The sequence below is a fragment of the Spirosoma aerophilum genome (assembly GCF_054782495.1).
The window spans coordinates 1,441,791-2,364,536 of record NZ_BAAGSJ010000013.1; the positions used below are offsets into that span (position 1 = coordinate 1,441,791).

General features: G+C 49.3%; 759 protein-coding genes, 9 tRNA genes and 1 pseudogene (1 of these 769 cut by a window edge). 417 read left to right on the plus strand and 352 right to left on the minus strand.

Annotated features, from left to right (window positions below; genetic code table 11):
* Window positions 1-41: 41 nt before the first annotated feature.
* The 4 genes from ACYVK4_RS17400 to ACYVK4_RS17415 form a co-directional block, all read right to left on the minus strand.
* Window positions 42-2,162 carry a ComEC/Rec2 family competence protein gene (locus ACYVK4_RS17400; RefSeq protein ID WP_461128793.1) on the minus strand — a complete coding sequence of 707 codons (2,121 nt, stop codon included), beginning with the start codon at window positions 2,160-2,162 and terminating at the stop codon, window positions 42-44.
* Window positions 2,159-2,611 (minus strand): GNAT family N-acetyltransferase, encoded by a 453-nt coding sequence (locus ACYVK4_RS17405; protein ID WP_461128794.1) that lies wholly within the window; start codon window positions 2,609-2,611, stop codon window positions 2,159-2,161. Before ACYVK4_RS17405 ends, ACYVK4_RS17400 begins: the two co-directional genes overlap by 4 nt.
* Before the next feature lie 63 nt (window positions 2,612-2,674).
* Window positions 2,675-4,042, minus strand: coding sequence for a M43 family zinc metalloprotease (locus ACYVK4_RS17410; RefSeq protein WP_461128795.1), 1,368 nt, complete (start codon window positions 4,040-4,042; stop codon window positions 2,675-2,677).
* The gene (locus tag ACYVK4_RS17415) at window positions 4,023-4,988 is read right to left on the minus strand and encodes a PhoH family protein (protein WP_461128796.1); all 966 of its coding nucleotides are present in this window, start codon (window positions 4,986-4,988) and stop codon (window positions 4,023-4,025) included. The genes ACYVK4_RS17410 and ACYVK4_RS17415 overlap by 20 nt, the downstream gene beginning before the upstream one ends.
* A gap of 360 nt (window positions 4,989-5,348) precedes the next feature.
* Here ACYVK4_RS17415 and dnaB point away from each other — a divergent pair, with 360 nt between their 5' ends.
* Both dnaB and ACYVK4_RS17425 read left to right on the plus strand, forming a co-directional pair.
* The gene (dnaB, locus tag ACYVK4_RS17420) at window positions 5,349-6,935 is read left to right on the plus strand and encodes a replicative DNA helicase (protein WP_461128797.1); all 1,587 of its coding nucleotides are present in this window, start codon (window positions 5,349-5,351) and stop codon (window positions 6,933-6,935) included.
* A gap of 139 nt (window positions 6,936-7,074) precedes the next feature.
* Window positions 7,075-7,656, plus strand: coding sequence for a DUF2911 domain-containing protein (locus ACYVK4_RS17425; RefSeq protein ID WP_461128798.1), 582 nt, complete (start codon window positions 7,075-7,077; stop codon window positions 7,654-7,656).
* 160 nt (window positions 7,657-7,816) lie between these two features.
* On the opposite strand, the gene ACYVK4_RS17430 is transcribed toward ACYVK4_RS17425, so the two are convergent.
* From ACYVK4_RS17430 to ACYVK4_RS17440, 3 genes are all read right to left on the minus strand, one after another.
* Window positions 7,817-8,617: an LOG family protein gene (locus tag ACYVK4_RS17430; RefSeq protein WP_461128799.1), complete on the minus strand. Its 801-nt coding sequence runs from the start codon at window positions 8,615-8,617 to the stop codon at window positions 7,817-7,819.
* Between the two features lie 290 nt (window positions 8,618-8,907).
* On the minus strand, window positions 8,908-10,119 hold the full coding sequence (locus ACYVK4_RS17435; RefSeq protein ID WP_461128800.1) for a pyridoxal phosphate-dependent aminotransferase: 1,212 nt from the start codon (window positions 10,117-10,119) through the stop codon (window positions 8,908-8,910).
* Between the two features lie 100 nt (window positions 10,120-10,219).
* Window positions 10,220-11,542 carry a TolC family protein gene (locus ACYVK4_RS17440; protein ID WP_461128801.1) on the minus strand — a complete coding sequence of 441 codons (1,323 nt, stop codon included), beginning with the start codon at window positions 11,540-11,542 and terminating at the stop codon, window positions 10,220-10,222.
* Window positions 11,543-11,774: 232 nt separating this feature from the next.
* Between ACYVK4_RS17440 and ACYVK4_RS17445 the strand changes: the two genes are divergently transcribed.
* The 3 genes from ACYVK4_RS17445 to ACYVK4_RS17455 all read left to right on the plus strand — a co-directional run bounded on the left by ACYVK4_RS17445 (window position 11,775) and on the right by ACYVK4_RS17455 (window position 14,453).
* A complete protein-coding gene (locus ACYVK4_RS17445) occupies window positions 11,775-12,455 on the plus strand; it encodes a response regulator transcription factor (protein WP_461128802.1) in 681 nt (226 codons plus the stop codon).
* A gap of 91 nt (window positions 12,456-12,546) precedes the next feature.
* Window positions 12,547-13,257 (plus strand): hypothetical protein, encoded by a 711-nt coding sequence (locus ACYVK4_RS17450; protein ID WP_461128803.1) that lies wholly within the window; start codon window positions 12,547-12,549, stop codon window positions 13,255-13,257.
* 431 nt (window positions 13,258-13,688) lie between these two features.
* Complete coding sequence (locus tag ACYVK4_RS17455) at window positions 13,689-14,453, plus strand: cupin domain-containing protein (RefSeq protein WP_461128804.1); 765 nt, start codon at window positions 13,689-13,691, stop codon at window positions 14,451-14,453.
* Window positions 14,454-14,543: 90 nt separating this feature from the next.
* Here the strand turns inward: ACYVK4_RS17455 and ACYVK4_RS17460 are convergent, their stop codons facing one another.
* Window positions 14,544-14,858, minus strand: a complete 315-nt coding sequence (locus tag ACYVK4_RS17460; protein ID WP_461128805.1) for a GNAT family N-acetyltransferase — start codon at window positions 14,856-14,858, stop codon at window positions 14,544-14,546.
* Window positions 14,859-14,945: 87 nt separating this feature from the next.
* On the opposite strand from ACYVK4_RS17460, the gene ACYVK4_RS17465 reads away from it, so the two are divergent.
* The 4 genes from ACYVK4_RS17465 to ACYVK4_RS17480 all read left to right on the plus strand — a co-directional run bounded on the left by ACYVK4_RS17465 (window position 14,946) and on the right by ACYVK4_RS17480 (window position 20,529).
* On the plus strand, window positions 14,946-15,914 hold the full coding sequence (locus tag ACYVK4_RS17465) for a helix-turn-helix transcriptional regulator (RefSeq protein WP_461128806.1): 969 nt from the start codon (window positions 14,946-14,948) through the stop codon (window positions 15,912-15,914).
* 318 nt (window positions 15,915-16,232) lie between these two features.
* Window positions 16,233-16,673, plus strand: a complete 441-nt coding sequence (locus tag ACYVK4_RS17470) for a response regulator (RefSeq protein WP_461128807.1) — start codon at window positions 16,233-16,235, stop codon at window positions 16,671-16,673.
* Window positions 16,674-16,826: 153 nt separating this feature from the next.
* A complete protein-coding gene (locus ACYVK4_RS17475; protein ID WP_461128808.1) occupies window positions 16,827-19,376 on the plus strand; it encodes a family 20 glycosylhydrolase in 2,550 nt (849 codons plus the stop codon).
* Between the two features lie 13 nt (window positions 19,377-19,389).
* Window positions 19,390-20,529: an acyltransferase family protein gene (locus ACYVK4_RS17480; protein ID WP_461128809.1), complete on the plus strand. Its 1,140-nt coding sequence runs from the start codon at window positions 19,390-19,392 to the stop codon at window positions 20,527-20,529.
* Between the two features lie 332 nt (window positions 20,530-20,861).
* Here the strand turns inward: ACYVK4_RS17480 and treS are convergent, their stop codons facing one another.
* The 6 genes from treS to ACYVK4_RS17510 form a co-directional block, all read right to left on the minus strand.
* Window positions 20,862-24,224, minus strand: a complete 3,363-nt coding sequence (gene treS, locus ACYVK4_RS17485) for a maltose alpha-D-glucosyltransferase (RefSeq protein ID WP_461128810.1) — start codon at window positions 24,222-24,224, stop codon at window positions 20,862-20,864.
* 225 nt (window positions 24,225-24,449) lie between these two features.
* On the minus strand, window positions 24,450-25,256 hold the full coding sequence (locus tag ACYVK4_RS17490) for a sialate O-acetylesterase (protein ID WP_461128811.1): 807 nt from the start codon (window positions 25,254-25,256) through the stop codon (window positions 24,450-24,452).
* A gap of 120 nt (window positions 25,257-25,376) precedes the next feature.
* Window positions 25,377-28,271 (minus strand): WD40/YVTN/BNR-like repeat-containing protein, encoded by a 2,895-nt coding sequence (locus tag ACYVK4_RS17495; protein ID WP_461128812.1) that lies wholly within the window; start codon window positions 28,269-28,271, stop codon window positions 25,377-25,379.
* Window positions 28,272-28,526: 255 nt separating this feature from the next.
* Window positions 28,527-29,582, minus strand: a complete 1,056-nt coding sequence (locus ACYVK4_RS17500) for a PepSY-associated TM helix domain-containing protein (protein ID WP_461128813.1) — start codon at window positions 29,580-29,582, stop codon at window positions 28,527-28,529.
* Window positions 29,583-29,703: 121 nt separating this feature from the next.
* Window positions 29,704-32,940 (minus strand): WD40/YVTN/BNR-like repeat-containing protein, encoded by a 3,237-nt coding sequence (locus tag ACYVK4_RS17505; protein ID WP_461128814.1) that lies wholly within the window; start codon window positions 32,938-32,940, stop codon window positions 29,704-29,706.
* 82 nt (window positions 32,941-33,022) lie between these two features.
* Window positions 33,023-35,437, minus strand: a complete 2,415-nt coding sequence (locus tag ACYVK4_RS17510; protein WP_461128815.1) for a TonB-dependent receptor plug domain-containing protein — start codon at window positions 35,435-35,437, stop codon at window positions 33,023-33,025.
* Between the two features lie 277 nt (window positions 35,438-35,714).
* Here ACYVK4_RS17510 and ACYVK4_RS17515 point away from each other — a divergent pair, with 277 nt between their 5' ends.
* The 8 genes from ACYVK4_RS17515 to ACYVK4_RS17550 all read left to right on the plus strand — a co-directional run bounded on the left by ACYVK4_RS17515 (window position 35,715) and on the right by ACYVK4_RS17550 (window position 51,639).
* Entirely contained in the window at window positions 35,715-38,837 is a 3,123-nt protein-coding gene (locus ACYVK4_RS17515; RefSeq protein WP_461128816.1) for a VPS10 domain-containing protein, read from the plus strand.
* A 154-nt stretch (window positions 38,838-38,991) separates the two neighbouring features.
* Complete coding sequence (locus ACYVK4_RS17520; RefSeq protein ID WP_461128817.1) at window positions 38,992-42,177, plus strand: WD40/YVTN/BNR-like repeat-containing protein; 3,186 nt, start codon at window positions 38,992-38,994, stop codon at window positions 42,175-42,177.
* A 109-nt stretch (window positions 42,178-42,286) separates the two neighbouring features.
* A complete protein-coding gene (locus ACYVK4_RS17525) occupies window positions 42,287-42,826 on the plus strand; it encodes a hypothetical protein (protein WP_461128818.1) in 540 nt (179 codons plus the stop codon).
* A gap of 160 nt (window positions 42,827-42,986) precedes the next feature.
* A complete protein-coding gene (locus tag ACYVK4_RS17530; RefSeq protein WP_461128819.1) occupies window positions 42,987-45,329 on the plus strand; it encodes a TonB-dependent receptor in 2,343 nt (780 codons plus the stop codon).
* Window positions 45,330-45,440: 111 nt separating this feature from the next.
* Window positions 45,441-46,310 carry a heme/hemin ABC transporter substrate-binding protein gene (locus tag ACYVK4_RS17535; protein WP_461128820.1) on the plus strand — a complete coding sequence of 290 codons (870 nt, stop codon included), beginning with the start codon at window positions 45,441-45,443 and terminating at the stop codon, window positions 46,308-46,310.
* A 174-nt stretch (window positions 46,311-46,484) separates the two neighbouring features.
* Complete coding sequence (locus ACYVK4_RS17540; RefSeq protein ID WP_461128821.1) at window positions 46,485-47,552, plus strand: FecCD family ABC transporter permease; 1,068 nt, start codon at window positions 46,485-46,487, stop codon at window positions 47,550-47,552.
* Window positions 47,545-48,324, plus strand: coding sequence for a heme ABC transporter ATP-binding protein (locus ACYVK4_RS17545; RefSeq protein ID WP_461128822.1), 780 nt, complete (start codon window positions 47,545-47,547; stop codon window positions 48,322-48,324). The genes ACYVK4_RS17540 and ACYVK4_RS17545 overlap by 8 nt, the downstream gene beginning before the upstream one ends.
* Before the next feature lie 66 nt (window positions 48,325-48,390).
* Window positions 48,391-51,639: a WD40/YVTN/BNR-like repeat-containing protein gene (locus ACYVK4_RS17550; protein WP_461128823.1), complete on the plus strand. Its 3,249-nt coding sequence runs from the start codon at window positions 48,391-48,393 to the stop codon at window positions 51,637-51,639.
* 92 nt (window positions 51,640-51,731) lie between these two features.
* On the opposite strand, the gene menB is transcribed toward ACYVK4_RS17550, so the two are convergent.
* Together menB and ACYVK4_RS17560 are read right to left on the minus strand one after the other, a co-directional pair.
* On the minus strand, window positions 51,732-52,556 hold the full coding sequence (gene menB / locus ACYVK4_RS17555) for a 1,4-dihydroxy-2-naphthoyl-CoA synthase (protein WP_461128824.1): 825 nt from the start codon (window positions 52,554-52,556) through the stop codon (window positions 51,732-51,734).
* A gap of 92 nt (window positions 52,557-52,648) precedes the next feature.
* Complete coding sequence (locus tag ACYVK4_RS17560) at window positions 52,649-53,113, minus strand: DUF2452 domain-containing protein (protein WP_461128825.1); 465 nt, start codon at window positions 53,111-53,113, stop codon at window positions 52,649-52,651.
* A 118-nt stretch (window positions 53,114-53,231) separates the two neighbouring features.
* On the opposite strand from ACYVK4_RS17560, the gene ACYVK4_RS17565 reads away from it, so the two are divergent.
* Genes ACYVK4_RS17565 through ACYVK4_RS17575 form a run of 3 tightly spaced genes read left to right on the plus strand, consistent with a single transcriptional unit; the run spans window position 53,232 to window position 55,566 of the window.
* Window positions 53,232-53,699: a QcrA and Rieske domain-containing protein gene (locus ACYVK4_RS17565; RefSeq protein WP_461128826.1), complete on the plus strand. Its 468-nt coding sequence runs from the start codon at window positions 53,232-53,234 to the stop codon at window positions 53,697-53,699.
* 7 nt (window positions 53,700-53,706) lie between these two features.
* Window positions 53,707-54,798, plus strand: a complete 1,092-nt coding sequence (locus tag ACYVK4_RS17570) for an AMP-binding protein (protein WP_461128827.1) — start codon at window positions 53,707-53,709, stop codon at window positions 54,796-54,798.
* A gap of 27 nt (window positions 54,799-54,825) precedes the next feature.
* Window positions 54,826-55,566 carry a hypothetical protein gene (locus tag ACYVK4_RS17575; RefSeq protein ID WP_461128828.1) on the plus strand — a complete coding sequence of 247 codons (741 nt, stop codon included), beginning with the start codon at window positions 54,826-54,828 and terminating at the stop codon, window positions 55,564-55,566.
* A 37-nt stretch (window positions 55,567-55,603) separates the two neighbouring features.
* Here ACYVK4_RS17575 and ACYVK4_RS17580 read toward each other — a convergent pair whose 3' ends face one another.
* The 8 genes from ACYVK4_RS17580 to ACYVK4_RS17615 all read right to left on the minus strand — a co-directional run bounded on the left by ACYVK4_RS17580 (window position 55,604) and on the right by ACYVK4_RS17615 (window position 65,861).
* Complete coding sequence (locus tag ACYVK4_RS17580; RefSeq protein WP_461128829.1) at window positions 55,604-56,260, minus strand: class I SAM-dependent methyltransferase; 657 nt, start codon at window positions 56,258-56,260, stop codon at window positions 55,604-55,606.
* 11 nt (window positions 56,261-56,271) lie between these two features.
* The gene (locus ACYVK4_RS17585) at window positions 56,272-58,773 is read right to left on the minus strand and encodes a hypothetical protein (protein WP_461128830.1); all 2,502 of its coding nucleotides are present in this window, start codon (window positions 58,771-58,773) and stop codon (window positions 56,272-56,274) included.
* Window positions 58,730-59,842: a hypothetical protein gene (locus ACYVK4_RS17590; RefSeq protein WP_461128831.1), complete on the minus strand. Its 1,113-nt coding sequence runs from the start codon at window positions 59,840-59,842 to the stop codon at window positions 58,730-58,732. Before ACYVK4_RS17590 ends, ACYVK4_RS17585 begins: the two co-directional genes overlap by 44 nt.
* 36 nt (window positions 59,843-59,878) lie before the next feature.
* Window positions 59,879-62,200, minus strand: coding sequence for a glycoside hydrolase family 65 protein (locus ACYVK4_RS17595; protein ID WP_461128832.1), 2,322 nt, complete (start codon window positions 62,198-62,200; stop codon window positions 59,879-59,881).
* A 24-nt stretch (window positions 62,201-62,224) separates the two neighbouring features.
* Window positions 62,225-62,800 carry a DinB family protein gene (locus ACYVK4_RS17600; RefSeq protein WP_461128833.1) on the minus strand — a complete coding sequence of 192 codons (576 nt, stop codon included), beginning with the start codon at window positions 62,798-62,800 and terminating at the stop codon, window positions 62,225-62,227.
* A 72-nt stretch (window positions 62,801-62,872) separates the two neighbouring features.
* Complete coding sequence (locus ACYVK4_RS17605) at window positions 62,873-63,478, minus strand: nucleotidyltransferase family protein (RefSeq protein WP_461128834.1); 606 nt, start codon at window positions 63,476-63,478, stop codon at window positions 62,873-62,875.
* 107 nt (window positions 63,479-63,585) lie between these two features.
* Window positions 63,586-64,371 carry a tRNA pseudouridine(38-40) synthase TruA gene (truA, locus tag ACYVK4_RS17610; RefSeq protein WP_461128835.1) on the minus strand — a complete coding sequence of 262 codons (786 nt, stop codon included), beginning with the start codon at window positions 64,369-64,371 and terminating at the stop codon, window positions 63,586-63,588.
* Between the two features lie 287 nt (window positions 64,372-64,658).
* Window positions 64,659-65,861 carry a helix-turn-helix domain-containing protein gene (locus ACYVK4_RS17615; protein ID WP_461128836.1) on the minus strand — a complete coding sequence of 401 codons (1,203 nt, stop codon included), beginning with the start codon at window positions 65,859-65,861 and terminating at the stop codon, window positions 64,659-64,661.
* A 132-nt stretch (window positions 65,862-65,993) separates the two neighbouring features.
* Between ACYVK4_RS17615 and ACYVK4_RS17620 the strand changes: the two genes are divergently transcribed.
* From ACYVK4_RS17620 to ACYVK4_RS17630, 3 genes are all read left to right on the plus strand, one after another.
* Window positions 65,994-67,424, plus strand: coding sequence for an aldehyde dehydrogenase family protein (locus ACYVK4_RS17620; RefSeq protein ID WP_461128837.1), 1,431 nt, complete (start codon window positions 65,994-65,996; stop codon window positions 67,422-67,424).
* A gap of 47 nt (window positions 67,425-67,471) precedes the next feature.
* Entirely contained in the window at window positions 67,472-68,140 is a 669-nt protein-coding gene (locus tag ACYVK4_RS17625) for an outer membrane beta-barrel protein (protein ID WP_461128838.1), read from the plus strand.
* A gap of 116 nt (window positions 68,141-68,256) precedes the next feature.
* Entirely contained in the window at window positions 68,257-71,205 is a 2,949-nt protein-coding gene (locus ACYVK4_RS17630; RefSeq protein WP_461128839.1) for a hypothetical protein, read from the plus strand.
* A 109-nt stretch (window positions 71,206-71,314) separates the two neighbouring features.
* Here ACYVK4_RS17630 and ACYVK4_RS17635 read toward each other — a convergent pair whose 3' ends face one another.
* The 5 genes from ACYVK4_RS17635 to ACYVK4_RS17655 form a co-directional block, all read right to left on the minus strand.
* Window positions 71,315-72,640: an ABC transporter permease gene (locus tag ACYVK4_RS17635; RefSeq protein WP_461128840.1), complete on the minus strand. Its 1,326-nt coding sequence runs from the start codon at window positions 72,638-72,640 to the stop codon at window positions 71,315-71,317.
* A 92-nt stretch (window positions 72,641-72,732) separates the two neighbouring features.
* On the minus strand, window positions 72,733-73,647 hold the full coding sequence (locus ACYVK4_RS17640) for an ABC transporter ATP-binding protein (protein ID WP_461128841.1): 915 nt from the start codon (window positions 73,645-73,647) through the stop codon (window positions 72,733-72,735).
* A 176-nt stretch (window positions 73,648-73,823) separates the two neighbouring features.
* The gene (locus tag ACYVK4_RS17645; RefSeq protein WP_461128842.1) at window positions 73,824-74,243 is read right to left on the minus strand and encodes an RDD family protein; all 420 of its coding nucleotides are present in this window, start codon (window positions 74,241-74,243) and stop codon (window positions 73,824-73,826) included.
* A 98-nt stretch (window positions 74,244-74,341) separates the two neighbouring features.
* Window positions 74,342-75,586 (minus strand): dicarboxylate/amino acid:cation symporter, encoded by a 1,245-nt coding sequence (locus ACYVK4_RS17650; protein WP_461128843.1) that lies wholly within the window; start codon window positions 75,584-75,586, stop codon window positions 74,342-74,344.
* A gap of 205 nt (window positions 75,587-75,791) precedes the next feature.
* Window positions 75,792-76,244, minus strand: coding sequence for an SRPBCC family protein (locus ACYVK4_RS17655; RefSeq protein WP_461128844.1), 453 nt, complete (start codon window positions 76,242-76,244; stop codon window positions 75,792-75,794).
* A gap of 233 nt (window positions 76,245-76,477) precedes the next feature.
* On the opposite strand from ACYVK4_RS17655, the gene ACYVK4_RS17660 reads away from it, so the two are divergent.
* From ACYVK4_RS17660 to ACYVK4_RS17670, 3 genes are all read left to right on the plus strand, one after another.
* Window positions 76,478-80,515, plus strand: a complete 4,038-nt coding sequence (locus ACYVK4_RS17660) for a hybrid sensor histidine kinase/response regulator transcription factor (RefSeq protein WP_461128845.1) — start codon at window positions 76,478-76,480, stop codon at window positions 80,513-80,515.
* 238 nt (window positions 80,516-80,753) lie between these two features.
* Window positions 80,754-81,143, plus strand: a complete 390-nt coding sequence (locus tag ACYVK4_RS17665; RefSeq protein ID WP_461128846.1) for a LytR/AlgR family response regulator transcription factor — start codon at window positions 80,754-80,756, stop codon at window positions 81,141-81,143.
* 163 nt (window positions 81,144-81,306) lie between these two features.
* Entirely contained in the window at window positions 81,307-82,038 is a 732-nt protein-coding gene (locus ACYVK4_RS17670) for an endonuclease III domain-containing protein (RefSeq protein ID WP_461128847.1), read from the plus strand.
* 62 nt (window positions 82,039-82,100) lie between these two features.
* Here ACYVK4_RS17670 and ACYVK4_RS17675 read toward each other — a convergent pair whose 3' ends face one another.
* From ACYVK4_RS17675 to ACYVK4_RS17685, 3 genes are all read right to left on the minus strand, one after another.
* Window positions 82,101-82,817, minus strand: coding sequence for a hypothetical protein (locus ACYVK4_RS17675; RefSeq protein WP_461128848.1), 717 nt, complete (start codon window positions 82,815-82,817; stop codon window positions 82,101-82,103).
* Between the two features lie 79 nt (window positions 82,818-82,896).
* The gene (locus ACYVK4_RS17680; protein WP_461128849.1) at window positions 82,897-83,391 is read right to left on the minus strand and encodes a hypothetical protein; all 495 of its coding nucleotides are present in this window, start codon (window positions 83,389-83,391) and stop codon (window positions 82,897-82,899) included.
* 82 nt (window positions 83,392-83,473) lie between these two features.
* Window positions 83,474-84,442 (minus strand): OmpA family protein, encoded by a 969-nt coding sequence (locus ACYVK4_RS17685; protein ID WP_461128850.1) that lies wholly within the window; start codon window positions 84,440-84,442, stop codon window positions 83,474-83,476.
* Window positions 84,443-84,686: 244 nt separating this feature from the next.
* Between ACYVK4_RS17685 and ACYVK4_RS17690 the strand changes: the two genes are divergently transcribed.
* Window positions 84,687-85,697 (plus strand): threonine aldolase family protein, encoded by a 1,011-nt coding sequence (locus ACYVK4_RS17690; protein WP_461128851.1) that lies wholly within the window; start codon window positions 84,687-84,689, stop codon window positions 85,695-85,697.
* Between the two features lie 15 nt (window positions 85,698-85,712).
* Window positions 85,713-87,311: a GNAT family N-acetyltransferase gene (locus tag ACYVK4_RS17695; RefSeq protein ID WP_461128852.1), complete on the plus strand. Its 1,599-nt coding sequence runs from the start codon at window positions 85,713-85,715 to the stop codon at window positions 87,309-87,311.
* 199 nt (window positions 87,312-87,510) lie between these two features.
* Here the strand turns inward: ACYVK4_RS17695 and ACYVK4_RS17700 are convergent, their stop codons facing one another.
* Entirely contained in the window at window positions 87,511-87,921 is a 411-nt protein-coding gene (locus ACYVK4_RS17700) for a ribosomal maturation YjgA family protein (protein WP_461128853.1), read from the minus strand.
* 118 nt (window positions 87,922-88,039) lie between these two features.
* On the opposite strand from ACYVK4_RS17700, the gene ACYVK4_RS17705 reads away from it, so the two are divergent.
* Complete coding sequence (locus ACYVK4_RS17705) at window positions 88,040-88,447, plus strand: RrF2 family transcriptional regulator (protein WP_461128854.1); 408 nt, start codon at window positions 88,040-88,042, stop codon at window positions 88,445-88,447.
* Window positions 88,448-88,508: 61 nt separating this feature from the next.
* Entirely contained in the window at window positions 88,509-89,153 is a 645-nt protein-coding gene (locus ACYVK4_RS17710) for an NAD(P)-dependent oxidoreductase (RefSeq protein WP_461128855.1), read from the plus strand.
* A gap of 266 nt (window positions 89,154-89,419) precedes the next feature.
* On the opposite strand, the gene ACYVK4_RS17715 is transcribed toward ACYVK4_RS17710, so the two are convergent.
* From ACYVK4_RS17715 to ACYVK4_RS17725, 3 genes are read right to left on the minus strand one after another with little or no spacing between them, the layout of a single operon-like run.
* Window positions 89,420-90,460, minus strand: a complete 1,041-nt coding sequence (locus tag ACYVK4_RS17715; RefSeq protein ID WP_461128856.1) for a zinc-dependent alcohol dehydrogenase — start codon at window positions 90,458-90,460, stop codon at window positions 89,420-89,422.
* Between the two features lie 12 nt (window positions 90,461-90,472).
* Window positions 90,473-91,813 carry an MFS transporter gene (locus tag ACYVK4_RS17720; protein WP_461128857.1) on the minus strand — a complete coding sequence of 447 codons (1,341 nt, stop codon included), beginning with the start codon at window positions 91,811-91,813 and terminating at the stop codon, window positions 90,473-90,475.
* Window positions 91,814-91,871: 58 nt separating this feature from the next.
* Window positions 91,872-92,732, minus strand: coding sequence for a glycerophosphodiester phosphodiesterase family protein (locus tag ACYVK4_RS17725; RefSeq protein WP_461128858.1), 861 nt, complete (start codon window positions 92,730-92,732; stop codon window positions 91,872-91,874).
* A gap of 156 nt (window positions 92,733-92,888) precedes the next feature.
* Here ACYVK4_RS17725 and ACYVK4_RS17730 point away from each other — a divergent pair, with 156 nt between their 5' ends.
* Window positions 92,889-93,905, plus strand: a complete 1,017-nt coding sequence (locus ACYVK4_RS17730) for an LLM class flavin-dependent oxidoreductase (protein WP_461128859.1) — start codon at window positions 92,889-92,891, stop codon at window positions 93,903-93,905.
* Window positions 93,906-93,963: 58 nt separating this feature from the next.
* On the opposite strand, the gene leuS is transcribed toward ACYVK4_RS17730, so the two are convergent.
* Window positions 93,964-96,807, minus strand: coding sequence for a leucine--tRNA ligase (gene leuS / locus ACYVK4_RS17735; protein ID WP_461128860.1), 2,844 nt, complete (start codon window positions 96,805-96,807; stop codon window positions 93,964-93,966).
* A gap of 138 nt (window positions 96,808-96,945) precedes the next feature.
* Here leuS and ACYVK4_RS17740 point away from each other — a divergent pair, with 138 nt between their 5' ends.
* The 11 genes from ACYVK4_RS17740 (at window position 96,946) to ACYVK4_RS17790 (ending at window position 108,894) form a co-directional block, all read left to right on the plus strand.
* A complete protein-coding gene (locus ACYVK4_RS17740; RefSeq protein ID WP_461128861.1) occupies window positions 96,946-98,739 on the plus strand; it encodes a hypothetical protein in 1,794 nt (597 codons plus the stop codon).
* 134 nt (window positions 98,740-98,873) lie between these two features.
* Window positions 98,874-100,067, plus strand: a complete 1,194-nt coding sequence (locus ACYVK4_RS17745; RefSeq protein ID WP_461128862.1) for a S8 family serine peptidase — start codon at window positions 98,874-98,876, stop codon at window positions 100,065-100,067.
* A gap of 252 nt (window positions 100,068-100,319) precedes the next feature.
* Complete coding sequence (locus tag ACYVK4_RS17750; RefSeq protein ID WP_461128863.1) at window positions 100,320-101,480, plus strand: DUF819 family protein; 1,161 nt, start codon at window positions 100,320-100,322, stop codon at window positions 101,478-101,480.
* 169 nt (window positions 101,481-101,649) lie between these two features.
* Window positions 101,650-102,717 (plus strand): sulfite exporter TauE/SafE family protein, encoded by a 1,068-nt coding sequence (locus tag ACYVK4_RS17755; RefSeq protein WP_461128864.1) that lies wholly within the window; start codon window positions 101,650-101,652, stop codon window positions 102,715-102,717.
* Between the two features lie 68 nt (window positions 102,718-102,785).
* On the plus strand, window positions 102,786-103,991 hold the full coding sequence (locus ACYVK4_RS17760) for a trans-sulfuration enzyme family protein (protein WP_461128865.1): 1,206 nt from the start codon (window positions 102,786-102,788) through the stop codon (window positions 103,989-103,991).
* A gap of 20 nt (window positions 103,992-104,011) precedes the next feature.
* Window positions 104,012-105,133: a Gfo/Idh/MocA family protein gene (locus tag ACYVK4_RS17765; RefSeq protein WP_461128866.1), complete on the plus strand. Its 1,122-nt coding sequence runs from the start codon at window positions 104,012-104,014 to the stop codon at window positions 105,131-105,133.
* 46 nt (window positions 105,134-105,179) lie between these two features.
* Complete coding sequence (locus tag ACYVK4_RS17770; RefSeq protein WP_461128867.1) at window positions 105,180-105,911, plus strand: phosphoadenylyl-sulfate reductase; 732 nt, start codon at window positions 105,180-105,182, stop codon at window positions 105,909-105,911.
* An 80-nt stretch (window positions 105,912-105,991) separates the two neighbouring features.
* Window positions 105,992-106,894: a sulfate adenylyltransferase subunit CysD gene (gene cysD, locus ACYVK4_RS17775; protein WP_461128868.1), complete on the plus strand. Its 903-nt coding sequence runs from the start codon at window positions 105,992-105,994 to the stop codon at window positions 106,892-106,894.
* 32 nt (window positions 106,895-106,926) lie between these two features.
* Window positions 106,927-107,217, plus strand: a complete 291-nt coding sequence (locus tag ACYVK4_RS17780) for a nucleotidyltransferase family protein (protein ID WP_461128869.1) — start codon at window positions 106,927-106,929, stop codon at window positions 107,215-107,217.
* 78 nt (window positions 107,218-107,295) lie between these two features.
* Complete coding sequence (locus ACYVK4_RS17785; protein WP_461129613.1) at window positions 107,296-107,643, plus strand: HepT-like ribonuclease domain-containing protein; 348 nt, start codon at window positions 107,296-107,298, stop codon at window positions 107,641-107,643.
* Window positions 107,644-108,894 carry a sulfate adenylyltransferase subunit 1 gene (locus ACYVK4_RS17790; protein WP_461128870.1) on the plus strand — a complete coding sequence of 417 codons (1,251 nt, stop codon included), beginning with the start codon at window positions 107,644-107,646 and terminating at the stop codon, window positions 108,892-108,894. It begins immediately after the preceding gene.
* Between the two features lie 91 nt (window positions 108,895-108,985).
* Here ACYVK4_RS17790 and ACYVK4_RS17795 read toward each other — a convergent pair whose 3' ends face one another.
* Window positions 108,986-110,479 carry a glycine--tRNA ligase gene (locus tag ACYVK4_RS17795; protein WP_461128871.1) on the minus strand — a complete coding sequence of 498 codons (1,494 nt, stop codon included), beginning with the start codon at window positions 110,477-110,479 and terminating at the stop codon, window positions 108,986-108,988.
* Window positions 110,480-110,609: 130 nt separating this feature from the next.
* Here ACYVK4_RS17795 and ACYVK4_RS17800 point away from each other — a divergent pair, with 130 nt between their 5' ends.
* The gene (locus ACYVK4_RS17800) at window positions 110,610-111,596 is read left to right on the plus strand and encodes a helix-hairpin-helix domain-containing protein (RefSeq protein ID WP_461128872.1); all 987 of its coding nucleotides are present in this window, start codon (window positions 110,610-110,612) and stop codon (window positions 111,594-111,596) included.
* A gap of 60 nt (window positions 111,597-111,656) precedes the next feature.
* Here the strand turns inward: ACYVK4_RS17800 and rlmD are convergent, their stop codons facing one another.
* A complete protein-coding gene (rlmD, locus tag ACYVK4_RS17805) occupies window positions 111,657-113,102 on the minus strand; it encodes a 23S rRNA (uracil(1939)-C(5))-methyltransferase RlmD (protein ID WP_461128873.1) in 1,446 nt (481 codons plus the stop codon).
* Window positions 113,103-113,170: 68 nt separating this feature from the next.
* Between rlmD and ACYVK4_RS17810 the strand changes: the two genes are divergently transcribed.
* Window positions 113,171-115,426 carry a T9SS type B sorting domain-containing protein gene (locus tag ACYVK4_RS17810; protein WP_461128874.1) on the plus strand — a complete coding sequence of 752 codons (2,256 nt, stop codon included), beginning with the start codon at window positions 113,171-113,173 and terminating at the stop codon, window positions 115,424-115,426.
* A gap of 17 nt (window positions 115,427-115,443) precedes the next feature.
* Here ACYVK4_RS17810 and ACYVK4_RS17815 read toward each other — a convergent pair whose 3' ends face one another.
* Entirely contained in the window at window positions 115,444-116,187 is a 744-nt protein-coding gene (locus tag ACYVK4_RS17815; protein ID WP_461128875.1) for a hypothetical protein, read from the minus strand.
* A 53-nt stretch (window positions 116,188-116,240) separates the two neighbouring features.
* On the opposite strand from ACYVK4_RS17815, the gene ACYVK4_RS17820 reads away from it, so the two are divergent.
* Window positions 116,241-116,313 (plus strand) — tRNA-Lys (locus tag ACYVK4_RS17820).
* An 85-nt stretch (window positions 116,314-116,398) separates the two neighbouring features.
* Here ACYVK4_RS17820 and ACYVK4_RS17825 read toward each other — a convergent pair.
* A complete protein-coding gene (locus tag ACYVK4_RS17825) occupies window positions 116,399-116,812 on the minus strand; it encodes a DUF3127 domain-containing protein (protein WP_461128876.1) in 414 nt (137 codons plus the stop codon).
* A 171-nt stretch (window positions 116,813-116,983) separates the two neighbouring features.
* Between ACYVK4_RS17825 and ACYVK4_RS17830 the strand changes: the two genes are divergently transcribed.
* Window positions 116,984-117,065, plus strand: a tRNA-Leu gene (locus tag ACYVK4_RS17830).
* A gap of 156 nt (window positions 117,066-117,221) precedes the next feature.
* Here ACYVK4_RS17830 and ACYVK4_RS17835 read toward each other — a convergent pair.
* The 11 genes from ACYVK4_RS17835 to ACYVK4_RS17885 form a co-directional block, all read right to left on the minus strand.
* The gene (locus ACYVK4_RS17835) at window positions 117,222-118,721 is read right to left on the minus strand and encodes a hypothetical protein (protein ID WP_461128877.1); all 1,500 of its coding nucleotides are present in this window, start codon (window positions 118,719-118,721) and stop codon (window positions 117,222-117,224) included.
* A gap of 562 nt (window positions 118,722-119,283) precedes the next feature.
* Window positions 119,284-120,447 carry a beta-alanine-activating enzyme beta-propeller domain-containing protein gene (locus ACYVK4_RS17840; RefSeq protein WP_461128878.1) on the minus strand — a complete coding sequence of 388 codons (1,164 nt, stop codon included), beginning with the start codon at window positions 120,445-120,447 and terminating at the stop codon, window positions 119,284-119,286.
* Between the two features lie 90 nt (window positions 120,448-120,537).
* A complete protein-coding gene (locus ACYVK4_RS17845) occupies window positions 120,538-122,436 on the minus strand; it encodes a hypothetical protein (protein ID WP_461128879.1) in 1,899 nt (632 codons plus the stop codon).
* A complete protein-coding gene (locus tag ACYVK4_RS17850) occupies window positions 122,433-124,097 on the minus strand; it encodes an ATP-binding protein (protein ID WP_461128880.1) in 1,665 nt (554 codons plus the stop codon). Before ACYVK4_RS17850 ends, ACYVK4_RS17845 begins: the two co-directional genes overlap by 4 nt.
* A complete protein-coding gene (locus ACYVK4_RS17855; RefSeq protein ID WP_461128881.1) occupies window positions 124,094-125,887 on the minus strand; it encodes a hypothetical protein in 1,794 nt (597 codons plus the stop codon). Before ACYVK4_RS17855 ends, ACYVK4_RS17850 begins: the two co-directional genes overlap by 4 nt.
* A gap of 18 nt (window positions 125,888-125,905) precedes the next feature.
* The gene (locus tag ACYVK4_RS17860) at window positions 125,906-126,364 is read right to left on the minus strand and encodes a hypothetical protein (protein ID WP_461128882.1); all 459 of its coding nucleotides are present in this window, start codon (window positions 126,362-126,364) and stop codon (window positions 125,906-125,908) included.
* A 12-nt stretch (window positions 126,365-126,376) separates the two neighbouring features.
* A complete protein-coding gene (locus tag ACYVK4_RS17865; protein ID WP_461128883.1) occupies window positions 126,377-126,970 on the minus strand; it encodes a hypothetical protein in 594 nt (197 codons plus the stop codon).
* A 1,233-nt stretch (window positions 126,971-128,203) separates the two neighbouring features.
* Complete coding sequence (locus tag ACYVK4_RS17870) at window positions 128,204-128,650, minus strand: hypothetical protein (protein ID WP_461128884.1); 447 nt, start codon at window positions 128,648-128,650, stop codon at window positions 128,204-128,206.
* Between the two features lie 6 nt (window positions 128,651-128,656).
* Window positions 128,657-129,358: a hypothetical protein gene (locus ACYVK4_RS17875; RefSeq protein WP_461128885.1), complete on the minus strand. Its 702-nt coding sequence runs from the start codon at window positions 129,356-129,358 to the stop codon at window positions 128,657-128,659.
* Between the two features lie 411 nt (window positions 129,359-129,769).
* Window positions 129,770-131,809: a M3 family metallopeptidase gene (locus tag ACYVK4_RS17880; RefSeq protein WP_461128886.1), complete on the minus strand. Its 2,040-nt coding sequence runs from the start codon at window positions 131,807-131,809 to the stop codon at window positions 129,770-129,772.
* 247 nt (window positions 131,810-132,056) lie between these two features.
* Complete coding sequence (locus ACYVK4_RS17885; RefSeq protein ID WP_461128887.1) at window positions 132,057-132,575, minus strand: hypothetical protein; 519 nt, start codon at window positions 132,573-132,575, stop codon at window positions 132,057-132,059.
* A gap of 196 nt (window positions 132,576-132,771) precedes the next feature.
* Here ACYVK4_RS17885 and ACYVK4_RS17890 point away from each other — a divergent pair, with 196 nt between their 5' ends.
* Window positions 132,772-133,698, plus strand: a complete 927-nt coding sequence (locus ACYVK4_RS17890) for a bestrophin family protein (protein ID WP_461128888.1) — start codon at window positions 132,772-132,774, stop codon at window positions 133,696-133,698.
* Between the two features lie 338 nt (window positions 133,699-134,036).
* Here the strand turns inward: ACYVK4_RS17890 and ACYVK4_RS17895 are convergent, their stop codons facing one another.
* Both ACYVK4_RS17895 and ACYVK4_RS17900 read right to left on the minus strand, forming a co-directional pair.
* Window positions 134,037-135,308, minus strand: coding sequence for a dicarboxylate/amino acid:cation symporter (locus tag ACYVK4_RS17895; protein ID WP_461128889.1), 1,272 nt, complete (start codon window positions 135,306-135,308; stop codon window positions 134,037-134,039).
* A gap of 99 nt (window positions 135,309-135,407) precedes the next feature.
* Window positions 135,408-135,935, minus strand: a complete 528-nt coding sequence (locus ACYVK4_RS17900; protein ID WP_461128890.1) for an acyl-CoA thioesterase — start codon at window positions 135,933-135,935, stop codon at window positions 135,408-135,410.
* 289 nt (window positions 135,936-136,224) lie between these two features.
* Between ACYVK4_RS17900 and ACYVK4_RS17905 the strand changes: the two genes are divergently transcribed.
* The 4 genes from ACYVK4_RS17905 (at window position 136,225) to ACYVK4_RS17920 (ending at window position 139,749) form a co-directional block, all read left to right on the plus strand.
* Window positions 136,225-136,674 carry a DUF2147 domain-containing protein gene (locus ACYVK4_RS17905; RefSeq protein ID WP_461128891.1) on the plus strand — a complete coding sequence of 150 codons (450 nt, stop codon included), beginning with the start codon at window positions 136,225-136,227 and terminating at the stop codon, window positions 136,672-136,674.
* A 1-nt stretch (window position 136,675) separates the two neighbouring features.
* Complete coding sequence (locus ACYVK4_RS17910) at window positions 136,676-137,812, plus strand: flavin-containing monooxygenase (protein ID WP_461128892.1); 1,137 nt, start codon at window positions 136,676-136,678, stop codon at window positions 137,810-137,812.
* A 57-nt stretch (window positions 137,813-137,869) separates the two neighbouring features.
* Window positions 137,870-138,055, plus strand: a complete 186-nt coding sequence (locus ACYVK4_RS17915) for a CsbD family protein (protein WP_274746245.1) — start codon at window positions 137,870-137,872, stop codon at window positions 138,053-138,055.
* A 440-nt stretch (window positions 138,056-138,495) separates the two neighbouring features.
* A complete protein-coding gene (locus tag ACYVK4_RS17920; protein WP_461128893.1) occupies window positions 138,496-139,749 on the plus strand; it encodes a cation:proton antiporter in 1,254 nt (417 codons plus the stop codon).
* A gap of 76 nt (window positions 139,750-139,825) precedes the next feature.
* Here the strand turns inward: ACYVK4_RS17920 and ACYVK4_RS17925 are convergent, their stop codons facing one another.
* Window positions 139,826-141,169: a Gfo/Idh/MocA family protein gene (locus ACYVK4_RS17925; RefSeq protein ID WP_461128894.1), complete on the minus strand. Its 1,344-nt coding sequence runs from the start codon at window positions 141,167-141,169 to the stop codon at window positions 139,826-139,828.
* An 81-nt stretch (window positions 141,170-141,250) separates the two neighbouring features.
* On the minus strand, window positions 141,251-142,114 hold the full coding sequence (locus ACYVK4_RS17930) for a sugar phosphate isomerase/epimerase family protein (RefSeq protein WP_461128895.1): 864 nt from the start codon (window positions 142,112-142,114) through the stop codon (window positions 141,251-141,253).
* 268 nt (window positions 142,115-142,382) lie between these two features.
* On the opposite strand from ACYVK4_RS17930, the gene ACYVK4_RS17935 reads away from it, so the two are divergent.
* The 9 genes from ACYVK4_RS17935 to ACYVK4_RS17975 all read left to right on the plus strand — a co-directional run bounded on the left by ACYVK4_RS17935 (window position 142,383) and on the right by ACYVK4_RS17975 (window position 154,383).
* Window positions 142,383-143,699, plus strand: coding sequence for a TolC family protein (locus ACYVK4_RS17935; RefSeq protein ID WP_461128896.1), 1,317 nt, complete (start codon window positions 142,383-142,385; stop codon window positions 143,697-143,699).
* A gap of 65 nt (window positions 143,700-143,764) precedes the next feature.
* On the plus strand, window positions 143,765-144,862 hold the full coding sequence (locus ACYVK4_RS17940) for an efflux RND transporter periplasmic adaptor subunit (protein WP_461128897.1): 1,098 nt from the start codon (window positions 143,765-143,767) through the stop codon (window positions 144,860-144,862).
* A 67-nt stretch (window positions 144,863-144,929) separates the two neighbouring features.
* Entirely contained in the window at window positions 144,930-146,180 is a 1,251-nt protein-coding gene (locus tag ACYVK4_RS17945; protein ID WP_461129614.1) for an ABC transporter permease, read from the plus strand.
* A gap of 72 nt (window positions 146,181-146,252) precedes the next feature.
* Window positions 146,253-146,945 (plus strand): ABC transporter ATP-binding protein, encoded by a 693-nt coding sequence (locus ACYVK4_RS17950; protein WP_461128898.1) that lies wholly within the window; start codon window positions 146,253-146,255, stop codon window positions 146,943-146,945.
* A complete protein-coding gene (locus tag ACYVK4_RS17955; RefSeq protein WP_461128899.1) occupies window positions 146,926-147,963 on the plus strand; it encodes a sensor histidine kinase in 1,038 nt (345 codons plus the stop codon). Before ACYVK4_RS17950 ends, ACYVK4_RS17955 begins: the two co-directional genes overlap by 20 nt.
* 54 nt (window positions 147,964-148,017) lie before the next feature.
* Window positions 148,018-148,794: a LytR/AlgR family response regulator transcription factor gene (locus tag ACYVK4_RS17960; RefSeq protein ID WP_461128900.1), complete on the plus strand. Its 777-nt coding sequence runs from the start codon at window positions 148,018-148,020 to the stop codon at window positions 148,792-148,794.
* Between the two features lie 117 nt (window positions 148,795-148,911).
* Window positions 148,912-151,716, plus strand: coding sequence for a M16 family metallopeptidase (locus ACYVK4_RS17965; RefSeq protein WP_461128901.1), 2,805 nt, complete (start codon window positions 148,912-148,914; stop codon window positions 151,714-151,716).
* A 204-nt stretch (window positions 151,717-151,920) separates the two neighbouring features.
* The gene (locus ACYVK4_RS17970) at window positions 151,921-153,351 is read left to right on the plus strand and encodes a leucine-rich repeat domain-containing protein (RefSeq protein WP_461128902.1); all 1,431 of its coding nucleotides are present in this window, start codon (window positions 151,921-151,923) and stop codon (window positions 153,349-153,351) included.
* A 111-nt stretch (window positions 153,352-153,462) separates the two neighbouring features.
* Window positions 153,463-154,383: an EamA family transporter gene (locus ACYVK4_RS17975; protein ID WP_461128903.1), complete on the plus strand. Its 921-nt coding sequence runs from the start codon at window positions 153,463-153,465 to the stop codon at window positions 154,381-154,383.
* Window positions 154,384-154,456: 73 nt separating this feature from the next.
* Here the strand turns inward: ACYVK4_RS17975 and ACYVK4_RS17980 are convergent, their stop codons facing one another.
* From ACYVK4_RS17980 to ACYVK4_RS17990, 3 genes are all read right to left on the minus strand, one after another.
* A complete protein-coding gene (locus tag ACYVK4_RS17980) occupies window positions 154,457-155,233 on the minus strand; it encodes an SDR family NAD(P)-dependent oxidoreductase (RefSeq protein ID WP_461128904.1) in 777 nt (258 codons plus the stop codon).
* A 99-nt stretch (window positions 155,234-155,332) separates the two neighbouring features.
* Window positions 155,333-156,661: a PQQ-dependent sugar dehydrogenase gene (locus ACYVK4_RS17985; RefSeq protein ID WP_461128905.1), complete on the minus strand. Its 1,329-nt coding sequence runs from the start codon at window positions 156,659-156,661 to the stop codon at window positions 155,333-155,335.
* 198 nt (window positions 156,662-156,859) lie between these two features.
* On the minus strand, window positions 156,860-158,566 hold the full coding sequence (locus tag ACYVK4_RS17990; RefSeq protein WP_461128906.1) for an IlvD/Edd family dehydratase: 1,707 nt from the start codon (window positions 158,564-158,566) through the stop codon (window positions 156,860-156,862).
* Between the two features lie 104 nt (window positions 158,567-158,670).
* Between ACYVK4_RS17990 and ACYVK4_RS17995 the strand changes: the two genes are divergently transcribed.
* The gene (locus ACYVK4_RS17995; RefSeq protein WP_461128907.1) at window positions 158,671-160,032 is read left to right on the plus strand and encodes a serine hydrolase; all 1,362 of its coding nucleotides are present in this window, start codon (window positions 158,671-158,673) and stop codon (window positions 160,030-160,032) included.
* Window positions 160,033-160,055: 23 nt separating this feature from the next.
* On the opposite strand, the gene ACYVK4_RS18000 is transcribed toward ACYVK4_RS17995, so the two are convergent.
* From ACYVK4_RS18000 to ACYVK4_RS18025, 6 genes are all read right to left on the minus strand, one after another.
* A complete protein-coding gene (locus ACYVK4_RS18000) occupies window positions 160,056-161,189 on the minus strand; it encodes a lactonase family protein (protein ID WP_461128908.1) in 1,134 nt (377 codons plus the stop codon).
* An 85-nt stretch (window positions 161,190-161,274) separates the two neighbouring features.
* Window positions 161,275-162,597 (minus strand): M20/M25/M40 family metallo-hydrolase, encoded by a 1,323-nt coding sequence (locus tag ACYVK4_RS18005; protein ID WP_461128909.1) that lies wholly within the window; start codon window positions 162,595-162,597, stop codon window positions 161,275-161,277.
* A gap of 79 nt (window positions 162,598-162,676) precedes the next feature.
* On the minus strand, window positions 162,677-163,726 hold the full coding sequence (locus ACYVK4_RS18010; RefSeq protein WP_461128910.1) for an alpha-hydroxy acid oxidase: 1,050 nt from the start codon (window positions 163,724-163,726) through the stop codon (window positions 162,677-162,679).
* 27 nt (window positions 163,727-163,753) lie between these two features.
* Window positions 163,754-165,229, minus strand: a complete 1,476-nt coding sequence (locus tag ACYVK4_RS18015) for a serine hydrolase domain-containing protein (RefSeq protein WP_461128911.1) — start codon at window positions 165,227-165,229, stop codon at window positions 163,754-163,756.
* A gap of 47 nt (window positions 165,230-165,276) precedes the next feature.
* Complete coding sequence (locus ACYVK4_RS18020) at window positions 165,277-166,503, minus strand: serine hydrolase domain-containing protein (protein WP_461128912.1); 1,227 nt, start codon at window positions 166,501-166,503, stop codon at window positions 165,277-165,279.
* Window positions 166,504-167,158: 655 nt separating this feature from the next.
* Window positions 167,159-167,656: an energy transducer TonB gene (locus tag ACYVK4_RS18025; protein WP_461128913.1), complete on the minus strand. Its 498-nt coding sequence runs from the start codon at window positions 167,654-167,656 to the stop codon at window positions 167,159-167,161.
* 448 nt (window positions 167,657-168,104) lie between these two features.
* Between ACYVK4_RS18025 and ACYVK4_RS18030 the strand changes: the two genes are divergently transcribed.
* From ACYVK4_RS18030 to ACYVK4_RS18045, 4 genes are all read left to right on the plus strand, one after another.
* Window positions 168,105-168,347: a hypothetical protein gene (locus tag ACYVK4_RS18030; protein WP_461128914.1), complete on the plus strand. Its 243-nt coding sequence runs from the start codon at window positions 168,105-168,107 to the stop codon at window positions 168,345-168,347.
* Window positions 168,348-168,361: 14 nt separating this feature from the next.
* Window positions 168,362-168,628, plus strand: coding sequence for a hypothetical protein (locus ACYVK4_RS18035; RefSeq protein ID WP_461128915.1), 267 nt, complete (start codon window positions 168,362-168,364; stop codon window positions 168,626-168,628).
* Window positions 168,625-168,819, plus strand: a complete 195-nt coding sequence (locus ACYVK4_RS18040) for an ATP-binding protein (RefSeq protein ID WP_461128916.1) — start codon at window positions 168,625-168,627, stop codon at window positions 168,817-168,819. Before ACYVK4_RS18035 ends, ACYVK4_RS18040 begins: the two co-directional genes overlap by 4 nt.
* A gap of 214 nt (window positions 168,820-169,033) precedes the next feature.
* Window positions 169,034-169,864: a lytic transglycosylase domain-containing protein gene (locus ACYVK4_RS18045; RefSeq protein ID WP_461128917.1), complete on the plus strand. Its 831-nt coding sequence runs from the start codon at window positions 169,034-169,036 to the stop codon at window positions 169,862-169,864.
* Between the two features lie 80 nt (window positions 169,865-169,944).
* Here the strand turns inward: ACYVK4_RS18045 and ACYVK4_RS18050 are convergent, their stop codons facing one another.
* Entirely contained in the window at window positions 169,945-170,796 is an 852-nt protein-coding gene (locus tag ACYVK4_RS18050; protein ID WP_461128918.1) for a CvfB family protein, read from the minus strand.
* Window positions 170,797-171,085: 289 nt separating this feature from the next.
* Between ACYVK4_RS18050 and ACYVK4_RS18055 the strand changes: the two genes are divergently transcribed.
* From ACYVK4_RS18055 to ACYVK4_RS18065, 3 genes are all read left to right on the plus strand, one after another.
* Window positions 171,086-171,901 (plus strand): MlaE family ABC transporter permease, encoded by an 816-nt coding sequence (locus ACYVK4_RS18055; protein ID WP_461128919.1) that lies wholly within the window; start codon window positions 171,086-171,088, stop codon window positions 171,899-171,901.
* 166 nt (window positions 171,902-172,067) lie between these two features.
* Entirely contained in the window at window positions 172,068-172,823 is a 756-nt protein-coding gene (locus tag ACYVK4_RS18060) for an ABC transporter ATP-binding protein (RefSeq protein ID WP_461128920.1), read from the plus strand.
* A 136-nt stretch (window positions 172,824-172,959) separates the two neighbouring features.
* A complete protein-coding gene (locus ACYVK4_RS18065; RefSeq protein WP_461128921.1) occupies window positions 172,960-174,003 on the plus strand; it encodes an MlaD family protein in 1,044 nt (347 codons plus the stop codon).
* Between the two features lie 211 nt (window positions 174,004-174,214).
* On the opposite strand, the gene ACYVK4_RS18070 is transcribed toward ACYVK4_RS18065, so the two are convergent.
* The 4 genes from ACYVK4_RS18070 to ACYVK4_RS18085 form a co-directional block, all read right to left on the minus strand.
* The gene (locus tag ACYVK4_RS18070; RefSeq protein WP_461128922.1) at window positions 174,215-174,919 is read right to left on the minus strand and encodes a hypothetical protein; all 705 of its coding nucleotides are present in this window, start codon (window positions 174,917-174,919) and stop codon (window positions 174,215-174,217) included.
* Between the two features lie 885 nt (window positions 174,920-175,804).
* Window positions 175,805-176,806: an MBL fold metallo-hydrolase gene (locus ACYVK4_RS18075; protein ID WP_461128923.1), complete on the minus strand. Its 1,002-nt coding sequence runs from the start codon at window positions 176,804-176,806 to the stop codon at window positions 175,805-175,807.
* 176 nt (window positions 176,807-176,982) lie between these two features.
* The gene (locus ACYVK4_RS18080; protein ID WP_461128924.1) at window positions 176,983-177,474 is read right to left on the minus strand and encodes a methylated-DNA--[protein]-cysteine S-methyltransferase; all 492 of its coding nucleotides are present in this window, start codon (window positions 177,472-177,474) and stop codon (window positions 176,983-176,985) included.
* Between the two features lie 100 nt (window positions 177,475-177,574).
* Complete coding sequence (locus tag ACYVK4_RS18085) at window positions 177,575-178,810, minus strand: PQQ-dependent sugar dehydrogenase (RefSeq protein ID WP_461128925.1); 1,236 nt, start codon at window positions 178,808-178,810, stop codon at window positions 177,575-177,577.
* A 218-nt stretch (window positions 178,811-179,028) separates the two neighbouring features.
* On the opposite strand from ACYVK4_RS18085, the gene ACYVK4_RS18090 reads away from it, so the two are divergent.
* The 3 genes from ACYVK4_RS18090 to ACYVK4_RS18100 all read left to right on the plus strand — a co-directional run bounded on the left by ACYVK4_RS18090 (window position 179,029) and on the right by ACYVK4_RS18100 (window position 181,894).
* Entirely contained in the window at window positions 179,029-179,874 is an 846-nt protein-coding gene (locus tag ACYVK4_RS18090; RefSeq protein ID WP_461128926.1) for a serine O-acetyltransferase, read from the plus strand.
* Window positions 179,875-179,992: 118 nt separating this feature from the next.
* Entirely contained in the window at window positions 179,993-180,901 is a 909-nt protein-coding gene (gene cysK / locus ACYVK4_RS18095; RefSeq protein WP_461128927.1) for a cysteine synthase A, read from the plus strand.
* Window positions 180,902-181,024: 123 nt separating this feature from the next.
* Window positions 181,025-181,894 carry a YitT family protein gene (locus ACYVK4_RS18100; protein WP_461128928.1) on the plus strand — a complete coding sequence of 290 codons (870 nt, stop codon included), beginning with the start codon at window positions 181,025-181,027 and terminating at the stop codon, window positions 181,892-181,894.
* A 28-nt stretch (window positions 181,895-181,922) separates the two neighbouring features.
* Here ACYVK4_RS18100 and ACYVK4_RS18105 read toward each other — a convergent pair whose 3' ends face one another.
* The 4 genes from ACYVK4_RS18105 to ACYVK4_RS18120 all read right to left on the minus strand — a co-directional run bounded on the left by ACYVK4_RS18105 (window position 181,923) and on the right by ACYVK4_RS18120 (window position 184,982).
* On the minus strand, window positions 181,923-182,786 hold the full coding sequence (locus tag ACYVK4_RS18105; protein WP_461128929.1) for an SDR family oxidoreductase: 864 nt from the start codon (window positions 182,784-182,786) through the stop codon (window positions 181,923-181,925).
* 61 nt (window positions 182,787-182,847) lie between these two features.
* Window positions 182,848-183,441, minus strand: coding sequence for a TetR/AcrR family transcriptional regulator (locus ACYVK4_RS18110; RefSeq protein ID WP_461128930.1), 594 nt, complete (start codon window positions 183,439-183,441; stop codon window positions 182,848-182,850).
* Window positions 183,442-183,640: 199 nt separating this feature from the next.
* Window positions 183,641-184,408, minus strand: coding sequence for a methyltransferase domain-containing protein (locus tag ACYVK4_RS18115; RefSeq protein WP_461128931.1), 768 nt, complete (start codon window positions 184,406-184,408; stop codon window positions 183,641-183,643).
* 109 nt (window positions 184,409-184,517) lie between these two features.
* Window positions 184,518-184,982, minus strand: a complete 465-nt coding sequence (locus tag ACYVK4_RS18120) for a redoxin domain-containing protein (RefSeq protein ID WP_461128932.1) — start codon at window positions 184,980-184,982, stop codon at window positions 184,518-184,520.
* Window positions 184,983-185,258: 276 nt separating this feature from the next.
* Here ACYVK4_RS18120 and ACYVK4_RS18125 point away from each other — a divergent pair, with 276 nt between their 5' ends.
* Window positions 185,259-186,179 (plus strand): ROK family protein, encoded by a 921-nt coding sequence (locus ACYVK4_RS18125; RefSeq protein WP_461128933.1) that lies wholly within the window; start codon window positions 185,259-185,261, stop codon window positions 186,177-186,179.
* A 107-nt stretch (window positions 186,180-186,286) separates the two neighbouring features.
* Here the strand turns inward: ACYVK4_RS18125 and ACYVK4_RS18130 are convergent, their stop codons facing one another.
* Both ACYVK4_RS18130 and ACYVK4_RS18135 read right to left on the minus strand, forming a co-directional pair.
* Window positions 186,287-188,935, minus strand: coding sequence for a TonB-dependent receptor (locus ACYVK4_RS18130; RefSeq protein WP_461128934.1), 2,649 nt, complete (start codon window positions 188,933-188,935; stop codon window positions 186,287-186,289).
* A 157-nt stretch (window positions 188,936-189,092) separates the two neighbouring features.
* Window positions 189,093-189,836 carry an SOS response-associated peptidase gene (locus ACYVK4_RS18135; RefSeq protein ID WP_461128935.1) on the minus strand — a complete coding sequence of 248 codons (744 nt, stop codon included), beginning with the start codon at window positions 189,834-189,836 and terminating at the stop codon, window positions 189,093-189,095.
* A gap of 166 nt (window positions 189,837-190,002) precedes the next feature.
* Between ACYVK4_RS18135 and ACYVK4_RS18140 the strand changes: the two genes are divergently transcribed.
* A complete protein-coding gene (locus ACYVK4_RS18140) occupies window positions 190,003-190,635 on the plus strand; it encodes a pyridoxamine 5'-phosphate oxidase family protein (protein ID WP_461128936.1) in 633 nt (210 codons plus the stop codon).
* An 8-nt stretch (window positions 190,636-190,643) separates the two neighbouring features.
* Here the strand turns inward: ACYVK4_RS18140 and ACYVK4_RS18145 are convergent, their stop codons facing one another.
* Entirely contained in the window at window positions 190,644-191,183 is a 540-nt protein-coding gene (locus ACYVK4_RS18145) for a DUF1349 domain-containing protein (protein ID WP_461128937.1), read from the minus strand.
* Between the two features lie 140 nt (window positions 191,184-191,323).
* On the opposite strand from ACYVK4_RS18145, the gene ACYVK4_RS18150 reads away from it, so the two are divergent.
* From ACYVK4_RS18150 to ACYVK4_RS18160, 3 genes are all read left to right on the plus strand, one after another.
* Window positions 191,324-191,824, plus strand: coding sequence for a DUF4385 domain-containing protein (locus tag ACYVK4_RS18150; protein WP_461129615.1), 501 nt, complete (start codon window positions 191,324-191,326; stop codon window positions 191,822-191,824).
* A gap of 103 nt (window positions 191,825-191,927) precedes the next feature.
* A complete protein-coding gene (locus tag ACYVK4_RS18155) occupies window positions 191,928-192,806 on the plus strand; it encodes a bifunctional 5,10-methylenetetrahydrofolate dehydrogenase/5,10-methenyltetrahydrofolate cyclohydrolase (protein WP_461129616.1) in 879 nt (292 codons plus the stop codon).
* A 211-nt stretch (window positions 192,807-193,017) separates the two neighbouring features.
* Window positions 193,018-194,439 carry an adenosine deaminase gene (locus ACYVK4_RS18160; protein WP_461128938.1) on the plus strand — a complete coding sequence of 474 codons (1,422 nt, stop codon included), beginning with the start codon at window positions 193,018-193,020 and terminating at the stop codon, window positions 194,437-194,439.
* Between the two features lie 204 nt (window positions 194,440-194,643).
* On the opposite strand, the gene ACYVK4_RS18165 is transcribed toward ACYVK4_RS18160, so the two are convergent.
* Complete coding sequence (locus ACYVK4_RS18165; protein ID WP_461128939.1) at window positions 194,644-194,880, minus strand: hypothetical protein; 237 nt, start codon at window positions 194,878-194,880, stop codon at window positions 194,644-194,646.
* Window positions 194,881-194,884: 4 nt separating this feature from the next.
* Here ACYVK4_RS18165 and ACYVK4_RS18170 point away from each other — a divergent pair, with 4 nt between their 5' ends.
* Both ACYVK4_RS18170 and ACYVK4_RS18175 read left to right on the plus strand, forming a co-directional pair.
* The gene (locus ACYVK4_RS18170; protein WP_461128940.1) at window positions 194,885-197,839 is read left to right on the plus strand and encodes a glycosyltransferase family 117 protein; all 2,955 of its coding nucleotides are present in this window, start codon (window positions 194,885-194,887) and stop codon (window positions 197,837-197,839) included.
* A gap of 321 nt (window positions 197,840-198,160) precedes the next feature.
* Window positions 198,161-199,444, plus strand: coding sequence for a hypothetical protein (locus ACYVK4_RS18175; protein ID WP_461128941.1), 1,284 nt, complete (start codon window positions 198,161-198,163; stop codon window positions 199,442-199,444).
* 55 nt (window positions 199,445-199,499) lie between these two features.
* Here the strand turns inward: ACYVK4_RS18175 and ACYVK4_RS18180 are convergent, their stop codons facing one another.
* The 3 genes from ACYVK4_RS18180 to ACYVK4_RS18190 all read right to left on the minus strand — a co-directional run bounded on the left by ACYVK4_RS18180 (window position 199,500) and on the right by ACYVK4_RS18190 (window position 202,821).
* Entirely contained in the window at window positions 199,500-199,802 is a 303-nt protein-coding gene (locus ACYVK4_RS18180) for a hypothetical protein (RefSeq protein WP_461128942.1), read from the minus strand.
* A 1,152-nt stretch (window positions 199,803-200,954) separates the two neighbouring features.
* Window positions 200,955-202,121 (minus strand): molecular chaperone DnaJ, encoded by a 1,167-nt coding sequence (gene dnaJ / locus ACYVK4_RS18185; protein ID WP_461128943.1) that lies wholly within the window; start codon window positions 202,119-202,121, stop codon window positions 200,955-200,957.
* A gap of 94 nt (window positions 202,122-202,215) precedes the next feature.
* Entirely contained in the window at window positions 202,216-202,821 is a 606-nt protein-coding gene (locus ACYVK4_RS18190) for a nucleotide exchange factor GrpE (RefSeq protein ID WP_461128944.1), read from the minus strand.
* Window positions 202,822-203,054: 233 nt separating this feature from the next.
* On the opposite strand from ACYVK4_RS18190, the gene queG reads away from it, so the two are divergent.
* Complete coding sequence (queG, locus tag ACYVK4_RS18195; RefSeq protein WP_461128945.1) at window positions 203,055-203,984, plus strand: tRNA epoxyqueuosine(34) reductase QueG; 930 nt, start codon at window positions 203,055-203,057, stop codon at window positions 203,982-203,984.
* Between the two features lie 21 nt (window positions 203,985-204,005).
* Here the strand turns inward: queG and kynU are convergent, their stop codons facing one another.
* On the minus strand, window positions 204,006-205,295 hold the full coding sequence (gene kynU / locus ACYVK4_RS18200) for a kynureninase (protein ID WP_461128946.1): 1,290 nt from the start codon (window positions 205,293-205,295) through the stop codon (window positions 204,006-204,008).
* A gap of 162 nt (window positions 205,296-205,457) precedes the next feature.
* Here kynU and ACYVK4_RS18205 point away from each other — a divergent pair, with 162 nt between their 5' ends.
* Window positions 205,458-205,907 (plus strand): hypothetical protein, encoded by a 450-nt coding sequence (locus ACYVK4_RS18205; RefSeq protein WP_461128947.1) that lies wholly within the window; start codon window positions 205,458-205,460, stop codon window positions 205,905-205,907.
* A 252-nt stretch (window positions 205,908-206,159) separates the two neighbouring features.
* Here ACYVK4_RS18205 and ACYVK4_RS18210 read toward each other — a convergent pair whose 3' ends face one another.
* Together ACYVK4_RS18210 and ACYVK4_RS18215 are read right to left on the minus strand one after the other, a co-directional pair.
* A complete protein-coding gene (locus ACYVK4_RS18210; protein WP_461128948.1) occupies window positions 206,160-206,465 on the minus strand; it encodes a carboxylesterase family protein in 306 nt (101 codons plus the stop codon).
* Between the two features lie 11 nt (window positions 206,466-206,476).
* Window positions 206,477-206,737, minus strand: a complete 261-nt coding sequence (locus tag ACYVK4_RS18215; protein ID WP_461128949.1) for a hypothetical protein — start codon at window positions 206,735-206,737, stop codon at window positions 206,477-206,479.
* Between the two features lie 234 nt (window positions 206,738-206,971).
* On the opposite strand from ACYVK4_RS18215, the gene ACYVK4_RS18220 reads away from it, so the two are divergent.
* Window positions 206,972-207,352 carry a hypothetical protein gene (locus ACYVK4_RS18220; protein ID WP_461128950.1) on the plus strand — a complete coding sequence of 127 codons (381 nt, stop codon included), beginning with the start codon at window positions 206,972-206,974 and terminating at the stop codon, window positions 207,350-207,352.
* Window positions 207,353-207,422: 70 nt separating this feature from the next.
* Here the strand turns inward: ACYVK4_RS18220 and ACYVK4_RS18225 are convergent, their stop codons facing one another.
* From ACYVK4_RS18225 to ACYVK4_RS18280, 12 genes are all read right to left on the minus strand, one after another.
* On the minus strand, window positions 207,423-207,788 hold the full coding sequence (locus ACYVK4_RS18225) for a heavy-metal-associated domain-containing protein (protein ID WP_461128951.1): 366 nt from the start codon (window positions 207,786-207,788) through the stop codon (window positions 207,423-207,425).
* A 66-nt stretch (window positions 207,789-207,854) separates the two neighbouring features.
* Window positions 207,855-209,357: a hypothetical protein gene (locus tag ACYVK4_RS18230; protein ID WP_461128952.1), complete on the minus strand. Its 1,503-nt coding sequence runs from the start codon at window positions 209,355-209,357 to the stop codon at window positions 207,855-207,857.
* A gap of 16 nt (window positions 209,358-209,373) precedes the next feature.
* Window positions 209,374-210,417, minus strand: a complete 1,044-nt coding sequence (locus tag ACYVK4_RS18235; RefSeq protein ID WP_461128953.1) for a sialidase family protein — start codon at window positions 210,415-210,417, stop codon at window positions 209,374-209,376.
* Window positions 210,418-210,487: 70 nt separating this feature from the next.
* Window positions 210,488-210,844, minus strand: coding sequence for a four-helix bundle copper-binding protein (locus tag ACYVK4_RS18240; protein WP_461128954.1), 357 nt, complete (start codon window positions 210,842-210,844; stop codon window positions 210,488-210,490).
* 145 nt (window positions 210,845-210,989) lie between these two features.
* Window positions 210,990-211,556 (minus strand): AraC family transcriptional regulator, encoded by a 567-nt coding sequence (locus ACYVK4_RS18245; protein ID WP_461128955.1) that lies wholly within the window; start codon window positions 211,554-211,556, stop codon window positions 210,990-210,992.
* Window positions 211,556-213,835, minus strand: coding sequence for a TonB-dependent receptor (locus tag ACYVK4_RS18250; RefSeq protein ID WP_461128956.1), 2,280 nt, complete (start codon window positions 213,833-213,835; stop codon window positions 211,556-211,558). Before ACYVK4_RS18250 ends, ACYVK4_RS18245 begins: the two co-directional genes overlap by 1 nt.
* 75 nt (window positions 213,836-213,910) lie before the next feature.
* Window positions 213,911-214,357: an HYC_CC_PP family protein gene (locus tag ACYVK4_RS18255; RefSeq protein ID WP_461128957.1), complete on the minus strand. Its 447-nt coding sequence runs from the start codon at window positions 214,355-214,357 to the stop codon at window positions 213,911-213,913.
* A 116-nt stretch (window positions 214,358-214,473) separates the two neighbouring features.
* Window positions 214,474-214,992, minus strand: coding sequence for a DUF4494 domain-containing protein (locus ACYVK4_RS18260; RefSeq protein WP_461128958.1), 519 nt, complete (start codon window positions 214,990-214,992; stop codon window positions 214,474-214,476).
* 140 nt (window positions 214,993-215,132) lie between these two features.
* On the minus strand, window positions 215,133-216,011 hold the full coding sequence (locus ACYVK4_RS18265; protein ID WP_461128959.1) for an SDR family oxidoreductase: 879 nt from the start codon (window positions 216,009-216,011) through the stop codon (window positions 215,133-215,135).
* 112 nt (window positions 216,012-216,123) lie between these two features.
* Window positions 216,124-216,963 (minus strand): crotonase/enoyl-CoA hydratase family protein, encoded by an 840-nt coding sequence (locus ACYVK4_RS18270; protein WP_461128960.1) that lies wholly within the window; start codon window positions 216,961-216,963, stop codon window positions 216,124-216,126.
* Between the two features lie 51 nt (window positions 216,964-217,014).
* Window positions 217,015-218,523 carry a DUF1501 domain-containing protein gene (locus ACYVK4_RS18275; RefSeq protein WP_461128961.1) on the minus strand — a complete coding sequence of 503 codons (1,509 nt, stop codon included), beginning with the start codon at window positions 218,521-218,523 and terminating at the stop codon, window positions 217,015-217,017.
* Window positions 218,524-218,583: 60 nt separating this feature from the next.
* Complete coding sequence (locus ACYVK4_RS18280) at window positions 218,584-220,230, minus strand: DUF1800 domain-containing protein (protein WP_461128962.1); 1,647 nt, start codon at window positions 220,228-220,230, stop codon at window positions 218,584-218,586.
* Window positions 220,231-220,392: 162 nt separating this feature from the next.
* Here ACYVK4_RS18280 and ACYVK4_RS18285 point away from each other — a divergent pair, with 162 nt between their 5' ends.
* Window positions 220,393-221,514: a trans-sulfuration enzyme family protein gene (locus ACYVK4_RS18285; protein ID WP_461128963.1), complete on the plus strand. Its 1,122-nt coding sequence runs from the start codon at window positions 220,393-220,395 to the stop codon at window positions 221,512-221,514.
* A gap of 8 nt (window positions 221,515-221,522) precedes the next feature.
* On the opposite strand, the gene ACYVK4_RS18290 is transcribed toward ACYVK4_RS18285, so the two are convergent.
* Window positions 221,523-221,840 carry a hypothetical protein gene (locus ACYVK4_RS18290; protein WP_461128964.1) on the minus strand — a complete coding sequence of 106 codons (318 nt, stop codon included), beginning with the start codon at window positions 221,838-221,840 and terminating at the stop codon, window positions 221,523-221,525.
* A 133-nt stretch (window positions 221,841-221,973) separates the two neighbouring features.
* Between ACYVK4_RS18290 and ACYVK4_RS18295 the strand changes: the two genes are divergently transcribed.
* The 3 genes from ACYVK4_RS18295 to ACYVK4_RS18305 all read left to right on the plus strand — a co-directional run bounded on the left by ACYVK4_RS18295 (window position 221,974) and on the right by ACYVK4_RS18305 (window position 224,648).
* Entirely contained in the window at window positions 221,974-222,576 is a 603-nt protein-coding gene (locus ACYVK4_RS18295) for an NAD(P)H-dependent oxidoreductase (RefSeq protein WP_461128965.1), read from the plus strand.
* Window positions 222,577-222,878: 302 nt separating this feature from the next.
* The gene (locus ACYVK4_RS18300; protein WP_461128966.1) at window positions 222,879-224,195 is read left to right on the plus strand and encodes a TlpA family protein disulfide reductase; all 1,317 of its coding nucleotides are present in this window, start codon (window positions 222,879-222,881) and stop codon (window positions 224,193-224,195) included.
* Window positions 224,196-224,258: 63 nt separating this feature from the next.
* The gene (locus ACYVK4_RS18305) at window positions 224,259-224,648 is read left to right on the plus strand and encodes a VOC family protein (RefSeq protein ID WP_461128967.1); all 390 of its coding nucleotides are present in this window, start codon (window positions 224,259-224,261) and stop codon (window positions 224,646-224,648) included.
* A gap of 69 nt (window positions 224,649-224,717) precedes the next feature.
* On the opposite strand, the gene ACYVK4_RS18310 is transcribed toward ACYVK4_RS18305, so the two are convergent.
* Window positions 224,718-225,899, minus strand: coding sequence for a cysteine desulfurase family protein (locus tag ACYVK4_RS18310; RefSeq protein WP_461128968.1), 1,182 nt, complete (start codon window positions 225,897-225,899; stop codon window positions 224,718-224,720).
* Between the two features lie 105 nt (window positions 225,900-226,004).
* Between ACYVK4_RS18310 and ACYVK4_RS18315 the strand changes: the two genes are divergently transcribed.
* Complete coding sequence (locus tag ACYVK4_RS18315) at window positions 226,005-226,874, plus strand: mechanosensitive ion channel family protein (protein WP_461128969.1); 870 nt, start codon at window positions 226,005-226,007, stop codon at window positions 226,872-226,874.
* A 339-nt stretch (window positions 226,875-227,213) separates the two neighbouring features.
* On the plus strand, window positions 227,214-227,951 hold the full coding sequence (locus ACYVK4_RS18320) for a nuclear transport factor 2 family protein (RefSeq protein ID WP_461128970.1): 738 nt from the start codon (window positions 227,214-227,216) through the stop codon (window positions 227,949-227,951).
* Window positions 227,952-228,020: 69 nt separating this feature from the next.
* On the opposite strand, the gene fucP is transcribed toward ACYVK4_RS18320, so the two are convergent.
* From fucP to gldC, 3 genes are all read right to left on the minus strand, one after another.
* Window positions 228,021-229,268 carry an L-fucose:H+ symporter permease gene (fucP, locus tag ACYVK4_RS18325; RefSeq protein ID WP_461128971.1) on the minus strand — a complete coding sequence of 416 codons (1,248 nt, stop codon included), beginning with the start codon at window positions 229,266-229,268 and terminating at the stop codon, window positions 228,021-228,023.
* A 189-nt stretch (window positions 229,269-229,457) separates the two neighbouring features.
* The gene (locus ACYVK4_RS18330; RefSeq protein ID WP_461128972.1) at window positions 229,458-230,648 is read right to left on the minus strand and encodes a thioredoxin family protein; all 1,191 of its coding nucleotides are present in this window, start codon (window positions 230,646-230,648) and stop codon (window positions 229,458-229,460) included.
* Between the two features lie 69 nt (window positions 230,649-230,717).
* Entirely contained in the window at window positions 230,718-231,071 is a 354-nt protein-coding gene (gene gldC / locus ACYVK4_RS18335) for a gliding motility protein GldC (protein ID WP_461128973.1), read from the minus strand.
* Between the two features lie 117 nt (window positions 231,072-231,188).
* On the opposite strand from gldC, the gene ACYVK4_RS18340 reads away from it, so the two are divergent.
* Both ACYVK4_RS18340 and ACYVK4_RS18345 read left to right on the plus strand, forming a co-directional pair.
* Window positions 231,189-231,536, plus strand: coding sequence for an ArsC family reductase (locus tag ACYVK4_RS18340; RefSeq protein WP_461128974.1), 348 nt, complete (start codon window positions 231,189-231,191; stop codon window positions 231,534-231,536).
* A 29-nt stretch (window positions 231,537-231,565) separates the two neighbouring features.
* On the plus strand, window positions 231,566-231,967 hold the full coding sequence (locus ACYVK4_RS18345; protein ID WP_461128975.1) for a group III truncated hemoglobin: 402 nt from the start codon (window positions 231,566-231,568) through the stop codon (window positions 231,965-231,967).
* 89 nt (window positions 231,968-232,056) lie between these two features.
* On the opposite strand, the gene ACYVK4_RS18350 is transcribed toward ACYVK4_RS18345, so the two are convergent.
* A complete protein-coding gene (locus tag ACYVK4_RS18350) occupies window positions 232,057-232,821 on the minus strand; it encodes a DUF4197 domain-containing protein (RefSeq protein WP_461128976.1) in 765 nt (254 codons plus the stop codon).
* Window positions 232,822-233,007: 186 nt separating this feature from the next.
* Here ACYVK4_RS18350 and ACYVK4_RS18355 point away from each other — a divergent pair, with 186 nt between their 5' ends.
* The 3 genes from ACYVK4_RS18355 (at window position 233,008) to ACYVK4_RS18365 (ending at window position 236,473) form a co-directional block, all read left to right on the plus strand.
* A complete protein-coding gene (locus tag ACYVK4_RS18355) occupies window positions 233,008-234,273 on the plus strand; it encodes a competence/damage-inducible protein A (RefSeq protein ID WP_461128977.1) in 1,266 nt (421 codons plus the stop codon).
* A gap of 107 nt (window positions 234,274-234,380) precedes the next feature.
* The gene (locus ACYVK4_RS18360) at window positions 234,381-235,844 is read left to right on the plus strand and encodes a dihydrolipoamide acetyltransferase family protein (RefSeq protein WP_461128978.1); all 1,464 of its coding nucleotides are present in this window, start codon (window positions 234,381-234,383) and stop codon (window positions 235,842-235,844) included.
* Window positions 235,845-235,945: 101 nt separating this feature from the next.
* Window positions 235,946-236,473 (plus strand): 5' nucleotidase, NT5C type, encoded by a 528-nt coding sequence (locus ACYVK4_RS18365; RefSeq protein WP_461128979.1) that lies wholly within the window; start codon window positions 235,946-235,948, stop codon window positions 236,471-236,473.
* A gap of 77 nt (window positions 236,474-236,550) precedes the next feature.
* Here ACYVK4_RS18365 and ACYVK4_RS18370 read toward each other — a convergent pair whose 3' ends face one another.
* From ACYVK4_RS18370 to ACYVK4_RS18385, 4 genes are all read right to left on the minus strand, one after another.
* Window positions 236,551-237,366, minus strand: a complete 816-nt coding sequence (locus ACYVK4_RS18370) for an acyl-CoA desaturase (protein WP_461128980.1) — start codon at window positions 237,364-237,366, stop codon at window positions 236,551-236,553.
* 105 nt (window positions 237,367-237,471) lie between these two features.
* Window positions 237,472-238,131 (minus strand): DUF4159 domain-containing protein, encoded by a 660-nt coding sequence (locus ACYVK4_RS18375; RefSeq protein ID WP_461128981.1) that lies wholly within the window; start codon window positions 238,129-238,131, stop codon window positions 237,472-237,474.
* Window positions 238,128-238,835 carry a 16S rRNA (uracil(1498)-N(3))-methyltransferase gene (locus ACYVK4_RS18380; protein ID WP_461128982.1) on the minus strand — a complete coding sequence of 236 codons (708 nt, stop codon included), beginning with the start codon at window positions 238,833-238,835 and terminating at the stop codon, window positions 238,128-238,130. The genes ACYVK4_RS18375 and ACYVK4_RS18380 overlap by 4 nt, the downstream gene beginning before the upstream one ends.
* A gap of 38 nt (window positions 238,836-238,873) precedes the next feature.
* Window positions 238,874-239,770, minus strand: coding sequence for an alpha/beta hydrolase (locus ACYVK4_RS18385; RefSeq protein WP_461128983.1), 897 nt, complete (start codon window positions 239,768-239,770; stop codon window positions 238,874-238,876).
* 80 nt (window positions 239,771-239,850) lie between these two features.
* Here ACYVK4_RS18385 and mtaB point away from each other — a divergent pair, with 80 nt between their 5' ends.
* Together mtaB and ACYVK4_RS18395 are read left to right on the plus strand one after the other, a co-directional pair.
* Window positions 239,851-241,200: a tRNA (N(6)-L-threonylcarbamoyladenosine(37)-C(2))-methylthiotransferase MtaB gene (mtaB, locus tag ACYVK4_RS18390; protein ID WP_461128984.1), complete on the plus strand. Its 1,350-nt coding sequence runs from the start codon at window positions 239,851-239,853 to the stop codon at window positions 241,198-241,200.
* Window positions 241,201-241,674: 474 nt separating this feature from the next.
* Entirely contained in the window at window positions 241,675-242,037 is a 363-nt protein-coding gene (locus ACYVK4_RS18395; protein WP_461128985.1) for a DUF1304 domain-containing protein, read from the plus strand.
* A gap of 203 nt (window positions 242,038-242,240) precedes the next feature.
* Here the strand turns inward: ACYVK4_RS18395 and ACYVK4_RS18400 are convergent, their stop codons facing one another.
* The 3 genes from ACYVK4_RS18400 to ACYVK4_RS18410 form a co-directional block, all read right to left on the minus strand.
* Window positions 242,241-243,569, minus strand: a complete 1,329-nt coding sequence (locus tag ACYVK4_RS18400; RefSeq protein ID WP_461128986.1) for an ammonium transporter — start codon at window positions 243,567-243,569, stop codon at window positions 242,241-242,243.
* Window positions 243,570-243,633: 64 nt separating this feature from the next.
* The gene (locus ACYVK4_RS18405) at window positions 243,634-244,791 is read right to left on the minus strand and encodes a porin (protein WP_461128987.1); all 1,158 of its coding nucleotides are present in this window, start codon (window positions 244,789-244,791) and stop codon (window positions 243,634-243,636) included.
* Between the two features lie 353 nt (window positions 244,792-245,144).
* Complete coding sequence (locus ACYVK4_RS18410) at window positions 245,145-245,495, minus strand: 4Fe-4S dicluster domain-containing protein (protein WP_461128988.1); 351 nt, start codon at window positions 245,493-245,495, stop codon at window positions 245,145-245,147.
* Window positions 245,496-245,629: 134 nt separating this feature from the next.
* Here ACYVK4_RS18410 and ACYVK4_RS18415 point away from each other — a divergent pair, with 134 nt between their 5' ends.
* Complete coding sequence (locus tag ACYVK4_RS18415; protein ID WP_461128989.1) at window positions 245,630-246,691, plus strand: acyl-CoA reductase; 1,062 nt, start codon at window positions 245,630-245,632, stop codon at window positions 246,689-246,691.
* Window positions 246,692-246,774: 83 nt separating this feature from the next.
* Here the strand turns inward: ACYVK4_RS18415 and ACYVK4_RS18420 are convergent, their stop codons facing one another.
* From ACYVK4_RS18420 to ACYVK4_RS18430, 3 genes are read right to left on the minus strand one after another with little or no spacing between them, the layout of a single operon-like run.
* Window positions 246,775-248,505, minus strand: coding sequence for an alpha/beta hydrolase (locus ACYVK4_RS18420; protein WP_461128990.1), 1,731 nt, complete (start codon window positions 248,503-248,505; stop codon window positions 246,775-246,777).
* Between the two features lie 60 nt (window positions 248,506-248,565).
* Window positions 248,566-249,390 carry a glycoside hydrolase family 16 protein gene (locus ACYVK4_RS18425; protein ID WP_461128991.1) on the minus strand — a complete coding sequence of 275 codons (825 nt, stop codon included), beginning with the start codon at window positions 249,388-249,390 and terminating at the stop codon, window positions 248,566-248,568.
* A gap of 26 nt (window positions 249,391-249,416) precedes the next feature.
* Entirely contained in the window at window positions 249,417-250,259 is an 843-nt protein-coding gene (locus ACYVK4_RS18430) for an alpha/beta hydrolase (RefSeq protein WP_461128992.1), read from the minus strand.
* Window positions 250,260-250,405: 146 nt separating this feature from the next.
* Between ACYVK4_RS18430 and ACYVK4_RS18435 the strand changes: the two genes are divergently transcribed.
* The 15 genes and pseudogenes from ACYVK4_RS18435 (at window position 250,406) to ACYVK4_RS18505 (ending at window position 268,649) form a co-directional block, all read left to right on the plus strand.
* Window positions 250,406-251,110, plus strand: a complete 705-nt coding sequence (locus ACYVK4_RS18435) for an esterase family protein (RefSeq protein WP_461128993.1) — start codon at window positions 250,406-250,408, stop codon at window positions 251,108-251,110.
* A gap of 257 nt (window positions 251,111-251,367) precedes the next feature.
* Complete coding sequence (locus ACYVK4_RS18440) at window positions 251,368-251,565, plus strand: hypothetical protein (protein WP_461128994.1); 198 nt, start codon at window positions 251,368-251,370, stop codon at window positions 251,563-251,565.
* Window positions 251,566-251,788: 223 nt separating this feature from the next.
* Window positions 251,789-252,880: an ATP-grasp domain-containing protein gene (locus ACYVK4_RS18445; protein WP_461128995.1), complete on the plus strand. Its 1,092-nt coding sequence runs from the start codon at window positions 251,789-251,791 to the stop codon at window positions 252,878-252,880.
* A gap of 538 nt (window positions 252,881-253,418) precedes the next feature.
* On the plus strand, window positions 253,419-255,077 hold the full coding sequence (locus tag ACYVK4_RS18450; protein ID WP_461128996.1) for a TldD/PmbA family protein: 1,659 nt from the start codon (window positions 253,419-253,421) through the stop codon (window positions 255,075-255,077).
* A gap of 103 nt (window positions 255,078-255,180) precedes the next feature.
* The gene (locus tag ACYVK4_RS18455) at window positions 255,181-256,539 is read left to right on the plus strand and encodes a TldD/PmbA family protein (protein ID WP_461128997.1); all 1,359 of its coding nucleotides are present in this window, start codon (window positions 255,181-255,183) and stop codon (window positions 256,537-256,539) included.
* A gap of 15 nt (window positions 256,540-256,554) precedes the next feature.
* Window positions 256,555-256,956 (plus strand): annotated as a pseudogene (locus ACYVK4_RS18460) (GxxExxY protein).
* A 44-nt stretch (window positions 256,957-257,000) separates the two neighbouring features.
* Entirely contained in the window at window positions 257,001-258,641 is a 1,641-nt protein-coding gene (locus ACYVK4_RS18465) for a TldD/PmbA family protein (protein ID WP_461128998.1), read from the plus strand.
* A 110-nt stretch (window positions 258,642-258,751) separates the two neighbouring features.
* Complete coding sequence (locus tag ACYVK4_RS18470) at window positions 258,752-260,089, plus strand: TldD/PmbA family protein (RefSeq protein ID WP_461128999.1); 1,338 nt, start codon at window positions 258,752-258,754, stop codon at window positions 260,087-260,089.
* 165 nt (window positions 260,090-260,254) lie between these two features.
* Window positions 260,255-260,764: a GNAT family N-acetyltransferase gene (locus ACYVK4_RS18475; RefSeq protein WP_461129000.1), complete on the plus strand. Its 510-nt coding sequence runs from the start codon at window positions 260,255-260,257 to the stop codon at window positions 260,762-260,764.
* Window positions 260,765-260,932: 168 nt separating this feature from the next.
* Window positions 260,933-261,550 (plus strand): DUF4159 domain-containing protein, encoded by a 618-nt coding sequence (locus tag ACYVK4_RS18480; protein ID WP_461129001.1) that lies wholly within the window; start codon window positions 260,933-260,935, stop codon window positions 261,548-261,550.
* 106 nt (window positions 261,551-261,656) lie between these two features.
* Window positions 261,657-262,640 (plus strand): AAA family ATPase, encoded by a 984-nt coding sequence (locus ACYVK4_RS18485; RefSeq protein ID WP_461129002.1) that lies wholly within the window; start codon window positions 261,657-261,659, stop codon window positions 262,638-262,640.
* 9 nt (window positions 262,641-262,649) lie between these two features.
* Complete coding sequence (locus tag ACYVK4_RS18490) at window positions 262,650-263,501, plus strand: DUF58 domain-containing protein (protein ID WP_461129003.1); 852 nt, start codon at window positions 262,650-262,652, stop codon at window positions 263,499-263,501.
* A 71-nt stretch (window positions 263,502-263,572) separates the two neighbouring features.
* Window positions 263,573-264,766, plus strand: coding sequence for a BatA domain-containing protein (locus tag ACYVK4_RS18495; protein WP_461129004.1), 1,194 nt, complete (start codon window positions 263,573-263,575; stop codon window positions 264,764-264,766).
* Entirely contained in the window at window positions 264,763-266,973 is a 2,211-nt protein-coding gene (locus ACYVK4_RS18500) for a hypothetical protein (protein WP_461129005.1), read from the plus strand. The genes ACYVK4_RS18495 and ACYVK4_RS18500 overlap by 4 nt, the downstream gene beginning before the upstream one ends.
* A gap of 23 nt (window positions 266,974-266,996) precedes the next feature.
* Window positions 266,997-268,649 (plus strand): hypothetical protein, encoded by a 1,653-nt coding sequence (locus ACYVK4_RS18505; protein ID WP_461129006.1) that lies wholly within the window; start codon window positions 266,997-266,999, stop codon window positions 268,647-268,649.
* Window position 268,650: 1 nt separating this feature from the next.
* Here ACYVK4_RS18505 and ACYVK4_RS18510 read toward each other — a convergent pair whose 3' ends face one another.
* The 3 genes from ACYVK4_RS18510 to ACYVK4_RS18520 all read right to left on the minus strand — a co-directional run bounded on the left by ACYVK4_RS18510 (window position 268,651) and on the right by ACYVK4_RS18520 (window position 269,911).
* Window positions 268,651-268,983, minus strand: a complete 333-nt coding sequence (locus tag ACYVK4_RS18510) for a hypothetical protein (protein WP_461129007.1) — start codon at window positions 268,981-268,983, stop codon at window positions 268,651-268,653.
* A 3-nt stretch (window positions 268,984-268,986) separates the two neighbouring features.
* Window positions 268,987-269,538, minus strand: a complete 552-nt coding sequence (locus tag ACYVK4_RS18515; RefSeq protein WP_461129008.1) for an RNA polymerase sigma factor — start codon at window positions 269,536-269,538, stop codon at window positions 268,987-268,989.
* Window positions 269,539-269,653: 115 nt separating this feature from the next.
* Window positions 269,654-269,911 carry a hypothetical protein gene (locus ACYVK4_RS18520; RefSeq protein WP_461129009.1) on the minus strand — a complete coding sequence of 86 codons (258 nt, stop codon included), beginning with the start codon at window positions 269,909-269,911 and terminating at the stop codon, window positions 269,654-269,656.
* 129 nt (window positions 269,912-270,040) lie between these two features.
* On the opposite strand from ACYVK4_RS18520, the gene ACYVK4_RS18525 reads away from it, so the two are divergent.
* The 6 genes from ACYVK4_RS18525 to ACYVK4_RS18550 all read left to right on the plus strand — a co-directional run bounded on the left by ACYVK4_RS18525 (window position 270,041) and on the right by ACYVK4_RS18550 (window position 275,020).
* Window positions 270,041-271,141: a carboxylate-amine ligase gene (locus tag ACYVK4_RS18525; RefSeq protein ID WP_461129010.1), complete on the plus strand. Its 1,101-nt coding sequence runs from the start codon at window positions 270,041-270,043 to the stop codon at window positions 271,139-271,141.
* 49 nt (window positions 271,142-271,190) lie between these two features.
* On the plus strand, window positions 271,191-272,027 hold the full coding sequence (locus ACYVK4_RS18530; RefSeq protein ID WP_461129011.1) for a type 1 glutamine amidotransferase: 837 nt from the start codon (window positions 271,191-271,193) through the stop codon (window positions 272,025-272,027).
* A 93-nt stretch (window positions 272,028-272,120) separates the two neighbouring features.
* On the plus strand, window positions 272,121-273,317 hold the full coding sequence (locus ACYVK4_RS18535) for a hypothetical protein (RefSeq protein WP_461129012.1): 1,197 nt from the start codon (window positions 272,121-272,123) through the stop codon (window positions 273,315-273,317).
* 101 nt (window positions 273,318-273,418) lie between these two features.
* Window positions 273,419-274,207: a glucose 1-dehydrogenase gene (locus tag ACYVK4_RS18540; RefSeq protein WP_461129013.1), complete on the plus strand. Its 789-nt coding sequence runs from the start codon at window positions 273,419-273,421 to the stop codon at window positions 274,205-274,207.
* 7 nt (window positions 274,208-274,214) lie between these two features.
* Window positions 274,215-274,724, plus strand: a complete 510-nt coding sequence (locus ACYVK4_RS18545; RefSeq protein WP_461129014.1) for a DinB family protein — start codon at window positions 274,215-274,217, stop codon at window positions 274,722-274,724.
* Between the two features lie 107 nt (window positions 274,725-274,831).
* A complete protein-coding gene (locus ACYVK4_RS18550; protein ID WP_461129015.1) occupies window positions 274,832-275,020 on the plus strand; it encodes a hypothetical protein in 189 nt (62 codons plus the stop codon).
* 71 nt (window positions 275,021-275,091) lie between these two features.
* On the opposite strand, the gene ACYVK4_RS18555 is transcribed toward ACYVK4_RS18550, so the two are convergent.
* Both ACYVK4_RS18555 and tilS read right to left on the minus strand, forming a co-directional pair.
* Window positions 275,092-277,374 carry an OmpA family protein gene (locus tag ACYVK4_RS18555; RefSeq protein WP_461129016.1) on the minus strand — a complete coding sequence of 761 codons (2,283 nt, stop codon included), beginning with the start codon at window positions 277,372-277,374 and terminating at the stop codon, window positions 275,092-275,094.
* A gap of 133 nt (window positions 277,375-277,507) precedes the next feature.
* Complete coding sequence (gene tilS, locus ACYVK4_RS18560; RefSeq protein ID WP_461129017.1) at window positions 277,508-278,848, minus strand: tRNA lysidine(34) synthetase TilS; 1,341 nt, start codon at window positions 278,846-278,848, stop codon at window positions 277,508-277,510.
* A gap of 33 nt (window positions 278,849-278,881) precedes the next feature.
* Between tilS and ACYVK4_RS18565 the strand changes: the two genes are divergently transcribed.
* The 10 genes from ACYVK4_RS18565 (at window position 278,882) to ACYVK4_RS18610 (ending at window position 288,486) form a co-directional block, all read left to right on the plus strand.
* Entirely contained in the window at window positions 278,882-280,714 is a 1,833-nt protein-coding gene (locus ACYVK4_RS18565; protein ID WP_461129018.1) for an OstA-like protein, read from the plus strand.
* A gap of 95 nt (window positions 280,715-280,809) precedes the next feature.
* On the plus strand, window positions 280,810-281,454 hold the full coding sequence (locus ACYVK4_RS18570; protein ID WP_461129019.1) for a T9SS type A sorting domain-containing protein: 645 nt from the start codon (window positions 280,810-280,812) through the stop codon (window positions 281,452-281,454).
* A gap of 121 nt (window positions 281,455-281,575) precedes the next feature.
* Window positions 281,576-282,475, plus strand: coding sequence for an outer membrane protein assembly factor BamD (locus ACYVK4_RS18575; protein WP_461129020.1), 900 nt, complete (start codon window positions 281,576-281,578; stop codon window positions 282,473-282,475).
* Window positions 282,476-282,549: 74 nt separating this feature from the next.
* Window positions 282,550-282,864, plus strand: a complete 315-nt coding sequence (locus tag ACYVK4_RS18580; RefSeq protein ID WP_461129021.1) for a DNA-directed RNA polymerase subunit omega — start codon at window positions 282,550-282,552, stop codon at window positions 282,862-282,864.
* Between the two features lie 148 nt (window positions 282,865-283,012).
* Window positions 283,013-284,233, plus strand: coding sequence for a bifunctional phosphopantothenoylcysteine decarboxylase/phosphopantothenate--cysteine ligase CoaBC (gene coaBC / locus ACYVK4_RS18585; RefSeq protein WP_461129022.1), 1,221 nt, complete (start codon window positions 283,013-283,015; stop codon window positions 284,231-284,233).
* Between the two features lie 36 nt (window positions 284,234-284,269).
* A complete protein-coding gene (gene porD / locus ACYVK4_RS18590) occupies window positions 284,270-285,175 on the plus strand; it encodes a type IX secretion system protein PorD (RefSeq protein ID WP_461129023.1) in 906 nt (301 codons plus the stop codon).
* Between the two features lie 66 nt (window positions 285,176-285,241).
* Window positions 285,242-286,915 (plus strand): DNA repair protein RecN, encoded by a 1,674-nt coding sequence (gene recN / locus ACYVK4_RS18595; RefSeq protein WP_461129024.1) that lies wholly within the window; start codon window positions 285,242-285,244, stop codon window positions 286,913-286,915.
* Between the two features lie 62 nt (window positions 286,916-286,977).
* A complete protein-coding gene (locus tag ACYVK4_RS18600) occupies window positions 286,978-287,433 on the plus strand; it encodes a viral A-type inclusion protein (RefSeq protein WP_461129025.1) in 456 nt (151 codons plus the stop codon).
* Window positions 287,399-288,067: an SCO family protein gene (locus tag ACYVK4_RS18605; RefSeq protein ID WP_461129026.1), complete on the plus strand. Its 669-nt coding sequence runs from the start codon at window positions 287,399-287,401 to the stop codon at window positions 288,065-288,067. The genes ACYVK4_RS18600 and ACYVK4_RS18605 overlap by 35 nt, the downstream gene beginning before the upstream one ends.
* The gene (locus tag ACYVK4_RS18610; RefSeq protein ID WP_461129617.1) at window positions 288,067-288,486 is read left to right on the plus strand and encodes a c-type cytochrome; all 420 of its coding nucleotides are present in this window, start codon (window positions 288,067-288,069) and stop codon (window positions 288,484-288,486) included. Before ACYVK4_RS18605 ends, ACYVK4_RS18610 begins: the two co-directional genes overlap by 1 nt.
* 22 nt (window positions 288,487-288,508) lie before the next feature.
* On the opposite strand, the gene lptC is transcribed toward ACYVK4_RS18610, so the two are convergent.
* The 3 genes from lptC to ACYVK4_RS18625 form a co-directional block, all read right to left on the minus strand.
* Window positions 288,509-289,102: an LPS export ABC transporter periplasmic protein LptC gene (gene lptC, locus ACYVK4_RS18615; protein WP_461129027.1), complete on the minus strand. Its 594-nt coding sequence runs from the start codon at window positions 289,100-289,102 to the stop codon at window positions 288,509-288,511.
* A 189-nt stretch (window positions 289,103-289,291) separates the two neighbouring features.
* Window positions 289,292-290,599: an OmpP1/FadL family transporter gene (locus tag ACYVK4_RS18620; protein WP_461129028.1), complete on the minus strand. Its 1,308-nt coding sequence runs from the start codon at window positions 290,597-290,599 to the stop codon at window positions 289,292-289,294.
* Window positions 290,556-291,362 (minus strand): type III pantothenate kinase, encoded by an 807-nt coding sequence (locus ACYVK4_RS18625; RefSeq protein WP_461129029.1) that lies wholly within the window; start codon window positions 291,360-291,362, stop codon window positions 290,556-290,558. The genes ACYVK4_RS18620 and ACYVK4_RS18625 overlap by 44 nt, the downstream gene beginning before the upstream one ends.
* Window positions 291,363-291,889: 527 nt before the next feature.
* On the opposite strand from ACYVK4_RS18625, the gene rho reads away from it, so the two are divergent.
* The 3 genes from rho (at window position 291,890) to ACYVK4_RS18640 (ending at window position 296,124) form a co-directional block, all read left to right on the plus strand.
* The gene (gene rho, locus ACYVK4_RS18630; protein ID WP_461129030.1) at window positions 291,890-294,181 is read left to right on the plus strand and encodes a transcription termination factor Rho; all 2,292 of its coding nucleotides are present in this window, start codon (window positions 291,890-291,892) and stop codon (window positions 294,179-294,181) included.
* 126 nt (window positions 294,182-294,307) lie between these two features.
* The gene (locus ACYVK4_RS18635) at window positions 294,308-295,168 is read left to right on the plus strand and encodes a sterol desaturase family protein (protein WP_461129031.1); all 861 of its coding nucleotides are present in this window, start codon (window positions 294,308-294,310) and stop codon (window positions 295,166-295,168) included.
* A 251-nt stretch (window positions 295,169-295,419) separates the two neighbouring features.
* The gene (locus ACYVK4_RS18640) at window positions 295,420-296,124 is read left to right on the plus strand and encodes a ThuA domain-containing protein (RefSeq protein WP_461129032.1); all 705 of its coding nucleotides are present in this window, start codon (window positions 295,420-295,422) and stop codon (window positions 296,122-296,124) included.
* 36 nt (window positions 296,125-296,160) lie between these two features.
* On the opposite strand, the gene ACYVK4_RS18645 is transcribed toward ACYVK4_RS18640, so the two are convergent.
* From ACYVK4_RS18645 to ACYVK4_RS18710, 14 genes are all read right to left on the minus strand, one after another.
* Window positions 296,161-297,477: a gluconate:H+ symporter gene (locus ACYVK4_RS18645; RefSeq protein ID WP_461129033.1), complete on the minus strand. Its 1,317-nt coding sequence runs from the start codon at window positions 297,475-297,477 to the stop codon at window positions 296,161-296,163.
* Between the two features lie 19 nt (window positions 297,478-297,496).
* Window positions 297,497-298,792: an McrC family protein gene (locus tag ACYVK4_RS18650; RefSeq protein WP_461129034.1), complete on the minus strand. Its 1,296-nt coding sequence runs from the start codon at window positions 298,790-298,792 to the stop codon at window positions 297,497-297,499.
* Between the two features lie 26 nt (window positions 298,793-298,818).
* On the minus strand, window positions 298,819-302,274 hold the full coding sequence (locus ACYVK4_RS18655) for a VCBS repeat-containing protein (protein WP_461129035.1): 3,456 nt from the start codon (window positions 302,272-302,274) through the stop codon (window positions 298,819-298,821).
* Between the two features lie 144 nt (window positions 302,275-302,418).
* On the minus strand, window positions 302,419-304,269 hold the full coding sequence (locus tag ACYVK4_RS18660) for a RagB/SusD family nutrient uptake outer membrane protein (RefSeq protein ID WP_461129036.1): 1,851 nt from the start codon (window positions 304,267-304,269) through the stop codon (window positions 302,419-302,421).
* A gap of 18 nt (window positions 304,270-304,287) precedes the next feature.
* Window positions 304,288-307,575 carry a SusC/RagA family TonB-linked outer membrane protein gene (locus ACYVK4_RS18665; RefSeq protein ID WP_461129037.1) on the minus strand — a complete coding sequence of 1,096 codons (3,288 nt, stop codon included), beginning with the start codon at window positions 307,573-307,575 and terminating at the stop codon, window positions 304,288-304,290.
* Window positions 307,576-307,926: 351 nt separating this feature from the next.
* On the minus strand, window positions 307,927-309,777 hold the full coding sequence (locus ACYVK4_RS18670) for a RagB/SusD family nutrient uptake outer membrane protein (RefSeq protein WP_461129038.1): 1,851 nt from the start codon (window positions 309,775-309,777) through the stop codon (window positions 307,927-307,929).
* A gap of 14 nt (window positions 309,778-309,791) precedes the next feature.
* Entirely contained in the window at window positions 309,792-312,968 is a 3,177-nt protein-coding gene (locus ACYVK4_RS18675) for a SusC/RagA family TonB-linked outer membrane protein (RefSeq protein WP_461129039.1), read from the minus strand.
* Window positions 312,969-313,224: 256 nt separating this feature from the next.
* On the minus strand, window positions 313,225-315,333 hold the full coding sequence (gene recG, locus ACYVK4_RS18680) for an ATP-dependent DNA helicase RecG (protein WP_461129040.1): 2,109 nt from the start codon (window positions 315,331-315,333) through the stop codon (window positions 313,225-313,227).
* 196 nt (window positions 315,334-315,529) lie between these two features.
* Window positions 315,530-316,954: a DUF5723 family protein gene (locus ACYVK4_RS18685; RefSeq protein WP_461129041.1), complete on the minus strand. Its 1,425-nt coding sequence runs from the start codon at window positions 316,952-316,954 to the stop codon at window positions 315,530-315,532.
* 243 nt (window positions 316,955-317,197) lie between these two features.
* Window positions 317,198-317,800, minus strand: coding sequence for a NifU family protein (locus ACYVK4_RS18690; RefSeq protein ID WP_461129042.1), 603 nt, complete (start codon window positions 317,798-317,800; stop codon window positions 317,198-317,200).
* 149 nt (window positions 317,801-317,949) lie between these two features.
* Window positions 317,950-318,228 carry a 50S ribosomal protein L27 gene (rpmA, locus tag ACYVK4_RS18695; RefSeq protein WP_461129043.1) on the minus strand — a complete coding sequence of 93 codons (279 nt, stop codon included), beginning with the start codon at window positions 318,226-318,228 and terminating at the stop codon, window positions 317,950-317,952.
* A 99-nt stretch (window positions 318,229-318,327) separates the two neighbouring features.
* Window positions 318,328-318,645 carry a 50S ribosomal protein L21 gene (rplU, locus tag ACYVK4_RS18700; protein ID WP_461129044.1) on the minus strand — a complete coding sequence of 106 codons (318 nt, stop codon included), beginning with the start codon at window positions 318,643-318,645 and terminating at the stop codon, window positions 318,328-318,330.
* Between the two features lie 160 nt (window positions 318,646-318,805).
* Window positions 318,806-319,570, minus strand: a complete 765-nt coding sequence (locus ACYVK4_RS18705; RefSeq protein ID WP_461129045.1) for an HpcH/HpaI aldolase family protein — start codon at window positions 319,568-319,570, stop codon at window positions 318,806-318,808.
* A 240-nt stretch (window positions 319,571-319,810) separates the two neighbouring features.
* Window positions 319,811-320,713: a histone deacetylase family protein gene (locus ACYVK4_RS18710; protein WP_461129046.1), complete on the minus strand. Its 903-nt coding sequence runs from the start codon at window positions 320,711-320,713 to the stop codon at window positions 319,811-319,813.
* A gap of 115 nt (window positions 320,714-320,828) precedes the next feature.
* Here ACYVK4_RS18710 and ACYVK4_RS18715 point away from each other — a divergent pair, with 115 nt between their 5' ends.
* The 3 genes from ACYVK4_RS18715 to ACYVK4_RS18725 all read left to right on the plus strand — a co-directional run bounded on the left by ACYVK4_RS18715 (window position 320,829) and on the right by ACYVK4_RS18725 (window position 322,564).
* A complete protein-coding gene (locus ACYVK4_RS18715; RefSeq protein WP_461129047.1) occupies window positions 320,829-321,578 on the plus strand; it encodes an SDR family oxidoreductase in 750 nt (249 codons plus the stop codon).
* Window positions 321,579-321,736: 158 nt separating this feature from the next.
* A complete protein-coding gene (locus ACYVK4_RS18720; RefSeq protein WP_461129048.1) occupies window positions 321,737-322,174 on the plus strand; it encodes a hypothetical protein in 438 nt (145 codons plus the stop codon).
* Window positions 322,175-322,237: 63 nt separating this feature from the next.
* Complete coding sequence (locus ACYVK4_RS18725) at window positions 322,238-322,564, plus strand: hypothetical protein (protein ID WP_461129049.1); 327 nt, start codon at window positions 322,238-322,240, stop codon at window positions 322,562-322,564.
* Between the two features lie 96 nt (window positions 322,565-322,660).
* Here the strand turns inward: ACYVK4_RS18725 and ACYVK4_RS18730 are convergent, their stop codons facing one another.
* On the minus strand, window positions 322,661-323,407 hold the full coding sequence (locus ACYVK4_RS18730; protein WP_461129050.1) for a YciE/YciF ferroxidase family protein: 747 nt from the start codon (window positions 323,405-323,407) through the stop codon (window positions 322,661-322,663).
* A gap of 348 nt (window positions 323,408-323,755) precedes the next feature.
* Between ACYVK4_RS18730 and ACYVK4_RS18735 the strand changes: the two genes are divergently transcribed.
* Entirely contained in the window at window positions 323,756-324,988 is a 1,233-nt protein-coding gene (locus tag ACYVK4_RS18735; protein WP_461129051.1) for a PQQ-dependent sugar dehydrogenase, read from the plus strand.
* A gap of 115 nt (window positions 324,989-325,103) precedes the next feature.
* Here the strand turns inward: ACYVK4_RS18735 and ACYVK4_RS18740 are convergent.
* Window positions 325,104-325,175: transfer RNA gene (locus ACYVK4_RS18740), tRNA-Glu, on the minus strand.
* Between the two features lie 185 nt (window positions 325,176-325,360).
* On the opposite strand from ACYVK4_RS18740, the gene ACYVK4_RS18745 reads away from it, so the two are divergent.
* The 3 genes from ACYVK4_RS18745 (at window position 325,361) to ACYVK4_RS18755 (ending at window position 330,597) form a co-directional block, all read left to right on the plus strand.
* Window positions 325,361-327,964 carry a M14 family metallopeptidase gene (locus tag ACYVK4_RS18745; RefSeq protein WP_461129052.1) on the plus strand — a complete coding sequence of 868 codons (2,604 nt, stop codon included), beginning with the start codon at window positions 325,361-325,363 and terminating at the stop codon, window positions 327,962-327,964.
* A 130-nt stretch (window positions 327,965-328,094) separates the two neighbouring features.
* Window positions 328,095-330,305, plus strand: coding sequence for a carbohydrate binding family 9 domain-containing protein (locus ACYVK4_RS18750; RefSeq protein WP_461129053.1), 2,211 nt, complete (start codon window positions 328,095-328,097; stop codon window positions 330,303-330,305).
* Window positions 330,306-330,402: 97 nt separating this feature from the next.
* Complete coding sequence (locus ACYVK4_RS18755) at window positions 330,403-330,597, plus strand: hypothetical protein (RefSeq protein WP_461129054.1); 195 nt, start codon at window positions 330,403-330,405, stop codon at window positions 330,595-330,597.
* A gap of 72 nt (window positions 330,598-330,669) precedes the next feature.
* Here the strand turns inward: ACYVK4_RS18755 and dapA are convergent, their stop codons facing one another.
* Window positions 330,670-331,566 (minus strand): 4-hydroxy-tetrahydrodipicolinate synthase, encoded by an 897-nt coding sequence (gene dapA, locus ACYVK4_RS18760; RefSeq protein ID WP_461129055.1) that lies wholly within the window; start codon window positions 331,564-331,566, stop codon window positions 330,670-330,672.
* Between the two features lie 435 nt (window positions 331,567-332,001).
* Here dapA and ACYVK4_RS18765 point away from each other — a divergent pair, with 435 nt between their 5' ends.
* Window positions 332,002-332,232 (plus strand): hypothetical protein, encoded by a 231-nt coding sequence (locus tag ACYVK4_RS18765; protein ID WP_461129056.1) that lies wholly within the window; start codon window positions 332,002-332,004, stop codon window positions 332,230-332,232.
* 26 nt (window positions 332,233-332,258) lie between these two features.
* On the opposite strand, the gene ligA is transcribed toward ACYVK4_RS18765, so the two are convergent.
* Window positions 332,259-334,304, minus strand: a complete 2,046-nt coding sequence (gene ligA / locus ACYVK4_RS18770) for an NAD-dependent DNA ligase LigA (RefSeq protein WP_461129057.1) — start codon at window positions 334,302-334,304, stop codon at window positions 332,259-332,261.
* Between the two features lie 247 nt (window positions 334,305-334,551).
* Here ligA and rpe point away from each other — a divergent pair, with 247 nt between their 5' ends.
* From rpe to ACYVK4_RS18820, 10 genes are all read left to right on the plus strand, one after another.
* Complete coding sequence (gene rpe / locus ACYVK4_RS18775; RefSeq protein WP_461129058.1) at window positions 334,552-335,223, plus strand: ribulose-phosphate 3-epimerase; 672 nt, start codon at window positions 334,552-334,554, stop codon at window positions 335,221-335,223.
* 43 nt (window positions 335,224-335,266) lie between these two features.
* Window positions 335,267-336,670, plus strand: coding sequence for an alpha-amylase family glycosyl hydrolase (locus tag ACYVK4_RS18780; RefSeq protein ID WP_461129059.1), 1,404 nt, complete (start codon window positions 335,267-335,269; stop codon window positions 336,668-336,670).
* A gap of 121 nt (window positions 336,671-336,791) precedes the next feature.
* Entirely contained in the window at window positions 336,792-338,918 is a 2,127-nt protein-coding gene (locus ACYVK4_RS18785; protein ID WP_461129060.1) for an OmpA family protein, read from the plus strand.
* Between the two features lie 33 nt (window positions 338,919-338,951).
* Window positions 338,952-340,775: a glycosyltransferase family 39 protein gene (locus tag ACYVK4_RS18790; RefSeq protein ID WP_461129061.1), complete on the plus strand. Its 1,824-nt coding sequence runs from the start codon at window positions 338,952-338,954 to the stop codon at window positions 340,773-340,775.
* 2 nt (window positions 340,776-340,777) lie between these two features.
* Window positions 340,778-342,580: a hypothetical protein gene (locus tag ACYVK4_RS18795; RefSeq protein ID WP_461129062.1), complete on the plus strand. Its 1,803-nt coding sequence runs from the start codon at window positions 340,778-340,780 to the stop codon at window positions 342,578-342,580.
* A gap of 85 nt (window positions 342,581-342,665) precedes the next feature.
* A complete protein-coding gene (locus ACYVK4_RS18800; RefSeq protein WP_461129063.1) occupies window positions 342,666-343,811 on the plus strand; it encodes an acyltransferase family protein in 1,146 nt (381 codons plus the stop codon).
* A 231-nt stretch (window positions 343,812-344,042) separates the two neighbouring features.
* Window positions 344,043-344,804 (plus strand): glycosyltransferase family 2 protein, encoded by a 762-nt coding sequence (locus tag ACYVK4_RS18805; RefSeq protein WP_461129064.1) that lies wholly within the window; start codon window positions 344,043-344,045, stop codon window positions 344,802-344,804.
* A gap of 94 nt (window positions 344,805-344,898) precedes the next feature.
* Window positions 344,899-346,290: a protoporphyrinogen/coproporphyrinogen oxidase gene (locus tag ACYVK4_RS18810; protein WP_461129065.1), complete on the plus strand. Its 1,392-nt coding sequence runs from the start codon at window positions 344,899-344,901 to the stop codon at window positions 346,288-346,290.
* 141 nt (window positions 346,291-346,431) lie between these two features.
* On the plus strand, window positions 346,432-349,149 hold the full coding sequence (locus ACYVK4_RS18815) for a hypothetical protein (protein WP_461129066.1): 2,718 nt from the start codon (window positions 346,432-346,434) through the stop codon (window positions 349,147-349,149).
* A gap of 85 nt (window positions 349,150-349,234) precedes the next feature.
* On the plus strand, window positions 349,235-350,236 hold the full coding sequence (locus ACYVK4_RS18820; protein WP_461129067.1) for a hypothetical protein: 1,002 nt from the start codon (window positions 349,235-349,237) through the stop codon (window positions 350,234-350,236).
* 657 nt (window positions 350,237-350,893) lie between these two features.
* Here the strand turns inward: ACYVK4_RS18820 and ACYVK4_RS18825 are convergent.
* The 5 genes from ACYVK4_RS18825 to ACYVK4_RS18845 all read right to left on the minus strand — a co-directional run bounded on the left by ACYVK4_RS18825 (window position 350,894) and on the right by ACYVK4_RS18845 (window position 354,271).
* Window positions 350,894-351,064, minus strand: coding sequence for a hypothetical protein (locus ACYVK4_RS18825; RefSeq protein ID WP_461129068.1), 171 nt, complete (start codon window positions 351,062-351,064; stop codon window positions 350,894-350,896).
* A 198-nt stretch (window positions 351,065-351,262) separates the two neighbouring features.
* Window positions 351,263-351,526, minus strand: a complete 264-nt coding sequence (locus ACYVK4_RS18830) for a hypothetical protein (RefSeq protein ID WP_461129069.1) — start codon at window positions 351,524-351,526, stop codon at window positions 351,263-351,265.
* Window positions 351,527-351,986: 460 nt separating this feature from the next.
* Window positions 351,987-352,118, minus strand: a complete 132-nt coding sequence (locus ACYVK4_RS18835; RefSeq protein ID WP_461129070.1) for a hypothetical protein — start codon at window positions 352,116-352,118, stop codon at window positions 351,987-351,989.
* A gap of 641 nt (window positions 352,119-352,759) precedes the next feature.
* The gene (locus ACYVK4_RS18840) at window positions 352,760-352,993 is read right to left on the minus strand and encodes a hypothetical protein (RefSeq protein ID WP_461129071.1); all 234 of its coding nucleotides are present in this window, start codon (window positions 352,991-352,993) and stop codon (window positions 352,760-352,762) included.
* 180 nt (window positions 352,994-353,173) lie between these two features.
* Window positions 353,174-354,271, minus strand: coding sequence for a Gfo/Idh/MocA family protein (locus ACYVK4_RS18845; protein ID WP_461129072.1), 1,098 nt, complete (start codon window positions 354,269-354,271; stop codon window positions 353,174-353,176).
* A gap of 212 nt (window positions 354,272-354,483) precedes the next feature.
* Here ACYVK4_RS18845 and ACYVK4_RS18850 point away from each other — a divergent pair, with 212 nt between their 5' ends.
* The 4 genes from ACYVK4_RS18850 (at window position 354,484) to ACYVK4_RS18865 (ending at window position 358,738) form a co-directional block, all read left to right on the plus strand.
* A complete protein-coding gene (locus ACYVK4_RS18850; protein WP_461129073.1) occupies window positions 354,484-355,359 on the plus strand; it encodes a carbon-nitrogen hydrolase in 876 nt (291 codons plus the stop codon).
* Between the two features lie 101 nt (window positions 355,360-355,460).
* Window positions 355,461-357,071 (plus strand): hypothetical protein, encoded by a 1,611-nt coding sequence (locus ACYVK4_RS18855; protein WP_461129074.1) that lies wholly within the window; start codon window positions 355,461-355,463, stop codon window positions 357,069-357,071.
* Between the two features lie 91 nt (window positions 357,072-357,162).
* Window positions 357,163-358,119, plus strand: a complete 957-nt coding sequence (locus ACYVK4_RS18860) for an ROK family protein (RefSeq protein WP_461129075.1) — start codon at window positions 357,163-357,165, stop codon at window positions 358,117-358,119.
* A gap of 61 nt (window positions 358,120-358,180) precedes the next feature.
* A complete protein-coding gene (locus ACYVK4_RS18865) occupies window positions 358,181-358,738 on the plus strand; it encodes a D-sedoheptulose-7-phosphate isomerase (RefSeq protein ID WP_461129076.1) in 558 nt (185 codons plus the stop codon).
* 120 nt (window positions 358,739-358,858) lie between these two features.
* Here the strand turns inward: ACYVK4_RS18865 and ACYVK4_RS18870 are convergent, their stop codons facing one another.
* From ACYVK4_RS18870 to ACYVK4_RS18880, 3 genes are all read right to left on the minus strand, one after another.
* On the minus strand, window positions 358,859-359,584 hold the full coding sequence (locus tag ACYVK4_RS18870) for a sulfite oxidase-like oxidoreductase (RefSeq protein ID WP_461129077.1): 726 nt from the start codon (window positions 359,582-359,584) through the stop codon (window positions 358,859-358,861).
* A gap of 46 nt (window positions 359,585-359,630) precedes the next feature.
* Window positions 359,631-360,704, minus strand: a complete 1,074-nt coding sequence (pheA, locus tag ACYVK4_RS18875; RefSeq protein ID WP_461129078.1) for a prephenate dehydratase — start codon at window positions 360,702-360,704, stop codon at window positions 359,631-359,633.
* Between the two features lie 102 nt (window positions 360,705-360,806).
* On the minus strand, window positions 360,807-362,705 hold the full coding sequence (locus ACYVK4_RS18880; protein ID WP_461129079.1) for a DNA topoisomerase IV subunit B: 1,899 nt from the start codon (window positions 362,703-362,705) through the stop codon (window positions 360,807-360,809).
* Window positions 362,706-362,955: 250 nt separating this feature from the next.
* Between ACYVK4_RS18880 and ACYVK4_RS18885 the strand changes: the two genes are divergently transcribed.
* The 19 genes from ACYVK4_RS18885 to ACYVK4_RS18975 all read left to right on the plus strand — a co-directional run bounded on the left by ACYVK4_RS18885 (window position 362,956) and on the right by ACYVK4_RS18975 (window position 386,452).
* Window positions 362,956-365,568 carry a polysaccharide biosynthesis/export family protein gene (locus ACYVK4_RS18885; protein ID WP_461129080.1) on the plus strand — a complete coding sequence of 871 codons (2,613 nt, stop codon included), beginning with the start codon at window positions 362,956-362,958 and terminating at the stop codon, window positions 365,566-365,568.
* 17 nt (window positions 365,569-365,585) lie between these two features.
* Window positions 365,586-366,707 (plus strand): hypothetical protein, encoded by a 1,122-nt coding sequence (locus ACYVK4_RS18890; protein WP_461129081.1) that lies wholly within the window; start codon window positions 365,586-365,588, stop codon window positions 366,705-366,707.
* Between the two features lie 38 nt (window positions 366,708-366,745).
* Window positions 366,746-367,585 carry an ABC transporter permease gene (locus ACYVK4_RS18895; RefSeq protein ID WP_461129082.1) on the plus strand — a complete coding sequence of 280 codons (840 nt, stop codon included), beginning with the start codon at window positions 366,746-366,748 and terminating at the stop codon, window positions 367,583-367,585.
* A 98-nt stretch (window positions 367,586-367,683) separates the two neighbouring features.
* A complete protein-coding gene (locus tag ACYVK4_RS18900; RefSeq protein WP_461129083.1) occupies window positions 367,684-368,940 on the plus strand; it encodes an ABC transporter ATP-binding protein in 1,257 nt (418 codons plus the stop codon).
* A gap of 83 nt (window positions 368,941-369,023) precedes the next feature.
* Window positions 369,024-370,133, plus strand: a complete 1,110-nt coding sequence (locus ACYVK4_RS18905; RefSeq protein WP_461129084.1) for a DegT/DnrJ/EryC1/StrS family aminotransferase — start codon at window positions 369,024-369,026, stop codon at window positions 370,131-370,133.
* 93 nt (window positions 370,134-370,226) lie between these two features.
* Window positions 370,227-372,299 carry an ArnT family glycosyltransferase gene (locus ACYVK4_RS18910; RefSeq protein ID WP_461129085.1) on the plus strand — a complete coding sequence of 691 codons (2,073 nt, stop codon included), beginning with the start codon at window positions 370,227-370,229 and terminating at the stop codon, window positions 372,297-372,299.
* A gap of 99 nt (window positions 372,300-372,398) precedes the next feature.
* The gene (locus tag ACYVK4_RS18915; protein WP_461129086.1) at window positions 372,399-373,100 is read left to right on the plus strand and encodes a WbqC family protein; all 702 of its coding nucleotides are present in this window, start codon (window positions 372,399-372,401) and stop codon (window positions 373,098-373,100) included.
* Between the two features lie 101 nt (window positions 373,101-373,201).
* Window positions 373,202-373,855, plus strand: a complete 654-nt coding sequence (locus ACYVK4_RS18920; RefSeq protein ID WP_461129087.1) for an acetyltransferase — start codon at window positions 373,202-373,204, stop codon at window positions 373,853-373,855.
* Window positions 373,856-373,941: 86 nt separating this feature from the next.
* Window positions 373,942-375,135: a glycosyltransferase family 4 protein gene (locus tag ACYVK4_RS18925; protein ID WP_461129088.1), complete on the plus strand. Its 1,194-nt coding sequence runs from the start codon at window positions 373,942-373,944 to the stop codon at window positions 375,133-375,135.
* Between the two features lie 49 nt (window positions 375,136-375,184).
* Window positions 375,185-376,258 carry a glycosyltransferase family protein gene (locus ACYVK4_RS18930; protein ID WP_461129089.1) on the plus strand — a complete coding sequence of 358 codons (1,074 nt, stop codon included), beginning with the start codon at window positions 375,185-375,187 and terminating at the stop codon, window positions 376,256-376,258.
* Complete coding sequence (locus ACYVK4_RS18935; protein ID WP_461129090.1) at window positions 376,255-377,289, plus strand: glycosyltransferase family 9 protein; 1,035 nt, start codon at window positions 376,255-376,257, stop codon at window positions 377,287-377,289. Before ACYVK4_RS18930 ends, ACYVK4_RS18935 begins: the two co-directional genes overlap by 4 nt.
* A gap of 173 nt (window positions 377,290-377,462) precedes the next feature.
* The gene (locus ACYVK4_RS18940) at window positions 377,463-378,113 is read left to right on the plus strand and encodes a DUF5672 family protein (RefSeq protein ID WP_461129091.1); all 651 of its coding nucleotides are present in this window, start codon (window positions 377,463-377,465) and stop codon (window positions 378,111-378,113) included.
* 8 nt (window positions 378,114-378,121) lie between these two features.
* Window positions 378,122-379,147 carry a glycosyltransferase gene (locus ACYVK4_RS18945; protein WP_461129092.1) on the plus strand — a complete coding sequence of 342 codons (1,026 nt, stop codon included), beginning with the start codon at window positions 378,122-378,124 and terminating at the stop codon, window positions 379,145-379,147.
* Window positions 379,148-379,165: 18 nt separating this feature from the next.
* Entirely contained in the window at window positions 379,166-380,179 is a 1,014-nt protein-coding gene (locus ACYVK4_RS18950; protein ID WP_461129093.1) for a hypothetical protein, read from the plus strand.
* A gap of 112 nt (window positions 380,180-380,291) precedes the next feature.
* Window positions 380,292-381,401, plus strand: a complete 1,110-nt coding sequence (locus tag ACYVK4_RS18955; protein WP_461129094.1) for a glycosyltransferase family 4 protein — start codon at window positions 380,292-380,294, stop codon at window positions 381,399-381,401.
* Window positions 381,402-381,409: 8 nt separating this feature from the next.
* Window positions 381,410-382,309 (plus strand): glycosyltransferase family 2 protein, encoded by a 900-nt coding sequence (locus tag ACYVK4_RS18960; protein WP_461129095.1) that lies wholly within the window; start codon window positions 381,410-381,412, stop codon window positions 382,307-382,309.
* Between the two features lie 237 nt (window positions 382,310-382,546).
* Entirely contained in the window at window positions 382,547-383,779 is a 1,233-nt protein-coding gene (locus tag ACYVK4_RS18965) for a hypothetical protein (protein WP_461129096.1), read from the plus strand.
* Between the two features lie 331 nt (window positions 383,780-384,110).
* Window positions 384,111-385,277: a glycosyltransferase family 4 protein gene (locus ACYVK4_RS18970; protein WP_461129097.1), complete on the plus strand. Its 1,167-nt coding sequence runs from the start codon at window positions 384,111-384,113 to the stop codon at window positions 385,275-385,277.
* 20 nt (window positions 385,278-385,297) lie between these two features.
* Window positions 385,298-386,452: a glycosyltransferase gene (locus ACYVK4_RS18975; RefSeq protein ID WP_461129098.1), complete on the plus strand. Its 1,155-nt coding sequence runs from the start codon at window positions 385,298-385,300 to the stop codon at window positions 386,450-386,452.
* Between the two features lies 1 nt (window position 386,453).
* Here ACYVK4_RS18975 and ACYVK4_RS18980 read toward each other — a convergent pair whose 3' ends face one another.
* The 3 genes from ACYVK4_RS18980 to ACYVK4_RS18990 all read right to left on the minus strand — a co-directional run bounded on the left by ACYVK4_RS18980 (window position 386,454) and on the right by ACYVK4_RS18990 (window position 390,275).
* Window positions 386,454-387,308, minus strand: a complete 855-nt coding sequence (locus ACYVK4_RS18980) for a polysaccharide deacetylase family protein (protein ID WP_461129099.1) — start codon at window positions 387,306-387,308, stop codon at window positions 386,454-386,456.
* 157 nt (window positions 387,309-387,465) lie between these two features.
* On the minus strand, window positions 387,466-388,230 hold the full coding sequence (locus ACYVK4_RS18985) for a methionyl-tRNA formyltransferase (protein WP_461129100.1): 765 nt from the start codon (window positions 388,228-388,230) through the stop codon (window positions 387,466-387,468).
* A gap of 65 nt (window positions 388,231-388,295) precedes the next feature.
* A complete protein-coding gene (locus ACYVK4_RS18990; RefSeq protein ID WP_461129101.1) occupies window positions 388,296-390,275 on the minus strand; it encodes a sialate O-acetylesterase in 1,980 nt (659 codons plus the stop codon).
* Between the two features lie 135 nt (window positions 390,276-390,410).
* On the opposite strand from ACYVK4_RS18990, the gene ACYVK4_RS18995 reads away from it, so the two are divergent.
* The 4 genes from ACYVK4_RS18995 (at window position 390,411) to ACYVK4_RS19010 (ending at window position 394,061) form a co-directional block, all read left to right on the plus strand.
* On the plus strand, window positions 390,411-391,343 hold the full coding sequence (locus tag ACYVK4_RS18995; protein ID WP_461129102.1) for a glycosyltransferase family 2 protein: 933 nt from the start codon (window positions 390,411-390,413) through the stop codon (window positions 391,341-391,343).
* Complete coding sequence (locus ACYVK4_RS19000; protein WP_461129103.1) at window positions 391,294-391,926, plus strand: WcaF family extracellular polysaccharide biosynthesis acetyltransferase; 633 nt, start codon at window positions 391,294-391,296, stop codon at window positions 391,924-391,926. The genes ACYVK4_RS18995 and ACYVK4_RS19000 overlap by 50 nt, the downstream gene beginning before the upstream one ends.
* On the plus strand, window positions 391,923-392,693 hold the full coding sequence (locus ACYVK4_RS19005; RefSeq protein WP_461129104.1) for a glycosyltransferase family 2 protein: 771 nt from the start codon (window positions 391,923-391,925) through the stop codon (window positions 392,691-392,693). Before ACYVK4_RS19000 ends, ACYVK4_RS19005 begins: the two co-directional genes overlap by 4 nt.
* Window positions 392,694-392,852: 159 nt before the next feature.
* The gene (locus ACYVK4_RS19010; RefSeq protein ID WP_461129105.1) at window positions 392,853-394,061 is read left to right on the plus strand and encodes a glycosyltransferase family 4 protein; all 1,209 of its coding nucleotides are present in this window, start codon (window positions 392,853-392,855) and stop codon (window positions 394,059-394,061) included.
* Window positions 394,062-394,128: 67 nt separating this feature from the next.
* Here ACYVK4_RS19010 and tkt read toward each other — a convergent pair whose 3' ends face one another.
* A complete protein-coding gene (gene tkt, locus ACYVK4_RS19015; protein ID WP_461129106.1) occupies window positions 394,129-396,174 on the minus strand; it encodes a transketolase in 2,046 nt (681 codons plus the stop codon).
* Window positions 396,175-396,549: 375 nt separating this feature from the next.
* Here tkt and ACYVK4_RS19020 point away from each other — a divergent pair, with 375 nt between their 5' ends.
* The 9 genes from ACYVK4_RS19020 (at window position 396,550) to ACYVK4_RS19060 (ending at window position 419,179) form a co-directional block, all read left to right on the plus strand.
* Window positions 396,550-400,635, plus strand: a complete 4,086-nt coding sequence (locus ACYVK4_RS19020; protein ID WP_461129107.1) for a hybrid sensor histidine kinase/response regulator — start codon at window positions 396,550-396,552, stop codon at window positions 400,633-400,635.
* A 116-nt stretch (window positions 400,636-400,751) separates the two neighbouring features.
* Window positions 400,752-401,774 carry a family 43 glycosylhydrolase gene (locus ACYVK4_RS19025; protein WP_461129108.1) on the plus strand — a complete coding sequence of 341 codons (1,023 nt, stop codon included), beginning with the start codon at window positions 400,752-400,754 and terminating at the stop codon, window positions 401,772-401,774.
* A gap of 89 nt (window positions 401,775-401,863) precedes the next feature.
* On the plus strand, window positions 401,864-405,103 hold the full coding sequence (locus ACYVK4_RS19030; RefSeq protein ID WP_461129109.1) for a SusC/RagA family TonB-linked outer membrane protein: 3,240 nt from the start codon (window positions 401,864-401,866) through the stop codon (window positions 405,101-405,103).
* 45 nt (window positions 405,104-405,148) lie between these two features.
* The gene (locus tag ACYVK4_RS19035; RefSeq protein WP_461129110.1) at window positions 405,149-406,594 is read left to right on the plus strand and encodes a RagB/SusD family nutrient uptake outer membrane protein; all 1,446 of its coding nucleotides are present in this window, start codon (window positions 405,149-405,151) and stop codon (window positions 406,592-406,594) included.
* Between the two features lie 127 nt (window positions 406,595-406,721).
* Window positions 406,722-407,927, plus strand: a complete 1,206-nt coding sequence (locus ACYVK4_RS19040) for a glycoside hydrolase family 88 protein (protein WP_461129111.1) — start codon at window positions 406,722-406,724, stop codon at window positions 407,925-407,927.
* A gap of 18 nt (window positions 407,928-407,945) precedes the next feature.
* The gene (locus tag ACYVK4_RS19045; protein ID WP_461129112.1) at window positions 407,946-409,904 is read left to right on the plus strand and encodes a heparinase II/III domain-containing protein; all 1,959 of its coding nucleotides are present in this window, start codon (window positions 407,946-407,948) and stop codon (window positions 409,902-409,904) included.
* 542 nt (window positions 409,905-410,446) lie between these two features.
* On the plus strand, window positions 410,447-410,992 hold the full coding sequence (locus ACYVK4_RS19050) for a GNAT family N-acetyltransferase (protein ID WP_461129113.1): 546 nt from the start codon (window positions 410,447-410,449) through the stop codon (window positions 410,990-410,992).
* Window positions 410,993-411,051: 59 nt separating this feature from the next.
* Window positions 411,052-417,783 carry a hybrid non-ribosomal peptide synthetase/type I polyketide synthase gene (locus ACYVK4_RS19055; protein ID WP_461129114.1) on the plus strand — a complete coding sequence of 2,244 codons (6,732 nt, stop codon included), beginning with the start codon at window positions 411,052-411,054 and terminating at the stop codon, window positions 417,781-417,783.
* A gap of 64 nt (window positions 417,784-417,847) precedes the next feature.
* Window positions 417,848-419,179: a DUF2254 domain-containing protein gene (locus ACYVK4_RS19060; RefSeq protein WP_461129115.1), complete on the plus strand. Its 1,332-nt coding sequence runs from the start codon at window positions 417,848-417,850 to the stop codon at window positions 419,177-419,179.
* Between the two features lie 56 nt (window positions 419,180-419,235).
* On the opposite strand, the gene ACYVK4_RS19065 is transcribed toward ACYVK4_RS19060, so the two are convergent.
* Window positions 419,236-421,287, minus strand: a complete 2,052-nt coding sequence (locus tag ACYVK4_RS19065; RefSeq protein WP_461129116.1) for a tetratricopeptide repeat protein — start codon at window positions 421,285-421,287, stop codon at window positions 419,236-419,238.
* A 288-nt stretch (window positions 421,288-421,575) separates the two neighbouring features.
* Between ACYVK4_RS19065 and ACYVK4_RS19070 the strand changes: the two genes are divergently transcribed.
* The gene (locus tag ACYVK4_RS19070) at window positions 421,576-422,367 is read left to right on the plus strand and encodes a DUF2310 family Zn-ribbon-containing protein (RefSeq protein WP_461129117.1); all 792 of its coding nucleotides are present in this window, start codon (window positions 421,576-421,578) and stop codon (window positions 422,365-422,367) included.
* Window positions 422,368-422,531: 164 nt separating this feature from the next.
* On the opposite strand, the gene ACYVK4_RS19075 is transcribed toward ACYVK4_RS19070, so the two are convergent.
* Window positions 422,532-422,605: transfer RNA gene (locus ACYVK4_RS19075), tRNA-Arg, on the minus strand.
* Window positions 422,606-422,931: 326 nt separating this feature from the next.
* Between ACYVK4_RS19075 and ACYVK4_RS19080 the strand changes: the two genes are divergently transcribed.
* The 3 genes from ACYVK4_RS19080 to ACYVK4_RS19090 all read left to right on the plus strand — a co-directional run bounded on the left by ACYVK4_RS19080 (window position 422,932) and on the right by ACYVK4_RS19090 (window position 424,004).
* Entirely contained in the window at window positions 422,932-423,270 is a 339-nt protein-coding gene (locus ACYVK4_RS19080) for a hypothetical protein (RefSeq protein ID WP_461129118.1), read from the plus strand.
* Between the two features lie 127 nt (window positions 423,271-423,397).
* Window positions 423,398-423,649, plus strand: a complete 252-nt coding sequence (locus ACYVK4_RS19085) for a hypothetical protein (protein WP_461129119.1) — start codon at window positions 423,398-423,400, stop codon at window positions 423,647-423,649.
* Window positions 423,650-423,794: 145 nt separating this feature from the next.
* Window positions 423,795-424,004 (plus strand): hypothetical protein, encoded by a 210-nt coding sequence (locus tag ACYVK4_RS19090; RefSeq protein ID WP_461129120.1) that lies wholly within the window; start codon window positions 423,795-423,797, stop codon window positions 424,002-424,004.
* Window positions 424,005-424,014: 10 nt separating this feature from the next.
* On the opposite strand, the gene ACYVK4_RS19095 is transcribed toward ACYVK4_RS19090, so the two are convergent.
* Both ACYVK4_RS19095 and ACYVK4_RS19100 read right to left on the minus strand, forming a co-directional pair.
* Window positions 424,015-425,724, minus strand: coding sequence for a GMC oxidoreductase (locus ACYVK4_RS19095; RefSeq protein ID WP_461129121.1), 1,710 nt, complete (start codon window positions 425,722-425,724; stop codon window positions 424,015-424,017).
* A 105-nt stretch (window positions 425,725-425,829) separates the two neighbouring features.
* On the minus strand, window positions 425,830-426,390 hold the full coding sequence (locus tag ACYVK4_RS19100; protein ID WP_461129122.1) for a gluconate 2-dehydrogenase subunit 3 family protein: 561 nt from the start codon (window positions 426,388-426,390) through the stop codon (window positions 425,830-425,832).
* A 120-nt stretch (window positions 426,391-426,510) separates the two neighbouring features.
* On the opposite strand from ACYVK4_RS19100, the gene ACYVK4_RS19105 reads away from it, so the two are divergent.
* Window positions 426,511-427,158 carry an HAD-IA family hydrolase gene (locus tag ACYVK4_RS19105; RefSeq protein ID WP_461129123.1) on the plus strand — a complete coding sequence of 216 codons (648 nt, stop codon included), beginning with the start codon at window positions 426,511-426,513 and terminating at the stop codon, window positions 427,156-427,158.
* An 81-nt stretch (window positions 427,159-427,239) separates the two neighbouring features.
* On the opposite strand, the gene ACYVK4_RS19110 is transcribed toward ACYVK4_RS19105, so the two are convergent.
* The 8 genes from ACYVK4_RS19110 to ACYVK4_RS19145 all read right to left on the minus strand — a co-directional run bounded on the left by ACYVK4_RS19110 (window position 427,240) and on the right by ACYVK4_RS19145 (window position 435,617).
* Window positions 427,240-427,509 (minus strand): hypothetical protein, encoded by a 270-nt coding sequence (locus ACYVK4_RS19110; protein ID WP_461129124.1) that lies wholly within the window; start codon window positions 427,507-427,509, stop codon window positions 427,240-427,242.
* 93 nt (window positions 427,510-427,602) lie between these two features.
* The gene (locus ACYVK4_RS19115; protein WP_461129125.1) at window positions 427,603-428,778 is read right to left on the minus strand and encodes an MFS transporter; all 1,176 of its coding nucleotides are present in this window, start codon (window positions 428,776-428,778) and stop codon (window positions 427,603-427,605) included.
* 121 nt (window positions 428,779-428,899) lie between these two features.
* Window positions 428,900-429,727, minus strand: a complete 828-nt coding sequence (locus ACYVK4_RS19120) for a sugar isomerase domain-containing protein (protein WP_461129126.1) — start codon at window positions 429,725-429,727, stop codon at window positions 428,900-428,902.
* 11 nt (window positions 429,728-429,738) lie between these two features.
* Window positions 429,739-430,650, minus strand: a complete 912-nt coding sequence (locus ACYVK4_RS19125; protein WP_461129127.1) for an ROK family protein — start codon at window positions 430,648-430,650, stop codon at window positions 429,739-429,741.
* Window positions 430,651-430,719: 69 nt separating this feature from the next.
* Window positions 430,720-431,526 carry a sugar phosphate isomerase/epimerase family protein gene (locus ACYVK4_RS19130; protein ID WP_461129128.1) on the minus strand — a complete coding sequence of 269 codons (807 nt, stop codon included), beginning with the start codon at window positions 431,524-431,526 and terminating at the stop codon, window positions 430,720-430,722.
* A 7-nt stretch (window positions 431,527-431,533) separates the two neighbouring features.
* On the minus strand, window positions 431,534-432,379 hold the full coding sequence (locus tag ACYVK4_RS19135) for a sugar phosphate isomerase/epimerase family protein (RefSeq protein ID WP_461129129.1): 846 nt from the start codon (window positions 432,377-432,379) through the stop codon (window positions 431,534-431,536).
* 637 nt (window positions 432,380-433,016) lie between these two features.
* On the minus strand, window positions 433,017-434,033 hold the full coding sequence (locus tag ACYVK4_RS19140) for an acyltransferase family protein (RefSeq protein ID WP_461129130.1): 1,017 nt from the start codon (window positions 434,031-434,033) through the stop codon (window positions 433,017-433,019).
* Between the two features lie 477 nt (window positions 434,034-434,510).
* Window positions 434,511-435,617, minus strand: a complete 1,107-nt coding sequence (locus ACYVK4_RS19145) for an acyltransferase family protein (RefSeq protein WP_461129131.1) — start codon at window positions 435,615-435,617, stop codon at window positions 434,511-434,513.
* A gap of 187 nt (window positions 435,618-435,804) precedes the next feature.
* On the opposite strand from ACYVK4_RS19145, the gene ACYVK4_RS19150 reads away from it, so the two are divergent.
* From ACYVK4_RS19150 to ACYVK4_RS19190, 9 genes are all read left to right on the plus strand, one after another.
* On the plus strand, window positions 435,805-435,948 hold the full coding sequence (locus tag ACYVK4_RS19150; RefSeq protein ID WP_461129132.1) for a hypothetical protein: 144 nt from the start codon (window positions 435,805-435,807) through the stop codon (window positions 435,946-435,948).
* A 279-nt stretch (window positions 435,949-436,227) separates the two neighbouring features.
* A complete protein-coding gene (locus ACYVK4_RS19155) occupies window positions 436,228-436,680 on the plus strand; it encodes a LexA family protein (RefSeq protein ID WP_461129133.1) in 453 nt (150 codons plus the stop codon).
* Between the two features lies 1 nt (window position 436,681).
* Window positions 436,682-437,965, plus strand: coding sequence for a Y-family DNA polymerase (locus ACYVK4_RS19160; RefSeq protein ID WP_461129134.1), 1,284 nt, complete (start codon window positions 436,682-436,684; stop codon window positions 437,963-437,965).
* Between the two features lie 534 nt (window positions 437,966-438,499).
* Window positions 438,500-439,825 (plus strand): site-specific integrase, encoded by a 1,326-nt coding sequence (locus tag ACYVK4_RS19165; protein WP_461129135.1) that lies wholly within the window; start codon window positions 438,500-438,502, stop codon window positions 439,823-439,825.
* Between the two features lie 18 nt (window positions 439,826-439,843).
* A complete protein-coding gene (locus ACYVK4_RS19170) occupies window positions 439,844-440,887 on the plus strand; it encodes a hypothetical protein (RefSeq protein ID WP_461129136.1) in 1,044 nt (347 codons plus the stop codon).
* 73 nt (window positions 440,888-440,960) lie between these two features.
* Complete coding sequence (locus ACYVK4_RS19175; protein WP_461129137.1) at window positions 440,961-441,323, plus strand: hypothetical protein; 363 nt, start codon at window positions 440,961-440,963, stop codon at window positions 441,321-441,323.
* A complete protein-coding gene (locus ACYVK4_RS19180) occupies window positions 441,320-441,739 on the plus strand; it encodes a VRR-NUC domain-containing protein (RefSeq protein ID WP_461129138.1) in 420 nt (139 codons plus the stop codon). The genes ACYVK4_RS19175 and ACYVK4_RS19180 overlap by 4 nt, the downstream gene beginning before the upstream one ends.
* A 184-nt stretch (window positions 441,740-441,923) precedes the next feature.
* Window positions 441,924-443,405, plus strand: a complete 1,482-nt coding sequence (locus ACYVK4_RS19185) for a DNA primase family protein (RefSeq protein ID WP_461129139.1) — start codon at window positions 441,924-441,926, stop codon at window positions 443,403-443,405.
* 119 nt (window positions 443,406-443,524) lie between these two features.
* Window positions 443,525-444,775 (plus strand): DUF6371 domain-containing protein, encoded by a 1,251-nt coding sequence (locus ACYVK4_RS19190; RefSeq protein WP_461129140.1) that lies wholly within the window; start codon window positions 443,525-443,527, stop codon window positions 444,773-444,775.
* Window positions 444,776-444,786: 11 nt separating this feature from the next.
* On the opposite strand, the gene ACYVK4_RS19195 is transcribed toward ACYVK4_RS19190, so the two are convergent.
* The 3 genes from ACYVK4_RS19195 to ACYVK4_RS19205 all read right to left on the minus strand — a co-directional run bounded on the left by ACYVK4_RS19195 (window position 444,787) and on the right by ACYVK4_RS19205 (window position 450,566).
* On the minus strand, window positions 444,787-445,614 hold the full coding sequence (locus tag ACYVK4_RS19195) for a hypothetical protein (RefSeq protein WP_461129141.1): 828 nt from the start codon (window positions 445,612-445,614) through the stop codon (window positions 444,787-444,789).
* 98 nt (window positions 445,615-445,712) lie between these two features.
* The gene (locus tag ACYVK4_RS19200; RefSeq protein ID WP_461129142.1) at window positions 445,713-446,753 is read right to left on the minus strand and encodes a restriction endonuclease; all 1,041 of its coding nucleotides are present in this window, start codon (window positions 446,751-446,753) and stop codon (window positions 445,713-445,715) included.
* 30 nt (window positions 446,754-446,783) lie between these two features.
* On the minus strand, window positions 446,784-450,566 hold the full coding sequence (locus ACYVK4_RS19205) for a class I SAM-dependent DNA methyltransferase (protein ID WP_461129143.1): 3,783 nt from the start codon (window positions 450,564-450,566) through the stop codon (window positions 446,784-446,786).
* Between the two features lie 218 nt (window positions 450,567-450,784).
* Between ACYVK4_RS19205 and ACYVK4_RS19210 the strand changes: the two genes are divergently transcribed.
* The 4 genes from ACYVK4_RS19210 (at window position 450,785) to ACYVK4_RS19225 (ending at window position 453,081) form a co-directional block, all read left to right on the plus strand.
* The gene (locus ACYVK4_RS19210) at window positions 450,785-450,997 is read left to right on the plus strand and encodes an HNH endonuclease (protein ID WP_461129618.1); all 213 of its coding nucleotides are present in this window, start codon (window positions 450,785-450,787) and stop codon (window positions 450,995-450,997) included.
* A 1,014-nt stretch (window positions 450,998-452,011) separates the two neighbouring features.
* Complete coding sequence (locus tag ACYVK4_RS19215; protein ID WP_461129144.1) at window positions 452,012-452,287, plus strand: hypothetical protein; 276 nt, start codon at window positions 452,012-452,014, stop codon at window positions 452,285-452,287.
* Window positions 452,288-452,290: 3 nt separating this feature from the next.
* Complete coding sequence (locus ACYVK4_RS19220; protein ID WP_461129145.1) at window positions 452,291-452,806, plus strand: hypothetical protein; 516 nt, start codon at window positions 452,291-452,293, stop codon at window positions 452,804-452,806.
* On the plus strand, window positions 452,803-453,081 hold the full coding sequence (locus ACYVK4_RS19225; protein ID WP_461129146.1) for a hypothetical protein: 279 nt from the start codon (window positions 452,803-452,805) through the stop codon (window positions 453,079-453,081). Before ACYVK4_RS19220 ends, ACYVK4_RS19225 begins: the two co-directional genes overlap by 4 nt.
* 415 nt (window positions 453,082-453,496) lie before the next feature.
* On the opposite strand, the gene ACYVK4_RS19230 is transcribed toward ACYVK4_RS19225, so the two are convergent.
* A tRNA-Pro gene (locus ACYVK4_RS19230) sits at window positions 453,497-453,570 on the minus strand.
* A 22-nt stretch (window positions 453,571-453,592) separates the two neighbouring features.
* A tRNA-Ser gene (locus ACYVK4_RS19235) sits at window positions 453,593-453,679 on the minus strand.
* A 167-nt stretch (window positions 453,680-453,846) separates the two neighbouring features.
* On the opposite strand from ACYVK4_RS19235, the gene ACYVK4_RS19240 reads away from it, so the two are divergent.
* The 7 genes from ACYVK4_RS19240 (at window position 453,847) to cdaA (ending at window position 460,113) form a co-directional block, all read left to right on the plus strand.
* The gene (locus ACYVK4_RS19240) at window positions 453,847-454,809 is read left to right on the plus strand and encodes a vWA domain-containing protein (protein WP_461129147.1); all 963 of its coding nucleotides are present in this window, start codon (window positions 453,847-453,849) and stop codon (window positions 454,807-454,809) included.
* Window positions 454,810-454,863: 54 nt separating this feature from the next.
* Window positions 454,864-455,550, plus strand: coding sequence for a tetratricopeptide repeat protein (locus ACYVK4_RS19245; RefSeq protein WP_461129148.1), 687 nt, complete (start codon window positions 454,864-454,866; stop codon window positions 455,548-455,550).
* A 27-nt stretch (window positions 455,551-455,577) separates the two neighbouring features.
* Window positions 455,578-456,753 carry an acetyl-CoA C-acyltransferase gene (locus tag ACYVK4_RS19250; RefSeq protein WP_461129149.1) on the plus strand — a complete coding sequence of 392 codons (1,176 nt, stop codon included), beginning with the start codon at window positions 455,578-455,580 and terminating at the stop codon, window positions 456,751-456,753.
* A 58-nt stretch (window positions 456,754-456,811) separates the two neighbouring features.
* The gene (locus ACYVK4_RS19255; RefSeq protein ID WP_461129150.1) at window positions 456,812-457,750 is read left to right on the plus strand and encodes a phosphoribosylaminoimidazolesuccinocarboxamide synthase; all 939 of its coding nucleotides are present in this window, start codon (window positions 456,812-456,814) and stop codon (window positions 457,748-457,750) included.
* Window positions 457,751-457,835: 85 nt separating this feature from the next.
* Window positions 457,836-458,252, plus strand: coding sequence for an STAS domain-containing protein (locus ACYVK4_RS19260; protein WP_461129151.1), 417 nt, complete (start codon window positions 457,836-457,838; stop codon window positions 458,250-458,252).
* Window positions 458,245-459,207 carry a ribonuclease Z gene (locus ACYVK4_RS19265; RefSeq protein ID WP_461129152.1) on the plus strand — a complete coding sequence of 321 codons (963 nt, stop codon included), beginning with the start codon at window positions 458,245-458,247 and terminating at the stop codon, window positions 459,205-459,207. The genes ACYVK4_RS19260 and ACYVK4_RS19265 overlap by 8 nt, the downstream gene beginning before the upstream one ends.
* A 93-nt stretch (window positions 459,208-459,300) precedes the next feature.
* Complete coding sequence (cdaA, locus tag ACYVK4_RS19270) at window positions 459,301-460,113, plus strand: diadenylate cyclase CdaA (protein WP_461129153.1); 813 nt, start codon at window positions 459,301-459,303, stop codon at window positions 460,111-460,113.
* A gap of 178 nt (window positions 460,114-460,291) precedes the next feature.
* On the opposite strand, the gene ACYVK4_RS19275 is transcribed toward cdaA, so the two are convergent.
* Window positions 460,292-460,699, minus strand: a complete 408-nt coding sequence (locus ACYVK4_RS19275) for a DUF4332 domain-containing protein (protein ID WP_461129154.1) — start codon at window positions 460,697-460,699, stop codon at window positions 460,292-460,294.
* A gap of 64 nt (window positions 460,700-460,763) precedes the next feature.
* Window positions 460,764-460,955, minus strand: a complete 192-nt coding sequence (locus ACYVK4_RS19280; RefSeq protein ID WP_461129155.1) for a hypothetical protein — start codon at window positions 460,953-460,955, stop codon at window positions 460,764-460,766.
* A 163-nt stretch (window positions 460,956-461,118) separates the two neighbouring features.
* Here ACYVK4_RS19280 and ACYVK4_RS19285 point away from each other — a divergent pair, with 163 nt between their 5' ends.
* The gene (locus ACYVK4_RS19285; protein WP_461129156.1) at window positions 461,119-462,153 is read left to right on the plus strand and encodes a S1C family serine protease; all 1,035 of its coding nucleotides are present in this window, start codon (window positions 461,119-461,121) and stop codon (window positions 462,151-462,153) included.
* An 83-nt stretch (window positions 462,154-462,236) separates the two neighbouring features.
* Here the strand turns inward: ACYVK4_RS19285 and ACYVK4_RS19290 are convergent, their stop codons facing one another.
* Window positions 462,237-463,181: a DUF2279 domain-containing protein gene (locus ACYVK4_RS19290; RefSeq protein WP_461129157.1), complete on the minus strand. Its 945-nt coding sequence runs from the start codon at window positions 463,179-463,181 to the stop codon at window positions 462,237-462,239.
* A gap of 249 nt (window positions 463,182-463,430) precedes the next feature.
* On the opposite strand from ACYVK4_RS19290, the gene ACYVK4_RS19295 reads away from it, so the two are divergent.
* The 3 genes from ACYVK4_RS19295 to ACYVK4_RS19305 all read left to right on the plus strand — a co-directional run bounded on the left by ACYVK4_RS19295 (window position 463,431) and on the right by ACYVK4_RS19305 (window position 467,269).
* Window positions 463,431-464,960, plus strand: coding sequence for a malate:quinone oxidoreductase (locus ACYVK4_RS19295; protein ID WP_461129158.1), 1,530 nt, complete (start codon window positions 463,431-463,433; stop codon window positions 464,958-464,960).
* 101 nt (window positions 464,961-465,061) lie between these two features.
* Complete coding sequence (gene ggt / locus ACYVK4_RS19300; protein ID WP_461129159.1) at window positions 465,062-466,759, plus strand: gamma-glutamyltransferase; 1,698 nt, start codon at window positions 465,062-465,064, stop codon at window positions 466,757-466,759.
* Between the two features lie 201 nt (window positions 466,760-466,960).
* A complete protein-coding gene (locus tag ACYVK4_RS19305) occupies window positions 466,961-467,269 on the plus strand; it encodes a rhodanese-like domain-containing protein (RefSeq protein ID WP_461129160.1) in 309 nt (102 codons plus the stop codon).
* A gap of 106 nt (window positions 467,270-467,375) precedes the next feature.
* On the opposite strand, the gene ACYVK4_RS19310 is transcribed toward ACYVK4_RS19305, so the two are convergent.
* Window positions 467,376-468,407: a LacI family DNA-binding transcriptional regulator gene (locus ACYVK4_RS19310; protein ID WP_461129161.1), complete on the minus strand. Its 1,032-nt coding sequence runs from the start codon at window positions 468,405-468,407 to the stop codon at window positions 467,376-467,378.
* 395 nt (window positions 468,408-468,802) lie between these two features.
* Between ACYVK4_RS19310 and ACYVK4_RS19315 the strand changes: the two genes are divergently transcribed.
* From ACYVK4_RS19315 to ACYVK4_RS19330, 4 genes are all read left to right on the plus strand, one after another.
* The gene (locus ACYVK4_RS19315; RefSeq protein ID WP_461129162.1) at window positions 468,803-470,836 is read left to right on the plus strand and encodes a glycoside hydrolase family 3 protein; all 2,034 of its coding nucleotides are present in this window, start codon (window positions 468,803-468,805) and stop codon (window positions 470,834-470,836) included.
* A 15-nt stretch (window positions 470,837-470,851) separates the two neighbouring features.
* Window positions 470,852-472,042, plus strand: a complete 1,191-nt coding sequence (gene uxuA, locus ACYVK4_RS19320) for a mannonate dehydratase (protein ID WP_461129163.1) — start codon at window positions 470,852-470,854, stop codon at window positions 472,040-472,042.
* Between the two features lie 66 nt (window positions 472,043-472,108).
* Window positions 472,109-473,356 (plus strand): DUF819 family protein, encoded by a 1,248-nt coding sequence (locus ACYVK4_RS19325; protein WP_461129164.1) that lies wholly within the window; start codon window positions 472,109-472,111, stop codon window positions 473,354-473,356.
* Window positions 473,357-473,762: 406 nt separating this feature from the next.
* Window positions 473,763-473,999: a helix-turn-helix domain-containing protein gene (locus ACYVK4_RS19330; RefSeq protein WP_461129165.1), complete on the plus strand. Its 237-nt coding sequence runs from the start codon at window positions 473,763-473,765 to the stop codon at window positions 473,997-473,999.
* Between the two features lie 240 nt (window positions 474,000-474,239).
* Here the strand turns inward: ACYVK4_RS19330 and ACYVK4_RS19335 are convergent, their stop codons facing one another.
* The gene (locus ACYVK4_RS19335) at window positions 474,240-474,650 is read right to left on the minus strand and encodes a hypothetical protein (RefSeq protein ID WP_461129166.1); all 411 of its coding nucleotides are present in this window, start codon (window positions 474,648-474,650) and stop codon (window positions 474,240-474,242) included.
* A gap of 270 nt (window positions 474,651-474,920) precedes the next feature.
* A complete protein-coding gene (locus ACYVK4_RS19340) occupies window positions 474,921-475,784 on the minus strand; it encodes an SDR family oxidoreductase (protein WP_461129167.1) in 864 nt (287 codons plus the stop codon).
* A gap of 102 nt (window positions 475,785-475,886) precedes the next feature.
* Between ACYVK4_RS19340 and ACYVK4_RS19345 the strand changes: the two genes are divergently transcribed.
* The 3 genes from ACYVK4_RS19345 to ACYVK4_RS19355 all read left to right on the plus strand — a co-directional run bounded on the left by ACYVK4_RS19345 (window position 475,887) and on the right by ACYVK4_RS19355 (window position 478,607).
* Complete coding sequence (locus tag ACYVK4_RS19345; protein ID WP_461129168.1) at window positions 475,887-476,225, plus strand: winged helix-turn-helix transcriptional regulator; 339 nt, start codon at window positions 475,887-475,889, stop codon at window positions 476,223-476,225.
* A 433-nt stretch (window positions 476,226-476,658) separates the two neighbouring features.
* Window positions 476,659-477,345 carry a CAP domain-containing protein gene (locus ACYVK4_RS19350; RefSeq protein ID WP_461129169.1) on the plus strand — a complete coding sequence of 229 codons (687 nt, stop codon included), beginning with the start codon at window positions 476,659-476,661 and terminating at the stop codon, window positions 477,343-477,345.
* A gap of 77 nt (window positions 477,346-477,422) precedes the next feature.
* Window positions 477,423-478,607: a carboxypeptidase-like regulatory domain-containing protein gene (locus ACYVK4_RS19355; protein ID WP_461129170.1), complete on the plus strand. Its 1,185-nt coding sequence runs from the start codon at window positions 477,423-477,425 to the stop codon at window positions 478,605-478,607.
* Between the two features lie 208 nt (window positions 478,608-478,815).
* Here ACYVK4_RS19355 and ACYVK4_RS19360 read toward each other — a convergent pair whose 3' ends face one another.
* The 5 genes from ACYVK4_RS19360 to ACYVK4_RS19380 all read right to left on the minus strand — a co-directional run bounded on the left by ACYVK4_RS19360 (window position 478,816) and on the right by ACYVK4_RS19380 (window position 484,481).
* On the minus strand, window positions 478,816-479,664 hold the full coding sequence (locus ACYVK4_RS19360) for a DUF1206 domain-containing protein (protein WP_461129171.1): 849 nt from the start codon (window positions 479,662-479,664) through the stop codon (window positions 478,816-478,818).
* A 261-nt stretch (window positions 479,665-479,925) separates the two neighbouring features.
* Window positions 479,926-481,485 (minus strand): DHA2 family efflux MFS transporter permease subunit, encoded by a 1,560-nt coding sequence (locus tag ACYVK4_RS19365; RefSeq protein ID WP_461129172.1) that lies wholly within the window; start codon window positions 481,483-481,485, stop codon window positions 479,926-479,928.
* Between the two features lie 90 nt (window positions 481,486-481,575).
* On the minus strand, window positions 481,576-482,688 hold the full coding sequence (locus ACYVK4_RS19370) for an HlyD family secretion protein (RefSeq protein ID WP_461129173.1): 1,113 nt from the start codon (window positions 482,686-482,688) through the stop codon (window positions 481,576-481,578).
* Window positions 482,689-482,719: 31 nt separating this feature from the next.
* Window positions 482,720-484,048 carry a TolC family protein gene (locus ACYVK4_RS19375; protein WP_461129174.1) on the minus strand — a complete coding sequence of 443 codons (1,329 nt, stop codon included), beginning with the start codon at window positions 484,046-484,048 and terminating at the stop codon, window positions 482,720-482,722.
* 1 nt (window position 484,049) lies between these two features.
* A complete protein-coding gene (locus ACYVK4_RS19380) occupies window positions 484,050-484,481 on the minus strand; it encodes a MarR family winged helix-turn-helix transcriptional regulator (protein ID WP_461129175.1) in 432 nt (143 codons plus the stop codon).
* Between the two features lie 417 nt (window positions 484,482-484,898).
* Here ACYVK4_RS19380 and ACYVK4_RS19385 point away from each other — a divergent pair, with 417 nt between their 5' ends.
* On the plus strand, window positions 484,899-485,366 hold the full coding sequence (locus ACYVK4_RS19385) for a protein-tyrosine phosphatase family protein (protein ID WP_461129176.1): 468 nt from the start codon (window positions 484,899-484,901) through the stop codon (window positions 485,364-485,366).
* 134 nt (window positions 485,367-485,500) lie between these two features.
* On the opposite strand, the gene ACYVK4_RS19390 is transcribed toward ACYVK4_RS19385, so the two are convergent.
* From ACYVK4_RS19390 to zwf, 6 genes are all read right to left on the minus strand, one after another.
* Window positions 485,501-485,839, minus strand: coding sequence for a hypothetical protein (locus ACYVK4_RS19390; protein ID WP_461129177.1), 339 nt, complete (start codon window positions 485,837-485,839; stop codon window positions 485,501-485,503).
* On the minus strand, window positions 485,803-487,200 hold the full coding sequence (fumC, locus tag ACYVK4_RS19395; protein ID WP_461129178.1) for a class II fumarate hydratase: 1,398 nt from the start codon (window positions 487,198-487,200) through the stop codon (window positions 485,803-485,805). Before fumC ends, ACYVK4_RS19390 begins: the two co-directional genes overlap by 37 nt.
* A gap of 349 nt (window positions 487,201-487,549) precedes the next feature.
* Complete coding sequence (locus tag ACYVK4_RS19400) at window positions 487,550-487,780, minus strand: hypothetical protein (protein WP_461129179.1); 231 nt, start codon at window positions 487,778-487,780, stop codon at window positions 487,550-487,552.
* Window positions 487,781-487,839: 59 nt separating this feature from the next.
* Complete coding sequence (pgl, locus tag ACYVK4_RS19405; RefSeq protein WP_461129180.1) at window positions 487,840-488,565, minus strand: 6-phosphogluconolactonase; 726 nt, start codon at window positions 488,563-488,565, stop codon at window positions 487,840-487,842.
* Between the two features lie 35 nt (window positions 488,566-488,600).
* Window positions 488,601-488,945 (minus strand): cupin domain-containing protein, encoded by a 345-nt coding sequence (locus ACYVK4_RS19410; RefSeq protein WP_461129181.1) that lies wholly within the window; start codon window positions 488,943-488,945, stop codon window positions 488,601-488,603.
* Window positions 488,946-488,971: 26 nt separating this feature from the next.
* A complete protein-coding gene (gene zwf, locus ACYVK4_RS19415) occupies window positions 488,972-490,471 on the minus strand; it encodes a glucose-6-phosphate dehydrogenase (protein WP_461129182.1) in 1,500 nt (499 codons plus the stop codon).
* A 129-nt stretch (window positions 490,472-490,600) separates the two neighbouring features.
* Between zwf and rpiB the strand changes: the two genes are divergently transcribed.
* From rpiB to ACYVK4_RS19440, 5 genes are all read left to right on the plus strand, one after another.
* Window positions 490,601-491,032 (plus strand): ribose 5-phosphate isomerase B, encoded by a 432-nt coding sequence (gene rpiB / locus ACYVK4_RS19420; protein WP_461129183.1) that lies wholly within the window; start codon window positions 490,601-490,603, stop codon window positions 491,030-491,032.
* A 141-nt stretch (window positions 491,033-491,173) separates the two neighbouring features.
* A complete protein-coding gene (locus tag ACYVK4_RS19425) occupies window positions 491,174-492,940 on the plus strand; it encodes an ABC transporter ATP-binding protein (protein ID WP_461129184.1) in 1,767 nt (588 codons plus the stop codon).
* A 36-nt stretch (window positions 492,941-492,976) separates the two neighbouring features.
* Entirely contained in the window at window positions 492,977-495,103 is a 2,127-nt protein-coding gene (locus ACYVK4_RS19430; RefSeq protein ID WP_461129185.1) for an FUSC family protein, read from the plus strand.
* 92 nt (window positions 495,104-495,195) lie between these two features.
* Entirely contained in the window at window positions 495,196-497,181 is a 1,986-nt protein-coding gene (locus tag ACYVK4_RS19435; protein WP_461129186.1) for a S9 family peptidase, read from the plus strand.
* Window positions 497,182-497,374: 193 nt separating this feature from the next.
* On the plus strand, window positions 497,375-497,992 hold the full coding sequence (locus tag ACYVK4_RS19440; RefSeq protein ID WP_461129187.1) for a 3'-5' exonuclease: 618 nt from the start codon (window positions 497,375-497,377) through the stop codon (window positions 497,990-497,992).
* Here the strand turns inward: ACYVK4_RS19440 and ACYVK4_RS19445 are convergent.
* The 11 genes from ACYVK4_RS19445 to ACYVK4_RS19495 all read right to left on the minus strand — a co-directional run bounded on the left by ACYVK4_RS19445 (window position 497,958) and on the right by ACYVK4_RS19495 (window position 508,957).
* Window positions 497,958-499,853 carry a CHAT domain-containing protein gene (locus ACYVK4_RS19445; protein ID WP_461129188.1) on the minus strand — a complete coding sequence of 632 codons (1,896 nt, stop codon included), beginning with the start codon at window positions 499,851-499,853 and terminating at the stop codon, window positions 497,958-497,960. The genes ACYVK4_RS19440 and ACYVK4_RS19445 overlap by 35 nt on opposite strands.
* Window positions 499,854-500,736: 883 nt before the next feature.
* Window positions 500,737-502,248 carry a S8 family peptidase gene (locus tag ACYVK4_RS19450; RefSeq protein ID WP_461129189.1) on the minus strand — a complete coding sequence of 504 codons (1,512 nt, stop codon included), beginning with the start codon at window positions 502,246-502,248 and terminating at the stop codon, window positions 500,737-500,739.
* Between the two features lie 492 nt (window positions 502,249-502,740).
* Window positions 502,741-502,923 carry a hypothetical protein gene (locus ACYVK4_RS19455; RefSeq protein ID WP_461129190.1) on the minus strand — a complete coding sequence of 61 codons (183 nt, stop codon included), beginning with the start codon at window positions 502,921-502,923 and terminating at the stop codon, window positions 502,741-502,743.
* A gap of 33 nt (window positions 502,924-502,956) precedes the next feature.
* Window positions 502,957-503,730: a hypothetical protein gene (locus ACYVK4_RS19460; RefSeq protein ID WP_461129191.1), complete on the minus strand. Its 774-nt coding sequence runs from the start codon at window positions 503,728-503,730 to the stop codon at window positions 502,957-502,959.
* Window positions 503,727-504,305 carry an RNA polymerase sigma factor gene (locus ACYVK4_RS19465; RefSeq protein ID WP_461129192.1) on the minus strand — a complete coding sequence of 193 codons (579 nt, stop codon included), beginning with the start codon at window positions 504,303-504,305 and terminating at the stop codon, window positions 503,727-503,729. Before ACYVK4_RS19465 ends, ACYVK4_RS19460 begins: the two co-directional genes overlap by 4 nt.
* A 60-nt stretch (window positions 504,306-504,365) precedes the next feature.
* Window positions 504,366-505,517, minus strand: a complete 1,152-nt coding sequence (locus ACYVK4_RS19470) for a site-2 protease family protein (protein WP_461129193.1) — start codon at window positions 505,515-505,517, stop codon at window positions 504,366-504,368.
* Between the two features lie 87 nt (window positions 505,518-505,604).
* Entirely contained in the window at window positions 505,605-506,243 is a 639-nt protein-coding gene (locus ACYVK4_RS19475) for an HAD family hydrolase (RefSeq protein ID WP_461129194.1), read from the minus strand.
* Window positions 506,244-506,350: 107 nt separating this feature from the next.
* Window positions 506,351-506,995, minus strand: coding sequence for a hypothetical protein (locus ACYVK4_RS19480; RefSeq protein WP_461129195.1), 645 nt, complete (start codon window positions 506,993-506,995; stop codon window positions 506,351-506,353).
* Between the two features lie 3 nt (window positions 506,996-506,998).
* Window positions 506,999-507,484, minus strand: a complete 486-nt coding sequence (locus ACYVK4_RS19485) for an RNA polymerase sigma factor (protein WP_461129196.1) — start codon at window positions 507,482-507,484, stop codon at window positions 506,999-507,001.
* Between the two features lie 28 nt (window positions 507,485-507,512).
* Entirely contained in the window at window positions 507,513-508,676 is a 1,164-nt protein-coding gene (locus tag ACYVK4_RS19490) for a zinc metalloprotease (RefSeq protein WP_461129197.1), read from the minus strand.
* A gap of 5 nt (window positions 508,677-508,681) precedes the next feature.
* The gene (locus ACYVK4_RS19495; protein ID WP_461129198.1) at window positions 508,682-508,957 is read right to left on the minus strand and encodes a hypothetical protein; all 276 of its coding nucleotides are present in this window, start codon (window positions 508,955-508,957) and stop codon (window positions 508,682-508,684) included.
* 165 nt (window positions 508,958-509,122) lie between these two features.
* Here ACYVK4_RS19495 and ACYVK4_RS19500 point away from each other — a divergent pair, with 165 nt between their 5' ends.
* Together ACYVK4_RS19500 and ACYVK4_RS19505 are read left to right on the plus strand one after the other, a co-directional pair.
* On the plus strand, window positions 509,123-510,343 hold the full coding sequence (locus tag ACYVK4_RS19500) for an AAA family ATPase (RefSeq protein WP_461129199.1): 1,221 nt from the start codon (window positions 509,123-509,125) through the stop codon (window positions 510,341-510,343).
* Window positions 510,336-510,854, plus strand: a complete 519-nt coding sequence (locus ACYVK4_RS19505) for a hypothetical protein (RefSeq protein WP_461129200.1) — start codon at window positions 510,336-510,338, stop codon at window positions 510,852-510,854. Before ACYVK4_RS19500 ends, ACYVK4_RS19505 begins: the two co-directional genes overlap by 8 nt.
* Window positions 510,855-510,908: 54 nt before the next feature.
* Here the strand turns inward: ACYVK4_RS19505 and ACYVK4_RS19510 are convergent, their stop codons facing one another.
* A complete protein-coding gene (locus tag ACYVK4_RS19510; protein WP_461129201.1) occupies window positions 510,909-511,877 on the minus strand; it encodes an acetyl-CoA carboxylase carboxyltransferase subunit alpha in 969 nt (322 codons plus the stop codon).
* 84 nt (window positions 511,878-511,961) lie between these two features.
* Entirely contained in the window at window positions 511,962-513,407 is a 1,446-nt protein-coding gene (locus ACYVK4_RS19515) for an MBL fold metallo-hydrolase RNA specificity domain-containing protein (protein ID WP_461129202.1), read from the minus strand.
* Window positions 513,408-513,540: 133 nt separating this feature from the next.
* On the opposite strand from ACYVK4_RS19515, the gene dacB reads away from it, so the two are divergent.
* Window positions 513,541-515,085 (plus strand): D-alanyl-D-alanine carboxypeptidase/D-alanyl-D-alanine endopeptidase, encoded by a 1,545-nt coding sequence (dacB, locus tag ACYVK4_RS19520; protein ID WP_461129203.1) that lies wholly within the window; start codon window positions 513,541-513,543, stop codon window positions 515,083-515,085.
* Between the two features lie 41 nt (window positions 515,086-515,126).
* Here the strand turns inward: dacB and ACYVK4_RS19525 are convergent, their stop codons facing one another.
* From ACYVK4_RS19525 to ACYVK4_RS19540, 4 genes are all read right to left on the minus strand, one after another.
* Entirely contained in the window at window positions 515,127-515,591 is a 465-nt protein-coding gene (locus ACYVK4_RS19525; protein WP_461129204.1) for a response regulator, read from the minus strand.
* The gene (locus tag ACYVK4_RS19530) at window positions 515,548-517,020 is read right to left on the minus strand and encodes a sensor histidine kinase (RefSeq protein ID WP_461129205.1); all 1,473 of its coding nucleotides are present in this window, start codon (window positions 517,018-517,020) and stop codon (window positions 515,548-515,550) included. The genes ACYVK4_RS19525 and ACYVK4_RS19530 overlap by 44 nt, the downstream gene beginning before the upstream one ends.
* Before the next feature lie 57 nt (window positions 517,021-517,077).
* Entirely contained in the window at window positions 517,078-517,617 is a 540-nt protein-coding gene (hslV, locus tag ACYVK4_RS19535; RefSeq protein WP_461129206.1) for an ATP-dependent protease subunit HslV, read from the minus strand.
* A 154-nt stretch (window positions 517,618-517,771) separates the two neighbouring features.
* Complete coding sequence (locus ACYVK4_RS19540; RefSeq protein WP_012927269.1) at window positions 517,772-518,248, minus strand: Lrp/AsnC ligand binding domain-containing protein; 477 nt, start codon at window positions 518,246-518,248, stop codon at window positions 517,772-517,774.
* A 490-nt stretch (window positions 518,249-518,738) separates the two neighbouring features.
* Between ACYVK4_RS19540 and lepA the strand changes: the two genes are divergently transcribed.
* The gene (lepA, locus tag ACYVK4_RS19545; RefSeq protein WP_461129207.1) at window positions 518,739-520,526 is read left to right on the plus strand and encodes a translation elongation factor 4; all 1,788 of its coding nucleotides are present in this window, start codon (window positions 518,739-518,741) and stop codon (window positions 520,524-520,526) included.
* 54 nt (window positions 520,527-520,580) lie between these two features.
* Here the strand turns inward: lepA and ACYVK4_RS19550 are convergent, their stop codons facing one another.
* Window positions 520,581-520,997: an OsmC family peroxiredoxin gene (locus ACYVK4_RS19550; RefSeq protein ID WP_461129208.1), complete on the minus strand. Its 417-nt coding sequence runs from the start codon at window positions 520,995-520,997 to the stop codon at window positions 520,581-520,583.
* A 229-nt stretch (window positions 520,998-521,226) separates the two neighbouring features.
* On the opposite strand from ACYVK4_RS19550, the gene ACYVK4_RS19555 reads away from it, so the two are divergent.
* From ACYVK4_RS19555 to ACYVK4_RS19625, 15 genes are all read left to right on the plus strand, one after another.
* The gene (locus ACYVK4_RS19555; protein ID WP_461129209.1) at window positions 521,227-521,820 is read left to right on the plus strand and encodes a Crp/Fnr family transcriptional regulator; all 594 of its coding nucleotides are present in this window, start codon (window positions 521,227-521,229) and stop codon (window positions 521,818-521,820) included.
* Window positions 521,821-522,343: 523 nt separating this feature from the next.
* Window positions 522,344-522,628 (plus strand): hypothetical protein, encoded by a 285-nt coding sequence (locus tag ACYVK4_RS19560; protein WP_461129210.1) that lies wholly within the window; start codon window positions 522,344-522,346, stop codon window positions 522,626-522,628.
* A 158-nt stretch (window positions 522,629-522,786) separates the two neighbouring features.
* Window positions 522,787-525,786 (plus strand): SusC/RagA family TonB-linked outer membrane protein, encoded by a 3,000-nt coding sequence (locus ACYVK4_RS19565; protein WP_461129211.1) that lies wholly within the window; start codon window positions 522,787-522,789, stop codon window positions 525,784-525,786.
* A 19-nt stretch (window positions 525,787-525,805) separates the two neighbouring features.
* The gene (locus ACYVK4_RS19570; protein WP_461129212.1) at window positions 525,806-527,149 is read left to right on the plus strand and encodes a RagB/SusD family nutrient uptake outer membrane protein; all 1,344 of its coding nucleotides are present in this window, start codon (window positions 525,806-525,808) and stop codon (window positions 527,147-527,149) included.
* Between the two features lie 135 nt (window positions 527,150-527,284).
* Window positions 527,285-528,172, plus strand: a complete 888-nt coding sequence (locus ACYVK4_RS19575) for a cyanophycinase (RefSeq protein WP_461129213.1) — start codon at window positions 527,285-527,287, stop codon at window positions 528,170-528,172.
* Between the two features lie 295 nt (window positions 528,173-528,467).
* Window positions 528,468-529,820: a DoxX family protein gene (locus ACYVK4_RS19580; protein ID WP_461129214.1), complete on the plus strand. Its 1,353-nt coding sequence runs from the start codon at window positions 528,468-528,470 to the stop codon at window positions 529,818-529,820.
* 10 nt (window positions 529,821-529,830) lie between these two features.
* Window positions 529,831-531,537, plus strand: coding sequence for a hypothetical protein (locus ACYVK4_RS19585; RefSeq protein ID WP_461129215.1), 1,707 nt, complete (start codon window positions 529,831-529,833; stop codon window positions 531,535-531,537).
* Between the two features lie 226 nt (window positions 531,538-531,763).
* Window positions 531,764-532,366 (plus strand): c-type cytochrome, encoded by a 603-nt coding sequence (locus ACYVK4_RS19590; protein ID WP_461129216.1) that lies wholly within the window; start codon window positions 531,764-531,766, stop codon window positions 532,364-532,366.
* Window position 532,367: 1 nt separating this feature from the next.
* Window positions 532,368-533,615, plus strand: coding sequence for a sulfite dehydrogenase (soxC, locus tag ACYVK4_RS19595; protein ID WP_461129217.1), 1,248 nt, complete (start codon window positions 532,368-532,370; stop codon window positions 533,613-533,615).
* Window positions 533,616-535,070 (plus strand): phytoene desaturase family protein, encoded by a 1,455-nt coding sequence (locus ACYVK4_RS19600; protein ID WP_461129218.1) that lies wholly within the window; start codon window positions 533,616-533,618, stop codon window positions 535,068-535,070.
* A 58-nt stretch (window positions 535,071-535,128) separates the two neighbouring features.
* Complete coding sequence (locus tag ACYVK4_RS19605; protein ID WP_461129219.1) at window positions 535,129-535,677, plus strand: pyridoxamine 5'-phosphate oxidase family protein; 549 nt, start codon at window positions 535,129-535,131, stop codon at window positions 535,675-535,677.
* A 68-nt stretch (window positions 535,678-535,745) separates the two neighbouring features.
* Window positions 535,746-536,474, plus strand: coding sequence for an OmpA family protein (locus ACYVK4_RS19610; RefSeq protein WP_461129220.1), 729 nt, complete (start codon window positions 535,746-535,748; stop codon window positions 536,472-536,474).
* A gap of 130 nt (window positions 536,475-536,604) precedes the next feature.
* Window positions 536,605-537,360: an oxygenase MpaB family protein gene (locus tag ACYVK4_RS19615; protein WP_461129221.1), complete on the plus strand. Its 756-nt coding sequence runs from the start codon at window positions 536,605-536,607 to the stop codon at window positions 537,358-537,360.
* A gap of 80 nt (window positions 537,361-537,440) precedes the next feature.
* Window positions 537,441-538,823 (plus strand): L-serine ammonia-lyase, encoded by a 1,383-nt coding sequence (locus tag ACYVK4_RS19620; protein WP_461129222.1) that lies wholly within the window; start codon window positions 537,441-537,443, stop codon window positions 538,821-538,823.
* Window positions 538,824-538,941: 118 nt separating this feature from the next.
* Entirely contained in the window at window positions 538,942-540,009 is a 1,068-nt protein-coding gene (locus ACYVK4_RS19625; protein WP_461129223.1) for an AI-2E family transporter, read from the plus strand.
* Window positions 540,010-540,087: 78 nt separating this feature from the next.
* On the opposite strand, the gene ACYVK4_RS19630 is transcribed toward ACYVK4_RS19625, so the two are convergent.
* From ACYVK4_RS19630 to ACYVK4_RS19640, 3 genes are all read right to left on the minus strand, one after another.
* Window positions 540,088-541,281, minus strand: a complete 1,194-nt coding sequence (locus tag ACYVK4_RS19630; protein ID WP_461129224.1) for a hypothetical protein — start codon at window positions 541,279-541,281, stop codon at window positions 540,088-540,090.
* 139 nt (window positions 541,282-541,420) lie between these two features.
* On the minus strand, window positions 541,421-543,964 hold the full coding sequence (locus tag ACYVK4_RS19635; RefSeq protein WP_461129225.1) for a PspC domain-containing protein: 2,544 nt from the start codon (window positions 543,962-543,964) through the stop codon (window positions 541,421-541,423).
* A 35-nt stretch (window positions 543,965-543,999) separates the two neighbouring features.
* Window positions 544,000-544,407, minus strand: a complete 408-nt coding sequence (locus ACYVK4_RS19640) for a PadR family transcriptional regulator (protein ID WP_461129226.1) — start codon at window positions 544,405-544,407, stop codon at window positions 544,000-544,002.
* 738 nt (window positions 544,408-545,145) lie between these two features.
* Here ACYVK4_RS19640 and ACYVK4_RS19645 point away from each other — a divergent pair.
* Entirely contained in the window at window positions 545,146-547,290 is a 2,145-nt protein-coding gene (locus ACYVK4_RS19645; RefSeq protein WP_461129227.1) for an ATP-binding protein, read from the plus strand.
* Between the two features lie 117 nt (window positions 547,291-547,407).
* Here ACYVK4_RS19645 and treF read toward each other — a convergent pair whose 3' ends face one another.
* A complete protein-coding gene (treF, locus tag ACYVK4_RS19650; RefSeq protein ID WP_461129228.1) occupies window positions 547,408-549,015 on the minus strand; it encodes an alpha,alpha-trehalase TreF in 1,608 nt (535 codons plus the stop codon).
* 865 nt (window positions 549,016-549,880) lie between these two features.
* Between treF and ACYVK4_RS19655 the strand changes: the two genes are divergently transcribed.
* The 12 genes from ACYVK4_RS19655 to porU2 (ACYVK4_RS19710) all read left to right on the plus strand — a co-directional run bounded on the left by ACYVK4_RS19655 (window position 549,881) and on the right by porU2 (ACYVK4_RS19710) (window position 572,455).
* On the plus strand, window positions 549,881-550,558 hold the full coding sequence (locus ACYVK4_RS19655) for a response regulator transcription factor (protein ID WP_461129229.1): 678 nt from the start codon (window positions 549,881-549,883) through the stop codon (window positions 550,556-550,558).
* 125 nt (window positions 550,559-550,683) lie between these two features.
* Window positions 550,684-552,060, plus strand: a complete 1,377-nt coding sequence (locus ACYVK4_RS19660; protein WP_461129230.1) for a sensor histidine kinase — start codon at window positions 550,684-550,686, stop codon at window positions 552,058-552,060.
* A gap of 697 nt (window positions 552,061-552,757) precedes the next feature.
* Entirely contained in the window at window positions 552,758-553,894 is a 1,137-nt protein-coding gene (locus ACYVK4_RS19665) for an efflux RND transporter periplasmic adaptor subunit (protein WP_461129231.1), read from the plus strand.
* A gap of 66 nt (window positions 553,895-553,960) precedes the next feature.
* Window positions 553,961-557,212, plus strand: coding sequence for an efflux RND transporter permease subunit (locus tag ACYVK4_RS19670; protein ID WP_461129232.1), 3,252 nt, complete (start codon window positions 553,961-553,963; stop codon window positions 557,210-557,212).
* Window positions 557,190-558,644: a TolC family protein gene (locus ACYVK4_RS19675; RefSeq protein WP_461129233.1), complete on the plus strand. Its 1,455-nt coding sequence runs from the start codon at window positions 557,190-557,192 to the stop codon at window positions 558,642-558,644. Before ACYVK4_RS19670 ends, ACYVK4_RS19675 begins: the two co-directional genes overlap by 23 nt.
* A gap of 209 nt (window positions 558,645-558,853) precedes the next feature.
* On the plus strand, window positions 558,854-559,534 hold the full coding sequence (locus ACYVK4_RS19680) for a response regulator transcription factor (protein WP_461129234.1): 681 nt from the start codon (window positions 558,854-558,856) through the stop codon (window positions 559,532-559,534).
* The gene (locus ACYVK4_RS19685) at window positions 559,534-560,916 is read left to right on the plus strand and encodes a sensor histidine kinase (protein WP_461129235.1); all 1,383 of its coding nucleotides are present in this window, start codon (window positions 559,534-559,536) and stop codon (window positions 560,914-560,916) included. Before ACYVK4_RS19680 ends, ACYVK4_RS19685 begins: the two co-directional genes overlap by 1 nt.
* A gap of 76 nt (window positions 560,917-560,992) precedes the next feature.
* Entirely contained in the window at window positions 560,993-561,943 is a 951-nt protein-coding gene (locus ACYVK4_RS19690; protein WP_461129236.1) for a hypothetical protein, read from the plus strand.
* A gap of 51 nt (window positions 561,944-561,994) precedes the next feature.
* A complete protein-coding gene (locus tag ACYVK4_RS19695) occupies window positions 561,995-563,173 on the plus strand; it encodes an endonuclease/exonuclease/phosphatase family protein (protein WP_461129237.1) in 1,179 nt (392 codons plus the stop codon).
* 340 nt (window positions 563,174-563,513) lie between these two features.
* Complete coding sequence (locus ACYVK4_RS19700) at window positions 563,514-566,702, plus strand: SusC/RagA family TonB-linked outer membrane protein (RefSeq protein WP_461129238.1); 3,189 nt, start codon at window positions 563,514-563,516, stop codon at window positions 566,700-566,702.
* A 14-nt stretch (window positions 566,703-566,716) separates the two neighbouring features.
* Complete coding sequence (locus ACYVK4_RS19705; RefSeq protein WP_461129239.1) at window positions 566,717-568,198, plus strand: RagB/SusD family nutrient uptake outer membrane protein; 1,482 nt, start codon at window positions 566,717-566,719, stop codon at window positions 568,196-568,198.
* A 198-nt stretch (window positions 568,199-568,396) separates the two neighbouring features.
* The gene (gene porU2 / locus ACYVK4_RS19710; protein WP_461129240.1) at window positions 568,397-572,455 is read left to right on the plus strand and encodes a putative type IX secretion system sortase PorU2; all 4,059 of its coding nucleotides are present in this window, start codon (window positions 568,397-568,399) and stop codon (window positions 572,453-572,455) included.
* Between the two features lie 24 nt (window positions 572,456-572,479).
* Here the strand turns inward: porU2 (ACYVK4_RS19710) and ACYVK4_RS19715 are convergent, their stop codons facing one another.
* Window positions 572,480-573,142, minus strand: coding sequence for a thiamine diphosphokinase (locus tag ACYVK4_RS19715; protein WP_461129241.1), 663 nt, complete (start codon window positions 573,140-573,142; stop codon window positions 572,480-572,482).
* Between the two features lie 74 nt (window positions 573,143-573,216).
* Here ACYVK4_RS19715 and ACYVK4_RS19720 point away from each other — a divergent pair, with 74 nt between their 5' ends.
* A complete protein-coding gene (locus ACYVK4_RS19720; RefSeq protein WP_461129242.1) occupies window positions 573,217-574,383 on the plus strand; it encodes a glycosyltransferase family 87 protein in 1,167 nt (388 codons plus the stop codon).
* A gap of 20 nt (window positions 574,384-574,403) precedes the next feature.
* On the opposite strand, the gene kdsB is transcribed toward ACYVK4_RS19720, so the two are convergent.
* The 14 genes from kdsB to ACYVK4_RS19790 form a co-directional block, all read right to left on the minus strand.
* On the minus strand, window positions 574,404-575,162 hold the full coding sequence (gene kdsB / locus ACYVK4_RS19725; protein WP_461129243.1) for a 3-deoxy-manno-octulosonate cytidylyltransferase: 759 nt from the start codon (window positions 575,160-575,162) through the stop codon (window positions 574,404-574,406).
* Between the two features lie 61 nt (window positions 575,163-575,223).
* Window positions 575,224-575,925, minus strand: coding sequence for a phosphatase (locus ACYVK4_RS19730; protein ID WP_461129244.1), 702 nt, complete (start codon window positions 575,923-575,925; stop codon window positions 575,224-575,226).
* 93 nt (window positions 575,926-576,018) lie between these two features.
* Window positions 576,019-576,870: a 3-deoxy-8-phosphooctulonate synthase gene (gene kdsA, locus ACYVK4_RS19735; RefSeq protein WP_012927347.1), complete on the minus strand. Its 852-nt coding sequence runs from the start codon at window positions 576,868-576,870 to the stop codon at window positions 576,019-576,021.
* A 129-nt stretch (window positions 576,871-576,999) separates the two neighbouring features.
* Complete coding sequence (locus ACYVK4_RS19740) at window positions 577,000-578,097, minus strand: iron-containing alcohol dehydrogenase family protein (RefSeq protein ID WP_461129245.1); 1,098 nt, start codon at window positions 578,095-578,097, stop codon at window positions 577,000-577,002.
* A gap of 393 nt (window positions 578,098-578,490) precedes the next feature.
* Window positions 578,491-578,694, minus strand: coding sequence for a type II toxin-antitoxin system VapB family antitoxin (gene vapB / locus ACYVK4_RS19745; protein WP_461129246.1), 204 nt, complete (start codon window positions 578,692-578,694; stop codon window positions 578,491-578,493).
* Window positions 578,695-578,714: 20 nt separating this feature from the next.
* A complete protein-coding gene (locus ACYVK4_RS19750; RefSeq protein ID WP_461129247.1) occupies window positions 578,715-579,920 on the minus strand; it encodes a DegT/DnrJ/EryC1/StrS family aminotransferase in 1,206 nt (401 codons plus the stop codon).
* A gap of 119 nt (window positions 579,921-580,039) precedes the next feature.
* Window positions 580,040-580,516, minus strand: coding sequence for a nucleoside deaminase (locus ACYVK4_RS19755; RefSeq protein ID WP_461129248.1), 477 nt, complete (start codon window positions 580,514-580,516; stop codon window positions 580,040-580,042).
* Between the two features lie 2 nt (window positions 580,517-580,518).
* Window positions 580,519-581,310: a nucleotidyltransferase domain-containing protein gene (locus ACYVK4_RS19760; RefSeq protein WP_461129249.1), complete on the minus strand. Its 792-nt coding sequence runs from the start codon at window positions 581,308-581,310 to the stop codon at window positions 580,519-580,521.
* A gap of 62 nt (window positions 581,311-581,372) precedes the next feature.
* On the minus strand, window positions 581,373-581,963 hold the full coding sequence (locus ACYVK4_RS19765) for a DUF6992 family protein (RefSeq protein WP_461129619.1): 591 nt from the start codon (window positions 581,961-581,963) through the stop codon (window positions 581,373-581,375).
* 99 nt (window positions 581,964-582,062) lie between these two features.
* A complete protein-coding gene (locus ACYVK4_RS19770; RefSeq protein ID WP_461129250.1) occupies window positions 582,063-582,641 on the minus strand; it encodes an NTP transferase domain-containing protein in 579 nt (192 codons plus the stop codon).
* On the minus strand, window positions 582,634-583,107 hold the full coding sequence (gene moaC / locus ACYVK4_RS19775; protein ID WP_461129251.1) for a cyclic pyranopterin monophosphate synthase MoaC: 474 nt from the start codon (window positions 583,105-583,107) through the stop codon (window positions 582,634-582,636). Before moaC ends, ACYVK4_RS19770 begins: the two co-directional genes overlap by 8 nt.
* 124 nt (window positions 583,108-583,231) lie before the next feature.
* Window positions 583,232-584,086, minus strand: a complete 855-nt coding sequence (gene fdhD / locus ACYVK4_RS19780; RefSeq protein WP_461129252.1) for a formate dehydrogenase accessory sulfurtransferase FdhD — start codon at window positions 584,084-584,086, stop codon at window positions 583,232-583,234.
* A gap of 143 nt (window positions 584,087-584,229) precedes the next feature.
* On the minus strand, window positions 584,230-586,731 hold the full coding sequence (locus tag ACYVK4_RS19785) for a DUF5686 and carboxypeptidase-like regulatory domain-containing protein (RefSeq protein ID WP_461129253.1): 2,502 nt from the start codon (window positions 586,729-586,731) through the stop codon (window positions 584,230-584,232).
* A gap of 651 nt (window positions 586,732-587,382) precedes the next feature.
* Window positions 587,383-588,075 carry an SGNH/GDSL hydrolase family protein gene (locus tag ACYVK4_RS19790; protein ID WP_461129254.1) on the minus strand — a complete coding sequence of 231 codons (693 nt, stop codon included), beginning with the start codon at window positions 588,073-588,075 and terminating at the stop codon, window positions 587,383-587,385.
* A gap of 173 nt (window positions 588,076-588,248) precedes the next feature.
* On the opposite strand from ACYVK4_RS19790, the gene ACYVK4_RS19795 reads away from it, so the two are divergent.
* Window positions 588,249-588,851, plus strand: a complete 603-nt coding sequence (locus tag ACYVK4_RS19795; protein WP_461129255.1) for an RNA polymerase sigma factor — start codon at window positions 588,249-588,251, stop codon at window positions 588,849-588,851.
* Complete coding sequence (locus tag ACYVK4_RS19800) at window positions 588,841-590,520, plus strand: hypothetical protein (RefSeq protein WP_461129256.1); 1,680 nt, start codon at window positions 588,841-588,843, stop codon at window positions 590,518-590,520. The genes ACYVK4_RS19795 and ACYVK4_RS19800 overlap by 11 nt, the downstream gene beginning before the upstream one ends.
* A gap of 65 nt (window positions 590,521-590,585) precedes the next feature.
* On the opposite strand, the gene ACYVK4_RS19805 is transcribed toward ACYVK4_RS19800, so the two are convergent.
* From ACYVK4_RS19805 to ACYVK4_RS19820, 4 genes are read right to left on the minus strand one after another with little or no spacing between them, the layout of a single operon-like run.
* The gene (locus ACYVK4_RS19805) at window positions 590,586-591,902 is read right to left on the minus strand and encodes a PQQ-dependent sugar dehydrogenase (protein ID WP_461129257.1); all 1,317 of its coding nucleotides are present in this window, start codon (window positions 591,900-591,902) and stop codon (window positions 590,586-590,588) included.
* A gap of 56 nt (window positions 591,903-591,958) precedes the next feature.
* Window positions 591,959-592,321: a DUF3471 domain-containing protein gene (locus tag ACYVK4_RS19810; protein WP_461129258.1), complete on the minus strand. Its 363-nt coding sequence runs from the start codon at window positions 592,319-592,321 to the stop codon at window positions 591,959-591,961.
* Window positions 592,322-592,376: 55 nt separating this feature from the next.
* Entirely contained in the window at window positions 592,377-592,784 is a 408-nt protein-coding gene (locus ACYVK4_RS19815) for a GNAT family N-acetyltransferase (RefSeq protein WP_461129259.1), read from the minus strand.
* A 1-nt stretch (window position 592,785) separates the two neighbouring features.
* Window positions 592,786-593,733 carry a threonine ammonia-lyase gene (locus ACYVK4_RS19820; protein WP_461129260.1) on the minus strand — a complete coding sequence of 316 codons (948 nt, stop codon included), beginning with the start codon at window positions 593,731-593,733 and terminating at the stop codon, window positions 592,786-592,788.
* Between the two features lie 274 nt (window positions 593,734-594,007).
* On the opposite strand from ACYVK4_RS19820, the gene ACYVK4_RS19825 reads away from it, so the two are divergent.
* Window positions 594,008-594,934: a sugar phosphate isomerase/epimerase family protein gene (locus tag ACYVK4_RS19825; RefSeq protein WP_461129261.1), complete on the plus strand. Its 927-nt coding sequence runs from the start codon at window positions 594,008-594,010 to the stop codon at window positions 594,932-594,934.
* A 125-nt stretch (window positions 594,935-595,059) separates the two neighbouring features.
* Window positions 595,060-596,670 carry an aldehyde dehydrogenase (NADP(+)) gene (locus tag ACYVK4_RS19830; protein ID WP_461129262.1) on the plus strand — a complete coding sequence of 537 codons (1,611 nt, stop codon included), beginning with the start codon at window positions 595,060-595,062 and terminating at the stop codon, window positions 596,668-596,670.
* Between the two features lie 66 nt (window positions 596,671-596,736).
* Here ACYVK4_RS19830 and ACYVK4_RS19835 read toward each other — a convergent pair whose 3' ends face one another.
* The 3 genes from ACYVK4_RS19835 to ACYVK4_RS19845 all read right to left on the minus strand — a co-directional run bounded on the left by ACYVK4_RS19835 (window position 596,737) and on the right by ACYVK4_RS19845 (window position 598,695).
* Window positions 596,737-597,438: an SDR family NAD(P)-dependent oxidoreductase gene (locus ACYVK4_RS19835; protein WP_461129263.1), complete on the minus strand. Its 702-nt coding sequence runs from the start codon at window positions 597,436-597,438 to the stop codon at window positions 596,737-596,739.
* Window positions 597,439-597,527: 89 nt separating this feature from the next.
* A complete protein-coding gene (folE, locus tag ACYVK4_RS19840) occupies window positions 597,528-598,301 on the minus strand; it encodes a GTP cyclohydrolase I FolE (protein ID WP_461129264.1) in 774 nt (257 codons plus the stop codon).
* The gene (locus ACYVK4_RS19845; RefSeq protein ID WP_461129265.1) at window positions 598,264-598,695 is read right to left on the minus strand and encodes a 6-pyruvoyl trahydropterin synthase family protein; all 432 of its coding nucleotides are present in this window, start codon (window positions 598,693-598,695) and stop codon (window positions 598,264-598,266) included. The genes folE and ACYVK4_RS19845 overlap by 38 nt, the downstream gene beginning before the upstream one ends.
* A gap of 298 nt (window positions 598,696-598,993) precedes the next feature.
* On the opposite strand from ACYVK4_RS19845, the gene ACYVK4_RS19850 reads away from it, so the two are divergent.
* The 4 genes from ACYVK4_RS19850 (at window position 598,994) to ACYVK4_RS19865 (ending at window position 604,815) form a co-directional block, all read left to right on the plus strand.
* Window positions 598,994-600,082, plus strand: coding sequence for an MBL fold metallo-hydrolase (locus ACYVK4_RS19850; protein ID WP_461129266.1), 1,089 nt, complete (start codon window positions 598,994-598,996; stop codon window positions 600,080-600,082).
* 155 nt (window positions 600,083-600,237) lie between these two features.
* Window positions 600,238-601,614: a Gfo/Idh/MocA family protein gene (locus ACYVK4_RS19855; RefSeq protein ID WP_461129267.1), complete on the plus strand. Its 1,377-nt coding sequence runs from the start codon at window positions 600,238-600,240 to the stop codon at window positions 601,612-601,614.
* Window positions 601,615-602,413: 799 nt separating this feature from the next.
* Window positions 602,414-603,634 carry a sugar MFS transporter gene (locus ACYVK4_RS19860; protein ID WP_461129268.1) on the plus strand — a complete coding sequence of 407 codons (1,221 nt, stop codon included), beginning with the start codon at window positions 602,414-602,416 and terminating at the stop codon, window positions 603,632-603,634.
* A 98-nt stretch (window positions 603,635-603,732) separates the two neighbouring features.
* The gene (locus tag ACYVK4_RS19865; RefSeq protein ID WP_461129269.1) at window positions 603,733-604,815 is read left to right on the plus strand and encodes a mevalonate kinase family protein; all 1,083 of its coding nucleotides are present in this window, start codon (window positions 603,733-603,735) and stop codon (window positions 604,813-604,815) included.
* A gap of 35 nt (window positions 604,816-604,850) precedes the next feature.
* Here the strand turns inward: ACYVK4_RS19865 and ACYVK4_RS19870 are convergent, their stop codons facing one another.
* The 4 genes from ACYVK4_RS19870 to rbfA all read right to left on the minus strand — a co-directional run bounded on the left by ACYVK4_RS19870 (window position 604,851) and on the right by rbfA (window position 609,851).
* The gene (locus ACYVK4_RS19870; RefSeq protein WP_461129270.1) at window positions 604,851-605,744 is read right to left on the minus strand and encodes a sugar phosphate isomerase/epimerase family protein; all 894 of its coding nucleotides are present in this window, start codon (window positions 605,742-605,744) and stop codon (window positions 604,851-604,853) included.
* A gap of 65 nt (window positions 605,745-605,809) precedes the next feature.
* Window positions 605,810-607,957 (minus strand): glycoside hydrolase family 31 protein, encoded by a 2,148-nt coding sequence (locus ACYVK4_RS19875; RefSeq protein ID WP_461129271.1) that lies wholly within the window; start codon window positions 607,955-607,957, stop codon window positions 605,810-605,812.
* Between the two features lie 219 nt (window positions 607,958-608,176).
* A complete protein-coding gene (locus tag ACYVK4_RS19880; RefSeq protein ID WP_461129272.1) occupies window positions 608,177-609,385 on the minus strand; it encodes an ABC transporter permease in 1,209 nt (402 codons plus the stop codon).
* 88 nt (window positions 609,386-609,473) lie between these two features.
* Window positions 609,474-609,851, minus strand: coding sequence for a 30S ribosome-binding factor RbfA (rbfA, locus tag ACYVK4_RS19885; RefSeq protein ID WP_461129273.1), 378 nt, complete (start codon window positions 609,849-609,851; stop codon window positions 609,474-609,476).
* Between the two features lie 218 nt (window positions 609,852-610,069).
* Between rbfA and ACYVK4_RS19890 the strand changes: the two genes are divergently transcribed.
* Window positions 610,070-611,479 (plus strand): hypothetical protein, encoded by a 1,410-nt coding sequence (locus tag ACYVK4_RS19890; RefSeq protein WP_461129274.1) that lies wholly within the window; start codon window positions 610,070-610,072, stop codon window positions 611,477-611,479.
* 92 nt (window positions 611,480-611,571) lie between these two features.
* Entirely contained in the window at window positions 611,572-612,360 is a 789-nt protein-coding gene (locus ACYVK4_RS19895; protein WP_461129275.1) for a queuosine precursor transporter, read from the plus strand.
* Window positions 612,361-612,363: 3 nt separating this feature from the next.
* On the opposite strand, the gene ACYVK4_RS19900 is transcribed toward ACYVK4_RS19895, so the two are convergent.
* Together ACYVK4_RS19900 and ACYVK4_RS19905 are read right to left on the minus strand one after the other, a co-directional pair.
* The gene (locus tag ACYVK4_RS19900) at window positions 612,364-614,262 is read right to left on the minus strand and encodes a cytochrome-c peroxidase (RefSeq protein WP_461129276.1); all 1,899 of its coding nucleotides are present in this window, start codon (window positions 614,260-614,262) and stop codon (window positions 612,364-612,366) included.
* 108 nt (window positions 614,263-614,370) lie between these two features.
* Window positions 614,371-614,751: a hypothetical protein gene (locus ACYVK4_RS19905; protein ID WP_461129277.1), complete on the minus strand. Its 381-nt coding sequence runs from the start codon at window positions 614,749-614,751 to the stop codon at window positions 614,371-614,373.
* 609 nt (window positions 614,752-615,360) lie between these two features.
* On the opposite strand from ACYVK4_RS19905, the gene ACYVK4_RS19910 reads away from it, so the two are divergent.
* The 5 genes from ACYVK4_RS19910 (at window position 615,361) to ACYVK4_RS19930 (ending at window position 622,627) form a co-directional block, all read left to right on the plus strand.
* The gene (locus tag ACYVK4_RS19910) at window positions 615,361-616,500 is read left to right on the plus strand and encodes an FIST signal transduction protein (protein ID WP_461129278.1); all 1,140 of its coding nucleotides are present in this window, start codon (window positions 615,361-615,363) and stop codon (window positions 616,498-616,500) included.
* A 3-nt stretch (window positions 616,501-616,503) separates the two neighbouring features.
* Window positions 616,504-618,810 carry a response regulator gene (locus tag ACYVK4_RS19915; RefSeq protein WP_461129279.1) on the plus strand — a complete coding sequence of 769 codons (2,307 nt, stop codon included), beginning with the start codon at window positions 616,504-616,506 and terminating at the stop codon, window positions 618,808-618,810.
* A gap of 598 nt (window positions 618,811-619,408) precedes the next feature.
* Window positions 619,409-620,827, plus strand: a complete 1,419-nt coding sequence (locus tag ACYVK4_RS19920) for a hypothetical protein (protein ID WP_461129280.1) — start codon at window positions 619,409-619,411, stop codon at window positions 620,825-620,827.
* A 224-nt stretch (window positions 620,828-621,051) separates the two neighbouring features.
* A complete protein-coding gene (locus tag ACYVK4_RS19925; protein WP_461129281.1) occupies window positions 621,052-621,960 on the plus strand; it encodes an extracellular catalytic domain type 1 short-chain-length polyhydroxyalkanoate depolymerase in 909 nt (302 codons plus the stop codon).
* A 103-nt stretch (window positions 621,961-622,063) separates the two neighbouring features.
* Complete coding sequence (locus ACYVK4_RS19930; RefSeq protein WP_461129282.1) at window positions 622,064-622,627, plus strand: pentapeptide repeat-containing protein; 564 nt, start codon at window positions 622,064-622,066, stop codon at window positions 622,625-622,627.
* Between the two features lie 143 nt (window positions 622,628-622,770).
* On the opposite strand, the gene ACYVK4_RS19935 is transcribed toward ACYVK4_RS19930, so the two are convergent.
* The gene (locus ACYVK4_RS19935; protein WP_461129283.1) at window positions 622,771-623,544 is read right to left on the minus strand and encodes an SGNH/GDSL hydrolase family protein; all 774 of its coding nucleotides are present in this window, start codon (window positions 623,542-623,544) and stop codon (window positions 622,771-622,773) included.
* A 99-nt stretch (window positions 623,545-623,643) separates the two neighbouring features.
* Between ACYVK4_RS19935 and ACYVK4_RS19940 the strand changes: the two genes are divergently transcribed.
* On the plus strand, window positions 623,644-624,480 hold the full coding sequence (locus ACYVK4_RS19940; protein WP_461129284.1) for a phytanoyl-CoA dioxygenase family protein: 837 nt from the start codon (window positions 623,644-623,646) through the stop codon (window positions 624,478-624,480).
* Window positions 624,481-624,526: 46 nt separating this feature from the next.
* Here ACYVK4_RS19940 and ACYVK4_RS19945 read toward each other — a convergent pair whose 3' ends face one another.
* Together ACYVK4_RS19945 and ACYVK4_RS19950 are read right to left on the minus strand one after the other, a co-directional pair.
* Window positions 624,527-625,279: a hypothetical protein gene (locus ACYVK4_RS19945; protein WP_461129285.1), complete on the minus strand. Its 753-nt coding sequence runs from the start codon at window positions 625,277-625,279 to the stop codon at window positions 624,527-624,529.
* 53 nt (window positions 625,280-625,332) lie between these two features.
* Window positions 625,333-626,094 (minus strand): TrmH family RNA methyltransferase, encoded by a 762-nt coding sequence (locus ACYVK4_RS19950; RefSeq protein WP_461129286.1) that lies wholly within the window; start codon window positions 626,092-626,094, stop codon window positions 625,333-625,335.
* Here ACYVK4_RS19950 and tamL point away from each other — a divergent pair.
* The 6 genes from tamL to secG all read left to right on the plus strand — a co-directional run bounded on the left by tamL (window position 626,093) and on the right by secG (window position 633,947).
* Window positions 626,093-628,765 carry a translocation and assembly module lipoprotein TamL gene (tamL, locus tag ACYVK4_RS19955; RefSeq protein WP_461129287.1) on the plus strand — a complete coding sequence of 891 codons (2,673 nt, stop codon included), beginning with the start codon at window positions 626,093-626,095 and terminating at the stop codon, window positions 628,763-628,765. The genes ACYVK4_RS19950 and tamL overlap by 2 nt on opposite strands.
* Window positions 628,766-628,969: 204 nt before the next feature.
* Window positions 628,970-630,448 (plus strand): tRNA (N6-isopentenyl adenosine(37)-C2)-methylthiotransferase MiaB, encoded by a 1,479-nt coding sequence (gene miaB / locus ACYVK4_RS19960; protein WP_461129288.1) that lies wholly within the window; start codon window positions 628,970-628,972, stop codon window positions 630,446-630,448.
* A 136-nt stretch (window positions 630,449-630,584) separates the two neighbouring features.
* Window positions 630,585-631,967, plus strand: coding sequence for a sigma-54 interaction domain-containing protein (locus ACYVK4_RS19965; RefSeq protein WP_461129289.1), 1,383 nt, complete (start codon window positions 630,585-630,587; stop codon window positions 631,965-631,967).
* A 91-nt stretch (window positions 631,968-632,058) separates the two neighbouring features.
* Window positions 632,059-632,517: an LPS assembly lipoprotein LptE gene (lptE, locus tag ACYVK4_RS19970; protein ID WP_461129290.1), complete on the plus strand. Its 459-nt coding sequence runs from the start codon at window positions 632,059-632,061 to the stop codon at window positions 632,515-632,517.
* 87 nt (window positions 632,518-632,604) lie between these two features.
* Window positions 632,605-633,459 (plus strand): hypothetical protein, encoded by an 855-nt coding sequence (locus tag ACYVK4_RS19975; RefSeq protein WP_461129291.1) that lies wholly within the window; start codon window positions 632,605-632,607, stop codon window positions 633,457-633,459.
* A gap of 77 nt (window positions 633,460-633,536) precedes the next feature.
* Window positions 633,537-633,947 carry a preprotein translocase subunit SecG gene (gene secG / locus ACYVK4_RS19980; protein ID WP_461129292.1) on the plus strand — a complete coding sequence of 137 codons (411 nt, stop codon included), beginning with the start codon at window positions 633,537-633,539 and terminating at the stop codon, window positions 633,945-633,947.
* Between the two features lie 60 nt (window positions 633,948-634,007).
* On the opposite strand, the gene ACYVK4_RS19985 is transcribed toward secG, so the two are convergent.
* Window positions 634,008-634,715, minus strand: coding sequence for a hypothetical protein (locus tag ACYVK4_RS19985; protein ID WP_461129293.1), 708 nt, complete (start codon window positions 634,713-634,715; stop codon window positions 634,008-634,010).
* A 248-nt stretch (window positions 634,716-634,963) separates the two neighbouring features.
* On the opposite strand from ACYVK4_RS19985, the gene ACYVK4_RS19990 reads away from it, so the two are divergent.
* From ACYVK4_RS19990 to ACYVK4_RS20000, 3 genes are all read left to right on the plus strand, one after another.
* Entirely contained in the window at window positions 634,964-635,260 is a 297-nt protein-coding gene (locus tag ACYVK4_RS19990) for a co-chaperone GroES (protein ID WP_012925587.1), read from the plus strand.
* Window positions 635,261-635,336: 76 nt separating this feature from the next.
* Window positions 635,337-636,974 carry a chaperonin GroEL gene (gene groL / locus ACYVK4_RS19995; protein WP_461129294.1) on the plus strand — a complete coding sequence of 546 codons (1,638 nt, stop codon included), beginning with the start codon at window positions 635,337-635,339 and terminating at the stop codon, window positions 636,972-636,974.
* Window positions 636,975-637,140: 166 nt separating this feature from the next.
* On the plus strand, window positions 637,141-637,569 hold the full coding sequence (locus tag ACYVK4_RS20000) for a DoxX family protein (protein ID WP_461129295.1): 429 nt from the start codon (window positions 637,141-637,143) through the stop codon (window positions 637,567-637,569).
* Window positions 637,570-637,873: 304 nt separating this feature from the next.
* Here ACYVK4_RS20000 and ACYVK4_RS20005 read toward each other — a convergent pair whose 3' ends face one another.
* Window positions 637,874-638,536: an ABC transporter ATP-binding protein gene (locus ACYVK4_RS20005; protein ID WP_461129296.1), complete on the minus strand. Its 663-nt coding sequence runs from the start codon at window positions 638,534-638,536 to the stop codon at window positions 637,874-637,876.
* Between the two features lie 140 nt (window positions 638,537-638,676).
* On the opposite strand from ACYVK4_RS20005, the gene sucC reads away from it, so the two are divergent.
* Window positions 638,677-639,894 carry an ADP-forming succinate--CoA ligase subunit beta gene (sucC, locus tag ACYVK4_RS20010; RefSeq protein ID WP_461129297.1) on the plus strand — a complete coding sequence of 406 codons (1,218 nt, stop codon included), beginning with the start codon at window positions 638,677-638,679 and terminating at the stop codon, window positions 639,892-639,894.
* Between the two features lie 120 nt (window positions 639,895-640,014).
* On the opposite strand, the gene ACYVK4_RS20015 is transcribed toward sucC, so the two are convergent.
* Window positions 640,015-640,836 carry a M48 family metallopeptidase gene (locus ACYVK4_RS20015; RefSeq protein ID WP_461129298.1) on the minus strand — a complete coding sequence of 274 codons (822 nt, stop codon included), beginning with the start codon at window positions 640,834-640,836 and terminating at the stop codon, window positions 640,015-640,017.
* Between the two features lie 227 nt (window positions 640,837-641,063).
* On the opposite strand from ACYVK4_RS20015, the gene ACYVK4_RS20020 reads away from it, so the two are divergent.
* From ACYVK4_RS20020 to ACYVK4_RS20055, 8 genes are all read left to right on the plus strand, one after another.
* On the plus strand, window positions 641,064-641,675 hold the full coding sequence (locus ACYVK4_RS20020; protein WP_461129299.1) for a fumarylacetoacetate hydrolase family protein: 612 nt from the start codon (window positions 641,064-641,066) through the stop codon (window positions 641,673-641,675).
* A 127-nt stretch (window positions 641,676-641,802) separates the two neighbouring features.
* A complete protein-coding gene (locus tag ACYVK4_RS20025; protein WP_461129620.1) occupies window positions 641,803-643,827 on the plus strand; it encodes a M23 family metallopeptidase in 2,025 nt (674 codons plus the stop codon).
* Between the two features lie 70 nt (window positions 643,828-643,897).
* Window positions 643,898-644,347, plus strand: a complete 450-nt coding sequence (gene bcp, locus ACYVK4_RS20030; protein ID WP_461129300.1) for a thioredoxin-dependent thiol peroxidase — start codon at window positions 643,898-643,900, stop codon at window positions 644,345-644,347.
* Window positions 644,348-644,404: 57 nt separating this feature from the next.
* Entirely contained in the window at window positions 644,405-645,262 is an 858-nt protein-coding gene (locus ACYVK4_RS20035) for a transketolase (protein WP_461129301.1), read from the plus strand.
* A 126-nt stretch (window positions 645,263-645,388) separates the two neighbouring features.
* Window positions 645,389-646,342 (plus strand): transketolase family protein, encoded by a 954-nt coding sequence (locus ACYVK4_RS20040; RefSeq protein ID WP_461129302.1) that lies wholly within the window; start codon window positions 645,389-645,391, stop codon window positions 646,340-646,342.
* A gap of 116 nt (window positions 646,343-646,458) precedes the next feature.
* Window positions 646,459-647,031: an RNA polymerase sigma factor gene (locus ACYVK4_RS20045; RefSeq protein WP_461129303.1), complete on the plus strand. Its 573-nt coding sequence runs from the start codon at window positions 646,459-646,461 to the stop codon at window positions 647,029-647,031.
* A gap of 69 nt (window positions 647,032-647,100) precedes the next feature.
* On the plus strand, window positions 647,101-647,565 hold the full coding sequence (locus ACYVK4_RS20050; RefSeq protein ID WP_461129304.1) for a hypothetical protein: 465 nt from the start codon (window positions 647,101-647,103) through the stop codon (window positions 647,563-647,565).
* 10 nt (window positions 647,566-647,575) lie between these two features.
* A complete protein-coding gene (locus tag ACYVK4_RS20055; protein ID WP_461129305.1) occupies window positions 647,576-648,028 on the plus strand; it encodes a hypothetical protein in 453 nt (150 codons plus the stop codon).
* A 560-nt stretch (window positions 648,029-648,588) separates the two neighbouring features.
* Here ACYVK4_RS20055 and ACYVK4_RS20060 read toward each other — a convergent pair.
* From ACYVK4_RS20060 to ACYVK4_RS20105, 10 genes are all read right to left on the minus strand, one after another.
* Entirely contained in the window at window positions 648,589-651,390 is a 2,802-nt protein-coding gene (locus ACYVK4_RS20060; protein ID WP_461129306.1) for a M14 family metallopeptidase, read from the minus strand.
* A gap of 242 nt (window positions 651,391-651,632) precedes the next feature.
* Window positions 651,633-652,790 (minus strand): Gfo/Idh/MocA family protein, encoded by a 1,158-nt coding sequence (locus ACYVK4_RS20065; RefSeq protein ID WP_461129307.1) that lies wholly within the window; start codon window positions 652,788-652,790, stop codon window positions 651,633-651,635.
* 89 nt (window positions 652,791-652,879) lie between these two features.
* Window positions 652,880-653,908, minus strand: a complete 1,029-nt coding sequence (locus ACYVK4_RS20070) for a sugar phosphate isomerase/epimerase family protein (RefSeq protein ID WP_461129308.1) — start codon at window positions 653,906-653,908, stop codon at window positions 652,880-652,882.
* Between the two features lie 128 nt (window positions 653,909-654,036).
* On the minus strand, window positions 654,037-655,254 hold the full coding sequence (locus ACYVK4_RS20075; protein WP_461129309.1) for a class I mannose-6-phosphate isomerase: 1,218 nt from the start codon (window positions 655,252-655,254) through the stop codon (window positions 654,037-654,039).
* 22 nt (window positions 655,255-655,276) lie between these two features.
* Window positions 655,277-656,338: an aldose 1-epimerase family protein gene (locus ACYVK4_RS20080; protein ID WP_461129310.1), complete on the minus strand. Its 1,062-nt coding sequence runs from the start codon at window positions 656,336-656,338 to the stop codon at window positions 655,277-655,279.
* A 118-nt stretch (window positions 656,339-656,456) separates the two neighbouring features.
* Window positions 656,457-657,236 carry a 3-keto-disaccharide hydrolase gene (locus ACYVK4_RS20085; RefSeq protein ID WP_461129311.1) on the minus strand — a complete coding sequence of 260 codons (780 nt, stop codon included), beginning with the start codon at window positions 657,234-657,236 and terminating at the stop codon, window positions 656,457-656,459.
* A 67-nt stretch (window positions 657,237-657,303) separates the two neighbouring features.
* The gene (locus ACYVK4_RS20090; protein WP_461129312.1) at window positions 657,304-660,012 is read right to left on the minus strand and encodes a c-type cytochrome; all 2,709 of its coding nucleotides are present in this window, start codon (window positions 660,010-660,012) and stop codon (window positions 657,304-657,306) included.
* 20 nt (window positions 660,013-660,032) lie between these two features.
* On the minus strand, window positions 660,033-660,191 hold the full coding sequence (locus ACYVK4_RS20095; RefSeq protein WP_461129313.1) for a hypothetical protein: 159 nt from the start codon (window positions 660,189-660,191) through the stop codon (window positions 660,033-660,035).
* A gap of 127 nt (window positions 660,192-660,318) precedes the next feature.
* Entirely contained in the window at window positions 660,319-661,830 is a 1,512-nt protein-coding gene (locus ACYVK4_RS20100) for a RagB/SusD family nutrient uptake outer membrane protein (protein ID WP_461129314.1), read from the minus strand.
* Window positions 661,831-661,884: 54 nt separating this feature from the next.
* Window positions 661,885-665,049: a SusC/RagA family TonB-linked outer membrane protein gene (locus ACYVK4_RS20105; RefSeq protein ID WP_461129315.1), complete on the minus strand. Its 3,165-nt coding sequence runs from the start codon at window positions 665,047-665,049 to the stop codon at window positions 661,885-661,887.
* Between the two features lie 357 nt (window positions 665,050-665,406).
* On the opposite strand from ACYVK4_RS20105, the gene ACYVK4_RS20110 reads away from it, so the two are divergent.
* Window positions 665,407-666,423, plus strand: coding sequence for a GntR family transcriptional regulator (locus tag ACYVK4_RS20110; RefSeq protein ID WP_461129316.1), 1,017 nt, complete (start codon window positions 665,407-665,409; stop codon window positions 666,421-666,423).
* A gap of 133 nt (window positions 666,424-666,556) precedes the next feature.
* On the opposite strand, the gene ACYVK4_RS20115 is transcribed toward ACYVK4_RS20110, so the two are convergent.
* The 3 genes from ACYVK4_RS20115 to trpF form a co-directional block, all read right to left on the minus strand.
* Window positions 666,557-667,621 carry a LiaI-LiaF-like domain-containing protein gene (locus ACYVK4_RS20115; RefSeq protein WP_461129317.1) on the minus strand — a complete coding sequence of 355 codons (1,065 nt, stop codon included), beginning with the start codon at window positions 667,619-667,621 and terminating at the stop codon, window positions 666,557-666,559.
* A gap of 119 nt (window positions 667,622-667,740) precedes the next feature.
* On the minus strand, window positions 667,741-668,268 hold the full coding sequence (locus tag ACYVK4_RS20120) for a PspC domain-containing protein (RefSeq protein ID WP_461129318.1): 528 nt from the start codon (window positions 668,266-668,268) through the stop codon (window positions 667,741-667,743).
* A 332-nt stretch (window positions 668,269-668,600) separates the two neighbouring features.
* Window positions 668,601-669,236 (minus strand): phosphoribosylanthranilate isomerase, encoded by a 636-nt coding sequence (gene trpF / locus ACYVK4_RS20125; RefSeq protein ID WP_461129319.1) that lies wholly within the window; start codon window positions 669,234-669,236, stop codon window positions 668,601-668,603.
* Window positions 669,237-669,460: 224 nt separating this feature from the next.
* On the opposite strand from trpF, the gene ACYVK4_RS20130 reads away from it, so the two are divergent.
* The 7 genes from ACYVK4_RS20130 to ACYVK4_RS20160 all read left to right on the plus strand — a co-directional run bounded on the left by ACYVK4_RS20130 (window position 669,461) and on the right by ACYVK4_RS20160 (window position 683,616).
* Window positions 669,461-669,799, plus strand: a complete 339-nt coding sequence (locus ACYVK4_RS20130; protein ID WP_461129320.1) for a PadR family transcriptional regulator — start codon at window positions 669,461-669,463, stop codon at window positions 669,797-669,799.
* Entirely contained in the window at window positions 669,796-672,426 is a 2,631-nt protein-coding gene (locus ACYVK4_RS20135; protein WP_461129321.1) for an ABC transporter permease, read from the plus strand. Before ACYVK4_RS20130 ends, ACYVK4_RS20135 begins: the two co-directional genes overlap by 4 nt.
* A gap of 96 nt (window positions 672,427-672,522) precedes the next feature.
* Window positions 672,523-675,198 (plus strand): permease prefix domain 2-containing transporter, encoded by a 2,676-nt coding sequence (locus tag ACYVK4_RS20140; RefSeq protein ID WP_461129322.1) that lies wholly within the window; start codon window positions 672,523-672,525, stop codon window positions 675,196-675,198.
* Window positions 675,199-675,388: 190 nt separating this feature from the next.
* On the plus strand, window positions 675,389-675,727 hold the full coding sequence (locus tag ACYVK4_RS20145) for a PadR family transcriptional regulator (protein ID WP_461129323.1): 339 nt from the start codon (window positions 675,389-675,391) through the stop codon (window positions 675,725-675,727).
* Window positions 675,724-678,384 (plus strand): ABC transporter permease, encoded by a 2,661-nt coding sequence (locus ACYVK4_RS20150; RefSeq protein WP_461129324.1) that lies wholly within the window; start codon window positions 675,724-675,726, stop codon window positions 678,382-678,384. The genes ACYVK4_RS20145 and ACYVK4_RS20150 overlap by 4 nt, the downstream gene beginning before the upstream one ends.
* A gap of 91 nt (window positions 678,385-678,475) precedes the next feature.
* On the plus strand, window positions 678,476-681,124 hold the full coding sequence (locus tag ACYVK4_RS20155) for a permease prefix domain 2-containing transporter (RefSeq protein WP_461129325.1): 2,649 nt from the start codon (window positions 678,476-678,478) through the stop codon (window positions 681,122-681,124).
* An 83-nt stretch (window positions 681,125-681,207) separates the two neighbouring features.
* Window positions 681,208-683,616 (plus strand): ABC transporter permease, encoded by a 2,409-nt coding sequence (locus ACYVK4_RS20160; protein ID WP_461129326.1) that lies wholly within the window; start codon window positions 681,208-681,210, stop codon window positions 683,614-683,616.
* 151 nt (window positions 683,617-683,767) lie between these two features.
* On the opposite strand, the gene ACYVK4_RS20165 is transcribed toward ACYVK4_RS20160, so the two are convergent.
* A complete protein-coding gene (locus ACYVK4_RS20165; protein ID WP_461129327.1) occupies window positions 683,768-684,133 on the minus strand; it encodes a DoxX family protein in 366 nt (121 codons plus the stop codon).
* Window positions 684,134-684,286: 153 nt separating this feature from the next.
* On the opposite strand from ACYVK4_RS20165, the gene ACYVK4_RS20170 reads away from it, so the two are divergent.
* The 9 genes from ACYVK4_RS20170 (at window position 684,287) to ACYVK4_RS20210 (ending at window position 701,920) form a co-directional block, all read left to right on the plus strand.
* The gene (locus tag ACYVK4_RS20170) at window positions 684,287-684,688 is read left to right on the plus strand and encodes a winged helix-turn-helix transcriptional regulator (RefSeq protein ID WP_461129328.1); all 402 of its coding nucleotides are present in this window, start codon (window positions 684,287-684,289) and stop codon (window positions 684,686-684,688) included.
* Between the two features lie 150 nt (window positions 684,689-684,838).
* Window positions 684,839-685,171: a PadR family transcriptional regulator gene (locus ACYVK4_RS20175; protein WP_461129329.1), complete on the plus strand. Its 333-nt coding sequence runs from the start codon at window positions 684,839-684,841 to the stop codon at window positions 685,169-685,171.
* A gap of 156 nt (window positions 685,172-685,327) precedes the next feature.
* Window positions 685,328-687,949 (plus strand): ABC transporter permease, encoded by a 2,622-nt coding sequence (locus ACYVK4_RS20180; protein WP_461129330.1) that lies wholly within the window; start codon window positions 685,328-685,330, stop codon window positions 687,947-687,949.
* A 105-nt stretch (window positions 687,950-688,054) separates the two neighbouring features.
* On the plus strand, window positions 688,055-690,685 hold the full coding sequence (locus tag ACYVK4_RS20185; RefSeq protein WP_461129331.1) for an ABC transporter permease: 2,631 nt from the start codon (window positions 688,055-688,057) through the stop codon (window positions 690,683-690,685).
* Between the two features lie 89 nt (window positions 690,686-690,774).
* Window positions 690,775-693,147: an ABC transporter permease gene (locus ACYVK4_RS20190; RefSeq protein WP_461129332.1), complete on the plus strand. Its 2,373-nt coding sequence runs from the start codon at window positions 690,775-690,777 to the stop codon at window positions 693,145-693,147.
* A 207-nt stretch (window positions 693,148-693,354) separates the two neighbouring features.
* Window positions 693,355-693,693 (plus strand): PadR family transcriptional regulator, encoded by a 339-nt coding sequence (locus tag ACYVK4_RS20195; protein WP_461129333.1) that lies wholly within the window; start codon window positions 693,355-693,357, stop codon window positions 693,691-693,693.
* A gap of 98 nt (window positions 693,694-693,791) precedes the next feature.
* Window positions 693,792-696,428, plus strand: coding sequence for an ABC transporter permease (locus tag ACYVK4_RS20200; RefSeq protein ID WP_461129334.1), 2,637 nt, complete (start codon window positions 693,792-693,794; stop codon window positions 696,426-696,428).
* A 101-nt stretch (window positions 696,429-696,529) separates the two neighbouring features.
* Window positions 696,530-699,169, plus strand: a complete 2,640-nt coding sequence (locus tag ACYVK4_RS20205; protein WP_461129335.1) for an ABC transporter permease — start codon at window positions 696,530-696,532, stop codon at window positions 699,167-699,169.
* Window positions 699,170-699,271: 102 nt separating this feature from the next.
* A complete protein-coding gene (locus tag ACYVK4_RS20210) occupies window positions 699,272-701,920 on the plus strand; it encodes an ABC transporter permease (RefSeq protein WP_461129336.1) in 2,649 nt (882 codons plus the stop codon).
* A 31-nt stretch (window positions 701,921-701,951) separates the two neighbouring features.
* Here the strand turns inward: ACYVK4_RS20210 and ACYVK4_RS20215 are convergent, their stop codons facing one another.
* Window positions 701,952-702,350 (minus strand): VOC family protein, encoded by a 399-nt coding sequence (locus ACYVK4_RS20215; protein ID WP_461129337.1) that lies wholly within the window; start codon window positions 702,348-702,350, stop codon window positions 701,952-701,954.
* Window positions 702,351-702,552: 202 nt separating this feature from the next.
* Here ACYVK4_RS20215 and ACYVK4_RS20220 point away from each other — a divergent pair, with 202 nt between their 5' ends.
* From ACYVK4_RS20220 to ACYVK4_RS20270, 11 genes are all read left to right on the plus strand, one after another.
* Window positions 702,553-703,809: an exo-beta-N-acetylmuramidase NamZ family protein gene (locus tag ACYVK4_RS20220; protein ID WP_461129338.1), complete on the plus strand. Its 1,257-nt coding sequence runs from the start codon at window positions 702,553-702,555 to the stop codon at window positions 703,807-703,809.
* A gap of 310 nt (window positions 703,810-704,119) precedes the next feature.
* Window positions 704,120-705,295, plus strand: a complete 1,176-nt coding sequence (gene mnmA / locus ACYVK4_RS20225; protein WP_461129339.1) for a tRNA 2-thiouridine(34) synthase MnmA — start codon at window positions 704,120-704,122, stop codon at window positions 705,293-705,295.
* 142 nt (window positions 705,296-705,437) lie between these two features.
* Window positions 705,438-706,157, plus strand: a complete 720-nt coding sequence (locus tag ACYVK4_RS20230; RefSeq protein WP_461129340.1) for a 3-keto-disaccharide hydrolase — start codon at window positions 705,438-705,440, stop codon at window positions 706,155-706,157.
* A 79-nt stretch (window positions 706,158-706,236) separates the two neighbouring features.
* Entirely contained in the window at window positions 706,237-706,500 is a 264-nt protein-coding gene (locus tag ACYVK4_RS20235; RefSeq protein ID WP_461129341.1) for a hypothetical protein, read from the plus strand.
* 122 nt (window positions 706,501-706,622) lie between these two features.
* Entirely contained in the window at window positions 706,623-707,300 is a 678-nt protein-coding gene (locus ACYVK4_RS20240) for an HAD family hydrolase (protein ID WP_461129342.1), read from the plus strand.
* A gap of 84 nt (window positions 707,301-707,384) precedes the next feature.
* Window positions 707,385-708,428, plus strand: coding sequence for an agmatine deiminase family protein (locus tag ACYVK4_RS20245; protein ID WP_461129343.1), 1,044 nt, complete (start codon window positions 707,385-707,387; stop codon window positions 708,426-708,428).
* Between the two features lie 78 nt (window positions 708,429-708,506).
* Window positions 708,507-708,845: a n-acetylglutamate synthase gene (locus tag ACYVK4_RS20250; protein WP_461129621.1), complete on the plus strand. Its 339-nt coding sequence runs from the start codon at window positions 708,507-708,509 to the stop codon at window positions 708,843-708,845.
* An 11-nt stretch (window positions 708,846-708,856) separates the two neighbouring features.
* The gene (locus tag ACYVK4_RS20255; RefSeq protein WP_461129344.1) at window positions 708,857-709,558 is read left to right on the plus strand and encodes a hypothetical protein; all 702 of its coding nucleotides are present in this window, start codon (window positions 708,857-708,859) and stop codon (window positions 709,556-709,558) included.
* Between the two features lie 222 nt (window positions 709,559-709,780).
* Entirely contained in the window at window positions 709,781-712,150 is a 2,370-nt protein-coding gene (locus tag ACYVK4_RS20260; RefSeq protein ID WP_461129345.1) for a peptidylprolyl isomerase, read from the plus strand.
* Between the two features lie 137 nt (window positions 712,151-712,287).
* Window positions 712,288-713,667, plus strand: a complete 1,380-nt coding sequence (locus tag ACYVK4_RS20265; protein WP_461129346.1) for a peptidylprolyl isomerase — start codon at window positions 712,288-712,290, stop codon at window positions 713,665-713,667.
* A gap of 137 nt (window positions 713,668-713,804) precedes the next feature.
* The gene (locus ACYVK4_RS20270) at window positions 713,805-714,767 is read left to right on the plus strand and encodes an AAA family ATPase (protein ID WP_461129347.1); all 963 of its coding nucleotides are present in this window, start codon (window positions 713,805-713,807) and stop codon (window positions 714,765-714,767) included.
* A gap of 102 nt (window positions 714,768-714,869) precedes the next feature.
* On the opposite strand, the gene ACYVK4_RS20275 is transcribed toward ACYVK4_RS20270, so the two are convergent.
* The 3 genes from ACYVK4_RS20275 to ACYVK4_RS20285 all read right to left on the minus strand — a co-directional run bounded on the left by ACYVK4_RS20275 (window position 714,870) and on the right by ACYVK4_RS20285 (window position 717,819).
* Window positions 714,870-715,049 (minus strand): hypothetical protein, encoded by a 180-nt coding sequence (locus ACYVK4_RS20275; RefSeq protein WP_461129348.1) that lies wholly within the window; start codon window positions 715,047-715,049, stop codon window positions 714,870-714,872.
* Between the two features lie 60 nt (window positions 715,050-715,109).
* The gene (locus tag ACYVK4_RS20280; protein WP_461129349.1) at window positions 715,110-716,132 is read right to left on the minus strand and encodes an ABC transporter ATP-binding protein; all 1,023 of its coding nucleotides are present in this window, start codon (window positions 716,130-716,132) and stop codon (window positions 715,110-715,112) included.
* 64 nt (window positions 716,133-716,196) lie between these two features.
* Window positions 716,197-717,819: an NADP-dependent glyceraldehyde-3-phosphate dehydrogenase gene (locus ACYVK4_RS20285; protein WP_461129350.1), complete on the minus strand. Its 1,623-nt coding sequence runs from the start codon at window positions 717,817-717,819 to the stop codon at window positions 716,197-716,199.
* 310 nt (window positions 717,820-718,129) lie between these two features.
* On the opposite strand from ACYVK4_RS20285, the gene ACYVK4_RS20290 reads away from it, so the two are divergent.
* A complete protein-coding gene (locus ACYVK4_RS20290; RefSeq protein ID WP_012925412.1) occupies window positions 718,130-718,297 on the plus strand; it encodes a lmo0937 family membrane protein in 168 nt (55 codons plus the stop codon).
* 131 nt (window positions 718,298-718,428) lie between these two features.
* Here ACYVK4_RS20290 and ACYVK4_RS20295 read toward each other — a convergent pair whose 3' ends face one another.
* Both ACYVK4_RS20295 and ACYVK4_RS20300 read right to left on the minus strand, forming a co-directional pair.
* A complete protein-coding gene (locus ACYVK4_RS20295) occupies window positions 718,429-718,752 on the minus strand; it encodes a hypothetical protein (RefSeq protein WP_461129351.1) in 324 nt (107 codons plus the stop codon).
* Window positions 718,753-719,094: 342 nt separating this feature from the next.
* Window positions 719,095-719,178 (minus strand) — tRNA-Leu (locus ACYVK4_RS20300).
* Window positions 719,179-719,357: 179 nt separating this feature from the next.
* Here ACYVK4_RS20300 and ACYVK4_RS20305 point away from each other — a divergent pair.
* Complete coding sequence (locus tag ACYVK4_RS20305; RefSeq protein ID WP_461129352.1) at window positions 719,358-720,371, plus strand: PAS domain-containing protein; 1,014 nt, start codon at window positions 719,358-719,360, stop codon at window positions 720,369-720,371.
* 327 nt (window positions 720,372-720,698) lie between these two features.
* On the plus strand, window positions 720,699-722,081 hold the full coding sequence (locus tag ACYVK4_RS20310; RefSeq protein ID WP_461129353.1) for a sensor histidine kinase: 1,383 nt from the start codon (window positions 720,699-720,701) through the stop codon (window positions 722,079-722,081).
* Between the two features lie 70 nt (window positions 722,082-722,151).
* Here ACYVK4_RS20310 and ACYVK4_RS20315 read toward each other — a convergent pair whose 3' ends face one another.
* Window positions 722,152-723,390 carry an ABC transporter permease gene (locus ACYVK4_RS20315; RefSeq protein WP_461129354.1) on the minus strand — a complete coding sequence of 413 codons (1,239 nt, stop codon included), beginning with the start codon at window positions 723,388-723,390 and terminating at the stop codon, window positions 722,152-722,154.
* A 177-nt stretch (window positions 723,391-723,567) separates the two neighbouring features.
* Here ACYVK4_RS20315 and ACYVK4_RS20320 point away from each other — a divergent pair, with 177 nt between their 5' ends.
* Window positions 723,568-724,830, plus strand: coding sequence for an asparagine synthetase B (locus tag ACYVK4_RS20320; protein WP_461129622.1), 1,263 nt, complete (start codon window positions 723,568-723,570; stop codon window positions 724,828-724,830).
* Between the two features lie 79 nt (window positions 724,831-724,909).
* Here the strand turns inward: ACYVK4_RS20320 and ACYVK4_RS20325 are convergent, their stop codons facing one another.
* Entirely contained in the window at window positions 724,910-725,980 is a 1,071-nt protein-coding gene (locus tag ACYVK4_RS20325; protein ID WP_461129355.1) for a DNA/RNA non-specific endonuclease, read from the minus strand.
* A gap of 131 nt (window positions 725,981-726,111) precedes the next feature.
* Here ACYVK4_RS20325 and ACYVK4_RS20330 point away from each other — a divergent pair, with 131 nt between their 5' ends.
* A complete protein-coding gene (locus ACYVK4_RS20330) occupies window positions 726,112-727,338 on the plus strand; it encodes a BaiN/RdsA family NAD(P)/FAD-dependent oxidoreductase (protein WP_461129356.1) in 1,227 nt (408 codons plus the stop codon).
* A 262-nt stretch (window positions 727,339-727,600) separates the two neighbouring features.
* Here ACYVK4_RS20330 and ACYVK4_RS20335 read toward each other — a convergent pair whose 3' ends face one another.
* From ACYVK4_RS20335 to truA (ACYVK4_RS20360), 6 genes are all read right to left on the minus strand, one after another.
* Window positions 727,601-728,536: a bifunctional riboflavin kinase/FAD synthetase gene (locus ACYVK4_RS20335; protein WP_461129357.1), complete on the minus strand. Its 936-nt coding sequence runs from the start codon at window positions 728,534-728,536 to the stop codon at window positions 727,601-727,603.
* The gene (gene truB / locus ACYVK4_RS20340; RefSeq protein WP_461129358.1) at window positions 728,533-729,237 is read right to left on the minus strand and encodes a tRNA pseudouridine(55) synthase TruB; all 705 of its coding nucleotides are present in this window, start codon (window positions 729,235-729,237) and stop codon (window positions 728,533-728,535) included. The genes ACYVK4_RS20335 and truB overlap by 4 nt, the downstream gene beginning before the upstream one ends.
* 101 nt (window positions 729,238-729,338) lie before the next feature.
* Complete coding sequence (locus ACYVK4_RS20345) at window positions 729,339-730,184, minus strand: undecaprenyl-diphosphate phosphatase (protein WP_461129359.1); 846 nt, start codon at window positions 730,182-730,184, stop codon at window positions 729,339-729,341.
* Window positions 730,185-730,306: 122 nt separating this feature from the next.
* Window positions 730,307-730,651 carry a DUF3098 domain-containing protein gene (locus ACYVK4_RS20350; RefSeq protein ID WP_461129360.1) on the minus strand — a complete coding sequence of 115 codons (345 nt, stop codon included), beginning with the start codon at window positions 730,649-730,651 and terminating at the stop codon, window positions 730,307-730,309.
* 106 nt (window positions 730,652-730,757) lie between these two features.
* Window positions 730,758-731,639, minus strand: coding sequence for a cell division protein FtsX (locus ACYVK4_RS20355; protein ID WP_461129361.1), 882 nt, complete (start codon window positions 731,637-731,639; stop codon window positions 730,758-730,760).
* Window positions 731,640-731,779: 140 nt separating this feature from the next.
* Window positions 731,780-732,559, minus strand: a complete 780-nt coding sequence (gene truA, locus ACYVK4_RS20360) for a tRNA pseudouridine(38-40) synthase TruA (RefSeq protein WP_461129362.1) — start codon at window positions 732,557-732,559, stop codon at window positions 731,780-731,782.
* A gap of 191 nt (window positions 732,560-732,750) precedes the next feature.
* Here truA (ACYVK4_RS20360) and ACYVK4_RS20365 point away from each other — a divergent pair, with 191 nt between their 5' ends.
* Together ACYVK4_RS20365 and ACYVK4_RS20370 are read left to right on the plus strand one after the other, a co-directional pair.
* A complete protein-coding gene (locus ACYVK4_RS20365) occupies window positions 732,751-733,638 on the plus strand; it encodes an oxidoreductase (RefSeq protein WP_461129363.1) in 888 nt (295 codons plus the stop codon).
* A gap of 158 nt (window positions 733,639-733,796) precedes the next feature.
* Complete coding sequence (locus ACYVK4_RS20370; RefSeq protein WP_461129364.1) at window positions 733,797-734,606, plus strand: helix-turn-helix domain-containing protein; 810 nt, start codon at window positions 733,797-733,799, stop codon at window positions 734,604-734,606.
* Between the two features lie 114 nt (window positions 734,607-734,720).
* Here ACYVK4_RS20370 and ACYVK4_RS20375 read toward each other — a convergent pair whose 3' ends face one another.
* The 4 genes from ACYVK4_RS20375 to ACYVK4_RS20390 form a co-directional block, all read right to left on the minus strand.
* The gene (locus ACYVK4_RS20375) at window positions 734,721-736,133 is read right to left on the minus strand and encodes a DUF6600 domain-containing protein (protein WP_461129365.1); all 1,413 of its coding nucleotides are present in this window, start codon (window positions 736,131-736,133) and stop codon (window positions 734,721-734,723) included.
* A 168-nt stretch (window positions 736,134-736,301) separates the two neighbouring features.
* Window positions 736,302-737,126, minus strand: coding sequence for a mechanosensitive ion channel family protein (locus ACYVK4_RS20380; protein WP_461129366.1), 825 nt, complete (start codon window positions 737,124-737,126; stop codon window positions 736,302-736,304).
* 103 nt (window positions 737,127-737,229) lie between these two features.
* Window positions 737,230-738,180 carry a magnesium/cobalt transporter CorA gene (corA, locus tag ACYVK4_RS20385; protein WP_461129367.1) on the minus strand — a complete coding sequence of 317 codons (951 nt, stop codon included), beginning with the start codon at window positions 738,178-738,180 and terminating at the stop codon, window positions 737,230-737,232.
* A gap of 101 nt (window positions 738,181-738,281) precedes the next feature.
* On the minus strand, window positions 738,282-738,968 hold the full coding sequence (locus ACYVK4_RS20390; RefSeq protein WP_461129368.1) for a peptidoglycan recognition protein family protein: 687 nt from the start codon (window positions 738,966-738,968) through the stop codon (window positions 738,282-738,284).
* 313 nt (window positions 738,969-739,281) lie between these two features.
* Between ACYVK4_RS20390 and ACYVK4_RS20395 the strand changes: the two genes are divergently transcribed.
* Window positions 739,282-740,598, plus strand: a complete 1,317-nt coding sequence (locus ACYVK4_RS20395) for an isochorismate synthase (protein ID WP_461129369.1) — start codon at window positions 739,282-739,284, stop codon at window positions 740,596-740,598.
* 104 nt (window positions 740,599-740,702) lie between these two features.
* On the opposite strand, the gene ACYVK4_RS20400 is transcribed toward ACYVK4_RS20395, so the two are convergent.
* Together ACYVK4_RS20400 and ACYVK4_RS20405 are read right to left on the minus strand one after the other, a co-directional pair.
* Window positions 740,703-740,882 (minus strand): hypothetical protein, encoded by a 180-nt coding sequence (locus ACYVK4_RS20400; protein ID WP_461129370.1) that lies wholly within the window; start codon window positions 740,880-740,882, stop codon window positions 740,703-740,705.
* Window positions 740,883-740,956: 74 nt separating this feature from the next.
* The gene (locus tag ACYVK4_RS20405) at window positions 740,957-741,217 is read right to left on the minus strand and encodes an adhesin (protein ID WP_461129371.1); all 261 of its coding nucleotides are present in this window, start codon (window positions 741,215-741,217) and stop codon (window positions 740,957-740,959) included.
* Between the two features lie 162 nt (window positions 741,218-741,379).
* On the opposite strand from ACYVK4_RS20405, the gene ACYVK4_RS20410 reads away from it, so the two are divergent.
* The 3 genes from ACYVK4_RS20410 (at window position 741,380) to ACYVK4_RS20420 (ending at window position 746,892) form a co-directional block, all read left to right on the plus strand.
* The gene (locus ACYVK4_RS20410; protein ID WP_461129372.1) at window positions 741,380-742,456 is read left to right on the plus strand and encodes a glycoside hydrolase family 130 protein; all 1,077 of its coding nucleotides are present in this window, start codon (window positions 741,380-741,382) and stop codon (window positions 742,454-742,456) included.
* A gap of 139 nt (window positions 742,457-742,595) precedes the next feature.
* Window positions 742,596-745,556, plus strand: a complete 2,961-nt coding sequence (locus ACYVK4_RS20415; RefSeq protein WP_461129373.1) for a S9 family peptidase — start codon at window positions 742,596-742,598, stop codon at window positions 745,554-745,556.
* Window positions 745,557-745,737: 181 nt separating this feature from the next.
* Window positions 745,738-746,892: a hypothetical protein gene (locus ACYVK4_RS20420; protein ID WP_461129374.1), complete on the plus strand. Its 1,155-nt coding sequence runs from the start codon at window positions 745,738-745,740 to the stop codon at window positions 746,890-746,892.
* Here ACYVK4_RS20420 and ACYVK4_RS20425 read toward each other — a convergent pair.
* Complete coding sequence (locus ACYVK4_RS20425) at window positions 746,852-748,051, minus strand: alpha/beta hydrolase family protein (protein ID WP_461129375.1); 1,200 nt, start codon at window positions 748,049-748,051, stop codon at window positions 746,852-746,854. The genes ACYVK4_RS20420 and ACYVK4_RS20425 overlap by 41 nt on opposite strands.
* 424 nt (window positions 748,052-748,475) lie before the next feature.
* Between ACYVK4_RS20425 and ACYVK4_RS20430 the strand changes: the two genes are divergently transcribed.
* From ACYVK4_RS20430 to glgX, 5 genes are all read left to right on the plus strand, one after another.
* Window positions 748,476-749,189, plus strand: coding sequence for an OmpA family protein (locus tag ACYVK4_RS20430; protein WP_461129376.1), 714 nt, complete (start codon window positions 748,476-748,478; stop codon window positions 749,187-749,189).
* 66 nt (window positions 749,190-749,255) lie between these two features.
* Window positions 749,256-749,474 carry a hypervirulence associated TUDOR domain-containing protein gene (locus ACYVK4_RS20435; RefSeq protein ID WP_461129377.1) on the plus strand — a complete coding sequence of 73 codons (219 nt, stop codon included), beginning with the start codon at window positions 749,256-749,258 and terminating at the stop codon, window positions 749,472-749,474.
* Window positions 749,475-749,476: 2 nt separating this feature from the next.
* Entirely contained in the window at window positions 749,477-749,824 is a 348-nt protein-coding gene (locus tag ACYVK4_RS20440) for a DUF3140 domain-containing protein (RefSeq protein WP_461129378.1), read from the plus strand.
* Window positions 749,825-749,996: 172 nt separating this feature from the next.
* On the plus strand, window positions 749,997-750,452 hold the full coding sequence (locus tag ACYVK4_RS20445) for a ferritin-like domain-containing protein (protein WP_461129379.1): 456 nt from the start codon (window positions 749,997-749,999) through the stop codon (window positions 750,450-750,452).
* Window positions 750,453-750,596: 144 nt separating this feature from the next.
* Entirely contained in the window at window positions 750,597-752,717 is a 2,121-nt protein-coding gene (glgX, locus tag ACYVK4_RS20450; protein WP_461129380.1) for a glycogen debranching protein GlgX, read from the plus strand.
* A gap of 94 nt (window positions 752,718-752,811) precedes the next feature.
* Here the strand turns inward: glgX and ACYVK4_RS20455 are convergent, their stop codons facing one another.
* The 5 genes from ACYVK4_RS20455 to ACYVK4_RS20475 all read right to left on the minus strand — a co-directional run bounded on the left by ACYVK4_RS20455 (window position 752,812) and on the right by ACYVK4_RS20475 (window position 757,124).
* Window positions 752,812-753,537: a DUF3891 family protein gene (locus tag ACYVK4_RS20455; RefSeq protein WP_461129381.1), complete on the minus strand. Its 726-nt coding sequence runs from the start codon at window positions 753,535-753,537 to the stop codon at window positions 752,812-752,814.
* A 45-nt stretch (window positions 753,538-753,582) separates the two neighbouring features.
* Complete coding sequence (locus ACYVK4_RS20460; RefSeq protein ID WP_461129382.1) at window positions 753,583-754,089, minus strand: pyridoxamine 5'-phosphate oxidase family protein; 507 nt, start codon at window positions 754,087-754,089, stop codon at window positions 753,583-753,585.
* Between the two features lie 519 nt (window positions 754,090-754,608).
* Window positions 754,609-754,821 (minus strand): DUF2188 domain-containing protein, encoded by a 213-nt coding sequence (locus tag ACYVK4_RS20465; protein ID WP_461129383.1) that lies wholly within the window; start codon window positions 754,819-754,821, stop codon window positions 754,609-754,611.
* Between the two features lie 293 nt (window positions 754,822-755,114).
* Window positions 755,115-756,593: a two-component system sensor histidine kinase NtrB gene (locus tag ACYVK4_RS20470; protein WP_461129384.1), complete on the minus strand. Its 1,479-nt coding sequence runs from the start codon at window positions 756,591-756,593 to the stop codon at window positions 755,115-755,117.
* Between the two features lie 90 nt (window positions 756,594-756,683).
* Window positions 756,684-757,124: a response regulator gene (locus tag ACYVK4_RS20475; RefSeq protein WP_461129385.1), complete on the minus strand. Its 441-nt coding sequence runs from the start codon at window positions 757,122-757,124 to the stop codon at window positions 756,684-756,686.
* Window positions 757,125-757,787: 663 nt separating this feature from the next.
* Here ACYVK4_RS20475 and ACYVK4_RS20480 point away from each other — a divergent pair.
* A complete protein-coding gene (locus ACYVK4_RS20480; protein WP_461129386.1) occupies window positions 757,788-758,432 on the plus strand; it encodes a porin family protein in 645 nt (214 codons plus the stop codon).
* 87 nt (window positions 758,433-758,519) lie between these two features.
* Here ACYVK4_RS20480 and ACYVK4_RS20485 read toward each other — a convergent pair whose 3' ends face one another.
* On the minus strand, window positions 758,520-759,989 hold the full coding sequence (locus tag ACYVK4_RS20485; protein WP_461129387.1) for a sigma-54-dependent transcriptional regulator: 1,470 nt from the start codon (window positions 759,987-759,989) through the stop codon (window positions 758,520-758,522).
* 92 nt (window positions 759,990-760,081) lie between these two features.
* Window positions 760,082-760,456, minus strand: coding sequence for a response regulator (locus ACYVK4_RS20490; RefSeq protein ID WP_461129388.1), 375 nt, complete (start codon window positions 760,454-760,456; stop codon window positions 760,082-760,084).
* A 494-nt stretch (window positions 760,457-760,950) separates the two neighbouring features.
* On the opposite strand from ACYVK4_RS20490, the gene ACYVK4_RS20495 reads away from it, so the two are divergent.
* The 4 genes from ACYVK4_RS20495 (at window position 760,951) to ACYVK4_RS20510 (ending at window position 763,607) form a co-directional block, all read left to right on the plus strand.
* Entirely contained in the window at window positions 760,951-761,118 is a 168-nt protein-coding gene (locus tag ACYVK4_RS20495) for a lmo0937 family membrane protein (protein ID WP_461129389.1), read from the plus strand.
* A gap of 440 nt (window positions 761,119-761,558) precedes the next feature.
* On the plus strand, window positions 761,559-761,810 hold the full coding sequence (locus ACYVK4_RS20500; protein ID WP_461129390.1) for a YtxH domain-containing protein: 252 nt from the start codon (window positions 761,559-761,561) through the stop codon (window positions 761,808-761,810).
* 53 nt (window positions 761,811-761,863) lie between these two features.
* Window positions 761,864-762,226, plus strand: a complete 363-nt coding sequence (locus ACYVK4_RS20505; RefSeq protein ID WP_461129391.1) for a YtxH domain-containing protein — start codon at window positions 761,864-761,866, stop codon at window positions 762,224-762,226.
* A 127-nt stretch (window positions 762,227-762,353) separates the two neighbouring features.
* A complete protein-coding gene (locus ACYVK4_RS20510) occupies window positions 762,354-763,607 on the plus strand; it encodes an efflux RND transporter periplasmic adaptor subunit (protein WP_461129392.1) in 1,254 nt (417 codons plus the stop codon).
* A gap of 90 nt (window positions 763,608-763,697) precedes the next feature.
* Here the strand turns inward: ACYVK4_RS20510 and ACYVK4_RS20515 are convergent, their stop codons facing one another.
* A complete protein-coding gene (locus ACYVK4_RS20515; protein ID WP_461129393.1) occupies window positions 763,698-763,970 on the minus strand; it encodes a DUF4242 domain-containing protein in 273 nt (90 codons plus the stop codon).
* A 154-nt stretch (window positions 763,971-764,124) separates the two neighbouring features.
* Window positions 764,125-766,797, minus strand: a complete 2,673-nt coding sequence (locus ACYVK4_RS20520; protein WP_461129394.1) for a sodium-translocating pyrophosphatase — start codon at window positions 766,795-766,797, stop codon at window positions 764,125-764,127.
* A 364-nt stretch (window positions 766,798-767,161) separates the two neighbouring features.
* Here ACYVK4_RS20520 and ACYVK4_RS20525 point away from each other — a divergent pair, with 364 nt between their 5' ends.
* Both ACYVK4_RS20525 and ACYVK4_RS20530 read left to right on the plus strand, forming a co-directional pair.
* The gene (locus ACYVK4_RS20525; RefSeq protein WP_461129395.1) at window positions 767,162-770,050 is read left to right on the plus strand and encodes a DPP IV N-terminal domain-containing protein; all 2,889 of its coding nucleotides are present in this window, start codon (window positions 767,162-767,164) and stop codon (window positions 770,048-770,050) included.
* 186 nt (window positions 770,051-770,236) lie between these two features.
* Window positions 770,237-772,795 (plus strand): PIG-L family deacetylase, encoded by a 2,559-nt coding sequence (locus ACYVK4_RS20530; RefSeq protein WP_461129396.1) that lies wholly within the window; start codon window positions 770,237-770,239, stop codon window positions 772,793-772,795.
* A gap of 228 nt (window positions 772,796-773,023) precedes the next feature.
* On the opposite strand, the gene nudK is transcribed toward ACYVK4_RS20530, so the two are convergent.
* Entirely contained in the window at window positions 773,024-773,611 is a 588-nt protein-coding gene (gene nudK, locus ACYVK4_RS20535) for a GDP-mannose pyrophosphatase NudK (RefSeq protein WP_461129397.1), read from the minus strand.
* 54 nt (window positions 773,612-773,665) lie between these two features.
* Between nudK and ACYVK4_RS20540 the strand changes: the two genes are divergently transcribed.
* From ACYVK4_RS20540 to ACYVK4_RS20610, 15 genes are all read left to right on the plus strand, one after another.
* Window positions 773,666-774,421 (plus strand): DeoR/GlpR family DNA-binding transcription regulator, encoded by a 756-nt coding sequence (locus ACYVK4_RS20540; protein WP_461129398.1) that lies wholly within the window; start codon window positions 773,666-773,668, stop codon window positions 774,419-774,421.
* A 148-nt stretch (window positions 774,422-774,569) separates the two neighbouring features.
* Complete coding sequence (locus tag ACYVK4_RS20545; RefSeq protein WP_461129399.1) at window positions 774,570-775,514, plus strand: hypothetical protein; 945 nt, start codon at window positions 774,570-774,572, stop codon at window positions 775,512-775,514.
* A 123-nt stretch (window positions 775,515-775,637) separates the two neighbouring features.
* Window positions 775,638-779,471, plus strand: a complete 3,834-nt coding sequence (locus tag ACYVK4_RS20550) for a hydantoinase B/oxoprolinase family protein (RefSeq protein WP_461129400.1) — start codon at window positions 775,638-775,640, stop codon at window positions 779,469-779,471.
* A 72-nt stretch (window positions 779,472-779,543) separates the two neighbouring features.
* A complete protein-coding gene (locus ACYVK4_RS20555) occupies window positions 779,544-779,948 on the plus strand; it encodes a lysozyme inhibitor LprI family protein (protein WP_461129401.1) in 405 nt (134 codons plus the stop codon).
* A 109-nt stretch (window positions 779,949-780,057) separates the two neighbouring features.
* Window positions 780,058-780,993 (plus strand): sugar phosphate isomerase/epimerase family protein, encoded by a 936-nt coding sequence (locus ACYVK4_RS20560; protein ID WP_461129402.1) that lies wholly within the window; start codon window positions 780,058-780,060, stop codon window positions 780,991-780,993.
* Between the two features lie 84 nt (window positions 780,994-781,077).
* Window positions 781,078-781,551 (plus strand): Dps family protein, encoded by a 474-nt coding sequence (locus ACYVK4_RS20565; RefSeq protein WP_461129403.1) that lies wholly within the window; start codon window positions 781,078-781,080, stop codon window positions 781,549-781,551.
* An 86-nt stretch (window positions 781,552-781,637) separates the two neighbouring features.
* Entirely contained in the window at window positions 781,638-782,846 is a 1,209-nt protein-coding gene (locus tag ACYVK4_RS20570) for an Nramp family divalent metal transporter (protein WP_461129404.1), read from the plus strand.
* Between the two features lie 531 nt (window positions 782,847-783,377).
* Window positions 783,378-784,226 (plus strand): polysaccharide biosynthesis/export family protein, encoded by an 849-nt coding sequence (locus tag ACYVK4_RS20575; protein ID WP_461129405.1) that lies wholly within the window; start codon window positions 783,378-783,380, stop codon window positions 784,224-784,226.
* A 10-nt stretch (window positions 784,227-784,236) separates the two neighbouring features.
* Window positions 784,237-786,591 (plus strand): GumC family protein, encoded by a 2,355-nt coding sequence (locus tag ACYVK4_RS20580; RefSeq protein ID WP_461129406.1) that lies wholly within the window; start codon window positions 784,237-784,239, stop codon window positions 786,589-786,591.
* A gap of 102 nt (window positions 786,592-786,693) precedes the next feature.
* On the plus strand, window positions 786,694-787,269 hold the full coding sequence (locus ACYVK4_RS20585; RefSeq protein ID WP_461129407.1) for a sugar transferase: 576 nt from the start codon (window positions 786,694-786,696) through the stop codon (window positions 787,267-787,269).
* 5 nt (window positions 787,270-787,274) lie between these two features.
* On the plus strand, window positions 787,275-788,654 hold the full coding sequence (locus ACYVK4_RS20590; RefSeq protein ID WP_461129408.1) for a lipopolysaccharide biosynthesis protein: 1,380 nt from the start codon (window positions 787,275-787,277) through the stop codon (window positions 788,652-788,654).
* 42 nt (window positions 788,655-788,696) lie between these two features.
* A complete protein-coding gene (locus ACYVK4_RS20595) occupies window positions 788,697-789,338 on the plus strand; it encodes an acyltransferase (RefSeq protein WP_461129409.1) in 642 nt (213 codons plus the stop codon).
* Complete coding sequence (locus tag ACYVK4_RS20600; protein ID WP_461129410.1) at window positions 789,331-790,686, plus strand: hypothetical protein; 1,356 nt, start codon at window positions 789,331-789,333, stop codon at window positions 790,684-790,686. Before ACYVK4_RS20595 ends, ACYVK4_RS20600 begins: the two co-directional genes overlap by 8 nt.
* On the plus strand, window positions 790,683-791,567 hold the full coding sequence (locus ACYVK4_RS20605) for a glycosyltransferase family 2 protein (RefSeq protein WP_461129411.1): 885 nt from the start codon (window positions 790,683-790,685) through the stop codon (window positions 791,565-791,567). The genes ACYVK4_RS20600 and ACYVK4_RS20605 overlap by 4 nt, the downstream gene beginning before the upstream one ends.
* Window positions 791,568-791,603: 36 nt before the next feature.
* Window positions 791,604-792,308, plus strand: a complete 705-nt coding sequence (locus tag ACYVK4_RS20610; protein WP_461129412.1) for an acyltransferase — start codon at window positions 791,604-791,606, stop codon at window positions 792,306-792,308.
* 14 nt (window positions 792,309-792,322) lie between these two features.
* On the opposite strand, the gene ACYVK4_RS20615 is transcribed toward ACYVK4_RS20610, so the two are convergent.
* The 4 genes from ACYVK4_RS20615 to ACYVK4_RS20630 form a co-directional block, all read right to left on the minus strand.
* A complete protein-coding gene (locus ACYVK4_RS20615) occupies window positions 792,323-793,519 on the minus strand; it encodes a glycosyltransferase family 4 protein (protein ID WP_461129413.1) in 1,197 nt (398 codons plus the stop codon).
* A gap of 61 nt (window positions 793,520-793,580) precedes the next feature.
* The gene (locus tag ACYVK4_RS20620; RefSeq protein WP_461129414.1) at window positions 793,581-794,501 is read right to left on the minus strand and encodes a glycosyltransferase family A protein; all 921 of its coding nucleotides are present in this window, start codon (window positions 794,499-794,501) and stop codon (window positions 793,581-793,583) included.
* A 61-nt stretch (window positions 794,502-794,562) separates the two neighbouring features.
* On the minus strand, window positions 794,563-795,318 hold the full coding sequence (locus tag ACYVK4_RS20625; protein ID WP_461129415.1) for a WecB/TagA/CpsF family glycosyltransferase: 756 nt from the start codon (window positions 795,316-795,318) through the stop codon (window positions 794,563-794,565).
* A gap of 399 nt (window positions 795,319-795,717) precedes the next feature.
* Window positions 795,718-796,731 (minus strand): hypothetical protein, encoded by a 1,014-nt coding sequence (locus tag ACYVK4_RS20630; RefSeq protein WP_461129416.1) that lies wholly within the window; start codon window positions 796,729-796,731, stop codon window positions 795,718-795,720.
* Window positions 796,732-797,056: 325 nt separating this feature from the next.
* On the opposite strand from ACYVK4_RS20630, the gene ACYVK4_RS20635 reads away from it, so the two are divergent.
* A complete protein-coding gene (locus ACYVK4_RS20635; protein WP_461129417.1) occupies window positions 797,057-797,857 on the plus strand; it encodes a hypothetical protein in 801 nt (266 codons plus the stop codon).
* A 39-nt stretch (window positions 797,858-797,896) separates the two neighbouring features.
* On the opposite strand, the gene ACYVK4_RS20640 is transcribed toward ACYVK4_RS20635, so the two are convergent.
* Window positions 797,897-798,226 carry a tetratricopeptide repeat protein gene (locus ACYVK4_RS20640; RefSeq protein WP_461129418.1) on the minus strand — a complete coding sequence of 110 codons (330 nt, stop codon included), beginning with the start codon at window positions 798,224-798,226 and terminating at the stop codon, window positions 797,897-797,899.
* 163 nt (window positions 798,227-798,389) lie between these two features.
* Between ACYVK4_RS20640 and ACYVK4_RS20645 the strand changes: the two genes are divergently transcribed.
* The 3 genes from ACYVK4_RS20645 to ACYVK4_RS20655 all read left to right on the plus strand — a co-directional run bounded on the left by ACYVK4_RS20645 (window position 798,390) and on the right by ACYVK4_RS20655 (window position 800,891).
* Window positions 798,390-799,127 (plus strand): electron transfer flavoprotein subunit beta/FixA family protein, encoded by a 738-nt coding sequence (locus ACYVK4_RS20645; protein WP_461129419.1) that lies wholly within the window; start codon window positions 798,390-798,392, stop codon window positions 799,125-799,127.
* A gap of 74 nt (window positions 799,128-799,201) precedes the next feature.
* Entirely contained in the window at window positions 799,202-800,164 is a 963-nt protein-coding gene (locus tag ACYVK4_RS20650) for an electron transfer flavoprotein subunit alpha/FixB family protein (protein ID WP_461129420.1), read from the plus strand.
* Window positions 800,165-800,294: 130 nt separating this feature from the next.
* Window positions 800,295-800,891, plus strand: coding sequence for a bifunctional nuclease family protein (locus tag ACYVK4_RS20655; protein ID WP_461129421.1), 597 nt, complete (start codon window positions 800,295-800,297; stop codon window positions 800,889-800,891).
* A 56-nt stretch (window positions 800,892-800,947) separates the two neighbouring features.
* On the opposite strand, the gene ACYVK4_RS20660 is transcribed toward ACYVK4_RS20655, so the two are convergent.
* The 3 genes from ACYVK4_RS20660 to ACYVK4_RS20670 all read right to left on the minus strand — a co-directional run bounded on the left by ACYVK4_RS20660 (window position 800,948) and on the right by ACYVK4_RS20670 (window position 804,851).
* Window positions 800,948-801,409 carry a PPC domain-containing DNA-binding protein gene (locus ACYVK4_RS20660; RefSeq protein WP_461129422.1) on the minus strand — a complete coding sequence of 154 codons (462 nt, stop codon included), beginning with the start codon at window positions 801,407-801,409 and terminating at the stop codon, window positions 800,948-800,950.
* Window positions 801,410-801,587: 178 nt separating this feature from the next.
* Window positions 801,588-803,546 carry a hypothetical protein gene (locus ACYVK4_RS20665; RefSeq protein ID WP_461129623.1) on the minus strand — a complete coding sequence of 653 codons (1,959 nt, stop codon included), beginning with the start codon at window positions 803,544-803,546 and terminating at the stop codon, window positions 801,588-801,590.
* Window positions 803,547-804,404: 858 nt separating this feature from the next.
* Complete coding sequence (locus ACYVK4_RS20670; RefSeq protein WP_461129423.1) at window positions 804,405-804,851, minus strand: PaaI family thioesterase; 447 nt, start codon at window positions 804,849-804,851, stop codon at window positions 804,405-804,407.
* A 129-nt stretch (window positions 804,852-804,980) separates the two neighbouring features.
* Between ACYVK4_RS20670 and ACYVK4_RS20675 the strand changes: the two genes are divergently transcribed.
* The 4 genes from ACYVK4_RS20675 to ACYVK4_RS20690 all read left to right on the plus strand — a co-directional run bounded on the left by ACYVK4_RS20675 (window position 804,981) and on the right by ACYVK4_RS20690 (window position 807,610).
* Window positions 804,981-805,742, plus strand: a complete 762-nt coding sequence (locus ACYVK4_RS20675; RefSeq protein WP_461129424.1) for a phosphosulfolactate synthase — start codon at window positions 804,981-804,983, stop codon at window positions 805,740-805,742.
* A 76-nt stretch (window positions 805,743-805,818) separates the two neighbouring features.
* The gene (locus ACYVK4_RS20680) at window positions 805,819-806,460 is read left to right on the plus strand and encodes a DedA family protein (RefSeq protein WP_461129425.1); all 642 of its coding nucleotides are present in this window, start codon (window positions 805,819-805,821) and stop codon (window positions 806,458-806,460) included.
* Between the two features lie 79 nt (window positions 806,461-806,539).
* On the plus strand, window positions 806,540-807,283 hold the full coding sequence (locus tag ACYVK4_RS20685) for a shikimate dehydrogenase family protein (RefSeq protein WP_461129426.1): 744 nt from the start codon (window positions 806,540-806,542) through the stop codon (window positions 807,281-807,283).
* 42 nt (window positions 807,284-807,325) lie between these two features.
* Window positions 807,326-807,610: a putative quinol monooxygenase gene (locus ACYVK4_RS20690; RefSeq protein WP_461129427.1), complete on the plus strand. Its 285-nt coding sequence runs from the start codon at window positions 807,326-807,328 to the stop codon at window positions 807,608-807,610.
* Window positions 807,611-807,639: 29 nt separating this feature from the next.
* On the opposite strand, the gene ACYVK4_RS20695 is transcribed toward ACYVK4_RS20690, so the two are convergent.
* The 5 genes from ACYVK4_RS20695 to ACYVK4_RS20715 all read right to left on the minus strand — a co-directional run bounded on the left by ACYVK4_RS20695 (window position 807,640) and on the right by ACYVK4_RS20715 (window position 811,967).
* A complete protein-coding gene (locus ACYVK4_RS20695) occupies window positions 807,640-808,413 on the minus strand; it encodes a glycoside hydrolase family 25 protein (protein ID WP_461129428.1) in 774 nt (257 codons plus the stop codon).
* Between the two features lie 111 nt (window positions 808,414-808,524).
* Window positions 808,525-808,770, minus strand: a complete 246-nt coding sequence (locus ACYVK4_RS20700) for a hypothetical protein (protein ID WP_461129429.1) — start codon at window positions 808,768-808,770, stop codon at window positions 808,525-808,527.
* Window positions 808,771-808,950: 180 nt separating this feature from the next.
* A complete protein-coding gene (locus ACYVK4_RS20705) occupies window positions 808,951-809,586 on the minus strand; it encodes a peroxiredoxin (protein ID WP_461129430.1) in 636 nt (211 codons plus the stop codon).
* 142 nt (window positions 809,587-809,728) lie between these two features.
* Entirely contained in the window at window positions 809,729-810,385 is a 657-nt protein-coding gene (locus ACYVK4_RS20710; protein WP_461129624.1) for a response regulator transcription factor, read from the minus strand.
* A gap of 4 nt (window positions 810,386-810,389) precedes the next feature.
* The gene (locus ACYVK4_RS20715) at window positions 810,390-811,967 is read right to left on the minus strand and encodes a sensor histidine kinase (RefSeq protein WP_461129431.1); all 1,578 of its coding nucleotides are present in this window, start codon (window positions 811,965-811,967) and stop codon (window positions 810,390-810,392) included.
* A gap of 90 nt (window positions 811,968-812,057) precedes the next feature.
* On the opposite strand from ACYVK4_RS20715, the gene ACYVK4_RS20720 reads away from it, so the two are divergent.
* Complete coding sequence (locus ACYVK4_RS20720) at window positions 812,058-812,555, plus strand: DUF3299 domain-containing protein (protein WP_461129625.1); 498 nt, start codon at window positions 812,058-812,060, stop codon at window positions 812,553-812,555.
* A 117-nt stretch (window positions 812,556-812,672) separates the two neighbouring features.
* On the opposite strand, the gene ACYVK4_RS20725 is transcribed toward ACYVK4_RS20720, so the two are convergent.
* A tRNA-Ala gene (locus ACYVK4_RS20725) sits at window positions 812,673-812,746 on the minus strand.
* Between the two features lie 169 nt (window positions 812,747-812,915).
* Here ACYVK4_RS20725 and ACYVK4_RS20730 point away from each other — a divergent pair.
* Window positions 812,916-813,170 carry a GIY-YIG nuclease family protein gene (locus tag ACYVK4_RS20730; RefSeq protein WP_461129432.1) on the plus strand — a complete coding sequence of 85 codons (255 nt, stop codon included), beginning with the start codon at window positions 812,916-812,918 and terminating at the stop codon, window positions 813,168-813,170.
* A 67-nt stretch (window positions 813,171-813,237) separates the two neighbouring features.
* On the opposite strand, the gene ACYVK4_RS20735 is transcribed toward ACYVK4_RS20730, so the two are convergent.
* The 3 genes from ACYVK4_RS20735 to ACYVK4_RS20745 all read right to left on the minus strand — a co-directional run bounded on the left by ACYVK4_RS20735 (window position 813,238) and on the right by ACYVK4_RS20745 (window position 816,443).
* Window positions 813,238-813,861 carry a C40 family peptidase gene (locus ACYVK4_RS20735; protein ID WP_461129433.1) on the minus strand — a complete coding sequence of 208 codons (624 nt, stop codon included), beginning with the start codon at window positions 813,859-813,861 and terminating at the stop codon, window positions 813,238-813,240.
* Between the two features lie 66 nt (window positions 813,862-813,927).
* Window positions 813,928-816,069: a Tex family protein gene (locus ACYVK4_RS20740; RefSeq protein WP_461129434.1), complete on the minus strand. Its 2,142-nt coding sequence runs from the start codon at window positions 816,067-816,069 to the stop codon at window positions 813,928-813,930.
* A 182-nt stretch (window positions 816,070-816,251) separates the two neighbouring features.
* Window positions 816,252-816,443 (minus strand): cold-shock protein, encoded by a 192-nt coding sequence (locus ACYVK4_RS20745; RefSeq protein WP_012925283.1) that lies wholly within the window; start codon window positions 816,441-816,443, stop codon window positions 816,252-816,254.
* 493 nt (window positions 816,444-816,936) lie between these two features.
* Here ACYVK4_RS20745 and ACYVK4_RS20750 point away from each other — a divergent pair, with 493 nt between their 5' ends.
* Window positions 816,937-817,728, plus strand: a complete 792-nt coding sequence (locus ACYVK4_RS20750; RefSeq protein WP_461129435.1) for a M23 family metallopeptidase — start codon at window positions 816,937-816,939, stop codon at window positions 817,726-817,728.
* 66 nt (window positions 817,729-817,794) lie between these two features.
* Here ACYVK4_RS20750 and ACYVK4_RS20755 read toward each other — a convergent pair whose 3' ends face one another.
* The 3 genes from ACYVK4_RS20755 to ACYVK4_RS20765 form a co-directional block, all read right to left on the minus strand.
* On the minus strand, window positions 817,795-818,001 hold the full coding sequence (locus ACYVK4_RS20755; RefSeq protein ID WP_461129436.1) for a hypothetical protein: 207 nt from the start codon (window positions 817,999-818,001) through the stop codon (window positions 817,795-817,797).
* An 82-nt stretch (window positions 818,002-818,083) separates the two neighbouring features.
* Window positions 818,084-819,571: a CCA tRNA nucleotidyltransferase gene (locus tag ACYVK4_RS20760; RefSeq protein ID WP_461129437.1), complete on the minus strand. Its 1,488-nt coding sequence runs from the start codon at window positions 819,569-819,571 to the stop codon at window positions 818,084-818,086.
* Window positions 819,572-819,635: 64 nt separating this feature from the next.
* Window positions 819,636-820,202 carry an L-threonylcarbamoyladenylate synthase gene (locus ACYVK4_RS20765; protein ID WP_461129438.1) on the minus strand — a complete coding sequence of 189 codons (567 nt, stop codon included), beginning with the start codon at window positions 820,200-820,202 and terminating at the stop codon, window positions 819,636-819,638.
* A 158-nt stretch (window positions 820,203-820,360) separates the two neighbouring features.
* Here ACYVK4_RS20765 and ACYVK4_RS20770 point away from each other — a divergent pair, with 158 nt between their 5' ends.
* Complete coding sequence (locus ACYVK4_RS20770; RefSeq protein WP_461129439.1) at window positions 820,361-821,488, plus strand: AI-2E family transporter; 1,128 nt, start codon at window positions 820,361-820,363, stop codon at window positions 821,486-821,488.
* Here the strand turns inward: ACYVK4_RS20770 and ACYVK4_RS20775 are convergent.
* The gene (locus ACYVK4_RS20775; RefSeq protein WP_461129440.1) at window positions 821,485-822,492 is read right to left on the minus strand and encodes a nitrilase-related carbon-nitrogen hydrolase; all 1,008 of its coding nucleotides are present in this window, start codon (window positions 822,490-822,492) and stop codon (window positions 821,485-821,487) included. The two genes, ACYVK4_RS20770 and ACYVK4_RS20775, sit on opposite strands and share 4 nt — an antisense overlap.
* Before the next feature lie 267 nt (window positions 822,493-822,759).
* On the opposite strand from ACYVK4_RS20775, the gene bshB1 reads away from it, so the two are divergent.
* On the plus strand, window positions 822,760-823,479 hold the full coding sequence (gene bshB1 / locus ACYVK4_RS20780) for a bacillithiol biosynthesis deacetylase BshB1 (RefSeq protein ID WP_461129626.1): 720 nt from the start codon (window positions 822,760-822,762) through the stop codon (window positions 823,477-823,479).
* Window positions 823,480-823,617: 138 nt separating this feature from the next.
* On the opposite strand, the gene ACYVK4_RS20785 is transcribed toward bshB1, so the two are convergent.
* The 7 genes from ACYVK4_RS20785 to ACYVK4_RS20815 all read right to left on the minus strand — a co-directional run bounded on the left by ACYVK4_RS20785 (window position 823,618) and on the right by ACYVK4_RS20815 (window position 829,371).
* Entirely contained in the window at window positions 823,618-824,082 is a 465-nt protein-coding gene (locus ACYVK4_RS20785) for a response regulator (protein ID WP_461129441.1), read from the minus strand.
* 154 nt (window positions 824,083-824,236) lie between these two features.
* On the minus strand, window positions 824,237-824,908 hold the full coding sequence (gene porG, locus ACYVK4_RS20790; RefSeq protein WP_461129442.1) for a type IX secretion system protein PorG: 672 nt from the start codon (window positions 824,906-824,908) through the stop codon (window positions 824,237-824,239).
* Window positions 824,909-824,997: 89 nt separating this feature from the next.
* Window positions 824,998-826,011, minus strand: a complete 1,014-nt coding sequence (locus ACYVK4_RS20795; protein WP_461129443.1) for a DUF6089 family protein — start codon at window positions 826,009-826,011, stop codon at window positions 824,998-825,000.
* A 165-nt stretch (window positions 826,012-826,176) separates the two neighbouring features.
* A complete protein-coding gene (locus ACYVK4_RS20800; protein ID WP_461129444.1) occupies window positions 826,177-827,052 on the minus strand; it encodes an NAD kinase in 876 nt (291 codons plus the stop codon).
* A 124-nt stretch (window positions 827,053-827,176) separates the two neighbouring features.
* Window positions 827,177-827,845 (minus strand): CBS domain-containing protein, encoded by a 669-nt coding sequence (locus ACYVK4_RS20805; RefSeq protein WP_461129445.1) that lies wholly within the window; start codon window positions 827,843-827,845, stop codon window positions 827,177-827,179.
* Between the two features lie 120 nt (window positions 827,846-827,965).
* On the minus strand, window positions 827,966-828,742 hold the full coding sequence (locus ACYVK4_RS20810; RefSeq protein ID WP_461129446.1) for an alpha/beta fold hydrolase: 777 nt from the start codon (window positions 828,740-828,742) through the stop codon (window positions 827,966-827,968).
* A complete protein-coding gene (locus tag ACYVK4_RS20815) occupies window positions 828,739-829,371 on the minus strand; it encodes an anthranilate synthase component II (RefSeq protein WP_461129447.1) in 633 nt (210 codons plus the stop codon). Before ACYVK4_RS20815 ends, ACYVK4_RS20810 begins: the two co-directional genes overlap by 4 nt.
* A gap of 203 nt (window positions 829,372-829,574) precedes the next feature.
* Here ACYVK4_RS20815 and ACYVK4_RS20820 point away from each other — a divergent pair, with 203 nt between their 5' ends.
* Window positions 829,575-830,849, plus strand: coding sequence for an NAD(P)/FAD-dependent oxidoreductase (locus tag ACYVK4_RS20820; protein ID WP_461129448.1), 1,275 nt, complete (start codon window positions 829,575-829,577; stop codon window positions 830,847-830,849).
* Window positions 830,850-830,950: 101 nt separating this feature from the next.
* Here ACYVK4_RS20820 and ACYVK4_RS20825 read toward each other — a convergent pair whose 3' ends face one another.
* Window positions 830,951-832,576 (minus strand): carboxylesterase/lipase family protein, encoded by a 1,626-nt coding sequence (locus ACYVK4_RS20825; protein ID WP_461129449.1) that lies wholly within the window; start codon window positions 832,574-832,576, stop codon window positions 830,951-830,953.
* Window positions 832,577-832,746: 170 nt separating this feature from the next.
* Between ACYVK4_RS20825 and ACYVK4_RS20830 the strand changes: the two genes are divergently transcribed.
* Together ACYVK4_RS20830 and ACYVK4_RS20835 are read left to right on the plus strand one after the other, a co-directional pair.
* Window positions 832,747-833,493 carry an NUDIX hydrolase gene (locus tag ACYVK4_RS20830; protein ID WP_461129450.1) on the plus strand — a complete coding sequence of 249 codons (747 nt, stop codon included), beginning with the start codon at window positions 832,747-832,749 and terminating at the stop codon, window positions 833,491-833,493.
* A 19-nt stretch (window positions 833,494-833,512) separates the two neighbouring features.
* Window positions 833,513-834,328, plus strand: coding sequence for a hypothetical protein (locus ACYVK4_RS20835; protein WP_461129451.1), 816 nt, complete (start codon window positions 833,513-833,515; stop codon window positions 834,326-834,328).
* 130 nt (window positions 834,329-834,458) lie between these two features.
* Here the strand turns inward: ACYVK4_RS20835 and ACYVK4_RS20840 are convergent, their stop codons facing one another.
* From ACYVK4_RS20840 to ACYVK4_RS20855, 4 genes are all read right to left on the minus strand, one after another.
* On the minus strand, window positions 834,459-834,845 hold the full coding sequence (locus ACYVK4_RS20840) for a hypothetical protein (RefSeq protein WP_461129452.1): 387 nt from the start codon (window positions 834,843-834,845) through the stop codon (window positions 834,459-834,461).
* 212 nt (window positions 834,846-835,057) lie between these two features.
* Window positions 835,058-835,588, minus strand: coding sequence for a hypothetical protein (locus ACYVK4_RS20845; protein ID WP_461129453.1), 531 nt, complete (start codon window positions 835,586-835,588; stop codon window positions 835,058-835,060).
* Between the two features lie 768 nt (window positions 835,589-836,356).
* Entirely contained in the window at window positions 836,357-837,307 is a 951-nt protein-coding gene (locus ACYVK4_RS20850; protein ID WP_461129454.1) for a hypothetical protein, read from the minus strand.
* A gap of 138 nt (window positions 837,308-837,445) precedes the next feature.
* The gene (locus tag ACYVK4_RS20855; RefSeq protein ID WP_461129455.1) at window positions 837,446-838,387 is read right to left on the minus strand and encodes a LysR substrate-binding domain-containing protein; all 942 of its coding nucleotides are present in this window, start codon (window positions 838,385-838,387) and stop codon (window positions 837,446-837,448) included.
* Window positions 838,388-838,717: 330 nt separating this feature from the next.
* On the opposite strand from ACYVK4_RS20855, the gene hemH reads away from it, so the two are divergent.
* The gene (gene hemH / locus ACYVK4_RS20860) at window positions 838,718-839,779 is read left to right on the plus strand and encodes a ferrochelatase (RefSeq protein ID WP_461129456.1); all 1,062 of its coding nucleotides are present in this window, start codon (window positions 838,718-838,720) and stop codon (window positions 839,777-839,779) included.
* Between the two features lie 824 nt (window positions 839,780-840,603).
* Here the strand turns inward: hemH and ACYVK4_RS20865 are convergent.
* The 3 genes from ACYVK4_RS20865 to ACYVK4_RS20875 all read right to left on the minus strand — a co-directional run bounded on the left by ACYVK4_RS20865 (window position 840,604) and on the right by ACYVK4_RS20875 (window position 843,227).
* Window positions 840,604-841,191 (minus strand): carboxymuconolactone decarboxylase family protein, encoded by a 588-nt coding sequence (locus ACYVK4_RS20865; RefSeq protein ID WP_461129457.1) that lies wholly within the window; start codon window positions 841,189-841,191, stop codon window positions 840,604-840,606.
* Between the two features lie 101 nt (window positions 841,192-841,292).
* Window positions 841,293-841,847, minus strand: coding sequence for a peroxiredoxin (locus ACYVK4_RS20870; RefSeq protein WP_461129458.1), 555 nt, complete (start codon window positions 841,845-841,847; stop codon window positions 841,293-841,295).
* Window positions 841,848-842,144: 297 nt separating this feature from the next.
* On the minus strand, window positions 842,145-843,227 hold the full coding sequence (locus ACYVK4_RS20875) for a hypothetical protein (RefSeq protein WP_461129459.1): 1,083 nt from the start codon (window positions 843,225-843,227) through the stop codon (window positions 842,145-842,147).
* 204 nt (window positions 843,228-843,431) lie between these two features.
* On the opposite strand from ACYVK4_RS20875, the gene ACYVK4_RS20880 reads away from it, so the two are divergent.
* The gene (locus tag ACYVK4_RS20880) at window positions 843,432-844,325 is read left to right on the plus strand and encodes an OmpA family protein (RefSeq protein WP_461129460.1); all 894 of its coding nucleotides are present in this window, start codon (window positions 843,432-843,434) and stop codon (window positions 844,323-844,325) included.
* Window positions 844,326-844,343: 18 nt separating this feature from the next.
* Here ACYVK4_RS20880 and ACYVK4_RS20885 read toward each other — a convergent pair whose 3' ends face one another.
* The 4 genes from ACYVK4_RS20885 to nadE are packed head-to-tail and all read right to left on the minus strand — an operon-like array spanning window position 844,344 to window position 847,992.
* The gene (locus ACYVK4_RS20885; RefSeq protein WP_461129461.1) at window positions 844,344-845,201 is read right to left on the minus strand and encodes a DMT family transporter; all 858 of its coding nucleotides are present in this window, start codon (window positions 845,199-845,201) and stop codon (window positions 844,344-844,346) included.
* Window positions 845,198-845,641 (minus strand): PIN domain-containing protein, encoded by a 444-nt coding sequence (locus tag ACYVK4_RS20890; RefSeq protein ID WP_461129462.1) that lies wholly within the window; start codon window positions 845,639-845,641, stop codon window positions 845,198-845,200. Before ACYVK4_RS20890 ends, ACYVK4_RS20885 begins: the two co-directional genes overlap by 4 nt.
* On the minus strand, window positions 845,638-845,868 hold the full coding sequence (locus tag ACYVK4_RS20895) for a hypothetical protein (RefSeq protein ID WP_461129463.1): 231 nt from the start codon (window positions 845,866-845,868) through the stop codon (window positions 845,638-845,640). The genes ACYVK4_RS20890 and ACYVK4_RS20895 overlap by 4 nt, the downstream gene beginning before the upstream one ends.
* Window positions 845,869-845,895: 27 nt before the next feature.
* On the minus strand, window positions 845,896-847,992 hold the full coding sequence (gene nadE / locus ACYVK4_RS20900; RefSeq protein WP_461129464.1) for an NAD(+) synthase: 2,097 nt from the start codon (window positions 847,990-847,992) through the stop codon (window positions 845,896-845,898).
* Window positions 847,993-848,179: 187 nt separating this feature from the next.
* Here nadE and ACYVK4_RS20905 point away from each other — a divergent pair, with 187 nt between their 5' ends.
* A complete protein-coding gene (locus tag ACYVK4_RS20905) occupies window positions 848,180-848,407 on the plus strand; it encodes a DUF433 domain-containing protein (protein WP_461129465.1) in 228 nt (75 codons plus the stop codon).
* Window positions 848,408-848,414: 7 nt separating this feature from the next.
* Window positions 848,415-848,726, plus strand: coding sequence for a DUF5615 family PIN-like protein (locus tag ACYVK4_RS20910; protein ID WP_461129466.1), 312 nt, complete (start codon window positions 848,415-848,417; stop codon window positions 848,724-848,726).
* Between the two features lie 216 nt (window positions 848,727-848,942).
* Here the strand turns inward: ACYVK4_RS20910 and ACYVK4_RS20915 are convergent, their stop codons facing one another.
* On the minus strand, window positions 848,943-849,968 hold the full coding sequence (locus ACYVK4_RS20915) for a glycoside hydrolase family 53 protein (protein ID WP_461129467.1): 1,026 nt from the start codon (window positions 849,966-849,968) through the stop codon (window positions 848,943-848,945).
* A gap of 347 nt (window positions 849,969-850,315) precedes the next feature.
* Window positions 850,316-852,805: a S9 family peptidase gene (locus ACYVK4_RS20920; RefSeq protein WP_461129468.1), complete on the minus strand. Its 2,490-nt coding sequence runs from the start codon at window positions 852,803-852,805 to the stop codon at window positions 850,316-850,318.
* A gap of 154 nt (window positions 852,806-852,959) precedes the next feature.
* On the opposite strand from ACYVK4_RS20920, the gene ACYVK4_RS20925 reads away from it, so the two are divergent.
* The gene (locus ACYVK4_RS20925; RefSeq protein ID WP_461129469.1) at window positions 852,960-854,414 is read left to right on the plus strand and encodes an arabinose isomerase; all 1,455 of its coding nucleotides are present in this window, start codon (window positions 852,960-852,962) and stop codon (window positions 854,412-854,414) included.
* Window positions 854,415-854,442: 28 nt separating this feature from the next.
* Here ACYVK4_RS20925 and ACYVK4_RS20930 read toward each other — a convergent pair whose 3' ends face one another.
* Both ACYVK4_RS20930 and ACYVK4_RS20935 read right to left on the minus strand, forming a co-directional pair.
* Window positions 854,443-855,384, minus strand: coding sequence for a phosphatase domain-containing protein (locus ACYVK4_RS20930; RefSeq protein WP_461129470.1), 942 nt, complete (start codon window positions 855,382-855,384; stop codon window positions 854,443-854,445).
* A 27-nt stretch (window positions 855,385-855,411) separates the two neighbouring features.
* Window positions 855,412-856,926: a nicotinate phosphoribosyltransferase gene (locus ACYVK4_RS20935; RefSeq protein WP_461129471.1), complete on the minus strand. Its 1,515-nt coding sequence runs from the start codon at window positions 856,924-856,926 to the stop codon at window positions 855,412-855,414.
* Window positions 856,927-857,080: 154 nt separating this feature from the next.
* On the opposite strand from ACYVK4_RS20935, the gene rpoN reads away from it, so the two are divergent.
* The 7 genes from rpoN to ACYVK4_RS20970 all read left to right on the plus strand — a co-directional run bounded on the left by rpoN (window position 857,081) and on the right by ACYVK4_RS20970 (window position 862,769).
* Complete coding sequence (gene rpoN / locus ACYVK4_RS20940; protein WP_461129472.1) at window positions 857,081-858,532, plus strand: RNA polymerase factor sigma-54; 1,452 nt, start codon at window positions 857,081-857,083, stop codon at window positions 858,530-858,532.
* Between the two features lie 91 nt (window positions 858,533-858,623).
* Window positions 858,624-859,262, plus strand: coding sequence for a hypothetical protein (locus ACYVK4_RS20945; RefSeq protein ID WP_461129473.1), 639 nt, complete (start codon window positions 858,624-858,626; stop codon window positions 859,260-859,262).
* A gap of 63 nt (window positions 859,263-859,325) precedes the next feature.
* Window positions 859,326-860,123 carry an enoyl-CoA hydratase/isomerase family protein gene (locus tag ACYVK4_RS20950; protein WP_461129474.1) on the plus strand — a complete coding sequence of 266 codons (798 nt, stop codon included), beginning with the start codon at window positions 859,326-859,328 and terminating at the stop codon, window positions 860,121-860,123.
* 66 nt (window positions 860,124-860,189) lie between these two features.
* Window positions 860,190-860,263: transfer RNA gene (locus tag ACYVK4_RS20955), tRNA-Arg, on the plus strand.
* Between the two features lie 417 nt (window positions 860,264-860,680).
* On the plus strand, window positions 860,681-860,869 hold the full coding sequence (locus ACYVK4_RS20960) for a hypothetical protein (RefSeq protein WP_461129475.1): 189 nt from the start codon (window positions 860,681-860,683) through the stop codon (window positions 860,867-860,869).
* Window positions 860,866-861,699, plus strand: coding sequence for an SPFH domain-containing protein (locus ACYVK4_RS20965; protein ID WP_461129476.1), 834 nt, complete (start codon window positions 860,866-860,868; stop codon window positions 861,697-861,699). The genes ACYVK4_RS20960 and ACYVK4_RS20965 overlap by 4 nt, the downstream gene beginning before the upstream one ends.
* 743 nt (window positions 861,700-862,442) lie before the next feature.
* A complete protein-coding gene (locus tag ACYVK4_RS20970; protein ID WP_461129477.1) occupies window positions 862,443-862,769 on the plus strand; it encodes a hypothetical protein in 327 nt (108 codons plus the stop codon).
* Window positions 862,770-862,816: 47 nt separating this feature from the next.
* Here the strand turns inward: ACYVK4_RS20970 and ACYVK4_RS20975 are convergent, their stop codons facing one another.
* The gene (locus ACYVK4_RS20975) at window positions 862,817-863,008 is read right to left on the minus strand and encodes a hypothetical protein (RefSeq protein ID WP_461129478.1); all 192 of its coding nucleotides are present in this window, start codon (window positions 863,006-863,008) and stop codon (window positions 862,817-862,819) included.
* 186 nt (window positions 863,009-863,194) lie between these two features.
* The gene (locus ACYVK4_RS20980) at window positions 863,195-863,566 is read right to left on the minus strand and encodes a LytTR family transcriptional regulator DNA-binding domain-containing protein (protein WP_461129479.1); all 372 of its coding nucleotides are present in this window, start codon (window positions 863,564-863,566) and stop codon (window positions 863,195-863,197) included.
* A gap of 326 nt (window positions 863,567-863,892) precedes the next feature.
* Between ACYVK4_RS20980 and ACYVK4_RS20985 the strand changes: the two genes are divergently transcribed.
* Window positions 863,893-865,089, plus strand: coding sequence for a toll/interleukin-1 receptor domain-containing protein (locus ACYVK4_RS20985; protein ID WP_461129480.1), 1,197 nt, complete (start codon window positions 863,893-863,895; stop codon window positions 865,087-865,089).
* 65 nt (window positions 865,090-865,154) lie between these two features.
* Here the strand turns inward: ACYVK4_RS20985 and ACYVK4_RS20990 are convergent, their stop codons facing one another.
* Window positions 865,155-866,138 (minus strand): ThuA domain-containing protein, encoded by a 984-nt coding sequence (locus ACYVK4_RS20990; protein WP_461129481.1) that lies wholly within the window; start codon window positions 866,136-866,138, stop codon window positions 865,155-865,157.
* Window positions 866,139-866,354: 216 nt separating this feature from the next.
* On the opposite strand from ACYVK4_RS20990, the gene ACYVK4_RS20995 reads away from it, so the two are divergent.
* Window positions 866,355-866,960, plus strand: coding sequence for a hypothetical protein (locus ACYVK4_RS20995; protein ID WP_461129482.1), 606 nt, complete (start codon window positions 866,355-866,357; stop codon window positions 866,958-866,960).
* Window positions 866,961-866,991: 31 nt separating this feature from the next.
* Complete coding sequence (locus ACYVK4_RS21000; RefSeq protein ID WP_461129483.1) at window positions 866,992-867,381, plus strand: hypothetical protein; 390 nt, start codon at window positions 866,992-866,994, stop codon at window positions 867,379-867,381.
* A 30-nt stretch (window positions 867,382-867,411) separates the two neighbouring features.
* On the opposite strand, the gene ACYVK4_RS21005 is transcribed toward ACYVK4_RS21000, so the two are convergent.
* Window positions 867,412-868,152 carry a 3-keto-disaccharide hydrolase gene (locus ACYVK4_RS21005; RefSeq protein WP_461129484.1) on the minus strand — a complete coding sequence of 247 codons (741 nt, stop codon included), beginning with the start codon at window positions 868,150-868,152 and terminating at the stop codon, window positions 867,412-867,414.
* Between the two features lie 1,176 nt (window positions 868,153-869,328).
* On the opposite strand from ACYVK4_RS21005, the gene ACYVK4_RS21010 reads away from it, so the two are divergent.
* Both ACYVK4_RS21010 and ACYVK4_RS21015 read left to right on the plus strand, forming a co-directional pair.
* A complete protein-coding gene (locus ACYVK4_RS21010; protein ID WP_461129485.1) occupies window positions 869,329-869,691 on the plus strand; it encodes a hypothetical protein in 363 nt (120 codons plus the stop codon).
* A gap of 138 nt (window positions 869,692-869,829) precedes the next feature.
* On the plus strand, window positions 869,830-870,444 hold the full coding sequence (locus tag ACYVK4_RS21015; protein WP_461129486.1) for a 2,3-bisphosphoglycerate-dependent phosphoglycerate mutase: 615 nt from the start codon (window positions 869,830-869,832) through the stop codon (window positions 870,442-870,444).
* A gap of 98 nt (window positions 870,445-870,542) precedes the next feature.
* Here the strand turns inward: ACYVK4_RS21015 and ACYVK4_RS21020 are convergent, their stop codons facing one another.
* Entirely contained in the window at window positions 870,543-871,811 is a 1,269-nt protein-coding gene (locus ACYVK4_RS21020) for an asparagine synthetase B (protein ID WP_461129487.1), read from the minus strand.
* Window positions 871,812-871,962: 151 nt separating this feature from the next.
* Here ACYVK4_RS21020 and ACYVK4_RS21025 point away from each other — a divergent pair, with 151 nt between their 5' ends.
* From ACYVK4_RS21025 to ACYVK4_RS21040, 4 genes are all read left to right on the plus strand, one after another.
* Window positions 871,963-874,581: a M1 family metallopeptidase gene (locus tag ACYVK4_RS21025; protein WP_461129627.1), complete on the plus strand. Its 2,619-nt coding sequence runs from the start codon at window positions 871,963-871,965 to the stop codon at window positions 874,579-874,581.
* Complete coding sequence (locus tag ACYVK4_RS21030) at window positions 874,578-875,480, plus strand: helix-turn-helix domain-containing protein (RefSeq protein WP_461129488.1); 903 nt, start codon at window positions 874,578-874,580, stop codon at window positions 875,478-875,480. Before ACYVK4_RS21025 ends, ACYVK4_RS21030 begins: the two co-directional genes overlap by 4 nt.
* A gap of 95 nt (window positions 875,481-875,575) precedes the next feature.
* Window positions 875,576-876,043 (plus strand): hypothetical protein, encoded by a 468-nt coding sequence (locus ACYVK4_RS21035; protein WP_461129489.1) that lies wholly within the window; start codon window positions 875,576-875,578, stop codon window positions 876,041-876,043.
* A gap of 23 nt (window positions 876,044-876,066) precedes the next feature.
* Window positions 876,067-876,384, plus strand: coding sequence for a DUF3817 domain-containing protein (locus ACYVK4_RS21040; protein WP_461129490.1), 318 nt, complete (start codon window positions 876,067-876,069; stop codon window positions 876,382-876,384).
* Window positions 876,385-876,542: 158 nt separating this feature from the next.
* Here ACYVK4_RS21040 and ACYVK4_RS21045 read toward each other — a convergent pair whose 3' ends face one another.
* Entirely contained in the window at window positions 876,543-876,845 is a 303-nt protein-coding gene (locus ACYVK4_RS21045; protein ID WP_461129491.1) for a hypothetical protein, read from the minus strand.
* A 477-nt stretch (window positions 876,846-877,322) separates the two neighbouring features.
* Here ACYVK4_RS21045 and ACYVK4_RS21050 point away from each other — a divergent pair, with 477 nt between their 5' ends.
* Genes ACYVK4_RS21050 through ACYVK4_RS21060 form a run of 3 tightly spaced genes read left to right on the plus strand, consistent with a single transcriptional unit; the run spans window position 877,323 to window position 879,224 of the window.
* Complete coding sequence (locus ACYVK4_RS21050) at window positions 877,323-877,610, plus strand: PqqD family peptide modification chaperone (protein WP_461129492.1); 288 nt, start codon at window positions 877,323-877,325, stop codon at window positions 877,608-877,610.
* Window positions 877,582-878,022, plus strand: coding sequence for a lasso peptide biosynthesis B2 protein (locus tag ACYVK4_RS21055; RefSeq protein ID WP_461129493.1), 441 nt, complete (start codon window positions 877,582-877,584; stop codon window positions 878,020-878,022). Before ACYVK4_RS21050 ends, ACYVK4_RS21055 begins: the two co-directional genes overlap by 29 nt.
* Before the next feature lie 20 nt (window positions 878,023-878,042).
* Window positions 878,043-879,224 (plus strand): nucleotidyltransferase domain-containing protein, encoded by a 1,182-nt coding sequence (locus tag ACYVK4_RS21060; protein ID WP_461129494.1) that lies wholly within the window; start codon window positions 878,043-878,045, stop codon window positions 879,222-879,224.
* 282 nt (window positions 879,225-879,506) lie between these two features.
* Here the strand turns inward: ACYVK4_RS21060 and ACYVK4_RS21065 are convergent, their stop codons facing one another.
* Window positions 879,507-880,631, minus strand: a complete 1,125-nt coding sequence (locus ACYVK4_RS21065) for a S41 family peptidase (protein ID WP_461129495.1) — start codon at window positions 880,629-880,631, stop codon at window positions 879,507-879,509.
* Window positions 880,632-880,814: 183 nt separating this feature from the next.
* Window positions 880,815-882,755 (minus strand): asparagine synthetase B family protein, encoded by a 1,941-nt coding sequence (locus ACYVK4_RS21070; protein WP_461129496.1) that lies wholly within the window; start codon window positions 882,753-882,755, stop codon window positions 880,815-880,817.
* 320 nt (window positions 882,756-883,075) lie between these two features.
* On the opposite strand from ACYVK4_RS21070, the gene ACYVK4_RS21075 reads away from it, so the two are divergent.
* A complete protein-coding gene (locus ACYVK4_RS21075) occupies window positions 883,076-883,777 on the plus strand; it encodes a hypothetical protein (protein ID WP_461129497.1) in 702 nt (233 codons plus the stop codon).
* A 119-nt stretch (window positions 883,778-883,896) separates the two neighbouring features.
* On the opposite strand, the gene porU2 (ACYVK4_RS21080) is transcribed toward ACYVK4_RS21075, so the two are convergent.
* Window positions 883,897-887,157, minus strand: a complete 3,261-nt coding sequence (gene porU2 / locus ACYVK4_RS21080; RefSeq protein WP_461129498.1) for a putative type IX secretion system sortase PorU2 — start codon at window positions 887,155-887,157, stop codon at window positions 883,897-883,899.
* 226 nt (window positions 887,158-887,383) lie between these two features.
* Here porU2 (ACYVK4_RS21080) and ACYVK4_RS21085 point away from each other — a divergent pair, with 226 nt between their 5' ends.
* Together ACYVK4_RS21085 and ACYVK4_RS21090 are read left to right on the plus strand one after the other, a co-directional pair.
* On the plus strand, window positions 887,384-888,244 hold the full coding sequence (locus ACYVK4_RS21085; protein ID WP_461129628.1) for a bifunctional transcriptional activator/DNA repair enzyme AdaA: 861 nt from the start codon (window positions 887,384-887,386) through the stop codon (window positions 888,242-888,244).
* 323 nt (window positions 888,245-888,567) lie between these two features.
* Window positions 888,568-889,323, plus strand: a complete 756-nt coding sequence (locus ACYVK4_RS21090; RefSeq protein WP_461129499.1) for a hypothetical protein — start codon at window positions 888,568-888,570, stop codon at window positions 889,321-889,323.
* Here the strand turns inward: ACYVK4_RS21090 and ACYVK4_RS21095 are convergent.
* The gene (locus tag ACYVK4_RS21095) at window positions 889,320-890,807 is read right to left on the minus strand and encodes an aminotransferase-like domain-containing protein (RefSeq protein ID WP_461129500.1); all 1,488 of its coding nucleotides are present in this window, start codon (window positions 890,805-890,807) and stop codon (window positions 889,320-889,322) included. The two genes, ACYVK4_RS21090 and ACYVK4_RS21095, sit on opposite strands and share 4 nt — an antisense overlap.
* Before the next feature lie 86 nt (window positions 890,808-890,893).
* On the opposite strand from ACYVK4_RS21095, the gene ACYVK4_RS21100 reads away from it, so the two are divergent.
* From ACYVK4_RS21100 to ACYVK4_RS21115, 4 genes are all read left to right on the plus strand, one after another.
* Complete coding sequence (locus ACYVK4_RS21100; protein ID WP_461129501.1) at window positions 890,894-891,517, plus strand: pyridoxamine 5'-phosphate oxidase family protein; 624 nt, start codon at window positions 890,894-890,896, stop codon at window positions 891,515-891,517.
* Window positions 891,514-892,014, plus strand: a complete 501-nt coding sequence (locus tag ACYVK4_RS21105) for a GNAT family N-acetyltransferase (RefSeq protein ID WP_461129502.1) — start codon at window positions 891,514-891,516, stop codon at window positions 892,012-892,014. The genes ACYVK4_RS21100 and ACYVK4_RS21105 overlap by 4 nt, the downstream gene beginning before the upstream one ends.
* 29 nt (window positions 892,015-892,043) lie before the next feature.
* Window positions 892,044-892,706: an FMN-binding negative transcriptional regulator gene (locus tag ACYVK4_RS21110; RefSeq protein WP_461129503.1), complete on the plus strand. Its 663-nt coding sequence runs from the start codon at window positions 892,044-892,046 to the stop codon at window positions 892,704-892,706.
* 102 nt (window positions 892,707-892,808) lie between these two features.
* Window positions 892,809-893,714: a cation diffusion facilitator family transporter gene (locus ACYVK4_RS21115; protein ID WP_461129504.1), complete on the plus strand. Its 906-nt coding sequence runs from the start codon at window positions 892,809-892,811 to the stop codon at window positions 893,712-893,714.
* Window positions 893,715-893,891: 177 nt separating this feature from the next.
* Here ACYVK4_RS21115 and ACYVK4_RS21120 read toward each other — a convergent pair whose 3' ends face one another.
* Window positions 893,892-895,109, minus strand: a complete 1,218-nt coding sequence (locus tag ACYVK4_RS21120) for a glycosyltransferase family 1 protein (protein ID WP_461129505.1) — start codon at window positions 895,107-895,109, stop codon at window positions 893,892-893,894.
* 340 nt (window positions 895,110-895,449) lie between these two features.
* On the opposite strand from ACYVK4_RS21120, the gene trxA reads away from it, so the two are divergent.
* Window positions 895,450-895,794: a thioredoxin gene (trxA, locus tag ACYVK4_RS21125; protein ID WP_461129506.1), complete on the plus strand. Its 345-nt coding sequence runs from the start codon at window positions 895,450-895,452 to the stop codon at window positions 895,792-895,794.
* Between the two features lie 154 nt (window positions 895,795-895,948).
* On the opposite strand, the gene ACYVK4_RS21130 is transcribed toward trxA, so the two are convergent.
* Both ACYVK4_RS21130 and ACYVK4_RS21135 read right to left on the minus strand, forming a co-directional pair.
* Window positions 895,949-897,676 (minus strand): pyruvate dehydrogenase complex dihydrolipoamide acetyltransferase, encoded by a 1,728-nt coding sequence (locus ACYVK4_RS21130; protein ID WP_461129507.1) that lies wholly within the window; start codon window positions 897,674-897,676, stop codon window positions 895,949-895,951.
* 229 nt (window positions 897,677-897,905) lie between these two features.
* On the minus strand, window positions 897,906-899,117 hold the full coding sequence (locus tag ACYVK4_RS21135; protein WP_461129508.1) for a class I SAM-dependent rRNA methyltransferase: 1,212 nt from the start codon (window positions 899,115-899,117) through the stop codon (window positions 897,906-897,908).
* A gap of 159 nt (window positions 899,118-899,276) precedes the next feature.
* Between ACYVK4_RS21135 and ACYVK4_RS21140 the strand changes: the two genes are divergently transcribed.
* On the plus strand, window positions 899,277-900,146 hold the full coding sequence (locus ACYVK4_RS21140; protein ID WP_461129509.1) for a sugar phosphate isomerase/epimerase family protein: 870 nt from the start codon (window positions 899,277-899,279) through the stop codon (window positions 900,144-900,146).
* 110 nt (window positions 900,147-900,256) lie between these two features.
* On the opposite strand, the gene ACYVK4_RS21145 is transcribed toward ACYVK4_RS21140, so the two are convergent.
* Window positions 900,257-901,285, minus strand: coding sequence for a zinc dependent phospholipase C family protein (locus tag ACYVK4_RS21145; RefSeq protein WP_461129510.1), 1,029 nt, complete (start codon window positions 901,283-901,285; stop codon window positions 900,257-900,259).
* A 258-nt stretch (window positions 901,286-901,543) separates the two neighbouring features.
* Here ACYVK4_RS21145 and ACYVK4_RS21150 point away from each other — a divergent pair, with 258 nt between their 5' ends.
* From ACYVK4_RS21150 to radC, 3 genes are all read left to right on the plus strand, one after another.
* Window positions 901,544-901,942 (plus strand): Dabb family protein, encoded by a 399-nt coding sequence (locus tag ACYVK4_RS21150; RefSeq protein WP_461129511.1) that lies wholly within the window; start codon window positions 901,544-901,546, stop codon window positions 901,940-901,942.
* 103 nt (window positions 901,943-902,045) lie between these two features.
* Complete coding sequence (gene rpsT, locus ACYVK4_RS21155; protein ID WP_461129512.1) at window positions 902,046-902,312, plus strand: 30S ribosomal protein S20; 267 nt, start codon at window positions 902,046-902,048, stop codon at window positions 902,310-902,312.
* Between the two features lie 183 nt (window positions 902,313-902,495).
* Window positions 902,496-903,191, plus strand: a complete 696-nt coding sequence (gene radC, locus ACYVK4_RS21160; protein ID WP_461129513.1) for a RadC family protein — start codon at window positions 902,496-902,498, stop codon at window positions 903,189-903,191.
* A gap of 50 nt (window positions 903,192-903,241) precedes the next feature.
* On the opposite strand, the gene ACYVK4_RS21165 is transcribed toward radC, so the two are convergent.
* The 3 genes from ACYVK4_RS21165 to ACYVK4_RS21175 all read right to left on the minus strand — a co-directional run bounded on the left by ACYVK4_RS21165 (window position 903,242) and on the right by ACYVK4_RS21175 (window position 905,983).
* Window positions 903,242-903,820, minus strand: a complete 579-nt coding sequence (locus ACYVK4_RS21165; RefSeq protein WP_461129514.1) for a pseudouridine synthase — start codon at window positions 903,818-903,820, stop codon at window positions 903,242-903,244.
* Between the two features lie 65 nt (window positions 903,821-903,885).
* Complete coding sequence (locus ACYVK4_RS21170) at window positions 903,886-904,662, minus strand: exodeoxyribonuclease III (protein ID WP_461129515.1); 777 nt, start codon at window positions 904,660-904,662, stop codon at window positions 903,886-903,888.
* 109 nt (window positions 904,663-904,771) lie between these two features.
* Entirely contained in the window at window positions 904,772-905,983 is a 1,212-nt protein-coding gene (locus ACYVK4_RS21175; RefSeq protein WP_461129516.1) for a nucleoside permease, read from the minus strand.
* Window positions 905,984-906,173: 190 nt separating this feature from the next.
* On the opposite strand from ACYVK4_RS21175, the gene ACYVK4_RS21180 reads away from it, so the two are divergent.
* Both ACYVK4_RS21180 and ACYVK4_RS21185 read left to right on the plus strand, forming a co-directional pair.
* Window positions 906,174-906,893, plus strand: a complete 720-nt coding sequence (locus ACYVK4_RS21180) for a DUF4292 domain-containing protein (protein ID WP_461129517.1) — start codon at window positions 906,174-906,176, stop codon at window positions 906,891-906,893.
* A 132-nt stretch (window positions 906,894-907,025) separates the two neighbouring features.
* On the plus strand, window positions 907,026-909,230 hold the full coding sequence (locus ACYVK4_RS21185; RefSeq protein WP_461129518.1) for a M28 family peptidase: 2,205 nt from the start codon (window positions 907,026-907,028) through the stop codon (window positions 909,228-909,230).
* A 64-nt stretch (window positions 909,231-909,294) separates the two neighbouring features.
* On the opposite strand, the gene ACYVK4_RS21190 is transcribed toward ACYVK4_RS21185, so the two are convergent.
* Both ACYVK4_RS21190 and mutS read right to left on the minus strand, forming a co-directional pair.
* The gene (locus tag ACYVK4_RS21190; protein ID WP_461129519.1) at window positions 909,295-909,798 is read right to left on the minus strand and encodes a Rad52/Rad22 family DNA repair protein; all 504 of its coding nucleotides are present in this window, start codon (window positions 909,796-909,798) and stop codon (window positions 909,295-909,297) included.
* A 28-nt stretch (window positions 909,799-909,826) separates the two neighbouring features.
* Window positions 909,827-912,472, minus strand: a complete 2,646-nt coding sequence (gene mutS / locus ACYVK4_RS21195) for a DNA mismatch repair protein MutS (protein WP_461129520.1) — start codon at window positions 912,470-912,472, stop codon at window positions 909,827-909,829.
* A gap of 106 nt (window positions 912,473-912,578) precedes the next feature.
* On the opposite strand from mutS, the gene ACYVK4_RS21200 reads away from it, so the two are divergent.
* The 4 genes from ACYVK4_RS21200 (at window position 912,579) to ACYVK4_RS21215 (ending at window position 915,422) form a co-directional block, all read left to right on the plus strand.
* Window positions 912,579-913,139: a PH domain-containing protein gene (locus ACYVK4_RS21200; RefSeq protein WP_461129521.1), complete on the plus strand. Its 561-nt coding sequence runs from the start codon at window positions 912,579-912,581 to the stop codon at window positions 913,137-913,139.
* An 83-nt stretch (window positions 913,140-913,222) separates the two neighbouring features.
* A complete protein-coding gene (locus ACYVK4_RS21205; protein ID WP_461129522.1) occupies window positions 913,223-913,753 on the plus strand; it encodes an RNA methyltransferase in 531 nt (176 codons plus the stop codon).
* A gap of 79 nt (window positions 913,754-913,832) precedes the next feature.
* Complete coding sequence (locus ACYVK4_RS21210; RefSeq protein WP_461129523.1) at window positions 913,833-914,300, plus strand: hypothetical protein; 468 nt, start codon at window positions 913,833-913,835, stop codon at window positions 914,298-914,300.
* 186 nt (window positions 914,301-914,486) lie between these two features.
* Entirely contained in the window at window positions 914,487-915,422 is a 936-nt protein-coding gene (locus ACYVK4_RS21215) for a sensor histidine kinase (RefSeq protein ID WP_461129524.1), read from the plus strand.
* Window positions 915,423-915,553: 131 nt separating this feature from the next.
* Here ACYVK4_RS21215 and ACYVK4_RS21220 read toward each other — a convergent pair whose 3' ends face one another.
* From ACYVK4_RS21220 to ACYVK4_RS21230, 3 genes are all read right to left on the minus strand, one after another.
* A complete protein-coding gene (locus ACYVK4_RS21220; protein ID WP_461129525.1) occupies window positions 915,554-919,336 on the minus strand; it encodes a PVC-type heme-binding CxxCH protein in 3,783 nt (1,260 codons plus the stop codon).
* A gap of 32 nt (window positions 919,337-919,368) precedes the next feature.
* Window positions 919,369-920,484, minus strand: a complete 1,116-nt coding sequence (locus tag ACYVK4_RS21225; protein WP_461129526.1) for a Gfo/Idh/MocA family protein — start codon at window positions 920,482-920,484, stop codon at window positions 919,369-919,371.
* Between the two features lie 75 nt (window positions 920,485-920,559).
* Window positions 920,560-921,453 carry a sugar phosphate isomerase/epimerase family protein gene (locus ACYVK4_RS21230; protein WP_461129527.1) on the minus strand — a complete coding sequence of 298 codons (894 nt, stop codon included), beginning with the start codon at window positions 921,451-921,453 and terminating at the stop codon, window positions 920,560-920,562.
* A gap of 134 nt (window positions 921,454-921,587) precedes the next feature.
* On the opposite strand from ACYVK4_RS21230, the gene ACYVK4_RS21235 reads away from it, so the two are divergent.
* Window positions 921,588-922,460: an AraC family transcriptional regulator gene (locus tag ACYVK4_RS21235; RefSeq protein ID WP_461129528.1), complete on the plus strand. Its 873-nt coding sequence runs from the start codon at window positions 921,588-921,590 to the stop codon at window positions 922,458-922,460.
* A 72-nt stretch (window positions 922,461-922,532) separates the two neighbouring features.
* Here ACYVK4_RS21235 and ACYVK4_RS21240 read toward each other — a convergent pair whose 3' ends face one another.
* Window positions 922,533-922,746, minus strand: the end of a protein-coding gene (locus ACYVK4_RS21240; protein ID WP_461129529.1) for an alpha/beta fold hydrolase. The gene runs 674 nt beyond the window's last position; only the last 214 of its 888 coding nucleotides appear in the window; the start codon falls outside the window, past its right edge; the stop codon is at window positions 922,533-922,535.

Genomic DNA, 922,746 nt, shown 5'->3' on the forward strand with positions numbered 1-922,746 from the left:
TCCGTAAGACTATGTATATTAAGTCGTTATCATGAACAACCTCACTGTAAATCGGCCACATAAGCCCCCATCTGCCGAACGGAATAACAGGCAATTCCCTTTCCTTTAGCCTCCAGTAATAACTTGTCTGTGAGTGGAGTTTTATTTGAATCGTCGAAGATGATATGCCGGGCTACTACCCTGCCCTCCAGTTGGTTCCACGCCTGGAGGGCGTTTCGGCGAATAATGAGGTAATCCACAACGGCGGGCAACCGCCAGCGATTCCGGCCATCAAGTTTATTGACTACCAAAAGCGATTTTCCCTGCCAGACCCACAAGATATACTCGCGTGTCTGGTAATAGGCTAGCATTGAATGACGTGAATCCATTGCTATGCCCATGGGGTTTGTGCTAATCTTTTTGAGTTCCGACACCCCCCAGAGGCCGAAGGTGTTTTTCAGATAAAAATCAAACGAACGCGTGTCGGTTGAGTCAAGATCCGTGAGCAACATGGCCCGATGCCCGGCGGTTAAACTGACAGCGGTTTTGTGCGGCAGAAAATGAACGGCGAGCCGTTGTTGACTAGCCTGCTGGAAATCACTCCAGATCGTTTCCACTGCCAGTAATAAAGACATTCCACAAGTAGCCCACAAGTATATTCGCTGACGCGTCAACAGCAGGGTAACCCCTAAAAAAATAACGGCGTACACCATCATCATCGCCCAGGGTGAAAGCCAGAGCCCATCCCAGGCAGCCGCCGGGAACTGCCCTACCTCTATAACGACATAGTTAAGAAACAAGGCTGCTTTATGCAGCAGCCAGCCCAGCACATCGTTCAGATAAGGCACCCAGCTAAACGCCAGCGTTGCCATAGCCAGCGGCAGTAGTAACTGCGACATCACGATGACAATCGGGTTGGCCAGCAGAAAATAGGTAGGAAACTGGTGAAAGTAGAATACACCCAGGGGAAACGTGATCAACTGCGCGACGATGGCTACCGCCGTTAGCTCCCAAAGTCTATTGATCCATTTATTGCGAAATGTGACCACCTGATACAGGGATGACTGCCAGGCACCAATACCCGCCACGGCCAGATAAGACAACTGAAAACCCGCCGAGAATAAAGCGTAAGGGTCAAAGCAGAGGATAAAAAAGGCCGAAGCGCCCAGCGTATTGGCCAACTGCTGCTGCCGACTCGATGCATTGGCTACAATCAACAGGGAGAACATAGCGGCTGACCGCAGTACAGGTGGTGAAAAACCCGTGACCAAGGCATAAAACCACAAAATTATGAGTTGAATGATTGCAATTAAGATCTTTCCCTTTGGCCGCTTAATGAGAAAGCTTAGTAGAAAAGTCAGGACGGTAAACAGGATACCGACGTGTAGCCCCGACACAGACAACACGTGTACGGCCCCCGCAGCGGAATAGGCCCGGTATAAGTCAGCATCCAGATCATCCCGCACCCCCAGAATCATGGCGTTGACAATGCCATATTCGGCACGACTTCCCACCTGATGGGTAAACACACTGTCGGCCCAGGTATTTACAGTGGTTGCCAGTTTGGTCATTTGGTTGGGCGGTTCAATCGACAGAACTGTCCGGGCAAACGGGCGCAGGTATTGCTGGTGATAAATATTACGGTAGCTGAGGTACCGTTTGTAGTTAAACTCCCCCGGATTCAAGGGTGGATCAATGGGCCGTGGCGATCCATTCACCAGCCAAACTTCACCATACCGGGGCCGTAGGGATTGTCCTGACTTATCCAGATAAACAATAACACGGCCGCTTAGCGGTTGCCATTGATCCTGCCACTTTCCCCGCCGAATGCTCAGCTCTACCCGAAATGTTTTAGCCCGTTCCTCGGGTTGCGAACTGATTACCCCCTCATACGCCTGAAGCGTATCAGCCAGATGAATAATGTTGTCGGACCGGTTAAGATCGGTATGCTGATACGTGAGAACCCATCCCAAAGCTACCAGTATCAGCAGTCCGCCAATACCGGAGGCTGTCTGAATGGGTTTTATACCTTCTCCGGCATGTTGAAAAATGCCCCGGGCAAACAAAGCAACTCCCACTAACCCGGCGGCTAGTGGGAGCAGTGGCCAATCAGGCGCCAACCCGTACAGACAGATACCAGAAATCAGCGCGGCAGTATAGCGAACAAACGGGTTGCCTTTCATTCCTTGGCATAAGCAGATCCCGGCAACACCATTTTATAATGCTGTATACCGGCCTCCTCGAACATCGGGCCTACCGGAACAAAGCCAAATCCGGCGTATAAAGGCATCGCCGTAACCTGGGCATGAAGATAAATTCGTTCGATGGGTTCGGGCTGCTGGCCGAATATATCGTCAAGCACCGCCTGTACAAGAGCCTTTCCAACGCCCTTTCCCCGAAAATCAGCCAGAACAGCAAAACGCTCCATCTTAACCCCATTGGAGGTACGTCGCCAGCGGGCGGTGCCGCAGGGGGTGCCATCGGCACGAGCCAGAAAATGAGTACTAATAGTCTCATACTCATCATATTCCTCCCGCGCATCGACATGTTGTTCTTCAACAAATACTTTCTGCCGGATGGCAAAGGCAGTTTCCAGGTCAGAAGGATTTGAAATGGGTAAAACGTTAATCATATGGTGGTAGAGCGGGTGAAAACCCGCCTGTTTTCATCTAAAGCGGGTATCCTCCCGCCAATATTATTGTACTAACAACCGCTTGCTGACAACTTCGTTGGTGGTTTTGACCCGAACAACATAAACGCCCCTCGCCAGGCCACTGACCGATAAATTTACCCGAGTGCTCGGCGAATCCGAATAGGTATAGTTGCGCAACTGGCGGCCGGTTGCATCGAACAGATCGACATTGAAGGTCTGAAATCCTTTTAGCTGAACATCAATCGAGGGATCGGCCGTGGCTGGATTTGGGTAAACACTAACAGTCAACGTTTCGGTTTCGGTCAGGGGCGATGAAACGGATTTTAACAGTTGCGCCCGACGCGGACTCAAGGTAAGTACCAGACGCATACGGGCCACCTGCCCGGCGGTGAAAAGATTCATACAGGCATCGGGCCAGTAGTTCATGTAATTTTCCACAAGGTCCCGCGTTTGCTGGCCGCTCACACAAGTCGAGAAAGTCTGCTTACAGCTTAACAGTTTCGACACTTCCGATCGATCCTCGGTTGGGGGCGTATCGTTTACATGATCATCCGCACAGCCGTTACCGTCGCCCCAGGTATGGATTAGACCCAGCCAATGCCCGATTTCGTGCGTGGCGGTTCTGCCGAGCGCATACAGCGACGTGCTGCTGACCGTACCTATTTTTCGGCCAAAGTACCTGTAATCGATAATCGAACCGTCCGTAAATTCATTCGTTGTGCCGGGCAAGCCTTTTAAGGTATCGGCCGCCGATGGGAACTGGGTATAGCCAATGTAAGAGTCTATTTTCGCAACCCAGATGTTCAGATACCGGTTGCTGGGCCAGTAGACTATTTGAGAAAGTAAAACATCGTCGTTAAATACATTGAATGACGATTTCTGCGGATAGTAATGACGGGTGATGCCTGTTGTTGGATTTCCATCGGGATCGGTGGTAGCGAGGAAAAATTCGATTCGGGCATCCGCCCCGATCGGACTGGCGTTAAACCCATTGGTTCCGTCTTTGCGTCGGTAATCCTCGTTCAGAACCTGAATTTGTGACAGTATCTGTTCATCCGAAATATTGACATTATTAGCACCACCCACTGTATTCGACGGGTTGCTGTGCACCACATGAACCACAACCGGAATTCGGTAAACGGTCTCGTCGGCCACTTGCCGAAGCGACTGTTCCTTTGACTGCGCCTGTTCAATACGAAGATTTAACTCATTTACCTCTCGAAGCCGATTGGGATTTCGCTGTTGCAGAATCCGCTCGTGATCAACCACGCCACAGCGGTTCATTAATTCTTCAGCAGTGCCTTGCGCCCAGGAAGCAGCAGACGTCACGACATACAAAAACGAACCGGCCAGCCAAAGCCAGCCGGTTCGTTTTGTTATGGTCAGGTTATTATTGACCTGCTTTCTCATACGCTGTAATAATTTCGCGAACGAGACGGTGACGCACAACGTCACGGCCATCGAGTTCAACGAATGAAATTCCTTTAATATTTTTCAAAATCTCGACAGACTCGATCAAGCCGGATTTCTGTCGATTAGGAAGATCTATCTGTGATCGATCACCGGTAATAATCGCCTTTGACGTTGGCCCCATCCTGGTCAAAAACATCTTCATTTGCATAGGGGTCGTGTTCTGGGCTTCATCGAGCAGGATAAACGCATTATTCAGCGTTCGACCCCGCATGTAAGCCAGAGGAGCAATTTCAATGATTCGATTCTCGGTATAAAACTTCAGCTTTTCTGCCGGAATCATATCGTCCAAAGCATCGTAGATAGGCCGCAGATACGGATCGATTTTCTCCTTCAGATCGCCCGGCAAAAAACCCAGATTTTCGCCCGCTTCGACCGCCGGCCGGGTTATGATGATCTTCTTAACTTCTTTGTTCTTCAGGGCCCGCACCGCAATGGCCACGGCGGTGTAGGTCTTTCCGGTTCCCGCCGGCCCAATGGCAAACACCAGATCGTGCTTTTCAGCGGCCTCAACCAGGCGTTTCTGATTATCAGTTTTTGCCCGAACTACCACGCCCCTGGTCCCATATACCAGCACCTCGTCATCATCGGGTGGCACGGGTGGACCACTGCTGGTGCCGTTTACGGGCTGACCACTGTGGCTGATATAATTCTGAACGTTTTCGTGCGTAATTTTTCCATATTTCTGGTAGTGCTCTATCAAAGAGTCCAGAATATCGCTGATGCGGCTAATTTCAGGCGTTGTGCCTTTAATACGTATCTCGTTGCCACGCGAGATGATTTTGCTCATAGGGAACGCAGCGGCCACTTCTTTAATGTTGTGGTTCTCTACGCCCAGAAAGTCGATGAGCGATACATTATCGAGGGTGATGACTTTTTCGACCAAACGATGATTTACGTTAAAGTGTGATTCCGAAAAGTAAGCGATTTCTTTCCTTCTACAACGCGTTTTCTTAAAAATTTATTCACTCCGGTCACTTTCTTATTCAGTGTTAATTTTTTGCACAAAACCAGTAATTTATGTTAGATAATTCCTATCTTGCTGATGTACAGACTTATACTTCCTGATAGTAATATGTACGCTAATTCATTAGTTAACCGTTGCTTAAATAATCGAATTTTTTTTCGGGCGTGTAGCATCAACATTACCAGAATGTTACGAACATTTTGGTGGGGATCAGGCCTATACGTAAAGCAGGTGGGGCTTGCCTTATGGGACCAAGATTGCGTAAACTTGCATTAACAGATGGAGAATAACGCCCGCCCCAACCAACACCTTCGTAAACCTTCCGGCTTTGCCGGAGGTCGTCAACAAGCCGGAAACCATTGGCTCGATACCGGCCTTGGTAAATTACCCCCACAAGCCCTTGACCTGGAAGAAGCGGTGCTCGGTGCGTTAATGATTGAAAAAGACGCGCTCTCTTCTGTCGTTGACATTCTAAAACCAGAAACGTTTTATAAAGAAGCTCATCAGCGAATTTATCAGGCTATCCTGACGCTGTTTGGCAACTCTGATCCCATCGACCTGTTGACTGTTACGCAGCAGCTGCGTAAAACCGGCGAAATTGAACTGGTGGGTGGCGGTGGTTTCGTGTCTGAACTAACGTTTCGGGTTAACTCTGCTGCAAACATTGAGTACCACGCTCGTATTGTCTCCGAGCAGGCCCTGAAACGGGCACTCATTTCTATGTCGTCGACCATTTTGCGCGATGCTTACGAGGATACCACCGATGTTTTCGAACTCCTCGACCGTACCGAGCAATCCCTCTTCAAGATTTCGGAATCGAACATCAAGAAGAACTACGCCGACATGAGCACCATTGTCCGGATGGCGCTGAATGAACTCGAAACCAAGAAAAACCAGGAGGGACTAACCGGTGTGCCGTCGGGCTTCACCAACCTCGACCGCGTAACATCCGGTTGGCAACCTACAGAATTGATCATTCTGGCGGCCAGACCAGCCATGGGTAAAACCGCTTTTGTGGTGAGTGCGCTGCGTAATGCCGCTGTCGACCACGGCAAACCCGTTGCCATTTTCTCTCTGGAGATGTCGTCTGTTCAGTTGGTCAACCGTCTTATTTCGGCCGAAGCTGAAATTGATTCTGAAAAGATCAGGAAAGGTACGCTGGCTCCGCACGAATGGACGCAGCTTCACCATAAAATACAGCGGCTTACCGAAGCACCTATTTTCATTGATGATACCCCTGCCCTAACCATTCTGGAACTACGGGCCAAATGCCGACGACTGAAAGCCCAGCACGACATACAGATGGTGGTTATTGACTACCTCCAGTTGATGTCGGGCGATACTTCGGGCGGTAAGAGTGGCAACCGGGAACAGGAGATCGCGTCGATTTCGCGGGCCTTAAAGAACCTGGCGAAAGAACTGAATGTACCGGTTATTGCCCTGTCGCAGTTGAGCCGGGCCGTTGAAACACGTGGTGGCGATAAGAAACCACAGCTTTCCGACCTTCGTGAATCGGGGTCTATTGAGCAGGATGCCGACATGGTGTGTTTCCTTTACCGCCCTGAATACTATAACATTACAGCCGACGAAAACGGTAACTCAACGGCGGGTATCGGTGAGGTCATCATCGCTAAAAACCGTAGTGGTTCGCTGGATACCATTCAATTACGGTTTGTTGCCAAATTCACCAAATTCTGCGATCTGGATTCGTATTTTGAACCGGTACAGGCGCAGGGATTTGCCCCGGAAGTGAACGGTCTGAGCAGCTTCGAAGCACCGCCATCGGCGGGTAGCGTTTTCAAGAGCAAGGCCAACACCATGTCGAATTTCGGCAACGCCGATCCTACTCAGGAAACTCCATTTTAATTGTAGTTGGTTACCCGGTGTAGTACCGAAGTAGTACGTTGATGTTTCCCAAAAGTTTGATGCAATTCGGCTAGCTTTTAGGAAAGAGGTCGATTTGCTCCGTTATATTCGTGCTTTCCGTTTTACAAACCCCTATAGCATGAATCTACTACGTTTACTTCCTTGCCTACTGATCTGCGTTGCTTCGCTTACGCAGGCCCAAAAGTTGAGAGGACTGGATAAAAGTCCGATGGACATGGCCTATTACCCTGATGATTTTGCCCATGACCGCAAATTTGCCCCCGCCAAAGTTGGCAATAAAGTTTTCGCCCGGGTTACGTATAGCCGTCCGGCTAAAAAGGAACGAGAGGTATTTGGCAAATTAATTCCGTATGATAAGGTATGGCGGGTAGGTGCCAATGAAGCGACCGAAGTAAAGTTTTTTACGGATGCCGTGATTCAGGGAAAAAAGATCAAAGCGGGTGTTTATTCATTCTATGTCATCCCAAAAGAAAACGAATGGACGCTTGTTCTGAATACGGATCTGGACCAGTGGGGCGCCTACAATTATAAACCGGAGCTGGATGTGTTACGCATAAATGCCCCGGTTAAAAAGACCGACGAACTGGTAGAAAATCTCAGTATCCAATTTAGGAAGGCGGGAGATAAAGTTCTGGAGTCAGTCCTTATGATTGCCTGGGACAACGTTCTGGTGGAAACCCCGGTGACGTTCACCCCCTAGGAGCTCGTGAAGTAGTAATTGGTTGAGTGGTTGATTAGTGAATAATCTATTAGAAAGAGCCAACCAATTAATTGGTGAAAGGTATTTATTCCGTAAAAACCGTCCATAAAAGAAGCCTGGTCTGATGAACAGGCCGGGCTTCTTCTTTATGCAACCGGTATCAAAAGTTTGGCTTCAAAAGGTACTTGTTGTAAAACTCATCAATGACCTTAACAGCCTCCGTTGGGGTATCAACGATACTGATCAGTTTCATATCCTCGGGATTGATGTTGTGTTGTTCGCCCAGCATCACATCCGTGATCCAGTCGATCAGACCCTGCCAATACGATCGTCCGACCAAAACGATCGGGAAACGGGCAATTTTTCTGGTCTGGATGAGGGTCAGCGCTTCAAAGAGTTCGTCGAGGGTTCCCATTCCACCGGGCATCACGACAAATCCCTGGGCGTATTTAACAAACATCACTTTTCGAACAAAAAAGAAGTCAAAGTTGATGCTTTTATCAGGGTCGATATAGATGTTGCTGTGCTGCTCAAACGGTAATTTAATATTCAGTCCAACTGATTTACCACCCTGTTCAAAAGCACCTTTGTTGCCTGCTTCCATAATACCGGGTCCACCACCAGTTATAACCCCATAGCCATGCCGAACGAGTTTGGCGGCAATTTCTTCGGTCATTTTATAATAGGGACTGTCGGGTTTTGTGCGGGCCGAACCAAAAATTGACACACAGGGGCCGATCTTAGCCAGCTTATCAAAGCCTTCCACAAATTCGGCCATTACCTTAAAAATCACCCAGGAATCGGCTGTCTTTATTTCATTCCAGTCGTGATCCTGAAAGGCATCTTTAATGCGTTGTTCGTCGGGTGTTAGCAGTAACTCGTCGCGCTTGGGTAAATCATTCGTAATGCGTTCGGTGCTCTGCGTTTCAGAGCGATGAACATTTTCTTTCGTTTCTTCCATTTACGTACTAAAAAAGGCAGTGGGCGCGAAGTGAACTCACTAGATTAGATAAATAATTTGCTTCCCAACTTGTCAGCGAGCCCGTTGTCCGGAACAAAATAGGGACTCAATAGCGAGAAGGAATAAGTTAACGAGTTTTCAAAAGAAAATGTTTCCTGCCGGTAATATACCGGATTATCACTTTACGAGCATCGTTATACGTATTGATCAATAAGCCGCCCCTTCTTCCTTCTACACAAAAAGCCCCTGATTTCAGGGGCTTTTTGTGTAGAAGGAAGAAGAACAATTGCTCACTTTCTTCGACTTTCCAGAAAAGTTTCGATGCGATCAAGCGCCACTGTCAATTCATCTACGGTCGGCAGACAAACGATGCGAAAGTGATCGTTGTGAATGTAGTTAAAGCCATTTCCAGCCACCACGAGCACTTTTTGTTCAATCAGAAGATTTAGGACAAAATCGTCATCGTTGGCCAGATGAAACTGGGTAAAATCGATTCTGGGGAAGATGTACAAGGCCCCTTTAGGCTTTACGCAACTGATCCCTGGAATAGCCGCCATGCGTTCGTAGGCCAGCATCATCTGCTTATGAAGCCGTCCCATGGGCATTACCAGATCATTTATGCTTTGGTAACCTCCCAGCGCGGTTTGTATGGCAAACTGGGTAGGCACATTGGCACAGAGTCGCATACTGGCCAGCAGTGTCAACCCTTCAATGTACGATTTGGCCCGTTGGCGGGCGCCACTCAATATCATCCAGCCACCCCGAAAGCCCGCTGCCCGGTAATTTTTCGACAGCCCTCCCATCGTAATACACAAGGTATCATGAATCATTTTAGAAATGGGGTAGTGAACGGCGCCGTTGTAAAGTATCCGGTCATATATCTCATCCGAAAAAACGATGAGCTTGTGCTTCTCAGCAATCCTGGCAATCCCTTCCAGCACCGATTTTTCATAAACGGCACCGGTAGGGTTGTTCGGGTTTATGACGACGATTGCCCGCGTGCGGGGAGTTATTTTGCTTTCCAGATCGGCCAGATCAGGGTTCCAGTCAGCGGCTTCGTCGCAAATGTAGTGCACCGGCTTGCCCCCACAGAAAGCCACTGAAGCTGTCCAGAGTGGATAATCGGGTGATGGCACCAGCACTTCGTCGCCCTCGTTGAGCAAAGCCTGCATGGAGAGCATGATTAGCTCGCTGACGCCGTTACCAATGTATATATCGTTGATAGCAATACCGGGTAAACCAATGTTCTGCGTATGGTGCATAACGGCTTTTCGGGCCGCAAACAACCCACGCGAGTCAGAATAGCCCTGCGCGTTACGAATATTCAGAATGATGTCGTGGACAATTTCGTCGGGGGCATCGAAGCCAAACGTGGCCGGATTGCCAATATTCAGACTGATAATTTTGTATCCCTGACTTTCCAGTTCGAGCGACTTCTCGTAAATCGGCCCCCGAATGTCATATTTAAGATTGGTAAGCCTATCGCTTTTCAGTATTTCCATACCCGGTAATTCCATCCTGCAAAAGTACGGAAAGTAAACAATAGTGAAGGTGGGATTTGACAATCCTCCGTTTATCTTCAGTCGAAAACGGAGGACTCACTTAGAAGAAACGGGTGTTGGTGGTGAAGTTCACCAGTTGCTGCGTATTAAACAGGTTGTTCATCAGGTTGATGTTATTCAATTGCGCCTGTTGATACGTCCTGACTTTATCGAGGTAGTCCAGCAAGCCAATGGTGCGGGCGTTATACGCTTTTGTGGCTTCCAGCGAAATATTCTGAATTCGATCCAGATAACCCTCCGGTCGGGCATGATACTGATCATAATAGGTGTTTAGTTTGTCAAATGCATTGAGCACGTCACTTTGAACAACAGTACGTTGATTTTCCAGACCGCTGGTAACACTTTTCAATGTTGTCTCCGCTGAGCGAATGGCCCCCTGGTTCCGGTTTCGAACGGGCAGATCCATGGACAGTTGCAGACCGACGAAGTTATTATAAGCGTTACCGTATTTCTCAAATAACAGGCCCGTTGTCAGGTCAGGTGTTCGCCGGGCTTTTTCCAGTGCCAGACTTCGCTCGGCATTGTTGATCTGCTCCTGCGACAGCCCGATATCAGGACGATTTGTCATGGCGGAGTCGATAGCCGTTGAAAGGGCCGGCAGGTTTGTCTGGAGCGGAGGCAGCTCGGTAGGCAGAATGAACGTGCCAGCGGACTGACGAAGCAGAACGCGCAGGATTGCCTGATCATCGGCTAACTGGGTGCGGTAATTGGCACTATTGGATTGCAGGTCACGGATGGCTACTTCGAGCCGGGTAACCTCATAGGCAGCCACCCCCCCGGTCCGGAGTGCCATACGGTACGATTCCAGCAGCCGCTGCTGGCGAACCAGTTCATCGTCAAACAAATGCAGCACCTGAAGGTCATAATACAAATTCGCGTAAGTGGTGTAGAGTTGGTAATGGAGCGTCCGCATGATGTCCCGAAACGCCAGTTGAGACAGCGACCGGTTGCTTTCGGCCAAAGCGACCAGTTTACTTCGTTTACCAGCCAGCAAAACCACCTGCTGCAGCTGTACGGCATAATACCCACTGTTATAGATACCCGCATCCATATCGGCTTGTGACGGCCGGCCATAGGGAAGCACCTTTTTCGTATTCGGGTTATACAGGTTTCCCTGAAACCATAGATTGGGATTGGGGCGCAGCCCGGCCTGGGTAATTGCGGCATCGGCAATATTGATTTGATACCGCTGGGCCAGCAGCTGAAAGTTGCGTTCAACAAACAGTTGCTCAAGTTGCGGAAGAGTTTGGCGGATCGTATCCGGAGCTGGCGTAACAGACTGGGCCTTCAGCGATATCGTTGTTAAAAGGCCACCGAGAAGGAACAAAAAAAGAACTTTTATGCGTGATTGGGACCGATTCATACAGAAAATTCGGGACAGGGAAAATCTGCCTTAATTGGTCGGCAAGTACCGACGGCGTTGTTAAGGTGTGGTTAAAGCCCTATTAATTAGTTCTTAAAAATGAGTAATTCCCGAAGAGCGTAGGAAATAAGCTTCAAATGAAAATTTAAAGAAGTTTTAATAACCCTTTAAACTGGCTTTAAACTCAGTCAAACACCTTTGTTGTTAAATTCTTATCAACGTTTCCGGGTGTATGAAAATCCTTCTTATTCAAAGTGACACAGACTATCTAGAGTTTCTAAATCGAACGCTGACCGAACGGCAATACACCCTTGAGATGGCCACCGATGGCTACACAGGTCTGGCGATGGGCCTGCACGCCCGCTTCGACCTTATTCTACTCGACACCCACTTGACCCGTATGAACGGCCTTGACGTGATACGGCGTCTTAGGCAGGAAAATGACTCGACACCCGTTCTGCTGGTCTCGCACTCCGATGACGCGGCCGAAAAAGCGAAAGGACTCTATGCCGGTGCAGACGATTACCTGGTACGGCCCTGTGATGCCGACGAACTGCTCGCCCGGATTTATGCGCTGCATCGCCGACGAACGGGTGGATTCAATGCACCCTCCATTCTTTCGGTCGATAATCTTGAACTGAATGTAGCGGAAAAGGTAGCCTACCGGGCAAACCAGCGCATCAAGCTGACTGCCCGCGAGTTTCAGTTACTTGAATTTCTTATCAAAAATGCCGGTCGGGTTGTTACAAAGGCCCAGATTCTGGAAAAAGTATGGGATAACAACCCCATCAACAGCACGAATAAAGTAGAAGTCTACATCAATTTCCTCCGTAAGAAAATTGACCGCGATTTTGATCATAAGTTGATCCACACCGCAATGGGTGTCGGCTATTTACTTCGCGCCGGAAATTAGCAGGATGTAGGATGTGTGCTGTATCTTGGCCGGATTTCGTACGTCATCTATCTTTTCCAACCTCTTTGTCGATTTTGGGTTAAGTAGGCATATGGTTGCAGTTTACATACTCACGCTTTCACTTCTAACCTTCCGGACGGACACATTAGTCCCGGCCGATACAACTCGTCCGAAACGTTTTCGTATCAAACCGGCCATCAATCTCGACTTTCGGGACTCGTTTCTTGAAAGCCAGCATGTGAACGTCTGGGGTGTCAACGCTGGAATTAGCTATGGCGCCAAGCGCCATCAGGTTACCATTGGTTATTACTGGATCAATTACGCCACCTACCTCCGGTTGATCGACTGGCGACGAAACGCGGCCCAGCGGATCAATCTCAATTATTATACCCGCACCGATCTGTGGTTTATCAGCAGCCAGTACTGGTGGAATCTGGTGAACAATAAGCGCTGGATGGTCAGTTTTCCGGTTGAGCTTGGCGGGGGCGTGGCCTATGCCCTGCCGCTCAATCTGACTAAAGACAGCCCTATTGACCGAACGCGCCGTAGTTTCTTTGTTCCGCTTCAAGCCGGGGCTTATGCCCAATGGAAAGCCACGCGCTGGTTAGGGCTGACCGCCCAGATCGGCTACCGGGTTTCCGTCTTTCAGACCGATATTGACCAGAACTTCAACGGAAGCTATTATAGCATCGGCGTTTCTATTTACCCGGCGCTACCGGCAGACATTTGGCGGTGGGTGAAAACCGGAGACCGCATATCGCCCCTACACGCGCCTAAGACCCGCCCATTGGACAGTAAATAAAGTCTTAATGGCCGCTAAAGCTATTTTTGCCAACTAATTATGGGGAGCCAATTTACCTCTGTCAGGGTTAGTCTGTTCAGTATACTTGCCAAAGAACAACATCACCAACCTCGCTGTGTACTCGTTCACTCCTCCATAAATCCAGCCAGTTTCGACAGCAGATCGAAGAGTTGGAATAGCAGTTACTGTAACTTCCGAACGAAGCAGAGCCTCACCTAGTCGTCTTTAACACCCTTATTGTAGTACTGATGATAATTTAAGTTTCTATTCTGGAAGGGTACCGAATTATAGAGATCGGAAGAATTAAACGATTTACCCTTTTCTATTTGCCTACTCTGATAGGCGGCCCGGTTGTTCTGGTATAAGTAAAGGCATGGGAATTGGTAAAACCAGGCAGTTTTGGGCTTTTCAAATCGAAATCACATAACCCCATGACTGTAGACAACTTATCCCTGCGCATCTTCCTTCTTTCTTGGATGGTCACGGTGGCCTGTTTACCAGCCTTTTCGCAGCTTGTCACGTCCGGCGTTTACGCCTATAAACCAGCCTCTGTTCTCAACTCTACGAATTATGAAGAGCGTTTGATTTTAGAAGGGACAACCAGGGACTATTCACATCTACTTGTGCAGCTCATCACTGTACCGGCCAATAAGCCAAGTCAGCCCAGCCAACAGATCGAAGAAGAGGCTTTACTTTTTGTGAAAGAGGGTGAATTAACGTTAACGCTGGGGAGTAAACGCACAACGCTAAAGCCCGGCAGTCTTGTCATGATCATGCCGGGTGATGACTTTCAGGTTGACAATAAAAACGCTCAACCCCTCGTCTATTATCAGATTCGGTACACCTCTAACGAAATGCCCGATCTGGATTTATATCGTTTACTCGGTGGGTCGTTCTGGATCGACAGGCAGACGCTTATGGCTACCCAACAGCGTACGGTTAATTATGGCACCCTAATGAGCAGCCGTGTTGCCATGAATATTACTACCATCGAACCTGATTTAACAGGTCCGCCACCCCACACGCATCGGGCGGCAGAGATTGTAATCGTGCTGGACAAACCGGTTCAGGCAACTGTTGGGGGGCAACCCATAAAGGCAAGTGATGGCAGTATCATCTTTGTGGATTCAGAAACACCGCACAGCATTAGCACAAATATTCAGACAGGCAGCACCTGCTTCACCTTTCAATTTTAAGGTTCATTGATTACTCTATTCCGGGTCCATTGGTAGCGATACAACGACTTTTCGAATGTACCGTTACCAAAGGCCAGGTCTTTAAAGTTCTCAAAAATCGCTGGTATTATAAGCGGTCGATACGACCCGGTTCCAGTCGGGGTGGCGTTTGAGGTACGCGGCCACAAAAGGACACAGGGGCACAATTTTAAGGTCGTGCTCCTCCACATATTGCAGAACACCTTCTACCAGTTTCGAGCCAACGCCATGCCCTTCGAGGCTCTGATCCACTTCGGTATGGGTCAGGGCGAGCGTTTCATCATCTACTTTCTGATAGACCACGATGGACAGTTTGCCATCGGTTACCAGTTCAAACTGGTGGCGGTGCGTATTATTTTTCAGTGCGTTCTCAGTCATGTTATTCATACGTTTTTAAACGTTCTACACAAAAAAATGCTGACTTGTTCAAACCAGAGATCGTAATTTGCCAACAACTTTACGCCCAGCCCGGCCATGAACCGTCTCGATCGACTAACCAGCATTCTGATTCATCTGCAAACCAAACGAGTTGTTCGGGCTCAGGAGTTAGCCGACCGATTCAACATCAGCCTTCGGACTGTTTACCGCGATATTCGTTCGCTGGAAGAAGCCGGTGTACCCATCGGAGCCGAAGCCGGTGTGGGGTACTTTCTGACCGACTATCACCTGCCCCCTGTCATGTTCAGCACTGCCGAAGCAAGCGCGCTGCTGATGGGCGGAAAATTGATGGAAAAGTGGGCCGATCAGTCGGTCCAGACAAAATTCGAATCGGCACTTTACAAGATTAAGTCCGTCCTCAAACATACCGATCAGGAATACCTGACTAACCTCGATGCCCATATTGATGTCGCAAAACCGGCTCTGAGCACTCCTTACTCAAATGATCTGCTCGTCGACCTTCAGCAGGCCATTGCTCAACACCATGTGCTTACCCTTCGCTATCATTCGCAGTATAACGATACCGATTCCACGCGTAATGTGGAGCCGGTGGGTCTTTATCACTATAACCTAAGCTGGCACCTGATCGCCTTTTGCCGAAACCGTCAGGACTACCGCGACTTCCGGGTCGATCGCATTCGTCAGCTTACCGATACAGGTGAGCAATTTTCCCGTCGGGACCGGCTTACCTTACAGGAATACCTCGATAAAATGGGCACGACCGATATGCCGACGGTTTCGGTAACGGTACTGTTCCAGAAAAAGACAACCCGGTATTTACAGCACCAAAAACACCTGTATGGATTTCAGCGGGAAGAGGATTTAGGCGACCAGATACGCATGTATTTTCAAACGCCCTATGCGGAAGGACTGGTGCGCTGGCTGCTCATGTTTGGCAATGCCGCCACCATCGAGCAGCCCGATATGCTACGGAACCGACTGCTGGCGTTGATCGATGAAATTCATACCCACTACACCGATCAACTAATCAATATGCCAGCCTGAGACTGCTTATTCCCCCTGAAAGCTAAGACACCACTTAAATGAAAAAGGTAGATTCCCAATGAACATTTTAGCTATAAAAATTATTTATACTCCTGAAGCGACTTTTCAGTCATGAAGGAGCATGTCGACGGCCCACTCAATTGAGTGGTTTTACTTACCCACGCACCTGTTTGATTTGATCTACTTCCTTGAATTGAAATTGAGATTTTTTTATTAAAAAAAGACGGCATATTCGTAGTCGGTATTTCCGTCTCGGTCTGCATCTGAGTACATTCGTGTACTGATAGTTTCGCGTAAGAATCGCCCATAAAAAGAATTATGCCGCAGCAATTTCCAATTTTATTAGTTGACGACGATCCATTAATTGCTGATGTTTTAGAGCGAGCATCCGTAAGTGCTTTTCCAGAAGCTTCTTTCATTCACGTAACCAGTTTCGACGAAGCCAAAAAATTTATTGAAGAATTAGTTGGCAAAGGGCCAAAGATAGTATTGCTTGACATCGACCTACAGGATAAGGTCGATGGGCTTGATTTTTTGGCTTTATTGCGGGCGCATCCTAAAGGACGTATATTACCTGTAGTCATGTTATCGGCCAGTAAGACGCCTACGCTGGTGGAGCGTGCCTATTCATACGGAGCCTCCTCGTTTACGCTAAAGCCCTTTAGCTACGCAGACTGGAAAGTATACTTAAGCAACCTCAAAACCTACTGGTACGAAACCGTAACATTATTGGACGTACGGCATTATAAGGAAGAATAGTCTTTCAGGTATCAAATCCTTCAGCTTAGCAGGAATACTATCCAGTATTTTGCTAAGCTTTTTTTGTGTCAAATTCTGCCCGGTCACCGCTATTCCATCGCTATCCCCGAAATTTAGTACTTTGCAGAGTCAATACGTTCCGTTCCTAACAACATGAGAAAGTACACGATTGCTTTATTTGTTTTTTGCCTGCCCATCTTCATCAATTGTTCTCATTTACAATCGAACAAAACTCCGAATGAAGACAGCGGCCCTAAACCCTTAGCCCTGACCGTTGAACTGGTCGACAATGATTACCAGAAAAAAGGCCAGTCAAGGTCCGTTTTGACCTTGACAAACACAGGCAGTGAAGCCTTACCGGCTTCTGGCTGGAAACTATATTTTAACGGAGGCAGTCCCAACAGTTTTGATGCCTCAGTGGCGCAGGTGAAACTCTTCAACGGTGATCTGCATTACATCAGCCCCGGACCGTCGTTTGCCAAACTGGAACCCGGCAAGTCGACAACCCTGCAGGTGTTGAGCGGAAAAATTCGGAACAAAACAGACTTCCCCACCGGTTTTTATCTGGTATTTGATAAAGACCCGGAAAAGGCTTACCCGGTGGAAACGACCTTTAAATCAGGTACTGTTTATGAAAAATCGGATCGCCTTCTGACCGAGCGAATCTTTGATCAGAATGAAAAAATAAAGGCTATTCCGGCGGATAAGCATCCTAAAGTATTTCCAACGCCGGTTTCTTATCAGGAAAAGGGAACTCCTTTTCAATTGGATAACCAGGTCGTTATAGTTTCAGACAAGTCGTTCACTCAGGAAGCTCAGTATTTGGCGAATCGCCTGGAAACAGCGCTGGGCAAAAAACCAGTTGTACAGGCACAGGGAACAGGAAAAGCAATTTCGCTCCTGAAAAAAGCTTCGCTCCCCGCCGAAGGCTATACGTTGCACGTTGGGGCAGATGGCGTTCAGATTTCAGCATCCACGGGGGCGGGTGCCTTTTACGGTATTCAATCGGTTCTGACGCTGCTGCCTGCTTCAGCCTTTTCCGAAAAAGTAACAAGCATCAGCTTACCAGGCATGGAAGTTACCGACTCTCCGCGCTTCCCCTATCGTGCCTTTATGCTGGATATGGCCCGCAATTTCCAGCCGAAATCAGAAGTGCTTAAAATACTCGACGCCATGGCGCTTTATAAGATGAACGCCTTTCATTTTCACTTCAGTGAAGATGAAGGCTGGCGCCTGGAAATTCCGTCGCTGCCGGAACTGACAACCGTTGGTGCCACCCGCGCCCACACGACCGACCCGACTAAAGCCCTTTTGCCATCGTATGGCTCCGGCCCTAACACGGAAAACAAAGCAGGAACGGGTTTTTACACCAAAGCCGATTTTATTGAAATCCTTAAATATGCCCGCGAGCGACACATTGACGTGATCCCGGAAATTGAGTCGCCGGGGCACGCCCGGGCGGCCATTAAAGCAATGGATTCCCGCTACAGCCGACTCATGAAGGCAGGCAACAAGGCCGAAGCGGAACGCTACCTCCTGCACGACCTGGCGGATAAATCGGTCTACCGCTCAGTACAGGGCTGGGACGACAATGTCATCGACGTTTCTTTACCCTCCACCTATGCGTTTCTGGAGCGCGTGGTCGACGATATACGGAGCATGTATCAGGAAGCGGGTGCGCCCCTGAAAACGATTCACTTCGGGGGCGATGAAGTGCCGGGGGGCGTCTGGGAAAAGTCACCGTCTGTACAAAAGCTGATCGCCGGGAATCCGGCCGTCAAGAACACAGATGATCTGTGGTATTACTATTTTGGGAAAGTAAATCAGCTGCTCAAATCCCGAAGCCTGTTCCTATCTGGCTGGGAAGAGATCGGATTGAAGAAAGTGAAGCTGAACGGGCGATCGACCTGGGTTCCCAACGAAACGTTTGCCTCGCAGAACTTCCGGGTGAATGTCTGGAAAAACAGCCCGGGCTCAGGAGCTGAAGACCTGGCCTACCGGATGGCCAACGCCGGCTACAAAGTCATCCTGACCGGGGTTACGCACATGTATCTGGACCTGGCTTACTCGACCTCATCGCAGGAACCCGGTCAGTATTGGGGCGGCTATGTCGACATCGACAAACCCTTTTATTTCATCCCGTTCAATTACCTCCGCAACCTTAAAGACGACCGGACGGGCAACCGCATCAACCCGTCGATGATCAAAGGAAAGGAAATGCTGACCGAAAAAGGGAAAGCCAATATCGTGGGTATCGAAGCCCCCCTTTGGTCGGAGACCAACCGGACACCCGAGCAGTTTGAGTACAAGATGTTCCCGAAGTTACTGGCCGTAGCGGAGCGGTCCTGGGCAAAAGATCCCGCCTGGGCGATCGAAACAAACGAAGCGAAAAGCGAACAGCTCTACGACCAGGCCTGGTCTGAATTTATTTCAACAGTGGGTAAACAGGAATTACCCCGCCTGGACCATTACGCGGGTGGTTTTGCCTACCGAATTCCGCCGGTTGGTGCTAAAGTGATCAATGGAAAAGTGGCGGCTAACGTTCAGTTTCCCGGCTTAACCATCCGATATACGACAGATGGCACTGAACCAACTGTCCAAAGCCCCGTCTATTCGGCACCGTTGACTAACAGCGGCACCATTAAGTTCAAAGTCTTTAATGCCACTGGCCGATCCAGTGATACCATAACGATACGACCGTAACAAACCTATCCTGATGTCTACTGCAACGCCTACCCGTTTCCCATCTCTGGATGTGTTTAGAGGGCTTACAATCTGTTTCATGATCATCGTGAATACGCCGGGCAGTGGTGCCACGCCGTTTGCCCCGTTGTTACACGCCCATTGGCATGGCTTTACCCCGACCGATCTCGTGTTCCCGTCCTTTCTATTTGTGGTGGGCAATGCCATGAGCTTCGCTATAAAAAAGTATCAGGCTCTCGGCACCTCGGCCGTGTTGGGTAAAATAGCCAAACGAACAGCGCTGATCTTTCTGTTGGGCTACCTCATGTACTGGTTCCCGTTCTTCAAACTCAACGAGTCGGGTGATGTGACCAGCTTCCCGATCAGCGAGACACGTATCTGGGGCGTACTGCAACGGATTGCGCTCTGTTACGGCATTGCATCGCTTCTTGTTTATTTTCTGTCTTTCCGGACCGTCATTTACCTGAGCATTGCCTTTTTGGTTGGTTACTGGCTGATTCTGCTGGGCTGGGGTGATCCTGCTGATCCGTTTAGTATGACCAGCAACGCGGGTTCTCATCTGGATACGTTCCTATTTGGGGATGCACACCTGTACCATGGTGAAGGGTTGGCTTTTGAGCCCGAGGGATTGCTGAGTACCTTACCCGCCATTGTGAATGTAGTGATCGGATACTACGCCGGTCAGTTCGTGCAGCATACGGGAACCACTTACGAGGGCGTCGCCAAATTATTACTGGTAGGCGCAGCCCTGATCCTGGCCGCTCTATGCTGGAACATGGTTTTTCCTATCAATAAAAAGTTGTGGACAAGTTCGTTTGTTCTGCTGACAACCGGCATCGACCTATGCCTGATGGCATCCCTGATTTATGCGATCGATATCAGGAAGTGGACAAATCCGAACTGGACGACCTTCTTTATCATTCCGGGCAAGAATCCACTGTTTATCTACTTACTGTCTGAAGTTCTCGCTATTGCCCTGTATATGATTCCGGTAGGTTCGGGCGATAGTCTGTTTTCGTGGATAAGCACCCATATTTACCAAAATTTGGTTCCGGGCGCTATCGGCTCACTGCTATTCGCCATTTCCTTTATGCTGCTTTGCTGGAGCGTAGGCTGGGTATTAGACCGGCGAAAGATATATGTGCGGGTTTGATAAGCATAATCCGCTAATAAGCAAAAAGCCCATCTCCATGCAGAAAATGGACTTTTTGCTTATTAGCGGATTATGGTTAAAAGTCAGAGTAATCAGATTAGATTGCGCCAAACAGATCTATTAAGACCATGATACAGTTGATAAAATGATTAACCACAGAGGCACAAAGAGCACAGAGGTCTGTTAGGCAAGACTGTAAATCACTGGAACCTCCGTGCCCTTTGTGCCTCTGTGGTTAATCATTTTTCATTTACTGGCACCTAGACGGAGCGGTAAGCCAAATAAAGTGTAGATGCCAACCTATTAAACGGGTCAAAAGCCGTTTTCCGCCATCAGGATAACGCAAGCTCATTCTGCTCGGCATTCGCTTCCTGTGTGGTTTTGTCGACGATCTCTTTAATGATTTGCAACGGCACACGTACCCAATCGGGGCGGTGCGTCAGCTCATAATTCAAATCAGCTATCGCTTTTTCCAGCAAATACGTTTCAAGCATCATTTGCAGATCATCCGGCTGGCTGGGGATGAACGAACTTCCCTGAACCGTTTCCAGATAAGCCTTCAGGAAGAACCCGCTCATGTAGCGGGCACAAAACTCGGCAAACGGCATCAGGCGTGCGGTCTCTTCCTGCGTTACCTGGTGATCTGTCAAAAAGCCTTCATAAACGACGTAATAAAAGGAACGTATCATGGTGGCCACATCGCGCAGGGGCGATCGTTTCAACCGTCGTTCGCTGTAGCTGCGGGTGGGGTCACCACCAAAATCCTGAATGGCAATATCTTTGCCGGTCAACAGGATTTTTTCCAGTTGCAAATCGCCATGAATACGAATTTTGGTCGTATCCAGTTTAGTCCTGTAGATTCTCCGGAGGGTGATGAGCACGTCTTCTTTTCGTTCGAGCATCTGCTCCACATCAATCCGTACATCTTCCGGCAGCCGTTGCAGGTTCCGCTTCTGACTCTGGTAGCTTTCCCGAACCAGCGATTGCAGACCCGAGAAAAGGGAGCGCTGGTAGTGCAAAGAGAAGTCTTCCGGAGCAAATTCTTTCCGGACCTTATTAGAGGCCAGGGCTTTATGCATCTCTCCTATTCGGATACCCAGCAACTTTGCCTGGTCGGCAGCGCGTCGGCCCAGCAACTCCTGCGTCTCGGCAGGCAGGCTGTCGAACGAGACCGGTTCGCTCAGGGTACCCTGTGGCACTGCCAGAGCCGCATCCAGCTGGGTTTTATCCCTCGCCAGAATTCGCTCAATGTAATTGTTGACACGCTCCAGTACATAGCCTTTTCCGTCGCCATGCCGGGACACCATTTCTTCCATCGTGCCCAGCATAACGGGCTCACCCGAAGACCCCATTTTGATCATACCGACCAGTGTGGGCACATTGGGGTACTTGGCTGTCTCAGACAGAAAATATGTCAATTCGGCATCAGGATTAGCGGCTAGGTCTACCTTGCGGTACAATTTTAACAGGTAGCCGTGATCATAACTGATCGACACATAGCCCTGATTAGACGATACCAGCTTCGGCTTAATATCCGGGTGTTCCTGGAGATAGGTCTTCACTTCGGGCTTACTCTGAAACTGAAGATTCCCCTGCATAACGCTTTTTTCCTGCGTTAACTGCGCCAGCAAGGCAAGTTGTACTTCTTTTAAATAAAGCCCGTCACACAGGATACCTGTTTCATTTCCTACGTCAATGGTGGCCAAAACCGCCTGCGGGCACGAGTCTTTCAGCTTTGAGCCGTAAGCATCCCTGGCAAAAGCAATAACGACCTGGAAAGTTTCCGGCAAACCCCGCTCGTAAGATATCTCAATCAGGAGCATGTACGCCTTTCCTTCGTTCAGGTTAAGTGTACCATGGTTCAGCACCGATATACCCCGCATCGTTTGCCGCTTATCGTCAAACCAATCGGCCCGAATCAGGTAATACGGCAGCAGCTGCGTTTCCAGCAAACTCCGGTTGCGGCTCGACATCAACTCGTTCCAGTCGTCAATGCGGAACGCCGGCAGGTGATACGAACGGACAATTTCGGCGTGGGTTTTCTCCAGCACAAACCATTGGTAGTCGTGCGGGGCCAGTGTGAAAAAGTAGGTCTCACTATCGGAAATAGCCGGAAATGAATTTTTGCTGAACGCTTCAATGGGAACGTATCCTTTAAAACCTTTTAGTTCGACCTCTGCCGGTTGGGCGTACTTTGACAGGTTGACCACGATCAGGAGCGTCTGATCTTCGTACGAACGGGTAAACGCCAGCACTTTCGGGTTTTCGACATTCAGAAACACCATATTTCCGCGCCCGAATGCCTTGTAGTTTTTGCGGAGGTTAATCATTCGCTTCATGAACCAGAAGAGCGACGAGGTATTACGACGCTGGTTTTCTACGTTCACGGATTCATAATGATACTCCGAATCGAGAATGGTGGGCAGGTATAGTTTCTGTGGATTAGTACTGGAGAAACCCGCGTTCCGGTCTGGCGACCATTGCATGGGAGTTCGTACACCATCCCGGTCGCCCAGGTACACATTATCACCCATTCCGATTTCGTCGCCATAGTAAATGACGGGCGTGCCGGGCAGCGAAAACAGCAAACTGTTCAGCAGTTCAATTCGCTTCCGGTTGTTCTCCATGAGCGGAGCCAGCCGGTGGCGGATGCCCAGGTTGATTTTTGCCTTTGGGTCTTTGGCGTAGGTCTTGTACATGTAATCCCGCTCTTCGTCGGTAACCATTTCGAGGGTTAGCTCGTCGTGGTTTCGGAGGAAGATGGCCCATTGGCAATTATCGGGTATGGCGGGTGTCTGCTCAAAAATATCGGTAATGGGGTACCGGTCTTCCATCTGCAGGGCCATGAACATACGGGGCATGACCGGGAAGTGGTAGTTCATGTGGCACTCATCGCCATCCCCAAAATACGAGGCCGAGTCCTCCGGCCACATATTAGCTTCGGCCAGAAACAGCACACCCGGAAAATGATCGTCGATGTGTTTACGGAGCTTTTTCAGGAAAGCATGGGTTTCGGGCAGGTTTTCGCCATTGGTTCCCTCGCGCTCGTACAGATAGGGAACGGCATCCAGCCGAAAACCATCGACACCCATCTCGCACCAGTAGTCAATCATTTTGAACACTTCGCTCTGTACCAGCGGATTGTCGTAATTCAGATCGGGTTGGTGATGAAAGAACCGGTGCCAGTAATACTGCTGGGCTTCATGATCCCAGGTCCAGTTGGAAGTTTCATAATCCTGGAAAATGATCCGAACATCCTTGAACTGGGTGGGGTCGTCAGTCCAGACGTAATAATCGCGTTCCGGCGATCCTTTGGGCGCTTTGCGGGCCCGTTGAAACCAGGGGTGCTGATCGGAGGTATGGTTAATGACCAACTCCGTAATGACTTTAAGATTCCGTTGGTGGGCCTCGCTGAGCAGCGTCTTAAACTCCTCAATGGTGCCATACGACGGATTGATGGCGTAGTAGTCAGCAATATCATACCCATCGTCCCGCAAAGGCGACGGATAGAACGGTAGCAACCAAATGGCCGTAACGCCCAACTCCTGTAAATAATCTAACTTCTCAAGCAGCCCCTGAAAATCGCCGATTCCATCGCCGTTACCATCCCGAAAGGCTTTTATGTGTAGTTCATAGATAATCGCGTCCTTGTACCAGAGGAGATTATCCTGTATTTCTGCGCTGTTGATTGGCATAATAGCTTAAGATTAAGGCACTGTCATTGCCTGCCAGTTCATTACATAACCAAAAAACGAGCGTAGCGTTTTGGTTTTATGTGATAACGGCGTCTTAAGCGCTCAGAGTTAGTATGTTAAGGCAATTGACTTAGTAGATTATTTATTTTCTTTTCTAATAAACTTACCAAGTTCCTGTCATATCGTGTCAGCTGGTGAGCAGAACAACAAGCCTGTCTGAAATATTTATGGCTTGCTCTTTTTCAATGCCTGCATGGCCTTTGCATACCGCCGTCCAAGTTCACGGGCCGATTCTGCATTGAAATGTGTGGCATCCCCCCCATCGGTCAACCCCGACGCGTTGGCACAGGCGACCCGCGAGACGCGGTTGGGCAGGTTTATCAAAATGGCATTGACCTGAACAGCCGACGGATTCTTTGCTGTAAAAAAATCGCCCAATGTTCCGACCACCACCGGAGTAGCTGGAGCCTTAAAAACCTGCCGGAAGCGGCTAATGAGCTGGATTAACTTCTGTTCGTACAGGGCGGCTAGTTCGGGCTTACTATCGCTCTCGCCCTGATGCCAAAGAATACCTTGGAGTGTCCCTGACTGCTGGGCAAGCTGCACCCGCTTAATACCCTCATCATACGGGTAATTTTTTGTCTGCTCGTGGTACCCGCCCGGCTGCCAGGCGTCGATCGCCGACCCGCCCACGGCCGTGGGGATCAGACCAATAAATAGAGAGGTGTCTTCTTCGGCCATTTGTTTGCCAAATGCCAAACCGGGTCCAACGCCCACCACTGCCGGTTTATCGAAATGCATAGGTTCTGTGGCCGGAACCCACTGATTGGCTTTATTTAACATCCATACACGCGGGTGAGGGGTTTTATCGACACTGTCAACTTTCCCCCGACCGGCCATGTTCGACTGCCCCGCCAGCATGTACAAATGGAATTTAGCCGGTTTTAAACCTGCTGGCAAAGTCGGTTGCGCCAGAGCAGTTGCCTGACTGAAAACGCACAATGCGATCAATAGAAAAAGCTTATTGTTCATTATCAAAGAGGTGCTTGTAGTGCCTTAACGTTCTTACTGAAGAGGTTTTTGTAGTGCCCGCCGTCCCGATCGGGTGCTTATCTGGTATTTATCGCCCGGCCGGGACGGTCGGCACTACAATCAACGTAACGTACTTTTCCAGCTTGTCCACTCCCCCATCAGCTTACTAAAATTAGCTTGTGCTTCCTTCACGGCGGCAACAGCCTGCGTGGTGGGTGGCATATCGGCATCCTGAAGAGTGCCGAACAGTGAACTGAACGCTCTGTTGAGGCCGTTCAGGCTCGTTTGCAATGTGCTGAATGTTTTTTTCTGGGCGTCCGTCATCGAACGACTTTTCAAATCCAATGCTTCTTGCTGCAAAGCCATGACGCTTTTTCGTCCGCCAAACACGATGAGCGATAGGTCGTGCTGTTGTTTCAGCGCCAAAGGACTTGTTTTAACCCGAGGGTCCATCGTAATTACCAAAGGCTGCGTAACGGTTTTGCCGTTTGCCGTCAGCGAGACCGTGTAGGTGCCCGGCATGACCCAGGGCGAGGTAAACTCCGGTGCCGTTTGGTGGAAAGTTGCCGCAATTGGGTAGGAAGGCGGACCAGGCAGTGGGGCGTAATGCAGATCCCACATAAACCGGTGCGAGCCAGCTGCACCCGACAAAATCTGCTGCGGCCGAATCCAGTAAGCAGGCAGATTTACATCGGGAACAGCATAGGGTTTATCGTCGCTCCGGAATTGATGCACGGTTTTGCCAGCCGCATCGGTAATCGTCATCGTAACGACCTGACCGGCATTTTCCTTCAGGTAATAGTCGATGATGGCTCCATCGGGTGGATTCTGCCCGGCGGGTTCTTCTTGCGGCAGCGGAGTATCGGGGTTCATGTTCCAGCGTACCCGGTAGGCTCGCTGGGGTTTATACAGGATCGTTGCTGTTTTTTCCAGATCCGCAGTAAGTTGTCTTAGCGGGGTAATGTCGTCCAGAATCCAGAATGACCGGCCGTGGGTGCCCACCACCAGGTCATCGTCTTTAATGACCAGATCGCGAATTGACGTAGCGGGCATATTGAGCCGCAGCGGTTGCCAGTGTACGCCATCGTCAAACGACACATGCACGGCCGTTTCTGACCCGGCAAACAGCAGTCCTTTCCGTATTGGGTCTTCCCGAACGGCATTGATAGGATCGTTGGGCAGGCCCGTGACAATTTCCTGCCAGGTTTTCCCCCCATCGTGCGTCCGGTAAATATGGGGGCGCAGGTCGTCACAGCGAATGCGGTTTACAGCGGCATAGGCGGTGTTATCGTCAAAGTGTCCGGCGTCGATGAGCGATACTTTACTCCAGGAGCCCACGCCCGGCGGGGTTACATTTTTCCAGGTTTTACCGCCATCGCGGGTCAGCTGAATCAGCCCATCGTCAGTTCCTATCCAAATGGTGTTGATGTTTTTTTGCGAAGGCGCAATGGTGTAAATAACCCCACGAGCGGGCATTTTCGCCATATCGGCCGTGCGGTATACGCCTACGCTTTCGGGAATGTCGGGATAGGACGTTCGTGTCAGATCGGGGCTGATGACCTGCCAACTGTTACCGCCATTGCGGGTTTTGAACAGGACATTTCCGGCGAAATAAAGCTCCTTAGGATCAATGGGCGAGAAGAGCACCGGGGCGGTTCGGACAAAACGGTATTTACCCGACCGGACCGCTTCAGGGGCGATGTTCTGCACCTGCCCGGTCCGTTTGTCGAATTTTGTCACCTTACCCCCGTAAATAATATTGGGATCGAGCGGGTCGGCCGCCACATAGCCGTATTCCTCCACGCCCACCGGGTGCCACTCCCGAAAGGTTATCTGCCCATCGTTTCCGCGGCTGGCAATGCCTACCGAGCCGCTCTCCTGTTGACCGCCTAACACATTGTACGGGAAGCTGTTATCCGTACTCACATGATAGAACTGAGCTGTTGGCTGGTTGTACCACGAACTGAAAGTTTGACCACCGTTGACGGTGACAATACCGCCCTGATCACCCGCCAGAAGCAACGTATTTGGGTCATTGGGGTTAATCCAAAGACGATGGTAATCGTCGCCACCGGGTGCCCCCCGGAAGTCGTTCCAGGTTTTACCCCCATCGTTCGATTTCCAGGCCGACACATCGGCAATGAACACAATATCGGGGTTGGTGGGGTGCGCTTTTACTTCGGCAAAGTCGCTCCCCCGGCCCCAAAGCCGCTGGTCATTATTGATACGTGTCCAGGACTGGCCTCCATTATCAGAGCGATACACCCCACCCAGTTCAGGCGCGTCGACCGTTGCATACAGACGATTGGGCTCACCAGGTGCAATACAAAAGCCAATCCGGCCCAGCCCCTGCTCAACGGTGGGCAGCCCTGTCGTCAATTTTTGCCAGGTTGTTCCGCCATCCGTCGATTTGAACAGACCGCTTTCGGGTCCCTGCCACTGCCTGTTTTCCCAGGGGCCTTGTCGGGCAGCCCATAGGTCGGCATACACAATGTTCGGATTTTTTGGATCAATGGTTACCTGAACAGCGCCCGTGTTTTCATCCTTATACAGCACCCGCTCCCAGTTTTTCCCCCCATCGACGGTTCGGTACACACCCCGTTCGGTATTGGGGCCGTATGGATGTCCGAGTACGGCGGCAAAAACCCGGTTCTCATTGGTGGGGTCAATACTGATGCCGCCAATCTGCTGCCCGTCTTTAAGACCCAGAAACGACCAGGTCTTCCCGGCATCCGTCGATTTATACATGCCGTTCCCCACCGACAGATCAGGCCTTTGGAGCCCCTCGCCACTGGCTACATAAACGACATTAGGATTAGAGGGTGCCACAGCGACGTCGCCAATGGAGCCGGTCGACTGGTCGTCAAAAATAGGCACCCATGTGCGGCCATAGTCCGTCGTTTTCCAGACACCGCCGTTATTAACACCGATATAAAAAACGTTCGGTTGCTGCGGAACACCGGTAGCCCCCACCGTTCGGCCACCCCGGTGCGGCCCGATCATCCGCCATTTCATGGCATCGAATAACTTGGGAGAAAAGGGCTGCGCGTATAGGGTGGCTGTAAAAAAAAAGAAAGCTAATCCTAGAAATAGCCTATTACGAGTGCAGTGTAAGGACATAATACAGGTTGATTGGGGACACTCAAATGTAAGAAGAGGAACGCGGATTTAACGGATGCTGCGCAACACGGATGCAAACGGATTTCTTTCCCCGCTTATATCTGTGTTACGCAGCATCCGTTAAATCCGCGTTCCTCTATGACAAACCGATTACTTTTTCAAAAACCAGAGAAATAGTCCGGTTATGGTTACAACGGCCGTAGCCATCGCCAGGATAATATAGAGCACCTGCGTAAAAATGCCGCCATAACGACCAAAGTGCAGCTCCTCGAAAATATGTTCGGCAATGTACTCCAGATCGGCATCGCGGGCGTCGAATCCGCTGATATATGCTCCCGTCCGGGCGTCGACCGTTGCCGCAACGTTGTACTTCCCGAGCATACGTATGCTGGCGGGCATGTTGCCCCGAATGACCAGTGTCGTATCGCCCGGTTTGGGGAAGTCGATGAGTTGGGGTTGAAAATCGGCGATGGATGCCTTGGCGGAAGCCATGGCGGCATCAACCGGGATCGTTGACAACGAAACTGGAGTTGCCTCTTTATTTTCGACTCTTCGACCATCGCCAAACTTGCGTTCGATCTGCTCCCAATGGAAGAAGATTCCCGTGGCACTCATCATGAGCATGAACAACAACGCCACCACACCCAACCACTTATGAATATCGGCATAAACAATCCGGGGGGCTTTGTTCCAGCGCACGCCAATCTTGAATACGCTCAGCAGCGACCGGCGGTAGTACCAGGTGCCGGTCAGTACAGACCCAAGCAGGCAGATACCCGCCAGGCCCATGACAAAACCACCGACGGGCTCCAGCAATAGATTTTCGTGTAGTTCACGCGCCCGCCGAATCAGCGTTGCCTCGGCATGTCGGGCCCCAATGATCGCTCCGGTGTAGGGGTTTATGGATACCCAAATCCGTTCGCCTTTGTCCATCAAATCCGCCCGGATGGCTTCAGTAGGGCTATCCCCCAGTCGTATATTCCGTACCTGAGCCGTTGGGTATTGTTGGTTAAGGGCAGCCACCAATTTGCCGTAAGACTGGCGTTGACCGGCTGGTTCAACCTGGGTTAGGGTTGGATTTAGTAATGAGTCGACCTGCTTTTCAATGACCAAAATAGAGCCGGTGACGGTCAGGAGCAAGATAAACAAGCCGCCAATCAGGCCCAAAATCCGGTGGTAGCGGTAAATAGCTTTATCAGAGAACATAGACACTGGTTACTAAGATGTTAATGTGGTGTCGGGTCCTCAGACCCGACACAAATTGCTGACGCGAGTGTGTCGGGTCTAAGGACCCGACACCACGCCCAAAACATAACTCACCCAAAAATTAATTCAAAATAATTGCGGGCACCTGCTGTTCGGTGACCATTTTGTTGAAGCTTGGCACCTGCGTGTTGATGACTTCTTTGAGCTTCGTCAGCGCTGTGTCAATTTGCTTTGACAGGTCATCATAGGCGGTGTAGGACGACTTGGTTGGCTTAGTATCGGCCGATGACACCACAGACGCGACCCCCGCAATTTTGTCGTTCAGACGAATGGGATACGCCAGTGCGTCCTGCGGTGCTTTCGACTTCGGCTGCATCAGCGTCGATTCGATCTTGTCTAATTCGTCAACGATCGGCTTAGCCGCATTCTTGAATTTTTCAGCAACTTTTGGGTCTTTCACGCCATTTGTATACCCGTTGATCTGGGTGCGAATCTGCCGAAGCTGGTTAATAGCTTTGTGCGTTTCGGACAGTTTCCCGTTTATTTTCTGCAACAGGTCGAACTGCTCCTGGTATTCTGCGGCCGTAATCGCCAGGCGTGGGTCTTTCCGAATGTCGATGGGCTGTTCAGCAATCAGCGAATCTCCCAGCAGCATCCGGACTTTATACATGCCGGGAATTACTTTAGCGCCCGTTCCACGACCCGTCCACATCACGTTGATGCCGTCAACGGCGGCAGCATCGGGATAACGCATATCCCAAACGAACACATTCATACCCGGACTGGCGGGTATTGAACCGGGGCGCGTAGCCGTTTCGTCCTGATAAAATTCCTTTGCGATTTTGAGGGGCTGTCCTTTTTTGTCCTTCGTGCTGGAATACGCGCTGATGGTATCCCCGTTTGTAGTCATGTAGATCAGCCGCAATTCTTTTGTAGGCTTGCTTTTCAGGTAATAGCGCGTAATGACGCCATTTTGAGCATTTTCGCCTTCATCCGACGGAGCGGCCCGACCCCGACGAGAATTACCGGCACCGCCTTCCATGCGGTAGGCGTGGCGGGGTTTGAACAAGTGCATCTGGGCCACCGATTTACCACCTTGCTTTACGTCCATTAACTCGTGCAGCGGTGTAATGTCGTCCATGATCCAGAATGCCAGACCGTGGGTCGCGATGACCAAATCCTTTTCGCGCTTCTGGATTTGCAGATCACGCACAGGCGTAACGGGCAGGTTCATGCTCAACTTCTCCCAGGAACCACCGTCATTAAATGATACGTAAACCCCACGCTCAGTTCCGGCATACAACAGGCCAGGTTTATTGGGGTCTTCGCGAACCACATGGCAATGCTCATCCGAGGGGATGCCCGCCGTTATGCTCGTCCAGGTTTTGCCGTAGTCCGTCGTTTTGAACATATAGGGTTTACGGTCGCCGGACATATACCGCTTGGCCGCCAGATACGCCTTACCCGCCGTATGGTCGGATGGGTGAACCATGCTCATGATTGCCATTTCGGGCAGCATGGTCGTAGCTGGGGTGATGTTCTGCCAGTTTTTGCCGCCATCACGGCTGATGTGCATCAGCCCATCGTCCGAACCGGCCCAGAAAATGTTCTTTTCAACCGGCGACTCGGCGAAGGTAAAAATCGTCGGGAAGGTTTCAGCACCGGTATTATCTTTCGTAATCGGGCCGCCCGTGTCGCCCTGTGTTTTAGGGTCGTTTCGGGTCAGGTCAGGGCTGATGTCCTGCCACGAATGGCCATTGTCGGTACTCCGGTGCAGGTACTGCGAGGTGATATACAGCGTTTTGCTGTCGTGGGGCGAGAAAACGATGGGGTACGTCCACTGAAAACGGTATTTCCGCGCCGACGACGGGGCTCCCATGAAATATTCAGGGTATACATTGATAACCTGATTCTGGTCCGTTGCTTTGTCATACCGGGTAATCAGGCCATCATAGCTGCCGCCGTAAGTTACGTTCGGGTTATTCGGGTCGGGAGTAATATACCCCGATTCACCACCCGATACCGGGTACCATGCCGACTTTCCAATGGAGTACTCGGTGGTACGGCTGGCAATCCGAATCGACGAGTTATCCTGCTGGGCACCGTAGAGATTATAGGGAAAATCGTTGTCAACCGCGACATGGTAGAACTGCGAGGTCGGAATGTCGACGTCGGAAAAAGTAGCTCCCCCGTTGTAAGTGACCTCGGCACCGCCATCGTCGGCAATGATGAAGTTCTGCGGATTTTTTGGATTCCACCAGATGTCGTGCGTATCGCCGTGGTGTACGCCAATGGTCGAAAATGTCTTCCCGCCGTCGTAGGATTTCAGGGCGTTCACGTTCAGCACGATCAGGCCGTTTTCATCCTGCGGATCGGCGGCCAGCATCATGTAATACCACGGCCGCTGCCATAGGTTCTTGTCTTCGTTGATCAACTGCCACGACTCCCCGGCATCCTCCGAACGATATAAACCACCCTTGGCATTCTCAACCATGGCATAGAGCCGGTTGGAGTTGGCAGGCGAAACGGTGATGCCGATTTTGCCCAGCAGCCCTTTTGGCATACCGGGTTTGGCACTCAGATTCGTCCAGGTATCCCCCCCATCGGTCGATTTATACAACCCGCAACCGGGACCGCCACTGCTCATCTTGTAGCTGTTCCGATACGCCTGCCACATCGACGCGTAGACGATAGACGGATTGTTGGGGTCGAGTTTGACGACGATGGCGCCCGTGCTATCGTTTTTCGTCAAAATGGGTTTCCAGGTTTTGCCCCCATCCGTGGTGCGAAACAGGCCCCGCTCTTTGTTGGGGGCAAATGGATTTCCTAAAGCGGCTACATAGGCCACATCGGGATTGGTCGGGTGGACCTCGATGCTGGCTACGGCATCGGCCATTTTGAGCCCCATATGCTTCCAGGTTTTACCCGCGTCGGTGGATTTATAGACGCCGTCGCCATTGGCAATATTACTCCGAATGTCGGCTTCGCCCATGCCTACGTAAATCGTATTCGGGTCGGAAGGAGCAACCGCCACCGCACCGACAGAGCTGGATTTGAAGGTACTATCCGACACCATGAACCAGTTGGCCCCGCCATCGATCGTTTTCCAGACACCACCACCGGTAGCGCCAAAATAATAGGTAAGTGGCTGACTCGAATGCCCGGAAACGGCCAGCGACCGTCCACCCCGAAAGGGGCCAATGTTACGCCACCGCAAGCCATTGATCAGGCTATCGGTCGATTGGTTGGCATTTGATTTAGGTACTGGTTTACTTTTCCGCTGGGCAAAGGCTGGATTAACCGTTGAACAGGCAATTGCCAAAGCGATTATACTAAATGTAAATTTTCTATTTACCATGAAAAATTCGGTTAGTTAGGGATGATGCAAAATAATACATGGAACGGGAGAAAAGGCATTAAATCGGCTAGAAGCCTTCTTTTTATAACGTTCCCCGCAAGGTGAGTACCAGATTCCGTCCCGGCGCGCTAATGCCCGATGCAAAAACGCGATAGTTACGGTCCAGGATGTTTTCCAGAGAAGCCTGCACCTGCAGGTATCGATTTACCTGGTAGCTGGTTCTGAGATTAACCGTTTGCCAGGCGGGCATACCCTGCGGTGTCGCATACACAATGTTGTCCTCCCCAACCAGGTTGTAATCCTTCCGGCGTTTCCAGCTATTGAACAACACATTGGCCTCGGCCCGGAACTGTCTGACCGTCAGGCGAAGGCCCCCTTTACCGTAAAGGGGGGGAATGTGATCGAGTGGGTAGCCCGTCGAATCGGTCCGGATACGACCTTTTGTATAGGTCATGGTACCGAAGAGGGTAAGCGAAGGAGTCAGGTCGGCCGAAAGCTGGGCATTGAACCCAAATAACCGGGCCTGCTGCGAATTAACCTGGATAACGATTCGACTGATACGTCCGTTGTAGTCAATCTGTGATTGTCCGTTTAAAGTGCCCGGCTGGGTGTTAATGGCATTGTTATAAAGTGTATAGAATCCTTCGAGATCGAGCGAAACCCGTTCCGCAATCTGCTTCCGAACACCCGCATCGAAGGTGTAGGTGCGCTCCGGTTTCAGATTGGGATTGGGAACGATCAGATTTCCGGCTACGGACTCGAACACTTTTGCCAGATCATCGACGTTCGGCACCCGATACCCCGACGATAGCGATGTCGCCAGTTGCCAATGGCCCGGCAGGCGCGTCACCCAACCCAGACTACCCGTAAAGGCCCCCGACTCCTGGGTAATATCGTTGTAGGGAAAGGGAAAGAATGTTTTGTCGTCAAACCTGGCGTAAAGTCGATTGTAGGCATAGCGGGCACCATAAGTCATTGTGGAGCGAGTGCTCACGTCCAGCGTTCCTGACACGTAACCCGCTATCGACTGGGTATTGGCTCCACCATCGGGGTAGCGGGTGTCCAGCGGGTCAATTTTGCCGGTTTGTACATTTTGCCGAAATGCCGTCGACCGAACGGTGTTGTAGGTGCCTTCCAACCCATAGCGCAGCGTGTGGACTTCCGTCAATTTTTTTTTTAAATCGGCGTTCAGCGTCCATACGTTCACCTTTTCTGTTCGGTGCTGCAAACCATAATTGCCGAAGCGCCGATTATGCCGGCTCTCTTCTATGGACTGGTAGGCGGCAATCAGCTTTAATTCATCGGCCATTCCAGTCGTAAACTGTTTTGTCAGACCGTACGATGTTAACAGGCGTTTCTGCGGTCCATAATACCACTGGGCGTGGACTGGGTTTCCTTTTGCATCGACTTCGGTAAGCCGGTCATAACGGGGAATATCACTACTGGTCGAAAACTGGGCATTCAGCAGGTGCTGAGTCCGGTCGGTCGGCCGAAACAGCACTTTTTGCAGCAGATCGATTTGTTTATAACCCGATGCTACCTGAACCAGCGGGTCGGGATTCGTTACTTTCACATCGGTATTGTTCTCAAAACCGGCGTAGAAGGGCCGTAAACCCAGCTGGCCCATGTCGGCGTTCCGCTGCTTGCCCTGCCGAAGATCCCCGAAGTCCGAACCGGTTACGCTGGTTGTGAACGCCCACTTCCGAAAACCTAGGTTCCAGTCAGCATGAGCGGTTTTTTCATTCATGGCACTGCCGTATCGTACAAAGCCATTGGCATTGACGGCCGTGTTTCCCGACGCACTCAATTTGGGCGACAAGGTCTGTACATAGATAACACCACCCAGTGCATCGCTTCCATACACCACCGACCCCGGCCCCAGCGCGACTTCCATCCGCTCCACAGCAGCATTGTCGATGGTGAGTATATTTTGCAGGTGCCCGCCCCGAAAGATGGCATTGTTCATGCGAACCCCATCGACAACCATCAGCACTTTGTTAGCTTCAAAACCACGGAGTATAGGGCTACCTCCACCCAGTTGACTTTTCTGAACCAGCACCTGCCCACTTTGCTGCAATACCTCGGCCATGGTCGGCTGGTTCAGAAAGCGCAACTCGTTCCGGGTAAAAATCCGAATGGGCTGAGCCACGCGCGAAAGCGGCTCGGCGGTACGGTTGGCGGCAACGATAACCTCATCGATTGCCAGCAGTTTTTCGGTCATCAAAACGGTAAAATCCATGGCTCTAAGCTGTTCCATGGAATACTGAATGGTCTGGTAACCCACCCGGCGGAAAACAAGGTTATTTGAACTGGTTAGCGCCGATGCATCTGCCCGACCTGATCGGTCTGTAAAAATTGGCTGCGGTAACCCGGTCGAAAGGCTTCTGACTTCTACATTTTCAATGACTTGAAGTGTCGTTTTATCCTGCACCAGGAGCGTCTGAGCCGCTGTTAAAAAAGGTAATAAGCCGAAAAGCAACCCGGGAAACCATTTCATACACGTTACCATATTAAGACTTTTTAATGCAGTAAAGCTATGAAGACTATGTGTATTCCTGACAAAAAATAAAAAAACCGATTTACGATTATTTGGCATTCAGAGAAATAGGTACCAAAATAAATTGACTCGTCCCAACCTATTCAAGTTAAAATAACGGACTGCTACAAAAAATCAAAATATTTTTCTTAACGCTATCCCTGTGAATTGGGATTGGACTTTCCTAAGTTTGTCTAACTTATTCTTAACTGTTATTCAGGCTTCCGCCCATCCAGAAATGGTCTCCTATCAATACAACAAAGAATCCCCGAATTACCCTACTTTATCTGCCGGTACAAAGCATTTTACCTTTTACGTTCTGGCAATCATTTGCAGTCTGGCACTCAATAGCTCACTTTGGGCGCAGGCAGCCACCAAACCGGATACGGTCATCAACCCTGTTTTCAAAGGTATGGCCTGGCGAAACATCGGTCCAACTCGTGGTGGCCGGTCGCTGGGATCGGCCGGGTCGCCGAGCCGCAAACAGGAATATTATTTTGGAGCCGTGGGTGGTGGCTTATGGAAAACAACTGATGGCGGCACAAGCTGGTCTCCCGTTACCGATGGTCAATTAACCAGTTCATCCGTAGGCGCTGTCGCCGTAGCCGAATCCAATCCTGATGTTGTCTATATCGGAACGGGCGAAACCCAGCTTCGGGGCAACATCATGCAGGGCGACGGCGTCTATAAATCCACGAATGCCGGAAAAACCTGGACCAACATTGGCCTGAAAAATTCCCAGGCCATTGCCCGCGTCCGAATCCACCCCACCAACCCCGATATTGTGTACGTAGCTGCGCTGGGGCACCCCTACGGCCCTAACGAAGAGCGGGGTATTTTCCGGACAACGGATGGCGGTAAAAGCTGGAAGAAAGTCCTCTATAAAAGCGACAAAGCCGGGGGTATCGACCTGATCATCGACCGAACCAATCCAAACGTATTGTATGCCTCCCTTTGGCAGGTTTACCGCAAACCCTGGAAAATGTGGGGGGGCGGTGGCGACTCCGGCTTGTTTAAATCCACCGACGGGGGCGAAACCTGGACCGAACTGACCCGCAAACCGGGAATGCCCAAAGGAACCGTCGGAAAAATCGGCGTGACCGTTTCGCCCGTTGACCCCAACCGGGTGTGGGCAATTGTTGAAGCCGAAGACGGGGGCGTCTATCGCTCCGATGATGCTGGTCTGAACTGGAAACAAGTAAACGATGAGCGGAAACTGCGTCAGCGGGCCTTCTACTATTCCCGCATCTACGCCGACCCACTCGACAAAAACGGCGTTTACTGCCTTAACGTGGATTTTTTCAAATCGTCGGATGGGGGCGTAAAGTTCAATAAGTCGCTGAAAGTACCCCATGGCGATAACCACGACCTATGGATCGACCCGGCCGATTCAACCCGCATGATTACGTCCAACGACGGGGGTGCGGCTGTGTCGGTCAATGGCGGAAAGACCTGGACCGACGAAAACTTCCCTACCGCTCAGCTTTATCATATCACAGCTACCAACGATTTTCCCTATCACGTAGCGGGTGCCCAGCAGGACAACTCGACGGTTGCCGTGGCCAGCGAGGGTTGGACCAATCAGTTAGCCCGAGGTAATTCCATTAAGAAAAGCGAATGGACCTACGAGGTGGGGGGTGGCGAAAGCGGCTATATTGCGCAGGATCCAAAGAACCCGAACATCTTTTACGCAGGTAGTCAGGGGGCGTTACTAACCCGTTATGACCGCACAACGGGCCAAACCCGCGATGTACAGGTGTACCCCCGTTTCTTCTCCGGTGAACCCGCCAGCGCCCTGCCCGAGCGCTGGCAGTGGACCTACCCGATCGTCTTTTCGCCCAAAGACCCGAACCGGCTTTACGTTTGTTCGCAGCACGTTTGGGTGTCGACAAACGAAGGTCAGAGCTGGGACAAAATCAGCCCCGACCTTACTTTGGCCGACACGGCCACGCTGGGGAAAAGCGGTGGCGTGATTACGATGGACATGAACGGCCCGGAAATTTATGCGACCGTATTCGCGCTGGCTCCCTCCTACCACGACGTTAACACAATCTGGGCTGGCTCTGACGATGGGCTGATCCACATTACCCGCGACCACGGAAAAAGCTGGCAGAAAATTACCCCGCCGGATATGCCCAAACATACCCGCGTGAGCATTATAGAAGCCTCCCGACACAAACCGGGCACCGCCTATGTTGCCGCAAAACGCTACCAGATGGACGACCGGACGCCCTATCTCTGGAAAACAGACGACTATGGCAAGACCTGGAAAAAGATTATCACTGGTCTGCGGGCCGACGATTACGCCCACTCCATCCGGGAAGATATCACCCGCCCCGGCCTGCTCTATGCCGGTATGGAACATGGTGTTTGGGTATCGTTCAATGACGGTGAGAACTGGCAACCTCTGCAGCTGAAACTGCCCGACACTCAGATTTCGGATATTCAGGTAACGGAAAAAGATATAGTGATCGGGACGCACGGCCGGTCGATATACGTGCTGGACGATGTGGCTCCCGTCCGCGAGTTTGCGCCTGATCTGGCGAAGAAGTCCGTTCACTTGTTCAAGCCTTATTACGCCGTTCGTCGGGTGCAGCCAGCCGTTTTCCAGTACTATCTGGCGAAGAAAGCGGACAGCGTGAAAATCGAGATTCTGGATGGTTCCGGGACGCTTATCCATTCATTTACGGGCAACAAACCAACCTATCCGAAAGTCGATGAAGATGACGAGGAAGCGGGTAAACCACAGGTTAAGCTTCCAACCACTGCGGCCGGATTAAATCGGTACGAATGGGATTTGCGCTATCCCGGTGCTACCTACTTCAAAGGCATGATCATGTGGGGTGCCCGTCCCACTTCCGGTCCTCTGGCGCTGCCCGGCCAGTATCAGGTTCGATTGACCGTGGGCGATCAAACATTCACTCAACCCTTCGAGATCAGGCTCGACCCACGGCTGAAGGGCGTTTCTGAAGCCGACGTGCAGGAGCAGTTCAAGATGGCCATGAAGATTCGGGACGAAACGAGCAAGGCGAACGACGCGGTGATTCAGATTCGGTCGATCAAGGAAAAACTTTCGAAACAACCCCAGAGTCCGGCGAATAAAAAGCTGAGAGAGCAGCTGAGCCTCATCGAAGAAAATCTGTATCAGATTCGCAACCAGAGTGGGCAAGATCCGCTGAACTTTCCGATCAAACTCAATAACCGGCTGGCTGCCCTCTGGCGCAGCATTGAATCCGGCGATGCCAAACCTACCAACGGTTCCTACAAAGTGTACGAAGAACTAACCGCCGACTTAAACAGGCAACTGGCCGAACTGGACACGCTGCTGAAGACGAAAACGGTTAAAAGTATTGGTATGTGATTGTAAAACCGGTACTGGCACGAGCATTTACTCGTGCCAGTACCGTGTTACAGGCATTCGATTGTGTCAGTAAATACTGACTTCATGAAAAGGCACGGGCAAATACCCGCGCCAGCCCGCACACCTCCCCACAAACACCCTCATCTCCCAAACTATGTTAAAACGACTACATTATTCCCTGATTTACCTGGTTGCGCTCCTGAACAGCGTATCAGCGCTGGCACAAACGACTCCTACACCTGTTGACCCTACACAGGTCTCCATCATGAAGGCCATGCAGTGGCGGAACATCGGTCCCTTTCGGGGTGGACGCTCCGTTTGCGTGGCGGGCCACCCTACCGAGCGACTCGTGTTTTACATGGGAACCACCGGCGGGGGTGCCTGGAAAACAGAAAACGGCGGCATTACCTGGCAGAACATCTCGGATGGTTTTTTCAAAACCGGTTCCGTGGGTGCCATTGCCGTGTCGAAATCTAATCCCAGCATTCTGTATGTCGGCATGGGTGAGCACACGCTGCGGGGTAACCTCTCGCATGGCGATGGCGTTTACAAATCGACTGATGCAGGGAAAACCTGGAAGCACATTGGCCTGACGGATACTTACCACATTGGGCAGGTGATCATTGACCCAACCAATCCGGATATTGTTTATGTAGCGGCCCTGGGTCACGCGTTCGGCCCTAACGAGGAACGGGGTATTTTCCGCACACAGGACGGCGGTAAAAGCTGGAAGAAGGTTCTTTATAAAAACCCGAATGTCGGTGCGATCGACCTGACCATCGACCCGGCCAATCCAAAAACCCTGTATGCGTCGACCTTCGAGTTTCGCCGATTCCCCTGGGGCGTCCGCAGTGCGGGACCGGGAGCGGGTATCCATAAATCGATCGACGGTGGCGACACCTGGACTGATATTACCCGAAATACCGGACTGCCCACGGGTACCAATCGGGGCCGTATTGGTCTGGCCCTTTCGCCCGCCAAACCCGACCGCATCTGGGCGATTATTGAAGCCGAGAATGAACAGACGGGCGTGTACCGGACCGACGATGCCGGAAAGAACTGGCAGCTTGTCAGCCAGTTTGCCGATCTGTTTCAACGACCCTGGTATTATCATCACCTCGCGGCTGACCCGAAAGACAGCGAAACCATCTGGGTGCTGAACATCGACATGTGGAAGTCGAAAGATGGCGGCAAAACCTACAAAAAGGTCGACCCGCCCCACGGCGACAACCACCAGCTCTGGATTGACCCCAACGATACGAACCGCATGGTGCAGGCCAACGACGGGGGCGGCACGGTCACTTTCGACGGCGGCAAATCCTGGTCGAGCATTTACAACCAGCCCACCGCCCAGATGTACCACGTCATTACGGACAATAAATTCCCTTACCGTGTTTATGGTGCACAACAGGACAATTCGACGATCTCCGTTCCCAGCCGCTCGGATTATGGTGCGATCTACCCCGATCAGAACTTCGACGTGGGGGGTGGCGAATCGGGTTATATCGCCTTCGACAAGAACGATCCGTCGCTCATCTTTGCCGCCAATCACCACTGGCTCACCCGGCTGAATCTGAAGACGAATCAGTTGAAAGATGTGTCGGTGATTCCCGACGATATGTACGGCTATGGCTCGGCTGATCTGGCTTACCGGTTTCAGTGGACATATCCGGTCGTAACCTCGCCCCACAATCCGAAAGTTTTGTATGCTACCTCCCAGTATGTACACCGCTCCACCGATCAGGGGGCAAGCTGGCAGGTGATCAGCCCCAACCTGTCCCGCTCCGACCCGGCCACGCTGGAAAAGACCCCGACGATGGATGATCAGTCGATCGGAAAAGACTGGGGGCCCATCAAACGCGATAACACGGGTGTGGAGTGGTACGGGACGATTTTCGCCCTGGCCGAATCGCCGGTAAAAGCGGGTGTACTCTGGTCAGGTTCTGATGATGGGTATGTGCAACTATCGACCGACAATGGCAAAACCTGGAAGAATGTCACGCCGAAAGCCATGCCCGACTTTGCCCGGATCAGCATCATTGAACCCTCTCCGCACGATCCGGCCACGGCCTATGTAGCGGCTTTGAAATACAAACAGGACGACTTCCACCCCTATCTTTATAAGACCAGCGACTACGGCAAGACCTGGACCAAAATCACCCTGGGCATCCCGGAGGATGAGTTCACCCGCGTGATCCGGGAGGACCCCAAACGGCGCGGTCTTTTGTATGCCGGCACCGAAAAAGGCATGTATGTTTCCTTTACCGACGGTGCCCGCTGGCAGCCCCTTCAATTGAATCTGCCCGTAGTTCCAATCCATGACCTTGCCATTCAGGATAACGATCTGGTGGCGGCCACCCACGGCCGCTCGTTCTGGATTCTGGACGATCTGACGGTACTTCATCAACTAACGGATGAGGTACAAAAAACGGCAGTTCATTTATTCAAGCCACGGCCCACCGTCCGCTTCAAAGCGGGTCTGGACCCGGCCATCAAACCCGTTCCCAGCGGTGCTGACGAATTGGGTAAAAACCCACCCAATGGTGTGAAGGTTGTGTATTACCTGAAGGAGAAACCCAAAGGCCCGATCTCACTAGCTTTCCTTGATGCGAGTGGTCAGTTGATAAAATCGTATAAAAGTGCCACACCCGTTCCCGCAACGACAGCGAAAGATTCATCGGGGCGGGTGGAAATGCGGCAACCGGCACCGCCGGCCCGCCGGGAAACCATGCTGCCTGCTGAAGTGGGCGGCAACGCCTTCGTTTGGGAAGATATGCGCTACCCCGACCCTATTGCGCTACCAAATTCCGTAACCCACGGCAGGGCCAAGGGCCCGCTGGCTATGCCGGGCAACTATAAAGTCCAGCTAACGATAGACGGCAAGACGTACACCCAGACCTTCGACATCATTAAAGATCCCCGCATTGAAACAACGCCGGAGGAATTCAAACAGCAGTTCGACATGCTCATCAACATCCGGGAGCGCATCAATGAGCTTCGGAATGGCGTGCTAACGATTCGTAAACTCCGCCAGCAACTGGATAGCGCCAGTCACTCCCCCAACGACCCGACGGTTATTGATCTGAAGGACAAACTGTTGCGGATTGAAGACGCGCTGTATCAATTTCGGGCTAAAGCAAATCAGGATTTAACGAACCATCCCGTCCGATTGAACACTAAATTTACAGCGCTGGGCGGCTTCGTTGAATCAGACGACTCGAAACCAACGCAGCAGCAAAAAGACCAGTACAACAGCCTGTCCAAAAGTCTGGACGAACAGCTGAAAGCTCTGGAAAACATCAAACCAACCATCCAAAGTAAAATCAGGCCGAACGGTTAAGCGTTGACAGAGCCATCTTACCGTTAGAAACGATTGATTACCCCAGACTCATCTCCCCCCTCCCCTTTTTTAAGGGGAAGGGACGGAGAGGGGTAGCACAAACCTCTACATGCCCATCACCCGTAAACACATAGCCCGCTTTTTCCTCGCTACAGTCACATTGGCGGTGCTGAGCGTGTGCGGCTATTATTATGGTCTCGAATTACTGGCGAAATGGGCATTTGCTCACCAGACCTACTTTGCTGCGGATGAACTGATCCTGATTGCCGTTCCCAAAGCCGACCTGACCCCCGAAACGGCGCACCTGCTTCACGAGGGCGAATTCGACTGGAAGGGCGAAATGGTCGATGTGCTGCATCGCGAATTCCGATCAGATACCCTCTTTGTGTACGGGTTCCGTGACAAAGCCGAAACGCATTTACGCAAAGAAGCCGCCTGGCTGTATAAAGATGTCAGTCACCCCTACCGTCGCTCCAACACCCGAACAAAACAGTTGAAATGGGCAAGCCTGATTAACCCTGTTTATCAGAGTTATTTTGACCCTTTGGCGGCTATGAAAATTTTCAGCCTACAGCCCTTCTTTTCGTACTCAGCCGCTACGGTCACTCCCCCCCTGCTGGAGGTTCCCTACCCTCCGCCCAACGCATAAAATCCTATTCCATTTTCTTGCCTGGCCTTTCGGCCAGTAAACTGTCTGTGATTTTCGGACAGGGTATTACAAACGCTATATAGTCAAAATATGGCGTTTGTAACATCCTATCTAAAAATCACAGACAACAGGATTTTTATGTCTCTAATTAACAACCTGAATGAAATTTATACATCTCCGATACTTCGTTTTTACACTATTTACGTTCCTCCTCACCTTGTCCGGTAATGCCCAGACCGCTATAACCGGCCGGGTAGTCGACCCCACAAATTCGCAACCTATAGCCGGTGCTTCGGTGCTGATCAATGGCACAACGCGAGGCACAACGGCTAACGACAAAGGGCAATTTGAACTGAGTGCCAGCGAGGGCGATCAATTACTGGTATCCGCTATTGGCTACCAAACCCAAACGGTGAAGATTAAAGCGTCAACCCGCACGCTGACCATCGAACTGGAATCGTCGAATATCGACCTCAACGAGGTGATCGTCTCCGGCTATTCTACTCCCCAGACGATTCAGCGAACAGCCGGTGCTGTTGGGTTGGTCACCAGCCGCGATATTCAACGAACCAACGGTATCCACCTGCAAAACTACGTGAACCTGATTCCGGGCGTGAAGGTAGAGATGCGTACGGTGGCCGCTGGTAACCGGATTGTGATTCGGGGATACGGCAACCAAACGAACTTTAATGGCGTGGGCTACAAGGCGTATCTGAACGACATACCCCTGACCGACGGCGATGGCACGACCTTCCTGGACGATGTCGACTTCACCAACCTGAGCCGTGTGGAGATCATCAAAGGACCGGCATCCAGTTCGTATGGCAATGCCTTGGGTGGCGTGGTAAATTTTTATACCGAACGCGCACCCATCGGCAAAACCAGTGTAAGCCAACAGGTCCTGGCGGGTTCATACGGTCTTTTCCGAACAAACACATCCATCAAAACCGGCTCTGACAACACCAGTCTAAATATCAATTATGGCCATCAGAAGTACGACGGGTTTCGGCTGCACGGCAGCTCCAAAAAAGACTTCCTGAACATCACCAGCGATACTTACCTGAGTCAGAAGCGGTCCATGTCAGTTTTTGTGGGCTACACCAATTCGTATGATCTGCTGTCGGGGCAGGTTGATAGTGTCAACCTGGTCATTCGTCCCGACACGGCCGAAATAGCGTACCTGCGCAACAATGCCAGCATTAAAACTGAAAGCGCACGGGCGGGTATCAGCCACAATTACCAGTTTACGGATCGTTTTTCGAACAAGACAACGGTGTTCGTGGGTGGGCAAATTATCGATCAGCCATTTGCTGCCGGGGTCAACAAGACCAACAAATTCAAGTTTGGTGGCCGCACAGTCTTTACGTATACCAACGATGCCAGCGCCTTGAAACCAACGTTCAGCATCGGTGCCGAATTCCTGAAGAATTTTAATTACGCCAAAGCGTATGGCTTAACGAACGGCATTCTGGGAGCCCTTCGCTCTGATCTTGAAATACAGGCAATGCAGTACAATGTGTTTGCGCAGGCAGCTCTGCAACTCGCTCCCAGGCTGACGGTATCAGCCGGTGCAGGACTCAATTACGTTGAATACGGCATTACCGACATGCGGGCCAGTACAACCACGCCAGTTTATGTTAACGCGTCGGGCTACAAACGTTTTGACTCGGTATTGACTCCGCGTGCTGCGGTCTCCTATCAGGCAATGGACAACGTATCCTTCTACGCCAGTGTCAGCCAGGGGTATTCGGCACCGGCAACCAATCAGGTCGTTGTTGCCCAGACGGGCGTAGTCAATTACAACCTCCAGCCGGAAACGGGCACCAGTTACGAAATTGGCAGCAAAGGCAGTTTACTGACCAAAGCCCTGACCTACGAAATTGCGTATTTCAACATGGCCGTAGCAAATAAGCTCATTCCTCAGAACTTCCCGGCAACGCCCACCTCGCCTGCCTACACGTTAACTACCAACGCGGGTAAAGTCCAGCATAACGGGCTGGAACTGGCCGTTCAGTATGCCTATCGTCCCAGCGCCGGAGCCATCTCGCTGGTTCGTCCGTTTGTGTCGTACACGTATAGTGACTTCTATTACAAAGATTACAAGAGCGACAATAACGGCGATGCCAAAACGATCAATTACACGGGCAAGAAGGAATCTGGTATTGCACCAAACCTGCTGAATGCCGGATTCGACCTGGAAGTGCGTCCGGGCTTCTACCTGAACGGTACGATGATGTACGTTGACAAAATGCCCATTACCCTGGCCAACGATCATTTTGCCGAAGCCTACACCCTCGTTAATGGCAAAGTCGGTTATCGGGGCGCACTGGGAAGCCACTTCAGTCTGGATGTATACGTGGGCTCGGACAATATGCTGAGCAGTACTTATTCGTCGCTGGTCTTCCTGAACCTGCCCAACCCGGCAAACAACCGACCGCTCTTTTTCAACCCGGCGCCTAAAATCACGTTCTATTCGGGCGCAATGCTGAAATACACATTTTAGTTTGCTGTTTATCTAATCCAAACCTATTTGACTTCTTGTGGTGCTGTCAGTTTTAAGAAACTGACAGCACCACAAGATTTACATCAGAAAAACATTTCAACAAAATTATCCATGAAAATCTCCCAATCGCTTGTACTGATTACCCTGTTTAGTGCGGGCATTCTGTCTTGTACCTCCAGCCAGAAAGACCAGTCGGAAAGCACCGGCAAACAGCGAATCGTTTGTGTCGCCAAGCAGTTAACCGAACTGATCTACGCCCTGGGCGCGGGTGATCAGCTGGTGGGCGTCGACCTGTCGAGTACCTATCCACCAGCTGCCCAGAAGTTGACCAAAGTAGGCTATCATCGCCTGCTCAACGCCGAAGGTATTATTGCCCTGAAGCCGACAGTAGTGTACCACGATGGCAACGTAGCACCGGAAGCGGTGATGACCCAACTGGAAAAAGTAGGTGTGCCGATGAAAGTATTCAAAGACGCCCATACCATTCCAGAAGTCAAAGCTCTATTCGACACGCTGGCCGCTCAGTTTGGTGCTCAAAAGCAGGCTGACAGTCTGAAAACGAAACTGGACGCCGATCTGGCCAAAGCCGCTGCGGACGTAAAGCAATACAAGTCCGTCCCCAAAGTGGCGATCATTCACTTCGGTCGGGTCATCAACAATTACCTTGTGATCGGCAAAGCCGGAACAGCCTCATACATGCTTGATCTGGCGGGTGGAAAAAACGTGATGGACACCCTGAAAGGGATGAAACCCCTCAGCCCGGAAATCATCAGCAAAGCCCAGCCCGACATTATCCTCGTCACCGACTTCGGCTATGACCGGATGGGCAACGCTGACAAACTGGCCACCCTGCCCGGCATTGCCCTGACGCCAGCCGGTAAAAACAAGAAGATCTACCGCATCGAAGAGCACGACCTGATCTACCTCGGCCCCCGCACGGGCGAGAATGTTCAACTACTCATGAAGTTGATCCATCAGTAAGTGTTTTACCACCCCCAACCCCCTCCAAAAACAGGAGGGGGCTTTTTAAAATGGTACCCTTGTTCTAGCCCCCTCCTGTTTTTGGAGGGGGTTGGGGGTGGTATCGGGTCAGCGGAACCGATACCACAAAACTCTACTCACACCACCACTGCACCCCACAAAGCCCTATTAATAATGAAACCACCTTCACTTTCTCCGGGACAATGGTACGGACTTCTGGCCGGATTACTCGCTCTGTCCATTATAGCCGCCCTGCGGATTGGGGCTGTCGACTTGACCTTCTCCGACATCAACCACATTCTGCTTAATGGTATTGGTGTGTCAGATGCGGTGGTTGACCCCATCTCCCAAGGGCTTTTTCTTCAAATCAGGTTGCCGCGTGTACTGCTTTGTGCGACGGTCGGGGCTGGCTTGTCAGTATCGGGGGTGTTGATGCAGGCGCTCTTTCGCAATCCGATTGTGGAGCCGGGACTTGTGGGCACCAGTGCCGGAGCAGCGTTGGGGGCGGCCCTGGTCTTTGTCCTTGGCAAGAATATCAACTGGGCATTTACCGATGCGCTGGGTCTTTTTTTACTGCCCTGTGTGGCTTTCATCTTTGCCTTTGGCGCAACGTTAATGGTGTATCGGATTGCGTCGATCAGCGGCAAAGTCAACGTCGCGACCATGATTCTGGCGGGTATCGCCATCAATGCGCTGGCTACCGGCGGCACAGGTTTTCTATCGTACATTGCCCGCGACCCGCAGGCCCGTTCCATTACCTTCTGGAATCTGGGCACGTTTTCTGGGGCCGACTGGACGCAGTTCACCATCGTTTTTCCCGTAACGTCGGTGGGAATTCTACTTTCGTTGCGGTTCACGAAAGCATTAAATGTGCTTATTCTGGGCGAGGACGAAGTGCGCCATCTGGGCTACAACATCGACCGACTCAAAATTCAGGTTCTTTTACTAAACACCCTGCTGGTGGCCATTGGTACGGCTATGGTTGGCGTCATTTCGTTCGTTGGGCTGGTTGTCCCCCATTTACTGCGCTTACTTAAAACATCCGACAACCGATTTCTGGTTATTTCTTCGGCCCTGCTGGGCGGTTCACTGCTCACCCTGGCCGACACCATTGCCCGGCGTCTGGTGGCTCCGGCTGAATTTCCGATTGGGGTAATTACCGCTTTTGTCGGAGCCCCGGTATTTATCTGGCTGCTGGTTCGCAACGCCCGCTCGTTTCAGAAAGGAGGTTTCTATGCTTAAAGCCGAAAACCTGTCGTTTCAGATTGGCCAAAAGACCTTGATCAACAACGTTTCCTTAACACTCTTGCCCGGTGAGTTCACGATGGTACTTGGGCCGAACGGGGCGGGCAAAAGCACCCTGCTCAAATTGCTGACGGGCACCGAAACCCCGAAAACGGGACAGATTTATTACGGCGATCAACCGCTACCATCCATTCCCCTTTCAACCCAGGCACGACAGAAAGCCGTCCTTTCTCAACTACTGGCTCTCCCCTTCGATCTAAGCGTGAGCGAGGTTGTCATGATGGGCCGTTACCCCTATTTCGACCTGAACCCGACGGCACAGGATACGCAGATTGCAGACTATTGTATGGAAACGGTTGGCATGTTTTCGTTCAGGACCCGAGCGTTTGCGTCACTTTCCGGGGGAGAAAAGCAGAAGATCCACCTGGCGCGCGTACTGGCGCAGTTGTACCGGCAGCCGGACGACGAATCCGTCAAGTATCTCTTTCTGGACGAGCCTATCTCAGCGCTGGATATTCACTACCAGCATCAGATTTTGAGCCTGGTGCGTGATCTGGCCGCTAAAAATATGGTTGTGTTTGTCATTGTCCACGACATCAACCTGGCTTTACAATACGCTGACAACGTGATTCTGATGGATCAGGGGCGTATTTTTAAAACCGGTATTCCGGAATTGGTGCTCACGGGGGAAGCCGTTGAAACAGTGTTCAAGATCAGGCCATATTTTATTACACATCCCGAAACCGGGCGAAGAGTTATGATTTGGTGAGGATAGAACGGGCATAACCCTGATTTACGCTATCTTAGCCAACGTTAATTCAACAAACGGCTTCCTATGCGAAACACCCTACTTGTTCTTTACTCCGTCCTATTAATCAACCCATTACTGGCTCAAAAGCCTAAGCTTGCTAAACCCGTTTCCACCTCCAGCCTGGAAGGAGCGGAGAACATCGACCCCTATTTCAAGCCCGTCAAATGGCGAAACATCGGCCCCTTCCGGGGTGGGCGCTCTGTAGCCGGGTCGGGCGTGACCAGCGATCCGCAATTGTATTATATGGGTACCGTTGGCGGGGGTATCTGGAAAACAGAAGACGCCGGTATGACCTGGAAAAACGTTTCCGATGGTCAGCTTAAAACATCCTCCGTGGGAGCCATCGGCATTTGCGAATCCGACCCGGCCGTTGTGTATGTGGGAATGGGCGAGCACGCCCCCCGTGGCGTTATGACCTCCTACGGGGATGGTGTCTACAAGTCGACGGATGCCGGTAAGACCTGGCAACACCTTGGCCTCGATCTCACCCGGCATATTGCCGCCGTTCGGGTGCACCCACAAAATCCTGATGTTGCGTTTGTGGCCGCACAGGGTGCCCTGCACGGTTCATCCCCTGATCGGGGTATCTATAAAACTACCGATGGTGGAAAATCCTGGAAGAAAGTGCTGTTTGTGGATGAGAACACCGGCTGCAACGACCTCAGCATGGATATGACCAATCCACGAATCCTCTACGCGTCCATGTGGGATTACCGACGGTTGCCCTGGCAGGTACAAAGCGGTGGCAAAGGCAGCGGCCTCTATAAATCAACCGACGCGGGTGAAACCTGGACGAAGCTCGAAAAAGGACTGCCGAAAGAATTGGGCAAAATGGGCATTTCGGTTTCCAAAGCCAACCCAAACCGGGTGTATGCCGTCATCGAATCAGATTCCAAAGCCGACAAAGGTGGTGTTTTTCTGTCCGAAGACGCCGGTAAAAGCTGGAATCGGGTGAGTAAAGACCACCGAACCATCCAGCGGGCCTGGTATTACATCGAAATCTTCGCCGACCCAATCGATGAAAATACAGTTTACATTCTGAACACATCCGTCCTGAAATCCATTGATGGCGGCAAAACGTTTTCAACCATTCCGGGTTCGCACGGCGACCACCACCACCTGTGGATTAACCCGAAGAACAACAAAAATCTGTTTTTGAGTAATGACGGGGGTAGTGCGGTTTCGTTTAACGGCGGCAAATCATGGTCGTCGGAGAACAACCAGCCGACGGCGCAATTCTACCGTGTGAATGCCGACAACCGCTTTCCGTATTATGTGTACGGTGGTCAGCAGGATAATACGTCGGTCATGATTGCCAGCCGAAGCACCAACGGCAGCGGAATCACGGATAAAGACTGGGAGGCATCGGCTGGTGGCGAAAGTGCATTCCTGGCCTTCAACCCCGATGATCCACGCCACGTCATGGGCGGCAGTTATCAGGGTACGATCGAAGTCCTTGACCAGCAAACGCACGAAGGCAAACCCATTATGGTCTCGCCTATTCAATACCAGGCATTACAGGCCAAAACCATGAAATACCGGTTTAACTGGAATGCGCCGATCATCTGGTCGAAACACGAACCAAATGCCTTTTACCATGCGGGTAACCGGCTATTTAAAACGACTGATCTTGGCAAAAGCTGGTCTATCGCTTCGCCCGATCTGACCCGGCACGACTCCACCAAACTTGGCTGGGGCGGTGCACCCTACACCAACGAAGGAGCCGGTGGCGAAAACTACGCGACCATCACCTACGTCCTCGAATCACCCTCTGAAAAAGGCGTTATCTGGACCGGCAGCGACGACGGATTGGTAAACATCACCCGCGATGGCGGCACTACCTGGACCAACGTGACGCCATCGGGATTGCCCGAAACACTCATCAACTCCATAGAGGTATCGCCCCACGATAAGGCAACCGCCTACATCGCCACCACCCGCTACAAATTCAACGATTTTGCTCCGGCCATTTACAAAACCACCGATTACGGCAAAACCTGGACAAAAATCGTTACGGGTATCCCCTACGGCGCGTTCACCCGAACCGTTCGCGAAGACCCCGAACGGAAAGGGCTGCTGTATGCCGGTACCGAAACCGGTGTTTATGTATCGTACAACGGCGGCACCAGCTGGCGGCCCATGCAGCTCAACCTTCCGGTTAGCCCCGTTACCGATCTGAAAGTGCATCAGGGCGATTTAATTGCCGCTACCGCCGGGCGTTCGTTCTGGATTCTGGACGACCTGGGCCCCATCCGGCAGATTAACGAGAAAGCCAGCAAAGACAGTCTGCTCGTTTACAAACCCGAAGATGCCTACCGCGTGTCGGGAGGAAGCTCACTCGACAAAGTTGTTGAGGACGACGACGATGAAGACGCGGGCAGCAGCCCCGGCCGAAATGGCTTTGCGGGTACTAACCCCTCAACCGGCGTCGTGATCTACTACCAGCTACCCGCTAAAGTCGACACCAGCGCCACGATGACGATGGAAATCCTCACCGATCAGGGAGCACCTGTCCGGAAGTTGAGCAGCAAGAAAGACAAGAAGTTTGTAGCCTTTCCTGGTGGTCCCTCGCCCGAGCCAACCCTGACGGTGAAACCCGGCCTGAACCGGTTTGTCTGGGATATGCGCGCCGAAACATTACCCGCCATCGAGAAGGTATTTATCGAAGGTAATTACAAAGGGCGCAAACTTCCCCCCGGCGGTTATCAGGCAAAAATCAAGTTTGGCAAGCAGGAGAAAACGGTATCGTTCAAAATACTGCCCGACCCTCGACTGAACACAACGCCCGCCGATTTTGAGCAACAGCAGAAAACGTTGATTGGTATTGAAGACGGCGTGAAGGAAATTCACCTCGGCGTGAATCGGATGCGCAAAGCCCAGAAACAAATCAACGACCTGATCGACCTGATCGACGACAAACCCAATCTGAAAGCCGTGGCCGATTCAGGCCGGGCATTGGCAAAGAAGATCAAGCTATGGGAGGAAAAAGTCATCCAGCCAAAGTCACAGTCGAACGACGACGTAATCAACTTTGAAAATAAACTCAGTGCTGATTATATCTTCCTGAAAGGCGAACTGGATGTGAACACGCCTTACGTTACAGCCGGACAGAAAGAGCGTTTGTCGGAGCTAAACGCCATCTGGCAGCCGCTGAAAACAGACATGAATATGCTGATCCAGAATGATATTGTTCGGTTTAACAACCAGTGTAAACAGGCTCAGCTTGAGAAAGTGACGGTGCCCGATGTTGCCGCATCGACACCAAAACAGTAATTACTGAACCGTCATTTTATGCAAAAAGGAGCTGCACAGCTCCTTTTTGCATTATTCGTAAGTTGGGCCGACCCAGACGGTCTGCACAATAGTTAAGGAAACTTGGGAAACTTGCTGAAATCGGGCTTGCGCTTTTCCAGGAAAGCATCTTTTCCTTCTTTGGCTTCTTCGGATAGGTAATACAGCAAGGTGGCATCTCCTGCCAGTTGCTGAATACCCGCTTGTCCGTCCAGTTCAGCATTGAACGACGCTTTTAACATACGCAGGGCCAAGGGACTTTTTTCCAACATCTTCCGGCACCAGGCAATAGTTGTTTCTTCAAGTTGGTCGAGCGGCACAACTTTGTTGACCAGACCCATATCCAGCGCTTCCTGAGCATCATACTGATCGCAAAGGAACCAGATTTCACGGGCCTTTTTCTGTCCCACTACCCGTGCCAGATATGATGCGCCGAATCCGCCGTCGAATGAACCAACCTTAGGACCTGTTTGGCCGAAACGTGCATTTTCAGCTGCGATACTCAGATCACACACCACGTGCAGAACGTGTCCGCCACCAATGGCATAACCGGCCACCATGGCTACAACGGGTTTCGGTATACGTCGAATCTGCATCTGTAAATCCAGAACATTCAAACGCGGCACTTTATCCTGGCCCACATAGCCGCCATGTCCACGAACCGATTGATCTCCTCCTGAGCAAAAGGCCTCTCCGCCTTCGCCCGTCAGGATGATCACCCCTACCCGCTCGTCCTGACGCGCCAACTCCATAGCTTCCGACATTTCGGTGACGGTGAGGGGCGTAAACGCATTGCGTTTGTGCGGCCGGTTGATGCTGATCTTAGCGATGCCTTCGTAGTAGCTGAATAGGATTTCCTGGTATTCTTTGATTGTTTCCCAGGGGTAGTTGCTTTGCATAAGTGAAAGAGTGAAAGTGCTAAAGAGTGCAAGAGTGAACAGGCTGGTGAGCAATCCTAAAAAGGTCTTTCTCCCCTTATTCTCTCATTCACTCATTCGTCCATTGAAAATTCGGTTTCGTGATACTGCACATCCCACGTATGGTCGGCCATCATCCGGACGGTGGCGAGGCAACGTTCAAATGGAAATTTACGGCCCCACTCCGTCGGGCCAACCATAGACAGGAGGTCAGTACCGTTTTTGCGCTGGTAAAAATAATAAGTATGCCCAACCACCGGTTCAAAGCTCATCTGAGCCGAATAAATGCGCTCCGATATCTCAACCCGGTTTCGAATGGCGGTTGCCTGCTCGGCCAGGAGCTGCATCTGTTTATACAACTGGCTCAATTGCATATCCGTCTGTTCACGCATGGCCGACACTGCCCGACCCGTAATCTTCCCTTTGTCCTCGGGACGAATAACGGCACCACCGGCGGTGTGTGCATACGCCAGCAAGCCGGGCGATTCGGCTACTTTGTCCGGTGAGATCGGATTAATAAATACTTTTGCTTCTTCCATAGTTGTTGATTGGGTAACTGCCCGGCAAACGTCTTTGTTTGCTGTCGTCGGATGACAAAAAATAACGCATATTTACACCTTAAATGGGCCCACGCCACAAAAGTACGCTAAAACCAGTATGGAAACCACTGTTCATCCAATTGACCCCACGATCATAGATCGCCATGATTTTTTCCGACTTGTGGGAACCAGTATTGGTGCGATCCTATTGTCGCGGTGCCTGGCAGGCTGCTCTGGAGACAGCAACATGGACCCAACCCCTGAAACCGCCCAGAAGGTTGATTTCACCCTACGGTTAGACGATACCGCCAATGCGAATCTGCTGGTGAAGGGAGGCTATGTGATTACCAATAAAGTGATCATTGCCCAGACAAAAGACGGCGTGTATGTAGCCGTTTCCGCCAACTGCACGCATGCCAATACGATTTTAACCTTCAAATTGACCGAGAATCAATTCTATTGTCCGCTTCACCTTTCCCGCTTCGACACAACCGGGAAAGTCGTCACCGGTCCGGCTACGTTACCCCTTCTGCAGTATATTGTTGAGCCCAATCTGAACAACCGCACATTGCGGGTGCATAATTAATTGGTGTATGTTTATTGACCCTGCTCACCCAGACTCCTGGCCCGAGCCCCGAACGACTTATGAGGCCGATGCCCTAACGTTTCTTCGAAACTGGCTGAGCGGTCAACAAACGTTCACCTTGCATACTTCCGGGTCTACAGGAACGCCCAAACCTATTCAGCTAACCCGTGCGCAAATGAGTGCCAGCGCCCACCTTACCGGGCAGACACTGGGTTTACAGGCAGGCGACAAAGCACTTGTCTGTTTGAACATCCGGTATGTAGCGGGAATCATGATGCTCGTTCGGGGGTTGGAACTACGATTACCCATGACAATTATTGAGCCGTCCGGCAATCCACTGGCAAGCGTTGATGACGCCCGTGACTCGTTTTCTTTTACGGCTCTCGTCCCTCTTCAACTGCAAACCATTCTGGCACAACACGTCGACAAATTACCCCTGCTGAATACCATGAAAGCCATTCTGGTGGGAGGAGCGGCTACGAGCCCGGCACTCGAAAAAGCAATCCAGCAGATCAGCGCACCCGTTTTTGCCACTTACGGGATGACAGAGACGGTGTCGCATATTGCCCTCCGAAGGCTAAATGGTCCCGAGGCCAGCGACTTGTTTACTGCCCTGCCGGGCGTCGAGCTTGGTATCGACGAACGGGGATGCCTTCACATAACTTCAGCGGCTACTAATTTTGAACGGATTCAGACGAATGATGTCGTTCAGCTTGTTGATAACCCAACTGGCAAACAAGCTGGCTTTCGCTTACTGGGCCGGGCCGACCGCATCATCAACAGCGGGGGCGTCAAGATACAGCCTGAACCGATTGAGTTGATCATCCAGACCACACTCGCAAAGGAGGATGCCTACGCTGAACAGCCGGCACCTCGACTTTTCGTAACGGGTTTACCCGATGAGCGTCTTGGGCATCGACTGGCATTAATTATTGAGAAGCAATCACTGACTGACCGGCTGTGGCAACGCATTCAGGACGCTGTCCGCGAAGCGTTGGGGCCCTATGCCGTTCCGAAAGAGGTGCTGGTTGCTACACAATTTATAGAAACGAATACCGGTAAGGTTGACCAGAAGGCGACAGTGGCGCAAATACACTAACTTTACAGCCTTGTTAACTGACGTTTTATGTCCTTCAAAAGTCTTCAGATTCGCTACCAGACGGCCCGTTCGCTCCCTGCGCCCTATTCTTACTTTTATACCCTGAGCATACAGACTGTGGCTGCCAATGCCCTGCAGATAGATCTTGCCATTACGTATCCTGACCGCGACGACATTGACGACGACGAACTGATTGCGGAGGGTTACACCCGGGATGACGACTACGCCTGGTCGGGTCGGCTGCCCAAAGCGTGGTGGGAAGCCATTGGTAACCTGGTTCGAAAAACACGGTGGCAGCCCATCAATGAGGACGAACTGGGAGAAGACGACGATTTCTGGGATATTACCCTGGAAACCGAAAGCGGAAATAAAGCCAGCGGACAACCCGCCAAACCCGACGACTGGCAATATTTAATGCAGGAACTGATTCAGGCTACCTACGAAGCCATGGGTCGTGAACGGCCATTCGACCTGATCTACCTGGATCTCAATGGACAGCCAAACGAGCTTGAACTCCGATTGACGGCCTCTTTTGTTGAACGCTCGGTTAAGATCGTCAGAGTCGAAAATCGGCGTGAGCAGAGTAAGACACTCCCCTGGTCGACCTTGCAACACGTGATGAGCCAAGTGTATAATTACGATTACGACCCGGACGACGCCGAGCTAAAACGCCCGAAACGTGACGGGCAATGGTTGAACCTGGGAACAGACGAGTGGTATGACATCAGTACCTACCGTGCCGTTAGCAAGATGTTTCGGGAGTTGTAGCGGCTGGCGTAGGTATTCAGGAAATTAGAACGACGGTTCAGGGGTTTTGCCCTCGGCACCACACCTCGGCCGAAACCATACCCCCTACCCGGCTCTGGCGATCCATTGACCGCAAACCTGACTTGTTGAGGCACTGCTGCCAATCGACAAGTTTTCTGGCCTCAATGCCTGCTGTTAGCCGAAAAAATCGAATCATAAACCAAAGGAGCGCTTTCTGCCATGCACTCGGTGGGTTCACGAAGTCCGTTACGCTCCAAAGGCCGGTTGGGTTGAGGGTAGTCAATAAGGAGGGAATGAACTGGTCAAGCAAGGTTGATTCCGAAAAAAGATCCAGCACAAAGGGCGTCATGATCACGTCAAACTGCTCGCCCGGCCGTAGCCTGTGTTCATCTCCAACCCTGAAGTCGACCGAACCCGGCACCATTTTCTTGAGGATTCGCTGACTGGCCCTGGCCACCATTTGAGCCGACGTTTCGAGGTAAACGACCTGTCCTGGCTGGCAATGCCGCAAAACCTGCTCTAATAACCAGCCGGTTCCTCCGCCAACGATAAGTACCGAGGCTCCGACTGGTATTCGGTTCAGATAGGCTATTTGCGCCCGCTTGAGTTGGTGTCCGAAAACGACGAACGCAAGGCCATCATATAGGGGCGCAATCCAGTTGAAGTTTCCGCCGGGAGGTGGTTTAACGCCCATATACTTTGTATTTAGTCGGCCGTTTGCTCACCAAAGGACAGAAAATCCTTGTACATGGCACACTCCCGAATCATTTCTTTATTAAAAAGCCCGCGTCGGTGGTTTTTATAGAAATCAACATAGGCACTTGCATAACTGGCTTTTCGAAGTGCCCGCATATTCAGGACAAACGTTGAATCTTCTTCATAGATGTACCCATTGCGAACCTGCTCAATGGACTGCCGCACCGAAAAGGCATGAGCTTCACAACGGGCCGCCATGTAGGCCGACCGGTCAGCAATAGCGGGGGTTTGGGCCAGTTTCGCCGATTTGTCAAAATACGACCGGGCCCGAGTAGTTGTGTAATAATCGGTATTCATCACCAGATCGATGCGTTTCTGTTTATCAACCGGGTTCGATGGCATGTCATAAACCGGTGGTTCACCCGCACTCCAGTATGACTTTGTCACGAGCCAGGCGTTGCCGTACCAGCTCATGTTCCAGGCCCCACAGCCCAGTTGATAGTATAACTCAGCGGCTTTATCGCCAGTGGCTGTGCTCACTTGTTTCTCCAGATCGGCCATGCGTTGAGCAAACTGAGCGGGTGTGTATGGGTTAACCCTCGATTCTGCCGCAAAATTTAGATTACCATTTTCCGAACTTGTTTTATCCCTTGCGACCAAACGAGGCATTTTAATCGAAAATGGGTTTGTCTGGAAATACACCGTAAAGGGTTCACTCTGCCAGCGTTTGGGATTTACTTTGGCAAATGCTTCGGCAGCCTTTGCATACTGATGCTCCATCATCAGGCGACGCCCGAGCAACAGATACAGGTCTTCATTCTTCACGGCGGCCAACTGTATTAATCGCTTGTCGAAGGCAGTTAAGGTGGGCTGCGTGACGTAGGCAATCGTTTGCTGAATCGTCGCCGACGTAACGGTGTCTTCAATCATTTCCGGGTTGGCGGTGCTGGCGAAGTACGTACCTGCGCCGGGCTGGGTGGTCAGCACCGTCATCAAATACGATTTGGCTAAACCAACTCCATCCGTTGGCTCCGTTTTCGACCGGCTGCAGCCCGAAAGCCATCCCCCACCTTTGGGCTGAGTTTTGTGTTGGTATAGATCGGCAAACTGTTTGCAGACGGTCGTAAAAGCGTTGTTGAGCCTGAAATTTCCGGTACTGTCGAAGGCTTCCAGATATTCAATTAATCGTGTTTCCGTTTCGGGGGTGATGGCTTCCGTTTCAGCCGCCAGCAACAGCATCCGCTGAACGGCGATCTGTTTTTTCAATTCGGTGTTGGTAGTTGCTGCCTTGTCTGCCAGGTCCAGATGAAGCTGAGCATCTTTGTAGTCATGGCCGATATAGTCCAGATAAGCCGTGGCGGTATACCAGAATGCAGGGTCGTTCATCGACTTATTTTCTGCTGACTCCAGGGCGAATGACCGCAGTTGGTCAAAATAAGAGGGGGCTTCACTTTTCCTGTTGACGAACCCAGTTGTATCGGGCGTTTCGCTCAAATTGGACTGGAGGTACTCAGCATCGGTCATGAAGAAGTAATATTCATTCCGATTGATCTCCCGGGCCATGATCAGTTCGATCAATGGATTTGCTGGTGTCAGCCGGACAATTTCGCGGAGCATCTCAAGGGCACTTTTGCCACCCAATGGAATACCCGGCTGAATGGCACAAAGCGCATACACGGCAGCCCGCTCACGGTCTGTTGTAGCATAATCGAGGGCTTTTTCCCGGAACTGAATCCCGTATTTACGCAAACTCGTTTCAGCCGCTTTCCGGCGCGACGGGCATCGGTCAAACACCTGCGCAAATTCATAAATAGCCAGTGCCGTATCGCCCAGTGCCAGGGTTGCCCCCGCCCGACGGCACAAGGCCCAGTCACTTACGAAGGTTTTAGACGCTAAGGGCTTTACCAACTGATCGTAAAGTTGCTGCGCCTGTTCAAAATTGCCCTGCTCGCTGGCAAGCTTGACCGCCTGAAAGCCGTACCGCTCTTTCAAAAACAAATCACTGGTCGCCTTATACCCGTTTTGGGCATCGGCCAGCAAGCCGGGCAGTTGGGCGCTGTCGGCCTGGGTGGCGTTTGGGTCCCACGGATTCCCTTGTCCGTTGTCGGCAAGCCAGGCAAAATTCAGGTACTTGATGGCGGCTGGTTTCCGGGCAGTCAGTGCCAGATTCAGCAAGCGAACGGCTCTGGGCTGTTCATCATAAACTGCCCGGCTAACCAGCGTGTCGGAGAGGTTACCTCCGGTATAGGCTGCCCATGCAGTTATGTTTTCGTCGACAACCGGAGCCGGATTTTCCGCATAATCATCGTATCCGTCAGCTTCATTATACAACTGAGGGGTAAAGAAATATCGGCTGTCGCCCGGTTGGTTAGTTCCCGCTTCCGGCATAAAAAAACTCATGAACTCATTGGGGTCGAACGAAGGGCCGCAGGCAAATCCAATAAGAATGGCAAGGAATAAGGCAGGTTTACGGACGCGGTCGGTCGCCCAGAAGTGTTTGAAGCGTTTCACGGGGATAGGCAGAAAGTACAGTTGAATCGAGGTGGTAAACGGCAAATGTAAGTTGTGGATTGTGAATCTGGCGCAGCAGCCTTTCTTTTTCCTGCAACAACGTCTGAGCCGTAACCGCTTCGGCCCGAAACAAGTCTCCCCGTCGAATAGCCAGCCCCCAGGCAATGGTGTCGCGCATGGACACAAACCGCATACTATCCGCTTGCGCAGCCAAAAAACTACTGGATTTTAACGCCTTACGATCCAGCGAGTTGATGAATGTCAGAAATCGATTGCTTCGATAAACGACCGTCCAGCGAAACAGGGGCAGCACCACATCGAGTGCTAACGGATAGGTCGATACGAACGAGAGATACTGATTGGCGACGTCAGAATCATAAATCGAATTCCGGGTATCGACCCGCTTCCAGTCGGCCACATTATAGAGCATCAGCATCCCTCTCGCTACGGGCGGAACCCCCGTTTGATCGGTATATTTAATTTGGTGCAGCCGGATCGTTGCCGATAGCGGGCAATCAAGCTGTTTGGCCAGCAGCGTGAGCAGTCGAAAATAGCGGTCACGAGTACGGGGGCTCCAGTCGCAATCGAATTGAACTTCACGCAACACAATCCCATTTTGTTGACTAATCCGTTTGATTGCCCCTGTGACATGGGTGGCCAGCTCCGATAAGCCAGCCGGAGTCATGTTCAGCAGCGTTCGGTTGGTGATAAAAACAACTGGAACAACATCCCCAACGGGCTTTTTTCGAAAGGTCACCAACGCCTTTGGGCCGGGGCGCCGGGCACGATTATCCCAGTCAACATCAAAAAAATGAATATACAGCTTCTGGATTTTGAGACCTTTCAGCTGTTCAAGTTCTGAATGACCGGGGTCAAACGTCGATTTCCAATGATAGAAAGCGGGCGTTATCTGGTGAGGCCCCTCCCCCGTTTGAGTACCACTTGTATCACGCTCTGTTGAGTGGCAGCCTGCGATCAGCGCACAATACAAGAGCAAACAACCCGACCAAACACGGGCAATTGCCTTCCGTGTCTGATCGGGTTGTTGGACTATTGTTAGGTTATTCATGGAAGGGGCCATTCAACCTATCCGGTGATAAGGATCTTAAGCGGCAACCTTCATACTCACGGTTTTCTGACTCTCTCCTTTTACGATTACGTCCTTGCCCAGCAAGGTGATCGTTACGGGCTGTCCGGAGAAATTTTGCACCGTTACGTCCTGCTGGGTGGTCGTTACCTGCAACAAGGCACCCCTGAAACGAATTTTAAACGCCAGCGACTGCCAGTTATCAGGGCAGTAGGGGTTAAGAACAACCCGCTCGTTTTCAATACGAAGTCCGCCAAACCCTTTCACCACGGCCAGCCAGGTACCCGCCATACTGGTAATATGGCAACCATCTTCGGTATCGTTGTTATAATCGTCGAGGTCGAGCCGTGCCGTGCGGAGATACATCTCGTACGCTTTTTCTTTCAAGCCCAGCTTCGACGCCTGAATGGAGTGAACGCAGGGAGAAAGTGACGATTCGTGCACCGTCATCGGCTCATAAAAGTCGAAGTTTCGTTTGAGCGTATCCGTATCGAACTCGTCTTCAAAGAAGTACAGGCCTTGCAACACGTCGGCCTGTTTAATGAAGCAGGACCTTAGAATCCGGTCCCACGACCAGTTCTGGTTAATGGGTCGCTGTCCTTTCGGAATATCCGAAACCGGCATCAGGTCTTTGTCCAGAAAACCTTCCTGTTGCAGGAAAACGCCCAGTTCGGCATCAGCGGGGAGGTACATTTTCTCCACAATCTGCCGCGCCGTTGCCAATTCCTTCTCTTCGCGGAAGTGAATCCGGTCAATCAGGTCGGCGTACTTTTCGGCATCCAGTGCCTTCACTTTGGCCACCGCTTCGATGGTGTAGCGGAGTGTCCAGGCAGCAATGTAATTGGTATACCAGTTGTTGTTGACGTTGTTTTCGTACTCGTTGGGTCCTGTAACGCCCAGCATCACATACTGTTCTTTCGCCTTGGACCAGTTCACACGCTGGCTCCAGAATCGGCTGATGGCAACAAGCACTTCCAGCCCGTACTCGACCAGGTACTGCTCATCGCCCGTATACCGAACATAATCGTAAATGGCGTAGGCGATGGCTCCGTTGCGGTGGATTTCCTCGAAGGTGATCTCCCATTCGTTATGGCACTCTTCGCCGTTCATGGTCACCATTGGATACAGCGCGGCCCCGGCCCGAAAACCAAGTTTCTGCGCATTCTCAATGGCTTTTCCGAGTTGCTTGTAACGGTAAACCAGCAGATTTTTTGCTACTTTCTGATCGGCGGTGGCGAGGTAAAAAGGCAGGCAATAAGCTTCCGTATCCCAATAGGTCGACCCGCCGTATTTCTCGCCGGTAAACCCTTTCGGGCCAATGTTCAACCGCTCGTCTTCGCCGGTATAGGTCTGATTCAACTGGAAAATATTAAACCGGATACCCTGCTGAGCCGCCACATCTCCATCAATAATGATGTCGTTGGTTTTCCACTTGTCGGCCCATGCCTGTTTTTGCTCGAACAGCATTTTTTCGTAACCCTTCCGGGTAATACGCTGGATGTATTGATGCGCATCCTTCATGATGGTATCCGAGTCGTAGTTGAGCGACGACAGGTTGACGGCGTACTTGTAGATGACCGTTTCCTGTCCTTTCCGGCAATCGAGCGTGATCCGGTTGGCCACATACTTCTCATACTTGAGCGGCTGCGACTGGTAGTCTACTTTCGCCCCATCCTGCTCAATCTCGACGCACATGCCCGAGGCAACGTGGAAGCCCGTTTTGCGGGTACGAAGTTCAATGTACGCTTCGCCATAGCCCGTTTCTTTCCGAACCTCATCCCAAAACGTCTCGTCGTAGTTAGCATCCCGATTCCGAATGTCGCCATTTATATACGGGGTAATCGTGATCTTATCATCAAAATTCAGCGGTTTGATCGAATACCGAATGGCACCAGCCTCATCGTCGACAATAGAGCAAAACCGTTTGGCGTTCACCTGTATTTCCTTGCCGCTCTTGAGCACAGCTACGAACGAACGTTCGAGGTATCCCTCCTGCATGTTCAACACCCGACGAAAATCGCGAACCTCGCAATGATTTAAGTCGAGTGATTCGTAGTCAATATCTATATCGATACCAATCCAGTTGGCAGCATTCAATACTTTGGCAAAATATTCCGGATAGCCATTTTTCCACCAGCCGACCCGTGTTTTATCGGGATAATAGACCCCGGCAATGTAGTTACCCTGAAGACTTTTACCGGTAAATTTCTCCTCGAAATTACCCCGCTGACCAAGTCGGCCATTGCCGAGCGACATCACACTTTCGGTAATTTCGTTATAGTCCCTAAAAAAGCCTTCCTCAACGATGTTCCAGGGGTCCTGAGTTATATAATTTTTCATTCAACAAATAATTGTAGACTAATCTTACTTCGCAAAGGTATCCATTTCCAATTTGACTCGCATCGCCTGCCCCAGGTGGCGTTCACTATGGGCAACCAGCATTCGGACAGCATCACCCAACCTGATTTTTAACCAATTTCCAAACAGCGACATCAATTTATCCTGGTTCCAGTCGAGATAAACCGCCTTGTCCAGCAGCGAATGCAGCAGCGTTTGCAGCTCAATAAATTGATTCATCACATCAACTGGCATCAGGTCGGCAGCCCGCCGGGGGCGTATGGTACCCGGCGCAGGCAGCTTCAGTTTTGTCTGAGGGTCAACCGCAAACAGGAATGCTTTCCCCACCCAATCGCTTTCCAGCACCTGATTGGTGGGGTTCGTCTGGACGAGTCCGAGTTTTTCGACTTTGTGTTGCAGGTTACGAATATAGAAACGCTCAGCCAGGTTAAGGTGTTGCAGACATTCAACAATACTCCATTTATCGGGCGCGGGTTTCCAGCGAAGCTGCTCCTCGGTCAACGGCGAAAACTCTTTTTGTACCGTATCAAGTATGACCCTGATTCGATCCTGAAGATCGTGGGCTGCGGCTAGTTTATGCATAGTGACAAATGGGATAGACACACGCGTAGAAACGCAAAGTAGTAAAACAGGGTGTATTTTCGATTTTTGGGACTACTGCATATGTGTCGCAACCTGCTGGAACAGTTCAAGATCGCGTTTAGAGTCCAGGTCGATGGCCCCCGCTTCAAAAGGCACTTCGGTGCAATCGTCGCGGTGACGGCCTATGACCCATTTTACCCCTTTGTCGCCCTGAAGTTGCGAGAGTTCGGGGATATAACGCGTATGAAAAAGGGCCGGTACGCTAAGCTGGGTATCGTACCGACAGGCAACTATGCCTTTGTTTTCTTCATGGAATACATCCAGAATATGCAGCAGCAGACCTACCGAAACAAGTGGCTGATCGACATGAAGGACTAGTACCGATTCGATGTCTTTTTTTGTCAGATATAGAGCCGCCAAGCCTGTTTTTAAAGAAGAAGCCTGCCCTGTCGGCCAGCTCGAATTATCGACCATAGTAATGGGCAAGCCGTCCAGTTCAGGCACCACCTGGGCACGATTAGCTCCCAACACGACAACAACGGGTCCTCGCTGCAATGCCAGCGCACTTTCAGTCACCCGACGCAAAAGGGTTTGACCTTTATAATGAATAAGCTGCTTGGGTTCGCCCCCCATTCGAGACGAATCGCCAGCGGCCAATATGATAGTTCCGATTTTCAAGAAGATGCTTATTTAAAAAATGTATGCACGAAGCGGGATACGAGACAAAATCGACTGGCGATCATGTGGCTTTTTAACCCCGTTTATCTAAAACTAAATATACCTCATTAATGCCTGAGAAATGACAAGAATTCAATGTCGCGGCTTCTTTCAGCGAATACCTCAGCCGGATAGCCCACTTCAACCAACGAAAGCCCATCCGCCGGTGCCGCCCGCCCGGCCTGCTTTCGGTCCCGGGCCAGAATGATCCGTTCGAAGTCGGCTACACTCAACCGCTCTTGCCCAACGGCAATCAGGGTACCAACAAGCGCCCGGACCATACCATGCAGAAACCGGTTGGCTTTAATATGAAAGACCAGATCACCATTGGGTTTCTGTTCCCAAAACGCCTTCTCGATCTGGCAGTTAAACGTCTTCACATCGGTCTTAACTTTGCTGAAGCTTTCAAAATCGGTGTGGTGCAATAAACGCTCAGCCGCTTCATTCATCTTGTCAAGAGACAACGGCGGGGTAAACACATACACCAGTTCGTTCCGAAAGGGGTCTTTTCGGCGGCTGATCTGGTATTGGTAATAGCGGAATATGGCTGTAAAGCGGGCATGATCGTCGGGCCGAACAGGGAAACAGTCATAGACCGCAATATCAGCAGGAATCATACTGTTCAGGGAACGAAGCAAATTTACGGGTAACGGCGTCTCTATGTCGAAATGAGCGAATTGCTCACCCGCATGTACCCCTGCGTCCGTTCGGCCACTGCCTACAATGGTGATGGGCTGGCGCAAAACGGTAGAGAGCGCATTTTCAAGTACTTCCTGAACGCTCAGGCCGTTAGGCTGTCGTTGCCAGCCGTGATAAGCCGTGCCCTTATATGCCAAATGAATAAAATACCGCATAAGTCGGGCAAAAATAGGATTAATTGGCCTTCCAAAATGGTAAGGGGCTCCGGTTGCAGGAAAACGCCTGCATCCAAAGCCCCCGCTTAAAAAGAGAAAGGAACGAAACCCTATGCAGTAAAACCCATTGATTCATCGCCCAAAACCAGCCCTTATGCCGGTTTCTACACGACTAATCAATTTATTACTTGCCCCATCTTAACTGATTGAAAGTTGATAGAGTTTTCATGGATTTGTAAATTCACTAAAACATAAGGGAACGGTCCTTCTTCATCAGCACAGGTAAATCAAATTCGTTCTATTTCAAACCGTAGTTCATCAACCAACTGCTTCAGACGCTCGGTATTAGGCGCGGGCGGAGGAAGCTGCTGGCTCACGAAGGCCGCAATTTCCCAAACTTCGAGCACGTCTTTCAGGGACACTTCCCGATTGGGAATCTCGGCCCGGTCGGCGGTTAAGAGCAGCGTACCTTTCACTTTCACCTGATTGTATACCCGACGGCAGAAAATACCAGCCCCGTTGCCGTTCGATGGATCATGTCGCTGGGGTTGGATGAGCAGTACGTACAGCTTTCCGTCGGCAATATCGAACCAGTTCCGAATGAATTTTCCCACTAACAAAGCACCAGGAAAAACAAAATCATCACCCGCTTCGAAAGCCCGGTAATGGCCTTCGGGCAAGGTAGGCAACTGCATGGCGGGCAGGCGATTCAGAAAGTCAGTCTGCTGATAACGTTGGCTATACTCCCCAAACTGACGGTGCATGACAACAGGAATGGTGGGTGCTACTGGCTGACTGGATGCGTGTGTCCTGGCAGCACCGCCCGCGCCTTCATAGACATTGTTAAAGGTCAACAAATCAGCGGCTGGCTTTGGGGCGGGTGGTGCCATTCGGGGCTCGGGCTGTGAGCTGAACAACTCATCGAGCGATGACCGGTTGCGTTCGGGTGTATGAGCTGCTGGGGCCGTGGGCTGGGGCCGCTCATTCATTGCCTGACCGGGCCTGACCGGGGGCGTTATCACTGGTGGAACCGGTGCCGGGCGACTCTCTTCCTGGGTTCGGTAATACTTGTTCAGGACCGAAGCGAGCGGTTGAGGCTCGGGTGCCGGTGGTTCCGGTTGTGCCAATCCAGAGGAAGCAAATATATCCGGAAAGTCGGGATGCTGAAACGGATCGTCCTCATCCGGGTTGATCTTGCCATCGGTCCGGATTACAGGCGATCGGAGTTCAGCGGCTTTGGCTGGCTGCCCAAGCGGAATACTAAGATTTGGCGTTTCGCGAAGTTTACGAAGGTCCTGCCGGGTAAGCAGCTCAACGGTTGTGTTAAAGGCTTTGGCAATTGCCTGTATATTTTGCCCGTTCGGATTGGCACGACCTTCTTCGTAGGCTCCTAACAACGAACGCTTTATGTTTATTTTTCGAGAAAACTGCTCCTGTGTCAGACCATTGAGTTTGCGCAGGTAGCGGATGTTGTCACTGACGAGCGTCATCCAGATTTGGGTTTACTAAAGTTTCAGCTAAGATAAACGATTCATGTTTTAAATGCCAACCCACGGCGTTCGCGTCACTTTTTTGTATTTTTAAGACATTATTTTGACTCGTTTACAGAACCGACACTTCACATGACTATTTCACCCACGGAATCCAAAGTAGCCGACACCTTTCGGGCTGCGTTTGAAGCGCAGCGCCGAAACGCGCAGCAGATGGCACTGACAACCAGTGAGCAGCGCCTTGAACGAATTCGGCGAATTCAAGCCTGGGTGACAACGCATGAGCTTGATATTCAGCGAGCCATGTACGATGACTTTAAAAAGCCATCGGCAGAAGTCATGCTTGGTGAACTGATGGCGCTGAACGCCGAGATCAAACATACGATCAAACATTTGAAAGGCTGGATGAAGCCCCAGTCGCTGCCAACAACCTTATCGCTCGTGGGTACGAAAAGTCAGTTGTTGCACGAGCCCAAAGGGAATGTCCTGATCATTGCACCCTGGAATTATCCGTTTGTCCTTACCATTCGGCCGCTGGTATCGGCCCTGGCAGCCGGGAATGTGGCCATTCTGAAGCCGTCGGAGCTAACGCCCCATACGGCAGGGCTTATAAAACGGATGATTACAGAGCTGTTTCCACCCGAGGAAGTAACGGTTTTTGAAGGCGATGCCGATGTTTCCAAAGCTCTGCTGGAGCTGCCGTTCAATCATATCTTTTTCACCGGCAGTCCGGCTGTTGGTCGGGTAGTCATGACGGCTGCGGCCAAACATCTGGCCTCCGTCACGCTGGAACTAGGGGGCAAATCGCCCGCTATCGTTGACGAATCGGCCGATATTAAACAGGCCGCCGGACAACTGGCCTGGGGCAAATGCCTGAATAATGGACAAACCTGTATTGCACCCGATTATCTGCTGGTTCATGCGTCGATCAAGGAGACGTTCATCAAGACCCTTCGCAATACCATGACGGGTATGTACAGCCCGGATGGCAAACCCGTAGAAGAGTCAGACAGTTACGCCCGCATCGTAAACAATCAGCACTTCGCCCGCATCAGGGAACTGCTGGACGATGCCGTCAGTAAAGGAGCAACCATTGTTCATGGCGGCAGTATGAATGCCGATAAAAACTTCGTGGAACCAACGATTCTTGAGCAGGTGACGGATAATATGCGGGTCATGCAGGATGAAATTTTTGGGCCACTATTACCCGTGCTTACCTATACGGATCTTGACGACGCACTGGCGATTGTAAACCAGCGGGAAAAACCGCTTGCCCTCTACATTCATAGCCGAAACCGCAAAACAATACAATACATCCTGGACCGCAGCTCAGCGGGCGACACGGTGATCAACGATACGTTATTGCAGTTCGGCAACGTCGAATTACCGTTTGGGGGTGTTAACAACAGCGGTTTGGGCAAATCGAATGGCTACTTCAGTTTCCAGGAATTTTCCAACCAACGCGGAGTCATGCAACGGGAGTTCGGTACCATGAAATTCATATACCCCCCCTATACCGATAAGGTAAAAAAGCTTATTAATCTGGTTGTAAAATATTTCTGATAACGTTGATGTTCAGTAGATCACTCCACCCAAAACAAGTATAGATAATGAGACTATTGTATCTTGGGTTCGTTTTTATTGTACTGATGTCAAGCCATTTGCACGCTCAGAGCGGAAATAGCTCAGGTTCCCATCGTTTGGGGGTCGGCGTGTTTGGTGGTATCAATCGCACAACACCCATCCTGTTCGACAATCAGCAGACATTTCTAGCCCCCCAAACGAATCTGACGGCTGGACTGGATGTGTTTTATCCATTCAGTCAACGGTCTTCCCTTCATTTGCAGCCTTCCTGGGCAAGCGTCAGCTATGGCAAGACAACCTCGAAGTATTGGAATCAGCTGAATTTTAATATCTCCTCCATCAAGATCCCTTTATTGTATCGGTACTACTTTCTTACATCCAGCGTATCTCCATTTTTTGACATCGGCGTTGGGTATAACCAGGCCGTCAGCGGGTCTTATACGATTCAGATACCCTGCGACTTCTGTGACTATACTACTGGTGGGTATACCTACACGTATGGTCTATCCAATAAATCCGCAATGAGCGTCCTGGGGAGTATTGGTACCCGTTTTCGTATCAAAAAAGTAAGTATCCCTGTTTTACTACGTTACGAGCGTTACCTCAACAGCCAATCGTTTGCAACGGATGTTCCTGTCTACAATCCTCGTGTTCAATTTCAACATATTGCTCTTCTAATGGGTATTACCTTTTAAGTGAAAACGTTTCAGCTTGCGCATACTACATTATTACTGAGTGGTAACCAGTCAAAAACGCTCTGTCTTCAACGAACAGGTCGTTTTTAATCAAAACCTTGTATATTGGTTACCGCATGTTACAACGACAGTTTCTCCTAGCCTTACTCTTGGTTGCTGGTCCTCTGGCTATTGCCCAGACGCTACCCGTACTTGATCAAAATCCTTCCAGTCTGCGTTGGTATCGGCTCACAACCCCGCATTTTCGGGTTATCTATCCGAAAGGCTTTGACTCGACCGCCCAACGCACCGCGAAACGGCTTGAAAGCTTGTATGAACCGGCTAGCGCTTCGCTCCAAAGTCGCCCCCGGCGTATTTCCGTGCTGCTGCAAAACCAGACCACTAACAGCAATGGCTTTGTTTCCCTGTTTCCGCGCCGGTCCGAATTTTTCGCCGTGACACCCCAGGACCCCACCTTGGCGGGGACCCAAAACTGGATCGACCTGTTGGCCGTTCATGAATATCGGCACGTTGTTCAGAACGATAAGGCGTTACAGGGCTACGGCAAAACGCTTTACTCGCTGTTGGGCAATATGGGTTTACAGCTAGCTCTTTTTACCGTCCCGGACTGGTTTGCCGAGGGTGATGCGGTGAGCAATGAAACCCTGCTAAGCAACAGCGGGCGCGGGCGTATTCCCAATTTCGATCTGGATATGCGGGCCAATTTACTGGCCAGTACCGAATTACCCCGGTTTCGATTCGACTACCAGAAAGCGGTGGGGGGCTCCTACCGCGACAACGTGCCGAACCATTACAAACTGGGTTATTTTTTAACGACCTACCTGAAACGAACTTACGGCCCTGATGTCTGGAGCCGGGTACTTGATCGCAACTACCACCGTTTCCCCTGGCCATTCGCTTTCTCGGCAAGCATAAAGCAAGAAACGACCCTCAGAACCGAAGACATGTATCGGAAGACGATGGACGACCTCCTTGAGACCTGGCAGAAACAACAGGCCGGAATAGCTATCACACCCGCGGTTAACTTTCCGGTCAGGTTCGAAAAACAGGTATCGAAACGGCCGGTGTTCACCAACTTTGAGCACCCGCAATTTCTAACTGACTCAACGGTACTCTGCGTGAAGACGGGCCTGGGCGACACGCCCCGGCTGGTTATTCTGGATAAAAACGGCCAGGAGAAAACAGTTTTCGTACAGGGGTTCCCGAACGACCCTGGGCTGTTGTCTGCTTCTGCCACAAAGGCCTGCTGGATTGAGTTTGGGTATGACCCACGCTGGGGACAACGCATCTACTCGAATATCCGCCTGCTCGATCTCAAAACGCATGCCCTTACCCGGTTGACGCACCGTGCCCGCTATACGACCGTTGCCATTTCGCCCGACAACCGGAAACTTGTGGTAGTCGATAACACGGACCGGTTGAAAACCAATCTACAAATCCTCGATGCCAATTCAGGCAAGGTATTGAAAACAATACCGAATCCGAAAAACGACTTTTACCAGCACCCTCGCTGGAAAGACGATAACCGGACGATTGTCACGATAGCCCAGAAAGACAGGCAAAAAACCATTCAGTCTATTGACTCAGAGAACGGCGTAATAACAGACTTACTTCCCTGGGCCAATGAAAATATCAGTCATCCACAGCCCTGGGGAAACTATGTCTTTTACAATTCGCCCCGTTCGGGCATCGATAATATTTTTGCCCTTGACACCCGTTCCAGACAGGTCGTTCAGGTTACCTCCCGCCCCCTGGCGGCCTACCATGCCACCATTTCACCATCAGGTTCACAATTGGCTTTCGAAGATTATACGGCCACTGGTTATCGAATTGCCAGTATGCCCATGACGCCGGAAAACTGGAAACCACTGTCAGAGCCAGCGAAAGAAGTGCCCGTCCGTTATTTCGGCAACCTGCCCACACTGGAGCCAGGAGCGGCTCAGGGTCGTCTGGCCCTAAGCGATTCGTTGCCGGTTCTAGATTCTGTGGCCCCTACCCGCTTTCGTCGTTTCGCCAATGCACTGAACGTGTATAGCTGGGGGCCTACGGTAAGCAGCAGCAGCCAGGCTCTGTCAGTAGGATTAAATTCGCAGGATTTATTAAGCACGACACAGGTCAGCGTGGGCTATACCTATAACCAGACGGAGCGGACCGGGAATGCTTACGCCCTACTGAGTTATCAGGGGCTTTACCCGGTTTTTGATCTGAGCTTCCAGACAGGCAACCGACGAACCTCACTCTACGTTGACAAAGTAGCCCCCGCCGATAGCCTGCGCACCGATGAGTGGCAATACAATCAGCTAACGGCTGGCTTCAGGCTACCTTTACAGTTCACCCAGTCAAAATATATACAGGGTTTAAACCTATCGGCTTACTACAACTACCTGCAGGTTACGGGCTATGATTTACCGTTTCGGTATGTTACTGAAGTAGGCGCTGCGGGAGCGTTGAATGCCATAACGTTTGGGGCAAGTTATTCGCATATTCTCCGACAGAGCAAGCGCGACGTGGCCCCCCGCTGGGGTCAGACCCTTTCGGCCACCTACCGAACGACTCCCTTTGGCGGGAAGCTTACGGGTGAGCAGTGGGGGGTTCAGGCCAACGCATTTTTCCCGGGATTAGGCAAACACCACTCCCTGCGTTTCAGAGCGGGGTATCAGGAACAGTCTCGGGGAAGTTACCGTTTTAGCCCGGTGGTGTTTTACCCACGAGGGCAATTGTACGTAAGTGACGACCAGATTAAAGCGGGCAGTGTGGAATACCGTTTGCCCCTGGCCGACACGCATTGGTCGCTGGGCCGGTGGCTTTATGTACAGCGAATCAAGGCCGGAGGTTTTTATGATGTCGCCAACGGAAACTCAACAGTCGAAATTCGCGATGTTTACAATCGACTGCGGGGTTATGATGTCCAACGACGTTCTTATCAGACTGCTGGTCTGGATGTATCATTTGTTTTCAACGCCCTTCGGTTTCGTACCCCTCTCGAAGCCGGATTCCGGACTATTTACAACCTGACCAGCGGGCAATGGCTGGTTCAGCCACTAGTAATAGACATTGGGTTTTAGGTAATAAGTAGTAAGTTGCCAAGTAGTAAGTTGGTAAGTGGCTGACGCAGGTATTACCCTCGCTTCAGCTACTTACCAACTTACTACTTGGCAACTTACTACTTATTGCTTACCCCTTATAAAACACCCATTTCGACAGTTCGCGGAAAGAGACTTTTTTGCCGTACATCAGGATACCGACGCGGTAGATTCGGGCGGCCAGCCAGGTGGTGCCAACGAAGCCCAGCACCAAAAGAATCATCGACAAAGCCAGCTCCCAGGCCGGTACGCCAAAAGGGATTCGGACCATCATCACTACTGGCGAGGTAAAGGGAATCATGGATGTCCAGAAGGCCAGCGGACCATCGGGGTCACGAACGGCAATCTGGGCAAAAGCAATGGCCGCAATAATGGGCATCATAATGGGAAACATAAACTGCTGCGTTTCGGTCTCGTTATCAACAGCCGCCCCCACTGCGCCGAACAGCGCACTATAAAGTAGATACCCCCCCAAAAAATAGAACAGAAAGCAGGAAACGATGAGCGGCAGATTGAGTGTTTCAATAGCCGCCATCACATCGGCAACGGGATTTTTGGCCGTTGCCATTTTGCTTTGTACCTCCTGCCCTCCCGGCATGCCATTCATCCGGGCCGACATGGCCGACTGCGCCGTTTCTTTGGGCTGGCTGACTAATTTTGAGCCGAGGGTCATCAACCCAATCGTCAACACGATCCAGAGCATGAACTGGGTCAGACCAACCAGCGCTACGCCGATAATTTTACCCAGCATCAATTGAAACGGTTTCACCGAGGAGATGATCACTTCGACAATGCGATTGGTTTTTTCTTCCATTACCCCCCGCATCACCTGTGTGCCGTAAATTAGGACCGATATGTAGATTAGTAAGGCGCAAAAGCCGCTGATGATGGTGGTAGCAATACCGTTATTACTCTTTTCGCCTTCATCACTCAGGCTGATGGTCTGGGCATCCACATTCACTTTGGCATCCTGTATTACTTTTTGGGTAATACCTGCCTGTTCCAGTTTGATGTTTTCAATTTCTTTGGAAATAGCCCGCTCAATATTGCTTTGCAGTGCCAGACTGACGCTTTTCTCCGAGAAGATTTGCACCGTTTTTGGCTTTTCGATCACATTTTCGGGAATAAAAACGAGTGCGTTATAGCCATCTTTTACAAAAGATTTTTTGGCCGCTGCCAGCGATTGCTTTGGGTAGGAATATACGGTTTCATCATCATTTTTGAACTGATTGACAAACCGGCCACTTTCATCAATGATGGAAATTTTCTTCTGGTTGATGGAGCTGACAGCGGCCCAGCCTATGATGGCGTAAAAACCAAAAATTAATACTGGCCCCAAAATCGTCATGATAATAAACGACTTTTTGCGCACCCGAACCATGTATTCGCGCTTGATGATTAGAAGTATTGTGTTCATATTTTTTTCAGGAGTGAAAGGATGAAAGACCAGGAGAGCAGGAAGAGAAAAGCCACGTTGACGGCCAACGACAGTTTTTCTCATTCGCCCTTTTAGTCATTAGTTTCGCCTACTGCTTTGATAAAGATGTCGTTCATGCTGGGAATATTCTCGCCAAAGGCCCTGACGGCAACCCGGTCAAGCAGATAGCGGATGAGATCGTTTACAGCCGCATCGGGGGGAATGCGAATATCGGCCCTATAGAAACCATCATCAGTGGGGCGGGTTTCCAGGATATCAAATGCCGTGGGTAATGCAGCGAGTTCACCCTGGTATTCGACGTGGTAGGTGTGGGTTTTAAACTGCTCTTTAATGGCCCGTTTGGCTCCGTCAAGCACTTTATGAGAACGGTTAATGAGCGCAATGTAATCGCAAAGCTCCTCCACTGACTCCATCCGGTGGGTCGAAAAGATGATCGTTTTACCTTTATCCCGTAATTCCAGAATTTCGTCTTTGATCAGGTTGGCGTTGATGGGGTCGAAACCCGAGAAGGGTTCATCCAGGATAATGAGATCCGGCTCGTGCATAACGGTGGCGACAAACTGAACCTTTTGCTGCATGCCTTTTGACAGGTCTTCAACATTTTTGGACCACCACGCTTTTATATCAAACTTAACAAACCAGATCTTTAGTTTTTCCATGGCCTGCTTTTCACTCAGCCCCTTCAACTGAGCCAGGTACAGCAGCTGCTCCCCAACCTTCATTTTTTTGTAGAGCCCACGTTCTTCGGGCAGGTACCCGATTTGTTTGATATGGTTTGGATTCAGGTGCTCTCCGTTTAGGATAACTTCACCTGAGTCGGGGGCGGTGATCTGGTTAATAATGCGTATGAGCGACGTTTTACCGGCCCCATTGGGCCCCAGGAGGCCAAAAATACAGCCTTTGGGAACGGATAAGCTTACATCGTCCAACGCCCGATGTTCGGCGTATTGCTTAATAATGTGGTGAGTTTCGAGGATGTTCTCCATCAATCCTATTCAGTTAGTTTAGGGAGTGTACAGCGTAAAGTAGTAGGTCAAACTACGGCTATACCAGACGCATTGGCAATCAATTTACGGATGAACTGCCAACCTGCTGTATAGGCGGCAATAAAAAAGCCACAACCCAGAAGGTTGTGGCCAATACGATTAACTTAAAAGGGGTATCAGGCCTTAATCACAATGGTTTTGGCCCACTTATCGCCAAATCGTTTCCGGTCATCGCTAAACACCATCAGCGCATCGACAATACCAAAAAGGGGGATCAGCAAAGGCACCTGCCGGGTTATGGCCGTACCATAATCCCCGACAAGACTGCCTCCTGTTTCTTCCTTGATGGCTTTAATACCCATCAATTTTTTCCCGATACTCTGACCGCCTAAAAAGCCACCCGTTTCTGGCAGGGCATCTTTTGTGAGCAGATAGCCGATCGCAATGATATACCCAACCATAGCCAGACTCGATGACACAAACAGTAACAGCCAAAAGGGTATATAGCTGACTAAACCATCGATAAACAAGGCAATAAAGCGCTGTAGAGGACTGGCCTTTACATACGTACTGAGGGGGGCGTAAGTAGGTTGCACAAGCTTAAGGGTTTAAGGTAGAACGTAATAATAGCCCTCTAACTTACCACATATCAGCAAAACAACAATGCGCTACTTCGTAAACAGAATACGATTTATCAAGCGGTAACTTCGTCATTTTCAACGGGCTGCGTCCTGAACTCGCCCTCCCACTTCGATATTACACAGGTGGCTACCGCATTACCCGCCACGCTCGTAGCAGAGCGACCCATGTCGAGTACCTGATCAATACCCAATAACAAGGCGAGCCCTTCAATGGGCAGGTTAAATAGGGACATGGTCCCGGCAATGACGACCAGCGAAGCACGCGGTACACCGGCAATGCCTTTTGACGTAATCATCAGGGTCAGCATCATCGTGATCTGCTGCTCAATACTAAGCGGAACATGATATGCCTGAGCAATGAAGGCCGTGGCAAAAGTCATGTACAGCATGGAGCCATCCAGATTGAACGAATAGCCAAGCGGCAATACAAAAGAGATAATTCGCTCGGAGCAGCCAAAACGGCGCAACGCTTCAATAGTCTGGGGAAACGAAGCCTCCGAACTGGCCGTACTGAACGACAGAATAATAGCCGATCGCACTTCTTTCAGTAAGGCCACATAAGGAATACCAACAACCAGACAAATGACCGACAGCACAACGAAAACGAAGAAGAGTAGTCCGCCAAAAAAACACAGTATCAGGTAAGCGTAGCCCGCCAGAATGCCTAAACCCTGTTGGGCAACAACGGCCGCAATGGCGCCCAATACCCCAAACGGGGCAAAGGCCATGACATAGCTCGTGACTTTAAACATTACATGCGACAGGGCATCCAGCGCCTTGATCATTATCTTGCCCTGCGGCCCGATCGACCCAACTGCAATCCCAAAAAAGATACTGAAGACAACAATCTGCAGGATTTCGTTCGTAGCCAGTGCGTCGATGAAGCTCGTTGGCACAATATGGGTGATGAAATTCTCAAACGTCAGTTTCTGCACTTCAACGCCGGTATCCGTGCCAGCCGGAGGCAGAGGAAGACTCATCACTTCACCGGGTTTCATGATGTTAACCACCAACAGACCAACCACCAACGACAGAATGGTAGCGAAGTAGAAATAGGCCAGCGTCTTTAAACCAATTCGTCCGACCGTTCCGAAATCACCCAGCTTGGCAATCCCGACGACCAGCGTAGCAAACACCAAAGGCCCAATGATCATTTTGATGAGCCTAAGGAATATTTTGGACAAAATATTTAGATCGGTACCTGAAAAACCAGAAGTAGTTGCCGGAAAAAAATAGCCTATGGCAATACCAAGCACCATGCCCAGAAAAATACGCGTCGTTAAATTCGGTAGCTTCATGAAGTGAGATTAAAAAGAACCCATAAAGACAAATGTAAATGAAACTGAGCAGTTCAAAAAGTAGGATTCTGTGCTGTTACTGAATTTTAGCTGATTAAGCAAAATACCCACTTTGATGAAGGTAAACCAGCGCTCTATTATTTGTATATTAACCTATCATGCACTATTATGCGACTTAATCAGTGGATTAAATCAACAAATGAAATTATTTACGCTTGAACACGCGCTTGTAAATTGGTTTTCGGTACGCAAATTGCAGCCAGAGTAATGGGTAAAACAGATAATCAGTAAGCAAAAAAGGAGTTCGAAACGTAATATCATCAACAACTATCGTTTGTTCACCATTTTTGTCGGCCGAACGCAGAAGTCGATGTCGATGTTGCCAGTAGGATAAAAAAAATGGAAGTTTAGTGCCCTGGTCGATAAAGTAGATTTCTGAACTCGTGCTTTGCTGGTCGACGATGAGGCTGATCCAGTCCTGCCGGAACAAAAGAAAATTCAATTCTAAATGCACGATATCCCCTTTGAGACATCCATCAAAGCGAAGTACGTTTACGGGGGGGAAGGGTGGACTGAGGTGGTTGAAAAGGGAACGATCGAAGCCGGCCCAGACAGTTGATAAAGGCTGTTCGACTTGTGTTTCGAGGACAATGTGCATGATAAGCGAATGGAGAGAGAGTAAAAAAACAAGTATCGAATACCTGACTGTTTGTTATAATTACACTGTGTATATACTGTAAGAAGCTTTTTGCCGGTAAACATTAGCTCTAATTTGATACATACTGATTGCATTTATAAAGTTTTGAAAGAAAGCAACGTTAAAAAATGGATTGTTTCTCCCGTTTAGATATAACTTTTTTAAACCAGATCGGGCAAAAAGGTAAACTCATTATGAATCGGTTTGAGAAAACTTCCATAGGCTGGTTGATGGTTTGGCTGTTCAGCCTGGCCTCATCAGTCAATGCAGCCCCTCCTGACCCCGAATACCTTACCGTTCGGAATGGTTTACCACAGGGGTTTGTCAAATCGTTACATCAGGACCACCGTGGATTTATCTGGTTAGCCACCCGCGATGGACTTTGCCGCTACGACGGGGTTCATTTTCGCATCTACACCCATGTACCCCAACAAACTAAGTCACTGTCATTCAGTAGTATTTACGAAATTAAATCCGACAAATACAACAAACTGTGGCTTCGTACAGAAAACAATAACATCGATTCATTTGACCCCATTACTGAGCAGGCTACCCATATTTCTAATTCCGCTGCCTTTCGCAAGGCATTGGGCCGCGACCAGCTTATCGGCATTCAGCCTGACCAATCCGGCAATGTATGGGTGGCCACACAAACGAACGGCTTTTTTCGGCTGAATGCAAACGGCACCGTTTCGAACCACCATTGGGTGATGAAAGGTGATACGATCCAGCGAACGATTCAGGCGCTGTTGCTGGACCGGTACAACCAGCTTTGGCTGGCCGCTCGGGATGGGCTGTTCAAATTTGATCCGGCCTCGGGGCACTTTGTTGGTTTCCGAATAGCGCAGGGATTACCTCAGAATGATGTCTATGGGCTCCATGAACGCTCGAATGGCGAGTTGATGCTGGGCTTCCCCGGCCGTTTCGCTCTTTTTGAACCCGCTAACGGGCGAGTTCGTCAGGTAATACCAGTTCCCGGATCGCCCAATGCCACTCCGCTTTTCACCAGGGATTACCGGGGTGTCGACTACATAAATCAGAGCCGTTATACCGAGCAGTCGGGACTGGTATCCTTACTCTCAGACCCTAACGACCAAACAGGGGCAGCATCCTTATCTGAACAACCGTCTAAATTAAACCGGTTTACCGCGTTATCTCTACTGGTTGACCGAACAAACGTCCTTTGGATAGGCCTGAATGGGGATGGGGTTATCAAATATGATTTGAATAAACGGCCATTTCAAACCTGGCCCTACAGGCAAAACTTCCAGACCGATTGGCTGACTCAGCAGCTTAGTGTCCCGATTGACGCCATTCCGGCCGTTATTCGACAAGGGTCTTCAGCCAACATGCGCTATCAGTTCGACCGACGGCGCAACCTTTGGATCACCACCCCCCAAACGGTTCCCTACCGCTACAACACCTTTAAGAAATCCTTTACGCCCGTCTCTCCAACAGGCATCGAATCCCGCTGGCTTCCCAACGGTGAATTTCGGCTGACGGCCCTATCGACGGGAGCTCAAGGGGAGTTGTGGGGGCTGCTAGGGCCGCATAACCGGGCTGTTGTCCGGCATAATCCGGATTTGGAAACGTTTACAGCATTCCCCTTGTCCCTACCGTCAAACCACCCGTATGAGATTATGGCCATGGTCGTTGACGGTGGACGGATTTATCTGGCGACAAAAAACCACGGCTTACTGCGGGCCGATTTATCCACCAGGCGACTCATTCATTGGCACAGTGGCGATAATGCGGCCAAAAACCTACCCGGTGACGCCTTGTTATGTCTCGCTCAAGACCCCCTTCAATACAAGTATCTTTGGATCGGAACATTTGGAGAAGGCCTCTGTCGGCTGGATAAAATGACGGGTAAAATTCAGCGGTTTTCCGTCGGTCAGGTTCTCTCCAATAATGTTATTTACGCCATTCGTACCGATGGCGATGGCCATTTATGGCTAAGTACCAACAGGGGGCTCTGCCGATTTGATACCCGAACCTTTGAAGCCAGAAATTACATGGCCGATGATGGGTTGCCGGGTGAAGAATTTAAACAGTTTCATGATGTCAGCCTACCCGATGGGCGGCTTATTTTCGGCGGTACGGACGGGTATACCACATTCAACCCCCGGCGCGTGAGTGAAGACTCTATAAAACCAGTTGTTGCGCTTACGTCGCTGCGCATTAACAACCAGCCAGTTGATGCGAACACGGCTGACTCTCCTATTCATCTGGACATCAACGAAACAACTGAAATAGAATTGACTCATGAGCAAAACTTCATTTCTATAGATTTTGCGGCTCTTGAGTTCAACCAAAGCCATAAGAACCAATATCGTTACAAACTAATTGGCCTGGACAAAGACTGGGTTTACAGCGGCAATCAATCTACGGCAACCTACACCAATCTTCCACCCAATACCTATACGTTTGTGGTCAATGCCTCAAATACATCGAGTGTTTGGAGTCCACATACGCATTCGCTTCGTATTGTCATTGCTCCTCCCCTATGGGCCACCTGGTGGGCGTACATGGGCTATGCGTTGTTGATGGTTGGAGCGATCATCCTTTTCCTGCGGGTACGTATTAACCGAATTCGTTTGAAAAGCAGAATGGAGCTTCGAGAGCAGGAATCTATCCAGTTGAAACACCTCGATGAGATAAAATCCAGGTTCTTTTCTAACATAACGCACGAGTTCCGAACACCATTAACGCTGATCTTAAGCCCCTTGGAGCAAGTTTTAAATGATTCGGTTGACTCCCCCTACTACAGCCGCTTGTCGCTTATTTACAGAAATGCCAATCGACTGTTGCGGCTAATCAATGAATTGCTGGACCTGGCTAAACTGGATGCCGGCAATCTGACCATTTCCCCTACACCAGCTAACTTGCCCGATTTTATCAAACGGACAGTCGCCGTGTTCCTGGAGGAAGCCCAGCGCAAACAAATCCTGCTGCATCAGTCACATCATTTCAACCAGCCTTTTTACTGGTTTGATCCGGATAAAATTGAAAAGATCCTGACCAACCTGTTATCCAATGCGTTGAAGTTTACAGATGACCGCGGAACGATTACGGTATCCACGTCAGTGGTGCCCATTGAACCCCTTCTGGAGACAGCAGCGCATACAGACCTGGTTCGACTGACCGTCTATAACACCGGGGCAGGCATTCCTGAACATCAACTACCGCATATATTTAATCGCTTCTATCAGGCCGACCCGATGACCGAACGTTCCGTTGGTGGTTCCGGTATTGGTCTGGCGTTGGTTAAAGAACTTGTTGAAATGATGCAGGGCAAAATTACCGTAGAGAGTACGCCCTCTGCCGGAACAACCTTTACCGTTGAGTTACCCTGTCGGCAGGCCCGGGCCGATCTTATAGCCACTCCGGTCAGCAAGAGTAATGCGTCGATACACGGCTATGAGCAACTAAACGTAACGAATACTCAATTGGACGATAAGTCTCCCCTCATACTTCTTGTTGAAGACGATGACGATATCGCTAACTTTATTGTAAACACCCTGCAAACAGAGTGGCGGGTTCAGCGGGCAAGCAATGGTAGAGCCGGTGTAGAAGCAGCCATTGCCAACGGACCTGATTTCATCATTAGTGATGTGCTTATGCCCGAACTGAACGGCTACGAACTATGTCGTCAGTTGAAAACGAATCCCGTTACCAGTCATATTCCCATCCTGCTCTTGACAGCCAAAGTGTCTGCCGAAAGTCGAATCGAGGGATTAACCGCCGGAGCCGACGATTACTTGTCAAAACCGTTTCAGATCGACGAGCTGCGGGGTCGTGTCCGAAACCGACTTTCCCATCAGCAACAGGCCCGTCAATATTACCGCACTCAGTTACTGGGCGAAGGCTATCTACCCCTCGCCAGCGAAGCGCCCGAAGATGATTTTATGAACCGGATTTATGCGCTCCTTGAAAACCACCTCGATGATTCCACTTTTGGGGTTGAACCTCTGGCTTCAGCCATTGGTATGAGCCGGATGCACCTTAACCGAAAGGTTAAAGCCATGACCGGTTTAACGCCTAATGAACTGATTCGGGTCGTTCGTCTGAAACGTGCTGCAGAGTTGTTGCTAACCGGGGTATCTATATCGGAAGTAGCCGACCGGGTGGGCTTTGATACCCCGGCATACTTCTCGAAAGTATTTAAAGAGCACTACTTAATGACCCCTTCCGACTATGTGGAACAAAACCGCCAGGAGATAACCCGATAGGCGCCAAAGCGGAATTCCAGCAAAATAATCCTCATTTTTAACGCATCTATTTAGGGAAAACCATAGACTAGATTGGCTTTCTGGGTTATTAATTGAACCAATAAGAAGCTTTCATATGTGATGTTACAAATTTTATAGTCTGTGTTACGAAAGAGCAAGACATCGGAATTGATTGAGATTAGTATTGCATCAGTTACTACTATTCAGTACCAGAAAGCAAATACTCTCACGTATGTCCATGTCTACCTTTTCCTTTTCCAATCGTGCTGCTCAACTGGAGTGGCCTCCCCTGAAGCTTTATCTGCGCGAAACGGGCCGTCAGTTTTTTTCTGTAACCGACCTTGTTTATCTACAGGCAGTTGCTAATTATAGTTGGTTAAACTGGGCTGATGGTCGTCGGATGCTCATGCCACGCACCTTAAAATATTACTCTCCACAACTTCCTACTGAATTATTTATTCGTCTCCACCGTAACTGTGTTGTTAATCGGCGCTTCGTGGAACGGCTTGAACGTACAGAAACCGGTGGCCTGGTTCATTTGACCACGGGTGAAGTTCTGCCAGTTTCGCGTCGTCGCTGGAGTCTGGTTAGACGGCAACTTGCCCACAACCGACCAAATGTAAACTAAAGAGCACTTTCCGCTTTCTATCCACCATTTTGCGCAAAGCCAGAACGGTATGGTTCTGTTAAGGTTTTCGTAAAAGACAGCGGTAAAGTGCAGGTTAGAAACATTACGCATTAGACCGGGTTGAAACCATACTATTGGTATGGTTTCAACCCGGTCTTTTTGTATGCAAGTCAATCCTGGTCTGGCGGTAAAAACAATGGATGCCCACGAACGTCTCAATCTGGCGTATGGCATCCAAATGATACAGGGGTACGCCGACCCTATGCATGAACTCATTGGCACTATCTTGTCCCACCGCACCACCCATGCGAATGAGATGACGGCCTATCTGACCATGCGGGAGCGGTTTCCAACCTGGGAGCAGGTTCGGGATGCACCGCTCCCTGAGTTGATCGATGCCATTAAAACAGCAAATTACCCGGAAATAAAAGCTCCTTATATTCAGAACCTGCTCACCCATCTCTTTCAGGAAACAGGGGCCGCCAATATTGATTTTCTGGGCGACCTGTCAACTGAAGAAGCCATGAACTGGTTGACCAGACTGCCGGGTATTGGCTTAAAGACTGCGACGATTTTGTTACTGTTTAAATTCCATAAGCCGTTACTACCCGTTGATACACATGTTCACCGGGTTACGCAGCGACTGGGACTCATTGGCCCGAAGGTAAGCGCTGAAAAAGCCCATTCCATCTTGCTGGCCTACCTACCCGAAGATGCTTTACAACTATTTAATTTCCACAAACACTTTTACTGGCACGGCCAACGGGTTTGTACCTGGTATTATCCTAAATGCAACGAATGCGTATTAAAGGAAATGTGTGACTATTATCAATCGGGCCGGACAGCCACGTTAAGCAGCACACCCATCAGAAAGCAGAAGGCCAGGGATGCTTAGTCCAACTAAAAAGCCCCGTCAAGTTAATTTGACGGGGCTTTTTAGTTGGACTAAGGCGTTATTCAGCTTGGCTTGCCATACTTGTGTTCATAGAAAGCTCTGGACTGATCAACCCAGTTGTCGCGCTCAATCCGACCGGGGAAAAATTCGATGAGTTCGTTTATTTTATCAATATCTTCCTTTGCGAAATTTGCCACCTGTTTGAAGGTGTAAATGCCCAGGCTGTGTAATTTACGCTCCAGAAATGGCCCAACACCGACGATCTCCTTTAAGTCATCTGCTTCAGCAGCGGTAGCCCGCCCAATCCTGTCGAAGTTCACTTCGCCGGCTCGGGCAGCAATTCGGTTCAGCACAGCGGCTTCTGAGTTACCGGCAACTGGAATACTTGCCTCAACAACCGGAAGGATGGGTGCTGCCTCAACAACCGGGCTGTCGAGGACCGGTGCTGACACGTCCTCATCAATTAGTTCAGGTGTATCGTCATTGGTAAGCGCCGGTAATAACGGATCGGCATGCACAAACGCAGGCGGAACCTCAACAGCGGGTACGTTGGGCAGGGGAGCCGGAATCGGGTCAATGACGGTAGACCGTCCAGCCGTTTTCGATTGACGGCAATTGACCAGTTCGGCTTCTTTGTCGGCGATTGCCGTACGAAGACTATTGATGCGGCCGCTTAGGATTAATCGGCCAATCAGCCAGCCAATAAAGGCAGCAAGTGCCAGTAAGAGTACTATTTCGGTTATGGCAACCGGTTGACTTAAAGGATCTAATCCAAACATAATAGGATTCAGTTATAATGGGAGTTTTAAAGATCACAGGGGATTGGCTTTTCAAGTTCCACTAATGCGGTAAAGCGGTTTACTTTTTCTTTGCCAATTCGGCAGCCTGCCCTACCCAATTATCACGGACGATTCGACCGGGAAAAAATTCGATCAAATCATTTATCTGCTCAATATCTTCCGAATTAAAGTTCGCTATCTGTTGGAATGTATAGATACCGATGGCGTGCAACTTCTTCTCCAGAAAAGGGCCGACGCCCACAATGACTTTTAGGTCATCGGCACTGGAAGCGGAGGCCAGTCCGATACGATCGAAATTAATTTCGCCGGCCCTAGCCCGAATACGATTCAGAATAATGGTTTCATCATCATCTCCCTGCGCGACGACAACGGTCGGCTTTCGATAACAATCGTCGACCTCGCGCTCCGTACGGGCCAGACTACCTTCCAGTTGGCGAATAGTCGTTTGCCGGGATACATATCCAATAATAAAACCCAATACACCAGCCACAATCAGCATGATCCAAAGCTGCATTTGGGCATCCGGTAAATTGAGGGGATTCATATCAAACATAATTGTAAGGATTTATAGTTTGGTGTTTTGTGGGGGCCAAACAACGTTTGAACCGACAAAACAAAAGAATGTCGAAAAGGGGTTACTGAACAACAACCGTTACCCGCCGATTGGCTTTTCGTCCAGACAGTGTACTATTATCTGCTTTGGGCTCCTCTTCGCCCTTGGCACTGACAACAATCTGATCATCGGATATACCCGATCTGCGTAATTTCGATTTCACCTGATTGGCACGATCCCGTGACAGCCGTAGGTTCACATCGTCGGGCCCGGAGTTGTCTGTATAGCCCGTTAGCAGAAGTTTCTTGTCTTTATGCGCTGACAGATAAGCGGTCGCTTCGTCAAAAAACTTTTTCGTCTCCTCCGTTTTGATGTAGTTAGCCCCCCCTAATGGAAAGTACAAATCAATGGGTTTAAAAACTGAGGTGAACTTTTGCGTCTCTGCCAGTTGCTTTTCGGTCGTTGCCTCAGCGATTGTCATTGGCGCTGGGGCTGTTACTGTATCAGCAACCTGGGCGTCAGCAGTAGCTCCTGTAAAGGCGAAGTAAATACCGCCATACAACGAATCACCCTTGGCTGTGTTGAATGATAAGTTGCGTTCTTCACCCTTTGTCCGCAGGGAAGCGGCAGGTATGCCCTGCTGCACCATATATTGTTTGATACCTTCTGCGCGAGCCAGACCTAGATTAGGAAAGGATGTAGCATTTGTTTCAGTGGATGAGTAAAACCCGTTCACCTCCACCCTTCGCTCAGGGTTGGCTTTTAAATAAGTGATTAGTGCATCCAGCGATCCACCAAGTGTGTTCATGTTGGCATTGGCACCCGATTTGGCAAAGCTGAAATTACCAGGAAAGTCGAGTCGAAAAAGGGAGCTATCCGCAATAGTAAATCCCTCGCCCTCTGCCAGGGTGGTACTTTCTGCCGAATCAGAAGCAGCTACCGGCAGAGGATCGTTGCCACAAAGCTGTTTTATTTTGCAGACGTGCCACCACGTTGATCCTGTCATCCAGAGAAGAAGAAGGATTACCCAAGGAGTTTTGTTCGTTAGCATAGGTAGGGCTGAGGGTTAAATTGACAGTCATCTAAATTCTGTCATGAGACGGAAATAAATGAAAATGGTTGCTCAAAAATAATGGTATGCGGCACAAAAGCAATAGAATGAGCCTTTTTGGGCACTTTGCCAAACCAGAACCTTAATAATATCAGTTTGTGCTCCACAAAAACTACCAATTGATTTCCTGACTAGCCGTCTATGTGGTTAACTTGCTTTTTTATACAGCCCGAATCGACTTTCAATGCTTATTGACCTGCGTAGCGATACCGTTACACAACCCACGCCCGCCATGCGCGAGGCTATGTTTTCTGCTCCTTTGGGAGATGATGTACTGGGTGACGACCCAACAGTCAATGCCCTTGAAGCGAAGGCTGCCGCCCTATTTGGTATGGAAGCCTCCCTGTTTTGCGCATCGGGCACGATGACAAACCAGCTTGCTATTCGTACACATACCCGTCCCGGCGACGATGTAATCTGTGATTATCTATCGCACGTATACCAGTATGAAGGCGGGGGTATCTCGGTTAATGCACTGGCATCGGTAAGTCTTGCGCATGGCCAGCGCGGGAAACTTACCCCCGATCTAATTCTGGACTATATCTATAACCCGGCCGATACCCATAAACCCCTCTCCCGGTTAGTAGTGCTGGAAAATACGGTTAATAAAGGGGGTGGCTGTTACTATACCGTTCCCGAAATTGCCGCTATTCGAAAGGTGTGCGACGAACATGGCCTGATCCTTCATCTGGATGGTGCCCGCCTGTTCAATGCACTGGTTGAAACCGGTGAGCCGACGGGAGCCTATGGCCAGTTATTCGACTCCATCAGTATATGTCTCTCCAAAGGACTTGGTTGTCCGGTAGGTTCGCTCCTGCTCGGCAAATCGGACGTTATTCAACAGGCCCGGCGGTACCGTAAATTAATGGGTGGCGGCTGGCGGCAAGCGGGCTTTCTGGCTGCCGCCGGAATTTATGCGCTGGATCACCACATCGATCGGTTGAAAGTAGACCACTCACGAGCTCGAAAAATAGGCGCTATTCTGGAAAGGTTGCCCGAAGTTGAGGACATCCTGCCCATCGACACGAATATTGTCATTTTCAAATTGCCCGAAACCATATTAGCCACCGATTACGTTAAATCCTTAGAAACGAAAGGCATTCGGAGCGTTGCCTTCGGCAAACATCTGGTGCGTTTCGTCACGCATCTTGATCTCACCGACGATATGGTGAGCGAGATGGAAACCATTTTCTGAACCGCACAGGCGGCTATGCATATTCAAACAAGAACCTTACAGAAAGAAGACTACCATGACCTCAAAGAGGCCATGATTGAGGTATATAGTGGTATTGGCGGTGACTATTGGCCCAAAAGCTCGATCACGAAACTACTCAACATCTTCCCGGAAGGGCAGTTTTGCGTAGAGGTCGATGGTAAAGTTGTAGCCAGTGCACTGGCCATTCGGGTAAACTATGCCCAGTTCGGCGACAACCATACCTACTTTGAAATTACCGGCGGGTATACCTTCAAAACACACAACGATGAAGGCGATTATCTATACGGAATCGAGGTGTTCGTTCATCCCGACTACCGTGACCTCCGCCTGGGTCGTCGCCTGTACGATGCCCGGAAAGAGCTTTGCGAGCAATTGAATCTGAAGGGTATTCTGGCCGGTGGTCGTATCCCTAATTACAACAAGTTCGCCGATGAGCTTAGCCCGCGCGAGTACATCGCCAAGGTGAAGCAGAAAGAGATTTACGACCCGACGCTCACCTTTCAGCTGTCAAACGATTTCCACGTACGGAAGGTCCTGCGCGGTTATTTACCCGGCGATTCGGAGTCGAAAGAATACGCTACGTTACTGGAATGGATCAATATCTACTATGTGGTAGAAAAGGACAAGAAGCCGCATACCGACTCCATTATACGTCTGGGTGTTATTCAGTGGCAAATGCGCCTGTTCAAAAACCTGAATTCGTTTCTTGAACAGGTCGAGTTCTTTGCCAATGCAGTGAGTGATTACCGGGCTGACTTTATGGTACTGCCTGAGTTTTTCAATACGCCCCTCATGGCCGACTTCAATGATCTGCCGGAACCGGTCGCTATTCGTAAGTTGGCCAGTTTCACCGAGTCGGTTCGGGAAAAATTATGTGAGCTGGCCATTTCCTACAACGTGAATATTGTTGGCGGCAGCATGCCCCTCGTCGACGATGATGGGAAACTCTACAACGTAGCTTACTTATGCCGACGCGATGGCTCTTACGAGGAATACCGCAAAATTCACATTACACCCAATGAAGTTCGGCATTATGGCATGGTGGGTGGATATGAAATTCGGGCATTCGATACGGACTGTGGAAAAATCGGCATGTTGATTTGTTACGATGTCGAATTCCCTGAACTGGGCCGTATTCTGGCGCAGCAGGGTATGCAGATTCTGTTTGTCCCTTTCCTGACCGATACACAAAACGGCTACTCCCGGGTACGCCACTGTGCGCAGGCTCGGGCTATTGAGAATGAATGTTATGTGGCCATTTCGGGCTGTGTAGGCAACCTGCCCCGTGTCCAGAATATGGACATCAACTACGCTCAATCGGCCGTGTTCACACCGTCTGACTTTCAGTTTCCGACCAATGCCGTCAAAGCCGAAGCCACAACCAATACCGAAATGGTGCTTATTGCAGACGTTGACCTGAGCTTACTGAAAGAACTTCACGAACATGGATCCGTACAGGTTTTGAAAGACCGCCGGACAGATCTTTACGAAGTTACTTTGAAGAAAGCTGCGAAAAAAGCCTTAAAACAGAAGAAAGCTTCCCCTGATAATGACCCGGAGCAGGTAGCTCCGATTATTGTGGTGTCAGACTAAACTAACATCACCAATCTCAGGCCTTGCGCTTCGGGCCATTGTACAATGACACGGCTCTGAGCGAAAATACTACAGGCATAAGGTCCTTCGACAAGTATGTTCGAAGGACCTTTTCGTGTTTATAGACATACAAAAGGTTATTTCTCTTGACTAGGTAGTTAAAAGGTGCGTTCAGCACGTGACATCACTCCCGATGCTCTCATTTTGTTTGGGAGGTTAGTTTGCCATCGACCCCTATTCCAATCAATACGCCAAGCGAATAACAAAACAAGTCGCTCCAAACAAAGGTAAAGCCCAGCACCAGCCCACCCAGACGAGTTGCCCGAATGGCATCAATCCAGGGCGCATGATACAATTGGCCCAGTTCGATACTAAAGGAAAATAAGAGGGTTAATAGCCCTACGGTTCTGGCAGGCCACTTAGGAAACAGGAAGGCAAGACTGAAGAATACCATGAGTGCCCAGAGCACATCGCCGACATATTGCTTTATAAAAGCCACATCATCAAAATATCGTCTGGATGCCAGCCCTATCAGCATAACACCAATAGCCAACAGTCCACTGAACCAGCGATTTCGACTGACCACCAACTTATTTGACAAAATTTTCATTCAGTTTACGCTTCGTGATACGGCAAGTGTATGCATAATTCGACGAGGGTGCTAAAAAAATAATCTGCCTGATTGAATTTTTTTTCGGAGTTAAACTGTAATATTAAATATTACATTAATGAACGGACGATTTGCCATATCTATGCACATTCTGACGTTGTTGGCCAAAGCCAATGATGAATGGCTGACTTCGGACTTTCTGGCCAGCAGTATCAACATTAATCCGGTGCTGGTTCGGAAAGAACTCATCAACTTACGGAGCAACGGGCTTGTGAAGAGCCGGGAAGGCAAAAACGGGGGTAGCCAGTTAGCCAAGCCTGCCAACCAGATACGCGTTTCCGATGTGTTCCTCGCTACACGTCAGGGTCCGCTTTTGGGTACTTCCAGAAACAGCCCAAACCCTGATTGCCCTGTCGGCAAACAGATTCACAGGCATCTGGACAATTTGTATCAGGAAGCTGAAGATACGTTGATTAAGACATTAAGTACCAGTACGCTTGACGAGTTTAGTCATCAATTTGATTAAATTTCACGCGCAAAACGGCAATACCTTTTACTACAATCAAGTCCTTTTTAACTAAATCACTATGAAACTTGCCCTTATTGGAGCCTCCGGATTTGTGGGTTCTGCTTTACTCGAAGAAGCCCTCAACAGAGGTCACGAAGTAACCGCTATTGTTCGCAATCCTGAAAAAATTTCGACAACAGATGACAAGCTTACCGTTCAAAAGGGCGACGCTCAGGACCCCAGCGAAGTAGCTCAGTTGGTAGCAAACCATGATGCCGTGCTGAATGCCTATAATGCTGGCTGGACGAATCCTAATCTGTATAATGACTTCCTGAAAGGCTCTTTAGCCATTGAAAAAGGTACCGAAGAATCTGGTGTTAAACGAATACTTATCGTTGGTGGAGCGGGTAGTCTGGAAATAGCGCCTGGCTTTCAATTGGTAGACAGCCCGGAATTCCCCGAAGCATACAAGGCTGGCGCTACTGCTGCCCGCGACTATTTAGCCGGTCTGCGGAAAAACACGACGCTTGACTGGACCTACCTGAGTCCGGCTATTAATCTGGCTCCGGGCGAACGTACAGGCACATTCCGCCTTGGCACCGAACAACCTGTTTTTGATGAAAAGGGCGAAAATAACGTATCGGTAAAAGACCTGGCTGTTGCCGCCCTGAATGAGATTGAGCAACCCCAGTTTATTCAACAGCGCTTTACTCTGGGTTACTAAAGTAACCCTTGATTCGTGATTCGGTAAATGGTTGATTGGTTGATCATTTTACTTAACGTGAATAATGGGTTGACCAGATCAAGATACATTTAACCACAGAGGCACAAAGTAAAGAGAGGCTGATTAGGGAAGAATGTTTCCTAATTAGCCTCTCTTTACTTTGTGCCTTTGTAGTTAAATGTATGGTATTAGGCGTGGTTCTCAGTCTTAAGTTGACTTAATAGCAACCTGTATTCAGCCATTATTCGCATTGACTTAAATCAGGATTATGCTGGCTCTTGCCTGATATCCATGACAATTTTGGCAGATTGACCACTACTGGCTACTGCCATAGCCGACGCCAGATTGTCAAACGACTCTCTGACTGAAATTATACGGCCCGGTTGAATAAATCCGCGCTCGATTAGGCCAATGGTTCGTCGAAAATCAGTGGGGTGCTGATAAATGATCGACGTTATCAGGCTGATTCCCTGCCGGGTCATGCTAAACTCAGTCAAAGCACTGGGTTTATCGGATAGACCCGCTACGACTACGTAAGCCCCCCGCGGAGCGGTCTCAACCGCCATCGTCAAAGCCGCAGCCGCACCGGCACATTCAAACACGGTATGTACCCCTCTCTCTTTCCAGAAAGTACCCATAGCATTCGTTGAGGTATCAGCAGAAATGGGTATAACCCCAAACGCAGCCGCAAAATCTACCTTCTCCTGAATCCGGTCGTAAGCCAGTACACGGTATCCCATCTGTTGGGCAAGGTGAGCCACCAACAGGCCAATGGCTCCCAAACCAATAACGGCAATCGTATCGCCCGGTCGGGCGGGCGACGAAAACAGTGTATGCAACGCAACGGCTGTTGGCTCAATAACTACGGCATCGTCGTTGCTGATCGAATCGGGCAGCACCCAGGCGAAGGGTGCTGGCACCACGGCATATTCAGCAAAACAGCCTGTTTCCAGCACACCAATAATACGCTTGTTCGCACAGATATTACTCCGCCCCTGCCAGCAATAGTCACAATGGCCACAGGGGTAGTTCGGCTCGATAACTACCCGATCGCCTGGTTTCAGCCCATTACCTCCTATCCCGACTTTATCGACGTAGCCAATGCCTTCGTGACCAATGATCAATGGAAAGGCCAGATCGGGCCGGTGCCCCTGGAACAGGGAAACATCGGAACCACAAATGCCCACCGTTTTCATTTTGATACGAACCTCGCCGGGACCGGGCTCAGGAATCGGACGTTGCTGAAGTTCGATTGACCGGGGAGCGATTAAAACTCCTGCCCACATGGATTTAACTCCTTCCTTCATAACAAAAGGGTGTTACGATACAGCAACGAATGACTCTTTATTTCCTTGAACTGGACGGAGTTTTGGCAAAACCAGATGAATGACCAACAAACCGATCAGGTAGGAACAACTGGCAAAAATAAACATGGGCGTATACCCAAATGTAGCCACAATAAAGCCGGTGGCAGCGGCAACAACCATACTGGTCATACCTCCCAGAAAGCCGCCCATACCCGTAGCTGTCGCTACCGAGTGGCTTGGAAACAGGGTCGTGCTCATGGCATACACATTGGTCGACCAACCCTGATGCGCGGCAGTTGCCAGGGCCAGCATGGCGACAACACCCGTGAAGCTATGCACCGACGGAATCAGGTAGATGGGGGTTACTGATAGCGCGCAAATCAGCATGGTAAGCTTACGGGCTTTATTTTCGGACCAGCCCTTTTTCATTAGTTTCGTGGCCAGCCAGCCGAAAAAGATGCTCCCTATATCGGACACCACGTATATGATGAGAAACGGAAGACCAAAGTTTTTCAAATCCAGCTTTCGATCGAGCTGATTATTGGTCAGCAGAAAATCAGGGAGCCAGGTGAGGTAGAAAAACCAGACGGGATCAGCAAAGATTTTTCCGAAACAAAAGGCCCAGGTCTGTTTATATCTGGCTAACTCTAACCAGGAAAGACGCTTTTCAGCCTCATTGGTAACTCCATCCAAACGTCCTTCAGTAATATAATCAAATTCTTTTGTCGAAAGAGCGGAAGTAGCTTCGGGTTTCGAGTAACTGAACCACCAGATTGCCAGCATGAGCACACCCAGGGCCGCTGAAATGAGAAAGGCTCCCCGCCAACCGAACTGCTGCATCAGCAGGGGCACCAGCAAGGCTGTTGTGATCACGCCCATGTTCGATCCCGCGTTTAGGATGCCCGTTGCCGTTGAACGCTCCTGCCGGGGAAACCACTCCGATATCGCCTTCATAGCCGACGGAAAGTTAGCGGCTTCCCCGAGTCCCAGAACAGCCCGAACGCTGGCAAACTGACCCGCTGTTGACACAAAACCGGAAGCGATACTGGCCATGCTCCAGACCGTGATACCGATAGCGAACCCTTTTTTCGTACCTACCCGGTCAATAAGCCACCCAATCAACAGAAAGCCAAGGGCATAGGTCGCTTTAAACGCGGAGTCGATCAAACCCATCTGAATCCTGAACTGTTTCAGGTGTTCGTCCGTAAGGATGGCATCAGGCGACAAACCCAGCAGAGTTTTCTTGAAGACGCCGTCCGTCATGACAAACGACAGGGCCTGCCGATCAACGTAATTGATGGTCGTCGCCAGAAAGAGCAGAGCAATGATCCGCCACCGGTAATTTTGATGCATAAACGGGTGAGTGTAGAAACAAAAAAATGTAAGTAACCTCCGCCACTTACTTACCCATTCAATACAGTTGTCCGGCTATTTCAAGCGGCCGGTCTGTCGACATGATATCCGCTCCGTTTTGGGCAAACGTTTTATAGACCTGATCGCCTTTGGCGGCTGCCTGTTTGTCCAGGTTGCCGAGTGTACCCAATATGCAGGCGATTCCCTTCTGATGCAGGAATGTGTACAATTCAGCATCGGGTTCCTTGACACCCACAAACGCCACCATCCGATTATCCGGCACGCCCAGCTCCCGCAGACGGTCGTATTCGGCGCGGTTACGGATAGTTACCGAGATCATTAGATTAGGATCGAGCCTGTTCAGTTTAGCGGCATCTTGGGCGTTGTAGGTGATAACGGCCACGTAATCGCCCGCGCCGGTTTTATGAATCATGTCGACCACTTTCGCAAATGACACATTCCGTTTAACATCCAGTGTAAACGTCACTTTGTTTTTTCCCCAGCGTAGTACCTCTTCCAGGGTTGGAATCCTATAGGACGTCACGTTACCCTGGTTATCTTCCAGCCGATACTGGCCAAGTTCGGCATAGTTGCGATCAATGAGCTTGCCCGTGCCCGTGGTAGTGCGGTCAAGGGTAGCGTCGTGCATCATTACCATAACACTGTCCTTAGTCAGATCAATATCGCATTCGATGATAACGGGTATCTTCTTCGCCAGATAGTCAAATGATTCTATGCAGTTTTCCGGGTAGCCTTTCAGGTCTCCCCCGCCCCGGTGTGCCGAGATTTTGGCAACCTGATTGGGCTTGTAACTAAAGAAATCATACGCCTTCCCGGTTGGAACTTTGGTGTATGTTTTGGGCGAGCAGGTAATCAGGCCAACGCTTATTCCAACGAGAATCAGTTGTTTAATGGTCATTATGAACGCAGAAAGTTGATGATCGCCTATCAGTGGAACCGTTCCGATAAACGCATTTGTTGATTAATTGGACCGCCACTAATTCACGGTTCCATGGTCTTGCTAACAGGACACATGTCGACACAAAAATAAGGCAACTATTTATAGCAACGTCGTATGATTCCCTTTTCAATTCTGGATTTATCGCTGATTGTGGAAGGCACAAACGCCACACAAGCGTTACGAAATACATTAAACATGGCCCAACACGCTGAGCAGTTGGGCTATAACCGTTATTGGCTGGCCGAACACCACAACATGCCGGGTATTGCCAGTGCGGCCACCTCTGTCGTGATTGGCTATGTAGCGGGTGGTACAAAATCAATCCGGGTGGGGTCAGGCGGCATTATGCTTCCGAACCATTCGCCACTCGTTATTGCGGAGCAATTTGGTACGCTCGAATCCCTCTACCCCGGTCGAATTGACCTCGGGCTGGGACGGGCGCCCGGTTCCGATCAGCCAACAGCGCGTGCGCTGCGCCGGGATATGAACGGGCCGGATACGTTCCCGCAGGATGTTGTTGAGTTACAGCATTATTTCCAGCCCGACGATTCCAATCAGTTCATTCGGGCAGTACCCGGCAATGGCTTGAATGTGCCGATCTGGATTTTAGGATCAAGTTTGTTTGGTGCCCAGCTGGCTGCTATGCTCGGTCTGCCCTATGCCTTCGCGTCGCACTTTGCCCCGAAAGAGTTATTGCGGGCCTTACAGGTTTACCGGACACAATTTCAGCCCTCCGAACACCTTAAAGCTCCTTATGCAATGGTGGCTGTTAATGTCATTGCTGCCGACACCGATCAGGAAGCCCAGCGGCTCTTTACCTCTGTGCAGCAGCAGTTTCTCCACATCCGTCGGGGAAAAGCCCGCCAGATGCAGCCACCCGTCGATAATCTTGAGGAAATCTGGCCCGACTATGAACTGGCCGGTATTGAGTCTGTCCTTCGTTGTTCGGCGGTAGGATCACCCGAAACGGTGCAGCGGGGTTTGACAAGCTTTCTGGCACAGACGCAGGCGGATGAGTTGATCCTTACCGCACCGATCTATGACCATGAGGCCCGAAAGCATTCACTTACCCTCACCGCACAGGTTCGGGAAGCCATGGCAGCCCGGGAAACAGAGCCGGTGCTCATCTAAAACAAATAGGGGTCGGATACTTGAATCCGACCCCTATTTTTTAAACAAAGCTTTTGAATTACAACACGACGTTCACGATCCGCTTTGGGACGACGACGACCTTTTTCGGCGTTTTGCCTTCCATCCACTTCTGAACAATTTCATCAGCCAGTACCTCGCGCTCGATCTCGGTTGGTGCGCGGTCAATGGCAAAGCTGATCGTGGTCCGCACTTTTCCGTTGATCTGGATTGGGTATTCGAACGCATCCTCTACCAGGAAATTCGGGTTAAATTTTGGGAATTCAGCTTTCGAAAGTGTACCCGGCTCATGACCCAAGGCAGCCCAGAGTTCTTCGGAGATGTGGGGCGCATAGGGCGACAACAACAGCACCAGATCCTGCAAAACGGCCCGTTTGTGGCAATTCAGCGTAGCCAGTTCGTTCACGCAGATCATGAATGAACTCACCGACGTGTTGAACGAATACCCTTCAATGTCTTCTTCGGTCTTTTTGATGGTTTTGTGCAGGACCTTCAGTTCAGCGGGTGTTGCCGGTTCGTCCGTAACAATCCATTCACTTCCCCCCGCTTCCGATGCCCCGGCCGCATTGTCTTTATAAAACAACCGCCAGAATTTACGGATAAAGCGGTACACGCCATCAATACCGTTGGTATTCCAGGGTTTAGCCTGCTCCAGCGGACCGAGGAACATTTCATACAGGCGAAGTACATCCGCGCCGTACTTCTCCACGATCATATCGGGATTGACAACGTTGAACTTCGACTTCGACATCTTTTCAACTTCTGCCCCAACGATATACCGTCCATCCGGCTCAAGAACAAACTCAGCACCTTCGGTCAGGTCGGGTCGTGACTTCTTGAACGCATCGATATCCAACACATCATTTTCGACAATATTGACATCGACGTGAAGGGGTGTCACCTCTTCTCCTTTCACCTGATTCAGGGATAAAAACACAGCGGGCTTACCTTCCCGACCGGTACCTAACAGCCGGTATACGAAATTGGACCGCCCCTGAATCATACCCTGGTTGATGAGCTTTTTGAACGGTTCTTCCTGCGGCACGTAACCCCGGTCTTTCAGGAACTTGTTCCAGAAGCGGCTATAAAGCAGGTGACCCGTTGCATGTTCGGTTCCGCCAATGTACAAGTCGACATTCTGCCAGTAGTCGATGGCTTCCTTGCTGGCAAATTCTGCATCATTTTGAGGGTCCATGTACCGATACCAGTACCAGGATGAACCCGCCCAGCCAGGCATTGTCGACAGTTCATACTCGTATTCACCCTTGTACTTCCAGCCTTCCGCACGGCCTAATGGGGGTTCGCCGGTTTCGGTAGGCAGGTATTTATCCACAGCGGGCAACTCCAGCGGCAGGTCGCTTTCGTCAATCAGGTAAGGCAATGGATGACCGTTACTATCTTTTTTGAAATAAACCGGTACCGGCTCACCCCAATAGCGTTGGCGACTAAAAACGGCATCGCGCATGCGGTAATTTATTTTACCACGCCCTAACCCCCGCTCTTCCAGCCATGCGACCAGTGTTGCGGTGGCTTCTTTATAGGTCATGCCATTAACGATACCCGAGTTGATATAATGCCCCTCTTTGGTATTATCGGCTTGTTGATCGATGTCTTTTTGCCCATCCAGGATGGGAATAATGGGCAAATTGAAGTGTTTGGCGAAGTTCCAGTCACGCTGATCGCCCGAGGGAACGGCCATAACCGCCCCCGTACCGTAACCAGCTAAAACATAGTCGGCGAGGAAGATGGGTACCTGTTCACCACTAAACGGATTGACGCAGTAGCTTCCCGTAAATACCCCAGAGACAACTTTTGTATCAGCCATCCGATCCCTTTCAGAGCGCAGTTTGGCTGCATTGATATAGCTGTCAACTGCTTCTTTTTGTTCAGCCGTCGTTAGCCCGCCCACCAATTCATGTTCAGGAGCCAGCACCATAAACGTAACCCCGTAAATGGTGTCGACACGGGTGGTAAAGACTTCAATATACTGCTGATCGTTCGTCGCTAATGGAAATTTCACACTGGCTCCCACCGACTTTCCAATCCAGTTGCGCTGCTGCTCTTTGAGCGATTCAGTCCAGTCAATGGTATCCAGGCCAGTCAGCAAACGGTCGGCATAGGCGGTGATTCGCATCATCCACTGCCGCATTAACTTCTGCTCAACCGGGTAGCCACCCCGCTCAGAAACGCCGTCTTTCACCTCATCATTGGCCAGCACCGTACCCAGGGCCGGGCACCAGTTCACCACCGCATCGGCCAGATAGGTTAGCCGGTACTGAAGCGTGACGGCATACTGTTCAGTTTCCGATAGGGCATTCCATTCCTCGGCCGAGAAGGAGGCAGCGTTGTCATCGCACACCGCCTGTAGGCCCTGGGTACCGTTGGCCGCAAATCTGGCAACCAGGGTCTCGATGGGCTCGGCTTTGTCCGTTTCTTTATTATACCAGGAGCGGAACAGCTCCATAAATATCCACTGCGTCCACTTATAATAGGACGGGTCAGAGGTGCGGACTTCGCGGCTCCAGTCGTAACTAAAGCCGATATTCTTCAGTTGCTCGATGTAACGGGTCAGGTTCGCTTCCGTTGTTACAGCCGGGTGCTGCCCGGTTTGAATGGCGTACTGTTCAGCCGGAAGCCCGAACGAGTCGAATCCCATTGGATGCAAGACATTATAGCCTTTTAAGCGTTTGTAGCGCGAAACAATATCCGAGGCAATATAGCCGAGCGGGTGACCCACGTGCAGCCCGGCCCCCGATGGGTAAGGAAACATATCGAGTACATAGTACTTGGGGCGGTCGGTGTTTTCGGCGGGTTTATAGGTGTTGTTCTCGTCCCAGAAACGTTGCCATTTCTGTTCCGTTTCGCGGTGGTTGTAGTCAGCCATAATAGTTGTGCGGCTGTTAAGCCGCCTGATTCGCTCAATTTAGAGGCAGTTTTAAGCTGCCCTATTCATTTACTTGCAAAAATAGCCCTTTACTGATACTTTTGCCCATATCCCACCCGTAAAGCATAAACCTTTCCTATGGCAATAAATACCCCGGCTACTAACCCTAGCCGTTATAACTGGATTTGTGCCGTCTTATTAGCCCTTCTGGTCGCTCTACTGGCCATTTATGTCGTTAAGGATTTCAGCCACCCACTTTCCGACGGAAACGACACCGATCACTTTGAGTTCGACGGTTACCTTTTAAATAAGACAATTAGTTTCTGGCCCTGGCCCCACCTCCATTTATTAAACAATCAGTCCTTTTACCCCTACGGCATCAATCAGGTTTTCATGGATTGGGGCTTTGAGCGTGATTACTGGTACAGCTTATGTTATCGGCTATTGGGTGGTCCCGGGTCTTATCTTCAGTTTTATTACGTTTATAGCTTAGTCGTTGCCGTTGCCGGTACTTTTTTATTACTCCAGCCACGCTTTGGCTTCGTCAAAGCTGTTGTGGCGGGCCTTATTGTATCGGTTTTTAATTTTTATGCACTTTATAAGTTCCCTGTGCATTTAAATATCTGCATCGTACACTGGACAACGCTCTGTATAATAACCACTTACTGCCTGTTATTTGATGCCATAAACAAACGGCCCATTTCTCTGGCTTTCTGGTTGTTCTGGGCCTGGCTTCACGTTCAGGTTTTAAGTCAGGAGCTAGGTTATGTAGCTGGCTATGCACTTACCTTTACCACCCTGACCTTTCCCGTTCTGGCAATAGTATTGATCCGTCAGTTCCCTAGGCCAAATCAATGGGTTCGTCACCTTAGCCAGTTCATCCAGGCAGAGTATAACCGACAGCCGATCGTTATTATTGGGCTTCTGTCGCTAATCGTCATTAGCACCTGGTTATATGTTCCCCTAACGCTTCAAATTGCCACTTCAGCCTGGGCATTTGATTTTAGCATGTTGCCTGAACTGCCAGCCTGGTCGCATCCAGCCAGGTTACTCATTCCTTACCTGCCGGGCCTGAACACGTTTGATGTCAACTATCGCCTTTATCTGCATGATACATTCGAGAGTTTTGGTCAGGGAAGTCCGGGTTTGTACTTAACCCTCTTCGCCATAGTCGGACTGTGGCAAACCCGTTATCGCATAACCTTATGGCTGCCTGTGGTCCTGACGGCGTTGTTGTGTTTATTATATCATCCTGTAGAAATTCCGACACTCAAGATATTCCCCTGGTTTAGTTACAATCGGGACGGGTCAAGAGCGAGTCTGATTTATCCGGTCCTGTTTGTACTGCTGGCTATTCCCATCAGCTGGCCCCGACTTCTTGCGGGACGGGCCTTTATCATTTTTTTACTAGGACTCATGGGTATGGAGTGGTATAACGGCTACCATCTGCGATTAAGTATTCCTACCATTGTCGCTTCCGATAATTTTCTAACCTACTGTTCTATAGTGAAACGACAGCCGGGAGAGGCCGTACTCGACTGGCCATTTTGTGTGATTGGAGCTAATGGAGTTGGTGCATCAGAAGGCTTGTGTCCCTATTACAAAGCGCAGAATGCTGTATTTTCCTATCGGCGTTTTTACGATAAAAGTACGGTAGGCCAGTATTTCGGTCGCTTACACCCCAGCCAGATCCAACCCTTCCTCCGCGACGGCTGGCCTCGTTTGCTCACGCCCGACCGGGAGTTCACCGACCAGGACTGGCGGTTTATGGATTCGTTTCTTCGTACGAATAATTTTGCAGGCATCAATTTATACGTCGACTTGTTGCTGCCTGAACAGGTAGCTCTGTTTTATCAGCGCTACGGGAAACCCCTCACCGAAACCAGATTTCCAGTGGCTGGCCGCGTTGTGTTTATCGCACTGAAAAAGTAGAAAAATCGTTATTATACAGACTGCGCAACAGTCTTCTTCCTTTTAACGTATTCCCATTACCAACATCTCCGATATTAATGCATGGCGTGATTTTTTACGATTGATATTGTCAACTATCTAGTTCGTACGTACCCATGCTGCGTTTTTTATCGTTCGCGAAGCTTGCCAACGTCGCCCTGATTGGCGTTGGTTTATTCGGCTGCCAAACCGACAGTAGTGTAGAACCAACCCGTATTTCGGCGGATTGTCTGGTGAAGGCATCAACAAAAAATGGCGTTGCCATCGCTGGTGATTTTATCATTACGTATCACCCGACGCAAACATTACCAGCGGCACCCAATGCCCGACTGGCGGCTTCTGAAGCGCTGGCGGAACAGTTCCTGACCACGTATCGGGTGGCTAATACACGAGCCGATATTTTAGCTACCGGCGGACAGACGAGCTTTCTGGCTCACCTGACCGATCGTGAGTCCCAAAAACTGGCCCAAGACCCAGCTGTGATAACGATAGAACCTGACCGGATCATGTCCATGTGCAACTGTGTTGACGTGGCGACAACCTCAACATTGACCTGGGATGTACAGCAGACAGGCTATGGTCGTGGCGACTTACAGACTACAAAAACAGCCTGGATTATTGATACGGGTATCGACCTGGATCACCCCGATTTAAATGTTGACACCCAAAGAAGTCGATCTTTCGTAAGCGGGCAGACATCGGCTGATGACGAAAATGGACACGGTACGCATGTAGCAGGCATTATTGGAGCAAAAAACAACAAAATCGGGACAACGGGAGTCGCTTCCGGCGCTACACTGGTGTCGCTGCGGGTTCTGGACGAAGACGGTGAAGGTCGCCTTTCCGGCATTATTCAGGCGGTCAATTATGTCATTCAGAATGGCAAAGCAGGTGATGTAGTCAATTTAAGCCTGGGTGGAGAAGGAACTTCTACCACCCTTGACCGGGCCATTACGCAGGGCGCAAACGCCGGAATTCTGTTCGCCATTGCCTCGGGCAATGAAGGTAAGAACAGCGACAATTATTCCCCCGCCAGGGTCAACCACGCCAATGTGTTCACCGTTTCGGCAATGGATAATAAAAACCAGTTTGCCTCTTTTTCAAACTTCGGCAGTAGTGTCGATGTGTGTGCATACGGCGTTCGCATTACCTCTACCTACATGGGTGGCCAATATGCTACACTGAGCGGAACGTCGATGGCGGCACCTCATGTGGCCGGTCTGCTGTTAATTCGCGGCAGCCAATTACCGACCCATGGTACCGTCACCGGTGACCCCGACGGCATACCCGACCCGATGGCGGGAGAGTAAATTTCAGTTTCAAAAAATGGCAAACGCTCGCTTGGAATCATCTCAGCGGGCGTTTGCCATTTTTTGAAACTGAAATTCATCTCTATTCTCACCAAATACGATAGGATGTTTCTTCTAACTATAAGACATCTATATATTATTTTACATCAATGATTAATTACCCAATCCTGTTTTGTACCTTCCGGGCTGCAAGGTCAGGCACCTTAAACTTCATTTTTAATACCAATACTTCATCATTAATATAAACCAGCAGTGGCCGACACTATTTTTATTCTCTTTGTTCTTTGTCTGAATGTAGTGATTTGCGAATGGCTTGCCCGTAAGCCCGGCTTCAATCAGATTGGTACGGCTTTGCTGGTCATTATTCTTACTGCTCTTGAAGCAAACATTCACCTAATCCCAACCACCGAAACGCCCGCTTACGAGGGCATTTTCAGTTACCTGGCTCCGTTCTCTTTATTCCTACTGCTGCTCGGCGTTAACCTAAAAGATTTAAAGCAAGCTGGTTTGCCTATGTTAAGTATGTTTCTGGTAGGCTCCGTCGGGACTATAATTGGCGTCCTTACCAGCATATGGCTCTTCTCTGCCCCGCAAACAGTTGGCGATTTGTATTACGCCCTGGCTGGTATGCTTACCGGCACCTATATTGGAGGAAGTGTTAATTTTCATGCGGTGGCGCTGCACTACGGCGTATCGAAAGCCGGAAACCTGTTTGTGGCCACCACAGCGGCCGACAATATCATGACCGCCCTCTGGATGGTAGCGACGCTGGCCTTACCCCGCTATTTTCAACGAAAATTTCCCCGCCGGCTTGCTATCAGTCAGATAAACCCTGACTCGATCAGTGCATCGGGAGGTTCCGCACCAGATCCCTATGCCGATGCAGAAACCATAAACCCAAGCGATCTGGCAGTCATGCTGACACTAGGTTTCGGCTCTATTTTTCTCTCTAAACAGGTAGCTGCCCTGGTGCCGTCAATACCATTTGTACTTATTCTGACAACCATCGCTCTGATCCTGGCGCAGTTCCGGGTAGTGAACCGATTACGAGGCAGTCGCTTGTTGGGCCTTTTCGGCATTTATGTGTTTCTCGCTGTTATTGGCGCCTATTGCGACGTTGCCACCTTGCTTCATGACGGGCAACTGGCATTAATTCTGTTTGGTATGATACTGGTGCTGGTGATTATCCATGCCTTCATTGTTTTTGGCGTTGGCGCTTTTTTTAAACAGGATTGGGATATGCTCAGCATTGCGTCACAAGCTAACATTGGTGGGGCAACCTCCGCGCTGGCGCTGGCAAAGAGCCTTCAACGACCCGATTTGCAGCTTCCAGCCGTTCTTGTCGGCACGCTGGGAAATGCCATAGGCACGTATCTGGGCATTTTAATCGCTGAACTCCTGCGGGCCGGGTAAGCTGTTAGTGCTGTTACTTGCATCTATCCGCTTCATTTTCGTACCTTTACAGCACTTTTTAGGCCGTACACCAGTTGTATGGTAATTGAAAGTAAGCAAACTGGCGGCACTTCAACGTGCCGTTTTTCATAAGAGAATTACTCTATAAACTCGATAGAATTTATACCTTATGCAACCACCGATAGTCTCCAACACCGACTTAGTTGCAAACTCACTGGCAACGGACAAACCGGCAATTGACCTTAACGGACTGACTATCAACTTACAGGGAGATAACGCATTGGCTCAGGCGGAAGCGCTGCGGGCGGCTTTCCCAACGGCTACGATACAAACCGGTGGCTCTCAACCGTTACTTCGTCGCCGGAATCGTACCGAAATAGCGATCTATGCTTTCTCAGCGCTGGCCCTGATGCTGGTCGGGCATTTGCTGTTCAGTTATTTTACGCTGGACCGAATCACACTGCTGGCCAGTTCCATTGACCTGACACCCCAGATCTTCTACTTCATACTGGCCGGCTTCGTCGCACAAATGATTGACGGAGCGTTGGGAATGGCCTACGGCGTAACGGCAACAACGTTTCTGACAAGTGTTGGCATTAGTCCGCTGTTTGCCACGGCCAGCGTACATAGCTCGGAGATTTTCACCAGCGGTGTCTCGGGCTACATGCACCTCAAGTTCGGCAATGTGAATAGTCGCTTGTTTAAGATTGTCTTGATTCCGGGCGTTATTGGCGCAGCACTTGGTGCCTTTCTGATCACTAAGCTGGCCGATATGGAGATCATTGCTAAATACCTGAGTCCGGCCATTTCCGTATACACGGCTATTCTGGGTATCCTGATCCTGAAAAAAGCACTGACCAAAGTAACCAAGAAGAAGCCCGTTCGCCAGATCGGGTTACTGGCCTGGTTTGGTGGGTTTGTCGATGCCATTGGTGGTGGTGGCTGGGGTCCGATTGTCAACTCAACGCTCATTGCCGCCGGTCGCCATCCTCGTTACACGATTGGTTCGGTCAATCTTGCTGAGTTCTTCGTTTCGTTTGCCTCTTCGGTGGTCTTTGCGTTATATGCCGGGCTGGATAATTACGGGATGGTCATCATTGGGCTTATACTGGGCGGTATGATAGCCGCCCCGATAGCCGCTCGCTTATCGCAGAAACTCCCGGTTAAAACCATGATGATACTCGTCGGAATTGTGGTTATCATCGTAAGTTTGCGGAAGATCATCAAGTTCTTTTAACGTCTGGGCCAAGCGCTGGCTTGGCCTATTAATTTCCAGTGGCCAAGCCAGCGCTTGGCCCAGACAACATGAAAAAACAAACCAAAGCCATCCGCATCCAGGCCGAGAAGTCTGGCAATCGTGAACACTCCGTTCCCCTTTATCTTACATCGAGCTTTGCATTCGAAAGTGCTGAGCAAGGGAAAGCACTGTTTGATGAAACCGAGGAAGGCAACATCTACTCTCGTTTCTCAAACCCCAATGTAACGGAGTTTGTCGATAAAGTCTGTATGCTCGAAAATGCCGAAGATGGCATCGCAACGGCGACTGGAATGGCGGCTGTGTTTGCCAGCATGGCTGGTTTGTTGAAATCAGGCGATCACCTGGTTGCTTGCCGGGCCTTGTTCGGTTCAGCCCACCAGATCATCACTCAAATATTAAGCAAGTGGGGTATTACTCACACCTACGTTGACGCTACAGCTACCGAAGCAGAGTGGGAAGCGGCCCTACAGCCAAATCCCGGATCGCCGGCCGCCCGCATGGTCTACCTTGAAACCCCTTCCAATCCCGGTTTAGAGCTTGTCGATCTGGAAATGCTGGGACGGTTAAAGCAGAAATATGGTTTTATTTTGAATGTCGACAACTGCTTTGCTACGCCTATTCTGCAAACGCCGATTGATTACGGTGCTGATTTGTCGATTCATTCAGCGACCAAATATATGGACGGCCAGGGACGCGTATTGGGGGGTATCGTTGTTGGGCGAGCTGATCTGATTCAGCCAATTCGTTTCTTTGCCCGGCATACCGGACCTGCGTTGTCACCGTTCAATGCCTGGATTTTGTCCAAGAGTCTGGAAACGCTGGACCTCCGCATGGAACGCCACTGCCGCAATGCGCTGCAACTGGCCGAAGCGCTGGATGGTCATGCCGATGTGGAACGTGTACTCTATCCGTTCCTGCCCTCCCATCCGCAGTATGATCTTGCCAAACGGCAAATGAGTGCGGGTGGTGCTATTGTCACAATTGAACTGGAAGGTGGTTTCGACCGGGTAAAAGCCTTCTTCGACGCCCTGACGATACCAACCCTTTCGTCGAATCTTGGCGATTCGCGCACGATTGTCACAAACCCCAATACAACGACCCACGCCAAGCTCAAGCCCGATGAAAAAGCGGCTCTGGGTATTACGCCGGGTCTGATCAGGATTTCGGTTGGACTGGAGGACGTTGACGATCTGATCGAAGACTTTACGCAGGCAGTAGAAAAGTCGGCCGAAGCGGTTAAAGAGAAGGCATAACTAACCTAAACTTATTCCTTATGTTCCGTCTCACTGCTTTCGTCCTTCTGTTCCTGCTAGCCCAGGTCAGCTATAGTCAGTCACCCAAAAAACCACTTCGGATCGGTATAGCCGGGATGGCGCACGACCACGTACATGGGATCCTGAACAAAGCATTTGGCAAAGCAGGACAGACTGACATCGAAATTGTTGGGATGGCGGAACCGAATCGGGAACTGGCCGAAAGACTGGCCAAACGTCATGGGTTCAGCATGAGTCTGGTCTATTCTACGGTGGCAGAAATGCTCGACAAGACGAAGCCGGAAGCCGTAACCGATTTTGGGCCCATTATCGATCACAAAAAAACGGTTGCCATTTGTGCGCCCCGCGGTATTCATGTGATGGTCGAAAAGCCACTGGCTACCACCTTTGCCGATGCCAAACAGATGGAAGCACTGGCTAAAAAGCATTCGATTCAGTTGTTGACCAACTACGAAACGACTTGGTACGGCAGTAACCACAAAGCTTACACAGTTGCCAATACTGAAAAATCAATTGGGGATATCCGTAAAATTGTTGTTCACGACGGGCACCAGGGACCAAAAGAAATTGGCGTCAGTAAAGAGTTTCTGGATTGGTTGACCGACCCCGTTACCAATGGCGCCGGTGCCCTGTTCGACTTTGGCTGTTATGGAGCCAATCTATCGACCTGGCTCATGCACAACCAGCGTCCGCTGTCGGTGTTGGCGGTAACCCAGCAGATCAAGCCCGACATCTATCCGAAGGTGGATGATGAAGGGACAATTGTGCTCACCTACCCCAAAACACAGACCATCATTCAGGGCTCCTGGAACTGGCCTTTCGGTCGGAAAGATATGGAAGTATACGGGCAGACCGGTTACGTTTTTACCGTCGACGGAACGAAAATGCGGATTCGGCTAAAAGATGACAAAAACGAACGGGCAACCGAAGCAACCGCTATGGATTCGCCTGCTTCTGACCCATTTGCGTACTTTGCCCGGCTACTCCATGGCGAAACTAAACCCGATGAATTAACGTCATTGGAAAATAACATGATCGTCATGGAGATTTTGGATGCCGCCCGACAATCGGCCAAAACCGGCAAGGCGATTAACCTTCCTCAACGGACTACCCTCCGTTAGTCTTAATAAAACTGGTCTGCGGCTTTATCCGTTGGCCTCTACTTGTATGATTGCAGAACCAACTCACACACTCGAAAGCCTGACCGGTCAACTCCACGGTCTGAGCCATGTTGACGCCCTGCGGAAACTAGCCGAGATATTCCCCGGCGAGGTTATTTTTTCGACTAGTCTGGGCTACGAAGATCAGGTGATCACCGACCTGATTCTGGCAAACGACATCCCCATCAAGATTTTTACGCTCGATACGGGTCGGATGTTTGCGGAAACGTATTCCGTCTGGAAAAAAACCAACGACCGATACGCCACCAAAATCGAAGCCTACTTCCCGGACCGGGCCGCTGAAGAAACCCTGATGAGCACCAAAGGGCCTTACAGCTTTTATGACTCGGTTGAAAACCGGAAAGAATGCTGCGGTATCCGGAAAGTAGAACCCCTGAACCGAGCCCTGAAAGGACAGAAAATCTGGATTACCGGCATCCGTGCCGAGCAATCGGCCAACCGCCAGAGCATGCCCCAACTCGAATGGGATGCGTCTCACAACCTCTATAAATTCCACCCGCTGATGGATTGGACGTTTGAGGAGGTGAAGCAGTATGTAAAAGACAATAATGTCCCTTACAACCCGCTGCACGACCGTGGGTTTGTCAGCATTGGCTGCCAGCCCTGCACACGTGCCATTCAGCCGGGCGAAGATTTCCGGGCCGGTCGCTGGTGGTGGGAAGACAACTCCAAAAAGGAGTGCGGTCTGCATGTTCATGAAGAAGTATTTAAAGCTTAATGAGCAAAGAAGTAAACTGGTGAAAAGACGTAAATCATTACTCACCCGTTCGCCCATTCGCTCTCTACACTCTTTTTAAAATGAAGTTAGATTATTTAGATCAGCTCGAATCGGAAGCCATCCACATCATGCGGGAGGTAGCCGGCCAGTTTGAGCGACCTGCCCTGCTTTTTTCGGGTGGTAAGGATTCCATTACGCTGGTACATCTGGCACTTAAAGCATTTCGGCCCGGTAAATTTCCGTTCCCGCTGGTGCATATTGACACGGGCCACAATTTTCAGGAGGCCCTCGATTACCGGGACGCCATGGCAGAGCGAATTGGTGAAAAACTCATCGTTCGGTACGTTGAGGATACCATCCGCGAAAAGAAACTGAAGGAACCTACGGGCCGGAATGCTACCCGCAATGGTCTACAGACCTTCACGCTGCTGGATGCCATTGAAGAATTCGAGTTCGATGCCTGCATTGGTGGCGCCCGTCGGGATGAAGAGAAAGCTCGGGCGAAAGAACGGGTCTTTTCCGTTCGGGATGAGTTCGGTTCCTGGGACCCCAAACGACAGCGCCCCGAGCTGTGGAACCTCTACAATGGCCGGATTCACAAAGGCGAAAACGTTCGTGTGTTCCCAATCTCGAACTGGACGGAGCTTGACGTATGGAATTACATCCGTCGCGAAAAAATTCAGTTGCCGAGCATCTATTTCGCCCACGACCGCGAACTGCTGATCCGGGATGGTAAACTAATGGCTACCGCCGGTGGTGTAATCAAGCCCGAAGCGGACGATCAGCTGGTAACCCGTCGGGTACGTTTCCGTACCGTTGGTGATATTTCCTGCACAGCAGCCTCCGAATCGAGTGCGGAGACACTTGACGCGGTCATCGACGAAATTCAGGCCACGCGCATCTCCGAACGGGGCGAAACCCGAATGGATGATCAGCTTTCTGAAGCCGCCATGGAAGACCGTAAAAAGGGCGGATATTTTTGATATAGTTCGTCTTGAGATTAACCACTAAGACTATGCCTGTAAATGACTTTCAATCCCTACAAACTTACTTACGAGAGCGTCAGGTTTTCGACCGATTTGGCTTGACCCGGATCGGCGTCTTTGGCTCGTTTGTACGGGGAGAGTCCTATCGGGATATTGACTTACTGATTGACGAGAAAATTCCCTACAAACAACTTATCGCCCTGCGCGATACCTTACAGAACGAACTGAATATTCCGATAGATTTGATGGTGAAAGACTATGCGGAACCAATCATTCTGCACCGGGCTTTGACCGACATTCGCTATGCAACCCAGTCCTAAAACGGATTTAGTTTATTGTCTACGGATTTTGGAAGCAGTTGGGAAAATCAATTTATATGCAATTGGCTATGATGATCCATTTGTTTCTTTGAGGCAAATGATCAGAAAGATTTCAATGCGTGTTTGTTGCAACTGTTACACATTGGTGAGCAAGTCAATCGAATTAGCGAAGACTTAAGACAGCGATACCCTCATACTCCCTGGCAGAACATCAAAGCGCTTCGCAATTTGGTAGCCCATGATTACGTAGGTATTGATAAGCTAATCATCTTCGTAACCATAACTGAACATATTCCAGTGTTAAAACTGGGTATGGAGCCCATCATACAAACTGAGTTAAAGCAGGGCTATTTTAATCAAACAGAGTATAATTTGTCGAGACAAAGCAATTTTTATCGCCATATCGACTTCACGAACATTGAGTAAATGGATCTTTTACGATTTATAACCGCCGGGTCGGTTGACGACGGCAAAAGCACGCTCATCGGGCGGCTCCTCTACGATTCCAAATCCATCCTGGCCGACCAGCTCGAAGCCATTGAACGCGCCAGCAAAAGCCGCGATGATGGCGAGATTGACCTTGCTCTGCTGACCGATGGTCTGCGTTCTGAACGGGAACAGGGGATCACGATTGACGTAGCCTACCGCTATTTCCAGACACCCGCCCGCAAGTTCATCATTGTCGATGCGCCAGGTCATACGCAATATACCCGCAACATGGTAACGGGTGCTTCGAATTGCCAGTTGGCTATCGTACTGGTCGATGCCCGGCATGGCGTAGCCGAACAAACGCGTCGCCACTCGCTGATTGCTTCGCTATTAGGCATTCCGCATATTGTGGTGGCGGTCAATAAAATGGACCTTGTCGATTACTCACAGGATGTGTTCTCTGACATTTGTATCCACTACGCCGAGTTGGCCCAGAAGCTGAATGTAAAGCACGTCACCTATATCCCAATGAGCGCGCTCAACGGTGATAACGTTGTTGACCGGTCAGAATCTATGCCCTGGTACGATGGCCAAACCCTTCTGGAACACCTGGAAACCGTCGAGATTGATGATAATGCCAATCTGGAGCAGGCTCGCTTCCCGGTACAATACGTCATTCGTCCGCAGACGCCCGAGCTGCATGATTACCGGGGTTACGCAGGCAAAATAACGAGTGGTCAGTTCCGCAAGGGCGATGCCATAACCGTTTTCCCATCGGGCGAAACCTCAACGATCGACGCTATTGAAATCGCCGAAACTCATCTGGACCAAGCCACTACGCCCATGTCTGTCGTGCTGCATTTGGCTACGGATGTGGACATAAGTCGGGGCGATCTCATTGTTCGCTCGGATAGTCAGCCCATCAGCAGCCAAACGGTCGAAGGTATGCTCTGCTGGATGGACTCCAAAGAATTTAAGGTGGGGAACAAGTACGTGCTGCAGGTAGGGACTTTCCGTACCCGTTGCTCTGTACGCGAAATTGCGTATCAGCTGAACGTCAACACTTACGAACAGATTGAAAGTGTTGAGCAATTGCGGCTGAACGATCTGGCTAAAGTTGTTTTACGGACAGCTCAACCGATCAGTTTCGACCCTTATGCCACCAATCGTGCGTCGGGTGGTGCTATCCTGATCGATGAAACCTCGAACGTGACAGTGGGCGCTTTGATGCTGGTAGGCGAAGCATAAGGAGGTTTTTGTTTAGGTTTTCTGTTAAAAAGAGAAGGCGTGTTACGGTTCAAACCGTAACACGCCTTCTCTTTTTAACAGAAAACCTAGTTTACATCTTTTCCAGTACCCGCTCCATCGACACTTCCTGGCCAATCATGGCTTTCAGCTCGCTGATTGGGATCCGGATTTGCTCGGTCGTATCGCGGAAGCGAACCGTAACGGTATTGTCTTCCAGCGTTTGGTAATCAACGGCAATGCAGAACGGCGTACCAATCAGATCCTGACGGGTATAGCGTTTGCCAATGGCGTCACGCTCCTCATACACCACCCGAAACTCCGACCGAAGGCTCTTCACGATTTCCTCTGCTTTTTCGGGCAGACCGTCTTTCCGAACCAGCGGGAATACAGCCGCTTTGATCGGTGCCAGCGCGGGATGCAGTTTCAGATACGTCCGCTCTTTCTGCTGGTCGCCTTCGCCTACTGTCTCTTTCGTAAAGGCATTACAGAACACGGCCAGGAACAGGCGGTCGGCACCTACTGATGTTTCTACAACATACGGAATGTAATTACCGTAGGGTTTGCCTGTTGCCGGGTCAACTTCATTATCAAAATACTGCTGCTTTTTACGGCTCAGCTCCTGGTGCGCTTTCAGGTCAAAATCCGTGCGGGAGTGAATACCTTCCATTTCGCGGAAGCCGAACGGAAACTTATACTCAATATCCACGGCTGCGTTGGCATAGTGAGCCAGTTTCTCGTGAATGTGGAATTTGAGCTTGTCGGCGGGCAAACCAACCGCCTGGTGGAATTTCATCCGGGCATCGCGCCAGTTCTCGTACCACTGCATTTCGGTGCCGGGTCGTACGAAAAACTGCATTTCCATCTGTTCGAATTCGCGCATCCGGAAGGTGAACTGGCGGGCCACGATCTCATTCCGAAACGCTTTACCGATCTGGGCGATACCAAACGGAATCTTCATCCGACCCGTTTTCTGTACGTTCAGGAAGTTCACAAAAATCCCCTGCGCCGTTTCGGGCCGCAGATAGATGAGGCTGGCATCTTCGGCCAGTGAACCCACCTGTGTGGAGAACATCAGGTTAAACTGCCGCACTTCGGTCCAGTTATCCGTTCCCGAAACAGGATCTTTAATGCCCTCGGAGATAATAAGATTCCGAACACCTTCCAGATCATTATCGCCCAGCAAGCGACCCATTTCCTGCAAAAGCGCGGTACTTTTGGCTTCGTCGCCCGCGTTAGCATACGCTTCGGCTTTCAGCTCCAGCAGTTGATCGGCGCGGTACCGCTTTTTGGAATCGCGGTTGTCGATCATCGGATCGTTGAACGAATCCACGTGACCCGATGCTTTCCACGTCAGCGGGTGCATAAAGATCGACGCATCAATCCCAACCACGTTGTCGTTCAGTTGGGTCATGGCCTTCCACCACAGCGTTTTGAGGTTGTTTTTTAGTTCAACACCATTCTGTCCATAATCATACACAGCCTGCAGGCCATCATAGATTTCGGAAGATGGGAACACAAAGCCATATTCTTTGGCGTGGGCAATAATATCTTGCAGCGTTGCGGCTGGCGTTTGAGGAGTATCCATACGTGGGCGCAAAAATACGGTTTTATGCGTAAGTGCACACTTACCAATTTTATTTCATTAACCCATACCCATTAATTCAACAAGTAACCCTTTCACCGTTACGTCTCAAACCGAATTTCGTCTAAGGTGAATGTTCACACGCATACAGACTATCATCCGTGACTATTTCGGATTTTCTCACAAGGAGACAAGAGGTTTTTTAGTCCTTATCTTCCTCACATTACTTTGTCTGCTTATACCGTTCATCTACCGATTTGTTGGGAGTAAAACAACCCTGGATACATCGGCTTCTGACCAGCGTAAGCTCGACAGCCTTGTAGCCCTTATGCAGGCGGAGGAAGTGAAGCACCCCCAGTTCGGCGACCGCTCCGGTAAGGAGAAAACCACGGGAGAGCGATTCAGCGAACCTAAACTTTTCAATTTTGATCCCAACACCGTCAGTATAGCCGGTTGGCAGCAGTTGGGTCTGCCCAAATGGATGGCCGAACGTATTGAGAAGTACCGAAGCAAAGGCGGGCAGTTTCGCCGGAAAGAAGATCTACTCAAAATATATGACTTTCCACCCGACCTATATGACCAACTGGAACCCTACATAACGCTCAAAGAAACCTCCCGACCTAACCCGGCAAATGATCGCTTTGACGCCAATAAGCCATTTACTAATGAGCGATATAAACCCATTGAGCGGCCCGCTTACGCCGAACGACCTGCTAAACCGGCACCCCAGCCCTTCGACATCAACACCGCCGATACGGCACAGCTGATTGCCCTGAAAGGCATCGGGTCTACACTGGCTGGACGTATCGTTAAATTTCGGGATGCGCTGGGCGGCTTTATCTCACCCGATCAGTTTGGTGAGATTTACAGCCTTGACTCCCTCGCTCTGGATGAGCTGCAGAAATTTGGTAAGATTCGATCCGCCGTTCGAAGAATTCCGGTGAATACCTCTACCGTCGATCAGTTGGATCGACACCCGTTCATATCCCGTCGGCAGGCGCAGATCATTGTCAACTACCGGGAACAACACGGTGCCTATACCTCAGTCGAGTCGCTGAAACCCATCCGAATTCTCGATGCCAAAACCATCGAGAAAATGGCGCCCTATCTGGAATTTTAGGTCTCGCGTGTGAGGTCAGTTTCTCAAAACTGACCTCACACGCGAGACCTAACATATTACCTACCGTCTGGTCAGTAAAACCACGTTCTCAACATGGTGCGTGTGCGGGAACATATCGACGGGCTGTACACTGGTCACAACGTAACCTTCATCTAAAATACCCAGATCGCGGGCCTGGGTAGCAGTATTGCAACTTACATAGACAATCCGTTCAGGAGCCGCTTTGAGCAGCTGACGGGTAACGGCTTCATCCATACCGGCCCGTGGCGGATCGGTAATTACGACATCGGGACGGCCGTGCTGATCGAAAAATTCGTCCGTTAGAATATCCTTCATATCGCCGGCCACAAACGTTGTGTTGTTAATGCCATTCACTTCGGCGTTCACGCGGGCATCCGCAACCGACGCTTCGACATATTCGACCCCAACAACGTGTTTAGCCAGACGAGCCACGAACAACGCGATCGTACCGGTACCTGTGTACAGGTCATATACCCGCTCCTGCCCCGTAAGTCCGGCAAATTCTCTGGCAACTTTATACAAGTTAAACGCCTGCTGGGCATTGGTCTGATAGAAGGATTTTGGGCCAACCCGGAAGGTAAGTGGCTGGTCGTCGCCAGCATCCATCTGCTCTTCAATATATGGCTTACCAGCCCAGTTAATTACCTCCTGATCCTGATAGCTATCGTTCTTTTTCGTGTTCAGAATATAGTTCAGCGAGGTGATCTGCGGGAAGTTCGTCAATAAATGATTCATCAGCCCGTTCAGCAGTTCGGGGTTGTCCTGCGCCACCTGCAACGTTACCATAACCTGCTGCGTAGTATCGGCAGTACGAATGATCAGCGTTCGAAGGTAGCCGGTGTGCAACTTCAGATTATAGAGCGTCATCCCATGTTGAAACACATAGTCGTTCACAGCCAGCCGAATCGCGTTCGATGGGTCGGGCTGGAGATAGCAATGACGAATAGGCAGCACTTTATCGAATCGACCCGGCACGTGAAAGCCTATAGCCCGCTGATCCATGGGCTCGTCGGTTCGTACCTCGGACGAGGTCAGCCAACGGCCTTCTGCACAGGTGAATTCGAGCTTATTGCGGTAATACTTTGTTGGATGAGCCGCCATAATGGGCGTAATAACAGGCAAACCAACCTTACCGATACGGGTAAGATGATCAACAACCTGCTGGTGCTTAAAATTAAGCTGCTCCGGGTATTGGATATGCTGCCATTTACAGCCACCGCAAGTACCAAAATGTTCGCAAAAGGGCTCCGTTCTCAACGAAGACAGTTCATGTACACGTTCAGCTACGGCTTCCCGGTATTGCTTTTTCTTGTTGGTGATGCGTAAATCCACCACATCGCCCGGTGCTACACCTGGCCCACCGGTTGGATTTTCCACGAAAATAACGCCTTCATCCGTACGCACTATACACTTCCCTTCGGCGGCTACAGCATCAATACGGACGCCTGCCAACCGTTCGGGTGTTTTATGAATCTTCCTACGCATAAGTCCTAAAAAACCGCTAATTTAAGCAGTCGTTTTCGGACCGGCCCTATTCTGTACTGTTTCTGCTTATGCTGAACTTCTATCGTTCTCATTTCCTTGCTTTCCTTTTAACCTGTACACTTCTGGTGCTGAGCCAATTGGCCCTGGCAACCCACATCGTTGGGGGCGAGCTTGAACTGCGTTATCTGGGCACCCAGAGTACCTTCACGCACCGAATTAACCTGAACCTTTATTTCGACGTCGTTAATGGTAATCCGGGTGCCGATGATGGCCTTGTTTCGGTGGGTGTTTTCGCGAAACGTACCAACCAGCTTATCGGATATGTGCAGCTCAATCGCATCAGCAGTGAATACGTTGCCTATACCCGACCCGCCTGCACAAACGCCAATCTGGCCACCCGCCTGATTCGGCATAGCATCGACATCACTCTCGATCCTAACGTATTCAATGATGCCGGTGGCTATTACATGACCTGGGAGCGCTGTTGCCGTAACGGAACGATTACCAACATTGAAAATCCGGGCGCGGCCGGGTCAACTTTTTACCTGGAGTTCCCGGCGATCATCAACGGACAGACCCGGGTGGCCAATTCATCACCGGTCTTCGCGATCCCCAAAGGCGATTATGCCTGTATCGGTCAGCCCTTCACGCTCGATTTTGGTGCCAAAGATGCCGATGGCGATAGCCTTACATACGCGTTGGTCACTCCGTATAATGGCTTTAGCACGACCAACGTGCCTAATCCGGGGGCGGGCACATCGCTGGCGACGCCTTCTTTTGCACCCGGCCCTTATCCGCCGATACGCTGGAAAAATGGTATCTCCGTTGCCAATGAAATTCCCGGCAGCGTACCCCTCCAGATCAACGCTCGTACCGGATTGCTTAAAGTGACGCCTGATCAGGCCGGGCTTTTTGTCTTTTCTGTTGAGGTAATCGAGTATAGAGCCGGGAAAGCCATCGGACGTGTCCGACGGGACTATCAAGTGCTTGTTCTCGATTGTCCCCGAAACAATGCCCCCAAACTTCTTTTCAAGCCCGATGGGCAAAAAGAGTTCTACAAACAGGGAACAGTCATCAGCATTGCTGAAAAAGATACCAACTGCCTGACGTTGTTTCTTACCGATATTGATCCAAACCAGCGCATTACCGTTACCAATATGAGTGGTTCGCTGCCCGGCCTTACGCTCACTCCCGGCGATTTGCTAACCCGCACCAGCCGCGATACGCTGCAGATCAAATTCTGTTTTGGCCGTTGCGTGGGGGGAAATGGAACACCCGTTACCCTCCTTATTCGGGCCACCGACGATGGCTGTCCCCAGGGACTTAGCGATACCATCAGCGTGCGCCTGAACATTATTCCGTCGGCCAATAACAAGCCAGGCGCAGGCACCGATCTGCCTAATAACAAAGCCAATGTATCGGTGGGCGCTTCGCTGACATTCAATGCATTCGGGACCGATATCGACAACGATAATATAACAATTCAAGCCGTAGGACGTGGGTTTACGCTTGCACAGGCGGGTATGAGTTTCGGGTCGGCCTCGGGGGTTGGCAAAGTCACACAACCCTTTATCTGGAAGCCAACCTGCACCCAGGCCACCCGGTCAAACTATCTGGTCGATTTTATTGTGACGGATACCCGTTGTAATCGCAATCTAACCGATACCGTAACGGTAAACTTAGCGGCTATCGGGCTACCCAGTCAACCTCCTTCTGTTCGAACAACGCTCAGCCAGCAGGTAGTTGAGCTGGTGGTTAGCCCCGGCGATTCGGCCGGGCGCACAAATTTTGATGTTTTAGGGAACGACCCGGACCGGGATACCCTCCGGTTGACCGCCGTTGGACGGGGTTTCGATGTAAAATCGGCGGGTATGTCTTTTACCGATAAATTTGGCCTACCTACCCTACAGTCGCCCTTTGCCTGGAAACCCACCTGCGAGCTGATGGCGGGCAAAGAGGAGGCAACCTTTGTCGTTGATTTTGTGGTCGATGATCGTTCCTGCCAACCCAATCACACAGCCGTTACGACCATAACCTTTACCGTTAAAAATCCTTCGTTTAACGCCGACATAAAAGTGCCCAACATCTTTACGCCCAACGGCGATGGATACAATGATTATTTCGCCGTCAAAGACCTTCCTGAAAACACCTGCGACGAACAGTTCAAATACATTGAGGTGGTTAACCGGTGGGGTGCATCCGTTTTTAAATCAGCTGACCCCAAATTCCGCTGGTACGGCACCAATGCAGGTGTTGGAACTTACTATTACACGCTTGCCACGTCTAAACGTACCATCAAAGGAACAGTCACGCTCATTCGTTAACGGACACCGGCTGACTCCTAAATAATCCAGACATTATCGCGCCGGATAAAGTAAAGGTTATTATGCCAGAGAATTCGGAGGTAAATATCTTTGGTACCTAAGATACTAACCTTATTACCGCGCCCAATAACCTCGGCCACGGGAGCCGCTGCGGAGGGGTCTGTTCGAAGTAAAACCCGGTCGTGACTGATGATTCCGGACTGTATGCCTTCGGGTAGGTTGGTAAAGATGAGCAGCATGATCAGATAGACCAAAACAACCCATTTCTGTCGGACAAGCACGGGTTGCTTTCGTAGTGATTTCAACAGAAGCACTGTAAACACATAACCCGCTGGTATTAATAGGAATAACAGCACGTAAAGACCGTATTTTCGATAAAAGAGGTAGAAGTAGTTCAGATCATCGGTCTCGTATCCGCTTAGATTATTGGCTCGGGCAATGTCGTTCATACGACGCAGGACCACATCATCGGGATGACGTTCAAAGTATACGTCGAGGTAATAAAGCAGTCGGGGCACGTCATTCTGAATCTCGTAGGCACTGGCCAGCTTCAGCAACATCGGATCGGTAGCCGTATGGCCTTCCGCCAGGGCCATCTCATAGATACGGGCCGCGTTGATCTGGTCGCCGGCAGCAAACAGCGAATCGGCACGTCGAATAGAGTCCGGCGAAACTATCTGTGCGTCAACGAGTCCCGACAAAAAACAAAAAAATAGGCTTATTTTAAGAGGAATGGCTTGGAATGAATGAAATAAGGCCATAGTTTTGCACCACTATTAAGAACAACGCCGATAAAAAAGGTAGTTATTCGTTCGATTTGGTAGCTCAGCTGGTAGAGCAATACACTTTTAATGTATGGGTCCTGGGTTCGAATCCCAGCCGAATCACAAAGAATAAGGAAAGAGGGGGAAGAAAAGGAAAATGGATAAAACCATCTGATCCTTTTCTTCCCCCTCTTCTTTTTACGACCTCTTAGAAAGGAAGGTCGTTGCTTTCTTCATCAAAAGCGGAGTTGAACGACATGGCCGCAGGCTGGCTTTGCTGAGCCGGACGGGCCTGCTGAGCGGGTGCCGAACGGGGTGCCGATGCCGGCGCTGAAGCACCATCTCCTTCAGCCAGTTCAATACGAAACGCCCGCAGTTCGGTATACCAACGCTCGTTATATTCCCGCGACTCCGCGCTGAAGGTTGCTTTAAGCGTATCGCCGTTTGCATACTGTTTCAGATCAGCAACTTTATCACCCCAGGCGGTTAAGCATACTTTTTTAGGATAGGATGCATCAAGCGTTTCAATAACGAATTCCTGCTTACTCCAGGGGCCTTTCTGACTTTGACCCGATACTTCAGGCAGAACTTTTATGAGTTTTCCGACTAATTCCAGTGCCATACGAATTGGACTTTTAAACGTGATTTAGAATGATAAAAGTACGAAATTCTGCCCGTTTTTGGGCCATAAATCACGAAAAATAGAAAAGTTTCCGAACTGTGTTTGGCATGATATGGCAAGATTGCTATCTTTGCACCCGGATTGAACGACACGGTCAAACAATCACGAAATGGCCATGTGGTGAAATTGGTAGACACGCCATCTTGAGGGGGTGGTGCTGCAAGGCTTGGGAGTTCGAATCTCCCCATGGTCACCCTCAAAAAACAAAAAATGCGCTGTTTAACGTCGAGTTACAGCGCATTTTTTGTTTTCTAATCACTCCCATCCCGAACTTATCTAATCGGTTAGATGGTGAGGGCAACGTTTTCAGCACACATAAAATCAATTCTCAGGTTCAACAGTCCCAACATCAAGAGATTGGTGTTGGGACTGTTCGATAATGGCGCCGGATGAATTCCAGAGCATTATCCTGCATAACTAGCCTGACAACCTCTTCCGCCTGTATCTGTCGATTCGCGGGCAGACTAAGCTTCCCTCCCAACTCGCTATTGTTTAAATAATTAAACGCATGCTTAAGTAAGTAATCATCCAGATCATCCAACTCTTTAGCGGTCCAGTATCCATTTATTGGATCAATCAATCCATCAAAGTCAGTACCTAAAGCCTGAATATTCCAGGCGAACAGGCCAGCCGCGTCGAGAATTTCGGCCATGTGCTGAATTTGAAACCAGACCAATCGAGCCCAGTTGAATAGGATGGTCCGCCGGTTTATATTTCCTTTTGCTGCGTTCAGAGCACTTTTACTACCAATCCGGCGTTCGTCGAGTTGGATTCCAAAAATCCCTCCCGAACGAGCTAATCGGATAATCTCATCATCGAAGAAATTGATATCATCCGTATTAAACCGGTCGCCCTGATCGGGGAAAGTAGGTTGAGTGGCTTCCGGGTTCCGTCGACCCGTTACGCAGCCGTGGCTCACAATGATGGGTATTGGATCATTCGTGAACTGTTCCTCTAACAATTGAAAATATTCTAGCCTTGCCTTACGGCTCATATGCTTGATGTCGATCAGAATTCGTTTACCGGCAGCATTATCCAGAAATTTCAGGATAACCTCCCGACCTAAAGGACTAAAGCCTTCATTCATGTTTTCACTTTGATCGGTGAGTTTGCTAACGATCCCGGCCAAGCTACGGGCATGACCACAAAGCTCATTATTAAAGTGGTGCGCAAACGTGATGAAAAAGGGTCGGTGTGTCCAGTCTTTTATGGCCTGTGCATTGGCCAGTACCTCATCATGACGGTCGGCAGCTGGGGCTATGTTGGCAGGATCAAGACCCGTATTCAGCACATGAGCACCTTCAATTGATAAAATAACCAGCAACCGTTGGAGGTCTGCATCGGTGTTATTCTGCCGCAGTCCCGCGTCGATATCATCCCAGTCGCTGGTAAGGGTGTATGTAAAATTCCCTTCCGACAACTTCACCGGACGATTCTGTCCTTCCTGAAGAAATTTATACTCCCGGTTCAAATCGCTGAAATAGTCGTTTTGATTTTGGATACTATCAATTCGTTCCTGTCCCAACTGGCTAACAAAACGACCCACCAAATCTGACACCTCTCCCTGGCCAAGCTTATTATTGAAAAAGCTACGTTCAAAGGGGTATAAGGAATGAACGATAATGCGCAAATTCCCCCGAATCTGAGCTGCATAATCTGCTTGCTCAAACAATGTTAAGCTGGCCAGTTCATTAATAAACTTGTCGATGAAGGTTGGCCGGTCGTCGAACCAAACACAGTTGGCATCTTTTGGATTGGTACTATGCTTAAAATTTTTTGCAAAGCTCCGCGCATATGGGCGGGCCGACGGGTGACAGTGTAAATCAATAAATATTTCCTGAGCGCTCATGGGGAATAATCGGATAGGTGTGTAAAAAAGTCAATGCTTTGTCATCCATATTATTACAAGTCTATCAATAGACCTCTGGCTGTATAACAAGTGGACTTAAGCATTTATAGCCAGGCAATTGGGTGCGTATCAGCAAGCCAGACAGTACAAAATTGAATACGAAACCAGACGAAAATAAGGGGGAAAACACCCTTATTTTTTCTATAAAGTATCTATGAGCCTTACTGTAAATTATTGCCCAGCCCGAGAAGAAAACTGCACGTTACCCTAGTGATGAAAGCTAGTATATTACCCCATTCAAAGCTGTATATATATCATTTATCAGTTCCACCAGTACGTGTGCACAGAGGATAGTTCATGTCAACTTTATAACTCGTTTGCCAAAATGAGTTTTCAGCAAACGAGTTTGTGAGAAAGTCGGCAAATAGGGCTATGCCGGTGATAAGTTCAGACTTCGATAAGATTAGGAATCAGGCAATAGAACTTTGAGACATTGTGACAAACGATTGCCCTTCTCATTTGAAGCCGACAGTCACGTAAATTCGAAATACAGAAAGAAGGGTCAATTGACAACTCCACTGATGGAAGGATAAGACCCAATTACCTTTCCATTCTGCACGACGATAGCCGCACCATCGACTTGTGCGTTGGGAGAACCATCTGCTTGTGCGTCTGAAAACAACCATTTAACCTTCCCGGTCTCCGGATCCAGCGCATAAAATTTTTTATCCCAGCTCCCAATGTATAAAAGTCCATTGGCAATAACAGGACTAGCACTTACAAACCAACCTACAGTAAATTTCCATTTTTCCTCCGTCAGATCAGCGGCATTGAGCGCATAAACATTGGCATTATCATTACCAATATATAGTTTCCCATTTGAGACAGTAGGGCTTGAAAAAAATAGGTTGTTTGTTGAATAACTATCTCTCTTTTGTCCCCCTATTGCATTAATAGCATACACTTTATTATCACGGCTCGCAACGTAGACAAGCCCGTTCGAGGCAACAAAAGGACTGGAGTCAACTTTATTTCCTGTTGTAAAAGTCCAACGCTCCTTACCTGTTCCCGTGTCTAATGCGTATATCTTTTGATCCCCGCTGCCAATATAGATGATACCCAGCTCGGAACTAACCGCAGGTGAAGACCAGATTTCTCCTCCCGTCACTTTACTCCAAACTTTAGTACCTGTTTTAGCGTCGAGCGCATAAAACGAACGGTCGTAACTGCCAAAGTAAACTTTACCGTCGTACACGGCAGGGCCTGACTTGATTTCTCCACCGGTTTTATAATCCCATTTTTTCTCTCCGGTTTTAGCATCTAAAGCATATAACTTCGTATCGGTACTCCCCACATAAAGCAACCCTTCATCTACCACCGGACTCGAATACCGGTGCCTTTGGCCAACGATAGCTTCCGTGGCAAACATCCATTTTTTTGTACCTGTATTGGCATCCAGTGCATACACTTGCCCCATCTGATTAACAACAAAAAGTGTCCCGTCAACGAAAAAAGGGCTTGAATTAATTGGATGACCCGAAGAGAATTCCCAAACTTTTTTACCCGTATTGGCATCAAGGCCATATACTTTTCCATTTGAGGAGCCTACGAAAACAATAGGGCCTTCCAGGGTAAAGATAAAGGGCGAAACTTTCCAGTCTGCGCAGCTGAAAAGTAGAATAAAAAAGAAGAGAGAGAGCGTAAAGCTGAAGAATTTTCTTTTCATGGTGGGAGGTAATTTTTTGATATAAACTTGTACACGATTTCGCAATTAGCAGGGAGGTATAAAAACATAAACTAATCCCATACGTGCTACTTACTGAGGGTTATTGAAAAACTTTAAGAGGTCTGCATAAGTCAACGTCGGAATTAATTTCCCATTTACATTTTGAAGTTTTTGATAAAATTCACTGTAGAACTTTCGTGAATTTATAATAGGTACTGACGTCGGTAAATTGGCAGGACCTTTTTCTCTATCATAAACTATATATGCTGGCTTTGAAGTAGGCGTAGTATCCCATAGCCAGACCGTATTATCAGAACCCTGGGTTACTATATATCGGCTGAATTGCGTGGTATCACTTTGCGATAAAGCACTCAAACTGTTCGGTTTTGTTCTGGATTCAGAATCACTTTGGACGATTAGAACGGAAGATTTCTTATTGTTTGAAGTTATTAAATTAGGGTTCACTATTCGGTCTTCTTTCCAGTCCCATAGCTTGGCAGACCCATCATAACTTCCAGTGTATATGCTGTGATCTTTATCATAAAACCCGGCGGCAAAAACACCTTTATGATGGCCACGAAGTTCACGGTATACACTTTCGTTACGCCAATTCCAGACTTTAACCGTTTTATCCAGGCTGGTGCTTACGATATACGCCATGTCCGACGAAAACCGTACATCGACAACAGAGCCCTGATGTCCCTGTAATATGTGTTTTATCGTACTTTTTTGCCAATCCCAAACTCTTACCGTTTTATCATCTCCAGCGCTCACAATCTGGCTCCCATCAGGTGAAAACGCAACGCTTCGTACGGCTCCAATATGCCCTTCTAGGGTAGCAATTACTTTATTATTTTGCCAGTCCCATACCCGAACAACTTCATCATTTCCAGCTATCCCAACGAAATTGCCATTCGGTGAAAAGCAAACCTGTACAGCATTGCCATATGTCAGCGTCAACTTTTTTTCAAGGGTACCGTTCGTCAGACTCCAGACTTTTATTGTCTTATCTTCTCCACTACTGACAATATGCAGCTTGTCGGGCGATATAGCTACGCTCAAAACGGCACCGGTATGATCTTCAAATGTGGTTGATTGCTTTTCCAGTTTCCCGTTCCATAGACCTATTTTCCCGTCGACACCCGCACTAACAATTAGCTCTCCGTCATCTGACACTGCCAGGCTTAAAATAGCCCCGGTATGACCGGCTGCTTTAGTGATCGATTCCCAAGTTTCTCGATCCTGCGTTTTAGCTAAATGCCAAACGTCGATAGAGCCAGTGTTACTACCCATAATCAGGGTCTTGCCATTTGCAGACATGACAGCACTACTCACATCGTCGTCCATCTTCTCAAACTTTTTTACATAGTAGGATGCAGGATGCGTCGTTGAGAGGATCGATCTGAGTAACGTTACAGCATCTTTGTAATTGAAATACGATGTATCACAGGCTTTTTTGATCAACTGCAAAGCCAGGGTTGGGTCGTCTTCTCTGACCTGTAATGCTATAGTTCTTAACCGGGAAGCTTCTGTGATGCGAGCGGAACTATCTGCTTTTTGGGCTGACTCTTCGGCTTTACGTTTAGCTAATAGTGCTTCACCTGCAGCTAGTTGAGCTATTTTCTTTTGTCTCTCTGCTTCGGCTTTGGCTTTCAGTGCATCATGTGCTGCAATTTCTGCTTTAATTCGCTCTAAGATTGCTTTTGCCTTGGCTTCTTCTGCCAGGTCTTTCAAGGCAATCACTTGTTTATAAATATACTCAATCTGTTGATCGACACGATTCACGTTACTTGCTTTACAATTCCTTGCCGCTACTCTGGCAGAAAACAGCTTATTCAGTGCGTCGATGTATAAGCTATCCGTTTGCAGTTTTTTCGCTTCTTTCAGAAGTCTTTCCTGCAAATCGCATGGGGTAACAATGGCCGTTTGAGCCTGAGCACAAAGACAGCCAAGTGTTAAGACGAGAACGTGTATTATTGAAGTACTCATTCGTTCTTTATTCTAATTTTAGTCTCAATATCTTTGGTCAGTTCAGAGGCCTTTTCGCGAAGTTCGATTTCACTATTTGGCAGCAATTTTGTAGCGTTGTTGATATTGCCCTTTGCTTCACCAAAATCTTCACTTTTCATATACGTTTCGGCATCAATCAAAAGAAGATTGGCTTTTTCCCGGTTAGCTTTGTTGAGGTTTTCCTTTGATTGTAAATAAAGAAACCCACTCATGATGCCCAAACCCGAAACAACGGCTACGAAGCCAACCAACATTCGGGCTTGCCGCTTTAGCTTATTGTTTGTTGTTCGGAGCGCATCTTCTTCCCGTTTGTTTTCAGCCCGGCTTTGCTCAATATAGTCGACCACAATAGGCTCCAGCACCAGTTTTTGCCTAAACTGATCATAGAGCGCAACTTGTTGGGGGTTAAGAAGCCCCCCCTGCCGGGTATATAGTTCGTAGTTGACTTTAAAGCTCTGGATGAGACTATTTAGCAACCGCTGTTCGGCGGTCCGTTTTTGATCGATGATGCCCGCCAAAGAGTCATGCGCCAGTTCCAGAAAGCTATCATCCCGTCGAATAAGCCGTGCTTTTTCCAGTTCGATAAGCGTATTGCTAAGCAGCGCTACCGATAGGCCGGGCACCTCAATCTTACTCACTACCAGCTGTTCATTCGCCAGTTTATAGGCCATGGGCTGCTTGGTACCCTCTGCCGTTACAAAGTAATCCAGCACTTTCACGATGGCTTCGTCAGGCAAGTTGAGCTTTGTCTGTATAGCTTGCTCCTGCTCGTCGAGATAGCGATTCAGGACACTACTGACATCCCCCGTATGTTGCAATGTTGCTTCGCTAATGCATACCGGCTCACCGTCTACCAGTTGATTTCCCTGTCTGTCAGCCTGCTCCTGAGCCTCTCGCCAAAGCCGGTCCATATATACCTGAAGGTAGGCCAGTTGGCTGGTTGCCTGCCCTGTGAGCAGGTTTTTTGTGATCGCTTCCGTTACCGTTGGCTCACTCGAAATGCCAAATCGCCTGAACGTTTTATCAACTACATCCTGAATGGTACCCGCAGTCATTGGCTCCACGCGAAGCCGAAAGTCAAACAGTGTCGGCACGACCCGTTCATATTCATACAGTTGACCAATAAATTCCTCCCGCATGATAAGCAGCACTTTACAGGGTACCTCCGTGCGGATCAGCAGTGCATGTAAGGACTCGAAAAACTGCTCCTGTTCTTTTTTTGCGTTTATGATCGACTCATCATTGTCGGAAGTGACGTTTCTTACGGTAAATAGTTCTTCGAACTGGTCAAAGATCAGGTAAACAGGCCGTAAATAATGGCGAAATATAGCGTTAACCAGGGTGGGTAACTCGTTGTCGGCTGCTGGCCGGACAAGGGCTTTACTCAGCACATCCACTGTTGACTCGTTGATGTTGTCGCCCCGCCGAATGAAGAATGGAAACCAGTCCGGCCCATCGAAACGCTGGGATAAACCGCATTGAACAAGACTGGTTTTGCCGGTTCCTGATAAGCCATAGACCAACACCAGCGAGGTCGCATGTACGTGCTGGTACAATGCCTTACTTTCTTTGGCCCGGCCAAAAAATACCTCCTTATCGGACAGAGTAAAGGCATCCAGAAATTTGAAGGGACTTTTCATGCAGAGGCCGACGTTTGATGTTCCTTTAATCCGAAATAGGCATCCAGCTGTTTTTTCATTTCAAAATACAGCAGATTCCGCTGCTGCTCTTCATCCGTAGCCATGGCAGGGTCTACCTCGTAAAGCGTCAGTCGGGGCCCGTCGTAGCGCAGCAGATGCTCATAAACCAACTCCTCGCCATTGCGCCGGACAGCCTGCCAGGCAAATAAATTCGATAGAGTGGCTCTTTCCTGAAAGGTATTTTCGTCGATCAGAAAAGGCGATAGATTCAGGTAATCGCTGGGACTTCCGTTCTTCTTTTGCAGGAGTACCGATGTATTGTCCAGAAAATAATCGGATGTGGTATTCCTGAGAATGGGATCGAGGTAAGTCTGCCAGTACTGATAGATTCGGTGGTTATAGCGGGGCTGGGTGGCCACCCGGTTTTTAACAATCGAAATATTTTTGACAGAAATCAACCGGTACTGTGTTAGGAATGCCACATTTTTAAGCAGTTCGGATAAGTGCTTTTCAGCAAGCTGACAGCCGCCACTGGCTTCTGGTTCCGACATTCGCTCAATGCCGGATTGTAAACCGTCAAAATAAACACCCGATTTGGCAATCTGAGCAAACAGGTCTTCATTACTGATTAGCTCTGTCACAAACAGGTTTATGGCCCGCTGCTTGAGCCTGGCGGCCAATTGACTGGCTAATTCATATTTGGGTTGCTGGCCGTAACCGGAAAGGTTAAACGAATCGGCTGAAAGGGAAGCTTCTTGCTGGGGGTTGTTTAGACTACTCCACCACTCAGCCTGTAAAATAGCCATCAGTATATTAATGATGGTCTGGTAGGTACGTAACAATTGCCAGAGCCGATCCCGGCCTACCTGATTATAAAATTTCATTTCATCTCCGTCGCTTCGCCCCCGAATGGCACGGAGCTTCCGAAGTTGAACACTGATGGGATGCGGAAAGCTCTTGAGTAAGTCATCATCGTAAGGCGAGAAGTCGTTGATCATACCCTGCTCGTTTTCCCAGATTTCCTGTATTCTCGGATTGAATTTGCGAAGGGTAATGATGAGGCTTCTGAACAGCTCACGGTTAGGTTCATACGCAACAGCCGTTTGGGGAGCCAGCGCTCCGCTTAGCGTCCAGTTCAGCGACGTACCGGCATCGGCGGACGTTGGATAGATACCCCATACCCCTCCGTCGTCGACCGACAGATCGAACGCCCCCCGACCACTACTTTTATCAACAGTTATTTCGGAACCAGTCACCTGCGTCTGGGCAACCCCGAGGGCTGTTTCGAAAGCGCGTTCCAACGAGCTGTTATACAAGAATAACTGACGAAAAAGCGTAATGCCGAAATCTTTAGCGGCCCCATCGCCAACGGTTGCTGATGTGGCTACTATGACCGGAACCGGTTTATTTAATTTCTCAAAGGCCGCTGAGATTAATTTAACCTGGCCTCCCGTAGAACATCCGTTCAACACCACTAATTTCAGGTTAGCACATTGACTGAGCAGACTGGACAACCCCCTGGCATTGGTTGTTTCATCTTCCGTAATCAGCCGATCGCCAGCGGCATGACCGCTGTAGGAGAACACCAGCAAGGAATCCCGATCTTCGGGCGTTGTCAATAGATCAACCAGCCGATCACGGGTGGCAAACGATTCGCGAATGATTCGGAAGGGCTGAATGGCGGAGCGGCTTTGCAGGTATTGATGCACCTGATCATCTTCTTCACGCAGACTCGGCAGCGGTCGCTCCGGGTTATTGGCGTAGGCAATAACGACTAATGGCTGTCCCATGAGTTTACTTTGGTGTGTTTATTTGGCGAAAGGAACCTGTAAATAGCGAATAGTTGCTCCTCCTTCATTACGAGCCTCCAGACTAACGGTGTTGCTGGCACCAGACGGAGTGAGTGTGTAACTGAAGACATAGCCGTTTGGACAAGATGTTTCTTTGGAAGAAGCCAAGGTTTGCTGTCCTACTGGTAGTTCTTCGCCATTCAGCGTTAACCGTATTTGTTCAGCCGACTTCAGGTTTCTGATACAGGCATGAATTGTCAGGTCCGATTCTTTAAGGGGTGAATAGGACAGTTCAGAAATTTCAGGTGGCGCAGGGAAAAGGACGGCCGTATTCAAGTGTTCACATAAGCATGCCTGCTGTGGTCCCTCCGCAATACGAGTTTGTCGGAAATTACTAAAGATTTTTTTCAGGATCCTGCTTTGTGCCTGACCGCTTATGGGCAACAGGATCAGCCAAAGAAGTAGAGCTTTTTTCATAAGGAAGGTCGTTTAAAGTTTGTACCCGATACCCACACAACAGGACGAGCCAACCAAGCCAAACCGGTTTGGCTTCAGCCTGTATTTCGACTGAATCAATGATATAGATCCGTTGACCAAAAGAGCTACTGCTGAGATTGCGGCTACCTGATAGAACCGCTGCTGTCGATGCTGGATATCATCCATGCGCGCATCCAGGCTCTCTTTTTGCGAAATATTGATAGGCACATCAGACATATTGTAATTACGAACCGCCTTTCGAATACTTAATCCTTCCACCAGACTATATCCAATCAAGGCAGCATTCACGGTCCAGCGCCCTAAATCAATGGTTTGCTTTCTGGTTATTCCCTGACCGCTGACCGTTTTAACCGTAAATACGATGGCTACATCCTCATCAAACTTCTGCCGGTCGGCCACCGGATTCCAGACAATTACTTTCTTTTTACCATCCGTAAGGGTCGTCCCGACATCGCCATAAACAGCCTTGAGTTTAACCAATTGACCACTTGCTCGCCTAATGGCAATTCCTACTGAATCCTTAGGCGCAATATTACCCAGTTGGTAACGAAAGACTATTTGCTTTTTAGCCGTGTCAGTTTGCACTTCATGGAATTTAAAAAAAATAGTTCGGTCTTGTCCGAAAAGGGGGCTAGCCGAAATGAGTACAAGAAAAATAACTGACTTCATCTTTATGAATTCGTACAAGGTTTAATTATTTTCTTCATGTTCATCATCTCCACAACCGCGAAAGATCACCTACCGTTTTTAAGGCAAATTCTTTATCAAGCCAACTTAGAACACCGACTAAAGCGAAATTTCAACTTAACTTTTTACTCTTTATTTTTCTCTCTTTTTAGTTTGGAACTTATAAGAGCCGGAACTACCCTTTTCTCTTAAACTACTTATTATAACTTCCTTAAAAATAAAGACTTATAACTTTAAATTACTAAAACTCATTTCTAACGTTATTTACTTATGTAAAACCTTTACAATAGATTTAAAGAATTCGCCATCCTATATATATGATTGATACCATATGTTATCATTTAAATTAGTAAATGATAAGGGTCGTAAAATCTCAGACAGCATATATTGACAAACGCATGTGTATGACGTCAACTTAGTAATCAGCAAAATGAATTTTTGCCCATAGTTTTCTTAATAAATCGATAAAAACTATGGATTTATATCTACTTGATTTGACGCCAGAATGACATCTCCTGATTTAAGCAAAATTCTAGTCTAATGGTACTTTATTGGACTGGTCTTAATTTCTCTACTTGATCCCACCAATCCTTAAAAAGTTATATCAGACCAGAACAAGTTATTGTTTTAACAAAACAGCATATTCCATGTATTCACTTTTCGCCAAAAGAAATGGTTTTCTTAAACTGCCTCTTCATCGAAATGAATACGTATTGAAAAGCCCAGTGCCGTTTGAGTCTGTCAAATTGAATCAATCAACTGATTATTCAAGCGTTTTATATTATCCCAGGCATTTCGATTTGTATCCATAATGGTATGGATTTTTTTAGGAGCGTGGCTTTGCCATTGGATCAGCGAAACGTGGATAACTTAACGTCGAGTACCTTACAAATTTCCGAATATACGTAGAGAGGGACCATTGGAATTAGGCCAATTTCTTTCGCTTTTAGGCCATTATAATCTTATTTTCAGAAATTGCTCTGAACATCTAATACTTTATCAGTACAGATTCTTTTTTTCAATCAATAGCTTTATTTTTCAGTTAGAAGAAGCGACCGTAGGGCCTAAACAACCCGTACCAGGCTTGTAACAATTTTCCTGACTATTTGCATAGGCAAAAGTCAACGAAGGTCAGGCCGCCTTATCGTCGTCTTCTTTTTTCAAACTCCCCACTAGTTTACCGACCGACGAAACTGCCGCGAGGGCTGATGCCGGATTGGGGGCCGCGATAAAGGTTGTCACCAGGGCGGCTGTCGTTAAAACGTTAGCCGCCACTTCAATTAATTTCTCAATTTTACCAAGTTGATTGATCTGTTTTTTGAGTGCAGTGGAGCCCTCTTCTATACGTTGAAAGTTTTTCTCAACATCAGCCACTACCGATATGGAGGTATCAAACACCATCTTTGTTGATTGCATAATCAATGGTTGAACCAGATTTGCATTCAGACTTAAAAAATGGCTGAAATCTATTTCATTGTTGTCTAGAGCTGTGGATAGTTTTTTGGAAATGAACAAGGCCATTTCATTATACTGCCGGGATATAGCAATCACCCTTATCGTAATTTCCTGCGTATTCATAGCCGATTAATTTTCAGAAACGGGTGTTTTGAATGTTTCAATACCACTGAAGATACCTTTAATTGACTCAATAATCTCTTTCTGTAAGTCAGCATCTTTATTATGCCCGATCAGCGATGACTTCTCGACCAGTTTCTTATGGCTAATTCTAAACGAGTCGATAATTTTTTCGGCCCGGGTCAGTTTTTCTATTTCATCTCTGGCAAACTTATTGGCCAGTAGCAACACATCGTTATTCAAATTGAATTTTTCCAGTTCGTCGGCATCACGACCTGCCAGTTTTTTTTGAAATTGTGCGTTCACGGTATAGCGTACCTGTACACCGGTAAGGTATGTATCGTAGGCCTGTTTTTGCAGGCTTATGTTGCTCAACATGGCTACACAAACCGTATCTATCTGTAATCCCAGGTTCTTGACGGTGCCGCGAATTGCCTTCCGTTTTAGCCCATTGACAGCTACTTTTTGCAAAGCCGCTGCTATGTCTTTAGCCCCCTCGATTTGCCCATCAGTTGCATTGATCCATTTGGGTGACTGCCCGGCCTTTGCCACCTGTCCAACAAGATCGCTTAGCGTAAAATCATCGTCTTTTATCGCCAATAATAATACAGCACTGTACGAGGCCAGTATATCAATACCGGCGTTTAATGTTTTATACCGGCTTCGCAGCGAATCACAGGGAAGTTCGGCGAAGCTTTTATTTTTTTGCATCGATTCGCAGAGAAAAGCTACATTGTCATTTAATGGTTTATAGTCCGTTAATGTCGCGCCGATTTTTCCGACCGTCTTTACCGATTCAAATGAAACACAGCTGTTACAAATCAGGACCAATAGAGATAAGGCTATGTGCTTTCTATTCATCATATCGTTGGATCAAAGTCAAGAGTTTGGCAAGCGTATTTTAATTGATCAGTCAAGAATTATTAAACCGTAAACCCTTTCCTGAAACTGGGGTAATAATAAAGATTTTTCTGCGATAAAAGAATGGAGAAATCAACCAAAACCGCTCGCTAAATAGTACCTGTTAGCAAGACTAATCTGAGCGTTCTACCACCACAAAAAACAGAACGGGGCCGTTAATACATAACGGCCCCGTTCTCTTAATCTACTTATAAAGTGTGTCTACAAGATCAACCCACTTCGGCGTAACATTGCTTTAGGTGACGGCTCACGACCCCGGAATTTCTTGTAGAGCTCCATGGGCTTTTCGCTACCGCCTTTTTCCAGTACATGCTTGCGGAAACTTTCGGCAGCAGCCTTGTTCTCCAAACCGCCTTTCTCCTTAAAGAATTCGAACGCATCGGCGTCCAGAACTTCGCTCCACTTATAACTGTAGTATCCAGCAGAATAGCCACCGGCAAAAATGTGCGAGAAAGCAGGACTCACGGCAATACCTTCCACGTGTGGGAATAAATTCGCTACGGAGTCAACCCGATTTTCGACCTGCGAAATGGTTTCACCCGTCGGCTTTTGTCCATGGTAATACATATCCAATAAACCGAAACGCAGTTGACGCATATTGGCCATGCCAGCCATGAAATTCTGGCTAGCCCGAATCTTTTCAATCAGCTCATTGGGAATTACCTCGCCGGTCTGGTAATGTTTAGCGAAGAGTTTGAGCGCTTCAGGATCGTAGCACCAGTTTTCCATTACCTGCGAGGGCAATTCAACAAAATCACGCGGAACGCTTGTGCCACTCAGGCTTTCGTATTGCCCATTTGCCAGCATCCCGTGCAGGCCATGACCAAACTCATGAAACAAGGTTGTTACCTCTGCGAAGGTAAGCAGTGACGGTTTGCTGTCTGTAGGCCGGGTAAAGTTGCAAACGTTGATGATGTGTGGTCGTATATTTTCGCCGTTCTCTACCTTCTGGCCCTGAATGTCGTTCATCCAGGCACCACTACGCTTGCCGGGCCGGGGAAAATAATCGCCGTAGAAAACAGCCAAAAACTTACCGTCTTTATCAAACATATCAAATGTCTTGACTTCAGAATTATACACCGGAATATCGGTGCGTGGCTTAAACGTGATTCCATATAGTTTATTAGCGACCATAAAGACCCCATCCAGCACATTCTCCAGCTTAAAGTAAGGCTTTAGCGTTTCGTCGTCCAGATCGTATTTCTCTTTCTTGAGCTTTTCAGAGTAATAACTGTTGTCCCAGGCCTGCAGCTTATCATCCTTAAAACCATGTGCTTTGGCATAGGTTGTTAGCTCAAGCAACTGACGTTCAGCTGCCGGACGGGCATAGGTCACCAGTTCATCGAGGAAGCTTTGGACCTTGTTCTTCGAACCAGCCATGCTCTCTTCCAGCACAAAATCAGCGTGCGTCGTATAGCCTAACAGGTTAGCCCGCTCATAACGCAGGTTTACCACTTTATTAATAATGGCCGAGTTATCGTTTTTATCACCGTGAAAGCCCCGGCCATTGAACGCCAGAAAAAGCTTTTTTCGCAACTCGCGGCTATCAGCGTATTGCATAAAGGGTACATAGCTGGGTGCCTGAAGGGTAAATACCCATCCTTCTTTCCCCTTTTGTTTAGCCGTAGCCTTAGCCGCTTCACGAACAAAATCGGGTAAGCCAGCCAGCTCTTTTTCATCCGTCACGACCATCATATACTCGTTCGTTTCGTTGAGTACATTTTCACCAAACTGAAGCGAGAGCTGCGATAGTTCTTTGTCGATAGCGCGCAGGCGTTCTTTCCCCTTTTCATCCAGATTAGCCCCATTCCGGGCAAATCGCTTGTACGACTTTTCGAGCAACATTGCGCTTTCCGGATCCAGCTTCAGGCTCGACCGCTGCTCATACACGGTTTTGATTCGGGAAAACAATTTAGCATTCAGCGTAATATCATTGTTATACTCGCTCAGCAGTGGCGACGCTTCTTTTACTATTTTCTGCAGTTCGGGGGTTGTTTCAGCACTATTCAGGTTAAACAGAACGGAGGTCACCTTTCCAAGCAGATCGCCCGAACGCTCCAGCGAGATAATCGTATTTTCGAAAGTTGGTTTAGCCGGATTATTAACAATGACATCAATGTCTTTACGTGCCTGTGCCAGTCCTTCTTTGAGCGCTGGCATGTAATCGGCGTTCTTGATTTTGTCGAATGGCGCCGTTTTGTGCGGTGTCGTGTACGACGATAAAAATGGATTTTGAGTCATTTTGGGTTGTTGGGGCGAAGGCTGGGCTATAGCTACCGTAGCTGACACAGCCAGTAACAAGCTATTTTTTTTAATCAGTTGATGGATTAACATACCAATTTATCAAATGAGTTTCCGGGAAAAATACGAAACAAAGGTGAATCTGGCAATCCTTTAGTGTACAACTGGTTACAAAATAGGTTGAGTGGATTTTACAAAAAAACAGCCAACCAAAATGGTCGGCCGTTTACTCCTCTCCCTTCTTTAATTAATAGCCATACGGTCTGTTTCCTGACCCACGATTGTTGTTATATCCGCGGTTTCCATACCCTCGTCCCTGATTGGCATAGCGCTCATAAGGACGCATATGTTCGATAACCCGGTCGCGCTGCTCAGGCCCCAATACTGCCATCATATCGATGAACTGACGCTGCCTGGCCTGGCGGAAGAAATCACGCTGGCGGGGGTCGCGGGGATTGATACTTTGGGTTTGCTGGGTGAACCGTTCCCGAATACGGCGAATTTCACGCTCCTGCCGACGAGTCAGATTCAGTTCGCGGTCCCACCAATCGAGGTGGCGATCGAATTGGTAATCGTCGTAGTCGTAATCATAATTCGACTGGCCATAACCCGGCGAATTTCCCCGCTGGTTATAGTTCGGTTGCTGGTTATAACCCGGCTGCGAAGGGTAGTTGGTGTTGGGTGATGGGTAGCCATAGCGTTGTGCCATAGCACCGGTTGAGAGAAGAACTAACAGGGTTGCGGCTGTGAGCAGTACTTTTTTCATGGTCGTGTAATGATTCAGGTTGTATTTGTCCTTTTGAACACCTCACCCACGAATGGTTTAATTTAATCTGGAAATAAATCTAAAAGTGAATTATATTGACGGATTATATTATCTGAAAGGATAAAGTAATCATCTGATTTGTACCTTGGTACCTATTAGTTTCCTAATTCACCTCAACTTACTCTTTCTACTTTAAGTGGTTATTTACAACGCCAAAGACTGGATGGGTGCGCTTCGTCACTTCCATACCAGCTACACCATTCAAGTCCTTCTTCGTCGGGTTGCCTTTGTTGGCGGCTACGGCACACTCGTCACCCTGGTCGATCAGAACCGGATCAACGTCGATCTCCCCATCGACGGCACGTTCTTTTCGTTACTGGGCATTCTGCTCAGCTTACTGCTCGTGTTTAGAACCAACACCGCCTATGATCGTTTCTGGGAAGGGCGACGACAATGGGGGCTGCTGGTCAACAACAGTCGAAATTTTGCCGTGTTGATGGACGCCATTCTCCCCGACGACGATCACAAAAACCGGCTCTACTTTGCCCGGATGCTGTCGAACTTTGCTTTGGCGCTCAAAGGCCATTTACGGAGCGGAGTCGTCTTTACCGAACTGGAAGACGCTGGCAATAACGAGCCTGAAGCTCTGGCGCAGTACAAGCATGTTCCCAGCCGTGTTTCAGCCTTATTGATGCGCCAGTTGCAGGTTCTTAAGCAAGATCGGGTGGTTAGTGAGGGTGATTTAATATCCATTCGAACGGTTCACCAGTCCTTTCTCGATATTGCCGGTTCCTGCGAACGGATCCGGAACACGCCGATCCCCTTCTCGTACAGTTTTTTTATCAAACTGTTCATTACCATGTACCTAACGATTATGCCGCTGGTCCTGGTCGAAACGTACGCGTACTTCACCATTCTGGCAACTACGTTTGCAGCCTATGCGCTACTGGGCGTGGAAATGATTGGCGATGAAATTGAAGAACCGTTTGGGCTGGATTGCAATGATCTTCCCCTGAATCAGATTAGCCAGAATATCCGCCGAAATGTGTATGAAATACTGACCGGCGAGCTGCCCGCTGTTCAGCAAACGCAACCTGAGGGCCAGTATCAAAAAGTTAATTAGTGATTTGTAAAGTGGTGGATTTTGTTGAATAACGTGAATAATAAGTTGGGTTAATCAAAATTTAGTTCAGACATCTTTTTGGTTCACGTCGTGTAGAAAAGTTTTAACCACCGAGGCCCCGCAACGGCGGACCGCAAAGCGCACAGAGGTTAATGGGGAAGAAAGTGCCCTAATAAACCTCTGTGCGCTTTGCGGTCCGCCGTTGCGGGGCCTCGGTGGTTAAAACTTTTCTATTGCGCGAGTATTACGAACTTAAGTCGAGCTAATTTTACCATTGAGGCATCCAATATTCACGTTGAGTAGTTACAACCTGTTCGACCCGTTAACTTACTCCTCCACTAATACTCATACTCTTTCAATGGAGATTGATCTTCCTGTTTTAGAATCCGCTCATATTTGCTCCGGTCAAATTCGCCTTCGTTGTTGGCGATGAAGATCGTAGCAACGGTATTGCCGATGATGTTGGTGATGGATCTGGCTTCGGACATGAATCGATCTACGCCCAGGAGCAATGCCAATCCCTCGACCGGTATCACTTTGATGGCGGTTAATGTACTGGCCAACACGATGAACCCACTGCCTGTTACGCCCGCTGCCCCTTTTGACGTAACCATCAGGATACCAATAATCGTTAGCTCCTGCCCCAGCGTAAGATCGACGCCAAAAACCTGAGCCAGAAAGATCGTGGCCATCACCAGATAAATGGTGGTACCATCCAGGTTAAACGAATATCCGGCCGGAATGACCAGCCCAACCACAGACCGCGAACAGCCCATCGTTTCCAGCTTGTCCATGATTTGCGGTAATGCCGATTCGGACGAAGAGGTACCGAGTACAATCAGCAATTCCTCTTTGATGAATTTAAGTACCGCCCAAAGGCTGACTTTGTAATAGCGAAGAATTAAGTTGAGGATTACGAAGATGAATAGAATCATGGTGGCATAAACCGTTCCCATCAATTTAGCCAGCGGCAGCAACGTACTGAGCCCGTACTTGCCAATGGTGAACGCCATCCCGCCAAAAGCGCCGATGGGAGCCAGCACCATAACGACTGCCAGGATGTTGAAGAACACTTTTGATATTCGTTCAAACGTTAAAATGAGCGGTTTGCCCATGTCGCCCATACGGGTCAGACCTACGCCAAAAAGAACGGAGAAAACCAGCACCTGTAAAATCTCCCCTTCGGCAAATGCCTTGATGGCGTTGCTCGGTACAATGTGAATGAAAAACTCCGTCCAGTCCATCCCGGCGCCCTGCTCGGTGTATTTGCTGATGTCTCCCCCTTTCACGGCCGCCGTTTGTACACCATCTCCCGGCCGAACCAGATTGGCCAGCACAAGGCCAATTGCCAGTGCCCCGGTAGTGACAACTTCAAAATAAAGGAGTGCTTTACCACCCACCCGGCCAACCTTCTTAAGGTCGCCCATATTACTAATCCCAAGCACGATGGTCAGGAAAATAATAGGCGCAATCACCATCTTGATCAGGTTGATAAAGATGTCGCCCAGGGGTTTGAGTTTGGCGGCTGTTTCAGGGAAGAAATACCCCGTCAGTATACCCAGCGTAATGGCAATCAGTACGCGAACGGTGAGGTTATTAAGAAGTTTCATTGGGGGAAAGATACGCTAAAAAAGCAGAATGTATGATGGCAAATAGCCCTAAAAGCAATAGAATTAACCATCCTTCGTCATACATTCCACTCTTTTCCCCTATACAGCATGGGTTTTCACCACCTGCTGTTTGATTTCATGAATCCGTTCGTTGAAGTTCATACTCAGAAAATCGACGTTCGGCACGAGGATTGTGTCCAGCAATTCTTTAACGGATGCATCGTGCGGAATGCGCTTACCCGTAGCCACACTGATGTATTTTGACGTTACCCAAAGTACGTTCTTCAGGTGCGTTTTACCGTCGTCCGTCATAATGTATTCGGTCACGGTCGTATCGTCATTTACGTAAATCAACCTCGACAGAATTCGTACCCATTCACTTACCCTGGCGGGGCGGACGTAGGCAATCTGGTGCTGATAAACGACCCAACTGGTTTTAAGCTCCTGAAACAACTGCCCGGGATTGAAATCGTATAACTTAGCCACCTGATCTTCGCGGGCGTTGAAATAATAGTCGAAGTACTTGGCATTATTGAGGTGTTGCAGAGGGTCGCAATCCTGAAAGCGAATGATCATTCGCGATTCGGTTTCGGTTGGGTAACTGCGTTGTGGGTCACGTTTAAACATAGACCAGGATTTTTCTGATTTAAATAATTTTCTTGATTCTAAACGATCAGCCGGAGACTATCGTCCCGCATGCTTTGATTCATTATACATTCAAACTGAATGAATCATTCATTCTGAGCAATCGGGTCTTCTATTGAATAAACAGAACCAGGTAAATGGCCATGCTGATTTGTTCAGGAGACAAATCATGAAAATCATTTCAATCCCAGGATTCCCGGTTCTGACAATTTTGTTGAATATTTACGTTAGTACAACAAATTTGAGGTTTTATTTAAACGCTTAAGCAACTATGAAATCACTCCATCATTTACTCCCGCTATTCTCTGTCCTTTTTGTGCTCACTGCTTTTGCCCCGGCGGATGATTCGGATGCGGTAGTCGGGACCTGGCTGAATGGCACCAAAAAAGGGCATGTTCAGATTTACAAACAAGGCGGCACCTACTTTGGCAAACTGGTCTGGCTCGGCCAGCCGACCGATCCGGCTACGGGCAAGCCCCGAACAGACGAAAAAAATGCGGATATATCGAAACGGTCGCGTCCGCTTATGAACATGCCCCTGATGTATAACTTTCGGTTCGATGGAGGAAACGTCTGGAGCGACGGTAAAATTTACAACCCCGAAGACGGCAAAGAGTATAATTGCAAGATGACCCTAAAAGACCCCAACACGCTTGAGGTACGCGGTTATGTGGGCATCTCCCTGTTTGGTAAAACTCAGACCTGGACCCGGATAAAATAAAATGCACACCCTAATCATTGGCGCGGGACCGGCAGGACTGGCGATGGCTGGTCAATTGGCGCATCGGCAGTTGACCTTTACGGTACTGGAAGCCAGTGAACACATTGGGGTAGCCTGGCGTAACCACTATGACCGGTTGCACCTGCACACTGTAAAGGAACACTCGGCTCTCCCCCATTTACCGTTCCCAGCCGATTATCCAACGTATGTGCCCCGGCTTCAGGTAGTGGACTACCTCGAACGCTATGCCGAGCACTTCGGGATAAAGCCGCGCTTCAACCAAAAAGTCGTTCGGGTTCAACGGAACGAAGTAACTAAACTATGGGAAGTCACAACGGAGACCGATCGTTTTACGGCTGAACGGGTTGTTGTGGCAACCGGCTATAACCGGGTTCCGAACCAGCCCGAACTACCCGGTCAACGCAACTTTCGTGGAATAATCTGGCACAGTTATGAATACCGGAATGGGGCAGCCTTTCGCGATGAAAATGTACTGGTGGTCGGTATGGGCAATACGGGTGCTGAACTGGCGCTGGATTTACTGGAATACAAGGCAAAACCCTTCATCTCCGTTCGGGGGCCAGTTAATATTGTCAGGCGGGACACTTTTGGCCGACCCACGCAGCCTACAGCCATTTTTCTGAGCAAATTTCCGAACTGGTTTTTCGACTTTATGTCCCGTCTCTCGCAGCGTTTGAGTGTAGGTGATGTGTCTGCTTACGGGTTAGGGAAACCCAAACACGCTTCTTCCTACGATACCCGCCGGGGCAAAATTCCAGTCATTGACGTAGGCACTCTGGACCAGATCAAGGCAGGCAATATCACAGTTCTTCCCGGTGTCGATCGCATCAATGCCAAAACTGTCACCTTTACCGACGGCAGGGAATTACCCTTCGAAGCGATCATTCTTGCCACGGGCTATCGGCCGGGGCTGTCCGCTGTGATTGGCGAGCGCCTGTCAGCAAAAGTTCTGAATGAGCGCGGGTACCCTAAACGCTTATGGTTCGATGAGCCAGATGTACAGGGGCTGTATTTTCTGGGCTTCACCATCCCCATTACGGGCGTCCTGTATCACCTGAATCTTGACTCTGAAAAAGTTGCCAACCACATCGCCCAAAACAATTTCGTCCCTGCATAGTTCTATTTGTGTAATCACGATGATTACTTAAATCATTCAACGTTAAACACTACGGTCATGAACGAGACAACCATCAAAGGAGGCTGGAACGAATTGAAAGGTAAAATCAAACAAGCCTATGGCGATTTAACCGACGACGATCTAACCTACGCGGAAGGCCAGGAAGACGAAATGTGGGGTAAAATCCAGCAGAAAACCGGCAAAACCAAAGACGAAATCAATAAGGCCGTTGCCGATTTATAATACACATAGTTGTATACGTGCGAAAGCCGGTACCTGTCAGGTATCGGCTTCTTTTTTAAAGCTTACCCCAAATCTATGGATGAGTCTCGCCAAAAGACATCAACAAGGCTGTATCCTGGCTCGTGCTATAGCCCTTTAAGCCCTATCCATTCCAAACACCGCTAACTTCCCCGAAAGTCATAGTTATTAACAATCCGATCGCTTGTCAGGTTTATTGTAACTGTAAGTACACTGTCGTTTACGAATGGTGTAACAGTCCGTCTTTGACAGCCTGGGTTATTTCAACTTCATTCGGCAGTGTATGAATTGATACTTGTAATCGTCCGGGTAAGCCATCGATAAGAAGTCCGGGTACCAGAAAACCACATCGACCTGTATGGGTATGGCCTGTATTTTTATACAAGGTCGTACCCATTTGTTTACTATAAAAGCATATCCATATGGGAGCTTACAATCTATTATTAGTCATTGTGGCGGTCGCTATTCTAGCCGTTGCCTGGCTACCGTCTTTATTGAAGGAGTACCCGTTATCCTACCCGATACTGTTTGTTATCGCCGGGTGGCTGTTATATCAGTTACCCCTGTCCCTACCCAATCCCTCCCCGCTGCTTCACCCCCAGCTCACAACGCACCTCACCGAACTGTGTGTTATTATTGCGCTTACGGGTACAGGCTTAAAAATAGACCGTCGTTTTAGCTTTAGAGGCTGGCAATTGCCCATTCGGCTCGTTTGGCTAACGATGGTCGTTACGATTGCCGTTTTTTCGGTTATAGCCTGGGGATGGGCTGGCTGGCCACTGGCTTCGGCTATGTTGCTGGCGGCAGGTCTGGCCCCTACAGATCCCGTTCTGGCAGGTGATGTGCAGGTTGGCGACCCCAACGAGGGGAAAGAAGATTCGGTTCGGTTTGCACTGACAGCTGAAGCCGGCCTGAACGATGGCATGGCCTTTCCCTTTGTTTATCTGGCGATCATGCTGGCCCAAACAGCCTCGTCCGGTACACCCGACTTCACCCATTGGGCGCTTTATGATCTGGGCTATCGGGTAGGTGTTGGCGTCCTTTGTGGATGGCTGTCAGGCCAGTTGCTGTCGTACCTTATTTTTGGCCTACCCCAGCGCATCAGCATCAAGACCACGGCCTATGGCTTCGTCGCGCTGGCGGTTACCCTGATCAGTTACGGACTGACCGAGCTGGTTCATGGCTATGGATTTTTAGCGGTATTCGTAGCGTCCATTACCATTCGCAGCCGCGAGCGTACGCACGAATACCATACCTACATGCATGCCTTTTCGGATCAGATGGAACGATTATTAATCGCTCTATTACTGCTTTTATTTGGCGGGACATTAGCCAACGGGTTACTGGCCTCGTTAACCTGGCAGGATGCAGTACTGGGCTTACTGCTGGTACTGGTTATTCGACCGTTGGTGGGCTGGTTAACGTTGGGCGGTACGGGGGCCAAAGGACTCAAACGCTGGATAATTGCCGGTTTTGGCATTCGGGGTATTGGCTCGCTTTTTTACATAGCTTTCGCGCTGCAAAAAGCATCCTTTGCCGACCCGGCCCGCATCTGGTCACTGACAGGGTGGACCATTCTGCTCTCCGTTTTCCTCCACGGCATTCTCTCTACCCCGGTCATGAATCGACTCGATCGAAAAACGAGGGGAGTTGGACAGGGGGAAGTGGTGGAGTAAGTGGAATGGTAAAGTGGGGTTTAATTCCTCTAACCCACTACTCCACTTACACCACTCACTTCACCTACTCCACTAATCATACTTGCGGTTCCCAGCCTTTCTCGTACTGGCGACTCCAGAATTTCATGGCTTCCGCATCTTTGATGTGCCCATTTTTTGGGTCGACGGAGAATGATTTGTTGGTCCGGTAAGAGATGTTGGCCAGATGGCAAAGTAGGGTACTCTTGGCACCGTCGTCGATGGTTGAGTTCTGTTTGGCTTTACCCCGGATGGCTTCGAAGAAGTTCATCATGTGCAGGGTGGTCATGTCGCCACCACCGCCCAGTGCCGTACCCGACTCTGATCCTTTCGACTTGCTTTCTTTTATGGGTTTACCATCCCGGCTGAAGAGCGTGTAGCCATCCCGATCGACATATACGCTACCGTTGGTTCCGTAGATAACCGTCCCGCGGTCAGAGCCGAAGGTTTCATAGCCGTTGCGGCTATTGCCATCCCATTTGATGATCTTGTCGCCGGGGAAACGGAAGGTGGCGTCCATGGTATCATAAACCGCCCAGCCATCTCCTGCAAAATAGCGCTTGGCAGCTTCTACCGTTACAAACTCCGGATATTCAACCTGCAAGGCCCAGCGGGCCATATCCAGTTCGTGCGTAGCATTATTACCCGCTTCGGCAGTTCCGTATTGCCAGCCGTACCAGTGCCAGTTATAATCCCAGGTGTCGTGGGTATAGGCCGTGCGGGGCGCGGGACCCTGAAACAACTCCCAATCCAGGCCGTCGGGTACCGGGGCTTTTTTCGGCATGGGGACCTCCCCCCGCGAATTGGCATAAAACGCCACCGCTTTGAAGGCTTTCCCGATCACACCATTATGAATCTGGGTAACAATATCGATCGATTCCGGTGCCGACCGCTGCTGGTTACCCATCTGAATCACCTTGCCGTATTTCTTCTGAATTTCCATCAGAATTTCGCCTTCGCGGGGATTGTGGCTACAGGGCTTTTCTACATAAACATGCTTGCCTCCCTGAACCGCCAGCCAGGTTCCCGGCGCGTGCCAGTGGTCGGGAGTGGCATTGATCAGCACATCGACGTTTTTATCGGCAATGACTTTCCGAATGTCGTTTTCCAGCTTGGGCGTATACGTGATGTGCTTCGAAAACTTCTGAACGGCCGCTTCCCGTTGCTTTTTCATCACGTCGCACAGGTACACCAACTCGACGTTACTTTCCTTTCGGGAAATGGGGTCATAGTATGCACTTAACCGCCGACCCAATCCGGCTATGGCAACGTTTAATCGTTCGTTAGCCCCGATTATCTTGTTGTAGCTTTTGGCCGACATCCCATTGGCCAATCCTCCAAAGGTGACACCAGCGGTACCTAAAGCCGCTTTTTTGATAAACTCTCTCCGTGAATTTTCCATTGTAACAGATTACTTAAAAATTAATGGTCAGACTGAACAAGCCCATGATCCTCCTGACTGAAAAAAATACTGGTAAACGGCTTACACCTTCCGCTTTCCCGGTTTTGACGCATCGCATACACCTTTAAAATAACCCACTGACTCGGCGATACCGGCCAGTGGGTCTTTCATGTCTTTCTCGTATTCGAGACTACAGCAGCCATCGTATTTAATTTTACGAAGCATGCTCACAAACGCCGGTATGTTGATCACACCCCGACCCAATTCACAGGTTTTCCCTTCTTTTGATGCAGCCGTGACGTTTTTCAGGTGAATGTCGAATATACGTTTAGCATACTTTTCCAGATCGGCAATGGGATCATCGCCAAAGCGCTTATCATGACCCATATCGAAACAAAGCCCGATGCGCGGGTCAAGGTCCTTCACGGCTGTATATACCGACGTGGCACTTGGGAACAGCGGAATGTCCGGGCCGTGGTTATGAATGGCGTAGCGAATATTGTACTCCTTTACTTTTTTGTCGATGTAGGGTAAATCTTCCGGATTAGGAATACCAATCATGAGGTTCACCCCTACCCGTTTGGCATATTCGAAACCATTGTCGATCTCCTGCTTCGTCTTCATATAGATCGGCCCCACGGCATAGCCTGTCACGCCCGACTGCTTCAGCTTCTCATGAAAGGCACTTATCTCTTCTGCGGTGCTGGCGTAAGGCAGATGAAAATCCTTGATACATAGATAATGTACGTCGGTTTTCTTCATCATCTCCAGTGCCGGGTCAAGTTTAAAGTTGACGAACGTGAAGCCTGCCATGCCCAGCTTAAATAAGTCTTCACTGCCGGCATCCCGGGTTTCGGGGGCATTAGCAAGCGATAAGGCCGGGCTTACACTGGCCAGTGCCAGACTTCCCCCTGTATGTTTAAGAAATGATCGTCGTGTCGTCATCCTGGCTTAGTATAGAAACAGTCTCGAGCCTAAAAAACGATTTACGCCCTTTTCTACTGACAGGCAGGAAAGCCAGCTTTTCAAATCTCCCCTCTCATTTATTGAAATAGAAAAGCAAAAAAAGGTCAATCTCGACCATGAACTAAATGGTTACCCGACATTAACACGTAAATAAATCAGCTTTGTTAGTGATTTTTTCCGTTTCGTGTAAACAACCGGGTATGTTATTTTGAAAGGTTATTCCTTTGGGCATCCATTCAAAAAAAACATGCATCGGTTTGTCTTCTTCAGTTTGTTCATTTATTCGCTAAACGCTTCTGGCCAAACGGTTCTGTCGTCTGTACAGGAAGCCCTGGCATTGGCCCGGCGTTCAAATCCAGACCTCATTAATGCCCGTCAGAATCGACTTGTACAAGCCCAGCAACAGTCGGCTAGCCGGGCAGCTCTTTTACCACAGGCCCGGCTCTTCACCAACTTCGATTACAACTACGCCCTGCCGGTTCAGTTGGTGCCTGCCGAATTTCTGGGCGGTAAACCGGGTGAATTCCGGACCCTGCAATTTGGCTTGCCGTATGTACTGGCGGGCGGGGCAGAAGTTACCCTACCCGTTATCAACCGACCGGCACGGGCCGATGTAGGTATTGCTACCCAAAACCTGCAAATCATCGACGACCAGAATCTGGTGTTACAGGACGACATCTCGACGCAGACAGCCCGTGTTTACCATGCAGCCCTGCTCACGCGTTCGGCAATTGCCATTACCCAGCGTAACCTTTCAGCGGCCGATACGCTCACGCAAATTGCCCGCGACCGGCTGGAAAAAGGACTGATCGAACCGCTGGAATACAACCGAATTCGCTCCGTTCAGCTGACAACGGCTGATGTGTTGTACCAAAATGAACTGGCATTTCTCCGCAACCGCAACCAGCTAAAACTGTTGGTTGGCCTCACGCTTTCCGATAGTCTGGTTCTGGCGGAAGAACTGTCTGCCCGTCCGGCCGCTGTGGTTGTTCCGACTCCGGTTGTACCGCAAGTCGAGCGGCCCCAAATCACGCTGCAACAGGCACGAATCGAGCTGGCCCGGCTACAGCTCGACCGCGAACGGCTGCAACGATGGCCTACGCTGTCTGCTTACGGCCGCTTTACCCAACAGGCGCAGCGGAGTCAGATCAATTTTCTGAGCACCAGCCAGCCCTGGTTCCAGATTGGGGTGGCGGGGTTACAATTGAACTGGCAATTTTATACCGGCGGCTTACGGACCAGCAACCTGACCCGCGCCCGGCTGCAACTCAAACTGGCCGAGTCGCAGCTTATGTACGAACGCAACCGCCAGCAGGTCGACACGGAAGATGTACGAAATACGTATAATCAGGCCGTTCGGTCGCTGGATCTGAATCGGCAGAATTACGAACTCAGCACTCAAAATGTGCAGATTGCTTTGATCAAATATCGGTCAGGTCTGTTTGCCTACGATCAGTATCTGAATGTGTTCAACGAAGCTTTAACGGCTCAAAACCGATTTCTGAATAATTTATCGAACGCCTTTATCAACCAGACAATCTTACAGATTCGAAACGGGCAGTAAGCCAAAAAACAACCCAATGAGCCGAGCCAACGCATCGGTTAAAAAGCATTAGGTTTCGCGAGACCATGAAAACTACCCTCTCCACATTTTTTCTCCTTACCCTCCTTGGCGGAGCCTGCAAGCGCGGTACCGAAGGAACAACGCCCACGTTTCGGGAATTGACAGAAGCGGTGTATGCTTCAGGCAACGTGTATCCCCGTAACGAGTACACCGTTACCGCCGATGCTACTGGTGTACTACAACAACGGCTCATTAACGAAGGCGACTCCATTCGCCAAAATCAGTTGCTGTTCGTGCTGGAAAGCGCATCTGAAGACGCCCGTCAGCAGGCTGCTGCCAACGCTTACCGACAGGCGCGGGCGAATCTGAGCCCCACCTCTCCCATTCTGGCCGAGCTGGAAGCCCAGGTCCGCAATGCGCGAACTCGGGTGGCCAACGACTCCATCAATTTCAGTCGTTTTAAGGAACTGTACGGCCAGAATGCCACATCACGGGCCGAACTTGAGCGAGCCGAGTTGAACTACACCATTTCCCGCAACAACCTCCGCGCTCAGATCAATACCCTGCAACGCAACCGGAACCAGATCCAACTCGACGTGGAGAATAACCGCAGTCAGCTGGTGTCGACCGAAGTAGCAGGGCGTAATACCCGTATCCGAAGCTTTGTGACGGGTAAAGTATATGAAGTGTATAAAGATCCCGGCGAGGTCGTTCGGGTGGGCGATCAACTGGCGCTGGTGGGCAGCGGCAGCCAGCTATTTGCGCAACTGGCCGTGGACGAAAGTGATTTCTGGCGGATTCATAGCGGACAGGAAGTTTTTCTGAAAGCAGACGTTTATCCGGACAAAGTATTCAAAGCCCGTGTCAGCAAGATTTACCCCAAGCTCAATCGCACCGACCAATCGTTTCGGGTCGATGCCGAGTTTATAGGAGAACGCCCGGCCTCCTATTATGGCCTGACAGTTGAAGCCAACATCATTATCAGCCAGAACAAAAACGTTCTGACAATTCCGAAGACCTACGTTATTGGTGGCGACAGCGTTTGGGTGGAGCAGGATGGCAAAAAGCAAAAAGTGAAGTTCCGGAAAGGCGCCGAGAATTTCGACCTGGTGGAAGTAAAAAGCGGATTGACTCAGGCATCAAAACTTATCTTAAATGAGTGAAAGAGTGAAAGAGCGCATCACAAAGCGGCAACTCTTTCACTCTTTAGCTCTTTCACTCTTTCGCTATATGGATATACGAATCGCTTCTCAAATCGCCCAGACGCACTTGCTGGCAAAAAAACGTCAGACGCTCGTTGCCATGCTGGGCGTTACGTTCGGCATTGCGATGTTTATAACCATGATCTCGTTTATGCAGGGTGTCAACCAGTTCCTGGAAGATTCGGCACTGGATGCCAGCCCGCATATTCGTATGTATAATGAGGTGAACACCCAGCGACCGGGCCTTATCGAGCAACTTAATCCGGGTAAGTTTACTGTTGTTTACCACCAGAAGCCCAAGGATGAGCAAGCCCGCATCAAAAACGGCATGACCATCGCCGAACGCATCGAACGGACACCGGGGGTGTTGGGCGTTTCGCCCCAGGTAGCCACTCAGGCGTTTTACAACAACGGCCCCATTCAGATTTCGGGTACAATTTCAGGCGTGGATATTGATCGCGAAAACCGGTTGTATAAACTAACGACCCGGCTTAAATCCGGTAGCCTGAACACCTTAAAAACTAACCCCGACGGCCTGATCATGGGAACCGTTCTGGCCGAAAAACTCAACGTACGGGTGGGCGACAAAGTGACGGTTACAACGCCAAAAGGGGGGATTCGCGTACTTCGGGTGGTCGGTACCTTTGGATTTGGCATTGGCACCGTTGACAATACTAAAAGTTACGGCAACATCTCAACCGTTCAGGAGATGCTGCAACGGGACCCGAGCTACATTACCGATATCCATATTAAAATGTTCGATCCGTTGCAGGCCATACCTTTTGGCAAACAGTTACGGGCCATCTACGGGTATTATACCGAAGACTGGGCCAAGGCCAACACGGCTATTCTGGCGGGGGAAAAGATTCGTAATATGCTGACCTATGTCGTGTCTATCACGCTGCTGGTGGTGGCAGGTTTCGGTATTTACAACATCATGAACATGACCGTCATCAACAAGATCAAGGACATAGCCATTCTGAAAGCCACAGGTTTCGAAGGACGCGATATCATCGCCATTTTCCTGTTGCAGGCTATTTTCATTGGTTTCACCGGAGGCCTTTTAGGCCTGGCGATCGGCTTTGGGCTGAGTTATTTACTGTCCATCACCCCATTCGATGCCGGTGGTTTTCTAACGATAAAAACGTTTCCGGTCATTTTCGAGCCTAAATATTACATCATGGGACTGCTTTTCGGTGTAGTCACCACCGTTCTGGCCGGGTATTTCCCCTCCCGGAAAGCCTCGAAGGTCGATCCGGTTTCCATATTAAGAGGATAGTTTTAAGATGTATGACATTTGTTTCATTTCTTAACCTATCATACATCATACATTACACATCATACATACTTTATGAGCACCGTTCTTTCCGCCCAAAATCTTAACAAATACTTTTACGATCCGGAGAAATTTCAGGTGTTGACGGACGTTTCCTTCGACGTTCAGAAAGGGGAATTTCTGTCGATTGTCGGGAAATCGGGTTGTGGTAAATCAACATTACTCTACTTACTCTCGACCATGGACACCGAGTATGAGGGTCAAATTGAGATGGCGGGCACTAAACTGACGGGCCGGGGTCAGGATTTTCTGGCCCATTTTCGCAATGAGCATCTGGGCTTTGTGTTCCAGTTCCACTTTTTGCTACCCGAATTCTCTGCCCTCCAAAATGTGATGCTGCCCGGCCTGAAACTGGGCAAATACCCTGAAAAGGAGATCGAAGAACGGGCGATGGAAAAACTTCGCCTGATCGGTATGGACACCTACGCCCGCAAACCAGCCAGTAAGCTATCGGGAGGGCAGCAGCAACGGGTGGCCATAGCCCGTGCGCTGATCAACGACCCCACCATCATCATGGGCGACGAACCTACCGGCAATCTGGACAGAGCCAATACGGAGAATGTATTCGACATTTTTCATGATCTTGCCAGTAAAGGACAAACCATTATTGCCGTTACGCACGACCCGGATTTTGCGGCCGGAACCAACCGGACTATCGAAATGTCGGACGGACAAATTATTGGCAACCATGAAAATAAAGTTCAATAAATACGTCGAGCTACTACTGCTCTGGATCGCTCTGGGTGGCCTGGTAGCCCGCCAGTGGATGGTTCCAGACCTGACCTGGCAAGTGCAGGCCATCCTCTTTGCGATGTCGTTCATCATGCTGAACCTGGTCTGGGTATTCCATTATCAGTTCAATGAATGGCTGAACCAGCGCATGCCATTTGAGAAAAATGTCCGCTGGCGTATCGTTGTGCAGCTTTTAGGCGGCTGGACCATTGTGAAGACCATTGCCGTAGCCTCAGGATATTTCATTGCGCTTCGATTTTTCCCGCCCGCGTTAACCTTGCTGAATAAATTTGGCTTTATCATTGTCGGGATGATGATTTTTCTGGTGAACACCATCATTTGTCTGGGGTTCATTGCCAGTCATTTACTCCGGCGCTGGCAGGAAGACGCACTCCGTACAGCCCAACTGGAGAAAGAAAAAGTACAGGTGCAGCTCGACAGTCTCAAAAATCAGGTAAGTCCTCACTTTCTGTTCAACAGCCTTTCTTCGCTCGATAGCCTGATTGACGACAACCCGGTGCTGGCCCGTCAGTTTTTGCAGCAGTTATCCAAAGTGTTCCGGTACGTACTTCAGCATAAAGAAAAGGCGCTGGTACCGCTGGAAACCGAACTGGCCTTCATCAAAAATTATATCTCCCTCCTGCACACCCGCTTCGATGGGATGTTTATCATCCAGTATGAGATTGATGAGGCCGCCCTGGAAAAACTGATTGTGCCCGTTACGCTCCAGATACTTATTGAAAATGCCATTAAGCATAATATCATCAGTGAAGCCCGGCCGCTAACCGTAACCATCAGCACGAAGGACGGGTATTTGTCTGTAACCAACCCGGTTCAGCGGAAACGGCAGGTCGAAACCTCGAATCGTCAGGGACTCGAAAACCTGAAATTGCTGTACAGCTATTTAAGCCCACAACGGGTTGACATTAACGATTCCGACACCTGTTTTGACGTTCGGTTGCCGCTGATAGACGTTGACAGGCAGCTTGTATGACCGATTTATCAAACAAACTACCAAGGTAAGCCCATCAAAAACCTGTGGCCCTACATGACTATACTGCTAATTGAAGACGAGCCATTGATTGCCCGGCAACTCCACAAACTGGTCAGTCGGCTGGAGCCGGAAGCCGTTATTGATGGACCACTGGCCAGTGTGCAACATATCTGCGCATATTTCGCAACGGGCCAGAACACCCCCGACCTGATCATTGCTGACATTCAGTTATCAGATGGCGTCAGCTTCGAGGCTTTTCAGCAGGTGGGCTTACAGGTACCGGTCATTTTTACAACGGCTTTTGACGAATACGCCATTCGGGCGTTTAAATTAAACAGCATCGATTACCTGCTCAAACCCATCGACCCAGAAGAACTGAAGCAGGCGCTCGCCAAATATCATCGCTGGACAGCGCATGGCCTTTCTGGCTTCAACGATACGTTTCGGCATTTCATGGCCCACATGTCTTCTCCGACTACAGCATCGCCCTACAAACGAAGATTTTCAGGGCATCATCTTCGCCAGATCGTTACGGTTTCTCAGGAAGATGTTGCTTATTTCTGTCGTAATGAGCTGATCTATCTCTTCACGAATGCGGGCAAAAAACTAATTACGGATTACAAAACACTCGATGAACTGGAGGAGTTGATTGACCCCAGTCATTTCTTCCGCGCCAATCGGCAATGCATCGTTCATCTCGATGCTGTTTCCGGCTACCGCCCACAGGAAAATGGCAAGTTACAGGTTCAGTTAAAGGCTCCCAATGAAGGATTTGAGCTGCTGGTCAGTAAAGAGAAAGCCACGGCTTTTCGGCATTGGACCGAAGATTAACACCCCCAAAATACCGTTTATCCTAAATTTTGTTAAACCGCTGTAAAAGCCATTGATTCTCCGGATATCCGTTCGTAACTATACGATTAGTTTACTTTCACAACTAACTGGATATCCATGAAAAACAACCTTACCACAAGAAGTTTGTGGGCCGCTGCCTTGCTCTTGAGTAGCCTGACATTTTCGTCGGCGCAGGACAAATCAGCAGCGCTGCCCGAAGGAGTCACGAAGGGCGCTTCTGTAGAAGGCATTACGGAATACAACCTCAAAAATGGGCTGAAAGTCCTGCTCTTTCCAGACCCGTCCAAACCCACCATCACCGTTAACATCACGTATTTAGTTGGCTCCCGGCACGAAGGCCTTGGCGAAACCGGTATGGCTCACCTGCTGGAGCACATGGTCTTCAAAGGATCAACAAAGCACACGAATATTCCTCAGGAGCTGACTTCACATGGTGCCCGGCCAAACGGAACCACCTGGCTCGACCGGACCAACTATTTCGAGACGTTTTCAGCCACCGACGAGAACCTGAAGTGGGCACTCGACCTGGAATCGGACCGGATGGTGAACTCGTTCATTAAAAAAGAAGATCTCGCCACGGAATTCTCTGTTGTTCGCAACGAGTTTGAAATGGGTGAAAACTCGCCCCAAAATGTACTGAATGAACGGGTTGTGTCTTCGGCTTACCTGTGGCACAACTATGGTAACTCAACCATTGGCAACCGTACCGATATTGAGAAAGTACCGATCGGAAACCTCCAGGCTTTCTATAAAAAATTCTACCAGCCCGACAATGCGGTTCTGGTTGTAGCCGGTAAAATCGACGAGGCCAAAACGCTGGCGATGATCAACCAGTATTTCGGCGTCATACCCCGTCCAACGCGGGTATTACAACCCACCTACAGCCAGGAACCTACCCAGGATGGCGAACGGATGGTTACGCTCCGACGTGTGGGCGATACGAAAGTGGTGTCGGCTCTATATCACATCATGCCCGGCTCACACCCCGATTACCCGACAATGGATGTGGTAACCGAACTGCTGACCAACGAGCCATCGGGCCGCTTGTACAAAGCACTGGTAGAAACCAAAAAAGCGTCCCAGCAGTATGGGTACTCATTCACAACGAAGGACCCTGGTTATGTGTATTTCGCGGCCGAAATGCTGAAAGAAAAATCCATCGACGACGCCAAAGCTGCGCTTCTGTCGACCCTGGATTCCGTTGCCATTAAAACGCCATCGAAAGAAGAGATCGACCGGGCCAAAGCAAAGCTGCTGAAAGATGTTGAGTTAAGCTTCAAGAGCGCCGAACGCGTTGGCTTAGCCATGAGCGAATACATTGCCACGGGCGACTGGCGGCTTGGTTTCCTCTATCGGGATGCACTCGAAAAAGTAACCCCAGCCGATGTAAAGCGTGTAGCCAGTTACTATTTCAAGCCTTCAAACCGAACCGTTGGTGTGTTTATTCCCGAACCCAATCCGGATCGCGTAGAGGTTCCGCAGGCTCCAGACATTATGTCGATGGTGAAGGATTACAAAGGACGCGCACTGGTGGCCCAGGGCGAAGCCTTTGACCCCTCCCCTGCCAACATTGACGGACGGACCCGCCGGTCCGAGCAGCCAAACGCGATCGAGCTGGCGCTGTTACCCAAGACAACACGGGGTAACGAAGTAAACGCCCGCCTGACCCTCCGCTATGGTGATCAGAAGAGCCTGATGAATAAAAGCGCCATCTCCGTCTTTACAGCGTCGATGCTCGACCGTGGAACCACTACCCGCAGCCGGCAGCAGATTAAAGATGAACTGGATAAATTAAAAGCTCAGGTGGGTGTGTTCGGTGGCGGTAATCAGGTGAATGTTACCATTAAAACAACCAAAGAAAACCTGCCGGCCGTTATTCGGCTTGTGAGCGACATGCTGAAACATCCAGCTTTCGACGCGAATGAGTTCGATAAGCTGAAGCAGGAGCAACTGGCCCAGATTGAAGCCCAACGGTCTGAACCACAGTCTCTGGCGTTCACGGCATTCCAGCGGCAGATGAACCCCTACCCGAAAGAAGATATCCGTTATACTTCGACACCAGACGAAGATGTTGCCGATGTTAACGCCCTGAAACTGGACGACCTCAAGCAATTCCATAAAGATTTTTACGGCGCTCAAAATGCCACGCTGGCCGTTGTTGGCGACTTTGAGGAAACGCCTGTTCGGAAAGTTGTTACCGATGAGTTAGGCACCTGGAAAGCCAAAAAGCCGTTTAGCCGGTTGGTAACGCCTTACAATGACATCAAGGCAACCGCGCAAAGTATTGAAGCACCCGACAAAGCCAATGCCTTTATGGTAGCGGCCGTTAACCTGCCCCTGCGTGACGATGACCCCGATTATCCGGCGTTGGTACTTGGTAACTATATGCTCGGAGGTGGCTTCCTGAACTCCCGCTTAGCGGTACGGATTCGCCAGAAAGAAGGGATCAGCTATGGCGTCGGTTCCCAGTTGTCAGCCAACCCACTCGATAAATCCGGGATGTTTATGACCTATGCGATTTACAATCCTGAAAATGCCGAGCGTCTGGAAAAAGCCTTCCGGGAAGAAATGGAAAAAGTAGTGAAAGAGGGTTTCACGGCTGATGAAATCAATGCGGCCCGTTCCGGTTATCTGCAATCGCGGATGGTAGGTCGGGCGCAGGACCCATCCTTAGCGGGTATGCTCAATAACTACCTGTACCTGAACCGGACGATGAATTGGGATGCCGATTTCGAAAAGAAACTTGAAAGCCTGACACCTGAGCAGGTCAATGCCGCCATGAAGAAGCATATCGACCCTTCGAAGATCTCCATCATCAAAGCGGGCGACTTTGCTAAAGCCGCTAAGAAAGTAGCTGATCAACAACCGGCCTCGTCGGTGAGTGGCGGTAAGAAAAACTAGTCTGACCGGGATTATATTTAGATTAAAACGATTTCTCAGGGTTGTGGCCGCTTGACTCTTCAAGCACTTATTCTTGCGGGTTCAAGAACCTGCAGGCGATGAGGCAACAATCCTGCAAATCCGTTAAATCCGGATAAAATCCCGGTTCTTTTTTGGTTTTATCAACTATATTTATCGTTATTTACCTAAAAAACACGTTTGATCATGAAAGCCGGTCTATTGTTCGTTCTTTTTGGGTTTCTGACGCTATCATGTTGGGCGCAGGATCGGATCGTTTTACTGCGCGACACCACACGTTTACACCTTTCGATTACTGAACTGGATAAAAAATACCCGCCCGCCTTTCCTCAAAAAGCTGGCGAGAAAGGGGTTTTTGAGCGGCAGGGTAAGATGTTTATGGATTCGCTGCATGCGGGTCAACAGCAATTTTTCGCCTTTATCGAACGTAATAAAAAGCGATTACCCAAGCCGGGTATTTTAATACAAACCCAGGAGTTCATCCGGCCCGACGGTAGCTATGACCGGGTATTTTGTGATTTCTCCGGCCCGGATTTAAGCGATCAGCAGGAATTTCAGCTTCTTCAACTCGTAGCTGAATGGTACGGCCAACATCCGTTTCCCATTAAAACCCCGGCCGGTTTTCGGTGGGGCGGCATGACGATGCTGGGAAACGTGCCCCAGAAACGAACCGTTCGCAAAGGGACGGGTATTATTAGTACGCTGGCAGCAGCTGAACAGACAACCCGACCGGATACAGTAACCATGCTGGCCTTTAATCAGTTGGAGTTGTCAGGCATCCCCGAAGTAATTTACCGATTCCCTAAACTGGCTGAACTGGATTTATCGCGTAACAACCTGCATGAGTTACCCGCCCGCCTGACCGCCGATATTCCAACCCTAAAACGACTGAGCGTCCTGTACAATTCGATTCCGAACGACAGTGTTTTCATCACCCGCAACAGGCATTTGGTTTCCTTGAATCTGCAAGGCAACCGACTCACCCGTATTCCTAAATCCGTTCGGCAAAACCGCCGACTGGAGAGTTTATGGATGGGAAATAATAAGTTGACCGGTGTTGATACCAAAACGCTCAGTCGGATGCGTCGTTTGACCGACCTTAACCTCTACAGCGCGGGCCTGACGGAGCTACCCGTGAGTATTGGACGACTGAAACGGGTTAAGGTGCTGGATTTATATTACAATAAATTCACCAAGTTACCCGATCAAATTGGCCGCATGAAGCGTTTGGAACAACTGGCTATTGCGCACAATGATCTGCATGAGTTACCGGCTTCACTATCCCGTTTGCGCCGGTTACAGGTGCTTTATGCCCACCACAACCGCATCAGCCAGATTCCTGCCGACTATAAAAAGCTGCAAAAGCTCCGCGTCCTCGACCTCGGGTTCAACTGGTTCAACGTTGTTCCGTCAACCGTAGGCTCTATGTCGGCTTTGGAGGAGGTGGACTTCAACAATAACAACCTCCGCCAATTTCCGACGCCACTGGTTCAGCTTCAGAATCTAAAAAAAGTGTATCTGGGCAGTAACCCGCTTTTTGGCAATGAAGCCATGTCAAGCCCATATGCGAATCAGATCAAATTAATGGAAGCGAATAACACGCAGGTTATGTATTAAAATTATGCCATGAATTTCTATAATGGATTTTAGAAAAAATAAAAAAAGATCCACTAACGGATAGAAACTGAGTGAGTTGCTGTTACGTGAACAGTATCAGTTTTTGTTCGCATGCAAGCGGTTACCTCTCCTGCTCCAACCAACCCGAAACGTCTCACTCTCTGGGCTAACCTGATTTCTGTTTACATTTTGTGGGGGTCTACCTACATGTTCATTCACTTCATGACTGAACGAATGCCCCCTCTGTACATGATTTCGGCCCGTTATCTGGTATCAGGCACGATTCTTTATGCATATGCGCGCCTTACGGGTACTCCTCGCCCAACGTTAGATGAAGTTAAATCCTCGGGCATTATTGGTGTCCTGCTGTTAAGCATCGCTAACGGCTGCCTGTCGATGGGTATTCAATATATTCCGAGCAGCATGGCCGCTTTATTAGGAGGTCTACTCCCTGTTTTTTTGCTCTCGCTCAACTGGATTTCGTTCGGCCGGAAACGGCCCAGTAACATGGCCCTTGCCGGTCTGGCTATTGGCCTGATCGGTATTTTCTTACTGGTCAAGCCCGACAAGATGGAAAGTACGACCGGGATCGATGCGAAATTGATTGGGTTTAGTCTGGTGGCTCTGGGCAACTTTTCGTGGGCCATTGGTACGCTCTTAACCCCTCGGCTTTCACTGCCATCGGCCACAATTTCGAGCGGTATTCAAATGATTTTGGGCGGTCTGATTTTATTGCCAGTCAGTCTGGCCTTGGAGCCAGTGTCGTTATTGAGTATTTTTCACGCCCCCCCGAAAGCCATTTACTCCATGATCTACCTCGTCATTTTTGGTAGTATCATCGGCTTTTCGTCTTACTCGTGGCTAGCCCGCAATGCCACACCCCAGCTTTTATCGACCTATGCCTTTGTGAATCCGGTGGTGGCTATGCTATTGGGAACCACATTCGCCGGAGAGATTTTCTCCAGCCAGTCCTTCCTCGGCGCTGCCATCGCCCTGGTCGGCGTCGTGTTGATTACTTTAGGGAGAAAATGATATTGATGCGTGAATAAGTTGGATACCCATTTTATTCACGCATTCACTCACTCACTCACTCACTCACTTGACATTAAACCGGTGGCGGGCTAATACTAGTCCAACCGCCATCGACAACCAAGCTTTGGCCGGTGATGTGCCGCGTTGCGGGTGACACCAGAAACAAAGCGGCATTGGTAATATCATCGACCGTGGCTGGGCGACCCATTGGAGTGATGCGGGACCAGATGGGGATGTATGTCGGATCATCCAGTGTCCGTTCGGTGAGGGTAGCGCCGGGGGCGATGGCGTTAACGGTGATGCCCAATGGCGAAAAATCAATGACCAGTTGTTTGGCCAGCATCTCCAGACCCGCTTTCGTCATGCTGTAAACCGGCAGGCCCGGATGCGCCTGGTGCCCTACTACCGACGACATAAATAACAAACTTCCCCCCTTCCCCTGCTGCCGCATTTGTTTGGCGGCTATCTGCGCCAGGAAAAAGGTACCTCGTAAATTAAGATCGACTATTTTTTGAAAAGCCTCGGGTGTAGTCGTAAAAATGTCGCCAAAGATGGTGATGCCCGCATTGGCAATGGCTATGTCCAACGACCCGAACGAACGAACCGCCGTATCGACCATGTGCTGAATAAACGTCACATCAGATGCGTCGCCGGGACAGGCCATACAGGTCCCTGCCTTCTCCGAGTGCCGCTCATTCTGAATGGTTTCGGCCCCCTGTTGAGCCAGGGTTTCATCATAATCATTGAGTACCACATTAGCACCCTGTTTAACCAGTCCACGAGCAATGGCAAAGCCAATTCCCTGTCCGGCACCCGTAATAAGTACCGTTTGGCCACTGAAATCAATCATAAAAAGGGTAAATTTTTAACCAGAGTCATCGAACCGATTGTATTTGTTGATAGAAGCCTTTTTTCTCAGCATTTACTATCTGGAATCTTGAAGAAGCGGTCAAAATGTTAATTTACTCCCGTTGGCCAGGGTAAGCTTACCGTTCAGAATTAAGGCACTTACCGTTTTGTTGGCGTTAACTGTAACGGTATGGGTTGCCGATATAATAACTTCATCGGAAGCGGTGGGCAGACAAGAACATTGCCAGGTTGATGGACTATCCCAACTACCACTCTGCACACTCTGTACAAAATTGACATTGATTTTATACACTTTCCCGTCCATCAGGGAAACTACATACAACTCACCATCTGGTCGTTCGCCAAAGGAAACTGGGTTTGACGTAAACGAAACCGACTGCTGCACGTTTTGAAAAGCCCCGGATGTCTCCCGCTTCAAGGTCCAATAGACTCCCCTGGCGTAATCTCCATAAACATACCACCCTCGCAAGCCGGGGTGTTTGGTTCCCCGGTACACATAGCCTCCGGTTATGGATGCATCCGAGACCGTTTTATACCCGGCGTAATCCAGCAGGGGCATGTGGTAAGTTGTATTTGATGGGCAGGTTACGTTGTATGGGTGACTTCCCTCGAAACAGGGCCACCCATAATTTTGGGGCGCTGGAGAACCGGCACGGGTAAAGTTCAGCTCTTCCCAATCATCCTGACCTACGTCGCCCAACCAGAAATCACCGGTTTGTCGGTCGAAACTCCAGCGCCACGGATTGCGAAGTCCAAGTGCATATAGTTCGTCGGGCACTCCGTCATTCGGGTTGGCATACGGATTGGTTGGTGGAATGGAATAGGGAAATCCGGCGATTACGTCAATTCGCAGGAGTTTTCCATGAATGTCAGTTAGATTTTGGGCCAGTTTGCCGGTGTCACCGATTGAGTTTCGGGCACCGGGCGAAGAATCACCTGTCGTAATATACAGATACCCATCCGGCCCGAATCCGATTCGGCCCGACCGATGGCCGCCCATTGGGTAGGGTATTTGAATGATAGTAACGCCGGAGGCTAAATCAGCCAGATCTGGATTAATGCTGTTTCTCGTAAAGCGGGCAATTACGGATGCCATATCTCCTTTTCGGGAATAATGGACGTATATGTAGCCATTGCTGACATAATTCGGATGAATCGTTATCCCAAAAATACCTCCCCAATTGGGGTCATCGATTAGAGAACTAATATCCAGAAATGTTGTGGTAGTTCCATTTTTGACCAGTTTAACTCTTCCGTCCGTTTGAGCAATCAAAAATTGATCGTTGTTTATAAAGGCTATGTCGCAAGGCCGGTAAAAGCCGGAGGAGACTATGTCGAACTTGAGTTTCGGCGCTTGCCCAAACAGTTCCAATGATAGAAGAGCGAGGAAAAAGATGTTGCGTGTCATCCAACAATCAATAAGATAATGCTACCATTGTTCCACAAGATTGATGCCGAATAATGACTAAATATTATACCGTTAGTTAATTTTTATAAACAATTTAGTACACATATTAACATTCTTTAAATATAAATAAAGCGCCATACCCAGAGGACGCTTACCTGGGTATGGCGCTTTTAAGAAACACCTTTTTAAAGAAATTTTCTAGTGCGAGTCCCTTTTCACTTCGCTACCTGACCCGCCCCGGAGGAAATCGAAATCAGCTCCTTCATGCGCCTGCGTCACATGCCGAATGTATAAATTGACATAACCACGGTCATAGCCTAAATCGACCGGTTTGAAATGAACCAGACGGCCAGCCAGCTCCTGATCTGACACGTGCAGATGTAAGCTCCGGTTTTCGACATCGAGCGTAATCATATCGCCATTTTGAACCAGGGCCAGATTACCACCCACCGCCGATTCAGGTGATACGTGCAGCACCACCGTCCCAAAGCCGGTACCACTCATACGCCCGTCCGAAATACGAACCATGTCATGAACGCCCTGCGCCAGTACTTTGGCAGGCAATTGCATATTGCCAACTTCGGGCATGCCCGGATAGCCCTTTGGCCCTACGTTTTTAAGGACCAGCACACAGGTAGGGTCAACATCCAGATTCGGATCATCAATGCGGGCTTTGTAATCGTCGATATTTTCAAAAACTACCGCCCGGCCGGTATGCTGCATCAGGTGGGGCGATGCCGCCGACGGTTTGATCACCGCGCCATTCAGGCACAGGTTACCCCGTAAAACAGCCACCCCCGACTCCGGTTTAAAGGGTTGATCGACCGACGCAATGACAGCCGGATCATAACATTGCGCATCCACGCAGTTATCGCCGATCGACTTTCCGTTTACTGTCAGGGCGTCGTTATTGAGTACATCGCGCAGTTCACGAATAACAGCAGGCAGACCACCCGCATAAAATAAATCTTCGACGAAGTGCTCACCCGATGGCTGGAGATTAGCCAGCAGAGGTATCTTCGCCGATAGTGTATCGAAATCGTCCAGCGTCAGATCGACGCCAACCCGACCGGCAATGGCCGTCAGGTGCAGAATGAAATTCGTTGATCCTCCCAGAGCCGCATTGACCATGATGGCATTTTCGAACGCCTGACGGGTCAGTATCTGGGATGGTTTGGTACCTTCCTTCACCAGTTCGACCATCCGAACGCCCGTCATATGGGCCAGCACTTTCCGGCGCGAATCGGCAGCCGGAATGGTGGCATTATCGGGTAATGACAGGCCGAGCGACTCGACCATAGCGGCCATTGTGCTGGCGGTACCCATTACGGCGCAGTGCCCCTGGCTACGGGCCATACTCGCTTCGGCCGCAATGAACTCAGACTGGCTCATTTCGCCCATTTTGAACGATTCGGCAAAGCGCCAAAGATCGCTGGTACCGATCTTACGACCCTGAAAACGGCCCGCCAGCATCGGCCCACCCGATACCACCATCGTGGGAATATCAACACTACAAGCCCCCATCACCAGCGAAGGCGTCGTTTTATCACAGCCGCACATGAGAATAACCCCGTCGATGGAATTACCCCGAATACTTTCCTCCACATCCATGCTGGCCAGGTTACGGAACAGCATGGCCGTTGGTTTTATCTGGCATTCGCCCAACGACATGACCGGAAATTCCAGCGGAAATCCACCAGCTTCCCATACACCCCGCTTGATGGCTTCGGCCAGTTCGCGAAAGTGGGCATTGCAGGGCGTCAGCTCCGACCAGGTATTACAAATCCCGATAACGGGTTTACCTTCAAATTCGTGGTGTGGAAACCCCTGGTTCTTCATCCAGGCACGATAAATAAAGCCGTCTTTTCCGGTGCGGCCAAACCAATCTCGGGAGCGTAATGGCATTTTGAGTAAGCAATGATCAGTACTGTGTAAAGCTTGCCGCTGGTGTATTTTACTTTCACGATCGGCCAAACAATTTACTACTTTGCCAATCAACTATACGCTCTATGGCTATGAAATTCACGTATAATTTCTTTTTCATCATTCTTTTTCACGTATCGCTGTCAAGTGTTTCGTTTGGGCAAGCGGTGAGCGACTCGGTTAAAAGGACGATCCGGGAGCAAGTGATCAGTCGGATCGAGAACAAGGTAGCCGTTGGAACAGTCGTCGTGTTTTTAGAGAATGGCCAAGAGGATTATTTTGTCTATGGTAACGGCAGCGCCGTCAATGGAAAGCCGATCACCAAAAAATCGGTCTTCGAAATCGGCTCGATTAGTAAAACATTCACTTCCCTGCTGCTGGCCGATCTGGTTCAGAAAGGAACGGTCAAGCTGACGGATCCCATTGATAAATACCTGCCTGAATCGGTCCGCATACCCAGCTATGACGGGCACAAGCTCACGTTTGCGGATTTGGCGTCTCATACATCGGGGCTTCCCCGCATGCCTGCTAATTTTAATCCAAAAGACCCGGCAAATCCCTATGTCGATTACAGGTCTGATGAGTTATTTGCCTTCCTGAAAACGTATCAGCTCAAGCATGGCGTGGGCACCTATGACTACTCTAACCTTGGCGCGGGGTTATTAGCCCATACGCTCTCCGTCATTTCGGGAAAGAGTTATGAACAAATGCTACAGGATGTCATCTGCAAACCGCTTAAGATGACCCAGACCAGCACCTTGAATACCAGCCCTTACCTAACCACCGGTCACTCCTATGTGCGGCCAACGGCCCATTGGGACTTTGATGTAATGGCCGGTGCAGGTGCCATTCGGTCCAATGCCGAAGATATGGTCCGTTACCTAAAGGCCGAAATGGGCTTGCTTTCTACGACGTTGAAACCAGCAATCGACCTAACCCAGCAACCCATCCACGAGGCTGGCAAAGACATGAAAATTGGTTTGGGCTGGCACATCCGCTCCATGAACAACGACGAGATAATCTGGCATAATGGCGGCACCGGCGGCTATCGAAGCTTTGCCGGGTTCAGTCGAAAAACGAATAAGGGGATTATTATTCTCAATAATTCGGAGCAATCGCCCGACGATATCGGTTTTTACTTCTTCAATCCGTCTACAAAAATCACAACCATCAGGAAGGCCACTTCCATTTCTAAACAGGTGTTGCAATCGTACGTGGGTGTTTATCAGATAGCCCCCGGCAGCGAGTTCGATGTTAAACTGGAGGGCGATCAACTCTTTGTCAAACTGATGAAACAGGATTACATCGAGGTATTCCCGGAATCCGAAACCAAGTTCTTTTATCGGGTAATAGATGCTTCTCTGGCTTTTTTTAAAAATGAAGATGGGAAAGTTGTCAAATTAGTACTTTACCAGAATGGCAGAGAAATTCCGGCCATGCGGAAGTAGGTTGAGGGTCATAGTTGATTAAACTAGTTTACTGTCGGCATAAACAACAGGCAAACCGGCATGGAAACGGAAATTTCCTTTCCAGTAGCCGTCAGCTTGCCCGTTTGTTTATCCCGCTTAAACAGCGTTATGTTGTCCGAATCCTGATTGGCCACAAGAACAAAATTGCCGGTGGGATCAATGGCAAAGTTACGGGGCGTTTTTCCATTTACAGCTTGATGGCCGACCAGCGTGAGTTTCCCCGTTTTCTGGTCAATGCTGAATATGGCCAGACTTTCGTGGTCGCGGTTGGAGCCGTAAAGGAACTTTCCGTCGGGCGATATATGAATGTCGGCACTCCATTTCTTACGGGTATACCCCTCCGGCAGGGTGCTGATTGTCTGAAGCGCTTCTAACTGGCCTTTCGAGTTCCTAAAACCGGTTACCATAGACCCCATTTCCTGAATCACATAGGCAAACTTTCCGTTGGGATGAAATGTAAGATGGCGCGGTCCTGAGCCCGGTGTCACTGCGGTAAAGGGTGGATTTCCAGGGGTAAGCTGCCCTGTTTTCGCATCCAGCGCATAGGTCATGATTTTGTCGGTTCCCAGATCAGGGACAAACACATCTTTGTTATTGGGTGCGATATTGATGGAGTGCACGTAGGGCTTCGTCTGGCGTTCGGGATCAATACTCTTGCCCTCGTGCGTGATCACCTGTGCCACCTTATCCAATGAACCATCTGGTTCCGCAGGAAAAACGCTCAGGCTACCACTTCCATAATTACCCACCATTACCCATTTACCTGTATGATCAATGGCAATATGAGCCCCGCCCTTGCCGCCCGATGCCTGCGCATTCAGCAGCTTTAAGAGACCCGTTTTACCATCAATGGCGTACGCACGGGCCGAATCGGCAGAGGCTCCACCAACGGAGTATAGAAAGCGTTTATCTGCCGAGATCGCGAGGAAAGATGGATTCGTTACCCCTTTGGCAATGCCGACGAGCGCAAAATCACCGGTTTGGGCATTGAACCGAAAGACATAGATACCCTCGCTCGTTTTGCGCGTATAGGTACCTACATAAAGGTAATAGTCAGTGTTTTGCGCGACGGCGAAAACACTGACTAAACACTGGATAGTAACCAGAAAAGCGAGGAAGCGAAGGTTCTTTTTCACAGACAGGCAGTTATTGTTGACCACGATCTTTCCTTGCAATAGTCCGGCACGTTTTCTTTTTACTCATACGGTAGCCTAAATTTCGTTAGGGAGCCATGCCAGCTTCGGCCACCAGGGTGAGTAAGGCCGCCTGAATGGCTTTGTAACTGTCTTTATCTAACCACCACTCCGTAAGCGAATGGTTCCCGCCCGTCAGGCCGCCCTGGCCAATGGTTACTGCCGGAATCCCCTTGGAAATAGGAATATTGGAGTTGGTCGACCCTCGTCCGATTTTGGGCGTTTCCCCAAAATAAGCCACTGAGGCCATAGCCCGTTGAACCAGGGGGAGCGTTTCGAGCAGTTCTCCGGATGGCCGTTCACCAATCCTGACAAAATCGACCGTTAACAGAGGGCCCGATCGTCGCATAGCATTATGTTCTTCCAGCGCTTTCTGAACCGACTCTTTGAGGATGGCATCGATCAGGGTCAGGTTTTCGGGAATTTCAGAGCGCATATCGACCTCCATCCAGGATTCAAAAGGAATCGAATTCACCGACGTACCGCCCCCAATCCTACCGACGTTGAAACTGGTACGGGCACCCGTTTTCGTAAATTTATCGGCCGCTTTTGAAAAATAATGGATGGCCGATCCCAACGCATGCTGGGGATTTGCTAAACCAAAAGCGCCCCATGAGTGCCCACCGGGGCCTTTGAAAATAATCTTGTATCGATTCGAGCCCAACCCCATATTGCTCACCCGGCCTAAAGCCCCGGCTTCTATGGAGATCCAGGAATCGATGCGTCGGCTTTGGTCGCTGAACAGGTGCTTTACGCCCCTTAAATCGCCAAGGCCTTCCTCTCCTACCGAGCCGATGAATAAAACGTCGGATTGGGTTTCTATTTTAGCGGCCTCCAGCGCTCTTAACACGGCGACCACAGCTACCAGACCCCGCGTGTCATCACCAATGCCGGGCGCATAAAGGGTATCTCCTTTTGCTTTAACCGTAACATCGGTTTCTGCCGGAAACACCGTATCCAGATGCCCATCCAAAGCCACACAGGTAGTTCGTTTCTTGCCTTTTCGCAACGCCATTACGTTCCCCACCTTATCAATCCAGACCGAATCGGCACCGGCTTCTTTTAGCATCGTCGAGAAACGCGCACCCCGTTTTTCTTCTTTAAAGGGGGGAGCCGCAATTTCAGTCAGCATGATCAGCTCATCCCGATTCTGCTTTGTTTGGGCCACAATGAATTGAAAGGCCTGCTGTATCTGCTTATTTTTCGATAACCGGTCAATATCCTTTGTGTACTGCGCGTCTACTTTGCCACTTCGTCCGGCATCCTGCTCCTGAGCGAATGCGTTGGTTGATGGAAGGCTAATCTGAATAGTCATCCCCAGGATGAAGCCCGTTAGTAATTGCTTTTTCATTGTTTGCTTTTAGGTTGTATTTTTTGTTTGGTAGTCGATACTCATTAATTGTTCTGCCTGTAAAAGGGGCACCGGCCTGCTACTTCCAAATGACGGATTGGTCGATACTGCCAATGGTTGCCCTACCTGTCAGGGCCATCGCCAATTCCAGCTCCGTGCGCAGAATGTCCAGCACTTTTGTTACGCCAGAAGCTCCACCGCAAGCCAGACCGAAACAAATGGGTTTGCCTACCAGAACAGCACTGGCTCCAAGTGCGATGGCTTTCAGCACATCCGTACCCCGCCGGATGCCGCCATCCATGAGAACCGGCACACGTTTGTTCACGGTTTCGGCAATGCGCGGAAGAGCCTCGATCGTGGCGGGTACGGTATCCAGATTGCGGCCGCTGTGGTTGGACACCACTAGGCCCGACACGCCCGCTTTCACCGCCATGTCGGCATCGTCAGGATTCAGAATTCCCTTGAGCAGAATCGGAACATGGGTAAATGACTGAAGCCACTCGATGTCTTTCCAGGTCAACGACTTCGTCAGCGCAAACGCATCGACCATGTGCGGAGTTGTGATACCTTCGGGCATGGCAAAGTTCACGCGCTGCTGGCGATTACGGACACCCGCCACGGGCGTATCGACCGTGACGCAAAGGGCCCGACACCCTTGTGCTTCAGCTTCCTGAACGAGCGCTTTGGTGAACTCCCGATCATCCCGCACATACAATTGAAACCAGAGGGGTTGCGTAGCAGCACGGGCGATCTGCTGAAGGGGCGTGTTGGTAAAAGAGCTGACGATATAAATAGCTGAAGCGGCTCCGGCACCTTTAGCGGTGGCCAGTTCACCATCGGGATGCATGATTTTGTGGTATGCCGTTGGCGCGACAAGAACAGGATACGCCAGATCCATACCGAAAAGAGATGTCCGGGTATCAATCCGGCTCACATCGACAAGTACCCGCGTATTGAGCTTTATAGCGTCTAAAGCCTGTCGGTTCCACCGAACCGTAATTTCATCGGCGGCACCGCTGGCAACATACTCATACGCCATTGGCGTCATCCGTCCCGCTGCCAGTTTTTCAACATCATGTAGATTAATAATGTCGGATAAATCGTTCAGGTCGTGTACCGGTAAGTTCATGACGGGTATTGAGGGTTAACAAACACATTACTTTTTCGCCGGTACAGCCTCCATAAGCAGGGCATAGGCTTTGTTCAGGGCTTTGCCACCCGCCTGTGCTCCTTTATAATGCCCTAATCGAACCACAACCAGATCATGCGACGGGATCATCGTAACGGATTGACCGCCAGCCCCCAGCATCATATAGGCTTCTTTCGGAATGGGGCGGGCGCCATCACCATTTATCCAGAACAGGCCACCGTAGATCGGCCGACCATCGGCTACCCAGGGCTCAGCCAGAGTGCTCACAAATTTTGTAAAACCTTTAGCCAGAATCCGTTCGCCGTTCCAGACGCCATCCTGTAAGTACAGATTGCCCAGCCGGGCCCAGTCTCTACCCGACGCGAACTCATATCCCTGCGTTAAAAAGTTGCCGGACGGGTCAGCCTCCATGACCATCGTGCGCACTCCTATTTTGTCGAACAACTGCCGCTGGGGAAAGGTGTGATAGACCTCCCCTTTGCGCTCAATGCCCAGCCGGTTCAGATAATTGGTCAATACGGGGTCGCAGTTACGATAGCGCCCAACGGTGTTGGGTAGCCACTGTTGAGGCAAATTAGCAGCATAGTCGAATGAGTTGCCGGCATCGGTATACAGGTATAAATGGTCCGGGTAGCCAAGGGCAGGGTCATAGTCAGGGTCCTGGGGTGCCCGGCAATACAAGCCGCTCGACATGTGCATGATGTCCATAATTCTGATTTTGGACCGCGGGTCACCTTTTTTCTGCCATTGCGGAATGGGAGCCGGTTGGTCCAGGGTATAAACACCCTGGTTAATTAAAACACCTAAGAGCTTGGCGGAGAGGCTCTTACCCATCGACCAGCTTTCGAGCGGGGTATCTTTGGTTATACCATCGCCATACCGTTCGGCAATGATTCGCCCTTTGTAGGTTACGACGAAGGCTGCCGTTTGGGCTTCGGCCGTTTCAAAGGCAGCCTTGACGGCTTCCGTTACTTTAGCCATGTTTAGTTCAGCAGGCACTGGGGTCGTCGGGAGCACATCGCCCATGGGCCAGGGAGTTGTGGCAGCATTGGGCAGGTTACGAGGTACGTTTACGGGTTTGTAGTTTAATGCCGTTTTGCCTTCGGGAAGTGTTACACATCCCTGATCGCCGGTGTAAATAGCCGTTCGGGTAACGCCATTGGGTAGCGTAATCGACACTGATTTCTTTGCGTAGTCGATAACGGGTTTGCCTACTTTAGCCCGTTCTTCATACGGACTTGTAAAATAACCCACGTTTTCAGCGGCAAAGTCGGGCTTGAGACCCGTTATGAACACCGCTGAACACATGATTTTAGCATAGCCTGACGTATGGTGCGACAGCGCATCACCCGGCGGGGCTTTGTACGGCGTTTTAAGCGACAGGCCGTTCGCCCGCGCCAGCATTTTTTCTTTAGCCGTTTGGGCATGACTGTAGCTCATGACAACGAACACCAGCGCAGAAATTCGTAAAATTTGATTCATATATCTAAACGTTCGTGGTAAGTTCCATTTGACTACGCAGCCCTTCGTCACTTTTGAAAGGATTCCAGCACCCGTTTTACAATACCGTCCATCGCTTTGGTGTCGATCCAGCGAACCACCATTACCAAATCATGTTCTGTATCGACGTAAATCATGTTCGTACCATTACCCAGATGGTAATAGCTGCTGGCGGAAGCTGATGGCAACAGCTTTTTGTCGGTATTGATAAAATAGTTCATGTAGCCGTAGGTCGGTTGGGCCGGTGTGGGTGTTCTCGATTGGTTGATCCATTGTTCAGAAATCAACTGCCGACCATTCCAGTTGCCTTTATTCAGCGTCAGCAAACCAAACCGGGCCATATCCAGCGCGTTGATGAACATACCCCCACCCCAGTGGCCACCTCCGCTGACGGATTGTACAGGCTGTCCATCCAGCACGATCCAGGAATTGCGGTAACCCGTCCAGCGCCACGTATTCGAGGCCCCAATGGCATCCATAACATTCTCTTTCAACACTTGCGGCAGTGGTTTCCGCCAAACACTGGTCGCTGCCAGGGCCAGCGCATTGACCCGAACATCGTTGTATTCATAGACGGTACCGGGTGCATTCCGTTTACGATTCAACCATTTGGCCGCATCGGGGTCCGGACGGTCGGCCCAGTCGGGTTTGCCCCAGAGGGTACCTTCCCAATCGCTGGTTTGCCGCAGCATATGGTCCCAGGTAAGGGTTCGGTTGTGTGGCGTCTGAAACGGGGTGATCAGTTCAGGTTGGCCAAATTCATCGGCCGGGCGCGTCACGGGCTGGTTGTATAACTCAATGGGCGGCACATAACTCGCTACCGTGTCGTTGACACTCCGAATCAGCCCCTTGTCGACGGCCAGACCCACCACGGTCGACAAAAAACTTTTAGTGACACTGTGGGTAATGTCGCAACGTTGGGGTTCGCCCCATTCGGCCACGATATACCCTTTATAAACGATAACTCCCGTAGGCTCACCCCGATCAGCGAAGGGGCCAATGGCATAGCCGAACGGCTCTTTGCCGAAGGACTGATAATGCGACTGCTCCATACTGCGGGGATTTTTTATCTCATTCTCCCGATGAAACGAAATCGCTTCCTGAATTTTGGCGGCTACCAACCCCAACTCAGCCGGTGTTTTGTGTTCCCATTGATGGGCAGCAGGAAAATAAGGACTGGTTTTGGGAGCCGCTTTCTTTTGGGCAAGTGTTGACGTACTGAACAGAACAAACAGGAGAAGTAGCTTTGAAGACATTTGATGATGAGGTTGTACCGACTAGAGGACTCAATAAACAACATTTTCGTCAATGTTTACGAAGTAACCCTGCGAAACAGCATCGATCAGGCAAAAACGAACGGGAACAGGCAACAAATGACTAAAGGGTTGCCGGAATTACCCTAAAAGGGCGAGGATTTCTGCGCTAAGAGTAAGCCCTTTGATTCGACCAAAGCAATTACATTGTCAGTAAAGTGCTTTAACTGGCTTTTCACGTACGGAGACGCTCGTTCACACCTCTGTAGTGGCGAGTTCCCCTGTTGGTTTAGGCTTCTTAACGGCGACGATATAGCACACTGGCTGTCAACCAAATGCGCGAACACGCCGGTAGCTGAACCGGTGAGACACGCATTGATGTCCTTAAATTGGTTACGAAATTTGAGGCTGATTTAGGCTTAATTGACGTGTCTCCTCAAGAAGAACCAAGATTTTCCAGCCCTCCTTCACTACAAAGCCCATCGGCGAAGGAACCGGCTTGGGTTTGCCATTAAGTTAAGATTGATCACGCAAGGGTACGGAGAAAGTCTGAAGGGTGAAGGCACTACGTTTATCATTCCGCTGCCTTTATCATTCCGCTGCCTTCACCCTCCCAAACTGTAAAGTATTTTTCTAACTGATATTCAATCCATTACCACTATTTTTGACTGGCCAGGACAAAAGGAATAACCAGGTTATACTTCACATTGACGAATCGGCCGGCTTGCTTGCCGGGTATCCAGGCAGGCATGGTCTGTACCAAACGAACGGCTTCCTCATTCGTACCATAGCCAAGGCCTTTCAACACGTTTACGTCCCTAATAAGGCCCTGATTAGTGACAATAAAGGCGACGAACACTTTACCATCAATCTTCGCTTTACTGGCGGCCTCCGGATAGCGCAAATTCTGTCGCAAGTAATTGCCAAGTTCAGCGTTTCCACCTGGAAAACTGGGTGGCACTTCGCAAACAGTAAAAACTTCTTCCTCCATAACCGGCGAATAGGTCGCCTGGGTTACGGATTGATTCGCTGACTGACCCGATTGCGTGGTCTGGCTACGGTGGCTACAGGCTATCGTTAGAGCTGTCAGGGGTAAGCCGATCACAAGTATCAGCCCGTACTTATTGATAAGCCAGTTTTTTTGTTGCGGTACCATAAACGTGGTTTGTTAAGGTAGAAAAAGAAAGTTGTTTCATTAAAATGGTTGCCTTGCGCACCCCACAGACTTAGTCGTAACTAAAGCCGATCCATGTAACAGGATTAATAGATAAATACGTTGTTTCTGACATTGGCCCGTCAGGATTTTTAGCCTTCGGTTAATCAATTCTGTTCAGGCTATCCGCGCATAGAGTAGCCGTAGCGGGCTTCTGGCCTCTTGACGATTGTACATTTATCCCGTTAGCCCATTCACCTTACTTCTTTAAACGCTGTACCGTACCCGTAAAGCGACCGGCATCAGGAGGGACTTATTCATTGTTTTCTATAGTCCCAAATGATGTAAGTTTTGACCCAATTCTGGCAGCCTCTCTCTCAAACAAGATAGACTTTTGATTCGACCAGAGCGGATAGTCCGCCAGTCAAGTCAACTAACTGATTTATCACCCATGAAAACGAGTCTCCTCAACTCCGTCGTTACCCGTTCACTTATTGGCTTAATGGCCTTATCGGCGACGGTTCAGCTCACAGGCTGTCAGCCAACTGATATTAAACCCTCGCCGACTCAACCCACTTCGGTGCATATTGTCCAGCCCTCGCCCAAACCAACGATTATATGTCTGGATGGTTGCCCGGACGGTGTTGTCAGGAATTTGCCCTATCAAGTCCCACAGCCCGTTGAAAACAACTAAGCCCATTTGAGACTATGTCCGGAAATAAACGGTCTGATTGTAGCCCCCTTACGGTCGACAACAATGGCTTACGAGCTAAAGACATGGACTTTAGTCAGGAACTGGTAACGAAATTTGGAGATGTTTTCAGCTTGATGAAGCTGTTTCAGCCGGAGATCAGGCGGGTATTGTTCAACCTGTATAAAAATGTCTTTTACACCGTCAAAGGAAAACAGAACGCTGCACCAGCAGACTACCAGCTTACCGTCACGTCAGCACTACTCAGGTCAACGAGTAAATGACGATTCGGGTCATCGACAACGGGTCGGGCATTTCCGAGTCGGTTGGGAGTAAAATCTTTACCCTTTTTCACCCCAAACCCATCGGTGAAGGCACGGGCTCAGAGTTGAGCTTACATTATGGCACGGTCACGAAAGCCTACGCAGGAGGATTGTTAGTGAAAATACGGATTGAAAAAGGGCAACTTTTTTGACACATGCACCGCCTGAAAACGTGTAATAGTTTCAATTCTTAAATTCGTGAGACTCAGCTATTTTGAAATTTTTAGCCCTGAATTATGTCACTACAAATTAACAAAGCCTATGTATGATATTGATTATCAAGGCACTATTTGTTTAGGAGTTTCGTTATAGACTAATTACCATCCAGAAAATGTCTTGTTTAAAAAAGTTGGATTCCCCTTTTTGATGGCCTTCATTCGCCCGGCTGTCACGGTAGCGGCCAAATTGATTGCCCCAGCGGTAGGCTCATCGGCACTGCCTTCCGTACTCTCCGCCAAAACCAGCGCCGTTTCCAGGTCCGATGCGACATCCTTACTGGATAACCGGGCTGATGCGTCAACTATGCTGATGCCGACCACTGTTGGCGCGCCTGAATTACCCCTCCTTGATGTTGATTTTTGTGGAGAATGTCTGCCCCTGGATCAAACAGATGTCGTTGACCGATGGAAACATGTGTTCACGCTGTTTCGCACCCATTCGAGCGATCTCGGCAGTCTTCGTCAACGGGCCGATGCTTTCTTTCCCATCATCGACCCGATCCTGGAGAAATATGATATTCCGGACGATTTTCGCTATGTGCCCCTCGCCGAAAGCGCGTTGCAGCCCAGAGCCGTTTCGCGGGCTGGTGCAGCCGGGTACTGGCAGTTGATGCCGGGCACCGCCCGTGCGCTGGGCCTTAAAGTAAGTGGAAAAACCGATGAACGGTTCAACGTGCAGAAAGCCACAGAAGCAGCCTGCCGCTATTTACGAAAATTATATGACCAGTTGGGTTCGTGGTCGCTGGTGGCGGCTGCCTACAATGCCGGGCCCGGATATGTAAAGAACCAGATCAAGCGGGATGAACATCGGGACTATTACCGGATGAAACTCCCCAGAGAAACCCGGTATTACCTCTATCGGGTATTGCTGTATAAAGAAGTTATGTCCCGCCCGGACGATTACTCCTCCTTCCTATCGCCGGTGCAACAGACGGCTTACCAGCCATTTGGCCGTTTTGCTTCCGGTCGTTTTAGTTAACCCGTACCCACGGACTTTAGTCCGTGTTCAATTCTATATATAGAGTATCTAAAAACACGGACTAAAGTCCGTGGGTACGGTTATACCAGCCGGATTCCTTTGTCTTCGATGACGATTTTTCGCTCCCGATACAGGGTTCCAATGGCTTTTTTAAAGGTCTTTTTACTCATTTCCAAAGCGGCATATATCTCTTCGGGGGGGGTGCTGTCGGTTAATGGGAGGAAGCCGTTTTCCGCTTTCAGCGTGGCCAGAATACGCCGGGCATTTGGCTCAACATTCTCAAAACCAATCCGCTGGAGGCTTACATCAATACGACTATCATCGCGAATGTTCTTGATGTACCCAATGAGCGGATCGCCCGGCCGAACCGTTCGGAAAATCTCATTGGCATATACCAGACCCTTGTGCCGGTTGTTGATAATTACGTTGACGCCCAGATCGGTCAGTTCATAAGCCAGCAGTTGTACTTCGTCGCCGATGGCCAGATCCTGTACATCATCGTCCAGAAAACGGCTTACTTTACTGGACGCGACCAGTCGGTTTGTTGCCGTGTCGAGGTACATAAATACGACGTACCATTGGCCTACCTCCATCGGTCGTGACTGCTCCCGGTGGGGTACCAGTAAGTCTTTCTCCAGTCCCCAATCCAGAAACGCACCGGCTGGCGTTACGGCCACAACCTGCAAAGCCGCAAACTCATTTCGTTGGATAGCCGGTGTCAGCGTAGTGGCAATAGGCCGATCTTCCGAGTCGGTATAGACGAATACGTCAATGTCGTCGTCAACCTCAAGTGTATCGGGGACGTATTTGTTGGGCAGCAGAATATCGTTACTAAAATCCTGACTTTCTCTGTCCGACAGGTCGCCCAGAAAAAATCCTACAGTCGTCTTCCGCAGGGCGGTTAACGTATTTATTTGTCCAATGGTAATCATAATCAGCGGGCAATCATCAGCTAACAGCACTCTTCTGTGCCATAGTATGTTGCAAAGGTCGTATAATCTGCTGACCCGGCCCCTATTTGGGGCTGTAGATTATGCGCCTTATCCTGTTTTATACCCAATTATGTTACACGTTTCCGCGCTTCATATCGTTATCGGACTACTCGCCTATAATTAAGTTAAGAAAACAATCTCTGGATCAAAATAAACCCTATTCATCTAAATCAGTTATTAGCTTATATCCGGCAGGGCATAACCCGTCGGCTTTCCTTAGCGTATTTGAATGCAGTCTGATACTACTAAATCTACAGATTCAACTTCTGATCGGCCTGTTGTGACCCGGCGGCTCGACAATATCTTTCTGGTGCTGGCAGACGTTGCTTCGTTTGTCGGCCGTTTTTTTCGGGAAGTTTTTTTACCTCCTTACGAATTTAAAGAGATTATTCGTCAGTGTTACGAGGTGGGTTTTCGGTCACTTTTGCTCATTTCCACAACCGGTTTTATTACGGGTATCGTTTTCACCAACCAGTCACGCCCGTCTCTTTCCGAATTCGGGGCTACGTCCTGGCTGCCCTCGCTCATTGCCATTGCTATTGTCCGTGCCCTGGGACCACTCGTTACGGCCCTGATTGCGGCTGGTAAGGTTGGATCGAGCATTGGGGCAGAATTAGGATCGATGAACGTAACCGAACAGATCGACGCGATGGAAGTGTCGGGGACCGACCCCTTTAAATTCCTGGTCGTGACCCGGGTTTTAGCGACCTCTTTCACCATTCCGCTGCTAACGATGTACACGATTTTTGTCGGGTTGATTGGTGCGTATATAAATGTCAATCAAAACGAACAGACCAGTTTTACGTCGTTCATGCAAGAGGTGTTCGGCGCCATCACTTACCTCGACATTTTTGCCTCAATCCTGAAGTCGATCGTGTTTGGCTTTACTATCGGAATGGTAGGCTGCTACAAAGGATATCACTCCTCCAAGGGCACCGAAGGCGTTGGCAAGGCGGCAAACTCAGCCGTTGTCACCTCTATGTTTCTGGTCTTTATCGAAGAACTTCTGTCGCTCCAGATCGTCGGCGCGATTCGGGGAAGCTGATATAATTTTGAATGATAGACTGTGTGAATGAGTGAATAAAAAAGTGGAACATTTTAACCTGCTATTAAACAATTAATCCTGGGTTTCCGGATTCAGCTATTAAGCAGGGGCTCAACACTCTACCCATATTCAATCATCCGTAATTCCCTCATTCACTCATTAAACTATGACACCATCTACTGAATCAGTTATTTCAATCACAGGCCTTCGAAAATCCTTCGGCGATCTGCACGTGCTGCGTGGGGTCGACCTGGATGTGAAGCGGGGGGAAAACGTTGCGGTGTTGGGGCGTTCCGGTACCGGAAAGTCCGTTTTAATTAAACTTATCATTGGCCTACTCAAACCCGATGCCGGAAAGATAGTCGTACTGGGCCAGGATGTAGAACAACTTCGGGGCCGTGAGTTAGACGAGTTTCGGCAAAAAGTTGGTTTCTCCTTTCAAAGCAGTGCGCTCTATGATAGTATGAGCATTCGTGAGAATCTGGAGTTCCCGCTTGTTCGGAACGTCCGTAATCTAAGCCGTGCGGAGATTGACAAAGCCGTGGAGGAAGCACTTGACGATGTTGGCCTGTCGCAGACAATCAACCAGATGCCATCAGAATTATCGGGCGGCCAGCGAAAACGCATTGGCATTGCCCGTACACTCATTCTGAAGCCCGAAATTATGCTGTATGACGAGCCGACCTCAGGACTGGACCCGATAACCAGTATCGAAATCAACAACCTCATCAATGAAGTACGGGAGCGGTTTCAGGCAACGTCTATCATCATCACCCACGACTTGACCTGTGCAAAAACCACCGGTGATCGGGTGGCCATGCTGCTGGATGGTAAGTTTGAGCGCGTTGGTCCCTTCGAAGAAGTTTTCGCCAACCCCGACGAGCGAATTCAACAGTTTTATAATTACAATTTCGTCAATTAAACAGTATACGTCATTTACGGTTTTCTACATAAACGGTTCCCTACCGGTACGCATTGAATGACCTGACTAAAGAGGGAATCTGACTGAAACCATAGTTGCCGATAACCACCAAAATCAAGATCTGAAAACTACGAATATGAGTACAGAATCAAACAAACGCTCCGTTGTTGTCGGCATTTTTGTCCTGCTGGGCATTGTCATTTTCCTGGCCGGGGTGTTTGTACTGGGCGGACAACAGAAACGCTTTACGAAGAGCTTTAAATTAATGGCTGTCTTTAAAGACGTAGCCGGGTTAAAAGTCGGTAATAACGTCTGGTTTTCGGGCGTAAAAATCGGGACGGTTAAACGAATCAGTTTCTTCGGCAACGCGCAGGTCGAGGTCGACATGAGCATTGAGGAAAGCTCCAAGCAGTACATTCGAAAAGACGCCGATGCAACGATAAGCTCAGATGGGTTGATTGGTAATAAAATCGTCGTGATAGCAGGAGGTACAACCAGCCACCCGGAAGTGGAAGATGGTGACCGTATCAAAACATCAGATGCTTTGAGTTCAGACCAAATCATGGCGACATTGCAGGAGAACAACAATAACCTTCTCAAGGTCACGAATGACTTTAAGGAGCTGGTTGGCAATCTCCGACGCGGTAAGGGAACTGTGGGGGCTGTTCTGACGGACTCACTGGTAGCCGAGAACTTTAAGAAGGCCATGCGCAATCTTGAGCGAGCATCGGACAACACCGTAAAAGTGACCGGTTCGGTATCGCAGTTTGCGGCCAAACTCAACACAAAAGGAACACTCGCGAATGAACTTGTGACCGACACCACCGTTTTTCGCCGACTCAGCCGTTCCGCCACCCAGTTGGAAAATACGGCCAGGGCAGCCAATCAAACGGTTAGTACACTGGGCCAAACGTCCACTAACCTCAACCGGGCATCTGAGAAACTGAACAACACAAACAGTCCCCTGGGTGTGCTTCTGACGGATCAGGAAATGGCCAGTAATCTCCGCACCACGCTGCGTAACCTGAGCCAGGGAACCGTATTGCTGAACGAGGATTTGAAAGCGGCTCAGAGCAATTTCCTGCTGCGTGGTTTCTTCAAAAAGAAAGCCAAAGAAGAAGCTAAGCAAAAAGAGGAGAATAAATCAAAAGTGGACAGCTCGGCCTCCGTAAGACCGTAGTGTTGAGCGGCCCGGCTTTCGCGACTATAAAATACAAGTGGGTCAAGGTACAGTTAATTGATGTACCCGTGGAGACGGCACTGGCAGCGACCAGCCGCAATTGGGTAATTTACCTGCCCTGTCTATAGTTTTAACAAAAGAATCAGGCTGAATCCCAAAATGCGCATTGAGTAGCGTAGGGTTCAGCCTGATTCTTTTGTCATTAGGTTATCTATCGGACAACGCCCTGAAAGATGGAGCCGACGTTTCCGTTGCCCATCTGGCTTACTGAAGTGGTATTTAACGTCAGCTTTTGCGTTATCGTTAAGGTATTACTGATTCCACTTTGTAAGGCCGCTGAACTTCCCACTCCCTGTACAACATTGTCGCTACCGTCCTGACTAATATAGCTAGTATGCCAGGTACCCGTTTGATTTAACCGTACCAAGTTGTTCGTACCCGTCTGTGTCAGGACGGCTCCAGGCCCGGCGGCATATGAAGTGGTGTTGAACTGATCTACGTAAGCCTTATTACTATTTCCCGATTGCTGGGCGGTAACCGACTGAAACGTTCTGCTATCGCCGTATTGGCTGGAGCTGAAAATGTTCTCGGCTCCAGACTGGGTTACCTTGGCATATGTATTGGCACCAAGCTGATTGATACTGGTCTGGTTGTCCGATCCTGTCTGACTTATCCAGAGAACATGGTTCTCACCGGAATAGGAGCCTCCCGTTTGATTGGCGTTTACAAGATTGTAACCCAATCCATTGCCATTGCTCTGGCTAATTCTAGCCTGGTTATACGTGCCCAACTGGGTCAAATAAGCCTCCTGACGATTCCCTGATTGACTAAGAAAAGCGTCATTAAAGGTAGGCGACTGGGCAAAAGTCGTCGTGATGGAACATACAGCCACCAGTGAAAGAAATACTTTTTTCATACTGTTTAGAAGAGATAAATAAAAGAAAAGCTTGTTTAAGGGCAAATCGACGGCGTATCGTAGAGCGACTTCAAAAAGGACTGTCCAGTCCTCTGGCCAGCGCTTGTACCAGAATTGTCTGATAAAAGACAGTGAATGATCCGTTCAGTTGAATACGGATAGCTGGGACCAGGGCGTAATCGAAAAATCCTGAGCAGGAAATAATTGGGTATAGGGGTCCATCCGATGAGCCGTAGTCCGTTGCGAATCGACCTCCAAGAGGGATAGATAAGGTACGTACGGGTACATTGAGCTGTTACTTATCTGCCGAAACGACATTCGGCAAGGCATCGAGAAGCCCATATCTTTTACCATAGGCAAACGAACAGTTTATGGTTGGTGTGGAACAATTACAACTACCCTATGCCTAACCGGAGCAAAGTCCTTTTGGCTGCCTGCGTAGACATGAGTCTATTTGGGGCAATTACATGTCTTTTGAGGAGATTTCAGAAGCCGTAAATAAATAATGACTCTTTTTTGAGCGTGTGTCTGAATTGTCCCTGGACGACCAGGCTGAACAGATCATCCAGACCTGGAAACGTCTAGGTTAGACCTAAAGGCACGTATCAGAGGCTTATTCCTGGAGAAGCAAATAAATAAGTCCGATACCATCGTTACAGGAACGTCAATCGCTTATATGTCAGGCTCGACCAATGGGGTGAAGGGTAATTCACAATAAAATAGGATCAATCCCGCTAGTTTATAGGTACAACTGAAGCATCGGGCAATTGCAGCGATGCAGGTTCTTCCGGCAAAGTAAAATGAATTAAGATAAGCCGCCACAAGGGAATAGCCGAAAGTAGACAATCGGCTTCGATACAGCTCAACCGCTTGGGTTACCCCAGACTAACGGAATACCATTGGGTGCCCTTCTTTTGGCACAATGAACTTGCTCTCAGGAATACTGGCACTTTTCAGGGCTTTCCTAAGGTCGTCGGCGGGTTCGAACAGGCCATCATCGCCTTGTTGAAACGTGCCAAAATGAATACCAACGGCCTGCGGTGTGCTCAGGTCAATAAATGCTTTTACTGCTCCGGCCGGTGATACGTGAACGGGAGCCATAAACCACTCGGGCCGATAAGAGCCAATAGGCAATAAGGCAAGTTTGATGGGGCCGGTGGGCGATTGACGGGCTTGTTCGGCTATCTTTTTAAAGTGCGGTCCATAGCCGCTGTCGCCACAGAAATACGTGGTACCGAAACTCGTGTGGAGTAAATAGCCACACCAGAGTGTTTCTTCCCGATCCCCCAGACCGCGATTACTAAAGTGCTGGGCTTGCGTGCAGCTGATAGCAAGTTTATCGTTGATCCGCAGCGTATCGTTCCAGTCCAGTTCCCGTTCTGTTCGCCCGTTCACCGACTTGGGCAGGTACGATACGCCGAGAGGTGTGATGAACAGCGGGTTGTGCGCTTTTACCAGTTTTTTGATGGTTGGTAAGTCAAGATGGTCGTAGTGGTTGTGGCTAAGCAAGACCACATCAATTGGCGGCAGCTCCTCAAAACGAAGCCCCGGTGGGCGTTTGCGTTTCACACCCAGCCACGATGTCGGTCCAACCCGCTCCGACCAAACGGGATCAGTCAGGATGTTCAGCCCATTCGTTTGAATTAGAAATGTGGAGTGATTGACAAAGGTGAGCACCAAACTATCGCCTTCAACGCGGGTGGCGGGTTTGGCTCCCACGAACGCGTCGGGTTGTTCAGGCCAGGGGCCTTTATCGCGGTTAAATAACCATTTTAACACCCCGCCCGAGGTTCGCTCGGGCATACCGGGATTGAAGAACTTCTTACCATTGAAATGATCGGTTACCGGTCCTTTGTAGCGCGGAGCGCAGGCAGTGATTATCAGCATAATTCCTGAAAACAATAAAAGGGGTAACGCTGATGGCAGGATGTAAGGTGGTGTCATCTGTAGGGCTTCTCCTGTATTTAGATAAGGGTTTTATATATTGACTTGATCTTCCTTATGGCACCGCCAGATGGTTCCAGCCCCTCTTCAGTTATCAGTCGAGGAGTCCGGGAAGTACCTCAAAACAACGACATCTGCCCTGACTTAGCGAAAGCCCCTTCATGCTCCAGTAGCCATTTTTTACGCCACAGCCCACCCGCGTAACCCGTAAGTGAACCATCCGAACCGATGATCCGATGACAGGGTACCACGATCCATAAAGGATTCCGTCCATTGGCAGCTGCAACAGCACGAATCGCCTTTTCATCACCAATTTGTCGACTCAGGGTTAGATATGAACGTGTTGTGCCAAACGGAACAGTGAGCAATGCCTGCCAAACCGATTGCTGGAAGGTGGTTCCTGCCGGATTTAAGGGAAAGTCGAAGGACTGTCGCGTACCGGCAAAGTATTGCTTGAGTTGCTCGACTGCCAACTGAACTGGTTCGACCAGAACTCCTGCCGTTTCCTTTTCGTCGACGGTTATGTCTGTACAGGAAATCGAAGAAACGCCTTGCGCATCACCCATAATCCGGACCAAGCCCAGTGGCGATTCAAAAACAGTGGTGGTCATTGATGACAGTTAAAATTAGACCTCAAGATACAAAAAGAGCCCACTACCAACGCAATGGGCTCCATTTTTAGCCTGTAACCTTAAAAATTCGTTTCGCCAATTACTTGTTAACCAGCTTCAGAATTTTTCCTGACCCCAAATCACACATATAAATCTCCTTTTTCTGATCTTCTCCAAAAGCTGAGATAGCCCCCGCTCCCGACAGAAGTTCCTGATTGGTGCCTGTTTTAGTTCCATTGGGCGTCAATGCCCAAACACGGCCGCTGGCGTAGTCGGCATAAATGTACTTGCCCTTCAAGGTCGGGATCGTAGAACCCCGGTACACAACTCCACCGGTAATCGATACGTCGCCGTTGCTGTGGCTATATTGCCAGACCGGGTCAATCAAATCGGCAACATTAGTCGTACTCCCTTTCGAATTATAGTCGGCATTGGCCTCTTTGACACGCCATCCATAGTTACCACCCTTTGTAACAATATCAACCTCTTCTATTTTATCCTGACCTACGTCACCAACCCATAAACGGCCTTCCTCATCAAAGCTCATCCGCCAGGGATTTCGCAGACCGTAGGCGAAAATCTCTTCGCGGTAACCATTGGCATTCCCTTTGAATGGATTGTCAGCGGGAATACCATAATTTCCTTTTGCCGTACTGTTCACATCGAGCCGCAGAATTTTCCCTAACCAGCTGGCGCGGTTCTGCCCGTTGTTTTGCGGGTCTCCCCCGCTGCCGCCATCACCCGTCGAAACATATAAATAGCCATCGGGGCCGAAAAGGGTTTTTCCCCCATTATGGTTTGAATAGGGCTGCTCGAATCGGAACAGAATGACCTCCGAGGCAGGATCGACTTGTGAAGCCGTTGCTGACGACGCTTTGAAGCGGCTTACTACTGTTTCGCGGGGATTGCTTTTGGTATAGTTTACATAAAAGAACCCATTCTGCTTAAAATCGGGATGAAAGGCCAAGCCTAATAAACCCATTTCGCCACCCGACGCCACTTTGTTCTTGATATCCAGATACGTACCAGCCGTAGCGGTATTAGCGTCGTTATCGAAGACCCGAATACGGCCCTCCTGCTCAATCACAAAAACACGATTAGTGCCGTCATTGGCATAGGTATATTCGACAGGTGAAGAAAACGTGAGTTTCGGATACGCATTGACCACCTTAGCCGTTACTGTTCCGGAGTTAGTACCCGAAGAGCCCGGCGACATTGAGTTTGATTCCTTACCGGACTGACAGGCATAGGCAACCAACCAGGCGACACCCGACGTTGCCGCCAGTGAAATCATAAACGCAATGATTGTTTTACTGAACATGATGAGTTGATTCATTTGATTACTTATTTATTCATGCAAATGAAGTTCCAATAAATGCCTCCGAACTTTGCGGCCCGCTTTTTGTTTAAAAATCATAGATTCTTTTGTTTTTAAACGTGCTACTCACACGCTTAACGAATAAACAACCTGTGTAGTGTTTCTACAGAACGGGGTAAATATTCTACCGCCAGATGATCTGATCATCTAACGCAAGTATACAGATACAGAGCAACATGACAACTGAAACAACTACCTTCCTTGACCACCTGCAAACTCAACGGGCCCTCTATCGGTATAAACTTCCGTCGCGGCCAGATGCGGGACGATTTATTGATCAACTCATGCGACTGTTGTTTCCTGTTACGCAGGACTGCAAGTCCGTTTCGCAACATGTAGAGGAAACCTACCACCACCTGAATGAACAGTTGGTGTGCCTTTTGCGACCACTGGAACGCAACTTAAGCGAAAGCCCGGAAATCATTACCGAACGCTTTTTCGATCAGTTACCCCGCATTTATGATAATTTACTTTTCGATGCCCATGCCATCGCGGATAATGACCCTGCAGCGGTTGGCATCGAAGAAGTCGTAGCCGTTTACCCTGGCTTTTATACCATTTCGGTGTACCGAATTGCGCACGAATTACTGAAGCTAAACGTCCCCCTCCTGCCCCGTATGCTGACTGAATATGCACACGGGCAAACAGGGATTGATATTCACCCGGGAGCTCAGATTGGCAAATCATTTTTCATTGATCACGGCACCGGTGTTGTCATTGGTGAAACAACGATCATTGGCGACAACGTCAAGATCTACCAGGGGGTTACCCTGGGGGCCACGTATGTAGCGAAATCCATGGCCCAGAAAAAACGACACCCAACGATTGAAAACAACGTGGTGATTTACGCCAACGCAACAATTCTGGGCGGTCATACTATTGTGGGGCACGACTCGGTCATTGGTGGTAACGTATGGCTGACAAGCAGTGTCGAAGCACACTCGCTTGTTTTCCACCAGCATCAGACCGACGTCCGCACCAAATCGCTCGAAACCACCGAACCCATTAATTTTGTTATATAATCTAAGTAGTAAGTGAGTAAGTTACCAGGTAGTAAGTGGCTGACGCCCCAGCATTATGTTTGCGTCAGCCACTTACTACTTGGTAACTTACTCACTTACTACTTGACCTCTTACAATTATGAAAGCTACCTCCATTCTCGACACGATTGGCAACACCCCCCTTGTACGTATTAATCGACTTTTTCCGGGTTATGAAGTCTGGACCAAGCTGGAGCGGGCGAACCCCGGTGCCAGCATAAAGGACCGGATCGCGCTGGCCATGATCGAAGATGCGGAAGCCAAAGGATTACTCACGTCCGATAGTACCATTATTGAACCCACCTCCGGAAATACCGGGATTGGCCTGGCGATGGTTGCGGCTGTAAAAGGGTACAAAATTATTCTGGTGATGCCGGAATCAATGAGTATAGAACGGCGTAAAATCATGGCCGCTTATGGTGCTGAATTCGACCTGACACCCCGCGAGAAAGGCATGAAAGGAGCCATTGAACGGGCACACGAATTAGTTGCCCAAACGCCCGGTGCCTGGATGCCCCAACAGTTCGAAAACCAGGCGAATATCGATATTCACGTTAAAACGACGGCGCAGGAAATCCTGGCCGACTTTCCCGATGGTTTCGATGTGCTGATCACAGGTGTCGGAACGGGCGGGCATATCACGGCCGTTGGACAGGTTCTAAAACAGACGTTCCCCAATTTAAAAGTCTATGCGGTAGAACCCGAACTGTCGCCGGTCATTAGTGGTGGTGCCCCCGGTCCCCACCCTATTCAGGGCATTGGGGCGGGCTTCATCCCTCAAAACTTGCATACCGATATTCTCGATGGGGCCATTCAGGTAAGCAAAGACGAAGCCTACGAAATGGCGCGCCGGTCGGCGCGGGAAGAAGGTACATTCGTCGGTGTTTCATCGGGTGCCTCGCTAGCCGCTATTGCCAAAAAGTTACCTGACCTGGCCCCCGGCAGCCGGATTCTGACATTCTGCTACGACACCGGCGAACGCTATCTGTCCATAGAAGGTCTTTATTAGTTCTTTGTATAGTGGGTTATTAGTGAATGGGTTATTGGCGGTCTGTTTATCTTTCGGCAATAACTTATTCACTAATAACCTTTTCCTTTTTTATCCATTTTTCACTTATCACTACTCAACTCTATGATCAGACAATCTCCCACATATCGTATTATAAAAGACACCGTTTTTATTATTGCTGGCGTCCTCAGCGCTGGCATGGGCATAAAAGGTTTTTTGTTATCAAGTCATTTTATTGATGGGGGAGTCACCGGTGTGTCGATGCTGCTGGCTTCACTCCTTCCCTTTCCCCTGCCGATTTGGCTTTTGGTTATCAACTTACCTTTTATTGGGTTGGGATACCGACAGTTTGGCCGACCGTTTGCTTTTAAAAGTACGCTGGCTATTATGGGTCTTTCGATTAGTCTGGCCGTTGTTCCCTACCCTGATGTCACCCCGGATCTTTTATTGACAGCGGTTTTCGGTGGTTTTTTTATCGGCGCCGGTATTGGCCTGGCTATGCGGGGCGGAGCTGTGTTGGATGGGACGGAAATTGCAGCGTTGCTGATCAGCCGGAGTAGCCCAATTTTAAAGGTGAGCGACGTTATTTTAGTACTTAACGTACTCATTTTCGGGGCTGCGGCTTTTTTCCTGGGCATCAACCCCGCTCTTTATTCAATGATCACCTATTTCGCAGCCTCCAAAACAGTTGATTTTTTAATTCACGGTATCGAGGAATACACGGCCATTCTAATCGTTTCAAAACAGAATGAGCTGATAAGAGACCAAATTATCGAACGCGGCTGGGGCGTCACCATTTTGAAAGCACAGGGTGGCTACGGTAAACATGGAAGCCACCTTGAGGTCGACAGTGTTTTATATACGGTCATAACTCGACTTGAAATTAGCCGGTTGCGCACCCTCGTGCTGAATCTAGACCCAAAAGCCTTTATTATTCAACACAGCGTTGATGACGTGGCGGGAGGTAAAGTAAAGAGCTTACCCATGCACTAATGCTTTGATTTCAGGGGAATCCTATAAGCTACAGTTTACGGGCAAACTCTTCAATGGTTGTTTCGGGTTTGCCCAACTCTGCCCACGTTCTTTCTGCCTCGAAGACTTCATGGTACTTATTGATGGCTTCGGTGATGTGCCAGCCATAGTTGGCCTGAGCAGAAAATGAACGTCCAAGTTTCATCAGAAAGGAAGGCGCTGTTATAACAGCCAGCTTCTCCGTTCTGTATGCAGCGACAAAACGTTCGGCAGCCTCATGCTGGGTGATGGCTTGCGGTCCCTGAATCACGTATTCCTGAGGCTGCCCATCCCCTGCCAGTCGAAACGCCTGTGCCACCTGCTTTCCGTAATCATGGGCTGATATGTACCAGGGTTTAACATCGGAACGGCCAACGAGCAGGACAAAACGCCCCAGCCGTTGTGTGGCGTTCAGGGACTCCATGAAGCAGGATGGATAGAAGAGGCTATAAGCAATGCCGGACTCTTTGATAAGCTGGACAGCACGTTGTTTAATGTCAAATACCCACCAGCGGAAGCCGTTCGTGCCCTGATACCGCATGATAATTGACGACAGGTACCCAATCCGGCGAACACCCGCCCGGCGGGCCGCTTCAATCAGGTTGACGATGCCCCCGGCTTCGGTATGGAAATCATCTTTTTTCTCGTTTTGCCTAACGGACAGATTCAGATACACCAGATCAACACCCGTTAGCGCACCGACCAGGCTGTCCACCTCTTGAATATCACCGGAAACAACTTCAACGGCGGGGAATTTCCGGCGTGCTTTCTCAACATCACGGGCAATGATGCGGACAGCAAATCCAGCCTGAATTAGTGCGTGGGCGACGGGTTCGCCTAACATACCCGTTGCGCCGATGATGGCAATGTGCATGCAGTATAGCGGGCTTTATGCCGCTACTAAAAGAAAAAGGGGGCTAAAGCCCGCACTACGACTACCTTAATTCCCGGACAAAACGTCGCATTGTTTCGCGGTATATCTGCTCGGATTGATCAAGAGGCTGTTCATCTTTCAGCAGCATTGCCAGCATGATCGTGCCGTGCGACACTGACCACCACTGAAAATACAAGCGCTTTATGCTTTCTTCTGATTTGGGAATAAACGAGAAAATCGCTTCGCGAACGATGCGGCTTACGGCCTGCATTGTTTCAGATTGATAAACGGGCATGGTACAAAAGGCTCCGTCAAGATTGAACATCACCTGGTAGATTTCCGGTTGATGGCGGGCAAACTCCCATTGAACCAGTGAAATTTCGTAGAGCCGCTTTTCAGGATCGCGGTATAGTTTAAGGATGCGCTCGTATTCCTGGTACAGGTGGCAGAAACCCTCACTGCGAATTTCATCCAACAAAATGTCCTTGCTGCTGAAATATTCGTATACAATTGGTGCACTGTATTCGATAGCGTCAGCTATTTTTCGAATCGAAACAGCCTGCCAGCCTTCCCTACGGGCTATAGCCTTGGCCGTTTTTATGATACCGGAACGGGTTTGCTCTCGACTACGTGGCTTGCGTTCGATGGTTTCCATAAATTTTCAGGTAATCAGTCGTCAGTTAACGGTGTTAAATCGCCTGAAAACTACGTATTTACGTGGAAATAATGTAATATTTCTTAAAAAAGTTAAACAATTACCAAAGCAAATCACATAGAAGATTGATTTACAATGTTTTATATTACTATAAGTTACATATTTTCAAGTTTACTATTCGAATTGCGTTTTATTTTAATCAAATTTTATCCGCTAATAGCCAAACGCCTTCATCACCCAAAGCAAATGGATCACCCTCAATGGTCCCATAACAATCGATAACCCGTAACCCTGCTTCAGAAAATAATCTGCGAAGTTCAGCCAGGGTATACACAAAATGCTGAGCGATACGGGTTTGCGTTTCACCAGCCCGCACGTAGGTCAGATGGGAGTCGATGCGACTCTCGAGCGGGTGGTATTCATTTTCAACCAAAAACAGTATAGGCTCCTCGCCTTCAGCGGCTACGGGCTGCCAGTTCCGGGCCTGATAGTCTGGCAGGACAGACTCCGCAATCATCTCAGAATGAGCCAGTAATCGGCCACCGGGTTTTAGTAGCCGGGCTATTCGTTGCAGAAAAGCAAGCATATCGGGCCGGGGGAAGAAACTGAAACTGTTGCCCAGACAATAGGCCGCATCGAACGACGAAGCCTTACCAATCTCCGACTCAGGCATAGCCAGGAAATCTGCGGAAATAGCCGTTAGCGACATCTTTTCAGCCTTTGCCCTGGCGGTCAGCTCAGCGATGTATTCATCCGAAATATCGACACACGTCACCCGGGCACCCATCCGGGCCAGCGGCAACGCGTGCCGACCATAGCCACAAAAGATATCCAGTACCCGATCATCCGGGCCGAAGTCCAGCGTTTCAACGAGTAGTTCGAGGTCAAGCTGGGTTTGCTCTTCAGTTTGCGCGGCTTTCCACGCTGCCTGCGGCAATCCGTAAAAAAAATTAGTGTACCAGGCCATTTTAAATGATAGAATGGGTGAATGATAGATTCAGTGAGTAGCGTATGAATAGCGTCAGAAAACAACTTCCACTATTTATTCACTCATTCTATCATTCACCCACTTAGAATTATATTTTTGCCAGCGCTTCCTGGATAGCCTGAAAACTAGGGACATCGCCAGCGCTTTCGAGAACTTCGGCGTACTGAATTTTCCCCTCTTTGTCGACGACAAAAGCTGAACGCTTGCTGACACCTTTCAAATTCATCACGAAGGTTTCGTAATAGGAATCGTAAGCCTGCGATACTTCTTTATTAAAGTCAGACAGCAGATCGAAGGGCAGGTTCTGCTCTTCTTTAAACTTGGCGAGGGTAAACGGCGAGTCCACAGATATACCCAATATTTCGGCATTGAGACTCGAATAGGTACTGATATTATCGCGCATCTCGCAAAGCTCGGCCGTACAGACGCTGGTAAAGGCCATTGGGAAAAAGAGAATGACGACATTCTTTCCACTAAAATCGCCCAGCGATACTTCTTTTTTATCGCTGTTAAATAGGGTAAAATCGGGGGCTTTCTGACCGGGGGTTAGCATAGTTTGTTTGTAAAAGGGTACGTACTCGGTTGTTAATTCGACGTTAAATTCAGTCAGAAAATCGCTTCTGAAAGGCTAAATTCCGAAAAAGAACAGGGAAAACAAGTTCTTTTTCCATTCTGAAGTTTATCCGTTGCGCCAATGCAATTGAAGGTTCATAAATTGCAGGCGGTATGGGCAGCCTCTGGTTTTTCAAAAAAGAGTATAAATGACCACGTATGTACTATATACCCTATACGGTCTGGTACCAAAACTGAATCATTGACCATTTCTTAAATGCAACATTATTGGGGAATTGACCTGGGCGGCACCAAGATCGAAGGTGTTATTTTATCAGCCCCCTCACCCGACGCCGTCATTATTCGCAAACGTATTGACACGGAAGCTCATGTAGGGTACGATCATATCATGAGTCAGATCCTTAAGCTCGTTGATATGCTGAAAGCCGAAACGGGCCTACAACCCGAACGCATTGGTTTTGGAACACCCGGAACCTTTGACCCCGCCCGGCAGTGGATGAAAAATTGCAATACGACGGTCCTGAATGGGAAGCCTATGAAACAGGACCTGGCCCGCTTGCTCAAGGTGCCGGTTGCCGTGGCCAATGATGCCAATTGCTTTGCGCTGGCCGAGTCGACAATGGGTATTGTTCCTGATGTTGTGCCTGATTTCCAAACCGTTTTCGGCGTTATTATGGGCACCGGCGTTGGCGGTGGAGTTGTTATCCGTGGGCGGGATGGTGTGCCTTTCGTACTCAACGGGTTACAGGGTATCGGGGGCGAATGGGGGCATAATATCCTTGAAGAAAATGGACATGCCTGTTATTGCGGCAAACGAGGCTGCAACGAGCAGGTAATTTCGGGTCCAGCTTTGCAACGCTATTACAAGCAGGTGAGCGGAGAGGAGCGCACGATGAAAGAAATTATGGACCGGTATCAGGAAGGAAATGACCTGGTCGCCAGCCAGACGGTCAACCGAATGCTGGAGTACTTCGGCCGGGCTGTTTCGGTGATCATTAACATCCTTGATCCCGATGCCATTGTTCTGGGCGGTGGTGTTGGCAATGTCGATCTGCTGTACACAGAAGGTGTGGAACGCGCTAAAAAATACGTATTCAACAGCCGTGAAATCAACACGCGTTTTCTAAAGCCCAAACTAGGCGACAGCGCCGGCGTATTTGGAGCAGCGTTGTTGTGAAAAAGTAGTAAGTAATAAGTGGTCAAGTAGTAAGTGGCTGACGTGCGAGTTTTGCTTACGCGTCAGCCACTTACTACTTGACCACTTATTACTTACTACTTTAAAACTTACCTCGGCCGGCGGGCACCTCCCCCCTGGGCGGGTTGCTGCTGGGGTTGGTCGCCACCGCCTTCACCACTCTTAATATCGTCGTTGTTGACTGATTTTTTCTGACGCTGTGGCGAATCAAAACTGAGCTTACCAAGCTTGTAGCTGAAGTTTACCCGAACACCGGCGTTATACAGGTTCGTTGTCGTACTTTGCGCAAAGATGGGCGAAGATGACTCCGAATTAATGGTGAAGGGGCTGTTCAGGAAGTTCTCAGCCGCGATACCAAAGCTGCCACGCTTGTCTTTCAGATCTTTCTTCAGACCGATGCTGTAAAAAGCAAAACCGCCCTGGTACCCTTGCAGCTGTACCTGCCGACCCCGAATAAATCCGAAACCCTGCACACCCCAGCCGTTTTTTAACGTCAGGTTCGAGAAGAAACGACCCGTTATTACCCAGCCCGAATTAGTTGCGTTGTACACTGATCCGGCGTTGTTGTTCGTCAGATGTGCGTAGTAGAGATCGAAGCCACCACCAACCTGCCATTTCGAGAAGAAGGTAGCGTTACCAAATACGTTTGTTCCATAGGCCGATTCCTGCCCGATGTTCAGGTACGTTGTCTGGATAGCCTGTGCCAGTGTGGGGTTGGTTACCTGCCCGGCACCCGTTGTGATCGTATCGCGAACGCTGGTGATCGAATTGTTTGTCTGACGGGCAAAGAGCGCTACGTTCAGGTAAACACTTTTGATATACGCACTGGTGCTTAACTCCAGGTTGTCGGTCAATTCGGGCGACAGCAACGGGTTTCCTTTCGTGATGTTCGTAGGGTTCGAAACGTTCACGTTCGGGTTAAGAAACTGGATACCCGGACGCTGTAACCGGCGGTTATACGCCAGCTTCACCGTTTTACCACCCCCCAGCGACTTCGAGATGTTTATACTCGGCACCAGATTGCTGTAGCTTGGAATGCCCAGATCTTTTCCGGCCGCACCACCCTGCTCACCGGGTTGATTCTGGCTGTAATTGGCGTTGATCGTCGTGTGTTCCAGGCGTGTACCTGCTTTGATGGTGTACTTGTTTTTAGTAGTCAGCGTGTACGACACATAACCGGCTCCAATGCTCTGGTCATAATTGAGCGTATTGGGCGAGCGTGTTGGATCTGTCACCAGCTCGCCCGACCCGGCACCTACCCGGTAACTGAATGCACTTTCTACCTGCCGGAAAATCCCTTTGCCGCCGAACTCCAACATCTGGTTCTTACCAATCGGTGTCTGGTAATCTCCCTGAATGGTCGACTCCTGATTGTAGCTGTTGTTCAGGTTCTGCAGGCGGGATGTAATCGTCGAGAAATCGGCATTACTTAAAATATCGGCGGTGAAATCATTATTCCGGTTATTGCGGCTATACTGTGCCGAAACACTTAATTCCTGCTGTGGCTTGAACGTACGCGTGTAATCAACGTTGGCATCGACCGTTCCCGACAGGTCTTTGGTCAATACATTCCGGTCCGACACAATTGGAAAGTAAGAACTGGGTGAAATCGTGCGGGTCAGAAAGTTAATCTGGTTCTGAAAATTGTTCCGGGCTCCATACCGCAGGCTGGCGGTAATAGAACTCGTCTTGCTGATGTCGTAGTCCCATCCTAACGTATACTGACCGAATAAACCGTGGTTACGCGTATCGGCGGTCTGGTTAGTCGTTGTGGTGCCTTTGCTGCTGAAAGTTTGCTGGGTGTTGGCAAACTGGCCAACAACATTGTAGTTTGCCCGACCGAAGCCACTCAGGCTGAAGCCCATCTTGCCCGTCCGTAAGTTCCCGTTCAGGCCCAGGTTGCTACCCCGGTTTCCGACACCCGAGTCGACGTTGAGCGTGAAGCCCTGTAAGGTCGTTTTCTTGGTGATGATATTGATGATACCGGCAGAACCTTCGGCATCGTATTTGGCGGATGGGCTGGTGATGACCTCAACCGTTTTAATCATATCAGCCGGAATCTGTTTTAAGGCATCGGCCACGCTACTGGCAACAATGGTAGAGGGTTTGTTATTGATTAATACCCGCACGTTGCTGCTTCCCCGCAAGCTCACGTTACCATCCAGATCGACAGACAGCAGCGGTACTTTACGCATCACATCGGTCGCATCGCCCCCTTTCGCCGTGATGTCTTTGTCGGCGTTGTAAACCAGCCGGTCCACTTTTTCTTCTACCAGCGACGCTTGTCCGACCACTTCAACCTCTTTCAGGGTGCGCACATCGGCACCGAGTTTAATAGCACCCAGGTTGATATCGCCTTTCCGATCGAGTTTAACGCTTGATATGGTTTTGTTGCGGTAGCCAACAAAGGAAATCAGGAGTTGAAAATCGCCCTGCGGTAATTTGTTCAGGGTAAATTTGCCTTTTTCATCGGCAACCGTTCCGTCAATTGGCTTTTTTGTTTGGGCATTGATCAGGGCGATACTGGCAAACTCAACAGGTTTGCCCGTTGTCGAGTCGGTGACCACGCCGGTCAGTTTAGCATTGCCTCGGGGCGTATTGTCCGTCGATGTACCCGGAATGGCGACTGCTGGCTGCTGGGCACCACCGCCGGGCATACCCGGAAACTGCGCTAACACCAGCCTGGGAGCCGTTAGCAAAGCAGAGCCAATACAAAAGGACAGTATTATTTTTTTCATATTCAGGTTGTAAACAATTTTAGACCGTTACATTAAATGTGCCAACTTGGGATAGTTACACAAATAAGGCTTCATGCATCAAAATTGAGGACAAATTTCCTGATATAATCTAATTATACACAAACGGGCTACTGCTTGTACAAACGGGTGCGACTACTTAACTGAATAACTGAGGGTTATTACTCAATTCCGGGTAATCGGCCCGTTCAAGTACCTCAGGAACATCGCTCGGTTCAGATCTGGATGTTATCCGTTTGCTGATACTGTAGCTATGCATATTTTTGGCAGGATAAGGATAAGCTAATAAAGCCAATGCGTCTTTTTCCGAGAGATCTTCGTGTAGCCAGGTATGTTCGGCCTCGGGTGTTAAGACACAGGGCATCCGTTTTTTTGAATTATGAATTGCCGCCAGCAGCGAGTTGGCGTCCGTCGTTAATAACGTATAGGTAGGCATCAATTCGCCCGTTTCGGGGTCGGGCCACTCATCCCACAAACCCGCAATGGAGCTAATTTTCTGATCGCTGGCCGTAATATAAAATGGGTATTTTTTACTGCCTTGTGAATACCATTCAAAAAAACCGGTAACGGGAATCAGACAACGTTTACCCGCCTGTGCTGCCCCCCGAAAAGACGGTTTTTCATAGATCGTTTCGGACCGGGCATTAATCGTTTTTGTCCGGATATCAGCCGCTTCATCCTTCGACCGGGCCCAGCGGGGAATCAGCCCCCAGTGAATGAGCTGAAGTTTGCCCGGCTCCTGCCGGGTTACAATGGGCCAGGCGGGAAGATTGTAGGCATTGGCATGATAAACCGGTTGAAAATTAGTCGTAGGTGGCAACACAGCCTCGTAACGGGCCTCCAGCTCGTCGGCCTTGACATTGAGTGATTTATGAAAACACATACGTGTATCGAGTCTAGATAGTCCTGGTCATTCAGGTATTAAACGGGCAAATACCGGTACTGGTTATTCCATTTCAATACTTTACCAATACCTTTCCAGAACAAACAATAAAAGTATACCACTCGTTTACCAGCCAACACATGGCTCCTTTGCCCCGTCTATTCGAATGACTTCAACCAATTCATCGGCCAAACCAATTCCTTCCCTTACCGATCTTGAACAAACCAGCTGGCAACAATTGGAATCGGTTCTTAACGAAGCAAATAAAGAAACCCTCGCTCCCGGTTTTAAAACAATGGTGGTAGCCTCACGAACCGAAGCCGGGGCCAATGCCCGCACCGTTGTTCTCCGAAAAGTTGATCGGTCCCAAAAGTACATCTGGTTTCACACCGATGTTCGGGCGGCTAAGGTCATGCAGTTCGAAGCCTTCCCAAACGCTACGCTGCTGTTTTGGGATGAGACACTACGGACGCAGCTGCGGCTAACCGTCGAAACGCGTCTTCACTCGACCGATTACGTTGCCGATGAACACTGGAAAACCGTTGGCATGGCCAGTCGTAAGAATTACCTCTCGGAAGTGGAACCCGGCAGCGAACAATCCGGCCCCTATCCAGGCTTTCCGTCTCACTTCGGCGCGAATCTCCCCACAGCGGAGGAAAGTGAAGCCGGACGGCCCAATTTTGCCGTTATAGAATGTCGCGTACTGACCATGGATTATTTACGACTGAGCCGTGAAGGTCAGCTACGGGCCTTGTTTTATTACGAGCCCGAGTCGAAAATGGTATGGCTGGCGCCCTGAACGCTGGTTCAGGAAATGTCCAGTACGGTGAACTGCTCAAAGGCAACGTCGAACCCATTTCCATCAGGAGCAGCCGCCATCAGGCCAATCTGCACCGATACATCCGGCGGGAAATAGGCAAGTCGCAGCATCTGATACGTAAAATCGTCGAACGAATAATCAATGCGCACAGAATCTCCCTGACGCGTCAGCCGTAGGTAAATAGACTCCGGGTTGTGCGTTTGCGGGCTAACCGACCAGTCTGAAACCTGTCGCGTAACCACAGCACTCACATTCTGTAATTCGTCGACATACTCGATTCCGGTTTTAATCCAGTTCTCCTCATCGAGTCGAATCATTAACCCGGCCTGATCGTACAGGGCCTTGTACTGCCCCGTTACTTTCACGCTGGCCACGAAGTCACCGGCCTGCTCTCTATAATAAAAATGTCCCGAATCGCGAATGAAATCGTAATGCGTGATGCGCCAGTAATCGGTACCGCCCTCCACGCGCATGAACCGGCTATCCTTATCTTCCGACCAGATAGCCGGTTTGTTATACCAAATCATAGAGCTTTCTTTTAGTATGAACGTTAAGAAGAATCATTAGGCAAGCCGGAGCTGTCAAACTTAGTTGGTAAAAATACAGCTGGTTGCAGACATTTGGTAACCTGGCGAGTTAAGACATGGCTAACCTTTACTCATTACCCATGCCAGCCAACGACCGCGCGTTCAATTACGACCTTGATTACCGGAACCTTAACCTTCGCGAACAACCCGAACTCTATCGCGTTGGAAAAGGCGAAATGGGTGTTTTGCTGGTGAGGCCTTACAAAGACGAAATTCTGCCCTACTGGCGATTCAAAACACCGGAGATAGCGCGAGAGTCGTCCGAAAAAATTTACCAGCTGTTCCAGGATTACAAAGAAAAAGGGGACTTCATCGGTATGGATATGGCCAGGAAGTTTCTTCAAATGGGCTACACACGAGCCAGGCGTTACGCCAACCACCGAACCGGCCAAAAGTATGATGGCCCCGTGCCTGACGACAAAAAAGGTCAATCCGGTGCCCACGGACGCGATCAGCTTCCCCGACAGGAAGATCCCGTCAAAGCCGAGTCGGCCCGGATATTTTACGGCAAGTACCTGGAAGCGCGTGAAGACGAGCAATACAAGAAACTCAGGAAGGAATGGCAGGAGAAATACGGCTAGTTCCCTAATCTTTGCGACCTTTGCGGCATTCATAGCGTCATCGCGGTTAATCATGCTGATCGCAACGACCCCAACGCTTCTCTACCAACGCAAAGACAATTCTATGCAACTCCTTGACGGTAAGTTTCTCTCGGCACAAATCAAACAGGAAATCGCGGCCGAAGTCGCACAAATTCGCGAAAAGGGAGGAAAGATTCCTCACCTCGTCGCCATTCTGGTTGGCAACAAAGGGGCGTCTGAAACCTATGTAGCGTCTAAAATGAAAAACTGTGAAGAGGTGGGTATGCACTCGACTCTCATTCGGTTCGACCCCTCAGTTACTGAAGACGAACTACTCGACAAAGTTCGGGAAGTGAACGAAAACCCCGACATGGACGGCCTGATCGTCCAGCTTCCCCTCCCCGATCACATTAACCCCGACCGGGTGATGGAAACCATCAGCCCCGCTAAAGATGTGGATGGTTTTCACCCAATCAACATTGGTCGCATGGCCAAAGGGCTGCCGGCCTATATCTCGGCTACGCCACAGGGTGTACTCGAAATGCTCAAGCGGTACGATATCAAAACCGCCGGTAAACACTGCGTGGTAGTGGGCCGGAGCCAGATCGTGGGCTTACCCATGTCCATTTTGATGCAGCGTAATACGTATCCGGGCAACTGCACCGTCACGATTACCCACAGCCGGACGCAGAATCTGGCCGAAATCTGTCGCTCAGCCGATATTTTGGTAGCGGCCCTCGGCAAACCGGAATTCGTAACCGCCGACATGGTGAAAGAAGGTGCCGTTGTGATTGACGTGGGCCTGGAGCGTGTACCGGATGCCAGCAAAAAGAGTGGTTTCTCGTTAAAAGGCGACGTGAAGTTTGATGAAGTAGCGCCCAAAACAAGCTTCATCACACCCGTTCCGGGGGGCGTAGGCCTAATGACCATCTGCTCGCTGATGCAGAATACGCTGATTGCGGCCCGGGGAGAAATTTATTAGCCTTCCGGTTTTGTCATAGACCATACCGCTCTCCGGTTTCTTTCTTCTGAATTCGAAAAGCGTGTAAATTCTTTTATTGTTTAAGTATTCATCAACGCTAAAATCAGACGAAATCATTCGACGTCCGTTTTTAGCGTTGATGTGCTTTTACGGAAGTCGTAACTCATTCAACTTATTAACAGACTATCCGGATTGGTTAAACTCCAAACGAATGAAATTCATCCTCTCCATTTGTGGTCTATTGGTAGTTCATGCCTCCTTTGCTCAAAACGTAGCTGCCTACTTCGAAAAAATACGAACCAACTCCGCAGCTTTAACGGCTTTTATGGCCCAAATGCCGAAGGGTGGCGATTTACACCATCACTACAGCGGATCTGTTTATGCCGAGACGTTTCTGGAGTACGTGATTGAAAACAACTTTTCCATTAACCGAACTACATTCGCCATAGCTCCTACCCCGCCTGATAGTGATGGATGGACTACTTTCGCCGTTCTCAGAGCCGAGGGTGCGCTGGAGCGATACAAACAACATCTTCTCCAACAGTGGTCTGTCAAGGATTTCAATCCTGTTGACTCTCCTCCCGATAAACAGTTCTTCGATTCCTTTTCAAAGTTCAGAACCGCTATGCCAGGCACCTTTGAGCGGGGTTTGCTGGAGATAAAAAACAGGGCGAAGAAAGAGAACGTCAGCTACATCGAAACCATGCTGGAGAACGTGACCGGCAATGTAGTCACGACCGACCTGAACCGCTATAACCAGTTACTTCGTCAGGGGCAGCTGTTGCAGGATGAGCAAAAAACGGCCAAGATTCTCGATACGCTGTATCAGGCTATTCTGCAGAAAGGCGTTAAACAAACGGCTCTTGACTTCAACGAGAACGTAATACGTCGGCGACACCACGAGCTGAAACTGGACGATGCCCAGTTCACTATGCGGTACCAGAACTTTGTGCTGCGGTTTATGGAGCCGGTAGATCTCTTCAAAAACCTTGTTCTGGCCTGCGAATCTGACCAGAACAGTGAGTTGATTGTTGGTGTCAATATCGTTGCTCCCGAAAACGAGAAGATAGCCATGGCCGACTATTGGCTACACATGATGATGTTCAGGTATTGCCACACAAAATACCCTCAGCTTACCTTTGCCCTTCACGCGGGCGAGCTTGCGCTGGGTATGGTAAAACCAGAAGAGCTAACCTGGCATATCAACGCGGCCGTTCACATAGCCGGTGCCCGGCGGATCGGGCATGGGGTAGCAATCCCCTACGAGAAAAATGTCTATGATCTGTTACGGCACATGCATCAAAACAAAATAGCCGTTGAGATCAACCTGTCGAGTAACGAGTTCATTCTGAATGTGAAGGACGACCGGCATCCGATCATGCTTTATAAAGACTTTAGCGTACCAATCGTTATCAGCTCCGATGATGCCGGTATACTGCGAACCAGCCTAACGGAGCAATATGTACTGCTGGCCAAACGCTATAAAGACCTATCATACGCCGACATAAAGCAATTTGTTTACAACAGTTTGCGGTACAGCTTTATTAGCGAGCCAACGGTGAAGCAACGATTGATTACTGATCTGGATACCCGATTTCGCAGGTTTGAAGCGTCTGTTCTGAAGGGCAGGTGAGCGGACTGGTCTGCTGCGGTTCACCGGGTAGACATAAAAACCCCCTACGCGTTAGGTCGGAGAACCGCTACGTAGGGGAAGCGCGGACACGGTTACCAATCGTGCCCACCGGTGTAAAGGTAAAGTAGTCGGCCAGATTTATCACTACCTCATCTATAATTTACACGGGACAACTTTCGCAATCGCTCTCTAAACCCGTGTCGATCAGGCTTTGTCGGGGAGTTGTTTTACCGGCATCCGGGCGATGAGTTCTCCCCTCTTTATGAGGCCAATTGCGGCACAGGCCCATCCATCCGGTCTTGATTTAATCAATTGACCTAAAGCCAGAATCGGGCAAATACAGGCATTAACAAACTTTAACAGGTAGCTCAATCCCGGTTGGGCAGCTTTTTTGCGTATTTTTGACCACTCCTTACACAAAAGCAGTTCGTTAATCTTCATTTGTATGCAATCATTTAAACGCCTGAACACCCTAACGGGTTGGCTCGTTTTCGCTGTCGCGCTGATCACCTATGCGATGACCGTTGAACGCACCGCCAGCTTCTGGGACTGTGGCGAGTTCATTGCGTGTTCGTTCAAACTCCAGGTACCTCACCCCCCCGGTGCGCCATTCTTCCTCCTGCTCGGTCGGCTTTTCTCCATGATGTCGTTTGGTGACCTGACCAGTGTAGCTTACTGGGTAAACATGGCGTCGGTACTGGCCAGCGCATTCACCATCGCATTTTTGTTCTGGACCATTACCATGCTGGCCCAGAAATTATTAGGTAAACCCGAAAGTGAGTACACCACTGCTGATACATTACTGGTTATTGGCACCGGTGCTGTGGGTGCCGTGGCGTACACGTTCTCTGATACCTTCTGGTTTTCGGCGGTAGAAGCTGAGGTGTACGGTATGTCCTCCTTTTTCACAGCCATTGTTGTTTGGGCCGCTTTCAAATGGGAGCGTATCGAAGACGAGGCATCAGCCAACCGCTGGCTCATTTTCATCGCTTACCTGACAGGTCTGTCAATCGGCGTCCACTTACTGAACCTGGTAACGCTGCCTGCCCTGGCACTTATCTATTACTTTAAGAAATACCCCAAAGCAACATTTTGGGGAGGTGCCGCTGCGTTCGGTATTGGTCTGGTCATTCTGGGTATTATCAACTCAGGTATCATTCCGGGTTTACCGGGCATGGCATTCGCCGTTGAGCGTTTCTTCGTGAACACGCTGGGTTTACCGTTCACCTCCGGCGCCATCTTCTTTACGGTTGTCTTCGTTGGTGCCATTGTCTACGGTATCATCTGGTCGGCCCGGCAGAAGCGCGTTGTGCTGAACACGTCCCTGTTGGCTCTGGCCTTCGTGCTGATTGGCTATGCGTCCTATATGCAGGTGCTGGTACGGGCTGATTTCAACCCCCCTATCAATGAAAACGGCCCCAGCGATGAGCTGAACTTCCTGTCGTATCTACGTCGGGAACAGTACGGCAGTCGCTCGTTGCTCTACGGCCCGGTCTTTACAGCTCGGCCCGTCGATCAGAAGCAGGGAGCTGCCATGTGGAAGAAAGAAGGCAACCGGTATGTTATCTTCGATCACCAGCCGGAGTATGTATATGCTCCCGGCGACGAAATGCTGTTTCCCCGCGTCTACAGCAGTCAGCAAAATCACCCAGCATTGTATCGCCAGATGCTGGGCTTAGCCGAAGGGCAGAAGCCAACCATGGGCGACAACCTGAAGTTTTTGTTTAGCTATCAGTTGGGACACATGTGGTGGCGTTACCTGATGTGGAACTTTGCCGGTCGTGAAAGCGACGAAGAAGGTGCGGGGTATCTGCTGCCCTGGTCGACCGATCAGAACGCCCCTGATTTGCTCGTCAATAACAAAGCCCGCGACAACTTCTACATGTTGCCGTTCATTCTGGGTCTGTTTGGAATCACCTTCCAGTATTTCCGCCGTCGTCGTGATTTCCTCATTGTGGGGCTGCTGTTTTTGTTTACAGGTATTGCTCTGCAGGTTTTCCTGAACTCCCCCCCATCCGAACCCCGCGAACGTGACTACATTTATGTCGGTTCATTTTATTTCTTTGCCATCTGGCTGGGCCTGGGCGTAATGTCTATTGCTGAAGGGTTACGTAGTTACCTCAAATCAGATATGGCCCGCAATGGACTGGTGGCGGGTGTTTGTTTGCTGGTGCCCCTGATGATGGGAGCCAAAAGCTGGGATAATCATAACCGCGACAAACGCTATCAATCGGTTGATTTTGCCAAAAACCTGCTGAACTCCTGCGCGCCTAACGCCATTCTGTTTACCGGTGGTGATAACGATACGTTCCCCCTTTGGTACGTGCAGGAAGTTGAGGGCTTCCGTACCGACGTGCGGGTTTGTAACCTAAGCTTACTGGGTACCGAGTGGTACATTCAGCAAATGAAACGCAAGACGTATAAGTCAGAAGCGTTACCTATCTCACTCGAGTTCAACAACTTCAACAAAGGCAAAAACGACATTGTGCCTTTCTACGAAGTGCCCGGTGTTAAGAACGGTATCGACCTCAAGCAGTACATCAATTTGATTAAAACGAGCAATCCGGCCGTTCAGGTGCCGCTCACCAATGGCGACATGACGAGCATTCTGCCATCGTCTGTGCTGTTCCTGCCCATTGATAAAGCAGCTATCGACCAGGCTAATTTCGTTCCGGCGGCACTGCGTCCGTTGATGAAAGATACCCTGCAGTGGACCATCGGGAAGAAGGACTTGTACAAGCCTGACCTGATTATGCTCGATATGATCGCAACCAACAACTGGAAACGACCTATCTATTTTTCGAGTACGCTGGCCAGTGACAATTACCTGAGCCTGAAAAACTATATGCAGTTGGAAGGCTATGCGTACCGGCTGATGCCTGTGGCGGTACCGGGAGCTACGGATGGGTATGTAAACTCTGACATCATGTTTACCAACATGACGAAGAAAACCTTCTGGCGTGAATTTGATAACCCCAATGTATATTATGACGAGACGTATAAAGGCCCACCGGTTATTTCGGCCCGTATTGCCTTCTTCCGTCTGGCCGATCAGTTCATTCGGGAAGGAAATAAGGATAAAGCCCGTGAGGTACTAAATTACTCCCTGAAGGTTATTCCAGACAAGTCGATCCCCTACGACCAGATTTCGTCCAACTACGTGCGTTTCCTGTTCGAAGTTGGCGACAGCAAGAAAGCACTTGAAATAGCCGATGTCATGGCCAGCCGTGCCGATCAGGCGTTAACCTACGACAAGAGCGGCAACGGCCGGTTTGGCAACCCTGATTCAGACTTATACATTCTACAAACGATTGTTGAAGCCTGTAAGGAAGCCAAACAAACAGCGGCAGCCAATAAATACGAAGCCATCTTCCAGAAGCATATCAACGCCTTTGGTTGATTAAAAGCGTAAGCATACAAAAAGCCCGAACAGCCATTGGTAGTTCGGGCTTTTTGCTTTAAGTCATGACTTCAGGGCAATAGAAATCAACACATTGAATGTAAATCGTTGTTGAAGAAGGCAGCCCCTTATTATCACTACCGTCTAAAAGTAAGTCATAAAAATAGTGAAGGGCTAGATAGACCAACAAAGTGAAAGAACAAAATCTAAATTAACTTTTACACAATTTTAGGATACAAAAGTTATAAATATATTGGCAGTAATAGATATAATGTAATTACTTTTGCTTCGCTTTGGCTTTCCTCTTATACCATTTTCTTAATGAATTTACCTCGATGGCTGTTCCTTTCCCTGTGTTCAGTCCCTCTGCTCGTATACCATAGCTTTGTCTTCATCAATAGCCAGAACATTCCCTTCACGGATGATCTGGCGATAGTAGCCAACCTGTATGATCTGCACACGGCTCAGACGCTAAATGGCTTTACGGCAGTGTTACTGTCCTTCCATAATGAGCATCGGCTACTGTTGCCGCGACTCATTACCTGGGGACTCCGTAGCCTGAACGGGGGTATTATTGATTTTCGGCATTGGGTCTGGTTCGGCAACAGCCTGTTGCTGATAGTGCCCGGAGTGCTTTTTTACGTATTCAGAAGTTATCGGAAACCATATGGCTTTTTCCTTCCGGTGTTGATTTTGCTGTTTCAGCCTTTATTCCTCGAATTAACGGAATGGGGTATGGCTTCCCTACAAAATATTGGCGTACTGGCGGTGGCGGCCATAACGCTTTTCTACATCTGCCGAAGCGACACGTCTCCAATCCGTTTACTTATAACCTTTCTGCTTACCGGCGTTACCCTGTTCACCGGGGCCAATGGCTTACTGCTGATTGGAGTGGTTGGACTTGTGCTGCTGATTCGTCGGCAGTACGTACAGACGGTTCTCTGGATGGCCGCGGGTGGGCTGGCTATCTGGGCCTATTGGCAGGGCTTCATGCCGGATGTACACGCTGGAAAAGGAACCCAAACAACATTCAGTGTATCAAATACCGGGCTGTCGCTTTTTGGGCTAGCCGGGTCTCTAGTGGAGTCACAACGGTACGACTTTCTATCGATTGGGATGGGCCTTATTATGCTAACGGCTTTTACCTGGGTGGGTATTCGACGGGCATGGACATTGATTGGTTCACCCTTGGTAGACTGGCGAACGCTGTTCTTACTGTCCTACAGCCTTTTTTTGCTTCTGACGATGGGGGTTATAGCGCTCAATCGACCTCTAGCCGACGTTTTGCACGTGAGTCGATACAAAATCTATCCTTTGCTGCTTTTGATTTGCCTGTATTTGCTTTTGCTGGAGCCACTAAGCTGCCATAAACAAACCGCCATGGCTATTTTAGTCGTGTGCATTGCCTTCAATAGCATTACGTATCGCCGGGCGCTGCCGGTAATTCGTGTGCATCAAACCGAGCTGTATGCATGGCTGAGTCGATACCAATTAACCGGACAGGTTGGTGCACCCAGCCCCTACATGGAGCAATATTATGCCCAACGATTAACTGCCTTTACCAGCCAACATCTTTATCAGCCTCCTGATCATTCGAAGAAATAACTAGTCTAAAGCCAAGCCTATACGACTGATGAGGACAGTCGTTAAGATAAACGGTTTAGACTGAGCAGACTTTAACAACTGAACCTATTACTAACTCACCGTTTGCCAGACGCTCTATCATTATTTTATACTGGCCATACCCCTCACTAAAACGTTCCGACTGCATGATGAACCGGTTCAATCCAAACAACCGGTCCTGACTGGTTGACAGGTCCTTGACCATTTGAAAATTGTCGAATAAAAAGTCGGCGAAACCCTCCGTCTGCATCAATACGTGGCTAACGGCGACATAACCCGTAAATGGTTCAGTTTTTCTTTCTGGTTCCAATACACTATTAACAGTAGCTATTTTAGTCATAATAGAATTTAGGTTTTTGAGCATCAAGTACGTATTGTGGGGCAAAAAATACCGACAGCAAACAGCTTTCTACCCGTTCATAGAAAATCAATAAGGATAATTTAACTGTTCTGATGCGGTCGTACCCAACCGCTTCAGAACGTCTATTTGACAAATTAATAGGAAGCTTATATAATTAATGAATTATCCCAAACACTCGTACACTTATAAAATGCCATGATTGGGTACTGGTTGATAGTATGTTTTTGAAAGCTATTTGAAAATTATCCACGCTTTAGCATACATATAGTTATTTAAATTAAAAATAAATATCTTTTTGTTTACCATAACAATATTATGAAAACATAAATTAGTATCCAATAAAATAGTCGAAAAAAATTTTGATGTAAGCTCGAAGGATAATTTTCCCTGATAGATAGGAGTCATTTACCTGGAATCACTTCAGGGTGGAGTACATAGTGGCTGATTAGCCTTCTCTAGTTGGATACTTCGTAGCGTTAACTTTTCTACTTTTTCCAATAAGGTAGCGTTCATTTCGACTGGATTAATTCTTTTCTGAACTACCGCTTGAGCGGAGGGAACACCTGTTAAATACCCGTATTGGCTGACGTAAGCAGGCCAATAAAGCTAATTTCGTGACCTGTTCTATAGGATTGTCCAGCACCAAAGCCCCTAAAAACAGTGGCATATCCATTGGTATTAGTGTACTCGGCCCTCACCCCGTACATTAGAATGACCCATGGTAGCGCAACTATAGCGCAGCCAACGCCTACCCTGATAAATATACTACTTTGACTGGTGTTTCCTGAAGGGCTCACGATGATTACATCGTTTCGAGCAAGGCTTTTAATAATTGGCAGTAGACTACAGAATAATAGCTGTATACAAATTTACTTGATGTTTTTGTGGGAAGTTATACAAAGTCACGGAAGGCAAATTTGGCTTATTTCTTCATATAACCAGTCGTATAAGAATAGATAGAGTCTTCTCTTTCAACAGCAGAAGTGGGACTTACAATTACGTATAAATAGAATTGCCCATGCCTTTAATGAACATTTTGAACTATTTTAATGCCAGTTTTTACCAGTGGGCATAAAAAAAGACGGTGCCTGATTTTACATCTGACACCGTCGTTAAGTTTCTGATTTTCAATCAGCCATGAAAGAAGTCTTTCATCTTATCGAAGAATCCTTTTTCGTTTTTGTTTGGTCGGGGCTGGAAGTTGGGCGAGTTGCGCAGTTTTTCCAAAATTGACCGTTCTTCGGCTGATAGTATTTTAGGTGTCCAAACGTTTACATGAACAAGTTCATCACCCCGTCCGTAGCCATTCAGTTCTTTAATCCCTTTCCCTTTCAGGCGAAGAATTTTACCGCTCTGCGTTCCGGGTTCCAGCGTGATTCGTGCTTTGCCATCAATGGTAGGCACCTCTACGCTCGTACCGATTGCCGCATCGACAAAGTTGACATAGAGGTCAAATACGACATTGTTGCCATCGCGTTTGAGGTCAGCATCCTCTTCTTCTTCAATAACGATCAGCAGATCACCGGCAACCCCTCCTCGTGGTGGAACGTTACCTTTGCCGCCTACCGATAGTTGTATGCCTTCGGCAACACCAGCGGGAATTTTGATTGGGATAACATCTTCCTGCAAAACACGACCCTCGCCAAAACAGGCATCGCAGCGGTCAGTTACAATTTTACCCTCCCCATTACAGGTCGGGCAGGTGCTGGTCGATACCATCTGACCGAGCATGGTGTTCACCACTTTGCGGGTCTGGCCGGTACCACTACAGGTCGAACAGGTCTGAACAGCCGTCCCGTTTTTAGAACCGTTGCCGCCACAGGTGTTACAGGTAACGTGACGTTTTACCTTGATTTTCTTCTCCACGCCATTGGCAACCTCCTGCAAATTGAGCTTCAGTTTGATACGCAGATCGGAACCACGCCGAACGCGCTGCCGACCACCGCCCCCACCCTGTGCTCCCCGGAAGAAACTGCCAAACGGCGAATCGTCGCCAAAGACGTCGCCAAACTGACTGAAGATATCCTCCATGGATGGACCGCCGGCGCCGTACCCGCCACCAGCCGCACCACTCATACCGGCATGACCAAATTGATCATAACGGGCTTTTTTCTGGGGATCGTTCAGGACGTCATAAGCCTCGGCGGCTTCCTTGAACTTTTCCTCGGCGGTTGGGTCATCCGGATTTTTATCAGGGTGAAACTTGATAGCCATCTTGCGATAGGCTTTCTTCAAGTCTTCAGCCGAGACGTTCTTGTCAACGCCTAATATTTCGTAATAATCGCGCTTCGTTGCCATATCTTTCAATGCTAAACGATAGAATGACTGAATGGTAGAATAGCCTATGCTAACCTATTCTACCATTCAGTCATTCTATCATTCAATCATTATGTTAGCTTCCTACAATTACTTTAGCAAACCGAATGACCTTGTCATTCAGATAATATCCTTTCTCTATCTCGTCGATAACTTTTCCCTTGAGATCATCGCTGGGGGCCGGGAACTGGGTTACCGACTCGTGTAGATCAGCATCAAACGGCTGGCCTTTCGACACCATTGGTTTCAGACCTTTCCCTTCGAGTGTCTTGAAAAGTTTAGTATAAATCAACGAAACGCCTTCCTGGAGAGCTGCCACATCGTTCGTGTTTTCGATAGACTGCATGGCCCGTTCAAAATCATCCACTACGGGTATCAGCGCCTTCAGGACACCTTCGTTGGCATTGTTGATCAACTCAAGTTTCTCCTTGGCCGTCCGTCGGCGGAAGTTCTCAAAATCAGCGTATAAACGGAGATATTTATCTTTGAGTTCGGCTAATTCACTGACAGTTTTATCGACTTCCGCCGTTACGGGTTCGGCTGCGGGCGTTGTTTCGTCAGCGTCGGCTGGCTCTCCGCCATTAACCGTTACCGCTTCTTCTTCTGTCACGGGTGTTGTCAGGTTGTCAGGTTGTAGCGTATCGCTGGATGCCTGTTCATCCATAATGTCTTTATTTTCCATCACTGAGCTTCTATTTCTCTTCCAGAAATTCATAGGCAAATATGGTCAAAAGACTGGCCAAAACCGCATTATCTGCCAACTTGACACATACTTACTGACCCGGCACGACCAACATTTGCCTGATTTGCAGGATTTATATTTCGTCAGTCTATGTTTTCGTTTTAATGTCTGACAGATGTATCGGCTTTCATCTATAGGTTTAGACGATCAATTTAATTGAGTAACTGGATTTCATGCACGCACCCTCTGTTCACTATACGCAGTTAATTAAGGCAAAGGCCGTTGAGCTAGGCTTTGATTTTTGTGGAGTAGCCAAAGCAGATTTCCTGGAAGAGGAGGCTCCCCGATTGGAAAACTGGCTTAAAAACGGGATGCATGGCCAGATGAATTACATGGCGAATCACTTCGATAAACGGCTCGACCCACGCCTGCTTGTCGATGATGCCAAGTCGGTCATCACCGTGTTATTAAACTATTATCCGGAGCAGAAACTTCCCGAAAGCCAGGAGGACCTAAAGTTATCAAAATACGCTTATGGAACTGATTATCACTTTGTCATAAAAGACAAGTTAAAAGATCTACTGACCTTTATCCACACCGAAATTGGCGAAGTAGGTGGCCGGGCTTTTGTCGATTCGGCACCCGTTATGGACAAAGCCTGGGCTAAACGCGCAGGACTTGGCTGGGTGGGCAAACACACGAATCTAATCAATCGGGAGATCGGTTCTTTTTTCTTTATCGGCGAGTTGATTCTTGATCTTGAACTGGAACCAGACGGCCCTATCACCGACTATTGCGGCACCTGCACTCGCTGCATCGACGCCTGTCCAACCGAGGCTATTGTTGATCCGTATGTCGTAGATGGCAGCAAGTGTATTTCTTACTTTACGATTGAGTTAAAAGAGGCTATTCCAGAGGATGTGCGTGGCCAGTTTACCAACTGGATTTTTGGCTGCGATATTTGTCAGGATGTGTGCCCCTGGAATCGGTTTGCGCGGCCGCACAAGACACCCGCCTTCGACCCGCACCCCACCCTGACTGAGTTTACAAAAACCGATTGGGAAGAGATCACGGAAGATGTGTTCCGGGAAATCTTCCGCCGATCGGCTGTTAAACGCACCAAGCTGGAGGGGTTGAAGCGTAATATAAATTTTATAAAGTAGTGCCGAGCGGGACAGTCGATTTTACTTGACCTGGAAAAACCCACGCAGGGCTTCCCCTACCCGCCACACGTCTTCAAACGTGTTATAGAGTGGAGTGGGTGCCAGCCGGATGCAGTCGGGCTCGCGCCAGTCGCCAATGATTCGCTGTTCTGTCAGGTAGTTAAACAGTGTCTTGCCGTTCTTCCGAACGAGTAACGACAGCTGACAGCCACGCTGATTCGGATCGTCGGGGGTCAGGATAAGAATATCGTCAAACGCGCTGAGTATGTATTCCAGATAACCCGTCAGACGTTCGCTTTTTTGCCGGAGCGTAACAATACCTGCTTCAGCCGTGATGGAAATGGCCGCCCGATGCAGCGACAGGGCCATAATATTCGGCGTACTGATCTGCCATCCATCGGCTCCTGGCGCTGGCAAAAAACCAGGAGTCATCTCAAATCGCTTATCCTCCCGGTAACCCCACCAGCCCGCCAGTCGGGGCAGGTTCTGCTGGTGGTGTTTCTCATGCACAAACACCCCCGACACGGCACCCGGCCCACCGTTCAGGTATTTGTAGGAACACCAGGTGGCAAAATCGACGCCCCAATCGTGTAGTCGGAGCGGTACGTTGCCGATGGCGTGGGCAAGATCTAAACCAATGGGTACGCAATGCTTCCGGGCCGTTTCGGCAATGGCGGCCATGTTATAAACCTGACCCGTGTAGTAATTAAGGCCACTCATCCAGATCAAAGCCAGCGAATCGGCATGTTCGGCTATAGCAGCCTGTATATCTGACGTGTGGATAAGGCCGTCATCCGGTCGCGGGGTAACTTCAATAATGGCATCTGCCGGATGAAGGTTGTGCTGTTTCACATGGGTTTCCAGCGCGTATTGATCTGAGGGAAAATCTCCCTTAATGGTCAGAATTTTATATTTTTTGTTAGGAGACCCGTCTACGGCTGTCGGCCGATAAAAGGAAGCCAGCAGCAAATGGAGGTTTACGGTCAGCGCATTCATAGGGCAAACCTCAGCGGGTTCGGCTCCGAGAATCTGTCCGAGTGCGTTTTTACAGGTTTCGTGGTAACGCAGCCACGGCTGCTCGGCGGCCTCCGTCTTGTCAAACCACCCTTCAACGCCCAAATTCTGCCAGGTATTCAGCTCCCGGTCCAGTGCTGCCCGTGCCGATTTGGGTTGCAGTCCGAGCGAGTTTCCGCAGAGATAAATCAGGTCCCGACCATTGTGCTGTGGAATATAAAAACGATCCCGAAAATCCCGCAAGGGGTCTTCCCGGTCAAGTTGTTGAGCAAACGCAAGCGAATTTTCGTAAGTCATGGACAAGAATACTAACTGTCTATAAATAAACTACGCTTTTCATATTATTTTGTTCAGCATTCGTTTCGATCAATAGAAACAGCCAACGGTTTACTTTCTGTGTTATCTGTAAAGTAAAACGACTGTGAAGAAATTGGTTGCAAACTGCGCTGACCCTGGATAATGAGATCATTCCGCATCATTCTGTTCGTCATTGGTCTTTCATTGTCTCAGGCCACGCGTGCTCAATGGCGGCTTCTCTACAAAAGTCAGGACATTGTCGCTCCAGGGGCTGACACTGCTCTTAGCATTACCTCCATCGAGTCCCGAGGCCTCTTCAGCAAGTATCTGGTCGTCCGTTCTGACAATCAACCTAAGTCGCTTGTTCTCAAAAATGCGGTTTGGGGCTACGTTGACGGGAACAACCGAGTATGGCGCTCGTACGACAAAGACAGCTACTTGTTGGTTAAGTACAATGGCGGCTGGGCCGAGTATGCCATCAATCGGTTTGTATCAGGTACCAGCTTCCGAACATACATGCAGCCCATGTACAGCCGAACGCTCGATAGTCCTATTCATTCCACCTGGCAGGCCGCGATGAAAGACGTTCCCCCTTCGTTTATCCTGAAATAGATTGGCTCCACTTATTTAACGTGAATAACGGCTGAATATAGATTGACAAAATGTCAACTTAAGACCAGGATGCACACCTGATACAAAAAGATTTAACCACAGAGGCACAAAGTACACAGAGGTTGATCAGGAACATTTCTTCCCTATCAATCTCTGTGTACTTTGTGCCTCTGTGGTTGAATCTTTTTGTATCAGGATTGTATAACGTGAACAACAAATGCGTTAAAGCTAGATTCGGACCTACTCAACACGTTATTTACGCTGTTTTAGCATCCAGTCATAAATAGCCTGGTCTTCGTATAGGTATTGAATACTATGGCCTTCGTTGGCCAATCGCGTGAATTTAACCTTTCCCAGACAAGCTTCCAGCCGTTTGACCAGCCTCTCTGTTTCGGAAATAGGAATAACATCGTCGGCTGTGCCATGAAACGCCCAGACCGGGATGTGTTTAATGGCACAAATTTTTGTCGAATCATCACAACCACCGCAAAGTGGAACGACGGCCGCAAATTTATCAGGATAGGCCACCGCCGTTTGCCAGGCGCCATAGCCACCCATACTAATCCCGGTTATATAAACCCGCCTGGGATCAATCCTGTATTTTTGGTTAGTTCTGCATATAGCGAATCGAACCAGTTATCGGTCGACCAGAACTTACCATCCGGGCATTGAGGGGAAGCAATAATGAAGTTGAAGTGGCGCCCCTGATCGACCAGATAGGGTAAGCCATACGTTTTCAATTTACTGAAATCCTGCCCTCGTTGGGAGCCACCATGCAAATAAATGACCAAAGGAAACGCCGAACCTTTATCAACATAATTATTGGGCAAGTATATTAAATAAGGGTAATTCTCGTTCTGCTTATGATTGTTTTGAGCCTTTAGCTCATTTGGCAAAGCAAGTGCACTGAAATAAAGGAGAAAGATAAAAGACCACAAGGAGCGCATACCGATAAGATTATCTACAAAGATTAACAAAACGTAATGTAATCATTTCGGAATGCAGTAAAGTATTTCCAACCCTTTAGCCTTAGCGTGCATCCGTTATCCTAAACCCAATTGATCATGAGATATCAAATTATTTTCAGCTTGTTATCCTTCCTTTTACTCTGTCAAAGTAAGTCTATATACGGACAATCCAAGCAGCAAACAGAGCCGTTTCCCACCTACCAGCAGATTCGGCCAGCTGGTCAAAAGGTTGAGATATTCGACTATGTGCCTCAACAATTGAACAAAGAGGTTATCCAGCAAAAAATTATATTCAAACTTTTCGATTATCCTGAAGGTGAGGTCATTTATTTCCTGAATGGCAAAAAAACGACCAATGAGGACGAAGCCAAAACAATCATTTACCAGAATGGGAATAAGATTAACAGTATTGGCATTACGGAACCTACCACCGATGTTAAAAGGATCATCACAATTGATTTTACACCAAAAAAGTAGTGTCAGCTCTATAAACAGCAAGGCCTGAATCCGTATGGAATCAGGCCTTCTTACGTAAAATCTCTAGCTGCTATTGGTGTTCCATACCGCCACCTTTCTTGCAGCAACTTGGTAATTTATTATAACCAGCCTGGTCAGCCGCTACCTCTTCAGCGTCGTAACCCGTCTTGCTGATGTTGGCTTTTAGCCTGGCAACATCCGTTTTTGCCGGGTTGTATTTAATCGTGACCACTTTTGTTTTCACATCTAAGTCAGCTTCTTTGACACCCTTTTCGAAAGCAAGATTCCGCTCGATGCGGGATTTGCACATGCCGCAAATGGCCGACGTCTTGATCTTTACTTCTTTATCCTTGTCATCGCGCGTGGGTGCTCCGGCGAAGAGGTTGCCCATAAGCATCAGCGAAGTCAGGGCGGTTAGAAACAGGTTACGCAACATGGTTTGGCTTGGTTTATAGTGAATTAATAACGAAAATTTAAGTTAAATGGTGCCGTTGACCGGCATTTACATACTCATTTTATGATTCATTCGGTTATGCCCGGAATGGTTCATCGTGCGCATCGACATTAAGCTGGGTGACAGTCGAAGGTAGATCTGCCCCGAAACAGGTGTCTTTCCGTAAAACGCCTGTAGTGATTTATCGGGAAGGCTCGTGGTCACCTGCGCGCCCAGGACTACATCTGATCTAAGTTGCTGCGCAATACGATAATTCACACCCAATGTCAGGTTGTTAATGGTGAACATTTTATTGTGTGCCATTTGACCCGACTCTCCGCCGGCCGTTGGGTTATACAAGCTTAACTCCTCTGCCGATTTACTGACGTTCTCATATCGCCCGTAAAAGGCCACTTTATCTTTTTGCAAGCTACTTTCGGCTAGATACGAATTTTCGCCCGAGCCGTCATGGCTATTACGTCCCCAGACAAAGGAAGATGTTACGTAGCTGTCAGGTCCTAACCCTTTGCTATGCAAAATAGATGCCGTAGTACGCGTGATGTTTTCTTCGGGATGTGCTTCTTCGGGGCTGTGCAGAAAACCCTGTGAAAATTGTACCGCCAATGACGGAGAAGGATTTATTGATAACCGATACGAATAACTGTTGAAGGTAGGCTTATCAAAGTTGTACCGGTGCTCGTCAGGCTCCCGGCCCGTAAACGTCGATGCTTCCAGCCGGGCCCATTTATAGCGGATGCCAGCGGTAGCCACGCCAAACAAAATGTGCGTAGCATCCTGCCAATGGTGACTCAGTGGTGCATCAGGATTATTAAAAGCCGAAATCCGGTGCATGAAAGCAGGCGGCCCAAGCGCCGGTTCGCCGGGATAGCCCACGTAGCCAAACAGATCTACATCTTTACTGAAAGCATGGCTGTAGCTCACAGACAGTTCAGAGACAAGATCGTGTGGGTGTTGCTTGTCAATCAGTGGTTGACCTTTGTAGGATTCACCCGTTTGGAAAAGCAGCGGATAGCCCCCATTCCCAACCGTTAACGGGTCGAGCGATAGCATAGCCCGAACCTGGAACAGACCCCGTTTTCCTACTTTCCGCTGGGCCATTCCCATAAACCAGTTTGGTGCGCCAAACTGCTCCCCACGCCCTCGTCGGTCGGGGTTGTTGCTGTTCTGGCTGGTATACCGCAGATAGATTGCATAGTGCAGCATGAATGACCAGCCGCTGGGTGTTGGCTGACTCATGTACGCATACATGGGCGTGTTATCGGGGTGCCAGGACGTGCCCGAGCCATTTCGATTCATGGGCAGATATCGGGACAGCGAATGTGTCATACCCATGCTTGTATCCATCGTTAATCCGTCATTCAGCCTGCCCATCGAACTATCCATAGCCATGCCCTGGTGACTGCTCATGTCCATGCCGCCATGCATCGAGTGATCCATGGGTTTTGTCGTGTCAGCTTTTGGTTGGGCGGGCATAGTCATTCCTTCGTGATGCTGGGCAGAGGCTGTTACTGCCATAAGCATGAATGGCAGGGTAAAAAGTGCATGTTTCATAACGTTGTTGAGTCAATCAAATAATCGTTGCCCGGATCGTACCCTCCTGTTCCCAGAGGCACATGACCCGGTCATTTGCCAGTCGTGTCAGTTTGGCGTACCCTCCTGTCCCCAAAACTGTTGGCTGGGGTTGCTTTGGCGTAATCACCCAAAGCTGCCCGGCCTGCTGATAGACAATATAATCGCCTTGTTTAGTAGTGACAATTCGAGGGTTTTTGCCCCCGACAATTTCTGTTTCTGGCTGACCGGGACGAGCCGTGTAGAGTTTATCAGCCCGTCGCCAAACGGTAGAAATTGACCCGTTGGCATCTATGTCCAACCCGCCCCCATCCATCGGGCAGGCATTTAGTTTCCAGGTTCCTTCCCCCAATTTCTCCACTTTGCCAAACGTTTTCCCCCCATCTGCCGACCGTAGCAGGTACATATCCCGTGAACCATTGAGAAAATTGCGGAACATGAGCGCCACTTGTTTTCCCCGGCTAACAGCGGATACCTGACAGCATTCGCAGATAGTACCATCCGGCGATTGATACAGGATCTGATTGGGTTGCCACGTCTGGCCTCCATCGGTCGAATGGGCACCAACCAGCTTATTCCGCTTATCCCCTCGCAGGTCGAGCCAGATAGCGGTATACTCATTGGCAGGCCCGGCCGTTACAGCCATTAAACCTTCCTTGGCAACATCATTTACATCATTTATCCGAATCCGTTTTTGCCATTTACCGGTTGAACGGTTCAGCGTGTAAGCCCAAACATTACCTGACTTGTCCAGTGCAGTAAGCAACACAGACTGTTTGGTGGTGGCAATTTGCGGCCCGCGTGTGGCTCCAAGATGTAAACCCGGCAGACTATCCACCCGAACGGCCGGCTCAAACGAATTGCCATTACCGGAAGTGGTATAATAGATAACCTCCCCCTTTCCATACACTATATGTGCCATGCCGCCGGGGTCGGTGGCAATAGATGGCTGGATACCCTGACCAACGACCTTGCCTGTTGTTGGTAGCGGGTCAGCAGACCAGTGAAGTATGGTTAAAAGACTGAGGAAAAAGGGTAGCATAGAGCGTTAGTTTTTTTTAGTAGGGTGAGAATGGCCGAAAAATCATCGGGAAGACTTTTCGGCCATTTTTCTAGGCATTGGCCGACATCGACCGGCATTCTTCGGCGCATTTGCGGCAGGCTTCGGCGCAGGCTTTGCAATGGGCATGGTGACCGGCGTGTTTTTCACACTCTTCGGCACAAGCCTCACACACTTCAGCACACAAAACCATAAAGTCCCGGGCGAACTCCGAACCCCGGGCGTCTAACCGACCACAGAGCGTACAAATGTCTGCACAATCTCGGCAGAGCTTAATGCAGTCGGTCATGTCGTGGCCTTTGCTGTCGCTGTCGCCCATTTCCAGACAGGCCGTTACACAGCGTTCGCAGGCTTCGGCACATTCGAAACAGGTGTCGGTGTGGTTGTGGTTGTGTTGCATGGTTTCCATAATCGTTGTTCGTTAAATGACCATCGTTGATCTGACAAAATAACTACGCTTACTCGATAGAGTTTTTACATAATTGTCTGTCCGTTTCATACAAAAGAGACAGCAACCCCTAAGAATTTTGAACCACCCTCAACAACCACTTACCCTAAATAGCATCCAGACTTCGCCTTTCTGTACGGACTAACTTCCGAAACTGGCCCGGTGTCTGTCCGGTTACCTGTCGAAACTGATTCGACAGGTGTTGAACGCTGCTATAACTCAGCCGCCACGCTATTTCGCTCAGGGTCAGTTCGTCGTATTGCAACCATTCTTTTACTTTTTCAATCTTAAGGGCTATGATATACTTCTCCAGCGTTTGCCCTTCGCTTGCCGAAAAAAGGCTGCTTAGGTAAGAATATTCATATCCCAGCTTCCTTTCCAGAAAGGTCGAGTAGTTTTCACTGGCCAGCCGCTCGCCTTTCAGGTGCTGTATTTCGTTGATAAGCAGTAATTTGATGTGCTCAACCAGAAACTGCTTTTTATCATCGATCAGATCGAAGCCGTTGGCCTGTAGTGCCTTCCGAATGTCGTCGAGCGAAACCGTATCGGTTAATTTTTCAATGTCAACATCCCCTAGTTCAACCCGGTTAACGGTCAGACCTAATTTTTCGAGTTCTTCGCGTACGACACGCTTGCAACGGTCGCACACCATATTTCGGATGGTTAGCGTCATCAGTTCATGGGTTTAAAACGAAAGCCAACATAAACCATTCGTCCGGTTATCGGCCCCCAAACCTGCGATCCGGCATCGAAGCGGGTACCGAAGGGATCGTTAGCCGCTACAATAGGGTTGAGCTGACGGAAGCCGGTCAGGTTCTCGCCACCCAGATAGATCTCCCAACCCGACAGAAACGCGCGGCTCACCTGGGCATTCAGGTTATAAAATCCCGGTGCAAAGGCCGTCGGCATGTTTTCATAACTGGAATGAACGTACCCTTCTGCTAAATACGGGATTCGCCGGGGACCATTCCATTGCAGCGTTGCATCGAATTTCCATTTATCGAATGGCAGCGCATAACCTGCGTTGAACAGCACCCGTTCGCGGCTGACCATCATTTTCGGCAGCAGTCTTTGCTCACCAAAAGGCCCGCCCATACTCTGCTGTACATCGAACAGTCGATAAGCGGCTTTTACTTCCAGGCGTTTGGCAGGCTGTACATTCAGTTCGGCCTGAAAACTATTGGCAAATGATCGGGCTTGGGCACCGGCTCTGTTCAGGTTGTAAAAATGAAGTTCTCCCGGATGTTCAATGTCGACAATCAGTTGGTTCTGGAAATCGGTCCGGTGGTAATCCACTACCAGCGACGCTTTTTTACCCAATAGGGAAAAGTCGTTGGTAACGCTTAACCCATAGTTCCAGGAAGTCTCGGGCTGGAACGACCCCATGAGGAACACCGCCCGCGAACTAACCAGATATCCGAAGTTTTCGGCCAAGGGGTTGGCAATTCGGAAGCCACGCCCGGCTGAAGCCCGAACGGTCAAATTCTGATTGATGGAATACTTAACGTGTGCTCTGGGTGTCCACTGCGCCCCGAATAAGTTGTGGTAATCAAAACGCCCCCCCAGCACCATTGTTAGCTTTTCGGGGTAGGTATAGGTGTACTCAGCGAAAACACCCGGTACCGATTCTGTCCGACTCGTTTGCAACGTCCCCAGCTGCTCCCGATAATCTTCAAGCAGGTAACTTATGCCCGCTTTGTATGCATGGTTGGTGTTGCCGATAATGGACTGATAGATCAGGTTACCGTAGAATGTGCGTTGCTGACCCGCATACGGTTTATAGCCAAAATTGGCCGTTTGTTCGTGGGTCACCCCATTCAAAATCAACCCCAGTCCTTTGTAGGGTTTCTCGGGATACAGGATCGCTGTTTTTGAGAAAAACTCAAGCCGCTTCGTCGTGTTCCCAAACTTGTACCGGGTATCGCCAAAACGGGACAACTGCCCCCCATCCCGATCTTCGTAAAGTGCCTTTACGCCAAATTGGGCCATAAACCGGTCACTGCTGTATTTGTAGCGGTTGATGGCGTTGATTTGCGAGTAAAGAGGCAAATCACGAAAGCCATCGTTGTTCTGATCAAGTTCGTTACGGAGTGTGCTGGCATGCCCTAACACGCCCATGCTCCATTTTTTATTCAGCGGTTTCGACCAGTTGACGTTGCCTTCCAGACGCCCAAAACTGTTCGCGTAGGCATTCAGGAAGAGCTTGTTTTTTTCGTCGTCGGGCTTTTGCAATTCGACATTTATCTGGCCACTCATCGACTCGTAGCCGTTCACGACCGAACCAGCCCCTTTCCCTACATCAATGCTGGTAATCCAGGTACCAGGAATATAATTAAGGCCAAATGTGGTGGCCAGCCCACGCACCGTTGGAATATTCTCGACATTGGTTTGTACGTACTGTCCGCCCAGTCCAAGAAATTGGATCTGCTTGGCTCCCGTAACGGCATCACTATACGAAACGCTGACGGATGCATTGGTTTCGAAGCTTTCCGAGAGATTACAGCAAGCGGCTTTGGCAAGTGTACGCTGATTAATAAAATCCGTCTGGATAGGGTTGATCCGGTCAATTTGCCCCGGTGCCCCAGACACCGTCACCTCCTGTAAAGTCCGCTCCGAACGAAGCGTCACCGTCAATTCCTGCGATGGTGTTTCGACCCGAATGGTATCGGGCAAGTAACCAACGTAACTGGCAATCAGGGTGTTTTGAGATGGATGCGCTGGCAGCTGAAATATCCCATTGGCATCCGTAATGGTGCCAGCATTTGTGCCAACCCAGCGTACAGTGGCCCCGACAAGTGATACGCGTTTACCGTTTACGGTTTCGCCAACGCTGCCCCGAACGGAAGCTATAAGTTGTGTATTTGTTGAATCGGATTGCGCCTGAACGGAATTAAATAAACCTGTGCAGAGCCCCCCGCTAAGCAGAGCAATCCATAAAGAAGAAAATCGCATGAGTTCGTTGATTAATAGGTACGTGTGATGGCCCTGTATCGAAATGACACCGGCCTTAACGACTTAATCAACGTATCAAAGAAGGAGACTCCGGACGAGCGTCAGAATGTCGCGCCCGGACAAGGAAGGGGGAGAGGCAAACTCAGTGACGGATGCTGTGTTACGGGAAAACACAACATCAATAACCCAGGCCATAACAGCAACAACGCTGGTAAGAACAGCCTCAGTAACAATCTTAACGAACTTGGCAACGAACTGACTGAGTGAGGACGAAATATCAACGTTCTCGAAGTGCTGGTCATCCTGACAGCATTCTGTCTTTTTAACGACCGTTTGCTGCACCGGCTCAGCCTGCTTGCCCGTCTCACAGGTAGGTGATTTGGCCTCGCTAAAAGCGACCACTACCGTCTTTTTCTTACCGCGCATCTGGCACGTATGCTCAACCAGACCAAAGCCGGTACTGCTAAGCAATACGACACAGGCCATGAGTAGGTTAAACAGTTGGAACAGATTGCGTTTCATGATGGGACAAATATCAGCATCGAACGAATTCAACGCAAGCGTTTAGGCTTGAAAGCCAGCAATTTCATAAAAAAAGAATGCCATTCTATAAAAAAGAATGGCATTCGGCAATATTTCTACACGGTTTCCGGTTCCGGGCTCAGAACCTCGCTGAGCGGACGCAGATTTCGTTGTTCTTCTTCATTATACGGGAATATCTCCAGAATCTTCGTGGTGTTGACATCCGTAATCTCAAACGGGTCAAGCGCCGATTTCAAACTTGCTTCCACACGCTCGTAGGCCTGTTTGGGGTTTTCGGCATTGACAAGCATAACGCTGGGCGTTTTCTTCTGTTTCCCCGATTTTTCATCTTCGGTAATGAACATAGCCTTTACCTTATACCAGACCTCGCCCCCGTCTTCAACATGGAACACATCGGCCAGTTTCATGCGCGAGATGTTTGTAATTTCAAAGTCGGGCGTGTTAGCCGCAATCTCCTGATAAAGACGAGCTTCGGCATCAGTATAGCTAACGGCATCTACCAGATAGGCTTCCGTAACCGTTTTCTGCTTGATAAATTCTTCATTCCGGGTGCCGACATTCGAATCGTCGATGGGCTGCTGATAGCGGATTTTTCCGAGAAACCAGTTGGGCATTTTAACGAATTTTAGTTCTCTTTTATAACGTAAATAAGGGTGCAAAGGTGCCGAAAAAGAGTGAAGAATGATACGTGATGCGTGAAGAATAATTGGCTCTTAAAGCGTTTATTCTTCATTCATCACGTATCATTCTTCACTTATTTTTTACTCGTCTGGTTAGCTTGCCGGATGGTCTGCTCGATAGCGTCCCATTGCTCGTTGGTTACTTTTTCGAGGTGGCTGAACTCACCCGCCATCAGCACTTCGCCCCCGTCGATGGTGATGCTCTCGCCGGTAATGTAGCCCGAATAATCGGACAGCAGAAAAGCCGCCAGGTTCGCCAGTTCGCCATGTTCACCTACGCGGTGAAGCGGTATACGGCTGGTGGGGTCCATCATGCTGGCCAGCGGTTCCGGGAAGAGCCGATCCCAGGCACCTTTCGTTGGAAATGGACCAGGGGCAATGGCGTTGAGTCGTATACCGTATTTTCCCCACTCGGCCGCGAGTGACTTGGTCATGATCAGGGCACCCCCTTTAGCCACGGCCGACGGCACTACATAACCCGAACCCGTGGTAGCATAGGTCGTTGAAATATTGAGCACGGTACCGGGTATCTTGTTCTCGATCCAGTATTTACCAACGGCCAGCGTGAAGTAGTAGGTACCGCGCAAAACGATGTCGACAATGGTATCGAAGGCCTTATAAGATAATCGTTCGGTAGGGCTGATAAAATTCCCGGCCGAGTTGTTCAGCAGGCCATTGAGCTGCCCGAACTTCTCCAGTGTCTTACTGATGACGTTTTCAATTTCTTCGGGCTTTCGAACATCGCAGGCAACAGCCAGCACCTGCCCGCCCGTTTCTTCCATTAACTCGATGGCGGTCTGGTCGAGAACGGCCTGTCGGCGGCTGCAAATGGTTACGTTCGCACCCAGTTGGAGCAGGTAGCGACTCACCGATTTGCCCAGGCCTGTTCCGCCACCGGTCACAATAATGGTTTTACCCTTTAGCGCGTCGTCGCGCAGCATTCCTGTTGTCATGATCAATTATGAATGAGTGAATGAAGAAAAGAGTGAATAGACCACCCGCCCTGGGCGGATCAAATAAACAGGTTGTTACTCCGGACACGAGTCGCTCATTCACTCATTTGCCTCAATACCCCCGACTTATTTTCTTGTTAAACTCAGCTTTTCGTTTTTCTACTGTTGCTTCCATGGCTTCGCTGAAATCGACGGATTGCATCTGGCTGGAATTCCAGACCGCTACGTATTGCAAACCGTCTTCAATGGATTTATTCAGGCTGTAATTGAGCACTTCTTTGGCACCCTGTACCGCCGGAGCCGGATTGGCTGCAATCTGCTGGGCAAGCGTATGGGCAGCTTCAAACAAGGCTTCGGGTGTATCATAGACATGATTCACCAACCCAACGCGCTCCGCAAAAGCTGCATCATAGTCGCCCCCTGTAAAGGCCATCTCCCGTGTAAATCCCTGCCCAATGAGGTGAGGGAGAAACTGCAACCCGCCAATATCGGGAGTAATGGCCAGTTTAGCTTCGCGTAAACTGAATTTAGCGTCACGCGAACACAGGCGAATATCGGCTGCAGCTATCATGTTGAGCCCCCCCCCAATGCACCAGCCATGGACGGCGGCAATAACGGGTCGGGGCGATTCGTGCATCTTCACAAATCCCGACTGCATAAAGCGAATCTGAGCCATCAGTTTTCGACGCTCACTAGCCATCGTATTCCCGGTGGCCATGCTCGCAATGCGCGGCATCATCCGGGAAACATCCAGCCCGTAACTAAAGTGATCGCCACTACCCCGAAATACGATACAACGCACCGAGGCCATGGAGTTAATCTCATCCATGGCCTGAGGCAGTTCATCCCAAAATTCCGGCCCCATAGCGTTTCCCTTGCCCGGTCCGAGCAGTGTGACGGTCATAACGCCGTCGGTTTCGTTCAGTTCGATTGATTGATACGTCTGTGCCATAAAAACTAGTATGCTTGCATACGGTCACCATAAAGGTAAACGATTTCCCGATTAGCCGGTAATCCGGATCGAATATGGTCCCGTAAAGTTTAGTTTCCCTTCCAGCTTAATGTTTCTCACCGTAATTGGTTTGTCAATTGTCAGGGTATGACCGCTGTTTACTTTCACTAACTCCGTTGCGTATGGCACACGGCCAACACTCCAGGCTGTACGATCCTGCCAGTTGCCCGAACCAACCGTTTCGACTACGGATGAAAATAGGGAAACCGTTGGAAAGTTACGAAAGAGCACGGCATCCGTTTTGGCGGGTACAATCCCAAACCAACCGGTCAACACGTCGGCATACACTCGCCTAAAGTCAATCTGCATGGGAATATCCTTATTGCCATAGTTTCCTATCAGGTTGGTCAGATCAGGATTTTGACCAATGGTCTGGTGTTTAACTCCGCTACCAAAAACAAACATCGGGGCTCCAACTCCATGATCGGTTCCGTTAGACGCATTGGCGTTGGCCCGGCGGCCAAACTCCGAGAATGTTAACCCAACGACCCGGTCCTGCGTGCCCTGCAGCGCCAGATCGCGCTGAAATGCAGTGATCGCCGACGAAACCTTACTTAACAAGGTCTTATGCTCTCCCGCCGTCGAATCTGCCGAATCGACCTGGGCCGAGTGCGTATCAAAGCCATTCATCGATACAAAATACACTTTCGTTTTCATACCTCCATGAATAAGCCGGGCCACGATTTTCAACTGATCGGCGAGGGCATTTTTTGTACTCGGTTCGGGATAGCTAGCGAGGTTTTTTCCCATTTCGGCAGCCTGCTTAATCTTCCCAGCGTAGCCAACGGCCAGTGTCTGTTGCTTCCGAACAAAAGCGATAAGTCCACCGGCATCGCCGGGAAGGGTATCGGCAGGCGAAACCGGCTCCCCCGATCCTACCAGGGCATAAAAATTATCGGGATCATTCAGCGCAATTGCCATAGACTGCTGGCCTCCCAGCAACGCCGTTGACGTAATATACCCGATCTGAATAGCCAGTGGGTCGTCCATTTGTGAATTCGGATAACTCGCGGGATAATCCGGAAATCGATCGTCGAGGTAACGACCTGCCCAACCTGAAACAGATGTCTGGCTGGCATCAACGGCCGTCATCCAGATGTCCGTGGATCGGGCGTGTGACTGATCCTGATTGGGATAAGCGACCGAGTGCAAAACCGTTAATTTCCCTTCGTTAAACAGGTTTTGCAACCCTGTCATGGCCGGGTGAAAGCCCGTGGCAGGTTGCCCATTCAGTGCCAGAACGCGATTTTCCGGGATGGCAATTTTCGGTCTGAGGCTATTGTAGACTGACATCTGGTCAAGCGGAATAACGGTATTCAAACCATCGTTTCCCCCATTCAGGTAGATAATTACCAACGCGCGGTCGGTATTAAGTGCGGACGTTTGCAATAATGATTGCACCAGCGCTGATTGCCGGCTCATTGCTTTTAGGCCAATGCCGTCGAGCATGACCGGAGCCAAACAGGCTGATGCCGTTGAAAGAAAATCCCGACGATTCATCCGTTATATCTAATTAGCCTCCCCAAGAGTTTGCCTGTACGAGCTGTCAAGGGCATTCCGTTAAAAAACTTGATATTCTGCCATTCGAAGCATGTAGCGCATCAGGGTCTGTAGCCGCCATAGCACGGTAAATCGACTGCCCAGATCCGTTGGGTTTCTGCGGTAGGCATTCCATTCAAATAACCAGTCGGTACGAGGCACCCCCTGCATCATAATGGTATCGATCAGAAAATCCTGCTGGGATTGAAAGAGGTCGACCATATACAAATTTCTCAATAAACTAGCCAGGATATCGGCACAGGTGATCGGTGGTGTACCCGACACATCCGAAAAATTCGGTTGCTGGGCAGTAACCCAAGCAACGAGGTCGATGCCGATGGTATAGCCAGGCTTGATTTCCAGCCATCGCCAGATGAATGCATCCGTCAGATTACCTCGCAACCCAATGGTACTGGTATTAATCCACAGTTTCGAAAAGCCCGTCTGGTAATAGGGATCGTAGCCCAGCACTGAAGGCTGGTCAATGAGACTCATCTGCATATCGGTGGTTTGATAGAAGACGAATTCGAAGTATTTCCGAAAAGCAACAGAATCAGTAACCGGATCAGGGATGGGCTGATTGAAAAAGCGCAGCGAGCCAATTGTCAGTTCAAGGGGTGATTTTATCATAGCCCCAATAACAGCCGAGTCAAAAAAAGCCTGGCTTGTCAAGAGCTTCTCAATGACGGGGCGAATCTCAAAATTATTGGATGGACTGGCAAAAAAGGTGGCCAGGGGTATAATGATATTTGTTTCAACATCCGCCGTGACAGTTGGATTTACATACCAGCGATAGAGTTTACGGCAGATAATGCGAGGGCAATTCGGATGCCTTAACAGCATTTCGACAAGTTCACTCATTTCGGCGTCACCTGCAGAACTTGTACCCGGATTTGAAACCGCCCTCCCCCGAATAACGGTATTGCCGTAATGGGCCGAGAACTGTTTGTCCGTAGCGTCATGTAGATTATCGGTGAAGGTCGTGGTAAACGTCGTCGACCCTATGGCATTATGGTTGGTGTGCCCCCAGCCAGTCAGCACGTTAGCTGCAGCTTTTACATCATCTTCTGTATAGTTCTTATTCCCCTCGAAATCTACCGCTCCCACCATAAACAGCTCCTGCAACTCCCGACTGTAGTTCTCATTTGCTTTGCCCGCCTGATTTTGATCACCGTTCAGATAGACCAGCATAGCCGGTTCTTTCGTCATACTGGTCACTAAAGTCCGAAAGTTTCCAAGGGCATTTGCCCGAATCAGTTGAATGTATTGATACAGAAACCGATAGTCGCCAACCACCGTTTGGGTTACAACGAAGTGATTCTGCCAGAATAGTGCCAGCTTTTCGAGCAAACTTACCGGCCGGATTTGTTGAGTCATTTGCGCCAGCCACCAATACCGCATATACTGGCCAAGCTCATAGTTGCGGTCCAGATCAAAAGGCAACAACATATAAGGCTGGCCTACCTTGGCTTTTGTTTCATTCAGTTCTACCGGTGGCGGTGGCGAATAAGATGAGTTCGATATTAATTGGGCCACAGCGGCCTGAGCCGTCAATCCGGTAAAGGCAGTTATGTCGGCCTGCGTTGGCCCAAATGTGGTTCGACGCAGTAGGTGAGCGGCTTGTTTAGCCGATAATGGGGACGTGTATAGAGCTAGAGTTGAGGACATAGATCCGCCAGTTGGGCAACCGATCAGTCGAACTACTAAAATTGTACCATTTTTACCCCAAGCCGTTTATTTAGGCAATTCAGCGTCAGTTATTGAATCTCTTTGCAATCATACCGACCAAAATAGTGTTCATAAAGCCAAAATCATCTTTGTCATTTGGCTATGCATTTTGATACCCTTGCCCTTCGCGCTACTCACCAGTCGGACCCCGCAACCGGAGCCGTGATCCCTCCTATTCATCTGTCAACCACGTTTGCCCGCAACGAAGCCAATGAATTGCCCGCAAACTATATATATGCCCGCCCCAATAATCCAAACCGGGAAGCTCTGGAAAAAGCCATAGCTGCCCTTGAAGGGGGCGCAGTTGGCATGGCATTTGGGTCAGGACAGGCTGCGGCCATGACGCTTTTCCAGGCTCTCCGACCTGGTGACCATGTTCTTTTGTCGGCTGATGCCTACTACGGGACCCCTGCCCTACTCGAACAGGTATTTCACCCTTGGGGACTAACATATACACGGGTAAACATGCGCGATCTGGATGCTGTTGAGGCCTCCTTACATGAAAATACCCGTGTCGTCTGGTGCGAAACGCCATCTAACCCCATGCTTTCAATCACAGACCTTTTGACCGTCAGCCGCCTGGCGCACGAAGCCGGGGCCATTTGTGTGTGTGATAACACCTGGGGAACGCCCGTGCTCCAGCGCCCCCTCGACTTAAACTGCGATGTGGTGATGCACTCAACTACCAAATACCTGAGTGGACACTCGGATGTATTGGGAGGAGCCCTGGTGTTTAAACACGATAATGACTTTGCAAAACGGGTTCGCCTGCTACAAGGCCTATCGGGTGCCGTTCCCTCGCCGTTTGATTGCTGGCTGGTTAGCCGGGGCATCAAAACGCTGGGCGTTCGACTACGGGCACAAAGTCTGACAGCGCAAGCCATTGCCGATTTCCTGGATGGGCATCCAGCGGTGGAGAAAGTGCATTATCCCGGCTTGCTAAATCATCCTGATCGGGCACTGATTCACCAGCAGATGAACGGACCGGGTGCTATGCTATCGGTACAGGTGAAGGGCGACGCTACTGATGCACTGACATTTTTAGGTAAATTAAAGTTATTCACCCGTGCTACCAGCCTCGGGGGTGTTGAAAGCCTGATTGAGCACCGGGCCAGCGTAGAGGGTCCCACTTCAGCAACGCCCCAGAACCTCTTGCGAATCTCGGTTGGGCTGGAACATGCCGAAGACCTGATCGGCGATCTGGCTCAGGCGTTGAGGAAATAGATCATCCCTTATTTAGGCGAAATCTTAAAGGAAGGCGGTACAACCAACGTAGGTGGTTGGTTGAGCCTCAACGGCTGTTCATTCAACCGAAGCATGGTATAATTCATAGATGTATCCGGCACTTTTACAGGCATATTGTCCACCGTAGCCCTTACGATAGTAGGCGGATCTCCGGGGTTCCGGTAGAAGGAATTGGATTGCCGGGCAGTTGGCATTGGAATTGGGCCATTTACCGGAATCGAATCGCGCCGTACGGTTTTTGTTGGTGCTTGCGCAAAGGCAGAACCTGTCAGCAGGCAACAGCAGATGAAGAGTCTCTTCGTCATAATGATCGGTATGGTATAACTATATGATGCAAAGACCCATTTCATTCCACATTCGTTGCAGGCAACACCCATATAACCGGAAACTAAAGCCCTGACAAGGTGGTTTGTTAGGCATATTCATTGAGCTGAACACATGAAAATTACCCTGATTTCTACTTCATCGCGCAAAAACAGCAATTCGCAACGCTTTGTGAATTATATCCGGCACATTCTGGCCGACGAAGGGCAGCATGAAGTTACGATTGTTACATTCGAGCATTACGATATTCCATTTGTTGGTCAGGGATCGGTAAAAGCCGATAACCTGACCCCCTTTCAGCAGGAGTTGACCACTGCCTGGGAAGCCGCCGATCTCGTGTTATTTGCAATGCCTGAATACAACTGGACCGCTCCCCCACAGGCCACCAATGCCATTCACCAACTGGGTGGACCGGCGTTCAAACACCTGTTCGATAATAAAGTCTTCGCGATGGTGGGCATCTCAAATGGTCGGGGTGGTCGCCAACCGGCGCTGGACATGACCACGGTGATGAACAAGATCATCAGCTTTACCAATAGCTATTCCATTGTGTCGCCGAAATTATACGAGTCGCACGACACGGATAAAAATCTGGACGAAAACGGGCATTTTAGCGAAACAGGTCACGAAGTCTACGAACGGACAGTTAAAGCCTTTTTGACCTACACACTGAATGTAGCCAACCGATGGCTGGCAACCAGTCTTGTAGAGAAATAAAATATCGCTGAATTATGTAAAAGCCTGAAGCTAATCCTTCAGGCTTTTTTTTGTTCATTCAAAAACCTTAGGTTTTCATATAAAAATGCTTTCCATTAAAACCTGGTTAGGCTGTGGATGAGACGGATCAAACGAGCTTTTAAGGCAATGATTACCGACCATCAGGTTTTTCTGGGCAAATCCGTACAATCCGTTTCATCTGCGTTCCATTTTTTTATAGAAAACTTCGTTTACCGAACTGACGGCCAACCAGGTAGTGGCGGACCAATCTTCCAACCAGTATGGCTGAATGACTCAACTGTATGAAAACATTCATCGTTTCTCTTCTCTTAACGTGTGGAGTTATTTTTGGCTGCCATCAGCAGGAAAAGGCCTCTCCGGTGCGGCTACCCATTACACTCGTACCTGGTTATGGACCTTTTCATCCGGGTTTTAATGCCTTGGGAAACGACTATAAAAATGACCCCGAAGAGCTAAAAAAATGGGGGAAGCTGCGTTTGCCCGTCACAGGGGTACCGCCCAGCTGGAGCCATGTCGATAAAGCTATGGTCTGGCTTAATACTTACCAATTCATTTACCAGAATTTTCTTGCGGGCAACATTACGGATGATCATTATAAGTTTCTGCAGGAAAGCTGGAATTGGGCACCTGACACTACGAAACTTTCCGAAAAACCCATCAAATGCTATGTGTATACACTAAGGGGATTCGATGAAGACAAGGGAAAATGGACGGTTATGGTCGACACCAACAATAACCTGGATTTCAGCGATGAGACGGCGATCTACCCCGAAGTGATTAAAAACAACGATCCTTACTCGTATAAAAACCCGGCAATCGTTCAGTACGAAATCTATCAAAACGGCAGGGTGACTAAAGCAACCGTACCGATGGTGATCAAAACCAAAGAGAGTAAGTTTCTGTATAATTTTCCACAATATGCCCAGGCAACGCTGAGTCGTAATGGCGACCAGTATCCACTGGCCATACAATCCGGATTTACCAGACCAGACTTCGAATTCTGTGAGCTTGTCGCGCTGGAGTCCTTATCAGATCATCAGCGGGTTACTGAAGATAAACTGACCCAACGCAATGAAATCGTCACGTTGGGTGGGGTAAAGTACAGAAACAACGGTGTCGATTTGTACACGAATACCTTGTACCTCGACCCGATAAATGAAGATACAGAACAATACTCACTGCAGGTTGGCTACCCATTTCGCCCGTTTACTGCTCAGGAATTTTCAACGAAGCGCCTGATTAACTTCAGCGACTATAAAGGTAAATACGTTTATGTCGACTTCTGGGGAACATGGTGCACTGGCTGTGTAGCCGATATGCCCGCGTTAAAGCAGGTATATGCAGAACTAGACAAAGACCAATTTGAATTTATTGGTATCGTCGCGCAGGATACGCCCCAGACGTTAGCCCGTTTTCTTAAGAAGAATGAAGTAGTGTGGCCACAGTTCCTATCCGATAAGACAAATAAGCTGATTGATGCCTATTCGATTTCAGGATACCCAACGTCGGTCCTGCTGGATCAGGATGGCGTGGTGATCGCCAGAAATTTAAGACCTGTTCAACTTCGAAATAAGCTGAAGGAGTTGAGTAAACGATGATTGTTTGCGTGACGGATGCGTTAAATCAGATGGAGAATTGAGGGCTATGCCCTAAGTTTGAGCATGAATCAACGAATTGCTCAAATCGCGCTGGTTGTCGATGATTACGACGAAGCCATTGACTTCTATACGAAAAAGCTCAACTTCATTTTGGTTGAAGATACCATTTTGAGTAATACCAAACGATGGGTGAGAGTGCGTCCGCCGGGGGTATCGGACTTTTGCTTGTTGCTGGCAAAATCCGTCAATGAAGAGCAGAAAATTCGGGTAGGTAATCAGACAGGAGGTCGTGTTTTCCTTTTTTTATACACCGATGATTTCTGGCGGGACTACAACAATCTTCAGGCGCACAACATCAAAATTATTCGGGAGGCTTCAGACGAAGAATACGGCACGGTAGCCGTTTTTGCCGATTTATACGGCAACCTATGGGATTTGATCGAGCCCAAATAAACCGTACCCACAGACTTCAGGCCGTGTTTAATTTAGGCTAAACACGGCCTGAAGTCCGTGGGTGCAGTTTTACACAAGTTTGGTTTCTTTTGTATACAAGCCAACCAGCGTATCGACAGCATAGTCGATCTCCTCGGTAGTATTGTATTTACCGAATGAGAACCGAACATAGCCCCGATCAGCGTCCAAGTCAGGTAAGGCGGCCAGCACGTGCGACCCGACATTCGACCCACTCGAACAGGCTGACCCACCCGAAGCCGAAATACGGGCAATATCTAAGCTGAACAACAGCATGTCACTCATGTCGGAAGCGGGCAGGCTAACATTGAGCACCGTATATAAACTATTGCCTACATCGGCCGAATCGCCATTGAACTGAACATCCGGCATGTTAGCCCGGAGCTGATCGATCATCCTTGTTTTAAGATCCGTGATATGCTGCCGATGGGCTTCCATATCGCGGTAGGCAATTTCAAGGGCTTTGGCGAGACCAACGATGCCATAGACATTTTCTGTTCCACCGCGCATATTGCGCTCCTGGGCACCGCCATACACAAACGGATTAATCTTCACGTGTTCAGCGTTGACATACAAAAAACCAACGCCCTTGGGGCCATGAAATTTATGCCCGGCCCCCACAATAAAATCGACGGGTAAGGTTTGCAGATTATGCCGAAAATGGCCCATCGTCTGTACGGTATCCGAATGAAAGATGGCGTTATACGACCGGCACATCTCCCCTACCCGATTTAAATCCAGCAGGTTACCGATCTCGTTATTCCCATGCATGAGCGAAACCAGCGATCGGCCTTTACCCGTTTTTTGATGAGTGCTTAACAGCTCATCCAGATGCCCCAGATCGATATGTCCTTTCTGATCTATATTTACCAGATCCAGTTGTATGACGCCCTGTTTGGCCAGGTGCTCCAGCGTATGGAGTACAGCGTGGTGTTCCAGGGGCGACGTAATGGCATGGGTAAGGCCATAGGTTTCAATACTGCTCCGAATGGCGGTATTATCCGCTTCGGTTCCGCCGGAGGTAAAGAAAATCTCCGCGGGTGAGGTATTCAGCAACATGGCCACCGTTTTGCGGGCTTTTTCGATGGCTGTCCGCACCGTCCGGCCATGGCTGTGAATGGAAGATGGATTACCGAATTGCTCCGTCATGAGCGGTAACATGGCATCGAGAACTTCCGGGTCGAGCCGGGTCGTAGCGGCATTATCAAGGTAAACAGCAGCAGTGGGTTTCATCATCAGTCTGGTAACAAGTCTTCACAAAGGTACGGCGAATGGCCATACGGATGAAACAGCAAGTAAACACGCGTCGTTCTCACTTAACACCTGTAACTTTACAAAATGGATTTTTCACAGGCTCCCGGTCTTATTTACGCTGAACTATCGCTTTGGCTGCGCAGTGCCATTCGCTTGCTACCCGACCTGGCCGTAGCCATTCTGATATTTGTCATCTTCCTGTTTCTCTCCCGATGGTTGAGTAGAGGTCTATTAAGCGGACTTCGCCGGGTGAGCAATAATCAATCGGTAGTGAATCTGACAGGAGCCGTTGTGCAGGCGGTTATCGTAGCCATCGGCCTGTTCGTTTCGCTTGGTATCTTAGGGCTTGATAAAACAGTTACATCGCTTTTGGCGGGGGCTGGCGTCATTGCGCTGGCGGTGGGTTTTGCCTTTCAGGATTTGACCGCCAACTTTATTTCGGGGACGATGATTGCTTTGGCACAACCCATTCAGGTGGGCGATACCGTGGAAACGAATGGCTTTACGGGAAAAGTCCTCGATATCAAATTACGATCCATTGTCCTTGATAATGGGCAGGGGCAAACGGTGGAGTTGCCCAGTAAGGATGTCTTTCAAAAGCCGATTACCAACTTTTCGCGCGCAGGACAGCGACGTGTTGAGCTGGCCGCCGGTGTGTCTTACCTCGATGACCTGGCCAAGGCGCAGACCGTTGCCAGAGAGGCCGTTGCCAAGTTACCCTTTGTTTTAAAAGATCACCCCGTCGAATTCCATTATCGTCATTTTGCCGATGCAAATGTTCAATTTGTGATCTGGTTCTGGATTAAACCTGCCACGACCAGCCCTCATGCAGCGTTAAGTGAAGCCATTATCGCGGTGAAACGAGCCTTCGATGAGCATCAAATTCTCATTGTTTTTGCGGCTCAAACATTTGACCTGAAGCAGAAGCTATTCAATGCTAAACCCGAAAACTGACCCATACGCCTGTACTACTACGTAAAAATAGTCCCCGTTTGCGTTAGCTGATCCAGCAGAAATCATACTTTTACGTTACGAATCGCCTTATCACATATCACGCCTGATCCGAAACGCCTGACCACTCCCTGGTGAGGGTTTCTTCATGTACTCCTATGCCGGGTACAACGGCAAGTCCACATTCCAGACTTGCCCGGCGTCACGTAAGTTCTCCCTTTTCAAGTATCAAAACAGGAAATGCCCCGATTTCATTGGGGCTACGCTATGCCTATTCATCGCGAAACAGGTCCTGTTTCGTGCTCCAACGATGTCTGTAAAGACATTAAAACAAAACTTAACATGCAGTCAACTATAAATAAATCACTCATCCGGGATTTCTATCGGCGAGCGGTCAATCAGGGCGATATTGACTTTGCCGACCAGCTTATTTCCGAAGATTATATCCAACATAGCCTCGCGCTGAAACCCGGCAAAGTCGGTATTATGGAAGCGCTTCAGCTAATGAAGCAGATGCCCAAACCTTTAGCCACATCAGCACCGTTCATCCGACTTATTGCCGAAGGTGATTATGTGGTCACGAACCTAAGCTTTGACTGGGGCGGCAAACAGAAAGTTGTTGTCGATCTGTTTCGATTCGAAAACGGAAAAGTCATCGAACACTGGGATGCCGTTCAGGACCAGCCCGAATGGACGATTAACGGCCATGCCATGATGGACGGACCAATGCCGCTGGAGGATAATAATTTGACAGGGCCCAATAAAGGGATTGTGAACGGGTTTTTCCAACGGGTACTCATCGACCGACAACTGGATGTACTTCCCCATTATGTCGAGAGGGATCTCATCCAGCATAAGCCGGAAATCGCCAATGGGATAAATGGATTGCAGGACTACCTGAGTCAAAACCCTAATGAACTGGCTATTTCAAAAATTCTGCTTAGTATCGGTGAAGGTGATTTCGTAGTCGTTCAATCCGAGGGGACCAGCGCTCAGGAACCAACCATGTTCTATGACATATTCCGTTTAACACAGGGTAAGATCGTGGAGCAGTGGGGCGTTAGCCAACGGCTAATGTAGTACCGATCGTCGGCCCGGTCGGGTGGTTACTTTTTTGCTTTCCACCCGACCAGGACGGTCGGCACTACCCTATTTAACTTTATAGAACTTAGCCCCAAAGAGGAAAATAACGGCGTAACAGATGATTGGGAGGTAATACGCGGAGGCAACGTCTTTCTCGGCAACCATACCCATTAAAAAAGGAAACACGGCTCCACCAACGACACCCATGGAAATAAAAGAGGAGGCCTGCTGCGTGTGAGCGCCAAGGTTTTTCAGCCCTAAGCTAAAAATGGTCGGGAACATGATGCTAAAAAAGAAATTGAGCATCATGAGCGCGATAAACGACGGCCATCCAAAGCTTTGTGCCACGATCAGGCACATCAAAATGTTGCAGGCGGCAAAAATAGCCAGCAATGTATGGGGGGCAATAACGCGCATCAGGAAGGTACCGGCAAATCGCCCTGCCAGCATCAGAGCCATAAAATAGATCATGTAATTACCTGCGGTGGCATCGGGGAAGCCCATTTTTTCGTGGCCATAGTTGATGAAAAATGCCCAGGTCCCACCCTGTGCCGCCACATTGAAAAACTGCGCGATAACGGCCCACACAAAGTGCTTGTGTTGAAAAAGGGTTTTACCCGGCTCAACATCAACATTCGCGGCATCAGGGTCAGCCACGATAGCATGCGGATCGGTTAGAGTTGGTACTTTCACAAATGAGAAAAGTATCGCAATCGTAGCGATGACACTGCCAATAACGATGTACAAGGTCTTAACAGACGTCAGATCGGTGCTTCCTTCCGTATTGTTCCGTAACAGAAAATAAGAACCAATGGCTGGCCCGATAATGGCGCCAAGGGCGTTAAAGGCCTGTGCGAAGTTAATACGCTGATCACTGGTACGCTGGTCGCCAAGGGAAGCGACAAACGGGTGAGCTACCGTTTCAAGGGTAGAAATGCCACAACCCAGAATAAACAGGGCTATCCCAAAAAATGGAAATGAAGCAGCCGCAGCCGCTGGAACGAACAAAAACGAACCCGTAGCGAACAGCGTAAGCCCTAATAACACCCCTTTTTTGTAGCCAAACCGTTTCATGAACAACCCGGCCGGTATACCCATGACGAAATAAGCCCCGAAAATAGCAAACTGAACAAAGGCCGACTGGGTCTTGGTCAGGCTCAGAACGTGTTGAAAATGCTTGTTGAGCACATCCCCCATTGTAATGGCGACTCCCCAGAACATGAAAAGAGACGTTACAAACACTAACGTAACAAGGTATTTGCTTTCGGTAAAAGCGGCTTTGGGTTGATCAGGGATTGATGTTGCTGGCTGCATAATTGCGGTCTAATGGAGTCTGTTTCTGAGTAAGGTCTATAAAAAATAACCCCGTTGCACTAGCCAAAGCTTCAGGCGATAATCAACCTACTTATGGCATCAATTGGCAACGGGGATCAATTTCATTCAGGAATTAAGGAACGTCAGGGCTCGGCCAGGGCTTGAATCGTCAAACCGACGAACCGATCATTATTTCAACTTTCCCATTTGCTCTATGTTCCGGCGGGTATCCAGTCGGCTGGCCTGCGCCAGTTCCATCGACTTTTGGGCCGCTCGCTGAGCATCGGTCGACTTACCCCCCCGGCGATAGGCTTCGGCCAGTTCATAATACAGATCGGCCTGTTCCTTTGGAGCCGGGTTCAGGGCCAGCCCTTTGTTTACCCATTTTGCTACCGTTGGCACATCAACTGCATCGGGGCTGGACCGGTTGAAAAGCCGGGAAATGTAAATGTATTCCGGAATGGACAACTGGTTTGAATTGACCTGATTATCCATTCGTTCCACTGCTTTGGCCGTCTGGCGGGCGCGGAAGTACGCATTGACTTCGGGCAGCAGCGTTCGATTGGCCGCTATCTTCGGATCGATACCAATTTTAACCAGATCCTGGCGCACCTGCATGATTTTGCTGATGGGAAACTGCGCACCCCGTCCGCTGAAGAGCGAAGACATAATGATGTTTTCGGCTACCTGCAACACTGGCTCTGCCCCATACGCTTTGCGATAGGTATCCAGGTGCCCAAGCATGTACTGAAACATGGGATTTTCGAAGTCCAGCACGAGTTTTTGTAAGGCCAGCCAATTGGTTTGATTGGCAAATGTGGCGGGCGACTGCTGGCGGGCATAGTCGTTCATAGCCGACATATTCGCCATCGTATCCCGGGTAACGCGGGCATACATGGCGTAATCGATCAGAAAATTAGCCGACCGTTCCCCCTGCTGGTAGCGAGATTTCATCGTCTGACTTCTTGCTTGTGGGTCCAGTGCGTTTGTACCATGCCGAATAACTTCGTCCGTTGAGTTGTTGCTCATAGCGAAGTGGATCAGATTCTGCTGAGGATCGAAATACAAAAACAGCGGCAGGGAGGGCACAAACAAATGGCGGCTTTCAATAAACGCCTGCGTCGTTTTCTGGCCAATATCCAGCTTTGTACTCAAAAACTTGGTGTTATAAAACTTCCCCACCCGACTGTCTGCCAGTGTTGGAATAAAACTCTGACAGGTATGGCAGGTTGGCGAATAAATTTCCACAAAAACAGGTTTACCCGTTCGGCGTGCTTCCTGAAATACGGCGTTGATTGGCGTCGCTTTAAACTGAATACCACCGGGCTTTTGAGCCAGAACAATGTTTGCTACAAACAGCAGCAGAAGGATTTTTTTCATAAAATATTAGCAGGCGTTACGAGGTACGTCGTAGCAAATTAACGACCAAAGTTGCCAGATAGGTATCCGTTATTGCTGTTGCTGCTTTTGCTGCTTGATCTCCTCCTCCAGGCGCTTACTCAACACTTTGCAGGTATTCTCGATATCGTCGGCCATTCGCTGGTCGCCGGTGGCACTCAGGGCCGTATCGGCAATACCACTCATGATCTCGATCATAAACCGTTTCATATCCACAACTTCCATGTCCTTTGTCCAAAGGTCAATTTTGAGGGTACTGTTATGGTAATGGTCCCACAACGAAATCGCGATGGCCCGTGTATCACTCAATCCCTCGTTTGGGTTGTCGGTAGCTTCCCAATATATTTTTTCCGGGATATTCTGGTTGTCTAATTCAACCGAAAAATGAATGTCTGATTTTTTCATAGATACAAAAATACGGAACCCGGCCGGAAAGCCACGACTTCAAGATGAACAAACATCCCCGGCGTTCCTTGCTCAAGAGACATTTTATGTATTTTCGCTCCCAACTTCTACTTAACAATGTATATCCTATACGCCATTCCTAACTGCGACACGGTCAAAAAAGCACGCGCTTGGTTAGCCAGCCACACCGTTACCTATCAATTTCACGATTATAAAAAACAGGGAATTGATCAGAAAACCATCCAAAACTGGTTAACGCAAAAGCCCTGGGAAGAGCTGGTGAACCGATCAGGCCTGACCTGGAAGAAACTGCCCGACAACGAAAAACCGACAGATGCCGCTAGTGCTGTAGCTTTGATGATGGAAAAACCATCCGTTATCCGTCGGCCTTTGATCGAAAAAGATGGTCAGATCATTGCTCTCGGCTTTAACGAAACGACCTACGAGGAAACGTTTTCGCGCTAAGCGGTGGTTATCTCTTAAATAGTACTGTCATGGTTAAGAGAACGCTGGATTCACCGGAAGCCGTTCGATTTCTGGTTGATTCGTTTTACGAAAAGGTACAAGTGGATCCCTTCATCGGACCAATCTTCACCGATGTGGCTCAGGTGGACTGGTCAAAGCATTTGCCCAAAATGTATGCCTTCTGGGAATCGCTTATTTTAGGAAACAACGCCTACGACGGTCATCCGTTTCGACCCCATCTGATTGTCAATCAGAAGCATACCCTCACCATCGAGCACTTTGAACGGTGGTTGCAGTTATTCACCGCAACTTTGTCTGAGAACTTTTCGGGCGAAGCTGCCGATCAGGTTCGCCAGCGGGCTACCCAAATTGCGCTGGTGTGGAACAATAAGCTGGAGTATATCAACAATGATTCGTTTATGGAATCCTAAAAAAAATGAAACCAGCGTTTGTGAAGCTTAGGTCTACCCCTACTCACAAACGCTGGTTTCCAATGGAACGGCGGACTGCCCTTGCTTCCCTATTGCTTGCTAAATACTTTCTTCAAAAGATCAGTAACCCGTGCGGCCGGGTTCTCCCGAATTTTCTGTTCCTCCTGGGCCACCAGAATAAACAGCCCATCAACGGCTTTGTTGGTCGCATATTGGGTTAGATCTGGATTCACTTTCTGAACAAAAGGTACTTTGTTGTACGTATTGACCAGATCAGCATAGTATTTGGTCGCGTTGTTCTTTTTCAGCGTACTGTCAATAATTGGCGTAAACTCCGTTACCAGTTGCTGGCCCGACGTTCGGCGTAAGTACTGGGTAGCGGCATCATTCTGACCCCGCAAAATACCAACGGCGTCCTGAATGCTCATGGATGTTATCGCCTTTATAAATACAGGTTTGGCCTTTTTGGCGGCATCTTCAGCCGCCCGGTTCAGCGACAGTTCGAATTGATCGACCTGCTTGCTAAACCCTATTTGCCGGAGGGTTGTGGCCACTTTTTGCGCTTCGGGCGGAAAGGCAATCTTAAGTAAAGGGTTTTTAAAATATCCGTTTACAGCCGACGCCTGGTCAGACCCTTTGCTGATACCAACCTGTAAAGCCTCTTTAAGGCCAGATGCAATATCGCTGCTCGTCAAACCACCCGCGGTACCCGAAGTGGCCGTGGTTACCGCCTTGAGTACTTTACCGAAAATGCCTCCGCCCGACGATTGTTGTTTTGTGGTGTCTTGCCCAAAAACAATCTGGCTGCTCAGGAGAGCCAGTATAGCGGCTGTAAAAACTTTTTTCTTCATCATAGGATTAAATTATTCAGGTTGCCAACTTAATAACGGCCAATGGCTCTAAATCGTTTTTTCGTACTTTTGACAACACCGAATGGCTAAAGTAAAATGGATAGGCCGTAAAATGTGTGAATACATTGACAGGCAGACCGCGAATTAGTCACGCTTTACCCATTTCAAGCTCTTCATTACTCAATTAAAATGACCAACACCGTCCGCGCCGAAGTAATTACGATTGGCGACGAAATTCTATTCGGTCAGATTACCGATACAAATACGGCCTGGATCGGCACTGAACTTACGAATATTGGCATCCGGGTCGTTCGAAAATCTTCAGTAGGCGATCAGCAGGAGGCTATCCTGCAAATTCTGGAAGAAGCCCACCAGCGTGCCGACGTTATCATCATTACGGGTGGACTGGGGCCAACCAAAGACGATATTACCAAGAAGACCCTCTGTACCTATTTTGGCGTCGGCATGGTGCGTAACGAAACGGCGCTGGCCCTGGTGACCAGCTTTTTCGAAAAACGCGGCCGTGCAATGACCGACCTCAACAGAGGACAGGCCGACCTGCCGGCCAATGCTGTGTATATCCAAAACGATTGGGGAACCGCCCCCGGTATGTGGTTTGAGCATGACCGGGGCGACGGTCACTCGTGCGTGTACGTCTCATTGCCCGGTGTACCGTTCGAGATGAAACACCTCATGACAAATCGAATTCTGCCGAAACTAAATGAACACTTCAAAACGCCCATCATTAAACACAAGATGATCCGGACGGTGGGCATTGGGGAATCGTTTCTGGCAGAACGCATCGAATCCTGGGAAGACGCCCTGCCCGATCATATCAAACTGGCTTACCTGCCTAGTTTTGGAGGAGTAAAGCTACGTCTGACCGCCACCGGCGAAGATGATGCCTTACTTGACAGCCAATTGGCCGAACAGGTAGAAAAGGTCATGCCCCTGATTGAGAAAAACGTGTATGGCTTCGATAGTGACGAAATTGAAACGGTTGTTGGCAAACTGTTAGTCGAAAAAAACATGACGCTGGGCATTGCCGAGAGTTGTACCGGCGGCTACGTGTCAGCACAAATAACCAAAGTACCGGGTTCTTCGGCTTATTTCTGGGGCAGTGTCGTCAGCTACAGCAATAGTGTGAAGGTATCCCAGTTGGGCGTTTTGTCCGAAACGCTGGACGCTTATGGCGCCGTGAGCGAAGAAACCGTTCGCCAGATGGCTGAAGGGGTTCGCAAGGCGCTTGGTACATCCGTTGGCATAGCAACCAGCGGCATTGCCGGTCCCGGTGGCGGAATGCCCGATAAACCCGTTGGTACCATCTGGATTGCCTGTTCCACAGAACAGCGGACCGTGACAAGGCTGCTTAAACTCGGTCAATACCGCGACCAAAACATTCAGCTTACCACCATGTATGTGCTGAACATGCTGCGGGAAGAAATATTAGATTAGTAACAGGAGTGAGAAGTGAGGAGTGAGAAGCCATCCGGCCGACCGGTATGCTATGTTGCCGGATGGCTCCTCACTCCTCGCTTCTCACTCCTCACTCCTAAAAAAACATGGCTCTCATTGATATGGTTATGCCCAAGATGGGCGAAAGTATAATGGAATGCACGGTGATTACCTGGCTTAAACAACCAGGCGATCGTATTGAAGCCGATGAATCCATTCTGGAAGTGGCAACGGACAAAGTGGATACAGAAGTGCCGGCACCCCACAACGGCATTCTGACCGAAGTGCTGGTTAAAGAGGGCGATGTGGTCGCCGTTGGTGCGCCCATAGCCCGTATCGAAGTGGCAGAAATCGTCGGTTCGGATGCAAAATCAGCAACAGATCCTGCGCCTGAACAGCCATCTGAAAGGAACGACACACCGGTTGGTATTGGCGATGTTGCGAATGTGCCGGCACTCGAACAGGAGCAAACGCCTGAACCCGAAATTTCAGAAGCAGCCCATGCCCTGGAATCAAGCATCTCGGCCATGAGCAGTCGCTCGGCGCCCTTCGAGAAGTCGGTGGCCACGTCATCGACAACCCTGGCGAATGACGCTCCCGTTTTCAGCGACCGTTTTTACTCGCCCCTGGTGCTCAACATTGCTAAAGAAGAAAGCGTATCCCGCGACGAGCTTGACCGGATTCCCGGGTCAGGTGCGGAAAATCGCGTTACAAAGAAAGATATTCTGGCTTATGTGATTGATCGGGCCGAAGGCCAGGTACACCCTTCCGAAAGCAAGGTTCAGCCAGTAGCATCACCCGCGCCAACCGTTGCTGCGCCAACGTCCAGCAATTTTTCTTCGGCTTCACAATCCCTGAACGGTAAGGCCGATATTATTCAGATGGACCGAATGCGGAAGATGATTGCGCAACGGATGGTGGAGTCAAAACAGATTTCTCCACACGTCAGCTCGTTTGTCGAAGCCGATCTGACGCCGGTTGTTGAATGGCGTACCCAGATGAAGGATCCATTCAAGAAACAAACCGGCGAGAATCTAACCTACACGCCGATATTGGTGGAAGCGATCGTGAAGGCGATCAAAGACTTTCCGATGATCAATGTTTCGGTTGAGGGCGACACTATTCTCGTGAAAAAGGCGATCAACATTGGTATGGCCGTGGCTCTGCCAAATGGCAACCTGATCGTGCCGGTGATTCACAACGCCGATCAGTATAATCTAACCGGCCTCACCAAAAAAGTAAACGACTTAACAACGCGTGCTCGGGAAAATAAGCTCACGGCCGATGATCTGTCTGGTGGAACTTACACCATCTCCAATATTGGCACGTTTGGCAACCTGATGGGAACGCCCATTATTGTGCAACCCCAGGTAGCCATCATGGCCTTTGGCGCCATTGTCAAAAAACCGGCGGTGATAGAAACTCCCCAGGGCGATTTTATTGGCATTCGACAGTTGATGTTTCTCTCACACTCCTACGACCATCGGGTAGTGGATGGGTCGTTGGGTGGGCAGTTCGTCCGTCGGGTGGCTGATTATTTAGAAAAATTTGATGTAAACCTTAAACTCTGACCGGGATTTATGTGGTTTATCTGGCCGACGTTGATCGTTGAATAGCTGCGAAGCAGCTTCATAGTTAGTCAGAAAAACCATATACATCCCGGTTTTACAAGATGAAAAAACGCATTGCGATTGACATGGATGATGTCATGGCCGATACACACGCCAAGTTTATCAGGCTTTATCTGGAAGGTGAGATGCCTCGGTATACACTTGAGGAATTAAAAGCGAAGTCATTCCACGAACTCTTTGACGAACACGAATACAAAGCGATTTCAGAACGAGTCTATGAGCCGGGTTTTTTCCGGGATATTCCGGTGATGGAGGGTGCCAAAGAGGTGATTTCGTCTTTAATGGAGAAGTATGACGTTTTTGTAGCTTCAGCCGCCCAGGAATTCCCAAATTCCCTACGCGAAAAATGGGATTGGCTTCAGGAACACTTCCCGAGTATTTCCTGGCACAATTACATTTTCCTGGGCGACAAGAGTGTTCTCAATACAGATTACCTCATCGACGATCTACCGCGAAACCTAAAAACGTTTCAGGGTGAAGGCCTGTTGTTCGATGCGCTGCACAATCGGCAGGATACTGAGTTTAGACGCGTAAAGACCTGGCAAGATATTGCAGATCATCTGCTATAGTTGAATACAAGGTCCGCCCTACAAAACGAAAAAAGCTCCGATTCATCGGAGCTTTTTTCATGAATAAGAACTATAGCCTAGGCTTCAATTTCTTTCTCAACTTCTTCAACCCGGCGGTCGTGGCCTACTTCATGCTGCGCTTTTTTAGCTTCAGCCGAAGGTCGTAATCGAACGACATGGAGTTTGTGTAACAGCCCAATTACGGGGAACGTTGGATCGAATTCAAACCATTTAGCACCAAAGTTGGCGGCATTGGGCCGTTTGTGGTGGTTATTCTGAAATAACTCGCCCATCATGACGACATCCAATATCAGCGAATTTTTTGATTTGTCCTGATTGTCAAAGTTCGAGTAGCCGTATTTATGACCGCTCCAGTTAATGATCGCGCCGTGAACGGGTCCCATCACGAAATGAACGGGCAACAGGAAAAAGAACGCCCAGTGCATATCCAGATAGATAAAGGCGAAAATATAAAATACGCTGTAAAGCACGGCCCAGCCTGCTCTCGAAACCCAGGAATCGCCCACTTTTTCGATGAAACTCCACTCAGGATAGTTCCGGTCAAACTGACGTTCGATAGGTTGCTTGCGGTGAAGTACGGCGTTATAAATGTCTTTCGTCTTCCACATCATCGTGAAGATATTCTTCGTATGATGAGGGGAGTGAGGGTCTTTTTCGGTGTCGCTGAAAGCGTGGTGCATCCGGTGAAGGACGGCATATGCGCGTGGGCTCAGGTAAGACGAACCTTGCGATACATAGGTAAGGGCGTAGAAGAACCGTTCCCAAAATTTGCTCATCGAGAACATTTTATGAGCAGAATAACGGTGCAGGAAAAAAGTTTGGCAGAACAGAGACAAATACCAATGCCCAATGAACGCGGCCAGTACAATCACAATAATATTATTAAAAGGTGAAGTTTACTGATAACATGAGAATACTCCTACAAAACTAACGAAATTTAAAGCGTTTTGTCTTGCCCTCCTCAAATAATACAGTAATTAATTTGTCGTCGTGGCATACTGAAGCAGGTTGGCACCCATGCGTAGCGCCTGCTGCCTAACCGGCTCAGGGTCATTGTATACGCTCTGGTCTTCCCAGCCATTGCCTAAATCGCACTCGTAGCTGTAAAAACATACCAGTCGACCCTGATAGATCAGGCCGAAACCCTGGGGTGCCTTGGCATCGTGCTCATGTACTTTAGGCAACCCACCCGCAAACTTGAATTTCTGCTGGTAAACAGGGTGATTGAAGGGCAACTCGATAAAATTAAGCTCCGGAAACACCTTCTTCATCTCCCGACGGATAAACTTGTCTAGACCATAATTATCGTCGATGTGCAAAAAACCACCCGACATCAGGTACCGTCGCATGTTTTGAACATCACCATCACTGAAGGTAACGTTCCCGTGACCCGTCATGTGGACAAAGGGATAGCCAAAAATGTCCGGACTGCCCGGTTCAACAATATCTTCTTCGGGGAAGATGTTCATGCGGAGAGTTGCATTGGCAAACTTGATCAGGTTGGGCAGCGATGTTTTGTTGGCATACCAGTCGCCCCCGCCATTGTATTTTAGTTTGGCAATCTTGTAAGCATATTGCGCGTTGGCGGTAACGCACATCATTGTAAGCGCAATAAAGGTAACCAGTATCTTTTTCATGCGTTAATAAAGTTCAGTATCTGACAAGCTGTAAGTGCGGCTGTTTCGGTGCGCAGTCGATTTTGACCCAGGGTTACCAGATGAAAACCAGCACGTACGGCCTGCTGAATTTCTTTGTCGGCGAAATCACCTTCCGGCCCAATTAAAACAACATACTGCCCGGATTCAGTCGCCTGTTTCGCCAGGTTGACCGGCGGCTGGTCGGACGGCAGGTGCGCAATAAACCGTTGCTCTTCCTCTATCGTTTTCAGCAACTCCCCAAACGGCACTGCGTCATCTAATGTAGGCAAAAAAGATTGTAATGACTGCTTCATGGCCGATATAGCGATCTTCTCGATTCGTTCCATCTTTAACACCCTCCGTTCAGAATGCTGACCAAAAAAGAAACTGATCCGCTCGATGCCCACTTCTACGGCTTTTTCCACAAACCACTCGATCCGATCCAGGTTTTTGGTGGGAGCCACACAAATCCGAATGGAAAATGGCCTTGAGAGTGTCTTCTGCACGGACTTTATTCGAAACGCACACCGGCGGAGATCCGTTTCATGAATAACGGCGGCAAACTGATTCCCGTATCCGTCCGTCACGGTAATGGCGTCGCCGGCCCGTAGCCGTAGTGTTTTGATGGCATGGCGGGAATCATCCTCCGTTAAGAATTGAGTGGCTTCTCCGGCAATGATCTCAGGTTGATAAAATAGATGCATAAGTTCAGCAAAAATACGAAGTCGCAGCGTCTACACGATCATTTACGGACAACATCGGCCCATAGCCACCGTAAGGATTCCGGAAGTATGGAGCCACCGTGTTTACCCGTATGCCCACCCGTTCCGCATACAAATTTGTACTCATAACCACTAAACTTCAGTGCAGCCTCCATTTGGAGATTACTTAACCACCAATTTCCGTGCTGATTATCCAGATCGTTAGTACCATCCTGCAAAAAAACTTTTATTGGTCGCTTAGCCGACTTTCGAATCAGCGACGGATACACGTACCCTCCTTTGATGTTGGTAAAGCTTCCAATATGGCTCAACACCTTCTGAAAATAATCAGGCCGTTGCCAGGCAGCAGTAAAGGCACATATACCCCCCGAAGAAAGGCCACAAACGGCACGCATGCTGGGTGAATCGGCCAGTTTGTAGGTCTTACTGATCTCAGGGATAAGCTCTTCGATAAGCAGCCGGTCATACTGGCTGGTCAGCGTATCATACTCGAAACTTCGGTTGTCGGCTCGAAAGGGGTCTTTTGGAAGTTCTTCGCCATGCTGACCGGGATTAATAAACAGACCAATGGTAGGGGGCATGGCTTTGTGGTGAATGAGGTTATCAAACACAACAGGCACCCGAAAGTCTCCGTCCTCCTTCACATACGTATGGCCATCCTGAAACACCATCAGTGCCGCCGGTTGCTGCGGGCTGTATTGAGCCGGGACATACACATAATACTCCCGGATAGTGTTCGGGAATATCTTACTTTTCCAAACATGTTTTGTTACAACACCTTTAGGAATACCGTCGTGCCGTTGTGAATCGGGACCATAATTAACCGTTTCGCTAACAGGCTTTTGCTGGGCATCTACACGGTACGGACCTACAATGAACAAAGTGCCAATCAGGAGTATATATAAACGGTACCTCATACATAAAAAAGGCTGGTTATCACCGAAACTACCGGCTGATCTGTGAGAAACGGAACCCACCCCACCGTTTTTTTGTACTTTTGCAGGATATAGATCTTGCCGTGAAAAAAGTTGCCTTTTATACACTGGGTTGTAAACTGAATTTCTCAGAGACCTCTACGCTGGCTCGATTAATGGAGCAGCATGGCTATGAGCGCGTGGAATTCAATCAGCAGCCAGATATATTTATCATCAATACCTGTTCTGTGACGGACAATGCTGACAAAAAATGTCGGAAAATTGTTCGTGAGGCTCAGAAAATTAATCCCGATGGCTACGTGGCTATCCTTGGCTGTTATGCCCAGCTAAAGCCAAAAGAGATTTCCGAGATTCCGGGTGTCGATGTGGTTTTGGGTGCCGCTGAAAAATTTCGGTTGCACGAAATCATGCCGACTTTCGTAAAGGTACCGTCGGGTCAACCCGCACAGGTATTCAATTCGCCCATTGAAGAAGCAATTGACTACCACGCGGCTTATTCGCTTAACGACCGGACACGCACTTTCCTGAAGGTTCAGGACGGCTGCGATTATCCTTGTGCTTACTGCACCATTCCGCTGGCACGCGGCAAAAGCCGGTCAGATACGATTGCCAATGTCGTGAAGGCTGCCCGGGATATTGCCGAACGGGGCGTCAAAGAAATTGTGCTGACGGGTGTGAATATCGGCGATTTCGGTCTGGTCAATGGACAACGGGAAGCGACATTCTTCGACCTTGTTCAGGCATTGGATCAGGTAGAAGGTATCGAACGCTTCCGTATTTCGAGCATTGAGCCGAATTTACTGACGGATGAAATCATTGCCTTTGTGGCCCAGTCGAAGCGTTTTGTGCCGCACTTTCACATTCCCCTTCAATCGGGTAGCAACCGGGTATTGGGACTGATGCGCCGTCGGTACAAGCGAGAGCTTTATGTGGATCGGGTTCAGAAAATAAAGGAACTGATGCCCAATGCCTGCATCGGTGTCGATGTGATCGTTGGGCACCCTGGTGAAACCGATGTGGAATTCAAGGAAGCGTATCTGTTCCTGAATGAACTTCCGATCTCATACCTACACGTTTTTACGTATTCAGAACGGCCAAATACAACAGCCTTGACCATCAAGCCTAACGTGCCGGGTCACATTCGGGCTGAGCGGTCTAAAATGCTGCATATCCTTTCTGATAAAAAGCGACGTGCTTTTTACGACTCACAGGTTGGCCATACGGCAACTGTACTCTTTGAAGAGGATGTGGCCGATGGTATGATGCAGGGTTTTACCGAGAACTACATTCGCGTTTTGGCCAAGTACGACCCCTTGTTAATTAATGAAACACTGAACGTACACTTGAGCAGTGTCAATGCAGAGGGTTTAATGGATGTCACCGAGACAGAAACGATATTGGAAACTCATTAAATCAACGTGAATAATGGCTAAATGCTGTTTAGCATTCGTTTAACTGAAGATCAGAATCCAGGCTAGATCAAAAAGATTTAACCACAGAGGCACAAAGAACACAGAGGTTGATCAGGAAACTTTATTCCCTAATCAACCTCTGTGTTCTTTGTGCCTCTGTGGTTAAATCTTTTTGATCTAATTGATGCATAACATAACGTGGGTGATAACTGCGTATAAGCTAGATTTTAAGCTAATCAACCCATTATTCACGTTAAATCATTCTGTTTCAATCGTAAACTAAGCCGGTAGCCATACCGGCTTTTTTTGTTAGACTCATCTGTGTTTAACCGCTTCTACCAGGAAATACGAAGCGGAAAGGTTTGTGAATCAAAAAGTTAATTAAGCTTATACAACCTATTGGTAGTATAATTTTGGCTACTCATACCTTTCTTGCTTTTCTATTCGTAGCCCAAGTTAACTCCCTTTACTTGTATGAAACTTGTTGCAGAAATCCTCATTGGCTTCGTTGCGCTCGAACACATCTATATTTTATGGATGGAGATGTTTGCGTGGACAACCCAGGGGCGAAAAACCTTTAAATCACTCCCCCCCGATTTGTTTGAAAAAACAAAATCACTCGCAGCAAACCAGGGTCTTTATAATGGGTTTTTGGCCGCAGGTTTACTTTGGTCCCTGCTCATAGAAGATGCAGTATGGAGCGTCAACGTCGCTTACTTCTTTCTGGGATGTGTTATTGTCGCTGGCGTATTTGGTGCCCTTACGGCCCAACGGTCTATATTTTTCGTTCAGGCCCTTCCGGCAATCCTGGCCTTGTTAGCCGTTGCCCTTTCTTAAAACATAATTGTATACCCCTATAAAAGCAGGAGACCGCCCCCAAGCGGGAACGGCTCCATGAGTACAACAAAACCACAGATAAAGCTGTCAGACATTTTGGCCAGACAGGGTGCCTGTGGCTCTGTTGATGATTGTAAGATGTATGCTATGGGATGTACCTCTTGATTTAATAAGACATCCTATAGCATACCTCATTAATTTCTCTATGCTTCGATGAGGAATTCGTCGTGCTGGCTTATATCCAGACCCGACTTCTCGTCTTCTTCCGTCACACGCAGGGGTAAAATCAGATCCGTTACTTTCAGTAATGCGTATGACATGACAAAAGCAAATACAGACACACCCACTAAAGCGATTATGTGAATGATGAACAATTTCGTTTGACCAAAAGCCAGACCTTCGTCAACCACAGCCGAGTTGATGCCTTTGCTGGCGAAGATGCCCGTCATAACCATACCAACCATACCACCTACACCATGGCAGGGGAATACATCCAGGGTATCGTCAAGCGTAGACTTTGACCGCAGGTGAGCAACGTAGTTAGAGATGATCGCACCAACCGTACCGATGAAGATAGCCGTTGGGATCGTTACGAAACCAGCAGCAGGTGTGATGGCTACCAGACCAACAACAGCACCGATACAGAAGCCAAGGGCCGATACTTTCTTGCCTTTAGCCGCGTCAAATAATACCCATGCCAGACCAGCAGCAGCAGCCGCCGTGTTGGTTGTTGCGAAAGCAGAAGCGGCTAACGGCGACGCAGCAACAGCCGAGCCAGCGTTGAAACCAAACCAACCAAACCACAGCAGACCCGTGCCCAAAAGGACGAAAGGAATGTTTGCTGGTGGGAAATAGCTTGCTTCGAGGTGCGACTTCCGGCGCTTCAGATAAAGAGCACCTGCTAAAGCTGCCCAACCTGCCGACATGTGCACAACCGTACCACCGGCAAAATCAAGAACACCCAGTTTAAACAGGATACCCTCCGGATGCCAGGTCATGTGTGCCAACGGTGCATAAACGAACAGGCTGAAGAGAATCATGAATAGCACGTAAGAACGGAAGTTGATACGCTCAGCCATAGAACCCGTAACGAGTGCAGGCGTAATAACAGCAAACTTTAGCTGAAAAAAGGCGAATACAACCAGTGGAATCGAAGCAGCAAGCGACCAGGGCTTACCATCCAGTACACCTTTAAACATGAAGTGATCCATTGGGTTTCCAACAAACCCGCCAATCGAACTACCGAAGGCCAGACTGAAACCAACTACTACCCACAAAATACTGATAACACCCATCGCAACAAAACTCTGCAGCATGGTCGAGATCACATTTTTGTTGTTCACCATACCGCCGTAGAAATAAGCCAGACCCGGCGTCATCAACAAAACCAATGCCGAAGCAACCAGCATCCAGGCCGTATCGCCAGCGCTAATACCTTCTGTTACAATTTGCGTTGGAACAGATGGACTAAGAACAGCCAATACACTGATAATCAGCAAAATGGCCAGAGGAATGTAAGTAGGTTTTTGCATAATACATGAGGGGGTTTTTGTTGTACTAGTTAGAAATTAGGGTTAAGAAAATGAGTTACAGCGTTTAGAATTTAAAGATGGCAGCCATACCCAAAGTTGCCTGAGAGGTTGTTAGTGAACCATCATTTTTCTCAAACTTGTTCGCCGAGTAACTATCAATCCGTAATTCAGGCTTCAATAATAAATGGCCATCTGCTGCGGTGATATTTCCGGTTACCGTAATAGAGTTAACACTGGCACCATTTCCGGCAGCATCGGTCAATGCGCGAGCACCATTTTTGTTATCAAATGTCTCGTAGCGAACGCCAAGACCGAATTTATCCGTAAATGCGTAGTTCGAATAGACCGCTACACCGCCCCAGCTTTTCGAGGTCGATGGTCCGCCATATCCCTGATAATCCCCTTTCTGAGAACCGGTAGCCGCGTTTAGCCCGAGGAAAAACTTGGACGATATCTGATAGGTAGTCGTTAAATCGAACAGTTGATAGGTTGCCTTATCAGCAGGTACTGCATCTACCGTGTTCGTTGCCTCATTCGACACAATAGCGTTCAGATATACATTCCATCCGGACACTGGGGAGAAAAACAACTGACTGATCAGGCCTTTTTTCTTATTGTTATCGTACAGGTTATCTACGTTGTTTACCAAACCAACCATCAACGAAGCCCGGTCACTGAAGGCGTATTGTGCTTTCAGGCCGATGTGATAGAAAGGTCCGTTATTAAATAAGTTGGATAATGAGTAGTTGTAGTTAACCGGGGCGTCAATGACTTCGTAGCCAATGTGCGTACCAAACTGACCGGCTGTAAACGACAGCTTATCCGTTGCTTTGTACGTAATGTAAGCTTGCTTAATAGCCAGTGAAGTCGAGCCGGGGCCCAGCGGTCCAATGTAGTTTCCGTAATTGCCAAGATCTGAAAATGGCCCAAAGGTAAGGTCCATAACAGCGTCTACCTTACTGGCAGAATAGACTGCTTTTGCCTGAATAAGTCCGATTCCAAATTGACCGGCTCTCTGATCAAACGCCCGTGCATTACCCACTCCTGTTCCGTTAAGGCCCAGGTTCGACTGGCTCTTAGGGTTATTAAAATTTCCGAAGTAATAGGTGTCCATATACCCTGAAAAGGTGAACTTTCCTGGGGCTGCCGTCGAGGTCGTATCCTGCGCTTGAGCGGTAAAACCCAAAAACAAAGAACTGAGAAGTAAAATTGTTTTTTTCATACTGTTTATTCGGTTGCAGATAACATTAACTGTGGTCTTATTTCGAAGCAAATTTTGTTTAAAAAATTATTGAACGCAACAGCTCACTCTAAATAATCATGTATTTTTTCAAAAAAAAGACAATTTAGTTGATTTTATTCTATTTATTCTGTGTTAAATACTCAAAAAATGACCCTTATGATATATTTTATTAAATTTCGTATATGTACTCTTTAACCAAATAATATTTGTAATAGATCGTTCGTTTTTTTCACTAATACGCTCTTTTTGAGCCATATCATATAGATAAAATACAAAAAAAGCCCAACCAGAAAACTGGTTGGGCTTTTGCGAAGATGTGTGTATAAAATTTGTTATGCTTCAGCGTGAAGCCATGCTTTTTTAGCTAACAAGGTATCTTCTTCTTCTACATGTTCCGGATCGGGCACACAGCAGTCAACAGGGCAAACGGCTGCGCATTGTGGCTCTTCATGAAAGCCCATACACTCGGTGCACTTGTCGGATACTATATAATAAAACTCGTTTGAAACAGGAGCCTGTGGAGCTTTGCCGCTAACAACCGTACCGTCGCCAAAGTCGACTTCGGTTAGTTCGGTTCCTCCACCCCAGGTCCATTCAACTCCACCTTCATAGATGGCTGTATTGGGGCATTCGGGTTCGCAGGCACCACAGTTGATGCACTCATCGGTGATCATGATTGCCATGAGCAGTATTGATTTATATACGGTAAAACTATATCTCGCTGAATTGAACAACAAATATAACTATTTAAAGGTTGGCGACAAACTAATATTTCATTACATTAGTTGATGGTGTATTCCATTTGTTTATCCAATTCATGCTTTTATCCGAACGAATTCAAACGTTTTCTGCTCTGGGGGATTTTTTACGCTCGTCTGATACCCAGGCTGAATTAAACGAAATTGTCCAGCAGGCCTATTATAGAAATAACTGGTTTACACCCGATAACTCCATGAATTCCCTTCGGGCCATAGCCGATGAGTTTTTGGTTGCGGATAAGCTCACAAACTGGGCAAATCAATATGTTGACGAATCTGATAGTGATTCATCCAGAACATCCCGCTCTGTAGGAGTTGTTATGGCCGGCAATATTCCGGCCGTTGGCTTTCATGATTTGCTGTGTGTATTACTAAGCGGCCACAAGTTGATGGCAAAACTGAGTAGCCAGGATTTTGTATTAATCCATTATATTATACAAAAATTAAAAGAGATCAATCCTGCTTTTGATGCCTTTATCGAGGAAGCCGAGCGATTGAATGCCGCCGACGCTTACATAGCTACTGGCAGTAATAACACAGCCCGTTATTTTGAATACTACTTTTCAAAAAAGCCCCACATTATCCGTAAAAACCGTACATCGGTCGGTTTATTGATGGGCGAAGAAAGCGAAGAGGAGTTTTTGAAGCTAGGCCACGATATCTCTGATTACTATGGCCTTGGTTGCCGAAATGTGTCAACGATTCTGGTACCGGAAGGTCCAAACGGTGAGCCGTATGATTTTACGCCCTTACTCCGTACCCTGGAGCCACAGGTCTCTTTTTACCTCAACAACCACAAGTATCAGAATAATTACGATTACAACAAATCGATTTACCTGATCAATGCGGTACCGCATCTGGACAACGGCTACCTATTGCTGACGGAGAATGCGGCTTTGGTCTCCCCAATTTCAGTGCTTTATTTCCAGACATATAAAACGCAGGCAGATGCCACCGCCTGGTTAAACACGCATGCCGAACAAATTCAGGTTGTTGCGTCGGCCCGGGGCTGGTACCCGGGTAGTGTTGCCTTTGGCCAAACGCAACGCCCCGGCCTAAGCGACTATGCCGACGGTGTTGATACAATGGCTTTTTTAAAGGAGTTAGCAACAGGAATGTAATTGTAAAGAGCGAGAAGCCATGTGATGATTTTAAACAGTTTCCACCCCTTCTCGCTCCTCACGATTAACTCGGCCAACGTTCATCAATACCTCCAGCTTTTCAGATCGGCACCTTTTGGTGCTGAGGTTTCGATACGTTTGATAATTTTATCGATGTATAGAGTATTGTATCGCAGTCGGCTGATGTAGTTTGGTTGGGTAGGGTCACCGTTCCAGCAGTGCTCGGCCCGGTCGCCGTAAGCTACTTCGCTGCTAGCAGACGGATTTTGAACACTCTTCAGAAAATCCTCCATTAAATAGACAGCGTTGTTGAGGTAGTAATTGTCCATATCACCGCAGTATATATGAATTTTACCAGTCACTTTCGGGCCTAAGGTCTTCCAGTCTCGTCGGAGGATGTGCAGCAGGTCGTAATGCTCACGCCAGTATGCCGCCACCGTCGGGTCAATGTCGCCGGTTAATTTATTCCAGATTCGTTTGGGATAACCGTCCGGCCCTACCGGTGAATACACAGCCTCCCAGATATCAAACTGGTCGCCAGAGCGCGAATGTGTTCCCAGCGCAAGTTCGCGGTGATTTGTTTCTTCCAGGGTTACTTTAACCTGACCCAGGTAATTCCGCTGACCCGGCCGGGGTGTTCGCCGAAAAGGACCTTCTGCGTAATAGGCATTTTTGTCTTTATAGAGGTTAAATACGGTATACGCATCGAAGGCAATCGGGTCCGGGCATGCGGCAAAACAACCGTTAAACTCATCGGGATAAAACACCTGTGCCGCCAGCGCTTCCCAACCGCCTGTACTTCCTCCATATGTAAATCGCGCCCACCCCTGACCGATGCCCCGAAAGCGCTTTTCAATTTCGGGCAGGAGTTCATACATGATGGCATCCCCATACGGCCCAAGATTTTCAGAGTTCACGGCATACGAGTCGTCGTAATACGGGTTGGCATGCTGAATCTCAATAATGAGCATCCGGGGAAAATCTTTACTCGTCCACTTTTTGTAAAAGTCATAGGCTTCCTGCGCCACTATTTTTTTATACCCGTGAATTTTGAACCGCTCTATGTAGTCGGTTGTATCCATGTTGGCGGGAGGTGGCGTTTCGCTAAAGCCATCAAAATCAGACGGGAAATGCCCGTGATTTATGCAAATAGGGTAACGAGCTTCGAGATGCTCATCAAAACCAGCAGGAAGCAACACATGCGCACCCAGGTACATGGGGCGACCCCAGAACTCCGTCAGGCGTTTACTCTGAATTTTTATGTGCTTGATATACTTCGTGTCTTTAGGCTCCTCAAGGGGTGGATTGACCTGATCCATCACCACCCTAAATGCCTGTTTTACGCCCGCTCTGATGGTTATTTTCTGTGGTTTGCTAAACAGGTTACCCGGAGCTGTTCGCCAGTTCTGGCCCTCCCCCCTATCCATGGGCAGTTTAACCGTGTGCCCGTCTTTTCGGGTAAACGTTTCGTATTTGTGCAGAACGGCCTGCACCTCATAATCGCCCGGTTTCAGATCTTTCAGGCTTCGTTGAGGGTAGCCGAAAATGCTGGCGTCGACAACCGCTGGCTGGCCAGGCTTAAGATCATTCACATCGACACCAAAAAGCTGAGCTGTTTCAACCGCATCACTCACCTGCTCGCGGGGTTCCGGCAGCTTTGCACCAGGCTTACCAGCTTTGGCTAAAATGAGCAGTACCCGACCATCGAGTGGGGTTTTACTTTGCAAAGGCGCAAAAGAAACAGAGAACGATGTCTGCGCCCGTGCCTTCACCAGAAAGGCACAAAGAATAAGTGTCAGTAATAGTCGATTCATCGTGTAAGAAAGAGTGTATGAGCGCTCAACCTACAAAAAATCAGCTGCATTCTGAACATGTTACTGATACACGCGCACATAGTCAACTTCCATGCGTTGCGGCCAAATCGTTTCATCAACCCCTTTCTGACCGCCCCAATTACCGCCAACGGCTACGTTCAAAATCAAATAAAACGGTTGTTCGAAGGGCCACTTTTCTACCTCACTACCGAGCACCGACTTCTGAACACTGTAATATTTTTGATCGTCCACGAAAAAATCGATCTGGTCGGCGGTCCATTCAATGGCATAGAGGTGAAAAGCTGTCGTTGCGGTTTTAATGGTAATGGCCCCTCCTTTTTCGGTTTTCTTGACGTGATTGTATGCTTCGCTATGAATAGTACCGTGAACGACGCCCTCATCGAAACCAACGTGCTCCATAATATCAATCTCCCCTCCTTTGGGCCAACCCACTTTAGCTACGTCGGACCCCAGCATCCAGACGGCCGGCCAGGTCCCCACTCCTTTCGGCAACTTTGCCAGGGCTTCAATCCGTCCGTGTTTCCACTCGCCTTTACCCCGCGTTAATAGGCGTGAAGAGGTGTAATTACTACCTTGATACGCTTCTTTTCGTGCTTCGATGATGAGTTTACCATTTTCGATCCGGGCATTTTCAGGCCGTCGGGATGTGTAAAATTGACGCTCATTATTCCCCCAGCCATTACCACCCACTTCGTATCCCCACTTGGTGGAATCGGGCAACCCGGCTTTATTAAACTCATCGGACCAGACTAATTTCCGAGCACCTGAAACGGTCGGAGAATCCACTGGCAAGGTAAGATCCGGACTTTTGCAGGCCAATACAATGGCCAGTGCTACTATCTTCACCAGAAATAATGGTTTCATTTAGAAATCTTTTTAGTTGTTCACAGTCACTTAACAACAGGAAAAGCCCATTCGAGGAAATCAGGCATGATTGCGCTCCAGGTTTCCTGATCGTGCTTCCCTCCTTTTATTTCTACATACCGAATGTCGGCATTTCGATGATATCCTTTCCTGACCAGTTCGTCGATCAGATCGGTGGTGTCGTCAATTGAGTCGATAACGCCGTTGTTATTTCGGTCGCTGGTTTCGTCCTCAGTGCCGGTTTCGAACCAGAATTTATGGGTTTTGCTGTATTTACCTTTCCGGACCAGATCATGCATAATCCGGTCGGTTTCGTCCCGATAACCGTCGGCCGTACTTTTGCTCCGCCACCAGAACGAACCGGAAAATACACCAGCCCGACTGAATCGTTCGGGGTGATGAAAGACAATATCAAACGCCGACAATCCACCCAGGGAAAAACCGGCAAATACCGACTGAGCCGATTCAGTACTGACCCGGTAATGCTTTTTCACATACGGAAGCAGTTCTGTCAGGACAAAGTCAGTGTATAAACCAGCTTTACTGCCTCGCTGCATATAATCTGCCTGTGCGGCTGTTCCATACTCCTGGATACGATCGCCGGCATGAATAGCCACCAGCACAAATGGACGGATGCTGTTTTTCTGATAAAGTGAGTTCAATACAGCCGTCATATGCAGACGCGGCAAATCCTGCCCATCATTCAGGTATAAAATGGGGTAAACTGTACTCGATGTCTGATAGTCAGGGGGAAGGATAATCGTCAAATGCACCGTTCGGTTGAGTGGAACCGACTGTAAGGAATCATCGTGCTGAACCGTTACGGTGGCTGATTCAGGATATGTTCGGGCCGGTAAAAAGTCAGCCATAAGAGAAAATAATGTCAAAAGAAGTACAATCACGAGATGCAAAATTGATCTTTTTTTAGCGCATACCGGCCTGTTTTTTGCCGGGACCAGCAATTTCGGCTATTTTCAAACGAAATTTGCGACGTTATCAACAAACAAATACAATCGTGCAGGAAGATTATCGAAAATGGTATTCGCACCATCTGGGTCGCGACATCGAGATGCTGGTTTATGGAAACTGGGGCTATCCGGTGATTCTTTTCCCGACATCCATGGGCCGCTATTATGAGTACAAAAACTTTGGCCTGACCGAGACTGCCCGTTGGTTTGTTGAAACAGGAAAAATTAAATTGTACTGTATCGACAGCATTGATCGGGATAGTTGGTATGCCAAACACCTGCATCCCGGCACCCGTATCTGGAACCACGTGCTGTATGATCGGTTTCTGCACGAAGAGTTTGTACCCGGCGTTCAGCGGGAATGCAACGTACAGAAAATTGGCGTAGCTGGGGCTTCTTTTGGTGGTTATCACGCCCTGAACTTCGCTTTCCGACATCCAGAGCAGGTAGGCCATCTGATTTCGATGGGGGCCATGTTCAATATCCGGTCGTTTCTGGGTGATTATTACGACGAGAACGTGTATTTTAATAACCCGCCCGACTTTCTGCCCAATGCCCAGAACAATGAGTTCTATCACATGAACATCGTGTTGGGCACTTCAGAATATGATTTCACGAAGGATGCGAATTACCAAATGTCGGGGATACTGGGTCACAAAGGAATTCGCCACAAACTGGATGTGACGCCCTGGGGTAACCACGACTGGCCAGTCTGGAAAGACCAGTTTCCAAGGTACTTAAGTATGATTTAGGGAAAAGCTCCGTTAAGTCGATGACGTATTAAATTTCAAATCAATCAGACGTCAGCGCATTTACCTGCACTTTGGTCCATTCATTTAAGTATGTAATGGACTACTTGAAAGATCCTTTGTAAGTGCTATTGGCAACAGGTTGCCACGCTATTCGGCAAACCGTCTATTAATCTGATTAATAAACGGATAGGTCAAAATTTATGTAAAAAACAACGTTCTGTTCGTATATTTCTGATTCACCATTTCATCTATACAACATGACAAGTTTTTGCGAATTAACGGCCGTGGATGGCAAAAAGATCATTATCAACCTGGCATCCATTGAAAGTGCTGAGTCGGATGGCAAAGGCATCAGTATCACATTCATTCATAAGAACACGGTACATTTTAAAGAATCTTACGCCTACTTTAAAAGTATCCTGCAGGTACCCGCCGGTGAATTCAGTGCTGACTAGTCTATCGGCTGCCGAGTCCCTACCCATCAAAAAAGTCCGACCGTTGCCGATCGGGCTTTTTTTATTTGGTTGGTAACAATAAAATCATGGATCGGTTAACCCATGAACAGGGTATCCTTTTTTTGCTACTTTTACCAGTCACTAAGGCACAACCCATCAATGGTTTGCTCTCTATTGGCAGATACACACTTAATTATAGATACAACTAACTAAAACCAGCATTATGAATAAAATTGGAATCTTATTCGGTCAGGAAAACACGTTTCCTCAGGCATTTGTCGACCGCGTCAATGACAAACAAAGCCAGTTCCCGGCTGAGTTTGTCAGCATCGAGCAGGTCGAGCAAAGCGTGCCGACCGATTATGCTGTTATTATTGATCGAATTTCACAGGACGTACCTTTTTATAGGGCTTTTTTAAAAAATGCCGCTCTCACCGGCACGGCGGTTGTCAATAACCCCTTCTGGTGGAGTGCCGACGAAAAATTCTTCAATAATGCACTTGCCGTTCAGTTAGGCGTTCCTGTTCCGAAAACGATTCTGCTGCCTTCCAAGGAACGTCCGGACGATACCAATCATAATTCGTTTCGTAACCTAAAGCATATGAACTGGGAAGGCATCTTCAACCACATTGGCTTCCCGGCCTTCATGAAGCCACACGCGGGTGGCGGTTGGAAGAGTGTGTACAAAGTGGACAATCCCGACCAGATGTTCAAAGCCTACGACGAGACAGCCCAACTAGTTATGCTGTATCAGGAAGCAATTGACTTTACGGACTATTTTCGCTGTTACTGCATCGGCGGGAAAGACGTTCGGATTATGCCTTATGAGCCCCGGAACCCGCACCACCTCCGCTATGCAGCCGAAATGCAAACCACCGGCGATGCGGGCAAAAAATTACTGGCCACCATGACCGACTATGTGCTCAAACTGAACCACGGTCTTGGTTACGATTTCAATACCGTTGAGTTTGCAGTGCGTGATGGTATCCCCATTGCCATTGACTTTTGCAATCCGGCACCCGATGCCGATATCCATTCGGTTGGTCAGGAGAATTTTGAGTGGGTCGTCGAAGCAGCCGCCAACATGGCCATCGAACGAGCGAAGAAAGCGAAGAAAGGGCAGGACAATTTGACTTGGGGCACCTTTGTGCGTAATTCGGTCATGAATACGCCAACCGAAAGAGTGGCTGAGCAGTCTTCGGAAGGGCCTAAGATGAAAGAATCTAAAAAGGCAGAAAAAGAAGAAAAAAAGGATAAGCCGAAAAAAGCTGACAAGGAAAAAGAAGAGTCAAAACCGAAGAAAGCCAAGAAGTAATACGAGACGTTGTCGATGAATAGTGCCGGAACCGGTTAAATACGGGTTTCCGGCACTATTCGTTTAAAGGCAATCCGACCTAGGCTTCGGCTCATCAAAGGCCGATCAACTTCGGGTCAATTCTGGTGTCACGAGCCGAAGTGCGTAAAATTGCCAGCTCCTCCAGGTAACTGAACAAACGTCCATCAAGGTAGTCCTGCTCCTCAAGGCGGTCCGACGTTTGGTCCGCAAACGCTTTCTTCTCTTCCAGATCACGGATGTTCGCATGGGTGGAAATCAGGAAATCCTAAATAAACGCGTTTGCCTGTTGCAAATTCATAGCCATAACGAGGATCATTCTAATTCATTCATCGAGTATCAGGAATTCCCTGTGTATAAGCAATAATACCGAATAATATTGGGGATTTACAGCGAGTAACGACTTACCGTTCGTCACAAAATAAAACTTCTCTATTAATCGGTTCGCTTTTTTAGCCATATTCGTGCTTTTTCCGGGCTTCTTTATGGGCTCAAACATCAACAATCATTCTCTTTATACATGCAAAGACGAGACTTTATTCAATTGTCTGGCCTGGGTATTGGCAGTCTGTTAGCGGCTGGAGTTCCGGTTCTTGGCAATTCTGTATCAGCTGAGTACCTGCTGGAAGCAAGTGGTCGGGGCGTAGGCATCGACACGGCAGCCAAGAAACGATTAGCCGATATTGCCCTCAATGCCGCCAAAAGCAGAGGGGCAACCTACACCGACGTTCGCATTGGGCGTTACCTTCAGCAGTTTGTTTTCACACGCGAAAATCGGGTCCAGAACATCTCAAATGCGGAGTCATTTGGAGTAGGCATCCGGGTTATCGCCAATGGAACCTGGGGCTTTGCAGCTACCAGCAACGTAACGCCCGACGGCATTGCCAAATGTGCCGAAACCGCCGTATCCATTGCGAAAGCGAACGCCAAACTCCAAAATGAGCCTGTCCAGTTAGCTCCCCAAAAGGGCGTTGGGGAAGTCGTCTGGAAAACTCCCATCAAGAAAAATGCCTTCGAAATTCCGGTTCAGCAGAAAATAGATCTGTTGATGAATGTGAACGGCGAAGCCATGAAAAACGGGGCCGCCTTCGTCACATCGAACCTGTTCTTTGTGAACGAACAGAAGTACTTTGCCTCGACGGATGGCTCGTATATCGATCAGGATGTTCACCGGATCTGGCCCACGTTCACCGTATCGGCCGTTGACCGGGCGGTGGGTAAATTTAAAACCCGCGACGCCCTTAGCTCGCCCATGGGCATGGGCTATGAGTATCTGGATGGACTGGCTTCGGAGAAGATCAAAGCCCCCAATGGACTGGTCGGCTATCGTAATTCCTACGATATGCTGGAAGATGCCATTCTGGCGGCCAAACAGGCTAAGGAAAAATTGACCGCCAAAACAGTTCAGCCGGGCAAATACGACCTTGTGCTGGACCCCAACCACCTCGGCCTGACCATTCACGAATCGGTTGGCCACCCCACCGAGCTCGATCGGGTGCTGGGTTACGAAGCGAACTATGCCGGTACCAGTTTTGCCACGCTGGACAAGTGGAAAACCAAATCGTTCAATTACGGTAGCAAACTGGTCAATATCGTCGCCGATAAAACGCAGCCCCATACACTCGGCACCGTTGGCTACGACGACGAGGGCGTTCCCTGCAAGGAGTGGGATTTGATCAAAGACGGCATTCTGGTCAACTACCAGGCCATCCGCGATCAGGTGGCCATCCTGGGCGAAAAAGAATCGAATGGCTGCTGTTACGCCGACAACTGGGATTCTGTTCAATTTCAGCGGATGCCGAACGTATCCTTGAAGGCGGGGGCCGAAAAACGATCCGTTTTCGACATGATTAAAGGAGTTGACAAAGGCATTTACATCATTGGCCGTGGCTCCTACTCCATTGACCAGCAGCGGTACAACTTCCAGTTTGGTGGACAACTGTTCTACGAAATCAAGAATGGGGAGATCGTCGGGATGCTCGACGATGTGGCCTATCAGTCCAACACCCAGGAATTCTGGAACTCCTGTGCTCAGCTTTGCGATAAGGATGACTACCGCACATTTGGTTCGTTTTTCGATGGCAAAGGGCAGCCCTCTCAGGTAAGTGCCGTTTCTCATGGTAGCGCTACCACCCGCTTCAACGGAGTCAACGTGATTAATACAGGTCGGAAAATATAGTGAAAGTGGTAAAATAGTAGACTGGTGCAGTCAGTAGGTTCGATAAAACGGCTCTCCACTTACCTGCTCTACGACTCCACTTTTACACTTAATGAACTAAATAATGGCAATCTTAACAAAAGAAGAAGCAAAGAAGATAATTGATAAAGTACTGAGTTACTCAAAGTCCGACGAAATGAGCGTCAGTCTGACGGGTGGCCGTACCGGTAACATTCGGTACGCTCGTAACTCGGTATCAACCAGTGGCGAATCGGATAATCTGGCACTTGCCGTAACCTCCGTTTACGGCAAGCGTTCGGGTACGTCGACCATCAACGAGTTTGACGATGTGTCGCTGGAAAAAACCGTTCGGCGGGCGGAGGAGATCGCCAAACTGGCTCCCGAAAACCCGGAGTACATGCCCATGTTAGGCCCCCAGACCTATCTGGAAACCAATACATACTCAGAGAATACGGCAAAGATCAACCCTGATTTCCGTGCTCAGGCCGCTTTCGACAGCCTTGACCCCTGCCGCAAGAAAAACCTGACAGCCGCCGGATATATGGAGGACACCACTGGTTTTACGGCGATTGGCAATAGCAAAGGGTTATTTGGCTATAACCGGGCAACCAGTGTCGATTTTTCCATCACGGTGCGTACGGCCGATGGTCTTGGATCGGGCTATGCCAACCCGGATGTCAATGATGTGAGCAAGCTCAGCACAAAGGCCGCTACCGAGATTGCCATGCAGAAAGCGATGGCCTCGGCAAGCGCAAGAGCCCTGGAGCCTGGCAAATACACGGTTATCCTCGAACCGACCGCTTCTGTCGAACTGCTACAAAATATGGTGCGTAGTATGGATGCCCGTTCGGCCGATGAAGGACGAAGCTTCCTTAGCAAAAAAGGAGGAGGCACCCGCCTGAACGAAAAGCTTTTTGATGAGCGCGTTACCTTTATCTCCGACCCTATGAATGCCGATTTACCACTCTCGCCCTTCGGCGGAGGAGGTGGTGGCGGTGGTGGCCGCTTTGGGGGGGGTGGTGGCGATGGCCTGCCCCAGCAAAAACAGACGTGGATCGAAAAGGGCGTAGTGAAGAACATGTTCTACTCGCGCTACTGGGCCGATAAAAAAGGCGTTCAGCCAGTGCCGGCTCCCGGTGGTTTCATCATGCTTGGCGGTACGCAATCCCTGGCCGATCTGATCAAAAGCACCGATAAAGGCATTCTGGTCACGCGTTTCTGGTACATCCGCGCGGTTGATCCACAAACGCAGTTGTATACGGGCCTGACGCGTGACGGGACGTTCTACATCGAAAACGGTCAGATCAAATTCCCGATCAAGAATTTCCGGTTCAACGAAAGTCCGGTGATCATGCTGAATAACGTCGAAGCGCTGGGCAAACCCGTTCGCGCGGGTGGCAACCTGATACCGCCGATGAAAATTCGTGACTTCACGTTCACGAGTTTATCTGATGCTGTGTAAGATTTTGCCACAGAGATGCACGAAGCCACACAGAGACACACGGAGGATGAATTAGCAATCATCGTAATTGGAAAAGCCATTGAGGTACATCGGGCACTTGGCCCTGGTTTGCTTGAATCGGCCTACCCGGAATGCTTGTTTTACGAAATTCATTCCCTTGGTCTCTCTGTGGAACGTGTAAAAATCAATGCCAATCATTTATAAGCAGATCACATTGGAACATGGCTATCGACTGGACTTGCTCGTCGAAACCCGCTGATTATTGAGCTTAAAACCCTAGAGGAGCTCAATGACTTACACATGGCCCAATTGCTGACCTACCTAAAATTTGGCAACTACCGCTTAGGCTTACTTATCAATTTTCGCGTCAGGATGTTACGCGACGGCATTAAACGATTTACAAACTTTTCTCTGTGAATCTCCTTGCGTCTCCGTGCATCTCTGTGACCCAACCAAAACACATGAACCGTCGAGATTTTAACCAACTTATAGGCATGGGTGCTGCGGGCATCCTGCTTCCTTCCCTTCCCGCCTTTTCGCGTACTGTTAGCCCCGAAGCCCTTCTGGAAGCGGGGATCGACGTCGCCGTGAAAAAGCGCCTGGCCGATGCTGCCCTCAACGCGGCAAAGAGTAAAGGCGCCAGCTATACCGATGTTCGCATTGGCCGCTACCTGAATCAGTTCGTGATTACCCGCGAAGACAAAGTCCAGAACATCGTCAACACGGAATCCTATGGTGTTGGCGTTCGGGTCATTGCCGATGGCTGCTGGGGATTTGCCGCCGTTGTTGACGCGAAGAACGAGGCCGATATGGCCAAAGCTGCCGAAAAAGCAGTGGCCATTGCCAAAGCGAACGCCCGACTGATGAAAGAGCCGGTTCAGCTGGCACCTCAGAAAGGCTACGGTGAAGTATCCTGGAAAGCGCCCATCAAACGCAACGCATTTGAAGTGCCCATCAAAGAAAAGGTTGATTTACTGCTATCGGTCAACAGCGCGGCTCTGAAGAACGGAGCCAACTACGTGAATTCGGTGATGTTTATGGTGAACGAGCAGAAGTACTTTGCGTCGAGCGATGGCACCTATGCCGATCAGGACATTCATCGTATTTGGCCAAATTTCACCGTTACCACCATTGACCCTAAAACAGGTAAGTTCGAGACACGAAATACGCTTAGCTCGCCCATGGGCATGGGCTACGAATACCTGCAGGTTAATCCGGCCGATAAAGTCACGGGCATTACTACCCGTTACAACAAAGGCTACGACATGCTCGAAGATGTAACGGCTGCTGCCAAACAGGCCCGCGCCAAACACGCAGCCAAGTCGGTGGAAGCGGGCAAGTACGACCTCGTCCTCGACCCATCGCACCTGTGGCTCACCATCCACGAATCGGTTGGACACCCACTCGAACTCGACCGTGTACTGGGTTACGAAGCCAACTTTGCCGGTACCAGCTTTGCCACGCTGGACAAATGGCAGTCGAAGAACTTCAACTACGGCAGCAAGCAGGTCAATCTCATCGCCGACAAAACACAGGTGGGATCGTTAGGAGCCGTTGGTTACGACGACGAAGGCGTAAAAACCAAACAGTGGGATCTGGTGAAAGACGGCACACTGGTCAACTACCAGGCCATCCGCGATCAGGTGCACATCATCGGCGAGAAAGAGTCACAGGGTTGCTGCTACGCCGACAGCTGGAGTTCCGTCCAGTTTCAGCGCATGGCCAACGTCTCGCTGGCGGCTGGCAAAACACCTTTGTCCGTTCAGGAGATGATTAAGGATGTCAAAAAAGGCATCTACATCATCGGCGACGGCTCCTTCTCCATCGACCAGCAGCGATATAACTTCCAGTTTGGCGGTCAACTGTTCTACGAAATTAAAAACGGGGAAATTGTCGGTATGCTGAAAGATGTGGCCTACCAGTCCAATACCCAGGAATTCTGGAACTCCTGCGCTCAGGTTTGCGACGAACGCGATTACCGGCTCGGTGGCTCATTCTTTGATGGCAAAGGCCAACCCTCTCAGTCGAGTGCCGTTTCGCACGGCAGCAGCACTGCCCGCTTCAACGGCGTCAATGTGATCAATACGGCACGGAAAATCTAAACGTTATGACACAGAGATGCAACGAGTTACACGGAGATGCAGAGAGATTTTCTTAAAATTTTCGCTGTGTATCTCTGCGTAACTCCGTAAATCTCTGTGGCCCCAAACACATGGCTATCATACTCACTGAGGCAGAAGCGAAAGCACTGCTCACGAAGGTTCTCAGCTATTCAAAAGCTGACGAATGCGAGGTAAATCTGGGTGGCGAAGAGCGTGGAAACCTGCGTTACGCCCGTAATGAAGTGTCTACCAGTGGTTCCCTAATCAATCAGAATCTACAGGTTCAATCGGCTTTTGGCAAGAAAGTCGGTGTAGCGACTATCGACGAGTTCGATGATGCTTCACTGGAAAAAGTCGTACGTCGGTCTGAAGAACTGGCCAGGCTAGCGCCTGAAAACCCCGAGTACGTAGGGGTTCTCGGGCCTCAGCAATACCTGAAGTCAAATGGCTTTTTTGACTCGACGGCTAAAGTTACCCCCGACACCCGAGCCGAGGTCGTCGCTAAAAGCCTCGAACTATCCCGTGCCGAAAATCTGGCGGCTGCTGGCTTTTTGCAGGACAATTATGGCTTTTCAGCCATGATGAACTCCAAAGGGTTGTTTGCCTATTACCCCAGCACCAATGTCAACTTCTCCCTGACCGTTCGGACCAACGACGGCAAAGGATCAGGATATGTGGCACGTGGTTATAGCGATTTCAACAAATTGGATACAGCAGCGGCTACCCGCATCGCCATTCAGAAAGCCAAAGGATCGGCCGAGGCACGAGCCATCGAGCCTGGAAAATACACGGTCATACTGGAACCAACGGCCGCTGTCGTCTTGCTGGAAAACATCTTCTACAACATGGATGCCCGCTCAGCCGATGAAGGTCGGTCGTATTTCAGCAAAGCAGGTGGCAAATCACGTCTGGGCGATAAAATTGTCGATGAGCGTGTCACTATTTATTCCGACCCGACCAATCCGGACTTACCTGCATCGCCCTGGTCGGGGGATGGACAGGCTCAGGCCAAAACGATGTGGATCGAGAAAGGGGTTGTCAAAAATCTCGCTTATTCACGCTACTGGGCTCAGAAACAGGGCAAGAAACCCCTGCCTTACCCCAATAATTTCATTATGACGGGTGGAACGGCTTCGCTGGAAGACATGATCAAGAGCACCCAGCGGGGTATTCTGGTCACCAAGCTCTGGTATATTCGTGAAGTAGACCCGCAAACCATTCTGCTTACGGGCCTCACCCGTGACGGGACATTCTACATCGAAAACGGCAAAATCAAGCACCCGGTCAAAAACTTCCGGTTCAATGAAAGTCCGGTTATTATGCTGAATAATCTAGAGTCGCTGGGCAAACCCGAGCGCGTACTCAGTACGGAATCGGATCAGAATTACCTGATACCACCGATGAAAATCCGGGAGTTCACGTTCACGAGTCTGTCGGATGCGGTGTAAGCCATCCTTAAAAAGGACAATTTATGTAGTACTGACCGGCCCGGTCAGTACTACACTTTAACACGATCTATCATTTCGTAACTTCATCATAACAATTTGACAAGCAGACCAATCTGGAAACGTTACAAACATTGATGAATCCGGCTGCTTAATTTTTTTCGTTTCATGATTACCATTACCGAAGCTACCGAACCCGACTTTCCCATCATTCGCGACATTGCTTACCAGACCTGGCCGTCGACATTCGGCGAGATCCTGTCTGCTGAACAAATTGAGTACATGCTCAACATGATGTACAGTATGGACGCCCTCAAGGCTCAGGTGAACGAGAAGAATCATGTTTTTTTACTAGCCCAGGATAGCGATAGCGGGGTTTACCTTGGATTTATCTCCTATGAGTTCGACTACAACGGGCAGTCAAAAACCAAGATTCACAAGATTTATCTGCTTCCCGCCAGTCAGGGAAAAGGCGTTGGCCGATTGCTGATTGACCAGGTTGCCGGGCTGGCATCGGCTCATGGAAATACCACCCTTTCACTCAATGTGAACAAGTTTAACAAGGCTATTCAGTTTTACGAACGAATGGGCTTTTCTACAGTTAACACGGAAACGATAGACATTGGAAACGGCTTTATAATGGATGATAACGTGATGGAAAAGCCAATGAAAATATAGGCTTACTCCTCAAAAACAGCTATTTTTAACCTAAGAAAGCCTTTTTTACAGCTGGTTATTTGTATTCACTACAATGAGGATAATAATAACCACTAATAGTAATATCAATGGTTAAATAGGTAGCCATTGACAATTACGCTGACTTAAATACTTTCTCAACAAACGCCTTTGAAACCTTTTTTCTTTACCCGTATTCAGTACACGTCCGGCGACTGGGATACCGACCAGCGGATGCCGTCGAACCTGCTGCATTCCTTGGTCGAGTACACGACGCTGCCGATTGATCAGAAGGAGAAGGTGGTGCAGTTGAGTAGCCCTGACCTGTTTAAAAGTCCTTTTTGCTACCTGAGCGGGCATAAGCTGGTGGAGTTTTCGGCGCAGGAGCGTGACCACTTCAAACGATACGTACAAAACGGCGGCTTCGTCTTTGTTGACGATTGCAACCACGATGTTGACGGCTTGTTTGCCAAATCATTCGAGCAGGAAATGGGCCGTACGTTCGGACAGAAAGCGTTACAGAAAATTCCGAATACACATCCCCTCTACACCTGTTTTTTTAAGTTCGAGGAAGGTCCACCCACCACTTCCTTTGAATTGAATGGCTGGGGCGATGACCTGGTCCATGATTACCTGAAAGCCATCACAATAAACGGTCGAATTGGTGTCTTATACAGCAACAAAGATTACGGCTGTGAGTGGGACTATGACTTTCGAAACAAACGATTTCTGGCCGAAGACAACACTAAATTCGGCGTCAATATTATCACCTACGCCCTGACAGCGTGATTTTTAAGAGATGTATGATGTATAGTCAAGTGCCCATTTAGAAGACACATATATCCTTTATCATACATCATACATTCTTCTAACTGCAACCTGAACGATATAACCATTGGATTCAACAGACTTAACTCATTACAAAGCACTGGTGGCCAAGCTGCCCCAGTTACGAAAGGAAATCGGCAAGGTAATTATTGGACAGCAGGAAGCCATCAGCGAAGTTCTGATCTCGCTCCTGGCGGGTGGCCACTGCCTTCTCGAAGGCGTTCCCGGCCTGGCCAAGACGCTCATGGTCAAAACCATGTCCGACGCTCTGGCGATGCGCTTCAAACGCATTCAGTTTACGCCTGACCTGATGCCCGGCGACATTGTGGGTACGGAGGTTCTGGAAGATGACCACGAAACAGGCCACAAAGTGTTCGTTTTCAATCGAGGGCCCATCTTCGCCAATGTCGTGCTGGCGGATGAAATTAACCGTACGCCCCCCAAAACGCAGGCGGCTATGCTCGAAGCCATGCAGGAGTATAAGGTAACCTACGGAGGTAACGACTATGTACTGCCTAAGCCATTCCTGATCATTGCGACCCAGAACCCAATTGAACAGGCAGGAACTTATCCGCTGCCCGAAGCCCAGTTAGACCGCTTTCTGTTGTACATCAAGCTTAGCTACCCGTCGGAACGCGAAGAACTGGAAGTCCTGAAAAGTACGACGGGCACGGCCCGGCCGGAACTGCAAACGATACTCTCCGACGAGGATATTATCCAACTGCAAAAGCTGACCCGTCAGGTACATATCAGCGACGAATTAATAGACTACATCAACCGGCTCGTCCGGGCAACCCGGCCGGCAGATTCACCTTCGTCTTTTGTGAAGCAATGGAGCGAGTGGGGAGCAGGTCCCCGTGCCGGACAGGCCCTGGTGTTATGTGCCAAAGCCAGAGCCGTATTAAACGAACGTTTTTCGGTCATTCCCGATGATATTCAGACACTGGCTTACCCCATTCTGCGCCACCGAATCGCCCTTAACTTCCGCGCCGAAGCCGAGGGTATCACTACCGATCAGGTAATCAAGGAACTTCTGTCGACTGTGAAATAACCCGCCCTGATGCTCATCACCGAACTCATTAAACTCAACAACCTGCAACTGGCCAGCAAACTGGTAAGCGATGAGTTGTTGCTGGGTATTCAAACCAGTCGGCGATCGGGGATTGGGACAGAATTTGAACAGTTTCGTCATTATACCCCCGGCGATGACCCGAAACGGATCGACTGGAAACTGTTCGCCAAATCAGGCCACTATCTGGTTCGTGAGTCGGCTACGGAAAGTAATCAGCAGCTTCGTTTTCTAATCGACCTGTCGGGGTCAATGAACTACGCTGAAGGTGCCGTAAGCCGGTTGCAATACGCCAAAATCCTGCTGGCCTCGCTTGCCTACCTGAGTAACCGGCAAGGGGATCAGTTGAGCTTGTTCGCCTTACAAAATGGGCTGGTGCAGGCGATGGTACCGACGGGCAAACAGGCCTTTCAGAAAATTGTAGCAACCCTTGAAACCAGTGAAGCTAAAGGAGCCTGGGACAACCGAGGCCCGTCTATTCCTGAATTTGGGCGTAAGCAGGCCGAGGTGCTTATCATCGCTTCAGACTTTCTACAGGTTGATGATGAGTGGGTTCAATTAATCCAACGTGTAGCCGCTCCTCGCCGGGAAATTGTTCTGTTCCAGCTGTTGGGCGATGAAGAGGTTAATTTTTCGATGAACGGCTTCTATCGGTTTCAGGACCTTGAAACGGGCAAGGAGATAGAATTACAGGCCGATGCCATTCGGGAAACCGTTCGGGAACGGGCGACCACGTATCTGACCAAGTTAGAAGAAAGTCTGCGCATTCCGCATGTCCGACTTATCCGCGTTCGCCTGAGCGACCCGATCGCTCTGGTGTTAAAGCAGTTTCTAACCAGTTAAATAGCGGTTATTCATTCCTGTGTGGTGGGGTAGATAACCCTCCTAAAAAACCAAAAACTTAATAACCAAGTATGCAGTTTGTTGAGCCGTTTTTGTTGTGGGGTGTATTAGCCGTCGCGATTCCGGTGGTGATCCACTTCTGGCACCAGAAGCAGGGAAAACCACTGCCCTGGGCGGCTACGCAATGGCTTCTGGAAAAGCAAAATCAGCAAAGCCGTGGCCTGCGGCTCGACAACATTCCATTGCTGATAATCCGGTGCCTGTTGCTGGTCTTGCTGGCGTTTCTGCTGGCACAGCCTGTTTTAAACTGGTTTTTACAACCACCCACTATTCAGAAAGTACATCTGGTTCAGCCTAGCAAAGCCGTTGCCGACAATTACCGGTTTGAACTTGGCGAAGCCCAAAAAAAAGGCGAGAAAGTCGTTTGGGCCGATGACCAACTTAGTGAGTTGAACGATAAGCCCTATCCATTTCAGCCATCGACCCGATTTAACCCACTACAGCTCCAAACGGCCATTAACCGACTGGACACGAAAAACACTGAACTCCATCTTTACCTCGTCAATAGCCGAAAACTCGCCGATGTGCCCGCCATTTCGGTACCAACCACGTTTAGACTGCACACCGTCGTTGATTCATCAGGGCAGCTTCGCCCCTATCTGGTTGTCAAAAATGATCGAAAGTTATTTCTCAATCGGGCGGGAAAACTAGTGAGCGTTCCGGCACTTGACCCGTCGCTTAGGTTCCAGTCAACACCTGTTCATACTGGCCCGATAGCCGTTTTGCTTCGTTACCAAAACCCACAGGAACAGAAGACCGTTAAAGCTGCATTGGCAGCTCTGACGGATGTCTATGCGCTTGACTTTTCAGTTGATGAAGAACCTGTACCGAACCGAAGCTACAACTGGATATTAACGGATAAAGCACCAGCCGTTCCATCTCCGCAAACCCTGTATACTATTTCGGGCACCGGGCCGATTGATGGACAGCCGAACATGACGTTTGCCAATGAGTCGTTGACTCCTCAAACGTCAGACCGGGCTGCCACAGGACAACTACCCGAATGGCTCGGGACACAGTTTCTGCACCATTACGGGTCGGGTTTAGCGACCGGACCCGTCAGCTCGAAAGATCTGGAATCGCTGTTTGTTTTTATCAGCAAGCCCAAAACAGAGCAGCATGCAGGCCTTCAAAATGCACTTCTATTGGTATTCATTGGGTTATTAGCCGTTGAACGCTGGCTCGCTTTAACTAAAAACGCATGAACGAACTGAAACGTCTTGTCTCGTCGGTCACGTACCAACTTTACGCCAACACCCTGCTTCGATGCCTGTTGCTGGCCCTGTCGGCTTATTTCCTCACAGCGACTTTTACAGGGCCGTCGGCAGTGCCCGTTCTCTTCGCTTTTGCTGGTTTTGGGGTAGGTGCTTTCCTGAACAAACTTTACCAAGACAAAAAACCACAGGCAATTCAACTCATTCACCAGACCGTCGGGGATGTTGAATATAGCTTGCCTCTTCTCTCAAAGTCTGAACTTAATCTGGCAGAGCAGTTGCAACTCGACCGCCTGAACAATCATATCCAGCACGTTCGTATCCCTGTTGTGGTGTTGACGAAAGTAGGACTCTATAGTTTGTTTTTAATGGCTGCACTGGCTGTTTACTTTGGCTACCCGCTCTTAGAGAACAAGGCGGCTGGCGACTCTCAAAAGAAAGGATTTCTGACCGCATTTACCCCCGATAAAAAGCCGGAAGCACCCTCGTTTGAATCGGCAACCCTCCGTATTCAACCCCCGGCTTATACCAAACTTCCAGAAACGAATTCATCGAACCTGAATGCATCGAGCGTTGTGGGCGCAGTTCTTTCGTGGCGTTTGGCATTCAGCCATACCAACCAACTTTCGGTTCGACTGGTAAATGGACGTGGACAGGAACTTCCCTTCCGGCAATCCGGTGACGGCTATACGTATCAGGATCGACTGGTCAACTCCGGCTTGTACGCCATTAAAGCCTACTGGCGCACCGATGCAAAAAAAGATTCAGTTGTCTACCAATCTGACTTTTACCGGCTGGAAGCCCGCCCGGATTTAGCCCCAAAAATTGAACCGGCCTCAAAAGAACTATATCAGTTTCATACCATCAAAGACCCAAAAACACTGACGGTAGGTGCCCGGATTTCAGATGACTTTTCTGTCTCGAGTACGTTTCTTGTCGCCACCGTTGCCCGGGGTTCCGGCGAGAACGTCAAGTTTCGGGAAGTGAAGTTTCCGCTGAGTCAGGCCAATTTTAAGGACGCTAAACTTACCAAAACACTTGACCTTAATGAGTTAAAATTTTCACCCGGTGATGAGTTGTACTACTACTGGGCAGCTTTCGACAACCGTCAGCCCGAACCGAATTTTACTAAATCCGATACGTATTTTCTGGTGTATAAAGACACGACACAGGTCGAAGAAAGTGAGCTGGCTACCATGGCGGTAAACATCATGCCTGAGTATTTCCGAAGCCAGCGGCAGATCATCATCGACACCGAAAAGCTGATTGCCAGTCGAAAACGAATGACAGCAAAAGGCGCGATTAACCATGCGTTCAAGAGTCAGTCAAACGAAATTGGTTTCGACCAAAAAGTACTCCGACTTCGCTATGGCCAGTTCCTGGGCGAAGAGTTTGAAACATCGGCCGGGGGTGGGCATATCGAACCCACTGACGAAGGTGGTGACCCGCTCAAAGGGTTTATTCACGCGCATGACACCGGCGAGGAACATGGCGAAGCACACCACGTAGAGGAACCGCATCACGACCACGGCCCCTCCGGCCCCGAATCGGATAAAGACCCTGTAGCGGCCTTGATGGAACAGTACGTTCACTCACACGACAATGCCGAAACCAATACGTTTCATGAAGAATCGACCCGCTCGTTGCTGAAAATGGCGTTGGAGCAGATGTGGACATCGGAGTTGCACCTGCGGATGTATGAACCCGAGAAAGCGTTGCCGTTTGAGCAGAAAGCACTGGAATACCTGAAACTGTCACAGCAAAAAGCGCGGTCTTACGTCAAGAAAACCGGTTTTGATCCGCCCCAAACGAAAGAGAAGGAAACACGGCTAACGGGTGAGTTCAAAAACGTAACAACGGCCTTCAATCAGGAACGGGTGTATTCAAAAGAACGAATTGAATGGCTGGTGACCCAGGCCATCGGGTACCTGGAACTCTCTGCGCTCAATCCACAGCAACGCCAAACCCTGCAACAACTCGGCAACGCCCTGGCAAATGGGGTCGTTAACAGTGGCCTGCAAAACTGGTCGGTGCTGGCATCGCTGCAAAAATTAGCCGGAGGAAAAGCGATTACACCTGCTGAAAAGGCCCAATTGAAAACGAAATTATACGCCCTGACAGGTGCATCGGAGCGAACGGGACCTACTTACGTCAGTGATCGCGCTCTTCAACAAGCGTTCTGGCAGCACATTAACTAGCGGCCAGCTTATCTGAATTACGAATGCAAACACCTGTAAACTGGACCGAACCGATAACCTGGTTTATCGCCCTGGCGCTGGTCGTCTTATTGGTTGGTCAACTTTGGCTCATCAGCCGTAACGAGTCATTACCCAGCGGGAGAAAATCACTTCGGTTCGCGTTGAACATCCTTCTATGGCTGGTATTGGTTGGCTATTTCCTGCAATTTCAATGGCAGCGCGAACGGCCGGCCACGCATGCATTGCTGGTGGGTGATGATGTTCCCTCTTCCGTTGCCCGTCAGATCCGGGACAGCCTTAACATTCGGGACAGCTTTACGAGCCGAAACATTCAGGATGAATACGATTCGATAACCCTGGTCGGTCAACGCTTTCCGGTGTCAACACTTACTCAACTGAGTCAATCAGCATTGCAATGGATACTCTACAGTGAGCCCAGCACCATTCAAAATATAGCCTGGAAAGGTATGGTAAGGCAGGGCGAGATTCAGCAGGTTACCGGACAAATTCAATCGTCAGAAGAGGCATTACTACGGTTAAAATTCGGCGGCCGAACCCTGGACAGTATGGCTCTTCACAAAGGAGCTAATTCATTTACTCTCCGGTTTCCGGCCTTTTCCCGGGGACGAACTCAAACGGAGCTGGTACTTGGTCAAACCACTCTCGACACCGTTCGTTTTTTCACCCGACCGATTGAGCCGCTCACCGTCTTATTTTTGCTCAACAGCCCGGATTTTGAAAGTAACACGCTGGCGGGCTGGCTGGGCAGGCAGGGCCATACGGTTCAGGTATCTACTACCTTATCGAAGAATATCAGCAGCAACGTCAGCATTAACAAAGCCAGTAAAGCCATTGGCAAAACAACTCCGGACCTGATTATTACAGAATCCACAAATGCGTCGAACCCTACAGTTCGCAAAGCGGTAGCCGACGGGAAAGCCGTTTTATTTATCAACGCTACCAATCCGGAAACCGAAAGTCGGACCATCAACCAAGCTTTAGGCAGCCGTTGGCAGGTCAGAAAAACAGCCAACGATGCAACCATCCCGGTTGGTAACGGACTAACGGCACTCCCCTATCGCTTCACAGAAAGTATGAACCAGGTTGCCGTAACCGGTTACCCGATCGCTGTGCAGCGAAGTACCCGCGGTTACGCCGGACGTATTGGTTTTAGTTTGCTGAGCGAAACCTATCCATTATCACTTAGTGGGGACAGCCTCACCTATAGCCGGGTTTGGACCGCTATTTTGGCGCGGCTCTCGTCTTCGGAGAAACCTAGTATTCAGGTTAATTCGCCGGTTTACGGTGGCCTGAAACAGGAGATTCTTGTCAATAATGTAACCGGGGCAACCCGCAGGCTGGTCATTGGACAGGATACCGTAATTCTGACTCAATCCCCTTTTAATGAACATTCAGCTATTGGCTCCTCGCTGTTCAGGCAGACTGGCTGGCAATCGGTCCAGGACTCATTGGCACTTTTTGTGAAGGCCCGTACGCAAACAGACCCAATTGCCAACCGGCAGATTATTAAACAGTTTATGCTGGCTCATGCACAAACAAAGAACCCAATCACAATTAACCACCGAACGGCCAACGCTACGGTGCCGGACTGGGTGTGGTTAGTCCTCTTTGTTGGTTGCCTTACAGCACTTTGGGTTGAACCAAAGCTCCTGTAAGTCAGGATTCAGGTTTATCGTGACACCTTTTTTTCCACTCACGCCTGAATTTCGTTCGGTCGTCATCGCTCATCTGACGCCATTTGTCCCGCCATGTCGGTGGTCCGCCCCCCGCCCGAAAGCCGCCATGGCGCGGGCCAAATTTGAATCCACCCAACAACAGCCTGGACAGGATCAGCAACCCGACAGCCTGCCAGAATGTAACCGACTTTACCGGCACAACCGCTACCAGAACTGTATTCCAGAGCCAGTAAACGGCATATGAAACAGCCAGCAATGCCAGTAAGATAAAAATCGGCACAAAAAATCGTATTCGCCTGTAAGGAGTTTTCATGGCTTATAAGTTGTCAAGTTCATCATACAGTCGTTGCAGCCGTTTGCGCAGGTGCTGAACAGCGTAGCGTTTTCGGGAAATGATCGTCTTCAGGTTTTCGCCCGTATCATCGGCGATTTCCTGCAAGGTTCGGTCTTCAAGTTCATTCTGAACAAATACGGTCCGCTGATTTTCGGGCAACTCGTTCAGCGCTTTCATCAACTCCTCCCAGAATATATCCTTAAAAAACTGATCTTCTGGGGTTTCGGCATCGGCCAGCAGGATTTCCCGAAAGCGAAAATCATCGTTATCCTCGTCGCCCATCAAATCCGATAACGAATCATTTTTTTTCTTCCGGTAGGTATCGGTAATTCTATTCTTGGCCACCTGAAAAAGCCAGCCGCTTATGCTTTCAATGCCGTCGAGATCAACGACCCTGGCGAGTTGATACCAGACATCCTGCAAAATATCTTCGGCATCTTCGTCAGATTTCACCTGCCCGCGAATAAATCGAGACAGCCGGTTTCCGTACTGCTTTACTGTCTCAAGAATAGTTCGTCCGGGCGTTTCGGCCATGGTGGGTAAGTAAACTAATGAGCAAACGGTCAGGGATTGACAGCTAAAGGAGCCATTTATGACACCAGATTATAACGATCAAGCCCTGACCCTAAACCAACCCACACCTGAGAAACTATTGTTGAGCACGCTTATCTAGCTCGCGCAAAACGTCTACCATGGTACGAAAGCGGTTGGCATCGCCAATGAAACCCAAACCGGTCATAATAAGTGCAAAACCACCCGTACTCACCCAAAACCAGGGATCGGCATTGGCTTCTTTCATTTTGGAGCCGTGCAGTAACACGGCCAGCCCGCTGCCCAGCAGCATAGCTCCCCCCCCACCAAATAGCCAGTATTTTGTTAAAAGCTTTTTCTCTCGCTGCGTTCTCATACCTTGTTTTGTTTACTTGTCAATTGGTCAAAAAACCATCTGTGACGTATGTGGTTTATAAAAATAATGTATCTTACCTCATAGTTCAGGCCATTATTAGAAACCTGCCAGACACTAACCTTAACGTCTATGCCCGTATTTACCCTAGGTATTGAAGAAGAGTTTCAAACGATAGACCCTGCTACGGGCGAGTTACGGTCTCACATGTCAAAGATTGTCGATGGCGGTCAAATAGTTCTTCAGGAACGTGTAAAAGCCGAAATGCACCAGGCTGTCGTGGAGGTTGGCACGAATATCTGTAATAATATTCAGGAAGCCCGTCAGGAAGTCACCTATCTTCGAAAGATGATTCTGGAGTTGGCAGATAAGCAGAACCTACACATTGCAGCCGCCGGAACGCATCCTTTCTCAGATTGGCAGGAACAGCTTATTACACCTAACGAACGCTACGACCGGCTCATCGATGAACTGCGCGACGTAGCCCGCTCCAACCTCATATTTGGCCTTCACGTTCATGTAGGCATCGAAAACCGTAACGAAGGGGTTCAGATCATGAATGCAGTACGGTACTTCCTGCCGCATATCTACGCCCTATCGACCAACTCACCGTTCTGGCGCGGTCGAAATACAGGCTTCAAATCGTACCGGTCGAAGGTATTTGACAAATTCCCGCGTACCGGTATTCCTGATTTCTTCTCGTCGGCAGCAGAATATGACGAATACATCAATCTGCTGGTTAAAACCGGCTGTATCGACAACGGCAAGAAAATATGGTGGGATATCCGGTTGCACCCCTTTTTCGACACCATTGAATTTCGCATCTGCGATGTGCCGATGCGGATCGATGAAACCATTTGTCTGGCGGCTATCATGCAGGCACTGGTAGCCAAAATTTATAAGCTTCACCAGCAAAACCTCAATTTCCGACCCTACCGCCGGATTCTGATCAATGAAAACAAATGGCGGGCCGCACGGTATGGTATCGAGGGAAAACTGATCGACTTCGGCAAACAGATTGAAGTGCCAACCCATGAGCTGATTCACGAATTATTGAACTTTATCGATGATGTCGTTGATGAACTGGGAAGCCGTGAAGAGTGTGAATATGTCCTTAAAATTCTGGAAATGGGTACCGGTGCCGACAGGCAATTAGCTGTTTTTCAGCAGACAAATGACCTGAAGCAAGTGGTCAATTACATTGTGCAGGAAACTTCTTTCGGTATCAGATAGTTATTTTCGGGAGCACTATTAACCAGTAGTTAGCCGTAACAGACACTCTATGAGCTTAGTAAAAATTGCTGTTCTCGATATGAATAACAACCATGCCAATGAGGGCATGCGTTGTATTTTACATATAATTCGAAACGTACAGGGGAATGATAATGCCGAGTTAGCGTTCGATGTTTTTGATGTTCGTGCCAACAACGAACTGCCCGAATTGGATTACGATGTATATATTTCGTCTGGCGGGCCGGGTAGTCCAATGGCATCGTCTGAAGAATGGGAGGATCGTTATTTTGATTTGATCGACCAGATCTTCGACTGGAATGCCCACAATGAACGGAAGAAATATGTGTTTCTAATTTGCCATTCCTTCCAGTTGGTCGTTCGTCATTTTGGCCTGGGTTTACTGAGCCGTCGTAAATCCACTTCGTTTGGCATTTTTCCCGTACACAAAACGGATGAAGGTGATTCGGAAGCTTTGCTGGAAGAATTACCTGACCCGTTCTTTGCCGTGGACTCCCGCGATTATCAGATTACCAGTCCGGATGCGGAACGTATGAACACGATGGGCGCTGAAATATTGTGTCTGGAAAAAATACGTCCCCATGTCCTCCTCGATCGGGCGGTTATGGCCATGCGTTTTTCTCCCGAAATCATAGGCACCCAGTTTCATCCGGAAGCAGATAACGAAGGGATGCTCCGGTATTTTCTCCAGCCTGAAAAACGAAACCATATCGTTCTGAATTTTGGCCAGGAGAAATATGACGACATGGTTTCCTACTTACAGGATCCTAACAAAATTGCCCTGACCGAGTCCGTCATTCTACCCGGATTTTTACGCCAGGCCATTCGATCGTTGTCCTCGACCGTTGAAGAGCCTGAAGTTGCCTGATCGATGTTTTGAGTGCAATACTTTAGTAGGCACTCAAAACATACTACCTAACCAAGATAAATTGGTTTAGGGCTGATTTCATCCCAATGCCTTATGATTAAATCTGTCAGAGAAGCCTTTAATCAAGCCTTTAGCCCGGAGAGCTACCGGGCTTTTTTGGCTAACGTTGACAACGACTTTCCCGGCCAGCTCGATTTTCGGGTTGCCGAAACACCCATTTTCGTACCGAAAGTTCTGACCGACAAGCTTCTACAGGCTTGCGACGATATTATTTCGGTCGTCACCCGCGATGACTTCAAGACGTTGACGGATAAGGCAATACCTACGGACCAGCGAGTACCGAATGAGGATGACCATACTCAGTTTATGGCTGTCGATTTTGCGGTTTGTCTGGATGAGCAGGGCGAGTTAACCCCACAGCTAATCGAGTTTCAGGGGTTTCCGTCGCTGTATTGTTTTCAACCCTATCTAGCCAGCCTGTTTCGGAGTCTCTACCCCATTCCCGACAATCTCTCTCACTTATTCACGGTTACCGATAATGCCGCTTATCTGGATCGGTTACGCCAGATGATCGTGGGCGATTGCCAAGCGGAAGAGGTTATCCTGCTGGAAATTTACCCAGAGAAGCAAAAGACCAGAATTGACTTTGTACTGGCCGAGAAATACCTCGGAATACCAGCAGTATGTATTACAAAAATAAAGAAGGACGGCCGGACTTTATATTATGAAAAAGACGGTCGCTTTATTGAGATTAAGCGGATTTATAACCGGCTAATTTTCGACGATCTCCAGAATTATCCGGATCTTCAAACCGATTTTCAACTAACTGACGATGTCGATGTGGAATGGGTTGGGCATCCGAACTGGTTCTTTCGAATTAGCAAGTACACCCTTCCCTTGCTAAAAAGTCCTTACGTACCAGCCAGTTACTACTTGTCTGACCTGAGCAGCTACCCCGAAGACTTAGAAAATTACGTACTGAAGCCCTTGTTCTCTTTTGCGGGCAGTGGCGTTAAACTGAACATTACGACCGCTGATCTGGATGCTATTCCGACTCATCAGCGGGAAGGGTATCTATTACAGCGAAAGGTTAAGTATGAACCCGTTATTCAATCGCCGGATGGGCTGGTGAAATGCGAAATACGCATGCTGTTCATCTGGCCGAAAGCGGACAAACGACCTACACTGCTTACTAATCTGAGTCGTCTGAGCCGGGGCGAAATGATTGGCGTCAATTTCAATAAGAATAAAGATTGGGTTGGCGGCTCCGTTTGCTTTTTCGAGAAATAAATTAGTTCGTTCAGAATTTACAGAGTCGTCCGGGACGCAAACAATACTTTCGGGTATTTGCGAATCCCCGGCGACTTTTTTATTTACTACCGTTTTTTTATATGGAACAACAACAGGTTTCCCTTTCAGAAAAAGCCATTTTCGACCTCACAGGCAAGGTCGCTATCCTTACTGGTGCCAGTAAAGGTATTGGAGAAGACATGGCCCGGGTTTTTGCCCGTTTTGGTGCCAAAGTCATTATCAGCAGCCGAAAGCAGGATGCCTGCGACGCGCTTGCCAATGATATTCGGGCACAGGGTGGCGAAGCGACGGGTATAGCTGCCCATGTTGGCGATATGGACCAGCTTCAGCAGTTAGTCGACAAGAGCATTGCTACGTACGGAGGCATTGACATTCTGGTCAACAATGCCGCGTCGAATCCGGTTTTCGGCCCTTCTCTCGACTGTGATGGAGCCGCATTTGATAAGATCATGCAGGCCAACGTAAAGGCTCCCTTTGAGTTGAGTAAACTTTGTTATCCAAGCATGAAAGCACGGGGTGGCGGTAGTATCATTATGATCAGCAGCATTGCCGGTCATACGCCCGATCCGGGTCTGGGCATGTACAGTGTCAGTAAAGCATCCCTGAACATGCTCACCAAAGTGTTGGCCAAAGAATGGGGTCCTGACGGAATTCGGGTCAACGCCATCTGCCCCGGCCTCATTAAAACAAAATTTAGTCAGGCCCTCTGGCAGAACGAAAAAATTCTGGAACACTTCACGAATCGCATTCCTATTGCCCGCATGGGTACGGTAGATGAGATCAGTCCGCTGGCGCTGTTCCTGGCCTCCAGTGCGTCGTCTTACAGCACGGGCAGTTTGTTTTATGCAGATGGTGGAACGGTAATTTAAAAAGACCATGTCTCTAGAAACACGCGAAGTCTGGTTACGGGGCCCACTTTCCGACATGCCTCCTTTGGTACAACCCGTTGCCCATGCGCTGATGCAGGCGCGCGAAGAGGTACACGCCTTCATGAGTGATTTTCCGGAAGGGCTTCTTTGGGAGAGACCGGCCAATGTTGCCGCCGTTGGCTTTCATTTACAGCACCTGACGGGTGTTCTTGATCGACTATTTACCTACGCCCGGCAGGAAGCGTTGTCGGAGGCCCAGTTAACGGCCCTGCGTGCCGAAGGAAAACCCGAAGAGAACGTGTTATCCGTCCAGGAACTCGTCAGAAATTTTGATGAGCAGGTTGATAAAGCGCTCGCTCAATTACGGCAAATAAATGAAGGAACATTAACGGAAATACGGGGCGTAGGCCGCGCGCAATTGCCTTCAACGGTACTTGGTCTACTGACTCATGCCGCCGAGCATACCATGCGGCATGTGGGCCAGCTATCGGTAACGGTTCGCGTGCTAACAGTTTAACCTTTTTTTAAGTTATCCTTCATCGGGGTTTAATTAATCCAGCGGACCTTTCACCCCAGAAGCCCGCCAAGGTGGTGGACTTTAACTTAAAAACCATTCTCAATTCTATGAAAACGTCCATTTTGGCTGCCTTCGTCGTAGCTGCACTTTTGGGAACTACTGCATTTGCCAACACCCCATCACAGGACAAACCCGTGAGTAAAACAATGACCACGACCGTTAAGAAATCGACGCCGGTTAAAACGTCTGCAACAACTAAGTCGGTTCATAAAAAGCACGTTAAAACGTCTGAATAGACATTCCACCACATAAAAAAAGAGACCCTTTTTACAAGAATCTCTTTTTTTATGTGGTGATTTAACTTTTCTTATTGAACAGCCACGATCTTGAATTCTGTGCGCCGGTTTTGCTGATGCTCGCCCTCAGAACAGTTTACGCCATCGACGCAGCCGTTAATAATTTCTGACTCACCGTAGCCACGGGCAACAAGTCGATTAGCTGGAACGCCCCTGGACACCAGGTAATCCATAGCCGCTCTGGCCCGGTTTTCAGATAATCGGATGTTGTAGGTGTCGGTAGCCCGCGAATCGGTATGTGAGCGTAGTTCGATCTGCATTTGTGGATATTCTTTTAAAATAGCCAGCACGTGATCCAGTTCCTGTGCCGCATCGGCCCGAATGAAAAACTTGTTCAGATCGTAATAAATGTTTTTTAATTGAAAAACGTCGCCAACACCATACAAACCTAGCGAGTCGGTGATCACCTGAGCTTTTCGCTTTGTTTTACCATATTGCGCTTTCTTGGTCGCGTAGCGGTCTTTTTGAGCGGTGATCGTGTAAGGTGCATTAGGCTTCACATCGAATTCATACCCTCCATCGGGGCCGGTGGTAACGGTTTGCTCCGACTTGTCTTTATCATTCCGTAAAGTCACTTTCACACCTTTGGCCGGCTGCTGATTCACTTCCGTCTTGATTACGCCTTTTACCACCGTATTTTCCGAACGCTCCAGATAAATGGACACATTCAATACCGGCTTGGGCGATTGGGTAAGGGTTGAAAACCGGACGCTGTTCATGGCAAATCCTTCTTTGATAGCCCTAAACTCATAATCAGCATTTGAGTCGACACAAAGATCAGTACGTCCTTTTTCATTCGTCACGCGTAAATCCTGATTTACGCCGTTACGCAGAATGCGGACATCGGCATTTTCGAGGGGTGTTCCGGTTTTGGCATCATACACCAGAATGTTCAGCTGCTTGCATGTACGTCGGAAGGAATAAATGTCATCATCACTCACGCCCTTTTTACGGTTGCTGCTGAAATAACCACTGGTGCGGTACTTATCCGTGATGAACCCAAAATCATCTTTCTCGGAATTGATGGGAGCACCTGCGTTCTGAACGCCTTTATAAGCGATTCCATCTTTCAGTTCCGCTACAAATACATCCAGCCCCCCAAGTCCTTCATGTCCGTCTGAGGAGAAGTAAAGATTTTCGCCCTCAGCGGCAAACGGAAACATTTCGTTGCCTTCTGTATTGATTTCCTTACCCATATTAACGGGCGTTCCCCACTGCCCGTTACTGAATTCAACTACGTAGATGTCCGTACCGCCATACCCACCCGGCATGTCCGATACAAAATACATTTTTGTATTGTCGGGCGAGAAAGCCGGGTGACCTACGGAGTATTCGTTACTGTTGAACGGCAACTCCTGAATATCAACCCACTTTCCATTTTTGTTGACTGAAGAATATAATTTCAGCTTTTTAACACCATCCGAGCTTTTCCCTGATTTCCCCTTACTGGTATTATTACGGGTAAAAACAATGAAGTTCTGATCTTTGGTGAACGACATGGGACCTTCGTGGTACTTTGTATTCAATGTACGGCTGAAGACTTCCGTTTTAGATAAAGGCGTATTGTCGGCCGGTACTTCGGGGCCTTCTATCTTGGTTTCACTACCGCCCCCTAACACCGCCGAATTAACCGAACGGGCCAGGTCTGAACCAGGCACACGAAGCTGATTCGTATCGGGGTGAAAATACAGGTCCAGAAAAGGCGTTTGATTCCAGTTGAATACCCGCTTCACAGCCCCCGATTCGTCCCGGGCTGATACAAAAACTAACCCGTTCTTGTAATACATAGGACTAAAATCGGCCTGCCGGGAATTAATAGGCAGATTATAGAGTCTGTACGATGAGGAGTCCTGATAGAACCGGCTCATATCCATGTAGGAGACCGTAAAGCGTCGACCGCGTAAATCCTCTTTTTGCTTTTCGCCATACTGGCTGTACATTTTTTGGGATTCCCGGTATTTACCGTTCTGGGCCAGCGATTGGGCGTAGTATAGATACACCTCGCTATCAAGCTCCGTATATGATTTAACCAGTTCGCCGTAAACACGTTCCGCATTACGTGTATCTTCTAGTTTCCGATAGGAATATCCAAGTTTAATTAATGCGTCGCGGGTTTCGGCAGGGTCCTTCTTTTTGTCGGTCCGCAAAAACTCCTCATAGGCCCGCACCGCGCTTACATAACTAAGGTTGTCAAATTGCTTATTAGCCGCTCGTAGCCGCGCACTTTGTGCCTGAGCAGTCAGACTCCAGAAGGCCAGTCCTATCAGTAGCAGGACACGTACAATTCGGTTCATGGTAATTATTGAGTTAAAATTCTTGGGCTTGCTCAAACCTTATCAAATAAGGTGCCAACTTTACAAAAGCGTGTTCTAAGCCAGAAAGCCGAAGCATATTATTTATTTTATTTAGGTTAATAGAGCTATTTATTCACTTAACGAAGGCTTCCATCCGTACAATTCGGGAGGTTTGGTCCGTCAAGCGAAACCGGTGACCGATTCGGCGACCAACAACCCAGGCTATATCACTCCCGGAAAGCAGTACAACCGTTCGCTCTCGTTCCAGCCGGCTTACTTTGAGGTCATTCAACAAATCACTAACCAGCTTATGCCCTTTCAGCCCTAGTGGCCGCAGTTTATCTCCCTGTTGCCAAAGACGAATCGTAAGCGGAAAAACCAGCTTGTCAGCATCCAGCAAAGCAATGGCAGGGTCATCAGTGATCGTTACGTTAACAGGCTTCTCCAGTAAGTCGATAGCTAGGGTGAAGAGTCCTGATATATCAACCGGTGCCGTAGGCCACTCCGCCAGTACCAGACTAAAGTCTACCGGTTGTGGTAAGGGTTCGACTAACAATCCAAATCGCTCATGAACAATCCGGTGGGTACCCGATTGAATAACCTGGCCGGGAGCATGGGAGAGGATATGGGCAACTTGCTGGGCTTGGTCGGTTGTGAAGCCAAAGGGTTTCAGCCACTCCATTAACCGGAAAGCTACTTCCGGCATCAGGCGTAACTTTTCTCTGGAAAGTACCACACCGTTATTTCTCGGTTCAGCTATTGTCTGCCAGGATCGGTCGAGTTCTGCCCTCATGAGCACTTCGGCCGCCCGAAACCGCTCAATGGTTCTGGGCAGCGTTTGCCATAGACCCGGATTCAACTCGTTAAGAACCGGTATCACATGATGACGGATTCGATTCCGGGCATACTTATCATCGGCGTTCGAACTATCTTCCCGGTAAACCAGTCCCTGTTCGTTCACATAGGCCGCCAGTTGATCGCGGGTAGCAAACAGCAATGGCCGAACAAGCTGATTTTGCCGGGGCGAAATACCATGCAGACCCGCTAATCCAGTGCCCCGCGTCAGATTAAGTAACACGGTTTCCAGCAGGTCATTAAGGTGATGCCCCGTGGCGACGCAGGCATAGGCATGTTGCTGAATCAGTTCCTCGAACCATTTGTACCGCAACTCACGGGCAGCCATCTGGATCGAGATCCGGTGCTGCTGCGCAAATTCAGACGTATTAAAACGGATGGTATGAAACGGAACCCCATAGCGCCTTGCCATGTTTTCTACAAAAATGGCATCAGTATCAGATTCGGAAGCCCGCATACTGAAGTTTACATGTGCCATCGCAAACGGCTGACCAACCTGGTAAAACAAATGGGCCATCGCCACCGAATCGACACCACCACTAACCGCCAGCAAAACCCGTTCAGTCGGCCCAAACAGCTGATTGTCGTTAATAAATCCTAAAAATTCTGCATCAACCATTTGGTGTCGGCCCTAAGCCGTAGTTTTGTAACCATGATTCGTTTGCTTGCCGCTTTTATTCTGCTTTGTTCACTGCTCATCTCGGCCAGTTCATGGGCGCAGGTTAACCAGCCTATGCCCGGTCGACCGAGCGTACCGGGTAGCCCTGCCGACAAAGTCGAGTTGCTACCGGGTGCAGACTCGCTGGTGGGTCTCACTGTACCCGGCCAGGTTGTACGGAAAATATACAACAACGTTCGGTTCCGGCAAAAAGGGGTGCTTATGTTCTGTGACCTTGCCATACAGAACGCAACGACCAATGTGATTGAAGCCTACGGTCATGTAAAGATCATACAGGGCGATACCATTACCGTTCAGGGCGATACTATGTTTTACTACGGAAATGTGAAACAGGCAAATCTACGGGGACGTGTCAGCTTACGCGACCGAAAGATGACCCTCACCACGGCCCAGCTCGATTACGACATGTTATCGGGTATTGCCCATTACCCAACTCCCGGCCGCATTGTTGACAAAGAGAACATACTGACCAGTAAAGAAGGGTACTATGACACACGTACCAAGCTGTTCACTTTCCGACAGAACGTTCGTCTGGTAAACCCCAAAGGTACACTCACGGCCGATTCCCTACTGTATAACTCCATAAGCCGACTGGCTATTTTTCAGGGGCCAACACGGATAACGAATAAAGATGGTGTTTTGACGGCTGTCGAAGGGCAGTATAACACAACAACCGGCATTTCGAATTTCCGACGACGGGCCACCGTTGAAACGCCCAAATACCGGCTCACCGGCGATACCTTGTATTACGACAACCTTTCTGAGCTGGGTATCGCGAAAGGGAATGTGATCATGGTGGCAAAAGATAAACAGGCTGTAATTACCGGTGATCATGTTCGCTACAATGGCAAAGCGGGAATATCGCGGGTAACGGGGCATCCGGTAGCTAAAAGCCTGGCAAATGAAACCACAAAAGACACCCTTTATCTGCGGGCCGACACGCTTTTTTCCTTTGACAATAAGGTGACGAACACCCGCCGGTTATTAGGGCAGAAAAATGTGTTTTTGTACAAATCCGATTTGCAGAGTAAGTGTGATTCGCTCATTTACGACACTGCCGATTCCACAATTTATTTTTTCAAAAAACCCATCGTCTGGAGTCAGAATAAATACCAAATGGAAGCGGATTCGATGCGGGCCGTTATGAAAAATAACAGGATCAATACCCTTTTTTTAAAGACTAAATCGTTCGTCATTTCGCTCGACACGCTGAACAATTACAATCAGATAAAAGGGCGTACGATCACCGCTTTTTTTGCCACAAAAGTGGTTTCGACAACGGTTGGATCGGCCAATTCTGACGGTTTCCAGGCACAAAAAGCGACCAATGCACCTGCTTCTCTTTCAGCAGTAGCAACGAATCGGCCCGTAAAACGCGTATTGGCGAATAAAACCGGGGTACCCGTTTCAACCACTGTTTCAACGCAGGAGCAAACCGTGATAGACCGGGTTTTAGTCGAAGGCAATGGACAGAGTTTATACTACGCTGTTGACGAAAAAAACAAGTTGATCGGGTTGAACCATGTTGAATCCAGTAAAATGAATATTGAATTTAACGATAATAAGGTTGGGCGAATTCGCTTTTATGGGCACCCGGATTCTCAGTTAATTCCACCAAAAGAGCTGACGCCCGACGTTCAGCAATTGGATGGTTTTCGGTGGCGTGAAGCTGAAAAACCAACCAAGAAACAAGTTTTATGGCTGGAAGCACCACCTGCCGAGCAGCCGGTAATTAGAAAACCATTAAAAAATAAGAACGCAATTAAACCTTTGGCTCAAAAATTGGTTCAAAAAGGTAATAATTGACCCTTTTAACAATTTTTTAGACAATAGCCCGTTGACTTTGTCTTTTAAGATGAATAGGTTTGTGTTGAATACAAGCGTGCATGAAGTAGACTTACATGAAACAACTTATACTTATTGGTGTACTGATGGGCTTGCTAACGGCAAGGAACCCGCTCAAGGCGCAGGTCGCCCAGCGGGATTCTGATGCTCGGAAGGGAAGTCGACTCGAATTGGGTCGTACCACATCAGCACGCAAACCAACCACGGCGGGCCTTCCCGTGCAGCGGTTTTCCATTGTACCCAACCCTACGCTGTCCGGGCTCGACAGGTCCATGACCGTACATAAGAACAGTGCTATCAATGAACACTACCGTTCGTTGCTGATGTCCCGTTCTACATCTAAATCAACGACGGCAGAGATTTCCCCTGCCCTTGAAAGTGCTCCTCGTCAGCCGGTTGCCGTTCAGGAGGGCAAAGCAGAGAACCGACTCTTTACAAATGAGAAAATCTGGGTCTCCAATGCTTATCCGAACCCTGCCGACGATGTGGCTGAAGTAGATTACCAGTTTTCCAGTCCCGGCGAAGCAAAACTTGTTTTGCTGAATGTTTTAGGGGCTCCGGTTGCCGAATATGAACTGGAGCGGAATGAGCGTAAGCTTCGTATCGGTACTCGTTTGCTGGACACCGGCTATTACTTATACCAACTCTCTGTTGATGGAAAGAAAGTAGCTACAAAACGGTTGCTCGTTCGCCACCAATAAGCTAGTTTTTTAGTTAAAATAACCTAAACGGACCGATTCACCAGTCATTTTCAGCACTACACAGGGCCACATCGTCGTTTTAACGGTGTAGCCTTTATTTTTTTTGTATCTTTGCAAACATATGCAACACCGTCATATTGGTAAGATTCTGTTAGGGGTTTGGGTAGCGTTTCTGCTTGGATCATGCAGTCCGTTTTCAAAATTACAGAAAAGTGGGAGCGATGACGCGAAATACAAAGGAGCCATTGAGTATTACAAGAAGGGCGACTGGTATCGGGCAGGTTTGTTATTTGAGGAGCTAATTCCAGTTCTTAAGGGCAGCACTGAGTCAGAGATGGCCCAGTTCTACTACGCCTATACACAGTACCAGCAACAGCAGTACCTGCTAAGTGCTACCCTCTTCAAGAAGTTCTACGAGACATTCGCCCGGTCCGACTACGCGCAGGAGGCCATGTACATGTATGCTTATTCCCTGTACAAGGATACCCCCTCCTATAACCTTGATCAGTCTAACACGCTAACCGCCACATCAGCGCTTCAGGACTTTATCAATGCCTATCCAGATAGTAAGTATAAAGATGAATCAACCAAGTTGATTCTGGAACTGCGTGGTAAGCTGGAACGGAAAGCATACGAAAAAGCCAGATTGTACTACAAGACCAGTGGCTTCAATATTGCGTCCTACAAATCTTCAGTTATCGCCATTAACAACTTTCAAAAGGATTTTCCTGATTCTGAGTACAACGAAGAACTGGCATTCTTAAAAGTTGATGCAGAGTTCAGTCTGGCTCAGAACAGTCTGGAAACCAAGCAGAAGGAACGTTATCAGGAAGCAATCAGTTATCATCAGGCTTTTGTGGACAAATATCCTAACAGCCGATATCTGAAACAATCCGAAAAAATGTTCGAAACCAGTCAAAAAGAAATTGACCGTCTGGACAAACTCGAACAGGAACGCGAAAAAGAAAAAGAGCGCTTAAAAGATGCCAATCGCCCCGCAAAGGTAACGGCAGCCAATTAAATACAGTTTACGGTTGAACGACTCTTGAGCGACAACTAGAGTAAACTTCACATCAATTTCGAGAATCAATTATTATGGCAACAAATCCATCGATCATCACCCGCAATAGCGACAAAATCGCTATTCAGACCGGGAATCTGTACGAATCGGTATCCATTATATCGAAACGCGCCCGTCAGATAGCAACCAAGAATAAAGAAGAGTTAAGCAACAAATTATCGGAGTTCGTATCGGCTGTCGATAATCTGGAAGAAGTCTTCGAGAACCGGGAGCAAATCGAGATATCGAAGTTTTACGAGCGGATGCCGAAGCCAACGTCGATTGCTACAGATGAGTTTTTGGAGGGTAAAGTCTACTGGCGTTATAACGACGAAGACGCTCAACAGTAAACCTTCCCACATAGTTTTTTTTCAATGACCGCACGGTAAATTACCGTGCGGTCATTGGTGTTTTATGTCCGGTTAATTGTGCTTGTGTTATTCGTTCGGAAAGGCACATCCACATTACCAAAAATGATTAACCATTAATCAACAACCAATGTCGCTGGCAGGCAAACGAATTCTTCTGGGGGTAACGGGTAGCATATCCGCATATAAATCGGCGCTGCTGGTGCGGCTTTTGGTAAAAGCCGGTGCTGAGGTGCAGGTCATCATGACCACGTCCGCCCAACAGTTTATCACTCCGTTAACACTGGCAACCCTCTCAAAACGACCGGTTCTATCAACTTTTACCACTTCAGCCAGTGAACATAATGGCGACGGAAGCTGGAATAACCACGTTGAACTTGGCCTTTGGGCCGATGCCCTGGTCATTGCTCCTGCATCGGCCAATACGCTGGCTCGTTGTTCAATTGGCCTGTGTAATGATCTGCTGGCGGCTGTTTATTTATCAGCCAGATGCCCGGTATTTTTTGCCCCGGCAATGGACGTCGACATGTACCAGCACCCAACAACCCTTGAGAACCTTCGGAGACTGGAATCGTTTGGCAACCACATCATCCAGGCTGAACACGGTGAGTTGGCCAGTGGCTTGATTGGCGCCGGACGATTGGCGGAACCCGAAACTATCGTCGATGTTCTGGATAGATTCTGGACGGTCGATCAGGCAGGACCGTTGGCGGGCAAGCAGGTGCTGATAACAGCGGGACCGACCCAAGAGGCTATCGACCCCGTTCGATTCATCAGTAACCATTCCACGGGTAAAATGGGTTATGCCATTGCCAGAGCGTTCGCCAGTGCAGGTGCCCATGTTACACTGGTGAGTGGCCCTACGGCGCTACCCCTCCCCGACCCAACCATCCGGCGCATTGATGTTCATTCGGCTCAGGAAATGTTTGAGGCCACTAGACTGGTCTTTGAAAAGGCAGATATTGTCGTTCTAAGTGCCGCAGTTGCCGATTATACACCTGCTCATCCGGCCGATCAGAAGATCAAGAAGAAAGAAACAGTTTTTTCACTGGAGCTCACAAAAACCACCGACATTGCCGCTACGTTAGGCGCACAGAAGCGGCCGGGTCAGTTGATGATGGGCTTTGCTCTCGAAACAAATAATGAGCGAGAGAACGCGCTGAAAAAACTTTATTCTAAGAATTTAGACTGGATTGTGTTAAATTCACTACGTGATTCGGGCGCCGGTTTTGGGCACGATACCAACAAGATTACCGTTATGGATAAGTCTGAACAGACATACGAATTTGCCCTTAAATCGAAGGACGAAGTGGCACAGGATTTGGTTAGTTTAGTTGAAAAAGCGCTTTAATACACAGATGTTCCGCCACATCCAACGGAAGTAATAATGAACGTACTACGAATTTTTCTGCTGTTAAGTTGTCTGGTCGGCTCTGTGCGGGCGCAGGAACTTAACTGTCAGGTGACCGTTAATTCAGACCAGTTATTTGCCCAGCAAAAAACTGATTTTTCCTACATAAACCAGCTAAAGGGAATCATTACGGAGTTCATGAACAACCGTCGCTGGAGCAATGACCAGTTTGGTGTGTCGGAACGCATTAATTGTTCATTGAATATTAACCTGCTAAAGTCCCTCACCCAGGGCGCTTTTGAGGCAACTGCTCAGATCACGGTAACCCGTCCGGTTTATGGCACAAACTACGAAACAACGACGTTCAGCTATGTCGACCGTTCGTTCAACTTTGTCTATCTGCCTACAACTCCCGTTTATTATCGGGAGAACCAGTACACCGACGATCTGACATCACTGCTTGCCTACTACGCCAATGTGATCCTGGCGGTTGATTATGACACGTTCAGTAAGCAGGGCGGTAATCCATACGTGCAGCGGGCCTATACGATCACGAACCTGGCTCAACAGGGATCGCCGAACGGGGCCTGGCAAAATGGAGGAGACCGCCGAAACCGATACTGGCTGATTGAGAACATGCAGAACCAGCAACTGATCCCTTTTCGGGATGGCCTTTACACCTATCACCGACAAGTCCTGGATGCGTTTGCGGCCAACCCCCTGCAAGCTCGCAAACAAACGCTGAACCTGCTGAACACGATCCGTACAATTGGCCTTCAACTACCTAATTCCGTCTTGATCAATTCGTTCTTCGATGCGAAATCGCAGGAGTTATACAATATCCTCTATGAGGGGACCCCGGCCGAACGAAAACAAGCGTTTGACCTGCTTTCGTTTCTGGATCCGGCCAAAACAGAAAACTACCGGAAATTAATACAGTGAGCCGTAACAAGTGAGTAATTTTGTCTTTATTCGCTGTTACCTGTTTACTGCTAACTACCTCTTATTTTGCTTTCGCATTTACTCATAAAAAACTATGCACTAATTGACCAACTCGAGCTTTCGCCCGATCGTGAACTCAATATCGTCACGGGTGAAACGGGAGCCGGTAAGTCAATTATTCTGGGGGCTATCGGGTTATTGCTGGGTAACCGGGCCGATACGCGCGTGCTTTACAACCCCGAACAAAAATGCATTATCGAAGGTATCTTTGGTGTATCGGGTTATCGCATTGAACAGATCTTTGAAGAAGAAGAACTAGATTATTCCGACACCTGTATTGTGCGTCGGGAAATCAGCGTGAGCGGTAAGTCGCGTGCCTTTGTCAACGATACCCCCGTCAACCTCGAAACGCTTCGGCGCATTACGAGCGAGATGATGGACATCCACTCACAACACGACTCGGTGTTGTTGGGCTCCAACGATTACCAACTGGAGATTGTGGATACGTATGCCCAGAATGAAATGCATTTACGCACCTATCGGGCTGATTACCAAGCGTACCGGGTAAAGAAAGCCCACCTCGACCAGCTACAGTCTGAGGCTTCGGCCATGCGGAAAGAGTTTGATTACAATAATTTTCTGTATGAAGAACTCGTGAAAGCGCAACTGCTTCCTGACGAACAGGAGACGCTTGAACAGGAGCTGACGATTCTGGAAAATGCCGAAGACATTAAAGAACGCCTTCAGGTAGCTTATGAATACCTGGACAATACGGAGCAATCGGTCATTGACTTTTTAAAAGGTACGGTTAGCAATCTGGCTTATATCAGCAAACTGTCGAATCAGTACGAGCAACTGCAACAACGGGCGCAGAGCAGCCTGATCGAATTGCGCGACTTAGCCGATGAAATCAGTATTGAACAGGATCGGGTAGAAATTGACGACACACGGGCCGAAACGATTCGCGAACGACTCAACCTGATGTATCAGCTCCAGACAAAGCATCAGGTGAAAGACGTGGCGGCACTGATTGCCTTACGCGATGAACTTGGCCTGAAAGTAAGCAAAGTACTGAATCTGGATGATGCCCTGGCGGATGCCAAAGCGCAGACCGATGCAGCCCGTGCTCAGCTGCAAATTAGTGCAAACGCCCTATCAAATTCGCGAAATGCGGTCCTTCAGCCTATTGAAACCGAAATTGGCAGTTTACTGAATGATCTGGGAATGCCCAACGCATCGCTGAAAGTTCATGCTGAGATCGGCAAACCCACCGCATCGGGTGTCGACACAATTTCGTTTTTATTTAGTGCCAACAAAGGCGTTAAGCCCCAGCAATTGAAGAATGTGGCATCGGGTGGTGAGTTCTCCCGATTGATGATGGCCATCAAGTATATTCTCGCCAGCAAACGATCGCTACCTACCATCGTCTTCGACGAAATTGACGCAGGTGTATCGGGAGAGATTGCCATTAAGATGGGGAACATGATGCGGGATATGGCCCATAGTCATCAGATTATTGCTATTACCCACTTACACCAGATTGCCGGTCAGGGCACCGCCCACTATTTCGTGTATAAAGATCATTCAGCGGCTAAAACCGTCAGCCGTATGAAAAAGCTGACCCTGGAAGAACGCGTTAACGAAATTGCCCAGATGATTGGCGGCAAAAATCCTTCTCCCAGTGCCCTTAAAAATGCTCGTGAAATATTAAAACAACGGGCTGCCTCAACAGCAAAATAATGCACAGATCAAACGCGATCCCATTGGCCATTACCTACTTAACCTAAACCCTCCATTGCTCTATGCGTAAACTTACCCTTTCACTTGTTGGACCGTTTATTCTGTCCTGCTTGTTATGGTCATGCAACTCAGGAGAAGAAGCTGTTAAAGAAGCTGAGAACGACGTATTCGCTATCCATGACAAAATAATGCCCAAAATGGACGACATTATGAAAATGCGAAAGCAGTTAAAACAACGGATTGCTTCGCTCGATAGCCTTAAAGAAAGCGGATCGGCCAGCGCTACACTTCGTGTAGATGAAGAGCGGGAACAGGCGAGTCGGTTACGTCGTGATCTAGATGTTGCGGACAGCCTGATGATGAACTGGATGGATCAATACAACGGTGACACACTATCCAAGCTGCCATCCGAAGAAGCACTGCGCTATTTAAGCGCGCAAAAAGACCAAATCAACGATGTCAATTCAAAAATCAAAACGAGTCTTGAACAGGCAAGCCAGTTCCTGGGTAAAAAATAGTCTCTGGATTCTGCTCACCGGGGTTACCCTGAGCCAGTCAGGCTGTACCGGTTCAGCGGATAAACTCCCTATATTAGGCCAGCGGGAAGCCGTTACCAAAATGGTTGATGGCAAAGCAGTCACTGATTCCGTTTATCAGTCCATCCCTGATTTTAAGTTTGTCAGTCAATATGGTGATACCGTTACGGCGAATACCCTAAGCAATAAAATTTACGTTGCTGACTTTTTCTTTACCAATTGCCCGACCATTTGCCCAAAAATGAAGGTGCAGCTGAAACGGGTATACGAAAAATTTAAAGGAAATCCGGATGTCATGCTGCTATCTCACACCATTGACCCGGCACACGACTCTGTGGCTGTTCTAAAAGAATTTGCCCAAAACCTTGGCGTTACGGGTCGGCAATGGTTGTTTGTGACCGGCGACCGGGACAAAATTTATGACATTGGCCAAAATAGCTATATGGTAACGGCTCAAGCCGATTCATCGGCACCAGGGGGCGTTGTTCATAGCGGAGCGTTCATTCTGGTCGACAAAGACAGGCATATCCGGGGTATTTACGATGGTACTACGGAGTCTGGCGTTGATCAACTAATGACCGATATGAACCGATTACTAGCCGAATATAAACCATGATGCTCCACAAATTCGGAATTTTACTGGCCTTCTCTACATTGACCATTATATTTTCCTGCCAGACAGTCGAAGAAATAAAGCGTCAGCGATACATTACTGAAGGTATTTTTCTGTTCAAGAATAATTGCGCCAACTGTCATCAAGCCAAAGGCCAGGGTGTTGCCTCTCTGTATCCACCCATTGCGGGATCGGATTATCTGGTTAACAAAAAAAGTGTAATTTGCCTGATTCGGAACGGGCAGCAGGGGCCAATCGTCGTTAACGGTAAGCCATATAATCGGCCTATGCCAGCACAGCCCCAACTGAGTGATCTGGAGGTGGCCGAACTGACTACCTACATCTACAATGAATGGGGTGGCGAAACTAAAGTGACCGACGTTAAGGAAGTAACACCGGTTCTGAATACGTGCAAAAAATAGGTGTTAAGCCTGTTTTTTGCGTTTATATCCCCCCTTCTACGTTAAAAACGCCAGTTGGTTTTCGAATGGCGTACTGGCTGAAATCCTGGTTCGCGTCAAGGCCGATGCCATAGAGCTTCTCACCCGTCAGTTGGCTCAGGACTGTCACCCGTTTCTCCGTAAATACCTTTTTGGTTGTTGGTTTCCAGTTCAACTCGGGTGTGAGCAGCTTTTCCTGTTTTTGTTTATTGACGACAACAACGTTGCCCATAACAGTATACAGGTCTTTTACTTTATCATACCGGCCAGAATCCGATCGAATAGTGGTTATTTCATCGCCCGTTGGGCTGTAGAAAGAAATATAAACGGGTTTTGGATAACGTCGATCCTCATTCATATAGCGAAATTGCTTAGCGGTCGTCAGTTTAACCTTCAATTTAGCGGCCTCGCTATAGAGTAACTTTACATCATTAATTTCTTCAATCGGCCCATTGTATGGATTTACCTTTTTTACCTGCTTCGTCTCTTCACAAGCCGTTAAAAGCCATGAAAAAGGTAGAAGGATAAAAGACAGATAAATCGCCGTTTTTTTCAAATCAACTCTTCTGTTTACTGTAGTATTGACGTCTATTTTCATTGGAGTACTTGACAATAAGTCTTTTAGTCAATGTTCTCGCTTACCTGTACGGTCCTGAACAACGGCTGCGTAGGGCTCACAGATTAAAAGCAGATGCCCGCAATAAATGTTCCTGCGGGCATCTGCTTTTTTGACTATAAAAGAAAAGGACATACGATACCGAGCAGCTCGCAACGACCATTAAAGCTGTTAATCGATAACTGTTTTACGGAACCATAGGTCATTAAGTGAGAACCCTAGCCCAAAACGGAAGTAATTCTCTTTGATCTGGGTACCACTCAGAACCCCTCGCTGCCCGCCGACGAGCGAGAGCGTGACGTGGTTTACGTAATAAGCGCCAAGCGGAATAGATACGCCAAGGCTTCCATTTACATCATTCAATTGAACCCCATTATTTGCCACATACGGCATGCGGTTATATTGAAAACCGGCCCGATACGTGATCAGGTCCTTATAGCGGTTCGACGTTGGTTTAGGGGTATATTCAAGTCCGGCAGAAATATTTGTTGCGTCAACGAGGTTCCCCGGTTTATTTTCTGCCGTCCGGTATTGGCTCCATTTCTGAAAACCAACATCGACGCCAAAGAGGAGCGTATTGCTTTTTTCAATACTTACCCCGAAATGCATTTGCTGGGGTAAAGTTGAGAAGGCATTTGAATTAAGTCGTAGGGTATCTGGTGATGCAATGGCCTGTCCGCTCAATGTAGTCTGCTGATAGATATCGGTCTGAACAGCCTTTACCCGTATTTGCGGGTCGTAGGTGGCGCCGACATTAAGGGCCCATTTGTCATTGATTTTAGGCCGCCAGGCAGCACCCAGTTTCCAGACGATATCGCTGTAATTGGTTCGTTCCAGGTGGTTTATACGAATGTCAGACGATGAATTGACAATAGCTCTGGCGTCCGACGAATTGGTAATATTGCCAAAAAGGAAGGAGGCTTCTACACCCGCATAAATGTTTTTCGCAACCCGAAATCCATTGGAAAAAGTAGCTTTGTTTAACCCTCCCCGACCGGTGTAATTGTATTCGGCAAAATACTGCGTTCCGGGGACCGATTCGTATTTCTGAATATTGTAGTTCACATAGGTATAAGGCTTCAGACTCAAGCCCATGGTCCAACGGGAATTGGCCGGAAACGACAACGCCAGATAACTTAGGTTACCGGCAAAGTTGCTTTGACTTTTAACACTATTGCTGATGTTTTGGCTTATGGTTTTCGATTGACCGATCAGGCCAACTTCAAAAACGGTAAACCGCGATCTGCGGGCCAGTAAAGCAGGGTTTTGCAGGTTCAGGTAAAAGGCATTTGCGTTGCTCACGCCTACATCGCCCATACCCATATTTGTAATATTACCGGGGCTGTAAAGTTCTCCGATGCCCAGAGCGGAATAGGGTGAGTTACCCAATCCCTGCGCCAATACTATCGGCGATGTCGCGGCAACAGCCAGCAAACTATGCGTTAACGTCTGGCGTATTCGCTTGTAAATTCTCAACATTATAGCGTAAAATTCGATTCAACCCAATCAGAACCAATTCAGGAACCACAAATATCGGGGGTTTAAGACGACTTTCAAAGGAAGACCCGTCGCCCCCGCACATCAATACCACAATACCCGGGTGTTCCCGGCGGTAGTAATCAACCAAACCATTCATCTCAAACGCCATTCCATTCAATACACCACTCTGCATTGCCTGCTGTGTATTCTTGCCCGTTGGCGAGGGCCAATTTTCTGTTACATCTTCCGGTACATCAACAAGGGGCAGCCGAGCTGTTTGTTCATGCATTGCCCGAAAGCGCATATGCAACCCCAGTGAAATCAACCCTCCCTGAAACACGGCTTCCCGGTCAACCAGATCTGCCGTTAGGCAAGTGCCCAGATCAAGAACAAGGCAATCCTGTTTGGGAAATAGAGTCGTTGCACCCACTGCAGCCGCTACCCGATCGGCTCCCAGCGTCAATGGGGTATCATAAGCTTTACCAATTGGCACCTTCGTCTGACTATCCAGTACCCATACTTCAGTACCCAATTGCGCTAGCTGTTCCCGGATAACCTGCCCGGGCCGACTTGTCGATGACACCATAATATTTGCCGGCAATCGGTTAAGAAGATCATCAGTCAAGTCTTCAACCGATTCGTAACGACCAACATTCACCAGTTCTGAACCCAAAAACCAGCCCGTTTTTAACCTTGAGTTACCCCAATCGATAACCAGGTTCATGGAATCAGAAGGGCCAGCCGAGTAACTTTTACTTTCCATTGCTATTTGGTAAAATGAACGCTTCTTCCTGGTACAAAATTTGTCTCCTTATCTTGTTTTAAGGTTTTTTAACGGGAATAAAGTTTTTTGATGATTTTAAATTATATTCAGCCATTGGAAACATTTGCTACCTGATAACGTTATGTTGATAAAACCGGAACAAAATACTACCTTTGCTTGCATCAATTCGGTCGGCAGGTAGTGCTTCTACCAAAGCAGCAACTCTTTTAAGCTACGGCAGACCTCCGTTTTCCAAACGTTTTAACAATCATCGAGTCTGGCCCCACCAGGCGGTTGTGTTTGGACTAAGCAATCACCCCATTATATACTTTTGACCCATTATCATTACATAATTAGTTGAATTTATCGAGGTTCATTTGGTTTAGTCAATCAGTAACCCCACCCTTAGGCTACCAGTCAACTGCCAATTGCTCTTACAACGGGCAATCTCATTCATTCAATAACTCCCAACTTTCATTATTACCGCCCCGGCGGTTCTTTCAAGGTTTATTGCTAACCTGACCTCTATGTTCAAGAAAGAAGAATTAGACATGAAGCTTCTCTCGGAGCTTCACCCCATTGCCGAGCAATTCGGTATTCGTAATATTGGCAAATTCACAAAAGAAAAACTAGTTTACGAAATCATAAAACAGCAATCCGAACGCCCTGGCCCTGCTTCCGAAGAAGCCACTCCAGCAGAGGAGGCCCCTCGGCGTGGTCGGCGCACCAAGACTGTTACTGTCCCTAATGGACAGGCTGTAGACTCAACATTTGACGCTCAGGAAAACCAGCCTGTACCCGTAGAAACACCCGCTGCTATTTCACCAGAAGCGGATGTAGTAACTACAGCACCTACCTCAGATACGCCAAAACCCCGGCAGCGTGTTCGTCGTGAACGGGATGTACCGGCAGAACCCAGTGCAACAGTCGATACGGCAGTAATTGCCGAAACAACTGCCCCAGCAGTAGACGCAGCTCCCAGCCCGATTAATTCAGACAGCACTCCCGCTCTTGAAACAACTCCTTCGCCGGCAGCTGTTGATAATAACTCCTCTGAAGCCAGTCCATCCGGTCAGCAGCAGCCCACACGCCAGCCTCGCGAAAGCCGGGACCGTATGGTTAACCCCGGACAACGACCCAATACGTTTGGGCAACCGGTACGTAATCGGGCTGATGGTGATGGAACAGCTTCTCCAACGGATCGTAATTTCCGGCCCAACAATCCGCGTAACGATCGGAACGGCCGACCTGATTTGAATCAACAGCGGAATCCGCGTCCGGATGGTACTTCACAAGGACCTCGTGACCAACGCCCTCGTTTTGATGTGAATCGTGATCGAAACGATGGTCCACGGGATAATACCCAACGCCGTGATCAACGGCCCCGCACCCAACGTATAGTCACCGACGAATCCGGTTTGAATTACGGTGGACAGGCCGATGAAGAGTTTATGACGCCAACCGTTGTCACCGAAGACAATGCCGCAAATATGCAAACGGCGGGCCAGGCCACTGTTACGGATGTAGCCACCCCCGTTGACCCATCGGATACGCCAGCAGAAACGCAGGAGGGTCAGCAACCCCAGGGCGATGCCGTTCAATCTGACCAACCCGCCCAGCCTCCGGTTTCGCAGGCAACCCGGGAAGCCCAGGAATACCAGAATCGCATTCGTCGTCAGTATAACCAGCACATCCGTGAATTTGACGGCATCATCGACAACGAAGGTGTTCTGGAAATTATGCAGGATGGTGGTTATGGTTTCCTGCGATCGGCCGATTACAACTATCTGGCTAGTCCCGATGATATTTATGTATCCCCATCGCAGATAAAATTATTTGGCCTCAAAACCGGCGATACCGTTCGGGGAGCGATCCGCCCGCCAAAAGAAGGTGAAAAATACTTCGCTCTTTTACGGGTGTCGACGGTCAACGGCAAGACAACGGAAGAAATCCGCGACCGGATTCCGTTCGAATACCTTACCCCTTTGTTCCCGGAGGAACAATTGCATCTCAGCAACCGCCCCGATAATTATTCATCGCGGGTCCTTGATTTGTTTGCGCCTATCGGGAAAGGTCAGCGTGGGATGATCGTAGCCCAACCGAAAACGGGTAAAACAGTCCTGCTTAAAGAGATTGCCAACGCCATTACAAAAAACCACCCGGAAGTTTATCTGATCGTTTTATTGATCGACGAACGTCCTGAAGAGGTGACCGACATGGCCCGCAGTGTCAATGCAGAAGTCATTTCATCAACCTTCGACGAACAGGCCGACCGGCATGTGAAAGTGTCGAGCATGGTGCTTGAAAAAGCCAAACGCATGGTTGAGTGTGGCCATGATGTCGTTATTCTTCTCGACTCCATCACACGTCTGGCACGGGCCTATAACACGGTTGTTCCCTCGTCCGGCAAGATCTTGTCGGGTGGTGTGGATGCCAACGCCCTGCACCGGCCGAAGCGTTTCTTCGGAGCCGCCCGGAATGTAGAGAATGGCGGTTCGTTAACCATTATCGCTACGGCTCTGATTGACACCGGCTCCAAAATGGATGAGGTTATCTTCGAAGAATTCAAAGGTACCGGTAACATGGAACTTCAACTGGATCGTAAACTGGCGAATAAACGGGTTTACCCGGCCATTGATGTTATGGCATCGGGTACACGCCGGGAAGATTTGTTGTTAGACAAAGAAACCCTGCAGCGTGTCTGGATTCTGCGTAAGCATATGTCCGATATGAACCCAATGGAAAGTATGGACTTCCTGCTTGGCCACATGAAAGGCACTCGTAGTAACGAGGAATTCCTGATCTCGATGAATCGGTAATCCGGTTCATCGATCAACCGATTCTTTATCAGAAGCACCGCCATCGCGGTGCTTCTTTTTTAATATAAACTCCAAAAATCATTATTTACGGATTATGACATAAATTGCATAATAGTCAGAAAATTTATGCGTGATCTAATCCAATATGCCATTCCTGGCTTTATCATCCTGCTGGTAACAGAAGTCATCGTTACTGCCATTCAGCATAAAGATTATTACGAGGCAAAAGATACGGCCAGCAGCCTGTCCATGGGCATTGGCAACGTTATTATTGGTATTGTTGGCAAGGCCATTGTATTTGGTGCCCTTACTTTTCTGTACCAATTCAGGTTATTTACGATCGATATGACGATGTGGTGGGCATGGATAATCCTGTTTTTTGCTGATGATTTCAGTTACTACTGGTTTCACCGGATCAGCCACAGTAGCCGCTATTTCTGGGCCTCCCACGTGGTGCATCATTCGTCCATGAAATACAATTTGGGTACAGCACTTCGTCAGACCTGGACAGGTAATATTTCTGGGGCTTTTGTATTCTGGCTCTGGCTTCCGTTGGCTGGCTTTTCGCCCGTTGCTGTTATGACCATGCAGTCTATTAGCTTGTTGTATCAGTTCTGGATTCATACAGAACACATCAATAAATTTCCGGCTCCAATTGAATTTGTTTTCAATACGCCTTCTCACCACCGGGTACATCATGGCTCCGACCTTGATTATCTGGATAAAAACCATGCGGGCATATTGATAATTTGGGATCGTATGTTCGGCACATTTGCCCTGGAACAGGATCGCCCTACATACGGGCTAACAACCAATATCAACTCGCACAATCCTGTCCGGATTGCTTTTCATGAATGGATGGCGATTGGGCGGGATATCCGTCGTGCTCCTTCCCTGCAAGCTGCCATAGGATACCTTTTTGGCCCACCGGGCTGGAGTCATGACGGGTCCCGAAAAACGACGAAACAACTTAGAGAGAACAAATGATAAAAGTGTACTATTTTGGTAGGTTTTACGTGTAAGTTTGCGGTCTAACAGCATGTATGATACCGGTCAATATCCAGCCAGACAACCGATTAACCTGAAATATAATGGTGCGTTCCAAGTCAAAAAGTAGGCTCTTGTGTTTATTTCTTTTTGCTGTTCTTCTACCTGCCAAACCTGCGTTTTGCAACTCGCCAGCTTTCAGAGTAATTGGTTTTTTCACGGCGAAAAATGATAAAGCCCATATCAGTTTTGTGCATGAAGCCAACAAATGGTTTACCAGAACAGCTACTGAGCATAATTTCATTTACGATTCAACAAGCAACTGGAACAACCTGAATACCCAATTTCTGTCCAACTATCAGATTGTTCTGTTTTTAGATACCCGCCCGGAGGTAGCTGCTCAACGGGAAGCATTCGAAAAGTACATGAAAAATGGTGGGGGCTGGATGGGTTTTCACTTTGCGGGCTTCGCGCTGACACCATCCACCTACCCGCAAAACTGGGATTGGTTTCACAATGAGTTTTTAGGATCGGGGTCCTATGCCAGTAACACCTGGCGACCCACCGCAGCCGTTTTGCGTGTGGAAGATCGAAAACACCCCGCCACCAAGCACTTACCCAAAACGTTTACGTCATCGCCCAACGAGTGGTACCGCTGGACCAATGATTTGAGTATTAATCCTGACATTCATATCCTGTTGTCCATCGACCCGACCAGTTTCCCAGTGGGCACGGGTCCGAAGCCCCATGAGATCTGGCATAGCGGCTATTACCCGGTTGTCTGGACAAATCGAAAATACAGGATGTTGTACGTCAATATGGGGCATAATGACATTGACTACGACAATAAGACTGACAAAGAATTATCGTATACCTTTGGCAATAAGATTCAGGATACGCTAATTCTCGACAGCCTGCTATGGTTGGGAAAAATCAAGGAACGAGCCGCCGACTAATCAGCCCAATCAACCGATCTACGAATCAGAGACTTCTTAAACAATCAGGTTTAACGCCAGCACACCAATGAGCCCCACGATGGATACGATCGTTTCCATCAGTGACCATGTTCGAATGGTTTGCCCGATTGTCAGGTTGAAATACTCCTTGAATAGCCAGAAACCACCATCATTAATGTGTGAAAACATCAGGCTTCCGGAGCCGATGGCCAGCACCATTAATTCAGGCTTGATGGCCTGGGATTGAATCAGTGGTAAAATAATACCGACCGTTGTTAAGCCAGCCACCGTTGCTGATCCCACACAAACTCGGATAAATGCGGCAATTCCCCAACCAAGTAAGAGGGGTGGAATGGCCGCATCGGCCAACAGACTACCGATGTATTTACTCGTACCGCTATCACCAAAAACCTGCTTCAAGGCTCCGGCACCGGCAATAACCAGCAGAATTGGCGCAACTGCTTTCACAGCCTCCTCCATATCTTTGGTGATGGCCTTAACGGACTGTCCCTGCCGGATTCCCAGCGCATACATGGCTGTCAGTACCGAAATAAGCATACCGATATAGGGCTCAGCTAATAGCGTTACAATGGTTTTTAAAGGTGAATCACCTGCCATTGAATTCTTGAGCGGCCCGAACGTGGTGAGCAGCAACACAGGTAACAAGGCCACAAAGAAGCTGATCCCAGCACCAGGCAGATTGTTAACAGGGACCTCCCGGTTATTGAACAACTCCCGGTTGGGTGTCGCTTTTATGTTCAGCAGAGTTTTACCAAACAAGGGTCCTGCGATGATGATGGCCGGAATCGCTACGATAATACCATAGATAAGTGTCTGGCCAATATTCGCGTTTAACTGACCCGCAACAGCTGAAGGTGATGGGTGTGGCGGCAAGTACCCATGTGCCACCGACAGTGCTGATAGCATGGGAACCGCCACCGACATGAGCGGCAAACGCGATGAGGCTGCAATGGTAAAAATCAGGGGTACAACAATAATGAACCCGGCATTATAAAACAGGGGAATACCGATCACGAAACCGGCCAGGGCCAGCCCCCAGCGAATATTTTTGATACCGAACCAACCGATCAGCACATCTGTAATACGTCGGGCAGCACCACTCTCGGCAACTAGTCGGCCCAGCATAGCCCCGAAACCGATAATCAGGACTAATTCACCCAGCGTCCCCCCGATGCCCGTTTGAATCGACTTCCCAACAGCCACGACATCCATGCCGGATGCCAGACCAATGCCAAGTGCTACAATAACAAACGAGATAAAGGTGTCTAATCGAACAAAGGCAACCAGGAAAACAAGGGTCAGAATACCGATTAACGTTAAAATAAGGGGCATACAACGCAGGGTGGGTTTACTAGTCTATGAGCAACAAAGCGTAGGCGGCTAATTTTTCTACTTCATGAGGCAGCGAATTGGTCAGGTCGAAGGGCACCACATGCAAGCGAGTATGCTCATCGTAGTTAAAAATGGGAAGTGGCTTCTGAAACGTTTCATTAGCTGGGTAAACCAAAAACAGGTCGCTGGCCCCATATTTTTTTCCATACGCAAAAAGTTGATAAAGATCTCCCTGCTCGATTCCATACGTCCCCGTAGCTGAAGTTGTGGCCGACACCTGCCCGGTTATCTGTTTCCATTTCGTATCCAGCACAAACGTTTGATCCTTATGTCGGATTATGATATCTGGACGGAGCCTGAATTTTGGAGTGCCGATGTGTTCATCAACCAAATGAACGGCCGATTCCTGCACGCGTACCTCGTCGTCGACAGGCCAGTATGTACGTATTCCGTGGGCCACATAATCTTCAAAGACCTGTTCCATCGGAAAGAGCAGGGAAAGGCTCGCGGTCTTTCCCGATTTTACCCCCAGCCCCTGCCCAAGAAGCAGCGTTTGCGCCCACAGTAAAGCGGCTTCATACCTGCTAAATAAGCGATTTTTACGACGGCTAACGTTCAAGTCATCAACAACGACGTGCGAAACAGGTACCTCCGCCAAAACAAACAGCAACTGTTGAATTCGGACCAGATTGGCGTTGTCCGTAGACTGGCCTTTTACATGCAGCAAGGCCGTTTTCAAAATTCGGTTGGGAGGAACATTGGCCGTCAGGGTATCATACATCAGGGCCAACCGCTCGGCATGGTGCGCATTTTCGCGTTGCTGCCGGGTGGCCTGAAACTTACCCTTCCAGAAGTACTCATTACGCTCAACACTGTTATATGCACGCTGGATTCCCTGCCGGACCAGAGGCTCGACCGTATCGAGGAAAGCAGCGATAAATACGTCCCATAAAGGTAACTTGACCGCCCTAGACTGAACAATCCGCAACGTTCGAAACGGGCTGTTCCGAAGGTATCGGAGCATGTTCAACAACAATGGCCGGGCATTGTCCTGCTGTTCAATCTTCGGTACCAGTTCAAGTTGTATTCCGTCCGGCAAGGCCAGCAAACCAACATAATTACGAACACGGATTAACTCGCGCCCCTTTTGTACCGTAAATGTGAAGAGACCTTCCGCCTGTTCGTTTTCAAGAACAAACAGGCGAAGTGCCTGAAAAACAGCCTCCGGCAATACTATTCCGCCGGGCGGTGGTTCTGTCCATTGACTGGCATTACCCAATAAGCTGTTTTCAGTTATCGAAATAAGGGTTGTCATTTCAAGCTATTTCTCTCTTCACGTCCTCAGTTGGCTCTGGCTGATTGGTAAGCTTTGAGCGCCTGTTGATTGATACCGAACAGAATCGTTTTGCCTATTGGTAGAACGGCCCTTACATCACCCGATAGCCGAAAACCGGCCTGTGGCTGTGGTACGGTCACAAAATTACCTTTGCCGTCACCCCGCAGCAATACCCCTTCGTTCGCATCGGAGCGCCCAAAACGAAGACGAGCCTGTGCCGTATTGCCGCAAAGTAAGAGATCTTTTCGACCATCCTGATCATAATCCAGGCTCGTTAATGTAAAGATCGGCGAAATCTGGACGGACATGGGTAGTGGCTTTTCTGTAAACTTACCTCCGGCAGTACTGGCAAAGTAAGTCGTTGTTAACTGATTGGCTATTAATTTACTAGTTCCCTCCAGCTCTGCTTCGGTAAATACGTCGCTAAGTGTGGCGTTGGAATAGCTGTCATAGTTGGTGAAACGATGACGCAGCATGCCCAGTTGGTCCAGTAGTTCATCGCGTGTCGCGTGAGGGTAGCTTTTGCCCTGCACATACAGGCACAGAATTGGGTCTATTTTGCCATTATTATCGAAGTCTTTATAGATCAATTCAGCAGGTTCCTGATCACTGGCCCGGCATTGTGTATTCAGGCCTTGATTACCGACGACCAGATCCGGGCGGCCATCGCCGTTGAAATCGTCGACCAATAGCTTATTCCACCAGCCATTGTAAGCCTTATTAAAATAGGTTTTTGTCTGGTCCTCCAGATGATCGCCGGCCATGCCCAGTACCGTCACGGGCATCCACTCGCCCACCACAACTAACTCAGGCTTACGGTCGGCATTGAGGTCGACCCAGGCCGCATCGGTTACCATGCCCAATGTTGACAGCATGGGGGCCAGCCGGGACGTCTGATCCGTAAACTTCGGCTGACCACCTTTCGTTTTACTTTCGTTGATCAGGATATAACTCCTGGGTGTTTCGGGATAGCGCCCCGGCACAACACGTCCACCAACAAACAGATCCGGTCGACCGTCACCATTGAGATCAGCGACACGTGCACAACTTGTACTGGTATTCATAACCGGTAACGCTCCAGCGCTTTTGCTAAAATTCCCTTTACCGTCATTCATGTACAGGCGGTCCTGTAACAATGGGTCGTCGGGCATAAAATTATCGTAGCCGCCACTACACACATACAAGTCCTGGAAACCATCGGCATTCGCATCAAAAAAAACGGCATCTGCGTCATTGCTCAACTTATCAGCGTCAAAAGCCGGTTGCGCTAGCCGGCTAAACTGACCGGATGCCTGCTGCAACAACAAAACCCCTGGCTGCCCATTGCCGCCCCCGGCATAGATATCTTCCCGCCCATCGCCATTCACATCGCCCTTTACCAGACAAGGTCCGTTAAACGACTGAGCATTGACCAGTAACGATTGTCGTTTAAAATCATTAATTGTTTTAACCGGGTCTGTGTATACGACCGGCGAACTTACCTCCCTAAAAAACGCGGCCGGAGGAAGGGGCATTTTAAAGCCCGAGCGAGCAGCCTTTTCGTCCACTTTCAGCAGTTGATCACCTTTTACAGCCGTCAACAATTGCTCCTTGCCTGTCGGCCATACAACCCGCATTGAATCAATTACGGTGTCGGCACCAAGCCCGAAATGCAACCGGGGCGACATGCTTGACTGGTAGCCGCGAATGGGCATTTGCTCTACATACTGCTGCTTTCCTTTTTGATAAAGGGTTATCCGTGCGCCTACGCCTTGAGTATTTGAGCCATTCCCAACGAGTTGAACAGACAAATAATGGTTCTTTCGTTCCTTACTGGCTTCATTCTGAAAGATAAAAGCGGGCTGGTTGATGTTGTTAACAATAAGATCCAGATCGCCGTCATTGTCCAGGTCAGCATAGGCGGCTCCTGTACTATTCGAGTGCTGGGTTAACCCCCAGGCCGAGCTTACATTGGCAAAGGTTACCTCATCCGTCCGGTTGCCCTGATTCTGAAACATGTAGTTCGTTACATTGGAGGAGGGAATTCGGTGTACCAACTCCAACACGTCATTCCGGCTAAAGTTGGCCGGGCGATTCTGCATGTAGTCGGTCATATATTTCAGAAAATCCTGATTGGTATAATCACGAACATAGCCGTTCGTTACATACAGGTCTTTCCATCCGTCATTATCATAATCAGCAAGCAATGGAGACCAACTCCAGTCGGTATTCGAGACACCTGCCATCTGCCCCACTTCGCTGAACCGGGGTACTGCTCCTGACTTCCCTTTTGTTGCCTGTCCATTTCCCATTACCCCTTCATTGAGTTGCAACATATTTCGCATATGCTGGTAATGGAATCCGGACTGAACGCTGAGGTCAAATTTGTCGTAGTTGTCGGGTGCCATCAGGAGCTTCTGCCGCCGGTTATCTTCGGGCAGCATATCGAGCGTCATAATGTCGGGGCGGCTGTCGTTGTTTACATCCGCCACGTCGTTGCCCATGGAAAAATGGGAGGTATGACCAATACTGGTTTTCAATTGATTCGTAAATATCGAACCACCCGATTTCCCGCCCTGATTATTGATATAGAGATAATCCGGTACGCCGTAATCATTGGAGATGTAAAGATCAGGCCAGCCATCCGCGTTCAAATCCGAGACTCCCACGCCGAGACCATAGCTGAGTACAGAACTGCTCAAACCTGATTGCGACGTAACATCCTCAAATCGATTGCCGGTATTCTTAAGCAACCGAACCCCAATTTCAGGATTAGTTTCTTTCATGATGGCCGCAGTCGCCTGCGGATCGAGGATAGGCAGCAGCCGGGGGTTATGGTTAAGCAGGAATAAATCGAGGTCACCATCAAGGTCATAGTCAAAAAAGGCTCCCTGCGTGCTCTGGCCGGGTCTATCCAGGCCATATTGAGCTGTTTGTTCAGAGAAACGAGGCACTCCCTGGGCATCCGGCCCTTCGTTAATAAACAGTTGCGGAATCCGCTTTTGCGGGGGCAAACTTCCGGAATAACAAACGAAGAGATCCAGTCGCCCATCACCGTTTACGTCGGCCATAGAAACGCCGGTCCGCCAGGGGCCTTCGCGGCCGGCAACTCCCGCTATTGCCGTTACATCGGCAAATTTCATCCCGCCCTTATTGATATACAGTTGGTTGGGCACCATGTTGCCGCTGAAGAAAATATCTTCCAACCCATCGCCATTCAAATCGCCTACTGCTACGCCCCCGCCATTATAGAAATACTCGTACATCAACACATTCGTATTCAGTCCTTCTGTCAGATTGTTAGCAAAGGTTACCCCAGTCTGTTCAGGCGATAATGAGGTAAATAAAGGAGTCCCAGTGACTTCTTTATCTTCATTTTTCTGACCAGAATTTGAACAGGCGACAACGAATAAGGATAAAGCGATTACTATACAAGACTGAAAATGTGTTTTCACAAGCGGGAATTTGTCTGAATTTGACATGGTAGGTACAAGGGAATCTGAAGTCGTCTCTACTTGGGTTTCGAGCGATATAGTCACCCCAAAATCTTATAAAAATAAACTAAAAAATGCCAGTACCCATAAGTACTGGCATTTTTCATTCATATAACAACGCAACAACAACTATTAGTAGCCTGGGTTCTGAACCAGTTTGTTGTTCCGGTTGATCTCATCCCGGTTGATGGGCAGGAAGTAAATCTTGTCATTCCACCTGCGGTTCTCCTTACCCGTACCAAGGTCCTGTACATTGTACGAATAGGTGTAGTTCTCCTTGCTATACTTGTAAGTCGTTACCGTCTTGCCCGGCTTGAGCTTACCCGTAATCGCAATGATCCGCGCTTGCTGACCCAGTACGGCCGGGGCAATCATCCACCGGCGAACGTCGTAGAAACGCTGATCTTCCAGGAACATTTCCACATTTCGTTCATTCTGGTAGCGCTCCACCAAGGCTGCACCCGACTCGGTGATTGCGGGCATACCTACCCGGAAGCGAACGGCGTTGATCCATTTCTTAGCTTCGGCTTCCTGACCCAGCATCAGACAGGCCTCGGCATAGTTCAGAACCACTTCGGTATAGCGAATCTGGATGGATGGAATTTCCTGACGGATGTTCTGGTCCACAATCGACACGTCGGTGTTGAAAAACTTCCGGATAGCGTAGCCGGTCCAGGTACCATTCCAGTTTTCGATGGTGCTGTTACGCGTGTCCAGACCTGAAAACTTAGATGGAGAAGCCGAAGAACCGACTTCGTATTCACCCATCTGAATCTGTCCGGCAGGATCGATACCAGCGCCATCGGGCGTACGGGGCTTCCACTGAGCACCATCGTACAGGATAGAAGCATAAAAGCGGGGATCGCGGTTTTCGTAGGGGGATGCCGCATGAGCCGGATTTTTCCAATCGAACTTGGTCCCATCCATCATCTCATAGTTGTCAACCATTTGCTGAGTCGGTTGGCTGGACGTCCAGCCATGGTAACCGTTGGGCATGTTGTTACGCGGAAACCAGGAACCCCAGTCGTCGTTGGATGCCCGGATGTAGTACTTCAGGAAGATTCCATCGGCTTCACCCCCATTTTGCGACAAAGACAGATTAACATAGTTTTGCTGCCCTTCAGCCGGAGTAACCGGAGCCGTCAGGTTGAGTTTGTAGCCGTACTGGTTGAGATCCATCACCGCCTTGGCCGCATCTTTGGCTTTCTGCCAGCGCGCCGTCCGGTCACCGCTCACATAACCCAGCAGTTCAGGCTTGCTGAAGCTGGCGATCACAGTCGACTTAGCCTTTGCCGTCGGAATGTCGTGCAGGTCACTGGCAGCATAGAGCAGTACCCGTGCCTTCAGCGCCATGGAAGCCCCCATCGTTGCCCGGCCCGCGGCCATGCTCCGCCCTTTCAACAGCGCAGAGGCCGAATCCAAATCGGTAACGATAGCGTTGACGCACTCTTCATACGTATTACGAGCAACCGTAAAATCGGGTTCGTCCAGTGTGTAGGGCGTTTTGATAATTGGAATGCCCCCGTAATAGCGCAGTAACTGGTTATACAAGTAAGCGCGCATGAAGTACATCTCCCCACGTAACCGGCCGGCCAGATCTCCACTGTTATCGAAAGTAGGCTTGGCTAATTTCGACAGGGCAATGTTTGAGGCCCGGATGCGAGCGTAAACGGTTCCCCATTCCATCGTACTTTTAATCGTACCCGTGTTGGAAGGGCTAACGTTGGCTTCATTGACGTCCTGCTTACCAAAACTGTACAAGGCATTGTCGGTCTGGCAGTCCAGGCTCATCTGGTCCAGCAGGCCATCCCGAATACCATTATAGACGTCAGTAACAAAAGCCTCCGAGAGGGCCCGGTCGGCCCAAACGGCATCACCCGACACCTTGTCAAGCGGTTTTGTGTTAAGAAAATCACTGTTACAGGCGACCATCGTTGTGCCCAACAGCAGACTAAACGATATGCACTTGGCTATATAATTCATACTCTTTTGATTAATCATTTAGAAACTAAGTGATACACCCGTGTTGATAACCCGCGCCTGTGGGTAATACTGTGCACTACCACTCGTCGACTCGGGGTCGAACAGCCCTTTCATAGAAGGTGAGTAAGTAGCCAGATTCAGGCCATTCACATAAATGCGTAGGCTGCTTAGACCAATTTTACTACCAATGGTACCTGGCAGTGTATACCCTAGTTCGAGGTTCTTCAAACGGGCGTAATCGGTGCTTTTCAACCAGTAACTGGTACCATTGGAGAAATACTGGTTACTGCGGTCAACGATCCGGGGATCAACCGTGCTGGGATTATCCACTGTCCAACGGTGATCATAGCTGTATTGCAGGAAGTTACCAATGGTGCCGGATTCCGTCTGGAGGAAAATCTGGCCACCGGTTGATGCCTGAATCAACATACTGAAATCGAAATTCCTCCACCGTACGCTGGCGTTCAAACCGCCCTGAAAACGAGGCTGGTTGTTGCGGTCGGCCCGTACCCGGTCATTGCCATCAATCTTTCCGTTTCCGTCAATATCCTTCAGCTTCATGTCGCCAGGACGCAGCAGACTAGCCCCCACCCCGCTGTAATCCAGCTTGTTGGCATCAATATCGGCCTGCGTCGAGAAAATACCATCGTATTGGTACAGAAGCGTACCGTTGGCATTGTTCGGATCGTTTACGTTGCTTGGAATAGGCTTACCCGTTGAGCGCTGCCATTCTGGTGCGCCCGGGGTTTCGTCCCAGAACGTAATGGTATTCTTAGCATAGCCCCCGTTCACACTCACGCTATATTTAACTTCGCCTGCCTGCCCATTGTAGCCAACCCGGAATTCATATCCCTTGTTGGTCACCCGACCGATGTTGGTGGCGGGCAAGGTAGCTCCCGTCGTTTGGGGGATAGAAGCACTTTGACGCCATAGGATGTTCGACCGCTTGTTCTGGAACACGTCGAATTCGAAGAAGACTTTACCGTTCAGCAACGACCCTTCCAGACCAATGTCGGCATTGTTGGCCACTTCCCAGGTTAACTTCGTATTGGGAACACCGTTCTCATACAACGTCTGAGATACCTGCCCGTTCGTTACATAGCCCCAGCTTGAATTGACTGGATCGCCGTAAGCGTAGGTCGGCAGGTAGTCATATTCCCGAAGAGCGCCATTGAAATACACCTGGTCGTTACCCAACTGACCCCACGATGCGCGCAGTTTCAGCGAGCTCACGGCAGGTAAGGCTTTCTTGAAGAAATCTTCTTCGGAGATCCGCCAGCCCGCCGTTACGCCGGGGAAGAAGCCCCACCGGCTGGCTGCCGGGAACATATACGAGCCATCGTAACGCCACAGGAATTCGGCCAGGTACTTCTCTTTGTAGTTGTAGGCGGCCCGGCCAAAGTAGCTCATGCGGGCCCGCTGCCAGGCCGCCGTTGTGTTGGCCACCTGCTGGGTTTGACTACCCGCAAACAATTGGTCAATGGCCGTCGAGTTAAAATACTGCCGGAAGCCCGAAAACCCAGTTGAGTTCGACTGCTCTTTGGTGATACCCGCCAGCAGGGTGACGGCGTGGCTGCCACCGAAGGTGTGGTCGTAGGACAAAATACCCGACAGCAGCGAACTGAACTGATCGTTGGTGTACTGGTTGAGGGTCGATTGGGCCGGACCTTTCTGTACCCGCTGGAGAAGCGGCTCTTTGGTGGTGGGGTCGTAGGAGGTATAATCCCAGCTATAGACGAACCAGGGGGTCTGCCACCGTTTACCTTGCTGAATGTATTTATCCAACGCGACACTACCCGTAAATTTCAACCCTTCAATCCAGGGGTTAGTCACCGTAACACTGGCATTGCTTTGTAAGTAATAACGGGTGTCCTTGTCATAACCCGTTGCATCTGTCGTAACCAGTACCGGCTGCTGACCGTTCTCAATGTCGGGAGCGGGCTTACCGTTGGGCCAGAAAGCGGGTTTGTTGGGATAACCCCGCATCAGCATCCGGAAGATCGAACCAGCACCTACCGTTGGGAAAAAGCGGTTTTCCTGACGACCGACCACTCCCGTTACCAAGTTGATGTATTTATTTACTTTGGCATCCAGATTCAGACGGAAGTCGTATTGCTTATAGCCCGTTGCCGAGTTCTTATAATAGCCATCCTGATTCTGGTAGTTGACTGAAGTCAAATACTTCACGCTCTCGTTGCCACCTACCAGTTGAAGCGTATGCCGTGACTGGGGAGACCAGGGCTTCAGAGCCGCACCGAACCAGTCGGTGTTGGGGTGACCCCAGGGATCGGAGCCATCCTGAAACTTCTTGATATCATCGGGCGTAAAAGCGGCTTTGGCAATCGAGCCATTATCGGGCCGGGTAAAGCTGCCCGTTGCCTTAAACGCAGCATTGGCATCTTTCCAGTATTGCGAAGGCAGGTTATAGACGTTGATCTCATTGTTCAGCTGAGCATATTCAGCCGCCGATGCCATTTTGGGAATAACAGTTGCCTGCGCAAAGCCCTGGTTGAAGCTGTACGACAATTCCGGTTTACCGGACTTACCCCGCTTGGTGGTTACCAGGATAACGCCGTTGGCCGCCCGCGAGCCATAGATAGCGGCAGAGGCATCTTTCAAGACTGAAATGCTTTCGATATCATTCGGATTTAACCGGTCGATACCCCCGGCACGAGCAGGCACACCGTCAATTACGATCAGGGCATCATTGTTACCAAGGGTGTTTGAACCCCGAATTTTGATAGCCGCGCCGTCGTAGCCGGGTTCACCACTGGCGTTGGTGGCAATCACGCCCGGCATCCGGCCCGCAATCGAGTTGGACAGGTTTACGGCCGGCGACTTCACCAGTTCGGTACCCTTTACCGTTGCAACTGATCCGGTTACGGTTTCTTTCTTCTGCTCACCATAACCCACTACAATCACCTCATTGAGCATCTTGTCATCCGATGCCAACGTGATATTGATAGAAGAGCGGTTATTCACGGCTACTTCCTGACTTAGGAAGCCAATGTAAGAGAAAACCAGCGTCTCGTTTCCACGAGCCAGACTGAGGGTATAGTCGCCTTGAGCGGCAGACACGGTACCGGTAGTGGTTCCTTTGACCACGATACTAACACCGGGAAGGGCCAGTCCCTGCGCATCGACCACTTTCCCCGATACCTTCGTCTGAGCAAAGGCTCCTGCAGAAGCCAACAGGCCCATTAGGAATAAAGAGCAGAACGCGATACGTCGACACACGTCCGCGTTTGTCAGGAAGGCTTCCCTTTTTAATGAGGGAAGCCAAAGGTGTGTATACTTTTTTTGCATGGTTAACCTGTTTTAATAGAGATTTACTTAAGAGTAAAGAGGATATACTCAGATTTTCTACCTATTAATATTTACCTAATGTTTAACTTATTTTAACATTAAATATTGATATTTCACAATATGAAAAAATATAACATATCAAAATACATTAATTATTCACACCATTGAGTATTTCTCTTAGTTACTAGATATTTATCAAAAGAAAGGTGTTAATAGACATCTATGAAAAACAAAACCCCCTTAGTCTTAACGACTAAGGGGGTTTTGTATAAACAGTGCTTTTGCAATTATTTGCCAAATACTGCTTGGTCAAAGCAACACTTGCCTTGACCAAGCAGTCTACAGACTTAACTAATAGCCTGGGTTCTGAACCAGTTTGTTGTTCCGGTTGATCTCATCCCGGCTGATAGGCAGGAAGTAGATCTTGTCATTCCACCTGCGGTTCTCCTTACCCGTACCCAGATCCTGCACGCTATATGTGTACGTGTAGTTCTCCTTGCTGTACTTGTAAGTCGTTACCGTCTTGCCCGGCTTGAGCTTACCCGTAATCGCAATGATCCGCGCTTGCTGACCCAGTACGGCCGGGGCAATCATCCACCGGCGAACGTCGTAGAAACGCTGATCTTCCAGGAACATTTCCACATTTCGTTCATTCTGATAGCGTGCAATCAGAGCAGCACCCGTTTCCGTGATTGCGGGCATACCTACCCGAAAGCGAACGGCGTTGATCCATTTCTTGGCTTCGGCTTCCTGACCCAACATCAGACAGGCCTCGGCATAGTTCAGAACCACTTCGGTATAGCGAATCTGGATGGATGGAATTTCCTGACGGATGTTCTGATCCACAATCGACACGTCGGTGTTGAAAAACTTCCGGATAGCGTAGCCGGTCCAGGTACCATTCCAGTTTTCGATGGTGCTGTTACGCGTGTCCAGACCTGAAAACTTGGTTGGAGCAGCCGAAGAACCGACTTCGTATTCACCCATCTGAATCTGTCCGGCAGGATCGATACCAGCGCCATCGGGCGTACGGGGCTTCCACTGAGCACCATCGTACAGGATAGAAGCATAAAAGCGGGGATCGCGGTTTTCGTAGGGGGATGCCGCATGGACCGGATTTTTCCAATCGAACTTGGTCCCATCCATCATCTCATAGTTGTCAACCATTTGCTGAGTCGGTTCGCTGGACGTCCAGCCATGGTAACCGTTGGGCATGTTGTTGCGGGGAAACCAGGAACCCCAGTCGTCGTTGGATGCCCGGATGTAGTACTTCAGGAAGATTCCGTCGGCCTCACCCCCGTTTTGCGACAAAGACAGATTAACATAGTTTTGCTGCCCTTCCGTTGACGAAACAGGTGCTGTCAGGTTGAGTTTGTAGCCGTACTGGTTGAGATCCATCACCGCCTTGGCCGCATCTTTGGCTTTCTGCCAGCGCGCCGTCCGGTCACCGCTCACATAACCCAGCAGTTCAGGATTGCTGAAGCTGGCGATCACAGTCGACTTAGCCTTTGCCGTCGGAATGTCGTGCAGGTCACTGGCAGCATAGAGCAGTACCCGTGCCTTCAGCGCCATGGAAGCCCCCATCGTTGCCCGGCCCGCGGCCATGCTCCGCCCTTTCAACAGCGCAGAGGCCGAATCCAAATCGGTAACGATAGCGTTGACGCACTCTTCATACGTATTACGAGCAACCGTAAAATCGGGTTCGTCCAGTGTGTAGGGCGTTTTGATCATCGGAATGGCCCCATAGTAACGCAATAACTGGTTATACAAGTAAGCGCGCATGAAGTACATCTCACCGCGCATCCGTCCGGCTAGATCTCCACTGTTATCGAAAGTAGGCTTGGCTAATTTCGACAGAGCAATGTTAGCGGCCCGGATGCGAGCGTAAACGGTTCCCCATTCCATCGTACTTTTAACCGTACCCGTGTTGGAAGGGCTAACGTTGGCTTCATTGACGTCCTGCTTACCAAAACTGTACAAGGCATTGTCGGTCTGGCAGTCCAGGCTCATCTGGTCCAGCAGGCCATCCCGAATACCATTGTAGACGTCAGTAACAAAAGCCTCCGAGAGGGCCCGATCGGCCCAAACGGCATCACCCGACACCTTGTCAAGCGGTTTTGTGTTAAGAAAATCAGTGTTACAGGCGACCATCGTTGTGCCCAACAGCAGACTAAACGATATGCACTTGGCTATATAATTCATACTCTTTTAATCTTTTAGAAACTAAGTGTTACACCCATGTTGATAACCCGTGCCTGCGGATAATACTGTCCCGCACTATTCGTCGACTCGGGATCGTAGATACCTTTCATGGCAGGCGCATAGGTGGCCAGGTTTAAGCCGTTCACATACACCCGTAAGTTATTTAAACCAATCTTGCTGCCGATCGTACTTGGCAGTGTATAGCCTACCTCCAGGTTTTTCAACCGGATATAGTCTGTACTTCTCAGCCAGTAGGTGGTACCGTTGGAAAAGTACTGGTTACTGCGGTCTACGATCCGGGGGTCAACCGTGCTGGGATTATCCACTGTCCAACGGTGATCATAGCTGTATTGCAGGAAGTTACCAATGGTGCCGGATTCCGTCTGGAGGAAAATCTGGCCACCAGCCGATCCCTGGAAGAGAATGCTCAAATCGAAGTTTTTATAGCGCAAACCGGCGTTCAAACCGCCCTGAAAACGAGGCTGGTTGTTGCGGTCGGCCCGTACCCGGTCATTGCCATCAATCTTTCCGTTTCCGTCAATATCCTTCAGCTTCATGTCGCCAGGACGCAGCAGACTAGCCCCCACTCCGCTGTAATCCAGCTTGTTGGCATCAATATCGGCTTGCGTCGAGAAAATACCATCGTATTGGTACATGAGTGTACCGTTGGCATTGTTCGGATCGTTTACGTTGCTTGGAATAGGCTTACCCGTTGAGCGCTGCCATTCTGGTGCGCCCGGGGTTTCATCCCAGAACGTAATGGTATTTTTGGCATAGCCCCCGTTCACACTTACATTGTATTTCAGATCGCCCACCTGCCCATTGTAGCCAACCCGGAATTCATATCCCTTGTTGGTTACCCGACCGATGTTGGTGGCGGGCAAGGTAGCTCCCGTCGTTTGGGGGATAGAAGCACTTTGACGCCACAGGATGTTCGACCGCTTGTTCTGGAACACGTCGAATTCGAAGAAGACCTTTCCGTTCAATAACGATCCTTCCAGACCAATGTCGGCATTGTTGGCCACTTCCCAGGTTAACTTCGTGTTAGGAACACCATTTTCATACAACGTCTGAGACACCTGTCCGCCAGTTACATAACCCCAGCCTGAATTGACCGCATCGCCATAAGCGTAGGTCGGCAGGTAGTCATATTCCCGAAGAGCGCCATTGAAATATACCTGGTCATTACCCAACTGACCCCACGATGCCCGCAGTTTCAGCGAGCTTACAACGGGCAGGGCTTTCTTGAAGAAATCTTCTTCGGAGATCCGCCAGCCCGCCGTTACCCCGGGGAAGAAGCCCCACCGGCTGGCTGCCGGGAACATATACGAGCCATCGTAACGCCACAGGAATTCGGCCAGGTACTTCTCTTTGTAGTTGTAGGCGGCCCGGCCAAAGTAGCTCATGCGGGCCCGCTGCCAGGCCGCTGTTGTGTTGGCAATCTGCTGAGTCTGACTACCCGCAAACAATTGGTCAATGGCTGTCGAGTTAAAGTACTGCCGGAAGCCCGAAAACCCGTTTGAGTTCGACTGCTCTTTGGTGATACCCGCCAGCAGGGTGATGGCGTGGCTGCCACCGAAGGTGTGGTCGTAGGACAAAATACCCGACAACAACGAATTAAGCTGATCGTTGGTGTATTGATTGAGGGTCGATTGGGCCGGACCTTTCTGTACCCGTTGGAGAAGCGGCTCTTTGGTGGTGGGGTCGTAGGAGGTATAATCCCAGCTATAGACGAACCAGGGGGTCTGCCACCGTTTGCCTTGCTGAATGTATTTATCCAACGCGACACTACCCGTTAGCTTCAAACCAGGAACCCAGGGGTTTGTAATGTTAACGCTGGCATTACTTTGCAGATAATACCGGGTATCTCTATCGTAACCCGTGGCGCTGGTTGTTACCAGTACCGGCTGCTGACCGTTCTCAATGTCAGGGGCTGGCTGACCGTTGGGCCAGAAAGCGGGTTTGTTGGGGTACCCCCGCGCCAGCATACGAAATATATCTCCGGCACCTACCGTTGGGAAAAAGCGGTTTTCCTGACGACCGACCACTCCCGTCACCAGGTTGATGTATTTACTTATTTTGGCATCCAGATTCAGACGGAAGTCGTATTGCTTGTAGCCCGTTGCCGAGTTCTTATAATAAGCATCCTGATTCTGGTAGTTGACTGAAGTCAAATACTTCACGTTCTCGTTGCCACCCACCAGTTGAAGCGTATGCCGCGACTGGGGAGACCAGGGTTTCAGAGCCGCACCGAACCAGTCGGTGTTGGGGTGACCCCAGGGATCGGAGCCATCCTGAAACTTCTTGATATCATCAGGCGTAAAAGCGGCTTTGGCAATCGAGCCATTATCGGGCCGGGTATAACTGCCTGTCGTATTAAATGCAGCATTGGCATCTTTCCAGTACTGCGAAGGCAGGTTATAGACGTTGATCTCATTGTTCAGCTGAGCATATTCAGCCGCCGATGCCATTTTGGGAATGACAGTTGGCTGGCCAAAGCCCTGGTTGAAGCTGTACGATAACTCCGGTTTGCCAGTCTTACCCCGCTTGGTGGTTACCAGGATAACGCCATTGGCCGCCCGTGAGCCATAGATAGCGGCAGAGGCATCTTTAAGAACCGACATACTCTCAATATCCGCCGGGTTCAGGCGGTCGATACCCCCGGCACGGGCAGGTACACCGTCGATAACGATCAGCGCGTCGTTATTTCCCAGCGTATTGGAACCCCGAATCCGTATAGCAGCTCCATCATAACCCGGCTCACCACTGGCGTTGGTGGCAATCACGCCCGGCATCCGGCCCGCAATCGAGTTGGACAGGTTTACGGCCGGCGACTTCACCAGGTCGGTACCCTTCACCGTTGCCACGGCTCCCGTAACGGTTTCTTTCTTCTGCTCACCATATCCGACAACAACAACCTCGCTCAGCATTTTATCGTCCGATGCCAGCGTAATGTTGATGCTGCTACGGTTATTGATAGCAACTTCCTGCGTAATGAACCCGATGTAAGAGAAAACCAGCGTTTCGTTACCTCTCGCTACGTTAAGAGTAAAATCACCCTCACTACCCGAAACCGTTCCCGTTGTCGTGCCTTTAACGACAATACTAACCCCCGGCAGAGACATGCCCTGCGCATCAATCACCTTACCCGAAACCTTCGTCTGGGCAAACGCACCGAGTGAGCCACACATGGCTAGTAGAAATAGGGAACAACACATGACCCGTCGAGGCAAGACGGCATGCGAAAGGAAGGCCTTTTCTAAACACAAGAAAATCTTCCGTTGAGTAAATTGTTTAAACATAGATAACCTGTAATTAAATGGTTAATTACAGGTTAAAGTCAAGTTAGTTCATAGTTTTACTTATTCATTTTTACCCAATCCTTGGTTATTTTTAACATTAAATATTGGGATTATACAACAGACTATTATTTAGTGTACTTATAGTTTACGAAATGCGACCCCAGTTATTTTCGGTCTGTTTAAGTGCGTCGACATGATTACGGATGGGGGCATGCTGAGGCAGTAAAAGCTCGGGATCTTCAGCCAAAATAGCCTGGGCTGATTCACGGGCTGCCGTTAAAATGGCCCCGTCTTTAGCCAGGTCGGCGATCATCAAATCCATAACACCACTTTGTTGCGTACCGCTAAGATCGCCGGGGCCCCTAAGCTGTAGATCTACATCCGCAATCTCAAATCCATTGTTGGTACGGACCATTGTTTCGAGTCGGGTACGGGTATCGCTACTGAGTTTATAGCCCGTCATCATGATACAGTATGACTGTTCGGCCCCCCGCCCTACCCTACCCCGCAACTGATGCAACTGCGATAACCCAAACCGCTCGGCACTTTCGATGACCATAACGCTCGCGTTGGGCACGTTGACACCCACTTCAATAACGGTGGTCGCTACCAGAATCTGGGTTTCCTGTTTCAGGAACCGCTTCATTTCATCATCCTTTTCATAAGCCAGCATCTTACCATGCAGCATACCTATTTCGTATTTGGGCCTTGGAAATGCCCGCTGCATGCTCTCAAAGCCATCCATAAGGTCTTTGTAGTCCAGCTTTTCCGACTCTTCAATCAGCGGATAGACTACGTACACCTGACGGCCAAGCTCAATTTGCTGGCGTATAAAGCCAAATACTTCCGACCGATGCTTATCGTATTTATGGACCGTTTTAATCGGCTTTCGACCTTTGGGTAACTCATCAATGACCGAAACATCCAGATTTCCATACAGCGTCATGGCCAGGGTTCTTGGAATGGGCGTAGCCGTCATGACTAAAATATGGGGCGGAACGGTTTCATTCTTACGCCATAGCTTGGCACGCTGAGCCACCCCAAAACGGTGCTGTTCATCAATGATACACAGTCCGAGGTTTTTATACTGAACTGCATCCTCCAGCAACGCATGGGTACCAACCAGGATGTGCATTTGTCCAGACTGAAGCTCATCGTGCAGTACTGTCCGACGTTTCTTGTTGGTTGAGCCGGTTAAAATACCCAGATTAAGCCCCATAGCGTCGGCAAAGGGCTTAAGGCCATTGTAGTGCTGATCGGCCAGGATTTCTGTCGGAGCCATTAAGCAGGCCTGGGCACCGTTTCCGATGGCCATTAAACAGGCAATGAAAGCCACAATGGTTTTTCCACTGCCTACATCGCCCTGCAAAAGCCGGTTCATCTGTTTCCCCGTCAGAAAATCGCCATAGATCTCTTTAATAACCCGTTGCTGGGCACCAGTCAGTTCGAAAGGCAATAATTCTTTGTAGAAGTGTTTCATCAGAGATGTATCCCGAAATATCTGTCCGGGAAACTCCTCTTTCTGGATAAGCTTATTTTTGATCAGCCGGAGTTGGTTATAAAATAACTCCTCAAACTTCAGCCGTCGCTGAGCCTGTTTCAGCCAACCCTGGTTTTGAGGCAGGTGTATATTCCACATGGCCTCCCGTTTGCCAATCAGCCGGTATTGTTGAATAAGTGCGTCTGGTAATGTTTCCCGAATATGCGGCCATGATTGTTCCAGCAGCATACGCATAGCTTTGCCCAGCACTTTACTGTCGAGATGGCGCTTACGGAGCTTTTCGGTTAAATTGTAAACCGGAAAGAAACCAGGTTCATTCTCAGACGCAGTATTGGCGTTTTCCAGTTCAGGATGTACGATGCTGTATGCGCCATTGAAGGACTGGGGTTTTCCATAAACGATGTATTCACCATCGCGCCGGAGAGATTTTTCGAGGTAGGTGATGCTTTGAAACCAGACCAGGCTCATAGACCCAGTCCCATCGGTAAAGGTAGCGACTAACCGTTTTTTGGGGCCTTCGCCCTCCAGATACCAGTCACGAAGACGCCCCCGAATTTGCGCCGAGGGCATCGAGTCCATCAACTCACTAATGGTGTAGTAACGGGAACGATCGTCGTAACGAAAAGGATAATATTGAATCAGATCACCATAAGTAAACAGATTCAACTCTTTGTTGAGCAGTTCCGTGCGCTGCGGCCCCAATCCTTTCAGGTAAAGGAGCGGTGTATCGAAAAAAGTAGCTCGCTCGGTCATAACAGTCCTGGTCCGGACAGACCCTCTATCCAGTTTAGGGGCAGGATTTGACCAAAATTACGCATTTATGGCGAAAATGGAGCGCTATTTGGCGGAGTAGATAAAGGAAGGGGAATGAGTTGGATCAGTTTAAGGAGAGCCGTGTATCACCGTGTTTTTCACTCAATTCCCTAACTTCACTCACTTCGCAATATGTCTACTCTTTTTCTACTTTGCCAAGGCCAAAAGCAAGCCCAAGATAAATATCTAATCCACGCGGCTTGATTGAATTGGAACTGTTACCCAGCAGGCCCAGCAAATTGTCTGTTCCGATACGCCCCGGCCCGACACGTACGGATGCGCCTGCCGTTAAGCCCCCGTTCAGGTAAGCAATTGGAGCAGCCAGACTGAGCCATCGGACTTCGTAGCGAGGGGTCACCGCTAAAATCGTTGGTTGATGAATAGCTGTTGCCTCTACAGTGCGCATATCTTTCAAAAAGGTTAGATTTACACCGAGTCCATTAGACAACTGATAATCAGCCGTTAGATTCAGAGAGGTTGGCAGGCCGGCCGTGAACTGCTGTTTATCTGGCGTACGGCCCGTGTTCAATTTCTGCTGTATCACCTCGGCAATGGCTTGCGGGCCATTGATACCATTAAAATCACTTCCTCTAAACTGTGCCGGTTTTGCACCACTATCGGTATAGATGTATTGCGGACCTGAGTAACTGATACCCCCAATATCCGTTAGGGCTATACCAAGTTGCAAAGTCGGACTGTTTTCATCGTACTGATCAATGTATGTTAATCCAATATCTACCCCGATTCCCTTACCGGGGGCTGCTGTATTGAAAAGGGTTCGCGGACTGAGATTTCGGTTTTGAAGAAAGGTTGTATAAGAAAGACTGGCATCCAGGTTTGTAACTTCCAGAATAGCGCTACTCATGCCGCTCGGATCAGGTATAACCCGGTAGTCGAGGCCCCGGTTAATGAGTTGCTGCGCGTTATACCCCAGCAAAAACTTGCCGGTTGCCCCGATCAAAAGTCTCCGGCCATCATTTTCCAGTAGCGTTCCGGCATACGTCAGCCCTAGCTCGGCATAAGTGTTTGTATTGGCACTGAATTTATTGTCGTTACTGGGAATACTATAAAAAGCCCCATCATTCAGGCTGGCGCGCACAACAGATAGTAGGGACTCCGATGCACCCACAACCTGTCCTACGGCCCGAAAGCGTGTCGTTACCGCAAAGGCAGATCGTTCATTCGTGCGCATCAAAAACGAAGGGCCACGAACCTCTCCCCAAATAGTGCCGTTTTTGGGACGCCCATTGAGGGTCTCGCGTGTGTAGTCCGTTTCAAATCGAATAGAGCCATCAGCACTTTTGTACTGAGCCGGTACATTATCCGTAATTAGCCGCAGTAAAGAGAACGGAGCCTGGTAGCGAACGTAATTATTATCAATATGGCCATTCCCCGTAAAAACGTTCAAATAAAATTTCGAGTGTGAGTCGGCAGCTAAAGCGGGGTTTATATAAAGTCGGTTGGTTCCACCATACTTACTGGTTGAAATCCCGAGTAAATTTTGAGCAAAACAGGCAGTTGAAAACAGTAAAAAAGAACTAAACAGGAACAAATTCTTCATGAAGTCACGGTTTGATTAGTACAGCGCTCTGCAAAGTAAACGTCTATCTTCGACCGAGGTTTACTAATTCGGTATTTATTTTGATTTAATGGCAGAAAGAAAGTAGCTGTAATAGCTATTCCATTGCTTTATACAACCCTTTAAATTTGGTAGACTTATATCAATTTACCAAAACAAAAAAATGTCCCGTCAACTAACTCTATAAGTCATTGACGGGACATCTTATATTTTATCAGCCTTTACTTATACACCCTCGGCTTCCACTAACTTCACTTCGGGAACCAGACGAGTCAACAGGTTTTCAATGCCTGCCTTTAACGTTAACGTTGAAGATGGGCATCCGCTGCACGAACCCTGCAACAGCACTTTAACTGTGCCGCTCGGCTCATCAAACGAATAAAAGCTAATAGCTCCCCCATCCGACTCAACGGCAGGTTTGATATATTGGTCCAGCACTGCCTTAATTTTCTGGACCGTTTCGGAATCCATATCCAGCTTTGTGGTATTGGTTTCGACAGTACGCTGTGTAAATACGGGCTTTTGCTCGCCAAAATACTCCTTAAGAAAAAGCTTTACTTCCAGCAACACCTCATCCCAGTCGGTTTCATCGTCTTTCGTAACCGTTACGAAGTTTGCCGAAATAAATACCCGGCGAACGAAATCAAATCCGAATAAGGCCACGGCCAATGGCGACGCTTTTCCTTCGAGAAGGGCATCGGCAGGAGTAGCATAATCGAATGAAAGCCCATCGGGAACGAGCTCAAAATTAACGACGAACTTCATCGAGTTCGGGTTGGGGCTTCCTTCCGTAAAGATGGATACGGGACGGCTTAGCGTAGGATTCATTGTCAGGAAAGTTTACTGTTTACCGGCATGTTGGCCGGACTGGTATAAGCCTAACAGCGCAGGCGTTTTTTTAGTTTTTACATACCAAAAAACGCGTCAGACATCCGTCTGACGCGTTTTTTGGTAAACCTGTCAAGGTTCAGTATCGACTAAGCTGCAACAACTTCTGCTGCTTCAGCCGGGATGATATCTACATACGAGCGGTTATCGCGACCCGGACGGAATTTTACCGTGCCCGCTACCAGCGCGAACAGCGTGTAATCCTTACCACAGCCAACGTTTTTGCCGGGGTGGTGTTTCGTACCACGCTGGCGGATGATGATGTTACCGGCAATAGCCGACTCACCACCGAATAATTTAACACCTAACCGCTTGCTGTGCGAATCGCGGCCGTTTTTGGAACTACCTACACCTTTCTTGTGTGCCATTTTTTTGAAGGAGTTAGTAAGTCAGTAAGTGGGTAAGTCCGTAAGCAGAGAACGAATTGTCAGCTACTTGCTGACTGACCCACCTAGTAACTTATCGACTTATAAAGTTATGTCTTCGATCATGACCTTCGTCAAATACTGACGGTGGCCGTTTTTCTTTTTGTATCCTTTCCGACGCTTCTTCTTGAAGATGATAACTTTCTCACCCTTAAGGTGTTCCATTATCTTGGCCGATATTGTCGCTCCAGCGACGGTTGGGGCACCTACCGTGATGCTCCCTTCGTTATCAACAAGGAGTACTTTCACCTTGTCGGAGGCAAGCACAGCGTCCACATCGCCTTCTAACCGGTGGGTATAGATATGGCGACCTTTCTGGATCTTGAATTGCTGTCCTGCGATCTCTACGATTGCGTACATGTTTTCTGTATGAAATTGGAAATGAGGTGCAAAAGTAAACAAAAATTCACTATTTACGAACGACAAAACAGAATTTTATTACTAATAAGCAGGAATCCGGGACGTGTGATGGAGAATGCAGGATATATTGGCTGGCGCATACATCATACATCCTACATCCTTAAGCCATTCTCCCCTTCATAAAATCAGTGGACGCCGTTTTTAGTAAACCAGCGAAGGAATTAAGGCAGAATAGTACACCCCGATCAATCAACGCCTTGGCCTGGTCGCCGGTAGCCGCCGTTGTACCGGCAATACGACCGGCTTTTCTGATTTTTTCGACTACCCCTGCAATGGTTCGCTTTACTTCATCATGGCCAGGGCCATCATAGTATCCCATGCTCATAGCCAGATCCCGAGGTCCGATAACGAAGCCGTCGATACCCTCAACGGTAAGCAGATCATCCAGATTATCAATGGCTTCCTTATCCTCGATCTGAGCGAGAATCAGCACTTGTTCATTGGCAAATGTGACATACTCGCCCTGGTTCATACTACCTAATAAGTAATCGTTTGCCCGTGCCGGGGCAAAACCACGCAGACCAAACGGCGGATATTTTATGGCCTGTACGAGAGCCTCCGCTTCCGCCACTGTGCTCACGGCAGGCATCATGATGCCCATTACACCCGCATCCAGAAATTGGAGTATCAGTTTAGGGTCATTGCTGCGAACGCGTGCCAGGGGTGTAATACCGCTCCCCTCACAGGCGCGCACGATATCCTGTACCTGCGCCGTTGTGACCGGACTGTGTTCGCCGTCGATCATATAAAAGTCCAAGCCCGAAAAACCGCAAAGTTCAGCTACGGTTGGATCACTGCTGTTCGATAAGACACCTAACACAGGTTGGCTGTTGGTAAGCCGGGTTTTAACGATGTTTTGTTTCATGCTACATGCAAAACAGCGGCCGCAGTCCGCCTTGCGATAATGTTATGATAATATTTTGGAGGGGCAAGATACAACCGAATTGACGTTAAAGTTAATCTCTATTCTGACAGTAATTTTAATCGGATACTGGCGGTTATACGCATGAGATATGTCTGTATGTAACAGTTCCTGAGCTGGTTCATCACCATTGGTTTAAGTCAGTTGATTCGCCAGTTGCTGCTTCATCCGCAGTCGACGGGATCAGAAAAACATTGTATCTGCCACGCGAAAAGTGTTGCAATGGGCTTCTACAATATCAGTCAGGCGGGGTGAATATCCTCCCCCCATCGAAACCGTAATTGGCAAGCCGTGTTTGATGGCCTGCTCAAAAACAAACACATCCCGCTGCCGACACCCCTCCCGACTAACCGCCAGCTTACCTAACCGGTCGGACGCCAGAATGTCTACACCTGATACATAAAACAGGAAGTCGGGTTGCTCTTGTTTAATTAAACCGGGCAGAATATCGTACAGTGTATTCAGGTACAGTTCATCGGTCGTGCCCGTTGGAAGGTTGACATCCAGATCAGACGTTTCTTTTTTGAGTGGATAATTATCCGTGCCCTGCATACTAAACGTAAACACACGCGGTTCCTGCTGAAACATGCATGCAGTACCATTACCCTGGTGAACATCCAGATCCACCACCAGAATTTTCTTGACCTGCCGGGTTTCGAGCAGATAATGAGCCGCCACACCCACATCGTTGAGCATACAAAATCCTTCGCCCCTATCCGGAAAAGCATGGTGTGTTCCGCCCGCTACATTCATGGCAACGCCATCCCGACGGGACAGTTGAGTGCAGTCGATGGTACCCTGCGTAATAATCCATTCTCGTTCAATGAGTTCAGGCGTCAGAGGAAAACCAATCCGGCGCATCATTTTAGGGTCTACCGTACACGTCTTTAGCGCGTGTACATATTCCGGACTGTGCACGCCAAGCACCCAGCGATCGTCAACGGGGGCCGGACCGAAGAAATTTGCTTCCGTACAGGTACCTTCATAGAGCAATTGTTCATGGATCAATTCGTACTTGAGCATCGGAAATCGGTGCCCTTCCGGCAACCGTAACCGGTATACCGGTGAAAACGCAATCTGAAGCATACTGACAAAACTAACGCGTCCCGTTCGATAAAGATACGCTTAAGTTAACGCTGCCACGCCAACTTGTGTTACCAAACCCGCTACTTTGATCGTTACTAGGGTTTATCCAACTTGTATGAAAACAGCTATTATTACTGGCGGAGGTCAGGGAATTGGGCGGGTTACCACGCAGTATTTACTCACGCATGGCTATCGGGTTGCTATCTGGGAAGCCGACACCGACGCACTGGCCGAGCTACGCGAAGCCTTCAAAGCCTCTTCGGCACAAATTCTTTTTGTTTCCTGCGACGTCTCCAGCGAAGTGAATGTCAAGAAAGCCGCCGAACAGACGATTTCCCATTTTGGGCAGATCGACACACTGATTAACAATGCGGCCATCATGATTGAAAAGCCACTCGACAAGTTAACCCTCGATGAGTGGAACCGCGTCATTGGGACCAACCTCACCGGCGCTTTCCTCTGCGCCAAACACACGGCCCCGTATCTAGCCAGTCAGAAAGGCTGTATCATTAATATCTGCTCAACGCGGGCATTTCAGTCAGAGCCGGAAACATTTGCCTATTCGGCCAGCAAAGGGGGCATTTTGGCGCTTACCCATTCATTAGCGGTTAGTCTGGGTCCAGACATTCGGGTCAACGCCATCAGCCCTGGCTGGATCGACGTATCGGCGCTGAGGAAAAAGGCGAAGGCAAAATCTGATGACCTGCGGCCGGAAGATCATCTGCAACACCCCGCCGGCCGGGTAGGCCAGGCTGATGATATTGCGCGTATGATTCTGTTCCTGATTGCACCCGAAAACAGCTTTATCACCGGGCAGAATTTTACCGTTGACGGCGGCATGACCCGAAAAATGATCTACGTATGATGCTGTTCGTTAATGCCTGAAAACATCCCCATACGTTCTATAGTTAAGTATCTGTATTAATGGCTGACAGCCTCCATGGACTCTTCTCATTTATGAATAAAGAGTCCATGGAGGCTGTCAGCCACACGTTAATCAGCAAGATATACTCTTCACTGTATATGAATATAGAACTATCTACCTCCTCCCAAAGGTCTCCACTGGAAGTAATCGACGTTCAGGTATCGTCTCGTCGGAAGGCCGGTAAATCACTATTGTCGCTTCGATTCCTGTGCAGCAATAACCGTTTGCTAAATCACCTGCACATGCCCGAATTATCGTGGTATGATGCCCATCAGCTACAGCGATTCTCCCGGGAACTGGCCGTCGCACAGTACCCGGAAATCAGCCAGGTCGATTTGATCGATGCAGGTCTACGGCTGACAGGTACGGTTCGGCGTTTGGCCGGCAAGTGGACTACGGGGCGGACGATACATATCGAGCCGCTTCCTTCTTCTGCCACCCAGTTTGTGCCGTTTACCATTCATGCCTCTCACCATGATGTGAAGACGTATGCAGGCAAATTATACAATCGTTTGTGGGAATTGTTTACCGTGTGATAAACGGTTGTCTGAAAAATAAGTTACTGTAGTACGCTTAACGATTGACTCAACCCAACGCTTATGGAAAATACAAATCAGGATGCTATGCTCAATGAGCAATCACGGTCATTTGACCCGTCTACGGGAGGAACTGCTCAAACGCCCGATGATAGTATCCTTCTGAATGAAGACTACAACCCTTCCGATCTGGCTGGTGATGTAAATGCTCCCCCTACAACACCTACTGATGAGGAGGAAGCGGCAACGGGTAATGATGGCACAGGAGCCGTTTCGGGAAGTCCCAATATGGAGGCTGATCGGACTAATTACGGCAACGGCGATTCCCTTGGTAACAACGACGGAACGGAGCCAAGTCCCGAATGGTCAGATCCTGTTTCCAACAGTTGATGCACTTAGTTTTTTCAACCGTTGGTTCTTACACAGAAAAGGGGCGCGTTAATCATAACGCGCCCCTTTTCTGTGTAAGAACCAACGGTTTTCGGCCTACAAGGTACGTGAGCCACCCGTTAACGAGCTATCATCCGTTCGGTAACCCGTTGTTGTCGAGCTATCGCTATAGCGTGTACCATCTGGGTTAACCGTGCCACTATGGCTATACTGATCACCAAACTGGCTCTGGCTGCTGTACTGATTCTGATTACTGTATTGATTAGTATCAGAATTGTAGGACGAGTTACCATCTGTTTCTGAAGCCGCGCGCTGATTAATGAACGACTCCGCCAGCTGTGTCAGTTTCATGTCGGTATTCTTCTCTTCGTCAAGGGTTTGCTGCAACATGCGGGCGGCATCCGAATAGCCAAGAACTTTTGCCAGCGTCACCACTGAACCATAAGCCGCTATTTCGTGGTGTTCTATTTTCTGACCGGCAATGATTAGTCCGGCATCGCGTGTCAACGAACCTGATTCTGTCGTCGAAACAACCGTCTGTGCATCGTCAACAAGACCATCGATAGCTGCACATGTTTTATCATCTACGTCGACGCCAACACTTCTGAAAACATCTTCCAAACGGGCTACCTGTCCACGTGTTTCTTCCTGATGCTGCAGGAAAGCGTTGCGAACTTCATCAGTCGTAGCCGCATCAGCTTGCTCGCCAAGGGCGTCGACTGCCTGCTTTTCAGCGTAATAAATTCCTTTCAGCTCATTCACAAAAAGGCCTTGCAGTCCTTCCCGTGTGTCATTGTCGTCACCACTAAAAAAATTGGCAATTTGGGATCCTAAAGAAGCCATGATTTCTGTATGTTAAGGTTTAACGTTGAATCAATTGTACTCACCTGTTTACGAAAATCATGCCATATGCTGATACTGTGATGTTTACGGATGCATCAAAGGATAAGTTGACCATGTTTTTCTACAGATTTTGTAGAGTATAGTCTCTTTCCACAGCAATAAACCCCAAATCAGGCTTATTTACCCCGGTGGACCGCCTGATTACTAAGTTTAACTTTTTCATTTGACCGGCGTTTTGGGTGGATTAATGTCTTTTAAATGACCAGTTCAAGTGCCTTTCAACTATGCTTGAACCAGCGCTTACTAGTCTGATTAATTTTCTCAACGTTATCTAAATTGGAAAGTTACATGCACCTTACGCTCAAGTCAGCAATCCTGCCCGGAATGCTACTCACTTCCCTATTACTATCCTGCAACAAGGATGAAGTATTCAACGCTCAAGTGCCCGAGACGAATGAGCAGCCCACTACCGCCCAGGTTGAAGGCAATGTATTTGAGCCAGCCTTAGTGCCAGCTACCAACGACCGGATTGCCCAACTCAAACTACCTGCTGGATTCAGTATTGCTAAATTCGCTGACCAGCTTGGCAAGCCCCGGATGCTGATAGTAAGTGAGACCGGAAATGTTTATGTGACGAGCCGGGAGGCTGGTACAGTTACCCTCCTGCGTGATACCAATAACGATGGACAGTCCGACCAGAAACAGGTTGTGGCAACGATCAAAGATGTACATGGTCTGGCCATCTATTCCGGTAAAATGTATTTAGTGGCCATTCACGAGGTTTATACAGCGGCTATTAATGCAGATGGTACCCTTGGTACTCCTCAACAGATCATGAGCGGTCTGCCCGATGCAGGGCAACACCCAAACCGAACAATCGCTTTCGGACCGGACGGCTTCATGTATATTACCGTTGGCAGCACCTGCAATGCCTGTGCCGACTCCAACCCCGAAAGCGCTACCATCTTACGCGCCAATCCTGATGGGTCGGGCCGTCGGATTTTTGCGAAAGGCCTTCGAAACACCATTGGGTTTGGCTGGCACCCAGAAACGAAAGAACTATACGGTTTCGATCATGGCATTGACTGGCTCGGCGACGAACAGCAAAAAGAAGAACTGAATTCGATTAAGGATGGTGGGTTCTACGGCTGGCCCTACATTTATGGCGATGGCAACTACAACCCCCACCCCCGACCCATGGGCGATACGACATACGCGCAGATTCTAGCTAAAACGACCTTGCCATCCCTACAATATGACGCCCATGCGGCACCACTGGGCATGATCTTTTATACAAGTACCGGGGCTGCTGGTAGTTTTCCGACGGAGTATGTTAACGACGCATTTGCTACAATGCGGGGATCCTGGAATCGAAGTCAGCCTTCAGGCTATAAAGTAGTGCGGGTACATTTCGAAGGGGGCAAACCTGTTCGTATCGACGATCTGGTGACCGGCTTTGTTGTCAACAACAACCAGGCTCAATTTGGCCGCCCCGTTGGTATAGCCACCATGCCCGACGGTTCATTACTGTTTTCGGAGGATAACAATGGAGTGATTTATCGGGTCAGCTACAAGAAATAAGGTTCAATTGAAAAAGATGGCTGCCGCGATTTATTTGTCGACCGCAGCCATCTTTTTCGTTTCAAAAGCACAAAAAAAAAGCCCACCAATTTGGTGGGCTTTAGTCATTGGACAGTGACCGATACGGGAATCGAACCCGTGTTACCGCCGTGAAAGGGCGATGTCCTAACCGCTAGACGAATCGGCCGTCTTGTTTAAAAGACCCAACCTTTTGGCTTTCTGCCGCTGTGTTGGCGAATCGTGGTGCAAAGGTAAGTGGATGTTTTTAAAACGCAATAGCACCCATTAAAAAAATTTTAAAAAAATGCGTTCCTGCGTGTTTTACTGCTATTTTTGAGGTGGTTAGCATTTACATTTTTTTTCATCACATTCATGAAACACCTTTTGTTGCTGGCGGGCCTGTCAGTCGCGTCACTGACCATTCCGTTGGCTTCGGCACAGTCAACTTCCTCGGCCACAAACCCAACTCCTTCATCTTCAGCGGTCGACTCGCCTGCAAAATTCCTGGGGTACCCGATTGGCGAACGCTTCACGCCCCATCATCGTGTTCTGGCCTATACTGAACAGGTAGCCCGTCAACTTCCCAAACGAATAAAACTTATTCCGTACGGCACCACCTACGAGGGCCGCCAGCTAATGGTGGTAGCCATTGGCTCAGAAGAAAATATCAATCGCCTGGAAGAAATCAGGACAAACAACCTGAAGCGGATTGGCCTCATGGAAGGCACAGCCTCCCCGGCTCCGCAACCACCCATTGCCTGGCTTAGCTACAATGTGCACGGCAATGAAGCGGTCAGCTCCGAAACATTCATGGAGGTGTTATACCACTTGCTGAGTTCGTCGGATGCAGTTACGCAGAAGATCATGAACACAACGGTCGTTATTCTGGATCCGGGTCTGAATCCCGATGGACATGACCGCTACGTGAACTGGTATAACCAGATGCTGGGCCGTACGCCTGACCCTACCCCGTCGGCCCGTGAACACAACGAGCCCTGGCCGGGCGGGCGGTATACCCACTACCTTTTTGACCCCAACCGCGACTGGGCCTGGCAAACACAGGAAATTACCCAGCAGCGCATGGCCCTTTATCAGCAATGGATGCCTCAGCTTCACGGTGATTTCCACGAAATGGGTGTAGAAAGTCCCTATTACTTTGCCCCTTCAGCGAAGCCTTACCACCAGGATATTACCCCCTTTCAGCGGAAATTTCAGCAGACCATTGGGGAATACTGTAGCCGATACTTCGACAAAAATGGCTGGCTTTACTACACTCGGGAGCGTTTCGACCTTTTCTACCCCAGCTATGGCGATACGTATCCTACGTACAACGGGGCCATCGGGATGACCTTTGAGCAGGGCGGTAGTGGCCGGGCGGGCTTAGCCATCGAAAAAGCCGACGGAGACACCCTCACCCTGCGGCAGCGGATCGATCACCACTTTGCCTCTAGCATTGCCACCCTTGAATCGGTAGCGGATCGCCCCGCCGAGATCGTGAAGGAATTCGGTCAGTTTTTCGATAAATCACGAAATACGCCCATTGGTGCCTATAAAAGCTATGTGATCAAGTCCAACGGCGACGCTGGTCGGTTGAAAGCGCTACAACAACTTTTACAGCGCAATAAAATCAATTTTGGGTTTGCCGGGAAAGCACAAACGGTAGCCAACGGCTTCAATTATACCTCACAGAAAACGGATAAGTCTGTATCCGTTGGGGCTGATGACATCGTGATCAGCGCTTATCAGCCTAAATCGACTTTGCTAAAGATTTTGTTCGAGCAAAGCTCGGCCCTCGAAGATTCAGCGACCTACGATATTACAGCCTGGTCATTGCCGTACGCATTTGGTCTGCAAACCTACGGGCTGACTACACGCCTGGAGCCACAAAACAACGGACAGCGTGCAAACGCGACACAATCCTCTACGCCCAGTTCCACGTCTCAGAATCGCCCATATGCGTATCTGGTTCGCTGGCAATCGTTACCGGCCATTCAAATGCTTGCCGGGTTGCTGAAACAGAAGATTCGCGTTCGGGCCGCCGAAAAACCATTCGACCTGGAAAATAAGACTTACCCCTCCGGCACACTTATCGTGACACGGGCCGGCAACGAACGCCTGGGCGAACGGTTCGACGCGCTGGTTCGGGCAGAAGCGGCTAAAACAGGGGCCGACCTCACGCCGGTTCAAACGGGTTTCGTTACAAAAGGGTCTGATTTTGGTTCCGACTTCGTGACGGGCCTGAAAGCTCCCCGGGTAGGCGTCGTTATCGGCGAAGGCACTCCCCCGCCCTCGGCTGGCGAAGTATGGCATTTCTTCGATCAGGAACTCCAGTACCCTATTGCGTTGATTGATGGCAATACATTGGGCAATGTGCAATGGAACAAACTGGACGTGCTCATTTTGCCAACGAATTACAACTATGGACGGTACCTGAATGACCGCACGCTGACGGCTATAAAAGAATGGGTCCGGGCGGGCGGCAAGCTGATCGCGATGGAGCGGGCGGCTTCGTTTCTGGCCGGGAAGGATGGCTTTGATCTGAAAGAAAAAGAAGACAAGGGGAAAGACAAGAGCAAGGATAAAGGCGCAACGCTCGATTCACTCAAGCTTTACATCGACCGCGAACGCGCTGCCATTGTCGACGACATTCCGGGTAGTATCTATCGTGTAGACATTGACACCTCGCACCCGCTGGGTTTTGGCTTGTCAGGCGGCTATTATGCGCTTGTCCAGAATGCCTACAACTTCGATTATCTGAAAGAGGGCTGGAATGTAGGACACCTGAAAACCAATAACTATGTAGCTGGCTTTACGGGTAAAAATGCGAAGGAGAAGTTGAAAAATACGATGGTGATGGGCGTTCAGGAGCTTGGACGGGGTAGCGTCGTTTACCTGGCCGATGATCCGCTTTTCCGGGGTTTCTGGTATAATGGCAAGCTGCTGTTTGGAAATGCCGTATTTATGGTTGGCAATTAATTCATATAGCTATTTTTTTCAAGCCGGGACGCAACGATTAGTTTATCGTTGCGTCTCTATTTATACGCATAAGCGCGGTAAATTTGCAGCTATTACCTCTTTCGTAACTGATCGATAACTACTTTACTTGGTGAGATTTTTACTGACACTCTCAATTGTTTTACTGTTTACCGGCGGTTTCTCGCTGCTCGCTCAAAAAAAGAACGAGCAGTACCAGCTCCATATCAGCCGTGCGACGTCACCCATCATTGTTGACGGTACAGTCGATGAACCGGCCTGGCAGGCTGCTGAGGTAGCGACCAATTTCTGGATGGTCCTTCCCATGGACACCAGCCGTGCCAACGTCCGCACGGAGGTCCGGATGGCCTACGATGACCATCAGATCTATTTGAGCGCGGTTTGCTACCACGGGAATGTTGAAGGCCCCTACATCGTTGAATCGCTTCGACGCGACTGGTCGTTTACGAAAAATGACAATTTCATTTTCTTCATGGACACTTTCGATGACCAAACGAACGGGTTCACCTTTGGTACCAATGCAGCAGGCGCGCAGTGGGATGGATTGTTGTATGAGGGCAGCAAAGCGAACCTAAGCTGGGATAACAAATGGACGTCTGTCGTACGGAACTATCCTGACCGCTACGTACTCGAGTTAGCCATCCCGTTTAAAACCATTCGGTACAAGAGGGGCATCAGTCGGTGGGGGATCAATTTCAGTCGGCAGGATTTGAAAACAACCGAGAAGTCATCCTGGACGCCCATACAGCGTCAGTTTCCAACGGCTGCTCTGGCCCTGACAGGTGTTTTGGTCTGGGATCAGCCACCGCCACAACCGGGACCCAATATCTCACTCATTCCGTATGCGCTAAGTGCCCTCAACCGCGACTATCAGAATGGGGTGCCAACACAAAATAGATTCGATGCCGGGCTCGACGCTAAAGTGGCCATAACATCATCGCTGAATCTGGACTTAACCGTTAACCCGGATTTCTCGCAGGTAGACGTCGATCAGCAGGTAACGAACCTGGATCGCTACGAACTTTTCTTCCCGGAGAAGCGTCAGTTTTTTCTGGAGAATGGCGATCAGTTTACCAATTTTGGCTATTCAACGATCCGCCCGTTTTTTAGTCGGCGGATTGGCTTAGGGGGTGTTCCGATTCGTTTTGGCGCTCGACTCAGCGGTAAGCTGAATAAAGACTGGCGAATCGGCCTGATGGACATGCAGACCGGCCGGGTCGATAATACGGGGTTACCGGCTCAAAACTTTGCTGTCGTTGCCCTGCAGCGTCGGGTAGCCGCCCGATCGAACATAGGCATGATGTTCGTCAATAAAGAATCCCTTGATTACACGCCTGATCCTGACAAACCGCTTTACAGCCGCTACAATCGAAATTTAGGAGTTGAATACAATCTGGCTTCGGCCAATAACGTATGGGCTGGCAAAGCCATGTATGTCAAGTCGTTCAGTCCGGAGCAACCCGGCAGCGATGCGGTGTATGCTGCCAATCTTCAATACACAACGCGCCGTTGGCTCATTAGTGGCCAGATAGAATCTGTCGGCAAAAACTATACAGCCGAAGCCGGTTACGTGCCGCGCAGGGGCTATGAACGTGGTTTGGCTACGATTGGCTATACATTTTTACCACCGGGAGGCCGGGTGCTGAGCCACGGACCTACCTTAACATCGACCTATTTTTTCGACCCCGGCTGGAAGCAGAGCGATAACGAAAGTGTGTTGAGCTACGGTGTGACCTTTCGGAGCAGAAGTGTCCTGACGGCCTGGGTCGCTACGGACTACGTGCGCCTGTTGCTGCCATTCGATCCTACAAACACCGGGCGCCAGACGCTGGCAACGAACACGGAGCATAACTGGACAGCCTGGGGTACTTCGTTTGTCTCAAAACCACAAAGTCTGTTCACCTATGGATTCACGTCGCGTTATGGTGGGTATTATGCCAATGGTACCCGTCTGAACCTGACGGCCGACCTGGGTTACCGGTTTCAACCCTACGTAAGTCTGGCAGCCAGTGCCAGTTATAACGACATTCATCTGCCCCAGCCCTGGGGCCGCACGACGTTCTGGCTCGTTGGCCCCCGCTTCGACCTGACGGTGACGAACACACTGTATCTAACCACCTTTGTACAGTACAATGAACAGCAGAAAAACATGAATGTCAATGCCCGTGTACAGTGGCGTTACAAGCCCGCATCGGATTTCTTCCTGGTATACACGGACAATTACCTCCCCAATTCAGGACAGATTGGCCAGGACGTACCAGGTTTTCTTTCGGTTAAAAACCGTGCGTTGGTGCTAAAATGGACATATTGGTGGAATCTCTGACAGACAGTGTTTTAAACAAACTGGGTTAGTGTAAGTTTTATTGACAATCCGCCGAAAGTCGAGCGGGAATTAACTACACTCAATTCTGTCAACGTTTATGAAAGCTCTTCTTCGTTTTTTTCCTTCGGCTCTGGTAGCAGTGGTTTTGACTCTATTTATGACAAGTTGCGCAGCCATCGGCGACATTTTCAAAGCTGGTGCGTATACGGGTATTATCGGCGTAATTGTTGTTCTTGGTGTTGTAATCTGGATCGTGTCCAAGCTGTTTGGTGGCGGTGGACGTAACGTATAAACCATATTTTTCTGAAAACATAAAAGCCGAACCCTTACGAGTTCGGCTTTTATGTTTTCAAATATTTACCTTTTAGGCCACCAGTTCCAGCAGGTTATCGCGCTGTAAAACAGCCCGCTGGCGTTCGCTTAGATCATCGGATGCTTTCATCAACGGCAACCGAACTTCGGCCGAGATCAGTCCCATAATCTCAAGAATATTTTTTACCCCAACCGGATTTCCTTCTTCGTAAAGAAGGGGGTCGATACGCAGGAAATGACTAAGCTCTTTGCGGGAAAAAGCAAAATCACCCTGTAAAGCGGCTTCGATCAATGCCGTAAATTTAGCTGGGAACGCATTGGCAATAACCGACATAACCCCTACCCCGCCAATGCTGATGATGGGAACAGCCTGTACATCATCGCCGGAGATGAGCAGGAAGTCTTCGGGCTTGTCACGGGCAATTTCCATGCATTGCTCAATCACACAGGAAGCTTCTTTAACACCAATGATATTTGGGTGCTGTGCCAGTTCACAAATCGTTTCGGCACTCATATTGATGCCCGTCCGAAAGGGAATATTGTACAGAATAACGGGTACAGGACTGGCATCGGCCACGCGGGTAAAGTGCTCGATCACCCCTCGTTTTCCAGGTTTGTTATAATAAGGACAAACCGAAAGAATCGCATCCACCCCCTCGAAATCAATGTCTTTCATGCCCGAAACCACATCGGCGGTAACATTACCCCCTACCCCAAAAACAATGGGAAGGTTTTTCGGATTGTTTTCCTTCAGGTATTGCAGTAACTGTCCCTTCTCCTGTTTAGTCACCGTTGGCGATTCGCCGGTTGTGCCCTGCAGGACAATGTAACGAACGCCCCCATCGGAGATGTGCCGGACGATGCGGCCGAAGCCATCGAAATCAATAGAAAAGTCGGCATTGAAGGGCGTCACAATGGCGACGCCAACGCCGTGAAATTTGGTATCCATTTGTGGAAACAGGAATATAGAAGGGCAAAGTTACGGGAATTTATGCTGGAAATCTTTTAAGATAATAAGTTCTCTTCATACAACCTTTTCCAGTAACGGCGGATCTATAAAGAAACATTCGATTTTATGCGACCATTGCTGCTGCTAGCCCTATTATTTAGCCTTCTCGGGTGCTCAAAAGATTCTGTATTACCAGATATAGATAGCACTGAACTAATAGTAACCAATCAGCCAACCTGGATAAAGGAACCCCTCAACGAAGAATATATAATCCAGTTTCCGGCCAGTTACGAAGGCAATGGAATGGTCGGCTTTGAAGGTCCCACATTCAGTAAAAACAGGTCGGACAGGAAAGTAACATTTTCTTATTTTTTTTGCGGCCCATTGATGTGCAACTCCTACGGCCCGACTCTTTTATCACCCAATTCTTCGATCTTGTATCCCCCCTCTGTAACGGTAGCCAGCAGGTTATTGGATCGGTCGGTTGCGATCAGACAGGATGACCTGTTACAGGCTGTCTTCTATTTTACGACAGAAGGCAAAGGCTTGCTCTACCTGAGAAGTAAAAAAAGTGGGTTGTTCATGCAGTCTTTGACCGTTGACTATACCTATGACCTACACTCGGAAGTATTGGGCATTTTGCAGACCATCCGTCCCCGATCATAAACCGGCATTTCCAACCCACTTACTTCCTAAACCACCAGCATCGCCATAAACTCATCCTCTCCAATCATAGGGACATTTAGTTTCTTCGCTTTTTCGATCTTCGATGGTCCCGCATTTTCGCCCACAATGAGGTAATTCAATTTCTTGGAAATACCGCTCAGCAGTCGACCACCATTGGCTTCGATGCGGGATTCGAGTTCTTCGCGACTGAAGTTGGCAAAGGTACCGGTATACAAAAATGTTTTACCCGTAAGGGAGTCGCCTTCCTGCTCCACTACTTTTTTCTCCCCCACAAACTGTAAGCCTGCCCCCCGAAGTCCTTCAACAAACTCCCGGTTAGCTTCATCCGAAAACCAGGCCACTACACTCTCGGCAATACGTGGACCGGTATCAGGCACCGCCAGTAATGCTTCGACACCGGCGTTCATGATGGCATCCATCGACCCGAAATAATCGACCAGTTTTTCGGCCGTTGTGTTACCGACATAGCGTATACCCAGCGCAAACAAGACATTGGCGAGGGGTTGTGCCTTGGAGCGTTCGATAGCCGTCAGAATATTTTCGACCGTTTTTTCCCGAAAGCTGACAATTCGTTTTTTGCCCGTATCCTCATCTAGAAATATTTTCTCAATGCCCAGCAAATCACTGGTCGTCAGTTTATACAGATCCGCCGGTGTCTGCACCAAACCCCGATCGATAAGTAACTCGATCTTCCCTTCGCCCAGGCTTTCGATATTCATAGCCCGGCGTTGGATGAAATGCTCAAAACGGGCCTGTCGCTGGGGTGGACAGCCGCGTTCATTGGGGCAGTAAAAGTTCGCTTCCCCTTCTTTTCGAATCAGGGGAGTTTCACAGGCCGGACAAGTGCTTGGGTAAACGATGGGTTGACTCTGATCTGTACGACGATTGAGATCGACACCCGTAATCTTGGGAATGATCTCTCCCCCTTTCTCAACAAAAACAGTATCGTGCAACCGGATGCCAAGACGCTCTATTTCATTGGCATTGTGCAATGACGCCCGCTTCACGATGGTTCCAGCCAGGAGGACAGGCGTAAGCAAAGCCACCGGCGTAACGGCCCCGGTGCGCCCTACCTGATACTGAATTCCGTTCAGCGAGGTACTAGCCGCCTGAGCCTTGTATTTAAAGGCAATTGCCCATCGTGGACTTTTGGCGGTATACCCTAAATCGCGTTGTTGATCGTATCGGTTTACTTTAATAACGATACCATCCGTATTAAGCGGCAAGTCGAAGCGTTTGGCTTCCCAATCGCTGATGTATAGCATTACGGCTCGAATATCAGCGCATTTCCGCCAAGTGGGCGAGACATTGAAACCCCATTCTTTTAGGGCAATCAGACTCTCTTCGTGGGTATCAAACACATCTGCGTCCGACAAAAATGAATACAAAAAACAGTCGAGACGGCGTTTGGCCACTGCGGCCGAATCCTGTTGTTTAAACGTTCCGGAGGCTGCATTTCGAGGGTTGGCCAGCAACGCTTCGCCGATATCCTCCCGTTCTTTATTGATCCGGTCGAACTCAGCAAGCGGCAAAAAACCTTCCCCCCGTACTTCGAATAATGCAGGGACCCCAGTGCCCCCTACCCGCAGCGGTACGGTACGAATAGTCTTGATGTTATTGGTAATATCATCACCCCGAACACCATCGCCCCGCGTGGCTCCCTGCACCAGCACCCCGTTTTCATACGTTAAGCTGAGGGCTACTCCATCGAATTTGAGTTCACAGATATATTCATAAGCTTGTCCATTCAGTCCTTTCTGCACTCGTTTGTCGAATTCCACGAGGTCTTCTTCTGAATAGGTATTCCCTAGTGAAAGCATTGGAAACCGGTGATAGACCGTTTTGAATTCTTTGCTGATGGTACCACCAACCCGGGCCGTTGGTGAGTCAGGCTGCCGAAAATCAGGGTATTGTGTTTCCAGACTGGTCAATTCAGCCAGTAGTTTATCGAATGTAAAATCATCAACGTCCGAAACACTGTTCTGGTAATACTGATGATTATAATAATTCAGGAGTTTGGTTAACTCGGCAATACGTTCCTCAGGATTCATAATTCACGTCTCAATCGTTCGATAGTAAGCGCCCTGGACAGGGCTATTTTTTTTATAGGTACCAATGCCTCAAAACTTGATAAGTTCTAAACGGGCAACATCGGTTTTGTTTCTTCGTTCTTCCAAAAAAAGGTACTTTTACGGGATAAAAAAAAGTTTGTTAGCAGGAATCCTCAAAGAACTTACCGTTTTCAGGATAGCCTTCATACGAATATTTAACTCCAGACGATAATTACCTTTCCGTTTTATGACACAGCCTCTCATTGCGCCCTCGTTGCTGGCTGCTGACTTTGCCAATGTACAGCGTGACCTGGAATTGGTTAATCGAAGCGAGGCTGATTATCTTCATTTCGATGTGATGGATGGTCTGTTTGTCCCAAACATCTCGTTCGGCTTTCCTCTTCTCAAAGCGGTCAAAAAGCACTGTCAAAAACCAATTGACGTGCATTTAATGATTGTCGACCCGGATCGCTATCTGGACGATTTTGCCCGGGGCGGAGCCTCTATTATTCATGTTCACTACGAAGCCTGCACCCACCTTCACCGAACCCTGAGCCGTATTCGTGAGCTGGGTTGCCAGGCGGGTGTGGCCTTGAACCCTCATACCCCCATTAGCGGACTGGTCGATGTGCTGAACCAAATTGATGTGATTTTGATCATGTCTGTCAATCCGGGTTTTGGCGGTCAATCGTTTATACCGCATACAATTCAAAAAATTGCAGCATTGAAACAGTTGCTGGTAGCAAACCAATCTAATGCCCTTATTGAAGTTGATGGTGGCGTCAGTATGGATAATGCGCAGGAGTTGCTGAACGCCGGAACCGATATGCTTGTGGCAGGAAGTTCAGTTTTCGGTGCAAAAGACCCAATTGAAGCCATTCATCAGTTAAAAAATAGTCGCCAGCCGATGGTGGCCTAATATTTTCCGTAACGCTTAATCTAATTGACTTGAAGTCCACTTCATGAAGAATTCGTACCTGACCGTTTTGTTAAGTGCGTTGTTACTGACAACGGCTTGTCGCAATACACAAACCAATCAAGCTGAAACCGTACCAACTGATACCACTGCTCTGGGCGCTCCCCCTACGCCTGAGTGGGCAAAAAATGCGACGATTTACGAGGTAAATACCCGTCAGTTTTCGCAGGACGGCAACTTTAAAGCTGTCGAAGCCCAATTGCCCCGGCTAAAAGAATTAGGCGTTGATATAGTTTGGCTTATGCCGATCTACCCGATTAGCCAAAAAAATAAAAAAGGTGAACTGGGTAGCCCCTACGCTATAGCCGACTACAAGCAAGTCAATCCTGCCTATGGTACATTAGAGGATTTCAAATCGCTCGTGAACCGGGCTCATGCACTGGGGTTACGCGTTCTGCTGGACTGGGTGCCCAATCACACGGGGTGGGATCATGTGTGGATAGCTCAACACCCCGACTGGTACACGAAGGTGAACGGAAAAATGACGACTCCAATTGACCCTAAAACCGGAAAAGCCACTGACTGGAGCGACGTTGTTGACCTGGATTATGGCAATCCCGATATGCGCAAAGGAATGATCGACGCGATGCAGTATTGGGTAAAAGAGTGCGATATTGACGGTTATCGGTGTGATGTGGCTGGGTTTGTCCCCAATGATTTCTGGGCAGAACTCAGGCCACAGCTCGATAAAATCAAAACTGTATTTATGTTGTCAGAATGGGAAGACGAACCGGATCAGTTTAAGAGCTGCTTTAACATGAATTATGGATGGAGCATGCATACAATGATGAAGGCCGTTGCCAAAGGTGCCCGGACGGCCGATAAAATTGATTCGTTGCGGGAAGCCAATCAAAAACGATTCCCTGCCTGGTATTACCAGATGATGTTTACGCAAAACCATGACGAAAACACACACAATGGTACACTAACCGAACTATTTGGCCCAGGGGCTGATGCCTTTGTTGTCCTGAGCAGTACACTGGAGGGAATGCCATTGGTGTATAATGGCATGGAAGCGAACCTCAACAAACGCCTGGCCTTTTTCCAGAAAGACACCATCGTTTGGGGAAGTTATGCCAAAAAGGATTTTTATAAAGCCCTACTAACGCTCAAGCATCGTAACCGCGCCCTTTGGAATGGTAAGGCGGGTGGCAGGGCGATTAAAATTCCGACCGATCACGACGATAAAGTGTATGCGTTTTATCGGCAGCGCGATAATGACCGAGTCACGGTTGTGCTTAATCTTAGCGACAAACCCCAAACCGTGCGTTTAGGTGGAGATGGCTATACGGGCACTTATACGGACATATTCAGTCATCAATCTGTTGAGGTAAAGCCCGAAATGATCGTTTCCCTAAAGCCCTGGGAATACCGGCTTATGACCAATTAAGTATCGTTTAGGCTTACCAAAACGTTACCTATTCATTCTCCTACCCTCTCCCATTTGTCAAGTATTGCTTTTTTCAACAGACTTTGATTCCTATATTAGGGCTTATAGAGCGTTTTATAGTATGCATACGCGACGTAACCTTTTCTTTGCCAGTCTTTTACTTATTTCATTAACCGGTGTTGCACAATCAAATGAAGCAGGACCGGCCGGGATTCGTCAGTCAGACCCAAAGCAGCCAGACAGTAAATCTGAATCTCAACGGCAATCCACCAGTTCGGTTCAGTGGGCGAGCCGAGTCGTTGGTGTTTCATCTGAGAAAAAGGGGGATGTATTCGGCGATCAATATAAAGCCTCTCAGGCGTTAGGACGCCCGAGTAAACTACCCGAATTGGGGGAGAGCCCGTGCGCATGGGCCCCTTTTTATGCCGATGGCACTGCCGATGAATGGATACAGGTTGGTTTTGCCCGGCCAATGCGTGCCCGTCAGATCGTCATTGCGGAAAATGTAAATCCCGGCTCTGTCGTGCGGGTGATCGTCGTTGATGGCAAAGGCACGGAACACACGGTGTATGAAGCCACTCATATTCAGCCCCGCACTGACCCACTCCTGCGTATTTTCCCCAAGGATTCGGCCCTGGTTTGTCAGCAGATAAAAGTCGTCATGAATGGTGCTGCCCTGAAAGGACTGAATCAAATTGACGCCATTGGCATTTCAGAAGTGGTAAAGCCCGTTTCTGTCAGCATTATCATTTCCAAAGACACACCGAAGGAGATAAAAAAGGAGAACCTCGGCAAAACGGTCAATTCGCAGGGCCAGGAAGTAGCGCCTGTAATATCGCCTGATGGACGAACCCTTTATTTCACGCGGAATTTCAACAAAGCGAACCTAGGCTCATCGGATCGGCAGGATGTCTGGTATTCTACTCTCGAATCGGGTGTTGGTGGCAACCCATCCGGCTGGAGTGAGGCTGTTAACATAGGTGCTCCTATCAATAACACCGGCGACAACGCGATTAGTGGCATGGCCGCAGACGGCCGAACCGCTTACCTGATTAACGTATACCGCCCCGATGGAGGCATGTCGTTCGGCATCTCAAAATCCATCCACACCAAAGCGGGCTGGTCGCAGCCAATTGAGTGCAAAATTGCCAACAACTACAATTTGCACGAAAAGAACCAGCTGGAGTTTTGCGTATCACCCGATGGAAAAGCCATTATTCTGGCCGTTCAGCGAAAAGATACGCGGGGCGACCGTGACTTGTATGTGTCTGTACAAAAACCCGATAACAGCTGGACAGAGCCCGTGTCTTTGGGTGGTGTGATTAACACGGCTGACTTCGAAAGTTCGCCTTTTCTGGCTGCCGACGCGCGTACACTCTATTTTACATCGGGAGGGCATCCTGGATACGGAAATGGGGACATATTCGTGTCACGACGGCTCGATGACTCCTGGGGCAACTGGAGTGAGCCCGAGAATCTGGGACCCGCCATCAACACAGTAGAATGGGATGGCTACTTTACCATTCCGGCCTCCGGCGATTATGCTTACCTAAGTTCGCGGGCGGGTTCGCTGGGTGAAGATGACATATTCAGGCTGAAACTGTATCCGGCAATCAAGCCAGATCCGGTTGCCATTATTACGGGCATTGTGCTCGATTCGAAGAGCAAAAAACCGGTTGCCTCGGAGGTGGTCTCGAATCTATTTGGCGACGAGAAGCCAATCGATAAAGTGGAGTATAACCCGGAGTCCGGTGAGTTTAAACTAATATTGCCAACCCAGAAAACCTACAGTCTGACAGCGAGAAAGGAAGGGTATTTTCCCACCACTGAAACCATCGACCTCAGTAAAGACAAACGTTTCAGAGATATTCGCAAGAGCTTGTTCCTGGTAAAAATAGAGCCGGGGCAAAAGATCACGATGCGGGAAGTTCTGTTTCAGCAAAGCCAGTTTGCGCTGTTGCCGGGTGCTGATACGGAACTGGACCGGGTAGTCGATATGCTTGGCAAATACCCGGCGATGGAGTTACTGGTGGAAGGTCATACCGATAACCAGGGTGAGTGGGAGTTGAATATGAAGCTGGCGGAAGATCGGGTTCATGTTGTTAAAGAGTACCTGCAGGGTAAGGGAATTGCCCCCGAACGGATTCAAACAAAGGCATGGGGACCCAGCAAACCGATTGCCAGTAACGAAACCGAAGAAAAGCGGAAACTGAACCGACGGGTAGAATTCACCATCCTGAAATTGTAAAACCAACAGGTAGTGGCTTACCTTTGTGCCTAAATGGCGCATTCACTCACCACCCACCGCATGACGAACGATAGTCGTTCTGGTTTATTTGCCCAGCTAAGTTCTCCACGCTTACTGCTTTTTCTGATTCTGATTCTGGCGCTTGGCCTTCGGCTTTATAAATCAAGCATACATGGCCTCTATCTGGACGAGAAATTCACCGTCCTCAACATGTCGGGGGCAGCGCTGGAAGGATTTAACCAGCACGATGTTTTCTTTACACCGGGCAAGACCTACTTTACCCCAAAAGAGTTCTGGAAAGAGAAACACCTGTCTGACTACATTCGGTGCATTATACAAAACGACATAGGCAACAGTCCGTCGCACTATGCCTTACTTTGGGTCTGGATACAATTCTTCGGAAACAGTGACCTATCGGTCCGAATGCCCTCCATCATTTTCAGTACACTTATCGTTGGCCTTGTTTTCATGATGGTCAAACGGTATCTGAGATCCGAACCGCTAGCCCTCCTTTGTGCGTTTATCGCGGCTATCGAGCCCTTTTTCATTGCCTACAGCCATATGGCACGCAATTACTGCATGACCATTTTTTTAACCATGCTGGGCACTTACTTTTTCCTGAGGATTCTCGACAAACGGGCAGAAGGCAAACAACCCATCGGGCTATACATAGGGTATGGATTGTGGTTTGCCCTCGCAACGCTGGGTCATTACCTGGCCGTTACTATTTTCATGTGTCACGGCATTTACCTGCTGATATTTAACCGGGACATTAAAACATACATCGGTCTGGGATTAAGCTATATTGGTGGTACAGTTAGCCTGATTCTTCCCTGGTTTGTCTTTGGTGGAGGTAAATATACCTTCCAGACTCTGGCCTATCAGGCTCAGTTGTATGGAAAACTTGCCTATACGAATCCATATAATAATGGATTCAACATCATCTTACCCGCTACTATTGCCAACGTCACCAAAAAATCCATTCCTCTATGGGCGGATTTAATGATGTTCTCCAATGGATTATCCTCTGAGATACTGGCTTTTCGGAACATGATCATTGCGCTGGCATTCGGTTGCATTGCCGTTTTTATCGTCCACCGGTTTGGTCGGAGCAAAACGGTTCCCGGCTGGGTTGGTGTTGCAGTTCCTTTATTGCTCGTGATTGGTTTTGCGGTCTATACTATTTTTTCAGCCCGGTTGATCGTTACGGCTGCTGTACCGCTTTTCTATTATTTGCTGTATCAGGCCTGCGTGAGCTACCGAAATCATTCAGATCGACGCTTTCTCTTCCTGGTTGGTTTAATGACTACATTTCCAACCCTGTTCATCATCGGGATTGCGTTCAAAAACGATCACACCTATGGTCTCATGCAGCGTTATTCAGGTTTTTCATTTCCATACGCTGTTATACTGGTTGGGCTGACGATACGGCAGGTGTTTCGCCAACCGACGTATTTACGGCTGACGCTGGTAGCGGTTTTACTGCTCCAGAGTTATTACATTATTGACCTGCTTTACCGAATCTATGAAGATCAGGCTCCCAAGTATACCTACTACGGGCGTTACCGTATAGCCAACCCATATAACACGGCTGCCAATCGAATCAAGCAGCTTTACGCACCGGGCGACACCGTTCTTTATCCATCCCCCCGCACAGCCCCCCGCGATGAAGTAGAAAATACGTATACCACTCACTCGATAATTGATGCGCAGTACACGAACGTGTATTTGCCTAAAGATGCGATGTACTACCAGCGGATGGATACAACACAAACCGACAGCATCATTCTGATAAAGGGTCCAACAGGAAAGCGCATCACTATCTTTGATTTTGAAGGTACCAAATACCGATACTAATCGTGACCACTGAAAAGCCAACAGCAAACAATGCACCCCGCACCTATACGCAATCAGCAGACCGCTGGTGGAAACGTAGCGTTGCCTGGTTGCTGCTTGCGCTCCCGATCCTGATTTTTGGGCTGTTGTGGTACAGGTATGCCATAAACATCCCTAAATGGGATGATCACGCCCTGCGCGCTTTTCTGTATTATTTCGATCAGGAACCGACCTTGACAGGAAAGTTCTATCAGCTTTTCAGGCAGCACAACGAGCACCGGATTGTTTATGACCGAATTGTAACGGCAATTGATTACCGGTTGGCAGGAACGCTAAACTACGTCCATTTGATGTTGGTTGGCAACCTGAGCCTTGTTGGTTTACTGGCTGTCTTTATGTCTGCTCTGCGCTACTCAAGACAAGACTTGTCGGCTATTCAATGCGTGTTTTACTCGATACCCGTGGCCTGGCTGCTGTTTAATCTATCGCAGTGGGAAAACATGTATTGGGGTATGGCTGCATTACAGAACTTCTCGGTTGTTTTATGGGTGATAGCCGCGTTCTATTTTTTAAGTTATACCCGACATTGGAAACTGGCATTCGTGGCCGGTGTACTAGCCACACTAACCAGTGGTAATGGAATGATGGTATGGCCGTTAGGCGCTATGATTCTGGTTATTCGGTGGCCAGCTTATTTTTCCAGAAACCATAAACACGCTTATTATCCCTTGCTTGGCTGGGTTATCGGGGCGGTTGTTGTGGTTGGTTTATACTTTACGGGCTTCGAAAAACCGGAAGGTGTAAAGTATGTTAAACCGGGCGTTATTGATCTGACAAAAGGCTGGCTCGCCGTTATGGGAGCATCTGCCGAAGCGATTCCCGGCAACTTTCCACTTCGAAACAGTATGCTGCTTGGCGGACTGATGGTTCTGCTAACGCTGGGCATTTCGGGCTGGGGACTGTTCACAAATCGTTTGTTATTGTTGAAACTGTTCCGACGCCTGACGGCACCTAAAGCCAACTCGCTTGCCGCCGATCAGGTCGTTCCGTCGCTAACTCTCTTTTTCTGGAGTTGCGCAGCATTTATTCTGGGAACGGCCGCAGTAGTAGCCTGGGCTCGAACTGGAGCAGGTATCGACTTATTGATCACCAGTCGGTATAAAATGTATTCATTAACGGGCCTGGCACTTTTATACATAGTCGTTACGGCCAATTTACCCCGGCAGATAGTCGGTTGGTGGGCAGCTGGCAGCCTGATTGCCAGTGTTATGTTTGCCGGACTTTCCTATTTCGCTTTTCTGGACGAGGTCATCTGGTGGCGGCACTGGAATACGACCAATCAATTTAACTCGACCCATTCCACCAACAGCCCCACCGCATTATCCGACCCCGTTACGCAACACTATACTCCGCCAACCTCTGTGTTCTACGATCAAGCTCTATCTGTTCTTTACGGCCCGGCAAACCAGGCTGCCATTATCCTTGAGCTCAAAAAAACAGATGGCAGCTATAGCCTACAAAACACCACGCTACCCCCCAGAGGCCTTGGTGATGCAGGGGCCTATGTACTGGCCCGTTCATCCAAACGAACATACATGTTTCCGGTACGGCAAAATCAGCAGTCCATGTTAGCGGCTGGTTTTAATCCGAATAATTTGTTGATCAATGGATTTAACTCGAGTATCTTACCCAATCAAATGGAGGCCGGGATGTATCAACTCTTCGTTGTAACTGTTTCGGAAAACGGCGACTGTGTCCTTCATCCGACCAATCAACGCATCACCTCAACGGGTCCATCCGGGGCCGAAGAAGCCAAAAACTGGTAAAATCCATTCATCATCGTCATATAGTTAATCAGATAGTCCGTTGGTTCCTAATCAAAATCACTCGCCCACTTCGTCAAGTCCATCCATGGTACCAACGACTGCGTCTGTTCGTTCTACGTTGAATCATTTTCAACAGTTAGACGGCATCCGGTTTGTAGCCGTTGGTATGGTATTGTTTGATCACTGGATGGTAGGGCGGGTTGATGGGTTGCCGCTGGGGGCGCTGGGGGTTACAATTTTCTTTGTCTTAAGCGGTTTTCTCATTACCCGCATTCTTTTATCAAGCAAAGACAAATTAAGCAATCAGCCAAATGGTGGACTGGGGAAGTATCTGAAAACGTTTTACATCCGCCGAACCATTCGGATTTTCCCCATTTACTACCTGACGTTATTCATTCTCTACCTAATCAACGAACCACCCGTTCGCCGAACGATTGGCTGGCTGGCGCTATATGCTACGAACATTTATATTGCCACTCATCAAACGTGGATGGGTACTGTCGATCATTTATGGTCGCTGGCGGTTGAGGAGCAGGTTTACCTGATTTTTCCGCTCCTACTCTTTTTTATTCCCCGCCGGGCGGTGCCAATTACTGCCATCCTGATGATTATTGGCAGTGTGGGGCTGCGGTATGTGTTGTACCGTAGCCGGTTACCCTGGTTCATCGAATATGTCTCAACGCCTACCTGTCTCGATTCATTTGGCTTAGGTGCCCTGATGGCCTACGGATGGCTTTACCGACGCGAGTGGCTAATAAAGGTATTCACCTCGGCGGCAGGTGTATGGATCAGCCTATTCATATTTGCCGCTTCAGTTTATCTTAACAACTGGATTTCGCTCGACTCGCCGAGGGGATACCACAATATTGTTTCTGAAGTCTGGGAACGACTGACCGCTTCCGTATTTGGTTTTTTTCTGATTGGCCATGCCTTGATTGGCTTCAAAGGGCTAATGAAATGGCTGCTGGAACATCCCGTCAGTCAGTACATGGGACGAATCAGTTATGGCCTTTACCTTTTTCACAACTTCGTCTTTAATGTTTTTCATACCCAGCCTACGCACTTTACGGTTAGAGCCTGGAACCGGTTGTCGGGTATGATGCCCTTTTTGACAAGTTCCTATTTCTTTCAGTTTTCATTTTATCTGGCCCTAACGGTTACGTTGGCTACGATATCCTGGTTTTTAATTGAAAAGCCGATCAATAATTTAAAAGATCGATTCTCGTATTGATCACATCTTGTCTCAACGTAGTCGACGAATAAAACAGTTTGGCCGCTCCCTAAGGTACTAACCAGATTGGCAATTAACCCGGTAACAATTCCCTATATTTGTAAGTCTTTATGATACAAGTAACGACGATTCGGGGATTCCAGGTACTGTAGAAAATCGGCTCCCCATTCACTGTGTTGCTCACAATCCGTGTTGATTGTCTATTAATAAGTATCCATTATCTACCAAAGTATGAGTCTCCTGCTGTCAATTGTAATGCCGGCTTACAACGAAGAAGAAGTTATCGAAACTGTTGTCAAGCAGTGGACTGATTTGTTGACCCGCCAGTTTCCTGCTGAAAATACCCGTCTCATTGTTGTTAATGACGGTTCTCGCGATAAAACAGGAGCCATATTAGACCAGATTAAACATCGGTATCCCAAGCTCATGGTTGTTCATCAGCCCAACGGTGGTCATGGCAACGCCGTGGTGAACGGGTATCGGCAGGCCGTTGCCCTGGACTCAGCCTATGTCTTTCAAACCGATAGTGATGATCAGTTCATTGCGGATGACTTCGGCAAGCTTTGGGACAAACGGGAGGAGTCGCCTTTTATTCTGGGATATCGTGAAGAACGATATGATGCTCCCGCCCGGCTGTTAATTACTAAAATCCTGCGGTTAAGCATTGCGTTCATCTATGGAACGTACATCATGGATAGTAATATTCCTTTCCGACTGATCCGCGGTACCTTTCTTCGTAAACTGCTGGCCCAATTACCTACGCCAACGCCGTTTGCACCCAATATTTTTCTGGCTGTTATGGCCAAAAAAGCAGGGTTCAACACGTTTGATATTCCCATTACCCACAAGGAACGCCTGACCGGTACAGTTTCCATTTTAAAATGGAAACTCTTAAAAGTGTGCATTCAAAGTTTCAAAGAGTTAGCTCAATTCAGGTTTGAACTGAGCGGCAAAGTGAAAGCCCTAAAAAAACCGGAGCCGGTAACCGCTTAACCGCGATGTATGGTACAGGATATATGATACAGCCTATCGAAATATCAATAGCCTATTTCACACATCCTGCATCACGTATCTACTAGTATGCCCTATGAAGTATAAGTACATCATTATAGGCTCTGGACCAACAGGACTTGGAGCGGCTTATCGCCTGAAAGAACTGGGCATTACCGATTTCATTGTTTTAGAGAAAGAGAATCGTATTGGTGGCTGGTCAAAAAGCTTCGTAGACGAAAAGGGGTTCACCTGGGATGTTGGTGGGCATGTGCAGTTTTCGCACTATAAATACTTCGACGATTTGATGTTGAAGGCTTTAGGCGCAGATGGCTGGTTGAACCACCAGCGGGAATCATGGGTCTGGATCGAGAATCGGTTTGTCCCCTACCCTTTTCAAAACAACATCAAATACCTAACGCCGGAAACCATGTGGAAATGCCTCGACGGTATCATCCACAACTACAAATTCCCAACCAATCAGAAGCCCGCTAATTTTCGTGAGTGGATCCTGGCCACCTTTGGGCAGGGGTTGGCAGATACGTTCATGTTTCCGTACAATTTCAAGGTCTGGGCCTATCCGCCAGAAGAGATGAACGCCGTTTGGGTTGGCGAACGGGTCGCTGTGACCGATCTTCAACGAGTCACCAAAAATATCATCTTTGACCAGGATGATTTCTCCTGGGGACCGAACAGTACCTTTAAATTTCCTAAGCAAGGGGGGACAGGTAGCATTTGGGAAGCCGTTGGTGACCTGCTCGGACGTGCGTTCGTAAAGCTGAATGCAACGGTCGAAAAAGTCATTGGCCCGCAGAAAAGAATCATTCTGGCAAATGGCGAAGAGCTTGAATACGAACACCTGATGAGTACGGTTCCGCTGGACCTATTCACCCAAAAAGTGGATGGTTTAGACTCCGAGACCGTAAAGACAGCTCAGGGCCTTAAACACTCGTCAACGAATGTAGTAGGAATCGGCCTGAAAGGTAAGCCTAAGAAGAGTCTTGAAACCATGTGCTGGATGTATTTTCCCGAAGCAAACAGCCCCTACTACCGCGTGACGGTTTTTTCTAACTATAGTTCAAACAACGTTCCGGACATCAGCCAAAACTGGTCTTTAATGACCGAAACCAGCGAATCGTCAATGAAGCCGGTTAATCGTGAAACGCTGATTGACGACACAATAAGGGCGCTGATCGAAGATCAACTGATCGAGTCGGCAGATGACGTTGTGTCGACTTTTCATATGGCTTTTGACTATGGGTACCCGACCCCTTCTGTTGAACGCGACGCCATCCTGAAAGCCGTTCTGCCCAAGTTAGAAACATACAACATCTATTCAAGAGGCCGGTTTGGTGCCTGGAAGTATGAAGTTAGTAATCAGGATCATTCGTTAATGCAGGGAGTCGAATGGGCCAATCGGGTGGCCGCGAATGTTCCGGAATTAACAATGCCCTTCCCCGAAACTGCCAATGCCATGTGGGGAAAGTAAAATGTGCATTCGGTAAGGGGCTTCGCCTAAGTCAGTAAGTCGGTAAGTGGCTGACGCGCGAGTATGGCTTCTGCGTCAGCCACTTACTGACTTAGGCGAAGCCCCTTACCGACTAAGGCAAAGCCACTTACCAACTTATATATGAAACGAGGTCTCTGGATTGGTGTGGGTGCTGCTTTCCTTATGCTTTTGTGCTGGTTTGGCTATCGACAGTTGTTTCCAACACATCGTACTGTTGGCTCTCTGGTGCCGCCTGGGGCTTTGCTGGTACTGGCCAGTGATCGGTTACAGGACACGGTCTCAGCCCGAACATTGCGAAATCAGATGTCGCTTCGTCAACTTCCGGTGTTCGACGAAGCCCGACAAAAACTGGATCGATTCCTATATGCAACGGCCGATTCAGCCACTGTGCTTTCATTTGTGGCCGGTCGTAACATTCGATACTCGTTACACTCCATTTCAAAGACGACACTCGACTTCATTTTCTACGTGCCTGTTTCGGCCAAAGATCAGGCTTTTTTAAATCGATTAACCAATCCTGACCCACGACAATACCGGGTACTCAATCATACATATTCCGGCGAAAAAATTTACGATTTAGTAGCGAGGGGAAACGAGCCCGTTGGGTCGTTCATCCTGACGGATGGGTTTCTGGTTGGCAGCGTATCGGGCATTCTGATCGAGAATGTAGCCAAGCGGATGCATAAACCTTTGAAGATCGGGTCTGCAGAACCTGATTTCCGGGTAGATGCGGACCACCTGGCAGGTTTATCCGTCCGCCCCGAAGTACTTCAATCCCTGTTTAGTAATGTGGGTTCTTTAGTTCGCTTATTCCTGCCCGAAGAACTCAACCTTCAGTTCAGACAGTCAGCCTCCCAGTCGCACCTGATAGGCTATGCAGTCGACCAGATTGGGAATCGACAGGATGTGGCCGCTTTGTTCGCCAAACAAACACCCCGTCGTATTCATTATGGTAATCTGATTCCACAAACCACAGCCACACTTTACCACATTGGTGTCAGCGACGCCCCACGTTTTGGCGAATCCCTCAGTCACTTACTGGGGTCTGCCTCCAGCGATTTTCTCCGCGACCGCTTCAAGCAAATACAGCCATATACCAAACCTTTATATCAATCGCTGGGACCAGACATTTTACTGTGTCGGCTTGAATCGCAAACCGGCTCACTTCGCCAGATTCTGATCCTTACCGCTCAGGATGGCAAAATGCTGGCAAATGCTTATCAACAAGTAGCCTACCGGTCCGGGGCCAGACGTGTCATTGCCCCCAAAAACTATTTGGGGCATAAAATCCTGCAACTTAACGTACCGGAACTACCGGCCTCTCTATTCAGTAGCCTGTTCTCGGGCTTTTCACAATGCTGGATAACACAACATGGCTCTTCACTTATTATCGCTAACAGCGAAGATGCCCTGCAAGATTATTTACAGCAGGTCCAGCGCGGGGCTGTCTGGACGGCAGACAGTCGTCAGGCCGAGATATTGAATTCAACCCTGCGTCCGGCAAACTTCACCGCTTTTGCCCGGTTAAACCGCGGACATACCAACATGCTTACGAGTTGGCCTCTGGGCTGGCAAACCCTACTCGAACAAGTTGATCCAGCCACGGGTAGCCCGGCACTGGCGAATCTTGAGAATATAGCGTATCAAGCGAGTTATGGCAATGAGAATATTCAGTCGACCGTCATTCTGGGTCGTACTACCCGCCGGGCCAGCCGGTCTGTGCTGAACAAGTTACTCCTGCTAAAGAAAACAGAGTTTAATGCGCCACTTATATCAGCGCCGATTGTTACCGGCAATTTAAGCGATAGTTCTGCTCAGTTCTATGCTCAGAATACAGCCGGGCAATTTGTTTTGGTCACTCCCGATGGCGATAAACTAGTTCAGAACAACATCGACGGTCCGATACGAAGCAATGCGTTAGGGGTCGATTTCCTGAACAACGGACGATTGCAGTATCTGTTTATGACGGATCGAACTTTATACATTGCTGATCCGGTACGGGTTAAAAAAGAAGTGGCCTTACAGGCAATTCCTCTACCAAAAGGTATAGATCCATCTTTTTTAGTCAGGCCAAGAGGGAGTCAACAAAGAAATCTGGTCGCACTTGCTGCGCATACAGATGGCCATATTTATGCACTCGACCGTCAGTTGCGAACCTTTGTACGCTTGCTGACGGCGCCACATACGGGCGCGTTACAGTTACCCTTTCAAGTTCTTTCAACTCCTTCGGGCATGGAAGTACTGGCTATTCAGGCAGATGGAACGTTAAATCATTGGCGGGAAAATGGAACACAGCTGCCTCATTTCCCTGCCAAAATTGAACGAACGAATGAAGAGGAACCCGAGATTAAGTTCGTTGGACCCGCCTTTCAACCACCTGGCCAAACGCAAATCCGGACGATTACCGATGAAGGCCAGTTGCTGACAATTAATGCCAATGGATTGATTGCGGCACGAATCCAACTTTACCGACCAGTTCGCAATGGTTCGTTCAGGCTCTTCCCGGATGAAGATCTGACGAACTGGCTGCTTCTTCGTACTACAGATACTGAAGTCTCTGTACTTGATCAGCAAGGAAGTCGACGGTTCGATGTAAGGGCCTTACAATCGGGCCGCAACAACATACGGTATCATCGTCTTGGAGCAGGTGTAGACCTGATCAGTATAAAATCCGGTAACTTTACGATGCTGTATGATCTGAACGGACGCATCATTAATGAACGGCCCATTCCGAGTGACTTTCTGGTTTCGCTGCAATTCGATGAACGAACAAATGAATTGTACATTCTCAGCGGTGCACAACAGGCCGTACAGCTATTTAGTATTCGATTAAGGTAAAAAGTGCGGAGCAACTTATTGGAACGCCCTCTTTTCAATTCGATTACCCATGCCATTTACCTGTATACACCACGCTCAATACGCTATGCGTTTTTTACGATACACCTGTTTACTGATTGCCCTTATACTGTGGGGAGGAGGCCTTTCAAGCTCATTATTGCACGGACTTTTCGACATGGGTGTCGTGGTAGACGATTACCGGTTTGGCGATCTCTATCGACTCTCCGCACTCCCTCAATTTAAACAGGCACCACCCGTCTGCACACCATCTAATCGATCGAGCGACACAGCCTCTACACACCTTTACCTAATTGGCGACAGCTTTACTGAACCACAACGGCTTAGTATTTCAGACTTTAGGGTTAGCCATTTTCAGCGCGTTGCCTGGGATTTTAAACAACGTGTACAACTGAACCCAACAAAACGAAACATATTGCTCATTGAATCGGTAGAGCGGCATGTGCGCGAACATTTTGCCCGCTCCGTGGGTGAGTTTATCGTTGAGACAGATACGACTCGAATACCCACTCCTGAACTTCCCCTCAAACAACGAATCAGCAATGAATTTCACCGAAGCGATGTTGAGGAGCGCCTGGAAACTGCTTTATTCAGTCGTGACTGGGCTTTCTGGTTCAAAGAATTAAAGGCAAGCCTGACACTCGAATGGTTTGGTCGGGAGAACTCCAGCGTCAGTTTGTCAAAGGATCACGCCTATTTATTTCTCCGAAGTGACACAGATACTTCCAAGAAGCAACTTTCGTCATTCGCTCCCATAACCAACAGCGAGATAGACGTGTTCGTTGACAGCCTTAACAGGGTTGCCCACCGTTACCGAAAACTTGGATTCGATGCCGTTTATTTATCTGTTATCCCCAATAAAGCCAGTATTCTGGAAACCAACCGTGGTAATTATAATCATTTAATCGAGCGAATACAGCAACATCCTAAGCTACAAGTACCGACAATCAACACCTTCGAGTCCTTTAAAAACAGCCGGCAAACTCCTTACCTAAAAAGTGATACCCATTGGAATTGTGAGGGCCGCGAGCAATGGCTAAATTTAGTTCGGCAAAAACTCCGGATTTAAATCGGTTAGTAAGGACTAAGAATTCTTCACTTAAGCATTACTCGTAACCTTTGGGACAGGCCGTTTCGCCCTAACAGGTTTTATAAAATTTTGTTTCTCAACGGCTTACATAGACCGGGCGGGAGCTACCCGGATCGGCTCTTTAATTACCAATTGAGGGTACTTTTGCTTACATAAGTCCCTGAAAGCGTTTTCTTTCTCCTCGATGGAGTTCACGCCAAATAATATTCTGGCCACTTCGATCGAGGATCGGCTCTGTGTATCGATGAGTATAGCTTGAAAGAGAACAGCGGGCATATAAAAATTATGGGGAGGTAGGTCGTCAGAGTAGCTCCTGACATACGACATTCTTTAAAGACAGAATATTTGCCTAACTTTATAGTATAAATTAAAGACAATACCGGTAAAATTATCTTTTTCCTATATTAACCGTATACTACTTTTTATTAATATGAATCTGGCTTATAACCGATGTAGTTTAATAGACAGGGTGTAACCAGCATCATTTTCATCAAGACTACTGGCATACCCCTGCTCAATGCCTAACTTTAGTACAATATCTTGCCCATCTGCCACTATTGTATAATGGGTTGGTTGACCAATGCCTATAGTGACCAGCTGATCATCCTGTAAAGACCAATGATCACCATGCTATAGTTAGGTAATTCCGGTCAGCGTTTCATTGTCTGCACAAACAGCAGGCTTCCTGAAACCAATAGTTCCATCGGCACCAAACTGAATCAATACATTGCAAAGACAGGGAGAAGCGCCCAGTGAGTCATCATATAAAGCCAGAATATCCGTTCCCGATAGGAGAGCCGGCTCCACCTGAATTGATTGAATTGAGTATATACCAACCAGCTTAATTTTGCCGGGAGCCGGATCTGGACCAGCGCTTTGCTGACAGCTAATGCCAACAAATAATACTAGAAACTCTACAAGTACTACCAATAGAGATGTATTTTTCTTCAGCCTATAGTAACCGTATCAGACTCCGCACAAGAACTAGCTTAAAATAACTACAAATCAGGACTGATGTGGTTTCAAATCAAGCAGTAGCTGCCACTCTTTTTCCAATTCGTTAAGAACCGGTGAGATTGCTACCCCATCAAATGCCGCTATGGGTAAAGCTGTCCGCTCCAATTCATCAATGAGTTCGGCTTTAATAAGCCACTGTCCTTTAGTACATAAGGTGCTTAGTACGTCAAAAGCTGTTTCTATATTTGGAAACCACCAGGAAAAATTCCGAAGCCGGTTTTTATCATCAATCGTTGTAAACTTAATATTCATAGAGTATTTTAGTAAATCCCAAAAACTGCCAAACTTATTAAGTAATTATACTTATAAATAGATAAGCTGTGTATCCAGATAAGTATGCTTATTAGGATGAGCGCGCATAGTATTTATAGCACGATCCTACAAGATTATGTTCGTGTCAATAAACAACTTCAGCATCCACGAAATATCGCTAACAAGGCTTCTATCCTCACAAGCATCAACATTTGAGGTAAACTTTATTCGCAAGAGTCCGAAGTTCAAAACGTACATCAAATTTTTACACGTTTAATCTGGTACACGTATCGAACTCCGGTTCGCATTGCTTTTCTCGATCATACCCTTTACAAATAACTAGGTATGGGTGGCATTGGCTGCCAATCAGTTACCTGTGTACCTTCATCATAGCCCTCCAGATTCCACCTTCCTTCCTCTCCCACTATAGGAATCCAATTAAGTATCGCCCAATCACGCATCAATCGGCCACTTGCATGTCGATAGGCAATTCGGCAAAGAAATGGGCCAGCCATTGATTGATCTGGCATTTCGGGTAAACGATCAGGCAACAAAAGTCCGGCAAACTCTCTTTTATCACACATGGTTTCAATAAGTTACGGTAGGTACGTTAAATGAATTTGTAAAATAATATCTGCTTTCTAAATCCTCAATTGTGATATAAATATGAACAACTATAATTATTAATACAAATTTGAATTTAGTATTAATACTCATTTAATACTAAGTAATATAAACGCGTAAGTAATATCCTTTATCAGCAGCCCGCACAACATACAGTTTATATCATATGATATTCCCACCAATTACATACAAATATATTTACCTATTAAAAATAAAGCAAATATTTTATTTACATTTTAATCAATACCTAAACAAATATACTGTAATATTTTATCCAACAAACTGTTTACAGCCGATTGCTAAACATAGTATAAGTAATTACAGCGTTGTATAGAATGGAATTTATACGTAGGCTTTTCATTCTGAAGCTAAGGCCAGTGAGCAAATAAAGGCTGAACCTGAGGCAACCTTTTAGAAGAACTCATCCCTTAGCCAAGCTATTTAGATTACAATGCCCTTGTCGAGCCGATCACTTAGATAGTGGCAACAATACTCAATGCGGAGTAATAGAAATCAACTCGCCAGTAAGGGGAGTGATTCAGTAAGTAAGCAGGGGTTCCCGATCTCGGCCGGATAGTGAAGAAACGTATAAGAAACAAAAACTGAAGACTATACCACCAGGTAGGGTAAATATGGCTCCAGACGGACTGTATCCCGAAAGGCAGATACCTGGTTCAATGTATTGTTGTACGCGTCGTAACGTAACTCTACATAGAAGTCACGCAGGTTGTAAAGCAGGAAAATACTTTCTTCTTCGTAACGATTTGCGAGGATGTCGCCCGTAAAGTAAAGCGTGTCGAGTTGCTTGTCGGCAGAAAGTCGGGTAAAATCGGCAGGTTGCATAGGCGTACGGGGTTGACAAGCGAAATAAACAAAAAGCGGGCGACCATCCAAATGAGCCGCCCGACTTTATATGTCACAACAAAAATAGCTTTACAGTACAACTAAAATACTTTAGCGGGTAAGTAGCTAGCTCACAACACGTCCGGCTAAGCCCGTATCTTTTGTTGAATGACAAAATTTTTAGCTAATTTTTACTTCTTTGCCGGTTCGGGCGGCCTGATAGATGGCTTCAACAATTTTTATATCCCGTAATCCTTCTTCCCCCGGAACCAGCATCGATTTTTTGTTCATAATGGCTTCGGCATCGTCGTCCATTTGTCGGGCCTGTTGCATGGGAACTTCGTAAGGATGCTCGATTTTTCCCCCATTATTCCAGATTCCCTTCACCCCATTATACCCTGAATACGGTTCCACGCGAAGGGTGCCTTTACTACCAATCACGTCCATAAAATTCATGTTCATGCCATAGCTCGACTGCACCACTGCCCGCGCCCCGCTCGGAAAAGTAAGCTGGGCCATCGACGTCTCATCAAGGCCATTCTTATAAACATCCGGCCGGGATGTGTACTGCTGGGCCGTTACAGCAATGGGTTCCTCTCCCGTTGCCAGCCGGGCGCCCTGCAGCACATACACACCCATGTCATACATTACTCCCCCACCCATTTCTTTCTTCTGCTTCCAGTGATCGGTACGGGCATCATAATAGGCAGCCGAACAGTTGACCAGTTGAATTTTACCGATTTTACCGTCGCGCAACCCTTTGACGTATTCCTGGGTGTTAGGATCATGATGCAGTCGGTACCCTACTGCCAGAGAGACCTTATTTTTTGCACAGGCATCGATCATGTTCTGACATTCTTTGGCCGTTACGGCCATCGGCTTTTCAACCCAAACGTGCTTGCCCGCTTTTGCAGCCCGAACTACATACTCTTCGTGCATAGACGGCGGCAGGACAACATAGATCACGTCAATGTCAGGGTTATTGGCAATCTGATCGAACGTTTGGTACGAATAAATATTCTTGTCGGGTATGTTATACTGCTTTTTCCATTTTTCGGCTTTGGCCGGGGTTCCGGTTACAATGCCGGCTAGATAGCAATTTTTTGTTTTCTGTAACGCTGGTGCCAACAGGTCAGTACTGTAATAGCCCAGGCCAACCAAAGCAACACCGAGCTTATCTTTGGCGGGTTTAGTGCTGGCCCATAAAGCATTGGGTAACAGGGTTGCAGCAGCACCGGTTAATGCGGTTGTATGGAGAAAATTTCGACGAGACGTCATGTCTTTTCTAGGTTAGAGGTTCAACGGCTAAAGTTCCTGCTTTACGGTCAATGTTTCAAGTTCAGTACAGGCGGTTTCCTAAAAAAAATCATGGCTCATACTTCATATTTTACGAATCAAACTAGCTATCCTTACGCCTTAAACCCGAACCCACCCGATAAGCTTTTTGTTGAAAATTGGGGCTATCGCAAAAGAGCTCCTATTTTTGCCCTATGTCAAAGAACGTCAATATCGGTTTAGTACAAATGAGCTGCTCGGCAGATGTCGAGACCAATGTTCAAAAAGCCATTAGCGGCATTCGTGAAGCGGCCCAGAAAGGTGCTCAAATCGTTTGTTTACAGGAATTATTTACATCGCTCTATTTCTGTGATGTAGAAGACCATCATAATTTCAGCCTGGCCGAAGCCATTCCGGGGCCCACTACGGAGCGGCTTGGGAAGCTGGCTGGTGAGCTGGGTGTCGTTATCGTAGCCTCTCTTTTTGAGAAACGAGCGCAGGGTCTCTATCATAATACGACTGCTGTGCTGGATGCTGATGGGACCTACCTGGGTAAATACCGAAAAATGCACATCCCGGACGATCCGGGGTATTATGAGAAGTTTTATTTTACGCCCGGCGATCTCGGTTACAAAGTATTCGACACCAAATTTGCTCGGATCGGTGTGCTTATTTGCTGGGACCAATGGTATCCGGAAGCGGCCCGCATTACGGCCCTGATGGGTGCAGAAATTCTATTTTACCCTACCGCCATTGGCTGGGATACGAACGAACCTGATCCGGCTCAGAATACAGAGCAATATAACGCCTGGCAAACGATTCAGCGCAGTCATGCTATTGCCAACGGTGTGCACGTAGTGGCCGTGAACCGGGTCGGTCGGGAAGCCGACCAGCAATTCTGGGGCGGTTCTTTCGTCGCCAATCCGTTTGGTTCATTACTCTATCTTGCTCCCCACGATCAGGAACTTGTTCATGTGCAAACGGTGGACCTGGCTCTCTCAGAAAAATACCGCACAACATGGCCTTATTTCCGCGATCGCCGAATCGACTCTTACCAACCAATTACCAGGCGGTATATAGACCAGGAATAAACCCAGGCACCCGCCCGGTTATCCAGTGATCATTACCACTGGATAACCGGGCGTATCCTTCTAACGCTCAGCCCGCAAATTCAATTACCTTGAAGCCATTTGTGAAACTTTTTACTTCAGGGCTCCTGATCGCTCTGGTGGGTATCGGCTATTGGTACTGGCATTCGGTCCGTTTATCAACGGCCGATGCGGTGTATCTGGCGGGGCCGCTACCCCCCCAAACCAGGCTGGCAACTACTCCACGCTCCCAATTCACGCCTACCCCTTCTACGCAAAAAGGATATTACAATTTGGATATAGTCAGCGACTTCACACTCCCTGCCACCAAGACCATAACCTTTTGCGGAGCCGGACGCAACCTTCATGTTCAGCAAGACCCTACTAAAATCTTCAGGCGTGGCTTTTCTGCTGTCGACCAAACCCGAATGGTTCCTGGCGTTGAGATCCTGAAAGATGGTCAGCAACCCAATGGCTGGAAAAGCGCGTTAACCTTCGACCAGCGGTCGGTTATTATATACCGGGGTTATTTTAGGGATCTGTTCGGGTTAGCGTGGGCCGAGGATAGTCAAAAGGCGAATGAAACCATCTACCGCATTCCTCCGGCAGGCACAACCCCTCCCAGCCGAAATACATTGTATCAGGCGTCGATGGAATTAAGCGGAGGCTGCTTTGGCTTCGGCGACTGCCCGCCAAATGGTATGAAAAGCACCTTTGGGTTTATATTCCTGGATATCGAAAACGACCAGATCGATGCCCGAAACCGGCAGGAACAGGCGAACCTGTACACCTACATGCTTAAAACAATAAAGGACAATGTTAGCCCAAAAACACAAGTTGGCTCCATTGCTCCCGTATTACATAACAGCGTCGGCTATTCGAAAGCAGAAGATTATACAGCCGCTCCGGATTGGCTTTGGTCGGCGCCCGCCAAACACACAACGACCAGCCGACAGCGGGGTATGCCGGATGAGATTGTCGGTAAATCCTTTAGCCATTATGCCGATTTTCAAATGCCCGGCACCTATTACGTGTATCCTGACTTCGACTATTCGATCTCTCATACCGGCAATGGAGACCGTCATTGGTTAGCTGCTTTACTGGGCGAGCAAGAGGTCAATAGGAAACTATCCCCAAAAAAGCGAATTGCCTGGCAATGGCTATTTAATTCTCAAAGTACCTTGCCCAACAGTGCTAAAGCGGAGCACCCCGCTCCTCCCGTTATTGCCGAAGGGACTGGAATTTTTTATTGGTTCACGGGTGCTTACGGGGTTCTATTCTGGGATGATCAGGGTGACTTGACTCCGAACCAGCCAACACCAGCCAATCCAAATGATCAGGGGGTTGGCAATGATCGAAATTATGCCTGTTATGAACATTACGTTCACGGACTTTGGCGTCTGTTCAGGCATCATGGCGATATGTTCGACGGACATGAAACGTACCTCAACGAAGCGACGGAATGTTCATACGACGGGGGCAAGAGTTGGTACAAATACAATGCAAACCAACTTAAAACCCATGACCTTCCGTTTGTCAGGGCTATTGTTAAAGGCGATCAGATTCTGGTGGCGGCCACAAAAGCCTACGCAAAGCCTACGCAGGTCAATAGGGTCATGCTGCGGTATGTGCAGAATGGGTATAGCTTTTATACTACGCTTACACTGAAAGGGGATGAGATTTACCTCGGGCGTGCTACGATGAAACGCAATTAAAACTAGTATGTTGGCTTGGATGTGTCCTTTAGCAGAAACGATCGCTTTCTTTTTATAACCCCTTACCACTCGTTATTAACTGATTTTTTACATGAATCTTGGGATTGAAATTGGGGGTACAAAACTGCAAATAGTCACTGGGGATTCAGAAGGGAAGATCATCCAGCGATTTCGATTTCTGGTCGATCCGGAACAGGGAGCGGAGGGCATTTTAGCTCAGATAGCCACCACTATCCAGCAATTACCAGAGCCGCCCGACGCTATTGGTGTGGGCTTTGGCGGGCCCGTTAACTGGCAGACAGGCCGCATTGCAACCTCACATCAGATCGGCGGCTGGGCTGACTTCGATCTGGCCAGCTGGCTGAAGCAACAAGTACCCGGCGCTGCCGTCCGAATAGAAAATGATGCAAATGTGGCGGCATTGGGGGAAGCACACCAGGGGGTTGCCACTGGATTTAGCCGGGTTTTTTATGTGACACTCGGAAGTGGCGTTGGCGGGGGAATGGTCGTTGACAGGCTGCTTTACCACGGAGCGATGCCGGGCGAAGCCGAAATTGGCCATCTTTGGCTCGTTCCACCAAGTACCGGTAACGATGGTTCCACGATACCGGGTCAAACGATTGAGCAAACCGTTTCGGGTTGGGCAATCGACCAGCAGATCAGGGACCTTCTGCCTCAGTTACCTGATGATTCGGCTTTACGAATGGCTGTTCTGGCAGCTCATACATCCGGTTCTATAGGCAAAGAGGCCCGTTTTTTGCACCAGGCCTACGAAGCCAGTGATCCCGTCGCTAAGATGCTGATCGAACAAATCGGGTCAATTCTGGCACTGGGTTTATCCCATGTCGTTCATTTGTTTCATCCCGATGCCATTGTACTGGGAGGGGGTTTATCGCTGATCGGTGAGCCACTTCGGGCTGCCGTACGGCAGACACTCCCACGGTTTACGATGAAATCGTTTCAACCGCCACCAATCGTTCTACTCGCCAAACTTGGAGAAGATGCTGTGCCCGTGGGCGCATTAACCTTAATGATGAAGGCTGATTAATGAAGGCATTCAGCTAAATTTTTCCTGTTTCATTCATCAGTTTTCGCTAATACCTGAATCCATGAACCTGACTTATTTTCAAACTTATATTGACCGGCAGAAAGCCGCATACGATGCCATTGACCTGAATCAGGTTGAGCACTTTATCAGCCTGATAAAAAAATGCTGGGAAGAGGATAGACAGCTTTTTGCCTTCGGGAACGGGGGGAGTGCCTCCAATGTGTCTCACTTTATAACCGATCTCGGGAAAAGTGCCTCAGATAAAATGGGCAAACGGTTCCATTGCCTGTCATTGAACGAAAACGTCTCCTGGATTACGGCTCTGGGGAATGACTATGCTTATGAAGATGTGTATCTCCGGCAACTTCAGAATTATGCCCGTCCCGGCGACCTGGTCCTTACACTCAGTGTAAGCGGCAACTCGCCTAATGTAGTCAAGGCGGTGAAATGGGCCAATGAAAACAAATTAACTACGCTGGCCCTCGTGGGTGGGAAGCGTGGACAGGTAGCTGACCTCGCTCATGAGTGCATCGTTATTCAGGATGAACACTACGGCCGTGTAGAAGACGCCCAAATGACCATCTGCCACATGTTATGTTATGGGTTTATTGAGAGTTAGTCGGTAAGTCAGTAAGCGGTTTTGACTAAGTCGATAAGTATCTGCCAGGCGGGTATTGCTTTCGCGATAGCCGCTAACCGACTTAGGCAAAGCCGCTCACTGACTTACTAACTAAATTTATCAAGAATACCGATCGTTCCGCCACGGATAGGCCGTGTTCGAATAGCCCCGTTCTTCCCAAAAGCCAAGTTGGTTCTTGTCCAGAAATTCAATGCGCTTAATCCACTTCGATCCCTTCCAGGCGTATAGCTGCGGGGTAATCATCCGAAGGGGTCCGCCATGTTCGCGGGTTAAAGGCTGCCCATCAGCCGTATGGACCAAAAGTACATCGGGTTTTAAAGCTTCTTCAAGGGCCACATTGGTTGAGTAGCCGTCGTACCCATAGCACATAATATGGGTAGCGGTACTTTTAGGATCAACTAAAGCCGCCAGGTCGATTAATCGTACGCCCACCCAGGGAACGTTCAGCCGGGACCAGGTTGTCACGCAGTGAAAATCGCTGGTATCTTCTACTTGCGGCAGAGCCATTAAATCCTCCCACTTCAGCCGAACCGGATGATTGACTTCGCCATCAATATTCAACTGCCACTTATCGAGCGGAATACTTGGCTGGTAGCCCAGATCCAAAACCGGCCATTTGGTAGTCACCGTTTGTCCAACAGGAACGGCTGGCATCCCATGCCGGTTAATCGGACCTGAACCCCGTGGTTTTTCAGGTCCGTCGATACCATCAGCCATGGAAGGTGTTTGGGCCATCTTTTCCTCAAAGCGTCGTTTGAGTTTCATCCGGGCTTCGACAATTCGGTCGAGTTTTTCAGGATTTTCCGATGAGGTATTGGCTTCCATACGTTTGATTAGTTTTAGAATATAACCGGCAAAAAACGATGCGTGTTTAACTCACCCGGACGTAACTTCCCAAAAGCTTAACTTCGGCAGAGTGATGGTTCAGGATCTCGTGCAGGTCAGGGTCATTTGCGTGCCCTTCGCACTCAAGTAAAAACCAATACCGGAAGGTAGCACCATCCCGCAAAGGCCGGCTTTCGATTTTGGTCAAGTTGATATTTCGGGTATTGAATTCCTGTAGAAACTCGGCCAGTACACCCGGCGACTCCGTGTTTGGCAGTCGGGCAATTAGGGTGGTTTTATCATGACCACTGGGTTGATTTATAAAATCTTTCGCCAGAATCAGAAAGCGCGTCCGGTTCAGGTCGCTATCTTCGATATTATCGAACAGAACGGGAACATCAAACAGTTTTGCCGCAATATGAGAGCAAATAGCGGCCGTGTTGGGCTGCTGAGTCGCTAGCTTAGCGGCTTTGGAGGTCGATTCGACTGGCACTAACTCAGCCTTCAGTTCATCAAAATAGTCGTTCAGGAATCGGCTGCACTGCCTGAAGGCGATATCTTTAGAATAGATATGCGTGATATCCGATAAGTTTTCGGCTTTGGTAGCAAACGTAAAATGCACGGGGATCTGGACTTCAGCCGCGATGCGCAGGTCTTTTTCGAGAAGCAGATCAATAGCCTCTTCAACCACACCCTCCTGATTATTTTCGATGGGAACTACGCCAAACCGTACCCGACCGGTTTCAACACTTTCGAAGACCGACCGAATGGTGGGAAGTGCCATGTAGGCACTCATGGCCCCAAACCGGCTTTCGGCTGCCTGATGTGTAAAGCTGCCTTCGGGCCCCAGATAAGCAACCCGTTCGGGAAGTTCGAGATTTCGGGAAACAGCGAAGATTTCCAGAAATATAGCCTCAATGGCAGGGCGGTTCAGGAGACCGTTATTTTGTTCGTTTAAGCGGTCCAGAATCTGCTTCTCGCGTTCGGGCCGATAAATAACGGTATTCGTTGAACGTTTGAGATCACCCACCTGGCGAACCAGCTCCATCCGTTTGTTAAGCAACGTCAAAAGTTGATCGTCGAGGGCGTCGATATCGTTACGGAGAGACTCTAAAGTCATAACAAAGTCAGTAAGTCGGTAAGTAAATAAGTCGGTAAGCACTAAGCCAGCATACAAACTTAGCATTTACCGACTTACCGACTTACCGACGGGCTGACTTTTCTACACCAACGCTACCTCATCGACATCTTTCTCGACACGCAAATTATCGATAATGAAGCGTTGCCGATCGGGTGTATTTTTGCCCATGTAATAGCTAAGCAACTTGGAAACAGATGTTTCCTTCTCCATAATAACGGGTTCAAGGCGCATATTTTCACCAATGAACAGACCAAACTCATCTGGCGAAATTTCTCCCAATCCTTTGAATCGTGTGATCTCCACCTTCCTTCCTCCTTTGGTCAGCTTATCGATAGCCGTTTGCTTTTCCTCTTCTGAATAACAATAGGTGGTCTCTTTGTGATTTTTTGGATTACGTACCCGAAACAAGGGCGTTTCGAGGATATACAAGTGTCCATTTCTAACCAGATCAGGAAAGAACTGCAAAAAGAACGTAAGCATCAGCAATCGAATGTGCATTCCATCGACATCGGCATCCGTTGCAATGACGATCCGATTGTACCGCAACCCTTCGAGGCCCTCTTCGATATCCAGCGCGTGCTGAAGCAAATTAAATTCTTCGTTCTCGTACACTACTTTTTTTGTCAAACCAAAGCAGTTAAGCGGTTTACCCCGCAAACTAAACACGGCCTGCGACTGCACATTGCGCGATTTGGTAATGGAACCACTGGCCGAATCACCCTCGGTTATAAAGAGCGTAGACTGGTAGCGATCATCAGCTTTCAGGTCGGGCAGGTGGTTTCGGCAATCGCGCAGTTTTTTGTTGTGTAAACTTGCCTTTTTGGCACGATCATTGGCCAGTTTCTTGATACCAGCCAATTCTTTTCGCTCACGTTCCGACTGTTCGATCCGCTTTTTCAAAGCATCCCGTACCGTTGGATTCATATGCAAAAAGTCATCTAAACGTTCTTTAACAAAATCCTTGACAAACGAACTGACCGACTGCGCGTTGGGTTCGGGAGACATGTTCTGCGAACCCAGCTTTGTTTTTGTCTGCGACTCAAACACAGGTTCCTGGACACGTATACTTATGGCAGCAATGATCGAAGAGCGAATATCCGATACCTCATAGTTTTTATCGAAGTGTCGACGAACCGTTTCAACAACGGCTTCTTTGAGGGCATTCAGGTGAGTTCCGCCCTGGGTGGTGTACTGGCCGTTCACGAACGAGTAATATTCCTCACCATACTGGTTGCCGTGTGTCATGGCGATTTCCAGATCATTTCCTTTCAGGTGTATGATCGGATAACGCAGTGACTCTTCGTCCTTTTTCGTCTTATCACGCAGCAGATCCAGCAGCCCATTTTGCGAAATGTACTTTTGCTTGTTAAACGAGACGGTTAAGCCTGCATTTAAATAGCAATAGTTCCAGATCATATTCTCCAGAAACTGAGGTATAAAATGAAAATTCTTAAACACTGTATCGTCAGGCTCGAAGCAGATCAGCGTCCCGTTCCGTTCGTTGGTAGCATCTTCGCCACGCTGTTTAAGTTCGCCACGTTCAAACTCAGCCCAAACGGTACGTCCGTCGCGAAAGGCCTGAACTTTAAAGTAGGTAGAGAGCGCGTTAACAGCTTTAGTACCCACGCCATTGAGGCCAACCGATTTCTGAAAGGCGCCCGAGTCGTATTTACCACCGGTATTGATTTTAGAAACGACCTCCACAACCTTACCAAGGGGAATTCCACGGCCATAGTCGCGAACCTCAACCCGATGGTCCGTTACGCGCACGTCGATAACTTTACCAAAGCCCATCACGTGCTCATCAATACAGTTATCGATCGTTTCCTTGATAAGCACGTAGATACCGTCATCGGCCGCAGACCCGTCACCGAGTTTACCAATATACATACCTGGCCGTAAACGGATGTGTTCACGCCAGTCTAATGAGCGTATACTATCTTCGTTGTATTGAACAGGCTGATTCAGCAATTCTGACATAATAGGATTGTTAACTAAAAGACTAAAAGGGGGTAATGACTCGAACTAGCCATTGCAGCACAACATCGGAAAAGTTATACCTTGCTGGAAACCAGAACAAAAAGTTCCCTTCCAATACGAAACTATTTATAATCCAACAAAAGTTCGCTTACTTTGCCGAGTGAACTGCACTATGTACTACCTGAGCCTACTGAACGTTAGATGCTAGCTGCATCTTTATTGTAGTCATGCCGTTCGACATCTTAAAAATATGCAAAATCTAAGAATTTTCCACGTCTTGTCGCCAAAATTTTTTCTTTTTGTTGCTGCTCTTATCAGACTTCGGTTTAGCTCTCACTTAGCCTTTCTATTAGTTACAGGAATTGGCTTGGCAGCACACGCGCAAGTTGGTGCCCCGCCCGCCGGCGGAACAACAGGTAATGGCGCGGCAACGGCACCCGGGGCCGCCCGTCCCGGTATGCCTTCGGGTCTTCCATCTGGTACAGCTATTCCACAAGGCGCAAATATCAATAATTTACCGGCTAACGCCCAACAACAACTGAAAGGCCGTTCGGGACCCGCTCAGACCGGTGTCAAAGGCCGTACAACAGCCACACAATCACCCATTATCCGAACTAAGGGTAATCCCAATCAGCAGGCGGTATCCACAGATACGTCAGATACAGGTCCGATGACCGACGAGGAAATTATAAAAGCTGGCGCTGAACGGGCGCAACGCAAAGAAATAGAGGAAAGACGTCGAAAAACATTCGGCTATGCACTTTTTAATGATCCGGCTATGCAATCAACCTTCGAGCCGAATCTGAATATTGCAACGCCCAGAAACTACGTGGTAGGCGCCGGGGATCAGTTAAACATCCAGATGTACGGTTATTCAGAAGCGGATTTCACTCAATTCGTTTCGCCGGATGGTAATATCTATTTTGCACAGGCTACCGGGGTTGGGCCCGTTTTTGTTTCCGGCCTGACAATTGAACAAACGAAGGCCCGAATCATCAGTCGGCTTTCCAAACGTTTCGTAGGCTTGCAGAAAACAGCCTATGGTCCACAAAATACATTTCTTGAAGTTTCCCTGGGAGGAACGATTCGGAGTATACGCGTAACAGTAACGGGTGATGCTGTTCGCCCCGGCACGTACACACTCTCTTCCCTATCAACGGTAATGAATGCCGTTTATCAGGCCGGAGGACCCAACGATATTGGGTCCTATCGAAAGGTACAATTGATACGCAATAATAAAGTGGTAGCCGTCCTTGACCTGTACGACTACCTTCTGAACGGAATTCAACGGAATGACCTTCGTCTGCAGGACAATGACAATATTCGCTTCACAACCTTTGCCGAACAGGTTGAAATAAGTGGAACGGTTAAGCGGGCTAATATTTTCGAAATGCTGCCGGGCGAGACACTGGAACGCCTAATTTATTACGCTGGAGATTTTGCTGCACAGGCCTACAAAAATCGCCTGAAAGTTACCCGATTAACGGATCGCGAAGTCAAAATCATTGATGTGACAACCCCCGAGTTCAAAACATTCGTTATGCAGGACGGCGACATTGTCAACGTTGAGCGGTTGTTAAGTCGTTTTGAAAATCAGGTGACCATTGAGGGCGCTGTATATAGAACAGGTCAGTATTCACTGGATAATAATAAGACCCTGAAGCAGCTGATTAACACAGCCGAAGGCCTCAAAGGGGATGCTTTTACGGGTAGAATAACGATAATACGGACGCGTGAGGATCTTGCCATCGAGAACCTGTCGGTTAATTTGGCGAACGTTTTGGCTGGAACCGAGCCGGATGTGCCTTTACAACGGGAAGATCAGATCATCATTCCTTCGCGCTTCGATTTTGTTCAACCAGCCAATATTTCGGTACAGGGCGAAGTCAATAGTCCGGATGGTGAAATGCCGTATATGGCCAACATGACATTAAATGATGCCTTGCTGCGCACAGGTGGTCTTCGCGAGTCGGCAGCAGCCTCGATTGTCGAAGTCATCCGTCGCAAGAAAGACGCCGACCCCCGTTCTCCATCGGCCCAGATTGCAGAAACCTTTCGGTTTAATGTAAATCGTGATCTTTCTCTGAATGTAGATGCCAACAAAGATTTTATTTTAGAGCCCTTTGACCAGATTATTGTGCGTCGATCGCCTAACTACGTTATTCAGACGTACGCTGTTGTTACGGGAGAAGTCATTATTCCAGGCTCCTATCCTATCCGGTCAAAAGACCAGAAAATATCAGATCTTGTCATTCAGTCAGGTGGCATTACCCCTCAGGCTTATGTGGAAGGAGCCACGCTGATTCGTCCGGTAAAACTGAGTACAGACGAATTAAAACGACGTCAGCGAGCGATTGAAGAAGTGGCTGACAATACGGTAAGGACAGCGGTTGAAACAGACGTCATTACGCCTAATGTATCGGAGGCCATTGGTATCAATCTAAAGAAAATTCTTGAAAAGCCGGGATCATCGGAAGACATTCTCCTGCAGGAAGGGGACACGTTACGGATTCCTAAATTACTCGAGACGGTGCGTATTCAGGGCGAAGTACAATTGCCAAATACGGTGAAGTATCGTAGCGGGCAGACTTTCCAGGATTATATCTCACAAACGGGTGGCTTTACGGCCAAATCGCAGAAACGCCGGGCTTTCGTTGTCTATGCCAACGGTTCGATTGATCGTACCCGGAAATTCATGTTCTTTAACCTGTACCCAAGGGTTGAGCCTGGCTCCGAAATCGTGATTCCGAAAAAGACGACCACGCCACTTACCGTTTCGCAAATATTGTCATCAACTGTTGGAGCCGCAGGTTCTTTGTTAACACTTGTTACTACGATTCTCCTAATTACTCGGGTTAATTAAAAAGGCTTTTTCCGTTTATGGATTCTTCAAACGCAACAGATTCGACAACCAACAATCACCTGGCAGCCACTAGACCCCTGCCTCCCGATCAGATTTCCCCTAAATCTGTTCTTTTAAAAGTATCTCAGATAAAGTATGTCTTTCAGCGCAACTGGAAGCTGTTAGCCGCTTTTGTCATAATTGGTGGCATCATTGGCTTTATATATGATAAGTCGCACAGGAAGAAGATCACGTATACCGGCACGATCATGTTCAACCTGGGTGGCGGATCATCGGGTGGTGGATTTGGCGGTGAACTGGGACAGTTGGCAGGTGCTTTCGGGCTAAGTTCCGGGGCTCCGGATGCCAATATTTTTACGGGAGACAACTTCCTGATCTACGCCAAGTCGCGGCCAGTTATTGAGAAGACCCTGATGCAAACCGATACCATAAAGGGTAAAGATACCTTATTGGTAAATTACTATATCCGCCATAGCGGTATTCGTGATCTGGAGTGGGAAGATAATGACTCATTAAGGGCTTTTTATTTCAAAAGGCCGAAGCTGCCCAGCGAATACACCAAGCTGGAGCAGATTGCCATGACTGATATCTTCACACGGATTGGTACGGAGATGGCCCTTAAACAACCTGAACGGAAATCGTCTTTTATTGAGCTAAGCTGTTTTATGGAAGATGAGGATCTGGCCGCTTCGTTTTTAAGCACGCACCTCAAAACAATCGAAACAGACTATCAGAAGAAACAAACCAAGAAGACTCGTGAGATGTATGACCTTCTAACCGAGCGGGCCGACTCACTGGCCAGACTGGTAACAGGTACAGAAAGCTCCCTTGCGCAGTTTATGGATCAGAACCAGCAGGTTGTGGTTGCACAAGCCCGCATCAGAGAAAGTAAACTGACACGTACTTCAGGATTCTTAACCAACCTGTATTATCAGGTGCTTCAGCAGCAGGATAATATGCGGTTGTCCCTGATACGGGAAACACCTCTTTTTACAATTATAAAACCAATATACTTCCCGTTGTATAGGGAGGTAATTGCTACTGCCGGTTTGCAGCTTGGCATAGTCTTGGGTCTTATTCTGGCTATCCTGGTTGTCTTCTTTAGAGAAACCTACCGTTCTATCATGCGGGAAGAATAAGTAACTTCCACACTTGATACTTAACACGAGTAACTGATTTGAAAACACAAGAAGTAATCATACAGCCAGGCCGATCGGAGCGGCATTACTGGCGCGATCTGTGGCGAAACCGAGAGTTGATGTACATACTCTCTATGCGGGATGTGTCAGTCCGTTATAAACAAACGGCTCTCGGCACAGCCTGGGGACTTATTCGTCCGTTAACGACGATGCTGATCATGGTGTTTGTGTTCAGCAAGATCGCAAAGTTACCAGCCGACCCTGGCGTTCCTTATCCGCTAATGGTTTTGGGAGGCATTACTGTCTGGACTTTTTTCTCAACCGCTTTTACCCAGATCAGCAACAGCGTTACCCTAAATTCCAACCTTGTTACAAAAGTCTACTTCCCTCGTCTAATCATGCCGATTAGTTCGATAGCAGTTAGCTTTATTGACTTCCTGGTTTCGTTGGGTTTATTTATTGTTCTAGCTATCTGGTATCGGTTCATTCCCGATTGGCATTTGCTTTTGCTCCCTGCGTTTATTGTACTGGCCCTATTAGCCTCTTTCGCATTTGGGCTTTTCTTCGCTGCCGTAAACGTGCGTTTCCGGGATATAGGTCAGTTAATTCCGTTTATTGTACAGATTGGTTTTTACGTTTGTCCAATTGCTTACAGTAGTCGGTTGGTAGCGGACAAGAGCGGTGAGTGGTGGTATCCATTTTACTGGATGAACCCTATGGTGGGTATTATTGATGGTTTTCGGTGGTCGTTGCTTGGCGAAAAAGCCTATTTCAATCCTCAAAGTCTGCTTATATCAATTGGCATCGTTGGGGTTTGTTTAGCCCTGTCGCTTTACTTTTTCCGCAAACGTGAGAATACATTTGTGGATGATATTTAAGCATTCACGATCTATACTGAATGACCGTACTACCGGTCCCGTTACGAAAAGTAAAAATCCTGAAGTCGTTTATCGTAATTGGTAAATCGTTGTGAACTATGTCGGTCATCACTGTTGAAAATATAAGTAAGCACTACATCATTGACCATCAAAAAGGCAAAGGTGTAAATACGTTGCGCGATGTTATTGCAGAGAACTTCCGCAATATGTTCGGCGGCAAAAAAAATAAGAATGCCGTAACACACGAAGAGTTTTGGGCACTTCGCGATGTAAACTTTTCCATCGAACAGGGCGACCGGGTCGGGATCGTGGGGCACAATGGCGCCGGCAAATCGACGATGCTCAAGATTTTGAGCAAGATTATCGAGCCCACGACCGGTACTGTTCGGATTCGCGGTCGGGTAGCCAGTTTGCTGGAAGTAGGAACGGGCTTCCACCCGGAGTTGACCGGTCGGGAGAACATCTACCTGAACGGTTCTCTGCTGGGCATGAGCCGCAGTGAAATCAGAAAGCAGTTCGATGAAATTGTGGCCTTTGCCGGTGTTGAAAAATTTCTGGACACTCCCGTAAAACGCTATTCATCGGGCATGTATGTGCGGCTCGGTTTTGCCATCTCTGCCCATCTGGATCCGGAAATCATGATCGTGGATGAAGTTCTGGCGGTGGGTGATGCCGAATTTCAGAAAAAGAGTCTCGGCAAAATGCGCGACAACTCCGCCAGCGGCCGAACAATCATCTTTGTAAGTCACAACCTCACAGCGGTGCAGGCGTTATGCAACAAAACGCTTTATTTTGAAAAAGGTCAGTTGATCGAACAGGGTGAAACCAATCAGGTCATTGCCTCTTACCTGAGTAAAGTGTCTAAAACCCGGCTCAAGCGGGAATGGGAAACACCGGAAGAAGCGCCGGGTAATGATCTGGTCCGTGTTAAGCGAATTGAATTAGTACCAGATTACCTGGAGGAGTTAACCCATATCGACGTTCGGACGTCGATGAAGTTCCGGTTTGAGTTCTGGAATCTGATGGACCATGCCAACCTAAACTTAAGCCTACATCTAAACTCGATGACGGGTGAGTGTATATTCAACATTGGCACGCTTTCTCAGCCGTATGGTAAAGGACTCATTGTGGGTGAATGCACCATTCCGGGATTCTTTTTGAATGATGGATCTTATACAATTTCGATGATGATTGTAAAGGATACCGTTACGCCCCTCTACGTTATGGAAGAAGGTATTACCTTTGATGTAGAAGACTATCGAGAGGGTATCGCCTGGTATGGAAAATGGCCAGGCTATGTGCGCCCGCAGATACCTTTCATTACAAAGATGCTGGAACCCGTCACCAGTGAATAGTAATAAAGTTAAAAGTTGCCGCATTAATTAATTTACGGTTAACTTAAGCTTGTTTATTGTTTACTCATACTCTTACCCGATTAATGATTAATGTCACAAAATCATATTTACCAGATCTTGAAGAGTATACAACATACTTGAAGGGTATCTGGGAACGCGTTCATCTGACAAATGACGGTCCGCTGGTTCGGGAACTGGAAAATCAGTTGAAGGAATATCTTGGCGTGAAGTACCTTAAATTCTGTACAAACGGAACCATCGTACTCCAGCTGGCCCTGAAAGCGCTGGACATCACAAAAGAAGTTATTACAACGCCTTTCTCGTATGTGGCCACAACAAATGCCCTGTTATGGGAAGGTTGTACACCCGTATTTGCGGATATCCACCCAGGCGACTATAACATCGACCCCAGCAAAATAGAGTCCCTCATTACAGAAAATACACAGGCCATTATGGCTACTCATGTGTATGGCAACGCCTGCCAGATTGAGCAAATACAAGCCATAGCCGATAAATACAACCTGAAGGTTATTTATGATGCTGCCCACACGTTTGGGGCCCGGTATAATGGCCAATCCATTTTAAGTTATGGCGATCTGAGCACGTGCAGTTTTCATGCCACCAAGGTTTTCCATACCGTTGAAGGGGGTTGTATTGTGACCAACGATAGCGAAATGGCTGAAAAACTTCACCATTTCCGTTCGTTTGGCCACCAAAATGACAACTACTTTGGTGTGGGCATCAATGCCAAAAATTCAGAACTGCACGCGGCCATGGGCTTATGTGTTTTACCTAAAGTGCCCCAGCTGATTGCGGCCCGGAAAGAACGGTTTGGCTTTTATGATCGACAACTGGATTTTTCTAAAATAACACGACCGTCGCTCCTGCCGGGCATGGAATACAATTACGCGTATTATCCGGTAGTTCTTGAGTCTGAAGAAATGTTATTCAGAGTTATGGAGGCCTTGAAAGCCGACGGTATCATGCCACGTCGGTATTTTTACCCTTCGCTCAATACGCTTGATTTTACGTTTGCCCCAGGCTCTTCCAGCCCACAGCCTTGTCCCGTTTCTGAAGATGTGGCCCTGCGCGTCCTTTGTCTGCCACTTTATCCAGATTTAGCGGAAGCAGATGTCGACCGTATTGCCGCCATTGTGAATATGGTAGTCGCTACGGTACCCGAAAGTGTTTGATGTACTTCCCATAGCCTCTTTGTCTTTAGACTGGTCGCTTTTCACTGATAGGATCAGCTGTCAGTACTATCCCAGTGGGGCATTTTAGTTATTATGAGTAGTCTCTATTGCATTTCTCTCCTGCTCTTTGTTAGTTATGTCGGTCGAATCGCCACAGGTCTCTGTCGGCGCTCACTAGTTGAATGGTGGTTGACAACCTTTATTTTAGGCGCTGGCAGCGTAATTCTAACAGGTTTTGTTCTATCAGCGCTTTATCTTACGGCTAACGTTGCGGTCTGGGCAGTGTCTGTCTTCATCACAGCTACACTGTTACGTTCTCTTTTGACCCTTTTACTTCCCAGGCAGGATCGATTCTCGTTAAGAGCCCTGGTCAACGAACGCTGGCAGACCGCACAAAGCTGGTTTGCCGGATTATCAGCCTATCCCCGATTTTTATTCTCCAGTCTGTTCGCTACGCTGGTTATCATTGCTGTCGTAAACGTACTGCTGGTGCTGTTCACCGTCCCGAACGAATGGGATAGTATGACCGGCCACCTGAACCGGGTGATGCAATACATACAGCGAGGCACTATGCGGCATTTCGGCGGTACCAACTGGAATATCGATACGTATCCAAAAAGTGTTTGTACGCTACAAATTTATTCGTTTCTGATAACGGGTCGATTCGAGAACGGCTTTAAGTTTATTCATCATCTCAGCTACTGGACAGCAATTGTTGCGGTTTTTGGTATAGTTCAACGCATTGGACAGAACCGGCTATCAGCCAGTTTTTTCTGCGCTCTGGCTTACGCCCTGCTGCCAGACTTTCTGATGCAGGCCATTACGACCGAGACAGACATTGTTTTGACAGCTTATTTAAGTGTGCTGCTGTATATGCTGTTTACTTATCACAGCACGACCACACAACAAACGTCAGATAATCGCTACCTGTATCTGGCCGGTATGGCGTTCGGCATTGCCTTCGGGCATAAGATCACATTTGCACTTCTGTTGCCCTCTGTATTTGTTATTATGATCTACACAGTTTTCCTGTCAAGATCCATAGCTGTTACAGTTGGCAGAACCTGGCGTCTGGCCGGAGCCATTGTTGTTGGCGTCTGTTTGTGGACATTGCCAACGGGTTACCTTAAAAATATTGAAGTCTTTGGGCACCCCATTGGCCCACCGACAGCTTTAAAGCACCAGTCAGTTGAACGGGCTGGCTCGTTACGTAACCTGCTTGAGCAGGGAAGCCGAAACATGGTCCGGTACACTTTTGACCATATCAATCTGGATGGTATTCGCAACGTCAAAGCCGGAGCCGATGTAAACCATGCCATCCGGCAGCCGCTTGTTTTGGTAGAAGACAAGCTGCACATGCGTTTGGATGAAGAAACCGATTTCTCGATCCAGCCTTTCGCCTTCGACCGGAAATTTGCCTTTTATAATGCCAATCCCTATTGGGGTGTCTTTGGGTTTGCGCTTGTATTACCGTTACTGATTCTCGTACTGATTGGCGTTATCCGATCGACCCCACACGTCTATCTGGGAATTGCGCTGGTGCTCCATTTTGCGGCCCTCTCCTATTCTGCTCCTTACGACCCCTTCAAAGGTCGTTATTTTATCGAAACAGGTCTGTTTGGCATTACGTTTCTGGCTTTACTGTTCCTTCATCCGCGTACTAGCGTCGATGTGCCTAAGCGAACTGTTTGGAAAACATACGTAGGTGCGATCACTGTAATGGGTTGCTTATCGGCCCTGATGTGTGTGTTCTTAAATACGCGCGCATTGCCTTTCGCCTGGACAGCTCCCGATGGTATTGCGTTTCCGTCCGCTTTTCAGTCCGATCGGGTTCGGCAAATGACGATTGGACGGCCGGATACCTATGTGCCTTATAAACGATTTGACGAGTTAGTACCGGCCAATGCCACCGTAGCTCTTGCCACCATCAACGACGACTACGAATACCCGCTTTATGGTCCTGAACTATCCCGACGGCTTATTGCAATCCATCCGTTTGAACAGGGGCTGAAACCCATACCGAAAAACGCAGACTACCTGTTCTTCGATAAAAGCGTTATATCGCCCCAGCCCGGCGACATTCGTTTAGGTACAGATACCACCATGCGCAATCGGATGATCGTACCCGGTGAAGATTATTATTTACGAAAACTAAAAAAAGAGTGAGTGGCAGTGAGTGAACAGTTGCTGATTCTCTGCGTGCGTCAGCAACTGTTCAATCGCTACCCTTCACGCCTAATACATCCAACTCTTTCCACCCTGCCTATGACGCTGGCCATCATGCAGCCCTACTTTCTGCCTTACATCGGCTATATGCAACTGATGAGCGCGGTCGATACATTTGTACTATATGACGACGTCGCATTTATCAACCGGGGTTGGATTAACCGGAACAAATTGCTGATAAATGGTCAGGAGCACCTGTTTACCATACCCCTCAAAGACGCCAGCCAGAACAAGCGTATCAATGAAGTACATCTGGCAGATGACCACAAATGGAGAAGTAAATTGCTGAAGACCATTGAGCAGGGGTATCGAAAAGCACCTCATTATCAAACGGTAATGCCCCTTACTGAAAAAATCATCAATTTTACAACTGACTCGATAGCTGACCTGGTCCATTTTAGCCTGGTTGAGTTAAATCAATATCTGGGATTATCGACCAAGCTGGTTGCCTCCTCATCGATTTATAACAACACAGACCTGAAAGGCAAGGAGCGAATACTGGATATTTGTCGGCAGGAGAAAGCGACCCGCTACATCAATCCAATTGGTGGCATGGAGTTATACGACAAGCCTACATTTACCGAAGCGGGTATTGACCTCAATTTTATTAAAGCTAAAAGAGTGGAATACCCACAATTTGGACGAAGTGAGTTCATTCCCTGGTTATCTATCCTCGATGCTTTAATGTTTAACGACCCGGGCAGTGTGCAGGCCCTGTTGGGTGAATATGAATTAATATAGTATTTGGAGCTGGAATAAGGAGGGATGAGTTATTGCACACTTTTTGATTGTGTCAGCTAATACTCTCTCCTGATTCTTCGCTCTTCACTCCTGATTTAAATATGGCAAAAGTTATCATTTTTGGGGTGATGGATACCGCTGAACTGGCCCATTTCTACCTCACACACGATTCTGAACACGAGGTAGTGGCCTTTACCGTTAGTCGCGAGTACATGACTGGCCCTGAGTTTAAGGGGTTACCATTAGTAGCATTCGAAGACGTCGAAACGCTGTTTCCACCCCATGAATACAAGTTTTTTGCGCCAATGACCGGCCGAAACATGAACCGTAACCGGGAACGGATTTATCTCGAAGCGAAAGCTAAAGGCTATGCATTCATATCCTATGTTAGCTCTAAAGCAACCTTGTTTGGTAACCAAATTGGCGAGAATTGCTTCATTCTGGAAGATAACACGATTCAGCCGTTCACTACCATCGGAAACAATGTTGTCCTATGGAGTGGGAATCATATTGGCCATCACGGAGAAATAAAAGATCATGTTTTCTTTACATCACACGTAGTCATGTCGGGCCACTGTGTGATTGAACCTTACTGTTTTTTTGGCGTAAACAGCACCATCCGCGATTTTCTCCATATCGCAACCGGAACACTTGTTGGCATGGCTTCGGCAATATATAAAGACACCGACGAGTGGGGCTTATACCTTGGAAACCCTGCCAAGAAACTTCCCAAGCCAAGTTACGAAGCATACTAAATAAGAAGGTGTAAAGAGAATAGGGGGAAGAAAACACCTTTTCTTCCCCCTATTCTCTTTACACCCCTATTCCTTTTTCGTACCAGTTGAAAAATCTTCTTCTCATCGGCCACGATGCCAACCGCGCCGGGGCGCAACTTGTCTTGCTGAATCTGATGCGCCTGCTTCAGGAACAAGGCATGTCCATGCACCTGCTGCTGGGGGATGGTGGCCCGCTATTAGACGAGTATCGAGCGATATGCCCCGTCACGATCTGGCCTGCTCCTGACCGCTACGTTGTTAATGAACTGGCCGATAAAATACTGGGGAAATTAGGTTTATGGGAAAGGCTCTATAAACAGAAACAGGCTGCCCACCAAAAGGCTATCAGTCAGCAGCTACAACTGGAGTCGACGGATGTGGTACTGGTCAATACCGTAACCAGCGGTCACTGGTTTGGCCAGCTAAACCTTCCCAAAAAAATACCTGTTGTTACGTTTGTTCATGAACTAGACATGTCGGTTCAGATTTATACCCGCCCCGACGAGTTGGCCTTTCTCCTGAACCGAACCACGCAGTTGCTGGCCGTATCCAAAGCAACTGCCCGTTACTATGAGCAGCAACACGGCTTTGACCCGGCCCGAATAACGCTGTATACGCTAATCGATACACCTTCACTTGAACGGAATGTTCGGGAAGCAATGTCGCAACCAAGCATTTATCCGTCGTTGGGGCTCCCGGCAAATGCACTGATCGCTGGTGGCTGTGGCAATGCCGAATGGCGCAAAGGAAATGATTTGTTCATATCGCTTGCCCGACAGGTTATTGGGCGTGAAAAAAGTCAGGAACGGCCCGTACATTTTGTGTGGGTGGGGGTTCCGGATGGTACATTACGCAGCGACTTATTACTTGACATACGAAAGGCTGGGCTTGTAGACCGGGTTCACCTGATCCCACCTACTCCCGATGTGCTGCGCTACATGAGCCGGTTCGACGTGTTTGTACTCTGCTCACGTGAAGATCCCTATCCACTTGTCGTATTTGAAGCAGGATTGTGTGGTGTACCGGTGGTCTGTTTCGAAGATGCTGGCGGCTCTCCTGAACTGATTGAAACGGATGGTGGATTTGTGGTTCCTTATCTCGACCTCGATGCGATGAGCGACCGAATTCTAACCCTACTGCACACACCGGCATTACGCCAGATGATGGGCAAACGGTTGAGTCAAAAAATCATGGAACGACACCCGGCTCAGCAAAGCGTCGAAACTCTTGTAACTTTGTTCACTAAACTGACCCGGTAATAAGTTACCCTCAACACTAGCCAGGTTGGCTAGTTGCCGTGCCTGATCTATGACCCTTGCATTCACGATCTGCTCCATTAACTATTTAGCCCAGGCTCGTACCCTGGGTGATTCACTGAAGCAGACCAATCCGGACTTTCTGTATATTATTGGACTGGTCGATAAATTAAGCGAAGCTAACCTACCCGATTGGCTTGTACCGGAATACCCTATGATTGAAGTTGACAAAATCGGAATTCCTGATTTTTCAGCTATGTGCGACCGGTATGACATCACAGAACTCAACACGGCGGTCAAACCTTTTTACATCGACTATCTTTATAAAACGTATCCATCGGCGAACCAGGTCATCTACTTCGACCCTGATATCATCGTTTTCCAGCCACTAAACGAACTTAAAGAAGCTCTGAATACGTACAGTCTGGTCGTGACACCCCACATGCTGTCACCCGTAACTGACTGGGAGCGCCCTAATGAACAGCATCACCTTAATACGGGAATTTATAACCTGGGTTTTATTGGCCTGAGCAATGACCCCACCGCCCGGCAATTTGTCGACTGGTGGAAGGATCGACTGGTCTACGAGTGTCGCATTGATTTATGCGAAGGTCTTTTCGTCGATCAGCATTGGGTTAACTTCGCTACGATCTACCATGATAATGTTCTGGTCGATCGCCATTCAGGGTATAATATGGCGTATTGGAACCTGCACGAGCGATATATCAGTCAAACCAAGGACGGTGAGTGGCTAGTAAGCCCAAAGAGCGAGTCTAATGTAATTGAACCGAAGGAGCTACTACAGTTCTTTCATTTTAGTGGGTATAACATCGACAAGCCTGATGACATATCTAAATATCAAACTCGGTATGGTTTTGCCAACCAGCATACAGGAATGCTTAGTTCTTCACGTTATATTGATAAACCAGAGCAGCAACGGCCAGATGTAAGACCCTTATTTGACTTATATCGAAGTCGGCTGATAAATAATCATAATGAAGTATACAGAACATATCCTTGTGTTTACATTAAGCCTACCAAAGACTTACGCTATAAACGAGTTCGTAACTATTTAAAAAAGCCATTCAATAAAATTATTGCGTTATTAGAATCAAACCAAGCATGACAGAGGGACCTCGATTTAGAGAACTTTGGACACATAGATATCATAAATTTCCTCACATTTTAGGAAAATATTGGTCATTTTTCTTAAAATACGTCCGTTTACGCCTGCTAAAGCTGGGGCTCGGTAACCGACAGCTGGTGGCAATTATTTTATCAGAACAGATGGGAGACATTATCGCCTGCGAACCGGTTGCCCGGGAAGTTCGACGACGGCATCCTGATGCATATATCCTTTGGATTGTGCGCAAGCCATTTGTTGATCTGGTTAAATATAACCCATCCCTCGACGGTTTTCTGATTGAGAAATGCCCCAGCGAACGCGTTAAATTGCTCCAGTCGGGTATATATGACAAGGTTTACAATATGCACATATCGCACCGAAAATGTAAATACTGTCCGGAAGATCCAATAAACCCGACGGCCGACGAAATAAACTTAACATTCGACAATTATTTAAATTATGGTGATTTATTGTATACATTTTCGAAAGCCGCCGGTTTGCCAGCCTTAACCGACGACCCAAAAATGTACATCCCAAATCACATTCTTCGGGCTGTTCAATCCCGACACTTGCCAGAGAAAGCCATTGTCCTGCATTGCCAATCGAGCCATATTTTAAAAGATTGGCCAGCAAGTAATTGGAACCAACTGGCACAATGGTTGTTAGAAACGTACCCATACCCAGTCATAGAGGTAGGTCAGATACCAACAGTTACGCTGGCAAACCCACGTTTTTTTAGCCTTTGTGGCCAGCTCAGCTTACTGGAAACTGCGGAAGTGATTCGGACCGCCCAACTTTTTATTGGTATCGACAGTGGTCCCGCACATATGGCTAATGCCATGCATACAGATGGTGTCATCCTGTTAGGAAAACTGTTTGATTTTGTCGATTACCTACCTTACTCCGGGCGTTATAAACGGGGTGAAGGTGTAACTATTCTGAATGATTTTGGCCACCCCTGTGCTGACTTACCCTATGCCTGGGTACAGGAGGCCACACGGCAGAGATTAGGTCAACCTAAACATGTATGATGCAATCAACGACTGTTAGTGTTAATGTAGCGCTACCAGTATACAAACCGAATTTAACAGATCATGAAAAAATTGCGATGACTCAATGCCTGAAAACATTAGGTCATTACCCGATCTGGATCGTTGCTCCTCACTCGCTAGACATCTCGAGCTACCTCAGTTTAAACCCAAACTTGAAAGTTCGCACATTTGATGATAGCTACTTTTATGACATACAGGGCTACAATCGACTAATGCTTTCAGAAGAATTCTATCAGGCATTTGCCGATCAGGAATTTTTATTGATACATCAATTAGACGCCTTTGTGTTTCAGGATGACCTGGCCTATTGGTGTCAGCAAAATTACGATTACATAGGTGCTCCCTGGCTTCGGGACCGGGATTTTAGAGGCTGGTTTGACGAGCTGGATTTTACAATTCGGCAGCGGATCGCTACCTGGCTTGATCTCAAAAAAAAGGACGGAATTACACCACGCGAAATTATTTACCTGAACGGCGTCGGGAATGGTGGCCTGACGCTTCGTCGGGTATCCGCCATGTTGCGCTGTCTGAAGCGTTTCAGGAATAAAATTGTGGAGTATGAGAGCAAGTCAATGCATCAGTACCACGAAGATGCCTTCTGGGGCATTGAAGTAAATCGGTATTGGCCGCATTTACGTATCCCTTCTTATCGAAAAGCACTGCATTTTTCGATTGAATTTTACCCGCAATGGGCGGTTACTCATTATAATGGAGGCAAATTGCCTTTCGGTTGTCACGCATGGAACATACACGGTACGGATTACTGGCGTCCTGTTTTTGCTAAATACGGCTACAAAATTTGAATATTCGCATGACACCCACTCGTAACACGACAATTTCAATTGCTCTTTGTACTTATAATGGCACTGGCTATTTATCAACCCAATGGCAAAGTTTGGTTGAGCAACAGCAACTTCCCGATGAAGTTGTCATTTGCGACGATAACTCTACGGATGGTACCATTGAACTGGTGAACAAACTAGCGGTTGATGCTCCCTTCAAGGTTCGAATCATCAGCAATAAGAAACAGCTGGGTTACAATAAAAATTTTGAGTGCGCTTTAGAGGCATGTACCGGAGATCTGATTTTTATATGCGATCAGGATGACTTTTGGCTTCCTGAAAAAATCAGAACCATGACGCAATACATGGCTCAACATCCCGAGATACAGGTAGCATTCTGTGACGCCTACGTAACAGATTCTCAGCTGGCGGGACGGGACAAGCATTTTTGGGATGTGGTACGGTTCAATAAAATGGCCCAGGATCGCTGGAAATCGGGTGAGGCCATGGAGATCTTACTAGATGGCAACCGGATGATGGGCTGCGCTACCGTTATTCGTAAGGACTTCCTGAACTGCGCTTTACCCATACCTGACAACCTGCCTGGCGAATATATTTACGATGGGTGGATAGCCTTGGTGGGGGCTGCTTATAACGTCATAAGCTTTATAGATCAACCCCTTCAACTATACAGAACGCACGTAGCTCAGCAAGTTGGTGTACGTCCGCCCGAAACAATGGAACGCATACGATTGAGGGACAGGATAACCCGGCATCGGGCAAGAAAATTAGCTCCTCTTATGGAGAAAAAGACAGTCCTAACCAAAATTTATAAATTACTTCAGGGACGCGTACCCAACAGCTCACCCGGCCTGGCCCAACTTCAACGGAGCTTAAGCCACTTCTCCATGCGTAGCAGTTTACCGCACAATCGGTTAAAACGATTATTTCCTGTTTTAACTGGTATGATGAACGGAAACTACAAACGATATGCCGAACCAGCAGCTAATTGGTATGCTCCTTTTCTGGCAGTTTTGGGTGATATACTGGAATGACCTAGTTTTGCAGCCACTGTGCTACTAACGATCTCAACTATCCGTCAACTTCCCCAAGCCATCGCTCTGGGTGATAGTTATACGCAAAACGCGGCCAACTCCGCAGAAAAGCCACTGATTATCATCGGCCTGGCCGATGATATAGCCCATTTACCGGCTGGTTTTATTTCGCCTTATACGTTATTGCCCATACAAGAGTTGATCCGGCAACCCGAACTGGATGCTTTATCAGCAATGTATACCCCTACAGAATTCGCAGCCGCCTGCAAACCACTGTTTGTGGCCGAAGCTTTCAAACGGTTCCCCCAGGAAGACAAACTTATCTATGCTGATCCAAATATTCAGTTCTTGACCCCAGTTTGCACCGTCGGGAAACTACTGGATACGAAAAATATAATTCTAACACCATTCGTCACCCGGAATCCCGGCGACTCACGCTGGCCGGATGAAAAGTTTTTTCAGAATATCGGTCTATATTCTTCCGACTTTCTGGCATTGCGTCGGTCCGATGAGACAAATCGGCTGTTAACCTGGTGGGATGATCGGGTGCGTCAGCGTGCGCGCATGGATTTCTGCGAGGGTCTTTGCCTGGATCAGCTTTGGCTAATGCACGTTCCTGTTTTTTTTAAGGATGTATACGTTAATCGAAACCCCGGTTGGCATATTGGTCTATGGAACCTGCACGAACGAAGCCTTCAACGCCTGGGTAACAAATGGGTGGCGACAAGTCATGTTGCTCAGAACCAGCCTGTCGAATTCATAAACGGCAAAGGGTTGCTCAACCCGGATGAAGGTTTTTTCCCGCATCAAAATCGGCTACCCCTTTCAAGTCGATCTGATATAGCCAGTTTGTTGGCTGAATACCGCCAAAGACTTACGATTTACAACCCAACCCATTTCGAAACCATTGTTCCTGCTTTTGGAAAGCAACCAGAACCCGTTGTCTTGAGAGGATGGCGATACCTTGTCCGGAAATCGCTGCAACGGGTCAACAGCTACATCGATAAGGTGGAGATTCCCGTTTTTAGCTGATCCCTTTGTCCGAATAATCAATTGCCGGTAAGGTTTTATGGAGCAATAACTTTACTTTTGTGAGTACAACATCTCAGAAAAATACAACCCGTCGGTTTGTAGATTTCCCTTCATGAAAGTTCTTTACGACCATCAATCATTTACTGGCGTGCCCTATGGGGGCGTATCGCGTTATTTTTATGAATTGATGCGTTCATTCTCCAGGCGTTCCGATATTGAATTTGAACTATCCCTGCGATTGTCGAACAATGAATACCTCGATCAAACATCGTTCAGTCGGCATTTACGGTATCGGAGTTTGGCCCAAGTCAGAAATGTGCATAAGATAGCGTCCGTTCTGAATCGGCTGTATAGTTTGCAGCGGGTAAGAGCAGGAAAATTTGACGTTTTTCATCCAACTTATTACCATCGTTATTTTCTGAATGCCATTGGTAAAAAACCGTTTGTTCTTACCTTTCACGACGCTACCAGCGAACGGTACGGCAAACAATATCCAGAGGTAGGCGAAGGCTTGTATGAGCTAAAAAAACAACTGATGCGCCGGGCTGACTGCATTATCTCGGTTTCGGAATTCTCGAAACAGGAGATACTTCGATTTTTTCCGGTTGAGGCCGACAAAATAAAAGTGATTCATTTGGGTACGACGTTGGGTGAGGTCAATACGCTGGAAACAGATGCTCGATTTTCAGTACCTGTACCCTACCTGCTCTATGTCGGTAAACGCGCCTTGTACAAAAACTTCGATGGTTTTTTTCGCGCTGTGCAGCCCGTTCTTCAGCGTCATCCCGACCTACACGTGGTGTGTGCCGGGGGCGGTTCGTTTAATCAGACCGAACAAGCCTTGTTTCATTCGGCACGACTGAGCAACCGAATCCATTACCGGCCAGTTACCGATGCCGGCTTATTAACCCTTTATAAAAATGCACGGGCCTTCATTTTTCCTTCCTTAAATGAGGGCTTTGGGATTCCGGTACTTGAAGCCTTTAGCGGGGGCTGTGCCGTGGCTCTAAGCAACCGAAGCTCACTACCTGAAGTAGGGGGCGACGCAGCCCTGTACTTTGATCCGGAAGATGACGACTCAATGGCCGAAACGATAGAGCGCGTTGTTTCTGACGATACGCTCAATGCAGCGCTTGTTCAAAAAGGTACCGAACGATTACGTAATTTTTCCTGCGATAAAACCGCCTTTCAGACACTGGAGGTTTATCGATCTCTCTGCTAAACGACGGTATGAACCAGCATTCTGCATTACTAAGGTCATTTGTAACTCAACCTTATACCCCAGCTAAAACGCCAATAGCTGATGGTAAATCATACCCCAGACTGACGGTTGTAACGCCTTCGTATAACCAGAAGGAATACCTTGAGCGGACAATCTTAAGCGTTCTCAATCAGCACTATCCAAATCTGGAATACTTCATAATGGATGGCGGGTCAACGGATGGCAGTCTGGAGATTATAAAAAAATATGAGCCTTTTCTGGCAGGTTGGGTCAGCGAAAAAGACCGGGGACAAACAGATGCCATCAATAAAGGATTTAGCCGGGCAACCGGTGATTTTGTTGCCTTTCAGAACTCCGACGATGTATTTGCACCAGACGCGTTCAAACGGGTAGCTGAAGCCTGGAGAAAAGCCCCTCATAGCGATGTTTTTTTTGGGGACATGTACATTACTGACGAAGCCGACGTTATTCTGGAGGAACTTAAAGCACCGGACTTCTGTATCGAGTGCCATGTTTATGAGGGCATGCAGGTCTTCAACCAGTCACTCTTTATTCGTCGGGAACGCCTGGCAGAACTCGGTCTGCTCGATGAATCGCTCCGGTTTGCCATCGATTATGAAATAGTCGCTCGATTGGGGGTACGTAAAGGAATACATTTTCAACACGTCGACGGGTTTTGGGGCGCGTTTCGGGTGCAGCCTGACGCCAAATCATCAACAATAGCGTCAACTGTTGGCCGTGATGAGCATTTGAAAATAAAGAATAAATACCAGCCGATGCTGACTTCATCGCTAGGTTCTTCATTCTGGCAACGTTATTGCCGAGTACGTAAATTACTGGCATTTGTATTAAGTGGGCAGTTCGGGTATGTGCGACATAGGTTGCAATTGAAAAAATCCAGACAATGATTGGTTTGCGAAGTGCAAGGATTATCCAGATTGGGTAGTACAGACCATTTCGTCGGTGAGCCGATCACTAAAAGCTAAAAACCGTTTATGAACAATATCATTCGCCTTGCGCAGACACTCAACTATATGCGCATGGTTGTCGGTATCTGCATTATTTTAGATGGCTACCCCTTAATTTTCTTCTTCCGGGATGCTCTTCGGCTGGCTCCGGGCAGTACGGCCTTTACGGCACTGGCCATGGCTGGCGGATTTGTTTTAATGATGCCGTTTACCATTTTCCGTAAACTTTATCGACCCAACGCCACCTTGTTTAAAATAGGTATGGCGTATATCGGGATGAGCATTTTTTACATGTTTTTCCTGAACGGTAGTCCATTCTTTGCTGACTATGATCGAGACATGATATACTTCACGTATATTATTGTTTTCATTTTCCTGCTTATCAATGTACCAAATGACATTGTGAAGGTTTTCATACCGGTTGTTGTCTTATTTACGCTGGCGTCAAACCTTGGACTCATTTACTCTCTACTAACCGATCCTAGCTGGGCTATTGGCCAACGGGCAACCATCGTTTTAAATAATAGTGATGAGGGCTCCGGCAACCCACACGTGTTTGCACGGAACGCATTTATGGGGGTTATAGCCTGCGCTATTTGGCTGATGGCTCCGCAAACGAATTTTTTATTTAGACTCCTCGCTTTTTTTGCGGGTGTTCTGAACATCGTAGTTATCGTGCTGACCCAAACCCGGTCAACGATGCTGGCCCTACTTATGGCCATTGGTCTATTTGCTTATTTCAATGTTCGCCCCGCCCAGATCCGCACGGCCGTGCGTAGTATTGTAAAGCCGATACCCCTGCTTGTCATAGCCGTAGGATTTGTAGGAATCATTTTATTTTTTCAACGGAATTACACCACATACATGATTTTGTCTGATTACCTGTTCAGTTTTTTGGAACGGAATCTGGATAACGTGTATGCCTTTCTGGGGCTAAAAGCTCATGGAAGCGAATTTAAAGCTGTATTGGATGACTCATCAGCCAATCGTACCGAGACTGTTATTTTATTACGCAACTCCTTTTCAGCGGCTCACTTCCATAGATTGATCTTAGGGTACGGATATAAATACACATATTTGGATGTGCCTGTTGTCGAAGCATTCACCAATCATGGACTACCTGGCCTGTTTCTATTCAGCAGTATTAATATATTGGTCATCTATTATATCAGCCGGATTTTTCGCACCAACCCCAACGAGTTGAGCACTTTCCTTGCTTACTTTTATTTACTTGTGTTTGTTCAAATTTTCACAAATGGCAGACCAAACGAAATTGCATTCTGGTTTCCTATGGGCATAATGATTCGTTTTGTTGGCATAGAACATTTATTCCCTGCCTATTTAGCCAAAGAGCCAGCTAAACGCCCCCTTGAAGAATCCCTGGTGGTTGTCAGTCCTGAACCAAGTTAACTTTTGATACCCTGAAGTCGATGGTTTATACCCGTTCGCCATCGCCTACCTGTGGGACTGAGAACTGTTTTTTCTGCTCACTTTCGTACAGATTCTAGTTTGCAGGAGTCTACTGTCCAGACGTAGTCTGCTTTTTTCAGGGCGCTTGCCATTGTAACTGAGTTCACTTTTACGATTACGACCTACTCTACAATTAATTTTCACTCCCATACCCCTTAACTTGCTTGCTCATTCGTTTTGTCACTCCTCTTATCAGCTATTGGAATGGCTAATCAAAAACGATAGAAAATAAGCCAAACTCACTAGTTGCCAGTACTTTTTATTTGTGTAGATGCGCATTTTAATCGTCCATAACATCCTTTGGGCTCACTATAAATCCAGTGTCTTTCAGGCATTGCAACAGCTGGTTGATCAACAGCCTGCTGTTAATATCAACGTGCTTCAAATTGCTCGCACTGAACGAACAAGAGCTCTTTTTAGTGAGGAGGTCGAGTCAGAGGTACCCGTCTACACGTATAATTATGAGTTGTTATTCGACCGATTTCTGGAAGACATCAGTTTGTCTGAACGAATTCGTGCGCTGATCAGCCGGGCCAGTGCATTTAAACCCGACGTCATTACGATCACAGGTTACTATGACCCTGCTCAGGTCCTATTACTTTGCTGGGCAAAATGGAAAGGAATTAAGGTTGTTCTTCAAAATGAAAGTACAGCCGTTGATCATTTACGGGGAGGATGGAAAGAACAGGCAAAACGATGGATCATGCAGCGATGCGATGGCTTTTTTTGCTTCGGCAGCCAATCGGCCGACTACCTATTGCAGCTAGGCGTTCCTCCATCCCGGATACTGCTCCGAAAAAATGCCGTCGATAATCACGCACTCCGATCTATTTACGAAAAGACGCTCCCAAACCGTGAAAGCATCCAGCGAGACATGCAGTTACGGGCAAAAAATTTCATTTTTGTAGGGCGACTTATCGACGTAAAGAATTTACCAGTATTAGTTGATGCGTTTGACCAGGCACTTAAACGGACAATACACCCCTCGGAATGGGGATTAATCCTATTGGGCGACGGCTCTGAGTACGAGTCCCTCCTTAAGCAGATTAATGGGCTTACGTTAGCGAATCAGGTAACTATTTTACCCAGCCGTCCCTGGTTTCGTGTCCCGGAAGTACTGGCCCTGAGCGACGTTCTTGTACTACCCAGCCGTTCGGAGCCCTGGGGATTAGTGGTTAATGAAGCGATGGCCTGTGGCATGCCCGTTATCGTCTCAGATCGCTGCGGTTGCGTAAAAGACCTGGTCCATCAAGAGAAAAACGGATTCGTTTTCGACCCTGACCAGCCCGCCCAACTGACGCAATACCTTCTTCGGTTTATGAATGAAACTGTTGATGCCCGACAAATGGGTCAGTTCGCCAACGAGTTCATTGCACCCTACGCCCCCGAAGCAGTGGCCCGGGAAATGCTTGACGGCTTTAGTAAAATCATGAATTAATCGATTACTACGCAGCATTTATGCGAATTTTAAATATTTGCGCTTACACCTGGCAGTCGGGAGGCCCTCCCAAAATTATTTTCGACCATACTGAAGTTGTTCTTCGCTATGGTCACCAGGTAGACATTCTGAGCCCTTTTTCTCCCGGAGAAAAGCCCTATCCGATCCCGGACGGAGCGCGGCTTATTTTATGTAAGCGTACGCCTGTTATCAATAAATTTTTCCGTGAATTTTCGGTTGAGTTGTACCGGTATCTACAAAAACACGCTCACGAATATGATATCATTCATTGTCATGGTTTGTGGCACTTTGGCACCCTGGCCCCCTTCATGATTGATCGAACAGTGGCCAAAGTGATTACCATTCATGGAGTGCTGGATCGGTGGGTGTATGCGCACAACAACTGGAAGAAGCAGTTGATGGACACACTGGCCCAAAAAGCCTATCTCCAGCGGGCTGATCTGGTGCAGATCAACAACACCGATGAGCAAAAGGATGTACTGCGCTATCTGGGTCATACTCATCCAAACCTTGTTATTATTCCGAACGGGGTTAAGATGAGTGACTTCGTTACATTGCCGCCCAGGGGTACGTTCCGTCGGAAGTTTGGCCTGCCAATGGAGAAAAAGCTGGTGTTGTTTATGAGCCGTCTGAATGCAAAAAAAGGGCTCGATCTGTTGCTCCCCGGCTTCCGGGAGTATGTCCGTCAGCATGCCGACACCGTGTTGGTGTTAGCGGGTCCTGACGACGGCTATGAAGCAACTACCCGACAGTTTATTGAACAACACAATCTCGGCGACTCTATGCGAATGGTAGGCATGTTAACCGGCGATGACAAGAAGGCGGCTCTCGCCGATGCCGATCTGTTTACCCTCCCCTCCTATTCTGAAGGCTTTTCAATGGCTGTACTAGAAGCCATGGCAGCGGGAACACCCACCCTGGTGTCTGATCGCGTTGGCTTTGGTGAAGTAATACGGGAACACAAAGCCGCCGGGTTATTAGCCAGTTTAACCGCAGAAAGCGTAACAGAAGGACTGACACAATTACTGGGTAACGAACAACTGCGTCAAGGCATGGCCGCCAATGCAACGGCATTACTAAAAAAACAATATGACATTGATGTCGTGGCGAAACAGCTCCTCGACGAGTATGCCCGGGTTTGTAAAAAGCCCTGATCTATATCCGGACATCCCGGCGAATTACATTGCCCCACTCCACCTGCCGGTCTGCTTCAGCTAAATCGACAAATGGAAAGTCCAGTAACAGCTGCTTTAATTTGGGCAGGCAGTTCTGTAATCCATAGTACGATTTGAACTGTCTGGCCCGGCTCAAACCCGGAATCATTGGCTGACTGGCGTCGAAGTCCCGGGGGTGAAAATAAGTCATTACGTAATTCGAACGACGCATAAACCCTTTGATGATGGAATACGGGAATAACCTGAAATACCCACCACCCGAAAAGATTAGATCCTGACCAAACACGGGTGCTGTGTTTATTGGAAACTCCTTCAGCAAGGTTCCGCCAACGTTCAGGTAACCCGGTTCGAACATGTTCAATGAAGCATCTCCACCATGCGATCGACGAGCCGAAAAGACGGAGCAATCAATCTCGATGCCCTGCTCGATCAGAACCGGGAAAACCCACCGATTAAATTCTTTGATCGAAAATCCCGGTGCCCGGTAGGAACGGATTTTTTTGCCAGTCAAATCCTGCAAGTGTTTTATTGAACGCTCCAGATCGGCCTGAAACTCAGCGGGCGTTTGTTCATACGCTAACTGGTGCGCATAGGAATGTGTCGCAATTTCGTAACCAGCGGCATCGATCCGGCGAATAACATCGGGATGTTTATCGGCCACCCAGCCTAAGCAAAAAAACGTTGCCCGACTATTCGTATCCTCTAAAAGCTGGAATATGCGATCCATATTCTGATAGATACGGGTTTCGTACCGCCCCCATTCGGCTTCTGTACGGGTGGACGCATTATCAAGAATATGAAACCACTCTTCTATATCAAACGTAAGAATATTCATTCAGAAAGAAAGTAAGTCGGTAAGTTACTTAGTCGGTAAGTCGGTAAGTCAGTAAGTCAGTAAGTCAGTGAGGGGCTGACGCGAGAGCTTCTTTGGCGTCAGCTCCTTACTGACTTACCGACTTACTGACTTACTGACTAAGTAACTAATCGACTAATTAGTAAAACCGTTTTCCGGCGGCCAAAAACTCCTTTACATCATTTTGGGTCGGGAAGGTAAAGTAGGTCATCTGGGAAGCATCATTCTCAATCAGTTCATATTTCCCGGAATGTACCTTTTCGATGGATTTAAGGATGGCATCCATCCCCATTTTTTTGGTAACATCGATCAATTCTGCCTGACTCATGTTACCGATGGCCAACTTTTCCTGTACCAGAATTGGACCGCTATCAATGCCTTCATCAACAAAAAAAACGGATACACCCGTATGCGTTTCTCCATTTTTTAATACCCAAAACGAAGGCATCAAGCCACGGTATTTTGGCAGCAAGGCAGTATGTAAGTTAATACAGCCATGCGTAGCCACGTCGAGAAGTTTACGCTTAAAGATTTGGTTACCCGCAATAGAGACAAATAAATCAGGCTTGTACGCCCTCAGCTTTTCCAGATTCTCGTCTTTGTTGATGTTTCCCTCAATATGAATGAGCGGAATATTACGGTCAGACAGCACTTTACGGACGTTATTCCGGCTGTCTAATTTAGAGGTGACGAACTTAAAGCCATACCGGATAAAAAAGGGCAAACCAAATATATCATATGTCTTCTTTATCTTCTCACTGAAACTTTCCCTCTTCCCGAATGGCGACACATCGAACACGACCGTTGCAACGACCTCTGCATAAGGAGGCAATTTCTTTAATAAATAGTCAATGTTACGAGCCAGATAGAACGGATCATCCTGCGTAAGAATTACAAGTCGCATAAACTTAAAGATAGCTTTTGAGGTGTAAAACTACATATTCCGACCGGAAAGCCAGTAGTTGTTTCTCAGCGAACGACCACTTTCCTGCGCATGGAGCGTCCTTCTGACATTTGTATATCAGCAATATATACCCCGGCTTCCAGCTCATTTAAGGCGATTGACAGTTTATTTTTAGCCAATCCGCGCCAGGTTTTCACGGTCCTACCCAATACATCCCGTAGCGTAAGCTGGGTGAATGTCATTAGGTTAGCTTCTATACTTAGTAAACGATCCATCGAAAGTGGGTTCGGGTAAAGCTGGACAATGGGTTCTATCTGTTCAACTCCTAAAACAAGGGGCCGGGCACTAACCGTGTTACTATACGGCGACTCCGAGATTGAACTATAGGCACGCAATCGGTAATAATACGTCCCAAACATGTTAGGCAGGTTTGTATCGGTAAAGGTATTTGTCGTCCCATTCAGAGCAGCAATCTGCCTGAAGTTAGTGGGCGTATCCTCTGCTCGCTCCAGGAACTGGGTTTGTGCCGTTGCTGAGGCCGTCCAGTTTATTTGAATCTGGTTTTCCGTGATCGGCTTTGCTGCCAGTGTGGTAACCGGGGCTATGGCATCGGCAATAGCGACATTGTCAAACGTAAAAGCCCTCATACCCCGACTATTTTTCAACGTAGGCCCATCATAAAACTCTGACGCAGAATCTGAAAAGAATGCGGGTAAATACCGAATTGTTTTAGCCGAAGCAGGTTGTTTCAGCCGAAGCGTTACCCGATTTCCGGAAGCCGACCCACCCGCGATCAAACCAGCTTGTTTGTCGAGGTAAAAGAAATCTTTCAGTTCGCGAAAAGCGATTTTTTCCCCTGTGGCAAAATTATAGAATGTCGTATCGTTCATCCACACCATCTGACTATCGAACTCCAGCGTAATCGTATCTTTCCGGACATTGTAAAATGTTTTTCTTATATCCGGCGAATTAATCTGGACTGTATCCTTTGAGCCGTACATGTCTCGGGCAATGAGCCGAAATTGTTCAAAAGCCAATTTTTGATTGGCCAAACCTGAATAATGTATTCCATCGTAGCCGGGTGTACCAACCGTTGCTACAGTTTCTACGTTCTTGAACAAGTATTTGGTTCGTCGTTGAAAATCCCTCAGTTCTGCCGCACCATCCTGAGGAACATTCAGTATGTTAATTTGACCGACATATATGCGGGCATTCCCATAATCTTCCCGAAGCTGATTATAGAGAGTGGCAAACTTTACATCATAGCCGGCGGTTTCCAATCCCGCTTCGGCTTCACCCTGTTTCCAGATAATAGCCTTCACTTGTTTAGCCACCCCTGCCAGCTGAGCCCGATTCAACAAGTTTCCGTAGAATGTAATGGGATTAGCGTGATTGCTCGGATCTCTGCTCGTCAATGCATCAATGCCCGTTCCCCCTTGTGCACCGTTCAACACACAGGTGGGAATACCATAATTTTCCAGAATTAATCGTTGCAATGTCAATCCAAAGCCCCCAATACTGGCAAAAGGTTGTTTAGCCTGAAACCAGCTAACGCGTCCCTTCGCACCCTCGTAGGTGTAATCAGCATTACGCATATACTTGTCGTCGAAATTAAATGAGTACAGCTCGTCTAACTCCGGAAGGGCCAACGCGTTTGACTGGCCATAAAGAATGTACACGTCACCACAGACAATACGTTTGGGCTCAGCCACAAGCAGCGAATCAGCGCCTTTGTACATAAATACCCGGAAGGTATACTCTGCGGGTTCGGCTTTTATAGCGTACGTTAAATTAAACGGAAACGAGTTGCTGGCCGCGTCGATTGTTTGGCTGACTACATTGGTGAGTACCCCTTCCCGGATCACCTGCATCCCAATTTTTGCATAACCCGGTGTATCGGTCTTCCCACTAATAACAACATTAGCCTCATTATTAACATCGCGTGGGTACAGTTGAAGATCATTGGGTAACTGCTCGAAAATCAACTGCCCTGAGGCTGAAAAATAGTACAAAAACAATATAAGGCTAGTAAAAACTGTTTTCATCTGCTTTGTTGAGTATAAAAAAAGTCATAATATTGCATTAGCTAATATCGACCATCAATGATGGGTAAAAATAGATTCTTTTGGGCATAAAAGAATTAAAATAGGCCATATTATATGCCCATTGTTTAATTAAATATGACCGACGTATCCGTCATCATTCTGACACACAACGAGGAAAAACACATTACCCGCTGTTTACAGAGTATACTCCCGTTTACGGATAAAATATTTATTGTCGATTCCTTTTCAACTGACCGAACTGTTGAGATAGCCCGCTCGCTGGGAGCCGTTGTCGTTCAAAACAGCTGGGTGAACTACGCGACTCAGTTTAACTTTGGCATTACGAACACCCCGTTCCAAACGTCCTGGCTCATGCGGATGGATGCTGATGAATATGTAATGCCCGAATTAGCGAGTGAGATTAACCAGCGACTAGCTGGTTTGCCCGCTGAAGTAGGTGGGGTTTATGTGAAACGACGGGTGTTTTTTTTAAATCGATGGATGCGTCATGGTGGGTTCTATCCTATCTGGCTACTCCGGTTATGGCGTCGGGGTGATGGTTTTTGTGAACAGGTGTGGCACGATGAACATATCAAACTGACGAAAGGTAGTCCCTTGCAGTTTGCCCATGATATTGTTGACCACAACCTGAATAACCTCACCTGGTGGACACAAAAGCATAATCATTATACCATTCTGGAGATGATTAACCTGCTCAACTACCGATATAAATTTGATGAGGCAGCAACAGTGGAGGCCCGTTTTTTTGGAACGCAGGATCAACGCATCCGGTATTTAAAAGAGAAGTACGCTTCATTGCCGCTTTTTACCCGACCTATATTGTACTTTATATATAGGTATTTTGTTCGAATGGGTTTTCTGGATGGGCGTGCAGGTTTTGTCTGGTGTTCTCTACAAGCCCTATGGTACCGTTTTCTGGTCGATGCCAAACTGATGGAAGTTACCATTCGGGCAGGGACTAACAAAGAAGCAATCATTAATTATTTTTTAACTGAATATGGCAAAGACCTCAGACCAGCCCGACCTGAACAAGTCAGTCAGTCATAATTCAACAAACCAGAATGATCCAATCGTTGAAGCTGGCCGAACTGATCTGTCACGCTTTAATAATAGTTGGTACAAACCTGGTCCACGCTGGAAAATAATATTGTGGTTTCTGACCAATTCGATTTTTTTAAACTCTTATCTGCCGGTGCCCATAGCCCTTAAAGTAGCCATCCTTCGGCTATTTGGCGCAAAGATTGGCAATCGGGTTGTTATAAAACCATCGGTAAATATTAAGTACCCCTGGTTACTTCATATTGGAAATGACGTCTGGATAGGTGAGCAGGTGTGGATTGATAACCTGAGCGAGGTAACCATTGGTGATCATGCGTGCCTGTCGCAGGGGGCAATGATCCTGACGGGTAACCACGACTACAGTAAGGCTACCTTTGATTTGACAACCCGGCCTATTTCATTAGCCGACGGGGTCTGGATTGGCGCCAAAGCCATTGTCTGTGCGGGTGTTCGCTGTGAGTCACACGCGGTTCTGGCCGTTAATTCAGTAGCCACCCGTCCTCTGGACGCCTATGGTATTTATCAGGGAAACCCGGCCATTTGGGTCCGACAACGAACAATTAAGGCGTGAAAGTATCCATCATAACCGTTGTGTATAACGGGGCAGAATTCATTCGGGATTGCATCGAGTCAATTTTAAACCAGACTTATACCAACATTGAATACATAATTGTTGACGGCCAATCGACCGATGGTACGGTTGACATTGTAAATGCATACGGCACGAAAATTGCCAAATTCATTTCAGAACCTGATAAGGGTTTATATGATGCCATGAATAAAGGGATCGGCCTGGCTACCGGCGAAGTTATTGGCTTACTCAATGCCGATGATTTTTACCGACACAACCGAGTGATCGAAAACATGGTGGCCACGTTCGAAAAGACAGGAAGTGACGCTGTTTACGGCGATATGCTGTATGTAGACCGAACGAACACACAAAAGCTGAAACGCTACTGGCGATCGGGCTGGTACAATGAGAATGCTTTTTTATGGGGGTGGATGCCTGGCCACTTATCGTTTTTTGCCCGACGCTGGTTGTATGATCAGTACGGCTTATTTCGGTTGGATATGAAAAGTGCTGCCGATTATGAATTGATGCTGCGATTCATTCATAAAAACAAGGCGCGTATTGCCTATATGAATGAAGTAACGATTGTTATGCGGGCTGGTGGCATTAGTAACAGCAGCGTACAAAATCGGCTCCGGGCGAACCGGGAAGATCAGTTAGCGTGGAAACTCAATGGTCTTAAACCTTACTTTTTTACTTTTTGGCTTAAACCACTCCGCAAGATCAAGCAATATGTTACCAAACCACCCGAGATTACCGACAGATAACCGTTTCCGTTAAATCAGATTTTTATCTGTCGAATTCATAAACCCATAAACTTTACGCTCCTTAGAATCCGAATTGGGTAGCCAGTTTTGAATTAGGTGCGTTGCTTGCCAAGTTTTCACCATAGCTGGCAAGATTATTTGCTACTAAACGAACGCCTTATGAATATTGATTTATTGATTGCATACCTGCAGAATAAATTCAATGATGAGCATTTTACGTTTGGCGTCTACCAATGCGTACTCTCATTTTTAGTTGCCTGCTTTGTGGCGGTAGTAGCTATTCCAGTGATTATTAAGATTTCAGAACTGAAGTCACTGATGGAAAAGCCCGGAGCCCGCCGATCGCATTCAACACCCACGCCCACCTTTGGCGGAATTGCCATCTTTGCAGCCATTCTCATTTCCTATTTCCTGTGGCCTAGTATTGACCAAACCGATTTGTACAGCACAAATTTGTCGATAGCCGGCATGACTATTCTGTTCTTTATCGGCATCAAAGACGATCTGGTGGGTATTGATCCGGCAAAAAAACTGATGTTTCAGGTATTGGCGGCTATGATCCTCATTCTTTTCGGCGACTTGCGCGTCGATTATATGTATGGCATTCTGGGGTTTCATCACATTGAACCCGTTATTAGTATAATCCTTACCTGCTTTATCTTCATTACCCTCACCAACGCCATCAACCTGATCGACGGTATCGATGGGTTGGCTGGCGGCATCGCAACCATTGCCAGCAGTACGTTTGGCGGCTGGTTTCTATTGACCGATCACTACACCATGGCCTGTCTTGCCTTCACCTTAGCAGGGGCATTATTAGGATTTCTTCGGTTTAATTTCTCGAAGACGAGCAAGATTTTCATGGGCAATACCGGTTCGCTCATCATTGGATTTATGCTGGCTTTCTTTGCCGTTCGGTTTGTCAATCTAAATGCAGCTTACCGATACGAACCAACAGCCTTTTTCAATGCACCAATCATTGCCATCGTCATTTTAATTGTGCCCCTTTTCGATACGTTGCGGGTGTTCCTGGTCAGAATCCTGGCAGGGCGGTCTCCTTTTTCAGCCGATCGCAATCACATGCACCATATTTTGTTGGACAATGGCTTGTCGCACGCCGGGGCTACGGCGGTTTTGTGCGGCACATCGCTGTTCAACACGGTGCTGTTTCTGTTTCTACACCGGAACATCTCAAACACCCTCTCGCTGATCATTCTGGGTTTGCTTTTCGGGTTGTATATGCTGGTTAGCTTCACCCTCAAAATGCGGGTTATGTACGTTTCTACACATCCCCGCCGTCGGAAGGCCGTTTTACGCCGGGAGTTACAGAATGGTATTGTAGGCCGTCGTATTATCGATTATTTATAATAACCAATAGCTCATAAAAAAAGCGACCCATCTTAATGGGTCGCTTTTTTTATGAGCTGATAAAAGGTCAGGATAATACCTCTTTCTCCTCCATTCCTTCCGGCTGACCAGCCAGTACTTTTTTAGCCTGCTCAACGACATTATCAACGGTAAAGCCAAAGTAAGCCATTACTTCCTCGCCCGGTCCCGACAACCCGAAACGGTTCATACTTATAGTCGTTCCTTCGTCAGTCACGTATTTATGCCAGCCAATTGGAGAGCCCATTTCAACAGCCAGTCGCTTTCGGATGGAAGGTGGCAACACCTCATGCCGATACGCCTGATCCTGTTGCTCGAACAACTCCCACGACGGCATACTCACCACACGGGCCTGAATACCCTGTTTCTTGAGTTGGGCCTGCGCTTCCATCACGAGAGACACTTCGGAACCCGTCGCTATTAGAATGAGCTGAGGAACGCCCTCCGCTTCACTCAAAATATAGGCACCTTTTTCCACCCCCCGGGCTGATCCATATTTGGTCTGATCGATAACCGGTAATTTTTGTCGTGAAAGAATCAGCACGACCGGAGTTTTCGGTTGCAGCATGGCTACACGCCAGGCTTCAACCGTTTCGTTGGCATCGGCAGGCCGCAAAACAATGATGTTTGGAATGGTTCGCAGCGAAACGAACTGCTCAACCGGTTGGTGAGTGGGTCCGTCTTCGCCTAACCCGATACTATCATGAGTAAAGACAAACGTTGCCGCCGATTCAGCCAGAGCGGTCAGGCGAATAGCCCCCCGCATATAATCGGAAAAATTCAGAAAGGTACCGCCATACGGGTGTACGCCACCATGCTGGGCCATACCGTTCAGAGCAGCACCCATTGCGTGCTCACGAACGCCAAACCAGATATTTGAATTGCCGTAATGACCGGGCTGAAAGCTGATATCCCCCTTGGTTGGCATATCGTTTGACGATGCCAGATCGGCTGAGCCGCCAAATAGATAAGGCACCCGTTTTTTCAGCGCTTCAAGCGCTTTACCCGAGGCCTGCCGGGTTGCCAACGGCCCATCTGCGGGAGCAAACGTAGGCAAGTCCCCCTCCCAATCCTGCGGAAGTTTGCCGGCGAATGAAATCGTGAACGTTGCAGCTTCGTCTTCAAATTGACTTTTATACGCGTCGAATCGTTTCTGCCAGTCGGCCTGGAGATCAGCCCCCCGCTTTCCGGCTTCCAGCAAATGAGGCTTCACCTCGTCAGGTACGACAAAAGTTTTATCAGGATTCCAGCCGAAAAATTCCTTTGTTTTGCGCACGTTCTCTTCACCCAATGGACTCCCGTGTACTTTACTCGTACCTTCCTGCGGACTACCGAAACCAATAACCGTACGCACGGCAATAATCGACGGTCGTTCCGTTTCGGACTGGGCAGCTCGAATGGCCGCTTCGATGGCATCCAGATCATTACCGTCGGCCACCTGTTGGGTGTGCCAGCCGTAGGCGTCAAATCGAGCCATACGATCCTCTGTGAAGGCCAGATTGGTAGGGCCATCCAGCGAAATCAGGTTATCGTCGTACAGGTAAATAAGCTTACCGAGTTTAAGGTGACCCGCCAGCGAAGCCGCTTCGGAGGCAATACCTTCCATCAGATCGCCATCACTAACAATCGAATAGGTATAATGATCCATCAGAGTATGCCCTTCCCGATTGTAGGTAGCCGCCAGAAAAGCCTCTGCCATAGCCATACCTACACCATTGGCAAACCCCTGGCCTAGTGGCCCGGTCGTCACTTCGACACCCGGTGTGAGGTTTGATTCGGGGTGGCCGGGCGTTCGGGAATGCAGTTGCCGGAAACGTTGAAGGTCCTCCAGGGAAAGGTCATAGCCATACAAATGCAGCAGGCTATACAGTAAGGCGGAACCGTGCCCGGCAGACAGTACGAAACGGTCCCGATCTGGCCAATGCGGATCGGTGGGATTAAACCGTAAAAAGCGAGACCAGAGCACATAGGCCATAGGTGCTGCACCGAGTGGCAAGCCGGGATGTCCCGAATTGGCTTTCTGAACGGCATCCACCGATAAAAACCGGATGGTATCAATACTGAGTTGGTCGAGGTCAACCGAGTTTGTGGTCATAACGAAAAAGGCAAACGTTGAAAAACCTTATTAGCGACTGATGCTACTGATTTCTATCAGCAGCCTACTTAACTAAACAACTAAAGCAGGAAGAAGATTGAAAAAAAAAGCCCTGCTATATTTCCTCTTTGACAATCAATGACTTATGAATTTTTTTCTTAGTAAATAAAGATTATTCGCACATAAACTGTGTCGACTCGACCAACGCAGGTGTTCATCGTTCGTATCCGTATTTTATAAATACCCCTCTATTGCGATTAAAACGTCAGCCAAACTTTTGCTTTAGAACAAGAGGGTTGATACAAATGCCATTCACATTAAATAATATAGAAAAAAGCCTTTGTCTGATATACCAACGGTAATCGGCGATTTCCTATGCATTCTCGGCTATGTGCATTGATTTGGGCGTCACTCACGATACTGTCCGTTTCCCGGTCAGTGGCCCAAACGCGTACTCCAGTCAGTGATGTCATCAGCACGGACCTGATTTTCGAACAGTACAACAGCCGTAACGGCCTGCCCGACGACCGGACGCGGGCGCTTTTTCAGGATAGTAAAGGTTTCCTGTGGGTGGGTACCATGAATGGGCTGGCCCGATATGACGGGTACTCGTTTACCAACTATTACCACGATAACGGCAGCAATAGCCTGGCTGGAAGCTGGACGAATGCCATCTGCGAAGCAACTGACCACGCCCTCTGGATCGGTACGAAAGAAGGCCTAAGCCGCTTCGATCCGCGCCGTAAAACGTTTACCAACTTTCAACACATCCCCGGCAAGGCCAACTCCCTCCTGTATAATGAAATTAATAGCCTTGTTTTCGACAGCGCAGGCCAGCTCTGGATTGCTACCCCCGAAGGACTCACCGTTTTCAATCCGCTAACGCAAACGTTCAGGCGCTTTTCGACCTATCCCCTCACCACACGCATTTCCCGACTGTTCCGCTCAACCGGCGATGTAATCTGGATGACCACCAACGAAGGGCTGGTGAAGTACCATACGAAAACGGATTCGTTCGATTTTTTCCCGTTGACCGCTCGTACCAATCCGTTTGGCGACCGCTTTTCGTCGCTGCTCGAAGTAAACCACGATCTTTACATCGGCACGTTCATGGATGGATTGTTTCGGCTGCCTTTTAATGAACAAACCGGTCAATATGGCCCGATGGAACCCATGAAATCCTTCGTTGACGGCCGACCGGAAAAACGTGATGTGCAAATCCTCGACCTGTGCCAGTCGAAAACCGGGACGATCTGGCTGGCCACCAACAATGGCGTTGCCCGAATTGATCACCTCCAACCGGGTCGTTCGGACCTGCACTATTTCCAGCACAACCTGACAAACGGCCAGAGCCTAAGCAATAATACGGTTTATAAAATTCTGATTGATCGGACAGATGTGCTTTGGTGCGGTACGGAAAACGGCCTGAATAAAACGGATCTGCAACTCCTCCCCTTTACGTATTATACCTTTTTCAACCAGCATGCGCAGGATCAGGTCCGCAGTATTTACTCGGTAACCGGCGAAACCCTCTGGTTCGGCACGGTCAAATCCGGCTTATATCAGTACAACACCAACACCGGCGCCACCCAGCACCTTCAGTTTGGCCCCGGCGACTCATTCTTAAATGAACAACGGGCCATCTACCCCGATGTTGACGGCTCCCTTTTGCTTGGCACCCTGGGCGGAATGATACGGTTGCCCACCCACGCGCCCACTTCGCCCACCATTGATTTACGTGGTTTGGCAACTTACGCCTTCCTGACCGATTCCCGGAAAAATCAATGGATCGGCACCAATGTCGGCCTTTACCGAAAAAGCCCTGATGGCAAAACCACCCAACGGCTGCTCAATGGGAAGGCCGGAAAAAGTAATTTTGTGCGGGCCATTTTCGAAGACCATACCGGTATGATCTGGGTCGGATACGAGAATGTGGGGCTTTACTGCCTGAACCCCAAAACCGGCGAATTCTGCCGGGTAACACCAGACCATGCTAAGCAGCGTCTCGCGGGGAACACTGTTTTTACGATCCTTGAATACCCAAAAAATGTACTTTGGGTAGGTACCGATGCCGGGCTAAATAAGCTAACACTCGGGCCTGGGCAAACTTATCAGCTTAAAACATACGCCGAAAAAGACGGATTACCCGCTCAAGCCATTAATAGCCTGCTGCCCGACGGGGAAGGGAACCTCTGGATGGGTACCATTAAAGGGCTGGTCCGGTTTTCGCCCAGGCAGGAACAGTTCCAGATTTACCTCAGGGGCAGTAGCTTTCGATACAATGGCGGTTGTCGATTAACGAACAATAAATTACTTTTCGGCACGTCAGACGGCTTTGTGGTCTTCGATCCGGCTGCTATTCACCCCGTTTCGAGTGTGCCGCCGGTAGCCTTGACAGAGCTGAAAGTCGTCAATAATCCGGTAGCGATCGGCCAGGTGTTTAACGGAGATACACTGCTGCATCAGGCCATCGACCATACCCCGTCCATTACGCTGAACCACTTGAACAATGTGTTCACCCTTGGGTTCTCTGCCCTGCATTTTTCCAATCCGGCCGACAATGCCTACGTGTTTAAACTCGAAGGATTCGACAAGGACTGGGTGCATACAAACGCCCAAAACCGGTCGGCTACCTACACCAATCTGGACCCCGGTACCTACCGCTTTCAGGTGAAGGCTGCTAATTACCTTGGTCAGTGGAGCCCGAGACCCGCCGTTCTACTGGTAACGGTGTTGCCCGCGCCCTGGAAAAGTAACTGGGCTATTACGGGTTATTTACTCCTTGCGGGTCTGACCCTGTTCCTGGTTGTGCGCTACCTGCTGGTTTTATCGCGACAGCGGCAGCTCCTAGAATTCACGCAGCGGGAAAAAGAACAGCAGGATCGCCTGTACCGAATAAAAGTCCAGTTTTTTACCGACATTTCTCACGAGTTTCGAACGCCCCTTTCGCTGATCAGTGGCCCCGTCGAAGACCTGATTCTCGCCAAAGAGGTGCAGGGAGCTGTTCGGCAGAAAATTGAATATGTACAGCGAAATACCCGAAAGCTGTTGCACCTCATCGACGAATTGATGACGTTTCAGAAAATGGATCAGGGCAAGCTCAGGCTTCAACTCGAACGTATTGACCTGAGCCACTTTATTCAGGAGTTCGTGGCCAACTTCGACCTGCTGGCCCAACAGAAAGGCATTGAGTTTCGGCTGGTCGTGGAAGACCTGCCCCTGTATGTACCAATCGACTCCGGCAAACTGGACAAAATTCTGACTAATCTATTGTTCAATGCTCTGAAATTTACTCCCGCAGGTGGCTATGTTCAGCTCAGTGCCGACCTGTTACCGGCCGACAGAAACGACAGCGAATCGGGCAAATGGATTCGCTTTACGGTAGAAGACAATGGGAAAGGTATTCCACTAAACGAACAAACCCATCTGTTCGAACGCTTTTTCCAATCTGAAACGATCAAAGGCGGCACCGGCGTTGGGTTATCGTTGGTAAAAGGTTTGGTTGAGTTGCACAAAGGGCAGATTTCCGTTCAGAGCGAGCCCCACGTGCGTACCACTTTCACAGTGTTGCTCCCGGTATTGCCAACTGAAGCCATAGAGCCCATCGCGGCAGAACAGGTGTCGATGCCGGATTTGCCAACAAAGCTACCCTCCCTAAACGAGTCGCCTGTGCCGACCGATACAACCCGGCAAGCCAGCCTGCTGCTGGTTGACGATAATATTGATGTATTGAACTACCTGGAGTTGACTTTCCAGTCTCAGTACAGTATTCGCAAAGCGGGAAACGGGCAGGAGGCTCTTCGGCTCATTCAGCAACACGAGCCCGACATCGTTATTAGTGATGTTTCGATGCCCATCATGGACGGGATGGAGCTGTGCCGACGACTCAAAACAGACCTGGCCACCAGCCATATTCCGTTTATCTTGCTGACTGCCCGTACGGCTGTCGAAAATGCTCTGGAAGGGTTGGGGGCCGGTGCCGACGATTACATTGCCAAACCGTTCCACCCTACTTTGCTGGCGGTTCGAGTTAAGAAACTGATTGAGAACCGTCGGCAACTGATTCAGAAGTATCAGTCTACCGGCGTGCTTATTCCAGAGAATATCAGCACAAATCCACTCGATCAGGTGCTGCTGCAAAGAATCATTGACACCATCATGATAAACTTAGACAACGAAGAGTTTGGGGTCGAAGCGCTGGGGGAGTCTGTCAATATGAGCCGCAGCAATCTCTTCCGGAAGCTGAAGGCGATCACCGGCCAGACACCCATCGAATTCATTTACAACATTCGACTGAGTCACGCACTGGCGTTGTTGCTGGAACGTAAACTGAATATTTCGGAAATTACGACTGCCGTTGGGTTCAAAACCCGTTCTTCCTTTACAAAATCGTTCCGCAAGCACTACGGCAAAGCTCCTACAGATTACCTGAACGAGGTTCTGGCGAATCAGGGCCGATAATACGGTCTCCTTACAACATCTCGTCCCCTTTTTGGCACCCCTGGCTCCCTCGCCGGCTGGTAAATTCACGTCTTTTGTGGCTTCATATCTGCATTATTCACAGATATAATTTACTCATGCCAAGACGAATCGAATCTCCACTCCATGCCGTAGTCGGTGTGCTGGTTAGTGTAGGGTTTCTGTTGACCGGGAGCGTTGCCCGGTTGCAAATGTCGGACAACCCGCATGCTAGTCGGCAAATGATGTACCGGGATACGTCTCGCCTGGGTCGTCCGTTTGCTAAAGACCCGCACGTTATTGCGTTTAAGGGCCGCTACCTCATGTATTATTCGATTCCTGCCGGTCCGTCGAATGCAGGCTGGGGAATCGGTATTGCCGAAAGTAAAGACCTCATCGACTGGCAGCGGGTGGGTGAGATAACACCCGACCCCACCGCAGCCTATGAAAAAAATGGGCTGTGTGCCCCCTGCGCCATTGTGCGGGATGGGTCGGTACACCTCTTTTACCAGACTTACGGCAACCGGGAGAAAGACGCGATCTGCCACGCGGTATCGCCCGATGGCATTGCCTTCACGCGGGATGTGACAAACCCGATTTTCCGGCCTACAGGTGCCTGGACTTGCGGGCGGGCGATTGATGCCGAAGTGGTTCAGTACAAAAATCGGTACCTTCTCTTCTTTGCCACCCGAAACCCAGCCTACACAACCCAGATGCAGGGCGTAGCAGCCGCTCCCCTCACCACTACCTTCGAGCGCAACGACTGGAAACTCCTGGCCGACTCATCCATTTTGCAGCCAGTACTGCCCTGGGAAAAGAAATGCGTGGAAGGGGCCTCCTGCCTGCCTATGGGTAAGTTGCTCTATATGTTTTACGCGGGCGGGTACAACAACGAACCACAGCAGATTGGGGTTGCGGTCAGTTCGGATGCTGTCAAATGGCAACGACAGAGTACAGAACCTCTGCTAAAAAATGGCGAACCGGGCACCTGGAACGCCAGCGAATCGGGCCATCCGCATGTCTTCAAAGACCTTCAAGGCCGGATCCACCTTTTTTTTCAGGGAAATAACGACAACGGTAAAACCTGGTACATCTCCCAACGGGAAGTCCATATGGCCCGGGGGAAGTGGGTACTCGACTAAGTAACTGACTATTTCTGTGGTGAACAGACCTGACCCCACTCCAAAGCAATTACCCAACTTTTAATTGATCACTTCTAAACCAGTACAGTATGAATCAACATGTACACAACGGTCATCGGCTGGCCGTTCTCCTGCTTTTTCTGGCCTGCATAGCGTTGCCGCTATCCGCCCAGCAACTGGCTTCGGCGCGTTTGCCACTCCGGTCGGCATCCGTTCTTGAGCCAAACTCAACGAAACTGGCGATCCTTACAGGGCCAACCGTAGCCCAACAGGTTACGGGCCGCGTAACCGACGAAGCGGGCGCGGGTCTGCCGGGGGCCAACGTAGCTGTGAAAGGAACCACCACCGGAACCGCTACGGACGAAAAAGGCCAGTATCGAATCAGTGTCCCGACAACTGATGCCGTGCTTGTTTTCAGCTCCGTTGGCTACCAAAAGCAGGAAGTTAAGGTTGGCAATCAGACCACGATAGACATTCAGATGAAGGTTGATAACCAAAGCCTCAGCGAGGTCGTCGTGATCGGTTATGGCGAACAGTCACGAAAAACGCTGTCGACGGCTATTGCCAAAGTAGAAGGAAAGAGCATTGGTATTCAACCCGTTAGTACACCGGGTGAAGCCTTGGCGGCTCTGGCTGCGGGCGTCCAGGTTCAATCGGATCGGGGCAGCACGCCGGGCGCCCCGCCTACAATCCGCATCCGGGGCGTTGGCTCCCTCAGCACGGGAAGTACTCCGCTGTATGTGGTGGATGGCTATCCGTTGCAGGACCCGGCCCAGTTTGCGCTCATTAACCCAACCGACATTGAGTCAATGGAAATCCTGAAGGATGCCGCTTCGGCCGCTATCTACGGATCACGAGCGGCTAACGGCGTGGTGATCGTGACGACGAAACGCGGCAAAGCCGGTAAAACAACCTTCAATGTTTCGGTGTATACCGGTGTTCAACAACTGGCCAAAAAAATCCAGCTCCTGAACCGCGATCAGTACATTGAAAATGCTATATACTCGTCTAAGCTCAAGAACGTCCCTTACCCCCGCGTCTTCGAGACCAAGCCCGACAGCCTTCCAAACACCGACTGGCAGGATGCTATTTTCCGGCAGGCGATGATCAGTAACTATCAAATTTCGGCCACGGGTGGTACAGACAAGGTGCGGTTTGCCGTATCGGGCGGCTATTTCAAGCAAGATGGTATTTTAAAAGGCTCCTCCTACGAACGGTACAACCTGCGGTTTAACCTCGATGCCGATTTGAGTCCAAAGCTTAAAATGGGTATGTCACTGGCACCCTCCTACAGCAGTCAGTTCCAGCAACAGGCCGCCGGTCAGTTTAACGGCTCGAACGGCACCGAAACGAGTGGAACCCGGGGGTTGCCGAGTGCTATCATTTCGGCAATCGATATGCCGCCAACGCTGCCAATCTACACCCCCAATGGCGATTACGCCCAGTCCTTCAACGGGAATACCAATCCTAACGGCACCAATTTTTACCAGACCAACCTCTACAACCCACTGGCGGTGCTGGAACTCAGCAAGAACAACCTGAAAGGATACCGGCTGTTTGGCAATGGATTTCTGGAATGGCAACCCATCGCCAACCTGCGGCTTAAAACCACGCTCGGTTCTACGCTGAGCATCTTCGACCAATCGGCATACATTCCGGCCAATCTGGCGAACGAGTCCGCTCCCCGCGCCAACTCAACGAACCCGGTGCTGGGGCAGATCTTTGCCCGCGAAGCCCAAACGGTGACGCTCGACTGGCTTTGGGAAAATACCGCTACTTACAATAAAACATTTGGCAATCACAACATCTCGCTGCTGGGTCTGTACTCCCTGCAAAAGCTACAGGCAAAAAATACGGCAACCTCGGGCCGGTCGGGCAGTTACACGACGAGTCTGCTGGATAATCCGCTGGCCTCTCCCGACCGCATTGGTGAGCTGAACTATGATCAGAATGCCTTCCTGTCGATGGGTGGACGGATCACCTACGACTTCAAGAGTAAATACATTTTCTCGGCGGCTATTCGCCGGGATGCATCGTCGCGCTTTGGACCGAACAACCGCTTTGCGTCGTTCCCGTCGGTGTCGGGTGCGTGGCGAATCAGCGAAGAAAAATTCTGGTCGGGCCTGAAGAACACGGTCAGTGAATTCAAGCTCCGGGCCAGTTACGGCGAAACGGGCAATGCCAACATCGGTAGTTTCAACTGGACCAACAGCGTACAGGGACGAAATTACAGTTTCAATCAGGCTCGTACGTTCGGGTACGCACAAAATGGATTTGCCAACTACGACCTGACCTGGGAGAAAAACACCCAGACCGACCTCGGTCTGGAAATGGGCTTCCTGAACGACCGGTTTACACTGGGTATCGACTATTACAACCGGTTGACCACCGGTATGCTATTTCAGAAGGACCTGCCGGGCATCGTGGGGTACGCCACCAACTTCCGCACCAACATTGGCAGTCTGCGCAACCGGGGGCTTGAACTGACGGCACGGGCTAATATCAACGTAGGCGCTGTTCGCTGGACCATCGACGGTAATATTTCGGGCAACCGGAGCAAGGTTATGGATCTGGGCGGGCCAACATCGCTGCCGCCCGTTGCCGCCATTTTTGGCTGGAATAACGTCTATCAGGTCCGGACAGGCGAACAATTGGGCAACATGTACGGATTTGAAGTGCTGGGCATCTTTAAAAACGCGGACGATCTGAGCAAGTATCCACAGTTTGCGTCGGGGGATAAAGTGGGCAACTGGATCATCAAAGATCAGAACGGCGATAATAAAGTTGACGAGAACGACCGGGTGTATCTGGGCAAAGGCGTTCCGAGCTATATATGGGGCATGACCCACTCCTTCCAGTACAAAAACTTCGACCTCAGTCTGATTTTACAGGGCGTTCAGGGTGTAAACGTCGTGAACGGAAACCTTCGGCATATCTGGGCCAACCAGGTATTCAACACCATTCCGCTTTACTTCCGTAATCAATTCGATCCGGCCAATCCCACCCGGGAGACCGACTTCCCGGCGGCTGGAGCGGGGGGCATTCACCCCGGCAACAACCTGACTAACCGACTGCTTTTCGACGGTTCATTTGTTCGTATCCGGAACCTCACGCTGGGCTATTCCGTCCCAGCCGTTTTGCTGAACAAAATCAAGCTTCAGTCGGCCCGCATCTACGTGACGGGGCAGAATCTGTTCACCTTTACCAGCTACCCCTGGTATAACCCGGAAACCAATACGGTTCCCGATTCGCCCGTGCAGATTGGCGTCGATCAGGGCACATATCCGCTGGCCCGTACCTACACCCTTGGCCTCAATATCGGATTCTAACCCACACACAACTCATCTTTTATCGTCGTTAATTACGAAAAACGTATGAAATCGTACACAAAATCAATAAAGTTACTGGTACTCAGCGGTCTTATCTGCCTGTCGAGTGGCTGTGGAGAGAAATTCGTTGACCTGATTCCGCAGGACGTCATTCCGGTCGGGAGTTTTTACAAAAGTGAAGCCGATATTCGGGCGGCTCTGACGGGTGCCTACGGGAACCTGCGGGGTATTTATAATTCCTATTTCCTCTATACCGAAGTGCCGTCAGATAACACCCGGACCTTCGGGGAGAACGAAGTTGGGCAGGGCGAGCTGGACAAGTTCACCTACCTGCCCTCCAGCACCAACATGTCGGGAGCCTGGAACGACGCCTATCGGACCATATCCAACTGCAACGTGATCCTGGACAAGATCAGCCCGGTTTCGTTTGCCAGTACGACCACGAAGGATCAGTATGCGGGGGAAGCTAAATTCCTGCGGGCGCTGATGTATTTCAATTTGGTTCGCTATTTCGGCGATGTGCCGCTGGTGCTGAAGGAAATAACGACGGAGGCTGATGCATACAGTTTCACCCGCAGTCCGGTTGCTACGGTGTATGCGCAGATTGAAAAAGACCTGCTGGAAGCCGAAAAAGTGCTGCCCGCCAAATATACGGGAGCCAACATTGGCCGGGCTACGAGCGGAGCCGCCAAATCACTGCTGGGAAAAGCGTATCTGCAACAGAAGAAATGGCCCGAAGCCGAAGCGAAACTAGCCGAGGTGATTGCCTCCGGCACTTACCGGATTCTGCCGAACATTACGGATGTGTTTGGCGTGGGCCGCGACAACAACGACGAGATCGTGTTTGCGGTGCAGTACGTGAGCGGTGGGTTTGGCGAAGGCAATTCCTACTCGGCCAACTTTGCTCCCCAGCCATCCGGCACCACGATTATCGGCGTAACGGGCAACAGTTTTAACACGGGCACGCAGGATTTATTCGATGCTTATGAAAAGGGTGATGTGCGCCGGGATGCCTACATGGGCATTTACGGCACCCCCCCGAACGTGTATTACTGGGCAAAAAAATTCATTTACTACGTAACGCTCCAGAACGAGGGTGAAAACGACTGGCCGGTACTGCGCTACGCGGATGTACTCCTGATGTATGCCGAAGCGGCCAATAACAACGGCAAAACCGACCTCGCGCTCACGCAGGTGAACACCATCCGCAAACGCGCCGGACTGGCCGAAAAAACGGGCTTGTCCAGAACGGACACCCAACTGGCCATCGAGCAGGAACGGCGGGTTGAGCTGGCCTTCGAAGGGCACCGCTGGTACGACCTCATTCGGTGGGACAAAGAAGTAGCGACCATGCTGGCGTTCAAAGCCAAGTATACGTCTAATGACCCCGCCAATGCCAACATGAGCCCCTCGGCTACCAAAAGACTGTATCCGATCCCCTTCCGGGAGAGAACCCTCAACCCAAGCCTTACGCAAAATCCAGGGTACTGAGTTCTAGAGATCTGAATTTTAGGCCGGGCACCTCACAAACGCCGTTGTGAGGTGCCCGGCCTAAAATTCAGTTGGTCAAACGAACTGCACGCCTACCCCATGTCTGACTGCTTTTGCTTTTACACATATGAAATACATTGGTTCCATTGCCCTTTTTTTAGTGTTAACCCGACTGGCAATGGCCCAGTCGTCAGCCAGTCAACCCCCGATTGATGTAAAGAAAGCCTTTGCGCTTGCGGCCCGGCAATATGAGGGAATGTTACGGACGCACCCTGACACGACCCAGTTTCCGCAGGGTACCAAGCCCGATGGAAGCCCCTATAACAAAACGTCCGAGTGGTGGTGCAGCGGCTTTTTCGGTGGCTCCCTTTGGTACCTCTACGAGCATACCCGCGATCCCCGGTGGAAGGAAGCCGCCCATAAATGGACAATGGCTGTGGCCAAAGAGCAGACCAATACCCGCACGCATGATTTGGGATTCATGCTTTACTGTCCCTTCGGCAATGGCTATCGGCTGACAAAAAATCCAACATACCGATCCATTATGCTAACCGGAGCCAACTCACTGGCTACCCGGTTTCGGCCCGATTACGGCGTAATCAAATCCTGGGAGGGCTTTAAACCAAAAACGGGCGAGTCATTCGATTATCCGGTTATTGTCGACAACATGATGAACCTGGAGTTTCTGTTCTGGGCCGCGCGTGAATCGGGCAATAAACGGCTTCGGGACATTTGCCTCATTCATGCCGATAACACCATCAAAAACCATTTTCGGCCCGACGCCAGCAGCTACCACGTAGTCTGCTACGGCGACGGCGGTAAGGTATTGGCCAAACGCACCTGGCAAGGGTACTCCGACGAGTCGGCCTGGGCGCGGGGGCAGGCCTGGGCTTTGTATGCTTTTACAACCATGTACCGGGAAACGAAAGACAAAAAATACCTGAAACAGGCGCAGCGGATCGCTGACTTTTACCTAAACCACCCAAACCTGCCCGCCGACAAGATACCTTACTGGGATTTTGATGCACCGGGTATTCCCAACGAAGAGCGCGATGCCTCGGCGGGAGCGGTTACGGCCTCGGCTTTGCTGGAGCTGAGCACCTACGGCGGGACATCTGCAAAAACATATTACCAGTCGGCGGTGCAGATGCTGAAAAGTTTGTCCAGCCCGGCCTATCAGGCAGCACCAGGCACGAATAACTTTTTCATTCTGAAGCACAGCGTGGGAGCCAAACCGCTGAAAAGCGAGATTGACGTACCCATCGTTTACGCCGATTATTATTACCTGGAAGCCCTGCTACGCTACGACGCATTGAGAAAAAAGCGAAGCTGAGCCCTTACGATCAAGCCCATGAAATACGCCGTTTTCGTTCTTTTGTTCAGTGTGGGTACGTTCTGTACCGGCCAAATCACCCCGCGCAATATGTTTGGTAAGACGTACTCGCTGGAGATCGTGCGAACTGCACTTGTAACTCGTAATCAGTGGGTGCCCTACCCCAAAACGCCCTCGGCCTGGCAAGTCGTCCTTCCCGATTCGGTCCGTCGCCAACTGGTGCACGCGGGTGAACTTGTCCTCGACAAACCATTTGCTGCGATTCCGGCTACGACAGTCCTTGAGTACACCCGGACCGGCAACCGCTCGAACTACGAACGACTGTCGTTCAGCAAGCGAAATCAGTTGATGGCGTTGGTTTTGGCTGAGTCTGTTGAAGGTAAAGGGCGTTTTCTGGATGCCATCGTAAACGGTGTCTGGTCCATTTGCGAAGAACCGTATTGGGGCTCGACCGCCCATTTGAGCTACCAGCAAGCGGGCATCGGTCTGCCTGACGTGAACGACCGCACCGTTGACCTTTTTGGGTCCGAAACGGCCGCCGTGCTGGCACTGACCGATTATTTTGCAGGTGATCAGTTAGCCAAGATCTCCCCACTGATTCGGCCCCGAATCTACGATGAGACCAACAAGCGGCTGTCAGTACCGTTGCTGACCAACCCCGACCGCTACGGTTATCTCAAAAAAGGAGCAAAAGTCAACAATTGGAACCCCTGGATCATGTCGAACTGGCTGCTGACAAGCCTGCTACTGGAACCCGACAACGCCCGTCGTAGTCTGATCACGCACACCGCAATGGGGCACCTGGACACCTACCTCAACGGTCTGGGCGACGATGGGGGTTGCGACGAAGGCCCACTGTATTGGTTTCTGGCTGGGGGTTGCGTATTCGACGCGCTCGAACTATTGCATAGCGCAACGGCAGGCAAGATTGATCTATACAGCCGTCCGCTAATTCGCAACATGGCTTCGTACATCTACAAAATGCACATCGACAGCAGCTATTTTGTTGGATTTGCCGATGCTCTGCCCACCTTGCAGCCTGACGGACCGATGCTGTATCGGTTTGGCAAACGCATTCAGGACGATACCCTAACGAATTTTGGCCGTTGGTCATACAGTAATTTTGGCGTTTCGTCGCTGCCCTCGCCGGCAGGTAAATTCCGGCAGGAGTTCAACCGGCATCGTCAGCTAAACAACCTGCTCACCATCCGGGACCTCGGCCCACCTGACAAAAAACCGTTTCTGAATGTGCCGATCGTTTGGTTTCCGGATGTGCAGGTGATGACCGCCCGATCCCCGAAAGGGTTGTTTCTGGCAACGCATGGCGGGCACAACGCCGAAAGCCACAACCATAATGATGTAGGCGATTTTGTGGTGTATGCCGACGGCCAGCCGGTCATCATCGACGTTGGACGCGGGGCATATACAGGCAAAACGTTTTCAGCAGAGCGGTATAGCCTGTGGTTCAACACCTCGCCTTTTCATAATGTACCGCTTGTAAACGGCATTGGGCAGCAGGAAGGGCGAGCGTTTGAAGCCCGGTCGGTCAGTCAGAAAACGGCAAAGCAAACGGCTACCCTGACAATGGACCTCGTCAACGCCTACCCGGCCCAGGCGGGGATTCAACGCTGGAATCGGTCGGTAACGCTGAATCGAAAAAAGGAAACCATCACCATTGCCGACGATTATGCGCTGTCACCCGCGCCAAAATCGGTTCAGCAAGTGTTTATGACCACCTGCACGGTTGACGCTAACACACCGGGCAAACTCATCTTTCAAACGAGCAAAGGGCGGGTTGCCCTGAACTACGACGCGGCCCTGTGGCAGGCATCGGTCGAGACCGTACCACTAACCACTCCCGAAGACGCACCCATGACGGACTACTGGGGTGGGCATCCCGTCCGGCGCATCGTACTGGCCCAACCCAAACCCGCGGCCACCGGGCATCCTGTATTTACGATTTCCAAATTATACTAAACGAAAACATCCGGCTCCGCAACCGATTTAGAAACACCCACCGAAGCTGAATGGAATAGACTTTTTTAGGTTGGTTTTAGAAAGGCTGGCTGAAGACTCGGCCAGCCTTTTTTGTGCTTATAACGAATGAAAATTATCCAGAAAAAACTGAAGCATAAGCATTGAAAAATTTAGTCAGCCCTGCGATAAACGGCCGGACATCCTTGAAAAACAACGGTATGAGATCGTGCCGGGCCAGTAGGCACTGTTGCGGGAGCAGATAACCATCAAGGAGTATTGGTGTGGTAAAAAATACACCCTGATCTTGCATCACCTCAGTAAGCACCAATCTTTCAGTGCTTGCTGAGGTGATTTTTTATATCACTTTTCTAAAAATTAGCTCACCAAATTCATGAACAGGTGACAGCCAGACGGTAATTCAGTCAAAATAGCATCTGATTTATTTACGGTATCGCTAATCCATGCCTTAGTCGCTTTACCACCAATATCAGCATTGCTTAATCCAGACCTACCATACGCATAAAGATTACCGGTACTCAAATATGATGATTGAATGTGGCCCCTGCCAGGTGCGGTCATGGCAGTATGGCGACGAGAAAAACCTCCATTTTCACGCCAACAACAAAGCCATCTGGCAAAATCTGCGCGACAGTTTCCCGCATCCTTACACCCAAATTGACGCCCAGCGATGGATTCAATACGTAGTTGACCCGGAACAGGAAACCAACTTTGCCATCGTTGTGAACGGAGAAGCGGTCGGCAATATTGGCCTGCGAATGGGTAACGACATAGACCGCTTTTCTGCCGAAATCTGGTATTGGCTGGGCGAGGGTTACTGGGGTAAGGGCATTGTTACGGCTTCACTCCGGGCCCTAATGAATTATGCATTTACCGAATTTGACCTGACACGCCTATATGCCATGCCATTTGCTCATAACGCCGGGTCGGTTGCCGTACTCGAAAAAGTGGGCTTCCAGCGGGAAGGCATCCTGCGATGGAGCGCCGTGAAAGAAGGTGTTCTTCTGGACAAGGTGCTATACTTGTACCTGTCTAGTGACTGGCTAACGGCCAGCAACCCGCTACCCTGACGTTCGTTAGGACTTACCTGTTTTCAGACACCGGGCTTTTACCCGAAACGACCCACGGAATGAACAGTAACCCCATTTTACCCATAAGCAATTCACAGACAACGAACTTACCGGCCGGATACCCGACCAACAAATCGATTGTCGATCTACTGGTTGAGCAGGCGAATGAAACTCCCGATCAGATAGCGGTGGTCTACATGGATCAACAGCTAACCTACCGGGAATTAAACGACCAGTCCAATCAGCTGGCTCATCATCTACAGCGCTGTGGTGTAAAAGAGGACGTACTCGTTCCCGTATGCCTCCATCGGTCTGTGGCGATGATTATCAGTCTGGTGGGCATTTTGAAAGCCGGGGGAGCCTACGTCCCGATTGATCCCGATTATCCGCAAGACCGTATCGCGTATATCCTTGCCGACGTAAACAGTCAGGTTATTGTGGCCGATGCCCTTTCGCAGACCAAACTCAAAGAAGCTCCAACCGGGGCAACGCTGGTTTGTATGGACAACGACTGGCCAGCCATCAGCCTTGAGTCGAAGGAAGCTGTTCCAACTGAGCTGACTCCTCAGAATCTGGCCTACGTCATTTACACATCGGGTTCAACGGGCCGCCCCAAAGGGGTGATGATCGAACACCGAAACGTGGTCCAGCTCTTCAAAATGGAGACACCTCTCTTCAACTTTGGTGTTCAGGATGTCTGGACGCTGTTTCACTCATTTTGCTTCGATTTTTCGGTCTGGGAGATTTTCGGGGCACTTCTTTTTGGCGGACGTCTGGTAATCGTGCCCAAAGCCACCGCAAAAGATACCGCTTTGTTGAGTGCGCTGTTAATACGGCAACAGGTGACAGTGCTCAACCAGACACCATCGGCCTTTTACGCCCTACAGGAAGAGATCGTTGGCAACGCTGACTTACTCGCGATCCGATACGTGATCTTCGGGGGCGAAGCCCTGAACCCGGCCAACGTAATGCCCTGGAAACAGGCCTCTCCCAACTGCCAGATGATCAATATGTACGGCATCACCGAAACAACGGTGCATGTTACGTTCCAGGCCCTTGAGAAAGAGCAGCTGACCAGTGCCAGTAGCCTGATCGGTAAACCCATCCCGACGCTAACGACCTATATCCTGAATTCCGATCAGCACGAGGTGGGTGCTGGCGAAGTCGGCGAGTTATACGTGGGTGGTGCCGGACTGGCAAGGGGGTATCTGAATCAGCCCGAATTAACGGCCAGTCGATTTATCAGGCACCCTTTCAGCAACGAACCCGACGCCCGGCTGTATAGAAGCGGTGACCTGGCCCAGGTATTACCCGATGGCAATCTGGTTTATTTGGGCCGGATCGACGATCAGGTTAAAATTCGCGGCTACCGCATCGAACTGGGTGAAATTGAGCACGCCTTACAGCAGTATCCCGGCGTTAAACAGGCGGTAGTGCTGGCCCGGGAGGTAATCGATGGCGATAAACGACTGGTTGGATACGTGGTTATGGACACCGATTCGTTTGTCCGCCATGAGCTGATCAGCTTCCTGCAAACACGCTTACCCGACTACATGGTACCCGCGCAGCTGGTCCCCATCGATGCCATCCCTTTAACCAGCAATGGTAAAGTCGACCGGAAAGCGCTGCCGGTTCCGGAGCTGTCCGAACTTGTATCAACCCCCTACAGTGCCCCGACTAATCCGACGGAAGAAAAACTCAATGCCATCTGGAAACAGGTGCTGCAGCTGAACCGCGTAGGCCGTCAGGATAATTTTTTCGAACTGGGGGGCAATTCACTACTGGCGGTAAAAACCATTGCTACGCTCAAACAGGTCTACCAGTACGACTTGCCCGTCACCAAGCTGTATCAGTTTCCAACCATCAGCGCTTTGGCGGGCTACCTCGATGGGCAAAAGAAGCAGGCTAATCAACCGCAGAAAAAGAACCGATCAACCATCAGCGAGACATCGGGTGACATTGCCGTTATCGGGATGGCGGGCCGATTTCCGGGGGCCGACTCCGTAGAGGAGCTGTGGTCGATACTAAAGCAAGGCCGGGAAACTATCCGCTTTTTTAGCGAGCAGGAACTGGACAAGACCTTGCCAACGGCGCTTACTACGGATTCCGCTTACGTAAAAGCCAGAGGCATTCTCAATGGGGCCGACCAGTTCGACGCCGACTTCTTTGGACTAAACCCCAGGCTGGCTGAGGTGATGGACCCGCAGCAGCGCATATTCATGGAAATCGCGTGGGAAGTACTGGAAAAATCCGGCTATTCACCCCAAAACTATGCGGGCGATATAGGCGTTTGGGCCGGTTGCGGCAACAACACCTATTACCTGAACAATGTCCTGCGAAACGAGCAGGTAGTCAGTCAAATTGGCAGCTTTCAGGCCATGACAGTCAATGAAAAGGACTTCATAGCTTCTCGAACAGCCTACCAGTTAAACCTGAAAGGGCCAGCGGTCAGTGTCTTTTCCGCCTGTTCGTCGTCTCTACTGGCCATCACACAGGCAGTTGATAGCATCCGTCTTCAAAAATGTGAGCTAGCCATTGCCGGAGGAGCCAGCATAACGGCCCCCATAAACAGCGGACATTTGTATGAAGAAGGTGCCATGCTCAGTCGGGATGGGCATTGCCGCCCCTTCGATGCAAATGCCGGAGGAACCGTTTTTAGTGATGGAGCCGGAGTCGTTCTCATTAAATCGCTGGCCGCTGCGAAACGGGATGGCGACACTATTTTTGCGGTCATCAAAGGCGTTGGCGTCAACAACGACGGAGGTGGAAAGGGAAGTTTTACCGCGCCCAATGCCGAAGGGCAGGCGGGTGCTATCCAGATGGCCCTGGATGATGCCCGGATCGACCCCTCAACCCTTAGTTACATTGAAGCGCACGGCACGGCCACCCCATTGGGTGATCCCATTGAGATCGACGGCCTAAACATAGCCTTTGGACCGGAAGCCCGGAAGCAGTTTTGCGCCATCGGCTCCATTAAAAGTAACCTGGGCCACCTGACAGCGGCTGCCGGAGTTGCGGGTTTTATAAAAACTACGCTGGCATTACACCATCGGCAGCTCCCTCCTTCCCTGGGGTTCGAGACGCCCAATCCGGTCATCAATTTTACTGACAGTCCGTTTTTCGTCAATACCGCACTGACCGAGTGGCACTCTCCCACTCCACGCCGGGCGGGTGTCAGCTCCTTCGGTGTGGGTGGAACCAATGTTCACGTGGTGGTGGAGGAGTATGCTCATAAACTACCGGTAAGCGCTGATGAACCAGACGTTACCCGCCCGCTGCAACTCGTTACCTGGTCGGCAAAGTCAACGCCGAGTCTGCATGCGTTTGCCACTCGTTTAGCGGATACATTACAGCAGAAAACAGATCTGAAACTGGCTGACCTTGCGTTTACGCTGCAAACAAAGCGGGTACCCTTTGCACATCGCCGGTTTATAGTCTCTGCTACAGCGAAGGAGTTTGTCGATCAGCTCCAGACAAAGACGACTCCCCTCCAGTCTCTTACACCCAATCCGGATAATCATTCTCCGGAACCACCCGCCGAAACGGTGTTTGTTTTTCCGGGTCAGGGATCACAGTACCTGAATATGGGGCGAGAGCTCTATGAAAATGAGCCGGTCTACCGGCAGGCCGTCGATGCCTGCGCTGAACTCCTGCTTGATCAGTTGGATACCGACATTCGACTGGTTTTATACCCCGAACCGACAGACTCATCGGCTAAAGAACGCCTGAAAAATACCCGCTACACGCAACCTGCCCTGTTCGTTACTGAATATGCGCTGGCAACACTCTGGATAAGTTGGGGCATTCAACCAACGTTATTCTGCGGCCATAGCATTGGTGAGTTTGTGGCGGCACACCTAGCGGGTGTCTTCTCATTGGCCGATGCCCTCATGCTGATTGCCGCACGCGGTCGGTTAATCAGTGGGCTGCCCCGAGGCAGCATGCTATCCATCCGGGCCGATATCGCCGACATTCAGAAACTCCTCCCACAAACACTGTCGATTGCCGCTATCAACAGCCGCAGTCAATGCGTGGTAGCGGGAGCCGACGAGGACATAGCCGCTATTTCCCAACTACTCGATAGCCAGGAAATTCCGAACCGGGTTTTGGAAACCAGTCATGCGTTTCATTCAGCCATGATGGACCCCATTCTCCATCCGTTTAAGGCAATGGTTGAGCAGGTGTCCTTACAGCGCCCCCGAAAACCAATTGTATCGACGGTCAGCGGCACGTGGCTGACCGATGCCCAGGCGACCGACCCTCAATACTGGACCAACCACATGCGACTGCCCGTTCGATTTGCCGATGCGCTGACCACGCTGTCCGATCTTTCATCACCACTGCTATTGGAAGTTGGTCCCGGTCAGGTAACGACCGCGCTGGCTCGTCAGCAAATGGCTCCCCGGTCGATCGATGCGGTGGCCAGTCTGCCGTCAAACACCAGCCATCAGTCCGATTACCGATCCATGCTGACTGCGTTGGGCGAACTCTGGATGAAGGGGCTGGAACCCGACTGGACGGCTTTTTACGGGGGCCAATACCGGCGGGTTGTTGATCTGCCAACGTACGCCTTTAACCGGAAACGCTGTTGGGTCGACCCTTTGCCAGTTGCTTCCAAAAATCAAGCTACTCCTCCCGACCATCATTTGCCCGTTGAACCAACTGTTGAACGACACACCAAGACAACTCCCATGCGACAACATCATTTACGCGACATCATCAATACACTGCTCAAGGACACCCTGGGAATCGACGCCACAACGGCATCTTCAGGGAGTAGCTTTCTTGAACTGGGCCTCGACTCACTGGCGCTCACCCAGTTATCGTTTTTATTTCGCAAAGAATTTAGTTTACCCATTTCGTTCCGGCAGTTAAACAGCGAATACAGCACACTTGAGCGATTGATCGCGTATCTCGATGCGTCCTTACCTGCCGATGCCTATCAGCCTGCCGTACCCGCCACTCAACCCCAACCCGCTGCTACTGCTTCTGCCCAGCAACCCACGACGCCCCAACCAACGCTACTTCCTGATACTGTAGGTGTTGTGGGTGATAAAGATGCCGTGGTGCAATTGTTTGCCCAGCAACTGCAATTGATGGCCCAACAACTGCGTATGTTGCAGGGGGGAGCACCAATAGAGTTGCCAGTCCAGCCCCCTCAAACGAGCACCCTGTCCGAAACGGCAGCCGTCGCCCGCCCGGCAGTCGCCGAAAAGACCCTGCCCAACACCACCGACGTTAAGAAACCATTTGGTGCAGGTGCCCGGATCGAGCGGCAGAGTGCCACGTTGACCAGCACGCAAAAAAGCTTTTTGCATGAGTTCATCGACCGATACACGACCAAAACAGCCGCCAGTAAAGCCTTTGCCCAGGAAAACCGGCGGCACATGGCCGACCCGAGGGTGGTTACGGGTTTCAAGCCCTATACCAAAGAGTTGACCTACCCCCTCGTCGTGGATAAGTCCGCCGGGAGTCGCTTGTGGGACATCGACGGTAATGAGTACATCGACGCTTTGAATGGATTTGGCTCTTCCATGCTCGGCTACCAGCCCGACATATTAAAAAAAGTACTTCACGAACAGATTGAAAAAGGATACGAAATTGGCCCCCAGCACAAACTGGCCGGTGAGGTGAGCCGACTCGTTTGTGACTTCACGGGTTTCGACCGGGCTGCCCTGTGCAATACGGGCTCCGAAGCTGTGATGGGAGCCCTGCGGATTGCCCGCACCGTAACAGGCCGTTCGCTCGTCGTTGTGTTCTCGGGTTCGTACCATGGCACATTTGACGAAGTGCTGGTCAGGGGTTCGGCGGCTTTAACATCATACCCGGCGGCTTCCGGTATCATGCCCGGTTCGGTGCAGAACGTTCTGGTTCTCGATTACGGTACCGACGAGAGTCTGCAGATCATTAAAGAACGGGCGCAGGAATTAGCTGCCGTCCTGGTGGAGCCGGTGCAAAGCCGTCGGCCCGAATTTCAACCGGTTAGCTTCCTCAAACAAGTTCGCGCGATCACAGAGGTCTCCGGAACCGCGCTGATTTTCGATGAGGTCATTACGGGCTTCCGGATGCACCCCGGTGGCGCCCAGGCCCTTTTTGGTATCAAAGCGGATCTGGCTGCTTATGGAAAAGTAATTGGGGGCGGGTTGCCCATTGGTGTTATTGCCGGCAAAGCCGGGTATATGGATGCGCTGGACGGTGGTTTCTGGAAGTACGGCGACGCATCGTACCCCGAAGCCGACATTACTTTTTTTGCCGGTACGTTCGTTAGACATCCGCTGGCGCTGGCGGCTGCCAAAGCCTCCCTGCACTACATGAAAGAGCAAGGCCCCGGTTTACAGAAAGGCTTAACGGCTAAAGCAGCCCGGCTAGCCACCCAGATGAACGACCTGATCGACAGCCAGGAGATTCCTCTGTTTGTCGCTCAATTCGGTTCGCTCTGGAAAATCAAATTCCTGGAGGAGATTCCTTACGGTGAGCTGGTATTTACGCTGATGCGGGAACGAGGCATTCACATCTGGGATGGTTTCCCCTGTTTCATCACCGAAGCGCACACCGAAGACGACATAAGCCAGATCGTCACGGCTTTCTCGGAAAGTCTGGCGGACATGGCCGAGGCTGGGTTTATGACCGCAAAGAAGCCAGAAGTATCCAGTACTGCTGCTCTGCAGGTCAATCTGAATCACCCACCCATGCCCGGCGCCCGATTGGGTCGGGATGAGATGGGGAATCCCGCCTGGTTCATTGCCGACCCCGACCGGCCGGGCAAATATCTGCAGTTGGTGTACAACTGACGATAAACCATTTTAGGGTCGACGGGTTTGTAAAAGCACATCCCTCGACCCTAAAAGCGATCTAATGACTACCCGGTTTCAACAGTATTGGCAGCAACTTAAAGAATCGCTTTGGTTTGTGCCGGGTTTGATGGTTCTGTCTTCGTTCGGGCTGGCCTTTGGGCTGGTGGAGTTTGACGTGCATACCAGCTGGCAGGGCCATAAAAAGCTTCCGCTTCTGTTTGGCACGGGTGCCGACGGGGCCAGAGGGATGCTGTCGGCTATTTCCAGTTCGATGCTCACGGTAGCTGCGCTGGCCTTTTCCTTAACGCTGGCCACGATTACCCAGGTTAGCAGCCAGTACTCACCCCGCGTGTTGCGCAACTTCATGCGCGACCGGGTCAATCAGGTGGTGATGGGTTATTTCGTCAGCGTTTTTGCTTATTGCCTCATCGTTCTGGGCACAATTCGCGGAACGGATGAAATTAAATTCGTTCCGGCAACGGCCGTACTGGCCGGTTTGATCTTGGCCCTGGGGGGCGTAGCGGCCCTGATTTTCTTTATTCATCACATAGCCGAATCCCTTCAGACCGGCACCATCGTTCAGCATATTTTCCACGAAACGAGTAAAGCCATTGAGAGCCTGTTTCCCGAAAGCTTTGGTGAACCGATCGACGACCCTAAAAAAGCAGAAGCCGCCCTGCGCTACTCCGATGAACAGACAGGCTGGTACCCGGTCAAAACCAGTCAGTCTGGCTACCTGCAACGTATCAATACGGATGGCCTCCTGAAATGGGCCACCCAAAATCATGTTGTCCTGCGCATCGAGAAGGAAATGGGTGCCTTTGTGGGCGAAGGAACGGTACTTTTTAGCGTACGTAGCGGCATGGAACGCCCCGATCCCGACCAGGCCGACTGGCCCGATGACCTGATAACGTACGTGAGTATCGGGCGGCACCGCAATGTTGAACAAGACGTTGCCTTTGGTATTCAGCAGTTGGTCGACATAGCCCTGAAAGCACTCTCTCCAGGTATCAACGATACCACGACAGCCATTATGGCTGTCGATTACCTCGGGGCAGTAGGTGAACGACTGGCCCGACGTGAGTTCTCCTCCCGATTGCGTTCCGATGGCAGGCACCTGCGGGTTCTTTTACGAAGTTCGAGCTTTGATGATTACATCCGACTGGCGTTTGACCTCCCCCGTATCAATGCGAAAGGTAACTTCGCTGTTTTTCGACGGTTGCTTCGGGCGCTGGCGCTGGTAAACGATGCCGCCTGTTCGGTAGATCGTAAACCGATCTTACGGGAGCAGGCCTCCCTGCTTATGACCTACGCTGAGCAGACACTCAGCAGCGATTATGAAAAACAGCAGGTACTCGATTTATACACCCGATTAATGAAGGCCTGGTCGTAAGCTATTTTCCGGTCTCACCTTTTTTCAGCCTATCCCCATTTTCATCAACTACGCGCTTACTCCAGACCCGGATTTCGCAGGGCAGGTATACGACGCAGATCGCCCGTTCTTACCTTGCTGATGTGTTGAGTTAACACGTTTTTCAGGGCTTTATCGGGGCAGTACGTCAGTGCCAGGGTAAACGCCTGTATGGCTTGCTGTCGGGCGTTCCGCCTGACGTACAAATTTCCTAACTCCCAGTCGGCCATGAAGTTTTTAGGATACAGGTCAACGGCAGCCTTTAAAAAGTGTATTGCTTTGGCGGTATCCGGTTTGGCATCGACGTACAATGCTTTGAACCCCTGTCCCCCCAGCCAAAAAGCCCGTTCGTTGGGTAGATAAAAGCGTCCCCGGTACACCAGCAAGTTGCCCATACGGGCTACGGGCCTGGCTTTTCGGAATACAGCCATCTCGTTATCCAGGTCATACAGATTGGGCGCTAATCGGTTGGTCGATATAAAAAACGTGCCCGACACATATGCCGATTGGTAACGGGCGCTGTCCTTCTCCGGACGTTCACCTATCCAGTGTATGTTATAATGTTGCTTCTCCGAACGACTGATTCCGTACCATATAAAGGGTATCTCGGCCGTTGGTTCCAGGTTCTTTTTATAATACTGAATCAATTCTGCTGACCGCTGGCACAAATCGACACCTTCATCACTAAAATAGTGATAACTGTTGGCGGCTCCTCCGGCAAATTCGTTAAAATATTCCCACGGACGCGTTACTGGCAGGGCCGATACAAGGGCAGCTACCCCAGCCAATACAACACCCGTCCGTCCCCATGTCAAGCCACTGGTCCAGGCGGTCGTAACTGCCAGGGCTCCCAGCAACGCCAGCACCGGCAATAATGCCAATGCATGCCGAACTCCTCCATAGGTAGACCCCGTTGCCAGAGCCAGCCAGAACAACCCGGCTAACAGTCCCAAACCAGCCAGCGGCAAGCATGCCGAACGGGGTAATTTCCTGCCGATCAACAACAGTAGCCCTGCCACAGAGAGTAAGAGCAGCCCAACAGGCAGTTTAGCGGCCCAAATGACCGGCGCATAATAGAAAGGAGCGCGGTTGAAATACGTCTGCCCAAAGGCATATACGGAAGCGGCTCGACCTTCTACCCCGGCTCGGAACGTGTCGGCCAGTCCCCATAAATAAGAGGCAGGCAGCCAATGCGCGTCCGACAGGCCATGAAGTATGGTTTTGGACATTGGTGACTGTATGTCGTCAATTTTGGCAGACAGCGGCCGGTTGAAGAACTCCCCGACAGTCGGGCTATCGCGATAACGAAAGCCGTAAAAACCCCACAGCACCACAACCGCACCCATCAATACGCCAGCTACCCGAAGGAGCCGCCCTACCCTGCCGGGCAACGCCTTTTGTCGTCCATCGACAAGCCTTCTCGTGGGCCCGGTCAGTGCCAGCACACTCCCAGGCAGACCAACCCCAACGGCCGTAATAATAGCCGAGTGTTTAGTGCTCAAGGCCAATCCCAGACAGGCCGCTGCCATCAGCAGATCTGCAAGTCGCCAGGATCGAAACGCAATTACGGCCGCCAGCATAGCCGCAGCCGACGTCAGCGCTACGGGCAGATCGGTCATGACAACGGGCAGATGAGCCGCGACCGTCGGGTCAATGACCAGATAAGCCAGCGTGCACAGCGCCACCGATGACCCGACTATGCGGCCAAGCATAACGGTAACTAATAATAAGAGCAGACTATTCAGCACAAACATAGCCGTCCGGGCCTGATGCTGAACCCGTTCCGGATCGTTCTTCTGGTACACATCCTGTTCGGCAAACTTCCGCTCGTCCTGTTTGTCGCTGAGGGGCCGGAACGGAGCCAGTTTGTAGCCATTCAGTAATACCCATTTCCCCACTATTAATTTGGTTAAAGGCGGGTGTTCGGGGTTTATGCGGAACGAGCCGGTTTGCGCATATGAAGCTCCTGCCATAATGTGATACGCTTCATCGAACGTGAAGCCATCGAGCCGGGTGGCCCAATTCGAGCGTATAACACCTCCACAAATAAGTAGCAGCGCGATCAGCCAGAAGCCGACCTTGCTTGCCAAAGGCCGATAAGATGAAGTATTTAGACGGGTAATTCTTTTTTCAGTGGATAGCATACATGTCTACTGCCCATTGGTCCGAAGCAAGGCAACACATAATACTAAAGGGCATAGGCCAATAAATACATTCACTTTTGTACCAACGGTTAATAGTTTATTAAGGGCACGAACCAGTGGCCGGGCTTCAATCGGAAAAAGTTTATAGAGTAGATTTAAGACTGCCTATTAGTTACCCTTTACCATCCTTGATCAGCCGATTAGTCTTTTACCGTATAGATAATTGCGTCTACTATGTACACCTTCGATCTGGTTGTCAACTTAGCTAACCTAAGCTTTGAAGACGTTCGCTACGAGAGCGAGAACTTATTGATCTATTTAGGCGGCAACAGCCAGATCATTAATCAGGAACACCAATTTATTCAGGATGGCGATCAACTCCGAATGCCGGTCATTTGTCCTCAACCAAATTCCCTGGATCCCTCATATAGCCATCGATTGGCGCTTCACTGCCTTGAACAGCTCCAAATCAAAACACAAACGCCTTTGGCAATCCGGCCGACAGGGCGAGCCGCTGACATGTTAACCGAACAGGTTCCTGTTACCTCAAGTAGTTATATTCTTTATGGGGACGGTTATTCACCCGTTGTCTGTGGGGATACGTATCGGCCAATTCCCCTTTATCGGTTGCCTCCTTTGAATCCGGAGACAAACGCCTACCAGGACTTAAACCTTTGGCATTACTCCTATCGATGTCTGAATGAGTTATGGTTTGTCAGTAATTATGGCGAGCGATTTGCCCTAAGACAACTACAGCAAGTAGGATCGCCCTTTTCTCAACAAGGTCGACGTTTATGTCAGCAAATTGAGCACCTTACCGGTAAGCCGACATACTACTTTTTAGACAATCGGCGCGGTTGGAGTGAACCCCGAGATAGAGCACAGAAATGCCCCCTTACAGGCCAGGATTGGCTCCTTGAAGGCAGCACATTTAATGACTTTATCGGTTTTAAGTGTGAAACGTCCCGTTTAGTTTCCAGACTATCAAGTATGGTGCGCTCTACAAGTCGCAGGGTAAAGTTCTGACTCCTGATCAGGACCGTGTGCAGGATGAAAGGATAAGGATTACGAAGAATCAGTTGGGCTTAAACCAGCCTCATGTCATTACCGTAAGTAAGGAAATTAACTTTGGTTGTACCCAAACGCAAATCAGCTAGCCAGCAATGAAGCTAACTAGCTGATTATCAAAGTGACCCCGATTGGATTCGAACCAATGACCGCCTTCTTAGAAGGAAGATGCTCTATCCAGCTGAGCTACGGGACCAGATGTAAAACCAGCTGCCCGGGGGAATCTGGTTAGTTTGTCGAGGTGGTCAAGCGGATTTGTTTCCGCTTGACCATTCTTACAGGCCGCAAAAATACGTTCAATGTACCTATAATGCAAAAAACTAAGCTACCAATATCAGCTTTCCCGCTGTTAGTAACTTAATAAGACAATGGAATTGAGTTTGCAGTCCGTGTTCGCCTGGGGAGTGGTAAACAGGCGGTGGTCCGCTATTTATTGATGGGTAGACAAAGCAGCTGCTATAACATTTACCCCCTGAGCAGGGTTATCTCCCCATCAATAGCCATAAACCCATTGACGAACACATGAGTAACCAGTCCGAAAATCTGAAAGTTATTTTTTATAATCCTGCCTCCGAAACCAAAGCCGGAAGCATTGTAGCCGATGCCTATTTTAGCTTCGTACCAACCTTTAAAGAAGGTGAAGAACTAAACATCACCCTTGCCCGCCGGGAAGCAACCGATGAGGTTGTGCATGATCCAATTGGTCACAAAACCCACCGGGTTGTTAAAACGGACTGGGTTTTGATGATTGACGAACCTTCCAAGAATGCGCTGGCAACCCTTGTCGTATCCGTGGAACCAATTAGCCAACACACCCAAACCACAACAGTTTATTCCAATAGTGTGGCCAATCAGATGTAAAGTGGGGCTGGAAGGATTAACGGAGTTGGCCATCAATCAACTCGCATAATGGCCAGGGCCAAAAGGTATATATACCTTTTTCTACTAAAAAACTGTTATCTTGTAAATCTGGAAAAATACCTTAATTATGGCTCGATTTATTGAATTGACAGTTAGTGCCCAAAAGACCTTATTTGACGCCGGACATATTGCCTCAGTAATGGACATGGCTGCGGGATGCTATATATATGTAGTTGGAATTGCTCAGCCGTTTGGGGTATCAGAAACATATCAGGAAGTGGTAGGTGCCTTAAAAAGAGCTCCTGACATCGCCGGTTTTGTCTATTCCCTCATCGACCAGTCTAAAGCACCAAACCCACCGGCTACATTTGGCTTTTAGGTTCGTTCACCCAGTGCTTATTAAAACAAAAAGGCTCTATCCTAAACAGATAGAGCCTTTTTGTTTATTTACCGCCTACCGGTCAGTCTGCCGGCACGCTTCCCGACTGGAATTTTGAACAGCATTGACCTTTAGTACGCAACTGGTGAAACAAATCGAGTCTTTGTCCATCCGGCTGATCGGCAAAAAATTGTTAGAGTATGTCCCCAAACCGTTGAATCACGCGGAGTGGCTCCTTTTAATGATCTACCTCCAGCTTACTATTGATGAGCGGGGAAGAAGTCGCGTAATGCCAACAGCAGAAGAGGAATCGGCCCGGTTATTGGCACAAACGGCAATCTTCCTGATTCAGTAGAGTCATTCAGTTAAAGTCGCTGCGCTTTCAGTTCACGAACGGCGAAATCGGCCGCGCGTGCCGACAGGGCCATGTACGTTAAGGATGGGTTGACACAGGACGACGAGGTCATGCAGGCCCCGTCGGTTACAAACACATTCTTAACGCTATGGATCTGATTATGGCCGTTGAGTACCGATGTTTTAGGGTCTCGACCCATACGGGCGGTACCCATTTCGTGAACGGCTCCGCCCACAACCGAACCCTGATCGTAGCCCTTCACGTTGGTCAGCCCGGCCGATTCGAGCATTTCCTTCGAATCGTTCAGCATATCGACCCGCATTTTGTGCTCGTTTTCGCCAATCTCGGCATCAAAGGCTACAGTGGGCATCCCCCATTTATCCAGCTTCGTTTTGTCAAGATACATTCGGTTTTTGTACTCGGGAAGTTGCTCGCCAAAGCCGATCAGACCCATTTGCCACTGTCCCGGACGGGTTAGTTCTTCTTTCAGCGACTCGCCAAACGACAGCTCAGCCACACTACGCTGCCAGCCCTGCCGACCACCGCCCCCCTGGTACCCGAACCCCCGCAGGTAGTCGCGCTTGTCGGCTCCGATATTGCGGTAGCGGGGAATGTAAATACCGTTGGCCCGGCGGCCATAGAAATACCGATCCTGGCCTCCCTCCCACAAACCCGAAGCCCCAATCCGGAAGTGATGGTCCATGAGATTATGCCCCAGCTGCCCCGAATCGTTACCCATTCCATTCGGATAACGATCGGATACCGAATTCATAAGGAGGGCGGTTGAGGCCATTGCACTGGCACAAACAAAGATTACTTTGGCAAAATAGTCGCGTTGTTCGAGGGTTTCGGAATCAATTACCCGGACACCGGTGGCCCGTTGTTTTTGGGCATCGTGAATAATTTCCCGCACAACCGAATGCGGCCGCAGCGTCAATCGACCCGTCCGGACGGCGGGGGGCAGTGTACAGGATTGGGTACTGAAATAGGCCCCGTACGGACAGCCTCGTATACACTGGTTGCGGTACTGGCAGGGGGCTCGCCCATTGTCAAGCTGAAGTTTATGGGCTTCAGACAAGTTAGCCGTTCGCCCGATGGTCATTATCCGCCCCGGAAAGTTCTTTTCAATCCGTTTCCGTACCTCTTTCTCGACAAGAAACATCTCCATGGGCGGCAGGAATTCACTATCCGGAAGTTGAGGCAATCCTAGTTTTTCGCCCGAGATACCGGCGATCTTCTCTACGTATGAATACCAGGGGGCAATGTCTTTGTAACGAATGGGCCAGTCGACACCCACTCCTTCTTTGGCATTGGCGGCAAAGTCAATATCACTGAAACGGTACGACTGCCGCCCCCACATGATGGATTTGCCCCCTACGATACCGGGCCGTAACCAGCGAAACGGTTTATCCTGTCGATAGGATGTATCGGCACCGGGCATCCAGTAGCTCTGGACGCTATTGGCCATCGTCGAGTCCTGCGGAGCCTGCGGATACCGGGTAGCCAGATCGCCCAGGCGGCTCGTTTCCGGCATCTGCCAGGGCGCCTTCAGGGCGTCTTCATACCCCGTTACGTGTTCCAGCGGACGTCCCCGTTCCAGCATTAACACCCGCAAGCCCTTTTCTGTCAGTTCCTTGGCAGCCCATCCGCCACTAACTCCCGACCCAACAACGATTGCGTCGTAGGTCATCTCTTTTTTTGCGTCTATCGTGAGGTTCATTCTGAAGTTGTAAGTTGGTAAGTGGTAAGTAATAAGTAGTCGAGCGGTACGTGTATGCCTGTATCTGGCACTTACTACTTACCACTTGACCACTTACCACTCCCTTCAAATCGCCCAGCTTTTCTGGGTTGATGTTAGCGGGATGTCACCCTGAAAGCGGCCGGGGATGGCGATGTAATCGAGCGCTTTGGTAGCGCCCATTTCTGACGTAAAATAGCCGACGATCGTTAGCTCACGCAGACTCAGAAAAAAGGGTTTCTCCTGCTGGGCCAGCTGGCCGACCAGCTCGATTCGCTGTGGTGTAGTCAGTTCGCCAAAGGGTTTACCAAATGCAGCCTGGCTACGTTGCTCCGTTTGCTGAAGCCCTCGCAGAAACAACTCCTGCTGGCTGGCGGCACTGCAATGACCAATGACATAGTCAATAAACTGGTCAACTCCAGCCTCCCGGGCACCGGGGGTGTTTGTAGGAGGGATAATTATATCGACCAGGTTGGCGACCAGTGTTTGCTGATCCGCAGAAAACCGGATGGGATTGTCGTTTCGGAATTCGCCCCCCAGTGCAGCCTGAACAGAGAGCGACAGGGTTCCGCCCACCAGCAAAGCCAGTCGCTGCAGCGCTTCCCGACGGGGTATGGATTCAGTAGAGATTGACGAGTTTGGCTTCATGGGTGGTAAGAGAAGGTCATTGGTGCCAGTACATGATCATGTCCTCTAAAGCATCACCGTACAATTCCTTACCCGATTATTTATAATTTTACTCCTTCAGCGTTATTGGTACTGCTCACAATGAATTACAAACTGGTCATTTTCGATTTCGACGGCACGCTGGCGGATTCGTTTCCCTATTTTCTGCGTACGATAAACATCCTCGCCGTCAGGTATAATTTCAAACAGGTTGAGCCACAACATATCGACCAGTTGCGGGAACTCGATGCGCGACAGATGATGAAACTTGCCCAACTACCCGCCTGGAAAATTCCGTTTATTGCCCGGTCCTTTATCCGGCTGATGGCCCGCGACATTGATCAGATCCGGTTATTCGACGGTGCTTCCACACTCCTGAAGCAACTGGCCGATCAGGGAGTTCAACTGGCAATTGTCAGTTCAAATTCGGAAGGTAACATTCGACGGGTCTTAGGCCCTGACAATGCCGCCCTCATCAATCAATATGCTTGTGGCGCGGGGCTGTTTGGCAAGCAGCGCAAATTCAGACGAGTGCTGGCAAATCAGGGTATTAAGCCGGGAGAAACCCTGTGTATTGGCGACGAAATACGGGACATTGACGCAGCCCGAAAAGTAAAAACGGCCGTGGGAGCCGTTTCCTGGGGGTATACCCATGTTAATGCTCTGAAGGTACAGACAGACATTACCCTGTTCAATTCGTTCGAGGAAATTTCATTGGCTGTATTGGGGAACCCTTCCCCAAAGAGTTAGTGAGTCAGCAGCTCGAGGATAAACGCCGTTACTGAAAGATGTGGCCGTTATCCCCGAGCTGCTGACGCTTATCACACAACCTTAAAAACGGGGCTGAACAAACGTAGAGTCCGGACTGAACAGGATGTCGGGAGCAGGGCGTTGGGAATAGGCTTCCCATTCAGCAGAGGGTTCGGGCAGTTGTCCGTTGACTTCATTAATGAGCGATTCCAGAAATTTCCGTTCCTGCTGATAGATATGCACAACCGATTCATTGGAAGCATCCTTCGCTTTCTGGCCTTCGGTCATCACGGTTTTCCAGCGTTCGATGAGTTGATTAAGCACATTCGACAAAATAGATTGATCATTCATGGGCATACTTGCTGGATTCCGTCACAGCATCGGGTTCATTGGCTGGTATTCAGAAAAGAACCCGATTCCGGTTAAAAAGTTAGGCCTGCCCGGTCAGGAATACACCGGCCGTTGCCGTTTACTTACCATCAAGACTACTAAAGCGAGACTACTCCAGAGGAGCAGCTGCCAGGTCACCAGCGTCCATCCACCCCAGGTCCAGCACTGAATACCCACCAGCGTTCCAACGGCTCCGCCGATAAAGTAGGATGTCATATACACCGTATTGATGCGGCTGTGAGCGGTACTGTCGAGGGTGTAAATGAGCGCTGTATTGGTCATCTGAATCGACTGAGCTCCCAGATCCAGGAGCAGAACTGTCAGGATAAAGGCGATGGAAGAAGATGGGAAAAGCTTAACGATCAATACGCTTACGATGAGCAGGCACGCCATGAACAGGCGTATTCGACTGGCATTACCCTTGTCGGCCTGTTTACCAAAAACAGGAGCCAGTAAAGCCGCCCCGATAGCCAGCAGGCCAAATAAGCCAATGGTACCGGTTTGGTAATGAAAAGGCGGACCACTGAGGTGAAACGTCAGCGTGGTCCAGAAGGAACAAAACGTGCCGAACACCAGCGCACCCAGCAAGGCCGTATTGCGCAGCAGCGGAAAACGACGAACCTGCACCAGTGTGGAGGTGAGCAAATCGGCATAACTACCGGTGAATGCTGACGGTACATTGGGTAATGAAAGCTGCAGGGCCAGCGCGACCGCGCCAACCATGACTGCCGAAATGCCGTATACATACCGCCAGCCAAACCATTCGGCAATAAAACCACTAAAGACGCGGGCAAACAGTACGCCCACTAAAATGCCGGTGAATATAATACCGACAACCCGGCCCCTGTTTTCTTTGGCCAGACTGGCTGCCATCGGCACAATGATCTGAACAGAAACGGCAAAAAGACCGATCAGGAAACTCATGATATTCACGATGAGCAGGTTGCTGGCCACGGCCATACAACCCAGCGCTATTACCAGCAGTACCTGCAACAGCAGCATCAGCCGCTTCCGATTGACCTTATCGCCCAGGGGCGTCAGAAAGAAAAGACCCATTCCGTAACCAGCCTGTGCCAGCACCGCCACCCGACCCACCTCATTTTCACTGGCGCGAAACGAGTGAGCCAAATGCGGCAGAATGGGTTGATTGTAATAAATATTCGCCACACAGACACCCGCCGAAATAGCCATGATGGCAATCTGGCCCGGTGTTAATCCATTGCTCTTCATAGAGACAAAAATAAGGATGTCCCTCCAAAGTAGCAGGGCTTTCGATAAGACCCGTGACGATTACCTACTACTCTGCGAGGGATCTGGGGCACGGGTCTTACGGATAAACGTAACTACCTCATCATTCCTGAGGCTGAACAGGTGAGTTCGATGGCTCACTCACGTAAGAAGGCACGCCAACCCGCTGGTAAAGTTTGGCCAGTCGGTGAGCGTGTTCATCATACGCACTCTCGAAGAGCGAGACCGCTTTTTCCGGTCCAACGACATTCCCGGCCGAAAGCACAGTGGGCGGATGCCCGGCTTTGGTGAGGAACTGGGCGACCTCTGCCTTGATGCAGTTGACCAGTACAACCCCTCCCACTGTCGAACCCGGTGCTACGGGCGTGTCCAGCCCCGGCACGGTGATCATGGCATCGCCAACGGGCGCACCGGTATCCAGGATCAGGTCAGCGAAATCGCTCAGCTTCTTGCCGTCTGCCCGTTTGCTGGTACTTTTTTCGGCATGGTCTTTCGTGATCAACGCCACCACTTTAATACCCTGCTGCTGAAACAACTCGGCCATTTCGATGGGGACCACGTTGGAACCACTGGAGGAGATCACCAGCGCTGAATCCAGATTCGACAGGTCATAGTTGCGGAGAATTCGCTGGGCCAGACCGGGCACATTCTCCAGAAACATAGCCTGACGCTGACCGTTGGCTCCCACAACGAGGTTATGAAAGGAAAGCGAGAGTTCAACAATCGGGTTGAATCCCGGAAAAGAGCCGTAGCGCGGCCACATCTCTTCAACCATGATCCGGCTGTGGCCACTGCCAAACAGATGCACCATACGTCCGGCCAGAATGGTTTGACTGAACCACTGGGCCGCCTGCTGAATAGCCTCCGACTGTTGCTCGATGGTTGTCAGGATACCGCGGGAACGCTGAATATACTCGGCGATAAGGGTCATACTCGTTACAGTTAATCGTTCAAGAAAGCCGCAGCGCCAATGGCCCCGGCCCATTCTTCAAAATACGCTTTACAGAGAGTGGCCTTCTTACCGGACGGCCGCCATTCAAACAGGTCGAAAAAAGTTTGAAGGGGGTCGAGCAGGTCCCTGTCGGCCTGCATGATGCCGCCCCCCAGCACGACGACCTCCGGCGAAAAGGCGTTGACCATGGAAGCCAGCGCAACGGCCAGTTGCCGGATGGATGTCAGCCATACCTGAGTAGCCAGCGGTTCGCCCTGCCGGTAACCATCGACCAGTTCGTAGGTCGATGTATAGCGGCCAAACGACCGGCGGCCAACAGTTACATTCCCTATGGCATCTTCCAGGCTGCCGGGCATATTGGTGATATCGGGATGAACACTGTCGGCGTTTACTGTCGTATGGCCAAGGTGACCCGCCATTTGAAAAAAGCCCTGATAGAGCTGTCCATTCAGTAGGAGTCCTCCGCCAACACCCGTACCCAGGGTTAGCATCAGGCCATGCTGAACGCCCCTGAGGGCACCAAAGCGAGCTTCGGCCATGAGGGCAGCATGCGCATCGTTCAACACCCGAACGGGTTGACCCAGATAGGCCGACCAGTCGAAACCTTCCAGCCCCTGCAGGCGGCCCGGCATGCAGGCAACGGCTGTGTTGTCGGGCGTAGGGAGCCCCGGCGCCGACAGGCCAATTCCCTGAATCGGTGCCGTTGCCGCCAGACGCAGGGCCTGAACCGTTTCGGCCACGGCTCGCTGCCAGTGCCCGCCTTCGCCGTCGCCGGTTGGGGTAAGTAACTGGTGCAGAACCGCTCCATTGTTTGCGTCAATCAGTACACCTTTAATTCGGGTCCCACCCAAATCTATACCGATTACCGACTTACCAGCCGGGTGGTCCCGCGAAATTTCCATAGGAGTAGATTGAATGTCAAAAATACGGACTGTCGACCGAAGACAGTTCTCAACGTCGGCACTACCGAATCAGGCATATCGCTCTTTCAGCAGGTTCATCATGAACACGTTTATTTCCCACTGGTCACCAATGGGCAACTGGGTGTAGGGCATAACGGGCATGTAGGTCGCCGGGCCGAATTCGGTCGTAACGGTCAGCTGTGTCCCGGCGGCCTGGTGTGTTTGTACAACCCGATCCCACCAGGCCAGATGCGTGCTGAAGGTCAGCGCCCACTCCGGCGCTCGGGGGTCGTTGACCTGCGGCCCTTCCGGATGCCCTACCCGACTGTGGATATGGTCAGTATGGGCAATGGCCAGATTGACCGATTCGGCCTGATCCTCGAGCAGCGACTCATGGACATTGCACCAGTGCGAAATGTCCAGACAAATACGCAGGTCGGGCAATTGAGTCAGGTACTGCCGGGTAATATGACCCGCAAAAAGGGCTTTTCCCCGGTGGGTTTCGTGCGTGATGTGAACGCCTGTTTCGGCCGCAATTCTGGTGGCTATGTCAAAAAGATGCCTGTTCTGATCGAATGAAAAGTAATCCTTGCCGGTCTGGCAGTTGATGAACACCGGCTTAACGTCGGCCAGGTTGCGCAGGTACATTTCATAGTTCCGGCCGTGTTCGTCCAGATCGGCCTCAAACGACTGCCAGTACTGACCGATGAACTCAAGGTCATGTCCCCGTATCGTATCAATAACAGCCTGTCGGGCTTCGGCCTCCAGGGGCAGTGCCATTTCGACACCATCATACCCAGCGGCTTTTACCCGTTGACAAAACAGGGGGAAAGGCAGCGTGTTTCCCCATTCGGGCGCGTAAAATTTGATCGGCATCAGCTAATTACTTTTTCAGGTCTTTCAGATAAGCAATGCTTTGCGGCACCTGCGTAGCAATGCTGGGGCTTTCGTCTTCAATGTAAAAGTGCTGAACGCCCGATTTCTGAGCCGCGGTCAACACGGCCGGCAAATCAATCTGACCTGTTCCCAGCGCTACATCGTTCTCGACCGGTGTGCCGCCCGACAAATTACCGACAATGCCCTTTCGCAGGTCTTTCAAATGCATCAGTTTAAAGCGTTTCGGGTATTTGTTGAGCAGGGCAACGGGGTCATGACCCGGGAAAACCGTCCAGAGAATATCCAGTTCGAAACTTACATACGTTGGGTCGGTATTTTTAACGATGTAATCGAACAACGTACCGTCTTCGTACGTCTCGAATTCATAGCCGTGGTTGTGGTAGCAGAACGTAAGCCCGTATTCATCTTTCAGCTGTTTGCCAAAGCGATTGAAATCATCGACGGTTTTTTTGGCCATATCGAGCGTAAAAGGGCCCTGATGTGGTATCCAGGCCACCCGCACAAACTGAGCACCAAGGGTTTTGGCATTCTGACCTACCTCCGCCAGTTTGTTTTGCAGATCCGGGTACCCTACCCCGAAAGAAGAACACTTCATCCGTCGCTCGTCCAGGAGTTTACGCAGATCGGCGGCCGTTTTGCCGAACAGATTGGAGAATTCCATGTCGGTAATGCCATACGCCTTGATGGTGTCGAGCGTGGCGGCTACGTTCTTCTGAAAGCTGTTGCGATACGTGTACGACACCATACCGGGCGTTTGTGGAAACACTTTTTTTTGAGCCTGAGCCGAGCCCATACCCAGCAGGATAACGAAAGCGAATACGCTGTTTTTCATAGGTAAAATTGAATAGGCAAACGATCGTCGACCCCGGCAGACAATACCGTTCCAGGGCCTGTTGTACTTCTCAAGCTCAGTCACGGCATTTTTTACCCATTTACCAGTAGCCAATGCCATTTTACAGGCTCCTCAGCCTTACTGGTAGCCCGACACATTTTTTGACTAACTACGCGAAAGCTGTCTTTACGGGCCCTCTGATGCCATACACCCCGGCAGAATCCGGGTCAATGCCCGAACCCTACCGGTGCACGGCGTAACCTATCCTCACTCGGCCACAATCCGCGTTTGCGGGGCGCTCTGCTTGATTCGGTGGAGAAGCCAGGTAAGCTGCGGCAGGCAACACGAAAAAACTCCATAATGCGGGGTCCGCTCACCTCAGATGTCGGCAATGCCATCGCGTGTTTGATTCATAAACCGTCCAATTGGAGAGGTGGGGGCAGGGTAAACCTGTCCCGCTAATTGGCAATATAACGGCTTTCTCAAACCTGCGGGTTTCGTTTAGTGCTATTCTAATTCTAGTCCAGACCTGTGTCGAGTTCTCCGATTATCCGGCAATTCCCCTGCCCATTCCCTTACTTTCTGGGCCAGACAGGCTGTTTCCCACCAGGCCCTGGTTGATCGATTCCAGGTGCGTTTAGGTTGCCACAACCGGTTTATGCCCTTTGTACCAGTTACGTATATACGCATTGGAAGGGTTCTCTATATAAACACTGAAGACAGTCGCTATCATAAGACAAAAAAGGATAGCCATCAAACGAGCGAGCCCATACGGCACCCCGAAGGTATCCATCCAGGGCAGCAGGATATGCTTGCCCATATAGTGGTGAAGCAGGTAAAATGAATAGGAAATGCTGCCCAAAAAAAGAGTAAGCTTGTTTACGATCCAGTTCATACGTCCGGCAACAAATAGAAAAAACAAGCCGACAAACCCGATAATCATACCGGCATGCTGCACAGCAGAAATGGAACGAAACGTATGTCCGTTCTGATGAAGCATACACTGTAGGCCAACGCATACAGCCAACAGAAACACCCGGCGGGCCGTTATGCGGCTGTAATGCATATTGTAAAAGAGAATCCCGACAAAGAACAGAGCCCCCTGATTTAAAAATTCGATTCGGCCGGTCAGCGACTTATACAGGGCTGGCATAAGCGTCGGTAAGATCAGATGCAGCATTAAAAGTGCAACAAGCATCGCTACGCCCCAGGCTTCTATTCGCCGGAGTTGATTCGTGACCAGACAAAGTCCCATCAGTATGTAGAACGTTAGTTCAACACCTAATGTCCAGTAGCTCGGATCAAAGGAATGCACAAACGCCAGTGAAGGAATCATGGTAACGTGCCATGCTATATTGCCGGGCGTTAACTGTGCCGGATCGAAGTACAGATACAAACCAATAGTTAAGCTTAGGGCTACCCAGTAAGTAGGGAACAAGCGCGAAAATCGGGATACCACAAAGTCACGCCATGTCTTCGTGTTGCTGATGCTAAGCAGGATAACGTAACCGGAAATGATAAAGAATAAGTCAACACCCGTACTACCTAAGCTCCATAATGTTGATTGATATCCTGATTCGGTATAATGGTGAGCAGCGACACCCAGAGCAGCAAATCCCCTAAGTCCGTCTAATTCCTGTAAACGTTTATTCATGTGGTAGAAAGTTTCGACCAACATACTAAACGCAGGCGCGTTTCTCCGTTTAATTTATCGTAGATAGACAAAATTAACTAAGCGGTATGAATTCAATATTTACACAAATTCATACTAAGGGGCTTACTAATTTTCAATATTTGTTTACAAAATGCCGGTTCACAGCCAAAAAAGTTTGCTAAATAAAAACTGACGGTTACACCAAGGTCAAGCCATTACCACGGACCGCTCAAACCTGGCCCAGACATAAATCATAAAAACGATTAAAAAGGAAACGTATTTAGCTAAAACAGTCCTCTATCAGCTCACAATAACCAGAGCCTGTATACGTATTCCAAGGCCATTTCGCTTAACAAAAAATGGCTGATATTTTTGACTGAATCCATCGGTTACTGAGTCCTGATTTACGCCGTCTTCAGCTAAAAAGAACGAATAGACTGTTAATGCAGCAGGATGGCATAGCACGCACAGGTTTGCTCATACCATCTGGTTATAGGCCTTACTCGATTGATTAAGGCTAAAATATTTCTTTACACTCGAAAATGGCTTTTCGACCAGAAAATACGACAGTACACTGATTAGTAATAAAAGGATAGCTGATTCAAAGAAATTAATCCAGTTAAGATGGCTGAGAAAAACATCAGGTAGATTTACGTTAATTGTCAGCCAGAAAAAATCATTTTCGATCAACAGGGGTATGATAAGATGGTACAAGTATAACCCATAACTAATTTTACCAAGAAACAGTAAGAAAGGATTATATAAAATGGTATCAACCAAAACGCTTCTTTTAGTATGATTGACAACCAAATAGGTTAAAATCCATAAAGCAATAATACCGGCGCAGGTTCTTAATATCGTAATTTCCCACAGGTCCTGATACATGAACCAGACATACAGGCAAACGCTTATAAGCGCAGCTATCGTAACTCTCTTGTAAAATTTATTGATCAGGTTAGGGTTATAAACAACTACCCAGGACAACAGGGCGCCCATGCCAAAACAATCAAAACAGGTAAAGGGCAAAAGGTGGCCCAGGGGAATAGAACGAAATAAAAACTGCGTAACAACGCCACAAAGAATGAACCCCAGAATAATGCCTAAAAGATATTTTTTATTGAAAGATAACATCAACCAGGGCCAAATTAAATAAAATTGTGCACCAACCGCCAAAGTCCAGACATTGGGTATCGGAGCCTCGAAAACATGTTTTGAATAAAAATAAAAATTAGACGTATAAGTTAAGTAATAATAAAAATCAGCTGTGATCGTATGGGTCTTTTGAAAGTAATAAACCAACAAAGCAATGATCAGTAAATAGTAAATGGGGAAAATTCTAAGGGCTCGACGGGCATAAAACTTCAAGAGCACTTTTACCGATGGGCTTCCGTACGGCCATGTCTTTTCCCGTTGGTTAAATAGTATATTCGTAATCAGAAAACCGCTGATCACAAACAACGTATTCACCCCAATGCTATCCAGACCAAGCTGGCGACTTAAACTACTGGCATCTATCCAATGACTGGCAATAATTAAAAGTACGGCCATTGCTCTGATGGCATCAATTGGTTTGAGATAACCCATATAAAGTATATATCAGTAGATGTATAGTAACTTAGAATATTTCCTAATCGCTGTGCAGAGATTTGTTATAAACTTAAATAGATTATCATTACTAGCCAGACAAAAAACAGGCAAAACGTGTAGCGAAATTACATAATCCATCGAATAAGGTCATTATAAAAAAGGTATTCTCTCGATTCCATTCAACATGCATCAAACCACACAAAACCAACCTCTCCCAGGCGACTACTACGGAATTGTCTATAAAGGCTCTCTCGTCATACCCTTGCTGGTTATTATCATGGTCATTGCCCTGGCCCTTTGGCTATGGTCTGCAAAGAAGCGGAAGTAACTAGTTTAGCAGCCGTATTTCCGTTCACCCACTAGTAAAAGAAGACACAAATTTGTGGGTGAACGGCCTACAGTCGATAAGCCACTATAGGCATCTACCAACTATCTAGAAAAAGACAGACCGATGCCAGACTGTCCCTCTCAAGGCACTTGACAAATTGCTCAAGACGCTTGTCCACGTTCCATGCTCACCGTTGATAGGTGCGCCCAACTATACCAAATTTGTATTACATATAATAAAACTATAATATAGCAGTTCGTTACAAAAATCGGACTGCCTATGATAGACACTATAGACCATCTGCTGCCTGACTCTATTACGCGAGCCAGGGTATCATCCAAACATAAAATTCCCTTTCTGACCGCTATGGTGCAGGCGGGCGGCTTTCCCTCCCCCGCCGAAAACTACGTCGAACGACGGTTAGATCTCAACGACCTCTGCATTGCTCATCCCGAAGCGGCTTTCTTCGTTCGGGTGACCGGCGACAGTATGATCGGGGATCGAATTTGTCCGGGTGATGTATTGGTGGTCGATAGTTCGAGAACGCATATCGACGGAAAAATTGTCGTCGTCTGGTACGATGGCGGCCACTCCGTAAAACGTATCAAGCAGGCGGGTGAACTCATCGTGCTAGAATCGTCCAACGAGAAGTATCTGCCCATTTATGTACATGCGGGGGAAGCATTCAGCATTCTGGGGGTGGTCACGCATAACATTCAAACCGTTTACTGATATGTTCGCTCTGGTCGATGCCAACGCCATGTACGTTTCCTGTGAACGTAGTTTCAATCCGGCTTTGATCGGCAAACCGGTTGTCGTGCTGTCGAACAATGACGGGTGCGTAGTAGCCCGCTCCAACGAAGCGAAAGCGTTGGGTATAAAAATGGGCGTACCCCTGTTTGAGATCAATGCGCTCCTGGAACAGCACGACATAGCTGTTTTCTCGTCTAACTACACACTCTACGCCGATATGAGTGCCCGGCTGATGTCGCTGTTGAACCGCTTTGTAGAAGACGTAGAGGTGTATTCAATTGATGAAGCTTTCCTGGCCGTCGATGGCTATGAGGGACTATACCCAACGTATCAGAGTTTGGGAGAAACGATTCGCACCACCGTCAAACAGTGGCTTCGTTTACCCGTATGCATTGGGTTCGGCCCAACCAAAACGCTGGCCAAGCTGGCGAATAAAGTAGCCAAGTCAAGGCCCGAACTCAATGGCGTGTGCGTACTGGATACCCCCGAACGAATAAACGAAGCCTTAACTGATTTTCCTGTGGGCGATCTGTGGGGTGTGGGACGACGGTACGCGGGCAAGCTCAAGCAGAACGGTATCACGACAGCCGCCCACCTGCGCGACGCCAACGACGACTGGATTAACAGCGTCATGACCGTTAACGGGCTTAGACTGGTGCATGAGCTAAGAGGCTTCCCCTGCCGGATGCTGGAAGTTAGTCAACCCCCTAAAAAAGCCATCGTGTCGGCCCCCAGCTTTGGGCGTATGGTCCCCGACCTGCGAACGATCACCGAGGCTCTGACGACTCATTTAGCCCGGGCGGCCGAGAAACTACGCCGACAAGACTCCCTTTGTGGCACCCTCACGGTCTTTCTGCATACTAACCGGTTCCGGCGAACGCCCGGCAATAGGCAACTCAGCAAGCAATATTACAACGCCCGGACGATTGAGCTACCCCACCCAACCAGCAGCACCTCGGAACTTATACAGTATGGGGAAACGGCGCTTAAGTCCATCTTTCAATTCGGCTACAACTATCAGAAAGTAGGCTTAATCCTTTCCAACTTCGTCCCGTTCGACTACCGGCAAAAAGGCGTATTTGTGGAAGGCCCCGACGAACGACTCCTAAAACTATCGGGCGTTATCGACAAGCTGAACCGTCGACACGGACGGGATTTTGTCCGGCTGGCGTCCCAGAACGGCAAGCCCGATTGGGGCCACCGGCAGGAGCATTTGTCAAGGTGTTACACCACTCGCTGGAAGGATATATTGACAGCGAGTTGATGGAAACCTGTACCGTTCCAGCTAAATGTGAACAATTCCAAAAGTTGTGGAGGGTTTGTATTCTCCATGTTTGTGACCGGAATCAACCTAACTTGTTTGGAGAATTTTCTACCTCGGTTAGGTTCGTCATGTAGATTTTCCCCTCGACCTCCTTTAAAATTGTGTTCTTGCTTCAAGTTGGTTCACAATTTTATGACTTGATCCAAAAAGCTACCGTTGGAATAACTGAGCAACAAAAAAGCACTTACCATTGCTGATAAGTGCTTCTTAATTTGGGACTTTAGATGTCGGGGTGGCAGGATTCGAACCTACGACCTCCTGCTCCCAAAGCATTAGCCCACAATACCAGATAGTATTTAGAATTCATATAAATACTTGGAATACAGTTAATTATATACATTTCTGTTTCTATTGATATTGGTTAGTATTGGCTAAAAATGTACCTTTGTTTCAACCAGTGTTTCAACCGGAAAGTTTATAATAATCTAGGCTTACATGAGATCAGGGCACATTTTACGCTAAACGTTTCAACCAATGGCAAGAGCAACAGAACACAAAGAAGGAAAAGCAACTGTAAACATTGTATACTATACTCACAAAACTCTATCAGACGGCTCTCATCCATTCCTTGTTCGTATCACTAAAGACCGTAAAAACCGTTGGATCTCTACAGGTATTAGCATACATCCTGAATTCTGGAATAAAGAAAAAAATACTTTCCGCAAAAATGTACCTGAGAAAAAACGTACGGAGCTAGAAGTAGCCTTAAGGAATTGGAAGGATAGATATACCGATGCTGCCGAAACATTAGCAGGTGATGATGAAGTACATGATGTTAAATCAGTAGCCGAAAAGGTTAGTAGTGAACGCCTTTCAACCAGAAAGTTTAAATTATTAACTTATTTTGATGAGATAATAAGCCAGTTTGATAAGGCTGGAAATATTGGAAATCGTAGGGTTTACCGTGACGTTCAGAACAGTTTACGCCGGTTTTTAGGAAAAGATGAGGACGTATCTTTTGAAGCTGTTACAGTTAAGTTCTGTAATGAGTGGGAAACTAAAATGAGAAGTGAAGGCGTAACTGAGGTAACCTTATCACTTCGCTTTCGTACTCTACGAGCTATCTTAAATAAAGCTATTGCTAACGGCTATTCTAAAGCCACCTCCTACCCCTTTGCCCGAAACAGCTCAGAAAAAAACAAATTCCAAATTGGTAAATTTGACACCAAAACCAGTAAGCGGGCAGTCAGTAAGGCAGATATTCGCAAGATAGACGCATACCAACCTTCAAAAGAAGAAGGCAAGTATGCCACCCTACGGAATACGCAAGAAAGACTACAGGTTGCCAAAGATATTTTCCTTTTTTCTTATTATTGTGGGGGTATCAACTTTGTAGATATAGCTGCTTTGAAGTGGTCAAACATTGGTAAAGACTTGGATAATAAACCCCGCCTATCATATATTCGGCAAAAGACTGGAGGTAAATTTACACTCCTGCTCATAACTCAATCTTTGGCTATTTTAGAACGTTACAGGCCACAAGAATTACTTAATACTAGTTACATTTTCCCCATCCTCAATTCAACCTTACATAAAACACCCGCTCAAAAGCATAATAGATGTAGTAAGATTATGGGACAGGTTAATGTTGATCTAAAAACTATTGGCATTGCAGTTGGCATAGAAACCCCTTTGACTACTTACGTTGCCCGTCATTCATTCGCAACAGCCTTAAAACGTTCAGGCGTTACAACTGGAGTAATCAGTGAGGCAATGGGACACCGTGATGAACGTACTACTCAGATTTACTTATCTGAATTTGAGACTGATTTAGTTGATGCAGCTTTTGAGAATTTGTAAACAACTCCTTCCGATAAGATGATGAAGCCAGAAAAACTAACGTTGAGTGAGTTAAAAAAGATGGAAGAGGGAGAAATACCCATGACCGAGGAGGGAAGAAATCAGTTAGAAAAGTTAAAATTACAACTCCATAATCTACCAACACTCACCGCTTTAGCAGCAGCTGCAACCAAGGGTTTATTAATTCCAAATACCCATACTTCCATTCTCGCTAAGTTGGGAGACACTTCAGTATCGAATAAACTAATATTCCCAAAACCCTATATCCCTGAATTTTTCACAAATCCTCAAGAAAGAAAAGCTTTTGCGAATCAGATGGAAATTCATAGAGAAGCTATGCGAACGGCTGTATCTTCTCTCGCTTCGGTTGCTTCACAATGGCAAGCTAATCAAGAAACAATTCGTAAATCTGTTGCTTCATTCTCCTTTGCACTTGAAAAGATACGATTTGATAATAGTCAGTTTGTACAGGTATTACAGCGAATCCAAAATGACCCTGTACTAAAACGGCGGTTTGACCTACTTGGAGAAAAAGAGAAAGTTATACGCTCAGTTATTAATAAATGGAAAGATCATCTAATACACCAGATTGAACATAGGCCATTTGATACGTTTGCTCATCAGTTTGAATATGCTTGTTATGAGCTTTTAGACGATGCAAGGAATAACGATCAATTAGCTGCAATTAGTGAACAAGATTTTGTTAATGCCTTAAGGTACATTGCTGAAAAGATTGTAGAGGATGGAAAGACAGAATTAGCAGAATGGAAGAGAAAGCGACAAACGAAAATTCTTCACGAAGGTAAACCTTTATCCGCTAGACAGAAAGTTCTCTTAGTCATATTACAAGACGGCCCCCCGTTTGAACGGCAAGGAGGCAGTAACGAATACAATCACTACCTAAAACTTTGTAAAAGATCAGACCGGACTGGGTATGCCAATGAATCTTGGACTAAAGCTAAATCTCTCATTAAAGACTATGAAGCGGTATCACATTTACTTACTGCCAGTCAAAAGAAAAAAGCTGATGATGAGACAATTATAATACGAGCAGGAAGATAGTAACCCCTTGCAACCACTTGCGCTATAGCCCGCCGTTACAACTTTGCACCAGTCAATTAAACATAAGACTGGTATGCAAAATCCTTTTGAAATTATTGTTACTCGTCTAAGCAACATAGAAGCGTTGCTTTTAGACATCAAACATCCCACAGTCCCAACTCCTCCTGATGCTGACCCCTACGGCGATTTTAAATGGTTAGCCGCAACATGCACCGGCATACCATCTAGCACCTTACGTATTCACTCAGCATCGGGCAGGATACCGGGTGTGGTCAGATTTGGTAAGCGTGTCCTATATGAGAAGGCTGTAGTCCTAAATTGGCTACGCAGCCAGACACGCCAACCAATTGATATGACAGAAGTTGAGCGTGTTGCTGATTTACAGGTAAACGCTCAACTTAGTAAGCGTTCGCAGAAGGAGGGCGTAAAAGGATGAGCCAGCTACCCGCTTTTCGGGAACTCCAAAACTTTATTGGAGAACAGACTGCCCGCAAACCTAGAAGTAAAAAGCCTAAGCCCGAAACCGCCAATCAATTAACTCGGCGTATAGTCACCTACGTTCAAGAGCATGGAGGTTATGCCACCCGTTTACAATCAACCGGAACTTACAGGGACGACCTCAAAAAATATGTACCAAGCCAACAAAGGGCAGGAATGCCGGACGTGTTAGCCGTTGTTGATGGGCGTGCTGCATTTGTTGAGGTAAAGGTCGGAAAAGATAAGCTGTCTGAAGTGCAAAAACAGACCATATCAGACCTTGAACGGGCCGGGGCCAGGGTTTACGTAGCTCAAACGTTTGAAGGCTTTCAGGAGTGGTTTACAGCTTATTTTTCAACTCCACCTTTTGCATAGCAGCCCTTATTTCTCACCAACCATTGGCGTGTTAGTAGCTGATTTAGTGCCAATGCTGTACGCACTGATGCCAACTCCCGCCATAGCGATGTATATCCTGTGGCTCATTACTGATTTCATCAACCGTAACTTGAATTCCAACAGAAAAAGGCGTTCCCCCGAACGCCCCTAACTCTCTGAAAACATGCTTAATCAATTAAACAAAGATACATTAACTGTATCAAAAATAACAGCTCAACTCAAGACTGATGCCCAACAAATGCGCCTAACCGCCTTTGTTGGTAAGTCCCATAAACAGTTAATGAACAGCCTGTTAGAACAGGTTGAAAAAGTTGACTTTCGGCAAAAGGCCGGGTTCGAACCTGACGACGATGAAATAAAGTTAAAAAAACCGCACCAACTAATTATTACGGTTGAGGAACTGCTAGACCTTGCTAAACGAAACAAATGGGGCTTATGTCGGCGGGAAGGGTTTTTCTACTCTTACAATGGTGCTTATTGGAGACCTTTGGAGAAAGATGACTTAAAAGCATTTTTGCGGCAAGCGGCCGAACGAATGGGTGTTGACAAATTCACCGCCCGGTACGTAGAGTTCTCCAAAGACTTGTTCGAGCAATTTACAGAAACAGCTTATCTATCCGCTCCTGAGGTTGATAGAGATACGGTAAAGATCAATCTGCAAAACGGGACGTTTGATATAAGCCCAATTAGCCAGCAATTACGCGCCCCAAATGCCGACGACTTTCTGACTTATCAATTACCTTTTGCATTTAACCCAGAAGCCACCGCCCCACAATTTCAAGCATTCTTAGACCGGGTGCAACCAGATACTGACTGCCAAAAACTATTAGCAGAATATTTAGGGTATGTCTTTATCAATCCGGCTAAGTTGAAACTGGAAAAGACGTTACTTCTTTACGGCTCAGGTGCAAATGGCAAATCTGTCTTTTTTGAGATCATAACCGCCTTATTAGGGCCGGATAACGTTTCTCACTATTCCTTGCAAAGCTTGACCAATGAACCCGCTTATTGTCGCGCTCATCTAGCAACGAAGCTAGTAAACTATGCCAGTGAGATCAATGGAAAGTTAGAAGCTGACACGTTCAAGCAAATGGTATCAGGAGAACCCGTTGAAGCTCGTTTACCGTATGGTCAGCCCTTTATATTGACTAATTATGCAAAACTCATTTTTAACTGTAACGAATTACCTGCCGATGTAGAGCATACTCCGGCTTACTTTCGGCGGTTCCTCATCGTACCTTTTGGCATAACGATTCCTGACCACGAACAGGATAAGCAATTAGCCGCCAAAATTATTTCATCTGAGCTATCAGGGGTATTTAACTGGATCTTAGAGGGTTTGAAAAGACTTTTAGGTCAAAACCGTTTTACGGATTGTGAAGCAGTAATAGAGCAGCTAGAAGCCTATAAACGACAGTCTGATACTGTGCGGATTTTTCTGGATGAGCAAGGCTACCAAACCAGTAGCGTTACAACGCCCCTGAAGGACTTGTACCGGGATTATAAAACCTACTGTTTAGAGAATGGATACCGGGCCGTTAACAACAAAAACTTTCAGAAGCGACTAAACGCTAACGGGATACAAACTGAACGTGCCCGATTTGGTTTCGTTGCCTATACTCATCGAACTGAGATTCCGTACTAAAATAAAAGTTGTTTTCCATCCTGCACAACCTACATAACCTACACAGATAGATTTTTGCCTGAATATAATGTGTGTAGGATGTGTAGCAAGTGTAGGCAAAAACAAACCTTTTTCTAACTATGCCAGCTACTACACAACTCTACCGATATAAATTCCCTAAAAAAGCCATTAAAGTGGACTGCCCACAGTGTGGGCCGCGCCACCGTAAGACACTAAGCCGATACATAGATACAAAGACGGGTGAAGTTTTGCCGGAAACCTACGGACGTTGTGACCGTGAAAGTAATTGCGGCTATTCACTCAGTCCTTACCAGAAAACTGCAACGGGCCTAAGCTATGCTGATGAACAGAAACAGCCAGCTATACCAAAAACATGGTTTCACATGGCCGGAAAACAGAAGCGGAATCACGTGCAAAGAAGTAGTGTAATACAATGTTTAATGGATATGCAAGGTGCAACCTTAGAACAAGCTGAGCGAGTTGTAAATTATGTTTTTGATAAGCCTGCACAATCTGCACGATCTACACAAGTCCCGGTTATCTACACTATTCCTGACGAGATAATAAAACAATCATTGAGCCACTATCAACAAAATCAGTTTGCCCGGTTACTCGTTAGGCAGTTCGGACAAACTCAAGCGGATGAACTATTACAACGCTTTCAGGTTGGTACGTCGTCCCGTTGGCCGGGTGCGTGTGTGTTCTGGTTAACTGACGAACATTGCCGTACCCGTTCAGGTCAAGTTGTGTTATTTACTGACGATTGGCATAAGGCTAACTATACCAATCAAGAAGGCAACAAGAAAGTTTGCATCAGTTCTGTAAGTTATGGCCTGATGCGTCGATATGCACAGCAACAACAACAGCCCCCTGATTGGTTAACTAACTACCATGACAAAGCCCCCCGTTGGCCGGTGTTGTTTGGCTTACAACAATTGGCAATTGCGCCAGTAGATCAGCCCGTAGCAATTGTAGAAGCTCCTAAAACCGCAATTATCTGTTCAGCCTTAATACCGGGTTTCTTATGGTTAGCAGTTGGAGCATTATCTTATTTGAACGCTGAACGAATAGCCCCCTTGCGCTCCCGTTCTATCATGCTGTTTCCTGACTTATCGAAAGACGGAAAAGCATTTGCCCGCTGGAGCAAGGTAGCTGACGAACTCAATAATAAGGGCTATCAAATCAGAATTTCAGACTATCTAGAGCAACGGGCAAGTAAAGAACAAAAAATAAAAGGATTTGATCTAGCTGACTTTTTATTAATGACTGATAGACCAAGCCCGCGCTGGATTCGGGACGGGTTAATTATTTACGGTGAAGTGTTAGATGTGGAAATAGGCGATGATTACCCAGCGGAATGGGATATATAAAGATTTATAATTTACTCCGACTTAGACATACTCAGGTATTTCAACTCAATAGAGTCAGGGTTTTCAGGTTTATAAATGAATTTCTTAATTGTATTATCCACTGAAGAAAAAGAATGTACACACTGTTCTTTAACGTATTCACATGTCTCTTTAAGCGATTCATTTTGCTTTATCATTAAATCAATTTGATTACTACTATAAGATTCCCATCTCTCTTCTCCGTCTTCATCTTCATATTGAATGTTTCCACCAGACTCTTCGATATAATCTAGATCGTGTAAAGTGGTTTGATACTTACTATAAGTATTAAATAGATTTTCTATGTTATATGCATATTCAATCAAAATTGCTCTAGAATCTTCATTCAAGTAAAGCGAGCTTATGTAGACTTTTGCCAAGTATTCGCTTAGTAGATTTTTTAGAAATTCATTTTGAGCTAAGTGTTTTTTGAAAGTCAACTTTGAAAAATTTATTTTTTCGCTAATCGCTTTACTTATCTCATAAGCTTTAGAAAATAGCTCCTCCAGATGGTTGTATTGACGCTTTATATATTCTGTATGAGATACCTGGAACGCAATATTACTCCTTCCAAGTTCCGCTTTCAGAGGCTCTATTTTTTCTGCTAGCTCAACTTGAATAGTCATTTTAAATAATTCAAATGACTTATTGAATTCATCTTTAACAGATTCTTCAAGTCTTACTTTTTGTCTAATAAACAGCGTTTCAATATATTCTCCGATTCCTTTTTCGATAGCCTTGAACCCAAAAAGCTTAATGAATAGAGAAAAAATTACAACTAAGGTAAAAGCACCCGCTATATAGTTAACAAAAAAATCCATTTAATATGAGAGGTTTTATGTGAAAAAAGCTTATCTTCTTATTTTACAAAAAAGCATATACTTAAATGCAAAATTTAGAATTTCAAATTCTAAGACCGTTAGTTGCTATCAGGAAGAGTTAAAGTCCAAATCTTCTTCAATGGAATTTCACTTTTTATCTCCTCATCCAGTTTATCATATACACTAAATAACTCCTGCAATAAAATTTTTGAATCCCATAACCTAACTTTAAAAAATTGATTCGGGATTTCTTTATATACGCTAGTTTTGAAACCACTCCAAGAAACAAGAATTCCAAAATCAGCCTTAACATTTGACATTACACCAACAAGTTGATCTAAAGTTGGACGATCAACCTGTAAATCAGTTGTCTTCACTTGGACGCAAATTTTAGGGTTACCAAACCCAAGTGGTTCAGGGGCAGCTAACAAATCAATTCCTTTATCTGGACCTTCAGATGATCTGAAAACTTTATATCCCTTAGCTATTAAAATACTTTCTATTAGTCTCGCCATATTATGGCCTTTAAATTTTCTGCCAATATGCTTTGCTATTTGGTCATAAGCCGTTTCCTCAAACTCATGGTATTCTTCTGCATCGTTTGTCTTTGTATCATCTGCTTGGATAACGGTTGATAAAGGCACATTTTTTCTATGCCAATTATTAGTTCGTAATGCCTTCAGTCGGCTTTCAGCATCGTTCCTACTTATTTTACATACCGTTAAAAAAGCACCAAGGGAGTAAAGTATATCTTGATCAATGGAAGTCCTAGGAATATCAGTAGCAAACCAGTCAACTTTTATAAAGTGATAAAAGGGATTCTCGTTCGCTAAATTAAACTGGTATGTTTCTTTAACCTCTCCGAAATGTATAGTGGGTTTAAATTTACTAGGTAAAGCTATCCAGTCTCCTATTTTTATTTCTTTTGAAAAAGCCCAAATCTGACCTGCCCAATTGCCTATTTTTCTAGGTTGTTCTGTACCATACCTCTCCGATAATGATTTTGATAAATGCGGCCAGTCTTTGATTGCTGTCAAATCAATTTTTAAATTATCCCATGTTAAATAAATCTTATTGTCAACGAGAAATTTATTTTCAAATTCTCCAGATCTTCCAGATCTTACTAACCAAATCGACATTAGATATTATATTTAATAGAGTTATTAACTTTACTTTCCTGCCTTAATAATTGCTACTTCATCTTCTGTCAAACCATACAAATCATAAACCAATTGGTCAATCTCTGCTTCTAATGCAGAGGTATCAGCGGTTGGGTCAGTTGACTTGGCCGTTAGGATTTGGTCAACTTTGGTCGTTAGAATCTCTTGTGAGTCGGCAAGACATAAAGGAATTGGGATTTGTCCAAAGTATTGATAAATGAGTTGAAAGCCGTTTTGAATAGCTGTGCAATAATTTGAGATCAGATACCAACCCATTTTGGAATTGAGTAGCGCAAATAAACCTTTATCAGATTTGGGCATTATCCACATTGAGTTATTGCAATACGAGCCTTGCTCGTCATAAATAAAAGCCGGTTTTACTTGAAATACTTGGTACATGATTTTAGGCTTAGCAAACTCATCATAATAATCGCAGGCTCTCAACTCCCACCAATAATCGCCTTTATCAGTTCTAACCTTCGCTTTCTCTTTGTATGATAATAAATGTCTGTAAACGGCAGGGTAGGTAAGCTTTAGCCATTGTTCTGCATCTACACCTTTTCGATTTTGGTTGGTAAAGCCTTTCTCAAACAAAATCAAAAATTTGCTTGCTTTAGGAACCCCGAACGACTTAACGTCACGACCTAAAATAAACGGCCGTATTACTTTAGCACTTTTGTCATTTTCGGCAATTAATTGATTCTTGGTTATTTCATCTATAACAAACGCTTCAGTCAAGCCAGTTTTTATACCATAAAACGCTTTGTTATCAATGTATTCACTCAATGGTATTACGTCCGTCAACAGTTTGTTACGTAGTTTTTGTTGTTGAGCATTCGCTAGCGTCCAACCCTCATCTTGCATTGCTGATATTGAAATATCAAATCGAACATTTGCAACATGCTTACTTAAACCAGCTTCATAGGTTAGCGTTTGCAAGTTGACTGCATGGAACGTATCAAGAGGAACAGCTTTCTGAGCTTGAATCACGCAGGGATAAGTTGTTGCGTCGTCAAAAACCTGTAAGTCGCCAAAGTCGTCAATTTCAATTAAACGCTCTTTTTTGAAAAATCTACGCAAGCCTAATCCATAACCCGCCCTCATCCATTTATTAGGCATTATATAAACGAATTGACCGTCAGGACGTAAAATATTAAATCCTTGTTCAACAAAGAATACATATAAATCCGCCGTACCTGAGTAGGTTTGAAATGTGTTTTTAAAGTAAGCTTTTGCTTTTTCGCCTAACTCCTCTTGCCGTATATAAGGCGGATTACCAATAATGGCATCAAAGCCAACGAAGTCCCCTTTCTCGTTCAGCACTTCAGGAAATTCAAAACGCCATTCAAACGAGCCGCGATAAAGAGCATTGTTTTCAATGTCACTGATTTCGTTTTCAGCTAGTTCAATCAGTTTGTCGTACCGTTTCCTTTCCAGTTCAATTAGTTTGGGGTCTTTAACGGTATCGAAAATGCTAAGCTCACTGTCTAACAAAATGCGTTCACCCCGTAGTTTTGCCAGCTTTTTACGGCGAGGGTCGCGATTAATAACCGTTTCGCGGAATTGGCTTTTTATATCGTTGATGAAGCGTTGCAGTTCGGCTTTAGCTTCCTTACTCTTTGCTTCTTTGTACGCTTTTACCGCGTCTTTATATATTCTCAAGCTAAACTTCTGCTTTTTGAAAACGTCACTTAAATCTTCTTTCAGACTAAACTTGCTTAATAGGCTATTACCTTGCTTAATATTTATATCAATGTTGGGTAGCGTTTCCAGTTCCGTAAAGCCGGATTCATCAGTGTAGTATGCATTCTTTAATAATTCAATCCAGAGCCTTAACCGACAGATCTTTACTGAGTTTGGGTTTATATCGACCCCAAATAGGCAATTTTCTATAATAGTCTGCTTTTCGTAAAATAAGGTCTTTTGTACTCGTTGGCGTTCATAAGTCGGTTTACCCGTCGCGCCCAAAACGTACTGAAACGGGGTTTCGTCCTCATCCTGCACAACTAGTTCATCGTTTAGGATACTGATAGTATAATCCTTTATCCTCTTGCCTTTCTCATCTTGTAATACGCCTAAATCAGACTTAACAGCAATTAGCTCATTCAACGCTGATACCAGAAAGTGACCTGAACCAACGGCGGGGTCGCAAATCCTAACTTCATTGATAAGTGTGTTGGCTTCAGCCCGGTCAAGGTCTTTGTTTTCGAGAGCCGCAAAGTCTTTGCAATACCATCCTTTGGCATCATTGAATTTCTGAATGACCGCTTTACGGATGGTTTCGCGGCACATATACTCCGTAATAAAGCCCGGCGTATAGAAAGACCCGTCTTTATAACCGTTAATCTTCTCAAAGATTAACCCTAGTACACTAGCATTAATCAGTGTCCGGTTCTTTTCCTGTATTTCTTCCCGGCTCTCTGATGCAAAATCGTAGGCATCTAAGAAGGCAAACAGGTAAGCCAGCGTACTTACCTCTTTAGTGTTTTTATAAGTCGGGTTATCTCTTAGTACGCTGTTACGCAGTATTGGCAATGTTAAGCCGTTGTCTAGTTGGCTTACTGGTATTGTATCGTTTTCTAGTTCGGTCAGCTCAAACAGCGAGCTATTCAGGTAAGGAACCCGGCCAAACTTGGTTTGAATAGATGCTTGTCGTTCGGATGGTTTACGGGCTAATACACGAAAGAATAGCTTGTTGAGTTCGTCAAAATCAGGTATCGTTTCCCGATTCAGAAAGGTATAGTCATTGTTACCGTTGTGATATTTGACTAATTGCGACTCTAACAGCTTTAGAAATAGAATTCGGTTAACCCACGTAATACAAAGTTCTAAGGCAACGCTAAACAGTTGTTCATCGGTTTTTGCTCCGTACTGGCTACGGTCGTGAAGTTGATAGAACTTACCGGATGAATCCAACTCGATTAATGCATTTTCAAGTAAAGAGCCTTCATCTCTCTTTCCCGCTTCTTTGCGCCGTATAACCTTTTTACCGCCTTCTTTAACCTCCTCTAATCCGATGAGGTGTAAGAGTTCAGAATAGAATTTAGGGTTAAGGCGGTTGCTGTCGGTAGCCGTAGGCAACTTCAGCAAATGGATAGGCGACAGTATTTTATAGAGCGACAGTAAAGCCTTGTCGTTTACCTTATCGGCATCAGCTACTATTTTCTGATAGTCCCGTATATCAAAATAGGTAAAGGGAATCTCATCAGTGAGTTCGGCCAAAAAGGGCTTTATAATCTCATTATAGAACAGGTCATTATTCTTACTAACCTTTTGGCCCGATGCCCATGCTTTATACTCTTTGGCTAAATGAGTGTTCCGATAGAATAGCCGATCAATTAGAGCCGCGTCAAAGATGAACCATTCGAATACGTTGGTAATGACACAATGCCTTATATCACTGTTTTGAGAGCGTTGCCGTTCCTGAAAATAATAAAGTAGTAGTTCGTGAAAGGCTTTCGTGTTGATGTTTTGCCGGGTTATCATTTCGCCCTTATTGGCCGGACGCTTCACTTCAAACAGTACCCCGGCTTGGGTAGTCGCGTCTTTACCCAAGTGGATAACAAAATCCGTTTTACCCTTTGGCGCGACAACGTGAGCATCCCGATAATAGACTTCTTTCAAAAAGTCCATCAAATGGTCTTTTACATTCTCTTCACTTTCCTTTTCGTTAATGAGCGGTAAAAGCTTTAAATAACTGGTTTTAAATCGTTCAATTTGGTCACGGGTAGCGGGTTGAAGAGCATAAACACGATCAAGAGATTTTGCCGGTGTGCGGGCGGAAAGAAGCATTATTTTGTGTATATTTAAAGAGCTACCAAGTAAGGTAAAAAGCTATCTAGTACCAAATAAATTGGTGTTCAAGACAGTAAAAGACAATCATTTTTATCAGCATATAAGTCTTTAAAATTATGCCCACCGTAAGAAACCCAATACGCCCTTGGGTGATGAAAGCCAAACAACCCACGAACCAAAAGCCCAATGGGGATATACCCGCTAATTTCTATCGTATGGCTGCATGGCGAAAACTACGCGCAAGAGTATTAGATAACTACCCTTTTTGCGTTCATTGCCAACAGGTGAATCGTTTAACAACCGCTCAAATGGTTGACCATATCAGACCCATTCGATTAGGCGGGGAGCCGTTGGATGAAGCAAACCTGATGCCCTTATGTAATCGTTGCCATCAGGTTAAGCGGGGCAAAGAACGCCATCAGGGGTAGGGTATATTAGTTAGCTGAAGCCACTTTACCCGTTAACCGCTGACCTCCCACGCATAAGCCTATGCAAAAAAATCAATAGGGGGTTAGCCCTTGGGCGTAATAACCCTGATAGATGCGCTGAGGCTATTTTTCTGACTAGGTAATACACCCGTAAACCATAGTCGAATGTGCCACGAACATAAGCTGAACATACCACAAATGCCCGCGAATCAGTGAGTGGTATAAGGCATATGGGATGTGAGTTCAGGTTCTTACCTTAGCCCCCATCTGTTAACCGCTGCATAATCCACCACGTAATGAGTCAAATTAGATAATGGGGGGGTTGCCTATTTCATATGTTTTCATTAATGAGGCATCGCCACTATCGGTTTCATCAACTCACCGCCATCTGGGGGTATGTTGCAAACTACAAGGTAAGCTGATCTATTAACCGCTACCTAGCTTTTCACACGTACCGTCAAAAGCCGGGAGGGGGTTAAAGCCTTGACTACTAGAGGGAGGGGTATAGTAAATTTCCAGAACCAAAGTCGATCATTAACCGCTGTGTTACCAAAAAAAATCGCTGTCAAAATTCAGGGCGAATTGTTGTCAATCATGAATAATTGAGGCATCAAAACGACCTATACTCTCTCTAAAGCCTATTTTCGTCTTATTTAGAAAGCAGGAATAATAGGCATTAATTACCCTAAATGCCTGCTTTTACATATGAATGTGAAGCATCCCCGTCTGCTTATCTTGGTCGCGTTTCTTATAGGATAGATAGCCGTGAACAGATAGGCCCATTCCTTTTTGCCCCCCTAGCTTAATGCCGGGATAATCTAACAAGTAGTCATAATTGGCCCAAACGTAACGGGGGTATTTTTGGCCTAATATTGACACCCTTTTCTTTTGGGTAGATAGCGGTTAACGAAAACCCCAATTGCCAGACTATTAACCTACCCTCCCTTCACCTAATACAGCATATAGAAAAGGTTTATAAAGTGAGTGAACATCTAAAACCATCTACTTTAGAAAATGGCCTACGGACAAAAGACAGGAGGGCGAACCGCCGGAACTCCCAACAAAGTAACCAGTAATTTAAAAAGCCGGATTGCTACCTTAATGGATGAGCAGTTTGATACAATCATAACCGACCTGGAGCAGTTGGAGCCTAAAGACCGTGTTACAGCTTATCTTAAATTGATGGAGTATGTACTACCCAAACAGAGGGAACAGAAAATAGATCTATCTACGCTTTCTGATGAACAGCTAGACGACCTGTTAAATAAGGCATTAGCTAAACTGGATTAGGACATGAATCGAGCCGAAAAGCTTAAAATCTTACAGGAGGCTATGCAAGGTCAGACCCGGTTACTTTGTCAGTTATCCCAGCAAAAGCGGAAGGGAAAAATGCCCTTTCTCGATGTTGCTGGGTTCGTTAATCTATACCCATGCTCACCCTTACTATTAGACTTGATGGTCATGCCTACCGAAAGTATTTTAGACTGTAAGAAAGGCGATCATATCAGCTTACGGGAATGTTTAGCCCGGTTCGATAAGGTTGACTCAGCGCAATTGTATTATGCTTTTAGTGCAGTTGGTGCAATAGACGGCAACGATTGCCACTATGATAGAGTACCCCTCCATGGTATGCAGATTCAACACCGCAACTATTCAAAAACGTACTTAAAAGGTGGCACAATAGCCGACTTACGCCGTTACTTTCATCAATCGGCATCCTCCCTTGATGAACACCCATTTCTATTACTCTCTCTTGAAATGGATTTGAAACGATTTGACTTTGATAGCTTCACAAACCGTCAAGCATGAACCGCGCTCAAAAGATAGCCTTATTGACGAAGGTATTACAGGAGGGAGAATGCCAGCTTAACCGGCAACGATTACAACAGGTTGTTGATAGCTCACCGCGTTCGCTTATTCTGATTGATGATCTGGATTTTAGCACCGGGCAACCATTAACAGATAAAGACCCAGTGCATTTTCGCGATAAAAGCAGAGAGTATGCAATGACTCTGAAAGAAGCCCATCAATACGCCCGTCAGTACGGAATACACACACTTATTGTACTACCCATCAAAAGATGATGAAACGAGAACGGAATAAAAAGATTCTAGCCCTTAAAGCTATTTTAGCGGGTAAAGCAGATGAGGTAAAGCACTATCAACAAAGAATAATGAGACCGTTATTCTTCTTGGTTCAAAAGGAGTCTGATGATATGTATTCTATCAGGTACCTGAATGGCCCTAATCAAGTAATGACCTCCCATGAATACAATCACTTTATCAGGTCACCACAGATAAAGCTTCAGCCAGTTATCAGTATAATAGTACCAGAGCAATAAAGGATTAAATATTAGAGGGCCGTAATTGGCCCTTTTTCATTATCCAACAATAGCAACCTACCTATATGTTTCAACCAGCGTTTCAACCGGAAAGTAGATGGCAACAAAAAAGCACCTACCATTTCTGATAAGTGCTTGATTATCTGGGACTTTATATGTCGGGGTGGCAGGATTCGAACCTACGACCTCCTGCTCCCAAAGCAGGCGCGATACCGGGCTACGCTACACCCCGAAGGTTTACTCGTTTCACTCAGCGGAGAGAGAGGGATTCGAACCCTCGGTACCGTTACCAGTACGACAGTTTAGCAAACTGTTCCTTTCGGCCACTCAGGCATCTCTCCGAAGCCAACCATTACCTTCCTGAATGATTGGGACACAAAGGTAAGGCAATAATTCGTTCTCAGCAAGCGATATATCAAAAAATCTTTTCCTAATCGCTAATTTCGCCATTCCTGATGATGATCACGATCCGCTAACCTTACTCATCATCAGGCCCATACTTGCTCAAATGAATTGGCTTTATCCGTTTACCAGCACCGAATTTATTTTTATTTGCCTGTTTATAGGGCTGTATGCGCTCTATGTCTGGCGCACTTTTCGGCTGGCCCGGCAATTAAATACAGCCGCCTGGGGCGTTGTCCCAAAATTCTTTTTGCGCGGCAGTTACCTCATCCTGCTAATCATTGCCCTGCTCGGTCCGTCCTTTGGTGATGCCGAAGGTGATCTGGTCACGACCAGCCGCGACACCTTTCTGCTTGTCGATGTTTCGCGCTCCATGGATGCGGGCGATGTGGTACCCACCCGACTCGAACGGGTTAAATACGATATTCAGCAGTTGTGCGACACCTTACCCGGCAGCCGGTTCGGGTTGATTCTGGCAACCCAGGAATCGTTCGTTCTTTCGCCCCTTACCGCCGATCACGATGCGATTAAGCAGTTCATTCGCGAAGTCCATACCAGTGCATCGACAACGGGGGGCACCGATCTGTGCAACGCCATTGAACTCGCCCGCCAGAAACTCCTCACCGATTCGACCACCCACCAGAGTGTTCGGTCGATCGTACTGTTCAGCGACGGCGAGAATTTCGGCCCCTGCGAACGGAGTGAACTGGCTCGACTGCGGTCATTCGGTTTACCATTGATTACCGTTGGCGTGGGTACAGAAACAGGCGCGTCGATCAAACAAGGGCGGGATTTTGTGCGGGATAATAATAATCAGATCGTTCGGAGCCAGCTAAATCGCCCTTTTTTGCAGGAACTGGCCCGCGATAGTCGGGGGCAGTACATCGAAGCCGATGCCAGTGGGCTTTACGTGAATGAGTTAGCCGGTATCATGCGCTCTCTGAAAGGCCGGGTTATCGACCAGCACCGGGTGGCGGTCTCGACCAATAAGTACTATTATTTCCTGCTGGCCGCACTGGGTTTAATGGCTCTTGACTTAATAGTGACCTTTCGAACCTTCCGACTTTGAGTTGGTCTCCCTATTTAGTCTTATTTTTGCCCGTCATGTAGGAACACCTGATTAATGATTTACCTGTTGCTCACAGCCTGGCTTTGGTGGAACCAGTTAATTCCGGAGAGCCCGATTTCCCGAAACAACCAATTGCGTCAGGAAGCGCAAGTGGCCTACCAGACGGGGCAATATGCTCGTGCGCTATCCTTGTATATGTATCTGAGCCGTACCACGACTACCGTTGAGCCAGCCGTGCAGCTCAATCTGGGACATACGTATTTCCGGCTGAACCAGTATGCCAAAGCAAAGCCGCAATACATACCCCTGCTTCAATCGGATCAGGCTAATCTGCGAACATCGGCCGCTACACAGTTAGGCGTTATTGCCTGTCTGGAGCGCGACAGTGCCACAGCGTTGTCTTTATTTCAACAGGCGTTGCTCGAAAACGCCGATAATGAATCGGCAAGGTATAATTTTGAGCTGGTTAAGAAATACTATTCGGGGAAGAAGCCCGAGCCACAACGTAAGTCTGCCGACAGGAAGCCCAAGCCGGTAAACAAGCCGAGTCCGGCGGGTGGGCAGCAAGTTGAACGGTCGTCGCGGCAGGATGAATTGTTACGTCGTTTCCGGCGCCTGAACCTGAGCGAAGAGCAGGCCCTTCAACTTCTGGATGCGATGCAGGGCGATGATTTGCCTTACGCACTAACTCGCTCCGCCCGGCGTTCAACAAAACCAGCTTCCGGTGAAAATCGGTGGTGAACCAGACATTGAGTCAACAAAACTACTATGAACGAAGTCGTCATTGTTTCTGCCGTCCGAACACCCATTGGGAGTTTCGGGGGCGTTTTATCGACCTTATCGGCGACCGACCTGGGCGCTGCGGCCATTAAAGCGGCAGTAACTCGGGCGGGTGTCCAGCCCGATCAGGTTCAGGAGGTATATATGGGGAATGTGGTATCGGCTAATGTGGGGCAGGCTCCGGCTAAACAGGCAGCCCTGAAAGCCGGTTTGCCGCCAAACATTCCCTGCACCACCATTAATAAGGTTTGTGCATCGGGTACCAAAGCGATTATGCTGGCCGCCCAGGCTATCCAGCTGGGGCAGGCCGATGTAATTGTGGCGGGTGGCATGGAAAGTATGTCGAATACCCCCTACTACGTTCCTAAAGCCCGTTTTGGCTACAAATATGGCAATGCCGAGCTGGTCGACGGTCTGGCCCGCGATGGCCTGGTGGATGTGTATGATCAGTGTGCGATGGGCGTTTTTGCCGACAAGACGGCCGAAACGTACGGAATCAGCCGGGAAGAGCAGGACGCCTTTACCGTTCAGTCGTATCGCCGGTCGGAAGCCAGCACCCAGGGCGGGCAGTTTGGTTCTGAAATTGTTCCGGTTGAGGTCGCGGGACGCAAGGGCAGCGTGACGGTGAGTGAAGATGAGGAATATAAAAACGTTATTTACGACAAAATTCCAACGCTGAAAGCTGCCTTCACACCCTCCGGTACGGTCACGCCCGCCAGTTCGTCGCCCATCAGCGATGGCGCATCGGCACTGGTGATCATGAGTCGCCGGAAAGCGGATGAACTGGGACTCAAGCCACTGGCCCGTATTCTGGCCTATGCCGATGCCGAACAGGAGCCACAGTGGTTTACGACCGCCCCGACCAAAGCCGTACCGCTGGCTCTTGAACGGGCTGGTCTGACCGCCGGTGATATCGATTTTTTTGAGATTAATGAAGCCTTTTCGGTGGTCCCGCTCACGTTCAGCAAAGTACTGGAGATTCCTCAGGAAAAGTTGAATGTATTTGGTGGGGCCGTTTCTATCGGTCACCCGCTGGGGGCATCCGGAGCCCGAATCGTGACTACGCTCACCAACGTCCTGCAACAGAACGAAGGTCGCTATGGGGCCGTTGGCATCTGTAATGGCGGGGGCGGTGCCTCGGCTATAGTTATTGAAAAGCTGTAACGATGGCGCAAGGACGGGCCACGCAGACCCGCCCTTGCGCTATCAATCCTAAAAATAAATGAACGCAATTCAAGAGACTAACTTTCAATTTCCTGGCCAGACGGCCTTCTATCGTGGTAAAGTTCGGGATGTGTATTCCTTTCCGGACAAATTAGTCATGATTGCGTCGGATCGAATTTCGGCCTTTGACGTCGTTTTACCCAGACCCATTCCGTTCAAAGGGCAGGTCCTTAACCAGACGGCTTCCTATTTTCTGGGCGCAACGGCCGACATCGTGCCAAACTGGCTCCTGGATGTGCCGGATCCGAATGTGAGCATCGGACTCAAGTGCGACCCCTACGCTGTGGAGATGGTGGTGAGGGGTTATCTGGCAGGCCACGCATGGCGCGAATATCGGGATGGCAAGCGGACGCTATGTGGCGTTTCCTTACCCGATGGACTGCGTGAAAACGACAAATTGCCGACACCCATTATTACCCCTTCGACAAAAGCCCACGAAGGACACGATGAGGACATCAGCCGGGAAGAAATTTTACGTCAGGGAATCGTTCCGGAGGCCGAGTACGTCCAATTGGAGCAGTATGCACTGGCCCTCTTTGCGCGGGGTACGGACATGGCTGCCGAACGGGGACTGATTCTCGTCGACACCAAATATGAGTTCGGTAATCTGGATGGAAAGGTCTATTTGATCGATGAAGTTCACACGCCTGATTCGTCGCGGTATTTTTACGCCGATACCTATACCGCCAATCAGGAGGCCGGTGTGGCGCAAAAACAATTGTCAAAAGAATTCGTTAGAGAATGGCTAATTGCCAACGGTTTTCAGGGAAAGACGGGACAGAGCGTCCCGGTCATGTCTGACGAATGGGTCAATCAGATCACCACCCGCTATATTGAGTTGTTCGAAACGGTTACCGGACAGACCTTTCAGCCAACCGAAGCCGCCGATCCACTCAACCGTATTGAAGCCAATATTTTACGGGCCATACAGGCATAAGGCAGACGGAGTGATTGATTGACGAAGCGACTCCCTGTCCCTACGTCCTTCGCTCTGTTCATTAATCAAACAAAATTGAACATCCATGAATTACACAATCGAAAAAAACGAGCAGTACGCGCTGATCCGATTAGCCGAAAGTCAGTTTGGGGACGAAGTAGCCGCCACATTTGAAACCTTGAGCCGGGGTCTGTTCCGGGAAGGTTATAGCAATATCATTGTCGACATGGCCCCTGTGCAGTCCATTGAGCAAGCTGGCTTAATAACCATCCGAAAAATAAACAGACAATGTACAAATGAAGTTGGTCTATTAATTCTGGTGACGAAGAGCGACGAACTGATCGACCTTCTGGATGGAGCCAGCATCAGCGACCTGACGATTCTGCCCACGGTAGAGGAAGCCATCGACGCTGTATTTATGAACGAATTGGAAAACGATTTTCGGAGCGAAGATGATGATGAGTACGACCTCGGAGGCAGCGTCGGCAATGCCGATGCCTAACCCATTACCCAATCAGGCATCGGAACATGCCCGGCCGGCCCACCAGCCCTTTTCGCTCACTATTCTGGGGGCCGGGTCAGCTACGCCTACCCTGAAACTTCACCAAACGGCACAATTGCTGACCGTTGGCAGCGACTATGTGCTTATTGACTGTGGTGAGGGTACGCAGTTCCGCCTGATTGAGCAACGGATCAGACCGGGTCGGTTACGGTATATTTTCATAAGCCATCTTCACGGCGACCATTATTTCGGACTGGCTCCGCTGCTGTCGAGTTTAAATCTGGGTGGCCGCACAGAAGATCTGTATCTCTTCGGCCCGCGCGGACTGGATGAGGTCATCACGACCATTCTGCGCGTATCGAACTCCCGGTTGGGCTTTACGCTTCATTTTCAACCCGTTGAGCCCGACCAGGCCGTGCGCTTACTCGATCATCCGCAGATGACGGTAGACGCGATTCCGCTGCAACACCGTATCGACTGCACCGGCTACCTATTTCGGGAAAAGCCGCATAAGCCCCACCTGTTGCGTGAAAAGCTACCCGCCGATGTGCCGGTGGCTTATCTGAAACAGTTGAAAGATGGTCAGGATATTCTAGGGGCTGACGGTGAAGTCATTTACGCAGCCGCTGAGTATACCGAACCAGCGCCCGCCCCCCGCTCCTATGCCTATTGCTCAGATACCCGCTATGTGGAGGAGCTGGTGCCCCAACTGCGTCATGTCTCGCTCCTCTACCATGAAGCTACGTTTCTGGACGATAATGCCGAACGGGCGGCCGAAGTCTATCACTCAACGGCGAAACAAGCCGCTACCATTGCCGCCAAAGCGGAAGTTGGCCGACTGTTGATCGGGCACTTTTCATCCCGCTATAAACAATTCGATTCATTTCTGGAAGAAGCCCGGACAGTATTCCCGGAAACCTACCTGGCGACCGAAGGGCATACTACACCCATATGACCGGGTCATCGAATCGCACACCGTACGATTGACTTATTACCGTACCGACGGGTTTGTGATTATATTTAACCCCGAAACATTATCAATTTATTCATGCTGGCATTTCGCCTGGGATTTTTAGACATTGGCTGGCTCGACTTGCTGGACATCGGCCTGGTGGCCCTTCTCATCTATCAGATTTACAATCTCGTTCGGGGTAGCGTTGCCAGTCGGGTGTTTGTTGGCTATTTGCTGGTTTATCTGGCTTATCTGCTGGTCAAAGCGCTCGGTCTCAACTTAATGACCACCATTCTGGAGTACTTTATCAGTGTGGGGGCGCTGGCATTGATTATTATCTTCCAACATGAGATCCGGCGTTTTCTGTTACTGATCGGTAAATCTACGAATCTGACCAACAACCGCTGGTTGCGACGCTGGCTCCTCCGCGATGGCCATACACCCGAGCCATCCACTCCCTTAAAACCCATTCTGGATACCTGCAAAACCCTGGGCGCTGAATTTTCGGGGGGCTTACTGGTACTCCAGAAGAACGACGATCTCGAGAAATTTGCCCAGTCGGGCGAGGCCATTGACGCCGATGTCTCGAAACCCCTGCTGCTGGCGATCTTCAGTCAATATAGTCCGCTGCATGACGGGGCTGTCATCATCAGCGAAGGCCGGATTCGGGCGGCACGCTGTATTTTACCTGTTTCGGATGATGATGAGCTACCACCTTCGCTGGGGTTCAGGCACCGGGCCGCACTGGGCATGAGCGAAGCCACGGATGCGGCCGTTATTGCCGTTTCGGAAGAAAGCGGGCGGTTATCGCTGGCCCTGAACGGCGAGTTATTTACAAATCTGAATCAGCAGGAGCTGGAAAATCGCCTGGAGCGCTATCTACGGGAGCCAAAAGTTTTAGTGAAGTAGCCGACCGACCAATAAACAGAAAGGCCCTACCGGTTAAATGACCAGTAGGGCCTTTGTTGATTTCGGTGGCCCGCCTTCGCAAACTATCGTTATGTAATATAGATGAATCGGCAAGTAGCCAGACCTCTATTTGATAACTTTAAGTTAACCGGCACTCAGCCTATACTTTCCTGACAAATTAATACTCCAGCATGTAGGTCAGACTCTTCGCCTGTTCGATAAAATCACCAATCTGCTCTACGGAAGGAGGACGCTGGGTGAATTGCCGTACACTATTAATCTGAATCAATTTTGCATGTAAATTCTGAGGAACACGCTCCGCCAGTTCTTTAACGGTATCCACACCTGCCTCTTCCATAAGATCGCTGTAAACACGTCCAATTCCCTTTATACGGGCTAAATCAGCCCGATTGGCCAACTCCAGTATAGTCGTTGCATCAACACCACTTGCCGAAGCCAGCGCTTTGCGATCCGATGGTGTTTTGGTGGCTTCCAATAGCGAGTAACTATCGCTTATTCCCTGTCCCTTCAGTGCATTCAAAACAGCATCATTTATGCCGCGTAGTTCCCCTAACGTAAGGCTCATAATTTATAAGGAGTTGAGTGTTTAACGTGAAATTATTCCGACTTGCAAACAATATAGTACACTTTCAACGAACAAGATACTTCCTTCGGGTATCATTCAAAAGAAATTTATTTTGTGCGGTGAAGCTTTCTGGGTGCATTTCAACAAATTTTCGATGCCAATCAACAAATTTTTCGGGTTCAGCCTGCTGAAACAGACTGGCATCGATCTTTTTATGTAATAGGTATTCTTCAAACGTCATCTGGTTTTCTGCCATTTTTACCGAGCCTACAAATCGTCTTTCTCTTAATTAAGGCAAAGTAACACGTTATATTCCAGAACCTGACAAACTGGCTGGCAATAAGCCGGTTGTAGGGGTCTTACTGGATACTGGAACAGATAGTGCCCCTCCTATTTTGACTAAATAAACAAAAATAGGAATGAACACACACCTTGTATCCTTATCTGACGAACCGGTACAACCGGTACCAGATGCTGCTCTGCTTGATGCCTATTCGAACACAGTGGTAAATGTAGCAAAAAAAGTTAGTCCATCGGTTGTACAGATTAAAGTACGTAACCGAACGGCGGAACCCAGATCCGACCGTCGGACATCTCCTCCGCAACGGCAACCTGGCCGGAATCAACCCGAAGGCGGCTCTGGTTCGGGGTTTATTATTTCCAGCGACGGGTATATTATTACCAATAATCATGTGGTCGCCGGTGCTTCGGAGATTAAGGTTCTCTTAGCTGATTCACGCGAATTTGACGCGACATTGATTGGCCGTGATCCCGACACAGACATAGCCGTTCTGAAAATTTACGCAGATGGGCTGAAAGCCATTGGCTTCGCCGACTCGAAAAACGTACAGGTTGGTCAGATTGCTATTGCGATCGGGAACCCCTATGGCTTTCAATATTCACTGACGGCGGGGGTTGTCAGCGCGCTGGGACGGACCCTGCGATCGGAGTCGGGCCGGTTGATCGACGATGTCATTCAGACCGATGCCTCATTAAATCCCGGTAATTCCGGTGGCCCACTGGTCAACTCGTCTGGTGAAGTGATTGGCGTCAACACCGCCGTTATCTTGCCGGCTCAGGGCATTTGTTTTGCCGTTTCGTCTAACCTGACAGCGCTCGTAGCCGGCAAACTGATTATGACCGGACGTGTTCGCCGGGGTTATCTGGGTATTGCCGGACAGTTGATCAACCTGACTGAACGCATCAAACAATACAACCAGCTTTCGGCTAAAACCGGAGTTATGGTGGTGAGTGTTGAGCCGGACGGAGTAGCCGGCAACGCCGAATTAGTACCGGGCGACATTATTGTAGGCTTCAATGATCAGGTTATTGCATCGGTTGATGATTTACACCGAAACCTGACGGACTACACCATTGGGCAGCGAATTCAGTTGAGCATTCTGCGCGAAAACCGGAAGAAACAAATTGTGGTCACGCCGGGCGAATTGAAGTAATAAGGTGAAAGAGCGAAAGGGTGAAAGAGTGAAAAGCAAGCTCACTTCTCAGACATCTTTCGCTCTTTCGCTCTTTCGCTCTTTCACTCCTTTGGCAAAAGCAACGGGTGAAAACGAGCGCCCTTTACCCGGTTAAACTCCAGGGAAGGCGCAGGAATCTTAAAGAATTGAGCCGTACCCACAAACCGTTGCAGCGATGGCGAAAACGTGCCGATCCGTGACAAATCGGCATCGGGCGAAATAAAGAACTGTCGGTATCGCTCAAATTTTATGGGTTTCCCGTCGACATCGAAGACCGGTGGATTCTCATGACCGCCAATCATGCCGCTCCCGCTATAGCCCACATCGACATTGAGCCAGCGTGGAAAGGATGGCCCTACCGGAAGCACAGAGGCCAGATTTACCGATAGCCAGTACTGCTGTGCATTGTAATCTTTAAGCATTTGTACCCCCGTTGTTTTGCCGAGTACGTTGGGGCGATACGGGGGAAAAATCGTTTTACGAAACCCGTACTTCATACTGACCACCTGTTGCCCCGTTCCGTATTGCTGGCCCATAAACAGCGCGGTTCCGGCTACATTGGCAACCATATCGCCTTTAGAAAACCCCCATCCTTCCGAGTGGCCATCATAGACTTCCAGGGTTGTTTGAAACAATAAGGCCAGCAGCCCCCCCGTAAGGATACTGGCGCGCTCATCGACACCGCTCCAGCGCATGAGCTCATATCCTCCCCTACTCATGCAGTAGGCCGTTGCCGCATGGCCGACCTTATCCATCTGAAGCCATTCGCCATTGTCGTTGAAGGAGTGAAAGGGTACCTTTTTCTTGTACCACTGCTTCCGCAGCATCAGCAGGGTAATGGTATAAAAAGCGGCCGTACCGACCAACACGCCAATAAATCGCCCCTGGTTTATCCCTGACGGGTCGGGCGGTGCGGGGGCAATTGGTAAGGGCTGCGATTGAACGGACTGACCCAGCAATACGATATACAGGCAAAACAGGCAAACAGTCCGGATTCGGTATTTCATGAGGTAAAACTAGTATAATTCAACGATTCGACAGCTTTCGGGCCTCCCGCATGGCGGAGGTTGGACCGCTGGTTATTTATTTTGCGAATCGGTGGTCTATTGCGCCCAAATCAAGTTTAGACCATATGGTAAGAAAAACCAATTAACAGAAGGTTAATCTTTCTTACCGGAACATCCCGAAGCACAAATTTGTAATTATAGCTAGAATACATATCTGGTAGATATACACATACCTGCCTATTTTTCATCATGGCGAAACGCAATAAATCAGTACAGAAAGGTCCCGATGTCGTGCTCATTGGAGCGGGTATCATGAGTGCCACCCTGGGCGTGTTGTTGAAAGAACTGCAACCCGACATTACCATTGATATCTACGAACGCCTGGACAGCGCAGCGGCCGAAAGTTCGGATGCCTGGAATAATGCCGGAACCGGCCACTCAGCTTTCTGCGAACTGAACTATACTCCCGAAAAAGAAGACGGCTCCATCGACCCGTCCAAGGCAATCAAGATTGCCGAATCCTTCGAGCAGTCGAAACAGTTCTGGTCATTTCTGATCCAGCAGGGATTCCTCCACGATGCGCCGAATTTTATCCGCTCTATTCCGCATATGAGTTTCGTGTGGGGCAACGACAATGTGTCGTATCTGCGAAAACGGTACGACGCACTTCAGCAGAATTACCTGTTCCATGGCATGCAGTATTCCGAAGACCGGACTCAATTGAGCGAATGGATGCCGCTGGTTATGCAGGACCGTGATCCGAAGCAACCCGTGGCAGCTACCCGCATGGAGATTGGTACCGACGTCAACTTCGGTGCGCTTACCCGCGCTATGTTCCGACGATTATACGACATGCCCGGCGTGCATTTGTACTTTGCCCACGATGTGCGTGATCTGTGGCGTTCCAAATCGCTGGGCGGCTGGAAGATCCGGGTTGAAAACGTAACCACGAATCAGGTGCGCGATGTGCAAACCCAGTTCATTTTTATTGGTGCCGGTGGTGGCTCATTGCGCCTGCTCGAAAAATCGGATATTCCCGAAAGCAGAGGCTTTGGTGGTTTCCCGGTCAGTGGGCAGTGGCTCAAATGCGTGAACCCCGATGTGATTCAGCAGCACCAGGCCAAGGTTTATGGGAAGGCATCTGTGGGGGCTCCGCCAATGTCGGTGCCGCACCTGGACACCCGTATGATCGACGGCAAGCGCGAATTGCTCTTTGGTCCCTACGCTGGTTTTTCGACCAAGTTCCTGAAAAGCGGCTCGTACATGGACTTACCCAAATCCATTCAGCTGAGCAACATGGCGCCCATGCTCATGGCGGGTCTGCACAACGTTTCGCTGACGAAGTACCTGATTCAGCAGGTCATGCAATCGCCCGAAGATCGGCTGAATGCCCTGCGGGAGTATTATCCCGATGCGAAAATGGATGACTGGGAGCTGGAAATTGCCGGTCAGCGGGTACAGGTGATCAAGAAAGACGATGAAGAGGGCGGTGTACTGGAATTCGGCACCGAAGTGGTGAGCGCAGCCGATGGTAGCATTGCGGCCCTGCTGGGTGCCTCACCTGGTGCCTCAACGGCCGTGTCGATCATGCTCGACCTGCTCAAACGTTGTTTCCCTGAGCAACTCAAAACAGACGCCTGGCAACAGAAACTGAAGGAAATGATTCCAAGTTACGGTCAGGTTCTGGCCAATAACCCCGAGTTAGGGCATCAACTCCGGCACCAAACCAGCGAAGTATTGGGTCTGGGAACCTATGAATTTACACCGAACGAGCATTAGACTCCGGTTTAGCTTATTGGTAGCGGTAGATTTTGTTATCTTGTGCCACGGTGATGCCACCGTGGCACAATTCATTTTCAGGTAATTCATCCATCGGCTTCATGCAAAAACTAGTACTTACGCTTAGTATCTGGGCTTCTTTACATTCACTGGTTACAGCACAGGATCGGCTCAGTGGAAAATCATTTGCCACACGGGCGGTCGTCATGGCCCGCCACGGGATGGCCTGTACCTCTCACCCGCTCTCCACCCAGGCCGCCGTTGACGTGCTCCGGTCGGGTGGTAACGCCATTGATGCGGCTATTGCGGCCAATGCGATGGAAGGGTTGGTAGAACCGCACGTTAATGGCATCGGTGGTGATCTGTTCGCCATTGTATGGGATGCCAAAACCAAAAAACTATACGGACTGAATGCATCCGGACGCTCCCCCTACACGCTCACCCTGGCCGAGCTTCAGAAACGAGGCCTCAAACATATTCCTTCCGATGGCCCACTGCCCGTTTCCGTACCGGGTTGTGTGGATGGCTGGTTTGAACTGCACAAGCGTTTCGGGAAGGCCCCAATGACCAAAATTCTGTCGCATGCCATTCGTTACGCCCGCGAAGGCTATCCGGTTCATGATGAAGCCGCCTTTTACTGGCCATCCATGATTGCCCGGTTCAGCAAGTACCCGAACGTAAAGGACATTTACGCGCCCACCGGAGCAGCCCCCAAACGGGGCGAATTATTTAAAAACCCTGCGTTGGCCAACACACTCGAAAAGATTGCGACGGGTGGCCGCGATGCTTTTTACAAAGGTGATATCGCCAAAACGATCGACGCCTTCATGAAGAAAATGGGGGGCTTTCTGACTGCCAAAGATCTCGCCGACCACACCTCCGAATGGGTAGAACCCGTTTCGACCAACTACCGGGGCTACGATGTGTGGGAGTTGCCGCCCAACAGCCAGGGTATTGCGGCTTTGCAAATGCTGAACCTGCTGGAAGGCTACGATTTTTCACAAATCCCCTGGGGAAGTCCCGAGCATATTCACCGGTTTGTCGAAGCGAAAAAACTGGCGTTCGAAGACCGGGCCAAATACTATGCCGATCCGGCCTTCGCCAGCATCCCCGTCAAGGAACTCGTCAGTAAATCCTACGCAGCCGAACGCCGTCAGCTGATCGACCTCAACCGGGCAGCCAGCCGGGTCGATGCGGGCAATCCGGCGTTGAAACAGGGGGATACGATCTATTTAACCGTGGCCGATGAAGAAGGGAATATGGTTTCCCTCATCCAAAGTAACTACCGGGGTTTTGGCTCGGGTATGGCGCCCGATGGACTGGGATTCATGCTCCAGGACCGGGGTGAGCTATATAGTCTGATCGATGGGCAGAATAATACCTTCGCCCCGCACAAACGGCCTTTCCAGACCATCATTCCCGCTTTTGTCACGAAAGACGGACAGCCTTTCATGAGCTTCGGCGTTATGGGCGGCAGCTTTCAGCCATTAGGCCATGTGCAGATCATCATGAACATGATCGACTACGGCATGAACCCGCAGGAAGCTGGCGACGCCCCCCGAATTGACCACCTGGGCTCATCGGAACCAACCGGCGAAAAAATGATCGACTCCGGCCAGATCACTCTGGAGTCTGGCTACCCCTACGAAACCATCCGCGACCTGATGCGCAAAGGGCACAAGGTCGGTTATGGCCTCGGCGGGTACGGCGGGTATCAGGCGATTATGTACGACGCCAAAAACAAAGTGTATCACGGCGCTACCGAATCCCGGAAAGATGGGCAGGCCGCCGGTTTTTAATTTCGAAGCTGTTAATTGATACCTGACAGGTACGTTTTTATCCTTCCTCCTGCGTCGGCATGACAAAAACGCCATCAATATAAACGTTTAAACAGGCTATCTACGAAATTTTAAAACGAGCGTCCTTCCGTGACAAATATCACGGAAGGACGCTCGCTTATTTTAGAGCTTTGCCGTAGACAATTAAAAGCAGCAAAATCAATGCTAACGATACTCAAGTCTATTTTCGGATCAGCCGAAAAGGAAAACATTACTGAACTTCTGGCCCAGGGAGCTGTACTGATTGATGTCCGCTCGGCGGGAGAATTTGCCGGAGGTCATGCCAAAGGGGCAGTTAACATCCCGCTTGATCAGCTCGATAACCAGCTCAATAAGATTAAAGCCTACCACAAACCCATTGTTCTCTGCTGTGCATCGGGCATGCGGAGCGCCCGCGCCAAAAACTGGCTGGCCGGTCAGGGAGTATCCGACCTGCACGATGCAGGCGGCTGGCGTTCTATCAAACTATAAATTTCAACTTGTTCACCTCAACCGCTCCAAAAAGGGTTGGGGTGAACAAGTTGAAAAAGTAAAAACCTCTATCTCCGCTAACGAATAATACCGAACTGTATCAGTTTCAAGTATTCGACAACCGCATAGACGATTTGCGGGCCATCAGTTTTGTCTTGAGCACGTTGCTGATGGATGTACTGTGTTCGCCGGGATTCCGGATAAGATTGATCAACAATTCAGCGGCCGAACGGCCCATCTCGAACGCAGGCTGTGCCACCGAGCTCAAAGGTGGATTTAGCAAAGCTGCCATCGGCAAGTCGGAAAAGCCAACCAAGGCTATATCGTCGGGCATAGATAGGCCCGCTTCCGTAATAGCCGAATGACAGCCAATAGCAATATTATCGCTGGAGGCAAAAATCCCATCCGGACGCTCAGCATTGGCCAATAAAATACGGGAAGCCTCCAGCGCACTCGTGGGCGAGTAAGCCGACGAAACAACGAGGTCATCATGAATGGGCTTTCCATAATCCAGCAAGGCAGCCCGGTACCCGTGCAACCGCCGACGGCTGATGAGCAAATGGTCGGGGCCCGATACATGGGCAATGCGCTCACAGCCCTGTTTGATCAGGTGCTCGGTAGCCATGTAGCCCCCTTCAAAGTCATCAACCGATACTTTATGCGTGTCGATCTCTTCACAGATCCGATCGAAGAACACAATAGGAAATCCTTTGTCGTGCAGGTTTTTAAAATGTGAGTAATCGTTGGTGGCGGTAGCGATTGACACCAACAGACCATCTTTCCGACGATTATAGATGTGTTTTACGTTTAACACCTCTCGCTCGTAATCTTCGTGGCTCTGGTAGATCACAACATGGTAGCCCTGCGCAAAGGCTACATCTTCGATACCGGCAATCACAATGGCGAAGAACGGATTAGCGATTTCTGGGACAATGACCCCAATATCGTTACTCTGGCTGCTGAGTAAACTCAACGCCACGGGATTCGGATTGTAATCGAGTTGATGAGCCAGAGCCAGCACCCGCTTCTTGGTCTCATCCCCTATTTCCGAACTACCTCTCAGCGCCCTTGATACTGTCGACGTAGAGATGTTCAACTCCCGCGCAATGTCTTTGATCGTGATGTTCTTTGCGCCCATGCTTTGTTGAAATAATTATATTTTCTTACGTACCGAAAGAATTTTAAAGCTGTTCGTTTCAGGAAAGGATTGTATCCCCATCTACTACTATTCTCAGAAATAGTTAAAACTTTATAAGTTTACGCAAACGTTCCCGAAATCGTTTGCGTAAACTTATAAAGTTTTTCCCGAGAATCTTCTTGGTATCCCCGCGTAACTAAGCTAGTATTAATAGGTTTTAGCCAGTCGTTAGACTATTTGCCGAGGGGTTGAATCTTAGTTTTATACTATGAACTGTACCTAACTGCAAGCGACAAAATCCCTTATTGATCTTTTAACCCCGCAACGTTAAGACGTATCGCCGGCCCCCTGCTCACCTGATCACAAAACGAACTTAACTACCTATACTGTACTCCATGAACGTTACCAGACATTCATTCTCAAAGCCATCCCTTACGCTTGTGGCACTGGCGCTCACCGCTACGGCCGTATTGGCCCAAAAGCCAGCGCAACCAACCCTGGGGCACCGTTCCGTAAAACTGTTGACCATTAACGGTTTCTCATTCAAAGACCTGAACAAGAACGGTAAACTCGATAAGTACGAAGACTGGCGGCTACCCACCGAGCAGCGGGTTCAGGACTTGATTGCCCAAATGACGATTGAAGAAAAAGTAGGCTTCATGCTCATTAGTACCTCTCGACTGGCGGGGGATGCCTCTTTTCAACAGGGCGCACCGAAGGCCGAAATTACCAGCGGCTTCAATGAGGAAGATCTGGTTCAGAACATGAACATGTTTACCCGGAAGCCACTACCCGCTCCCATGATGATGGCCGCGGGTACGACCAAGGGGGTTATGCAGAACCAGCTGCGCCACTTCATACTTCGCGCCAATACATCAGCGAAAATTATGGCCGACTGGAGCAACAACTTACAGGCCCTCTGCGAAAGCTCCCGCTTGGGTATTCCGGCCATTGTAGCTTCCAATCCGCGCAATCACATCACAGCCGACGCGTCCATCGGCCTTAGTGTCGGCACGACGGTGTTCTCCAGATGGCCCGGCGAACTGGGCCTCGCGGCCATGCGCGACTTGAAACTGACGCGCGAATTTGGCGACATTGCCCGCCAGGAATGGGCGTCGGTAGGGTTGCGGAAAGGCTACCAGTACATGGCTGATCTGGCGACGGAACCCCGCTGGCAGCGCATTGAAGGCACGTTTGGCGAAGATGCCGATTTAGCGGCCAACATGACCCGCGAAGTTGTACTTGGTTTTCAGGGCACAAAACTAGGGCCCAACTCGGTAGGCTTAACCACTAAACACTTTCCGGGTGGTGGCCCGCAGGTAGAGGGACAGGACCCGCACTTTGATTGGGGAAAAGACCAGCACTATCCGGGCAAGATGTTCGATTATCACCTCAAACCTTTTCAGGCCGCCATCGACGCGGGCACATCAGCTATAATGCCGTACTATGCCAAACCGATCGGGACGAAGTACGAAGAAATAGCTTTTGCCTACAATAAGGCCATTATTAACGATTTACTCCGCGGGAAAATGGGCTTTCAGGGCATCATCAATTCCGACACGGGACCGATTGAAATGATGCCCTGGGGCGTGGAGCAACTGTCGATTGTGGAACGATACCAGAAGGCCATCGACTGCGGAGTCGATTTGTTTTCCGGTACCGGCGATCCGACACTTTTGCTCGAAACCGTAAAGAAAGGGCTGGTTTCCGAGAAACGCATCAATGAGTCGATCACCCGTTTACTTCGGGAGAAATTTGTACTGGGTTTATTCGAAAACCCGTACGTCGACCCTGAACTGGCTCAGAAAACTGTGGGCAAGCCTGAATTCCAGCAACGGGCTGATTTAGCCATGAGAAAATCCATCGTGCTCCTTCGTAATTCGGCGAACCTCCTGCCGCTGGCCCCGAAAACAAAGGTCTATATGGAATCCTACTTCGATAACGGCCGTACCAAAGAACCGATAACTGTCCTGAAACCAACAAATCATACGGGCAGCCTTCAGTTTGTATCCACAAAAGAAGAAGCGGATGTGGTGGTCTTGTGGCTGACGCCCAATGGCGGCAGTTTATTCAGCTCTGCCGGTGGCCCCATTGAACTCCAACTCTCAAAAAATAAGATCGATGTGGCGCATGTGAACGCCCTCACCAGTCAGAAACCAACCGTTGTGCTCATCAATTACACAAGTCCGTGGGTGATTGATGAGATTGACAATTCGAATGTAAAAACCGTTTTGGCTACCTTTGGCACCACAACCGATGCGGTGCTGGATATTTTGAGTGGAGCGTTCAATCCGACAGGTAAAATGCCGTTTACGACGCCCGTTTCCCGGCAAGCCGTACTCGATAATCAATCCGATGTGCCGGGACACATGAAGCCAAAAGGCTACGCGCTTTTCACCTTCGGCGACGGTCTGAGCTACAAACATTAATTGTAAAAAGTAAACATGGCATTAGAACAAACTTGGCGGTGGTTTGGCCCAAACGACCCCGTCAGCCTGGCCGACGTTCGGCAGGCGGGGGCAACAGGCATCGTATCCGCGCTGCACCAGATCCCGAACGGACACGTATGGACGGTTGAGGATATCCGGCAACGCAAAGCCATCATTGAAGAAGCCGGTCTGAGCTGGTCGGTGGTGGAGAGTGTGCCCGTACACGAGGACATCAAAAAGCGGACGGGCAACGTCAAACAGTATATCGACAATTACAAGGAATGTCTGGTCAATCTGGCTCAGGCGGGCATCGACACAGTTTGCTACAATTTCATGCCCGTACTCGACTGGACGCGGACAGACCTCAACTTCCAGCTTCCTGACGGTTCGACGGCCCTTCGATTCGACACCACCGAATTCTGCGCGTTTGAGGTGTACATTCTGAACCGGCCGGGTGCTGATAAAAGCTACAGCCAGTCTCAGCTGACCCAGGCTAAGCGCTGGCTCGACGGTGCTTCGGAAGCCGATGTTCATCGGTTGACCCGTAACATCATTGCCGGGCTTCCGGGTAGTGAAGAGAGCTTTACGCTGGAAGCCTTCGCCGACGTACTGGCCACGTACAGCCGGATCGACGATGCGGCCCTGCGTGCCAATCTGTATGCCTTTTTGCAGGAAATTACACCCGTTGCAGAAGATGCCGGTATCAAACTGGCCATCCACCCCGACGATCCGCCGTTTCCTATTCTGGGTCTGCCCCGCGTGGTCAGCACCGAAGCCGATGCCCGGCAGCTCCTGGAGGCTTACGAAAGCAGCCATAACGGGCTCTGTTTCTGCACCGGCAGTTACGGTGTTCGGGCAGATAACGACCTCGTCGGGATGGTGGAACGACTGGGCAACCGCATCAATTTTGTACACCTGCGCGCCACCCAGCGCGACGCCGACGGCAATTTCCACGAAGCTGATCACCTGACTGGCGATGTAGACATGTACGGGGTCATGAAGGCTCTTTTAGAGGAGCAGCACCGCCGGAAAACCGAAGGCCGAACGGATTACCGTCTCCCCTTCCGCCCCGACCACGGCCACCGCATGCTCGACGACCTGAAACCCGGCAAAAAGATCAACCCCGGCTACACCGCCATCGGCCGCCTGCGGGGACTAGCCGAATTGCGGGGGCTGGAACTGGGCATCGAACGGAGTTTATTCTAGGCGTTCAGTAGCGAGGCTGGAAAGCCTCGCTACTGAACAATTCCAATTTGCATTAACTTGCCGTTGATGCAGCCACTCATTACAAACGACGCCATTATTCTTGGCATCTTTCTGGTTATACTGACGTTCATTTTCAAAACGTCGCAGTCAGAACATCCCTTCTGGAAACGGGCTTATACCTACATACCCTCCCTGCTGCTCTGCTACATCTTTCCGGCAGCCATGAACAGCCTGGGTATCATTTCGGGCGAGCAATCGAGCTTGTATAAAGTCTCCACCAACTACCTGCTGCCAGCTGCCCTGGTGCTATTAACGTCTACGGCTGACCTTAGAGCTATTCTGCGGCTTGGCCCCAAGGCGCTGATTACGTTCATGTCGGGAACGGTAGGCATCATTATTGGGGCGCCCATTGCATTTTTTCTGGTTATGTGGCTCATCCCCGGCTTCCGCGAGCAGGCCATTGCCAACGAGTACTGGAAAGGGCTGGTCACCATTTCGGGGAGCTGGATTGGCGGCAGCAGCAGCCAGTTGGCCCTGAAAGAAATCTACGGCTGTAACGAAGCACTGTTTGCCGTTATTCTGGTCGTCGATGCGGTAGTCTCTACGACCTGGACGGCCTGCCTGATTTACGGGGCCGCCTACCGCGACAAAATCGATGGCTGGCTCAAGGCAGATACCCGCTCCATTGACGAAGTAAAACAACGGATCATCGCTTACAAAGTAGAGCCTGACCGCCCGGCCAACCTCCTTGACTTAAGTACCATTTTAGCACTCGGCTTTGGCGGGGGTGCGCTGGCCCATGCGCTGGCGTATGTCATTTCGACTACCCTTCAACCTCATAAAGCGTCCTTAACGACTTACGGGCTCGACCCCTTTACGTCAAATTTTCTCTGGGTAGTCATTCTCTCGACCTCCCTGGGAATCGGTCTCTCGTTTACACCCTTACGCAAACTCGAAAAATTAGGAACGACGGACCTCGCCACCCTTTTCGTCTACTTCCTGATTATGACCATCGGCATGCGACTTGACTTATCCAATCTGGGCGGCAATATGGGGTTATTTTTGGTGGCCGTGATCTGGATGCTCATTCACATTACCGTGATGCTGGTTACGGCACGAATCATTCGCGCTCCATACTTTTTTGTTGCTGTTGGCAGTCAGGCCAACATCGGTGGCGTGTCGACAGCTCCGGCCGTAGCCTCTATTTTTCATCCCGCATTAGCACCCGTTGGCGTTTTGCTGGCGGTGCTGAGTCACGTTTTGGGCACGTATGGCGGGCTGCTTACCGCCTGGCTGATGCGGCTGGTGGCATAGCCTTTCCTTTTGGATACCTACCCCATACAGATCGGAACCGACTTTCCTATCCGACCAATTGAGCATGAACATCAGCATACTTTTTGGAACACATGCTACTGTCGCTCAAAGACACTTACTCCGTAACAGTTTGATTTTCGATGCTCAAGTGCCCATTTAGGATCGCTTTGCGAAAAGGAACAAGACCCTCCAAGGAAGTTACTCAAGATTTGGTGTGAATACATGGCGTTATTTCAAGCAAGATGTCAGTTTTGAAAAGGCTGGTAAGTACTTCCTTATGTTTCTAAGTGAGCATGTTTTTGTTCACTCGCTTATCATCTATGTCTTAGTTATGTCAATCTTAATGCTTACCTACTTTGGCCGAAAGGCAATCGAGGTAAAAAATGAAAACGAAGCTTTTATATAAGTGACTATAATCATCAACTTAGACGTCATGATGGCCAGGAGAAAGATGTCTCTCAATGAGCTATCTCAGCAAGTAGGTATATCGAATGTAAATTTGTCTATACTGAAAACAGGTAAAGCGAAGGGTGTACGTTTTGACACATTAGCAGCGATTTGTAAAGTGTTGGACTGCCAGCCAGGAGACATTCTGGAATTTTCAGATGATTTGATTCTGGAAACGTCTAAAAATTCGTTTTAGGGTTAGCTCTGGTGGAAGAATTTTTTGTAAACCACGGCGCTTTCAGTGCTGTCTATTTTTCAGTAGTATACGTTCAGCTATATACTTACTTACCGATTAGCAAGTCTACAGAAACGTTAAATTTTGGGATGATAACTCACTAATCGCTCTTTTTGGCGAGATACTGATTTTAGCAGTGTGCCGGTTTATTCGGTCCACCATTTTGACAAACCGTTGGATCGGTACTTTTGTCGACCATCCTCATTGAATGATCCTTAAAACACAGGGGATCATAGTCTCATCAGCTAGTTCATGACAAACAAAAAGGACCACGTGAAGAAAGCGATTGTGGTACTGGCTATTGCCGCCCACCGGGACAAAACCATCATTCACGGCGTCGTGAGTAAGGTTGCCATAGGTTTCTAAATTCTCCTTCCAGGCCACCTCGGTAACCCGTCCATCACGCTTCCGAACGCGTACTATAACTTGTGAAACACCATTCTCTTTCTTGTAAGCATAAAGAGTACCTTCAGGCTTTTTTTTGCTTGAGACCAGCTTGAAACGCTTCATACTGAAAATACTTGCTACAGTTCTTTCAGGTTTCATAAGCATTCCTTTCAACTCATGGTAGTCGAGTAACTGCTCAGTCACGGCTGATTGAGCTTTCGTCAAGGGGACAGGTGATAGTAGTCTTAAGCAACTCACCGCAAGTAAAAGCTTAATCCGTATAGATTTCATGTCGTACCGCTTTTCGCTTATTCCACTGGATGCGTATTCGGGGTAAAATCCATAAGATGGGAGTTTAAAGTTGAACGCCGGATGGTTGAGCAAGAGGAAACAGTAGCGTATGGCCAGGTTGAAATCCAGCAAGTGAACTCCGGTGGGAAGTCACTTGCCGGACTGGTGAATTGATGCAGGTGGCTTGGCCGTCACGAAAGGCCGTTAAGTACCCGGAAAGTAGGCCGTTTTCAGGTACTCATGTAGCGAAGTTGGCTTGTGGCCCAGCAGACGCTCAAGAGTATTGTTCGTCCCGCCCAGCATGCCGTGTTGGGCAGCGGCCCCCCACTGGGCAAAGAAGTTGGCTACAAAGTCGGGAAAACCGGCGGATACTTTCTGCGCAATATAGGGCGCAAGCTCGCTACTTTGGTAAGCGATGGGCCGGCCCGCTAACGCGGAAAGTTCCCGGGCGATATCGTAAAACGAGTAGGCTTCACTCCCGGCCAGCGTATACTCCTGGTTGTCATGCCCCTCGCTGGTCAGTAAAGCGGCCGTGGCAGCGGCCAGTTCGATCCGCTTGACGAACGCTATCTTACCTTCGCCTGCCGGAAAACGTATCACGGTGTCCGGCACCTCGCTCCCAATCAAATAGCCAAGGCCTTCAAAGTAATAGCCGTTTTTGAGAATGGTGTAGGTCAGGCCGGACGCTTTGAGGTAGGCTTCCGTCGCCAGATCGCTTTCCGTAACCTCCGGCATCACAAAATTGGAGCTGCGCTGGATGCTGGTGTAAAATAGGTGCTTCACCCCGGCCTGCTTAGCCGCATCGATGACATTGCGGTGTTGACGTACCCGGTCGGTAAAGGCCACAGCGGAAACCAATAGCACTTTATCCACGCCCCGAAAGGCTTGCACCAGGGCAGGATAATCAAAGTAGTCAGCTTGCCGGACGTCGACACCCCGCTTCACCAGGTCGCTGGCTTTATTGATGTCACGCACCAGAGCAACGATTTCTTCGGCCGGGGTGGTATTGAGTAAAACGTCGATGGTTTGGTGGCCTAGCCCACCGGTGGCTCCCGTTACTAGAATCATGATGAAAAGAAATAAAAAACCTGTATATTTACTTGCAAATTGCAAGTGCAAAGATAAAACATAATACTTGCAAATAGCAAGTAAAAATATAATTCATTTTTTATGAAAGCGCTAAAACAGCGGTCAACCTGTCCCATCAGCACAGCGCTCGACGTGCTGGGAGATAAATGGACCCTGCTCATTCTGCGGGACATAGTCTTTTCAGGAAAGTCTACTTATGGACAATTTTTGCAGTCAGCGGAAAAAATGGCGACCAATGTTCTGGCCGATCGCCTGGCGGCACTGGAGTCGCAGGGCATCTTAACCAAGTCTGTGGCCTCGGATAAGAAGTCGAAGTTTACTTACCGTCTGACAGAAAAAGGTATTGAAACGGTCCCGATACTAGTGGCACTCATCTTGTGGGGAACCAGGAACTTCCCCACTGACGTTGACCCTGGCTAGCTGGACGAACTTGAGGGTGGCAAAGACGCGGCCGTTGAGAAGTACCAACGACTCGCCCGCGAAATGGCCCAGATGTAAACAAGCAATGTGGCTCCTCCGCCCTGAAAAGTAGTCTCCAAAATGCCGTTCGATAACACGTCAAGCCTGGCAGGCTTTCGGGGTATCGCTACAGTAATACTCTTTCAGGCCTTCACACGGGATGCCTGGTGCCAGCAGGGAGGGCAGTTACTGCCTGTGTAAGCGGGATGGTATGCGATTGATACAGTTGGACAGCTAGTGAAAGCCCGCAACTCAGCTAACGCTCCTTCATGCAGTAGTATAAGGAGGCTTACGTCAAGAAACTGTTCCAAGAATTAGACGCCTGGAAAGGCTAGTATATAAATGTTCCTGAGCCCTTTTTGAAAGGTGTAAGGCAAGCTTAAACAGAACTGGGATGAATTGGTGGATCGTGTTCTATTTGGGGCAGTGGCTCACTGGATCAACCAGCCCTCTAGCCCCCTATCTGCTTAGTGATGAAGCGTTTTTTGCCCAACCTATCGCTCAGCAAAAGATGGTTTTAAATAAGCCGGATACACTCTTACTGGATGTTGCTTTATTTCAGGCTACGAATGAAGCCCGACGTCTGGCGGGTTTGGCTATACTCCATTATGATCACGCGTTGTATTTATCGGCTCGAAACCATGCGGTATCTATGATTCAGTATGATTATGTCGCACACGAAAATTTGTATCAGTTAGCCGATCTGACCCTGCTCAAACGAGTTCGGAAACAGACGAGCCAGTTTAATCGATTAGCTGAAAATATCGGTCAATACCAAACGATTGATACAGCCGAGTGGTACGGAGTCCGTTTTAACAGGCAGCGTCAATTGTATGAGTATGTCAATGCGGAGACGAAGCAAACTTATCAGCCCTATAGTTATGCGACTTATGCTCGCTATGCAGTGAAACAGTGGCTCAATTCACCCCACCACCGGGCGAATCTATTAAATCCCCTGTTTACGCATGTGGGTTGCGCAGGACGTCTATCGCTCCGTCCGTTCGAACAACGTCGTGCTCCGTTTGGTCGTCTAGTTCAGAACTTTGCGGCTCAGCCTGTATCGACTCAGGTCAGTCAATAAGAAGTTTTTTTTATAGCCTTCATCAGCCTGGATCACTTGAAGGTACTTACGCAAGGATACATTACCCTGGCAATAACATGAGTGTCAAAGCGGTTCTGACGATTTTCTGTACAGTATTACTGACCCATTTTAACTGGGCTCAGACGACAATTCGGGGGCAAGTCCGGAATGGGGTCAATCAGGAAGCCTTACCATTCGCCAACGTTTTTCTTTCCGGGAAGACCAAAGGGACAATGACCGACCAAAACGGCACATTCACCCTATTGAACGTGCCCCTTGGCAAATTTGATTTAATTGTCTCTTATGTTGGGTTCGCTACCCTGAAAACAACGATCCAGACGCAGGAACAAAAACAATATCGGTTTATACTTAAACCACTGGCCAATCAATTGGATGGTATCACTATTACTGCCCGTCGACGCAGAGATGCCGATTGGTCTAAACAATTAAGTGTGTTTACCGACTTTTTTATTGGCAGGAGCCAAAACGCACGCTATTGTCAGTTACTTAATCCACAGGTACTGTCGTTCTCTCAGCGGGATGACACGCTGCGGGCTTCCGCTCAGGAACCTTTGTTTGTTGAAAATCGAGCATTGGGTTATCGAATAAAATTTCAGTTGGAACACTTCGCCTACACGAATTCCTCCGCCCTGATTTTCTATCAGGGCGATCCCGTTTTTGAGCCTTTAACCCCTGCCAATGCGCAAGAAGCTACACGTTGGCAGGCGAACCGACAAAGAGCTTACTCTGGATCAATCATGCATTTCGGGCGAGCGCTGTTTAAGCGCCAGTTAGCCCAGGAAGGTTTTACGATTCAGAAAGTCACCGAGCAAAAGAACAGTAGCGGAACGATAAGACTACTTAGTGTACCTGGTGATACAACCGTATCTGTCCAGTCGTTAACCAATCCAAAGCGATGGGTTTCCTTACCAATGGCTGCCTATAAGCACTTGTTAGACACGGTTCGATCAACGGTGCTTCAGCCAGTTGTCGCCTTTACTGACTTGATTCAAGTGACCTATACAAAAGAGAAAGAACCCTATGAGTACCAGCGAACGCACCGGTCAACGCTATATGGCAATCGTGAGGGGTTCCAAAAGACCTTACTGCGGATGCTGGAGTCCGCCGTCACAGTGGAAGCGAACGGGCAGTTCTGGCCGCCACGTGGTATGCGTCATCAGGGGTACTGGGCCTGGGAACTGATGGCGGATGAATTACCCTTCGATTATGATCCTGATGAAAGTAGTACAAGTTTAAAGTAGTATTAATTGGAGCGCCTGCGTTCGTAGGTATATAAAGCTGTCTTATTAAGATAGCCTATTACAAAGTTGACTGTAGGACCTTACTTCGGAAAGTGCAGGATTTACCTGAAGCAAAATCGCTCCTACATGCGACGCATGAACGATGAGGTATTTACTTTTTGTATAGCGGGTAACGACCTACTATAGAGTATGCTGCTCACCCGGGGACTTAGCTGTTCGTGTTGATAACTTCATACCGGGCACGGACAAACATAAAGATACCGTAACAAAATAAGCCCAGCGCTACGGCCCCAAGCAGGTATGAGCCGTAACTAGTTTCCTCCAGAAAGGCAAAAGCCCGGCTGCTGCCTCCCGCTTCGCTGGCATTGGCTTCCAGGGCTGCTTTTATGAATAGGTACCCAATCAACCCCCAAACGATTCCCCGCGCGATATATCCAATTTTTCCGGACCGGATAATCATCGCCTTCAGTTCCGTTTTAATGGAAGAGGTCTGCACATTTTTCAGGTATTTACCCGACAAAGCCCGGTAAATCTGGTATACGCCAATACCAATGATACACAGCCCAATGAAACCAATAAGCCACTGACCAAATGGTTTTTGCAGTACTTCCCGAACGAGGGTCTGACGCGAACTATCTCCGCCCTGACTTCCCTGACTACCCAGTACCAAGCGAAAAGAACCGTACGCCAGAAACCCATAGACCAACCCGCTGAAGGCATACCCTACCCGACGACCGATGCCTTTGGCATTGGTGCCTTTGTGCTCATTATCGAGAAACGCCTGCGTTAGCCGCCAGAGAGCGTAGCAAACCAGACCAACAGCTACCAGAGCCAGCAAAATCTGTCCAAACGGTTGAGCCAGAATAAATCGAAAGACGCCCTGTTTGTTAAGATTTTGTTCCGAACGTCCGCCAATTTCGAACGCAGCCATAAACGCCAGCAAACCAACCAGGCAGTATACAACTCCTTTGGCCATCAGGCCAAGCTTGGCAAAACGCTTCACCCATTCAGGCTGGGTCGCCGGTATTTGAGAGGAGATGCTGGATAAAGTAGCCATCGAAGTCGTTTTATGTAGGTTTATTTCAGCCTGATCGGCCTTCTGTACATACTAGAATTGATCCAGGCGGTTAAATGTTTAATAATTTCCTGCGGAACAAGCCATTAAGACGGCTTGATCTCCCTTTCCCGAAAATGACCCCATCTATCAGCATGGGTTCAGGTCCAGGGCAACCGGTTGTAAATGAAAAAAGACCGGAAGAATATCCTCCGGTCTTTCTGGCACACACACGTGTAGAAACAAAATAGAACACTCAAAATCTTACTCCATCACCATTTCGGTATGGGCAGGTGCTTCAATTTTCTTACCGATGAACAACAACAGCAGCGGTACGCAGATCAGAAAGAAACCACCGATTACGAGGAAAGCATCGGCATAGGTCATTACCAGCGCCTGTCTCATCATGGTACCCTGCATGAGGCCATACGCTTTGCTGGTTGCCGATGCCAGGGCATCGCCTTTCGACAGAAACAAGCCAGTGTATTGCCGAAGACGATCTACCGAAAGCGGGTTATAAATCGAGACATTATCACCCAGCCGCGAGGCATGGAACATCGTACGCGTTGAGATGTAAGTGGTCATGATGGCCGTTCCAAAAGTACCACCCAACTGACGAATCATCCCCGTTAAGGCCGAGCCTTGTGGAATTTCGATATTCTTCAGATCGGCCAGCGTAACGGTCGTGAGAGGAATAAAGATCAACCCCATACCAATACCCCGAATGATGAGCGGCCAGAAGAAATAATCCGGACCGGCAGCCAGACTAATTGCTGATAAATCAAAACAGAAGCCGAAGAACAGCAGGAAGCCAATGCCCGCGTACCAGACCGGTGAGATGTAGTTTTTGCTCATCAGGCCACCCACAACGGGCATCATCATACCCGTAGCAATGGAACCCGGCATCAGCAGTAAGCCCGTCTGACTGGCCGTGAACCCCAGAATGGTCTGGCAGAAAACCGGAATAATAAAGACGGATGCAAACAGACCGAAACCCAGGATGAAGTTAAACAGCGTGCCCACCGCAAACCGGCGCTGGCGTAATAAACGCAAATCCAGAATGGGTATTTTAACGGCTAGCTGCCGCCAGATAAAGCCAATCAAGCCAATGCCGGCTGCCAGGGACATACCCACGATAAAGCGGGAATCGAACCAGTCTTTTTCTTCGCCTTTTTCCAGAATGATCTGCAAACCACCGATACCCATAACCAGGAGAATCAGTGCCAGCCAGTCCATCTTACCCGCCAGCATCTTCTCGGCGGGTTCCTTGATGTATGTATACGTTAGGAAGGTAGCCAGAATACCGAAGGGAATGTTGATGTAGAATACCCAGTTCCACGACAGATTATCGGTAATGAATCCACCCAGCGTAGGACCAATGGACGGGCCAATAATGACGCCAAGGCCAAAAATGGCGTTGGCAATACCCAGGTCCTCTTTCGGGAATGTCTGAATCAGAATGGACTGGGCCGTAGTTAGCAGGCCTCCCCCACCAATACCCTGTACAACGCGGAAGAAAACAAGCTCCCATACGTTGGTAGAGGTACCGCAGAAGATCGACGCGATCGTAAATAAAATGATGGATGCCGCAAAGTAATTCCGACGGCCCAGCTTGGCCGTCAGCCAGCCCGACATCGTAATCATAACGGCACTGGCGGCTGCATAGCCCGTAACGACCCAGCTAATATCTCCCAGCGACGCGCCCAGATTCCCCATCATCTGGTTCAGGGTCACGTTCACAATTGAAGAGTCGATGGTTTGCAGCAGAGCGGCCGTCGTAACGGTTATTACCACGATCCACTTATCAAAACCTAATTTTTTCATAAAATTGATTGAAGTGGTGTCGGGTTCTCAAACCCGACACTGTTGCTGACGCGAGCGTGTCGGGTTTGAGAACCCGACACCACTCCAGAGTTACTTTGCCTGCAAATCCACGGCTACTGTCGCGCTCATACCGGGACGCAGTTTAGCATAGAGCGGGCTGTTTTTATCCAGTTCGATACGCACCGGAACGCGTTGAACGACCTTCACGTAGTTACCCGTGGCATTATCGGGAGGAAGCAGGGTAAACTTGGCACCCGTTGCCCCGGCAAAAGAGCCTACCTGGCCTACGAGTTTATCGCCTTCGAACGCATCGACATCAATCTCGACCTTTTGTCCGGGCTGCATTTGTTTTAGCTGCGTTTCTTTAAAGTTTGCCGTTACCCAAAGGCTCGTGTTACCAACGATGGAACACAGCGCCTGACCGGGTTGAACGAGCTGACCAATCTGCACTGCCCGCTTCGACACTACACCCGAAACCGGAGCCCGGACAATAGTGTACGACAGTTGCAGATTGGCCATATCCAGCTCCGTCTGCCGTTGTTTGATGGCGGCCTGCGCTACGGAGATCTGACCTTCCGTTGCCCGGCGCTGTGAACTCGTCACGCCCGTTTGTGTACCGGCGGCAGCTACCTGCGCCTGAGCCGTTTGGAGCTGAGCCTGGGCAGCCTGTACCTGTGCCTGAGCCGCATCCCGTTCAGCCTGTACGGCGTCGAACTGCTGTTGGGGAACCGTTTTTTCGGCCAGCAGGCGGCTATACCGTTCGAAGTCCTGGTTAGCCTTACGGGCGCGGGCCTGAGCCGCCGTTACGTTGGCCTGGGCCGTAGCAACCTGATTCCGGGCCGTTAATACAGAGGCCTGAGAGCTTTGAATCGTAGCCGAAGCTACACCCACCTGCGAGCGGGACACCCCGGCAGCCGCCATCGAACTTTGCAAAGCGGCTTCGGCCTGAGCTACCCGAATTTTATAGTCAGCGTCGTCCAGTACCACCAGCGTGTCGCCTTCCTTAACGAACTGGTTATCTTTAAAGCGTATCGCTTTCACATACCCACCGGCTTTCGGAATCACCGGGTTTACATCACCATCAATCTGCGCATCATCGGTTGTTTCGTGACGTTGCAGGTAGCGAAACTCGCTGTATCCAAAAAAGAGAGCAATAACAAGGACAATGACGCCCCCTACGCGGAATAAAGTTTTCTTGTTCATGATTGGATCGTTCGTCAGAACGTGAGATTAATTATAGATTGTGGCCCGTGGCTTTAAGCAGACGCTGGTACGCCAGTTGCGCATCCACGGTGGCATTGATCACATTAAGTTGTGCCTGAAGCAGGAAGCTGTTGGCTTCCAGAAAATCTGTCGAGCCAACCAGCCCATTGCGAAAACGGGATTCGGTCAGGCGGTAATTTTCCTGCGCCTGACCAACAGCAGTGCGGATAACATTCTGCTGCTCCAGGGCCAGTTGGTAGTTGTTATAGGCTGTTACGACCTCGCTCCGAATCTGATCGGTTTGCTGCTGACCCTGCAGATCGGCCTGATCGATAGCCGTTTTTGCCGTATTCAGCCTACCCTTCATGTTGTAGAGGGAACCGATGTTGTAGCTCAACCCCAGACCCACATTCCAGGCACTGATAAACGAGCCACCTTCGGGAATGATACGAGCCGTTGGGTTGATATAGTTATACCCGACCGATGCCCCCAGATGCGGATACATAACACTTTTTGTGTTCCGCAACATGGCTTCAGCCGACTGCACGCGCAGGGCATTGGCCTGTACTTCAGGGCGGCTTTGTAATGCCTGCCCCAGGAAATTACCCAGTGGCTCGATCGTCGCTACCGGATTCGACAGGGTTGTATCAATTGTAATCGCCTGATCGTCGGGCAGACCCAGCAGCAGGTTGAAATTATAAAGTGCTGTTTGGCGGGCCTTCTCAACCTGCAATCGGCTCAGTTGAAGATTATTCCGTTGTAATTGAATTTTCAGGACCTCATTGGCGGTGACGACACCTTCCTTCTGCAGATTTTGTGCCTCCCGCTCCCGCTCGTCGAATTGTTTGATGTTCTGATCGATAACACTCGTCGACCGGACCAGCTTAACAATGTTGTAATAGGCATCGGTAACGGTATAAATCAATTCAGACCGATTCCGCTGGGCATCCAGATGGCTGGCTTTGGCTAATAAATCAGCGGAAAGTTCGGCCGACTTTTCAGCGAACCCACCAAAGATCTCCTTACTGATCGTAACACCCCCGATCATGGCGTTGAACGCCCCAGCCGGAATTGTCAGCAACGCTTTACCATCACTTCCCTGCCCAAACGAGACCGGACCGGTCAGACTATACCGCGAATAAGCCAGCGATGCGTTGGCCTGAGGTAAACTACGATCTTTCGCTTCCTGCGAACGTGCTTCAGCCGCCAGTGTTCGGGTGTCGGCCAGTTTAATTCCTTTGTTATTTTGTAAGGCCCGTTGAATAGCCTGATCCAGTGGCATGACAGCAGGTGTCGACTGAGCGTTTGTTAAGCCCAGACTCAACAACCATACGCCTGCACCTATTACGTACTTTTTCATTTTACCGATTTCTAATTTTTTCCAGGAGTGTATTCATAACGCGTACTTCATCGTCAGTTAAATGGCTGACAATCGATTCAAAATTCTTAAAATCAACCGCTACCGCTTCTACAAAACGATACGATTCTTCGGTGAGCCGCAGGTTGACTTTCCGGCGATTGGTCGGGTCGACTTCCCGAACGATCAAATTTTTCGCCACCAGCCGATCCGTCAGCCGGGTCATGTCTGAGTTTATATCCGTCATTTTTTCTTTCAGCTCACCCGCTGTCAAACTGTTGGGATAAACCTCCGAAAGACGACGCAAGGTGATGTACTGCTGAACCGACAAATCGAAGGGCGCTAGCTTTTGTCCAAAATGGTTAAATATATAGCCGTCCGTTTGATGGATGTTCTTAATGAGTCGGTGGTATTGATTGATTAATGGCGTTTCCATATGAATTAGGGCGTGTCAAAAGTATAACCAATATTTGTTTAAACAAATTTCGTTTAAACGATGAAATCACAATATATCTTTAATCAGCTTTATACGGAAAGTCATTTATCTAACTAAAGTACAAATTTTTCAAAGTATGATAACAGTGACGTAGCTCCACGGTATACTGAATTGAGTATCGTGTTTATCTAAACATATATGGATGACAATATTTTTAATTGTTTTTTAATTAAGCTCTCTATAGATCAATAAATACGCTGGTGCTTTACCGGTTAATTTAAATTTTTACCATTTAATTAAATGTACCCACCTGCATACTGCTTATTTAAGTATAATTATAACCGTTTGTGATGCATTCACTGCACATGCCATTGATAACCAACCGGTTAAACGTCCAATATTTTGCAAATTCATTCTATGGAACTTTACCGAATTAATGACGAAGGTACTTTGTTCATCTCCCCTTCCATTGACAACTGGGAACCTATCTCTCAACTAACCATTGATGCCGTCTTTAATCTGGATAGTTCGCTGGACCCGAACATTCCGGAAATCATGAACAAGACCCTGTACGTGTTTTTTCCTGTAGAAGATGAATACCTGCCCGATCTGAAAAAACTACATAGCCTGGCTGGCCTTGGCGCGAGTTTATTGGACAATGGCCACCAGGTTTTATGTCACTGCGGCATGGGGCATAATCGATCAGCCTTACTGGCAGGCCTGGTGCTAACCCACCTGGGTTTAAGTGGCACAGCAGCCGTGCGGTTGATTCGGTCCAGGCGTCAGGGGGCTTTATATAACAAGACGTTCGCGGATTACCTGGAGTCCATTCCCGCAAAATCCTTATCATACTACGCCCAACGGCCTATAACCATGTTTCAGTAACTACCAATAGGTATTGTCAGTCAGCAGAACTTTCGTGCTGATGAAGTCTGGCCAACATGTCGTTCGCCTGATCCGGCAACTGTTGATCGGTCACCTTGGGTAAGCCGATCACGGCAATCATAAACTCATCTAATTCAGCACAAACACTCACCGCCACTGGTGCCAGAAAGCCGAACAGGTACCGGCGATGCCCGCAGCCAGGCTTCGTCGGCATAGCAAATCACGAAGCGCACATCCCGTAAACCTAGCTGATACAGATGCGCAACAATGGCCAGACCTGTAGTGCCCACGCCCAGAATAGATAGTGGATAACACTCGCGAACGGGCCACTCCCATGGGTAACCCTCTGTGTCCAGGATAAAAAAAGGCTGGTCATTTATGTCGACCAGCCTTTTGAAGTACGGCGTTAAACCGTTCGTTTTTACCCGTTGATGAGCTATAAATTGCCCACCATATCTTCGGGCTTCACCCATTCGTTAAACTCTTCTTCAGTCAGATAACCGAGCTGGAGCGCTGTTTCCTTGAGCGTCGAGCCGTTCTTATGGGCCGTCTGCGCAATTTCGGCGGCTTTGTAGTAGCCGATTTTGGTGTTCAGGGCCGTAACGAGCATCAGCGATGAGTCAACGTGCTTTTTGATGTTGGCTTCGATGGGTTCGATGCCCTCTGCGCACTTGTCGTTGAACGACACACACACGTCACCGATGAGCCGGGCCGAATGCAGGAAGTTATAGATCATGACCGGCTTGAACACGTTTAGCTCAAAGTGGCCGTTCATACCACCAATGTTGATGGCGACATCGTTGCCCATTACCTGAGCGGCCACCATCGTCATGGCCTCACACTGTGTTGGGTTTACTTTACCCGGCATAATCGATGAACCCGGCTCGTTATCAGGAATATGCAGTTCTCCTATACCCGCCCGTGGCCCGCTCGACAGCATCCGGATGTCATTGCCGATTTTCATCAGGCTGGCCGCTACCGTTTTGAGGGCACCGTGGGCTTCGACAATGGCATCGTGGGCCGCCAGAGCTTCAAACTTGTTTTCGGCCGTAATGAACGGCAAACCGGTTACGCTGGCAATGTGCTTCGCTACGTTTTCCGAATAGTTCGGTGGTGTATTGATGCCCGTTCCTACGGCTGTTCCGCCCAATGCCAGTTCGCTCAGGTGAGCCAGCGAGTTATTGATGGCCCGTAAACCATGATCGAGCTGCGACACATAACCCGAAAACTCCTGCCCTACCGTCAGCGGTGTGGCGTCCATGAAGTGCGTCCGGCCAATTTTTACGACGTTCATGAACTGTTTCGACTTGGCAGCCAGGGTGTCGCGCAGTTTCGTGATACCGGGAATGGTTACGTCGAGCAGGATTTTATAGGCCGCAATGTGCATGGCCGTCGGGAACGTATCGTTCGACGACTGCGACTTATTCACATCGTCGTTCGGATGCAGAAACTTCTTTTCGTCACTCAACTGACCGCCCTGCAACACGTGTCCACGGTAGGCTATCACCTCATTGACGTTCATATTCGACTGCGTACCCGAACCCGTTTGCCAAACGACCAGCGGAAATTGGTCGTCCAGTTTACCATCCAGTATTTCGTCGCAGGCCTGACCAATCAGGTCACTTTTTTCTTTTGGCAGAACACCCGCATCGAGGTTGGTCAACGCAGCCGCTTTTTTGAGGTACGCAAACGCCCGAATAATCTCGCGGGGCATTTTATTGATGTCCTGAGCAATTTTAAAATTTTCGATGGAGCGTTGGGTTTGAGCGCCCCAGTAAACGTTGGCCGGTACGTGCACCTGGCCCATCGTGTCTTTCTCGATGCGGTATTCCATGAATAGTCGAAAGGATATAAGAAATTAGACAAAAGCTGTCTGTTCATTCGACCGCAAAGTTACGCCAGGCTCCGGTAACTCGTTACGTGCGCGTTTTTTTTTGCCGACGCGATTCGGTAAAAACTCGCTTTTGTCCTGATCCTTAGCGAATACGGTATTTAGCCATCAGATGTACGATCCCCTACCAGGCAACTGTTGCCTGGTAGGGGTACAAAATAAATTTTGCCATACTTCAGGAATTTTCCAAAACATATTCCTATATAATCCAGTAAATCCAAAGAATATATAATATAAATGGGTTACTATTCGCTCAAATGCGTATTAATGGACTCAAACAAGCTAACCACTTTTATTCCAGCATGAACATGGCAAAATCTGCGTTCTTTTTTCTCTCTATGATGGCACTGGCAACGGCCTGCTCCAGCACAAAGACCGAGTCGACAACGACTGTATCGGATTCAACATCAACAATGATGGCCGACACAACCACCACAATGACCGACTCAACATCGACCATGATGAGCGACACAACCAAAAAGGATTCGATTAAGTAAGCCTTTCGATCAGTCTTTACACGCAAAAAGACCCTCCGCAAAGAGGGTCTTTTTGTTGTATGTAGGAATAGTACCGTTTGCTGGGTTACCCCTTGAGTAAGGCTGCTGCCTTTTCGTCCACAAGCCACACCAACTCACCATCCACGGGTTTGATTACCTGCGATGGATATTTATCGGGGTTATATTCCCCTTCGAGTACTTCTTTCAACGGTTCGGCTTTTTTAGGTCCGGCCACCAGAAAAACTACGCACGAAGCCCGATTTGTGATCGGAGCCGTGAGCGTAAGCCGATACATGTTTTGCTGGGTCAGGAAGTACGCTTTTGTCCAGGCAGTCTGTTCATGAACAACTTCAGTACCCGGGAATAACGAAAGGGTATGCCCATCGTCGCCCATGCCGAGCAAAACGAGGTCGAAAGAAGGACCGCTGTCGCCAAAATAGGTGTGCAGAACCCGGTCGTAGTCCGCAGCTGCTTCGTCTGGCTCCAGATCGGTGCGCCACACATGGATCTGATCTTCCGGCGTATAGACGTGGCCAAGCAGTGTATCGTAGGCCATACCCGCATTGTTTTGTTCGTCATCAATCGGCACGTAGCGCTCATCTCCCCAGAATACGTGTAGTTGCAGCCAGGGAATCTGATCGACATAGGGCGCTTTTGCCAGCAATTCGTGCAGGGCTTTCGGCGTACTGCCACCCGACAACGCAATCGTGAACCGATCCTGCTTTTTCAGGGTGTCCTTGATGCGCTTCGTAATAAAATCAGCCGCTGCTTTAGCCAGGTCGGCCGGATTTTTCTTGATAATCAGTTGCATAAGCTTGCGTCAGCGTAATGCGATAAAATACGGCATTACTGATTGATAAAATCCTCCCGCATGGGGGTAAACACATCCACCAATACCCCTGCTTCTTCGCATACGGCACCGTGCCACACATTGGGTGGAATATAATAGGCGTCACCCGCCCGAACGACGCGCGTTTCATCGCCGATCATAATGGAAAAGGCCCCACTGGCCACGTAGCTCATCTGGGTATGAAAATGGCTGTGAGCCGCGCCAATGCCACCCGTTTCGAAGGCTACTTTCACCATCATCAGGTTGGCATCATAAGACATGATTTTACGCTTCACACCATCGGCCACGGGCTCCCAGGGCAGGCTTTCATCATCCACGAAAAGGGCGGCAAATTGGGTCATACTTCTAGTTTCGGATTACTGGTTAATTATTTCATCATCCAGCCGAATCCATCTTTCTCGACGAGCTGTGCAGCGGCCTCAGGACCCCATGAACCGGGTTCGTAGTTTGGAAAATCAGGCGTTTCAGCTTCCCAGGCTTCCAGAATTGGCGTAACCACCTTCCAGGCCGCTTCCACCTGATCGGCGCGCATGAACAGCGTTGCATCGCCGGTCATTACATCCAGCAGCAACGTTTCGTAGGCTTCCGGCTCTTGCCCTTCGTAGGCATCTTTATAACTGAAAACCATCTCGACAGGGTCAATGGCAAGGGTTTGTCCCGGCCGTTTGGCCTGAAACCGTAACCGTATATCCATGCCGGGCTGGATGCCGATCGTCAGGCGGTTAGACTGCCAGCCGTTCGTTGCTTCGTCCGGGAAAGCATAATAGGGAGCGGGTTTAAACTGAATCGTGATAACGGTGGCTTTTTCGGGCAGCGATTTACCCGTACGCAGGTAAAACGGCACATCCTCCCAGCGCCAGTTATCGACGAACAACTTCACCGCAGCGAAGGTCTCTGTTTTTGAATCCGGCTTGACGCCTTCCTCTTCCCGGTAGCCCGGAATGGCTTTACCATCTTTCTGACCAGGGCCGTACTGCCCACGAACCGCGACTTCGTTTACGTCTTCGGGCTTTATCCGGCGAATGGCGTTCAGCACATCAACAGTTTTGTTCCGAACTTCATTGGCATCAAAGGAGATAGGCGCTTCGGTAGCCACCATACACAACACCTGGAGCAGGTGATTCTGAATCATGTCGCGCAGAGCACCCGACCCTTCATAATAGCCCCCGCGCCCTTCCAGCCCAACGGTTTCAGAAGCCGTAATCTGAATGTAGGCAACGTAACGTCGATTCCAGATGGGCTCAAACAGGGAGTTGGCAAAGCGAAGGGCCAGAATATTCTGAACCGTTTCTTTGCCCAGATAATGGTCAATACGGTAAATCTGCTCTTCGGCAAACAAGCCGCCTAACAGACCGTTCAGTTCCTGGGCCGTTTTAAGGTCGTGGCCAAAGGGTTTTTCAACCACAATCCGAACCCGCGATTTATCGCAGCAAAGAGGAAGTTTGCCGAGGTTGGTAGCAATACCGGGAACCAGCTGGGGGGCTACGGCAAGGTAGAAAACGATGTTGGCCGGTACGCCCCATTCGTTCTCTTTAGTCGATACGTAATCGCTCAGTTTTGTGTAGGCTCCGGCATCGCCAGCGTCCATCTGCAAATACGTAATTGTTTTAGAAAAAGACGCCCAGATGTCTTCGGGGCCATTTTTCCGGCGCGAGAAAGACTGTACACCTTCGAGGAGCCGCTCCCGGAAGGAGTCGTCCGTATACTCACTTCTCCCCAGCCCAACCACCGCGAAGCGATCAGACAAATAGTTATCAAGGTATAGATTATAAAGTGCGGGAGTCAGTTTGCGGAGGTTCAAATCACCACTGCCACCAAAGATAAACAGTATGGTAGCGGGGGGACGCTGATTAGTTGCTGGAATCATAGTCGGTTGTCTTGACAGGCTGCAAATTACCTTTAGTCTATTTTCCGAACAAGTTTACTTTGTTAAGGTTTCATCTTGGCCTAGTATTCTGCTACTTTTGGCCCTTGTTTTTCATTCCTTTCGTTTATCATGAAAATTGCCATAGGCTCCGATCACGCTGGCTTCCGCTATAAAGAAGCCATCCGACACTACCTCTCCAATCTCGGGCACGAGGTTATCGATAAAGGCACATATGCCGAAACGCCATCCGTCGATTATCCGGTTTACATCCGTCCCGTTGCCGAAGCTGTAGCGGCCGGCGAGGTAGAACGGGGTGTTGTGCTGGGAGGCTCGGGCAACGGCGAAGCCATTATGTCCAATCGGATCAAGGGCGTTCGCTGCGGTCTTTGCTGGAACGAAGAGTCGGCCCGCCTGTGCCGTGAGCACAACGACGCCAACGTTATATCCATTGGGGAACGTATGATGAGCGAAGAAACAGCGCTCAAATTAATTCAGATCTGGCTTGACACGCCCTTTCAGGGCGGTCGCCACCAGGCCCGCATTGATCAACTCGATCTATAACCTACGTCGGGTTATTTAGTTATCAGGTAGTGAGTTATCGTTTCATGTGTTAGTAAGGAAACTAGCCTACGCCCTAACAAGGCTAAGCAAAAGACCGGACAACTTGTTAACCAGTAACTCACTACCTACTCATTAACGACAATGCCCATTCTCTGGACGTACCTCAAACCATACCGCTGGCTGGCCCTGCTGGCGTTGACACTGGCTGGTGTCGCCCAGATATTAGCCCTCGTTGACCCGATCATTTTCGGCAAACTTATTGACGAATACGCCACGAATCCCGGACAGAAAACCGATGATGAGAAAATACGGGGCGTTTTAGTTCTCCTTGGCATAGCCGTTGGCGTGGCGGTTCTGTCAAACATCACCAAAGCATTTCAGGAGTATTTCACCCGACTGGTCGTTCAGAAATTCGGCACCGATATTTTCAACGACGGGCTGAAACAAACGCTCCGATTATCCTATCAGGAATTTGGCGACCAGAGTAGTGGAGTCACTCTTTCCATCCTTCAAAAAGTTCGTACCGACACCGAGAAGTTCATCAACTCCTTTGTCAATGTGCTGTTCTCATCGCTGGTGGGCATCGGCTTTCTGGTCTGGTATGCCGTCACGAAACACTGGGCGCTGGTGCCCGTTTTTCTAATTGGCGTACTACTGCTGGGTGGCCTGACGGGTCTGCTGAGTGCGCAGATCAAAACGACCCAACGCTCCATCAACCGCGAAACGGCCCTGCTGTCGGGCGTTATCACGGAATCACTCCGCAACATCGAACTGATCAAAAGCCTGGGATTAACGTTCCCGGAGATCAGACGACTCAAGGTACAAACGGGGCGCATTTTCGATCTGGAGATGTTCAAAGTGAAGCGCGTCCGGCTGCTCTCGTTCTGGCAAAGCACCACCCTTAATATTCTCAAGCAATCGGTACTGTTCACGCTCCTGTGGCTCATCTTTAGAAATATCCTGAGTACCGGTGAGTTGATTTCCATGCAGTTTATCTCGGTGGCGATCTTCAATCCCCTGCAGGATCTGGGCAATATCATTCTGGCGTATCGGGAGGCCGAAGCCGGCTTACACAGCTTCGATAAGCTGATGCAAAAACCCATCGAAAAAAATCCGGAATCGCCCGTTGTGGTGGGACCGCTGGAACGCCTGCGTTTTGACAATGTCGTTTTCCGGCACAAGGGCGCTGGTCAGAATGCCATAGACGGGGTTTCGTTTCAGGCCGGGTTAGGTGACACCATTGCCTTTGTGGGCCCATCGGGTTCGGGTAAATCGACGATGGTGAAGTTGCTCGTAGGCTTGTACCGTCCCGTCGATGGAGAGATCTATTACAACGACATTTCTACGAAAGACATCCGGTTCAACCCCATGCGCCGACAGATTGGTTTTGTCACGCAGGACACGCACTTGTTTGCAGGCACCATCCGCGAAAACCTGTTGTTTGTAAAACCCGACGCCACCGAAGCCGAGATGCTCGACGCGCTCGACAAAGCCGCCTGCGATCACCTGCTGGCCCGGTCGGAAAACGGTCTGGACACCCAAATTGGCGAAGGTGGACTTAAAATGTCCGGGGGCGAGAAGCAGCGCCTTTCCATTGCCCGCGCCCTGGTGCGGAACCCCCGTTTGTTAATCTTCGACGAAGCGACCTCCGCCCTCGATTCGCTGACGGAAGAAGAGATTACGGATACCGTTCGGAGCGTTTCGGCATTGAACGAACAGATCACCATTTTGATTGCCCACCGCCTTTCGACCATCCTCCACGCCAACACGATCTTTGTGCTGGAGAAGGGTAAAATCGTTGAAACGGGCAGTCATGCTGAGCTGGTTGAACAAAAGGGTCTATATTACGCCATGTGGCGGCAACAGATCGGCGAGCGCAAAACCGGCCTGCTGCCGCTTGAGGCCTGATAACTGCGCCTATAAGTCAGCATAGGCCATTCACGTATGAATAAACCGAGTCGGCAAGTCGGATATTTTCTGTCTAGCCAGTATTTTTCTGATGGTCTGCGGATAACGCTGTCTATCCTGTTGCCGTCCCTGCTGCTGTCGCAGTTTGGGCAGTTACAGGCGGGGATGGCTATGTCGCTGGGGGCGCTGAATGTGAGCCTGAGCGATGCCCCCGGCCCGGTGATGCATCGGCGCAATGCCATGGTCAGCAGCGCCCTCATCAGCTTCCTGGTCACGCTCGTCACCGGCTTTGCCCGCATGAACGACTACACGCTGGGCATTGAGATTCTGCTGCTCGGCTTTTTCTTTTCCATGTTTGCCATCTACGGCAGTCGGGCCACCTCAGTGGGTACGGCAGCCTTGCTCATTATGATCCTGATGATCGACCGGCCCATGGATGCCCGGGAGGTGATTCATGAAAGTGCTTTGGTGCTGTCGGGAAGCGTTTGGTACAGTGCCATTAGCTTGCTGGCCTCGCGGCTGCAGCCGTACCGACTGGCCCAACAGGCACTGGGTCAGTGCATTCATGAGATGGCCAAACTCATGGCCATCAAAGCCGACTTCTACGATACATCAACATCACTCGATGATAATTACCGGCGGCTGATTGCGCAACAGGTCAGCGTGAGCGAAAAACAGGATGCCGTACGCGAAGTGTTGTTTAAAAGTCGGCGCATTGTGGCCGAAACGACGCGAACGGGCCGTTTGCTGCTATTGACATTTGTGGATGTCGTGGACCTGTACGAGCAGATCATTGCCATGTATTATGACTATTCCGACATTCGGGAACGCTTTGGCAATTCAGGCGTGCTGGAGCACATTGCCAAATCTATCCGTCGGCTCTCTGTCGAACTCGACCATATCGGACTGGCCATCCAGTTACCCGTCCCGTTTTACACCCCCGTTGACATTACCCCCCGGCTGGATAAACTAAAGAGCAGTATCGATGCCCTCGGCGACGAAGGCGGTAGCACCCTGGTGATGAAAAAAGTGCTGGTCAGCCTACGGTCGATCAGCCAGCGGGTTACCACTCTGCAAAAGAACCTTGATTTGCCAACCGTAAGCCCCATCAACAACCAGGATCTGGAGTACGGGCGCTTTGTTTCCCATCAGGAAATTGACCTGAAGTCGTTTCTGGATAATCTGACCTTTACGTCGTCGGTGTTCAGGCATTCGGTTCGGGTGGCCATAGCCATGTTGCTTGGTTATGTGATCACCAAACTCCTCCCCTACGGCCACCATAGTTATTGGGTATTGCTCACCATTTCGGTAATTCTTAAACCGGCCTTCAGCCTCACCAAGCAGCGAAATATCGAACGCATCATTGGTACATTGGCGGGTGGCCTGATTGGGGTCGCCGTCCTGACTTTCATTCCCAACCGGGATGTTCAGTTTGGGTTCATGGTGCTGTTTATGTTAGGCACGTATAGCACACAGCGTACTTATTATATCGTCATGGTGATCTGTGTGACGCCCTTTGTCCTGATCCTGTTCAGCTTTCTGGGCGTCAGTTACCTGGGCGTAGCCGAAGAACGATTTTTTGACACCCTGCTGGGGGGTATTATTGCGCTGGTAGCCGGGTATGTACTCTTCCCCCGATGGGAATCCGACCAGCTCAGCAAACCCATGCAGGCCGTTCTGAAAGCCAATATTCGGTATATACAACTGCTGTTCGATAGCCTGTCGGGGCAAACGATCAAACTGGTGGATTACAAACTGGTGCGGAAAGAAGTGTACGTCACATCGGCCAATTTGTCGGCCGCTTTCGACCGGATGTTATCGGAGCCCAAACACAAACAACGCAACGAAAAACTCATTTATGAATTCGTGGTACTGAACCATATCCTGTCGGCCAATATTGCGACGATCACTTCAGGCCAATTGACCAGCGAGGCAAAAATCTATTCAACAACTGTCCTCCGGCCTGTCAAACGCGCGTTGTTTACGCTCACCGAAAGCCTGCATGGTTTAGGCGCATCAACCGACAAACCCGTTCAGGATTCGACAGCAAATTCACCGGCGGTCACTGACCATACCCCCATTGACCCGCTGCTGATTGAACAATTGAATTTTATTCAGCAAGTAAGCAGCGATATTGGCAAGCTCGTGGATCGGTTAAAGTAATGTACTGATTGGGTTACGAATTACGGCGGGCGTCTTTGAACCCTGCCGTTCGTTTTGTACATTCAAAACATTATAAACCATTCACTTACTTCATGAAATTAGTCTACTTCATCTTTCTGATACCCTATGTTCTGGGAAGTATTGGCAGCCATGCCCAGTCGCCTTCCATCGATCAGGCGATTGCCCTGAAAAGTGTATCGAACCCCCAGATTTCGCCCGATGGGCAATGGGTGGCCTATACACTGACCAAAACGAACTGGGAAGAAAATGCCTTCGATACCGACATCTGGCTGGTAAACGCCCAAACAGGTAATCGGTTTCAGCTCACTCATTCCAAAAAATCGAATAATAGTCCGGCCTGGTCACCGGATGGCAAATGGCTGGCGTTTCTATCCACCCGCGACGACAAGTCCCAATTGTACCTCATTAACCCAACCGGTGGCGAAGCACGGCCCATCTCCAAGTTTGAAACAGGCGTAACGTCCTTCAAATGGTCGCCAACGGGTACACAAATCGTTTTCTCGGCTACAGTGCCCGATGCGAAACCGGATAAAGAACGGAAGGAGAAATACAGCGATTATGAAGTGGTGCGGGACGATTACAAGATGATTCATCTCTACCTAATCGACAGCCTGTTCAATGAGAAACCCGCTCAGGCAAAACCTCTAACCAAAGGCAAAGACTTTTCTGTAGGCAGCTTTGTATTGTCGCCCGACGGCAAGAAAATAGCGTATGATGCGGCTAAGAACCCGGACCTGATAAACGGCCATACCTCCGATTTATATGTGCTCAGCCTTGGCGATACCATCAGCCGAAAGATTGTGTCCTTGAAAGGCCCCGACCAGAATCCGGTCTGGTCTCCGGATGGGAAACAGATTGCCTTCGTGACGGCCAATGAAAATGAATCCTATTTTTACACGAATCGCCTGATTGCCACCGTGTCGGCCACAGGAGGAGCACCTACCATCCTGACGAACACCTTCGACGAGAACGCTAATCTACTGGACTGGACACCCGACGGTATTCTGTTCAGCGGCTATCAGAAAACCAGCTCTCATTTGTTCAGGCTCGACCCGGCCACCCAAAAGACCGAGCGCTTGACCAAATCGGATAAGCTGATCGCTACGCAATTCTCGTTCAGCAAAGATGGCCGCCAAATGGCCTTTGTGGGTGCCCTGCCGAATACCTATGCCGAGATACAGACCTCATCGGTTCAAACCTTTGCGCCCAAAACGCTAACGGACATGGGGGCCCAGATAAAGCCCTTTAAGATGTCGACTCGGGAAGTGATCAGCTGGAAATCGGCCGATGGCAACATCATCGAAGGTATACTGATCAAACCGGCCAATTATGATCCGTCGCGCAAGTACCCGTTGCTGGTCGTTATTCATGGCGGACCCACCGGCATTGATCTCCCGTCCATCACGGCGGATCGCTATTATCCGGTCGAACAGTTTACGGCTAAGGGGGCGCTGGTGTTACGGCCAAACTATCGGGGATCGGCCGGGTACGGGGCAAAGTTCCGGGCGTTGAACGTCAAAAACCTGGGCCTCGGCGATTATGATGATGTGATCACCGGCGTCGACTACCTGATTGGTAAAGGCATGGTCGACAAAGACAAAGTAGGCGCTATGGGCTGGAGTCAGGGTGGCTACATCTCGGCGTTCATTACCACCTACAGCGATCGGTTCAAAGCAACCTCAGTCGGGGCCGGTATCTCGAACTGGGCCACCTATTATCAGAATACCGATATCACCCCCTTTACGCGGCAATATCTTCAGGGCACTCCATGGGACAACGCCGACATTTACCAAAAAACATCCCCGATCACCTACATCAGCCGCGCCAAAACGCCGACGCTTATTCAGCATGGTGAGTTGGACAGGCGTGTTCCCATTGCCAATGCGTATGAGCTACGGCTGGCTCTGGAAGACAAAGGCGTTCCGGTAAAAATGGTTGTTTACAAAGGGTTTGGTCATGGCATTACCAAACCCAAGTCGATGCGGCAGGTTATGGAAGAAAATTACAACTGGTTTAGCAAGTACATTTGGGGAGAGAGCTTCGTCAGCCAGAACTAAGTCTTTTTTCAACCCGGTTTAAACGCAATAAACCCCGGCAGGAACGCTACCGGGGTTTATTATGTCGAAGTTATTAATTAAACCCCGACCGGGTTCAAATAATTCCATACCTGAAAAATTGTCGAATAGTTTTCCAATTAATAAAGCTGAATTTTACGATTCATCATTCAACCATCAAAAATCAACCATCAACATGGCTTTTTTAGTCCTCGACCTTGAAATGACCGGGCCCGAACCCGACTACAATGAAATTATTCAGATTGGTGCCGTCCTATTCGACGACAACTGGATAGAGCGCGGCCGTTACCTCACGAATGTGTATCCGGAGAATAAAGATGCCTTTTCGTCATCGTCTGAAAAAATCCATAACCTTTCCCTGGCTGAACTGGAAGATGCGCCGATGATTTATGACGTATTGCCTGAGTTGGAAGAATGGATTTGTACACAGCTCGGTCTACGCGTTCCCAAAGGACAACTGGACCGAACGCCCTATTTGCGCGACGTGATTATTTGCGGTCAAAGCGTTATCAACGACATTAACTTTTTGAAGGAAGCCTACCGCTACGAAAAACTTAAATGGCCCTACTCCCGCGTACTGCTCGATCTGCACACGCTGGCTTATTTTACCTTCCGGGTCTTAAAAGCGAACGGCCGCAAAGTCCCCGACCGACTAAGCCTGACGGCTATTGCCAGTTATTTCGGTTTTGCCCGCGAAGATGGGTTTCATAATGCGCTGGAAGATGCCGTGCTTACCGCACAATGCCTGAAAGAAGTATTCAAGCTGAGTGAGCAGATGAAAGTTGTGGCCTAGACCGGCGTTCCCGTTTCTGCCAGAACCGCAATCCTCCCATTGCACCTATTGCCATCAGGAACAGAATAGCCACCCAGGGGCTGTAGGATAAATGTATCAGCGGCTTGGGGTCACCGACAATGATCAAACCGGCCCAATAATTTGGTAGAGCGCTGGCACCTTCAGCGTTTTTCAGCCAGTCTGTTTTCGCTCGTTGTAAGGCAATGTCTTTCGGCAAGCCCTGATCCAGATACTGATAAAACAGGTCTGTCAGTTCGTAGGTCGCTTCATTCTGCACGCTCCACAGCGTTGTTAACACACTGGGAACACCCAGGGCCGCAAAGCCACGTGCCAGACTAAACACCCCTTCCCCCCGCTGGTCAGCGCCAATACCGGTCTTGCAGGCAGCAAGAACAACCATCTGGGCGTTTGGTAATGCCTGATCGCTCAAGTCGGAGAGTTGCAGGGCCGAATCAGTAAAATAGAGGGATGGTTCACGGTCGGTACTGTCGGCGGTGGCGTGGGTGAACAGATGGATGATTCGGGCGTTGGCTGCTTTTTCAAGAAAGGCTTCCCGCGTGGCATCTCCGTGGGTGAGTAACGTAGATGCGTTGAAACGCTCGGCAATGGGTTCCAGAGCGGCATCCGAACCCGGCAGAACAACCTGCTTTAAGGACGGGGCAAATTCAACCGGTGCTACGCCCAGGAAATCAACCGGGTTTAAGCTCGGCACGACGCCCCGCGAGCCATTCGACTTCAACAGCAACCCGACCGAATACACATAACTGAACGCGTAGTCAGCCACCACATAGTCGGGCTGGCTGGCCGAACGGCTCAGCGCATCGAAGGGCACAAAAAAACCATCGGGCGACACCACAACCCGGCCTTTGGGAATGTTTAGGGGAGCCAGCAACTGCCGATATAGATTATGGCTAAGCGTTAGAAACCGATTCACATCCTCCCGTTTCTCCATTGAGACAGGATCGGACAGCCGTTTGGAAAACTGACGCAGCGATTGATTGTAGGCCCCAACCGGTTGTTTGGTTAAACTGGTTTTGTCGCCTGTAACACTCATTACGTAGAGTGAACTATCGCCCACAAAGTAGGTCACGAGTGATGCCGACTGCTTTTTCAGATACTGCTGCAAATCAGCCAGCGATGTTATTTTATTATCGTATTTATATTGGTAGTAGGCAGGATTAGTTGTTTCCAGCTTTTTAAGAAAGTCATTCAGGCTATCCTGTTTGGCAAACAGGGCCATTCGAGCAACATTATAGGCCGCGCTATTATTAGGCGATAGGTCGGCGAGTTTCTCCTGCTGGCTACTGACCGACTGTTGCAGCTTCTGTTCTTCTGCTAGTTGCTCTTTTGTTAATTGTTGCCGAGCACCCAGTTCGTTTACTTTATCGGCCAGCATTACCGACCGACTCTTTTCCATGAACCGAAACGCCTGTTCCGCATCACCGAGGAGATAACATGTCTCGATTGCCCGTTCATACATTCCCCTAGTTGTTTGCCGCCAGAACAGTTTCGATTGCTCTCCCGTATGTTCCCAACGCATGAAGTCGATCATTTGATCGGCAACGTTATAGGTAGCAAGGGCGGCTTTTAGCCGGTTACGGTCATTCCCAGTTGCTTTCGCATAATCGAGCCAAGTGTCAGCTTTGTCTTGTATGAGGGTTAGTACAAATTCTTTTTGTGAAGCTATCCGTATGAGTTTGGCTTCAGGTAAATCAGTAATTGGACGTTTACTTAGGCCAGATGCGATATTATCCAATCCTGTTTGATAATACTTAAGTGCGGTAGCATATTGTTTCTTTTTCCAGTACACTACCCCTACATTATCTAATAACCGTAGCTTAAGATATGGGTCAGAAGCCATAGTTAAAGCAGTCTGGTAACTCTTTAATGCCTTATTGTACTCATTATCTTTGTAAAATATATGATAACCTATATCTATATAATTGTCAATTATATTTTTTTCATTTTTATTAAATAGATTTATCTGTAAAGCTTCACCAAAAGAAGCTAAAGCATTCTTTCTATTTTGGTATTTCAGTTCGATATTAGCTCTATAACCTAAAAGAATAGCTAAATCATAACTTGTATTAGGACTTTTTCGAGCAATATTAATAGAGACAGACAATTCTTCTTCTGCATCTTGGTATGCAAATAAAGCAATTAATCCTTTTATTTTCTCCTCGCTGTTTTCAAGATAGGCAATGGTATCGTTTATTTGATTCGCTTGGCTCATACCCCGTTTAGCATTTTCAATAGCTTTTTGGTACTCCCCTGCTGAATAATATACATGAGCTAATGTACTATAGGCGAAAGAAACCCATTGGCTGGCGGGCAGATACTCACCCAGCCTCACTGCTTTTCCAGACGCTTCGATAGCTTTTTCTGGTTGGTTAATTTTTTTCCAATAGAATCCTAAACGATAATACGCTTTTATCTGATCTTCACCTTTTAGATACGAATGAGGTTGAGCATATAAGTGTAACGTCTGTTCGACATCCTTTATAGCCGTTTTTACATCACCCGTCAGAGAGCGGGCTTTGGCACGGGTTAACATTAGGTTGACATACGACGAATCTTTCAGATAATGGCAGCGGTCCCAATTTGTCAAAACAGACGAAAGAACCCTTATCTGGGTCGCATACGGTTGAGAGAAAGAAGAATCCGCTAATGCTAAAAGCTCAGTGCGTTTAATGCACTGAGCCTGTCCATACATTGAGATGAAAATGAATAAGACCGTAAGCCGTCTATTCTGCCATGTAGCAACCTCCGTCGCGGATTTCATTAATCAAATCATCTTTTTCGTGAAAGCCTTTTAACTGATGTAGTATTCTTCGTTTACTGGTAAAGCCCATCAGACTACTTAAGAGACTGGCAACTCTTGCTGCCACAATTGGCGTAGCGAATGAAGAGCCCTCGTAACTTCCCCTAAAACCATCAATGGCAAATTCGCCTTCGGGTAAAGCAGGCGAAGCAGTCGGCGGCACAACACCAGTATCTACATACCGAGGAGAATAGTTTTCGAAGGCCATAAATTTGTCATCTTTTTGGATTACAGTCGTTACGGTAATCACATTGCCCTGAATAGCGCTATAACAGGCTGGGTAAATTCTGGGCGCATTGTTTCTGGCAATTTCTCCCTTTGCTTCCGGTACATACTGGCTTCTATTACCCGCAGCGGCTACCACCACAACCCCTGATTCGTCCAGATCCCGAATGGCGCCCAGTAACAAAGGGAAGTCTGTTTCTTCTGTGTTATTTTGATTTGCCGAAAATGACCAACTAGCGTTGACTACGGTAGCACCATGTGTTCGGGCGTATTCTAACCCACAGAGTACGTCATACAGATCAAGAACGCCATGCTCATTTGCCACCTTAACAGGAAGAATTTTTGTATCTGGAGCATACTGCTTAATAAGGGTGCTTACTTTCGTGCCATGCAGCCCTTCGTGGTTATCGGTAAGATTGGCGTTGTCATCGACAAAATTCCAGCCAAACTGCTTTGGATCACTACAGGTAATGGGGCCGTCTCCTCTATGTGGATATGGCAACAGGCCCGAATCCAGAACAGCAACAATAATCTTTTTCGAGTAATCGGAAAACTGGCTTGGCTTACTTAATTCAGAAGGCCGGTCTGGCAGCGGTCTTACCAGCATAGCTGCACCAAAGCAGTTCGACTGCCCCCCGGAATGCTCCCTACCCCCACCAGCATTAGATCCACCGCCATCATGAAGTTTACCAACAGAATTCCCCTGAGCATTGACAATGTCAACTGACCTTCCTTCCAGTTGGTTTATCGATTCATTATTCACCGCTTGCAGCAATACGTATCGCTTTCCATCCGGTGAACATTTCCGGGATTTTTTAATTTCAACCTGAATTTCTGATTGCTTGCTCACTAAAGAAAGCTGATTACCTACTTTCCAGATGGCCTCCTCTTGCTGGGGGGTTATTCCTGGCTCTTTTTTTACCGCAACGATGAACTGTAGCGGATTAATGATACGTCCCCTGGAGAGTATAGCTTCTGCCGGAAATAATCGCCTTGCCGGATCTTTCTCCCGCCGGTTATCTGCCAAGAGCTTAGTATTCGATAACTGATTCGGCACTTCTTCGTAGGGTTTTGTGTCGTCAAGTGGCTTATCAGGCCATTCACGTACTGGACTCGTTGGTTTTGGCTTACTTAATAAAGACAGTAAGTACTCAAGGAAGTGTATCAGGCCATATAGGATTATGCCCAGAATGGATTTTGGCGGTCTCATAGAAAAGGTATATCAGGTTTAATGGTATTGTGGATAGTTAAAAATTGTATTGGTACAGTCGCCTATGCATTTTATCATTTACAGTATCAGCAAACTGCACGTATGAATGTGCTTAACGACTGATTAAAATCCGTTCACGAACTTCTTAGGCTCGCCTTTCCCCTCCAAGTTGCTGTTAATCACCCCCTGAAACAATTTTTTCTGTTGGCATTTATCGAACGGTTAGTTACTCAGGTTTCAAATAGTTTGCTTTTGTTACAGCGCATCTATTCTTCCGATAAAGGAGGGATATTCAGAATAGTATGCTTTGGTTAGTCAGAGGGGACGCTCCTGAGTCAGGATGACGAAAGTCAATGTTATTATAAATCCTAAATAATTTCAACATATCAGCTTTGTCGTATTTACACAGATAAAAAGAAACAAGCCCAGCGTATTTTAATTGGCTGGGCTTTCGTACTCTTATTTGTTAATACTGAGGAAAATGATTTACAATTAATGACTTGTTCCCGCACTAGGGTTAGAACCACCACCGTTAACATTTGGAGCATCAGTAGAAGAGGTTGTCTTTTCTTCCTTGGGTTTTACTTCAGTCTCCTTCTTACAAGATGTAAACGAGATAACAATTGCCAGGGCTACTGTACCTGTTAACAGACGAATTAAACGTGCTCGTTTCATATATTTTGGTGGTTTAAATGGTTAAAGGCAGCCTTACAATTTCTTAATGAATTTCTCAGCCTCCCGTTTGCCGTCCAAGTTCCTGGAAATCACTTCACCGAGCAACTTTTTGGCCCTAGCTTTATCCATCGGTCGTCCGCGCTTGATTAAGGCCAGACTTTCATAGAATAAACCGTAGTTGCTGTAAAGCTCAGTCCGCTCACTCAGCCGGTGAAACAGGTCAATCGCTTGGTCGTAATTTCCTTCACGCAGGGAAACAATTCCCGAAAATTTCAAGGCACTATCGTTTGTAGGCTGGCGCTTGAGTATGTCCTGAAACATAGTACCTGCGTCGGCAAGATTACCACTGTTGAAAAGCCCCACGGCTGTTTTTAAACTGTCTGTCGTCCCCGAACCGGACGTCCCGCCGTCCATGGTCGTCGGCAGTTGCATGAAATGCTGCGTGACGTATTCATCGGTCAGTTGGGTTGCCGCTATTGTCGAGTCCGTTGGCCGGAAGAAGTACCAGCCGAGTCCCAGCAGAACCAATATACTGGCGGCAGCCGCCCAGCGCATGGGGACACTCCACAAAGGACGGGAACGCGTTAAGCTTGTTTCCTCGGATACCAACTTGTTCCGTAAAGCATCCAGTTCGGCCTTTCGTTCTTCACGAGCCTGGTCTCGGGCCACCTGCTTCGACAACACGTAGAACGCCAGGGCTTTGGCCACGGCCGGATCGGACTGGAGAGCCGCTTCGAATTGAGCCCGTTCGTCCGGGGTGAGTTGACCCGTTACGTAATTTTCAATTGTTTCAATATCAGTGTTCATAGTATGTCGCGGAAACGTTCACGAAGTTTATCCAAACAGCGCAGGCGACTGGTTTTAGCCACAGCGGCCGTGTTATAGCCCATTGCCAGCGCAATCTCGTCGTCGGAATACCCCTCTCCCCAGGACAGAATCATGGTTCTGCATTTGTCACCCAGCTCTCTCAGATGCTGATGCAGCTTAGCGACATCGCTTTGGGCAATGAGCTTCTGCACCACCGAGCGCGCTTCGTCGGGCAGTTGCATCAGTGAATCATCGAGGGAAAAGGCATCGTGGACGCTACTTCGCTTAGTCGTCTTTTTGCGAATTTCGTCAACACATTTATTCGAAAATATTTGATATAGATACGTTTTAAACTCAGATCGGCCTTCAAAGCGGTCGCTGGTTAAATTATCAAATACAGTCAGGATGGTATCCGAGTACACACTGGCGCTCTCGTCTTCGGTCAGACGATGCTTACGGGTGCCTTCGTTAATAAAGTATCGGTATTTCTCGTAAAGCTTGTTTTCGAAGATCCGTCGCTGTGTGCCACCAGCCCGGATACCCGCCATTAACTCCGCGTCGGAAAGCTGTCGCATTGGATAAAGAGAATTATATGCGACCTCAAGATAAGTAAATTCAATTAATTGGCACCGTTTCTACGAAAACAGGAATGGGCGGGGGCTAAAACATAAGATAAAGACAATCAGGGCGATCCAGCCCAGCACTTGGCGCTTTGCATCCAGCGGCTCTTCCAGTTCCGTCTCGGGATGATAAATCCCCAAAAACCGACCCAGCACAAACGCAAAAGCCAGAAATCCCTGATAACCCTGCCAGTCAGGATGCAGCCACGATACAACCAACTGCACAGCCACAACGCTCAGGGCGGTGATCAACGACGTCATTTTGTTTTCGCTGATGCGCGAAAAGGCCAGGTACAGAAAGCCAACGTACAAACCAAAGTTGCCCAGTTCCGAATAAAATTCATTGTCGGTAGCTACGGCAAAATCCGTTGGTTTGAACATGCCCAACCCGGCATAAAAAACGAAGGCGATGAATAATATAGGCGATACCCATTGAAACCGTTTGCGTCCAATGAGGGCATACATGATATGCCCACCATCCAACTGCCCAATCGGAATGAGGTTGAGGGACGTGAAAAACAGGGCCAGATAACCCGCCAGCAGATACGGGTAATGAATCATTTCGTATTTATGCGGCAGCCGGGCCGGGTCGGCCACGTAGTTCTTAAAAAAGCTGAACAGCAAATTATCGCCGAGTCCCATCGCCCCTCCTTCCGGTATGTTTTGGTAGGCATAGCGCGCATAATCAAGCCCCCATTTCTGGTACTCAGGATGGATAGTAAAAATGAATTCAGGCGGGGGTAAGTGCGTAAAGCCGTACCATAAGACAACAAGTGCCAACACAAAGCCAGCCAATGGCCCGGCAATCCCAATATCGAAGTACTTCCGGCGACTGTTGATGGCGTCCTGTATCCGAATAAACGCCCCCAGCGTACCAATGCTTTGCCCAATGCCAATCCATAGCGGAATGTAATAAGGCAGCGTTACCCGTACCTGATTAGCCTTAGCCGTAAAATAATGGCCAAACTCGTGCACCGTCAGAATGGCCAGAAACGGGATCGAGAAGTTGAAACCAGCCATAAATTCATCCCAGCCAAGGGTTTTCATCCCTTCAATCGGAATAAACAAACGACCAAACATCCACTCGGCCCCGGCCATGGTGGTGGTTATCAGTGTAAGTAAAAAAAGACCTCCATGCAGGAGGTTGGTGCGGGCACTTTTATTCATAGAAAGAATGATGTATGATGTATGGTATATGATGTCTTGCTTTCGCGGCCAGCTACATCCTACCGCACGGGCGGCCCCGATCCTACATCATACATCCTGCAAGTAGTCTAATATTGTTAGGGGTGGCTGTACCTGTATAGCCTGGATACCTAACGCGGCAGCGGCTTTGATGTTTGCGGCATTGTCGTCCAGAAAAACGGTTTCTTCGGCCACTAAACCGGATTCAGCCAGTACATACTGATAAATTTCGGGCGAGGGCTTCATCATCCGCACGTCGTAAGAATAGAACACCCGCTCAAAGATTTCCTCCAGGGTCGGCTCATTCATTTGCGTCAGTACTTTGTTGACCTGACGAATATGGATCGGGCTGGTATTGCTCAGCAAAAACACCCGGTATTGCGATGTTAGCTGCTTCACGCGCTCAAGCCGTTCGATGGGTAAGTCGAGGAGAATGGTATTCCAGGCCGTATCGATCACCTCATCGGCCCAGGTATCACTGGGCAACAGGCTGCGGATATGGGTACGAAAAGCCTCGTCGTCGATCAGTCCGGTTTCATACTGCCCAACGATGTCGTGCTGCATCCAGAGCTCACGAACCTGTTCTTCGGGCAGGTTTGCCAGCATCGCAAAATTCCGGATGGGGGCCGTCAGATCAATAGGGATGATGACATCGCCGAGGTCAAAAATTATGTTTTTAAGGGTTGCTTTGTTGAGCGTAGACTCCATTGGCAGATTCGGTTCGGGTCTTTTGTGAACCGGGAGCCAAAGATAAGGGGAGTTTTGCAGACAAATGAGGAAAGCGAAGAGCAATGTTGCATGAAGAGTTCTTCAGCTTATTGAGCCTGATCGCTTAATTCGCTCAGACAGTGCCTGAGTTCGTCCAGATACCGGCCGTACATATGGTGTATGTACCATTTCAGTAGAACGTAAACCCCTATGACGGTGCTGATAGCCAGGACTATGGAGATCACCAGAAAGCCTATACCGGGGTGCTCGGGCAATGCGGCCACTGCCGGGTCACTCCGATCGTCAGTAATGCCCATGTACACGCCCAGTGCTCCACCCAGCAAAACACTTACCGGAATCGAACGCATGCAGTAGCGATAGTAGGTTTGTACAAACCGGCTGATAATGGCGACGAGTTCCTCAAGGTAAGTCCGTACGGACCCGGATGCCCGATTGAGTCGAGCGGTAAGCTGGCGGTATTGCCGGGAGAACGCCACCACCTGAACAAGACTTATTAAGACCAGACCCAGACCCACCCACCGAAAAATAGCCGATGACCAGATAACCATTAAAACGGCCAGCACCAGCATGATCAACAAGGACCCGCTCACCTCCCAAAGCATGTTTCGCAGAATACGCTCAATAGCCGAATGAGAGCGTTTCTGAAGCATTGCCTCTAGGTCGCCCCCCGACTTGTCAGGAACATGCTCAAACTGAGCCTGATAGAATGCCTTAAATTCGTCGAGTTCCATTCGTTAATCGTGTTGTATTTTTTGCTTCAGCTGTTGCTTAATCCGGCTCATCTTTACCCCTACATAATTGGGGGTGATACCCAGTAGCTGACCAATGGTGGTATAGTCGTAATCGTCGAGGTAGAGTAGCACAAGGGCTTTATCTATCTTATCTAATTGCCCAATGGCGGTATAAAGCGCAGCAAACTGTGTTTCGGTATCCTGATCCTGAAAGTCGGGCAGTTGTAAAGCTCCATCGAGATCATCCTGAGCCGGTTTTCGTTTTTCCCGACGTATGTGAGAGATAGCGGTATTCAGTCCTATTTGATAGAGCCAGGTAGAAAAGGCAGCCTCCTGGCGGAACGTGGCATTCGCTTTCCAGGCGTTGAGCAGGATTTCCTGAAACAGATCTTCACGGTCTTCCGGTTTGTCGGCATAGAGATGACAAACTTTATGAATGATTTTCTGATGCCGGCGAATCTGACGAACGAACTCCTGCTCTGACAACATGAGGGGCGGTAGCGGGGGCTTACGTCGCTTAAATTAGAGCCTTTTGTTTACTAATGCTAGTCAGCAACTGATGCCTTAGGCGGTCTTCACTACGGATAGGAACAGCCGGAAGCGCTGATAACCCTTTGGCTACCCATTCGTTCACTCGCTCGGCCGATTCGCCCTGAGCGCGGGCCAGGGCCGCCCAGAACAAATACCTATAGGCCGAGGGGGACTCATCGGGCGAGGGCTTGATCTTTGACCAGTTGCTTAACGCCTGTTTCACATCCCGATCGACATAGGCGTACGCAAAGGCCAGCTCTTTCCAGACCTCTATCTTCATCACGGCTGGCTGGTCATCGAGCAGAGCTTCGGCTTTCTTCAGGTGGTCAAAAGCTTCCGTTGTTTCCTGCCGATCAAGGTGGCTATAGTAGGCCATAATATGGGCAAACAGCCGCAGTGATGTTTCCGGCTCGTTGAGCAACAAGGCAATCTGAGCTTCATTGATCGTGGCATAGGGCTGACCCGACTGACTGTGCACCAGCAGTTCAAGGGTGGCTTGTTCCACCGCAGCGGGATGTCCACCACCTATCAGTCGAAAGAACCGGGCGCGATCGGTAAAAAATGGCCCTGTCCGTCCGGGAATGGTGGTGACCAGAAAAAACATACCCGAAAACACACCAAACACCAGACTAAAACAGACGGCAATACGCGCCCCCGCCGACGAATCAGCCGTAAGCGCGTTGGCCCCAACATAACCCAGCCAGAGCGTCCATACTGCCATTAGGAAACTAACGATGGGTCCGGCGGCAACAATAGCAGCAAATTTGGTGCGAAGCGAATCGCTCGTTATTAGCGGAACGGTTCCCGCCACGCCACCATACAGTCCGGCATCCCGGTTGAGATACCATTCCACCCGGTCGGTATCGGGGTTCCGACGGATTCCCAGCGGCCCGACCACCAGGATATAAAAGCGGAAATTCAGGGCCAGACCCGTGAGCAGGTGCCCTAACTCATGCACCAGGAGGGCAGCCCAGGCAGCCACCAGCACACTCACTAGCTTTGTAGCGTCCTCCCATCCACTGCTGGCATGGACCAGGTTTTTCATGACAGCCCCGGAAAACGAATACTGTAACGCCCGGATGCTCCCATAACTCAGAACAGCCCCCGAAAGCGCGGCCAGTACCATACTAAAAATAGCCTTCTTTTTCATGACGCTCAGGCTCCAGCTGTTTTCCAGTACACGAATACAAGACCGACGATCACCAGCAAATGGGCAATAAGCCAAACCCGCTGCCAGCGCGGCCGATGATCCCAGCGTACAGTTTGGTCAAACGGGTCGAAGATCAGGGCGATGCCCATGTTAGAAGCGGCATCTGTGTAAGAGCCAGTGAGCGCAAAATAGAGACTAAGCAGTACGAACGCTCCATACATGGCCCGATTTATGGTAATGGAGCGGGTATTATTGTGAGTTGACGAATTTTCAGTACGCATCGTAGTGACTGGTTTATAGCCTATTAGTCACCGAAACGCACAGAATATTACAGGAAGATGAAAAAAATTTTGCAAATGTGTTGAGCGACTAAAACCATCATGCATGTGATAGGCGAACCAGAAGCAAAAGATAACGTTAGATTTGCAGGCAAACGGTGAAATAAAATGGCAAAGTTGACGGTAAGGAACGTAGGCCCAATTCGCGAGGCTGAGTTAGAGGTCAAAAAGCATACAGTATTTATTGGCCCGCAGGGATCAGGAAAGAGTACGCTCGCGAAGTTGATTGCGATTGGAGGGGATTATGAAATTATACCTTATATAAATCCAGAATCTGGAAAAACTATATTAGAAAAATATGGCATTGATAGTTATCTACACAATGACTCAAAATTCTTACTTTCTACAGATAGTTATGTTTCCGGCATTGATGATAAGAGTCAAGAAGTTAAAATATTCTTTTACTCCCCTGGAGGTGGTCAAGAAAAACTTAATGATTTCACTTCAAAGGATTTTATAGATTTAGAAGAATCAATTAATAATGTTTTATCTCATAGTAAAATAGATAGCGATAAGGAAAAACGTAAACTGGTTGCATTAATTTCAAAACTAAATGAATATAAAGAGGAGCGTTCAGATAATGCCTTCAAATGGGTAATGAAGTACAATTCTGTATATATACCAGCCGAGCGTAGCCTTATTGCTCTGTTATCAGGTGCAATTTGGAGCATAGCATATGCTGGTGTTAACCTACCCAAAATATTTACTTCGTTTGCTCGCAGTTATGAACAATCACGAAATCGAATTCAGTCCTTCAATATACCATTATTCGAAATACGCTATCAAAATCTGCAAGGGAGCGATGTAATTCTTGACTCAAAAAACAATATGTTACATTTGGCACATAGTGCTAGCGGATACCAATCGACAGTTCCATTATTACTATTAATTGAGGAGCAACGTCAGCAATCTCAACGTCGCTTCATTATTGAAGAACCCGAGCTTAACCTCTACCCTACTGCACAAAAAGGCCTCATTTACAGCCTAATGGGTGGACTTCAGCCAGACATTGAGTACAAAGATGCCGAGTGGGTTATTACAACGCACAGCCCTTACGTACTTAGTTCATTCAATACACTAATGCTGGCCTATAAAGTCGCACAACGAAGCGAGGAACTACGGGCAGAAGTTGAAAAAATCATACCATCCAGATGCTGGATCAACCCAGATGACTTTGCCGCTTATTATGTAGACGGGGGCACGGTACGCAGTATCATCAGCGAAAAAACCGGGCTGATTGCCGATAATGAACTCGATGATGTTTCCGAAGATTTAGCCGGAGAGCAAGACCAATTATTCGAACTTAGCCGTAGCGTTCCCCGTGCTTAATCGTATCCAAGAAGCATTCCCACATATTCAGGCTGGCACTTGCTTACAAACATTAACCGATACTGAATTTTGTATTTATGACACTGCTCAAAAACGGTGCGAAATTCAAACAGACATCGATGGGCTAAAGCATTTCACAGTAGAGAATCCTACCAATCGTGACATTCACTTTTTAGCTATTGATAAATGTATTTTCTTCGATAAAGATGGTATTCAAAGGTGCGATTGCGCAGTTTTTGACAGTAAAACATTTTGCTTTATTGAAATAAAAGAGATTGATAGTGCAGCTAAGCGATCGGAACATTACAGAAAGGCAAAAGATCAGCTAAAAACTACGATCCAGCACTTCCAGGGACAAATGGAGTTTACGACAAAACGTATTGAAGCGTATGCCTGCGTTGGTCGTACAATAGCCAGACCAGCTAAACCAGCCGCAGACCTTAATGACCGTTTGGAATTTGAAGAATTAGGGGCGGCTCTGTATCATGGAAACATTAAACGCTTCGCATAAAAAAAGCCGCTGAGACAATCCCAGCGGCTTCTTAATGATAAATCATCAAGTCAATTACTCCACCACGACACCCATGTCGCAGAATTTCTCAATGCGCTGGTTGATGCGCTCCTGCGGGTCGATGGCGTTAAGTTCGTCGATTGTATTGAGGATAACCTCTTTCAGATGATTCGCCATCGCCAGGTGGTCATTGTGCGCTCCACCGATGGGCTCTTCGACAATTTCATCCACCAGTTTGTTTAGTTGCATATCGCGGGCCGTTAGCTTCATGGCTTCGGCGGCCTGCTCTTTGAAGTTCCAGCTACGCCATAGGATGGTCGAGCAGTTTTCGGGCGAGATGACCGAGTACCACGTATTTTCGAGCATCATGACCTTATCACCAATAGCAATACCGAGTGCGCCACCCGATGCGCCTTCGCCGATAACGATACAGATCACGGGCACCGTCAGCATAAACATTTCTTTGAGGTTGCGCGCAATGGCTTCGCCCTGACCCCGCTCTTCAGCCTCCAGACCCGGAAACGCGCCCGGTGTGTCGATCAGGGTGATAATGGGTTTGTTGAATTTCTCGGCCAGCTTCATGAGCCGGAGGGCTTTTCGGTAGCCTTCCGGGTTGGGCATACCGAAGTTCCGATGCTGACGCTGTTTGGTATTGCGGCCTTTCTGCTGCCCGATGATCATGACCGTTTGGCCCGGCTCACCAGGTCGGCCCATTTCGCAGAAACCACCCACCATCGCCGGGTCATCCCGAACAGTACGGTCGCCGTGCAGCTCGATGAACTGGTCGCACATGAGTGAAATATAATCGAGCGTATAAGGCCGGTCCGGGTGGCGGGACAGTTGAACACGCTGCCAGCGGGTGAGGTTCTGAAAAATCTCCCGGCGTAGTTTATCGATACTCTGCTCCAGGATATTCACCGCTTCGCTAACATCGACATTACTGGTCTGAGCTAATTTCTTAGTCTCTTCTAGCCGTGCTTCGAGGTCGGCAATCGGTTTTTCAAAATCGAGGTATGTTCTCATAAAAAAAGGGAGGAGGGAATAAAGGGACGAAAGGGAGAAAGGCTAAAACCCGCTACTCCTTTTTCCCTTTCGTCCCTTTACTCCTTAAAGTTCAAAGCTTTCGCCTTTCTTTGGGATAATCACCTGTGGATACCCTTCTTCGGCCAGCGTGGCTTTAAAGGATTCCATGCTCTCATATTCGCCGTGAACGAGGAAAATATTTTTGAGCGTTTCGGGTGATTGCATCGACACAAAATTAATCAAATCATTTCGGTCGCCGTGCCCGCTGAACACGTCGATCTTCTCAATATTAGCCAGTACCTGATGGTCTTTTCCCTTAATGCTCAGCGTCTGTTGTCCGTTGAGCAGGCGCCATCCCAGCGTACCCTCGGCACAATAGCCAATGATCAGGATGGTTGCATACGGATTGCTGATATTTTCGGCGACGTGGTATTCGACCCGACCGCCCTGTACCATACCCGACGAGGAAATGATGATGCAGGGTTCACCGTAGTTCGACGCGGCTTTACTGGCTTTTGACGATTCGAGGAATTCGAAATTCTGAAAATCGAACAACGCTTCATTCTCTTTGTAAAACTCCCGGGCCTCCGCATTCAGCATTTTTATGTGCTGCATGTAGATCTTGGTACTCTCGAAGCCCATGGGGCTATCCGAAAAAACCTTGATGGGCGGGAAATTCCGCTCGGTATAAAGCCGGTTCAGGGTATACAGCAACGCCTGTGTACGGCCAACACTAAAAGAAGGAATAATGAGCCGTCCGGGAATATCGATACAGGTCCGCTGAATAATATCGGCCAGGGCATCTTCGGGAGTCATCAGGTGCTCATGAAGGCGGTTGCCGTAGGTACTTTCGCAAACCAGATAGTCGACGGGAGGAACAGTTGCCGGGTCCACCAGAAGGGGGTAGTTCTTGCGGCCAATATCACCCGAGAAACAGATGCTTTTGCGTTCGCCATTCTCCATCACGTTGATGACGATATGGGCAGCACCCAGCAAATGACCGGCGGGAATAAAGGTCACATCGACCCCATCAGCCACTCTGAACTTCCGGTTGAATCCGATGGCCACCACATTTTCCATGGTTTCCCGCACTTGTTTATCCAAAAACAAGTCCTTTTGCAGTTGTGACTGACGGTCTTTAACCCGCTGTTTTTTGCTGGCGTTCAGTTCGTTGATACGCTTCTGATTCAAGGAGGCTGCATCTTTGAGCAGCACATTGGTCAGCGCGAAGGTTGGCTCCGTACAGAGAATCTGGCCCTCATAGCCTTCACGAAACAAATTGGGCAAATTGCCCGTATGATCCACGTGAGCGTGTGTCAGTAAGACCAGACTAATACTTGATGCCTCAAACGGGAAAAATCCCGGATGGGTCACGGCGGGGGTCGATTGACCGTTTGATCCGGTCTCCTGTGGACGAGACCGTTCCAGATCGGAACCACAGTCAATCAGGATTCGGTAATCATCCTCCAGTTCCAGCAGATACATACTGCCAGTTACCTGCCGGGCCGCCCCCAGAAATGATAATTTCATGCTTGCAATTTTAACTATTCGGTGTCTTTAATCGCTGTCTTGAGATAGGTGCTTCTAAAGCAAGTTGGGTGGCGCGTATTTCGTAAGTTTGCAAAAGTACGAAATAGCCTTCGAATCGCCTAACTGTTACGGAATGCGCTTAATCCCCCATTTTTCGGCCTCTTTGTGGGTCTTTTTCATCGTCTTGTTACCCAGTTGTTTGACGCTGGCACCGGCTTTTTCACAAGCAAAACAAGCGTCTGACTCAGTAGCTATTCAGCAATTAATCAGGCAGATAGAGACCTTTCAGGCCGGTCCGGCCACGCGTTTTGGAACGGTTGCCTTATCCGTCCGGCGCGTACGGGATGATTCAGCATTCATTAGCTATAACGCCCGAATGAGCCTGCCGTCGGCCTCAACACTCAAACTAATTACAACAGCAACAGCCTTATCTGTCCTCGGTCCTGCCTTCAGCTACACTACCACCCTTGAATATGACGGAACGATCAAAGACAGTGTGCTAACGGGCAACCTCTACATTCGGGGTACGGGCGATCCTTCGCTGGGTAGCTGGCGATTCCCTGCTTATTATGATCTGTCGGCCTTGCTAAAAAGCTGGTCAGATGCCGTTCGGGCCGCCGGTATTCGGCGTATACAGGGTGCCATTGTAGGGGATGCCAGTTTGTATGATGATCTGACAACCCCCGGCACCTGGCCGTTTGGCGACTTAGGCAACTATTACGGGGCCAGTCTGAGTGCGTTAAATATCAACGAAAATCTATACCGGGTATTCTTCAAGACCGGCAAGTCAGTGGGCGCACCAGCTCCTGTACTGCGTACCGACCCGGTCCTGCCCTACCTGAGCTTTCGCAACACCGTAACAACGGATGCCGCCAATACCGGCGATCAGGTAAACATCACTGGTGCTCCCTTTATGAACCAACAATGGCTCGTTGGTAAAGTACCGATTGGCGAACCCGCCAATGAATTCAGTGTAAAAGGGGCGTTGCCTGACCCGGCTTATTTTTCGGCCTATGCCCTGCACAATCAACTGTATCAGGATAGTATTTCCGTACGTAATCCGCCCACTTCCGTTGGGGGAGGACTGTCGACAACGCTTGTCACGATGGGCAAACGCACAGAGCTGAATCAACATAAATCGCCCCCATTGACCGAGCTGGTGTTGCAGACCAACTTTCAGAGTATAAATCTATATGCCGAAGCTCTCCTGCGCACAACCGCACTGGCCCTCACGAAAACAGTCAAATCCACTGACGCTAGTCTGGAGGCATTGACGACCTTCTGGAAAAATAAAGGGGTAAATCTGGATGGTTTTCGGATACGCGACGGCAGCGGTTTATCAACGGTCGGGGCTTTAACGGCTGACAACATGACGGGCATTTTGAGCGCGATGGGCAGGGATAAAGCCTTTCCCCAATTTTACGAAACCATACCCATAATCGGGCAGTCCGGAACGGTAAGAAGTCTAGCCAGGGGAACGGCGGCTGCCGGCAACATTCGAGCAAAAAGCGGGTCCATTGAAGGCGTACGGGCTTATGCAGGCTACTTCACTGCCGCCGATGGGGAACGTATGAGCTTCTGCGTACTGGTCAATAAGTTCACGCCCGGACAAAACCGGGCGGTGACTAAAGAACTGGAAAAGATTTTCGTTGGACTGGTTGGCTTAAACGGGAAGTAATATAACGCGGACGGCTGGTGCCAGCCGTCCGCGCAATATGATTAGTCTTCTTCCGAGGAGTGCTCGCAAACGGTTACTACATTGAACCAGTACTGGCCAATGGCCTTTGTCACTTCACTGAGCCGCTGAAAGGTTGGCGGCTTGGTTATGAAGCTATTCGCTCCGTTAAAATAGGACGTTTCAATATCATCTTTTGCATCTGAAGTGGTCAGCACGACAATGGGGATATGGCGAAAATCATCGTTCGCTTTAATCTCGCGCAGGGCCTCACGGCCATCCTTGCGGGGCATATTCAAATCCAGTAAAATCAATTCAGGTAATGTGTGAGCTGCCCCGGAATACCGCCCTTCATACCGAAGAAAATCCAACAGATCTTCTCCATCTTCCGCGAATGAGATGCGGCTGGCGGGGTAGTGCTGATGAAAAGCCTCTTTAGTGAGATAACGGTCATCTTCGTCGTCGTCAACCAGCAGGATATGAATAGGTTTCTGAAGTTGGTCGGTCATACTGTTGTTGTGATTGGCTTTCTGGTAAAACGACTACAAATGTGGTTCCTTCGTTAGGCTGACTTCGGGCCGTAATATATCCGTGATGATACATAACAACCCGCTTGCAAATGGCCAGCCCGATACCGGTTCCTTCAAATGTACTTTTACCATGTAATCGTTGGAAAACTTTAAAGATGTGGTCCAGGTACTTCTCCTCAAACCCAATTCCATTATCTTCAATGGTAATCTCAAAATACTGCCGGTCGGCGACTAAACCAGCATAATTATCGCCACTAACTGCCTTAACCTCAATGCGAAGCAGTGGCTGCACACCCGGCCGGATAAACTTGAGCGCGTTGGAGATCAAGTTGTTAAAAAGATGGTCCATCTGACTGCCAACAGCCTCGATAACAGGCAGATCACTTATTTCTATCTGCACATCCAGCCCTTTTATCCGTAGTTCCTGATCGTCGAGAATACGTTGAACAATTTCACCAAGCGACACCATTTTGAAATCTTCCTGATGACTGGAAATGCGGGAAAAATTCAGCAAATCCTTAATCAGCTTAGACATCCGCTCGGCCGAGTTGGATATTTTGTTCATAAACATCATACTATCGGCATCGAACAAATTGGCGTATCGGTCGGTGATCAGGTTAGCGAACGATTGAATTTTCCGGAGAGGCTCCTGCAGATCGTGACTGGCAACGAAAGCAAATCGTTCCAGCTCTTCGTTTGAGGCTTCCAGCTGTCGAATCTGTCCCCGCAGCTGCGAGTCATAGGCCAGGAGTTGATCGGCAGTTTGTTGACGGTGCGTTAATTCCTTTTCCAGGAGACGGTATAAAATGGCCAGCGTCAGGAACGTTGTCAACGATAGAGCAAAGATGATGATCAGGGTACTTCGGAACGAATGTTCGGCCTGACGGCTTCGGGTATCCATAAGTACTCGCTCTGTATCGATCATCAGGGCAACATGCTTACGAAGCCGATCCATCCTGCGTTTGCTTTCCGCACTTATTCGGTTCCCTCGTCTGTCGATAACATTTACCTCCATACGGGCTTCGGTTATCGCCAGTTTATCCTTGATTAGCTGTTCGAGAATATGTCGACGTTTTACCTGAAGTTTATTGTCGTTCGTCAGTATCTCTAACTGCTCCAGTTGGCCGGGAAGCGCCTTTATCGCGCTTTTATAGGGATCCAGATAAGCCGAATCGCCCGTGATGACGTAGCCCCTCGAACCCGTTTCAACGTCTTTTATCAACGATAATGTATTCTCCAGGGCGCTGGTTACTTCATAGGTATGGCGAATACGCTGCATATCGGCCCCATACCGGTTGTAACTATAGAACGATATGGCGAAACCCGAAGCAATGAGAACCATAGCCATAATGAATCCGAACGCAATGCGCCGGTTCATCGTGTAACCATCCAGGTTCTCTTTTTTCATAACGTTGTGAAGTAAGACGGAACAAATATAGAAAAACGAATAAGGCCTTCGTTATTCCTATAACGTTTCTACCACCAAATTATGGTTTGTATAAATACATACATCGGCAGCAATGTGCAGGCTTTCACGAACCATTTCTTCGGCCGACAATTCAGACGCGTGTTTCTTCAGCGCCAGTGCTGCCGACTGAGCATACATACCTCCTGAGCCAATAGCGGCTACATCTGCATCCGGCTCAATAACATCGCCCGTACCCGAAACTAACAAGAGGTCATCTTTAGACGCGACAATCAGCATCGCTTCCAGTTTTCTGAGGTACCGGTCAGTTCGCCAGTCTTTAGCCAGTTCAATGGCGGCCCGCTTGAGGTTACCTCCGTAGGCATTGAGTTTCTCTTCAAATCGTTCAATCAGGGTGAAGGCATCGGCCGTGGAACCGGCAAAGCCAGCCAGCACTTTACCGCCCATCAAGACGCGTACTTTACGAACATTGCTTTTGGCAACGGTATTGCCCATGGTAGCTTGTCCATCAGCGCCAAGGGCCACATGGCCATTATGCCGAATGCCAACTACTGTAGTTGCATGAATTTTGGGTTGCATGAATTATAATTTGTTGATATATATAACACAGGGAAGGTGGTTTAGGGTTCAGTTGGTGGGTGGTGGCGTAGTGAAGTGGTTAATTAAGTGGAGTGCGTCGAAAAGTCGTATGCCTATACTCACGCCACTAAATACACCTATTCCACTCACACCACTAACTGCCTTCCGCAAAGGGAATGGGGCGATTGACGCTTTCTTCCAGAGAGATGAACGTCTCGGTGCGCTGGATACCACTAACCTTTTGGATTTTATCGTGCAGCACTTCGCGCAGGTGCTGGGTGTCGCGACATACGATCTTGGCAAAAATGCTGTAGATGCCTGTTGTATAATGCACGTTGACGACCTCCGGAATTTTCTCCAGTTGTTTTGATACCTCTTCGTATAAAGAGCTTTTATCTAAATAGATGCCCAGAAAGGCGCTGATATCCCAACCTAACTTGGCATGGTCGATGACCAGTTGAGACCCACGCACGATACCCATCTGCTTTAGTTTATTCATCCGGACGTGAACCGTACCGCCCGATACAAAGATGCGTTTGCCGATTTCGGTATAGGCCATATTCGCATCCTGCATTAACAAACTCAATATTTTAAGATCTGTATTATCAATTTCTAAATTTTTCTCGGTCATTTCTTAGCAATTTTTGATGAGTGCTAACAAAAATAGCCATTTTTTGAATCGTTTGTAAATTTTAGGTTTTTTTTATAGAAAATTTGCAATGAATAACGAGTTTATACTACCTTTGTATTGTCAAGTTGATCGAGCGGGGTCACACGCCGGTCTTCTTGATAACTTTTCCTCACACTGTAGGATGTCGAAATTGGCAGACGTGCCCTCCTGTCTCGGGGGTGGTGATAAAGGATAAACGCAGCATAATGCCGCCTGCAAAGGCGACTGGGGTTGACCACCAGAGTTGTACTGTAGCTAACTGCACCGTGGGCGGTTCGAGTCCCCCTCCTACAGCAATTTTCTCGCTTCGGCGGAAAAAGATTTTAGTTTGTTGATGAAGTGTAATTGAACACGCCGGCTCCCCGATGAGTCCGGCGTTTGTTTTTTTTACCTACTTTTGCTATTTATTAACAAAGACTCCTCCGTCGTACCGACGACCTGATATTCCAACGTGAAACACATCCGTAATTTTTGCATCATCGCCCATATTGACCACGGCAAGAGTACGCTGGCGGATCGACTTTTAGAATTCACCAAAACCGTTGGCTCCCGCGACATGCAGGCCCAACTGCTCGACGACATGGATCTGGAGCGCGAACGTGGTATTACCATCAAGAGCCACGCCATCCAGATGGATTATGTGTATAAGGGTGAAACCTATACCCTGAACCTGATCGATACGCCGGGCCACGTCGATTTTAGCTACGAAGTATCGCGTTCCATTGCTGCCTGCGAAGGAGCGCTGCTCCTGGTTGATGCCTCGCAGGGAACAGAAGCCCAGACGATCTCCAACCTCTATCTGGCCCTCAACAACGACCTGGTCATCATTCCCGTTCTGAACAAGATCGACCTGCCGGGTGCCCGCCCCGAGGAGATCAAAGACGAAATGGTGGACCTGCTCGGCTGCGACCGCGACGACATTATTCCGGCTTCGGGTAAAGAAGGCATCGGTGTCCCCGAAATTCTGGCCGCCATTGTGGAGCGTATCCCGGCCCCGCAAGGCGAACCGGCGGGCCCGCTACAAGCGCTGATCTTCGATTCGCATTTTAACTCCTACCGGGGTATCGAAGTTATTTTCCGGGTTAAGAACGGCCGCATCCGCAAGGGCGACAAGGTGAAGTTCATGAATACCGGGAAAGAATATTTTGCAGACGAAGTAGGAACACTTGGTCTGGTCCAGGTTCCCAAAGATGTAATCGAGTGTGGCGACGTAGGGTACCTGATTTCGGGCATTAAAGTGGCCAAAGAGGTAAAAGTGGGTGATACCGTTACGACGATCGATAACCCCGCCAGCGTGGCTATTCAGGGTTTTTCGGAAGTAAAACCAATGGTATTTGCCGGTATATACCCGGTTGAGACCAGCGAGTTCGAAGACCTGCGCGACGCTATGGAAAAGCTACAGCTGAACGATGCCGCTCTCGTTTGGGAACCCGAAACATCGGCCGCTCTGGGTTTCGGCTTCCGCTGCGGCTTCCTGGGTATGCTGCACATGGAAATTGTGCAGGAACGGCTGGAACGCGAATTCGATATGACCGTGATCACTACGGTCCCCTCCGTGCGGTTCGAGGTGGTGACAACGAAAGGGGAAGAGCTTCAGGTATCGGCCCCCGCCGAAATGCCCGAGCCAAACCTGATCGACTATATCGAGGAACCGTTTATCCGGGCGCAGATCATTACCAAAGCCGAGTATGTTGGTGGTATTATGGGGCTCTGCATGGACAAGCGGAGTTTACTTAAAAACCAGGTTTACCTGACCGCCGACCGCGTTGAACTTCAGTTCGAAATGCCCCTGGCCGAAGTGGTGTTCGACTTCTTCGATAAGCTCAAGACAATTTCGCGCGGGTATGCCTCGCTTGATTATGAGTTTATGGACAACCGCGAATCGGACATGGTGAAGCTCGATGTGATGCTCAACGGCGATAAAGTCGATGCCCTCTCAGCCATTGTTCACCGCTCGAAATCATACGAATGGGGTAAGAAACTGTGCGAAAAGCTTCGTGAGTTGATTCCCCGCCAGCAGTTTGAAATTGCCATTCAGGCAGCCATCGGCCAGAAAATTATTGCCCGCGAAACCCTGAGCGCCTTGCGCAAAGACGTATTGGCGAAATGTTATGGCGGTGATATTTCCCGGAAGCGTAAACTGCTCGACAAGCAGAAGAAAGGCAAGAAACGAATGCGCCAGGTCGGCAACGTCGAAATACCGCAGGAAGCATTCATGGCGGTATTGAAAATTAACTAAGCGAAAGGCCAGCCCGGAAACGAGCTGGCCTTTTTTAATTACCAGACGTTACGGTTATGCTAACGTTGCGTTAACCGTGATGTTGGTATTAAATAATTTTGAGATAGGGCAGTTGTGTTCGGCATGATCGACCAGCTCATCAAATTTTGCTTTGTCGATACCGGGTATGCTGGCTTTCAATGTCAGCACGGAGCTTGAGATCGCTCCATCTTCCAGTGAAATGGCACAGTTAACATCTAAGGTATCAGCGGCAAAACCAGCCTGTTGAATGTTAAACGCCAGTTGCATGGCGAAACAGCCAGCATGAGCAGCGGCTACCAGTTCTTCAGGGTTAGTACCAACGCCATCCTCAAAGCGGGTTTTATACGAATATTGTGTTTGATTTAAAACAGTACTGGCGGTGGTTACGGTACCCTGTCCATCTTTGCCGGTTCCTGCCCAGTGGGCCTGTGCGTTGCGGGTGATTTTCATACTAGTAAGAGTTAACTTTGTTTGTGTTTGTTATTGATGAACCAAATGTAGCCGGTCTGGTTTAGCCAATTTTTCACCTATGTTAAAAAGTGGCATTAAGTTAACTATTCTCTCAAAATTAGTTTAAGCGAGCACAGCGTTTAAGTTATTGGTTTTTCCTTATTCAACTCGGTGCTCTCCGTGCCGTTGCGTTTAATAAGGTTGTTTAAGCACTTGGCAGTTTCATAACATGACCTTCTCCCAGCACTATATCCTTCACCAGCAGCTACAGGAATTTGCGCAACTCTCGGAAAACGACCTGACCCTCGGACAGGAATTCTGGCAAGCCCGAACGGTAAGCCGACACGATTTTTTCAATAACCCGAATTCCCTCTGTCGGCATATCGGCTTTATCGTGAAGGGGATTTTCCGCGTCTACTATGTTGACCCCAAAACCGAACTGGAGCACAACCTGTATTTTGCCGCCGAAAACAGCTTTATTACCTCGCTCAAAAGTCTGCTGACCCGATCAACCTGCCCTTACATTATCGAAGCCCTTGAAGATGCTGAGTTATTTGTCATGCAGTACGACCACCTACAGCAGTTATACGAACGGTCACACGGCTGGGAACGCTTCGGCCGTTTACTGGCGGAGCAGTACTTTTTGATGAACCAACTCCGGTCGGAAAGTTTATTGACGCAAACGGCAGAGGACCGTTATGTTGATTTACTGACCAATTACCCTGATTTGCTCCATCGGGTTTCGCTCGGTCATATTTCGTCTTACCTCGGCATCAAGGGGCCTTCGCTTAGCCGGATTCGGGCACAACTCGCACATAAATAGGCCCATCAATGCAACTTCTCTAAGCTCCTCAAACTCTAAAACTTACACGCTATTTAGTGATAAATTTCGGCCCTTATCACCCGTGTATTGTCAGCGCTTTTACGCCCGAATAACTCCATATCCCGATAGACTATTAGGTAATTGTCTGATAATCATTTTTTTACATTTCTTTTGGAAAAACAAAATCCACTATTCACCTTTGCCCAGCAATTAGAAAGAGTATTAATCGTTGACCCGTTCGACACCCATGAGCACGTTACAACCATTGGCAATTTTCCACTCACTCCCGCCTTCGATCAATGAAGGACGGAGCATGTGTCGGCGGCCAATGTACGTCTGTTGTTGCAGCTAAATTTTCGTCGACCGCCCCGGCTCGATGTACCTTTTCAACCCTAGTTTCCCTTTAGTCAAACACAACACTACCCATGCGGCCGGCTCAATTGATTTACACAATAAACTACTAAATCAATAGATTTAATCAACATTAAACTATGCTTTTACAAGCTTCATCCCAAAAACAACCATGCGACCGTTTCTCACCTCTCCCCTACCCGATTCACAAGGGCACGTTGCACACGTGACGTATCAGCTTGCGGGTTTCGACCGATTGAATTTTGTCAGTGACATTGCGAACACCGTCCCTCAGGATGGATCGTATACTATTCAGGCCATTTGTTTTGAAGGAGACGGCCTGCAGGCAACGGGCTTATTGACGGTTCAGATGCGGGAAGAACAGCGAACGCAGGGTTTCCTGGTACAGCGACTGAAATCCATACAGGGTATGGTAAGTGTGCGGGAAGTACAGTAAGAAGTAATATCGATTACCAGCGGGCAACACAGCGGCAACTGGTTTGCCCGCTTATAAAAAAGCCGAAACGGCGGCAACCGTTCCGGCTGGCTAACAACAAGGCTCTGACAACCGAAGCATCGGCCTGGCCTCATTTTTCACATAACCAGAACAAAGTAATGCAAAAACTTTTATTTGCGGGAGTAGTATGGCTACTCTCCTGCGGAGGATTGCTGGCACAATCAACCGTAGTACGTGTATCGGGCACCGTTCGCACCGAAAACGGCGAGTCCCTACCGGGTGCCAATGTAGTTATCAAAAACCAAACGAAAGGGGCTACAACCAACGCGGAGGGGCTTTTCAGTTTGGAAACCCGCTCAGGCGATGAGTTGATCATCTCGGCCATTGGCTATCAGAACACTCAGGTTAAAGTTGGTACAAAAAATACTCTGGAGATTTTTTTGAAGGAATCGGCTTCTCAACTGAATGAAGTGGTGGTGGTGGGTTACGGTACGCAGGATCGCAAAAATCTGGTTGGCTCCGTAACGCAGGTCAACGCCGACGAGATAAAAAACCGGCCGGTAGCGAGTTTCGACCAACAGTTGCAGGGTCGGGCGGCCGGTGTTCAGGTGGCAGCCAATACGGGCGTACCGGGCGATGGTATTTTCTTCCGCATCCGGGGCACCACGTCCATCAACGCCAGCAACGACCCCCTGTATGTGGTCGATGGGGTGTTCGTCAATAACCAGTCGCTTCAAAAAATTACCACCCAAGGCCAGGCAAACAATCCGCTGGCTGACATTAACCCTGCGGATATTGAGTCGATTTCCATCCTGAAAGATGCCGAAGCAACAGCCATTTACGGCGCGCGGGCGGCTAATGGCGTGGTGTTGATCACAACCAAACGGGGGGCATACAGCAGTAAAACCAAAGTTAGTGTGAACGCATCGGTCGGACAGGCGTGGGCCCCCAAGCTGTGGGAGCTGGTTACCGGTCCCGAGCACGCGACGATCATTAACGAAGCCTGGATAAACGACGGCAAGCCTGCTTCTACCCGACCCTTTCGACCCGTTTCGGAAGGGGGGCGCGGCCTGCCGGAAGATCAGCCCACCTACGACCGGCTGCACGATATTTTCCGAACGGGAGCGCTGCAAAACTACGATCTGGCCGTTTCGGGCGGAACCAAACAAACTCGCTTCTACATTGGCGGGGGCTACACGAGCCAGCAAGCCACCCTGCGTACAAACGACTTTTCGCGGGCGAGTTTCAAGCTGAATCTGGATCAGGACATTACGGACAAAATCCGCATCGGCACCAGTAACATCCTCTCTCAGTCGAACCGGACCAATGCGCGGGTGGGCGATGGACCGCAGGGCGGTATTTTGCAGGCGGCTCTGCACACGCCAACCTACCTACCCAAGTTTAACACAGACGGTACTTACGCCAAATGGGCGGGCTTCGACAACCTCGATGTGTTGATCAACAATACCGACATGCACTCGACCAGCACCCGCTACATCGGCAATATTTATGGTGAATATGACATAATCGGCGGGCTGAAACTGCGGAGTAGCTGGAGCATCGACTACAACGATTACAACGAATATGAGTACTGGAATACGTTGACCAATCGCGGTAGCGCGAGCAAAGGGCTGGCTACGTCGAGCGTTAGTAAAAACACGATCTGGATCAACGAACAGACGTTGTCGTATCGGCGGTCTTTCGGTACCCAGCACAATTTTGGTGTCCTGCTGGGTAATACCTTGCAGGGAAACGTGTCCACCCAGACGCTGGCGCAGGGCACCAATTTCCCGTCGGATGCATTCAAACAGATCGCGTCGGCTTCGGTAACGACCGCTTCTTCTAACCGCAACCAGTATAATCTGGCTTCCTTTTTTGGGCGGGTCGATTACAACTTCTCGAAAAAATACTTCCTGGAGGCCAGCCTTCGGGCGGATGCTTCCTCAAAATTCGCAGAGGGACATCGATGGGGGTATTTCCCATCGGCGGGGGTGGCCTGGCAGCTCAAGCAGGAGAATTTCCTGCGGGATGTCAATGTCGTCAGCGACCTGAAAATCCGCGCCAGTATTGGCTGGACGGGCAACCAGAACGGTATCGGCAACTATGCCTCACGCGGCTTATGGGGTGGCGGAAACAACTACCTCGACAATCCGGGAACCGTACCTGTTCAACTGGCCAACCCGGAATTGAAGTGGGAAACTACCCGCCAAACCAACGTAGGCTTAAATGTCGGTTTACTGAGTAACCGCATCGGACTGGAGATCAACGCCTATTCCAAATACACCTACGATCTGTTGCTACAGGTGCCATTGGCGCAGAGTTCGGGCTTTTCCAGCATTTACCGAAACGATGGCGAAATCAGCAATCGGGGAATCGAATTTGGGCTTAATACACAAAACATCAACAAGCCTGGCTTCCAGTGGAATACCAGCTTTAACATCGCGGCTAACGTAAACCGCATTGAGAAGCTATCCATCCCCGTCGATGCCAGCTATGCGGCCGAACGTATGGCACAGGGGCAGGCTTTCCATTCGTTTTATGTCTACCGGCAGTTGTATGTCGATCCGAAAACAGGCGACGCGGTTTATGATGATGTAAACAAAGACGGCAAGATCACCGTGGCCGACCGGCAGTTTTACGGCAGTGCGTTACCCAGGTTTTTCGGTGGACTGAACAACACCTTCGCCTACAAAGGATTCGACCTGTCGGTATTTTTTAATTTCAGTTACGGCAGCAAGGTATTCAATAACAACCGGTTCTTCCACGAGTCGGGCGGGACGCGGGATGACCGTCGGGCCATCAACAAAAACCAGTTAAATCGCTGGCAGAAAGAGGGCGATATTACGGATGTGCCGCGCGTGACGACCATCGGCAATAACTACAACCTCAGCCCCACCAGCCGATTTGTGGAAGACGGGTCGTTCCTGCGGCTGAACTCGCTTGTACTGGGTTACACCATTCCGAAGGCTGTACTGCGCAAAGTGGGGATCTCGTCAGCGCGGGTGTATTACAGTGGTTCCAACCTCTGGCTGCTAAGCAACTACCAGGGGCCCGACCCCGAGGTGAATGTTACCGCCGACCCCACCACCCAGGGCTATGATCTGGGTACGCCCCCGCAACCCCGAACCGCTCAGTTTGGCATAAACCTCACGCTCTGATTAGCACACACTTGCCCTCATGAAAAAAATAATCAATATCCTGCTGAGCACACTCCTCCTCACGGGTTGCCAGCAATTTTTAACGGTACAGCCGGAGTTACAGGTCGATCAGTCGCAGGCCATTATCAATGCCAGCACCGCCGAAGCCGCTGTCAATGGCCTTTACAACCGGCTGGGAAGCGATGGCTATTATGGGTCAAACTTTCAGGCATTGGCATACCTATCGGGTGGCGATGTTCAATGGACAGGTTCGCAGGGAGCTCCGCAGGAGATTACGGCCCGCAAGCTCACTGCTGACAATGGGTATGTGGGTTCGGCCTGGAGCGCCATCTACCGAACGATTCTGCAAGCCAACTACCTGCTGGAAACCGTTCCGACGATTACCGATCCGCAGCTAACCGCAGACCGCAAAAACCAGATAGTAGGCGAAGCATATGCCATTCGGGCGTTGGCGTACTTCGATCTGATTCGTGGCTGGGGCGGAGTGCAACTGGTTCTGAAAGCAACACGTACACCCGCCGACAACACAAACATTTCGCGCAGCAGTGTCGATGAAACCTATGCGCAGGTGTTGAAAGACCTCACCGCTGCTGAACCGCTGTTGAGTGCAACAACCAACCGAAACAAGATCACCCGCAAGACAGTTTGGGCCATTCGGGCACGGTATCACCTCTATCGGCAGGAATGGGAACAGGCCGAAACGTTTGCCGGTAAACTCATCGACGATGCCGCTAATTACAAACTCGCCAAACCGTACAATGCGTTTTTTGCCAATAATGCGGCTTCGACACCCGAATCCGTTTTTGAGATTGCCTACACGAACTCTTTCAAGAATGGGCATTACAACTGGTGGCTCCCTCCGGCGCTGAGCGGTCGGCGGGAATGGGCACCGAATGCAGCTCTGGTTGCTTTACTCAACGACCCCAACGTGGGCGGCAACCGGAAAGAGCTGATTGCCCAAACGAGTCCTCCGGGCAATTTATGGTACGGCAAACTTTATTACCGCACCCCGCTCGGCACCGATCCAGCCTATATTATCCGCATTGCCGAACTTTACCTGATTCGGTCCGAAGCACGGGTGCAGCTGGGCAAAACAGCCGCGGCTCTAGCCGACCTGAACGCCATTCGTGACCGGGCGGGCGTCCCTCCTTCCCAGGCCGCTACCAAAGATGCTCTCCTACTAGCTATCGAAGCCGAACGGCAGGTTGAATTCCCGTTCGAAGCCGACCGCTGGTTCAACCTGATCCGTAACGGGCGGGCAGCCGCCGTGCTGGGCATTACCGACGCGACTAAATACGTCCTGCCCATTCCGAATAGCGAAATCCTGGCCGATAAGGCGCTGACGCAGAATCAGGGGTATTGAGATCAGTTTATGGGTGGTTTCTGTACAACGGATTGGTAATCCGTTGTACAGAAACCACCCATCTCACAACTTGAATTAACTTATCTTCGGCAGTTTCGTACTAACTCCCTTATAACAAGAAACCAAATTCCTGACATGAAAAAGCAATTCATTTTACCCCTCTTTCTGCTGACCCTACTTGCCGGTAGCCTAAAGGCGCAAACGTCCCAGACAGTTGGTCCCGAAAAAGGGGCACTGGTCATTGTGGGTGGCGGTGCCATGGGTAACGACCTCTGGAACCGATTTATCGAGCTGGTAGGTGGTCCGGCCGCAGCCAACATCGTGATTATTCCTACGGCAGGCGAAGATTCGTCGGCCAGCAGTGCCCCGCGCGAGAAGGAAAAACTGACGAGTCTGGGTGTTAAGAATATCACCATCCTGCACACCCGCGACCCTAAAGTGGCCAATCAGGAATCGTTTGTGGCTCCCATCCGAAAAGCAACTGGAGTTTGGTTTGTGGGCGGGCGGCACTGGCGGTTGACAGATTCGTACCTGAACACATTGGCTCACAAAGAATTTAACGCCGTACTAAGCCGGGGCGGAGTCATTGGCGGAACCTCCGCCGGAGCCACCATTCAGGGTTCGTTCATGGTTCGGGGGGATACGAAAGGCAACTCGATCATGGTGGGCGACCACACCCAGGGGCTCGACTTCATCCACAACGTCACCATCGACCAGCACTTCCTGCGCCGGAATCGCCAGTTCGATCTCGTCGAGGTCATTAAAACGCGGCCTGAACTGTTGGGCATCGCCATCGACGAAGGAACGGCCATTGTGGTGCAGCAGAACACCTTCGAGGTGATTGGCAACTCCTATGTAGGCATTTACGAAGCAAATCAGATTGCCAACAGCGCGAAGTACCCATCGGGGCAAAACAGCACTGGTGGCCCGTTCTATTTCATTAGCAAAGGACAGAAGTTCGACCTGAAAGCGCGTAAGGTGATCAGCCCGCAACCCCTGCGAGCGAATGAGCCGGCGAAGTAATAGCGCCTGTAGCTAACTAACAGCACGGGATAAACCTATAAGGTTTTCAGAAACCTTATAGGTTTAAAATCTCCGATCCGTTACATCACAATATTCCGTGGTGTCAGTTTCTCAAAACTGATACAGGTAGGTTTCTCAAAACCTATCACAATAGATACAGCTTAACGAGGTTTTTAGAAACCTCGCTCGTCAGTTTTAAGAAACTGACACCACGCTACCACGCTCTTTAATCTACTTTCACTACAATTAATCTATTTATTCTATAGGATTTATTACATTTTATCCCTCATCCACTATGCTCAACACCAGCCCTACACCACCCGAACCGGCCTGGACACGCACGGAGAAGACGCTCTTTCGTTTTGTTTTTATCTACTTCGTCCTTCAGGCCATCCCGCTCGACTGGCGGTTTTACCGTGATCTCGTCTCCATTGACTGGGGTGCTTTTTATTACCGTGACCTCTTCAATCTGGCGCGTTATGCCCCGCACTTTTTTGGTCCGGCGGACTCATTCGTCAACTGGGCAGCGGTGGCAGTTATGGCGGGTATTGGTACCCTCATCTGGACGCTTCGCGATCGGCACCGTCGAGACTACACCGCCCTTTATTACTGGCTGCGGGTCATACTCCGCTATCGACTGGCGGTGGCCGTTTTCGCGTATGGATTTGTGAAGCTGTTTCCATTGCTGGCCCCGCTCCCCTCCATCAGCAATCTCAACACACCTTATGGCGACTTTACGGCATGGAAACTCTTTTCGCTTAGTCTGGGGATCGTCCCCTCGTATGAATCGTTCCTCGGATTCATTGAAATTCTGGGCGGGTTACTGCTGCTTAACCGGAAGACAACCGTTATTGGCACGTTGGTTATTATCCCGTTTCTGGGCAATGTGTTCGTCTCGAATCTGGCGTATGAAGGGGGTGAGTATGTGTACAGTTTTCTGCTCATTACGTTCGCGCTGGTTTTGTTTGCGTTCGATGCCATCCGGCTGTTTCGGGTGGTTTCGCTCGCTCAGCCAACTTTACCAAACCGCTTCAAACCCGTTTTTGCTGAGGCCTGGCAGCGATACGGTCGTCTGGCGCTGAAGGGCAGCTTTATCTTCTTCGCCGTTTTTCTGTACGGCTATAAGACCTACGCGGCTTACAAAAACGGTCCGTACCAATTCCCAAAAACACCCGGCTTACCCGGAGCAGCCGGCCTTTATTCCGTTCAGAACTTCAAACTGGCGGGCGAAACACTGCCCTACTCCCAAACCGATTCGGTACGCTGGCAGGATGTGGTGTTTGAAAGCTGGAACACCATCAGCATCAAATCGAACCGGCCGGTTATCCTGGATAGAACCAATACCGAGTGGATCCTGGCCGACGATGCCAGCCGAACTTATGAACTGGCGGGTTCAACCGGGCGGCATTATTACAGCTATCAGGTTGATTCGACCCGACAGGTGCTGTCACTGAAAAACCGGAATCCCAACTACCCGAACGAAACCATGACGCTGCATTACCAGCGAAACGACTCCAACCAGCTGATCCTACAGGGCCTCAATGAAAACCGGGACTCCATCGCCGTTGTCCTGAACAAAGTCAACAAAAAATACCTGCTGAACGAAGCGGCCAAAGCCGGTCGTCGGGGTACGCTCACACTCTATTAACCTTCGAATAATGGCACTCCCCAACATTAACCCCGAACGACTCGACCTGGGCCTGATTACCCCCGAAGAGCTGACCGAAACCCGGCCTGTTGATACCGAATCGTCAACCCCATCAGGCAGCGGCCCAAAAACAACCGACAAAAGCCGGCAGAGCAGCCATTACTCTCTCTGGACACCGGGTGAAAAGCTTGCTTTCCGAATCGCGTTCATCTTTTTCATCGTGATGTCGCTGCCGACCAGCGCGGGCTGGTACAAAAATGCATTTTCACTCGACTGGCTGCATCTGCACTACCGCGACCTCTATGACGTAGCGCGTTTCCAACCCAATATTCTCGGCCGCGTAAGCTGGTGGCCCGCCTGGATGGGCTATGGTGAATGGGTCTTTCTTTTCGTGGTCTCTGCCGTCGCTGGCCTGATCTGGACTGCCGTTGTCAGGATTCGACAGGCCGAACCAAGGAATTATAACCTGTTGTATTACTGGCTTCGGGTGGTTGTTCGGTACCGGGCGGGTATTGGCATTATTGGCTTCGGTTTCACGAAGTTGCTCCCCACGCAATTGCCTTACCCCTCATTGGGCTTGCTCAACACCAACTTTGGTGACCTCACCGCCCAGAAAATATACTGGCTGTCCATTGGCATTGTACCGTGGTATGAGGTCTTCACGGGTGTGGTTGAGGTACTGGCGGGGGCATTCTTATTTTTCCGGGCAACGACCTTCTGGGGCGCCGTTCTCCTGTTCGGGGCATTGGCCGATATCGTGTATGTGAATCTGGCCTACGATGGCGGGGTGCATGGCTACAGTTCGTACTTCGTTCTCTTGTCGGGATTTCTGCTGGTGTATTACGTTCGGGATTTGTACACGCTGTTGATCAAAGAACAACTCACGATTCCGGTTCATTATTACCCGGCATTCAATAAAGTCTGGCAGAGGATAGCCCGTATTGGCCTCAAAACGGCAACCATTTTTATCTTTCTGGTGCTTCTTTTCTGGATTCAGTACGTCAACTTCCGATACGATCCCTACAAACAACCCGCTCAAAAAGGCGTCCGGGAGCTCCGGGGTAATTATGCCATAGCCGAGTTTCGGCTTAACGGCAAGTCGATTCCCTACTCGCCGACGGATTCCGTACGCTGGCAGGAAGCCACCTTCGAAAACTGGTCGACGTTTACCTTTAAGGTAAATAAAGCCGTGCCGCTGGATCTTTCAAACGGGGGCGGCTCACCCATGCGCGACCTCAACCGGACATTCGAACTAACAGGGGTAGCCGGTGGCCAACGGGTGTTCTACTACGATGCCGACCCAGTTAACCACTTTCTGTATTTGCAGGATAAATACCGACCAGCATCCGGCCGACGGGGTGAAGGTGGCGAAAGCGACGGTGAAGCTTCGGGCAAAAGCGCAACGAAGAAATCGAACCGCAACGAGAGACCCGTCGATAACTGGATACCCAAAACGGCACTGGCGAACATCGGTCCGGAATATGAAAAGATCGAGCCCATTGCCCGTACTACTCGTCGGCAGAAAGGTATCAAGGCCGAAGCGCGTCAGGAAGACGGCAAACGCAAACGTATGATTTTGTCGTACAAAACAACGGACGGCTCGCGGGTGATTTTGACGGGTATCAACGAAAACAAAGACTCTATCTATGTTGTACTCGACCGCGTCAACCGAAATTACGCCTTATCGAAGAGCACGCTGAATGCGGGGGAATATTGAGACACTGCTGACAAAGGTCAGGAGACCAATAAGAGTAAGCCTTATTTTGTCAAGCTGACGAAGGAAGCAACTTCGGTTTGTGAACAAATAGCCTCTCCCGAAGATGCTTCTTTCGTCAGCTTGACAAAATAAACCGGTTAACTTCACCACTTGAAAGTGTAAGACGCCAGGGAGGCTACCCATTCACAGTTTTTTGGCGTACGTCCTACCTACAGCCACCGTATACATGAGAAAATCCCCCTATTCCTTCTGTCTGGCCGGCGCGTTGGTTGCCGTTGTGCTGGAGGGTTGTTTTCCGGCAAATGGCAAAGAGACCCCCGCCCTGTCCATCACGAAGCCGGATACCGTTCCCTGGCCCGCCAGCTTTGGTTTCGGGCGGAAAGCGACTTCGGCGGATATTGCCCGATTGGATATCGATGTCCGACCGGATGGCAAGGGGCTTCCGGTGGGTGAAGGTACAGCAGCGGCCGGAAAAGTGATTTTCGCGAACAAATGCGCGGCCTGTCACGGCATGGGCGGCATCGGCGGTCTAAATGGTTCGCTGGTATCGACCAACGAGACTACCACAAAACGACGGGAAAAGACCATCGGCAATTATTGGCCATACGCCACTACCGTGTTCGATTATATTCGGCGGGCCATGCCGTTCAGTGAACCGGGTTCCCTGACCAATACGGAGGTTTATAACCTGACAGCTTACCTGCTGGCGGCCAACGGGATCATTGGCGAGAAAACGATTATCAACGCGCAAACGTTGCCTACCGTAGTGATGCCCGCTCAGAAATTATTCGTTCCCGACGACCGGAAAGGAGGCCCGGAAATCAAGTAATATGAAGAAGAGAATCATTCATATCGACCAGCTTTCGGGCAACATCTCCCGCCGGACCCTTCTCGGCGGGGCGGCAACGGCGGCCGTGGCTCTCGTGCAAACGGCTTCGGGCAAAACGGTTCAGGAAGGCATTTCGGTAATGGAACTGCTGCCCGACGATCCAACGAAACGCGTGGGGCCACTGCCCGGCGAGGTGGGCACCCGCTCAGCCTTTGAAAAGCTCGTCAAGAAGCCGTCCGAGATTTCGTCCCGATCCCCCTTGCAGGACTTCTACGGCATCATTACCCCGTCCGACCTTCATTTCGAGCGTCACCATGCTGGTGTGCCCGCCATCGACCCTGCGAAACATGAACTGCTTATTCACGGCATGGTCGCCAAACCCATGACCTTCACCGTGGCCGACCTCAAACGGTTTCCGTCGGTTTCGCGCATTGCCTTTCTGGAATGTTCAGGAAATTTCCGATCCGGTAAGGAAACGCTAACCCCGCAGGACGTTTGCGGACTGACCAGCCAGAGCGAATGGACGGGTGTGAAACTCTCAACCCTATTCCGGGAAGTCGGTGTTCAGCCCAAGGCCAGCTGGTTTCTGGCGGAGGGTTCCGATGCCGCCATCATGACCCGCAGCATTCCGGTGAAGAAAGGATGGGACGACGCCATCATCGCCTACGCCCAGAATGGGGAAGCCCTCCGGCCCGAACAGGGTTACCCCGTCCGGTTGTTTCTGCCGGGTTGGGAAGGCAATACATCCGTCAAGTGGCTCCGCCGACTGGAGTTATCCGACCAACCCTTCATGACGCGGGAGGAAACATCGAAGTATACAGAGCCCGTTAAAGACGGTAAATTCCGGCAATTCAGCTTCGATATTGACGCCCGTTCGATCATTACGTTTCCGGCCTATCCAAAAACTGTGGAGAAGGGATGGATCGAGATTCGGGGATTGGCGTGGAGTGGGCGAGGCAAAGTCGTTCAGGTCGACGTAAGTACGGACGCCGGCAAGAACTGGGCACCCGCCACCCTGCAGAACCCCGTGCTGGATAAAGCCCACACGGCTTTCCGGTATTTATGGCAATGGAACGGCGAGGCTACGGAGATTCTGAGTCGGGTAACCGACGAAACCGGATATCGCCAGCCCACGTTAAAGCAATTAACCGATGCCCGTGGGAATGAATCGGGTTATCATTTCAACCCGATTACCGCCTGGCAAATCAAACCCGACGGCACGGTATTATTTAAACCCGAAACCACCTAGATGGCGAAAACTGAGTATGATGCCGTCATTGTCGGCTCCGGTCCCAACGGATTGAGTGCCGCGATTACCATGCAGCGGGCAGGACTGTCGACGCTCGTTCTGGAAGCGAAAGCCACCATTGGCGGGGGCCTTCGGTCGGCCGAACTGACCCAGCCGGGTTTCGTTCATGACATCTGTTCGGCTATTCACCCGCTGGCGGTAGGGTCTCCTTTTTTCAGAACCCTTCCTCTCGCCGATCATGGGCTGGAATTCATTGAACCGCCCATTGCCGCAGCCCATCCCTTCGATGATGGCACAGCGGCAGCTCTGCGCCGGTCGCTAGACGAAACGGCGCAGTCGCTGGGTGCCGATGAACAGACGTACCGCAATCTGCTGGAGCCGGTTGTTCGTCACTGGCCCGGCATGGCCCCGGATATTTTAGGTCCGCTGCGATTCCCGAAGCACCCGATTGACATGGCCAGCTTTGGACTGAATGCGCTGCCTCCCATTACGCAATTAATCAAACGATTCAAGACCAAGGAAGCTCAGGGTCTTTTTGGGGGTATGGCTGCTCACTCCATTCAGCCGTTGAGCAACGTGGCCACCTCCGCCATTGCGCTGGTGCTCATGACGGCCGGGCACTTGTACAACTGGCCCATCCCGAAAGGAGGCTCCCAAACCATCGCAAACGCACTGGCGTCCTATTTAAGGTCAATTGGCGGCCAAATTGAGACCGACCGGCGGGTTACTACCCTGAATGATATTCCATCTACGCGGGTCGTTCTGTTCGATGTGACACCCAAACAATTGCTCAGCATTGCCGGTGAACGATTTTCGACGCTTTACCGAACGCAGCTGGAACGGTACCGCTACGGCATGGGCGTTTTTAAAATAGACTGGGCGCTGGATGGCCCCATCCCATTTACAGCTCCCGAATGTCGGCAGGCCGGAACGGTGCACATAGGCGGCACCTTTGCCGAGATGGCCGATGCCGAACAGGCAACATCCGACGGAAAACACCCCGACAAACCCTACATTCTGCTGGCGCAGCAAAGCTTGTTCGACAGCAGCCGCGCACCCGATGGTAAACACACTGCCTGGGCATATTGCCATGTCCCGAATGGTTCGACGCTGGACCGAACCGCCGTTATTGAGCAGCAGATCGAACGGTTTGCACCAGGTTTCCGCGACCGGATTCTGGATCGGCATACCATGAACACGGTTCAGATGGAAGCCTACAACCCGAATTACATCGGGGGCGACATTAACGGGGGTATTATCGACATTACGCAGTTGTATACCCGTCCGGTCATTAGCTTATCGCCTTACAAAACATCGGCACCGGGTCTGTTTATCTGCTCGTCATCAACCCCGCCGGGCGGTGGCGTACACGGCATGTGCGGCTACCACGCGGCTCGGGTCGCGCTGCGGGAAGGATTCGGCTTACCCGTGCCGATCACGCTGGCAACGACGTGAAATAGTCTGAGAAATGGGTAATTTTGGGCTATTATTGACGCTCTCCCTCTCCAAACTCATGGGCAAATTTCACGACTCCATCAAACCAGCACATAGAACATTCATACAGGAGCAACATATGTTTTTCGTGAGCACGGCGCCCCTGAGTGCCGACGGTCACATTAACCTGTCGCCCAAAGGGCTTGATTGCTTCCGGGTGTTGGGCGACAACAAAGTGGGGTACATGGATCTGGTTAGCAGCGGGAACGAAACCTCAGCCCATACCCTGGAAAACGGCCGGATTACGTTCATGTTCTGTTCCTTCGAAGGAGCCCCCAACATTTTACGTCTGTACGGAAAAGGGTATACCGTGCTGCCGGGTACCGACGAATGGCATACGTATTCCCCTGAGTTTACGATTTACCCCAGCACACGCCAGTTGATCGTCACTGAGATTGACCTCGTCCAGACCTCCTGTGGCTTCGGTGTTCCTTTATTTGACTATGTGGGCGAACGGGACGTTCATTTTAAGTGGGCCGAGAAAAAGGGACACGATGGATTAGTCGAATATGTGCAGGCAAATAACCTGACCAGTCTGGATGGGCTGCCAACCAATTTGGGGTTATAGCAGGCATAGCCACATATCCGGCATTTTATTTGCAGTAAGGCGTTTGTGTGAGTCATAAACGTACCACAATGCGCGCCGTACTACTATCTCTGTTTTGCCTGCTCTCGCTTTCCTCCCTCTTCGGACAGGCGGTTAAACTTTCCGTCAAAACCCAGAAAACGCTGTTTACCATTTCGGCCGTCGATGATAAAACGTCGGCTGAATTACCAGCGGAGTTCACCATCCAGGCTATACAGGCTAAAAAGAAATTTATCGGTAAAAGTGAATCGGCCAAGCCGTTTTCATTTATTCTGACCCGCACTGATACACTCAATGTCATTGCCAGTGCGCCCGGCTATTACGAGGCTGAAGAATTGATGGTCGTCTCCTGCGATACCTGCACCGATTATGGCTATGTTATCCGGCTTGAGAAAGAGGAAAAGGCCGACAGTGTTTTCCGCAATCTACAGATCAATCAGGCATTCCGGCTGGATAACGTGTACTTTGACCAGAGCAGCTACGTCCTTCGTCCAGAGTCATTTCCTCAACTGAATAAACTGATAAAAACGCTGGTAACTACACCGAAGCTTGTGATCGAAATTGCCGGACATACGGATAACGTGGGCGATAAACGGCTCAATCAGGCCCTTTCTGAGAATCGTGCCAAGATTATAACCAACTACCTTGTCACCAACGGCATTCCCGAAAGTCGACTGCGACACAATGGATACGGAAGCAGCAAACCGGCCGCTCCCAACGACTCAGAAGAGAATAAACGAAAGAACCGACGCGTTGAATTTGTTGTATTAGCTATGTAGGCGGCTGGCGCGGGGTCGACCCCGTGCTTAGCATTCGCTGGCTCTTGAAAAGCCTGGCCGGACTACGTCAGCGAATGCTGACTTATGAACAGGCACGGGGATAACTCCGGGCCAGCGACAACAAATGCCAATGACGTATTTCGTTAAACCGGACTCCATCGTTCGGAAGATATGGGGTGATGCCGATGTAATTCTACTTGTTTTTGCCGGTTCTGCGGCAGAATTTGCCCTGAACCGGGCGGTAGACTGGCTATTTTTTACCGGAAAGCTTCCCGCCGACCCAATCGCCCGTTTGTTTTCAACAGTTCGGTACGCGCAGGAGATCGTCTTCGCGCCGGAGTCGAAAGCCCGTGAGGCCATTGCCCGCATGAGTGCTATTCATAGTGGCGTCGAGAAAAAGAGAGGGTATCAAATACCCGACTGGGCTTATCGGGATGTGCTATACATGCTCATCGACTACTCCATGCGCGCCTTCGAAACACTACACCGTCCTCTAACGAATCCCGAAAAAGAGGAAGTATTCAGTACGTTTCGCGAAGTGGGCGCGGGCATGCACGTGCCGGACTTACCCTGTACTTTAACCGATTGGCAGATCGACCGGGAAGCGCATTTGAATCGAGATCTGGTGCGGAGTGAATACACGGATAAATTATTCCAGCGGTATCGCGAGCAGCTGGGCAGTTGGCGGTATGATCTGCTGCGGCAAGCCCAGGCCGTCCTTGTCCCCAAACAGGTTGTCCAGCATTTGGATTTACCACAAAAACCAGTGTTATCATATTCAATCGGCCTGTATAAAATTCTGAATGGATTAGGCCTCCGGTCGGTTATTCAGCGTATATTGTTACCCACTGCCTACCTCGATCAGATTCGGGAGCTGGACAGATAATGTCCGGATCAAACTCCAGCCTGGTCATGTAGCCAGTTCGATGGCCAGGCTGAAGTTTGGCCTACTCAACCGTCATCAACATGCCTAACTCCCCCATTACAACCTCCGTTTTCGATCTGTTCAAAGTGGGGCCGGGGCCTTCGAGTTCGCACACGATTGGCCCTATGAAGGCGTCCTTCGACTTCCAGCAACGGCTGACCAGGCTACCCCTGGATATTCAGCAACGCGCCGATGCCATTCATGTATTTTTGTATGGGTCACTGAGTGCTACAGGAAAAGGGCACGGTACCGACCGGGCGGTGGTGGCAGGCCTGTTGGGCTGGCAACCCGAATCAACAGATCCCGTGGCCATGCTGAAACTGCTGCGTGACCCGGCTGTTCGCTACCCTGTTTCGCTTGGCAAGAAAACCCTTGAGGTGGGCTCACAACAGATTCATTTCGAGCGAAAACGCTATGATTCGCCCTACGCGAATACGATGGTGCTGAAACTCACATCGGGTGAGGAAGTATTAGCCGAAGAAGAATATTACTCTACTGGAGGTGGGTTCATCATCCGGAAAGGGGAACCGGAAGCAAGCGCCAATGCACGCCATGTACCCTATCCGTACAGCACCATGACGGAACTGAAAACACGTTTAACGGATCACGTCATTTCTCTGGATGAACTTTTGATGGCCAATGAAATGGCGCTGACCGGCCGGAGTCGCGCGGAAGTGAACCAGCGGCTCGACCAATTGCTGGACTTCATGCACAAAGCCGTTCGGCGTGGACTTAAGCACAAAGGCGTGTTGCCCGGCACTATAAAACTGAGTCGAAAAGCGCCGATTCTATTTCAACAGGCAAAGGGCATGAGTCAATCCTCGGATGGTTTTCTCATCTTTCTGAATGCCTATTGCCTGGCAGCTTCGGAAGAAAATGCCGCCGGAGGTATTGTCGTGACGGCCCCCACGTCGGGCGCGTCGGGTGTTATTCCCGGATTAACTTTTCTGGCCAAACATCATTTTCATTACGACAAAGCCACCATGCGGGCGGGTATGCTGGCGGCTGCCGTCATTGGTTTTCTGGTGAAGCACAACGCCAGCATTTCGGGGGCGGAAATGGGCTGTATGGGCGAAATCGGTACTGCCTCGGCTATGGGAGCGGCTTTCCTGACCCGATGTGCCCAGCCTACCGCCGACATTGGCCCCATTGAAGCGGCTGCTGAAATCGGCATTGAGCACCACCTCGGCATGACCTGCGACCCCATTGGCGGTTACGTGCAGATTCCATGCATCGAGCGGAATGCGATGGGCGCAGTTAAAGCCTATAATGCGTATCTACTGGCGACCTCCGGAGCGGCTTTTTTCCAGAAAATATCGCTCGATGCTGTCATCAAAGTCATGAAAGCCACTGGCCGCGATATGTCTACCAAATACAAAGAGACTTCCGAAGCCGGGCTAGCCCTGAGTGCGACAGAATGTTAAAAAGCAACGTTGCATATAGCATCCTGTCGTTCATATGTTAGATACGATTCTAAACATTTATAGGTGTGTGGTGTGTTTTTAGTAAATATCGTTTACAAATACGGCATTACGCTTACTTATGACTAATATTTATACCCCCAAACAGCAACGAGTTCTGCTTATAACGAGCCTGATCATTATTGCAGGCTTCATTATATACGGTTTAAGTGGCTACATATCGGCGTTTCTGGGAGCTGGTATCCTTTATGTTGTTTTCCGTCCCTGGTTCACGGCGCTGGCCATTAAGCGACACTGGAACAAATCGCTGGTAACAACCCTGTTGATCATCTTTTCGATCGTGGTTATCATCATGCCGTTTCTGACGCTTAGCCTGCTGCTCATCGACCGGATTCAGTATTACTCGCAGCATACGGAAGATATTCTGAATCTGGCCAAAAAAGCCGAGGAGCTTACCGGTTATCAGATTACCAGTCAGGAAAATATTCAGAACCTGCTACGCCAGGGCGGCTCTTATGCCAGTCGTTTACTGCCTTCGCTGGCGGGTGGCGCGCTGGATTTTATTGTGATTCTGGGTCTGATGTTCTTTACCATGTACTTCATGTTTGTTCAGCAGGAAAGCTTTCAGGCCGGACTTCAGAAATACCTTCCTTTCAAAAAAGATACCCAGAAAGAACTAGGCGAATCCCTCAAAAATAACGTCAATGCCAACGTAATTGGGCAGGCGCTTGTGAGTTTAGTACAGGGCGTTCTGACAGGTGCCACACTTTGGATCTTTGGGGTTCCCGATGCCCTTTTCTGGGGCACCGTGGCCTTCTTCATGGCGTTCATTCCCGTATTGGGAACCCCCCTCGTCTGGGGACCGGCCGGGCTTATTCAGCTATCGCAGGGGAATACCAGTCAGGGAATTGGTATTCTGGTGGTTGGCGTGGTTGTTATTATTAATATCGATAACCTGCTCCGTATCATGCTGGCCAAACGCATGGGTGATATTCACCCACTGGTTACGCTGGCGGGTATTGTCCTTGGCGTGCCCATCTTTGGTATTCTGGGCCTGGTCGTTGGGCCGTTGCTCCTCTCCTATTTCATCGTGCTGATTCAGGTGTTCGAGCGGCAAAACAAACAACAGGAGAAAGAAGTGGCGATCGCCAAAGAAAAGGTGGAAGCCGAAGCGGAGCGGGAGAAGTGACGAAATTCTGAGTTGAGATAGAAACGCCAAACGTCAAACGCCATGTCGTCAATATATGGCGTTTGACGTTTGGCGTTTCTATCTCAACGGGCGAGACGGATGGGCCGTTGGGAAGATGACCAAGGCATCGTATCCCAAAATCGTTCTTCGCAGGTTAACATCGTTTATCGTAAGGGTTTGCCGTTGTAGGGCTTTACGAATTGGCAATAAGTCAAAAACGACCCAACTGTCTGTTGGTGTTGCCTCAAAGAAAGGTTTGATGAAGGCGAGATCTCCTTTGTAGGGATCAAGCTCATGCGCCGGAAGCCCTTTAAACGGGCTCCCCTGAATACCATTTTTACCAAAAATAGCTATGTGCAAAGAAGTTTTAAATTCGCTTTCGGCCAGATTGGCGAGCAGACTTCCGCAATCGTAGACAGTCAGGTAGCTTTCTCCCCGGGCACAGTGCATGGCCCCCATTTTTACCAGTACTTTCTTATCTTTAATAGCAGATGCGTACACCGACATAAGCTGGTGTTTCATGAGTTGTACCCGCAGGGAGTGACTTCCCGTTTTGTAGATTCGGGCCGATAGTTTTATGGCATCCAGTATCTCCTTTTCATCCGCCGACATAGGCATTTTCGCCAGCGCAGCCAGATCCTGTTCAAAAGCAGCACTTTGCATATACATCGGCTGACTAAGGTCCTCCGTCAATTTTTCAGCTGCCAATCTGGCCCGTTTTGCCATTCCTTCATACTGCTGCCGGACATTGGACCGGGTAGCAGAACGAGCCAACTCGTCAAACAGCAGATAGTCTGACATCAGGGCTACCTGGTCGAGACCAACAAACGTCGTTTGAGAACGTCTGGCTTTCTGAAGCATGTGAAACTCTTCAGCCAGGCTATAAAATGACAGCGCTGGCCCTGCCTTTCTGGCCCATTGCAGGATCGACGCGGTATCGGCCGACGAGAGAGTCTGCTTGAGACGCTCAGCCACGAACGGGTCTACTTCGAGGGCAAAGGTATGGAAGGCTTTTGTGGCAAGAATCTGCTCGGTGAAGAAGGGAATTTCGGCCATAAAATGGTCCTCCCCGATCAACACATACTGATTCTGTTTGACCCCGGCCTGAATCAGGTCCCATCCTTTACCGGTAAAACCCGTATTATCAGCCTTCAGTATATGTGTGTTCTCTTTTATGAGTCGGTTCCATAGGGTATCAGGTTGTTGGGCAAACGTGTCAGAAACGATTAACAGGCAGAAAATTAGGCGTAATGCTTGTGAGATACGGAACATACGATGGAGAAAAATTAGTCAGTTGAGCATCCCTTAGCCTATTAGGCAAAGGGGATAAAAAATGGCTGTTACTCGAAGGCTCATCCAGAAATACCGGACAAACCCAGCGAGTTAACAGCCATTTTGAATGAATAATGATCTACTGCCGCGTTACTTTGCTGGCGCCCGATGTTTGGGAATCCATCTTGTTCACGTGGCCGAAGTTGGCGTGACTGGCACCGCTGGCATCCACTTCAGCCGTGTCGACATCGAGTCCCGTTGCCTCAATTTTACTGGCTCCGGTTAAATCAGCTTCCAGCTGGTTGATGTGGCCGCGCAACACCGCATTCGACGCCCCCGACAACTGGATATTCATCCGGTCGGCTGTTCCGTCAAACACAGTCCGGCAGGCACCGCTCATATCGATTTTCAGGTCTTTGTAGTTGCCAAATCCAGCCAGGCTGGCTTTCGACGCGCCAGACAATGTCAGCTCATCGATGCCCGGAACCGTAATGGTCAAACCGACGCGCTTGCGGTTGCTCCAGTCGAAAAGGCCACCCCGACGGTCAATTTTCACTTCGAGTGTACTGCCGTTCACCCGAACGTCCATGTCGCTCATGTCGTCCTCGCGGCCATCGGCAACGACTTTGTATACCTCGCCTTTCCGGAACCGCACCACGAAGGCACCGGCTACATCGACTTTCGAGAAAGCCGTTACGTTAAACTGGCGGGTGTGGTCGCTAACCCGGTCGAAGTCGTCGCCGAGTTCGCTGGCTACGGCACTCTGCACATCGTCGGTCAGGTCAGTTACGTCGTTGTCTTCGCTGTTGCTGTCCTGATCTTTCTCCCGGGGGAAGTTGATGCAAACGAGGCCTTCGGCTTTCGTAAATTTCCAGATACTTTCTTTCATGCGATCCAGCTCTTTTTCGCCGAACTCATTGCGAATGAAGCGGGCAAAATCGCGGGTCATGCGGAACGGTTTTTCGTAGGGAATCATCAAGTCCATGTCCAGGTCCTGGGCCCGGAAACGGGCGTTGGGGGCCAGTTCAAGGGTTTCGTCGAAGCGAACCGTCGAATCTTTAATCACATAGGCATACTTCACCTGCCGGGCGTTTGTCTGGGCTTCGGCCCGGGTGCGTCCCTGAGCGCGGAAATACTGGATCAGATTGATGGCTGTGCCTTCATACCCTTTTACTTCAATGGATGGACGAAAGCTGTCGTCATTTTCCATATCGTTCATGGCGAAGGTGGGGATAGCGGCCGGAATGTTCAGCACTTTCGTTTCCTCAACGGTTCCCCGTCGCTGAAAACTGGAGATGAGGGGGGTAGCGGTTCCAGCCAGAACGACCAGACTCAACAGCCATACACCCGCCAGCGTCAAGGCCGTGCGGCTGCTCAGTACGCTGCGGGTCGTGATGAGCATGATACCCAGAATGGCCAAACCGAACGACGGAATCAGACCGGACAGGACAGCGGCCAGCACCATGGGCACGGTGATATCTTCCCGAATGAACTGAACCGGCAAATCGCCCAAATGAATACCCGACTCAAGACCAATAGCCGCTCCCAGAAAGGCCAGACAGACAATCATGCCCGCAAAAGCAAGTACCAGCATCAACACCCCGGCAAATACCCGGATCAGGGAAACAACACCGTTTAACAGCGGCCCCAGCGCGCTTCCGAGTCCGCCTATAATGGTGGCAATGGCACGAAAGGGGAATAATAAGACGCGGGTTAAGGTACTCTCCCGGTCCGGCGTTTCATTTATATTGAGATTTTGTTTGATGCTCTGCTCAATGTTCGAGAGTGTGATGGGCTGACCCTGCATCTCCATTTTTTCGGTCAGGGTATTGGCCTGCGGGGCAATCATCCACAGTACGATATAGAGCAGGAAACCAACCCCGAAGAACACGATCCCGAGCACAAACAACAGCCGGATAATCCCCGTGTCGACACCGAAGTAAGCTGCGATTCCGGAGGCAACGCCCCCCAGCACTTTATCCTCGGGGTTACGGAAAAACTTTTTTACCGTTTTGTCGTCTTCAATCGTCATCACCCCCGGCAGGGCAATCCACATGGCGATGTAGATGATAAAGGTAAATCCGCTCAGGCCCCCGAAAAATCCGTCGGGACCATCGGAAGCACCGCTCAGGGCTGGCAAGCCAACGAATAAGGCAACGAAAATCAGGCGAATCCAGACCACGTCCATGTTGAAATAGTGGGCCAGACCGGCACAAACTCCACCCAGCGTTTTCCGACGAAGGTCGCGCACCAGCCGACGGGGGGCCGTATACGGTGTACCGGGTTGTGAGGCATAGGCTCCGGAAGCCGGATTAGGATTGCTTGTTTGCGCAGTTGGTCCTTTACCGGTTGCCCCCTGCCCAATGCCTGTTGCGGAATGACGACCGCCATTGGTTACCAGCACTTCCTCTTCCTCAACGGCTTCAAAGTCAGCAACGGTACCCATAGCGGCTACCAGTTCGTTGACATCTTCCAGCGAAACGACCTGCTTGTCAGCGGCTTTCAGTTTGGCGAGGAGTTTCTCGGCAATCCGGTTTTCAATGTCGGTAACAATTTCCTGACTGTCTTCGTAAGTCGAAAAGTACTGCTGTACCGTAGTCAGGTAATTTTTTAGTTTGTCGTAGCCATCCTCTTCAATATGGAAGATGACGCCACTTATATTTATGCTGATTGTCTTTTTCATTGGAGTCCGACGATTCGGTTTTTGAAGAGAATAGGTTAAGCGTTGGCTGGAGGAATGGTTGGATCAGGCGAGGGCGAGACGGTGACGGCCCCATTCGTGATTTTTTTGTGTAGATCTACTTTCCCGACTATCGCATTAACAGATTCGGCAAGTTCCTGCCAGGTGGCGTTGAGTGCATCCAGTGATGTGCGACCGAGGTCGGTCAGAATGTAATATTTACGTGGCGGCCCGGACGTTGATTCTACCCATTTGTAATCGAGCAGACCGGCATTTTTCAGGCGGGTTAGCAGGGGATAAAGGGTACCCTCTACAACCATGATTCTGGCGGAAGTCAGCTCGTCAAGCATATCGGAGGCATAAATTTCGCCCCGCGATATGATATGCAAAATGCAGAACTCCAGAATTCCCTTCCGCATTTGCACCTGAGCATTTTCTATATTCATTGGTGTAATTGATTTCGTTAATTTCTTAATTCAAAGGTACAATAAGGTACTATGCGATGCAAGGTACCTTTTTATTTTTATTGTATTTTCTGTATCAGTGGTTCAAAAGACGGGATGAGTGGCGTATTACATGCCTAACTATTTCACAAACCAGACGAACCCTGGTCAATACCGGCAACCAATCCTTATTAACTTAACGTGAATAACAGCTGTATCTAGGTTAAATCAGGTCCGCTTTATACGCTTAAAGTAATAATTGTTAACCACAGAGGCACAAAGAGCACAGAGGTTGATTAGGGCACTTTCTTCCCCCATCAACCTCTGTGCTCTTTGTGCCTCTGTGGTTAAAAAAAAGAGCCACTAGCTATACATATAAGCTAAATTTTGATCGAGCCAACCCATTACTCACGTTAACTTAGTGAGGCAGACTTATGGGTGCGTATACGAAGAATACCGCAATTAATGTTACTATTATTTTACATTTATAAATATTAGAGTATTTTTACGCTCGGCTAGTAAACTTTTAACGGATTTTCATGGGTTGTTCAACCGCTAATTAATTACCGTGAGCAGGGTTATTTCCCCTATGTGAGCACTTTCCAAACTGGATTATGGTGTACTATACGTGCCTTCCTCGAAGCAACTATGTATAGGAAGGAAAGCCAATGAATGCACGATTCCGGGTTTTTAATAGATCACAAAGTATAAGCGATTAGCATCAGCTGGATAGCCCAGTGCATGGAGTATATTAATAAGTTGATTCATGGTATGGACACCGTAGCGCATCTTCAACACCAATTATCACTACTTGAGCGTCGACTGGCCCGCGAAAAATCAGCCCGCCTGGAAGCGGAAACCATACTCGAAAAAAAATCACGCCAACTTTTTGATGCCGATCAGCAGTTGCGCCAGCTAAATAACAATCTGGCTCATGAGATCAGCCTTCAGGTAGACCAGCTCAAACAAAGCGAAAGCCGCTACCGGGAACTCATCGACTCGGTCCAGGATATTATTTACAAGATTACCCCACAAGGCTTCTTCACGTTTGTAAACCCCATTGTCGAGCAGTATCTGGGCTTTACTGAACGTGAACTATTAGGCCGCCACTTTCTGGAACTTGTTCATCCCGACGATCGGGACCGGCTTCGGGCGTTTTATCAGGACATGATCCGTGAACAGATTCCCAGCTCCTATCAGGAATTTCTGGTCTGCACGAAGGATGGACGAAATTTATGGATTGGCCAGACGGTTCGCTGGGTCGACTCTGAACATTCAAAAACCGAACTGGTGGGCGTGGCCCGCGACATTACCGAGCGGAAACGAACCGAGCAGGAGCTGGCACGGGCGAAACGGGCGGCTGAGGAGGCTCAACTGACCGAAAAACAATTCCTGGCGAATATGAGCCACGAAATTCGCACTCCTCTTAATGCCATCGTTGGTTTTTCAGACTTGCTGCAAACCACGACATTATTACCCGAACAGAAAGACTATATCACGCATGTTCAGACGGCCGGCCGAAATCTGCTGACCATTGTGAACGATATCCTCGACATCTCGAAAATTGAGGCCGGCATGCTTCAGCTGGAAGAGACTCCGTTCAACCTGATGGCGCTCATCGAGACGATTCAGACCATGCTTAAGCCGGGGGTGATGGACAAACAACTACAGCTGGCCGTAACAATCGACCCCCATTTACCCACTTACGTGATAGGCGATCCTACCCGCTTTAGCCAGATTGTCAGTAACCTACTCAGCAACGCCGTTAAATTCACTCACCAGGGGGGAGTTAGTCTTAAAATCGATCAGCAGAACCAGGACGACGAGACGGTCTGGATTCGCTTAACCATTGAAGATACCGGAATTGGCATAGCACCGGAAGCCCTTCCACACATTTTTGAGCGTTTTCGGCAAGCCAACGAATTTACCACCCGACTTTACGGCGGTACTGGTCTGGGGCTCCCCATTGTTCGCTCACTGACGGAGATGCACGGCGGCCAGGTAACGGTGACCAGTGAGCAGGGCAAAGGCTCCTGTTTTACGGTAACCATTCCCTTCCGACGGGCTCCCGCCGAAATGGCTCCCCATCAGGCGGCTACATTAGCCAACTCACCTCCTCAACCCCGTGCCTACCGGTTGCTGATCGTTGAAGATAATCCGGTGAATCAGAAACTGGCTCAACGGGTGCTCCAACGTCTGGGGTACCAGTCCGATCTGGCTGAAAACGGGCAAGTAGCTTTAGACCGGCTCAAAGAGCGGGATTATGACGTGATCCTAATGGACCTTCAAATGCCCGTTATGGATGGGTATACGACAACCCGGCACATACGCACAGTGCTGGGTAAAACAGTGCCTATTATTGCCATGACGGCCCATGCGTTCGCCAGTGAGCGGGAACAGTGCGTACAGGCGGGTATGAACGACTTTCTGACCAAGCCCTACCGTATTGAGGAACTTCAGCGGGTGATTCAGCAACACTTGCCTTTGGGTGATTTGACGGCGTTGGTAGCACCCCACCCACCGGTAGATGAGCCGGTCCGGTCCGGGTTTAACCTGCCGTCCTTTCTGTCGGATGTGGGTCAGGACCGGGCATTTGCTCAGGAGTTTCTGGCTTTATTTCTTGAACAAACACCTCAGGAAATCGATCAGCTAACAGCGGCTGGTCTGCAAATGGATTGGGTAGCTATGAATAGCTTGCTTCACCGCCAGAAAGGAGTCATTGGTTTTCTAAAGTTAACCGACACTGTCGCTCTTCAGCAGGAGCTGAAACAGACATTGGATCAACCCAAGCCAGGCGAGGCCGTTTCTTATGAGTTATCCCGGTATATCGCTTCCCTGAAAGCAGACTTAACCAACATTGAATCTGCGCTTGCGCAAATCCAGTAGACGCGGGATGCATGCTGATTCGTTTACCATGGCCAACGTTCACCAACATGCCTGTCAACCCTGCTCTTTGGGTTTTAATCTTACATAAAGTGTTTACAGTCGAGGTAAGTAAACAACTCACTTTTCGGTCAATAACCTCAGTAACACACCATTAGTCCAACCGAATCCATCCTGGTTGGGATACTCTCCACCTTTGGCCGCTGCCGTACTGATAACGTCATACTTTTCGACCATTTTACCGGAGGCCCTGTACACGCGCAGGTTTTCGTTTACCCAATTCCTTTTAATTTTTGTGGCGAGTGGAATCTGACCATAATTTCTCAATCCCTGAATGGCCAGAAACTGCAAAGGTGCCCAGCCGTTTGGGGCATCCCACTGCTCGCCGGTAGCGACAAGCGTAGTGGTCAAACCGCCGGGTTTCAGAAATGACTTTTCTAACGTTCGGGCCACCGCAACGGCTTGTGCAGGGGTAGCGATGCGAACGAATAATGGGTACACGGCCGCCAGCGAATATACCGACGAGGTTTTTTTGGCCACGAAATCATAATCAAAAAAGAACTGATTTTTGGCGCTCCAGCAATACTTCTGAATAGCCTCACGCCGTTGTTTCGCAAGATTCTGGTATTTCCTCGCCTGTGTCTCGTCGCCCTTCAGCCGGTAACCGTCAGCCAGCGTTTGCTCCAGCGTAACAAGAAGCGCATTTAAATCGACCGGAATAAAATCGGTTGTATGGATCGTTTGTAAAGTTCTGCCATTGCGAAACCAGCGGCTGCTGAAATCCCATCCCGACTCGGCCCCGGCCCGAATATGCCGATACAACGCCTGCTGATCTTTCGTTTTCCGGGCCAGTTGCACGTCTTCCCGGTATGACTCAGGGCGGGGCGTTTGCTTGTCGTCATAGTACCGGTTCAGATAAATATCGTCGCCCAATCGCACAACACGCCGGTAAGCTGGCTGCTGGGCGGTTAGTTTCTCTTTGCCATCCATCCAGAAGTTATATTCCTGCTGTAGGTCCGGGAGGTAATTGAGCAGCACCCGACGTCCCTGTACTTCACTCAGTAGATTGACCATCAAAGCAAAAAACGGGGGTTGCGACCGACCCAGAAAATACGTTCGATTACCGTTGGGAATAAAGCCAAACGTTCGGATGAGGTATGCGAAGTTATCGATCATGTTCCTGATCAGGGTAGTCTTCCCGGATGCCTTCAGGCCCTGCATGGTAAAATAACTATCCCAATAATAGATTTCGCCAAAACGTCCGCCGGGCACAACATAGGGTTTTGGCAACGAAATCAGCGATCCCGCCAATTGGCCTGCCTTAAGGGAAGGCGAAGCAGGACGGGTAAGCACCGCCCACAAATCATTGATGTGCTCCTGCGCGGGTTGACCCGCTTTACTGGTATAGCCAGACGCAGGTTTAACGGGCAATGTAAAATTCTGTAAAACAAACGCTTTCAGATCGAAGCCCGTACGCTGACGGGCCAATTCATAGTTTTCCAGTATGGTTTCGACGGGAAATCTGGGAGTGCAATCGGCGAATGTTTTTGAGTCGGGGAAGACTGATTTCAGTTGCACATCGTTGAACAACGCCCCAAACTGCTCGTCGGGCCCCGCATGATTGACTGTGGCAGAACGTGGGTTTTCAAGAACTTTCTGGCTCCAGCCGGGAGACAGGAAAAAAAAGAAAAGCAACAGCGTTAGGCTGGACTTTGCGACTCGTTTCATAGTATAATTTTCGACTGCGGAGGTGCTGCATGCACCGCAGGTAGATACATCAATTGAGGTATGTTTGTTAAGGAATGACCTGCCCGGTCGACTTGAGGCCTTCATGCCGGTAACCAAAAGAAACCTTATCTTTTTACGGGAACAGTTTAAAGTCCTATTTGTCTACAATCATTTTTCATTCGACAAAAAATCCTGTTCAGTCGTATGCTAAGCCTCTGCTTATCAGCGAGCAGGCCCTCGTCGGGAAAAGTCTACCAACAGTCAACAGCTTCTAAGGAGATTTTAATATTTACTTAAGGCCCTTCTAAGTTGCTAAATCTTGTTTTGTACCGTACCAACGGCCTATCGACTGAATCTAGTCTTCTCTACATTGAACCAAGCTTTCTCAACCCTCAATCCGACTCTGTTCTCGATGAGTTATCTGCTGGCTCCGCTAGCTTTTTCAATATATTTTGGTGATATAAGTAACGGCGCACCCGCCAATAATGGGGCAGTTGATCGAAGTAGGATGATCGATAATGAAAGTAGGATCCGGGAACATAAAACAGTGAGCCGATCGCCAGGATTATGAGTAGCAGAAGAAACGTCATTAAGTTTTTATGGTTTACCGTATAGTACGGCGTTCAACAGAATAACCGTTGACTGAACCCCGCCAGTGAGAACGCAGGGAACAGATCAACGGCAAGCGACGTACATGTTCATCGCTTTAGGCCGGCAAAGTAGTCCGGGCAGATAAGCCAGACCTTAGAGAGACCTTAGAATCTGATAAGAAGCCTACTCGTACAGCCTTCCTGCACGTCATAAATGGACAGAAAAGTGGGGCCGACAAAACACTAATGGGGTGATTAAAAGACCCTTAGCCGTTATGAAACTGTTAGTTGTTGAAGATGAAATTAAAACGTTGCAGGCCATTCAGCAGGGCCTGGAAGAGAGCCAGTTTGAGGTAGACATTGCCTACGACGGTCTGATTGCGAAACGACTGGCCCTGAAGAATAACTATGCCGCTATCATTACAGACTTGATTTTACCGGGTCTGAACGGGTATGAACTCTGTCGCCAGTTACGGGCAGAGGGGCTCACAACCCCCATTCTTATGCTGACAGCCCTGGGGGAGTCGGACGATAAAATTACGGGATTTGATGCGGGTACGGATCAATACATGACGAAGCCGTTTCAGTTTGCCGAGTTACTGGCACGGGTCCGCTCCCTGACAAAACGGGGCACCCAGGTGTCAATGACCGCCCAGACCCTCCGCTACGCCGGTATCGAGATGAATCTGGATACCAAATCCGTTACCCGCGATGGGCAGTTAATTGAGTTGACCGCCCGTGAATTTGCCCTATTGGAGTTTCTTATGCGGAATCAGGGACGGGTGTTGTCAAAACCTGCCATTGCCGAGCATGTCTGGGACCTGAACTTCGATACCGGCACCAATGTCGTAGAGGTTTACATTAATTACCTCCGAAAGAAGATCGACAAAAACTTCCCCAAAAAACTGATCCACACGCATTTCGGGATGGGGTATATGTTGAAGGAAGAATAGTTTTTTATAGGAGCGAGGAGCGGGGAGTGAGCAGAGAGGAGTTGCTGACGCATGTTAAATCCTGGATGCGTCAGCAACTCTTCCCTGCTCACTCCTAACTTCTAACTCCTCACTTCTTAAAAAAGATGACCATCCGCACCCGCCTTACATTACGATTTACAAGTTTGGTCTCCAGTATATTACTGCTGGCCTTTGTGAGTATCTACGCGTTTTGCTGGTATTTCATCTCATCCGATTTTTATCGGCGGCTCAATCGCAAGGGGAATACAACGGGCGATATGATCATTCGGCATAAACTGGATGCGGACCTTATCAAGCAGTTGAGTCGCATCCGTAAAGACCAGCTTCCCAATCAGAAAATTATTCTTTTTAACGAAAAAGATTCAATCATATTTATCACGAATGAATCTCACCCGTTGGTGATCACGAATGCTATCTTATCCGATATTCGGAAAAGCAAACAAAAAGATTTTCAACAGGATAAATTTTACGTCTCTGGCACCCAGTTTCTAACGGCATCCGGTCAGTATGTGGTTGTGGCCGGTGCTGAGAATATTTACGGAGATGAATTTTTACGACAACTTCTCTGGGCGCTCATCGGACTATTCTGCCTGATTGTTGGCATCACCTCCTTTTCAGGCTGGTTCTTTTCAGGGGATGCATTACGGCCCATGCAGCAGATTGATCAGATCGTCAGTGAGATATTTCCCCGAAACCGGGATGAACGTCTGGTCGTCAACCAAGACAATGACGAGATGAGCCGCCTTTCGGTTACTATTAATCGACTGCTGGATCGGGTCTCAGAGTCTTTTCGCATGCAGCGCATGTTTGTCGCCAATGTATCGCACGAGTTGAAAAACCCGCTCACCCAAATCAGTTCGCAATTGGAAGTTAGCCTCCTGAATCAGCGGGAGCCAGAAGCTTATCGGCAAACGATCCGTTCCGTACTCGACGATGTGAGTGATCTGGCAGCCCTGACACATGAACTGCTGCAACTCTCTCAGGTGAATCAGGACACGGCAGCTGGATTCCTGACCGATAGGGTGCGCATGGACGAAATTGTCTGGGATATCCGCGATGTTGTAACTGCACTTAATCCTCGTTACAAAGTAACGGTAGAACTGGGGAGTTTTCCCGACGATCCCGATCAACTGACGGTACAGGGAAACAAAATTCTCCTGTCCACAGCCTTGAAGAATCTGGCCGAAAATGCCTGTAAATTTTCGGATGATGGCAAAGCGATGATCTTTCTGAATTTCGACGAACAAAAACTGAACATCAGTATCCAGAACACGGGCGAATCCATCCCAACCGACGACCTCCCCTATATTTTCGAGCCTTTTTATCGGAGCCGGCAAACAGCCGACCTGCGGGGCTACGGCGTTGGGTTATCATTGGTGGAGCGAATAATCCGCCTGCATGAAGGGAAGATACGGGTTACATCCACGAATGGCGACCCCACTGTTTTTTACATTGAGTTACCACGCAATAGTCGTTTCTAAGCATTTTCTAAGGAGTTTATCAGCGGATGTTAAGACCTTGAAACCAACTTTGGTTGTCAGAGCAGCAAATCCTACATAAACCCTTATACGATGACTACTAAAAACGTAGTATACACAAATCCTTCCTCCTCCCCTACGGCTGTAAGCCCGAATACGATACCAGGCAGTGTAAAGAAGTCAACGACGAAAAAACCATCTCAAAAACCGGATTGGTTACTTATATGGGTGAGCGTTTTGTTTCTGCTTACACTGATTATCGTATGGTTGGTTGATTTTCCAGCGCTTCTGCGTTAACCAGGTTACGGGATTCGTGTTGTCCAACCTCCTAAACACCGGCAACGCAAAAAAGCCTATCTGATCGAATTCCCCACAGGCACATTGACGACTAGATCCTACGGTTTGTACCTGCGCCTGTTACCGCCCTGTCCTGCATATCCTGCGTTAAATAAAGGCTTCAAAAAAGCTTCATAAGTCACTATATACCTAAGTCAACACACTATTTGTTATTTGCGGTTTAATTTTTGACTTATTCCGGGACGCCCCTCCTCTATTCTAATTTCTCTAATGGAATTCTAATATTTTTCTAAGCTTATCCTTAAGTCAGCATGCCTATTTACGGTCGGTAAAAACGCAACTGTTCGCAAACCGTACAGTCGTTTACCGGGAAGGCTATCCTTTATCCAGCCACCTTATCTCCATGCGTTATTATTCAGGAATATTGGCCGTGTTCACCAGCGTCCTACTAACCAGTTGCTCGACTCAAAAAGAAGAGAAGCAGGAGGAATCGACTCCGGCCCTCCCCGTCATTCAGTTAACCCACCAGGACGCAACGCTCAGCCATGACTATGCCAGCGAGCTGGAGGCCGTTCAGAATGTGGAAGTCCGCGCCAGAGTAGCGGGTTATCTGGATAAGATCTTAGTGGACGAAGGTCAACCCGTTCACAAGGGGCAGCTTCTGTTTCAGCTCAACGGTACCGAGTACCAGGTTGAAGTCGATCGGGCGCAGGCTAGTCTGGAAAGCGCCGAAGCTGAGGCTCAGTCGGTCGAAGTAGAGATGGAGCGGGTAAAACTCCTGGTGGATAAAAACGTCATATCACCCTCTGAGTCCAAACTTGCCAAAGCAAAAATGGCGACGGCCAGAGCGAACATCGACGGAGCTAAAGCCGCGCTGAACAAGGCCCGCTTTCATGTGTCTCTCACCAGCATTCGCGCGCCCTTCGACGGTGTTATCAACCGGTTACCCTTTAAGCAGGGGAGCTTGATTGAACAAGGGGCCCTGCTGACCACCATTTCCAATCTTCAGGAGATGTATGCCTACTTCAATGTATCGGAGAAAGAATACCTGTCCTTTATCAAGAAACGGCGCGACCCCGACAAAACCACCGTTCGGGAGGTAGAGCTACTGCTGGCCGACGACTCCCCCTATCCCTACAAAGGCAAGATAGAAACTACCGAGACCGTCTTTGAAGGGAACTCGGGCACCATTGCCTTCCGGGCCAGTTTCCCGAACCCTGCCCGCCTTCTCCGGCATGGAGCCACGGGTAAAATACGCCTGAGTAACGACGTGGATGATGCCGTTCTGGTACCTCAGAAAGCCGTCTTCGAAGTGCAGGATAAAAACTTTGTCTATGTCGTGGATGCCCGCAATCAGGTTAAAAGTAGAAGCTTCGTACCCAGCAGCCGGGTCAATCAGTTCTATATCGTTCAGTCGGGCCTTAAACCGGGTGACCGGATCGTGTACGAAGGCATTCAGAGTCTGAAAGACGGCATGACGATCGTTCCGAAAGCACTGCCTACCAAGAGTCTGCAGGCGTTATACGCATCGGCTCAGTAATAAAGAATCTTTCTTTTTTCGGGAGACAAGTCCCTGATCCTCCGCCCTCATTAGACTGCTAAAGTTATGTTCAATACCTTCATAAAAAGGCCTTTATTATCCACCGTCATATCGGTCCTGATCGTGTTGCTGGGTTTACTGGCCCTGACCAGTCTGCCGGTTACGCAGTTCCCCGATATTGTTCCTCCGTCCGTAACGGTAACGACGAAATATACCGGAGCCAGTGCCGATGTGGCCGTAAAAGCGGTAGCCACCCCGCTCGAACGCGCCATCAACGGGGTGCCCAACATGACCTACATGACCTCTATGTCGGGCAATGATGGCACCACCCTTATTCAAGTGTTTTTCAAAGTCGGAACAGACCCCGATCTGGCAGCCGTTAACGTCCAGAACCGGGTATCAACCGTGATTGATCAGCTTCCCGAAGAGGTCATCAAGGCTGGGGTTATAACCGAAAAAGAGGTGAACAGTATGCTGCTCTACCTCAACATCGTCAGCGACGACCCGAAGGTGGACGAAAAGTTCATCTATAACTTCGCCGACATCAACGTGCTGGCCGAACTCAAGCGTATCGACGGGGTTGGCTTTGCCGCCATTATGGGTAACCGGGATTATTCCATGCGCGTATGGCTCAAACCCGACCGTATGACGGCCTATGATATTTCGGCCGATGAAGTCATTGCCGGTATCCGTAAGCAAAACGTAGAAGCCGCCCCCGGAAAAGCGGGCGAAAGTGCGGATCAGGCCCCCCAGCAACTCCAGTATGTACTACGCTATACCGGTAAATTCTTTGAACCGGCCCAGTACGAAAACATCGTGCTGCGGGCTAATGCCGACGGCTCGCTGCTGCGCCTGAAAGATGTGGCCAATGTGGAATTCGGCTCCCTCAGTTACGGCGTTTTATCCAAAAACGACGGTCGCCCCTCGGCGGCTATCATGCTCAAGCAGCGGCCCGGCTCCAACGCCAGCGATGTGATTTCCAATGTAAAGACGCGCATGGCCGAGTTAAAGGAGAGCTCCTTTCCTTCGGGTATGACCTACAATTATGCGTATGACGTATCCCGGTTTCTGGATGCCTCCATTCACGAAGTGATTCGCACGCTGATTGAAGCCTTCATCCTGGTGTTCATCATCGTATTCATCTTTTTGCAGGACTGGCGCTCCACCCTGATCTGCGCCCTGGCCGTGCCGGTATCGCTGGTGGGCACGTTTGCCTTCATGAGCATGATCGGCTTTTCCATTAACCTGCTCACACTGTTCGCGCTGGTGCTGGCCATTGGTATTGTGGTCGATAATGCCATCGTTGTGGTGGAGGCTGTTCACGCCAAGATGGAAGAAGAAGGCCTGACGCCCCGAGCCGCCACCTTCGCGGCTATGGGCGATATTGCCGGCGCTATCGTAGCAATAACCTTAGTGATGTCGGCGGTTTTTGTTCCGGTTGCGTTCATGTCGGGCCCGGTAGGAATATTCTACCGGCAGTTTTCGCTCACGTTGGCCATTTCCATTGTTATTTCCGGCGTCAACGCCTTAACGCTTACACCCGCCCTGTGCGCCATTATGCTCCGACCTATGCACGGTGAGAAAAAAGGACTACTCGGTCGTTTCTTCACCAAATTCAACCGGGGTTACGAGTCGCTGGCGAATTGGTATCAGGGCTTGCTGCGCCGGGTCGTTAGCCGGGGGATCATTACGTGGGGGTTGTTGCTCCTGTTTATACTCGCTACCTGGGGCATCAGCACCATTCTGCCGGGCGGCTTTATCCCGACGGAAGATCAGGGCATGCTTTACGTAAACGTAACGACTCCCGTTGGCGCTACGGTCAGCCGTACCGAGAAAGTGCTGGACGAGATCGAAGCAATAGCCTCCCAACAGGAATCCGTTGACAATATATCCACGCTGGCTGGTTTCAGCCTGCTGACCGATGGCGCGGGAGCATCATATGGTATGGCCATGATCAACCTGAAGCCCTGGGAAGAACGAAAGGAGTCGATGCAGGAGTTGATTGCCACGCTGGAGGAAAAAACGAAAGGCGTAACCGACGCCAGTATCCAGTTTTTCCCGCCCCCTACGGTTCCCGGCTTCGGTAATTCGAGCGGTTTTGAATTGCGAATGCTGGACAAGGGACGCAGCGATGACTTGAACAAAACGGCTAAAGTAGCCCAGGACTTTATCGAAGCGCTCAAAAAACGCCCTGAAATCGGCAATGCCTTTACCAGCTTTGACCCGACCTTCCCGCAGTATCTGCTACACGTCGATCAGGAGAAAGCTGCCCAGAAGGGTGTTTCCATCGACAATGCCATGAGCACGCTGCAAACCCTGATGGGCAGTTACTATGCCTCCAATTTTATCCGCTTTGGGCAATTGTACAAAGTGATGGTACAGGCAGACCCCAGCTACCGGACCAAACCCGACGATGTGCTCAATATGCGCGTCAAAAACGATCAGGGCGAAATGGTACCCTATGCCAACTTCGTCAGCCTGGAACGTGTATATGGTCCGGAGCAGCTCACCCGCTACAACATGTATACCTCGGCGATGATTAACGGAGATGCCGCACCGGGCTACAGCAGTGGCGATGTGATACGGGCCATTGAAGAGGTTGCCGCCAAAGAACTACCAAAGGGCTTCGGGTATGAATGGTCGGGTATGACGCGGGAGGAAGTGAAGTCGGGTAACCAGGCGCTGTATATTTTTGCGATCTGTCTGGTGTTTGTGTATCTGCTGCTGGTTGCCCAGTACGAAAGTCTGTTCCTGCCCCTGCCTGTGCTCTTATCCCTGCCCACGGGTGTGTTCGGTTCGTTCGCCTTTCTGCAGTTGGCGGGCCTTCAAAATAATATTTATGCGCAGGTAGCCCTGGTCATGCTCATCGGTCTGCTCGGCAAGAACGCCATCCTGATCGTAGAATTTGCCAATCAACGCCAGAAAGAAGGCTTATCTATTATTGATGCGGCTCTGGAAGGGGCGGTTTCCCGATTACGACCGATCCTGATGACCTCGTTCGCGTTTATTGCCGGTCTGGTCCCGTTGTGTATGGCATCGGGTGCCGGGGCGTTGGGCAACCGCTCCATCGGTACGGCAGCGGCTGGTGGTATGCTGACCGGTACCCTCTTCGGGCTGGTGCTTATTCCCGGTCTCTATGTCATTTTTGCCAAACTAGCTGACCGGTTTAAATCGCGGAAGCCTGACGATACGGATGAGCCTACCGCCCATCATCCAAAAGAATCCCAGGCTAGTGCGCCCCAGGCTAGTGCGCCCCAAACTGATCTTGTTCCTGTGTCCACCCAAACCCATGTTAATGGAAACGTCATTCATTCATAAATTAAGTCGTTACAGTTGTTATTTTTTCGCTGGTTTACTCCTGTTAAGCAGTTGTCAGGTGCCCCGGCCAATGCTTCAGCCAGACAAGCTCAGCGTGCCAACTACGTTTGCGGGCGCATCGGATTCTGTCGGCATTGCCAGCAGGAACTGGCGTTCGTTCTTCGACGACCCGAATCTGGTGCGTCTTATCGACACAGCCATGGTCGGCAATCTGGATTTGCGAATCGCTACGCAACGGATCGAAATGGCCAGAGCTTCGTTTGAGTACAGCCGGGGCTTTCTGGCTCCACAGGTCAACGCTGTGGCATCAGCGGGAGTAGACCGGTATGGCCGAACAACGATGAACGGCGTGGGCAATTTTGACACGAACCTGTCTGAAAACATCCGGGGTAATCAGGTGATCCCAAACCCAACGCCCGATTTCTTTCTGGGAGCCCGCAGCTCATGGGAAGTCGATATATGGGGAAAACTCCGCAACCGGCGAAAGGCGGCCTATGTCCGGTTCCTGGCCTCAGAGAAAGGCCGACACGCCGTACTGACGGCCCTGGTTGCCGAAATAGCCCGTTATTATTATTCGCTGCTGGCGCTGGATGGCGAACAGGAAATTATTCAGAAGAACATTGCCCTTCAGCAAAATGCGCTTACACTGGTTCGGGTTCAGAAACAGGCCGGGCGGGTTACGGAACTGGCCGTTCAGCAATTTACAGCCCAGCTGCTCAACACCCGCAGCCGCCTGAGCCGAAATCGACAGCAGATCATCGAGACCGAAAATCAGCTGAACCGACTGTTGGGCCGCTTTCCGCAGCCTATCGTCCGGGGCAAGTCACTGCAGGACCGAACCCTGCCGGGCCAGGTGCTGACGGGTGTTCCCGCCCAGATGCTCGCGCGCCGACCCGACATTCGCCAGGCAGAACTAGAGTTACAGGCAGCCAATATTAATGTCGAGGCTGTTCGAGCGGAGTTTCTACCGAGTTTAAATCTGTCCGCGTATGTAGGCTTAAATTCGTTTCGGGCCGCTTCGCTCTTCGATCCGGCGTCTATTGCCGCTGGTATATTGGGTGGTCTGGCCGGACCGGTCATCAACCGCCGTTTTATAAAGGCCAATTACCGGCAATCGGAAGCCCAGAGTCGGGAAGCCTTCTATCAGTATCAGCAAACTGTTCTAACCGGTTTCAGCGAGGTGCTTACCAGCTTGCGGGGCGTAGAGAACTACAGAAATGTGGTTGAACTGCAGGAACAGGAAGTTGATGTGCTGGAAAATGCGGTGTCAACATCCAACGACCTCTTTTCCGGCGGCTATGCATCTTATCTGGAAGTGATTACGGCGCAGCGCAGCGTGCTGGAAGCGGAACTGGCCCTCATCAGCACCAAGCAGGCTCAGTTTTTATCGCTAACCGACCTCTACCGGGCCTTAGGTGGCGGCTGGGAGTAATTTTATAAACCAATAAGGTTTCAAAAACCTTATTGGTTTGAGGCAGACGAGCCCTTCTACCCCTCAAAGTCAATAATTTTCATCGACCAGTCAGACATCCTACTAAATTGATTACAGCAGGATGTCTGTCTCCTGAAAAGCTTACTTTCAATCAAAAAGCTTATCTGTAACGTTATTTCTATAAATTCGATAGTAGAAATAGCCGTATTATGAGAATTCTGATCGTAGAAGATGAAGTCAAAACGGTTCAAAGTATTAAGCAAGGGCTTGAAGAACACCAGTGGGAAGTCGATATAGCGTATGACGGCGCCATGGGATTTCAGCTGGCGACCCGGTCATCGTATGCCCTCATTATATCCGATATTATTTTGCCCGGCATGAATGGCCTTGAGCTTTGCCGGAAGCTGCGGGAGGCCGGTATTGCCACGCCTATCCTCATGCTGACGGCCCTGGGGACAACAGACGATAAGATTGTCGGACTCGACGCCGGAGCAGACGATTACCTGGTCAAACCCTTTGAGTTTCGCGAGCTGATGGCGCGCGTCAGAGCGTTGACTCGCCGGAACAGCGGACAGGTGCAAACGGCTAATCTGCTCAAAATTGCTGACCTTGAATTAGACCCGGACACCATAAAAGTAGTACGGGCGGGAAAAGAAATCTCATTGACAGCCAAGGAGTTTCAATTACTCGAATACTTTTTGCGTCATCAGGGGCGGGTGATCTCCAAAGTGGAACTGGCGGAGAAACTATGGGATCTGACGTTCGACACGGGCACGAACATCATTGAAGTGTACATCAATTTCCTCCGCAAAAAGATAGATAAGGACTTTGATCCTAAATTGCTCCACACGCAGATTGGTATGGGCTATGTGCTAAAGATCCTGGTATAATGATCAACATTCGAACCCGGCTCACGTACCAATTTGTCTTTCTGGTCACCCTCATTCTGCTGTTGTTCTCGTTCGGTGTTTATTTCTTCAGCAAACTTTACCTCGAAAAACGTTTCTTCAAGCGGCTTCAGGACCGGGCCATTACCACAACGACCCTCCTGTTCGATTTGAAACAAACCGACAGCACCGTGCTGCGGCTCATTGACGCCGACGTGAAAGAGCCGGTTCTCAACGAAAACATTTCGGTTTATAACGAGACCACGAAAGAGGTTCTCTTCTCCACCAATCCAGCCAACACACAATTTCACCAGCAATTCATACCGCTGCTCGACTCAACGGCCCAAACACTATACCTGCGTCGGGATGAGTACCAGATCGTTGCCATTCACCTGAACACCGGGCCGAGCAGTAACTGGGTAATTGTGAGCGGCATTGACAAACCCGGCGAAGAAGCGCTCGACGACCTCAGGAAAATTCTGATGGTTATGATTCTGGCGGCTATCCTGCTCCTTGGCGTTTCGGGTTGGCTTTTTGCCGATCGGGCGCTGGCCCCCATGTCGGGCATCATACAGCAAGTCAATACCATTTTTCCTGACAATGTCGAAAAACGGGTTGAACACCCGAATCGATCCGACGAGATCGGCTTGCTGGTGACGACCTTTAATCAGCTGCTCGACCGCATCGAACAGGCCCTTCACACCCAGAAAATGTTTATCGCCAACGTCTCGCATGAGCTAAAGAATCCGCTCACCAAGATCAACTCGCAGATCGACGTGGCGCTTATTCAGAAACGCGATCCGGAGGTTTACCAGCGAACGCTGCAATCGCTGCAGGAAGATGCCCGTGCCCTGACCCAGCTTACCAACACCCTGCTGGATCTGGCCAATACGTCCATTCAGTCGAATACAATGTCATTTGAGCCGGTTCGTATGGATGAGCTTATCTGGGAAACAAAGACGCAGTTGCAGGCCTGGCACGATGACTACGTGATCAACCTCACGTTCACCGATTTTCCGGATAATGAAGATGCCCTGATTACCCAGGGAAACCGAGCCTCACTCCAGGTATTACTGATGAATCTAATCGACAATGCCTGCAAGTTTTCGCCCACCAAAACGGCAAACGTTGACTTTCATTCGACGGGGGGCCACATTATCCTTTCCGTTTTCAATGAAGGGCCTCAGATCCCTGCTACCGACCTGCCCTTTATTTTTCAGCCTTTCTTTCGGGGTAATGCCACATCGCAGTCGAGCAAAGGGCATGGTGTTGGGCTGGCCGTTGTGTCGCAGATCGTTCAACTTCATCAAGGCACCATCGCCGTGAAATCAACGCCCGCAGGAACCACCTTTACCCTGACCCTTTTCAATATCACCCCATTTTAAGGTAAATTTAAGGTGAGCTTAAGTCGTGCTTAAGTTCCATATTGTTGTTTTGTCAGTTATAGAATAAACAAAATTGATGGAATCACAAGTAACGAACGCCAAACAGGGTATGGTGAACATGACGATCGGGGCTTTGATCGGCATCCTTGCCCTGCTGACGTACCTATTCATTGGCTCTCGTAACGAAACGCTGGAAGTTCAGAAATTGCTAACGGCCAAAGTAGAGCAGTTTGCCACCACTAAAATCAAGCTTGACTCGATTTCGGACGTACTGGACAAGAAGATCGTGGAAGTACGCCAGCTCGGCGGCAACGTTCTGGAACTGGAGCGGATCAAGCGACAACTCGAGAAAGACAAGAAAAAGCTGCAAAACGATATGGCCTTTTCCATGCAGCAATACACGTTGAAAATTCGGGATTATACTGATTTTCTGACGCAGAACGAAGTTAGCATCCGTAAATTAAGGGCGGAAAATGGCTCACTATTAAGTCAGGCTCGTGCCCTTGAAAAGGAAAAGCAGAACATTCTCAGTGAAAATGAAGGCTTGAAAAACGAGAAGGCAGCCTTAGCCCAAACACTGGTTAATTACTCCATTCAAAACGCTGACCTGCAGGACAAGGTAACGCTGGCGTCGGCGATGAAAGCGGTAAATGTCGCCGTGACGGCGGTTGCTTCCAATGGTAAAGAACGCCGGGGCGGTACCTACAAAGCCTCGCGCATCGACCGGTTAAAAATATCGTTTATCCTACCTTCCAACCCGGTCGCACTGACCAACAACAAAGAGATTTTTGTGCGCATACTCGATGCCAACGGCGCTGTTGTCAGCGAAAGCGGCATTGGTGGCGTTCTGGTATTTGAGGGCAAAGAGATTGGCTACAGCATCCGGCAATCCGTTCCCTTTGAAAACAACGACCAGCGGGTCGACATCTTTTTTCGCCGGGAAGCTTCCTACAGACCCGGCACGTACACCGTTGAATTATACACGGAAGGCTTCAGAATTGGTAACGGCAATTTCGAAGTGAAGTAGTCCGTTACGAATGCCCTCTTTGCGCCCACCCCTCCTAGAAACAGTTTACTTATGTCAACGTTAAAAAAAATCACGGCACTGATCCAATCCGACCTGCACCTTATTGTGACAACAGTACGTCAGGCCGGGGGGGGTCTATTTGATAAATACCGGAAATTTCCCGTAGCCTACGCCACTCTCGGCTACTTGTTTTTCACGATGGCTTTTTGCTACTACCCCATGGTGGGTCACTGGCTGACGGGGTTTGTGATGATGAGCCTTCCGCTGGCTATACCCTGCGGACTATTGGCTTGTATTTACCTGCTCTATAAACAGCAGATGATTGTTGGTACGGCGGGGCTGATCTGGGTTTTGTTCTCGTTTTTTGTTATGAAACGGCTGGTCGGCACCAATGATGGCACGCTGGATATGAGCAAAGCCCAGGCGTTGAAAGTACTGAGCTTCAACAGCGAAACCTTTCCCACAAATAGCCAGAATGGCTTTGATGCCTCGCCCTTGAAAGCGGATATTGCCTGCTTTCAGGAGTACTCGCCCAACCGTCAGGTGGAGCATCAGTATGCGGCTAAAATTGAGAAGTTGACCTGTTTCGACGAAGACCGCGAAATAGGGCTAGCCTTGTTTTCCCAATACCCGATCGTGAACCAGTATACGCGGCTGTGGAGCAAACCCAATCATCCTGAAATCAACGGGTATATCTGCGCTGACATTGCCTACGGAGCCGACACCATCCGGGTTGTCAACGTGCATTTATGGTCGATGGGAGTGCGAACCAATCAGGCAGTAGCAGCTTTGAAAGCCGGTGATCTGGGCCGGTTTTCGCTTGAGCTGATCGACACCTTTCACCGACTGAAAGAAGGCTTCGAAAATAGGAATGCCCAGTTGGAAGAAGTGGAGTCGTATGTTGTGGGGAGCCGATACCCGGTCATTATATGCGGAGACTTCAACGAGACGCCCATTGGCTACTCGTATGGAAAGCTAAGTCAAAATTTCAGAAATGCCTTTGAAGAAGCAGGTCATGGGCTCGGGTTCACGCTGAACCGTCACCCGTATTGGGTACGCATCGACCAGCAATTTGTCAGCAGCGACTGGGCCATCCAAACCTGCCAGACGCTCTCCGGCATTTCCTTTTCCGACCACTTCCCGGTAGTGGCCGAGTATGTGCTGAAAAAATCAGCCACCCAGCCAGCAAATCCCAATGTACTGGCATTACATAAAGCCGGTAACCCGTAGCCTCTACACCAGGTAACAGGCCATCCCGTTACGCACAAGGCACCGGAATTACAAGGTTATAAAAGGCTACCCGCTAGCCAGTTATACCTCCGTAATTCCGGTGCCTTGCGCGTTAACGAGATGGCCTGATGCTTTAACATCGAATAAATCGCTGCTCCTACCCCCGACGCAATAAGAATAACCATATACATTCATGATATTTTTAAATAAAAAGCAAACGCCGTAGAATTTATCAATAATCAAGTATTTCTATAGAATAAAATATTGCTTTTGCCAATTATGAGGTATTTTTGCGGATTCAATTAAAAACGTATTAAAAACTGTTTATTGGTAACACTTCATGAGAAAACTTTTCTTGGGTAGCTGGGTAATGACACTCCTTTTTTGTCTACCAGTACTGGCGCAGGATGTTACGGTCGGTGGCCGCGTTACCTCCTCTGAGGACGGGTCAGGCTTACCGGGGGTGAGCGTTCAGCTCAAAGGCACAACACGCGGTACCACTACCGATGCCGAGGGGAACTACAAACTAAATGCGCCGTCAACGGGTCGGCTGGTCTTTAGTTTCATCGGATACACCTCGCAGGAGATTGCGATTGGCAACCAATCGACCATTCCCGTTAATCTGGTACCCGATGCCGCTAATCTGGATGAGGTTATCGTGACGACGTTCGGTACCGCCAAGCGGGCCTCTTTTACCGGATCGGCGGGTACACTGTCGCCCACCCAGATTCAAAACCGGGGAGTCAGTAACGTAGCGCAGGCACTTTCCGGTGCGGTTTCGGGGGTTCAGACAACGGCAGGCACCGGGCAACCGGGCGCGGCCCCCGAAATTCGGATTCGGGGTTTCGGGTCGATCTCATCCGGCAACGATCCGCTTTATGTGGTGGATGGCATTCCCTACTCGGGCAACATCGCCAACATTAACCCGAATGACATCGAAAGTGTATCGGTCCTGAAAGATGCGGCTTCTACGGCATTGTATGGCGCACGGGCAGCCAATGGTGTCGTCGTTGTGACAACGAAAAAAGGGCAGAAAGATCGAAGTACCATCAATGTGCGGTATACGCAGGGCTTCAGTAGCCGGGGCTTGCCCGAATATGACCGGGTTGGCGTTGGTGAATATTATCCGCTGATGTGGGAAATGTATCGAAACAGCATCGCTTACCGGGCCACTAACCCCGTTGCGCTGGCTACCGCCAATGCCGACGCCACCAATCAATTAGGCCGATTGGTCGGCTATAACGTCTATAACGTGCCGGCCAACCAGCTGGTCAACACCGATGGGCAGTTCAACCAGAACGCCCAACTCCTGTATTCGCCCGATGATCTGAACTGGGAGAAGCCTATTACGCGACAGGGGAACCGGAGTGAGCTGAACGTAAGCTTTGCCGGTGGGCAAAAAAACTCCGATTATTTTGTGTCACTGGGCTACCTCAATGACAAAGGGTATCTGATCCGCTCCGACTTCGAACGCTTCACGGGCCGTATCAATATCAACTCGCAGATGAAACCCTGGTTTCGGGTGGGCGCCAACCTGTCGACGACCATATCAAAGTCGAATCAGGCCGATGCGGATGGCAGCACAAACTTTGTGAATCCGTTCTTTTTCTCACGGAACATCGGGCCGATCTATCCGGTCTATGCCTACGACCCGAACAACGCCGGTCAGTTTCTAACGCTGCCGAACGGCCAGCGACGCTGGGATTACGGCAACCTGACCGCCCTTGGTCTACCCGCCCGACCCCAGTTTGGCGGTCGCCATTCGGTAGCCGAAACGCTGCTGAATCAAAATTACCTGCGCCGGAACGTATTGGGGGCACGGGGTTTTGCCGAAGTGTCGTTTTTGAAAGATTTCAAATTCTCGGTCAACGTAGGTACGGACATTACCAACTCGAACTTTTTCACCTACGGCAACCCCGAGGTGGGTGACGGCGCTCCGGCGGGCCGCGCCAACCATCAGTTCCAGAACATTACCAGCTTTAACCTCAATCAGCTGCTGAACTACAACAAGTCGTTTGGGAAGAATACGGTCGATGTACTGCTGGGTCACGAGAATTTCAGCATCAACGACAACAACCTGGAAGGCTCGCGTTCGCAGCAGATTGTGGATGGCAACTACGAGTTAGGCAACTTCACCACCACCACCTTCCTGTCGTCGGTGTACAACACGCGTCGGGTAGAGGGCTACTTCTCCCGCATCAACTACGATTACGACCAGAAGTACTTTCTCTCTGCTTCGGTTCGGCGCGATGGGTCGAGTAAATTTTACCGGGATTCCCGCTGGGGCACCTTCTACTCCGTGAGTGGCGCCTGGCGTCTCGACCAGGAGGATTTCCTGCGGTCGATCCCGACCATCAACTCCCTGAAACTGCGGGCTTCATATGGCCAGACAGGCAATGATGGCGGAGGAAATACCGCAGCATTTGCTCAGGACAATACCATCAGTTACTACGCCTGGCAGCCCCTTTTTGGCCTGGGCATATGGAATAACGCATCCGAAGCGGGTATTCTGCAAACGAGCCTCGGCAACCAGAACCTGGCCTGGGAATCGAGTAACTCGTTCGATGCGGCTCTGGAGTTCAGCCTGTTCAAAGGGCGCGTTTCCGGTACGCTCGAATACTTCGATCGCCGATCGGCTAACCTGATCTTCGCCGTTCCTTTACCCTTGTCGGATGGCATTGCTACCGTTACCCGGAACATCGGCACGATGTATAACCGCGGTATGGAAGTAGAGTTGGGCATTGAACCCATCCGGGCAAAGGATTTCACCTGGCGTATCGACCTGAACGCCACGCGAGTAAAAAACCGGATCACAAAAATGCCGGACGAAAATCCCGAAATAATTGACGGTACGAAGAAACTGGCCGTTGGCCGGTCCATTTACGATTACTGGCTGCGCGAGTACAAGGGTGTAAACCCAACAACGGGCGAAGCGCAATACCGGGCAGCCAACTTTGTGGCGGCAAACTCCTACGTTACGGAAGCTGGCGACACACTGACGACCAGCGTGAACAACGCCCGGTATCATTACAACGGCTCGTCAATTCCGGCGGTGTCGGGTGGTTTTACGAATACCTTCCGTTATAAAGGAATCAGCCTTTCGGCACTGACGGTGTATCAGCTGGGTGGCAAAACCTACGATGCCGCCTACGCAGCCCTGATGAGTTCGGGTGGTTATGGCAGCGCTAAATCAGTTGATATCCTGAACCGCTGGCGGAACCCAGGCGACATTACCAACGTGCCCCGGATGGACGCCGGCCGAACGTCCGATTTTGATGCCGCATCGGACCGCTGGCTCACGAGTGCCAGTTACCTGAACCTGCGGACGATAACGCTTTCGTATGCCATCCCCGCTACGCTGTCGCGGAGGGCTTTTCTGGAAAACGCGCAGGTGTACATCACCGGCGAAAATTTCCTGATTCTGTCTAATCGGAAGGGCATGAACGTTCAGCAGACTTTTACGGGAGTTACCAGCAACGTATTCAGCCCAGCCAAGAGTATTATCCTGGGTGTTTCATTTACGCTTTAAGTTTTAGTCACTTCATGAAAACAAGATATTTAACCCTAGTACTCGCCTTGGGCCTGCTGACGACAGCCTGCGATAAAGAATATCTGGAAACAGCACCTACCAGCAGTATCGATGCCGGGGCGGCCTATTCGACCACAAAAAATGCAGCCAGCGCTATCAATGGTATTTACCGGGCCATGGTTGTCCGGTACCTGAGTTCGCAGGGACATTTCGGGCACCCGGCCATGATGATCATCATCGACGCACTGGGCGAAGATCTGGTGTTGAGCAACACGTCAAACACCTGGCATCTGCCCGAGCAGCGCTGGCAGGCCCACCGCTCAGAGACATCGGCTGGCGACCAACTTCCCTATGAGTTATACTACCGGCTGATTGGTAACGCCAACATCGGCATTGCCAACATCGATAAGGCTGCGGGCACCCAGGCAGAGCGGAATCAGATCAAAGGGGAAGCGCTGGGTATTCGGGCGTTTTCTTATTTTAACCTGGTGCAGCTTTACGGGAAGCGGTACGATGCCGCAGCCAAACCCAACAGCCAGCCAGGGGTGCCGCTGGTATTGACGCCCACAACCGAAGGCCTGCCCCGCGCCACCGTGGAGGAGGTGTACACGCAGATCAACAAAGACCTGACCGAAGCCGCGACCCTGCTTACGTCGACCCGCTCGTTCAAGTCACACATCAACCTGGAGGTGATAAAAGGCTTTCAGGCGCGGGTGGCGCTCACGCAACAGAACTGGACGGATGCCGCCAAGTTTGCGGCCGAAGCGCGTAAGGGCTTCTCACTGATGACCGTTGCGCAGTATCAGGAAGGGTTCTCGGACATCGGCAACCCCGAGTGGATGTGGGGGTTCGATCATGTTGAAGATCAGACGGAATATTTCGGGGCGTTCCACTCCTATATGTCCAGCAATTACAACTCCACGAACATCCGGGTAACGCCAAAAGCCATCAACAGCCTGCTGTATGACCAGATTCCAGCCACCGACGTACGGGCAAAAATGTGGGTTAAAACCCCAACCACAACGAATTCAATTGTGCCGACGGGTGGGGTGCGGGTGCCGTATATGAACCAGAAATTCCGGTTACCCGGCACGCCATCGACCAGCGCAATGGGCGATATTCCGTACATGCGGGTTGCCGAAATGCACCTGATCGAAGCTGAAGCCCAGGCCCGGCTGGGCAACGCTACCGCTGCGGCCAGCGTGTTGTTTGAACTGGTGAATAAGCGAGACCCTTCGTACACGCTATCGACAAAGACTGGCACTCAGTTGATCGACGAGATACTGTTCAACCGGCGTATTGAACTGTGGGGCGAAGGTTTCCGATTCACAGATCTTAAGCGCATGAACATGGCCCTCAACCGAAACGGTACATCCAATATCAGCTCGGCGGTGGCTGTTCTCTTCGATGTAGCCCCCGGCGATGTGCAATGGGAGTTTCTGATTCCCCGTCGGGAACTGAATGCCAACAAGGCCATTGTGCAGAACCCCCTTTAAAACCCTTCGCTATTATGCCAATGCCCCTGATCGGATTTCCGGTCCGGGGCATTGGCGTTTATGCACACATAGAAGCATACCGTGATAACCAAATCTAACGACCGGTTCAAAACCAGTCCAACAAATTCAAGTACACGAATAGAGAATTTCCGATACTTAGTATGAATCCAGCACGTCTAAGGCAATATGTCTGCCTGTATGCGTCCGTTACGAACCCGGTTGTTTCCGCTTCTCCTGATCCTTCTGCCCCTGGCTGGTCTGGCCCAATCGGCGGGCAGCGACCCCAACCCGACCCAGTGGATCAACGATGGTCAGACCTATTACAAAATCCCCGTTGCCGGAAATGGGCTGTACCGAATGACGATCTCAGACTTACGAAACGCCCGCATTCCCGTTGACCAACTAGACCCAACGACCCTCCAGCTGTTTCACCGGGGTATTGAACAGGCTATTCATGTGGCGGGTGAACAAGACGGGCGCTTCGATAACGAAGACTTTTTGGAGTTCTACGGGCGCGGGAACGATGGCGTATCGGATTCTCTGCTGTACCGCCCCGCCAGCGCACAACCTCACCCCTATTATAGTCTCTTCAGCGATACGACAACGTACTTCCTGACCTGGCGACTCGATGGAAAATCCGGCAAACGGATGGTAGAACACGCCGACACATCCGTTGCTAACCTACTTCCCGAACCCTACCACTGGGCCGAAGACCTACGCGTATTTACGACCGACTACCCCGGATGGCCCGGCGGGATACATCCTAAAATCGAGTACAGTTATTTTGAAACAGGGGAAGGTTATACGGGTTCGATACAGCAGAAAGATAAACCGCTTACGCTTTCATTTTCCCTGAAAAACGCGGTCAGGACAGGACCTCCCCCTCAACTCGATCTCCTGTTGGCGGGTCGTGACTACACGAACCACCACGTTTATTGTCTGGTTGGGCCTACCCCCGCCAGCCAGCGTCTTCTCGACTCCGTCCGATTTTCCACTTACGATAACGCAAAGATTCAGCAGCCGGTTAGCTGGGCGGATATTGGTCCGGACGGCAATGTTTATGTGACGCTGGTTTCACGCGGGGAAGAAATCAGCGTTGACGCCTACTCCCTCTCCTATTGTAAACTTCGCTACCCGCAGGTCTTTCTTAGCAGCAGCCAGCAACTGACTTATACACTGGCACCAAACACCCGTGGGCAGTCTTTGCTCAAGATCGCCAAAGTACCCAACGATACCCGTTTCTGGGACATTACAAACCCCGGCAACCCGGTCCAAATCAGACCACATATTCAATCAGATACCGTTCAACTACTAATCCGTTCCACAGAAACTGTCCGCGTTATTCATAGCACCAATCAGCCAAAAAGCATTACAGCTATTCAACCTGTCACGTTCACCAACTGGAGCCGTCGTAAGCCCACTTATCTGATTGTTACCCACGAAGCACTTATGCAGCCAGTTAATGACCCGGTTACCGGCAGTTGGGTCAACGCAGTGCAGGCGTATGCCGGCTACCGGGCTTCTGCAGCGGGGGGTAGCCACGATACCCTAACAGCAACGATGCAGCAGTTGATTGACCAGTATAATTATGGCGAACGGAGCCCATTGGCCATTCGTCGTTTTGTGGCTCAATTAGCCCGGCAAAGCAACGGTTCACTACGCTATTTGCTGCTCCTGGGCCGTGCCCGGAGTACACCCGGCATTCGACGTAACCCGAATCAGGCAACGCTGGATATGGTCATGACAGCCGGTTTTCCCGGCTCTGATGTCGCCTACACATCCGGGTTAAATCAGGTTGAGAATAAGGGGTTGCCAGATGACGTACCTGCCATTCCAACGGGGCGCATCAATGCCGGAACGCCACTGGAGGTGGTCAATTATCTCAATAAGGTAAAGGAATATGAAGGGCAGTTCGACAATTTGTTCTGGCACAAAAATCTGTTAATGCTGAGCGGAGGGCAGTCTCCGGGAGAACGTGACTTATTTAAGAGGCTGGTCGAAAGCTACCAGAAACAGGCCGTTGGCGAATCGCTGGGCGCACGGGTGACCCTACTGTCAAAAAAGACCGACAATCCGGTGGAACCGGTCGATGTGGTGAAACCCGTTAATGAAGGCGTCGGTCTGATCACGTTCTTTGGGCATTCGGGCCTCGACGTTACGGATGTAGAAATCGGTTTTAGCTCGAACGACGCGTTGGGCTACCGCAACAAGGGTAAATATCCAATCCTACTCATTAACGGTTGTGCCATTGGTAACTTTCTGTTTGGCAAGCCAACCCTCGCCACTGACTGGGTGCTGACGCCAGAACGGGGAGCGATTGCGGCCATTGCCAGTAGCCACCTTGGTCAACCGGATGTGATGCACCGCTACACAACGGCGTTTTTTTCGCTCCTGACCGATAGCACCCAACTGAACAAATCCATCGGGCAGCTACAGCAGGAAACAATTCGCCGTGTTCTGGAACGGACTACCAACGGACGAGAGCTGGCAAATGGTCAGCAGATGATCCTGCAGGGTGACCCCGCCATTCGGTTATTTCCCGTCAAAACCCCCGATTATGGCCTGACTTCCGGTGATCTGACCATCCAGAGTGCCGATCAGCAACCCCTGACAATCCTTAGCGATTCCGTACAGATCCGGGCTGTTGTCTATAATGCAGGCCAGTACCGGAGCGGCCCGTTGCCTATCCGGGTACGCCGATGGGTGAATGACCATGAGTCAGGCGTTTTCAACCTGCTTATTCCGCACTCAGTGGCTTACCGAGACACCCTAAGCCTAACGTTTCCCAATGAGCGAACCGCTGAAGGAATTAACCGATTTGAGGTAACGATAAACCCAGCTGATTTACCCTTTTCCTGTACGGAAACCAATCGAACAAACAATCTGGTGTCGGTGGAAATGGCGATTCCAGGTTCAGCCCCTGTCCTTATTTACCCACCCGTCAACGCAGAAATCCGAACTACAACCGTTCAACTGACGGCCCATTACCCCGACAGCAGATCCCGGCTTTTTGAGCTTCAACTCGACAGCACAACCCATTTCACCAGCCCTTTTCTCCTATCGCGACGCCTAACGGCAACGGGTGTCATTAGCCAGACAGTCACCCTGTCGAAACAGGCTAATGTAGCTTACTACTGGCGGGTTCGGCTGGTGAAGGCCAGTGGAGAGACGACGCCAAATGACTCCGCCGGGTGGTCGTATGGGTCGTTCAGGTATGTACCGGGCAGCACAACAACTCATTTACCCGAGGGGCAGCTCTGGCTCAAAACAGCCATACCGAACGATATCCGGCAGGGCGACAGTGTATTGATCCAGGCACAATTTACCAACCTGAGTCCATATGCATTCACGGATTCGCTGGTTGTCCGGCAAACCCTTTACGCAGCTGGCCTCCCAAATTCGTCAACCCTAATCTGGAAGATAAAAGCACCTTTGCGGCAGGATACGTTACAGCTTACGACTCGGATCGACACAAAAAACATACCCGGCACCAATAGGATTTTGTTAACCGTCAATCCGCGCCTTCAACCCGAGTCGTCGTTTGTGAACAACACACTTGATCTGAGTCTGCCCGTCCAACCTGACCGGTTAGGCCCACTGCTCGAAGTTGCCATTGACGGCAAACAGATTATGGATAGCGCAATCGTATCGGCCCGCCCAATGATAGACATACTGCTGGCCGATGATAACCGGTCACTTATCCGACGCGACACGGTGGGACTTGATTTATTTCTACAGCGGCCCAGCCCCAAGGCAGCCTTTGCGCGTTTGAGCTGGCGGGGAGCTATTATCCAACCTACCGGGTCTGACAATATATTTCGGCTCCGGTATCCTTTCTCCTCGTTAACGGACGGTGTTTATCAGTTGCTGGTTACGGCCCGCGACGCCGTTGGCAATGCCGCCATACCATACCGGGTTAGCTTTCGGGTAGTTAGGGAGCGCAGGCTGACCAACCTAACCCTTTATCCCAACCCCTTTCAGAATCTAACGATCATCTCCTTTCAACTGACGGGCGATCAGCCCCCTGGTCAGGCTTTCCTGACGTTTACAAATCTGACCGGGCAGGTGGTGCGGCAACTGAACGGATCGCCCAGGGTGGGTTTGAATGAGTGGGCATGGGACGGGCTCGACAACGACGGGCACCCGCTACCGGCAGGTACATACCTTTATAGACTGACGCTGCAACCCGCTTATGGCGATGACTGGCCTATACGAGCTAGTGATAAACGAAGCGGCCGCATCCTTTTGATTCGTTAAAAGAGATTTCAGTCATTTACCCGGCTAATCCCAACATTCCATAATCAGCAGATCACCGTTTTTAGCGTCGATCCTGACAAATCCGTCCTGAGCAGCCTCGTTACTGCTGCTGGTATAATAGCCCAACGTGAGCGTGGCGTTCTGAAGGTTATACGCCAGCCCCTCCGAACAGAAACCGGTTACGGTACCCACCGGAATGAGCGAAATAGGTGTTCCGGCTTCATACCACTTCTCAAATTGCCCGACCAGGGGAAAGATTTTCGAGTGGTCGTCGATCATCACAATTCGAATCCGGTCTTTATACCGGACAATATTCGTCATGTTCGTGATGGTATGATCGGCCCGGCGACCGGTTGCCCAGATAATATTAACGGCCGGGTACCCCTGCTCGATCAGGTACTCGATGCCTTTGTCGAGGTCCGTTTTATTCTGATCGGGTGTGTGTACGATGTCAATCGGATACTGCCGTTCCCGAATGGCATTCAGGTCCAGATCTCTGTCGAAGTCGCCGAGCAACACATCGACTTTGATACCTAAATCCAGCACCCGCCAAATGGCACTATCGAGCACCACTACGGTCGGGCTCCACTCCAGAAGCTGGCCCAGTAATTCGGAGTTACAGGCTTCGCCATTGGCAATGAGCAGGGCCGGTTCCTGTTTTTCTCGGACAATATGATGAGATGACATAATGGATCAAAGATAATCGGGTAAGTCGGATGGATCCTGTTTAATTTTACAGGAAGTAACGAACATATTTAACTTTGAAATCCGCTCTACGTTTTCTGACTTTACCCCGACTATTGGGGTTGTACGTGGTTCTTTTCTGCCTGGTAGCCCTTCAAAATTACCTGCTCGGGTTTGGCAATTACAACAATTATCTAATGTTTGCCCGGCCGTTTCACAATCTGTTGCTGGACAAAAGCATCTACGGCCTGCACCCCGAACTCTACGACGACAATTATAAATACAGCCCGACGTTTGCCTGGCTAATGGGGCCATTCTATTACTTACCGAATCTATTGGGTATGATTCTCTGGAATCTCCTGAATACAGTGGTGCTGCTGGCGGGTGTCTGGTTCTATCTATCCGACGAAAAAGACCCGGCGCTGCAACGGCGAAAAGCACTCTTGATCATAATCCTGGAAGCGCTCATTACGGCGCAAAATCTGCAAAGCAACAACCTGATTGTGGGGGCAATGTTGTTGGGTTTATATCACCTCCGCCACGAGCGAGTGTGGCAGGCCGCATTTTTCTTTGTCCTTTGCGGCTTCATCAAATTCTACGGGGTGGCGGCTGCGGGCTTCTTTCTGTTCTATCCGAAAAAGCCTCAATTCATTCTGGCGATGACCGGCTGGACGGTGCTCTTCGCCCTAGCTCCCCTGACTATGATTCCGGTCGATCACCTGCTGGCTGAGTATCGGGAATGGTTCAGCGTTATTGTTGTGAGTAAACTAGGGTTACAGGTATCGGTAATGGGGATTGCCCAGTCGTGGTTCGGGATGGCGAAAACGGATGCCAATTATCGAATGATCGAACTGATTGGAGCTACTCTTTTCCTGCTCCCTTTCCTTCGGTTCGGCCTTTGGCAGGATCGGGTGTTTCAACGGCGCATGGTTGCCTATTTTTTGCTGTTTATGATCGTTTTCAACAAAATGGCCGAATCACCTACTTACGTAATGGCGGTTACGGGCGTGGCTTTATGGTGGATTACCCTTGATACGCCCACCCGTCTCGACCAGATTTTGCTAGGCTTAGTGATCATCTTTACGTCGCTATCTCCCACCGATATCTTCCCCCAGGTAGTTCAGAAAGAGTTTTTTCAACCCTATAACATCAAGGCTCTCCCCTGTCTGTTTGTTTGGGCAAGGGTGCAGTATCAAATCTGGACGCAACCGATGCCCGCTAAACCCCTCGAAACGTTCGCCTGAGAGGTGTTTCCAGCTAAAATTTACAGAAGTCCACTTTTCAATATCTTCTCGATATCTTCCGGGCTATCGACACTTGGGGTCTGGAAATTGGTGGGAACCAGTTTAATTCGATACCCCGCTTCCAGCCAGCGCAGTTGCTCCAGCGACTCGGTTCGTTCGAGGAGCGACGGGGGTAGCTGGGTCAATTTCTCCAGTACATCTACGCGGTAGGCATACAAGCCCACGTGACGATGGTAGGCATGTTTCGCGTGCCATTGGTCGGGCTCAACACCCCACAGGTATGGAACCGCCGAACGGCTGAAATACAGCGCTTCGTTCTGGCCGTTTATAATAATTTTGGCTTCTTTCGGGTCATGCAGCATCTCTGCCGAATCGACCGTCGCCATCTGGGTAGCCAGCTCCACCGACCCATCGAGAATAGCCGCCAGTTCGTCGATCTGAGCCGGGTCCAGGAAGGGTTCGTCACCCTGAATATTAAGCACGTAATCCGATGAATTGCCGGTAATACCCCCGTCAGCTACCAGTCGGTCGTAGGCCTCCCAACAGCGGTCAGTACCGCTGGGATGGTCGGTTCGGGTCATAACAGCCTCGTAACCAAGCCGACGAACGACTCCTGCGATGCGGTCATCGTCCGTTGCCACCACCACCTTCGATAGAGAGGCTGCCTGACTTGCCTGTTCCAGTACCCGCTGAATCATGGATTTGCCACCTATGTCGGCTAAAGGTTTGCCGGGGAAACGGGAAGAGCCGTACCGGGCGGGGATTATTCCGATAATCATGTAATAAGAATTATGTTACAAAGAAAACTCAGAGCTGCACAGGGGGCTTATTTTGCTGTGCTTATTTAGGCTCCGGCCCATTTGGTCCTACGGTCCAGTAAGTGGACTCCACGGCCTGCCGTTGCTGGTAATACTGGTCGTAAACAGGCTTGTAACGAAGTCGTTCGGCCATAACCGTTTCGAACTGACCAAGGAGGCCAAGCAGAAGTTCACATCCTTCGCGCACGGCAAACTGTCCGCTCTGGCTACCGGTAACGTAATCAACAAGGCCGTTGGTCACTACATAATGGGTGAATAACGGATTGGCCTGTCGGCGCACCATGATGCGAACGCCCACAATTTCGGCAACAGAAAGATCAAGGGCATCATCGAAGAAAAAGGCAACTTCCTTCGGTTCCAGGTTGTGCTTTTCCAGAAGATGAGCCAGTACATCAACTTTATGCTTGGCCTGCGAATAACAGGCGTGGAAATGCTCACGACCCACAAGGGCATCAGCCAGCGTATTGGTTACGCCAGTAATCACAGCCGCCACCGGTAATTGCCCGTCATGCTGAAGCCAAAGCCCGAACCGGAGCAGGTTTGTCCCCATGGAGTCGACTTCGCTGAACGAACTGCTTCCCGCTTCGGTCTTGATCCCGTCGTTGAAAACGCCGTCCCAATCGAACACGATGGCTTTGACAGACCGAAGCTTATCCTTCAGCGCGTCGGCAGGCGTAATAAACTGACCACCCAGGGCGGTAAAGGTTTTTTCGATGTCAACCATGAGAGAGATATAAGATGTACGATATAGGATGTATGATGTTTCAACTAGGAATACGTCCTATATCATACATCATACATCTCTTTTCATACATCACTAAGCTAGTTCCGGCAGTGTGTTGCGGTATTTTACTTCAACCGCGTGGAGCTCGATGAGGGGTTTCATGAACTCTTCCAGATACCGAATGTCCAGTTGGCTGGCGGCATCGCAAAGGGCCTCGGATGGACAAGTGTGTGTTTCCACAAACAGACCATCGACACCAGCAGCCACACCAGCACGAGCTAATACGGGCAGGTACTCCCGTGCGCCACCTTTCGCATCGGCCGACGGAATACCGTATTTGCGGATGGCGTGGGTAACATCGAACACAACGGGGTAGTTGGTACGCGCCATGTGGTAGAAAGCGCGGGGATCAACAACCAGGTCATTGTAGCCAAACGTGAAGCCCCGCTCGGTCAGGATGATCTGCTCGTTACCGGAATCCTCGATCTTTTTGACCGGGTGCTTCATGTTTTCGGGTGCCAGAAACTGTCCATGCTTCACATTGACAACCTTACCCGTTTGGGCGGCAGCCACCACCAGCATCGTCTGCATGCACAAATAGGCCGGAATCTGCAGTACGTCGACCACTTCGGCAGCGGGCGCGCACTGGTCAGGATAATGCACATCCGTCAGCAGTGGAAAACCGAACTGCTCTTTTACCTTAGCCAGGATCTTAATGCCTTTCTCCAGGCCGGGACCATTGTAGTAGTTCAGGCTGGAGCGGTTATCCTTCTGGAACGACGATTTGTAGATGATCTTGATACCGAGCCGTTCCTGAATTTCGCGGAGCTGCTCAGCCACCGTCATCATAATTTTTTCATCTTCAATAACGCAGGGACCGCTGATGAGGAACAACTCATCGGAACCGCATTCAATGTCGCCAACGCGAACGATTTTTTGAGACATGGGAATAGTGTTAAAGAGTTGTGGCACAGAGATACACGGAGAATAAAGGAGATGCACAGAGGTTATTTTTCTCTTTGCTATCGCCGTGTATCTCCTTTACTCTCTGTGGCTCTCTGTACAAAACTTTTTTTATAGCCGCCGGAACAAGTCCTTCAGTACATCAATGGTGATCGTTTCCTGCCAGTTGTCGCCAATGGCGTGCAGCCACATGTGCGGCAAGTTATACGACACATGGGCCATCTGGGTGATGGTATCGTCGCTCCAGTCTTTCGACAAACCCTGTGGCAGGTCGATCTGGTGGTAGGCAACCATTTCCTTGAACTCGGCAACGCCCTCCGGATAATAATCCTCCAGGTGATTCATGATCAAACAATTGGCGTAACAATGCCGGGTTCCCAGAATTTTCGACAGGCCGTAGCTAAGCGCATGGCAAACGCCCACTTCCGAATAGGTTAAGCTTAGGCCGCCCATCATCGAGGCCACCATCAGTTTATCGTCGTTCTCTGGCGTCTGGCCCGAGTTTTCGCCTAGATAAATCTCCCGGCAAAGCTTCATAGACTGTTCGGCAAAGGCGTGGGAATACGCGTTGTTCAACCGTCCATTCTCCGATTCGATGCAGTGGATATAGGTATCCATGCCCGTATAGAACCACCAGTTGCGGGGTACGCTGGCAATGAGTTCGGGATCGAGGACGATCTGATTAAACACCGTCCATTCGCACTTCAGACCGAGCTTTTTAACCGGTCCTGTCAATACGGCCGTCATCGATACTTCAGCCCCGGTACCCGAAATGGTCGGTACACCGACGTGATAAACGCCCGGTTTCTTGATCAGATTCAATCCCTGGTATAAGGTCGATGAACCTTCGTTCGTGAGCATCAGCGACAACGCTTTGGCAATATCCATGATGCTGCCGCCACCAATGCCAACGACACCCGACGGAAGCCCTTTCTTCGCCAGAATTTCGTCGCGAAGCTGGTCGATCTGGTCGGTGGTCGGCTCGTGCTCTTCGACGCTGATGTAATACGTCAAATCTTCGGTATGCGCCGGAACCTGCCCTTCGAGGGGTTTGCCTTTAAAATAATTGTCGACCAGAAAGACAAAATAGCCTTCGTTTTCGGTCCGAACGGGTGCGATGATTTCGTCGAGTTGCGAAAAGCTCCCCCGACCGAAAACGGTCTTCTCGACCCCTTTAAAATTTTTATGCGTGGTTTGTGTAGCTACCATTGTACCGTTAAGCCATATTGGCTGAAAAATGAATCTTTTGTGGCGACAGCTAAATCTTCAGCTAACGCTTGGGCGATAATAATACGGTCAACCCGAAACGTCGGACCGTGTATCTTTATGATGATTTGGCAATTGCTGCAACTCCAACAGATGATTAAATTCGATTGGCATTACCCAAAAATGATTACGATCAAGAAAATCAAATAATTCGGATATAGATGTATTGAGATCCAGTTTTCCCAAACTCACTTTGATTGTTATCTCCCATGAACTTGCAATACTAATAAAACAAGTAGTGGCAGGACTTTGAATCATCTTGGTAAGGTCCTCAGACAATGTCTCATCACCACCATAAAACCAGAAGCAATGTGTGCGTATCGAGCAGTAATCGCATTACATATACTCGTTAAAATCGTCCAATGGCGCATCAAAGTCATCAGACAACTTTACTTTCCCTTTGGCATAGTCAAACTCGCGTTTTTCGAGCTTTGTGCTGCGCTGTTTTTTTGCTCGCAAAAAGGCGACAAAATCTTCTACTTCCCGACGCAATTCGGGAGGTAAAGCGGAAATTTCGGAGAGTAAGGCTGTCGTTGACATAATTATACCACTAAATACGCTTACGCTTCGACCAGGGTTGCTTTCCGAATGGCGGCTTCGATGTTCGACGCCAGTGTAGCCACTTCGTCAGACGTCCAGGTAGCCCGGATACCGAATGAAATCAGTCGGCCGATGGTCGCCTGAGCGTTGGGAATGTCGAGATTCTTATAGTCCTGGGGCGCTCCGAACTTTTCGATGGGCAGCGCTGAGGCCGTCCTCATTTCTTTGATATGATCCCACTGATTGATGAAGTGGTACATGTTCGTGAACCAGTAGTTGAACCCACCAATACCGGCCGCGTTCATTTCGGCGACCACCCGCTGAGCGGTTTCCGTATCGGGCAGCAGCATGTTCAGGAACGTAGCCGAGTCGCCTTCGGTATCAGGAATTCGGGCAAACGCCACACCGGGAATCTGGCCCAGAGCGGCCATCAGCTGGCGTTTGTGGGCGTTATTATTTTTGATAATCTCGGGGACCCGGCGCGTTTGCACGAGCCCAACTGCGGCATGAAGCTCACTAATGCGGTAGTTGAAACCGAGGATTGGGTGTTGTTCCATGCCTCGGTTACTGCCGATGTGGTCGTGGCCGTGGTCGGAATAGGAGTCGGCATGCTTATAGGCCACTTCGTCGTTGGTTACCATAACACCACCCTCACCCGCCGTGGCGATCTTGAAAAAGTCGAACGAATAGGCTCCGGTTTTACCCCAGAGACCGGTTGATGTCCCTTTGTAGCTGGCACCCATTGCCTGACCAGCATCTTCAACCAACACCAGATTGTGTTCGTTGATGACCGCCATAATAGCCTCCATATCGGCCATTTGACCGCACATGTGGACCAGACAAACCCCTTTGGTACGGGGAGTGATCGCCTTTCGAATACCTTCGGCACTGAGGCAAAGCGTCTCGTCGATGTCGGCGAAAACGGGCAACGCACCCACCATCAACACGGCCTCGATGGTAGCGATATAGGTAAAAGGCGGCACGATGACTTCATCACCGGCACCGATCCCGGCCGCAGCCATGGCGCACAAAGCCGCTGTTGACCCGCTCGAAACGGCGTGGGCGTATGTAGCGCCAACAAGTTTGGCTACCTCGGCCTCAAACTCGCGGGCTTTGTAAATATTATTTCGTTGTGCTTCGTGATTATACCGAAACAGGATGCCGGTCTCAAGCACATCGTTGATTTCTGTGCGCTCAGCGGCTCCGAAAAATTCCATTCCTGGCATGACGTAATCCGTTTAGTCGGTCGCCTGGAAACGTACACTGCCCGGCGACCATTTATACGGCAAAAGTACGGTTTTTCACCCGAGAACGAACACATGGTTTCGCGGGGACTTGCTATTCCTTAATACGGCATTTTCTTTTCCAGCGCTTTCCACTCCCGAAAAACAGCCTCGGCTTCGTCGCGCAGAAGTTGGTGCATGGGAATATGCCGGTGCTCGTGGTGTTTATCGATCTCTTCATAAATAAATTGATCGTCGAAACCTGCGTTGGCCGCGTCGGTATGTTGAGCGGCATAAACAACACGGATCGGACGCGCCCAGTAAATGGCTCCCAGACACATCGGGCAGGGTTCGCAGGAAGCGTAAAGAGTACACCCATCCAGTTGAAACGTACCCAGATTCCGGCATGCATCGCGAATGGCCACCACTTCGGCATGAGCCGTCGGGTCGTTCGTGGATGTGACCATGTTAAAGCCCTTCCCGACAATTTCGCCATCGCGAACAATGACCGCGCCAAACGGCCCACCCTGATCGGTCGTCATGCCTTCGCGGGCCAGTTGAATCGCTTCCCGCAGAAAAATTTCATCCTGATTTGTCATGATTATTGATGAATAGTGGTCAGAAACTGTATAACGGCGGCCTGTGCGTTTCTATGTATGCGTAACGCAGCCGGAGCCAGTTCGTCCCGCAGGGTTTCGTACAGGTTCATGGCTTCGGTCAGGCTCAGAGACAGACTGGCCCGATCGGGTGTGGCAACGGTTTTTTGTAAATGCTCCAGTTCCGTTGGTGTAAAGCTTGTTTCGGCCCGCCGAACCCCTCTTGGAAGGGCTTTGTGTTTAAGATGCAGCATTGGCCCCAACACCATATTACGAATAAACGACAGGAATTCCGTCGCTTCAAAATATTCGCCCCGGCCAATCTTAAGCGCGGCATAGTGCATCCAGACCCAGAAACGATCTTCTGTCCACTGAAAATCGAATGGCGGATAACCAGCCTCTGACTTCGCTAAGATAGCCGTCAGCAGTTGCTCACGCTCCCATAAAATTACCGGATTTTCGACCCGCTGGTAAAACTCATCGGGCGTCAGAAACTTAATATCCACGTGTAGTAAGGGCGATTCATACAGGGCAATCAGCAGGCGCGGCTCACCCACGTGATCGCCCCGAAACGACGCCAGTAAGGAGCCGAAGCGGGATGCATAGGCCTGCATCTGTTCGGTATCGGGAGCAATTTTCCGACTCAGAACCAGTATTAAATCCAGATCGGAGTAATCGTCCAGCTCACCCGATGCCCACGAGCCACCCACTGCCAGCCCAATCGCTTCGGGGTCCTGCCGACACACATTTGTGGCCCTGTCGATAAATAGTTGAAAAGAAGATAAAGGAGATGACATGCTCCGGTTCAGTTAGTAAATTATCGGAGAACAGACCCGCATTTCCTTTAGTTCAGCCACCCTTACCGGACAGGGAGCACCAATCCGACACCGTTTGAGGTAGCCGAGAGCAGCCATCGTTCCTGTTTGTCGCCCCGATTTTTGAAGATGAAGTAGTTGACCAGATCAAACGCAAATAAAAACCCACCCTGCAACATGATCGACTTGCCGTAACCCCGCAGTTGGTCGACCTTGTCGGGCTGATTGGCTCCCCGCTCCCGGAGGTAAGCACCACCGACGACATAGGCGACGTCGAGACCGGTGTTGAGCAGCAGAATTTTCTTCATGTTTTCGTGCTGTCTCACCGCATCCGCCAGCGTTTCGGAACCGGTCTGCGTTTTGCGTGAACCAAGTAGCCCGGCCCCGGCAATGCCCAGATTGACCAGATTCCAATACACGTTCATTTTATGAAAATACTTCGTTTCACCCGATGTCTGTCCGGCAGCAACGGCGCCAACGGCAATGTTCGCCAGCGCATAACTGCCAAGGGTAAGGCCCAGGGTTTTCTGATGCCGGACGCGCTGCTCGGTGAAGTTTTGCAACTCAGGAGATGGCGTCACCCGCTGGGCTGAGGCTCCTCTGTTCAGGAGAAAAGCCCCGGTTGCCAGCACGATTTTTATGGTTTTTGACACAGGCCAGACCGCCGGAGCGGTATTACGAAGAAAATAGAGATTCACGGAGCGTTTCTTTTATCAACAAGTAAAAGTCAAAAGTTAGCTGCGTTGTTTCAGGGCTACTCGGGCTTCGGGATCATTGATGTTCGTTAGCTCCCGACGATCCGGGATGGTAAGCATGTTCACATCGTTCTGGAGCAAAAGCTGCCGGGGTGAAACCGCGCCGTTCTGAAACGCCTGATACAAAACTGGGCCAAAAGCTGGCTCGTAAATCCCTAGCAAGGGCTCGGGAGACTGTCCATCCGAATCATAGAAAACAGTAGCCATTTTGTCCGCTGCGCGATTCATCAGCAGCGCATCGAATGTTCTGGCTGTCAGCAGGGGCATGTCGCAGGCCACGACCAGCCAGGCGGTTGAGGGGTCGGTCTGAAACGCCGATAATATACCGTTCAACGGACTTATCAGGTTGTATAAATCAACAATAACAGGCTGCTTTATCTCACTCAACTCCATCGCCTGGTCGGCATTTACTGACCAGAAAACCGATTTACAATAGGGTTTGAGCAGGTCGGTGAGGTGTTCGCGCTGGGGTTTGCCGTGGTAATCCAGCAGCGACTTATCCTGCCCCATCCGGGTACTTCGCCCCCCGGTCAGGATGAGTCCGTTTAGGTCAGGCACGGCGAAAGTCCCGTTTACCGCCCGTTTTCTCCATCAGCTTGGTCTCCTTAATAATGATGTCGTGCGAAAAGGCTTTGCACATGTCGTAAATCGTCAGAGCCGCTACAGACGCCCCTACCAGTGCTTCCATCTCCACGCCGGTTTTTCCTTCGGTCGAAACCAGACAACTGATGATCGCATCATCACCATCTGTCGTAATCGTGATCTGGCAATTGTCCAGGCCAAGGGAATGGCACAGCGGAATCAGGTCATCGGTCCGTTTGGCTGCCATTGTGCCGGCAATGATGGCGGTTTGAAAGACAGGTCCTTTTTTGGTAGCAATGTCAGCTCCGCTCAGGTGCTGCATGATATCGGGACCAAGGGTTACCACGGTCTGGGCACGAGCTGTCCGGCGGGTAACGGTCTTGGCTCCCACGTCAACCATCGACGGGTTTCCCTCGGCATTGAGGTGCGTAAAAGAACTCATTGCGTTTCTGTAAAATGATTTCGACAAAGATACCGTCTACAGGGTAAGTTATCATCCGAAACGACCTAATGTCGTTCGCGAGCAATCGGATTTGATTAGAAAACAGCGCTTTACCTCCATTTCCCTACCCTTCAGTCGTCAACACATTGGTGTTGACCCGCCCGGGCTGGCTGTAAATATTGAAGCGATTATCGCGAACGAAACCGGCTAAGGTCATATGGGCTTCTTTCGCCATTTGGACAGCCAGGCTCGATGGAGCACCCACAGCTGCCAGCATTGGAACACCTGCCAGCCAGCTTTTCTGGATAAGCTCCACACCAATACGACCGCTCAAAAAAATACCGAATTGACTGAGCGGCAACCAGTTTTGCCAGAAAGCTGCGCCAATAAGTTTATCCAGAGCGTTGTGTCGGCCAATGTCCTCCCGAACGATCAATAGTTTACCACTGGCATCAAACAGGGCTGCGGCATGAATACCTCCTGTAAAAGCAAAAGCCCGCTGCGTTTGGCGAACCCGGTCTGGCAGTGCATGCAGTATAGCGGACTCAACCGTGAGGTCAGCCGTGAGCGGACCGGGGGTTAGAGACATCACAGCGTCGATAGTGGCTTTCCCGCAGAGTCCACAGCTGGATGACGTAAAAGTATTTCGCTCCAACCTTAACCAGTCGACATGGACATCGGGGTGCAGCTCCACTCGAATTACATTGCCTTCTTTATCGGCTTCCTGAACACAATGTCGGCAGGAAACAATGTCGGCAGGCTGCTTGATGATACCTTCGGTAAATAGAAAACCCATGGCCAGCTCCTCGTCGTGCCCCGGTGTCCGCATGGTTACCGACACTGACCGCTGCTGCCGATCGGTGGCGGGGCCAAAGCCCAGCCGTATTTCCAACGGCTCTTCAACCGCCAGCAGATCAGGGGCTTCAAGTAAGGTTTCGCCGGTTATTTTATAGACGGTAACAGGAGCAACTATAGGCATTTCTGGATCATTTCAGTTAAAAGACAAAACGCTGATTTTTATGATCTTTATGAGTAAATATGATTTTTAATTAATTGAATGACAATCATATTTGTTCGTAAAAATCAGCGTTCCATTCCTTAACCAATTATGCCAAAAAATGATTAAAAACTAAAGGAAGCGGATGCTTTTAACGCAAACGAGCTGATGGGTATGCCGTTCGGGCCATCGTCCAGGTAAGTTAATCGGTGGATAGCCTGAACTCGTATAATCTTGAATATATTATCGATGCCATACCCTACTTCCATGTAGGGTTTGCTCCCCTGAAGCGAACCAAAGTAAACGGGCCTCGACCCGCCGGGCAAGGCTCTAAAAGACTGAACGGCCTCGTTGGCTTTAGATTGTCCCCCCCAAAGCGCATCGACGTTAGCCACCAATCGCCAGTTTAATTTTCGAATACCGGGTATACGATTAAACAGCAGGCCCTCAAATCGGTGCTGAACGTGAACAGCGACATAACGATCACTGACAAATTCATAAAACTGCATCCGGTTAAAGGTATTGGTCGTCAGCAGCGGGGTTGGATTACCAATATGCGGAAACAGCAACGGAGCAGGCAGTACTGACGGTGTAAAGCCAGCTGATAACAGATACGTCATCCGGCCAAGTGGTCCTAACCGAAACGTTTGCTGCGCTCTTAAGGTAAGTCGATCGTAGTTAAAGTCGCCCCCTAATGATTTTGACCCGTGTGTATAGCGTATGGTCAGAACGGGTGCCCGTTTCGTGCCGAGCGTTATGCGTTCATTGCCATCCATGAGGTATTTCTCTTTCCGGGCCAGTCGGGCTTCAATGGACCAGAAGGCATCAAAAATATCCGTTTGTAAAGCTGACTGGTCGCCTAACTCGGGTTGTGTCCGAAAATGAAACGGGAAAAGCGGGTCAAAGGTCTTGGTGCCCATTGTAGCTGTCAGGAGAATGCCTTTTACCGGCTCTGTCCTAAAAAAAACCTCTTTCTGATAGCTGTGATAACCACCCCGATAACGGCCAAAGCGGCTCAAAGCGTAAAAAATCCGGTTCCCGCCAATAAGCTCAGGCGTCAGACCAAGGCGTTCCAGGTCATTAGCCAGACGCACCCCCAGCATGGTCCAGTGTTGTCGGGAGAACAGATAATCGATTTCGCCCCCGTACTTGAATTTCCCATCCAGCGTACCGTAGGCCGCATATCCCCGCAAAACCCAGTTTCGGCTGAACTGCTCGTTGGTCCGGAAGCCAATTCGTGTACGCAGGCCTTCCACACTATTGACAGCGAATAAATAGGGATACGGTCCAATATCGAAACCGCCGACTTTATAAAAGCCCGTAACGGCTACTTGTCCTACCGCTTCGGCCATCTTCACGGCAGGAACGGCGCGCAGTTTTTCAATGACCTGCCGGGTTTTCTGGTCTTCTTTATTCAGGGAGTCGGCCCCGGCAAGATGACGCTGCACGCTGTGCCAGTAGGCTTCGTTGGTTGTGGCCACCGTGTCACTGGGTTCAATAGGCTGCTCATAAAAACCTAATGGCCGGGGTCGATTGACAACGATATTGCTGTTTCTGAGTGTTACCTGAGCCCTCAGCCCCAGCGATTGTTTGCCAACACCCGTGAGGTCGGCTTTAAGACGAATACTCACAGGAAGCCAACCGGCAGTGGTCGACCCACCCGTTGAGTCGATGGTTGTTTCCAGTTCCTGTTCAATGGTCAGCGCTCGTACATAGTTCAGATTAGCGCCGTCGCCAATGCGGGTTTCAATCTGGCAAAGTGCGAAACTAGTGGTGTCGATCCAGGCCTTTCCGATAAAAGCAAGGTCCTCGGGCCGTTTGGGATCGAATTGAATTTCGTAACAGATATGGTCGCCAATCTGGGTAGTATCGGCCAGGAAAAACTCATACCAGTTTTTCCAGTTGTCGCCAATGGGTGACGCAAAGTCTTTCCCCAGAATCGGAATATAGTTGTCGTAAAAGTTCTGGCTGACCAGATTGGTACCCCCCAGTAATTGGGAGCTTAAACCAGCATCATCCACGGCTACACCCTTGATACGTGTTTTGCGAATGTCTTCGCGTTTGCGTTCAGGATTAGCTTTGTAATAATAGCGAGACACCGATTCGGAAGCCAATAGGGGTAATAGTCGATGGCCATCTTTATCAACGATCGAGTCATGTTTACTCATGGCCTCGTTGATTCGTTTGATAAGCGGATTTTTCCGCATGCGGTCTGTCACATGGCTTAGCGCAATATCGGTTTTTACGTAGCTATCGTACTCATAGGCCGACAATCGCTTTCGGTCATTGATCGAACGATTTTTACGCACCTGCCGAAGCACGCGCCAAGCTGGATTTTCGCCCGCTTTCACGGTCACCTCCTGTAAGGCATTACCTCCGGATTCCAGCTTAAAATCGACGGCCTGCGAGGTTCGTTCGGGGTCTATGGATTTGCGAAGTGTTTTGAAACCCAGCGAACTAACAGCTATTGAATCCGTCAGGATTTTAACCACTAAAGTAAAGCGCCCTTTATCGTCGGTGACAGTTCCCGACCGTCGTCCCACCAGCGCTACGCTGGCAAAGGGGATAGGCTCTCCTGTGTTAGCGTCTGTAACAAGCCCTGTAACCGTATAGGTAGTTTGTGCCATAGCGGCATTCCCTACTCCATTAAGTACTAACCACAGAAGAATAAAATAAAAAGGTAGTGGTGTCTTCAAGCGCTTTATGGTCTTTGTTGTCTTGTTGTGTAAGGCGAAGATACTATAAATACTATCAGCTATAAGTTACGTATCAACGCCAAATGTCATTAAAAGACGGTTAAACGGTAAAACTCCTGTCTGAAACAGCATATATGCATATATATTTTTTATTCGTTGTTACTAATAAGTACAACTAAGTATTTATGCTCAGATGTTAAACCAGCCGGAACGTATTTTGTATAGTCTATTCGTAGCTATTTATCATAACAGGTATTAAAACAGGTGAACGCTTTGTAAAAAAACTGACTTTTACCTGCCTTACAGAAAGGTTCCGCTTTATGCAGGAAGACGACTGAGGTTCTCCTTCCATACGCGCATGAAACGTTCCCTCATTATTTGCCTTGACAACTTCATTCTGAAATACAGTACAGAGAATAAACCCGCCAGGCTTAAAATGAATACACTCATCATTTAGGCTGATTATTATCTGCTACGACGCGCTGCGCAAAAAAAGCCGGACTTTCGATCCCGATTCATCCATATAAAGGGCATAAAAAAAAGGGAGACTTTCAATAGTCTCCCTTTTTTTTATGCCCTGTGTCATCCTTTTCGAAACGCCTGAATGGTAACGATGGTAGGCGCTGATTGATAAAAATCGAATAAAGACTTCCCAAGCAGCTCATGACTGATCGCATTCAGGTGCTGAGTATCGTTTGGTAAGAAGTATTCTTCGCGGGGCCGAATAACCTGATCGGTATCGAAAACACTCACCAAACGCCGGTCGGCCTCCCGGAGTAGAACCGCCCGACTTCGTTTGCGCAACCAGCGGCTAAATGGATCCATGTGCGGAAAGGGAGTCACCATCAATACGTTATGGCGGTACGGCCGAATCTGATTGAGTAATACAGAAATAGAGGTCAGCTCGTGCGGAGGTCTTATAAACGAGAGGCAAGCCGCTCGAAGTGCTTTCAGGCGATTACCAACGCCGGGTCGGGAAAATTTTGACAGACCCGTCAAGGTAGGGACACTTATTCCCGGCGGGCGGGCGAACGGTGATGAGGCCGTTTGAATGAGTGTATGGTCGAGTTGCAGTACGATAAGATCGTACCGATTTAACGGAAGTTGAGACAGTGTTGCAATGGTTTGTGCCATCGTCAAGTGGGCATACGCTTCGACCGATACAGCTCGTCCGGCCTGGCTGATTTGCCGAATAAAATGGCCTATGTAACTCAGGTGCCCGCTCGACAGCCCGTAGCCATAGGTATGTTCATCGCCAATCACTAAAACCTTCATTCGTTAACCACAACGGGGGAGTAAGCCCATTTACAAACTATACGTACCTGACGGCATAAGCGTTGCTTACTGAAAAAAAATAGTTAATAACCAGACCATCAGGTGCAACGTTATACGTTTCGAATGCGTAGTCTGTATGTAGTGGGCATGTTTATATAAAATCCGATCGAACCTTGTTTTTCCGAAAATCGTCTCCGTTCGCCGACAATGACCTTTTGAGTGTCATTAGGGCCTGCCGTGCCAACGATCCTCGTGCGCAGCGAACGCTGTTCAAGCAGTTCTTTGGGTATGCCAAAAGCATCTGCCTACGGTACACATCGAGCGTAGAGGAAGCCGAGGATGTACTGAACGAAGGATTTTTAAAAGCATTTCAACATTTAGACAGTTATGACGAAACATTACCTTTCAAAGCCTGGCTACGCACTATTTTAGTTAATACAGCCATAAGTCACTACCGAAAAAACCACCGTTTCGAGCAGCACGCTTCGCTGGAAACGGGCGAACAAGTAGCCTTTGATGAGGATGTAGTCGATCAGATTGCTGCTGAGGAGATCCTGGCGTTGGTGCAGCAGTTAACCCCAACGTACCGAACTGTGTTTATGATGCATGTGGTAGATGGGTATACGCTCCACGAAGTTGCCGGCATCCTGAGCCATAACGAAGCAACCGTTCGTTCCAACTTCGCCCGAGCCCGGCAAAAATTACAGGTACTCATCAAACAAGCTCACTATACTAAAACTGGCTCAACGGCCACATTTCCGTATCATGAAAACTGACCGATTTTCCGATATTATCCGGCGAAAACTGGAAAGTATTCGGCCGGAATTTTCCGAAAAAGACTGGACCCGGATGCAGGCTTCTCTGCAAACGGGAATACCCCAGCCTGCTACTCCGCCCTCGGGTAATCCGTTTAGCGGTGGCCTGTGGACAGCAAAACCCTGGTTACTGGCGGCTGCCACTATCAGTGCGATTGTCCTTGTCAGCTATGGCTACTGGCAGCATCAGGAAATCAATCAATTGCGCCAGACGATAGGCGAGCTCAAAAAGCACCCGACTCCGCAAAGAACGACAGAGCCGGCTACTCCATTGACAACCGAACGTGAAACCCTGTCACTCGCGCAACCAGCCAATATTCCAACACAGCCGGACACTAAACAGCCGCTCGCCGAACAAAGTGAATCGGCCACCACGACTGATATCAGGGCAGGAAAACGCGGGCAACGAGACACGGTATTTATCACCCGCTATGTGGCCGTACCCACGAAATCGCCGGGGATACCTCCTGAGGAAATCAGCTCTGCTGAACGGCTTCGAACGGTTCCCGAACAGCGCTATTCCAATAATAACCGTGTAAAAAACTCAACGGCTCAACCAGATCAATCGGATAATTTAACCAGTAACCCGACAACAAACGCGTATGGTGAACCCTCTACTCCTATCAATGCAGTACATGAAAACACTGGTAATTCTTCTGTCGTAAACACAAAGTCAAACCGCAGGTCAACCCGCGAACGCAGACAACAGGGCGATTTTGTTATGGAAACCCGGCAGGCAAAAGGTCGACGAGACGCACCGCTCAATGTTTACGGCAAGCCCGAGAACACGGCTGCTGATGGAGTTGCCAATCTGACACCTTCTACAACAGAATCAACAGTACCAAACAAATCATCGATAGCGACAAACTTCGAGTTGATCAAAAATACCCCATTGACCATCCCCAATACCAATTGGAACGGTATGCTAGCCCAGCGCGCCCGACGGATGCGTCCGGCAAGAACAACCGTTGTTGCTGGTGCTGAGCCGGAGAAAGCGCCGGAAAGTCAGCCGGTTGTCCGGCTATCATCCCGCTTCCGCGTGGGTGTAGGTGGCGAAGTGGCTTCGCGATTATTGAGCGCCGGTGTGTTTACTGAACTACTGCTGGGCAAACACTGGATGGTTGGCGTAGGCATTAGTCAGGCAACGCACACGGGTGATCGATTCGTCAATGAATTTGATTTTGATGAACGAACGCGCCGGAATTTCCGTAAAGAATTCGCCCGTGACATCGACCCACGTCGGCCAATTGCCAATATCGACACCCGTACGCATAGAATACAGATACCGGTCGCTTTAGGATACCGGATTTCCTTGAATCGTTCATTGATGTTCGTGCCTACGGTTGGTACTTACCTGAATCTGGCCAGTACTGAAAATGCGACGTACTATTGTCCGGGAATCATTCCACAGCGTGTTTATGAAGAGATTACATCGACGGGTAGACGCCCGGTTGATTTAATCAATAGCCTGGCACTCAGCACCGGTCTGGAATGGCAGGGCGGTCACTGGGTTATTCAGGGCAGCCCCGTGCTAACCATGCCTGTCAGAACCAGCCTGTCACTGCCCGATCCGAATTGGCAGCGATCGGCAACGGTTGGCCTTCGGGCAAGGCTGCTGTACCAGTTTTAACTCAGGACAAAAAACGAGCGCTGACCCATGGGCCAGCGCTCGTTTTTTGTCCTGAGTTACCGGGATTATTTATTGGCGGCAATCCGCCAGATTCGGCCACCGGCGTCATCGGCTACCAACATCGACCCGTCGGGCAGCACGGCAATACCAACGGGTCGGCCGTAAGCATCCTTATCCTGACCCGTCAAAAATCCGGTCAGAAAATCTTCCGGTTTACCGGGCTTACCTTCCTCGAATGGTACAAAGACCACTTTATATCCCGAGAACGACGACCGGTTCCAGGAACCGTGCTGACCAATAAAAGCCCCATTGCGGTACTTTTCCGGGAAAGCCGTTTTATCATAAAAAGCCAATCCAAGTGAGGCCGTATGAGCACCCAGCGGCACATCAGGAACAACAGCTTTTTTGACCAGATCAGGGCGTTCACCTTTCCGGCGGGGGTCTTCATTCTGACCGAAGTAGGCATACGGCCAGCCATAAAAGGCTCCTTCTTTCACGCTGGTCAGGTAATCGGGTACAAGCTCGTCGCCCAGTTCATCACGCTCGTTCACGGCGGTGTACAGTGTTTTGGTGGTGGGCTGCCAACCCATACCGACGGGGTTCCGCAGACCACTGGCATAAACTTTCTCACCCGTTCCATCCGGATTAATTTCGAGAATATTCGCCCGGCGAATTTCATTCTCGATGCCATGCTCGGCCACATTACTGCCCGAACCTACCGAAACGAAAATTTTCTTCCCATCGGGATCAGCCAGCAAATTACGGGTCCAGTGATTGTTGTAGCCACCAGCGGGTAAGCTCAAAATCTTTTTGCCGGGGGCGGTTATCCTGGTCTGTCCGGGTTTGTAGGCATACATCATAATGCCATCAGTGTTGGCCGCGTAGAAATTACCGCCCAGCACCAGCATACCAAATGGCTGATTCAGCCCTGTCAGAAACGCTTCTTTCACATCTGGTTTACCATCCTTATTGGTATCGCGGAGGAGTGTAATGCGATTGGCACTGGCTTCCGTCCGCTCCGAATTACTTTTGCCCGTAACGGCGTTCACCACTTTCGTTTTAATACCCTTGCGTTCGGTATTGGACTCGGCCACAAAGACATCGCCGTTTGGGGCAACGTAAATCCAGCGGGGACTGGCTAAGTCGCGGGCATATTCTGTAACGGTAAAACCGGCAGGTGCTTTGGGCGTTTTCCCTTCCGGCCAGCCAACTACGTTACTGAACTTCTGGCTCGATTCGGTCGCATAGGGAGCCGGTAACTCCAGTGTAGTGTCAACGGTAGCCACCGTTTCGCCGGTTTGACTGGCTTCTTTTTTCTGGTTACACGCCAGCACGGCAACGGACAGCGCAGCAGCTGACAGTAGTATTCTTGTCGTTTTCATCGTTGAGTTGAGTCAATTTTAGCATTGTTTACTCAACTGCCTGAACAATCGTTTGGTTATGGATTGTCCTTTTTAGCCGCCAACTCGGTGCCTTGAACAGCCATCGTCAGGCTTGTCACGGCTTTCGAAGCGGCATCCCGAACGAAGGTGATGATGGAGCCGTAGGAGCTGGTAGACTGATACGTATCGACTTTCGCCTGTTTGACCAGTTTGTTTTTCCCATAGGTATCCGCTTCGCCATATAGCTCACCTTTATCGGCGGTGACCGTAAACTTCTGGATCGGACTACCACTGGCAAACGTATACGAACCTGCATACGCTTTCAGATTCGCAGTGTCGGCCGGAGCGGTCTGCGCATTTGAATTTTTGACAACAGCCAGCAGACAAACAGTCAGCAAAATATTCAGTACATACTTCATAAGGATATGATGGTAAGGTTTAGGACTGACGAAGCCGGATAAGCCCCCGGACTACTTACAAGGTACGCAAAAATTTAGCATAGGGAATTGGGCCTTTGTAGAATACCTCGCTAACAGCATCCATACCGAAGCGCCGGTAGAAATCAGCGGATTCCAGTCGGGCATCGCACCAGAGTACCGTAGCCCCTAACCGTTTCGCTTCATCGATCACATGATTCAGGAGTAGTGTGCCTACACCCTGACGCTGGCAGTCAGGTCGGGCGGCAAACTTTCGAAATCGGCTTTCTGATCCGTTGACAAATAGCGAAATAACGGCAATCAGCTCGCCCTCCCGAAAGGCCCCGAAGTGGAACCCCTCATCGTCATTATCGACTTTCACATAGTCGAGGGGTTTATCGGGCCACAAAACCGAGTGTCGGAGCGGGTACGTTTCCTCGGCAGTAATGGGTTGAATATAAACCATATCAAAAGGGCAGCTTTCCTAAATCGACATTCCCACCGGTCAGAATAATACCAATCTTTTGTCCGGCAAACTGATCTTTGTGCTTCAGCACAGCCGCCAGTGGAACGGCGCAGGAGGGTTCGATGATAATTTTCATTCGCTCCCAGACCAGCCGCATGGCCGCGATAATTTCGGGGTCAGACACCGTCAAAATATCCGTAACGTGCTCGCGAATGATGGCTAACGTTCGTTCACTTAGGCTGGTCATGAGCCCATCGGCAATGGTATTGATATAGGGCGCTTTCTCGACATGGCCACTCTTAAAGGACAGGATCGCATCAGCCGCTCCGTCCGGTTCGCCAGCCACAACGCGGGTTGACGGAGACAGGTAATGCGTAGCCAAAGCCGTTCCGCTGAGCAGCCCTCCCCCACCCACGGGAGCCAGAATGACATCGAATGGCTGATCACGTCCAAAATCCTCGATCAGTTCTTTGGCGGCTGTCGCCTGACCGGCAATGACCCGATCATCATCGAAGGGATGAACAAGTACCGCACCGGTTCGTGCCATTACCTCCCGAACGCCGGCCTCGCGGGCATCCAGCGTCGGCTCGCATTCGATCACCTCGGCACCATAGCCAAGAACGGCATCTTTTTTAACTTGTGGAGCCGTGCGGGGCATCACAATATAGGCAGACATACCCACTTGCCTGGCGGCAAAGGCTACCGCCTGGGCGTGGTTACCCGAGGAGTGCGTAGTAATGGCTGACCCTTCTTTATTTTGAGCGACCTGCAATACAGCATTCAGGCCTCCCCGGGCCTTGAAGGCACCGATTTTCTGAAAGTTCTCGCATTTAAAAAACAACTCCGCTCCCGACCGCTCGTTAATGGTTTGATTGGTAAGCACCGCCGTGCGGTGAATATGAGGGCGGATGCGGTCGTGCGCTTCCTGAATGGTTTCGAGCGTGATCATTAGGGATGAAAGGGATTAAACAGGCCAGCGCCCATAGGCTCCAACTGGTTGAAGGCGTACACACATACGTTTAGCAAACAGCTGGCATCTATTCGGCCCAGCCTGTTTGTGTCTTGAACAGATCCGCACAAATTACGGAAGAAAACAATTCCATGTGCGCTAAACCTAAGCCTCATCAGCGAATCAAATGAGTAATTTATATTTGTTTTCTTTCTTTGTCCGGTAAGCAACTGACTGCTTACTCAAAACCTATGTCTCGTAAACCCGTTTCGTTATGACCTCCGACCGTCGTTCGTTTTTGAAACAAGCTGCTGGCTCCTTAGCGGCCATGGCCATTGTGCCGACTGCTTTCGCCGAAGCTCCCGCGAAGAAGATGTTCTTCGATATTTCGCTGGCCGAGTGGTCGCTCCACAAAGCGCTGTTCGGCAAGAAGATCACCAACCTGGACTTCCCCGGCATTGCCCGTAAAGAGTTCGATATCAGCATTGTTGAGTATGTAAACCAGTTCTTCAAGGATAAAGCGCAGGACAAAACTTACCTGAACGACTTGCTGGCCCGATGCAAGGACAACGGCATCACCAACAACCTCATCATGATCGACGGCGAAGGTAATCTGGGCGCTTCGGACACAGCCGAACGGATGAAAGCAGTTGAGAATCACCACAAATGGGTTGAATGTGCTAAATACCTGGGCTGTAAAACCATTCGGGTTAATGCCGCCGGACAAGGCACGGCTGAAGAAGTGGCCAAAGCCGCCGTTGACGGCCTGAGTAAACTGGGCGAATTTGCCAAAACGATGAACATCAATGTGATCGTGGAAAACCACGGCGGCTACTCGTCCAACGGGCAGTGGCTGTCGGGGGTGATGAAGCAGGTAGGCATGAAAAACGTAGGTACCCTCCCCGATTTCGGGAACTTCTGCATCAAGCGGGGCGATAACCACACCTGCGCTGAGGAGTATGACCGCTACAAGGGCACTGCCGAACTGATGCCCTTTGCCAAAGGCGCTTCGGCTAAATTTTACGACTTCGACGCCAGCGGCAACTGTGTTGAAACCGACTACAACCGGATTCTGAAAATCGTGAAAGACAGCAAGTTCAAAGGCATAATTGGTATCGAATACGAAGGCGATAAGATGGACGAATACGCCGGTATCCGACAGGCCAAAGCCGTGCTGGAACGGGTTGGACCCATAGCTTAAGAAGTCCGTAGTATCATTTTTGTGGCCTGTCTACGCACGAACATGCGTAATCAGGCCACTTTTTTAGCCTTCCTGTTGTTCCCTTGAAACCTATACTTACGTCAGGTTTCGATTCATTCAAACGTATGTCAACCACGCAACAATCTGTTACCCTCAGCTTTATTGGCAATGAGCCGGTTACCGGCGACGGTAACTTTTTCAAGGCCTTTGCGCCCTCCCTTCACGAGAACCTTGCCGACGAGTTCGCGAACGTATCCGCTGAGCAGGCTAATCTGGCCATCGACAAAGCTGCCGAAGCTTTTCCGGTTTATTCCAAGCTGAGCGGGGCACAACGAGCCGACTTTCTAGAGGCCATTGCCGCCGAAATAGAAGCCATTGGGGATGAACTCATCGAGCGGGCGGTGCTGGAAAGCGGATTGCCCACGGGCCGTATCTCGGGCGAGCGGGGCCGCACAACCGGTCAGCTACGCTTGTTTGCGAGTGTACTCCGGGAAGGCTCCTGGGTGGATGCCCGCATCAATCCGGCCCTCCCCGACCGTCAGCCCCTCCCCCGTCCCGATTTGCGCCGGATGCTGGTGCCTCTCGGACCGGTGGTCGTTTTTGGGGCCAGTAACTTTCCGCTGGCCTTCTCCGTAGCCGGTGGCGATACGGCATCGGCATTGGCCGCCGGTTGTCCGGTTGTCGTTAAAGCACACCCCTCTCATCCGGGCACATCGTCCTTAGTGGGGCAGGCAATCGTATCGGCTGCGGTAAAAACGGGCATGCCCGATGGCGTCTTTTCGCTACTGCATGCTGACATTGATGTAGCCCAGCAACTGGTAGCGCATCCGGCCGTGAAAGCCGTTGGTTTTACGGGCTCAAGGTCCGGAGGACTGGCGTTGTTGCGCGTGGCACAGAGCCGTCCCGAGCCTATACCTGTTTATGCCGAAATGAGCGCGGTCAATCCATTTGTTGTGCTGCCGGGGGCCATTAGTCAGGAGAGCGGTCCAAATTCAGCGGCTACGGTTGCGGCCGGATTAGCGGGTTCGATAACGCTGGGCGTAGGCCAGTTCTGTACGAATCCGGGATTGGTTTTCTTACTTGACTCACCTAAAACGCAGGTTTTCCTGGATACGGTAGCGGAAAAAATCCGGGCATCAGCACCAGCCACGATGCTGAATGCGGGTATTTGTCAGGCGTATCAAAAGGGCGTTCAGCAAAACCGGATCATTCCCGGCGTTCACGTGCTGGCCGAAGCCGACGTTGATGCCGAAAGCAGCCAAACGCAGGGACGCCCGGCCGTGTTGAGCACGACGGCCCCTATTTTCCTGAGCAGTCCGGCACTGGGTGAAGAGGTTTTCGGACCAACGTCATTGATTGTTGTTTGCGCAACCGAAGCCGAGCTGGAAGAATGTCTGACAACGCTCGAAGGACAACTCACAGCCACTATTTACGCAACAACGGCGGAGCTGACCTTCTCATCTGTCGATTGGGTTTCTCTGCTTCAGGCGAAAGCGGGGCGGGTCTTGTTTGGCGGCTACCCAACAGGTGTCGAAGTATCGGAAGCGATGACCCATGGTGGGCCTTTCCCCGCTACGAGCGATAGCCGGTCTACATCGGTAGGTACAGCCGCTATTTTTCGGTTTGTCCGTCCCGTCACCTACCAAAGTTTTCCCGATGAGTTACTACCGGCGGCTTTACAAAACGCTAATCCGCTCGGTATCTGGCGTAATATCGATGGTAATATGACAAAGTAAACAGTAAAAAAAGGGAAAGCGGTGCCACGGATAAAACCGTGGCACCGCTTTCCCTTTTTTTACTGTTTACTTTAAACTTCCCATGCCGCCATCAATGCCGATGACCTGACCGGTTATCCAGCTCGCCTGATCGGTGAGTAAGTAGGCCGCCATACCGGCAATGTCTTCAGGTGTACCATACCGGTTCAAAGGGTGCCTTTTGTTGGCGGCATCCCGTTTGGTATCATCGCCCAGCAGGAAACCCGCCAACGGTGTGTCTGTCAGAGAAGGTGCCAAAACATTCACCCGAACATTAAAGGGAGCCAGTTCAGCCGCCAGCGATTTACCAAGTCCTTCAACTGCCGATTTGGCAACTGAAACCGACGAATGCATACCCATTCCCAACTTGGCGGCAACTGTGCTGAATAGAATGATACTGGCCGATTTCGACTTTTTGATGACCGCGTAACTAGCGTGAATGGCACTCACGGCACCTAGTACATTTACCTCGAAATCACGACGGTAATCGTCCAGGGTAAGCCGCTGAAAAGGTTTGAGGTTGATCGTGCCCGGGCAATAAACCAGCCCATGCAACGTGTCGGGTAATTGATTCAGTGCGTCAACGGCTGAAGTCTGGGTAATATCCCACACCATGTGGGTAGACTGAATGCCTTCCGGCTGTGTCCGACCGGCCGTGAAAAGCGTGGCTCCCTGCGCCTGAAGTTGCAAAGCCAGCGAATGACCAATACCCGAACTCGCACCAATGATGAGAATATTTTTACCCTGCATTTTTTAAGTTGATGAAGTGTAATTGATGTAAAGCTCCCTGAAACAGGTATTAGTCCGGTTTTAGGGGTTTACAAAAAAACTTTGGTACGCTAAATGTTCACGCTCGGCTGTGTAACATACCGAAGTAGCTCCTGCTTGGTGGCATCTTCAGAAAATTTGCCACTGTAGGATGCCGTAATTGTTGAACTATTGACGTCGTGGATACCCCGCGTTGACACGCACAAATGCTTTGCATCAATGATTACAGCCACATCTTCCGTTTCGAGCACACGCTTCAGCTCCTCGGCAATCTGAACCGTCAGGCGCTCCTGTACCTGTGGACGCTTACTAAAATATTCTACGATACGGTTTAGTTTCGACAAGCCAATTACCTTACCGCTGGAGATATAAGCCACGTGTGCTTTGCCCATAATGGGAACAAAATGGTGTTCGCAGTAGGTCTGGACGGTAATGTCTTTCTCGACAAGCATCTCGTTATAACGGAACTTGTTGTCGAACAAAGTCGCTTTGGGCTTGTTGGCGGGATTCAGGCCGCTAAACACCTCGTTTATATACATTTTAGCGACCCGGCGGGGCGATCCTTTCAGACTGTCATCGGTCAGGTCCAGGCCTAAAATGCTCATTATTTCCCGGAAATGTTCTTCAATAAGGTCAATTTTCAATTCATCGTCCAGCGCGAAGGCATCCGGACGCATGGGTGTATCAATGGACGACGCACCGTGCGCATCACCGATTTCGTCCACCAGTTCGTCTGTATCGACGCCATCCAGCGTATACCCATTTTTATGGCTGCCAAGTACTGGCTGACCATTTAACGGGGTGCTGTTAGACGGGGTATTCGACGAAGTTCCGTTCAGTTTCATAAAGTCTGATTTTAAGGTCTAAGCCCTCGTTAAGTTGATTACGTAAAATGTTATGGATGACGATGGCAATGTTTTCGGCCGATGGGTTCAGGTCAGCAAACTCCTCGGTATCCAGATTTAAATTCTTATGATCGAATCGGTCTAAGACGTGTTCCTTCACAATGTCGCTAAGTAGTTTCATGTCGATCACATAACCCGTTTCGTCATCAATTGGGCCGGTAACCTGCACAATCAACTCGTAATTGTGACCGTGGTAATTGGGATTGTTGCATTTGCCGTACACCCGCGTGTTTTTCTCGTCCGACCAATTGGGGTTATTCAGACGATGAGCCGCGTTGAAATGTTCTTTCCGAAACACCGCAACCCGTGGGGCACTAGCCCGAAGATTATCCATAAAAATGAATCGAATTAAAGTTCGATCAACCTGTCGTTACAAAGTTTGTGTACAACACAGGCAGACAGCCGAGCGGGTAGCCAGAACGCTCTTTAGTATGCGATTGATACTTTACAAACCGATGATTCGTCAATTTTGTTCAACGTTTCCCAATAAAGATTAAACAAAATTTTCATACGGTTCAGGGTAATAACATCCACTCATCAGGTAATGTTCCCTCTCATGTACTCAGCCAGTGAGCGCGGAACCAGACAGGATACGCCCCCGTTCTGACCCCATGACACGCTTACGAAAACCAATGCTACTAACACTATTCATCATTACCGGATTGATTGCCAGCACCTTTCTGTTCATGCAGCAGAGCACATTTGGGAGCGACCCAGCCACTTCTCGTTTGGAGCGAGTTAAACGATCACCCAATTATCGCGATGGCTCGTTTCAAAATCTGGAAAAAACCGAAGTAATGCGCGAAAATGCCTCGTACATGGGTATGATGAGGGATTTCTTTAACAAAGCAACAGATAACATACCCCCTAAACCATTACCCTCTGTTCGCACAGATCTGAAAGCACTTTCGGATTCCGTTCCCACCGTTGTCTGGTTTGGTCACTCGTCCTATCTTATAAAATCAAAAGGGGTTACCATTCTCGTTGATCCGGTTTTTAGTGGAAATGCGTCGCCCGTTTCGTTTTTCGGGAAGGCATTTCCGGGATCTGATGTGTACAAAGTGGAGGATATGCCGGAAAAGATAGATATGCTGGTGCTCTCCCACGACCACTACGACCACCTCGACTACCAGACCATCAGGCAGCTTATTCCGCGAGTTAAAAAATTCTACACGGCACTTGGCGTTGGCGCTCACCTCGAACGCTGGGGTGCTTCACCCGACCAGATTGTCGAGTTCGACTGGTGGGAAAGCCACCACGTTGACGGTGATATTGACATGACGGCGGTTCCGGCACGCCATTTTTCAGGCCGTAGTTTGGCACGGGGTAGAACTTTATGGACTGCTTTTGCGCTCAAAATACACGGCTATTCACTGTATCTGGGTGGTGATTCAGGCTACGGCAAGCACTTTAAGGAAATCGGCGACAAATACGGCCCATTCGATCTGGCTATTCTCGAATGCGGACAGTACGGGAAAGACTGGCCCAATATACACATGTTTCCCGAAGAGGTAGCCACGGCGGCACAGGACCTACACGCCAAAACCGTGTTACCAGTACACTGGGCTAAATTTTCCCTTTCCATCCACGGTTGGACCGAATCCGTTGATCGGTTTACCAAACGGGCCGCCGAACAAAAGCTGGACGTTACAACGCCTATGATTGGTGAACCCCTGTCGGTAGGTGTAAACTATCCTAAGTCGACCTGGTGGCGCTATTAGGTGGGTTGATGGTGCAAGGCCGGGCCACGTTGGTTCTGGCCTTACACGATCCATAGCCATTAACCGGTACAAATGGGTAAAAAAGACGCGTCGTATGTTTTTTGATACGAAACCTCGTTATTTGGTTCGTAAAAATCTACTACGCTCCTATTGCTATGCAGACACCCACCCGGCGCCAGTTTATTCGTACGGCTGCTCTTACCGGCGCAGCTACTTCTGTGGCAACGACCTCCGTTTTTCCAGCTATTCTAACGGGTGCCAAACCCGCCGACCCTAAAGTCCGGCTGGCATTTATTGGCGTTGGTTCACGAGGACGCAGCCATGTGGAACAGGCCCTTTACCGCGACGACGTCGAAATTACGGCTATTTGCGACCCCGCCCCGGAAGCCATCAGCCGTACAAAGGCCATGATCGAAAAGGCCGGCCGGAAAGCACCAGTGGCCTACAGCAAGGGAGACGAAGCGTTTAAGGATATGCTCAAACGCGACGACATCGATGGCGTCGTGATTGCTACACCCTGGGAGTGGCACGTTCCCATGGCCGTAGCGACCATGCATGCGGGCAAATATGCCGGTGTGGAAGTATCGGCAACGGTGACGCTTAAAGAGTCGTGGGATTTGGTCAATGCGTTTGAGAAAACCGGGTCGCCCTGCATGATTCTGGAAAACGTTTGCTACCGTCGCGATGTGCTGGCGGTGCTGAACATGATCCGCAAGGGCATGTTTGGTGAGATGACCTATGCACACTGCGGCTACCAGCACGACTTACGGAATATCAAATTCAACGACGGCAAATCGATTGGGGGTGTTGGTGCCGAATTTGGCGAGAAGGGCTACTCCGAAGCCCACTGGCGTACGCAGCACTCCGTCGACCGAAACGGCGATTTATATCCAACCCACGGCCTCGGACCAGTAGCACACTGGCTCGACATTAACCGGGGAAACCGCTTTACGCACCTGACCAGTACGGCTACCAAAAGCCGGGGTCTGCACAAATACGTAGTTGACAAAGGTGGACCAAACCATCCCAATGCCAAGGTCAATTTTAAACTTGGCGATGTAGTCACCACCGTTATTCAGTGCGCCAATGGAGAAAATATCGTGATCATGCACGATACAAATTCCCCTCGCCCCTACTCGCTGGGGTTCAGAGCCCAAGGCACCAATGGCATCTGGATGGACGATAACGACATGATCTATCTGGAAGGTGTCTCGCCAAAGCCCCACAGTTGGGAGCCCTTTGCGGCCTATCAGGAAAAATACGATCACCCCCTCTGGAAACGTCACGCTCAAACAGCCGAGAATGCTGGCCACGGAGGCATCGATTTCTTCGTGCTTCGCGCCTTTATCGAATCGATAAAAGCCAAAGGTCCGGTTCCCATCGACGTGTACGATGCAGCTGTCTGGAGTGCCATCAGCCCCTTATCCGAGCAGAGTATTGCCGGAGGGAGTAAGCCCATCGAAATTCCTGATTTTACCAAAGGCAAGTGGAAAACGAACAAGCCAATCTTCGGATTAACGGATAATTTTTAACGAATCATCTAAAGTCCGTAGTAAAACGCACGTGCGGCAATCCGGCAAGCTACCCAGGCCGCCACGTCATTTGACCGATACGAGCGATTGTTGGGATTGGCATTCACCTTCCAGGAACCTTCGTTCGTGTCGGCTATTAGTTTCGGATTATCTGAATTAAGTAAGCCGGGTACCCACACCACCTTAAGTGACGTACCCGGCTCAATAAATTTATAGCCTGGAAACGGTTTGTAACGGTCTTTATCGGGAAGAGAGATGACTTTCAGATCGTCGTACCGCTGATTAGGGTCCCAGAGCGAATCAACAAATGTATCGCCCTCGTAAATGAACCGGTAGTTCTCTTAAAGACAAATCGCCTTACGAAGCCATTGAAGAACAGGGGCCCTCTATATTTGACTCATGGCCTGAGAACGTAGCTCATTCAACAGAACCCATAGTGATTATTAGAAAACCTAAAAAGAACCTTTAAACTGTTTTCCAGTGGATCATAGCCGTATGTATACAGTCGTATCAATATGCCATCAGCCTGCCTGCTTTCGGAGTTGAGACTAGTACGTTAACAAAATTGAATTAATCCCTGCTCATTGAAAAGTAAAGCTGTGAGCTATTCTTTTTAATCTGTATGGTATTTTTTTACCGGTTATGTCCTTTTACCTTTTTTGAGAAGTAGACCAATTCGCAGATCTAAAACATTAATTTGTAACGGACTTTAGATGGTGAATTCGATTTCTATCTTTAATTTGTAAAAAATTTTAAAATCTATTACCCCTTCACCTGCTCTTACCAGACAAACAAACCAATGACACCTACTGCTCCGCCTAAAACCCAAAATTACACCGGTCCGTTGCTCATCATCGGTGCCCTTTTCTTTGTTTTTGGCTTCGTTACGTGGGTCAACAGCGTATTGATTGCTTTTTTCAAGCAAGCCTTTAATTTGAGTACGGTCGGCTCCAACCTGGTTGCTTTCGCCTTTTTCATTTCCTACACGCTGATGGCCATTCCATCGTCGGCGCTGTTGAAGCGTACAGGTTTTAAAAATGGTATGTCGATGGGCTTGCTCATTATGGCGGTTGGCACCATCATTTTCGTACCCGCTGCCAAAGCCGTTTCATACCCACTCTTTCTGGTTGGTTTATTTCTGATCGGTATTGGCCTGACGGTGCTGCAAACAGCCTCCAACCCATACGCAACGATTCTGGGCCCCCGTGAAAGTGCCGCCCAACGAATTAGTTTCATGGGTGTGGCCAATAAGCTGGCGGGCATATGCAGCCAGTTTATTTTTGGCGGACTGCTGTTAACGGGTGCCAACGCAGTTTCGGGAGCGGCCACGCTGGAAAAAGTTGTAACGCCGTACATGATTCTCACCGGTGTACTGATCTTGCTGGCGATACTTATCCGTTACTCCAATCTGCCTGAAGTTTCTGAAGAGCAGGACGATGCCCCCGCTGAATTAACGGCACGAACCAGTGTCGGGCAATTTCCGAATCTGGTATTAGGAGTAGCCGCCATCTTCTGCTATGTGGGTGCCGAAGTCATTGCCGGTGATACCATTATCAACTACGGTAAGGCGATGGGCTTCACTAATGACGAAGCCAAATACTTTACAACTTATACACTATATGGTTTACTGGCTGGCTATATCCTCGGCATTGTGGCGATCCCTAAATACATTTCGCAGCAAATGGCCCTGCGTGTTGGCTCGATTCTGGCTCTGATCCTTACAACAGGCGCGATCCTGACCGACGGCTTTGCCTCAATCCTGTGCGTAGCGCTGTTAGGTTTTGCCATCTCGCCGATGTGGCCTGCTATATGGCCGCTGGCGTTGAACCGCCTGGGTAAATTCACCAAAATTGGGTCGGCCTTGCTGATCATGGGCATTTCGGGCGGTGCTTTGCTACCCCTGCTGCATGGTTATTTGACCGATACCGTTAGCGCCAAAATGGCTTACGCGCTGCTTTTACCCTTATTTGGCTATATTCTGTACTACGCTGTAATCGGCCATAAGAAAGCGAACTGGTAATTAATTTTCAAACGCAACGAGCGCTAAGGTTTCGCAAGGAACGCCATGTATATCACTTAGCGCTCCTTGCGAAACCTTAGCGCTCGTTGCGATTACCCATGACAGTATCTACTCCCGGCCGTATCTGCCTTTTTGGCGAGCATCAGGATTATTTGGGGCTACCCGTTATTGCTGCAGCCATTTCCCGCCGTATTGAAGTGACCGCCCATTCAGCCGATCAGCCCGGATTCCGGTTGAATTTGCCGGATATAAAGGGCACCGTCGATATACCATTCGACGGGCAGGAACTGCCATACCCACAGATCCGGGACTATTTCCGCTCGGCGGTTAACGTGCTGCTGCGGGAGGGCTTTACCTTCAAAAAAGGGATTGAGGGGGAGGTACACGGCAATATTCCCATTAACTCCGGCACGTCAAGTTCATCGGCCTTGCTGGTTTCCTGGCTCAATGTACTCACGCAGCTGGCCGACCAGCCCCGACAGTTATCTCCCGAACACATTGCCGAACTGGCCTATGTAGCCGAAGTACTGGAGTTTGGCGAGCCCGGCGGCATGATGGACCACTATTCGACAGCGGTAGGCAAGGTCATTTATTTAGAGTCGCAGCCCAAGATTAGTCTTGAAAAGCTTAGCCCGCCGGTAGGCACCTTTGTCCTTGGCGATTCGCAGGAGCCAAAAGATACAATCGGGATTTTGAAGCGGGTCAAGTTCGGGATGCTGGACATCATCCGGAATTTAAAAACCATCAATCCTCAATTTGCCCTCGACTCGTCAGACATTACCGAGGTGTCGGAATTCAAGGATTTCCTGTCAAAAGACGAGTATATCCTCCTGAAAGGTAACCTCTCGAACCGTGATATCCTGCGGGATGCCCTCTCGATGTTGAGAGCCTCCGCCGATCCGGCCACTTCCTTCGACCACGTTCGTTTTGGGCAATTGCTGAACGACCATCAGGCCAATTTACGGGATGCGCAACGCATTTCGACCCCCAAAATAAACCGCATGATCGACGCTGCCCTTACGGCCGGTGCCCTAGGGGGCAAGATCAACGGCTCGGGTGGTGGCGGTTGTATGTTTGTGTATGCGCCCGAGAAACCGGAAGAAGTTGCCGAAGCTATTGAACGGGAAGGAGGAAAAGCCTATGTGATCAACGTTGCCGAAGGAACAACAATCAGTAGCTAGAAAAGGCAGGCCGTCGATTGACCGATTTCTGACGCTTACACCTCGGACAACTGCTGCTTAACTACTGCTAAGCCACGGGTTATTTCAGCGTCGAAGTCGGTCCAGTTACATTCCAGCGATAGCCCGCCCCGGTACTTTATCTGTTTGAGCGCACGGAAGTAGGGTTTAAAATCATCTCCCTTCACCCCCGGAGCTGTCCGGCTTTGCTTCTCGGCCAGGTGGCAATGCACAATGTACTGTCCGTATTTTACGATCTCTTCCGGCTTTTCATCTTCCTTAAGCATATGGTAGATGTCGCACTGCAGCCGGAACCAGGGATTGTTGACCGCCCGGATAATCTCAACGCCTTCAGCCAGGCTATTGATAAAATTCGTTTCGCCCCGGTTCAGTGGCTCAACGGCCAGCGTAACGCCATATTTCTCGGCAATGGGTGCCATCTTCTGGCAGAGGGCAATGTGCTGCGCCTTGGCTTTGTCCCGATCAAATCCATCAGGAATGAATCGCGAACCACCACTGCCAAATACAATATTTTTAGACCCGCACTCCTTTGCCCGCCGAAGTGCCAGCTCGGCCCGTTCCAGAATAGCCTCGTGGTGAATGTCGGGGCCAACGGACTTTAGCTTACCGGGAAAGAAGTAGATGTAGGATCGAACCGGTACCTTCTCCTGCTTGAGAGCCAATTGGTTTTTACCAAACTGACCATCTCCTTCATCGGGAATGAGAAAATGCCCAACGCTCTCCTCCACAAATGTATAACCCAGCCGCTTCAGCAGATCAGCCTTGTCATACGTGGTGCAAACGCCCAGCGGTAGCGAGTAGCCCGCGGCAGGTGCAGGAGCGCCCAGGGTATCGAAAGCGGTCAGACCTGCTAAAAGACTGCCAGCACACCTTATAAAATCTCTTCTTGAAGCAGGGGTTTCCCGTTGCATACGATCCAAAAAAGTACAGGTAGAAAAGAGAATGGCCTTATTTAACTACTATAAGCCCTATCGCTCTACTTTGTCATTTGCGTGAATGTAACAGCCCCGACCGTATTGGGCTTACCCGGCTCCGGCTTTGACACGGCACCAACAATTTGACCGTTCGCCTGCTTGTCAACACGAATTTCGCGGAAGCTATACTCCCCTTTCTCGTAGGCAAATGTTTCGCCGTCATCGTCGTAAAGTCGATAAAAGCCGGGCTTATTGCCGTAATACCGGACTTCGATGGGGACCGTCTCCCCGGCTTTAGGCGCGTGGAGCCGGGCGGGCATCATGGGTATAATTCCGCCGTCTTTTACGTAAACCGGAATTCGATCCAGGCCCGGCGACACCGTAATCTGCTGCCCGTTGCCAACGAGTTCGCCGGTATAAAAGTCGTACCAGTTGCCCGTTGGCAGCGTCACCGTGCGGCTTTTCTGCCCTTTGAATAAAGGGGCTACCAGCAGGTATTCCCCCGCCATGTACTGGTCTTTGATCTCTTTTTGCACCGCTTCGGCATACGGGTTCTTCTCCAGACTTTTTGTTACCAGCTCCCGCTTCACCTCCGACCGAAAACCTTCTTCCAGATTCATGGCCCGGAAGGGGGGCGTACCCTCAAAATGGTATTTGGCGAACTCGCTGTACCAGTACGGCATCATCCGCATTCGTAACAGTGCCATGTCCTGCACGGCCTGGCTCACATCGGCAAATGACCAGGGTTTTGTGCCGCTATCCCACGCATTGATCATCGCCAGGGGCGAGAAAACAACCGTTTGAAACCGGCGTATCCATTCCTCGCTACTGTCGGATGAACGCACTTCCGGCGTCCACAGTACGCCAGCGAAACTGCTGTTGATCAAGGCTGTAATAAAATCCTCGTGTTTATAATAATCGTTGTAGATCACATAAGGGAACGATGAGCCACCCGCGTTCGATGCGCGAATCAGACCAAAAGTGCGCCTGTTCTGTTTCCGGTACAATGCCTGGCTGTACTGCTGCATCAACAGCCCATAGGTCTGACGCATCTGTTCGGCGGCATGCCCGGAGGGGAAGGTAGCGACATCGGGCCAGAGCCACGAGTCATAACCATCTACCTCATCAATTTTGTAGCCGCTAACACCAATAGTCACCCCCTCTTTTGCCAGCTGGCCGAAGAAAATATCCCGTGCCTGGGGAATCGTCAGGTCCGGAACCTGGCCCGTCCAGACGGTATGCGACGCGGTAAAAGGTTTTATGGCCGGGAAGATGGAGGCCGAGGGAGCCACATAGGGATTTAGCCAGAGGTTAGCCTTCACGCCCTTATCAAGCATAGCCTGCAAAAACCCTTTTGGGTTGGGGAATCGGGTTTTATCCCATTCGAACGTGCACGGATATGATTTGCTTAGCCAACCGGGCTCCAGTCCCACCACGTCGAGCGGAAAGCCTTTCTGTTCAAACTGGTCAGCTTCGGCCTGCACCTGTTCGGCCGAATACAGCCGCTGCACCCGTTGCTGAAAACCAAGTCCCCAGCGCGGTGGCAGACAACCGCCCCCATTGAACAGGTTGAACCGTCGGACAGCATCAATCGGTTTGGGTCCGGCAAATACGAAGAATTCAACTCCGGCAGCCGGCACCAGAATTTCGACCGCATCCGAATACGGTCGGCTCGTCCAGTTTTTATCCGTATTTCGGTCCTGCGATTCGGGCGGATCATTACTGTCTTTTCGAACGGCGGTACCGGCATAAACGGTTAGGTACCGTGCCGAACTGATAAAGATACCGTAGCCATCCGAAGAAATGTAAAAGGGTGTTGGCGAATGCGTCCGACCATTATCAGAACCGCCGAAATGGTCGACATGCAGGTTCAAAATCCGGCCCCGCTGGTGGACGGTTTGGAAATTAAGCCCAAAGCCATAAAGCTGTTCGGTGCGATTAAGCGGAAAGCGCAGATACGTTTTCCCATCCACGACACGGGCCGCAATCGCTTGTTTAGGTAATGGAAAAGCAGGTTGCCCCAGTTTCGTCAGTGCCGACACGTTGGGTTTTGCTCCGCTGGCTGTTAAGAGGTTATAGCCTTCAGGCTTGCCAACGCTGCCTTTCCAGACGCCAGGCTGAAGGGGTACCCAGGTAACGACCTGCGCGTTGGCAAGCGACACCGTCATCAGTATGAGGAGAATTGTTTTCAACAGAGTCAGCATTTGCATTTGACGTCATTCGCTGGTCAACTGAACACGTCAGACCAGCGATAATTTCTACTGGATCGTGTATACCAACGGGTACCGTGTATTCACAACGGATATACCTGAAAAGCAAATTTGGCTGAACTCTACCGGAACCTCTTTGATTCAGCGCACAGAGCAGGCACTGAACGCCCCAATTAACGACTCTTTTATACAAATCGAGTACGGTGTACGGATGTAAGGCTAACGAATATTAGCTGCTCGCTGGGCTGGGAACCAGGAAGTCAGGATGGTCATCACAATGGTGAGGGCGCCCGTCAGCAGAATGTCGCTGACGTCAAGACGCACCGGGTACGCATCAATAATGGCACTTTCCATGCCCATACTGATGAAGCCGTACCGTTCCTGCGCCAGACAGATACCGACCCCTAAAATGAGACCGGTGAAGGCGCCCGTCAGCGCAATTATGGCCCCTTCGGTCAGGAAAATCCGGCGCACCATTGGCCTGGTTGCCCCCAGGGCGTACAGAATTCGGATGTCCGCTTTTTTCTCGATGACCAGCATCGACAGCGAAAAGAAAATATTAATGGACGCGACCAGAATGATGAAGGAAAGTGTCAACGCAACGAACAGCTTCTCCACCCGAATAGCCCGGTAGAGATCAACATTCAGATCATCCCGGCTTTGTACGGTCAACTTTTCGCCGACAATCGCCTGCAAGGCTTGTTTGGCATTGGCTTCGTTTGTTCCGGGGCGGAGCTGAATTTCGAGACTTGTTACTTCATTGGGTTTATAGCCAAACAACGCCCGGGCCGAGTTGATGGGGGCCAGCACAAAATTGTCGTATTTGGATTCAATGAAAAACACCCCCGATACCGTCAGCGCTTCGCGGTTGAAGGCATCGGGATTGAGGACACTGAACGACTGGCTGCTTTCGGGATACAGAATTTCAAGGGGTGTCAGAATATCGACCGGCGAAATGGTCAGGTCATTACGAACGCCATCGGCTACAATCGCATAGTTGACGCCATCCCGACGCAGCAGTAGTTTTCCTTCGAGCAGGGCCGAATCCAGTTGCTGGCGTTGCAGGTAATTATCATCCACCCCCTTCATCCGAACCACCGTCTGGGCATTACCGTAGCGGGCCAGCGCGTTATCCTGCGCAACAGCCGTCATCAGATTAACCCCCGGCACTTTTTGCAATCGTGTGATCAAGTCGGGCGTCGCCAGAAACCGTTTTCCCTGCTTTGGCACCACGGTCATATCGGCCTCAAACGTTCTGAATATCTGCCGGTTCAACTCTTCCATCCCATTAAATACCGACAGCACCACCACCAGGGCCATCGTTCCAACGCCCACACCAAGCATGGACAGGATCGACAGCCAGCTAATGAAACTGCGTTTTTTACGGGAAAAGAAATACCGGCGGGCAATCCAGGCAGGGAGATTCATTCATTAAAGAGCGAAAGGGTGAAAGAGCGAAAGAGTGACAAGGTGAAAAAGCGGCTCTCTCCATTCGCTCTTTCACCCTTTCGCTCTTTCACTCATCCTCATCTTCCGCCGGGGCGGGGGGGATGTCGAGGCCGGAGAAGAGTTTATCCATTTTATCGGCATAATCGGCCGTATCGTCCAGGAAGAAATGCAGCTCGGGAACGATGCGTAACTGGTGTCGCACCCGGTCGCCCAGGTGTTGGCGGAGGGTTTTACCTTTTTCCTGAATCGTTTCCAGCAGAAGTTGTTTATTCTTGGTAGCCAGGAAACTCAAATACACGCGTGCGACGCTCAAATCAGGTGATATGCGCACGCTGGTGACGGTAATAAAGGCACCATTGAACAAATGCGGCACTTCGCGCTGAAAGATTTCACTCAAATCTTTCTGAAGCTGCCGGGATACTTTCTGCTGTCGTTTCGATTCCATACTTGTGGTACTTGGGTACTAAACTGAACGGTCCAACGCGCGGAATGGTTTACACTCTGCCAGACCTCTATGCTGCAAATATCCGCCCATTTTTCCGTTCTGCCGAAATTGACTGTAATTTTACTGGTATTAAAGGAGTAAGGGAGTACGTAGTACGTCAATAAACAACACGTACCCGCAACACGTATAACTTACTGCTTTGTTAACTTATTACGGTCTTGCTACGCTTCTTTCAATCCTATTTTCCTTATCAATACGTCAGTCTGTTAGGCTTATTGCTTTTAATCAGGTTGCCATTACTGCTGCATCCGTTTCCGCTGCTGATCCCGGAGTTGAACTGGATGATCATTGGCGAGCAGATGAGCCAGGGCAATTTGCTCTACCGTGATATCTGGGACAGCATTAGTCCTCTGTCGGCCTTAGTTTATTGGGGCATTGACAGTTTGTTTGGCCGTTCGCCCATTATGCTTTATGGGGCGGCAACGCTCGTTTCCATTTTCCAGATCGTTTACTTCAATTACCTGACGAATAGTAGAGATGTGTACCCGGACCGGTCATTCTGGCCAGGCCTGATCTACATGCTGTTCATGCACCTCTCCTTCGACTGTCTGACGCTCTCGCCGGTATTGATGTCGACCAGTTTTCTGTTACTGGCCTTTGGAACGCTCACGAAGCAAATGGACCGGCGGGGAGCCACCGACGAAGTTTTTGAAGTAGGCTTTTACATCGGCATTGCTGCGCTGTTTTATCTGCCTTCAGCGCTGTTCATTTTGTGGGCAATTCTGTCGCTGCTTTTTTATACGGGCGCGTCCCTGCGTCAGTATTCGCTATCCCTGTTCGGCTTTTTGTTTCCCTTTGCTGCCACCGTACTGTTTTATTACCTCAGCGACAGCCTCGACGATTTCAACCGGAATCTGCTGGCGTCGGTATTTCGGGTTCGCCAATATTCCTTGTCAGACTTTCAGTCGCTCCTTGCCTCGCTCTTCATTCCACTGGGCCTGGGCGTATTGGGCTTTTTGAGTCTGTTTAACCGACCCGGTCGTTATGTAAACTTTCAGCAGCGGGTACAACAAATTATGGCCATCTGGTTTGTGATTGCGTTTCTAACCATCGCCCTGATGCCCTTTCTGGCACCCATGATGTTTTTGAGTTTTGTGCCCTCCATGGCGTACTTCGCCTTTTACTACTTCGAAAATATCCGCAAAGCGTGGCTGGCCGAAATTACGTTTCTGATTGCCTTCAGCCTGATGCTTTTACTGTTTTATCAGGGCGCAATCGGTCTGATTCCGGGCGCCGACCTGGGGCGTTTGAGTAGTTTGCGCGTTAGACCCTCTCCCCTGCCAAACGACATCAAAAACCGGCGCGTTCTCATCATTGGCGAAGACCTGAGCGCTTACCGGCAAAACCGACTGGCTACCCCTTATCTGAACTGGGACCTGGCCAAATACGATCTTAAAAATCTGGATAACTACGAATCCGTCATCAACGTTTTTGACCACTTCCGGCAGGACCCGCCCGATTATATTATTGATCGCGAAAATGTAGTCGACAAGCTGTTTCAACGGGCCCCCGCCCTCGCCGTTCAGTACGAAAAAACCGCCGAGGCAGGCATTTACAAACGAAAATAACGGCCTATTTACGAGCTATGGCCATTCGGTGGTTGCCAGCACTCGAAAAAAATCGTAAATCGTACTTTATACATTATACTTCGTCCTTCACTATGGCCTCTTCGTTTACCAACAAACGTACTAACCTATACATTTTCCTCAGTGCCGTTTTTTTGACCAACGCACTCATTGCCGAAATAATTGGCGTCAAGATCTTTTCGGCCGAAACACTGCTGGGCACAAAACCCGCCCAAATTCACTTATTCAGCGACTTCGTTCTGGACTTCAACCTTACGGCGGGCGCGGTCATCTGGCCGTTTGTCTTTATCACGTCCGACATCATCAATGAGTATTTTGGCAAATCGGGCGTTCGGCGCATCTCTTTTCTGACGGCTGGTTTTGTTGGCTATAGCTTCCTGATCATTTACGCCGTGACAACGCTCCCCCCCGCCCAGTTCTGGCTCGATGTAAATGCGAAAGATGCGGCTGGTAACGCCATCAACATCAACAATGCCTTTCAGATGATCTTTCGGCAGGGGCTTGGGATCATTATCGGTTCGCTGACAGCCTTCCTGATCGGGCAGATTCTGGATGTATCTGTTTTTCACTCGCTCCGTAAAATTACCGGCAGCCGGCAAATCTGGCTTCGTGCTACCGGCTCAACGCTTGTTTCGCAGCTGGTCGATTCGTTTGTGGTGCTGGGGATCGCTTTTTATGTGTTTGGCAACTGGTCGCTCACCCAGGTACTGGCCGTGGGCATTATCAATTACATCTACAAGGCCACCACGGCGGTTCTCCTGACTCCGTTGCTTTACGTGGCACACTTCTTCATCGATCGGTACTTGGGGAAGGAGCATGCCGAAGAACTAGCCAACGAGTCGGCCATGAGTTCCTTTATGTAGCAATCAATAAGAACCACCAATTTTTCGTCGGCTCAGGGCTGAATTACCCTCAATGGCCGGTAACTGCTGAGGTTGGCGGGTCAGTCCGGTTGTATCGGAGAGGGAGCGTAGAAACGTAACCAACGCTGTTTTTTCGCTGCCCGACAGGTGAAGGGGTGATTTTGGCAGCGTTTGTCCATCCAGCTGAATACCGATTCCCCATCCCCCGCCCCGGTCGTAGAAATCAACCACTTCGTCCAGCGTTTTATAAACGCCATTGTGCATGTAGGGAGCGGTTAACGCAACATTTCGAACGGTTGGGGTTTTAAAGGCAAACCGGTGTCTGTCTTTCTGATACGTGTAAAACTTTCCCATATCCAGATCCAGCCGGGCCTTATGTGTTTTTGCCCGACGGGGAATACCAATGATCTCACTCTCCGTTTTTTCGTAATGGGGCGGCACGAACCCATTATAGATCGGGAAGAAATGGCAGGTAGCACAACGGGCTTTCCCCAAAAACAGGTTTAGTCCCTGCACCTCATCAGTCGATATAGCAACGGACTCTCCGCGCAGATACCGATCTATCGGCGCGTTCAGACCCACCAGACTACGAACATAACAGGCAAGGGCATTGCGTACATTAGGGGCCGTTAGCCCCGCAGGAAATGCCTCACCAAACAGTTTCTTATACGCTATGCTCGCCGATAACTTTTTCACGATCTCTTCGCCCGATGTGCGCATTTCAGATACGTTTGTCAGTACATCATGGGCCTGGTCTTCCAGGTAAATGGCTCTGGAGTCGTAAAACTGCGCGTTTTGCAGGCCCGCATTGATTAGCGTCGGGGCATTTCGCAACACACGCTTCCGGCCGCTCAACGACTGACTTTTAGATAGCCCATCCGTAAAGGCACGCTCGGGTTGGTGACAGGAGGCACAACTGCGGGTATTGTTTCCGGACAACAAAGGATCAAAAAACAGGATTCTGCCTAACAGTACCTTCTGGGGGGTACTTCTGAAGGCTCCGAAATTAATGAGATAGTCGGACTGAAACGCCCCCGAATCCGATAGGGTTGCCGCCGATGGCGACAGGAACCGATTGGAACTACCAGCCTCAATATCAAGCGTTTGCCGCATGTGCTGAACAGACCGGCAAAGCGGATACAGCTGATTCCGGATAAAGGATACCCGATCGAATTGCTTAAAATCATCAGCGTGTTCAAGGGTGCGAATAGCATCCATCCAATGCTGTTCGATCTGAGCGGCCTGGGGTTGAGCGAGTTGGCGTGTATAGGGCACACAAGCCTCATGAAGAGAGTGCAGACTAACAGCCGCTTCCGACAGGCCCGTTAGAGCCTCTGGAGCATCATAACCGGTTAGACCAGCCGTGAGTATTCGGAACAATTGCTGCCGTGTCGCTTCCAGAACATCCGCGTCGGTGATTTGACCGGAGGGTATACTTTGCTCTAATCGAGCCGCGTAGGTCAGTAATGCGGTGAGTTCGTGCGTCAGGACTGCTTTGCCGGAGCGTTCATAAGTCGGAAACAGGAACGGCTCCACCACCTGTAAGCCACTGGGCAGCACGGGCGTCTGACCCGGCTCAGTGCCTTCCACCTCAACAACCGGGGGTCCATTAATATGGGTAGCCAGAAAGGGCTGAAAGTATTCCAGCAACCACTCGATTCGCTTGTAGGCAACCCGACTACGCCGAAAAGAGGCCCGTAGGGAATCGTCCGGGGCATCGATCGCTACGTAGTGAGCTAACTGCTGTACCTGCTGATTGAATCGGTTGTTGTCGGCAATAAAGCGATCATAGATCGGCTGATCTTTGGGGAGCGCCGGTTTAGGCAAAAAAGCGGGAATCGTGATAATCAGGAGAAACAGACAAACGAAGCGGTATGACGTAGTAACGTGTTTGTCTGGCATACTCAAACATCGGGTTTGGGTCTTAAGCGAAGCGCTGACAGGGGCCGTTTACCAACCAACGACTTGACTGTAAAGCAAAACTAGCTATTCTTACCCGACGTTTATCTATTATTTTATTCTTTTCCGGTACCAGGGAGAGGTGGACAAACTGGAAAGAGAAGGCACTTTAACATCTGCTGGCGGCTGGATGGATAACAGGCTGATGGCCACACCAATTTTTACTTTCAACCGCGAAAACGCATACGTATACTTCTGATCGGCAGAAATTGCTTTATATAAAAGCATCGCCCGCAGATCTTTCTCACCGTAGTCGACAAGCATGTTCCACGACTTGATAAACGTTGAGTTGGTGGGGTCAAGTTGCTTTAGTTTCCAGACAAGCTTTGTCACGCGTTCATGTGCAGCAGCCAGATCGTTAGGACCATTTTCGGCATTCATCTGCTTGATAGTACTGTTTTCCAGTAAAATATAGCTTAATAAGGATTCCATAGCCATTAGCAGGGGGCGAATAAGAAAGGCAAAACATTGATTGAGCCCGCCTTAATCAGCTGAGTGTTCGACGTCAAAAACGGATCACAACTTAGTTGATTTAATTACTTAGACTCACAACTTGCTCTTTCGTTACACAGTTCTTAAAAATTTACCATATAAAACTTTTAATATTAACATAGAATTACCTTTATCTACAGAAATTCCTATTTCGAAGCATATAAGGTAACCACTACTTTAATACAACAAGTCGTATATTTGTAATCAATTATACCGAAACTTGTACACTACAAAGTTAACCATATTGTCAATATGAATAATAAAAGATGTGTCATCTTTTATTATGTAATGACCTAAATAGTATATATGATAAATAATTTGTAATTTATTTTCCATATATTGCAATTATTGTTACCACATAAACAAAATCAAAAACACCTTTTATAATAGTAGGGGAAATGATTTTAGTTATATACCCAGTATCAACATTTGTTTATTACCTTGTTCTGAAAACGTAGGGATACGCTTATCGGTCGCAATCGCTTACAGGACTTTCGGCTTATTTTAGTTTATATACAACGTATCTTCTATTTTAAAGACCTTCACTATATGAAACTCAGGCAGTCAATCTACGACGCTGACCAGGGTAAAACGATAACCGAAACAGAGGGATTCTCGGCGTCGGCGGCTCAACTGGTACTTGCTTTCGGCGAACGTAGCCTTCTTGACGATCCCGATCGATATCTTCAACTTCGCGAGCAATACCCCACCGCTGCGATTGTGGTCAACTCTACGTCAGGCGAAATTTTTGAGGATAAAGTCTCCGACGATAGCATCGTTGTTACAGCTATTGAATTTGAAAAAACGACTATTCGGTCCGTTCAGATTGACATAAAAGCCCTTCATGAAAGTTATGCTGCCGGCAAGCAACTGGCTCAGGAACTGGACAGTGAAGACCTGGCCGCTATTTTTATCATCTCCGATGGAAGCGTGGTCAACGGCAGCAAATTAATTGATGCCCTGAATACCTGCCTCAATCGGATCGTGCCCATTACCGGCGGGCTGGCTGGCGATGCGGCCCGTTTTGAGCGAACCCTGGTTGGTCTGGACCAACCCCCTTCCGTTGGAAAAATTGTCGGTATCGGTCTCTACGGGAAGGACCTCACGGTAGGTACCAGCTCTATGGGTGGCTGGGACGTTTTTGGGCCCGAACGGGAAGTTACCCGCTCAGAATACAATGTTCTTTATCAGATCGGCGAAAAACAGGCGCTCGATTTGTACCAGGAATACCTGGGTAAATACGCCGAAGGGCTACCGTCTGCCGCCTTGTTTTTCCCGCTGTCAATGCGAACATCGCCCGATTCGCACCCTCTGGTTCGTACAATTCTGTCTATCGACGAGACCGACCGAAGTATGACCTTTGCCGGCGACATGCCCGAAAAAAGCCTTGTCCGCTTCATGACGGCCAACCTCGACCGATTGATCGAGGCAGCTGCCGTGGCAGCCCATACGGCCATCAAGCATGTAGTGGTAGAACCGGAACTGGTCATTCTGGTGAGTTGTGTGGGTCGGAAGCTGGTGCTGGGTCAGCGGGTAGACGAAGAGGTAGAAGCCGTACGGGATGTGTTTGGCCCCGGTCCTGTTATAACCGGCTTTTACTCCTACGGCGAAATATCGCCCATTGCCCCCAACGCCCGTTGTGAGCTACACAATCAAACCATGACCATTACTGTATTCTCGGAAAAATAAAGCATGGACGCTAAACCAATGCATAAAGTGCTCGTCAGGCAGCTCAAAAAATACTTGCCTGACAACGCATTTCAGCCCGAACAATTTCAGCAGTTTATCAGAGCGGTTAATGAGTCGTATCATAATTTCGAACGCGACAAGGAATTGTTCGAGCACTCTTCCATTATGAATGAACGCGAATACGCGGACATTAATAACAAGCTCAAAGCAGAGATTGGACAGCGCGGACAATCTGTCGAGAAGTTAATTGAGGCCATTCGGACGCTGGATGTACCCGAAGTGGATGACATGCCGGATGTCAATCCGAATAACCTGATCAGCCTGTTCGACTTTCTGCAGCAGCAGCTCGAACGTCGGAAAATTATTGAGAAGGAACTACGGCAGGCCAAGGAGCAGGCCGAACAGGCTACCCTGGCCAAGTCTGACTTTCTGTCGATGATGAGTCACGAGATCCGGACACCCTTAAACGGGGTTATTGGCTTTACGGATTTGCTCCTTAAAACCAATACAGATACCACTCAGCAGCATTACCTATCACTGGTCAACCAATCGGCGAATTCATTGCTGGACATTATCAATGATATTCTCGACTTCTCCAAAATTGAAGCCGGCAAGCTGGAACTGTCCATTGAGAAGGTAGATATTCTGAATTTTAATAGCCAGGTGTCCGATATGATCAAGCTGCATGCCCACCAGAAAAAGCTGGAAATGCTGCTGAATATTGAGCCCGACATACCTCGCTTTATCTGGACTGACGCCATCCGGCTCCGACAGATTCTTATTAACCTCCTCAGCAATGCCGTTAAATTTACTCAGCATGGCGAAATTGAGCTGAAAGTCGAACGAACGGGCGCAGCAACGCAGGACGCCGTTGGTTTTCGGTTCTCGGTACGCGATACGGGTATAGGCATCGCCGAGTCGAACCAGTCTAAAATATTTGATGCCTTTGCGCAGGAAGATACGTCCACTACCCGCCGATTTGGCGGTACGGGCCTGGGCCTTGCCATTTCCAACAAACTGCTGGGGTTAATGGGCAGCAAGCTTCAGTTAATCAGCAAGACGGGCGAAGGCAGCACCTTCTTTTTCGACATTCAGTTTAAGTCGGCCTCCGGCGAGCTGGAACCCTGTATCGATCTGGCCCTGATTCAGAACGTCCTGATTGTGGATGACAACACCACCAATCGCCATATTCTGGAAGCCATGCTGGCGCTCAAAGGTATAAAAACCGAACAGGCGGGCAGTGGACTGGAAGCGTTGGAGCGCCTGAAAGCCGGACAACGATACGATGCGATCCTGATGGATTACCACATGCCGTATGTGGATGGGCTGGCAACGACCCGATTTATTCGTCAGGACCTTAGCTTGTCTGCCGAGGCATTACCAATTTTACTCTTACACAGTTCGTCAGAAGATGAGAAGGTCTTGACCCTCTGCAACGAACTTAGCATAGCGCAGCGGTTGGTCAAGCCCGTTAAAGCCGAGCAACTTTATGATGCCCTTATACACCTCAAAATACAGAAAAATGTAGTGGGTACAGCCAATAAAAACCAGCATCAGGAGGAGCAATCCAAACCGTCTCTGCAACCGGTTACCATCATGGTTGCCGAGGATAACCCGGTCAATATGCTTCTGGCCACCACGTTGATTGCACAACGATTGCCCAATGCCCGAATTCTGAAAGCCGTGGATGGCAAACAGGCTGTGGATACCTTTCAGACCGGACAGCCAACGCTGGTTTTCATGGATATTCAAATGCCCCAGATGAATGGCTACGAAGCAACCAAAGCCATTCGACTGCTGGAAACAGGCAAGCGGACGCCCATCGTTGCCCTGACGGCGGGTACGGTTCAGGGTGAGCGGGAAAAATGTTTACAGGTTGGTATGGACGATTACCTGAGCAAGCCAATTCTGCCAACGCTGCTGGAAAAAATCATTGACAAATGGCTTGCCCCGCAACAGGACACCCCGGAAGAAACTATTTCCGAAAATGACCATTTCGACCGGAATGCGTTGCGAGCCAGTATGAAGAATGATGAACGACTGGTGAGTATGCTGCTTAAAGCGGCCAAAGGGTATATGACTGCCTTCCCGGAGCGCCTTTATCAAACGCAGGCCGGTGGAGATGGCCAAAAGCTGAAAGCCCTGGCCAACCAGTTGAACGGAACGGCGTCGACGGTCAATTTCACTATTCTTGCCAACTTAGCCAGCCAGCTTGAAGCGATCGACCCGGCCGATACAATACGGATCGCCAACCTGTCCGATACAATCGAAAAGGAGATCAGTTATTTAATGACTTTACTGGATAGCTGATCCGGCTTTTCCTCCCGGATCAATACCCCGCCCCAACCGTCAGTCAACGTCCTGTCTTACAAACAGGATTGATTTTTGGCGGCTATACTCCCAAAGTGTAAGGGCAGTCCGACACGGACTGATTAAGACCAATCAGGCACAACAGCGAACTTACCCAATTCGGTTAATAGGGCTAACTTGCTGGCTAAAATATCACAACTTATCGAGTAAAAAAGACAAGTCATTCTGACATAAAGACATAGCGTTGCTAGCGGTTTCCTCAGCCTGAAAATCCCCAATTTCTGAATGAGAGGAAGAAGCAGTTTAACAGGACGCGCCCGAAAGGGTGTGTCCTCTTGCTGTTTTGTATTCTTCTCAAGGCATGGGGATGCCGCAGGCTGAGTACTATAGCAGCGGAGGTTCACACCCTATTTTTTTGCCCCCTATTGAGCCTCGGGGCGTTCACCTGTATGACCCCCGACGCTCATAATGCCTACACTTACCTGGATTGGGAAAGATAAAGTAGTCAATCATCACCACGACGTTCCGTTTCGGGTTCTCGACCAGCAATATACCTACGGCCAGGCCGATTGATATTGAGCAGATTCTAGGTCGGGTCTTGCGGCAACCCTACGTCATTCGTCACCAGAGCGACCTGCTCAACGTGTCGTATGTACTCACGGCCTCGGCCAAATTCAACGAAACGCTGCAAAGCATCATCCGGGGACTGGAATCGGCCGGATTCAGCCGCAACGACTATCGTTCTACGGATGAGCAGAAAATGACCGAACAGCCTCCTACCAAAGCCCAGGCACTACAGGGGTTTCTGTTTCCCGAACTCAACGATACGAGCAGCGACGACATTGAGCCGGAGAAGATTCAGTTCGACCCGACCCTCACTCCCGACGAGACCCTCACCGAACTACCGCCCGCCCTGACGGCGATTACCCGGATTGCGATTGAAAAGAATCAGGAATTTGACAAACAACTCCGTCAGCAGGATTCGGACGATTCGTCGCCCCTGTTCCAAGAACTTGGCTCTACCGTAAAAAAGATCGCCCTCAATCAGGACTTTGCCGACATGGCCCAGCAGCTTAGGTTGCCGCAGTTTTATTTAAACGTGCCGCAAACGGGGCTCTTTTGTCAGGGCGAGCGGGTGCTGCTCAATCAGGAAGTGTTGCTAAAGGGCTTCCGACTGGCCGACGAAGACCTGAAAATCGACTGGGACACGGTGGAAAGTGATTTATACAAAATCGACATCGAGCGCACGCAGGGCAACCAGTATCGACCCGTTTTTCTACAGATCGATAACCTACAGGTAAAAGAAGCCTTTGTCGATTATATCCTGACCAAGCCGAAAGCGGGCCAGGTGAAAGACCTGGCCCACAGGATGCTACAGCTCATTGGCAACATGTACCCCATTCCCGACCAGCAAATAAAACTGTATCTGGAGCGTATTCTGAGCAGTTTCGACGCCGAGCGCATCAAAGATTTACTGGCCAGGGAGTATACTTACCGCAACAAGATCAGGAAGAAAATTCGCGCTCTGGCCGATGTGTATGCCGAAGATCAGTTTAAAAAAATGCTGGTTGTCGGTAAGATTTCGGTGGAACAGGGATTCGTTTTCAAGAAGACCATTGTGCCGGGGCCATTGGGAAAATCGCTGGGCAAGTCGCTCTACGAACGCGAAGGCAGCATGAACGGCTTCGAGGAACGCGTCATCAGCGAGTTGGCCGCTCTGCCCAATGTGCGGTTCTGGCACCGGAATTTAGGGCGGGGCAAGGGGTTTGCCATTAACGGATATAAGTCGAACCACTACCCCGATTTTATCCTCTACACCCTAAACGGTTCGCTGATTCTGCTCGAAACGAAAGGCGATGACCGCGACAACTCCGACAGTGCCGCCAAGAACCGGCTCGGCCAAAAATGGGCACAGGAAGCCGGTCGGCAGTACGCGTACTTTATGGTCTTTGAAACGAATCGTCTGCCCGATACCTACACAATTGCCGAAGTAAAGGAGCTGATTAGGCAGGTGTAGGGGCTGTATCGATAAGTAATTGAACAAATTTATTTAACCACAGAGACACGGAGGGCACAGAGGTTCTAATGGGTACATACTCCCCTGATAGGACTCTGTGCCCTCCGTGCCTCTGTGGTTAATTATTTTTTGTATAAGTTTGATCGCCAGGCGACCAGAACCTATGACCGATCTACGCTATTTTAACATGAATAATGGCTAATTTTTGCCTTCCCGCCCAAGCCATGAGCAAACTACCCTTCACAATTTTGCTTGTTAGTTTACTTTTCACTTCAGCCAAAGCCAGCACCCGCGATACGCTTCGGCATGCTGGGCAAACCCGAATTTACTGGGTCCATTTCCCCCCAAACTACACCAAATCCGATGATCCAATACCGCTGGTGATCGCCCTGCACGGTGGTGGCGGCAGCGGTCAGCAGTTTGAAGCACAGTCGAAACTGAGCGAAAAAGCCGATAAGGAAAGGTTCATTGTCGTGTATCCCGACGGGCAGCAGAATCCGGGGGTATTGAAGTTACGCACCTGGCATGCGGGCAATTGCTGCGGCCAGATTGCCTCGGCACAACAGGCAGATGATGTGGGATTTATCCGCAAACTCATTGATAAACTAACAACCACCTATCGAATCGACCCGAAGCGGGTGTATGCCACCGGTCACTCAAACGGGGCTATGCTCTGCTATCGGCTCGCCTGCGAACTCCCCGATAAACTAGCCGCTGTTGCGGCCAATGCCGGAACCATGCAGCTGCAAACACCCTGTCGGCCCACCCGTGTATTATCGATTTTACACATTCATTCCCGGCAGGATAACAATGTGCCTTATACGGGCGGCATCGGCGCCCGAAGCCTCAACAAACAGTGGAACGCACCGGTTGACAGTACGCTGGCCGTGTTTGCCAAACTAGCGGGATGTACTCCCGAAAAGCCAACCGCAAAAACAGCCGGTCTGTATACATCATACAGCTGGACAGGTTGCCGGGACAACGTCGCCATTGAGTATTACCTCACTACCGATGGTGGACATGCCTGGCCCGGTGGCCAGAAAGGAGCCCGTTTCCTTGGCGACGCCCCTTCCGAAGCGTTTTCGAACAACGATATTATCTGGGATTTCTTCAGAAACCGGTCATTGCCATAACGAGCCACTTGCCAAAAGATAAAAAGTTGATGTTTCGCAAAACCGGAGGTAGGTTTGGTGTTTGTTTTCAGGAACAAACTTTTTTCTCAATAACTACCCATTAATGGATTTTTGCGATCAGCTCTTTGACCAGACTACCGGCGTAGTCGACCAATGGACCCGGCATACATTTGAACAATGCACCTTCAAAAATCTTGATCTCTCAAAAGTCGTTTTCACGAATACCAACTTCATCAACTGCCGTTTCGACCAGTGTAACTTAAGCATGGCGGTGACCGAGGGCACCCGTTTTGACGACGTTGTTTTTGTGGACTGTAAGCTGAACAGCGTCAATTTTGGCCATTGTAGCGGGTTTGGTTTCCATGTCGACTTCCAGACCTGTCAGCTCGATTATGCCTCGTTTTTCAACCGAAATCTAAAAAAGACCCGATTCGTCGATTGCTCCTTACTCGAAGCCCGCTTTCTTAACTGCGACCTGAGCGGGGCTTTATTCAGAAACTGCAACCTTGAATTGACGGTATTTGCTACCAACGTACTGACACAAACCGACTTTTCCAGTTCGTATAACCTGAGTCTTGACCCTGACGGTAATAAGCTCAAAAAAACGAAATTTTCACTACACAGTCTGCCCGGTCTGCTGACCAAGTACGACATCGTTGTGAGTTGAGACGCTAGCATGAATGTTTTAACGCCAAAATCGTGCTTCTCTGAGTTGAGTTACGCCTGTATTGAACACATAACCGTTCAGTTCCTGGCCTGTTAAACGCTCTCATATTTTGAGATTTAACTGGCTATCTTTTTGGCTTGGTGTCAAAAGCTGCGCCGGTATTTTTTCAGGAACTTCAGTCGCGGGCTTACCTGTTTGATCCACTCGCGGGCCATTAACTCATGGGCGAACACCGTCGGGTGAATGCCGTCCCAAATCCAATATTCAGCGCTTTTAGCAGTTATCGCTTTATCAAAAACAGCGGGATAATCGACGATAACGGCATTAAACTCCCCCGCTAGTTTCCGAACGACAGCCTGCCGATTCTGTGCATCACTTTGCCAGCGGTCAAAGTTTTCTTTACGGCTTCCTACCGGATACACGAACGGAATGCCCAGTACGAAGAGCGTATCCGGGTTGGCGCGTCGGCTTTCGTCCAGCAGGCTTCGGTATATGGTTTCAAACTGATCGAGGGTCGTTGCTTCGGCAGGTTTATGAATCGTGGCCGCCGTATCGTTTATGCCGATCAAAATACTGAGTACATCCGGTTTGAGGTCCAGCGTGTCAGGTTGCCAGCGTTTCTGAAGATCGGTGATCTTATTGCCGCTGATACCCCTGTTGTAAAAGACAAAATCCCGCTCGGGGAAATCGGCTCCTATCCGGCTCGCTACTGAATACGCGTACCCATGACCCATAATATGATTCGGGTCAGTATTGCGCCCCCGGTTGCCGTCGGTTATCGAGTCACCCTGAAACAGGAAGATCAGGCCGGTTTCTTTCAACAAATCAGTCGGTGCGTTTTTAGCGAATAGATCGGGAGCCAGACCGGCGAGTGCTGACGATTTCAGGAACCTCCGCCTTGATGTTTTCGTATGCATGGGGTGCCAATATACGAGACAGTCTGCCTTTTTGTAAGCCGGTTTTCCTATTATCTTTAATTCAAGTTGTACAATGACCGCCAATTAACGGGAACAGAAATGTATCTCGCAGCTAAAAGTATCTTTAAAGAAAATCATTCCCTTGATCGTATGCAGGAAGGTTTGACCAGTGCCCAGATCGAGCAGTTCGTTCAGGATGGGTTTGTCCGTGTCGACAATGCATTTTCCGAAGAAACTGCCGGGCAGGCAAGACATATTCTTTGGCAGGATCTACCGGGCAATCCCCATAACCCGGCCACCTGGCGAAGCCCGGTTGTCCGGCTTGGTATGTATGCACAAGCCCCTTTTGTCGAAGCCGCCAATACGCCCATTCTCGTACGGGCCTTTGACCAGTTGGTGGGATCGGGCAACTGGATTCCGTGCCGCAACATGGGCACGTTTCCGGTTCGCTTCCCCTCCAACGATGATCCCGGCGATGCGGGCTGGCATGTCGATGCCAGCTTCCCAGGCGACGACCCGTCAGACTACGTTGCATGGCGAATAAACGTTCGGTCAAAGGGTCGGGCGTTACTGATGCTGTTCCTTTTCTCGGACGTTACGGAATTGGACGCACCAACCCGAATCCGCATTGGGTCGCATAAGGATGTGGCCCGGTTGCTGAACCCGGCGGGCGAGAAAGGGCTTTCGTTTATAGAGCTGGCTGATCGACTAGGCGAGCTTCCCCAACGACCCGAAACCGCGGCCATTGGTAAAGCAGGTACGGTTTATTTGTGTCACCCATTCCTGGCGCACGCAGCTCAGCCCCATCGTGGCACAGAACCAAGATTTATGGCCCAACCGCCGTTACTACTCAGCAACGACTTATCCATTGATGACTCAGTACCAGACCATTCCCCACTGGAAGTATCGATTCGGATGGCGGTCAACAGCCAGTAATACGCGTCAGCGAAGTCAGTTCACCAAAAACTTACACTCTACTCGATTACCAGATCCGACTGGCGACCAGATTGATCAGGGCATTTACGATAAAGGCCATCCCAAACGACAGCGGAATGGAATACTCGCGGAGCAAAAAAGCCTGTAAGAAAAGAAACGTCGTAAAACCCAGCAGTCCCATCACCAGCCCGCGCAGGATCATGATGGTTGACCGACTGCCTTGCAGCGTATGCGAAAAAATAGCCAGAATCGTTGTCATGATCGGGAATGGTGTTAGAATGCCGCTCCACTCCGGCCCCAGAATACTGGCCAGTCGGGTGATGGCCAGTACAAACAGGGTAGCCACCACCATGCGTATGGGAATATCGAACGGCAGCCGTTTTGCATTGCCTGTTGGGCCGGTTGGCTCGGGATAAAACGTCAACGCCAGCAGAACGGTACTGATAACCAGCCCGTAACTAACCACCAGGCTCAACTGAAGGTAGTTGAAAAACACTGCGGTAAGGGTGTAGCAACTATAAGCCAGCAAGAGCGTTGGCAACCAGGTGAATCGGCGGGAGAAAGCCGAGTAACTCACGCAAAAAGCGATTAACGCCAGTATCCCGATCATTGACCCCTGAATGGAGTGAATCCCAAAAGCGGTTCCCTGCTCCAGAATAAAAAACAGCAGGATGGGCCCGGCCACCCACGGCATACTCCCAATCAACCCACCCCACTTGTTGCCCCATTTGCGAATCACCAGTGTTATCAGGGCGATGACAGATGGCATCAACGTTATTTTGAGCAGGAGGATATTCATCACAGGGAAATAAGGTACTGACCAAAGAGGTAAACTTGATTGAGAGAACGGCATTAGTGAGGACGATTGTCCGAAATGGTCCGCTGCCAGTTGTCCAGCAGCACTGCCGTGGCAATGCCTACGTTCAGCGACTCAGCATCACCATAGCGGGGAATCGTTACCCGTTGCGTCACATACTGACTCACCTCGGCGCGAATGCCGTTCGATTCGTTGCCCATGACCAGATAGCCAGACCTAACGAATGGAAGCGTATGCACATCGCTGCCATCCAGGAAAGCCCCGTACACGGCCTGTTCTGACAGAGCCAATACTTGCCGGATGTCGCCATACCACCAGCTTACCCGCGTAAACGAACCTTTACTGGCCGAAATAACTTTCGGATTGTATACATCAGCGGTGGTTTCGGAGCACAGGATCTTACGAACACCGTACCAGTCGGCAATGCGGAGAATGGTGCCGAGGTTGCCGGGGTCGCGAATATCATCTAAAATCAGGGCAATCTCATCAGGGCCAGCCAATAGAGGCTGGTTATCTTTCGTTCTGACCACAGCCAGGGCTGCGTTGTTGCTTTCGAGGGTTCCGGCCCGTTCGAGATCGGCCACTGACGCGATTTCGACGGGGGTTCGTTGGTGGTCTGTGAGGTGAGCGTTTTCTTTGTAGAACGCTTCAGTAGCAACCACCAGCTCAGTCTGAAAATCAGATTGTAATACCTCCTGAACGCTCTTGGCACCTTCTACCAGAAAGGCGCCGTGCTGCTGCCGGAATTTTTTCTGGTGCAGCGACTGAATATATTTAAGCTGATTTTTAGAAAGCATGAGAAAGATGTATGAAATAGGATGCAGGATATATGATCGGTTTGCGGGCTATGCGTCATATACCCTACATCATACATCGCGAATAAGCTTACTCCTTATAGTTGTTTCGTTATCGGGTTGCCTGAGCTCTAGTCAGTTACGGCAAAACGGCTACATCCTTACCTCCCAGTCCATTCGTGGAAACCGGGCCATTTCAGACGAATCGCTGCTTAGTCTGATTCCGCAAAAGCCGAACCGCCGACTCCTGGGTTTGCCCATAACTACGCAACTCTGGTTTTATCAACTCGGTCAGCAGAGCTACAACCGGGAAGAAGCCATTCGTGAGCTACAGGCCAAAACTAATGAATTTGAACAGCAAAGCCAGCTCGTAGCCAATCAACCCAAAGAACTTAAAAAGCTGAATAAACAATATGGGAAGCAGTTAAAACGCCTTCGGCAAAAGGCTGAAGAAGGCAATTGGCTGATGCGAAACCTGGGAGAGCCTCCCTCCTACTTCTCCGAAAAGGACGCCCAGGCCAACTCAGCCAAGATGCAGAAGTACCTCATTGACAAGGGTTTTTTCAACGCAAAAGCGGGCTATAAACTCGATACGCTGCGCCGAAGTCAGGTTCGGGTCAATTACCTCGTTACCGAAAATGAAGGCTTCTATCTGCGAAATATTGTTTACGAGGTTGCCGACCCCCGCGTCGATTCCATTGTTCGGCAATCCTTCGACAAATCGCTACTTAAGGTGGGCGAGCGGTTTGACTTCGATAACATGTCCGGCGAAAAACTGCGTATCGAATCTCTGCTGCGCGACCAGGGGTATTATGCCTTTTCCCGCCAGTACATCCGGGCTACCGATGTCGACACGGTACGCCGGGGCAATGACCGCCGTTTCCGGGATGGGCTGGAACCCGGCGATTCGACCCGTCGGAATGCCGATGTTACCGTACAAATCATAAACCCGCCGGGGCTGGCCGCCCACCCGATCTACCAAATTGGCGACGTGCAGGTGCAGATTGGCTCGCTGGACAATGACCCCAATACTAGTGGAGCCTCACCAGGGGGAGTGCCCCGCTTCGATACCCTCAACCGGAATGGCATCAGGTATCTTCTGAGTGGACGCGACATCTCATTACGGTTGCTCGACTCAAAAATTCTCCTCCGGCCCAATCAGCTCTACAGCCAAACCAACTACCGCGATACCCAACGGCAGCTTTTTCTGCTTAATCAGTTCAAGTTTGTCAACCTGAACTTCACGGATACGACCGACCGCCGGTTAAGAACCCTCATTACCGCCACCCCGCTGGATAAGTACGAAACCACAGCCGAAGGGGGCCTTACCGGTTTAGTCTATCAGGGACAGGGGTATCCGGGTGGTTTTGGCAGCTTGATTTTTCGGGTACGAAATCTCTTTGGTGGTCTGGAAACCTTTGAGACCTCCCTTCGATATGGACTGGAAGCACAAACTGGCTTTGTGCCCGACCCCAATAATCCTGAAAGTGTGGTTTACACCTCTCAGGAGTTAGGTATCAGTAGCTCGCTGACCTTTCCTCAGATTTTATTTCCGGGGCCGCTTCGCTTTCGGCTTACCCGCTTTACCCCCCGAACGCAAATTAGTTTAAGTTTCAACAACACTTTTCGGCCTGACTTCCGGCGGTCACTTCTACGGGCCACCATGGCTTATAACTGGCAAACGACGCCCACCAAACAGTTTAGCTTTTTAATTGCCGACATTAACCTGATCAACGCGGGAGATGGCAGTGTACCTGTCATTAGTAAGGCATTCAATGAGCAACTCAATGCCTTAACGGCGCAAGGCAGTACCGTTTATCTTAGCTTTCGGCGGTCGTTGAGTTCAAGCTTTAGTTTTGCCTATACCTACAATACGAACATACCAGGCCAAAACCGACGGGCCAATTTCCTGCGCACGGTCCTTGAATCGGGTGGAACAACACTCAATTTTGTTCCCAACAAAACCATCTCCCGCTGGAGCGATCTGAATGACGGAATCGGACTTCAATTTTATAAGTTTCTCCGGGGTAATGTCGACTACCGGCACTACATCCCAATCCGAAGTCGAACAACACTGGCTTTTCGCGTAAATACCGGAATAGCCTATGGTTATGGACCCGGCGGTGGACCGGTTCCGTACGAAAAGTTCTTTTTTGCGGGCGGCAGCAACAGCGTCAGAGCGTGGCTGCCCCGACGTTTAGGACCTGGCTCCGCCTTTCCTTACCAGAACGACCCGTCGGTACCAGCGCTGAATGAAGCTAAACAGTTCATCTATCTGTTCGAACAACCCGGCAACGTTCTCCTGGAGGGGTCGGCCGAGCTGCGCGGTCGGCTGTTTCACCTGGGTGCTGATATTAACGGGGCTATTTTTGTCGATGCGGGCAACGTCTGGACGCTCACCGATAACCCCTCACGACCAGGCTCCGCCTTTCGGTTGAATAGTTTTGTTCCTCAAATTGCGGTGGGCACCGGTGTGGGCTTACGCATCGACTTCTCCTTCTTCGTGATCCGTTTCGACGGTGGTATTAAAGTATGGGACCCCGCCCGAAAATACTATGATGCCACAGAAGGCGCCGTTGACCAGCGTTTCATCTTACCCAAATTTTCCCTGAGCCAGTTAACAAGCGGCCCCAATCCGCTGGTCATCAATTTCGGTGTTGGTTACCCATTCTGATTTGGTTCCGTAGCGCGGGTATCCACTAGTACTACGGAATTCACGATCCTACCCTTAAGGTATTTTAACGCCGGAATCCTGCCAAAATGACAGCACTTTCAAGGCTTTCTTCGTAATTTTGCAGAATAGTCACAGGTTGATACCGGGTGAAATGAGATACTTCATGTTCTCCGATCGGCTTTTGACGCTCGACATTAGACTATTATGGCACTAATATCCGAATTGACTATTCTGCAACCCGAAGATAAAGAGCAGGTTGACCTTCCACGCACATCGGAAGATGAGTTGGCGGTGGGCAAAAAACGGCTATATATTGAAAGCTACGGTTGCCAGATGAATTTTGCCGATAGCGAAGTAGTGGCGGCCGTAATGCGGAATGCAGGCTATGCAACGACTTCTTCGGCGACCGATGCCGATGTTATTTTTCTGAACACCTGCGCCATCCGCGACAATGCCGAACAGAAAGTTCGTCACCGTCTTAAACACCTTGTCGGCCTGAAACGGCAAAAACCCGAGTTGATGGTCGGCATACTTGGCTGCATGGCTGAGCGCTTGAAAACCAAGCTCCTCGAAGAAGAAAAGGTAGTGGACATTGTGGCCGGTCCCGATGCTTACCGCGATATTCCTAAACTGGTTGAAGAAGCCGAATCAGGACAAAAAGCGGTTAACGTATTCCTCTCCCGTGAGGAAACCTACGCCGACATTTCGCCCATCCGCCTGAACTCCAACGGCGTAACGGCATTTGTATCGATCATGCGCGGCTGCGATAACATGTGTAGTTTCTGTGTCGTGCCCTTTACCCGCGGTCGCGAACGCAGCCGCGACCCGCAAAGCATCGTCCGCGAAGCGCAGGACCTTTTCGACCAGGGTTACCGCGAAGTAACGCTGCTCGGCCAGAATGTGGACTCGTATAAATGGGAAAAGGGAGTATTAGGAGTGAGCAGCGAGGAGCGAGAAGAAACAGATGCGTCAGCAACTCCTACTACCACGATAACCACTTTTGCTCTCCTGCTGGAAATGGTTGCCCGGATCCACCCCGATTTGCGGGTGCGTTTCTCGACCTCACACCCAAAGGATATTACGGACGATGTTCTGTACACCATGGGGCGGTACGATAACATCTGCAACTACATCCATCTACCTGCGCAAAGCGGCAACAGTCGGGTGCTGAAGTTGATGAACCGGACCTACGACCGCCCCTGGTATATTGGTAAAATTGACCGTATCCGGGAAATTTTAGGCGAAGACTGCGGCATTTCGACGGACGTCATTTCGGGCTTCTGCACAGAAACTGAAGAGGAACACCAGGAGTCATTGTCGCTCATGGATTACGTACGGTACGACTACGCGTACATGTTCGCCTATTCGGAACGGCCGGGTACGCTGGCAGCCAAAAAATACGCGGATGATATCCCGGAGGATGTGAAAAAACGGCGGCTGAATGAGATCATCGCCCGCCAGTTAACACACTCAGCCGAGCGTAACCAACGGCATATTGGCCAGGTGCAACGAGTACTGATCGAAGGGCCGTCCAAACGATCCGACGACTTTCTATGCGGCCGTAATGACCAGAACAAAATGGTCGTTTTCCCAAAAGGAGATCTACAGAAAGGGCAGTATGTAAATGTGTTAGTAACAGAGTGCACATCAGCTACCCTACGGGGGGAGGTTGTTAATGAATAATGGATAACTGGTAATGAATAATGTACAATGGCTAATGCGTAACGAGTAGTACACCCTTCTGTTGTGCTGCCTGCCCCATTGCCCCATTTACTACACGCTTCATTATTCTTTATTCATTTTACATTATTCATTAGTTATGAATCAACAGGAAATTCAAAGCGTTAAACAACGTTTCGGTATAATTGGTAACGCCCCCGGCCTCAACTACGCCATCAACGTAGCAATGCAGGTGGCGGCTACCGACCTGACCGTGCTTATTACGGGCGAGAGTGGCAGTGGTAAAGAATCGTTCTCAAAAATCATCCACAGCCTCAGTGCCCGCAAACACGGTCAGTTTATTGCGATCAACTGCGGAGCCATTCCCGAAGGCACCATCGACTCAGAGTTGTTCGGCCACGAAAAGGGCTCGTTTACCGGCGCTGTCGACTCCCGGAAAGGCTACTTCGAGACAACCAACGGCGGCACTATTTTCCTGGACGAGATTGGCGAGATGCCCCTGGGCACTCAGGCCCGATTGCTTCGTGTGCTGGAAAATGGCGAGTTCATCCGGGTAGGTTCCTCAAAAACCCAGAAAACAGATGTGCGCGTAGTAGCTGCTACCAACGTCAATCTGCTGGAAGCCGTAGAGAAGGGAAAGTTTCGGGAAGACCTGTATTATCGACTCAATACAGTTCCCATTTATGTACCTCCCCTGCGTGAGCGTGGCAACGACATCGAGCTACTGTTCCGCAAGTTCACTACTGACTTCGCCGAGCGGTATCGAATCAAGCCACTACAGCTCACAGATGGTGCCAAGCAGGTGCTGGTGAGTTACCCATTTCCGGGTAATATCCGTCAGTTGAAAAACATTGCCGAACAAATATCCATCCTCGAATCGGAACAGGATAAGCCCATTGGCCCCGAAACACTGGGAAAATACCTGCCCCAGCCGCAGCAACCCAACCGAACGCTGGCGCTGTTTCCTCAGGCCAACGGCAATGCTGGTGCCGATAACTTTTCGGAACGCGACTTGCTTTACAAAGTACTGTTCGACATGCGCAGGGATGTTAACGACCTTAAAAAGCTCGTTCGCGATGTGTTGTTAAGCAACGATCAGGATACCGGACAGATTTTGCACACCCACAAGGATCTGTTTGACTCCATCTCGACTGATACCGATGCCCGACAGCCGACCGATGCCAACATAACCCGTTTGCTGCCAGCGGTGAATGGTACGATGCGAAACGAAGTTCCTGCGCCCCGCAATACGGCTCCTCCCTCAGACGTATACGGAAGCCATCCGCCCGTCCAGATTTTTGATGATGTCGATGGCGACATTAACGATCTGACCGAGGTTGAAGACGTTACGCATGAAACCGAAGAAGACGACTCACTTTCCCTCGAACGCCAGGAGAAAGAAATGATCCTGAAAGCACTCCGGCGCAACAACAACAAACGAAAGTATGCCGCTCAAGCACTCGGTATATCTGAACGTACGTTATACCGAAAAATCAAACAGTATGAGATTGATGAAGAATAAGTTAATAGTGAAGAGTGAAGAGTTGACAATGAAGAATAAAGTCATTAGATCGATGCTTTTTTTATTCTTCATTCTCAACTCTTCACTCTTCATGTCCTCCTGCGGGGTGTACTCGTTCACAGGGACAACGCTTTCGCCCGACATTAAAACGGTTACGGTCAATAACTTTGTGCTGGCTACCGCTGGTGGACCCGCCAACCTGCCGCTTACCTTTAATGAAAAGCTGAAGGAATACTACCAGCGATATACCAACCTGAAAGTCGTTCCGAACAATGGCGACATGCTGTTGGAAGGTAACATTACGGGCTACGATCTGGTAGCTGTTGCACCAACGGCCCAGGATCAGGCAGGCGTCAACCGTCTTCAAATCACGGTTCTGGCCCGCTTCTATAATAACAAAGATGAAAGTAAGAACTTCGAACAGTCGTTTTCATTCTACCAGGATTTTCCACAGGGGCAAACCCTGAGCCAGAACGAAAGCCGATTGGTACCAAAAATTCTCGATCAGATCGTACTGGACATTTTCAATAAAACGGCGGCAGACTGGTAAGGTTTGATGTACGATGCATGGTGTAGAATTACCTATTTTTTTCGCATGCATAATTTATAATTCATCAATCGTAAGTACTTTCGGCCCATGCTCACCCTCGACAAAGAAACATTCTCTTATTGGGTCACTCATCCCGATGACCTCGCCCCTGCCGACCTCATACAGCTACAGGAAGGCTTGAGGGCCTACCCCTATTGCCAGACGTTGCATACATTAACGGCCAAAGCCGCGTCGGTACACCAGCGTAGTCAGTCTATTCCATTTGTTCGTCGGGCGGCAGCGCATGCCTTGAGCCGCAATGCCCTGCGGAAATTAATTGATAACGAATTTCAGTGGTCGGAGAATCTGCTGGTTAAATTAAACGAACTATCGGCCAAACACGTCCCTATTCCCGACGACTATCAACAGGAAAGTTATGCGCTCTTCAAGTCCAAAGCAGGCCTGAGCAACGGTTTTCCTAAACTACCCCTGCTCCGGCTGCCGGTTCAGCCTGACCGTTCGGCAGACACTGAGCCGACAACACCCGAGGTAACGGTACCTACCCCCGAAGATCCAACATTAACCGAAACAAACCTGCAAAACGATTTGGCACAAATAGCGGAAGCGCCACCCATACAACCTTCCCTTTCACCTGCGGATATTGAACGTCAACGTCAACTGGACCTTATCGACAGCTTCATTAAGAAAGAACCCCGGATATCGCCCGTACGCGCTAAACCGGGTGAACCACTAAATCAGGAGGATTTAACGAAACGAACGAAGCCCGTGGGCGGCAGTCTGGTCACCGAAAGTTTTGCGAAAATTCTGGAAAAACAGGGCAAGCTTGACAAGGCCTGCGAAATCTATAAGCAGCTCATGGTGAAAAACCCAGAAAAAAAGGCGTACTTTGCGGCAAAAATAAGCGAATTAACGAGTGCAGACGGAGAGTCGACTCAATCGTAACGTTACCCCGATTAGCCCTGTTTTGTCTTAACTATTTAACGAATTAACGCACCGGCGTTCCGGTGGCTTCTGATTTCATGATAACGGCAACTATTGTCATCATTTGTATTATTACCGTTCTTCTGATCCTTATCGTACTTGTTCAGAACTCAAAAGGCGGTGGACTGACCGGCGAATTTGGCGGTTTAGGCTCTAACCAGCTGATGGGTGTTAAGAAAACGACTGATTTGCTTGAGCAGATCACCTGGGGTCTTGGCATTGCCCTGATGGTATTGTCAATGGCCTCCTACATTATGGTTGATCGCAACCAGGTAACGGGCATCAACAGTGCAAACGTTGACCGGGCACAAACCCAAACGTTGCCGGGTGCTGCTGCACCCGCTACAGCACCTGCCCCGAGCGCAGCTAATGGCGCTGCACCAAGCCAGGCAGTTCCGGGTGCCGCTACGCCGGGAGCGTCGACCTCGGCGCTGACACCTCAGAAGTAGAAACGCACAACCAATAAAAAAGCCACTTCTTTACAGAGGTGGCTTTTTTATTGGTTAACCCTAAGCAACGGCCTGCACCAGCAACTGCCGGGCAATGGGCAGCAGAGTTTCCTGAACAGGATAATAGCGCTGGCTCTCCAGCATGAATGTAGCCGGATTAGGCATGTGCCGATGCCGCCGGATCAGGTCGAGCTTAATGTTTTCAAAGGTGTTGACAAAGCTCTTTCGTATGGCTTCAACAAACCGCAGTTGCACCCGTCGGCCACCCGGCTCCTGATCGGAGTACAGGGTCAGGCAAAAATAGTAGACCTGAGTTTCGGCCTGATCGGTAGCATGAATGAGCAAATATCCCTCCTCCGGCCTTAGCGGCAGCAGGCCAATGGGAGCCAATGTCAGCGACTGGGCAATGTCAGTCCATCGCTGCTGGCCTTCGGTCAACATGGACTGAAACCGGGGCAGAGCAAACTCCATGATCGCATCCATCTCGGTCATGAAGTCAGGGTCCGTTACCTCAGATTTGTATTCGATTCGCGGGGGCGGACCGGTAACTCGGCTGACACGCTTGGGGAACGCAGCATTTAACGTACCTTTGCCCCTCGAAAAACGGATACCAGCGTCGTAATGGCTGCGCAGTTCAGGTAGGTCTGGCCAAAGTTTGTGCTCTACAAAGTTCTGCTGAACAGCCTGTAAGTATGCCAGAACGACATATTTCTGATATTCGGCATCAAGCCAGTTTTGCGTAAACCAGTCAGGTTGTAATTTTTTCATAAACCGTAAAAATTCATTCTCAGGTGTATGCTTTGTGTAAACTAATAAATACCTGTCAAACTGCCAAATTCTATTCGTTAAAAATCGACGGCCTGCCGTAGGAAATTTAGTTAATGAAGCAGATGGCAGTATGTCAGGCAAAAACCTGAAAATTTGGCAGTTTATGGCATTGGCACAGTAATTGGCGGTCGAGAATCGACGTGTACGTAAGAACACAAACAGTTTAAAACCTTAATCAACTCATTATCATGGTAGCAGAAACGGAAAGCGTTAAAGTGAACGTGAAACCGCTGGCCGACCGGGTGCTGGTAGAAGCCGCACCGGCCGAAGAAAAAACCTCGTTTGGCATTATCATCCCAGACACGGCAAAAGAAAAACCCCAGCGTGGTACGGTCGTCGCCGTTGGTGCAGGAAAGAAAGATGAGCCGCTGACGGTTCAAGTGGGCGACACAGTTCTGTATGGCAAATATGCCGGTACTGAAATCACTGTCGATGGTAAAGAGTACCTCATCATGCGTGAATCAGACATTTTCGCAATTCTGTAAGTAGAAGGACGGACGCAGGCAACTGCGCTTACCTATTTCTATTAATCCATCACTAATAATTCATTATTAACCAATCATGGCTAAGAAAATATTCTTTGATACCGAAGCGCGTGAGCGTATCAAAAAGGGTGTCGATACCCTTGCCGACGCAGTTAAAGTTACGCTTGGACCTAAAGGTCGGAACGTTATTCTTGACAAAAAATTCGGCTCCCCTGTTATCACCAAGGATGGTGTAACCGTAGCTAAAGAAATCGAACTGAAAGACGCCATGGAAAACATGGGTGCTCAGTTAGTAAAAGAAGTTGCGTCGAAAACCGCTGATTCAGCTGGTGACGGTACAACAACCGCTACTGTATTGGCTCAGGCGATCTACTCGATCGGTGCTAAGAACGTGGCTGCTGGTGCTAACCCAATGGATCTGAAGCGTGGTATTGACAAGGCTGTTATTGCTGTTGTTAAAAACCTGGCTGAGCAGGCACAAACCATTGGTGACGATTTCGGTAAAATTGAGCAGGTAGCGACCATCTCGGCTAACCACGACGAGGAAATTGGTACTATGATCGCCGAAGCCATGAAGAAAGTGGGCAAAGAAGGTGTGATCACCGTTGAAGAAGCTCGCGGTACCGAAACGGAAGTTAAAACCGTAGAAGGTATGCAGTTTGACCGCGGATACCTGTCGCCTTACTTCGTGACCAACACCGAGAAAATGGAAGTTGAACTGGAGCGTCCGTTCATCCTGATCTCGGAGAAGAAAGTGTCGTCGATGAAAGAGCTGCTGCCCGTTCTGGAGCAGGTTGCTCAAACCGGCCGCCCGCTGTTGATCATTGCTGAAGATGTTGACGGCGAAGCTCTGGCTACGTTGGTCGTTAACAAAATCCGTGGTGCTCTGAAAGTGGCTGCCGTTAAAGCTCCTGGCTTTGGTGACCGTCGGAAGGCTATGCTGGAAGACATCGCTATCCTAACGGGTGGTCAGGTTATCAGCGAAGAGCGCGGTTTCAAACTGGAAAACGCTTCGATCGAATACCTGGGTCAGGCTGAAAAAATCCTGATCGACAAAGACAATACAACGATTGTCAATGGTGTTGGTGAGAAAGAAAATATCACGGGTCGGGTAAACCAGATCAAAGCCCAGATCGAAAACACGACTTCAGACTACGACCGTGAGAAATTGCAGGAGCGTCTGGCCAAACTGTCGGGTGGTGTGGCTATCCTCTACATCGGTGCTGCTACCGAAGTAGAAATGAAAGAAAAGAAAGATCGCGTTGACGACGCTCTGCACGCAACTCGTGCCGCCGTTGAAGAAGGTATCGTAACGGGTGGTGGTATCGCGTTGATCCGCGCTATCTCGTCGCTGGACGGTATTACGACGATCAACGAAGACGAGAAAACCGGTGTTAACATCATCCGTGTTGCCCTCGAATCTCCTTTGCGTACGATTGTTGCCAACGCCGGTGGTGAAGGTTCGGTTATCGTAAACAAAGTGAAAGATGGTCAGGGTGGCTTCGGTTACAACGCGAAGAACGATACGTTCGAAGATCTGTTTGTAGCTGGTGTTATCGATCCGAAGAAAGTAACCCGTCTGGCTCTGGAAAACGCAGCATCGATCGCCGGTCTGTTACTGACAACCGAGTGTGTAATTGCCGACGAGCCAGAAGAAGCTCCAGCTGGTGGTGGCCACGGTCACCCAGGTGGCGGCATGGGCGGCATGATGTAGTCTGAACCCGGATTTTCTTGATTTAAAAGATTATCCTGATTTTTATAAAACGCCCCTGATCGAAAGGTCGGGGGCGTTTTTGCTTTCTACATATAGAAAGTTTTATTTCGTCAAGGTACTGGTACTGCAGTAATCATTTACGCAGCTTTGACAACAGATGATTTTTATGAAGAGATTATTTTCGACGCAGGGAGTCATGCAAGACGCAGGTCTGGCGTTTGTTCGGATCATCGTAGGGCTCTTCCTGCTCTATCATGGTTGGGAGGTATTCGATGCGGCTAAAATGAAAGAGTATGCCGCCTGGGACGTATTTAAGAATGACACGTCTCCCTTAATTATGGTCTATCTTGGAAAGGGGTCTGAATTTTTGGCGGGGGCACTTCTCACTATTGGTTTGCTAACAAGACCAGCATGCCTGATTGTCATTGGCACAATGCTGTACATCTCCTTTTTTGTGGGCCACGGAAGAATCTGGTATGAAGACCAACACCCATTTTTATTTGTGCTCCTTGCCTTGGTTTTCTTTTTCTCAGGGCCCGGTCAGTGGAGTGTGGATGCCCATATTCATCAACTTTATCAAAAGAAAAGCAGATAAGCAGGGTGTAGAAGCAGGCCGGGAAAGACCGGAGATTTGGTAACTATAGGCAAACAAAAAAGCCAAGCGAGATACTCTCTTGGCTTTCTGATTTACTCAACGTTATGAAAAACTTTTCTTTTCGACACAATAATAAAACAAAAATCGTAGAAATTGATTCTTTTTCTTAAATATTTTTTTAACAAATATGATAAATCTCTGATAATCATCTTATTATCATAATTAAAATACTTAAAAATTTCTTAACAAATAAGTATATATACTTACTTCCAAGCCTAAAAAAGACATTTTCGACAGTGCTGTCTTAGGCAAATAACAGCCCATCCCGAATAGTTACTGTACGGTCTGCCAGAGCGGCCAGAGCCTCGTTGTGGGTAACAATTATGAATGTCTGGCCCAATTCATCGCGAAGCCGAAAGAACAACTGGTGCAAGTCTTCAGCGTTTCGGGAGTCCAGATTTCCACTCGGTTCATCAGCAAAGACGATAGCTGGTTCATTGATCAGTGCTCTGGCTACGGCAGCCCGCTGCTGCTCCCCACCCGACAGTTGAGAGGGCAGATTCGACAGCCGATGTTGCAGGCCAAGCGTTGTTAATAACTCCTGAGCCCGCTGACGAACAACCCGCTCATCTTTGCCCGCAATAAACCCGGGCAGGCACACATTCTCAAGAGCCGTAAACTCCGGCAACAAATTGTTAAACTGAAAAACAAAACCAATTTGCTCATTCCTGAACTGCGCCAGTTGGCGGTCGTTGAGTGTAAATACATTTTGTCCGCTTATATGCAACGACCCTGAATCAGGGCGGTCGAGCGTACCAAGGATTTGCAATAATGTCGTTTTACCGGCACCTGATGCACCTACAATAGAAACCACTTCACCCGGTTGGATGGTTAGATTTATGCCTTTAAGAACAGGTAGATCGCCGTAGTTTCGGCGTATATCAGTCGTTTGAAGAAGGGGATTCATCCAGAATGAAGAATGTAAAATGAAGGGGCTGGAATGAACAGTGAAAGGTAATTATTCTTCACTATTCACTCTTCATTCTTCATTTCATGTTAACTTGCCGCACAAAAATACGATTTCCAATCCTCCTTGTTGCAGTTGTCATGAATATACACGAGTATCAGGGCAAAGAAATTCTCAAAAAGTACGGTGTCCGCATTCAAGAGGGTATCGTTGCTGAGTCGCCCGAGAAAGCCGTTGAAGCCGCTAAACTACTGATTGCCCAGTCTGGCCAGAAGTTCGTTGTGGTAAAATCTCAAATTCACGCTGGTGGGCGTGGAAAAGGCCAAATCGTTGGTTCTGAACAGCGTGGCGTGGCGTTAGCCAAATCGGTCGATGCCGTTCGCGACATAACGAAAAACCTCATTGGAAACATACTGGTTACCCACCAGACAGGTCCGGAAGGCAAGCGGGTCAACAAAGTGCTGATCGCGGAGGATGTTTATTACCCTGGTCCTTCGGAGCCTAAGGAAATGTACATTGGTATCCTGCTCGACCGTACGAAAGCCTGCAACGTCATCATGGCCAGTACCGAAGGTGGTATGGACATCGAAGAAGTTGCGGAGCATACTCCCGAGAAGATCGTTAAAGAATGGATTGATCCTGCCGTTGGTCTACAGCCTTTCCAGGCGCGTAAGGTAGCGTTTGGACTTGGTCTGGAAGGCGAAGCGTTCAAAGAGATGGTTAAGTTCGTTACCGCTCTTTATAAAGCCTATGTGGACACCGATGCGTCGATGTTTGAGATCAACCCCGTGCTGAAAACGTCAGACAATAAAATCCTGGCCGTTGATGCAAAAGTGAACCTCGATGATAACGCCCTCTATCGTCACCTCGACCTGAAAGCCATGCGTGATCTGGCCGAAGAGGACCCCCTCGAAGTAGAAGCCTCGGCAAACGACCTGAACTATGTAAAGCTCGACGGGAACGTGGGCTGCATGGTGAACGGTGCCGGTCTGGCCATGGCTACGATGGATATTATCAAACTGTCGGGTGGGGAACCCGCCAACTTCCTCGATGTTGGGGGTGGAGCAAACGCCAAAACAGTAGAAGCCGGTTTCCGCATTATCCTGAAAGATCCAAACGTCAAGGCTATTCTGATCAATATCTTCGGTGGTATTGTTCGCTGCGACCGGGTTGCTACAGGCGTTGTTGAAGCTTATAAAGCCATTGGTGATATTCCGGTGCCGATCATCGTTCGTCTGCAAGGTACAAACGCGGAAGAAGGTGCCAAGATCATTGACGAATCAGGTTTGAAAGTACAATCCGCCGTGTTGCTGAAAGAGGCCGCCGAGAAAGTACGTCAGGTGATTGCAGCGTTGTAATTATTGTTCGGGCCAAGCACCAGCCTGGCCTTGGAACTAACAAGAATAAGCCAAGCTAGTGCTTGGCCCACATAAAAAAAGCCGAAGCTCACGCTTCGGCTTTTTTTATGTGGGCTGTTGTTATCCTTTCTTGTAGTACTTCATAGCCTCGGGCAGCAATTTTTGCAGATCGGCAATACGACGTTGATCTGAAGGGTGTGTCGAAAGAAGCTCCGGGGGTTTATTGCCACCACTCGCTTTCGCCATTCGACCCCAGAAGTTAATGGCTTCCTGAGGGTTATAGCCGGCCATAGCCATAAAAATTAATCCCAATTGATCCGCTTCAGACTCTTGCTTACGGCTATGCGGCAAGGCCCGGCCTACCTGATAACCAATAGGCAATGCAGCGCCCACAGCCTGCAGTAAAATTGAATTAATCTGGTTATTGCTGTTTTGAGCGGCTGTACCCGTCACCAGCTGCCCGCCTTGAATCAGGCCATTTGCCAGCAGTCCTTCACTCATCCGTTCGTTCCCGTGTTCGGCAATGGCATGCGAAATTTCGTGCCCCATAACAGCGGCTGCACCGGCTTCATTTTGGGTATAGGGCAGAATACCTGTATAAAAAGCGACCTTGCCACCGGGCATACACCAGGCGTTAACCTGAGGGCTCTGAATGAGATTGAACTCCCATTGAAAACCCTGTAGCCGACTGGCATAATTATTGGCGTTCAGGTATTCCTCCATGGCCTGACGTAGCCGGTTTCCAACCCGTTTGATCATCTCAGCATCGCTCGTACCCTGAACAACCCGACTGGTATCTAACACGCCTTTATAGTTTGTAAAGCTAAGCGGCAACAACTGTTCATTAGGAACCAATTTCAACTGGCTTCTCCCCGTTATCGGTACTTTCTGACAGCCAACAACGAAAGCGATAGCCAGCATAAGGATTATGACTTTTCTCATTTGTTTATATTTTGTTTGGTAGAGTATTCTGACGGTATATGACGATCAAAGTACCAGAATTGTTCAAATTTTTCTGGCCAGATGCGGTCAGCCCCTCTTTAGTCCTTAGATTTGTGGCATTTGCATAAGTTTAATATAAGGCAGATAAATGACCGTTGTGCTGTGTTGCCAGCGCGGTGATTGAACTAAGGCTGTTGATAAATGCGGGGGTTCCCGGCACTACTTTTATGAAAATTATTTGCGTTGGCCGTAATTACGCTGAACACATCAAAGAACTTAATAACGAACAGCCTGAAGATCCCGTCATTTTCATGAAGCCCGAAACGGCTATTCCCTTAAAACACGACCCTTTTTTCTACCCCGACTTCTCCACTGACGTTCACTATGAAGTAGAAATTCTGGTTAAAATCAACCGGGTCGGGAAGAATATTGACGAGAAGTTTGCCCATAAATATTACGACGAGATTGGCGTTGGCGTTGACTTTACAGCCCGCGATGTTCAAAGCAAACTAAAAGCAAAAGGCTTACCCTGGGAATTAGCTAAAGGATTTAACGGCTCCGCACCTATCTCCGGCTTTGTGCCGAAAACTGATTTCCCGGATCTACAAAACCTGAATTTCAGCCTGGACGTCAATGGTGAAACCCGCCAGCAGGGCAACACCAGCCTTATGCTCTTTAAGATCGATTACCTGATCTCGTTCGTGTCGCGGTACTTCCTTTTGCAACAAGGCGACATTCTGTTCACCGGAACCCCCAAGGGAGTTGGCCCGGTTCAGGTCGGCGATAAGCTAACCGCTTTTATTGAGGGCAAACCAATGCTTACGTTCGATGTAAAATGAGCGTTTTTGACTTGTTAAGCACGCATCTTAACCGTTCCAACGCTTACATTTTCAATTGATTTAGCTTTTGAGACAAAGACTGATTTATAATTTGGTAATAGCCGCCCTGGTCAGTTCAGGACTGGCAATGGGGCAAACTGGTTTGACCTCAACACCAAAAAATTCGACAGCCCAGACAGGTTATATTCAACCCGGCACTATACAGGACGGTTATTTTCAATTTCCTATTCAGCCGGGGGGGGCCAATTCCCTGTCGGGTGGGATGGGCGATTTACGTCCGAACCACTTTCATGCGGGTTTGGATATCCGCACCGGTGGCCGCGAGGGGCTGGATGTTCACGCGGCCGCTGATGGCTATATATCCCGGATTGCGGTCTTTACTGGAGGATACGGCAACGTTGTCTTTATTAAACATCCCAATGGCCTTACCACGGTATATGGTCACCTCAAGACACTTAACGATACAATCGGTACGTTTCTTCGGGATCAGCAATACCAGAAAAAAACCTTTGAGATCGACCTTCGCCCTCAACCGGGTCAGTTTCCCGTTAAACAGGGCGACGTCATTGCAGCCTCTGGAAACACGGGTGGGTCAGGCGGACCACACCTTCACTTCGAGATTAGGGATGCCAAAGACAATCTGATTAATCCGCTGCTGTACGGTTTCTCAGAAATTCAGGACAACGTCCCACCCTATTTTGAACGAGTGGCGCTGAAAACTATGACGGCCACATCGCGCATTAACGGCGAATATCAACGGGTCAGCTTTGCCCCTACCCGACAGTCTGATGGTTCCTATACGATAACAAAACCGATAACAGCCTCCGGCCTGATCGGTCTTGAAGTACTTGGCTACGATAAGACCAGTGGGTCACCCTACCGCAATGGTATCAGTTGTCTGGAAATTCGTCTGGATGGACACGAAGTCTTTGCCTACAACATGAACAGTTTTCCGAACGAGCAAACCCGGTTCATGAACGTTCACGAAAACTATGAGGTGGAGCAGATGACAGGCCAGCGATACCACCGGGCTTACATTGCCGATGGCAACATCCTGAACCTGTACAAACTTCCCAGCAACGCAGCCTATCGCGGTCGTTTGCCTTTGCTCGATGGTCAGCCTCATGAAGTGACCTTAATACTCTATGACGCCTACGATCATTCGGCAAAACTTACCTTTACGCTCCTTCCGGAACCCACTCCAACAACGCCAAGACTGGATTCAATTGCCGTTCAGCCAGCAAATTATACAGCCGAATCTGCTGATGGGGAAACAGACGCCACGGTTACTACGGATGAGAACGTATTGAAGCTAACCATCAGACACACCCCTTCGGGTAATGCACCGGTTGCTAAACTTATTACGGGTCGAACCGTAACTGAGCAGCCAGTTAGTTATATACGTAACAACCAAGCTGTTTATCTTATAGATTTGCGGTACAATTTACCCGACTCGGTTCAATTTGGCCGGGGTGTCATTCGAACAAACTTTAAGAAACGTATTACACCCAACCGGGCAGAGGTTGTTACTGATGGGAATGTCCGGCTTGAGTTTACTACCAAAACCTTGTTTGATACTTTACACCTGGCCATGCGTTCATTACCGGGAGGTGGGCTGGAGATAAACCAGCCAACAATTCCGCTTAATGAATACCTGACCGTGCAGTATGCCCCTAATTACCCGATTGCCATTGACACCATGCGAACTAAAGCGTATTGGGTGAGTGGTGGCCGGGAAAGTTTTCTGGGGGGTAAATGGAGCAAAGGAAAGATTGAATTTAAAACCCGTTCGCTGGGTCGGTTTCGGTTAATGACAGATGCCACCCCGCCCACCGTTGAGATTCTGTCGGCAACACCAAAAGGTATCACAGCTAAGATCAGAGATGACCTGTCGGGTGTTGCTGAATTTCGGGCGTTGGTCAATGGCGAATGGGTTTTAATGCAGTACGATTATAAGCGGGCTTTGCTGTGGTCAGATAAACTGAACCCCGACGAACCGTTTGACGATGGTGCCGAGGTACTTGTTCAGGTCAAAGATCGATCCGGCAACATCGGCTCTGACAGCACAACGATCGAGGCTCCCCGGCCAGTGGTACGAAAAAAAGCTGCCCCTAAAAAAGCCGCACCCAAAAAGGGGCGGAAGAGACGATAAATTTTTACTCTGTAGGCCGGACCGCCCAAGCGGTTTCTTAAACCTTACAGGGCTGTAACAGCAAACCAATATGAGCCTGAACATTGGCGATACCGCTCCTGATTTTACGAGCACAGACCAGAACGGCAAACCCGTAAAACTGGCCGATTATCGGGGTAAAAAAGTAGTTCTTTACTTTTACCCCAAAGACAACACGCCAGGCTGTACAGCACAGGCTTGTAGCCTGCGGGATAATTATGCCGATTTACGGGCCGCCGGATACGAGGTTTTGGGTGTAAGTGTCGACGACCAGAAATCGCACCAGAAGTTTATCAATAAATTTGAGTTGCCCTTTACGCTCATCGCTGATACAGACATGCAGGTGGCTGAAGCCTACGACGTCTGGAAGGAGAAATCGATGTACGGACGAACATATATGGGCACTGTCCGGACAACATTTTTAATTGATGAGGAGGGTATTATCACGAATATTCTTCATAAGATAGATACCAAAAACCACGCAGATCAGATTTTAAAGTAACGCGGGCATCAGTCCGTCATTTTTGTTTAAAAAGCGGGTTCTCACCCGAATTACTCCATGGAAATAGAACAACTCAAAAGCACGGCTGTAGCCGTTCGACGCGACATCCTCCGCATGGTTGCGGCAGTAAACTCTGGTCACCCCGGCGGCTCATTAGGCTGCACCGATTTTTTGGTCGCCCTTTATTTTGATGTGATGAACCTGAAGCGCGATGCCGATGGTACACCTGTGTTCGATATGGACGGTCGGGATGAGGATTTGTTCTTCCTCTCAAATGGTCACATTTCGCCGGTTTTTTACTCGGTGCTGGCACGGGCGGGCTATTTCCCGGTTAGCGAGCTGGCTACCTTCCGTAAACTCGACAGCCGGTTGCAGGGTCACCCTACCACGGCTGAGCACCTGCCGGGCGTTCGCATTGCTTCAGGTTCGCTCGGTCAGGGCTTGTCAGTGGCCAGCGGTGCGGCTTATTCCAAAAAACTCAATGGCGACAAAAGCCACGTGTACGTTTTGATGGGCGACGGTGAACAACAGGAAGGCCAGATTTGGGAAGCAGCCCAGTTTGCTCCTAATAAAAAGCTGGGCAACCTGACAGCCATCATTGACCTCAACCACGCTCAGATCGACGGTACGACCGACAATGTAAACAGCAACCGCGATCTTGCCGCCAAGTACCGTGCTTTCGGCTGGTTTGTCGACGAGATGGAAGGTAATGACATTGAAGAAGTAATCCGGACACTCAAAAAAGCACAGGAAAATCCGGATGTACCAACAATGATCCTGATGCACACCGAAATGGGCTTTGGCGTGGAGTACATGGTTGGTAATTACAAATGGCACGGCACCGCCCCCAACGCCGATCAGTTAACCCAGGCATTGAACGGCCTGCCTTTATCAGTTGGTGTAACGGATTACTGATTTTGACTTATGCAGAGACGCAATCCCTCGCGTCTGTCGCATTTACATGACCAGGAAAATCCAGGTCATCAATAAAAATATTTGGACGAAAGAGGTACAATGTACATCTCCATTTCAAACGAATTCATGAAAAAATACGAATACACAGAGAAAAAAGATACCCGTTCGGGCTTCGGCGCGGGCATTGCCGAGTTAGGCCGTTCAAACCCCAACGTTGTTGCTTTAACAGCCGATCTGGCCGGTTCCCTCAAACTGGATACGTTTATTAAAGAGAACCCGGAGCGGTTTGTGCAATGCGGTATTGCCGAAGCCAACATGATTGGTGTATCGGCGGGCCTAACCATTGGCGGCCATATCCCCTTCGCTACAACCTTCGCTAACTTCGCCACGGGTCGAGTGTATGACCAGATTCGCCAATCAGTGGCGTATTCGAACAAGAACGTCAAGATATGCGCATCCCACGCCGGTTTGACACTGGGCGAAGACGGCGCAACACACCAGATTCTGGAAGATTTGGGCATGATGAAAATGCTGCCCAACATGACCGTTATCAATCCCTGCGATTATAACCAGACAAAAGCTGCGACCCTGGCTATCGCTGAACACGTTGGCCCCGTTTATCTACGATTCGGCCGCCCCGTGATTCCGGTGTTCACGCCTGCCGACCAGAAATTTGAAATTGGCAAAGCGTGGACCGTAAATGAAGGCAAAGACGTTTCGATCTTCTGCACAGGTCACCTCGTTTGGGAAGCCATCAAAGCCGGTGAAATCCTGGCCGGGGAAGGTATTGAAGCCGACATTATCAACATTCACACCATAAAACCGTTAGATGAAGAGGCTATTCTGGCTTCGGTCAAGAAAACGGGTTGTGCGGTATCAGCCGAAGAGCACATGATCAATGGTGGTTTAGGCGACAGCGTAGCGCAGGTTCTGGCCCGTAACTACCCTGCTCCACTCGAATACGTAGGCGTTCATGACACATTTGGCGAAAGCGCCACACCCGACCAGTTGATGCAGAAATACGGTCTCACCGCCGACAAAATTGTTGAGCAGGTGAAAAAAGCAATAGCTAGAAAATGAAAAGAGTCAGTAGGTTAGTAAGTCAGTAAGTTAGTAAGTGGCTGACGCCAAAGCAAAACGCGCCCGTGCGGTCAACCACTTACTGACTTACTGACTTATTGACTTACCAACTATGTATGACTGACGAAGAGATCCTCATTAAATACCGCGACCCGTCGAGCCGGAACTACGCCTTTAATCTGTTGGTGCGCAAGTATCAGCAGAAAATCTATTGGCATATCCGCAAAATGGTTATTGACCATGACGATGCTGATGATTTAGTGCAGGAAACGTTTATAAAAGTCTGGAACAGTCTGGAACAGTTTCGGGGTGATAGTCAGTTATATACCTGGGTATACCGTATTGCGACCAACGAATGCCTTAACTTCCTGAACAAAAAACGCCGGCGTTTTTTCCTACCCATTGGCGATGTGGAAGGTGAGTTAATGGAAAAGCTGGAAAGTAACGCCAACTATGTTACCTCGGGCAGTGAACCAACCGGAGAGGAAGTACAGATGAAGCTGCAAAAGGCGCTTCTGAAACTTCCCGACAAGCAGCGACTCGTATTCAACATGAAGTACTTTGATGACATGAAATACGAGGAAATTTCGGAGATCACCGGAACTTCGGTAGGAGCCCTAAAAGCTTCATATCATCTGGCCGTTAAAAAAATTGAGGATTTTATAACGAAAACGGATACGACCGATTAAACCCCGGCCGCTGGACACTGTCCAATACCTGAACTGAGAAAGAATTGTGTAATACGCACACCACTTACCATGAACGAGGATAGAAACTTCAGGCTTGACGAACTACCACCCGAACACCCGATGCGGCAACTTCCGTTTGCGGCACCGGATGGCTATTTCGATACGCTCCCCTCTCGGGTACAGGCGCGTGTACAACAAAAGACAAAACCTGCCTTCCGTATTAGCTGGTCTTGGCAGCGTACCGCAGCCTCGTTGGTAGGTGCCAGCCTGATTGCCTTACTGGTTTGGCAAACGATACCACAGCGACAGGAAGCTCTGCCCAGCGAAGCACTCGCCGGCGTGAGTAATGAAGTCATTAGCGCTTACCTCGATGAGCAGGGTATCAATGCAGATGAACTGGCCGACAGCCAGCAGCTTCACTCATCACTGGGAACGGATACGACGGCGATTCAATTTCTGAACGTTCAGCCTATAGACATTCAGCAGCACATTAAGGAGGAGTACTTCACAGACAATCCGACTTTCGGCTCCTGATTTATTAAGCATGGTTAATTTTACCGCGATGAAACACGCATGGATTGGCTGGATGATTGCCCTGACGCTGACGACTCAACTCGTTTATGCGCAAAACGATCTCAACGGACGCCAGAAAATTGAATCGGCAAAGATTGGACTTATTACCAATCGCCTTAACCTGACGACTGATCAGGCTCCCCAATTTTGGGCAGTTTATAATGAATACAACGCGAAAAAGCAGGAATTGAACCGGCGAATTCGACAACTGAATAAAGAACCGGCGCGTGCAAACCTGAATGATAACCAATTGGTCGACGGTTTACGGGAGGTGAATGCCACCAAACAAAAACTGGCCGACCTCGATGAGGAGTACATGAGCCGATTTTTGAAAGTTATCAGCCCAGCGCAACTGAAAGAGTTGTATAACACGGAGCAAATGTTCAACAAAATGCTTTTGAACAAGCTGAACAACTCAAATTAAGCACTTATGCAGTAGTAGTTAAGCAAATGCCGGGCTTCCGGAGCGGTTAACTGGTTAAAAATTTGATAATCAATCATTTGTTTGCAGAAAACCAATTAACCAATTCCCTGTTAGCTTATCTATTATTACTTAAAAAGATAAAACAATACGCAAGAAAAAGCCTGACAGTTGACTGTCAGGCTTTTTCAGGTTTTAAGCACTAGTAAGAAAGGGTCTTCTGATTACTTATCCAACGTGAATAATGGCTGCGTAGCGGACAGATGTTTACAGGAAAATTCTACAAACCCGCGACATCTTCCCACCATTCATTTCGCTCAATATACCCACTTCACTGAATTAACTACTCAGCACTAACTAACGTGAATAATGGGTTGATTAGCTTAAAATCTAGCTTATACGCAGTTATCACCCACGTTATACAGCGATTAGATCAAAAAGATTTAACCACAGAGGCACAAAGAACACAGAGGTTAAATCTTTTTGATCTAGCCTGGATTCTGATCTTCAGTTAAACGAATGCTAACCTGCATTTAGCCATTATTCACGTTAACTAAGCATCCTTAAGGCATTTTCAGCGAATAAAGCTGGTTGAACAGGAGTTTAAATGTACCTTGTGCCTGTGCGCGGAAGGTAATTTCCGGTCCGAAGGCCAGAAGTTTACCGGAGCCAATCGGTGCCATAAATGCGGCCACCCCATCCTGTAAATAGGACTGTCCCCATGCCCATCCACTCCGCAAGGGCTTAGCGGTCGAGAACCATGCCAGCGGTTTAACCTCTCCCTTCGCAATCGCGTCGGGAGCGATTTTAAATACTGGACTGGCATCGAAATAAACATCTGTTTTTGATGGCATACCCCAGGTTGCTTGCTGCGTGGAGTCCAGATCAATTTGCAGAATGCTGCCGGGAATGTAATATTTCTCCGCTGGCAGTGAACGTTCCTGCCCACTGGCAGTCATTTCAACCAGGGCATTCTTTACGGGTAAACCGAGGTGATAGGCCAGGTTTGTACTGGAGCCAATCGTGACAACGTTGCCACCTGCTTCCATAAACTTCTTCAGCTGCGGAATCGACTTCTCGGGCGTGATTTTTCCTAACCAGGGGCGATATTCACTCGGCAGCTCTTCGGCTTTAGGCTCTCTACCCCCGCCATACTCGCCTTCCCCACGACCACCAGCCGCATTCCCCATTGCGGGAATAGCACGGGTCACGAAGACAATAACATCATATTTCTTTTTCAAATCACCAGCGTCGATGTCCTGTGGATAAATCAACTGCATCGGAAAATGGTACTGCTCCATCAGCCAACGCACCCAGCCCGATGGCATCGATCCACCGTAAGTATCCCACAACCCAATTCGCAAAGGGGTTACTTTGCTCATTTGAGCTGTTGGCTTTTTAGCCAGCCCGATCACGTCAAGACCTAAATCACTAACAGATTTATCCAGTAAGGATTTTGCCTTGGTCGAGGCTGGAATAAAAAACGACCCCGCTTCAACGCCCGACTTATCGCCGGTGCCGTTCGGTAGCCGATATACGTCGACACCCGATTTGAGCAGATCATTTACAGCAATGAATGAGTTATTAGCCCGTGCGCCCAACACATACCCGGCCGCAGCAGAACCAGCCACATGCCCTTTAGGGGATTGAAGTTCGCCATAAGGCAGTTTTTTGAATGGCCCGTCGAAGCCATCCAGCACCCGGTCAAACTGTACGCCCATCTGGAAAGCCAGCGTCCAGCCAGCGGCATCATACGGACGAACCGGAGGCCCGCCAGGATATTGAAAATCATTAGGGTGATCCTGTGGTTCGAACATGTCAATGACGTGCGGCCTAAACGCCTGATCGGTCTTTACGATGTAAGAACCCGCCGGGTATTTTTTACCAGCCACCGAAAAATCGGCAGTAGCCTCCTGAATCTGAATACCGGTCTTTATTAACGCATTAACAAACTTAACCGCCGTTGGAAAGTCGGGTTGGTTAGCCGGAATGATGAACCCGCGAGGATCGCGCAGTACAGGGGCCTTCATGATCGTATCGAAATACTTAAGGGGCATTCCACCACCACGGGGCAGCAGACCGTACTGATCCGGACCTGCCGCAGCCCCTGCCGGGTTTTTCTTTTGATCGGCCTGATACGCCTGCGTAATCGCATCAATCCGCTTTGGCGACAAGGTCCAGTAGTCTTTACTGCCTCGCTCAATGGAGTTCTTACCCATCCGGTAGATGTTATACAGCAATTCGTCGGCATGACGGGCGGCATAATTCAGCGTCGCATAGTTCAGTGATACGGAATAATCGATCGACTGCTTGAAATGCCATTTTTGCGGAGTGACCGGGAATGGCGTGTTTCCATTTGGAATCAGGCGGTTGGGTACGAGTGGAACATCTTCAGGGGTTGGGTTGCCAATGATCTCGGTTAGCAGACCGATCATGTTGTGAAAGTGCGTGGTTGTCCGCAGACCGCCATTGTACCAGGTTGAAAAAACCGAGCCGCCAAGACGGGTGAACCCTGGCTTGTTCTCGGCGTTCAGCCGGTTGATCATAGCCGCGCCCAACGCATCGATACCGGTTATCATCAATGGATCGAACACGTAATTGAATGGGTCACGGTAGGGCGGCCCGGCCAGGACCGAACCGGCAGGACCGCGCTGGTGGTGGTTGTACATGATTTGCGGCATCCATTCCACAAACAACTGGCGACCAATATTCTGCGACTCTTTCATGTTCATGATAAAGAAATCGCGGTTATTGTCGTGCCCTACGTACTTCTGATACAAACGGGGTAAGTTATCCAGCGAACGCTTTTCTGGCGTTGGGTTGCGCATGTACCAGTTCGATACGATCTCCTGACCGTCCGGATTGGCATGGGTCATCAGAATGACAACATTATCGAGAATCTTGAGGGTTTCGGGGTCTTTACGACTCACCAGTTGATAAGCCGTTTCAATGAGTTGGTGCGTACCTACCGTCTCAGTTGCGTGCAAGCCGCCATCAATCCAGACAATGGCTTTTCCTTCAGCCGACAGTGCACGAGCCTGCTCTTCGCTAATACCTTCGGCACGGGCCAGTTTTTGCGATATACTTTTGTAGGTATCGAGTTTCTTCAGGTTTTCGGGAGAAGAAACAATCATCATAAACTGATGACGCCCTTCTTCTGTCAGACCAATGTCGGTGAGTTTAGTGCGGTCTGAAGCGGCCAGCTTCTTAAAGTAGGCTTCGGTCTGGGTGTAGGTGGCGAGGTGATAATCGTCACCAATGTTAAAGCCAAAATGCTCTTTAGGCGTGGGAATCGTCTGAGCCTGTACCGTCGGCAAGCCGATTAGCAGGACAAACATGAAGGAATGGAGAACTTTTTGAATCATAGAAGTAGTATGTCAGGTTGTCGATGTATTGACCCTCCAAATTAGTGACTTTTGGGCATACGCCCGCACTATAATTCCAAAGGATAACTAATTTTTCCACATTAGTGCCTTTTTTTATACTGCACTTTAACATTAAAGCAAAAGTTAATTAGGCATTCTGGCCGATTTCTCAGCCGTAAGGTTTATGCACAAAAAAAGTGGACACAGTCTGCATCCACTTTTTTTGTAAGCCCTTTTACGGACTATATATTCCTGGCACCGGTTTCCTTCCAGCTCCTCGACGTTGCCGATTCGATAACAGCCTCACAAACTTTCTGGGTTTCCAGGGCATCCTGGAAGGTTGGCGCACAGGCCTCTCCAGTTTCGAGACTTTGGAAGAAATCAGCGGCCTGGTGTACGAAGGTATGTTCATAGCCGATAATCGTACCGGGAATCCACCACCGTTTCATATAAGGCTGATCACTGTCGGTTACTAAAATGGAACGCCATCCCCGAACGATCGAATCATCTGAGTGATCGAAATACTCCAGACGGTTCATGTCGTGTAAATCCCAGCGGATAGACGCGTGTTCGCCGTTGATCTCCAAGGTATATAACGCCTTGTGTCCGCGAGCATAGCGGGTCGCTTCGAAAAGCCCCAGGGAGCCGTTTTCGAAGTGGCAATGGAATATACAGGCATCATCGATACCCACTTTTTGCACTTGTCCGGTCAACTGGTGAACGCGCTCTTTGATAAATGTCTCCGTTACAGCCGATACATCGGTAATGGCTCCGTTGATCCACATAGCGGTATCAATACAGTGGGCCAGCAAGTCGCCGGTTACTCCAGACCCGGCCGCATCAGAATCCAGGCGCCAGAGGGCGGTGCCACCCTGCGGCAGGTCGGCGCTGATGGTCCAGTCCTGCAGGAAATTGGCCCGGTAGTGGAAAATCTTGCCTAGTTTACCTGAATCAACGATCTGTTTGGCCAGCGTAACGGCTGGTACCCGGCGATAGTTGTACCAAACGGTATTTTTAACGCCAGCCTTCTCAACAGCTTCCACCATCTGCTGAGCTTCAGCAACGGTACGGGCGAGGGGTTTTTCGCACAGAATCATTTTGCCGGCTGCAGCTGCAGCAATGGCGATTTCGGCGTGTGAATCGTTGGGCGTACAGATGTCGACAGCGTCGACGTCATCACGGGCAATAACCGCCCGCCAATCGGTTTCCACTGATTCGTAGCCCCACTGATCGGCGAACTTTTGTACATTTTCGGCATTCCGCGAACAAACCACTTTCAGAACCGGACGGTATTCCAGTTCAGGGAAGAAGTCGCCAATGCGTTTATAGCCATTCGAATGCGTCCGGCCCATTAAGCCGGTACCTATTAATCCTATTCGTATCTCTTTTTTGGGTGTCATATTTCAGGTGGTTATTTATGTAGAGACGCCATACGTTACGCCTTATACTACAATTAATTGCCAACAAAGAGACGCAAGGAACTGCGTCTCTACTCGTACCAACCGTGTTCTTTACGAACCTTGATCATGGTGGCCAGAATGTCGTTCCAGGTTTGCTGGTTCGTCATAACCGCGTTGGGAAACATACAACCATCCCAGCAAATGTGTTTAAAGGCTTTAGTGAGCACTCCGTTTTCATCGCGCAGCCAATAACCGGCATCATGAACGACGTCAAGCTTACCATTTGGGTCCAGTGCCTGGCAGTGACGACCCGTTTTATCATGCGAACCTGATCCAAACACAGTTCCGTCGTTTTGGGCAACGTGGAAGTCGATTGTCCAGGGGCGTAATGCTTTGGTTAGTGTTTTTAGTGCTTCATCCAGAGCAGCCCGGTCACTCCAGTCGAAGTCGGGGGGCAGAATACGGTCCTGCTCCCGGTTATAGCCCATAGTGTATAAAAGCGTGTGGGCCATATCGGCTTGAAAACCCATATTTGGCCGATCCACAGCTTCGAGTGTTTCGAGCATCGTTTTCCAACTGTGCATACCACCCCAGCAGATTTCGCCTTCGGCAGCCAGTTTTTCGCCATACTCAGCGGCCACATCGCAAGCTTCCCGGAAGGTCTGGGCAATTAGTTTGGAGTTTCCGGCAGGATCGGCGTCCCAATCGTGAGGAGAGCTGGCCGAGTCGATGCGCACGACGCCACTTGGACGAATGCCGAGTTCGGTTAATTTTTGACCAATATGGCAGGATTTCCGCACCATCTCCACGAAGTTGGCCCGGTCCTCCTTACTTCCCATGGCAGGTCCACCCCATATCGGAGCGACCAGAGAGCCAATTTTCAGGTTATATCCTCCTACTTTATCAGCCAGCTTTTTGATTTCATCATCCGATATATTGACATCAATATGTTCGAATAGCGCCAGATCAACGCCATCGAATTTCACGCCATCTACTTCGGCCGCAGCTGTCATTTCCAGCATGGTATCGAAGCCAATAACGGGTTCAGAGTCAGGGCCTTTTCCAACAACACCCGGCCACATGGCGTTGTGAAGCTTGGGATAGTTATTCTCGTTCATTGGGGTTGGTTATATGGTTTATGAAAGGTTATAACACAGAGATGAAAGGAGATGCACAGAGATTTACTTAAATAAAGGAACCTCTGTGCATCTCCTTTATCCTCCGTGAATCTCCGTGTAACAATAATTTATAATACCAAATCAGGATTGGCGGGCCCGAAGTGTTTCAGCATGACAATGGGGTCCGTCGATGAGGCATTGACGATGGTTACGCCTTCCAGAGCCGCTTTTTCACTCACGAAGAATTCATCATTGGTCAACTGACCGTACCGGATCATCGTTGGTGTTTCAATGTCCCAGTCATTCAGTTTGCCATGCCCCTGCATCATGATCAGGCCGTAAGCTGCGCTGTCTTTGATCGTCACAGTCTGTCCGGGCAGCACCGTAAGCTCTTTGGCGCTGAAAGCATCGGATTTATAGCAAACCCATGTTTCAACATAGCCTTCCATTTCTTCGAGCGGCCGTACGGGTTTGGGTCTCATGAACCGGTTTGCCATCATCTGGGGGTCGACGTTCAGATCCCAGTCGATGGCTTCCATGAGTTGGTCGTAATCGCCAATGCGATCTTTGGGTGTGCCATTCCATAGCAGCTCTTCCGGAATGATCGCTTCGTTCACCAGCGACTGATACATGGCGAACACGTCCGACGCTTTCTGCGGTTCGTAGGTACACATGCTGCCGGGGGCATGAAGTAATCCCGGTGGCACATCCCAACCCGTTCCCGGCTCCAGCCTATAGGCCGACGAGTAGTTGGTAATTTTGTTATCGCCTTTCGTGAAGTTCTGCAGACACTCTTTTATCTGTTCTTTCGACGTTCCCGGTGCGATACCAAAGAATGTATATGGAAAATCGCCACCGTGGTTGTTGACCTGTGGGGGGAAATAATACGCTTCGGGTTTGCCCAACTGGCCAATCAGAGCCGCCTGTTCATCGTTGTGGTGCAGGTGATGCGGTAACGGCCCCATGTTATCGAAAAACTTGGAATACATAGGCCAGGCACCGTATTCATTCCACAAACGGTCACCAATGAGTTCACCTTTCAACTCACTCACCGCATCTTTTAACAGGAACTGAACCTCCTGTCCATTATCGTTAAAAACGACATGGCTCAAGCCTTCATTTTCGCCCGTTAGCGGGCCATTTTTAGCGGGTGTGGTCGACGAGAACCAGCGCTCATCGATACCGCCCCGCTCGCCACCCAAAACATAATAATCATCCGGGTGTAATTTAATTCGACGGCCCGGCACACAAAATGATCGGGGTACCCAGGTTGGGGTTAGCCGCAAAACCCCTTTTCCTTGTTCTAATGCTTTTTCAATGACACTGAGTGTTGGTGTTGTTTCCATTATAGGGTGTATTAATAGTCAGCTAAAGTTGTTTGGCAAGAAAGTCATCAATTGTCACTTTCTCATGTAAAATTTCTAATTCAAGATCATAATGCCGTGTTTCTCCCGGTGCCAGAAACAAAAGTTCGTTCTGCTCGCGGGCTTTTGCCTGGCCGATGAGGGGGTTGGTCGTCGGTTCAAGACCGGTGACGTACTCCCCTTTTCCCCAATGCTGCCAGTTGATGAGCCAGGGCAGTTGGGCCTTCCGGAAGCGAAGGGCTACGGCCATCCCCAGTTTAGCATTGTACAAACCGGCGTTACACTGGCCTGAGTTGTCGGGAGCGGCATCAATGGACGCTACGGCTTCACCGGTGCCGCTATGCGAATCCAGCGGGGCCGGGCACTTCCGAAAGTCGTTGCCTTCATGAAAAATGTCGGCATTGATACCGCCATCGCGTGCCTGCCAGTCCCCTTTCCAGATAATATCCGTTCCTTCATCCACCAACGGCCAACCGAAATTGAAGTGATACAACAGCATGTGTGGCGCAGGGGTATTGGCCCGATTGATGACCTCATCGTGAATCCGGATAAAAGGCTGGCCGAGTGTCCCGGAAATGGTCCGGCGCAGCTCGAGACTGGGACCAAATATTTTGGTTTCCCTGATTCGGCCAGTGATGCTCATCTCCAGTTGCCCCCTAAGCGGATCGGGTTGGATGATGGATTCGATTTCGGCCGGGCAGTTGCTGATCTGCCCATGCAGACCGCGTTCGCCATAAGCATCCTGTTCTGGCCCACCCACGTGCGAGAGACCGCATGTGGTGAGCAGACCACCCCCAAACGTACGAAGCCAGTCGGCTCCTTTGTCGGAAAATGGCTCGGGAGGAGTAATGCCGGTGTGACTGAGCCAGGCCAGACTATGCTGGTTAAAAAATGCATCAGCAATGTCCATGGCGCGATCGATAACCACTTTGTACCGTAGACCGGTGCCGGTGTTAATCCAGGCAATGCGCGTTCCACGACCGGTACCGTTGTCCAGGATGGATGTTTCGATGCCGCCAATCTGGGCTGGGTTGGATACTTTGTCTGTCCAGGATTGTTGAGTCAAGATTCGTTATTAGTTAAGTGGTTAAATGGTGGAGTAGTCAATTGGTTTAATGGTCGAATCATCATTGTGTAACTGCAATTAACCACGCCACCAATTGACCACTTAACCAATAACCAAATTACAACTGCTTCAGCATCAGGTTTCGGTACTGAACTTTCATAGGCGGGCCTACGTGTACCTGAACGCCCAGAAGGCCTTTCGATTTACCGTTTACGGTATCTTCATCAATGACTTCACTCATCAGTACATCGTTGATGTAGTGCTGTAATCGATTGCCTTTTATGACGAGCCGAAATGTATTCCAGTCTTCACTCTTGATTAGCGTTTTAAGCGAGTCTGAACTACCCAGCGAGCCGGTAACGGTCAAACCACCCCATGCATTTCTCTTCACATTGGCCCGAACAGCTTCAGGTGTTGCCTCCCCTGTATAGGGCGGTATCGTTGTTTTTTGGCCGCGATACGCCAGAGTTGTCCGTTTCCGTTCTTCGTAATTCTGTCCTGTGTAGCGATTTTGGCCATCGATATCGGCCTGATAACCACGTAGGGCAAAGGGCACATCGGTCAACTGCTCGCTTCGGTAATTAATACCGGAGTTACCCGCTTCGGTAATATTAAACTCGCCTTTGAATTCAAAATCTCCAGGTTCACCACCGCGCCAGATGATAAAATTGTTGGTCTTGAGTAATGTGGCGGGGGTTATCTCTCCAACCAGATTACCGTTTTCTACCCGCCAGTAGGTTGGATCGCCCTCCCATCCTTTGAGTGATTTACCATCGAAAATCTGAACAAAGCCGTTCTTCTTCTTTTGAGCTACGCATGACGAATTAATGCTACCCGCCGTAATAACGGCCAGCACAAGACCAAGCTGAATAAAGTTGAGCCTCACTTTTTTAAGCATAAGAGTTTATTTTTTAAGTGTAGCGCGGGTTTCCACGGCAATGGCCGCCCCCACCCGCGCTACTTAATTATTTACCTTTCGTTCCGCCAGCAGCCGCTTTATATACCTCATTATTCTGATTTCCGCCTGATTTCAGGTAGGCTACCAAATCCCTGAGTTCGTCCGGGTTCAGGCTATTAATCAGACCAGGCAGCATGATCGAAACGGTTGAATTTTTCTTGGACACCACATCTTTTTTAGCAACCTTCCGAAGCTCGTCGGGCGCAAACGGGTTTTGCGAAATCGAGTAGTTGGCCTTATCCTCATTCACCAGACGACCCAGCACAGACTGACCATTTTTGAGTGTAAAAATGGTAGACACATACTGATCCGAAATAGCTTTATCGGGGTGAATAATAGCTTCAAGAATATCTTTATTCGAGAAACGAGTACCAAGCTGGGTCAGATCCGGGCCTATATCGCCCCCCTGTCCACCCATAGAATGGCAACGGCTGCAAAGAATGGCCGAGTAAATCTTTTTCCCGGTATCGAAGCTACGCCCGGCTAGTCCGCTATCAATAACGGCCACGGCCTTATCCAGCTCCCAGCGTCGGCCCGGTCCCTTGGGGGCATAATCCATAACAAAGTCGTTCCCGTTGGCCGTCAACAGATCGGCCCCCGAAAGCTTGTTATATTTTTCAACCTGCTCTTTCGGTACGTGATTCAAGGCCAGTTTACGGGCTCTGTCAATGAAGCCGACGTAGCTTCGGCCACCCTGGAACTTAAACGCATTATTGAACCAGGTGAAGTACTTGGTCCGCAGTTCGGGCGTCCAGCCAGCATCGGCACGGCTCAACATAACGGCATAGAACGTCTGTTGTAACGGTGGCACCTTTTCCAGCATTTTAGCAATATCCAGACCGTACTGAGGGTTACGAAGGATAAGGTCGGAGGAGGCTGTTGCGGTTTCAAGTCCTAAATCTTTGCTGCCTGCCTCATCTTTTATGTCCATCAGCGCCAGTGTTTTATTCACAACACCCGGCGCATCCAGCGAAATCAGCACCCGGCTAAGTCCCCGATTCAGCAGAGCTGTTTTGGCGGGATAACGTGGGTTGAGGTACGCAATAACTTTATCCCGATCAGCCCCTTCAGGCATGCCCATCCGCAGGAAGACCAGTTCAAAGGCGCGACAGAGATCAAATTGCTGCGACTCCGATAATTGATCATACTTAATGGACACCAGGGCGTTCAACAATTTGCTTTTCTGGGTAGGATCGCCGTGTCGGGCGAGTGCAATGGCTGATTGCGTCAGGCGCTGGGGGTCGGTTTCCGCAAATACCCGATCCTGCCACTGCGCTACCGGCTGGTGCTCAACGGCGATCCGGGCGGCATACCGCACAAAGCGATCGGGATTATTCAGATTCGGCCAGGCGGCAGCCAAAGCAGCCGGATTAGCGCCCTTATGGTATTGCTCCAGTTGCGTTCTTAATTGGTGCTCTTTGGTAATAACGGGTGTTTTGGCAACCGGTGTTACCGACTCGGTACCGGTATAAGTAATCCGGTATAAATCCGACTCCAGTCGACGACCACCCGTCAGGAAATACATAGCTCCATCGGGACCAAACATACCATCGGTCAATGGCAGTGGCGAACCCGAAATAAACTCTTCCCGTTCGGCTTCGTAGGTTGAGCCTTTGGGTTTGAGGTAAATCGAGTAAATAATGCCGAAGCTCCAGTCAAAGGCAAATAAAGACTGGCGATACCGTTCCGGGAAACGCGCCTTGGCGCCGTACATCAGGTTCGTTGGCGATCCCTGTCCAATGTTCAACAGAGGTGGCAAATTATCCGGGCTGCCGGGCAACCATTTCCCATTACCCGTACGCCAGCCAAATTCGGCACCACTGGTTACGTGGCAAATGCGGGTAGGCCGGTACCAGGGCAGACCAAAATCCCACTCCATATCGGAATCATAGGCAAACATGTCGCCTGCTTCATTGAAGGCTATATCGAAGGCATTCCGGAAACCCGCACCCATCAGTTCCCACCGCTTTCCCTCCGGGTCAATATTAGCGATCCAGCCGCCCGGGGCCATACGGTCGTTGGCATGCCCGCGCGGATCCTTTATCTGTGGGAAGAGATTGTCTTCTTTCCAGTTTGGTGGTAAGCGATAGGCATCCATTTGCGGCACGTCGACGTGATTCCCCGCCACGAGGTATATAGACTTTCCATCGGGCGAAAGCTTCATACTGTGCGGACCATGTTCGCCCTCCTGCCCTTTCAGTTCCTTCAGCAGAGTAATGGTTTCAAACTGATCGTCGCCGTTCGTATCCTGAAGACGGTATAACCCGGTAGGTTTGTTGAACTTTGGGTTCACCCGGTTATTTACCATCACATAGAGGCTATTGAAGGCGTACAATAAGCCCTGGGCATAGCCCATGCCGACTGTCGTATCGCCGGGCTGAACAACGCCAACCTGCAACTTCTCCACCTTTGGCTGCTGCGCCCCTGAGCCGATGGGGGGTATCTCCAGTCGATACAAAAAGCCGTACTGATCGGAGGTAATCATCCGGCCTTTATCATCAAACGTCATCGCTACCCACGAACCCTGCTTGTTGTCGGAAGGGCTGTAGATATGTTCGGCTTTGAAGCCAGGCTGCAGTTTCAGTTTGTCAAGTTTGGGGTTGTCTGCTTTGGTCGTTTCGGAAGTGACTCCGCTCATGTTGACCCAGGATGTTCCAACCAGAACAATGGCTGAAACAGCTAGCAGCAACTTCGCTGATCTGTTGGTAAAGAACATAATTTTATTGAGTAAGTATGTTAATTGAAAGCCTTGCTGTTGGCCTGTTGAGTGCTGATTGATAAAATCTGTTCTGGTTTATGAAAAGCAGGATGAACAGCCAATATACCGACAGATTTTGGGCTGGCAGGGGAAAGAAAAGAAGCAGAGCCGAAACGATTCTGCTTCTGTTGAATCATAATTACCAACCTAGATTAAACATTAAAATCTTGTTAATCGAATTCCTACTCTATGCCTTTAATAACCTTATAAGTCAATTCAATTGGGATCAGATGATTTCATGTAAAATCATCTGATCACCGTTTGTCAGAAATAAGGTGTCAATGCCGCTTCAACAGCTGGAAGCGCATACGTTTCATCTAAAACCGTAAAGGCGTTTGGCGGGGGAACGGCTCCTTTGGGGAAATAATAATCCTGTGGATTTGCTTTCACCCGAGCACCATAGGCCGTGATCACCTCTTTCACCCGACCCGTCCGAACGAGGTCGAACCAGCGCTTGTTTTCGAAGGCCAGTTCAACCCGGCGTTCCTGATAGATAGCGGTACGCATGGCGGCCTGCGAAGTTGCAGTGGTTGCAGCCAGACCGGCACGTGTCCGTACCTGATTCAGGTACGTTGCGGCCTCACCGGTTTTTCCCTGTTCGTTCAAGGCTTCAGCTAAAAACAGCAACACTTCGGCATACCGATACACGTGCCAGTTTGTACCCGTGTTATTATGTAACGCATGCGGACGGGCTAGTTTTTTGATGTATGGATACACCTTGTTTTCCCGTAGACTCTGGCTGAGCGTTACATAGCCAATGGAAATATCTTTCCGCTTATCCCCGGGCTCGTAAGCAGCAATAATATCAGGGGTTGGAATATTGTTATTCTCGCCCGAGAGAGACTGTGCATTCGAGGTTCCCGTGATGGGCGCTAATTCGGCCGCCGTTATGGGCGTTGGAACGATGCGATAGATCAGGTTACCATTTAACCCCGCTGAGCCCTCCAGATACTGCACTTCGAAGACCGACTCTGCATTGTTCTTATTGCTCGTCGAAAATGAAAAGGCGTTGTTATAATCGGGTGTGAGTGTGTACCCATCGTTAGTCACTACATCCTTCATAAGAGTTTCGGCTTCGGCCCACTTCTTCTGAACAATGTAGACATTGGCCAACAGGGTTTTAGCTGCGCCTGATGTGGCCCGCCCCGCTTCCTGCTTCGCCTTATTAGGCAGCAGTTTGGTAGCTTCCGTAACGTCTTTTATGATCTGCGTATAGATTTCCTCAGTCGACGCTAAAGGCAGTGCCGCATCCAGACGACCCACCACCGGTATCAAGTGCATGGGCACTTTGCCAAAATAACGGACCAGTTCAAAGTAAGCAAACGCTCTCAGAAACAGGGCCTGCCCTTTCAGGTTATCCTTCGTAGCCGGTACCGTGAACTGTACATTATCAATCAGTGCCAGCACCTGGTTTGTCCGGGCAATAATCTGATAGTCGTACCGATACTGCTGCAGAACGTTATCATTAGCCGTTACGCCATTCGCCGTTGGAACGGCAAAGTCGGCAATATTTTCGGTTGGGTCCACGGCGCCGAACAGGATGTTCCGGGCATAGTAGGTATTGTCGGAGTGCATCTCGCCCAAAATCCAGGCCCGTTCGTTAAATATGAATCGGAGTGGTACATAAGCTCCATTCACTGCCTGTTGAAAGTCGGCTTCTGTTTTAAAGAATGTAGCCGAACTCAACGCTGTTTCAGGTACTGCCGTTAAAAAATCCTGTTGGCAACCAGTTAGGGCAATGCCTAAAAGCCAGGTCGCAATAAGTTTTGTTTTCATTCTTGATAAGAAATAAGAATGTTGAAAAAATAAGGTTAGATAAGCCTGATTAGCTTAGAAATTCAGATTGATACCCACCGTGTAGGTACGGGGAACCGGGTAGTTCGAGAGATCGACGCCCTGGCTTAGGTTGCCGCCATCTCCATTACCATCACCCTGAGCACTGGTTTCCGGGTTTGGACCACCCCAGTATTTAGTGAATACATACACCTGCTGAATAGAGGCATACAAACGGGCGGATTTAAAGAATCGATCCAGGGCACCGATGTTATAACCAAGTGTTATGTTCTTGATCGTGAAGAACGAGGCATCGGCCAGGAATTGCGAGCTGTTCCAGTCGCGCTCGACACCGGTGAAATTTCCACCACCATTGGTAACCCCAAACTGCCCTTTACCGGGTGTGATAACTGTACCGTCGCTCTTAACCCGGAAACGATCCTTCACGCCTTCCACCATGTTAAATACGGCATCGAGGTTAGCGGTACTATACAAGTGACGTACCCACAACTGGTTGCCATAGGAACCGGAACCCGCAATCGAGAAATCGAATTTGCCATACGACAGGTTGTTGGTGATACCGTAGGTAAATTTCGGGAACGGGCTACCGATAATGGCCCGGTCGTCCTGGTCACCGCCGTAGCTGATAACCCCATCGCCGTTGACATCTTTGAACTTGATCGTACCAACCGCCGAACGCCCTGGAATGATCGGCGAATTTTTAACTTCATCCGTGCTTTGGTAGTACCCCTGCTTCACCATGCCATAGAACATCCCGAATGGCTGACCAACTTGCGTAATGTGGAACGAGCCATATACCCGGTCAATACCTGGTGCCAGCGAAACAACCTGATTACGGTTGAAAGAGATGTTGGCGTTGGTGGTCCAGCGCAGGCGGCCCGTTGTGTTCTTGCTCGTCAGTGAAAACTCGTGCCCCCAGAATTTAATCTCGCCAATGTTGTCATTGAAGTTGGTAAATCCAGCTTCCTGCGGGATTTGTACGGCGTAGAGGAGGTTCGTTGTCCGCTTGGAATAGAAGTCATAAATGAACTGAATCCGGTCGTTGAACAGTCCCAGATCAAGGCCAATGTCGAACTGCTTGGTAGTCTCCCAACCTAAGTTACTGTTAGCCAGCGACGTAACGACAGCGCCGGTAGCAACGTTATTGCCGAACACAGCATTTGTCGTGTTATTAACCAGCGCATATTGGGTATAGTTACCAATGTTGTTGTTACCAATCACACCATAGCTGGCTCTGACTTTGGCAAACGACACATGCTGATAATTTTTCAGAAAATTCTCATCCGACAATACCCAGCCCACCGAAGCCGATGGGAATGTACCCCAGCGGTTGTTCGTACCGAAACGGGAAGATCCATCTGTCCGGACGGCCGCCGTAAACAAATATTTTCCTTTGTAATTATAGGTTAAGCGCGACAGGTAAGACGTCAGTGCCCATTCGTTCACGCCATTAGTGGTACCACCCCGGTTTACGTTGAGTGCTCCCTGAATGGTTGGAAGCCGGTCATCGGCGTAGGTATCAGCCTGTATGCGGGTAAAATCCTGCCGGAAACGCTGGTTGGTGAAACCGGCCAGCAGCTCAAAGTTATGATCGTTAAAACTCTTGTTATAGGTGGCCAGGTTTTCGTTTAGCCAGGAAACGTTCTCCGTACTTTGCCGAATGGAAACGGCCGTGGTCGGGATGGGAACGTTGATAGCACTAGTAGCGGTAGATGGGTTGAAGAAAAAGAATTTGGAGTTCAAATACTCGACGTTGATGGACGAACGAAGGGTCAGCCCCGTAATTGGCCGGTAAGCAATATACGCATTGGCCAGCAGGTTGGTGTTTTTCGTTTCGTTAACCAGTTCATTAGCAGCCCGTACCCAGTTTGGATAGGCAAAAATATTGCCCGTACTACCCGGAAGCTGGTTAAATTTTGTGAGAACACCATTGGCGTCATAAATGGGCATAATTGGCCAGGTGTGCAGGGCATTGAACAGAATACCGGTACCCCGGTCGCCGTCAGTTCTTGGCGTATTGTCGAATACATACGATGGCGCTACATTGAAGCCTACCGTTACCCGGTCGGAGATGTTGTAGTTTGAGTTCATCCGCAGCGAATACCGCTTGTACACGTTATTCAGTACAACCCCCTGCTGGTTGAAATAACCAGCAACCAGAGAAGTATTCGACTTTTCCTTGTTCGACGACAGGCTCAAATTATAGCTCTGTATAGGCGCTGTCCGGATCAGGGCACCGTACCAGTCGTTGTTTTTCCCTTCATACTGAGCAGGATTCTGAAATTCAACCGGGACGGGCTGGTTCGAATCCTCATAGTATTCTTTTTTAAACTGAGCAAACTGAACAGCATCCAGCATTTTTACCCGGCCTTTTTCCGGTACCTGCTGAACACCGGCGAATGTATTAAAGCTGATATTGGTTTGCCCCGGCTTTCCTTTTTTCGTCGTAATCAGCACAACACCGTTTGCTGCTCTTGATCCGTATAAGGATGTCGACGCAGCATCTTTAAGGACGGAAATGTCATCAATTTCATCGGGGTTGAGCTGGCCGATGTTACCCGTAATCGGGAAGCCATCAATGACGTATAACGGATCGCTACCGGCAGATACCGACACCTGCCCACGAATCCGGATATTGATACCCTGCCCCGGCTTACCGGTTGTCTGGTTGATCTGAACACCAGCCAATCGTCCTTGTAATTTCTGACCAATCTGCGAAACCGGAAGGTCTTTTATCTCCTGAGCGCTCACGGTTTGAACGGCCCCGGTAATTTCTTTCTTTAACTGGCTACCATAGCCTACAACCACGACTTCGTTCAGTGTCTGATCGTCGGGCGTGAGCGTAACAGACAGGGATGTTTGGCTGCCAACGACCACCTCTTTTTTGGCATAACCAACAAAACTGAAGACCAGTGTTGAGTTGGCATTGGGAACAGCAATTCTAAAGCTACCCTTACCATCCGTGGTGGCACCCTGAGTTGAGCCTTTCACGACAACACTTACCCCTGGCAATCCGTCGCCTTTCTCGTCGGTCACCTTACCCGAAACGGTAATGTCAGCAGACACTTCTTCACGATGCAAGGGGGTATTCAATGCAATCAACACACGCTCATTTGGTAAAGTCCCTTTGGGCTCCTGGGCAAAGCTCGTATAAGAGCCCGCTACCATACTTAGTGCTACTAGCTGATAGAGTCTTTTCATGGATGTAAGTAGATTAAAGATAGGGTTGTTCGGCTAGATTGGCTTCAGGAAAAAGTCAATTGAATAGCCAAATATTACCAGTTAGTATCCTCCAACTTTCCTATACCTACCCATAACTATCATTATTTAAATAATTTTCTTAGTATTTTGAATATATAAATTCTCTTTGCGCCTTAGACAGATATTTGCTTACTTACCGGCAAGTAGGCCGTACCAAATTCATGCAAGGTTACCCTACACGTTTACTTTCTTTTGCCGTCTCAATCAGGCTGTTTGTTACTCACAAAGACCTAAAGATTTTGAGTACGTTCGTGCATTTATCTGCTTTTATTTCCTTCAAGACCAGCCTAGCCTGTTATGCTTTATCACATTAAGATTAACGATTACTCAAATACACCGAAGTACCAGCAGATTTACAACTCAATTGTGGAGGGTATCGAAAACCGGGATATTTTGCCCGGCGACAAGCTTCCATCCATCCACGAGCTTTGCGCGGAGTTCGACATATCGAAAGGCACTATTGAACGGGCCTACGAACTTCTTAAGGAAAAGGAAATAATCGGAGCCGTTAAAGGGAAAGGATTTTATATCAACTACACGCCCACCGGCAACAACCTGAAGATATTTCTCTTATTCAACAAGCTGAGTGCTCATAAAAAAATCATTTACGATTCCTTTGTCGAACTGCTGGGGCCGGGCGTAGCCATCGACTTTTTCATTTATAACAATGACTTCCGGCTCTTTCGGGATTTGATACAGCGACAGGCCCGGAATCATACGCATTATGTTATTATCGGGCATTTCTTTGAAGGGGGCGAAAAGGCGGACGAACTGATTAACAGCCTACCCAAACACAAGCTTATTATTCTGGATAAATTACTGGAAGGCATAACCGGTAGCTACGGAGCCGTATTCCAGAATTTCGAACGCGACCTTTATCAGGCCCTGACGGATGCGCTACCGCTTCTAAAAAAGTATTCGACGCTCTGTATTTTGTTTCCGTCGTACAGCTACCACCCCAAGGCCATCCTGAACGGATTTTATAAATTCTGTTACGAACATGGCTTCAAAACACGGGTGATCAACACCGTTGAGGATGAGGTGATCCAGCCGCAGCATGCCTACATTAATTTGATGGAAGAAGATCTGGTCGAGCTGATCAAGCGCATAAAAAAGACCCCCTACCTTGTTGGGCAGGAGGTCGGTATTCTTTCCTATAATGATACGCCGTTAAAGGAGTTTTTGCTGGACGGCATCACGGTTATTTCCACCGATTTTGCTCAGATGGGCCGCACAGCCGCCCAGTTAGTGCTGAATGCCAGTGTCGAACATATCGAGAACCCGTTTCATCTGGTCGTGCGGAAATCCTTATAGTCTGAACCGGGATTTTCTCATGATTTAAATGATTTTCACGATTATACAATCAATGAGAAGCCTTTATTAATGCCGCCAACTTGCTTCTATAATCAAGAAAATCATAAAAATCATATAAAAATCCCGGTTCTGATTAATAGCGCACCACTTTAAACTTGGAAATGCCACCATCGAAACGGATGAGCATTTTCTTTTTGGCAGCATCGTAACCGGGGCTAACGAACTCACCGCCACCTACACTGGTGAAATCATCCAGCTGTTCGATATTCAAGGCACCGTCTTTCTTGATTCGGCACCCTACTTCTTTAGGAACCCGGACCGTAACCGAAGCAGCTCCAACATCCAGTTTGATGTCGGACTGATCGGCTTTAGCGCCCAGCTTCAGATCGAGTTCAGCGGCCCCTACACCCAATTTAAGGCTTCTGACGGCATATGAACTCAGGTCGAGGTCACCCTGACCAGCACCCAGCGCCACATCCATTGTCCAGATGGGTGCCGTGTTCAGGTGTACATCAACCCGGTTTTCGTAGTTGCCGTCTTTCAGGTCGATGTTCTGTTTCTCTTCCGTTGGCTTCAATTCAATGGTTGGAATACGCGTCGTTTCATCGCGATCAACCGACATTGAGTAGCTACCAACGCTCTGTTTGGTATCGGCCTTAATGAGTTCGCTCGTTGGGTCACTGATGATAAACCGGCCCGCGCCACCTGACAATTTCAATACAGCCTCCCGGGTGTCGGCAGACATGGGTTCAGCAAAGGTGTTTGAATGAGTTTCATTACGGTCCGAATCCCGACTATCGCGCTCAGACCGGTAATCCTCTTCATTATCATTATCGCTATCATCATTCCCGTTGTCATCATCCGAATCGTCACCATCGTCGCCATCCGAATAAGTACGATCGTTATCGTCATCGTCATTATCCCAGCGCATGTGGTAACTGTCACGGTCCCGATCATGGGAGAAAAAACCGAATAGCGTTGTCGGTACGGCTACCGCCAACATGACCGTCGTGATGAAAGCGGCCGGATTGCCCCGCCGTTCCAAAATCATATTGACCCCGGCTAAAATCAGCAGAACGGGCCATAAGTTTACCAGCGAATGCCAGTCAACATCGAGCCAGCCTGCCCGGCGAGCCAGGAAAAGCACACCGAGCGTGAGCAGAAAAATGCCCCAGAATAATCCGTTATTACGTTTCATATGCGTGGTTTGAAATAAGCTACAGGACCGGGGCCGCCCGTGCGGTATGATGTCCCTAACGTCACAGGCGTCTATGCACCATACCGCTCGGGCGGCCCCGATCCTATAGCATACTTCATTTACAAGGTTCCGTTATTGGGGTCGTTTTGAGTTGGGTCGCTTTTGTAAGGATCACTGTTGTAAGGATCACTTTTGTAGGGATCATTCTGATTGTTGTCGTATGGGGTTTTGATCCGATCCCGGAAAATCAACCACAAACCAATGGCAATTAAAATGAATGGCCACAAATCTCTGAAACTGATATCGAAGTAGCGGTCAATCAGAAACATGATACCAAGTAAAATCAGAACGGCTCCACCAACTAGGCTACGGTCGGGCGATGCGGGTTTATTGGGATTGTAAGGATTCATAGAGAAAACAGGGTTTGCGTAAACAGTTGATTGAGCCACAGAACCCGCAAAACGGCGCTCGGGTAATGCGATCCACAAGATAACATAAATGATGAAGGCCGGGAAATGGGGCAGGAAAATCCCGACCACAAACAGTACACGTACCAACGTGCGATCAATTCCAAAATAATCTGCTAATCCAGCGCAGACGCCCCCAATCTGGGCCTGGTCTGCTATTCGTTCGAGTCGTTTGTTCATGGCTTCTAGTGTCTAAAACCGATGTAAACCTAGCCGGTTTACCAGATCGACGGAAGCAGAATAGGAAGAATGGACGCGCTTATGGATGGATGTATGTTTTCAATGATAGTAGGTAATACATAGTACTGAAGGAGTCGTTAAGTTAGTAAGCGGCTGCGCCTAAGTTAGTAAGTGGCTGCGCCCAAGTCAGTAAGTGGCTGACGCATGAGTGTTTCTTTCGCGCGTCAGCCGCTTACTGACTTGGGCGCAGCCGCTTACTAACTTAGGCGCAGCCGCTGACCGACTTAGGCGCAGCCGCTGACCGACTTAGGCGTAGCCGCTTACCGACTCGCTCAATCCTCCTCTATCGCTTCCATGATATCCATCAACTCGCCGAACTCTTTGTTTCCGGGTTGCTCTTCGATACCTCCGCTCAGGGCAATACCTTTTACGGGAAGATCGGCCAGTAGCTGGTGGACGTTTTCGACCGATATGCCGGTTCCTAACAGGATTGGATAGCGAGACGCCTGCCGTTTTAAGAGTTGTTTTATATCCTCATCCAGGTGCATTGGGCCGTTGCTTTCGAGCAGGACATAATCAGCATTGGATGCCCCTGTTTGCAGGACTGTATCAAGTTGGTCGAAGGTGAGCTGAGCAACACCCACCCGTAAGATGAAACGGAGATCTTCCTCCGTTTTTGTCAGCGTACTCAGGTAGGGCAATAAGGCCGCTTCGTCGACCTGTAAAAGATCTGGCTGGTACGAGCTTAACAATTGTTCGATTACCTCAGGATCGGTCGATGTAGTTTCGCCGACAATCTGTACGCCCGCTACCCAGCCCCGTATCTCCCCAAATTTTTTCGGGTCAACATAGTCCGGCGAGTCGGTATCCATCGAGAAGCCAAGCATATCAACACCCATCCCCGCACAATAACGAGCATCGCTGAGGTTCGTAACGTTCGAGATTTTAACCAGCGTCTTCAGGGCCATAGTAGTAGGTAATCGTAGATTTTTTTTGACAATACATATTCGCAAAGGTACTTACAGACCAGCATTTTATTACCTGAACGCCGTTTGTATTGTTCATCACCGGACATTGGTGTACGATTTCGGACAAGCTATATTTTACCAAATCCATGTTTACAAGCGGGAAAGGCCGATTTTACGAGTTGGCAAAGCATTTGTTCTACAAAAGTTGATCTTATTCTTTTGGCATGAAACGAACGTACCTGGGTGAGTTTGAAGAACTGGTATTATTGACGGTAGCTGTTCTGCACGAAGGTGCTTACGGCGTTGCCATAACCGATGAGCTGGACCGTCAAACGGGCCGATCGGTCAGTATCAGCGCGGTACACGCGGCCCTGCATCGACTGGAAGAGAAAGGCATGCTCAAGTCGCAGATGGGTGACGCCACTGCCGAACGGGGCGGCCGTCGGAAACGACTCTTTACCGTTACCGCCCTGGGCAGCCGGGCATTGCACGACATACGGGCCATGCGCGATCAGTTGTGGGAGTCGATTTCGCCAAATGTCTTACCGACCCTCAGTATATGAACGTATCCCAACCACCCCGCTGGGCCGACCGGCTCCTCGAATGGTTCTGCGCCCCACATCTATTGGAGGAGGTGCAGGGTGATTTGCATGAGCGCTTTACCCGCGAATTAAGCACGATGGGTGCTCGACGCGCAAACCGTAATTACTGGATCAATGTACTGCGCTTTGTACGCCCGTTCGCCCTGAAACGCCAACCACCCCGCTATCCTTCCGTCTCTTTATTCAGTCCGGCTATGTTCCAGAACTATCTCAAAATTGCTTTACGAAACCTCGCCCGAAACAAGGCGTATTCAGCCATTAATATCATTGGACTAAGCATTGGTCTGTCAGCGGCCATGCTGATCATGCTGTATACCAAAGATGAAGTTAGTTACGACCGGTTTCATGCAAAGAACCCTTCGATTTACCGCATCACCAGCAAATCGCTGACACCGGCTGGTATTGTTGAGCAGTTACAGCCCTACACCGGCGTTTTTCCAGGACCAAAATTCCACGAGGGCGTCCCGGAAATAACAGCCTTTGTTCGGTACCGGGAAAACCATCGGGATATGAAGGAGGGCAATGACATAAAAAGCCAGTCCGTCCATTACGCCGACACGAACTTCTTTTCGGTATTCACCTTCCCGCTCCTGAGCGGCAACCCGAAAACCGCGTTGCAAAACCCACAATCGGTTGTCATATCGGAGGACGTTGCGGAGAAAAACTTCGGGACAACAAACGCACTGGGCAAAACGCTGTTTTTCAGAGGAGACGAGCGTTTTGAACCCTATACGGTGACGGGCGTGGCTAAAAAAAGCCCGCAAAACTCGTCCATCAAATTTGACGTGCTCATGCCCCTCGTGATCGAGGCTGACGAGATGGCCAATAATGAAAACTGGTTCAGTGTCTTCATGAATACGTTTGTGCTGGTTAGTCCGGGGGCCAACCTGAAAGCCGTAGAGGCAAAAATGAATCGGGTTTACGTGGCCGATGCCCGGGAAAGTATTAAAATCGTAGCTAAAAAGTACGGTATAACGGGCAAAACGGTGTACACGCTTCAACCCTTTACCGATATGCACCTGAGCAAAGAGCTACCGGCCAGTAACGGGCTTGTCGACGAGAGCAATCCCACTTTTTCGTACATTCTGTCGGGTATTGCGCTGTTCATCCTGCTGATTGCCTGCATCAATTTTGTCAATCTGACCGTAGCCCGCTCTTTAAAACGAGCGAAGGAGATAGGCGTCAGGAAAGTGGTGGGCGGGGCCAGAACGCAGCTAATCATCCAGTTTCTGGGCGAGTCGTTTTTACTTTGCCTTGTTGCTTTTCTGCTGGCGATCGGCCTGATTGAACTGGCCTTGCCAACGTTCAATCAACTCGCCAACAAAGCCCTTGCGCTCTCGTATCTGTTTGATGTGAAGTTAGTGGCCGGGTACATCATCCTGTTTTTTGTCACAAGCCTGTTGTCCGGTTTCTACCCGGCGCTTATTCTGTCGGGCTACAATCCAGTTCAAACCCTGTATAGCCGGTTCAATTTGTCGGGAAAAAACTACCTGCAAAAATCACTGGTCGTACTTCAGTTTACGCTGGCCTCTTTTCTAATCATTGCCTCCCTGACCATTTATTCACAATTCAAATTTCTGACCAGTAAAGAGTTGGGCTACGACGATAAAAACCTGGTCATGATCAACAAGTCGAATCTGAAACGCAGCGAAGAGAAATTACTGAAAGACGAGCTGCTTAAAAATCAGAACATTATTGATGTGGCACCCAAAAATGGCGGTTTCTGGGGGACAGTGGCTAAAATCAACGGAGAAACGCAAGTGAACTTTGCTTACGAAACCGTTAATGAATCCTACCTCCCGCTCTTCAAAATACCGATCACAGTAGGCCGTAATTTCTCTGCGGCCTACCCATCCGACTCGTCGCATTCGGTGTTGGTCAATGAAACGTTCGTAAAAGAAGCTGGCTGGAAGAACCCCATTGGTCAGGTCGTCGATTTCTGGTTCAGAAACGAAAAATACACCGTTGTTGGCGTGGTGAAAGACCATCATTACCAGTCACTAAGCGAAAAAATAAAGCCGCAACTGTTTACCATGAAGCAAAGCAATGAGTACGGTAAGGCTTTCATTAAAATTAAACCGGGGACCGAAACAGCCAGCCTTCGGCATATCGAGAAAGTCTTCAAAAAATTGTTTCCCCTGAACCCGTATTCCTATTCGTTTATGGAGCAGGAAAATCTGAAACGGTACGAGTCGGAAGCTAAATGGAAGCAGATGGTGCTCTTCGGGGCCATTCTCACCATCTTTATTTCGTGCATCGGTCTTTTCGGTCTGGCGACACTCTCCGCCGAACGTCGCACTAAGGAAATCGGCATCCGGAAGGTACTGGGCGCATCGGTTGGCAGTGTTGTTCAGTTGCTGTCGACCGATTTCCTGAAGCTGGTTTCGCTGTCGTTCATATTCGCGTTCCCTGCCGCCGGGTATGCCATGAATGAATGGCTCAACAACTATCCTTATCGAATCAGCATTGGCGTCTGGATGTTCCTGGCTACGGCATTCATTGCCATAACCATTGCCTTTCTGACCGTTGGCTGGCAATCATTGCGAGCCGCCACGATCAACCCGGTCAAGAGTTTGAAAGCGGACTAAGGGCAGCAAGTTGACTTACTTCCTTACTCTTTTAACTTCTTAATCCCTCGACGTTTATCTCTCTGCTCTGCGCTCACCGCTCACCCCCGCCACCTTATGTCCTCCGCTATAAAACCGCCCCGCCAGGCCGACCGGCTTCTCGAATGGTTCTGCGCTCCGCACCGGCTGGAGGAAGTGCAGGGCGATTTATATGAGCGATTTATCAGCGATGTGCGTGAGGTGGGAAAGCAACGCGCCCGCCAGCGTTACTGGGTCAACGTGCTGCGCTTTGTACGCCCGTTTGCCCTGAAACGACAACCCAGTCAGTATATCTCGTCACCCTTACTACATCCTGTCATGCTACGCAACTACCTCAAAATTGCTTTCCGCAACCTGACAAAGCATAAGGTCAGCACGCTTATCAATCTGTTTGGGCTTACGCTGGGTGTAACGGCCTGCCTGGTCATTTACCTCATTACAAACTACGAACTGAGTTACGATACAACGCACCCAAACCGCGACCGGATCTACCGGGTCGTCGGCGAAGCTCAATATGGGGCAGCGGGCGAAAAACACCCGGTCGGTTTCGTTCCCAGCCCGGTGCCGCTAGCCATGCGAACCGAAGTGGCCGGTCTGGAAACGGTGGCGGCTTTTCACAACATCGAATCCGATGTGCTGATCCCCAACGGCAAGGAAAAACCAACGCGTTTTGAAAGTCGGCGACGAACGGGCGGCACCGCTGACATCATCGTAGCAGAGCCGCAGTATTTCGATATTTTCACCTATCAATGGCTGGCTGGCAACCCTAAAACCGCCATGCGGGAGCCATTCAAGGTTGTTCTAGCTGAACGCAAGGCCCGTACGTACTTTGGCGACATTCCCCTGTCCAGCATGCTGGGTAAGGAAGTGATCTATCAGGATTCTGTTCACGTGAGTGTCTCGGGCATTGTGAAAGACGCGGCACAGCCCACCGATTTTACCTTCACCGACTTTATTTCTTTCTCCACCATCCGGGCCAGTCAACTCAAGCGAGAAATCAACCTCGACCAATGGGATGACCTCTGGTCGGCTTCGCAGGCGTTCGTGAAATTGCCAGCCGGTGCAACTCCTGATGAGTTGACCACTTCGTTCCGGCAATTCTCGACCAGGCACTTTCAGGGCGACATGAAATTTATTCCGACTTTACAGCCCCTGTCCGATCTTCACTTCAACGCCGATTATGATGACAATTACTCCCGAAAGGCCCATTTACCAACGCTTTACGGCCTGATGGGAGTAGCCGCTTTTATTCTGCTGATTGCGGCTATCAATTTTATCAACCTGGCCACGGCGCAGTCTATACAACGAGCCAAAGAGATTGGCGTACGTAAGGTACTGGGAAGCAGTCGCCAGAGCCTCATATTTCAGTTTTTAAGTGAAACGGTCCTGCTCACTTGTGTGGCGGTATGCGTGGCTCTGCTGATCGTGCAACCCATTCTTACGAGTTTAACTTCACTAACTCCAACGGGTCTGTCAGTCAATTTGCTCAGCCCGAAAACCTTACTTTTTCTGGTAGCCGTTCTGGTCAGCACGTCGCTGCTGGCCGGGTTGTATCCGTCTGTTCTGCTGTCATCCTATGTACCCGCGCTTACCCTCAAAGGGCAGAACGCCCTGAAAGGCGGACAGAAGGGTTATTTGCGCAAGGGCCTGATCGTGTTTCAGTTTACGGTTTCGCTCGCCTTTATTATCGGCACCCTGATGGTAGGACGGCAGTTGAGTTTCATGCGCAACAAAGACCTCGGCTTCTCGACCGATGCCATCATTGAGGTGAATACGTTACGCGATGACAAAAGTCTGGTTTTGGCCGAGCGTATCAGGAAACTAGCCGATGTGGATCGGGTTACGATGCAGTGGTTCCCGCCCATGGGCCAAAGTTACATGGTGACGAAACTAAAATACCGGGGCAAGAAAGAGATCGAAATGGATGTTTCGGCCAAAGTGGGCGACGAAAATTTTATCCCCTTGTATCAGCTTCGTTTTCTGGCCGGGCGGAATTACCGAAAAAGCGATTCACTCCGGGAAATGGTCATCAATGCAACCTACGCTAAAGCACTCGGTTTCAAAAAACCAGCCGACGCCATTAACCAGCTCATCGACTTTCAGGGGAAACAGGTTCCCATCGTGGGTGTTGTCGCCGATTTTCACGAACAGTCATTCCACGAAAAAATCAGCCCCGCGTTCATTGGCTATATGCCCCGTCAGGCTAAAAACATTGGCGTCAGGCTGGCAACCAAAGGCAGACCGGCGGACGAGGTCAAAGCGACGCTGGCCCGTATGGAACAGCAATGGAATGACGTATATCCTGACAATAAGTTTTCGTATTCGTTTCTGGATGATTCCATCGCCCGGTTGTATGAGAAAGAGCAGAAAACGGCGCAGCTCGTCAACACGGCAACGGCCATTGCTATCCTGATTTCCTGCATGGGTTTGTTTGGGCTGGCTACTTTCACGGCCGAGCAGCGAACCAAAGAAATTGGCGTCAGGAAAATACTGGGGGCTTCCGTTGCCAGTATCGTTGGTCTGCTCTCCAAAGACTTTCTAACCTTGATCCTGATTGCTCTGGTCATTGCGTCGCCAGTGGCCTGGTGGGCTACGGACAAATGGTTGATGGATTTTGCATACAAAGTGTCCATTGACTGGTGGGTCTTTGCGCTGGCGGGTCTGCTGGCCATCGTCATCGCCCTACTAACCGTTGGCTTTCAGAGTGTCAAAGCAGCCCTGACGAATCCGGTGGAGAGTTTGCGGAGCGAGTAATGTGGTCCTGCTTAACCACCCCCAACCGAAGCGGCACTCAACTCCCCTGTCCCATACCGTACAAGTTTTGTCCGTTTCTGGACAGTCTAACAGCCTTCAATCTTACGAAAATTACTTTAAAAGCCCGGAAACGGGCTTTTTCTGTTATGGCAGGGCATTTGCTCAGCAAAAGTAGAACTAATAAACCGATATGAAACGGTCCTACTTAGGCGAGTTTGAAGAAATCGTACTGCTAACCGTGGCCGTGATGGAGGGGCAGGCGTATGGTGTGGCCCTCACGCACGAGATCATTGAGCAGACGGGCCGTTCGGTACGCCTGAACCAAATTCACGCAGCCCTTCAGCGGCTGGAAGATAAGGGCATGGTGAAATCTGAAATGGGTGAGCCAACCGCCGAGCGTGGCGGTCGTCGCAAACGGCTGTTTACCGTAACCGCTTACGGTAGGCGGACGTTGCAGGAAATTCAGGAAGTGCGCGTCAGTCTGTGGAGTCGGCTGGTCAATCCGTTTAAACCCGTAACCAGCTTATGACAACGCCCCGAAACGTCGGACCGCCCCGCCTGGCCGACCGCTTGTTGGAATGGTTTGTGGCTCCTCACCTGCTCGAATCGCTGCAGGGCGATTTACACGAAGAGTTTGTGTATCAGGCAGAGCGCGTGGGTGAGCGACGAGCCCGCTGGCGCTACTGGCGGGATGTGCTGGGTTTTATCAAACCATTTGCGATCAAACGAAAACCGAGAAGCTGCCCATTGGGTCAGGGTTCACCATTCAGTCACTACGTATCTTCACATCATCCAACTACATCATTACTCAACCCTGCTATGATCCGTAACTATTTCCGAACCGCCTGGCGCAATCTAATCAAGAATAAATTTTACTCGTTCATCAACATTTCAGGACTGACAGTCGGCCTGGCAGTAGGCATTCTCATTTTACTATGGGTGCAGGATGAGTTGAGCTTCGACCGATTTCATGCCCGGTCATCCTCCATTTATCGGCTCGAAAACTGGGCAGGAACCGGTAGCAGCCGGCAGATCTGGACAGCCACCGTAGCGCCCATTGCGGGCTTTGCCAAACGGGAAACGCCGGAGGTGAAAGATGCCGTTCGGCTAACGGAGAACTATTCGTACACCCTCTTCAAATACAAGGACAAGACCCTACAGGAAGAGAAATCGTTCTTTACCGACCCAAGCTTGTTCTCGGTATTTGACTTTCCCCTCGTTCAGGGCAACCCGTCGAAGCCATTCCCGGACAACAACTCCATCATTCTGACCGAGCGTACAGCCAAACGATATTTCGGCAACGAAAACCCGATTGGGAAAGTACTGGCAGCGAATGACAACACCTCGTTTACGGTCAGTGGCATCATCCGGGATTTCCCAAAAAACTCTTCGATCAAAGGCGATCTGTTCCTCCCTATTTCGTTGTTCTTCAAGAATGTTTACGCAGGCAACAGGGACGGGAAAAACATGGACAATGATTTCTCGCAGTTCAGGTATTATACCTATCTGTTGCTTCAGCCAAACACATCGATTGCCAGTCTGGCGACTAAACTCCGAACCATTCATCTTCGCAACAAGCCCGACGATACCGACCTCACGTATCTGCTACAGGCCCTGCCCGACATGCACCTCTACAAAGCAGACGGCACGGAAGGCGGCATCGAAACCGTCCGAATGTTTTCTATCATTGCGCTGCTGATTTTGGCGATTGCCTGCATCAATTATGTAAACCTGTCGACGGCCCGCTCACTGCTGCGCTCTAAAGAAGTAAGTATGCGTAAAATTGTGGGGGCGGCCCGCAGTCAGTTGTTCATCCAGTTTCTGGTCGAAACCACGCTGCTGTTCTCGCTGGCAGCCGTGTTGGCCTTTGGCCTGCTAATTGGTCTTCTGCCGCTTTATAACGACCTGTCGGGTAAAGAACTGGTCCTGAATTTTAGCGACTACCACATCTGGCAGATTATCGGCCTGACCATTATCGGTACGCTGGCCACGTCGAGCATCTATCCGGCAGTATTGTTGTCGTCGTTTGAGCCGCTCAAAGCCCTGAAAGGCAAAGTGTCGGCCCGGCTGAGTGAAGCTGCATTCCGCAAACTGCTGGTCGTCATTCAGTTCGCGGTTTCGGTTATCCTGATTACGGGCACGTTCATCATCAACAACCAATTGCAATACATCCGCTCCAAAGAACTGGGGTACGACAAAACGCATGTGTTCGCATTTAATATGCGGGATATGGGCAAGCACTATGACGCAGTGAAAGGCAACTTACTGAACCAACCGGGTGTAACCGCTGTCACGCGCGCCAACGCTAATATTATTCAATTGGGCGGCCAAACCGGCGACAATCAATGGGATGGCAAAGCACAGGGCGAAACCATGATGATGCATACGGTAGCCATCGACAAAGACTTCATTCCGTTCTTCAACATGAAGCTCCAACACGGAGCTAATTTCACCGGGGCCGTCGCCGACTCGCTGCATTTTATCCTGAATGAAACGGCGGTTAAGGCCGCCCGGCTTACGAATCCCGTAGGCAAGCGGTTCAGGCTCTGGAAGCATAACGGTACCATTATCGGCGTGGTAAAGGACTTCCATTTTGCGTCGATGAAACAAAAGATCGAACCCGCTATCTTTTATTACGAACCCGAAAGCCTGGGGGCTATTTACATCAAAACTACCGGCAAGGAGGCCGAACACGCGATTGCTTCGGCGAAACAGTCCTGGAAGCAATACAATGCGGACTTCCCGTTCGAATATTTCTTTCTGGACGATGTATTCAACAACCTTTACAAGTCTGAACAGCAAACCGGGCTTCTGTTCACGATCTTTTCGTCTATTGCCATCCTCATTTCGTGTCTGGGCTTGTTCGGGTTAGCAGCCTACACAGCCCAGGTGCGTACTCGCGAAATCGGAGTGCGCAAAGTTCTGGGAGCCAGCGTCTCCAGTGTTATTCAGCTCCTGGCGAAAGACTTTATCCAGCTGGTCATCATAGCCATCCTCATTGCCGTTCCAGTAGCCTGGTGGGCTATGAGTCTATGGCTTGAGGACTTTGCCTATCGCATCGACATTGAGTGGTGGATGTTTGCCCTGGCCGGTCTGCTGGCGCTGATCATTGCCCTGCTCACCGTCAGTTTCCAAAGTATAAAAGCGGCTCTGATGAACCCGGTTCGCTCCTTACGGTCGGAATGACCATTAAATAATGGATAATGGGTAATGTGCCTTGTGACCGCGAAATAACCATTGAATCTCATTTTTGATTCTTCATGAACCCTTATTCATTATGAAGCTGAACCGTCGGACCCCACCCCGCTTGGCTGACCGCCTGCTCACCCTTGCCTGTGCATCCCACCGGTTGGAGGAGGTGCAGGGAGATCTACACGAAGAGTTCGCGTATCAGGTTCGGCGCGTGGGTGATCGGCAAGCGCGCTGGCTGTACTGGTGGGATGTGCTGGGGTTTATCTGGCTCACTTTCACGAACTGGTTATTTACCAGAGATCGTACATCTTCAGACTATTCCTCAACTTCTTTTCTTAAACCGGCTATGTTTCGAAACTATCTTTCTATTGCCTTCCGGCAACTTTGGCGGAATCAGCTATTCAGCGTTCTGAATATCGCAGGATTAACGGTTGGCCTGGCCGTTAGCACCTTCATTGCGCTGTATGTCTGGCACGAGTTTCATTACGACCAGTTCGAACCGTTTGCCGATCGCACCTACCGGATTATGTCGGTAGCCAAATATGGTGGAGAGGACATCACGTTTCCTGGTCTGCACGAATCATTTGGGCGTCAGATAAAAAGGCAAGTTCCGGAGGTGGAGCAAGTTGTCCGTTGGTCGGATGGGCTGGGTGATGTCGTATTACAATCTGACGCCAATCATCGATTTAAAGAACAGAATATTGGCTATGCCGACGCGTCTATCCTATCCGTAATGGGGTTAAAATTGCTACAGGGTGATCCCAGAACGGCCCTGAGCGAACCGGGCCGCATTGTGCTGACCCGTCAACTGGCCGAGAAATATTTCGGCGATAAAAACCCGGTGGGTAAGACGCTGATCTTCGATAAACATTTTCCAATGACCGTATCGGCGGTTCTCGACGACCTACCCACCAACTCAATCATTGCCTTTAAGGCACTGGTTTCGCTGAGTTCGATGCCTACTCTGGGAGCAAATCAACAGCAGGTATGGAAAGGAGGTGGTTTTCTGAGCACGTATGTTGTCCTGCGGCCGGGCGCTAATCCAGGCAGGGTCGAAAAAAAGCTAGAGCAGGTAAAATCAGACTTGCAGTTTACTGACATTACCGCCAACTATCTTCTTGAAGTTTTGCCATCACTACACCTCGACAGCCGCAGCGAAACGAGAAGCACCCGGCAATCACTTTATATTTTGCTTACAATAGCCTTAGTTATTCTGGCGCTGGCGATTATCAATTATGTAAGCCTAACTACGGCCCGAGCGACCAAACGCGCCAAAGAAGTGGGCATCCGCAAAGCCATTGGTGGCCAACGACAGGAGCTGGTCGGTCAATTTTTTATCGAATCGCTACTAACGACCACACTAGCCTTTGGCTTATCGCTCGTTTTGGTTCGGGTACTTTTTCCATGGGCCAACCAAGCCCTCGACCTGCATATGGACAATCGGGTCTTATCGCAGGGTCCCTATTGGGGCCTGATACTGACGTTATGGCTTGCCTGTTCGCTGATGGCAGGTGCCTATCCGGCACTGCTCTTGTCGGGATTTAGACCTGCTCTGGTGCTTAAAGGAACCTCGACGATTCGGTTTGGTGGCGCTGGTTTACGGCAGGTGTTCACAACCATTCAGTTTACCGCCAGTATTGGTTTGCTGATTTGCAGCTTGGTGCTGTATTCCCAGATGCGGCTTCTACGGACAAAGAGTCTGGGCATTAACCGGGACCAGGTAGTAGCCATGTATATCGACGGCGAACTGACGCCCCAATTTACAGCCATTCGCGATGACGTTCGGCAATGGGCCGGTATTGACAATGTGGCGACCACAAATACGAAGCTGTTTTCGAACAATATCATGACGTATTTTATGCAAACGGCAAACAGTAAAAAACAGCTCATGGTCAACGCCTTAACCGTCGACAAACCCTTTTTCGACATGATGGACGTTCACTGGCAATACCCACCTGTTGGCTGGGGAACGCGCGCGATTACCAAAGAACTGACCGTTTATAACCAGACCGTTATTAAAGAAACCGGGATTAAGGGTAATCCACTCCTACAACCGACTCCATTTAAAACATTCACGTCCAGCGATGTTATCAATGGTGTTGTCGCCGATTTTCACGTCCGAAGCCTGCACGGCCCGGTTTCACCCATGATGTTGACCGTTGTGAGTGATACAAGCCGCTCCATCATGGCTTCCGGTGGTTATTTGCTCATTCGGCTAAAGCCGCAAACGAACATGCCGGAAGTGCTCGCCCAGCTTAAGGCTATCTATGAACGTAACCACCCGGCCGCTCCCTTCGACTATTACTTTCTGGATGAAGCGTATAACAACCTGTACGCCAAAGAGGAACGGTTAGCCCGTTTATTTAACGGATTCACTACCCTTACGCTTCTGGTGGCGTGCCTGGGCCTGTTGGGTCTGATGACATTTTCCGTTGAAGCCCGAACGAAAGAAATTGGTGTTCGTAAGGTGCTGGGGGCATCGGTCACCAGCATCGTTACCCTGCTCTCGAAAGATTTTTTGAAATTAGTCTTAGTTTCCATTCTGATAGCCTCTCCCTTGGCGTGGTGGGCAATGACTAAATGGCTACAGGACTTTGCTTACAAGATCGACATTTCCTGGTGGGTGTTTGCCCTGGCCGGTGGCCTGACAACAGCCATTGCTTTAGTAACCGTTAGTTTCCAGACGATAAAAGCTGCCCTGACGAATCCAGTGAAGTCGTTAAAAAGCGAGTAAGTAAAACTAATCTTAACAATTATTAACAACCTGTCTATAAGTTGTTTAGCTACCTTTCTATCCGGCTAAGCGACTTATAGACCATGTTCCGAAACTACCTTAAAATTGCGATTAGGAATCTACTCCGGCGCAAGTGCTATGCCCTGCTCAACATCATTGGTTTAGCCGTTGGTATGACATTCACGCTGCTTATTGGCAGTTATGTCTGGAGCGAATTACAGGTCAATAACGGATTACGGCATGCACCGAATCAATACCTCATCCGCAGTAAATGGAAACAGCCGGGTTTAGGCTATGAAGATGTAACGGTGGCTCCCCTGGGTAAAACGCTGAAAGAAAAATACCCTGGCTTAGTCGCTAACTATTACCGGTTCGACGTACTCACGACCGCCATATCCAGCGGAAACAAGCACTTCGTTCGGGAGGTAGCGCAAGCCGGGGATTCAACCATGATTTCCATGTTTGGTTTTACCATGCTGTATGGCGATGCCCGAACAGCCCTCAAGTCGCCAAATTCCGTGGTGATTACGGAAGAAAACGCTTTAAAGTATTTTGGTAAGACGGATGTACTTGGGCAAGTGCTGAATCTGAGCAATTATGCAGGTAGTAAGCAGGAATTTGTGGTGACTGGCGTACTGAAAAGTCTGCCTAAAAACTCGGTTACCTACCTGTGGGATTTACCGGTAAACGTCTTCATTCCCTTCAACAGTTTACAGGGACGCACGGATGCGGATGGCTGGATGACCTGGAATATAGCCAACTATATTGAGTTAAAAGAAGGCGTAAGCCCGGACGATGTTCAGAAACCCATCGAGAAAATACTAGCCACCTACGCTCCCCAATCCGTTCGGGAAAATCTACAGCCCTACCTCACCCCGCTAAAAGATTACTACCGCGATTTTAACCAGGGCATTGTCCGGAAAACGATCTATACCCTGTCGGGAATTGCCCTGTTTATTTTAGTAATGGCAAGCGTCAATTTCGTTAACAGCGCAGTGGCCAACTCAGGCTCACGCATGAAAGAGATTGGCATAAGAAAATCAATGGGTGGCCAGAAACGGCAATTGATCGTTCAGTTTTTGGCTGAGTCAACCGTACTGGCGATGCTGTCGATGCTGTTATCGCTGCTTTTTTTCGAGTTAGCCCGGTCTTCATTCGGCGATATCGTCGGTAGGAAAATCGACTCCTTTTGGACTGTATCGCCTTATTTTCCCCTTGTGCTGGGCTTGTCGACTCTCCTGATCGGAATGTTGGCCGGACTTTATCCGGCACTTATCCTATCCGCTTTACCATCGGTCGATTTACTGAAGGGTAAATTGAAGTCAGTAAAAGAGGGGATCCGCTTCAGGCGGTTCCTGATAACGGCTCAGTTTTCGATTGCGCTGCTTGTGTGTTGCGGAGCCGTCATTGTTTCCCAACAGGTTACCTACCTGTTTAACAAAGACTTAGGGTACAATAAAGAGTCGATTGTACTGCTATCCCTACCCCGCGACTGGACACCCCAGGGCGTGGCCAGCATGGAAGCCATTCGGAACGAATTGGCCCGATTGCCTGCCGTAAAAGACATAAGTATTACCTCATCAAGCCTCAAAGGCGGTCCGGCCTACGACCTGCACCTGTATCCGGTTGGAAAAGACTCCACCGAAGCCATTTCGACATCCATCCTCCAAACCGACGAAAATTTTGTTCGAACCTATCAGATCCCATTGCTAGCCGGTCGGTTCTATACGTCTTCAGCGCGGGCAGAGCACGAAAATAAACTCGTTATAAATGAATCAGCCCTGAAGGCATTAGGCTATCGTAACCCGGAATCTGCCATTGGACGACAGCTGTATAGTCAGGGTTACCGCAGTCCTTTAACCATTGTTGGCGTAACGAAGGATTTCAGTTTTCGCTCAATGAAGGAAAAGATTATGCCGACTGCCATCGGCCATGTCAACGGAGCCGGTTATCTGTTCGCTTACTTCTCGGTTAAACTTAACGCGGGTGATTTGCCCGGCTCTCTGGATAGTATCGAGAAGAAATTCCACCAACTGCTCCCTGACGCGCCTTTCGACTATTCGTTTACCGACGAAGCATTACAGCAATTGTATCAAGCCGAAATTCAACTAAAAAAAGCGGCACAGACGGCTGCCTTCCTGGCGCTGTTCATCGTTGTGTTAGGTGTACTGGCTATGGTTTCCCTGAGCCTGGCCCGGCGAACGAAAGAAGTGAGCATTCGTAAAGTATTGGGAGCGAGTGTCTCCGGGATTGTACTGTTGTTTATGAAGGAGTTTCTCCTGGCCTGGCTAATCGCAATGCTGGTGGCGTGCCCGCTGGCGTACCTGCTTATGCAGAATTGGTTGCAGACGTTCGCCTATCACATCGACGTCAGCCTGTTTTTATTTGGCTTTATTAGTCTGGTCTTTCTACTACTCATCGGCCTGATCGTTAGCACCCAAAGCATCAAAGCGGCTCTGATAAACCCGGTGAAAAGCCTGCGTAGTGAGTAGTGAAAGGGTGTAGTAAGTAGAATTAGTGGAGTGACCACACTAAGGGCAGTCCCGTCCGTTGAGTACGTCTAATTTTGCCGACCGATCGGGAAGGGGGCCGGGCCGCCGTTGCCCTACTACACGCACTACACCCACGCCACTATTCACTACTCTACTCCGCCACCGATGCAGGTAAAAAGATACTCCTATCTCTTAGAAAAGCGGCAATCCAAATCAGTACCAGCGGCAGAAATGCATTAAGGGGTGCTCCATGTGACAACTCGGTAGCCAGTGCACCGGCAAAGTAGCAGGAGAGCAGAATGAAACCCAGCTTCATGGTTTTTGGGTAGATAAACAGAGCCGCAAAGCCGATCTCCATCAGACCCAGAACTATGGCTTTGTCGCCTACTCCCGCTTTGGTGAGACTGTCAGTCACTTCCTTGGATTGGGTCAGCTTCATAACACCACTCATAATAGCCATCCCGGCAGCCAGAATGGTGAATACAATGGTTACGATTCGCATTACTTTTGGACGCATGGTCAGTACAGGTTAAGTAGCCTTTTCGGGCTGTGATTGGTCGATACAAACGTAGTTAAACCAACTATCAATTTGTAAGCAGTATACCAAAGGATACCAGTTTCCTTCAGGATACTATATAACTAACTCAATACTGCCCATTATCTTTAATCTATGAACACAACTGTTGAGACCATTGCTCCTGGCAATTGCAAGCCGACCAGCCATTCGGCAGCCGAATGTACACAGAGTGCGCAGGCGGTACAGGACGCTCTCTATGTCCTGAGCGGTAAGTGGAAGCTCCCGATTATCGTTTCCCTAAGCGCTGGCCCTAAACGCTTCGGCGAATTGCAGCGACTGGTAAAAGGCATAACGGCCAAAGTCCTCAGCAAAGAGTTAAAGGAATTGGAAATGAACGAGTTCGCCGTTCGACGTGTCTATGCCACCATGCCCGTTACGGTCGAGTACGAACTGACAGAATACAGCCAGTCGCTCAATAGCATTATCGAAGCCTTACGCGACTGGGGTATCCAGCACCGAGCCCGAATTCTGGGAAAAGATAAGCGGAACGCCTGAATTTCTCTGTCCAGATGCGTACAGGATTTGTCCGTTTCTGGACATTATTCTTTCATTCAGAATCCCAAAAAATGCCATTCCTGATCGGAATGGCATTTTTTTTAGTTTGGCCGGGCATTTGTTATACATATACACAACTAATGAACGACCATGAAGGGAACCTACTTAGGTGAGTTTGAAGAAGTGGTATTGCTGGCGGTGGCGATCCGGTCGGGAGACGCCTATGGGGCAGCCATTGTCACAGAGATTGAGCAACAGATGAACCGATCCGTAAACCTGGGAGCCGTGCATTCAGCCCTGAACCGTCTTGCCGAAAAAGGACTGGTAACGTCTGAGCTGGGTGGGGTCACGACTGAACGCGGGGGCCGACGAAAACGACTGTATTCCGTTACGGCGGCTGGCCGTCGGGCGTTGCAGGAAGTCCGGCAGGTACGCAACCAGATGTGGGAGTCTATTCCAAACACGGCCTTAATGTCCGCGTGATAACATGTACCCACGGGCTTCAGCCCGTGTTTTCTTTCAATTCCTACACGGGCCCATAATTTGGCTATGTAGCTTTTATTCATTAGCCAACTTCAGCCCGTGTTCTCTTTCAACTCCTAGACGGGCTAAAGCCCGTGGGTACAAGCCACGTTCACCATGAAACAACAACCCCGCTGGGCAAAATACTTGATTCGGTGGTTCTGCGCGCCCCATCGGGTGGATGAGCTGGAAGACGATCTGAATGAACTGTTTCAGCAGCGAATTGAGCAGATAGGGCTACGAAAAGCGCGCTGGCGCTACGTGAAGGACGTACTGAGTTTACTGAGGCCTTCTCTATTAAAACGTGAACCGACAAAAGCATATCCTAATCCGGCAATAACAACTATGCTACGCAACTACCTGACCATCGCGCTGAGAAATCTGGTTAAGAACCGGGTGTATTCCTTCATTAACATCTTCGGGCTGGCTATGGGTATGTCAGTAGCCATGCTCATTGGCCTCTGGATCTATGACGAGCTGTCGTTTGACAAGCACACTAAAAACTATGACCGGATGGCAATGCTCTGGCAGTTTGTCAAGTTCGATGCGGAGAAAGCTTCCTACGATGTGATGCCTATTCCGCTGGCTCAGGAACTCCGAGACAAGTACCCTGATTTCGAATCCGTTGCGCTTTCAAAAACGCGTAAGGTTATCGTAGCAGCCGGGGAACGGAAGCTGTTAAAAACTGGCAATTACGTTGAGCCCAACTTTATTGACATGATGTCGCTGAACATCCTGTCAGGTACGCCGTTCGGAAACAATGATGTCAATTCGATTCTCCTGTCGAAATCACTCGCCGAAGCAATATTCGGTCCCGTAAACCCACTCAATAAGTTTATCAAACTGGACAATAAACAAACAGTGAAGGTATCGGGTGTCTACGAAGATTTTCCGACAAACAGCACGTTCAACGACGTAACATTTCTGGTTCCCTGGAAATTTTATGCCGCTAATGATGAAGGCGCCAAACGCGACAAGAACGAATGGGACTCTAATTCGTACCAGATTTTTACCCAACTCAAACCGGGGGCCGATTTTAACCAGGTTTCGGCTAAAATCAGGGATATTCGAATGAAGCGGGATAATCCGCCGGGTTATAAACCGGAATTTTTCCTGCATCCGATGAGCAGGTGGCATCTATATGCCGACTTCAAAGATGGCGTCAACATAGGTGGGCTCATCACTTTTGTCTGGCTGTTTGGTTGCATTGCCGTAATTGTGCTGCTGCTGGCCTGCATCAACTTTATGAACCTGAGCACAGCCCGAAGTGAGAAACGCGCGAAAGAAGTCGGGATTCGGAAAGCGGTAGGATCGTTACGTAGCCAGTTAATTGTACAGTTTTTCAGCGAATCGCTGTTGATGGCGGTTCTTGCCTTTGCGCTGTCCATTCTGTTCGTACAGCTTACACTGCCGTTTTTTAATCAGGTAGCGGAGAAGCAGATGGGCATTCCGTGGAAAAACAGTGCGACTGCCCGGCCCCTATTCTGGCTGGCTAGCTTAGGGTTCAGTTTGCTGACTGGCCTGATTGCGGGTAGCTATCCGGCACTCTACTTATCTTCATTCCAGCCTATCAAAGTGCTTAAAGGGATTATGCGAGCCAATCGATCGGCCACTATTCCGCGTCGGGTGCTGGTTGGGTTTCAGTTCACGGTTTCAGTCACGCTTATCATCGGTACCATCATTGTATTCCGCCAGATCGACTTTGCTAAAGACCGACCGGTGGGTTATAGCCGCAGCGGGCTGATTGAAATCGGCATGAACGCACCCGAGTTGTACAGGCATTACACAGCCCTGCGGAATGATCTGCTCAACACAGGGGCCGTAACGAATATGTCCGAATCATCGAACGCCATAACCGAACAGTCGGGTGGCACCACCGATATTGCGTGGAAGGGTAAAAAGCAGGGTAGCAAACCCCTGGTCATGACGAATTACATCACGCACGATTATGGCAAAACGATTGGCTGGCAGATGAAAGAGGGACGGGATTTTTCGCGGGATCTCTCAACCGATACGGCTTCGCTCCTCCTGAACGAATCGGCGGTCAGGCTGATGGGCTTCAAGAAGCCACTGAACGAACTGGTTTATCGGGGCTCGCCACGACGCCAGTACAAAGTCATTGGTGTAGTGAAAGACATGATCAAAGAAGACCCCTTCAAACCAGTCAGTCCATCGTTTTTTGCGCTCGAATACGGAAATGTCAATACCATTAACATCCGTTTGGCTCCACAGGTATCAACCCAGGAAGCGCTGGCGAAAGTGGAACAGGTTTTTAAACGCTATAGCCCCGACTCCCCTTTCGACTACAAGTTTGCGGATGAACAATATGACCGGAAATTCGGAGTTGAAAAGCGGATTGGCCGATTGGCAGGCGGTTTTACCATCCTAGCCATCCTGATCAGTTGTCTGGGTCTCTTCGGTCTGGCTTCGTTCATAGCCGAACAGCGCACTAAAGAGATCGGCATTCGGAAAGTGCTGGGGGCATCGGTGTTCAACGTCTGGCGGCTATTGTCGAAAGAGTTTGTTATGCTCGTACTGATTGCTTTTTGTCTGGCTACGCCCATGGCCTATTATATACTCTCGAAATGGCTCCAGAATTATCAGTATCGAACCGAGTTATCGTGGTGGATTTTTGCCGCTTCGGGCGCGGGTGCGCTGGTTGTCACGTTGCTAACCATTAGCTTTCAGAGCATCAAAGCGGCTTTAATGAACCCAGTGAAAAGTTTACGATCCGAGTAGGGAAAATTGTAGTACCGATCGGGATGGTCGGGCGAATAGTAGGCTGTTAAATTGATAACTCGCCCGACCGGGACGGTCGACGGGCCGCCGTTGAGGCACTACATTATGAAACCACCCAGTTTTGCCACGCGCCTGCTACATCTGGTCTGCGCTCCTCACCTTCTGGATGAGCTGGAAGGAGATTTAGACGATCTGTTCCAGCAACGAGTCAACTCCATGGGGTTACGAAAAGCCCGCTGGCGCTATGTAAAGGATGTACTGAGCCTGATGCGGCCCAGCCTGATGCGGCCTTCCTTGATAAAACGACAAACAACAATCAATGAACACACTCAACCTTTTTTTGTAAGCCCCGTTATGCTACGCAACTATGTTAAAATCGCCTGGCGAAATCTTGTTCGCAACAAAGCCTTTTCGAGCATCAATCTTGCCGGACTGGCCCTGGGTATGATGAGTAGTCTGCTCATCTTGCTTTGGGTGCAGGATGAACGTAAGGTGGATAGCTTTCACGCCAACGGTAAGCATCTGTACCAGATCTATGAACGGCAGCACTTCGATGGAAAAGTGTACGCCAGTTATTTTACTCAGGGTCCACTGGCCGATGAACTCAAACGGTCCATTCCCGAAGTACAATACGCCAGCAATCTGGAATGGCCTTATAGTACCACCTTCGAAGCAGGGGACAAAATCAACAAGCTGAAAGGAACATTTGCCGGAGCCGACTTCTTCAAGATGTTCAGTTATCCCTTTTTGCAGGGAACGGCCGCCACGGCCCTGAGCCGTCCGGGCGGCATCGCCATCTCGCGCAACATGGCCGAGCAGTTTTTTGGCAGTCCCGAAAAAGCCATTGGCCAGTCTATCCGGTACGAAAACAAAGAAGATTTGCAGATAACCGCCGTCTTTGAAAACATACCCGCCAACTCGTCGGTACAGTTCGACTACCTGCGCCCCTGGGTTGATTTGCTTAAAGATAACGAATGGGCAAAAACCTGGACCAGTACCGACCCCGTCACCTATGTGCAACTCCGCCCCGACGGTGCCGGTCAACCCGCCGATGCGGTGCGTGTAGAGGCCAAAATCAAAGATTTTATTTATAACTATACCCCAAAGACGAAAGGGTTTCTGGTCGAACTGGGCTTGCAGCCTTACCCCGAAAAGTACCTCCATTCGACCTTCAAAGGTGGGTATCTGGATGGTGGTCGAATCGAGTATGTGCGGTTATTCAGTATCGTCGCCATTTTTATTTTGCTCATTGCCTGTATCAACTTTATGAACCTCAGCACGGCCCGTTCGGCACAACGCGCCAAAGAAGTAGGCGTTCGAAAAGTGGTTGGGGCGGCCCGCTCGGCGTTGATGGGCCAGTTTGTGGGCGAGGCCATGCTGCTCACTCTTATCGCTATGGGTATGGCGGTGGCGTTGGTAGCGGCTTTGTTGCCGGCATTCAACAGCCTGACGGGTAAAACGCTGACTCTGCCCGTCAATGATCCTGTTTTCTGGGCTAGTTTGCTGGGGCTACTCCTGCTGACCGGATTCGTGGCGGGTAGTTATCCGGCGTTGTTCTTATCCTCGCTCAACCCGACTCGGGTGCTGAAAAGTCGGCTTCGGTTTAGTTCGGGAGCCACTTTTTTCCGGAAGGGTCTGGTTGTATTTCAGTTTGGCCTATCGATTCTGCTGATTGTCGGCACGATCGTCATCTACCGCCAGATGAACTATGTGCAGACCGCAAACCTGGGCTTCAACCGCGAGAATCTGATTTATATTCCCCTTGAAGGTGATCTGACGCAGAAGTACGACCTCTTCAAAGAAGAAGCGGGCAAGGTGGCTGGTGTAGCGACCGTATCCCGCATGAACGAAGCCCCAACCGGAATTGGCCACCATGTTGACGATATTAGCTGGTCGGGGAAAGATCCTAATTTGAGAACGGCTTTTGCCAATACGGCCGTTGGCTACGACTTCGTCAAGACCCTGAATCTTCAGCTAAAGGAAGGGCGGGATTTTTCAAGAGACTATGGTACCGACTCGCTGAGCTTTATGATTAACGAAACGGCACTGGCTAAAATCGGCTATCAAAATCCCATCGGTAAGCCCCTGAACTGGGGAAGCCACCACGGCCGAATCATCGGCGTCCTGAAAGATTTTCATTTCAATTCCATGCGGCAGGCCATCGAGCCCCTGATCATCCGCTTGGACCCGAACCCGAGATGGGGCACGATCCTGATCCGTACCGAAGCGGACAAAACGAAAGAAGCCCTAACGAACCTGGAAAAGCTCTGTACCGAATTAAATCCCAAAACACCCTTCTCGTATCAGTTCTCCGACCAGGAGTACGCGAATCTGTATCGTAGCGAGCAGGTCGTCAGCCAGTTGGCAAACTACTTTGCGTTACTGGCCATGCTCATTTCCTGCCTGGGTCTGTTTGGGCTGGCCACCTTCACGGCCGAGCAACGTACCAAAGAAATCGGGGTGCGCAAAGTACTGGGGGCTTCTGTTACGAGCGTCGTCACGTTGCTCTCAACCGACTTCCTGAAGTTGGTCCTGATTTCGATTCTGATAGCCTCTCCCCTGGCCTGGTGGGTCATGCAGCAATGGTTGGAGGGTTTTATCTACAAGATCGATATTGAGTGGTGGGTATTCTTTGTGGCAGGGTCTCTGGCCATTGGCATAGCCTTACTGACCATCAGTTTCCAGAGTATCAAAGCCGCGCTGATGAACCCGGTGAAAAGTTTACGATCCGAGTAGAGCCCGCACCGCCGGTGCGGGCTCTACGCAAGCAACGAAACATAATTTTCGGTGTCATTGGGAAAATCAGCCCTCAACCACTGGAAATTATGTTCCGGAACTACCTCAAAATCGCCTGGCGCAACCTTGCCAAAAGCAAGACCTTTTCCTTTATCAATATACTGGGCCTGGCGCTGGGTATGACCAGCAGCCTGCTCATTTTGCTCTGGGTTCAGGACGAAAGCAGCATCGACCAGTTCCATGCCAACGGGCCACGCATCTATCAGGTGATGGAAAACCAGCAATGGACGGGCAACGATATTAGCACAACACCCTCCACACCCGGCCCACTGGCGGCAGCCCTCACGGCCGAACTGCCCGGCATCGAACGAACGGTTAAGGTGACCTGGCAGGAAGAACACCTGCTGTCGGTTGGCGATAAAGCTTATAAGGAGAAAGGACGGTATTCAAGCCCCGACCTGTTTCAGATATTCTCCTTCCCGCTGGTACAGGGCGATGCGAAAACCGCCCTTGTCGGCCCATCATCTATCGTTATTTCCAAAAAAGCCGCTAACAAGCTTTTCGGTCGGACCGATGTGCTGGGCCGGATAGTCCGGGTCGATAATAAAGAGGATCATCAGATAACGGGCGTCGTGCAGGACATCCCCGAAACATCGTCGCTTAAATTTGACTTTGTGCTCCCCGAAGCTCCTTACGAAAAAGAAAACAAGTGGCTCGAAGGGTGGGATAACAACGGCATTCGCACCTATGCCCTGCTGCATCCAACGGCCGATGTAAACGCTCTGAATGGCAAAATGCTGAACTTCATCAAGAAGCATGACAAGAACGTGACGACCATCACGACGTTCCTGTTCCCATACGAAAAGGCGTATCTGCAATCGAAGTTCACCAACGGCAAGCCCGATGGGGGCCGCATTGAATATGTGCGGTTGTTCACCATCGTGGCTATCTTCCTGCTCATCATTGCCTGCATCAACTTCATGAATCTGGCCACGGCCCGCTCGGCCAAACGGGCTAAGGAAGTCGGTATCCGGAAGGTAGTTGGAGCGGAGCGTTCGTATCTGGTTGGCCAATTTGTGGGTGAAGCGGTGCTGACAGCCCTCTTTTCGCTGCTGATTGCCATTATTCTGGTTCAGGTATTATTATCCAGCTTTAACACCCTAACGGAAAAACACATAGAAATTCAGTACGCCAACCCGCTGTACTGGCTCACGCTGCTCGGATTAGCCCTTCTTACCGGTCTTGTTTCGGGCAGTTACCCGGCCTTATTTCTTTCGTCGCTTCAGCCCGTAAAAGTCCTGAAAGGTACCCTTCGGTTCAAATCCAGTGCGGTGTTGTTCCGGCAAGGGCTGGTCGTCTTTCAATTTGCACTCTCCCTGCTTTTGATCATCGGTACGTTGATCGCCGGTCGGCAGGTCGATTATATCCGCACGAAAAACCTGGGCCTCGACCGCGAGAATGTGGTGTATATGGACCTGGAAGGTGATCTTCCCAAACGATACGACGCTTTCCGCGAGGAGCTACTGCAGGCACCGGGTATTCAATCGGTATCCTCAGCGGGCAATGATCCGATGCAGGTCGGCAGCTCGACCACGGGCGTCGAATGGAAAGGCAAACCAGAGGGCGACAAGACCCTTTTCAACCAGCTGCCCATCAGTTATGACTTCATTAAGACGATGAAGATCAAACTAGTCGACGGCCGTGACTTTTCAAAAGACATTGTAACGGATAGTACCAACTACATTATCAATGAAGAAGCCGCCCGGCGCATGAGCGCATCCGCGCCAGGCATGAAACACGCCGTGGGACAGGATCTAACATTCTGGAAGAAATCCGGGAAAGTGGTCGGCCTAATCAAAAATTTCCACATCAACTCCCTCCGCGTCGCCATCGAGCCGCTTATTCTACGGCTGGACTCGAACAACAGTACGCTGCTGGTGCGCACCTACCCCGGCCAGACCGAGAAAGCACTAAAGAGCATGGAGCGGCTGGCCAAACAATTCAACCCCGCCTATCCGTTCGATTACAAATTCGCCGACGAAAGTTTCCGGGAGCAATACAAAAGTGAAACGCTGGTGGGCACGCTGGCCAACGCCTTTGCAGTCATCGCCATTTTCATTGCCTGTCTCGGTTTATTTGGTCTGGCGATGTTCACTTCAGAACAGCGCACTAAAGAAATTGGGGTACGCAAAGTTCTGGGAGCATCGGTACCTAACATTGTCCTCCTGCTCTCGAAGGACTTTCTGAAACTGGTCCTGATTTCGATTCTGATAGCCTCTCCCCTGGCGTGGTGGGCCATGCACCAATGGCTGAAGGATTTCGCCTATCGCATCGACATCGACTGGTGGGTATTTGCGCTGGCGGGTCTGCTGGCTATCGGCATTGCACAACTGACAGTCAGCTTTCAGAGCATCAAAGCCGCCCTGATGAACCCGGTGAAGAGTCTGCGAAGCGCGGAGTGATCGACGCTTAGTCTGGTTTTGACTATTATTTTAAACAAGGCAACTCTCAAGCAGGGTTGCCTTGTCCGTTTAACGGACAGTACCTGTCCATAAACGGACAATTGATTTTACTTTCATACGGCAAATAGGGCGATTTTGAACATCCAGGACCTTTTTTGGCAACTGGCACCGCATTTGTTCGGCATTATCGTATAAAATCAATTGAGCATGAAACGAACCTTTCTGGGAGAGTTTGAGGAAGTGGTTTTGCTAACGGTAGCGGTTCTGGGCGATGAAGCTTACGGCGTTACCGTTACGCAGGAGATCGAGCAGCGGACCGGGCGGACGGTGGGGTTCAGCACCGTTCACACGACCCTGCAACGGCTAGCCGAAAAAGGCTTTCTATCGTCGGAGATGGGGGGCGCCACGGCTGAGCGGGGTGGTCGCCGAAAGCGTTTTTTCTCGGTCACCGCGCTGGGTCGGAAGGCCTTGCAGGAAGTGAAACAGGTTCGGGAAGAATTGTGGAGTGCCCTGCCTCCCCAAACGCTGCAACTCATGGGAGGGTGAAATAGTGTAGCATGTAAAGTGCAGAATGAATACTACACAATTGCCTGGAGAGTCAGTCGCTACACTCTATTACCCTTACTTATTCTTCATTCCCTGTTATGAACCCGAACCGTCGGACGCCACCCCGCTGGACACAAAAGCTCCTTAACGCTTTCGGTCACCCCGACACGCGGGAAGAAGTGCAGGGCGACCTCCTTGAACTCTACAACTACTGGGTGCAGGCGGTGGGGAAACGACGCGCCGACTGGCGATATATTTTGAGTGCGCTGAAACTACTGCGGCCATTGGCCAGACGACGAACAAACGAACAATACCGCTCACCTTCTTTTCATAGTCCTATTATGTTACGCAACTACCTTAAAATCGCGCTGAGAAATCTTGTCAAGAACAAAGCCTATTCGGCCATTAACATCGGCGGGCTGGCAGTGGGTATGGCCGTGGCTATGTTGATCGGGTTGTGGATTTATGACGAACTAGCCTACGATAAATACCACCAGAATTACGACCGAATTGCCAAGGTTATGCAACGCGGTACGTTTGAAGGCGAGTTCGGCGCAGGAGCCTATATGCCGCTCCCGCTGGGTCAGGAATTACGTACCGATTTCGCCGACGACTTCAAATACGTTGTTATGTCGTCCTGGAATGGCGAGCACATTCTGGCTTATGGCGACAAGAAATTTACGAAACGGGGCAACTACCTGAGCCCCGAAGCACCCGACATGTTCACCCTGAAGATGCTTCGCGGTACGCGGGCGGGCCTGCACGACCCGGCGTCTATTCTGCTGTCGGCGTCCGTGTCTCAGGCGCTTTTCGGCAACCATGACCCGATGGGTAAAATCGTAAAGATTGACAATAAACTGAACGTAAAGGTGACGGGCGTCTATGAAGATTTGCCCTACAACACCGAGTTCAGAGACCTGACATTCATCGCTCCCTGGGATTTATACGTGTCGTCGGAAGACTGGGTGAAGCGGGCGCAGGATAACGCAGCATGGGATAACAATTCCTGGCAAATACTGGCCCAGATTGCACCAAACGCTGATTTCGACGCTGTAAATGCCAAGATCAAAGGGCTACGGGTGAAGCACGTTCCCGAGACGGCCGCTTATAAAGCTGAAGTGTTTCTGCAACCTATGTCGCTCTGGCATTTATACACGGGCTGGGATAAACAGGGGAACCTGGAGGGGCGTATCCAGTATGTCTGGCTGTTTGGAATCATTGGTCTGTTTGTGCTGCTGCTGGCCTGTATCAACTTTATGAACCTGAGTACCGCCCGCTCCGAAAAACGGGCTAAAGAAGTGGGTATTCGAAAAGCCGTGGGGTCGATACGGGCACAACTTATCAGTCAGTTTTTTAGTGAATCGCTGATGGTTGCCTCGTTTGCATTTATCCTGTCGTTGGTGCTGGTCATGCTTGCGCTTCCCCTCTTCAACGAAGTGGCCGATAAGCAGTTAGGCATCTTATGGACAAACCCCATGTTCTGGGTCGCAGGCGTCGGATTTAGTTTGTTTACAGGTGTTATTGCGGGCAGCTACCCCGCGCTTTATCTGTCTTCGTTTCAGCCGGTAAAAGTACTGAAAGGTACCTTTCGGGTAGGTCGGTTTGCGAGTATGCCCCGAAAGGTGTTGGTCGTAGTGCAGTTCACCGTTTCGGTGACGCTCATCATTGGCACCATTCTGGTTTTTCGGCAAATACAATACGCCAAAAACCGGCCAATTGGCTATGACCGCAACGGGCTGATTACGATCACCATGAACACCCCCGAATTGCACAATCATTATAATGCCTTACGGGAAGAGCTGCTCCGAACAGACGCTGTCGTGGACATGTCTACTTCATCGACACCAGCAACGAATTTGAATTCGCGAAACAATGGGTTCGACTGGGAAGGCAAAGACCCCACATTAAACGCTCAATTTGGGACGATTGCCGTTACCCACGACTTCGGCAAAACGGTAGGCTGGCAGTTTAAAGAAGGCCGCGATTTCTCCCGAAACTTCACCACCGATTCAGCCGCCCTGGTCATGAACGAAACGGCAGTGAAGTATATGAATCTGAAAACCGGATCGCCGGTGGGCATGATCGTAAAATGGAACGGGCAACCTATGCGGGTAGTGGGCGTTATCAAAGATATGGTGATGGGATCGCCCTTCGAACCGGTTTATCAGACTGTTTTCATGCTGAACTATGGCTGGGCGAGTGTTATCAACATTAAACTTAACCCGGCGCAGAGTGCACCCGAATCACTGGCGAAAATCGAAGCGGTTTTCCGGAAGTTTAACCCCGGAAGCCCGTTCGACTACAAGTTCACCGATCAGCAATACGCCCTGAAATTTGCCACCGAAGAACGGATCGGCAAACTGGCGTCGGTCTTCGCTATACTGGCGGTGCTTATCAGTTGCCTGGGCATCTTCGGACTGGCCTCGTTCGTGGCTGAACAACGTACCAAAGAGATTGGCGTTCGGAAAGTTCTGGGCGCTTCAGTCTTCAGCCTGTGGGGCTTACTCTCGAAAGATTTTGTCGTATTGGTCACCATTGCCTTCGGGATCGCTACGCCTGTCGCCTATTATTTTCTGAGCAACTGGCTCCATAAATACGAGTACCGCACCGAACTATCGTGGTGGATTTTTGCGGTAACGGGTGCCGCAGCCCTGGTTATTACGCTGCTCACCGTCAGTTTTCAAAGCATCAAAGCGGCCCTCACCAACCCGGTGAAAAGCCTGCGAAGCGAGTAGGAGTAATGGATAATGTAGGATGCACAATAGCCTGTTTATTAGTCGTTCCACTCAACTACCCCTAATTATTCTACATTTTTCATTCGTCACTCTTCATTGATATGACCCCTCCCCGTTGGGCCAACTGGCTCCTTAACGCTTTTGGTCACCCCGACACGCGGGAAGAAGTGCAGGGTGACCTCCTCGAACTGTATGACTACTGGGTGCAGACGGTAGGCGAACGACGCGCCGACTGGCGATATATTTTGAGTGCGCTGAAATTATTGCGGCCATTAGCCAAATCGAAATCACAGACTTATTCTCCACCCTTTAGCTTACACCCCGACATGCTTCGTAATTACGTTAAAATTGCCACCCGGAACCTTGTCAAGAACAGGGTGTATTCTACCATCAATATTGGCGGTCTGGCGCTGGGCATGGCTTGCTGCCTGCTCATTGCCCTTTTTGTGTACGACGAGCTGAACTACGACCGTTTCAATGCGAATTTCGCGCACATTTACCGGGTTACCGAACGACAAACACAGCCCGAAGGCATTTTCGATGTAGCCGTTACGCCGGGGCCGTTGGCGGCTGCCCTTCAAAAGGATTTTCCCGAAGTACAGCGCACTACCCGCATTGGTCAGTGGCACGGCTTAGTGACCAAAGGACGCCAGGCTATTGAACCGGAGCAGTTTTTGATCGTTGATCCGAGCTTTTTCAGCCTGTTCAGTTATCCGCTTATCATGGGCGATACGAACACGATTTTTCGCGGCCCCAACGAACTGATTTTTAGTGAAGCTACCGCCGAGCGCTTTTTCGGGGCCGACTGGCGGCAGAAAAATATTCTGGGTCAATCGCTTACCCTGAACAACGATAAAACCTTTACGCTGGTTGGCGTGGCGAAGAATCCTCCTACGCAATCGCATATTCAGTTTGATGTACTGATGCCGTTCAAATGGCTTGAGCGGAATGATGAATGGAGCATGAAATGGGCCAGCAACAGCTACCATACCTACCTCCAATTACGGCCGGATGCGACCGGGAAAGCCATCGACCCAACGGCTTTTGCGGATAAACTCCGGGGGCAGCTCAAGCAGTATCATTCGGGCAACGAAACGCCTTTACTGCTACAACCGTTGTCCGATATTTACCTGTATTCCAAATTTGCCTTTGGCACCGATTACGGCAAACGCAGCGACATTACTTACATACGGATTTTCGTAACAGTTGGCCTGATCGTGCTGCTCATTGCGGTCATTAACTTCATCAATCTGGCTACGGCGCGGGCGTCAAAACGCGCCAAAGAAGTGGGCGTTCGGAAAAGCGTAGGGGCGCAGCGGTCGAGTCTGGTCACGCAGTTTCTGAGCGAGGCCTTTTTAATGACAACTTTAGCCATGCTGGTTTCTCTACTACTGGCCGAACTGCTCCTTCCCCTGTTCAATAACCTGGCAGAAAAGAGCATGTCGATGCCCTACCAGCTGCCCGCTTTCTGGCTGGTCATTGCTGGACTGACCAGCGTCGTTAGCTTACTAACCGGCCTGTATCCGGCCTTTTTTCTCTCGTCGTTTCGGCCCGTCGCGGTGTTGAAAACCGGCGTTGCAGGTTATCTCTCCGGCGGTCAAACGGGACGGAGCTTCCGACAGTCGCTGGTGGTGGGGCAGTTCGCACTCTCTATTACGCTCGCCATCAGCACGGTGGTCATCTATCGGCAACTGGCTTACCTACAGAGTACTAAACTAGGCTTCGATAAGTCGCAATTGCTGCATGTGCGTCTTAAAGGCGATTTGAGACAGAATGCACAGCGTTTCAAGACGGACGTATCGCAATTGCCGGGGGTCGCTCAGGCATCCATGACCACGAGTAATCTGGTGGACATGCAAAACAGTTCAACGATTGAATGGGAAGGTCAGACGCCCAAAGACGAATTTCTGATTACCCAGATGAACGTGGACGCTGATTTTATCAAAACAACGGGCATGTCGATGGCAGCGGGCCGAAATTTTTCTGCCCAGATAACCAGCGACACCTTGTCTCAATTGGGCACGTATCTAATCAACGAAACGGCGGCTAAACGCATGGGCTGGACACCCACCAGTGCCCTGGGGAAAAAAGTGAAATTTTGGGGTGCTGACGGCACCATCATCGGTGTGGTGAAGGACTTCCACTTCCGGCCACTGCGCGTCAGCATCGAGCCCTTTATTCTCCGGTTCCGGCCGAAAGAGTTTTATTTTGACCTGCTAGTAAAAACAAAGCCCGGCCTGGTCGTTAGTACCCTGCCCGCTATAACGGCCGTGTATAAGAAACTGGACCCGAACTCTCCCATTTCGTATGGCTTCGTCGACCAGGATTTAGACAAGCAATATCGCTCCGAACAGCGTATTGGTCAAATCATCCTCTACTTTGCCATCCTGACCATTCTGGTTTCCTGCCTTGGCTTGTTTGGTCTGACGGCGTTTACGGCGGAGCAGCGAACAAAGGAAATCGGCATCCGAAAAGTGCTGGGAGCGTCCGTTGCCAGCATTGTTACGCTATTATCAAAAGATTTCCTCAAGCTGGTCTTCATTGCGCTTGTCATTGCCTCGCCCATCGCCTGGTATGCCATGAACCGCTGGCTGCAAAGCTTTGCCTACAAAACCAATTTTGAATGGTGGATGCCCGTCCTGGCCGGTTTAATAGCCATTGGTATTGCTTTGCTGACGATCAGTTTTCAGAGCGTCAAAGCAGCCCTGTCTAATCCGGTAAAGAGTTTGCGAAATGAGTAAGGAAGGTAGCATGAAGCGTACACAATAGCGTATTTATCAGTCTTCCCGCTCAATTACCCCAGTTATTCTTCACTAGTCATTCTATATTGTTCATTCCCTTTTATGAAACCCAAACATCGGACTCCACCCCGCTGGGCCAACTGGCTCCTTAGCGCTTTCGGCCACCCCGATACGCGGGAAGAAGTCGAGGGTGACCTGCTCGAACTGTACGACCACTGGCAGCAGACGGGGGGGAAACGCAAAGCCGACTGGCGTTACAGCCTCAGTGCCCTGAAACTCCTGCGGCCGCTGGGTAAAACACGGTCCCTCAACACATATTCGACACCTTTTATTCTGAGTCCTCACATGCTTTATAACTACCTTCAAATTGCTTTTCGCCATTACCGAAGACACAAAGTTCTGGGGTTGATAAATCTGTCAGGCCTTACTCTCGGGCTTACCTGCTGCCTGCTTATCGCAGCCTATGTATTGGATGACCTCACCTACGACCGGTTCCATAAAAATGCCGATCGGATTGTGCTACTCCAGCAATTCGAGAACACACCAACGTCGGGGGGTAAGCTGGCTACTGATTTAAAAGCCCGTTTTTCGGCTATCACAAACACAGTTCGGCTCACGCGTATCAAACCCCTTGTTGCCGGAACGATCACAAAGCAACAGACCGGAAGCCAGCAAACAGCGACGTACGAGCCTAATTTCTGGTTCGCAGATAGTACCGTGTTTAGCGTATTCACCCTGCCCCTGCTACTAGGCAATCCGACCACCGCATTGAAGGAACAGTATGGGGTTGTTTTGTCGGAGAGCATGGCACGTAAATATTTCGGCACTCTTAACGTGCTCGGGCAGTCGATTCGTCTAAACAATAAATCGACCCTCCACGTGACGGGTATTTTTAAGGATTTACCCACCAACGCCCACGTCCCCATCGACTTTCTGGCTCCCTACACGAACGCGAACGAGCTGATCGGCTATGACGTTACAACAAACTACTGGAGCGGTGGGGATACATGGACGTACTTATTACTGGCCCCCAACACCGACCGATCAGTATTACAAGCCCAATTTCCGGCCTACATCAACCAATTGGGCGATTCAAATGCAAGTGTCTGGAAACTCAATCTTGTACCTCTGACGGATATTTACTTACGGACCAGTCTGGTAGCAACAAACCGCCTGACGTATGCCTACATCTTTTCTATTGTTGCGCTGCTGATTCTGGGTCTGGCCTGTTTCAACTATATTAATCTGGCCACCGCCCGCGCTACTCAACGCGCCAAAGAAGTGGGCGTTCGTAAAGTGTTAGGCTCGTCGTTCAGCCAGCTCTGGAGCCAGTTTCTGGGCGAAACGATCCTGCTCATGCTGGTTGCGGTCCTGCTTTCGGTCAGCTTGATTTATACACTCCTGCCAGCCTTCAACAACCTTACCGATAAGCAGTTAACGATCACTCAATTTGCTACAGGCGAGCACATCGGCTGGCTGGCGGCAAGCCTGCTGGGCGTCAGTTTGGTAGCGGGTGCTTATCCGGCATTTGTCCTATCATCGGTTCAGCCTATGGCGGTACTCAAAGGAAGTCGCTTACTGATTGGGGGTGATATCTGGCTGCGAAAAACTCTTGTAATTGGCCAGTTTGCCGTATCGATCGGTATGATTGTGGCAACTATGGTCGTTTATCAGCAGCTGCTGTTTGTGCAAAATCACAATGTTGGTTACCAGCGTGAGCAGGTATTGACACTGGACTTACCGGATATTCCCGATCAGCAAAAGGAGGTATTTAAACAGCAGTTAACAAAACTACCCGGCATTTCAGCCGTTACCCGAGCATTTAGTCTTCCCGGCAGTGGCCGACTACGGGGCGAAAAGCTGGTCAGCGAATTTGTCCCCAAAGGCTCACAAACGGGGGGCATCAACCGGCTATCGATTGACGGTGACTTTCTGAAAACATTTGGTATCAGGCTGCTGGAAGGGCGCAACCTCGACCCCAATCGTCCGGCCGATAAACAGGCTTTTCTCGTCAACCGGGCCGCCATGACGTATTTCGGATGGAAAACAAGTTCGGGCAAAATGACCGGTTACTACACTTACGCCTATGGGGCCGATGGGTCGTACCGCGAAGTCCCCATACGGGGAGACGTCGTTGGCGTCATCGACGACTATAACCATGCGGATCTCAAGCAGGTGGTAGCTCCTATGATTGTCTCGCTGAATAACGGTGGAGAAAGTCAGTTAGCGGCCCGCATCCGGCCTGGCGCAATTTCCAATACCCTTCGGCAAGTGGAAGAACAGTGGCACCAACAATTTCCCGACAAGCCGTTTTCCTACAATTTCCTTGATGACACTTTTACGCAGACATACCGGGTCGAAAGTCGGACAGGTCAGGTATTTGGCTTATTTGCCGTTCTGGCCGTATTCATTTCCTGTCTGGGCTTGTTCGGGCTGGCCACTTTTACGGCTGAGCAACGCGTTAAAGAAATCGGTATCCGCAAAGTATTGGGCGCATCCGTCTACAGCGTTGTGTCTTTGTTGTCGAAAGATTTTCTCAAACCCGTGCTCCTGTCTATCCTCATTGCCACACCAATCGCCTGGTACGGTATGAGTCAATGGCTCCAGGATTTCGCCTATAAAATCACGATAAGTGGGTGGATTTTTGCCCTTTCAGGCGGACTGGCACTGGTTGTTGCCCTGCTGACCGTTAGCATTCAAAGCCTAAAAGCGGCTCTGATGAATCCCGTTAAAAGTCTGCGAAATGAGTAGTGTAGTGCCGACCCTCCCGGTCGGCACTACACTACGGCATTACCCGCTCGCCGAAACTGTAGCACAGTCCATCCGGAGCGACGACGAACAAAACTTTCCACCGTACATCGCCATATTGCTGCTGCTTTAAATCGGGGCTTACGTTATCGAAGCCGGTTGCCTTTACTTCAGCAAACATTGTTTCGACATCATTGACCTCAAAAAAACACCCGTCCTGCCCGGGATCGCCCCCGTTCTCGGCAAGGCCAATTTGTATATTATCGCGCTCAAGATGGGCCGATGGCTGGGGTGTTTCGCTGCGTGATATTACCCGAAAGCCCAGAATAGTCTCGTAAAAAGGTAATGCCGTTTCCAGATGGGCGACGGGTAAATTCATTCGATCCTGCTGATACGGCCAGGCGTTTTTCAGGGTGGCTTTGGAGGGTTGCATACGTTGGGGGGTGATCTTATCAATACATTTTCGATTCGATACAAGATTACAACTCGCAGAACGTAATCTTCTTACGTCCTCACGAAGCTTTCTAAACGAACAGAATAGCTTTCGCTGCGGGAGCTTTACAGGATTTTGTTAAGTTTACCGTCGACAAGTGCCTTAAGGAATCAACTTTCCTGCTGCTGATACCCAGAATTACATGAAAATCATCTCATTCATTGCATTACCCCTGGCCTTCGGCCTTTCCTGTGCCGTCAATCCAGCCGTTCGTTCTCTGCCTGCATCCGTTTCTGAAACGCCTTCGGCCACCGCTGTTCAGGCAAAGAAAGTGATCACCGGTGCCGATCAGGTATCGGCGTATCTGCCTTATCTGAAAGGTAAACGCATTGGTATGGTTGTCAACCAGACATCCATCATCGGCAGCAAACCCAGCGTCGACAGCCTGGTGAGCCTGGGTGTGAACATCGTCTCGATCTTTGGACCGGAACACGGTTTTCGGGGCAATGCCAGCAACGGGGCGAAGGTTGATGATGCCGTGGATGCCAAAACCGGTATACCGGTCGTTTCATTGTACGGCAAAAACAAGAAGCCGACAAAAGAGCAAATGGCCAATATAGACCTGATGATCTTCGACATTCAGGATGTGGGCTGCCGTTTCTACACCTATATCAACACGCTTAATCACGTGATGGAAGCCTGCGCCGAAAGCAACAAGGAACTGATGATTCTGGACCGTCCTAATCCGAACGGCTATATAGTTGACGGACCTATTCTGGAAGCCCATCTGTACTCAGGGATCGGTATGCACCCAATTCCCATTACGCATGGCTGCACGATTGCGGAATTTGCCCAGATGATCAACGGCGAAGGCTGGGGAGGAGTCGCCAAAACAAAACCGTGCAGGCTTCGCATAATTAAGGTCGCCAATTACAACCACGATGTAGCTTATACGCTGCCCGTACTCCCCTCGCCCAACCTGAACACCCAGCAATCCATTTTGCTGTACCCCAGCCTTTGCTGGTTCGAAGGAACGATCATCAGCCAGGGCCGCGGCACCTACATGCCATTCACCGTTTTGGGGGCCCCCGCCCTGAAGGGTCTTTATTCGTTTTCCTTCAAACCTGTCAGTCTTAAAGGTATGAGTGAAACACCCTTGCATCAGGATGAAGATTGCTATGGGCTTGACCTTCGAACCTATGATACCAACCTGCTGCGCAAAACAAGACAGCTTAATCTGAAATGGTTGATGGAGTTATATAAAGCGTATCCCGACAAAGCCCGCTTCTTCGATACGAGCTATAGTAAGCAAATGGGCAATTTCAATTACCGAAGTGGTAACGAAGCGCTAAAAAAACAAATCATTGCGGGCGTTTCCGAAAAGGAAATCCGCCAAAGCTGGGAACCGGGCCTGTCGGCCTATAAGCAGATGCGGAAAAAGTATTTGATATACCCGTAACTGTGTAGTACCGACCAGGACGGTCGCCGGGCCGACGCTTGGCACTAGCAAAATGGCCACATCAAGCTAAGTCACCTTAATGTACTGAAAATCACTTAAAGGTCGATTTTACCTTGTAATTCTAACATGCCATGTTAGAATTACAAGGTAGATGCCTAAAAATACCCAAAATGACCGAGTGCTTAAGTTCAATTCTCCTATCCCGAAACTAAGACCCCTTCCGTTTGCGTTCGTATCTTTGTGAGTCGTTTCAGAAAGAAACGGACATCCTCAAAACACTAAAATCGCGGGGCTTTGAACCCCGGCGGATATGAGCAAACACGGACGAATTCTGGTCGCCATGAGTGGCGGCATCGACTCTTCGCTGGCAGCGGTCATGCTCCACGAAGAAGGCTATGAGGTCATTGGTATGACCATGAAAACCTGGGATTACGCATCATCAGGGGGGACAAAAAAAGAAACGGGCTGCTGTAGCCTCGACAGCATCAACGATGCCCGTAACATTGCCGTTAGCCTCGGCTTTCCCCATTATATTCTGGACATTCGGGAAGAGTTCGGCGATGCCGTTATCGACCATTTCACGGGCGAATACCTCGAAGGGCGGACACCGAACCCCTGCGTCATGTGCAACACCCACATCAAATGGGATGCCCTCCTGCGCCGGGCCGACCGACTCGACTGCGAGTCCATTGCTACGGGACACTACGCCCATATTCGGACAGAAAACGGTCGTCATATTCTTTCCAAAGGCGTGGATACCCTGAAAGATCAGTCGTACGTACTGTGGGGCGTATCGCAGGAGAGTTTGAGCCGGACGAAACTGCCGCTGGGCCACCTGCGAAAATCCGACATCCGCGACATGGCCACAGAGCGCGGCTTCATGGAGCTGGTCACCAAATCAGAATCTTATGAAATCTGCTTTGTTCCCGATAACGATTACCGGGGATTCCTGAAACGGCGGATGCCGGGTCTGGAAGCCGAAGTAGCGGGGGGCAACTTCGTGATGGAAGGCACGGGTAAAGTGCTGGGCAAACACCAGGGCTATCCGTTCTATACCATTGGCCAGCGTAAAGGCCTGGGCATGGCGTTTGGTCAGCCGATGTTCGTGACGGAGATTCGGAAAGACACCAATGAAGTGGTACTCGGCGTCGATAAAGACCTGTATCGCGATGGTATGATTGTCAGCAAGCTGAACTTGCAAAAGTACGACCAGCTTGCCGGACCAATGGAAACCGTTACGAAAGTGCGGTACAAAGATTCCGGCACGGCAGCAACCATTTCGCAAACCGGCGATAAAATCGAAGTTCTCTTTAAAGAAGGCGTATCGGCCATTGCACCCGGCCAGGCGGCTGTTTTCTACGAAGGCGACGACGTGATTGGTGGCGGCTGGATCATGAAAAGCTTCCGCCAGGGCGACGAGTTCACCCGTTCGGATAGTCATAAAGAAGCAGCCACTCACCCACAACTTGCCGTGAGTAATCTATAATACTCTTTGGCTGAACACGTTAGTACAGCGTGTATGGAACGACTTCGGACAGTTCCATACACGCTGTGCTGTTATAGGCCGCATCCTCCATTAAAAATAAAAGTGTTTCTTTGTGAATAGTCTCTTTCAACAAAGCCCCTCCATGAAAAAAATCGTTCTACTTACTGGCTTCCTGCTGATCTGTACGCTTGAACTGTTTGCCCAGGCATCATCGTCGACAGCCGCCCCCATTACACCCCCTAAAGGGCACCCGAATTCAAGTGGTGCAGGTTGGAAACCGCTCTTTGCCAGCGATCTGTCTGATGCGGGCTTTCCAAAAGGCGTCTGGAGTTTCGATGACGGGGGCGTGCTGACGGCAACGGCCGATGTAGCCATCTGGACGGCTATTCCCTACGACGACTTTGTACTGGATTTGTTATTCAAAACGGCCGATGGTACCAACAGTGGTGTGGTGGTTCATGCCAGCGATACAACGAACTGGATTCCCAACTCGGTCGAGATTCAAATTGCGGACGATTATGCTAAAAAGTGGGCCGACTCGCCAACCAACTGGCAGTGTGGTGCTTTTTTTGGTCACCAGGCCGCTACGAAACAGCAGGTAGTTAAAAAGCCCGATGAGTGGAACCGCTACACCATTACCTGCCAGGGTAAAATGATCTACGTAGTGCTTAATAACCAGTTGGTAAACACCATCGACCTGTCGAAATTCACTTCGGCAAAGTCAAATCCCGACGGTTCTGAAGTACCATCCTGGCTCAGCAAAGCCCCCGCCGATCTACCCCTGCACGGCTACATCGGGCTTCAGGGCAAACATGCCGGTGCTCCCATCTACTTCCGAAACTTGAAGATAAAGGCGTTGTAACCTAGCAAGAGTACCGACCGCGCTACACGCCATGTCCCGTTACGAGAACTGAACGGCCTCTGCCGGTTGTTCTACGTCTATGCAAACCGAACCTACAACCCGCCACAGCCCCGCCCTGCCCGAATTGCGTTTTTCGCTTAATCTGCTGTATGTTGGCCGGTTATTGCTGGGTATGAAAGCGCATTCCACAGCTGTTGATGAAAGCCTCGACGCGTTTGATGAACGCATCGAAGACGTGACGGACGAGTTGGTCGCGACCGAATTACTGCACGAAGCCGCTATTCTGGCGGGGGATGTTCTGGACGAAAACCCATTAAGTCCATCCAACGACGATACGGTTTAGGCTGCAATCTGCTTTCTTTGCAAGGCTATTGCAGCTTTTCGTTTATAAGTTAGAGGCAATCCCTTTATAAAAAAGACCAAGGGTTGCGAAAAAATCCGACGCAAAAGGTTGCGTCTCTACACATGCCAGAAACAACCTCGCCCGTTTTAGCCGCCCTGTTCGATATGGACGGCGTTTTGATTGATAACACCGATTTTCATGTCAATGCCTGGCTGCAATTTGCCCAGAAACATAATCGGCCACTTTCGAAGGAACAGTACGTCGAAAATATCAACGGGCGTGTCTCGGCCGATGCGATGAGTTACGTTTTTCAACGACCTATCACGCCCGGCGAACTGATCGTATTGACCGAAGAAAAAGAATCGATTTACCGCGAATTGTATCGTCCTCATCTTCAACCCGCGCCAGGACTGCTGGCGTTTTTGAGTGCCTTACAGGCAGAAGGAATCAAGCTGGCAGTGGGCACATCGGCTCCGCAGAGCAATGTGGGGTTTACCCTGGATGGGCTTCCGCTGCGGCCTTATTTCAGCGCGGTTATTGATGCCAGTATGATTCAGCACGGCAAACCTGACCCCGAAATCTACCTGACTGCTGCCGAACGCATAGGCGCGACCCCGGCGCATAGTGTCGTCTTTGAAGATGCCTTTGCCGGTATTGAAGCGGGACTTCGCGCCGGTATGAAAGTCATTGCCGTTGCCACGACGCATACCCGCGACGAGTTAGCCGACAGTGGTGCCTCATTAATTGTCGATGACTTCACGGAACTGACTGTAGACGCTTTTCGCGCCTTAATCGTCTAACAAGTTGTACGTTTATCGTGAAGAATCTGCTGCGTCAAACCGACTCATGCGTTATTCATAATTCTGCATTCATCATTTTTACCCATGTCTTTCATTCCCGCCCGTGAGGGCTATTTCTTTCCTGCCGAGTGGCATCCGCACGTAGCCACCTGGCTTAGCTGGCCCCATACCGAAGCCTCCTGGACCAAAGAGCGACAGGAATTGATGTTTCCGGCTTACATCGACTTTATCAAAGCCATCGCCGAAAGTGAGCAGGTGTGCATCAACGCGCATAATGATATTGTGATTCAGGCCGCTAAACTGCGGCTGCTGGCGGCTGGTGCAGATATGAGCCGTATTACTCTCCTGCCCCACCCAACGAACGATTCGTGGTGCCGCGATCACGGCCCTGCTTTCCTGATCAATCCTGAGAACAACAAACGGATGATTGTGAACTGGGGCTACAATGCCTGGGGCGGCAAATACCCTCCCTACGACCGCGACGACCTGATCCCCGTTGAAATTGCCCATTACCGGGGACTGGAATACGTTACGCCCGGCATCGTTATGGAAGGTGGGTCCGTAGAATTCAACGGAGCGGGAACCGTACTCACCAGCCGGGCTTGCCTCCTCAACCAGAACCGGAATGCGCACCTGACCCAGGCCAACATCGAGCAATATCTCTGCGATTTCTACGGCGTTCAGCAGGTGCTGTGGGTAGAGGAAGGCATTGTGGGCGATGATACCGATGGCCACATTGATGATACTGTGCGGTTTGTGAATGAAGATACCGTCATTGCGGCTTACGAACCCAATAAAAACGACGCCAACTACCCGTTCCTTCAGGAAATTCACCACGAACTGAAGCAGATGCGTTTGCTGAACGGCAAGCAGCTGAATATCGTTGAACTGCCCATGCCCGACCCCGTCGAGAGCGATGGGTTGCGACTTCCGGCCTCTTATGCCAATTTCCTGATCACAAACGGATCGGTTATCGTCCCTACTTTCCGTTGCGATAAAGACCAGCAGGCACTCGACATCATCGGTATGTGCTTCCCCGATCGTAAAATTGTCGGTATTGATTCAACGGACATCGTGTGGGGTTTAGGCAGTTTCCATTGCCTGAGCCAACAGGAACCAGTCGTTTAGATGTATGCTGTAGGATGCATGATATATTTACCAACATACATCCTATGGCATACATCCTCTATCATACATCCCAAAAACGTGTATAACAACAAAACCTTCCGCTCCGTAACCAATACTGCCAATGGCGAAGTGAGCAGCGAAACGCTTTTTCATTACCACCAGGAGAATACTGTTGTGTGGGCCGAATATGCTGGCGGTGGCATTGTAAAAGGCTTTTTGATTGCAGTTGTCCAACCTGACAATGGTCTTGATATGCGGTATGAACACGTAAATACGCAAGGGGAGTTGATGACGGGTCGTTGTTTTTCGACACCTGAGCTATTGCCCGACGGTCGAATCCGCCTGCATGAACAATGGCAATGGACAAGTGGTGATGGTTCCTCAGGTACATCTATTATTGAGGAGATTTCAATCTGATTTATAACATCATGCGCATCAGTTTAATCAGTTTAATCGCGGTTCTGACAATTACCGGCTGCGTTCGCCAGCCAGCACTTGTTGCTGAGTTGACGCCCCGGTCTTTGAAAGCGGTCAATCTGGAAGAGACAATCAGCCGACGCGACGAATTGATGATGGCCTACTCACTTACCAGCTACGACGCGACCAACAAAGCCGTAGCGGTTGTAAATGGCGGGTGGGGTGTCGAGACGGTGAAGAAAGATCAGCAACTAGATTTACGAACCCCGGCACAGGAACATAGTGCCGCCAAACCGATCCAGCTTGAACTCCCGAGAAATGGCCGTATTGTGGCCTCCATTGTCCTCATTGAAGTCGATGACTATGAACAGGCAAAGCAGACGATGGCAAAAATCCAGAAGGTTCATAACCTAATCGCCCTTCCGGCGGGTCTGCTGCTCACCGCCACCGAATTGCTCACACCGCTAAAATACGTATCGGCGGGTCTGGTGGCAACGGGCGTTGGCCTGCAATTGCTGGATAAGCTGGACAACGATGATCTGTTAGGACAAAGCAGCGTTGAACTACGGGATGCCGACGTTCGCCGAAAGAAACAGCGATTCGTTCGGGTTCCAGCCACCTTTACCGGAAAAAATCTAAATGACCCATTTACTTATCAGCTCGAATACGACATTACCCTTAAGTCGGTGAAAATCCAGCCCGTACGCCAATAAGCCCGCCTATCGAACGTTGGTAATGAAAGAACCGTTTAGGAATGCTCAGGCGTGCGGCCAGTTGGTTTTCGGCGCGAAAGCCATCCTTATGTCATGGCTTATCCACTCAACTAATAACTCTAACTACGACTTACTGACCACCTACTCAGAGGTCATAAGTCCGAATGTTTTTGCCCCCGTATCTGTTTTAGTAGTACATTCAACATCACCATTTCAGACGCTATGCGCCATTTCACAGGCGGCTTTTTGCTGGCTCTATTTGTAACTGCCTGCAAAACAGCCGCACCCGTTGTTCAGCAAACACCCCCGGAACCCGTTATCCTGACACTGGGCAACAAAGCCTTCACGACCAATGATTTTTTTCAGTCGTTCACCAAGAATCAGCTTTCGTCCGATTCAACCCAGCGAACGGATGTAAAAACGTACTTTGACCTGTACACGAATTTAAAGCTGAAAGTGCTGGCCGCTGAAACTGAAGGCCGCGACACCACCGAGGCTTTTCGGGAGGAGATGAACACCTACCGGAAGCAACTGGCGCAGCCTTACCTTACCGATAAAGTATTGGTGGAATCGCTGGCGGCCGAAGCCTACCAGCGGATGCAGGAGGAAGTCGACGCGTCTCATATTCTAATTCCAGTTGCCGAATATGCCACACCTGCCGACACCCTGGCCGCTTATCAAACAATACTGTCGATTCGCAAACAGGCACAGGACGGTACTGATTTTGCTGCGCTGGCGCGTCAACACTCCCAGGATCTAAACACAGCGTCGGCGGGTGGCAGTCTGGGCTATATCCCCGTTTTTGGGGTTGTTTACCCCTTGGAAACGGCTGCCTTTACTACTCCCGTCGGCAGTGTTTCGGCTCCTGTTCGCACGCGGTTTGGCTATCACCTGATTAAGGTCAACAACCGACGCCCAAGCCGGGGACGGGTTCGGGTAGCACACGTGCTGATCCGTATAAGCCCATCGGCCGATGAAGCGGGACAGAAAATGGCGCAGGACCGCATCAACACCGCATATGCCCGGCTCCAGAAAGGGGACTCGTTCGAGCAGGTATGCCGGGAGATGTCCGACGACGGAACATCCAAAGCCAACGGGGGTGTTTTGCCCATGTTTGAGCCGGGCCGTTGGGTGCCCGCCTTTGAAGATGCAGCGTTTGCGCTCAGCAGGCCCGGTGAGTACACCAAACCTGTTCGCACGAATTATGGCTGGCACATCATCAAACTGATTGAGCGGAAAGGACTCGACACCTACACCACCCTCAGTCCCTCGCTTCGCCAGCGTGTGATGACCGACAGCCGTGCGGAGGTGATCCGACAGGCGACAGTACAACGTCTACAAAAAGTATATGCCGTTCAGGCAGACCGCGCCCTTCTGGAAAATGCCCTGACCAAAGCTGACAGCAGCCTGCTACGCGGGCAGTGGCGCTTTGCCGAACCACTCGACGGAGCCCTTCAGAACAAGCCCATTCTGACTATCGATAAACAACCGTACACTGTCAATCAGTTCTTTGACTATGTACGGCAGCGGCAACAGCCACCCCGAAATCCAGCCCTTGCCACAACGTCACCAACGACTGAACGAACAGTCGGCGGCTCACCCGTTGTAGCTATGCGCCGGTTATTTGACCGGTTTACCGGCGATCAGCTGATGGCTACCGAAGAAGCGAATCTGGAAAAGAAATCGCCTGAGTTCCGGGCGCTGTTAAACGAGATTCGGGATGGCGTTCTACTGTCGCAGGTGATGGATCAAAACGTTTGGGAGCGGTCGATGGTCGATTCGACCGGCCAACGGCAGTATTTCGAGCAGAACAAAGCGAAATATATATTCCCACAGCGCGTTCAGGCGACCATTGTCGTTGCGCAGCATGACAGTCTGCTTAAACAGGCAACGACGATGCTCAGCGGGCGCCCACCTTACCAGCTCCGGCGCTCGGCGGCTCCCCTGACATTTGCCAAAAACCAGACGGCCTTAACGACTGGACTGAGTGAAACCCTGTCCGATATCCTGGTGGTGATGAGTGCAAATCCCAACTACGTTGTGGAAGTAAGCGGTTCACATGATCCAACTGAAAAGGACTCCGTGTCGGCGGGCCGGATACGGACGGTCGTAAACTTCCTGCAAAAAAATGGTATCGCCTTGAGCCGAATCATGGAAAAAGACTTTCAGGGGGCGCGGCCCGGAGCGGCTAAAGATGCTCAGCGGAACGTTTCATTTCAGTATTTCAGTACGGCAAAGGACGACATTGCCAAAGTCATTAACAGCCGGAATACAAACACAACAGGTATCCAGAGAGCCTCAGACCTGTTGCCCGTAACGATTACCACCGGGTTATTTGCCAAAGGAGAGAACCCTTACATAGACGGCTTGGGTGAATGGAAAGCAGGAACAACCACGATGCGTCGCGAGAACAAAGTTGTTTCGGTCATTATTGATCGTATCGAACCAGCACGAGCCAAAACCTTTGCCGAAGCCCGCGGAACGGTCATCAACGAGTATCAGGCCATCCTTGAAAAGCAGTGGCTGGGCCAGCTGCGGCAAACCTATCCGATAAAAGTGAACGACGAGGAAATCAGGAAGCTGGCAAAGTAAAGAGGTGTGTGACACGTGTAGTCAGGGCTGGCCTATTTGGTTCAATATATTCAGTCTATGCGCTTGACTACCCGTTTATTCGATTTAAAATTTCTTAAAACACAGAGCCACAATCATTCTGTGCTTATCTTTAAAACATGAAAAAAGTAATCAGCAGTGCGCTTGTTATTTTGGTTGGCTGGTTTCTGACCGTGCCTACCTTTGGGCAGGGCCAGGGCATCAGCCTGAACAAAATTATAGCGAAGGTCGACAACTACTACGTGCTTCGGTCCGACCTGGAAGAAGCCTACCAGTCGTACGTCGGCCAGAACCAGACGCCCCCGCAAAAATGTCAGTTACTGGAGAGCCTTGTCATTAATAAAATGATGCTGGCAAAAGCCGATATTGACTCGGTGGTGGTTGACGATAAAATCGTAGATAGCGAACTCGACTCGCGGATGCAGTACATGATTCAGCAATTTGGCTCCGACAAAAACATTGTGGAAGCCTATGGCAAAAGTCTGGAAATGCTGAAGAGTGAATTACGGACGCAGGTAAAAGACCAAAAGGTTGTGCAGAAAATGCAGTCTAAAATTACGAGCGATGTGAAGGTAACCCCCCGCGATGTTCGTAAGTTTTTTGACGGAATACCGAAAGACAGTCTGCCGTATATCCCGGCTGAGGTAGAAGTGGGACAGATCGTTCGTTTTGCCAAGCCTACCAAAGAACAAAAGGAAGCGCTCCGCCAGCGACTGCTTGACATCCGGGCTCGTGTTGAGAAAGGAGAAGATTTTGCAAAACTGGCGAAAGAATTCTCGGAAGATGTAGGCTCTGGTCAGAATGGTGGCGACCTGGGCTTTGCCAAACGCGGTGCCATGGTGGCTCCTTTTGAAGGAGCAGCTTTAAAACTGAAACCCGGCCAGATGTCGGATGTGGTTGAATCCGAATTCGGCCTTCACCTGATCATGCTGGTAGAAACCCGCGGGGCAGAATACCGCGCCCGCCACATCCTGCTTCGGCCCGACTACAACCGTCTGGACCTGAGTGGCCCAACGCACTATTTAGACAGTCTGCGTAACCTGATCCAAATCGACTCCCTGAAATTTGAGAAGGCGGCTAAGGAATACTCTGACGATAAAAGCACAGCTGATGCCGGTGGCCTGATTCGGGATGCACAATCGGGAAGCAGCCGATTGGCGATGGATGGCTCCATGGAATACGCCATGTTCCAGATGCTGGACACGATGAAAGTTGGTCAGATTTCTGCCCCGCTACCCTACCGCACAGAAGATGGAAAAAGTGCGGTACGGTTATTGTTCTTTAAGAGTAAGATTGCGCCACACACGGCCGATTTTACCAAAGACTTCGAAAAGTTACAGGCGATTGTACTGAGCAACAAAAAGAACCGCGCCATTGACGACTGGTTCAAAAAGTCAGTTGCCGATGTGTATATTACCGTTGATCCTGAGTTTACCGGCTGTCGAATTTTTGGTACTACCCAGGGCAGCGCGGCCACTTTAAGTGGCGGAAACGAATGATGAATCAAGACAGGGCCGCTTACGCGGTAATGAATTAAGATTTGCAGCATTCGTGCTTTGTATTTCATAATTCATTATTATTCCTGTGCCTTGGCTTTATTCTTCATTTTCATTCATCATACTTAATTGTAAATCCTGTGCCCTACTCATCAGATGTCGCGGCTGCTGAAGCCCTTACAGTCTCCTATCAAAAGTTAAAAACTGAAATTTCAAAAGTCGTTATTGGTCAGGATGACACCGTTCGACTGCTGCTAACCGCCATCTTTTGTCAGGGTCACTGTTTATTGGTAGGTGTACCGGGTCTGGCAAAAACGCTGCTGATTCAAACCATCGCCGGTGCGCTCGACCTGGACTTCAACCGGATCCAGTTTACGCCCGACCTGATGCCATCCGACATTCTGGGCTCCGAGACCCTGGACCAGGAACGTAATTTCAAATTCATCAAAGGTCCGGTATTTGCCAACATTATTCTGGCTGACGAAATAAACCGGACACCACCCAAAACGCAGTCGGCCCTGCTGGAAGCCATGCAGGAGTACTCCGTTACGATTGCGGGCCAGAAGTACCCACTGGGACGTCCATTTTTCGTACTGGCCACCCAGAACCCGATTGAGCAGGAAGGTACTTATCCCCTGCCCGAAGCGCAGCTGGACCGCTTCATGTTCAACATTTACCTTGACTATCCATCGTATCAGTCGGAGCTTGATATCGTAAAAAGCACTACTTCCGACAGGAAGTACGATGTCCAGCGAGTTATTACGGGTGAAGAGATTCGTGAATTCCAGCAATTGGTTCGTCGTGTGCCGGTCGTCGATAACGTGGTTGAATACGCGGTATCGCTGGTACACAAGACCCGTCCGAACACCGAAAAAGGTTCTTCAGACGCCAACTTGTATCTGGAATGGGGTGCAGGGCCACGGGCCTCTCAGGCGCTTATTCTGGCCGCTAAATGTAACGCTCTGCTAAACGGCAAATACTCCCCCGATATTGAAGACGTTCGGGCCGTTGCGCTGCCTATCCTCCGTCACAGGGTGGTACGTAACTTCAAAGCTGAAGCCGAAGGTATTTCGGTTGAAGAGTTGATCAAACGGATGTTGTAAGAAAAGAAAAAAGGAGGAGAGGGAGTAAGGGGAAGAAAGGGAAAAATATGGGCGTTGATAATCCCTTTTCCCTTTCTTCCCCTTACTCCCTCTCCTCCTTTTTCAATCGTCATCGTCTTCCTTGACGTTTGTTTTTCCCAAATAATCTTTGTCGCCTTCGCCCATGCCGGTTGAGCGGTCATCGACGCCTGATGCATCTACATTTTCGGTTTCTTCACTGACCAGGAAACCATCCTGTCCGGAAGGCTGAGGTACGCCGGGTGGTTGCTCTTTGTTTTCCATAACGTGTTGTTGGTGTTGTTTACCATACAACCCAAAAGCAGGCAATGGGTTTTTATAATGCTAAGGTTTCAATCGCCAGGCGGCTTCTTCACTAACCCGAATGCCTACCTCCTGACCGGTTTGGAGGTTCGTGCGAGTTGTCAATAAACGAAGACATACGTAGCGCGACAGTTCCACTTCCAGCTCATAGTGGCTTCCCTTGAAAAATAAAGCCCGGATAGTACCCTTCACACCTTCATCGTCCAGTTGAATTTGTTCGGGCCGCAAGCAAATCAGCTCGTTTGGATTCCCTGTTTCAGGTACGTGTAACACTGTCAGGTGTTTTGCTTTCAGAATATTGACCGGGCCGGTCATACGGGCGGCATAGGCCGTTATCGGCTGGCGGTATACCTGCTCCGGCGATCCGAGCTGTATCAGTTTGCCATCGCGCATGATACCCAGCGAATCGGCAATCGATAAGGCATCCGTCGCGTCGTGGGTTACAAATAAGCAGGCCGTAGGTCTTCCTCCAACCTGCCCCTCGGTGGTTTCAGCATCCTGACGTACCATATCGAACAGCAGATCCCGGACAATAAGGCGATTGGGCAGGTCCAGGTGGCTGAAGGGCTCATCGAGGAGCAAAATGGCAGGTCGGTCGGCAATGGCGCGGGCAATGGCTGTCCGCTGCTTCTCGCCCCCGGATACCTGACGCGGTATTCGATGCTGCACCTCCGTCAGGCGGCAAAGTTTGAGCAATTGATCGACCCGGTACTCCCGATAGCTCTTCTCAAAAAATCGAAGCGCATAGCTTATGTTATCCCGGACGGAAACGTTCGGCATGAGTTGATATTCCTGATGCACCAGCCGGATGTCGTTATGGCCCGGCACCAGAACCTCGGCTGGTCCCGGAACTCGTTTATCATCAAGCCTGACCTCCCCCGTGTCCACATCAGCCAGACCTGCCAACAGATTCAGCAGTGTACTTTTCCCCGACCCACTGGCTCCAACCAGAGCCATGATCTGCCCTGGTGCCAACGTGAACGACACGTTACGAACAGCCGTAACGTCAGCATATATTTTAGAAAGCCTGGTAGCAGTGAGCATGTATTCTGGACCGTCCCGATCGACCGTTAAAGTATATCCCTCGGCCGACCGGGACGGTACTACCTTAAAAAATAAAATTGGTACTTAAAAACGTGGACTGATGGTTTCCGACAATCTCATTCAGAATCTCTTTGTTAGGCCCGGAATCCTTTGTGGCAACAGCCGACCGAATGGAGAACGACCGCAACGCATCTTCAACAGACAGCGTGCCTTCCGCAGAATCTTTACGGCCCGTAAACGGGAATGTATCCGGCCCGCGCTGGCATTGCGCATTGATGTTTACCCGACTCACCAGATTCACTAACGGATCGATAAGGCGGGCTATTTCTGCCGCATCAGAACCAAAAATACTCGCCTGCATACCATGGTCATCGGTAATCAGATACTCGATGAACTCCTCGGTATCGTCATAAATAACGACGGGAATAACCGGCCCGAACTGCTCCTCCCGATACAGCCGCATGCCTTCTTTTACTGGCGAAACAACGGCCGGATAGAAGAGTGACGCAACGGTTTCTCCACCACCCTCGTTAACGATCGAAGCCCCGCCGGCTTTCGCATCCGCGATGATATCGGTTAGATATTGGGTTTTGGTTGGCTCCGGAAGCGGAGTGATCTGGACACCAGCATCCCAGGGCATCCCTGGTTTTAGTTTGCTGACTTCTGCGCCAAACTGCGCCAGGAATTTATCGGCTATCGATCGGTGCGCCCAAATGATCTTGATGGCGGTACACCGTTGTCCATTAAATGAAAGTGTACCCAGCAGGCATTCTTTCACCGCCACACTCAGGTCGGCATCCGGCAGAACGATAGCCGCATTTTTGGCATCCAGACTCATAATGGAGCGTAACCGATTGAGTTTCGGGTGCTGTCGCTGTAGTTCGTCGGCTACCCGGCTGGAGCCAATGAGTGTCAATACATTTACCTTACCAGACTGCATAACGGGCGGAATAACATTTGCCCCGCGGCCATACAACGAGTTAACAACTCCTTTTGGAAAACTGGTCCGAAAAGCCTCCAGCAGTGGATAATGTAAAAGAGAGCCGTGCTTAGGTGTTTTGAACAAAATGGTATTCCCCATTAAAATGGCCGGAATGAGCGTTGTATACGTCTCATTGAGGGGATAATTAAAAGGTCCCATGGCCAGAACAACACCCAGGGGCGACCGGCGAATCTGGCCGATAATCCCTTCTTCGATCCGAAACCTCGACGAGTTCCGGTCCATGGTTTTCAGCGTATCAATCGTGTCGTAGATATAGGTAACCGTGCGATCGAACTCCTTCGTGGCATCGGCAAGATTTTTACCGATCTCCCACATAATCAGGTTTACGACCAGTTTTTTCTGTTCCAGCATCTTCCCGACGAAGGTTTCCATGCAGGCAATACGACCCGCTACCGACATCTGGGGCCACTCACCCCGGCCATTATCATAGGCCGCTACGGCTGCATCCAGTGCTTCGAGGGCCTCTTTAGGTCCCGTAACGGGAAAACTTCCGACCAGTTTACGTTGTAGGGTACCATTAGCATCTGGTAAGCAGACGGGAGAGTATACGTCAGAAACGGCACCATCCCATTGCCGCATCTCGCCGTTGAGCAGGTATTCGCGCTGGTGAATAGGTTCGATTTGATAGTCGGCCGGAACCTGGCTGGCCGAGGGGAAGAGTTGGGTAAGTTCTGAGGTAGTCATGGAGAGGGAATGAATTGGAAAAGAAACGCTGGCAAACGTCGCCATTCGCCCGGCGAATTCCAAAACGGCAGAAAACAAAATTGGGAGTCTCCTTTAAAGAGCCCCCAACGCAAGGATCTATTCAGGTAAATATCTAGGTATACTTCTCTCCTTCTCTCAGATAATCGACGGCTTGTCCAAAACATTTTAAAACAGCATTCTATTCTGATAATCAAACACTTGACAATTTCCATTAGGCCGTTCACTCATTTTTCTAAGCCTTTATAGATGTAGCGAGTTATACAGTCAAACTTACTAATTAAACAAAAACATGGGCAACTTACTATATACCATTGCGGTAATTCTGATCATCATTTGGCTACTGGGATTTTTGGGCGTTTTAGGAACTGGAATTGCCTCTAGCGGCCTTATTCACGTCTTGTTAGTGATTGCAGTTATTGCGATCATCCTCCGTTTAATCCAAGGAAGAGGAGTGTGAGTTTTTAGTTAGCTCAACCAATTGATACACAGAAGCCAGTAACGGAATAAAATCCATTACTGGCTTTTTTTATGTTGGTTAGTCTGCGCACCGCTGTTACTCACTACAGAGACCCGTATTTTCTGATCATATCAATTGTTGACAGGCAGCGAGACCCAAAGCTTGTCCAGCTCTTCGTTGATCATGTGTTTCAATCGGATGAAAGAAATGGTATAATTCGAAACCGTCCCATTCCCGAAATGATCCAGCATATAATCGAATTCGTTCATGCCGGCGGTATTCAGGGCATTCCATGTCTGATAGTATACAGAACAGTCCGCTTCTGACTGGGATATTTCTAGCAATAGAACTTTGATGTTGGTAAACGCAAAAGCGATGGAGGTAGGCCCGTTCTTGGGCGATAAATTTAACAAGGCGTATTGCTCTTGTTTGAGTAGAGTGTGTAAAGAGGACATAGTTTGGTGGGATTGCAAGCCGAATATATTTCTATCAGGATAGTGGCAGCAATGCTTTGCCCCTAATTATATTTAATAGTATATAATTTAAATTAAGTATTTACTTCATATTCATCTTTCCCGAATTATTGAATCTAAATCCTATCTTAAAGTAACGATAATACTATATACAATCATTCTACTATACATTTATACCAACATGTATTAAAGTCATAAACTAGTAAATTTGTTTATGACCATACAGAAGCCGATAAAGGTGCAACTACTAAGAGAGGCCTCTACAGCGTAAAAGCAAAAACCCCTACAAGTTTCTGACGAACAGTTACTTATAGGGGCTTGTTGTACCGGGAGCCGGACTCGAACCGGCATGTCCTTGCAGACAATGGTGTTTGAGACCATCGCGTCTACCGATTCCGCCATCCCGGCGACAGAATCGTCACGCTAAAGCGTGATGCGTTTGTCAAACGTGGGTGCAAAAGTAGGTTTCCTATTCGGCTTGTGCAAATAAAACTTTGCTTAAAATCACTTTTTCTGCGGGTGAAGGTCACTAAATGGTTAGCGGCAATTTTGTTAAATTTACCGGCCTACTCAACCACTCTTTTTCCGTGAACGATACTACAACACTGGCAACACCCTCTGTAACGCTGCTTACCAGTCTGTTAGAAAATTCTCCCTATGGCGTGATTGCCTATGAGGCCGTTCGGGATAATGCCGGTTTGATCATCGATTACAGAACCATTTACTACAACCAGCGGGTACTAGCCATTACAGGTCATACGCATGAAGAGATGACAAAGCAGTGGCTTTTTGAACGAGCTCCTTACGCCCGGGCACAGACAGAAAACTTTCGTCGGGTAGTTGAAGAGCAAATTACGTTTGATATTCAACAGCTTGTTCCGACGCTCAATAGGTGGTTTGCTTTCGAAGACAGGCCGTTGGAAAACGGATTCTTTACAACAATTCGGGATATTGATGACCTGAAGCGTACTGAACTGGCGCTGGAACAACAGAACATCGCTCTTAGGGAGGGCGCTCGCCATACTCGTGAGCAACGACTGCTCCTTAGTAGTGTACTGGATACATCCCTCAATAGCATTACCGTTGAAAAAGCCATTCGGAATGAAACTGACCAAATTATTGACTTCCGGGTCACATTAATGAACAAAGCAGCACTGGCTCTGGGTGGATACACAGAAGAGTATATCTTAAGTCGTCCTGTTAGCCAGCTTAACCCTTTATTTAATTCTTCAGGCTTACTGGCAGAATACTGTACCGTACTTGAAACTGGCCTCCCGTTTAGCGCCGACTTCTTCGTTCAGCCGCTAAACAAGCACCTTTCGCTGCTAGTCACCAAAATGGACGACGACCATGTCATTGTGTTCTTTACGGATATAACACAAAATCAACTGGACGCCAAAGTACTCCAGCAGAAAAACGAGTTACTGGATGGCATTTTACGAACATCTGAAAGTGCCATAATGGTCTGTGAAGCCGTACACGATGATGCAGGCCAACTGATTGACTTCCGGATTATACTGACAAATGAAGCGGCAGTACGGATTGGCGGTCGTTCAGGCCAGGATATTACAGGTCGTTTGTTATCGACCATCAATCCTTAACTAAAAGAAAATGGCCTGTGGGATAAATACTGCTCGGTTTATGAAACCGGCGATCTGTTTAGAGGTAAACATTATTACCCCAATCTGGATAAATGGTTCGACGCCACCATCAGCAAGCTTGGCAATGGCATTGTAGCCACCCTGAACGATATAAGTGAAATATATGCTGTTACCCGACAAATCGAAGAGCAGGCTCAACTTTTTCAGGGTGTTCTGGATAATATATCCAACGGGCTCTCGGTCTTAAAAGTCATACGCGATGAAAGCGGCCACCTCATTGACTTTCAGTACGTCACGGTTAGTCAGGCTGTTTTGACAGATTTGGGTATGACGGCCAACCAGTTGATTGGCCAGTCAATGGTAGCGCTATTCCCGGGTGTCAAACAGACTACTCACTGGCAAGCGTTATCGGCAGCCTTTGTTTCCGGAAAACCTCAACACTTTGAGACTACATATAGCTACAATGGGCATGATCAGTTTACGGACAACTGGATTACCCGTCTTGATGAAGATCGGCTGATTTCAGTGTATTCGATCATTAATGAACAGAAACAGGCTGAATCACTGGCTAAACAGCGGTCGTCCATCCTGCAGAGCGTTCTCGACGGCTGCCAGACCGCCATCGTCCTGTTCGAAGCAATCCGAGACCAGGCCGGTAAAATTATTGATTTCAAATACCTGATTCAGAATGAAGCGAACGCCAGGTTGCTGGGCTACCCGATTTCTGAAACCAATTCAAAAACGATGCTGGAGGTGCTTCCCAATTTAAAGGCATCCGGTATTTTTGATCGCTATGTAGCAGTGACCGAAACGGGGCAGCCTCAACAATTTGAACAGCACTTCACCGACGGCCGGGTGGATGGCTGGTTCAATATATCCATTGTTAAGCAGGACGATGGTTTTGTCGTTGCAGCCAATGATTTAACGTTATTACATCAAACCCTTCAACGCACAGAACAGTTGGTGAGCGAGTTACAACGCTCGAACCATAATTTGGAACAATTCGCTTACGTAGCCAGCCACGACTTGCAGGAACCACTCCGCAAAATTCAGTCATTTGGTAATTTAATCATTGACCTACACGGGCATCATTTACCGGAAGAGGGCCAGATGATGCTTCGCCGTATGCAGTCGGCGGCTGAGCGTATGAGCCAGCTGATCCGCGATTTATTGGCCTACTCAAGGCTAACCGGAGATAAGGACTCCCTTGTTCCTGTTAGGCTGTCAGCGTTGATTGCGGATATTCTGACGGATTTGGAGCTGGTTATCAGGGAGAAGAAAGCACAGCTGACGATCCATACTGATCTGGACGATACGCTTCCAACACTGACTGGCAACCCAATGCAGCTTCGGCAATTATTTCAGAACTTATTGAGCAATGCGTTGAAGTTTGTTCGACCGGGCCTGATTCCGAAGATTTCGATCAACATACAATCAATTACGGCGGATGATGTTCCCATATCCATCCCAAATTGGGCAAAACAGCCCTGGGTTGCGATCAACATCAGCGACAATGGCATTGGATTCGACCAAAAATACAAGGAGCAGATTTTTCAGCTATTTGAGCGTTTACACGGCCGTTCAGAATACACCGGCACAGGAATTGGGCTGGCCATCTGCCGAAAAGTAGCCGAAAATCATGGCGGTACAATCACGGCCCACAGTAAGCCCAATGAAGGGTCGACATTCACCGTGTATTTACCCGCTTAAGCGACCATCCTGACTTAAACCGCCTGTTCCTTCCCCGACCAGCACGCGATGCATACGGTTAGCCTGAAAGTTACTCGTATCGCAACGCGTCAATAGGGTCGAGCTTCGAAGCCCTGACCGCGGGATAAATGCCGGCAAACAAACCAACGGATACGCATACAAGAATACCCAGACCCATCCAGCCCCAGGGAACGATAAATGTCCCTTCCCCCTGGCTAACAACGCCGGCAATCAGGTTACCGATACCAAGTCCCAGTACAATCCCGCCGATTCCACCAAGAATGCAGATGACAATGGCTTCAATAAGAAACTGTTCACGTATACGCTTGGGGGTGGCACCCAATGATTTTCGGATACCGATTTCGCGGGTTCGTTCGGTCACAGACACCAGCATGATGTTGAGCAGGGCGATGGCCGCACCCAGCAACGTAATGAATCCAATACCAAACCCCCCAATGCGCAGATAACCGGTAATGTTTTCCGTTTCTTTGGCTAGGTCGTCAGCGCGTTCAATGTCAAATGAGTCGAGTTGCCCGAGCTGATCATGCCGAACCAGGCGCATAATACCCCGCGCTTCGCCAACGGCTTCGTCCTGGCTTGATACACTTGGAACCGAGGCTGTAATATCAAAGGATAGTTTGCGAGTGCCTGCCAGCGCCCGGGCATTGTCCAGCGGTACCAGAATAATCCGGTCATCTCCCCCACCCGAAAAACCGCCTTTCTTATCCAGCAAGCCAATTATTTTGTACTGACTACCCAGCACGCGAATGACTTGGCCAATGGGGTTTACCTTTTTCTCAAATAAGGTATTCGCGACTTCAATGCCGATAATGGCTACGTTGAGCGAGTGAGTCAGATCGTTCTGCGAAAAATTTCGTCCACTCTGAATCGTAAACGCCTTGACACCCAGATAGGCGTCATCGCCCCCGATAAGCTGAACGTTTGGGTTTGTTTTTTTCGACGCGAACTTTGCCTGAGCGGCCCCCGATACTACCGTTGATATAGCAATGGTTGCGCCGTAAGGAAACCGCCGTTTGAAATTTATAGCGTCGAAATAGTCAATTGGTTTATCCTGCTTTTGCACCCGCCCCCCCCGCCGGAACGCGTCCTGCCGAGCCACAATACTGAATGTATTAGCGCCCAGTCCGGCAAAGCTGCTATCCACCGAACTCTGCAGCCCGTCGATAGCCGTCAGTATGCCTACCAGCGATGTAATGCCAATAGCAATAATGAGTGAGGTCAAAATGGTGCGAAGGCGATTGCTTGCAATGGAGCGCAACCCTTCACGAATATTTTCCAGTAAGTTCATCTATCGAATGTGAAGAATGAAAGAGCGAATGAGTGAAAGAGCGAAATGCGTAAACGTATAGACATGGTTTTCTTCGTTCTTTCACTCATTCGCTCTTTCGCGTATATTTTCTCGCACAATATTTGCCTATATTTCGTTATGACAAAACTACCACAAGCTTTTTTATCGGGGAAACCAATGAAACGCCTGCTGTTACCGCTTATACTAATTCTCACGCTGACGGGTCAGGTGTGGGCGTCCAAGATTCTGATTCCAATGGATGATTCCCAAAAGAATCATTTAAAAGCCTATGGTATTGCCTTTTGGGTGCTGAAAACGCACGATACCGAAATCGACTGGCTCCTGAATTACCGGGGGGGCTCGTTCATGATGCCCCAAAGCCAGCAGTTTATCAACGAGATGGTGATTCGGGGGGTGAGCTACGAAGTTATTTCGGATGCGCAATCGGCCCAGATCCTATCAGAGGTGTCGGCGCCTGATGCGAATATGGACGCCGTCAAATTGCAAAAGCCCCCGAAAGTAGCCGTCTATTCCCCTAAAACAAAACAACCCTGGGATGATGCCGTAACGATGGTCATGTCGTATGCAGAAATCCCTTATGATGTTGTCTTCGATGAAGAGGTGATGAATGGTAAGTTGCCCGAATACGACTGGCTGCACCTTCACCATGAGGACTTTACGGGACAGTACGGGAAATTTTTCCACTTTAAAGACCAACCCTGGTACATTGCCCAGAAACAGGAGGCCGAAAATATTACCCGCAAATTTGGCTTCACCAAAGTGCCTCAGCTGAAGCTGGCCGTATCGCAGAAGATCCGGGATTTCGTTCTCGGTGGCGGTTACCTGTTTGCCATGTGCAACGCAACCGACACCTACGACATCGCCCTGGCGTCGCACAACACCGATATTGTCGACTCCTTCTACGATGGCGACCCCGCCGATCCAAACGCCAACAATAAACTGGATTATAGCCAGACGCTGGCCTTCAGAAACTTTCAGGTGTATACGAACCCATACCTGATTGAATTTTCGAACATTGACAACCAACCGGATGAACGGGGCCTGAGCGAACATAATGACTACTTTACCCTGTTCCAGTTTTCGGCCAAATATGACCCGATTCCAACGATGCTGACGCAAAATCACGCCAACGTCATCAAGGGATTTATGGGCCAGACAACAGCGTTCAAGAAAAACTACATCAAGCCCGAAGTGGTCATTATGGCCGAGAATCGGGCAGCGGGCGAAGCCCGGTATATTCACGCACCCTACGGCCGGGGTTTCTTCACGTTCTACGGCGGGCATGACCCGGAAGATTACCGGCACGAGATCGGCGAAGAACCGACCGATTTAAACCTGCACCCAAATTCCGCCGGTTACCGTCTGATTCTTAACAACATTCTCTTCCCCGCAGCGAAGAAAAAGAAGCAGAAAACCTGAGAATTCATATGAATTCGACAAGCAAATGGGGTCGTGTCTGATTGAACTATCAGACACGACCCCATTTGCTTGTAAAGCATTATTGATTATCGAACCAATCTGCTACCATTTCTTCAGGGTTTTTGCTTTCTAACTTTCGCTCCAGATCGTCGGGTAGTTTGGGGAAGAAGTCAATGCCCGTCAATTGCTCAATTCGGTCGACGGGTACGACGAATTTTGTCAACGATTCGTTGGATGCTTCATTATCCAGCAAAAAGCCAATCATTCGAATTTCGGGCTTGTTGCAGAACAACAGTACCTTATAAAATTTTCCGGGTACACTCACCTCATTTGTCTTGCCAATTGTGGGTAAGCCAGACGTTAAAACCGCGCCGGTGATCACATAAATACCTTTATCGCGAATGGCCCAGGTGCGTACCAGTTCCTCCAGTTCTTTCCAGATGCCCCGGTTGAATTCGGGCGCCTGAGGAGTTATGTTACTCATGAAGAAGGTTTCCCGCATCATTCGCTGCGAGAATTTGAAGTCACCGGCGGGTGCCAGATGGCCCCGGTCATAACCCGAACGCGTATAATCTGACGGTAGGGCCGTACCGTTCTCAACAGACGGGTCAGGTTTAAACTGCTCATATTTCCGGTCGGCATCGCCAGTAGTCTCGTAGGCGAGTAAGGGGTAAGCAACCCAATCGGCATCTTTATATTGATCACGGTAGCGGAGCGTATAGCCTTCATGCCGCACAATCTCATCGCCCGGTTTAACAGCCGGCAGAATGAAATCGACCTGTTTCTCGAAATCAAAGCGGGTATTCCCCGACGTTGCTGTGGAAGGCGCACCGGTTGGGTCAGGTTCGTTTGTTCGGGAATCACTGGCCTCGCTCTCCTCGGGCTGCGATCCACCACGCCGGTCGTCGGTAGCCTCATCGGGCTCGGGAGCTTTGTACGGATTATCGGTACGCGTGTCAGCCCGCGACCGTCCTATACCAATGAGTTCGCGAACATCATTCCAGAAAGCCACTACCGGCTGGGTGCGGCCGCCATAGTGCAGAAACAGGCCGATCAGGAAAAAGATAAACAGCAACACCAGGGTGTTGCCGCGTAGCCGAAATCCCCGGCGAGCATATTTTTTGGTCGAAAAGCGAGGGTTGAAGAACATGCGGGTAAAGTTACATCGTTTTTGTCATGCTGACGAAGGAAGCATCTTAATGCTGTACCTTAAAGGTTACTTCCTTCATCAGCACAGCAAAACACCCTGAACCGTAAATGAAAAACCGCTGTTAAAAAATCATGTCATCGTTATCTATTGTCGTTATTGGCGGAGGTGCCGCCGGTTTTTTCGGGGCCATTACAGCTGCTGAAACCTTCCCGGAAGCCACCGTTACCATTCTGGAAAAAACCCGCACTGTCCTTAACAAAGTCCGTATTTCGGGCGGTGGCCGTTGCAATGTTACGCATGCCTGTTTCGATAATCGATTGCTGGTCAAGCATTATCCACGAGGAGAAAAGCCCCTGCGTCCGTTACTGAATCTGTTCGACGCTACGGCTACTGTGGCCTGGTTCGAAAAACGCGGTGTGACCCTGAAAACAGAAGCCGATGGGCGCATGTTTCCCAGTACCAATACCTCCGATACCATTGTCAACTGTTTGTTTGAAACGGCCCGCCGATTAAATGTCCGGATTCGCACGAGTTGTGGTGTCAGCTCGCTCCTGCCTACTCAGGATGGTCGCTGGCAATTGCATTTACTCACCGATGAGATCATTGACGCCGATCGGGTGCTGATTGCTACGGGCGGCTTTCCCAAAGTGGAAGGATACGATTGGTTACCCGCCCAAAGCGAGCCCACTCAATCGCCGGTTCCATCACTGTTTACGTTTAACGTACCCGATAGCCCGCTGTTACCTCTGGCGGGTGTGTCCGTACCGGACGCGCGTGTGTCGATCATCGGCACAAAACAGGAACAGCGCGGGCCTTTGCTCATTACTCACTGGGGATTCAGCGGCCCTGCCGTACTTCGTTTGTCGGCCTGGGCGGCCCGCGATCTGGCCAATATCGACTATCGATTTACGCTGCGGGTAAACTGGACACCAACGCTCAACGAAAATGAATTACGGGCGGCTCTTCAGGATTTCCGGCAGCAGAATGGCCGCAAACAGGTCGTTTCACAGAATCCGTTCGGCTTGCCTTCCCGCCTTTGGCAGGCACTAACCACCGAATCGGGTATTTCAGAAACGCAGCGCTGGGCCGACCTTCCCGCCAAACCCCTCAACCGACTGTCTGAACGACTGACCAACAGCCAGTTTCAGGTCGTTGGCAAAAGTACCTTCAAAGAGGAGTTCGTGACCTGTGGCGGCATTTCGTTTGGCAGCCTGAACGCGCAAACGCTCGAAAGCAAAGCACACCCGGGTCTGTTCTTCGCCGGAGAGGTTCTGGATATAGATGGCATTACGGGCGGCTTCAACTTCCAAAGCGCCTGGACTACAGGCTTTGTAGCCGGGATGGCCATTGGTTTATAATGAATTTGTTTCGTTGAATGGCTCTACATTAGTTAGATTGCAGTTAAGTCTACACACAGATTTTTAGGTTAATTAGCTGGCCGACAAAAAGGTTTAACCACAGAGGCACAAAGAGCACAGAGGTTGATAGGGAAAAAAGTCCCGCTATCAACCTCTGTGCTCTTTGTGCCTCTGTGGTTAAAAAATACTGTGTTGCACTTGCATTCTAGGATTAAGTTGCCCCAAGATCGTAAATACAGTATAACACAACGAAATAGCTTGACTAGACGTCTCTTTGTAGTATGCTTCTCACGGCCTCTTCGTCTCGCTTCAGCTGGGCAACCAGGGCTGGTAAGCCGTCAAATTTCTGCTCAGGGCGCAGAAATTCTTTGAAGCGAAGGGTCATGTGTTCGCCGTAAATGTCTTTGTCGAAATCAAAAATATAGGTTTCAATCGTCTGATTCGTTCCCGCCACAGTAGGCCGGAAACCAATGTTCAACATTCCGCTTAACATTTGGCCTCCATACTCAACCGATACGGCATAAACGCCATTGGCAGGAATGAGTTTGGACGCATCATCTACCTGCATATTTGCCGTCGGGAAACCAATCGTTCGGCCCAACTGCCGGCCTTTCACGATGGTGCCTGTCAGGCTGTAAGGTCGACCCAGGAACAGGTTCGCGGTGTGTATGTTGCCTTCATTGAGCGCGGCCCGAATCTTGGATGAACTAACGCCTACCGCTTCTACATCCTGCCGTGGAATCTCCTCTACCTCAAAGCCGTACTCGGTCTGATGTGCCTTTATGTAATCGAAGCCCCCTTCCCGATCGCGTCCAAAGCGATGGTCATAGCCGATCACCAGCTTTTTGGTCCCGATCTTTTCCATGAGAATCTGCCGGACATATTCCTCTGAAGTCAATTCGGAAAACGAACGGGTAAACGGAATTACGATCAGATGATCGACACCCGCCTGGTCCAGCAGTTCGATCTTTTCATCCAGAGTGGTCAGCAACTTTAGGTTCTGGCTGTCGTTCGACACAACCGTGCGTGGGTGCGGCCAGTAGGTAATCAGAACAGACTCCCCCCCGCTGGCCTGGGCAACTTCCGTCAGGCGAGCTAAAATTGTCTGATGTCCACGGTGAACCCCATCAAATGTGCCGCTTGTTACCACGGCGTTTGGCAGGGGTTGAATGTCATCGAGGCCTTTATAAATAATCATTCGTTCGTTGGTAGAGGGTCAGGCAACGAAGCACGATGCATGACAATAAACTGCTCAATGGTGGCGGCATCTTCCACCCGAAAATCACCGATACGGGTTCTGCGTAACTGGCTCATATAAGCGCCATTGTTAAGCAACAAGCCCAGATCGCGTACCAGACTGCGAATATAAGTCCCTTTTGAACACACGATACGAAAATCGACCTCCGGAAATCGTTCGGTATTCACCTCAAAGACCGACACCGTCACCTGGCGGGATTTAATACCCCCCTCCATCCCTTCGGCGGTTTCGCCCCGGCGCGCTTTTTCATACAACCGCTCGCCGTTGACCCGAATAGCGGAATAGATGGGTGGCACCTGCAAAATATTCCCCGTTAGTTGTTGGGCCGCTTCTTCTATTTGTTCGGCAGTAATATCGGTGGTGTCAAACTCGGCATCGACAGCGGTTTCGAGGTCGACAGAAGGCGTCGTTTTGCCAAGCACCAGTGTGCCGGTGTATTCTTTTTCCTGAGCCTGGTACTGATCGATCTGCTTGGTCATTTTACCCGTGCAGAGTATAAGCAAGCCCGTTGCCAGCGGATCGAGCGTACCGGCATGGCCGATCTTCTTGAATTTACAGGCGTATTTCAGCTTGTTAGCCACATCGAACGAAGTCCAGGTGAGTGGCTTGTCGATCAGGATCACCTGACCGGGATCTGGCATAGGTTGATTTTGTTGGGACACAGCGATACGCAGAGAAGCACGGAAGTACACGGCAAAAAAATGAAAGTAGAATTGCGGTGTATCTCCGTGGAAAAAATAAGTTATAGCACGTCCAGCTTCACGCCAGCCGCCATCAGGCCCAGTAGAAGCAAGCCCAGCGCAATGCGGTAATAGCCAAATACTTTAAAGCCGTATTTATTCAGGAAGCCAACGAATCCCCGAATGGCCAGCAAGCCGACCACGAAGGCAATGGCGTTGCCGATCAGTAGGGTTTGTATGTCGCCGGGTTGAAGCAGTTTGTACGTTTTGAGGAGTTTATACCCTGATGCAGCGGCCATGGTAGGCACGGCCAGGAAAAAGGAAAATTCAGCGGCCTGCGTTCGGCTCAATCCCTGAAAAACTCCACCAATGATGGTAGCGGCCGAGCGCGAAACACCCGGAATCATGGCAATGCACTGGAAGAAACCTATACGAAGCGCATCCGGTACGGTTACTTCGCCATCTTTCGGTTGCCGGTTGATAATCCGATCGATAAATACCAGCACAATCCCCCCTACCAACAGCGAAATAGCCACGGTAGTGATGCTTTCGAGTAGTGAATCAATAAAATCATTCAGGAGAAGTCCGATTACCGCAGCCGGCAGGAAGGCAATCAATATTTTGCTATAAAAATCAGCCATTGGCTGAAAACGAACGGGGAGCGATTTCAGATAGCCGGGGACGACAAACGTACCCGTGCGGGTATCGGTCATAAACCGACGATGATACATGACCAGTACGGAGAGAATGCAGCCAAACTGCACATCAACTGTATAGAGTTTCGTGAATTCGTTTCCGGCAATACCTGCCAATGAAGAGTAGATAATCATGTGACCCGTCGAAGAAACCGGTAAGAATTCGGTTAGCCCTTCGATGATAGCCAGCGCAATAGCATGAATAAGATCCATTAAATAAAGTATAGAGTTATAATACGGTCCGCCGTAGTAGTTATAAAGTTGCAAAGTTACTTGTCAAAACTTTATAACAGCTACGGCGGACCGTATTACCACTCGACAACTTATTCTACCGACTACGCCTTGGGGCGGGCCAGGATCGCGAAGAATTCAAGAACAAAGCCACTCATTACCACCAATGGACCAAGTGTCAGGCCCAGAAAGCCAAAACCAAACTCTTCTTTATCGAGACTCATGATGAAGAATCCGGCCAGAATAACACCAATGCCGATCAGCATGAGCGTGTAATTCTGTCGGCCAAATGGTAAGGCCGCTGCGGTATCCCGGCGAACCGGATCAGCGATCGACGACCGGGTTGGCACCGTTTTAACCGGTGGTACCGTAGTCGTTGTTGCCGCTATTTTTGGAGCTGGTTGGTCGCGGGTCAATGTCGACGGGCCAGCTGGTTTATCTTTTGCCATGTTCGTTCGTCAGTTATGCTTTTTGTGTAACCTTAAAATCGACTTGTAGTTTTGCTTTCGTTCGCTCCTGACGATCGAAAACGCTTATTATCAACAGCAACGGCTCTTAATAAAGCTCGTCCAGCGTTAGTCCCAGATACCGGTTAACGGCCTGAAACGTACTCAGAAAACCAATTAAAACACCCAGACCAACAATACCGGCCATCAGGAATATCATTTTCTCGGTATCCTGAAAGGTGCCCAGCTCCGGCAGGTTATGAATGGCGATCTGCAATCCGGCCAGCAGTAAAATCACCGCTATAACACCTGCCAGGAAGCCCTGCCACATACCGCGCCCTAAAAAAGGCCGGGTAATAAATCCATTGGTGGCCCCAACCAACTGCATACTCCGGATGAGGAGTCGCTGCGAATGAAGCGCCAGCCGAATGGTGTTATTCATTAACACCACAATAATTAACAGCAGGATCAGCGCAAAAGCCGACATCACCGCGTAGATCTTCGTGATGTTCCGGTTGATATTATCGACCAGATTTTCCTGATAGACAACTTCGAAAACACCGTCGATCTCTTCCAGATTCTGCTTTACCTGCTGAAGCTTGGCTTCCTCGAAGTACCCTTCACTAAGCTTGATCCGGTAGCTGTCGTGCAGTGGATTTTCGCCCAGAAACTTCGAGAAGTCCTCCTTCGTCTCCGCAATGAACTCCTTGGCCGCTTCGTCTTTCGTGACCAGGCTGATTTGTGGTACGCCGTTGACCTTCAGAATATAAGGCTGTTCGGCAATGGTCTCAAATAGTTTCGTACTCTTTTTGGGCGTAAGGTCTTTATCCAGAAACGCCCGCACTTCGTAGTTCTCGCGAATGTAAGTGACCAGCTTTTTAGACTGGATAGCGAGCATTCCACAGAAACCAATTAAAAACAACGCCAGCGTCAGACTGAATAAAATCATGCCACTGGGATACGCACCTACTTTTTTCTTGTTACGAGCCATTTAGCGGGTTCGTGTTATTGAGACAAAAATAATAGATTCAACCGGGGAAAGGTCGAATTTAACATAATTTAAAGACAAACAGGCAAAGGGAGTATATGGCACTGGGTTACCGAACGGCAAAGTCCGTCTACCTGTTCACCCTATGCTGCAGAACCATACCCCTTAGCCCTCTGCGCCAGCACACCAGCCGGATACCCGACTTCCACCAGGTACAAGCCATTGGCCGGCGCTGCCCGACCCGCCACAGTACGGTCCCGGGCCAGTATAATTTTCTCGAACTGCTCCAGACTCATGCGGCCCTGTCCTATTTCGAGCATGGTGCCCACAATGGTTCGGACCATGCCCCACAGGAACCGGTTCGCTTTGATATGAAACGTCAGGCAGTCCGCATTTGTATGTTGCCAGTAGGCAAATTCGAGCGTACAATGAAAGTGCGTGACATTGGCCCGCGCTTTGCTGAAGCTCTGAAAGTTGGTATGCTGTAAGAGTATCGTGCAGGCCTCATTCATACGGTCTACGTTCAGTATGGGACGGAAATGATAGGTCAGCGTGCCCAGAAAGGCGTCCTTCTGCCGGGTAATATGGTATTGATAATAGCGGGCGTTTGCCGAAAAGCGGGCGTGATCTTTTGGTTGCACCGGGAATATGGCGTGAACGGCAATGTCTTCGGGCAGAATACAATTGATCGAATAAATAAGGGCTTCGGTAATGTTCAGCGGTTCGTCGCTATCGAAATGAGCAAATTGCTGCTTTGCATGAACGCCCGCATCTGTCCGCCCGCTACCCATAATATAAATGGCTTTACCAAATCGCTGGGTCAATGCCGCTTCGAGGGTAATCTGAACGCTGGTGCCGTTGGCTTGTGTCTGCCAGCCATGATAGGCCGTTCCCCGATACGATAATTCAATAAAATAACGCATAGCAGGCAAAAGTACCGTTTAATTGCCAGATGCCCGCTCCAGCAATTTTCACGTAAGAGGGTTACCGTATTCTTCGGGCGTAGCTGCCTGCCAGCCAATGAGCTTTTCAACAAAGCACTTTTGAGCTTTTCAACAAAGTCGCCCCTCCAATCTGCCACGACCTTTGTTGTGTTCTTCATTCAATCAACGCCATGAAAAGAGTTTGGTTTATTACGGGGAGTTCCAGAGGACTGGGACGTACCCTCACTGAAGCCGTTTTAGCCAATGGGGATCAGGTGGCCGCTACCGCCCGTAACCCGGAAACCCTGGTCGACCTGGTCAATCGCTACCCGGAGCAGTTGTATCCGCTCACGCTGGACGTAACGCAGAAAGATCAAATACAGCAGGCCGTTTCGGATGCCATTACGCATTTTGGACGAATCGATGTGTTGGTCAACAACGCCGGATTCGGTATCATTGGCGCTGCCGAAGCTTTCACCGACGAACAGGTACGCAGTCAATTGGAAACAAACCTGTATGCGCCGATTGACGTAACCCGCGCCGTACTGCCGCACATGCGCCAGCAGCGATCGGGACGTATTCTGCAAATCAGCTCCGTTGGAGGGCGCGTGGGTAATGCTGGCCTGACCATATACCAAGCCGCCAAATTTGGTCTGGGCGGTTTTTCCGAAGCGCTGGCGAAGGAAGTGGCCCCTCTGGGTATTTACGTGACCAGCGTAGAGCCAGGCGGTTTCCGCACCGACTGGGCAGGCGACTCAATGAGTTATGCCCAACGTGTAGAAGGCTACGAAACAACCGTAGACCAACGGGCCGATTTTATCAAAGCGGGTACTTATATTCCTGTCGGCGACCCGCTCAAAGCAGCCCGAGTCATGGTCGAACTGGTCAACCATCCCGAGCCACCGATACACCTGGTATTGGGTAGCGAAGCCATTGGTCTTTTGCAACAGGCGGACAAGGCTCGGCAAGCCGAATTAGACAAATGGATGCGGGTCAGTGTCTCCACCGACCACGACGAATCGACAAATTTCTTCGAGACAAGCTGGGGAAAATCACTCACGAATGCATCGGCCGAATAAATGCATGTGAATCAGCAATCAGCCAACTCATAACTTTTTATACGCACCGGGCTATACATTTGCATGATACGGAGCTAGTTTTCTTAAACGAAAATTGGCTCCGTATCATACAAATGTATGGTTTCGAAAAGCGGTCAACGTTATCTTATTACTTGGATATGCTCATTCAGGAAGAAGCCAACAAGCCGTCACGTATTGCCTACTCATGCTATCATAGCCGGAGTCGGGAAGGTGAGCAGTTTGTGCCGGAACATGTTTTTAGTTACCAGATGGCCGGTAAACTAACCGTAAACGACGGACAGCGAACTTATGAAATTGTTGAAGGTGATTTCCGCTTCAGCCGTCGAAATCAGTTAATCAAGTTTACAAAGGAGCCGCCCGCCAATGGTGTGTATAAGGCACTCTCGATTTATCTTGATCAGGAGACATTGCGTAACATCAGCCTTGAGTATGGCTACGTGGCAGAGCCCCATCAGAATAGTGCCCCTATTATCGTCTTAAAAGCCGATTCCTTGTATAAAGGCTTTATGAACTCGTTGCTGCCTTATCTGCAACCAGAACACCGTATCGACCAGAAGCTTCAATCGTTAAAGCTGAAAGAGGCTGTGTTGACCATCCTGCAGGTCAATCCAGAGTTGAGGCATGTTTTGTTTGATTTCTCAGAACCCGGGAAACTGGATCTGGAAGCGTTTATGAATAAGAATTATCGCTTTAATGTTCACCTACAGCGGTTTGCCTATTTGACGGGTAGAAGCCTTGCTTCCTTCAAACGTGACTTTGAGAAAATTTTTCACACATCGCCCAGCCGCTGGCTACTGCAGAAACGGCTTCAGGAAGCCTATTATTTAATTAAGGAGAAGGGAAAAGCGCCGTCGGAGGTTTATCTGGAAGTTGGCATTGAAGACCTGTCTCACTTTTCCTTTGCCTTTAAAAAATCGTTTGGAATCGCCCCCTCCCGCATCAATTAAACTGGGCTAAATAATAGATACATTAATCAAACGTGTAAACCGCGTTTTCTACATAAAAATAGCCCGCTACTGATCAGCAGCGGGCTATTTTTAAGCGAGAAGGTTCAATACGTATTACCGTGGCCCTCGCTGGCGTTCGGCCCCACCGTTTGGCCGTTGCGGCTGCTCCAGGCTGCGGGGCTGCTCCTGAGCTCCTCTACCTTCGGGTATGCGCTGAAAACTACCGCCACCGCTGCGACCAGAGGGTGCTGACGGCGTACCTATGCCTGGGCTATTAGGCACCCCGATTGAGCCGGAACGGTCAGGCCGCTCGAACGACCGGTTGGGTTGCTGCTGAAAGCTGCCGGGTTGTGCTTCATCCCGCGACATGCCAGCGGGGCGGTCATTATTCGGCGCCATGCTGCCCCGGCTCGGCTCAAAGCGGCTGGATGGTGCCGGAGCTGGATTATTAGGCGTTGGGGCGGGCGTATTAACCGTACCATTCCGATCAGCCGGTGCATTGTTGTTGAAACTCCCGTTATAGTTGCCCCGGCTCGAACCACCGTTATACTCCCGACCAGGTGTGGTTGGCGTTGTATTACCGGTTGAATAATCCCGGTTAGGGATATTACTCCCATTACCGTTATAGTCCCGGTTAGGTGTGTTGTTGCCATTGTAATCCCGATTGGGAGCGTTATTATAGCCTCCGCTTCCGTAAGTGCCGCGGTTAGGCGAGTTGTTATTATATGATGGCCGTGATGAATTATCATAGCGGTCGTTTCGATCATATCGATCATACCGATCATTTCGGCCATATCCGGACTGACCCGGGCGATAAAAACCTACCGATCCGTTTCCAACGACAGAACGGCCCGGCCGGTCCATCTGGTCGATTCGATACACAGGCACGCTACGTCGGGTAATACGCTCGATCTCACCCCGATTTGGGCCGTATACATATGCCCGGTTGTTTGACCGATAAATGTTATTGATGATAACCGTATTCTGGTAAATGTTGACAACCCGGGGACGCGGCACCCGATAGCTATACAGATAGGGGCTGGTGATGTATATCTGAGGAACAAACGTCCAGTAAGGGGCCGGAATGTTTATGTTGACATTTATATCATAGCCCGGTCCCAGAGGAGCCCATCCATAATAGCCCCCACCCGACCGCCACGATACCCAGGCGGGTCCCCAATCGTTGCCGGGTACCCACGCCCAGCCGTACTGGCTATCAAAAAACCATCGTCCGTAATGGAACGGTGCCCATCCCCACGGATAATCAGACACCCAGGTGTTGCCAAACTCGGTCACAACCCAGTGTCCATCGCTGGCATAGGGCTGAAAATCCGGACCAACGTTCGGTATCCAGACGGATCCATACGCAGGGTTAGGCACCCATTGTCCATAAGGGGCTAATTCATTGTAGAACGCCTGAATAGGAACGCTCACGCCGGGCTGAGCCACCGCTTTATTCGTTGCAGCGGGGTCTAGAGCAAGTACGGCTATCAGACCAAGTATAGATATTGTTTTCAGGATGCTCATGGCGTTTGGTCGTTTTCTTGTCGCGTATCGAAACGCGTCGAAGGTTAGATGCAGTAAACCCCAAAACGTTTAACGGACCGTTAAACAAACTTCTTGTACCCCTATACAAACAACGCCCGGCTGATTTGTTCAGCCGGGCGTTGTTATTTAAGAACTGGAAGTCAGCCATCAGGCTTCATTCGTGATGAACATCTTCGGCTTGGGGGCCTCAATACCATCTTTGCCAAACTGACGGGCTATGTTTTCGAGCATGTAATAATGCGTGTCCCAGTAATGCTCACTTTTGGTCCATACACGCACGTCGTACTCCCTCGAATTAGGATTCAATTTCGAAATCAAGACATCATGCTCCCGATCTTTCAACGCGAAAGGACACGCGTTGACTACTGTCATAATCGACGCTTTCGTGGCGTCAATGTCATTCTGACTACCCACGCCATAGACTTGGTCAACCCGAATAACCCCTTTGGTGCTGATATTCGTGATCGGAGCCGTTGATAATGGACCGTTGGGCAGGATGATCGTTTTATTATCGAGGGTTACCAGCGTTGTGTCAAAAATACGGATAGCTTCCACGTTACCTGTAAACCCTTCTGCCACAATAAGGTCGCCGACCCGGAACGGCTTAAAGATCAGGATCAGGACCCCACCGGCAAAGTTGGCCAGACTCCCCTGAAGGGCAAGCCCAACCGCCAAACCGGCTGCGCCAACAATGGCCACGAAGGAGGTGGTCTGAACGCCCAGGGTGCTGGCAATACTCAACAAGAGCAACACCCGTAACAAGCCGCTGACCAACGACAGTAAAGAGGGCTGTACATCGCGGTCGACGTGTCGTTTCGTCATGACCGACGATAAAAATTTTATAATCCAGCCAATTACCCAAAGCCCTACAACAAGGGTGATAACGGCCAGAAGTATTTTACCGCCATAGATGGTAGCAAAAGCCAACACCTGATCGTAAATACGTTCCATTCGGTTCTGTGTCTGTTCCATCGGAATACAAGGGAAGTTTTTGAAAATCAGACGTAAAGAGCCCAGAAAGGTAACTTACCAAAACGTACATAAAGCGGTAAATTCCGATAAATTTATTCACTAGCTAGAGCCAGTTTTTACGCCGGAATATCCAGACTGTCAGCGCGGATGAAAGAACCATCATGGCCAGGGCAAACACGTAACCATACTTCCAGTGGACTTCGGGCATCTCATCGAAATTCATGCCCCAGATGCTGGCCAGCAACGTAGGTGGCAGGAACACAAGCGATACAACGGTAAATATCTTGACGACCCGGTTCTGTTCCAGGTCAATGAGACCGAGATAGGTGTTTTGCAGAAACTCCAACCGTTCGAAAATGAAGTTCGTGTGATCAATCAGTGAATTGATGTCCTTAATGAGCGTTCGAAGTCGTTGCTGCTCTACCTCATTAAACCAGCCATCAGAACGAATCATGGAAGAGATAACGCGCTGTTTGTCTACCACGTTCTCCCGAATCGACATCGTCAACTCCTGATAATCGTTAATATTCAGCAGCATCTCCCGATCCAGGTTGGCATCGAGGTCGAGCAGGCGGTTGATGGCCTTGATTTCTCCGGAAACCAACTCGATTAAATCAGCATCGTAATCAATGCGCGATTCGAAAATGGATATCAGGATTTGGGCTCCATCACTGAACACCGCTCTCCGCGACTTAATGCGTTTGACCGTGTCGGCGAAAGATTTCAAGTCGGCATTTCGATACGTAAACAAGGTATCGTCTTTGAGGAGAAAGCTCACCGGCACGTTTGTGTAGCGCTGTTCGGAGTCGGGCACCAGAAAGTTGGAATTGGCAATCAGGAAATCGTCTTCCTCAATATATCGCGAACTACTCTCAATTTCCAGCTGCTCCTGCTGACTCAAAAAGTCGACATCAAATTTCTCTTCAACGCTTTTTATTTCGGCGGGCGTCGGGTTCTGCAGATCGACCCACAGGGTACGCTCCGTATTTGAGAATGAATCGATATCACGAATTTTTCGGACAGAAGTGGCGTCTTGCTGAAAGATACGGATCATAAAGTCGAGAGTAGCGTGTACGGCCGCGAAGTTCGCAGAAACAAACCACTTATTCCGTTCATTTCCGAATTAGTACCCTTAGCCGTTAAAAAATTGACTAGTCACTCGGCCTGTAAAGGGCTTCCTTTCAACTTCAAGTCTTTGACCCGCTGCCGGATGTTTCGCATAAATATTTTGCCCGGATCTGTCTTTTCAGTCAGGTAAGTAGGGTCTGTTTCTTTCCAGAGCGGGGTTCCTCTAAAGTCCTGGTATTCGTAGTGGCCAATGAGGTATTCGATGTCATAGTTCTGTTTTAAATAACGCACCAGTTGCACGTTAGCTTCGAGCTGGGCATCGGTCAGGTCGTTATTACCCACGTTTTCGATGCCAATCGCGCAGTAGTTCAGCCCTATACAATGCCGGGCAAAGGTGGTGTCGGGCAGAAGCCGGTAGATCGTTCCGTCGCGGTCAACCAGAAACGGAACCGCCGTATTGAGTTTACTGGCAGCCTGTAGATCAGAGCGGCCGGGCAGCACACTTGGGTTAAAAGCGTCGAAGGTTTCTTCCAGCGTTGGAATAGCCGTCCAGTGTAGCACAATCATTTTGGGCTTGATGGATGGCTCTGTTTGCTGTATACCATGCCGTTTAGATAGATATTCGAGGGACAACTGCCTGCGCTCTTCATCAAAAACGATGGGCTTGTGGATGAGTTTAAGAGGAACCTGTGCTACACAGGCACCGCCGGTGAAAAATACGGTGAGTGGCAGTACCCACTGAATGAATGTAGAGATCAAAACAAATCGACGCATGAAGGAGGTGGTTGAACAGCTGCAAAAAACAAAATTTTAAATCCAAGCGACTGTTTTTCTTCTGACCGACGCATAATTTATTGAATGGTAGGGTGTTCCTGTCTGAATAACGGGGGGCTATAGACCACGTGCCGCCGGGAAAAGTCCACTAAAAAATCGGCATGACTGTATTCATTTTATAATTATTTAAAGTTCATAGCGCGCGAAAAGACAGGCGAAGGGATATAAATTGACTCTTTTACTATTTTTCGCACAAATTCATTCCATAAACTGTTACCCCTTTAGCCGAACCTAACCCGTCTGGCTACTGGCTATGCAACCTGATTATTTGATTTATTCCGGTTCAATTTCTGACCGCCGTCTCAAGTCCATAGAGGTTTGGGAGACGGCAAATACGCTTGGTTTTCCGGCAGCTTTGTGGCGACTGCCCAATAAACGGGACAAACACCTGATTGTGTCGTTCGATGAGGTGTTGCCCCGCGTGTCGGCTGATCTGGATGAGTTACCCGCTGGTTTTTTGATAAGTCCTTTCGATAACCTTGCCAGCACGGCTCCCACCAATACGTCGGGCAGGACGGTTACGGACACAAGTACCAGCGATCAATCGCTCTTCCTTCGGGCAGACCTTCAGGCTGTCTTTGCCGAAACGGGTCTGACGCCATCCAACAAACTCAACCTTAGTGTTTCTGCCGATGGGGAGAAGGCCGATACGTTCTGGCAAGCCCTTGCCGATAGGGCTGGCCATCCATCCGGGAACCAACCTAAACAAATCACTGTCAGTGCCCTTCCTGACCCAGCCGCTCAGGCTGAATATGTGCAAAATGTGGCGTCGGCGGTCGAAGCGATGAAGCGGGGAGAGTTCCGGAAAGTTGTGCTGTCCCGAACAAAACGGGTACTTTTTTCTGACGCTCCCAACGCCGTTGACCTGTTCGATCAGCTTTGTGATACCTACCCTACGGCGTTTATTTCGGCCGTGTCGATTCCGGAAAAAGGGCAAATCTGGATAAGCGCCACGCCCGAACGAATTGTCAGTATCGACGCCAACGGAATTTTCCAAACGGCTTCACTAGCAGGTACCCAGTCGGCTTTTGAGCCCGACGGAACACCCAAGCGCCCCCCAGAAGCGATGTGGTCGCAAAAGGAAATTGAAGAGCAGGCACTGGTGAGCCGCTACATCATTGAGTGTTTCAAAAAAATCAGATTACGGGAATACCTGGAAGAAGGCCCCAAAACGATTATTGCCGGCAACCTGATGCACCTGAGCACCTGTTTTACGGTCGATACACAAGCTGTGCGTTACCCGCAGCTAGGCACCGTAATGCTCCGACTGCTGCATCCTACATCGGCGGTCTGCGGCATGCCCCGTGATGTGGCCTTTGCCTTCATCAAGCAACATGAATCCCATGACCGTGAACTGTACAGCGGTTTTTTAGGACCTGTCAATATAGATTCGAATCATGAAGGGGCAGCCAGTGATCTCTTTGTGCACATCCGATGCATGAAGCTGGAAGGCAAGATGGCTACTCTATATGCAGGGGCAGGACTAACTGAAGATTCCGTCCCTGAACGCGAGTGGCAGGAAACCGAGATGAAGTGTCAGACACTCCTAAACGTAATGAATAATGGATAATGTAAAAGGATTGATGAACACGGTAAAGTAATTCTGAGGCTCTATCACTCACTTTACCGTATGCATCAATCATTTTACATTATCCACCTGTCATCATGCACGCATTACTCCCCTTCTGCCGGATCATTAGGCGCGCGGGAGCCGTCTTTTGCTGTGCGGTCACCCGCTTCACTGGCCGCTCCTGATTGTGTATCGGCATCGGGAGCGGTTCCCTCGGTAACGGCATTTTCCGATGTAACAAGAGCTACTTTGTCCGGATCTTGGTTTGCGTCTAAATCGACCATGGCTTCAGTTGAGTAAAGAGATGTAGTAAAAAAATCGGTATGACTTACCGGTAAGAGGTTTTGACAGGGATAGCTTATTCCATGCTATCGTCGTCAAGGTCATCTTCAATAGAGTCATCGTCCAGATCTTCATCCAGATCATCCTCATTGAAGTCATCCTCAATGTCGTCTAAATCATCTGCTCCATAGCCGCTGGCGGCACCGGTGCCCAGTTCATCGAATTCAGCTCCCTCATCATCGAAGTCATCTTCATCATCGTCGAAGGCGGCTGTTTCCGGGTCGGGGTTGAGCATCAGAACGTCTTCGTCCTGATCAAACGCTGGCTGGTAAATCATGGTTTAAAGAGTATAAAAGTTAGTTCACCCCTCTTAACGCGTCTCTTTCGCGGAAGGTTTAAGCAATATTAAAACTAATTTACCATTTGTGGTAGAACACTGAATTCTATTTGCAGGTTACTGGCTTTATACTTCTTGACTGAACGCTATAAACCACTCTTAATGAGACAGTATAAACTTGAACGTATTTTCAGCCAGCCAATTCTTAAAACCAGCGATGTAAAACCAACTATCGAGGGTTATGAGGTTTTGGGGGCATTCAATCCGGCAGCCTGTCTCGTCAACGGCGAAGTCCTCCTTCTTTTACGGGTAGCCGAAGCCCCGAAACCCGAAAAAGGTACGATCGTTATTCCCCTCATCGAAGACCAAAACGGCGTTCCGACCCTTGTTACCAAACGCTTCCCCGAACCCACTGAACCCTACGACCCGAGGGTTATAGCCATTGGAGGCAAGGTGTACCTGACCTCTATCAGTCACCTGAGGCTGGCAAGAAGCCAGGACGGTATTCATTTCACCATCGACGAAGAACCATTTCTTTTTCCGGCGCGAATGGATGAATCATTTGGTATTGAAGATGCCCGCATCACGTTTCTGGAAGGTAACTACTGGATTACCTACACGGCTGTATCGGAGCATGGACCGGGTGTAGGGCTGGCCGTTACTGCCGATTTCAAAACCGTTGAGCGCATTGGCATGATCCTGCCGCCCCCCAACAAAGATGTCGCGCTGTTTCCTCAAAAGATAAATGGTAAGTACCAGTTGCTTCACCGGCCCATGGTGTCGGAGATTGGTAAACCGTCAATCTGGCTGGCCGAATCGACCGACGGTGTACATTGGGGGAACCATCGTTACCTTTTTGGTGGCCGGGGCGTATCTAGTCAAACAGATGGAGATAATGCCGATTTTGCCTGGGAAGGCGGCAAGATTGGAGCCGGACCGGAACCCATGCTGACGGATGAAGGCTGGCTCGTTTGCTACCACGGTGCCGATGCCACTCATGCCTACGCGCTGGCACTGGCCCTGCTCGACAAGGACGACCCCTCGAAGGTATTGGACCGCTCAAACGTCCCCTTGCTCACGCCCGAACTCCCCTGGGAAAAAGAGGGATTCTTTCCCAATGTAGTTTTCTCGAATGGCTGGATACAATGGCCAGCCGGCAGTGATAAAGCCGGTGAGATATGGGTGTACTATGGCGCGGCAGACTCTGGGGTTGGCCTGGCAAAGTTGGTAAACGGATAAGGCCATAGGTAGCATACAAATGTTCGTTTAAACATTTGAAATTGTAAGTATCTCATAAGTAATAGCGCAATTAACTGACACTGTCTTCTGGACGGTGTCTTTTTTGTATTTTACGGGGGTATTAAACTTTTACCCTTGCATGAAACACTTCGGTCAACTTTTACTATGTTTTTTACTATCAACTCCTCTCCTAGCCCAAACCCCTAAACGTCCGCTGAATTCGTCTGATTATGACCGCTGGCAAAGTGTTCGCTCGGAGAAGATCTCAGACGATGGGCGATGGATTGCGTACCAGATCGACCCGCAGGAAGGCGATGGCCGTCTGGAAGTAGCTGCCGTGGGGGCAGGAACAGATGGCAGGAAAATGGTTTTTCCGAGGGGCTATATGGCGCAGTTTACCCCCGACAGCAAGTACCTCATCATGCGGCTTAAGGTTCCCCTGGCCGATGTCCGCCAGGCAAAGCTTAAAAAGAAAAAAGCCGACGAAATGCCCAAAGACAGCTTGCAGGTGCTGACCATGGTCACCGGCAAGTCGATTAAACTCCCGAACGCCAAGTCGTTTGTATATGGTAAAGAAGCTGGTTCCTGGCTGGCGGTGGTGCAGGAGCGCAAAGACGATAAAGAGAAGCCAGCACCAAAGGCCGTTTCCCGGAAAGATACCCTGACACCTTCGGCCCCTGTCTCGACAACCACTGTAGCCACCCGGAGAGGCCCCACAAAGAAGCCCAAAGGCGACGACCTGACACTTCTCAACATGGCCGACGGCACCCGCCGTACCGTTCGGTATGTATCCAGTGTCATGATGTCAGATAATGGCAAGACGGTTTTTTACAGCAAAGAATCAGCTAATGATTCCCTGAAAACCGGTGAGACGAGTATTCCGGGGGTTTTTGTCTTTAACACCACCAGTGGGCAAACGATGCTGGTGGATACTAGTGCAAAACGGAAAATCTACAAAGGGCTGGCCGTTGACAAAACGGGTGAACAACTCGCCTGGATAGCGTCGAACGACAGCGTCGGCAGCGATGTAAAAGTGTTTAGCCTGTTCTATAAAAATATGCTGCCCACGACGGTAGCAGCCGGTAAAAAGAAAAAGGCATCGGCCGTTTTGCCTCAAACGGTACTCGTGCTGGCCGATACCCTGACCCAGGCATTACCCAAAGGCTGGTCGGTCAATGAGTTTCGCGAACCGAAGTTTTCGGACGATGGCACACGGCTCTTCTTTTCTACCTCCCCCATTGCCCCCAAACCAACAAAAGATACCCTGACGCCTGATGACGAGAAGGTACGCATGGATATCTGGACCTGGCAGGACAGTCGGTTGCAGCCCATGCAGCAACGGCGGCTTAAGGAAGAAAAAGAGCGCGGTTTTCTGGCTCTTTATGATTTTGCAGCCCGCAAAGTTGTCCCGCTGGCCACCCGCGAAGTACCAACGGTTGCCTTCGATCCAAAAAAGAAATCCCGTTATCTGCTGGGCCTGAGCGACCTGCCTTACCAGGTTCAGGCCTCCTGGGACCCCGGCCATACCGATTTATATTTAGTTGATACCCAAACGGGCGAGAAGAAACGTATTGCCAATGACATCATGGCCTCACAGCCCAAACTGTCGCCCGAAGGCAAATACGCGTATTGGTTCGATGAGCGCGATTCGCTCTGGCGAGCCTGGTCCATTCAGGACGGCAAACGCCTTGACCTGACGCGTGGCCTGCCCAGCAAGTTTTTCGACGAAGAGCACGACACGCCCAACCTTCCGGGTTCGTACGGCTCGGCGGGCTGGACAACCGGCGACCGCTATGTGTGGCTTTATGACCGCTATGACATCTGGCAGATTGACCCGACGGGTAAGGAGAAACCTACGAATCTGACCGCGGGCTGGGGTCGTAAGAACAAAATCCGGTTACGCCGTGCCGAACTGGATAGCGACGACAGTACCCCCGGTCGGCGCGACGGCTCTATCGAGAAAGCCATCGACCCGAAAGATGAACTGTTCCTGACCGGCATTTGGGAAAGTGACAAAGCAACAGGTATTTTAAAGAGTAAAAACGGATTGGCCGTTGCCGAACCAGCTGTATTGACCCGCAGCAATCACCGTTACTTTGGGCTGAACAAAGCGAAGAACGCGCCGGTCGTCACCTTTTACAAAGGCAACTACAAAGAGTCGATTAACCTCTTCCAGACCGATACGACGCTGGCCAGCCCCGTGCAACTTACCCGCACCAACCCACAACAGGACAGCATCCGCTGGGGTAGTGTCGAAATTGTAAACTGGACAGGTACCAACGGGACCAAGCTGGAGGGACTACTCTTCAAACCGGAAGGTTTTGACCCGACGAAGAAATACCCTATGCTCACCTACTTCTACGAGCGCAATGCCGAAACATTGAACGATTACCGGGCACCTTCGCCCAGCCGATCTACCATTAATATTCCCTACTGTGTGTCGAACGGGTATCTGGTGTTTGTGCCGGATATTGTGTACACCACGGGTCAGCCCGGCCCCAATGCCTATGACTGCATTGTACCGGGTGTGCTGAGCCTCCTCGACAAAGGCTTCGTTGATCGCGACCGGCTGGGTATTCAGGGACAAAGCTGGGGTGGTTACCAGACGGCTTACATTATTACCCGTACCAACCTGTTCCGAGCGGCCGAAGCGGGAGCCGTGGTGGCTAACATGACATCGGCTTATGGCGGCATTCGCTGGGAAACGGGCATTAGCCGGGCTTTCCAGTACGAAAAAACCCAAAGCCGCATTGGCGGAACGCTATGGGATAAGCCCATGAATTACATCGAAAACTCTCCGCTCTTCTTCGCCAACCGAATTGAAACGCCCCTTATGATGACCCATAATGACGCGGATGGAGCCGTCCCCTGGCTTCAGGGCATCGAGCTATTTTCGGCCTTGCGACGACTCAACAAGCCCGTCTGGATGCTGGTCTATAATGGTGAAGGGCATAACCTGACCCAGCGGCACAACGCCAAAGATCTGAGCATCCGGTTGTATCAGTACTTCGATCACTACCTTAAAGATGCGCCCATGCCCATCTGGATGAAGGAAGGTCGCAGTGCCGTCGAGAAAGATCGGGGTGAAATGAAATATTGATCTTTAGGCTAGATTCATCGGGGCTGATCGGCCGTGCCATGTCTGACGAAGGGGATTCTCCCCAACACAGTACCGGCACGATCGACCAGCCCCGATACTTTTTCACCGTATTATAAACCCTGTATACGATTGAGTCGATTAGGCCCTTAAATTCGCGGCCTTTATTAGCCTCTTTTTGTGTATGAATTATCGCTTCCCTGCCCTTTGTATACTAGCTGTTTTACTTGCTTGTAGCTGTAAAACCGCTAAACTTCCTGCCACGACCGAACCCCTCACTGCCCGTATTACCGAAGAAGGCTTTCTGAACTGCTTTACCGCCGGTACTGTACTGAACGGGCAGCCGGTATGGTGTGAAGCCTCTGCCGTATTATTTGATGGCCGCAATATCTTCTTCGCTAACGATAAGGATATGCCCGCAAACCAGAGTCCGGTCTTTACTAAGGCGCCGGGCACACTGGGGGATTCGACTATAACACCAGCTTATCTGACACAGCCCGTTTTTTCAGCCGCCCGCAAATACGAAGATTTTGCTAAAACGCCCGCTGAAGCCAATAACCCGCGCAGTTTTGTTTTTCTGACCACCGCGTTTGATCGGGTAAAGGCAGGTAGCCACGATTGGGATGGGTACAACACGATTCTTTACTGGCGCACCGGCGACGAGCAACACCCACATGTGCTGGCTCCCGACGATACCAGCCGCACATCGATGGCCTACCGGCAGCAGATTGCGAACCTGCTGGCCACCGATGAATTTCCGGGAGCCATACCTTACTTCAAAATTGAAGGGTTAGCGGCTACCAATCAGCAATTATTCTTCGGCATTCGGGAAGAGGGGAAATCGTATGAGAGCTTCACCTACCGGGCCAAAATTATCTGTGTGTCATACAGAATGGACCAAACCAGCGCAGGAGAACGCATTCGGCTGGCAAACGACTGGCGAATTATCAATGATTTTGACATTGCCAAGCTGGACCCTACCTTACCCGCCCCCCTGGCCCTGTCCAGTCTTGAATATGATTCATACCGGAATCGATTCTGGATGTTGACATCCATGGAAGCCAATGACAAACTGGATGCTTACCTCTGGACCATTTCGCCCGATGATTTAAAAGCCAACAAGCCTTTTACACTCATTCGGGATGCCCAGGGTCAACCGGTTCACACACCCGGTCATAAAGCAGAAGACCTTACGTTTCTTGACGCCAAACGAATTTTATTGATTCACGACGATGATCGCGGCCTGACGAAGGTTGGTAATCGGACGCGCCAACCCAACCAGGCCGCTTACACGATCGTTACTGTACTGAACCAAAAAAATCGTACGTCCCTAAAATAAAGGTAAGGATGCCCGTGGCATGGGTAGCCCCTTTTATACGGATCAGCTCAACATTCGTGGCACCCCGCTTCTGCATGGCGTCATAGGCATTTTGCGAATTCAGGAAAGACACAATCTCGTCGGCATCACCATGATACAGGCGGGTTGGGGTATTGGGCTTCCAGTCGTGAATGTCGTTGTCCTGAACAGCCGCCAGAAACGCCTTGTCCGTTCCCTCGTTGATGCCCTGCCTGAAACTATCGGTGAATGTCTGATTCAGGCTGACATTAATGGACGCGTTCATACCCTGAGCGGCAATCTGCGTCGCATAGGGCTCTTTGAAGTAGGATGACATCGGCCGATTAAGCCCATACACACGGTCGTAGGTCTGTAAAACCCACACATAGAGTCGGTTGACGTAATCGACTCCCGTTGTTTTATCGTTGATTACCTGCTTCATAAAAGCCGGTTTATCATAGGCCCCGGCCCCGCAACTCGACGCAACGAGGTTGAATTCCCTGCCTGTTTCTTCCTCAATTTTCTTTTGAAGCGACAAGGTTGCATAGCCACCTTCCGAATACCCGGCGATGTATAATCGCTTGTCCCAATTGATCTTCTGATCGCTCAGGAAATCGCGGGCGGCCCGCAGCATATCGAGCGATGCCGTAGCCAGCCCATTTCGTTGTTCGTAGGTATGCGGCAAATCCTTCGAAGCTCCATAGCCGATATAGTCCGGTGCGGCAATGATATACCCCTGTGAGGCAAATACTGACCCAAAACTGTAGGCTTCGCTACTGGACCGGAAATTCGATGGGGCATCATTCTCGCTTGTAATGGTGCCATGCTGCATACTCAGTAAGGGCACCGCTGTGGGCACAACCGGAACAATGAGCGCCCCTGACGCCCTGATTGGCTTACCATCTGTGTTGGTAGTAGTGTACTCCAGCCGGTACGCTTTTATCCCATATCGGATAAAGAATTGTAAAGGGGCATTGACACCGGTAAACCGATTACGCAGCTGGTCGGTAGTATACTCCCCTATCAGGCTGCTACTGATCAGGGTACGCGCGGGTACGGGCGCAACCGGGTCATTTTCTTGTGACTGCCTGCAACTGGTAGGGCCAACCAGCAGCATAGCCCCAATAAGAAATAAAGCTATTGTTGACTTGAATAATATCATGCAATTTGAGAGATGAAGGTCATGCTAATTTCTAACGTTAATCAGGCCTGTTTCGTTTGTTTATACCCACTCCTGAAGCCCAAAAACGCTCATATAACTAACTGATTAACAGTCAACCATAAGCTTTACTTATACATTCACAGACCTTTTTTATTTGTCTGTTTTTTTTGGCCAATTATCTATTTAACAGAATACACACAGTTCATTAATTGTTGTGGAATCCACTCTACAACAATAGGCATCTATCTTCCCGCTTACTCTATAAATTTAATAAACTTTTATTATTCAGATACTTTTCTTTTCCCTAGACTATACTCTGTCTAACAGGCACTTACCTACACGTAGACAAGAGAATGTTTCATTGATTTTGTAAAGTGGTATAGCGTTTGGATACATATAGCTAATACCAAATTTTCACAACACTATGAATAGTCAGTTGAAATCAACCGGAACAAGAACACTTGTGGTCCTTATGGCCGCTGGTGTTTTGTCAGGTAACGTTTTAACAAGTTGCAAATCATCAAACAGTTCATTGAACAGGACCCAGCAGGGTGGTGTAATCGGCGCCAGTAGTGGTGCTGTTATTGGCGGTATACTTGGCAACAAGAAAGGAAGCACAGCATTAGGTGCCATTCTGGGAGCCACGGTTGGTGGTGCTGCCGGAGCCGTTATCGGTCGCCGGATGGACAAACAGGCAGAGGAGATCAAACGCCAGATGCCAAATGCTCAAGTCGAACGGGTTGGCGAAGGGATAAAGGTCTCGCTTGGTTCCGATATTCTTTTCGATGTGAATTCGTACGCTCTTAAAGCGGAAACGAAACAGCAACTGACTGAATTTGCTAAGTCGCTCAATAAATACGAAGACACGGATATACGAATTGAGGGGCATGCGGATGCAACCGGTTCCGACGATCACAACTTAAAATTATCCAAACAAAGAGCTGAGGCTGTTGGTAAGTACCTTGAAACACAGGGAGTGAAAACGTCCCGGGTTGAGGAACTTGGTTACGGAGAAGCACAACCCGTGGCTGATAACACAACGGAAGCAGGCCGTCGGCAAAACCGGCGAGTGGATGTAGCCGTTTTTGCTAACAAACAGTTGCAGCGTGAAGCGAAAGCTGGTAAAGTAAGTGAATAAACGAATAAGGTAGCTGTGCTTGAAATTACACAGCTACCTTAATTTCTTTTCTAAAAAACCTATAGAATGGCAACGGTAAAAAAAGGCGACGATGTAACCTGGAATTTCGGGAAAGGTAAAGCGAAAGGTACCGTTGCCGAGGTTCACCAGGAAGATGTAGAGAAAACCGTTCAGGGGACTAAGGTGAAGCGGAAAGGCTCTGCCGAAGAACCTGCTCTGGTTATCAAACAGGGCAACAAGAAGATTGTCAAGTCGGCGAGCGAAGTCACGAAAACCAGCAAGTAATCATGGCAGCACTGACAAACGAATCGGAGAAGAAGTCGGTCAAAAAGGATTTTGATGCTGCGGTAAACATGTCAGCTTCTCAAATCGAGAAATGGCTGAAAACGGAGGAATCAAAATCTGTCGGACAGGTAAAGGGTGGCGATGACGAGTCGGTCGGACATAAGTCAGGGCACCGGATTATTGAAATTCTGAATAAGAAGACGGCTGATTTAACTGATGGTGACTATGAGCACATGAGCAAGGTTGTCAGCTATGTAAAACGACATAGTGCCCAGCGCCCTGCTCATGTTGAAGGCTCTAACTGGGAATACTCATTAAAAAACTGGGGACACGATCCGGGCAAAAACTGACGGGGCCGTTACCTTACTAATAAAACAGGTTATTTGTTATTTAGTTACTATGTCATCCAGTTCATAAATAATTACCTGACAAGTATCCGAAACAACAATTTCATCAGCACTTTCTGATTTACTCAACTCCATAAATTTTTTACCTAATCAACCCCACTTAAATACTCACGTTATGAATGTCAAAGAAACAAGAGGTGAAATACTTGATCAACTGAGCCGTCTTTTGACCCTCAGCCACGACGCCGAAAAAGGCTATAAAGAGGCCGCTGAAAATGCGAAGGATAACGAATTGAAGAGCCTGTTTTTAACTCAGTCGCGCCAGCGGTCGGAGTTTGCCCTTTCCCTCGATCGTGAGATCCGAGCCTTGGGTGGAGAGCCAGATAATGGAACCAGCTTCACCGCTGATTTACACCGGGCCTGGATCAATATTAAATCGACATTTGCCTCCGACGACGACAAAGCAACCGTTCAGGAGTGCCACCGGGGCGACCAAGAAGCCCTGGAAACATATAACGCCGTGTTGCAGGAAACGGACCTTGCGGCCAGCACACGCGAGCTATTGCTTCAACAAAAACAGAGCATCGATTCGGCCAATTCGACGATGGCTCGTTTGGCCTTGGTAGTGTAGTGAATGGTGGGATTGGAAAGCCTGCCTCCTATGGAGGTAGGCTTTTTTGTGCTTAAGCAGCGCCAAAAACAATCGCAATTGACAAGATGTTAACCAACAAAGACGCTACGAAAGCATGTCTATGATTCCCTACACAGTTACGTTATGAGTAAACAATCCAAATCGAAATTTTCTTTCGAATCCATCCAGACAAAACCTGGAAAACCCTATCCCCTGGGGGCTACGTATGATGGCGAAGGTGTTAACTTTGCTCTCTTCAGCGAAAATGCAACGGCGGTATCGCTGTGCCTATATGATGCAACCGACGAAACGCGGGAAGTAGTTCGTATCCCTCTGCTGGAGCGAACCGAGCTTGTCTGGCATATTTATCTAGATGGGTTACAGCCCGGACAGCTTTACGGTTACCGGGTAGACGGACCTTATGAACCACAGGCAGGCCATTTCTTCAACCCCAACAAATTACTACTCGACCCTTATGCCCGCGCTATCAGTGCACCCGTTACCCATAACGATGCATGGCTGGGCTATGACTACCATAAACGGTCGCAGGATCAAAACGCTCCTTTGGAGATGAGTTTAGAAGATAGCGGCCCCACCATGCCTAAAAGCGTAGTGGTAGACAGTGAGTTCGACTGGGCCGATGATAAATCTCCCGACACGCCCTTACACCGTTCGGTGATTTATGAGATGCACGTGAAAGGGTTTACGCATCTGCACCCAACCATCGACGAGGATATCCGCGGAACGTATGCCGGATTAGGCACCCCCGAGAGCGTCGATTACCTGAAACGACTGGGCATTACCGCCGTTGAATTACTTCCTGTTCATCAGTTTACGGACGAAAGCTACTGGGGCTATAACAGCATTGGGTTCTTTGCCCCCCAAAATACCTACTCTTCCTCGGGCATGGCCGGACAGCAGGTATCGGAGTTTAAGGAGATGGTAAAAAATCTGCATAAAGCCGGTATAGAGGTCATTCTGGATGTCGTGTACAACCACACGGCAGAAGGAAACCAGTTAGGCCCCATGTTGTCATTCCAGGGAATCGACAACCGTGTATATTACCATCAGGTTGGCGACAAGCCCGAGTATTACATGGACTATACCGGTACGGGGAACACCTTCAACCTGAGCCATCCACGTGTGCTGCAGTTAGTTATGGACAGCCTGCGTTACTGGGTTACCGACATGCACGTCGACGGTTTCCGCTTCGATCTGGCTTCTGCCCTCATCCGTACCGACGAAGAGTTTGGCAACGTGTCTTCTTTTCTGGATACCGTTGCTCAGGATCCAATTTTGGCGCAGGTAAAGCTGATTGCCGAACCCTGGGATATTCAATCGTACAACGTAGGCGGTTTCCCCGTACGCTGGTCGGAGTGGAACGGTAAGTACCGGGACACGCTTCGTTCCTTCTGGAAAGGTGAAGAAGGTAAAGCCAATGAAACAGCGTTGCGCCTGTTGGGCAGCCCTGATCTATACGCCAATGATGGCCGTTCGCCAGCCAATAGCATTAACCTGATTACGGCGCATGATGGCTTTACGCTGAACGATCTGGTTAGCTATAATGAGAAGCACAACGAAGCCAATGGCGAGGATAATAACGACGGTTCCAATGATAACCTAAGCTGGAACTGTGGTGTCGAAGGACCTACCGACGATCCGGCCATTAATGAACTGCGTGAACGCCAAAAGCGTAATTTCCTGACAACTATGCTTCTGAGCCAGGGAACACCCATGATCGTAATGGGCGATGAGTGCGGCCGTACGCAGCATGGGAACAATAATGGCTACAATCAGGATAGCGAAATTAGCTGGATGGATTGGCACTGGGACGAGAAGCAGCAGGCTTTGTTCGACTTCACGAGCCAACTTACAGCCCTGCGACAAGCTACTCCTATATTGAGCCGTCGCCGGTTCTTTGGTAATGAACAGATGGCTTATCTGCTGCCCGACGGTGGTGAAATGACCGCTGCGGATTTGGAAGATCCGGGAACCCGATGCTTAGCTCTTTTCATGGACGGTATGCGGGTAGATGAACAGACAGAAGACGGGCAGGATATTGGTGACGAACAATTGATTTGGGTTCTGAATGCCTATTGGGAAGACATCGAATTCATGCTTCCTAAAATCGGTCGAAAAAAATCGCTGTGGGAAGTGGTTGTCGACACGTCCTCGGGTAAAATTCATCCGGATGGCGAACCTGTAAAAGGCGGCCATTCTATCCATGTACCCGGCCGGTCGTCGTTGCTTTTGCGCCTTCGGTAAGAGACACAAACGACTAGCGCAGTCAATTAAAAAGCCGTAACAACTACTTGTTACGGCTTTTTTTATGGAATCGGGAAGTCTGAAAAGCTACTTTTTACTTAGTGAACGACCAGGCCTTTACCGATACGGGAGAAGCGTGTAATGCGTCGTAAAGTTGTTTATCATTCTTAAAGGCCAGTTTATTAACCTGAAATGTCTCAATGTGGACATCAAACGAGGAAGCGTCAAACGGCCAGGGGTCTACACTGAGTGAACCACTGGTGTCCTGATGTATATAGTACGATACACCATCGGGGCCCTTGCTCACTTCCAAGCGACGGCCTTCGGGTGGAACTTGACCCATACACAGTACCAGTGATAGCGCGTCGCACCACTGTAGAAACGCATAGGCATAGTCAACCTCTGCTTTCGTCGCATTGGTTTCCTTTTGCCAGGTGGCCTGATTGTTGACCTGCTGATCCAGAAACTCATCCAGCGCCTTATCGGTACCTCGCTTAGGCTCATATAGGAATGAAGTATGCTTGGACATGAGCAGGGCGTTCCAGCGGCTTTTTTGCAGACCGATCTGAATCATATTCCGACACTGTTCTACCGAGTATTCCAGCAACTGGAAATCCAGGGGCGCACCAGCCGTGGTAAGGTGGTTTCTTCCCTCCCAGGCGTCTTGACCATCATCGTGTTCCGTCAAAGCAATTAACGTTTCAATCCAGTTCACAGGTCGTTTATTGACTTGCCAGTGAAGAGCTAACTGCACAGCCAGTAAACCGTGCGCCTGCTGGTTTATAATCTGCCAACCTGTATCCGTTTGTGTGACAATCATAGGGGAAAACGAAATCGGACCGCCGTAGCGGTCCGATTTCACTTGTTAATTAGTATAAACTTTTTCGTTTTCTCCCATTTTTGGCGGATTGCCGGTTATGACCGCTGCTGCCTGCTGGAAGAATCGAACCATGGTACTATCGGTCGAATCCCAATACTCAGCCATATCGACATGCACCTTTAGCAAGGTCAGATCCGGATCATCTTTTCCTTTGGGAAACCAGGCTTTCGCCTGTGGATTCCAAAGTTCATCGATCTTGGCCCGATCATCCACTTCCTGGGCTGTGCCCGAAGCAGATACATAGCTGGCATCATCGACATCGGCAAAAGACAGATTAACTTTATTAGCGTTGTTATCAATCTGGTCAACCTTGGGCGATGAACGCTGGGTGAAGAACCAAACGGAGCCATCTTCATCAACCTGAAGAGCTGCCATAGGACGGCTAACCAGATTACCCTGTTCATCAACAGTAGTGAGCATCGCGATACGAATATCTTCGATCATATCGCTAATTTTCTCAAACTGCTTATTTGTCTGTTGTTTCGTTTCCATAACGTTGTACTAATTTATTAAAAGTCCCGGTAGTGAGTATCAGCGAAAAGACAGGTACTGCTTTACCGAAATCACCTACCTCAACGAAGAAGGCTGACGGTCTATATCATAAAACGATGACATGGGTGATCTTCCTGACTTCCTGCTATCAGAGTCGGAATGAGCCCCCATTTCTATGATGTTCGCACAGCTGCGAATTGTTTGTTGGCATATAGCATATACCTGCCAACTTCGTTCAGAATCAAATGCTTGAACCTCCTGGGCGCACTTCTCGCATAGCTCAATACAAGATTTAGCCAATGAGCGCACGTTGGTAGAACCTCGTACGTACAGCGTAGCCAGATTACGGCACATCTCCGCACAATCGAGGTTTAAAAATATGCTATGATAAAGTTCTTCAACCCGATTGGAGTTGAGACATTCTGTGGCAAATTCATTACAAAGTGTAGAACAGTTTGTCAAAGAATCGTAAATAGTTTTTTTCCAGATCATAACGAACAAATCTTCCGATTAACTCAACTAGGCAAACGTTGGAATACCCGCGTTTCCCCACTCCTGCCGCGTACTGCCAGTACGCGCCCAGCTACGAGCTTCATCAATACTAATGGCTACTATCCGATTATTATCTGTTTGCCCCTCTTCAAGCAGTTGGTTAGCAATTTCGATTGCTTTAGCCCGAGTACTTGCATTAAGCGACCGCATTGCCGCCGGAAAGTGCGTTGTTGACCACATAGCGTTGATATCTAGTTACCGTATCTAATAGCTTATATTGTGCCAGTAAATAAGATATTAATCAATATCAAAGGCATAGAGAATCAATCGCCTACAAATGAGCTACTTACCAATTTCATCAGTTTTATTATAAGCTGAAAAAGACGTCTCCTCAGGTATAAGTTTGTAGAAATCTGTTAAGGGGGTGTGTAAAAAAATCCTCACCTTTTTCCACAAAAAAGCCAGTTTCTGTAGAGAAACTGGCTTCTGGATTTCCTGGATTAGCCGGAAATAAAAACTTATATGGAAAAGCCTTATTTAGGAAAGTACAAGCGGAATGTTGTACCGGCACCAAGTTGGCTTTCTACCTCGATAGACCCTTTATGGCTGTTGATGATATTTTGGGTAGCGGTCAAGCCTAAGCCCATACCACCCGATTTACCAGTGAAAAAAGGATCGAATAAGCGCTGTCTATCCGTCTCGCTGATTCCACCTCCATTATCTGTCACTTCTACATACACGCGCTTGTCCTCCGTACAAAACGTTTTGACGCACAGCACACCTTTTCCTTCCTGCATGGCCTCAACAGCGTTGACAAGAATATTGAGCAATGCCGTTTTTACCTGATCCCGGTCGATCAGCGCGTGGCAATCGTCGGTAACGAAGGTTGTTTCCAGCCGCATTCGTTTCAGTTTGATACGGTCGCTAACGAGCTGAAGGGTTTCGCGAACAACCAGATTAAAGTCCTGCTTCTTCCGGTCGAGGTCTCTTGGTTTCGACGAATTGAGCATTTCGGTAATAAGCTGGCCAATACGGTCCACATTACGGCCTATAATATCCGTAAACATGGTAATGAACTCATTGTCTGTATCCAGCTCATCTTTAAGCTGTTCAAGCGCCAGACTTAGGTTTGTCAGCGGGTTTCGTACCTCATGAGCAATACTACGGGCAATTTTACCGGTCATTGTCAGCTTCTCGGCCAGGATAAGATCCTGCTGTGCTTTTTTCTGTTCAGTAATATCCCGTACAATACCCTGGTACCACTCGGGTCGACCAACGAGGTCTTCAACTGCCCAAACCGAGATTAAGCAAATCCGTTTCCGGCCATTCCGGTGAATGAGTGTCGTTTCAAAATCTTTGATTTGTCCATGTTCACGGACATTGAACCGAAGGTTACGCAGTTGATTAAGGTCAGCAAATAACCGGGCTGGATTCAGCGTCCGGAGTTCATCACGGCTATAACCCAGCAATCGCTCCACCGACGAGTTGGCATCCTGAAAGCGTAACTCATTACTGGCAACGAAAATGGCGTCGATAGAGCGCTCAAACAGCGAACGGTACTTATTTTCTTTCTGGGCTACTTCGGCCAAAACGCTCGCCTGACGGAGCGCGTACCGAATACTACGGCCGAGAAGCTGCGCATCAATGCGTCCTTTAACGAGATAGTCAGCCGCTCCCAATTCCAACGCCGACTGATCGACGGTCAGGTCATCCTGCCCGGTAAGCAGAATCATAGGTGCCCGGCATCCCCGGCGGAAAGCCTCCTGTATCAGGTCAATGCCGGTATGATGGCCTAACCGATAATCCACAAGATAAACATCGTGATTATGTGTATCGACAACTTCAAGAGCCAGGTCATAACTATCTACCCAATCGAGTTTGATGGTTGCGTTTTCCTTGGCCGACACCAATGCTTTTGTCAGCAGATAGTCGTCTTCGTCATCTTCAATCAGTAAGACACGAATTGTTTCTTTTTCGTTAGCAACGTCGAGTAGAGCCGCAACGGGAGTCATATATTAAGTGCGGTTAATGAGTAACTCATAGTAGTAAACACATACTAATCAGCTCATTTAAAGCTGCCTTATCAAGAAAATCCTTACCGCTTACGGTAATTTAACAGTATCCATCCAGTAAGTTTTCAAAGCCCCGACCATTTCGACCAGTCGGTTAAAGTTAAATGGCTTTGTTACAAACGAGTTGACACCAAGTGTATAGGTCTTCAAAATATCTTCATCTGCCGACGATGTAGTCATGACAACTACGGGTAGTCGGCGTAATTTTGAATCATCTTTTATTTCACTGAGTGCCTGAAAGCCATTTTTGCGGGGCATGTTCAGGTCCAGGATTAACAAATCAGGCCAGGGCACATTCTGGTCAGCATAACGTCCGGTCTGACGCAGATACTCCATAAGTTCCTCACCATCTTCAACAAATTGTATAGTTTGGGTATATCCACTCTGTCGAAGAGCGCGTTCCATGAACAACCGATCATCAGAATCGTCATCAGCGATCAGGATGGTCATAAGGGTTTGCTTACGGTGCATACAGTTAATTTTGGATAAAGTAGTTACGGCTACGGTAATGCAATTTAATTTATACGTTATGGTAAGTAGCGTTCTTGCGATCAGTAAAAATTTAAACGGTTGAAATCACCTATTACCAGTTGTCAATTGTCACTCTTTCCATTCAAAGATACTTAAAAACATTAATTTATTGTTGTTAACTAGGCTTCAAAATAGTACAAAACTAACTTTTCTGGAACCGAACCCGCTATTAAGCTTGCTTAAGCTTCAACTAAATATTCAATGTAGCCTGCTCAGCCTTTGTTTTTTATCAATTATTTCTGTTCCAAAAAATCTATACTATTCTAAATATTTCATGTTAAGATAACAGTGAGGTAATACTATTTAGTCAATTTCCTATTTACTGAGAGTATCCGATTGCGCCTTTTTATAGACTCGAACAGCATCTCTGTTGTGAAGCGGCAATTTTGTAAAAACTGAATGATCTCTTCCACAAAATGGGGAATTCCCTCCTCAATTTCTAGTTGATTTACGATTGCCCAGCTACGATCTGATTAGCACCAAATAGGTATAATACAATAGGATAGCCCATCTGCGAGCTAATTAAGCAGGTTTGGCACGATTTTAACCTATTACCTGCATAAGACAGTACTTTCTTTCTCTGTCCTTAATTCACTAATCGTTATGAAAAAGATAGTAAACACATTATTCGCAACAGCCGTGTTGGTAACGGGATCGTTTTTGTTTAACAGCACGGATGCCTCAGCACAAGGCCGCACCCGAATCGGGGTTAAAGGTGGTCTGAATGCCAGCTCGCTTTACTACGATAGCCAGGGTGTCACAAATAAAAACGAGCGTATTGGTTTCCACGTTGGTGTATTTGCACAAGCTCCGCTAGGCGAATTTTTCGCTATTCAACCTGAATTATTATACACGACAAAAGGGGCTTCGGCCGATTACAACACGTTTGGTTTCAGTGGCAAAAATACATTTAAACTTAACTACGCTGAATTACCCGTTCTGGCAACGTTCAAGTTAGGTCAAGCCGTTGAATTGCAGGCTGGCCCTTATGTTTCTTACCTGCTTAATTCGAATGTAAACTCCAACGGAGATTTTGGTTCGGGTGCGGCTGCTATCAGTCGGGACAACTTCAATAAAGTCGATTATGGTGTTGCCGGTGGTTTGAATATCTATTTCGGAAAAGCTTTTGTCGGCGCTCGCTACGCACAGGGTCTGCAACAGATTGCCAACAGTGGTGCTGCGAAAACCCTTTTGGGAAGTGCTAAAAACGGCGTAGGTCTGCTTTCCGTTGGCTTTAGCATCAACTAATATTATTGCTGGCACAAACGAAAGACGGGGTAAGTGTTTCTCAGGAAACCACTTACCCCGTCTTTCGTTTGTGCCAGCAGGCTATTACTAAAGGTGTATGTCGTACGCCTTTAATTTGTTATAGAGTGTCTTCCGGTCGATGTTAAGTACTTCGGCCGCTTTCGTTTTATTATAGCCGGTTTTTTCCAGAACCTTTAGAATAGCCGCTCTTTCTGCATTTTCTGAAACTGACTTCAGATTGGCAGCTGACTGGCTAAAAACGGGGACGCCAGGGCGGGCGGGGTCGTAATTTATCTGAATATTTGGCGCACCGGTATCTTCCGAAGTCAAATACTGGGGGGATACGATTTCCTGAGGGAGCACATCTGCTTCAATATAATCGCCTTGTGTTAGCAGTACCGAACGTTTGACCACATTCTGTAGCTCACGGAGATTGCCATGCCAGTAGTATTCCTTCAGCTTATCCTTAGCCTCTTCTTCAAAACCTATGATATCCTTCTCTAACTGAATATTTGCCAATTCCAGAAAGTGTTCGGCAAAGATCATGATATCGGACTTCCGCTCCCGCAGGGGCGACAAATGCATTTCAAACTCAGCAATACGGTGATAAATATCTTCCCGAAATTTACCTTGACGTACGGCTTCGCGCAGATCCTCGTTGGTAGCCACAATGATCCGGACATCTACTGGAATATCCTGATTACTACCTATGCGACGAATTTTCCGCTCCTGCAGTACACGCAGCAATTTGATCTGATTGTCGTAGGAGAGATTCCCAATTTCGTCCAGGAAGATCGTTCCTCCATTGGCAAACTCAAAACTACCCGCTTTGTCAGACATGGCTCCGGTGAATGAGCCTTTAACGTGTCCAAACAATTCACTGCCGGCCAGTTCTTTACCCAGAGCGCCACAGTCAATGGCCACAAAGGGTTTGTCAGCGCGTTTACTTTTAAGGTGAATGGCGTTTGCAACAAACTCTTTTCCCGTACCCGTCTCGCCAGTTATAATAACCGACATATCCGTTGGGGCTATCAGATCAATATGCTTCTGGAGTTGTTCAGCCGCCCGGCTTTTACCGAAAATAAATCGCTTTCCATCGGGCGTCAGTGCTGTTTTTGATGACGATGTGCGGGTTGACGCTGGTTTTGCGGGAGCAGCCGCCGGAGCAACACTTTTAGGCTGGCTTAAGGATTGGCTCCTGCGTTCAAGAGCACCCTTAATGGTATACAGGATTTCGTCAGGATAAAGCGGCTTGGTAACGTAGTCATACGCCCCATGCTTAACGGTTTGCACAGCCACACGAACGTCGGAGTATCCGGTTATAATGATAACGGCTGTTGTTGGATTCATCACCTTGATACGGCGAAGCATTTCCAAACCATCAATATCAGGAAGTTTAAAATCACAGATAACTAGTTCAAACGACTCTTTTCTTAATAATACAAGGCCGTCGTCACCTCGTTGTACCGATGCCGTTTTATATCCCTGCTTGGTTAGAAATCGCTCTAGAAGCAGGCATATATCATTGTTATCGTCAATAATCAGAATTTTTTCCATGAAGAGGAAGCAGCTTGTTCAGGTAGACCAATGGCGGTAAGGCACATGGTACAATGAACACGAGCCTTCGTTGGCTGTATAAACAAAGTTACTCAAACCTGAATGGTTTGCAAAGCCGTCTCCACAGATCGACGTGTGAATGGTTTTCCAATAAAATAGTCAGCACCTTGTTCCGTAGCACGCCTTCTTTCGGCCTGCCCGTCGAAGGCACTAATCATAATTATTTTGGCTTCGTTCTGTCCTTCCTTAATAAAAGGCAGTAAATCAAAGCCTAGTCCATCGGGCAAATTCAGATCCAGGAATATGGCGTCGAATTGCTGAGAATCTAACCATTGACGGCCCTCTTCTATAAAATGGGCACAAGTCGGCTGATAACCTAACCGACGCAATAGTCCTGACAACAGCAAGCAAATGTCTGCTTCATCATCAACTATCAACACTCGTTTAGCAAGAGATGTTGTATTCATTACGGCTGGTCTAAACTGCTGTCCCGCATTAGCTCCTACTATCGGTCTTACCACGGCAATTATTATTTACTTATAATGTCTGTTTGTGATGTATGTACATAAAATATGATGCCGAAAATAATAAGTAGCCGGGAAAACTAACGATTAATACCTAATAAAGGGCATTAGCTAATCAGTTTGCGTCTATTTATAATTTTGAGTAACCTAATACCCCCCTATACGTTACCCAACCTGGGTAAATTAAGTGGGCTATTTTTCCCCGCTAATTCTACACATGTAGAACCTTTTCCACACAAATTGGAGCGACTGAAAATAGGCATAAAAAAACTTATTGAGGCTAAACGAACGGCATAATCACTCATTTACAATCAGATAAGGCCTTTTTTAGCCCATACTATCTATAGAATTGTACGCCAGAAAAGAGTTGGCACAGATTTTTCTCTATACCTTTTCGATTGCGAGATTACTTTTCTGATTTACTCACGAATTTCTTAATGGGAAACCTTCTTTACACAATAGCTGTCATTTTGGTAATCATCTGGCTCCTTGGATTTTTAGGGGTCCTTGGAGCAGGGATTGCAAGTAGCAGCTTAATTCACATTTTACTGGTCATTGCGGTTATTGCTATTATACTCCGCTTGATCCAGGGTCGAGGGGTGTGAACAAAGGGATTACCTTACTCAACATTGGTTTAAATATGGTGCCAAGCATCATAACAAAAATATTCCTAATTAATTAGGTGATTTTATTTTAGGTTAAGTACAAGTTACGGTGGGTACGGAATCCCTGCGCCAAATTGAGCGCGGGGATTTTTATTTATAGCCATTTTCACTTTCTAAATGTCAAAAAAAACGGTAAGATTGCTCAGGCAATAAGGCTTTGTAAACTAATAGAATCAGTACAGCATGGGGCACTTATGCGTAAAACGTGGACGTCCTTGTAGAAAAAAGTCCTCAGTTGATAGTCATGACACATGTTGGCGTGCACCCTATAAGCACCTAACAAACAACTAGTTAGTGTGCCATAACAATTAGTGGTACAAAATTTTCTAATCGGTTGGCAACAGTATGAACAATAATCATTCACATAAGTCATAGGAACCATGAAAGCATTACCAGGAATATTAGTAGGTTTGGCGGTCGGCGCAGTTGTCGGAATTCTCTTAGCTCCCGAAAGTGGTCAGAAAACCCGGAAGCGTATTTCGTCAGAATCAGATTCTTTCTTCAAAGATCTGCAGGATCAGCTTCAATCTGGTTTGGAAAGCATCAAGAGCCAGTACAATGAGTATGTTGACTCTGCCACCGAGAAATCGCAGGATCTGGTTAGCCAGGCCAAGAAGAAAGCAAAGCAGTAGTAGATTGCTTTCTATAAATCAATGAACTCACCTAAAACAAAACAAATAAAGAAATGAGAAGCACAAGAGATTTTCTAACCGGAATTATAACAGGAGTTGTCATCGGTATTCTTACAGCTCCCCGTAGCGGTAAAGAAACACGCGAAAAGTTAACCGAAGAAGCAAACAAACGCTCTGGTGATCTAAAAGATCAGTGGGAGAAAGGGGTATCGCAGGTGAAAGAAGGCATTGAACAGGCCAAAACACAGGTGAACCAGTACACTGACAAAGCCAAGGAGCAGTTCAACCAATATAAAGATCAGGCTCAGTCGACCCTGAACAAAGACAAAAGCCAATACAATGATAAGATTGATGAATTAGCAGACGACGCCCACTCGGGTATCGAAAACGCTGAATCCTCTTTCAAGGTCAATTAAGTAATACTACTCGATTTACTCAACGTTATTGAATCTGTAGCCCCCCTCCACAAAGAGGGGGGCTACGCTTGTTTTGGAGGTTTAACAATCTTTTAATTCTGGTTTAAGAAGCGTTTAATTAGCTGTCATGACCTTTACAGCAGAAAATAAAGACATGAAAAAATACTCGTTTTTTTCGCTCACTCAACAAATTGGTCAGTTGAGAACCCAGGTCAGCAGTTTGTTGAATCGACCGAATGGACATGCACATATTCCTGTGCCAATTCTGTCTGTCAATACAAAAAAGAAATTTTCTAGCCTTTGCATATTTGGCTCAGCAACCCTCTTGGTAGGGTTGAGTCTGAGCAGTTGTGGAAGTTCGGCCAAAACTGAAGATACTGCCCAAGCTCAGGATCATCACGAAACTAACCTGCTGGCAACAGCTACTCTGGACACAGCGAAACTGGAAAATGCTCGAAATGAGCTTAACCTGACGGGCAAGATTACCTTTAATCAGGATCAGGTTGTGAAGGTGTTCCCCTTGGTAGGTGGACATATTGAAACGCTCAAAGCTGATTTGGGCGACTATGTACGAAAAGGACAGCTTCTGGCCGTTATCCGATCCGGCGATCTGGCCGATTTAGAGCAACAAGCCGTTTCGGCACGGGGCCAATTAGCTGTTGCTCAGAAAAACCAGCAGGTAACCGAAGACATGACCAAAGCTGGGCTGAGTTCACAACGCGAGCTGGTAGCCAGTCAGGAGCAGTTACAGGCAGCAAAAGGAGAAGTGGAACGAGTCGGCGAACGACGTCGGATTGTGGGCGGTACAGGGTCCGTTTATCTGGTCAAATCCCCTATGAGTGGATTCATCGTTGAAAAATCTGCGTCTCCCGGCATGGAACTTCGCTCCGACGACCCCGAAAATTTATTTACGGTATCCAATTTAGATCACGTATGGGTACTTGCCAATGTGTATGAATCTGATTTAGCCAATGTACACGAGGGTGATGCCGCTACGATCACGACGATCTCTTATCCGGACAAAGTTTTTCACGGTAAGATCGACAAGATTTTCAATGTCCTTGATCCCGACAGCAAGACGCTGAAAGTTCGGGTAACACTCGATAATGCCGATTATCGCCTGAAACCAGAAATGTTCGCGAATGTAAGTGTCACCTATGCTGGCCGCGACCAACGCATTGCTATTCCGGCCAAGGCCGTCGTTTTTGATAAAAACCGCAACTTTGTCGTGATGGTCAACAAAAACAATCAACCCATTGTACGAGAAGTCGAGATTTACAAAACGATTGGACAGAAGACTTACCTTTCGAGTGGTGTCGCCCCCGGCGACCGGGTTGTAACGACGAATCAACTGTTAATTTATAATGCTCTTGGAAGTTAAGATTCACGATTCTCGCGTACAAAAAAAGCCGTCATTTTTATTAACGGCTCTTTTTGTACGCGAGAATCGTGAATCTTAATAGGATTGAAGTTACTCGGCCGTAGTAGGATCTATAATTGTAGCTACTTCGCTAACGGAATTGGCGGGAAATCCTCCCTGCTTTGCATGTTCACGCACCATATCTTCATTAGGCGCAATGTAAACGCAATAGATTTTATCATCTGTTACATAACTCTGTAACCACTGAATTTGTGGACCCATATTACTGAGTACGCCACAGGAAACCTGAGAAATTCCCTTCAATTCGTCCGCAGTCAGTTTGCCTGCGCCCGGTATCTCTCGCTCAATTACGTATTTCGGCATAATTACTTTGTTTTTTCTGTTGTTGCGACGTTTACTTCCACGTACACCGGTTTACATAGTAAATTTCGGTCTCCATAAACGTATACAAAAAAAAGTCAGCTCTCTTTGAAAGCTGACTTTTAGGTAATAGTCTTTATTGAACGGTTGTGATTATTTACTTCTTCGTAACCCGCACCGAAATTCGGCGATTCTGTGATCTACCCTCTTCGGTATCGTTAGAGGCAACAGGATGTTCCTGGCCATAGCCTTCGGCTTCCAGACGGTCCTTGGTAATACCCATTTTTTCTAACTCAGCCCGTACGGAATTAGCCCGATCCTGCGACAATTTAAGGTTACTGTCGGCATTTCCCGTATTATCGGTGTAGCCACCAACTTTAATATTTACCGCTGGGTAGGCTTTCAGTATCTGAGCAACATTTCCCAACTGCACCTGCGACTCTGGCTTCAGAACGGCTTTGCCGGTTTCAAAGGTTAGCTTGTCGAAGTCGAACCAGGTCTCTTTATCAACTACTTTGTCGGAGTTGATAAATTCGATGAGTTGCTCTTCGATTTTACCAACGCCCGTTAAATTCAGGTCGACACCGGTTTTATCGTTTTTGAACTTCAGTACATTTTCAGTGACGGTTATGTTTTCGGCTGCCGTCGATTTTTCCAGATCAACCCCGTGCATACCGCCTTGCGCCGTGATACCCTCCCGATTGCCTTCACTGGCCGAGGTTGATTTAACGGCGATGTAAGGAGCAATCACCAGCGATACGATCGACATCAGTTTGATCAGGATGTTCATAGATGGGCCCGATGTATCTTTAAATGGATCACCCACGGTATCGCCCGTTACCGACGCTTTGTGTGGCTCTGACTTTTTATAGAACATTTCGCCATTGATCAGCACCCCTTTTTCGAATGACTTTTTCGCATTATCCCAGGCACCACCGGCATTGTTCATAAAAATACCCATCAGTACACCTGACACGGTCACACCTGCCAGCAAGCCACCCAGTACTTCAGGGCCGAAGATGAAGCCGACAATAACGGGCACGGTCAGTGCAATGGCGCCCGGAAGCACCATCTCACGGATAGACGCCTGGGTTGAGATCGCTACGCATTTTTCGTATTCCGGCTTACCCGTTCCTTCCATAATCCCGGGAATCTCGCGGAACTGACGACGAACTTCTTCAACCATTGCCATAGCCGCCCGACCCACAGCCGCAATGGCCAGTGACGAGAATATGTACGGAATCATGCCCCCAACAAACAAACCGGCCAGCACATCGGCCTTGTAAATATCAATGGCCGAAATACCCGATAAGCCTACGAAAGCGGCAAACAGCGCCAGTGCCGTTAAAGCAGCCGAAGCAATAGCGAATCCTTTACCACTGGCGGCCGTTGTGTTACCCACGGCGTCCAGAATATCGGTACGGCCCCGTACTTCTTCGGGCAGATAGCTCATTTCGGCAATACCACCGGCATTATCGGCAATGGGACCAAACGCATCAATAGCTAACTGCATGGCGGTAGTCGCCATCATGCCCGCAGCTGAAATAGCGACACCATACAACCCGGCAAAATGATACGACGTATAAATACCAGCCGCCAGCACCAGAATTGGCAATACCGTAGACTCCATACCGACGGATAAACCACCGATAATGTTAGTGGCCGCACCCGTTGCCGACTGCCGAATGATGGACAGCACCGGCCGGCGGCCCATGGCGGTGTAATATTCAGTAATGATACTCATCAACGCTCCAACAACGAGGCCTGTTACGATGGCGAAGAACACGTCCATGCGGGTAAATTCAACACCACGGATAGACATGGTACCCTCGGGCAGCATGGCGTTGACCAGAAAATACGAAGCCACCAGCGTAATGGCGATCGAGGCCCAGTTACCCAGGTTCAGGGCAGCCTGTACGTTACCATTGTCATCTTTAACCCGAACCAGATATGTTGCGATGATCGAGAAGATCAATCCCAGTCCGGCAATCACCATCGGCAGTACGATTGGTGCGTGACCAATGATAGGATCATTAGGAATCACAATTTCGCGGCCCAGCACCATAGTTGCCAATATAGTAGCTACATACGAGCCAAATAAATCAGCGCCCATGCCAGCTACGTCACCTACGTTGTCGCCTACGTTATCGGCAATAGTGGCCGGGTTACGCGGATCATCTTCCGGAATACCAGCCTCTACCTTACCAACCAGGTCAGCGCCTACGTCGGCCGCTTTCGTATAGATACCTCCGCCCACGCGGGCAAAAAGCGCAATAGATTCGGCTCCCAGTGAGAAACCCGCGAGCACTTCGAGCGCTTTCTCCATCGGTAAACCATTTACATCGCCCGATGGCTCAACATATAGTTTATATAAAACAATGAATAAACCTCCAAGACCCAGTACGGCAATACCGGCAACGCCGATGCCCATAACCGATCCACCCGTAAACGACACCTCCAGAGCTTTCGTCAGGCTTGTGCGGGCTGCATGAGCGGTACGGACGTTCGCCTTGGTGGCAATGTTCATACCGATGTACCCGGCCAGTGCCGACAGGAACGCTCCAAGAACGAAGGAGCCGCCGATCAGTGGGCTGGAGTTTGGTACTAAGCTGCCCATGTAGGCCAGCAGGATGGCGACAATAATGCCGAAGTAGGTTAAAACACGCCATTCAGCTTTTAAAAACGCGATGGCACCATCGGCAATGTACCCTGCAATTTCCTGCATCCGGGCGTCGCCAGCATCCTGCTTGGAAACCCACATGAATTTGGTAAACATCACCAGTAGGCCAACAATGCCTAGAATGGGGACCAGATAAACACTGTAATTCATAGAAATAGGTAAAGGTTAGAAATTATGAATGCTCGCAAAGATAGAATTTGACATTGCATAACCCAACGTGCCAAAGCACCTTTGTTGACTTTTTTTGAGGTTTATTTCGTTTATTCAAGGATATTTCCATTTACGCTTCCTCAAACCGTCTCATTGTTTGGAAGTAGACCTTTCACTGCGTAGGTTCATAAGAAAAAAGCCTGACTGGCAAATACAATATTGTCTTTTTCAATATATGCAAAATATTCGATCCCATACTAATCGAATCAAAGCCATTTCATTTTGGCTTATTACAATTTTACCAATTACATGTTTTTCTTTTGGAGCCGACTCCCTACGCGTCACGATTACAGAAGGCACGAACATGGCTGCTGATCTTTCGCCGGATAAGCAACAGATTGTCATGGATTTACAGGGAACCATCTGGCTTATTCCGGCGAATGGCGGTATGGCCCGCCCCATAACGGACAACCTGGGCGACTGCAGACAGCCGAGTTGGTCGCCCGATGGGCGGCAGATTGCCTTTCACTCGTTCTGGGATGGCCGGTACCATATATGGACGGTTTCAGCTACGGGAAGCAAGCCCAAACAGCTAACGTCGGGAATTTATGATGACCGCGAACCCCATTGGTCGCCCGACGGCAGGCAGCTGGTTTTCTCTTCTGACCGGTCGGGCAATTACGACATCTGGCAATTGACACTTGCCGATGGCAAACTAACCCAACTTACGAATAACTCTGGTAATGAATTCAGCCCGGCATTTTCGCCGGATGGCAAAACGGTCGCTTTTCTGTCTGACCGTACGGATGCCCCCGGTGTGTATACGATAAGCCCCGGTGCACCCGAGAAACTTGTCTCTCCAACGGCTGGCAAGTTGGCCGGTGTCGCCTGGCAACCCGATGGCTCTCACCTGTTTTACAACCTCCTCAATAACTCACAAAGCGGACTGGCAATGGTAACATTGACCGACCCGAAAGCGCAAATGCTCACGGAAGCCAGCGACGATGTGTTCCCGTTTCGGGTAAGCTGGTTCTCGGCCGATGAATATTTATACACCGCGAATGGACAACTGAAACGACGCAAACTGGGGAGCGCACCCGCTCAGGCCATTCCATTCCAGGCAATCGTTACTTTACCCCGAAATACCTACAAGCGAAAAACCTACGACTTCGATACACAGCAGGCCCAGCCGGTAAAAGGTATTAAAGGAACCGCTGTTTCGCCCAACGGCAAGCAGATTGCCTTCGCGGCCCTCGGCGATGTATGGATTCTGACTAAAGGAACAAAAACCCCGGAACGAATCACACAAGGTTCAACCATGGAGTTGGAGCCAAGCTGGTCGCCGGACGGGACCAAACTGGCGTATGTTTCGGATCGGAACGGGAATATGGATGTCTGGATTCGAGACTTAAAAACCGGGCAGGACCGCAATCTGGTCGATATGCCCGACGACCTGCACTACCCAAGCTGGTCGCCGGATGGAACCAGGCTGGCTTTTTATCAAAGCGATCCCCGCAATGCCTGGGGCCGTAGTACGCTGTATGTGGCCGACGTGACGTATACAGCTGACGTTAACGTGCCCAAAACCCGAAAACTACACGAATCCATTTTCGTACCGAGTCAGGCAAGCTGGTCGGCTGATGGAAAAACAATTGCCGTGTCGGCTCTTCACCCCTACTCGTCGCGCTACCGCGAAGGGGTTAGTGAAGTGCTGCTCATTTCGTTTGACGGAAAAAATGATCGTTATGTAACGCCAGCACCGGCACACAGTCTGGCCACCCGGGGGCAGAACGGCCCGGTATGGTCGCCCGATGGCACCAAAATGGCGTACGTGCTGGATGGGCTATTGTACACAACCGACGTTAAACCCGATGGTACCATAATCGGGAAACCCCGGCAACTGACCACGGAGCAGGCCGAAACCCCAACCTGGACAAGTGACTCAAAAAGTATTCTGTTTCTGGCTACCGATGTATTCAAACAGGTCTATCTGGCCGACGGCCACATCGAAACGCACCCTATGGATTTGTCCTGGAAAAACAGCGTGCCAACCGGAACGGTAGTCGTTCATGCCGGGCGATTGTTTGACGGGAAGGCAAATACCTACCGCACCAATGTGGATATTATACTGGAAGGAAATCGGATTAAAGCTATTCTACCCCATCAGGCCGGGCGACCCGGCACCCAGATCGACGCATCAGACAAAACGGTCATTCCGGGTTTGTTCGAAATGCATACGCACCAGCACTCGATGGTTGGTGAGAAAATCGGGCGACTTTGGTTATCCTTCGGAATCACGTCCATTCGCGAACCCGGTGCCGATCCCTACGATGCCCTCGAACGAAAAGAATCCTGGGCAAGCGGCATACGACCCGGCCCACGGCAGTTTTTTACGGGCGGCTTAACCGACGGCACCCGTATTTACTACGGAGCCGCTACCAGCATCAACTCCGACGAGCAGTTAGACCGTGAACTCAACCGCTCTGTTCAGTTAGGGTACGATCTCATTAAAACCTACGTACGCATGCCCGACGCCATGCAGCAACGGATTACTGCCTTTGCCCATGCTCACGGCTTGCCGGTTTCATCGCATGAGATTTTTCCGGCCATGCGCTATGATGTGGATGCCGTTGAACACATTGGCGGTACGAGTCGGCGGGGGTATTCGCCCAAGATTACGGCCATGAATCGGAGTTATCAGGATGTCATTCAATTGCTGGCCAAATCGGGCATGAACATCACGCCTACCGCTTCTTTGCAGGGCGGTTTTGCCGTATTGACCACCAAAGACCCCAGTTTGCTTGAAAACCGACAATACAAAGCGTTTTATTCGGAAGACTTCACAAACGCACTTCTGGCGGGCTCCGCCCAGTACGCCAAAATCAGCCCCGGTTATTTAAGCAACTTTGCCAATCTTCAGAAAGGCGTAAAAGCGCTGGTCGATGCGGGTGCGCACGTGACCACGGGCACCGATAGCCCCTTTGTTCCGTACGGCATGAGCTTACATACTGAATTGCAGGTTTTCGTAGCCGCTGGGCTAACTCCTTATCAGGCATTACGTTCTGCAACGCTATGGGCTGCCGAAACAGTGGGCGTCAGTAAAGACCTCGGGTCTATTGAACCCGGCAAGCTTGCTGATCTGGTGATCGTAAACGGCGATCCCTTAACCAATATTCGTGACGTGCTCCATGTGGAGCAGGTTATCCGAAATGGCGAGGTACTACCCATTGACCGGCTACTGGCAAGGCCATAAACATTATTTAAATGTTCAGAAACCCTTACCCGATCCGTTTACCAAAATCCCAATTTTTCAATAATGCGTTTAGTTGTTAGGTAACACTAGCTAAAAGGCTACCTGTTCTTAGGTAGCCTTTTCTTGTTTTATGCATGAACTTTAATTGTAAATTTGCCCAATACCCTACAAATCCGTCTTCAGCCTGTGTCTCCCAAAAAACTTCTGTCTATACTGCTTCTTGGCAGCCTGCTCTTCTCGACTTCGTATGCTCAGGTTCCTTACGGCCCCATAAAGCCAGCACCACCCGGCGAGATTTTATCCAACCTGAAAAAGCTGAACGTTCTGGGTTCCGTTCTGTATATAGCTGCCCACCCCGACGACGAAAACACCCTCATGCTAGCCTATCTGGCCAAAGACCGACTGGTGCGAACGGGCTATTTATCCCTGACGCGGGGTGATGGCGGACAGAATCTTATCGGGCCGGAACAGGGCGAAAATATTGGCATTATCCGAACGCAGGAACTTCTGGCGGCCCGCCGGGTAGATGGGCCAGACCAGTTTTTCAGCCGGGCTTATGACTTTGGCTTTTCGAAACAAACGAGCGAAGCAGTACGCACCTGGGGACAGGATAAAGTACTGGCCGACGTAGTCTGGATGATTCGCAAATACCAGCCCGACGTCATTATTACTCGCTTTCCACCCGACGCCCGCGCCGGTCACGGACACCATAGTGCATCGGGTTTTCTGGGCGAAGAAGCGTTCAAAATTTCGAACGACCCAACTAAATTTCCGGAGCAACTGGCCTTTGTGAAACCCTGGCAGGCCAAGCGAATCATGTGGAATGTGTTCATTCCCGGCGCGTTCATGAGCAACAAAAAGCCTGAAGAAGCCGGTAACCTTGTGGGTATCGAAACAGGGCTTTACAATTCATTACTGGGCAAATCGTACGGCGAAATTGCCTCCGAAAGTCGCAGTCAGCACAAAAGTCAGGGCTTTGGTGTAGCTCCTAACCGGGGTGCCAAAATTGATTACCTGTTACTGAAGGGTGGTGACCCTGTCCAGAAAGATCCGCTCGAAGGTGTCGACATGACGTGGAAACGGGTCAGTAACAGCAGTGCCGTTCAAGCGCAGGTCAACCAGCTTATCGCGGGTTTCAAGCCCGACCAGCCAGCCGCATCCGTACCGGCTTTGGTACAGTTATATGGATCGATCAGCAAGCTGGATACGGCTAACATTTACGTTAAGGCTAAGCGCCGGGAAGTAGAAACGCTCATTCAGCAGTGTCTGGGACTTTGGTTCGAAACCAACCCGACCGATTATGCCGCGACACCGGGCGAAACGATAAAATTAAATACCAATGTCGTTAACCGGGCCGATTCGCCCGTTACCTTGATGCGGGTTCAATACTCGACCGGAAAAGACACCACGGTGAACATAACCCTGAAGCCAAACGACGTAATTCTTTGGCCAACCAGCGTTACAATCCCTAAAAGTGCGAAAATCTCGCAACCCTACTGGCTCGAAAAGCCCATCGACAAAGGCTTGTTTCAGGTTGATAATCAGCAATTGATTGGCCTGCCCGAAAATCCAGCGGCCTTAACGGCCAATTACACATTCGAGATCAGCGGGCAACAGTTTACGTTTAGTCGGCCGGTGGTTTATAGATCGACAGACCCAGTCGATGGCGAAATTTATCGACCTTTTATTATCCAGCCCGACGTGACCGCCAATCTGACCGAGCGCGTATTCACGTTTAGCGACAACACACCCAAAACGGCCGACCTCGTGCTCAGAGCCGGTCGCTCCAATGTATCGGGAACGCTGACGATGGCCGTTCCGGCGGGCTGGCGCATTGAACCGGCCTCGCAACCTTTCGAGCTAAAAAACAAAGGCGATGAGCAACGGATCTCGTTTCGCCTAACGCCTTCTGACAAGGCACAAAATGGCAAGCTACAGGCCGTCATGACGACGTCGAGTGGTACGTTCAGTACGGGACTGCGTTATGTAGCCTACAAGCACATCCCAACGCAAACGCTCTTTCCTCCGGCTGAAGCCAAACTGGTTAAACTGGATGTGAAGGTAACAGCGAAGAATATCGGCTACATTGTTGGCGCAGGTGACGAAGTACCGGCGGCCTTACAGCAAATGGGATGTAAGGTCACTATTCTCGGCCCTGCCGAACTGAACGGGAACCTGTCGGGCTACGATGCCATTGTAGTGGGGGTTCGGGCGTATAATACCAACGGCCCGGCCATGACCCGCTACCAGTCAAAGTTGATGGAATATGTTAAAAATGGCGGCAACATGATCGTTCAGTATGTTACACCGGTCAATTCATTCTTCCGGAACGAAGCCCCCCTGCCCCAGTTAGGCCCCTACCCGTTCACGGTTGTCAACGAGCGCGTTACGGAAGAGGATGCCCCCATGACATTCCTTAACCCGAATCACCCGCTGCTCAACTACCCCAACAAAATCACTGACGCTGACTTTTCGGGCTGGATACAGGAACGGGGTATCTATTTCGCGCGAGACTGGGACAAAGCTTATGAGCCCATTTTCTCGTCACATGATGAGAACGAAGCCCCTAAAGAAGGCAGCCTGATCTACGCAAAATACGGCAAAGGGCATTTCATGTACACTGGTCTGGTGTTCTTCCGCGAACTCCCGGCGGGTGTTCCGGGGGCTTACCGGCTTTTTGCCAATATGATCTCAGCCAGCAATAACTCTGCATCCTCCGTATCAGGCTCCCAATCGAAACGGTAAACTGTGTATGGGTGTCAGGTTTAAGAACCTGACGTCACAGCAAGAAACTGCTTCAACCGCAGGTGTTGCAATAACATGACCGGTTTACCATCCATCTCCGTGGTGTCGGGTTGAAGAACCCGACACCACGGAGGTTTCTCAAAACCTCGTGTATGACACATATTCAGGGAGGTTTTGAGAAACCTCACTCGTCAGGTTTAAGAACCTGACGTCACGGGAAAACCGCCGTCACGACATAAGCTGCTTCAGCCGGAGGTACTGCAACAGCATGATCGTTTTCCCATCCATGATCTCGCCCCGTTCGATCATGGCCATCGCCTGGCGAAGGGGTAATTCCAGAATATCAATTTCCTCTTCGTCAATGCCGCCCCCATCTGTTCGTTCCGTATCAGCGGTGTATTCAGCAAGGTAGAAGAACAATTTCTCCGTAACAGATCCCGGGCTCATATAAGCTTCCATCACTTTCTCGACCGACTGAATCCGGTAGCCGGTTTCCTCCTCCGTTTCCCGCCGTATGGCATCGTCAGGCGCTTCGTCATCCAGCAGACCCGCGCAGGCTTCGATCAACATGCCGGTTGGATTGCCATTCACAAAAGTCGGCAAACGAAATTGGCGGGTCAGAATAACCGTATCGGTTTGCGGATTGTGCAGGAGAATTGTTGCTCCATTGCCCCGATCGTAAGCCTCCCGCTGCTGGGTGGTCCATTGCCCGTTTTTACCCAGATAATTAAACGTGAACCGCTTCAGCACATACCAGTTGTCTGACAGTAATTTCTCTTCTGTTATTTCGATACGATTAGAATGTTCAGCAACCATTTGTTTATTTTTGTTTTATTTTGTTTATTTTTGAACAAATGAACTCATTCTTGTATGAATTTCCAACATCGCAAGCAGCTTATTGTACAAACGGTTGATGAACGCGGCTCGGTTGACGTCCGCGAGCTGGCCGATCTACTTCAAACATCAGAGATGACCGTCCGGCGCGACCTGGGGCAACTGGCGGCTATGGGCTTGATTTATCGCACACACGGAGGGGCGATGAAAGTAAGTCTGGCCACAGACGCCTTTCGTTTCGAGAATAAGGCCGCCGTCAATCCCGAACGGAAGGATTACATCTGTCAACTGGCGGCCCAGGAAATACAGGAAGGCGATGTCATTTTCATGGATTGCGGCAGCACGGTGTTTCGGCTCTGTCCGTTCATCCGCAACAAGCGTATTACCGTCATCACAAACTCGTTACCTGTTATTGCCGAACTGATATCGTCGGAAGTAACGGTCAATCTGGTAGGTGGCGAGGTCGATAAAGAACGGCAGGCGGTTCATGGCCTCATGGCCGAAGAGCACATTGCCCGCTACCGTGCTGACAGGGCGTTTATGGGCGTCGACGGCATTTCCCTTGAACACGGTCTGAGTGCCAACAGCGAGAAAGAAGCCAGTATGACAATGGCCATTGCCCGGCAAACAGAAAAAGTATACCTCCTCTGCGATTCCTCTAAACTGGAAATTAACAAATACTTTTATTTTGCCCCCTTAAGCCTGTTTGATGTGCTGATTACCGATAATACAGCGAAGGCAGAAATGATTGAGACCTATCGCCGGGCCGGAGTTGTGGTAGTGAATGAATAACCAAAAAATCAGTCGCTTTCCGTTCACTCAAAGAGTCATTGCACTAGCCAGAAAAGACTGGAACTTCATGTCTGAGCAAAGGCCCAATCGCGCTTATAATCAGCGGATTGAGTCTCCAGACAATTGACAACCACAAACCAGAAAAACCATGGCTACTACTGCAGTTATTACACTCGAACGCCTTCACTGCATTCATGAAAGTGATGGAACAGGCCACTCAGAGCCTTACATCTGGCCAGTACTTATTTGGATCGATACCCGCAACGGCAACGTGGGTATTTCTGACCTGGTGTTAGGCAATGCCCGTGTTGTTATAAAGAATGATATGCGCGCTGGTGAAACCGTCAACATACCCAGTTCAGTGAGTACGTTGCGTGTTCAGTTTGCCGACGATCCTACAAAATATAACCTTATTCTTTCGGTAGCTCTCTGGGAAAGTGATGAAACGCCCGAAGAAGCGATGCGTGCCGGATTTAAAGCCTACTCCAGCGAATTACGGCAGGCTATTATTGATAATCTACTGGCTTTGTTAAACGCCAGGGGAAATCCTGACGAAGAGAAAGCGGTCAAAAAAACTATAGAGGACCGGGTTAAGAGTAAGGTAGAATCGGGAATAAAAGGCGCATTGACAACCTGGCAAAAAGCCAAAGTTAAGCTCGGGAGTCTCAATTTAGATGATATTGTGGGAGGAGCTACCCAGGATTTAGGCTCGCTTGGCCAATCGGCCACACGTCCTATTTCGCTCGCCTTTAGCAATGACTCAGCCAGTGAAGTGTATGAGATACAGGGAAATATTACGACGCGGCCGGTGCCGGTGGATCTTTGCCAGTCAAAAGTAGACGCCGTCACCGCAGCGCAAGACGAGCTTTCAGGTATCCGGGCTTCCATTCAATCTCTCCAGGATGAATTACACCACGCAGGACCTCAGCAAAAACCAGGTATTATTAAGGCCATCAAGGAAGAACAGAAAAAACTTCCGGCGGCCATTGCAGCTCTGGACCAGGCTAAACAGGCACTAAAGACATGTCGGGATTTTTGGGCCAACCGGCCAATTCTTCACATTCCCGTTGAAGGCGTAATAACTCAGGCGTGATGTTGACTAGACTAGCCACAAACGCACATCAACATTAAATGGCCTAAATCAATAGCTTTCGTAGTTTTACAGTGCTGAATCTGGCCACTTTGTGGCATGACTGGGATTCAGTTCCTAAAACGAATGTACCAAATCTGGATTGACACCGGAGGCACCTTTACCGATGGCCTCGCCCTGGATGATAGCGGAACCACCCACCGTACTAAAGTACTCAGCAGCAGCCAGCTACGAGGTCAATTGCTAAATGGCAAGCTCATTGCTCCCTGGTTAACGACCGCTATTTTTGACGGCTATCAGATCCGTATCGTCGAAACAGGGGAGACCTATACCATTACTTCGCTGCAAACCAATGGCGAATTGTTACTCGATCGGCCGCTTGAGACGGGTCAAAAAACCCTGACGGTGGAATTATTTACCGGTGAAGAAGCACCTGTTTTAGCGGCCCGACTGCTAACACAAACGCCCGTCAACCAGCCCTTCCCGGAATTGGAGATGCGCCTGGGGACGACCAAGGGCACCAATGCCCTGCTTGAGCGGAAAGGCGGCCGTGTGGCTTTACTCGTCACAAAAGGGTTTAAAGACTTGCTGATCATTGGCACCCAGCAACGGCCCAACCTGTTCCAGCTGGCAATTCCACCGGCCGAAGTGCTGTATGACTCGGTACTGGAAGTAGATGAACGTATGACAGCCGATGGCCAGATTTTAACTCCCTTATCGGAGCAAGCCATTGCTGGTTTACTGGAGGAAATTAGACAGCTAGAACCCGATGCCATTGCCGTCTCGCTACTAAACTCGTACCGAAACCCGATTCACGAACGGCAACTGGAGAGAGCCCTGAACGATGCTGGCTTCCTTTACATAACCCTTTCGACCAACGTATCGACCGCCCCGCAGTATGTACCCAGAACGCAAACTGCCCTGGTCGACGCCTACCTGACACCCGTGATGCGGTCGTATCTGGACAATGTGCAACGGCAGCTTGGTGGTGGTCCGGCATCCCGGAGATCCGTTCGCATCATGACCAGCGCTGGAGGACTGGTTCGGGCCGACCTGTTCCAGCCGAAAGACAGTTTATTAAGTGGCCCAGCCGGGGGTGTTATTGGCGCTTCGGAGGTAGCTAATGGTATTTTGCTGTCGCGGACGAATGCTGCCGACAGCAAGATGCTGTTGGACACAACCGGTATCCTCACCCTCGATATGGGCGGCACCAGTACCGATGTTGCCCGGATTCAGGGCAGACTGGATTATCGATACTCAACAAAAATCGGCCCCTTCGATCTACAGCTTCCTTCGTTGGCGATTGAGACCGTTGCTGCCGGGGGTGGATCAATCTGCTGGTTCGATGGTACTCAGCTTCGCGTTGGTCCACAAAGTGCCGGAGCCAGTCCGGGTCCGGCCTGTTACAATGCCCGGCAACCAACGGGCGATGCTCCCGTGCTGACCATCACAGATATTAACCTGCTCCTGGGTAAACTTCATCCGAAACAGTTTGGCATCCCTGTTTTTCCGGATAATGCGCAAGTCGCCCTGGACGCTATTGTCCGGCAAATTGACGCGGCTGGCTCGGTGATGTCGCCATTGAGCGTACTGCGGGGGTTCGAGCATATTGCCAACGAGACAATGGCCGGGGCTATTCGTAAAATTTCGGTAGCGCGTGGATTCGACCCCAAAGAGTATTCACTGCTGGTTTTTGGGGGGGCGGGGGGCTTACACGGCTGTGCCATTGCCCGACTGCTTGGCATGGAACAGCTCATTCTTCCCTTCGATGGCGGGCTGCTGAGTGCCTATGGCATTGGGCAGGCAAACATCGAACGCATGGCCTCCCAAACTGTTCTCCAGTCGCTACCGGCGGTTGAGGCCTCCCTGCCCGACCTATGCCAGCGGCTGATTGAAACTACCATCGATTTACTTCGGCAGGATGTTGGGCCCGATGTTGCTATCGATACAAAATCAATCGCTGTGTTTCTTCGGCTTACCGGCCAGGAAGCCACAGTAGAAGTGCCGTTCAGCAACCAGTTAGCCATCGATTTTGAACAGAAATACCAGCGTTTGTACGGACACTTTCCAACCGATGCCAATGGACAAACACGTCCCATTGAGGTAGAAAGCGTACGGGTACTGGTCAGCACCGTTCGTGATGAATGGCCGGTGAGCGGTTTACCCACGAGCCATCGGCATGCCGTGCCCGCGTTTGAAACCGATACATACCCCGCCTACGACTGGGCACAGCTACAGGAAGGCGACACCTTCAGGGGGCCGGCGCTGTTGCTCAACACCACGTCTTCGGCCTTCATCGAACCCGGCTGGCGACTAATTGTTCGGTCTGACAAGAACGCGTTAGTTGACTACATTGCCGACATAGAGGAGCCGGGCGAAACGGAATCGAATGAGGTTATCCAGCTTGAGTTATTTACACAGCGCTTCCGGGCTATCGCCGAAGAAATGGGCGTTCAGTTGCAACGAACCGCGTTTTCGGTTAACGTGAAAGAACGGCTGGATTTTTCCTGTGCTCTGCTCAACGCCAATGCTGAGCTAGTAGCCAATGCACCCCACATTCCGGTCCATCTTGGCAGCCTGGGTGTTTGTGCCCGGCTGGTATTGGAGAAAATAACCCTGGGTCCGGGCGATGTAGTCATTACGAACCACCCTAAATATGGCGGCTCGCACCTACCCGATGTTACCTTGCTTAGCGGAGTCTTCAGTGACGAGGAGCCGGGAATATCTCCCCAACTGATCGGCTATGTCATTAACCGCGCTCACCACGCCGAAATTGGCGGCAAAGTCCCCGGTTCAATGCCTCCCGATGCGGTTTCCCTGATCGAAGAAGGGGTTGTGCTGGAGCCAATGTACGTGGTGAAAGCGGGTGAATTTTTGTGGCAGGGAACCAGCGGGCTGTCTGCTCATTTCACCAATTCCCCCTACCCGACCCGCGCCCTGGCCGAAAATCAGGCGGATATTGAAGCGGCTCTGGCTTCCCTGAAATCAGGCGAAACGGCTCTTCAAACCCTTGTTAAGCAATACGGATTAACGACGGTTCAGCACTACATGAGCCGGTTGCAGCAAGCGGCTACGAATGCTATTCTAACCGTTCTGGAGCCCCTCAACGGGCAGATATTTGCGGCTGAAGAATCGCTTGACGACGGACATAAGATCTGTGTCAACATCCGCGTAGCTCATAGCCGGATAACCTTCGACTTTTCGGGAACTTCGGGCGTTCATCCAAACAATCTCAATGCTAACATCTCGATTCTGTACAGCGCGGTGCTGTACGTACTCCGGCTCTGGTGTGATAAAGACATACCCCTGAACGAGGGATTGATGGCCCCTGTCGATCTGATTCTTCCGGAATCCTCTTTCCTGAATCCCGTATTTCCCGACGTAGCCGCCGACTGCCCTGCCGTGGTAGGTGGCAATACCGAAGTGAGCCAGCGGCTGGTCGACACCTTACTTAAGGCTCTGGAATTGGCGGCCTGTAGCCAGGGAACGATGAATAATTTTCTATTCGGCAAATCGACCGACTCGCCCAATCCATTCGGGTATTACGAAACCATTGGCGGGGGGGCCGGAGCAACGGTTGGTGCCAACGGACGCTCTGCTGTGCATCAGCACATGACCAACACCAAACTCACTGATCCCGAAGAGCTTGAACGTCGCTACCCCGTCCGGCTGCACCAGTTCAGTATTCGTGCCGGTTCGGGCGGAAGCGGCCAATGGCGCGGGGGCGACGGCATTGTTCGGGAAATTGAATTTCTGGAACCGGTACAGGCAACCCTATTAAGCCAGCACCGGGTAATTCCGCCCTATGGCCTGCACGGCGGTGATGCTGGTGCCACCGGTCAACAAACGCTGATGTATGCCGATGGGCGGGAAGAAAGCCTGCCCGGCATATTCACCCGCCCCATGCAGGCAGGCGAACGCATCCGCATCGAAACGCCGGGGGGCGGGGGTGTTGGCTAATGCATCAACCGACGAGCAGACACACTCACTATTTAAGTTAACGTTCATCCCATCTATTTAAAATTCACGAGCATGAAAACGTGTACCTGTTTTCTTATTGGCCTCTTTCTGATAGTCGCCACCGCATCATTCGGACAAACACAATCGGCCATAAACAACGCCCAGGGGCAAACTCTCCAACAGGCCGATAAAACCCTGAACACGGTATATCAGAAGGTGCTGAAACAGTATAGCACCGATCCTGAATTCATCAAAAACCTTAAAATAGCGCAGCGAATCTGGGTTCAGTTTCGGGATGCCGAAGTGAAAATGAAATATCCCGATCGCCCCGTTGGCGAATACGGCAGCGCACAACCCATGTGCGAAGCAACCTACCGTACGCAGCTTACTCAGCAGCGAACCAAAACGTTAAGCATCTGGCTAACCGGAATTGAAGAAGGTGACGTATGCGCCGGGTCGGTGAAAATAAAGGACTAAAGCAGATTTGACCAAACAGGGCCGTTTGGAGAGTGCTCCGGTTTACCCAATACGTTATTGAGTAAATTGAGCGTAGCCAGGTATTTATAGTCTGATCTACTTATGCTGTATGCCTTCAACACGTCGTCGTTTTCTCACTTCCGCCACCGCTTTAGCCGGAGCTGCGCTGCTTCCTGACAATCAACCCGTTCAGGCAAAACCTGCCGTAAAGTCATTTCCGATTGCCTGCAATTCGTACAACTGGCTGACTTTTTACGAACGGCAGGGAAAAACTTGGATGGCCGATCCCGACGCGTCGCTGGCTGAACTCGCGCAGTCGGGCATAACGGCTTATGAGCCGGGGTTAAGTTCGGCCGAAGACGTAAAAAAGCTGCTCCCCTTTCTGACAAAGTATAAGCTTGTTATGCATTCGCTGTACGTAAACAGCACGCTGCACAAAGCGGATGAAGCCCGGCAATCCATCGACTCGGTTATGGCCATTGCGGATGCGGCCCGACCCGCCGGTACCTCGATTTTCGTCACGAATCCGAGCCCCATAAAATGGGGAACCAACGACGACAAATCGGATGATGAGTTAACTGAACAGGCCCGTAATCTCGACCAACTCGGTGCCGAACTTCGTAAACGGGGCATTACGCTGGCTTATCATACTCATGCGCCTGAGCACCGGCAGGCCGCCCGCGAATTTCATCACATGCTGCTCGCTACAGACCCCAGAAACGTCTCTCTCTGCCTGGATGCGCATTGGGTATATCGAGGATCGGGCAATTCGCAGGTGGCGTTGTTCGACGTCGTCAAACTGTATGGAAAACGAATCGTAGAGGTGCACATCCGGCAGTCGAAGAACGGCATCTGGCAGGAATCATTTGGCGAAGGTGACATTGACTACAAACGCCTGGCTAATGCATTAAAAGCGCAGGGAGTTCGGCCCAACCTTGTTATAGAGCAATGTCTGGAGAAGGGGTCACCCAACACCATGAGTGTGGTTGAGGCCCACCGAAAAGATCTGGCTATGGTAAAAAACGTGTTTGACGGATTGATATAATCGTAAAACAAAGCGACTGCTTGTGGGTTAATCCTTTCGGAAGACAAAGTGTCATTCGAAACCTTTTAAACTCACGTTAGCATCATGCAACCCAATATTGGTCTTGAAAAAGATGTCCTGAAACAGGACAATATACTCTTAAACGACTTCCTCTCCGATCTACACGTACTGTACATCAAAACCCGCAAATACCATTGGAATGTCGCTGGTCCAAATTTTATGGAGTACCATAAATTTTTTGAGAAACAGTACAAAGCCATTGAAGCTGAAATCGACGAAGTTGCTGAGCGTATTCGTCAGCTAGGCGGCACACCGCTGGCAACTATGGCCGAGTTTATCCACAACACCAGCCTTAAAGAAGATGCGGGTAAGCCAAAAGATACCGCAGATATGTTTAGAAACCTGCTGTCTGACCATGAACAAATCGTTCGTGAACTGCGGGAAGATGTTGACAAGTGTGACGAAGAGCTAAAGGATGCAGGCACTGCAGACTTCCTGACGGGCTTAATGGAAGCTCACGAAGCTATGGCCTGGATGCTGCGTAAATACCTGTCCTAGTGAAAAATGACGCGTGATGAATGACAAATAATGCTGAAATTACCTACTTTCAACATTTGTCATTCATCACTCATCATTCTCCACAAGTGCCTAAATCCCTCTCTCTACGCTCTGGTATTGGCAGCGTCCTTTTTTGGTCGGTTATTTCAGCTGCTTTCATTGGCCCTGGCACCGTTACAACCTGCTCCATGGCCGGAGCCCGCTTCGGACTCAATCTGTTGTGGACCCTTACGTTCTCTACCCTTGGCACGATTGTTTTACAGGAAGCAGCCGCCCGTGTCACGATTGCATCCGGACTAAGTCTGGGTGAGCTTCTCACCAGAACATATGGTGTCCGCATTCGATGGCTTATGGTCGTCCTGTTTGCTTCTGTGGCCATAGGCTGTGCGGCCTATCAGGCGGGTAATATCCTGGGAGCTGTATCGGGCTTGTCCCTCCTCACGGCAAATAGCGGCCCGCTTCTCACACCCCGTCTATTAACCTTACTCCTTGGCTTTGTCTGTCTGGGGTTACTCTGGAAGGGCTCTACCCGACTCATCGCCAACTTCCTAGGTCTAATCGTTTTTCTTATGGGCATAGCGTTCGCCTATGTTGCTACCAACGCGTCTCCTACGGTCCCTGAACTTGCAGCAGCCCTGGTTATCCCTTCGCTCCCACCTGATTCAACGGTGCTGGCCATTGGTTTGATCGGCACAACGATCGTTCCCTACAATCTCTTCCTTGGATCAGGTATAGGACAAACACAATCGCTTTCAGAGATGCGTTGGGGCATTAGCATTGCCATATTGATCGGCGGACTTATTTCAATGGCCATTCTCGTATCCGGTACGCTGGTAACTGGTGAATTTTCGTTTCAGAACGTCGCTCAGACGCTGTCGGCCCGTTTAGGTAGTTGGGCTGGCGCACTATTTGCTTTCGGTCTTTTTGCTGCGGGGTTCACATCTGCCTTAACCGCTCCGCTTGCCGCGGCCGTAACAGCCAAAAGTCTACTTGGATGGGACGAAAACTCAATGGCTTATAAGGCAGTGTGGTTTTCGGTCATGGCCGTTGGTCTGACATTCGGGCTGTTAGGTATTAAGCCCATACCTGTCATTGTTCTGGCACAGGCGGCCAATGGGTTGTTGCTTCCTATTGTGACAATATTTTTATTTATAGCGATCAACAATAAAACTATTCTGCCAGCTACTTACCGCAACCGACTCTGGCAGAACCTTCTTATGTTAATCATAGTAGGTGTTACAGCCTTTCTTGGCCTGAGAAATGTGTGGATAGCCATACAGGCCGGTAATCCCTGATAAATAGAGCTGTATTGTTATACAGCTCTATTTATATATAATCTATTTTGTATATATAATAAATATAGTATCAACTTCTCTCTATTTGATAACCGTCCGTTGTATCCAATTTGGCACGAATAGTGCATAAAAATAAATAAGCTAAATAACGCCCAATGTATACAAGGCAAATAGCGTGTGTATAAACTATTAAGTGACTAGCTACCTGCATCTTGGCTGGCTAATTCGTTTTGTATGCCTGACAAGTAGTGAATAAAAATTGCTGGTATTAACCACCAGCTCATGGATGTTGGAGCGACCAAGCGTTACTATGTAACCTAAATGACGTCTGAAATTGACTGGCTTTAGCTGCTTTTGCAACGGCTATGTTTCGTCAGATACCTACTAAGACATGAAAGTGCATTGAGTAACCGAGACAAAGAAACCCTGCTTCAGCCTTCAAGCTGCTGTTTAGCAAAGCTTGGTATAACGATCAGCAAGACGACTGCATGGCACATTGTTGATTTCTTCTTTTACAAAGCTTTCCCATGTATGAAGTATAACAAGTACAATTCTTTACCCTTCTTTTTCAAAGCCATCTGGCAAAGACCTGAACGGTTGCCTAAGAACGTTTTATTATTTGTAGGCGTATTCCTGGCATCGAGTAGCTGTGTTTCGCCTAAAAAGATTGTTTACTTCCAGGGGGATGTCGATACGGGCAATGCTGTTCGCATGCCTGAGCCTTACACACCCCTCATCAAAGCAGGTGATGTACTATCCATTCAGGTAAGCAGCCTTAACTCAGAAGCATCTGCCTATTTCAACCCATATACCCCAATGGCAGTTGCCAATGGTCGAACCGCACAACTTGCCAATACCAATGGACTACCCGAAATATCAGGGTATCTGGTATCACAGGGTGGTGAAATCGAACTACCATTGATTGGTCTTGTCAAAGTGGGTGGCTTCACAATCCCACAGGTAAGAGAACAACTTCGTGAAAGCTTGAAAACCTATTTGAAAGAGCCGACGGTCAACGTTCGGAATCTCAACTTTCGCATTTCCGTACTCGGTGAAGTTGTTCGCCCCTCTTTGTTTACCATTCCCAACGACCAAATCACGCTCATTGAAGCGCTGAGCCTGGCAGGTGATGCCACGATCTATGGCCGACGGGATAACATACTGGTTGTCCGTGAGGAGAACGGCCAGAAAACCTTTACCCGACTTGACATTACGAAACGGAATCTGTTCCGTTCGCAGTACTACTACCTGCATCCAAACGACATTGTCTATGTAGAACCGGGAAAAGTACGCGTTTCCAACGCTGATCAATTTTATCAGATAGTGCCTGCCATCCTAAGTGCTTTATCATTGATAGCCATCATTGTAACCCGCCGATAATTCACTGACCATGGCAACGAACTCATCAAACTATTCATATGTCCCATATCAGGTTATGGACGTTGGTACCACCAACCTACGATCTACCCTGATGCGCTATTTACGGTATTGGTATTGGTTTTTACTATCCGTTGGCCTCTTGGTGACGGGGGCATTCGTCTACTTGCGCTACCAGCAACCGATTTACAAAAGCCAGGCCAGTTTATTGGTAAAAGACGAGAAGAAAGGACTGGACTCTGAAAGCATGCTCAAAGAGCTGGAAATATTTGCCCCAAAGAAAGTCGTTGAAAATGAGATCGAAGTTCTTAAGTCATATACCTTGATGAACCGCATTGTGAAGCAACTTCACCTGGATGTTGTGTACTCACAGGATACGCCCTTTGGCCAACGGGAAATCTACAGCCAGTCCCCCATTCGGTTGATTGTTGAGCAGGCGACTTCAGATCTGTATGCGCTGGAAGATCCCTTGTCAATCTCTTTTCTGAACAGCACTACCGTTCGAATCAACGATAAAACCTATCCCGTTAACACGAGCGTGAAAACCCCATTCGGGCGATTACGCGTATTTCTACGCCGACCCGTCTCTTCAGCCACGCCAACCGTATTCGTTCGAGTACTTCATATTCCTAAAGTGGTCGGTGACTATTTGAAAGTACTGAAAGCCGAGCCAACCAGTAAGGCATCGACAGTTATTATGCTGTCGATCGAAACACCCTCCATGGAGAAAGGAGAAGCCATTCTCAATCGGCTGATCGATGTGTATAATGAGGCCGCCGTGCTGGATAAAAACCGAGTAGCCTCCAACACGCTGAACTTCATTGAAGAGAGACTTCAGTTAGTATCGGGCGAACTTCAAACGGTGGAAAAAGGTGTAGAACAGTATAAAGCAGCACAGGGGATTACGGATTTAACCTCTCAGGCACAGGGATTTCTGGAAACAGTTCAACGCAACGATGCCGACTTAAGTCAGGTTTCTGTTCAGTTGGGAGCCCTTCATGAAATTGAAGATTACATCCAGCAACAGCCCGGCGATCGAAATGGAACGCCCGCCACGCTTGGCTTGAGTGACCCAACGCTGACCAATCTTATTCAAACGGCTACCAAACTAGAAGCACAACGCCATGAACTAGCTCAGACGGTTACCGAGAACAACCCATTACTCCGCACCATTGATGCGCAGATCAAGACCGTCAAAAGTGAAATGGCGGAGAACGTGGAAACGATGCGGGCTATGCTTACCACCGCTCAGCGACAGTTTGACCAGACCAACCAGAAAATGGAAGGAACCATCCGAACCATTCCGCGTAAGGAGCGTGCGTTATTGAATATAACCCGTCAACAGGCCATCAAGAATGACCTGTACACGTATCTGTTGCGTAAACGGGAAGAAACAGCGGTGTCATTTGCCGCCACTATTTCTGACTCTCGCGTTGTCGACGTTGCCCGCAGCGAACCGAAGCCGACTAAACCCAACCAGTCGCTTACGTATTTGCTGTTTGGGTTAATTGGCCTGATACTTCCCATAAGTGCCATAGCTATTCGGGATGTCGTTAATAACCGTGTCATTCGGCGGGCAGATGTGGAAGAACAAACGAACACCCCTATCCTGGGCGAGATTGTCCGAAAGAATACGCCAGAATCATTAATTGTGTCATCCCGAATAAATTCGGTCATTGCCGAGCAAATCCGCTCGCTACGTACCAATCTGAGTTTCCTGCGCGAGAGCCGCATGGGGAGTCAGGTGCTATTATTTACCTCCAGCATTAATGGAGAAGGAAAGTCCTTTCTGTCACTCAATCTGGGTGCCAGCCTGGCAATGGTTGGCTCACGCACAGTCATCCTGGAGATGGACCTCCGTAAACCTCAACTGCGCAATTCGTTATCGCTGGAAGACGGCCCCGGCTTAAGCAACTACCTGATTGGTGAGACAACTATAGATGGCCTTATTCAACCCGTTGCCGATAACGAGAACTATTTCATTATTCGTAGCGGACCCATACCGCCTAACCCCTCAGAATTACTGAGCAGTCATCGGCTCGAACAATTACTTCTTGAGCTGAGAGAACGGTTCAGTTATGTCATAATTGACGCTCCACCGATTGGTCTGGTCACTGATGCTCAACTTATTGCGCCTTATGCAGACGCAACGCTTTATGTTGTTCGTCATGATGTGACACCCAGAAACTATCTAAAAATGATCGAAATGCTACACCGTGAAAAGCGCTTCAATAAACTCAACATCGTCCTGAATGGGGTTGGCGATGGCGAACCGAATTATTACAGCTACGGGCAAAAAGGCAACGCTTATGGCTATAATGATTCTAAAAAGAAGACACTGTTTAATCGTTTACTGTTTAATAACTAAAGAGTCCTTTTTATGACCTCCAATGCGCTGGACCCTACTCGTATTATAGCTCGGATAAAGCCCTCAAGCGTTTTTGAGCCCGCTCATTACAGGGGTAAACGTATGCTTGACATTGCCATATCAAGTCTGATCATTGTGTTTATTCTTAGCTGGATGATACCGCTTATCAGTCTGGCCATCGTTCTCACGTCTGAGGGACCAGCTATTTTTGTGCAGACCCGCTCGGGTTTGAATGGTGTACATTTCTCCTGTTTTAAGTTTCGAACGATGCAGTGGACAGCGAGTAAAGGTCCCTTTCACCAGGCGTCAAAAAATGATGAGCGGGTAACGGCAATAGGTCGTTTTTTGCGTCGCTCCAATCTGGATGAAATGCCTCAGTTCCTGAATGTTCTGGCAGGCCATATGAGTATCGTCGGCCCACGCCCCCACCCTCTCCAACTTGATGCCCAATTTTGGTTTAGCCTGCCGGATTATCCAAATCGCTATCAGGTTAGACCCGGTATCACGGGACTGGCACAGTCAAGAGGTTGCCGGGGAGAAACGAACAGTAGCCAGAAGATGAATCATAGATTAAAGTACGATCTGTTTTATATCCGTAAAGCCTCCTTCGCCTTAGACATATCTATTTGCCTGCGAACCCTGACAACCATGCTTACGGGAAACACAGATGCTTTTTGACGCCCATGAAACCAGGTTTAATGCTTACCCGTCTTTATTCGCATGAACGAATTTCTCCTCGTAGCCTGATCGTTTACCGGAACGTAGTACAGTCCATCTTTGTGAAAGGCCTGGGCATCGGACTCGGTTTCGTAACCATTCCCCTTACCCTTGACTACGTTGGCGTCAGTGATTTTGGTATCTGGATGACCATCACCTTTCTGACTTCCTGGTTTAGTTTGGTTGATGTCAGTTTTGGCAACGGCCTTCGAAATAGCCTGGTGCTTTTGTTCAATACAGGCGAAACCCAAATAGCTCGAAAGTATGTAAGTACCCTGTATTTTCTATCGGGTGGACTGGCACTCCTGCTAACCATTATTTTTATTACCATCGGGCATTATATAGCCTGGACTAATCTATTGACGATCCAAAGCGATAACCCCGAACAAGTAAATACTATAATCACTTACACGTTGGTCGGATTCAGCCTACAACTGTTGCTGAAACCTGTTAACTCGATACTGCTGGCCGATCAGAAAGCTGCGCTGGTTAGCTGGATTCTCCTTCTGATTAATGCCCTGATCATCATCATTATCTATTTTGGTGCCAACTACTTTGACAAATCACTGTCTGTTATTGCCCACATTTATAACCTGGTACCCCTGGTTGTATTAGGGCTTGTATCACTCTATTTCTTTATCGGTCCCTATAACAGTATTGCCCCCGGGGCAGCTCATATTGACCTTTCATTAAGCCGGGAGCTCTTTAATATAGGCGGAAAGTTTTTTTTTCTTCAGCTTGTCAGCGTACTCGTATTTGCTTCAGGGGGTGTTGTGATCTCCTATTTTATAGGCTCCGATCAAGTGGCTCCTTATAGCATTGCCAACAAATACTTTAGCCTGATAACCGTATTATATGGCATAATTATCACCCCTTACTGGTCGGCCTTTACGGATGCCTATGTCAAACAGGATAAGGTATGGATTCAGCGCACGATGACACAGCTAAACCGTTTAAGTGCCGGCATGGCGTTGTTAGCTGGCATTATGCTCCTGGTAGCGCCCCCTTTATTCAGATTCTGGATTGGCTACAGGGTTGATGTATCGATGGACTTGTCGGTTTCACTGATGGTCTACGTGATCAGTTTTGTGTTTTTGAGCAACTACAATTCATTTATAAATGGAACCGGAAAGATCAACCGCTTAATGTATGCATCCCTGTTTGGTGTTGTTTTGTACGGCCTGTTAACCACGCTGCTTTTTCGCTGGCTTAAGGCTGGACCGGCGAGTGTTGCCATTGCCGGCACGATCTGGAACATCGCTTTGCTGGGCGTGTGCCTGATCGAATACAAACGAATTTTACACCAGATGCCATCTCCTGACGCAGGCAGTCAGTCACTTCACTAACCGCGAGCTATTTCACGTTTACGACTACTAATACTTAAGTCAATGGCTTTTCACCTCATTCGATTTGTATTCAAAGTTATTCGCTTTGGATGGCGACGGAGTCGGCGGATGGCTGAAGCTGTAGTAACCCGTATCGTTTTTTATCTGAATAATGTTCGTTACGGATCAAATATGAAAAGCTATGGCATTCCCATTGTAGATATTAATGATGGCTGTTCAATGACAATAGGCGAGTTTTTCGTGATCAACAGCGGCCGAAACCACAACCGAATTGGCCGACAGCAACCCTGTTATTTTATTGCAGACCTTGATGGTGCTATCCGGGTGGGCAACCGGGTGGGCATGAGCAGTACAGCCCTGGTTTGCCATCATGCCATTACGATTGGCGACGACGTTACCATAGGTGGCAACACCGTTATTTACGATACAGACTTCCATTCACTCAACGCCAGCCAGCGAACTACTTTTCAGGATAACCATCTGGCCAGAACGGCACCGGTCAATATTCGGAATCGGGTATTTATTGGTGCCCATGTAACGATTCTTAAAGGCGTAACTATTGGACAAGATGCCATTATTGCGGCCGGTTCGGTCGTCACGAAAGATGTTCCTTCCGGACAGCTTTGGGGCGGTAACCCTGCGCAGTATATCCGGTCGCTTCCAGCCCAGTCTACCGATGAGTAAAACCATTCTGTTACTTGTTTGCTGTGCCCTTGTCCAGATCACACCCCTGGCCTATCAGGCTATGTTTGGCTACGGCGAATACTACATTTATCCATCGTTGATGAGTCACTCGCTGCTGATTATTCCGGTAGTGGTTGTGTTTATGCTCAAAAACCGGTACAGTAAAGCTTTTTTGATCGTATGGATAGCCTGGTTATACGTAGGAGAGCTGAAAATTCTCACCTATTTCGCCATCAACCCTTATTACATAGCCATGGATGAAGGCTGCATTATTTACAATGTCTACCTCATCTTCCTGAGCATTGGTATACTTCTGCACGATGCCAATATCCGAGTTCCGCTGGTATCAGCAGAGGAACAGGCTACGGGCCGATTATTCCACCACGATCTTGGGCCGTTTGAATACCTTTTGCTTGTTTTCCCATTAGTGTGGATCATAGACTTTGTACGAAACGTGGGATTTATCCCTATCCTCTCCGGAAGCGACGTTACGGATACGATGTATGGACTGAATTATGGTTATGTGTATAACTTTGGTTTCTTCAATTGCCTGTCGGCCATTCTTATATACGACCGAATCGTAAGAAGTACAACCAGGCCGGGTAGGTCTTTCTGGCTGATGATGTTAATTCTGGCCTTGCTGATTATGTCGGCCGATAGTAAGCGCCTGTATCTGTTGGTATCGCTACTGGCTATTTTCGTGTACGATAAGTTAATGGCAGGTGCGCTGACCATCAACTCCCGAACTATCATCATGCTGTTCAGTGGCGTCTTTTTGTATGTTATCTTACAGAACATACGGCTAGGTAATGCCACTGAATCACCATTTGCCCGCGACGGTTTTCCCCTGGGTGCCGAGTTTCGGGAGTATGTCCGGGCAGTCAATGAATTCGAACCAGGGAAGATACCGGGTTATGATCTGGCCGCCAGTACGGTGGGCGCCTTTGTCAATTCGTTTCTGCTCAAACTGGCGGGTTTCGACAAGTCCGAATTAGTCCATAAAGACAGTGCCTATTCGTTTATGACACTCTTCGATGAAGAAAATACGCTGGGCATCCGGACGGGCTTATCTTCGGAATTATATTTCGCTTACGGCTTCTATGGTCTGATTTTCATTACTTTTTTTGGATGGCTGGTCAGTAGTTTATCTTACCGGCTGGTGAACGCCACCCGAAAATCCAGTCTTCTGTTTTTGAGCACAATTTATGGACTTCTTGTCCTGACTGTCTTTGGTCAGAGTTCCGTAACAGTAGGGTGCCTCTCGGTCACCATGTACCTGTACGGGCTATTTGCTTTAATAAAATTCATAAGCGCGCGGCAATCCCACTCCCGTTCATTTACAGCATGATCTACTGTGTAATTGCCGTACATAACCGCAAGGCATTCACACTGGGCTGTCTGGCCTGTCTGGCCCGGCAAACGATTACCGAACACCGGGTGATTGTTGTTGATGACGGCTCTACTGACGGCACCTGTGAGCAAATCCGGCAAGACTTTCCAGATACCATCATCTTAACCGGCGACGGTTCCCTGTGGTGGGCTGGCGCAACGAATCTTGGTATTCGCCATGTGTTGAAAACGTTTAGCCCTTGTGCCAATGACTTTATTCTGACCCTGAATGACGACACCAAGACAGAGCCTGATTACCTGGCCAGTCTGTTAATGGCTTATCAGGCCAACCAGTTGTGTATAATTGGATCCGTATCGGTCGATGTGCATGAGCCCGACAAATTACTATATGCAGGAACAGGCCTGAATGTAATCCTCCCCCACATTAGTGATTGGGCTGACACAATTTATAAAAACAGGATCGACTTATTGAACACCCAGGCTAGCTATTTCCCATCAGACACCTTGCCGGGCAGGGGTATGCTTATCCCTATGTCCGTTTTCAATGTTATCGGCCTTTTTGATGAGCAGCACTTCCAACATCACATGGCGGATCTTGACTTTTCAATACGCGCCCGCAAGGCCGGCTTTCCGTTGATCATTTCCCCGAAAAGCATTGTCTATGAATACGCTGACGCTACCGGGATTACCGTAACAAAGCCGATGTCTGTCCGGCAATTCAGGCAAGCATTATCGTCCATAAAATCACCCATCAATTTCACCGTTCGCTATCATTTTGCCCGGAAGCACTCGCCCCTAACGCTCGTCTACTTCGCTCTCGATATGCTTCGAATTCTATTGGGTTATGCAAACCGGCGGCTTCAGAATCTGATTCACTAAATCCGTATCTATTTACGTAGTTTAATCCACCACGGAATGAGTCAACAACTTAAGGCAATTGTAAAAAGCAATAAACTACTGCATACCCTGGCTCAGCTACTTTTGGCGGTAAGCGAGAAACTAGCCCGGCCAATCCGCGGTCGTGGTAACCGAATTGTGAATAAAGGCGTTTTTCTTCGGGTCAGGATTGACATTAAAGGCAATAATAATGTCGTGGAGGTTGAAGAGGGTGCCTTTTTGACGAATATGAAGATTTATATCAGGGGCGACAATCACCGCTTATCCATTGGCCCTTTTTGTAAAGTCAAAGGAGGATGTATGTGGTTCGAAGATAATAATGGGCAAATTACCATTGGCGAACGCACCACGGTCGAAGAGGCTCACCTGGCAGTAACCGAACCCAATAAAAGCATTAAGATCGGTGCCGATTGCATGCTATCAGCCGGTATTGACATCAGAACCGGTGACTCACACAGCATAGTTGACGCCGAAACCAGGAAACGAATAAACTATGCCCAAAATATCTCGATTGGTGATCATGTATGGATTGGACTTAATGCGGTAATTCTAAAAGGGGTAACTATAGGCCACAACTCGATCGTCAGCACGAATGCCCTGGTTACGAAAAGTATTCCCAGCCATGTTATTGCAGCGGGTATACCGGCAAAGGTTGTGAAAACTGATGTCGATTGGGTGCGGGAACGCATCTATGACAGGGCTGTTGATCCGTTAGATAACTGAGTCCATCCGGTAATTTATAAGACCGCTTGCCGACTTTCCTTACTGCTAACCAACTCATCGTAGATAGCGATCGTTGCGGCCAGCGATACGTGCCGGGCATATCGGGTCTGGTATTCGAGATAGGCATTTTTAGACCATATGCGCTGCCCCGGAATATCCTGGCTAAAGCGGTTAACAATACGCCCCAGATCATGACTGCTACCTGTCTGGAAAGAAAGTCCTGTATACCCGTCAAGAACGATTTGATTTAAATTCTGCTGATCGGAGCATATAACGGGCGTGCCCGAGGCAAAGGCTTCCAGGATAACTGTCGGTAACCCTTCGTACCATAGGGATGGCAGGATAAGCGCCCGGCATTGCTTAAGTGCGTTTAACACCAGCTCACGTGGCTGTTTGCCTTCATACTGGATAGTCGGTACGTTTTCAGCCATGCGCGACACATCAGCCGCCAATGGCCCATCGCCTATAATTTTGAGTGGGAAACCATACATTTGGGCGGCCTCAAGCAACACATGAACTCCTTTTTCAAAGGTTAAACGACCGACATACAAAAACGAGTTGTCTCGTTTTTCAGGATCTGCATAACCGGCATCATCTACAAAATTAGGCTTGACACAAACCTGCGCTTTGTCTAATTTAAGCGATGATTCCAGTATCTTCTGACGACTAAAGTCCGTTAATACGATGAAACGATCTACCTGTTTCCAGATGCCCGTGAGCTTATGGAGCAATGTTATAGCGGACAGATGAGCCGATTTTGCTTTTGAACCTTGAAAACAGGCATTTTGTATACCGGCAAACGGCACCAACCTCGATAAACAACTCTCGCAGGGGACCCTTCCTACCCGCATCAGCAATCCATTTATACACACCAGTCGGTAATTGTGAACCGTCATAACAACTGGAATCCGACGCTTTTTAGCCGTTCGAATGACAGACGCGGAAGCTGTATAAAACAAGTTATGAATGTGAACAACATTGGGCTGGAACTGGTCAATAGCCCAATCCAGCCTTCGTCCGGATTCCGTATTATAAAGTGCCTGAATAGCCGATCGGGTATTGGCAATCCACGCGCCTGTAAAATTTTCATTATCAAAAACCAGGGTCTCTACCAGATAACCACTTTCACGAAGCAAGTCCACTTCCTGCTCAAAGACGGTATCTTCTCCACCGCCCTGTTTGTAGTAGTTGTGAACAATTAATACACGCATGATTCAATTGATCAGATGAATAGGATTAGCCACCTATTGGACGAAGCATAAGGTTGTGATCTTACGAAGGGCGTTTTAGCTGCAGAAGCTGGTTGCCATACGTAAAGAGTTTATTCCAGGCACGCACGGGAACACTAAACTTTCGGCGAAACCACCGATTGTAATCAGCCTGGGGCTGCACTTGGTCGGGAAGGCTAAAGAGTCGTTGCTGCCCTTCGTCTAAAACAGGCTTGTATCGGTCATAAATAACTTCGGTGGTCGAGTCGGGCGAGTCAACACCAATGTTGATTGTCTTGGAAACGGTTGGGTACAGCGTGTAACCGCCTACTGTAAATTCATGATAACAGAGTCGGATATCCCAGGCATCAATTTCGCGTTTTTGAGCCCTTTCCAGCATCCTTACCCGATCACTCCCGCCCTGATTGAATTTTTTACGGGCAACGGGATCTTTCATGAAGCCGTCAAAACCGGTTAGTGCCCAATCAACACCTTGCCATCGGTTTGCCCAAATTCCCCACCCCCATGCGCAGGTTCGTTGAAAAAAATATCCATCAGCGGTATATCCTTCAGGCTTCCTGAAAGGGAATGTGTAGCCCCCCACCGAGAATACGTCTGGTATATCGGCATACTGATCGAGGGCCTGGTTCATAAAATCCAGAAAATTAGGTGTGGTCACTACATCGTCTTCAAGAACAATAACCGCCGGGTACTGCGCCAAAACTTTCGTTACGCCGGCAATGATCGAATTAGCGCAGCCAATGTTGTGGTCGCTATACATCCGGTGAACAGATTTAAAGCCCGTAATATCATTGACAAGGTGCTGCACCGCTTTCACTTTTTCGGCTTCCGTTTCGTAACGCGGGCCATCTACAAAAACATAGAGGTCCGACTCTGCAGCCAGATAATTTGCCTTTAGTGCTGAGAGGGTTTGTTTGAGCTCGTGAGCCCGTTTGAAGGCAAAAAGAATAATAGGAAAAGCCATAATCAGTTTTGAGCAGATGGGATAATCCACTACAGCGTAGACAGATTGTAGTAAGTCAATCTTATTGTCTGGCCAGCTCCCGTAAAAAATAATATAGAAACCAGAGGTTAGTAGATACATATCGGCCAACTAATCGGCGAGGCTCCTGTATCAATCGAAAAAACCATTCGAGCCCCCACCGCTGCATCCAGCCAGGAGCTCGCTTATGTTCGCCGACCAACACAGGAAGCGCTCCACCAATACCGAGCAGCACAGCAGGGATCCGGGCAGACACCGCAGCCATCCATTTTTCCTGCTTTGGACAACCTAAGGCAACAAATACCAAAGCAGCACCAGAGGTTACGATGTTATGAATTACCTGCTGTTCTTCATCAGAACGTAGGGCTCGAAAGGGTGGCGAGTAGAGGCCAACAAGCAATAGGTCGGGATAATGCCTGGCACAGTAAGCCCGGCACCGATTCAATATGTGCGGAGTGGACCCATAGATATAGACCGGTAGCTGGGAAGAAGCCGCTTTCTGTAGTAGTGTCGGCAACACATCGAGCCCTGTTATCCGATCCTGACGAATACGTTTTAATGCTCTTAGCGCCCACAATAAGGGAACGCCGTCAGGGGTTACCCAGGTAGCCTGGTTAACCACTTGGGCAAAAGCTTTATCCTTCACCGCTTCTACCAACATATGCACGTTGGCAAAACAGCCATAAGCGGACAAACGGCGTCGGGCTACCCGCAACACATCTTCGATGAACTCATCGTACGATTGACCGGTAAGCTGTAAACCGATGACTTCCTGGCGGGGTACTGCAGCCTCAGCCATGTTTCGAGTATACCGCCGGGTTTGCGTCTCAGGGTGATGAATATGAGTAGACATAAAACAGCATCAGAAGAAAGTAGACCAGACATAGCGAACATTCCAACTGGCAGAGCTGCCGCTTTATCTTATTTTCTTCGTCAGATGTTTTAGACGAACAGAAATGATTAAGTAACTTTTATTGAAATTTAGTATGTTTAATAAATTATAATTTTGATACGCTAATGAGTATTTTTATTTATGAAAAGATTCCTTGTTATCGTCCACTCAAAACTTAATTGATTATAAGTCTTGATGGACAACAAAAAAAACTAGTATATCTATCATTTCGACTTAAAGCAAAACGGCCACGGATGAAACATCCATGGCCGTTTTGTAAAATCTGTCAGGCGTGTTAAGCCTTATTTACTTTCCTTTCAACCGCTTATTCTGACGTTCCAACCGCTCAATACGCTTCTGCTGATTGATGAGATGCAAGGTTAACTCCTCATTCTTTTTCACTAAAGTTGCCAGCAACGTGGTCAAATCTGTACCCTTACTTACCATTTCGCGGGCACTGGGCATATCAGGCAGATGGCTGTTCTGCTTGATGTACTTTTCTATTTCTGAAAGTGACTGAAGACGATAAGATGGAGCAAATACATGATCAGCCCACTGTCGCTCAGATGTTGGTTGAACCAGCATTGACAAAGCCGATAATCGACTGGACAACGTAACGTCTCCCAGTGCAGTTACTGTTAAAAATTTAGACGTTGTTTCGCTGGAGGGTGTAGAGTTTGCCGTTAAGTTCGTTAACCTCAATCCACTCCGCCCGTCTGTACCCGCTGTTAGTTCAAGTCGGTTTTGTGGGGCTGACGTACCAATGCCAACATTAACGTTATTGCCCAACACCAGGGCATTGCTGCTCAGCACCCGGGCATTGGCACCAATAGCCGTAGCATTGGATAAACCAGCTCCTGCACCCACAGCATTCGCTCCTAAAAATGTGTTGTCCTGACCGTCGGTCATATCAAAACCGGCATTGGGACCAATTATCAGATTCCGACGCCCGCGCTGGTTTCCCTGACCGGCGTTATACCCAATAAAGACGTTATCATCGCCATCCGTATTGAGTTTACCTGCTTCATACCCAATAAATGTGTTATGGCTGCCAATAGTATTGGGGAACCCCGCTTTATAACCAAAGTAGGTGTTATATGACCCGGTCGTGTTGCCCTGCCCTGCCTGACTTCCCAAAAAGGTGTTATACGTACCGCCAATGACGGCACTGGTACTCTGCCCTATGAACAAGTTGTTTGTTCCGTTGACAGACTGAAAACTGACAACCTGATTATCAGGCGTAACTACCTGACTTTGGGCATAAATCTGAGTTGACAAACAACTAAGGATGAATACGATACCTGTCGAATTTTTTTTCATGTGTGAACCGGTTATATTACCGTATTCATAGCAAAATTCATTCCCTTTTTCACGGCGCTCACTTATATAGATAGAAGTATATCAGAACGGATTCTGCCACACTGTTGATAATGGGAATAAGCACACCTATTCCTTTCCCTGTAAGGCTGCATTCGACAAAAGCAACCCTACTCAATTAAGGGGCCAATTTGCGCTGACAGGCGGACAAATGAACAAAATATACCTTCCGAACAATAAACAAAATGGCTTTTGATACAACCTGGATAAACACTTATGTACCTTTACATCCGTCAACCGAAATCGTTTCGTTCAACTCACTTCAAGTATGAAACCTCTCTCCATATCAACGTGTATACTGGCGACCGGCTTTTTGGTAACGACCTTATTGAGTTGTGCCCCTTCGCTTACAGCCACTTACCAACTCGAGCCTACTTCCGGCGACATAGCCCTTATTGACGGACGACAGGTTACCAAAGCGGAACAAAATGGCGTGGGTGTTGTCGCGTCATTTGAACGTGAAGATCTGGAGTTTCTGGCCCTTGATATCGAAGTTAAAAACCGGACAGATCATCCTATTGATGTTAATCCGGCCGATTTCCATTTTACTGCACTCGGCTCCGATCAGGATACGCTTCGAGACGCCCAGAATAATTCGCTGGCTCTTTCGGGTGGGGCAGCGGATCCAGCCTACGAAGCAGGGCGTATGACCCTAAAACGTAAGCAGGAGGAAAAACGGCTGAAAAAGGCGAAAGTCCTGAATACAATATTGATGGTAGCCGTGATTGCCAGTGATGTATCCTCGTCGTCGAACAGCCGTTCCTACCGCGAATACACGACCAACCGGGTGGCGCATAGTTTTGCTTATCAGGGCCTGGCCGTTAAGCGGGCTGTCGATTACAGCACCTTTGCCAACCGTATGGAGCGGTACAATTATGAAGAGTACCGCTGGCGGGAGTTAGCCCTTAAATCCAACACCCTCGCTCCCGGCGAATCTGTCCGTGGTCTTGTGTATTTACCCAAAATCAATGGTGCCCGTTACCTGGCCATCAACTACACGATACCTGAGCAAACAACCGTTCCGCTGGTTTTTAAACAAACGATGGCGCAATACAGAAAAAAACGCTGACACAACTTTCGGCTCAAGCATCGTCCGGAACCGTCCAACTTACCACTCATCGTCATCTTCTTCGAAGGATTGTTTGGCCCGTTGTAGTTCCAGTAGTGTTTTTTGCTTACCCTGGGCCTTGGCCAATTCGATACCTTTCTCGTATAACTCCGTTGACCGTTCCCGCTCATCTAACTCGGCGTAAACAGCGGCTGCGTGATAATAAGTGGGTAAGTAGTCAGGAAACTGGAGCAATAACTGATCGAAGTAAGTCTTCGCCTGCTCAGGCTGGCCAGTTATATACTCCATTGCCAACGCATAAATATTAAATGGGTCATTAGGTTCTTCCTGTACAAATCGAATTAATTGTTGAATTCGGTCGTTATTCATGTGCAAGAAAATTAGTATGCATGCATACTTTTATTTAAGACTATTTGTACTTTTGATTCGTAAAAGTAGTGAATAAAGGATAGTCGCTGGTGGCGCGATCTGTAGTGTAACGATTAGCTACGAACTACTATCTAGTAACAGTAACCACAAAACCCCAACAAGCATGAAAATTTTAGTGTGTGTGACGAGTGTTCCGGACACCACCACCAAAATTGCCTTCACGGATAACAACACCAAACTTAACAAAGCAGGTGTAACGTTCATCACGGGTCCTTATGACGATTACGCCCTGGCGCGTGCCGTTGAACTAAAAGATAAAACAGGCGCTACCATCACTGTATTGAACGTAGGCGAGGCAGACTCTGAACCCGTTATTCGTAAGTGTCTGGCTATTGGTGCTGATGATGCCATTCGCGTGAATGCAGAACCCACAGATGCTTATTTTGTGGCCGAGCAAATTGCAGCCATTGCCAGGCAAAACAGCTACGATTTGATCCTGATGGGCCGCGAATCCATCGACTACAATGGTGGTCAGGTTCATGGCATTGTCGGTGAGATGCTGGCTATTCCGTCTATTTCGCCCGTTATGCTGCTTGACCTGGATGGAGACATTGCTAAAATTACCCGGGAGATTGAAGGTGGTAAAGAAAGCCTGGAAGCCAAATTGCCGCTGGTACTAGGCTGTCAGGAACCAATTGCCGAGTGGAAAATCCCAAATATGCGTGGTATCATGACTGCCCGAACTAAGCCGCTCAAGGTTGTTGAACCCACCGGTACCGACAAATTAACCACTGTTGCCAGTTATGAGTTGCCCGCCCCTCGTGGAGCGGTGAAGATGATTCCGGCCGATTCTGCCGAAACCCTTATTCAGTTGCTCCACAACGAAGCGAAAGTTATTTAGTTCTAGTCAATTTTTGGAGCAGGGTTGATCTAAGCCTGTTCCGGATTGTAAAACCATAAACTGAAAACTATTTTATGTCAGTTCTCATATTCGCCGAATTAGACGAAGGCAAACTAAAGAAGTCCTCACAGGAGGCCATTTTCTATGGCGCTAAAGTAGCCGAAATGACAGGGACATCGGCTACAGCCATCATCATTGGCGCAGCCGACGATGCCGAAATAGCTATGGCCGGTAGATTTGGAGCAACAAAAGTCCTGCATGCTACGGATGCCAAATTAAATGAGCCGAATGGAATGGCGTATGCTACGGTGGTTGCTGCTGCTGCTCAGCAGGAGGCAAGTAAAGTCATCGTACTGGCTAAATCGTCCCTCGCCGATGCCATGACGGCGCGGTTAGCGGGAAAACTGAAAGCAGGCCTTGCAGCAAACGTTATTGATCTGCCTGATTTAAGCAATGGCTTTCTAGTCAAAAGTAGCATTTACACCGGTAAGGCGTTTGCTTACAATGACCTGAAAGCGGATGTCAAAATTCTTGCCATTAAGAAAAATACCATCTCGCCCGAAGAAAAAGACGCAACAGCCCCAGTCGAAGCGTTTGCCCCTGCACTAAACGAAGCAGATTTTGCTATTTCAGTAAAAAACACGGAAAAATCATCAGGGGATATCTTACTTCCCGAAGCTGACTTCGTTGTGTCGGCAGGCCGTGGCCTGAAAGGACCGGAAAACTGGAGCATTGTTGAAGATTTAGCGAAAGCACTTCATGCAGCTACAGCTTGTTCTAAACCTGTCTCTGACCTCGACTGGCGGCCTCACTCTGAGCACGTTGGCCAAACTGGGCTTAAAATCAGTCCCAATTTATACATTGCCTGCGGCATATCGGGGGCTATTCAGCACCTGGCGGGAGTAAACTCATCGAAGGTCATTGTTGTTATTAACAAAGACGCTGATGCACCGTTTTTCAAATCAGCCGATTATGGTATTGTGGGCGATGTTTTTGACGTCCTTCCACGCCTAACGAAAGCGGTGCAGGCTTTGTAAGGTTCGTGAGTAGTAAAGGGCTAGTCCGGACAGTAGGAAGTTATCCATTACTGCGGATGTTTTTTGCTTAAGACTTATTAACCGCTGGCCAAGTCCATTATAACTTACGACTTTTTGTTAATTTCGCACCGTGGATAAGATTAAGCTGGAAATACTAGGACTATCGCCCAGCCAATCGCAATCAGGTTCGTTTGCGTTGGTACTAGGCGAAGAATATGGCAACCGACGATTGCCAATCATCATTGGCATGTTTGAAGCGCAGGCCATTGCTATTGAAATCGAAAAGATTGTGCCGAACCGGCCAATGACGCATGATCTATTTAAGCAATTTGCCGAGCAATTTAAATTTACGGTTCGCGAAATCATGATTTCCGATCTGCGTGAAGGTATTTTCTTCGCCAAAATTGTGTGCTTTGATGGTGTTCGGGAATCCGTTATTGATGCCCGTCCATCGGATGCAATAGCTATCGGTATCCGCTTTGACGTGCCCATATACACGAACGAGTCCATCCTTTCCGAGGCAGGAATCACGGCAAATAATAATGATGAAGACGAAGAGCAGGAAGAGCTCGTTCGTTCATCCAATCGTCCATCGACAAAATCGTTTGGCGATCAACTGAAAAATGCATCCTCTGAAGAGTTGCAGCGTATGCTTGAAGAAGCGCTGGGTAATGAAGAATACGAACGAGCGGCAAAAATCCGCGATGAAATGAGTAAACGTAATTAGTCTTTCATATACTCCTCTAAACAAACAAGCCATCCTAAATAGGATGGCTTGTTTGTTTATTTAATTTTCCGTTTGCGGATTTCGAGTTCACGATACCCAAATGTTGGATCAGGCTCCCGAGTGTAGGTGATATCCGGCATCACCCCAATGACTAACTCGGCAGTCGTATATATTATACATCCATTCAGCAGATGCCCGCCAATCGTTTTGCCCGTTGAGTCAGACACGGATAAATGAATATGGCTCCCATGCGCAGAAATTGTTCCAACAAGAGATACTATTTCATAATGTCCCTTCCAGGTGGTGGGCCCTTCCTGGTTCGCCAGCCTTAACGTTACATCTGTCAGGCTACCTACACAAGTCAGTATGGCCCCCGCTCCAACTCGTTCCTGATTGACAACTAAATCAATACTTTTCTTTAGATCCTGGCCAGGCTTCAACCGTAAAGAATACGTTTGCATAGTAGCCTCAACGACGGGAAGGCGCTCCTCTTTTAGCTTTGACTGTGCGTTAATCATAGAAGTGACCGTTTGTAATAGAATGATCAATAAAGTACTTCTCATTTTTTTCGTAGAATGCTTTACAAAAATATTTTAACTAAAAACAGTGGCTATAGTAACTAAAAAACCGGAAGCATGGGCTCCCGGTTTTTTAGTTACTATAGCCACTTTAAGTAGCGTTGACTATGTTCTGCAATTACCGTCTTGATCTCTTTCTGACAGGAGCAGGATTCAACAACTTCTCTTTCTGCTCGGCGGTTAATGGCTTCAGATCGGTGATCGAGTAGCTATTGTCGCTGATCGTTACCAGGAAGCTACCCACAGACTCTTCAGGCTTACCGTTGATCGGGTTTTTAACAACAGTGAATACAGCGCGGAAGTACTGAACCTGCGGACGTACCCGACGGCCTTTGTAGCGAATCGCATTACCGCTTTCAATTTTAGCCTTCTCAGCCTGTAACTGTTGAGCTAAGTCGCCTGGCAGTTCGTTTAGATTCAGGATAACTGTGTTGGTATCGAACTCAACGGTGCTGTTTGCAAGAGCACGGTTGAAACCACGATAGCGGAGACGGGTAACTGTGTCGCCAACTGACGTAACCGTACCGTTACAGTAACACACATTAGCTACTTCACGAGTGTATGGAGTGCGGTAGAAAACCTCCAGACGCTCCAGCTTATGATTGAATTTAGACTCAGGATTTTCAGGCTTCTGGCGAAGGCTGGCAAAGCTCGTCGTAGCGACCTCACTCATACAGGTTCCGCATTTAGCAACCTGCTTGTTGTGAACTGTAACGTAATAGAAACCTGGAACCACCTGACCTTCCGAGAAAAATGCAGCAGGGAAAGGAAGCGACGTATCAGTTGAATTCTCTACCTGAGCGATAACCTGATCGTTCGCCGTTGCTCCGGCCGTTACTGAGTCAGCCCGGTAATACAAACGAGCGGTAAACGTCTCGTTTCTTGGATTCGGCGTTGTACTGCGCCAGCTAATTACAGGAGCGGTAGCACTCGTGTTGATGGAGGCTGCCTGTTGTGCATTCGTTTTGTCAATGTAAGAAAGCGATGCACCTTTTAACGAAGATCCGTTAAACTGTACGTTCAACTCGGGAATCTGTTCGCAAGTTGGGCAGGTAACAGGAGCTTTTGGAATCAGCTTCTTCTGAACAAATCCCTTACGCAGGGCAATACCAGCGCTAAAGCCACCATGCTTCCGCTTGAACTCATATACCTGATCATCAATACCACTGATAATCATGTAGTTCAACTGTGTGATAAAACCTTGTCCCTGAATACCGATATTCCAGTTATTGCGCAATGGGAAGAACACCGACAGGTTACCCAGCGCACCTAAGTGATAGAGGCTGGGACTTGGGTTTACCGACCGAATCAGTCCACCACCATCAACAAACGATGGTACACCGTTGGGCAGTGTAAGCGTTGACGGCGTGTAAGCAGTAATTGTTGCTGCTTCTGTCCGGAAAAGACCTCCACGGGCACCCAACTCGATGAACGTGGTAGCATCCGGATTACGACGGCTGCGAGCCAGTGTGATTGTCATCACGGGTCCCACCGTCAGGAACATGTCTTCCGAGGCACGTTGACGAATCGTTACCTGGTCATTTGTAAACCCACGGGCATTAGCCAGGCCATACAGATAATCCCGGTAAATGTTCCGTGTGATGTAGTTTTGATACCCAAACGCAGTACCTACACCAAAACGGAAACGACGGGTGGCCGGGGTAAAGTAATAATCAATATTGGCAGTGATATTAAATCCAGCGCCGTTGTAAAGTGTTTTGTCCCGCTTGTTAGGGCCAAAGGTGTTTTCCCATGTACCGCAATACGCAAAGTTAGGTCCTGCAAATAGACCAACTCGCCAAGGCGACATGCGTCGTACTAAAATGAACGTTTGGAAGGTCGTGTCACAATCATCTAGTTCAGCGACATCACTCGCTTGTGCTTTGAAATCATCTCGCCGTAGGGTATCTGTGTAAACGCCCTTACCTAAACGGTAGATTTTTTCTCGCACATAACTTCCGCTTGGAGCGGTTGTTGATGGGCTTACTGTAGCGGGTTGAACCCGGACTGTATCAGCTTGTTGAGCAAAGCTGATAGAAGGTATTGCAAAACCTAGCAACACGAGTCCAGCCAGCATCCTCAGGGGGTGTTGTTGGATAAATGTTCGCATATTTATTAAGTTAATTTGACGCAATGTTTGTAACTAAACTTATATTCTACCAAATGTGGTTACGGAAATTTAGGGAACGGTCAATCATAGATTCAGAAGTAGTTGGCAAATAAAACACTATCTACCTAATGATTAACTTTTTAAACAAATGTTTCTAAGATTACATAGGGTTAAAATTTTTGTAACTCAAAAACTGCTTTCTCCTTAAATACGGCCAATTAAGTTTGACCTACCACATAGGCCATCCGATGAAAAATATTCAATGAATGACCCATCAATCCTCTATTCTGATGCAATGTTAAGACTGAATCGTAAAAAGTAGTACAATGATGTACTTTTTTTTCAAAGTCCGTTACAAAATAGTAAGATCTCAAAAAAACCGACCTGAAATTATTCACATGCACCATCACGACGGCGACCGTAATGCTTACAATAATTACATTACTAATCCTGGATGATTGTGTTCAATTTAATTGTTGGTTTTATTGATTGTCAATAATAGTAAGAAAGAGGTGATAAAAAAATATTTCCTTCTTCCAGTGTCAAACAAAAAATATTTCCACTAGATTTTCATACTATCTCGTCAATTAATCTTATTTTTCTCAAGCTATAGCTTTTAAATTTATCTGAGTCGACTAATATGATTAAGTTTATAGGGAAAGACTTTTATTTGTCGATATACCCTTTTGCAACTCATTATTAAACTTTCAGTGACTGAGACAGGTCAGTAAAGTGTTAAATTAGGTTAGACGTACCTGAACAGGGATTGTAACAAGCCGCTTCAGATTGCCTTTCTACTTTCGGCAGTGTGTTAACAGCTTTTTCTCAGCCAATTTTGACACTCGTTTGAATTAGATTCGTAGCACACTTAGCAATTATCTTACCATTTTCAGCTGCGATTTTACCTTCACAATGAATAATATTCTTCCCTTCTCGAACCAGTTCGGCAGTAGCGGTAACAATATCGTCTCTTCGGGCTGAATGAAGAAAATCAACTGCCAGATTTACAGACGTATAGGCATTCTCTCTTCCCAAAGTAAATACCATTGCTCCAATCAAATCATCTAAAATAGCGGCAGCAGCGCCACCGTGTAAAACGCCTGCAGGATTGGTCATCTCCTCTCTAACGGTAAACTCAGCTACCAGACGGCCATAGTCTGCCGATCGAATAATACCATTCAGCCATCGCCCCAATGGTGATATACTCGTACGCATGTTTTGACCGATTTGAGATCGAAGGAAATCAAGGCGAGAATTTGTGTTGTTATCCATAACCTACAAAAATAGTATTTAACTAAGCTAAAAGCCTGTAACGTGCTATAATTTATGTACTTTCTTGGGAGTTTTTCAAGACTTATACTACTTTTGAGCGTTTTTAATACGCCTACGTAATAACTCCTCATGAATTATACGCTTACGCAGATCCCCGATCGTACCGAGAAACCTCGTCAAAGTGGGTTGACAATGGTTATGGATAAAGGGTTAAGCCTTCGGGAAGTAGAGGATTTCTTATCCGTCTCTGCCGATCATACAGACATTGTTAAATTAGGTTGGGCCACGTCCTTTGTAACTCCCCGACTAAAAGAAAAACTTGATATTTACCGCGAAGCCGGTATCCCTGTTTATTTCGGTGGAACCTTGTTTGAAGCTTTTGTAGTCCGCAACCAGTTCGACGAATATCGTAAACTGCTGGATCGATACGAGATGAAGTATGCCGAAGTGTCGGATGGATCTATTGACATGAATCAGGATGACAAATGCGAATACATCCGTACGCTTGCCACTCAGGTTACTGTTCTCTCAGAAGTAGGCTCAAAAGACGAAGCTAAGATTATTCCGCCCTATAAGTGGATACAGTTAATGAAAGCCGAACTGGAAGCCGGTGCCTGGAAAGTGATCGGCGAAGCCCGCGAAGGGGGCACCGTTGGTTTGTTCAGATCAAGTGGCGAGGTACGGCAAGGGTTAGTGGAAGAGATCCTAACCCAGGTTCCGTTCGAGCGCATCTTATGGGAAGCTCCCCAAAAAGAGCAACAGGTCTGGTTTGTTAAACTCCTCGGTGCCAATGTCAATCTTGGCAACATTGCTCCTCATGAGGTCATCCCTCTGGAAACTATTCGGCTAGGCCTACGAGGTGACACTTTTTCACACTTTTTAGACAAATAGTAAGGTGTAACGAGTTCAATTTTGCTGCGGCAATTTCACTCCACCTCATGTACGATTATCACCTCACTACGTTCTTATGGACCTGATTAAGTCGCTTCTTGATTTTTTACTGCACCTTGATCGCTACCTCGATCTATGGGCTAATGAGTACGGCGTCCTCTTGTATGCGATTCTGTTTCTTATCATTTTTACCGAAACAGGATTGATCGTCATGCCGCTGTTACCCGGCGACTCACTTCTGTTTGCAGCCGGCGCCCTGGCGGCCCGCCCCACGAACGAATTAAGTGTATGGGTTATCATTCCTTTACTTATCGTTGCCGCCTTACTGGGCGATAACGTCAATTATTTCGTTGGCAAATTTCTGGGGACCAAAATTAAATCCCGGGAACGCATCCTTTTCTTCAAACGGGAATACATTGCCGAAACCGAAAAATTCTATGCTAAGTATGGCGGGCGCACCGTAATTATAGCCCGCTTTATTCCTATAGTACGTACCATAGCTCCCTTTGTGGCAGGCGCTGGCAGTATGAGCTATGGCACATACATTAAATTTTGCATCTTCGGCGCCATTTTGTGGGTTACCAGTATCTCCTTACTTGGCTACTTTTTTGGCAATTTCCCTATTGTTCAAAAGAACTTTGAGCTTGTCGTATTCGGAATAGTTGGGCTATCGATACTTCCCATTATTTTTGAATTCATTAAGAAACGCTCCCGTTAAGGAATTTCTTTACGCTACTTTTATTACCGCCTATGCCATTGCTCAACGCGATGGCATAGTGTTTTTAATCCCAGCCCACATGAACCGTTATGGTCTAATCGGATTTCCGCTGACGCATTCGTTTTCCCAACGCTATTTTACCGAAAAGTTTGCCCGCGAAAATATTCCCAACAGCCGCTACGATCTTTTTGAGATGCCCGACATTACGGCCTTATCAGATCTTCTGGCTTTACCAGACCTGCGCGGCTTAAATGTTACCATACCCCATAAGCAGGCCGTTCTCCCTTATTTAGATAGGCTGGACCCATCAGCCGAGAAGATTGGAGCCGTTAATGTGATCAAACTGGAGGCCGATGGGACAATAACAGGTTATAACTCCGATTACTTTGGGTTTAAACAATCCTTACTTGATTGGCTCCTGCAACTTGATCGCTCCTATACAGGTATGCAGGCATTGGTACTCGGCACCGGTGGCGCATCCAAAGCCGTTACTGTAGCACTGGCCGATGTTGGCATTGCCTATATGCACGTATCGCGGACTAAGACCGAATCCACCCTTTCTTATGATGAATTACCCATTCACTTAGGGAAATATGAGTTAATCATCAATGGCTCACCGGTTGGTACATATCCAGACATTAATCAGGCGCCTGACCTCCCCTACGATCAGTTAACGGAACGTCATTTACTGTACGATCTGGTTTATAACCCGGCCGACACTAAATTTATGAAGCTTGGTCGCCAATACGGAGCAAAAACACATAATGGTCTTCGCATGCTGGAACTACAGGCAGAAAAAGCATGGGAGATTTGGCAGCAGTAAACGTCGACGTTTTCCTTTATATATCTATAAATTCAGTACACGATGCCACTTTTAGTATTCGCCACAATTACTGCCCGACCCGGTGCCGGAAGCCACTTAAAGGCTGCTCTGTCGGAGCTTGTTCAGGATGTCAGGACCGAAGCCGCCTGTCAACTCTATGAGCTGTATCAAAGCGCAGAACACCCCGACCGGTTTATCATGCATGAGCGCTGGGATGACGAAGCGGGTTTGCTGGCACACAGCACCATGCCCCATATGAAAGTATTCGCCGAAAAAGCCAAAGATTGGCTGGCAGGACCGGCTGAGCTAACAAAAGTGACAATATGAACGGGCTCAGGCCCGTTTTTTTGTCGGGCTTATAGACAAATATCCTTCATTCGGTCTTCGTCCATAACAAAGACATTGAAGTCTACCTGCCCCCGAATGCCCTGTACGAAACCGCTTTGATTATGCTGCCAGAGGTATAATTTATCCGCTTCGTAAGTGCGCAGGTGCTTCGCCGAATAATCAGCAATCCAGAGCGGATAGTCATCCAGGTTACCCTTTATATACTTTTTATATAAGTTACCATTCGTATAGATCATTGGACGGGCGTGGTAATGCTCTTCAACGGTTTCGAGCCAGAGTCGCAGCCCGTTTATGATGGTCTCATCAGACTGTCCGTTTATCACCTCGAAATCAACAACGGGGACAAAGTCTCCCTCACTCAGGTCAACAGTTCGAATAAAATTATTCGCCTGTTTGAGCGGATCGCGCGTGGGGTGATAAAAATGATAAGCTCCTCGCCGTAAGGCTGTTTTTTTGGCCTCACGCCAGTTTTTCACAAAATGCTTATCAGCCAGGGTTGCTCCTTCCGTAGCCTTGATAAAAACAAACTGCAAGCGGACACCATCTGCCTCCATCTGCCGGACTTTTGCCCAGTTAATTCGGTCATTGTGCCGGGATACGTCTATGCCGTGAATACCATACCGCATAGGGAGTCGAATACCAAACGCACGCACGAATTGCCAGTCCAGTGCGTCAGAACGACGCGTTCGAACTACCCAAAACGTAATGAACAGGATAAGAAACGCAGCGATCCATAGGCCATATCGTCGAACGATGAGAGTAAACAGAACGCGAAATTTCATGAATATCGTTGATTAGAAACCAAAAATACAGCATTCATGCCGAACATAACGAACACAAAAAAGCTCCCTGCGCAGACAGGGAGCTTTTTTAGCTAATCTTATTGGCTGAGATTAATCGTGCCCTTCCAGTTTAACTAACTTGTTATATAAGCCTAACAACAGAAAAGGAGCAGCCCATTGGCCCACAAACAAGCTCCGTTCGCGCTTCTTCATGGTTTGTAAATAAAGCGAAACGCCCATTGAGCCTAAAGCAGCCCACAGAAAAATATCGGATGGAAGTTTGGCGGTCTGCTCTTCAATGGCTGTTGCAACCGGCCCTTCTGTATGCTCTGGGTTATTATTTTTATTCTTTGACATAACGTTAAGTTTTTTAGTTTTTACTAGAACACTTAACTCAGCGAAGAATCAGAAGGTTTGCGTCCGCGTCATTAAACAAGGAATTGTTGGCATACGGTCCTCTCAAAAACATAGACGGTGTCTGCTGGGTTACAGTAGGCTAATGAAAGTCAATTATAACCTGGCAGACACCGTTTGTACTTATTTATTTGGCTGGGGGGTAGTCCGCAAGTAAGGCTTAACGAAAGTCACGCCCTTGGGAAATTTAGCCTCCAACTGGTCATTTGTTACAGCGGGTGTCACGATTACGTCGTCCCCGTTTTGCCAGTCGGCAGGAGTTGCCACCTGATAATCAGCGGTTAGTTGCAGCGAGTCAATGACCCGGATCAGCTCATTAAAATTACGTCCGGTAGAGGCTGGGTAGGTAAGGGTCAACTTGATTTTCTTATCAGGCCCGATAACGAACACCGAACGTACCGTTGTTTTTTCGCTGGCGTTCGGATGAATCATATCATAGAGCGTTGCGACTGTCCGATCGGCATCGGCAATAATCGGGAAGTTCACTTCCGAGCCAGTTACATCCTTAATATCCGGTGTCCAGCGATTATGCGACTCCAGATCATCAACGGATACTGCAATGACTTTTACGTTACGTTTGCCGAATTCATCTTTCAACAAAGCCGTTCTACCTAACTCGGTTGTGCATACAGGGGTAAAATCAGCAGGATGCGAGAACAGCATTCCCCATGAAGTACCTAACCATTCATGAAAGTGGATGTGGCCCTGGGTGGTATCGGCCTCAAAATCAGGAGCAATATCGCCTAAACGAAGTGACATAGTGGTAGATGGTTTATCAGTTCACTTATTCTATCTTGTTAATATAGTATTAACGGAATGGAAAACCGGCGTTTAGCCGGTTTAGCAAGCAAACCTAAAAAACAATTTTCAGGTTCACAATTTTAGATGTAGGTAATAATATCTAGATCAGCTTATCCTCTACGGCCATACGCACCAATTCAGCGGCATTTCGCACCTGAAGCCGACGCATCATATTGGCCCGGTGATTATCGACGGTACGAACACTGAGTTGAAGCTTTTCCGCGATTTCACGGCTACTCATGCCATCGACCAGAAATTGAAGAATCTCTTTTTCTTTATTGGAAAGCTTGGATTGTCTTTCTGCCCGGCCGTGCCGATCGCCTTTCTTAAGCTGTTGCATATAGCCACTCAAAATAATGGAGGCTACCGGAGAGCTATAGTACTTTTCACCTGAGGCAATTGTCCGAATGGCCTTGATCATTTCTTCAGATGATGAATCCTTCAGAATATAACCATAAGCCCCGGCTTCTACCGACCGTAAGATATAGTCTTCATTATTGTGCATGGATAGCATCAGCACGCGCACGTTTTTATAAAGACGGCTAATTACCTGCGTAGTCTGAATGCCAGACATGCCAGGCAGCGAGATATCCATCAAAATCAAATCGGGCAGATGACTTGGGTCAGGTTGAAGTACCTTTAATTTATCGAGGGCTTCTTCCCCATCATTGGCTTCGTCAATAATTTCCAGGCCATCGGCTTGTTCGAGCAAAAGTCGAATGCCATCGCGAACGATAGAATGGTCGTCCACAAGCATCAATCTAGTAGGTGTCATGAGAGGCAAACTGCGTTTTATAGGGTATACTAATTTGGATTTTAGTGCCTTTACCGATCGCAGATTGAAGTTTAAATTTGCCGTTGAGCAATTTTGTTCGTTCCTGCATATTTTGTAAACCTTGAGAAGGCGGTCGTAGTTCTAAAGAATGGGGTGTATCGTCGTTTATTTCTGTCATTTGTTTTAACGAACCATTCTCCTGTTTCTTTTTAGGCATTTGAAATCCTTGTCCGTCATCGCTTACCAGCAACTGCAGCGTAGTGCCGCGGTCGTTCAATTCAATATGAATATGCGATGGCTTAGCGTGTTTAATGGCATTACTAACCGCTTCCTGGGTCACTCTGTACAGCATGATTTCAACGTTTTTGTTTAAACGAGGCATATCAGATGTAAAATTCGTTTCAAACGTAACATCAAACGCTTCGCTTCGGTCCTGCTCAGCGATCATTTTAATAGCCGGTATAATACCAAAATCACTCAACACACTTGGCATCAAGTTGTTCGAAATTGTTCGCGTTTCCTGGATGGTCTGCGTAACGAGACTTTTTAATGTCTTCAAATTTTTGGCATGGGGTGGCGAACTATTCTGTTCGGAGGCTGCCGCTCTGGCGAGGCTGGCTTCCAGTCCCTCGATCTGTAGTTTTATAGCTGTAAGCATTTGCCCGAGGCCATCGTGTAGTTCTCTCGACAAACGCTTGCGTTCTTCTTCCTGTCCGGCTATTAGATAAGATGTCCGTAACTTCTGCTCATCAATTTCCTGCTGGTACTGGAGTTTGGTCGCTTCGAATAACTTCTGGCGGGTTTCTTTTAATGTCCGGTTGGCGTTAAGAAGTTTTTTGTTCGCTGCAGTTGTCTGGCTTTCCGCTTCGACAAGCTGGGCAAAGGTCTGCTTGAGCTTTTGAGCAGCCGGACGGAAGATCAATAAACCAATGACGGCTAGTACTGATACAGTGAATATATACAGGTACAATTCTATTGACTGCAACGTACTCAACTTGGCCCTTAATTCACCATTGTATTCCCGAACGATCCTATCCATTTCTTCGAGAAATGGCTTTTCGTTAGCCAGCAGCAATTTAATACTGGCTTGGACATCGGTTTGTTTGACGGCATCAAAATCCTGTAACTTCATCAGGCGATGCGCACTTTTTCGGAAGGCTTCAAACTCGGGACGTATGCCTTCATACAATCGCTGAACAGTATCGGAATTTTGCATCGATACTCTCGGTTCATCGGCATTTCCTTGACGTACCTGTATATGATACCGTTCGAAAACGGGAAATACCTGTCTTAGGGCAGCAACGTTCTCCGAAAACTTTTCCTGTTCACTGGGGTCAGCGATCTGTAATACTTCTTTAACGATTTGCTGGCTCTGGTGGCGCTGCAGCGCTGCGTAGCGAATAACCCACAGTTCATCCTGAACTGCCCGAAGCCGCCATTGAGTTACGACCTGCCCCACTGTTAGTAAAAGGGCAAGAATGATGAGTAAACTCATGTAGAGTCGGGTAAACCGAACGGGAATTACCGAGCCATCTTTTGTGTTGTTAGTCAGAGTGTCAGACACGGGTAGCGTGGTCGATGCTAGAGTGAGTTATTAAAAGTAATATTTTTCGTAGTTTTACCATTGCAACCTTTTGTTAAGACCTACATCAACATGGCCCGACTACTGATCGCCTTATTATTTGTATCGCTCGCAGCCCCGGCTTTTCGTCCGGCCCTGCCACCCGTAAACCGCGTTAAACCAGGGGGATCAACCTCAACTGTTGCTGAGCCCGTGAAATTATCATGGGAAGTTCTGCGCGATGTTACGTTCAAAAAGAAATGGTATGCCGAAGAATCGGTTTATATGCTCTATCCAACATTTGGGCAGGGAATTCAGAAACTGAATGGTAAAGTAGTAGATCTGACGGGCTATGTTTTACCGGTAGACCTGGAATCAAATATATATGTTTTGTCGGCTTTTCCCTATAGTGCCTGCTTCTTCTGCGGTGGCGCCGGGCCCGAATCAGTAGTATCCCTGAAATTTAAAAAATCGGATAAGAAATTTAAAACCGATGAACGTCGTACATTCCGGGGTACCTTAAAATTAAATGCAGACAATATTTACGAGCTGAACTACATTCTGGCCGATGCCGAGATGATTCAGGATTAGATAGTCGGCAGTGGCTATAAAAAGAACTCCGGTATTCGATGTGAGTACCGGAGTTCTTTTTATAGCCACTGGTCAACAAAAAAACCACCCTGATGGAGTGGTTTTTTTGTTGACCAGTGGAGAATATCGGAGTCGAACCGATGACCTCTTCCATGCCATGGAAGCGCTCTAGCCAGCTGAGCTAATCCCCCATAAACACCGTTGGCAGCGTTTTGTGGGTGCAAATATGAGGAAAAAATAATCTTACCACAAACATAAACTTCTTTTTTTTCGATTAGAACGACCAGAGCCCACGCTTCTTCAGACAATATTGGTTTTCTATTACCAATTGCGTAGTTTTGATAATACTCCAGACACCCCATGCATACAGTATATATCATCTATAGCCCTAGTACGGATCAGTATTTTATTGGGCAGACCAAAGACCTGAAAATAACGTTGTGGCAGCATAATGCCAAGACAAACCCGGTTACGGCCAATGGTAAACCCTGGGAAGTACGCTTTACGCAGTCATTTGATACTCGGAATGAAGCACTAAGCCTGGAAATGAAATTAAAAAAGAAGGATAGAACGCACTGGGAAGAGCTTATCAGCAACGCACAGCCTGCTGTTTGAAACAACTTTTTTTACGAAACGAAAAAGCCGCTACAACAGCGGCTTTTTCGTTTCGTATGAATATTCCTTAAAACGGACGAAGGGCCTTTACAAATCGTCCTTTAAAATAATCTCCGTACAAATTATCTTCCCGTACACCCCGTGATGACGATGCGTGGATAAATCGAATATTCTGCTCACCGTTCACTTCGGTAACAATGCCTGTATGCGATACGTATCCCGCCTGGCCTTTGTCAGGAACGAAGAAAATTAAATCGCCCGGTAAAATCTCAGCAACCTCCACTTCATGGCCTACTTCAGACTGCTGCCACGAGATACGTGGCATTTTCAGCCCAACTGTGTTAAAAACCGCATACACCAGTCCTGAGCAGTCAATCCCACTGGTTGTATTGCCCCCCGAACGATACGGCGTTCCTGTGTACGTTCGGGCAATTTTAACCACCTCGGGTACATAGCGATTTTCGTACGTTCGGGTATCAACAACCTTACCGGTTGGCTTAGACGGAACAGCGGCTGGACGGGCCGACGGTTTGCCGGCCGGTGAACGATGGGCAACGGAGCCCGATGATGTGGGACGGCGGCTCACCGATGGCCCCGACGATCGGAGTGCAGTACAGGATGAAAGCAGCGAGAGCAGGCAGGCACCTAGCAGTACGGGACGAATAAAATCCCGAGACCAGCGTTGTTGCATACAAGGTTGGGTTAAGTCAATACAAGCTAAATTTAAACGTTAGGCCAGATAGGGTATTGCAACCTATTAAATTTTCATAGTTAATGCAATCCGTTTTCGGGCCTTATCCACCTCAAGCACCTTAACTTTTACTTTCTGGTATACTTTGACAACTGTTTTCGGATCAGACACAAAGTGATTGGCTAATTGAGAAACGTGAACCAATCCATCCTGCTTTACGCCAATATCGACAAAGGCGCCAAATGCCGTGATATTGGTTACCACACCCGCCAGCAGCATACCTTCGTGTAAATCATCAACGGTGCGCACACGGGCATCGTATTCAAATACGGAAAGTTGCTCACGGGGGTCGCGCCCGGGTTTAGCTAACTCGGCCAGAATATCCTTCAGCGTTGGCAAACCAACAGCACTGGTAACGTATTTTTCAATTTTTATTTGTTGCCGCAGTTCTGGACGACGGACCAAATCATCGACCTTACTCCCAACGTCGGCAGCCATACGTTCAACAAGTGCATAACGTTCCGGGTGAACCGCACTGTTATCCAACGGATTCTTAGCGTCTTCAATACGAAGAAATCCCGCACACTGCTCAAATGCCTTTGGCCCCAGGCGAGGGACTTTTTTGAGCTGATCCCGAGAGGTAAACGCGCCATTCTCGGCCCGGTAAGCAACAATATTTCCGGCTAACTGCGGTCCCAAACCAGATACATATCGTAACAGATACGCACTGGCGGTGTTCAGCGATACACCTACCTGATTCACACAACTTTCTACTACGGTATCAAGACTCGTTTTCAGGTCCGACTGATCAACATCGTGCTGGTACTGACCTACACCAATGGATTTCGGGTCTATTTTCACCAACTCCGCCAGCGGGTCCATCAATCGACGACCAATGCTGACAGCCCCCCGAACCGTTACATCGCGATCGGGAAATTCTTCACGGGCTACTTCCGAAGCAGAGTAGATCGACGCCCCCTGTTCACTCACCATGAAAATGGGTTTGTCCAGATTCAGCGTCTGAACAAATTCTTCCGTTTCGCGCCCGGCAGTACCGTTACCAATGGCAATAGCATCAATGGCATACTGCTTAACTAGTTTCTGAACTGTGGCAACAGCCTGCTGACGCTGGGCTTCTGAGTGAGACAAGTACAGAACAGTTTCGGTCAACAAATTACCCTGCGCATCCAGGCATACCGTTTTACAGCCCGTTCGATAACCTGGATCAATAGCCATAACCCGCTTCTGACCCAAAGGCGGACTGAGCAGCAGTTGGCGCAAATTATCGGCAAAGATCCGAATGGCTTCAGCATCGGCTTTTTCTTTTGCCATATTAGCAAACTCGGTTTCCAGAGAAGGCTTCAGTAATCGTTTGTAGCCATCACGAATGGCCAGCGTCAACTGCTCACGACAAGCGGGCGTGCCGGATCGTTCGGCAACGAACTGACGTTCGAGCCGTTCCATAGCGGCTTCTTCATCAGGTCCAATGCTAACCGCTAAAAACCCTTCTGTTTCACCACGTCGCAGTGCCAGCAAGCGGTGGGAAGGTACGCGACGGAGCGGCTCGGCAAAATCAAAATAGTCGCGAAACTTCACACCTTCCACGTCCTTACCCTTTTTGACCACAGCCCGAATAATGGCCTCCCGCTCAAACAGATTCCGAATACGCTGACGGGCGTCGGCATCTTCGCTGATCCGCTCAGCCAGTATATCACGAGCGCCCTGCAAGGCATCGGAAGTGGTTGGAACGGCATCGGAAAGATACCGTTGCGCAATCCGGTCCAGGCTGGCTTCACGCTGGGCCATAATCACATTGGCAATGGGTTCAAGCCCGCGCTCAATAGCAATGGTAGCCCGGGTCTTTCGTTTCTGACGATACGGTAGATAAAGATCTTCAAGATCCGTCAGGGAATCGGTAGCTTCGATTTTACGACGCAGTTCAGGAGTTAGTTTCCCCTGTTCTTCAATGGATTTAAGAATTGTTTCCCGGCGCTTGTCGAGATCAAGGATTTTTTGATACGTCTCTCTGACCTGTCCGATTTCGACCTCATCCAGGGGCGTACCATTTGCCGACGCGGTCGCTTCTTTACGATAACGAGCGATAAAGGGAACGGTAGCTCCGCCGTTGAGTAATTCTATAGTAGCTGTAACTGACCGCAGGTTTAAGCCGAGTCGTGTAGCAATACGTTGTTCAATAGTTTGGGACATACCAGGAATAAAATAGACCGGCTACTGTAAGCTGAGTCGAGTTTCCATTCGGCGTACTCCCAACAGAGGTTGGTCTCTTGCTAACAGCAGGGCTGCAAAAATGGCTTCCAGAACCGACAGGGCAAAAAAAAACATGCCAATTGGCATGTTTTTTACAACGGTTGTCTTGGTATATCTTACGATTAAGCCATTTCGACGTTTACGGCGTTTAAGCCTTTTTTACCGCGTTCGACATTGAATTTAACTTTGTCGTTCTCACGGATTTGGTCGATGAGACCGGAAGCGTGTACAAAAATGTCTTCGCCACCGTCATCGGGTTTAATAAAACCAAACCCTTTGGTTTCATTAAAGAATTTTACAGTTCCTGTTTGCATTGCTATTTTAAATTTAGGCGAAGGACGGCACAATAATTTTTATTTCCAAATGTATTTCTAAAATTTCTTGTACTACTTGAAAATATTTTTTTTGCCAGCATAAACAGGCATACCTTCTACTTTATCAATGATCGTATGTAATTTTCGCAATATATATAAAATCATTCACAATTAATATATTAAAAAGATTTTTTAGTTAATATTACAAATTTTTAGTAAACTCAATATAACCAAAATGAGCAATAAGGAAATATTATTCTGAATATGTAAGTATACTTTTTAGACAAATTAATTCTTTCGATTTCTATTCTTTACAATCTCATTTTTTTCCAATCTGCTTTGTGATTGGCTATAGATAGGTAAAAAAATATGGAATTGTCAGCGTCAAAATAAAATTCCCGTCTGACTTTCTATGAATGTGTCGCCCTACTTTGTGTATTTTTACCCCACTAATCGCATACAAGCAGTGGTGAGAATTGATGTAACATTGTTCATGAGGGTAGCTGGCATTCTGGGAGCATTATTGATTGGCGGTTTAAATGCCGCTTCGTCTCAGGTGATTATCGCTAACGCAGATGAGCCTACCCTTTACACCTATTGTCAGCAATTTCAGACCTTATACACCCAAATTCGGGAACAGAGTATAACACCTGATTCAGCCCGTTTACATTTCAGCGGTATCATGCACGATCTGCAGTCTCGGTTTCATAGCTTAGAGTCCTTCAGACAGGACTCTATTCAGCGTGACAGTTTGCAAAGAACCGGCATGTATTTCAATTTCCCCATTCGGGGTTACTCAACCAGCGCTATTGGCGGCACGCACGGAGAAGGATATAGGGGCAATGGTTTCGACTTATTTGATTATAATGTTCGGGGGAGCCACCCCGCACAGGACATCTTCATTACCGATCGAAATCAGGATACCATAGATGATCGAACCGGCAAACCCGTCGATATTCTGGCGATGAGCCAGGGACTTGTTTTAGGTATTGAGACGGGCTGGAAGCCCGGCTCCGAATACCGGGGAGGCAACTGGATCTGGGTGTACGACCCTATGCTCCATGGCCTGTTTTATTATGCACACAACAATCAGGTTGATGTAAAACCGGGCCAGTGGGTAAAAGCCGGTCAGAAGCTCGGCGAGATGGGCCGGTCGGGCTTTAATGCCTATAAAACCCGTTCCCCAACGCATTTACACCTGATGTACCTACAGATCAAGCCCAACGGACTCCCCCAGCCTATCAACACCTACGAATGGCTCCTGAGCGCTAAACCGTCAAAATGATGTATGATGTATTTCAAAACTCATACCCCTGAGATAAGAAGTACATCCTACATCACTTCGCCCTTTCTACGATTCCCGAACCAGATTGATGCCTGTGATCAGGAAAATCATACCAACGATAAAGGGAGCAGCCGATTCGGCTTTGGATACATGAAGACCCAGAACGGCTTTCCCCTCTGACAGAAAGGCCACTAAAGCAAACAGAACGACAACTACTCCCAGGATAGTGAGCGATGCGCCAAAAAAGCGCCGAAAATTCGTATTATTCTCCATATGGTTATTTCCTAAAGTGATTCGTTATAGATGATACAGGCATGAGCCGCTTTGTGCTGAACGAGAACGACTATCGATCAAATCATTCATTCCCCTTCAGCATTGTTTTAGCCATTAATCCACGTTTGCGACCTTCTTCCAGTAAAAACGGGTAGGCGGCCTCGAAGGTATTGGTGACCAACCCATCAAGAATAGCTTCACGAAGAACCGTTTTTAGTTCGCCCACTTCTTTCGAGGGAGGCAATCCAAAGGTTTCCATAATTAATTCGCCCGTTATAACAGGTTGAAAGCTTCGAAGTTTATCCCGCTCCTCAAGATCCTGTAGTTTGCGTTCGACCCGGTCAAAATTACGCAGGTGTTTTTGCACACGTTCATAATTTTTCGATGTGATATCCGCCCGGCAAAGTGCCATTAATCCCTCCAGGTCCTCCCCGGCATCGACCAGCAAACGACGAAGGGCCGAATCGGTAATCTGCTCTTTTGTCAGGGCAATGGGTCGCAGGTGTAGTCGCACAAGTCGCTGCACAAAGCGCATATGCTCGTTGAGCGGCAATTTCATAGTACGAAAAATTCCGGGCACCCAACGGGCACCCATGTCTTCGTGACCGTGAAACGTCCAGCCCACCTTTTGGTCAAACCGCTTGGTGGCGGGTTTTGCAATGTCGTGCAGCAAGGCCGCCCAGCGGAGCCAGAGTTCATTTTCGGTTTCCCCTTCGTAGCGGTTGGGTTCGCTGCGATGGGCAATATTATCCAGGACCTGCAGGGTATGGTAGAAATTATCTTTATGTCCCTTCCCTTCGATGGTTTCCACGCCCTTCAGCGCTATTAATTCCGGGAAAATCCGTTCCAGCAGACCTGCATGGTAGAGCAACTTAAATCCATAAGAGGGCGTGGGCGACAAAATGATCTTGTTCAGTTCATCGGTAACCCGCTCCCGCGAAACGATGGTGATCCGCTCGTTCATCCGAACGATGGCATCGAAGGTATCCGGCTCAATATCAAAACCTAACTGCGAGGCAAATCGAATGGCCCGCATCATTCGAAGCGGGTCGTCAGAAAACGTAATATCGGGATTGAGTGGCGTTCGGATAATTTTGCGCTTTATATCTTTCAAGCCATCGAACGGATCGATTAGATCGCCGTATACCGCCGATTTGCCCGCCTTGTGATTCAGGCGTATACCCATGGCGTTAATTGTAAAATCCCGCCGGTTTTGATCATCTTCAAGCGTTCCATCTTCCACGATCGGCTTGCGCGAATCACTCCGATAAGATTCTCTCCGAGCACCCACAAATTCAACCTCCCACTCTTCCCCGGCCTGGACAGATTTAAGCATTGCCGTACCAAAGCTGGGGAACACCGATACGTTTGTTCGCAACGATTTTCCAACGGCTTCGGCCAGCCCGATACCACTGCCAATACAGACTATATCAATATCTTTCGATGGACGCCCTAAAATCAAATCCCGCACAAATCCGCCAATGACATACGTTTGCACACCAAGCGCATCGGCCTGCTGAGCAATCGTATCGAAAACTGGATTCTTATTTAACGTCTCGCTAAAATTCATGTACTACCTGGTGTCATTGATCAAAAGTGCTGCTTACTAGGCACACCACTCCGTACCTGACCACTTATTTTCGAATAAAATTAATTTCCCCGTTAACCGCCAATCGCACGATACGTGGTCGTTTAGGCATACCCGGCAGCGAACCAAACCGATCAGTAATAAGCAATTCGGCCGCGGGCGGCAAGTTTAATGACTCTAATGGAATGGCCAGCAATCCACGGCCGAAACTCCCGATCAACCGTTGAATTGAGTCATTCAGCGTTCGCCGGACGGCTATTTCGCCCGTTGTTTGACTCTCCGCACCGGGTGTCGCGTTTACCCGCGACTGCCAGAAAACGGTTGACAGATTCTTACCCTGTTCGTAAATGACCGTCAACGGAATCTCAGTAAAATCGACCAGATCGTAGGCTACGTCGGGGAGTTTCGCCACGTATAAACCCAGTTGATCGGCGTTCTGAATAACAACAACTGGCTGCAAACCAGGAGGCATCGCTGTTTGTAACGTCAGCAATTGTTCAACAGCCAGGTCGTTGACCGGATCGGCCACAATTGACCAGCCGGTTTCATCGGCCAGGGCAATCAATTGTCCCTGTCTTAATTTATAGGCGATATCGCGGATGCTTGCAGTCATGATTTAATAAACCACAAAAATACAGCAAGTTTGGAGAAAGACGGCCAGACCTGGCAGAAGATAGCTGATAAGCACCCGCCAGGTGAACAAAAAAGACAATGAGATGTTGAGATTCTGGTTCATTAAACCAAGTTATTGTTAGGAACACTACTCAACTCATGTCTGCAGAACCTATACGCCCGCACTATCATCAATTTTCTCATTCTCTTCTGGCTCTGGCTATTCTGACGGCCGGCATCTATCTTGGGCAGGACATCCTGGTTCCATTGGCGATGGCGGGCCTGATGGCAGTACTGCTCAGGCCGGTTGAAGACCGGCTGGTTCGGCTTGGTATCCATAAAGTCATTGCAATCAGCCTTGCTTTGTTACTAGCCATCATTATCGTGGCAGGCATTGCGATAACACTCTCGATGCAATTATCCGATTTTGCGGATGACCTGCCCAAGATCCGGCAAAACCTGACCGACTTTTTTAGTGATGCCAAACGCTGGATCAGACGGGAGTACAACGTAAGCTATCGGCAACAGGAAAAATATCTTCAAAAAGCACAGGCACAAACGCTCGACAGTTTACAAAGTCCCGATACGCTCGGTTTCATTACCGGACCACTTGGTACCCTTACCCTGATACCCATCTATGTATTCCTGTTGCTCTACTATCGTACCATGCTGCTGCATTTTGTGGTCGTTCTTTTCGCCGAGAAACATACCGAAAAGGTGCGGGAAGTGCTGGGCGAGGTGAAAGCGGTCGTTCAGAGTTATATGGTAGGCCTTCTTATCGAAACCGCTTGCGTTGCGGCTCTTAATTCCGTCGGATTGATATTACTCGGTGTTCAGTATTCCATACTTTTGGGAATCATAGCTGCCATTCTGAACCTTGTTCCTTATATAGGTGGCCTGGTAGCAACGGTGTTAACGGTTATTATCGCTTTCAGCAATAACCCCGAGCCTTCCATCATCATTGGCGTTGTTATCGTTTTCCTGTTTGTTCAGTTTGTAGATAACAATGTGCTGGTACCGCTCATCGTAGCCTCTAAAGTTCGTATTAATGCACTCATTTCGATAGTTGGTGTGTTGATCGGCGGGGCCTTGGCGGGTGTATCCGGTATGTTCCTGTCGATTCCTGCCATTGCCATTCTGAAAGTGATTTTTGATCGGGTCGACAGTTTACGTCCGTGGGGTGTTTTACTCGGTGATCAAACGCCTGAGGAAGCGGGCAGTAATTTGTTCCGCTTACCCCGGCGCCGACGAAAAGCCAAGATCATCGAAGCAGATGCTCAAGCTTAACTATATAGTTTTCTGATTACCTCCTGTTGCGTTCGCATAAAGTGTGCGCGCTCGGCGGGTTGACTCAGGAGCGTATCGGGAGGGTAAATGCTATGTTTGGCATAACTTTCGGCATAGAGCTCTACCCGATGGCGAGCCAGTTGGTTAGCCACAGCGGGCCGTTGTCGGTACTCACGCAAGGCAGCCAGGTCAATATCCGCATTGGCAACGATACTTTCGCCATAGGCGGCTTCGGCCAGAATCATTCCTTTAGGGTCAATAATTTTTGATCGACCATCTGTAGTACCCTCTGGCAGCGAGCTACCCGTTACTCCCGCTGAATTGGCCGATACCACATACGCCATGTTTTCAATGGCTCGGGCCTGCTTGGCTATGTTTTTTTGCGTCGGCAGCGGACTTCCTATTTCTGAGGTCGAATGTATTAATATTTCAGCACCACGCATGGCCAGGCAGCGGGCAACTTCAGGATATAGAATGTCTTCGGAAGCGATACAGGCCAGATTGCCAATATTTGTTTTGGCAACAGGAAATAACGAGTCATAGCCATAAGCATCCAGATAAAGCTCCCAAACGTCATGAGGAGTAGGCGAATACATGGCATTCAATCGCCGATAACGCAGTAAAATATCACCATTAGGGCCAATAATGAAGTTAGTCTGAAAGTAGAGTTCCGGGAAAAACGGGTCCTGTTCGTAGGCATTACCCGAAAAGTAGATCTGCTGCCGCTGTACCATAGCCCCCAGGGCTTCATAAATCCGCCCGTCGATTTCGAGAGCGGCTTTCTCACGCCATTGATCCACCGTTTCGTCGGTTGGCGGGCCGGTCAGAAAGAATTCAGGTACAACCACGAGCAGGGTATCGCGACCCAGCAAACCGATCGATGCAGCAATCTGTCGTTCAATTCGGTCGATGGATTGAAGCATGATGGCTTCAGCGTCATCCTGAGTCTGGTAGGTATTTACGGTTTGGCAAGTTAGTTGGAGAGCAAGCGCTTTATAAGACATAGGGTAGGAAGTTACTATGGGCATACTGGTTAGGCTGCTAAAATAAAACGTTTCCCCCGAAAAAACCGCGAAATGCCTTCTTTAGGATTTGTCAGGAACAAATCGGCGTTTTGGTTGATTACCTATCTATCAGTTCGGTTAAGACTCATTCAGGATAAGCGTATGGCCATTTACCAGGCCAACCCTTTCCCTTCATTAAGTATGAGCGGGCTGTATAGCACTCCGTTAAAACAACTATTCAACCAGCAACCAGTCAATTACACTTACATGACCGTTGACGTACTGGCCATTGCGGCCCATCCTGATGATATTGAAATGACCTGTGCGGGCACAATTCTTTCGCTGGTAGCCCAGGGAAAAACCGTAGCCGGGGTTGATCTGACAAGGGGCGAGTTAGGCACCCGAGGAACCCCCGAAATCCGGTTGCAGGAAGCCGCCGAAGGCGCCCGCTTAATGAATCTGGTGGCTAGAGAAAACATGGGGTTTCGGGATGCTTTTTTTCGAAATGATGAAGAGCACCAGTTAGCGCTCATTCCAATTATTCGCCAGTTCAAACCCGACATTATCCTGACCAATACCCCCGACGATCGCCATCCGGATCATGGACGTGCCGCTCAACTCGTGGCCGACGCCTGTTTTTACTCCGGGCTTCGGCAGATAAAAACGGTTGGTAAAGATGGACAGCCTCAGGAAGCTCACCGGCCAAAATTTATTTATAATTTTATTCAGGACCGTAGCCTTACACCGGATTTTATTGTCGACATAACCCCCTATTGGGCCGGTAAATTAGCCGCCATCAAAGCATACAAAAGCCAGTTCTTCAACCCGGAAAGTACAGAGCCACAAAGCTACATTTCCGGCGAACCCTTCATGAAGTTCCTGGAATCCCGCATGCGCGAACATGGGCACATGATTGGCGTAGAGTTTGGTGAGGGGTTCATCAGCAAGCGAATGCTGGGCGTGCAGGATATATTCTCATTAGTATAAGCAGCCCTCTTCATTTCTGGTAGTGTCCCGTCAGCACAATGACTAAGTATGTGTGTTGTCGGGACACTTTATTTTATCGTTGATCAGCCGATTGTAGGCTGGAAAGAACCGGGCTTATTCCTGATGGACAAGAGGCATCTATCGGCTCGATGGTAAGGTCACAGTGCCTAACCAATAATCATTCAACACTTTAAAATAATGTTCCCAGCCGTCCAAATTCAAGGGTTTGCTGATGAACGAGTGAGCACCTAATTCATACGACTTCTCTACTATTTCAGAATCGTGATAACTGCTCAGTACAATTACCGGTAACCGGGCATAGCGCCTTCTTATGTCTTTCAATAATTGCCAGCCCAGAGCTGCTTCCGGTACAAACAAATCCAGCAGAACAAGTTTAGGAAAATCGTCCGGTTGGGAGGCCGTGAGGAGTAGATGATCAAGAGCTTCTTCTACACTCGATGCAAACACAGGCTGCGACAGCGGCATTTTCGCTTTTAAGCTGTAACTGATGAGCAACTGGTGATCCTCATTATCCTCAACCACCAACATAGGGAATGGTTTACCTCGACTACTACTCTGTTGACTTGGACTTATGATTGCCATGATAAACGGATCTACTCTAATCGGTCATCATATTGCCTAAGCCATCCGATGCCAATTTTATAAATCTATAAATGTATAGTACAACTTTATAATAATTTTCTACTATAGATTGTTTAGGTACTATTTAGAATACTACTTAAAACGAACGAATTTATTAAGGACACACAATTTTATAAAAAGTATAACTCAAGGTTAGAGACGTATACGTATAACTATCTTTCAGAGCGGGGTTACCTTGCGACACTTTGGTCATTGCCTTGCCAAACGTAACATCGCCCAGGCCATCCAGATAATCATTCCTTGTAAAGCGTGTACCAAATTCGACACCAACACTCCAGGGTCGTTTGATTTCATACTTTATACCTACCCCCAAGGGATATGTAACGACTCCGCCCATTCTGACAACCGCATTATTAAATCGGCACAAGCCTATCCCACCAAACACATAAGGCGTCCAGTTTTTCGCTTTGGGCAGCTTTTGATAGTTAAGGAAATTGTACTGAAAATCAACCTCGACCTCTGTCAGGTTGGTGCGAAAAGAGTAATCACGAGCTTGCTGGAGCGGATCGCGGCTAACTTTATCTTCACCACGTAACCCACCAATAGCTCCACCAATTCGTAAAGACAAAGATCGGGTAGCATTATAGCGAAAAAAAAGACTACCGGCGGGCTTTATAAATCGAGGATTAAGCGCCGGTGAGACGTCCCCTTTGTAGAGCATACCGCCCAACCCAGCGCCAATCTCTATCTTTTGAGCCTGAACAGTCAGGCTGATAAAAAGCCCGACTATAATAAGTCGGGCTTTTGTACTTCTGTATTGATACATAAACAGATTTCAGTGAGCAACAAGTAACGGATAATCGTGTTTTTGGACACTGGTAATTCAGTGCAATACATGTACCAGTTCCTGGTTGCTTACTTAATAGGGGGACATTTAATTTTGCCCGGAATAATATATTGAATCGAAAAATTGGTCAATAAGTAACTATCGTTGAGATTAAGCCGACCATCGACACCACGCGCAGGTGTGTTTAGTGCATCAGCTATGCGGGCCTGAAGTTCCGGAGAACCTGTATCGTACAAATTCTTTAAAGCATTATAACGTTCAGGTGCATTTTTGTAGCGAGCGGCATTTTGCTCAAATCGCCGGTTCGACATAATAGTTGCCACGCCTTGCTGGGTGGCTGGGTCAGCATAATTACCAGCACCTGTGTCATCGAGGTAATCAGTAAAGGTGTACCGAAAACCAATTTCAGCCCCTATATTGAAATTATCATTTAACTTATATCGTACGCCGAAGCCCACCGGTACCGCCAGAGTTACTAAAGAATACGGCTTATCGCGACCGGGCTGGCCCTGCCCTTCCGTATGCAGGGGTTGTAATTTCACCCACCGCTGGGCTTCGTAATCGCCATTGTTTGGTGGTGCTGGTGTTTTGGCTTCAGGGCTGTGGGCTACCAAAGCCAATCCTCCAAATATATAGGGCGTGATTCTTGCACGATCATTTGAGTTTCGTCCATCCTCAATGAAGTTATAGATACCCGTTATGGCGAACTCCTTCAAATCATTTCGAAAGTGCAGATTACGAGCATACTGAACTAAGTTGCCTTCAATATTTCCTTTAGAAAAGGTATAGTCGTCACCCGTTATACGCGCCCAGGTAAACATAGCCCGAGCCGCAAAATGCGGTGTAAACTGACGGGTGTACCCCAGTCCTACATTCCAGCGGGGCAAAATGGTCAACGACTTTAAGGTCTGACTATACCCAGCCAGATCACCAAAATACGTTGACGTACCTACCCCAAACGTGATCGACGAATAGGGAGCAAAGTGTGCGTTCGGCCGTCGTTGTGCCGAAGTTTCCGTAATCAAGCCTGACAGGAAAAAAAATGCCGAAGCGCCTATTACTGCCTGTTTATACTTATTCATACTCATTAAATACGTGAATCAACCACAACTAACCCAGAAGCCAGCCAATTCCGAAACGGTAAGGCGCTGCTTTTTATTGGCATCTGACCATAAAATTTACGCTATACGTCGGTTGTGAAGGAATAACTTGTTTTTTGTTCAAAAAATGATCGTTAAGTAACGCAGCTAATTACGAATATCCCAGCCCCAGTTCAGCTTGCTGCGGAGTGTATTCAGAAAGTTGTCATCGCTAAGTTTTACCAGCCTCGCCTTAAATGTTTCTTTCTGAACGCTAATCCGCACCGAAGTATCAACCGTATACGAGCGAGAATCCAGAGCTGCCAGAAAGTTACCACTCCGGCTTTCCACTTCAAACGCCAACTGACATGTATCCATAACAATCATGGGCCTTACATTGAGGTTATGCGGGCTGATGGGGGTTATAATAAAACTTTCTGTTTGGGGTAGTAGAACCGGGCCGCCACAACTAAGCGAATAACCGGTGGAGCCCGAAGGTGTTGAAATTATTAATCCATCGGCCCAGTATGAGTTAAGAAATTCACCATCGAGGTAGGAATGAACCGTGATCATCGATGAGGTCTGGGTTCGGGTAATGGTGAAATCGTTCAAACCAAAAGGTAGATTGCCAAAGATATCCTGGGTTGATCGTACGCTCACCAGCGTTCGTTCGTCGATGGTGTACTGCGAATTAAAAATGGCATCGATCATCAATCGCACGGATGCGGGTGCCACTGTAGCCAAAAAGCCCAATCGACCAATATTGATACCGATGATTGGAATTTGGTGAATGCCTACATGGGTCACGGCGTCGAGCAGTGTACCATCGCCCCCCAGGCTGAAGATGAAGTCCGCGTCCGATACACCCTCCTCAACGGTGTAGGTCGCCTGACTATAATGCATGATCCCGGTATTATCCAGATACTCGCGATATCCCTGGGAGATGATTAGATCGGTTTGCCGCCGAGCCAGTTCCTCAAACATCGACTGGATGTAGGGACGGGCCGATTCGGGGAAATTGCGCCCGTGAATGGCGATTTTCATAAGGGAAGTAGGGAGTACGTCAACAAGTCAGTAAGTCAGCAAGTTAGTAAGTGACTGATCCATAAAGAGACTACTCCTGCGCCAGCCACTTACTGACTTACTGACTTACTACCTTACCAACCATCTATGTATTTAAATAACGAAGAAGCGAATCGAGCCGATCCTGGTCTATACTCTCAACGGGGGCATTGGCAAAGGCCGCTTCAATACTGTAACCGAATCGTTCGAGCGTTGAGATCACCGGCGTTATGTCGCGCCGATTGAGTTTGAGCGTTAACCGCGACCGATCCGGCATACCAAAAGCTGCACTGGCAAAATAGCTGCTGATAATTTTAACATTATTGGATTCAATAAGCCGGCTGATTTCGGTCAGCGAGTAGTCCCGCTCATTAATACTCAGGATTAAAATAGCCCCAGCTTCCTGCAAACCAAGTTCCTGGGCAAACTTTTTGAGTAGTTCACCTACGGAAATAGTACCGATAAATTCACGCTCTTCGTTGGTTACCGCAATAACTTCCAGCTGGTGCTGTACAGCCAGCGCCAGCACTTCGAGGAGGTGCTGGTCGTCAAAAACAAAGGTCTGCTCAAACAAACACATGACGTCACTCAGTGGTCGTTCATCATCGGCAACGTCCATGAGTAGTTCTTCACTCACAATGCCCCGGTAATCGCCCTGATCGGTCAGTACGAGTTGCCCGATGCGATGCTCCTCCATCCACGCTAAAGCCTGCCCGACTGAGTCGGCTGGTTTCAACGCCGGAAGCATTGGATCTATTAGTTCGGCAGCTAGCATAGGTAATAGAGAGTCGTATAAAAACAGGTACTGTTCGCCGAAAACTACGGAAATTCTCGCATAGTTTTCAAATTTACTATAGTGAACAAACGATACGCTATTTGCTGCACTTATATAAACTTACGCAACTAACTCACCTACTGGATTTTTGGCGAGCCAATTATCCAGTAATTCATTAAACTGGTCGGGGCATTCCATCATTGGTGCATGGCAGCACTTGTCGATAAAATGCAATTCAGACCCCTTAATGAGTCGATTAAATTCGTGACCTACTTCAGCAGGGGTGATCGTGTCATTTAACCCCCAAACCAACAGTGTCGGTATGTTGATCTGGTGCAAATCTTTGGCAACGTTATTCCGTTGCGCCGATTTTGCAATACCGACAATGCTCATGCATTTAGGAATACTGCTGGTGATCTCAAAAACTTCGTCAATGAGTTCTTTGGAGGCCACCGCCGGGTCGTAGAAAGTATAAGCGACTCGTTCGGCGATGTAGTCGTAGCTGCCCCGTTTGGGAAACGAACCTCCCATACCATTTTCAAAAAGGCCCGAGCTGCCCGTCAGCACCAATCGGCGTACCTGCCCGGGGTTTTTGAAGGTATAGAGAATGGCCAGGTGACCACCCAGCGAATTGCCAAGCAGCGTCAGGTCATCCAGCGATTTCTGGGCAACGAATTTTTCTATAAATGCCATCAACCCTTCCAGACTGGCCTGCCGAATGGGCATTTCGTAAATAGGGAGCAGAGGAATAATTACCCGGTATCGGTCGGAGAAGGTGTTGATCACACTATCCCAGTTGCTGAGCGCACCAAACAGGCCATGCAACAGCAGTAACACTTCGCCCTGGCCTTCATCTACATAGCGGAAACCTGCTTCTTCCCGGATTTGATAATTCATGCGTATTGTGCGGTTAAGGATGTGGGAGAGGTGTTCTTTTTATAGTTAAACAAGATAAAATCAAACCAGTTTTTGATGAGCGCCAGGCCATGCTGCGTGAGGGCCGCTTCAGGGTGAAACTGAACACCCCATAAAGGCAATGTCTGGTGCCGAATGGCCATCAACTCATTCTGCTCCGTGAACGCTGTAGGCACCAGTACGGGAGGCAGGTCGGTTAAAATCAGCGAATGGTAGCGGGTTACGGCAAACGTATCAGGCAACCCATGCCATAACACCTCATCCATGCCGGTCCGGATATCAGACACTTTACCATGCATAGGCTGCCGGGCCAGCGTTAGTTTTGCGCCGAAAAATTCACCCAGTGCCTGATGACCCAGACAGACGCCGAATATCGGTACGCGGTGGTAATAATGAGCGATTATATCCATCAAACGACCCGCCTGCCGGGGCACGCCGGGCCCGGGCGATAAAACGACCGCATCAACTGAATCGTCTGCCAAAAGATCCCATGCGGCATCGTTCCGGACAACCCGGCACTCAGCCCCTGCCTGTTGCAGATAATCGACCAGCATGTATGTAAATGAATCGAAATTATCAATCACCAGTACATTCATGCCGCTATAACGCAATTCGTTTTAACAAAATTAATATTTCCAGAAAAAAGCAACAAATTTTATTTTTCTACTATTGATTATCAATAACTTATAATTTTAACAACTTGGAATTAGTCAATTTTTATAAAAAAAGTACTACCGAAGTAAAGCGAATTTGATTGATTGGCAGCATTGGCGTTTAAATTTGAGTTTTATTCAAGAACCTACCTTCTGATGGCATGCCTATAGATTCGCCCGTTATCATTGTTGGTGCCGGTGTTGCCGGTCTGACCTGCGCCGTTTATCTTAAACAAGCCGGCATCCATGCGCTCGTGCTCGACTCGGCCGATGGCGTTGGGGGCCGGGTCCGTACCGATGTAGTTGATGGTTTCCGGCTCGACCGGGGTTTTCAGATTTTACTAACGGCCTATCCCGAATGCCAGCGAATATTGAATTACTCCGCGCTTGATCTAAAATCGTTTCGATCGGGGGCGCTTATTCACCAGGAAGCGGAACCGAAGTGGATGAGTTTGCTTAATCCGTTTCAGGAGCCGCTCTCGGCATTTCGAACTCTGGTCTCGCCCATTGGAACATTTAGTGATAAGCTGCTGATTGTCGAGTTGCTTCGCCGAACTCAGGAACTGCCCATTAACGAGTTATTCCGGCAAACGCCAACCACAACGCTGGCTTTCCTGCACGAAATGGGGTTTTCGGATCAAATCATCGAACGGTTCTTTCGTCCGTTCTTCGGCGGGGTGTTTCTGGAAGATGCCCTGACTACCTCCAGCAATTTCTTTGAGTTTTGCTTCCGGATGTTTTTTGTGGGCGAGGCCGCCATACCGGCTATGGGGATGGAAGCCATACCGAAACAATTGGCCAGTCGGCTGGCGCCGAGTCAGATTCGCCTGCAAACGGCGGTCAACAAGGTGGATGGCAATACGGTACATCTCAGCTCTGGCGAAACGCTGACGGGTAGCGCCGTGGTGCTGGCCGTCGATGCTGCACAGGCCGCCCGCTTATTGGGCCGCCCCCTCCCACCCGAGCTAGCCTTTAATCACACGACCTGTACGTATTTTGCCGTTCGTTCCGACCAGTTCACCAATAGCGCGAGCCAGGAAAAACTATTGTTACTCAATACGCATCGCAGTTCGGCGGTGCATAACCTGGCGATTTTGAGCGATGTGGCTCCCTCCTATGCACCGGCCGGACAAACGCTTATTTCGGTCAGCACGCAGGGGCTGGTCATGTTTGACGAAGTTGAGTTGACGAGAAAGATCAAGCTGGAATTGAGTAGTTGGTTTGGCGACGATGTGCAGCTGTGGCGTCATCTGCGCACCTATCACATTCCCCATGCTTTACCGGCCTACAATCCTGAGCTGGCCGGAAACGATACCCGTCGGCAACCGCTCCAGCTAAGCGACAACCTCTATCAGTGTGGCGATCATATGACCTACCCCTCCCTCAACGCAGCCATGCAAACCGGCCGCGAAGTAGCGGAAATGGTAAGTCATTAAGTAGTAAGTGGTAAGTTACCAAGTAGTAAGTAGCTAACGCACACGTATTGTTTTCGCGCGTCAGTCACTTACTACTTGGTAACTTACCACTTACTACTTATCTATTGCTTACTAATCAATGGGTCCAGGAACAGGTAACGGGCCCGATTCTTCTCGGTTTCGAGACGGGTATTCACGTCGATGTGCATATACTGCACGCTGTTGCCCGTGTTGGCCGCTGTCCATTTTGGTAAGCCCGGCCCGTTGGGATTGGCGGTTTTAATGAAGTTGGCAAAATAGTTCTGCATCACTTCCGAAACCTTATAATCGTCGGGTGTCCAGTCGTACACTTTGTTACTGGCCAGGTTTCCCATGGCATACTCGATTTCGGCGGAGTGGACAGCGCCCGTAGCCGGGGCTATTTTTACCGCATTGGCATCTGTCGATTTCACGACCCCTCCTGCCAAGCCAGGGGTAGCATTACCCATTTCGGGACGCATACCCGGACGTGGACGCGAGTAATAGTAGCGGTAGACAGGCTTACCCCCCGTTTTGCTTTGCATATCGGCCCATTTCCAGGTGCTGTAGGCCAGAAAACGGTCGCTGGCAAGCGCGGTAGCTGATTCCCGAATTTCGTTCTCCGTTGTACCGGGATACAGCTTCATCACCTCATCCGCCCGCTCATTATACAGTTTTTTGAGGGCACTGGCATAATTTTCCGGCGTTAACGATTCTCTTCCCATGACGGCCCGGTAGTTCATCTCTTCAGAGTTCCAGCCAACCAGTAAAGGTACATGCGCCTGTTCACCCGCTTCAAAAATTTCGAGCGGTGCCTTCGGGAAGAAATACCCATCGACAGTCGCGCCAAAACGGGGTGTAGTGGGTTTGGCGGTCTCTTCCAGAAGTTTATCCCCGGGTATGGCCCGTAGTTCGGCTAGTGAATTAACGCCAACTGCTTTCGCAAAAGTCGTACCGGATTCCTCACCTTTAGCCAGCGGCACCGGCGGCAAGCCACCCAGCAATGAACCACTCTCACCAATGGCACCGGCGATCAGGTTCTTCGACAAAGGCGATACCATCAAGCCACTCACCGCAATCGACCCGGCCGACTCACCGGCAATCGTAACCCGCTTGGGATCTCCGCCAAAAGCAGCTATGTTCTGCTGAACCCAACGCAGGGCCGCAGCCATGTCCAGGTAAGCGTAGTTGCCCGACGAATGATTAGGGGACTCTTTGGTGAGATCGGGGTGTGCCATGAAGCCAAACACGCCAAGCCGATAGTTTACGGTTAGGGCTACAATACCTTTTTTCGCCATGCTCTCGCCGTCGTAGCGCGCTTCGGAGCCATCGCCCGCCATAAAACCACCGCCGTAGAAGTAAACCAACACGGGCAGTTTCTCATTGGCCGACTTGGCCGGTGTCCATACGTTCAGGTACAGGCAGTCTTCACTCATGCCATTCGAGCGAAAACCCATATCGCCAAAAATAGCCCGTTGCATGGCCCGTGGACCAAACTTATCAGCCTTACGAACGCCCTGCCAGTTTTTAACGGGCTGTGGTTCTTTCCAGCGTAGGTCACCAACGGGGGGCTGTGCAAAGGGGACGCCCTTAAAAGCGCGTATGCCGCTGGGCTCAACAACGCCCTCCACAATACCGTTGGCCGTTTTAGCCTGCGGGGCTGGGGTCTGAGCCAGTGTCGATTGAGCCAGCGGAGCCGTCAACAGCGACAGGAGTAACAGGGTTTTCATAGTGTTTGGTCTAGTTATTGGTAAACATGCGAATCATTGAACGCCATACAGGTTCAAATCAGCCAACATAATAATGAATTGCTTCTATTATTGTCACAACTTGATACAATAATAACCGCTTTGGTTGAGACGGCCAAAAATTTTGTTACTTGCGGCTAAATTTTGATGGCATGAACGAGCAAATACACCCGGAAGAAAACGAACCAAACGGCGAAGATTTTTTACCCGGTCTGGCTATCGACGCGGTTATTTTCGGGTTTCATCAGAATCAACTGAAAATTCTTCTGCTGGAATATCGCAACACGGGACTAATGGCATTGCCGGGTGGGTTCATCCACAAAACGGAGAACCTGAATGATGCCGCCCGGCGAATTTTATCGGAGCGAACAGGGCTTCGGGATATTTATCTGGAGCAGTTTTATGTCTTCGGCGACCTCGACCGCTACGACCCTACCCCGATGCGGACCATTATGCTGGCAAAAGGCATTACGCCTGTAGCGAATCACTGGCTGCTGGGCCGATTTGTTTCGGTGGGGTATTATGCGCTGGTCGATTCAACAAAAGTGGTTCCCATTCCGGATTCGTTATCCGATAGCTGCGGCTGGTACGATCTCACGAACCTCCCCCCGCTGATGCAGGACCATCAGGCCATTGTTCAGAAAGCACTGGACACCCTGCGAACTGACCTTGACCGGAAACTGATCGGCTTCAATCTATTGCCGGAAACGTTTACCATGGCCGACTTACAGCGCGTTTATGAAACGATTCTGGATCAGAAACTTCACCGATCCGGTTTCCAGCGAAAGATGCTTAGCTTAGGTATTTTGGAGCGTCTGGATAAACAATACAGTGGTGGTGCGCATAAAGCCCCTTATCTGTATAGGTTTGTATCTACAAAACCAGCAACGATCGCTTAACCCGATTATTGATTACTTCATGCGTGGAAACGTGTTTGTCCGTTATAGCTTATTTCTGTTTGTTGGACTACCCATTGGTTTTCTACTCCTGTATCCGCAACTACTCCGGTGTACACGCGTTCGTTCATCAGCAGATTTTCGTTTGCTCAGCGGCACAAATAATGTGTACATCAGCCGAGTTACCACCACCCGGCAACAAACGCGTCTCCAGCAGCACCGGCGAACAGCTAACGACCGTATTCAGAAATTCTGGGGTAACCGGGAGGGAAAAGCCATTGTGATCTACTGCCCGGAGCAGGACGACTATGAACAATACTGCGCCGGGGGCGAGGGAGCCGGTTGCAGCGTTGGCACCCCCTGGGGAACGTCGTACCTGATCCTGGGACCGGAAGGCAATAACACCGACGTGATTGCCCATGAACTTTGCCACGACGAACTATTTGCCCGACTGGGCTGGTGGCGGGTAAAACGCCAGATTCCGCAATGGTTCAACGAAGGACTGGCTCTAATGGTCGACTACCGCTTCAGCAGCCCAACGGTTTGGGAGCAGCCCGATACACTGGACCAATCGCAGCCTGAGGCAAAAACCATTGTCCCCTTTCCGCAACGCCCCATGCTGAAACTGTCCGAGTTGGAAAGCACCCGCGATTTTTTTGGGGGCGATTATATGCACACCATGCTGGCCTACCAGACAGCCGCCGACGAACTTACCCGCTGGCTCAGCATTGTCGGGCACAAGGGCGTTGCGACCTTAACGGATGAGGTTGAAGCGGGAAAGGACTTCCAAACGGTGTACCTTCAGCTCGAACGGGCAAAACGACGGAGCAAACGCTGACAAGGCTATGCTGGAACCTGCACCAGACATACTCGCTACCATTTGGTCAAGTTTCTATTCTGGAGAAGTACTAAAGGCAGAGGCCAACATGAATGCACTACTTTATCCGCGTTTTAACTTATTCGACGGGTTACTCCATCTCACGGAAGATAATAGTAAACGGAATCGATTCAATACCTAGTTCACGACTTTTTGCCTTGAATTCATGTAGAGATAATGGACCATAATAATTGTCATCCAGGGCCTGAGAAATAGCCTGTTTCAATGGGATAATAAAATAGTTAGTTACCGATTTATCCAGCTTTCCAACCTCATCGAGGGGGTGTTGTTTAGCAATGATAAACTGATCGTTTTGGCCCACGGCAAAAACAGTAGCCTCAATTACTCCCACGCCAGCTTCGCCATCCTGAACACTAATGCTCATTTCTTCATATTCATCAAAAGCATCCAGATAATACGGCCCGTTCAATTTCTTTTCATAAGCTGGCGGACCGTCATTAATACATGACGCCAGCATACAGGAGATTAGTATAGAAATGGCTGTAGGCCTAATCTTCATTACTTCTATTCTTTTTTCTGAATTATATTTTTCTGATTGTTTTCTTCTCTATACGTTGAAACCAACTGCTGCAGAGATTATTTAATATCTCATTTGTGGTGTAAAAATTCAATTATTTTTAGGTAATCAGCCTCGATGCTAAAAAAGATCAGTTAAAATTACGCCTGTTACTAAAACAGAACTACTTGTCTACTCGCTGGTGCTTTACCACTAAGCGGCCTTAGGCTCCTATACATATCACTGTGTCCCAAGACGCGTATTTCGTTTAAAACAAGGCTGTTATCCAAATACTGATCGGGCAGGGTATTCGTGGGCACTAGTGGCTTACTGCTCTCACTATAGTTGATATAAACGAAGGCGACCGGCAAAATGTAGCTTCCTTTGTAACGGGGAGTTAATTGAGGAACGTGCTTCAAGCTGTTGATTAATTCATATTCAAAGCCGAGCATTTTGGCGTATTTAGGGCTAATCTGTGGATACAAAACAGCTATATTCCGTATGCTACCCGTCGAGTCAATCGAGAATTTTACGTAGAATCTACCATAAACACTTCCCCGAATAGCTGTTACAGGATAATTAAGATGTTCGGTAATGGTGGCTGTAAAAACGGGATCTTCATCAAGCGCATAACCCGTAATCTGAGCGCGAAGTACCTGTCCTGTCAACAGGAAGATAATTATGATCGAATAAAGAATCTTCATGATTGAGGAGTTAAGTAGGAATGGTCTATTCTCGTAAAAATGTCAACTCGTTCGTGGCCCTTCTATTGGTTAATCAATGCCCTGTTTATCGTCCCTGAAAAATACAAATTAACACCAAAAATGCGACAAAAGATTACACGTTCTCATTGCTTGCAGCGGTTAAACACAGCACCTATTTTCTGTCTGATCAATACCAATTTAAGTATCCATCATTAACAACAAACCACCTGTTTCCTGAGCGGCTTTTTACTTGTATCTGAAAAGTCTAGTGTAGAAAAGTGCTCCAGTACGATATACCTTCGAACGGGCCGAACGACGCAGCAGACGCTAACCGCAGGAAAGACGGCTACAGCTATGAATGCATGGTTGCGTCCATCAAATGGGCTGAGCAGGAAACCAGAAGCGAGTTAACTACTAAACACAATCAGGTTCAATATTAATAGTATCTGCCACGACGAGACCTCGACAAAATAATGTGAATTATGGATGATTGACCTTTTAATTTTTTGTCATCCCCGCCAAAGGATCAAGCCGTCGGAGCGGGGGTCTTCAGTACGTTAAAGTAACTTTGTCTTACCTGAAGCAGAACTACGGATAATTGCACCAGCCACGCACGCCACTTACACACTTACCGACACTCCCCATTCGCGTCATGCGTTGACTACTCTGAAGACTTCCTCCCATGATCCTACCCCAGGTAAATGGACAACAGCCTGTAGGTACCTAACTCAACTCCACGAGTCACGTTAAGCGGTAATATCCTGTTCATCAATAATAGTAACGGGTGAGATATTTGATCTCTCTGTCAGGGGCATTATTTGTGCGCAGATACTCTACCTGAGCCACGAGCCTTCCCTGGGCATCATATTCGTTGGAATACGTGAATTCATACCGATCGACGCTGCTGAGATAGGTACGGGTTAGCGTTTTTTTCAACAGGGCATTCCGGCTGGTTTCTCCCTCGAAGGTGTACATTGCTGGCGCACCTACCCGATTCAAGTCATATTCGTAGTCAGTCGTTTCATAAACCTTGTTGGCAGGCCCATAATACTCTAACAGCATTAAAATCGTTTGCACTACGTTACCATCCTTTACGGTAGAATGTTCCTCATCCACTAGCGGCTTAAGCCCAGCCGTATACAATGTTCTGCGTCTGTAGGACAAAATACCCTCAGGAGAGTAGGTTCGTAACGTCTCAACTAACTGAAGCGCTCCCAACGAATTGCGCGTTTGCTTAAACTCAATCCGTCGTAAGTCGGAGTCGAGCCCAATAACCGGTTTTAAATTAATACCCTCTTCGCTCAGCTCAGTAAGCCGTCGGTTTTGATAAGTAAACGTGGACTGGCTCTTGTACTGGTATGGCGGAAACTTCATGGTCGGATACGCACTGCCCTGAGAGGTTTTCTGAATTTCCAGGCGGAGTAACCGATCTTGTTGATCGTAGGTAAACCGGGTACTGTCTATACTGCTCACGTAATAGGTTTTGCCAGTTATTGTAAGCGTATCCAGGGGAATGTTGGCGCCCAATGGCCCTTCGTTAAGCAGAAGAACAGTTTTTGCTGAAACCCGGTGCGTAGGCGTAGTGATCGGAAGGAGTTCCGTTTTGGGCGACCGGCAGGCAGACAGCCAGAGAATAAGTCCTGTACCAATGAGCCAATTCCATCTGCGTAAACTAGTTATCCTTTTGTTGAGTAGATGGCACAGTTCTGATAAGTTCATGAGTGTATAATCAACTAATCGTATGTAAATAATATCAATTTCGCTAAAAGTAACACGGATTTTTTGAACCTTACTATCAGCGTTTACTTTCTTAGTTGAGGGTAAACCACCGTCTATACTCACCTGAATTCGTACTGTCTAGCGCACATTGATGACCGCACCGGGCGTTGTTGTGCCTAACAGCGCAGCGGGTAAATGCACCATAATTTCCTGTTTGAGCGCGTTAATGAGCTGCCGCTTCAGGTAGCTGCGGTGCGTTACCAAACTCACTTCCCGCACGGGTGACGGTGCTTCGAAGGCACGAAGCCTGGCCCGCCGGGCAACGTCCATATCGAGGGTGGCGAGGTAGGGCAACAACGTGAAGCCACCCTGCTTATCAATCAGTTTAATGAGCGTTTCGAGGGAGCCCGTTTCGTATCGCAACGCCGTGGTGCAGTTCGGCTGCCGATCGGCCCCGCATAGATTCAGGACCTGGCTCCGAAAACAGTGTCCCTCCGTCAAAAGCCAAAGCCCGTCGGTTTGCAGGTCGGTGGGCGAAACCGTCTTTTTCTTTAGTAATGGATTTTCTTCAGAAGCATAGGCGACGAAAGGTTCTTCAAACAAGGGGAACTCAGCAATGCCATTCTCGGTCAGGGGCGTAACCACCACGCCAACATCAATCAACCCATGCCGTAGTTTTTCAATAACCTGCTCCGTTACCAGTTCCTGAATATGCACCGACACCGCGGGGTACTTACGCACGAACTCACCAATAAAATAAGGCAAAAGATAAGGCGCCAGCGTTGGTATAATGCCAATCCGGAAATCGCCCCGAAAATCCTCTTTCGACTCGCTCACAATTTCGGGTATACGGCGGGCCGCCCGGAGCACATCCCGGGCCTGGGTCAAAATTGCCTGGCCGGTCTCTGTGGGCACCACGGGCTGCTTGGACCGGTCAAACACCAAAACGCCCAGCTCATCTTCCAGCTTTTGAATTTGCATGCTCAGCGTTGGCTGCGTTACATGACAGGCTTCGGCCGCCGTCGCAAAATGCCGGTAGGTATCAACAGCAACAATATAATCGAGTTGAGAGAGGGTCATTGTGAAGAAAGTTAGTAAGTCAGTAAGTTGATAAGTCGGTAAGTGGCTGACGCCAGAATATTGCTTTCGCGCCAGTCCGTTGGTACGAAAGCGATTTACTGACTTATCAACCTAATGACTTACCAACTTAGGCGAAGCCACTTACTAACTTGGGCGAAGCCGCTTACCGACTATAAACAAAATCTATACAAATCTAAATCCCATAAATCAAAACGAATCCATCCATGTCGTATTTTTGTGGGTAGAATACATTGCTCAGCCGGCTTGAATGCAGTTTTTTTAGACAAACGAAGCTGCAACTTACTCGTTATCATTACTGTTTTCCTGAACATGGACGTCTCTGTTTTACAATCACCCGCTTCTGTCAAAAAAGTTTATGGCAAAACGGGCGTTTTACTGGTCAATCTGGGTACACCCGATAGCCCTGCTGTGCCCGATGTGCGCAAATACCTACGGGAGTTTTTGATGGATGGACGCGTGATCGACATCCCGGCGCTTCCCCGCTCACTGCTCGTAAATGGTATTATCGCACCATTTCGGGCACCCAAGTCCGCCAAAGTGTATAAAGAACTCTGGACGGAAACAGGATCACCGCTCAAATATTACGGGCATGTGGTGGAACGGGAATTGCAAACAGTGTTGGGTGATGAGTACGTCGTCAAATTAGCCATGCGCTACCAAAGCCCCAGTATCGACGCGGGTTTAGCGGATTTCCAGAAGTTGGGGCTGACGGATATTATTATTATTCCCTTCTTTCCGCAATATGCCTCCGCATCGACCGGCTCGGTTTACGAAAAGGTCATGGACATTGTGAAAGCCTGGCAGGTGATCCCATCCATTCGGTTTATCAATCGCTTTCTGGAGCACCCTAAATTCATTGAGGGGTTTGCGCAGATTGGCCGGAAGTACATGGCCGCCTATGACTACGACCATTTTCTGTTCAGCTACCACGGACTGCCCGAACGGCAAATCCGCAAAGGTGATGTAACAAAGAGCGTTTGTAAACTGGGCGAATGTTGCGGATCACTTCAGGCCCTGAACCAGCATTGCTATCGCGCACAGTGCTTCGAGACCACACGCCTGCTGGTCAAGGCGCTCAACATTCCCGAGGGAAAATACACCACCTGCTTTCAGTCGCGGCTGGGTAGCGACCCCTGGATTAAGCCGTATACAGACGATATTATCAAAGCCCTACCCGGTCAGGGAATCAAGAGTGTGCTGGCGTTCTCTCCCGCATTTGTAGCCGATTGCCTCGAAACAACCATTGAGGTAGGTGTTGAATACAAAGAGTTATTTGAGGAAGCCGGTGGTCAGCACTGGCAGTTGGTCGAGAGCCTGAACGACAGCCCGCTCTGGATAGAAACCCTCGTCGATCTGGTCAAGACGGCATAAAAAGCCTCCCGTGCTCTGATAGATCCAAGGTATTGAAAGACTGAAAGCCCGCTTCTCGATGAGAGAATGCGGGCTTTCTATTACGGCAGATACAGTACTGAAAGAATTAAATTCACGTATAACCAAATGCCTGTACACGTTTACGGTATATTCAAAACGCTATCTGGTGAACCTTACTTATCAACACTGCATTGCCAGCCTTTTCTTTCCCTGTTTAACGATAGGCTAACAAGATTGTTTTCTTTTTCATTACCGATTAGCCACTAATTTGTCTTTAGGGCCAAATCGGTGTACTGTATTTTTAGCAGGCTTCCGCGTTCTAAGATACTCATATACAACACCAGGATCGTTCTCACTCATACCGCTAACAGGCGGCAAACATCGTGATGTATTTCCTATAAGCGACCCGATCGGTGGTGTCGGGTCGTTTCCCCCCTTATTATCCGCCGACATGGTATTGATAATAAAGCTCATCGGAGAATCCGACTCTGCCGCTGGCACCTTGTTCTCAATCGGTTTCAGCATTCGTACATACGCAATGATATCAAGGATATCATTGCGTCCGTTTGGGCACAACTCATATAGGGCATTACCGGGAATAACGCGTGTCTATTCCGGCTGACACCCGCTGTAATAGCGTAGTGGAGGAAAAATTGTGCGGATAAGTTTAAAACAACTCTACGACCTTTCCTATTAACATACATTTTCGGGGAAACGCTCTACTGACAGGTAGTAAAAAAGCTCGTTCAGGCACCCTAATGATGCCTAAACGAGCTTTACTTATTTCTTGTAAAATACCTGACGGCTACCCTCTACACAAACGCTTACAGTACGGTGATCAGTCCTTTAATCACTGACGCCAACCGAATCGCGTCGAAGATACGGGCTTCGGTAGCGCCATGCTTCAGTACGCTCTCTTCGTGCGACCGGACGCACAGCTCACAGCCATTAACTGCCGATACGGCCAGGCTCATCAGTTCAAAAAACTCTTTACCCAGAACCGGATTCATCATGATGCTCATGCGAATTCCGGGCTGTGTTTGCTGATAATAATCTTTGCTGATGAAGTGCCGGAACCGATAGAACACATTGTTTGTACTCAGCAACGATGTACAGGCAATGGTTTCGGCTACCTGCGCATCCGTTGCCCCTTCCTGTTTCACGGCATTCGTCAATGAATCAACCAGCGGCTGATATTTTTCATTGACAGCAACGGATAACGCCAATAATAAAGCTTCTTTTTTTGAGAGCGTCTGGCTGCTGTTCAATACGTTACCAACGTTGATCTTCAGATCACGCAAATAGCGATGGTCGGCCTGCGCCATCGCGTCAAGCGCCGGGTGCTCACCCGCAGCATCCAGTCCTACCAGATTCAGCAGTGATACAACGGTTTCGTTTTGAGTTGTTGTCATAGTCAAAGAGTGAGAGAGTGAAAGAGTGAAAGAGTGAAAGAGTGAAAGAGTGGCTGATTTAGACGCCCGCTCTTTCACTCTTTCATTCTTTCGCCATTAATTTAAGCCGTTAGCGTTTCTTCACCTTTCACCCAGTTGCAAGGGCAAAGCTCGTCGGTTTGCAGTGCGTCCAGCACGCGGATTACTTCGTTTACGTTCCGGCCAACCGACAGGTCGTTGACAGCTACCCACCGAACGATACCCTGTGGATCGACGATGTAGGTTACGCGGTAAGCTACCTTTTCATTCGCTTCCAGAATGCCCAGTTCTTCGGCCAGTGATTTGGAGGTATCAGCCAGCATCGGGAATTTCAGGCCACGCAGATCGTCGTGGTTCTTCCGCCAGGCCAGGTGAACGAACTCACTGTCGGTCGAAGCACCGATAACCATGGTGTCACGATCCTGAAAATCTTCGAATTTGTTGTTGAATTCAGCAATCTCGGTTGGACAAACGAAGGTGAAATCTTTTGGCCACCAGAACATCACCAGCCATTTACCCGAATTCTTGTAGTCGTCAGACGAAACTTCGTAGAACTCATTGCCTTTGTCGAGCGAAACAACAGCTAGTTTCTTGAACTCAGGAAATTCTGAACCAACGGAAATAATATGATTTTTCATGGATTTTATATAGGTTGTATCTCAAACTTAATCTTGATCTGGTACAAATTACGGGATCAATAATCAGACGAGTTATGACTTTTATCTATCAGCCAATAGAGAAAAACTATCTTATATCAGTCAAAAAGATGACTTTCAACCTATTGACTAATCAGGCCATACCTATTCCATCAGAATCTTCTTTAAAGAATAATCTTATTCATTGAAAACATCCAAACTATAATTTTACCGATATACACAAAAAGCCCGACGAACAGCTTAGTTCATCGGGCTTCAGGGCAAAACGCGTTCTTATTCTTAAGCCGCCATGCGCAGGTACGACTCCTCACCGGCTCTGGGTTCTTCCAGCATGGGAGCAATGACCGTGTTCATCCGTTCACGAACGAAGCTTTCCTGCAAGTAAGAAGGCAATTTCGCTACCAGTTGCCGGTAAGCTGGCATGCCAAGTGCCTTGGCAATGTACGCTTCGTGCACAGAGTTCACATGAGCTACGATATTAACCAGACTCTGGTGAAACAGCTTCACATCGATTTCAGAATCGACAAAGCGCTCGATCTCGCGGTTGGTCGATGAGATTCGTAAGCGGCTCAGCATATCAAAGTAGGTGGTATAGCCGATCTGCTTCGCCAACTGCTTGTACTGCTCAATACTGAACTTCTGCAAAATCTCGCCCGTCTTGGGACTACGCAATGCCGTTTTCGGATTTGTCTGGATCGCGTTTCGCAACGCCCGCACCCGCTGATCCCTGGTTGTTTTCAGGAACTGAGCCAACTCCGCCTGTGCCGATGCGGACCGGGAAGGCAACAGCAGATCGGTTTTCGAGGCCACGCTGAATCGCTTCGCCATAGGCAACCGCTGAATCCGATAGCTGTTAATAGGGCCAAGTGCATAATAGCCAATTGAAGCCGGATAATAGCCCCGCACTACCGCGTTACCGATCCGCTTACGAATCAACTCTTCGTTACTAACATTAACACCCTGCACGGCTAAAAATGCACGTGCGCTAAACAGTGCACTGTAATACGCCTGCGGAAAGGTCCAGTGTAATGAGCTTTGCAGATACTGCTCGTCATTGACAACCGGTGTAATGCGCAAAGCATATTCGGCGCTCCAACTGTTCAATAATAATTTCTCCAATGCCTTGCGGCTCTCGTCGGTTGCCCGTCCATAAAACTGCTGGAAGACAGGGAATTTGGCGAGGTCAAAAAGGTCGTTCTGGTGATGGATATGGTAATCCATCGCAAAGAAGTGGTTCAGAAACACCTGCGCCGGAATAGATTTCCGCCAGTTGTCGTCGAGCGGCAAATTGCCCGTCGAAGCCGGTACAAGGGGTGCCTGAGCGTCCTGGGAATGCATCGTCACGTTGGTTTTCTGTGTCATACTTTATTAACGAAAAACAGGTTTTCAACGTTCATTTTACATCAACTTTTTGCCCTAATCAACCATCTGTAAATCAAATAGTTATATCCTTTTTTTTACCTTAAAAAACAGCTCATAAAATAGCCTTTTCTGTATATACCCATCCCCCTAGATTTTGCCTATTTAGACGTACTTTTGTGCCAGGTTTCAACGTTGTTTCATCACATGAAGTGGATAAAGTATGTATTGATTGCCGGGACTATCTCCGTAAGTAACCTGGTCACGTTTACTGCCTCAGGGCAACCTCAACATCAGGTAGCACCCACTGATAACAAGGCTTTGGTAGAGGGATTATTTCTGGACGCCGAAACCAAAAAACCAATTGCTGGTGTCAATCTGACCGCAAAGACCCAGGATGGTCTTGTACGGGCTCAATACACGAGCGGTGCCGACGGTATCTACCAGATCAAACTCGATCCCCGCCAATCCTATGTGCTGACTGCGAAAGCCAATGGCTATGCTCCACTTGATGAGCAGCTTACCTTCACATCGCCCAAAGCCGACCGCATGGACAGGAAGAACGTTCCTATTCTTTTATACCGGGTAACGGCAAAAAGTACCGCTTCAGCGACAACAGCACCCGCCGTAACCCCAGCACCTACCCATACCTCATCGACACGCGTCAGCTCAAACGCAGCGAACGAACGCGTGACACCACCCAAGACGCTCGATGCCAAAGTGGTGTATACACCCCCGCTCGTGGTGGCTCCGGTTGGCAAGACGACCCAATTACAGGCCCTTCAGTTTGTGCAAAGCAAAACCGAGCTGCTGCCCGATGCGCAGGCAGGCCTGGATCAACTGCTACAATTCATGCAGAGCCAACCCACTACCGAAATTGAACTGTCGGGACATACCGATAACCAGGGTGATTTCGACCAGAATCTGTTATTATCGAAACAACGGGTCGATGTCGTGAAGGCCTATCTGGTAAAGAACGGCATAGCGGCCAATCGAATCACCACGCGCGGCTACGGCCCTACGCGCCCCATAGCCAGCAATAATTCGGAAACAACGCGGCAACTGAACCGCCGGGTAGAGATGATTGTGGTGAAGCAGTAATAAGCCCGACCGGCTGTGTTACGTTTTTCGGCCAAGCCATAGACCGCCAATCACCAGGCCGGTGCCGATAACGGTGTAGAGCGTGATGGGTTCGCCCATGAGGAGATACGAGTAGGCAAACCCGAAGATGGGGCAAAGAAATAGCCAGAGCGACGCCCGAATAGCATCCTCCCGAACGAGATAGAACCACAATTGCAAAGCTCCTACGGACACCGGTATGATGAGCCAGAACACCGACGCCCAGAAACGCTGGTCGTAGAGGGCATTGCTGAAATCGGCCGTGAGCAGGGTAAACGGTAAAAGCAGGATACCGCCCAACAGCACCTGCCAGCCATTAATGACCAGACTAGGCAGGCGCCATTCAATGCTGGCGTAGTAAACCGTTGCGGCCGATACAGCAATCATGCCTCCCAGCAGAATCAGTAAACCCTCAACTGTGGCATAACTGTTCTGTAACAGCGGATAGGTAGCCACACCTACGCCCACCAGCCCCAGCAGTAATCCGGCAAGCTGATTCCAGCTTGGCATCTTCCGAAGCCACAGAGCGGACAACAACGCAATGAACAACGGATTGGTAGCGGTCGATAAACTACCAATTCCTGCCGACACCTGCTTGAGTGCCAAAACGAAGGCCCCGAGGTAGATGGTCGTGTTGAGCAGGGCAAAAATGGTCAGTTGCCGCCACTCCACGCCTTTTGGCCAGGCGTTTTTTGTTCGCTGGATACCGTAGGCAAACAGGAGCATACCGCTCCCGGCAATGAAAAACCGAACGGTAGCCAGAATAAGCGGATGTACCGACTGCACACCAAATTTGGTAGCCACAGAAGCCGATGCCCACAGGGCAGCAAAGAGAAGACCGGGAAGGAGTTGTTTCATAACTCCTTCCCACCGGTTAATTGTTCGGCAATAAAATCGTTGAAGAGTTTAATACGCGTGTACCCCTTCGCTTGTAATTCATCGTAAAGCACTTTATCCCGTGTTAACAATGTTGACCCTAACTCTTCGTTCAAGGCAACGTAAGCCACATTTTTTGGGTCAATATCCGCGACAAGTACTTCAGCAGCATGGTAGGCCTCTTCTGAGATGATATAGTCGGGCACGACAATAATCTTCGAAAAAAGAAATAGGGTGAACTCTTTAAGATCGATCCCTTTTACGGCAGACTTTTTCAGAAATACTTTCCGATACTCATTTAATTCTGCCAATACAAAATCAGGGGTGTAGAACAGATGTTCACCAAACATAGCCCGGTAGATGGGCTTTTGACTAATGACTCCACTAAACAAAATGTTGGCATCCAGCACATATTGCCTCATAAAGCCGACTTCCGTTTTTGCTGGTATTCTTCATAGGCTTTCTGTCGAGCGGCATCAAATTCATCCTTCCAGTCAACGTCTGTAGCCTCACGCATAGCTGAGACAATTTTATTTTCCAGAAGCTTAAAACGTTGGTACGCCAATTCGTCTTCCAACGCCTTTTTGACCGCTCCAAGGCCCAGCTGCTGCACAAGATCGTCCTGTATCTCTAATTGAATTGTTGTCATAGCCTAGCTAATTTATGCCCTTTTTGCCTAAAACCCAATTTTGCCTCGGCGTCCACCAGACTTCTGCTCATTGGCCTGACGTGACCCGGCCCAGTCACGCATCTCGGCCAGTTCTTTCTCGAAACCGCCCGACAGGATCGGGAAGCGGCACCAGGAACGGGGGTCGAGGTTATGATCGTCGAGGTGGAACGAAGGGGCATAGCGTTCGCGCTTCCACTGGTTGCGGCTCCAGAGCTTGAAGAACCGCTCTACCCACAGCAGTAACTTCTCACGGTCGTGGCTAGCATAGCGCACTTCCATCAGTTTCAGTACTTCCACCGGGGGTTGCTTGTCGCGGATGGCCGACTCCTCGATGGAATTAAGCACATCGTAGGGCATCAGGTCGTCTTCGTCGGTCTGCTTTTTGTCTTGCGGGCGCAGTTCGGCGGTGGGTTGCAGGTTATTGACGGCGTTCAACCCTTTTACTTTAATCAACTCATCGGGAGTCGTGGGACTACTGGCCAAGCTGGTGCGGTCGGTAGGTTCGGGGGCGTTCTTGACGTTCAGGCCAACCGTTTCGAGCCAGCGCAGCCAGCCCCGCAAAAAATGCTTATCGATACCCGTTATGGGTGAAATACTGCCCGCCGTATCGCCGTCCATCGTCGCGTAGCCAACGGCGGCTTCGGAGCGGTTCGAGGTGGTGAGCAACAGGGCATTATTGATATTGGCCAGCATCCAGATACTCGGAGCCCGCACCCGCGCCTGAATGTTCTGTAACGCCAAATCGTCGGTATCCCACGATAGTTTGCGTCCTAACTGCTCTTCAATCAGGCCTGTGTAGGTTTCGACCAGCCCATTGATATTGATATTCAAAAACTTAGCACCAATGTCTTCGGCCAGCTCTTTCGCCGAGTTGTAGGTATCGTCTGACGAATTCTGGGTTCCCTGATACATCACGGTCAGCAGTTTCCCGATCACCTCTTCGGGCGTTTGACAGTCCTGAATGGCCTTGATGTAGCTGAGTTTTTTCTTGACCCCGTCCATGCCGATATTCTCCACCGCCATCCGAATCATCAGAAAAACGAGAGCCGCAATGGCCGACGAATCCGCGCCCCCGCTCAGCGACAGCACATACCCCTGCGACCGGCTCTTCCGCAGGTAATCGAACAGGCCGAGGGCAACGGCCCGCGCAAACTCTTCTTCTTTCAGATAGCCGCCCCGCTCCCAGCCTTCCAGCTGAGCTTTTTGAATAACGGGCGCAATCTCGGGCCAATCGAAGCGGTCCGTGACGCGCAGATTCGGATAGGCCAGGGCAATATTGGCCCGGTTCTGGGTCTGGTTCAGGCGCGTGGCTTCAATATCGATCACGGCCGGAACAATAACGTGATCTTCATAACTCAACCGTGGACCGGACACCAGCAATTCGCCGTTCGAGGCCACCATCGCATCGCCGTCGAAAATAATCCGGCCCGACTCGTTCCCCAGCATGTTGGAGTACACGTAGCTAACCCCAAACGCCCGCGATGCATCGACCACGAACCGTTCCCGCACCTGCGACTTCAAAAACGCGAAGTGACTGGCCGTTGGGTTCAGGATGATGTCGATCCCCCGCTCGTACAGGATACGTCCCGGACGACTGGCTACCCAGGCATCTTCACAGATTTCGAAACCAATCCGAACACCGGACAGGTCATAGACGACATCACCAAACGGGTACGTAAACTCGCCAATTTTGATCTCGTCGCGAACGTAAGCGGGCCAGGGCTGGAACCAGCGCGTTTCGTAATGGACGCCGTTGTTGGCCAAGTATTGTTTGGCCGTAAAACCCAGAATCCGCTTGTTGGCGATCAGACAGGCCGTGTCGAACGTGCGGTTATTATGGCGCAGGGGCAGGCCCACGGCCACAGCAATATCATTCGTATGCTCAACAATTTCCAGAAGTGAGGCAATGGACTGGTCGATGGTATTCTGGGCAAAAAACGCATCTTCGCAGCCATAGCCCGAAATACAGAATTCGGGCAGACACAGTAGACTAACATCCTGCTGTTTGGCTTCTTCGATGGCGTTAATGATATTTTGCTTGTTGTGCTCCCAGGCAAGCGGGATTTGATTCAGAACACCAGCGGCTACTTTAAGAAGTTTCATCTAGTCAATGAGTGATTGATTGAATGAGTGAATGAGCGAATGAACTCAAACCTCATCGTTGAATTAGGTAATATGCTGTAAGGATAACAAAGATTGGTGGTAAATGGGTTTAGTTGGTTACAGATTGACTTAACAATTCGAAAGTTAGCGGCTGACCTATGGGTGATAAGTATTACTATCTTTGGGTATGTTTAACTATCAGGAATATATTAGTCTGAATTCCGGAATTCGTTTCGGCAAGCCCTGTATCAAAGGCACTCGTATTACTGTACAGGACATCCTAAGCTGGCTGGCGTCGGGTATGTCGAATGACGAAATCCTGGATGACTTTCCAGAACTAACGCTTGAGCACATCCGGGCAGCGTTAGCCTTTGCCGCTGATAGCGAACGTCGTACCCGTTTGCTGGCTGCTTGATGCAAATTTGTCTTATCGCTTAGTAAAGAAATTAGCGATTCTATTTCCCGATTGTTTACACGTTACCCGAACAGGCCTGCCGATCCCTGCTGAGGACATTGCCATCTGGCAGTGGGCACAAACGAACAAACGAATCATCGTCACGAACGATGATGACTTCTACAATCTGGCCAATACCTTCGGTTTCCCACCAAAGGTTGTTCTCTTGCGAATGGGCAACCAGTCGTCAGAAAGTGTCTTAAAAATCCTACAAAAGCACATTGACGATATCGTAAAACTGGCTTATTCAGACGAATACGGCATGCTGGAGTTATTCTAACTGTGCCTTGCTGCCTTAGTAATGTCTTTTGATTACTATTCAAAAAGCTCTGTTTAACGAAGCACCTCCAGCGTCGAATCTATTCATCATCGACTTAGCACCGAGAAAGTGCTTAAATGATGCCAAATTATTTCCAGGCTACATAGCTGCACCTGTTGGTCTAAACGAAAATCGTCGGCCGATGGAGTAACGACCAGCAGGGGAATCATACCCCAATCACCGGAAGGCGTCCAGCGCTCTGGTTGGTTTTCCGTCGTCGCCCCAGGCATTTAGCTGATAACCACTCCAGCTTTTGGCCCCTTCCGGCTCCCAGTAAAATACGCCCAGCCCTTTCGCATCAGGAACCGCTTTAACGGCCTTTTGAACGGCCACGAGCATGTCATAGGTGTTTTGTACAGCGGTATAATCGCCACCCACTTCTGCCACAATCACTTCTTTTCCATACCGGCTGACCATATCCTTAAGATTGCGGGTCAGGTCGTCGATCGAAGCGGTATAATCCTGCTTTAGCCAGTATGGATAGTAAGACATACCAATTACATCATACAGCGCGCCGTTGCTGGTCAGATTGTCAAAGAATGTTCTGAACAGGTTGCTGTCGTTACCCCGGTCAAGATGAACGATGACTTTAGAGCTTGGACTAACGGCTTTGACCGCCTTGTAGCCACTGCTAATCAAACGCGCCAGTTGCGGATAATGATCGGTGCTCCCTTCGGGTCGTAACATACCACCCCGTATTTCATTGCCAACCTGCACCCATTCGGGCGTGACACCGTTCTTTTTCAGGGCGTTCATGACATCATGAGTATGGTCATAAACATCGGTTACCAGTTGATCAACGCTATGCGTAGCCCAGGCCGCCGGCTTAACCTGCTGACCCGGATCGGCCCATGAATCGCTGTAATGAAAATCAATCATGATCCGAAAACCCAGAGCCGTTGCCCGCTTGGCCATCATAACTACCTCATCCCGGCTACAATGGCCATTGATTTTATTCATCGACGGATTCACAAAGACACGAAACCGGACGGCGTTAATGCCTTTGTCCTTGAGGATTTGAAAGCAGTCCTGAGCGACTCCCTTGTCGTTATAGAACACGTAGCCCGTTGCCTCCATCTGCTGAAGCCATCCGATATCAGCCCCTTTGGCAAACGACTGTCCCGATGCCGATTCCGACACAAACAGACCGAATAGAGCCCCGCAGGTGATGCACAAAAACAGAGATAATGTAAGCTTTTTCATAAGAGTGAGTTCGTACCTAGTACTTGTCCTATTTAATCGTTTGCCTGTTGGGGCTGGGCTAAGCTCTGGCTTGGCCGTCGAATGGAGAAGTTAAAGGCCAAGCCAGAGCCTGACCCGGACATACTTCCGATTTTTTGTTCAGGTTTCTAGCTTGGAAGAACACGAATAAACCTTGTTTGTCGTCAAATCTTACGAATAACGAACCCGTTCAGGCTTTCCAAAGGCTCGCCTTTCAAACATACAGGCTACAATCTTCATCTACGACCTGTAATGCTAAACAGGTTTAACGATAAAAAAGCCGGGCTGGTGCATCCAGACCCGGCTTTTGCGTTATGATCGTTTACCGTCTATTTCTCGTTATTCCCACCCCCTACTTTACCAGCTTTGTTGGCCTGAGCGGCAGGGGCCGGGTTTTTGACGTACTTATCCATCCAGCCGTTCATCTCCCACAGCATGTGCAACAGCGACTCTTTGGCGGTATAGCCATGGCTTTCGTAGGGCAAAAACACCAGCCGTGTGGTAGCACCGAAGCCTTTCAGGGCATTGTAGTACCGCTCCGACTGAATGGGGAACGTACCCGTATTGTTGTCAGCTTCGCCGTGCACCAGCAGGAGGGGCGTTTTCATTTTGTCGGCATTCATGAACGGCGACATTTTGTTGTACACGTCCGGTGCCTGCCAGTAGCTGCGCTGCTCATTCTGGAAGCCAAAGGGTGTAAGGGTACGGTTGTAGGCCCCACTGCGGGCAATACCGGCTTTGAAAAGTTTACTGTTTGACAGCAGGTTGGCGGTCATGAATGCCCCATACGAGTGACCACCTACGCCGACCCGGCTTGAATCGACCACGCCCAGACGGACCCCCTCATCAATGGCTGCTTTGGCACTCGACACCAGCTGCTCCACATAGGTATCGTTCGGTTCTTTGTCACCCTCACCCACAATGGGGATGCTGGCGTTGTCCAGAATGGCGTAGCCCATCGTTACGAAAGCGGCCCCGCCCCAATAGCTGATCCGGTTAAACTGATAGGGCGACCCGGAAATCTGGCTGGCAGCCTCTTTGCTCTTAAACTCGGCCGGATACGCCCACAAAAATGTTGGCAAGGGTCCCTGCTCCTTCTTGTAGCCAACGGGCAGATACAGCGTGGCCGTCAGTTCCACCCCATCAGCCCGTTTGTAGCGGAGCTGTTGTTTCTGAACCCCCTTCAACTGCGGGTACGGATGCGGGAAATAGGTGGCCTGAATGGGCGCAATCTTCGCTTTCAGGTTCCGGACGAAGTAATTCGGGTTCTCGTCGGGCGTTTCGCGGGTGGTCAGGATCACTTGCTTAGCCGCGTCCAGCACCGCAATGGGGCGCTCGAAATACGGAGCCGCCGACCGCCATAACTCGCGGGTTTGCCTGGTTTTCAGGTTCAGCAGGCTTACAAACGGACGGTCGCCCTGAGGTGATGAACCGATGGTATTGAGCATGAGGACTTCACCGCCGGGCAACAGGTTCAGCACATCCCGTCCGTACTGATTGTGCTTCATGTCGGGCTGGCCGGGGTTGGAGTAGCGATCTTCGTACGACCGGTCAAACAGCACGGACGTTTGCCAGTTGGACGGATTAACCACTTTCGTGATGGTTTTTCGGTTTTGCCACCAGGCTTCGGTAGCCAGTGCGGTTGTCTCATTGCCCCAGTCGAAATTCTCGAAACGGAACTGAGCGGCATAAATCTCTTTGGGCTGCGCCGAGAAAGGCGCGTCGATCTGGAATACTTTATCCCGAATATCCGCTTTCACTTTCGGGTCGCCATTGTCCTGCGCCACGGTATAATAGACCGACGCGGGCACATCGGCCCGCCAGTTGAAGTCGCGCGGGCCAGTGGGAGCCCCATCGCGGCTGTATGGTACTGCCTCCTGTAACGGGCCGTCGTTCAGGGTTTTCACCAGTGAACCGGCGATGGCATAAATCTCCGTTTTGAGCGGAAACCGGCCAACGGGCACTAGATACGAAAACGGCGTGTGGACTGTCTCGATCATCACATACTGACCATCCGGCGAGGGTTCGGCGGTGCGAATGATACCGGGCTGGCCAATGTTCGCGACCGAACCATCCAACCCCATCCGAACAACCTGCGACGTAGTATAAAAGGCAAACTGTTTTTCGTCGGACGGATTTTTCAGTAAGTCCTGATAGGTAGGTGCCTGCCCCCGTGAGCCTTTCACATTTTCCTGCGTTGTTGGACCACTCGGCACCCGACTGACCTCAACGGCCGGGCCGCGCCCGGAAGGAATAGTTTTCACGATCAGGCTTTTACTATCCGATACCCAGTGATAGGGTGAGCCCAGGGTGGCGTTCAGGGCAGTTGACCCAACTTTCTGAGCAGACAGCGTGGCTACATCGGCTACATACAGGTCAATCCGGCTGTCGGTCGAATTGGCAAAGGCAACTTTTGTTCCGTCGGGCGACCATTGGACAAAGCTGATCAGCGGAGAAGCAGGTAAACCGGCAATCGCTTTTTCGTCTTTGTCGGTCAGTCTCTTGAGCTTCAACCCGGTTATGTAGCGGGCACGGCTGGGACCGTTGTTGGCCGGGTTCAGGCGCAGCCCCGCCAGTTTCAGTTCGGGTTGGGCCAATTCGTCGATACCGGGCGCGGCTGCCTGTTCGAGGATGAGCATCATATCGCCCTTCGCCGACATACTCACATTGGGCGTTAAGGGTGCCGTTACCAGATCGGCAAGCGCTTTGGGAGGTGTTTGATACGTGGGAGCATCCTGAGCGTTACCGGCAAACGTGAACGCCAGTAAGGGTATCACCAAAAGCCATCGGCTTTGACGAATAGTAAGGTTGTGAAGCATAAGGCAACAGTGTGTTGTGTGTCAATGAAGGATTAAAGATAAGTCGATTCTACTTAAACATGAAGAAAGATTTATCTTTTACGCCCGGCAGCAGCATATAAGTCTACTTTATCTAATTTTTGCCAAATTTCTTTTTATTAGTTCCGACTAACTGATGAGCAACTTAACCAACTTGAAAACACCGACATCCTTCGCACTCAAAGTAGGTTTATTCGGCATTGGCCTCGATGCCTACTGGGCCCAGTTCGACGGGCTGCAGGAGCGACTGGAAGGCTACCTGAGTCAGTTAGCCACCAGTATGCATCGACCGGGGGTCGAGATTATTAACATTGGGCTGGTCGACACGCCCGAAAAAGCAATGGTGGCCGGGCATCAGTTTCGGCAAGCCGATGTGGATATCATTTTTTTGTACGTAACCACCTATGCGCTGTCGTCTACCGTGCTGCCGGTAGTGCGCCGGGCTAACGTGCCGGTCATCGTGCTCAACCTGGCCCCCGAACCCGCCATCGACTACAGCTGGTTCAACAATCTTGGCGACCGCACGCGGATGACCGGCGAATGGTTGGCCTACTGCTCGGCCTGCCCGGTTCCCGAAATTGCCTCTGTCTTCAAACGGTCCAATATTCCGTTTCACCAGATCACGGGCCTGCTCCGAAACGACCCGATTGCCTGGACTGAGATCGACGAGTGGATCGAAGCCGCCCGGGTCGCGAACATCATGGCGCACAACCGACTGGGCCTGATGGGCAACTATTACGGCGGCATGCTCGACATTTATTCGAACCTCACACTACACTGCGCCACTTTTGGCGGACATATCGAGATGATTGAAGTGGATCAGTTAACGGCGTTGCGGCAAACCGTTTCGGCGGATGAGATCCGGCAACGTGTAGCCCTGTTCCGCGAAACGTTCGACGTCCAGACCGACTGCACCGACGCTGAACTTGAACGGGCCGCCCGTACCTCCGTTGCGCTCGATCGGCTGGTGAAAGAGCTTGACCTTGGCTCGCTGGCCTATTATTACAAAGGCACGGGCAACCCGAATGAAGACACCATGAGTTCGGTTATTCTGGGCAATTCGCTGCTGACAGGGCGGGGCATTCCCGTGGCCGGCGAGTATGAAGTTAAAAACGCGCAGGCCATGAAGATCATGGATTCGTTTGGTGTGGGGGGCTCCTTTACGGAGTATTACGCCATGGATTTTGCCGATGATGTCGTGCTCATGGGCCACGATGGACCCGGGCATATTACCATTGCCGAGGGCAAGACGAAAGTGCGGCCCCTGTCTGTCTATCACGGCAAAGTAGGCAATGGGCTATCGGTCGAAATGTCGGTGAAGCAGGGACCGGTGACGCTGCTGTCCGTTGTTGAAACGGTCGATGGCAAACTTCAACTGCTGCTGGCCGAAGGCGAGTCCGTACCGGGGCCAATTCTGGAAATCGGCAATACCAACAGCCGCTACCGTTTCCCGATTGGTGCCCGCCAGTTTGTGAACGACTGGAACAGCCACGGCCCCGCCCATCACTGCGCCGTTGGTGTCGGGCATATTTCCGGAAAGCTCAAAAAGTTAGGCCAGTTGCTGGGTGTAGCCGTTATTCAGGTTTGCTAAACGCGGATAACGGAGACGCACCTCTCCCTTAAAAATCACCGTAATCCACCTGAATACAGGTAAGGCCCAGCGTCCGACGCCACATGTCGACCACTTGCTGGCGGTCGTCTACCACGAGTTCGACGTAATACTGCCCGGCAATGTGCTGGTTAAATAGCTCCTGCTTCACCAGAGCATCTTTGCGGTTGTCGTTTTGCGGGCGCATCAATAATTGATAGTCCGTTGATGGCCATCCTCCGTAATGCGCCAGCCAGGCCTCCGTTTCAGGTCGGCAAACGGCATCCCGACCCGACAGGAAAATGACGGCGTTACCCGAGGCCTGCAAGGCCTGTACCAGCCGGATTACCGGCCAGTTTGGGGTGTCGATGCCCACGCGGTGCCACTCAAACGGAGATCGTTTCCCGCGTATGGCCACCGTACCGTCGATGTCGACCAGGACACAGCGGGGTAATGACTCGTCCTGCTGGCGTTGAAAGACTGGAGGGCGGCTTAGGATTTCCGGTTGAAATCTGAATTTTCGTTTCAACGCGATCAACTGTTCCGCCTGCCGCCGAATACCGGCCTCCCCTACAGAGTCGGGTCGGTCGCGGTCGCGCTGGATACAAACCTTAAGGGGCGTATCGATCAACGAGTACTGTATCTCAACCCGATCGAAATGATGAGCCAATAACCGTCGAAACTCACTAAAGTAACTCAGTTTCAGGTTTGTGTTGTCAATAAGTACGTGCCAGCCTTGCGTCAATCCTTCCAGAATAGCCGTTCTCTGTAACTCACTCACCAGCCTTTCGATCCGGTCTTTCTCCCGGTCGGACCAGGTTTGCCAGTATTCACCCAGGGATACGGGCAAGAGACTACGCCGAAGATCGTCCCGGTTGACCCGCAGCCAGTCTGGATTTTCCAGACAGAATTGCCGGGCGAAGGTCGACTTACCACTACCACTCAGACCCGACAGGATGAGGACTTTTTTCATATATAAACCTGACCGAAGGGAGGTGTTTCAGCCCTGATCGTCCTGTGTTTGCCCTTCGCGCAGCGCCAGGATCAATTTTGTTTTGAGTTCATGCAGGCGTTTTTCCAGACCAACCGGATAGGTATGCGGGTTCACAAACCGTTTGACGCCGGGGTGCAGATCAGCCAGTTGGGTTTGTACCCGGTCCCGCACGGTATGAATATCCGGTATGTCATACACCCGTTTACCCGACCGGAATACCGCGACCAGCAGATCCTCGAATTCCTGCGCAGCGTCAAAGCGACGTCGCTTTGTAAAGTCCAGCGGATCGATCATGGTGGCGGCTTTCGCAGCCGTCCCGTCCATGCTTTCCGAATCATAGATCATATCGGCCATGAAGCCCCGCTCGTCCCGAAACCGGCGTACCTGCTGAATGCCCGGCGTCGATATTTTGATTGCCTGCTCCGACAGTTTCATCTTGTAGGCCCATCCGGCCCCATCGGCCGACTCGCCATCGGTGGGTTCCTGCCGAAGGGCGGCTAATTTATAAACGCCCCCCAGCGCGGGCTGATCGTAGGCTGTAACGAGCTTTGTACCAACCCCCCACACGTTGATTTTCGCGCCCTGCTGGCGTAAACTGCTGATGATCGTTTCGTCGAGGTCATTGCTGGCCACAATGGAGGTATCCTCAAAACCAGCGGCATCGAGCAGTTTACGGGCTTCAATACTCAGGTAGGCCAGATCGCCGGAATCGAGTCGGATACCGGCCAGTTTATAACCCCGGGCTTTTAGCTTTTTTCCGGTTTCGATGGCGTGCCGAACACCCTGCAAACTGTCGTAGGTATCCACCAGCAGCGTGACGTTGTTGGGCAGCGCATCGGCATAGGCATCGAACGACTGCTGCTCATCATCGAACGACATGACCCAACTGTGCGCGTGGGTACCGCCAACGGGAATATCATACAGTTTACCGGCCAGCACATTGGAGGTACCATCGCCCCCGCCAATATAGGCCGCGCGACTGGCGGTCATGCCTCCATCGATGCCCTGCGCCCGTCGCAGACCAAATTCCAGCAAGGTATCTTTTTCGACCACCAACCGGAGCCGGGCCGCTTTGGTAGCAATCAGCGATTCGAAATTAATCAGGTTCAGCAGGGGTGTTTCGAGCAGCTGGCATTGCAGAATAGGCCCCCGCACCCGGACCAGCGGCTCATTCGGGAACACGACCGTTCCTTCGGGGATCGCTTCAATGTCGCAGGTGAGCTTAAGCTCGGCCAGATAGGTGATAAATGCCTCCTCAAACAGTGGTTCACCATCATTGCCGGTCAGCGTTTTCAGGTACCGCAGGTCTTTCTTCGAGAACCCGAAATTCTCGATGTATCCAATGACGTTGGCCAACCCGCAGGCAATGGTAAATCCCCCGCCGAAGGGGTTTTTTCTAAAATATAAATTAAACACAGCCTCCTTTTCGGCTGTTTTAGTTTTCCAGTAGCCATAAGCCATCGTTACCTGATAGAGGTCTGTCAGTAGGCTCAGCGACGTGTCATAAAGCTTATTGGTCATAGCGTGCGAAGGTAACATCGGATGAGTTTATAGAAAATTCATGCTGATAAAAACATTTTTTGATTAATTTGGCCTAATAATTGTGAGGGGCACTTTTGTCGATCATCCCGTTCGCTCAACGTAACACATTAACCTATAGTCCGTAGTACTACTCATGCAGAAATTAAGTCTCTCTCAATCCCTTCAGCAGAAGCTATCTCCGCAGCAGATTCAGTTTATAAAACTGCTTCAGATTCCTACGGCTGAATTAGACACACGCATTGAAGAAGAGCTGGAAATCAATCCAGCGCTGGAAGAAGGTATGGATGAAGAGTATGATCAGAAAGATGATGATGACTCCTTCGACGATACCGACGACTTCAAAGACCGTGACGATGATCTGGACATTGACAGCTATATTCAGGATGAGGACTATGCAGGCTATAAAATGCAGGGCGATGGCAACTACGGCGAAGAGGACCGCGACATGCCTCTGGCCACCAGCTCGAGCCTGACCGATTCCCTGCTCCAACAATTCGGTTACCTGAACTTATCTGAAGATCAGCGCATTGTGGGCTTGCAGCTCATTGGCAGCATTGAAGCCGACGGATACATCCGGCGGTCGATTCAGGCGATTGTCAACGACCTGGCCTTCTCCCAAAATGTGTTTACCGACTCGGAGGAAGTAGAGGAAGTGCTGCGGAAAATCCAGTCGTTCGACCCGGCGGGTATCGGTGCCCGCTCGCTGCCCGAATGCCTGCTCCTGCAACTCAAACGCAAAGACCTGTCGGACCCCTACAATATTCTGGCGATTCGAATCATTGAAGAGTTCTTCGATGAGTTCTCCAAAAAACATTACGACAAAATACAGCGTCGGCTCAACATCAGTGATGAATCACTCAAGCGGGTCATTGATATCATCATCCGGCTGAACCCCAAACCGGGCTCCATGGAAGGCGAAAGCGGCAATGTACAATACCTGATACCCGACTTTCTGCTCTCGAACAACAACGGTAAACTCGAACTATCGCTGAACTCCAAGAACGCCCCGGAACTGCGCATCAGCCGTTCGTTTGCCGATATGCTCGACACCTACGACAAAAGCAACAAGAAGCAGAACAAGAATCTGAAAGAAACGGTCTCGTTTGTGAAGCAGAAACTGGATGCCGCCAAGTGGTTTATCGACGCCATCAAGCAACGCCAGCAAACCCTGTTGCGCACCATGAACGCCATTGTTCGCTACCAGTATGACTTTTTCCTGACCGGCGATGAATCCCGACTGCGGCCCATGATCCTGAAAGACATTGCGACGCTGATCGATATGGACGTCTCGACGGTATCGCGGGTGGCCAACAGCAAGTCGGTTCAAACCGAATTCGGCATTTATCCGCTCAAATATTTCTTCTCGGAAGGCATCTCGACCGATACGGGCGAAGATGTCAGCAGCCGCGAAGTCAAAAACATCCTGAAAGACCTCATCGACGCCGAACCCAAGCTCCATCCGCTTTCGGACGATAAACTCGAAAAAATCCTGAACGACCGGGGCTACAACATCGCTCGCCGAACGGTAGCCAAATACCGCGAACAGCTCAACATACCCGTGGCCCGATTGAGAAAACAATTATAAAAAATGAATAATGGATAATGAACAATGTGAAATGCAATAGGCCTGGCGCGTATTTTTACACCATTATTCATTCTCCATTATTCATTATCCCTTGTCTACCCGGTTTGCCAATTTCCTGTCGGTTGTTTTGCACCCGCTGCTGATGCCGACAATCTTGTTCAGTCTGTTGCTGTTTCGGGTTCCTACCGTGCTGGGGCTGGATATGTTCTCTTCTTCCCTGCGGACCAGTATTCTGGTGCTTATCTTTGTCGGCACATTCATGGTCCCATCGCTGATCATTTATTACCTCTTTCGCGGTGGCTATGTTCAGAACCTGCAATTGAACTCCCTGTCGGACCGGCGGTTGCCGTACTTTCTGACCGCCTTTATTTACACCATCACGGCTTACCTGTTCACCTACCAGATGCAGGTGGTGTCGACGCTTGCGCCCGAAATCGGCATCCTGATCGGCAGCATTGCGCTATCGATCCTGTTGGTGGGCGTTATTAGCCTGTACTGGCAGATCAGTGCTCATGCGGTGGGTATTGCGGGTGTGCTTGGTGTCATTGGCAGTATGATGCTGAAGTTCGGCCTGAATGAGCTGTTTGCCCCGTTCCTGCTGCTGGTGGTCTTAGCCGGTTTCGTAGCCAGCGCACGGCTTCAGCTAAACGCCCACACGCCCGTCCAGATCGTTGCCGGCCTCGCGCTTGGCCTCTCGGTTAGCTTGCTAACGGTATTTTGGTTTGTGTAACCGCTTTATTAAGGGTTCGCCTGCCCATCCACAGAGGCAACGAACGTTTATTGACCCTCGCTCATGTACGAAAATCTCCTTTATGAGGTAACCGGTGCCGTTTGCCGGATAACCCTCAACCGTCCGCAGGTATACAATGCCCTCAGCCCCGGTCTGATCCGTGACATTACGGCAGCTATAGAAGCCGCCGGTGCCGACGAGCAGGTGCGGGTTGTGGTGCTGACTGGCGCTGGCGACAAAGCCTTTTCATCGGGCGCCGATCTGAAAGAAGGCGTTACCACGAGTATGTCGTCGGGAGGCCAACTCGCCCTGGGCGATTCCCTGCGGGCAACCTATCATCCCATGATTCTGGCGATTCGCAACCTGGCAAAACCAGTTATTGGCCGGATCAACGGCGTAGCGGCCGGAGCGGGCTGCTCGCTGGCGCTGGCCTGCGATGTGGTCATCTGCGCCGACGAAGCGTATTTCAGCCAGATTTTCGTCAACATTGGCCTCATGCCCGATGCTGGCTCGACGTTCTTTCTACCCCGGCTCATTGGCCCCCAGCGGGCGTTCGAGCTGTGCAGCACCGGCCGACGGGTCTACGGACCCGAAGCGGCCCAGATGGGACTGGTTAGCCGGTCGGTAGCCACGACTGAACTGGACATGGTAGTGGATGCCGTAGTGGCCTACTATGCGGCTGCCCCTACCCTCGCCATCGGGAAAATGAAAAAAGTTTTGAATCAATCTCTTTACTCTGACCTCGACCATCAACTCGAACAAGAAGCTGACAGTCAGGACGAATTAGGCCGTTCGGCGGATGCGATGGAGGGCATTGGCTCGTTCCTGATGAAGCGCAAAGCAAATTTTTCGGGCAAATAGATTGACAAACGTACTTTTTCTACCTACTTTTGCACTCCCAATCAACGGGAAATGCTTCATAGCAATGCATTCGTAGCTCAATTGGATAGAGCACCTGACTACGGATCAGGAGGTTTGGGGTTCGAATCCCTACGAGTGCACAAGAGCCGGTCTTATGACCGGCTTTTTTGTTTTTAGGCTTATTCAAGCATTATTTGTAAGCTTATCTGCCTAGAATTAATCAGCCACCCGTCTTGAACCCGATCTGACAAGGGCATAGTCTGACCATGTATTCCCTTCACGTGCCTTCGTCAATAGATGAGACAAATACCGGAAATCGAACGATTACCCTGAAGCTGCATTAGATAGAGCCGATAATCGTTTCTTAATTTTCTATCCTACAGAGGTCATCGCGAGAAACCATATAGCCTTTGTCTTCCCTGATTATTAGCTATCCGTTGTCAGCTATTCCCACTGATACAAGCAAAGGCACTCATTTTATGTCACTATAACCACTCATACAATTAGTTATAGCAGAGCCGCGCAGAACCTGTTTCTTTACCAAAAAAACGATGGCCATGACCCTTACCAAAGCTCTCCAGTACTTTTGCTTTGCTTTGTTTAGCGTTCTGTGTATCAATGGCGTTTACTGGCTACTCAACCAGCGCAGCGATTACCTGCTGGGGGTGGCCGGTCTGGTCATTATGCTCTATTGCTGGCTTTCCATTCAAAGTAAACTGTTCACCAAAAACCCGTTTAAAAAATGAGTAAACTGCGACTTGTAATCTGGGGTGCCGTGCTGCTGCTGGTCGGCTTGTTTTTAGTCAACTCCTGCACCACGGTCGATGCCTCGCACGAAGGCATTAAGGTCAGTAAAATTGGCTCCGACCGAGGTGCCTCGGACATTGAAAACGTAACGGGCTGGATTTTCTATAATCCCTTAACCTCCTTCATCGAGCAATACCCCACCTTTACCCAAACGAAAGATTTTGACCCGTTTCAGGTTAGTGCCAAAGGCGGTACGCTGTTCAAGATCGACCCAACCCTGAACTATCACCTGGTGAAAGGGCAGGGCGCCAATGTCTACCGGAAATACCGCAAGGAATTACCGGACATTGAGAACAACATCTTACGGACTATCGTCTATAATTCTTACCGGGATGTAGCCAACTCATTCAGCCCTGACTCGCTGGTCAACAACCGGGCTGGTTTTGAGGAACAGGTGGAGGCCAAGCTTAGAAAAGCCTTGGGCGACGACGGGTTCTCGTTCGAAAACATCACCTCCGGTCTTATGCCCCCGGAGTCCTTACAGGCAATGATCGATGCCAAGAACACGGCGGTGCAGAATGCCCTTCGGTTGAACAATCAGATTGCGTCCGAGAAGGCGTCGGCTGAAATTGCCGTTACGAAAGCGAATGGCATTGCCCGCGCCAAGGTGATTGAAGCCGAGGCCGAAGCCCGTGCCAATGAATTAAAACAGAAGACTCTGACGCCCATGCTGATTCAGCAGCAATGGATTGCCAAGTGGAACGGCCAGCTGCCCACTACCCAATTGGGCGCTAACAGTTCAACGCTGATTCAGATGCCGGTAAAATAAGGTGAACAACAGGTTGACAGACCGCAACGGGCTGGGGTAGGTTTCCTACTTGACAGATAGCAGCGTCTGGTACAAAGGCGACACTTACGTTTAGGCAACCAGACAGTATAAACCATGTCCAGGCCCTCTCGCATCAATGGTGTATTGACGGATAAAGCGCAATTGACCAAAAAGAAAAGTTGGTTTAAGTTTTGACAATTTACTTCTACTATGTTACTCAAGATAGGCAAAACCCGCAAAAATTTCGGGGTTAGTTTATCATGTTTGCGTGGTGAAAACCTTACGCATATTTATCTCTCCGGTTAGCGCTTTTCAGAGTGACGCCATCGTTAGGCCATAGTCATAAGAATAAACAAATCCTCACTCTAAGTCATTGACTATGGCCCTTTTAGATATTATTTTTTATACATATCTCTTGCCCATGTGCATCGTTTTATTGCCTATTTTATTCACACCCAATGAGCTTGACGATACCGAAGACATAACAAGAACCGAGATTTTTATACTGTCGATCATACCCATTCTAAATCTGTATTCTGCCATTAGCCTTATTGACATTGTTGTCACATCAATAATCATTTACGTTCGGAAAAGACAGTATTAATCAGCGAACCGGTCCCTGTTTTTCGGCAACATCTTTCGTATGTGCCGCCAGACAGGGACCGGTTTATTTTTAACCATGCCTCTGCTTTTCGGGTTATGACACGAGGGCGTTTCTTTTCTTCAGCCCTTCACTCAAAGTCATGGACAACGAAACCGTTAAGCAGAATTTATATCAGGCGATCAGTGAATTTATGGCCTTGGATGCCAGCGCCGATAACGAAACCATATCAACCCTGTTTGAATCCATTAAAGTCTTTGCCGACGAATTGCCGGTGTATCCCGAGCCACAGACGCAGGCCGAAATCGACGCGTCGAATCTGGCTCATAGCGAAAGTGAGGCCGATCTGATCTATTTCTCGCCAACCGAGTCGAATAGTGATGTGGTAACAGAAGGACGGGAAACAACCCTGCAACGATTACAGTCGAGAGCCGCCGAAATCGAACGCATCCTCCGCGCTGATTCCTGAGAGTTTTGTTGTACCGACCGGGGTGGTCGGTACAACAAAATCAACACTTACATTTCTTCGGGTGGGGCGGGATGGTTTGTCTCGATTATCTCTTTTAATTCATCGATATTCTTGACGATGCCTTTGTTGACGTCCAGGTCATCCTGCTCGTCAGTATCTTCCGGATCAGCAATGGGCGTCACTTCTTCTTCCTGCTGATTCGTAAAATCGGGGGAAATGCTGGCTTGTGGATTATTCATCAGTAAACGAGTAAGTTGTCAGACAATGAACTCGAATCGGAGCATTAGGTTTAACAAAACGCTCTGAATCAGCCCTCCCCTAACGAATGGCTGATTTTCCTGATGGGGCGATCGTACCGATGAAATGCTGGCAGCAGAGGCCCGTTACGACGGTAAGTTTATATAAAGAGACTCCACAGGCAACGATCAGGATTCTTCATGGACAAGGGTGCGAGCAGCTCCGGGATTTTTTTGTACGTTGAACAGCCTGATTTGGGTCAGCACGTCGATCACCGGCTTTGTGCGTCGGCGGGAAATAAAATGTTCCTTTCCGGTTGTGAGCCTCACCTTCCAGATCTGCTTTCCGCCACTGAAGGTCTCATTTGATGGGCCGATATACGTGATGTACGCCGGATTAACGATGACCCGTCGGGAAAGGCGAATAAAGCACGGCAATCGCTCCATAAAGCCTTCTTTTAGCTGGCTCTTCGTATCGGCTTTTCCATAGGAAAGATGCCTATACGCAGCATCCCCTTGCAGGCTGAAAGTCTCTCCAGAGTCAATGACGTTTTTTTTCATTCAGTTGGGCACTCGGTCAGTTTCTATATTGGACACCTTTTATGCCCTTTTGGGTACCCACTTTTCGACCAACGGTCTATTTTGCCCGTTTTTTTGCACGATCCACCTATTTTGGGCAATGGCTTTGAGGAATTTCTGCCGTTTAGTCACAAGTTGCCAGCGGCCAACGGACGTGATCAAACCGACGAATTTGCGGTGCATTCGCTACGATGCGGTGGTCATTGTTAGACCGGGATACCCCTTCAGACCGTTACCCCTCCGTTCGATAAATCAGGTGCAGGCATGTGTTGGAAAATAGCTAATTTGACAATCTACCCCGGCCGATCATGAACCTTCTTTCCCAACTCACGATTTCCCGCCCTGAGGGCAACGCATCGATTCAGTTACTCCAGGGTGATTTAAGCGCCATTCCTCCGGAGTTTGCCGTCGACATACTAGCTCTTTCGGCCTTTCCCGGTCATTATGAACCCATCGTCGGCACGTTGATCGGATCGTTTTATGAAGCAGGCCTGTCCATTGGCGATCTGGCAAACAATAGAGAACTGGACTTTCCGCAGTTAAGCTGCTGGCTCTCCTCCCCACTGTCCACGGCCCAACAGGCTCGCTTCCAGTTCAGCAAAGTACTGTGCTTTGAGCCCAGGGGGCAGGTTGATGATGCCGATACAGAGGTGGGCAACCTATTCAGAGGCATCAATACATTCGCCATAGATAAGCAGTATAACGACCTGGCGATGCCCGTTTTATCTACGGGAAACCGGCAATTCCCCATCGAAGCGATGCTCCCTGCTCTCTTGGATACGGCTATTTTCTGGTTTGAGAACGGCCTGCCGCTGAAGTCATTAAAATTAGTTCTGTTTCGCGATGAGCAGGTGATGAAAGGGCTGCCCATCTTCGAAAATGTCAGCAAGCGGTATGCGCTCAAAAAAGCGGCTGAAACAAACCAGATTCCGGCGAGTCAGGCTCTGACGGATATTGATAGTCTGAATCAGGAACCGACAGGGGATTTTGCACTTCCCAAAATGACTTTCGCGTTGCAGGAAATGAACAAAGCGGAGACGGAAGAAAGCTTAACCTATGAATCGACAAGGGACCTCGATTTTTCCGATCTGACAGGAAGGAAACCCGGGCAGTATGATTTTTTTATCAGCTATTCGCACAAGGACACGAATGCTGTTCAGGAGTTTGTCTCCGTTTTGCAGGCGCAGCACCCGCAGTTATCCATTTTTTACGACCGGACCAGTATCCCGCCGGGTGGCTTATGGATAAAACTAATTTCTGATGCCATACAGAACTCAAAGAATGTGGTCTGTATTCTGACGCCGGATTATACCAGCTCAACCGTTTGCTGGGATGAGTTTCAGTGTGCTTACATCATGGAGCAGCGCAAAAAGTTGCAGCTGCAAACCATCAATTTTCATCAGGACGACAACCTCCCGCCCATCATGGCCATTCGCAGTTATATCGACTGTACGGAAGGCGACATTGATAAGTTGAAAGGGGCCGTCAGTCAGTTAGTGAAGTAGTGGAGTAGGTGGAGTAGTGCAATAGGTGGTAACTATTTCACTACTCCACTCACGCCACCAATCCATTACTCTACAAAAGCCCGTTTGCTAATGGCGGACTCGGTCGGAAAATCGGCGGGGATTGGGATATCGACCTTACCGGTAGCGGCCCACTGGGCACCCCGCTGCAGACAGGTGATAAAGCCAACGCATTCGACCGAATAATCTACATGACCCAGGGGTGTGTGAAAAATACGCCCTTTACCGTAGTTGATTGTCATTAACATAGGCTCGTTCCGGTCGGTGCCTCTGTTCTCCTTTGGCGAAAAGGCGGTGGCCAGCACAGTCATGTTCTCGGCTGGTCCCCGCAGCCGGTCGTACATCTCATCTTTGGTATGCATCCAGGTCAGCGGCATTCCTTTAGTAATGGGGTGTTTGGTGTCCCGAACCGTTACCAGGAATTCGCTCTGTGCCCCGTGCGATCCGGCGCGGCCCGCCTGGGTATCTCTCACCAGTTTTCCGTCTTTATCGTAATAAACAAAAGGGCCATCCTTTTCGGTACGGTCGCCCCAGCCACCCAGGCCAATCATTTTATTGTAGGCCGGCCACATGGGAAACGAGTTGTCGGCTGCGTGAACCACAACCAGGCCTCCCCCGTTTTTCATAAACTTCTCAAAGTCGGCCTGCGTCTCGTCAGACCAGGGTGCGGCATTCCAGCCAAAATTACAGACCACAAGGTCGTAGTTGGAAAAATCGGGGTGAAAGCTGGAATCGGCCCGGGATTTGGGTAAGGCTACCGTATTGCCGACGCCCGGGATCTTGTATTTCTCCACCAGATCTCCACCATTCCAGGTGTAATAAGAGCGCTTCACATCGACCGAAAACTTACCCGTTTCTTCCAGGTAGCGCTTCATCATGTACGTAATTTTAGGCCACTGCTCGTGGTTATTCTGACCGTCTACAATGAGCGTCCGAATGACTTTGGCGTTGCTTTTTTTGTTTGACTGTGCCGTCGTGTGGCTCACCGCAACGGTCAGCAACAGCAGTATTAAGGCGTAAATTGGTTTCATACAGGGTTTTCCTGGGATAAAATTGGGGAAGATAAATCGTTTTCTACATGGCGGGTACACTCGGTGAGCGTACCTTGTTTAAACCCATTTTCGGCTCATATCTACTGTTAAACCCACCTTAAGAAATTGCGGCTTGTCGGTTCTAAGGCGCCACTATCTTTGGTCACCCAAACATGAATTAGACAACATTTATGCCCTTAGAATGCTTTAAGGGGTATGGACACTGAAATAAAACCCAACACCGACCTGTCGCTGACCGATTCGAACGGGCGCGAACTGCTTCAGGCTTCCCTGTCGGACTATGTCGCTTTTCTTCGTCGGCAGCCCGCCGTTTGCGGCACGCCCGAACAGCAGGAGGCCCTTATCAAGCACGTTGCTCAGGGGCATGAGTTGATTAAACTCGTGGCGGCCGAGCGGCTTAAGATTACCCGGCAGCTCGATAAAGAGAAGCACGACTGGATGGAAGTAGAGAAAGAGATGACCGCCCCCATTGTTGCGGCCATGCAGCCCCTGAAAGATGCCGTTGAGCACTATAACCGGGAGTTGCTGCGCGTGCGCGAACACCAGCAAGAACAAGCCGCGAAACAGGCCACGATGGCCCACTCCGGCGAAACAACCTGGCTTATGCCCGATGTAGCGCTGGTAGCCAAGCCCAAAGGGGTACAGATGAGGTGGACATTTAACATCGTCGACCCCAATCAGGTACCGAACGGCTACTGGATCATTGACGAAGGGGCAATTAAGGCCGATGTGGCAAATGGTGTACGCGACATACCGGGCGTTAGAATTTATGAGGAAGCGATTACAACCTTTCGCAAATAGCAGGGCTCACTTGCAGAAACGATGGCTGACCATGAACCAAGCTGCCTTTCTATTTACCGTTTGCCTGAGCCTGTTAACGGCTACTGCCTCATTTGGTCAGGTATATGTTGATGGCGTAGTGATAGACACCCTGAAAACACCCTATTGTCAGTTGATCTGCTCCAATCCGGCGCCCCTGAACCGGGCCAGCGTGATCATTGACTTTGGTCAGCGGTTTGTGAGCACGGGGTTCAACCGCCAGAAAATTACCGGCCCCGACAGACAGGTGATTAATTTCAACTCGACCATCGATGCCCTCAATTTTATGGTCAGGCAGGGTTGGGAATTAGTCACGTTTAAGGTACTGGGAACAAAAGAGGGCTCAGAAAGTACATTTGTTTATATGCTCCGGTGGCCTAAAAGAAATCAGGTGGCAAACTAAGCGATCAGTTTTCAGACCGGGACTTATGTTTCATTTGGTCGACGCCAGTGGTTTTACAGAAACTTCCTTAAAATAAACAACATCGTTCTCGCCGTGATTTTGTAAGCCAATGTAGCCCGCGTCGGGACGGCGCCCACGCAAGGGTTCAAAATCGAATTTCCGGGCAGGGACCGCATCGCCTTCCCGGTAGTCGGTCACCTTAACGCCGTTTACAACAACCAGGGTCCGAGGGCCATCCAGGGTAATGTCCATGGTGTTCCACTCAGGGCCCGGCTTTCCGGGTTTGGCAAGAGGTTTGGATAGTGAGTAGAGGGTTCCTGTCACGTGGTATTCATCTTCATCGGACGTTTCGGGGTGGTTGTCAATCTGAACTTCATAGCCGTAATGCACCGGCATCCATTCTTCGCGTGGCTCAACCGGAATCCGAATATAAACTCCCGAATTGCTGTTTTTTTTCTGCATCCTGTACACCACACGAATGGTGCAATGGCTGAACATCTCTTTTGACCAATAGAGAAGCCCCATACCGCCCTTGCCGCGAATCATACCTTTTTCGACAATCATACTTCCCTTACCTACATGTTTCCAGCCAGCCAGGCTGGTCCCGTTGAAAAGCTGCCGCCAGCCACTTTCCTTACTGGGTACTTCTTTTTGCGTCATAACGGGATTTCCCCCGCGTGAGGAATTGGCAAGGGCCGGGCATGTTATTAACAAGGCGAGCAGACAGACATAAATGAGTGCTCTTTTGTAAACTTCTTTGTTCAGCATCATGCCTTAACGTGTTAATCGTGTGATTTTTCTAAAGTAGGTACGGACAACTGTCGTTCACCTGATGAACGCTGCCAAAGTTTTCCAGTAACATAAATGAACTTCATGCGGCAAACTACTCGAACGAGTTGCCGGATCAAGTCGTCCCTTTCTGTAGGCACATTCAGTCACCACAATACCGCTACAACTATCCCGGCAATTTACCTATTAGCAAACTCTTTACTCATCATCAACCCTTGGCCATATTCCTATATTTAATTTTTGCCTTGTATAGTTATATATTGTTTATAAATACACCCTTTTAATAAATTTAACATTCCGTAAAATCATTTTTTGATAATTTCACAATGAAATCTATACTCTTTTTAGCCAAATGTATTCTAATACGCCAACGTCAAATCATCCAAGTAACGAAAAACAAATGTCTACTGACGCTTCGCCAAAAGCCAATAGCTTGACTTTTAAGCGAAGCTGTCCAGGCTGTCGGCAAACGTTTGCTCTCGAACGCACGCCACGGCCATTTATGCTCAAGTATGTACTTTTTTTCCTGCCTACGCGTGCCTATTTCTGCTATAACTGCAACCATAAATTCATCCGGATCAACTAAAGTCCGGGATTCATCCGGTCAGGGTTACAAAATCAACCATAGGTTTTAGCTTCGTATAGTATCAGTAAGAAAGTCGGTTTCGCCCGACTTTCTTACTTTATTGACCCCATCATACAAGTTAACTACAATTAATTCCGTTTAATAAAGACCACTACCTGGTGATCTTATGAACCATTAACGACCACACTCTTTACGGGTGTGCGTTGTCTGTCAATGGTCGAAATCTGCCGAAAGGAAAACGGGACAATTTTTTAAGTGGAAGTCTGTCTCAGGATACTTTCGTACATTGCCATCAGTTTGGCTACTGAAACTGTGCTTTACCCACTCGTTTGCGTACTAAATCTTCCATTACTGCCCGTACGGCAGGTTTCATGCTGGCGGACTTGCCTTCTTTATATACAAGTACACATCTGAAGTATAGCTTTTTTTGACCCGGGTAAACCCCGGCAACTGTCGGAAGCCTAAAATTTCTGACTTTTTTTCTTTTTAATCTGATCTGCTAAAAGCGTTTTGCCGTGTTGGTGAGCCGGCAACTGAACGCGAATTACCTGACAATTAACTTACCCTAATTCATGAGCAAACAAGCGTATATCCCGAAAGTAGTTGACTGGGTTCAAAAACATGGGTTTAACGACATTAGAGCCAATACAGAAGGCTATCAGACACCCATCGCCTACGGTCGTCAGCAGGACAGCGAACAGTTTATTCCGGATGTTACCGGCAAACAGTTCGATCAGGAGTCTTATTTCGAGGTTATATTGAAAAGCAACGCGGCCGAAGCCACCCACCTGTTGTCTAAACTGAAATTGTTAAGCCAGCTGGCCGCCGTTAAAGGAGGCAAATTATACCTGATGTCGCCCAGAGGGCATCGCTCCTACGCCAAAGAAGTACTTGTCGAGACCAATGTCGTTGCCGAAGTAATTAATTTGCCGTAAACGGTCTGCCGTCGTTCGTTGACACAGAGAGGCATAGCCAAGGTAGTCTACACAGCCTGACAACAACTAAAACAGCATTTGTTTGAACAGTTTGCCAATTGTGTAGGTCTTTAAGTCAAAAGCCTGTTTTACCAAGTCATGCCTCTTTTCGTCATCGTTCGACACGGACAGTCTCAGTGGAATTCCGAAAATCGCTTTACGGGTTCCACAAATACTCCTTTAACCGATCTTGGTCGGCATGAAGCCCGGGAAGCGGGTGTTCTGCTCAAAGCTAACCAGCCCCCACATTTTGCCATTGGCTTTACCTCCGTTCTACAACGGGCCATTGACACAATGGCGATCATTCTGGACGAAATTGGCCAAACCGACTTACCCATCGAGCAAAGCGCAGCCCTGAATGAACGAATGTATGGCGATTTGCAGGGTATGAATAAAACCGAAGCCGAAGTCCGATTTGGAGCGGAACAGGTTTTTCGCTGGCGACGCGGCTATATTGATCAACCTCCCCATGGCGAAAGCCTGGCCGACACCCGCGCCCGTGTTTATCCTTATTTTAAAACGGCAATTCTGCCGCATCTGCAAGCTGGTCAGCCCGTGCTGGTTGTAGCGCATGGCAACAGCCTGCGGGCTTTGCTGATGGATCTGGAGCCCATCAGCCCCGAAGAAATTGAAAAGATTGAACTAGCGACCGGCATCCCCCGCCAGTACGACTATGATGCCGCGACGGGCTTATTTCGGCTTCTACCCGCTTAACATACCCATCAATACAACACAGATCTTTATGATTGTTAAGATCAGAACTGATCTTTTGATCTTAACTCGTCATACTAATCAGAGAAACCTGTGTTCTATTACGTTTTACGCTTTTTCTTGCGGGCAGAAGGAAACAGCACGTTGTTGAGTATCAATCGGTAACCTGGCGAGTGGGGGTGCAGATTCAAATCGGTGGGGTTTCTGAACCCACCCCCTCCCCGCAGGCCTTCGGGGTCGTGCCCCCCGTAGAATGTCCACTGACCTTTTCCTGACTCGCCGTAGATATACCGGTCCGACGTTTTGCCCTCGCCCATAACCAGAGAGCTTGGTTTAACGGCCGTTTTACGGAAAGCCGTTGTCTGTCCAAAAAACTCCTTGATGATCGACTCGTGGTTCTGGGTCAGCATGGCCGGAATGACATCCCACTTGGCCGAAAAATTAAACAGTTCAAAAAAGCCGCCCGCCTGATCGAAACCACGCCCGCCAGCCGAATTAATATCCGAAAAAGTCGAGAAGCCCCGGTAGCCATTATCCCCTTCCAGGGTGAAGTTACCGAACGCAAACGTCTTGCTGAAGTCGAGCTTTGATTGTGCATCGGGATCAACATCGTCGCCGTCGTAGCTGCTGCCAACAATATCGACGCCTTCGGCGGCCAGCGCAATGTCGAGAGTTTCAGCGGCTGAACACATGGCGAACAGGTAGCCGCCCCCGGCGCAGAACGCCTTGATGCCTTTGGCAACGGCGAGTTTCATCTGCGATACTTTAGAAAACCCGTATTTTTTGGCAATGTCTTCCTGCACTTTTATGTCGGTGAGCGACTGCCGGTGCATGTTGCGCCCGTATTGACCCGTAAAGTCTTCGTGGTGCAGGTGCAGCCAGTCGTACTTGGGCAGGTCGCCTTTCAGGACTTCCTCATCATAGACAACCTCATACGGTATTTCGGCATAGGTCAGCACCAGCAACACAGCGTCCGTATTTTCGAATTCAGCGGGGCTAACCTTAATGGGTGAGTAAACGATGATCTTGGCGGCTTTCTGGAGCGTCACCACGTTCATGTTGACGTCGGGATCCGACAGTTGCTGTTTGATGGAGGCTGCCCGCGCGTCCGAAATCACCTCGACCGAAACGCCCCGTATGCGGCACTCGGCTTCAATGGACGGAATTTGCTTAAGCATAAAACTGCCACCTCGGTAGTTCAGCAGCCAGTCGACGTCCAGATCGTCCTTCAGCGCTTTGTAGGCAATGCCATAGGCTTTCAGATGATTCGCCTGCTGGTTATCCATTGGTATCAGGATCGAATTTGCCCAGCCCGGAATCGACCGACCTAAAAGTGCCAGCAGTAAGAGAAAAGATAGGTACTGTTTCATAGAGTGCATTATTTTTGACCCAACGTTACTAACCCATTACCAAACCGATTTTAGTTTGTAGTTTGACTATTTGTTGTTCAACCCGCTCCCCAAGTCGGCAGGCTTCTGCATTCGGGAACGGCAACCTCACGTGCACATCAACAACCTGTATATGGCCCGGAATTTTCCAAAAATCGTTTGTTACGGCGTACCTCTTTTCGTTCTTCTACTCACCGCTATGTCGTGCAGTCATCGTCCGTTAACGAAAAAACCAGCTTCGATCGAAACCGGCGTATCGCAAACATTGGCCAGAGCCCGGAAGCAGTCGATCAGCCAACTGGCCTATGCTTTAAAGTTCGATATTCCGGCGCAAAAAAACCAGCCAATTCTATCTACCGAAACAATTACTTTTCAGTGGTCGTCACCCGGCTCGGGCGCACCGTCGCTTCAACTGGACTTCAAGGACGAACCCACTCATTTGCAGTCGATTTCGGTGAATGGAAAGACTACGCCGGTTGTGGTAGAGAGCGAACATCTGCTGATTTCTACTGATCTTTTAACGACGGGCTTAAACACAATTTCCATTACGTTCGTGGCGGGTAATCTGTCGCTCAACCGCAACGAGGAATACCTGTACACCCTGCTCGTTCCCGACCGGACGCGTACGGTATTTCCCTGCTTCGATCAACCCGATTTAAAGGCCATTTTTCAGGTGTCGCTGACCGTTCCGGCCAACTGGCAGGCCATGACGAACGCCCTGGTCCGCGACTCCACCGTTGCCGGTAGCCGCAAAACGGTAAACTTCCTTCCCTCCGATCGCATTCCTACCTATCTGTTCTCGTTTGTGGCCGGCAAATTCACGCCCGTTAACCGTACGCTGAACGGGCGGCCCATGACGCTCCTGCATCGCGAAACGGACTCGACCAAGTTGCGCCTGAGTACGGACTTACTTTTTTCCCTGCATGCCGATGCATTGCGTTTTCTGGAAGAGTTTACCCAGATCCCCTATCCATTTCAGAAGTTCGATTTTGTGGCCATACCCGATTTTCAGTATGGCGGCATGGAACATGCGGGGGCCATCGACTACAAATCCTCAGCTTTGTTTTTAGACAATGGCGCCACCCGCGACCAGCGACTGTCCCGGGCGCATGTGATTGCCCACGAAACCGCACACATGTGGTTTGGCGACCTGGTGACCATGCGCTGGTTCGACGATGTCTGGCTGAAGGAGGTGTTCGCAAATTTCATTGCCGACAAGATCATGGAAGTATCGACCGATGCGTCGGGCCGTTCCGACGCCAATTATGACCTCCAGTTTGTGGTCGACCATTACCCGGCGGCTTACGGAGTCGACCGGACTGAAGGCGCCAACCCCATTGGACAACCGCTGGCTAACCTGCAGGAAGCGGGTTCGCTTTATGGAGGTATTATCTACCACAAAGCGCCCATCATGATGCGACAGCTGGAGCAACTCATGGGAAAAACCGCCCTGCGCGACGGTCTGCGCGAATACCTGAAAAAATACAGCTCCGACAATGCCAGTTGGGCTGACCTGATCAGTATTTTAGATACGCACACCCCCGCCGACCTCCAGGCCTGGAATCGGGTGTGGGTTACTGAAACAGGACGCCCTAAATTCGCTTACCAGATGGAGAATGACAACGGCAAGATCCGTCGGTTCGTCCTTTCGCAAACAGCCGAAGACGGTTCAGCCCGGCTCTGGCCACAGGGTTTCCAAGTAGCGCTGGTCTATGCCGATCACGCGGAGGAATTAACGGTCAACATGACACAGTCCCAAATCACCCTGCCGGAAGCCGTTGGCAAACCCGTCCCGCTGCTTGTCGTTTTCAATTCATCGGGGCAGGGTTACGGCATTTTTCCGGTCGATAATGCCATGATTTCGCAGCTGGCGACCCTCAAAAATCCGGTAACCCGCGCGTCGGCTTATATAAACCTCTACGAAAATATGCTGTCGGGGCAAGGCGTTAGTCCGGCCCAACTGGCGGCTACCTATCAGAAACTACTGTCTAATGAGCCGGAAGAGCTGAACCTGCGTCTGCTGACCAGCCAGCTAGGCGACATTGTCTGGACATTAACCAAACCTGAAAACCGGGCTGCTCTGGCGGCCGCTGTTGAGCAGGACACCTGGCAGGCTATGGAGCAGGAAACAGCTCCGGGAAAAAAGAAGCTCCTCTTCAGGCTTTACCAAAGCATTGCCCTTAGTAAAGCCGCCCGCGACCGGCTGTATACGATCTGGAACGAGCAGAAAGCCCCTTCGGGCGTAACCCTTACAGAAGATGACTACACCTCGCTGGCCCTCGCCCTGGCCGTTCGTGACTACCCGGCAGATGGTATCCTGACCAAACAACTGGCCCGTATCAAAAACCCGGACCGGCAGAAACGGCTGGCATTCATGATGCCTGCCTTATCATCTTCAGTAGCGGAGCGCGATGCCTTTTTTGCCTCACTGGCCAGCGATACCAACCGCGAACATGAAGCCTGGGTGACGGCAGCCCTTGGGTACCTGCACCACCCCCTGCGAGCCGCAACATCAGCAAAATACTTACCCAAAAGCCTCGACCTGCTGGAAGAGATTCAGCGAACGGGCGATATTTTCTTTCCAGAATCATGGTTGCGGTCGACGCTGTCAAATTACCAGACGCCCGATGCAGCCCAGCTCGTTCGCCAATTTCTGATCGACCGCCCGGCGTATAATGCCCGATTACGGGCCAAGCTTTTGCAGGCCGCCGACGGGCCCTTCCGGGCCAGCAAACTGATCTATCCGCGATGACATCCGACGATTCATTCCCGGCTATAGACCCAGCGATGGCTCGCGAGCGCTTTCTCGTAAAAGATGAATTATGGGCTGAACGATTTAAGGCTAACTTCAACCTGTTCATTGTTGCCCCACTGGCCTACAGCCGACCCGTTATCAAATTGCCTCTCCCACCCTCCCGCACCAGCAATCATGCCCTGATCCTGGTGACCGGCGGGCAGGTTGATATAGGCGTAGGCCATCAGGCGTATGCGGTAAAAGAGCAGGAACTGGTTGTTGTACCGGCTTTACAAATATTTACGATACAGGCTATACGGGAAGATACCACCGGCTTTTTATGCTTTTTCAGCCCGGAAATAATCCGTCATGGCACGCATGACACAGATTTTGATTTCCTGAAATTAACCGGCAACCCATTCGTTTCTCTGTCGGTGCAGCAAACGCATTTTGTACGTACCCTTTTCGACCGGCTAACCATCGAGTACACCGAAAACGGGGCTGTCAGGATGGATTTGATCAAGCCCTATTTAATCGCTTTGCTGTCGGAGATAAACCGCGCCTACGTGTTTACATCTCCAAAAACAGACGCTGGTGACCGACTCGTGCAAGGATTTATAGATTTAGTATCGACTCAGGTACGCATCCAGCGCCAGGTGAGTTATTATGCCAGCCAACTGAATGTGAGCTCAAACCACCTGAACAAGGTGATAAAGAGCCGAACGGGAAAATCTCCTTCGGTGTGGATTGACGAACGGATAGTACTGGAAGCCAAAGTATTACTGTTTCAATCCAGCCTGACCATTACGCAAATTGCCGATGAACTGGGCTTCGACGATTCATCGGGCTTTGGCAAACTATTTCGAAAATACGTGCAGGCCAGTCCAAGCGATTTTCGAAGCCGGTCGGCCGAATGATTGATTTTGACCAATCGTGTCCGCTTTACGCCTAGCTGGCAATAGCCTGATCGCCTGAACTTTGTGGGATAAAGCTCGTCTTATTGATCACCACCATGATTTATCCTATTCTTTTAGTTGTCCACAACGCGTTTCGGTGGCTTGTCGTTATTAGCCTGATTGCGGTACTTGCCAACAGTTATTCGGGTTGGCTCCGGCCAAGAGCATACCGGCCTGTCGATCAAGTTTTTCGCACAGTGGCAACATCCATTGTTCACACCCAACTCCTGATCGGATTTTATCTTTATTTCATCAGCCCACTAATTAGCTACTACTGGCGTTTCAAACCCGATCCAAGCCAGTCGCCGGAGTTTCGCTTTTTTAGCCTGATACACATCAGTATCATGTTTACGGCGGTTATGGTCATAACGATCGGGTCAAGCCTGGCCAAACGCAGGACTGTGGCGAACGAAAAATTCAAGATAACTGCGATTTATTTTACGCTCGGACTTGTATTGATACTGATGGCTGTTCCCTGGCCCTTTTCACCGCTGGCCTCACGCGGCTGGTTTCGTACATTCTAATAGAATCACAAACCCCACTTTCCATGAATTTTTTCAACTCACTTAAAACCAGATTACGAGTCATTGGCTTTGCAGAAGGTGTTTCGTATCTACTACTGTTATTTATAGCTGTCCCCTTAAAACGACTGGGTGGCCACCCCGAGGCCGTTCAGGTGCTCGGGCCCATTCACGGCCTACTGTTTATTGGCTATGTGTTGATCGTTATTCAGGCCAAAATCGAGTATGGCTGGCCGATGGGAAAAACGGCGGTGGCCTTGCTGGCCTCTATTATTCCGGGAGGCACGTTTTATGTAGACCACAAATATTTTCGTCAGTTGCCTGCTACCCCCGAACAGTTGTGAATCGGAATGAACGTCACCGGATTCAGCCGGGATGAATCAGGCAAACCTACGTTGCGAGGCAAACAAAAAGCCGGGCAGATCGCCCGGCTTTTTGTTTGCCAGCATTCCGGGTCGTGCTGCTTTCGCTTCAGCACAACCCAGGCAAAAGGCCATAAACTTTATTTTATAGCGTCTAAGGCAGCGGCCGCTTCGATGGCAGCAATGGCTGCCCCGTTTTTCTCGGCATATTCATCGCGCTGTGTTTCAAAGTGCGCAAAGATCTCGGTCACTGAATCGACATTCTCAGCGATTTTGCTGTGCATTGTGCCCAGATTTTTCTCCAGATACGCGTCGTTCAGTCCATTCATGTTATCTACTTCAATCTTACCGATTTTCTCGATAATGGCCGTCTGGCTGTTTTGAAGGTCTTCCAGTTCACGAACAATCTTGTTCATCAACTCAAACTTCTGTAACTTATCCATGGTCTCTCTTTTAGTTGAGTAAACTATAAACGGGCTATCCTACAAATAGTTTGAGCCTATTTCCCTGAACGGGGAACAAGATTTATTCTAAGCACTTTTTTATACCTGTCGGCTCTTCGTTCAATGACCGAGCCTCCTGATGGTTAAATCATTCTAATATAATTAAAATCTATAGTATCATTAATTAAATCAATTTGATTGATATTTCCTTTTCCGGTAATATTGTCCCGTCAATTGAGTAGATGAGCTTTGGCTATAGGCTTTGACTGGTATTAAACCACAAGCAAGCCTGAAGATTTCAGTTACTCAATACGCCTGACGTATTAACTTGATTCCATATCTTCCGTTTCTTGATACAAACGCCAGACGCCAGTCCCGACAGGATTGGCGTCTGGCGTTTGGGCCATTGACAACACTGCCCCTCTTGTTGAATCAAGCGCTTCTTGTTATCTTCCAACCGATTTAGTCAAATTTCCTATGTCTATCACGCCCGATACGCGCATTCAGCTACTGCCCAATCAATCCTCGTCTGTGCTTGGAAATGAAACCATTCTCCTTAACTATGAGCTTGGTAACTATTATGAATTAAACGAGGTGGGTGGGTTTATATGGTCTCTTTTACAGGCAAACAAAAGTATGCTGGTTCGGGAAATTGAGGCTGGTATCCTGAATGAATTTGATGTAGAACCATCCGTTTGCCAGGAAGAGCTACGGTTATTTTTAGATAACTTACTGCGTGAAAAACTCATCGAAGCGAGCGTCTGACGCATCGAAATTTCTCGCTTTACCTTATAAAGATCAGTGGCTACTGGTCTACGTAACGGTTGTCCTCACCGTTTACAAGTGTCTGTTGCGCATGTTTCCTTTCAACCAGTTTATCCATCCAACCCATACGGGCATTGGGCAAAAAAAAGTCTCTTCAGAAATTAAGCGAAATCGGGTTGTTTGGGCCATTCAACTGATAAGTAGCCGAACCCCATTTGGATGTACATGTCTCGTTCAGGCACTCGCGGCTAAATGGCTGCTTAAACATGATCCTGACGTACGCGTACACATTGGCGTTCACAAAAGTGATACACAGGGCTTTTCTGCCCATGCCTGGGTGTCCTGTAATGAAAAAACGATTTTGGGTGAACAGCCAGACCAGGTATTCAAGCCGATTTTAGATTGGAATTGACTGCCTTTAAACACCACTCTATGAAGGCCGATCCATCTCCCGAACTAACGTTGCTGCTGATGGCCTGTACCATTGGGGTATCTACGGATAAGAAAAACCAGATTACCCAATTCATCAGCCAAAACCCGATCAACTGGCCGCGTCTGAACATTCTGGCCGACCGGCATCGGCTCAAACCCTTTCTGTACCGGACCCTTCAGCAAGTAACAGCAACACCCGAAGCCGTCTTATCGACGCTGCGGAACGATTGCCGTCTGTCTGCCACTGACAATCTTCTCAAACTCCATCATTATCATTCCCTGGAAGCGCTGCTGAAGGAAAATTCCATTGATTACTTCCCGCTCAAAGGTGTCTATCTGGCCGAGCACGGTTACCCGGATACCAGCCTGCGCATCCTGGGCGATATTGATCTGCTGATCAGGAAAGAAGATGTATACCGGACAATAGCCCTGTTGAAAGAACATGAGTATTATTTGTCCGACAAACACAAAACTCACTGGCAGCAGGGGGAAGAAACTGTATTGGCCGACTTATTCGAAATTGACTTGTTCAAGCGGTTCTCCCCAACCAGTCAGTTTGATATTGATTTGCACTGGCATGTGATGGGCTTCAATAAAGACTATGTCCTGTTCGACCTCGACTACGTTCGTTCCCAACCGCAGCGAGCCCATGAACTCATGATCGTGTTACTGATTACACACCATGGGGTGAACGGCGTGTGGCAGCAGATCAACTACATCAACGATTTGTACTTCTTGCTCAGCCAGGCCGACCCTGACTGGGACTGGCTCTTAAAGGAACTAGCCCGACTTGGTTTTGACAACGTATTTTTGACAGGCCTGGCCTTTTGCTGTCAGATTTGGGACCTAAAACTACCTGCCTCCCTAATGGCGAGGGTCAACTCCCCCAGCGTTCAATCGTTAGCCACAGCCTATACCACGCACTGGGAGTCTGAGAAAGCGGTTGAGTTCAGTTATTTGATCATGGATCAACTAACGTTTCTGCTTAAAGCGCAGCCGCGGTTTGGCAATCAATTAAAAACCGGACGGACGTTTATAAGCAGCCGTGTGTTCCGGTATAGTTTGTTTAACGTGGGGAAACGCCTGATTTATGTACCGAAACAGGCGGGTCTGATCACCTTGTTCATCCGCATGACCCAATCCGTATTCCGCTTTTTCCCCGCTCGCAAAGTCAACCAATAGGTTCGTGGGTTATTAATACCATGAACAACTTCATACCCGACCGGATTTCAAGTCATTCGTAAAGTCCGCACGTCTGGGCTTAGTGGTATCAGATATACCCATAAAACAGAGATGAGTGTCAACAAAAAAAGGTTCGACGTTTTATAAAGCTGTACAACATTGGGTAAAAACAGCGTAGACCGAGGTGGCACATGCTACCCTGGAGTCAGCAACTTATCGACTCTCTGGTTATGTTACGGGAGACGTGTTAGGCTGTTTATCTCTCAATCGTGTTTCGCTTTCTTACCTTCCCGACGCTTTTTTAGTCTCGTAGTACCGCTGCACAAAGCTTATCCAATCTTTTTCGTCTTCCGGAATCCGAACATCGGGCGCAAAGCCAATGTTGTCAATCCGATAGTGCCTCACCCACCCGTTTCGTCCCCAGGGAACAGCTAAATTAAAAGTACCATCACATAAATTGAAATTCTGGTCGCTACCGTAGTCCATCACCCCATGCGTGTTTGTACCAAACAAGGTCACTTTCTTACTTTGTTTTCCTTCAAAGACGAAAAATTCCGTGGAGCTGCCACAGCCTTTATCGATCAGAAAAGCCACTCGTTTCGGATTACCGGCCGGAGCAACCTCCACCGTTCGTGTTAGGTCTTCGCCTTCCCGTATCAGACTGCCCGGCCGGGCTTTCATATCTTCGAGAAGCCGTTTTGCCCGTTGGTAGAAGTACGCATTCGATACGGTGTCCTTCTGATAGCCCTGTATTTCCTTCGATGTATCCTTAATCTTTTCCGCGCTTGATCGGTAGTCCCAGGCAGGATACACAATTGGGTTGGTATAAATAACTTTGATCATTTCGTCAGACGTACTGCCAGTGCCGCCACCATTACCGCGAAGGTCGAAAATTAGGTTAGGTGTTTTAGCCAGCAGGGAGGCATTTGCCCGTAATAAACTATCTAATTTATCGACCTCCCGCTGGTTAAAAATGGCAAGTTTAACGTAGATGTATTCACTATTGAGGGGCCTCAACTCCACCAGATCGGTCCTGTCTTTTATCAGATCCGAATACAATACGGGTGAGGACATTGTTTTTTGCCAGATCACAAAAACGTGGCTGTCTTTAAAGAAGGCGGTGTAGGCTTTCAGAACATCATGACAGGTAGCCTGGGTGCTGGCTTTCCGGGCTTTGGTCCGTAGCTCCTGAAGGAACCGCTCGTATTGAGGCCTGGTTTGTGCCGTTACCTTATCCGTAAAACCAGCATATATACGGCTGACTTTATCAATCGTTTCCTCCAGCACCCCTGGACAGGAACAGGAAGTCGAGCGTGATGGGTCTGGTTTTTCGGCCGATTGAGCAGCACACAAACGGGTTAATAAACAGCATAACAACGCAATGAACAATCGGCCAGGCAGCATCATATTCTTTGAAACGGGTTAACTGTTGGCTAAAAACAACCAGCAAATCGCATCTACTCTTTCATATGTAATTTTTTGCCGACATAAACACCAGCGACCTAATGGGATACCTTTAAACAGGAAGAGATATTGATCCCGGCTCAAGCAGATATGATTGGCCAGAAACAGGAATGCCCTCCTATTGTTTCAACCCCCTTTCGGCAGTGAACCCAGCCACAGGGCGAGGTAAATAATCCGGCTTAACAGCCAGTTGTATCGTGTTTTTCGCTGAACAGGTATTTTCGGATTGAAGACAATCTTCACGATTTTTTCAAAGACCTGCCGATCGATAACGCCCCAAATTGGATGAACGGGCGTCGAGAACTGTTCGTATGAGGCCGAATACAATTGCCGGGCCGATAGGTTGCCGTACTCAACAAAATTGGCCTTTGAATATCGCCCGGTAATGGCAGCAGGCAATACCGTTTTTAGCCCGTTCCGAATCAGTCCCCGTCCCCGCCCCTGATCGAAACAAACCTCCAGGGGTGTCGACAAGCCCAGTTCGACTACCCGTTTATCGAAGAAAGGAAACGAGTACGGATGGCCATAATACGCGCCGATATGATTCATCTGTTCGTTGCAAATGACATTCGTTGTATTAAGAATCTGTTTTACTGGCACAGGCCGACCTTCGCTCAAGGCCGTTGCCAGTGGCTCTGTCGATAGTACGGGGCGTCGTTCAACACGTTGCCTGAATTCAGGAAGAAAGGCATGATCGATCCTGGAGCGGTGGAGTAGCTTTTCCTTTACCCGCCTGGCCAGATAAGTAAGAATACCAGTCGTCGAGAGCCCAAAGTCCCGTTTCTGCCGCTGCAAATGAATAACGAAATCGCCAACGGCTTGCTCTCTAAGCCTTTTTTTCAGGTTTGTGCCCAGAATACTGAGGGCATAGGCCTCAAACTGGGCATCGTTTCGCAATCGGGGTGGATTGGCGGTGTAATCGGGAGGAAACCGGTGGTCAGTATACTGATGACAGGCAAGCTGCAGCGCATCCCAGTCCTTGGCGTCGAGGAGTTCGTCCAGGAAATCAAAGCCAGTGGCTATAACACTATCGCCATCATGGCCGGTCAGCAAAATGTCACAATCCAACTGCCGAGCCTCCTGCGATACACCCAAATGAAAACTGGACGGAATAATAAAATGGTCGGGGCGGTCGAACAGCCGGTTGATCGTCAAGACGGACTCCAACACATTTACCTCGGGGCTTACCGTATGGTGCTGCGAATGCCATCGGTCAACAAAGGCCTGTACGTAGACAGACTCATCAGTAGAGTCCAGACCTGTGTTGATGGTGAACGTATGCAGGGCAGGGCGCTGTTGCTGCGCTAACAACGACTGCGCCACGGCACTTACCGACGACGAATCCAGTCCACCACTCAAATGAGAACCCACCCGTTTTTTTCCCCTGATCCGGGCGTTGATGGCTGCGGTAAAGGAGTCCTGAAAGGCTGCCGCATAATCGGCGGGCTGACTTAGTTTGCCATGCGACTGATAATCAGTTTTCCAGTAGGGCATTACCTGAATACCCTCCGGGCTTATCTCCACACAATGCCCCGGCAAAACGCTGTATATGGATTCGTAAAATGTCTCGGCACTATAGGGAACATAGCTGGTAGCCCAGGTCAAGTATTCCCTGAACTTGTGCTCATTAGGCTTAACAGCTACATCAGACAGGGCTAGTAACGCCTTAATTTCGGAAGCAAAGGCGACGAAACGTCCGGGCTGATGTACATAATAAAGGGGTTTCACACCTAAAGGGTCCCGTCCACAAACGAGCGTTTGGCGTTGTGCATCCCATATAGCAACGGCAAAGTCGGCATTCAATTCATTGAAGCCGATGGGCCCGGTCTGGGTGAAATTTGTCAGGAATGACGGTCGGGTGGCAGAAAACAGATCGGCATCCAGGGCGGCATAGAGGGCGGACGGCGGCTCTATTTCCAGCTCACCACCAAACGACAGCAGCCAGCCAGCATCCAATTGCTGGCTGGTAGTTTTGCCCCGATGCGTCAATAAATCAATAAGGTGTTCTTTATCAGCCTCGGGTACGGGCTGTCCATCAAATCGAAGTATTCCCGCAATTCCACCCATACTGTCAAACCTGATTCGATAAGGTCGTTTATTTGTTCAGGGTCAAAACTAGCTGATTTAATGGCAAAGACCGAGGTCTTACCAGATCAGGTGTATTTGCCTACCCGTTTATGTATCCGGTTCATTTGCCTGATTACACACAAATCAATGTCTCAAAAGCCTGATTAACGATGCATTAGTCGGGCTTTACCTATTATGACTGGCGAAGGTTTTCCAATCAGCCCGCTGACCACGTATCTTCGTGCGTCGTAATGAGTGGTCTACCCTGCAGTCAAAAGCCGATTGCATCCCGGTTACGAATTCTCCCTTGCTGATTGAACATGTTAAAACGTAGTCGAATACACAACGCATTTATACGTTTACTTCTGCTCTGCGTGGTGGGTGGCTGCCAGTCCAACAGCGAACCGACTCCCGATGACTTAGCTTACTTTCCACTGCAAGTTGGGGATTACTGGATTTATCAGGTCACGCAGGAAAATTACTCGCTCACCACAGGGGCCACTACCCGTATTTTTCAGCGTCAGGAGAAAGTAGGCAGTGCCTTGACGCAGAATGGCCAGATCGTTTACCAGCTGGAAGTATCCACTCGCCCATCGGAGCAGGCCAACTGGCAACTGAATGCGATTCGAGCCGTTTCCAAAAGCCTTTCAGAAGTGGTTAGCCAGGAGAACAACGTGCCTGCCCTTCAACTGGTTTTTCCAATTTCTGCGACGACTTCCTGGAATCTCAACACCTACAATGCCCGGCCCGACACTCTCCTTCAGTACCGGAACAAAGGCCGTTCGGTTACGATCAGCAAACGGCCCTACGACCAGACTATTTCGGTCGTTGGCCCCTCCGATTCAACCCTGATCGGGTCAACTAAATTCATACGGATTTATGCCCCCGATGTGGGGATGATCTACCGCGAAAATGCCGCGCTGGCTTATTGCCAGTCAACCCCCGATTGCATTGGTAAAGGAATCATTGTTTCCGGCACGCGGCAGACATGGAGTTTACTCAGCAGCAACCGACTGCCTTGAGGAGTTGGTGGGTGGCTAAGCGGTGGAATGGTCAAGTGGTTAATTAGTTGAGTCATCAAAGCCAAATGGTGTATCTATAAAGAACCACCCAGTTAAGCCACGAATCCACCCCACCCCATTCAATGTGCCCAGACAACTTTCCCCGTCTGTAATTCCGTTCGCCCATCTTTATAGGTCAGCTGAACCGAATACGGATAAACACCGGGCGAGCTTCCCTGCCACAGAAACGAGTTTTTTCCGGTCGTCACGGGCATGTTTTCGGTATAGACCAGGATTCCCGACGGATTGTAAATCAGCAGCCTGACTTCGGTTGGCAGCTCCTTTCGATTCAGGGTAAGCTCAAATTTTACGTAGGTTGTGGCCGGATTTGGATAGGCAAGTAGCTGGACGGGTTCATCCGTTGCCACCACGCCGAAGTCGAGCGTATAGGGCGGCTGCGTGCGATTGCCGGCGGCATCTTTTCCGAAAACGATGAGCTGATAACGCCCGCCTTCATTCAGGACGAGGCTGGTCGTTACCTGAAGTTGATTAGCCGATACAGCAGACACCGCCAACCGGCTTGCCGGTACCTTTTGGGGTACACAGCTCTCGCAGGATTTCAGATATACATCAACGGCGCTGGTGTCTTTGGGAGAGAGCGGGTTTTCATCCAGAATATAAATATTCAGACCAGGGTTTGGTCCAACCATCGTCTGATTCTCCCGCCGTTTGCCATCTACCAATACAGTGATACCGGGACTGATCCGGTCGGGTAATGCATTCAATGGATAGCTGGTACGGGACTGTGCCTCTACCCAGTCAATGTCGATGGTTGCCGTATTATTTGCTTTGCTTAACTCGGCTATCTGGTTGTCCGGGTCGATGGTGACAGCTATTTTTTGTAGCCGCTCATCCTTCGGCAGGGTATACACGAGCGTATCCCGGTAGCGGAAACCAGTAAACCGAAAGGAGCTAGCAGACGATGCTCCATTGATCGTCTTTGTCAGCGATAGGGTAACCGCCTGCCCGGCTACGTACCGGCCGAGGTTCGCCAGCGGCACCACGACTTTGAGCGAATCGCTGTTTTTCAGGGTCGCCCCGGCAACGGTAGCCTGAATGAACATGCCCTTTGGCTCAACCAAAAAGTCGGGGTTAGGTAATGGATACAAGCGCACGGCGGGGTCACCCTGCAACAACATCTGCAGCATCACCGAAATGTCGTACGGGTCTACACCTTCTTTTTCGAGAGCCATGTTCACTTTTTGCTGCACAATACCAAAGGGCATGTCAAGCGTACTGGCATCGGCATATAAACTCGAATAAAGCTTTGTTAAGTAGCGAGTGGTGGGCTGCTGGAAACTCCAGTAGGTATGCGCCAGCACAATGCCAGCCCCTTTCCGGGGAGCCAGCAGCCAATCGGTCGACAGGGTTTTAAAGCTTGAAAAAATCTCACCCACGCCACAGCCATTAAAGATCATGAGCGGATATTGCTGGTTGCGGAAGCCATTTTCGGGGGGCGAAGCAAAACCGAAATTCATGTCGGTAACGGACGGCCCGGCATGCCCAAAAAATGTGATCAGACTAACCCCGTCATTGACCAGGGGGGTTATGTTTATGGGCTCTACTTCGTCCAGCGTGCTTTTACTGAACGAACTTATCTGTCCACCCAACAGTCCACCGGTGTAAATGGTCCCGATGTCGGTAAGCGCTTCTCGCAGCCCGGCGGCTTCGGGTGCTGTTTTCCCGCCACTGATGTGAACAATGTGCTTCCTCCAAAGCCCGTTCGAGGTAGGGGCGTCAAGCTGTTTGACCTTTTCCAGATAGGCCAGTACCTGCTCATTCGTCGTCGCATTGATACGCCCGGTTGGAATAGCGGGCGTGTTGATCGAAAAATTCCCCAAGCCCGACGTCAACAAAATATCGGAACCCGGATAGCCTACCGTCGGCACCAGATCATCGGTGGTCGTTTTGATGGCATACGGATAACTATTGGCCCGGCCGATGAGCAGCAGGTTTTTTACCGACGTATTGGTCAGCAAAAAATCAGCAAATCGCCGGAGAGCCAGCGGACTTTTTTCGCCAAAATTAAATTCATCGTACAGCGAATCGGCCTCGACAATGAGTGGCCTGTAATTTCCTCCCGCAGCCGACGCCCGGTAAGCAGCATACGCCCCCACTGACTGCCGAAGAGATGCGTGCGTAATAATTACGTAATCAACTGGTTTGGCAACGGCAAACGTCAGTTTAACCGACTGTATACTCAGCGGTTTTTTAATTGTATTTGTCAGTAAAATATCCCGATCCTGGGTGGCGTCATTCACCACGACCCGCGTTTGTGCGCCCACAGTTTGTGTCGTCAGATACCGGCCGTTCGCTTTGTCGGTAATATCGTAGGCAACAGATGCCGCTGGCACGTTGGCAATGCTCATCAGGGCGGCCTGACCGGCGTTGGCCGACAGATGAAAAACCTTGCTCGGTTGCCCGAACATATCCAGCACCTGCGGGTAAGTGACCTTTACGTAGGTAATGGAAAAGTTGTTGGTATACGCATTTTTGACCGAGCTAAACCGTACCGTAAGCTGGTCGTTCTTAATGGAAGCCGGGTTGACAACTGCCTGAAATTGCTGACTGGCGTAGCCCATACAGAACAGACCGGCAATTGGCGACGTAGTAGTGGCATCAACCTGAACCTGAATTTGATGGAAGGAATTGTCCCGGCCATTCACCATGCCCTGTAGCGTTACTGGCCCGTTTACGGCGGCCCGCCCCGGCAGTTTCATCTGAACAACACCTACTGAATCGGTCGTGAGCAAACGACCTGACCAGCCCTCGCCCGGCTCAAAATAGCTTTGCTGCAACAGCGGCTCCACCCCTTTCAGATTATTGAACGTATACTCGCTGGTGAATGCCTGTACCGTTTCTTCAACATGAAACGCAGCGGGCGTTAGTCCCTGCGCGGAGGTGTTCAGTTCGACCATCCGCTTACCGGCTAGCGTAGGGCTGCTGGTCAGGAAAAAAGCTGATTTGTCAGAGAAGAGTGTTTGGAAGGGATGCAACCGCTGCTTTGGCCGATAGAGCAGCGAGTCCTGTGCCCCGTCGTTCCCTTCGCCATAGAATTCAATATAATCCTGCGCGTCAAACACACCATCCTGCTGTCCAACCACCCGAATAGCGACCTCCTGCCCCCTGAAGAATAGCTGCCAGCGGGCCGGGTTGGTCAGGAGAAACGACGCATCAGCTGCTTTGATATCCGCATACCCCAGCCGGTAAATACCTGCCTGATTCACGGACACCTTCAGGTAACTCTGGCCGGGCTTTATCCATTCATTGCCGAATCGGCTCTGTGCCAACCCCGCCACCGCATGGATCACAAACCAGATAAACAGTAAACATTTCCTCATATAAAGATGCCCGCGAAGGGAAAGCACTGACTCAACGAACGGTGCAATCGTTCACCAAAGATACCGAAACGTGTGAATTAACAGAGACTTACAGTAATGGTGTTTGACCACAGGCAATCAGGCGTTGGCATTCCCGAATATGTCAGCAAGAATCGGGTTTATCCCGACCAGACTTATGGCGACTTTTGTACAGGTCAACTTACCGAAACGCCGGACCGCTACGATGATGAATACAGACAATCCGCACACCTATCAGCAAATCGCCCTCGCCATCGAACACCTGACCACCCATTACCGGGAACAGCCGTCACTGGCCGAACTGGCCGCGAAAGTCAATCTGAGTGAGTTTCATTTTCAGCGGCTCTTTACCGAGTGGGCGGGTGTCAGTCCAAAGAAATTCGGGCAGTATCTGACGCTCGAACACGCCAAAACCAGATTGCGCCGGGGAGCCCCTCTGGCCGATGCCGCCTACGAAGCAGGGCTATCCGGCACGGGCCGACTCCACGATCTGTTTGTTTCCATTGAGGGCGTAACGCCCGGTCAGTTTAAGCTGGCGGGCTCCGGGCTGGTTCTCACTTACGGCGTTTACGATAGCCCGTTCGGGTCGTATGTGTTGGGGGTTATTAACGAAAAAATCGCTTTGCTGCATTTCCTGAGTGAGGGCGATACCGTCGAAACAATTCTGGTAGCCGCCTGGCCCGAAGCTACCCTCAGTCATGACCCTGCTACGCTGCAAGTTATCGCCAACCAGATTTTCCAACCCATTAACCATCCAACTACCGACACCCTTTCACTAAGACCTCCCCTCCCCGTTCTAATGCGCGGCTCCGCTTTTCAGCTTAAGGTGTGGGAGGCTCTGCTGAAAATTCCCGAAGGCCACTTAGCGAGTTACGACCAGATTGCCAATGCCATAGGGCAGCCCTCCGCATCGCGGGCTGTCGGGACGGCCATAGGGTCGAACCCCGTTGGGTATCTGATTCCCTGCCATCGGGTCATCAAAAAGACGGGACTTTTTGGTGGTTACCGCTGGGGTGTTGAGCGCAAACAAGCCATGCTCGGCTGGGAAGCTGCGCGGGTGGAAAAGTAAGGCTTAAGCGTGTTTTTGACACAGATCCTTTCCGAAATGGGATTTGCCTTGTTGGGACTGATTCACTAACTTTTTTTACGTGAATAATGGGTTGGCTCGATCAAAATTTAGCTTTTACGTATGGCTATTGGATCGAATTTTCAACCACATAGGCACAGAGGGCGATGGGGAAGAAAGTTACCCCATCGCCCTCTGTGCCTATGTGGTTGAAAAAAGTCCGAAACCTATTCAATAAGCTCAATTCAACACACATACAGCCATTATTCACGTTTTTTTAGGTAAACTTGGCACAAGAATACCTGAGTCATCCCACCAGCACATTCATGAAAAACATCTCCCGCTGGGCCAGCCAGCACGCCCGAACAGCCATTGCTCTGCTAATTCTTTGCGAAACCGCTAACGCAGCCAATGGTCTGCTGCTGGGTATGAATCTACTGGAAAACTGGTCTGCAGGCTATATAGTACTTTTAATGCTGTTCTTTTTAGGCGGGGCTTTGTTCATACAAACACAATCAGCCCGCCTGGCCAATAAATCGTATTGGGTCATCAGACGGTGGCTTTTCGGAGCGTTCATGACCAACTGCATCCTGTTCACCTTGCTGGGCGGTACTTGGGCGGCTAACGTAGAAAAGTCAACGTTCACCCAAACGGCCCTGGGCAGCCGCCAGCTAGTCGTTCGGTCCGATACAATTGCACCATCACCGAATCTAAAATCAACAAACCCTGCTTATTATGAGACCCCCGTTTCGGCAAAGGAACAACCGGTTAAGGATCAGAGCGGCAAGCGGCTTGGGTTTGTACTGCTATTTTTACTCGGTATTGTACTGACTGTTTATGCGGCCGGGCTGGCGTGTAGTCTGGCCTGCGCCGGTAACGGCACACTTGCGTTTCTAGTCGGGCTTATGGGAAGTGGTATCTTTTACGGCAGTTTCGTTCTGCTAAGTCGTGCTTTTGATAAAATCATCAAGCCGTGGAAGCTTATGACCCGCCCCGAACGCAAACGGGTTTATTTACGCTCACTATTGCTGTTACTCGGTTTCTGGGTACTATCGGCCCTACTGGGCGGACTGGTTCGTTAAGTTGACTGGATTACCTTTTTCAATGCTGTTACACTTTTTTCCAGATCCTCTTCCGTACTCGACGCAAAACCCAGCCGCGTTCCATTGAGCTGTCGGCCGGGAGGGTTATGAAACAGGCCATTCGAGAGGGTTAGTCCTTCCTGAGCCGCCCGTTTGGCCAGCCTGTCCATATCTATTGCGGGGTCAAACCGAGCCCAGACAGCCAGACCGCCATCCGGTTTATTAAATTGAATAACATCGGGTAGTTCAGTCGTCAGCAGGTGGCAGAAGTGATCTCGTCGGGCATGGTAGGTTCGAAGGGTTTTCCGAAAGTGTCGTTTCATATCCCCCGTTTTAAACAGCTGCCCAATAGCAAATTCGAGCATGGGATCACCTTGCCGGTCGATGATGCGCCGAAGCCGGGCCAGTTCATCAATCAGGGCCGTTGGCCCGACCACATAGCCCACCCGAAAAGCAGGCGCCACCGACTTGGTTAGTGAGCCAACATACACGACCATACCCTGTCGGTCGGCGCTGGCCAGTGGCAGAATAGGGCGGCTCAGGTAGTGAAAATCATAATCGTAGTCGTCTTCGAGAATAGCAAAACCAAACTGCTCCGCCAGTTGCAGCAACCGGATGCGCCGACCGGGTTGAAGCGTTACCGTAGTTGGGTAATGATGGTGGGGCGTCACGAATACCATTCGAATGGGCTGGCGGGCACACACCTGGGCTAACGCATCAATATCCATCCCGTGCTCATCGACCGGTACGGTAATCACGGTGGCACCAGCTTTACGAAAGTTCATCGTAGCCCCCGCCCAGGTTGTTTCGCCCACCACCACCACATGACCCGGACGGAGCACCACCTGACTCGCCAGATGCAGACCCATGATGCTCCCACGGGTAATCAGCACATTGGCGTAGGTGGTTTGCAGCCCACGCGTTTCATTCAGATAAATTGACAATTGTTCGCGTAGCAGCGAATGGCCTTTGGTGTCGCCATACCCAAAATGCTGCTGCGGGTTTCCCCACCGGAAATAGGACCGGTATGCCCGACTCAGTTCCTCCATGGGGGCCAGCCGAATATCCGGAAAACCATCGTCCAGCCGCAAACCCATCTGATCAGTCAGCACCGGACGCGCCAGAAAGTCCACGGTTTCGAAGGTATAGCCCGGCTGCTCCGTTCGTGTCTTTCCCGTTGTACCAACATCCGTACCTTCAACCAACAACCCCTGCGGCCTGACTTCCGAAAAGTGAGCGGCTACATAGGTGCCACTCCCCGACCGGCTTTCGAGCCACCCCTGCGCCAGCCCTTCGTCATAGGCCGCCACAACCGTTTGTCGGTTGAGCCCAAGCAACTCCGCCAGATGGCGCGTACCGGGCAATCGCTGCCCAGACGCCAGCGTACCAGACCGTATGAGTTGATTAAGCTGATTACTTACCTGAACGAACACGGGGACAGGTAGCGCCTTGTCGAGCTGAATAAGGGATTTATAAGGAATCATAACCGGACTACCCAGTTTGTAAAAACCGGACGATTTACATAGACCACTAAAACAAGACATTTGCGGAACAAAAAGCAAGTAATTCCATGCAAACTGCCCGCACTACGCCCAGTCGTTTAGCCAAACGAGCTCATTATGACGAAGCTACCATCCATCCTATTCTGGATGAAGCGCTTTTCTGTACCGTCAGCTATGCCGTCGACGGCCAGCCGATGGCGATTCCAACTGCTTTCGCCCGAAAAGGGGATAAATTGTATATTCACGGTTCGGTAGGCAGCCATTTTATCCGGGCCATTGAGCAGGGAATACCCGTCTGTATTTCCGTTATGCTGACGGATGGGCTGGTGCTGGCGAAATCGGCCTTTCACCACTCCGTCAATTACCGCTCGGTAGTGATCTTTGCCAATGCCGAAAAAGTGACCGATGAAACCGAACGAATGGACGCGCTGGCCCTCATAACAGACCACCTCATCCCCGGCCGATGGAACGACCTTCGCCCAACCACCGACAGCGAGATGCGGAAAACAACCGTGCTGGCCTTTTCACTGGTCGAAGCATCGGCTAAAGTTCGGACCGGTGGACCGGGTGATGATCCCGAAGACGAGCATTTACCCACCTGGGCCGGTGTGGTTCCGATGAAAACAGTGCGCCTGACACCCATACCCAAAGAGGGCGATGAACCTATTCCTTTACCCGACTACCTTGCATGAGACTCGTTGACCTAACGGCTGAGAAAAATTACGATTATCAGACATTTATACTGACGGGGTTAACAGCTTTCCGAAACTACTTTCGCATCAGCCCGAACGATCAGTTGAATGAGCCTTTCCCAACGCAGGGCTTACCTGACAGTTTCACGCTGGGCCTACTTACGGACTCCGACGAGTTGGCGGGGGTGGTGAGTTTTCAGCGCGAAGGGCAAACCCGCGAAAAAATCAGGCATAAAGGATTGCTTTTCCGCATGTATGTGGCACCCGCCCACGCAGGAAAGGGTCTTGGCCGAATGCTGCTGGAAGAAACCATTCGACGTGCGCGTTTGCTTCCCCACATGAAGCAGATCAATCTAACATGCGCATCGACAAACGAGGTGGCTAAGCGACAATATGAGAAAGTTGGATTTCGAACATTCGCCCTGGAAAAAAATTCACTTTACGATGAGGGCACCTACCACGATGAAGTACAAATGGTTCTTTTTTTAGCCGAATAGGACCACTCCATTTCAATAACTCGACTACTATGTACGTCCCCAAAACCTTTCAGGTAACTGACCAGCCCACACTTTTGCAATTTATCCGGGATAACTCCTTTGCATTGCTCGTCACAACGGGCCATGATGGCGTTCCGGTAGCCACCCATCTGCCAATTGAACTGTTGCCCACACCTGACGGTCAGTTTCATCTGGTTGGGCATATGGCAAAAGCCAACCCGCAAGCAAAGCTATTGGGTGACAACAAGCCTGCACTCGCTGTTTTCTCGGGGGCTCACAGCTATATATCCTCCTCGTGGTACGATCATGTGAATGTACCCACCTGGAATTACCTGTCCGTTCAGGTTACGGGTCGTACGAGCTTACTATCTGACGATGAGACACTGGACTTTTTACGGCAGCAAGTCGATACATATGAGGCACGCTCCAAATGCCCGGTATCTGTCGACAGCATGACAGAAGCTTATGTCCGGAAGGAAATGCGGGGCGTTGTTGCCTTCCGTATGACGCTCGATACCCTACAGGGAGCCGCTAAATTGAGCCAGAACCGCGACGATAAAAATTACAGTAATATCATAACAGAACTTCATCAGACCGGTGATGCAAACGCAGCACATGTTGCCCGGGAAATGGCTTCCCGCCGGTCGATGTTTATTCAGGATTCGGCCATTAACAGGTCAGTCGATGAATAAACCTTCTGCTTTATAATGCTTATTTAGCCAATTCACCCCAGTTCTAAACGGACGTATGCCCACAGCGGAAAACATAGCTGATTCTAAAAAGGTTGAACCAGCATGGCATCGTCTAAAACAGCAATTTATACCGCCCTGGGGGCTAATCTGATTATCGCACTGACAAAATTCATAGCGGCTGGCGTAACCGGAAGTTCGGCTATGGTTTCGGAAGGCATTCACTCCCTGGTCGACACGCTGAACGAAGTGTTGTTGCTGTTGGGGCTAAAACGGAGCCAGAAACCAGCGGATGCCAAACGCCCTTTCGGTTATGGACGAGAACTGTATTTCTGGTCGTATGTCGTATCGCTGTTGATCTTCGCCGTTGGCGGGGGCGTTTCCTTTTACGAGGGTGTCAGCCACATCCGCCACCCCGAACCGATTGAGAGCCCGCACTGGAATTACATTGTCCTGGGCATTGCTTTTCTCTTAGACGGCTACTCGCTGATTACCGCCTTCAAGGCGTTTAATGCCCAGCGCGGTGATCAGCCATTTTGGTCGGCGGTGAAAGCCAGCAAAGACCCCGCTACGTTTGTCGTGCTGTTTGAAGATGGCTCCGACGTGCTGGGGTTGATCATTGCCTTCCTCGGGGTATTCCTTGGCCATCAGTTGAATAACCCGTATCTGGATGGAGCGGCATCGATACTGATCGGCATTCTGCTGACGGCGGTAGCCCTGTTACTGGCTCACGAAAGCCGTAGTCTGCTCATGGGCGAAGGGGCCGACCCGGCGATTGTTCAACAGACGGTAGCACTCACCGAAGCCGACTCTGTCGTGGAAAAAGCGGTGCAAACATTAACTTTCCAGATGGGGGCCAATGATGTTGTTCTCATTCAGCGGGTGGTATTTACGCCCGGGATCACTCAGGAGGAGCTTACTCAGGGAATAAGCCGTATCAGAGAAGCGATTCAGACTGCCGAACCAAGTATCCGGCAACTATTTATTGAGCCTGTAAACGCTACGGCTTAAGTCCATTCGCTCCGCATGCATGACTTTTCAGGGGCAGCGCTGCAAGGCAGCAACTCCCAAAGGGATCATAACCAGCATATGTCATACCATATTGAGCCAACAGAGAGGGGTGTACAAACGCCCTATCATGAATAGGCAACGTTTGTACACCCCTCTCTGTTGGTTTCTCCCTAAATTCTACTTCAGTGCAGCATAGTTAAGTTGCCCAACGAGAAGCTTGTGCATCTGCTGCCAGGTATTGTCCCACGACTGTTCCTGAAGAAATGCGTCCAAAGCTGTTCTGTCTGACGTAGCGGCATACCGAATCATCTGGTCAAGCGCATTTTCAATGACGGAGGCTGAATCGGCCACCAGTACCTGATCCCAACCGCCATAGGTACGTTTTACATCGCGAATAGGCGTTGACACTACCGGCAGACCGGCCGCCAGATATTCCGGCGTTTTGGTTGGACTGATATACCGGGTTGCTTCATTAATGGCGAAGGGCATCAGGGCCGCATCCCAGTTGCTGAAGTAAGCAGGTAATTCCTGATAATCTTTCATGCCCAGATAATGCAGATTTGGGCCCTGGGGCAACGAGGCAGGATCTATTTTCACTACCGGCCCAAGAAGGACAAACTGCCAGTTTGGCAAACGCCCGGCTAATTCTCCGAGTAAGTCGAGGTCTATACGCTCGTCGATAACACCACTATATCCAATTCGGGGGCCAACCAGATGTTGCTGATCGGCCGGGTCGGGCATCTTGTGACGGGCCCGGACAAAATGTTGATAGTCGATACAGCTTGGGAAAGCAAACACATGTTCGTGTCGGGAAAGCTTGGCCTCATACAGGCTATAGCCGCCGGTAAAGACCATATCAGCACGGGAAAGCAATCGTTTTTCCTGATCCAGCAACTGCGGTGAAGCACCCTTGAACGCCGACAGCTCATCCATACAATCATAGATAGTCAGTTGAGGCTTCAGGTGGTCGGTAAACTGCATCGCCATTGGCGTATAATACCAACTGATAAAGTTTCGGATATTCTCCTGATCGAGCAGTTGACTCACCAACTGGCGCTGAAGCCGGATAGCAGTCTCATGGTCTGTTCCATGCGGCAAATGAGGTACTACCACCCGGATGTTCTCGGATACCGATCGAATGTCAAGGTGGAGTGTGTCGTGCCATTTTGGCTCTTCAACATACCATACCCGCCCCTGTTTGCCAGCTCGGCTTAACAGGTGCTGGGGACGCTGGTAGACGAAATCCCATCGCAAATGAGAAAAACAGACAATGTCCAGGCCGCCGTTCGACAACTGGCCGGACAGCAAAGGTATATGGTGTTCTAATTGGGTCGATGTATTAACGAATTGCTTCGGGGTTATGCTGGACGCATCACTTTTCTTATCGGTAACCATAGGGAGTTAGTAGACGTTGAGAGTTGGCAAAGCCATAAGCTTTGTGACGCACTATTGAGTCGCATCTTGACAAACAAATGATACGACATGTGTCTTTTTTGATCGCTGTTTAGTGAGGATACGGCCCGGCCCTCTACGTCGTGACCATTGCCTAAATAAATGTCAAAGCACGACGGTAAAGGCGTTGCCCCGCTCATGCCACGTTCTGGAATCGCTCTTGTTCACGAAAGCAACCGCCGACCTGTCCCATCTGGCAGGCTGACGTATAAACCCGGAACTAATCGCCCGGAAAACGGTTTATGTGCATGAAACAAGTTCAACAAATAAACTCATTTCAGTCATGGCAGCAGGAACACATGCCGTAGAAGCAACCGACGCGAACTTCAACGATCTTATAAATTCTGACAAACCCGTTTTAGTAGATTTCTGGGCCGAGTGGTGCGGTCCTTGTAAAATGATCGGACCCGTTGTTGAGCAACTGGCCGGTGAATACGAAGGCAAAGCCATTGTAGCGAAAATGGACGTTGACCAAAACGCCCAGGTACCTGCCAAATTTGGTATCCGCAGCATCCCAACCCTGATGATATTTAAAAACGGACAGTTGGTCGATAAAGTAATTGGTGCCGTTCCCAAAAACGTACTGGAGCAAAAGCTGCAGGGCGCTATGGAACCCGCAACGATCTAATTTTTTTGCTTAAAAAGAAAGCCCATCCTGATAATCAGGATGGGCTTTCTTTTTAAGCAAAAAGGAGAAAAGGGAGGAGGGTAGGAAAGGGAGAAGGCAACAGCAATGCGCTACCTATCTCCCTTTCCTACCCTCCTCCCTTTTCTCCTCAAACTTATACCAACATCCGCATCGGATCTTCGAGCAGTTGTTTGAACGTTTGCAGGAACGAAGCGCCGGTAGCGCCGTCTACCACGCGGTGGTCGCAGGAAAGGGTTACTTTCATGACGTTCGTTGGTTTAGCAATGTCGCCTTCAAATTTCACGGTCTGCTTAATACCACCTACAGCCAAAATACATGAATCGGGCGGGTTAATGATGGCCGTGAACTCTTCGATACCGAACATACCGAGGTTCGAGATTGAGAACGTGCTCCCCTCCCAGTCTTTCGGCTGGAGCTTCTTGTCCTTGGCTTTACCTGCCAGATCTTTCACTTCGCCCGAAATGGTCGACAGCGTCTTCTGATCGGCATTCCGCACCACGGGTACCAGCAAGCCCTCATCGACCGCCACCGCGACACCGATGTTTACATACTTGTATTTGCGGATCTTGTCGCCCAGCCAGGATGAGTTGACATTCGGGTGTTGTTTCAGCGCCAGAGCAGCTGCCTTGATCACGAAATCGTTGAAGGAAACTTTAACCGGGCTGATGCCATTAACCGTACCGCGCAGTTCCATCGCCTTGTCCATGGTGATCTCCATGGTCAGGTAGAAATGCGGAGCGGTAAACAGACTCTCGCTTAGTCGACGGGCAATGGTTTTGCGCATCTGGCTAACCGGAACATCTTCATAGTCTCCCCCAACGGAGGTTGCGGCGGGTGTTGGTGCCGGAGCGGGCGCCGGCGTTGCCGCTGCGGCTGGTTGCGCTACAGGGGCTGCTGGCTGAGCGGCCGGGGCTGCTTTGCCCGGAACAAACGATTCAACATCGCTTTTCACGATGCGCCCTTCCGGACCGCTACCCTGCACCTGTGCCAGATTAATACCTTTCTCTTCGGCAATCCGTTTGGCCAGCGGAGAAGCTTTTACCCGACCGTTCGAGCTAACCGCATCGCCTTCGCCACCGGCATACGACAGATCCGTATCCGCATTGGCGGGCAAACTGGCTTGCGGATTCTGCTCTGCCGTTGCACTTCCACCCTGCCCGGTAGCTGCCGGAGCAGGAGCCGCGCTGCCACCATCCAGCAGCACTTTAAAGTTGGCACCTTTTTCACCCACGACGGCAATGACTTCGTCGACCGCAACGGATGAACCTTCTTTTACTCCTATATACAGTAATGTTCCTTCTTCATAGGCTTCGAGGTCCATGGTCGCTTTGTCGGTTTCGACTTCGGCCAGCACATCACCCGATTTCACGGTATCGCCTTCTTTTTTATGCCACGCCACAATGGTACCCTCCGTCATGGTATCGCTCATTTTCGGCATCCGAATAATCGACGCATTGACGTTTTCTGCGGGAGCTGCTGAAACCGCTTTTGCATCGGGCAGCGTCGTTGCGGCTTCGCTACTTACGCTATTGGCTGGTGCAGGGGCTGGCTCTGGCTTAGGAGCTGGTGCGGCCTCCTGGCTTCCTCCACTCGATCCGTTGAGCACGGCTTTATAATCTTCACCATCCGCACCGATAACGGCCAAAACGCCATCTACCGGAACAGAAGCGCCCTTTTCGACACCAATATAGAGCAATGTACCCTCGTCGTATGCTTCGAGGTCCATGGTCGCTTTATCGGTTTCAACTTCGGCCAGTACGTCGCCGGACTTTACTTTATCGCCCACTTTTTTGTGCCACTCCGCAATGACGCCTTCGGTCATTGTGTCGCTCATTTTGGGCATTCGGATTAATTCAGCCATAATTAGCTATGTATGTAATCGGGTTATACGAAAGGACTTGCCGAACCGCCGGGTCGGGTCGCCGAAGCGGTTGAGTCCCAAAATTAGCGGAAAGCAATTAATGTTAGCCTAAATCAGCAATTAAAGTGCGTTCTTAGTCTATTGTTTTAGCGTAACACTCTTTTCAAGCATTTCGTTAAGCGTCAAAAAGAGGCCCTCTGACTCATTCCTCTCCTTCCCATTCTTTTTTTTATTCAACCCACAACACTAACCCTTTCAGATATCCGCCTTCGGGGTGGAACAGGCTAACCGGGTGATCGGCGGGCTGACTCAGATGATGCAATACGCGCACCTGGCGACCGGCCTCAATGGCAGCTGCTACAATCGTATTATAAAATAACTCACGGTCTACCACCTGCGAGCAGGAGAAGGTAAATAATAGCCCCCCTTTGGCAACCCGGCGTAATCCCTCGGCATTCAGACGCTTGTAGCCCTGAACAGCCCGGTGCCGCGCCGATTGGCTTTTGGCGTAAGCAGGCGGGTCCAGCACGACAATATCATAGACCTGATCATGATTTTTCAGGTAATGCATCACATCGTCGGCAAACGCCTGGTGTCGCTCCTCATTCTCCCCGAAATTAGCGGTAATATTTTGATTGGTCAGGTCGATAGCTTTTTGAGAAACATCGACTGAATGAACGGATTTAGCCTCTGCTTTGAGCCCGTACACCGAAAACCCACCCGAATAGCAGAACGCATTCAGCACCTGTTTACCCTTTGCGTACCTGGCTAACAGTGCCCGGTTATCGCGTTGATCCAGGAAGAAACCTGTTTTCTGTCCCGTTATCCAGTCGACCAGAAAGGTATTGCCATTCTCCTGTACCGGATGCGGAACCGGCGTTCGTCCATACAGATAGCTGTTCGTCACGGTAGCACCGTATTCGTCGGGGAGGGTATCAGCGCTTTTGTCGTATACGGCCTTTAGTTCATGCCCAAAAACAGCTTTCAATGCTTCGGTGATGGTATCCCGCTCCCGGTGCATTCCAATGGAGTGTGCCTGCAGCACAATGACGCCGTTGTACATGTCCAGAATCAGGCCCGTACAGCCGTCGCCCTCCCCATGAACAAGCCGGTAGCAGTTGGTTGGTCCAGCATCCCGGTCGCTGGTAACGATGGCCTGCCGTACCGTTCGGATGTGAGCCAGCTTTTTCGTCCAGTAGGGCAAATCAGGTGTAACGGGTCCGCCAGCCGTAGCTGCGAACGAAAACACACGTACCGCAATACTTCCGTCGTGGTAATGCCCGGTGGCGAGGTAGTTTTTTTTGCTGTCAAATACTTCGACCACGTCTCCGTCGGCCAGATTCCCCTCGTAGCGACTAATAGCACGGGAGAATACCCAGGGGTGAAATCGCCGGAGAGGTTCGTCGCGTCCGGCTTGCAGATATAATTTAGAGAACGTCATTCGTAGTCAAGAAAGACCACAAAGATACACCACTGTTCTTTCTCATTGTCTAACCCCTCTGTTAAACAGGGCAAGAGTTGGGCTGCATAAAATATTTTTGGCCGTTTTGCGTAGAAGCACTCCATATTTACGTTTTTAACCAGCAAACTTTTACCAACCATGCAACGACGCAGTTTTCTAAAACAGTCCGGCTTATTGACCGCCGGCGCCTTGACCCTCAGCCAAACCAATCTTTTGGCAAACGCACCCGCCAAACTGATCAATCCGTTTGGTGTTCAACTCTACAGTGCGCGTGATGTGCTGCCGAAAGACCCAAAGGGCATCATGACACAGTTAGCCAACATGGGCTACAAACAATTCGAGAGCTTCAGCGGGGCGCAGGGCTTTTTGTGGGGTCTGGAACCCAAAGAAATGAAGTCGTTTTTGGATGGTCTGGGCGTGAAAATGGTGAGCACGCACTTTAACTTCCGGGGCGACATGGAAAAGCCTGATGGCCTGAAGAAGAGCATTGAGATGGCCCACGGTGCCGGGTTAACGTATTTGCTTTGCCCTTATATTGGGCCCCAGAAAACCTGGGACGACTGGAAAAAAATTGCCGACATGTTCAACAAAGCGGGTGAAGAAGTCAGCAAGGCGGGCCTGAAATTCGGGTACCACAACCACGATTATTCATTCCGGCCCCTTGATGGCAAACTTCCCCAAGAATACCTGCTGGCCAACACCGACCCTAAGAACGTGATGTTCGAGCTGGACCTGTGCTGGATCGACGTGGCTGGCGTGAACACAGCCGAGCACCTCAAAAAGTACGGCAAACGGTATGAGTTATGCCATGTGAAGGACTACACGGTTCAAGCGGGCAAGCCAGTACAAAATGACCTGGGCAAAGGCAACGTCGATTTCAAGAAAACGCTGCGCGTTGCCATGGACAGCGGCATTAAGTACTTCCTCGTCGAGCAGGAAGAGTATGCTGAATCGCCGATGGTGAGCCTGAAGAACGACGCTGAGTATATGAAAAAATTAGCGGTGTAGTCTGAACCGGGATTTATGAGATTTTTATGATTAATATGATTTTCTAATTACTGGGTAAACCAACAAAATCATGTTAATCATAAAAATCCCATAAATCCCGGTTCAGATTACTATTCCTCCCTCACCTTAAACAACCGCTTCAGCCAGCCTTTCTTTTCTTCGGCATCTTCTTTCTGCTCCTGATCGGTAAGCTGATAGTTAGCCAGGGCCCTCATATCGGGCTGCCCGGCATCGACCCAGCAGGTATACCAGAAATCGCCCACCATTTTTACGGATGCCCGCATCTGGCGTTCGACCTGCCCCCGCAAACGGTCATGGTACTGTTTCGAGAAATCGGCCGAATAAACTTTAGTCGTAATACCATTCCGCTCCTCAAAGCCGAACTTCCGGGTTTCGCCTATTTCTTGGGTTAGTAGCTGTTCCACCCGCAGCACAGAGTCCAGAGCCGCATTGGCATTGAAAACCGCACGCCAGGCCGCTTTCTGCGGTGAATATATGTACTCGGCCTGTCCGGTCAGGAAATCATACTCCGTACTGAATAACTCGGGCAAGCGGGACTCCCAAAATCCGTGAATGCCCTGCTGACCTGTTAACTGTCCATTGTAGTTACGGGTCGTATGAAGGGGAACGTTGGCATCGGCAATGTAATGACCCAGATCAGCGGCAACGCGCAGAATCCGTCGAACATCGCGTTGCCTGAAGGCTTCCGTTAACTGATATTTTGTCAGTTGAATTTGCCAGGGCACCAACCCATGAAGCGCCAGTGAGTCTTCTCCATACCGTTCTGTAGCATCCTTATAAAATCGTGGCAGCGTTGCGGCTGTCGTATCGGCATATGCATCCAGATCGATAAAATGGCGTGGGGCCTCTCCTATCACCGCATAGCGACGCTTGTCGGGGTTGACGGCATTATCGGCCAGAAAATTTACGTGTTTCTTAAAGAAAGGCATCATCTCAACCGGCAACGTAAATACAGCCAGCCGATTTATCTGCTGATGCGCAAAGAAGCCCCACAGCGGATGCTGCCAGACTGGATGGCTCCGGGCTGGATCGCCCCCGGCTGGATGGCCCCATAATGGCCGCTCTCCACCCTGCCCAACTTCCGTTAAATGGTCAATCCCCCCCCCGTGTTTAGCCATAGGTACGCCTTGCGAAAAGGGTACCCTTTTACGCGTTGATTTTTGGCGGTTATCGGCTTGACAGACAGTTTTTTTAAGCTTGTTGGCACTACCCAAGGCAAAGCTTCCAAAAAAAATATTTACAAAAATTAGCAACCAAATAAAACGTTTGTACATTTGACTAATCATGGTACTTTACAGACAAATTGTTTAACTATTCAATTAAAGCACCATGCATTTCAAAACAAAATTTGGTCAAAATAACAAATCGCGAATAACATGAATGCCAAGTCCAAGGGATATACCCTAATTGTAGTGTTGATCTGTACATTTGCTTTAACAATCTATGGCGCTTACTCACCTGCCAGAAAAGCTCAGAAACAGCAAATTGTGTGTGTTAAATTCAAAAAAGGGGTTGAAAATGCAGCAGTTGAGCAGCATATGAATGGTTTTGCAGCCCTAAAGCACGAAATTCCACAGATCGTTAATTATACGTCAGGCAAGACAATTTTGCCAAATCAGGCCGTTGCAGACTATGACGTAGTGCATTATCTTACGTTTCAGTCGGAAGCTGATATAAAAACTTTTGAGAACAGCCAGGCTTACAAAGAATTCGTTAAAGACAACCAGGTTATCTGGGAAAAAACGTTGACTGTCAACGCTGATATTCGTCAGTAAAGCGAAGTAAATCAAGAATTTCGGTTGGAACAGTTGGTTGTTCCAACCGAAATTCTTATTTTTGCGCCCTTATATCGAGACAACGATCACATTTTATATACCAATGGCAAATCACAAGTCATCAAAAAAAGCAATCCGGTCGAGTGCCAAGAAGCGTCTGTTGAACCGTTACCAGAACGTAACAACCCGGAACATGGTAAAGAAACTTCGTCTTACAACCGACCACGCCATGGCCGTTGAATTGTTCAAGACTGTTTCGTCGGCTCTGGACAAACTCGCCAAGCGTAACATCATCCATAAAAACAAGGCCTCTAACAACAAGTCGAAACTGGCTCGTTTGGTAAATGGTCTGAAAACTGCTCAAGCTTAATTGTAGCGAGTGGTTGGTCCGGTTAGTCGTTCATAAAACACAATACGTTGTGTATTAAACAGTAACCCTACGAATCAACCATTTTTTGGCAGATACTGAGTCATTCGAAACCTTACCTTTTTGTGGGTAAGGTTTTTTTGTGCACTTTGTCGTCGAAAGTAGTACAACAATTGACTTATACGCATGTCGTACCCAACATCCGGCACGATTCAAAGCTGGGCAGAAGAAGACCGTCCGCGGGAAAAACTCACCCTTAAGGGCAAAGCCGCCTTATCTGAGGCTGAACTGATTGCCATCCTGCTAAACTCCGGGACTGTCGATCTAACGGCGGTGGACGTAGCTAAAATCATTCTTAAAAGCGTTAATAACAATTTGAATGATCTGGCAAAGTTGAGCATTAAAGACCTCTCAAAGTTTCGGGGCATTGGCCAGGCGCGCGCCATTACCATCATTGCCGCCCTCGAACTGGGCCGCCGACGCAAGGAACAGGATCGCCCACAACGCGCGCGCGTCACCTGCTCCCGCGACGCCTACAATGAGATGATACCGCACCTGATGGATAAGCCCCATGAAGAATTCTGGATTTTGCTGATGAATCGGGCTAACGAAATCATGCGACCCGTTCAGATCAGCACAGGAGGTGTTTCCGGAACAGTCGCTGATCCGAAATTAATTTTCAAACAGGCTATCGAACACCTGGCTTCGTCGATGATTCTCTTCCACAATCATCCATCAGGAAACCTGGCCCCTTCTCAGGCAGATAAAGATTTAACCCGCAAGCTAAAAGATGCCGGTCGGCTTCTGGATATTCCCGTTCTCGACCACCTGATTTTTACCGACAAAGCCTATTTCAGCTTTGCTGACGAGGGGATTCTATAAGGGTTTAGGGATGCCTCTGGAGCAAAGATGGCTATTAGTTATTACTGACCTCAGAGTTTCAATCCCCGCTTTAGTTCAGGGTAGCTCAGCTGACGAACATCACCGGGTTGCATGCCCTCAGCCGTTAACTCTTCTATGGCCCAGCGCACCAGTCGCAGGGTTGGGAATCCTACGGCCGCCGTCATTTTCCGAACCTGCCGGTTTTTACCTTCGTGGAGCGAAATGGATAGCCAACTGGTGGGAATGCTGGCCCGAAAACGGATAGGTGGATTTCGCTCGGGCAAACCGGGCTCCTCCATACGGATGGCCTTTCCGGGCAAGGTGTCGTATGCTTTTCCATCGACCGAAATCTTAACCCCTTCTGACAATCGCTGGCAGGCCTCATCCGTCAGCGCACCGTCAACCTGCACATAATAAGTACGGTTGTGCCGGAATTTCGGATTCAGCAAACGGTGGTTAAGCTGTTTATCGTTGGTTAGCAATAATAACCCCTCACTATCCGCATCGAGCCGCCCAACTGGATATACATCGGTCGGAAAATCGAAATCCAGATCAGCCAGCGTCGGCTTATCACCCTCCCGGCTAAATTGAGAGAGCATGAGGTAGGGTTTGTAAATGAGGAAATACATGAGTGAAAGAGCGAAAGAATGAAAGAGTGAGTAAGCGAAGCTCCCATTTGTTATAATTCACTCTTTCATTCTTTCGCTCTTTCACTTATTGACAACCACACCGGGCAATGATCGGCATGCACGGCGTCGGGTAGCATGGTGCAGTCGATGATCTGATCGCGGAGGTTATCGGTGAGGGACGCGTAGTCGATGCGCCAGCCTTTGTTATTGGTACGGGCACCGGCGCGGTAGCTCCACCAGCTATACGCTACATCGTCGGGGTGTTTATACCGAAATCCGTCGGTCATGCCGCTGGCAAACCAGCTATCCATCCAGGCCCGCTCTTCGGGCAGAAACCCGGTTGTGTTCTTATTGCGAACCGGGTCGTGAATATCGATGGCGTTATGCGCAATGTTGTAATCGCCGACGACAATAAGCTTTGGCCGCTCTTTTCGCAGTTCCTCCACAAATTGATAGAAATCCCGCAGAAACTCCATTTTAACACCCTGTCGAACCTCGCCGGTCGTGCCGGATGGAAAATAACAGTTCAGCAGCGTCAGATCGCCAAAGTCGGTACGAAGGATACGGCCTTCGCAATCATAAACGGGTAACCCACAGCCCAGCACTACGTTTGTTGGGGCTATTTTCGAGAATGTCGCTACCCCAGAATAGCCTTTCTTTTCGGCTGCATGCCAATGGTATTGATAGCCCAATTGCTCAAATACGGATAAGTCGACAACATCGGTCGTCGCTTTTACCTCCTGAAAGCAGAGAATATCAAACTGGTTTTGGGCAAGCCAGTCAATCAGGCCATTACGAATAGCCGCCCGAATGCCGTTTATGTTGTAGGAAATAAGTTGCATAGCTGTATAAAGGCAAAGTCGCAAAGGTAAGCGCAAAGAGGGCAAGGGACATAACATTGTAGCCCCTGCCTTCTTTGCGCTTACCTTTGCGACTTTGCGTGTGTTTTACTTACGATACCAGTTCACCCTCATTGGGAACAGCTTTCTTTTTGTCAGTGAACATCAGCACAAATACGATCAATACCGCAGCGGCAATACCCGCCGGAACGAGCCAGAAACTAGTCCAGTTTACGGTATCTCCAACCTTGAACATATCTTTTACTACCCCAGAAAGATAAGAGCCAATACCCATTCCGATGCCATAGGTAGCCAGTGAAATCAGTCCCTGTGCCGATGACTTAATTTTTTCTCCCGCTTTATTGTCGGTATAAATCTGGCCCGTAACAAAAAAGAAATCGTAGCAAACGCCATGTAATACGATCGCCAGATACAACATCCACTCGCCGGAACCGCCATCGCCATAGCCAAAGCAGATAAACCGGACAATCCAGGCCACCAGACCCACGATCAGCATTTTCTTAACACCCAGACGCGTATAAGCCAGCGGAATCAACAGCATAAAAATCACTTCGGATGCCTGCCCCAGCGACATTTTGTTCTCCACATTCTGCATACCACCATCGGTTAGCGAGGGGTTGGCCATGGCGTAATAGAAAGAGAGGGGAATACAGATAAGTACCGATGACAGAAAGAAAATAGCAAACGACCGATCTTTAAATAATTTGAATGCATCTAATCCCAGAATCTGGGTAACAGATGTAGACACAGTGGCCTTTGGTGGAGTATCGGGCAGAAAAAAAGAGAATATACCAAGTACAACTGCCGAATACATTGACAATTGAAAGATGGTCACTTTATCGCCAAAGCCATAATAGCCGACTATGTTTGTGACAATGATCCATGAAACAGTGCCTAATACCCGAATACCCGGAAATTCTTTTTCGGGGCTCTTCATCTGCTGCATGGCAATAGATGAGGTAAGGGCCAGCGTTGGCGCAAACGTCAGGCAGTACACCAACAGTACCCAGAAAAACTGGTCTGCATCATTAACCTGAATGAGAAAATAGAGAATAACAGCTCCCACCAAATTCAGTATTCCCAGTACTTTTTGGGCCGCGAAATAACGGTCAGCAATCATTCCTACAAAGAACGGGGCGATGAGCATAGCAATTGAAAAAGTCGCAAAAGCGGCTCCCTGCTGTATGCCAGTAGCATGGAGTTGTGTTTCAAGATATTTTGTTACTTGTCCGTACCAGGCGCCCCACACAAAAAACTGGAGGAACATCATGACGGACAGCTTGACGCGGGTCGTTGACAGCATCGTAGAATAAGTAGTTAAAGTTTAAGCCAATGAAGGTAACGAACACCCGTCAGCCCTGCAAGCCGATTACCCCCGAAAGTTACCGATGGAGCAAAAATGAATTTTAATCTTTTTATCCATACTGCAACTTGCTACACGTTATACAAGGCAGGTTCAGTAACTTTACGAACTATCTGACTAATCATTTTGCATGAAAAAGCAACTCATTACCCTTTTGGCACTTGTGGCCATTCCGGCTTTATCCTTTGCCCAGACAGCCGACGAAGTGATCAATAAAAACGTTACTGCCCTGGGCGGTGCCGACAAATTAGCTGCCGTAAAAACGGTTCAGTTCGAGCAGAGCATGAGCGTTATGGGAATGGACATGAAGGGCAAAGTAACAACTATCATTGGCCAGTCATCCCGGACAGACATATCGGTCATGGGCCAGCAGATGACGCAGGTAGTTGATGGTGACAAAGGCTGGGCCATTAATCCCATGGCCGGTTCCTCCAGCGCCCAGACCCTTCCGGACGATCAGGTAAAACTGCAGAAGGCTAACACGTATATCATTGGTACTGAATTAGCTACTGCTAAAACCAACAAATACCCGGTTGAACTGGTCGGGAAGGAAAAGCTGAATGACAAGGACGTCTTTAACCTGAAAGTAACCCGCCCCGAAGGCGTTGTCAATTACTATGTCGATGCAGCCACGTATCAACTGGCGGGTAGCAGAGCCACTATCAGTGTTCAGGGCCAGAGTGGTGAAATTAAATCGCAGTATGGCAATTATAAAACGATTGAGGGATTAACCATTCCGTCCACCGTTGAACTTAACAGCCCGGCTATGCCCGCTGCCATTACCATGACATTGTCGAATATAGTATTCAACCCTAAGGTAGATTCGACCATTTTCGCCATGCCCAAGTAATTGACACCCTTTCTATAAAAAAAGAGCCGCAATACATTGCGGCTCTTTTTTTATAGACCAACTATTCACTGGCTATTTCTGCTTTTTACCAAAGTGAATTCCGATATTTGAGAATTAGACAACCTGGTTCTCATGCAACAACCTCTCCCTATTAAAACTGCCTGCCGAATGCTTTTTCTGGCATTTGGTGTAGCCACCGCTCAGGCTCAATCGAGTTCAACACCTGCCCTCAGTGGCTTTGTGCCCGCCCGGCAAGCCGCGCAGGTTAAACTCGAAAGCGAATTCAAAGCCAAGCAATCGACTGCTGCTTTCAAAGCCCATCTCGAAAAGCTCAGTAGTGTCCCGCACCTGACGGGCTCGAAGGAGAACGAGCAGGTGCGGGACTACATCGCCGAAACCATGCGCAAGGCAGGTTGGCAGGTCGATATTTACCCGCACGACGTACTACTGCCCAAAGGCCCCGGCGAAATTGCGGTTGAAGTGGTGGAACCCATTCGCCAACCGCTCAACATCCGGGAGTTTCTGTTTAAGGAAGATAAATACAGCAGCGACCCGCGACTCACTCCCGGCTATAATGCCTGGTCGGGTTCGGGCGACGTCACCGCTGAAGTTGTGTACGCCAATTATGGTCGGAAAGAAGATTTCGAACAGTTAAAAGCGATGGGCATTTCGGTTAAAGGCAAAATAGTGCTGGCTCGCTACGGAGGAAATTTCCGGGGCTATAAAGCCCAGTTTGCCCAGGCCGATGGTGCCGTTGGCGTTATTATCTTCACCGATCCGGCCGACAGTGGCTACATGCGTGGACTGACCTTTCCCGAAGGCCCGTATTACAGCGAAAGCGTCATTCAGCGTGGCTCGCTGCTAACGACGCCCTACACGGGCGATCCCCTCACCCCCGGCGAAGCGGCTTTACCGATGGACGCCAAGAACACCCCCAAACGGCTCGACCAGAATGCCGTTGGTCTGCACAAGATACCCGTAACCCCTCTGCCCTACGGTTCAGCAACTGAAATTCTGAAACGCATGACGGGGATTAGATCCGTTCCTGCCGGTTGGCAGGGCGGCCTTCCGTACACCTATCGGCTGGAGGGCGGTCCCGCGTTGAAAGTTCGACTGATGGTAAAGCAGGAGAAAACGATTCAGCGCATTTATCAGGTTGTCGGTACACTGACGGGGTCCGAGTTTCCCGACGAGTGGATCATTGCCGGTTGCCACTACGATGCGTGGTCGTACGGTGCCACCGATCCCAACTCGGGCACCGCTATGTTGCTGAGTATGACCGAAACGATGGGCAAATTGGCCAAAGCCGGTCAGCGCCCCCGTCGGACCATTAAGGTATGCCATTGGGATGCCGAAGAGCCGGGTGTAATTGGCTCAGCCGAATGGAGCGAGCAGTTCCGTGATGAACTGTCGCAGAAGGCCGTCGCGTATATGAATTACGATGCCGCTGTTTCGGGACGGACGTTCGGGGCAAGTGCGTCACCTTCCATGAAAAAACTGATTATTGAAGCTACCCAGGCAGTGCAATATCCCGATTCCAACAAAACGGTTTATCAGCACTGGATGGGTAAATCGGCGGTGGGAAATCCAACCCGCGTAACCGGTTCGTCGGCCCCCGCCATGGTAGCCGGTGAGCCAACCATTGGTAATCTGGGCGGTGGCTCAGATCATATTGCCCCTTACATGCACATCGGGATTCCGTCGTTAAGTGCCGGTATGGAAGGCCCGACCCTCTACCATTCGCAGTATGACGATTTGTATTTCTACGACAAATTTGCTGATCCAACGTATAAGATGGGTCCGATGATGGAACAGGTTGTGGGCACCATGACCATGCGGCTGGCCAACGCTGACCTGGTACCGTACGACATTGCCCGGTATCCAACTGATCTGGCGGTTCACCTGAAAGCGGCCGAACGAGCCATTCAGGCCTACGCGCCAACGTACTCGATCAATCCGCTCCTCAACGTAGTAGCCGATCTGAAAAAGAACGCTGATGCGTGCGAACTCGCCAGAGAGAACTACCTGAAAACGGGGCGTACGGATAAGCTGGTGGAGTTGAATAAAGAATTACGTCTGCTGGAACGGGCATTCATCGACCCAAAGGGAAACGCTTTTGGCGGGTGGTATAAGTCGCTTTACGCGTCGTCAGACCCAAACAGCGGCTACGCATCCTGGATGCTGCCGGGGTTGCTATACGAAGCGTCGCTTAAATCAACGGCGAACCTGCCCGATCTGGAAGCGCGCTACAAAAAAGCGATTCAAACACTCAGTGATAAATTACTGGGTCTTTCTCAGGGCATGGCCGGACCAGCCGCTATGGGAAGTAGTAAGTGATGTATGCTATAAGATGTAGGATGTATAAAGTCATCCTACATCTTATAGCATACATCTTACATGTCTAAGCGGCTTTTGCGGTTGGTTTAGCGTGCTCAGGTTTCAGCACGACGACATCGCGCACGGTACCACCCGCGTTTATTTTCTCGACCATTTTATCAAGCAGCGGGGTGGCCCAGTTGGGGATGTACTTATCGGTTGTTTCGACGAGTACTTTCGGAAAATCATACAACGCCCGCCCCAGACCGAACTGTACCGCGCACCGTTTCATGGCGTCGCTGATCCCCCCCTTAACGGGTTCCACGCTCGTACGGCTGGCCCCATCGGTTTTGCGAACGATTTCGCCACCGGGTAAAACGGCCGTGATCGTGCAGAGAAAACCACCTTCAATTTCCTTGATCTCATTCTGCCAGCCTGCCCAGCCAAACTGGTCATCGAAGCGCTGCATGACGCAGCGGTTGGTGATGTACGGCACAACGACGATCTTCTGGCCGTCTTTGGTCTGGCTTTGCACCCGCCACTCAATCTCGTGTACGGTGAGGGGGGCTGTTAATACGTTCAGTTCCATTTTTTATTTGTTGTTGTTTACATTAAAATCACTCCGCCATTTTCAGCAGCTCATTCAACTTCAGAAGAGCCTCGATGGGTGTTAGACGGTTCACATCAATGGATCGTAACTTTTCTTTGATAGCTTCGGATTTCGGGTCGCCGGATTCGATGATGCGCAGGGCTAGTTCCCGCTCCTGAGGCACAGCCTCCCGGATCTTCTCTTTGTTCGTTTCGCGATTGTGCGACGACTCCAGCTGCTTCAGAATCTCGTTGGCCCGGCTCACGATCTGGGCGGGCATACCCGCCATTTGCGCTACGTGAATACCGAAACTATGCTCCGAACCACCTTCTTTCAGCTTCCGCAGAAAAATCACTTTGTTGCCCAGCTCTTTCACCGACACGTTGAAATTCTTGATGCGGGGGTTGTCCGTTGCCAGGTCGTTCAGTTCGTGGTAGTGCGTAGCAAAGAGCGTTTTGGGGCGGCAGTCCGTTTTGTTGTGCAGGTATTCCGTAATGGACCAGGCAATTGACACCCCATCGTAGGTACTCGTTCCCCGGCCGATTTCGTCCATCAAAATCAGGCTTCGCTCGCTCAGGTTATTGAGAATACTTGCCGTTTCGGTCATCTCGACCATGAACGTGCTTTCGCCCCTCGACAGGTTGTCACTGGCGCCCACACGGGTAAAGATCTTATCGACAATACCGATTTCGGCCGACGATGCCGGCACGAAACTCCCTGACTGTGCCATCAGGACAATCAGGGCCGTTTGCCGCAACAGCGCCGACTTACCCGCCATGTTTGGCCCGGTAATGATGATGATCTGCTGCGTCTCATCGTCTAAATAAACATCATTGGGAATGTAAGGCTCGCCGGGGGGCAGCTGCTGCTCAATCACGGCATGTCGCCCGTCTTTGATGTTTAATACTTTGCTTTCGTTGATCTGTGGGCGAACGTACTTGTTCTTGACGGCCACTCGGCCAAACGAAGCCAGCACGTCGAGCACCGACAATACGCGGGCATTTTGCTGAATGGCGCCAACATACTCGCCAGCGGCAATGACCAGTTCATTGAACATCCGGGCTTCGATCTGAAAGATCTGTTCCTCGGCGTTCAAAATCTTGTCTTCGTATTCTTTGAGTTCGGGGGTTATGTATCGCTCTGCATTCACCAGCGTCTGCTTGCGAATCCAGTCCTCCGGTACCCGGTTTTTATGCGCGTGGGTTACCTCCAGATAATAGCCGAATACTTTGTTGTAGGCTATTTTGAGCGACGTAATACCCGTTCGCTGCACTTCGCGCTCCTGCAACTGCAACAGGTAATCTTTTCCGGTATAGGCAATGGCGGTCAGCTCGTCCAGTTCGGCGTTAATGCCCGACTTGATTATACCGCCCTGATTGGACAATGCCGGCGGATCCTCGCGGAGTTCTGCTTCAATGCGATCGAGCAGAAAAGCTACCGGGTTGAGCTGATCGGCATATTTTTTTAAGGATGCCGACTCATTTTGACTCAGAGCCGTGATCAGTAGCTCCTTGATGGGAAGCACGTGTTGCAGCGACCGTTTTAGTTGCAGCAACTCACGGGGGCTGATCCGCCGAACGGCTACTTTGGAAACCAGTCGTTCCAAATCACCAATCTGCCGCAGGTGATGCACCAGGGTATCGGCTAGATCAATATCGTCAACCAGCAACTCGACCATGTTGAGCCGCTCGTCGATCAGTGCTTTTTCTTTGAGCGGCAAGCTGAGCCATTTCCGAAGCAGGCGGGCACCCATGGGCGTTACCGTCTGGTCGAGAATCTGGATCAAGGGCACCCCTCCCTCCTGCTGGGCGGCTGTCAGTTCGAGGTTGCGGATGGTGAAGCGATCGAGCCACACGTACCGGTCTTCTTCAAGCCGGGTAACGCGGGTGATGTGCTGAAGGTCTTTATGTTCCGTTTCATTGAGGTAGTGTAGAATAACCCCGGCCGCAATGATGCCATCGGGCATTCCCTCAATGCCGAACCCTTTGAGCGAGGTGGTCTGAAAATGCTGCTTTAGAAAGTTGTAGCCAAAATCATAGGTAAAGGCCCAGTCTTCGAGCGTGTAGGTATGAAACTTATCGCCGAACAAGCTCCCGAACTCCTGCCGGTTGCGTTTGCAATACAAAACCTCCGACGGATTGAAACTTTGAAGCAGTTTATCCACGTAAGCCGAATTTCCCTGAGAAGCCAGAAACTCGCCCGTCGAAATATCCAGAAACGAGATACCAAACGTGTCATCTGCCTTACCGAAATGCACGGCGGCCAGGTAATTATTGCGCCGGGTATCGAGTACGTTATCGTTGAACGAAACGCCGGGCGTTACCAGCTCCGTAACACCCCGCCGAACAATGCCTTTAGCTACCGAAGGGTCTTCCAGCTGATCGCAGATGGCTACGCGTTCGCCCGCCCGAACGAGTTTAGGCAAGTGTGTATCGAGGGAGTGGTGCGGAAAACCGGCAAGTTCTTCGTTAGCTCCGCCGTTGTTGCGTTTGGTTAGAGTAATACCCAGAATTTTGCTGGCCCGAACGGCATCTTCACCGAAGGTTTCGTAGAAATCACCGACACGGAAGAGGAGCAACGCACCGGGGTATTTGGCTTTAATCTGATTGTACTGGCGATTGAGGGGCGTTTCGTTTTTCTTAACCTGAGGCTTTGCTGCGGTGGTTGATTTCACTGATTTTCGTTGGATTGTCGTAAACAAAAATAGTAAAATTTAGTAAGAAAATGGCCGTTTTTTGCCTTATTACAGGCTTAACTCTCAAATAAAATTGCCCCTGCTGGTGAGCCCAACTGAACCGGTTTTTCCCTTAAAAGCAAGCTTCAATCCAATCATTCGAACGTATTTGCGGTGGTATGTTGCCTTCTTTCTGTTCATCTCCGTTATCGGTATTTTGCTGCTTCCATTCTGGTTTCTGGGTGTTGGCCAATGGTGGAGTCAACATTATTTCAACAATTTAGAATGTGAACTTTCTGAGCGCTCGCTACGCTTTAAAAAAGGCATTCTGATCCAGGTCGAAAAAACGATTCCACTCGAAAACATACAGGATGTTACTTTTGTGGCCGGACCGGTATTACGCTATTTTGACCTTTGTATCCTCAAATTCGAGACAGCCGGGCAAAGTCAGCGTCAGGCGAATGACATGGAGTTGATAGGCATTATTGACGCGCAGTCCTTTCGGACACATATCATTGAGCAGCGACAAACCTTAATGACCACTCAACCCGATCATTCGGTTACGTCAGATGCGGCTCTTTTAACCGAAGTGCGCGATACGTTGAACGCCATCAAGCAACTCCTGCAGAAGCATCTTGATCAACCCGCTGAAAAATCCCATCTGTAAACGACCTTTGGGCATTTCCTGGATATAAGAATAAACCGAAGCGTAACGGTGGCGCTTTTCCATAACGATTTACTACAACTCAGATGCCCCCTCGTAAAATTACCCTCGATGAACTCAACCGGCTTTCGGTTGCTGACTTTAAAGAGGCCGAAAAATTTGCCTATTGCCTGATCTTAGACGACATCAGAAGTCTGAACAACGTTGGATCCGTATTCCGAACGGCTGATGCTTTTCGGGCAGAAAAACTTTATTTATGTGGTATTACAGGCCAGCCGCCCCATCGTGATATTACGAAGACTGCCCTTGGCGCTACCGAATCTGTTGAGTGGGAGCACATAGCCGATGTGGTGACCTTAGTAAAGCAACTACAAGCCGACGGCTGGATCGTTGCCGCCATAGAACAGGCCGATGGCAGTACATCGCTGGCAGAATTTAGGCCCGAACTAAACAAACCGTATGCATTCGTGTTGGGTAATGAGGTAATCGGCGTGCGTGACGAAGTTGTTCAGCTGGCCGATCTGGTTCTTGAAATCCCACAGTTTGGCACTAAGCACTCGCTTAATATTGCGGTTACAGCCGGCATTATTTGCTGGGATTTTCTACAGAAGAAATAACAAAAACTTAACATTGCCCTTTAGATTCTCACAAAAATTTCGTATTCCTTTGTAGATTTTTTTTTATACAAACTCCCCCATGGCGAACAAGACCACAAAAACAAAACAAAAATCACTGGCAGCCGATATTGCCAGTACTATTGAGACCAAGCTTGACGAAGCGAGTAAGGCCAGTAAAAAGATAAAGAAATCCATCGAGAAATCGGCGGAAAAACTGGCCAAGAAGCTTACCAAGCTGATGCAAAAGACGGAGAAGAAAGAAAACAAGCCCGTCAAGTCATCGGAGAAAAAGTTAAAGAAAGAAGCCGCTAAAGCAAAGAAAAACGCGGAGAAGACCGAGAAAAATGCGAAACGTACGGCTAAGAAAGCCAGTGCCTTAGTAGCGGAAGCCGTTGACACGGTAGCACCACCAAAGCCTACCCCACCTGCCCGCAAACCAGCCCCGGCGGCTAAACCGGCAGCGCCAAAAACCAACGCCCGACCTGCCTCTACGAAAGCAACTACCAGCGCACCAGTACCAGCTGAAACAACTGCTGAGAATGCCTAGTTGAGTTAGCTTCTCATAGTATCATAAAAATACCCGCCCAAAGCGGGTATTTTTATTGTAGCCTATTGTTTTTATAGAGATTTTAGTGTGACATTTATAAGAAGACCTCGTCTAGTATGTTCACGACAGAGGTTACCTCTTTACATCCAAACCGTAACTGACGATTCATTCTTAACAGACGGCGTTATGCTGCACCGTTACCGTTCCACTGCCGTCCCTTTTTCAGTCTTATTGCTTTCATTCGCCAGTTTAGCGGCTCTGTTATATGGAAGCTGGTATTCGTTATCAGAATCAGACTCCCTTATCAGCCCATCCATCCAGTGGATAGTCCTGTTTGGTCTGGCACTGGTATTACAGGTCCTTGCCGGATATGGCGTATGGTGGCTACTTCGTCGGCGGCAACGGTCAGTTGTTCAAACAGAAGTCCTTCATTCAATTGTGCACGAATTCCAGACACCCATTACGGCCATTCGTATGGCGGCTGATATACTGGATTCGCCTATTGCAAAGAACCAGCCCGAACGTACGGAAAAGTACGTTCGCATAATTCGGGAGGAAACAGAGCGGTTACAACAGCAGGTTGAAACCATGTTGACCCTGGCCCGCGCTGATCGGAATACCCTGACGCTTAATCCTGAACCCATTGGGCTGCATGAACTTCTGCGCTCAATTGCCGAACGTCATGGCGATTATCTGGTTTTACAGTTACCGAATACAAATCCACACATCCTCGCGGATCGATTGCATTTAACCAATGTCCTCTACAATCTGCTGGACAATGCTATAAAATACAGTCCCGAAGAGCCGGAGATAACCATCCAGACCACCACAACGTCCGACGGTCTGACCATTGCCGTTCGCGACAAGGGTGTCGGCATTTCCCCGAAATTAATATCACAGATCTTTCAGCCTTTTTTTCGTGTTCATGACCGCGATCAGCCGAGCGTGAAAGGCTTCGGACTAGGCTTAAGTTATGTCCAACGAATTATTCAATCGCACAACTGGACAATCTGGGTAAAGAGCGAGCAGGGAAAAGGAAGTGAATTTATTATTCAGGTCCCTCCACCGTCTATTTTAAAATCGTCCAACAACGATCTATCCCCTAGAAAGACCATTTTCTGATTTAGTTACAAAGTCTCCGGGAAGCTGTTGACTCTTCAGAGTAACCACGGATACTTTAGTCGCGAGCCCTATAAAGTAAAACGCCAGCTACAAAACATGCAGCTGGCGTTTTACTTTATACCTGACGTGTTTTATTTGGCGTTCATGCCAACACTCGACTTTGTCACCCTCATCACGCCATTCATGATCCGCCAGTGACCAGGGAATGTACAAACGAATGGGTAGTCACCGGGCGTGGCCGGAGCCGTAAACTTGAGCCGGTACGTTTGATCGGGGTTGACCAACGGGGTAGCTACAATAATCTGCGGAATACTCGGCACATAGTTTCTGTCAGCGCCATCCTTTGCCGTAATCAGCTTATCGGCAGCGGCCCCGATAATTTCCATGCTCTTGGGTTTGCCAATCACGAGGTTGTGCTGCATAGCATCGGGGTTCTCCAGAACGATCTCGATTTGCTTGCCCGCCGTTACGGTAAACTCTTTTTTGTCGTAACGCATTTCTTCGCGTACCGTCTTCATCCGAATCACTTCCACATTAGGATCTACCGGTTCGCTCTTTGTCAGGCCCCAGACTTCGTAAAGACGGCCCAGACGCTCCCGGTTATCGGTCGATACCATGCCATTCAGGCTAGCCAGGAATGATTTGTCGGCATCACGAATCTGCGCGGGCTGCTTCATGTTCCAGCCTTCCGATACGCCCTTCACAATAGCATCACCTTCGGCACGGCTTAGTTTGGCACTCTGCCGCAACAAGGCAACGACCGAATCAACCGGCGCTACCGAGGCATAACTGCGGGCAGCGCGCTCAATGGCAAACGCACTCAGGCTTTGTGGTGCCCGGTAGGTTAAGGTGTGCGTAGCATTGTTATTCTGCTCGTTGCTTTCGGCAATAGTGTTCTCCCGATCCAGCATGACCGAGATTGAATACTCGCCAGCCCGCTCAAACGTCACACCCATGTCGCCTACCCAGGGACCGTTGTTCGACTTACTGATCGTTACCGTTTCGCCGGGTTTAATGCCGCTGGTATGGGTAACACTGACGTAGTTAATTTTAGCGCCTTCCTTTTCTCCTTTTGGCCCTTCGATACGAACAGTCATCGGGATAGGGACACCTTCGGGAATCGCTACGCCACCCGCATTGATGACATCAACGAAAATTCGGGTTCCTTCCCGAACCGATGGCGACTCAGGTGTTGTCCGAACGGCCGCTACCATCAAATCTGGCTGGTTACCCGTTGTGGTCATAGCTTTGGAAGCCGTTGGCGCACTGGGGCCATGTCCTTTATCGGTATGGCTACTCATGTCGTGGGCTGGTACGGACTGCGACGGGCTATTTTTCGCTACCTGTTTCAGGTACGTTTTCAGTAATTGTCCATCCTGGCCGGTCAATGCACAGGCAAATGCTTCGGGCAGCCAGCGGTCATTAACCTCGCCATTCGGGGTTGTCGTGGCTTTATCAAGCCGGGCCAGAATGGCCTGCTGTACCGCCTGACTCTGCGGCACTTCGGTCAGTTTGAGCAGCGTATTCAGCACCACAAGCGGCTCCTGATCATTTAGCATGTTAGCACCTAACAGGGTAGTGGCCACGTCTTTACTACCGGGCATAACCTGAACAGCCGTTTTGCGAACGGCAGACGCCAAATGTTTGAGCGCCTGACCAGCAGCGGCCATCACATCATTATTTGAGCCATCCATTGCACCCAGTCCCTGCAATATCCAGAGGGCATGAATAGCCGCCGGATTATTACCAATCTCGTCGACGGATTTGTCGTTCACCAACGCGATCAGTTGCGGCACAACATCTTTATTATTGCGCTCGATCAACAACCGCTGAGCGGTCATACGCCAGAACATGTTGGTATTTTTCAGAGCCGCAATCAACTCAGCCGGGCGGTCTTTGCTAAGCGTCATAGCCGCATAAGCTGGTGCATTTTTGTACCCAACCCGGTAGATACGGCCGTGGGTGAAGTCGCGCAACGGCGTTTCGTAAGCGTTACCCGATCCGTTCGAGGCCCCTTTAGGAGTTGGGTTGTGCTGAATGATAAAGCTGTACCAGTCTACCACCCAAACGGCACCATCGGGTCCTACTTCGGCAAAAACAGGCGCAAACCACTCATCGGCACCGGCTACCAGGTTGAAGCCTTCTGCATCTTCATAGTTGGTACCCACTTTCTGCATCACGTTCTGATGGAGAATATGGCCCGTTGGCTCGGATACGAAGGCAATGTTGTTCCAGTATTTCTTTGGAAAGGCGCGGGCGGTATAAAAATTATGCCCGGCGGCTGCGGTGAAGCCACCAAACACGTCGACCTGACGCACCTTTTCAGTAATGGGCTTCATGTCCTTATGCGTGTCGATGCTCCGGCTGCCATTTTCCCGAATATGGGGGGCACCATGATAATACCGATTCGGGATGGCCATGTACCAGCCGTGTGAATTGTTGGCCGTCGAACCAAAAATATCGCCCGTTTCCGTAAAGCCCAGTCCCCAGGTGTTGTTCGACGTGCCCGTGACGTATTCGAGTTTGGAGCCATCGGGTTTGAACCGGAAAAATCCCTGCGAAAACTTCACACTGTCGGCACCCACTTTGCCTTTGAAACCCGAGTACCCAACGCTGCCCCAAATCCAGTTATCGAATCCATAATGCAGGTTGCTTGGTCCGGCATGGGTGTCGTAGGTACCAAAACCGGTAAAGACAATTTTCTTGACATCGGCTTTATCATCGCCGTTGGTATCCTGCAAAAACAGCATGTGTGGAGCCTGCGATACATAAAGACCGCCATTACCAAACGCCATGCCGGTAGGGATACTCAGTCCTTCGGCAAAATTGGTAAACTTGTCGGCCTTGCCATCCTTGTCGGTGTCTTCACAAATGACGATGTAATCCGATCCACCCTCAGGCTTGCGCTCGTTCGGGTAATCTTTCGTGACCAGAGCATATAACCGTCCGCGTTCATCCCAGGCAATGGCAATGGGGTGCATTACGTTTGGTTCGTGCGCGAACAGATCGAGGGTGAAATCTACCGGCACCTGAAGGTGCTTCATCGACTCTTCGGGCGAGAGTGGTTTTTGCTGTAACTGTGGGCCAGGCCGTTTTTCGTAGTTCGGCAACTGTGCTTCATTATACGCAAATGGCTGTGGCTTCAGATCGTCATGCTGTTTTTTTACGTCGTCGCCCACGGCCCATAAAATACCCCGCTCCAGCAACTGCTGAAAACCAGGCTGGCTCCAGGTCCGTTCGTCATGACCATAAGCGGTATAGAACACGCGCCCTTTCCCGTATTGGCGGGTCCAGGTGTAAGGCTCTTCTTTTACGCCGGGCTTATCGGCTGCCTGATCCGCTTTAATGTCGCGAACGGCCAGTACGTTGTTGTCGGCCTGTAAATGGCTGTGCAGATACGTTTCATCAAACGCTTTGAACGAAGGTAAACCCGCCACGATTGGGTTGTTCGGCTGCGTGAAGTGCGTCTGGATGGTATCCATCTTATGCCGCCAGAACTGACCACCAACCACCTTGTCGACGTACTCCGACGAATTGCGGAAGCAGTACGATGCACAGTGAACCGGAATCAGTCCTTTACCCGACGAAACATAATCCAGCAGTGCTTTTTCCTGTGGTTTCCCGATGCTATCCCAGTTCGCAAAAATCAACAGCCCGTCATACTTATTCAGATTCTCGGCGTTGAGATCTTCCAGTTTGTCGGTGTAGGTGATATTGATGCCTTTGCTACCCAGGGCAGCCATCAGTTGAGGCACCCGTTCGATGGGCCGATGGTGGCCGTTATCGCCCAAAAACAGGATTTCGGTCCGGCGCGCCTTTACCGGCTCCTGTCGGCTGGTCGTTTGGGTCGCCGACTGGCGCGCACATTGGGCAAGCGCCACGATTACGCCAATTGCTGTGAGTATTTTTTTCATAGCTTTTTTATAGCCGACCACAAGAGTCGGTACTATACATTGAAATCAGGTAATTTTATCAATTTCCCACCTTGCAAAGCCGATTCATGGGCCAGAATACCCACGCTCGTCCAGTTTGCCGACTGGGCGGCATTGGGGAACGGCTCACGGTCTTCAATAACCGCCGATACGAACTCATGGACCATATGCGGGTGTGAGCCGCCATGCCCTCCGCCCTGCGTGAACGAAAGGTGCTGCTGCTCATCGGCATCATACACCCCTTTGGTCGTGAAGCCAGCAATTTCGGCAGGCAGAAGCTTGGCATAATCAGGCACCGTCACCTTTTCGGGAATCTCCGGTTCTGGCTTTTTAGCCGTGTGAATGACCGGTTGTTCGTCCTCAATCAACTGCCATTCAAACGATTTCTTATCGCCATACACTTCAAAGCTTTCACGGTATTGACGAGCTACATCAAATAACGACCGATAGACGTATGCCGATAAATCGCTATCCTTAAATTTAATGTGCGCAGACTCGACCGCAAACGGCGAATTGTGAATCTTGGCCAGTTCCTCACGGATAGTACCCGACCCGAAACACGACACGTAATCAGCTTCCAGCTTGAGCAGACCCGCCACCGGCCCCACACAGTGCGTGGCGTAGTGCATAGGCGGCAAACCCGGCCAGTAGTCCGGCCAGCCATCCATGTCCTGCTGGTGACTGGCTTTCAGAAACTGAACCTTGCCCAGCTCGCCGGTTTCGTACAGCTCTTTCACAAACAGAAACTCGCGGCTGTAAACCACGGTCTCCATCATCATGTATTTCTTCCCCGATTCCTTACAGGCTTTTACGATTTCCATACACTCCTCCACGGTTGTAGCCATGGGTACTGTACAGGCCACGTGCTTACCGGCCCGCAGGGCTTTCAGGCTCTGTTCGGCGTGGTTCGGAATGGGCGAGTTGATGTGTACCGCGTCAACATCCGGATCGGCCAATAGTTCGTCGTAATTACTGTAGCGTTTTTCAATTCCATAGGCATCTCCAATTTCGTTTAGTTTCTCAACATTACGCTGGCAAATGGCATACATGTTCGTGTTTGGATGCCGCTGGTAGATTGGAATGAATTCAGCCCCAAATCCAAGGCCGACAATGGCGATATTTAGTTTCATTGGTAAGTTAAAAAGCGAAAAGAGAAAATAAGTGAAAGAGCGAACGTAAAATCTGATTACCTGACAGAAGCAGTACTAAGAAGCGAACAGTTCACTCTTCCGCTCCTTTACGCTGTTGCTCATTGATTTAATAAATGCAAGACCGTCGACAGCTAACTGCTCCGGAGACTCGAACATGGGTCGGAAAATATGGGTGGCCGATGCCAGTTCGGGTGGGTTCGGGCCAAACGCTTCAATAGCTATGGGGCCTTCATAATTGACCTCCTTTAAGGCGTTGAATACTTCGTCGAAATTGATATGCCCTTTCCCGGGGGTTGATCGGTCGTTTTCCGATATCTGGACATGTACCAGATAGGGAGCACATTTACGTAAGGCGTCGCCGATGTTTTTCTCCTCCATATTAGCATGGAAGGTATCGAAGGCAACCCGGCAGTTGGGGTGATTAACAGCTTCTACATACCGGATAACGTCATCGGTGCAGGTAAGCAAATAGATTTCGAAACGGTTCAGATATTCAATGGCCAGCGTTACGCCCTTCGTTTGCGCGTATTCAGCCACTTCCCGCATACCTGCTACGGACCAGTTCCATTCGTCGGCCGTGGCGGGTTTACCGGTGAACGTCTTGAAACCGGCATAAACCGGGCCCATCAATATAGAGGAGCCAACGGCCTCTGAGCAATCGACCACGTGTTTCAGGTACTCAACACTCGACCGGCGTACGGTTTCATCCGGGCTGATGAGGCTATATTCAGGACCGCATATCGTACAGGTCTGTACACCCAATCCAAGCGCGCGAAGCTGCTCACCAATTCGTTTCCACTTGGCTAAACTTTCCGGACTCTCACCCGAATCGTTAATGGGAACTTCAACAAAATCAAAGCCACTAATTTTCAGAAACTCGAACGTATCGACCAGATCTTCGTCCATGGACATGGTCCAGACGAACATATTCATTCCTACCTTATTCATATTTGTTCCTTAAATATTAAACAAATATAAATAGTGGCTAAATTCGTAGTGTAGCTTTAATTGGCGAATATCAACTCTATTTTCACATATAATAGAAATTTTACCCGATATTTGCGTTAAAAATCAGCTAATAGATGAAACAGCCTCTACGCAAAGACCTCGAACCTGTTGCGGCTTCATTCATCGTTAAAGAACTGGTGGAGTCTCACTTCGACCCTAACTGGCACTTTCACCCCCAATACCAGTTGTTTCTTGTTGAAGAAGGTACGGGCACCCGGTTTATTGGTGATTCGATCAAGCCCTTTGGCCCCGGCGACCTTGTGTTTCTGGGACCTAACCTGCCCCACCTTTGGCGCAGTGATCAGATATTTTTCGACCGGCAGTCAACCCTGAAAACGCGCGGTATTGTCGTTTACTTTACCGAGAATTTTCTGGGGAATGATTTCTTTGAAAAACAGGAAATGGCTCATCTGCGGCAGTTGCTCGATCAGGCCCGGCAAGGTCTTGAATGGACCGGAAGCACCCGAAGCCATGCTGAAGCCGGACTTAAAGAATTAAACAAGCAGTCAATTGGCTTCGACCGTGTTATCAGGCTGCTGACCCTGCTAAATGATCTTTCCCGCGCTACGGATTTTCGGTATTTGACAAGCCCCGGCTACACCAATACCGTAAAACCAACCGAAACCGACCGTATGCAGCTGGTGCATGATTATGTGCTGGGCCATTTTCCTGATGATCTGAGCCTGGACACGATCGCCGATCTGGCCGGTATGACATCGCCTGCTTTTTGCCGGTATTTTAAAACGCGCGCCAATAAAACATTCTCTGAATTTGTCTCCGAAGTCCGGATTGGGCATGCCTGTAAACTGCTGATGGACGGAAAGCTGAACATTACTCAGATCAGCTTTGAAAGTGGTTTTCGAACCTTATCCAACTTCAACCGGCAGTTTAAGGATATCACCGGTCAAACCCCGTCGGCTTATGTCAAAACCTACAAGCAGTTATAAATGAAAAATGGCCCGCTTCAACTAAAGAGCGGGCCATTCCAACAGTAAGGAATCTAATGTATTAATTACGCTTTAATACAAAGTGGTTGTACCGACCGACTCCCGAACAGTTACCCCTTCATTAATAAACGAAAGCAAGTCCTCAGTTAGTCGATCTTTCTCGGTCATGAACAAGCCGTGAGGAGCTCCTTCATACACAAGATACTGCGCGTTGGGTAACGCGTTGGCGGTACGCTCGCCGGATGCTTCAAGGGGTACGGTCTTATCGGCATCCCCGTGAATAATC

What these genes read in the sequence shown, in the direction of transcription:
- ACYVK4_RS20395 (WP_461129369.1), top strand. Translation starts at nt 739,282, where the DNA reads ATGCAACCTGATTATTTGATTTATTCCGGTTCAATTTCTGACCGCCGT.
- ACYVK4_RS20495 (WP_461129389.1), top strand. Translation starts at nt 760,951, where the DNA reads ATGGGAAACCTTCTTTACACAATAGCTGTCATTTTGGTAATCATCTGG.
- ACYVK4_RS19380 (WP_461129175.1), bottom strand. Translation starts at nt 484,481, where the DNA reads ATGGAAACGCCATTAATCAATCAATACCACCGACTCATTAAGAACATC.
- ACYVK4_RS20510 (WP_461129392.1), top strand. Translation starts at nt 762,354, where the DNA reads ATGACCTTTACAGCAGAAAATAAAGACATGAAAAAATACTCGTTTTTT.
- ACYVK4_RS19280 (WP_461129155.1), bottom strand. Translation starts at nt 460,955, where the DNA reads ATGGCAGAAAACCAGATGACGTTTGAAGAATACCTATTACATAAAAAG.
- ACYVK4_RS20140 (WP_461129322.1), top strand. Translation starts at nt 672,523, where the DNA reads ATGTCCTCCGCTATAAAACCGCCCCGCCAGGCCGACCGGCTTCTCGAA.
- ACYVK4_RS17520 (WP_461128817.1), top strand. Translation starts at nt 38,992, where the DNA reads ATGTTAAAACGACTACATTATTCCCTGATTTACCTGGTTGCGCTCCTG.
- ACYVK4_RS18315 (WP_461128969.1), top strand. Translation starts at nt 226,005, where the DNA reads ATGGATTTTTCACAGGCTCCCGGTCTTATTTACGCTGAACTATCGCTT.
- ACYVK4_RS18865 (WP_461129076.1), top strand. Translation starts at nt 358,181, where the DNA reads ATGAACCTGACTTATTTTCAAACTTATATTGACCGGCAGAAAGCCGCA.
- ACYVK4_RS20825 (WP_461129449.1), bottom strand. Translation starts at nt 832,576, where the DNA reads ATGAAAACCCTGTTACTCCTGTCGCTGTTGACGGCTCCGCTGGCTCAA.
- ACYVK4_RS20105 (WP_461129315.1), bottom strand. Translation starts at nt 665,049, where the DNA reads ATGAAAAGACTCTATCAGCTAGTAGCACTAAGTATGGTAGCGGGCTCT.
- ACYVK4_RS18025 (WP_461128913.1), bottom strand. Translation starts at nt 167,656, where the DNA reads ATGGTACCGCAACAAAAAAACTGGCTTATCAATAAGTACGGGCTGATA.
- ACYVK4_RS19340 (WP_461129167.1), bottom strand. Translation starts at nt 475,784, where the DNA reads ATGATTCTAGTAACGGGAGCCACCGGTGGGCTAGGCCACCAAACCATC.
- ACYVK4_RS20315 (WP_461129354.1), bottom strand. Translation starts at nt 723,390, where the DNA reads ATGAACTTACTGGAAAATATTCGTGAAGGGTTGCGCTCCATTGCAAGC.
- ACYVK4_RS19385 (WP_461129176.1), top strand. Translation starts at nt 484,899, where the DNA reads ATGGAACTTTACCGAATTAATGACGAAGGTACTTTGTTCATCTCCCCT.
- ACYVK4_RS18890 (WP_461129081.1), top strand. Translation starts at nt 365,586, where the DNA reads ATGGATTCTTCAAACGCAACAGATTCGACAACCAACAATCACCTGGCA.
- rlmD (WP_461128873.1), bottom strand. Translation starts at nt 113,102, where the DNA reads ATGCGTAGGAAGATTCATAAAACACCCGAACGGTTGGCAGGCGTCCGT.
- truA (WP_461128835.1), bottom strand. Translation starts at nt 64,371, where the DNA reads ATGCGGTATTTTATTCATTTGGCATATAAGGGCACGGCTTATCACGGC.
- ACYVK4_RS17715 (WP_461128856.1), bottom strand. Translation starts at nt 90,460, where the DNA reads ATGAAGGAAGGAGTTAAATCCATGTGGGCAGGAGTTTTAATCGCTCCC.
- ACYVK4_RS19835 (WP_461129263.1), bottom strand. Translation starts at nt 597,438, where the DNA reads ATGCAGGGTAAAAATATTCTCATCATTGGTGCGAGTTCGGGTATTGGT.
- ACYVK4_RS19450 (WP_461129189.1), bottom strand. Translation starts at nt 502,248, where the DNA reads ATGAGACCGCCAAAATCCATTCTGGGCATAATCCTATATGGCCTGATA.
- ACYVK4_RS20970 (WP_461129477.1), top strand. Translation starts at nt 862,443, where the DNA reads ATGGACAACGAAACCGTTAAGCAGAATTTATATCAGGCGATCAGTGAA.
- ACYVK4_RS21110 (WP_461129503.1), top strand. Translation starts at nt 892,044, where the DNA reads ATGTACGTCCCCAAAACCTTTCAGGTAACTGACCAGCCCACACTTTTG.
- ACYVK4_RS17635 (WP_461128840.1), bottom strand. Translation starts at nt 72,640, where the DNA reads ATGAACACAATACTTCTAATCATCAAGCGCGAATACATGGTTCGGGTG.
- ACYVK4_RS17640 (WP_461128841.1), bottom strand. Translation starts at nt 73,647, where the DNA reads ATGGAGAACATCCTCGAAACTCACCACATTATTAAGCAATACGCCGAA.
- ACYVK4_RS20560 (WP_461129402.1), top strand. Translation starts at nt 780,058, where the DNA reads ATGCCTTCAACACGTCGTCGTTTTCTCACTTCCGCCACCGCTTTAGCC.
- ACYVK4_RS18790 (WP_461129061.1), top strand. Translation starts at nt 338,952, where the DNA reads ATGGCGCATTCACTCACCACCCACCGCATGACGAACGATAGTCGTTCT.
- uxuA (WP_461129163.1), top strand. Translation starts at nt 470,852, where the DNA reads ATGGCATTAGAACAAACTTGGCGGTGGTTTGGCCCAAACGACCCCGTC.
- ACYVK4_RS18995 (WP_461129102.1), top strand. Translation starts at nt 390,411, where the DNA reads ATGACCGACGTATCCGTCATCATTCTGACACACAACGAGGAAAAACAC.
- corA (WP_461129367.1), bottom strand. Translation starts at nt 738,180, where the DNA reads ATGATCCGTATCTTTCAGCAAGACGCCACTTCTGTCCGAAAAATTCGT.
- queG (WP_461128945.1), top strand. Translation starts at nt 203,055, where the DNA reads ATGCACGCACCCTCTGTTCACTATACGCAGTTAATTAAGGCAAAGGCC.
- ACYVK4_RS17660 (WP_461128845.1), top strand. Translation starts at nt 76,478, where the DNA reads ATGAATCGGTTTGAGAAAACTTCCATAGGCTGGTTGATGGTTTGGCTG.
- ACYVK4_RS17710 (WP_461128855.1), top strand. Translation starts at nt 88,509, where the DNA reads ATGAAACTTGCCCTTATTGGAGCCTCCGGATTTGTGGGTTCTGCTTTA.
- rpiB (WP_461129183.1), top strand. Translation starts at nt 490,601, where the DNA reads ATGAAAATTGCCATAGGCTCCGATCACGCTGGCTTCCGCTATAAAGAA.
- ACYVK4_RS19155 (WP_461129133.1), top strand. Translation starts at nt 436,228, where the DNA reads ATGATAGACACTATAGACCATCTGCTGCCTGACTCTATTACGCGAGCC.
- ACYVK4_RS18235 (WP_461128953.1), bottom strand. Translation starts at nt 210,417, where the DNA reads ATGCTACCCTTTTTCCTCAGTCTTTTAACCATACTTCACTGGTCTGCT.
- ACYVK4_RS17975 (WP_461128903.1), top strand. Translation starts at nt 153,463, where the DNA reads ATGCAAGCGGTTACCTCTCCTGCTCCAACCAACCCGAAACGTCTCACT.
- ACYVK4_RS18130 (WP_461128934.1), bottom strand. Translation starts at nt 188,935, where the DNA reads ATGAAAAAAATAATACTGTCCTTTTGTATTGGCTCTGCTTTGCTAACG.
- ACYVK4_RS20835 (WP_461129451.1), top strand. Translation starts at nt 833,513, where the DNA reads ATGCGTGGAAACGTGTTTGTCCGTTATAGCTTATTTCTGTTTGTTGGA.
- ACYVK4_RS20245 (WP_461129343.1), top strand. Translation starts at nt 707,385, where the DNA reads ATGTCTTTCATTCCCGCCCGTGAGGGCTATTTCTTTCCTGCCGAGTGG.
- ACYVK4_RS21015 (WP_461129486.1), top strand. Translation starts at nt 869,830, where the DNA reads ATGCCTCTTTTCGTCATCGTTCGACACGGACAGTCTCAGTGGAATTCC.
- ACYVK4_RS20565 (WP_461129403.1), top strand. Translation starts at nt 781,078, where the DNA reads ATGCAACCCAATATTGGTCTTGAAAAAGATGTCCTGAAACAGGACAAT.
- ACYVK4_RS20120 (WP_461129318.1), bottom strand. Translation starts at nt 668,268, where the DNA reads ATGAACAAACGACTCGAACGAATAGCAGACCAGGCCCAGATTGGGGGC.
- ACYVK4_RS20145 (WP_461129323.1), top strand. Translation starts at nt 675,389, where the DNA reads ATGAAACGGTCCTACTTAGGCGAGTTTGAAGAAATCGTACTGCTAACC.
- ACYVK4_RS20135 (WP_461129321.1), top strand. Translation starts at nt 669,796, where the DNA reads ATGAACGTATCCCAACCACCCCGCTGGGCCGACCGGCTCCTCGAATGG.
- vapB (WP_461129246.1), bottom strand. Translation starts at nt 578,694, where the DNA reads ATGTCAACGACAGCCTTACTCTCCGAAATTTCCGCTTTACCTCCCGAA.
- ACYVK4_RS20370 (WP_461129364.1), top strand. Translation starts at nt 733,797, where the DNA reads ATGCTCATTCAGGAAGAAGCCAACAAGCCGTCACGTATTGCCTACTCA.
- ACYVK4_RS17695 (WP_461128852.1), top strand. Translation starts at nt 85,713, where the DNA reads ATGCATATTCAAACAAGAACCTTACAGAAAGAAGACTACCATGACCTC.
- ACYVK4_RS17615 (WP_461128836.1), bottom strand. Translation starts at nt 65,861, where the DNA reads ATGACGCTCGTCAGTGACAACATCCGCTACCTGCGCAAACTCAATGGT.
- ACYVK4_RS20350 (WP_461129360.1), bottom strand. Translation starts at nt 730,651, where the DNA reads ATGGCAAAAGATAAACCAGCTGGCCCGTCGACATTGACCCGCGACCAA.
- ACYVK4_RS18540 (WP_461129013.1), top strand. Translation starts at nt 273,419, where the DNA reads ATGGAACAACAACAGGTTTCCCTTTCAGAAAAAGCCATTTTCGACCTC.
- gldC (WP_461128973.1), bottom strand. Translation starts at nt 231,071, where the DNA reads ATGAAAAAATCAGACATTCATTTTTCGGTTGAATTAGACAACCAGAAT.
- ACYVK4_RS18290 (WP_461128964.1), bottom strand. Translation starts at nt 221,840, where the DNA reads ATGACGAAGAGACTCTTCATCTGCTGTTGCCTGCTGACAGGTTCTGCC.
- ACYVK4_RS17525 (WP_461128818.1), top strand. Translation starts at nt 42,287, where the DNA reads ATGCCCATCACCCGTAAACACATAGCCCGCTTTTTCCTCGCTACAGTC.
- ACYVK4_RS20720 (WP_461129625.1), top strand. Translation starts at nt 812,058, where the DNA reads ATGGCCCGACTACTGATCGCCTTATTATTTGTATCGCTCGCAGCCCCG.
- ACYVK4_RS19310 (WP_461129161.1), bottom strand. Translation starts at nt 468,407, where the DNA reads ATGGGCGCAAAGAACATCACGATCAAAGACATTGCGCGGGAGTTGAAC.
- ACYVK4_RS17505 (WP_461128814.1), bottom strand. Translation starts at nt 32,940, where the DNA reads ATGGTAAATAGAAAATTTACATTTAGTATAATCGCTTTGGCAATTGCC.
- ACYVK4_RS20615 (WP_461129413.1), bottom strand. Translation starts at nt 793,519, where the DNA reads ATGCGTGTATTAATTGTTCACAACTACTACAAACAGGGCGGTGGAGAA.
- ACYVK4_RS21075 (WP_461129497.1), top strand. Translation starts at nt 883,076, where the DNA reads ATGTTAAAACGTAGTCGAATACACAACGCATTTATACGTTTACTTCTG.
- ACYVK4_RS18350 (WP_461128976.1), bottom strand. Translation starts at nt 232,821, where the DNA reads ATGATGAAGAAAAAAGTTTTTACAGCCGCTATACTGGCTCTCCTGAGC.
- ACYVK4_RS17755 (WP_461128864.1), top strand. Translation starts at nt 101,650, where the DNA reads ATGCAACCACCGATAGTCTCCAACACCGACTTAGTTGCAAACTCACTG.
- ACYVK4_RS17540 (WP_461128821.1), top strand. Translation starts at nt 46,485, where the DNA reads ATGAAACCACCTTCACTTTCTCCGGGACAATGGTACGGACTTCTGGCC.
- ACYVK4_RS20285 (WP_461129350.1), bottom strand. Translation starts at nt 717,819, where the DNA reads ATGACTACCTCAGAACTTACCCAACTCTTCCCCTCGGCCAGCCAGGTT.
- ACYVK4_RS20690 (WP_461129427.1), top strand. Translation starts at nt 807,326, where the DNA reads ATGCCACTTTTAGTATTCGCCACAATTACTGCCCGACCCGGTGCCGGA.
- ACYVK4_RS17465 (WP_461128806.1), top strand. Translation starts at nt 14,946, where the DNA reads ATGAACCGTCTCGATCGACTAACCAGCATTCTGATTCATCTGCAAACC.
- ACYVK4_RS17670 (WP_461128847.1), top strand. Translation starts at nt 81,307, where the DNA reads ATGCAAGTCAATCCTGGTCTGGCGGTAAAAACAATGGATGCCCACGAA.
- ACYVK4_RS18620 (WP_461129028.1), bottom strand. Translation starts at nt 290,599, where the DNA reads ATGTTGAGAATTTACAAGCGAATACGCCAGACGTTAACGCATAGTTTG.
- ACYVK4_RS20640 (WP_461129418.1), bottom strand. Translation starts at nt 798,226, where the DNA reads ATGAATAACGACCGAATTCAACAATTAATTCGATTTGTACAGGAAGAA.
- ACYVK4_RS19135 (WP_461129129.1), bottom strand. Translation starts at nt 432,379, where the DNA reads ATGAAAAACAGCGTATTCGCTTTCGTTATCCTGCTGGGTATGGGCTCG.
- ACYVK4_RS17685 (WP_461128850.1), bottom strand. Translation starts at nt 84,442, where the DNA reads ATGCTAACGAACAAAACTCCTTGGGTAATCCTTCTTCTTCTCTGGATG.
- ACYVK4_RS17535 (WP_461128820.1), top strand. Translation starts at nt 45,441, where the DNA reads ATGAAAATCTCCCAATCGCTTGTACTGATTACCCTGTTTAGTGCGGGC.
- ACYVK4_RS18010 (WP_461128910.1), bottom strand. Translation starts at nt 163,726, where the DNA reads ATGAACTTACCGGTACACGACCTGAACGATTTATCCGACATTATTAAT.
- ACYVK4_RS20840 (WP_461129452.1), bottom strand. Translation starts at nt 834,845, where the DNA reads ATGCTGGCGTCATGTATTAATGACGGTCCGCCAGCTTATGAAAAGAAA.
- ACYVK4_RS20680 (WP_461129425.1), top strand. Translation starts at nt 805,819, where the DNA reads ATGGACCTGATTAAGTCGCTTCTTGATTTTTTACTGCACCTTGATCGC.
- ACYVK4_RS19570 (WP_461129212.1), top strand. Translation starts at nt 525,806, where the DNA reads ATGAAAAAAATAATCAATATCCTGCTGAGCACACTCCTCCTCACGGGT.
- ACYVK4_RS18365 (WP_461128979.1), top strand. Translation starts at nt 235,946, where the DNA reads ATGAAAAAACGCATTGCGATTGACATGGATGATGTCATGGCCGATACA.
- ACYVK4_RS17570 (WP_461128827.1), top strand. Translation starts at nt 53,707, where the DNA reads ATGTTTATTGACCCTGCTCACCCAGACTCCTGGCCCGAGCCCCGAACG.
- ACYVK4_RS18575 (WP_461129020.1), top strand. Translation starts at nt 281,576, where the DNA reads ATGCAACACCGTCATATTGGTAAGATTCTGTTAGGGGTTTGGGTAGCG.
- ACYVK4_RS21000 (WP_461129483.1), top strand. Translation starts at nt 866,992, where the DNA reads ATGAACCAAGCTGCCTTTCTATTTACCGTTTGCCTGAGCCTGTTAACG.
- ACYVK4_RS18625 (WP_461129029.1), bottom strand. Translation starts at nt 291,362, where the DNA reads ATGGAAAGTAAAAGTTACTCGGCTGGCCCTTCTGATTCCATGAACCTG.
- tilS (WP_461129017.1), bottom strand. Translation starts at nt 278,848, where the DNA reads ATGGTTGATGCAGAATTTTTAGGATTTATTAACGACAATCAGCTGTTT.
- ACYVK4_RS19150 (WP_461129132.1), top strand. Translation starts at nt 435,805, where the DNA reads ATGCATCAAACCACACAAAACCAACCTCTCCCAGGCGACTACTACGGA.
- ACYVK4_RS19845 (WP_461129265.1), bottom strand. Translation starts at nt 598,695, where the DNA reads ATGGATAATCTTCGGGCTAGTGCCCCACGGGTTGCGGTGTTTCGGAAA.
- ACYVK4_RS20005 (WP_461129296.1), bottom strand. Translation starts at nt 638,536, where the DNA reads ATGAATCCCCTTCTTCAAACGACTGATATACGCCGAAACTACGGCGAT.
- ACYVK4_RS17510 (WP_461128815.1), bottom strand. Translation starts at nt 35,437, where the DNA reads ATGAAATGGTTTCCCGGGTTGCTTTTCGGCTTATTACCTTTTTTAACA.
- ACYVK4_RS17970 (WP_461128902.1), top strand. Translation starts at nt 151,921, where the DNA reads ATGAAAGCCGGTCTATTGTTCGTTCTTTTTGGGTTTCTGACGCTATCA.
- ACYVK4_RS18430 (WP_461128992.1), bottom strand. Translation starts at nt 250,259, where the DNA reads ATGGCTGACTTTTTACCGGCCCGAACATATCCTGAATCAGCCACCGTA.
- ACYVK4_RS20260 (WP_461129345.1), top strand. Translation starts at nt 709,781, where the DNA reads ATGCGCCATTTCACAGGCGGCTTTTTGCTGGCTCTATTTGTAACTGCC.
- ACYVK4_RS18395 (WP_461128985.1), top strand. Translation starts at nt 241,675, where the DNA reads ATGAAACTTGTTGCAGAAATCCTCATTGGCTTCGTTGCGCTCGAACAC.
- ACYVK4_RS18070 (WP_461128922.1), bottom strand. Translation starts at nt 174,919, where the DNA reads ATGAAAAAAGTATTTCTTTCACTGGTGGCTGTATGTTCCATCACGACG.
- ACYVK4_RS20990 (WP_461129481.1), bottom strand. Translation starts at nt 866,138, where the DNA reads ATGAAACCAATTTACGCCTTAATACTGCTGTTGCTGACCGTTGCGGTG.
- ACYVK4_RS20765 (WP_461129438.1), bottom strand. Translation starts at nt 820,202, where the DNA reads ATGACTGCAAGCATCCGCGATATCGCCTATAAATTAAGACAGGGACAA.
- ACYVK4_RS20415 (WP_461129373.1), top strand. Translation starts at nt 742,596, where the DNA reads ATGAAACACTTCGGTCAACTTTTACTATGTTTTTTACTATCAACTCCT.
- ACYVK4_RS19355 (WP_461129170.1), top strand. Translation starts at nt 477,423, where the DNA reads ATGAGTGTCAAAGCGGTTCTGACGATTTTCTGTACAGTATTACTGACC.
- ACYVK4_RS19740 (WP_461129245.1), bottom strand. Translation starts at nt 578,097, where the DNA reads ATGGTAGCTACACAAACCACGCATAAAAATTTTAAAGGGGTCGAGAAG.
- ACYVK4_RS20020 (WP_461129299.1), top strand. Translation starts at nt 641,064, where the DNA reads ATGAAAATTATTTGCGTTGGCCGTAATTACGCTGAACACATCAAAGAA.
- ACYVK4_RS17870 (WP_461128884.1), bottom strand. Translation starts at nt 128,650, where the DNA reads ATGAATACGCAGGAAATTACGATAAGGGTGATTGCTATATCCCGGCAG.
- ACYVK4_RS17440 (WP_461128801.1), bottom strand. Translation starts at nt 11,542, where the DNA reads ATGAATCGGTCCCAATCACGCATAAAAGTTCTTTTTTTGTTCCTTCTC.
- ACYVK4_RS18945 (WP_461129092.1), top strand. Translation starts at nt 378,122, where the DNA reads ATGACACCCACTCGTAACACGACAATTTCAATTGCTCTTTGTACTTAT.
- ACYVK4_RS20760 (WP_461129437.1), bottom strand. Translation starts at nt 819,571, where the DNA reads ATGAATTTTAGCGAGACGTTAAATAAGAATCCAGTTTTCGATACGATT.
- ACYVK4_RS19455 (WP_461129190.1), bottom strand. Translation starts at nt 502,923, where the DNA reads ATGAAACGAGCACGTTTAATTCGTCTGTTAACAGGTACAGTAGCCCTG.
- ACYVK4_RS20920 (WP_461129468.1), bottom strand. Translation starts at nt 852,805, where the DNA reads ATGCTTCACAACCTTACTATTCGTCAAAGCCGATGGCTTTTGGTGATA.
- ACYVK4_RS19125 (WP_461129127.1), bottom strand. Translation starts at nt 430,650, where the DNA reads ATGGAAATTTCGCGGGACCACCCGGCTGGTAAGTCGGTAATCGGTATA.
- treS (WP_461128810.1), bottom strand. Translation starts at nt 24,224, where the DNA reads ATGCCAATCAACAGCGCAGAAATACAGGATAATCTCCTCTGGTACAAG.
- ACYVK4_RS19945 (WP_461129285.1), bottom strand. Translation starts at nt 625,279, where the DNA reads ATGAATATCCTCCTGCTCAAAATAACGTTGATGCCATCTGTCATCGCC.
- ACYVK4_RS20460 (WP_461129382.1), bottom strand. Translation starts at nt 754,089, where the DNA reads ATGGAAACGAAACAACAGACAAATAAGCAGTTTGAGAAAATTAGCGAT.
- ACYVK4_RS21230 (WP_461129527.1), bottom strand. Translation starts at nt 921,453, where the DNA reads ATGAATAAGGTAGGAATGAATATGTTCGTCTGGACCATGTCCATGGAC.
- ACYVK4_RS19630 (WP_461129224.1), bottom strand. Translation starts at nt 541,281, where the DNA reads ATGTTCCGTATCTCACAAGCATTACGCCTAATTTTCTGCCTGTTAATC.
- ACYVK4_RS18080 (WP_461128924.1), bottom strand. Translation starts at nt 177,474, where the DNA reads ATGACCACCACTGTTTTTGAATCGCCACTGGGCTTGGTCCGGATTATG.
- coaBC (WP_461129022.1), top strand. Translation starts at nt 283,013, where the DNA reads ATGTCGCTGGCAGGCAAACGAATTCTTCTGGGGGTAACGGGTAGCATA.
- ACYVK4_RS18980 (WP_461129099.1), bottom strand. Translation starts at nt 387,308, where the DNA reads ATGAATATTCTTACGTTTGATATAGAAGAGTGGTTTCATATTCTTGAT.
- ACYVK4_RS20085 (WP_461129311.1), bottom strand. Translation starts at nt 657,236, where the DNA reads ATGCTTAAAAAAGTGAGGCTCAACTTTATTCAGCTTGGTCTTGTGCTG.
- fdhD (WP_461129252.1), bottom strand. Translation starts at nt 584,086, where the DNA reads ATGCCTATAGTTGCTCCTGTTACCGTCTATAAAATAACCGGCGAAACC.
- ACYVK4_RS17500 (WP_461128813.1), bottom strand. Translation starts at nt 29,582, where the DNA reads ATGTTCTCTGATAAAGCTATTTACCGCTACCACCGGATTTTGGGCCTG.
- ACYVK4_RS21220 (WP_461129525.1), bottom strand. Translation starts at nt 919,336, where the DNA reads ATGAAAAAAATACTCACAGCAATTGGCGTAATCGTGGCGCTTGCCCAA.
- ACYVK4_RS19750 (WP_461129247.1), bottom strand. Translation starts at nt 579,920, where the DNA reads ATGCCAGGAATGGAATTTTTCGGAGCCGCTGAGCGCACAGAAATCAAC.
- ACYVK4_RS20180 (WP_461129330.1), top strand. Translation starts at nt 685,328, where the DNA reads ATGAAACAACAACCCCGCTGGGCAAAATACTTGATTCGGTGGTTCTGC.
- ACYVK4_RS20150 (WP_461129324.1), top strand. Translation starts at nt 675,724, where the DNA reads ATGACAACGCCCCGAAACGTCGGACCGCCCCGCCTGGCCGACCGCTTG.
- ACYVK4_RS20740 (WP_461129434.1), bottom strand. Translation starts at nt 816,069, where the DNA reads ATGTCCCAAACTATTGAACAACGTATTGCTACACGACTCGGCTTAAAC.
- ACYVK4_RS18510 (WP_461129007.1), bottom strand. Translation starts at nt 268,983, where the DNA reads ATGAAAACTCCTTACAGGCGAATACGATTTTTTGTGCCGATTTTTATC.
- ACYVK4_RS19275 (WP_461129154.1), bottom strand. Translation starts at nt 460,699, where the DNA reads ATGAGCCTTACGTTAGGGGAACTACGCGGCATAAATGATGCTGTTTTG.
- ACYVK4_RS19365 (WP_461129172.1), bottom strand. Translation starts at nt 481,485, where the DNA reads ATGAAAAAATTAGGTTTTGATAAGTGGATCGTGGTAATAACCGTTACG.
- ACYVK4_RS18345 (WP_461128975.1), top strand. Translation starts at nt 231,566, where the DNA reads ATGGTTAAGAGAACGCTGGATTCACCGGAAGCCGTTCGATTTCTGGTT.
- ACYVK4_RS18745 (WP_461129052.1), top strand. Translation starts at nt 325,361, where the DNA reads ATGAAACACCTTTTGTTGCTGGCGGGCCTGTCAGTCGCGTCACTGACC.
- ACYVK4_RS19950 (WP_461129286.1), bottom strand. Translation starts at nt 626,094, where the DNA reads ATGCTTTCTAAAAATCAGCTTAAATATATTCAGTCGCTGCACCAGAAA.
- ACYVK4_RS19255 (WP_461129150.1), top strand. Translation starts at nt 456,812, where the DNA reads ATGAACGCAATTCAAGAGACTAACTTTCAATTTCCTGGCCAGACGGCC.
- ACYVK4_RS19055 (WP_461129114.1), top strand. Translation starts at nt 411,052, where the DNA reads ATGAACAGTAACCCCATTTTACCCATAAGCAATTCACAGACAACGAAC.
- ACYVK4_RS19470 (WP_461129193.1), bottom strand. Translation starts at nt 505,517, where the DNA reads ATGAATAAAAGTGCCCGCACCAACCTCCTGCATGGAGGTCTTTTTTTA.
- ACYVK4_RS19510 (WP_461129201.1), bottom strand. Translation starts at nt 511,877, where the DNA reads ATGAGAACATACCTCGATTTTGAAAAACCGATTGCCGACCTCGAAGCA.
- ACYVK4_RS19290 (WP_461129157.1), bottom strand. Translation starts at nt 463,181, where the DNA reads ATGAAATACCGAATCCGGACTGTTTGCCTGTTTTGCCTGTATATCGTA.
- ACYVK4_RS18870 (WP_461129077.1), bottom strand. Translation starts at nt 359,584, where the DNA reads ATGGAAGCCAATACCTCATCGGAAAATCCTGAAAAACTCGACCGAATT.
- ACYVK4_RS20455 (WP_461129381.1), bottom strand. Translation starts at nt 753,537, where the DNA reads ATGATTGTCACACAAACGGATACAGGTTGGCAGATTATAAACCAGCAG.
- ACYVK4_RS20200 (WP_461129334.1), top strand. Translation starts at nt 693,792, where the DNA reads ATGAACCCGAACCGTCGGACGCCACCCCGCTGGACACAAAAGCTCCTT.
- ACYVK4_RS19095 (WP_461129121.1), bottom strand. Translation starts at nt 425,724, where the DNA reads ATGAACCTCACGATAGACGCAAAAAAAGAGATGACCTACGACGCAATC.
- ACYVK4_RS20440 (WP_461129378.1), top strand. Translation starts at nt 749,477, where the DNA reads ATGGCAGCACTGACAAACGAATCGGAGAAGAAGTCGGTCAAAAAGGAT.
- ACYVK4_RS17565 (WP_461128826.1), top strand. Translation starts at nt 53,232, where the DNA reads ATGGAAACCACTGTTCATCCAATTGACCCCACGATCATAGATCGCCAT.
- ACYVK4_RS20015 (WP_461129298.1), bottom strand. Translation starts at nt 640,836, where the DNA reads ATGAGAAAAGTCATAATCCTTATGCTGGCTATCGCTTTCGTTGTTGGC.
- ACYVK4_RS18380 (WP_461128982.1), bottom strand. Translation starts at nt 238,835, where the DNA reads ATGCATCTATTTTATCAACCTGAGATCATTGCCGGAGAAGCCACTCAA.
- mnmA (WP_461129339.1), top strand. Translation starts at nt 704,120, where the DNA reads ATGAGCAAACACGGACGAATTCTGGTCGCCATGAGTGGCGGCATCGAC.
- ACYVK4_RS19205 (WP_461129143.1), bottom strand. Translation starts at nt 450,566, where the DNA reads ATGCTTCTTTCCGCCCGCACACCGGCAAAATCTCTTGATCGTGTTTAT.
- nadE (WP_461129464.1), bottom strand. Translation starts at nt 847,992, where the DNA reads ATGAAACTTCTTAAAGTAGCCGCTGGTGTTCTGAATCAAATCCCGCTT.
- ACYVK4_RS17580 (WP_461128829.1), bottom strand. Translation starts at nt 56,260, where the DNA reads ATGGGCGTTAAACCACCTCCCGGCGGAAACTTCAACTGGATTGCGCCC.
- ACYVK4_RS18270 (WP_461128960.1), bottom strand. Translation starts at nt 216,963, where the DNA reads ATGGCACAGACGTATCAATCAATCGAACTGAACGAAACCGACGGCGTT.
- ACYVK4_RS19585 (WP_461129215.1), top strand. Translation starts at nt 529,831, where the DNA reads ATGGCACTCCCCAACATTAACCCCGAACGACTCGACCTGGGCCTGATT.
- ACYVK4_RS20045 (WP_461129303.1), top strand. Translation starts at nt 646,459, where the DNA reads ATGACTGACGAAGAGATCCTCATTAAATACCGCGACCCGTCGAGCCGG.
- ACYVK4_RS17455 (WP_461128804.1), top strand. Translation starts at nt 13,689, where the DNA reads ATGACTGTAGACAACTTATCCCTGCGCATCTTCCTTCTTTCTTGGATG.
- ACYVK4_RS21090 (WP_461129499.1), top strand. Translation starts at nt 888,568, where the DNA reads ATGAAAAACATCTCCCGCTGGGCCAGCCAGCACGCCCGAACAGCCATT.
- ACYVK4_RS17825 (WP_461128876.1), bottom strand. Translation starts at nt 116,812, where the DNA reads ATGGCACTGGAATTAGTCGGAAAACTCATAAAAGTTCTGCCTGAAGTA.
- ACYVK4_RS20580 (WP_461129406.1), top strand. Translation starts at nt 784,237, where the DNA reads ATGGCAACGAACTCATCAAACTATTCATATGTCCCATATCAGGTTATG.
- ACYVK4_RS20870 (WP_461129458.1), bottom strand. Translation starts at nt 841,847, where the DNA reads ATGAAAAATCATATTATTTCCGTTGGTTCAGAATTTCCTGAGTTCAAG.
- ACYVK4_RS19540 (WP_012927269.1), bottom strand. Translation starts at nt 518,248, where the DNA reads ATGACCGAGAAAAATTTAGAAATTGATAATACAGATCTTAAAATATTG.
- ACYVK4_RS19600 (WP_461129218.1), top strand. Translation starts at nt 533,616, where the DNA reads ATGGCGAAAACTGAGTATGATGCCGTCATTGTCGGCTCCGGTCCCAAC.
- ACYVK4_RS17400 (WP_461128793.1), bottom strand. Translation starts at nt 2,162, where the DNA reads ATGAAAGGCAACCCGTTTGTTCGCTATACTGCCGCGCTGATTTCTGGT.
- ACYVK4_RS18985 (WP_461129100.1), bottom strand. Translation starts at nt 388,230, where the DNA reads ATGCGACTTGTAATTCTTACGCAGGATGATCCGTTCTATCTGGCTCGT.
- ACYVK4_RS17475 (WP_461128808.1), top strand. Translation starts at nt 16,827, where the DNA reads ATGAGAAAGTACACGATTGCTTTATTTGTTTTTTGCCTGCCCATCTTC.
- ACYVK4_RS18655 (WP_461129035.1), bottom strand. Translation starts at nt 302,274, where the DNA reads ATGTCAAATTCAGACAAATTCCCGCTTGTGAAAACACATTTTCAGTCT.
- ACYVK4_RS18470 (WP_461128999.1), top strand. Translation starts at nt 258,752, where the DNA reads ATGGCTATCATACTCACTGAGGCAGAAGCGAAAGCACTGCTCACGAAG.
- ACYVK4_RS18170 (WP_461128940.1), top strand. Translation starts at nt 194,885, where the DNA reads ATGCAATCATTTAAACGCCTGAACACCCTAACGGGTTGGCTCGTTTTC.
- ACYVK4_RS19985 (WP_461129293.1), bottom strand. Translation starts at nt 634,715, where the DNA reads ATGAAAAAATTACAACCTGACTGGTTTACGCAAAACTGGCTTGATGCC.
- ACYVK4_RS20795 (WP_461129443.1), bottom strand. Translation starts at nt 826,011, where the DNA reads ATGAATAAGTATAAACAGGCAGTAATAGGCGCTTCGGCATTTTTTTTC.
- bshB1 (WP_461129626.1), top strand. Translation starts at nt 822,760, where the DNA reads ATGACCGTTGACGTACTGGCCATTGCGGCCCATCCTGATGATATTGAA.
- ACYVK4_RS17800 (WP_461128872.1), top strand. Translation starts at nt 110,610, where the DNA reads ATGTTCACACGCATACAGACTATCATCCGTGACTATTTCGGATTTTCT.
- ACYVK4_RS20505 (WP_461129391.1), top strand. Translation starts at nt 761,864, where the DNA reads ATGAGAAGCACAAGAGATTTTCTAACCGGAATTATAACAGGAGTTGTC.
- ACYVK4_RS19225 (WP_461129146.1), top strand. Translation starts at nt 452,803, where the DNA reads ATGAACCGCGCTCAAAAGATAGCCTTATTGACGAAGGTATTACAGGAG.
- ACYVK4_RS19530 (WP_461129205.1), bottom strand. Translation starts at nt 517,020, where the DNA reads ATGAAAAAAGAGAACCTGGATGGTTACACGATGAACCGGCGCATTGCG.
- ACYVK4_RS17915 (WP_274746245.1), top strand. Translation starts at nt 137,870, where the DNA reads ATGAACGAGACAACCATCAAAGGAGGCTGGAACGAATTGAAAGGTAAA.
- ACYVK4_RS19240 (WP_461129147.1), top strand. Translation starts at nt 453,847, where the DNA reads ATGAATTGGCTTTATCCGTTTACCAGCACCGAATTTATTTTTATTTGC.
- ACYVK4_RS19010 (WP_461129105.1), top strand. Translation starts at nt 392,853, where the DNA reads ATGAATATTGATTTATTGATTGCATACCTGCAGAATAAATTCAATGAT.
- ACYVK4_RS20220 (WP_461129338.1), top strand. Translation starts at nt 702,553, where the DNA reads ATGAAAATCATCTCATTCATTGCATTACCCCTGGCCTTCGGCCTTTCC.
- ACYVK4_RS18040 (WP_461128916.1), top strand. Translation starts at nt 168,625, where the DNA reads ATGACGATTCGGGTCATCGACAACGGGTCGGGCATTTCCGAGTCGGTT.
- ACYVK4_RS19185 (WP_461129139.1), top strand. Translation starts at nt 441,924, where the DNA reads ATGCTTAATCAATTAAACAAAGATACATTAACTGTATCAAAAATAACA.
- ACYVK4_RS18705 (WP_461129045.1), bottom strand. Translation starts at nt 319,570, where the DNA reads ATGAAACAAAACATCGTTAAAACCCGGCTTACCAACAGCCAACCTGTG.
- ACYVK4_RS19030 (WP_461129109.1), top strand. Translation starts at nt 401,864, where the DNA reads ATGAATCAACATGTACACAACGGTCATCGGCTGGCCGTTCTCCTGCTT.
- ACYVK4_RS17435 (WP_461128800.1), bottom strand. Translation starts at nt 10,119, where the DNA reads ATGGAAATACTGAAAAGCGATAGGCTTACCAATCTTAAATATGACATT.
- ACYVK4_RS18210 (WP_461128948.1), bottom strand. Translation starts at nt 206,465, where the DNA reads ATGGGTGGCTATGGCGCCTGGCAAACGGCGGTGGCCTATCCTGATAAA.
- ACYVK4_RS20785 (WP_461129441.1), bottom strand. Translation starts at nt 824,082, where the DNA reads ATGGCAATCATAAGTCCAAGTCAACAGAGTAGTAGTCGAGGTAAACCA.
- ACYVK4_RS18990 (WP_461129101.1), bottom strand. Translation starts at nt 390,275, where the DNA reads ATGAAAACAGTTTTTACTAGCCTTATATTGTTTTTGTACTATTTTTCA.
- ACYVK4_RS17880 (WP_461128886.1), bottom strand. Translation starts at nt 131,809, where the DNA reads ATGACTCAAAATCCATTTTTATCGTCGTACACGACACCGCACAAAACG.
- ACYVK4_RS20645 (WP_461129419.1), top strand. Translation starts at nt 798,390, where the DNA reads ATGAAAATTTTAGTGTGTGTGACGAGTGTTCCGGACACCACCACCAAA.
- ACYVK4_RS21225 (WP_461129526.1), bottom strand. Translation starts at nt 920,484, where the DNA reads ATGAAACTAAATATCGCCATTGTCGGCCTTGGATTTGGGGCTGAATTC.
- kdsB (WP_461129243.1), bottom strand. Translation starts at nt 575,162, where the DNA reads ATGATTATCGGAATAATCCCCGCCCGGTACGGCTCTTCCCGTTTCCCC.
- ACYVK4_RS20000 (WP_461129295.1), top strand. Translation starts at nt 637,141, where the DNA reads ATGAAGAGATTATTTTCGACGCAGGGAGTCATGCAAGACGCAGGTCTG.
- ACYVK4_RS18530 (WP_461129011.1), top strand. Translation starts at nt 271,191, where the DNA reads ATGAGCTTAGTAAAAATTGCTGTTCTCGATATGAATAACAACCATGCC.
- ACYVK4_RS19000 (WP_461129103.1), top strand. Translation starts at nt 391,294, where the DNA reads ATGGCAAAGACCTCAGACCAGCCCGACCTGAACAAGTCAGTCAGTCAT.
- ACYVK4_RS18275 (WP_461128961.1), bottom strand. Translation starts at nt 218,523, where the DNA reads ATGAATCGTCGGGATTTTCTTTCAACGGCATCAGCCTGTTTGGCTCCG.
- ACYVK4_RS19815 (WP_461129259.1), bottom strand. Translation starts at nt 592,784, where the DNA reads ATGGTTTATATTCAACCCATTACTGCCGAGGAAACGTACCCGCTCCGA.
- ACYVK4_RS18100 (WP_461128928.1), top strand. Translation starts at nt 181,025, where the DNA reads ATGATCAGACAATCTCCCACATATCGTATTATAAAAGACACCGTTTTT.
- ACYVK4_RS18880 (WP_461129079.1), bottom strand. Translation starts at nt 362,705, where the DNA reads ATGTCAGAATTGCTGAATCAGCCTGTTCAATACAACGAAGATAGTATA.
- ACYVK4_RS20095 (WP_461129313.1), bottom strand. Translation starts at nt 660,191, where the DNA reads ATGATTCAACAGAAGCAGAATCGTTTCGGCTCTGCTTCTTTTCTTTCC.
- ACYVK4_RS18250 (WP_461128956.1), bottom strand. Translation starts at nt 213,835, where the DNA reads ATGCGATTTTCTTCTTTATGGATTGCTCTGCTTAGCGGGGGGCTCTGC.
- ACYVK4_RS20155 (WP_461129325.1), top strand. Translation starts at nt 678,476, where the DNA reads ATGAAGCTGAACCGTCGGACCCCACCCCGCTTGGCTGACCGCCTGCTC.
- ACYVK4_RS20230 (WP_461129340.1), top strand. Translation starts at nt 705,438, where the DNA reads ATGAAAAAAATCGTTCTACTTACTGGCTTCCTGCTGATCTGTACGCTT.
- ACYVK4_RS19485 (WP_461129196.1), bottom strand. Translation starts at nt 507,484, where the DNA reads ATGTTGTCAGAGCAGGAGTTCGTTCGTCAGATTCGCCGGCATCAGAAA.
- ACYVK4_RS20550 (WP_461129400.1), top strand. Translation starts at nt 775,638, where the DNA reads ATGTACCAAATCTGGATTGACACCGGAGGCACCTTTACCGATGGCCTC.
- dnaJ (WP_461128943.1), bottom strand. Translation starts at nt 202,121, where the DNA reads ATGGCAACGAAGCGCGATTATTACGAAATATTAGGCGTTGACAAGAAC.
- ACYVK4_RS19855 (WP_461129267.1), top strand. Translation starts at nt 600,238, where the DNA reads ATGCAGACACCCACCCGGCGCCAGTTTATTCGTACGGCTGCTCTTACC.
- ACYVK4_RS17745 (WP_461128862.1), top strand. Translation starts at nt 98,874, where the DNA reads ATGCTGCGTTTTTTATCGTTCGCGAAGCTTGCCAACGTCGCCCTGATT.
- ACYVK4_RS18420 (WP_461128990.1), bottom strand. Translation starts at nt 248,505, where the DNA reads ATGAATCGACTATTACTGACACTTATTCTTTGTGCCTTTCTGGTGAAG.
- kdsA (WP_012927347.1), bottom strand. Translation starts at nt 576,870, where the DNA reads ATGTCTCAAAAAATCGTTCGCGTTGGCGACATTGAATGCGGTTCCGAT.
- ACYVK4_RS19370 (WP_461129173.1), bottom strand. Translation starts at nt 482,688, where the DNA reads ATGAACAAGAAAACTTTATTCCGCGTAGGGGGCGTCATTGTCCTTGTT.
- ACYVK4_RS18490 (WP_461129003.1), top strand. Translation starts at nt 262,650, where the DNA reads ATGCTCATCACCGAACTCATTAAACTCAACAACCTGCAACTGGCCAGC.
- ACYVK4_RS18800 (WP_461129063.1), top strand. Translation starts at nt 342,666, where the DNA reads ATGGTACCAACGACTGCGTCTGTTCGTTCTACGTTGAATCATTTTCAA.
- ACYVK4_RS17700 (WP_461128853.1), bottom strand. Translation starts at nt 87,921, where the DNA reads ATGAAAATTTTGTCAAATAAGTTGGTGGTCAGTCGAAATCGCTGGTTC.
- ACYVK4_RS19345 (WP_461129168.1), top strand. Translation starts at nt 475,887, where the DNA reads ATGAAAGCGCTAAAACAGCGGTCAACCTGTCCCATCAGCACAGCGCTC.
- cysD (WP_461128868.1), top strand. Translation starts at nt 105,992, where the DNA reads ATGAAGTTAGATTATTTAGATCAGCTCGAATCGGAAGCCATCCACATC.
- ACYVK4_RS20915 (WP_461129467.1), bottom strand. Translation starts at nt 849,968, where the DNA reads ATGAAAAAGCTTACATTATCTCTGTTTTTGTGCATCACCTGCGGGGCT.
- ACYVK4_RS20065 (WP_461129307.1), bottom strand. Translation starts at nt 652,790, where the DNA reads ATGACACCCAAAAAAGAGATACGAATAGGATTAATAGGTACCGGCTTA.
- ACYVK4_RS19660 (WP_461129230.1), top strand. Translation starts at nt 550,684, where the DNA reads ATGACCATCCGCACCCGCCTTACATTACGATTTACAAGTTTGGTCTCC.
- ACYVK4_RS17855 (WP_461128881.1), bottom strand. Translation starts at nt 125,887, where the DNA reads ATGGGACAGCCATTAGTCGTTATTGCCTACGCCAATAACCCGGAGCGA.
- ACYVK4_RS21210 (WP_461129523.1), top strand. Translation starts at nt 913,833, where the DNA reads ATGGCGAACAAGACCACAAAAACAAAACAAAAATCACTGGCAGCCGAT.
- ACYVK4_RS19145 (WP_461129131.1), bottom strand. Translation starts at nt 435,617, where the DNA reads ATGGGTTATCTCAAACCAATTGATGCCATCAGAGCAATGGCCGTACTT.
- ACYVK4_RS18120 (WP_461128932.1), bottom strand. Translation starts at nt 184,982, where the DNA reads ATGCTAACCCCCGGTCAGAAAGCCCCCGATTTTACCCTATTTAACAGC.
- ACYVK4_RS17840 (WP_461128878.1), bottom strand. Translation starts at nt 120,447, where the DNA reads ATGAAAAGAAAATTCTTCAGCTTTACGCTCTCTCTCTTCTTTTTTATT.
- ACYVK4_RS19325 (WP_461129164.1), top strand. Translation starts at nt 472,109, where the DNA reads ATGCAGCCACTCATTACAAACGACGCCATTATTCTTGGCATCTTTCTG.
- ACYVK4_RS17480 (WP_461128809.1), top strand. Translation starts at nt 19,390, where the DNA reads ATGTCTACTGCAACGCCTACCCGTTTCCCATCTCTGGATGTGTTTAGA.
- ACYVK4_RS20705 (WP_461129430.1), bottom strand. Translation starts at nt 809,586, where the DNA reads ATGTCACTTCGTTTAGGCGATATTGCTCCTGATTTTGAGGCCGATACC.
- ACYVK4_RS17630 (WP_461128839.1), top strand. Translation starts at nt 68,257, where the DNA reads ATGTTACAACGACAGTTTCTCCTAGCCTTACTCTTGGTTGCTGGTCCT.
- ACYVK4_RS17950 (WP_461128898.1), top strand. Translation starts at nt 146,253, where the DNA reads ATGAGCACCGTTCTTTCCGCCCAAAATCTTAACAAATACTTTTACGAT.
- ACYVK4_RS18355 (WP_461128977.1), top strand. Translation starts at nt 233,008, where the DNA reads ATGACCAACACCGTCCGCGCCGAAGTAATTACGATTGGCGACGAAATT.
- ACYVK4_RS18050 (WP_461128918.1), bottom strand. Translation starts at nt 170,796, where the DNA reads ATGATTACCATTGGACAAATAAATACGTTAACCGCCCTGCGGAAGACG.
- ACYVK4_RS19060 (WP_461129115.1), top strand. Translation starts at nt 417,848, where the DNA reads ATGACTACCCGGTTTCAACAGTATTGGCAGCAACTTAAAGAATCGCTT.
- ACYVK4_RS19170 (WP_461129136.1), top strand. Translation starts at nt 439,844, where the DNA reads ATGATGAAGCCAGAAAAACTAACGTTGAGTGAGTTAAAAAAGATGGAA.
- ACYVK4_RS18845 (WP_461129072.1), bottom strand. Translation starts at nt 354,271, where the DNA reads ATGACGTCTCGTCGAAATTTTCTCCATACAACCGCATTAACCGGTGCT.
- ACYVK4_RS18030 (WP_461128914.1), top strand. Translation starts at nt 168,105, where the DNA reads ATGAAAACGAGTCTCCTCAACTCCGTCGTTACCCGTTCACTTATTGGC.
- ACYVK4_RS19175 (WP_461129137.1), top strand. Translation starts at nt 440,961, where the DNA reads ATGCAAAATCCTTTTGAAATTATTGTTACTCGTCTAAGCAACATAGAA.
- ACYVK4_RS18400 (WP_461128986.1), bottom strand. Translation starts at nt 243,569, where the DNA reads ATGCAAAAACCTACTTACATTCCTCTGGCCATTTTGCTGATTATCAGT.
- ACYVK4_RS20195 (WP_461129333.1), top strand. Translation starts at nt 693,355, where the DNA reads ATGAAACGAACCTTTCTGGGAGAGTTTGAGGAAGTGGTTTTGCTAACG.
- ACYVK4_RS18935 (WP_461129090.1), top strand. Translation starts at nt 376,255, where the DNA reads ATGACAGAGGGACCTCGATTTAGAGAACTTTGGACACATAGATATCAT.
- ACYVK4_RS17705 (WP_461128854.1), top strand. Translation starts at nt 88,040, where the DNA reads ATGAACGGACGATTTGCCATATCTATGCACATTCTGACGTTGTTGGCC.
- ACYVK4_RS19525 (WP_461129204.1), bottom strand. Translation starts at nt 515,591, where the DNA reads ATGACCGACCAACTTCAGAAACCTATTCATATCCTGCTGGTTGACGAC.
- ACYVK4_RS17815 (WP_461128875.1), bottom strand. Translation starts at nt 116,187, where the DNA reads ATGGCCTTATTTCATTCATTCCAAGCCATTCCTCTTAAAATAAGCCTA.
- ACYVK4_RS20075 (WP_461129309.1), bottom strand. Translation starts at nt 655,254, where the DNA reads ATGGAAACAACACCAACACTCAGTGTCATTGAAAAAGCATTAGAACAA.
- ACYVK4_RS19590 (WP_461129216.1), top strand. Translation starts at nt 531,764, where the DNA reads ATGAGAAAATCCCCCTATTCCTTCTGTCTGGCCGGCGCGTTGGTTGCC.
- ACYVK4_RS19690 (WP_461129236.1), top strand. Translation starts at nt 560,993, where the DNA reads ATGGAATCACAAGTAACGAACGCCAAACAGGGTATGGTGAACATGACG.
- ACYVK4_RS20365 (WP_461129363.1), top strand. Translation starts at nt 732,751, where the DNA reads ATGAAAAGAGTTTGGTTTATTACGGGGAGTTCCAGAGGACTGGGACGT.
- ACYVK4_RS20895 (WP_461129463.1), bottom strand. Translation starts at nt 845,868, where the DNA reads ATGACAACAATTCAATTAGAGATACAGGACGATCTTGTGCAGCAGCTG.
- sucC (WP_461129297.1), top strand. Translation starts at nt 638,677, where the DNA reads ATGAATATACACGAGTATCAGGGCAAAGAAATTCTCAAAAAGTACGGT.
- ACYVK4_RS17620 (WP_461128837.1), top strand. Translation starts at nt 65,994, where the DNA reads ATGACTATTTCACCCACGGAATCCAAAGTAGCCGACACCTTTCGGGCT.
- ACYVK4_RS19050 (WP_461129113.1), top strand. Translation starts at nt 410,447, where the DNA reads ATGATGATTGAATGTGGCCCCTGCCAGGTGCGGTCATGGCAGTATGGC.
- ACYVK4_RS18060 (WP_461128920.1), top strand. Translation starts at nt 172,068, where the DNA reads ATGACACCATCTACTGAATCAGTTATTTCAATCACAGGCCTTCGAAAA.
- ACYVK4_RS17490 (WP_461128811.1), bottom strand. Translation starts at nt 25,256, where the DNA reads ATGAACAATAAGCTTTTTCTATTGATCGCATTGTGCGTTTTCAGTCAG.
- miaB (WP_461129288.1), top strand. Translation starts at nt 628,970, where the DNA reads ATGGCACTAATATCCGAATTGACTATTCTGCAACCCGAAGATAAAGAG.
- ACYVK4_RS20710 (WP_461129624.1), bottom strand. Translation starts at nt 810,385, where the DNA reads ATGCTTGTGGACGACCATTCTATCGTTCGCGATGGCATTCGACTTTTG.
- ACYVK4_RS19790 (WP_461129254.1), bottom strand. Translation starts at nt 588,075, where the DNA reads ATGAAGGTTTTAGTGATTGGCGATGAACATACCTATGGCTACGGGCTG.
- ACYVK4_RS17430 (WP_461128799.1), bottom strand. Translation starts at nt 8,617, where the DNA reads ATGGAAGAAACGAAAGAAAATGTTCATCGCTCTGAAACGCAGAGCACC.
- ACYVK4_RS21170 (WP_461129515.1), bottom strand. Translation starts at nt 904,662, where the DNA reads ATGCAACTTATTTCCTACAACATAAACGGCATTCGGGCGGCTATTCGT.
- ACYVK4_RS18665 (WP_461129037.1), bottom strand. Translation starts at nt 307,575, where the DNA reads ATGCAAAAAAAGTATACACACCTTTGGCTTCCCTCATTAAAAAGGGAA.
- ACYVK4_RS21165 (WP_461129514.1), bottom strand. Translation starts at nt 903,820, where the DNA reads ATGTATTTCCTCATTTACAAACCCTACCTCATGCTCTCTCAATTTAGC.
- ACYVK4_RS18445 (WP_461128995.1), top strand. Translation starts at nt 251,789, where the DNA reads ATGAATAAAATTGGAATCTTATTCGGTCAGGAAAACACGTTTCCTCAG.
- ACYVK4_RS17910 (WP_461128892.1), top strand. Translation starts at nt 136,676, where the DNA reads ATGCACACCCTAATCATTGGCGCGGGACCGGCAGGACTGGCGATGGCT.
- ACYVK4_RS17980 (WP_461128904.1), bottom strand. Translation starts at nt 155,233, where the DNA reads ATGATTGATTTCAGTGGCCAAACGGTACTTATTACGGGTGCCGGACAG.
- ACYVK4_RS21010 (WP_461129485.1), top strand. Translation starts at nt 869,329, where the DNA reads ATGAGCAAACAAGCGTATATCCCGAAAGTAGTTGACTGGGTTCAAAAA.
- ACYVK4_RS17905 (WP_461128891.1), top strand. Translation starts at nt 136,225, where the DNA reads ATGAAATCACTCCATCATTTACTCCCGCTATTCTCTGTCCTTTTTGTG.
- ACYVK4_RS18155 (WP_461129616.1), top strand. Translation starts at nt 191,928, where the DNA reads ATGCAACTCCTTGACGGTAAGTTTCTCTCGGCACAAATCAAACAGGAA.
- ACYVK4_RS19190 (WP_461129140.1), top strand. Translation starts at nt 443,525, where the DNA reads ATGCCAGCTACTACACAACTCTACCGATATAAATTCCCTAAAAAAGCC.
- ACYVK4_RS19105 (WP_461129123.1), top strand. Translation starts at nt 426,511, where the DNA reads ATGAATTACAAACTGGTCATTTTCGATTTCGACGGCACGCTGGCGGAT.
- ACYVK4_RS20210 (WP_461129336.1), top strand. Translation starts at nt 699,272, where the DNA reads ATGAAACCCAAACATCGGACTCCACCCCGCTGGGCCAACTGGCTCCTT.
- ACYVK4_RS17955 (WP_461128899.1), top strand. Translation starts at nt 146,926, where the DNA reads ATGAAAATAAAGTTCAATAAATACGTCGAGCTACTACTGCTCTGGATC.
- ACYVK4_RS20090 (WP_461129312.1), bottom strand. Translation starts at nt 660,012, where the DNA reads ATGTTCTTTACCAACAGATCAGCGAAGTTGCTGCTAGCTGTTTCAGCC.
- ACYVK4_RS21035 (WP_461129489.1), top strand. Translation starts at nt 875,576, where the DNA reads ATGATTTATCCTATTCTTTTAGTTGTCCACAACGCGTTTCGGTGGCTT.
- ACYVK4_RS18905 (WP_461129084.1), top strand. Translation starts at nt 369,024, where the DNA reads ATGATTAATGTCACAAAATCATATTTACCAGATCTTGAAGAGTATACA.
- ACYVK4_RS20905 (WP_461129465.1), top strand. Translation starts at nt 848,180, where the DNA reads ATGTTTAACTATCAGGAATATATTAGTCTGAATTCCGGAATTCGTTTC.
- ACYVK4_RS18405 (WP_461128987.1), bottom strand. Translation starts at nt 244,791, where the DNA reads ATGAAAAAAACAATTTTACTTCTCAGTTCTTTGTTTTTGGGTTTTACC.
- ACYVK4_RS20605 (WP_461129411.1), top strand. Translation starts at nt 790,683, where the DNA reads ATGATCTACTGTGTAATTGCCGTACATAACCGCAAGGCATTCACACTG.
- ACYVK4_RS21050 (WP_461129492.1), top strand. Translation starts at nt 877,323, where the DNA reads ATGTCTATCACGCCCGATACGCGCATTCAGCTACTGCCCAATCAATCC.
- lptE (WP_461129290.1), top strand. Translation starts at nt 632,059, where the DNA reads ATGTCCTCCTGCGGGGTGTACTCGTTCACAGGGACAACGCTTTCGCCC.
- ACYVK4_RS18225 (WP_461128951.1), bottom strand. Translation starts at nt 207,788, where the DNA reads ATGTTGCGTAACCTGTTTCTAACCGCCCTGACTTCGCTGATGCTTATG.
- ACYVK4_RS20625 (WP_461129415.1), bottom strand. Translation starts at nt 795,318, where the DNA reads ATGGCTGAGGCTGCAGTACCCCGCCAGGAAGTCATCGGTTTACAGCTT.
- ACYVK4_RS19880 (WP_461129272.1), bottom strand. Translation starts at nt 609,385, where the DNA reads ATGAATCTCCCTGCCTGGATTGCCCGCCGGTATTTCTTTTCCCGTAAA.
- ACYVK4_RS18515 (WP_461129008.1), bottom strand. Translation starts at nt 269,538, where the DNA reads ATGGCCGAAACGCCCGGACGAACTATTCTTGAGACAGTAAAGCAGTAC.
- ACYVK4_RS19550 (WP_461129208.1), bottom strand. Translation starts at nt 520,997, where the DNA reads ATGAAAATCACCCGCAACGCACAGGCCCACTGGGCAGGAACCGGCAAA.
- ACYVK4_RS20255 (WP_461129344.1), top strand. Translation starts at nt 708,857, where the DNA reads ATGCGCATCAGTTTAATCAGTTTAATCGCGGTTCTGACAATTACCGGC.
- ACYVK4_RS20235 (WP_461129341.1), top strand. Translation starts at nt 706,237, where the DNA reads ATGCAAACCGAACCTACAACCCGCCACAGCCCCGCCCTGCCCGAATTG.
- ACYVK4_RS20935 (WP_461129471.1), bottom strand. Translation starts at nt 856,926, where the DNA reads ATGACCAATAAGCTTTATGACACGTCGCTGAGCCTACTGACAGACCTC.
- ACYVK4_RS18245 (WP_461128955.1), bottom strand. Translation starts at nt 211,556, where the DNA reads ATGACGCTAACCATCCGAAATATGGTGTGCGACCGTTGCAAGCGTGTC.
- ggt (WP_461129159.1), top strand. Translation starts at nt 465,062, where the DNA reads ATGCAAAAACTAGTACTTACGCTTAGTATCTGGGCTTCTTTACATTCA.
- ACYVK4_RS19555 (WP_461129209.1), top strand. Translation starts at nt 521,227, where the DNA reads ATGACCTTCTCCCAGCACTATATCCTTCACCAGCAGCTACAGGAATTT.
- moaC (WP_461129251.1), bottom strand. Translation starts at nt 583,107, where the DNA reads ATGAGTTCTTTTACGCACCTCAATGCCGAGGGAAACCCGTCGATGGTT.
- ACYVK4_RS20775 (WP_461129440.1), bottom strand. Translation starts at nt 822,492, where the DNA reads ATGTCTTATAAAGCGCTTGCTCTCCAACTAACTTGCCAAACCGTAAAT.
- ACYVK4_RS20025 (WP_461129620.1), top strand. Translation starts at nt 641,803, where the DNA reads ATGGGGCAAACTGGTTTGACCTCAACACCAAAAAATTCGACAGCCCAG.
- ACYVK4_RS21115 (WP_461129504.1), top strand. Translation starts at nt 892,809, where the DNA reads ATGGCATCGTCTAAAACAGCAATTTATACCGCCCTGGGGGCTAATCTG.
- ACYVK4_RS20040 (WP_461129302.1), top strand. Translation starts at nt 645,389, where the DNA reads ATGAAAAAATACGAATACACAGAGAAAAAAGATACCCGTTCGGGCTTC.
- ACYVK4_RS20965 (WP_461129476.1), top strand. Translation starts at nt 860,866, where the DNA reads ATGAGTAAACTGCGACTTGTAATCTGGGGTGCCGTGCTGCTGCTGGTC.
- ACYVK4_RS18860 (WP_461129075.1), top strand. Translation starts at nt 357,163, where the DNA reads ATGAATCTTGGGATTGAAATTGGGGGTACAAAACTGCAAATAGTCACT.
- ACYVK4_RS18320 (WP_461128970.1), top strand. Translation starts at nt 227,214, where the DNA reads ATGCAGTCAACTATAAATAAATCACTCATCCGGGATTTCTATCGGCGA.
- ACYVK4_RS17590 (WP_461128831.1), bottom strand. Translation starts at nt 59,842, where the DNA reads ATGAATAACCTAACAATAGTCCAACAACCCGATCAGACACGGAAGGCA.
- ACYVK4_RS19500 (WP_461129199.1), top strand. Translation starts at nt 509,123, where the DNA reads ATGGCAAAGTTGACGGTAAGGAACGTAGGCCCAATTCGCGAGGCTGAG.
- ACYVK4_RS18710 (WP_461129046.1), bottom strand. Translation starts at nt 320,713, where the DNA reads ATGCTTCAGATTGCGTTTTCACCGGTATACCGGTTACGGTTGCCGGAA.
- ACYVK4_RS17740 (WP_461128861.1), top strand. Translation starts at nt 96,946, where the DNA reads ATGGCAATAAATACCCCGGCTACTAACCCTAGCCGTTATAACTGGATT.
- ACYVK4_RS19070 (WP_461129117.1), top strand. Translation starts at nt 421,576, where the DNA reads ATGTACACCTTCGATCTGGTTGTCAACTTAGCTAACCTAAGCTTTGAA.
- ACYVK4_RS20420 (WP_461129374.1), top strand. Translation starts at nt 745,738, where the DNA reads ATGAATTATCGCTTCCCTGCCCTTTGTATACTAGCTGTTTTACTTGCT.
- ACYVK4_RS20985 (WP_461129480.1), top strand. Translation starts at nt 863,893, where the DNA reads ATGAACCTTCTTTCCCAACTCACGATTTCCCGCCCTGAGGGCAACGCA.
- ACYVK4_RS19465 (WP_461129192.1), bottom strand. Translation starts at nt 504,305, where the DNA reads ATGCGACAGCTTTCCGACGCGGAGTTAATGGCGGGTATCCGGGCTGGT.
- ACYVK4_RS17725 (WP_461128858.1), bottom strand. Translation starts at nt 92,732, where the DNA reads ATGACCATTAAACAACTGATTCTCGTTGGAATAAGCGTTGGCCTGATT.
- ACYVK4_RS19475 (WP_461129194.1), bottom strand. Translation starts at nt 506,243, where the DNA reads ATGGAGTCTACGCTCAACAAAGCAACCCTTAAAAACATAATTTTTGAC.
- ACYVK4_RS18785 (WP_461129060.1), top strand. Translation starts at nt 336,792, where the DNA reads ATGCATACGCGACGTAACCTTTTCTTTGCCAGTCTTTTACTTATTTCA.
- hemH (WP_461129456.1), top strand. Translation starts at nt 838,718, where the DNA reads ATGGACGTCTCTGTTTTACAATCACCCGCTTCTGTCAAAAAAGTTTAT.
- ACYVK4_RS18145 (WP_461128937.1), bottom strand. Translation starts at nt 191,183, where the DNA reads ATGATTTGGTATAACAAACCGGCTATCTGGTCGGAAGATAAGGATAGC.
- ACYVK4_RS20275 (WP_461129348.1), bottom strand. Translation starts at nt 715,049, where the DNA reads ATGGAAAACAAAGAGCAACCACCCGGCGTACCTCAGCCTTCCGGACAG.
- ACYVK4_RS19915 (WP_461129279.1), top strand. Translation starts at nt 616,504, where the DNA reads ATGGACGCTAAACCAATGCATAAAGTGCTCGTCAGGCAGCTCAAAAAA.
- ACYVK4_RS19895 (WP_461129275.1), top strand. Translation starts at nt 611,572, where the DNA reads ATGGCCTCTTCGTTTACCAACAAACGTACTAACCTATACATTTTCCTC.
- ACYVK4_RS18300 (WP_461128966.1), top strand. Translation starts at nt 222,879, where the DNA reads ATGAAAACATTCATCGTTTCTCTTCTCTTAACGTGTGGAGTTATTTTT.
- ACYVK4_RS18645 (WP_461129033.1), bottom strand. Translation starts at nt 297,477, where the DNA reads ATGCCCCTTATTTTAACGTTAATCGGTATTCTGACCCTTGTTTTCCTG.
- ACYVK4_RS19865 (WP_461129269.1), top strand. Translation starts at nt 603,733, where the DNA reads ATGACAGTATCTACTCCCGGCCGTATCTGCCTTTTTGGCGAGCATCAG.
- ACYVK4_RS20295 (WP_461129351.1), bottom strand. Translation starts at nt 718,752, where the DNA reads ATGTCCTCTTTACACACTCTACTCAAACAAGAGCAATACGCCTTGTTA.
- ACYVK4_RS20800 (WP_461129444.1), bottom strand. Translation starts at nt 827,052, where the DNA reads ATGAAAATCGCCATTCACGGGCGCAATTTCCCCGAATCGGCCCGTCCC.
- ACYVK4_RS18440 (WP_461128994.1), top strand. Translation starts at nt 251,368, where the DNA reads ATGACAAGTTTTTGCGAATTAACGGCCGTGGATGGCAAAAAGATCATT.
- ACYVK4_RS18500 (WP_461129005.1), top strand. Translation starts at nt 264,763, where the DNA reads ATGAACGAACTGAAACGTCTTGTCTCGTCGGTCACGTACCAACTTTAC.
- ACYVK4_RS20070 (WP_461129308.1), bottom strand. Translation starts at nt 653,908, where the DNA reads ATGAACGAGAATAACTATCCCAAGCTTCACAACGCCATGTGGCCGGGT.
- ACYVK4_RS19140 (WP_461129130.1), bottom strand. Translation starts at nt 434,033, where the DNA reads ATGAATAAACGTTTACAGGAATTAGACGGACTTAGGGGATTTGCTGCT.
- ACYVK4_RS20855 (WP_461129455.1), bottom strand. Translation starts at nt 838,387, where the DNA reads ATGACCCTCTCTCAACTCGATTATATTGTTGCTGTTGATACCTACCGG.
- ACYVK4_RS18715 (WP_461129047.1), top strand. Translation starts at nt 320,829, where the DNA reads ATGAAAACAGCTATTATTACTGGCGGAGGTCAGGGAATTGGGCGGGTT.
- ACYVK4_RS19435 (WP_461129186.1), top strand. Translation starts at nt 495,196, where the DNA reads ATGAAATTAGTCTACTTCATCTTTCTGATACCCTATGTTCTGGGAAGT.
- ACYVK4_RS19900 (WP_461129276.1), bottom strand. Translation starts at nt 614,262, where the DNA reads ATGCCAGACAAACACGTTACTACGTCATACCGCTTCGTTTGTCTGTTT.
- ligA (WP_461129057.1), bottom strand. Translation starts at nt 334,304, where the DNA reads ATGAATCCTGAGGAACGTATTGCCGAGTTAACCAAACTCCTGAATTAT.
- ACYVK4_RS20170 (WP_461129328.1), top strand. Translation starts at nt 684,287, where the DNA reads ATGAACACAACTGTTGAGACCATTGCTCCTGGCAATTGCAAGCCGACC.
- ACYVK4_RS19215 (WP_461129144.1), top strand. Translation starts at nt 452,012, where the DNA reads ATGGCCTACGGACAAAAGACAGGAGGGCGAACCGCCGGAACTCCCAAC.
- rpsT (WP_461129512.1), top strand. Translation starts at nt 902,046, where the DNA reads ATGGCAAATCACAAGTCATCAAAAAAAGCAATCCGGTCGAGTGCCAAG.
- ACYVK4_RS19830 (WP_461129262.1), top strand. Translation starts at nt 595,060, where the DNA reads ATGTCAACCACGCAACAATCTGTTACCCTCAGCTTTATTGGCAATGAG.
- ACYVK4_RS17760 (WP_461128865.1), top strand. Translation starts at nt 102,786, where the DNA reads ATGAAAAAACAAACCAAAGCCATCCGCATCCAGGCCGAGAAGTCTGGC.
- hslV (WP_461129206.1), bottom strand. Translation starts at nt 517,617, where the DNA reads ATGCAACCCAAAATTCATGCAACTACAGTAGTTGGCATTCGGCATAAT.
- ACYVK4_RS17935 (WP_461128896.1), top strand. Translation starts at nt 142,383, where the DNA reads ATGCATCGGTTTGTCTTCTTCAGTTTGTTCATTTATTCGCTAAACGCT.
- ACYVK4_RS20160 (WP_461129326.1), top strand. Translation starts at nt 681,208, where the DNA reads ATGTTCCGAAACTACCTTAAAATTGCGATTAGGAATCTACTCCGGCGC.
- ACYVK4_RS17810 (WP_461128874.1), top strand. Translation starts at nt 113,171, where the DNA reads ATGCTGAACTTCTATCGTTCTCATTTCCTTGCTTTCCTTTTAACCTGT.
- ACYVK4_RS19080 (WP_461129118.1), top strand. Translation starts at nt 422,932, where the DNA reads ATGAGTAACCAGTCCGAAAATCTGAAAGTTATTTTTTATAATCCTGCC.
- ACYVK4_RS18960 (WP_461129095.1), top strand. Translation starts at nt 381,410, where the DNA reads ATGAACCAGCATTCTGCATTACTAAGGTCATTTGTAACTCAACCTTAT.
- ACYVK4_RS18600 (WP_461129025.1), top strand. Translation starts at nt 286,978, where the DNA reads ATGCGTAAACTTACCCTTTCACTTGTTGGACCGTTTATTCTGTCCTGC.
- ACYVK4_RS21130 (WP_461129507.1), bottom strand. Translation starts at nt 897,676, where the DNA reads ATGGCTGAATTAATCCGAATGCCCAAAATGAGCGACACAATGACCGAA.
- ACYVK4_RS20050 (WP_461129304.1), top strand. Translation starts at nt 647,101, where the DNA reads ATGAACGAGGATAGAAACTTCAGGCTTGACGAACTACCACCCGAACAC.
- ACYVK4_RS20470 (WP_461129384.1), bottom strand. Translation starts at nt 756,593, where the DNA reads ATGACTCCCGTTGCGGCTCTACTCGACGTTGCTAACGAAAAAGAAACA.
- ACYVK4_RS20810 (WP_461129446.1), bottom strand. Translation starts at nt 828,742, where the DNA reads ATGAATTATCAAATCCGGGAAGAAGCAGGTTTCCGCTATGTAGATGAA.
- ACYVK4_RS19700 (WP_461129238.1), top strand. Translation starts at nt 563,514, where the DNA reads ATGAGAAAACTTTTCTTGGGTAGCTGGGTAATGACACTCCTTTTTTGT.
- ACYVK4_RS18580 (WP_461129021.1), top strand. Translation starts at nt 282,550, where the DNA reads ATGGCAACAAATCCATCGATCATCACCCGCAATAGCGACAAAATCGCT.
- ACYVK4_RS18385 (WP_461128983.1), bottom strand. Translation starts at nt 239,770, where the DNA reads ATGAGGTACCGTTTATATATACTCCTGATTGGCACTTTGTTCATTGTA.
- ACYVK4_RS18230 (WP_461128952.1), bottom strand. Translation starts at nt 209,357, where the DNA reads ATGAAACATGCACTTTTTACCCTGCCATTCATGCTTATGGCAGTAACA.
- ACYVK4_RS17425 (WP_461128798.1), top strand. Translation starts at nt 7,075, where the DNA reads ATGAATCTACTACGTTTACTTCCTTGCCTACTGATCTGCGTTGCTTCG.
- ACYVK4_RS19785 (WP_461129253.1), bottom strand. Translation starts at nt 586,731, where the DNA reads ATGGCACAAACTACCTATACGGTTACAGGGCTTGTTACAGACGCTAAC.
- ACYVK4_RS19850 (WP_461129266.1), top strand. Translation starts at nt 598,994, where the DNA reads ATGCTACTAACACTATTCATCATTACCGGATTGATTGCCAGCACCTTT.
- ACYVK4_RS20390 (WP_461129368.1), bottom strand. Translation starts at nt 738,968, where the DNA reads ATGCGTCGATTTGTTTTGATCTCTACATTCATTCAGTGGGTACTGCCA.
- ACYVK4_RS19490 (WP_461129197.1), bottom strand. Translation starts at nt 508,676, where the DNA reads ATGAAAAAGAAGGCTATTTTTAGTATGGTACTGGCCGCGCTTTCGGGG.
- folE (WP_461129264.1), bottom strand. Translation starts at nt 598,301, where the DNA reads ATGAAACTGAACGGAACTTCGTCGAATACCCCGTCTAACAGCACCCCG.
- ACYVK4_RS19755 (WP_461129248.1), bottom strand. Translation starts at nt 580,516, where the DNA reads ATGACAAATCAGGATGAAATTTTTCTGCGGGAAGCGATTCAACTGGCC.
- ACYVK4_RS18930 (WP_461129089.1), top strand. Translation starts at nt 375,185, where the DNA reads ATGACCCTTGCATTCACGATCTGCTCCATTAACTATTTAGCCCAGGCT.
- ACYVK4_RS19045 (WP_461129112.1), top strand. Translation starts at nt 407,946, where the DNA reads ATGAAATACGCCGTTTTCGTTCTTTTGTTCAGTGTGGGTACGTTCTGT.
- ACYVK4_RS21100 (WP_461129501.1), top strand. Translation starts at nt 890,894, where the DNA reads ATGCAAACTGCCCGCACTACGCCCAGTCGTTTAGCCAAACGAGCTCAT.
- lptC (WP_461129027.1), bottom strand. Translation starts at nt 289,102, where the DNA reads ATGAAAATAGACGTCAATACTACAGTAAACAGAAGAGTTGATTTGAAA.
- ACYVK4_RS19645 (WP_461129227.1), top strand. Translation starts at nt 545,146, where the DNA reads ATGGAGTATATTAATAAGTTGATTCATGGTATGGACACCGTAGCGCAT.
- ACYVK4_RS20515 (WP_461129393.1), bottom strand. Translation starts at nt 763,970, where the DNA reads ATGCCGAAATACGTAATTGAGCGAGAGATACCGGGCGCAGGCAAACTG.
- ACYVK4_RS20355 (WP_461129361.1), bottom strand. Translation starts at nt 731,639, where the DNA reads ATGGCTCGTAACAAGAAAAAAGTAGGTGCGTATCCCAGTGGCATGATT.
- ACYVK4_RS20405 (WP_461129371.1), bottom strand. Translation starts at nt 741,217, where the DNA reads ATGATTTACCAGCCAGCGTTTGATCAGGACGAAGACGTTCTGATGCTC.
- ACYVK4_RS18115 (WP_461128931.1), bottom strand. Translation starts at nt 184,408, where the DNA reads ATGGCCTGGTACACTAATTTTTTTTACGGATTGCCGCAGGCAGCGTGG.
- ACYVK4_RS20060 (WP_461129306.1), bottom strand. Translation starts at nt 651,390, where the DNA reads ATGATTCAAAAAGTTCTCCATTCCTTCATGTTTGTCCTGCTAATCGGC.
- ACYVK4_RS18425 (WP_461128991.1), bottom strand. Translation starts at nt 249,390, where the DNA reads ATGAAACCATTATTTCTGGTGAAGATAGTAGCACTGGCCATTGTATTG.
- ACYVK4_RS19260 (WP_461129151.1), top strand. Translation starts at nt 457,836, where the DNA reads ATGAATTACACAATCGAAAAAAACGAGCAGTACGCGCTGATCCGATTA.
- ACYVK4_RS20335 (WP_461129357.1), bottom strand. Translation starts at nt 728,536, where the DNA reads ATGATTATTTATAAAGGCCTCGATGACATTCAACCCCTGCCAAACGCC.
- ACYVK4_RS18520 (WP_461129009.1), bottom strand. Translation starts at nt 269,911, where the DNA reads ATGAGAACGCAGCGAGAGAAAAAGCTTTTAACAAAATACTGGCTATTT.
- menB (WP_461128824.1), bottom strand. Translation starts at nt 52,556, where the DNA reads ATGCAAAGCAACTACCCCTGGGAAACAATCAAAGAATACCAGGAAATC.
- ACYVK4_RS19665 (WP_461129231.1), top strand. Translation starts at nt 552,758, where the DNA reads ATGCGTTATTATTCAGGAATATTGGCCGTGTTCACCAGCGTCCTACTA.
- trpF (WP_461129319.1), bottom strand. Translation starts at nt 669,236, where the DNA reads ATGGCCCTGAAGACGCTGGTTAAAATCTCGAACGTTACGAACCTCAGC.
- ACYVK4_RS19460 (WP_461129191.1), bottom strand. Translation starts at nt 503,730, where the DNA reads ATGAACACTGATATTGAAACAATTGAAAATTACGTAACGGGTCAACTC.
- ACYVK4_RS21095 (WP_461129500.1), bottom strand. Translation starts at nt 890,807, where the DNA reads ATGATTCCTTATAAATCCCTTATTCAGCTCGACAAGGCGCTACCTGTC.
- nudK (WP_461129397.1), bottom strand. Translation starts at nt 773,611, where the DNA reads ATGGTTGCTGAACATTCTAATCGTATCGAAATAACAGAAGAGAAATTA.
- dapA (WP_461129055.1), bottom strand. Translation starts at nt 331,566, where the DNA reads ATGGATACCAAATTTCACGGCGTTGGCGTCGCCATTGTGACGCCCTTC.
- ACYVK4_RS17765 (WP_461128866.1), top strand. Translation starts at nt 104,012, where the DNA reads ATGTTCCGTCTCACTGCTTTCGTCCTTCTGTTCCTGCTAGCCCAGGTC.
- ACYVK4_RS21025 (WP_461129627.1), top strand. Translation starts at nt 871,963, where the DNA reads ATGGCCCGGAATTTTCCAAAAATCGTTTGTTACGGCGTACCTCTTTTC.
- ACYVK4_RS18415 (WP_461128989.1), top strand. Translation starts at nt 245,630, where the DNA reads ATGCTTTTATCCGAACGAATTCAAACGTTTTCTGCTCTGGGGGATTTT.
- ACYVK4_RS18015 (WP_461128911.1), bottom strand. Translation starts at nt 165,229, where the DNA reads ATGAATCAAATTTTACGAATTTCTGCGCTGGTGTTCGTTGTCATGAGC.
- ACYVK4_RS17460 (WP_461128805.1), bottom strand. Translation starts at nt 14,858, where the DNA reads ATGAATAACATGACTGAGAACGCACTGAAAAATAATACGCACCGCCAC.
- ACYVK4_RS20280 (WP_461129349.1), bottom strand. Translation starts at nt 716,132, where the DNA reads ATGCTCACTGCTACCAGGCTTTCTAAAATATATGCTGACGTTACGGCT.
- ACYVK4_RS19685 (WP_461129235.1), top strand. Translation starts at nt 559,534, where the DNA reads ATGATCAACATTCGAACCCGGCTCACGTACCAATTTGTCTTTCTGGTC.
- ACYVK4_RS20975 (WP_461129478.1), bottom strand. Translation starts at nt 863,008, where the DNA reads ATGAATAATCCACAAGCCAGCATTTCCCCCGATTTTACGAATCAGCAG.
- ACYVK4_RS18965 (WP_461129096.1), top strand. Translation starts at nt 382,547, where the DNA reads ATGGCTGGCGGATTTGTTTTAATGATGCCGTTTACCATTTTCCGTAAA.
- ACYVK4_RS17545 (WP_461128822.1), top strand. Translation starts at nt 47,545, where the DNA reads ATGCTTAAAGCCGAAAACCTGTCGTTTCAGATTGGCCAAAAGACCTTG.
- ACYVK4_RS21205 (WP_461129522.1), top strand. Translation starts at nt 913,223, where the DNA reads ATGCCCCCTCGTAAAATTACCCTCGATGAACTCAACCGGCTTTCGGTT.
- ACYVK4_RS18135 (WP_461128935.1), bottom strand. Translation starts at nt 189,836, where the DNA reads ATGTGTTTTCATAAATCACTCAATGTCAAGGCCGACGAGCTGGAGGCC.
- ACYVK4_RS17885 (WP_461128887.1), bottom strand. Translation starts at nt 132,575, where the DNA reads ATGAAAAAAGTACTGCTCACAGCCGCAACCCTGTTAGTTCTTCTCTCA.
- ACYVK4_RS20215 (WP_461129337.1), bottom strand. Translation starts at nt 702,350, where the DNA reads ATGCAACCCTCCAAAGCCACCCTGAAAAACGCCTGGCCGTATCAGCAG.
- ACYVK4_RS18160 (WP_461128938.1), top strand. Translation starts at nt 193,018, where the DNA reads ATGAAATTCATCCTCTCCATTTGTGGTCTATTGGTAGTTCATGCCTCC.
- fucP (WP_461128971.1), bottom strand. Translation starts at nt 229,268, where the DNA reads ATGCAGCCAGCAACATCAATCCCTGATCAACCCAAAGCCGCTTTTACC.
- ACYVK4_RS20670 (WP_461129423.1), bottom strand. Translation starts at nt 804,851, where the DNA reads ATGGATAACAACACAAATTCTCGCCTTGATTTCCTTCGATCTCAAATC.
- ACYVK4_RS18255 (WP_461128957.1), bottom strand. Translation starts at nt 214,357, where the DNA reads ATGAAACGCAATCTGTTCCAACTGTTTAACCTACTCATGGCCTGTGTC.
- ACYVK4_RS18020 (WP_461128912.1), bottom strand. Translation starts at nt 166,503, where the DNA reads ATGTCTTCAAAGCTACTTCTCCTGTTTGTTCTGTTCAGTACGTCAACA.
- ACYVK4_RS19575 (WP_461129213.1), top strand. Translation starts at nt 527,285, where the DNA reads ATGAAAAAGCAATTCATTTTACCCCTCTTTCTGCTGACCCTACTTGCC.
- ACYVK4_RS18910 (WP_461129085.1), top strand. Translation starts at nt 370,227, where the DNA reads ATGAGTAGTCTCTATTGCATTTCTCTCCTGCTCTTTGTTAGTTATGTC.
- ACYVK4_RS20845 (WP_461129453.1), bottom strand. Translation starts at nt 835,588, where the DNA reads ATGAAGATTCTTTATTCGATCATAATTATCTTCCTGTTGACAGGACAG.
- ACYVK4_RS17780 (WP_461128869.1), top strand. Translation starts at nt 106,927, where the DNA reads ATGCCTGTAAATGACTTTCAATCCCTACAAACTTACTTACGAGAGCGT.
- trxA (WP_461129506.1), top strand. Translation starts at nt 895,450, where the DNA reads ATGGCAGCAGGAACACATGCCGTAGAAGCAACCGACGCGAACTTCAAC.
- ACYVK4_RS17560 (WP_461128825.1), bottom strand. Translation starts at nt 53,113, where the DNA reads ATGGAAGAAGCAAAAGTATTTATTAATCCGATCTCACCGGACAAAGTA.
- ACYVK4_RS19935 (WP_461129283.1), bottom strand. Translation starts at nt 623,544, where the DNA reads ATGCATACGAAAACATCAAGGCGGAGGTTCCTGAAATCGTCAGCACTC.
- porG (WP_461129442.1), bottom strand. Translation starts at nt 824,908, where the DNA reads ATGTATCAATACAGAAGTACAAAAGCCCGACTTATTATAGTCGGGCTT.
- ACYVK4_RS20980 (WP_461129479.1), bottom strand. Translation starts at nt 863,566, where the DNA reads ATGAAAAAAAACGTCATTGACTCTGGAGAGACTTTCAGCCTGCAAGGG.
- ACYVK4_RS20130 (WP_461129320.1), top strand. Translation starts at nt 669,461, where the DNA reads ATGAAACGAACGTACCTGGGTGAGTTTGAAGAACTGGTATTATTGACG.
- ACYVK4_RS21190 (WP_461129519.1), bottom strand. Translation starts at nt 909,798, where the DNA reads ATGGAACTGAACGTATTAACAGCCCCCCTCACCGTACACGAGATTGAG.
- ACYVK4_RS20890 (WP_461129462.1), bottom strand. Translation starts at nt 845,641, where the DNA reads ATGAGGCAATATGTGCTGGATGCCAACATTTTGTTTAGTGGAGTCATT.
- ACYVK4_RS17985 (WP_461128905.1), bottom strand. Translation starts at nt 156,661, where the DNA reads ATGACACGCAACATCTTTTTCCTCGCTCTTCTATCATTGGAACTGTTT.
- ACYVK4_RS19680 (WP_461129234.1), top strand. Translation starts at nt 558,854, where the DNA reads ATGAGAATTCTGATCGTAGAAGATGAAGTCAAAACGGTTCAAAGTATT.
- ACYVK4_RS19100 (WP_461129122.1), bottom strand. Translation starts at nt 426,390, where the DNA reads ATGAAGCCAAACTCGTCAATCTCTACTGAATCCATACCCCGTCGGGAA.
- ACYVK4_RS17650 (WP_461128843.1), bottom strand. Translation starts at nt 75,586, where the DNA reads ATGAAGCTACCGAATTTAACGACGCGTATTTTTCTGGGCATGGTGCTT.
- ACYVK4_RS20375 (WP_461129365.1), bottom strand. Translation starts at nt 736,133, where the DNA reads ATGAGCATCCTGAAAACAATATCTATACTTGGTCTGATAGCCGTACTT.
- ACYVK4_RS20700 (WP_461129429.1), bottom strand. Translation starts at nt 808,770, where the DNA reads ATGTCAAAGAATAAAAATAATAACCCAGAGCATACAGAAGGGCCGGTT.
- ACYVK4_RS19965 (WP_461129289.1), top strand. Translation starts at nt 630,585, where the DNA reads ATGAATCAACAGGAAATTCAAAGCGTTAAACAACGTTTCGGTATAATT.
- ACYVK4_RS20320 (WP_461129622.1), top strand. Translation starts at nt 723,568, where the DNA reads ATGAAACGCCTGCTGTTACCGCTTATACTAATTCTCACGCTGACGGGT.
- ACYVK4_RS17665 (WP_461128846.1), top strand. Translation starts at nt 80,754, where the DNA reads ATGTCTACCTTTTCCTTTTCCAATCGTGCTGCTCAACTGGAGTGGCCT.
- ACYVK4_RS18730 (WP_461129050.1), bottom strand. Translation starts at nt 323,407, where the DNA reads ATGGCTTCTTTAGGATCCCAAATTGCCAATTTTTTTAGTGGTGACGAC.
- ACYVK4_RS18535 (WP_461129012.1), top strand. Translation starts at nt 272,121, where the DNA reads ATGATTAAATCTGTCAGAGAAGCCTTTAATCAAGCCTTTAGCCCGGAG.
- ACYVK4_RS19245 (WP_461129148.1), top strand. Translation starts at nt 454,864, where the DNA reads ATGATTTACCTGTTGCTCACAGCCTGGCTTTGGTGGAACCAGTTAATT.
- ACYVK4_RS18360 (WP_461128978.1), top strand. Translation starts at nt 234,381, where the DNA reads ATGGCTCTCATTGATATGGTTATGCCCAAGATGGGCGAAAGTATAATG.
- ACYVK4_RS17625 (WP_461128838.1), top strand. Translation starts at nt 67,472, where the DNA reads ATGAGACTATTGTATCTTGGGTTCGTTTTTATTGTACTGATGTCAAGC.
- rho (WP_461129030.1), top strand. Translation starts at nt 291,890, where the DNA reads ATGTTCAAGAAAGAAGAATTAGACATGAAGCTTCTCTCGGAGCTTCAC.
- ACYVK4_RS19635 (WP_461129225.1), bottom strand. Translation starts at nt 543,964, where the DNA reads ATGAAAAAGACAATCAGCATAAATATAAGTGGCGTCATCTTCCATATT.
- leuS (WP_461128860.1), bottom strand. Translation starts at nt 96,807, where the DNA reads ATGGCTGACTACAACCACCGCGAAACGGAACAGAAATGGCAACGTTTC.
- tamL (WP_461129287.1), top strand. Translation starts at nt 626,093, where the DNA reads ATGAGAAAGATGTATGAAATAGGATGCAGGATATATGATCGGTTTGCG.
- ACYVK4_RS18260 (WP_461128958.1), bottom strand. Translation starts at nt 214,992, where the DNA reads ATGCCCAACTGGTTTCTCGGAAAAATCCGCTATCAGCAGCCCATCGAC.
- ACYVK4_RS20165 (WP_461129327.1), bottom strand. Translation starts at nt 684,133, where the DNA reads ATGCGTCCAAAAGTAATGCGAATCGTAACCATTGTATTCACCATTCTG.
- ACYVK4_RS21060 (WP_461129494.1), top strand. Translation starts at nt 878,043, where the DNA reads ATGAAGGCCGATCCATCTCCCGAACTAACGTTGCTGCTGATGGCCTGT.
- ACYVK4_RS20960 (WP_461129475.1), top strand. Translation starts at nt 860,681, where the DNA reads ATGACCCTTACCAAAGCTCTCCAGTACTTTTGCTTTGCTTTGTTTAGC.
- ACYVK4_RS18455 (WP_461128997.1), top strand. Translation starts at nt 255,181, where the DNA reads ATGGCAATCTTAACAAAAGAAGAAGCAAAGAAGATAATTGATAAAGTA.
- ACYVK4_RS19760 (WP_461129249.1), bottom strand. Translation starts at nt 581,310, where the DNA reads ATGTCATCTCCTTTATCTTCTTTTCAACTATTTATCGACAGGGCCACA.
- ACYVK4_RS18475 (WP_461129000.1), top strand. Translation starts at nt 260,255, where the DNA reads ATGATTACCATTACCGAAGCTACCGAACCCGACTTTCCCATCATTCGC.
- ACYVK4_RS18685 (WP_461129041.1), bottom strand. Translation starts at nt 316,954, where the DNA reads ATGAAGAATTTGTTCCTGTTTAGTTCTTTTTTACTGTTTTCAACTGCC.
- ACYVK4_RS20330 (WP_461129356.1), top strand. Translation starts at nt 726,112, where the DNA reads ATGTCATCGTTATCTATTGTCGTTATTGGCGGAGGTGCCGCCGGTTTT.
- ACYVK4_RS18285 (WP_461128963.1), top strand. Translation starts at nt 220,393, where the DNA reads ATGCATTTTGATACCCTTGCCCTTCGCGCTACTCACCAGTCGGACCCC.
- ACYVK4_RS20660 (WP_461129422.1), bottom strand. Translation starts at nt 801,409, where the DNA reads ATGATTAACGCACAGTCAAAGCTAAAAGAGGAGCGCCTTCCCGTCGTT.
- rpmA (WP_461129043.1), bottom strand. Translation starts at nt 318,228, where the DNA reads ATGGCACACAAGAAAGGTGTAGGTAGTTCCAAAAACGGCCGCGATTCG.
- ACYVK4_RS18090 (WP_461128926.1), top strand. Translation starts at nt 179,029, where the DNA reads ATGACAACTGAAACAACTACCTTCCTTGACCACCTGCAAACTCAACGG.
- ACYVK4_RS20665 (WP_461129623.1), bottom strand. Translation starts at nt 803,546, where the DNA reads ATGCTGGCTGGACTCGTGTTGCTAGGTTTTGCAATACCTTCTATCAGC.
- ACYVK4_RS20265 (WP_461129346.1), top strand. Translation starts at nt 712,288, where the DNA reads ATGAAAAAAGTAATCAGCAGTGCGCTTGTTATTTTGGTTGGCTGGTTT.
- ACYVK4_RS18180 (WP_461128942.1), bottom strand. Translation starts at nt 199,802, where the DNA reads ATGACTAAAATAGCTACTGTTAATAGTGTATTGGAACCAGAAAGAAAA.
- ACYVK4_RS20880 (WP_461129460.1), top strand. Translation starts at nt 843,432, where the DNA reads ATGAAGTGGATAAAGTATGTATTGATTGCCGGGACTATCTCCGTAAGT.
- ACYVK4_RS20750 (WP_461129435.1), top strand. Translation starts at nt 816,937, where the DNA reads ATGAGGGTAGCTGGCATTCTGGGAGCATTATTGATTGGCGGTTTAAAT.
- ACYVK4_RS20630 (WP_461129416.1), bottom strand. Translation starts at nt 796,731, where the DNA reads ATGAAAAAAAATTCGACAGGTATCGTATTCATCCTTAGTTGTTTGTCA.
- rpoN (WP_461129472.1), top strand. Translation starts at nt 857,081, where the DNA reads ATGCAGAAATTAAGTCTCTCTCAATCCCTTCAGCAGAAGCTATCTCCG.
- ACYVK4_RS18975 (WP_461129098.1), top strand. Translation starts at nt 385,298, where the DNA reads ATGCGAATTTTAAATATTTGCGCTTACACCTGGCAGTCGGGAGGCCCT.
- ACYVK4_RS21180 (WP_461129517.1), top strand. Translation starts at nt 906,174, where the DNA reads ATGAAAAAGCAACTCATTACCCTTTTGGCACTTGTGGCCATTCCGGCT.
- ACYVK4_RS20345 (WP_461129359.1), bottom strand. Translation starts at nt 730,184, where the DNA reads ATGGATCTTATTCATGCTATTGCGCTGGCTATCATCGAAGGGCTAACC.
- ACYVK4_RS20875 (WP_461129459.1), bottom strand. Translation starts at nt 843,227, where the DNA reads ATGACACAGAAAACCAACGTGACGATGCATTCCCAGGACGCTCAGGCA.
- ACYVK4_RS19115 (WP_461129125.1), bottom strand. Translation starts at nt 428,778, where the DNA reads ATGAAGAGCAATGGATTAACACCGGGCCAGATTGCCATCATGGCTATT.
- ACYVK4_RS19040 (WP_461129111.1), top strand. Translation starts at nt 406,722, where the DNA reads ATGAAATACATTGGTTCCATTGCCCTTTTTTTAGTGTTAACCCGACTG.
- ACYVK4_RS20325 (WP_461129355.1), bottom strand. Translation starts at nt 725,980, where the DNA reads ATGTTCTTCAACCCTCGCTTTTCGACCAAAAAATATGCTCGCCGGGGA.
- ACYVK4_RS17600 (WP_461128833.1), bottom strand. Translation starts at nt 62,800, where the DNA reads ATGCATAAACTAGCCGCAGCCCACGATCTTCAGGATCGAATCAGGGTC.
- ACYVK4_RS20185 (WP_461129331.1), top strand. Translation starts at nt 688,055, where the DNA reads ATGAAACCACCCAGTTTTGCCACGCGCCTGCTACATCTGGTCTGCGCT.
- radC (WP_461129513.1), top strand. Translation starts at nt 902,496, where the DNA reads ATGTCGTACCCAACATCCGGCACGATTCAAAGCTGGGCAGAAGAAGAC.
- ACYVK4_RS20055 (WP_461129305.1), top strand. Translation starts at nt 647,576, where the DNA reads ATGGTTAATTTTACCGCGATGAAACACGCATGGATTGGCTGGATGATT.
- ACYVK4_RS19675 (WP_461129233.1), top strand. Translation starts at nt 557,190, where the DNA reads ATGGAAACGTCATTCATTCATAAATTAAGTCGTTACAGTTGTTATTTT.
- ACYVK4_RS21145 (WP_461129510.1), bottom strand. Translation starts at nt 901,285, where the DNA reads ATGGCTAAACACGGGGGGGGGATTGACCATTTAACGGAAGTTGGGCAG.
- ACYVK4_RS18885 (WP_461129080.1), top strand. Translation starts at nt 362,956, where the DNA reads ATGCAAAATCTAAGAATTTTCCACGTCTTGTCGCCAAAATTTTTTCTT.
- ACYVK4_RS19160 (WP_461129134.1), top strand. Translation starts at nt 436,682, where the DNA reads ATGTTCGCTCTGGTCGATGCCAACGCCATGTACGTTTCCTGTGAACGT.
- ACYVK4_RS19085 (WP_461129119.1), top strand. Translation starts at nt 423,398, where the DNA reads ATGGCTCGATTTATTGAATTGACAGTTAGTGCCCAAAAGACCTTATTT.
- ACYVK4_RS17450 (WP_461128803.1), top strand. Translation starts at nt 12,547, where the DNA reads ATGGTTGCAGTTTACATACTCACGCTTTCACTTCTAACCTTCCGGACG.
- truA (WP_461129362.1), bottom strand. Translation starts at nt 732,559, where the DNA reads ATGCGTTATTTTATTGAATTATCGTATCGGGGAACGGCCTATCATGGC.
- ACYVK4_RS18310 (WP_461128968.1), bottom strand. Translation starts at nt 225,899, where the DNA reads ATGAAACCCACTGCTGCTGTTTACCTTGATAATGCCGCTACGACCCGG.
- ACYVK4_RS19285 (WP_461129156.1), top strand. Translation starts at nt 461,119, where the DNA reads ATGAACACACACCTTGTATCCTTATCTGACGAACCGGTACAACCGGTA.
- ACYVK4_RS20730 (WP_461129432.1), top strand. Translation starts at nt 812,916, where the DNA reads ATGCATACAGTATATATCATCTATAGCCCTAGTACGGATCAGTATTTT.
- ACYVK4_RS18815 (WP_461129066.1), top strand. Translation starts at nt 346,432, where the DNA reads ATGAAACGAGGTCTCTGGATTGGTGTGGGTGCTGCTTTCCTTATGCTT.
- ACYVK4_RS20950 (WP_461129474.1), top strand. Translation starts at nt 859,326, where the DNA reads ATGTACGAAAATCTCCTTTATGAGGTAACCGGTGCCGTTTGCCGGATA.
- ACYVK4_RS20885 (WP_461129461.1), bottom strand. Translation starts at nt 845,201, where the DNA reads ATGAAACAACTCCTTCCCGGTCTTCTCTTTGCTGCCCTGTGGGCATCG.
- dacB (WP_461129203.1), top strand. Translation starts at nt 513,541, where the DNA reads ATGCGCTTAATCCCCCATTTTTCGGCCTCTTTGTGGGTCTTTTTCATC.
- ACYVK4_RS20820 (WP_461129448.1), top strand. Translation starts at nt 829,575, where the DNA reads ATGCCTATAGATTCGCCCGTTATCATTGTTGGTGCCGGTGTTGCCGGT.
- ACYVK4_RS19805 (WP_461129257.1), bottom strand. Translation starts at nt 591,902, where the DNA reads ATGAAAACGACAAGAATACTACTGTCAGCTGCTGCGCTGTCCGTTGCC.
- ACYVK4_RS18755 (WP_461129054.1), top strand. Translation starts at nt 330,403, where the DNA reads ATGAAAGCTCTTCTTCGTTTTTTTCCTTCGGCTCTGGTAGCAGTGGTT.
- ACYVK4_RS21235 (WP_461129528.1), top strand. Translation starts at nt 921,588, where the DNA reads ATGAAACAGCCTCTACGCAAAGACCTCGAACCTGTTGCGGCTTCATTC.
- cysK (WP_461128927.1), top strand. Translation starts at nt 179,993, where the DNA reads ATGAAAGCTACCTCCATTCTCGACACGATTGGCAACACCCCCCTTGTA.
- ACYVK4_RS21085 (WP_461129628.1), top strand. Translation starts at nt 887,384, where the DNA reads ATGAATACAGACAATCCGCACACCTATCAGCAAATCGCCCTCGCCATC.
- ACYVK4_RS20175 (WP_461129329.1), top strand. Translation starts at nt 684,839, where the DNA reads ATGAAGGGAACCTACTTAGGTGAGTTTGAAGAAGTGGTATTGCTGGCG.
- ACYVK4_RS18165 (WP_461128939.1), bottom strand. Translation starts at nt 194,880, where the DNA reads ATGAAGATTAACGAACTGCTTTTGTGTAAGGAGTGGTCAAAAATACGC.
- porU2 (WP_461129498.1), bottom strand. Translation starts at nt 887,157, where the DNA reads ATGAGGAAATGTTTACTGTTTATCTGGTTTGTGATCCATGCGGTGGCG.
- ACYVK4_RS17550 (WP_461128823.1), top strand. Translation starts at nt 48,391, where the DNA reads ATGCGAAACACCCTACTTGTTCTTTACTCCGTCCTATTAATCAACCCA.
- ACYVK4_RS19615 (WP_461129221.1), top strand. Translation starts at nt 536,605, where the DNA reads ATGACGTATTTCGTTAAACCGGACTCCATCGTTCGGAAGATATGGGGT.
- ACYVK4_RS20995 (WP_461129482.1), top strand. Translation starts at nt 866,355, where the DNA reads ATGGACACTGAAATAAAACCCAACACCGACCTGTCGCTGACCGATTCG.
- ACYVK4_RS18735 (WP_461129051.1), top strand. Translation starts at nt 323,756, where the DNA reads ATGCACCTTACGCTCAAGTCAGCAATCCTGCCCGGAATGCTACTCACT.
- ACYVK4_RS18150 (WP_461129615.1), top strand. Translation starts at nt 191,324, where the DNA reads ATGCCAGCCAACGACCGCGCGTTCAATTACGACCTTGATTACCGGAAC.
- ACYVK4_RS20735 (WP_461129433.1), bottom strand. Translation starts at nt 813,861, where the DNA reads ATGCAACAACGCTGGTCTCGGGATTTTATTCGTCCCGTACTGCTAGGT.
- ACYVK4_RS17940 (WP_461128897.1), top strand. Translation starts at nt 143,765, where the DNA reads ATGAAAACTACCCTCTCCACATTTTTTCTCCTTACCCTCCTTGGCGGA.
- ACYVK4_RS21120 (WP_461129505.1), bottom strand. Translation starts at nt 895,109, where the DNA reads ATGGTTACCGATAAGAAAAGTGATGCGTCCAGCATAACCCCGAAGCAA.
- ACYVK4_RS18675 (WP_461129039.1), bottom strand. Translation starts at nt 312,968, where the DNA reads ATGTGTGGCTCACTCGGTGCGTTTGCCCAGACGAAGGTTTCGGGTAAG.
- ACYVK4_RS19715 (WP_461129241.1), bottom strand. Translation starts at nt 573,142, where the DNA reads ATGTCATCTCATCATATTGTCCGAGAAAAACAGGAACCGGCCCTGCTC.
- ACYVK4_RS17470 (WP_461128807.1), top strand. Translation starts at nt 16,233, where the DNA reads ATGCCGCAGCAATTTCCAATTTTATTAGTTGACGACGATCCATTAATT.
- ACYVK4_RS18075 (WP_461128923.1), bottom strand. Translation starts at nt 176,806, where the DNA reads ATGCTGATAATCACTGCCTGCGCTCCGCGCTACAAAGGACCGGTAACC.
- ACYVK4_RS20480 (WP_461129386.1), top strand. Translation starts at nt 757,788, where the DNA reads ATGAAAAAGATAGTAAACACATTATTCGCAACAGCCGTGTTGGTAACG.
- ACYVK4_RS20410 (WP_461129372.1), top strand. Translation starts at nt 741,380, where the DNA reads ATGAGACAGTATAAACTTGAACGTATTTTCAGCCAGCCAATTCTTAAA.
- ACYVK4_RS19605 (WP_461129219.1), top strand. Translation starts at nt 535,129, where the DNA reads ATGGGCAAATTTCACGACTCCATCAAACCAGCACATAGAACATTCATA.
- ACYVK4_RS17690 (WP_461128851.1), top strand. Translation starts at nt 84,687, where the DNA reads ATGCTTATTGACCTGCGTAGCGATACCGTTACACAACCCACGCCCGCC.
- ACYVK4_RS18660 (WP_461129036.1), bottom strand. Translation starts at nt 304,269, where the DNA reads ATGAATTATATAGCCAAGTGCATATCGTTTAGTCTGCTGTTGGGCACA.
- ACYVK4_RS20610 (WP_461129412.1), top strand. Translation starts at nt 791,604, where the DNA reads ATGAGTCAACAACTTAAGGCAATTGTAAAAAGCAATAAACTACTGCAT.
- ACYVK4_RS17680 (WP_461128849.1), bottom strand. Translation starts at nt 83,391, where the DNA reads ATGTTTGATATGAATCCCCTCAATTTACCGGATGCCCAAATGCAGCTT.
- ACYVK4_RS20635 (WP_461129417.1), top strand. Translation starts at nt 797,057, where the DNA reads ATGAAACCTCTCTCCATATCAACGTGTATACTGGCGACCGGCTTTTTG.
- ACYVK4_RS20430 (WP_461129376.1), top strand. Translation starts at nt 748,476, where the DNA reads ATGAATAGTCAGTTGAAATCAACCGGAACAAGAACACTTGTGGTCCTT.
- ACYVK4_RS19035 (WP_461129110.1), top strand. Translation starts at nt 405,149, where the DNA reads ATGAAATCGTACACAAAATCAATAAAGTTACTGGTACTCAGCGGTCTT.
- ACYVK4_RS17595 (WP_461128832.1), bottom strand. Translation starts at nt 62,200, where the DNA reads ATGAAAAATTATATAACTCAGGACCCCTGGAACATCGTTGAGGAAGGC.
- ACYVK4_RS20770 (WP_461129439.1), top strand. Translation starts at nt 820,361, where the DNA reads ATGTCTGCAGAACCTATACGCCCGCACTATCATCAATTTTCTCATTCT.
- ACYVK4_RS18565 (WP_461129018.1), top strand. Translation starts at nt 278,882, where the DNA reads ATGATTCGTTTGCTTGCCGCTTTTATTCTGCTTTGTTCACTGCTCATC.
- ACYVK4_RS20555 (WP_461129401.1), top strand. Translation starts at nt 779,544, where the DNA reads ATGAAAACGTGTACCTGTTTTCTTATTGGCCTCTTTCTGATAGTCGCC.
- ACYVK4_RS20675 (WP_461129424.1), top strand. Translation starts at nt 804,981, where the DNA reads ATGAATTATACGCTTACGCAGATCCCCGATCGTACCGAGAAACCTCGT.
- ACYVK4_RS20805 (WP_461129445.1), bottom strand. Translation starts at nt 827,845, where the DNA reads ATGCTAGCTGCCGAACTAATAGATCCAATGCTTCCGGCGTTGAAACCA.
- ACYVK4_RS17990 (WP_461128906.1), bottom strand. Translation starts at nt 158,566, where the DNA reads ATGCCATTACGCTCCCGAGATTGGTTTGGCCGCACCGGAAAAGACGGC.
- ACYVK4_RS19905 (WP_461129277.1), bottom strand. Translation starts at nt 614,751, where the DNA reads ATGGAATCCTTATTAAGCTATATTTTACTGGAAAACAGTACTATCAAG.
- ACYVK4_RS19625 (WP_461129223.1), top strand. Translation starts at nt 538,942, where the DNA reads ATGACTAATATTTATACCCCCAAACAGCAACGAGTTCTGCTTATAACG.
- ACYVK4_RS20310 (WP_461129353.1), top strand. Translation starts at nt 720,699, where the DNA reads ATGACGGCCAACCAGTTGATTGGCCAGTCAATGGTAGCGCTATTCCCG.
- ACYVK4_RS21005 (WP_461129484.1), bottom strand. Translation starts at nt 868,152, where the DNA reads ATGATGCTGAACAAAGAAGTTTACAAAAGAGCACTCATTTATGTCTGT.
- ACYVK4_RS19265 (WP_461129152.1), top strand. Translation starts at nt 458,245, where the DNA reads ATGCCTAACCCATTACCCAATCAGGCATCGGAACATGCCCGGCCGGCC.
- bcp (WP_461129300.1), top strand. Translation starts at nt 643,898, where the DNA reads ATGAGCCTGAACATTGGCGATACCGCTCCTGATTTTACGAGCACAGAC.
- porU2 (WP_461129240.1), top strand. Translation starts at nt 568,397, where the DNA reads ATGCGTCCGTTACGAACCCGGTTGTTTCCGCTTCTCCTGATCCTTCTG.
- ACYVK4_RS17930 (WP_461128895.1), bottom strand. Translation starts at nt 142,114, where the DNA reads ATGACGACACGACGATCATTTCTTAAACATACAGGGGGAAGTCTGGCA.
- ACYVK4_RS18970 (WP_461129097.1), top strand. Translation starts at nt 384,111, where the DNA reads ATGCGCATTTTAATCGTCCATAACATCCTTTGGGCTCACTATAAATCC.
- cdaA (WP_461129153.1), top strand. Translation starts at nt 459,301, where the DNA reads ATGCTGGCATTTCGCCTGGGATTTTTAGACATTGGCTGGCTCGACTTG.
- ACYVK4_RS19875 (WP_461129271.1), bottom strand. Translation starts at nt 607,957, where the DNA reads ATGCAAATGCTGACTCTGTTGAAAACAATTCTCCTCATACTGATGACG.
- ACYVK4_RS19800 (WP_461129256.1), top strand. Translation starts at nt 588,841, where the DNA reads ATGAAAACTGACCGATTTTCCGATATTATCCGGCGAAAACTGGAAAGT.
- ACYVK4_RS18955 (WP_461129094.1), top strand. Translation starts at nt 380,292, where the DNA reads ATGAAAGTTCTTTACGACCATCAATCATTTACTGGCGTGCCCTATGGG.
- ACYVK4_RS19565 (WP_461129211.1), top strand. Translation starts at nt 522,787, where the DNA reads ATGCAAAAACTTTTATTTGCGGGAGTAGTATGGCTACTCTCCTGCGGA.
- ACYVK4_RS17850 (WP_461128880.1), bottom strand. Translation starts at nt 124,097, where the DNA reads ATGAAAAGTCCCTTCAAATTTCTGGATGCCTTTACTCTGTCCGATAAG.
- ACYVK4_RS18840 (WP_461129071.1), bottom strand. Translation starts at nt 352,993, where the DNA reads ATGCAACCTGCCGATTTTACCCGACTTTCTGCCGACAAGCAACTCGAC.
- ACYVK4_RS17995 (WP_461128907.1), top strand. Translation starts at nt 158,671, where the DNA reads ATGGCTATGAAATTCACGTATAATTTCTTTTTCATCATTCTTTTTCAC.
- ACYVK4_RS18545 (WP_461129014.1), top strand. Translation starts at nt 274,215, where the DNA reads ATGTCTCTAGAAACACGCGAAGTCTGGTTACGGGGCCCACTTTCCGAC.
- ACYVK4_RS19480 (WP_461129195.1), bottom strand. Translation starts at nt 506,995, where the DNA reads ATGGAACTCGACGAATTTAAGGCATTCTATCAGGCTCAGTTTGAGCAT.
- ACYVK4_RS18635 (WP_461129031.1), top strand. Translation starts at nt 294,308, where the DNA reads ATGCGTGATCTAATCCAATATGCCATTCCTGGCTTTATCATCCTGCTG.
- ACYVK4_RS17845 (WP_461128879.1), bottom strand. Translation starts at nt 122,436, where the DNA reads ATGAGTACTTCAATAATACACGTTCTCGTCTTAACACTTGGCTGTCTT.
- ACYVK4_RS19200 (WP_461129142.1), bottom strand. Translation starts at nt 446,753, where the DNA reads ATGTCGATTTGGTTAGTAAGATCTGGAAGATCTGGAGAATTTGAAAAT.
- ACYVK4_RS19375 (WP_461129174.1), bottom strand. Translation starts at nt 484,048, where the DNA reads ATGAAAAAGTACGTAATAGGTGCAGGCGTATGGTTGTTGAGTCTGGGC.
- ACYVK4_RS18005 (WP_461128909.1), bottom strand. Translation starts at nt 162,597, where the DNA reads ATGAAAAAGCAATTACTAACGGGCTTCATCCTGGGGATGACTATTCAG.
- ACYVK4_RS18830 (WP_461129069.1), bottom strand. Translation starts at nt 351,526, where the DNA reads ATGAATATTAAGTTTACAACGATTGATGATAAAAACCGGCTTCGGAAT.
- ACYVK4_RS20525 (WP_461129395.1), top strand. Translation starts at nt 767,162, where the DNA reads ATGGCTGCTGATCTTTCGCCGGATAAGCAACAGATTGTCATGGATTTA.
- ACYVK4_RS19410 (WP_461129181.1), bottom strand. Translation starts at nt 488,945, where the DNA reads ATGACCCAATTTGCCGCCCTTTTCGTGGATGATGAAAGCCTGCCCTGG.
- ACYVK4_RS17675 (WP_461128848.1), bottom strand. Translation starts at nt 82,817, where the DNA reads ATGTTTGGATTAGATCCTTTAAGTCAACCGGTTGCCATAACCGAAATA.
- ACYVK4_RS21105 (WP_461129502.1), top strand. Translation starts at nt 891,514, where the DNA reads ATGAGACTCGTTGACCTAACGGCTGAGAAAAATTACGATTATCAGACA.
- ACYVK4_RS18900 (WP_461129083.1), top strand. Translation starts at nt 367,684, where the DNA reads ATGTCGGTCATCACTGTTGAAAATATAAGTAAGCACTACATCATTGAC.
- ACYVK4_RS21020 (WP_461129487.1), bottom strand. Translation starts at nt 871,811, where the DNA reads ATGAAACAGTACCTATCTTTTCTCTTACTGCTGGCACTTTTAGGTCGG.
- ACYVK4_RS18810 (WP_461129065.1), top strand. Translation starts at nt 344,899, where the DNA reads ATGAAGTATAAGTACATCATTATAGGCTCTGGACCAACAGGACTTGGA.
- ACYVK4_RS19120 (WP_461129126.1), bottom strand. Translation starts at nt 429,727, where the DNA reads ATGACCCTTATCGCCGAGTATATTCAGCGTTCCCGCGGTATCCTGACA.
- ACYVK4_RS18550 (WP_461129015.1), top strand. Translation starts at nt 274,832, where the DNA reads ATGAAAACGTCCATTTTGGCTGCCTTCGTCGTAGCTGCACTTTTGGGA.
- ACYVK4_RS18850 (WP_461129073.1), top strand. Translation starts at nt 354,484, where the DNA reads ATGTCAAAGAACGTCAATATCGGTTTAGTACAAATGAGCTGCTCGGCA.
- ACYVK4_RS19910 (WP_461129278.1), top strand. Translation starts at nt 615,361, where the DNA reads ATGAAACTCAGGCAGTCAATCTACGACGCTGACCAGGGTAAAACGATA.
- ACYVK4_RS18450 (WP_461128996.1), top strand. Translation starts at nt 253,419, where the DNA reads ATGCAAAGACGAGACTTTATTCAATTGTCTGGCCTGGGTATTGGCAGT.
- ACYVK4_RS21140 (WP_461129509.1), top strand. Translation starts at nt 899,277, where the DNA reads ATGCAACGACGCAGTTTTCTAAAACAGTCCGGCTTATTGACCGCCGGC.
- ACYVK4_RS18190 (WP_461128944.1), bottom strand. Translation starts at nt 202,821, where the DNA reads ATGGAAAATAAAGACATTATGGATGAACAGGCATCCAGCGATACGCTA.
- ACYVK4_RS18570 (WP_461129019.1), top strand. Translation starts at nt 280,810, where the DNA reads ATGAAACAACTTATACTTATTGGTGTACTGATGGGCTTGCTAACGGCA.
- ACYVK4_RS20115 (WP_461129317.1), bottom strand. Translation starts at nt 667,621, where the DNA reads ATGAAACGTAATAACGGATTATTCTGGGGCATTTTTCTGCTCACGCTC.
- ACYVK4_RS18305 (WP_461128967.1), top strand. Translation starts at nt 224,259, where the DNA reads ATGAATCAACGAATTGCTCAAATCGCGCTGGTTGTCGATGATTACGAC.
- ACYVK4_RS17405 (WP_461128794.1), bottom strand. Translation starts at nt 2,611, where the DNA reads ATGATTAACGTTTTACCCATTTCAAATCCTTCTGACCTGGAAACTGCC.
- ACYVK4_RS20685 (WP_461129426.1), top strand. Translation starts at nt 806,540, where the DNA reads ATGAACCGTTATGGTCTAATCGGATTTCCGCTGACGCATTCGTTTTCC.
- ACYVK4_RS21030 (WP_461129488.1), top strand. Translation starts at nt 874,578, where the DNA reads ATGACATCCGACGATTCATTCCCGGCTATAGACCCAGCGATGGCTCGC.
- ACYVK4_RS20400 (WP_461129370.1), bottom strand. Translation starts at nt 740,882, where the DNA reads ATGGTCGATTTAGACGCAAACCAAGATCCGGACAAAGTAGCTCTTGTT.
- ACYVK4_RS19250 (WP_461129149.1), top strand. Translation starts at nt 455,578, where the DNA reads ATGAACGAAGTCGTCATTGTTTCTGCCGTCCGAACACCCATTGGGAGT.
- ACYVK4_RS21185 (WP_461129518.1), top strand. Translation starts at nt 907,026, where the DNA reads ATGCAACAACCTCTCCCTATTAAAACTGCCTGCCGAATGCTTTTTCTG.
- ACYVK4_RS19990 (WP_012925587.1), top strand. Translation starts at nt 634,964, where the DNA reads ATGGTAGCAGAAACGGAAAGCGTTAAAGTGAACGTGAAACCGCTGGCC.
- ACYVK4_RS19110 (WP_461129124.1), bottom strand. Translation starts at nt 427,509, where the DNA reads ATGAATGATCAATCTATTTTGTCGAATGTGCTTAATCAACTCATCGAA.
- ACYVK4_RS20695 (WP_461129428.1), bottom strand. Translation starts at nt 808,413, where the DNA reads ATGAAATTTCGCGTTCTGTTTACTCTCATCGTTCGACGATATGGCCTA.
- ACYVK4_RS20755 (WP_461129436.1), bottom strand. Translation starts at nt 818,001, where the DNA reads ATGGAGAATAATACGAATTTTCGGCGCTTTTTTGGCGCATCGCTCACT.
- ACYVK4_RS18125 (WP_461128933.1), top strand. Translation starts at nt 185,259, where the DNA reads ATGCAACATTATTGGGGAATTGACCTGGGCGGCACCAAGATCGAAGGT.
- ACYVK4_RS20585 (WP_461129407.1), top strand. Translation starts at nt 786,694, where the DNA reads ATGCTTGACATTGCCATATCAAGTCTGATCATTGTGTTTATTCTTAGC.
- ACYVK4_RS20590 (WP_461129408.1), top strand. Translation starts at nt 787,275, where the DNA reads ATGAAACCAGGTTTAATGCTTACCCGTCTTTATTCGCATGAACGAATT.
- fumC (WP_461129178.1), bottom strand. Translation starts at nt 487,200, where the DNA reads ATGGAATACCGCATCGAGAAAGACACGATGGGCCAGGTGCACGTACCG.
- ACYVK4_RS18035 (WP_461128915.1), top strand. Translation starts at nt 168,362, where the DNA reads ATGTCCGGAAATAAACGGTCTGATTGTAGCCCCCTTACGGTCGACAAC.
- ACYVK4_RS18140 (WP_461128936.1), top strand. Translation starts at nt 190,003, where the DNA reads ATGACTTCAACCAATTCATCGGCCAAACCAATTCCTTCCCTTACCGAT.
- ACYVK4_RS18240 (WP_461128954.1), bottom strand. Translation starts at nt 210,844, where the DNA reads ATGGAAACCATGCAACACAACCACAACCACACCGACACCTGTTTCGAA.
- ACYVK4_RS19195 (WP_461129141.1), bottom strand. Translation starts at nt 445,614, where the DNA reads ATGGATTTTTTTGTTAACTATATAGCGGGTGCTTTTACCTTAGTTGTA.
- ACYVK4_RS18085 (WP_461128925.1), bottom strand. Translation starts at nt 178,810, where the DNA reads ATGAATCAACTCATCATGTTCAGTAAAACAATCATTGCGTTTATGATT.
- ACYVK4_RS20465 (WP_461129383.1), bottom strand. Translation starts at nt 754,821, where the DNA reads ATGTGGTCAACAACGCACTTTCCGGCGGCAATGCGGTCGCTTAATGCA.
- ACYVK4_RS17900 (WP_461128890.1), bottom strand. Translation starts at nt 135,935, where the DNA reads ATGTTTAAACGTGACCCACAACGCAGTTACCCAACCGAAACCGAATCG.
- secG (WP_461129292.1), top strand. Translation starts at nt 633,537, where the DNA reads ATGATAACGGCAACTATTGTCATCATTTGTATTATTACCGTTCTTCTG.
- ACYVK4_RS18920 (WP_461129087.1), top strand. Translation starts at nt 373,202, where the DNA reads ATGGCAAAAGTTATCATTTTTGGGGTGATGGATACCGCTGAACTGGCC.
- ACYVK4_RS19655 (WP_461129229.1), top strand. Translation starts at nt 549,881, where the DNA reads ATGAAACTGTTAGTTGTTGAAGATGAAATTAAAACGTTGCAGGCCATT.
- ACYVK4_RS17730 (WP_461128859.1), top strand. Translation starts at nt 92,889, where the DNA reads ATGATTCCCTTTTCAATTCTGGATTTATCGCTGATTGTGGAAGGCACA.
- ACYVK4_RS18340 (WP_461128974.1), top strand. Translation starts at nt 231,189, where the DNA reads ATGTATATCCTATACGCCATTCCTAACTGCGACACGGTCAAAAAAGCA.
- ACYVK4_RS18915 (WP_461129086.1), top strand. Translation starts at nt 372,399, where the DNA reads ATGACGCTGGCCATCATGCAGCCCTACTTTCTGCCTTACATCGGCTAT.
- ACYVK4_RS20865 (WP_461129457.1), bottom strand. Translation starts at nt 841,191, where the DNA reads ATGACAACAACTCAAAACGAAACCGTTGTATCACTGCTGAATCTGGTA.
- truB (WP_461129358.1), bottom strand. Translation starts at nt 729,237, where the DNA reads ATGCCAGATCCCGGTCAGGTGATCCTGATCGACAAGCCACTCACCTGG.
- treF (WP_461129228.1), bottom strand. Translation starts at nt 549,015, where the DNA reads ATGAAACGAGTCGCAAAGTCCAGCCTAACGCTGTTGCTTTTCTTTTTT.
- groL (WP_461129294.1), top strand. Translation starts at nt 635,337, where the DNA reads ATGGCTAAGAAAATATTCTTTGATACCGAAGCGCGTGAGCGTATCAAA.
- ACYVK4_RS17495 (WP_461128812.1), bottom strand. Translation starts at nt 28,271, where the DNA reads ATGAAATGGCGGATGATCGGGCCGCACCGGGGTGGCCGAACGGTGGGG.
- ACYVK4_RS18525 (WP_461129010.1), top strand. Translation starts at nt 270,041, where the DNA reads ATGCCCGTATTTACCCTAGGTATTGAAGAAGAGTTTCAAACGATAGAC.
- ACYVK4_RS18105 (WP_461128929.1), bottom strand. Translation starts at nt 182,786, where the DNA reads ATGCACATTGCCATCATCGGCGCAACGGGTATGTTAGGCGAACCCGTC.
- ACYVK4_RS20620 (WP_461129414.1), bottom strand. Translation starts at nt 794,501, where the DNA reads ATGGCTTTTCCTATTATTCTTTTTGCCTTCAAACGGGCTCACGAGCTC.
- ACYVK4_RS18410 (WP_461128988.1), bottom strand. Translation starts at nt 245,495, where the DNA reads ATGGCAATCATGATCACCGATGAGTGCATCAACTGTGGTGCCTGCGAA.
- ACYVK4_RS18690 (WP_461129042.1), bottom strand. Translation starts at nt 317,800, where the DNA reads ATGAATCCTACGCTAAGCCGTCCCGTATCCATCTTTACGGAAGGAAGC.
- ACYVK4_RS19825 (WP_461129261.1), top strand. Translation starts at nt 594,008, where the DNA reads ATGACCTCCGACCGTCGTTCGTTTTTGAAACAAGCTGCTGGCTCCTTA.
- ACYVK4_RS19940 (WP_461129284.1), top strand. Translation starts at nt 623,644, where the DNA reads ATGTATCTCGCAGCTAAAAGTATCTTTAAAGAAAATCATTCCCTTGAT.
- ACYVK4_RS17925 (WP_461128894.1), bottom strand. Translation starts at nt 141,169, where the DNA reads ATGGAAAATTCACGGAGAGAGTTTATCAAAAAAGCGGCTTTAGGTACC.
- ACYVK4_RS17655 (WP_461128844.1), bottom strand. Translation starts at nt 76,244, where the DNA reads ATGCACATTGTCCTCGAAACACAAGTCGAACAGCCTTTATCAACTGTC.
- ACYVK4_RS20520 (WP_461129394.1), bottom strand. Translation starts at nt 766,797, where the DNA reads ATGAATTACAGTGTTTATCTGGTCCCCATTCTAGGCATTGTTGGCCTA.
- ACYVK4_RS19130 (WP_461129128.1), bottom strand. Translation starts at nt 431,526, where the DNA reads ATGCCGATCAAATTTTACGCGCCCGAATGGGGAAACACGCTGCCTTTC.
- ACYVK4_RS18555 (WP_461129016.1), bottom strand. Translation starts at nt 277,374, where the DNA reads ATGAACCGAATTGTACGTGTCCTGCTACTGATAGGACTGGCCTTCTGG.
- ACYVK4_RS20445 (WP_461129379.1), top strand. Translation starts at nt 749,997, where the DNA reads ATGAATGTCAAAGAAACAAGAGGTGAAATACTTGATCAACTGAGCCGT.
- kynU (WP_461128946.1), bottom strand. Translation starts at nt 205,295, where the DNA reads ATGACTTACGAAAATTCGCTTGCGTTTGCTCAACAACTTGACCGGGAA.
- ACYVK4_RS17720 (WP_461128857.1), bottom strand. Translation starts at nt 91,813, where the DNA reads ATGCATCAAAATTACCGGTGGCGGATCATTGCTCTGCTCTTTCTGGCG.
- ACYVK4_RS18465 (WP_461128998.1), top strand. Translation starts at nt 257,001, where the DNA reads ATGAACCGTCGAGATTTTAACCAACTTATAGGCATGGGTGCTGCGGGC.
- ACYVK4_RS19360 (WP_461129171.1), bottom strand. Translation starts at nt 479,664, where the DNA reads ATGGCTACTTTATCCAGCATCTCCTCTCAAATACCGGCGACCCAGCCT.
- ACYVK4_RS19925 (WP_461129281.1), top strand. Translation starts at nt 621,052, where the DNA reads ATGAGCAAACTACCCTTCACAATTTTGCTTGTTAGTTTACTTTTCACT.
- ACYVK4_RS20205 (WP_461129335.1), top strand. Translation starts at nt 696,530, where the DNA reads ATGACCCCTCCCCGTTGGGCCAACTGGCTCCTTAACGCTTTTGGTCAC.
- ACYVK4_RS17875 (WP_461128885.1), bottom strand. Translation starts at nt 129,358, where the DNA reads ATGCAAAAAAATAAAAGCTTCGCCGAACTTCCCTGTGATTCGCTGCGA.
- ACYVK4_RS17530 (WP_461128819.1), top strand. Translation starts at nt 42,987, where the DNA reads ATGAAATTTATACATCTCCGATACTTCGTTTTTACACTATTTACGTTC.
- ACYVK4_RS17515 (WP_461128816.1), top strand. Translation starts at nt 35,715, where the DNA reads ATGGTCTCCTATCAATACAACAAAGAATCCCCGAATTACCCTACTTTA.
- ACYVK4_RS20380 (WP_461129366.1), bottom strand. Translation starts at nt 737,126, where the DNA reads ATGGAACAGACACAGAACCGAATGGAACGTATTTACGATCAGGTGTTG.
- ACYVK4_RS18505 (WP_461129006.1), top strand. Translation starts at nt 266,997, where the DNA reads ATGCAAACACCTGTAAACTGGACCGAACCGATAACCTGGTTTATCGCC.
- recG (WP_461129040.1), bottom strand. Translation starts at nt 315,333, where the DNA reads ATGACCGAGCGAGCTACTTTTTTCGATACACCGCTCCTTTACCTGAAA.
- ACYVK4_RS20490 (WP_461129388.1), bottom strand. Translation starts at nt 760,456, where the DNA reads ATGAATACAACATCTCTTGCTAAACGAGTGTTGATAGTTGATGATGAA.
- ACYVK4_RS20600 (WP_461129410.1), top strand. Translation starts at nt 789,331, where the DNA reads ATGAGTAAAACCATTCTGTTACTTGTTTGCTGTGCCCTTGTCCAGATC.
- zwf (WP_461129182.1), bottom strand. Translation starts at nt 490,471, where the DNA reads ATGATTCCAGCAACTAATCAGCGTCCCCCCGCTACCATACTGTTTATC.
- ACYVK4_RS20925 (WP_461129469.1), top strand. Translation starts at nt 852,960, where the DNA reads ATGAGCAACTTAACCAACTTGAAAACACCGACATCCTTCGCACTCAAA.
- ACYVK4_RS19560 (WP_461129210.1), top strand. Translation starts at nt 522,344, where the DNA reads ATGCGACCGTTTCTCACCTCTCCCCTACCCGATTCACAAGGGCACGTT.
- glgX (WP_461129380.1), top strand. Translation starts at nt 750,597, where the DNA reads ATGAGTAAACAATCCAAATCGAAATTTTCTTTCGAATCCATCCAGACA.
- ACYVK4_RS20545 (WP_461129399.1), top strand. Translation starts at nt 774,570, where the DNA reads ATGGCTACTACTGCAGTTATTACACTCGAACGCCTTCACTGCATTCAT.
- ACYVK4_RS20100 (WP_461129314.1), bottom strand. Translation starts at nt 661,830, where the DNA reads ATGAAAACAAAACTTATTGCGACCTGGCTTTTAGGCATTGCCCTAACT.
- ACYVK4_RS18780 (WP_461129059.1), top strand. Translation starts at nt 335,267, where the DNA reads ATGAAGAATTCGTACCTGACCGTTTTGTTAAGTGCGTTGTTACTGACA.
- ACYVK4_RS17790 (WP_461128870.1), top strand. Translation starts at nt 107,644, where the DNA reads ATGGATCTTTTACGATTTATAACCGCCGGGTCGGTTGACGACGGCAAA.
- ACYVK4_RS19730 (WP_461129244.1), bottom strand. Translation starts at nt 575,925, where the DNA reads ATGGTTGACATCGAAAAAACCTTTACCGCCCTGGGTGGTCAGTTTATT.
- ACYVK4_RS18295 (WP_461128965.1), top strand. Translation starts at nt 221,974, where the DNA reads ATGAAAATTACCCTGATTTCTACTTCATCGCGCAAAAACAGCAATTCG.
- ACYVK4_RS18650 (WP_461129034.1), bottom strand. Translation starts at nt 298,792, where the DNA reads ATGACAACCCTTATTTCGATAACTGAAAACAGCTTATTGGGTAATGCC.
- pgl (WP_461129180.1), bottom strand. Translation starts at nt 488,565, where the DNA reads ATGCAACTGATTATCAAGAAAAATCCGGCCGACCTGGCTAAAGCAGCG.
- ACYVK4_RS18220 (WP_461128950.1), top strand. Translation starts at nt 206,972, where the DNA reads ATGAGATATCAAATTATTTTCAGCTTGTTATCCTTCCTTTTACTCTGT.
- ACYVK4_RS20830 (WP_461129450.1), top strand. Translation starts at nt 832,747, where the DNA reads ATGAACGAGCAAATACACCCGGAAGAAAACGAACCAAACGGCGAAGAT.
- ACYVK4_RS19975 (WP_461129291.1), top strand. Translation starts at nt 632,605, where the DNA reads ATGCTCACCCTCGACAAAGAAACATTCTCTTATTGGGTCACTCATCCC.
- ACYVK4_RS21150 (WP_461129511.1), top strand. Translation starts at nt 901,544, where the DNA reads ATGAATGCCAAGTCCAAGGGATATACCCTAATTGTAGTGTTGATCTGT.
- ACYVK4_RS19165 (WP_461129135.1), top strand. Translation starts at nt 438,500, where the DNA reads ATGGCAAGAGCAACAGAACACAAAGAAGGAAAAGCAACTGTAAACATT.
- ACYVK4_RS18725 (WP_461129049.1), top strand. Translation starts at nt 322,238, where the DNA reads ATGGAAAATACAAATCAGGATGCTATGCTCAATGAGCAATCACGGTCA.
- ACYVK4_RS19820 (WP_461129260.1), bottom strand. Translation starts at nt 593,733, where the DNA reads ATGATCACGCTCGAAACCATTCAGGAAGCGCACGACCGCATCCGCCCT.
- ACYVK4_RS19220 (WP_461129145.1), top strand. Translation starts at nt 452,291, where the DNA reads ATGAATCGAGCCGAAAAGCTTAAAATCTTACAGGAGGCTATGCAAGGT.
- ACYVK4_RS21175 (WP_461129516.1), bottom strand. Translation starts at nt 905,983, where the DNA reads ATGCTGTCAACGACCCGCGTCAAGCTGTCCGTCATGATGTTCCTCCAG.
- ACYVK4_RS19425 (WP_461129184.1), top strand. Translation starts at nt 491,174, where the DNA reads ATGCCCATTCTCTGGACGTACCTCAAACCATACCGCTGGCTGGCCCTG.
- soxC (WP_461129217.1), top strand. Translation starts at nt 532,368, where the DNA reads ATGAAGAAGAGAATCATTCATATCGACCAGCTTTCGGGCAACATCTCC.
- ACYVK4_RS19620 (WP_461129222.1), top strand. Translation starts at nt 537,441, where the DNA reads ATGCCTAACTCCCCCATTACAACCTCCGTTTTCGATCTGTTCAAAGTG.
- ACYVK4_RS20500 (WP_461129390.1), top strand. Translation starts at nt 761,559, where the DNA reads ATGAAAGCATTACCAGGAATATTAGTAGGTTTGGCGGTCGGCGCAGTT.
- ACYVK4_RS17795 (WP_461128871.1), bottom strand. Translation starts at nt 110,479, where the DNA reads ATGGATACTCCTCAAACGCCAGCCGCAACGCTGCAAGATATTATTGCC.
- ACYVK4_RS19305 (WP_461129160.1), top strand. Translation starts at nt 466,961, where the DNA reads ATGCTAACGATACTCAAGTCTATTTTCGGATCAGCCGAAAAGGAAAAC.
- ACYVK4_RS21065 (WP_461129495.1), bottom strand. Translation starts at nt 880,631, where the DNA reads ATGATGCTGCCTGGCCGATTGTTCATTGCGTTGTTATGCTGTTTATTA.
- ACYVK4_RS17860 (WP_461128882.1), bottom strand. Translation starts at nt 126,364, where the DNA reads ATGAAAAAAGCTCTACTTCTTTGGCTGATCCTGTTGCCCATAAGCGGT.
- ACYVK4_RS19930 (WP_461129282.1), top strand. Translation starts at nt 622,064, where the DNA reads ATGGATTTTTGCGATCAGCTCTTTGACCAGACTACCGGCGTAGTCGAC.
- ACYVK4_RS21040 (WP_461129490.1), top strand. Translation starts at nt 876,067, where the DNA reads ATGAATTTTTTCAACTCACTTAAAACCAGATTACGAGTCATTGGCTTT.
- ACYVK4_RS21070 (WP_461129496.1), bottom strand. Translation starts at nt 882,755, where the DNA reads ATGGGTGGAATTGCGGGAATACTTCGATTTGATGGACAGCCCGTACCC.
- ACYVK4_RS19350 (WP_461129169.1), top strand. Translation starts at nt 476,659, where the DNA reads ATGAATTGGTGGATCGTGTTCTATTTGGGGCAGTGGCTCACTGGATCA.
- ACYVK4_RS19295 (WP_461129158.1), top strand. Translation starts at nt 463,431, where the DNA reads ATGGCGAAACGCAATAAATCAGTACAGAAAGGTCCCGATGTCGTGCTC.
- ACYVK4_RS20745 (WP_012925283.1), bottom strand. Translation starts at nt 816,443, where the DNA reads ATGCAAACAGGAACTGTAAAATTCTTTAATGAAACCAAAGGGTTTGGT.
- ACYVK4_RS19705 (WP_461129239.1), top strand. Translation starts at nt 566,717, where the DNA reads ATGAAAACAAGATATTTAACCCTAGTACTCGCCTTGGGCCTGCTGACG.
- ACYVK4_RS20930 (WP_461129470.1), bottom strand. Translation starts at nt 855,384, where the DNA reads ATGAAAAAAGTCCTCATCCTGTCGGGTCTGAGTGGTAGTGGTAAGTCG.
- ACYVK4_RS19495 (WP_461129198.1), bottom strand. Translation starts at nt 508,957, where the DNA reads ATGCGTACTGAAAATTCGTCAACTCACAATAATACCCGCTCCATTACC.
- ACYVK4_RS19210 (WP_461129618.1), top strand. Translation starts at nt 450,785, where the DNA reads ATGGCTGCATGGCGAAAACTACGCGCAAGAGTATTAGATAACTACCCT.
- ACYVK4_RS18280 (WP_461128962.1), bottom strand. Translation starts at nt 220,230, where the DNA reads ATGTCCTCAACTCTAGCTCTATACACGTCCCCATTATCGGCTAAACAA.
- ACYVK4_RS20035 (WP_461129301.1), top strand. Translation starts at nt 644,405, where the DNA reads ATGGAAATAGAACAACTCAAAAGCACGGCTGTAGCCGTTCGACGCGAC.
- ACYVK4_RS19440 (WP_461129187.1), top strand. Translation starts at nt 497,375, where the DNA reads ATGGCTTTTTTAGTCCTCGACCTTGAAATGACCGGGCCCGAACCCGAC.
- ACYVK4_RS17920 (WP_461128893.1), top strand. Translation starts at nt 138,496, where the DNA reads ATGGGAGCTTACAATCTATTATTAGTCATTGTGGCGGTCGCTATTCTA.
- rpe (WP_461129058.1), top strand. Translation starts at nt 334,552, where the DNA reads ATGACACAGCCTCTCATTGCGCCCTCGTTGCTGGCTGCTGACTTTGCC.
- ACYVK4_RS18065 (WP_461128921.1), top strand. Translation starts at nt 172,960, where the DNA reads ATGAGTACAGAATCAAACAAACGCTCCGTTGTTGTCGGCATTTTTGTC.
- ACYVK4_RS19695 (WP_461129237.1), top strand. Translation starts at nt 561,995, where the DNA reads ATGTCAACGTTAAAAAAAATCACGGCACTGATCCAATCCGACCTGCAC.
- ACYVK4_RS21135 (WP_461129508.1), bottom strand. Translation starts at nt 899,117, where the DNA reads ATGACGTTCTCTAAATTATATCTGCAAGCCGGACGCGACGAACCTCTC.
- ACYVK4_RS19025 (WP_461129108.1), top strand. Translation starts at nt 400,752, where the DNA reads ATGCCAAGACGAATCGAATCTCCACTCCATGCCGTAGTCGGTGTGCTG.
- ACYVK4_RS19610 (WP_461129220.1), top strand. Translation starts at nt 535,746, where the DNA reads ATGCGCGCCGTACTACTATCTCTGTTTTGCCTGCTCTCGCTTTCCTCC.
- ACYVK4_RS20110 (WP_461129316.1), top strand. Translation starts at nt 665,407, where the DNA reads ATGCTTTATCACATTAAGATTAACGATTACTCAAATACACCGAAGTAC.
- ACYVK4_RS20485 (WP_461129387.1), bottom strand. Translation starts at nt 759,989, where the DNA reads ATGGAAAAAATTCTGATTATTGACGATAACAATGATATATGCCTGCTT.
- ACYVK4_RS19870 (WP_461129270.1), bottom strand. Translation starts at nt 605,744, where the DNA reads ATGCAACGGGAAACCCCTGCTTCAAGAAGAGATTTTATAAGGTGTGCT.
- pheA (WP_461129078.1), bottom strand. Translation starts at nt 360,704, where the DNA reads ATGACTTTAGAGTCTCTCCGTAACGATATCGACGCCCTCGACGATCAA.
- ACYVK4_RS18495 (WP_461129004.1), top strand. Translation starts at nt 263,573, where the DNA reads ATGCAGTTTGTTGAGCCGTTTTTGTTGTGGGGTGTATTAGCCGTCGCG.
- ACYVK4_RS18205 (WP_461128947.1), top strand. Translation starts at nt 205,458, where the DNA reads ATGAGATCATTCCGCATCATTCTGTTCGTCATTGGTCTTTCATTGTCT.
- ACYVK4_RS19640 (WP_461129226.1), bottom strand. Translation starts at nt 544,407, where the DNA reads ATGAATATAGAAAATGCTCAGGTGCAAATGCGGAAGGGAATTCTGGAG.
- ACYVK4_RS19810 (WP_461129258.1), bottom strand. Translation starts at nt 592,321, where the DNA reads ATGAAGTATGTACTGAATATTTTGCTGACTGTTTGTCTGCTGGCTGTT.
- ACYVK4_RS21045 (WP_461129491.1), bottom strand. Translation starts at nt 876,845, where the DNA reads ATGGATAAGTTACAGAAGTTTGAGTTGATGAACAAGATTGTTCGTGAA.
- ACYVK4_RS19445 (WP_461129188.1), bottom strand. Translation starts at nt 499,853, where the DNA reads ATGGCTTCTGACCCATATCTTAAGCTACGGTTATTAGATAATGTAGGG.
- ACYVK4_RS18820 (WP_461129067.1), top strand. Translation starts at nt 349,235, where the DNA reads ATGCGTTTTTTACGATACACCTGTTTACTGATTGCCCTTATACTGTGG.
- ACYVK4_RS20575 (WP_461129405.1), top strand. Translation starts at nt 783,378, where the DNA reads ATGAAGTATAACAAGTACAATTCTTTACCCTTCTTTTTCAAAGCCATC.
- ACYVK4_RS20240 (WP_461129342.1), top strand. Translation starts at nt 706,623, where the DNA reads ATGCCAGAAACAACCTCGCCCGTTTTAGCCGCCCTGTTCGATATGGAC.
- ACYVK4_RS21215 (WP_461129524.1), top strand. Translation starts at nt 914,487, where the DNA reads ATGCTGCACCGTTACCGTTCCACTGCCGTCCCTTTTTCAGTCTTATTG.
- ACYVK4_RS19390 (WP_461129177.1), bottom strand. Translation starts at nt 485,839, where the DNA reads ATGGGTGAAGCCCGAAGATATGGTGGGCAATTTATAGCTCATCAACGG.
- ACYVK4_RS20425 (WP_461129375.1), bottom strand. Translation starts at nt 748,051, where the DNA reads ATGATATTATTCAAGTCAACAATAGCTTTATTTCTTATTGGGGCTATG.
- ACYVK4_RS18045 (WP_461128917.1), top strand. Translation starts at nt 169,034, where the DNA reads ATGGCCTTCATTCGCCCGGCTGTCACGGTAGCGGCCAAATTGATTGCC.
- porD (WP_461129023.1), top strand. Translation starts at nt 284,270, where the DNA reads ATGAACGTACTACGAATTTTTCTGCTGTTAAGTTGTCTGGTCGGCTCT.
- ACYVK4_RS20435 (WP_461129377.1), top strand. Translation starts at nt 749,256, where the DNA reads ATGGCAACGGTAAAAAAAGGCGACGATGTAACCTGGAATTTCGGGAAA.
- ACYVK4_RS18175 (WP_461128941.1), top strand. Translation starts at nt 198,161, where the DNA reads ATGAATTTACCTCGATGGCTGTTCCTTTCCCTGTGTTCAGTCCCTCTG.
- ACYVK4_RS20850 (WP_461129454.1), bottom strand. Translation starts at nt 837,307, where the DNA reads ATGAACTTATCAGAACTGTGCCATCTACTCAACAAAAGGATAACTAGT.
- ACYVK4_RS19515 (WP_461129202.1), bottom strand. Translation starts at nt 513,407, where the DNA reads ATGAAATTATCATTTCTGGGGGCGGCCCGGCAGGTAACTGGCAGTATG.
- ACYVK4_RS17770 (WP_461128867.1), top strand. Translation starts at nt 105,180, where the DNA reads ATGATTGCAGAACCAACTCACACACTCGAAAGCCTGACCGGTCAACTC.
- ACYVK4_RS18805 (WP_461129064.1), top strand. Translation starts at nt 344,043, where the DNA reads ATGAGTCTCCTGCTGTCAATTGTAATGCCGGCTTACAACGAAGAAGAA.
- ACYVK4_RS19315 (WP_461129162.1), top strand. Translation starts at nt 468,803, where the DNA reads ATGAACGTTACCAGACATTCATTCTCAAAGCCATCCCTTACGCTTGTG.
- ACYVK4_RS17575 (WP_461128828.1), top strand. Translation starts at nt 54,826, where the DNA reads ATGTCCTTCAAAAGTCTTCAGATTCGCTACCAGACGGCCCGTTCGCTC.
- ACYVK4_RS18670 (WP_461129038.1), bottom strand. Translation starts at nt 309,777, where the DNA reads ATGAATTATATAGCCAAGTGCATATCGTTTAGTCTGCTGTTGGGCACA.
- ACYVK4_RS19860 (WP_461129268.1), top strand. Translation starts at nt 602,414, where the DNA reads ATGACACCTACTGCTCCGCCTAAAACCCAAAATTACACCGGTCCGTTG.
- ACYVK4_RS20650 (WP_461129420.1), top strand. Translation starts at nt 799,202, where the DNA reads ATGTCAGTTCTCATATTCGCCGAATTAGACGAAGGCAAACTAAAGAAG.
- ACYVK4_RS18720 (WP_461129048.1), top strand. Translation starts at nt 321,737, where the DNA reads ATGAATATAGAACTATCTACCTCCTCCCAAAGGTCTCCACTGGAAGTA.
- ACYVK4_RS18265 (WP_461128959.1), bottom strand. Translation starts at nt 216,011, where the DNA reads ATGACAACAGGAATGCTGCGCGACGACGCGCTAAAGGGTAAAACCATT.
- ACYVK4_RS18110 (WP_461128930.1), bottom strand. Translation starts at nt 183,441, where the DNA reads ATGGAAACCATCGAACGCAAGCCACGTAGTCGAGAGCAAACCCGTTCC.
- ACYVK4_RS20595 (WP_461129409.1), top strand. Translation starts at nt 788,697, where the DNA reads ATGGCTTTTCACCTCATTCGATTTGTATTCAAAGTTATTCGCTTTGGA.
- ACYVK4_RS18375 (WP_461128981.1), bottom strand. Translation starts at nt 238,131, where the DNA reads ATGAAAAAGATACTGGTTACCTTTATTGCGCTTACAATGATGTGCGTT.
- ACYVK4_RS18330 (WP_461128972.1), bottom strand. Translation starts at nt 230,648, where the DNA reads ATGAAAAAAATCCTTCTGCTGCTGTTTGTAGCAAACATTGTTCTGGCT.
- ACYVK4_RS17895 (WP_461128889.1), bottom strand. Translation starts at nt 135,308, where the DNA reads ATGAAACTTCTTAATAACCTCACCGTTCGCGTACTGATTGCCATTACG.
- ACYVK4_RS19180 (WP_461129138.1), top strand. Translation starts at nt 441,320, where the DNA reads ATGAGCCAGCTACCCGCTTTTCGGGAACTCCAAAACTTTATTGGAGAA.
- ACYVK4_RS17965 (WP_461128901.1), top strand. Translation starts at nt 148,912, where the DNA reads ATGAAAAACAACCTTACCACAAGAAGTTTGTGGGCCGCTGCCTTGCTC.
- ACYVK4_RS17960 (WP_461128900.1), top strand. Translation starts at nt 148,018, where the DNA reads ATGACTATACTGCTAATTGAAGACGAGCCATTGATTGCCCGGCAACTC.
- ACYVK4_RS20190 (WP_461129332.1), top strand. Translation starts at nt 690,775, where the DNA reads ATGTTCCGGAACTACCTCAAAATCGCCTGGCGCAACCTTGCCAAAAGC.
- ACYVK4_RS19430 (WP_461129185.1), top strand. Translation starts at nt 492,977, where the DNA reads ATGAATAAACCGAGTCGGCAAGTCGGATATTTTCTGTCTAGCCAGTAT.
- ACYVK4_RS18610 (WP_461129617.1), top strand. Translation starts at nt 288,067, where the DNA reads ATGCTCCACAAATTCGGAATTTTACTGGCCTTCTCTACATTGACCATT.
- ACYVK4_RS20540 (WP_461129398.1), top strand. Translation starts at nt 773,666, where the DNA reads ATGAATTTCCAACATCGCAAGCAGCTTATTGTACAAACGGTTGATGAA.
- ACYVK4_RS19580 (WP_461129214.1), top strand. Translation starts at nt 528,468, where the DNA reads ATGCTCAACACCAGCCCTACACCACCCGAACCGGCCTGGACACGCACG.
- ACYVK4_RS17945 (WP_461129614.1), top strand. Translation starts at nt 144,930, where the DNA reads ATGGATATACGAATCGCTTCTCAAATCGCCCAGACGCACTTGCTGGCA.
- rplU (WP_461129044.1), bottom strand. Translation starts at nt 318,645, where the DNA reads ATGTACGCAATCGTAGAGATCGCAGGACAGCAATTCAAGATCCAGAAA.
- dnaB (WP_461128797.1), top strand. Translation starts at nt 5,349, where the DNA reads ATGGAGAATAACGCCCGCCCCAACCAACACCTTCGTAAACCTTCCGGC.
- rbfA (WP_461129273.1), bottom strand. Translation starts at nt 609,851, where the DNA reads ATGGAATCGAAACGACAGCAGAAAGTATCCCGGCAGCTTCAGAAAGAT.
- tkt (WP_461129106.1), bottom strand. Translation starts at nt 396,174, where the DNA reads ATGACCACAAACTCGGTTGACCTCGACCAACTCAGTATTGATACCATC.
- ACYVK4_RS19670 (WP_461129232.1), top strand. Translation starts at nt 553,961, where the DNA reads ATGTTCAATACCTTCATAAAAAGGCCTTTATTATCCACCGTCATATCG.
- ACYVK4_RS17835 (WP_461128877.1), bottom strand. Translation starts at nt 118,721, where the DNA reads ATGAGCGCTCAGGAAATATTTATTGATTTACACTGTCACCCGTCGGCC.
- ACYVK4_RS20290 (WP_012925412.1), top strand. Translation starts at nt 718,130, where the DNA reads ATGGGCAACTTACTATATACCATTGCGGTAATTCTGATCATCATTTGG.
- ACYVK4_RS17410 (WP_461128795.1), bottom strand. Translation starts at nt 4,042, where the DNA reads ATGAGAAAGCAGGTCAATAATAACCTGACCATAACAAAACGAACCGGC.
- ACYVK4_RS19020 (WP_461129107.1), top strand. Translation starts at nt 396,550, where the DNA reads ATGCATTCTCGGCTATGTGCATTGATTTGGGCGTCACTCACGATACTG.
- ACYVK4_RS20475 (WP_461129385.1), bottom strand. Translation starts at nt 757,124, where the DNA reads ATGCACCGTAAGCAAACCCTTATGACCATCCTGATCGCTGATGACGAT.
- ACYVK4_RS17445 (WP_461128802.1), top strand. Translation starts at nt 11,775, where the DNA reads ATGAAAATCCTTCTTATTCAAAGTGACACAGACTATCTAGAGTTTCTA.
- ACYVK4_RS18055 (WP_461128919.1), top strand. Translation starts at nt 171,086, where the DNA reads ATGCAGTCTGATACTACTAAATCTACAGATTCAACTTCTGATCGGCCT.